This is a genomic window from Plantactinospora sp. WMMB782 (assembly GCF_049179135.1).
In the GTDB taxonomy this organism is placed as follows: domain Bacteria; phylum Actinomycetota; class Actinomycetes; order Mycobacteriales; family Micromonosporaceae; genus Plantactinospora.
Genome location: NZ_JBMHMC010000007.1, coordinates 2,845,927 through 3,768,672, shown reverse-complemented (window position 1 = coordinate 3,768,672; position 922,746 = coordinate 2,845,927). Strand labels below are relative to the sequence as shown.

At 72.1% G+C, this 922,746-nt stretch carries 811 protein-coding genes, 6 tRNA genes, 2 rRNA genes, 1 other RNA gene, 31 pseudogenes and 3 riboswitches (2 of these 854 cut by a window edge); of the genes and pseudogenes, 353 read left to right on the top strand and 498 right to left on the bottom strand.

Annotated elements, in window-relative coordinates:
- The 3 genes and pseudogenes from ACN28A_RS19330 to fdxA form a co-directional block, all read right to left on the bottom strand.
- Positions 1-1,573: pseudogene (locus ACN28A_RS19330) on the bottom strand (ThuA domain-containing protein) (it extends 2,353 nt beyond the left edge of the window).
- 219 nt (positions 1,574-1,792) lie between these two features.
- A complete protein-coding gene (dapC, locus tag ACN28A_RS19325; protein WP_421404506.1) occupies positions 1,793-2,869 on the bottom strand; it encodes a succinyldiaminopimelate transaminase in 1,077 nt (358 codons plus the stop codon).
- Positions 2,870-2,931: 62 nt separating this feature from the next.
- Complete coding sequence (gene fdxA, locus ACN28A_RS19320) at positions 2,932-3,255, bottom strand: ferredoxin (RefSeq protein ID WP_421396921.1); 324 nt, start codon at positions 3,253-3,255, stop codon at positions 2,932-2,934.
- Positions 3,256-3,334: 79 nt separating this feature from the next.
- Between fdxA and ACN28A_RS19315 the strand changes: the two genes are divergently transcribed.
- The gene (locus ACN28A_RS19315; protein ID WP_421396920.1) at positions 3,335-4,423 is read left to right on the top strand and encodes a GNAT family N-acetyltransferase; all 1,089 of its coding nucleotides are present in this window, start codon (positions 3,335-3,337) and stop codon (positions 4,421-4,423) included.
- Positions 4,424-4,441: 18 nt separating this feature from the next.
- Here the strand turns inward: ACN28A_RS19315 and ACN28A_RS19310 are convergent, their stop codons facing one another.
- The 3 genes from ACN28A_RS19310 to mshB all read right to left on the bottom strand — a co-directional run bounded on the left by ACN28A_RS19310 (position 4,442) and on the right by mshB (position 6,542).
- A complete protein-coding gene (locus ACN28A_RS19310; RefSeq protein ID WP_421396919.1) occupies positions 4,442-4,906 on the bottom strand; it encodes a hypothetical protein in 465 nt (154 codons plus the stop codon).
- A gap of 125 nt (positions 4,907-5,031) precedes the next feature.
- Entirely contained in the window at positions 5,032-5,511 is a 480-nt protein-coding gene (locus tag ACN28A_RS19305; RefSeq protein WP_421396918.1) for a hypothetical protein, read from the bottom strand.
- On the bottom strand, positions 5,508-6,542 hold the full coding sequence (gene mshB, locus ACN28A_RS19300) for an N-acetyl-1-D-myo-inositol-2-amino-2-deoxy-alpha-D-glucopyranoside deacetylase (protein ID WP_421404504.1): 1,035 nt from the start codon (positions 6,540-6,542) through the stop codon (positions 5,508-5,510). The genes ACN28A_RS19305 and mshB overlap by 4 nt, the downstream gene beginning before the upstream one ends.
- A gap of 165 nt (positions 6,543-6,707) precedes the next feature.
- Here mshB and ACN28A_RS19295 point away from each other — a divergent pair.
- A pseudogene (locus ACN28A_RS19295) lies at positions 6,708-6,941 on the top strand (peptidase S9); the annotation flags it as partial.
- 15 nt (positions 6,942-6,956) lie between these two features.
- Positions 6,957-9,053, top strand: a complete 2,097-nt coding sequence (locus tag ACN28A_RS19290) for a prolyl oligopeptidase family serine peptidase (protein ID WP_421404502.1) — start codon at positions 6,957-6,959, stop codon at positions 9,051-9,053.
- Positions 9,054-9,145: 92 nt separating this feature from the next.
- Here the strand turns inward: ACN28A_RS19290 and ACN28A_RS19285 are convergent, their stop codons facing one another.
- Entirely contained in the window at positions 9,146-9,574 is a 429-nt protein-coding gene (locus ACN28A_RS19285) for a VOC family protein (protein WP_421396917.1), read from the bottom strand.
- A 76-nt stretch (positions 9,575-9,650) separates the two neighbouring features.
- The gene (locus ACN28A_RS19280) at positions 9,651-10,472 is read right to left on the bottom strand and encodes an SAM-dependent methyltransferase (protein WP_421396916.1); all 822 of its coding nucleotides are present in this window, start codon (positions 10,470-10,472) and stop codon (positions 9,651-9,653) included.
- 268 nt (positions 10,473-10,740) lie between these two features.
- Positions 10,741-10,824, top strand: a riboswitch (S-adenosyl-L-homocysteine riboswitch).
- Positions 10,825-10,840: 16 nt separating this feature from the next.
- On the opposite strand from ACN28A_RS19280, the gene metH reads away from it, so the two are divergent.
- The 4 genes from metH (at position 10,841) to ACN28A_RS19260 (ending at position 16,610) form a co-directional block, all read left to right on the top strand.
- A complete protein-coding gene (metH, locus tag ACN28A_RS19275) occupies positions 10,841-14,488 on the top strand; it encodes a methionine synthase (RefSeq protein ID WP_421396915.1) in 3,648 nt (1,215 codons plus the stop codon).
- Positions 14,489-14,628: 140 nt separating this feature from the next.
- The gene (locus ACN28A_RS19270; protein ID WP_421396914.1) at positions 14,629-15,231 is read left to right on the top strand and encodes a hypothetical protein; all 603 of its coding nucleotides are present in this window, start codon (positions 14,629-14,631) and stop codon (positions 15,229-15,231) included.
- A 92-nt stretch (positions 15,232-15,323) separates the two neighbouring features.
- Positions 15,324-15,920 (top strand): TIGR03086 family metal-binding protein, encoded by a 597-nt coding sequence (locus ACN28A_RS19265; protein WP_421396913.1) that lies wholly within the window; start codon positions 15,324-15,326, stop codon positions 15,918-15,920.
- Positions 15,921-16,163: 243 nt separating this feature from the next.
- Entirely contained in the window at positions 16,164-16,610 is a 447-nt protein-coding gene (locus ACN28A_RS19260; protein WP_421404500.1) for a type II toxin-antitoxin system PemK/MazF family toxin, read from the top strand.
- Between the two features lie 299 nt (positions 16,611-16,909).
- On the opposite strand, the gene ACN28A_RS19255 is transcribed toward ACN28A_RS19260, so the two are convergent.
- The 6 genes from ACN28A_RS19255 to ACN28A_RS19230 all read right to left on the bottom strand — a co-directional run bounded on the left by ACN28A_RS19255 (position 16,910) and on the right by ACN28A_RS19230 (position 23,497).
- Positions 16,910-18,664: an ABC transporter substrate-binding protein gene (locus ACN28A_RS19255; protein WP_421396912.1), complete on the bottom strand. Its 1,755-nt coding sequence runs from the start codon at positions 18,662-18,664 to the stop codon at positions 16,910-16,912.
- Between the two features lie 41 nt (positions 18,665-18,705).
- A complete protein-coding gene (locus ACN28A_RS19250; RefSeq protein WP_421396911.1) occupies positions 18,706-19,704 on the bottom strand; it encodes an ABC transporter permease in 999 nt (332 codons plus the stop codon).
- A 16-nt stretch (positions 19,705-19,720) separates the two neighbouring features.
- Positions 19,721-20,740 carry an ABC transporter permease gene (locus tag ACN28A_RS19245; protein WP_421396910.1) on the bottom strand — a complete coding sequence of 340 codons (1,020 nt, stop codon included), beginning with the start codon at positions 20,738-20,740 and terminating at the stop codon, positions 19,721-19,723.
- Positions 20,737-21,786 carry an ABC transporter ATP-binding protein gene (locus tag ACN28A_RS19240; RefSeq protein ID WP_421396909.1) on the bottom strand — a complete coding sequence of 350 codons (1,050 nt, stop codon included), beginning with the start codon at positions 21,784-21,786 and terminating at the stop codon, positions 20,737-20,739. Before ACN28A_RS19240 ends, ACN28A_RS19245 begins: the two co-directional genes overlap by 4 nt.
- A complete protein-coding gene (locus tag ACN28A_RS19235; protein WP_421404498.1) occupies positions 21,783-22,805 on the bottom strand; it encodes an ABC transporter ATP-binding protein in 1,023 nt (340 codons plus the stop codon). The genes ACN28A_RS19240 and ACN28A_RS19235 overlap by 4 nt, the downstream gene beginning before the upstream one ends.
- Positions 22,806-23,176: 371 nt before the next feature.
- Positions 23,177-23,497 (bottom strand): hypothetical protein, encoded by a 321-nt coding sequence (locus ACN28A_RS19230; RefSeq protein WP_421396908.1) that lies wholly within the window; start codon positions 23,495-23,497, stop codon positions 23,177-23,179.
- Between the two features lie 334 nt (positions 23,498-23,831).
- Between ACN28A_RS19230 and ACN28A_RS19225 the strand changes: the two genes are divergently transcribed.
- From ACN28A_RS19225 to ACN28A_RS19215, 3 genes and pseudogenes are all read left to right on the top strand, one after another.
- Positions 23,832-25,160 carry a hypothetical protein gene (locus ACN28A_RS19225; protein ID WP_421396907.1) on the top strand — a complete coding sequence of 443 codons (1,329 nt, stop codon included), beginning with the start codon at positions 23,832-23,834 and terminating at the stop codon, positions 25,158-25,160.
- A gap of 44 nt (positions 25,161-25,204) precedes the next feature.
- Positions 25,205-25,735 carry an NUDIX hydrolase gene (locus ACN28A_RS19220; protein ID WP_421396906.1) on the top strand — a complete coding sequence of 177 codons (531 nt, stop codon included), beginning with the start codon at positions 25,205-25,207 and terminating at the stop codon, positions 25,733-25,735.
- A gap of 207 nt (positions 25,736-25,942) precedes the next feature.
- Positions 25,943-26,353 (top strand): annotated as a pseudogene (locus ACN28A_RS19215) (XRE family transcriptional regulator); the annotation flags it as partial.
- 208 nt (positions 26,354-26,561) lie between these two features.
- On the opposite strand, the gene ACN28A_RS19210 reads toward ACN28A_RS19215, so the two are convergent.
- Both ACN28A_RS19210 and ACN28A_RS19205 read right to left on the bottom strand, forming a co-directional pair.
- The gene (locus ACN28A_RS19210) at positions 26,562-27,158 is read right to left on the bottom strand and encodes a hypothetical protein (RefSeq protein ID WP_421396905.1); all 597 of its coding nucleotides are present in this window, start codon (positions 27,156-27,158) and stop codon (positions 26,562-26,564) included.
- A 61-nt stretch (positions 27,159-27,219) separates the two neighbouring features.
- On the bottom strand, positions 27,220-27,912 hold the full coding sequence (locus tag ACN28A_RS19205) for a hypothetical protein (protein ID WP_421396904.1): 693 nt from the start codon (positions 27,910-27,912) through the stop codon (positions 27,220-27,222).
- A gap of 217 nt (positions 27,913-28,129) precedes the next feature.
- Between ACN28A_RS19205 and ACN28A_RS19200 the strand changes: the two genes are divergently transcribed.
- The 8 genes and pseudogenes from ACN28A_RS19200 to ACN28A_RS19165 form a co-directional block, all read left to right on the top strand.
- Positions 28,130-28,489 (top strand): Uma2 family endonuclease, encoded by a 360-nt coding sequence (locus tag ACN28A_RS19200; protein WP_421396903.1) that lies wholly within the window; start codon positions 28,130-28,132, stop codon positions 28,487-28,489.
- Positions 28,490-28,584: 95 nt separating this feature from the next.
- Positions 28,585-30,021 carry a TldD/PmbA family protein gene (locus tag ACN28A_RS19195; protein ID WP_421396902.1) on the top strand — a complete coding sequence of 479 codons (1,437 nt, stop codon included), beginning with the start codon at positions 28,585-28,587 and terminating at the stop codon, positions 30,019-30,021.
- Positions 30,018-31,424, top strand: coding sequence for a TldD/PmbA family protein (locus tag ACN28A_RS19190; protein WP_421396901.1), 1,407 nt, complete (start codon positions 30,018-30,020; stop codon positions 31,422-31,424). The genes ACN28A_RS19195 and ACN28A_RS19190 overlap by 4 nt, the downstream gene beginning before the upstream one ends.
- Positions 31,425-31,488: 64 nt before the next feature.
- Complete coding sequence (locus tag ACN28A_RS19185; protein ID WP_421396900.1) at positions 31,489-32,298, top strand: hypothetical protein; 810 nt, start codon at positions 31,489-31,491, stop codon at positions 32,296-32,298.
- A 235-nt stretch (positions 32,299-32,533) separates the two neighbouring features.
- Positions 32,534-33,355 carry a hypothetical protein gene (locus ACN28A_RS19180; RefSeq protein ID WP_421396899.1) on the top strand — a complete coding sequence of 274 codons (822 nt, stop codon included), beginning with the start codon at positions 32,534-32,536 and terminating at the stop codon, positions 33,353-33,355.
- 12 nt (positions 33,356-33,367) lie between these two features.
- Entirely contained in the window at positions 33,368-35,293 is a 1,926-nt protein-coding gene (locus ACN28A_RS19175) for a fumarate reductase/succinate dehydrogenase flavoprotein subunit (RefSeq protein WP_421396898.1), read from the top strand.
- A pseudogene (locus ACN28A_RS19170) lies at positions 35,293-36,081 on the top strand (succinate dehydrogenase/fumarate reductase iron-sulfur subunit); the annotation flags it as partial. The gene ACN28A_RS19175 and the pseudogene ACN28A_RS19170, both read left to right, overlap by 1 nt.
- A gap of 54 nt (positions 36,082-36,135) precedes the next feature.
- Positions 36,136-36,390, top strand: a pseudogene (locus ACN28A_RS19165) (succinate dehydrogenase/fumarate reductase iron-sulfur subunit); the annotation flags it as partial.
- Positions 36,391-36,508: 118 nt separating this feature from the next.
- Here ACN28A_RS19165 and ACN28A_RS19160 read toward each other — a convergent pair.
- A complete protein-coding gene (locus ACN28A_RS19160) occupies positions 36,509-37,000 on the bottom strand; it encodes a (deoxy)nucleoside triphosphate pyrophosphohydrolase (protein WP_421404496.1) in 492 nt (163 codons plus the stop codon).
- Between the two features lie 167 nt (positions 37,001-37,167).
- Between ACN28A_RS19160 and ACN28A_RS19155 the strand changes: the two genes are divergently transcribed.
- A complete protein-coding gene (locus tag ACN28A_RS19155; RefSeq protein WP_421396897.1) occupies positions 37,168-37,479 on the top strand; it encodes a 4a-hydroxytetrahydrobiopterin dehydratase in 312 nt (103 codons plus the stop codon).
- A 63-nt stretch (positions 37,480-37,542) separates the two neighbouring features.
- On the top strand, positions 37,543-37,905 hold the full coding sequence (locus tag ACN28A_RS19150) for a PH domain-containing protein (protein ID WP_421396896.1): 363 nt from the start codon (positions 37,543-37,545) through the stop codon (positions 37,903-37,905).
- Here the strand turns inward: ACN28A_RS19150 and ACN28A_RS19145 are convergent.
- A complete protein-coding gene (locus ACN28A_RS19145) occupies positions 37,893-38,333 on the bottom strand; it encodes a HigA family addiction module antitoxin (protein ID WP_421396895.1) in 441 nt (146 codons plus the stop codon). The two genes, ACN28A_RS19150 and ACN28A_RS19145, sit on opposite strands and share 13 nt — an antisense overlap.
- 98 nt (positions 38,334-38,431) lie before the next feature.
- Here ACN28A_RS19145 and ACN28A_RS19140 point away from each other — a divergent pair, with 98 nt between their 5' ends.
- A complete protein-coding gene (locus ACN28A_RS19140) occupies positions 38,432-39,073 on the top strand; it encodes a lipoprotein (RefSeq protein WP_421396894.1) in 642 nt (213 codons plus the stop codon).
- 228 nt (positions 39,074-39,301) lie between these two features.
- The gene (locus ACN28A_RS19135; protein ID WP_421396893.1) at positions 39,302-39,883 is read left to right on the top strand and encodes a Uma2 family endonuclease; all 582 of its coding nucleotides are present in this window, start codon (positions 39,302-39,304) and stop codon (positions 39,881-39,883) included.
- Between the two features lie 163 nt (positions 39,884-40,046).
- Here the strand turns inward: ACN28A_RS19135 and ychF are convergent, their stop codons facing one another.
- Positions 40,047-41,135, bottom strand: a complete 1,089-nt coding sequence (gene ychF / locus ACN28A_RS19130; protein WP_421396892.1) for a redox-regulated ATPase YchF — start codon at positions 41,133-41,135, stop codon at positions 40,047-40,049.
- A 180-nt stretch (positions 41,136-41,315) separates the two neighbouring features.
- Between ychF and ACN28A_RS19125 the strand changes: the two are divergent.
- From ACN28A_RS19125 to ACN28A_RS19095, 7 genes and pseudogenes are all read left to right on the top strand, one after another.
- Positions 41,316-42,525, top strand: a pseudogene (locus ACN28A_RS19125) (bifunctional transcriptional activator/DNA repair enzyme AdaA); the annotation flags it as partial.
- 484 nt (positions 42,526-43,009) lie between these two features.
- Positions 43,010-43,513 (top strand): methylated-DNA--[protein]-cysteine S-methyltransferase, encoded by a 504-nt coding sequence (locus tag ACN28A_RS19120; protein ID WP_421404494.1) that lies wholly within the window; start codon positions 43,010-43,012, stop codon positions 43,511-43,513.
- A 154-nt stretch (positions 43,514-43,667) separates the two neighbouring features.
- Positions 43,668-45,479 carry an ABC transporter ATP-binding protein gene (locus tag ACN28A_RS19115; RefSeq protein WP_421404492.1) on the top strand — a complete coding sequence of 604 codons (1,812 nt, stop codon included), beginning with the start codon at positions 43,668-43,670 and terminating at the stop codon, positions 45,477-45,479.
- A pseudogene (locus ACN28A_RS19110) lies at positions 45,476-47,497 on the top strand (ABC transporter transmembrane domain-containing protein); the annotation flags it as partial. The gene ACN28A_RS19115 and the pseudogene ACN28A_RS19110, both read left to right, overlap by 4 nt.
- Positions 47,498-48,029: 532 nt before the next feature.
- Positions 48,030-49,718 carry a serine hydrolase domain-containing protein gene (locus ACN28A_RS19105; protein WP_421396891.1) on the top strand — a complete coding sequence of 563 codons (1,689 nt, stop codon included), beginning with the start codon at positions 48,030-48,032 and terminating at the stop codon, positions 49,716-49,718.
- Between the two features lie 29 nt (positions 49,719-49,747).
- Complete coding sequence (locus tag ACN28A_RS19100; protein WP_421396890.1) at positions 49,748-50,419, top strand: response regulator transcription factor; 672 nt, start codon at positions 49,748-49,750, stop codon at positions 50,417-50,419.
- A complete protein-coding gene (locus ACN28A_RS19095; RefSeq protein ID WP_421396889.1) occupies positions 50,416-51,474 on the top strand; it encodes an ATP-binding protein in 1,059 nt (352 codons plus the stop codon). Before ACN28A_RS19100 ends, ACN28A_RS19095 begins: the two co-directional genes overlap by 4 nt.
- A gap of 89 nt (positions 51,475-51,563) precedes the next feature.
- Here the strand turns inward: ACN28A_RS19095 and ACN28A_RS19090 are convergent, their stop codons facing one another.
- Positions 51,564-52,505, bottom strand: a complete 942-nt coding sequence (locus ACN28A_RS19090; protein WP_421396888.1) for an aminoglycoside phosphotransferase family protein — start codon at positions 52,503-52,505, stop codon at positions 51,564-51,566.
- Positions 52,506-52,574: 69 nt separating this feature from the next.
- On the opposite strand from ACN28A_RS19090, the gene valS reads away from it, so the two are divergent.
- On the top strand, positions 52,575-55,190 hold the full coding sequence (gene valS, locus ACN28A_RS19085; protein ID WP_421396887.1) for a valine--tRNA ligase: 2,616 nt from the start codon (positions 52,575-52,577) through the stop codon (positions 55,188-55,190).
- Positions 55,191-55,196: 6 nt separating this feature from the next.
- On the opposite strand, the gene ACN28A_RS19080 is transcribed toward valS, so the two are convergent.
- Positions 55,197-55,823 carry a TetR/AcrR family transcriptional regulator gene (locus ACN28A_RS19080; RefSeq protein ID WP_421396886.1) on the bottom strand — a complete coding sequence of 209 codons (627 nt, stop codon included), beginning with the start codon at positions 55,821-55,823 and terminating at the stop codon, positions 55,197-55,199.
- Between the two features lie 80 nt (positions 55,824-55,903).
- On the opposite strand from ACN28A_RS19080, the gene ACN28A_RS19075 reads away from it, so the two are divergent.
- Positions 55,904-56,662: a DUF4386 family protein gene (locus ACN28A_RS19075; protein ID WP_421396885.1), complete on the top strand. Its 759-nt coding sequence runs from the start codon at positions 55,904-55,906 to the stop codon at positions 56,660-56,662.
- A gap of 64 nt (positions 56,663-56,726) precedes the next feature.
- Here ACN28A_RS19075 and ACN28A_RS19070 read toward each other — a convergent pair whose 3' ends face one another.
- The 3 genes from ACN28A_RS19070 to ACN28A_RS19060 form a co-directional block, all read right to left on the bottom strand.
- Positions 56,727-57,155: a hypothetical protein gene (locus tag ACN28A_RS19070; RefSeq protein WP_421396884.1), complete on the bottom strand. Its 429-nt coding sequence runs from the start codon at positions 57,153-57,155 to the stop codon at positions 56,727-56,729.
- Entirely contained in the window at positions 57,152-57,706 is a 555-nt protein-coding gene (locus ACN28A_RS19065; RefSeq protein WP_421396883.1) for a hypothetical protein, read from the bottom strand. The genes ACN28A_RS19070 and ACN28A_RS19065 overlap by 4 nt, the downstream gene beginning before the upstream one ends.
- Before the next feature lie 214 nt (positions 57,707-57,920).
- Positions 57,921-59,822: a serine hydrolase gene (locus tag ACN28A_RS19060; RefSeq protein ID WP_421396882.1), complete on the bottom strand. Its 1,902-nt coding sequence runs from the start codon at positions 59,820-59,822 to the stop codon at positions 57,921-57,923.
- Positions 59,823-60,012: 190 nt separating this feature from the next.
- On the opposite strand from ACN28A_RS19060, the gene ACN28A_RS19055 reads away from it, so the two are divergent.
- The gene (locus ACN28A_RS19055) at positions 60,013-61,854 is read left to right on the top strand and encodes a glycoside hydrolase family 3 protein (RefSeq protein ID WP_421396881.1); all 1,842 of its coding nucleotides are present in this window, start codon (positions 60,013-60,015) and stop codon (positions 61,852-61,854) included.
- Positions 61,855-61,910: 56 nt separating this feature from the next.
- On the opposite strand, the gene ACN28A_RS19050 is transcribed toward ACN28A_RS19055, so the two are convergent.
- Positions 61,911-62,564 carry a hypothetical protein gene (locus tag ACN28A_RS19050; RefSeq protein ID WP_421396880.1) on the bottom strand — a complete coding sequence of 218 codons (654 nt, stop codon included), beginning with the start codon at positions 62,562-62,564 and terminating at the stop codon, positions 61,911-61,913.
- A 134-nt stretch (positions 62,565-62,698) separates the two neighbouring features.
- On the bottom strand, positions 62,699-63,460 hold the full coding sequence (locus ACN28A_RS19045) for a hypothetical protein (protein WP_421396879.1): 762 nt from the start codon (positions 63,458-63,460) through the stop codon (positions 62,699-62,701).
- 71 nt (positions 63,461-63,531) lie between these two features.
- Here ACN28A_RS19045 and ACN28A_RS19040 point away from each other — a divergent pair, with 71 nt between their 5' ends.
- The gene (locus ACN28A_RS19040; protein ID WP_421396878.1) at positions 63,532-64,716 is read left to right on the top strand and encodes a DNA recombination protein RmuC; all 1,185 of its coding nucleotides are present in this window, start codon (positions 63,532-63,534) and stop codon (positions 64,714-64,716) included.
- Positions 64,717-64,800: 84 nt separating this feature from the next.
- Here ACN28A_RS19040 and ACN28A_RS19035 read toward each other — a convergent pair whose 3' ends face one another.
- On the bottom strand, positions 64,801-65,232 hold the full coding sequence (locus tag ACN28A_RS19035) for a hypothetical protein (RefSeq protein WP_421396877.1): 432 nt from the start codon (positions 65,230-65,232) through the stop codon (positions 64,801-64,803).
- A gap of 69 nt (positions 65,233-65,301) precedes the next feature.
- A complete protein-coding gene (locus ACN28A_RS19030) occupies positions 65,302-66,333 on the bottom strand; it encodes a 4-hydroxy-3-methylbut-2-enyl diphosphate reductase (protein ID WP_421396876.1) in 1,032 nt (343 codons plus the stop codon).
- Between the two features lie 106 nt (positions 66,334-66,439).
- Between ACN28A_RS19030 and xseA the strand changes: the two genes are divergently transcribed.
- Entirely contained in the window at positions 66,440-67,660 is a 1,221-nt protein-coding gene (gene xseA, locus ACN28A_RS19025) for an exodeoxyribonuclease VII large subunit (RefSeq protein WP_421396875.1), read from the top strand.
- A gap of 60 nt (positions 67,661-67,720) precedes the next feature.
- The gene (locus ACN28A_RS19020; protein WP_421396874.1) at positions 67,721-67,957 is read left to right on the top strand and encodes an exodeoxyribonuclease VII small subunit; all 237 of its coding nucleotides are present in this window, start codon (positions 67,721-67,723) and stop codon (positions 67,955-67,957) included.
- Between the two features lie 155 nt (positions 67,958-68,112).
- On the opposite strand, the gene ACN28A_RS19015 is transcribed toward ACN28A_RS19020, so the two are convergent.
- The gene (locus ACN28A_RS19015) at positions 68,113-68,919 is read right to left on the bottom strand and encodes a hypothetical protein (protein WP_421396873.1); all 807 of its coding nucleotides are present in this window, start codon (positions 68,917-68,919) and stop codon (positions 68,113-68,115) included.
- Between the two features lie 116 nt (positions 68,920-69,035).
- Positions 69,036-69,791: a DUF4245 domain-containing protein gene (locus tag ACN28A_RS19010; protein ID WP_421396872.1), complete on the bottom strand. Its 756-nt coding sequence runs from the start codon at positions 69,789-69,791 to the stop codon at positions 69,036-69,038.
- A gap of 276 nt (positions 69,792-70,067) precedes the next feature.
- On the opposite strand from ACN28A_RS19010, the gene glpX reads away from it, so the two are divergent.
- A complete protein-coding gene (glpX, locus tag ACN28A_RS19005) occupies positions 70,068-71,099 on the top strand; it encodes a class II fructose-bisphosphatase (RefSeq protein ID WP_421396871.1) in 1,032 nt (343 codons plus the stop codon).
- Between the two features lie 11 nt (positions 71,100-71,110).
- Here glpX and ACN28A_RS19000 read toward each other — a convergent pair whose 3' ends face one another.
- From ACN28A_RS19000 to ACN28A_RS18975, 6 genes are all read right to left on the bottom strand, one after another.
- The gene (locus ACN28A_RS19000) at positions 71,111-72,079 is read right to left on the bottom strand and encodes an NAD(P)/FAD-dependent oxidoreductase (RefSeq protein ID WP_421396870.1); all 969 of its coding nucleotides are present in this window, start codon (positions 72,077-72,079) and stop codon (positions 71,111-71,113) included.
- A gap of 136 nt (positions 72,080-72,215) precedes the next feature.
- Positions 72,216-72,860, bottom strand: a complete 645-nt coding sequence (locus tag ACN28A_RS18995) for a rhomboid family intramembrane serine protease (protein WP_278066012.1) — start codon at positions 72,858-72,860, stop codon at positions 72,216-72,218.
- Positions 72,861-73,092: 232 nt separating this feature from the next.
- Positions 73,093-73,782 (bottom strand): transglycosylase SLT domain-containing protein, encoded by a 690-nt coding sequence (locus ACN28A_RS18990; RefSeq protein WP_421396869.1) that lies wholly within the window; start codon positions 73,780-73,782, stop codon positions 73,093-73,095.
- Between the two features lie 308 nt (positions 73,783-74,090).
- Positions 74,091-75,512, bottom strand: coding sequence for a PhoH family protein (locus tag ACN28A_RS18985; protein WP_421396868.1), 1,422 nt, complete (start codon positions 75,510-75,512; stop codon positions 74,091-74,093).
- Positions 75,513-75,930: 418 nt separating this feature from the next.
- Positions 75,931-76,281 carry a hypothetical protein gene (locus ACN28A_RS18980; protein ID WP_421396867.1) on the bottom strand — a complete coding sequence of 117 codons (351 nt, stop codon included), beginning with the start codon at positions 76,279-76,281 and terminating at the stop codon, positions 75,931-75,933.
- 243 nt (positions 76,282-76,524) lie between these two features.
- Positions 76,525-76,884, bottom strand: coding sequence for a hypothetical protein (locus ACN28A_RS18975; protein ID WP_101369646.1), 360 nt, complete (start codon positions 76,882-76,884; stop codon positions 76,525-76,527).
- 264 nt (positions 76,885-77,148) lie between these two features.
- On the opposite strand from ACN28A_RS18975, the gene ACN28A_RS18970 reads away from it, so the two are divergent.
- The 3 genes from ACN28A_RS18970 (at position 77,149) to otsB (ending at position 79,174) form a co-directional block, all read left to right on the top strand.
- Positions 77,149-77,589, top strand: a complete 441-nt coding sequence (locus tag ACN28A_RS18970; protein WP_421396866.1) for a helix-turn-helix domain-containing protein — start codon at positions 77,149-77,151, stop codon at positions 77,587-77,589.
- Positions 77,590-77,748: 159 nt separating this feature from the next.
- Positions 77,749-78,120 (top strand): hypothetical protein, encoded by a 372-nt coding sequence (locus ACN28A_RS18965; protein ID WP_421396865.1) that lies wholly within the window; start codon positions 77,749-77,751, stop codon positions 78,118-78,120.
- Positions 78,121-78,343: 223 nt separating this feature from the next.
- Positions 78,344-79,174, top strand: coding sequence for a trehalose-phosphatase (gene otsB, locus ACN28A_RS18960; protein WP_421396864.1), 831 nt, complete (start codon positions 78,344-78,346; stop codon positions 79,172-79,174).
- 109 nt (positions 79,175-79,283) lie between these two features.
- Here otsB and ACN28A_RS18955 read toward each other — a convergent pair whose 3' ends face one another.
- The 4 genes from ACN28A_RS18955 to ACN28A_RS18940 all read right to left on the bottom strand — a co-directional run bounded on the left by ACN28A_RS18955 (position 79,284) and on the right by ACN28A_RS18940 (position 84,092).
- A complete protein-coding gene (locus ACN28A_RS18955; protein WP_421396863.1) occupies positions 79,284-80,054 on the bottom strand; it encodes an isoprenyl transferase in 771 nt (256 codons plus the stop codon).
- 17 nt (positions 80,055-80,071) lie between these two features.
- Positions 80,072-81,220 (bottom strand): geranylgeranyl reductase family protein, encoded by a 1,149-nt coding sequence (locus tag ACN28A_RS18950; RefSeq protein ID WP_421396862.1) that lies wholly within the window; start codon positions 81,218-81,220, stop codon positions 80,072-80,074.
- 12 nt (positions 81,221-81,232) lie between these two features.
- Positions 81,233-82,126: a hypothetical protein gene (locus ACN28A_RS18945; RefSeq protein WP_421396861.1), complete on the bottom strand. Its 894-nt coding sequence runs from the start codon at positions 82,124-82,126 to the stop codon at positions 81,233-81,235.
- A 103-nt stretch (positions 82,127-82,229) separates the two neighbouring features.
- The gene (locus tag ACN28A_RS18940; protein ID WP_421396860.1) at positions 82,230-84,092 is read right to left on the bottom strand and encodes a phosphoenolpyruvate carboxykinase (GTP); all 1,863 of its coding nucleotides are present in this window, start codon (positions 84,090-84,092) and stop codon (positions 82,230-82,232) included.
- A gap of 396 nt (positions 84,093-84,488) precedes the next feature.
- Between ACN28A_RS18940 and ACN28A_RS18935 the strand changes: the two genes are divergently transcribed.
- The 3 genes from ACN28A_RS18935 (at position 84,489) to ACN28A_RS18925 (ending at position 86,501) form a co-directional block, all read left to right on the top strand.
- On the top strand, positions 84,489-85,079 hold the full coding sequence (locus ACN28A_RS18935) for a GtrA family protein (RefSeq protein ID WP_421396859.1): 591 nt from the start codon (positions 84,489-84,491) through the stop codon (positions 85,077-85,079).
- 61 nt (positions 85,080-85,140) lie between these two features.
- Positions 85,141-86,004 (top strand): GtrA family protein, encoded by an 864-nt coding sequence (locus ACN28A_RS18930; RefSeq protein WP_421396858.1) that lies wholly within the window; start codon positions 85,141-85,143, stop codon positions 86,002-86,004.
- Positions 86,001-86,501 carry a MaoC/PaaZ C-terminal domain-containing protein gene (locus ACN28A_RS18925; protein ID WP_421396857.1) on the top strand — a complete coding sequence of 167 codons (501 nt, stop codon included), beginning with the start codon at positions 86,001-86,003 and terminating at the stop codon, positions 86,499-86,501. The genes ACN28A_RS18930 and ACN28A_RS18925 overlap by 4 nt, the downstream gene beginning before the upstream one ends.
- A 94-nt stretch (positions 86,502-86,595) precedes the next feature.
- Here the strand turns inward: ACN28A_RS18925 and ACN28A_RS18920 are convergent, their stop codons facing one another.
- Both ACN28A_RS18920 and ACN28A_RS18915 read right to left on the bottom strand, forming a co-directional pair.
- Positions 86,596-87,198, bottom strand: coding sequence for a PH domain-containing protein (locus ACN28A_RS18920; protein ID WP_421396856.1), 603 nt, complete (start codon positions 87,196-87,198; stop codon positions 86,596-86,598).
- A gap of 245 nt (positions 87,199-87,443) precedes the next feature.
- On the bottom strand, positions 87,444-88,517 hold the full coding sequence (locus ACN28A_RS18915) for a biotin--[acetyl-CoA-carboxylase] ligase (protein WP_421396855.1): 1,074 nt from the start codon (positions 88,515-88,517) through the stop codon (positions 87,444-87,446).
- A 192-nt stretch (positions 88,518-88,709) separates the two neighbouring features.
- Between ACN28A_RS18915 and ACN28A_RS18910 the strand changes: the two genes are divergently transcribed.
- The gene (locus ACN28A_RS18910) at positions 88,710-90,302 is read left to right on the top strand and encodes an acyl-CoA carboxylase subunit beta (RefSeq protein ID WP_421396854.1); all 1,593 of its coding nucleotides are present in this window, start codon (positions 88,710-88,712) and stop codon (positions 90,300-90,302) included.
- A 114-nt stretch (positions 90,303-90,416) separates the two neighbouring features.
- On the opposite strand, the gene ACN28A_RS18905 is transcribed toward ACN28A_RS18910, so the two are convergent.
- The 3 genes from ACN28A_RS18905 to ACN28A_RS18895 form a co-directional block, all read right to left on the bottom strand.
- Positions 90,417-91,343 carry a hypothetical protein gene (locus tag ACN28A_RS18905; RefSeq protein ID WP_421396853.1) on the bottom strand — a complete coding sequence of 309 codons (927 nt, stop codon included), beginning with the start codon at positions 91,341-91,343 and terminating at the stop codon, positions 90,417-90,419.
- Complete coding sequence (locus ACN28A_RS18900; protein ID WP_421396852.1) at positions 91,336-91,845, bottom strand: SigE family RNA polymerase sigma factor; 510 nt, start codon at positions 91,843-91,845, stop codon at positions 91,336-91,338. Before ACN28A_RS18900 ends, ACN28A_RS18905 begins: the two co-directional genes overlap by 8 nt.
- A 102-nt stretch (positions 91,846-91,947) precedes the next feature.
- Positions 91,948-92,310, bottom strand: coding sequence for a MerR family transcriptional regulator (locus tag ACN28A_RS18895; protein WP_421396851.1), 363 nt, complete (start codon positions 92,308-92,310; stop codon positions 91,948-91,950).
- A 161-nt stretch (positions 92,311-92,471) separates the two neighbouring features.
- Between ACN28A_RS18895 and ACN28A_RS18890 the strand changes: the two genes are divergently transcribed.
- On the top strand, positions 92,472-93,263 hold the full coding sequence (locus tag ACN28A_RS18890; protein WP_421396850.1) for an alpha/beta fold hydrolase: 792 nt from the start codon (positions 92,472-92,474) through the stop codon (positions 93,261-93,263).
- 87 nt (positions 93,264-93,350) lie between these two features.
- Here the strand turns inward: ACN28A_RS18890 and ACN28A_RS18885 are convergent, their stop codons facing one another.
- The 5 genes and pseudogenes from ACN28A_RS18885 to ACN28A_RS18865 all read right to left on the bottom strand — a co-directional run.
- A complete protein-coding gene (locus ACN28A_RS18885) occupies positions 93,351-94,391 on the bottom strand; it encodes a ketopantoate reductase family protein (protein WP_421396849.1) in 1,041 nt (346 codons plus the stop codon).
- Between the two features lie 81 nt (positions 94,392-94,472).
- Complete coding sequence (locus ACN28A_RS18880) at positions 94,473-95,213, bottom strand: M50 family metallopeptidase (RefSeq protein ID WP_421396848.1); 741 nt, start codon at positions 95,211-95,213, stop codon at positions 94,473-94,475.
- 43 nt (positions 95,214-95,256) lie between these two features.
- A complete protein-coding gene (locus ACN28A_RS18875) occupies positions 95,257-95,415 on the bottom strand; it encodes a GntR family transcriptional regulator (RefSeq protein WP_421396847.1) in 159 nt (52 codons plus the stop codon).
- A gap of 156 nt (positions 95,416-95,571) precedes the next feature.
- Positions 95,572-95,832 carry a hypothetical protein gene (locus ACN28A_RS18870; RefSeq protein WP_421396846.1) on the bottom strand — a complete coding sequence of 87 codons (261 nt, stop codon included), beginning with the start codon at positions 95,830-95,832 and terminating at the stop codon, positions 95,572-95,574.
- A 1,487-nt stretch (positions 95,833-97,319) separates the two neighbouring features.
- Positions 97,320-98,312, bottom strand: a pseudogene (locus tag ACN28A_RS18865) (serine/threonine-protein kinase); the annotation flags it as partial.
- 92 nt (positions 98,313-98,404) lie between these two features.
- Here ACN28A_RS18865 and ACN28A_RS18860 point away from each other — a divergent pair.
- The 5 genes from ACN28A_RS18860 to ACN28A_RS18840 all read left to right on the top strand — a co-directional run bounded on the left by ACN28A_RS18860 (position 98,405) and on the right by ACN28A_RS18840 (position 103,361).
- Entirely contained in the window at positions 98,405-98,632 is a 228-nt protein-coding gene (locus ACN28A_RS18860) for an acyl-CoA carboxylase subunit epsilon (RefSeq protein WP_421396845.1), read from the top strand.
- A gap of 101 nt (positions 98,633-98,733) precedes the next feature.
- Positions 98,734-99,198, top strand: coding sequence for a hypothetical protein (locus ACN28A_RS18855; RefSeq protein WP_421396844.1), 465 nt, complete (start codon positions 98,734-98,736; stop codon positions 99,196-99,198).
- A gap of 1,377 nt (positions 99,199-100,575) precedes the next feature.
- Complete coding sequence (mycP, locus tag ACN28A_RS18850; RefSeq protein WP_421396843.1) at positions 100,576-101,727, top strand: type VII secretion-associated serine protease mycosin; 1,152 nt, start codon at positions 100,576-100,578, stop codon at positions 101,725-101,727.
- Positions 101,728-101,794: 67 nt separating this feature from the next.
- Positions 101,795-102,502: a Maf family protein gene (locus ACN28A_RS18845; protein ID WP_421396842.1), complete on the top strand. Its 708-nt coding sequence runs from the start codon at positions 101,795-101,797 to the stop codon at positions 102,500-102,502.
- Between the two features lie 205 nt (positions 102,503-102,707).
- Positions 102,708-103,361, top strand: a complete 654-nt coding sequence (locus ACN28A_RS18840; RefSeq protein WP_421396841.1) for an O-methyltransferase — start codon at positions 102,708-102,710, stop codon at positions 103,359-103,361.
- Positions 103,362-103,461: 100 nt separating this feature from the next.
- Here the strand turns inward: ACN28A_RS18840 and ACN28A_RS18835 are convergent, their stop codons facing one another.
- From ACN28A_RS18835 to ACN28A_RS18825, 3 genes are all read right to left on the bottom strand, one after another.
- Positions 103,462-104,217 (bottom strand): ABC transporter permease, encoded by a 756-nt coding sequence (locus ACN28A_RS18835; protein WP_421396840.1) that lies wholly within the window; start codon positions 104,215-104,217, stop codon positions 103,462-103,464.
- 35 nt (positions 104,218-104,252) lie between these two features.
- Positions 104,253-105,212 (bottom strand): ATP-binding cassette domain-containing protein, encoded by a 960-nt coding sequence (locus tag ACN28A_RS18830; protein ID WP_421396839.1) that lies wholly within the window; start codon positions 105,210-105,212, stop codon positions 104,253-104,255.
- Between the two features lie 124 nt (positions 105,213-105,336).
- A complete protein-coding gene (locus ACN28A_RS18825) occupies positions 105,337-106,116 on the bottom strand; it encodes a PadR family transcriptional regulator (RefSeq protein ID WP_421396838.1) in 780 nt (259 codons plus the stop codon).
- A gap of 238 nt (positions 106,117-106,354) precedes the next feature.
- Here ACN28A_RS18825 and ACN28A_RS18820 point away from each other — a divergent pair, with 238 nt between their 5' ends.
- Complete coding sequence (locus ACN28A_RS18820; protein ID WP_421396837.1) at positions 106,355-108,145, top strand: acetyl/propionyl/methylcrotonyl-CoA carboxylase subunit alpha; 1,791 nt, start codon at positions 106,355-106,357, stop codon at positions 108,143-108,145.
- A 117-nt stretch (positions 108,146-108,262) separates the two neighbouring features.
- The gene (locus ACN28A_RS18815) at positions 108,263-109,702 is read left to right on the top strand and encodes a GuaB1 family IMP dehydrogenase-related protein (RefSeq protein WP_421396836.1); all 1,440 of its coding nucleotides are present in this window, start codon (positions 108,263-108,265) and stop codon (positions 109,700-109,702) included.
- A 48-nt stretch (positions 109,703-109,750) separates the two neighbouring features.
- On the opposite strand, the gene ACN28A_RS18810 is transcribed toward ACN28A_RS18815, so the two are convergent.
- The 8 genes from ACN28A_RS18810 to ACN28A_RS18775 all read right to left on the bottom strand — a co-directional run bounded on the left by ACN28A_RS18810 (position 109,751) and on the right by ACN28A_RS18775 (position 118,734).
- Positions 109,751-110,350: a TetR/AcrR family transcriptional regulator gene (locus ACN28A_RS18810; protein WP_421396835.1), complete on the bottom strand. Its 600-nt coding sequence runs from the start codon at positions 110,348-110,350 to the stop codon at positions 109,751-109,753.
- A gap of 225 nt (positions 110,351-110,575) precedes the next feature.
- Complete coding sequence (thrS, locus tag ACN28A_RS18805; protein ID WP_421396834.1) at positions 110,576-111,787, bottom strand: threonine--tRNA ligase; 1,212 nt, start codon at positions 111,785-111,787, stop codon at positions 110,576-110,578.
- A gap of 281 nt (positions 111,788-112,068) precedes the next feature.
- Positions 112,069-112,932 (bottom strand): transglutaminase family protein, encoded by an 864-nt coding sequence (locus ACN28A_RS18800; protein ID WP_421396833.1) that lies wholly within the window; start codon positions 112,930-112,932, stop codon positions 112,069-112,071.
- A gap of 52 nt (positions 112,933-112,984) precedes the next feature.
- Entirely contained in the window at positions 112,985-113,938 is a 954-nt protein-coding gene (locus tag ACN28A_RS18795; protein WP_421396832.1) for an alpha-E domain-containing protein, read from the bottom strand.
- Positions 113,932-115,620, bottom strand: a complete 1,689-nt coding sequence (locus ACN28A_RS18790; RefSeq protein WP_421396831.1) for a circularly permuted type 2 ATP-grasp protein — start codon at positions 115,618-115,620, stop codon at positions 113,932-113,934. Before ACN28A_RS18790 ends, ACN28A_RS18795 begins: the two co-directional genes overlap by 7 nt.
- A gap of 55 nt (positions 115,621-115,675) precedes the next feature.
- Positions 115,676-116,716, bottom strand: coding sequence for a hypothetical protein (locus ACN28A_RS18785; protein WP_421396830.1), 1,041 nt, complete (start codon positions 116,714-116,716; stop codon positions 115,676-115,678).
- Entirely contained in the window at positions 116,713-117,057 is a 345-nt protein-coding gene (locus tag ACN28A_RS18780; RefSeq protein ID WP_421396829.1) for a PadR family transcriptional regulator, read from the bottom strand. Before ACN28A_RS18780 ends, ACN28A_RS18785 begins: the two co-directional genes overlap by 4 nt.
- 273 nt (positions 117,058-117,330) lie before the next feature.
- Complete coding sequence (locus tag ACN28A_RS18775; protein WP_421396828.1) at positions 117,331-118,734, bottom strand: NAD(P)H-quinone dehydrogenase; 1,404 nt, start codon at positions 118,732-118,734, stop codon at positions 117,331-117,333.
- A gap of 106 nt (positions 118,735-118,840) precedes the next feature.
- Here ACN28A_RS18775 and ACN28A_RS18770 point away from each other — a divergent pair, with 106 nt between their 5' ends.
- The gene (locus tag ACN28A_RS18770; protein ID WP_278058251.1) at positions 118,841-119,296 is read left to right on the top strand and encodes a gamma-glutamylcyclotransferase; all 456 of its coding nucleotides are present in this window, start codon (positions 118,841-118,843) and stop codon (positions 119,294-119,296) included.
- Positions 119,297-119,325: 29 nt separating this feature from the next.
- Here the strand turns inward: ACN28A_RS18770 and ACN28A_RS18765 are convergent, their stop codons facing one another.
- On the bottom strand, positions 119,326-121,362 hold the full coding sequence (locus ACN28A_RS18765) for a sensor histidine kinase (RefSeq protein ID WP_421396827.1): 2,037 nt from the start codon (positions 121,360-121,362) through the stop codon (positions 119,326-119,328).
- Between the two features lie 132 nt (positions 121,363-121,494).
- On the opposite strand from ACN28A_RS18765, the pseudogene ACN28A_RS18760 reads away from it, so the two are divergent.
- Positions 121,495-122,229 (top strand): annotated as a pseudogene (locus ACN28A_RS18760) (ABC transporter ATP-binding protein); the annotation flags it as partial.
- Between the two features lie 54 nt (positions 122,230-122,283).
- Positions 122,284-123,099: an ABC transporter permease gene (locus ACN28A_RS18755; RefSeq protein ID WP_421396826.1), complete on the top strand. Its 816-nt coding sequence runs from the start codon at positions 122,284-122,286 to the stop codon at positions 123,097-123,099.
- Between the two features lie 108 nt (positions 123,100-123,207).
- Here ACN28A_RS18755 and ACN28A_RS18750 read toward each other — a convergent pair whose 3' ends face one another.
- The 3 genes from ACN28A_RS18750 to ACN28A_RS18740 form a co-directional block, all read right to left on the bottom strand.
- Positions 123,208-123,966, bottom strand: a complete 759-nt coding sequence (locus ACN28A_RS18750; protein ID WP_421396825.1) for a helix-turn-helix domain-containing protein — start codon at positions 123,964-123,966, stop codon at positions 123,208-123,210.
- A gap of 217 nt (positions 123,967-124,183) precedes the next feature.
- On the bottom strand, positions 124,184-125,284 hold the full coding sequence (locus ACN28A_RS18745; RefSeq protein WP_421396824.1) for a hypothetical protein: 1,101 nt from the start codon (positions 125,282-125,284) through the stop codon (positions 124,184-124,186).
- Between the two features lie 16 nt (positions 125,285-125,300).
- On the bottom strand, positions 125,301-125,930 hold the full coding sequence (locus ACN28A_RS18740) for an MBL fold metallo-hydrolase (RefSeq protein WP_421396823.1): 630 nt from the start codon (positions 125,928-125,930) through the stop codon (positions 125,301-125,303).
- A gap of 113 nt (positions 125,931-126,043) precedes the next feature.
- Here ACN28A_RS18740 and ACN28A_RS18735 point away from each other — a divergent pair, with 113 nt between their 5' ends.
- The gene (locus ACN28A_RS18735; protein ID WP_421396822.1) at positions 126,044-127,102 is read left to right on the top strand and encodes a DUF4349 domain-containing protein; all 1,059 of its coding nucleotides are present in this window, start codon (positions 126,044-126,046) and stop codon (positions 127,100-127,102) included.
- Between the two features lie 205 nt (positions 127,103-127,307).
- Here ACN28A_RS18735 and ACN28A_RS18730 read toward each other — a convergent pair whose 3' ends face one another.
- On the bottom strand, positions 127,308-128,561 hold the full coding sequence (locus ACN28A_RS18730) for an amidohydrolase (protein ID WP_421396821.1): 1,254 nt from the start codon (positions 128,559-128,561) through the stop codon (positions 127,308-127,310).
- A 513-nt stretch (positions 128,562-129,074) separates the two neighbouring features.
- Positions 129,075-130,658: an acyl-CoA mutase large subunit family protein gene (locus tag ACN28A_RS18725; RefSeq protein WP_421396820.1), complete on the bottom strand. Its 1,584-nt coding sequence runs from the start codon at positions 130,656-130,658 to the stop codon at positions 129,075-129,077.
- A 260-nt stretch (positions 130,659-130,918) separates the two neighbouring features.
- On the opposite strand from ACN28A_RS18725, the gene ACN28A_RS18720 reads away from it, so the two are divergent.
- The gene (locus tag ACN28A_RS18720) at positions 130,919-132,847 is read left to right on the top strand and encodes a protein kinase domain-containing protein (protein ID WP_421396819.1); all 1,929 of its coding nucleotides are present in this window, start codon (positions 130,919-130,921) and stop codon (positions 132,845-132,847) included.
- A gap of 89 nt (positions 132,848-132,936) precedes the next feature.
- The gene (locus tag ACN28A_RS18715; RefSeq protein WP_421396818.1) at positions 132,937-134,649 is read left to right on the top strand and encodes a phospho-sugar mutase; all 1,713 of its coding nucleotides are present in this window, start codon (positions 132,937-132,939) and stop codon (positions 134,647-134,649) included.
- A 108-nt stretch (positions 134,650-134,757) separates the two neighbouring features.
- Here the strand turns inward: ACN28A_RS18715 and ACN28A_RS18710 are convergent, their stop codons facing one another.
- Both ACN28A_RS18710 and upp read right to left on the bottom strand, forming a co-directional pair.
- Positions 134,758-135,435 (bottom strand): GOLPH3/VPS74 family protein, encoded by a 678-nt coding sequence (locus ACN28A_RS18710; protein WP_421396817.1) that lies wholly within the window; start codon positions 135,433-135,435, stop codon positions 134,758-134,760.
- A gap of 175 nt (positions 135,436-135,610) precedes the next feature.
- Positions 135,611-136,243: a uracil phosphoribosyltransferase gene (gene upp / locus ACN28A_RS18705; RefSeq protein ID WP_421396816.1), complete on the bottom strand. Its 633-nt coding sequence runs from the start codon at positions 136,241-136,243 to the stop codon at positions 135,611-135,613.
- Between the two features lie 240 nt (positions 136,244-136,483).
- Here upp and deoC point away from each other — a divergent pair, with 240 nt between their 5' ends.
- The 5 genes from deoC to ACN28A_RS18680 all read left to right on the top strand — a co-directional run bounded on the left by deoC (position 136,484) and on the right by ACN28A_RS18680 (position 142,535).
- Positions 136,484-137,494 carry a deoxyribose-phosphate aldolase gene (gene deoC / locus ACN28A_RS18700; protein WP_421396815.1) on the top strand — a complete coding sequence of 337 codons (1,011 nt, stop codon included), beginning with the start codon at positions 136,484-136,486 and terminating at the stop codon, positions 137,492-137,494.
- A gap of 4 nt (positions 137,495-137,498) precedes the next feature.
- Complete coding sequence (locus tag ACN28A_RS18695; protein WP_421396814.1) at positions 137,499-138,929, top strand: aldehyde dehydrogenase family protein; 1,431 nt, start codon at positions 137,499-137,501, stop codon at positions 138,927-138,929.
- Positions 138,922-139,746 (top strand): aldehyde dehydrogenase family protein, encoded by an 825-nt coding sequence (locus ACN28A_RS18690; RefSeq protein ID WP_421396813.1) that lies wholly within the window; start codon positions 138,922-138,924, stop codon positions 139,744-139,746. Before ACN28A_RS18695 ends, ACN28A_RS18690 begins: the two co-directional genes overlap by 8 nt.
- A 77-nt stretch (positions 139,747-139,823) precedes the next feature.
- A complete protein-coding gene (locus tag ACN28A_RS18685; protein WP_421396812.1) occupies positions 139,824-140,621 on the top strand; it encodes an aminoglycoside N(3)-acetyltransferase in 798 nt (265 codons plus the stop codon).
- Between the two features lie 240 nt (positions 140,622-140,861).
- Positions 140,862-142,535: an HEXXH motif domain-containing protein gene (locus tag ACN28A_RS18680; RefSeq protein WP_421396811.1), complete on the top strand. Its 1,674-nt coding sequence runs from the start codon at positions 140,862-140,864 to the stop codon at positions 142,533-142,535.
- On the opposite strand, the gene fxsT is transcribed toward ACN28A_RS18680, so the two are convergent.
- The 5 genes from fxsT to ACN28A_RS18655 form a co-directional block, all read right to left on the bottom strand.
- Positions 142,532-146,464 carry an FxSxx-COOH system tetratricopeptide repeat protein gene (fxsT, locus tag ACN28A_RS18675; protein WP_421396810.1) on the bottom strand — a complete coding sequence of 1,311 codons (3,933 nt, stop codon included), beginning with the start codon at positions 146,462-146,464 and terminating at the stop codon, positions 142,532-142,534. The genes ACN28A_RS18680 and fxsT overlap by 4 nt on opposite strands.
- Positions 146,451-147,269, bottom strand: a complete 819-nt coding sequence (locus ACN28A_RS18670) for a TIR-like protein FxsC (RefSeq protein ID WP_421396809.1) — start codon at positions 147,267-147,269, stop codon at positions 146,451-146,453. The genes fxsT and ACN28A_RS18670 overlap by 14 nt, the downstream gene beginning before the upstream one ends.
- A gap of 223 nt (positions 147,270-147,492) precedes the next feature.
- Positions 147,493-148,680: an FxsC protein gene (gene fsxC / locus ACN28A_RS18665; RefSeq protein WP_421396808.1), complete on the bottom strand. Its 1,188-nt coding sequence runs from the start codon at positions 148,678-148,680 to the stop codon at positions 147,493-147,495.
- 464 nt (positions 148,681-149,144) lie between these two features.
- Positions 149,145-150,332 carry an FxsB family cyclophane-forming radical SAM/SPASM peptide maturase gene (locus ACN28A_RS18660; RefSeq protein WP_421396807.1) on the bottom strand — a complete coding sequence of 396 codons (1,188 nt, stop codon included), beginning with the start codon at positions 150,330-150,332 and terminating at the stop codon, positions 149,145-149,147.
- A gap of 16 nt (positions 150,333-150,348) precedes the next feature.
- Positions 150,349-150,528, bottom strand: coding sequence for a hypothetical protein (locus tag ACN28A_RS18655; protein ID WP_421396806.1), 180 nt, complete (start codon positions 150,526-150,528; stop codon positions 150,349-150,351).
- Positions 150,529-150,856: 328 nt separating this feature from the next.
- Here ACN28A_RS18655 and ACN28A_RS18650 point away from each other — a divergent pair, with 328 nt between their 5' ends.
- The 5 genes and pseudogenes from ACN28A_RS18650 (at position 150,857) to cydC (ending at position 156,272) form a co-directional block, all read left to right on the top strand.
- A complete protein-coding gene (locus ACN28A_RS18650) occupies positions 150,857-151,294 on the top strand; it encodes a BlaI/MecI/CopY family transcriptional regulator (protein ID WP_421396805.1) in 438 nt (145 codons plus the stop codon).
- Positions 151,295-151,298: 4 nt separating this feature from the next.
- Entirely contained in the window at positions 151,299-152,222 is a 924-nt protein-coding gene (locus tag ACN28A_RS18645; protein ID WP_421396804.1) for a M56 family metallopeptidase, read from the top strand.
- An 83-nt stretch (positions 152,223-152,305) separates the two neighbouring features.
- Complete coding sequence (locus ACN28A_RS18640; protein WP_421396803.1) at positions 152,306-152,437, top strand: hypothetical protein; 132 nt, start codon at positions 152,306-152,308, stop codon at positions 152,435-152,437.
- Positions 152,434-154,263 (top strand): annotated as a pseudogene (cydD, locus tag ACN28A_RS18635) (thiol reductant ABC exporter subunit CydD); the annotation flags it as partial. The gene ACN28A_RS18640 and the pseudogene cydD, both read left to right, overlap by 4 nt.
- Before the next feature lie 50 nt (positions 154,264-154,313).
- A complete protein-coding gene (cydC, locus tag ACN28A_RS18630) occupies positions 154,314-156,272 on the top strand; it encodes a thiol reductant ABC exporter subunit CydC (RefSeq protein ID WP_421404490.1) in 1,959 nt (652 codons plus the stop codon).
- Between the two features lie 28 nt (positions 156,273-156,300).
- On the opposite strand, the gene ACN28A_RS18625 is transcribed toward cydC, so the two are convergent.
- Complete coding sequence (locus tag ACN28A_RS18625) at positions 156,301-156,642, bottom strand: PadR family transcriptional regulator (protein WP_421396802.1); 342 nt, start codon at positions 156,640-156,642, stop codon at positions 156,301-156,303.
- Positions 156,643-156,796: 154 nt separating this feature from the next.
- On the opposite strand from ACN28A_RS18625, the gene ACN28A_RS18620 reads away from it, so the two are divergent.
- The 3 genes from ACN28A_RS18620 (at position 156,797) to ACN28A_RS18610 (ending at position 161,719) form a co-directional block, all read left to right on the top strand.
- A complete protein-coding gene (locus ACN28A_RS18620; protein WP_421396801.1) occupies positions 156,797-157,771 on the top strand; it encodes a DNA primase in 975 nt (324 codons plus the stop codon).
- 38 nt (positions 157,772-157,809) lie between these two features.
- A complete protein-coding gene (locus tag ACN28A_RS18615) occupies positions 157,810-160,146 on the top strand; it encodes a transposase (protein WP_421396800.1) in 2,337 nt (778 codons plus the stop codon).
- A gap of 358 nt (positions 160,147-160,504) precedes the next feature.
- Positions 160,505-161,719 (top strand): ABC transporter substrate-binding protein, encoded by a 1,215-nt coding sequence (locus ACN28A_RS18610; protein ID WP_421396799.1) that lies wholly within the window; start codon positions 160,505-160,507, stop codon positions 161,717-161,719.
- Positions 161,720-162,211: 492 nt separating this feature from the next.
- Here ACN28A_RS18610 and ACN28A_RS18605 read toward each other — a convergent pair whose 3' ends face one another.
- The 5 genes from ACN28A_RS18605 to ACN28A_RS18585 all read right to left on the bottom strand — a co-directional run bounded on the left by ACN28A_RS18605 (position 162,212) and on the right by ACN28A_RS18585 (position 168,913).
- Positions 162,212-162,799: a GTP-binding protein gene (locus tag ACN28A_RS18605; RefSeq protein WP_101369592.1), complete on the bottom strand. Its 588-nt coding sequence runs from the start codon at positions 162,797-162,799 to the stop codon at positions 162,212-162,214.
- A 1-nt stretch (position 162,800) separates the two neighbouring features.
- Positions 162,801-163,178, bottom strand: a complete 378-nt coding sequence (locus ACN28A_RS18600; protein ID WP_101371820.1) for a DUF742 domain-containing protein — start codon at positions 163,176-163,178, stop codon at positions 162,801-162,803.
- A 108-nt stretch (positions 163,179-163,286) separates the two neighbouring features.
- Entirely contained in the window at positions 163,287-163,691 is a 405-nt protein-coding gene (locus ACN28A_RS18595) for a roadblock/LC7 domain-containing protein (RefSeq protein WP_421396798.1), read from the bottom strand.
- Complete coding sequence (locus tag ACN28A_RS18590) at positions 163,688-167,251, bottom strand: nitrate- and nitrite sensing domain-containing protein (protein ID WP_421396797.1); 3,564 nt, start codon at positions 167,249-167,251, stop codon at positions 163,688-163,690. The genes ACN28A_RS18595 and ACN28A_RS18590 overlap by 4 nt, the downstream gene beginning before the upstream one ends.
- Positions 167,252-167,833: 582 nt before the next feature.
- Positions 167,834-168,913, bottom strand: a complete 1,080-nt coding sequence (locus ACN28A_RS18585) for an adenosine deaminase (protein ID WP_421396796.1) — start codon at positions 168,911-168,913, stop codon at positions 167,834-167,836.
- A gap of 152 nt (positions 168,914-169,065) precedes the next feature.
- On the opposite strand from ACN28A_RS18585, the gene ACN28A_RS18580 reads away from it, so the two are divergent.
- Positions 169,066-169,926, top strand: a complete 861-nt coding sequence (locus ACN28A_RS18580) for a putative RNA methyltransferase (RefSeq protein WP_421396795.1) — start codon at positions 169,066-169,068, stop codon at positions 169,924-169,926.
- Positions 169,927-169,988: 62 nt separating this feature from the next.
- Here the strand turns inward: ACN28A_RS18580 and ACN28A_RS18575 are convergent, their stop codons facing one another.
- From ACN28A_RS18575 to ACN28A_RS18535, 9 genes are all read right to left on the bottom strand, one after another.
- Complete coding sequence (locus ACN28A_RS18575) at positions 169,989-170,669, bottom strand: DUF4272 domain-containing protein (protein ID WP_278058175.1); 681 nt, start codon at positions 170,667-170,669, stop codon at positions 169,989-169,991.
- A gap of 315 nt (positions 170,670-170,984) precedes the next feature.
- Positions 170,985-172,265, bottom strand: coding sequence for a thymidine phosphorylase (locus ACN28A_RS18570; protein WP_421396794.1), 1,281 nt, complete (start codon positions 172,263-172,265; stop codon positions 170,985-170,987).
- A gap of 81 nt (positions 172,266-172,346) precedes the next feature.
- Complete coding sequence (locus tag ACN28A_RS18565) at positions 172,347-173,051, bottom strand: cytidine deaminase (RefSeq protein WP_421404488.1); 705 nt, start codon at positions 173,049-173,051, stop codon at positions 172,347-172,349.
- 30 nt (positions 173,052-173,081) lie between these two features.
- A complete protein-coding gene (locus ACN28A_RS18560; protein ID WP_421396793.1) occupies positions 173,082-174,359 on the bottom strand; it encodes an ABC transporter permease in 1,278 nt (425 codons plus the stop codon).
- A gap of 173 nt (positions 174,360-174,532) precedes the next feature.
- A complete protein-coding gene (locus tag ACN28A_RS18555; RefSeq protein WP_421396792.1) occupies positions 174,533-175,903 on the bottom strand; it encodes an ABC transporter permease in 1,371 nt (456 codons plus the stop codon).
- Complete coding sequence (locus tag ACN28A_RS18550) at positions 175,900-177,483, bottom strand: ABC transporter ATP-binding protein (RefSeq protein ID WP_421404486.1); 1,584 nt, start codon at positions 177,481-177,483, stop codon at positions 175,900-175,902. The genes ACN28A_RS18555 and ACN28A_RS18550 overlap by 4 nt, the downstream gene beginning before the upstream one ends.
- Positions 177,484-177,733: 250 nt before the next feature.
- The gene (locus ACN28A_RS18545) at positions 177,734-178,801 is read right to left on the bottom strand and encodes a BMP family lipoprotein (protein WP_421404484.1); all 1,068 of its coding nucleotides are present in this window, start codon (positions 178,799-178,801) and stop codon (positions 177,734-177,736) included.
- A 373-nt stretch (positions 178,802-179,174) separates the two neighbouring features.
- Positions 179,175-179,516, bottom strand: coding sequence for a hypothetical protein (locus ACN28A_RS18540; protein ID WP_421396791.1), 342 nt, complete (start codon positions 179,514-179,516; stop codon positions 179,175-179,177).
- 123 nt (positions 179,517-179,639) lie between these two features.
- Complete coding sequence (locus ACN28A_RS18535; RefSeq protein ID WP_421396790.1) at positions 179,640-180,698, bottom strand: hypothetical protein; 1,059 nt, start codon at positions 180,696-180,698, stop codon at positions 179,640-179,642.
- A 103-nt stretch (positions 180,699-180,801) separates the two neighbouring features.
- Here ACN28A_RS18535 and ACN28A_RS18530 point away from each other — a divergent pair, with 103 nt between their 5' ends.
- Together ACN28A_RS18530 and ACN28A_RS18525 are read left to right on the top strand one after the other, a co-directional pair.
- Entirely contained in the window at positions 180,802-181,407 is a 606-nt protein-coding gene (locus ACN28A_RS18530; protein ID WP_421396788.1) for a TetR/AcrR family transcriptional regulator, read from the top strand.
- A 176-nt stretch (positions 181,408-181,583) separates the two neighbouring features.
- Positions 181,584-182,336: a DUF305 domain-containing protein gene (locus ACN28A_RS18525; RefSeq protein ID WP_421396787.1), complete on the top strand. Its 753-nt coding sequence runs from the start codon at positions 181,584-181,586 to the stop codon at positions 182,334-182,336.
- 7 nt (positions 182,337-182,343) lie between these two features.
- Here ACN28A_RS18525 and ACN28A_RS18520 read toward each other — a convergent pair whose 3' ends face one another.
- From ACN28A_RS18520 to ACN28A_RS18505, 4 genes are all read right to left on the bottom strand, one after another.
- Positions 182,344-182,766 (bottom strand): hypothetical protein, encoded by a 423-nt coding sequence (locus ACN28A_RS18520; RefSeq protein ID WP_421396785.1) that lies wholly within the window; start codon positions 182,764-182,766, stop codon positions 182,344-182,346.
- Positions 182,763-183,608, bottom strand: a complete 846-nt coding sequence (locus ACN28A_RS18515) for a sugar ABC transporter permease (RefSeq protein ID WP_421396784.1) — start codon at positions 183,606-183,608, stop codon at positions 182,763-182,765. Before ACN28A_RS18515 ends, ACN28A_RS18520 begins: the two co-directional genes overlap by 4 nt.
- Before the next feature lie 2 nt (positions 183,609-183,610).
- Complete coding sequence (locus ACN28A_RS18510; protein ID WP_421396783.1) at positions 183,611-184,630, bottom strand: carbohydrate ABC transporter permease; 1,020 nt, start codon at positions 184,628-184,630, stop codon at positions 183,611-183,613.
- A 106-nt stretch (positions 184,631-184,736) separates the two neighbouring features.
- Complete coding sequence (locus tag ACN28A_RS18505) at positions 184,737-186,038, bottom strand: extracellular solute-binding protein (protein ID WP_421396782.1); 1,302 nt, start codon at positions 186,036-186,038, stop codon at positions 184,737-184,739.
- Positions 186,039-186,333: 295 nt separating this feature from the next.
- On the opposite strand from ACN28A_RS18505, the gene ACN28A_RS18500 reads away from it, so the two are divergent.
- Both ACN28A_RS18500 and ACN28A_RS18495 read left to right on the top strand, forming a co-directional pair.
- Entirely contained in the window at positions 186,334-187,407 is a 1,074-nt protein-coding gene (locus ACN28A_RS18500) for a LacI family DNA-binding transcriptional regulator (protein ID WP_421396780.1), read from the top strand.
- A gap of 114 nt (positions 187,408-187,521) precedes the next feature.
- A complete protein-coding gene (locus tag ACN28A_RS18495; RefSeq protein ID WP_421396779.1) occupies positions 187,522-189,198 on the top strand; it encodes a glycoside hydrolase family 13 protein in 1,677 nt (558 codons plus the stop codon).
- Between the two features lie 266 nt (positions 189,199-189,464).
- Here the strand turns inward: ACN28A_RS18495 and ACN28A_RS18490 are convergent, their stop codons facing one another.
- From ACN28A_RS18490 to trpS, 4 genes are all read right to left on the bottom strand, one after another.
- A complete protein-coding gene (locus ACN28A_RS18490; protein ID WP_421396777.1) occupies positions 189,465-189,902 on the bottom strand; it encodes a hypothetical protein in 438 nt (145 codons plus the stop codon).
- An 81-nt stretch (positions 189,903-189,983) separates the two neighbouring features.
- The gene (locus ACN28A_RS18485; RefSeq protein ID WP_421396776.1) at positions 189,984-191,048 is read right to left on the bottom strand and encodes a YihY/virulence factor BrkB family protein; all 1,065 of its coding nucleotides are present in this window, start codon (positions 191,046-191,048) and stop codon (positions 189,984-189,986) included.
- Between the two features lie 113 nt (positions 191,049-191,161).
- Positions 191,162-191,716 carry a 2'-5' RNA ligase family protein gene (locus ACN28A_RS18480; protein WP_421396774.1) on the bottom strand — a complete coding sequence of 185 codons (555 nt, stop codon included), beginning with the start codon at positions 191,714-191,716 and terminating at the stop codon, positions 191,162-191,164.
- 167 nt (positions 191,717-191,883) lie between these two features.
- On the bottom strand, positions 191,884-192,909 hold the full coding sequence (trpS, locus tag ACN28A_RS18475; RefSeq protein WP_421396772.1) for a tryptophan--tRNA ligase: 1,026 nt from the start codon (positions 192,907-192,909) through the stop codon (positions 191,884-191,886).
- 120 nt (positions 192,910-193,029) lie between these two features.
- Here trpS and ACN28A_RS18470 point away from each other — a divergent pair, with 120 nt between their 5' ends.
- Positions 193,030-193,725, top strand: a complete 696-nt coding sequence (locus tag ACN28A_RS18470) for an RNA polymerase sigma factor (RefSeq protein ID WP_421396771.1) — start codon at positions 193,030-193,032, stop codon at positions 193,723-193,725.
- 73 nt (positions 193,726-193,798) lie between these two features.
- Complete coding sequence (locus ACN28A_RS18465) at positions 193,799-195,037, top strand: WD40/YVTN/BNR-like repeat-containing protein (protein WP_421396769.1); 1,239 nt, start codon at positions 193,799-193,801, stop codon at positions 195,035-195,037.
- Here the strand turns inward: ACN28A_RS18465 and ACN28A_RS18460 are convergent.
- Positions 195,030-196,067: a hemolysin family protein gene (locus ACN28A_RS18460; protein WP_421396768.1), complete on the bottom strand. Its 1,038-nt coding sequence runs from the start codon at positions 196,065-196,067 to the stop codon at positions 195,030-195,032. The genes ACN28A_RS18465 and ACN28A_RS18460 overlap by 8 nt on opposite strands.
- Before the next feature lie 201 nt (positions 196,068-196,268).
- Here ACN28A_RS18460 and galE point away from each other — a divergent pair, with 201 nt between their 5' ends.
- The 3 genes from galE to ACN28A_RS18445 all read left to right on the top strand — a co-directional run bounded on the left by galE (position 196,269) and on the right by ACN28A_RS18445 (position 199,086).
- Positions 196,269-197,258 carry a UDP-glucose 4-epimerase GalE gene (gene galE / locus ACN28A_RS18455; RefSeq protein ID WP_421396766.1) on the top strand — a complete coding sequence of 330 codons (990 nt, stop codon included), beginning with the start codon at positions 196,269-196,271 and terminating at the stop codon, positions 197,256-197,258.
- Positions 197,255-198,475, top strand: a complete 1,221-nt coding sequence (gene galK / locus ACN28A_RS18450; protein WP_421396764.1) for a galactokinase — start codon at positions 197,255-197,257, stop codon at positions 198,473-198,475. Before galE ends, galK begins: the two co-directional genes overlap by 4 nt.
- Positions 198,476-198,786: 311 nt before the next feature.
- Positions 198,787-199,086 (top strand): DUF5808 domain-containing protein, encoded by a 300-nt coding sequence (locus tag ACN28A_RS18445; protein ID WP_421396762.1) that lies wholly within the window; start codon positions 198,787-198,789, stop codon positions 199,084-199,086.
- 39 nt (positions 199,087-199,125) lie between these two features.
- Here the strand turns inward: ACN28A_RS18445 and ACN28A_RS18440 are convergent, their stop codons facing one another.
- On the bottom strand, positions 199,126-199,338 hold the full coding sequence (locus ACN28A_RS18440; RefSeq protein WP_421396760.1) for a hypothetical protein: 213 nt from the start codon (positions 199,336-199,338) through the stop codon (positions 199,126-199,128).
- Between the two features lie 163 nt (positions 199,339-199,501).
- Between ACN28A_RS18440 and ACN28A_RS18435 the strand changes: the two genes are divergently transcribed.
- A complete protein-coding gene (locus tag ACN28A_RS18435) occupies positions 199,502-199,795 on the top strand; it encodes a hypothetical protein (RefSeq protein WP_421404482.1) in 294 nt (97 codons plus the stop codon).
- 42 nt (positions 199,796-199,837) lie between these two features.
- Here ACN28A_RS18435 and ACN28A_RS18430 read toward each other — a convergent pair whose 3' ends face one another.
- Positions 199,838-200,236: a hypothetical protein gene (locus tag ACN28A_RS18430; RefSeq protein WP_421396758.1), complete on the bottom strand. Its 399-nt coding sequence runs from the start codon at positions 200,234-200,236 to the stop codon at positions 199,838-199,840.
- 138 nt (positions 200,237-200,374) lie between these two features.
- Between ACN28A_RS18430 and ACN28A_RS18425 the strand changes: the two genes are divergently transcribed.
- Positions 200,375-200,659 (top strand): Scr1 family TA system antitoxin-like transcriptional regulator, encoded by a 285-nt coding sequence (locus tag ACN28A_RS18425; protein ID WP_421396756.1) that lies wholly within the window; start codon positions 200,375-200,377, stop codon positions 200,657-200,659.
- Between the two features lie 19 nt (positions 200,660-200,678).
- Positions 200,679-200,906 carry a DUF397 domain-containing protein gene (locus tag ACN28A_RS18420; protein ID WP_421396754.1) on the top strand — a complete coding sequence of 76 codons (228 nt, stop codon included), beginning with the start codon at positions 200,679-200,681 and terminating at the stop codon, positions 200,904-200,906.
- Between the two features lie 73 nt (positions 200,907-200,979).
- On the opposite strand, the gene ACN28A_RS18415 is transcribed toward ACN28A_RS18420, so the two are convergent.
- Genes ACN28A_RS18415 through ACN28A_RS18405 form a run of 3 tightly spaced genes read right to left on the bottom strand, consistent with a single transcriptional unit; the run spans position 200,980 to position 203,746 of the window.
- Entirely contained in the window at positions 200,980-201,576 is a 597-nt protein-coding gene (locus ACN28A_RS18415) for a hypothetical protein (RefSeq protein ID WP_421396752.1), read from the bottom strand.
- On the bottom strand, positions 201,573-203,402 hold the full coding sequence (locus ACN28A_RS18410) for a M91 family zinc metallopeptidase (RefSeq protein ID WP_421396750.1): 1,830 nt from the start codon (positions 203,400-203,402) through the stop codon (positions 201,573-201,575). The genes ACN28A_RS18415 and ACN28A_RS18410 overlap by 4 nt, the downstream gene beginning before the upstream one ends.
- Before the next feature lie 14 nt (positions 203,403-203,416).
- Positions 203,417-203,746 carry a hypothetical protein gene (locus ACN28A_RS18405; protein ID WP_421396748.1) on the bottom strand — a complete coding sequence of 110 codons (330 nt, stop codon included), beginning with the start codon at positions 203,744-203,746 and terminating at the stop codon, positions 203,417-203,419.
- A gap of 83 nt (positions 203,747-203,829) precedes the next feature.
- Here ACN28A_RS18405 and ACN28A_RS18400 point away from each other — a divergent pair, with 83 nt between their 5' ends.
- Both ACN28A_RS18400 and ACN28A_RS18395 read left to right on the top strand, forming a co-directional pair.
- Positions 203,830-204,372 carry a hypothetical protein gene (locus ACN28A_RS18400; protein ID WP_421396746.1) on the top strand — a complete coding sequence of 181 codons (543 nt, stop codon included), beginning with the start codon at positions 203,830-203,832 and terminating at the stop codon, positions 204,370-204,372.
- Positions 204,369-205,013, top strand: coding sequence for an AAA family ATPase (locus tag ACN28A_RS18395; protein ID WP_421396744.1), 645 nt, complete (start codon positions 204,369-204,371; stop codon positions 205,011-205,013). Before ACN28A_RS18400 ends, ACN28A_RS18395 begins: the two co-directional genes overlap by 4 nt.
- A 52-nt stretch (positions 205,014-205,065) precedes the next feature.
- Here the strand turns inward: ACN28A_RS18395 and ACN28A_RS18390 are convergent, their stop codons facing one another.
- Positions 205,066-205,350, bottom strand: a complete 285-nt coding sequence (locus tag ACN28A_RS18390) for a hypothetical protein (RefSeq protein WP_421396742.1) — start codon at positions 205,348-205,350, stop codon at positions 205,066-205,068.
- Between ACN28A_RS18390 and ACN28A_RS18385 the strand changes: the two genes are divergently transcribed.
- From ACN28A_RS18385 to ACN28A_RS18360, 6 genes are all read left to right on the top strand, one after another.
- Positions 205,318-206,274, top strand: a complete 957-nt coding sequence (locus ACN28A_RS18385; protein ID WP_421396741.1) for a hypothetical protein — start codon at positions 205,318-205,320, stop codon at positions 206,272-206,274. The two genes, ACN28A_RS18390 and ACN28A_RS18385, sit on opposite strands and share 33 nt — an antisense overlap.
- A 222-nt stretch (positions 206,275-206,496) precedes the next feature.
- Positions 206,497-207,372: a hypothetical protein gene (locus ACN28A_RS18380; protein ID WP_421396739.1), complete on the top strand. Its 876-nt coding sequence runs from the start codon at positions 206,497-206,499 to the stop codon at positions 207,370-207,372.
- 235 nt (positions 207,373-207,607) lie between these two features.
- Positions 207,608-208,105 (top strand): hypothetical protein, encoded by a 498-nt coding sequence (locus ACN28A_RS18375; RefSeq protein WP_421396737.1) that lies wholly within the window; start codon positions 207,608-207,610, stop codon positions 208,103-208,105.
- Positions 208,106-208,126: 21 nt separating this feature from the next.
- Positions 208,127-209,239 (top strand): hypothetical protein, encoded by a 1,113-nt coding sequence (locus ACN28A_RS18370; protein WP_421396735.1) that lies wholly within the window; start codon positions 208,127-208,129, stop codon positions 209,237-209,239.
- Positions 209,240-209,424: 185 nt separating this feature from the next.
- Positions 209,425-209,970 carry a hypothetical protein gene (locus tag ACN28A_RS18365; protein WP_421396733.1) on the top strand — a complete coding sequence of 182 codons (546 nt, stop codon included), beginning with the start codon at positions 209,425-209,427 and terminating at the stop codon, positions 209,968-209,970.
- A gap of 90 nt (positions 209,971-210,060) precedes the next feature.
- A complete protein-coding gene (locus ACN28A_RS18360; protein WP_421396731.1) occupies positions 210,061-210,450 on the top strand; it encodes a RidA family protein in 390 nt (129 codons plus the stop codon).
- A 27-nt stretch (positions 210,451-210,477) separates the two neighbouring features.
- On the opposite strand, the gene pglW is transcribed toward ACN28A_RS18360, so the two are convergent.
- Positions 210,478-214,908, bottom strand: coding sequence for a BREX system serine/threonine kinase PglW (gene pglW / locus ACN28A_RS18355; RefSeq protein ID WP_421396729.1), 4,431 nt, complete (start codon positions 214,906-214,908; stop codon positions 210,478-210,480).
- A gap of 285 nt (positions 214,909-215,193) precedes the next feature.
- Here pglW and ACN28A_RS18350 point away from each other — a divergent pair, with 285 nt between their 5' ends.
- Entirely contained in the window at positions 215,194-215,763 is a 570-nt protein-coding gene (locus ACN28A_RS18350; protein WP_421396727.1) for an RNA polymerase sigma factor, read from the top strand.
- Positions 215,764-215,780: 17 nt separating this feature from the next.
- A complete protein-coding gene (locus tag ACN28A_RS18345; RefSeq protein ID WP_421396725.1) occupies positions 215,781-216,740 on the top strand; it encodes a CU044_5270 family protein in 960 nt (319 codons plus the stop codon).
- Between the two features lie 282 nt (positions 216,741-217,022).
- Here ACN28A_RS18345 and ACN28A_RS18340 read toward each other — a convergent pair whose 3' ends face one another.
- The 9 genes from ACN28A_RS18340 to ACN28A_RS18300 all read right to left on the bottom strand — a co-directional run bounded on the left by ACN28A_RS18340 (position 217,023) and on the right by ACN28A_RS18300 (position 225,844).
- Positions 217,023-218,315: a sulfate adenylyltransferase subunit 1 gene (locus ACN28A_RS18340; protein ID WP_421396723.1), complete on the bottom strand. Its 1,293-nt coding sequence runs from the start codon at positions 218,313-218,315 to the stop codon at positions 217,023-217,025.
- 1 nt (position 218,316) lies between these two features.
- Positions 218,317-219,228, bottom strand: coding sequence for a sulfate adenylyltransferase subunit CysD (cysD, locus tag ACN28A_RS18335; RefSeq protein ID WP_421396721.1), 912 nt, complete (start codon positions 219,226-219,228; stop codon positions 218,317-218,319).
- Between the two features lie 101 nt (positions 219,229-219,329).
- Positions 219,330-220,193, bottom strand: a complete 864-nt coding sequence (locus ACN28A_RS18330) for an inositol monophosphatase family protein (protein WP_421396719.1) — start codon at positions 220,191-220,193, stop codon at positions 219,330-219,332.
- 127 nt (positions 220,194-220,320) lie between these two features.
- Positions 220,321-220,911, bottom strand: coding sequence for an aminoacyl-tRNA hydrolase (gene pth / locus ACN28A_RS18325; RefSeq protein ID WP_421396717.1), 591 nt, complete (start codon positions 220,909-220,911; stop codon positions 220,321-220,323).
- A 189-nt stretch (positions 220,912-221,100) separates the two neighbouring features.
- Positions 221,101-221,787, bottom strand: coding sequence for a 50S ribosomal protein L25/general stress protein Ctc (locus ACN28A_RS18320; RefSeq protein WP_421396715.1), 687 nt, complete (start codon positions 221,785-221,787; stop codon positions 221,101-221,103).
- A 441-nt stretch (positions 221,788-222,228) separates the two neighbouring features.
- Positions 222,229-223,209, bottom strand: coding sequence for a ribose-phosphate diphosphokinase (locus tag ACN28A_RS18315; protein WP_278065938.1), 981 nt, complete (start codon positions 223,207-223,209; stop codon positions 222,229-222,231).
- A gap of 52 nt (positions 223,210-223,261) precedes the next feature.
- Positions 223,262-224,818: a bifunctional UDP-N-acetylglucosamine diphosphorylase/glucosamine-1-phosphate N-acetyltransferase GlmU gene (glmU, locus tag ACN28A_RS18310; protein WP_421396713.1), complete on the bottom strand. Its 1,557-nt coding sequence runs from the start codon at positions 224,816-224,818 to the stop codon at positions 223,262-223,264.
- A 72-nt stretch (positions 224,819-224,890) separates the two neighbouring features.
- A tRNA-Gln gene (locus tag ACN28A_RS18305) sits at positions 224,891-224,962 on the bottom strand.
- Between the two features lie 12 nt (positions 224,963-224,974).
- Positions 224,975-225,844, bottom strand: coding sequence for a transposase (locus ACN28A_RS18300; RefSeq protein ID WP_421396711.1), 870 nt, complete (start codon positions 225,842-225,844; stop codon positions 224,975-224,977).
- A 148-nt stretch (positions 225,845-225,992) separates the two neighbouring features.
- Here ACN28A_RS18300 and ACN28A_RS18295 point away from each other — a divergent pair, with 148 nt between their 5' ends.
- Positions 225,993-226,964 (top strand): acyl-CoA desaturase, encoded by a 972-nt coding sequence (locus ACN28A_RS18295; RefSeq protein ID WP_421396709.1) that lies wholly within the window; start codon positions 225,993-225,995, stop codon positions 226,962-226,964.
- Positions 226,965-227,102: 138 nt separating this feature from the next.
- Positions 227,103-227,804, top strand: coding sequence for a TetR/AcrR family transcriptional regulator (locus tag ACN28A_RS18290; protein ID WP_421404480.1), 702 nt, complete (start codon positions 227,103-227,105; stop codon positions 227,802-227,804).
- Positions 227,805-227,839: 35 nt separating this feature from the next.
- Here the strand turns inward: ACN28A_RS18290 and ACN28A_RS18285 are convergent, their stop codons facing one another.
- The 7 genes from ACN28A_RS18285 to ACN28A_RS18255 all read right to left on the bottom strand — a co-directional run bounded on the left by ACN28A_RS18285 (position 227,840) and on the right by ACN28A_RS18255 (position 233,741).
- Positions 227,840-228,313, bottom strand: coding sequence for a DUF4383 domain-containing protein (locus ACN28A_RS18285; protein ID WP_421396707.1), 474 nt, complete (start codon positions 228,311-228,313; stop codon positions 227,840-227,842).
- A gap of 80 nt (positions 228,314-228,393) precedes the next feature.
- Positions 228,394-228,849, bottom strand: coding sequence for a DUF4383 domain-containing protein (locus tag ACN28A_RS18280; protein WP_421404479.1), 456 nt, complete (start codon positions 228,847-228,849; stop codon positions 228,394-228,396).
- Positions 228,850-229,012: 163 nt separating this feature from the next.
- On the bottom strand, positions 229,013-230,833 hold the full coding sequence (locus tag ACN28A_RS18275; protein ID WP_421396705.1) for an ABC-F family ATP-binding cassette domain-containing protein: 1,821 nt from the start codon (positions 230,831-230,833) through the stop codon (positions 229,013-229,015).
- Positions 230,834-230,857: 24 nt separating this feature from the next.
- The gene (locus ACN28A_RS18270; RefSeq protein WP_421396703.1) at positions 230,858-231,814 is read right to left on the bottom strand and encodes a 4-(cytidine 5'-diphospho)-2-C-methyl-D-erythritol kinase; all 957 of its coding nucleotides are present in this window, start codon (positions 231,812-231,814) and stop codon (positions 230,858-230,860) included.
- Positions 231,811-232,395, bottom strand: a complete 585-nt coding sequence (locus ACN28A_RS18265) for a Uma2 family endonuclease (protein ID WP_421396701.1) — start codon at positions 232,393-232,395, stop codon at positions 231,811-231,813. The genes ACN28A_RS18270 and ACN28A_RS18265 overlap by 4 nt, the downstream gene beginning before the upstream one ends.
- Before the next feature lie 32 nt (positions 232,396-232,427).
- Complete coding sequence (gene rsmA, locus ACN28A_RS18260) at positions 232,428-233,333, bottom strand: 16S rRNA (adenine(1518)-N(6)/adenine(1519)-N(6))-dimethyltransferase RsmA (RefSeq protein ID WP_421404477.1); 906 nt, start codon at positions 233,331-233,333, stop codon at positions 232,428-232,430.
- 90 nt (positions 233,334-233,423) lie between these two features.
- On the bottom strand, positions 233,424-233,741 hold the full coding sequence (locus ACN28A_RS18255; RefSeq protein ID WP_421396699.1) for a winged helix-turn-helix transcriptional regulator: 318 nt from the start codon (positions 233,739-233,741) through the stop codon (positions 233,424-233,426).
- Between the two features lie 97 nt (positions 233,742-233,838).
- On the opposite strand from ACN28A_RS18255, the gene ACN28A_RS18250 reads away from it, so the two are divergent.
- Positions 233,839-234,231 carry a YybH family protein gene (locus ACN28A_RS18250; RefSeq protein WP_421396697.1) on the top strand — a complete coding sequence of 131 codons (393 nt, stop codon included), beginning with the start codon at positions 233,839-233,841 and terminating at the stop codon, positions 234,229-234,231.
- A gap of 66 nt (positions 234,232-234,297) precedes the next feature.
- On the opposite strand, the gene ACN28A_RS18245 is transcribed toward ACN28A_RS18250, so the two are convergent.
- Both ACN28A_RS18245 and ACN28A_RS18240 read right to left on the bottom strand, forming a co-directional pair.
- Complete coding sequence (locus tag ACN28A_RS18245) at positions 234,298-235,533, bottom strand: oligopeptide/dipeptide ABC transporter ATP-binding protein (protein WP_421396695.1); 1,236 nt, start codon at positions 235,531-235,533, stop codon at positions 234,298-234,300.
- Entirely contained in the window at positions 235,520-236,638 is a 1,119-nt protein-coding gene (locus tag ACN28A_RS18240; RefSeq protein WP_421396693.1) for an ABC transporter ATP-binding protein, read from the bottom strand. Before ACN28A_RS18240 ends, ACN28A_RS18245 begins: the two co-directional genes overlap by 14 nt.
- A 133-nt stretch (positions 236,639-236,771) precedes the next feature.
- Between ACN28A_RS18240 and ACN28A_RS18235 the strand changes: the two genes are divergently transcribed.
- The 7 genes from ACN28A_RS18235 to ACN28A_RS18205 all read left to right on the top strand — a co-directional run bounded on the left by ACN28A_RS18235 (position 236,772) and on the right by ACN28A_RS18205 (position 244,800).
- Positions 236,772-237,977: a dipeptidase gene (locus ACN28A_RS18235; protein WP_421396691.1), complete on the top strand. Its 1,206-nt coding sequence runs from the start codon at positions 236,772-236,774 to the stop codon at positions 237,975-237,977.
- Positions 237,977-239,590 (top strand): ABC transporter substrate-binding protein, encoded by a 1,614-nt coding sequence (locus tag ACN28A_RS18230; protein WP_421396689.1) that lies wholly within the window; start codon positions 237,977-237,979, stop codon positions 239,588-239,590. Before ACN28A_RS18235 ends, ACN28A_RS18230 begins: the two co-directional genes overlap by 1 nt.
- An 82-nt stretch (positions 239,591-239,672) precedes the next feature.
- Positions 239,673-240,638: an ABC transporter permease gene (locus ACN28A_RS18225; protein ID WP_421396687.1), complete on the top strand. Its 966-nt coding sequence runs from the start codon at positions 239,673-239,675 to the stop codon at positions 240,636-240,638.
- Entirely contained in the window at positions 240,635-241,570 is a 936-nt protein-coding gene (locus tag ACN28A_RS18220) for an ABC transporter permease (protein ID WP_421396685.1), read from the top strand. Before ACN28A_RS18225 ends, ACN28A_RS18220 begins: the two co-directional genes overlap by 4 nt.
- A 7-nt stretch (positions 241,571-241,577) precedes the next feature.
- Complete coding sequence (locus ACN28A_RS18215; RefSeq protein ID WP_421396683.1) at positions 241,578-242,744, top strand: M24 family metallopeptidase; 1,167 nt, start codon at positions 241,578-241,580, stop codon at positions 242,742-242,744.
- Between the two features lie 2 nt (positions 242,745-242,746).
- Complete coding sequence (locus ACN28A_RS18210) at positions 242,747-243,628, top strand: alpha/beta fold hydrolase (RefSeq protein WP_421396681.1); 882 nt, start codon at positions 242,747-242,749, stop codon at positions 243,626-243,628.
- On the top strand, positions 243,625-244,800 hold the full coding sequence (locus ACN28A_RS18205) for an Lrp/AsnC family transcriptional regulator (protein WP_421396679.1): 1,176 nt from the start codon (positions 243,625-243,627) through the stop codon (positions 244,798-244,800). The genes ACN28A_RS18210 and ACN28A_RS18205 overlap by 4 nt, the downstream gene beginning before the upstream one ends.
- A gap of 241 nt (positions 244,801-245,041) precedes the next feature.
- On the opposite strand, the gene ACN28A_RS18200 is transcribed toward ACN28A_RS18205, so the two are convergent.
- Positions 245,042-245,947 carry a TatD family hydrolase gene (locus tag ACN28A_RS18200; RefSeq protein ID WP_421396677.1) on the bottom strand — a complete coding sequence of 302 codons (906 nt, stop codon included), beginning with the start codon at positions 245,945-245,947 and terminating at the stop codon, positions 245,042-245,044.
- 223 nt (positions 245,948-246,170) lie between these two features.
- On the opposite strand from ACN28A_RS18200, the gene ACN28A_RS18195 reads away from it, so the two are divergent.
- Positions 246,171-247,457: a hypothetical protein gene (locus tag ACN28A_RS18195; protein WP_421396675.1), complete on the top strand. Its 1,287-nt coding sequence runs from the start codon at positions 246,171-246,173 to the stop codon at positions 247,455-247,457.
- Between the two features lie 89 nt (positions 247,458-247,546).
- Here ACN28A_RS18195 and ACN28A_RS18190 read toward each other — a convergent pair whose 3' ends face one another.
- Positions 247,547-248,017 carry a hypothetical protein gene (locus ACN28A_RS18190; RefSeq protein ID WP_421396674.1) on the bottom strand — a complete coding sequence of 157 codons (471 nt, stop codon included), beginning with the start codon at positions 248,015-248,017 and terminating at the stop codon, positions 247,547-247,549.
- Between the two features lie 158 nt (positions 248,018-248,175).
- Here ACN28A_RS18190 and ACN28A_RS18185 point away from each other — a divergent pair, with 158 nt between their 5' ends.
- The 3 genes and pseudogenes from ACN28A_RS18185 to ACN28A_RS18175 all read left to right on the top strand — a co-directional run bounded on the left by ACN28A_RS18185 (position 248,176) and on the right by ACN28A_RS18175 (position 250,819).
- Complete coding sequence (locus ACN28A_RS18185) at positions 248,176-249,537, top strand: DUF6236 family protein (RefSeq protein ID WP_421396673.1); 1,362 nt, start codon at positions 248,176-248,178, stop codon at positions 249,535-249,537.
- A 205-nt stretch (positions 249,538-249,742) separates the two neighbouring features.
- Positions 249,743-250,616, top strand: a pseudogene (locus ACN28A_RS18180) (helix-turn-helix domain-containing protein).
- Complete coding sequence (locus ACN28A_RS18175; RefSeq protein WP_421396672.1) at positions 250,613-250,819, top strand: DUF397 domain-containing protein; 207 nt, start codon at positions 250,613-250,615, stop codon at positions 250,817-250,819. The pseudogene ACN28A_RS18180 and the gene ACN28A_RS18175 overlap by 4 nt, the downstream one beginning before the upstream one ends.
- A 350-nt stretch (positions 250,820-251,169) precedes the next feature.
- Here the strand turns inward: ACN28A_RS18175 and ACN28A_RS18170 are convergent, their stop codons facing one another.
- From ACN28A_RS18170 to metG, 3 genes are read right to left on the bottom strand one after another with little or no spacing between them, the layout of a single operon-like run.
- On the bottom strand, positions 251,170-252,213 hold the full coding sequence (locus tag ACN28A_RS18170; RefSeq protein ID WP_421396670.1) for an alpha/beta hydrolase family esterase: 1,044 nt from the start codon (positions 252,211-252,213) through the stop codon (positions 251,170-251,172).
- A gap of 22 nt (positions 252,214-252,235) precedes the next feature.
- On the bottom strand, positions 252,236-253,096 hold the full coding sequence (locus ACN28A_RS18165) for an SAM-dependent methyltransferase (RefSeq protein ID WP_421396669.1): 861 nt from the start codon (positions 253,094-253,096) through the stop codon (positions 252,236-252,238).
- Positions 253,097-253,123: 27 nt separating this feature from the next.
- Entirely contained in the window at positions 253,124-254,926 is a 1,803-nt protein-coding gene (gene metG, locus ACN28A_RS18160) for a methionine--tRNA ligase (RefSeq protein WP_421396668.1), read from the bottom strand.
- 204 nt (positions 254,927-255,130) lie between these two features.
- On the opposite strand from metG, the gene ACN28A_RS18155 reads away from it, so the two are divergent.
- On the top strand, positions 255,131-256,126 hold the full coding sequence (locus tag ACN28A_RS18155; protein ID WP_421396667.1) for a hypothetical protein: 996 nt from the start codon (positions 255,131-255,133) through the stop codon (positions 256,124-256,126).
- 131 nt (positions 256,127-256,257) lie between these two features.
- Here the strand turns inward: ACN28A_RS18155 and rsmI are convergent, their stop codons facing one another.
- Entirely contained in the window at positions 256,258-257,115 is an 858-nt protein-coding gene (rsmI, locus tag ACN28A_RS18150; RefSeq protein WP_421404475.1) for a 16S rRNA (cytidine(1402)-2'-O)-methyltransferase, read from the bottom strand.
- A gap of 150 nt (positions 257,116-257,265) precedes the next feature.
- Here rsmI and ACN28A_RS18145 point away from each other — a divergent pair, with 150 nt between their 5' ends.
- The 3 genes from ACN28A_RS18145 (at position 257,266) to ACN28A_RS18135 (ending at position 262,113) form a co-directional block, all read left to right on the top strand.
- Positions 257,266-259,020 (top strand): dolichyl-phosphate-mannose--protein mannosyltransferase, encoded by a 1,755-nt coding sequence (locus ACN28A_RS18145; RefSeq protein ID WP_421404473.1) that lies wholly within the window; start codon positions 257,266-257,268, stop codon positions 259,018-259,020.
- A gap of 643 nt (positions 259,021-259,663) precedes the next feature.
- Positions 259,664-261,190: a PQQ-binding-like beta-propeller repeat protein gene (locus ACN28A_RS18140; protein WP_421396666.1), complete on the top strand. Its 1,527-nt coding sequence runs from the start codon at positions 259,664-259,666 to the stop codon at positions 261,188-261,190.
- Positions 261,191-261,303: 113 nt separating this feature from the next.
- Complete coding sequence (locus ACN28A_RS18135) at positions 261,304-262,113, top strand: SGNH/GDSL hydrolase family protein (protein ID WP_421396664.1); 810 nt, start codon at positions 261,304-261,306, stop codon at positions 262,111-262,113.
- 34 nt (positions 262,114-262,147) lie between these two features.
- On the opposite strand, the gene ACN28A_RS18130 is transcribed toward ACN28A_RS18135, so the two are convergent.
- The 9 genes and pseudogenes from ACN28A_RS18130 to ACN28A_RS18090 form a co-directional block, all read right to left on the bottom strand.
- Positions 262,148-264,925 (bottom strand): FtsX-like permease family protein, encoded by a 2,778-nt coding sequence (locus tag ACN28A_RS18130; RefSeq protein ID WP_421396662.1) that lies wholly within the window; start codon positions 264,923-264,925, stop codon positions 262,148-262,150.
- A 32-nt stretch (positions 264,926-264,957) separates the two neighbouring features.
- The gene (locus ACN28A_RS18125; protein WP_421396661.1) at positions 264,958-268,146 is read right to left on the bottom strand and encodes an FtsX-like permease family protein; all 3,189 of its coding nucleotides are present in this window, start codon (positions 268,144-268,146) and stop codon (positions 264,958-264,960) included.
- Between the two features lie 149 nt (positions 268,147-268,295).
- Positions 268,296-268,967, bottom strand: a pseudogene (locus ACN28A_RS18120) (ABC transporter ATP-binding protein); the annotation flags it as partial.
- 125 nt (positions 268,968-269,092) lie between these two features.
- Positions 269,093-270,001, bottom strand: a pseudogene (locus tag ACN28A_RS18115) (ABC transporter ATP-binding protein); the annotation flags it as partial.
- 127 nt (positions 270,002-270,128) lie between these two features.
- Entirely contained in the window at positions 270,129-271,559 is a 1,431-nt protein-coding gene (locus ACN28A_RS18110) for a hypothetical protein (protein ID WP_421396660.1), read from the bottom strand.
- Position 271,560: 1 nt separating this feature from the next.
- A complete protein-coding gene (locus tag ACN28A_RS18105; protein ID WP_421396658.1) occupies positions 271,561-272,280 on the bottom strand; it encodes a SigE family RNA polymerase sigma factor in 720 nt (239 codons plus the stop codon).
- Positions 272,281-272,367: 87 nt separating this feature from the next.
- Complete coding sequence (locus ACN28A_RS18100; protein ID WP_421396657.1) at positions 272,368-272,601, bottom strand: hypothetical protein; 234 nt, start codon at positions 272,599-272,601, stop codon at positions 272,368-272,370.
- 155 nt (positions 272,602-272,756) lie between these two features.
- Entirely contained in the window at positions 272,757-273,413 is a 657-nt protein-coding gene (locus ACN28A_RS18095) for an HAD family hydrolase (protein WP_421396656.1), read from the bottom strand.
- Between the two features lie 32 nt (positions 273,414-273,445).
- The gene (locus ACN28A_RS18090; protein ID WP_421396654.1) at positions 273,446-274,252 is read right to left on the bottom strand and encodes an SAM-dependent methyltransferase; all 807 of its coding nucleotides are present in this window, start codon (positions 274,250-274,252) and stop codon (positions 273,446-273,448) included.
- 105 nt (positions 274,253-274,357) lie between these two features.
- Between ACN28A_RS18090 and ACN28A_RS18085 the strand changes: the two genes are divergently transcribed.
- From ACN28A_RS18085 to ACN28A_RS18075, 3 genes are all read left to right on the top strand, one after another.
- Positions 274,358-275,212: a helix-turn-helix domain-containing protein gene (locus ACN28A_RS18085; RefSeq protein ID WP_421396652.1), complete on the top strand. Its 855-nt coding sequence runs from the start codon at positions 274,358-274,360 to the stop codon at positions 275,210-275,212.
- 111 nt (positions 275,213-275,323) lie between these two features.
- The gene (locus ACN28A_RS18080) at positions 275,324-276,268 is read left to right on the top strand and encodes an NADP-dependent oxidoreductase (protein WP_421396651.1); all 945 of its coding nucleotides are present in this window, start codon (positions 275,324-275,326) and stop codon (positions 276,266-276,268) included.
- Between the two features lie 328 nt (positions 276,269-276,596).
- Complete coding sequence (locus ACN28A_RS18075) at positions 276,597-277,097, top strand: cupin domain-containing protein (RefSeq protein WP_421396649.1); 501 nt, start codon at positions 276,597-276,599, stop codon at positions 277,095-277,097.
- Positions 277,098-277,178: 81 nt separating this feature from the next.
- Here the strand turns inward: ACN28A_RS18075 and ACN28A_RS18070 are convergent.
- The 6 genes from ACN28A_RS18070 to ACN28A_RS18045 form a co-directional block, all read right to left on the bottom strand.
- A tRNA-Ala gene (locus tag ACN28A_RS18070) sits at positions 277,179-277,252 on the bottom strand.
- 93 nt (positions 277,253-277,345) lie between these two features.
- Positions 277,346-278,209 carry a hypothetical protein gene (locus tag ACN28A_RS18065; RefSeq protein ID WP_421396648.1) on the bottom strand — a complete coding sequence of 288 codons (864 nt, stop codon included), beginning with the start codon at positions 278,207-278,209 and terminating at the stop codon, positions 277,346-277,348.
- 213 nt (positions 278,210-278,422) lie between these two features.
- Positions 278,423-279,064, bottom strand: coding sequence for a GNAT family N-acetyltransferase (locus ACN28A_RS18060; RefSeq protein WP_421396647.1), 642 nt, complete (start codon positions 279,062-279,064; stop codon positions 278,423-278,425).
- Between the two features lie 58 nt (positions 279,065-279,122).
- Complete coding sequence (gene glp, locus ACN28A_RS18055; protein ID WP_421396646.1) at positions 279,123-280,412, bottom strand: gephyrin-like molybdotransferase Glp; 1,290 nt, start codon at positions 280,410-280,412, stop codon at positions 279,123-279,125.
- A 22-nt stretch (positions 280,413-280,434) separates the two neighbouring features.
- On the bottom strand, positions 280,435-281,391 hold the full coding sequence (locus ACN28A_RS18050; RefSeq protein WP_421396644.1) for a UTP--glucose-1-phosphate uridylyltransferase: 957 nt from the start codon (positions 281,389-281,391) through the stop codon (positions 280,435-280,437).
- A 9-nt stretch (positions 281,392-281,400) separates the two neighbouring features.
- Positions 281,401-284,643 (bottom strand): diguanylate cyclase, encoded by a 3,243-nt coding sequence (locus ACN28A_RS18045; RefSeq protein WP_421396642.1) that lies wholly within the window; start codon positions 284,641-284,643, stop codon positions 281,401-281,403.
- A gap of 101 nt (positions 284,644-284,744) precedes the next feature.
- Here ACN28A_RS18045 and ACN28A_RS18040 point away from each other — a divergent pair, with 101 nt between their 5' ends.
- The 3 genes from ACN28A_RS18040 to ACN28A_RS18030 all read left to right on the top strand — a co-directional run bounded on the left by ACN28A_RS18040 (position 284,745) and on the right by ACN28A_RS18030 (position 286,749).
- The gene (locus ACN28A_RS18040; protein WP_421396640.1) at positions 284,745-285,407 is read left to right on the top strand and encodes a 5-formyltetrahydrofolate cyclo-ligase; all 663 of its coding nucleotides are present in this window, start codon (positions 284,745-284,747) and stop codon (positions 285,405-285,407) included.
- Positions 285,408-285,529: 122 nt separating this feature from the next.
- Positions 285,530-285,922 carry an FmdB family zinc ribbon protein gene (locus tag ACN28A_RS18035; RefSeq protein WP_421396638.1) on the top strand — a complete coding sequence of 131 codons (393 nt, stop codon included), beginning with the start codon at positions 285,530-285,532 and terminating at the stop codon, positions 285,920-285,922.
- Positions 285,923-286,062: 140 nt separating this feature from the next.
- Positions 286,063-286,749, top strand: a complete 687-nt coding sequence (locus ACN28A_RS18030; RefSeq protein WP_421396637.1) for a hypothetical protein — start codon at positions 286,063-286,065, stop codon at positions 286,747-286,749.
- Between the two features lie 147 nt (positions 286,750-286,896).
- On the opposite strand, the gene ACN28A_RS18025 is transcribed toward ACN28A_RS18030, so the two are convergent.
- Complete coding sequence (locus tag ACN28A_RS18025) at positions 286,897-287,082, bottom strand: hypothetical protein (RefSeq protein ID WP_421396635.1); 186 nt, start codon at positions 287,080-287,082, stop codon at positions 286,897-286,899.
- A gap of 92 nt (positions 287,083-287,174) precedes the next feature.
- Between ACN28A_RS18025 and ACN28A_RS18020 the strand changes: the two genes are divergently transcribed.
- Positions 287,175-287,516 carry a hypothetical protein gene (locus tag ACN28A_RS18020; RefSeq protein ID WP_421396633.1) on the top strand — a complete coding sequence of 114 codons (342 nt, stop codon included), beginning with the start codon at positions 287,175-287,177 and terminating at the stop codon, positions 287,514-287,516.
- Positions 287,517-287,752: 236 nt separating this feature from the next.
- Here the strand turns inward: ACN28A_RS18020 and ACN28A_RS18015 are convergent, their stop codons facing one another.
- Positions 287,753-288,229: a DUF2231 domain-containing protein gene (locus ACN28A_RS18015; protein ID WP_421396632.1), complete on the bottom strand. Its 477-nt coding sequence runs from the start codon at positions 288,227-288,229 to the stop codon at positions 287,753-287,755.
- 251 nt (positions 288,230-288,480) lie between these two features.
- Between ACN28A_RS18015 and ACN28A_RS18010 the strand changes: the two genes are divergently transcribed.
- Entirely contained in the window at positions 288,481-288,906 is a 426-nt protein-coding gene (locus ACN28A_RS18010) for a Fur family transcriptional regulator (RefSeq protein WP_421396630.1), read from the top strand.
- A 74-nt stretch (positions 288,907-288,980) separates the two neighbouring features.
- Here ACN28A_RS18010 and ACN28A_RS18005 read toward each other — a convergent pair whose 3' ends face one another.
- From ACN28A_RS18005 to ACN28A_RS17955, 11 genes are all read right to left on the bottom strand, one after another.
- Complete coding sequence (locus ACN28A_RS18005) at positions 288,981-289,841, bottom strand: RecB family exonuclease (protein WP_421396628.1); 861 nt, start codon at positions 289,839-289,841, stop codon at positions 288,981-288,983.
- Between the two features lie 163 nt (positions 289,842-290,004).
- The gene (locus ACN28A_RS18000; RefSeq protein WP_421396626.1) at positions 290,005-290,619 is read right to left on the bottom strand and encodes a MarC family protein; all 615 of its coding nucleotides are present in this window, start codon (positions 290,617-290,619) and stop codon (positions 290,005-290,007) included.
- A gap of 40 nt (positions 290,620-290,659) precedes the next feature.
- Positions 290,660-291,559, bottom strand: a complete 900-nt coding sequence (locus ACN28A_RS17995; RefSeq protein WP_421396624.1) for a PHP domain-containing protein — start codon at positions 291,557-291,559, stop codon at positions 290,660-290,662.
- Between the two features lie 10 nt (positions 291,560-291,569).
- Positions 291,570-291,734 (bottom strand): hypothetical protein, encoded by a 165-nt coding sequence (locus ACN28A_RS17990; protein ID WP_421396622.1) that lies wholly within the window; start codon positions 291,732-291,734, stop codon positions 291,570-291,572.
- Positions 291,731-292,897 (bottom strand): hypothetical protein, encoded by a 1,167-nt coding sequence (locus ACN28A_RS17985; RefSeq protein WP_421396621.1) that lies wholly within the window; start codon positions 292,895-292,897, stop codon positions 291,731-291,733. Before ACN28A_RS17985 ends, ACN28A_RS17990 begins: the two co-directional genes overlap by 4 nt.
- A 5-nt stretch (positions 292,898-292,902) precedes the next feature.
- Complete coding sequence (locus ACN28A_RS17980) at positions 292,903-293,595, bottom strand: SigE family RNA polymerase sigma factor (RefSeq protein WP_421396619.1); 693 nt, start codon at positions 293,593-293,595, stop codon at positions 292,903-292,905.
- A gap of 146 nt (positions 293,596-293,741) precedes the next feature.
- The gene (locus tag ACN28A_RS17975) at positions 293,742-294,617 is read right to left on the bottom strand and encodes a PH domain-containing protein (protein WP_421396616.1); all 876 of its coding nucleotides are present in this window, start codon (positions 294,615-294,617) and stop codon (positions 293,742-293,744) included.
- Between the two features lie 6 nt (positions 294,618-294,623).
- Entirely contained in the window at positions 294,624-294,782 is a 159-nt protein-coding gene (locus ACN28A_RS17970) for a hypothetical protein (protein ID WP_165436875.1), read from the bottom strand.
- Between the two features lie 119 nt (positions 294,783-294,901).
- Positions 294,902-295,630 (bottom strand): DUF6758 family protein, encoded by a 729-nt coding sequence (locus tag ACN28A_RS17965; RefSeq protein ID WP_421396614.1) that lies wholly within the window; start codon positions 295,628-295,630, stop codon positions 294,902-294,904.
- A gap of 98 nt (positions 295,631-295,728) precedes the next feature.
- Positions 295,729-296,364, bottom strand: a complete 636-nt coding sequence (locus tag ACN28A_RS17960) for a TrmH family RNA methyltransferase (RefSeq protein ID WP_421396613.1) — start codon at positions 296,362-296,364, stop codon at positions 295,729-295,731.
- 56 nt (positions 296,365-296,420) lie between these two features.
- A complete protein-coding gene (locus ACN28A_RS17955; RefSeq protein ID WP_421396611.1) occupies positions 296,421-297,017 on the bottom strand; it encodes a hypothetical protein in 597 nt (198 codons plus the stop codon).
- A gap of 638 nt (positions 297,018-297,655) precedes the next feature.
- On the opposite strand from ACN28A_RS17955, the gene trxA reads away from it, so the two are divergent.
- From trxA to ACN28A_RS17940, 3 genes are all read left to right on the top strand, one after another.
- The gene (trxA, locus tag ACN28A_RS17950; protein ID WP_421396610.1) at positions 297,656-298,018 is read left to right on the top strand and encodes a thioredoxin; all 363 of its coding nucleotides are present in this window, start codon (positions 297,656-297,658) and stop codon (positions 298,016-298,018) included.
- Positions 298,019-298,157: 139 nt separating this feature from the next.
- A complete protein-coding gene (locus ACN28A_RS17945) occupies positions 298,158-298,595 on the top strand; it encodes a hypothetical protein (RefSeq protein WP_421396608.1) in 438 nt (145 codons plus the stop codon).
- Positions 298,580-299,587 carry an MFS transporter permease gene (locus ACN28A_RS17940; RefSeq protein WP_421396607.1) on the top strand — a complete coding sequence of 336 codons (1,008 nt, stop codon included), beginning with the start codon at positions 298,580-298,582 and terminating at the stop codon, positions 299,585-299,587. The genes ACN28A_RS17945 and ACN28A_RS17940 overlap by 16 nt, the downstream gene beginning before the upstream one ends.
- On the opposite strand, the gene ACN28A_RS17935 is transcribed toward ACN28A_RS17940, so the two are convergent.
- From ACN28A_RS17935 to ACN28A_RS17925, 3 genes are read right to left on the bottom strand one after another with little or no spacing between them, the layout of a single operon-like run.
- Positions 299,524-299,970, bottom strand: a complete 447-nt coding sequence (locus ACN28A_RS17935; protein WP_421396605.1) for a thiol-disulfide oxidoreductase DCC family protein — start codon at positions 299,968-299,970, stop codon at positions 299,524-299,526. The two genes, ACN28A_RS17940 and ACN28A_RS17935, sit on opposite strands and share 64 nt — an antisense overlap.
- 33 nt (positions 299,971-300,003) lie before the next feature.
- Positions 300,004-300,819, bottom strand: a complete 816-nt coding sequence (locus ACN28A_RS17930; protein WP_421396603.1) for a sugar phosphate isomerase/epimerase family protein — start codon at positions 300,817-300,819, stop codon at positions 300,004-300,006.
- Positions 300,816-301,997, bottom strand: coding sequence for a Gfo/Idh/MocA family protein (locus ACN28A_RS17925; protein WP_421396602.1), 1,182 nt, complete (start codon positions 301,995-301,997; stop codon positions 300,816-300,818). Before ACN28A_RS17925 ends, ACN28A_RS17930 begins: the two co-directional genes overlap by 4 nt.
- A 299-nt stretch (positions 301,998-302,296) precedes the next feature.
- Here ACN28A_RS17925 and ACN28A_RS17920 point away from each other — a divergent pair, with 299 nt between their 5' ends.
- From ACN28A_RS17920 to ACN28A_RS17905, 4 genes are all read left to right on the top strand, one after another.
- Positions 302,297-303,325, top strand: coding sequence for a LacI family DNA-binding transcriptional regulator (locus ACN28A_RS17920; protein WP_421396600.1), 1,029 nt, complete (start codon positions 302,297-302,299; stop codon positions 303,323-303,325).
- Positions 303,326-303,402: 77 nt separating this feature from the next.
- Positions 303,403-304,950, top strand: coding sequence for an Rv2578c family radical SAM protein (locus tag ACN28A_RS17915; RefSeq protein ID WP_421396598.1), 1,548 nt, complete (start codon positions 303,403-303,405; stop codon positions 304,948-304,950).
- A gap of 142 nt (positions 304,951-305,092) precedes the next feature.
- Positions 305,093-305,500 (top strand): CoA-binding protein, encoded by a 408-nt coding sequence (locus tag ACN28A_RS17910; protein ID WP_421396597.1) that lies wholly within the window; start codon positions 305,093-305,095, stop codon positions 305,498-305,500.
- A gap of 216 nt (positions 305,501-305,716) precedes the next feature.
- Positions 305,717-306,166, top strand: a complete 450-nt coding sequence (locus ACN28A_RS17905; protein WP_421396595.1) for a DUF4190 domain-containing protein — start codon at positions 305,717-305,719, stop codon at positions 306,164-306,166.
- A gap of 11 nt (positions 306,167-306,177) precedes the next feature.
- Here ACN28A_RS17905 and ACN28A_RS17900 read toward each other — a convergent pair whose 3' ends face one another.
- Positions 306,178-307,026 carry an SDR family NAD(P)-dependent oxidoreductase gene (locus tag ACN28A_RS17900; RefSeq protein WP_421404471.1) on the bottom strand — a complete coding sequence of 283 codons (849 nt, stop codon included), beginning with the start codon at positions 307,024-307,026 and terminating at the stop codon, positions 306,178-306,180.
- Positions 307,027-307,290: 264 nt separating this feature from the next.
- Between ACN28A_RS17900 and ACN28A_RS17895 the strand changes: the two genes are divergently transcribed.
- The gene (locus ACN28A_RS17895) at positions 307,291-307,860 is read left to right on the top strand and encodes a DUF4190 domain-containing protein (protein ID WP_421396593.1); all 570 of its coding nucleotides are present in this window, start codon (positions 307,291-307,293) and stop codon (positions 307,858-307,860) included.
- Between the two features lie 25 nt (positions 307,861-307,885).
- A complete protein-coding gene (locus ACN28A_RS17890) occupies positions 307,886-308,392 on the top strand; it encodes a DUF4190 domain-containing protein (RefSeq protein ID WP_421396591.1) in 507 nt (168 codons plus the stop codon).
- 148 nt (positions 308,393-308,540) lie between these two features.
- Here ACN28A_RS17890 and ACN28A_RS17885 read toward each other — a convergent pair.
- Positions 308,541-309,446: pseudogene (locus ACN28A_RS17885) on the bottom strand (DMT family transporter); the annotation flags it as partial.
- Between the two features lie 223 nt (positions 309,447-309,669).
- Here ACN28A_RS17885 and ACN28A_RS17880 point away from each other — a divergent pair.
- The 3 genes from ACN28A_RS17880 to ACN28A_RS17870 all read left to right on the top strand — a co-directional run bounded on the left by ACN28A_RS17880 (position 309,670) and on the right by ACN28A_RS17870 (position 312,514).
- Positions 309,670-310,437, top strand: coding sequence for an HAD family hydrolase (locus ACN28A_RS17880; protein WP_421404469.1), 768 nt, complete (start codon positions 309,670-309,672; stop codon positions 310,435-310,437).
- Positions 310,434-310,946, top strand: coding sequence for a hypothetical protein (locus ACN28A_RS17875; protein WP_421396590.1), 513 nt, complete (start codon positions 310,434-310,436; stop codon positions 310,944-310,946). The genes ACN28A_RS17880 and ACN28A_RS17875 overlap by 4 nt, the downstream gene beginning before the upstream one ends.
- 365 nt (positions 310,947-311,311) lie before the next feature.
- Positions 311,312-312,514: an Mrp/NBP35 family ATP-binding protein gene (locus ACN28A_RS17870; RefSeq protein WP_421396588.1), complete on the top strand. Its 1,203-nt coding sequence runs from the start codon at positions 311,312-311,314 to the stop codon at positions 312,512-312,514.
- 94 nt (positions 312,515-312,608) lie between these two features.
- On the opposite strand, the gene ACN28A_RS17865 is transcribed toward ACN28A_RS17870, so the two are convergent.
- Complete coding sequence (locus ACN28A_RS17865) at positions 312,609-313,052, bottom strand: preprotein translocase subunit TatB (protein ID WP_421396586.1); 444 nt, start codon at positions 313,050-313,052, stop codon at positions 312,609-312,611.
- A gap of 73 nt (positions 313,053-313,125) precedes the next feature.
- Positions 313,126-314,454: a S1C family serine protease gene (locus ACN28A_RS17860; RefSeq protein ID WP_421396584.1), complete on the bottom strand. Its 1,329-nt coding sequence runs from the start codon at positions 314,452-314,454 to the stop codon at positions 313,126-313,128.
- Between the two features lie 549 nt (positions 314,455-315,003).
- Between ACN28A_RS17860 and ACN28A_RS17855 the strand changes: the two genes are divergently transcribed.
- Positions 315,004-315,579: an O-methyltransferase gene (locus tag ACN28A_RS17855; RefSeq protein ID WP_421404467.1), complete on the top strand. Its 576-nt coding sequence runs from the start codon at positions 315,004-315,006 to the stop codon at positions 315,577-315,579.
- A gap of 129 nt (positions 315,580-315,708) precedes the next feature.
- Here ACN28A_RS17855 and ACN28A_RS17850 read toward each other — a convergent pair whose 3' ends face one another.
- From ACN28A_RS17850 to ACN28A_RS17840, 3 genes are all read right to left on the bottom strand, one after another.
- Entirely contained in the window at positions 315,709-317,325 is a 1,617-nt protein-coding gene (locus ACN28A_RS17850) for a leucyl aminopeptidase family protein (RefSeq protein WP_421396583.1), read from the bottom strand.
- A 148-nt stretch (positions 317,326-317,473) separates the two neighbouring features.
- Positions 317,474-317,641 (bottom strand): DUF3117 domain-containing protein, encoded by a 168-nt coding sequence (locus ACN28A_RS17845; RefSeq protein ID WP_007455245.1) that lies wholly within the window; start codon positions 317,639-317,641, stop codon positions 317,474-317,476.
- A gap of 11 nt (positions 317,642-317,652) precedes the next feature.
- Entirely contained in the window at positions 317,653-317,847 is a 195-nt protein-coding gene (locus ACN28A_RS17840; protein ID WP_278065808.1) for a hypothetical protein, read from the bottom strand.
- Here ACN28A_RS17840 and ACN28A_RS17835 point away from each other — a divergent pair.
- The 4 genes from ACN28A_RS17835 (at position 317,846) to ACN28A_RS17820 (ending at position 322,320) form a co-directional block, all read left to right on the top strand.
- Positions 317,846-318,721, top strand: coding sequence for a PaaX family transcriptional regulator C-terminal domain-containing protein (locus ACN28A_RS17835; RefSeq protein WP_421396581.1), 876 nt, complete (start codon positions 317,846-317,848; stop codon positions 318,719-318,721). The genes ACN28A_RS17840 and ACN28A_RS17835 overlap by 2 nt on opposite strands.
- Positions 318,722-318,768: 47 nt before the next feature.
- Positions 318,769-319,602: an enoyl-CoA hydratase-related protein gene (locus tag ACN28A_RS17830; protein WP_421404465.1), complete on the top strand. Its 834-nt coding sequence runs from the start codon at positions 318,769-318,771 to the stop codon at positions 319,600-319,602.
- A gap of 63 nt (positions 319,603-319,665) precedes the next feature.
- Positions 319,666-320,967 carry a DUF1800 domain-containing protein gene (locus tag ACN28A_RS17825; RefSeq protein WP_421396580.1) on the top strand — a complete coding sequence of 434 codons (1,302 nt, stop codon included), beginning with the start codon at positions 319,666-319,668 and terminating at the stop codon, positions 320,965-320,967.
- A gap of 102 nt (positions 320,968-321,069) precedes the next feature.
- On the top strand, positions 321,070-322,320 hold the full coding sequence (locus tag ACN28A_RS17820) for a DUF1501 domain-containing protein (RefSeq protein ID WP_421396578.1): 1,251 nt from the start codon (positions 321,070-321,072) through the stop codon (positions 322,318-322,320).
- Positions 322,321-322,358: 38 nt separating this feature from the next.
- Here ACN28A_RS17820 and ACN28A_RS17815 read toward each other — a convergent pair whose 3' ends face one another.
- The 4 genes and pseudogenes from ACN28A_RS17815 to ACN28A_RS17800 all read right to left on the bottom strand — a co-directional run.
- Positions 322,359-322,958 carry a hypothetical protein gene (locus ACN28A_RS17815; RefSeq protein ID WP_421396577.1) on the bottom strand — a complete coding sequence of 200 codons (600 nt, stop codon included), beginning with the start codon at positions 322,956-322,958 and terminating at the stop codon, positions 322,359-322,361.
- A 4-nt stretch (positions 322,959-322,962) separates the two neighbouring features.
- Positions 322,963-323,553 (bottom strand): DNA-3-methyladenine glycosylase I, encoded by a 591-nt coding sequence (locus ACN28A_RS17810; RefSeq protein WP_421396575.1) that lies wholly within the window; start codon positions 323,551-323,553, stop codon positions 322,963-322,965.
- Between the two features lie 131 nt (positions 323,554-323,684).
- A complete protein-coding gene (locus ACN28A_RS17805; RefSeq protein WP_421396574.1) occupies positions 323,685-324,203 on the bottom strand; it encodes an SRPBCC family protein in 519 nt (172 codons plus the stop codon).
- Positions 324,204-324,826: 623 nt separating this feature from the next.
- Positions 324,827-325,387 (bottom strand): annotated as a pseudogene (locus ACN28A_RS17800) (DivIVA domain-containing protein); the annotation flags it as partial.
- Between the two features lie 230 nt (positions 325,388-325,617).
- Here ACN28A_RS17800 and folP (ACN28A_RS17795) point away from each other — a divergent pair.
- Positions 325,618-326,487, top strand: a complete 870-nt coding sequence (gene folP / locus ACN28A_RS17795; RefSeq protein WP_421396572.1) for a dihydropteroate synthase — start codon at positions 325,618-325,620, stop codon at positions 326,485-326,487.
- Positions 326,488-326,569: 82 nt separating this feature from the next.
- Here the strand turns inward: folP (ACN28A_RS17795) and ndhC are convergent, their stop codons facing one another.
- Complete coding sequence (ndhC, locus tag ACN28A_RS17790; protein WP_421396570.1) at positions 326,570-326,950, bottom strand: NADH-quinone oxidoreductase subunit A; 381 nt, start codon at positions 326,948-326,950, stop codon at positions 326,570-326,572.
- Between the two features lie 343 nt (positions 326,951-327,293).
- Between ndhC and ACN28A_RS17785 the strand changes: the two genes are divergently transcribed.
- Positions 327,294-329,156: a 2-oxoacid:acceptor oxidoreductase subunit alpha gene (locus ACN28A_RS17785; protein WP_421396569.1), complete on the top strand. Its 1,863-nt coding sequence runs from the start codon at positions 327,294-327,296 to the stop codon at positions 329,154-329,156.
- Positions 329,149-330,183 (top strand): 2-oxoacid:ferredoxin oxidoreductase subunit beta, encoded by a 1,035-nt coding sequence (locus tag ACN28A_RS17780; protein ID WP_421396568.1) that lies wholly within the window; start codon positions 329,149-329,151, stop codon positions 330,181-330,183. Before ACN28A_RS17785 ends, ACN28A_RS17780 begins: the two co-directional genes overlap by 8 nt.
- A 61-nt stretch (positions 330,184-330,244) precedes the next feature.
- On the opposite strand, the gene ACN28A_RS17775 is transcribed toward ACN28A_RS17780, so the two are convergent.
- Complete coding sequence (locus ACN28A_RS17775; protein WP_421396567.1) at positions 330,245-331,276, bottom strand: potassium channel family protein; 1,032 nt, start codon at positions 331,274-331,276, stop codon at positions 330,245-330,247.
- A 253-nt stretch (positions 331,277-331,529) separates the two neighbouring features.
- On the opposite strand from ACN28A_RS17775, the gene ACN28A_RS17770 reads away from it, so the two are divergent.
- The 3 genes from ACN28A_RS17770 to ACN28A_RS17760 all read left to right on the top strand — a co-directional run bounded on the left by ACN28A_RS17770 (position 331,530) and on the right by ACN28A_RS17760 (position 334,494).
- Entirely contained in the window at positions 331,530-331,877 is a 348-nt protein-coding gene (locus tag ACN28A_RS17770) for a hypothetical protein (RefSeq protein WP_421396565.1), read from the top strand.
- Between the two features lie 151 nt (positions 331,878-332,028).
- Positions 332,029-333,720, top strand: a complete 1,692-nt coding sequence (locus tag ACN28A_RS17765; RefSeq protein ID WP_421396563.1) for a glycoside hydrolase family 10 protein — start codon at positions 332,029-332,031, stop codon at positions 333,718-333,720.
- A 222-nt stretch (positions 333,721-333,942) separates the two neighbouring features.
- Positions 333,943-334,494: a phospholipase gene (locus ACN28A_RS17760; protein WP_421396561.1), complete on the top strand. Its 552-nt coding sequence runs from the start codon at positions 333,943-333,945 to the stop codon at positions 334,492-334,494.
- Between the two features lie 81 nt (positions 334,495-334,575).
- Here ACN28A_RS17760 and ACN28A_RS17755 read toward each other — a convergent pair whose 3' ends face one another.
- Positions 334,576-334,971, bottom strand: coding sequence for a hypothetical protein (locus ACN28A_RS17755; RefSeq protein WP_421396560.1), 396 nt, complete (start codon positions 334,969-334,971; stop codon positions 334,576-334,578).
- 711 nt (positions 334,972-335,682) lie between these two features.
- On the opposite strand from ACN28A_RS17755, the gene ACN28A_RS17750 reads away from it, so the two are divergent.
- The 8 genes and pseudogenes from ACN28A_RS17750 to ACN28A_RS17715 all read left to right on the top strand — a co-directional run bounded on the left by ACN28A_RS17750 (position 335,683) and on the right by ACN28A_RS17715 (position 340,937).
- On the top strand, positions 335,683-336,480 hold the full coding sequence (locus tag ACN28A_RS17750) for a helix-turn-helix domain-containing protein (protein ID WP_421396559.1): 798 nt from the start codon (positions 335,683-335,685) through the stop codon (positions 336,478-336,480).
- Entirely contained in the window at positions 336,471-336,659 is a 189-nt protein-coding gene (locus ACN28A_RS17745; RefSeq protein ID WP_421396557.1) for a DUF397 domain-containing protein, read from the top strand. Before ACN28A_RS17750 ends, ACN28A_RS17745 begins: the two co-directional genes overlap by 10 nt.
- Positions 336,660-337,064: 405 nt before the next feature.
- Positions 337,065-337,979, top strand: coding sequence for a hypothetical protein (locus ACN28A_RS17740; protein WP_421396556.1), 915 nt, complete (start codon positions 337,065-337,067; stop codon positions 337,977-337,979).
- 320 nt (positions 337,980-338,299) lie between these two features.
- On the top strand, positions 338,300-338,773 hold the full coding sequence (locus ACN28A_RS17735; protein ID WP_421396554.1) for a hypothetical protein: 474 nt from the start codon (positions 338,300-338,302) through the stop codon (positions 338,771-338,773).
- Positions 338,774-338,797: 24 nt separating this feature from the next.
- Positions 338,798-338,962, top strand: a pseudogene (locus ACN28A_RS17730) (VOC family protein); the annotation flags it as partial.
- Between the two features lie 110 nt (positions 338,963-339,072).
- On the top strand, positions 339,073-339,621 hold the full coding sequence (locus tag ACN28A_RS17725) for a TetR/AcrR family transcriptional regulator (protein WP_421396553.1): 549 nt from the start codon (positions 339,073-339,075) through the stop codon (positions 339,619-339,621).
- Between the two features lie 76 nt (positions 339,622-339,697).
- Positions 339,698-340,444: a class I SAM-dependent methyltransferase gene (locus tag ACN28A_RS17720; RefSeq protein ID WP_421396551.1), complete on the top strand. Its 747-nt coding sequence runs from the start codon at positions 339,698-339,700 to the stop codon at positions 340,442-340,444.
- Positions 340,434-340,937, top strand: a complete 504-nt coding sequence (locus tag ACN28A_RS17715) for a polyketide cyclase (protein ID WP_421396549.1) — start codon at positions 340,434-340,436, stop codon at positions 340,935-340,937. The genes ACN28A_RS17720 and ACN28A_RS17715 overlap by 11 nt, the downstream gene beginning before the upstream one ends.
- A 46-nt stretch (positions 340,938-340,983) precedes the next feature.
- Here the strand turns inward: ACN28A_RS17715 and ACN28A_RS17710 are convergent, their stop codons facing one another.
- The 3 genes from ACN28A_RS17710 to ACN28A_RS17700 form a co-directional block, all read right to left on the bottom strand.
- On the bottom strand, positions 340,984-341,391 hold the full coding sequence (locus ACN28A_RS17710) for a nitroreductase family deazaflavin-dependent oxidoreductase (protein WP_421396548.1): 408 nt from the start codon (positions 341,389-341,391) through the stop codon (positions 340,984-340,986).
- 22 nt (positions 341,392-341,413) lie between these two features.
- Positions 341,414-344,248, bottom strand: a complete 2,835-nt coding sequence (locus ACN28A_RS17705; protein WP_421396546.1) for an ATP-binding protein — start codon at positions 344,246-344,248, stop codon at positions 341,414-341,416.
- 208 nt (positions 344,249-344,456) lie between these two features.
- Positions 344,457-344,678, bottom strand: coding sequence for an FmdB family zinc ribbon protein (locus tag ACN28A_RS17700; protein WP_278065782.1), 222 nt, complete (start codon positions 344,676-344,678; stop codon positions 344,457-344,459).
- A gap of 447 nt (positions 344,679-345,125) precedes the next feature.
- On the opposite strand from ACN28A_RS17700, the pseudogene ACN28A_RS17695 reads away from it, so the two are divergent.
- Together ACN28A_RS17695 and ACN28A_RS17690 are read left to right on the top strand one after the other, a co-directional pair.
- A pseudogene (locus ACN28A_RS17695) lies at positions 345,126-346,330 on the top strand (lytic transglycosylase domain-containing protein).
- Positions 346,331-346,402: 72 nt separating this feature from the next.
- Complete coding sequence (locus ACN28A_RS17690) at positions 346,403-347,425, top strand: GNAT family N-acetyltransferase (protein WP_421404463.1); 1,023 nt, start codon at positions 346,403-346,405, stop codon at positions 347,423-347,425.
- Positions 347,426-347,925: 500 nt separating this feature from the next.
- Here ACN28A_RS17690 and hemB read toward each other — a convergent pair whose 3' ends face one another.
- From hemB to ACN28A_RS17665, 5 genes and pseudogenes are all read right to left on the bottom strand, one after another.
- A complete protein-coding gene (gene hemB, locus ACN28A_RS17685) occupies positions 347,926-348,909 on the bottom strand; it encodes a porphobilinogen synthase (RefSeq protein WP_421396545.1) in 984 nt (327 codons plus the stop codon).
- Positions 348,910-349,148: 239 nt separating this feature from the next.
- Entirely contained in the window at positions 349,149-350,729 is a 1,581-nt protein-coding gene (locus ACN28A_RS17680) for a uroporphyrinogen-III synthase (RefSeq protein ID WP_421396543.1), read from the bottom strand.
- Positions 350,726-351,709, bottom strand: a complete 984-nt coding sequence (gene hemC, locus ACN28A_RS17675) for a hydroxymethylbilane synthase (RefSeq protein WP_421396542.1) — start codon at positions 351,707-351,709, stop codon at positions 350,726-350,728. Before hemC ends, ACN28A_RS17680 begins: the two co-directional genes overlap by 4 nt.
- Positions 351,710-351,855: 146 nt before the next feature.
- A pseudogene (locus ACN28A_RS17670) lies at positions 351,856-353,175 on the bottom strand (glutamyl-tRNA reductase); the annotation flags it as partial.
- Between the two features lie 214 nt (positions 353,176-353,389).
- A pseudogene (locus ACN28A_RS17665) lies at positions 353,390-354,089 on the bottom strand (redox-sensing transcriptional repressor Rex); the annotation flags it as partial.
- 534 nt (positions 354,090-354,623) lie between these two features.
- Here ACN28A_RS17665 and ACN28A_RS17660 point away from each other — a divergent pair.
- Positions 354,624-355,934, top strand: coding sequence for a sensor histidine kinase (locus ACN28A_RS17660; RefSeq protein ID WP_421396541.1), 1,311 nt, complete (start codon positions 354,624-354,626; stop codon positions 355,932-355,934).
- Between the two features lie 49 nt (positions 355,935-355,983).
- Positions 355,984-356,649 (top strand): response regulator, encoded by a 666-nt coding sequence (locus tag ACN28A_RS17655; RefSeq protein WP_421396540.1) that lies wholly within the window; start codon positions 355,984-355,986, stop codon positions 356,647-356,649.
- A 91-nt stretch (positions 356,650-356,740) separates the two neighbouring features.
- Here the strand turns inward: ACN28A_RS17655 and ACN28A_RS17650 are convergent, their stop codons facing one another.
- Genes ACN28A_RS17650 through ACN28A_RS17640 form a run of 3 tightly spaced genes read right to left on the bottom strand, consistent with a single transcriptional unit; the run spans position 356,741 to position 359,303 of the window.
- Positions 356,741-357,382 carry an HAD family hydrolase gene (locus ACN28A_RS17650; protein WP_421396538.1) on the bottom strand — a complete coding sequence of 214 codons (642 nt, stop codon included), beginning with the start codon at positions 357,380-357,382 and terminating at the stop codon, positions 356,741-356,743.
- A gap of 27 nt (positions 357,383-357,409) precedes the next feature.
- Positions 357,410-357,667: a glutaredoxin family protein gene (locus ACN28A_RS17645; protein WP_421396536.1), complete on the bottom strand. Its 258-nt coding sequence runs from the start codon at positions 357,665-357,667 to the stop codon at positions 357,410-357,412.
- The gene (locus ACN28A_RS17640) at positions 357,654-359,303 is read right to left on the bottom strand and encodes an AMP-binding protein (RefSeq protein ID WP_421396535.1); all 1,650 of its coding nucleotides are present in this window, start codon (positions 359,301-359,303) and stop codon (positions 357,654-357,656) included. The genes ACN28A_RS17645 and ACN28A_RS17640 overlap by 14 nt, the downstream gene beginning before the upstream one ends.
- A gap of 696 nt (positions 359,304-359,999) precedes the next feature.
- On the opposite strand from ACN28A_RS17640, the gene ACN28A_RS17635 reads away from it, so the two are divergent.
- From ACN28A_RS17635 to ACN28A_RS17625, 3 genes and pseudogenes are all read left to right on the top strand, one after another.
- A complete protein-coding gene (locus ACN28A_RS17635; protein WP_421404462.1) occupies positions 360,000-360,872 on the top strand; it encodes an ECF subfamily RNA polymerase sigma factor, BldN family in 873 nt (290 codons plus the stop codon).
- A gap of 256 nt (positions 360,873-361,128) precedes the next feature.
- Positions 361,129-362,019: pseudogene (locus tag ACN28A_RS17630) on the top strand (DUF5667 domain-containing protein); the annotation flags it as partial.
- Positions 362,020-362,360: 341 nt separating this feature from the next.
- Positions 362,361-363,263: an HAD family hydrolase gene (locus ACN28A_RS17625; protein WP_421396534.1), complete on the top strand. Its 903-nt coding sequence runs from the start codon at positions 362,361-362,363 to the stop codon at positions 363,261-363,263.
- Between the two features lie 66 nt (positions 363,264-363,329).
- Here ACN28A_RS17625 and ACN28A_RS17620 read toward each other — a convergent pair whose 3' ends face one another.
- The 9 genes and pseudogenes from ACN28A_RS17620 to ACN28A_RS17580 form a co-directional block, all read right to left on the bottom strand.
- Positions 363,330-364,295, bottom strand: a complete 966-nt coding sequence (locus tag ACN28A_RS17620) for a lysophospholipid acyltransferase family protein (RefSeq protein ID WP_421396533.1) — start codon at positions 364,293-364,295, stop codon at positions 363,330-363,332.
- A gap of 271 nt (positions 364,296-364,566) precedes the next feature.
- Positions 364,567-365,634: pseudogene (locus ACN28A_RS17615) on the bottom strand (NAD-dependent epimerase/dehydratase family protein); the annotation flags it as partial.
- A 119-nt stretch (positions 365,635-365,753) separates the two neighbouring features.
- Positions 365,754-365,855 (bottom strand): 30S ribosomal protein bS22, encoded by a 102-nt coding sequence (locus tag ACN28A_RS17610; RefSeq protein WP_007465623.1) that lies wholly within the window; start codon positions 365,853-365,855, stop codon positions 365,754-365,756.
- Between the two features lie 310 nt (positions 365,856-366,165).
- Positions 366,166-366,378 (bottom strand): helix-turn-helix domain-containing protein, encoded by a 213-nt coding sequence (locus ACN28A_RS17605; RefSeq protein ID WP_278065762.1) that lies wholly within the window; start codon positions 366,376-366,378, stop codon positions 366,166-366,168.
- A 181-nt stretch (positions 366,379-366,559) separates the two neighbouring features.
- The gene (locus ACN28A_RS17600) at positions 366,560-367,744 is read right to left on the bottom strand and encodes an ABC transporter permease (protein ID WP_421396532.1); all 1,185 of its coding nucleotides are present in this window, start codon (positions 367,742-367,744) and stop codon (positions 366,560-366,562) included.
- A 352-nt stretch (positions 367,745-368,096) separates the two neighbouring features.
- Positions 368,097-368,763, bottom strand: a pseudogene (locus ACN28A_RS17595) (ABC transporter ATP-binding protein); the annotation flags it as partial.
- Positions 368,764-368,783: 20 nt separating this feature from the next.
- Entirely contained in the window at positions 368,784-370,220 is a 1,437-nt protein-coding gene (locus ACN28A_RS17590; protein WP_421396531.1) for an efflux RND transporter periplasmic adaptor subunit, read from the bottom strand.
- A gap of 157 nt (positions 370,221-370,377) precedes the next feature.
- Complete coding sequence (locus ACN28A_RS17585; RefSeq protein WP_421396530.1) at positions 370,378-371,991, bottom strand: hypothetical protein; 1,614 nt, start codon at positions 371,989-371,991, stop codon at positions 370,378-370,380.
- Complete coding sequence (locus tag ACN28A_RS17580) at positions 371,988-372,740, bottom strand: permease prefix domain 1-containing protein (protein ID WP_421396529.1); 753 nt, start codon at positions 372,738-372,740, stop codon at positions 371,988-371,990. Before ACN28A_RS17580 ends, ACN28A_RS17585 begins: the two co-directional genes overlap by 4 nt.
- A gap of 568 nt (positions 372,741-373,308) precedes the next feature.
- Between ACN28A_RS17580 and ACN28A_RS17575 the strand changes: the two genes are divergently transcribed.
- Positions 373,309-375,483 carry a hypothetical protein gene (locus ACN28A_RS17575; RefSeq protein ID WP_421396528.1) on the top strand — a complete coding sequence of 725 codons (2,175 nt, stop codon included), beginning with the start codon at positions 373,309-373,311 and terminating at the stop codon, positions 375,481-375,483.
- A gap of 233 nt (positions 375,484-375,716) precedes the next feature.
- Here the strand turns inward: ACN28A_RS17575 and ACN28A_RS17570 are convergent, their stop codons facing one another.
- Together ACN28A_RS17570 and ACN28A_RS17565 are read right to left on the bottom strand one after the other, a co-directional pair.
- On the bottom strand, positions 375,717-376,487 hold the full coding sequence (locus ACN28A_RS17570) for a DUF1963 domain-containing protein (RefSeq protein WP_421396526.1): 771 nt from the start codon (positions 376,485-376,487) through the stop codon (positions 375,717-375,719).
- 205 nt (positions 376,488-376,692) lie between these two features.
- Positions 376,693-377,613 carry a proline dehydrogenase family protein gene (locus tag ACN28A_RS17565; protein WP_421396524.1) on the bottom strand — a complete coding sequence of 307 codons (921 nt, stop codon included), beginning with the start codon at positions 377,611-377,613 and terminating at the stop codon, positions 376,693-376,695.
- Positions 377,614-377,781: 168 nt separating this feature from the next.
- On the opposite strand from ACN28A_RS17565, the gene ACN28A_RS17560 reads away from it, so the two are divergent.
- From ACN28A_RS17560 to ACN28A_RS17550, 3 genes are read left to right on the top strand one after another with little or no spacing between them, the layout of a single operon-like run.
- Positions 377,782-378,024: a hypothetical protein gene (locus ACN28A_RS17560; protein WP_421396523.1), complete on the top strand. Its 243-nt coding sequence runs from the start codon at positions 377,782-377,784 to the stop codon at positions 378,022-378,024.
- Positions 378,025-378,026: 2 nt separating this feature from the next.
- Positions 378,027-379,208: a glutathionylspermidine synthase family protein gene (locus ACN28A_RS17555; RefSeq protein WP_421396522.1), complete on the top strand. Its 1,182-nt coding sequence runs from the start codon at positions 378,027-378,029 to the stop codon at positions 379,206-379,208.
- Between the two features lie 18 nt (positions 379,209-379,226).
- Complete coding sequence (locus ACN28A_RS17550) at positions 379,227-379,829, top strand: CGNR zinc finger domain-containing protein (protein WP_421396521.1); 603 nt, start codon at positions 379,227-379,229, stop codon at positions 379,827-379,829.
- Between the two features lie 111 nt (positions 379,830-379,940).
- Here ACN28A_RS17550 and ACN28A_RS17545 read toward each other — a convergent pair whose 3' ends face one another.
- The 5 genes from ACN28A_RS17545 to ACN28A_RS17525 form a co-directional block, all read right to left on the bottom strand.
- Positions 379,941-380,408 carry a VOC family protein gene (locus ACN28A_RS17545; protein WP_421396520.1) on the bottom strand — a complete coding sequence of 156 codons (468 nt, stop codon included), beginning with the start codon at positions 380,406-380,408 and terminating at the stop codon, positions 379,941-379,943.
- A 45-nt stretch (positions 380,409-380,453) separates the two neighbouring features.
- Positions 380,454-380,981: a GNAT family N-acetyltransferase gene (locus ACN28A_RS17540; RefSeq protein WP_421396519.1), complete on the bottom strand. Its 528-nt coding sequence runs from the start codon at positions 380,979-380,981 to the stop codon at positions 380,454-380,456.
- A gap of 173 nt (positions 380,982-381,154) precedes the next feature.
- A complete protein-coding gene (locus ACN28A_RS17535) occupies positions 381,155-383,014 on the bottom strand; it encodes a LamG-like jellyroll fold domain-containing protein (protein ID WP_421396517.1) in 1,860 nt (619 codons plus the stop codon).
- Positions 383,015-383,169: 155 nt separating this feature from the next.
- Positions 383,170-384,465, bottom strand: a complete 1,296-nt coding sequence (locus tag ACN28A_RS17530) for a serine hydrolase domain-containing protein (protein ID WP_421396515.1) — start codon at positions 384,463-384,465, stop codon at positions 383,170-383,172.
- Positions 384,466-384,668: 203 nt separating this feature from the next.
- Positions 384,669-385,238: a hypothetical protein gene (locus tag ACN28A_RS17525; protein WP_421396514.1), complete on the bottom strand. Its 570-nt coding sequence runs from the start codon at positions 385,236-385,238 to the stop codon at positions 384,669-384,671.
- 95 nt (positions 385,239-385,333) lie between these two features.
- On the opposite strand from ACN28A_RS17525, the gene ACN28A_RS17520 reads away from it, so the two are divergent.
- Positions 385,334-385,711: an antibiotic biosynthesis monooxygenase family protein gene (locus ACN28A_RS17520; RefSeq protein WP_421396513.1), complete on the top strand. Its 378-nt coding sequence runs from the start codon at positions 385,334-385,336 to the stop codon at positions 385,709-385,711.
- Here the strand turns inward: ACN28A_RS17520 and ACN28A_RS17515 are convergent.
- The 4 genes from ACN28A_RS17515 to ACN28A_RS17500 all read right to left on the bottom strand — a co-directional run bounded on the left by ACN28A_RS17515 (position 385,708) and on the right by ACN28A_RS17500 (position 389,408).
- Positions 385,708-385,983 (bottom strand): hypothetical protein, encoded by a 276-nt coding sequence (locus ACN28A_RS17515; protein WP_421396511.1) that lies wholly within the window; start codon positions 385,981-385,983, stop codon positions 385,708-385,710. The genes ACN28A_RS17520 and ACN28A_RS17515 overlap by 4 nt on opposite strands.
- A gap of 379 nt (positions 385,984-386,362) precedes the next feature.
- Positions 386,363-387,688 carry an AAA domain-containing protein gene (locus tag ACN28A_RS17510; RefSeq protein ID WP_421404460.1) on the bottom strand — a complete coding sequence of 442 codons (1,326 nt, stop codon included), beginning with the start codon at positions 387,686-387,688 and terminating at the stop codon, positions 386,363-386,365.
- Positions 387,689-387,738: 50 nt separating this feature from the next.
- Positions 387,739-389,262 carry a hypothetical protein gene (locus ACN28A_RS17505; protein WP_421396510.1) on the bottom strand — a complete coding sequence of 508 codons (1,524 nt, stop codon included), beginning with the start codon at positions 389,260-389,262 and terminating at the stop codon, positions 387,739-387,741.
- On the bottom strand, positions 389,259-389,408 hold the full coding sequence (locus ACN28A_RS17500; RefSeq protein WP_421396509.1) for a hypothetical protein: 150 nt from the start codon (positions 389,406-389,408) through the stop codon (positions 389,259-389,261). The genes ACN28A_RS17505 and ACN28A_RS17500 overlap by 4 nt, the downstream gene beginning before the upstream one ends.
- Before the next feature lie 203 nt (positions 389,409-389,611).
- Here ACN28A_RS17500 and ACN28A_RS17495 point away from each other — a divergent pair, with 203 nt between their 5' ends.
- Positions 389,612-392,308 carry a glycosyl hydrolase family 28 protein gene (locus ACN28A_RS17495; RefSeq protein ID WP_421396507.1) on the top strand — a complete coding sequence of 899 codons (2,697 nt, stop codon included), beginning with the start codon at positions 389,612-389,614 and terminating at the stop codon, positions 392,306-392,308.
- 151 nt (positions 392,309-392,459) lie between these two features.
- On the opposite strand, the gene ACN28A_RS17490 is transcribed toward ACN28A_RS17495, so the two are convergent.
- On the bottom strand, positions 392,460-393,374 hold the full coding sequence (locus ACN28A_RS17490) for a S1 family peptidase (protein ID WP_421396505.1): 915 nt from the start codon (positions 393,372-393,374) through the stop codon (positions 392,460-392,462).
- Positions 393,375-393,796: 422 nt separating this feature from the next.
- On the bottom strand, positions 393,797-394,966 hold the full coding sequence (locus ACN28A_RS17485; RefSeq protein WP_421396504.1) for a hypothetical protein: 1,170 nt from the start codon (positions 394,964-394,966) through the stop codon (positions 393,797-393,799).
- A 375-nt stretch (positions 394,967-395,341) separates the two neighbouring features.
- Between ACN28A_RS17485 and ACN28A_RS17480 the strand changes: the two genes are divergently transcribed.
- Entirely contained in the window at positions 395,342-395,518 is a 177-nt protein-coding gene (locus ACN28A_RS17480; protein ID WP_421396502.1) for a hypothetical protein, read from the top strand.
- 16 nt (positions 395,519-395,534) lie between these two features.
- Here the strand turns inward: ACN28A_RS17480 and ACN28A_RS17475 are convergent, their stop codons facing one another.
- The gene (locus ACN28A_RS17475; RefSeq protein WP_421396500.1) at positions 395,535-395,879 is read right to left on the bottom strand and encodes an MmcQ/YjbR family DNA-binding protein; all 345 of its coding nucleotides are present in this window, start codon (positions 395,877-395,879) and stop codon (positions 395,535-395,537) included.
- A 178-nt stretch (positions 395,880-396,057) separates the two neighbouring features.
- Here ACN28A_RS17475 and ACN28A_RS17470 point away from each other — a divergent pair, with 178 nt between their 5' ends.
- From ACN28A_RS17470 to ACN28A_RS17460, 3 genes are all read left to right on the top strand, one after another.
- Positions 396,058-397,050, top strand: coding sequence for a fibronectin type III domain-containing protein (locus tag ACN28A_RS17470; protein ID WP_421396498.1), 993 nt, complete (start codon positions 396,058-396,060; stop codon positions 397,048-397,050).
- Positions 397,051-397,142: 92 nt separating this feature from the next.
- Positions 397,143-397,673 carry a SigE family RNA polymerase sigma factor gene (locus ACN28A_RS17465; protein WP_421396497.1) on the top strand — a complete coding sequence of 177 codons (531 nt, stop codon included), beginning with the start codon at positions 397,143-397,145 and terminating at the stop codon, positions 397,671-397,673.
- Positions 397,670-398,887, top strand: coding sequence for a hypothetical protein (locus ACN28A_RS17460; RefSeq protein ID WP_421396496.1), 1,218 nt, complete (start codon positions 397,670-397,672; stop codon positions 398,885-398,887). Before ACN28A_RS17465 ends, ACN28A_RS17460 begins: the two co-directional genes overlap by 4 nt.
- 120 nt (positions 398,888-399,007) lie before the next feature.
- Here the strand turns inward: ACN28A_RS17460 and ACN28A_RS17455 are convergent, their stop codons facing one another.
- Both ACN28A_RS17455 and ACN28A_RS17450 read right to left on the bottom strand, forming a co-directional pair.
- Positions 399,008-399,811, bottom strand: coding sequence for a sugar phosphate isomerase/epimerase family protein (locus ACN28A_RS17455; protein ID WP_421396494.1), 804 nt, complete (start codon positions 399,809-399,811; stop codon positions 399,008-399,010).
- An 81-nt stretch (positions 399,812-399,892) separates the two neighbouring features.
- The gene (locus tag ACN28A_RS17450; protein ID WP_421396493.1) at positions 399,893-400,858 is read right to left on the bottom strand and encodes a Ppx/GppA phosphatase family protein; all 966 of its coding nucleotides are present in this window, start codon (positions 400,856-400,858) and stop codon (positions 399,893-399,895) included.
- 80 nt (positions 400,859-400,938) lie between these two features.
- Here ACN28A_RS17450 and ACN28A_RS17445 point away from each other — a divergent pair, with 80 nt between their 5' ends.
- Entirely contained in the window at positions 400,939-401,838 is a 900-nt protein-coding gene (locus ACN28A_RS17445; protein WP_421404458.1) for a hypothetical protein, read from the top strand.
- A 76-nt stretch (positions 401,839-401,914) separates the two neighbouring features.
- Here ACN28A_RS17445 and ACN28A_RS17440 read toward each other — a convergent pair whose 3' ends face one another.
- A complete protein-coding gene (locus tag ACN28A_RS17440; protein ID WP_278065728.1) occupies positions 401,915-402,598 on the bottom strand; it encodes a response regulator transcription factor in 684 nt (227 codons plus the stop codon).
- A 32-nt stretch (positions 402,599-402,630) separates the two neighbouring features.
- On the bottom strand, positions 402,631-403,914 hold the full coding sequence (locus ACN28A_RS17435) for a sensor histidine kinase (RefSeq protein WP_421396491.1): 1,284 nt from the start codon (positions 403,912-403,914) through the stop codon (positions 402,631-402,633).
- 218 nt (positions 403,915-404,132) lie between these two features.
- Here ACN28A_RS17435 and phoU point away from each other — a divergent pair, with 218 nt between their 5' ends.
- Entirely contained in the window at positions 404,133-404,777 is a 645-nt protein-coding gene (gene phoU, locus ACN28A_RS17430; RefSeq protein ID WP_278065726.1) for a phosphate signaling complex protein PhoU, read from the top strand.
- Positions 404,778-404,830: 53 nt separating this feature from the next.
- Here the strand turns inward: phoU and ACN28A_RS17425 are convergent, their stop codons facing one another.
- Positions 404,831-405,634, bottom strand: a complete 804-nt coding sequence (locus tag ACN28A_RS17425) for a phosphoglyceromutase (RefSeq protein ID WP_421396489.1) — start codon at positions 405,632-405,634, stop codon at positions 404,831-404,833.
- A 148-nt stretch (positions 405,635-405,782) separates the two neighbouring features.
- On the opposite strand from ACN28A_RS17425, the gene ACN28A_RS17420 reads away from it, so the two are divergent.
- The 3 genes from ACN28A_RS17420 to ACN28A_RS17410 all read left to right on the top strand — a co-directional run bounded on the left by ACN28A_RS17420 (position 405,783) and on the right by ACN28A_RS17410 (position 408,639).
- Positions 405,783-407,153: an MDR family MFS transporter gene (locus ACN28A_RS17420; protein WP_421396488.1), complete on the top strand. Its 1,371-nt coding sequence runs from the start codon at positions 405,783-405,785 to the stop codon at positions 407,151-407,153.
- Between the two features lie 75 nt (positions 407,154-407,228).
- Complete coding sequence (locus ACN28A_RS17415) at positions 407,229-407,801, top strand: ArsR/SmtB family transcription factor (RefSeq protein ID WP_421396487.1); 573 nt, start codon at positions 407,229-407,231, stop codon at positions 407,799-407,801.
- A gap of 25 nt (positions 407,802-407,826) precedes the next feature.
- The gene (locus tag ACN28A_RS17410) at positions 407,827-408,639 is read left to right on the top strand and encodes a M23 family metallopeptidase (protein ID WP_421396485.1); all 813 of its coding nucleotides are present in this window, start codon (positions 407,827-407,829) and stop codon (positions 408,637-408,639) included.
- A 458-nt stretch (positions 408,640-409,097) separates the two neighbouring features.
- Here the strand turns inward: ACN28A_RS17410 and ACN28A_RS17405 are convergent, their stop codons facing one another.
- From ACN28A_RS17405 to mshA, 3 genes are all read right to left on the bottom strand, one after another.
- On the bottom strand, positions 409,098-410,384 hold the full coding sequence (locus tag ACN28A_RS17405; RefSeq protein WP_421396484.1) for a hypothetical protein: 1,287 nt from the start codon (positions 410,382-410,384) through the stop codon (positions 409,098-409,100).
- Positions 410,385-410,564: 180 nt separating this feature from the next.
- Positions 410,565-411,089, bottom strand: a complete 525-nt coding sequence (locus ACN28A_RS17400; RefSeq protein ID WP_421396482.1) for a YbjN domain-containing protein — start codon at positions 411,087-411,089, stop codon at positions 410,565-410,567.
- Positions 411,090-411,216: 127 nt separating this feature from the next.
- Positions 411,217-412,590 carry a D-inositol-3-phosphate glycosyltransferase gene (gene mshA, locus ACN28A_RS17395; RefSeq protein WP_421396480.1) on the bottom strand — a complete coding sequence of 458 codons (1,374 nt, stop codon included), beginning with the start codon at positions 412,588-412,590 and terminating at the stop codon, positions 411,217-411,219.
- Positions 412,591-412,776: 186 nt separating this feature from the next.
- Here mshA and ACN28A_RS17390 point away from each other — a divergent pair, with 186 nt between their 5' ends.
- Positions 412,777-413,556, top strand: a complete 780-nt coding sequence (locus ACN28A_RS17390) for an SDR family oxidoreductase (protein ID WP_421396479.1) — start codon at positions 412,777-412,779, stop codon at positions 413,554-413,556.
- A gap of 7 nt (positions 413,557-413,563) precedes the next feature.
- Positions 413,564-414,409, top strand: coding sequence for a class I SAM-dependent methyltransferase (locus tag ACN28A_RS17385; RefSeq protein WP_421396477.1), 846 nt, complete (start codon positions 413,564-413,566; stop codon positions 414,407-414,409).
- A gap of 81 nt (positions 414,410-414,490) precedes the next feature.
- Here the strand turns inward: ACN28A_RS17385 and ACN28A_RS17380 are convergent, their stop codons facing one another.
- Complete coding sequence (locus ACN28A_RS17380) at positions 414,491-415,579, bottom strand: UDP-N-acetylmuramate dehydrogenase (protein WP_421396476.1); 1,089 nt, start codon at positions 415,577-415,579, stop codon at positions 414,491-414,493.
- Positions 415,580-415,643: 64 nt separating this feature from the next.
- Here ACN28A_RS17380 and ACN28A_RS17375 point away from each other — a divergent pair, with 64 nt between their 5' ends.
- Both ACN28A_RS17375 and ACN28A_RS17370 read left to right on the top strand, forming a co-directional pair.
- Positions 415,644-416,405: a maleylpyruvate isomerase family mycothiol-dependent enzyme gene (locus ACN28A_RS17375; protein ID WP_421396474.1), complete on the top strand. Its 762-nt coding sequence runs from the start codon at positions 415,644-415,646 to the stop codon at positions 416,403-416,405.
- A gap of 129 nt (positions 416,406-416,534) precedes the next feature.
- Positions 416,535-417,551 (top strand): LacI family DNA-binding transcriptional regulator, encoded by a 1,017-nt coding sequence (locus ACN28A_RS17370; RefSeq protein ID WP_421396473.1) that lies wholly within the window; start codon positions 416,535-416,537, stop codon positions 417,549-417,551.
- Positions 417,552-417,606: 55 nt separating this feature from the next.
- Here the strand turns inward: ACN28A_RS17370 and ACN28A_RS17365 are convergent, their stop codons facing one another.
- Positions 417,607-418,143, bottom strand: coding sequence for an O-acetyl-ADP-ribose deacetylase (locus ACN28A_RS17365; RefSeq protein WP_421396472.1), 537 nt, complete (start codon positions 418,141-418,143; stop codon positions 417,607-417,609).
- Positions 418,143-418,994 carry an EI24 domain-containing protein gene (locus tag ACN28A_RS17360; RefSeq protein ID WP_421396471.1) on the bottom strand — a complete coding sequence of 284 codons (852 nt, stop codon included), beginning with the start codon at positions 418,992-418,994 and terminating at the stop codon, positions 418,143-418,145. Before ACN28A_RS17360 ends, ACN28A_RS17365 begins: the two co-directional genes overlap by 1 nt.
- A 76-nt stretch (positions 418,995-419,070) precedes the next feature.
- Here ACN28A_RS17360 and ACN28A_RS17355 point away from each other — a divergent pair, with 76 nt between their 5' ends.
- The gene (locus ACN28A_RS17355) at positions 419,071-420,072 is read left to right on the top strand and encodes a helix-turn-helix transcriptional regulator (protein WP_421396469.1); all 1,002 of its coding nucleotides are present in this window, start codon (positions 419,071-419,073) and stop codon (positions 420,070-420,072) included.
- A gap of 15 nt (positions 420,073-420,087) precedes the next feature.
- On the opposite strand, the gene ACN28A_RS17350 is transcribed toward ACN28A_RS17355, so the two are convergent.
- Both ACN28A_RS17350 and ACN28A_RS17345 read right to left on the bottom strand, forming a co-directional pair.
- Positions 420,088-421,002, bottom strand: a complete 915-nt coding sequence (locus ACN28A_RS17350; protein ID WP_421396467.1) for an SDR family oxidoreductase — start codon at positions 421,000-421,002, stop codon at positions 420,088-420,090.
- Positions 420,999-421,337, bottom strand: coding sequence for a winged helix-turn-helix transcriptional regulator (locus ACN28A_RS17345; protein ID WP_421396466.1), 339 nt, complete (start codon positions 421,335-421,337; stop codon positions 420,999-421,001). Before ACN28A_RS17345 ends, ACN28A_RS17350 begins: the two co-directional genes overlap by 4 nt.
- Before the next feature lie 263 nt (positions 421,338-421,600).
- On the opposite strand from ACN28A_RS17345, the gene ACN28A_RS17340 reads away from it, so the two are divergent.
- On the top strand, positions 421,601-422,680 hold the full coding sequence (locus ACN28A_RS17340) for an NAD(P)H-dependent flavin oxidoreductase (RefSeq protein ID WP_421396464.1): 1,080 nt from the start codon (positions 421,601-421,603) through the stop codon (positions 422,678-422,680).
- Here the strand turns inward: ACN28A_RS17340 and ACN28A_RS17335 are convergent.
- From ACN28A_RS17335 to ACN28A_RS17295, 9 genes are all read right to left on the bottom strand, one after another.
- Positions 422,673-423,410: an alanyl-tRNA editing protein gene (locus ACN28A_RS17335; protein ID WP_421396462.1), complete on the bottom strand. Its 738-nt coding sequence runs from the start codon at positions 423,408-423,410 to the stop codon at positions 422,673-422,675. The two genes, ACN28A_RS17340 and ACN28A_RS17335, sit on opposite strands and share 8 nt — an antisense overlap.
- A gap of 355 nt (positions 423,411-423,765) precedes the next feature.
- The gene (locus ACN28A_RS17330) at positions 423,766-424,653 is read right to left on the bottom strand and encodes an alpha/beta fold hydrolase (protein ID WP_421396461.1); all 888 of its coding nucleotides are present in this window, start codon (positions 424,651-424,653) and stop codon (positions 423,766-423,768) included.
- Complete coding sequence (locus tag ACN28A_RS17325; RefSeq protein WP_278065705.1) at positions 424,650-424,964, bottom strand: DUF2516 family protein; 315 nt, start codon at positions 424,962-424,964, stop codon at positions 424,650-424,652. The genes ACN28A_RS17330 and ACN28A_RS17325 overlap by 4 nt, the downstream gene beginning before the upstream one ends.
- Before the next feature lie 134 nt (positions 424,965-425,098).
- Complete coding sequence (locus ACN28A_RS17320) at positions 425,099-425,764, bottom strand: hypothetical protein (RefSeq protein WP_421396459.1); 666 nt, start codon at positions 425,762-425,764, stop codon at positions 425,099-425,101.
- A complete protein-coding gene (locus ACN28A_RS17315) occupies positions 425,761-426,402 on the bottom strand; it encodes a helix-turn-helix domain-containing protein (RefSeq protein ID WP_421396458.1) in 642 nt (213 codons plus the stop codon). The genes ACN28A_RS17320 and ACN28A_RS17315 overlap by 4 nt, the downstream gene beginning before the upstream one ends.
- Positions 426,403-426,474: 72 nt before the next feature.
- A complete protein-coding gene (locus ACN28A_RS17310; protein ID WP_421396456.1) occupies positions 426,475-427,437 on the bottom strand; it encodes an asparaginase in 963 nt (320 codons plus the stop codon).
- Positions 427,438-427,483: 46 nt separating this feature from the next.
- Complete coding sequence (locus ACN28A_RS17305) at positions 427,484-428,320, bottom strand: 3-keto-5-aminohexanoate cleavage protein (RefSeq protein ID WP_421396455.1); 837 nt, start codon at positions 428,318-428,320, stop codon at positions 427,484-427,486.
- A gap of 53 nt (positions 428,321-428,373) precedes the next feature.
- Positions 428,374-429,486 carry a YgfZ/GcvT domain-containing protein gene (locus tag ACN28A_RS17300; protein WP_421396453.1) on the bottom strand — a complete coding sequence of 371 codons (1,113 nt, stop codon included), beginning with the start codon at positions 429,484-429,486 and terminating at the stop codon, positions 428,374-428,376.
- A gap of 22 nt (positions 429,487-429,508) precedes the next feature.
- A complete protein-coding gene (locus ACN28A_RS17295) occupies positions 429,509-429,937 on the bottom strand; it encodes a Fur family transcriptional regulator (RefSeq protein ID WP_421396451.1) in 429 nt (142 codons plus the stop codon).
- Between the two features lie 58 nt (positions 429,938-429,995).
- On the opposite strand from ACN28A_RS17295, the gene ACN28A_RS17290 reads away from it, so the two are divergent.
- Positions 429,996-430,856, top strand: a complete 861-nt coding sequence (locus ACN28A_RS17290; RefSeq protein WP_421396449.1) for an aminotransferase class IV — start codon at positions 429,996-429,998, stop codon at positions 430,854-430,856.
- 22 nt (positions 430,857-430,878) lie between these two features.
- Here the strand turns inward: ACN28A_RS17290 and ACN28A_RS17285 are convergent, their stop codons facing one another.
- Positions 430,879-431,475, bottom strand: coding sequence for a heme-binding beta-barrel domain-containing protein (locus tag ACN28A_RS17285; protein ID WP_421404456.1), 597 nt, complete (start codon positions 431,473-431,475; stop codon positions 430,879-430,881).
- A gap of 112 nt (positions 431,476-431,587) precedes the next feature.
- The gene (mtfM, locus tag ACN28A_RS17280; protein WP_421396448.1) at positions 431,588-431,692 is read right to left on the bottom strand and encodes a small membrane protein MtfM; all 105 of its coding nucleotides are present in this window, start codon (positions 431,690-431,692) and stop codon (positions 431,588-431,590) included.
- Positions 431,693-431,717: 25 nt separating this feature from the next.
- On the opposite strand from mtfM, the gene ACN28A_RS17275 reads away from it, so the two are divergent.
- On the top strand, positions 431,718-432,080 hold the full coding sequence (locus tag ACN28A_RS17275) for a DsrE family protein (protein ID WP_421396447.1): 363 nt from the start codon (positions 431,718-431,720) through the stop codon (positions 432,078-432,080).
- Positions 432,081-432,225: 145 nt separating this feature from the next.
- A complete protein-coding gene (locus ACN28A_RS17270) occupies positions 432,226-433,344 on the top strand; it encodes an Ig-like domain-containing protein (RefSeq protein WP_421396445.1) in 1,119 nt (372 codons plus the stop codon).
- A 30-nt stretch (positions 433,345-433,374) separates the two neighbouring features.
- Here the strand turns inward: ACN28A_RS17270 and ACN28A_RS17265 are convergent, their stop codons facing one another.
- Together ACN28A_RS17265 and ACN28A_RS17260 are read right to left on the bottom strand one after the other, a co-directional pair.
- Positions 433,375-434,250 (bottom strand): hypothetical protein, encoded by an 876-nt coding sequence (locus tag ACN28A_RS17265; RefSeq protein WP_421396444.1) that lies wholly within the window; start codon positions 434,248-434,250, stop codon positions 433,375-433,377.
- 23 nt (positions 434,251-434,273) lie between these two features.
- Complete coding sequence (locus ACN28A_RS17260; RefSeq protein ID WP_421396443.1) at positions 434,274-434,747, bottom strand: winged helix-turn-helix domain-containing protein; 474 nt, start codon at positions 434,745-434,747, stop codon at positions 434,274-434,276.
- A gap of 317 nt (positions 434,748-435,064) precedes the next feature.
- On the opposite strand from ACN28A_RS17260, the gene ACN28A_RS17255 reads away from it, so the two are divergent.
- Entirely contained in the window at positions 435,065-439,462 is a 4,398-nt protein-coding gene (locus tag ACN28A_RS17255; protein WP_421396442.1) for a S8 family serine peptidase, read from the top strand.
- 181 nt (positions 439,463-439,643) lie between these two features.
- Positions 439,644-440,414, top strand: coding sequence for a hypothetical protein (locus tag ACN28A_RS17250; RefSeq protein WP_421396441.1), 771 nt, complete (start codon positions 439,644-439,646; stop codon positions 440,412-440,414).
- Positions 440,415-440,424: 10 nt separating this feature from the next.
- Here the strand turns inward: ACN28A_RS17250 and ACN28A_RS17245 are convergent, their stop codons facing one another.
- Both ACN28A_RS17245 and ACN28A_RS17240 read right to left on the bottom strand, forming a co-directional pair.
- A complete protein-coding gene (locus tag ACN28A_RS17245) occupies positions 440,425-440,637 on the bottom strand; it encodes an ANTAR domain-containing protein (RefSeq protein ID WP_421396440.1) in 213 nt (70 codons plus the stop codon).
- Positions 440,638-440,656: 19 nt separating this feature from the next.
- On the bottom strand, positions 440,657-441,127 hold the full coding sequence (locus tag ACN28A_RS17240; RefSeq protein ID WP_421396439.1) for a hypothetical protein: 471 nt from the start codon (positions 441,125-441,127) through the stop codon (positions 440,657-440,659).
- A 398-nt stretch (positions 441,128-441,525) separates the two neighbouring features.
- Here ACN28A_RS17240 and ACN28A_RS17235 point away from each other — a divergent pair, with 398 nt between their 5' ends.
- Genes ACN28A_RS17235 through ACN28A_RS17220 form a run of 4 tightly spaced genes read left to right on the top strand, consistent with a single transcriptional unit; the run spans position 441,526 to position 445,259 of the window.
- On the top strand, positions 441,526-443,880 hold the full coding sequence (locus tag ACN28A_RS17235) for a nitrate- and nitrite sensing domain-containing protein (RefSeq protein WP_421396438.1): 2,355 nt from the start codon (positions 441,526-441,528) through the stop codon (positions 443,878-443,880).
- Positions 443,877-444,311: a roadblock/LC7 domain-containing protein gene (locus ACN28A_RS17230; protein ID WP_421396437.1), complete on the top strand. Its 435-nt coding sequence runs from the start codon at positions 443,877-443,879 to the stop codon at positions 444,309-444,311. Before ACN28A_RS17235 ends, ACN28A_RS17230 begins: the two co-directional genes overlap by 4 nt.
- A complete protein-coding gene (locus tag ACN28A_RS17225; RefSeq protein WP_421396436.1) occupies positions 444,304-444,660 on the top strand; it encodes a DUF742 domain-containing protein in 357 nt (118 codons plus the stop codon). Before ACN28A_RS17230 ends, ACN28A_RS17225 begins: the two co-directional genes overlap by 8 nt.
- Before the next feature lie 38 nt (positions 444,661-444,698).
- The gene (locus ACN28A_RS17220) at positions 444,699-445,259 is read left to right on the top strand and encodes a GTP-binding protein (RefSeq protein WP_421396435.1); all 561 of its coding nucleotides are present in this window, start codon (positions 444,699-444,701) and stop codon (positions 445,257-445,259) included.
- 66 nt (positions 445,260-445,325) lie between these two features.
- Here ACN28A_RS17220 and ACN28A_RS17215 read toward each other — a convergent pair whose 3' ends face one another.
- From ACN28A_RS17215 to ACN28A_RS17205, 3 genes are all read right to left on the bottom strand, one after another.
- A complete protein-coding gene (locus ACN28A_RS17215) occupies positions 445,326-446,660 on the bottom strand; it encodes an FAD-dependent oxidoreductase (protein WP_421396433.1) in 1,335 nt (444 codons plus the stop codon).
- A gap of 462 nt (positions 446,661-447,122) precedes the next feature.
- The gene (locus tag ACN28A_RS17210) at positions 447,123-447,611 is read right to left on the bottom strand and encodes a MarR family transcriptional regulator (protein WP_421396432.1); all 489 of its coding nucleotides are present in this window, start codon (positions 447,609-447,611) and stop codon (positions 447,123-447,125) included.
- Positions 447,612-447,619: 8 nt separating this feature from the next.
- Positions 447,620-448,867, bottom strand: coding sequence for an FAD-dependent oxidoreductase (locus ACN28A_RS17205; RefSeq protein ID WP_421396431.1), 1,248 nt, complete (start codon positions 448,865-448,867; stop codon positions 447,620-447,622).
- Positions 448,868-448,968: 101 nt separating this feature from the next.
- Here ACN28A_RS17205 and ACN28A_RS17200 point away from each other — a divergent pair, with 101 nt between their 5' ends.
- On the top strand, positions 448,969-449,802 hold the full coding sequence (locus tag ACN28A_RS17200; protein ID WP_421396430.1) for an alpha/beta hydrolase: 834 nt from the start codon (positions 448,969-448,971) through the stop codon (positions 449,800-449,802).
- Here the strand turns inward: ACN28A_RS17200 and ACN28A_RS17195 are convergent.
- The gene (locus tag ACN28A_RS17195; RefSeq protein ID WP_421396429.1) at positions 449,777-450,271 is read right to left on the bottom strand and encodes a nuclear transport factor 2 family protein; all 495 of its coding nucleotides are present in this window, start codon (positions 450,269-450,271) and stop codon (positions 449,777-449,779) included. The two genes, ACN28A_RS17200 and ACN28A_RS17195, sit on opposite strands and share 26 nt — an antisense overlap.
- A gap of 51 nt (positions 450,272-450,322) precedes the next feature.
- Positions 450,323-450,823, bottom strand: a complete 501-nt coding sequence (locus ACN28A_RS17190) for a hypothetical protein (RefSeq protein WP_421396427.1) — start codon at positions 450,821-450,823, stop codon at positions 450,323-450,325.
- A gap of 193 nt (positions 450,824-451,016) precedes the next feature.
- Here ACN28A_RS17190 and ACN28A_RS17185 point away from each other — a divergent pair, with 193 nt between their 5' ends.
- Positions 451,017-451,457 carry a hypothetical protein gene (locus tag ACN28A_RS17185; protein ID WP_421396426.1) on the top strand — a complete coding sequence of 147 codons (441 nt, stop codon included), beginning with the start codon at positions 451,017-451,019 and terminating at the stop codon, positions 451,455-451,457.
- Between the two features lie 131 nt (positions 451,458-451,588).
- Here the strand turns inward: ACN28A_RS17185 and ACN28A_RS17180 are convergent, their stop codons facing one another.
- The 4 genes from ACN28A_RS17180 to ACN28A_RS17165 form a co-directional block, all read right to left on the bottom strand.
- Entirely contained in the window at positions 451,589-451,891 is a 303-nt protein-coding gene (locus tag ACN28A_RS17180) for a hypothetical protein (RefSeq protein WP_421396424.1), read from the bottom strand.
- Positions 451,881-452,177 (bottom strand): hypothetical protein, encoded by a 297-nt coding sequence (locus ACN28A_RS17175; RefSeq protein ID WP_421396423.1) that lies wholly within the window; start codon positions 452,175-452,177, stop codon positions 451,881-451,883. The genes ACN28A_RS17180 and ACN28A_RS17175 overlap by 11 nt, the downstream gene beginning before the upstream one ends.
- A gap of 317 nt (positions 452,178-452,494) precedes the next feature.
- Entirely contained in the window at positions 452,495-453,592 is a 1,098-nt protein-coding gene (locus ACN28A_RS17170) for a helix-turn-helix domain-containing protein (RefSeq protein ID WP_421396422.1), read from the bottom strand.
- A gap of 193 nt (positions 453,593-453,785) precedes the next feature.
- On the bottom strand, positions 453,786-454,784 hold the full coding sequence (locus ACN28A_RS17165) for a helix-turn-helix domain-containing protein (protein WP_421396420.1): 999 nt from the start codon (positions 454,782-454,784) through the stop codon (positions 453,786-453,788).
- A 976-nt stretch (positions 454,785-455,760) separates the two neighbouring features.
- Between ACN28A_RS17165 and ACN28A_RS17160 the strand changes: the two genes are divergently transcribed.
- Together ACN28A_RS17160 and ACN28A_RS17155 are read left to right on the top strand one after the other, a co-directional pair.
- Positions 455,761-456,348: a hypothetical protein gene (locus ACN28A_RS17160; protein ID WP_421396419.1), complete on the top strand. Its 588-nt coding sequence runs from the start codon at positions 455,761-455,763 to the stop codon at positions 456,346-456,348.
- A 120-nt stretch (positions 456,349-456,468) separates the two neighbouring features.
- The gene (locus ACN28A_RS17155; RefSeq protein ID WP_421396418.1) at positions 456,469-457,056 is read left to right on the top strand and encodes a DNA/RNA helicase domain-containing protein; all 588 of its coding nucleotides are present in this window, start codon (positions 456,469-456,471) and stop codon (positions 457,054-457,056) included.
- Between the two features lie 22 nt (positions 457,057-457,078).
- On the opposite strand, the gene ACN28A_RS17150 is transcribed toward ACN28A_RS17155, so the two are convergent.
- The 3 genes from ACN28A_RS17150 to ACN28A_RS17140 form a co-directional block, all read right to left on the bottom strand.
- Positions 457,079-460,570 (bottom strand): DEAD/DEAH box helicase family protein, encoded by a 3,492-nt coding sequence (locus tag ACN28A_RS17150; RefSeq protein ID WP_421396416.1) that lies wholly within the window; start codon positions 460,568-460,570, stop codon positions 457,079-457,081.
- Between the two features lie 281 nt (positions 460,571-460,851).
- Positions 460,852-461,331: an SRPBCC family protein gene (locus ACN28A_RS17145; protein ID WP_421396414.1), complete on the bottom strand. Its 480-nt coding sequence runs from the start codon at positions 461,329-461,331 to the stop codon at positions 460,852-460,854.
- On the bottom strand, positions 461,328-461,720 hold the full coding sequence (locus ACN28A_RS17140) for a metalloregulator ArsR/SmtB family transcription factor (RefSeq protein ID WP_421396413.1): 393 nt from the start codon (positions 461,718-461,720) through the stop codon (positions 461,328-461,330). Before ACN28A_RS17140 ends, ACN28A_RS17145 begins: the two co-directional genes overlap by 4 nt.
- Before the next feature lie 131 nt (positions 461,721-461,851).
- Here ACN28A_RS17140 and ACN28A_RS17135 point away from each other — a divergent pair, with 131 nt between their 5' ends.
- Positions 461,852-462,505, top strand: coding sequence for a GIY-YIG nuclease family protein (locus tag ACN28A_RS17135; protein ID WP_421396412.1), 654 nt, complete (start codon positions 461,852-461,854; stop codon positions 462,503-462,505).
- Here the strand turns inward: ACN28A_RS17135 and ACN28A_RS17130 are convergent.
- From ACN28A_RS17130 to ACN28A_RS17055, 16 genes are all read right to left on the bottom strand, one after another.
- On the bottom strand, positions 462,502-462,948 hold the full coding sequence (locus ACN28A_RS17130) for a nucleoside deaminase (RefSeq protein WP_421396411.1): 447 nt from the start codon (positions 462,946-462,948) through the stop codon (positions 462,502-462,504). The two genes, ACN28A_RS17135 and ACN28A_RS17130, sit on opposite strands and share 4 nt — an antisense overlap.
- Positions 462,945-463,796: an LLM class flavin-dependent oxidoreductase gene (locus tag ACN28A_RS17125; RefSeq protein ID WP_421396410.1), complete on the bottom strand. Its 852-nt coding sequence runs from the start codon at positions 463,794-463,796 to the stop codon at positions 462,945-462,947. Before ACN28A_RS17125 ends, ACN28A_RS17130 begins: the two co-directional genes overlap by 4 nt.
- A gap of 144 nt (positions 463,797-463,940) precedes the next feature.
- A complete protein-coding gene (gene lepB / locus ACN28A_RS17120; protein ID WP_421396409.1) occupies positions 463,941-464,474 on the bottom strand; it encodes a signal peptidase I in 534 nt (177 codons plus the stop codon).
- 120 nt (positions 464,475-464,594) lie between these two features.
- The gene (locus tag ACN28A_RS17115; RefSeq protein ID WP_421396407.1) at positions 464,595-465,899 is read right to left on the bottom strand and encodes a serine hydrolase domain-containing protein; all 1,305 of its coding nucleotides are present in this window, start codon (positions 465,897-465,899) and stop codon (positions 464,595-464,597) included.
- Between the two features lie 253 nt (positions 465,900-466,152).
- Positions 466,153-466,794: a TetR/AcrR family transcriptional regulator gene (locus ACN28A_RS17110; RefSeq protein ID WP_421396406.1), complete on the bottom strand. Its 642-nt coding sequence runs from the start codon at positions 466,792-466,794 to the stop codon at positions 466,153-466,155.
- On the bottom strand, positions 466,689-468,110 hold the full coding sequence (locus ACN28A_RS17105) for an isoprenylcysteine carboxylmethyltransferase family protein (RefSeq protein ID WP_421404454.1): 1,422 nt from the start codon (positions 468,108-468,110) through the stop codon (positions 466,689-466,691). The genes ACN28A_RS17110 and ACN28A_RS17105 overlap by 106 nt, the downstream gene beginning before the upstream one ends.
- 34 nt (positions 468,111-468,144) lie before the next feature.
- Positions 468,145-469,050 carry a hypothetical protein gene (locus ACN28A_RS17100; RefSeq protein WP_421396405.1) on the bottom strand — a complete coding sequence of 302 codons (906 nt, stop codon included), beginning with the start codon at positions 469,048-469,050 and terminating at the stop codon, positions 468,145-468,147.
- A gap of 111 nt (positions 469,051-469,161) precedes the next feature.
- Positions 469,162-469,950, bottom strand: a complete 789-nt coding sequence (locus ACN28A_RS17095; RefSeq protein WP_421396404.1) for a MerR family transcriptional regulator — start codon at positions 469,948-469,950, stop codon at positions 469,162-469,164.
- Between the two features lie 36 nt (positions 469,951-469,986).
- Positions 469,987-470,748: an ABC transporter permease gene (locus ACN28A_RS17090; protein ID WP_421396403.1), complete on the bottom strand. Its 762-nt coding sequence runs from the start codon at positions 470,746-470,748 to the stop codon at positions 469,987-469,989.
- Between the two features lie 8 nt (positions 470,749-470,756).
- Positions 470,757-471,557 carry an ABC transporter ATP-binding protein gene (locus tag ACN28A_RS17085; protein ID WP_421396402.1) on the bottom strand — a complete coding sequence of 267 codons (801 nt, stop codon included), beginning with the start codon at positions 471,555-471,557 and terminating at the stop codon, positions 470,757-470,759.
- Between the two features lie 94 nt (positions 471,558-471,651).
- The gene (locus ACN28A_RS17080) at positions 471,652-472,863 is read right to left on the bottom strand and encodes a right-handed parallel beta-helix repeat-containing protein (RefSeq protein ID WP_421396401.1); all 1,212 of its coding nucleotides are present in this window, start codon (positions 472,861-472,863) and stop codon (positions 471,652-471,654) included.
- A gap of 264 nt (positions 472,864-473,127) precedes the next feature.
- Positions 473,128-473,448 carry a DUF1416 domain-containing protein gene (locus tag ACN28A_RS17075; RefSeq protein WP_421396400.1) on the bottom strand — a complete coding sequence of 107 codons (321 nt, stop codon included), beginning with the start codon at positions 473,446-473,448 and terminating at the stop codon, positions 473,128-473,130.
- Positions 473,449-473,453: 5 nt separating this feature from the next.
- Positions 473,454-474,302 carry a sulfurtransferase gene (locus ACN28A_RS17070; RefSeq protein ID WP_421396398.1) on the bottom strand — a complete coding sequence of 283 codons (849 nt, stop codon included), beginning with the start codon at positions 474,300-474,302 and terminating at the stop codon, positions 473,454-473,456.
- 171 nt (positions 474,303-474,473) lie between these two features.
- Positions 474,474-474,551: an Ms5788A family Cys-rich leader peptide gene (locus ACN28A_RS17065; protein WP_311202345.1), complete on the bottom strand. Its 78-nt coding sequence runs from the start codon at positions 474,549-474,551 to the stop codon at positions 474,474-474,476.
- A gap of 97 nt (positions 474,552-474,648) precedes the next feature.
- Positions 474,649-475,461: a DUF2993 domain-containing protein gene (locus tag ACN28A_RS17060; RefSeq protein WP_421396397.1), complete on the bottom strand. Its 813-nt coding sequence runs from the start codon at positions 475,459-475,461 to the stop codon at positions 474,649-474,651.
- 95 nt (positions 475,462-475,556) lie between these two features.
- Positions 475,557-476,699, bottom strand: coding sequence for a hypothetical protein (locus ACN28A_RS17055; RefSeq protein ID WP_421396395.1), 1,143 nt, complete (start codon positions 476,697-476,699; stop codon positions 475,557-475,559).
- A 270-nt stretch (positions 476,700-476,969) separates the two neighbouring features.
- On the opposite strand from ACN28A_RS17055, the gene ACN28A_RS17050 reads away from it, so the two are divergent.
- The 7 genes from ACN28A_RS17050 (at position 476,970) to pstB (ending at position 484,479) form a co-directional block, all read left to right on the top strand.
- Complete coding sequence (locus ACN28A_RS17050; RefSeq protein WP_278065663.1) at positions 476,970-477,683, top strand: winged helix-turn-helix transcriptional regulator; 714 nt, start codon at positions 476,970-476,972, stop codon at positions 477,681-477,683.
- Between the two features lie 251 nt (positions 477,684-477,934).
- The gene (locus ACN28A_RS17045) at positions 477,935-478,993 is read left to right on the top strand and encodes a polysaccharide deacetylase family protein (protein WP_421396393.1); all 1,059 of its coding nucleotides are present in this window, start codon (positions 477,935-477,937) and stop codon (positions 478,991-478,993) included.
- Positions 478,994-479,033: 40 nt separating this feature from the next.
- Entirely contained in the window at positions 479,034-479,993 is a 960-nt protein-coding gene (mshD, locus tag ACN28A_RS17040) for a mycothiol synthase (RefSeq protein ID WP_421396392.1), read from the top strand.
- Positions 479,994-480,279: 286 nt separating this feature from the next.
- The gene (gene pstS, locus ACN28A_RS17035; protein WP_421396390.1) at positions 480,280-481,383 is read left to right on the top strand and encodes a phosphate ABC transporter substrate-binding protein PstS; all 1,104 of its coding nucleotides are present in this window, start codon (positions 480,280-480,282) and stop codon (positions 481,381-481,383) included.
- A gap of 49 nt (positions 481,384-481,432) precedes the next feature.
- Positions 481,433-482,599, top strand: coding sequence for a phosphate ABC transporter permease subunit PstC (gene pstC / locus ACN28A_RS17030; RefSeq protein ID WP_421396388.1), 1,167 nt, complete (start codon positions 481,433-481,435; stop codon positions 482,597-482,599).
- On the top strand, positions 482,596-483,687 hold the full coding sequence (gene pstA / locus ACN28A_RS17025; RefSeq protein WP_421396386.1) for a phosphate ABC transporter permease PstA: 1,092 nt from the start codon (positions 482,596-482,598) through the stop codon (positions 483,685-483,687). Before pstC ends, pstA begins: the two co-directional genes overlap by 4 nt.
- A gap of 15 nt (positions 483,688-483,702) precedes the next feature.
- The gene (gene pstB, locus ACN28A_RS17020; RefSeq protein WP_421396385.1) at positions 483,703-484,479 is read left to right on the top strand and encodes a phosphate ABC transporter ATP-binding protein PstB; all 777 of its coding nucleotides are present in this window, start codon (positions 483,703-483,705) and stop codon (positions 484,477-484,479) included.
- 115 nt (positions 484,480-484,594) lie between these two features.
- Here the strand turns inward: pstB and ACN28A_RS17015 are convergent, their stop codons facing one another.
- On the bottom strand, positions 484,595-485,425 hold the full coding sequence (locus tag ACN28A_RS17015; RefSeq protein WP_421396383.1) for an NUDIX hydrolase: 831 nt from the start codon (positions 485,423-485,425) through the stop codon (positions 484,595-484,597).
- Between the two features lie 200 nt (positions 485,426-485,625).
- On the opposite strand from ACN28A_RS17015, the gene ACN28A_RS17010 reads away from it, so the two are divergent.
- Positions 485,626-486,621, top strand: a complete 996-nt coding sequence (locus tag ACN28A_RS17010) for a Gfo/Idh/MocA family protein (RefSeq protein WP_421396381.1) — start codon at positions 485,626-485,628, stop codon at positions 486,619-486,621.
- 61 nt (positions 486,622-486,682) lie between these two features.
- Here the strand turns inward: ACN28A_RS17010 and ACN28A_RS17005 are convergent, their stop codons facing one another.
- Both ACN28A_RS17005 and ACN28A_RS17000 read right to left on the bottom strand, forming a co-directional pair.
- Positions 486,683-487,684, bottom strand: coding sequence for an inorganic phosphate transporter (locus ACN28A_RS17005; RefSeq protein WP_421396379.1), 1,002 nt, complete (start codon positions 487,682-487,684; stop codon positions 486,683-486,685).
- A 6-nt stretch (positions 487,685-487,690) separates the two neighbouring features.
- The gene (locus ACN28A_RS17000; protein ID WP_421396377.1) at positions 487,691-488,317 is read right to left on the bottom strand and encodes a DUF47 domain-containing protein; all 627 of its coding nucleotides are present in this window, start codon (positions 488,315-488,317) and stop codon (positions 487,691-487,693) included.
- 378 nt (positions 488,318-488,695) lie between these two features.
- Between ACN28A_RS17000 and sigJ the strand changes: the two genes are divergently transcribed.
- The gene (gene sigJ / locus ACN28A_RS16995; RefSeq protein ID WP_421396375.1) at positions 488,696-489,667 is read left to right on the top strand and encodes an RNA polymerase sigma factor SigJ; all 972 of its coding nucleotides are present in this window, start codon (positions 488,696-488,698) and stop codon (positions 489,665-489,667) included.
- A 62-nt stretch (positions 489,668-489,729) separates the two neighbouring features.
- On the opposite strand, the gene ACN28A_RS16990 is transcribed toward sigJ, so the two are convergent.
- Positions 489,730-490,233 carry a DUF402 domain-containing protein gene (locus ACN28A_RS16990; protein WP_421396373.1) on the bottom strand — a complete coding sequence of 168 codons (504 nt, stop codon included), beginning with the start codon at positions 490,231-490,233 and terminating at the stop codon, positions 489,730-489,732.
- A 376-nt stretch (positions 490,234-490,609) separates the two neighbouring features.
- Here ACN28A_RS16990 and ACN28A_RS16985 point away from each other — a divergent pair, with 376 nt between their 5' ends.
- Entirely contained in the window at positions 490,610-492,676 is a 2,067-nt protein-coding gene (locus tag ACN28A_RS16985; protein WP_421404452.1) for an ATP-dependent DNA helicase, read from the top strand.
- Between the two features lie 71 nt (positions 492,677-492,747).
- On the opposite strand, the gene ACN28A_RS16980 is transcribed toward ACN28A_RS16985, so the two are convergent.
- Positions 492,748-494,061, bottom strand: a complete 1,314-nt coding sequence (locus ACN28A_RS16980) for an AI-2E family transporter (protein ID WP_421404450.1) — start codon at positions 494,059-494,061, stop codon at positions 492,748-492,750.
- Positions 494,062-494,135: 74 nt separating this feature from the next.
- Here ACN28A_RS16980 and ACN28A_RS16975 point away from each other — a divergent pair, with 74 nt between their 5' ends.
- Positions 494,136-494,474, top strand: coding sequence for a GroES family chaperonin (locus tag ACN28A_RS16975; protein ID WP_421396372.1), 339 nt, complete (start codon positions 494,136-494,138; stop codon positions 494,472-494,474).
- Between the two features lie 209 nt (positions 494,475-494,683).
- On the opposite strand, the gene ACN28A_RS16970 is transcribed toward ACN28A_RS16975, so the two are convergent.
- Positions 494,684-496,402, bottom strand: a complete 1,719-nt coding sequence (locus tag ACN28A_RS16970) for a PrsW family intramembrane metalloprotease (protein WP_421396370.1) — start codon at positions 496,400-496,402, stop codon at positions 494,684-494,686.
- 24 nt (positions 496,403-496,426) lie between these two features.
- Positions 496,427-496,548, top strand: a riboswitch (SAM riboswitch).
- A gap of 46 nt (positions 496,549-496,594) precedes the next feature.
- Here ACN28A_RS16970 and ACN28A_RS16965 point away from each other — a divergent pair.
- Positions 496,595-497,995 (top strand): aminotransferase class V-fold PLP-dependent enzyme, encoded by a 1,401-nt coding sequence (locus tag ACN28A_RS16965; protein ID WP_421396369.1) that lies wholly within the window; start codon positions 496,595-496,597, stop codon positions 497,993-497,995.
- Positions 497,996-498,060: 65 nt separating this feature from the next.
- Here the strand turns inward: ACN28A_RS16965 and ACN28A_RS16960 are convergent, their stop codons facing one another.
- The gene (locus ACN28A_RS16960; protein WP_421404448.1) at positions 498,061-499,317 is read right to left on the bottom strand and encodes an FUSC family protein; all 1,257 of its coding nucleotides are present in this window, start codon (positions 499,315-499,317) and stop codon (positions 498,061-498,063) included.
- A 284-nt stretch (positions 499,318-499,601) separates the two neighbouring features.
- On the opposite strand from ACN28A_RS16960, the gene ACN28A_RS16955 reads away from it, so the two are divergent.
- Positions 499,602-500,999 carry an FAD-binding oxidoreductase gene (locus ACN28A_RS16955; protein WP_421396367.1) on the top strand — a complete coding sequence of 466 codons (1,398 nt, stop codon included), beginning with the start codon at positions 499,602-499,604 and terminating at the stop codon, positions 500,997-500,999.
- A gap of 145 nt (positions 501,000-501,144) precedes the next feature.
- On the opposite strand, the gene ACN28A_RS16950 is transcribed toward ACN28A_RS16955, so the two are convergent.
- Positions 501,145-502,968 carry a glycerol-3-phosphate dehydrogenase/oxidase gene (locus ACN28A_RS16950; protein ID WP_421396365.1) on the bottom strand — a complete coding sequence of 608 codons (1,824 nt, stop codon included), beginning with the start codon at positions 502,966-502,968 and terminating at the stop codon, positions 501,145-501,147.
- 66 nt (positions 502,969-503,034) lie between these two features.
- On the opposite strand from ACN28A_RS16950, the gene ACN28A_RS16945 reads away from it, so the two are divergent.
- From ACN28A_RS16945 to ACN28A_RS16925, 5 genes are all read left to right on the top strand, one after another.
- A complete protein-coding gene (locus ACN28A_RS16945) occupies positions 503,035-505,770 on the top strand; it encodes a S8 family serine peptidase (protein ID WP_421396364.1) in 2,736 nt (911 codons plus the stop codon).
- Positions 505,771-505,858: 88 nt separating this feature from the next.
- On the top strand, positions 505,859-506,842 hold the full coding sequence (locus ACN28A_RS16940; protein ID WP_421396363.1) for a GNAT family N-acetyltransferase: 984 nt from the start codon (positions 505,859-505,861) through the stop codon (positions 506,840-506,842).
- 189 nt (positions 506,843-507,031) lie between these two features.
- Positions 507,032-508,504, top strand: coding sequence for an alpha/beta hydrolase (locus tag ACN28A_RS16935; protein ID WP_421396362.1), 1,473 nt, complete (start codon positions 507,032-507,034; stop codon positions 508,502-508,504).
- Positions 508,505-508,551: 47 nt separating this feature from the next.
- On the top strand, positions 508,552-509,295 hold the full coding sequence (locus ACN28A_RS16930) for a MerR family transcriptional regulator (protein ID WP_421396361.1): 744 nt from the start codon (positions 508,552-508,554) through the stop codon (positions 509,293-509,295).
- 41 nt (positions 509,296-509,336) lie between these two features.
- On the top strand, positions 509,337-509,846 hold the full coding sequence (locus tag ACN28A_RS16925; protein WP_421396360.1) for a DinB family protein: 510 nt from the start codon (positions 509,337-509,339) through the stop codon (positions 509,844-509,846).
- Between the two features lie 66 nt (positions 509,847-509,912).
- Here ACN28A_RS16925 and groL read toward each other — a convergent pair whose 3' ends face one another.
- The 3 genes from groL to ACN28A_RS16910 form a co-directional block, all read right to left on the bottom strand.
- Positions 509,913-511,535, bottom strand: a complete 1,623-nt coding sequence (gene groL / locus ACN28A_RS16920) for a chaperonin GroEL (RefSeq protein WP_107257537.1) — start codon at positions 511,533-511,535, stop codon at positions 509,913-509,915.
- Positions 511,536-511,860: 325 nt separating this feature from the next.
- Complete coding sequence (locus ACN28A_RS16915) at positions 511,861-512,829, bottom strand: hypothetical protein (protein ID WP_421396358.1); 969 nt, start codon at positions 512,827-512,829, stop codon at positions 511,861-511,863.
- A gap of 183 nt (positions 512,830-513,012) precedes the next feature.
- Complete coding sequence (locus ACN28A_RS16910; protein WP_203864050.1) at positions 513,013-513,216, bottom strand: cold-shock protein; 204 nt, start codon at positions 513,214-513,216, stop codon at positions 513,013-513,015.
- Positions 513,217-513,535: 319 nt separating this feature from the next.
- Here ACN28A_RS16910 and ACN28A_RS16905 point away from each other — a divergent pair, with 319 nt between their 5' ends.
- On the top strand, positions 513,536-514,168 hold the full coding sequence (locus tag ACN28A_RS16905; RefSeq protein WP_421396357.1) for a GNAT family N-acetyltransferase: 633 nt from the start codon (positions 513,536-513,538) through the stop codon (positions 514,166-514,168).
- A 31-nt stretch (positions 514,169-514,199) separates the two neighbouring features.
- Here ACN28A_RS16905 and paaN read toward each other — a convergent pair whose 3' ends face one another.
- The 7 genes from paaN to ACN28A_RS16870 all read right to left on the bottom strand — a co-directional run bounded on the left by paaN (position 514,200) and on the right by ACN28A_RS16870 (position 523,329).
- On the bottom strand, positions 514,200-515,873 hold the full coding sequence (gene paaN / locus ACN28A_RS16900; RefSeq protein WP_421396355.1) for a phenylacetic acid degradation protein PaaN: 1,674 nt from the start codon (positions 515,871-515,873) through the stop codon (positions 514,200-514,202).
- A 120-nt stretch (positions 515,874-515,993) separates the two neighbouring features.
- Positions 515,994-517,010: a GNAT family N-acetyltransferase gene (locus tag ACN28A_RS16895; protein WP_421396353.1), complete on the bottom strand. Its 1,017-nt coding sequence runs from the start codon at positions 517,008-517,010 to the stop codon at positions 515,994-515,996.
- Between the two features lie 427 nt (positions 517,011-517,437).
- Entirely contained in the window at positions 517,438-518,733 is a 1,296-nt protein-coding gene (gene thrC / locus ACN28A_RS16890; protein ID WP_421396351.1) for a threonine synthase, read from the bottom strand.
- 13 nt (positions 518,734-518,746) lie between these two features.
- Positions 518,747-518,863: riboswitch (SAM riboswitch) on the bottom strand.
- Between the two features lie 107 nt (positions 518,864-518,970).
- Positions 518,971-519,783, bottom strand: a complete 813-nt coding sequence (locus tag ACN28A_RS16885; protein ID WP_421396350.1) for an ABC transporter permease — start codon at positions 519,781-519,783, stop codon at positions 518,971-518,973.
- Positions 519,780-520,760, bottom strand: coding sequence for an ABC transporter ATP-binding protein (locus ACN28A_RS16880; RefSeq protein WP_421396349.1), 981 nt, complete (start codon positions 520,758-520,760; stop codon positions 519,780-519,782). Before ACN28A_RS16880 ends, ACN28A_RS16885 begins: the two co-directional genes overlap by 4 nt.
- Complete coding sequence (locus tag ACN28A_RS16875) at positions 520,757-521,755, bottom strand: hypothetical protein (protein WP_421396347.1); 999 nt, start codon at positions 521,753-521,755, stop codon at positions 520,757-520,759. Before ACN28A_RS16875 ends, ACN28A_RS16880 begins: the two co-directional genes overlap by 4 nt.
- Positions 521,752-523,329: a PqqD family peptide modification chaperone gene (locus ACN28A_RS16870; RefSeq protein ID WP_421396346.1), complete on the bottom strand. Its 1,578-nt coding sequence runs from the start codon at positions 523,327-523,329 to the stop codon at positions 521,752-521,754. The genes ACN28A_RS16875 and ACN28A_RS16870 overlap by 4 nt, the downstream gene beginning before the upstream one ends.
- Before the next feature lie 176 nt (positions 523,330-523,505).
- On the opposite strand from ACN28A_RS16870, the gene ACN28A_RS16865 reads away from it, so the two are divergent.
- Complete coding sequence (locus tag ACN28A_RS16865) at positions 523,506-524,192, top strand: response regulator (protein WP_421396344.1); 687 nt, start codon at positions 523,506-523,508, stop codon at positions 524,190-524,192.
- On the opposite strand, the gene ACN28A_RS16860 is transcribed toward ACN28A_RS16865, so the two are convergent.
- The 3 genes from ACN28A_RS16860 to ACN28A_RS16850 form a co-directional block, all read right to left on the bottom strand.
- Positions 524,135-525,406 (bottom strand): sensor histidine kinase, encoded by a 1,272-nt coding sequence (locus tag ACN28A_RS16860; protein ID WP_421396343.1) that lies wholly within the window; start codon positions 525,404-525,406, stop codon positions 524,135-524,137. The genes ACN28A_RS16865 and ACN28A_RS16860 overlap by 58 nt on opposite strands.
- Positions 525,407-525,626: 220 nt before the next feature.
- Positions 525,627-526,517, bottom strand: coding sequence for an ABC transporter permease subunit (locus ACN28A_RS16855; protein WP_421404446.1), 891 nt, complete (start codon positions 526,515-526,517; stop codon positions 525,627-525,629).
- A complete protein-coding gene (locus ACN28A_RS16850) occupies positions 526,514-529,534 on the bottom strand; it encodes an alpha/beta fold hydrolase (RefSeq protein ID WP_421396341.1) in 3,021 nt (1,006 codons plus the stop codon). Before ACN28A_RS16850 ends, ACN28A_RS16855 begins: the two co-directional genes overlap by 4 nt.
- Before the next feature lie 374 nt (positions 529,535-529,908).
- Between ACN28A_RS16850 and ACN28A_RS16845 the strand changes: the two genes are divergently transcribed.
- From ACN28A_RS16845 to ACN28A_RS16815, 7 genes are all read left to right on the top strand, one after another.
- Positions 529,909-531,216, top strand: coding sequence for a hypothetical protein (locus tag ACN28A_RS16845; RefSeq protein WP_421396340.1), 1,308 nt, complete (start codon positions 529,909-529,911; stop codon positions 531,214-531,216).
- The gene (locus ACN28A_RS16840; protein ID WP_421396339.1) at positions 531,206-534,406 is read left to right on the top strand and encodes a nitrate- and nitrite sensing domain-containing protein; all 3,201 of its coding nucleotides are present in this window, start codon (positions 531,206-531,208) and stop codon (positions 534,404-534,406) included. Before ACN28A_RS16845 ends, ACN28A_RS16840 begins: the two co-directional genes overlap by 11 nt.
- Positions 534,403-534,873, top strand: a complete 471-nt coding sequence (locus ACN28A_RS16835; protein ID WP_278065622.1) for a roadblock/LC7 domain-containing protein — start codon at positions 534,403-534,405, stop codon at positions 534,871-534,873. Before ACN28A_RS16840 ends, ACN28A_RS16835 begins: the two co-directional genes overlap by 4 nt.
- A 73-nt stretch (positions 534,874-534,946) precedes the next feature.
- Positions 534,947-535,495 (top strand): DUF742 domain-containing protein, encoded by a 549-nt coding sequence (locus ACN28A_RS16830; protein ID WP_421396338.1) that lies wholly within the window; start codon positions 534,947-534,949, stop codon positions 535,493-535,495.
- Positions 535,473-536,258, top strand: coding sequence for a GTP-binding protein (locus ACN28A_RS16825; RefSeq protein ID WP_421396337.1), 786 nt, complete (start codon positions 535,473-535,475; stop codon positions 536,256-536,258). The genes ACN28A_RS16830 and ACN28A_RS16825 overlap by 23 nt, the downstream gene beginning before the upstream one ends.
- 53 nt (positions 536,259-536,311) lie before the next feature.
- Positions 536,312-536,725, top strand: coding sequence for a hypothetical protein (locus tag ACN28A_RS16820; protein WP_421396336.1), 414 nt, complete (start codon positions 536,312-536,314; stop codon positions 536,723-536,725).
- A 113-nt stretch (positions 536,726-536,838) separates the two neighbouring features.
- Positions 536,839-539,112: an AAA family ATPase gene (locus ACN28A_RS16815; RefSeq protein WP_421396334.1), complete on the top strand. Its 2,274-nt coding sequence runs from the start codon at positions 536,839-536,841 to the stop codon at positions 539,110-539,112.
- Positions 539,113-539,128: 16 nt separating this feature from the next.
- On the opposite strand, the gene ACN28A_RS16810 is transcribed toward ACN28A_RS16815, so the two are convergent.
- Positions 539,129-539,536, bottom strand: coding sequence for a nuclear transport factor 2 family protein (locus ACN28A_RS16810; protein WP_421396332.1), 408 nt, complete (start codon positions 539,534-539,536; stop codon positions 539,129-539,131).
- 89 nt (positions 539,537-539,625) lie between these two features.
- Here ACN28A_RS16810 and ACN28A_RS16805 point away from each other — a divergent pair, with 89 nt between their 5' ends.
- Entirely contained in the window at positions 539,626-540,204 is a 579-nt protein-coding gene (locus ACN28A_RS16805; RefSeq protein WP_421396330.1) for a TetR/AcrR family transcriptional regulator, read from the top strand.
- Positions 540,205-540,295: 91 nt separating this feature from the next.
- On the opposite strand, the gene ACN28A_RS16800 is transcribed toward ACN28A_RS16805, so the two are convergent.
- From ACN28A_RS16800 to ACN28A_RS16780, 5 genes are all read right to left on the bottom strand, one after another.
- Positions 540,296-540,814: a hypothetical protein gene (locus ACN28A_RS16800; protein WP_421396329.1), complete on the bottom strand. Its 519-nt coding sequence runs from the start codon at positions 540,812-540,814 to the stop codon at positions 540,296-540,298.
- Complete coding sequence (locus tag ACN28A_RS16795; protein ID WP_421396328.1) at positions 540,811-541,794, bottom strand: hypothetical protein; 984 nt, start codon at positions 541,792-541,794, stop codon at positions 540,811-540,813. The genes ACN28A_RS16800 and ACN28A_RS16795 overlap by 4 nt, the downstream gene beginning before the upstream one ends.
- Positions 541,788-544,136, bottom strand: a complete 2,349-nt coding sequence (locus ACN28A_RS16790; protein ID WP_421396327.1) for a hypothetical protein — start codon at positions 544,134-544,136, stop codon at positions 541,788-541,790. The genes ACN28A_RS16795 and ACN28A_RS16790 overlap by 7 nt, the downstream gene beginning before the upstream one ends.
- The gene (locus tag ACN28A_RS16785) at positions 544,129-544,743 is read right to left on the bottom strand and encodes a toll/interleukin-1 receptor domain-containing protein (RefSeq protein WP_421396326.1); all 615 of its coding nucleotides are present in this window, start codon (positions 544,741-544,743) and stop codon (positions 544,129-544,131) included. Before ACN28A_RS16785 ends, ACN28A_RS16790 begins: the two co-directional genes overlap by 8 nt.
- A gap of 249 nt (positions 544,744-544,992) precedes the next feature.
- Positions 544,993-546,303: a helix-turn-helix domain-containing protein gene (locus ACN28A_RS16780; protein WP_421404444.1), complete on the bottom strand. Its 1,311-nt coding sequence runs from the start codon at positions 546,301-546,303 to the stop codon at positions 544,993-544,995.
- A gap of 185 nt (positions 546,304-546,488) precedes the next feature.
- Between ACN28A_RS16780 and ACN28A_RS16775 the strand changes: the two genes are divergently transcribed.
- Entirely contained in the window at positions 546,489-546,923 is a 435-nt protein-coding gene (locus tag ACN28A_RS16775) for a hypothetical protein (RefSeq protein ID WP_421396324.1), read from the top strand.
- Positions 546,924-546,957: 34 nt separating this feature from the next.
- On the opposite strand, the gene ACN28A_RS16770 is transcribed toward ACN28A_RS16775, so the two are convergent.
- The 3 genes from ACN28A_RS16770 to ACN28A_RS16760 form a co-directional block, all read right to left on the bottom strand.
- A complete protein-coding gene (locus tag ACN28A_RS16770; RefSeq protein ID WP_421396323.1) occupies positions 546,958-547,476 on the bottom strand; it encodes a GNAT family N-acetyltransferase in 519 nt (172 codons plus the stop codon).
- Between the two features lie 198 nt (positions 547,477-547,674).
- Positions 547,675-548,271, bottom strand: coding sequence for a DUF4291 domain-containing protein (locus ACN28A_RS16765; RefSeq protein ID WP_421396322.1), 597 nt, complete (start codon positions 548,269-548,271; stop codon positions 547,675-547,677).
- A gap of 97 nt (positions 548,272-548,368) precedes the next feature.
- Positions 548,369-549,208: a hypothetical protein gene (locus ACN28A_RS16760; RefSeq protein WP_421396320.1), complete on the bottom strand. Its 840-nt coding sequence runs from the start codon at positions 549,206-549,208 to the stop codon at positions 548,369-548,371.
- A 296-nt stretch (positions 549,209-549,504) separates the two neighbouring features.
- Here ACN28A_RS16760 and ACN28A_RS16755 point away from each other — a divergent pair, with 296 nt between their 5' ends.
- Positions 549,505-549,717 (top strand): hypothetical protein, encoded by a 213-nt coding sequence (locus ACN28A_RS16755; RefSeq protein WP_278065613.1) that lies wholly within the window; start codon positions 549,505-549,507, stop codon positions 549,715-549,717.
- 40 nt (positions 549,718-549,757) lie between these two features.
- Here ACN28A_RS16755 and ACN28A_RS16750 read toward each other — a convergent pair whose 3' ends face one another.
- From ACN28A_RS16750 to ACN28A_RS16735, 4 genes are all read right to left on the bottom strand, one after another.
- Entirely contained in the window at positions 549,758-550,183 is a 426-nt protein-coding gene (locus tag ACN28A_RS16750) for a DUF3263 domain-containing protein (RefSeq protein WP_421396319.1), read from the bottom strand.
- A gap of 337 nt (positions 550,184-550,520) precedes the next feature.
- Positions 550,521-551,537, bottom strand: coding sequence for an ABC transporter permease subunit (locus ACN28A_RS16745; protein ID WP_421396318.1), 1,017 nt, complete (start codon positions 551,535-551,537; stop codon positions 550,521-550,523).
- On the bottom strand, positions 551,534-552,547 hold the full coding sequence (locus ACN28A_RS16740; RefSeq protein ID WP_421396317.1) for an ATP-binding cassette domain-containing protein: 1,014 nt from the start codon (positions 552,545-552,547) through the stop codon (positions 551,534-551,536). The genes ACN28A_RS16745 and ACN28A_RS16740 overlap by 4 nt, the downstream gene beginning before the upstream one ends.
- 284 nt (positions 552,548-552,831) lie before the next feature.
- Positions 552,832-553,737 (bottom strand): hypothetical protein, encoded by a 906-nt coding sequence (locus ACN28A_RS16735; protein WP_421396315.1) that lies wholly within the window; start codon positions 553,735-553,737, stop codon positions 552,832-552,834.
- A gap of 178 nt (positions 553,738-553,915) precedes the next feature.
- On the opposite strand from ACN28A_RS16735, the gene ACN28A_RS16730 reads away from it, so the two are divergent.
- Together ACN28A_RS16730 and ACN28A_RS16725 are read left to right on the top strand one after the other, a co-directional pair.
- A complete protein-coding gene (locus ACN28A_RS16730; RefSeq protein WP_421396314.1) occupies positions 553,916-555,028 on the top strand; it encodes a sensor histidine kinase in 1,113 nt (370 codons plus the stop codon).
- Entirely contained in the window at positions 555,025-555,675 is a 651-nt protein-coding gene (locus ACN28A_RS16725) for a response regulator (RefSeq protein WP_421396313.1), read from the top strand. The genes ACN28A_RS16730 and ACN28A_RS16725 overlap by 4 nt, the downstream gene beginning before the upstream one ends.
- A 35-nt stretch (positions 555,676-555,710) precedes the next feature.
- Here ACN28A_RS16725 and ACN28A_RS16720 read toward each other — a convergent pair whose 3' ends face one another.
- Both ACN28A_RS16720 and ACN28A_RS16715 read right to left on the bottom strand, forming a co-directional pair.
- Positions 555,711-556,223, bottom strand: coding sequence for a hypothetical protein (locus ACN28A_RS16720; protein WP_421396311.1), 513 nt, complete (start codon positions 556,221-556,223; stop codon positions 555,711-555,713).
- Positions 556,224-556,529: 306 nt separating this feature from the next.
- Positions 556,530-557,315 (bottom strand): DeoR/GlpR family DNA-binding transcription regulator, encoded by a 786-nt coding sequence (locus ACN28A_RS16715; RefSeq protein ID WP_421396309.1) that lies wholly within the window; start codon positions 557,313-557,315, stop codon positions 556,530-556,532.
- Positions 557,316-557,563: 248 nt separating this feature from the next.
- Here ACN28A_RS16715 and ACN28A_RS16710 point away from each other — a divergent pair, with 248 nt between their 5' ends.
- The 3 genes from ACN28A_RS16710 (at position 557,564) to nagA (ending at position 560,795) form a co-directional block, all read left to right on the top strand.
- Positions 557,564-558,493 (top strand): SIS domain-containing protein, encoded by a 930-nt coding sequence (locus tag ACN28A_RS16710; protein ID WP_421396308.1) that lies wholly within the window; start codon positions 557,564-557,566, stop codon positions 558,491-558,493.
- Positions 558,490-559,536, top strand: a complete 1,047-nt coding sequence (locus ACN28A_RS16705) for an ROK family protein (RefSeq protein WP_421396306.1) — start codon at positions 558,490-558,492, stop codon at positions 559,534-559,536. The genes ACN28A_RS16710 and ACN28A_RS16705 overlap by 4 nt, the downstream gene beginning before the upstream one ends.
- A 122-nt stretch (positions 559,537-559,658) precedes the next feature.
- On the top strand, positions 559,659-560,795 hold the full coding sequence (gene nagA, locus ACN28A_RS16700) for an N-acetylglucosamine-6-phosphate deacetylase (RefSeq protein ID WP_421396304.1): 1,137 nt from the start codon (positions 559,659-559,661) through the stop codon (positions 560,793-560,795).
- 126 nt (positions 560,796-560,921) lie between these two features.
- Here the strand turns inward: nagA and ACN28A_RS16695 are convergent, their stop codons facing one another.
- Entirely contained in the window at positions 560,922-563,093 is a 2,172-nt protein-coding gene (locus ACN28A_RS16695; RefSeq protein ID WP_421396302.1) for a hypothetical protein, read from the bottom strand.
- Positions 563,090-564,934 (bottom strand): HSP90 family protein, encoded by a 1,845-nt coding sequence (locus tag ACN28A_RS16690; protein WP_421396300.1) that lies wholly within the window; start codon positions 564,932-564,934, stop codon positions 563,090-563,092. Before ACN28A_RS16690 ends, ACN28A_RS16695 begins: the two co-directional genes overlap by 4 nt.
- Positions 564,935-565,118: 184 nt before the next feature.
- Between ACN28A_RS16690 and ACN28A_RS16685 the strand changes: the two genes are divergently transcribed.
- Positions 565,119-565,829: a type II toxin-antitoxin system RelE/ParE family toxin gene (locus ACN28A_RS16685; protein WP_421396299.1), complete on the top strand. Its 711-nt coding sequence runs from the start codon at positions 565,119-565,121 to the stop codon at positions 565,827-565,829.
- Between the two features lie 4 nt (positions 565,830-565,833).
- On the opposite strand, the gene ACN28A_RS16680 is transcribed toward ACN28A_RS16685, so the two are convergent.
- The 4 genes from ACN28A_RS16680 to ACN28A_RS16665 form a co-directional block, all read right to left on the bottom strand.
- On the bottom strand, positions 565,834-566,688 hold the full coding sequence (locus ACN28A_RS16680; RefSeq protein WP_421396298.1) for a DUF4253 domain-containing protein: 855 nt from the start codon (positions 566,686-566,688) through the stop codon (positions 565,834-565,836).
- Positions 566,689-566,750: 62 nt separating this feature from the next.
- Positions 566,751-567,221 carry a hypothetical protein gene (locus tag ACN28A_RS16675; protein ID WP_421396296.1) on the bottom strand — a complete coding sequence of 157 codons (471 nt, stop codon included), beginning with the start codon at positions 567,219-567,221 and terminating at the stop codon, positions 566,751-566,753.
- Positions 567,218-567,484 (bottom strand): DivIVA domain-containing protein, encoded by a 267-nt coding sequence (locus ACN28A_RS16670; RefSeq protein WP_421396294.1) that lies wholly within the window; start codon positions 567,482-567,484, stop codon positions 567,218-567,220. The genes ACN28A_RS16675 and ACN28A_RS16670 overlap by 4 nt, the downstream gene beginning before the upstream one ends.
- A gap of 196 nt (positions 567,485-567,680) precedes the next feature.
- Positions 567,681-568,304 (bottom strand): hypothetical protein, encoded by a 624-nt coding sequence (locus tag ACN28A_RS16665; protein WP_421396292.1) that lies wholly within the window; start codon positions 568,302-568,304, stop codon positions 567,681-567,683.
- A 604-nt stretch (positions 568,305-568,908) separates the two neighbouring features.
- On the opposite strand from ACN28A_RS16665, the gene ACN28A_RS16660 reads away from it, so the two are divergent.
- On the top strand, positions 568,909-569,142 hold the full coding sequence (locus tag ACN28A_RS16660; RefSeq protein WP_421396291.1) for a GntR family transcriptional regulator: 234 nt from the start codon (positions 568,909-568,911) through the stop codon (positions 569,140-569,142).
- Between the two features lie 61 nt (positions 569,143-569,203).
- Here the strand turns inward: ACN28A_RS16660 and ACN28A_RS16655 are convergent, their stop codons facing one another.
- Genes ACN28A_RS16655 through ACN28A_RS16645 form a run of 3 tightly spaced genes read right to left on the bottom strand, consistent with a single transcriptional unit; the run spans position 569,204 to position 570,511 of the window.
- Positions 569,204-569,644, bottom strand: a complete 441-nt coding sequence (locus ACN28A_RS16655) for a hypothetical protein (protein WP_421396289.1) — start codon at positions 569,642-569,644, stop codon at positions 569,204-569,206.
- Complete coding sequence (locus tag ACN28A_RS16650) at positions 569,637-570,254, bottom strand: hypothetical protein (RefSeq protein WP_421396288.1); 618 nt, start codon at positions 570,252-570,254, stop codon at positions 569,637-569,639. The genes ACN28A_RS16655 and ACN28A_RS16650 overlap by 8 nt, the downstream gene beginning before the upstream one ends.
- A complete protein-coding gene (locus ACN28A_RS16645; protein WP_421396287.1) occupies positions 570,251-570,511 on the bottom strand; it encodes a hypothetical protein in 261 nt (86 codons plus the stop codon). Before ACN28A_RS16645 ends, ACN28A_RS16650 begins: the two co-directional genes overlap by 4 nt.
- Before the next feature lie 446 nt (positions 570,512-570,957).
- On the opposite strand from ACN28A_RS16645, the gene ACN28A_RS16640 reads away from it, so the two are divergent.
- Complete coding sequence (locus ACN28A_RS16640) at positions 570,958-571,926, top strand: DUF3105 domain-containing protein (protein ID WP_421396286.1); 969 nt, start codon at positions 570,958-570,960, stop codon at positions 571,924-571,926.
- Here the strand turns inward: ACN28A_RS16640 and ACN28A_RS16635 are convergent.
- The 5 genes from ACN28A_RS16635 to ACN28A_RS16615 form a co-directional block, all read right to left on the bottom strand.
- Positions 571,910-575,263: a protein kinase domain-containing protein gene (locus tag ACN28A_RS16635; RefSeq protein ID WP_421396284.1), complete on the bottom strand. Its 3,354-nt coding sequence runs from the start codon at positions 575,261-575,263 to the stop codon at positions 571,910-571,912. The two genes, ACN28A_RS16640 and ACN28A_RS16635, sit on opposite strands and share 17 nt — an antisense overlap.
- Entirely contained in the window at positions 575,264-575,914 is a 651-nt protein-coding gene (locus ACN28A_RS16630) for a DUF7019 family protein (protein WP_421396283.1), read from the bottom strand.
- A gap of 70 nt (positions 575,915-575,984) precedes the next feature.
- Entirely contained in the window at positions 575,985-576,242 is a 258-nt protein-coding gene (locus tag ACN28A_RS16625; RefSeq protein WP_421396282.1) for a hypothetical protein, read from the bottom strand.
- Between the two features lie 314 nt (positions 576,243-576,556).
- Positions 576,557-577,846, bottom strand: a complete 1,290-nt coding sequence (locus ACN28A_RS16620) for an APC family permease (protein ID WP_421396281.1) — start codon at positions 577,844-577,846, stop codon at positions 576,557-576,559.
- An 11-nt stretch (positions 577,847-577,857) separates the two neighbouring features.
- Positions 577,858-578,622 (bottom strand): phosphatase PAP2 family protein, encoded by a 765-nt coding sequence (locus ACN28A_RS16615; RefSeq protein ID WP_421396280.1) that lies wholly within the window; start codon positions 578,620-578,622, stop codon positions 577,858-577,860.
- A gap of 97 nt (positions 578,623-578,719) precedes the next feature.
- Here ACN28A_RS16615 and ACN28A_RS16610 point away from each other — a divergent pair, with 97 nt between their 5' ends.
- On the top strand, positions 578,720-579,922 hold the full coding sequence (locus ACN28A_RS16610) for a DUF4032 domain-containing protein (RefSeq protein ID WP_421396279.1): 1,203 nt from the start codon (positions 578,720-578,722) through the stop codon (positions 579,920-579,922).
- Between the two features lie 44 nt (positions 579,923-579,966).
- Here ACN28A_RS16610 and ACN28A_RS16605 read toward each other — a convergent pair whose 3' ends face one another.
- Positions 579,967-581,949, bottom strand: a complete 1,983-nt coding sequence (locus ACN28A_RS16605; protein ID WP_421396278.1) for a potassium channel family protein — start codon at positions 581,947-581,949, stop codon at positions 579,967-579,969.
- Positions 581,950-582,065: 116 nt separating this feature from the next.
- Between ACN28A_RS16605 and ACN28A_RS16600 the strand changes: the two genes are divergently transcribed.
- Positions 582,066-582,584 carry an MSMEG_6728 family protein gene (locus ACN28A_RS16600; RefSeq protein WP_421396277.1) on the top strand — a complete coding sequence of 173 codons (519 nt, stop codon included), beginning with the start codon at positions 582,066-582,068 and terminating at the stop codon, positions 582,582-582,584.
- On the top strand, positions 582,584-584,080 hold the full coding sequence (locus ACN28A_RS16595) for a hydroxysqualene dehydroxylase (RefSeq protein WP_421396275.1): 1,497 nt from the start codon (positions 582,584-582,586) through the stop codon (positions 584,078-584,080). The genes ACN28A_RS16600 and ACN28A_RS16595 overlap by 1 nt, the downstream gene beginning before the upstream one ends.
- A gap of 138 nt (positions 584,081-584,218) precedes the next feature.
- Here the strand turns inward: ACN28A_RS16595 and ACN28A_RS16590 are convergent, their stop codons facing one another.
- Complete coding sequence (locus ACN28A_RS16590; protein WP_421396274.1) at positions 584,219-584,461, bottom strand: hypothetical protein; 243 nt, start codon at positions 584,459-584,461, stop codon at positions 584,219-584,221.
- A gap of 78 nt (positions 584,462-584,539) precedes the next feature.
- Positions 584,540-585,730, bottom strand: a complete 1,191-nt coding sequence (lhgO, locus tag ACN28A_RS16585; RefSeq protein WP_421396273.1) for an L-2-hydroxyglutarate oxidase — start codon at positions 585,728-585,730, stop codon at positions 584,540-584,542.
- A gap of 278 nt (positions 585,731-586,008) precedes the next feature.
- Here lhgO and ACN28A_RS16580 point away from each other — a divergent pair, with 278 nt between their 5' ends.
- On the top strand, positions 586,009-586,317 hold the full coding sequence (locus ACN28A_RS16580) for a hypothetical protein (protein WP_278065575.1): 309 nt from the start codon (positions 586,009-586,011) through the stop codon (positions 586,315-586,317).
- Between the two features lie 50 nt (positions 586,318-586,367).
- Positions 586,368-586,997 (top strand): hypothetical protein, encoded by a 630-nt coding sequence (locus tag ACN28A_RS16575; RefSeq protein ID WP_421396271.1) that lies wholly within the window; start codon positions 586,368-586,370, stop codon positions 586,995-586,997.
- Between the two features lie 283 nt (positions 586,998-587,280).
- Here the strand turns inward: ACN28A_RS16575 and ACN28A_RS16570 are convergent, their stop codons facing one another.
- Complete coding sequence (locus ACN28A_RS16570) at positions 587,281-587,751, bottom strand: NUDIX domain-containing protein (protein WP_421396270.1); 471 nt, start codon at positions 587,749-587,751, stop codon at positions 587,281-587,283.
- Positions 587,748-588,467 carry an XRE family transcriptional regulator gene (locus ACN28A_RS16565; protein WP_421404442.1) on the bottom strand — a complete coding sequence of 240 codons (720 nt, stop codon included), beginning with the start codon at positions 588,465-588,467 and terminating at the stop codon, positions 587,748-587,750. The genes ACN28A_RS16570 and ACN28A_RS16565 overlap by 4 nt, the downstream gene beginning before the upstream one ends.
- 254 nt (positions 588,468-588,721) lie before the next feature.
- Between ACN28A_RS16565 and ACN28A_RS16560 the strand changes: the two genes are divergently transcribed.
- The 5 genes from ACN28A_RS16560 (at position 588,722) to ACN28A_RS16540 (ending at position 593,104) form a co-directional block, all read left to right on the top strand.
- Positions 588,722-588,859, top strand: coding sequence for a hypothetical protein (locus tag ACN28A_RS16560; RefSeq protein ID WP_421396268.1), 138 nt, complete (start codon positions 588,722-588,724; stop codon positions 588,857-588,859).
- 5 nt (positions 588,860-588,864) lie between these two features.
- Entirely contained in the window at positions 588,865-589,134 is a 270-nt protein-coding gene (locus ACN28A_RS16555) for a hypothetical protein (RefSeq protein ID WP_421396267.1), read from the top strand.
- 425 nt (positions 589,135-589,559) lie between these two features.
- Positions 589,560-590,723, top strand: a complete 1,164-nt coding sequence (locus ACN28A_RS16550; RefSeq protein WP_421396266.1) for a DUF262 domain-containing protein — start codon at positions 589,560-589,562, stop codon at positions 590,721-590,723.
- Entirely contained in the window at positions 590,714-592,174 is a 1,461-nt protein-coding gene (locus ACN28A_RS16545) for an ATP-dependent nuclease (RefSeq protein ID WP_421396264.1), read from the top strand. The genes ACN28A_RS16550 and ACN28A_RS16545 overlap by 10 nt, the downstream gene beginning before the upstream one ends.
- Positions 592,175-592,942: 768 nt before the next feature.
- A complete protein-coding gene (locus ACN28A_RS16540) occupies positions 592,943-593,104 on the top strand; it encodes a hypothetical protein (RefSeq protein ID WP_421396262.1) in 162 nt (53 codons plus the stop codon).
- 323 nt (positions 593,105-593,427) lie between these two features.
- Here the strand turns inward: ACN28A_RS16540 and ACN28A_RS16535 are convergent.
- A tRNA-Thr gene (locus ACN28A_RS16535) sits at positions 593,428-593,504 on the bottom strand.
- Positions 593,505-593,832: 328 nt separating this feature from the next.
- Here ACN28A_RS16535 and ACN28A_RS16530 point away from each other — a divergent pair.
- Positions 593,833-594,924: an ABC transporter ATP-binding protein gene (locus ACN28A_RS16530; RefSeq protein ID WP_421396261.1), complete on the top strand. Its 1,092-nt coding sequence runs from the start codon at positions 593,833-593,835 to the stop codon at positions 594,922-594,924.
- A 171-nt stretch (positions 594,925-595,095) separates the two neighbouring features.
- Here the strand turns inward: ACN28A_RS16530 and ACN28A_RS16525 are convergent, their stop codons facing one another.
- From ACN28A_RS16525 to ACN28A_RS16495, 7 genes are all read right to left on the bottom strand, one after another.
- A complete protein-coding gene (locus tag ACN28A_RS16525) occupies positions 595,096-596,676 on the bottom strand; it encodes a right-handed parallel beta-helix repeat-containing protein (RefSeq protein WP_421396259.1) in 1,581 nt (526 codons plus the stop codon).
- Between the two features lie 192 nt (positions 596,677-596,868).
- The gene (locus ACN28A_RS16520; protein WP_421396257.1) at positions 596,869-598,230 is read right to left on the bottom strand and encodes a pectate lyase family protein; all 1,362 of its coding nucleotides are present in this window, start codon (positions 598,228-598,230) and stop codon (positions 596,869-596,871) included.
- Between the two features lie 254 nt (positions 598,231-598,484).
- Positions 598,485-599,732, bottom strand: a complete 1,248-nt coding sequence (locus ACN28A_RS16515; protein ID WP_421396256.1) for a Gfo/Idh/MocA family protein — start codon at positions 599,730-599,732, stop codon at positions 598,485-598,487.
- Positions 599,729-601,228: a mannitol dehydrogenase family protein gene (locus tag ACN28A_RS16510; RefSeq protein ID WP_421396254.1), complete on the bottom strand. Its 1,500-nt coding sequence runs from the start codon at positions 601,226-601,228 to the stop codon at positions 599,729-599,731. Before ACN28A_RS16510 ends, ACN28A_RS16515 begins: the two co-directional genes overlap by 4 nt.
- Positions 601,216-602,529, bottom strand: a complete 1,314-nt coding sequence (locus tag ACN28A_RS16505) for an enolase C-terminal domain-like protein (RefSeq protein ID WP_421396253.1) — start codon at positions 602,527-602,529, stop codon at positions 601,216-601,218. The genes ACN28A_RS16510 and ACN28A_RS16505 overlap by 13 nt, the downstream gene beginning before the upstream one ends.
- Positions 602,526-603,962 carry a glucuronate isomerase gene (gene uxaC, locus ACN28A_RS16500; protein ID WP_421396251.1) on the bottom strand — a complete coding sequence of 479 codons (1,437 nt, stop codon included), beginning with the start codon at positions 603,960-603,962 and terminating at the stop codon, positions 602,526-602,528. Before uxaC ends, ACN28A_RS16505 begins: the two co-directional genes overlap by 4 nt.
- 90 nt (positions 603,963-604,052) lie before the next feature.
- Positions 604,053-605,378 (bottom strand): Gfo/Idh/MocA family protein, encoded by a 1,326-nt coding sequence (locus tag ACN28A_RS16495; RefSeq protein ID WP_421396249.1) that lies wholly within the window; start codon positions 605,376-605,378, stop codon positions 604,053-604,055.
- A gap of 258 nt (positions 605,379-605,636) precedes the next feature.
- On the opposite strand from ACN28A_RS16495, the gene ACN28A_RS16490 reads away from it, so the two are divergent.
- The 5 genes from ACN28A_RS16490 to ACN28A_RS16470 all read left to right on the top strand — a co-directional run bounded on the left by ACN28A_RS16490 (position 605,637) and on the right by ACN28A_RS16470 (position 610,757).
- Positions 605,637-606,800: a LacI family DNA-binding transcriptional regulator gene (locus tag ACN28A_RS16490; protein ID WP_421396247.1), complete on the top strand. Its 1,164-nt coding sequence runs from the start codon at positions 605,637-605,639 to the stop codon at positions 606,798-606,800.
- An 18-nt stretch (positions 606,801-606,818) separates the two neighbouring features.
- Positions 606,819-608,162: an ABC transporter substrate-binding protein gene (locus ACN28A_RS16485; RefSeq protein ID WP_421396245.1), complete on the top strand. Its 1,344-nt coding sequence runs from the start codon at positions 606,819-606,821 to the stop codon at positions 608,160-608,162.
- Positions 608,163-608,231: 69 nt separating this feature from the next.
- Positions 608,232-609,215 carry a carbohydrate ABC transporter permease gene (locus ACN28A_RS16480; RefSeq protein WP_421396244.1) on the top strand — a complete coding sequence of 328 codons (984 nt, stop codon included), beginning with the start codon at positions 608,232-608,234 and terminating at the stop codon, positions 609,213-609,215.
- Positions 609,215-610,084 (top strand): carbohydrate ABC transporter permease, encoded by an 870-nt coding sequence (locus ACN28A_RS16475; protein WP_421396242.1) that lies wholly within the window; start codon positions 609,215-609,217, stop codon positions 610,082-610,084. The genes ACN28A_RS16480 and ACN28A_RS16475 overlap by 1 nt, the downstream gene beginning before the upstream one ends.
- A gap of 25 nt (positions 610,085-610,109) precedes the next feature.
- Positions 610,110-610,757: a hypothetical protein gene (locus tag ACN28A_RS16470; protein WP_421396240.1), complete on the top strand. Its 648-nt coding sequence runs from the start codon at positions 610,110-610,112 to the stop codon at positions 610,755-610,757.
- Positions 610,758-610,976: 219 nt separating this feature from the next.
- Here the strand turns inward: ACN28A_RS16470 and ACN28A_RS16465 are convergent, their stop codons facing one another.
- The 9 genes from ACN28A_RS16465 to ACN28A_RS16425 all read right to left on the bottom strand — a co-directional run bounded on the left by ACN28A_RS16465 (position 610,977) and on the right by ACN28A_RS16425 (position 622,575).
- A complete protein-coding gene (locus ACN28A_RS16465; RefSeq protein WP_421396238.1) occupies positions 610,977-612,245 on the bottom strand; it encodes a cytochrome P450 in 1,269 nt (422 codons plus the stop codon).
- Entirely contained in the window at positions 612,242-612,940 is a 699-nt protein-coding gene (locus tag ACN28A_RS16460) for a GTP-binding protein (protein ID WP_421396236.1), read from the bottom strand. The genes ACN28A_RS16465 and ACN28A_RS16460 overlap by 4 nt, the downstream gene beginning before the upstream one ends.
- The gene (locus ACN28A_RS16455; protein WP_421396235.1) at positions 612,921-613,292 is read right to left on the bottom strand and encodes a DUF742 domain-containing protein; all 372 of its coding nucleotides are present in this window, start codon (positions 613,290-613,292) and stop codon (positions 612,921-612,923) included. The genes ACN28A_RS16460 and ACN28A_RS16455 overlap by 20 nt, the downstream gene beginning before the upstream one ends.
- A gap of 48 nt (positions 613,293-613,340) precedes the next feature.
- Positions 613,341-613,745, bottom strand: coding sequence for a roadblock/LC7 domain-containing protein (locus tag ACN28A_RS16450; protein WP_421396234.1), 405 nt, complete (start codon positions 613,743-613,745; stop codon positions 613,341-613,343).
- A complete protein-coding gene (locus ACN28A_RS16445) occupies positions 613,742-615,439 on the bottom strand; it encodes an ATP-binding protein (RefSeq protein ID WP_421396233.1) in 1,698 nt (565 codons plus the stop codon). The genes ACN28A_RS16450 and ACN28A_RS16445 overlap by 4 nt, the downstream gene beginning before the upstream one ends.
- A 158-nt stretch (positions 615,440-615,597) precedes the next feature.
- Positions 615,598-616,683 carry a pentapeptide repeat-containing protein gene (locus tag ACN28A_RS16440; RefSeq protein ID WP_421396232.1) on the bottom strand — a complete coding sequence of 362 codons (1,086 nt, stop codon included), beginning with the start codon at positions 616,681-616,683 and terminating at the stop codon, positions 615,598-615,600.
- Positions 616,684-616,804: 121 nt separating this feature from the next.
- Complete coding sequence (locus ACN28A_RS16435; RefSeq protein ID WP_421396231.1) at positions 616,805-619,546, bottom strand: Hsp70 family protein; 2,742 nt, start codon at positions 619,544-619,546, stop codon at positions 616,805-616,807.
- Positions 619,547-619,720: 174 nt separating this feature from the next.
- On the bottom strand, positions 619,721-621,163 hold the full coding sequence (locus tag ACN28A_RS16430; protein ID WP_421396229.1) for a hypothetical protein: 1,443 nt from the start codon (positions 621,161-621,163) through the stop codon (positions 619,721-619,723).
- Positions 621,164-621,273: 110 nt separating this feature from the next.
- A complete protein-coding gene (locus ACN28A_RS16425) occupies positions 621,274-622,575 on the bottom strand; it encodes a peptidoglycan DD-metalloendopeptidase family protein (protein WP_421396227.1) in 1,302 nt (433 codons plus the stop codon).
- An 862-nt stretch (positions 622,576-623,437) separates the two neighbouring features.
- Here ACN28A_RS16425 and ACN28A_RS16420 point away from each other — a divergent pair.
- Positions 623,438-626,347 (top strand): AfsR/SARP family transcriptional regulator, encoded by a 2,910-nt coding sequence (locus ACN28A_RS16420; protein ID WP_421396226.1) that lies wholly within the window; start codon positions 623,438-623,440, stop codon positions 626,345-626,347.
- 172 nt (positions 626,348-626,519) lie between these two features.
- Here ACN28A_RS16420 and ACN28A_RS16415 read toward each other — a convergent pair whose 3' ends face one another.
- The 3 genes from ACN28A_RS16415 to cysS form a co-directional block, all read right to left on the bottom strand.
- Entirely contained in the window at positions 626,520-627,119 is a 600-nt protein-coding gene (locus ACN28A_RS16415; RefSeq protein WP_421396224.1) for a GNAT family N-acetyltransferase, read from the bottom strand.
- A gap of 88 nt (positions 627,120-627,207) precedes the next feature.
- Positions 627,208-628,380 (bottom strand): 23S rRNA (guanosine(2251)-2'-O)-methyltransferase RlmB, encoded by a 1,173-nt coding sequence (gene rlmB, locus ACN28A_RS16410; RefSeq protein WP_421396222.1) that lies wholly within the window; start codon positions 628,378-628,380, stop codon positions 627,208-627,210.
- A complete protein-coding gene (gene cysS / locus ACN28A_RS16405) occupies positions 628,380-629,801 on the bottom strand; it encodes a cysteine--tRNA ligase (protein ID WP_421396220.1) in 1,422 nt (473 codons plus the stop codon). The genes rlmB and cysS overlap by 1 nt, the downstream gene beginning before the upstream one ends.
- Before the next feature lie 116 nt (positions 629,802-629,917).
- On the opposite strand from cysS, the gene ACN28A_RS16400 reads away from it, so the two are divergent.
- On the top strand, positions 629,918-630,601 hold the full coding sequence (locus ACN28A_RS16400; protein WP_421404440.1) for an IclR family transcriptional regulator: 684 nt from the start codon (positions 629,918-629,920) through the stop codon (positions 630,599-630,601).
- 110 nt (positions 630,602-630,711) lie between these two features.
- Here the strand turns inward: ACN28A_RS16400 and ACN28A_RS16395 are convergent, their stop codons facing one another.
- The 3 genes from ACN28A_RS16395 to ACN28A_RS16385 all read right to left on the bottom strand — a co-directional run bounded on the left by ACN28A_RS16395 (position 630,712) and on the right by ACN28A_RS16385 (position 635,909).
- Positions 630,712-631,404, bottom strand: coding sequence for an HAD family hydrolase (locus tag ACN28A_RS16395; protein WP_421396219.1), 693 nt, complete (start codon positions 631,402-631,404; stop codon positions 630,712-630,714).
- Between the two features lie 24 nt (positions 631,405-631,428).
- Positions 631,429-632,829, bottom strand: coding sequence for a class II fumarate hydratase (locus ACN28A_RS16390; RefSeq protein WP_421396218.1), 1,401 nt, complete (start codon positions 632,827-632,829; stop codon positions 631,429-631,431).
- An 83-nt stretch (positions 632,830-632,912) separates the two neighbouring features.
- Positions 632,913-635,909: a BTAD domain-containing putative transcriptional regulator gene (locus ACN28A_RS16385; protein ID WP_421396216.1), complete on the bottom strand. Its 2,997-nt coding sequence runs from the start codon at positions 635,907-635,909 to the stop codon at positions 632,913-632,915.
- 243 nt (positions 635,910-636,152) lie between these two features.
- On the opposite strand from ACN28A_RS16385, the gene ACN28A_RS16380 reads away from it, so the two are divergent.
- The 3 genes from ACN28A_RS16380 to ACN28A_RS16370 all read left to right on the top strand — a co-directional run bounded on the left by ACN28A_RS16380 (position 636,153) and on the right by ACN28A_RS16370 (position 637,994).
- Entirely contained in the window at positions 636,153-636,407 is a 255-nt protein-coding gene (locus tag ACN28A_RS16380; RefSeq protein ID WP_421396215.1) for a hypothetical protein, read from the top strand.
- Between the two features lie 290 nt (positions 636,408-636,697).
- Positions 636,698-637,441 carry an alpha/beta hydrolase gene (locus ACN28A_RS16375; protein ID WP_421396214.1) on the top strand — a complete coding sequence of 248 codons (744 nt, stop codon included), beginning with the start codon at positions 636,698-636,700 and terminating at the stop codon, positions 637,439-637,441.
- A gap of 118 nt (positions 637,442-637,559) precedes the next feature.
- Entirely contained in the window at positions 637,560-637,994 is a 435-nt protein-coding gene (locus ACN28A_RS16370; RefSeq protein ID WP_421396212.1) for a VOC family protein, read from the top strand.
- Between the two features lie 153 nt (positions 637,995-638,147).
- Here the strand turns inward: ACN28A_RS16370 and ACN28A_RS16365 are convergent, their stop codons facing one another.
- On the bottom strand, positions 638,148-639,158 hold the full coding sequence (locus ACN28A_RS16365) for an alpha/beta fold hydrolase (RefSeq protein WP_421396211.1): 1,011 nt from the start codon (positions 639,156-639,158) through the stop codon (positions 638,148-638,150).
- A 77-nt stretch (positions 639,159-639,235) separates the two neighbouring features.
- Between ACN28A_RS16365 and ACN28A_RS16360 the strand changes: the two genes are divergently transcribed.
- Positions 639,236-640,111: a helix-turn-helix domain-containing protein gene (locus ACN28A_RS16360; RefSeq protein WP_421396209.1), complete on the top strand. Its 876-nt coding sequence runs from the start codon at positions 639,236-639,238 to the stop codon at positions 640,109-640,111.
- Positions 640,112-640,282: 171 nt separating this feature from the next.
- Here the strand turns inward: ACN28A_RS16360 and ACN28A_RS16355 are convergent, their stop codons facing one another.
- The 7 genes from ACN28A_RS16355 to ACN28A_RS16325 all read right to left on the bottom strand — a co-directional run bounded on the left by ACN28A_RS16355 (position 640,283) and on the right by ACN28A_RS16325 (position 647,970).
- The gene (locus ACN28A_RS16355; RefSeq protein ID WP_421396208.1) at positions 640,283-641,248 is read right to left on the bottom strand and encodes a hypothetical protein; all 966 of its coding nucleotides are present in this window, start codon (positions 641,246-641,248) and stop codon (positions 640,283-640,285) included.
- Positions 641,249-641,418: 170 nt separating this feature from the next.
- Complete coding sequence (locus ACN28A_RS16350; protein ID WP_421396206.1) at positions 641,419-642,303, bottom strand: fructosamine kinase family protein; 885 nt, start codon at positions 642,301-642,303, stop codon at positions 641,419-641,421.
- A gap of 64 nt (positions 642,304-642,367) precedes the next feature.
- Entirely contained in the window at positions 642,368-644,047 is a 1,680-nt protein-coding gene (locus ACN28A_RS16345) for a fumarate hydratase (RefSeq protein WP_421396205.1), read from the bottom strand.
- Between the two features lie 207 nt (positions 644,048-644,254).
- Complete coding sequence (locus tag ACN28A_RS16340; protein WP_421396203.1) at positions 644,255-645,685, bottom strand: PQQ-binding-like beta-propeller repeat protein; 1,431 nt, start codon at positions 645,683-645,685, stop codon at positions 644,255-644,257.
- An 81-nt stretch (positions 645,686-645,766) separates the two neighbouring features.
- A complete protein-coding gene (locus ACN28A_RS16335) occupies positions 645,767-646,075 on the bottom strand; it encodes a hypothetical protein (RefSeq protein WP_421396201.1) in 309 nt (102 codons plus the stop codon).
- Positions 646,068-646,607, bottom strand: coding sequence for a Panacea domain-containing protein (locus ACN28A_RS16330; RefSeq protein WP_421396199.1), 540 nt, complete (start codon positions 646,605-646,607; stop codon positions 646,068-646,070). The genes ACN28A_RS16335 and ACN28A_RS16330 overlap by 8 nt, the downstream gene beginning before the upstream one ends.
- A gap of 142 nt (positions 646,608-646,749) precedes the next feature.
- The gene (locus ACN28A_RS16325) at positions 646,750-647,970 is read right to left on the bottom strand and encodes an MFS transporter (protein ID WP_421396197.1); all 1,221 of its coding nucleotides are present in this window, start codon (positions 647,968-647,970) and stop codon (positions 646,750-646,752) included.
- Between the two features lie 96 nt (positions 647,971-648,066).
- Between ACN28A_RS16325 and ACN28A_RS16320 the strand changes: the two are divergent.
- Positions 648,067-649,044: pseudogene (locus tag ACN28A_RS16320) on the top strand (DUF5937 family protein); the annotation flags it as partial.
- Between the two features lie 125 nt (positions 649,045-649,169).
- Here the strand turns inward: ACN28A_RS16320 and ACN28A_RS16315 are convergent.
- On the bottom strand, positions 649,170-649,706 hold the full coding sequence (locus tag ACN28A_RS16315) for an Lrp/AsnC family transcriptional regulator (RefSeq protein ID WP_421396195.1): 537 nt from the start codon (positions 649,704-649,706) through the stop codon (positions 649,170-649,172).
- A 136-nt stretch (positions 649,707-649,842) separates the two neighbouring features.
- On the opposite strand from ACN28A_RS16315, the gene hppD reads away from it, so the two are divergent.
- The 4 genes from hppD to hisC are packed head-to-tail and all read left to right on the top strand — an operon-like array spanning position 649,843 to position 654,101.
- The gene (gene hppD, locus ACN28A_RS16310; protein WP_421396194.1) at positions 649,843-651,063 is read left to right on the top strand and encodes a 4-hydroxyphenylpyruvate dioxygenase; all 1,221 of its coding nucleotides are present in this window, start codon (positions 649,843-649,845) and stop codon (positions 651,061-651,063) included.
- A gap of 32 nt (positions 651,064-651,095) precedes the next feature.
- The gene (locus ACN28A_RS16305; RefSeq protein WP_421396193.1) at positions 651,096-651,776 is read left to right on the top strand and encodes an RDD family protein; all 681 of its coding nucleotides are present in this window, start codon (positions 651,096-651,098) and stop codon (positions 651,774-651,776) included.
- A 28-nt stretch (positions 651,777-651,804) separates the two neighbouring features.
- Positions 651,805-652,956: an RDD family protein gene (locus tag ACN28A_RS16300; protein WP_421396191.1), complete on the top strand. Its 1,152-nt coding sequence runs from the start codon at positions 651,805-651,807 to the stop codon at positions 652,954-652,956.
- On the top strand, positions 652,953-654,101 hold the full coding sequence (gene hisC, locus ACN28A_RS16295; RefSeq protein ID WP_421396189.1) for a histidinol-phosphate transaminase: 1,149 nt from the start codon (positions 652,953-652,955) through the stop codon (positions 654,099-654,101). The genes ACN28A_RS16300 and hisC overlap by 4 nt, the downstream gene beginning before the upstream one ends.
- A gap of 47 nt (positions 654,102-654,148) precedes the next feature.
- Here the strand turns inward: hisC and ACN28A_RS16290 are convergent, their stop codons facing one another.
- The 5 genes from ACN28A_RS16290 to ACN28A_RS16270 all read right to left on the bottom strand — a co-directional run bounded on the left by ACN28A_RS16290 (position 654,149) and on the right by ACN28A_RS16270 (position 659,267).
- Positions 654,149-655,561, bottom strand: coding sequence for a PQQ-binding-like beta-propeller repeat protein (locus ACN28A_RS16290; protein WP_421396187.1), 1,413 nt, complete (start codon positions 655,559-655,561; stop codon positions 654,149-654,151).
- Positions 655,562-655,622: 61 nt separating this feature from the next.
- On the bottom strand, positions 655,623-656,261 hold the full coding sequence (locus ACN28A_RS16285) for an SRPBCC family protein (protein ID WP_421396186.1): 639 nt from the start codon (positions 656,259-656,261) through the stop codon (positions 655,623-655,625).
- A gap of 515 nt (positions 656,262-656,776) precedes the next feature.
- Positions 656,777-656,974, bottom strand: coding sequence for a DUF397 domain-containing protein (locus tag ACN28A_RS16280; RefSeq protein ID WP_421396184.1), 198 nt, complete (start codon positions 656,972-656,974; stop codon positions 656,777-656,779).
- A gap of 210 nt (positions 656,975-657,184) precedes the next feature.
- The gene (gene fahA / locus ACN28A_RS16275) at positions 657,185-658,393 is read right to left on the bottom strand and encodes a fumarylacetoacetase (RefSeq protein ID WP_421396182.1); all 1,209 of its coding nucleotides are present in this window, start codon (positions 658,391-658,393) and stop codon (positions 657,185-657,187) included.
- 16 nt (positions 658,394-658,409) lie between these two features.
- On the bottom strand, positions 658,410-659,267 hold the full coding sequence (locus ACN28A_RS16270; RefSeq protein ID WP_421396180.1) for a hypothetical protein: 858 nt from the start codon (positions 659,265-659,267) through the stop codon (positions 658,410-658,412).
- Between the two features lie 112 nt (positions 659,268-659,379).
- On the opposite strand from ACN28A_RS16270, the gene ACN28A_RS16265 reads away from it, so the two are divergent.
- Positions 659,380-660,555 (top strand): homogentisate 1,2-dioxygenase, encoded by a 1,176-nt coding sequence (locus tag ACN28A_RS16265; RefSeq protein WP_421396179.1) that lies wholly within the window; start codon positions 659,380-659,382, stop codon positions 660,553-660,555.
- Positions 660,556-660,590: 35 nt separating this feature from the next.
- On the opposite strand, the gene ACN28A_RS16260 is transcribed toward ACN28A_RS16265, so the two are convergent.
- The 7 genes from ACN28A_RS16260 to ACN28A_RS16230 form a co-directional block, all read right to left on the bottom strand.
- Positions 660,591-661,568 carry a hypothetical protein gene (locus ACN28A_RS16260; RefSeq protein WP_421396178.1) on the bottom strand — a complete coding sequence of 326 codons (978 nt, stop codon included), beginning with the start codon at positions 661,566-661,568 and terminating at the stop codon, positions 660,591-660,593.
- Positions 661,569-661,840: 272 nt separating this feature from the next.
- Complete coding sequence (locus tag ACN28A_RS16255) at positions 661,841-662,878, bottom strand: tetratricopeptide repeat protein (protein WP_421396176.1); 1,038 nt, start codon at positions 662,876-662,878, stop codon at positions 661,841-661,843.
- A gap of 229 nt (positions 662,879-663,107) precedes the next feature.
- Positions 663,108-663,296, bottom strand: coding sequence for a DUF397 domain-containing protein (locus tag ACN28A_RS16250; RefSeq protein ID WP_421396175.1), 189 nt, complete (start codon positions 663,294-663,296; stop codon positions 663,108-663,110).
- Positions 663,289-663,837, bottom strand: a complete 549-nt coding sequence (locus ACN28A_RS16245) for a DUF5753 domain-containing protein (protein WP_421396174.1) — start codon at positions 663,835-663,837, stop codon at positions 663,289-663,291. The genes ACN28A_RS16250 and ACN28A_RS16245 overlap by 8 nt, the downstream gene beginning before the upstream one ends.
- A 493-nt stretch (positions 663,838-664,330) precedes the next feature.
- Positions 664,331-664,807, bottom strand: coding sequence for a 2-C-methyl-D-erythritol 2,4-cyclodiphosphate synthase (gene ispF / locus ACN28A_RS16240; RefSeq protein WP_421396172.1), 477 nt, complete (start codon positions 664,805-664,807; stop codon positions 664,331-664,333).
- Between the two features lie 18 nt (positions 664,808-664,825).
- On the bottom strand, positions 664,826-665,536 hold the full coding sequence (gene ispD, locus ACN28A_RS16235) for a 2-C-methyl-D-erythritol 4-phosphate cytidylyltransferase (protein ID WP_421396170.1): 711 nt from the start codon (positions 665,534-665,536) through the stop codon (positions 664,826-664,828).
- Positions 665,537-665,602: 66 nt separating this feature from the next.
- On the bottom strand, positions 665,603-666,088 hold the full coding sequence (locus tag ACN28A_RS16230; RefSeq protein ID WP_007073334.1) for a CarD family transcriptional regulator: 486 nt from the start codon (positions 666,086-666,088) through the stop codon (positions 665,603-665,605).
- 331 nt (positions 666,089-666,419) lie between these two features.
- On the opposite strand from ACN28A_RS16230, the gene ACN28A_RS16225 reads away from it, so the two are divergent.
- The gene (locus ACN28A_RS16225; protein ID WP_421396169.1) at positions 666,420-667,310 is read left to right on the top strand and encodes a hypothetical protein; all 891 of its coding nucleotides are present in this window, start codon (positions 666,420-666,422) and stop codon (positions 667,308-667,310) included.
- A 17-nt stretch (positions 667,311-667,327) separates the two neighbouring features.
- Here the strand turns inward: ACN28A_RS16225 and ACN28A_RS16220 are convergent, their stop codons facing one another.
- The 4 genes and pseudogenes from ACN28A_RS16220 to ACN28A_RS16205 all read right to left on the bottom strand — a co-directional run.
- Complete coding sequence (locus ACN28A_RS16220) at positions 667,328-667,819, bottom strand: hypothetical protein (RefSeq protein WP_421396168.1); 492 nt, start codon at positions 667,817-667,819, stop codon at positions 667,328-667,330.
- 35 nt (positions 667,820-667,854) lie between these two features.
- Positions 667,855-668,985 carry a type III polyketide synthase gene (locus tag ACN28A_RS16215; protein ID WP_421396167.1) on the bottom strand — a complete coding sequence of 377 codons (1,131 nt, stop codon included), beginning with the start codon at positions 668,983-668,985 and terminating at the stop codon, positions 667,855-667,857.
- A 291-nt stretch (positions 668,986-669,276) separates the two neighbouring features.
- The gene (locus ACN28A_RS16210) at positions 669,277-670,446 is read right to left on the bottom strand and encodes an acyl-CoA dehydrogenase family protein (protein WP_421396166.1); all 1,170 of its coding nucleotides are present in this window, start codon (positions 670,444-670,446) and stop codon (positions 669,277-669,279) included.
- A 269-nt stretch (positions 670,447-670,715) separates the two neighbouring features.
- Positions 670,716-671,354, bottom strand: a pseudogene (locus ACN28A_RS16205) (methyltransferase domain-containing protein); the annotation flags it as partial.
- 289 nt (positions 671,355-671,643) lie between these two features.
- On the opposite strand from ACN28A_RS16205, the gene ACN28A_RS16200 reads away from it, so the two are divergent.
- The 4 genes from ACN28A_RS16200 (at position 671,644) to disA (ending at position 676,354) form a co-directional block, all read left to right on the top strand.
- The gene (locus tag ACN28A_RS16200) at positions 671,644-672,483 is read left to right on the top strand and encodes a UbiA family prenyltransferase (protein ID WP_421396164.1); all 840 of its coding nucleotides are present in this window, start codon (positions 671,644-671,646) and stop codon (positions 672,481-672,483) included.
- Between the two features lie 205 nt (positions 672,484-672,688).
- Positions 672,689-673,426 carry a hypothetical protein gene (locus ACN28A_RS16195; RefSeq protein WP_421396162.1) on the top strand — a complete coding sequence of 246 codons (738 nt, stop codon included), beginning with the start codon at positions 672,689-672,691 and terminating at the stop codon, positions 673,424-673,426.
- A 65-nt stretch (positions 673,427-673,491) separates the two neighbouring features.
- A complete protein-coding gene (gene radA / locus ACN28A_RS16190; protein ID WP_421396161.1) occupies positions 673,492-674,937 on the top strand; it encodes a DNA repair protein RadA in 1,446 nt (481 codons plus the stop codon).
- A gap of 235 nt (positions 674,938-675,172) precedes the next feature.
- Complete coding sequence (gene disA, locus ACN28A_RS16185; protein WP_421396160.1) at positions 675,173-676,354, top strand: DNA integrity scanning diadenylate cyclase DisA; 1,182 nt, start codon at positions 675,173-675,175, stop codon at positions 676,352-676,354.
- Positions 676,355-676,492: 138 nt separating this feature from the next.
- On the opposite strand, the gene ACN28A_RS16180 is transcribed toward disA, so the two are convergent.
- From ACN28A_RS16180 to ACN28A_RS16170, 3 genes are all read right to left on the bottom strand, one after another.
- Positions 676,493-677,245, bottom strand: coding sequence for a hypothetical protein (locus tag ACN28A_RS16180; protein WP_421396158.1), 753 nt, complete (start codon positions 677,243-677,245; stop codon positions 676,493-676,495).
- Positions 677,246-677,349: 104 nt separating this feature from the next.
- Positions 677,350-677,931 carry a peptide deformylase gene (locus ACN28A_RS16175; RefSeq protein WP_421396156.1) on the bottom strand — a complete coding sequence of 194 codons (582 nt, stop codon included), beginning with the start codon at positions 677,929-677,931 and terminating at the stop codon, positions 677,350-677,352.
- Entirely contained in the window at positions 677,928-678,440 is a 513-nt protein-coding gene (locus ACN28A_RS16170) for a glycine cleavage system protein R (RefSeq protein WP_421396155.1), read from the bottom strand. The genes ACN28A_RS16175 and ACN28A_RS16170 overlap by 4 nt, the downstream gene beginning before the upstream one ends.
- Positions 678,441-678,535: 95 nt before the next feature.
- On the opposite strand from ACN28A_RS16170, the gene ACN28A_RS16165 reads away from it, so the two are divergent.
- Entirely contained in the window at positions 678,536-679,429 is an 894-nt protein-coding gene (locus ACN28A_RS16165; protein WP_421396154.1) for an A/G-specific adenine glycosylase, read from the top strand.
- A 132-nt stretch (positions 679,430-679,561) separates the two neighbouring features.
- Here the strand turns inward: ACN28A_RS16165 and ACN28A_RS16160 are convergent, their stop codons facing one another.
- The 3 genes from ACN28A_RS16160 to lysS form a co-directional block, all read right to left on the bottom strand.
- Complete coding sequence (locus ACN28A_RS16160; RefSeq protein WP_421404438.1) at positions 679,562-682,093, bottom strand: ATP-dependent Clp protease ATP-binding subunit; 2,532 nt, start codon at positions 682,091-682,093, stop codon at positions 679,562-679,564.
- A 497-nt stretch (positions 682,094-682,590) separates the two neighbouring features.
- A complete protein-coding gene (locus ACN28A_RS16155; RefSeq protein ID WP_192766542.1) occupies positions 682,591-682,941 on the bottom strand; it encodes a histone-like nucleoid-structuring protein Lsr2 in 351 nt (116 codons plus the stop codon).
- Between the two features lie 111 nt (positions 682,942-683,052).
- On the bottom strand, positions 683,053-684,507 hold the full coding sequence (gene lysS / locus ACN28A_RS16150) for a lysine--tRNA ligase (protein ID WP_421404436.1): 1,455 nt from the start codon (positions 684,505-684,507) through the stop codon (positions 683,053-683,055).
- Between the two features lie 144 nt (positions 684,508-684,651).
- Between lysS and ACN28A_RS16145 the strand changes: the two genes are divergently transcribed.
- Positions 684,652-685,398 (top strand): class I SAM-dependent methyltransferase, encoded by a 747-nt coding sequence (locus ACN28A_RS16145; RefSeq protein ID WP_421396152.1) that lies wholly within the window; start codon positions 684,652-684,654, stop codon positions 685,396-685,398.
- A gap of 81 nt (positions 685,399-685,479) precedes the next feature.
- On the opposite strand, the gene ACN28A_RS16140 is transcribed toward ACN28A_RS16145, so the two are convergent.
- The 7 genes from ACN28A_RS16140 to ACN28A_RS16110 all read right to left on the bottom strand — a co-directional run bounded on the left by ACN28A_RS16140 (position 685,480) and on the right by ACN28A_RS16110 (position 692,644).
- Positions 685,480-686,238: a type III pantothenate kinase gene (locus tag ACN28A_RS16140; RefSeq protein WP_278065500.1), complete on the bottom strand. Its 759-nt coding sequence runs from the start codon at positions 686,236-686,238 to the stop codon at positions 685,480-685,482.
- Between the two features lie 40 nt (positions 686,239-686,278).
- Positions 686,279-687,169, bottom strand: coding sequence for a carboxylating nicotinate-nucleotide diphosphorylase (nadC, locus tag ACN28A_RS16135; protein ID WP_421396150.1), 891 nt, complete (start codon positions 687,167-687,169; stop codon positions 686,279-686,281).
- Positions 687,170-687,255: 86 nt separating this feature from the next.
- Entirely contained in the window at positions 687,256-688,956 is a 1,701-nt protein-coding gene (locus tag ACN28A_RS16130) for an L-aspartate oxidase (protein ID WP_421396148.1), read from the bottom strand.
- 248 nt (positions 688,957-689,204) lie between these two features.
- Positions 689,205-690,110: a septum formation family protein gene (locus tag ACN28A_RS16125; protein ID WP_421396146.1), complete on the bottom strand. Its 906-nt coding sequence runs from the start codon at positions 690,108-690,110 to the stop codon at positions 689,205-689,207.
- 173 nt (positions 690,111-690,283) lie between these two features.
- Positions 690,284-690,709, bottom strand: a complete 426-nt coding sequence (gene panD, locus ACN28A_RS16120; RefSeq protein ID WP_421396145.1) for an aspartate 1-decarboxylase — start codon at positions 690,707-690,709, stop codon at positions 690,284-690,286.
- 95 nt (positions 690,710-690,804) lie between these two features.
- Complete coding sequence (panC, locus tag ACN28A_RS16115; protein WP_421396143.1) at positions 690,805-691,665, bottom strand: pantoate--beta-alanine ligase; 861 nt, start codon at positions 691,663-691,665, stop codon at positions 690,805-690,807.
- 55 nt (positions 691,666-691,720) lie between these two features.
- Entirely contained in the window at positions 691,721-692,644 is a 924-nt protein-coding gene (locus ACN28A_RS16110) for a Rossmann-like and DUF2520 domain-containing protein (protein ID WP_421396142.1), read from the bottom strand.
- Between the two features lie 143 nt (positions 692,645-692,787).
- Here ACN28A_RS16110 and ACN28A_RS16105 point away from each other — a divergent pair, with 143 nt between their 5' ends.
- Complete coding sequence (locus ACN28A_RS16105) at positions 692,788-693,876, top strand: SAM-dependent methyltransferase (RefSeq protein ID WP_421396141.1); 1,089 nt, start codon at positions 692,788-692,790, stop codon at positions 693,874-693,876.
- On the opposite strand, the gene ACN28A_RS16100 is transcribed toward ACN28A_RS16105, so the two are convergent.
- On the bottom strand, positions 693,830-693,985 hold the full coding sequence (locus tag ACN28A_RS16100; RefSeq protein WP_421396140.1) for a hypothetical protein: 156 nt from the start codon (positions 693,983-693,985) through the stop codon (positions 693,830-693,832). The genes ACN28A_RS16105 and ACN28A_RS16100 overlap by 47 nt on opposite strands.
- A 119-nt stretch (positions 693,986-694,104) precedes the next feature.
- Here ACN28A_RS16100 and ACN28A_RS16095 point away from each other — a divergent pair, with 119 nt between their 5' ends.
- Positions 694,105-695,268 (top strand): NADH-quinone oxidoreductase subunit D, encoded by a 1,164-nt coding sequence (locus tag ACN28A_RS16095; protein ID WP_421396139.1) that lies wholly within the window; start codon positions 694,105-694,107, stop codon positions 695,266-695,268.
- 76 nt (positions 695,269-695,344) lie between these two features.
- Here ACN28A_RS16095 and ACN28A_RS16090 read toward each other — a convergent pair whose 3' ends face one another.
- From ACN28A_RS16090 to ACN28A_RS16075, 4 genes are all read right to left on the bottom strand, one after another.
- Positions 695,345-697,675 carry a hypothetical protein gene (locus ACN28A_RS16090; RefSeq protein ID WP_421396137.1) on the bottom strand — a complete coding sequence of 777 codons (2,331 nt, stop codon included), beginning with the start codon at positions 697,673-697,675 and terminating at the stop codon, positions 695,345-695,347.
- 145 nt (positions 697,676-697,820) lie between these two features.
- A complete protein-coding gene (locus ACN28A_RS16085; RefSeq protein ID WP_421396135.1) occupies positions 697,821-698,810 on the bottom strand; it encodes a glycine betaine ABC transporter substrate-binding protein in 990 nt (329 codons plus the stop codon).
- A 383-nt stretch (positions 698,811-699,193) separates the two neighbouring features.
- Entirely contained in the window at positions 699,194-699,928 is a 735-nt protein-coding gene (locus ACN28A_RS16080) for an ABC transporter permease (RefSeq protein ID WP_421396133.1), read from the bottom strand.
- Positions 699,929-699,971: 43 nt separating this feature from the next.
- On the bottom strand, positions 699,972-700,664 hold the full coding sequence (locus ACN28A_RS16075; RefSeq protein WP_421396131.1) for an ABC transporter permease: 693 nt from the start codon (positions 700,662-700,664) through the stop codon (positions 699,972-699,974).
- Positions 700,665-700,666: 2 nt separating this feature from the next.
- Here ACN28A_RS16075 and ACN28A_RS16070 point away from each other — a divergent pair, with 2 nt between their 5' ends.
- Complete coding sequence (locus tag ACN28A_RS16070) at positions 700,667-701,695, top strand: ABC transporter ATP-binding protein (RefSeq protein ID WP_421396130.1); 1,029 nt, start codon at positions 700,667-700,669, stop codon at positions 701,693-701,695.
- 256 nt (positions 701,696-701,951) lie between these two features.
- On the opposite strand, the gene ACN28A_RS16065 is transcribed toward ACN28A_RS16070, so the two are convergent.
- From ACN28A_RS16065 to folP (ACN28A_RS16035), 7 genes are all read right to left on the bottom strand, one after another.
- Positions 701,952-702,443 carry a hypothetical protein gene (locus ACN28A_RS16065; protein WP_278065485.1) on the bottom strand — a complete coding sequence of 164 codons (492 nt, stop codon included), beginning with the start codon at positions 702,441-702,443 and terminating at the stop codon, positions 701,952-701,954.
- A gap of 168 nt (positions 702,444-702,611) precedes the next feature.
- Positions 702,612-702,920: a hypothetical protein gene (locus tag ACN28A_RS16060; protein ID WP_421396128.1), complete on the bottom strand. Its 309-nt coding sequence runs from the start codon at positions 702,918-702,920 to the stop codon at positions 702,612-702,614.
- A gap of 82 nt (positions 702,921-703,002) precedes the next feature.
- Positions 703,003-704,340: an ABC transporter permease gene (locus ACN28A_RS16055; RefSeq protein ID WP_421396127.1), complete on the bottom strand. Its 1,338-nt coding sequence runs from the start codon at positions 704,338-704,340 to the stop codon at positions 703,003-703,005.
- Positions 704,341-704,524: 184 nt separating this feature from the next.
- On the bottom strand, positions 704,525-705,004 hold the full coding sequence (locus ACN28A_RS16050; RefSeq protein ID WP_421396125.1) for a DUF3180 domain-containing protein: 480 nt from the start codon (positions 705,002-705,004) through the stop codon (positions 704,525-704,527).
- 199 nt (positions 705,005-705,203) lie between these two features.
- Positions 705,204-705,728, bottom strand: a complete 525-nt coding sequence (gene folK / locus ACN28A_RS16045; RefSeq protein WP_421396124.1) for a 2-amino-4-hydroxy-6-hydroxymethyldihydropteridine diphosphokinase — start codon at positions 705,726-705,728, stop codon at positions 705,204-705,206.
- The gene (folB, locus tag ACN28A_RS16040) at positions 705,725-706,153 is read right to left on the bottom strand and encodes a dihydroneopterin aldolase (protein ID WP_421396123.1); all 429 of its coding nucleotides are present in this window, start codon (positions 706,151-706,153) and stop codon (positions 705,725-705,727) included. Before folB ends, folK begins: the two co-directional genes overlap by 4 nt.
- The gene (gene folP / locus ACN28A_RS16035) at positions 706,150-707,037 is read right to left on the bottom strand and encodes a dihydropteroate synthase (RefSeq protein WP_421396122.1); all 888 of its coding nucleotides are present in this window, start codon (positions 707,035-707,037) and stop codon (positions 706,150-706,152) included. The genes folB and folP (ACN28A_RS16035) overlap by 4 nt, the downstream gene beginning before the upstream one ends.
- 319 nt (positions 707,038-707,356) lie before the next feature.
- Between folP (ACN28A_RS16035) and ACN28A_RS16030 the strand changes: the two genes are divergently transcribed.
- The 6 genes from ACN28A_RS16030 to ACN28A_RS16005 all read left to right on the top strand — a co-directional run bounded on the left by ACN28A_RS16030 (position 707,357) and on the right by ACN28A_RS16005 (position 715,349).
- Entirely contained in the window at positions 707,357-707,668 is a 312-nt protein-coding gene (locus ACN28A_RS16030) for a hypothetical protein (RefSeq protein ID WP_421396120.1), read from the top strand.
- A gap of 15 nt (positions 707,669-707,683) precedes the next feature.
- Positions 707,684-708,046, top strand: coding sequence for a hypothetical protein (locus ACN28A_RS16025; RefSeq protein WP_278065479.1), 363 nt, complete (start codon positions 707,684-707,686; stop codon positions 708,044-708,046).
- 90 nt (positions 708,047-708,136) lie between these two features.
- On the top strand, positions 708,137-711,682 hold the full coding sequence (locus tag ACN28A_RS16020) for an ATP-binding protein (protein ID WP_421396118.1): 3,546 nt from the start codon (positions 708,137-708,139) through the stop codon (positions 711,680-711,682).
- Positions 711,683-711,684: 2 nt separating this feature from the next.
- Positions 711,685-713,637: an MFS transporter gene (locus ACN28A_RS16015; RefSeq protein ID WP_421396117.1), complete on the top strand. Its 1,953-nt coding sequence runs from the start codon at positions 711,685-711,687 to the stop codon at positions 713,635-713,637.
- A gap of 4 nt (positions 713,638-713,641) precedes the next feature.
- Positions 713,642-714,187 (top strand): hypothetical protein, encoded by a 546-nt coding sequence (locus ACN28A_RS16010; protein ID WP_421396116.1) that lies wholly within the window; start codon positions 713,642-713,644, stop codon positions 714,185-714,187.
- 25 nt (positions 714,188-714,212) lie between these two features.
- Positions 714,213-715,349, top strand: a complete 1,137-nt coding sequence (locus ACN28A_RS16005) for a M23 family metallopeptidase (RefSeq protein ID WP_421396115.1) — start codon at positions 714,213-714,215, stop codon at positions 715,347-715,349.
- A gap of 215 nt (positions 715,350-715,564) precedes the next feature.
- On the opposite strand, the gene ACN28A_RS16000 is transcribed toward ACN28A_RS16005, so the two are convergent.
- From ACN28A_RS16000 to ACN28A_RS15980, 5 genes are all read right to left on the bottom strand, one after another.
- Positions 715,565-716,221: a hypothetical protein gene (locus tag ACN28A_RS16000; protein ID WP_421396113.1), complete on the bottom strand. Its 657-nt coding sequence runs from the start codon at positions 716,219-716,221 to the stop codon at positions 715,565-715,567.
- Between the two features lie 5 nt (positions 716,222-716,226).
- Complete coding sequence (locus tag ACN28A_RS15995) at positions 716,227-716,892, bottom strand: Panacea domain-containing protein (RefSeq protein ID WP_421396111.1); 666 nt, start codon at positions 716,890-716,892, stop codon at positions 716,227-716,229.
- Positions 716,893-717,431: 539 nt separating this feature from the next.
- Positions 717,432-718,589 (bottom strand): IS110 family transposase, encoded by a 1,158-nt coding sequence (locus ACN28A_RS15990; RefSeq protein ID WP_421404434.1) that lies wholly within the window; start codon positions 718,587-718,589, stop codon positions 717,432-717,434.
- Between the two features lie 458 nt (positions 718,590-719,047).
- On the bottom strand, positions 719,048-719,314 hold the full coding sequence (locus tag ACN28A_RS15985) for a hypothetical protein (RefSeq protein WP_421396109.1): 267 nt from the start codon (positions 719,312-719,314) through the stop codon (positions 719,048-719,050).
- Positions 719,311-719,574 carry a DivIVA domain-containing protein gene (locus ACN28A_RS15980; protein ID WP_421396108.1) on the bottom strand — a complete coding sequence of 88 codons (264 nt, stop codon included), beginning with the start codon at positions 719,572-719,574 and terminating at the stop codon, positions 719,311-719,313. The genes ACN28A_RS15985 and ACN28A_RS15980 overlap by 4 nt, the downstream gene beginning before the upstream one ends.
- A 447-nt stretch (positions 719,575-720,021) precedes the next feature.
- Here ACN28A_RS15980 and ACN28A_RS15975 point away from each other — a divergent pair, with 447 nt between their 5' ends.
- From ACN28A_RS15975 to ACN28A_RS15965, 3 genes are all read left to right on the top strand, one after another.
- Positions 720,022-720,249, top strand: a complete 228-nt coding sequence (locus ACN28A_RS15975) for a winged helix-turn-helix domain-containing protein (protein WP_199187707.1) — start codon at positions 720,022-720,024, stop codon at positions 720,247-720,249.
- A gap of 145 nt (positions 720,250-720,394) precedes the next feature.
- A complete protein-coding gene (locus ACN28A_RS15970; protein WP_421396106.1) occupies positions 720,395-720,922 on the top strand; it encodes a Uma2 family endonuclease in 528 nt (175 codons plus the stop codon).
- Positions 720,923-721,035: 113 nt separating this feature from the next.
- A complete protein-coding gene (locus tag ACN28A_RS15965) occupies positions 721,036-721,665 on the top strand; it encodes a hypothetical protein (protein ID WP_421396105.1) in 630 nt (209 codons plus the stop codon).
- 33 nt (positions 721,666-721,698) lie between these two features.
- Here ACN28A_RS15965 and ACN28A_RS15960 read toward each other — a convergent pair whose 3' ends face one another.
- A complete protein-coding gene (locus ACN28A_RS15960; RefSeq protein WP_421396104.1) occupies positions 721,699-722,265 on the bottom strand; it encodes a hypothetical protein in 567 nt (188 codons plus the stop codon).
- Between the two features lie 183 nt (positions 722,266-722,448).
- On the opposite strand from ACN28A_RS15960, the gene ACN28A_RS15955 reads away from it, so the two are divergent.
- Both ACN28A_RS15955 and ACN28A_RS15950 read left to right on the top strand, forming a co-directional pair.
- Complete coding sequence (locus tag ACN28A_RS15955) at positions 722,449-725,226, top strand: FtsK/SpoIIIE domain-containing protein (protein WP_421396102.1); 2,778 nt, start codon at positions 722,449-722,451, stop codon at positions 725,224-725,226.
- Positions 725,223-725,663: a hypothetical protein gene (locus tag ACN28A_RS15950; RefSeq protein ID WP_421396101.1), complete on the top strand. Its 441-nt coding sequence runs from the start codon at positions 725,223-725,225 to the stop codon at positions 725,661-725,663. The genes ACN28A_RS15955 and ACN28A_RS15950 overlap by 4 nt, the downstream gene beginning before the upstream one ends.
- 158 nt (positions 725,664-725,821) lie before the next feature.
- On the opposite strand, the gene folE is transcribed toward ACN28A_RS15950, so the two are convergent.
- The 4 genes from folE to ACN28A_RS15930 form a co-directional block, all read right to left on the bottom strand.
- The gene (gene folE, locus ACN28A_RS15945) at positions 725,822-726,505 is read right to left on the bottom strand and encodes a GTP cyclohydrolase I FolE (RefSeq protein ID WP_421404432.1); all 684 of its coding nucleotides are present in this window, start codon (positions 726,503-726,505) and stop codon (positions 725,822-725,824) included.
- A 95-nt stretch (positions 726,506-726,600) separates the two neighbouring features.
- A complete protein-coding gene (gene ftsH, locus ACN28A_RS15940) occupies positions 726,601-728,631 on the bottom strand; it encodes an ATP-dependent zinc metalloprotease FtsH (RefSeq protein ID WP_421396100.1) in 2,031 nt (676 codons plus the stop codon).
- Between the two features lie 424 nt (positions 728,632-729,055).
- Positions 729,056-729,631, bottom strand: a complete 576-nt coding sequence (gene hpt, locus ACN28A_RS15935; RefSeq protein ID WP_421396098.1) for a hypoxanthine phosphoribosyltransferase — start codon at positions 729,629-729,631, stop codon at positions 729,056-729,058.
- 123 nt (positions 729,632-729,754) lie between these two features.
- Entirely contained in the window at positions 729,755-729,886 is a 132-nt protein-coding gene (locus tag ACN28A_RS15930; RefSeq protein WP_421396097.1) for a hypothetical protein, read from the bottom strand.
- Between the two features lie 182 nt (positions 729,887-730,068).
- Between ACN28A_RS15930 and ACN28A_RS15925 the strand changes: the two genes are divergently transcribed.
- Complete coding sequence (locus tag ACN28A_RS15925; RefSeq protein ID WP_421396095.1) at positions 730,069-731,055, top strand: GlxA family transcriptional regulator; 987 nt, start codon at positions 730,069-730,071, stop codon at positions 731,053-731,055.
- Positions 731,056-731,161: 106 nt separating this feature from the next.
- On the opposite strand, the gene ACN28A_RS15920 is transcribed toward ACN28A_RS15925, so the two are convergent.
- The 5 genes and pseudogenes from ACN28A_RS15920 to dacB all read right to left on the bottom strand — a co-directional run bounded on the left by ACN28A_RS15920 (position 731,162) and on the right by dacB (position 736,647).
- Entirely contained in the window at positions 731,162-732,808 is a 1,647-nt protein-coding gene (locus ACN28A_RS15920; RefSeq protein ID WP_421396094.1) for a gamma-glutamyltransferase family protein, read from the bottom strand.
- 9 nt (positions 732,809-732,817) lie between these two features.
- Positions 732,818-733,108 (bottom strand): annotated as a pseudogene (locus ACN28A_RS15915) (TilS substrate-binding domain-containing protein); the annotation flags it as partial.
- 153 nt (positions 733,109-733,261) lie between these two features.
- Positions 733,262-733,990: pseudogene (gene tilS, locus ACN28A_RS15910) on the bottom strand (tRNA lysidine(34) synthetase TilS); the annotation flags it as partial.
- Positions 733,991-733,997: 7 nt separating this feature from the next.
- Complete coding sequence (locus ACN28A_RS15905) at positions 733,998-735,068, bottom strand: zinc-dependent metalloprotease (protein ID WP_421396093.1); 1,071 nt, start codon at positions 735,066-735,068, stop codon at positions 733,998-734,000.
- 97 nt (positions 735,069-735,165) lie between these two features.
- On the bottom strand, positions 735,166-736,647 hold the full coding sequence (dacB, locus tag ACN28A_RS15900; protein ID WP_421404430.1) for a D-alanyl-D-alanine carboxypeptidase/D-alanyl-D-alanine endopeptidase: 1,482 nt from the start codon (positions 736,645-736,647) through the stop codon (positions 735,166-735,168).
- Positions 736,648-737,424: 777 nt separating this feature from the next.
- Between dacB and ACN28A_RS15895 the strand changes: the two genes are divergently transcribed.
- Positions 737,425-737,931 (top strand): inorganic diphosphatase, encoded by a 507-nt coding sequence (locus tag ACN28A_RS15895; protein ID WP_421396092.1) that lies wholly within the window; start codon positions 737,425-737,427, stop codon positions 737,929-737,931.
- Between the two features lie 139 nt (positions 737,932-738,070).
- On the opposite strand, the gene eccD is transcribed toward ACN28A_RS15895, so the two are convergent.
- On the bottom strand, positions 738,071-739,498 hold the full coding sequence (gene eccD / locus ACN28A_RS15890) for a type VII secretion integral membrane protein EccD (RefSeq protein ID WP_421396091.1): 1,428 nt from the start codon (positions 739,496-739,498) through the stop codon (positions 738,071-738,073).
- Positions 739,499-739,721: 223 nt separating this feature from the next.
- Here eccD and eccCa point away from each other — a divergent pair, with 223 nt between their 5' ends.
- Both eccCa and mycP (ACN28A_RS15880) read left to right on the top strand, forming a co-directional pair.
- The gene (eccCa, locus tag ACN28A_RS15885) at positions 739,722-743,702 is read left to right on the top strand and encodes a type VII secretion protein EccCa (protein ID WP_421396090.1); all 3,981 of its coding nucleotides are present in this window, start codon (positions 739,722-739,724) and stop codon (positions 743,700-743,702) included.
- 228 nt (positions 743,703-743,930) lie between these two features.
- The gene (mycP, locus tag ACN28A_RS15880) at positions 743,931-745,223 is read left to right on the top strand and encodes a type VII secretion-associated serine protease mycosin (RefSeq protein ID WP_421404428.1); all 1,293 of its coding nucleotides are present in this window, start codon (positions 743,931-743,933) and stop codon (positions 745,221-745,223) included.
- A gap of 99 nt (positions 745,224-745,322) precedes the next feature.
- Here mycP (ACN28A_RS15880) and ACN28A_RS15875 read toward each other — a convergent pair whose 3' ends face one another.
- From ACN28A_RS15875 to ACN28A_RS15845, 7 genes are all read right to left on the bottom strand, one after another.
- Complete coding sequence (locus ACN28A_RS15875; protein WP_421396089.1) at positions 745,323-746,501, bottom strand: MarP family serine protease; 1,179 nt, start codon at positions 746,499-746,501, stop codon at positions 745,323-745,325.
- Between the two features lie 134 nt (positions 746,502-746,635).
- Positions 746,636-747,394: an NUDIX hydrolase gene (locus tag ACN28A_RS15870; protein ID WP_421396088.1), complete on the bottom strand. Its 759-nt coding sequence runs from the start codon at positions 747,392-747,394 to the stop codon at positions 746,636-746,638.
- Positions 747,391-748,098: a redoxin domain-containing protein gene (locus tag ACN28A_RS15865; RefSeq protein ID WP_421404426.1), complete on the bottom strand. Its 708-nt coding sequence runs from the start codon at positions 748,096-748,098 to the stop codon at positions 747,391-747,393. Before ACN28A_RS15865 ends, ACN28A_RS15870 begins: the two co-directional genes overlap by 4 nt.
- Before the next feature lie 44 nt (positions 748,099-748,142).
- Positions 748,143-748,937 carry an endonuclease III gene (gene nth, locus ACN28A_RS15860; RefSeq protein WP_421404424.1) on the bottom strand — a complete coding sequence of 265 codons (795 nt, stop codon included), beginning with the start codon at positions 748,935-748,937 and terminating at the stop codon, positions 748,143-748,145.
- 357 nt (positions 748,938-749,294) lie between these two features.
- The gene (locus tag ACN28A_RS15855) at positions 749,295-750,494 is read right to left on the bottom strand and encodes a CapA family protein (protein WP_421404422.1); all 1,200 of its coding nucleotides are present in this window, start codon (positions 750,492-750,494) and stop codon (positions 749,295-749,297) included.
- Between the two features lie 61 nt (positions 750,495-750,555).
- Positions 750,556-751,665 (bottom strand): hypothetical protein, encoded by a 1,110-nt coding sequence (locus ACN28A_RS15850; RefSeq protein ID WP_421396087.1) that lies wholly within the window; start codon positions 751,663-751,665, stop codon positions 750,556-750,558.
- 168 nt (positions 751,666-751,833) lie between these two features.
- The gene (locus tag ACN28A_RS15845; RefSeq protein ID WP_421396086.1) at positions 751,834-752,766 is read right to left on the bottom strand and encodes an adenosylcobinamide amidohydrolase; all 933 of its coding nucleotides are present in this window, start codon (positions 752,764-752,766) and stop codon (positions 751,834-751,836) included.
- A gap of 439 nt (positions 752,767-753,205) precedes the next feature.
- Between ACN28A_RS15845 and ACN28A_RS15840 the strand changes: the two genes are divergently transcribed.
- The 7 genes and pseudogenes from ACN28A_RS15840 (at position 753,206) to ACN28A_RS15810 (ending at position 762,756) form a co-directional block, all read left to right on the top strand.
- Positions 753,206-753,883, top strand: a complete 678-nt coding sequence (locus tag ACN28A_RS15840) for a Crp/Fnr family transcriptional regulator (RefSeq protein ID WP_101369128.1) — start codon at positions 753,206-753,208, stop codon at positions 753,881-753,883.
- Between the two features lie 262 nt (positions 753,884-754,145).
- The gene (locus ACN28A_RS15835) at positions 754,146-754,760 is read left to right on the top strand and encodes a TetR/AcrR family transcriptional regulator (protein ID WP_421396085.1); all 615 of its coding nucleotides are present in this window, start codon (positions 754,146-754,148) and stop codon (positions 754,758-754,760) included.
- 138 nt (positions 754,761-754,898) lie between these two features.
- Positions 754,899-755,708 carry a TIGR03084 family metal-binding protein gene (locus ACN28A_RS15830; RefSeq protein WP_421396083.1) on the top strand — a complete coding sequence of 270 codons (810 nt, stop codon included), beginning with the start codon at positions 754,899-754,901 and terminating at the stop codon, positions 755,706-755,708.
- A gap of 77 nt (positions 755,709-755,785) precedes the next feature.
- Positions 755,786-757,483: pseudogene (locus tag ACN28A_RS15825) on the top strand (acyclic terpene utilization AtuA family protein); the annotation flags it as partial.
- Positions 757,484-757,676: 193 nt separating this feature from the next.
- Positions 757,677-759,215 (top strand): acyl-CoA carboxylase subunit beta, encoded by a 1,539-nt coding sequence (locus tag ACN28A_RS15820; protein ID WP_421404420.1) that lies wholly within the window; start codon positions 757,677-757,679, stop codon positions 759,213-759,215.
- Between the two features lie 75 nt (positions 759,216-759,290).
- Positions 759,291-761,438 (top strand): acetyl/propionyl/methylcrotonyl-CoA carboxylase subunit alpha, encoded by a 2,148-nt coding sequence (locus ACN28A_RS15815; RefSeq protein ID WP_421396082.1) that lies wholly within the window; start codon positions 759,291-759,293, stop codon positions 761,436-761,438.
- A gap of 109 nt (positions 761,439-761,547) precedes the next feature.
- Positions 761,548-762,756, top strand: a complete 1,209-nt coding sequence (locus ACN28A_RS15810) for an acyl-CoA dehydrogenase family protein (protein WP_421396081.1) — start codon at positions 761,548-761,550, stop codon at positions 762,754-762,756.
- Positions 762,757-762,799: 43 nt separating this feature from the next.
- Here ACN28A_RS15810 and ACN28A_RS15805 read toward each other — a convergent pair whose 3' ends face one another.
- From ACN28A_RS15805 to ACN28A_RS15765, 9 genes and pseudogenes are all read right to left on the bottom strand, one after another.
- Entirely contained in the window at positions 762,800-764,128 is a 1,329-nt protein-coding gene (locus ACN28A_RS15805; RefSeq protein WP_421396080.1) for a hypothetical protein, read from the bottom strand.
- Entirely contained in the window at positions 764,125-765,066 is a 942-nt protein-coding gene (locus tag ACN28A_RS15800; RefSeq protein WP_421396079.1) for a transporter substrate-binding domain-containing protein, read from the bottom strand. Before ACN28A_RS15800 ends, ACN28A_RS15805 begins: the two co-directional genes overlap by 4 nt.
- A gap of 167 nt (positions 765,067-765,233) precedes the next feature.
- Positions 765,234-767,048, bottom strand: coding sequence for a protein kinase domain-containing protein (locus ACN28A_RS15795; protein ID WP_421404418.1), 1,815 nt, complete (start codon positions 767,046-767,048; stop codon positions 765,234-765,236).
- A 70-nt stretch (positions 767,049-767,118) separates the two neighbouring features.
- The gene (locus ACN28A_RS15790) at positions 767,119-767,562 is read right to left on the bottom strand and encodes a hypothetical protein (protein ID WP_421396078.1); all 444 of its coding nucleotides are present in this window, start codon (positions 767,560-767,562) and stop codon (positions 767,119-767,121) included.
- A gap of 191 nt (positions 767,563-767,753) precedes the next feature.
- Positions 767,754-769,766: pseudogene (locus tag ACN28A_RS15785) on the bottom strand (adenylate/guanylate cyclase domain-containing protein); the annotation flags it as partial.
- A gap of 342 nt (positions 769,767-770,108) precedes the next feature.
- A pseudogene (locus tag ACN28A_RS15780) lies at positions 770,109-771,680 on the bottom strand (adenylate/guanylate cyclase domain-containing protein); the annotation flags it as partial.
- Positions 771,677-772,531, bottom strand: a complete 855-nt coding sequence (locus tag ACN28A_RS15775) for an MBL fold metallo-hydrolase (RefSeq protein WP_421396077.1) — start codon at positions 772,529-772,531, stop codon at positions 771,677-771,679. The gene ACN28A_RS15775 and the pseudogene ACN28A_RS15780, both read right to left, overlap by 4 nt.
- 146 nt (positions 772,532-772,677) lie before the next feature.
- Positions 772,678-773,139, bottom strand: coding sequence for a RidA family protein (locus ACN28A_RS15770; protein ID WP_421396075.1), 462 nt, complete (start codon positions 773,137-773,139; stop codon positions 772,678-772,680).
- A complete protein-coding gene (locus tag ACN28A_RS15765) occupies positions 773,136-773,291 on the bottom strand; it encodes a DUF4177 domain-containing protein (protein WP_130465462.1) in 156 nt (51 codons plus the stop codon). Before ACN28A_RS15765 ends, ACN28A_RS15770 begins: the two co-directional genes overlap by 4 nt.
- 1,024 nt (positions 773,292-774,315) lie before the next feature.
- Here ACN28A_RS15765 and ACN28A_RS15760 point away from each other — a divergent pair.
- The 3 genes from ACN28A_RS15760 (at position 774,316) to ACN28A_RS15750 (ending at position 777,165) form a co-directional block, all read left to right on the top strand.
- The gene (locus ACN28A_RS15760) at positions 774,316-774,696 is read left to right on the top strand and encodes a hypothetical protein (protein WP_421396073.1); all 381 of its coding nucleotides are present in this window, start codon (positions 774,316-774,318) and stop codon (positions 774,694-774,696) included.
- A gap of 191 nt (positions 774,697-774,887) precedes the next feature.
- Positions 774,888-775,871, top strand: a complete 984-nt coding sequence (locus ACN28A_RS15755) for an ArsA-related P-loop ATPase (protein WP_421404416.1) — start codon at positions 774,888-774,890, stop codon at positions 775,869-775,871.
- A 145-nt stretch (positions 775,872-776,016) separates the two neighbouring features.
- On the top strand, positions 776,017-777,165 hold the full coding sequence (locus ACN28A_RS15750; protein ID WP_421396072.1) for an ArsA family ATPase: 1,149 nt from the start codon (positions 776,017-776,019) through the stop codon (positions 777,163-777,165).
- A gap of 104 nt (positions 777,166-777,269) precedes the next feature.
- Here ACN28A_RS15750 and ACN28A_RS15745 read toward each other — a convergent pair whose 3' ends face one another.
- Positions 777,270-777,566, bottom strand: a complete 297-nt coding sequence (locus ACN28A_RS15745) for a WhiB family transcriptional regulator (protein WP_101369108.1) — start codon at positions 777,564-777,566, stop codon at positions 777,270-777,272.
- 408 nt (positions 777,567-777,974) lie between these two features.
- On the opposite strand from ACN28A_RS15745, the gene ACN28A_RS15740 reads away from it, so the two are divergent.
- Positions 777,975-780,386 carry a transglycosylase domain-containing protein gene (locus tag ACN28A_RS15740; RefSeq protein WP_421404414.1) on the top strand — a complete coding sequence of 804 codons (2,412 nt, stop codon included), beginning with the start codon at positions 777,975-777,977 and terminating at the stop codon, positions 780,384-780,386.
- Positions 780,387-780,485: 99 nt separating this feature from the next.
- Here ACN28A_RS15740 and ACN28A_RS15735 read toward each other — a convergent pair whose 3' ends face one another.
- Positions 780,486-780,944 carry a GatB/YqeY domain-containing protein gene (locus ACN28A_RS15735; protein WP_421396070.1) on the bottom strand — a complete coding sequence of 153 codons (459 nt, stop codon included), beginning with the start codon at positions 780,942-780,944 and terminating at the stop codon, positions 780,486-780,488.
- Between the two features lie 25 nt (positions 780,945-780,969).
- Between ACN28A_RS15735 and ACN28A_RS15730 the strand changes: the two genes are divergently transcribed.
- Together ACN28A_RS15730 and ACN28A_RS15725 are read left to right on the top strand one after the other, a co-directional pair.
- Positions 780,970-781,863 (top strand): metallophosphoesterase, encoded by an 894-nt coding sequence (locus tag ACN28A_RS15730; RefSeq protein WP_421396069.1) that lies wholly within the window; start codon positions 780,970-780,972, stop codon positions 781,861-781,863.
- 130 nt (positions 781,864-781,993) lie between these two features.
- Positions 781,994-782,070: transfer RNA gene (locus ACN28A_RS15725), tRNA-Pro, on the top strand.
- 129 nt (positions 782,071-782,199) lie between these two features.
- On the opposite strand, the gene ACN28A_RS15720 is transcribed toward ACN28A_RS15725, so the two are convergent.
- From ACN28A_RS15720 to ACN28A_RS15700, 5 genes are all read right to left on the bottom strand, one after another.
- On the bottom strand, positions 782,200-782,844 hold the full coding sequence (locus ACN28A_RS15720; protein ID WP_421396067.1) for an alpha/beta fold hydrolase: 645 nt from the start codon (positions 782,842-782,844) through the stop codon (positions 782,200-782,202).
- Positions 782,845-782,879: 35 nt separating this feature from the next.
- Positions 782,880-784,019, bottom strand: a complete 1,140-nt coding sequence (locus ACN28A_RS15715; protein ID WP_421396065.1) for an RNA polymerase sigma factor — start codon at positions 784,017-784,019, stop codon at positions 782,880-782,882.
- Positions 784,020-784,029: 10 nt separating this feature from the next.
- Positions 784,030-784,437 (bottom strand): YciI family protein, encoded by a 408-nt coding sequence (locus ACN28A_RS15710; RefSeq protein ID WP_421396063.1) that lies wholly within the window; start codon positions 784,435-784,437, stop codon positions 784,030-784,032.
- Between the two features lie 119 nt (positions 784,438-784,556).
- A complete protein-coding gene (locus ACN28A_RS15705) occupies positions 784,557-785,021 on the bottom strand; it encodes a GNAT family N-acetyltransferase (protein ID WP_421396061.1) in 465 nt (154 codons plus the stop codon).
- A 35-nt stretch (positions 785,022-785,056) separates the two neighbouring features.
- Positions 785,057-785,506, bottom strand: a complete 450-nt coding sequence (locus ACN28A_RS15700; RefSeq protein WP_278065431.1) for a hypothetical protein — start codon at positions 785,504-785,506, stop codon at positions 785,057-785,059.
- Positions 785,507-785,662: 156 nt separating this feature from the next.
- Between ACN28A_RS15700 and ACN28A_RS15695 the strand changes: the two genes are divergently transcribed.
- The 3 genes from ACN28A_RS15695 to ACN28A_RS15685 all read left to right on the top strand — a co-directional run bounded on the left by ACN28A_RS15695 (position 785,663) and on the right by ACN28A_RS15685 (position 789,002).
- Complete coding sequence (locus tag ACN28A_RS15695) at positions 785,663-786,631, top strand: GlxA family transcriptional regulator (RefSeq protein WP_421396059.1); 969 nt, start codon at positions 785,663-785,665, stop codon at positions 786,629-786,631.
- Positions 786,632-786,783: 152 nt separating this feature from the next.
- Positions 786,784-787,407 (top strand): DJ-1/PfpI family protein, encoded by a 624-nt coding sequence (locus ACN28A_RS15690; protein WP_421396057.1) that lies wholly within the window; start codon positions 786,784-786,786, stop codon positions 787,405-787,407.
- Positions 787,408-787,499: 92 nt separating this feature from the next.
- Positions 787,500-789,002, top strand: a complete 1,503-nt coding sequence (locus tag ACN28A_RS15685) for a diguanylate cyclase (protein WP_421396055.1) — start codon at positions 787,500-787,502, stop codon at positions 789,000-789,002.
- A 78-nt stretch (positions 789,003-789,080) separates the two neighbouring features.
- Here ACN28A_RS15685 and ACN28A_RS15680 read toward each other — a convergent pair whose 3' ends face one another.
- Both ACN28A_RS15680 and ACN28A_RS15675 read right to left on the bottom strand, forming a co-directional pair.
- Positions 789,081-790,148: an aspartate-semialdehyde dehydrogenase gene (locus ACN28A_RS15680; RefSeq protein ID WP_421396053.1), complete on the bottom strand. Its 1,068-nt coding sequence runs from the start codon at positions 790,146-790,148 to the stop codon at positions 789,081-789,083.
- Positions 790,149-790,153: 5 nt separating this feature from the next.
- Positions 790,154-791,419 carry an aspartate kinase gene (locus ACN28A_RS15675; RefSeq protein WP_421396052.1) on the bottom strand — a complete coding sequence of 422 codons (1,266 nt, stop codon included), beginning with the start codon at positions 791,417-791,419 and terminating at the stop codon, positions 790,154-790,156.
- Positions 791,420-791,644: 225 nt separating this feature from the next.
- Here ACN28A_RS15675 and ACN28A_RS15670 point away from each other — a divergent pair, with 225 nt between their 5' ends.
- The 3 genes from ACN28A_RS15670 to leuA all read left to right on the top strand — a co-directional run bounded on the left by ACN28A_RS15670 (position 791,645) and on the right by leuA (position 795,426).
- Positions 791,645-792,706, top strand: coding sequence for a hypothetical protein (locus tag ACN28A_RS15670; protein WP_421396050.1), 1,062 nt, complete (start codon positions 791,645-791,647; stop codon positions 792,704-792,706).
- A 70-nt stretch (positions 792,707-792,776) separates the two neighbouring features.
- Complete coding sequence (locus tag ACN28A_RS15665; RefSeq protein ID WP_421396048.1) at positions 792,777-793,322, top strand: nitroreductase family protein; 546 nt, start codon at positions 792,777-792,779, stop codon at positions 793,320-793,322.
- Positions 793,323-793,671: 349 nt separating this feature from the next.
- Positions 793,672-795,426 (top strand): 2-isopropylmalate synthase, encoded by a 1,755-nt coding sequence (gene leuA, locus ACN28A_RS15660; RefSeq protein ID WP_421396047.1) that lies wholly within the window; start codon positions 793,672-793,674, stop codon positions 795,424-795,426.
- 184 nt (positions 795,427-795,610) lie between these two features.
- Here the strand turns inward: leuA and ACN28A_RS15655 are convergent, their stop codons facing one another.
- Positions 795,611-797,098 (bottom strand): MFS transporter, encoded by a 1,488-nt coding sequence (locus ACN28A_RS15655; protein WP_421404412.1) that lies wholly within the window; start codon positions 797,096-797,098, stop codon positions 795,611-795,613.
- 148 nt (positions 797,099-797,246) lie between these two features.
- Between ACN28A_RS15655 and ACN28A_RS15650 the strand changes: the two genes are divergently transcribed.
- From ACN28A_RS15650 to ACN28A_RS15635, 4 genes are all read left to right on the top strand, one after another.
- Positions 797,247-797,873: an HNH endonuclease family protein gene (locus ACN28A_RS15650; protein WP_421404410.1), complete on the top strand. Its 627-nt coding sequence runs from the start codon at positions 797,247-797,249 to the stop codon at positions 797,871-797,873.
- Positions 797,768-798,136, top strand: coding sequence for a hypothetical protein (locus ACN28A_RS15645; RefSeq protein ID WP_421404408.1), 369 nt, complete (start codon positions 797,768-797,770; stop codon positions 798,134-798,136). The genes ACN28A_RS15650 and ACN28A_RS15645 overlap by 106 nt, the downstream gene beginning before the upstream one ends.
- A 90-nt stretch (positions 798,137-798,226) precedes the next feature.
- The gene (locus tag ACN28A_RS15640) at positions 798,227-798,781 is read left to right on the top strand and encodes a helix-turn-helix domain-containing protein (protein ID WP_421396045.1); all 555 of its coding nucleotides are present in this window, start codon (positions 798,227-798,229) and stop codon (positions 798,779-798,781) included.
- On the top strand, positions 798,778-799,650 hold the full coding sequence (locus ACN28A_RS15635) for an SRPBCC family protein (protein ID WP_421396043.1): 873 nt from the start codon (positions 798,778-798,780) through the stop codon (positions 799,648-799,650). The genes ACN28A_RS15640 and ACN28A_RS15635 overlap by 4 nt, the downstream gene beginning before the upstream one ends.
- Positions 799,651-799,758: 108 nt before the next feature.
- On the opposite strand, the gene ACN28A_RS15630 is transcribed toward ACN28A_RS15635, so the two are convergent.
- The 11 genes from ACN28A_RS15630 to ffs form a co-directional block, all read right to left on the bottom strand.
- The gene (locus ACN28A_RS15630) at positions 799,759-800,889 is read right to left on the bottom strand and encodes an ABC transporter ATP-binding protein (protein WP_421396041.1); all 1,131 of its coding nucleotides are present in this window, start codon (positions 800,887-800,889) and stop codon (positions 799,759-799,761) included.
- Positions 800,886-802,034 (bottom strand): ABC transporter ATP-binding protein, encoded by a 1,149-nt coding sequence (locus ACN28A_RS15625; RefSeq protein WP_421396039.1) that lies wholly within the window; start codon positions 802,032-802,034, stop codon positions 800,886-800,888. Before ACN28A_RS15625 ends, ACN28A_RS15630 begins: the two co-directional genes overlap by 4 nt.
- Before the next feature lie 6 nt (positions 802,035-802,040).
- Positions 802,041-803,018: an ABC transporter permease gene (locus ACN28A_RS15620; RefSeq protein WP_421396037.1), complete on the bottom strand. Its 978-nt coding sequence runs from the start codon at positions 803,016-803,018 to the stop codon at positions 802,041-802,043.
- A gap of 43 nt (positions 803,019-803,061) precedes the next feature.
- The gene (locus ACN28A_RS15615; protein ID WP_421396035.1) at positions 803,062-804,066 is read right to left on the bottom strand and encodes an ABC transporter permease; all 1,005 of its coding nucleotides are present in this window, start codon (positions 804,064-804,066) and stop codon (positions 803,062-803,064) included.
- Positions 804,067-804,180: 114 nt separating this feature from the next.
- A complete protein-coding gene (locus ACN28A_RS15610) occupies positions 804,181-805,848 on the bottom strand; it encodes an ABC transporter substrate-binding protein (RefSeq protein WP_421396033.1) in 1,668 nt (555 codons plus the stop codon).
- 279 nt (positions 805,849-806,127) lie between these two features.
- Positions 806,128-806,721 (bottom strand): recombination mediator RecR, encoded by a 594-nt coding sequence (recR, locus tag ACN28A_RS15605; protein ID WP_421396031.1) that lies wholly within the window; start codon positions 806,719-806,721, stop codon positions 806,128-806,130.
- Between the two features lie 11 nt (positions 806,722-806,732).
- A complete protein-coding gene (locus tag ACN28A_RS15600; protein WP_239312288.1) occupies positions 806,733-807,041 on the bottom strand; it encodes a YbaB/EbfC family nucleoid-associated protein in 309 nt (102 codons plus the stop codon).
- A 115-nt stretch (positions 807,042-807,156) separates the two neighbouring features.
- Complete coding sequence (locus ACN28A_RS15595) at positions 807,157-807,576, bottom strand: RDD family protein (protein WP_421396029.1); 420 nt, start codon at positions 807,574-807,576, stop codon at positions 807,157-807,159.
- A gap of 47 nt (positions 807,577-807,623) precedes the next feature.
- The gene (locus ACN28A_RS15590; protein ID WP_421396027.1) at positions 807,624-808,022 is read right to left on the bottom strand and encodes a DUF2752 domain-containing protein; all 399 of its coding nucleotides are present in this window, start codon (positions 808,020-808,022) and stop codon (positions 807,624-807,626) included.
- Positions 808,023-808,193: 171 nt separating this feature from the next.
- A complete protein-coding gene (locus tag ACN28A_RS15585; RefSeq protein ID WP_421396025.1) occupies positions 808,194-810,896 on the bottom strand; it encodes a DNA polymerase III subunit gamma and tau in 2,703 nt (900 codons plus the stop codon).
- A 229-nt stretch (positions 810,897-811,125) separates the two neighbouring features.
- Positions 811,126-811,215, bottom strand: an RNA gene (gene ffs / locus ACN28A_RS15580) — signal recognition particle sRNA small type.
- Between the two features lie 85 nt (positions 811,216-811,300).
- On the opposite strand from ffs, the gene ACN28A_RS15575 reads away from it, so the two are divergent.
- Positions 811,301-811,385 (top strand) — tRNA-Ser (locus ACN28A_RS15575).
- An 85-nt stretch (positions 811,386-811,470) separates the two neighbouring features.
- On the opposite strand, the gene ACN28A_RS15570 is transcribed toward ACN28A_RS15575, so the two are convergent.
- Positions 811,471-814,869: a DUF4062 domain-containing protein gene (locus ACN28A_RS15570; protein ID WP_421396023.1), complete on the bottom strand. Its 3,399-nt coding sequence runs from the start codon at positions 814,867-814,869 to the stop codon at positions 811,471-811,473.
- Positions 814,870-815,159: 290 nt separating this feature from the next.
- On the opposite strand from ACN28A_RS15570, the gene ACN28A_RS15565 reads away from it, so the two are divergent.
- Positions 815,160-816,350: a helix-turn-helix domain-containing protein gene (locus ACN28A_RS15565; protein WP_421396022.1), complete on the top strand. Its 1,191-nt coding sequence runs from the start codon at positions 815,160-815,162 to the stop codon at positions 816,348-816,350.
- Here the strand turns inward: ACN28A_RS15565 and cutA are convergent.
- The gene (gene cutA, locus ACN28A_RS15560; RefSeq protein ID WP_421396020.1) at positions 816,331-816,660 is read right to left on the bottom strand and encodes a divalent-cation tolerance protein CutA; all 330 of its coding nucleotides are present in this window, start codon (positions 816,658-816,660) and stop codon (positions 816,331-816,333) included. The two genes, ACN28A_RS15565 and cutA, sit on opposite strands and share 20 nt — an antisense overlap.
- Before the next feature lie 242 nt (positions 816,661-816,902).
- On the opposite strand from cutA, the gene ACN28A_RS15555 reads away from it, so the two are divergent.
- Both ACN28A_RS15555 and ACN28A_RS15550 read left to right on the top strand, forming a co-directional pair.
- A complete protein-coding gene (locus ACN28A_RS15555; protein WP_421396018.1) occupies positions 816,903-817,151 on the top strand; it encodes a hypothetical protein in 249 nt (82 codons plus the stop codon).
- Between the two features lie 94 nt (positions 817,152-817,245).
- Positions 817,246-817,560, top strand: a complete 315-nt coding sequence (locus ACN28A_RS15550) for a hypothetical protein (RefSeq protein ID WP_421396016.1) — start codon at positions 817,246-817,248, stop codon at positions 817,558-817,560.
- Between the two features lie 85 nt (positions 817,561-817,645).
- Here ACN28A_RS15550 and ACN28A_RS15545 read toward each other — a convergent pair whose 3' ends face one another.
- Positions 817,646-818,152, bottom strand: coding sequence for a hypothetical protein (locus tag ACN28A_RS15545; protein WP_421396015.1), 507 nt, complete (start codon positions 818,150-818,152; stop codon positions 817,646-817,648).
- Positions 818,149-818,415, bottom strand: a complete 267-nt coding sequence (locus ACN28A_RS15540; protein WP_421396013.1) for a hypothetical protein — start codon at positions 818,413-818,415, stop codon at positions 818,149-818,151. The genes ACN28A_RS15545 and ACN28A_RS15540 overlap by 4 nt, the downstream gene beginning before the upstream one ends.
- Positions 818,416-818,955: 540 nt before the next feature.
- Here ACN28A_RS15540 and ACN28A_RS15535 point away from each other — a divergent pair.
- Positions 818,956-820,650, top strand: a complete 1,695-nt coding sequence (locus ACN28A_RS15535; protein WP_421396011.1) for an FG-GAP repeat protein — start codon at positions 818,956-818,958, stop codon at positions 820,648-820,650.
- Positions 820,651-820,702: 52 nt separating this feature from the next.
- Here the strand turns inward: ACN28A_RS15535 and ACN28A_RS15530 are convergent, their stop codons facing one another.
- The 3 genes from ACN28A_RS15530 to ACN28A_RS15520 all read right to left on the bottom strand — a co-directional run bounded on the left by ACN28A_RS15530 (position 820,703) and on the right by ACN28A_RS15520 (position 824,865).
- The gene (locus tag ACN28A_RS15530) at positions 820,703-821,302 is read right to left on the bottom strand and encodes a dihydrofolate reductase family protein (protein WP_421396009.1); all 600 of its coding nucleotides are present in this window, start codon (positions 821,300-821,302) and stop codon (positions 820,703-820,705) included.
- Positions 821,303-821,479: 177 nt separating this feature from the next.
- Positions 821,480-822,349, bottom strand: coding sequence for a hypothetical protein (locus ACN28A_RS15525; protein ID WP_421396007.1), 870 nt, complete (start codon positions 822,347-822,349; stop codon positions 821,480-821,482).
- A 194-nt stretch (positions 822,350-822,543) separates the two neighbouring features.
- Positions 822,544-824,865: an HAD-IC family P-type ATPase gene (locus ACN28A_RS15520; RefSeq protein ID WP_421396005.1), complete on the bottom strand. Its 2,322-nt coding sequence runs from the start codon at positions 824,863-824,865 to the stop codon at positions 822,544-822,546.
- A 157-nt stretch (positions 824,866-825,022) separates the two neighbouring features.
- Between ACN28A_RS15520 and ACN28A_RS15515 the strand changes: the two genes are divergently transcribed.
- Positions 825,023-826,996, top strand: coding sequence for a histidine kinase (locus ACN28A_RS15515; RefSeq protein ID WP_421396003.1), 1,974 nt, complete (start codon positions 825,023-825,025; stop codon positions 826,994-826,996).
- 168 nt (positions 826,997-827,164) lie between these two features.
- Here the strand turns inward: ACN28A_RS15515 and ACN28A_RS15510 are convergent, their stop codons facing one another.
- Complete coding sequence (locus tag ACN28A_RS15510; RefSeq protein ID WP_421396002.1) at positions 827,165-827,890, bottom strand: hypothetical protein; 726 nt, start codon at positions 827,888-827,890, stop codon at positions 827,165-827,167.
- 145 nt (positions 827,891-828,035) lie between these two features.
- Between ACN28A_RS15510 and ACN28A_RS15505 the strand changes: the two genes are divergently transcribed.
- Together ACN28A_RS15505 and ACN28A_RS15500 are read left to right on the top strand one after the other, a co-directional pair.
- Positions 828,036-828,590 carry a hypothetical protein gene (locus tag ACN28A_RS15505; protein WP_421396000.1) on the top strand — a complete coding sequence of 185 codons (555 nt, stop codon included), beginning with the start codon at positions 828,036-828,038 and terminating at the stop codon, positions 828,588-828,590.
- 106 nt (positions 828,591-828,696) lie between these two features.
- A complete protein-coding gene (locus ACN28A_RS15500; RefSeq protein WP_421395998.1) occupies positions 828,697-829,341 on the top strand; it encodes a flavin reductase family protein in 645 nt (214 codons plus the stop codon).
- Positions 829,342-829,539: 198 nt separating this feature from the next.
- Here ACN28A_RS15500 and ACN28A_RS15495 read toward each other — a convergent pair whose 3' ends face one another.
- Together ACN28A_RS15495 and ACN28A_RS15490 are read right to left on the bottom strand one after the other, a co-directional pair.
- Positions 829,540-829,875 (bottom strand): hypothetical protein, encoded by a 336-nt coding sequence (locus ACN28A_RS15495; protein ID WP_421395996.1) that lies wholly within the window; start codon positions 829,873-829,875, stop codon positions 829,540-829,542.
- A gap of 142 nt (positions 829,876-830,017) precedes the next feature.
- Positions 830,018-830,689, bottom strand: a complete 672-nt coding sequence (locus ACN28A_RS15490) for a hypothetical protein (protein WP_421395994.1) — start codon at positions 830,687-830,689, stop codon at positions 830,018-830,020.
- Positions 830,690-830,949: 260 nt separating this feature from the next.
- On the opposite strand from ACN28A_RS15490, the gene ACN28A_RS15485 reads away from it, so the two are divergent.
- A complete protein-coding gene (locus tag ACN28A_RS15485; RefSeq protein WP_421395992.1) occupies positions 830,950-832,320 on the top strand; it encodes a glycoside hydrolase family 18 protein in 1,371 nt (456 codons plus the stop codon).
- 1,344 nt (positions 832,321-833,664) lie between these two features.
- Positions 833,665-835,095, top strand: a complete 1,431-nt coding sequence (locus ACN28A_RS15480; protein WP_421395990.1) for an ATP-binding protein — start codon at positions 833,665-833,667, stop codon at positions 835,093-835,095.
- An 839-nt stretch (positions 835,096-835,934) separates the two neighbouring features.
- Here ACN28A_RS15480 and ACN28A_RS15475 read toward each other — a convergent pair.
- A complete protein-coding gene (locus ACN28A_RS15475) occupies positions 835,935-836,096 on the bottom strand; it encodes a hypothetical protein (protein WP_421395988.1) in 162 nt (53 codons plus the stop codon).
- 860 nt (positions 836,097-836,956) lie between these two features.
- Here ACN28A_RS15475 and ACN28A_RS15470 point away from each other — a divergent pair.
- Together ACN28A_RS15470 and ACN28A_RS15465 are read left to right on the top strand one after the other, a co-directional pair.
- Positions 836,957-837,799 carry a toll/interleukin-1 receptor domain-containing protein gene (locus ACN28A_RS15470; protein WP_421395986.1) on the top strand — a complete coding sequence of 281 codons (843 nt, stop codon included), beginning with the start codon at positions 836,957-836,959 and terminating at the stop codon, positions 837,797-837,799.
- Positions 837,800-837,876: 77 nt separating this feature from the next.
- Positions 837,877-839,108: pseudogene (locus tag ACN28A_RS15465) on the top strand (IS701 family transposase).
- Positions 839,109-840,359: 1,251 nt separating this feature from the next.
- Here ACN28A_RS15465 and ACN28A_RS15460 read toward each other — a convergent pair.
- From ACN28A_RS15460 to ACN28A_RS15450, 3 genes are read right to left on the bottom strand one after another with little or no spacing between them, the layout of a single operon-like run.
- On the bottom strand, positions 840,360-841,310 hold the full coding sequence (locus ACN28A_RS15460) for a UTRA domain-containing protein (protein WP_421395984.1): 951 nt from the start codon (positions 841,308-841,310) through the stop codon (positions 840,360-840,362).
- Positions 841,307-842,230 carry a DMT family transporter gene (locus tag ACN28A_RS15455; protein ID WP_421395982.1) on the bottom strand — a complete coding sequence of 308 codons (924 nt, stop codon included), beginning with the start codon at positions 842,228-842,230 and terminating at the stop codon, positions 841,307-841,309. The genes ACN28A_RS15460 and ACN28A_RS15455 overlap by 4 nt, the downstream gene beginning before the upstream one ends.
- 13 nt (positions 842,231-842,243) lie before the next feature.
- Positions 842,244-843,026 (bottom strand): GntR family transcriptional regulator, encoded by a 783-nt coding sequence (locus tag ACN28A_RS15450; protein WP_421395980.1) that lies wholly within the window; start codon positions 843,024-843,026, stop codon positions 842,244-842,246.
- Between the two features lie 157 nt (positions 843,027-843,183).
- Between ACN28A_RS15450 and ACN28A_RS15445 the strand changes: the two genes are divergently transcribed.
- From ACN28A_RS15445 to ACN28A_RS15420, 6 genes are all read left to right on the top strand, one after another.
- Positions 843,184-843,435, top strand: coding sequence for a DUF6284 family protein (locus ACN28A_RS15445; RefSeq protein WP_421395978.1), 252 nt, complete (start codon positions 843,184-843,186; stop codon positions 843,433-843,435).
- Positions 843,435-844,247, top strand: coding sequence for an ABC transporter permease (locus ACN28A_RS15440; RefSeq protein WP_421395977.1), 813 nt, complete (start codon positions 843,435-843,437; stop codon positions 844,245-844,247). Before ACN28A_RS15445 ends, ACN28A_RS15440 begins: the two co-directional genes overlap by 1 nt.
- Before the next feature lie 98 nt (positions 844,248-844,345).
- Entirely contained in the window at positions 844,346-846,547 is a 2,202-nt protein-coding gene (locus ACN28A_RS15435) for a cell division protein FtsK (protein WP_421395975.1), read from the top strand.
- Positions 846,548-846,688: 141 nt separating this feature from the next.
- On the top strand, positions 846,689-846,925 hold the full coding sequence (locus ACN28A_RS15430; RefSeq protein ID WP_421395973.1) for a hypothetical protein: 237 nt from the start codon (positions 846,689-846,691) through the stop codon (positions 846,923-846,925).
- Complete coding sequence (locus tag ACN28A_RS15425) at positions 846,922-847,212, top strand: hypothetical protein (protein ID WP_421395971.1); 291 nt, start codon at positions 846,922-846,924, stop codon at positions 847,210-847,212. Before ACN28A_RS15430 ends, ACN28A_RS15425 begins: the two co-directional genes overlap by 4 nt.
- 36 nt (positions 847,213-847,248) lie before the next feature.
- On the top strand, positions 847,249-849,204 hold the full coding sequence (locus ACN28A_RS15420; RefSeq protein ID WP_421395969.1) for a DUF3987 domain-containing protein: 1,956 nt from the start codon (positions 847,249-847,251) through the stop codon (positions 849,202-849,204).
- A 104-nt stretch (positions 849,205-849,308) separates the two neighbouring features.
- Here ACN28A_RS15420 and ACN28A_RS15415 read toward each other — a convergent pair whose 3' ends face one another.
- The gene (locus ACN28A_RS15415; RefSeq protein ID WP_421395968.1) at positions 849,309-849,500 is read right to left on the bottom strand and encodes a hypothetical protein; all 192 of its coding nucleotides are present in this window, start codon (positions 849,498-849,500) and stop codon (positions 849,309-849,311) included.
- A 273-nt stretch (positions 849,501-849,773) separates the two neighbouring features.
- On the opposite strand from ACN28A_RS15415, the gene ACN28A_RS15410 reads away from it, so the two are divergent.
- Both ACN28A_RS15410 and ACN28A_RS15405 read left to right on the top strand, forming a co-directional pair.
- Positions 849,774-849,977, top strand: a complete 204-nt coding sequence (locus ACN28A_RS15410; protein WP_421395966.1) for a helix-turn-helix domain-containing protein — start codon at positions 849,774-849,776, stop codon at positions 849,975-849,977.
- Between the two features lie 11 nt (positions 849,978-849,988).
- Positions 849,989-851,242 carry a tyrosine-type recombinase/integrase gene (locus tag ACN28A_RS15405; protein ID WP_421395965.1) on the top strand — a complete coding sequence of 418 codons (1,254 nt, stop codon included), beginning with the start codon at positions 849,989-849,991 and terminating at the stop codon, positions 851,240-851,242.
- Between the two features lie 83 nt (positions 851,243-851,325).
- On the opposite strand, the gene ACN28A_RS15400 is transcribed toward ACN28A_RS15405, so the two are convergent.
- A tRNA-Ser gene (locus ACN28A_RS15400) sits at positions 851,326-851,415 on the bottom strand.
- 76 nt (positions 851,416-851,491) lie between these two features.
- On the opposite strand from ACN28A_RS15400, the gene deoD reads away from it, so the two are divergent.
- Positions 851,492-852,199, top strand: a complete 708-nt coding sequence (deoD, locus tag ACN28A_RS15395; RefSeq protein WP_421395964.1) for a purine-nucleoside phosphorylase — start codon at positions 851,492-851,494, stop codon at positions 852,197-852,199.
- A 66-nt stretch (positions 852,200-852,265) separates the two neighbouring features.
- Here the strand turns inward: deoD and ACN28A_RS15390 are convergent, their stop codons facing one another.
- From ACN28A_RS15390 to ACN28A_RS15375, 4 genes and pseudogenes are all read right to left on the bottom strand, one after another.
- Positions 852,266-853,489 carry an ABC transporter permease gene (locus ACN28A_RS15390; RefSeq protein ID WP_421395963.1) on the bottom strand — a complete coding sequence of 408 codons (1,224 nt, stop codon included), beginning with the start codon at positions 853,487-853,489 and terminating at the stop codon, positions 852,266-852,268.
- A 116-nt stretch (positions 853,490-853,605) separates the two neighbouring features.
- Positions 853,606-854,250, bottom strand: a pseudogene (locus ACN28A_RS15385) (ABC transporter ATP-binding protein); the annotation flags it as partial.
- A gap of 149 nt (positions 854,251-854,399) precedes the next feature.
- Entirely contained in the window at positions 854,400-855,680 is a 1,281-nt protein-coding gene (locus ACN28A_RS15380; RefSeq protein WP_421395962.1) for an efflux RND transporter periplasmic adaptor subunit, read from the bottom strand.
- Entirely contained in the window at positions 855,677-856,216 is a 540-nt protein-coding gene (locus ACN28A_RS15375) for a hypothetical protein (protein WP_421395961.1), read from the bottom strand. Before ACN28A_RS15375 ends, ACN28A_RS15380 begins: the two co-directional genes overlap by 4 nt.
- 131 nt (positions 856,217-856,347) lie before the next feature.
- Here ACN28A_RS15375 and ACN28A_RS15370 point away from each other — a divergent pair, with 131 nt between their 5' ends.
- Complete coding sequence (locus ACN28A_RS15370; RefSeq protein ID WP_421395959.1) at positions 856,348-857,004, top strand: response regulator transcription factor; 657 nt, start codon at positions 856,348-856,350, stop codon at positions 857,002-857,004.
- The gene (locus ACN28A_RS15365) at positions 857,001-858,254 is read left to right on the top strand and encodes a sensor histidine kinase (protein ID WP_421395957.1); all 1,254 of its coding nucleotides are present in this window, start codon (positions 857,001-857,003) and stop codon (positions 858,252-858,254) included. Before ACN28A_RS15370 ends, ACN28A_RS15365 begins: the two co-directional genes overlap by 4 nt.
- Positions 858,255-858,433: 179 nt before the next feature.
- Here ACN28A_RS15365 and ACN28A_RS15360 read toward each other — a convergent pair whose 3' ends face one another.
- The 4 genes from ACN28A_RS15360 to ACN28A_RS15345 all read right to left on the bottom strand — a co-directional run bounded on the left by ACN28A_RS15360 (position 858,434) and on the right by ACN28A_RS15345 (position 860,429).
- Positions 858,434-858,913 carry a nucleoside deaminase gene (locus ACN28A_RS15360; RefSeq protein WP_421404406.1) on the bottom strand — a complete coding sequence of 160 codons (480 nt, stop codon included), beginning with the start codon at positions 858,911-858,913 and terminating at the stop codon, positions 858,434-858,436.
- Positions 858,914-858,948: 35 nt separating this feature from the next.
- Complete coding sequence (locus tag ACN28A_RS15355) at positions 858,949-859,482, bottom strand: tRNA adenosine deaminase-associated protein (RefSeq protein WP_421395956.1); 534 nt, start codon at positions 859,480-859,482, stop codon at positions 858,949-858,951.
- Between the two features lie 221 nt (positions 859,483-859,703).
- Entirely contained in the window at positions 859,704-859,871 is a 168-nt protein-coding gene (locus ACN28A_RS15350; protein WP_165436896.1) for a hypothetical protein, read from the bottom strand.
- Between the two features lie 126 nt (positions 859,872-859,997).
- The gene (locus ACN28A_RS15345) at positions 859,998-860,429 is read right to left on the bottom strand and encodes a hypothetical protein (RefSeq protein WP_421395954.1); all 432 of its coding nucleotides are present in this window, start codon (positions 860,427-860,429) and stop codon (positions 859,998-860,000) included.
- Positions 860,430-860,435: 6 nt separating this feature from the next.
- On the opposite strand from ACN28A_RS15345, the gene ACN28A_RS15340 reads away from it, so the two are divergent.
- The 3 genes from ACN28A_RS15340 to ACN28A_RS15330 all read left to right on the top strand — a co-directional run bounded on the left by ACN28A_RS15340 (position 860,436) and on the right by ACN28A_RS15330 (position 862,700).
- The gene (locus ACN28A_RS15340) at positions 860,436-860,669 is read left to right on the top strand and encodes a hypothetical protein (protein ID WP_421395953.1); all 234 of its coding nucleotides are present in this window, start codon (positions 860,436-860,438) and stop codon (positions 860,667-860,669) included.
- Between the two features lie 125 nt (positions 860,670-860,794).
- Positions 860,795-861,589, top strand: a complete 795-nt coding sequence (locus ACN28A_RS15335; protein ID WP_421395951.1) for a M23 family metallopeptidase — start codon at positions 860,795-860,797, stop codon at positions 861,587-861,589.
- A gap of 91 nt (positions 861,590-861,680) precedes the next feature.
- Positions 861,681-862,700, top strand: coding sequence for a prephenate dehydrogenase/arogenate dehydrogenase family protein (locus tag ACN28A_RS15330; RefSeq protein WP_421395949.1), 1,020 nt, complete (start codon positions 861,681-861,683; stop codon positions 862,698-862,700).
- On the opposite strand, the gene mtnA is transcribed toward ACN28A_RS15330, so the two are convergent.
- Both mtnA and ACN28A_RS15320 read right to left on the bottom strand, forming a co-directional pair.
- On the bottom strand, positions 862,672-863,673 hold the full coding sequence (gene mtnA / locus ACN28A_RS15325) for an S-methyl-5-thioribose-1-phosphate isomerase (RefSeq protein WP_421395948.1): 1,002 nt from the start codon (positions 863,671-863,673) through the stop codon (positions 862,672-862,674). The two genes, ACN28A_RS15330 and mtnA, sit on opposite strands and share 29 nt — an antisense overlap.
- Before the next feature lie 153 nt (positions 863,674-863,826).
- The gene (locus ACN28A_RS15320; protein ID WP_421395946.1) at positions 863,827-865,674 is read right to left on the bottom strand and encodes a M48 family metalloprotease; all 1,848 of its coding nucleotides are present in this window, start codon (positions 865,672-865,674) and stop codon (positions 863,827-863,829) included.
- Positions 865,675-865,911: 237 nt separating this feature from the next.
- Between ACN28A_RS15320 and ACN28A_RS15315 the strand changes: the two genes are divergently transcribed.
- Entirely contained in the window at positions 865,912-866,985 is a 1,074-nt protein-coding gene (locus tag ACN28A_RS15315) for a PHP domain-containing protein (RefSeq protein ID WP_421395944.1), read from the top strand.
- Positions 866,986-867,005: 20 nt separating this feature from the next.
- On the opposite strand, the gene ACN28A_RS15310 is transcribed toward ACN28A_RS15315, so the two are convergent.
- A complete protein-coding gene (locus tag ACN28A_RS15310; protein WP_421395942.1) occupies positions 867,006-868,010 on the bottom strand; it encodes a DMT family transporter in 1,005 nt (334 codons plus the stop codon).
- 87 nt (positions 868,011-868,097) lie between these two features.
- Here ACN28A_RS15310 and ACN28A_RS15305 point away from each other — a divergent pair, with 87 nt between their 5' ends.
- From ACN28A_RS15305 to ACN28A_RS15290, 4 genes are all read left to right on the top strand, one after another.
- Positions 868,098-868,694 (top strand): Uma2 family endonuclease, encoded by a 597-nt coding sequence (locus tag ACN28A_RS15305; protein ID WP_421395940.1) that lies wholly within the window; start codon positions 868,098-868,100, stop codon positions 868,692-868,694.
- Between the two features lie 77 nt (positions 868,695-868,771).
- Complete coding sequence (locus tag ACN28A_RS15300) at positions 868,772-870,442, top strand: DUF885 domain-containing protein (protein ID WP_421395939.1); 1,671 nt, start codon at positions 868,772-868,774, stop codon at positions 870,440-870,442.
- A gap of 207 nt (positions 870,443-870,649) precedes the next feature.
- Complete coding sequence (locus ACN28A_RS15295; protein ID WP_421395937.1) at positions 870,650-871,705, top strand: hypothetical protein; 1,056 nt, start codon at positions 870,650-870,652, stop codon at positions 871,703-871,705.
- Positions 871,706-871,785: 80 nt separating this feature from the next.
- A complete protein-coding gene (locus ACN28A_RS15290; RefSeq protein WP_421395936.1) occupies positions 871,786-872,400 on the top strand; it encodes a dihydrofolate reductase family protein in 615 nt (204 codons plus the stop codon).
- A gap of 110 nt (positions 872,401-872,510) precedes the next feature.
- On the opposite strand, the gene ACN28A_RS15285 is transcribed toward ACN28A_RS15290, so the two are convergent.
- The 5 genes from ACN28A_RS15285 to ACN28A_RS15265 form a co-directional block, all read right to left on the bottom strand.
- The gene (locus ACN28A_RS15285) at positions 872,511-875,327 is read right to left on the bottom strand and encodes an ATP-binding protein (RefSeq protein WP_421395934.1); all 2,817 of its coding nucleotides are present in this window, start codon (positions 875,325-875,327) and stop codon (positions 872,511-872,513) included.
- Positions 875,328-875,506: 179 nt separating this feature from the next.
- Positions 875,507-876,568 (bottom strand): hypothetical protein, encoded by a 1,062-nt coding sequence (locus tag ACN28A_RS15280; protein WP_421395933.1) that lies wholly within the window; start codon positions 876,566-876,568, stop codon positions 875,507-875,509.
- 22 nt (positions 876,569-876,590) lie between these two features.
- Positions 876,591-877,133: a hypothetical protein gene (locus tag ACN28A_RS15275; protein ID WP_421395931.1), complete on the bottom strand. Its 543-nt coding sequence runs from the start codon at positions 877,131-877,133 to the stop codon at positions 876,591-876,593.
- Between the two features lie 59 nt (positions 877,134-877,192).
- Entirely contained in the window at positions 877,193-877,729 is a 537-nt protein-coding gene (locus tag ACN28A_RS15270) for a hypothetical protein (protein WP_421395929.1), read from the bottom strand.
- 162 nt (positions 877,730-877,891) lie between these two features.
- On the bottom strand, positions 877,892-878,173 hold the full coding sequence (locus ACN28A_RS15265) for a flavin reductase (protein ID WP_421395928.1): 282 nt from the start codon (positions 878,171-878,173) through the stop codon (positions 877,892-877,894).
- Between the two features lie 574 nt (positions 878,174-878,747).
- Here ACN28A_RS15265 and ACN28A_RS15260 point away from each other — a divergent pair.
- Together ACN28A_RS15260 and ACN28A_RS15255 are read left to right on the top strand one after the other, a co-directional pair.
- The gene (locus ACN28A_RS15260; RefSeq protein WP_421395927.1) at positions 878,748-879,566 is read left to right on the top strand and encodes a helix-turn-helix domain-containing protein; all 819 of its coding nucleotides are present in this window, start codon (positions 878,748-878,750) and stop codon (positions 879,564-879,566) included.
- Complete coding sequence (locus ACN28A_RS15255; RefSeq protein WP_421395925.1) at positions 879,526-879,717, top strand: DUF397 domain-containing protein; 192 nt, start codon at positions 879,526-879,528, stop codon at positions 879,715-879,717. The genes ACN28A_RS15260 and ACN28A_RS15255 overlap by 41 nt, the downstream gene beginning before the upstream one ends.
- 179 nt (positions 879,718-879,896) lie before the next feature.
- Here the strand turns inward: ACN28A_RS15255 and ACN28A_RS15250 are convergent, their stop codons facing one another.
- Positions 879,897-880,421 (bottom strand): hypothetical protein, encoded by a 525-nt coding sequence (locus tag ACN28A_RS15250; RefSeq protein ID WP_421395924.1) that lies wholly within the window; start codon positions 880,419-880,421, stop codon positions 879,897-879,899.
- A gap of 304 nt (positions 880,422-880,725) precedes the next feature.
- On the bottom strand, positions 880,726-881,850 hold the full coding sequence (locus ACN28A_RS15245) for an IS630 family transposase (protein WP_421393574.1): 1,125 nt from the start codon (positions 881,848-881,850) through the stop codon (positions 880,726-880,728).
- Positions 881,851-881,983: 133 nt separating this feature from the next.
- Between ACN28A_RS15245 and ACN28A_RS15240 the strand changes: the two genes are divergently transcribed.
- Positions 881,984-882,643: a GOLPH3/VPS74 family protein gene (locus ACN28A_RS15240; RefSeq protein WP_421395922.1), complete on the top strand. Its 660-nt coding sequence runs from the start codon at positions 881,984-881,986 to the stop codon at positions 882,641-882,643.
- Positions 882,644-882,747: 104 nt separating this feature from the next.
- Here the strand turns inward: ACN28A_RS15240 and ACN28A_RS15235 are convergent, their stop codons facing one another.
- Positions 882,748-883,467, bottom strand: a complete 720-nt coding sequence (locus ACN28A_RS15235; protein ID WP_421395920.1) for a VOC family protein — start codon at positions 883,465-883,467, stop codon at positions 882,748-882,750.
- A gap of 262 nt (positions 883,468-883,729) precedes the next feature.
- Positions 883,730-884,545, bottom strand: a complete 816-nt coding sequence (locus ACN28A_RS15230) for an SGNH/GDSL hydrolase family protein (protein ID WP_421395918.1) — start codon at positions 884,543-884,545, stop codon at positions 883,730-883,732.
- Positions 884,546-884,628: 83 nt separating this feature from the next.
- Between ACN28A_RS15230 and ACN28A_RS15225 the strand changes: the two genes are divergently transcribed.
- From ACN28A_RS15225 to ACN28A_RS15210, 4 genes are all read left to right on the top strand, one after another.
- Positions 884,629-885,204 (top strand): TetR/AcrR family transcriptional regulator, encoded by a 576-nt coding sequence (locus ACN28A_RS15225; protein ID WP_421395917.1) that lies wholly within the window; start codon positions 884,629-884,631, stop codon positions 885,202-885,204.
- 275 nt (positions 885,205-885,479) lie between these two features.
- Entirely contained in the window at positions 885,480-886,709 is a 1,230-nt protein-coding gene (locus tag ACN28A_RS15220; RefSeq protein WP_421395915.1) for a serine hydrolase domain-containing protein, read from the top strand.
- 250 nt (positions 886,710-886,959) lie between these two features.
- Positions 886,960-887,796: an SDR family oxidoreductase gene (locus ACN28A_RS15215; RefSeq protein WP_421395913.1), complete on the top strand. Its 837-nt coding sequence runs from the start codon at positions 886,960-886,962 to the stop codon at positions 887,794-887,796.
- Positions 887,797-887,864: 68 nt separating this feature from the next.
- Positions 887,865-888,257 carry a PPOX class F420-dependent oxidoreductase gene (locus ACN28A_RS15210; protein WP_421395912.1) on the top strand — a complete coding sequence of 131 codons (393 nt, stop codon included), beginning with the start codon at positions 887,865-887,867 and terminating at the stop codon, positions 888,255-888,257.
- An 83-nt stretch (positions 888,258-888,340) separates the two neighbouring features.
- Here ACN28A_RS15210 and ACN28A_RS15205 read toward each other — a convergent pair whose 3' ends face one another.
- Complete coding sequence (locus tag ACN28A_RS15205; protein ID WP_421395910.1) at positions 888,341-889,243, bottom strand: LysR family transcriptional regulator; 903 nt, start codon at positions 889,241-889,243, stop codon at positions 888,341-888,343.
- A 560-nt stretch (positions 889,244-889,803) separates the two neighbouring features.
- Between ACN28A_RS15205 and ACN28A_RS15200 the strand changes: the two genes are divergently transcribed.
- A complete protein-coding gene (locus tag ACN28A_RS15200; RefSeq protein WP_421395908.1) occupies positions 889,804-890,667 on the top strand; it encodes a CPBP family intramembrane glutamic endopeptidase in 864 nt (287 codons plus the stop codon).
- A gap of 148 nt (positions 890,668-890,815) precedes the next feature.
- Entirely contained in the window at positions 890,816-891,940 is a 1,125-nt protein-coding gene (locus tag ACN28A_RS15195) for an IS630 family transposase (protein WP_421393574.1), read from the top strand.
- 27 nt (positions 891,941-891,967) lie between these two features.
- On the opposite strand, the gene ACN28A_RS15190 is transcribed toward ACN28A_RS15195, so the two are convergent.
- Positions 891,968-892,708, bottom strand: a complete 741-nt coding sequence (locus ACN28A_RS15190) for an alpha/beta hydrolase (protein ID WP_421395906.1) — start codon at positions 892,706-892,708, stop codon at positions 891,968-891,970.
- Positions 892,709-893,017: 309 nt separating this feature from the next.
- Between ACN28A_RS15190 and ACN28A_RS15185 the strand changes: the two genes are divergently transcribed.
- Genes ACN28A_RS15185 through ACN28A_RS15175 form a run of 3 tightly spaced genes read left to right on the top strand, consistent with a single transcriptional unit; the run spans position 893,018 to position 896,093 of the window.
- Positions 893,018-893,566: a PadR family transcriptional regulator gene (locus ACN28A_RS15185; RefSeq protein WP_421395905.1), complete on the top strand. Its 549-nt coding sequence runs from the start codon at positions 893,018-893,020 to the stop codon at positions 893,564-893,566.
- On the top strand, positions 893,563-894,291 hold the full coding sequence (locus ACN28A_RS15180; protein WP_421395904.1) for an ABC transporter ATP-binding protein: 729 nt from the start codon (positions 893,563-893,565) through the stop codon (positions 894,289-894,291). The genes ACN28A_RS15185 and ACN28A_RS15180 overlap by 4 nt, the downstream gene beginning before the upstream one ends.
- A 2-nt stretch (positions 894,292-894,293) precedes the next feature.
- On the top strand, positions 894,294-896,093 hold the full coding sequence (locus ACN28A_RS15175) for an FtsX-like permease family protein (RefSeq protein ID WP_421395903.1): 1,800 nt from the start codon (positions 894,294-894,296) through the stop codon (positions 896,091-896,093).
- A 31-nt stretch (positions 896,094-896,124) separates the two neighbouring features.
- Here ACN28A_RS15175 and ACN28A_RS15170 read toward each other — a convergent pair whose 3' ends face one another.
- The 4 genes from ACN28A_RS15170 to ACN28A_RS15155 form a co-directional block, all read right to left on the bottom strand.
- Positions 896,125-897,360, bottom strand: a complete 1,236-nt coding sequence (locus ACN28A_RS15170; RefSeq protein WP_421395901.1) for an RNA polymerase sigma factor — start codon at positions 897,358-897,360, stop codon at positions 896,125-896,127.
- Positions 897,357-897,737 carry a YciI family protein gene (locus ACN28A_RS15165; protein ID WP_421395899.1) on the bottom strand — a complete coding sequence of 127 codons (381 nt, stop codon included), beginning with the start codon at positions 897,735-897,737 and terminating at the stop codon, positions 897,357-897,359. Before ACN28A_RS15165 ends, ACN28A_RS15170 begins: the two co-directional genes overlap by 4 nt.
- 298 nt (positions 897,738-898,035) lie before the next feature.
- Positions 898,036-899,631: an MFS transporter gene (locus ACN28A_RS15160; protein WP_421395897.1), complete on the bottom strand. Its 1,596-nt coding sequence runs from the start codon at positions 899,629-899,631 to the stop codon at positions 898,036-898,038.
- Between the two features lie 72 nt (positions 899,632-899,703).
- A complete protein-coding gene (locus tag ACN28A_RS15155) occupies positions 899,704-900,360 on the bottom strand; it encodes a class I SAM-dependent methyltransferase (RefSeq protein WP_421395895.1) in 657 nt (218 codons plus the stop codon).
- 281 nt (positions 900,361-900,641) lie between these two features.
- Here ACN28A_RS15155 and ACN28A_RS15150 point away from each other — a divergent pair, with 281 nt between their 5' ends.
- Entirely contained in the window at positions 900,642-901,223 is a 582-nt protein-coding gene (locus ACN28A_RS15150) for a helix-turn-helix domain-containing protein (protein ID WP_421395894.1), read from the top strand.
- Positions 901,224-901,355: 132 nt separating this feature from the next.
- Here the strand turns inward: ACN28A_RS15150 and ACN28A_RS15145 are convergent, their stop codons facing one another.
- The 6 genes from ACN28A_RS15145 to ACN28A_RS15120 form a co-directional block, all read right to left on the bottom strand.
- Entirely contained in the window at positions 901,356-901,778 is a 423-nt protein-coding gene (locus tag ACN28A_RS15145; RefSeq protein ID WP_421395893.1) for a DUF6069 family protein, read from the bottom strand.
- Complete coding sequence (locus ACN28A_RS15140) at positions 901,771-902,238, bottom strand: SRPBCC family protein (RefSeq protein WP_421395891.1); 468 nt, start codon at positions 902,236-902,238, stop codon at positions 901,771-901,773. The genes ACN28A_RS15145 and ACN28A_RS15140 overlap by 8 nt, the downstream gene beginning before the upstream one ends.
- Positions 902,238-902,579, bottom strand: a complete 342-nt coding sequence (locus ACN28A_RS15135) for an ArsR/SmtB family transcription factor (protein WP_421395890.1) — start codon at positions 902,577-902,579, stop codon at positions 902,238-902,240. Before ACN28A_RS15135 ends, ACN28A_RS15140 begins: the two co-directional genes overlap by 1 nt.
- A gap of 115 nt (positions 902,580-902,694) precedes the next feature.
- The gene (locus ACN28A_RS15130; protein WP_421404404.1) at positions 902,695-904,641 is read right to left on the bottom strand and encodes an ABC transporter ATP-binding protein; all 1,947 of its coding nucleotides are present in this window, start codon (positions 904,639-904,641) and stop codon (positions 902,695-902,697) included.
- Positions 904,642-904,793: 152 nt separating this feature from the next.
- Positions 904,794-906,527, bottom strand: coding sequence for an ABC transporter ATP-binding protein (locus ACN28A_RS15125; protein WP_421395889.1), 1,734 nt, complete (start codon positions 906,525-906,527; stop codon positions 904,794-904,796).
- 34 nt (positions 906,528-906,561) lie between these two features.
- Positions 906,562-907,212: a TetR/AcrR family transcriptional regulator gene (locus ACN28A_RS15120; protein WP_421395887.1), complete on the bottom strand. Its 651-nt coding sequence runs from the start codon at positions 907,210-907,212 to the stop codon at positions 906,562-906,564.
- 135 nt (positions 907,213-907,347) lie between these two features.
- Here ACN28A_RS15120 and murD point away from each other — a divergent pair, with 135 nt between their 5' ends.
- Complete coding sequence (gene murD, locus ACN28A_RS15115) at positions 907,348-908,784, top strand: UDP-N-acetylmuramoyl-L-alanine--D-glutamate ligase (RefSeq protein ID WP_421395886.1); 1,437 nt, start codon at positions 907,348-907,350, stop codon at positions 908,782-908,784.
- A 90-nt stretch (positions 908,785-908,874) separates the two neighbouring features.
- Here murD and ACN28A_RS15110 read toward each other — a convergent pair whose 3' ends face one another.
- The 3 genes from ACN28A_RS15110 to ACN28A_RS15100 all read right to left on the bottom strand — a co-directional run bounded on the left by ACN28A_RS15110 (position 908,875) and on the right by ACN28A_RS15100 (position 916,874).
- Positions 908,875-910,893 (bottom strand): cell wall-binding repeat-containing protein, encoded by a 2,019-nt coding sequence (locus ACN28A_RS15110; protein ID WP_421395885.1) that lies wholly within the window; start codon positions 910,891-910,893, stop codon positions 908,875-908,877.
- Positions 910,894-911,198: 305 nt separating this feature from the next.
- Positions 911,199-912,236 carry a hypothetical protein gene (locus ACN28A_RS15105; protein ID WP_421395883.1) on the bottom strand — a complete coding sequence of 346 codons (1,038 nt, stop codon included), beginning with the start codon at positions 912,234-912,236 and terminating at the stop codon, positions 911,199-911,201.
- 258 nt (positions 912,237-912,494) lie between these two features.
- Entirely contained in the window at positions 912,495-916,874 is a 4,380-nt protein-coding gene (locus tag ACN28A_RS15100) for an ExeM/NucH family extracellular endonuclease (RefSeq protein ID WP_421395881.1), read from the bottom strand.
- A gap of 292 nt (positions 916,875-917,166) precedes the next feature.
- Between ACN28A_RS15100 and ACN28A_RS15095 the strand changes: the two genes are divergently transcribed.
- Positions 917,167-919,047 (top strand): VanW family protein, encoded by a 1,881-nt coding sequence (locus ACN28A_RS15095; protein WP_421404402.1) that lies wholly within the window; start codon positions 917,167-917,169, stop codon positions 919,045-919,047.
- 141 nt (positions 919,048-919,188) lie between these two features.
- Positions 919,189-919,992 (top strand): S1 family peptidase, encoded by an 804-nt coding sequence (locus ACN28A_RS15090; RefSeq protein WP_421395879.1) that lies wholly within the window; start codon positions 919,189-919,191, stop codon positions 919,990-919,992.
- Between the two features lie 112 nt (positions 919,993-920,104).
- On the opposite strand, the gene rrf is transcribed toward ACN28A_RS15090, so the two are convergent.
- Positions 920,105-920,221: ribosomal RNA gene (gene rrf / locus ACN28A_RS15085) — 5S ribosomal RNA — on the bottom strand.
- A gap of 94 nt (positions 920,222-920,315) precedes the next feature.
- Positions 920,316-922,746: ribosomal RNA gene (locus ACN28A_RS15080) — 23S ribosomal RNA — on the bottom strand (it continues 682 nt past the right edge of the window).

The following is a 922,746-nucleotide window of genomic DNA, read 5'->3' as shown; positions in this document are numbered from 1 at the left end:
TCGGGTCGGCGGTGCCGGCGTCCGGCCCGTAGTCGCCGAGGTAGACCACGCCGGTGGCCCGGTCCACGCTCATCCGGAACGGGTTGCGGAAGCCCATCGCGTAGATCTCCGGCCGGGTGTTCGGGGTGCCCGGCGCGAACATGTTGCCGGCCGGCACGGTGTAGCCGCCGCCCGCGCCCGGCCTGATCCGCAGCACCTTGCCGCGCAGGTCGTTGCTGTTCGCCGAGGTCCGCTGGGCGTCGAACGCCGGGGTCCGGCCGGACCGCTCGTCGATCGGGCTGAACCCGGCCGAGTCGAACGGGTTGGTGTCGTCGCCGGTGGAGAGATAGAGGTTGCCGGCGGCGTCGAAGTCGATGTCCCCGCCGACGTGGCAGCACATGCCCCGGCTGGTCGGCACGTCCAGCACCAGCGTCTCGCTGGCCAGGTCCAGGGTGTTGTCGGCCCGGACGGTGAACCGGGAGAGCCGGTTGACCCCGTTCCACGGGGCGAAGTCGGCCGGCGTACCGGTGGCCGGGGCGCCGCCGCCGGGTGTGTTCAGCGGTGGCGCGTAGAAGACGTACACCCAGCGGTTGGTGCGGAAGTTCGGGTCGGCCTTGATGCCCTGCAACCCCTCCTCGTCGGAGGTGTAGACGGCGAGCCGGCCGGCGACCTTTGTGTTGCCGGCGGCGTCGGTGTGCCGGATCGTGCCGTCCCGGGCGGTGTGCAGTACGCCCCGGTCGGGCAGCACCGTCAGGCTCATCGGCTCGCCGACCTCGGCCACCCCCCTGGCCAGGGTCACCTGCTGGAAGCTGCTGTCGACCGTGCCGCCGCAGACCCCCGGTTCCACCCCGGCCGCACTGCGCAGGCCGCCGAGCAGGTGCGCCCGGAACAGCGGCTCGGCGAACGACTCGTCGGTGTGCCCGCCGCCGGTGTACCAGGAGCGCCCGCCGTCGTAGTTGTGGCACCAGGCGATCGGGTGGTCGTGCCCGTTGCCCCCGCCGGTGTACGTCGTCTCGTCGAGGGTGGCCAGCACGTGCACCCTGCCGCGCGGGTTGGTCCGGAAGTTGTACCACTCGTCGGTGCGGGTCCAGCGCAGCGGCAGCGCCTCGGTGGACGGGTGCACCCGGTCGGCGACCTTGACGGTGGCCGGCTGCGGCGCCGGGTGCGAGGCGAAGTACGCCCCGACCAGCCCTCCGTACCACGGCCAGTCGTACTCGGTGTCCGAGGCGGCGTGCACCCCGACGTACCCCCCGCCGGCCTGGATGTAGCGCTGGAAAGCGTTCTGCTGCGCGGTGTCGAGTACGTCCCCGGTGGTGGAGAGCCAGACCACCGCGTCGAACCGGGCCAGGTTGGCGTCGGTGAACGCCCCGGCGTCCTCGGTCGCCTCGACGGTGAAGTTGTTGGCGGCGCCGAGCTGCTGGATCGCGGCGACGCCGGGGCCGATCGAGCCGTGCCGGAAGCCGGCGGTCTTGGAGAAGACCAGCACGCCGAAGGCGGGTGCGGCGGCGGCGGCCGGTGGCGGCACTGCCACCGGGACGAGTGTCAGGAGGAGGCTCAGCGCAGCGCCGAGCCAGGATCGCGTTGTCCCACGCACGGACCGGTCCCTTCGTCGACCGGGCGGTCCGCCGTGTCACGCCCTGCGGCTCGCGTCGTCGGGCAACCGCCGAACGCGAGAAATGTACATACATCGTTGCCAGCGTGTTGCCGTGGCGTCAAGCCCGAACGGCAAAGTTCCGAGAGCGCTCTCCGGCGCCGCGCGCCGCGAAGATCCGCCGCAGCGGAGTCAGCACAGCAGGACCCCGGGGCCGAGAACTCAGCCGAGCAGTCGATCGGCGGCGGCGGTCACCCGCTCGTCGGTCGCGGTGAGCGCGACCCGGACGTGCCGGTCGCCGGTCGGGCCGTAGAAGGCGCCGGGCGCCACCAGGACGCCCCGGCGGGCGAACCAGTCCACCGTGGCCCAGCAGTCCTCGTCCCGGCTCGCCCAGAGATAGAGCCCCGCCGTGGAGTGGTCGATCTCGAAACCGGCCTTGACCAACGCGTCCCGCAGCACCTCGCGGCGGGCGGAATACCGGGCGCGCTGCTCGGTCACGTGCGCCTCGTCAGCGAGCGCGGCGACCATCGCCGCCTGCACCGGAGCCGGCACGATCATCCCGGCGTGCTTGCGAACCGCCAGCAGGGTCTCCACGACGCCCCGGTCACCGGCGACGAAGCCGGCCCGGTAGCCGGCCAGGTTCGAGCGCTTGGAGAGCGAGTGCACGGCCAGCAGGTTGGCACAGTCGTCGCCGCAGACCGCCGGGTCGAGGATCGAGGTCGGCGTCTCCTCCCAGCCCAGCGAGAGGTAGCACTCGTCACTGGCCAGCACGACGTCGCGTTCGCGGGCCCAGTCCACCATCTTGCGCAGGTGTTCCGGCGGCAGCACCCGGCCGGTCGGGTTGGACGGCGAGTTGACCCAGACCAGCCGTACCCGGGGATCGGGGCCGAGCGCGGTCAGGGCATCCGCCCGGACCACCTCCGCCCCGGCCAGCCGCGCCCCGACCTCGTACGTCGGGTAACAGACCTTCGGGATCACCACCACGTCCCCGGGACCGAGCCCGAGCAGGGTCGGCAGCCAGCCGACCAGCTCCTTGGAGCCGATGGTCGGCAGCACCCCGACGGCCTCCGGATCCGCCCCGCAGTTCCGGGCCACCCAGTCGGTGAGGGCGGCGCGCAGGGCCCGCGAGCCGGCGGTCAGCGGATAGCCGGGCGCGTCCGAGGCCTCCGCCAGGGCGGACCGGATCGACGCGGGCACCGGGTCGACCGGGGTACCGACGGAGAGGTCGACGATCCCGTCCGGGTGCCGACCGGCCAGCGCCTTGGCCGGCTCCAGCAGGTCCCAGGGGAAGTCGGGCAGGTTGCCGGTACGGCCCGGGGGCGACCCGCCGGGTGTCCGGCCGGCAACCGGTCCGGTGCCGCTCAGTGCTCACCCCGGGGCGGCTGCGCCGCGATGAACGGGGTGTCCTTCTCCACCTTGCCGATCTTGGATGCGCCGCCCGGCGAACCGAGATCCTCGAAGAACTCGTAGTTGGCGGTGGTGTAGTCCTTCCACTGCTCGGGCACGTCGTCCTCGTAGAAGATCGCTTCCACCGGGCAGACCGGCTCGCACGCCCCGCAGTCGACACACTCGTCGGGGTGGATGTAGAGCATCCGGTTGCCTTCGTAGATGCAGTCGACCGGGCACTCCTCGATGCACGCTTTGTCGAGCACATCCACGCACGGCTCGGCGATGATGTAGGTCACCGATCTTCTCCTCCGCAAGCCACGCCGCGATCGACCGCGACGGTAAGAGCCTAGTATGTCGCCGGGGAGGGGGTCGATCGTGCTCGGACGCCGCGATGTGGGACATCGAATCGTCGTCCGCCGGATTGTCGGAAATCAGAGCGGACGTACCCTGTTCAGCGACGCTCTCGGCGAGCTGGTCGACCTGACCGAGACCCATCTCACGATCGCCACCGCCAGCGGGCCGCTGCGGGTGCCGCTGGGCGAGGTGCACCGGGCCAAGCGGGTGCCGCCGGCCCGGCGCCCGAACGCGGCGGCGGTGGTCGAACTCGAACTCGCCTCGGACGAGGCCTGGCCCGCCCCGGTACGCGAACGGCTCGGCGACTGGCTGCTGCGTACCGCCGAGGGCTGGTCCGGGCGGGCGAACACCGCGCTGCCGGTGGGTGACCCGGACCGGCCCCTGGAGGAGGCGATCGACGCGGTCACCCGCTGGTACGCCGAACGCGGCCGGCCGGCGATGTTCAACGTCCCGCTGCCGCTGGCCGCGCCCGTCGGGGCGGCCCTGGACCGGCGCGGCTGGTCGACCCGCCCGCTGGTACTCGTGCAGACCGCTCCGCTGGCGGCGATCCTGGACGCCGTACCCGAGCGACCCGACCTGCCGAGCCCGGAGCTGGCCGGCACACCCACCCCGGAGTGGCTGGCCCTGGCCGCCCAGCGCAAGGCGAAACAGGGCCGGCAGTACGCCCGACCCGGCGCGCAGGCCGGCGGGCGGCCGGCGGATCCCGAGGATGCTCCCGCCGGCACGGGCGGCCCCGGCGAGGGTCCGGCCGGATTGCCGGCCGCCGCCCGGCACATCCTCACCGCCGTGCCACAGCTCCGCTTCGCGCACGCGTATGCGCCGCCGGTCGGTCGACCCGACGATCCGCCGGAGCTGGTCGCGACGGCCCGGGGCACGGTCACCGGGCGGGGCCGCTGGCTGGGGCTGAGCCTGATCGAGGTGGTCCCGTCGGCCCGCCGCCAGGGGCTGGCCCAGCACCTGGTCCGGGCGCTGGCGCAGTGGGCGGCCGAACTCGGCGCCACCCGGGCGTTCCTCCAGGTCGAGGAGCACAACGAGGCGGCCGTGGCGCTCTACCGGCGGCTCGGCTTCAGCACCCACCACACCTACCAGACCCGGGTCGCCCCGGACTGATCCCTCGAAAGCCCGAGGTCAGCGGCGGACGACGCGGCGGGGCTTGGACTGCTTGGCCTCGGCGTACCGCTTGAGCGAGCGCGAGCGGTAGTCCCGGCCGAACGCGGTGAGCAGCAGATATCCGACGAGTACGCCGCCGAGGGTGAAGCCGGCGTAGAGCCAGATCTGCGAGAAGAACGCCCCGGCACCGGAGGCGAACGGCTGGCTGCCACTGACGAACGGGCCGACGAAGACGGTCAGCAGCATCGCGACGAGTACGGCGAGCGCCATCTCCCCGCCCCAGTCCGGCAGCGGACGGCGCTGGCCCCGGAGGAACGCGAGGGTCGCCAGGACCAGCCCGATCGCGGCGAACATGCCCAGTGAGATCCGGTCCTGCACCTCGGCGTCGTCACCGAAGGCGAACCGGGCCACCAGGCGTGCCGCCACGTTGATCCCGAACAGCACGCCCGCGAGTACTCCGACCGACAGCCAACGCTCCCTCATCGCAATCGCACGTCCTCTGGCCTCGTGCCCCCACCCGTCCGGGGGCGTCCTGCCACAGAGTTCTACCACCCGTGCCCGAGCGGATCCATGGCGCGCACAGCGAGGAGCCGGGGAACGCGGGTGGATCAGGGCTGCAGCGGCGGGGGCGCCGGGGTGCGCGGGTTCATCAGCATCCGGAAGCCCATCACCGCGAAGGTCACCGAGCCGGCGAAGATCATCACCAGCCCGACCCAGTTGTCGGCGGCGATCAGCACGTCGCCCTCGGCGGTGCCGCCGGCCGCGAGCACCATCAGGGCGAACCAGACCACGGCGGGCAGTGCGAGCGCCCAGCGCCGGCCCACCGCCCGGGGCGCGAACCAGCCCAACGCCACGTTCGCCAGCACGGTGACCAGCACCGACACCCCGATCAGCATGCCGCCGACCCGCCACGTCGACAGGATCAGCTCCAGCACGGCGGTGACCGCGGCGGCTGCCACCGCGACCGCGCCACCGACCACCCGCAGCACCAGGTCGACCGCCCGGTACACCGCCGACGGCCCGGCGGGCGGCGGCGGATCGGGTCGCAACTCCTCGGGGGTCGACACGGGCGCGCTCGGCAGGCTCACCGCGCGCCCGCCTCCGCCGGCGTACCGGTCGGGGGCGGCGGTGCCACGGCCACCGGGTCGGGCCGGTCGCCGGCCTCGGCGCCCGCACCCGCGTCGGCACCCGGCGCCACGTCGGCGCTCGCGTCGGGCAGTCCGGCGAAGAGGTCGTCCTCCCAGTCGTACGGCCCGGCGCCCGGACCCCGGGTACCGACCGCCAGGGTGTAGTACTCGACGCCCATGAACTCGCCGCCGAAGTTGCTGGCGATCGAGTAGAGCCACGAGTCGTCCGGGATCTGCGTGCCGTGCGCCCGCATCGCCGCCTCCTTGGCGGCGTGCTGGTCGGTGCCGTCGATCCGGGCCGCGATCTGCTCGTCCGGGGTGCCGAACGGGAGGTCGTCGGCCTGCTCGGTGCCGGCGAACGGATTGTCACCGGCCTCGGCGAAGGCAGCCAGACCGGCCTCCAGCACGCTCCTCGGCATCGCCGTCCAGTAGATCTTGTCCGGCCCGAAGCCCTCGGCGGCGGCGAGTTCGGCCGCCCGCATCGCCACCCGGTGCGCCTGGATGTGGTCGGGATGCCCGTAGAAGCCGTTCGGGTCGTAGGTGACGAGCACCTGCGGTCGTACCTCCCGCATGATCTCGACCAGGTGGCCGGCGGCCTCGTCCAGGTCGGCCCGCCAGAACGCCCTCGGGTGGTCGTTGGTGGGCAGCCCCATCATCCCCGAGTCGCGGTATCGGCCGGCACCGCCGAGGAACCGGTGGTCGGACACCCCGAGCGCGGCGCAGGCCGCGGCCAGCTCGGTGATCCGGTACCCGCCGAGCTGGTCCGCCTCGGCGGCGGCCAACCCGCGCAGCGCGGGTACGTGGATCTCGCCCTCCTCGCCGAGGGTGCAGGTGACCAGGGTGACCCCGGCGCCGGCCGCCGCGTAGTACGCCATCGTGGCGCCGGTGCCGATCGCCTCGTCGTCGGGATGCGCGTGCACCAGCAGCAGCCGCCGGGCGGGCCGGGCCGGAGCGGAGCCGGCCGGCTCGGCCTGCTCAGTCGGGACGGCCACCGCAGGGTTCGTCACCCGGGCAACTCTACGCCGCCGGTCCGGTTCGCCCTACTGGAGGGAGTTGCTGCCGCCTTCGCAGGGTGGCCGCCCGACTACCGGCACCCGACCGGGCGGCGATGGTCCGGCTCGGCCACATCAACCACCGCCCGGCTCTACGATCACGGGGTGGACTACCCCGAGTTGGCCGCCCGCACCCGCCGTTTCAGCCGCGGCGCGCCCCGGGCCGTGACGGTGGCGAGCGACGGCTCCCGGGTGGTCTTCCTCCGTTCCGGCGGCCCCACCGACCCGGTCGACGCACTCTGGATGTTCGACGTCGCCGACGGCACCGAACGGCTGGTCGCCGACCCCGCCGACCTGCTCGCCGACCCCGGGGCCGACACCGACCCGGGCGGGCCGGGAGCCGACGACGCCACGCTGGCCGGAGCCGCCGCCGGGGCCCGGCCGAACGGTCGTACCGGTACCCGGTCGACCGGAACCGCCGGCACCCGGCCGAACGGAACCACCGGCACCCGGACCGGGCCCGCCGGGCCGGCCGTCGACCTCGCCCCGGCCGCCGGCACCGCCGAGCCGGCCACCGGCACGCCGCACTCGACCGAGCGGGCACTGCGGGAACGGCTCCGGTTGAGCGCCTCCGGCATCGCCTCCTACGCCACCGACCCGGCCGCCCGGGTGGCGGTCTTCGCCCTCGACGGCCGGCTGTTCCGGGCCGACCTGCTGCACGGGGACGTGGTCGAGGTCGCCGTCGCCGGCCCGGTGGTGGACCCCCGACCGGACCCGACCGGGCAGCGGCTGGCCTACGTCACCGACACCGCCGGCAGCGGCGGCCCGGTCGGGCAGTTGCGGGTGGTCGACCCGGACGGCACCGACACCCTGCTGGCCGGCGAGGACGCCGGCGTCACCTGGGGACTCGCCGAGTTCGTCGCGGCCGAGGAGTTCGACAGGTTCCGGGGGTACTGGTGGGCACCGGACGGGCGCTCGATCCTGGCCGCCCGGGTCGACGAATCCCGGCTGCCCCGCTGGCACCTGCACGATCCCGGTGACCCGGCCAGCCCGCCGCGCTCGGTGGCGTACCCGCGCTCCGGCGGGCCGAACGCCGAGGTGAGCCTCCACCTGCTCGACCTCGACGGCGGCTGGGTCGACGTGCACTGGGACCGGGAGACCTATCCCTACCTGGTCTCGGTGGAGTGGGTCGAGACCGGGCCGCTGATCACCGTACTGCGCCGGTTGCAGCAGCACGGGCTGGTGCTGGCGGTGGACCCGCGCACCGGCGAGACCCAGGTGCACGCCGAGCTCGCCGACCCGCGCTGGGTCGAACCCGTCGCCGGCACGCCGCGACACCTGCCCGACGGCCGGGTACTCGTCGGCGGCGAACTCGCACACGACGGGTACGACGCCCGCTGTCTCTTCGCCGACGGCACCCTGCTCACCCCGCCGTCGCTCTACGTGCGGCGGGTGGTCGGCTGGCTGCCGAACCACAACGGCAGCCCGGACCTGCTGGTCGAGGGGAGCGACGGCGAACCGAGCCAGCAGCACCTGTTCCGGGTGCGTACCGCGATCGGGGCGGGTGGGATCGACGCCCGGCGGCTGACCGGCGACCCGGGCTGGCACAGCGCGACGGTCGGCGGCGACGTACTCGTGGTGCAGTCCCGCTCGCTGGACAGCGCCGGCAGCAGCTGGACGGTCTGGCGGGGTGACCAGGAGGTGGGCACGCTGCGCTCGCTCGCCGCGACCCCGCCGTACGCCCCCCGACCCGCGCTGGAACGGGTCACCGACCGCCGGCTGCCGGCCGCGGTGGTCTACCCCGGCAACCACGTCGCCGGCCGGCGGCTGCCGGTGCTGCTCGACGTGTACGGCGGCCCCGGCCACCAGGAGGTGGTGGCCGCCCGCTCGGTCTGGCTGGAGCGACAGTGGTGGGCCGACGCCGGCTACGCGGTGGTGACCATCGACAACCGGGGTACCCCGGGGGTGGCACCGTCGTTCGAGAAGGTGGTGCACCGGCGGCTGGCCGACGTGATCCTGGCCGACCAGGCGGACGCGCTGACCGCGCTGGCCGGCAAGCACCCCGACCTCGACCTGGGCCGGGTGGCGATCCGGGGCTGGTCCTTCGGCGGCTGGCTGGCCGGGCTCGCCGTGCTGCGCCGGCCGGACCTGTTCCGGTGTGCCATCGCCGGCGCCCCGGTCACCGACTGGACGCTCTACGACACCGCCTACACCGAGCGCTACCTCGGGTTGCCGGCGGACAGCCCCGACGTGTACGCCCACCACTCGCTGCTGGAGCTCGCCGCCGAGCCGGTACGCGACCCGGACGAGCTCCGGCCGATCCTGCTGGTGCACGGGCTGGCCGACGACAACGTGGTGGCCGCGCACACCCTGCGGCTCTCCGCCGCGCTGCTGGCCACCGGCCGCCCGCACTCGGTGATCCCGCTCACCGGTGCCACCCACATGGCCGCCGGTGGCACCGCCGAGCGGCTGCTCGCGCTGGAACTCGACTTCCTCCGCCAGCATCTCTGACACTGATGGCACGAGGTGCCAGCGGGCTGACACGACGACAACCTGGGCGCGCCCGATCGCCGGTTTCGCCGGTCCCGGCCGCCGCCGGTCGATCAGCCGGTGTTGGACCAGTCCCGGGTGCAGAGTACGAGCCGGTAACCGTCCGGGTCCTCGAACGTCACACCCCAGCGGTCCCAGTACGGGCCCTGGGAGACCCGCTTGCCGCCGGCCGCTTCGAGGCGGGTGACCAGGGCGTCGTCGAGCGGCCCGGCCAGGTAGAGCACCAGCAGGTCCTCGGCGGTCGGTCCGGGGCGTACCGCGAGCCCCGGCCCGCTGACGATCTCCAGGTGCCAGCTCGCCTCCGGCCAGCCCAGCATCAGCAGGTCATGCTCAGCCGGGCCGGCAGCGGTGGCCCGGTAGAGCACCGCCAGGCCGAGCCCGGCGACGTAGAAGCGTTCGACGGCGGCAGGGGCGCGGCTGGGCCGGGCTATCCGCAGGTGGGTCCCGGCGTCGACCGGTCGGGGCTCGGGATCGATCGACACATGACCTCCTCGTCGGTTCAGGACGATCCTGGTGGTTGAACCGAGCTTGAGGTCAAGCGGGTGGGCGCCGAATCCGTCAGGGCTTCCGGGCCACCCCGCCCACGATTGTGTGGTAGGTGTCGGGATGCTGGTATTCCTCGTCGCCGTCCGGACGCCAGTCGGCCAGTGGGACCAGACCGGGCGGTTGCAGCTCCAGGTCGCCGAAGTAGGACGAAATCTCCTGGTGGGTACGCCACCGGCCGGTGCCGAGAGTCTCGTTGAAAACCTTCTCCACCCCGAGGGCCCGTCGGGAGACCTCGGGATTGGCCTCGCCCGGGTTGTGGAAGTGCGAGATCGCCAGGTAGCTGCCGGATGGCAGGGCGGCGGTGAGCCGGCGGGCGATCCCGCCCGGGTCGTCGTCGTCGTGCAGATGGTGCAGGACCGCCAGGAGCAGCAGCCCGACCGGCCGGTCGAAATCGATCATCCGCCTGACCTCGGGGTCTTCGAGGATCTTCTCCGGCTCCCGGAGATCGCCCTGGGCGACCGTCGTGGTCTGGGCGTCCGCGAGCAGGGCCCGCCCGTGCGCGAGCGCCATCGGATCGTTGTCGACGTAGACCACCCGGGCGGCCGGGTCCACCTTGTGGGCGATCTCGTGCACGTTGCCCTGGGTCGGCAGCCCGGAGCCGAGGTCGAGGAACTGCCGGATGCCGGCTTCCGCAGCCAGATACCGGACCGACCGGCGTAGGAAGGCCCGGCAGGCCCGGCCCACCTCCGCACCGTCCGGCGTGACTTTCAGCGCCATCTCGGCCGCCCGCCGGTCGACCGCGAAGTTGTCCTTGCCGCCCAGGTAGTAGTCGTAGACCCGGGCGATGCTGGGCCGGGTGATGTCGACGCCCGGCGGAGCCTTCTCGCTCGTCAAGACTGATCCCTCCGTACGCACAGAGCTGGTCACGGTTGCGCGGGAACGGCGGGGGCCGATCCCGGGCTGGAGGACCGGCGGCGGTGCCGGGCAGCGTCACCGGACGTGTGCGCACTGAGGGTAGATGAGACCGTCTCGTCCCGTCGATCCCATGCCGCGAGTCGTCGTCGATATCGCCGATCCGGACAACGTTCGGCGCCGACATGGCCCATCCCACAGTCCGCGACGATTTCCGCCCCATCGGGACCTTTCCGGTACTCTCGATCCTCGGGCCGAGAGGCGCTGCAACGGGCGAAGCCGCCCGCCACGCTCGGCCCGGGTTTTCGATCTTCCGCAAGGGCGCCTCCGTTTCGACGACGGAGGTGGTCATGGATACGGCTTCGACCGGTGCCCAGACGCGGGCGGCGCGCACCAGGGCCCTGCGGGAGCTGCTCGCCGAGCGGATCGTGGTGCTGGACGGTGCCTGGGGCACCATGCTCCAGGGCGCCGGCCTCACTCCCGCCGACTACCGGGGCGAGCTGCTCGCCGACCACCCGCAGGACGTGGCCGGCGACCCGGACCTGCTCAACCTGACCCGGCCGGACGTCATCCTCGACGTACACCGGCGCTACCTGGCGGCCGGCGCGGACATCACCTCGACGAACACCTTCACCGCGACGAGCATCGCGCAGGCCGACTACGGCCTCCAGGCGCTGGTCCCGGAGATGAACCTGCGCGGCGCCCAGCTCGCCCGGCAGGCCGCCGACGAGGCGGGCGGCAGGTTCGTCGCCGGCTCGGTCGGGCCGCTGAACGTGACCCTGTCGCTCTCCCCCCGGGTGGACGACCCGGCGTTCCGGACGGTCTCCTTCGACACGGTCCGCGAGTCGTACGCGGAGCAGATCCGGGCGCTCGCCGAGGGCGGTGTCGACATCCTGCTGATCGAGACGATCTTCGACACGCTCAACGCCAAGGCCGCGATCGCCGCCGCCCGGGAGGTCGCGCCCGAGCTGCCGCTGTGGATCTCGGTCACCATCGTCGACCTGAGCGGCCGGACCCTGTCCGGGCAGACCGTCGAGGCGTTCTGGAGCTCGGTCGCGCACGCCGAGCCGCTGGCGGTCGGGGTGAACTGCTCGCTCGGCGCCACCGAGATGCGCCCACACGTCGCCGAACTGGCCCGGCTCGCCGACACCTTCGTCGCCTGCCACCCGAACGCCGGGCTGCCGAACGCCTTCGGCGGCTACGACCAGCAGCCGGAGGAGACCGGCGGGCTGCTCCGCGAGTTCGCCGAAGCAGGCATGGTCAACATCGTCGGCGGCTGCTGCGGCACCGGCCCGGAGCACATCGCCCGGATCGCCGAGGCGGTCGCCGGCCGCCCGCCCCGGCCGGTGCCGGCGGTGCCCGGCGCCACCCGGTTCAGCGGACTGGAGCCGTTCGCCATCGGCGCCGACACCGGCTTCGTGATGATCGGCGAGCGGACCAACGTCACCGGCTCGGCCCGGTTCCGCCGGCTGATCGAGGCCGACGACTACCAGGCCGCCGTCGACGTGGCGCTGGAGCAGGTACGCGGCGGCGCCAACATCCTCGATGTGAACATGGACGCCGACCTGCTCGACAGCGAGCGGGCGATGACCACCTTCCTGAACCTCATCGCCACCGAGCCCGAGGTGGCCCGCATCCCGATCATGATCGACAGCTCGCGGTGGAGCGTGCTGGAGGCCGGGCTCAAGTGCGTACAGGGCAAGGGGATCGTCAACTCGATAAGCCTCAAGGAGGGCGAGGAGGCGTTCCTCGAGCAGGCGCGGCGGATCCGCGACTACGGCGCCGGCGTGGTGGTGATGGCCTTCGACGAGATCGGCCAGGCGGAGACCACCGAACGCAAGGTGTCCATCTGCGGCCGGGCGTACGACCTGCTCACCCAACGGGCCGGCTTCGCGCCCACCGACATCGTCTTCGACCCGAACGTACTGGCGGTGGCGACCGGGATCAGCGAGCACAACGGGTACGCCAAGGCGTTCATCGACGCGCTCCCGCTGATCAAGGAGCGCTGCCCCGGGGCCCGGACCAGCGGCGGCATCTCCAACCTGTCGTTCTCGTTCCGCGGCAACGACGTGGTACGCGAGGCCATGCACTCGGCGTTCCTGTTCCACGCCGTACGGGCCGGGCTGGACATGGGCATCGTCAACGCCGGTCAGCTCGCCGTCTACCAGGACATCCCCGCCGACCTGCTGGAGTTGGTCGAGGACGTGCTCTTCGACCGGCGGGACGACGCCACCGACCGGCTGGTCACGTTCGCCGGCACGGTGAGCGGCTCCGGCACCCGGCGCACCGTCGACCTCGGCTGGCGGGAGGGGCCGGTCGCCGAGCGCCTCTCCTACGCGCTCGTGCACGGCATCGTCGACTTCATCGAGGCCGACACCGAGGAGGCCCGCAAGCAGGCCGACCGCCCGCTCGACGTGATCGAGGGGCCGCTGATGGACGGCATGAAGGTGGTCGGCGACCTCTTCGGTTCCGGCCGGATGTTCCTGCCCCAGGTGGTGAAGAGCGCCCGGGTGATGAAGCGCTCGGTCGCCTACCTGGAGCCGTACATGGAGGCGGAGAAGGAGCAGGCCCGCGCCGAGGGGCGACTCGACGGCAACCGTGGCCAGGGCAAGGTGGTGCTGGCCACGGTCAAGGGCGACGTGCACGACATCGGCAAGAACATCGTCGGCGTGGTGCTCGGCTGCAACAACTACGAGGTCGTCGACCTCGGCGTGATGGTGCCGGCGGCGAAGATCCTGGACACCGCGATCGCCGAGGACGCCGACGCGATCGGGCTCTCCGGACTGATCACCCCGTCGCTGGACGAGATGGTGTCGGTCGCCACCGAGATGCGGCGGCGGGGGATGAACCTGCCGCTGCTGATCGGCGGGGCCACCACCTCCCGGCAGCACACGGCGGTACGGATCGCCCCGGCGTACGACGGCAGCACCGTGCACGTGCTCGACGCGTCCCGGGTGGTCGGGGTCGTCTCCGACCTGCTCAACCCGGAGCGGGCCGCCGAGCTGGACGTACGCAACCGCGCGGAGCAGCAGCGGCTGCGCGAGCAGCACGAGGGGCGGGACCGGGTCCCGCTGCTTCCCCTCGACCAGGCCCGGGGAAACCGGGAGGTGGTCGACTTCGCCGAGCTGCCGGTGCCGGCCTTCACCGGGGTACGCGTGGTCCGCCCCGAGCTGACCGAACTGCGCGAGATGATCGACTGGCAGTTCCTCTTCCTCGCCTGGGAACTGAAGGGAAAGTTCCCGGCCATCCTCGACCAGCCGGTGGCCCGGGAACTCTACGACGACGCGAACACCCTGCTCGACCAGATCGTCGCGGACGGTTCGCTGCACGCCGTCGGGTCGTACGCCTTCTGGCCGGCGCAGGCCGACGGCGACGACATCGTGCTGACCGGCGGGACCGGTACGCGCTTCCCGATGCTCCGCCAGCAGACCGCCAAGCCGGCCGGGCGGCCGAACCGCTGCCTGGCCGACTACGTCGCCCCGACCGGCGACCATCTCGGCGGCTTCGCGGTGACGATCCACGGCGCCGAGGAACTGGCCGCCTCCTTCGAGGCCAGGCACGACGACTACCGGGCGATCATGGTCAAGGCGCTGGCCGACCGGCTCGCCGAGGCGTTCGCCGAACACCTGCACCTGCGGGCGAGGCGCGACTGGTACGAGCCGGACGCCGACCCGGCGATCGAGGACCTGCACGCCGAGCGGTTCCGGGGCATCCGTCCCGCCCTCGGCTACCCGGCCAGCCCGGACCACAGCCTCAAGCGGGAGCTGTTCGAGCTGCTCGGTGCCGAGGCGCTCGGCATCGGCCTGACCGAGTCGTACGCGATGACCCCGGCCGCCAGCGTCAGCGGCCTGCTCTTCGCGCACCCGTCGTCGCGCTACTTCACCGTCGGCCGGCTCGGTCGCGACCAGGTCGAGGAGTACGCGACCCGGCGCGGGCTGCCGCTCGCCGAGGTCGAACGCTGGCTCCGGCCCAACCTCGGCTACGAGCCGGGGCAGTGACCGGCGTCGCCCGGCCGGTCATCGCGGCGCCCGGCCGGGCGACGTCAAGCGTTGGAGTGGTACTCTAGCCATTCATAACCGTCGATTCTCCGTTCGGCTCACTACCCTGGTCGGTAGGGGGCTGACGGGAGGAGACGCGCGTGGAGCTGCGAGGCCCGCTCTCCTGGCGGATCGGCGTCCGCAGGTTCGACCACCTGGTCGACTGCGCGTTGTGGATCCGGGCGAGCGAGCGGATAGAGGTGCCGGCGCACCGGCTGGTACCCGGCCCGCTGGACCTCGACGAGATTCCGGACCCGATCGACCCGCTCGGCTTCGTGCCCGGTGCGGAGTGGCTCGGCTGGTGGCTCTCCCTGGTGGACCCGGCGGGGCAGCGGTCGCGACCGCGCACCGACCTGGAACCCGCCGACGACACCCCGGACCCGCTCGGCCTGGCGCCGTGGCCGGCGCTGCGCCGGGTGGTCGCGCAACGCTGGCCGCAGGCGCGGGACTGGCACACCGCCCGGCAACGCGACTGGTTCGGCCGGGTCGGTCCCGGCAACACGGCCACGAACGAGGCGGTACGCCAGGTCGAGCGGTCGCTGGGCCGCACGGTACGCCCGTTCAGCATCGAGATCGTGCTGCTGCCGGTACGCGACGACGTGATCCGCCGGGTGGACCAGCACCGCTACCTGGTCCCGGAGCGGGTGCACGACAGTCCACGATGGTCGGTCTGGCTGCGTGGCCTGGTGCAGCGGATCGGCTGAGGAGGAGGATTGTCGGCGCCGCCGGGTAGCCTGCCGATCCGGACGCCCCGGCAAATGGCCGGTCGGGTCCGCGAGCCTGGAGGGAGTCGCAGATGCTCGACCTCGATCCTGCCGCGCAGGAGGTGATCCGGCTGGTCGGCGGGGTGACCGACGAGCAGTTGACGCACCCGACGCCGAGCACGGACGTCTCGGTGGCCGCCCTGCTCGACCACCTGCTCGGCCTGTCCCTCGCGTTCACCTGGGCCGCCCGGAAGTCCGGCGGGGACGGCCCCGGCAGTTCCGCGCCGCCGCCACCGGCCAGCGCCGACAACCTCGACCCGCAGTGGCGGACACTGCTGCCCCGGCGGCTGGGTGAGCTGGTCGAGGCGTGGCGGCAGCCGGAGGCCTGGACCGGGATGACGACGGCCGGTGGGGTGACGTTGCCGGCCGAGGTGATGGGCGTGGTCGCGCTCGACGAGCTGGTGCTGCACGGCTGGGACCTGGCCAGGGCGACCCGGCAGTCGTTCCACTGCGACCCGGCCAGCACCGAGGCGGTGCTGGCGTTCACCGCCGAGTCGGCCAAGCCCGAGCAGGCCGCCGGCCGGGAGGGACTGTTCGGCCCGGTGGTGCCGGTGCCGGCGGACGCACCGCCGCTGGACCGGGCGCTGGGCTTCGCCGGCCGCGACCCCGGCTGGACGGCACCGTCCTGAGCACGACTGGCCCGCCGGCCCGTCCTGAGCACGGCTGGACGGCACCGTCCTGAACACGACTGGCCCGCCGGCCCGTCCTGACCGCAACTGGACGGACCGTCCGGGGCACCACGGCAGCGCTGACGGCGCGACCGACCCCGCCTGACCTGGCTGCCCGTGGCCGCCGGGTGGGCGGCGGCCACCGGGGAGTAGGGTTCCGCCGTGGCGAATCTCTGGAAGGGCGTGACCGCGACCGTCAACCGGATTGCCCGGCGCACTCCCAAGGGCGGTGCCGGGGCCATTCCGGCCCAGCCCGCACGGCGCCGGCAGGTCTCCGCGTTGCAGCGCCGGGAGCTGTCCTATGCCCCCGAGCCGGACGGGCAGGCCGACCCTGGCGAGATCGTCTGGACCTGGGTGCCGTACGAGGACGATCCGCGCCAGGGCAAGGACCGGCCGGTACTCGTGGTCGGGCGCGTCAGCCGGACCCTGTTCGGGCTGATGCTCTCCAGCCAGAGCGACCGGAACGGCCAGCGGCACTGGCTGGCGCTCGGCCCCGGCGAGTGGGACCGGGACAACCGACCGAGCTGGATCCGGCTAGACCGGGTCCTCACCATGCGCGAGGACAGCATCCGCCGGGAGGGCGCGGTGCTCGACCGGGTTCGCTTCGACCGGGTCGGCCGGGCGCTGCGCACCGGGTACGGCTGGCGCTGACCGGCCGCGCCGGACTCACGACGGCGGTCCGGTAGCGGCCGGACCCATGACGGCGGTCCGGTAGCGCCGGACCCATGACGCTCCGATGGCGCCGAGCCCGGACCGGACGAGTTGTCCGGCGAGCGTGATACCACCCTGTCACCATGGTGACAGGGTGGTATCACGCTCACGGTGGTATCTACCCCCAGCCCGAGCGGCGCAGGCGGACGAACTACTCCGGCGGCCGAGCGGACGGAAACGCGCCGGGGTCCCCTCCGGTACGGATCGAACCGACCGGAGAGGACCCCGCACGGACCCGGCTACTGCTTGATGTGGCTGTTGTAGAAGACCGGGGTGCCGAACTGCTCCGAGACGATCAGCCCGCCGACCTTGGCACCGGTGACCAGGAAGGTGTTGTCCTGGTAGATCGGCACGACCGGTACGTACTTCTCCATGATCATTTGATCGATCTTGGCCCACTCCGGGCCCGCCTCGCCGGCCGGTAGGTTGCTCACCCGGTCGATCTCGGCGTTCACGTCGTCGGCGTTGAAGTACGACACGTTCGAGTTGCCCTGCGGCCCGAGCTTGCGGCCGTCCCAGAGCACCGGGATCGTCGAGACCGCGCTCGGCCAGTCCGCCGCCCAGTTCGACAGGTAGATGTCGTACGGGTTGCCCCGGGTCCGGGCGGTCGGGTTGTGGTCCTCGACGTACTGGACTGTCACGTCGAAGCCGGCCCGTTCCAGGCTCTGCTCCACGATCGGCGCGGTCTGCTGCCCGAAGGCGGTGGCCCGGGACATGAAGACAAGCTTCGGCTTCTGCCCGCCGAGCAGCTCCTTGGCCTTCTCCGGGTTGCCGGTCGGCCCGCCGTCGTACGGGTTCGGGTACTCGGTTCGGCCGATCGTGGTGTCGGCCAGCAGGGTGTGGGTCAGCTTGCCGGCCGCGTCGCCGCCCTGGGTGGCGAGGATGCCCTGCCTGTCGATGGCGTACGCGATGGCCTGGCGGACCTTGATGTCCTTGATCCGGTCGTTGTTGATGCTCAGGTACCAGACCGACGGGGCGGTCGTGCGCAGCACCCGCTCACCGAGCGAGGAGTCGCCGAGCACCTGGTTGACCAGGGCCTGCGGGACCTCGTCCCAGGCCACCGCGAACTGGTCGGCACCCTGGCCGGCCAGCGCCCGCTCGGTGGCGGCGGTGTCGTTGGGGCCGATCTCGACCTCGATGGCGTCCGGGTAGGCGTGCCGCAGCGGGTCCGTCTTCGGGTCCCAGTTCGGGTTGCGCTCCAGCACGAAGCGGGTGTCCTTGACGTACTCCTTGATTTTGTATGGTCCGGAGGCGACCACCCGGCGGTCGTACTCGGTCCGGGTGTCCTTGGCCCTCGGCACCGGCACCGAGGTCGGCAGCGAGAGCGCGTACGGCAGGTCGCAGTGCGGCTCGGCGAACTCGAAGGTCAGGGTGCGGTCGCCGCGCACGTTCAGCCCCGGCACCGCCTCGATCCCCGAGGTGTACGGCCCCTTGTAGTTCGCGTTGTACGTCGGGTTGTCCGCCAGCCACTCCTGGATGTACGTCGGCCCGCCGTCGATGCTCTCCTCGAAGGAGCGGGCGACCCCGTACGACACGTCAGCCGCGGTGATCGGCGTACCGTCCTCGAACTTCACCCCCTCCTTGAGGGTGTACTCCCAGGTCTTACAGTCTTTGTTCACGTCCTTGCCGGCGTCGGTGGCAAGATCGCCGACGAGTAGCACGTTGCCCTTGCCGTCCTCCTTGAAGACGGTGAGCGTCCGCAGGAACATCTGCTGGATCGACATGCCCTGGAACGTGTACGTCCGTTGTGGGTCCAGGTGCTCGAAGTCGCCTTCCTGGATCAGCTTCAGCGTGCCGCCGGGCTTGGCACCGGGCACCTCGGCCGCCGGCCCCTGGGAGTCCTTCGGGTCGGTCGCGATCGAACTGGTGAACTGCTTGCCGCCGCCGTCGTCGGAGTCACCGTTCTCCCCGGTGTTCTCCGAGCAGGCGGCCAGCGCACTGGCCGCGAGCATGAGCGCGGCGCTCGTCGCGGCCACCGCGAGCCTGGGTCGCATATGAATTCCTCCTGGTCTCGTTGACGATGGGGACAACGGGTTCATCCGAGCCGGACCCGGGGGTCGACCACCGCGTACAGCACGTCGACCAGGACGTTGGCGGCGACCACGAAGACGGCGGCGAGCAGTACCGTCGCCATCACGATCGGCATGTCCAGGTTGAGGGCCGCGTTCAGCGCCGTCCGGCCGAGCCCGGTGAACCCGAAGACCGTTTCGGTGATCACCGTGCCGCCGAGGTAGGCGCCGAGGTCCAGCCCGGCGATTGTGATGATCGGGGTGATCGCGGCGCGCAGCGCGTGCCGGCCGTACACCTTGATTCTGGACAGTCCCTTGGCCCGCGCGGTCCGGACGAAGTCCTCGGAGAGGGTCTCCAGCATCTGCGCCCGGGACAGCCGGGCGTAGGTCGCCGAGTTGAGGAAGCCGAGCGCGAACCACGGCAACAGCATCGCGCTCGCCCAGGCGACCGGGTTCTCGGTCAGCGGGGTGTAGCGGGGATAGCCCAGCAGCCCGGTCTCGTAGACCAGGCCGATCAGCAGCAGCGGCCCGAACAGCAGGATCGGCATCGAGGCCCCGACCAACGAGGTGCCGACCGCGAGCTTGTCGAAGGCGCTCCCCCGGCGCAGCGCCGAGACCATCCCGATCGAGACGCCGAGCAGCAACCAGACGACTGCCGCGCCGAAGACGATGCTCAGGGTCACCGGCAGGGTACGCCCGACGATCCCGGTCACCGGCTCGTCGTTGCGGAACGAGAAGCCGAGGCAGGGGGCGGGACAGTCCCGGGCCGTCTCACCGGCGCCGATCGTACGGCCGGCGAAGATGCCCCGCATGAACTCGGCGTACTGCACCGGGATCGGCTTGTCCAACCCCATCCGGCGCTCGATCATCTCGATCCGCTCCGGGCTGCACACGTTCTTGCTGTCCCCGCACATCAGCTCGGCCGGGTTGTTGGGCACCGCGAAGAACATCCCGAAGGTGACCACGCTGACCGCGAGCAGGGTGCTCAGCGCCAGCAGTACCTTCTTGACCACGAACCGCAGCACGGACGACGCCTCCCGACTACCTGCTCGACTTCGGGTCGAGCGCGTCGCGCAGCGAGTCGCCGAAGAGGTTGAACGCCAGCACCAGCAGGAACAGCGTGGTCCCGCCCACGATCGTGAAACTCGGTACGTCCCGGATGTAGCGGACGCTGTCGTTAATCAGCCGGCCCAGGTCGGGGGTCGGCTCCAGCACCCCGATGCCGAGGAAGGACAGCGCCGCCTCCGCCGTGATCAGCGCCGGAACGTTCAGCGAGAAGGTCACCAGGATCGGCGCCCAGAGGTTCGGCAACAGTTGCCGGAACAGGATGTGCCCGAGTCCCGCCCCGGAGGCGCGGGCCGCCTCGACGAACTCCCGCTCGCGCAGCGAGAGCACCTGTCCCCGGACCAGCCGGGCGGAGATCGTCCAGTTGAAGAGTACGAAGATCAAGACTAGGAGGGCCGGCCGGAACCAGGACGCCACCTCGTCACGCGGGCCGTAGAACTGGTGCACCGCCAGCGGCACGAAGGCGAAGCAGAAGATGTAGAACGGGAAGGCGAGGGCCAGGTCGATCACCCAGGTGATCACGGCGTCCACCCAGCCGCCGACGTACCCGGCGACGATGCCGATCACCACGCCGAGCGCGATGGTCAGCACGGCGGCGGTGAAGGCGATCATCAGCGAGGTACGCAGCCCGTAGACCACCTGGATGAAGATGTCCCGCCCGATCCCCGGCTGGATGCCGAACCAGTGCTCACCCGACACTCCGGCGTAGCCGAGCGGGAAGCCGTTGCGGTCCAGCCGTTCCGGGAAGCGCTCCTGCGGCCCCTTGCCGTAGAGCCGGGCCACCAGCGGGGCGGCCGCCGCCAGCAGGACGAAGAAGACGAGTACGGCACCGCTGACCAGGGCGACCCTGTCCCGGCGCAACCGGCGCCAGGCGAGCTGCCCCGGCGACCGCCCGACGAACCCGTCCGAACCGGGGCCAGGTACGGCCGGGTCGTCCGGATCCGGGACGTCCGCGATGACCGCCCCGGCCTGCGCCGTCACCTGCTGCTCGCTCATCGCAGGTCACCCTCCTCGGGGAAGTGGCAGGCGACCGCCCCGGTGCTGCCGCTGCCCCCCGTCTCGTCCGGGTATCCGGCGAGCGGTGGCTCCTCGGTCGCGCAGATCTCCTGCGCCTTCCAGCAGCGGGTCCGGAACCGGCAGCCGGAGGGCGGGTCAAGTGGCGTCGGCACGTCCCCGGCCAGCCGGATCCGCCCCGCCGGCCCCAGCTTCGTGACATCCGGCACGGCCGAGAGCAGCGCCCGGGTGTACGGATGGCGCGGCCGCTCGTAGATCTCCGACCGCTCCCCGATCTCCACGATCTTCCCCAGGTACATCACCGCGACCCGCTGGCAGAAATGCCGGACCACCGCCAGGTCGTGCGCGATGAAGACGAAGGCGAGCCCCAGCTCCCGTTGCAGGTCGCGGAGCAGGTTGACCACCTGCGCCTGGATCGACACGTCGAGCGCGGAGACCGGCTCGTCGGCGACGACCAGCTTCGGCCGCAGCGCCAGGGCGCGGGCGATCCCGATCCGCTGCCGCTGCCCGCCGGAGAACTCGTGCGGATAGCGGTTGTAGTGCTCCGGGTTCAACCCGACCAGTTCGAGCAGCTCCCGGACCCGCTGCTTCACCCCGCCTGGCGGGACGATCCCGTTCACCTGCAACGGCATCGCCACGATCCGGCCGACGGTGTGCCGGGGGTTCAGCGAGGCGTACGGGTCCTGGAAGATGATCTGGAGGTCCTGGCGGAGCGGGCGCAGCTCGCCCCGGGAGGCGTGCGTGATGTCCCGCCCCTCGAAGACGATCCGGCCGGCGGTCGGCTCCAGCAGGCGTACCAGCAGCCGGCCGGTGGTGGTCTTGCCGCAACCGGACTCGCCGACCAGGCCGAGGGTCTGGCCGGCCCGTACCTCGAAGTCCAGCCCGTCGACCGCGCGGACCAGCCCGTGCCGGCGCAGCCCGGAGCGTACCGGGAAGTGCTTGGTGAGCCCGTTCACCGCCAGCAGCGGCTCGCCCGCGCCGCCGCTGTCCGGCTGCCTGGCCTCCACCGCCCGCTGCCGCACTTTCATCTCGCCACCCCCACCTGGGCGATCTCCTCGGCGTAGTACTGCCGCCGGTCGGCCTCGGCCAGGTGGCAGGCGACCAGGTGGCCGGGCTCGGCCACCGGCAGTAGCTCCGGCACCTCGGTCGACGCCCGGCCCGCGGTGCGGTCGGCGTAGCGGCAGCGGGGGTGGAAGGCGCAGCCGGGCGGCAGGTTGATCAGGCTCGGCGGGTTGCCCCGGATCGGCACCAGGTCCGCGTCCGCGTCACCGCGCAACGACGGCACGCTGGAGAGCAACCCCCAGGTGTACGGGTGCTGCGGCCGGCGCAACACCTGCTCGACGCTGCCGTGCTCGACGGCCCGGCCGGCGTACATCACGAGTACGTCGTCGGCGACCTGGCTGACCACGCCGAGATCGTGGGTGATCAGCACGATCGCCGAGTTGAACTCCGACTGGAGGTCGGCGAGCAGGTCAAGGATCTGCGCCTGCACCGTCACGTCGAGTGCGGTGGTCGGCTCGTCGGCGACCAGCAGGTCCGGGTCGTTGACCAGCGCCATCGCGATCATCACGCGCTGGCGCATCCCGCCGGAGAACTCGTGCGGGTACTGCTCCGCCCGGCGGGCCGGCTGCGGGATGCCGACCCGGTCCAGCATCTCGACCGCGCGCTGCCGGGCCGCCCGCCGCCCCGCCCGGGGATGGTGCACCCGGTACGCCTCGGCGATCTGCCGCCCGACCGGATAGTACGGATGCAGGGACGAGAGCGGATCCTGGAAGACCATCGCCATGTCCCGGCCACGCAGTCTGCGACACTCGGCGTCGGGCAGCCCGACCACGTTCCGCCCACCGACCAGGATCTCGCCACTGACCTCCGTACGCCTCGGGTCGTGCAGGCCGAGCACGGCGAGGCTTGTCACGCTCTTACCGGAGCCGGACTCGCCGACGATGCCCAGGGTGCGCCCGCGCTCGACGGCGAAGGAGAGCCCGTCGACGGCGCGGACCACGCCGTCCTCGGTACGGAACCGCACCCGCAGATCCCGCACCCGCAGGTACGCCTCGTCGGTCCCGGCCCCGGTTCTGTCCGCTGCGGTCCCGGTCGTGTCCGTCGTGGTTCCGGGCGCAACGGTCTGCGGCTCGGGCGCGTCCGTCGAGGGCTCGGGCGATGCTGCCGATTCAGGTGCTTCCACCAGCGCCCCTCCTCTTCCTGCCCGGCCAGCCGTTCCGCCGCCCGCCCGGCCGGTCCGCGTCGACGCAGCCGACGCCGGGGAGCGTGAAGGTAACCTACAGCAGAGTTCAGAGGGTGAAAATAACCTACAGGTGCCGATCTTCCCGGCCCGCCGCGCTCCCCCGGCCGGCGGACCGGCGCATCGCCCTATTCAAATCGCTCCGGTCCGTCCCTGTCGACCCCGCGCCGGGCACTTCAGGTAGTAGCAGTCCCGTCCACCTGCCCCGCGACCCGGCGCAGCACGTCGAGCCGGACCATCAGTTCGATGCAGGGCGGGTGGGGCTCCACCGACTCCCACGAGCAGGTCGGATGGTCGTGCCCGGTGACCCACAACCAGAGATGACCGAGATCCTCCCGCGTCACCCCGGCATGGACCTTGGCCACCGTCATGTCGCAGTACGCGGTGCAGGGCAGGTCGTGGATGTGGTACCAGTCCCCGGACCGGAGCCGGAGCAGGGTTCCCGCCGGCAGTTCAGGGATCTCTGGCGCGGGGATGTGCGGAGGCTTCGTGCTCACCGCTTCCGCCCCGGCACCCGTACCCACCGGCGACCGTCCCACCGGAAGTCACGCACCCGCCGCTGCCGCAACCAGATCCAGCCACGCGTTCGTGTAAGCATCGTTCCTCCTGTCTCCCGGCCGGGGCCGAGCGGTCGAAATGAAGGCCGAAGGCCACCGCCGTGATCGGCAATTGCTGTGATCGACAATCAGCGATTGCTCACGATCAGCCAACTCGACCTGGGTAGGTCGCCGGAAGGGTTTGCGAAAGGACGATCCGTGCAGCGAGTTCACACCCCGTGTGCGCGATACTTGGTTACCCTGTGCTCGCTCCCTTGGCAGAGGCTGGTGAGGGATGGAGCCGAACACCCTGCTGGACGCGCTGCTTGACGAGGCCGGCATGTCTCATGCCGGACTCGCGGCCCGACTCAATCGCGCCGGCCACGGCGACGGAATGATCCTGCGATACGACCACACCTCCGTAGGCCGATGGTTGAGGGGACAACGGCCACGCGGTCGCGTACCCGAGTTCATCTGTGCGATCCTCAGTCAGAGTCTGTCGCGGCGAATCACCCTCGATGACATCGGCATGGGACGCCCCGACACCGTGCACGGCGCACCCCTCACAGACTTCATCGCCCGCGCGACCGCGCTCTGGCGTGCAGACCAGGAGCGCCGCGATTCCGCGGCCCTACCAGTCATCGCCGGGACACGCGCCATCGCGCCGGTCTGGGAATGGGAGAACCCACCAGAGGACCTCGATGTGTCCCGACCAGCAGGTCCTCGTGTCGACTCCAGTGACGTCACCATGCTCCGAACCGCCCGCACCCACTATGAATCGATGTACCGGCAGACCGGAGGTGTCGCCACCAGGCCACGGGTGGTGCGGTTCCTGATGGAGCACACCACACCACTGCTTCGCGGTTCCTACGGAGACAGGACCGGCCGCGACCTGTTCCGGGCCACCGGTGGGCTGGCTGCCATCGCTGGGATCTGCGGCTACGACTCGAATGCACAGGGCCTCGCACAGCGATACTTTCATCAAGCACTGCGCCTGGCCAAAGCTTCCGGTGACCGTCGGTTCGGCGGGTACGTCATCGCCTTGTTGGTCAACCAGGCGGTATTTCTCAGGAACTACCGACAGGCCATCGCGTTCGCCGAAGCGGGCCTGCGTACCGCTGGACCCCATATCTCTCCGGCACTCAGGACCGATCTGTACGTCATGCAGGCAAAGGCGTTCGCCGGTATGAAGGCAGTCTCGGACGCGCACCGCTGTATGACGCTCGCCGAGCAGACGGCGGCGCAGATTCGCCGTCAGGACGAGCCGCCGGAAACGGGATACATGCAGCCCGGCCTGATGGAAGCACAGCTTGCCGAGGCACTCACCAGCCTCGGGGAGCTAACCTCCGCCGGGGAGTATGCCGAGGAGGCGGTCCGCAGGCCCACCCATGCCCGCGGCCAGGTACACCGGATGGCCACGCTCACCACCGTGGAACTCAATCGCGGTGAGGTGGAACGCGCCGCGGCCTCTGCGGTCCAGATGGTCGATCTCGCGAGCGGTATGGAGTCCCAGCGGCTACGCGACAGGTTCGACCAGCTACGCCGACGACTGACTCAACAGGGCAGTGCCGTGACGGCGGACGCCGTCGCCCGGATCGACGAAGCACTGTCGGTCCCGCTGTAGCCTGGCCAGCGATCCAGAGGTCCGAGAAGGGCGGTCGGCAGCGGATGCGGTGGAAGAACCTCGGCGAGCACACCGTCTACGAGAACAAGTGGTTGACGGTCAACCTTGCCGACGTGGAGCTGCCCGACGGGAGGCATCTCGACCACTTCCTGCTCCGACAGCGTCCGGTCGCGCTCTGCGCGGCCGTCAACGATCAGAACGAGGTACTGCTGTTGTGGCGGCACCGGTTCATACCGGACACTTGGGGCTGGGAACTGCCCGCTGGCGTCGTCGATGCCAGCGAGACCCTCGAAGAGGCCGCCGCACGCGAGATGCTCGAAGAGACCGGGTGGCGCCCCGGACGCCTGACGCCGCTCATCACGGTCGAGCCGTCCAACGGGTTGTCGGACGCACAGCATCACGTATATCTGGCCGACGGCGCCGAATACGTCGGTGAACCTGAAGACTACTTCGAGTCCGAAAAACGGGAGTGGATCTCCCTCAGCCGAATCCCAGAGATGATCGCCGCTGGCGAGATCCGTTCAGCAAATGCCGTTGCCGCACTCCTGGTGCTCCACAATCGGCTGCTTCCCTAGCTATCCGGGGAACAACGGCCGACTTGCACCGCGCAGGCGGTCCCTACGAGGCTTGCTGGGTCTTCTGGAGAATGGCGCAACAGCGACGCCGAACACGGCACTTCGGCGATATCGGCATTACCGTGGCGGCATGGTGTCGCAGTACAGCGCCCTCCGAGCCGTCCGTCGGGTGAGCACATGAGCCAAGACGAGAGCCCGCAGCGCAACTACTCGGGTATCTGGCTGAGCCGGTACGAGTACTTCTCCAGCGGGCGGGACGAGGCGTTCGTCGGCCAGCACCACGTGGTCGTGTTGCAGCACGGCGACCGGCTGACGGTACGCAGCCTGCCGAACACCGCGGCGGGTTCGCTCGGCATCGACCTGAGCATCGACGGCAACGTCGTTACCGGCACCTGGACCGAGCAGACCGACCCAAGCGGCTACTACCGTGGCGGCCGGTACCACGGGGCGATCCAACTGCTTGTCGACCCGACCGGTCGACGGATGACCGGCAAGTGGGTCGGCTTCGGCAAGGACATGGACGTCAACACCGGCCCATGGGCGATGGTCTTCCAGGACGCCTCGACCGACAAGGCGACGATGGACCGGTACGACCGCACACCGGATCTCCTCGCATAAGGTCGTCTCATGATCTGCCGTTCGGCCGAACCGGACGGTGGCTCGCCGTAACGGGTGAGACAGGCAGTCGCCCACGAGGCGCTTCGCCGGGTGGCCGCGGCCGAACACCGATGGCGATCGGTCGCGACTCACCGTCCCGTCGTCCGCCGTAACAGCGATGGCCGCCGACCGGCGAAATTCCCTACACCTGCTCCACCCGGGGAAAGGTCTACTTCTGCTGGGTGAAGAACTGGGCGAACTCCTTAATCATGAAGTTGTGGAACCAGTCGGTTGCGGTGGAGTTCTTCCATGCCATGACCTCCGCCCTCTGGAGTCTCGAATCCCAGAGGTCGACGCTCTCCAACTCGTTACTGGTCGGGCACAGCGGATAGCTGTTCTTCAGATCCTCCCAGGTGTCCACGGTTCGGTCCTTCACCTTGGCTGCGGCCTGGTTGCCCTCCACCAGACACGGATCTATCGCCTGCTTGATGGCCTTCAGCTTGTCCAGGCTCTCCACCTGCAACGTGGCGAAGGCATGTGACTTGCCGCGTGTCGTGAGGAACATTTCGCTCTTGGCGTAGGCGAGATCGTAACCGGTTTCCTCGAGGAACTCGCGCACTCCGTCACCCGTAAGGTCCTTGCCCTGGTCGCTCACCTCGTGCTTGCCGCCGGGGAGAACGTACGCCCCCGCAGAATTCAGCTTCTTTCCTTTGGGTACCAGTGCTCCCTCGAAGAAGTAACCCAGCTCCCGTTTCTTGGTGACAAGGAACTGCAATCCATCCTTCACCTCGCCGCTGTGAAAGTAGACCAGAACGTAGACCTGCATCTCACACTCCTTGGGAACAGGGAATCGACTGCCTCGACACGGTGTCTTGCCGGACCGCCACCTACCGACCCCCCGCCAGAGCGGGCGATCCCAGACTCTCCGCGAACTTCATGTAGATCTGCTTGGTCGTCTCTATCTGCTCGATGAACGGCATACTCTTCGTGTCGAACACCGCCGCGAGCTGCCGCTCGTACATGTAGAGGAATGTGTTCAGGTGGACCTTGCTCAGGTCGATGGTGGATTTCACCGCCGAGAAGGCGCTGACCGACTCGATGTTGTTCACAATCCCCGCCACGTTCACCGTACGACGCCAGGACCGTAGGTCGATCCTGATGATCGACATGCCCTCGGTGAGCAGGTAGTAGTTGTGAAGGGTGTCCTCGGAAGCCTCGCCCGCGCCGAGGAAGGCACCGAGGGCCGTACTGATCAGCGAGGTGACACCGTCGATGATTTTGTCCGCGCTGCCGGACGCGAAACCCTTCAGGGATTGCGACACCGTCTGCGAGAGGTTCTCCGCCAGCCCGTCCTTGGCGTACGCGTGGTGCTGCTCGGCGATGGCAATGATGGACTCGATCGGCACCGTCCTGTTCTCGGCCGTCCCGGCGGTTCGCAGGTCCGCCAGAATCTGCTGTGTCATGCTGCGGCCCTTCTCCTCTGCCAACGAGGCGAGCGCATCCAGCAGCGCTTTCTCCCGTGCCGCCTTCTCGTCGTTACCGACGACCTGGCTGGCCGCAGTACGTATTGAACCCATCATCCTCCCCTTCGATATGGGCACCGTGGTCGACAACCAGCTCCGGTGAATCCGAGAACTTTTCGGCCCTGACGAAGATGATGCGGCCCGGACACCATTCATTTCGAAGAATGTCGACGTCCTGACATACCCGCAAATCCGACACGATCTATGCCTGGGCACTCACTCAGCCGGCCGGCGCAACGCGCTGCAGCCCGGCGCCGAGGCCGTCGGGCTGCACGTGCTGGCGGCGGTGAACGTCCGGCTGCGATCGGGCCGCATCCCGATCCCGGACCTGGTGGTCACCGGCGAGATCGACTTCGACGATCCGGTCGTCGACGGTACCGCGGTCCGGCTGGTCTGCGAGATCATCTCGCCCGGCAACGCGGCCACCGACAAGGTGCTGAAGATGCACTACTACGCCACCGCCCGGATCCCCTGGTATCTGCTCGTCGAGCAGGAGACCGGCACGCTGCGGCTGCACCGCCTGGACGGCTCCCACCACGTCGAGCACGCTGTGGCCAAACCGGGCGGCTCGCTGCGGCTGGCCGAGCCGGTCGTGGCGGAAATCCGACCGGCGGAGTTACTCCCCGGGCGCTGACACCCGCTCCTCGCATAGGGTCGTCCCATGATCCGCCGTCCGGCCGAACCGGACGGTGGTTCACCACAACGGGCGAGCACGACGAGGAGATGCCGATGGCCGAGTTCGACGTGGCGACGGCGGCGGTGCAGGCCGCCCTCGACGCGGGAGCCCGGTACGCCGACGCGCGGGTGATGCACCAGCGGTACGAGTCGATGTCCGCGCGCAACGGCGAGATCGAGTCGGTCACCCAGGTCGAGAGTTCCGGGATCGGGGTACGCGCACTCGTCGGCTCGGGCTGGGGCTTCTACGCCGTACCCGATCTGGCCGAGTCGGCGGCCCGGGCGGCGGGCGAGCGGGCCGCGCGGATCGCCGCCGCGAGCGGCCGGGTCCCCGGCCCCGGCAGCAACTTGCTGGCGGTGCCGGCCAGCACCGGGTCGTGGGCCTCGCCGTGCGCGGTCGACCCGCTGGCGGTGCCGCTGTCGGACAAGGGCGACCTGTTGGTACGCGCGACCGGCACGTCCCGGGAACACGGCGCCGACCTGGCCGAGGGGCTCTACCAGATCTGGGACACCCGTAAGTGGTTCGTCTCCAGCGAGGGGCACCGGATCGACCAGCACATCCGGGAGTCCGGTGCCGGGATCTCGGCGACGGTCATCGGCGACGGCGAGACCCAGCGGCGCTCCTACCCCAGCTACCGGGGGCAGTACGGCACCCAGGGCTGGGAGCTGGTCGACTCGCTCGACCTGGCCGCGCACGCCGCCCGGATCGCCGAGGAGGCCCGGGAACTCGTCACCGCGCCGCTCTGCCCGGCCGGCGAGACCACCCTGATCCTCGGCGGCGAGCAGATGGCGTTGCAGATCCACGAGTCGGTCGGGCACGCCATCGAACTCGACCGGATCCTCGGCTGGGAGGCGGCGTTCGCCGGTACCTCCTGGCTCGACCTGGACCAGCTCGGCGCGCTGCGGTACGGCTCCGACCTGATGAACGTCACGATCGACCCGACGATCCCCGGCGCGCTCGGCAGTTTCGGCTTCGACGACGAGGGGACCCCGGCGGCCAAGCGGGACGCGGTCCGGGAGGGACGCTGGGTCGGTACGCTCGCCGGCCGCGACTCGGCGGCGATCGCCGGCCTCGACTACGCCGGCAGCGTCCGGTCCGACGGCTGGGCCCGACTGCCGATGGTGCGGATGACGAACGTCGGGCTGGAACCGGGACCGCACACCCTGGACGAGATGATCGCGGCCACCGACGACGGTGTGCTGATGGACCTCAACCGCTCCTGGTCGATCGACGACAAGCGGCTGAACTTCCAGTTCGGCTGCGAGATCGGCTGGGAGGTCAAGAACGGCCGGCGGGGCCGGATGCTGCGCAACCCGACCTACACCGGGATCGGCCCGCAGTTCTGGCGGTCGATGGACATGCTCTCCTCGGAGACGGTCGCCTGGGGGACCCCGAACTGCGGCAAGGGGCAGCCGGGCCAGGTCGGGCACACCGGCCATCCCGCCGCGCCCGCCCGGTTCACGAACGTCCGGATCGGAGTACGCGGATGACATCCCCACTGGACCTCGCCGGCCGGGTCGTCGAACTGGTCCGCCAGGTGGCCGGGCCGACTGCCGAGGCGGAGGTCGGCGTCGAGCACGCCGAACTCGCGCTGACCCGGTTCGCCAACTCCTTCATCCACCAGAACCTGGCCGACGTCGCCACCACGGTGCGGCTGCGGCTGCACCTGGACGGGCGTACCGCCACCGCGGTGTCGACAGTGGTCGGTGACGAGGGCGTACGCGGACTGGTCGAACGTACCGTCGCGGCGGTCCGGCACTGTCCGCCCGACCCGGGCTGGCCGGGGCTGGTCCCGCCGGGTGCGGTGGACGGCACCGGCAACTGGGACGAGGCGACCGCGAACGCCGGGCCGGAGCAGCGGGCCGACCGGGTACGCGAGTTCGTCGACGCGGTCGGCGGGCTGGAGGCGGCCGGCTACTGCCGTACCGGGCGGCGGGAGGGGGCGTTCGCCAACACGGCCGGGCACTCGGCCACCGGGCGGCACACCGAGGCGATGATGGACGGGATCGCCCGGTGCGGCGGTGCGGACGGGGTGGCCCGGGTGGGCTCGGTCCGCCTCGCCGACCTGCACGGCGGCGTACTCGGGGCACGGGCGTCGGTGAAGGCGCGGGCCGGGGTCGCCCCGGTCGAACTTCCCCCGGGGCGCTACGAGGTGGTGCTGGAGCCGAGCGCCGTCGTCGACCTGTTGCAGAACTTCGCGATGTACGGCTTCAACGGCAAGGCGTACAACGAGCAGCGCTCGTTCGCGGTCCCCGGTGCGGAACAGTTCGACCGGTCGGTGACCCTGCTGGACGACCCGCTGGCCAGCCCGGCTCTGCCGTTCGACGCCGAGGGCACCGGCCGGACCCCGGTCGCGCTCGTCGAGCAGGGCGTCACCCGGACGGTCTCGCACGACCGGCGTACCGCCGCCGAGGCGGGCAGCAGCTCGACCGGGCACGCCGTGCCGGGCGGCGCCGCCATGGGCGCGATCCCGCTGCACCTCGGGCTCGTGCCGGCCCCGACGACCGAGGGCGCGGCCACCCCGGGCGAGGTCTCCGGGCCGGGCGAGGTCTCCGGACCGGTGGTGGACGCGGACACGGCCGCGCTTGTCGCGCAGGTCCGGCGCGGGCTGCTGGTCACCGACTTCTGGTACACCCGGGTCCTCGAACCGAAGAGCCTGGTCGTCACCGGGCTCACCCGCAACGGGGTGTGGCTGGTCGAGGACGGTGAGGTGACCGCCGCCGTGCAGAACTTCCGGTTCACCCAGTCCTACCCGCAGGCGCTCGCCCCGGGAGCGGTGCTCGGGATCGGCAGGTACGCATCGTTGCAGTCGCAGACCTTCAGCAGCGCGTGGTGGTCGGCACCGCCGCTCCGGCTCGCCTCCTGGAACTTCACCGGCGGCGCGTCCGGCTGACCGAGGGCCGGCACGGCGTCCCGCCGGGGATGCCCGGATCGCGTTCCGGTGCTTCACTGTGTGCGTGACGGACGAGCCGAGCACCCCCGCCGCCGACGAGCCGGGCAGCGCCGCCCGGACCGCCGACGTACCCCCGGACGCGCCGGCCGGCTCCGACCGGCCGGCCGGGCAGCAGAGCCGGCCCGACCCGGGAGGACGCCGGGGCCGGTCCGACCCGGCCGGGCAGCGCGCCGTGCCCGACCCCGCCGGGCAGCATGCCGCGACCGGCGCCGCCGGGCAACGTGCCGTGCCCGACCCGGCCGCCCGGCGGCGGCGCCGGCTGACCATCGCCGGGATCGCCGGCGCGGCCGTGCTGGTGCTGCTGGTCTGTGGCTGTCTCGGGGCGTTCGCCGCCGGGCTGGGCCGGCTCGCCCGGGAGTCCGACCGCGACCGGACGGCGCAGGCCCGCGCCGACTCCGCCTGCCGCGAACTGGAGAAGCGCCTCAACCGGCTGACCCCGCCGGGCGCCACCGGCAGCCCCGGTGAGCGGGCGGCGGCGATCCGGGACGAGAATGCCGCCGTACGACCGTTCCTGTCCGAAGTCGAGCGACTACGCGGCTGGTGGGGCGGCGACCGCGACGACGACCGGGACGACGGTGGTCCGGACGACGACTCCGGCGACCGCGGGCGGCCCGGACGCGGCGAGTCCTGGCAGCGCCTGGTCGATGCCCGGACCAGTTACGCGGACGCGCTCGACCGGCAGGTCACGCACGGCGATCCGGCGTTCTTCCTGGCCCCGCGCGACGCCGCCGGCCGACCGCTGGTGGACCGCCTGCAACGCGGGCCCCAGGAGTGCGCGGCGGCCGCCCGCAGACTTGCCGCACCGGATCTGTAGCCACGCCTGTCGAGTGAAGTTCTGCACAACCCCGTCCGGATCCGGCAGCAGGACTTTCGTAATCGGCGGGAAACCCGCGAGACTCCCTTGCGCATGTGCCTGTCAACGTGCGGCGTAACGTGTGCACCGACGCGGACGCAGGTAGCGCGGCTACGGGTCCTCCCCTGTCCCGCGCGCCCCGCCGGAACACCATCCGTGCCCGTCGAAGCGACCGGGCCCCGTCAGGGAGACATAGATGACTACGAGGACGGCCCCACCTCCGGCCGGACTGCCGGGAAGCGTGCGCCAGCGCGCGGCCATCGCGGCAAAAACCCTGCGTACCGACCGCTGGTGGTTCGCACCGCTGATCACCGTGATCGGGCTCGGCGCCTGGGTCACGTACGCGACGGTGCGGGTATTCATGCACGACTTCTACTGGGTGGCGGACTACCACTACCTGACGCCGTTCTATTCGCCGTGCGTGACGGAAGCCTGCATTCCCGAGGCGGCCCACTTCGGCCGGGTACTGCCCGGCTGGTGGTTCATCCCGGACGCGGCGCTGACCCTGCCGTTCCTGCTGCTGTTCCGGCTCACCTGCTACTACTACCGCAAGGCGTACTACCGGTCGTTCTGGCTCTCGCCGCCGGCCTGCGCGGTGCCGGACGGGCACAAGACCTACACCGGCGAGACCCGCTTCCCGCTGCTCGGGCAGAACCTGCACCGCTACACCTTCTACGCCGCCGTGGTCATCTCGCTGATCAACAGCTGGGACGCGATCCTCGCCTTCCACAGCCCCAAGGGCTTCGGCTTCGGTCTCGGCAACCTGATCCTGCTCGGCAACGTGGTGATGCTCTGGGCGTACACGCTCTCCTGCCACTCCTGCCGGCACATCGCCGGCGGCCGGTTGAAGCACTTCTCCCAGCACCCGGTCCGCTACCGGGCCTGGACGTTCGTCTCGAAGCTGAACGTCCGGCACATGCAGCTCGCCTGGATCACCCTGGGCACCCTGGCGCTCACCGACTTCTACGTCATGGCGCTCTCCGCCAACTGGTTCGACGACCTGCGGTTCATCAACTAAAGGGCCTCTGACATGACTACCCGAATCGAACGACACCACTACGACGTCGTCGTCATCGGCGCCGGCGGCGCCGGCCTGCGGGCGGCGATCGAGGCCCGGCTCGCCGGCAAGCGGACCGCGATCATCTCGAAGTCGCTGTTCGGCAAGGCGCACACCGTGATGGCCGAGGGCGGCGCCGCCGCCGCGATGGGGAACGTGAACAGCCGGGACAACTGGCAGGTGCACTTCCGGGACACCATGCGGGGCGGCAAGTTCCTGAACAACTTCCGGATGGCCGAGCTGCACGCCAAGGAGTCGCCGGCCCGGATCTGGGAGCTGGAGACGTACGGCGCGCTCTTCGACCGCACCAAGGACGGGAAGATCTCGCAGCGCAACTTCGGCGGTCACGAGTACCCGCGGCTGGCGCACGTCGGCGACCGGACCGGGCTGGAGCTGATCCGCACCCTGCAACAAAAGATCGTCTCGCTGCAGCAGGAGGACAAGAAGACGCACGGCGACTACGACGCCCGGATCAAGGTCTTCGCCGAGACCACCATCACCGAGCTGCTGCTCGACGGTGACCGGGTGGCCGGGGCGTTCGGCTACTACCGGGAGTCCGGCGAGTTCGTCCTCTTCGAGGCTCCGGCCGTGGTGCTGGCGACCGGCGGGGTCGGCCGGTCGTACAAGGTCACCTCGAACTCCTGGGAGTACACCGGGGACGGGCACGCGCTGGCGCTGCGGGCCGGCGCCACGCTCATCAACATGGAGTTCCTCCAGTTCCACCCGACCGGCATGGTCTGGCCGCCCTCGGTGAAGGGCATCCTGGTCACCGAGTCGGTCCGCGGCGACGGCGGGGTGCTGAAGAACTCCGACGGCAAGCGGTTCATGTTCGACTACGTCCCGGACGTCTTCCGCAAGCAGTACGCGGAGACCGAGGAGGAGGCGGACCGCTGGTACACCGACCCGGACAACAACCGGCGCCCGCCGGAGCTGCTGCCCCGGGACGAGGTGGCGCGGGCGATCAACGCCGAGGTCAAGGCGGGCCGGGGTACCCCGGCCGGCGGCGTCTACCTGGACATCGCCAGCCGGCTGCCGGCCGAGGAGATCCGCCGCCGGCTGCCCTCGATGTACCACCAGTTCAAGGAGCTGGCCGACGTCGACATCACCGCCGAGCCGATGGAGGTCGGCCCGACCTGCCACTACGTGATGGGTGGCGTCGAGGTCGACCCGGACAGCGGTGCGGCGGCCGGGCACGTGCAGGGGCTCTTCGCCGCCGGTGAGGTCTCCGGCGGCATGCACGGGTCGAACCGGCTCGGCGGCAACTCGCTGTCGGACCTGCTGGTCTTCGGCAAGCGGGCCGGCGAGCACGCGGCGACGTACGCCGGAGGGTTGTCCGGCCGGCCGAAGGTCGCGGCCGGCGACGTCGAGGCGGCGGTGGACCGGGCGCTGGCCCCGCTGGAGCGCGACGGCGGGGAGAACCCGTACACGTTGCAGCAGGACCTCCAGGCGGTGATGGGCGACCTGGTCGGCATCATCCGGCGCAAGGGCGAGCTGGAGGAGTCGCTGGTCAGGCTCGCCGACCTGCGCGACCGGGTGACCCGGGTGGCGGTGGCCGGCGGCCGCCGCTACAACCCCGGCTGGCACCTGGCGCTGGACCTGCGCAACATGCTCGTGGTCTCGGAGTGCACGGCCCGGGCGGCGCTGGAGCGCGAGGAGTCCCGGGGCGGTCACACCCGGGAGGACTTCCCGACGATGGCGCCGAAGTGGCGCGCGGTCAATCTGGTCTGCTCGCTCGACGGCGACAAGGTACGCCTGGAGCACAAGCCGCTGCCGAAGATCCGGGCCGAGCTGATCCAGCTCTTCGACCGGGGCGAGCTGGCCAAGTACCTGACCGACGAGGAACTGGCGGACTTCGACGCCCTCACCGCAGAGGCGCACGCTGAGGAGGCGGCCAAGTAATGGCGACAGAGAACGCGCCGGGCGGCACCGGCAAGGCCGGCGGCACCCGCCACTTCAAGGTGTGGCGTGGCGACGAGTCCGGCGGCGAGCTGACCGACTACCAGGTGCAGGTGAACGAGGGCGAGGTCGTCCTCGACGTCATCCACCGGTTGCAGGCGACCGAGGCGCCGGACCTGGCCTGCCGGTGGAACTGCAAGGCCGGCAAGTGCGGCTCCTGCTCGATGGAGATCAACGGCATGCCCCGGCTGGGCTGCATGACCCGGATGTCGACGTTCGAGGAGACCGAGACGGTCACCATCACCCCGCTGCGGACCTTCCCGATCGTCCGGGACCTGGTCACCGACGTCTCGTACAACTACGAGAAGGCCCGGGAGACCCCGGCGTTCGCGCCGCCGGCCGACCTTGCGCCGGGTGAGTACCGGATGCAGCAGGTGGACGTCGAGCGGTCGCAGGAGTTCCGCAAGTGCATCGAGTGCTTCCTGTGCCAGAACACCTGCCACGTGGTCCGCGACCACGAGGAGAACAAGGTCGCCTTCTCCGGGCCGCGCTACTTCATCCGCGCCGCCGAGCTGGACATGCACCCGCTGGACGCCAAGACGGACCGCAAGGAGTACGCCCAGGCGTCGCAGGGGCTCGGCTACTGCAACATCACCAAGTGCTGCACCGAGGTCTGTCCCGAGCACATCAAGATCACCGACAACGCGATCATCCCAATGAAGGAACGCGTCGTCGACCGGCGGTACGATCCCGTTGTGTGGCTCGGTAGCAAGATCTTCCGTCGTGGCAAGCAGAACGAGGCCGCGCAGGCCCAGACGCCGCGCGACCCGGACGAGCTCGGCACGGTGCACGCGCACGTCGGCGGGTCGCACGGGCCCGAGGCCGGCGCGGAGCGCGGTGTGCACTGGGGCCGGCAGGTCCCGCACCCGACCGCTCCGCCGGTCGACTCCCGGGGACGGCTGGCGATCAGCGAGTTCACCTTCGACAAGGCGGCCGCACCCTCGCCGTTCGGCGACGACGTGACCTTCCCGCTGCCGGCCGAGGGGCTGAACTACAGCCACCCGGACCAGCCGCCGGCCAAGGACCGAGCCGAGGACTGACCGGTTCCGTTCTGTTCCGTCGCGTCCTGTTCCGTTCCGCGCCGTGGGCCGGGACCGCCGTCCAGCGGTCCCGGCCCGCGTCCGGTTCGGGCAGCGATCTCGCAGTCCTGCCCGTCGTTCAGGTGGCGGCGGCCAGCACCGGGCGCAGGGCGGCCACTATCGGTACGTCCGCCGGCAGCCACGGCACGCTGTCCAGTTCCTCCGGGCGCAGCCAGCGGATCTCGGAGTGCTCCAGCGGCCGCGGTTGGTCCCCGTCGACGAGTACGGCCAGGTAGACCCGGAGCACCGAGCGACCGTGGCCGCCCATCCGGACGTCCCGGCCGATCCGCTCGCCGACCTCGATCCGTACGCCCAGTTCCTCGGCGCACTCCCGGACCAGCGCGGCAACCTCGGACTCGCCGGGCTCGACCTTCCCACCCGGGAACTCCCACCGGCCGGCCACCTCCGGAGGGTGAGATCGCGCACACCCGAGTACCCGCCCGGCGGCCACGATCGCCGCTCCGACGACGACCTTCGGCTCCCGCCGTCCGCGCCCGGAATGTCCCCCTGTCGACCCGTCCCGGTCGTTACCGCTCGCCCAATCGGTCCGCACGGGCGTCCAGCGTGCCAGATCAATCGGGAATTCGGGTAGCCGCGCCGGGCCCACCGGTCAACAGAAGACGGAAGGGTGGACGTGGACACACCAGCCGGCCAGAGACAGACTAGGGAGCACCGACCGAGACACGGGATGGCGACGATTTGGCCACAAGCCGGCAACGACGCCTGGGAGGTTTGGCGATGCGTGCTCTCTGGGGTGGCCGGATGGACCGCGACTACCTGAGCGACGCACTCACCCTACTGGGCGGCTGGACCCGCGAGGGACAGCAGATCAAGAGGACCCTTCTCCTCGACGACACCCAGCACGCGGCACTCACCGAGCGGATAAAGATCATCGCGGACGCGCTGCATCTCCGCCCGGAGATCCGCCGCCTGGACGGGCACACCCAGATCAGGATCGGCCCTCGCGACGACAGCGAGATCACCGACGGTGAGGTCACCCTGGCCGCCCGCATCGAGGACGTCTACCGCGCGGTGACCGCGCCGAACTGAGCACGGCCACTGCCGGGTGCTCGCCGACGCGCGGCGCTGGCGCGGTGCTCCTACCCTCGGATCATGGCCAACGTCAGCTATGACCGTCGGGAGCAGCTCAAGCAGATCGAGAGTGGCCTCCTCGACGGGGAACAGGTCATCGCCGTCTACGACGCCATCGGCACCGGCACCGGGTTCATCGGGTTGACCGACCGGCGCGTGATCATCCAGGACAAGTCGTTCGTCGGCAAGAAGTTCGCGATCACCAGCATCCCGTACTCGAAGATCACCAGTGTCAGCGTGGTCAGCAACAAGTCCTGGGGCGGCTCGTTCTTCTCCACCGGCGCGATCGCGATAAACGTCGGCACGCACACCTACGAGGTGGAGTTCCGGGGCGACCAGAAGAGCCACCACGTGCACAACGTGATCCTGCACTACATCTCCTGAGAGGTACTGGTCGACGGGGACGGGTCGATCAACCCCGGGGGCCCACTCGCCGATACGCCGGAGGACCCGTACCGGCTGGTCGGCGAGGCAACGGCCCCGATCGCCCAGACCATCGCGGCGGTCCTGGCCGCCCGTCCGGCGGGGCCTAGGCCGCGTAGCGGCTGGATCTTCTCCAGTACGTGGCCGAGCGCGTCGCGTTCGATCTCCAGGTCGAACCGGTTCTGCAAGTTGATCCAGAAGAGGTCGGACGTCCCGAAGTAGCGGGCCAGCCGCAGGGCGGTGTCAGCCGTGATGCGGCGCTTGCCGTGCACGATCTCGTTGATCCGCCGGGGCGGTACGCCGATGGCGACGGCGACCCTGTGCTGGGTGATGCCGAGCGGCTCGATGAACTCCTCCATCAGCACCTCGCCCGGGTGGACCGGGGGCACCTTGCTCGGCCGCAGTTGACTTTCGCTGGGTGCCCGGGTTTGCTGGCACAGCTTTGATCAACAAGTCGAGGAGTGACACCGTGCGGGGAAGAGTCGGAGTGGCTGCGCTGGCAGCGTTCACCAGCATGCTGGCCACCGGTTGCGGCGACGCCGACAAGCCGGCGGTCACCGACGGCTCGCCCTCGCCGAGCGGCACCCCCGTGGCGGCCGGCCCGCCCTGGTACGACGACGTCCCTCCGGCCGCCACCGGGAGCACGGTCGGCGCCGACGGTACGCCCTGCGGGGAACTGCGGGTCAGCTTCGAGATGCCGGCCAAGTGGCAGGCGAAGCCGGTCGAGGTGGATCCCGAGTTCGCCGAGCTGGCGGAGTTGGGCGGCGCCAACATGTGGTGCGAGGTCGACGCGAAGCCGGCCGGCAACACCGGGTTCCTCCGGGTCTGGATGGTCGACCGGGGTGCCGTGATCGGTGCCCGTAAGGGACTTGAGCAGTTCCTCGCCGAGTATGGAAAACTCACCGATGTGCAGTACCGGGAGACGAAGGCAGGACCGATCTCGGCGATCGAGGCGACGTTCCTGAAGGAGAGCGAGCTGACCGACGAGCCCACCCGGGGACGGGCGCTGGTGGTGGGCACCCGGATGGGCACCTTCCTGCTTACGCTGGGCGGCGCGGACACCCAAGAGTACGAGGAGATGCTGCCGGCATACCAGCTGGCGAAATCGACGTTCGCGATCAAACGCTGAGCGTCCGGCCGGGTCAAGCACCTGCCCGCGCAGCTCCCGCTCGACCGCCTCGGCGATGAACGCGGGGAGAACTCCCGCTTCCCTACCCGCGCCCGTATCGTCTCGGCAGTCCCCTCCGGCAGCGACAGGCTCACCCGCGTCGCCGGCCCTTCGCCGATGTTGTACACCGCCAGGGGCGGGCGAGCGCAGCGGGCCGGGGCCGCGACTACCGAATGCTACGGTGACGGCATGACTGCGGTGCCCGAGTGGATGCGGCCGCCCCGCCCCGAGGGGTGGTACGCGGACGATCTTGACAGGCTCACCGAAGCACCCCGCCATACCGAACTGATCGATGGAGCACTCGTCTTCATGATGTCTCCCCAGCGGGTCTGGCACGCACGCATGGTCACCGCGCTGGTGAACAGCCTGACCGACCAGGCACCGCCGGGCGTCGAGGTCGATCGGGAAATCACGATCCGGCTCGACCGATGGAATCGTCCCGAGCCCGACCTCTTGGCCGCGGCGGCACCCTACGATCCGTCCCGAACCTTCTACACGCCGGAGGAGACTCTCCTGGTCGTGGAGGTGGTGTCGCCGGAGTCAGCCCACCGCGACCGCACGGTCAAACTACGGAAGTACGCGGAAGCCGACATCCCGCACTACTGGCGCGTCGAAGACGAGGACGATCTGCCAGTCGTGCACTCCTACGAACTCGACGGCCCCACCCGGTCGTACGCGCCGACCGGAATCCATCGCCACGAGCTCCGCAGTTCCACGCCTTTCCCGATAGAACTCGAACTGGACCGGTTGGTGCCTCGCCGCAAGGGCTGAGCCTACGCCGCAATTCGGTGAGGTAACCGGAGACGTTGTCTGTGCTTCTTAATGCTCTCCAGCAGCTCTCCCGGCAGCGTGATCGTCACCTTCTCCGTCCTCGCCATACAGCGACCATGCCATGGTGTTACCACACGTCGGCGAAGCAGGCGATGAAGCGGAATCAGACGTTGAACCTGAACTCCACCACGTCGCCGTCCTGCATGACGTAGTCCTTGCCCTCGATCCGGACCCGACCGGCGGCCTTGGCGGCGGCCATCGAGCCGGCGGCGACCAGGTCGTCGTACGAGACGATCTCGGCCTTGATGAAGCCGCGCTGGAAGTCGGAGTGGATCACCCCGGCGGCCTCCGGCGCGGTCGCCCCGATCGGCACGGTCCAGGCACGGGCCTCCTTCGGCCCGGCGGTCAGGTAGGTCTGTAGGCCCAGGGTGCGGAAGCCGACCCGGATGAGCTGGTCGAGACCGGGCTCGGACTGCCCGATCGACTCCAGCAGTTCCCGCGCCTCGTCCGGGGGCAGGTCGGTCAGCTCCGACTCGACCTTGGCGTCCATGAAGATCGCCTCGGCCGGGGCGACGAGCGCCCGCAGCTCGTCGAGCAGGTCGGCGTTGTTCAGTTCCGCCTCGTCGACGTTGAAGACGTACAGGAAGGGCTTGGTGGTCAGCAGGTGCAGCTCGCGCAGCTCGGCGACCTCGATCCCGGCGGTGGCCGCCCCCGCGTACAGCGTGACCCCGGTGTCGAGCAACTCGGCCGCCTTCTTCGCGGCGGTGACGGCGGCGGCCCGGTCCTTGCGGACCCTCGCCTCCTTCTCCAGCCGGGGCAGGGCCTTCTCGATCGTCTGCAGGTCGGCCAGGATCAGCTCGGTGTTGATCGTCTCGATGTCGTCGCCGGGCGAGACCTTGCCGTCGACGTGCACCACGTTCGGGTCGGAGAAGACCCGGACGACCTGGCAGATCGCGGCGGCGTCCCGGATGTTGGCCAGGAACGCGTTGCCGCGGCCCTGCCCCTTCGACGCGCCCCGGACCAGGCCGGCGATGTCGACGAAGGAGACCGGCGCGGGGATGATCTTCTGCGAGCCGTGGATCTCGGCGAGCTTCGCCAGCCGCCCGTCCGGCAGCCCGACCACCCCGACGTTCGGCTCGATGGTGGCGAACGGGTAGTTCGCGGCGAGCACGTCGTTCTTGGTCAGCGCGTTGAACAGGGTGCTCTTGCCGACGTTGGGCAGGCCGACGATGCCGATGGTCAGTGAAGTCATGCGAACGCGACTGCCTCTCTCGTAGCCTCCCGCGACCTGGTGTACGCCACCGGCCCGGCCCGGGGTGAAGTCTACGGACGTGCCCCGGACCCCGACCCGACGGGCGACCCTGCCGGGTCACGCACGGTCAGGTCCGATTTCCGCGAGTCAACACGGCCGGAGCGCGGCACCATCGAAGGCATGGAACTGGACTTCGAACGGTGCTACCGGGCGGTCGACAGCCGGGACCAGCGGTTCGACGGCTGGTTCTACACCGGGGTCACCACCACCGGCATCTACTGCCGGCCGTCCTGTCCGGCGACGACCCCGAAGCGGCACAACGTCCGCTTCTTCCCGTCTGCCGCCGCCGCCCAGCGGGCCGGGCTGCGCGCCTGCCGGCGGTGCCGGCCCGACGCGGCCCCCGGCTCGCCGGAGTGGAACGTCCGGGCCGACGTCGTCGGCCGGGCGATGCGGATGATCGCCGACGGCGTGGTGGACCGGGACGGGGTGCCGGGGCTGGCCGGCCGGCTCGGCTACACCGAACGGCACCTCAACCGGATGCTCGTCGCCGAGGTCGGCGCCGGGCCGCTCGCCCTGGCCCGGGCCCAGCGGGCGCAGACCGCCCGGATCCTCATCGAGACGACCGGTCTCGGGCTCGCCGAGATCGCCTTCGCCGCCGGCTTCGGCAGCGTACGGCAGTTCAACGACACCATCCGCGAGGTGTACGCGGTCGCGCCGTCCCAACTGCGTGACGCCGCCCGCCACGCCGCCGCCACCGGCCCGCGACGCAGCGGCGCCGCCGTCGGCCCGCGAGGCAGTGGCGCCGTCACCGGCCCGCGACGCAGCGGCGCCGCCGTCGGCCCGCGAGGCAGTGGCACCCGGGCGGTCCGGGGCGGCGCCCCCGACCAGATGGTCCGGCACGCAGACCCCGGAGCCGCCGAGCCGAACGGCCGGCCGGGGACGATCCCGCTGCGACTCGCCTACCGGGCGCCACTGCACGCCGACGCGCTGCTGGACTTTCTCGCCCGGCGCGCGGTGCCCGGGATCGAGCAGGTGGCCGGCGGCACGTACCGCCGGGGTCTGCGGCTGCCGAACGGGCCGGCCGAGATCGGCCTGACCCCGCTGCCCGGGTACGTCGCCGCCACCCTCCGGCTCGCCGATGTCCGCGACCTGGCCCCGGCGGTGGCCCGCTGCCGCCGGCTCTTCGACCTGGACGCCGACCCGGAGGCGGTGGACGCGCTGCTCGGTGCCGATCCGGCCTTCGCCGAAGCGGTGGCGAAGGAGCCGGGCATCCGGGTACCCCGGGCAGTGGACGGCTTCGAGATGGCCGTCCGGGCGATCGTCGGCCAGCAGGTCTCGGTCGCCGGGGCCCGGAGCGTGCTGGCCCGGCTCGCCGCCGCCCCGAGCGATCCCACCGACCGCACTGATTCCGGTGAGCCCACCGAGCCCGGCGAAGCGGTTTCGGGCGGGTCCGGCGGGCTGCGGGCGTTCCCGAGCGCCGAGGAGGTGCTGGCGCTGCCGGACCCGGCGTTCGGCATGCCGGCCGCCCGCCGGGCGAGCATCCGGGCGCTGGCCGAGGCGGTCGCGGCCGGCGAGCTGGACCTGGACCCCGGCGCGGACCGGGCCGAGCTGGTCGAGCGGCTCACCGCCCTGCCCGGCATCGGCGCCTGGACCGCCGGCTACGTCGCGATGCGGGCGATCGGCGACCCCGACGTCTTCCTCCCCACCGACCTCGGGGTACGCCGGGGCGCCGCCGCGCTCGGCCTCCCCGACGACCCGAAGAACCTCGACGCGTACGCCGGCCGCTGGCGGCCCTGGCGCTCGTACGCGGTGATCAGACTATGGAGAGCGGGATGAACGAGATGCTCGACAGCATGCGCAGCAGCCGGATCGAGATGTACGGCAGCCGGATCGAGACGCCGGCCGGTGCACTGACCGTGCTGGCCGACCCGGACGGGGTGGTGCACGCCGCCGGCTTCGACACCGATCCCGGCACACTGCTGGGACTGGTGCACCCCCGACTGCGCCGAGAGCTGCGGGAGCGGCCGGAACTCGGGCCGGTCACCGCCGCCGTACGCTCCTATCTGGACGGCGACCTGACCGCGATCGACACCGTACCGGTGGCGCAGCACACCGGCGGGGAGTTCCTGGCCCACGCCTGGGAGACGTTGCGCCGGATCAAGCCAGGCGAGCCGGTCACCTACACCGAGTTCGCCGAACTCTCCGGCCGGCCCCGAGCCGTCCGGGCCGCCGCGATGGCCTGTGCCCGCAACGCCGCCGCGCTCTTCGTACCGTGTCACCGGGTGTTGCGCACCGACGGTGGACTCGGCGGCTTCCGCTGGGGCTTGCCGGTGAAGCGCTGGCTGCTCGCGCACGAGGGCAGTCCGGTCGAGCGGTGACAACACGGGTCGAGAAGGACAGCGGGTCGGGAGGTGACAACAACACGACTCATCCGGCGACCGCATTTGCCACTACCGTCAGGGGATGGCGCCGGATCGTGACGGCGAGCGCACGGTCCGGGGCCGGGCGCGCTCACGGCTACCCGCCCTGCCGATGCCCGGCAACCTGTGGCGGTTGCGGCGCTACCTCCGCCCGTACCGTTGGCAGCTGGTCTGGCTGCTGCTCGCGGCGTTCGCGGCGACCGGGGCGAGCATCGCCGTGCCGCTCGTGGTGCAGCGGGCGGTGGACGGCCCGATCGCCCACCACGACCCGGCCGGCCTGCTCCGGCTCGGCGGGCTGGCCCTGCTGCTCGGGCTCGCCGAAGCCGCACTGATCTTCATCCGGCGGTGGGCGCAGTCGTCTTCGGCGGTCGGGATGGAGGCCACCATCCGGGACGAGATCTATGCCCACCTGCAACGACTGCACATCGGCTTCCACGACCGCTGGCAGTCCGGCCAACTGCTGTCCCGGGCCACCAGTGACCTGTCGGTGCTCCGGCGCTTCCTCTCCTTCGGGCTGCTCTTCCTGGTCGTCAACATCACCACCTACCTCGCCGTGGTGACACTGCTGATCACCCTGCATCCGGGGCTCGGGCTGCTGGTCGCGGCCGGTGCCGTACCGCTGTTCCTCGCCAGCCGCCGCTTCACCCGGGCCTACCTGCGGGCGGCCCGACGGCTACAGGACGAGCAGGGCGATCTGGCCACGCTGATCGAGGAGTCCGCGCAGGGCATCCGCACCGTCAAGGCATTCGGACGGCGCCCGGAGATGGTGCGGAGGTTCGCGGCGGGCAGTCGTACCCTGCACGACACCGCTACCGGCAAGGGCCGGCTGCTGGCCCGTACCTCCGCACAGTTCGACCTGATCCCCAACCTGACCCTGGCGGCGGTGCTGGTCGCCGGTGCGGCGGCCGTCGCAGACGGCTCGCTCACCATCGGCGGCCTGGTCGCCTTCGTCAGCCTGCAACTGATGCTGGTCTGGCCGATCGAGTCGCTGGCCTGGATCATCGCCAACGCGCAGGAGGCGATGACCGCCGCGGACCGGATCTACGAGGTGCTGGACACCCCGCCGGCGATCGTCGACCGGCCGGGCGCGGTGGCGTTGACCTGGGCGGGGCCGGTGGCCAGCACCCGGGGCGGGGCGCTGCGCTTCGCCGGTGTGTGGTTCGGCTACCCGCAGGGTCCCCCGGTGCTGCGCGGCGTCGACCTGACGGTGCGGCCCGGCGAGACGCTGGCCGTCGTCGGCGCCACCGGCTGTGGCAAGACCACCCTGCTGTCGCTGGTACCGCGCCTGCACGACGTCACCGCCGGGCAGGTCACCCTGGACGGGCGCGACGTCCGAGACATCCGGCTCGACTCGCTGCGCCGCCGGGTCGGGATCGCGTTCGAGGAACCGACGCTCTTCTCGATGTCGGTCCGGGAGAACCTCACGCTCGGCCGGGCCGACGCCGGTGACGACGAGGTACGCGCCGCGCTCGCCGTCGCCCAGGCCGACTTCGTGTACGACCTGCCGTGGGGGCTGGACACCCGCATCGGCGAACAGGGACTCTCCCTCTCCGGCGGGCAGCGGCAACGCCTCGCCCTGGCCAGGGCGGTGCTCGGCCGGCCCGGGGTACTGGTCCTCGACGACCCGCTGTCGGCGCTTGACGTACACACCGAGGCGCTTGTCGAGCGGGCGCTGGCCCGGGTGCTCCGGGACACCACCGCGCTGCTCGTGGTGCACCGGCCGTCCACAGTCGCTCTCGCCGACCGGGTGGCGCTGCTCGCCGACGGTCGGATCGCAGCCGTCGGCACCCACGCCGAGCTGCTACGCGACGTGCCGGCGTACCGGTCGGTGCTCTCCGCCGAGGAGACCGGACCGGTCGAGACGACCACCGACCGCAGCGGGACGGTCGTCGACACCGGTGAGCTGGGACTCGTCCGGTCATGACGGCAACCGAGCCGATCAGCGGGACGACGGCCGCCGGGCGGGACGGCGGGACGGAGCCTGCCGGGCGGAACGGAGGGACGGAGCCTGCCGGGCGGAACGGCGGGACGGAGCCTGCCGGGCGGAACGGAGGGACGACGGCCGCCGGGCGGGACGGCGGGGCGGAGGCGGGTCCGGACGGCGGGTCCGAGCTGGGCCGGTGGCGGGGGATCGCCGCCGATCCGGAGGCGGACCGTACCGCCGCCGAGACCGGCACCACACAGGGCATCGCCCGGCTGCGCAGCCGCAGCCGGGTCCTGCTCGGCTCGCTGATCCGCCCGCACCGCCGGCTGATCGGGGTGGCGGTGGCCCTGCTGCTGTTGCAGAACGCCGCCGGGATGGCCGGACCGTACCTGGTGATGCTCGGCATCGACCACGCGATCGGGCCGCTGCGGGCCGGCGATCCGGGGCCGCTGGTCGCGGTGGCGGCCGCGTTCGGCCTCGCCGCCGTCGCCGAGTACGCCGGCAAGCGCGGTTTCCTCACCCTCTCCACCCGGATCGGCCAGGCCATCCTGCTCGACCTGCGGCGCCGGGTGTACGACCACTTCCTGCGGCTGTCGGTCAGCTTCCACGAGCGCTACACCTCGGGCCGGCTGGTGGCCCGGCTGACAAGTGACATGGACTCGATCGCCGAACTTGTCGACGGCGGCATCGACGACCTGGTGCTCGCCGTGCTCTCCATCGTCTCGGTGGCCGGGGTGCTGCTCTGGCTGGACCCGCCGCTGGCCGTGGTGACCCTGCTGGCCTTCCCGTTCCTGCTCTGGCTGTCCCGCTGGTTCGCCCGCGCGTCGGCGGCGGCCTACCGGCGCACCCGGGAGACGGTCGCACTGGTGATCGTGCACTTCGTCGAGTCCCTCGGCGGGATCCGGGCGGTGCAGGCGTTCCGCCGCGAGCCACGCAACCAGCAGATCTTCACGGCCGTGAACGACGACCACCGGCGGGCGAACCTGCGGGCCTTCCGGCTGATCGCCACGTACTCTCCGGCGATCAAGGTGATCGGCAACGTGACGATCGCGGTGGTGTTGGCGTACGGCGGGATGCGGGTGCTGGGCGGGCATGCCGAGATCGGCGTACTCGCCGCGTTCCTGCTCTACCTGCGCCGGTTCTTCGAGCCGATGCAGGAGTTGAGCCAGTTCTACAACGCGCTCCAGTCCGCCACGGCGGCGCTGGAGAAACTGGCCGGCGTACTCGACGAGCGGCCCGGTGTGCCGGAACCGACCACCCCCCGCCCGCTGCCCTCCGGGCCGGTCCGGGGTGCGGTGGAGCTGCGGGCGGTGACCTTCGGTTATCGCACCGCCACTCCGGTGCTGCCCGAGTTGACCCTCAGCATTCCGGCGGGTCAGACCGTGGCGCTGGTCGGCGCGACCGGGGCCGGGAAGTCGACGGTGGCGAAGCTGGTCGCCCGGTTCTACGACCCGACCCGGGGCACCGTCACGCTGGACGGCGTCGACCTGCGCGACGTCGCCGACGCCGAGCTGCGCCGGGCGGTCGTCATGGTCACCCAGGAGAACCATCTCTTCGCCGGCTCGGTGGCGGACAACATCCGGTTCGGTCGCCCGGGTGCGGACGACGCGGACGTGGTCGCGGCAGCGGCGGCGATCGGCGCGCACGACTTCATCGCCGCGCTGCCCGCCGGGTACGCCACCGACGTGCACCGCCGTGGCGGCCGGCTCTCCGCCGGGCAGCGCCAGCTCGTCGCGTTCGCCCGGGCGTTCCTCGCGGACCCGGCGGTGCTGATCCTCGACGAGGCCACCTCGTCGCTGGACATCCCGAGCGAGCGGCTGGTGCAACGGGCGCTGCGGACCATCCTGGCCGACCGGACCGCGATCGTCATCGCGCACCGGCTCTCCACCGTGGAGATAGCCGACCGGGTGCTGGTGCTCGACGGCGGCCGGGTGGTCGAGGACGGCCCGCCGGTGGCGCTGATCGGCCGGGGCGGCCGGTACGCCGACCTGCACCGGCAGTGGTGCGACTCGCTGCTCCGGGGCGGCGCCGGGCCGGCACACCCCGCCGCCCAGCGCAGGACGGCGCCGCCCGGCGTCGCAAGTCCCGAGGACACCCCCGCCCGATCCTGACCAGCCCCGACCCTGACCAGCCCGGACCCTGACCAGCCCGGACCCTGACCAGCCCGGACCCTCCGACCATCTCGATCCGCCCCGGCGCCCTCCGACCACCCTTGTTCCGAGCTGAGCCCGCACGGCGGGCCCGCTCCGGCGGGTGGTCGACGTGCAGACTGTCGAGCTGCCCCGCCTGTGCGCCCACCCACTTCCAACCGATCACCCAGACACCCGTGCCCCGTCTGTGCACCCAGCTCGACAGTCTCCGCAGCGGACACGGCCAGACCGGCGGAAGGCCAGACCGGCGGAAGGCCAGGCCGGCGGAAGGCCAGACCGGCGGAAGGCCAGACCGGCGGAAAGCCAGACCGGCGGAAAGCCAGGCCGGTCGGCGGGCGGCGGCGGGCACGGGTGGTCCCGTTTACCTCAGGTTCGCAGCGGTGTTCCTACCTTCGGGCCCATGACCAAGCATTTCAGGCTGTTCGCGGCGGCGCTGCTCGGAACGGCGCTGGCCGCCGCCTGCACCGAGGACAGCGATCCGCCGGAGGACGTGACGGCGACGCCGGCCGCGGCCAACTGCGACGCCGGGCTCGACGCCGCCTTCCGGGCCTGGGCACAGGCCGGGTTCAGCGGTTCGGTCGCGATCTCGACCGGCGGCCGCTTCGACTGCCTGGCCAGTTACGGACCGGCGGACGAGGCCACCGGCACCCCGAACACCGTCGACACCGTGTTCAGCATCGGATCGGTCACCAAGGCGTTCACCGCGGCCAGCGTGTTCCGGCTGGTGGACGAGGGGAAGCTGACGCTCGACACCCGGGTCGGCGACGTACTCCCGGAGCTGACCGGCCCGGCCGCCGGGGTGACCGTACGGCAACTGCTGCTGCACACCAGCGGGTTGACCGGCTCACACGGTACCGACCACGAGCCGCTGGACCGGGCCGGCGCGCTCACCGCGATCGGCAGGCTGGAACTGGCCTTCGCGCCCGGCACCGGCTACGTCTACTCGAACGCCGGTTACACGCTGCTGGCCCTCGTCGTCGAGCAGGTCTCCGGGCAGGGTTACCGGGACTACACGGTGCGGAACATCCTGCCGCTGCCCGACGGGCGGGTCGCCGGCGGCTTCTGGGACGGCCAGCCGGCGGCACCGGGACCGCGCGCCGTCGGCCGGCTCGACGGCGGCCGGACCGGCGAGTCGGGGAGCTTCGCCGGGCCGCACTGGGCGGTCGACGGCAACGGCGGGCTGGCGATGACCGTCCGCGACCTGGCGACCTGGACCCATTCCCTGTTCACCGGCCGGATCGTCTCGGCCAACTCCGTCCGGGCGATCAGCACTCCGGGACACGACCTCGGCAAGGGCAGGTCCGAGACACCCGGCTGGGTGGCGTACGACGCCTCCGTGCACGGCAGGCCCTTCCTGGCCACGGCGGGGGGCGGCGGCGACATCGGCCACAACGCGGTGGCCGTCTGGGTGCCCGAGGGTGAGCGGGTGATCGCGATGGCCGCCAACGGCCCGAAGGTGGACGCCGAGCAGTTGCTGGCGAAGATCGGCCCGGCGCTGCTCGCCGGCAGCCCGTTGCCGACGCCGAGCCCTCCGGCCGTCGGCAGGCCCGGAACGGCTACCGTCGGGAAGTACCGGCTGGACACGGGAGGTGGGTTCGAGGTGAGCGCCGCCGGCAACCAGCTCTCCGTCACGGCCAGCGGTGCCGACGCCGTCGCCGCGCTCTTCCCGCCACGGAACGTACCCGCCGACGAGCTGCGCCGGCACGAGCAGCGGGTGCGGACGCTGCTCGACGGGAAGACCCAGGAGGGCCGGAAGGAACGCGCGGCGCTGGAGGCGGCGTTCGGGCGCATCACCGGCATCACCCCGGGCGGCACCGTGGTGCGGGACGGCGAACTGCGCAGCTACGTCACCGTCACCACCGACAGCCGATCGGCGTTGGCCTGGTACGCGGTCAACGCCGAGGGCGGGGTCGAGGCCGCCGAGGTGGGCACCGAACCACCGCGCCTGACGCTCGTCTCCGCCGGTCCCGGCCGCTACCGCCCGGACGATCCGACCGGCAGCGGCCCGGCGGTGACCGTCGAGTTCCAGGCCGGTCGGCTGACCGTCGTCGGACCCGGCGGCCGGTACGTCGCCGAGCCGGCCCGCTGACCGATCCCGCGTACCGGAAGGTCGACGCCATGCGCATCCTGCTGGTCGAGGACGACCCCGACCTCGCCGAGGTGGTCGCCCTCGGCCTGCGCAACGAGTCGTACGCGGTCGACCTGGCCGCCAGCTACGCCGACGCCGAGGAACTGCTCCGGATCACCGGGTACGACGTCGCCTGCCTCGACCTGGGGCTGCCGGACGGGGACGGGCTGGACCTCGTCCGGCGGCTCGGCCGGGATCCGGAGCTGCGCCGGCCCCGGCGCTGCCTGGTGCTGACCGCCCGGGACGCCGTGACCGACCGGGTGGCCGGGCTGGACGCCGGTGCCGACGACTACCTCGTCAAACCGTTCCACTTCGCCGAACTGGTGGCCCGGCTGCGGGCGCTCGGCCGGCGCGGCGACGCGCGCGGCGCGACGCTGCGGGTCGGCGACCTGACCCTGGACCTGGCCGCGCACCGGGCCTGGCGGGGCGGCACCGAACTCGAACTGACCGCCCGGGAGTTCTCGCTGCTGCGCTACTTCATGCACCATCCGGGCCTGGTGCTCTCCGCCGAGGACCTGCTGGAGCACGTCTGGGACGCACACGCCAACCCGTTCACCGCGTCGGTCCGGGTGATCCTCAGCCGGCTGCGCCGCAAGCTCGGCGACCCGCCGCCGATCGTCACCATCACCGGGGCCGGCTACCAGTTGACGGACCGGTCGTGAGCCGCGGCTGGTCCTCGCTGCGGGTACGCCTCGCCGTGCTCGGATTCCTGGCCAGCTACGTACCGGCGCTGCTGCTGTTCGGCGTGGTCCTGGTGACCGACACCGAGACGGAGACCCGGCTCCGGCCGGACGGCGAGGTCGTGCGGCAGACCGTCACCGACCGGGCGGAGTGGGCGACCTGGACGGTACTGGCCCTCGCCCCGGTCGCCGCCGGGCTGGCCTGGTGGTGGGCGGGCCGGGCGGTCGGCCCGATCGCCCGGATGCGGCGGGTCGTCGAGGAGATCGAGGGGACGGACCTGAGCCGGCGTACCGGGCTCGACCGGGGTCCCGCCGAGGTGGTGGCACTCGCCGCCAGCTTCGACGCGATGCTCGACCGGCTGGAGCGGGCCGCCGACACCCAGCGGCGGCTCGTCGAGGAGACCAGCCACGAACTGCGCATCCCGCTGGCCGTACTTGTCACAAACGCCGAGGTGCTGCTCGACCATCCGGACCCGACGGTCAAGCTGTACCGCCGGGGACTGGAGCGCTCCCGGGACGCGGCGGTACGGCTCCGGACGACGATCGACGAGCTGCTCGTCGACGCCCGGGGCCGGGCCCGCACTCTCGACCGGCGACCGGCCGAGCTGGTCGGGATCGTCCGGCAGGTCGTCGAGGACGCGGCGGTGTTCGCCGTGACGAGACGGATCCGGCTCTCGGTCGACGGGCCGGCCGAGGCGAGTTGCGCCGTGGACGGGCCGACGGTGCGCCGTGCCGTCGCCAACCTGGTCGACAACGCCATCCGGTACGCCCCGGCCGGCTCGGCGGTCCGGGTCGACGTCGAGGTGACCGCCCGGCAGTTGGCCGTACTCGTCGTCGACAGTGGACCGGGGATCCCCGCCGACCAGCACGGGTACGTCTTCCAGCGGTTCTGGCGCGGTCGGCGGGACGTACCCGGCACCGGTCTCGGCCTGGCGATCGCCCGGCAGATCGCGCTGGCGCACGGCGGCGACCTCACCCTTCGCTCACCCGGCCCGGACGGCGCCGGCTGCGAGTTCCGGCTCACCCTGCACCGCTGACCTGCCGATCCGCCGACCCGCCGACCCGCTCGACCGCTGTTCCGGCTGATCCGCCGATCCACGCCGGGACCAGCCGGAACAGCGGTCGGTCAGGTCAGCCGGGGCAGCAGCAGGTGGGCGATGTCCAGGGCGCGGCTGGCCGGCGACGGAGCGCCCGGCGTCCAGTCCTCGGCGGTCCAGACGTCCGACAGCACCGCCATCACGAAGCCCCAGCCGACCACCCGGTCCTCCGGCATGGCCAGCAGGTCGGCGAGCTGTTCGACCCGGGCCGGCACCAGCGCGGTCAGGGCCGGGTCCCGGTCGTCCGGCTCGGGGTTGTAGAGCAGCGCGCCGACCTCGAACCCGGGGTCGCCGACCAGCCCGTGCGGGTCGATGGCCAGCCACGGCTCGCGTTCCGCCCGCAGGATGTTGTCGTGGTGCAGGTCGCCGTGCAGCACCGCCCGGCGGGGCGCCGAGGCGCAGAGTTCCCGCATCAGGCCACCGGCCCGGCCGACCAGGTCGGCCGGCAGCGGCCCGCCGTCGCCGTGCGCCGCCAGATAGCCGTCGAAACCGGCGGCGTACGTCGAGAGGTCCGGCAGCGGGCAGTCGGCCGGCGGCGGCACGGCGAGCCGGCGCAGCAGTTCCGCCGCCACCGAGGTGGCCTCGGTGTCCCGGGTCGGTACCAGGTCCCGCAGCCGCCCGCCGGGCTCGGCCCGTTCCAGCAGCAGAGCACCCCGGCCGAGGTCGGCGCGGAGCAGCCGTACGGCGCCCCGGCCGGCGAACGCGGCCAGCGCGGGTGCCTCGTTACGCAGCGAGTCCCCGCTCGGCACCCCCAGCTTCAACACCGCCGGCCGGCCGTCGGCACGGGTCACCGCCGTGACGTAGTGGTAGGACAGGTCGTACGGCTCGCCGAGGGTCAGCTCCCAGTCGGCGGCCACCCCGGCGAGGGTCCGGGGCAGCTCGGCGAGCCATCGGTCGCCGTCCGCCTGCCACGCCTGCCGCACGTTCCGGGCCAGCGCCTCCGGGACCACGACGTCAGCCTCTCCGATCATGGCCTCCACGGTAACCGTCGGTACGGAAATGCTGGTCGGCCGCCCGGACGTCTCCCGTACCATCGGCGGATGACGGATGCGGCGCGGCAGCAGCGCACCGGTGTCCCCGAGCGGCCGAGTCTGGACGGGCTGGCCGAGAAGTGGGGCCAGCGGTGGCAGGCGGAGGGGACGTACGCCTTCGACCGGACCAAGAGCCGGTCGGACGTGTACGCGATCGACACTCCCCCGCCGACCGTATCCGGCGAGCTGCACATGGGGCACGTCTTCTCGTACACCCACACCGACACGGTGGCCCGGTTCCAGCGGATGCGCGGACGGACGGTCTTCTACCCGATGGGCTGGGACGACAACGGGCTGCCCACCGAACGCCGGGTGCAGAACGTCTACGGGGTGAGCTGTGACCCGAGCCTGCCGTACGACCCGGAGTGGCAGCCGCCGCGGCGGCCGGTCGGCGAGGAGGCCCGGAAGAACCCGGTGGCGATCTCCCGGCGCAACTTCGTGGAGCTGTGTGCCACGCTCACCGCCGAGGACGAGCAGGTCTACGAGGAGTTGTGGCGGCGGCTCGGGCTCTCGGTGGACTGGTCGCTGACGTACACCACGATCGGTGCGACGGCCCGGGCCACCGCGCAGCGGGCGTTCCTGCGGAACCTGGCCCGGGGCGAGGCGTACTCGGCCGAGGCGCCCGCGCTCTGGGACGTCGGCTTCGGCACGGCCGTTGCCCAGGCGGAGCTGGAGGACCGGGACCGGCCGGGGGCGTACCACCGGATCCGGTTCGAGGTGACCGCCGCCGGGCCGGGCAGCGCGGGTGGTACCCCGGTCGGTCCCGGGCCCGGCCGCGACGCCCCTTACGTGTACGTCGAGACGACCCGTCCCGAGCTGCTGCCGGCCTGCGTGGCACTGGTCTGCCACCCCGACGACGAGCGGTACGCCGACCTGGTCGGCGGCACCGTCCGGGTCCCGCTGTTCGGCGCCGAGGTGACCATCTACGCGCATCCGCTGGCGGACCCGGCCAAGGGCAGCGGGCTGGTGATGACCTGCACCTTCGGCGACCTCGCGGACGTGACCTGGTGGCGGGAGCTGCGGTTGCCGGCCCGGGTGGTGATCGGCCGGGACGGCCGGCTGCTGCCGGAGCCACCGTCCGGGGTCGCCGCCGCCCCGTACGCCGAACTCGCCGGCCTGCGGGTCAACGCGGCCCGGCGGCGGATCGTGGAGTTGCTGGCCGGCTCCGGCGACCTGGTCGGCGAGCCGAGGCCGGTCACCCACCCGGTGAAGTTCTACGAGAAGGGCGACAGCCCGCTGGAGATCATCTCGACCCGGCAGTGGTATCTGCGCAACGGCGGCCGGGACGCCGGGCTGCGGGCGGAACTGCTCGACCGGGGACGGGAGCTGAACTGGGTGCCGGCGCACATGCGGCACCGCTACGAGCACTGGGTGGGCGGGCTGACCGGCGACTGGCTGATCAGCCGGCAACGCTACTTCGGGGTGCCGTTCCCGGTCTGGTACCGGCTCGACGACACTGGCGAGCCGGACTACGCCCAGCCTCTCACGCCGGCCGAGTCGGCGCTGCCCGTCGATCCGACCTCCGACAGCCCGGCCGGCTACACCGAGTCGCAGCGCGGCCAGCCGGGCGGTTTCGTCGCCGACCCGGACGTGATGGACACCTGGGCCACCTCGTCGCTGACCCCGCAGATCGTCGGCGGCTGGCTCGACGACCCCGACCTCTACGCCCGGGTCTTCCCGATGGATCTGCGGCCGCAGGGGCAGGAGATCATCCGTACCTGGCTGTTCGCGACGGTGGTCCGGGCGCACCTGGAGGCCGGGGTGCTGCCCTGGCGGGACGCGGTGCTCTCCGGCTGGATCCTCGACCCGGACCGCAAGAAGATGTCGAAGTCCAAGGGGAACGTGCAGACCCCGCTGGGACTGCTGGACGAGCACGGCCCGGACGCCGTCCGCTACTGGGCGGCGAACGGGCGGCCCGGCACCGACCTGGCGTTCGACCCGGGGCAGATCCGGATCGGCCGGCGGCTCGCCACCAAGCTGCTCAACGCCTCCCGGTTCGCGCTCGGCCTCGGCGCCGGCGACCCCCTGCGGGCGCCGGCCGGCGAGCCGCTGGACCGGTCCATGCTCGCCGGACTCTCCACTGTGGTCGCCACCGCCACCGCCGCCTTCGACAGGTACGACCACACCGAGGCGATGCAGGTCACCGAGGCGTTCTTCTGGCGCTTCTGCGACGACTACATCGAGTTGGTGAAGGAACGCGCCTACGGGAAGGGGCCGGGTGCCGAGTCGGCCCGGGCCGCCCTGGCCGCCGCCCTCGGCACGCTGCTGCGGCTGTTCGCCCCGTTCCTGCCGTACGTCACCGAGGAGGTCTGGTCGTGGTGGCGGTACGGCTCGGTGCACCGCTCGCCGTGGCCGACGACGTACGAGATCGCCCGGGTGGCGGCCGACGGTGATCCGGCGCTGCTGGAGTTGGCCGGGGCGGCGCTGACCCAGATCCGCCGGGCCAAGTCGGAGCGGAAGCTGTCGATGCGCACGGAGGTGCCGCTGGCCGAGGCGCTGGGTCCGGCGGCGATGCTGGAGCAGTTGGCCAGCATCGCCGGTGACCTGAAGGCGGCCGGCCGGATCGGCAAGCTCGACTTCCTGCCGGACCGCACCCCGGAACTCGTCATCGCCTGCGCCTTCTGACCCCGGTCAGGCCAGCAGTTCCCGGGTGAGGAGCCCGGTCCACCACCGCTCGACCCGGTCGGGCGACCAGCCGCGCCCGGCGGTCAGCTCGGTGTACGTGTCGATGCCGCAGATCACGCCGTAGACGTCCACGGCGGTGCGCGGGTCGATCCCGTCGGCGAACGTGCCGGCGGGCCACGAGGAGAAGAGTCCGAGCAGCGCCTCCTCGCCGCGCCGGGGTCCCTCGCGGTAGGCGGCGGCCAGCTCGGGTTCGGTCCGGCCGCCCTCGCGAAGCAGCAGGATCACGTCGCCGGCCCGCTCGTAGAGCCGGCGGTGGAAGGCGACCGAGACGGCGAGCTGCCCGGCCGGGTCGGCGGCCGCCGCTAGGTCCGCCACCAGCCGGTCGGCGTCGGCGGCGAGGTCGGCCGCGTCCATCAGCGCGACGGCGAGTCCTTTCTTGTTGCCGTACGCCGCGTAGACGGTGGGTGCCGAGACGCCGGCTTCCCGGGCCACGTCCCGGACGGTCGTCTCGCCCCATCCCCGGGCCAGGAAGAGCCGCCGGGCCGCCCGGGCGATCTCCCGGCGGGTCTCGTCGGCCTGGGCGGTACGCACAAGCGAGTCGTACCGCCGCCGCGCCGGGGTCGCAGCAGCCACCCTGCCACCCTCCTTGCCATCCTCTTTGTCGCTGCTTATATTCAATATAAGCTCCGTAAAGTCGATTGGGAGATCTCGTCATGCGCTTCGCCCGGCTGGCCGGCCTCTCCGGGATCGGCTTCGTCCTGCTGCTGCTCGGCGGAAACCTGCTACTGGTCTCCGCCGGCTTTCCGGACCCGTCTGCCGCAACGGCACCCGACGAGATCGCCTCGGCCGTCGCCGACGCCTCGGCCGCACTCCGCCGCACCTCCACCCTGCTGCCCGCCGCCTGGCTGCTGGCCACCATCTTCGCCGCCGGGGTCTTCACCGCGCTCCGGCGCCACGACCGGACAACCGGCGACGGATGGGCGGTCGTCGGCCTGGCCGGCATCCTCATGCAGTGCGTCGCGTTCGCCGCCGTCGGGGCGTCCCGGCTGGCCGTGGCCGCCGCCGCGACCCACGACCCCGGTGCCGTCGCCGGGCTCTGGGCCCTGCACAACGCGCTCTTCGGCTTCAACCAGGTCTTCCTGGCGACAGCCCTGCTCGGCCTCTCGGTAAGCGGTCGCCGGGCCGGCCTTGTCGCCCGCTGGCACGCCGCCGTCGGCGCAGCCGGCGCGGCCCTGCTGTTCCTCTCCGCCACCACCAGCCCGTACGGCGTCGACGGCGACAACCCGTTCGCGCTGGCCGGCCTGATCGGCTGGCTGCTCTGGCTGGTCTGGATCGTCGCATACAGCCTGCGCCTGATCAGGGACGTCGACCCCCCGACCGGCGACACCGACCCGAGTGCCACACCGGCAACCGCCTCAGGCACAACGACAACCACCTCAGGCGCACCGGCAACCACTCCAGGCGCACCCTGAACAGCCAGCGTGCCGACCACGAACCCGGGACCGCGTGCAGCGTGGGACGGAGACGTGCTGACCGTCAGGGCCCGGCGCGCCAGCCGGCGGCGCTCAGTCCGGCCCGGACCTGGTCGGCCACCTCCGTCGGGCGGCTGCGGACCAGCCATGCCGGAAACCGCAGGATCCGGTCCCCGGCGATCCAGATCTCGTTCTGCCGGCGCAGGTCGGCCGCCCAGTGCCGGACGTCCATGTGGTGCGCGCCGTCGATCTCGACGTGCAGCCGCCACCGCCGCCAGTACGCGTCCAGGTAGCGCACCCGTCCACCGGCGTCGACCCGCCGCTGCTGAAGATCCGGCGGCGGAATCCGGAACCGACGGCACAGTGCCACGAAGTCCAGCTCGGACAGCGCCTGGGCACCGCCGGCGATGTCGTCGAGGGTCCGCAGGATCAACGGCCGTCGTCGCAACTTCGGGAGCGTCAGCACCACGTCCCTGATCTCGCCGGCCGTCACACGGCGCTGCTGACAACCGGCGGCGAGGACCGTCCGCGCCTCGTCGTCGGATCGCGCCCAGCCTGCCGCGTCGGCCAGTGCCCGGCGACGCTGGTACGCATCGGCCTGGCGAGTTGCAGGTGGGAGTCCGGAAGGATCGTGCTGCGCCGCACCAGTACGGCCGGCATGTCCAGCGGCAGCTGACGCAGGGTCCCGGACACCTGCCGGGTGGCGGGGATGAGCACGTACAGCGGCTCCGGCCGGAGTCCGCGTACGCCCGCCTCGACGGCGGCGGTCGCACCGGCCAGTACGGCGTCGCGGCCCGCCGCGAGGACCGCCACCCACAACTGCTGGTCCCGGGTGAGCCGGCCGTTGCCGGTGAGCAGCACGTCGTGGCAGATGGCGCGCCACCGGCCGGACCGGACCAGGCCCCGAACGGTGGCCCGACCTAGCGAATCGGCGGCCTGCCGGCTCGTCAGCACGCCGGACTGTTCGAACGCCAACCAGTCGAGCTCGGCGTCCCCCGCACCGGGCACCCCGCCCCGCCCCCACCACCCCGCCTGCCCCGACACACCCGCCACCCCACCCCGACCCGCCACCCCTCGACTGGCCCCCCGACCCGCCGTCCGCCCAACCACCCACCAAGTCTCCCCACCCCCCACACCCACCCACAACACCCACCCACCCACTGTGGACAAAGGCAGCAGGTGCCCAAGATCCTTGTTGATTCGTGGCGCGTAGCTCACCACCGTTCAACAAGAATCTTGGGCACCCGCGTGCGCGCGGTCAGGTGGTGGAGGGGGTCCAGCCGGTTTGGGTGAAGCGGGGGGCGTCGGAGGTTTCGCCGGAGAAGAGCAGGCCGTTGCTGCCGACCACCAGCAGGTTGTCGAGGTAGACGCCCCGACCCCGGGAGCTGGCGTCGGTGGTGTAGCGCCAGCGCAGCTCGGTGGTGCCGGCCGGCACCTGCGCGAACGCCTGCCACCAGCGCCGGCCGCCGTAGCCGGTGACCGCGCCCTCGGCGGTCCACCGGCCCCCCGGCCCGACCAGGGTCACGTCGACCGGCGCCCAGGTCCCGCCACCGTCGGCCGAGGTCTCGAAGTGCAGGACGTCGTAGCGCGGCTCGGTGTCGTACCAGAGTTGGAAGCTGGCCACCGCCGTGCGGCCGGCGGCGCGGCGCAGCGGCGCGGTGAGGGTGACGCTGCCGCCGTCGCGGTCGTCCGCGCGCCAGGCGGTGCCACCCAGCGGCGGCCGGACCGGAATCGCGTACGCCAGGTCGCGGGCGAGCGCCCGCCGGGCCACGTTGTTGCTGCCCCAGTTCCGGTCCGGGTGCACCCGGTTGGTCAGCAGGATCAGGAAGGTCCGCGACAGCGGGTCGACCACGATCGACGTGCCGGTGAACCCGGTGTGCCCGAAGGTGACCGGGGAGGCCAGCCCGGACATGTACCAGTGCTTGTGCAGCTCGACGCCGAGTCCCCGGTCACTCTCCGGATAGCCGCTCTCCAGGCGTGCGTTGTGGTTGACGAGCATGTCCCGCACCGTCGACTCGCGCAGGATCCGGGCGCCCCGGTATTCGCCGCCGTTCAGCAGCATCTGGCAGAAGATCGCCAGGTCGGCGGCGGTGGAGAAGAGCCCGGCGTGCCCGGCCACCCCGCCGAGGGACCAGGCGTTCTCGTCGTGCACCTCGCCCCAGACCATGCCACGGTCCGCGTACGGCTGGTATTCGGTGGCGGCGATCCGGTGCCGCAGCGCCGCCGCCGGGTTGTAGCCGGTGTCGCGCATCCGCAACGGCCCGGTCACCTCGGCGGCGACGAGCTGCTCCAGCGGGCGGCCGGTCACCCGCTCCACGAGTACGCCGAGCGCGATCAGCCCGAGGTCGGAGTAGACGTACTGGTTGCCGGGGCCGGCACCGGCGGCGAACGGGGTGGCCAGGGCGGCGGCCTGCCGCTCCGCCGGGGTGGGGTAGCTGCTCCACAGTGGCGCGAACGCGGGCAGTCCGCCGGTGTGGGTGAGCAGCATCCGCACCGTCACCGCATCCTTGCCGCCGGCGGCGAACTCCGGCAGGTAGCGGACCACCGGCGCGTCCAACTCGACGGTGCCCCGCTCCACCTGACGCAGCGCCACCACCGTCGTGAAGAGTTTCGAGATCGAGGCGAGGTCGAAGATGGTGTCCGGGCGCATCGGGATCTGCTGCTCGGCCGGCAACTCGACGCCGACCCGCCCGGGTGCCGGCCCGACCTCGGCGTACTTCACCGCCGTGCCGACCGCCTCGTGCGCCACCACCACCCCGTCCCTGGCGGCCAGCATCACCGCCCCGGCGTAGGTCGGATAGCCGGGGTGGTCCGGAGTCGGCACCAGGTACGCCTCGGCGTCGGCGCGCAGCCGGTCGACGTACCCGGGCAGCAGGCCGACCTCCGACGGCCGGCCGGCCCGCAACGTGCGCCGCTCGAACCGGATGTCGGCCGGGTCGACACCCGGCGGCCCGCCCTGCCATCCCCCGCCCCGCCCGGCGACCACCGCCTGTCCCACCTTCGGCCCGGCCACCGCCTGCCCCACCTTCGGCCCGGCAGTCGCGGGGGATGGTACAGCCAGGGCCGTGACCAGGACGGCCATGCCGACTCCGGCGCCGATGGCGCCGAGGGCGCCGAGGGCGCCCGTGCCGATCCCGCGACGACTACCACTCCGACTCATCGCCACACCTCCGTGCCGGTAATCGACCGATCCGTCAGTCCCGATCCGTCAGCCCGAGCCGGTGGTCCATCCCGGACAGCCCCGACCAGCATGAAGCTTTCCTTCGCTGATGGCAATAACAAAGAAGCTTCTTGCCCGCAGCCGGGAAGCCGACTAATTTATAGGGTCGGATGAATCACCTGGAGGTGCCATGCGGACCCGGCTACTGGCATCAACCGTCGCGACGGCCCTGCTCGTCGCCGGAGCCGCCGCCCCACCCGCCCACGGCGCCGCACCCACGCCCAGCACGCCCTCCACGGTGGACCGGGTGGTCGCCCGGATGAGCCTGCCGGAGAAGGTCGGCCAGCTCTTCGCCACCTACGTCTACGGCGGCTCTGCCACCGCGCCGAACGCGTCCGACGCCGCCGCCAACCGCCAGGCGTACGGGGTGGAGACCGGGGCCGAGGTGGTGGCGAAGTACCACCTCGGCGGGGTCATCTACTTCACCTGGTCACACAACCTCGACTCGCCCCGGCAGATCGCCACGCTCTCCAACGAACTCCAGGCCAGCGCCGCCGCCAGCGGTCCCCGGATCCCGCTGCTGATCTCCACCGACCAGGAGCACGGCGTCGTGCAGCGGCTGCCGGCCCCGGCCACCCTCTTTCCCGGCAGCATGGCGCTCGGCGCCGGGCGCAGCCTGCCCGACGCGTACACCGCCGCCCGGATCACCGGGCGGGAGCTGCGGGCGGTCGGCATCGGGCAGGCATGGGCGCCGTCGGCCGACGTCAACGTCAACCCGGCCAACCCGGTGATCGGGGTACGCTCCTTCGGCTCCGACCCGCTGCTGGTGGCCGGGATGACCGCCGCCCAGGTGCTCGGCTTCCAGTCCGGCGCCGGGGTCAGCGTGGCCGCCAAGCACTTCCCCGGGCACGGCGACACCCGGGACGACAGCCACACCGCGCTACCGGTGATCCACCACAGCCGGGCCGAGTGGCAGCGGCTGGACGCACCACCGTTCCAGGCCGCCATCGCCGCCGGGGTGGACACCATCATGACGGCACACATCGTCGTACCGTCGCTTGACGACTCCGGCGACCCGGCCACGCTCTCCGCGCCGATCCTGACCGGGCTGCTCCGAGACAGGCTGGGCTTCCGGGGCGTGGTGGTCACCGACTCGCTCGCCATGGCCGGGGTACGCCAGAAGTACGGCGACGACCGCGTACCGGTGCTCGCCCTCAAGGCCGGCGCCGACCTGCTGCTGATGCCGCCGAACCTGGACCTGGCGGTCGACTCGGTACTCGCCGCCGTCGCCTCCGGCGAGCTGACCGAGTCCCGGATCGACCAGTCGGTACGCCGGATCCTCACCCTCAAGCAGCGTCGGGGCGTACTCGACGGGGTGCCGCCGGTCGACCCGGCCGCCGCCGAGCGGGTCGTCGGGCAGCCCGCCCACCAGACCGCGCTTGGGGAGGTCACCGACCGGACCGTGACCGCGCTGCGCAACGACGCCAAGCTCCTGCCGCTGTCCCGGAGTGCCGGCTCCGGGTCCGGTACCGCCGACCGGTCGATCCTGGTCACCGGCTGGAACTCCAGCGCCTTCGACAACGTCGGCACGCTGGCCGCCGGACTCGCCGCCCGGGGCAACCGGAGCACGGCGCTGCCGACCGGGCTGCCGAACGACGCGAAGATCGCCGAGGCGGTGGCGGCGGCCCAGGCCAACGACCTGACGGTCGTGCTCACTCAGAAGGCGTTCGACACCACTGTCACCGACCCGAACGCCCGGCAGCAGAAGCTGGTGCACGCGCTGGCCGCCACCGGCAGGCCGGTGGTGGTGGTCGCCGTCCGGGACGCGTACGACGTCGGGCACTTCGACGACGTGCCGACCCAGCTCGCCACGTTCGGCTACACGAAGGCGTCGATGGAGGCGCTGACCCGGGTACTCGTCGGCGAGGTCGCGCCGCGCGGCAGGCTCCCGGTCAGCGTCCCGGACCCGGCCGACCCGAGCACGGTCCGCTACCCGTACGGCCACGGCCTCACCTGGCGGCTCCCCCGCTGAGGGCGGTAGGCCCGCCTACCAGGAAGGGTATCGATCACGGCCGGCGGCGCAGCCGGTCACGGCCAGAGCGGCCAGTCGCGCAGGAAGCGCAGGCCCAGCAGGATGGCGATCACCGCCGGGCCGACGGCCAGGGTGACGGCCTGGGCCCGGTACGCGATCCGGTGCCGGAGCAGTTCCAGCCCGTTGGCCAGGATGACCACGCCGGCGACCGTCACGAACCCGCCCCACCAGCCGGTCCGGCCGAAGTCCAGCACGTCGTTGACAAGGAGCAGGAAGGTCAGCCCGAGCGCGGCGGCGTCCAGCGCCAGCAGCGCGACGGTGCGGTGGAAGGCCCGGGCCAGCGGATCGGGGGACCGCCAGAGGTAGGTGCCGGCGACGGCCAGCGCCGGAAGCGTGATCATGAAGGGCCAGCCGCGCCCCATCACCCCGAACATCAGCAGGGCACCGACCGCGAAGACCAGCCCGCCGACACAGGCCAGCAGGTAACCGACGAAGGCCCGGCCACCACCGCGGGCCAGTAGCGGTCCGCCGGACGAGGCGATCAGGGCGCCTGGGACGAGTACGAAACCGGCCCACCAGTGGAACCGGTCGATCGACTGTGCGGCCGCCGTCACCACCGCCACCGCCAGCCCGGCTACCGCCAGACTGGTCGACCAGCGTCCGGCGATCTCCGGCCGGCGCCCACCCGCGGTCTCCACCTCAACGCTCACAGTTGACGACTCTGCCGGCTGGACGGGCAGCGGGCCATCCCGGCAGCCCTACCATCCGCCGGACGGCTAACCCGACGATCGGGGTGACCACCGGGACGATCAGGGCAGAAGACCTGGAAATCCCCGTAGCCGTCCTAGAAATCTCCGCCGCCGAAGTCACCGCCCCCGAAGTCACCACCGCCGAAGTCACCGCCCCCGAAGTCGTCGCCGCCGGCGGCGCCCGCGTCGGCCTGGTCGGTCCCGTCGGCGAAGCCCTCCTGGTAGCCGGCGTCGTAGCCGTACCCCGGGTCGGCGAAGGCGGGTGAGAAGAGCGCGTCGGCGATCAGCATGCCGCCGAGTACCCCGGCACCGGCGGCCAGGCCGGTCTTCCACCACGGGGTCGAATACCAGCCGGCCGGCACCGGGCGACCCTGCATCCGGCCACCCGGGTAGTAGTAGGGCGTCGCCGAGCCCGGATTCGGCCCGGCCCGGAACGTCTCGCCCCGCACCTGCACCTCCCGGGGCACCGTGATCGCCCCGGTCCCCCGCGCGGCGGCCAGCGGCGGCAGCTCCGGCCCCGGGTCGATGCCGAGCGCCGTCCGGGCCGCCCGGACGTACGCCAGACCCTCCAGGGCGGTCTCCCGGGCCAGCTCGTACTGCCGGGCGCTGCGCGCCTGTTCGAGCTGGCTGCCGGCGGCGTTGTACCGCTCACCGGCGTCGGCGAGCGCCTGCCGCACCGCCGGCTCGTCGCCGTGCAGGTGCATCAACTGCCCGCCCAGCCGCTCGTACCAGCGGCTCGCCTCGGCCCGCGCGTCGGCCAGCTCCCGGGCCCGCCGGGCGGCCCGCTCCCGACGCCACCAGAGCACCCCGCCGCCGAGCAGCACCACCAGCAGGAGCAGCCAGATCACCTCGCCCATCACCCAACGGTACCCACCACCCCCGGCGAGTACTCCCGGCGCCGCGGCCGGCGCCTGGCATGCTCTGTCAGGTGGACCTCTCGACCGTCGCCGTGGTGATCGTCTGCCTCGTCGCGGGCGGGGCGGTCGGCTGGCTCGCCGCGACCGCGCGGTCGACCGCCGAGATCGCCCGGCTGGACGCGACCCTGCGCGCCACCCGGGACGGCGAGGGCCGGCTTGAGCAGTCGATGCGGGCGCTCTCCTACGAGGCGACCGCCCAGTCGCAGGAGGCGGTGGCCCGGGCGGTGGCCCCGCTGCACGAGACGCTGCGCCGCTACGAGCAGCGGGTCGCCGAGCTGGAGCGGGACCGGGTCGACGCGTACGCCGAGCTGCGCGAGCAGGTCCGGTCGATGACCTCGGTCTCCGGCGAGCTGCGTACCGAGACGAAGCAGCTCGTCGCCGCGCTGCGCGCCCCGCAGGTACGCGGCCGCTGGGGCGAGCACCAGCTGCGCCGGGTGGTGGAGGCGGCCGGGATGCTGGAGCACTGCGACTTCGCCGAGCAGGTGACGGCGGCGACCGAGCACCAGACGGTCCGGCCCGACCTGGTGGTCCGGCTGCACGGCGGCCGGTCGGTGGTGGTGGACGCCAAGGCGCCGTTCGAGGCGTACCTGACCGCCATGGAGGCCCGGGACGACCACGGGCGGGACCGCCAGCTCGACGCGCACGCCCGGCACCTGCGGGCCCACGTCGACGCACTGGCCGCCAAGTCCTACTGGACCGCCTTCGACCAGTCCCCCGAGTTCGTGGTCCTCTTCGTACCCGCCGACCCGTTCCTGGACGTGGCGCTGCAACGCGACCCGACGCTGCTGGAGCACGCGTTCGCCCGCAACGTCGTACTTGCCACCCCGGCGACCCTGGTGGCGCTGCTGCGCACCGTGGCGTACTCGTGGCGGCAGGAGGCGCTGGCCCGCAACGCGGTGGCGGTGCACGCCCTGGCCCGCGAGCTGTACGGCCGGCTCGGCACGCTCGGCGAGCACGTCTCCAAACTGGGCGGTGCGCTGGGTGGGGCGGTGACCGCGTACAACCGGGCGGTGGGTTCGCTGGAGGCCCGGGTGCTGGTCAGCGCGCGCAAGCTCGCCGAGTTGGGCGTCGCCGGTGACGACCTGCCGGTGCCGCCGCAGGTGGAGACCGCTCCGCGTCAGCCGCAGGCGCCCGAGCTTCTCGACCCTCCGCCGTCGGCACCGCCGCCAGGGCTCTCCCGGTCACCCCGACTCTGATCGCCCGGCCGCGTCGCCGCCGGGGCTCTCCCGGTCACCCCGACTCTGATCGCCCGGCCGCGTCGCCGCCCCGAGCGAGGCCGGTCAGCTCCGGGTGGCGGATCGCACCTGGAGCGGGGTGCCCTGCTGGCAGGTGGTCATCAGGCCGGCGCGGACCTCGCCGGTCACCGTCACCCGGGCACCGGGGACGAGCACGTCCCGGGGGCCGCCGACCAGCAGGTAACCCTCCAGCAGCAGGCAGTTCGGCTCGACGCCGGCCTGGACCGTGCCGCTGACCGTGGTCGTACCGCTCGGTCCCGCACCGTCGCCGGGTGACCTGGTCGGGGTGCCAGGTCCCGGCGTGGGATAGCCGGGCGTGCTCGGGACGCCACCGGGCGACCCGGACGGACCGGGCGAGGGGGACACGGTCACCGGGCTACCTCCCGATCCATTCGGCGGGGTCGGAGCGGAGTCGGCGCAGCCGGCGAGCGCCAGCCCGCCGGCCAGCACGGCACCGGGCAGCCAGCGCGTCGTCATGCCAGATCCGACGCGTGCGCCACGCCGTCCGTTCCGCACCGCAGCCCGTTCCGCACCGTCCGGCCCGGTTCAGCCGGTGGCGGCGCTCGCCGCGAGTTCGTCAGACTGCCCGGCCGCGGCCCTGGCCGCCGCCGCCTTCATGTCCCGGCGGAGTTCCTGCGGCAGCGAGAAGGTCAGCCGCTCGTCGGCGGTGGTCACCTCGGTCACGTCGGCGAAGCCGCGCGCGGCGAGGTGGTCGAGCACCTCCGTCACCAGGTCGTCCGGGACGCTCGCCCCGGAGGTCAGGCCGACGGTGCTGGCCCCGGCCAGCCAGTCGTCGGAGATCTCCGAGGCGTAGTCGACCAGGTAGCCGGCCCGGGCGCCCGCGTCCACCGCCACCTCGACCAGCCGGACCGAGTTCGACGAGTTGCGGGAGCCGACCACGATCACCACGTCGCACTCGGGGGCGATCTCCTTGACGACGTGCTGGCGGTTCTGCGTGGCGTAACAGATGTCGTCGCTGGGCGGCGACTGGAGCAGCGGCAGCCGGCGCTTGAGCCGGGCGACGGTCTCCATGGTCTCGTCCACCGACAGGGTCGTCTGGGAGAGCCAGACCACCTTCGACGGGTCCCGTACGGTCACCTTGTCGGCGTCCTCCGGCCCGTCCACCAGCTGGATGTGCGCGGGTGCCTCGCCCGAGGTGCCGATCACCTCTTCGTGCCCCTCGTGACCGATGAGCAGGATGTCGTAATCGTCCGCCGCGAACCGCCGTGCCTCGTGGTGCACCTTCGTCACCAGCGGGCAGGTGGCGTCGATCGCCTTCAGCGAGCGGCTCCGGGCCTGCTCGTGGACCTCCGGCGCCACGCCGTGCGCGGAGAAGACCACGATCGAGCCCTCCGGCACCTCCTCGTTCTCCTCCACGAAGACGGCGCCCTGCCGTTCCAGGGTGGAGACGACGTGCTTGTTGTGCACGATCTGCTTGCGGACGTAGATCGGCGCCCCGTACAGCTTCAGGGCCTCCTGCACGGTCTGCACGGCACGGTCGACGCCGGCACAGTAGCCGCGGGGCTTGGCCAGCAGGACTCGCTTACCGGTCTGGGGTGTCGCCTGAGCTCCGGTCACCCGCCCAGTCTACGTTCCGCCCGTGGTTCCGCCCGCTGGCCGCTGGCCCGCCGGAGTCCGCGAGGTGCTGCCCGGGGTCGTGCGCCGCCCGCCGTAGGCTGACCGGATGACCGAGGCCGGCATCCCGCGAAGTACTCCGGACGAGCCGTGGCCGGTCCGGGTGGTCAGCCAGAAGCTGAGCGCCTGGATCGGCAAGCTGGGCTGGGTCTGGGTGGACGGGCAGGTGGCGCAGCTCAGCCGGCGCCCCGGCGCGGCGACGGTCTTCCTCACCCTGCGGGACCCGTCGGCCGACCTCAGCCTCACCGTCACCACCAACCGGGACGTACTGGACGCCGGTGCACCGGAGTTGGCCGAGGGCGCCCGGGTACTCCTGCACGCCAGGCCCGAGTTCTACGCCGCCCGGGGCACGCTGAGCCTGCGGGCCGACGAGATCCGGCAGGTCGGGCTCGGCGAGCTGCTGGCCCGGCTGGAGAAGTTGAAGAAGCTGCTCGCCGCCGAGGGGCTCTTCGACAGGTCCCGCAAGCGCCGGCCGCCCTTCCTGCCCGGCCGGATCGGCCTGATCACCGGCCGGGCCTCGGCTGCCGAGCGGGACGTACTGACGAACGCCCGGCGCCGCTGGCCGGCCGTACGGTTCCGGACGGTGAACGTGGCGGTGCAGGGGCCGACCGCCGTACCGCAGATCGTCGACGCGCTCAAGGTGCTCGACGGCGACCCGGGCATCGACGTGATCGTGCTGGCCCGGGGTGGCGGCAGCGTCGAGGACCTGCTCCCCTTCTCCGACGAGGCGCTCTGCCGGGCGGTCTTCGGCTGCCGTACCCCGGTGGTCAGCGCGATCGGGCACGAGACCGACGCTCCGCTTGTCGACTACGTCGCCGACCTGCGCGCCTCGACGCCGACCGACGCCGCCAAGCGGATCGTGCCGGACCTGGGCGAGGAGACCCGGCTGATCCGGATGGCCCGGGACCGGCTCGACCGGGCGATGACCGGACTCGTCGACCGGGAGGCGCACCGGCTGGACGCCTGGCGGTCCCGCCCGGCCCTGGCCCGGCCGGAGGTGCTGCTCGACCAGCGGGCCGCCGACGCGACCGCGCTGCGGGACCGGGCCGTGCGTTGCGTGCGGCACCGGCTCGGCACCGCGACCGAGGACCTGCGGCACACCGTGGCGCGGCTGCGGGCCCTCTCCCCGGCCGCCACCCTGAACCGCGGGTACGCCATCGTGCAGCGCGCCGACGGCCAGGTCGTGCGCGCACCGGGCGACGTCGCCGCCGGTGATCCGCTGCGGGTACGCCTCGCCGAGGGGGAACTGGGCGCCGTCGTGGAGCCGTAGCCGACGTACCGGTGTGCGCGGTCACCGCCGCAGGGCGAAAGTATCCACGAAAGGAATGTGATGACTGACGGTGACGCCCGCGCGAGCGGGTCGGGTGACGGGCTCAGCTACGAGCAGGCTCGGGCCGAGCTGGCCACGGTGGTCGAGCGGCTGGAGGCCGGCGGCAGCTCGCTGGAGGAGTCGCTCGCGCTCTGGGAGCGGGGCGAGCGGCTGGCCGAGCTCTGTCAGGGCTTTCTCGACGGCGCCCGGGAGCGGATCGACGCCGTCCGGCAGGCCCGGGAGACCGACCGGAGCTGACCGGCCGGTTCCACCGGAAGCGGGCTCGTCGCCGAACGCCGGGCGGACCGCCTGCCGGCCCCCGGGGACGGGTCACCGGCGGACGCGCGTGCCGGGCGGACCGGGAACCCGCGTGCCGGGTGGGGCGGATGGTGCCGCCCACCCGGCATCGGTCGCTACTTGTCGAACAGCTTGTACAGCTCGGGCGACGCCTCCACGACCTCGGCCGCCGGCGGCGCCTTGGCCGGGCTCGCCGCGCCGTAGTCGGAATAGCCGACGGTCAGTTCCTGCCGCTGGCCGTTGCCGGCCGCGGGGAGCTGGATGGCCAGCGAGGTGAGCCGGCCCTCGGTGTCGAGCTCGGCCTCGAACGGCAGCTTGGTCGCCTCGGCGCCGAGCAGCGTGACCGTGTCCTCGTTGACCATGCCGGCGTCGGTCGCCCTGGTCAGGTCGATGGTCCCGGTGTACGCGCCCTCGCCGGTCTTCCGCACGTCGACGATCGCCCTGGTCAGCGCCTCACTGCCGGCCGGATCGACGTCGGTGAAGTTGAAGCCCAGCCCCTCGGTACTCTTGATCTTGGACTGGTCCAGGTGCTGGTACTTGCCGGTGTTCAACTTCTCCAGCCCCGGTACGCCCTCGGCACCGGTGACGGTCAGCTTCACCCAGCTGTCCGGCGAGATGTAGACGACCTCCATGTCCATCGAGAAGTCGCCACTGCCGGCCTTCATGGTCATCTGGGCACTCTGGCTCGGCTGGTGCACGAAACCCTGACCGTCGAGGTCCGCGCCCTTCATGCTGAACTTGAAGTTGCCCTTCGCGATCTCCCTGGTCGACGCGAGCAGCGCGTCCTTGGCATCCGCCGGAACCGTCGGTGCCGGGGAACCGGAGGTCTCCGGTTCGGTGCCCCCGCGCGCACAGCCCGTCAGAGCCGGCGCGAACAGGACCACGGCAGCGAGCGTGGCGGCGCCCCACCGTCGGATTGTCACGGTCGTTCCTCCCCAGATAGTCCCCGCTGTGCTGATTACCCCCTAATACCCACGATCGGGTGCGGGCACGCAGGGCGCCGGGAGGGGTCGACTACCGCAGGGCGACGACCATCCGGTTACCGCAGGGCGACGACCATCCGGTGCAGGTCACGCTCGGGCACCTGGCCGACGACGAGTACCGTCCGGCCCGGCTCCAGCAGGACCAGCGCCGACTCGCCGGGGCGGGCCGTGTAACGCTGCCAGCTGCGCCCGGCCACCTCTGCGGTGCCCTGCGGCCGTCCCTCGCCGGTCAACTCGGCCGGCAGCAGCCCGTCGGCCGGCAGGTTGCTCTGCACCAGCTGCACGCCGCCGCCGTCCGGGCTGAGGTACCCGATCCGCAGCGTCGCGCCGCCCTCCTCCCGCCGGAACTGGGCGGTGACCGTACGCCAGCCCTCGGGCAGGTCGGCCGGCTCGCTCACCGGAAAGGCGTTCGCGGACCGGGCCTGCTGGAACGCCGGGGCCGCGTCGACCACCACCGGCTGGTCCGCGCCGAGGACGATCCGGCCGAAGCCGATCAGGAGGGCGATCGGCACCAGCAGGACCAGCAGCGAGATGACGACGTCCCGGGTCGAGCGCTGCGACCTGATCGCCGCCGGCACCACCCGCTCGTCGACCGGCGCAGCTGCCCGCTCGTCGGCCGACCCGCCGTCGACCGGCACGGCTGCCCGCTCGTCGGCCGACCCGCCGTCGACCGGCACGGCTGCCCGCTCGTCGGCCGACCCGCCGTCGACCGGCGCAACTGCCCACTCGTCGGCCGGTCCGGGTTCGGCTGGCAATTGGTCGGCCCGAGCGCGGTCGGCGGGGAGGTGGTCGGCAGGCTGGGCGGAGTTCACCCCACTATCTTGACAGCTCCGCCGGCAACGGTTCCCCGGGCGGCGGCCCGCGGCGGACTCCGGCCGGCGGAACCGGTGCCGGATCCGGCGGACCACGGCACGGGTACCCGGCAGAATGGGTGGCCCGGGTCCGCCGCGGTCGACCGGTTGCCGTGATCCGGACCACCTGGCCCGGACCGGCGTTAAGTTGACAGGCGTGTCAGGATTCCTGACCAAGGCTGGCGGCGGCGCCGTGCCGTGCCGGGCCACCCCGCAGTGCCGCGAGGAGGAGCCGACATGACCAACACCCGTACCCGGGTGCCACAGAACCTCGACCGCAACCTGGCCCTCGACCTCGTCCGGGTCACCGAGGCGGCGGCGATGGCCGCCGGCCGGTGGGTCGGCCGGGGCGACAAGGAGGGTGGCGACGGTGCGGCCGTCGACGCCATGCGCAAGCTGATCAACTCGATCCCGATGCGCGGTGTCGTGGTGATCGGTGAGGGCGAGAAGGACAACGCCCCGATGTTGTACAACGGTGAGCAGGTCGGTGACGGCAGCGGGCCGGAGGTGGACGTAGCGGTCGACCCGATCGACGGCACCACGCTGATGAGCAAGGGCATGCCGAACGCGCTGGCCGTGCTCGCGGTGGCCGAGCGCGGTGCGATGTTCGACCCGAGCGCGGTCTTCTACATGGAGAAGCTCGCCGTCGGCCCGGTCTACGCCGACGTCATCGACATCAACGCCGGGGTGGCGGAGAACCTGCGCCGGATCGCCAAGGTCAAGGGTGCGGAGGTCTCCGACGTCACGGTCTGCGTGCTGGACCGGCCCCGGCACAAGGAGTTGGTGCAGCAGATCCGCCGGGCCGGTGCCGGCATCCAGTTCATCTCCGACGGCGACATCGCCGGGGCCATCGCGGCGGCCCGGGGTGAGTCCGGCGTCGACGTGCTGATGGGGATCGGCGGCACCCCGGAGGGGATCACCGCCGCCTGCGCACTCAAGTGCATGGGCGGGGCGATGCAGGCCAAGCTCTGGCCCCGGGACGACGAGGAGCGGGAGAAGGCGCTCGCCGCCGGTCACGACCTCGATCGGGTACTCGGCACCGACGACCTGGTGACCGGGGACAACGCCTTCTTCGTGGCGACCGGGATCACCTCCGGCGACCTGCTGCGCGGGGTCCGCTACCGGGCCGGTGGCGCGTACACCCAGTCGATCGTGATGCGTTCGAAGAGCGGCACCATCCGGGTGATCGACTCGTACCACCGGCTGGAGAAGCTGGCGCTCTACTCGGCGGTCGACTTCGACGGCCGGCCACTGGCCGAGCAGGAGTAGCCGGCGTCGGGTCAGCCGGCGTCGGAGGAGTGGCCGGGGAAGAGGTGGGCGGCCGGGTTGATCACCACTGCCGCGTTGTTCACCGCCGTCGCGGCCTCGCCGAAGCCGGTGGCGATCAACCGGACCTTGCCCGGATATTCGGTGATATCGCCGGCCGAGAAGACCCGGGGCAGGTTCGTCACCATCGTGCTGTCGACCAGGATGTGCCGCTTGTCCAGCGCCAGTCCCCACTCGGTGAGCGGCCCGAGGTCGGCGGTGAACCCGAGCGCGGCGACCACCGTGTCGACCGGGACCGTCTCCGTCCCGCCGCCCTTGACCACGAGGTCCGCCCCGGTCACCGCACCCTCGCCGTGCAGCTTCGTCACCTCGGCGTTGACCACGATGCGTACCGGCAGTCCGCGTACCCGGTCGACGGTGGCGGCGTGTGCCCGGAACTTCTCCCGGCGGTGCACCAGGGTGACCGACCGGGCCAGCGGGTGCAGGGCCAGCGCCCAGTCGAACGCCGAGTCACCGCCGCCGACGATGAGCACGTCCTGCCCGGCGAGATCGGCCAGGTGCGGTACGAAGAAGACGACGCCGCTGCCGACGAAGTTCTCGGCGGCGGGCAGCGGTCGGGGTGTGAAGCTGCCCAGCCCGGCGGTGACGATTATCGCGCCGCAGTGCAGGGCGTCCCCGTTGGCCAGGGTGAGCGCCGGCCTGCCGTCCAGGTACGACAGCTTCTCGGCGCGGACCCCGAGCAGGTATTCCGGGTCGAAGGACGCGGCCTGGGTGACCAGGTTGGCGACCAGGTCGCGGCCCTTGATCGACGGGAACCCGGCGACGTCGTAGATCACCTTTTCCGGGTACATCGCGGTGACCTGTCCGCCGGGCTCGGGCAGCACGTCGACGACCGCGACCGACAGTCCCCGGAATCCGGCGTAGTAGGCGGCGAAGAGCCCGGTGGGGCCGGCCCCGATGATCGCGACATCGACCTCACGCATGTGCCCACCGTCGCTCTCCGGTCACGGACTGATCAACAGCTGTGCTGATCCGACCGTAGGCGGACACCAGGCATCGAAGCAATAGCCGTCCCACCGGCGGGTGTACGCGGCGTCCGCGCAGGCCAGGGACGCGACGTCAGGGCAGGGTCATCGTCGACTCGGACCGGTACGGGTCGTCGTCGCGAGGGCGGCGCCGTCGGAAGACCACCGCCGCCACCAGCCCGCCGAGCAGGCCGAAGAGGTGCCCCTGCCAGGAGATCGGCTCGTCGGTGGGCAGCACCCCGAGCAGTTGCCAGCCGTAGAGCAGGCCGACCAGCAGCACGACGCCCATGTTCCACCAGCTGCGTTCGACGATGCCCCGCATGAAGAGCAGGCCGAGGTAGCCGAAGACCACCCCGCTCGCCCCGACCACGATGGACCGGGGCGACCCGGTGAACCACACACCGAGCCCACTGACGAACATGATCAGGAGCGTGGAGTACAGGAACCGCTTCGCCCCGGCGGCCAGCACGAAGGTGCCGAGCAGGATCAGCGGCACACTGTTGCTGTAGAGATGGTCGAAGCCGTGGTGCAGGAACGGCCCGAAGAAGATCCCGTCCAGCCCGGCGATGTTCCGGGGCATGATCCCGGCGGTGGTGTCGAAGCCGGCGTTCAGCCAGACGTCGAGCGCCTCGATCACGAAGAGCACCGGCACCACGGCGCACATCGCCACGAAGGCCCGGCCGAGCGCCGCGTAGAAGGCCTCGGTGCCGAACCGGTTGGGGTCGTTGCCCCGGGACATCGGGTCGAACGTCACCCTCAAGTTGCTATCAGCTTCCCGCGCCGACCGCCACCGGAGTCGGTCGACGGGGCGAAAACGCGTCCGGAAGCCGGAAAACGGGAAACCGGAGCAGGAAACCGGAGCAGGAAGTCGGAGCAGCAGGTCGGGAGCCGCAGCGGGAAGCCGGAAGCGGGGGCGCGGGCACTTCCGGCCCGGCCCCCGCCTCCGGGGTGGTCGACCTGTGACGTTCGGCTCAGTAGAAGCCCTCGGCCTGGAAGAAACTCCAGGCGCCGCAGGGCGTGTCGTACCGGCCCTTGATGTAGCCGAGACCCCACTTGATCTGGGTCGCCGGGCTGGTCCGCCAGTCGCTGCCGGCCGAGGCCATCTTGGTGCCCGGCAGGGCCTGCGGGATGCCGTACGCCCCGGTGTTCTTGTTCTCGGCCCGGTGGTTCCAGCCGCTCTCCTTCTTCCAGAGCTTGTCGAGACAGGGCATCTCGGAAAGCTCGAAGCCCTTGTCGAGCAGCAGGGCACAGCCGATCTTGCGGTTACCGCTGTATTCGTTGCACGAGGCGGGGATCGGCCCGTCGTACGGCTTGGTGGCCTGCTCCGCCTCCTCCTTCTCCTGCTTCTCGCGTTCGCGCTTACGGCTCGCGGCCTGCTCCGCCTTCCTGGCCCGCTCCGCCGCCGCCTTGGCGACCTCGGCCGCCTTCCGGGCGGCCTCCGCCTCGGCGGCCCGCTGCTCGGCGGTGGCCCGGATGTGCGCCGCGTGTCGCTCGCGGAGCAGGTCCCACTCGGCCTGCTGCGCGTCGAACGCCGACTCGGCCTCGATGCTGTGTTGCTGCGCTTCCCGGTCCTCGCCGAGGTAGTAGCCACCGCCGACGCCCCCCAGGAGCAGGGCAACGGCGACTCCCCGGACACCGAACCGGCTCCACAGCCGACTCACACCAGTGGTCCTCTCGTCGGGATCAGGGACGCGGCGCGGCGGAGCCGGAAAGGCCGCCGGTCACGCCGCGAGCGCCCCGGCCCGGCGGGCCGCGACCCCGACCCGCCGTGGCGTCGGTGCCTCCGCCGGCGGAGGCGGAGAACTGATCTCCTGCGATGCCTCCGGGGCGTGGGCGCTCGAAGGACACGATTGCGCAAGGTGGGGCAGTTGGGAAACCAGTGGCAGGAACTGTGAACTGGGTCACGCCTAATATAGGTATAAACCAGGACAGAACTCCGCCACTTGTCGCTGCCCGACCCGCTCCCCGGCTACAACGGGATGTCCTCCAGCAGGTCCGTGACCACCTCGGCGATCGGCGACCGCTCGGATCGGCTCAGCGTGACGTGCGCGAAGATCGGATGCCCCTTCAGCGCCTCGATCACCGCCGTCACGCCGTCGTGCCGGCCGACCCGCAGGTTGTCCCGCTGGGCGACGTCGTGGGTGAGCACCACCCGGGAGCCCTGGCCCACCCGGGACAGCACGGTGAGCAGCACCCCGCGTTCCAGCGACTGCGCCTCGTCGACGATGACGAAGGCGTCGTGCAGGCTCCGCCCCCGGATGTGGGTGAGCGGCAGCACCTCCAGCATTCCCCGGGACAGCACCTCGTCCATCACGTTCTCGTGCACCACCGCGCCGAGGGTGTCGAAGACCGCCTGGGCCCAGGGCGACATCTTCTCCGTCTCCGAGCCGGGCAGGTAGCCGAGTTCCTGGCCACCGACGGCGTACAGCGGGCGGAAGACGATCACCTTCTTGTGCCGGCGCCGCTCCATCACCGCCTCCAGGCCGGCGCAGAGCGCCAGCGCGGACTTGCCGGTGCCGGCCCGGCCGCCGAGCGAGACGATGCCGATCGACTCGTCCAGCAGCAGTTCGAGCGCGACCCGCTGCTCGGCGGAACGGCCGCGCAGCCCGAACGCCTCCCGGTCGCCCCGGACCAGGCGTACGGTCTTGTCCGGCAGTACCCGGCCCAGGCCGGAGCCGCGCGGCGAGTGGAGTACCAGACCGGTGTGCGTGGGCAGTCCGGCGGCGGCGTCCAGGTCCAGCGCCGCGCCGTCGTAGAGCTGGTTCACCTGCTCCTCGGCCAGCTCCAGCTCGGCCATGCCGGTCCAGGTCGGGTCGCTGGCCTGGCCGTGCCGGTACTCGTCGGCGGTCAGCCCCACCGATGCCGCCTTGACCCGCAGCGGCATGTCCTTGCTGACCAGCGTGACCGTCCGGCCCTCGGCGGCCAGGTTGAGCGCGACCGACAGGATCCGGGTGTCGTTGGACTCGGTGCGGAACCCCGGCGGCAGTACGCCGTCGTCGGAGTGGTTCAGCTCCACCCGCAGCGTGCCGCCCGCGTCGTTGGCCGGTACCGGCTGGTCCAGCCGGCCGTGCTTCACCCGCAGCTCGTCGAGCATCCGCAGCGACTGCCGGGCGAACCAGCCCAGTTCCGGATGGTGGCGCTTCCCCTCCAGCTCCGAGATCACCACGAGTGGCACCACCACCTCGTGCTCGGCGAACCGGTGGAAGGCACCGGGGTCGGAGAGCAGCACCGAGGTGTCCAGGACGTACGCCCGGCGTTCTGGTGCGGGCTCCGCACTGGCTGCCGGCTCGGACGTCCGGGTACGGCGTCCGGTCCTGGCCCGGCCCGCGGGCCGGGGGGCGGCGGCCGGGCTCTGGTCGTCGGCCCGAGGAGTGCTACGGCGATTCGTCACAGGCCTGCTCCGGCGGGTGTGCACCCGTTACACCCGCGTTCCGCCTCGTCCGGTGCCCGGATGGTCACGGGGTCGGATGCGGGCCCCGTGGCGCACGCGTTCGCAGAGTCCGGGCCGGCCGGCTGGCCCGGGACGACCCCGTGCCATGCCGTAGACGCTAACCGGGAGATGCCAGCTTGGGCTAGGTGTTCTGTCCCGTGAGGTTGGGGACGCGGCTGTGCTTCGCACGGGGCCGGACGGCCGACCGGACGGCACGGGCCCGGACGGCGACCGGCTCGCGCGGCGCCGGAGGACGGTGGACCGGCCGGGATGCATGCCCCCTGCGCGCATCCCGGCCGGTGGGATCACCGTCACCGGTCTGACGTGATCCCGACGGCGCGGGTCCGTACGGACCGGCACCGTGTTCGCGGGCGACCGCTCACCCCACCGCGCCGCCGGCCAGGTTCCGGCCGGCGAGCGCGTCGGTGGAGTGCCGTCCGCCGTTGGGCGCGGTCCCCGCGAAAGAGGCGCCCGTGTACGTCGTTCCCTGACCTACGACGGTGTGGGCGATGTGCGGTGTGCTGGGTGATGGCACCGCCAACACCGAGGCGATGGCCGCCTGCGCCTCCCTGCGCCGACGGTTCCAGGCACCCCGGTCCCCGTCGAAATATCCCTGCCGGTAACCGAACCGGTAGCCGAGCCGGTAGCTGAGCTGGCCGTGCAGCCGCCCGGCCGCATAGCTGGCCGAGGCGAGCAGCAGGACGAGGAAGACCACGAAGAACGGGCTCACCGGACCAGCTCCTCGCACCGCTGGCCGGCAGCGCGACGGCCCGGGCCCGGCTGACCGGCCGGAGACCGCCGCCCGCTCATGCCGGCACCCCGCTCCGCCTGCCGGCACCGCAGGGCCGGAACCGGGTCCGGAACCGGGGCCTCGGTCGGCCCGTTCGCCGGTAACTCTCGCTCACGCAAGTCTCCTCGCTCCGCTCGTCGATGTCCTGGAGCTCCGCACCGCACAGACCGTTCGCCGGCGCGGTCACTTCTCCTCCGGGTCGGAGGAGGTGGGGTCGAATGAGGTGGGGTCGGTGATGAGCAGGCGGTCGAGATCCTCGGTGCTCACCTCCTCGACCAGTTCGACGCTGATCCGGCAGCCGTCCAGCACGACCTCGGCGACCGAGGCCCGCCGGATCTCGCCGCCCGCGTCGTACACCCGGACGCTCAACTCCGGGCAGCCGAGATGGGTCCGCCAGGAGTTCCACTCCGCACGGTCGCCGACGTTCAGCGACAGGTAGCGACAGCCCCGGGCCAGGTAGAGCCGCCACGGCGCACTGAGGCCGGCGGCGACACCGTCGGCGATCAGACCGAATGCCTGGGCCCGGGTTGCTAGTTCGGTCACCGGACTCCTCCAGTCACGAGGATGTCATCCCCGCGAGCACGAACCGTCTCATGCACGCGACACACGGTAGGACGTACCGTACGCGTGACAGTATCAGCTTTTCGTCTGATTACCCCCACACCTACGTACACCTATTGTTGCCATGTGATACCCCTCAACACAAGCAAGACCGCCACGCGCCGCAAAAGTGAGCCGTTGTCACGCACGCAGTACACGTTGGTCGCAGTCCCCCCGGAGGACGACGGCTGGCCGTACCGTCACCGGGTGCCGGACCGCGCCCACGGACGGAAGATCGCGTTCGCTGCCTTCGTACGCAAAGCCCTCGACGACGCCCGCACCACCCGCGCCTGGACCGGCACGGAGGTCTCCCGACGCACCGGCGTCTCCCGGCAGACCATCAACCGCTGGGTGCGCGGCGAGTGGGCCAGCGACCCCGAGGCGGCCCGGGTGGTCGCGTTCTGCGAGGGGCTGGGCCTGGACCCGGGCGTGGCGTTCGGAGTGCTCGGTTGGGACCGCAGCACCCCGTCCCGGCCGGCACCGAGCGCCCCGCCGATGGACCCGGACGTCGAGGCGTTGCTGCGCCGGCTGGTCGACCCTAACGTCTCGGACGCGGAGAAGTTCCACATTCGAGAGACCATCCGTTATCTAGCCTATCGCCCAACCTTGCCAGTAGATGTCCGAAAAGGGCGTAGGCAAGCCGGGTAGTTACTCAGATGGCGCAACTTCGCGCATGAGTCCCATCCAATCAGGTCCAGGAATCAATCAGTCGCGCTAACGTCGCTCTTCGTACTGCTTGGGCTCGTCGTCGGCGGGGGGACGGGACAAGGCCGAATTCAGCCCTGCGGGACAGAAGGAGGGTCAGCCATGACCCTGAAATGGATGGCTGTCGTCGTCGCGGCGGTGTCCCTGACCCTGTGCGTGACCGCGAACATCGTGGTGGGGACGGTGCACGGCGGTGACCCGGTGCCGTTCCTGGTGAACGCACTCGCCATCACCGCCACCGGTACCGCCGTCGTCCTGGCCGTCGTCGCCGATCTGCACGAACGACTCGAGGCACGGATCACCACACTCACCGAGTTCCTGACCACCCGGCTGAACGAACTCGACCGCAACACCGGGGACCACAACACCGGCTTCGTCGAGGGCTACCTGCTCAGCCGCGGCCAGGACCCGGCGGTGGTGCCGATCGGACCACGACTGCACGGCCGCCGGGCGATGCTCGGCGGCGACGACTGAACCTTCGCCGAGAAGGTTCGGCAACAACCCTGAGGGGTTACGCGGCGACCTGGGGAGATCGCCGCCAGCACCGCCGGCCGGCCGCCGGGCCGCGCCGCCGTCCGGACCCGTACCGGAACCGCCGGCGGGTTGCCACGCCACCGGTCGAGGTTGCCGCCTCGACGGGTGAGACGTTTTCGCTTCGACGTCTGCGGCGGCAACCCGCCGGGGTACGCTGACGCCCGTGCCGCCGATCAACCCGGGGGGCGAGCGGCCCCCGACCCGTCGTCAGCTGACTGCCGAGCAGGCGTGGCGGGCGACCGCCGAGCGAGCCGGGCGCTGTGTCCTGTTCTTCGACTTCGACGGCACCCTCGCCCCGGTCCGGGACGATCCGACGGCCGTCGAGCCGGCCCCGAAGGCGCTGGCCGCGATCACCGCGCTCACCGAGGTGGTGCAGCGGGTCGCCATCGTCTCGGCCCGGCCGGTGGAGTTCCTGCGCGACCGGTTCGCCGGCGCCCCCGGCGTGGACCTCTACGGCCTCTACGGGCTGGAACACCTGCACGCCTCCGGCGAGACCGTCACCGAGGAGGCGGCGCTGCCGTTCGTGCCCACCATGGCCGAACTCGCCGACCAGGCCCGGGCCGAGCTGCCCGAGGGCACGCTCGTCGAATACAAGCGGCTCTCCGTCGCCCTGCACTACCGGACCGCGCCGCACCTGGCCGAGCAGGTCGAGAGGTGGGGCCGGGAGCAGGCCGACCGGCTCGGCCTGCGGGTGCAGGTCGGCCGGATGGTGCTGGAGCTCAAGCCGCCCGTCGACCGGGACAAGGGCATGGTGATCGACGAGGCGGTCCGGGACGCCGACTGCGCGTGGTATTTCGGCGACGACGTCTCGGACATCAAGGCCTTCGCCGCGCTGCGCGCCCGGGAGGCGGCCGATCCGGACTTCTTCGGCGTCTGCGTGGCGGTGGCCAACCCGGAGACCGGCGACGAGGTCTCCACCGCCGCCGACCTGAACATCGAGTCCCCGGAGGCGCTCGGCGACTTCCTCACCGAGGCCCTGCACCGGCTCACCTGACCGCCCTGCCCTGCCCGCCACCCCTCGCGGGCCCGCCGCAGCCCGGCCAGGCGCCGGCCGCAATCAGTTGGCCAGCCGCCGGGTCAGGCGCCGTACCGCAGCCGCCGGGTCAGGCGCCGTACCGGCGTTGCCGGTTGGCGTACGAGCGCAGCGCGCGCAGGAAGTCGACGCGCCGGAAGTCCGGCCAGTTCAACTCGCAGAAGTAGAACTCTGAGTGCGCCGACTGCCAGAGCAGGAAGCCGGAGAGCCGCTGCTCGCCACTGGTCCGGATCACCAGGTCCGGGTCGGGCTGCCCCCGGGTGTAGAGGTGTTCGGCGATGTGGTCCACGTCGAGCACCTCGGCGAGTTCCTCGATGGTGCCGCCGGCCGCCGCGTGCTCGTGCAGCAGCGAGCGGACCGCGTCGGCGATCTCCCGCCGTCCGCCGTACCCGACGGCGATGTTGACCTCGGCGCCGCCGACCCGGTCCCGGGTGCGCTCCTGCGCCGACTTGAGCGTGATGGCGGTCGGTGCCGGCAGCAGGTCGAGCGCGCCGACCATCCGCAGCCGCCACGGGTTGCCCTGCTCGGCCAGCTCGACCACCAGATTCTCGATGATCTGCACCAGCGGGTCCAGCTCGCTGGCCGGGCGGCGCAGGTTGTCGGTGGCCAGCAGATAGAGCGTGACGTGCTCGATCCCGGCCTGGTCGCACCAGCCGAGCACATCCTTGATCTTGGCTGCGCCGACCCGGTGCCCGTCGTTGGGGTCGACGTAGCCCATCTCCCTGGCCCAGCGCCGGTTGCCGTCGCACATCACCCCGACGTGCTTCGGCACGGGCTTGCCGGCGAGTTTCGCCGTCAGACGCCGCTCGTACACCGAGTAGATAAGGTCGCGCAGACTCATCCCCTGCAGCGTACCGATCAGCGGCCACGACGGAAGTGCCGCCCGGCCGAGCCGACCACCGCGCCGGCGACCCGGGTCAATGTCCGGGTGTCCAGCCGGCCGTCGCCCAGGCCCAGTTCGACGAGCGTCCGGAAGACCCGGGCGTCCCGGTCGGCGGCCCGGACCACCCCGTCCACCACCGGCGCCCGCCGGGCCAGCCAGGCCACCGCCGAGCTGTCCCGCAGGTGGCCGCCGAGCCGGGCGCGCAACGCGGCGGCGTACCGGTCGGCGGCGGCGTGCGGTGCGGTCGCGGCAGCCGCACCGGCCAGCGCGCCGGAGAGTACCGCGTAGAAGATCCCCTCGCCGGTGAACGGGTTGACCAGCGACAGCGCGTCTCCGGCCAGCACGATCCGGCCCCGCCCCGGCGCCGGCCGGCGGGTGGAGAGCGGCAGGTGGTGCCCCCGCACCTCGGTGACGGCCGCCGGGTCGACCTCGGGCAGCAGCGCCGCCAGCCGGTCCAGCAGCTCGGTCCGGCGCAGCGGACGGCCGGCCAGCACCTCGCCGTACCCGACGTTGGCCCGGCCGTCGCCGATCGGGAACGACCAGGCGTAGCCCGGCCAGTGCACGGCCGAGGTGACGATCCGCTGCTCGGCCGGGCCGGCGGCGTCCGGGGCGTACCCCCGGATGGCCAGTGCCAGGTGCCCGTCCGGGTTGACGCCGTGCCCGAGCGCCCGCCGGACCACCGAACCGGCGCCGTCGGCGCCGACCACGGCACGGGCGGCGAGGATGTCGTCCAGCACCACCAGGTCGCCGAAGCGCCGCACCCGCCGGACGGTGTGCCGGCGCAGCTCCGCGCCGGCCGAGCGGGCCGCCGCCACCAGCCGGGCGTCGAAGACCCGCCGCGGCACCGTGTACGCCGGTCGCGGCAGCCGCCGCGCCACCTGCTCCCCGCCGGGCGCCACCAGCCGCAGCGCCGGCACCGCCCGGTAGCCGGCCACCGCGTCCGGAACACCCAGCTCCGCGAGTACGTCGAGCGCGTGCGCGGCGATCCCGTCCCCGCACGGCTTGTCCCGGGGAAAGTCGGCCCGGTCCAGCAGCACCACCCGGGCTCCCGCCCGGCGGGCCGCCAGCGCCGCGCTGGCCCCGGCCGGCCCGGCGCCCACCACCACCACGTCGACGGTCTCCACCGCCGCCTCAGCTCACCCGGACCGGCCGGCGGCACCGACCGGAACGCCGTCCGGCACGCCGTCCCGGGCCGCCCGGCCGGCCCGGCGCAGCGCGTAGAGGGTCAGCGCGGCGGCCACCAGCAGCGGTACGCCGTCCCGGACCAGTCCGTCCACCCCGAGCAGCAGCCAACAGAACGCCAGGTCCACCGCGACCACCGCCACACTGACCAGCACCAGCAGGGTGCCCGCCCACGCCTTGCCGCGGAGCAGGAAGAAGGTGCAGAGCAGCACCGCGTAGCTGACTCCGATGCCGATGCCGAACCACAGCACCACGGTAGGCACCGCGAGCAGCTGGCCGTCGAGGATCGTGCCGATTGCCACCAGGCAGGGCACCAGGGTCAGCGGCCCGTACGTGAACGCCGCGACCCGGGCGGTGAGCAGCCAGCCGGCGACCGGGGGCCGGCGCGGGGCGACCTCCCGCCAGGAGATGCCCTGCCGGTCGATCACCAGCCGGTTCGGGTGCCGCACCAGAAAGTCCCGCAACGCCGTCGACCGGTAGAGCAACCCGACGACGGCGACGCAGAGTACGGCCAGTACGGCGAAGCCGAGCACCCCGGGCAGCGCCGGCACGCCCTCCCGGGGCACGATCAGCCGGCCGACCGCGAAGACAGTGGTGACCGCGAGGATCAGCCCGAACGGGCGGGCGCCGGCCCGGCCCCGCCGGACGTGCCGGATCAGGATCAGGAAGCCGAGGGTGCGCAGCAGCGCCCAGCCGCTGCGTACCGCCAGGCCGAAGCCGCGCTCGTCGGCGTACCACCAGTTGAGCGCGTCGACCACGACGGTGGCCGCCGCAGTGGCGGCGAGCAGCCAGGTCAGCACGCGGACAGCGGACGGCCGCCGGACCTCGGTCGCGGCGGCCGTAATCATGCCGTCGATGATGCCCAACGCCGGCCACCCGCACACCCAGTCTGAAAGGAAGGGCCCCCGCTCATCGTTTTCTGTTGTAGCGGGGGCCGCCCTTCCCTACACCTCAGCGTGGGTGGTCGGCGCCTACCCGGACGGCTTCGTCGTCGAGACGGGCCCGGAGGGCGTCCAGCTCGGCCCAGAGCACGCCGGGGAGCTTGTCGCCGAACTTCTCGAACCACTCGGTGATCATCGGCAGCTCGTCGCGCCACTCCTGTACGTCGACCCGGGTGGCGATCCGCAGGTCCTCCGGGCTCATGTCCAGGCCGTCGACGTCGAGGGCGTCCGGCGCCGGTACGAAGCCGACCGGGGTCTCGACCGCGTCGCCCCGACCCTCCAGGCGCTCGACGATCCACTTCAGCACCCGGGAGTTCTCCCCGAAGCCGGGCCAGATGAAGTCGCCGTCGGCGTTCTTGCGGAACCAGTTGACGTAGTAGATCTTCGGCAGCTTCGACTCGTCGCCGTCGGTGCCCTTGCCCATCTCGATCCAGTGCCGGAAGTAGTCCCCGCCGTGGTAGCCGATGAACGGCAGCATCGCCATCGGGTCCCGGCGCACCACGCCGACCTCGCCGGAGGCGGCGGCGGTGGTCTCCGAGGAGAGGGTCGCTCCCATGTAGACACCGTGCACCCAGTCCCGGGCCTCGGTGACCAGCGGGATGGTGTCCTTGCGCCGCCCGCCGAACAGGATCGCGTCGATCGGCACGCCGTTCGGGTCGCTGAACTCGTCGGCGACGATCGGGCACTGCAGCAGCGGGGTGCAGAACCGGCTGTTGGCGTGCGAGGAGAGTTCGCCGCTCTCCGGCGTCCAGTCCCGGCCCTTCCAGTCGATGAGGTGGGCCGGCGGCTCGCTCATCCCCTCCCACCAGATGTCGCCGTCGTCGGTCAGCCCGACGTTGGTGAAGATGGAGTTGCCGAGGTCGATGGTGCGCATCGCGTTGGCGTTGGTCTTCCAGCCGGTGCCGGGCGCGACGCCGAAGAGGCCGTACTCCGGGTTGACCGCGTAGAGCCGGCCGTCCGGACCGAACTTCATCCAGGCGATGTCGTCGCCGATGGTCTCGACCTTCCAGCCGGGGATCGTCGGCTCCAGCATCGCGAGGTTGGTCTTGCCGCAGGCGGACGGGAAGGCGCCGGCGATGTACTTCACCGTCCCCTCCGGCGAGGTCAGCTTCATGATCAGCATGTGCTCGGCGAGCCAACCCTCGTCCCGGGCCATCACGCTGGCGATCCGCAGCGAGTAGCACTTCTTGCCGAGCAGCGAGTTGCCGCCGTAGCCGGAGCCGTAGGACCAGATCTCCCGGGTCTCCGGGAAGTGCGAGATGTACTTGGTGTCGTTGCACGGCCACGGTACGTCCGGCTGACCCGGTTCCAGTGGCGCGCCGACCGAGTGCAGCGCGTGCACGAAGTCCGCGTCCTCGCCCATCCCGGACAGCACCGCCGAGCCCATCCGGGTCATGATGCGCATGGAGGCGACGACGTACGGACTGTCGGTTATCTCGACGCCGAACATCGGCTGTTCCGCCTCGAGCGGGCCCATGCAGAACGGAATGACGTACATGGTGCGACCGCGCATCGAACCCCGGTAGAGGTCGGTCATGACGCGCTTCATCTCGGCCGGGGCCATCCAGTTGTTGGTGGGCCCGGCATCGGCCTCGTCGACCGAGCAGATGAAGGTACGGTCCTCGGCCCGAGACACGTCGCCAGGATCGGTACGCCCCCAGAACGAGTTCGGCTTGCGGGCCGGATCGAGGCGTACGAGCGTGCCGGCGTCGACCAGCTCGTCGGTGAGACGCCGCCATTCCTCCTCCGAGCCGTCCGCCCAGACGACCTGGTCAGGGCTGGTCAGTTCGGCTACCTCTTTGACCCAGGCGAGTAGTTTCGGATGCCTTGTCGGAGCTTGATCGAGACCCCGGATAGTAGCCGGAGCGGCCATGACAGTTCTCCTTTGGTCGACGCTGACCGTTTACGGAGCGTGCGGTGCCGCAGACGCGGCGACCGCGTCGCCGAGTGAAAGCCTGGGATTTCCGTCAGCGTAAACCGAGCCGGCGTCCGGGGCAGCGAGACTGGTTGTGAAGAACTGCACAAGATGCGGGCGGGCTGCCGCAAGACGATTCTTTCCCCGCTCCCACGCGCAGTTTCACGCAAATCCTTCCACGCAACCGCATTGCGTCACTGTGTCCTCACAGCAGTCATTGACGCCAGGTGACCCGCATGTCACAACAGGCACTCCACCGCGCACCGAACCCTTCGGCCGAGACACCGGCGGGCCGGCCGGGCGGAGACGCGGCGTCCGCGCCGGATCGCTGGCCACGCGACCGCGAGTCGCCGGTTGCGGCCCGTGGGGTCGGGCGGCAACCGGTACGCTCGAGCCGTGTCCTCGACCGCCACCGGCGAACAGCCCTCAGCGCCGGGCACCCGTCGCGGCTTGATTCGCACCCTTCTGGACCGTTTCGGGCACCTGATCCATGAGCTGGGCAAGTTCGGCACGGTCGGCGCGGTGGCCTTCGTGGTCGACCTGGTGCTGTTCAACTTCGCCAACGCGAGCCTCGGCTGGGAGACCCTCACCGCGAAGACGTTCTCCACGGTCATCGCCGCCACCGTCGCGTTCGTCGGCAACCGGTTCTGGACCTGGCGCCACCGGGAACGCTCCGGGATGGCCCGGGAGTACTCGCTCTACTTCTTCTTCAACGCGGTCGGCCTCGGCATCGGGCTCGCTTGCCTGGCCATCAGCCACTACGGGCTCGGCAGCATCTGGCCGGGCGTGTTCAAGTCGCTGTTGGCCGACAACATCGCGGCCAACTTCGTCGGCGCCGCCATGGGCACGTTCTTCCGGTTCTGGTCGTACCGTCGGTTCGTCTTCGTCGGCCCCGCCGCCGCCGACGCGCCGGACGTGATCACCCAGAGTCACAAGAGGCAGTGACCGGCGACCCACCCCGTCCGGCCGGCGCACCCTGCGGCCGCATCTGCCCTAAGGTGGTCGAATGCGTTTCGTCCGTCTGTTGCCCGAGCGCTGGGAGAAGTTCCTGCGTGAGGTGCTGAAATTCGGTGCCGTCGGAGGTTTGAACTTCGTCGTCAACTACGCGGTGTTCAACGCGCTGGCGCTCACCGTGTTCTCCGACGGGCAGCTGAAGGCGAACGTCATCGCCACGGTCGTTGCCACCATCTCGTCCTATCTGATGAATCGGCACTGGACCTACCGGGACCGGCCGAAGTCGGCGATGCGCCGCGAATACACGCTCTTCTTCCTCTTCAACGGAGCCGGACTGGTCATCGAGTTGGGCGTACTGGCGCTGGCCAAGTACGGGTTCGGGATCAGTGGCCTGCTGGCGCTGAACGTCGCCAAGACGGTCGGTGTCGGGCTGGCCACCGTCTTCCGGTTCTGGTCCTACCGCACCTTCGTCTTCCGGAAGTCGCTGGGCACGGCGTTCGGGCCGGGCGGGTCGCCGGGCACGGCGCCGGGAATGCCGCCGGGCACGGCGCCCGCAGGGCCGTCCGGGAACGGTGCGGTGCGCAAGAAGAGCGGATCCGGGTCGGAGGCGGAACCGGACGGCGAGCTGCTGGCCGAACTCGACCCGGTCGCCGAACTCGCCGAGGCGGTCAGCGAACTGTCCGGAGGCGAAACCCCCGGCGACCGGGCCGCAACTCCGGACAGCCGGGCCGCGAGCCCGGACAGCCAGGGTAGGGGCGGCGAGGCCGGGAGCCGGGTCGCCGGTGCGGCCGGCGGCTCTGCCGCGCCGCTGGAGGTCCAGTTCGCCGAGACCCTCGACGCCGCCCTGGAGACCGAACTCGCCGCCGAACTGAACGCCGCTCCGGGGCGTTCGTCAGCCCGCGAAGCGGCGCGGTGAGCCGCTCGGGCACCGGCGCGCCCGCCGAACTGTTCTTCGAGGACCTGACGCCCGGCCGATCGTTCGACCTCGGTGTCACCGTCGTGGACGGGCGGGAGATGGTCGACTTCGCCAGGCGCTTCGACCCGCAGTGGTACCACGTGGACGAGGAACTCGCCCGGCGCAGCCATCACGGCGGGCTGATCGCCAGCGGCTTCTTCACGGTCAGCCTGTTCATGCGCGCCTATGTCGACCACGTGCTGGCGCGGGCGGCCGGGGACGCCTCGCCGGGGCTGGAGGAGCTGCGCTGGCTCGCCCCGGTGCGCGCAGGTGACCGGCTGGCGACCCGGCTGACCGTACTCGGCAGCAAGCCCTCGGTCGCCCGGCCCGGCTTCGGCACCGTCACACTGACCGCCAGCATGGACCGGCTGGACGTCCAGGGCCGGCCGGAACGCGAGGTGTTGCGTACCCGCTTCCGGGGTTGGTTCCTCATGCGGGAGCCGGCGGCACCGGGCTGATCCGCCCCGGGCCGGCGGGTCCTGGGTCCGGAAAGGGCCCCTGGCCGGCCGACCACGGGCGGGTGGCGGCAGGGGCCCTTCGGTGTGCTACTTCCTACTTCGTCCGCTCGCGCATTGGGCGCTGCTTCGTCTGCTCGCGCAGCGGCTTGCCCTCGGTCACGTCCGCCATGATCTCCCGCATCTCGTCGTCACCGAGCGAGTGCTTGTCGTGGTTGGCCTCGACGATCTCGTAGAGCATGGTCTGCACCCGCTCCACGCCCGGGATGTCCGCCAGCACCGACTGGCCCCGCTCGCCGGCCGACTCGATGGTCAACGTGCCGCAGCCGAGCAGGCGTTCGAGGAACTTCTGGTTCATCGAGTGGTCGTTGATCCGGCCGAGCGGGATGTCCCGACGGTCGCGGGAGAAGACGCCCTTCTGCAGGAGTACCCGCTCGTTCGTGAACAGGTAGTGCGTGGTGCGCCAGACCAGGTACGGCCAGACGCCCAGCCAGACCGCGAGTACCAGCGCGACCGCTGCGATCACGTAGCCGAGCACGGTGCCCGCGCCGCCCGCCGGCAGCAGCAGCACGAAGCCGGCGACCACGGCGGCGACGGCCAGTACCAGCACCACAACCGGGCGGATCAACGCCTTCCAGTGCGGGTGTAGGTGCGCTACGACATGCTCGTCCGATGTGAGCACGTCCTCCGGGAAAGCCACCCCATCCTCCTCGTCCAGATCCGTCTGTCCGCGGTGACCGTAACGGTTTCCCGCCACCCCGGCGGTATCCGGTATCGACTCTTCACCGAGTTTCCCGGGCGGCGGGACGACGCACGTTTCCCGGCGGCGGGACGACGGACGTTTCCCGGCGGCGGGACGACGGGCCGGCCAGACGACAGACCGGCCAGACGACAGACCGGCCCGGTGGCACCGGGCGGGGATCGGGGCGACGGTATCGAGACGGTTCAGCGCAGGTGCAGGACGTCGCCGGCCGCGATGCGGTGTTCGCCGTCGGCCGTGGCAGTGGTGAGCAGCAGTTGCCCGTCCGCGTCGATCGTGCGGGCGGTGCCGACCAGTTCGTCTCCGGCCGGCAGCAGCACCCGTACCTCACGGCCGAGGGTGGCGCAGTTGCGCACGTACGCCTCGTGCAGGCCGCAGGCGAGCGCGTCGCCAGCGGCGGTCCGCCAGCGGGCGTACCAGCGGTCGATTCCGCGCAACAGCGCCCGCAGCAGCGGGTCGCGGTCGGTGGCCGCCGCACCGGCCAGTTGCAGGGAGGTCGCGGGCAGCCCGGTCGGGTTGGCCGGCAGCTCGTCGGCGCGCAGGGTCACGTTCACACCCAGGCCGAGCACCACCGCCGGGGCGGCCTCGCCGGGCCCGGCCACCCCTTCGGCCAGGATCCCGGCGGTTTTCGCCTCGCCACCCGTCCTGCTTCGCCCCGCCCCGTCCGGTGAGGGGCCGGCGGGAAGTCCACCCCGCTCGTCGGCCGGGCCCGACCCGGGTCGTCCGGCGGGACCGGCACTGCCCAGGTCGGACCCGGGCCCTGCCGGAGCACGGGCGCTGCCCGGGTCGGACCCGGGTCCCGCAGGCGAACGGGCGCTGCCCGGGTCGGGCCAGACCAGCAGGTCGTTCGGCCACTTCAGGGCGGAGTCCAGCTCGGCCAGCAGATCGACCGCCTCCACCAGCGCCACGCCGGCCAGCAGCGGCAGCCAGCCGTACCGGGACGGTGGCACCGCCGGCCAGTTCCGGTCCGGCCGGGCCGTCCCGGGCCGGAGCAGCACGCTGACCGCGAGCCCGGCCCGGGCCGGCGACTCCCAGGTACGCCCACGCCGGCCCCGCCCGGCGGTCTGCCGCTCGGCGACCACGACCAGCCCCTCCGGTTCCCCGGCCCGGGCCGCCTCGGCGGCGTCGGCGTTCGTCGACCCGGTCTCGCCGTGCAGCACCAGCCGGGTCCAGAGACTCTCCGGCGTGATCAGGGCCCGCTGGAGCCGTCGCGCGTCGAGCGGCGGACGGTCCAGGTCGGTGTACGGCGATCCCGGCATCAGGCCAGCGTACGGGCCCGACCGCCAGAAGCCGGACCGACCGGCGGGACGGCTGGTGCGTTGCATGGGCGGGGGTACACCGCGTCGACGGAGCGGTGGTGCGGCACACGCCGCGATCGCGGGACGGTGGTGCGGCACACGCCGCGCCACCGGGTGGTGGCCCAGGGGCCGGCCGTCGTTACGATCGCGGACGTGACTGGGCAGCCGAGCAGCACCGACATCGACCCGCACAGCACCGCCGGCCGGCTGGCGGACCTGGACCGACGGGTGGACGAGGCGGTGCACGCCGGGTCGGCCCGGGCGGTGGAGAAGCAGCACGCCCGGGGCAAGAAGACCGCCCGGGAACGGATCGAGCTGCTGCTCGACCCGGGTTCCTTCGTCGAGCTGGACGAGTTGGCCCGGCACCGCTCGACCAACTTCGGGCTGGACCGCACCCGCCCGTACGGGGACGGCGTGGTGACCGGGTACGGCACCGTCGACGGCCGGCAGGTCTGCGTCTTCGCCCAGGACTTCACCGTCTTCGGCGGCTCCCTCGGCGAGGTCTTCGGCGAGAAGATCGTCAAGGTGATGGATCTGGCCATGAAGATCGGCTGCCCGGTGGTCGGCATCAACGACTCCGGCGGCGCCCGGATCCAGGAGGGCGTGGTCAGCCTCGGCCTCTACGGCGAGATCTTCTTCCGCAACGTCCGCGCCTCCGGGGTGATCCCGCAGATCTCCCTGGTGATGGGACCCTGCGCGGGCGGTGCGGTCTACTCCCCGGCGGTCACCGACTTCACCGTGATGGTGGACCAGACCTCGCACATGTTCATCACCGGGCCGGACGTGATCAAGACGGTCACCGGTGAGGACGTCGCGATGGAGGAACTGGGCGGGGCGCGTACCCACAACACCCGCAGCGGCAACGCGCACTATCTCGCCGCCGACGAGGACGACGCGATCGACTACGTCAGGGCGCTGCTGTCGTACCTGCCGAGCAACAACCTGGACGAGGCGCCGGTCTTCGACGCGCCGGCCGAACTGGCGGTCACCGACGCCGACCGGGAGCTGGACACCCTGATCCCGGACTCGGCGAACCAGCCGTACGACATCCGCCAGGTGATCGAGCACGTCCTCGACGACGGCGAGTTCCTGGAGGTCCAGCCGCTCTACGCGCAGAACATCGTGGTCGGCTTCGGCCGGGTCGAGGGGCGCCCGGTCGGGGTGGTGGCGAACCAGCCGATGCACTTCGCCGGCTGCCTGGACATCGCGGCCTCGGAGAAGGCGGCCCGGTTCGTCCGCACCTGCGACGCGTTCAACATCCCGGTGCTCACCTTCGTGGACGTACCCGGCTTCCTGCCCGGCACCGGCCAGGAGTGGGACGGCATCATCCGGCGCGGCGCCAAGCTGATCTACGCGTACGCCGAGGCGACCGTCCCGAAGGTCACCGTGATCACCCGGAAGGCGTACGGCGGGGCGTACGACGTGATGGGTTCCAAGCATCTCGGCGCGGACCTCAACTTCGCCTGGCCGACCGCGCAGATCGCGGTGATGGGGGCCCAGGGGGCGGTGAACATCCTCTACCGCAGCGAGCTGGCCGCCGCCGATGACCCGGCCGCCGTCCGGGCCGAGAAGATCCGGGAGTACGAGGACACCCTCGCCAATCCCTACGTGGCGGCCGAACGCGGCTACGTCGACTCGGTGATCCGGCCGGCGGAGACCAGGAGCCAACTCGTCCGGGCGCTGCGGATCCTGCGCACGAAGCGGGAGGCGCTGCCGGCCAAGAAACACGGCAACATCCCTCTCTGACCTCCGATGCCCAGCACGGGCCGCGCGAGATACCGGCCCCGCCGGCACGGGCCGCGCCAGGTACCGGCCTCGCCGGCGCGGGGCTCGCCAGGTACCGGCCTCGCCCGCGCGGGCTCAGCAGCGCGGGTTGGCGGCCGTGCAGAGCCGGGCGGCGGCGGCCCGGAGCAGCGCCCGGCCCCGCTCCGGATCCGCCGCCTCGTCGGCCCGGTCCACCCTGGCGACCAGGTCGGCGACCCGGACCACCCCGACCAGCCGATTGGCCGGACCGTCCACCACCGTCGAGTCGTCCTGCCGGCGGATCGTCGTCTGCCAGTCCAGCAGCACCGACTCGTCCCCGGCGAAGCCCTCGGCCAGCACCCGCCAGCGGTGCACCGCGGCCACCGCCAGCCGCTCGCCGTCGATCTCGATCGCGCCCGCCGAGACGTACTCGGCGCAGAGGTCGGGGACGGCCCGGGCGTCCGCGAAGACCTGCCGGGCCGCCTCGGGAACGAGCCGGAAAACCTCCTCGTGTACGACCGCGGCCCCGCTGAGCGGGTCACCGGGCACGGTCGGCGGCTGCTGCACGGTGTGCCGACGGGTCATCAGGGCCAGCCCGACGTAACGGGTGCGGGTGGCGTATCCGGAGCAGCTGAGCGGCACGGTCGGATCCATCACCTGCACCGCCTCGTCCGGCCGTACCTCCACCCGGTCGACCACCAGTCCCGGCCCGACCTCCTCCGGTTGCAGCAGCGCCGACAGCGGGATCTCGACCCGGTCCGGCGGCGACGGTGCCGGAGTCGGAGAGCCGGCCGGCTGCGGTGCCGCGACCGGCGACGGCAGCGGACCGTACCGCCCGACGGTCACGATCGAGCCGATCGCGACCACGGCGACCACGGCGACAGTCCCGACCACCGACCGGATCCGGTTGCGGCGCCGGCCCCGGGCCCGGATCTCCGCAGGCGCGAGCCAGCACACCGCGGCGGTCTCCCGGCCGACCTGCTCGGCCAGTCCCGCCCCGGTCGGGGAGCTCGTCGGAACCCCGCCGGGCAGCTGATCAGGCATCGGTGGCCCCCTCCAGATCTGTGACCGTCAACAGCCCGGCCAGCGCGGCCCGGCCCCGGGCGAGCCTTGCCTTCACGGTGCCGACGGGCGCACCGGTCTCCCGGGCCACCTCGGCGACCGGCATGCCGAGCAGGTAGTACAGGGCGATGGCGGTACGTTGCTCCTCCGGCAGCCGGCGCAGCGCGGCCACCACCTCCACCGTCTCGGTACCCGGTGCCGGGGTGTCGGCCAGCACCCCGTGTCGCAGGTAAGCCCGGGCCCGGCTGCGCAGGCTGCGCCAGCGACTGATCGCCACCCGCACCGCCACCACCCGCACCCAGGCTTCCGGATCGGTGTACCCGCGCACCGCCGACCAGCGCTGCCACGCCCGGATGTACGCCTCCTGCACCGCGTCCTGGGCCTCGGACAGGTCACCGGTCAACAGATAGACGTACCCGAGCAGCCGTTGCCGGCTCCCCCGGTAGAACTCGTCGAAGTCGTCAACCTCGTCGACGTCGGGCACCTGCACCTCCCCTGGCGGACATAGCAATCACGCCTGGGCACCGGGGTGCGGTTGCCGCCGTCCCCTGGAATCGTCGAATCCACTCCCCGGTCGGTCCGCCGATCAGTCGCCGCTGGACGGGCCCGCCGCGATCACGGTGTCGAGAATGCTCCGGGACGCCCGCAGCTCGTCGATCGCCACCGTCATCCGGTCGCGCTCCCGCCGGAGCTGGTCGACCAGGTCGGGGCAGACCGGGACGAGGTGCTGGTCGTCCCCGCGTACGCAGGGCAGGATCTGGGCGATCGTGGCGGTGTTGAGTCCGGCGGCGAGCAGCCGACGGATCCGCCGTACCGTCTCGACGTCCGCTTCGGCGTAGACCCGGTAGCCGCTCGGCAGACGGCGAGGTACGAGCAGTCCCTGCTGCTCGTAGTAGCGCAGTAGCCGTTCGCTCACCCCGGTCCGCCGGACCATCTCCCCGATGCGCATGGCAACCGCACCTCCGCTGTGAGCCCTACCTCGCCGCATTGACCCTGACATCAGTGTCAGAGTCTAACTTCGCTACCGAACGGGTCGCGGTTCCGACCCGTCGACGAGGGCCGGGAGGCCCTCGCCAGTCCGTACGCCTGCTACCGGAAGGAACTCGGGCCATGTCGGCACCACTTCGCTCCGCACCACCGCTCGCGCGCGTCGTGCGCGGTTCCGGACCCGGCCTGCTGCTCGCGCACGGTGCCGGTGGCAGCATCCAGGCCAACTTCGGGCCGGTCCTGGACGGCCTGGCCGAGGTCCACACGGTAGTCGGCCCCGACCTTCCCGGAGCGGGACACACCCCGCGCTCACCCGAGTCTCTCGACCTCGACCGGCTGGCGGACGACCTCGTCACCGCCGCCGTCGAGGAAGGACTCGACGCCTTCGCGGTCGCCGGCTTCTCGATGGGCACCGCGCTCGCCGTCCGCGCCACCACCCGGCACCCCGAACGCGTCACGGCGCTCACCCTCACCGCCGGCTTCGCCCGGCCGAATCCGCGGTTCCGGCTCGCCGTACGGCTCTGGCGCGAGCTGCTGGCCGCAGGTGAGATCGACCGGCTCGCCGGATATCTCTCGCTGCTCGCCGTCGGCGCACCCGCGCTCGACACGCTCGCCCAGAGCGACCTCGACGCCTCGCTGTCCGCCACGGCCGCCGCCACCTCACCCGGCACCCTCGACCACCTCGACCTGCTCGACCGGATCGACGTGCTCGACGAACTCGCCGGAATCACGGTACCGACGCTGGTGATCTCGACAACCCGCGACAGCCTGGTCACGCCCTACCTGCACCGGCAACTCGCCGACGCGATCCCCGGCGCACGGTACGCGGAGATCGCGACCGGCCACCTGCCGTTCGTCGAGCGGCCGGACGAGTGGCTGGCTCTCCAGCGTGGCTTCCTCGACAGCGTCCGTTAGCAGGCCCGGCAGACCCCAGTGGCCGCCGGGGCCGTCTTCCAGCCGGGACCGTACTTTCAGCCCGGACCACCTACCGGCCGAAGCCGCTCACGGCTGCGGTTGCCGGGCGGTCAGCTCCGCGACCGGGAACTCTCCGGCCGGGATGCGTTCGCGTACCGCCCGGCGCATCGCCCGCTGCACCGCCGCGTTGGCCGGAGTCGGCACCCCGTGCAGCCGGCCGAGCAGCACGATCTCGCCGTTGAGATAGTCCGTCTCCACCGAACCGGCGTTCCGGGCCAGGCTCTGCCAGGTCGAGCTGCCCTGCCGGGGCTGCCCGGCGACCGGCGCCGATTCCACCCGGTCGCCCCGCTCGGCGGCCTCCTCCGGCCGCGAGGTGTACCCGATCCCGGCCGCGTCCAGCACCGCCTCGCCCTCGGCGACCACCGCCGAGAGCAGTTCGGCCACCCGGCCGTTCCCGGACCCGCCCGCCCCACCGTCGCCGAGACCGAAGAGCGCCTGTACGCCGTTGCCGAGGTTGCGCAGCAGCTTGCCGTACTTCCAGCGCATCACGTCGTCGCGTACCGGGGCGAGCAGCCGGGCCGCCGTCAGGTCGGCGCTGACCTCGTGCGCGAGGTCGTCGGATCCGTGCGGAAAGGCGCCGAGGTGCAGCATTCCCGAGTACGGGTGCCCGCTGGCCACCACCCGGCCCGGTTCCAGATGGGTCGCCGGCATCCAGACACAGACCGGATAGACGCGCTCGAAGATCCGGGCGGCGGCGCGTTCGTTCGCCACCCCGTTCTGCGCGGTCAGCAGCGGCAGCCGCTCGGCTGCCGTACCGCCGCCCCGGACGGGCAGGTCCGCCCAGCCGCGCAGTGCCGCCTCGGTGTCCTGGGACTTCACCGTCAACACCAGCACGGTGTCCGGAGTCAGCAGCAGGTCGGCGATGCCGGAGTCGGCTGACGCGGGATCACCGACGGCGGGGAGCCGGCCGACGTACCCGCCGTCCGGGGTGTCCAGAGCCAGCCCGTGCGCCCGGATCGCGGCCAGGTGTGCACCGCGGGCCACCAGGGTCACGTGCAGGCCGGCCTCGCCCAGCCGTACGCCGATGGTCCCGCCGACCGCACCGGCACCGATGATCACGTAACGCATCCGTCCCCGCTTCCCTCGCCGCCCGTCGCCGTCGTCGTCGCCGTCGTCGCCTGGTCCCGGTTTCCCCGTCGGCCCCGTCGGTCAGAACGGCAGGTCGGCGGAGTTCAGTATCGGGCCGGTGAGCAGGGCGGCGCCGGCCAGCAGTGCGATCAGGTTGACCGCACCGAAGACCCCGACCCAGACCAGCCCGGGTACCCGGGTCAGCCAGGCGAGCTGGTCCGCGTCCGACTGCGGCAGTTGACCCCGCCGGCGTTGGGTCTGGAGTTCGCCGACCGGCCGTACGCCGCCGAGCAGCAGGAACCACACCCCGGTGTACGCGAACGCGGCCTGCACCTGCGGTGACGCCATCACGGAGACCCCGAGCACGACTCCGGTGGTGACCACGATCGAGATGATGCCGAAGACGTTGCGGATCATCACGAGCATGGCGAGCAGCAGGGCGACCGCGACCCAGAGCAGCAGGGTGATCCGGTTCCCGCCGAGTACCCAGGCACCGGCCAACCCGACCAGCGAGGGCGCCAGATAGCCGACCAGCAGGGTGAAAATCATCCCGGGGCCGGTCGGCCGGCCCGCCGAAAGGGTCAGGCCAGAGGTGTCCGAGTGCAGCCGGATGCCCTGGAGACGGCGTCCGGTGAGTACGGCCGCGAGCGCGTGCCCGCCCTCGTGCGCGATGGTGATGGCGTTGCGCCCGACCCGCCAGGGCACCCGGGTGAGCACCACGGCCAAGGCGACCAGCCCGGTGACCAGGACCAGCAGCGGGGGTGGGTCCGGCTGTGCCCCGAAGAGCCTGTCCCAGAGATCTGTCACGCCGTCCACTGACATCCGAGCGAGCCTAGCTCACGTCCCCGCAGCCCAGCGGGGGCCTTCACTCTTCGCTTTCGACGACGAAGACGCCCAGCCCGGGGTGGCCCTGCACGAGGCCCTTCGCCTTGAGCCAGTTCACCGCCCCACGCACGACGGTGATGGAGACGCCGTACTGCGCACGCAGCTCCGCCGTGCTCGGCAACTGGTCTCGGCACGACATCGCCGAGGTGGCCCGGCGGCTGAACCCCCGCTGGCCCGGCCCCTGAGACGAGTTAGCGGCAGCGGGACCTGTCATCACCTTCCGGTCGATAACTGATCCGGCTGCCGCTATCGTCGTCGCCTCGGGTTGGCGTCGTTGCCCCGAGTTGCGCCGAGGCTAGCGGAGCTGACCCACAGAACCAGCCCGCGCCCGAGCCGTCGCCGGTACGGCCACCCGGGCCGGCACCACAGCCCGGTTCAGTACGCCTCGCCGCAGCAGGAACCAGGCGCCGACCGTGGCAACGGCCACGGTGACGACACTGGCGAGCGCGATCAGCACGACCATTCCGGCACTAGCCACCAGCAGGGCGAGGTCGCCGATCGCGACCAGCATCCACAGGGCGATGCTGGGCTTCTTCGCATGATGTCGGGAACGCATCAGTCGTACCTCCTTCCGACGAGATCATCACTACCCCGACGGAGCTGAGGTCATGCCTGTCAACTCTTCGCGGGCCGGAATCCGTCCGCAATGATCTTGAACGTGGCGAGTTCCCGGTCCCAGTCGGCCGCCTCGGTGTCCCAACGGATCGCGTACGCCTTCTTGCTGCTCGTGACGAAGCCCCGGTTGCGGACGTGCATCCGTACCCCGTCCTCGTCGTGCAGCCACTCCCAGTCGGCGGCCTTCAGCCAGTAGTCGACGGCCTCGATCTTCACCAGGTCGTAGTTCCGGTAGTTGCCCCGGCGGGCCCGCTCCTGTTCCCGCCAGTCCGCGACGGGATCGGGCCGAGGATTGTTCGTCTGGTCGATCATCAGGAAGCGGCGGCTGTCCGGGTCGTTGAACTTCACCCGCGGCCCTTCCCGACTGACCGTCCACCCGTTCGGCACAGGTACGGAGAACCCGGTCGGGTCCCGATGGATCTTCCAGCCGGACGGCAGCTGCGGAGTGGACTGGCCAGTCGGCGTCGCCGGCGGCTGCGCCGGCTGGGCGGTGGTCGCCTCCGGCGTGGGCTCCGGCGGCGCGCTGGTGGCGTCCGCGGACGGCGTACCCGCAGGTTGGCTCGTCGGCGCGGAACCGGGAGCCGGCCCCTTCCGCTCCTCGTCCGACCCGCCCTCGCGGACCAGTGGCACGATCACGACGAGCGCGAGCAGAAGCAGCGCCACCAGCCCGCCGAGCAGCCACACCCGGCCGTTGCCGGCCGCCACGGCAGCCAGCGGACCGCGCCGGTCACCCTGGTCGTCGTCGTACCCGTCGACCCGTCCGGCCGGGACCGCCGCCCGGCCCGCCGGTTGCGCGGGCGCCGACTGATCCGCCGGGGCGGCGTCGGCCCTCGGCTGGACAGCCGTCGGCGCCGGATCCGCCCGCACCCCGTCCGCGTCGGTGTTGTCGACCTTTCCGGCCTCGTCCGCCTTGCCAGTTCCGCCAAGCGTTTCCGCCTGTTCGGCCTTGCCCGCACCGTCGACCTTGTCGGCCGCGTCGGCCTCGCCGGCCGTGTCGGCCCCGCCAGTCGCGCCGGCCCCGCCAGCGGCCTCAGTCTTGTCCGCCTGTTCGGCGTCGATGGCCTCGGCTGCCGCGTCTTCCGACTCGCCCGGCACGACGACGACCGTCGGCTCGGCGGGCGGCCGGACGCTGTCTGACTTGGCGGACTTCTCCGGTACCTCGGCTTCGGCCGTCGTCGCCTCGGGTTCCTTCGCCTCGTCCGCCGCCGGCTCACGCTCGGTCGACTGCGCATCCTCGGCCGGCTGTGCAGGCTCGGACGCCGACGTGGGCAGCTTGGTCGTCTCGCCGGCCGGCAGCTTGGTCGTCTCGCCGGCCGACAGCTTGGTGGTCTCACCAGCCGCGGCCCCACCAGCGACGGCCGCCCCGGTCGACGGCGCCGGCAGCTTGGTGGTCTCGGCCGGCGGCGGGCCGGCCGGCAACCTGGTCGTCTCGGCGGCCGGCGGCACCGCCGGGGCGGCGGGCGGCGGGGGCGACGCCGCGGCCGGGGCCGGTCTGGGCGCCGGCAACGGCACGATCCGGGTACGCGGTTCGCCAGGTCCACGCGGGCCATGCGGCCCTGGCCGGCGTACCCCGTCCAGCAGTGAGATTCCTGGGCTACGGCGCCGGCCTGCCGCGCGCCGGAGCAGCCGCTCCGCGACCTCGGCGTTGATCCTGTTCGTGGGGTCCTTCTGCAACAGGCCGGAGAGCACCGCCTTGAGCGGGCCGGCCCGGCGCGACGCCGGTGGCGGTTCGGTGGCCAGGGCCGCCAACGTCGCGATCGCGGACGGCCGGGCGAACGGCGACTGCCCCTCGACAGCGGCGTAGAGCGTCGCGCCGAGCGACCACAGGTCACCCTCCGGCCCGGCGGTGCCGTCCCGGGCCCGCTCCGGCGCGATGTACGCGGGCGACCCCAGCACCAGACCGGTGCGGGTCACGTTCGGGTCCCCTGGCACGGTTGCCAGCCCGAAGTCGGTCAGTACCACCCGACCCTCGTCGCCGAGCAGCACGTTGCCGGGCTTCACGTCCCGGTGCATCACGCCGGCCCGGTGCGCGGACTTCAACGCGCCGAGCACTCCGAGACCGATCTCGGCGGCCCGGGTCGGCGACACCGGCCCGTCACTGGCGAGTACGTCCTGCAACGACCGCGACGGAACGTACTCCATCACGATCCACGGATCACCGTCGGTGCGGAGTACGTCGAAGACCCGGACAACGTTCGCGTGGTTGAGCCGGGCGATCGCCCGCGCCTCCCGGAGCGAGCGTTCGCGCATCTCCCGGCGCTCGTCCTCGGTCAGCCCCGGCGGCGGTACGAGTTCCTTGATCGCGACGTCCCGGTGCAGCACCTCGTCGCGCGCCTTCCAGACCCGACCCATCCCGCCCTGGCCGAGCGGCTCGACAAGTCGGTACCGGTCAGCGATGAGTTGCGGAGGCGCACTAGACACCCGTGGACGGTACCCAACGGCAACAAGAGTCACACCCGCGGCACGCCTATCTGAGACGCTCACCAATCGGTCGAGGACGTACCCTCGATGCCATGGCTGACGAAGAACCGCTGTTCCGGGTGGTCCGAGGTACCCCCACTCCGGAAGAGTTGGCCGCCCTGGTCGGGGCGATCTTCCTCCGTCCGCGACCGACCACATCGGTCCGCCCCAGCGCAGTGTCGACCTGGGCGCGGCTGAGTCGCCCCGGTACCGTTTCCCCGTCCGGCATGCCGGCTCGGAACAGCCGTGACGCCTGGCGGATCTCCGGCCTTCCGCACTGACCCTGCTCCGGTCCGCCCGATGGGTGCCCGACGGGGCTGCCCGCACGGGCTCGTACCCACTAACCTGGTATGGGGCAGTACGTAGCACCTGGGGAGAAGACGTGATACCAGAGGAAGACCTTGGCCCTGCGTGGCTGCGCGACTACGGCGGTGCCATCGAAGCCGACATCCAGCGGATGGAAGAGTTCGCCCAGCAACTGCTGGCCGAGGTCCAGAAGAACTACGTCCCGCACATGGAAGAGGTCCAGGCAGACATCCTGCCCAACATGCCCGACCCGCACGCCGGCTTCGCCGAGTTGGTGTCCTTCTTCGATGCGCACCGAAACGTGCAACAGGACACCTCCAACCTGGTCTGGGACGTAGGCAACGGCACCGGAGGCTTGGCCGTTGCCGCCGAGAAGGTCAGTAAGAACTACGGCCAGGCCGACGCGTTCTCGCGCGCTCGGGTCAGCGACGTCGAGAACGCACTTGATGAGACCGGTGCAGCGGCACCGCCGCCGCCCGGGTCGCAGCCCGGGACCACGCCGCCGGGCAGCACGGAGAACACGGGGAGCCCCAATGCTTGATGACGGAGGCGGGCGGAGCGGCCAGATCTCCGGTACGACCAACTGGACCTCGCACAACGTCAACCAGATTTGGGAACTGCTGGCCAACCAGCAGACGGACACGCACTGGCAGCACGTCAGCGGCTGGCGCAAGACGTCTGAACTCAGCTCGCTCCATCTGGCTCGGATGAAGCTGTACCGGGACAACCTGATCGAGGCGTGGCCGCCGGAGAAGAGCGAGGCTTCGAGGGCATACGTCGCGCGTCTCGACTACCTCATCGAGACAGTGCAGGGCGTCTACGACACGGCCGCCGCCAACCAGCAGACTCTGAGCGGGGTGACCCAGGCAATCTGGGAGTCCCGCAGGAACCTTGAGGACCTCCACCGGCAGTACGTCGCGAAAGAGCAGGCCAAGCAGCAGTACGACGCGGCTCTTCAGGCGAACAACGGCCGCCCGCCTGCCGGGCAGCAGCCGACGACCCAGTCCGACCTCGAAGACCTGAACTGGCGCGCCCGCCACATCATGTACGGCCTGAGCAGCGAACTCGCCACCGCCCAGGTACAACTCCGCAAGCCGCCGGAATACAAAAGGCGCGAACGGGTTGGAGAGGAACCGCCGGACGGTAGCGGCGGGAGCAGCATCATGGGCGGTTCGGCGCCACCGGTTCTGCCGCCGGTCGTGCCCATGCCGGCGGGTGGCGGCGCCAGCTATACGCCCCCGCCAACTCCGACGCCAGCTACCCATACTGTCGTTCCGACTACGACTGCGCCTTCTGCCGGTCCGATCCTCGGTGGCACCGGGCCGATTGCACCCCCCGCCGTGCCGCCGACACCGCCGAGTGTTATCCCCCCGGCGCCACCACCCACCACTGGCCCGCCTACGCCTCCGCTCCCCCCGGGATTGCCCCCTGGGGTTAGGCCGCCCGGGAGCAAGCCACCTGGTTTACCGTCCGGCTATCCCGCGCCATCTTCGATGCCGCCAAGCACTGGACTGAACAAGTCAGGGTTTAACCCTAACGCGGGAACGGCTCCCCGAGCTATGCCACCAGGGGGAATGATCGGCGGTAAGCCAGGGGGAGGCCTGACGCAGCCGGCTTCAGGACCTGTAGGAACTCGCCGAATCAACCCCATCGGCGGCGTGATTGGTGGCGGGAACGGAGCGCCATCGCCGACCGGCGCCGGCCGAGGATCTACTTTTGGAACAAGTCGGCCGGCAGGCACTGGCCAGGCATACGGGTTGGGCTCGGCCGCGCGACCTAGCAATCAAGGCAAGGAAGGCGAAGCCCGGCACTGGGATCCGGACAATCCTTGGGAAACTGACGAGGGAGTCGCCCCGGTCATGATGCCAACTCGTGAGAATCGCCGCATCGACCCGGGTCCGACGATTGGCTCTAGCCGGTGACACGACGCGCTACACGAGCGGCCGCAGCACTTCTTTGTGCTGCGGCCGTGGCCGTTGCGCCCGCCTCACCCGCGCACGCCGATCAAGTCCGCAGAAATCAATGGCATCTGCAATACCTAAGAGCGACCGAGGCACACAAGATCACTCAGGGCAATGGCGTTACTGTCGCAGTTGTCGACACTGGCGTCGACCCTCACCCCGACCTACGCAACAATTTATTGTCTGGAACTGACACCTTTCCCGGGGGACGGGGCACCGGCCGCATTGACAATGATGGACACGGAACGGCTGTGGCGGGAATTATCGCCGCCCATGGCAGATCCAACAACGGCGGAATCCTAGGCATCGCACCTAAGGCCAAGATCCTGCCGATCCGCTATGTTGCACCATCAGGCGCAGACGACGACCCAGGCGATATCGCAAAAGGGATAAACTGGGCCGTCGCGAGAGGCGCGGAGGTAATAAACATTTCATCTACCGCAAGCTCTACCACGAGACTGCGCCAAGCAGTAGAGGCTGCGATTCGCGCGGATGTAGTTGTCGTCGCCGGAGCGGGCAACAGTTCCGGCGGATTTATAGTAGGGTTCCCCGCTGCCTATCAAGGTGTCGTTGCGGTCTCCGCAACGGACCGGAGAGGCAATCATTCAGACGTCTCGGTTACCGGCTCGAAGATCGTTATTGCCGCGCCGGGCGTAGATATCAGTAGCACCCGAGACAACGGAAAATATCAAAGTGGCGACGGAACCTCTTTCTCCACTGCCATCGTCGCTGGAGCGGCTGCGCTCGTACGAAGTAAGTATCCGGACCTCTCGGCGGAGGAGGTTGTACACCGGCTGACGGCTACCGCCGACGACAAGGGTGCGCCGGGCCGGGACGAGGAGTACGGGTACGGCGTACTCAACATCGTCAAGGCGCTGACGGCGGACGTACCTCCACTGGAAGGCGGTGCCAACCCCAGTGCGAGCGCCGCGCCTACTGCCCCCCAGACCGCACCCGCCGGTAACGCAGCCCCGAAACCGGAGGAGAAGTCGAACGTCGGCTCGATGATCCTGATCGGTGTCCTGGTCGCGCTCGTCGTACTCGGTCTGCTGGTCACGCTGCTGGTCGTGTTCCTGCTCCGGCGTCGCCAGCAGCCGTACCGCTCCTGAGGGATGCGACGCGTACACGCGGCCCGATCGTAGGTGACCTTCGACCGGCCGGGTAGCGTTGGCCGGCGTGCGTACGACACCTCGGCTGCGCCTGGTGCTCGCCTCGGCGAGCCCGGCCCGGCGCAAACTCCTACAGGCCGCCGGCATCGAACCGGACGTGCTCGTCAGCGGGGTCGACGAGTCTCAGGTGGACCCGTCCAGCCCGGAGGCGCTGAGCCTCACACTGGCCCAGTTGAAGGCGCGAACGGTCGCCGACCGGATCGCCCCGAGCACCAGCGTGAACGCCGGCAGCACCGGGAGCGAGCCAGCCGACCCGCGCACCCTCGTGCTCGGTTGTGACTCGGTGCTCGCCTTCGACGGGGAGATTCTCGGCAAGCCGGCCGACGCCAAGGAGGCGACCCGCCGCTGGCAGGCAATGCGCGGCAAGAGCGGCGTACTGCACACCGGGCACTGCCTGGTCGACCTGTCCGGTCGGCGGGAGGTGGCCCGGGTTGCCGCCACCGCCGTCCACTTCGCGGAGATCACCGACGACGAGATCGCCGCCTACGTCGCCACGGGCGAGCCGTTGCAGGTGGCGGGGGCGTTCACCATCGACGGTCTGGGCGGCCCGTTCGTCGACCGGGTCGAGGGCGATCCCGGTACCGTGATCGGGCTCTCCCTGCCGCTCTTCCGTAACCTGCTCGGCGAGCTCGATTTGCGGATCACCGACCTCTGGACGGGCCGGGCGGCGACCTCCGCCGGCGACGCCGGGGCGGCCATCGGGACGGCCCACTGAGGCAGTCCCGGCGACGTCCGGCGACGCATCCCGAGAGACCGACCAGCGTCCTACGACACACATCGATTGACCGGCTACCGCCGGCAGATCGACAATCAGCTACCGCAGCAAGAAGACAATCCAGCCTCCGCCGGCAGATCGACAAACCGCCGGCAGATCGACGAACCGGCTACCGTCCGGCGGCATCCTGGCATAGCGTCGAGCGGTGCCGACGAAGTCGATCCTGCTCACCGATGACCTGCACGCCTACCTCCTGGCGCACGGCTCTCCGCCGGACGCCCTGACCCGGGAGCTGATCGACGAGACGCTCTCCCTGCTGCCGGCCGAGGCCGGGATGCAGATCGCTCCGGAGCAGGCCGGGCTGCTCACCTTCCTGACCCGGCTGGTCGACGCCCGGCAGGCGGTCGAGATCGGCACCTTCACCGGGCTCTCGTCGTTGGCCATCGCCCGGGGGCTGCCCGCCGACGGCCGGCTGACCTGCTTCGACATCTCCGAGGAGTACACGGCCGTCGCCCGCCGCTACTGGTCCCGGGCCGGGGTCTCCGACCGGATCGAGCTGCGGATCGGGCCGGCTGCCGAGACCCTGCGGTCGCTGCCCCCGCAGCCGCACCTGGACCTCGCCTTCGTCGACGCCGACAAGCCGGGCTACCCGACCTACTGGGCCGAGCTGGTGCCGAGGATGCGTACCGGTGGGTTGCTCGTGGTGGACAACGTGCTTCGGGGCGGTCGGGTCCTCGCCCCGGAGAGTGTGGCCGACCGGGCGATCGCCGAGTTCAACGAGGCGGTGTTGACGGACGAGCGGGTCGACCTGGTGATGCTGCCGATCGCCGACGGGCTCACCCTGGCCCGCCGTCGCTGACCACCGCCACCACCATCAGCGCCGACGTCCGGCTACGGGCGATTCGGGTACGGGGTGCAGCGGCCGGACGCCGGCTCCACCCCGTACCCGGAAGTAGACGTCAGCGGACGCTGCGGGCGAACTCGCGCGCGGCCCAGCCCACCGCGAGCACCGTGATCACCGCCATCACCGACAGCCCCTGCCAGACGGCGTCGTTGCCGAGGTCACCGGCGAAGAGCGCCCGCGCCCCGTCGACCGCCCAGGAGAACGGGTTCCAGTCGGCGATCCCCTGCAGCCAGCCGGGCGCGAAGCTCAGCGGCAGCAGGATTCCGGAGAGTAGCAGTACCGGTTGGGCGATCGTGTTCATCAGCGGCGCCAGGGCGTCCTCGCTCTTGACCACCAGGGCGATCCCGTACGACAGGGCCGAGGTCATCAGGGCGATCAGGGCCAGCAGCAGGTACGCCAGCAGCAGGTCGCCGATGAAGACCGAGAGCCCGAAGCCGAGCGCCAGCACGGTGATGATGATCGCCTGGGCGATCAGCGACACCACGTCCCGCAGGGAGCGGCCGAGCAGCAGGGCGAGCCGGCTGACCGGGGTGACCCGGGATCGTTCGATCACTCCGGCCCGGAGTTCGGCGATCAGACCGAAGCCCTGGAACAGCCCGCCGAAGATGGCGAGCAGCACCAGCAGGCCGGGCACGAAGATCCGGTACGCCTCCGCGTTGCTCGACGCCTGCAACGCGGGCTTGAGCAGCGGGGCGAAGAGCAGCAGGTACATCACCGGCTGGAAGATGCCGACGAAGAGCCAGACGGGCTGGCGGACCAGCAGCAGGAACTGTCGCTGGAAGATCAACCATGTGTCGCGGGCGAGTTTCATTCGGAGGTCTCCTGTTCGGCGGGCGCGGCGAGCGGTCAGGACTCGCGCAGCGAGCGGCCGGTCTTGGTGAGGAAAACGTCGTCGAGGCTGGGCCGGTGCAGCTCGATCGAACTGAGCGCGATGCCGGCGGCGTCCAGCGCGCGGAGGATCTGCGGCATGTCCCGGGACCCGTCGTTGACATAGAGCCGCAGCACACCGTCGTCGGTGCTCTCCAGCCTGGTGACGTACGGCTCGGGCTCCAGGACCTTGCCGGCGGCTTCCTGGGCCGCGCCCTCGATGGTGACCAGCACCACGTCGCCGGAGATCTCCCGCTTCAGCTCGGCCGGCGTCCCCTCGGCGACTATCTCGCCGTGGTCCATGATGGCGATCCGGTCGCAGAGCGCGTCCGCCTCGTCCAGGTAGTGCGTGGTGATGAAGACGGTCATCCCCTCGGCGCGCAGTCGGCGGATCTCGTCCCACATGTGCGCCCGGCTCTGCGGGTCGAGGCCGGTCGTCGGCTCGTCCAAAAAGACGATCTTCGGCTGGTGGATGATGCCCAGCGCGATGTCGACCCGGCGCCGCTGGCCACCGGAGTAGGTCTTGCACTTGCGGTCGGCGTACTCGGTGAGCTGGAACGCCGCCAGGGCCCGTACGGCGCGCTGCTGCGCCTCGGCCTTGCCGAGGCCGTACATCCGGGCGTGCAGGACGAGTTCCTCCCGGGCCGTCGACTCGTCCCAGGTGCTGCCGCCCTGGGCCACGTAGCCGATCCGTCGGCGCACCTCACCCGGATTGCTCCGCAGGTCGACTCCGGCGATGTTGGCTTCGCCGCCGTCCGGCTCGATGAGTGTGGCGAGCATCCGCAGGGTGGTGGTCTTGCCCGCGCCGTTCGGGCCGAGGAAGCCGAAAATCTCCCCCTCGGCCACCACGAGGTCGACACCGCGAACCGCGTCGACCGACTTCTTCACTCTGCCCTGCCGGGAACGGAACGACTTCCGCAGTCCCTTTGTCTCGATCATTCCTGCTCCTGGTCAGCCGGACCGGCATCCCCACCGGCCCATCCCCCGGGGCACGCCAGAAGGCGCCCACCGCAACGCTTCCGGCAGGCTAACGCGATATAGCGCATCTAGTCAACGTTGATTATTACGCGTCACGCGGCGGCTCGGCGGCGTCCCTGAGGGTGGCGTCGTCCGGCGTACCGGCGCCGCCGGGGTTCGGCGTGCCAGCGTCACCGGGGCTCGGCGTGCCAGCGTCACCGGGGGCCGGCGTGCCAGCGTCACCGGGGTTCGGCGTAGTGCCGCCACCGAAGCCGGTCGCCTCGTTCGCCAGCTTCGCGAACTGCGCCCAGGCGGGCTGCTCGGCGTAGTCCTCCGGCAGGTACGGCACCCCGGCGTCGATCAGGTCGGCGATCCGCTCGCACCAGCCGATCTCCCCCTCGGACCGGGCGATCGAGAGCTGCCACATCCAGGAGACGTGCACCGGCTTGCCCTCCTTCATCCAGCCGGACTCCATCGCCGCCCGCAGACTGTCGTTCACCGCCCGCAGCAGCCTGGCCCGGTTGCGCAGCGCCGCCGAAGCCTCCTCGCGGGGCAGCGCGGGCAGGAAGGAGAAGGCCGCGAAGAACGGGTCGACCACCTCGCCGAGGTTCCACCAGACGCCTCTGAGCAGATTCTGGAACTCGTCCTCGCCGACCGGCGTGATCTCGTACGTGATCCGGGCCGGGCGGGCGCCCACCTGCTCGGTGGCCACCTCGCGCAGCAACCCCTCCTCGGTCAACTTGCGCAGCGCGTGGTAGATCGAACCGGGCTGGACGTTCGCCCACTTGTCCGCGCTCCAGCTCAGCAGCTCGCGACGTACGTCATAGCCGTGCACCGGTTGCATCCAGCGGACCAGGCCGAGAATCATCATTCGGGTAGCTGACACACCAGAAGCGTAATAACCAAAATTGACTATCGACCAACGCCGTCCCGTGGCCGACCGGCGAGAAGTTCCGGAGCCGGGCCGAGCCGGCCGAGGGTCCCCGCCCGTCGGGGCGCCGGTCGGGTTCGTTGACAATGTCCCTGGCAGCGTCCCTGGCGGTCACTCCAGTGCTGCCGACCCCCGCCACGGAAGCGGCGGCGGGTGGCGGGACGGGCGGGAAGATTCGAGGAGGAGCAGCGGGGTGCGCAAGGTACTGATCGCCAACCGGGGCGAGATCGCGGTCCGGGTCGTCCGCGCCTGCCAGGACGCCGGCCTGGCCAGCGTCGCCGTCTACGCCGACTCCGACCGGGACGCGCTGCACGCCAGTCTCGCCGACGAGGCGTACGCCCTCGGTGGCGAGACCGCGACCGAGACGTACCTGCGGATCGACAAGCTGCTCGACGTGGCCGCCCGGTCGGGGGCGGACGCCGTACACCCGGGTTACGGGTTTCTCTCCGAGAACGCGGACTTCGCGGCGGCGGTGATCGACGCCGGCCTGACCTGGATCGGGCCGACGCCGCAGGCGATCCGCGACCTCGGCGACAAGGTCACCGCCCGGCACATCGCGCAGCGGGCCGGTGCTCCGCTGGTGCCCGGCACCGCCGAACCGGTCGGCGGCCCGGACGAGGTGCTGGCCTTCGCGGCCGAGCACGGCCTGCCGGTGGCGATCAAGGCGGCGTTCGGCGGCGGCGGCCGGGGCCTCAAGGTGGCCCGGACGGCGGAGGAGATCCCGGCCCTCTTCGAGTCGGCCACCCGGGAGGCGCTGGCCGCGTTCGGCCGGGGCGAGTGCTTCGTCGAGCGCTACCTCGACCGGCCCCGGCACGTCGAGGCGCAGGTGCTGGCCGACCGGCACGGCAACGTCGTGGTGGTCGGCACCCGGGACTGCTCGCTGCAACGCCGGCACCAGAAGCTGGTCGAGGAGGCGCCGGCCCCGTTCCTTACCGACGAGCAGCGGGCACAGATCCACGCCAGCGCCAAGGCGATCTGCCGGGAGGCCGACTACCACGGCGCCGGCACGGTGGAATACCTGGTCGGCGCGGACGGCACCATCAGCTTCCTGGAGGTGAACACCCGGCTCCAGGTGGAGCATCCGGTGACCGAGGAGACCGCCGGGATCGACCTGGTCCGGGAGCAGTTCCGGATCGCCGCCGGCGAGAAGCTGCGGTTCGACGCGGATCCGGTGCCGCGCGGGCACTCGATCGAGTTCCGGATCAACGGCGAGGACCCCGGCCGGAACTTCCTGCCGGCCCCGGGCACCGTCACCGCGCTGCGGCTCCCCTCCGGCCCGGGCGTACGGGTGGACACCGGCATCACCGCCGGGGACGTGATCGGCGGCAACTTCGACTCGCTGCTCGCCAAGCTGATCGTGACCGGGGAGACCCGGACCGAGGCGCTGGAGCGGGCCCGCCGCGCCCTGGCCGAGATGGTGGTGGACGGGATGGCCACCGCACTGCCGTTCCACCGGCTCGTCGTGCGGGACCCGGCGTTCACCGCCGAACCGTTCACCGTGCACACCCGGTGGATCGAGACCGAGTTCGACAACACCGTGCCGGCCTTCACCGGCGCCGCTCCGGCGGACGAGCCGGTCGGTGCCCGGGAGACCGTCGTGGTCGAGGTGGCCGGCAAGCGGCTGGAGGTCAACCTTCCCGCCGGCTTCGGCCAGGGTACGTCGCCGGCTGCCGCCCCCGGCGGCTCGGCCGCCTCCGGCACCCCCGGAACCGCCACCCGGCGACCGGCCCGGCGTGCCGGTCGCACCGGGGCGGGGGGCGGGGCCGCCGGTGGCGACGCGCTGACCTCCCCGATGCAGGGGACCGTCGTCAAGATCGCGGTTGCCGAGGGCGACACCGTCGCCGAGGGTGACCTGGTCGTCGTCATGGAGGCGATGAAGATGGAGCAGCCGCTGCACGCGCACAAGGCGGGCGTGGTGACCGAGCTGGCCGCCGAGGTCGGCGGCGTACTTTCCGCCGGTGCCGTCATCTGCGTCATCCAGTGACCGCGACCACCGGCGCCGACCCCGGCACCACGGCGTCCCCGGCGCTGTCTGCGGCGCTGCTCACCTTCGACGGCGGACCGCCGGGCCGGGTCGATCGTCCTCGGGCATGATGGCCGGGTGCGGTTCATCACCGGCGGAAAGCCCACGCAGGACCTGACCTACAACGACGTCTTCCTGGCGCCGGTCCGGTCGGCCGTCGAGTCCCGGCTCGACGTCGACCTGGCCAGCGCCGACGGCACCGGCACCACGATCCCGATCGTGGTGGCCAACATGACGGCGGTGGCGGGCCGGCGGATGGCCGAGACGGTGGCCCGACGGGGCGGCCTCGCCGTACTGCCGCAGGACATCCCGATCGAGGTCGTCACCGAGGTGATCGGCTGGGTCAAGCAGCGGCACCTGGTGCACGACACCGCGATCACCCTCGGCCCGACCGACACCGTCGGGGACGCCATCCACCTGCTGCCGAAGCGGTCGCACGGCGCGGTGGTCGTGGTCGACCCGGAGGGTCGGCCGATCGGCGTGGTGACCGAGGCGGACACGGTCGGGGTGGACCGGTTCGCGCAGGTGCGGCACGTGATGTCGACGGAGCTGCACACCGTGCCCGCCGAGGCCGATCCCCGCACCGGGTTCGAGCGGCTCTCCCGGGGGCGCCGCCGGCTCGCCCCGGTGGTCGACGTCGAGGGCCGGCTGGTCGGGGTGCTGACCCGGAAGGGCGCGCTGCGGGCCACGCTGTACCGGCCGGCCTGCGACGGCAAGGGTCGGTTGCGGATCGCGGCGGCGATCGGGATCAACGGCGACGTCGCCGGCAGGGCCGCCGCCCTCTTCGAGGCCGGGGTGGACACCCTGGTGGTCGACACGGCGCACGGCCACCAGGAGCGGATGCTCCGGGCCCTGCGCGCGGTGCACCGCCTCGACCCGCCGGTGCCGGTGGCCGCCGGCAACGTGGTCACCGCCGAGGGGGTACGCGACCTGGTGGAGGCGGGGGCCGACATCGTCAAGGTCGGCGTGGGGCCGGGGGCGATGTGCACCACCCGGATGATGACCGGGGTGGGCCGGCCGCAGTTCTCGGCGGTACTCGACTGCGCGGCGGCCGCCCGCGAACTGGGCCGGCACGTCTGGGCCGACGGCGGCGTACGCCACCCGCGCGACGTCGCGCTGGCACTGGCCGCCGGGGCGTCGAACGTGATGATCGGCACCTGGTTCGCCGGCACCTACGAGTCGCCCGGGGACCTCTACACCGATGCCGACGGCCGGCGCTACAAGGAGAGCTTCGGCATGGCGTCGGCGCGGGCGGTCAGTGCGCGCACGGCCGAGGACAGCATCTACGAGCAGGCCCGCAAGGCGGTCTTCGAGGAGGGCATCTCCAGCGCGCGGATGTACCTCGATCCGGGGCGGCCGGGCGTGGAGGACCTGATCGACCAGATCGTCGCCGGGGTACGCAGCGCCTGCACGTACGCCGGGGCGGCCGATCTCGCCGGGTTCCACGCCAACGCGGTGGTCGGGGTGCAGAGTGCGGCCGGCTACACCGAGGGGATGCCGCTGCCGACGAACTGGTGAGGAGCGGGCTCCGGCGGCTCAGCCGGGCGACCGCGAAGAGGCGGCGGCTCAGCTCGGGACCGCGAAGAGGCGGCGGATCACCCGCCGGGCCGCGGCCTCCGGGTCGGTGCCGATCTGGTCGACCCGGAGTGCCCCGCCGAGCCAGAGGGTGGCGAAGCCGTGCACGATCGACCAGGCTGCCAGCTCCGACTCGGCCGCCTGCGGGCCGGCCGGTGACCCGGGCAGTCCGGCCACCCCGGCCCGCAGTGCCCCCCGGGCACGCTGCTGCGCGGCGACGAGCCCGCTGTCGTCGCGGTGGAAGAGTTCCGGCCGGAACATCACCTCGAAGTGAGCCCGGTGCCGGACCGCGAACATGACGTAGCCGACGCCGAGTTCGAGCAGGTCGCCGCCGGTTTCCTGGTGGATCCGGGTGAGCGCGTCGGCCAGCAGCCCGAAGCCCTCGGTGGCGAACGCGGTGAGCAGCCCGGCCTTGTCGCCGAAGTGGTGCGCCGGGGCCGCGTGCGAGACGCCGGCCCGGCGGGCCAGGTCGCGCAGGCTGAGCCCGGCCGGGCCGGACTCGCCGATCGCCGTCGCGGCGGCGGCCAGCAACGTCCGCCGCAGATCTCCATGGTGGTACGGCCGGCCCGGGGCGGCGCTCCCGTCGCTCATACCGGCCAGCATATCTTTCCAACGACAAGATATCTGAGTCGAGCGCGCCGGCGGCTATACCTGTTCGACGGTGATACCACCAAGGCATCATGATGCCTTGGTGGTATCACGCTCGACGCGGACGTCCCTGTCTGCGGCCACGCCCGACCCAGCGCGAGCCACGCCCCCGCGGACATTCCCGCCTGCGGCCCCGCCTGACACAGCGCGAGCCACGCCGGCGCGGCGTCAGGGCAGGAGTTCGGCCGACCGGCTGGCCACCACCCCGGCGACCAGGGCCAGCGCGTCCGGTGCGGCCATCGGGTCGAGCGCCCGGCCGTCCCGCAGCCGCAGCGCCACCCGCCCGTCCGCCACCTCCCGGGCGCCGAGCACCGCCGCGTACGGGACCCGGCGAAGGGCGGCGTCCCGGACCCGGGCACCGAGCGACCCCTCGGTGACCAGTTCCGCCCGCAGCCCGGCGAGTACGCAGTCCCGGCGGAACGCCTCGGCCGCCGCCACCTGCTCCGCACCGACCGGCAGCACCCGCAGCTGGACCGGGGCGTACCAGGCCGGAAAGGCACCGGCGTGCACCTCGATCAGGTACCCGAAGAGCCGCTCCAGGCTGCCGACCAGGCTGCGGTGCAGCATCACCGGCCGGGCCCGCTGCCCCCGGGCGTCGGCGTAGGTCAGGTCGAACCGCTCCGGCTTGTCGAAGTCGAGCTGGATGGTGGAGAGGGTCGACTCCCGGCCCGCCGCGTCCCGTACCTGGATGTCGATCTTCGGCCCGTAGAACGCCGCCTCCCCGGGCGCCTCGACGTACGGCAGGCCGGACAGCGCCGCGCGGAGCAGTTCCTCGGCACGCCGCCAGTCGCCGTCGTCGCCGACGTACTTCTCGCCCGGTCCGCGCAGCGACAGCCGGAAACCCGCCGGGCGTACCCCGAGCGCGGCGTGTGCCTCCCGGATCAGGTCCAGCACCTCGGCGACCTCGGCACCGACCTGCTCGGGTGCGCAGAAGTTGTGCGCGTCGTTCAGCGAGATCGCGCGTACCCTGCTCAGCCCGCCGAGCACCCCGGAACGCTCCGGCCGGTACATCCCGCCGAGTTCGGCGACGCGCAGCGGCAGCTCCCGGTAGGAGCGGCCCCGGGAGCGGTAGACCAGGGCGTGGTGCGGGCAGAGCGCCGGGCGGAGTACGAACTCGTCGTCGGCCGAGAGCCGCAGCACCGGGAACATGTCGTCGGCGAAGTAGCCGAGATGCCCGGAGACTTCGAAGAGTTCGCGCTTGCCCAGCGGCGGCGAGTACACGTGCTGGTAGCCGGCCCGGCGCTCCAGCTCCCGGACGTAGGACTCGACGGCGTGCCGGGCGGCGGCGCCGGCCGGCAGCCAGACCGGCAGGCCGGCGCCGGAGAGCGGGTCGGCGTGGAACAGCTCGAGCTCGCGGCCGAGCCTACGGTGGTCGTGCATGTCAGCTCCCAGATCTGGTACGCCCCGGTGGCTGCTCCGCCCCGGGCCCGGCGCCCCGATCTGGTGCGCACGACGAAGCCCCGGAGCGGATCGCCCCGGGGCCGTCGACGAGTTCGGTACGCGTCAGCGCGGCACGCCGGGGTGACCCGGCGTCGTCGTCTCCCGCATCGCGCTGCGCATGGCGGCCACGGTACTCCCGCCGCCCGCACCGCCGCAGCCCATTTCAGCGCAGCCCGTCTCAGCGCAGCCCATGTCAGCGCAGCCATGTCAGCGCAGCCATGTCAGCGCAGTCGGGTGATGGTCACCTCGACGCCCTGCCCGGTGTTGGCCGGCCCCGCGTAGACACCCTTCAGCGGCGGCACGTCACCGTACTCCCGGCCCCGGCCGACCACCACGTGCCGCTCGCCGACCGGTATCCCGTTGGTCGGGTCGAAGGCCGTCCACCGGCCCACCCACCACTCCACCCAGGCGTGGCTCTGCCCGACGACGCCGTCCCCGATCGCCGCGTCCGGAGCCGGGTGCAGGTAGCCGGAGACGTACCGGGCCGGGATGCCGACGGCGCGCAGCAGCCCGACCACCAGGTGACTGATGTCCTGGCAGACGCCCTTACGCTGCCGCCAGGCCTGTACGGCGTCGGTCTGCACCCCGGTGGCACCGGAGGCGTACGCGACCTCGTCCCTGACCTGCTCGCAGAGCGCCATCGCGGCGGCGTGCGGGGTCGGCTGGGCGGCCCGGACGGACTCGGCCAGCCCGGTCAGTTCCTCGTCCAGCGCGGTACGCGGGGTCGGCAGCAGCAGCTCGTACCAGCGGTCGGTGTTCTCCGGCCCGCGCAGGTCGGCCCAGCTCACCCCGTCGGTCGCCGCCAACTGGTCGCCGGGGCCGAGGGTCTCCACAGTGGAAATCGCGGTGACCTGCAACGAGTCGTGCGCGTCGTGCAGGTCGAAGGCGGTCACCACGGTCCCCCAGTAGTCCTCGTACCGGTAGGTCCGGGCCGACGGCCACACCTCCACCCGCGCCTCCAGCACCGCCTGGCGGGCCTCGTTGCGCGGCGACATCCGCGCCTCGTTGTACGACGAGGCGACCGGCCCGGCGTAGCTGAAGCCGGTCTGGTGCCGGATCCGCAACCGCCAACTGTCGACCGTCATCTCGTCCCCTTCCCACACCGCCACGACACCGTGGCAGCGCACCCGAGCATCGTCACGACACCGTCTCCGGAAGCCAGGCCACCGCCGAGGTCTGCCGGAAGTAGCGGCGGGAGACGGCGTCGTTCACCTGCGAGCAGGTGCGTTCCAGCCCGGCCAGTACCGCCGCCAGGTCGTCGATCAGCTCGTCGGCGGCCCGGAACTCCAGGCCGGTCCGGGCCCGGCCGATGATCCGCTGCGCCTCGGTGGAGACCCCGGTCCGGCCGGGCTGCCCCGGCCCGCCGGCCGGTTCCAACTCCCGCAGGCACCCCTCGGCCCGGGAGAGCGCGGCGAAGACCGAGCGGGGGAAGAGCCGGTCGAGCAGCAGGAACTCGGCGGCGTACCGGTCGTCGAGCGAGCCACGGTAGGTGCGCAGGAACGTCTCCCATGCGCCGCAGGAGCGCAGCAGGGTCAGCCAGGACGGGATGCTGCCGCCCGCGCGTACGTGCGTGGAGAGCAGCCGGGCGGTCATGTCGACCCGTTCGACGCTGCGGCCGAGTACCAGGAAGAGCCAGCCTTCGTCCCGGCTCATGGTGGCGTCGGTCAGCCCGGCCATCACCGCGCAGCGTTCCCGGACCCACCGGAAGAACGCGTGTACGCCCTGCTGTTCGGCCCGGCGCCGGACCGCCGGCAGGCCGTGCCAGGTGGAGTTGAGGCACTCCCACATGTCGGCCGAGATGGTCTCCCGGGCGCCCCGGGCGTTCTCCCGGGCGGCGGCCAGGGCACCGACCACCGAACTCGGGCTCTCCGCGTCCAGGCCGAGCACCCCGACCACCCGGGCGGCGGTGACCGGCTGGTCGAGCTTCCCGGCTCCCATGACGGTGAGCAGGGAGCGGCAGGCGGTCGCCTCGTCCACCCACGGGTCGGCGAGCATCCGGTGCAGGTGCACGTCGAGGATCCGGGCGGTGTCCTCGGCCCGCTCGACGTACCGGCCGATCCAGTAGAGCGACTCGGCGATCCGGCTCAGCACGGCGACCACCCCGGCGCGGCGGCGGCGCTGCCCGGCCGGCCCCGGCGCTGGCGAACCGCCGCCGACCCGCTGCCGTCGGTCCCGACCTCGCCGTCCCGGGCGGACTGCTGCTGTTGCTGTTGCTGCACGCTGACCAGGCCGGCTTCCGGGCCCGGGTCGGGGCTGCGCGGCGCCGGCACGGGCGGGCCGAGCATGCCCTCCGGATCGACCGGCTCGATGCCCACCAGCTCCACCGGGCTGAGCGTGTCGACCGGTTCGGCGAGTATCCAGGTGTCCTTGGAACCGCCGCCCTGGCTGGAGTTGACCACCAGCGCCCCCTCCGGCAGCGCCACCCGGGTCAGCCCGCCGGGCAGCACGGTGACCCGCTGGCCGTCGTTGACGGCGAACGGCCGCAGGTCGACGTGCCGGGCCCGCAGCCGGTTGTCGACAAGGGTCGGCACCATGGAGAGTGCCACCTCGCGCTGGGCGATCCAGCCACGCGGGTCTACGGCGATCCGGTGCCGCAGCTCGGCCAACTCCTCGTCGCTCGCCTGCGAGCCGATCACGATGCCGGCCCCGCCGGAGCCGTCGACCGGCTTGAGCACCAGCTCGTCGAGCCGGTCCAGGACGTGCTCGCGCACCTCCGGGTCCTCCAACCGGTACGTCTCCACATTGGACAGGACCGGCTCCTCGCCAAGGTAGTAGCGGATCAGGTCCGGGACGTACGAGTAGAGCAGCTTGTCGTCCGCCACCCCGTTGCCGACCGCGTTGGCGACGGTGACCCGGCCGGCGCGGGCCGCGTTGAGCAGCCCGGCCACCCCGAGCACCGAGTCGGCCCGGAAGTGCACCGGGTCGAGGAACTCGTCGTCGATGCGCCGGTAGATGACGTCTACCCGCTGTTCGCCCGCGGTGGTGCGCATGGCGACCTCGTTACCCACGCAGACGAGGTCCCGACCCTCGACCAGCTCGACGCCCATCTCGCGGGCCAGCAGGGCGTGCTCGAAGTAGGCGGAGTTGTGCACGCCGGGGGTCAACACCACCACCGTCGGGTCGGCGATCCCGACCGGCGCCGCCGCGCGCAGCGCCCGCAGCAACTGCCCCGGGTACGACTCGACCGGCTGGATCCGGGTCGCCGCGAAGACCTCGGGGAGCACGTGTGCCATCGCCCGCCGGTTCTCCATCACGTAGCTGACCCCGGACGGGACCCGGACGTTGTCCTCCAGCACCCGGAAGTCGCCGCGCTCGTCCCGGACCAGGTCGACCCCGGCGACGTGCACGCGTACCCCGTTGTGCGGGACGATCCCGGCCGCCTCCCGGTGGAAGTGGGCGCTGGTCACCACCACCCGGCGCGGCACCACCCCGTCGGCGAGCACCTGCCCGGCGCCGTAGATGTCGGCGAGGAACGCCTCCAGGGTCCGGACCCGCTGGGCGACGCCGGCCTCGACCGTCCGCCACTCGTCGGCGGCGATGATCCGGGGCACGATGTCCAGCGGGAACGGCCGTTCGACGCCCTTGAGCGCGAAGGTGATCCCCTGGTCGAGGAAGGCCCGGGCGAGTACGTCGGCCCGGACCCGGAGTTCGACGCTGGACAGCGGTTGCAGGGTGGCGTGCAGTGCCTCGTACGCGTCCCGGGGCATCCCTGGCGCGCCGAACATCTCGTCCCAGCCCGGGCCGAGGCGGTAGTCCTCGAACAAGTCCGCCATGGCCTGACGTTACGCCGATCTCGTTGCGCCCGCGTAACACGACCACAACACACAATCACCGTTGTCGATCGGCATCCCGGCCGAGGGCGACCAGCCGGAGCGTCTGCTCGCGTCTGCGTACCGCGACGAAGCCGAGGATGAGGGTCGCCAGCGGCACCAGGGCCAGCAGCACCCACTGGGCGGGTTGCAGGTAGACCGGATGTCCCATGTGCTGGTTGGAGTACTCCCAGCCGGACAGGCCGAGCCGGACGGTGAGCAGCACGGCGGCGAGCGGCGCGAGCAGCGCCATCATCCGGCGGCGGACCGGCGCCGGAACGCCCCAGACCGCGAAGGCGATCACCAGCACACCCGCCGGCCCCAGGAGCGAGATCGGCACCTGCACGGTCGGGTCGACCTCCCAGGGGTTGCTCAGATAGCTCTCTGTCCCGCCGACGGCCAGCAACAGCACGGTGCCGCCACCGATCACCAGCAGCCGGGTCCGGCCGAGTACCGTCACGGCCGCCCGGCGCGGCGCCGGCACGGTGAGCGCGACGGCGCAGAGCACGCCGAGCAGCGTCTGGGTCAGCATCCGCAACACCGTCACCGGTTCGTCGACGTAGCGGAACGGTAGCGCGACCACCTCCACAAGCACGGCCGGCCAGGCGAGCAGCGGGGGGAGCCGGCGCGGACCGGCGAGCACCGCGAGCACGGTCAGGGTCCAGAGCCCGGCCCGGGTCCACAGGGCCGGATCCGGATACCAGATGATTTCGGTCGACGCCGTCCGGCCGAACGCCCACGCTACCTGCCTGACCAGCGGAAGCGCGTGCAGGTAACAGAGCAGGACGGCGGTCAGCAGGCCGACGCTGGCCGCTGCCTCCGACCAGCTCCGGTCGACGGCGGCCCGGCCGGCGTGCCCGAGCCGGGTCCTGATCGCGGTGAGCGCGAGGTTGGCCGCGTCCGCCGGTGCCGGCCAGCGCTGGCCGGGGCGGGAGTCGGCGAGCAGCACCCCGAGCATCTCCTCCTCGTACGCCCGGCGGTGCTCCCACGGATAGCAGCCCAGCAGTCGCCGGTAGCGGCGTTCCAGGGCGGGGTGGTGCTGCGACTCGTCGCCGGTCATGCCGGGCCTCCCTCGGGGACGAAACCACTGTTACGCAGCCGGGTCGCGGCGGCTTCGGCGTTCCGCCGGAGCCGGACGACCTCCTCGGCGAGGCGTTGCGCGCCCAGACCGGTGATCCGGTAGTAGCGCCGCAGCCGGGACTGCACGACCTCCTCGCGGTCCACCTCGACCAACCCTTCGGCGCGGAGCCGGTCCAGCACCGCGTAGAGGGTGCCGGCCCGGAGCCGGACCTGACCGTCGGAGATCCGGCGTACGTCCTCCAGCACGCCGTAACCGTGCTGTGGCCGCTCGGTCAGCGCGGTGAGGACAAGAAACGTCGGCTCCCTGAGCGCCTCTGTCATGTCGGCAGCATATACCGATAACAAGAATATGATGGCCCCAGATGCCGGCTTGTCACGGCAAGGGTGTCGTACCACTGGGAGGGCCGCCGGCGCGGGACCCGCCGGCGGCCCGGTGGCGAGCCGCCTCGACCACCGGGAACGGGGGACCCGACGGGAGACGGCTCGCGCGCCGACAACGGTACGCCGACCGCCGCGCCCGCACCGCCCCGCGAAGCCATCGGTACCCGCCGCCCGGACCGGCCCCGGCCCGCCTCCGGATCGACTCCGGCCCGGCTACTCCAGCTCGTGCAGCATCAACTGCCGGGCCGCCTCGGTGATCGAGCCGGACAGCGACGGGTAGATGGTGAAGGTCATCGCCAGCTGGTCGACGGTGAGGTTGTTCTCCACCGCCATCGTGATCGGCAGGATCAGCTCGCTGGCCCGCGGTGCCACCACCACCCCGCCGACCACCTGCCCGCTGGCCGGCCGGCAGAACAGCTTCACGAAGCCGTCCCGCAGGTCAGCCATCTTCGCCCGGGCGTTCCCGGCCAGCGGCAGCATCACCTGGCGGGCCGGCACCCTGCCGGAGTCGACCTCGTTCTGCGACACCCCGACGGTGGCGAGTTCCGGGTCGGTGAAGACGTTCGCGGCGACGGTACGCAGCCGCAGCGGCGAGACCGAGTCGCCGAGCGCGTGCCACATCGCGATCCGCCCCTGCATCGCGGCGACGCTGGCCAGCGGCAACACTCCGGTGCAGTCACCGGCGGCGTAGATGCCGGGCACGTTCGTCCGGGAGACCCGGTCGGTGCTGACGAAGCCGCCGGGGCCGACCGTCACGCCGTACTCGGTCAGCCCCAGGTCGGCGGTGTTCGGCACCGAGCCGACCGCCATCAGCGCGTGCGAGCCGTGCACCAGCCGGCCGTCGGCGAGTTCCACCTCCACCCCGTCGCCGGTGCGGCGGACCGCGTTCGCCCGGCTGTTGTTGAGGATCTCCATCCCCCGGGACCGGAAGACCTGCTCGATCGCGGCGGCGGCGTCCGGGTCCTCGTGCGGCATCACCCGGTCGCGGCTGGAGACCAGGGTCACCCCGACCCCCATCGCCAGGTAGGCGCTGGCGAACTCCGCACCGGTCACGCCGGAGCCGATCACGATGAGCCGTTCCGGCAGCTCGGAAAGGTCGTACACCTGGCGCCAGTCCAGGATCCGCTCCCCGTCCGGGACCGCACTGGGCAGCACCCGTGGGGTGGCGCCGGTGGCGATCAGCACGGTCGAGGCGTCCATCGAGTACGTCGAGTCACCGTCCGACGGGGTGACGAGTACCCGGTGGGTGTGACCGAGCGTGTCCTCGCCGAGCCGGGCCCGGCCGGAGACGAAGGTCACGCCAGCCTTGATCAGTTTGGCCTGGATGTCCGCGGACTGGGCCAGGGCCAGCCGCTTGACCCGGCCGTACACGGTCGGGGCGTCGACGGTGATCGCGTCCAGCCCGTTCGAGTGCACCCCGAACTCCTCGGTGTCCCGGGATCCGGTCACCACGTCGGAACTGGCGATGAAGGTCTTCGACGGTACGCAGTCGTGCAGCACGCACGCCCCGCCCGCGCCGTCCGCCTCGACCACCGTCACGTCCGCGTCCAACTGGGCCGCCACCAGGGCCGCCTCGTAGCCGGCCGGTCCGCCGCCGATGATCACAATCCGGCTCACAGTGCTCGCCCTCCGTCGTTGCCTACAGTGACAATCTTGTCCAGAACCAGTCCGACACGCACTGTCGTATTCTCCCCCACCCCTCCACCGGGCTATCGTCATCGCCGTGCGTCATTACGCCGCGTACGGCTCAAACCTCGATCCCGCCCGGATGCGTGCCTACTGCCCGCACTCGCCGATGGTGGGCACCGGCTGGCTGGAAGGCTGGCGGCTCACCTTCGCCGGTGAGGGGGTGATCGGCTGGGAGGGTGCCGTCACCACAATCGTCGAGTCGCCCGGCGATCGGGTCTTCGTCGCACTCTACGACGTGCACTCCTTCGACGCCGCGCAACTCGACGAGGTCGAGGGGGTGGCCTCCGGCACGTACCGGAAGCTGCACGTCCGGGTGGTCACCCTGGACGGCGAGGTCACCGCCTGGGTGTACGTCTTCGCCGGCTACGAGGGCGGCCTGCCCACCGCGTGGTACCTGTCGGAGATCGCCAACGCGGCGGAGAAGGCCGGTGCCCCCGACGACTACGTCGCCGAACTACGCTCCCGGCCCACCGGCACCGCCTCGACCTGACCGCCGGGCCGCCGCCCGCCGACCTCGACTCAGCCCGACAGGGGGCAGGGGATCCGCACGGTCAGCAGCGTCGGGCCGCCGGCCGGGCTGTGCACGGTGAGCGTCCCGTCGAAGGCGCCCAGCCGACGCCGCACCCCGGCCAGCCCGCTGCCCCGGGCCGGGTCGGCGCCGCCCCGGCCGTCGTCGGCCACGGTGATCCGCAGCACTGTGCCGGTGTGCGTGATGTCGACCTCCACCCGGCTCGCCCCGCCGTGCCGGCTGGCGTTGGCCAGCGCCTCCAGCACGCTGAAGTACGCCGCCGACTCCACCGGCGGTTCGAGCCGACCGGGCAACTCCCCGGTGACCCGCACCGGGACCGGGCTGTCCAGCGCCACCGCCCGGATCGCGTCCGGCAGCCCCCGCTCGGCGAGTACCGGCGGATGGATGCCCCGGACCAGGTCCCGCAGCTCGGTCAGCGCGGTCGCCGAAGCCGCCCTGGCCTGCGCCACCAGCGCCTGCGCGGCGGCCGGGTCCTCCTCGATCAGCCGTTCCACCCCGGCCAGGCTGAGCCCGACCGCGATCAGCCGGGCCTGCGCCCCGTCGTGCAGGTCCCGTTCGATCCGGCGCAGCTCGGCCGCCTGGCTGTCGACGGCGTCGGCCCGGGTCTCGGTCAGTTGCCGGACCCGCAGCACCAGCTCGGCCGCGCGGGTCGGTGCGAGCAGTGTCCGGTCGGCGCGCATGCGCAGTCGGAGCAGGGCCGGGGCGAGCAGCACGCCGAGGCCGGCCAGCACCAGGCCGAGCAGCGCGCTGGTCCAGCCGGGGACGGCGGCGAGACCGGGCCAGAGCAGCGTCGCGCCGTACCAGACGTACCACGGGCTGACCCACCAGCCGGTGACGATGCCGAGCGGCACCGCCCAGGGTGCCCACCACAGTGGCTGCCCGACCAGCCCGAACAGGCCGACCGAGATCAGTGCGGCGGGGAGCAGGTTGAGCACCCCGAGCAGCGGGTTGCCGGCTGACCAGAGCTGGTCGCGCCAGAACGCCGGATCGGTGAAGACCCACTCGTAGCTCTGCACCCGGACCGCCGTCCCCCGGTCGGCGTAGAGGCTGCGGCCGACCCGGTAGCGGCCGTCCTCGTCCGGCCGGGGCGGCTCCGGGTACGGCCGGTACGGCTCCGGGATCGCCGTTCCGGCCCAGCGGTGCGCGTACCGCCGGTAGCGGCTGACCAGCGGCCTGGTCAGCCTCGACACCTGTGGCGTCAGCCCACCCCAGCTGACCAGCAGGGTCGCCAGGTTCAGCAGGAAGCCGCCGAACGCCGCGAAGCCGAGTCCGGCCAGCCCGGCGCCGTGCCAGGCGGCGTCCCACCGCCGGCTGGTCCAGCCGGCCAGCCCGGACCGGTGCCACCAGGACCGCTCGGGCGGCTGGAGCAGCAGCCGGGTCCACCGGGCGTGCAGCCGCAGCGTCAGCGGCGCGACCGCGAAGCCGAGCACGACCAGCAGCAGCCCGAGCCCGACCAGCGCCCAGCCGCCCGGCAGGGCCGGTGTCCACCCGCCCGGCAGGGTCAGGCTCGCCGGCGGCGTGCCGACGACCGGGACGGCACCGCCGGTCGGGCCGGTCAGGCCGAGCACGTCGAGCACGTCGAGCACGCCGAGCAGGCCGAGCAGGGCACCGGCGCCGGCCAGCACCGGTGGGAGCAGCGTGCCCAGGCCGCCGGCCACCGGCGTGAGGTGCAGCCAGAGCCACTCGCGCAGCAGCGCCGGGTCCGCACCGCGCCAGCTGAGTTCCGCCAGGTACGCCGGCAGCCGGGGCGAGCGGTACAGCTCGTTCTCGTAGACGTACCAGCCGTCGGCCCGGCGTCGCGGCGCCGGCGGTCCCGGACGGTGCTGGACCGGCACCGGGATCCCGCCCCAGCGTTCGGCGAGCCGGCGCCCCAGCTCGGTCAGCCGCTTGGCGCCCCGGGCCGCCGGCAGGTACGGCAGCACCAGGGTCGCCGCCACCACCAGCAGTACGGACATCAGCAGTCCCAGCAGCCCCAGCCCGGTGAGGGCGAGGTTGCGGACGAACGCGAGACCGTACCGGCGCGGCATGCCACAAGTGTGGCCGCCCGCACGCCCGCGGCGGAGTGCCGCCAGGTGCCCGGCCGGGGTGTAGCTACCTGCACCCCGGCCGGGCAGATGGACGCATTCCGACCGGCCGCCGTACTTCCTAGCGTTTCTCCCATGACAGCCATCGAGGTCAGCAACCTGCAGAAGCGGTACGGCGACCAGGTCGCGGTCCGCGACGTCTCCTTCGAGGTACGGGCCGGAGAGATCTTCGGGATCGTCGGCCCGAACGGCTCCGGCAAGACCACCACCGTCGAGTGCCTGACCGGGCTGCGCCGGGCCGACGGCGGGACGATCCGGGTCCTCGGCCTGGATCCGGTCCGGGACCGTGCCGAACTCCGCCGCCAGGTCGGCATCCAGCTCCAGGAGAGCCACCTGCCCGACCGGCTGCGGGTCTGGGAGGCGCTCGACCTGTACAGCTCGTTCTACGCCGAGCCGGCCGACTGGCGGGGGCTGATGGACGAGTTGGGGCTGACCACCAAGCGGAACACCGCCTTCGGCAAGCTCTCCGGCGGGCAGAAGCAGCGGCTCTCCGTCGCGCTGGCCCTGGTCGGCAACCCCCGGATCGCGGTACTCGACGAGTTGACCACCGGGCTGGACCCGCAGGCCCGCCGGGACACCTGGCAGCTGGTGCGGCAGGTCCGGGACCGGGGCGTCACGGTCGTCCTGGTCACCCACTTCATGGACGAGGCCGAACGGCTCTGCGACCGGCTGGCGGTGCTCCGGGCCGGCGAGGTGCTGGCCATCGACACCCCGGCCGAGCTGGTCGCCCGGGCCGACGTGCCCGGGGTCGCCCGGCCCACCCTGGAGGACGCCGTCCTCGCCCTGACCGCTCCGACCACCGCCAGCAGCAGCCCGAACTGAACCGGTGTACTTCCGCGCCAATCCGAAGGATCGAGGAACCCGATGAACGCCACCGCCCTGCCCGAGACCGTTCCGTCCGGCGCCGACAGCCGGGCGCAGCGGCGCCGTACCGCCGGCCGGAGCACCGCCAAGCTGGTCGTCACCGAGGCGAAGCTCTTCGTCCGGGACCCGCTCGGCTCCTTCTTCGCGGTGATCTTCCCGGCCGCCCTGGTGCTGATCCTGGGCAGCGCCATACCGGGCTTCGACGAGCCGAGCCCGGACCTCGGCGGCCGGCGGCCGATCGAGCTGTACCTGCCGATCACACTCGCCCTGGCGATCGGCACCGTCGCCCTGGTCAACCTGCTGGGTGCGCTCGCCGCCGACCGGGAGAAGGGCATCCTGCGCCGGCTCTCCACCACCCCCGCCCCACCGGTACGACTGCTGGTGGCGCAGGTGACGGTGAACGCGTCCGCGCTGCTGGTCGGCTGCGCCCTGGCGCTGCTCGGCGGCCGGCTGGTCTTCGGGATCGAGACCCGGCCGCACGTACCCGGGCTGCTGCTCGCCTTCGTGCTCGGCGCGGCCTCGATGTCGTCGCTGGCCCTGCTGCTGGCCGCCTTCACCCCGACCAGCCGGGCGGCGGCGGGCATCGGCAGCCTGGTCTACTACCCGATGCTCTTCGCCGCCGGGGTCTGGACCCCGGGCCCGGCGATGCCCGACGCGGTACGCCGGGTCGCCGACTTCACCCCGCTCGGCGCGGCCTCCCAGGCGCTCCAGGACGCCTGGGTCGGCGACTGGCCGCAGCCGCTGCACCTGGCGGTGCTGGTCGCCTGCATCGCCGGCTTCGGCGCGCTGGCCGCGAAGCTGTTCCGCTGGTCGTGATCCCGCCCGCCCCGCCGCGACACGCGCCGTGGTCCCGCCGAAGAACCGGCGGGGCCACGGCGGCCGTTCCCGGTCGGTCCGACTCGGGTGGTGACGTCCGCGCCCCGATCAGTCCAGCCTGGGCGGTGACATCCGCGCTCCGGTCAGCGCGGCGCCGAGCAGGCTGACCAGTTCCATCCGCTCGGCCGGGTCGAGCACCCCGAACGCCTGGGCCACGATCCGGTCGGCCACCGACTCGGCCCAGAGCCGCCGCCGGACCAGCGGCCCCACCGGCGGGTACGGCGGCGACCAGCCGTACGCCACCGCGCCGGACTCGCCCTCCGGGCCGGCAAGGATGATCTCCATCGCCGTCATCCCGGCCGCGCGTACCGCCATCAGGCTGGCGCCGGAGTAGTACTCGAAGAGCAGGTGCAGCAGCACAGCCGCCCGGGCGGCGGGCGCGGCGTCCGCCGGCACCGGCATGCCCCGCCAGGCGGCGAAGAGCGGCATCCCGGTGGCGTCGGCCGCCACCACGACCGGCTCGACCAGCTCGATCAGCCGGGCGAGCGGCGGGAAACCGGCGAGATAGTCGATTCCCCAGCGCAGGCACTCGGCCCGGCTCACCTCGGCCACCGCGCTCGGGTCGGCCACCCGGACGGCGGTCTCCCAGCCGTCGGCAACCGCCTCCGGGGAGAGGATGCCGATCGCGGCGGCCACGGTCTCGGTGCGTACGTCGCCGAGGACCGCGCCACGCCCGGTCACCAGGAACGCCCAACCGGAGATGCCCATCTGACGCGCCCGGCGCAACGTGCGGGGGCATTCGATGAAGGCGCTGCCCAGCTTCAACACGATCGGCCTGGCCGCGCCGGCGGCCTGCTCGGGGGTCAACGACACTGCCTTCCGGTCCGGCTTCCGCTCTCCGCCCGCATCACCCGGTTGAGTCTGCCTCGCGGACCGACATTTCGGCAGCCCCCGCGCGGCAGCCGCGCCGGCACGAATCGCCCGCCACACCGGGCCGGGCCCGTCAGGCACCCGTGGTCAGGGCTGTCCACCACACCTGGTCAGGGCTGTCCACCACACCCCGGTCAGCGGTCGGCACGCCCGGTCAGGGCAGGTCGTCGCCGTCCTCCGCCATCGACTCGACGGCCGCCTGCACCTCGCCGGCCCGGCGCCGGGCGGCGACCGCCGTCCGCTCGGCGGCCCTGCGGGCGAGCTTGCGCCGGCCGGACTCCTGCTCGGCGGCGGCCCGCCGTCGTTCCAGTCCGGCCAGCTCGGACTCGATCGCGGCCAGCTCCGCCCCGGCGTCCCGCTCGGCCGCCACCGCCGCCGCCAGCTCCGCCTCGGCCCGCTCCTGCCGGGTACGCGCCTCGGCCAGCGCACGGTCCAGGGTGCGCCGCCGGGCGGCCCGGGCGGACTCCTCGGCCCGCGCGGCCCGGGCGGCTGCCCGCTCGGCCGTCGAGGTGCCCTGCCCCGCACCGCCGCCGCCCGGCGCACCGGCTCCGGTACGCCCACCGCGCGCCGCCACCCGACCCGGCGCGCCGCCGCCGGTACGCCCACCGTCCGCCGCCACCCGACCCGCCGCACCGGCGCCGGACTCCGTCGTCGCCTCGGTCTCCCCGGCGTCGGCCAACTCCCCGGCGTCGGCCAGCTCGTCGGCGACGCCGTCGACAAGCTCCCCGCCCTCCGGGCCGCCGACGATCAGTCGCAGCTGCGGTCGGGGCACCTCGCCGAAGCCGGCGTAGCTGGTCGCCCGCACCAGCCGGCCGGACCGGGCCTGCTCGGCGACCTCGACGTCGGCCAGTGCCGCGTTGAGCGTCGCCTCCACCTCGGCCAGCGGCAGCTTCCCGGCGGCCAGCCGTGGGTCCGCCTCCCCGGCGAGCGCCCGGGCCTGGCCGACCAGTGCCGCCACCACGCCCCGCCGCCGGGCGGAGAGTTCCCGCAGCCGGTCGCCACGCAGCTCCCGCTGGGCACCGCGCAGCGCGGCGGAGAGTTCGACAAGCTCGGCCATCAGCTCCGGCCGGCGCAGCGCCAACAGGTTCACCAGCCAGGCCGCCACGGTCGGCTTGCGCAGCTTGCCGATCTCCCGGGCGGTGCCCGGGTCACCGGCGGCCCGGGCCGCCGCGACCGCCTCGGCGCGGGCGGCGACGAAGCCGTCCGGCGGCGCGGCGTAGAGCCGTTCGACGAGCTCACGGGGCAGACCTGGCATCTCGCGGGTCTCCGGTTCAGTCGACTGCGGTCCCGGGCACCAGGCGGGCGTAGTCACAGTTGGCCAGCGCGACCATGTTCTTGTCGTAGACGGTCAGCCCGGCGTCGCCGAGCAGCCCGTCGTGCAGGGCGTACGCCCGGCGCGGGCCGACCGCCCGGACGAAGTCGACCGAGTCGGCGAGCTTGAGCCAGGGCCCGGAGATCGGCACGAACAGGGTGTCCACCCGCACCCCCTCCGGTACGTCGAACGAGTCGCCCGGATGGTAGACCGACCCGTTCAGCAGGAAGCCGAGGTTCACCACCCGGGGGATCTCCGGATGGATCTCGGCATGCCACCCGCCGTACGCCCGCACGGCGAAGCCGGCCGCCTCGAACGAGTCGCCGGACTCGACGGTCCGGACCACTCCACCCAACGCGTCCAGCTTGGACGCGACCTCGGGATGGGTGTGGACGGTGACCGACGGCCGCCGGTCGAGCGCGTCGGCCAGGGCGTCCACGTCGAGATGGTCGGCGTGCTCGTGGGTGATCAGGACCGCGTCCACCCCGTCCAGCGCGGCCGGCTCGGTGAGGTTTCCGGGGTCGATGACCAGCACCGCTCCGTCGTCCTCCACCCGTACACACGCGTGGCCGTACTTGGTCAGTCGCATCGAGACTCCTCGGTCACCGAATCGTGATGTCCCCAGCGCAGTCTGCCGGAACCGGGGCGACTTCGCGGCGCGTCTGACCGCAACGCCGCCAGGGGGACGGACGAGGAGGAGACATGAGCGCACGACTCGGGGTAACGGGGCGGAGCCGACGCCGGTTGACCGGACTGCTCGGTACGGTGCTGCTGGCCGCCGGCCTGGCGCTGGCCGGCTGCGGCGCGGACGGCCGGGAGGCCACCGGCAGTTCGGCGGCGGACGCTCCGGCCGGGGAGGCGGACCGGGCCCAGCCCGGCGCGGCCGAGGTGCCGTTGCTGGGCGGGGGCGAGGAGCAGGCCAAGGAACCCGAGACCGACCTCGGCGTCGGCCAGCGGGCGATCGTCTACACCGGTTCCGTCACCGTACGGGTGACCGACGTCGAGGAGGCGTCGGCGCGGGCGGTCGGCATCGTCACCGGGGCCGGCGGTTTCCTCGGCGGCGACAACCGGAGCAGTGACGCCTCCCGGTCCGAGGCGACCCTGCAACTGCGGGTCCCGGCGGACCGGTTCGGCACCGTCGTGGACGAGATCGCCCGGCTCGGCGAGCAGTTGCGCCGGGAGGTGAAGACCGACGACGTCACCGAGGAGACGCTCGACCTGGACGCCCGGATCGCCACCCAGAAGGCGCGGGTGGAGAGCGGGCGGCGGCTGCTGGCCCAGGCGAAGACCCTGTCGGAGCTGGTCATGCTGGAGGGTGAGCTGGCCAAGCGGGAGGCGGACCTCGCCTCGCTGGAGGCGAAGAAGCGCCGGCTCGCCGACCTGACGGCGCTCTCCACGATCACCGCCGTACTGCTCGGGCCGAACGCGCGGGCGCCGGAGGACGACGAGCCGGGGACCGGGTTCCTGGCCGGGCTGGAGGGCGGCTGGAACGCGTTCGTCGAGTCGCTGCGGATCCTGCTGACCGTGCTCGGCGCACTGCTGCCCTGGGCCGTCGGGCTGGGCGTGCCGGCGTTGCTGGTGGTCTGGCTGGTCCGCCGGCTCCGTGGCCGGCGTCGCCCGCCGACCCCGCCCACTGCGCCGGGTCCGCCCACCCCGCCGGCTCCGCACCAGGGCGCTCCGGCGACCGCCGCCGCCGGGCGGGGGCCGGGCGGCGGGCCGGCGAGCACGGTTCCGGCCCAGGCGCCGGCCCCGCCCGACTGAGCCGACCGACCACGGGACGCCGGGTGCCGTCAGCACGGCACCCGGCGGCGCGACCATCCGCTACACCGCCGGTCGTGACCCCGTGGGTACCCGGCCACCGGACCCGACCCCGCCCACCTCCGCCCGCCGGTACGGCGGGTCAGCCGGCCAGCGGCACGGCGGATCAGCCGGCAGCGGCGCAGCGGATCAGCCGGCAGCGGCGGGGTCAGTCCGCCAGCGCCTTGAGCGCGGTCTGCACCAGCAGCCGTACGCCGACCCCGATGGCCCGCTCGTCGACGTCGAAGGTGGCGCGGTGCAGGTCGACGTTGGCCGCCGTCCGCCCGACGCCGAGCCGGGCCAACGCACCAGGCACGTGCTCCAGATACCAGGAGAAGTCCTCGCCACCCATGCTCTGCGGGGTCTCGGCGATCCCGGCCGGGCCCACCGCGGCGGCGGTGGCGGCGGTCAGCACCCGGATCGCCCCGGCGTCGTTGACCACCGGCGGTCGTCCGCGCAGGTACTCGACGTCCACGGTGGCGCCGGTCGGGGCGATCACGTCCCGGACCACCTGGGCGACGATCTTCGGCGCCTGGTCCCAGGTGTCCCGGTCGAGTACCCGGAGCGTGCCGGCCGCCATCGCCTCGTTCGGGATGACGTTGTACTGCGTACCGGCCGATGCCTGGCCGAAGACCAGCAGCAGTCCGCTGTTCGCCGGCACCCGGCGGTTCACCAGTGCCGGTACCTCGGTGACCAGCCGGCCGAGCGCGTCGACCAGGTCCACCGTCAGGTGCGGCCGGGCGGTGTGTCCGCCCGGCCCGGTCAGCCGCACGGTGATGTTGTCCGCCGCCGCGGTGATCGGGCCGACCCGCAGGCCGACCTGGCCGACCGGCAGGTTCGGGTCGCAGTGCAGGGCGAAGATCTGGGTGACGTCGGTGAGCCCACCGGCCTCGATCACCTCGAGCGAGCCGCAGGGCAGGATCTCCTCGGCCGGCTGGAAGATCAGCCGCACCCGCCCGTCCAGCTCCCCCCGCTTGGCGAGCTGGGCCAGCAGCAGAGCGGCCCCGAGTACGACAGTGGTGTGCACGTCGTGACCGCAGGCGTGGCAGACGCCGTCCACCGTGGACCGGTAGGGCACGTCCTTGGCGTCACTCAGCGGCAGTGCGTCGAGATCGGCCCGGAGCGCGACCACGGGGCCGGACGGCCGTCCGTCGATGTCGCAGATCACCCCGTTGCCCTTCGGCAGCAGTCGCGGCTCCAGGCCGGCCAGCGCCAGCTCGCGGGCGATCAGGGCGGCGGTGTCGAACTCCTGGCCGGAGAGTTCCGGATGGGCGTGCAGGAACCGGCGGGTCGCGATCAGATCGGGCAGCCGGACGCCGAGCATCCGGTCGAGCCCGGCGGGCAGGGGTTCGGCCCCGGGCGGCGTCTCGGATTCCGACGACGCCGGCCGGCTGCCGGTCGGCAGTTGCAACGCACTCGTCACGTCGAATTCTCGATCACTGTGGATGGGATGGGACTCGGACAGCCTAGACCGCCGACGGTGACGCTGCGCAACCTCGTTCTGGTAGTGATCAGACAGCACAGCGTCACGAAAGCCCTGGTAGAAGCGCTCGGCAGCATACGGAACGCGCCCTACGCTGCCGTCAGACCCCGCCATCTGTGCCACACCTCCTACAACGCGTGACGGTTTCACCGGTCACGATCTAGCTCCGCAGCAACGTCACCTGGCCGGTTTGTCGAGTTGTCCGACGGTCCTCGGGCAGGCAACGGTGAAGCACCACCGGGGGTGGCGGGGGTCCCCAGGGTGACAGTCGGCGTCAAACGGACCGCGCACAGGCTGTCCGTCATCGCACCGAAAGGGGCCGCTTACCTCCTGATACCCGAAAAACCCCACCGGCACTCCCGGCTGCCCGGACGACCAGCACGGCCGGCCGACACCGGCCGACCACCGGCGGGGCCGACTGTCGGCGGGCGCCCACCGGCGGGGCGGGCGTGGTCAGAAGCGGTCGGTCGGCCGGTAGGTGCCCCATACCTCGCGCAGCAGGCCGCAAACCTCGCCGACCGTGGCCCGGGCCCGCAGCGCGTCCTTCATCGGATAGAGCACGTTTCCGGTACCCGTGGCGACCGTGCGGAGGTCGGCGAGGGCCCGCTCGACGGCGGCGGCGTCCCGGTCGGCCCGCAGCCGGGCCAGCCGGTCGCGCTGGGCCGTCTCGATCGCCGGGTCGACCCGGAGCGGCTGGTACGGCTCCTCCTCGTCGACGGTGAACCGGTTGACCCCGACCACCACCCGGTCACCGGACTCGATCTCCTGGGCCACCCGGTACGCCGACGCCTCGATCTCGCGCTTCTGGAAACCCGCCTCGATCGCCTCCACCGCCGAGCCGTACTCGGCGACCCGGCCCATCAACTCGCGCACCCCGGCCTCAATCTCGTCGGTCATCGACTCCACCACGTACGAGCCGGCGAACGGGTCGACGGTGGCGGTCAGGTCGGTCTCGTACGCCAGCACCTGCTGGGTACGCAGCGCCAGCCGGGCCGCCTTCTCGGTGGGCAGCGCGATGGCCTCGTCGAAGCTGTTGGTGTGCAGCGACTGGGTGCCGCCGAGCACCGCGGCCAGCCCCTGCACGGCGACCCGGACCAGGTTCACCTCCGGCTGCTGGGCGGTGAGCTGCACCCCGGCGGTCTGGGTGTGGAAGCGCAGCATCAGCGACTTCGGGTTGGTGGCGCCGAACTCGTCGCGCATCAGGTTGGCCCAGATCCGCCGGGCGGCCCGGAACTTCGCCACCTCCTCCAGCAGGGTGGTCCGGGCCACGAAGAAGAACGACAGCCGGGGGGCGAAGTCGTCCACGGCGAGGCCGGCGGCGAGCGCCGCACGGACGTACTCGACGCCGTTGGCCAGGGTGAAGGCGATCTCCTGCACCGGGGTCGCCCCGGCCTCCGCCATGTGGTAGCCGGAAATCGAGATGGTGTTCCACCTCGGCACCTCCCTGCGGCAGTACGCGAAGGTGTCGGCGACCAGTCGCAGCGACGGCTTGGGCGGGAAGATGTACGTCCCCCGGGCGATGTACTCCTTCAGGATGTCGTTCTGGATGGTCCCGTTCAGCGCCGGTCCGGCCACCCCGGACTCCTCGGCCACGAGTTGGTAGAGCAGCAGCAGTACCGAGCCGGGGGCGTTGATGGTCATCGAGGTGGAGACCCGGTCCAGCGGGATGCCGGCGAAGAGGGTCCGCATGTCGTCGACGGAGTCGATCGCCACCCCGACCTTGCCGACCTCGCCGTGCGCGATCGGGTGGTCCGAGTCGTAGCCCATCTGGGTGGGCAGGTCGAAGGCGACCGAGAGGCCCATGGTGCCGGCGGCGAGGAGTTGGTGGTAGCGCGCGTTGGACTCGGTGGCGGTGCCGAAGCCGGCGTACTGGCGCATGGTCCACGGCCGCGAGGTGTACATCGTCGGGTAGACGCCCCGGGCGTACGGGAACTCGCCGGGCGCGCCGAGCCGGTCGTCCAGACCTTCCGGTACGTCGGCGGCGTCGTAGACCGCCCTGATCGGGAAACCCGACTCGCTCGACCGACCTTCACTCATGCCCGGCATGGTAGAACGATCCGCTGACCAGGCGTCGCAGGGCCGAACGGCCACCACCGGCCGGCTCGCGAACCGGCACCGGCCGGCTGGTGAGCGGATCGGCACGCCCCGTCCAGGTACCCGAACTTTCGGTGAGGAGACCGACACGTACGGTCGAGTTCTCGGCAACTCCGGCGGTTGTCTTTCCCTTCTGCGGTCGGAACCCGCAATATAGGGGGGTTCTGTCCTGTGCCCCCTCGATTCTCTTCGGTGGCTTTTCTGTGACTCAGATCCCGACGTGGAGTGGCGGACCGGCCAATCCCACCAACGGACGTGCGGCACCCGGCATCACCATCGGCGGCCGGTACTCGTTGCGGGCGGCGGTCGGCCACGGCGGCATGGGCACGGTGTGGCGCGCGGCCGACACCCTGCTGCGGCGCGACGTGGCCGTCAAGGAGGTCGTACTCCCGCCGGGGCTGGCCCCCAGCGACCGCGACGCGATGTACGAGCGCACGCTGCGCGAGGCGCGGGCGGCGGCGGCGCTCCAGCACCCGGCGGTGGTGCAGGTCTACGACGTGGTCACCGAGGGCGGACGGCCGTGGATCGTGATGGAGTTGCTCGACGCGCGCAGCCTCGCCGACATGGTGATCGAGGACGGCCCGCTCGCGCCGCGCGCCGTCGCCAAGATCGGCATCGCCCTGCTCGGCGCGCTCGAGGTGGCGCACGCGATCGGCGTGCTGCACCGCGACGTCAAGCCGGCAAACGTGCTGATCTGCTCCGACGGCCGGTGCGTGCTCACCGACTTCGGGGTGGCCCGGATGCCGACCGACGTCCAGCTCACCACCCCGGGCATGGTGCTCGGCTCGCCGCACTTCATCTCGCCGGAGCGGGCCATGGGCCAGGACTTCGGCCCGCCCAGCGACCTCTTCTCGCTCGGCGTGACCCTCTACACCGCGGTCGAGGGACGGCCGCCGTTCGACAAGGGTGACCCGATCGAGACCATGCACGCGGTGGTGGAGGACCCACCCGCGCCGCCGGTCCGGTCCGGGGCACTGACCCGGGTGCTGCTCGGCCTGCTGGAGAAGGACCCGGCCCGCCGGCTCGACGTGACCGCCTCGCGCACCATGCTCCGCGAGCTGCTGGCCGGCCCGCTGGCCAGCAACGCCGCAGGGCACATGGTCACCGACCCGTACGCGGTGGTGCCGAGCCAGCGCTCACCGTGGCAGCAGCCCGCCGGCGCACCCCAGTCACCGACGGCGGCCGGAGCCCAGCCGGGCCGGTCCACCCGGCCGGCGGCCAACGGCGAGATCGGCGGCTCGGCCATGCTCGCCCCGGGCGAGTCCCTGACCGAGCGGATCGCCCGGAGTTCCCGCGACGCCGCCAGCTCGAACCGGCCGCCGGCAGCCGGCGACAACCCGCTGGACACCCCGACCGGGGCGATGCCGGGCGCGGCCGGCCGGCGCGGCGGGCCACTCAACACGCCGACCGGTGCGATGCCCGGAACCGGCGGGCGGGGCACGGTGCACACCGCCCGGGGTGGCGGCGTGGGTCGCGGCCTGGACGGCGCCCGCCAGGCCGGCGACTCGGTGCTGCGTACCGTCAAGGGCTGGCCGCGCAGGATGCAGCTCGCCGTGGCCGGTGGGGTGGCCGCGGTGCTGCTGATCGGCATCGTCGCGCTCTCGATCGGCGGCGACGAGGACCCCGCCGGCACGCCGCCGCCGCAGGCCGGGCCGACCAGCCAGGCCCCGGTGCCGGCGTCCTTCGCCACCCAACCGCACGACGAACGCGGGGTCTCGCTCAACGTGCCCAAGGAGTGGAAGAAGGCGGTCCCGAAGAAAGCCGTCTACATCGACTACACCGATCCGGAGGACAGCGGCCGACGGGTGCGGGTGCTGGTGGAGGACTTCAAGGGTGACAGCTCACGCCGCTGGGCGGAGATCGCCGCGAACGGGCTGAAGTCGAGCAAGAGTTGCGCCAAGCCCTACCGGCAGGTGGGCCTTACGGACGAGGAACTGGTCGGCAAGCCCGCCGCGCAGCTGGAATACACCTGCGGCGACGGTGACGAGCAGCGGCACGGCATATGGCGCGGAGTCGTACAGGGCGGCAAGGTCTATTCCTTCTACCTGACCACTCCCGACGCCCGGTTCGAGGAGAGCAAGCCGATCTTCGACGAGATGGTCAAGTCGTTCCGGCTCGGCAGCGCCGGCTGACGTCCATCCTTGCCCGCCCCGGGGGCGTGGACCACGCCGGGGCGGGGCCGGACCGCGTCCGGGGGTGGCCGGCGTGCTATCACAGTCCGATGGTGGCGAAACCGAAGCGGTCCGGCGGCCTGTCCCCGGACGCCTCCCCCGACGAGCTGGCCCGGCTGCGGGCCCGCGCCCAGGCGTGGCTGGACGACGACCCCGACCCGGCGACCCGGGAGGAGCTGCGGGGCGTACTCGACCGGCTGCCGGCGAGCGCTGCCGAGCTGGCCGACCGGTTCGCCGGGCCGCTCACCTTCGGCACCGCCGGGCTGCGCGGGCCGCTGCGGGCCGGCCCGAACGGGATGAACCTGGCCGTGGTCACGGCCGCGGCGGCCGGGCTGGTCGGCTGGCTCGGCGCCCGCGCCGCGTCCGGCCCGCTGGTGATCGGGTACGACGCCCGGCACGGCTCGAAGGAGTTCGCCGAGCGGACCGCCCGGGTGGCCACCGGTGCGGGGCGGCCGGCCCTGCTGCTGCCCCGGCCGCTGCCCACCCCGGTGCTGGCGTACGCGGTCCGGGCGCTCGGCGCGGTCGCCGGGGTGATGGTCACCGCCAGCCACAACCCGCCACAGGACAACGGCTACAAGGTCTACCTGGGCGCCGCCACCGGCGGCCCCCGGGGCGCGGGCGCGCAGATCGTGCCCCCGGTCGACGCCGAGATCGAAGCGGCGATCCGCTCGGTCGGATCACTGGCGGCGGTACCGCTGGGCGCGCCCGGTGACGTGCTCGGCGACGACGTGGTGGCCGGGTACGTCCGGGTCACCGCCGGGGTGATCGCACCGGCCGGGCCGCGCGAGCTGACCGTGGCGTACACCCCGCTGCACGGTGTCGGTGCCGCCGTGCTCACCTCGGTCTTCGCCCGGGCCGGCTTCGCCGTGCCGGGGATCGTTGCCGAGCAGGCCGAGCCGGACCCGAACTTCCCCACCGTGTCGTTCCCGAACCCGGAGGAGCCGGGCGCCACCGACAAGCTGCTCGCGCTGGCCGGGGAGGTCGGCGCGGACCTCGCGCTGGCCAACGACCCGGACGCCGACCGGTGCGCGGTGGCGATCCCCGACCGGGTACGCGGCTGGCGGATGCTGCACGGCGACGAGCTGGGCGTACTCCTGGCCGACCATCTGATCCGGCGGGGCCGCACCGGGCTGTACGCCAGCACGATCGTCTCGTCGTCCCTGCTGCGGGCCCTGTGCGAGGCGCGCGGCGTGCCGTACGGTGAGACGCTGACCGGGTTCAAGTGGATCGTCCGGGCCGCCGCCGAGTCCGGGGACGCCGAGCTGGTCTACGGCTACGAGGAGGCGCTCGGCTACTGCGTCGCCCCCGACCAGGTGCGGGACAAGGACGGGATCAGCGCCGCGCTCACCGTCGCCGAGCTGGCGGCGGAGTTGAAGGCGCAGGGGCGGACCATCGCCGACCGGCTGGACGAGTTGGCCGGCGAGTTCGGGGTGCACCTGACCGACCAGCTCTCGGTCCGGGTCGACGACCTGCGCGAGATCGAGAACGCGATGACGTACATCCGGAGCAGGACTCCGGCTACGCTGCTCGACGAGCCGGTCACCTCGGTACGGGACCTGGCTCCGGCGGCGGACGTGCTGATCCTGCGTACCGACACCGCCCGGGTGGTGGTCCGGCCGTCCGGTACCGAGCCGAAGCTGAAGGCGTACCTGGAGGTGGTGGAGCCGGTGGTCGACGGCGACGTGCCGGCGGCCCGGGAGCGCGCCGCGGCCTCGGTGCGGGCGCTGCGCACCGAGACCGCCGCCGCCCTCGGCATCTGGTAGCCGCCGCCCTCGCTTACCTGGTGGGCGGCGGGCGCGGCTGCCCAGGGTGGCGTCCCTGGTGGGCGTCAGGCGCGGCTGTGCAGGCCGGCGTCCCTGGTGGGCGGGGCGTCAGGCGCGGCTACCCAGGGCGGCGTCGATGGCCCGGGAGAGCGCGGCGATCACCAGTGCCACCGAGGGGCGGATGGTCGACCCCTCCAGGCTCCCGTCGTCGGTGAACCCGGCACCCCGGGCGATCTCCGCCAGCCGGTTCCGGGCGTCCTCGGCGGCCGGCCCGGTCAGCCCGAGACTCGGCTGTACCCGGATCGCCGCCATCACCGCGGCCAGCGCGGCGGTCCGCTCGTCGGGTACGGCCTCGCCGGTGAGCGCGGCTGTCAGCCGGGTCCGGATCTCCGCCTCGACCGACGGGTCGAGCACCGGGTAGCGGTGCACGTGGATGTAGCCGAGTTCGGTCTCGTCCACGTCGCTGATCACGCCCCGGGTGCAGAGGTCGCCGAGGATCCGGTCGCGCAGCCCGTGTCGGAGCCGCTGCACCCAGGAGGCCGGTGTGTGCGGGGTGTCCGCGGCGATCCGGGCGAGCACGTCGTCGGCGATCGGGTCACCGGTCGGCGCGGGGTCGGTGGCCACGATCGAACCGTCGGAGAAGGCGACCCGGCCGGCGAGGGCGAGGTCGACCAGCACGGCGGCGGCCATGCCCAGGTCGAGTCCGATCCGGGAACCGGTCGCCTTGCCGGATTTGTCGTCGTAGCCGAGCAGCAGCAACTCCTCGGCCAACCCAACACCTGTCATGGCCCGGAACGGTAGCCGTTTCGCGCCAGCCGCGCATGCGTCCCGGCCGGACCGTTCGGAGCGGGTTCGGCGGAATCGGACCCCGCGCAGCCCGAGACAGCCCGGAACCAGGCCCGAGACAAGCCCGGAACCGGGCTGGAGACAGCCCGGGACAGCCCGGAGCCGGGGTCGGAGGTCAGAACCGGGGCATGCCGCCGAACTGCCGGTCGCCGGCGTCGCCGAGCCCGGGGACGATGAACATCCGGTCGTTGAGCCGCTCGTCGATCGCGGCGGTGACCAGTCGCAGCGGCAGCCCGGAGCGGTCCAGCCGCTCGATCCCGGCCGGGGCGGCGAGCACGCAGAGTACGGTGATGTCGGTGCAGCCCCGGTCGGCGAGCAGCCGGCAGCAGTGCTCCAGCGAGCCGCCGGTGGCCAGCATCGGATCGAGCACCAGCACCGGGCGGCCGGCCAGGTCGGTCGGCAGCGACTCCATGTAGGCGCGCGGCTCGTAGGTGTGCTCGTCCCGGGCCAGCCCGACGAAGCCCATCGACGACTCGGGCAGCAGGCCGAGCGCGGAGTCGGCCATTCCCAGTCCGGCCCGGAGCACGGGTACCAGCAGCGGCGGGTTGGCCAGCCGGATGCCCTGGGTCGGCGCCACCGGGGTGTCGATCGGGAACTGCTCGACCGGCAGCGAGCGCGCGGCCTCGTACACCAGCATGGTGGTGAGTTCGTGCAGCGCGGCGCGGAACGACGCCGAGTCGGTCCGGGCGTCGCGCATCACGGTCAGCCGCGTCTGGGCCACGGGATGGTCAACCACGAGTACGTCCACGGTCGCTCAACCTACCGGTAACCTCGGGGCGGATCTTCGCCTGGTCACCGGGTCTGCGGTACCCGCCTCGCCGGAACCCCGCCACCCGACCCGGAACCCCGCCACCCGACCCGGGACCCCGCCACCCCACGGCGGCCCGCCCGGTCGCGTCGACGGCGACGGCGACGACGACGACGACGACGGTCAATCGGCAACTATGGCCAAGATCACACGCGGGTACCGGTGCGTAGACTTGCCGGCATGACGGCGACAACGGCGTCGGCGCGGTCCGACCTGTCCGGGGCGGGACGTTCCGACCTGTCCGAGGTGGGACGTTCCGAGGCGACCCTACGGACCTTCCTGCACGGCCTGCCCGGGGTGGACCAGGTCGGCGCGGAGCAGCGGGCGGCGATGCTCGGCACCCGCTCGATCAAGACCACCTCGAAGGCCTGGGCGATCGACCTGGCGATCCGGATGGTCGACCTGACCACGCTGGAAGGTGCCGACACCCCGGGCAAGGTACGCGCGCTGGCCGCCAAGGCGCTGCGCCCGGACCCGGCCGATCCGTCCTGCCCGCCGGTCGGCGCCGTCTGCGTCTATCCGACGATGGTCCCGGTGGCCGCCGCCGCGCTCTGGGGTGCGTCCACCCGGCCGGCCGGCGAGGCCGGCCGGGTGCACCTGGCCAGCGTCGCCACGGCGTTCCCGTCCGGACAGGCACCGCTGGAGGTGCGGCTCGCGGACACCCGCTCGGCGGTGGCCGGCGGGGCGGACGAAATCGACATGGTGATCAACCGGGGTGCCTTCCTCTCCGGCCGCTACCAGGAGGTCCACGACGAGATCGTCGCGGTGAAGGCGGCCTGCGGGGACGCCCACCTCAAGGTCATCCTGGAGACCGGGGAGCTGGCCACCTACGACAACGTCCGGCGGGCCTCCTGGCTGGCGATGCTGGCCGGCGCCGACTTCATCAAGACCTCCACCGGCAAGGTGCCGGTCGCCGCGACCCTGCCGGTCACCCTGGTGATGCTGGAGGCGGTCCGGGACTTCCGGGAGGTCACCGGCCGGCAGGTCGGGGTCAAGCCGGCCGGCGGCATCAAGACCACCAAGGACGCGATCAAATACCTGGTACTGGTAAACGAGACCGCCGGGGCGGACTGGCTCGACCCGGACTGGTTCCGGTTCGGCGCCTCCAGCCTGCTCAACGACCTGCTGATGCAGCGCACCAAGCTGACCACCGGCGTCTACTCCGGCCCCGACTACTTCACCCTGGACTGAACCGATGTTCGAATACGCCCCGGCGCCCGAGTCGCGCGCGGTAGTGGACCTCAAGCCGTCGTACGGGCTGTTCATCGGCGGGAAGTTCGTCGAGCCCGGTGACGGCGGCACTCTGAAGTCGATAAATCCCGCCTCCGAGGAGGTGCTCGCCGAGGTCGCCGAGGCCGGTCCGGGTGACGTGGACCGGGCGGTGCGGGCGGCCCGCCGGGCGTACGACGAGGTCTGGGGGCCGATGCCGGGCCGGGACCGGGCCAAGTACCTGTTCCGGATCGCCCGGATAGTCCAGGAGCGCTCCCGCGAGCTGGCGGTGCTGGAGTCACTGGACAACGGCAAGCCGATCCGGGAGTCCCGGGACGTCGACCTGCCGCTTGTCGCCGCGCACTTCTTCTACTACGCCGGCTGGGCCGACAAGCTCGGGTACGCCGGCTTCGGCCCCGCCCCGCGCCCGCTCGGCGTCGCCGGCCAGGTCATCCCGTGGAACTTCCCGCTGCTGATGCTGGCCTGGAAGATCGCCCCGGCGCTGGCCGCCGGCAACACGGTGGTGCTCAAGCCGGCCGAGACCACTCCGCTGAGCGCGCTGCTCTTCGCCGAGATCTGCCAGCAGGCCGACCTGCCGCCCGGGGTGGTCAACATCGTCACCGGGGCCGGCGAGACCGGCCGGGCGCTCGTCGAGCACGACGGGATCGACAAGGTCGCCTTCACGGGTTCCACCGAGGTCGGCCGGCAGATCGCCCGGTCGGTGGCCGGCAGCCGCAAGAAGCTGACCCTGGAACTGGGCGGCAAGGCCGCCAACATCGTCTTCGACGACGCACCGGTCGACCAGGCCGTCGAGGGCATCGTCAACGGCATCTTCTTCAACCAGGGCCACGTCTGCTGCGCCGGCTCCCGGCTGCTGGTCCAGGAGTCGGTGTACGACGAGGTGCTCGCCGCGCTCAAGCGCCGGATGGCCCGGCTGCGGGTCGGCGACCCGCTGGACAAGAACACCGACATCGGCGCGATCAACTCGGCCGCCCAGCTGGACCGGATCCGGACCCTCGCCGACATCGGCGCGTCGGAGGGGGCCGAGCGGTGGTCCCCGCCGTGCGAGCTGCCGGACCAGGGCTTCTGGTTCGCCCCGACCATTTTCACCGGGGTCAGCCAGGCGCACCGGATCGCCCGGGAGGAGATCTTCGGGCCGGTACTCTCGGTGCTCACCTTCCGTACCCCGGCCGAGGCGGTGGAGAAGGCGAACAACACGCCGTACGGCCTGTCGGCGGGGATCTGGACCGACAAGGGCTCCCGGATCCTCTGGATGGCCGACCGGCTGCGCGCCGGGGTGGTCTGGGCCAACACGTTCAACAAGTTCGACCCCACCTCGCCGTTCGGCGGCTACAAGGAGTCGGGCTACGGCCGGGAGGGTGGCCGTCAGGGGCTGGAGGCGTACCTCGATGTCTGAGCGGGTGGCGGTACGCAAGACGTACAAGCTCTTCATCGGCGGGAAGTTCCCGCGCAGCGAGTCGGGGCGGTCGTATCCGGTGCAGAACTCCAACGTGGCACTCGCCTCCCGCAAGGACGTCCGGGATGCCGTACTGGCGGCGCGGGCGGCGGTCAAGGGCTGGTCGGGCGCGACCGCGTACAACCGGGGGCAGATCCTCTACCGGGTCGCCGAGATGCTGGAGGGGCGGCGGGACCAGTTCGTCGGCCTCGGCGTGCCGGCCGGCGAGGTGGACGAGGCGATCGACCGCTGGGTCTGGTACGCCGGCTGGGCCGACAAGCTGACCCAGGTCTACGGCAACGCCAACCCGGTCGCCGGACCGTACTTCAACCTCTCCGCGCCCGAGCCGACCGGCGTGGTCGGGGTGGTCGCCCCGGCCGAACCGGCCCTGCTCGGGCTGGTCAGCGTGGTGGCGCCGGCGATCGTCACCGGCAACACGGTGGTGGTGCTGGTCGCCGAGGCGAGCCCGCTGCCCGCGATCACCCTCTCCGAGGTGCTGGCCACCTCCGACCTGCCCGGCGGAGTGGTCAACCTGCTCACCGGTCGGCCGGCCGAGACCGCGCCCTGGCTGGCCGGGCACATGGACGTGAACGCGCTGGACCTGACCGGGGTCGCCGACCCGGACCTCGCCGCCGAGTTGGAGCGGGCCGCAGCCGGCAACCTCAAGCGGGTACTCCGGCCGTCCGCCGGGCCGGTCGACTGGGCCGCCGATCCCGGCATCGGCCGGATGACGGCGTTGCTGGAGACCAAGACGGTCTGGCATCCGAAGGGGATCTGACCGGCCTCGTCTTCCGGCACACCGCTGTCGAGTTCCGGGGCACACTGCCCGTCGGGTTTCTGGCACACTGCCGTCACATGGACGGCGCGGGGCCACAGACTCGGAGCAGTCTCGTCCGCGACCTTCGCGCACTCGGAGTACGGGCCGGAAGCAGCGTCCTGCTGCACGCCTCGCTCCGTTCGCTCGGCTGGGTCTGCGGGGGTGCTCCGACGGTGGTCCGGGCGCTGCTGGACGTACTCGGCGAGGGCGGCACGCTCGTCGTGCCGGCGTTCAGCCGGGACAACCGCGATCCGTCCCGCTGGTCGCACGTCCGGGTCCCCGAGTCCTGGTGGCCGACAATCCGGGCCGAGTTGCCGGCGTTCGACCCTGCCGTCACCCCGTGCCGGGAACTGGGGCTGATCGCCGAGACGGTCCGCACCTGGCCCGGTGCCGCGCGCAGCGGCCATCCGCAGACCTCGTTCGCCGCGGTCGGCGCTCGGGCGGCGGAGCTGACCGCCCGGCATCCGATCACCTCCGAGATCGGTCCGGAGTCACCGCTCGGCGCCGTCGAGTCGGTCGGCGGCGAGACGCTGCTGCTCGGCGTCGGGTACGACCGGTGCACCGCGTTCCATCTGGCGGAGTACCGGCTGCCGGGGCTGGGGCGTCGGACGAACCGCTGCGTGGTGACGACTTCGGAGGGCCGGCGGGAGTGGATCAGCTACCAGGCGGCGGTACTGGACGACCGCGATTTCGCCGAACTGGGCAAGGATTTCGAATTGACCTCGGCGAATGCCGTCCGGGTCGGTAATGTGGGTGCCGGGAAGGCGAGGTTGTTTTCCGTCAGCTCGGCGGTGAGCTATGCGATGAGCTGGCTGCCCCGCCATCGCCCGGCGTAGCCAACGCGCTCCTTCCCACTGACGGCGGCACGCCGAAGGTGGCAGATGGATGTACCCCCACGTTCCGTACGACCTGCGCCGACGTCGTCGCAGCATCAACGTCGGCGAACCACGCCGATCAAACGACACCGGTTCACGGCCGAACAGTTCGCTGCGCTGGGTCGGGGTGGTGGCGGCCTCGACGCGGTCGAGATTCTGGCCGCCAGCCAGCGGTCGAAACGTCGGGTGCAGTTGCTCGAGGTGACCCGGAGAGCCCTGCGGCTCGGCGGCTCGGCGGCAGCGTCGACGGACCGGGCCGTCACGTTGCTCAGTGCCGCCGAGGCCCGCCACCCGAAAGCCGTACGCGCGGTGTTGGCCCATCCGTACCTCGACAACTGGGCCAGTACCTGCCTGCGGCATTTCGGCAGCGGCAACGGCGCCGACGAGGAATCGCTCGACCCGCTCGACTACCTGACCGCGCTGGCCGCGTCCGCCGCAGCCCTGGCCGGCCTGCGGTTCGAGGTCGAGTTGCCGACGAATCGCGGTACCGTCGTGCTGCCTACCCTCGGTGCCGCCACCGGCCTCGGTCCGGGTCCGGTCCGGATCATCGGCGGACCGGTCCGGTTGGTTTTCGTCGGGTCGACCCGGCGGGTCACGGTCGCAATGCCCCTCCAACAGCCGTCCGAACATTGGGCACCCCGACGGCTCATGCGGATCGACAGTGCGGGCCATCGCTACCGGTTGGCGATCGAGGACTTGGACCCGTACCGGGACTGCTACCGGTGGCAGCCGGCAGGCCGGCTGAGCGATCCGGCCGCAGCACGGCTCGGCCGGCTGTTCCGGCTGGCCTGGAAGCTCGTCGTCCGGCAGTTCCCGGACCATGCCGACGCGATCCGGACCGCGTTGGTCTGTGTGGTGCCACTCGCCCCGGCCGCCGAGGGCACGACCCTGGGAGCCACCTCGTTCCACGCCTTCGGCTCGGTGGCGGTCTCCGCGACCTCGGAGCCGGAATCCCTCGCGCTGTCGTTGATCCACGAATTCCAGCACATGAAGCTGGTCGCTATCAACGATCTGGTCGACCTGCATCGGGCAGATCCGGACACCGGCTACTTAGCCCCGTGGCGGCCCGACCCGAGGCCGATCTCAGCGCTGTTCCAGGGCACCTACGCGCATCTGGGTGTCTGTGACTTCTGGCGGCGCCGCCGGCAGGCCCTGACCGAGCCGGCGGCCCTGCGCTCCGCGCACTTCGAGTTCGCGCTGTGGCGCCGGCTCACCCTGGTCGCCGCCGACAGTCTGCTCGAGACCGGCGCGTTGACCCGTCTCGGCACCGTCTTCGTCCGGCAGATGGCGGGCAAACTCGCTGACTGGGCAACCGAACCGGTACCGCCCGAGATCGACCGGTACGCCGCCGATGCGGCGCTGGCTTACGTCATCCGTTGGCGCCTGACGAACGGCTGGCCACCGGCCGATGACCTGAACTGGCTCGCCGACCATCCCCGCCCGGTCTGGCTGCCGGAACGGGTCGATCCGACCAACCTGTTCTCCACCGACAGCGCGTCGGCACCGGCTCATCCGATGGCGGCCGAACCGGGGCTGGCCACGCTGATCCGGGCCAGGGCCACCGGAGCCGAGCTGGGCACCGCCGTGCCGACGCCGAGCCTCGCCGACCTGGCGTACCTGGAAGGTCGAATCTCCGACGCGGTCCGCGGCTACGTCTCGGCGATCCGACAGGGCGACGTCTCGGGATGGGTCGGGCTCTCCCTTGCGGTCAGCCAAGAATTTGATCTAGGCCGACCGATGGTCGAGTACTTCGGTTTGGCTCGCTGGCTGTACGAGGCAGGCGACGGCCGGGCCGATCCGGCAGAGGTGCTGCGGTGGTTGGCCCTCAGGCTGGCGAGACGATACCAGATCGTCTGCGGGATCGAGCCGGTCTAGACCGGCTCGAGTTCGATGTCGATGGTGATGCGCTGGCCGGCACGGATCGCTGCGGTATTCGGGTGCTCGTCGCCGAGGACCTGGCTGGAAAGTTCGAGCGCCTTGCGGAGTTGCCGCTGACCGTCGTGAACCGCACCGGTGTCCCGGAGACTGATCGCCAGGTTGGCCGTGGCCGCGATCGTGGTCGGATGCTTCGAGTCCAACCGCCCCATCAGTTTGCCCTGACTGCGCTCGTCCAGCCGCCGGGCGTCCGCCGCATCGCCGGTGGCGGATCGCGCGCTGGCCAGGTTGAGCCGGCAGGCCAGGGTATAGGGATGGTCGTCGGCGAGGACATCGGTGAACCGCTCGGCGGCATCCGCCAAGATCGGTAGCGCGGCCGCGGCCTCACCCGCCCGGAGCAGTATGATACCGAGATCGTTTTCCGCGCCGAGGGTGTACGGGTTGTCCGCCCCGAATTCCTTCTGGAAGTAGGTCACCGCGTCGCGTGCCTGTGCCTGGGCCAGCGCATGGTCCCCCATCGTGGACCGGAGGCAGGCGGATTCCAGCAGACACCCCTTGGTATCCGGGTGCCGCTCGGTGAGCGTCTGGTGGGCTCGGCGCAGGGTGTCATCGAGCAGCCCGACGGCGTCGTGCGGGCGCCCCATCCGGCGAATCGTCACCGCGAGGCTCTTGGCCGCCCAGAGGGTCACCCAGTCATCGTCGCCAAGCAGATCCCTGGAGCCCTCCAACGCCCTCTCCAGCGTTTCGCGGGAGGCCGCATGGTCGCCCAGGGCCCGGAGGTCCCGCCCGTAGGCGATCGCCGAGTACAGCGTCCACTTGTTGCGTTCGCCGAGCACCTTGCGCCGGCGGCGCAGGGTGTCTGCGTCGATCCGAGCGGCCTCGGCGTAGTTTCCGGCCAGCCGCTCCGTCAACGCCACGTTGTTCGCGGCACTCAGCGTCCGGAAATAGTCGTCGCCATAGGTGGCACGCCACCGCTGCCAGCACGCGCGGGTCAGCTGCGCCGCCCTGTGGTAGTTCCCCGAATACTGGAGGTCGGCAGCGAGACCGCCCACCGCTTCGAGCGTGTAGAAGTGGTCGTCACCGAGCAACTCGGTCAGCCGGGGCACCACCTCTTCGCTGTGGGCCAGTGAGTCACGGATGCGGCCGGCGGTGCGTAGCGTGTTGGCGAGCAGCACCCGCAGCCGCAGGGCGAGGGCGTCCTCGGTCTCGAACATCGTCGACCACTGCTTGATCGCCCGTTCGGCCAGTTCCGCACTACCTGTGAGGTCGTCACGCAGCCAGAGGTAGCGCACCATGTCAAGGACCAACTGTCGTGTCGCGTCGTCTCGGGACTCCAGCGCGCCGGAGGGCTCGAGATGCGGGCGCAGTTCCTCGTAGGTCGACCAGTTCCGCTGGTCGTCCACGCCGCCCTGTCTCGCCGCCGACGTGGCCGCGAGAATCTCCTGCACCTGCACCCGGCTCTCCGCCCTCGCCTCGACGCTCATCGCGTCCCTGATAACCGTTTGTACCAGCCGGTGAACACGGATCGCGTTGTTTGCCGGATCGACTCGGGCGAGCGCGTAACGACCGATATCCTGGATCAGCGCGCCGTGCAGCAGCGGATCGCGCATCGCCCGGTCGACCTTGGCCAACTCCTCCACCATTCGGGGCGTCTGAAGCAGCCAGGTCGGAATCGGTTCCGGGGAGAAGAACGAGAGAAGCTCCAGCAATCGGGCGGCGGCAGGCCGGCTCTCCCGCAGCCGCTGCAACGAAAGATTCCAGGTGACCGCCGCCGAGGTCGGATAACCCTGTGGCGGCTTTTCGGCCAGCATCTCCGGCATCCGGGTGTCCAGCAGTTGCAGGTAGTTGCGCACCGGCATCGCCGTGGTGGCCAGCCAGGCTGCTGCCTGTTCCACCACCAGCGGAAGATCACCCAGCCGCTCGGCCACGGCGTCGGCCTCGCTCGGCGCCACTGTCTCGACCCGGCGGGAAATCAGCTCTACACTCTCGGTCCGCTCGAAGACCCCGATCTCCAGGTGCTCGGCGACATGCGTCCAGCCCTGGTTACGAGTGGTGACGATAACGTCGCCCGGTCCGTCGGGGAGGAATCCGCGGAGTTGCTCCGGCTCCTCCGGGTTGTCAAATATGATCAACCACCGGGGAAACTGGGTGCCCTGCCGCAGTGCCTGGAGGACGGCGTCGACCTGTTCGTCCACGGTCGGTCCAGACTGCAGTTTGAGCTGTCCGGCGAGCTTGGCCAGTTCAACCCGGACGATCTGCGGCTGGTCCGCCGAGATCCACCAGACGATTTCGTAATAGGCAGCGAACCGGTGAGCGTACTCGAGGGCGATCTGGGTTTTGCCCACCCCGCCCAGCCCGAGCAGAGCCAGGGGCTGTGCCGTCGGATGCTGGTGCAGTCGGTTCCGCAGGGTCTCCAAGATCGCGGCCCGACCGGTGAACGCCGGATTCCGGGCAGGCAGCCGCCAGACCGGCGGAAGCGCGGCCGGGAAGCGCGGCCAGATCTGTCCCTCGCCCACCGCACCCGCCGACGACGGCACGTCCACCAGATCGAGAGCCGCCAACAAGGCTTCCCGGGCCCGTGACGCCGACACCCCGTGCAGGTCGATGACGTCCCGCTCCTCGAGCGTCGACGGAGTGGGGGTGCTGTCGAACCGGATCGGGACGATGAATCGACCGGGGCCGTCATAGTCCTTTTCCTGCCCACGTCGCCACAGCCGTGCCGCGTCCCGGGAACGCGCGTACTCCTGAGAGAGCAGCACCAGCATCCGGTCGGCCCGCTCTACCTCCTCCACCGACAGGCGCTGCTCGACCAGTCGGCTGGGCTGGCTGACCCGGTTCAACTCGGCGGCGATCCACTCAGCCCAGATGCGGTCCCGTGGTGCGTAGCTGACCACCACATCGCCTGGTCCCGGTGGCGTCCGGCGTTCGAAGTCGGCCAGCCAGCGCAGCCGCCGCGCCTCGGGCATGAGGACCGGCAACTCGATCGGCGAACCGACCACGATGCCGGTCAGCCGCTCGTACGCGGCGAGCAGCGTGCCCTCCTGGCGAGGTCTGTCGCCGAACGCGGCGAGGATCTCCTCGTAGGCGTAGTAGACCTTGTAGGGGATCTCGACCGCGCCCCAGTACTTGTCGACGTTCTCCCGTTCCAGCGCCCGGACGAACGGCTCGAACTGCTGCCGGGCGTGCGTACGGCTCCGTTCCAGCTTGATCTGCTCGCCGTCCTCCACCCGGGTCGGGACCGGGAAGATCTGGATTGGTTGTCGCCCCCGCAGGTTGCGGATCGACCGGGCCACCTCGACCGCACCCTGGATGCTCTGCGTGCTCATGGTGAAACAGTTGACGAGCACGTCCGGCAGCATGACGGTGCAGATCCCGGCCGTGTCACTGAGCCCGGTCCGGCTGTCGATCAGGATGTAGTCGTAGTGTGCCCGCAGATCGTCGCGGAACGCCTTCAGGAAGACTGCGCCGCCGAGCCGATAGTAGAAGTCGTCCCAGTTGAAGGTGCTGACCCGGGCGGAGTACTCCGTCCCCTGCCGGCCCGCCGGCACCAGGTCGACCCCACCGTTCCCGGGGAAGGGGAACTCCAGCGAACTGGCGTAGCGCTGGACCCGGGCCAGGTCGGCCACCTCGGTGGAATCCAGCAACCCCGAACCGTCCTCAGCCGGCCGGGTAGCTGCCTTGGCGTACTCGCGGACGAGGTCGATCACGCCGAGCGAACCGCGTAGGTCCTTGTCCACCAGGAACGGGTGGAAGTAGCGATGCAGGCCGGGAGACTCCAGGTCCCAGTCGATGGTCAGCACTCGGTGGCCGTTGCTGGCGAGCAGCCATGCGACGTTGGCCAGCGCCATCGTCCGGCCGGTACCACCCTTGTAGGAATAGAAGGTGATGATCCGGCCGATAGGCTGCCGGCCGTCCTCACGGTCGATCATGACCATCACCCCACGAGGTGTCTGGCGCGGCACCGGTGTCCCCCACCGGCTCTGCCGGGCCGGGGTGTTCCAGGTCCTCCGCGATTTCGAGACTGAGAATCGGCCGGGGCTGCGGAATGTCCGATGTGTCAGCATCCCGAAGTGGCCACTTCCACGATGTCGGCCTCGGTGCCGGTTCCGGGCGCGGGACCTCCTGCGATCCGACCGGTTCGACGCGTGGGTGGAAGGCGCTGCCCACCCCCCGAAGGTCGGCCCTGGTGAGCGAGCCCGGATCAAGCTCGGGTAACCGAGGATCCTCCCGCACGGTCTCCGTGATCAGCTGCGCGAGTGCCAACACGAACCGCTCGTAGTCTCGGCCGCTCTCCCGCAGCAGCTCGCGCAGGCCCTCCCGCTCGTAAGCCGCGCCGAGCCGAGGGTCGTGATGCTGGAGATGACCGAGGAAGTCGGGTACCTGGGTCCGCACCCAGAAGATCGGAATCAACCGCGCCCTACGCGCCCCGGCGGCCTGCTCCCGTCGGCGGATCCGCTCGCTGAACACCGCCCATTCACGACCACAGAACTCGCTGCGGAAGTAGCGTGGAGAGAACAGAGCGATCATTGTCTGGGTACGGCAGAGCGCTTCGAGCAATTGCCGGGGCCAGTGGTCCCCGACGCGCAGCGCCCCGTCGTCGTGGAACCCGACCACGGTGCGATCGTCCTCGCCGACCAACACTCGAATCTCCGTGCTCAGGTTGGCAAAGAACCGCTGGACGCGGACCTTGTCGTCGCGTTCCCCATGGGCATAGCTCAAGAAGAAGTACAGCAACGGTCCTCCCCGGTCTCCGCGCCGTACGCACCGGGATTGCCGATCAACGACGAAATGGGAGATCAGCGTACGGCACGGAGCTGCCGTCATGCTCGTCGTTCGCGAGCCACGCTCATTATAGGAAGCCCTCGCATCGTACTTTCGTGCCGAGTAGTGCCACCGGCCCGGCCGTCGAGCGAGAGGCAAGTTCCGGGGAAGGGTGTGCGACGCCATCATCGACCCATTACGGACCCTGCAGGATGGGACGGTCCACGGGCTCGTCCTGAGCAGGTCGGCGGAACACCCGGCCGTGGCTGAAGATGCGATTCTGTGCCTCCTCCAGCGCCGCCACAAGGTCGACTTCGAACGACTCTGGGCTGTCGATCTCGATGCGGACCAGTTGGTCCTGCCGCGCCAGGTTGCGCGGAAGCGCCCGTGTCAGCCCGGCCCGGAGTTCCCCACCGTGCCGGACCGTTTCCGCGTCTGTCAGGCTGGCCGGCGCCAGTACCGCGACGCTCGGCTCGGCATGGCTGTCGAACTCGGCGAGCATGCGACGGTAGGAGGCGAGTTTCGTGATCCAGGCGTCGACCAGCACCACGACGATCTCGTTGTTGCGCCGAGCCCGGTCGAGGCGTTCGGCGAGATCGTCGAGCTCGGCGACATCCGAGCCGAAGAGTTGCTCGGCCGCGAGCGCACGGGCGTGGGCGACCAGCGGCTCCGCCAGCGCCGGCCGGTACGCGGCCCAGTCCCGGCCCCGCTCACCGTAGAAGCGAAGGTCCTCCCGCACCGTGTCCATCTCGGCCCGAGTGCCGGCGGCCACGATGAAGTGGACCCGTTGGCTGACAGCCTCGACCAGGTCTTTTCTGGGTGGCTTCTGCCCGATCGATCCGGACTCGGCATGGTCGGTCGAGTCCACTTCGGCGTAGCCGAAGGCGTTCGGCACCTTGGCCGGGTCGAAACTGGGGCTCATCGGTGGGATCTGGTATTCCTCGATCGTCTCCATGATCTGCCGGGCAACCGAGGCGAGCAACGCCTCGTAGCGCGGCCGGTGACTGCGCAACCGGATGAGCTGCCGGACCGCCTCGCCGCCACCGCTGTCCCCCCAGGGCACGGAGATCAATGCTGGAGGGCGGCGCCCGGTCTCCTTCTCGTATCGCCGGAGCCGCTCCGCGAAGATCGACCACTGCCGTCCGCACCGTTCGCTGAGGAAGTAACGCGGCGAGCAGAGTGCGACGAAAGTCTGACAGTCGGCCAGGGCATTACGGGCCGCCGTCGACCAGGGCGAGCGGCTGCCGCTCTCCACCGTCTCGACGAATCCGACGTCGCCGTCGACACCCGAGATCACCCGGACCTTGGCCGACAGGTCTTGAAAGAAGCGGATCGCGTAGCTGTCGTCGTCACCCACAGCACGGCTCAGGAAGAACTGCGTCAACAGCTCCTCCTCACGCAGGGGCGATTCATGCGTCCGGGCTTTCTAGATCATCTGCTACGGAGTAGCCCCTCGGACAAGGCGGTCCCATTCTCGTGGTAGGAACGGCCCGGCCGCAAGACGCCAGGCGGAGGTGTCGAAACAACCGGCGGGTAGCCGCAAGCCACCGTTCGACCGGAGAATACGTGGTCCAAGCCGCACACTGCCCTCCCGCTGCCTCCGGAGGCGTCACCAGGAAACCTCAACCTCCTTGCTACCCCATGGGCGCACGTCAAAGCGATCAGCTCGATCGTGAATACGAATCGCGCCAGGTCAAGGCAACTTTCACCCGACCTGCAGTGATCACAGCAATCTATCGCGTCACCGAATCACCAGGCAATCGTCCACGAGGCAGGAGTCACGTCCGGTACGGATGTCCGCCCTCGTTGGACATGCGCCTCCGCAGCCCCGACCGGCACAGCGGTTGACTATCCCGGCTCGCAGACCCGCAGCACGGAGAGTTCCGCGTTCAGCCGGACCCGGATATGCCGGATCAGCCGGGTGAGGTCCGGGCAGTACACCGAGGGGTTTTCGAACCCGTTCGCGGCACGGTAGCGGTGCGCGTAGAGGCCGCCGCCGCAGATCCGGACGAGCGGGCAGGACCGGCAGGTGGCGGCGAGGCCGGCCAGACCCGACTGCCGGGCCTGGACACCCGGTTGCGCGATCGCCTCGTCGAAGGTCGACGAGGCGACGTGCAGGCCGGTTGCCGCCATGCCCTCCTCGGTGGTCTTCAACGCGTCGCCCTGCTCGATCGCGCCGTCCGTCTCCACGGTGATCAGATCGCTGGGGCTCAACCCCACCACCTCGCTGCCGCTCCGCCCACCCAGCAGCAGGTCGACGAGCGACTCGAACAACCGGATGCCGGTGCGTTGCGGCCGGGTGGCGTACCACTCGTCGAAGATCCGGATGAGCCACTCGGCGTACGGGGCGTCGGTGGTGTCGGTTCGCCGGCCCGGCGGTGGGGTGGTCCAGTTTCCGTGCGGCAGCAGGAAGTCCATCCGGGGTGGGTGGAAGTCGAGCAGGCTCCGGTACACCTCGATCGGATCGTTCTCCAGGTTGACGGTGCAGAGGATTCCGCCGTACAGGTGCCGGTGGTGTTCCTGGTGCAGCCGGCGTAGCGCTCGTGCGACCAACCGGTGACTACCCTGACCGCCGGCGAAGACGCGATGCCTGTCGTTCGCCGCCGCCGGGCCGTCCAGGCTGATCCCTACCCGGATGCCGTGCTTTCCGAACAGTTCCAGGAACACCTCGTCGAGTAGTACCCCGTTGGTCTGGATCCGCAGGTCGACGGTGGTGCTGGCCGGGACGGCCGCCCGGATGGTACGGGCGGCGTGGTCGAGAAGGTCCGGGCCGGCCAGCAACGGCTCGCCGCCGTGGAAGATCACGGTGACCAGGTCGAGCCCGTGTCTCTGGGCGTGCTCCGCGATCCGCATCGCCGCCATCTCGACCACCGGCCGGGACATCACCTTGGGCTGGTTCCGCCAGGTCTGGTCGACGTGCTGATAGACGTAGCAGTAATCGCAGGCCAGGTTGCACCGACTATGAATCTTGAGCAGCACCTGCCGGACCGGCGTACCGACGACATTGTCGGAACCGACCGCACCGTTCCCGTTCACCTCGTCGGACAGCGCGTCAGATGTAGTTGTTGAACGCTGCCACGGTGTCCTGGGGGTGCCGCTGGGCCGCATCGATGACCCTCCGGATCGAGTTGGCCAGGACGCTCTCGTCCTCGTCCAGCAGCAGCACCTGGGCCAGCGGGATGTCGTCGAGATCGGCCAGGTGGCCCTCGACGTCGGGTCCGACTCTCTTCATGCCGCACTCGTCCTCCGCCGCGAAATGTTAGACAGAGATTACCGTGCGCGGCGATGCCAGCGGCTAGATCGTCGACCGGCGCCAACAGGTCCCGGCAGTCGGGGTCACATCGGCCTGCCGGATCATGTTCTCGCAGTTGAGTGGCACCACACGGGGGCGGTCCGCTCCGATAGGTTCGATCCGACTCGTCCACGACACATCGACCGTCGTCCGCGTCGCTTTTCCGACACCGCCGCCACGGCCGTCCGACGCAAGCCGCCGGCTGGACGATGTCGACGGGAACGACGGGGTCGGTAGCTGTACGACAGCAGGTAGTAGAATTGGCGTCGTGACGCGACTCGGTGATCTCGAACGTGCGGTGATGGACGTGCTCTGGGACCGGGGCGCCGGTGCCGGAGCGACCGTCCGCGAGGTCGCCGAGGCGCTGCGGGACCGTGAACTGGCCTACACCACGGTGATGACAGTGCTCGACCGGCTGGCCGGCAAGGGCATGGTCGAGCGCGAGCGGGAGGGACGGGCCTGGCGCTACCGGCCGGCCGCCAGCCGCGAGGCGCACATCGCCCGGCTGATGCTCGACGCCCTGGACCTGGCCGGCAGCCGGGACGCCGCGCTGGTCCGGTTCGCCCGCTCGGTCACCGGGACCGAGGCCGAGGTGCTGCGCGCGGCGCTGGCCGACGAGTCCGGGTCGAACCCGACCCGACTTCCGACACCGGCTGATCCCCTGGCGCCGACCGACCGGCCGCCCACCGCGAAGCGGCAGGGCTGAGCCGATGCTCTACGCCGCGCACTTCGCGCTCGCCGCGCTGGCCTGCTATCTCGCCGCCCAGGTCCTGACCCGGTCCGGCCGGCTGGGCGCCGGCTGGGCGTGGCACAGTCCCCGGATCGCGATCGTCTGCTGGCAGTTCGTCGGGCTCGCCCTCGGGCTCTCCGCGATCGGCCTGCCGATCTCGCTCGGGCTCGCTCCGTACGGCCAGGGCACCGGTTCCGCGCTGCGGTCGCTCGCCGGCGACCTCCTCGGCGGCGGCGACCTGCCGGCCGGCCTGGGCGTGCCGCACCTCGGTCTGGTCGGCGTAGGTGTCGGCGTGGCGGCGGTGCTGCTCGGCTCGACGGCCCGGAGCCTGCTCGGCGCGCTGCGCGCCCAGCGCCGGCACCGGGACCTGCTGACCCTGGTGGCCCGGGACGACCCGGCCGCGCCCGGCGCCCTGGTACTCGACCACCCGAGCGCGGCCGCCTACTGCCTTCCCGGGGTACGCCCGCAGGTGGTGGTCAGCGCCGGCACCCTGAGCCTGCTCGACCGGGCGCAGCTCGCGGCGGTCCTCAGCCACGAGCGGGCGCACGCCGACGAGCGGCACGACCTGGTGCTGCTCCCGTTCACCGCGCTCTGCCGGGCCCTCCCCGGCGTCCGCTGGGTACGCGTCGCACACGACACCGTCGCCCTGCTGGTGGAGATGCGGGCCGACGACAAGGCCCGGCGGCTGCACGCCGACGGCCCGCTCGCCGCCGCGCTGCTCCGGTTCGCCAGCGCCGGTTCCCGGGTCACCCCGGCCGGCGCGCTCGGGGTCGCGGACGGCGAACTCGACGCCCGGGTGCAGCGACTGCTGGACGCCCGCCGGCCGGGACGGCTGCCCGGGGTGGCCGCGCTGGCGCTGGCGACGACGCTGGTCGCGCTCCCGGTGTCGCTGTTCCTGCACTGAGCCGCCGGGCCATTACTACATCCCGTAGTAAACTGGCCCTGTCACGGAAGCTGCTGCCCCGGGAACGGAAGCTGCCCCGAGAGATGCGTGGGATATGGGTCTTCGACGGTCGCCGGCCACGCCGGTCGGACAGCGCGGCGCCACCGACACCGTCCCGGGCCACGAACGTGCTGCTGCTGGACGAACCGACCCCGACGCCGCCCGGACACCGGTGAGCCGCCGGCCGTTCGACCCCCGCCTGCTGCGCCGGGTGCCCGGCGCGCGGCGGCACCTCGCACTGCTCGCCGGGCTCGGCGTCGCCGCCGCCGGCCTGGTGATCGCCCAGGCCACCACGCTGGCCACGGTGCTGGCCGAGGCGGCGGGCGGGCGACTCGACCGGGCCGCCCTGGCCGGCTTCCTGGCCAGCGTGGCCGGCCGGGCGGCGCTGCTCTGGGCGCAGGGCACGGTGGCGGCCCGGGCCGCCGCCACGGTCAAGGCCACCCTCCGCACCGAACTGCTCGACGGCGTCGGCCGGCGCGGGCCGGGCTGGCTGTCCGGGCAGCGTACGGGTCAGCTCGCCACCCTGGCCGGACGCGGACTCGACGCGCTCGACGGGTACTTCACCGGTTACCTGCCGCAGCTCGTGCTCAGCGTCACGGTGCCGCTGGCCGTACTCGCCCGGCTGACCTTCGCCGACTGGAGCTCGGCACTTGTCATCGCGGTGACCCTGCCCCTGGTCCCGATCTTCGGGGCGCTCCTCGGCTGGCAGGCCCAGGCCGCCACCGAGCGGCAGTGGCGCCGGTTGGCACTGCTCGGCGGCCACTTCCTCGACATGGTGCGCGGCCTGCCCACCCTGCACCTGTTCGGCCGCGCCTCCGCCCAGGTCACAGTGGTACGCGAAATGGCGGACCGGCACCGCCGCGCGACGATGGGCACACTGCGGATCGCCTTCCTCTCCGCGCTGGTACTCGAACTGGTGGCCACCCTCTCGGTCGCGCTGGTCGCGGTGCCGATCGGCCTCCGGCTGCTCGGCGGAGGACTCGCCCTCCAGACGGCGCTGCTGGTGCTGTTGCTCGCCCCCGAGGCATTCCTGCCGCTGCGGGCCGCCGGCAGCCAGTTCCACGCCAGCCAGGAGGGACTGGCCGCGCTGGACGAGGCGCTCACCCTGCTCGACCCCGAGTCACCCACCGCCGCAACCACCACCGCGAGCGCCGCCGCCACAGCCACCGCAACCACCGCCGCGAGCGCCGCCACCGCGAGCGTCACCGCCGCCGCCGGCCGATCACCTGCCGCCGGCCGGCCATCCGCCGCCGGCCGGCCATCCGCCGCCGGCCGGTTGCCCACCACTGGTTATTCACCACCCGCCGCCGGCCAGTTGCCGCCCGCCGGCCAGCCGGGGCGGCCCGCTGAGATCAGGTTCGAGTCGGTCACGGTCGAGTACGAGCGCACCACCGCCCTGTCCGACGTCACCCTCACCATCCGGTCCGGCGAGCGGATCGCCGTCGTCGGGCCGAGCGGGGCCGGCAAGAGCACCCTGCTGCACCTGCTGCTCGGTTTCGTCGCCCCGAGCGGCGGACGGATCACTGTCGACGGTACGGACCTGGCGGCGCTGGACCTTCCGGACTGGCGTCGGCAGCTGGCCTGGGTACCGCAGCGGGCCCACCTGTTCGGCACCTCGCTGGCCGACAACATCCGGCTCGGCGCGCCCGAGGCACCCGAGGCGGCCGTCCGGGACGCGGTCCGGGACGCCGACCTGACCGAGGTCGTCACCGGGCTTCCGGACGGCCTGGACACCCGGCTCGGCGAACGCGGCCACGGGCTGTCCAGCGGGCAGCGGCAGCGGGTCGCGCTGGCCCGGGCCTTCCTCCGGGACGCCCCGATCGTGCTGCTCGACGAGCCCACCGCCCGGCTCGACGCCGGTTCGGAGGCGGCCGTACTCGCGGCCACCAGGCGACTGGTCGAGGGGCGTACGGCACTGCTTGTCGCACACCGCCCGACGCTGCTGGCCGGGGCGGACCGGGTACTCCGGGTCGAGGACGGCCGGGTCACCGAGGAGGCCCCGCCCGTGCACACCGACCCACCCGCACCTCCGCACCCCGCGCCGGCCGCCGGATCCGGCCCGGTGGGCGTCCCGGGGCCGGCAACGGTGTCCGAGGACGCGCCCCGGGAGGTGGTGGCGTGAGGCTGCAGCCCGAACGGACCGTCTGGCGGCTCGCCCGCCCGTACCTCGGGCGGTTGCTCGGCGCCGGCCTGCTCGCCGCCGGCACCGAACTCGCCGGGCTCGCCCTGCTGGCGAGCGCGACCTGGCTGCTGGTCAGCGCCGCCGGCCGGCCGCCGCTGGACACCCTCACCGTCGCGATCGTCGCGGTACGCGCCCTCGCGATCGGCCGGGGCGTGCTGCGCTACACCGAACGGCTGGCCGGGCACGACGCCGCGCTGCGGGTCGTCACCGAGGTCCGGGCCAGGGTCTTCGCCGCACTGGCGGCCCGGCGTACCGCCGGCACCCAGCGCTCGGCGGACCTGCTCAGCCGGGTGGTGTCGGACGTCGAGGCGGTGCAGGACCTGCTGCTCCGGGTACTGGTGCCCGGAGCGGCCGCCGCGCTCGTCGGCCTGCTCGCCGTGGCGGGTGCCACCGCCGTCGAGCCGCTCGCCGGGCTGGCCCTGGCCGGCGGACTGCTGCTGGCCGGGGTCGCACTGCCGGTGCTGGCGGCGCTGCTCACCCGGCGTACCGCCGCCCGGGTGGCACCGTTGCGCGGCGCGCTCGCCGGGGATGCGGTGGACCTGACCTCCGGCGCCGCCGACCTGGCCGCGTTCGGTGCGACCGGGGCGGCCCTGGACCGGGCGGACCGCCGGGCCCGCGAACTGGCCGGGCTGGAACGCCGGACGGCGGCGCTGGGCTGGGCGGTGGACGGGCTCGGGGTACTGCTGGCCGGCGCGACAAGCGCCGCCGTGCTGACCGTGGCGCTCCGGGCGGAGGTGTCCGGCGTACTCGTCGGGGTCCTCGCGGTCGGCACGCTCGCCGCCGTGGAGGCGGCCCTGGCACTTGTCGGCGCGGCGCGGCACTGGACCCGGCTGCGCACCGCCCTGACCCGGGTCGCCGACCTGCTCCGTAACGCCCCAGCCCCAGCTCCGGACCCGGCCTCAGCCTCAGCTCCAGCCCCAGCTCCGGACCGGGCCCCGGGCCCAGCCGACGCACCGCAACAACCCGCCGGGGCGCCACAACACCCGACCCACACACCGCAACAGCCGACCAACGCACCGCAACAACCAACTGACGCACCGCAACACCTCCGCTACCCGGCCCGGCGGTGGCACTGCCGGGTCGACGGGGTGGACCTGCGCTACCGCCGCCACGGCCCGCCCGCGCTCGACGGGGTGAGCCTCGACCTGCCGGCCGGTGCCCGGATCGCCGTCGTCGGGCCGAGCGGTGCCGGTAAGAGCAGCCTGCTCGGCGTACTGACCGGGATGGTGCGGCCGGATCGGGGGCGGGTGCTACTGGACGGCGTCGACCTCACCGAACTGCCCGTCGACCGGCTGCCCCGGATCGTCGGCGGGCTGCTCGCCGACGCACACGTCTTCCACGCCACCGTCCGGGAGAACCTGCTGCTCGGCCGGGCCGGTGCCACCGACGACGACCTGGCCGGCGCCGCCGCGGCGGCCGGCCTGCTGGACTGGGTACGCCGGCAGCCCGCCGGCTGGGACACGCTTGTCGGCGAGGACGGCGGTCAGCTCTCCGGCGGGCAACGCCAGCGGCTGCTGCTGGCCCGGGCCCTGCTCGCCGCCCCGGCCGGCATCCTGGTGCTGGACGAGCCGACCGAGGGTCTCGACCCCGCCGCCGCGGACGCGGTGCTCGACTCGGCGACCGCGCACGCCGGCCCGGACCGCACGGTGGTACTCGTCACGCACCGACTATCCGGTTTGGACCGGTACGACGAGATCGTCGTACTCCACGGTGGGCGCGTCACCGACCGGGGCGGCCACGCCGAACTCGCCGCCCGACCGGGTTGGTACCGCGACCAGTGGCTGCGCCAGACCGGCGCCCAACGCGACTACCTGGCGATCCGCTCCTGAGTCCCGCGAGGGTCAGGCAGCTCGCTGCTCAGGCTGGCGCGCCGGGCGTCTCCGGACCGCCGAGGAACCGGGCCACCGTCGAGCTGAACTCCTGCCAACTGCTCCGCTCGCCGACCAGGGCACGGTGCCCGGCACCGGTCAGCTCGTAGGTCCGGCGCTCCCGGCCGTTGACCGTGCTCCAGGCGCTGCTGACGTAGCCGGCCCGCTCCAGCCGGCGCAGCGCCGGATAGATGGTCCCGGTGGGCAGGTCGAGCACGCCGCCGCTGCGGGCCCGGAGCGCCTCGATGATGGCGTACCCGTGCAGCGCGCCCCGCTCCAGCACCGCGAGCAGCAGCGCATCGAGATGGCCGTGCAGCGCCTGGGCGTTCATAGGTAGCAAGACTACTAATATGTGCGGCAAACTCCAACGGGGTGCCGGCGTCCACGTTCGCCGCCGGCCTACTAGGGTGTGTGCGCAGAGTCACCGATCCGCCGGCAACCCTCGCCGGGTCGGGTGCCCATATCGAGCGCACACGGAGGTCAGCGTGGCCCGCCAGTCGTCCCACCGGCCCGAAACCGACGAGCCGGGCAACGAGTCCGCCGGAAGCGCCGGGGTCGCCGACCCCGGGCAGGCCGAGGCCGACTCCCCGGGAACCAGTGACGACACCGCCGGCACCGAGGACGCCGCGACGACGTCCGGCGCGCCGGACCGGTCGCTCTGGGAAGAGGTCCGGATCGACCCGGTCGAGATCGCCCTGCCGTCGGGCGCCGGTTTCACCCTGCGGGCCTACCGGCCGGCGAGCGAGCTGACCCCGACCGACATCGCCGACCGCGAGCAGGACGACCTCTTCGCCAGCCGGTCCCGGCGGGCCGAGGTCGACGAGGAGGACGAGGACGAGACGGTCGTGATCCTCGACGAGGAGGTCGCCGACCAGTTCGCCGAGGCCGACAAGGAGGATGCGGAGCGGAACGGCAAGGCCGACGCCGACGACTCCGACGCCGAACCGGCGGCTGCCGAGGCGGAGGAGGACGGCGAGGAGGTGCCGGCGTTCCTCACCCACCGGGGCAAGCTGCTGCTGTTCAAGAGTCCTGAGTCACTCGTCACATTCGTCAGGTCCGGCGCGCCGAACGACCTGGCCGAGCTGGACACCTGGGACACGCTCGCCGAGCGGATCACGCCGGCCGACGTCGCCCCGCTCGACGAGGACTCCTACGAGCTCGACCTGGTGGTGGAGAACCTGCGCGGCGGGCACGACGTCTGGGACTCGACGCTGCTGATCGAGGCCGGTGAGGTCGCTCGTGACCTGGCCTACGCGCTCCGGCTTCCCGCCGTACTGGATATGCTTTCCTCCGGCTCCAGCCTGGACGACCTCGACGAGGCGCTCCGGGCCACCGTTGCCGGCGGCCTCGGCGGATTCCGTGGTCGGCGGCGACTCAAGAAAATCGGGGCACAAACCGCAAGTCTCGGGTGGCGCACGATTATCGGCAAGATCTCTGCCGCCGTGGACTGGCGCGACTGACCCCTTACCAGGGAGCATCAGTCTTTGGCACACCACTTGTGTCTCGGGAGGAGGACGACGCCGTGGCGCTCGTGCGGGTGTACTGCGGTCTGGCCTCTGCGGATTCGACGGGCCGGCCGACCTCGGCCGGCGCGACGCTGACCTCCGCGGTGGTCGACGACGCAGGCAGACTGCTCCATGTCTGCGAGATCACCGACGACCCGGCTGGCTATGCCCAGCTCGGCGCGGTGCTCGTCGAGCGGAGCAGCGGGCCGAGCGGCGCGGCCGTCGCGGCGGACAGCGACGACCACATGGTCACCTCGCTGCTCAGCGCGGCCGGACGTCCCCTGGTCATCGCCGACGACGACTCCGTCGACGACTTCGCCGAACGGTTCGCCGACGACGAGTCGGCCGAGGAGCGGGACTCCGCCCCGGCCGAGCGGCGGGCCGTCGGACTCGCCCGGGCGTTGCAGGCCGGTGCGCTCTCCGCGGCCACCCTCCCGGCACCGCGCGAACTCGCCGGGTTCAAGCCGGTGCTCGCCGCGCACGCCGCGCTCGCCAACGGTCGGCACGCCGCCGCCGTGGCCCTGCGCGAGGTGCTGCGCGAGCTCTACCCGGCCGCGCTGCGGGCGTACCCGGATCCGGCCGAGCCGGTCTCGCTGGCCGTACTCGACGCGCTGCCGGAGCCGGGCATGCTCAGTGGCACCGCCGCTCGCGGCCGGGACACCTCGGTCGCCACCGACGCCATCGCCGCGCATCTCGCCGCGGACGGGGTCGCCGAGGCCGACGTGATCACCGAGGCGGTCACCGCGCTCCGGGTCGCCATCGCGGAGACACCTCGGCGGGGTGCCGCCAACAAGGCACTCACCTCCGCCGCGGCGGAGACCGTACGCCAGGCCGTCGCGGCGGTACGCGCCTGCGACGCCGGCTGTGACGCCCTGGTCGCCACCCTCACCGCCCGGGTCGGCACGCCGGAGCCGGGTCGTCGGGCTGCCGGCCGGCGCAGCGCTGGTGAGGCTGCCTCGCAGGTCGGCGCCGGGCTGCCCGGTCCGGCGCGGGAGCCGCTGCCCAGCTCGGGACGGCGCAACCGGCACCAGCCGGCGGCGAGCGGCCCGGCCACCCGCCCGCAGCCGATGGGACCGCCGCCGGTCGCGCCGGCACCGGTCGCACCGCCGCCGATGGCACCACCGCCGGTCACCCCCTCCGCCGCGCCACCGCTGTCACCGGCGGCCACGCTCTCCATGCCTGTCGTGCCGGTCTCCGGGCCGCCCCGCGAGCCCCGCACGGCCGCGCCCTCCTCCGCACCACCGGCCTACCATGCCGACACGATGGCGAACCGGCCGGTCTCCGCGCCGCCGCCTCCGCCGCCGGGCATGACCCCGATGCCGGCGCAGCGCGGGTCCATCCCGCCGGCCGAGGCCGGCGAGCCGTTCCGGGCCACCCTGACCACGGCCGCCATCAACAGCGCCCGCAACGAGCGGCGACCGACGCCGATCACCCCCCGGCCGAAGACCAACGGCGAGAGCGCGGCGCGTCCGGGCACGATCTCCGCCGCCGGTCTGACGGTCTCGGTGCCGGCGACCCGGCCCGAGCCACCGGCACCGCCCGGTTCCCGGGCGAACTGGCCGCTGGTGAACCCGGGCGACGAGCAGGACGACCGGGCCGGCGGGTCGGGCTACCGGGCCTACCCGGACGGGCCGTCCGAGCAGCGGGACGCCCCGGTCAGTGCGGCGCCCGCCGACGGGCGGGTCACCCCGCCGTGGCAGGCGGACGACCTGCCGCCGGAGCCGCCCACGCTGCGCCTGGTCGAGCCGCCGCCACTGGCGGACCGGACCCTGCCCAACGGGCTGCCCGCCGACAACCCGCCGCTGCGTCTGGTGGACCGGGACGAGCCGGCGGCACAGGCCGGTTCGGGGCTGCCCCGCCGGAGCGTCGCCGAGCCGAGTGCTCCGCCGGTCGCCGACGAGGGCGACGGCGACCTGCTGATCTTCGCGGCGGCCCGGTCCGCCTGGTTCACCGGCCACCCCGAAGAGGCCGAGGTGGAGTGGTCGTCGACCGCCGACAGTGGTTGGCGGGCCGCCGAACAGGCGGCCCGGCCCTCCGTCGGCGCCTCGACCACCGCCGGGCTGCCCAAGCGGGTGCCACAGGCCAACCTGGTGCCCGGCTCGCCGCTGCGGGACGAGCGACCGCTGCGGATCGTCCGCGACGCGGCCCGGATCGCCGAGCACACCACCGGGTACTTCCGGGGCTGGCGGCGCGGCCAGGAGATCGGCGGCTACGCAGTGGGTGGCCGGCCGGGCCGGGAGGCCGCCGGGGGCTGGGACTTCAGCCGGGACCCGGACGAGCGGGCCGACAACCGCGACTACGAGTACCGCTCCGCCGGCTACCGCTCCTGACCGACCCGGTCCACCGGCACACCGAGGACCCACACCAACGACCGTGCTCGCCCGACGGCCGGTGTGGGTCCTCCACGTCTGCGGCGACTGCCGCTGCGGCCGCTGGCGACGCCGGGTCCCGGGCCGGGCTGTGCGTATTCGCTCGGGCACCCTCCGCGGCACCGCGCCGACCGCTCGACAGCGCCGCCCGGCCTGTCCGGTCAGGAACGCTCGACTGACCGGCCAGTCAGGATCATACCTACGTCGACCTGGTGTTTCTCGCCACAGTGTGCAGAGTTGACGGTGCCCGGGAGGGGCAGCCAACATACCCCGGGACCGTGGGCGACACCTACGACCAGCGCATGGAGGGTGGGCAACGATGGCCGGACCGGCAGTCGAGGCGTGGACCCTGAGCCGGCGAGGCCTGCTGGCGGCGACCGCCACCAGCCTGCTCGCCGCCTGTGGAAAGAGCGACGAGGGGCCGGTCGGGCCGCCCGGGCCGGGTGCCCGGGAACTGGTCATCGGCGCCAGCCTCGAACTCACCGGCCCCGGCCGGGTGCTGGGCGTACTCCAGGAACGGGCACTGAAGATCACCGTCGACAAGTTCAACGAGCAGGGCGTGCCGGTCGGAAACCTGCGTCGCAACCTCCGGCTGGTGGTCCGGGACAATGCCAGCGAGCCCCGGCTCGCCGCCCAGCACGCGACGGAGCTGGCCACCCGGGAGAACGTGCACGCGCTGATCGGCGGCTGTTTCGCCGAGACGTCCCTGGCGATCATCCCGATCGCGCAGCAGCAGCAGGTGCCGTTCGTCTCCTTCGCCGCCGCCGACAACCTCACCGTGCCACTGGCGCAGCGGACGTACATCTTCAAACTCACCCCGGACGCCCGGGACGTGGCGCGGGCGCTGGCCCGGCTGATCAGCGCGCAGGGCTTCGAACGGGTCGGGCTGGTGGCGACACCTGGCCCGCACGGCGATTCGGGCGTACGGGCCCTCACAGCGGCCCTGAAGGCGGTGGACGTCGACCTCGTCAAGGTGGCCCGGCTGCCCCGCGCCGAGCATGCCGACTACGGCTCGACGGTGCGGAAGGTGACCAACCGCGATCCGGAGGCGGTGATCGTCTGGGGCACCGCGCCGTTCTCCGGCACCGCGGCCCGGGCGCTACGGCAGAGCGACTTCCGGGGCCGAATCTTCTTCGACGCCGGCGCGGTTGCCGAGGACACCCTCTCGGAGGAGAACGCACCCGCGGTCGAGGGCGCGTACGTCGTGCATCCCGGCTCGCTGAACAGCTCGTCGCTGACCAACACCACCCCGGCCGGGCTGGACCGCCGGGAATTCGCCTACCGCTACATCCACCTGCACGGCTCGTTCAGCGGCTTCGCGCCGTACGGGGCCGACGCGCTGCGACTGATCGTCAACGCGGCCCGGCTCGGCAAGAGCGTCGACCGGGGTCGGCTGCGCGCCTATCTGGGCAACCAGATCACCGAGGGGATCGCCGGGTCGTACTCGTTCGCGCCGATCCGGCACGGCGGAATGGAACCGGACTCGCTGGGTGTCTTCACCGTGGTCTCCGGCTCCTGGAGCCGGGTCTCCTGAGCCGGTCGGGGCCGGCCCCCGCCACGGGGCTACCAGGCGTCCGCCGCCATCCCGGTCCCACAGTGCACGCTGGGCCGTCCCTGCGCCACAGTGCACGCCGACCTGAACGCTTACACCAGGGTTGGGCGCTCGGCCCCGCCGACCTCCGGAACGGAGCTGACCTCCGGCATCCACGCCACAGCAGGCCTGCGGACAGCGGCCCTACGGACATTGGACCCTCGGAACAGCAGTGCGCCTCCGCACAGTGGACCCCTGGCGCCGAGGCCACTGTGTCCTACCGTCCCGGCACCACAGTGGACAGTGCCGGAGCGGCGCCGGCCGGAGCCGGACGGGCCGTCGAAGGGCGCGTTCCGCGCCGTCACCACCGGGACGCGGCAGGCCGCCGGAAGGCGGACAGCCGGCTTGCCGACGCGGGCCTGGCGGCCTCGTCGGGCAGGCCGGGCACCGGCCTACGGCCGGGCCACTCCGGACGGGGCGGCCGGCTCGCGCCGGTCAGGCCGGGGCGACGGCGCGCGAGCGCCGCATGGTGAGCACGTACTCGACAAGCGAGATCAGTACGTGCTTGGTCGACTCCCGGTTCCGGGCGTCACACGCGACGACCGGCACCTCGTTCGAGATCGCCAGCGCGTCCCGCACGTCCTGCGGGTCGTGGTACTGCATACCGTCGAAGCAGTTGATCGCCACGAGGTACGGCAGCCGCCGGTGCTCGAAGAAGTCGATGGCCGCGAAGCAGTCGGCCAGCCGACGGGTGTCCACCAGGACGACCGCGCCGATCGCTCCCCGCACCAGTTCGTCCCACATGAACCAGAACCGCGTCTGGCCCGGGGTGCCGAACAGGTAGAGGATAAGGTCCCGGTCGATCGAGATCCGACCGAAGTCCATGGCGACCGTGGTGGTCGTCTTGCCCGGCACCTGGCGGGTGTCGTCGACACCCACACCAGCCGACGTCATGATCGCCTCGGTGGTCAGCGGCGTGATTTCCGAGACCGAACCGACAAGTGTCGTCTTGCCGACGCCAAAGCCACCGGCGATCACGATCTTCGCCGATGTCACGCGCCCGGCCGTTGGACGGTGCGACATGTCAGAGCCTGCGAAGTCCACTCAGCACCCTCTCCAGCAGTTCAGTGCCCACCGCGTCGTTTGAGTCGTCCAGGATTGTCGGTTCGTGCACCGCCACCAGGCCGTCAGCGGCCATGTCGGCGATCAGGACCCGAGCCACTCCGAGCGGTAACTGCATCCGCGCCGCGATCTCCGCGAGCGACTGCAGCCGACCATCACACAGCGCGGCGATGTATTGATGCTCCCGGCCCTGGCCGCCATTGCCGTTGCCGGCGGACCGACCGCGCACCGTCGTCTCGACGAGCGCCTCCAGGGCGATGTCGAGCCTCGGCCGGGTACGACCACGGGTAACGGCATATGGCCTCACCAGCGCGCCAGTCGGCTCGTCGCGTTCGGCCATCATCACCGTCCACCCCCTTTCACGTCGTACCCGAGACTCAACGCCTGGAGTTCGTCATTGTTGCATTGTCGTCGCGCCGGCCGGCGAGCCACACCGGCCGGATACCACCTAGCTCAGCATCCCCGCGGCGGCCCGGGCCGGCGGCGTCAGAGCGTCACCGACCCGGTCGACGAGCAGTGCCATCTCGTAGCCCACCTGACCCACGTCACAGCTGCGGGCGGCGAGGACCGCGAAGGACGAGCCGTCCGAGATGGACATCAGGAACAGGAAACCATTGTCCATCTCGACCACCGTCTGCAGCACCGCCCCACCCTCGAAGCAGCGCGCCGCTCCCTGGGTGAGGCTGACCAGGCCGGACGCGATCGCGGCGAGCTGATCCGCCCGGTCCCGCGGGAGGTCCCGTGACGACGCCAGGAGCAGGCCGTCCGCGGAGACGGCGATCGCGTGGGCGACGCCGGGCACACGATCGGCGAAGTTGGCCAGCAGCCAACCGAGATCCTGCGTAGATGTCATCCTTCATGCTCCTTCTGGCCGCTCGCGGTCGCGGGGCCCACCTCGGCCTGCGGGGATTGCTGCCCTGCCGGAGTCGCCTCCGGGTTGGTCGACTGGTCGTCCGTCGGGTGCGTGCGGCCACGCTGCACCCCACGGTGGTACGCGGACAACAGCCCGCGCACCGCCTCCGGCGTACGACGCTGCACCGAGGTGGTCGGCTTCTCCACGGCTCCGGGCACCAACTGTGCCATCGGTACCCGCTTGGGCAGTCCGGTCTGGGTGGTCTGGTTCGGCGTCGTGGCGGCTGTCGTGGCCGCCATGGCCGCCCGCCAGCCGTCGTCGGCAGCAGTACGCCAACCGCTGCCCTCGCCCGGCCGACCGGTGCCGTTGGTTGCCGGCCCGGTTCCCGGCTGCTGGCCACCGGGGACCGGACTGTCGACAGGTGCCGCGTTGCCTGTGGTCGGTACGGACCTGATCCGGGCCGCGTCGGGAACGGCGGTGTCCACCGCGACGGCCTGGCCGGTCGCCTGGGGAGCCGTACCGGCTCCCTGCGGCTGCCCGCCGGTTTCCTCGGGCTTCCGGCGGGTGCGGAACCACGCCGACTCCAGTTCGCGGAAGATCGGCAGTTCCATGGTCTCGTCGGCGAACTTCGGCCGAGCCTCCACGTTGGCCGTGGCCTCCGCCGCCGAGGGCCGAGCCATCCGAGGCAGCTCGGCAGTCATGTCCAGGGCTGCGGCCAGCCGCTCCGGCACCGGCGGTGCGGCGGCCTCCCGGTCCGGCGTGTTCACCGGTGGCCAGGCCGGCGGGGCGTTGCCTGACTGGGCCGGCGACGGCGCGCCGGGCGGCTGTGCCGGAGCGGGCTGGGGCGCCGGCTGCCCGAACGGTGGTGCCGAGACCGGCGGCTGGTTGAACGGCGGCGCCGAGACGGACGGCTGCCCGAACGGTGGCGCCGAGACCGGCGGTTGCCCGGCCGGCGGTGCCGAGACCGGCGGTACCGGCGGCGGCGTGGCGGCCGGTGGCAGCGCGCTCAGCCCGTTCGGCTGGTTCGACTGCGGCTCCGGCGTGACCGGACGCTGCCGGGGGATGAACCCGGACATCGTCGTCTCGGCCGGCGACGGACCGGCGTCCTGTTCGGTGGCCCGCCGCTGCGGCAGCGGCTCGATGTCGTGCCCGTTCGGCGTCCGGGGCGTGAAGGGATCGTTCCCGTTCCGGGCCACCCCCCGGGCGCCGGTGAGGTCGGACCAGGCCGGCATCTCCCTTGGCTGGTTCGGGGCGCCGCCGGTGTGCCCACCGTTCATCGCCGGCTCGTACGGCCGGCCGAGCGGCGTGCCGTCGCGGTTGCGGTCGCCGCCGAAGCCGGGGCCGCGGTCACCGCCGCCGAAGCCCGGACCGCGGTCGCCACCGAAGCCGGGGCCACGGTCCCCGAAGCCCGGAGCGTGGTCGCCGCCGAAGCCCGGACCGCGGCCACCGCCGCCGAAGGCCGGTGCCGGCGTGGCCGCCGGACCGCTTTCCAGAGCGAGCGGGCCGCCGATCGCCGGCCGGGCGGCCGGTTCCGGCGCGACCGGACCGCCGGGCTGCTGGGTGCGGCCGGAGAGCGCCCGCGGGATCAGCATCGAGGCGGGCAACGTGACCTCGGCGACGGTCCCCCGGTCGGGGCCGGGCCGCAGCTCGACGCGTACGCCGTGCCGGGAGGCCAGCCGGGCGACCACGACCAGACCCATCATCCGGGAGACGGTCACGTCGACGGCTGGCGGCGTGGCGAGCCGCTCGTTGAGGTCCTGCAACTGCTCGGCGGTGATGCCGATGCCCCGGTCCTCGACGAAGAGGGTCCCGCGGTCACCCACCCGGCGGGCCTCCACCATCACCTGCGAGTCCGGCGGGGAGAAGGCCGTGGCGTTGTCGAAGAGCTCGGCGACCAGGTGCACCAGGTCGTTGACGGCGGCGGCCTGGACCTCGAGGTCCCGGTCGACCATGCCGAACTCGATCCGGGTGTAGTGCTCGACCTCGGACTGCGCGGCCCGGAGCACGTCGATGAGTGCCGCCGGTTCACGCTGCACACGGGTCGAGTCGGCGCCCGCGAGCACCAGCAGGTTCTCGTCGTTGCGGCGCATCCGGGTGGCCAGGTGGTCGAGCTGGAAGAGCTCGCCCAGCCGGTCCGGGTCCTCCTCGCCCCGCTCCAGCCGGTCCAGGTGACCGATGAGCCGGTCGACCAGGATCTGCGAACGGCGGGCGAGGTTGACGAACATCGTCGCGACCGAGGCGCGCAGTGCGGCCTGCTCGGCGGCGGTCCGGACGGCCTCCAAGTGGACGGCGTTGAACGCCTCGGTCACCTGCCCGAACTCGTCCTTGCTGCGTACCGGTAGTGGCTCGGCGATCTGGTTGGCCACCTGCACCGGTGACATCTGGGCGGTCATCTGCGGGTCACGCAGTCGGGAGACGGCGTGCGGCAGGCCGTACTGGGCGATGGAGAGCGCACCGTGCCGCAGCTCGCGCAGCGAACGGGCCATCGACCGGGCGACCAGGTACGCGAAGAGCACCGCCAGCAGCAGCATGCTGAGCAGCAGACCGGTCTCCAGGAAGACCGTCCGCTGCACGTCGTCGCGGAGGGCGCTCGCCTCGGTCAGCACGTCGGCGTCGAGCCGACCCTCGACGGTACGGATCAGCTGGGCGTTGCCGAGCATCGCCGAGTCCCAGTCGTCGGCGTCGAACGGCGCGTCGGCCATGCTCTCGTTCGTCCGGCCCCGGATCCAGCCGCCGTAGCTGTCGACCTCGCGCACGTCGGCGCCGGTGACCGTCTCGTCGTAGAACGCCGCCTCGGGACCGGTGGCGATCGCCTTGAAGGTCTGCAACGCCTGCTGCTGACCGGTTTCGGTGGCGATGTAGTCGGTCTGCAGGGCGGCGGTCAGCTGACCGTCGATCAGGGCGCGGTGCACCACGACCCGCCGCATCGAGAGGAACTCCTTGCCGCGCGCGTTGGCGGCGGCGGCCCGCATCCGGTCGCTCAGCGAGGAGTCGCCGGCGAGCTGCGAGGCCAGGTCCCGGATGTTCAGCAGATCGTTGATCAGACCCTCGTACGACTGCGCCGCGTCGGTCAGCTTCAACTTGGAGTTGATGACCTGGCTGCGGATGCCCGGCAGGTCGGCCAGGCCCTGGTCGATCTGGGCCAGCAGCGTGTCGAAGTTGCCCGGCAGCTCGTCGAGCTGTGCCCGGCGTTCCGAGTAGGGACCCTTGGCCTTGTCGACCTCCGGGTGCACCTTGCCGTACGCGTCCCGGGCCGCCTTACGGGTCGCGTCGTTGCGCGAGCCGAGCAGAAGTACGGCGCCGGCCCGCTCGTTCTGCAGGTCGTGCACCAGTTCACCGGAGGTCTGGGCGAGCGTCGCCAGGGTGTGCGCCCGGTTCGCGTCGTCCAACGTCTCCATGTGGTCGACGATGCTGGTCGTGCCGACCACGACGACCGCGATGGTCGGCGCGATCATGATCAGACCCAGCTTCGACCAGATCGGCATGTCGCGCAGCCGGCCGGCGACCGGCCAGCGGAGACGCGACAGGATCGGGCTTGCTGTCTTCGGCCGCTTGCTCACGTCACCGCCTTCCCATCCAGCACCCGACCAAAGGCCCAGGGCACCGCTGATCGACCGACCCGGGCGGGTCGGACCTCCGAGATTCCATCACGCCACAACTCAAGAAGAAAGCCCAGGTTGTCACCGACTGGAAGCGCATCGGGATGTCCCGGCGATTTGACAGCAGTCTGTCTTTCTGGCGTCACCCAGGGTAGTCACGCATCCTGTCCATGCTCTACTGTCACCGACCGTCCGGAGCCGGAAGGTCGCTGCTCGGCCCGTACCCGGGACCCGCACCGCAACGTATCGAACGTTACCGGCACGGGGAAACCCTACGCCCTCGCGTACGGTGGCTGCGCCCGGCTCCGGTGTCACCCGCGAGCCTGCATCTCCGCAGCGGGAAGAACCATTGCCCGACCGGTCCGGTACGGCAAGGCCGAAGTGCCGGATTACGCGGTCCGTGCGGACCACCGAATAGCCGCCAGGCCAGTCGAACTGACCGGCCCGGCAGATTTCCCGACCAAAAGAGATAGCGGACCGGAAATCGTCCGAGACGTCCCCACTTCGCGGCCGACCGGCAGCCGGCCGTACCGGGTCCGGCCGTCAGGGCAGCAGCTTGGCGTACGCCGGCTTGATGACCTCGTTGATGATGGCCAGCCGCTCGTCGAACGGGATGAAGGCGCTCTTCATCGCGTTGATGGTGAACCACTGCAACTCGGCGTAACCGTAGCCGAACGCCTCGACCAGCAGCGCCATCTCCCGGGACATCGAGGTGCCGCTCATCAGCCGGTTGTCGGTGTTGACCGTGACCCGGAAGCGCAGGTCCCGCAGCAGCCCGATCGGGTGCTCGGCGATCGACGGCGCGGCACCGGTCTGCACGTTCGAGGAGGGGCAGAGTTCCAGCGGGATCCGCTTGTCCCGCACGTACGCCGCCAGCCGGCCGAGCACCGGCCGGTGGTCGCCCGGGGTGATGTCGTCGACGATGCGTACCCCGTGCCCGAGCCGGTCGGCACCGCACCACTGGATCGCCTGCCAGATCGAGGGCAGCCCGAACGCCTCGCCGGCGTGGATGGTGAAGTGGAAGTTCTCCCGTTGCAGGTATTCGAAGGCGTCCAGGTGCCGGGTGGGCGGGAAGCCCGCCTCCGCACCGGCGATGTCGAACCCGACCACGCCGGTGTCCCGGTGCCGGACCGCCAGCTCGGCGATCTCCTGCGACCGGGCGGCGTGCCGCATCGCGGTCAGCAGCGTCCCGATCCGGATCGGGTGCCCGGTCGCCGCCGCCTCGGCGGCACCCTCGGCGAAGCCGGCCAGCACCGCCTCCACCACGTCGTCGAGGCCGAGCCCCCGCTCCAGGTGCTGCTCCGGGGCGAACCGGACCTCGGCGTAGACCACGCCGTCGGCGGCCAGGTCCAGGGCGCACTCGGCGGCCACCCGGCGCAGCCCCTCGACGGTCTGCATCACCGCCACGGTGTGTGCGAAGGTCTCCAGGTAGCGCTCCAGCGACCCCGAGTCGGCCGCCGCGACGAACCACCGGCCCAACTCCTCGGGGTCGGTGGTGGGTAGCCGGTGCCCGACCGCACCGGCCAGCTCGACCACCGTGGCCGGGCGCAGCCCGCCGTCCAGATGGTCGTGCAGCAGCGCCTTGGGGACCCGCAGGATGTCGTCGTAGCCGATCGCCGCCATGCACCGACCCTAGTGGCCCGGCCGCCCCGCCCGGCGGCCGCACCACGGCACGCGTGACCGGCCACTACCCGGGCACCCGTGACCGGGCACCATCCGGGCACCCATGACCGGGCACCATCCGGGCACCCCTGGCCGGGCACTATCGTGACGGGGTGCCACCCGAGGTCCTGCGTCGGCTGCGCTGCCCGGTCTGCGGTCGGCCGCTGGCCGCCGTACCGCCGGCCGCCGTGGTCGCGCTGCGCTGCCCGGTCGGGCACAGCTTCGATCTGGCCCGCCAGGGGTACGTCAACCTGACCGCCGGTCGGGTCACGCACTCCGGGGACAGCCCGGCGATGGTGGCCGCCCGGGAGGAGTTCCTCGGCGCCGGTCACTACGACCTGATCTCGAACGCACTCGCCGACGCCGCCCGGGAGATCGCCGGGCCGGCCGCGCGGGCGTACCCGGAACTGGTGGTGGACGCCGGAGCCGGCACCGGCCGGCACCTCGCCGCGGTGCTCGACGCCCTGCCCGCCGCCGTCGGGCTGGCTCTGGACGTCTCCAAGCCGGCGCTACGGCGGGCCGCCCGCGCCCATCCCCGGGCCGGCGCCGCGCTCTGCGACACCTGGCACGGGCTGCCCCTCGCCGACGGCTCCGCCGGGCTGCTCTGCAACGTCTTCGCCCCGCGCAACGGGCCGGAGTTCCGCCGGGTACTCCGGTCGGACGGCGCCCTGCTGGTGGTCACGCCGGCCGCCGAACATCTCGGCGAGCTGGTCGACCGGCTCGGCCTGCTCCGGGTCGACCCGGCCAAGGAGGCCCGGCTCGCCGGCAGCCTGGCCGACCACTTCACCCCGGCGGGTACGGCGACGCACCGGGCCACCCTCCGGCTCGACCGGACCGAGCTGCGCACCCTGGTCGGGATGGGCCCGAGCGCCTGGCACGCCGACCCGGCCCGGCTCGACCGTCGGATCGACGACCTCCCCGACCCGACCACCGTGACCGTCGCGGTCCAGCTGACCGTGCACCGCCCCCGCTGACCACCGGACAAGCCGGCCACCGGGGCGCCGCCAACGGCCACCGGGCGGGCGCCGGGCCGCCGTCAGGTGGAGAGGTCGACCTCCTCCCAGCCGGCGGGCGGGTCGTGGAACGGTCCCCGGAACACCACCGCCCACTCCAGCGCCCACCGCCGCTGGCCGATCGCGTTGCTGTCGATCATCCCCGGCAGTCGCAGCCCCTCCTGCTCCGCCTCCAGGTAGCCCCAGTCGAGGCAGTAGTAGAAGTCGAGTACGGCGGCCACCTCGGCCGCGTCCCGGGGCGCCGCGAGGATGCGGGACCGCCACTGGGCGAAGGTCTCCCCCGCCGCCAGGTTCGGCAGCCGTTCCATCAGCCGCTCGTCGCTGGGCTCGGTCGGGTCGAGATGCCGGCTCAGCCCGAGTACCCAGGCAAGCGCGAAGACCGCGTCGTGGTGCAGTACGAACGAGCGGTGGTCGCCCCGGCTGCCCATCACGAACTGCCACTCCGGTGGCGTGACCGCCTCCACCAGGTGCGAACCGAGCAGCCAGCTCATCCCCGCCTCCGGCGACAGCCCGAAGCAGCGGGCCAGCACCAGGTGCAGTACGGCCGTCCGGGCCTCGATCTCGGCCGTGGGGCGCAGCTCGACGGCGTCACCCGGCTCCCACACCAGCGGAAACTGCGCCGGCGGCAGGGGCAGTCCCAGCCGCTGCAACTCGGCGACATTTTCGGCCCGGACCGACTGCGGGTCGGGAGCGGATACGGTCACAGCGTTGTTTCCCGTCACGTCGGAGTCGCATCGGGCCCGCACGGCGCCCACGGCACCAGGCACGCGTGGACCCCTCGTCGAGCCGACCCAGTACCCCGTGCTACCCCTCGGCGACGCAGGATAGCGGGTCGGCCGCGCCGACACCATCGCCACCCGGCGTGGCAACCGAGCCGACACCATCCCGCCCGGCCGGGCAACCGAGCCGACACCATCCCGCCCGGTCTGGCAACCGAGCCGCCCGGTCCAGGCCCGAGCCGGTCCAGGCCCCGAGCCGGGCCGTGCCCGGACCGGCCCGGGTCCATGGCCGCCGGGCGGCTAACCGATCCGGTCGACCACCAGCGCCGGCAGCTTCGGCAGGTCGGCCGAGACCGACACCGCATCCGCCGCGACGGCGCGGGCCGCCGGAATCCGGGCCGGGTCGTCGGCCCGCAGCTCGTAGAGCGGGTCACCGGCCCGGACCGGATCGCCCGGCTTCCGGTGCAGCAGCACTCCGGCACCGGCGCTGACCGGGTCCTCCTTGCGGGCCCGTCCCGCGCCGAGCCGCCACGCCGCGATCCCGATCCGGTACGCGTCCACGGCGGCGACGTACCCGTCCCGGTCGGCCCGGACGACCTCCACCTCCGGGGCGACCGGCAACGCGGCGTCCGGATCCCCGCCCTGGGCCCGGATCATCGCCCGCCACACGTCCATCGCCCGGCCGTCCCGCAGCGCCCGTTCCGGATCGGCGTCCGGCAGCCCGGCCGCGTCCAGCATCTCCCGGGCCAGCGCGACGGTCAGCTCCACCACGTCGGCCGGCCCGCCGCCGGCCAGTACCTCCACCGACTCGGCCACCTCGACCGCGTTTCCCACGGCCAGCCCGAGCGGCGTCGACATGTCGGTGAGCAGGGCTACCGTCCGCACTCCGTGCGCGCCGCCCAGCTCGACCATTGTCCGGGCCAGCTCCCGGGCGTCCGCCTCCGACTTCATGAACGCACCCGAGCCGACCTTCACGTCCAGCACCAGCGCACCGGTACCCTCGGCGATCTTCTTGCTCATGATCGAGCTGGCGATCAGCGGGATCGCCTCCACCGTGCCGGTCACGTCGCGCAGCGCGTAGAGCTTGCGGTCGGCCGGCGCCAGCCGCTCACCCGCCGCACAGATCACCGCGCCGACCTCACCGAGCTGGGCGATGAACTCGTCGTTGCCGAGCGCGGCCCGCCAGCCCGGAATCGACTCCAGCTTGTCCAGGGTCCCCCCGGTGTGCCCGAGCCCCCGCCCGGAGAGCTGCGGTACGGCGGCACCGCACGCCGCCACCAGCGGAGTCAACGGCAGCGTGATCTTGTCGCCGACCCCGCCCGTGGAGTGCTTGTCCACGGTCGGCCGGCGTACCCCGGACAGGTCCAGCCGGTCCCCGCTGGCGATCATCGCGGCCGTCCAGCGGGCGACCTCGCCCGGCGTCATGCCCCGGAGCAGGATCGCCATCGCCAGCGCCGACATCTGCTCGTCGGCCACCCGCCCCCGGGTGTACGCGTCGACCACCCAGTCGATCTGCTCGTCGGACAGCGTCCCGCCGTCCCGCTTCACCCGGATCACGTCGACCGCGGCGAACCCACCCACAACTTTCCTTCTTCCCACTTGCTCCGCACCGGCCGCAGCGGCCGACTGCTCCGCACCGACCGCAGCGGCCGACCCGAACGATCAGGAACCCCAGCGACGGGGGATCTCGACCGGCGGCTCCCCCTCACCGGCCCAGAACATCGCGCCGTCCGCGTCGACCACCACCACCCGGGGGGTACGCGCCTGCCCCCAGCTCACCGCCTCGGCCGGGTCCTCCCAGGTCGGCGCCTCCTCGAGTACTCCGGTCTGCGCGCCCTCGGCGTCCCCGGCGGCCCGCTCCCAGTACCCGGTCCAGACCTGCCGCCCGCCGCTGACGTCCGGATGCACGAAGACCGTGCCCCGCCCGCGCCACGCGGCCAGTTCCTCCGGCACCGCCGGCACCTTCGTCGACGCCGCGATCGCCTCCAGGTCCTCCACCCCGAACGCGTGCGGCAACAGCTCCGCCATCCGCAGCGGCACCGGATCCGCCTCGATGAGGCAGTCCGGCCCGCCGTTCTCCCAGAGCAACTGTCGGCACCGCCCGCACGGCATCAACGGCTCACCGGTCGCCCCGACACACGACAGCGCGACGAGCCGGCCGCCACCGGAGGCGTGCAGCGCGGACACCACCCCGCACTCGGCGCAGAGCGTCACCCCGTAGCCCGCGTTCTCGACGTTGCAGCCGACCACCACCCGGCCGTCGTCGACGAGTGCCGCCGCCCCGACCGGAAAGTTCGAGTACGGCGCGTACGCGTGCCGCATCACGTCGGTCGCGGCCGCCCGCAGTTCAACCCAGTCAATCTCCACCGTCACGCTCCCATCCTGCCCCGCCGCTGGTCAGCCCTTGATGTAGGGCTTGCCGTCGGCGGCCGGGGCCCGCACCTTGCCGACCAGCCCGGCCACCGCCAGCAGGGTGGCCAGGTACGGCAGCATCGCCAGGAACTCGCTCGGGATGCTGCTGTCGATCGCACTGAGGTAGGTGCCGAGCTGGTCGGCGAAGCCGAAGAAGAGCGCGGCCAGCAGGGCACCCGTCGGGCTCCACCGTCCGAAGATCAGTGCCGCCAGCGCGATGAAGCCCTTGCCACCGATCATGTTCTTGCTGAAGGTGTAGAGCGCCAGCGTGTAGGAGGCACCGCCGATCCCGGCCACCATGCCGGCCAGCAGCACGTTCCGGTAGCGCAGCGCCAGCACCTTCACCCCGAGGGTGTCGGCGGCGGTCGGGTGCTCGCCCACCGAGCGGGTCCGCAGCCCCCATCGGGTACGGAACAGCGCGACGTGCACCACGAGCACCAGGATCAGCGCCAGGTAGAGGAAGATGTTGCCCCGGAACAGCGCCGGCCCGAGCAGCGGGATGTCCGACAGCACCGGGATCGGCCACGCCTCGAACCTCGGCGGCTGGTTGTACTTCGCCGCCTCCGGCTGCATCAGCCGCTCGTAGAGGAAGCCGGTCAGGCCGACCGCGAGCAGGTTGAGCACGATCCCCATCACCACCTGGTCGACCAGGTAGCGGATGGTGAAGATCGCCAGCAGCAGCGAGATCAGCGCGCCGCCGAGCGCGGCGGCGATCAGTCCGACCCAGGCGCTCGCCGCGATGGTGCCGACCAGCGCACCGGCGAAGGCCCCCATCAACAGTTGGCCCTCGATCGCCACGTTCACCACGCCGGACCGCTCGCAGAGCACCCCGGCCAGCGCGCCGAAGATCAGCGGCAGGGCCAGGATGAAGGTACCCCGGACGATGTTGACGAGCGGCATGAAGTTCTGCCCGGCCGGTGCCGCCGACACCTGCCAGCAGAGGAAGGAGAGCACCACCCCGACCACCGCCACACCGAGCAGCGGTACGAACCAGCGCTTCGGCAGCCCGGCCAGCAGCGCCGCCCCGGCCGCCGCCGCCACCAGCCCGAGCAGGATCGCTCCGAAGGTGCCGTCGATGGTCAGCGCCGCCCCGCCGGCATCCTCGCTGAGGGTGAACCGGGCGTCCTCACCGGTGGCGAGCGAGCCGAAGAGCACCGCCGCGACAATTCCGAGCAGCACGGCACCGGCGCCGACCCTGCGGTCCCGGGTCCAGAAGCCCGTACGCACCGCGACGGCGACGTCCTCGACAGCCATCGTCGACATCAGTGCCGCCTTCCGTTCGCGACTGCGGGGCTCGCAAGCTCACTCCTCGCGCTCACCTGCGCCACCTTCCGTTCGCGACTGCGGGGCTCGCAAGCTCACTCCTCGCGCTCACCTGCGCCACCTTCCGTTCGCGACTGCGGGGCTCGCAAGCTCACTCCTCGCGCTCACGCTGACTACCAGCCCTTCGCCATGCTCGTGGAGGACAACCGGGCGGCCCGGGCGGCCCGGAGCCCGAAGATCGCCTTCACCAGGGCCGGCGCGGCGATGAAGATGACGATCAGCGCCTGCAACACGGTGACCAGCTCCAGCGAGATGCTGGCGTACGACTGCATCCGGTTGCCGCCGGCCTGGAGCGCCCCGAAGAGCAGGGCGGCGAGCGCGACGCCCCACGGCTTCACCCGGCCGAGCAGTGCCACCAGGATGCCGTCGAAGCCGATCTGGGCCACCACCAGCGGGGTGAGCGCGGTGGCGGTGGTCCCGAGCACCATGTTGGCGCCGCCGAGCCCGGAGAGCGCCCCGGCGATCACCATCACCAGCACGTACGTCCGGCCGACGCTGATCCCGGCGGTCCGCGCCGCGTCCGGGTTGGCGCCGACCGCCCGGAGTTCGAAGCCGAAGGTGGAGCGGTTGAGCAGCCAGCCGACCGCCCAGGTGGCGGCGACCGCCAGCACGATGCCGAGGTGCACCCGCAGATCGCCGCCGAGCAGCCGGGGCAGTTGCGCCGAGCCGTCCACCGGCCGGCTGATCGCGTCGGTCCGGTCCGGATCGTGCACCCCGTTCTGCACGATGATCCAGGCCAGGAAGGAGAACGAGACGTAGTTGAGCATGATCGTGGTGATCACCTCGTGCGCGCCGGTACGCGCCTTCAGGAACCCGGGGACGAAGCCCCAGATCGCCCCGCCCAGCGCTCCGGCGAGTACCGCCACGATCAGGTGGATCACCGGCGGCAGCGGGAGCAGGAAGCCGGCCAGCGCGGCCAGGATCACCCCGAGGGTCGCCTGGCCCTGTGCGCCGATGTTGAACAGGCCGCCCCGGAAGGCGAGCGAGACCGCCAGCCCGGTGAAGACCAGCGGGGCGGTGTAGGTGAGCGTCTCCGAGATCGGCGCGAAGACCGGCTGCCAGCCGCCGCTGCCGTTCGCCCAGGCCTGCACCGCCGCCGGGTCGACGACCGCACCCTTGAACAGGTTCGCGTACGCGTCGCTGACAACTGTCCAGCTGGCGTTGAGCGCGTCGGAGGGCTGGGCGGTGAAGTAGCCCCAGGTGGCCAGCACGTCCGGGTCGGAGACGATGATCAGTACGGCGCCGATCAGCGTGGCCAGCACGATCGCCAGTACGGTGACCGTGACGGTGTTCGCCGCCCAGAGGTTGTGCACGAACGACCCGAGCAGTTGCCGCCCACCGCCGTCCCGGTCGGTCAGCGCACCCCCGGGCTTCCCCGGGTCGCCACCCGCCCCGGCGCCGGGCGCCGGCCGGGCCGGGGTCGGCTGCTCCGGCTGCCGCTGCTGCTCCGGCTGCGGGGACCCTGGCTCGTTCGCGTCGGTCATCGACTTTCCTCGCTACCAGCGCCGTCGGAAGAGGGGTTCACCGGCCGCTCGGGATTCGCGTCGGTCCCGGCGTCGGGACTCGCATCCGTCCCGGCGTCGGCGTCGGGATTCGCGCCCGTCCCGGCGTCGGCTGCGGCGTCGGTGATGCCGGCCATCAGCAGGCCGATCTCCTCGCGCGGGGTGTCCGGCCCGACCACGCCGATGATCCGGCCGCGGTACATCACCGCGATCCGGTCGGCCAGCCCGATCACCTCGTCCAGCTCGCTGGAGATCAGGAGTACGGCGGTGCCGATGTCCCGCTCGTGGATGATCCGGCGGTGGATGAACTCGATCGAGCCGACGTCCACCCCCCGGGTCGGCTGGGCGGCGACGAAGAGCTTGAGCGGCCGGGACATCTCCCGAGCGATGATCACCTTCTGCTGGTTGCCGCCGGAGAGGGTGCCGACGGCCGCCTCCGCCGACGAGGTGCGTACGTCGAACTCGGGAATCCGCTCCCGGGCCGAGGCGGTGATCGCCTCCGGCCGCAGTGCCAGGCCGGAGCCGAAGGGCGGCCGGTCGTACATGTCCAGCACCAGGTTCTCGGCGACGGTGAACTCCTTGACCAGGCCGTCGACGCTGCGGTCCTCGGGGACGTAGCCGACCCCGGCCCGCAGTACCCGCTTTGTCGACCAGCCGTTGACGGGCTGACCGGCCAGCGTGACGGTGCCGTCGAGCACCGGACGCAGCCCCATCAGCGCCTCGATCAGCTCGGTCTGGCCGTTGCCCTGCACACCGGCGATGCCGAGCACCTCGCCGGCCCGTACCGTCAGGTCGACGCCGTCCACCGCGCGGACCGACCGCTCGTCGTCGACGACCAGCCCCGCGACCTCCAGCACCGGCTCGCCCGGCGCGGCGGGCGCCTTCCGCACGGTCAGGTTGACGGTCCGCCCGACCATCAGCGCGGCCAGCTCGTCCTCACTGGCGTCCGGGCTGGCGGTGCCGACGGTCCGGCCGCGCCGGATCACGGTGATCCGGTCGGCGATCGCCTTGACCTCTTTGAGCTTGTGGGTGATGAAGACGATCGACTTGCCGGACTCCTTGAGCGACCGCATGATCCCGAGCAGTTCCTCGGTCTCCTGCGGGGTCAGCACGGCGGTCGGCTCGTCCAGGATCAGCAGGTCGACGTCCCGGGTCAGCGCCTTGAGGATCTCGACCCGCTGCTGCACGCCCACCGGCAGGTCCTCGACCACCGCGTCCGGGTCGACCCGCAGGTTGTAGCGGCTCGACACCTCGGTCACCTGGCGGCGGGCCCGGCGCCGGTCCAGGAAGCCGACGATGCCGCCCCGGACCTGTTCGGCACCGAGCATCACGTTCTCGGCCACGGTGAAGACCGGGACCAGCATGAAGTGCTGGTGCACCATGCCGATGCCGGCCGCGATCGCGTCGCCGGGTCCCTTGGCCTTCAGCGGGCTGCCGTCGACCAGGACCTCGCCCTCGTCGGGCTGGAGCAGGCCGTACAGCACGTTCATCAGGGTGGACTTGCCCGCGCCGTTCTCGCCGAGCAGCGCGTGGATCTCTCCTGGCTCCACCGTCAGGTCGATGTGGTCGTTGGCGACCAGTTCACCGAACCGCTTGGTGATGCCGCGCAGTTCGAGTCTCAGCGCAACCTCCTGGAGTGCGGGCGATGGTGCAGCCTAGCTGCTGCTTTCACCTGTCGCTGCCGGACCGGCGCGAAAACCGGCCGCCCCGACCGGTGCGGAGGAGGGCCTCCAGCACGGTCGGAGCGACCGGATCGTCGGCGTCAGCCGTACCCGGTCGACCGCCCGAAGGTCTCGGGCGGCGACCCGGTGGTCACTTCGGCTGGCTGGCCGAGGTGACCTTGATGGCGCCGGAGCTGATGTCGGCCTTGAGCTTGTCGATCTCGGCCTTCAGCTCCGCCGGCACCTTGCTGTCGAACTCGTGGTACGGCGCCAGCGAGACGCCGTTGTTGGCCAGCGTGCCGAGGTAGCCGGGGTCGTGGGCCAGCTTGTCGCCCTTGGCCGCGGTCACCACGGCGTCCTTCACCGCGTCGGAGATGTTCTTGACGACGGTGGTCAGCAGGGCCGGGCAGTTCGGGGTGCTCTGGCAGCCGTCGACGTCGACCCAGATCACCGAGTACTTGCCACCGGAGGCCTGCGCCGCCGCCGTGGTGCCCAGACCGGCTCCGCCGGCCACCGGCATGATGATGTCCGCGCCCTGGGCGACCAGGGTGTCGGAGACCTTCTTACCCTCGTCCTGCTTGACGAAGTCGTTGGTGAACGAGCCGTTCTGGGTCTGCTTGTTCCAGCCCAGCACCTGCACGTTCTTGCCCTTGACCTGGTTGTACTGGGCGACACCGTCGACGAAGCCGTCCATGAAGATGGTCACCGGACCGATCTTCATGCCGCCGTAGGTGCCGACCTTGTCGGTCTTGGTCATCCCGGCCGCCAGGTAACCGGCGAGGTAGCCGGCCTGTGCGGTGTCGAACTGCATCGGGTAGACGTTGCTCTCCGGCAGCTTCGCGTCGACGATCCCGAACTGCTGGTCCGGGTTCGCCTTGGCGATCTTCGAGGTCGCCTCGCCCATCAGGCCACCGACCGCGAGGATGAAGTCGCAGTCCTGGTTGACGTACTGCGTCAGGTTCGGCTCGTAGTCGGCCTCGGCCTTGGACGCCACGTACTTGATGTCGATCTTGCTGTCGGCCGCCTTGGCCGCTTCCAGGCCCGCCCACGCGGAGGTGTTGAACGACTTGTCGTCGATGCCTCCGACGTCCGTCACCATGCACGCGGTGTACTTGTCGGCGGCGTTGCCGCCCGCCTCGTTATCGCTCGGGGCCTCACCACACGCGGCGGCCGCACCCAGCGCGAGCCCGCCCACCGCGAATACCGAGACGACCCGCATCCCACGCACAGCGCGCAAGACGGTCTCCTTCCCATTGCACACCGCCCACCGCGGTGGCAGCCCTAAGCCGGCCTGCGCGTTGCCGCCGGCTGTCCCACGTTACGGACGGGAGCGTACGCCCGCGCCTGTCCACCGGCCGACAATCGTGCCTGACTGTTGAACGCCCGTTACCCTTACGTAACTTCGGGGTGCGCGACATCACTCCCGGGCCTGCCCGATGCGTGACCTCCGACCCTGGGAAGTCCCGTTTCGCCTGTTCCGCGTCGTGGCAGTGCCGTGGCAGTGCTGATCCCGGGGCAAGCGGCCAGGACGATGCCGCCCGGATGCCGCTGCACTTGGGCCTAAGAGCCTGGGCGTGGACTCGGGCCGCGGGTCAGCGCCAGAAGACCGCGACGGCGGCGTTGACCAGGGTGAGCCCGACGATCGCGAGGAAGTGACCTCGGTTGACCTCGGCCCGCTTCCGGGAGAAGAACACCATCACGAAGATCATCAAGCCGATCACCAGCTTGGTGGCGAGCTTCGCCGGGGCCGGCTCGTCGCCGTCGCGCAGCGGGGCGGAGAGCCCGATCCCGGTGAGCACCTGGATGACGGCACCCCAGAGCATCAGCGGGTTGATCCGGATCCGTCCGGTGGCGTACTGCGCGGCGGCGCCGCCGAGCAGCAGGGCGAACCCGATGAGGTGGGCGTAGAGGAGTATCAGCCGGAGAGGTTCCACGCCCGACATCCTCCCCCATCGCGTACCCGCACGTCGTCCCCGGTCCGCCCGTCCGGACCGGGGACTCGGGTGCAGGAGCACGCTCTTTCCGGGAACGAGTCCCCTCAGATCATCGGAACGGGACTATTTCCCCGAAAGAGCACGCTCATCCTCGTCCGTGAGCGGGGCGAGCGGGGCGAGGGCGGGCGGGGTGCCGGGGTGGGCGGCGGGACGGGGGCGGGCGACGGCGACCAGGAGCAGCCCGGCGGCGGCGTACCCGGCGAGGACCAGCAGTGGCATGCCACCGCCGGCACCGTCGAAGAACGCGGTGGACCGGAGCAGGGTGCCGCCGGCGCCCATCGGTAGCCACTGGCCGAACTGGCCCCAGGGCTGGGGCAGCAGCTCGGGTGCTGCCGCGACCGCCGAGAGCGGGTTGCCGACCAGGAAGACGAGTACCGCGCCGAGCCCGACGCCGGGCCGGCCGAGCAGCGCGCCGAGCCCGTTGACGGTGGCCGCGATCGCCAGCCCGACCAGCCCGAGGACGGCGCCGACGGCCAGCGGGTCGCCGGGGAGCAGGCCGAGCCAGCCCTGCAGCACCAGCGGTCCGGCGACGCCGACCAGCAGCCCGAAGCAGAGCAGTCCGGCCAGCCTGGCGAGCCGGCTTCCGACCAGCAGGTAGAGCAGCGCCCCGACCACCAGGGCGGTCAGCGCGATCGGGAAGAACCCGCCCGCGAGACCGGCGCCCCGGGGATCGTCCGGGTCGGCCGGCACCACGTCGACCACCGGGACGGGGCGGCCGGCGGAGAGTTCCCCGGCAGCCTGGCCGAGCAGGGCCGCCACGGTCGGGCTGGCCGCGCTCGCGGTGTGCAGGGTCGGGCCGTCCGGGCCGAGCACGAAGGCGGCGTACGCCTCGCGGTCGCGCAGCGCCCGGTCCGCCGCCGCACCGTCGGGCAGCCGGGTCACCTCGAAGGCGCCCGGGGCGGTGCTGTCCAGCCGGGCGACGAGCTGCTCGGCGGCCGGCGCCGGCCCGGCGACCACCACCGGCAGGTCACGCGGCGCCAGGTTGGCGGCCGGAGCGGCGAAGAGGGGTACGAGCAGCGCCTGCAACAGCACCACCGCCACCACCAGCAGTACGGCGACCGGCAGGGGCCGACGCGACGGCACGGGCTGGAACGGCCCGGCAGGGGCCGACGGACGAGTCATCTCCGGGACTCCTTCTAAAACGAATGCTCGTTCTCTTAAAACCCAGCCTCCTCCCCGCCGTCGATCGAGTCAAGAAACGAGCGCTCGTTTTACAATGTGCGTTGTGCCACGCGTATCCGACGAACACCTGGCGGCCCGGCGACAGCAGATCCTCGACGCCGCCCGGCGCTGCTTCCTGCGCAACGGCTTCCACGCCACCTCGATGCAGGACGTGATCAGCGAGGCCGGCCTCTCGGTGGGCGCCGTCTACCGCTACTTCGGCAGCAAGCAGGAGCTGATCACCTCGATCGCCGAGTCGGTGCTGGCGGGCGCGGAGGAACTCTTCACCGACCTGGCCGCGACCGAGCCGCCGCTGCCCCTGGTCGAGGCGCTGGACCGGGCGCTCCGGTTCGTCGACGCCCAGTGCGGGCCGGACGGGGTCTTTCCGCTCGCCATCCAGGTCTGGTCCGAGTCGCTCCGCGATCCCGCGCTGGCCGAGTTCGTCGCCCGGATCTACACCAACTTCCGGGTCCGGTTCGCCACCCTGGTCCGTCGGGCGCAACAGGCCGGCGAGCTGCCCGCCGACGCCGACCCCGACGCGACCGGAGCCGCCCTGTTCAGCCTGGTTCCGGGCTTCGCCCTGCAACGGATCCTCGCCGACGGCCCGGATCCGAAGACCTATCTGGAGGGCGTACGCGCCCTGCTCGCCGGCCAGGGCGTGCGACAGTAGACAGCTGTAGGCCCGCCGATCGACAGGGCGTCGAGGTCCGGGCGTACTGGATCTTCCACGGTCCCGGTGGTCCGGCTACCATCGCCCCAGCTGCGGGGTTGACGACCCGGCCCCGGCGCGGAGCCCCGGCCACGCCGTGACCGGCCGGCAGGGCGGACGGGAGTCAGGCTGTGGTGTTGGCCAGGAGCGCGGCCGGTGGCGGTCGCCGACCGGCGATCGTGTTTCTCGTGCTCGTGGAGGCGGCGGCGGTGCTGCTCGCCCTCGGCGTCGCCGGGATCGCCGGCACCGGGGACGGCCGCCCGGCACCCCGGACCGCGGCCCCGGCCGGTCCGACCCCGACACCCACGCCCTCGGTGCTGCCCACCTCGGCGATCGGCACCGCCCCGGTGATCCAGCCCGGCCGGCCGGGCGAGTCGGCCCAGGTGCTCCGGCCCGACCAGCTCACTCCACCACCCGGAGCTCGGCACAACGCGGCCGACATCCGCTTCGTCAGCATGATGGTGCCGCACCACGAGCAGGCCCTGCAGATGGCCGCCCTGGTGCCGGAGCGGGCCGGCAGCACCGGCGTGATCGCGGTCGCCGACCGGATCAGGTCCGCCCAGCAGCCCGAGGTCGAGGTGCTGCGCGGCTGGCTGCGCGACCGTGGCCTCGACTCGCTGCTCGGCGGGACCGGGCACGAACATCCCGGCATGCACGGCATGCAGAGCCCGGAGGCGATCGCCACGCTCACCGCGACCACCGGGACCGACTTCGACCGGATGTTCGTCGAGATGATGAGCGCGCACCACCAGGGCGCCATCGCGATGGCCCAGGAGGTACTCGCGAACGGCCTCGACCAGCAGGTCCGGGAGCTGGCCCGGAACATCGCCTTCGAGCAGTCCGTCGAGGTGAACCGGATGCGCGAGGTACTCGACCCGGGATCGAAGTGAGCTGCCGTCAGCCCAGCCGCCACACCTGGAAGGTCGGTCCGTCCCCGGGCAGGGTCAGCCTGCCGTCCGGGTCCGGGCGGAGCGCGGGCGCCCCGCCGTACAGGTTCGCCGCCTCCGCCCCGGCGTAGCCGGCCAGCCGGACCGGCTCGCCGGACGCGCGCCGGGCCAGCACCAGCACCGACTCCGTCGGCGACTCGCGCAGGAAGACCAGGCTGTCGGCGTACGCCACCAGCCTGAAGTCGGTGTTGTCGGGTACGTCGTGGCCGAAGTCGCCGAGCGCGTTGACCCGGCGCTGCCGCCCGTCCGCCCCGACCGCCAGGCACCGGTAGTTGGTCGCCGGGTTGCGTACCTCGACGTCGGCCCGCCACCAGACCTCGCCGCCGGCGCGCCGAGCCGTCATGGTGCGGTCGGGACCGGTGGGCTCGGTCATCCCTTGGTCCCGCCGCCGGTCAGCCCGGAGACCAGGTGCCGTTGTGCGTAGAGGAAGACCAGCCCGGCCGGGATGGTGACCAGCACCGCCGCCGAGGTGAGGTACTCCCACTGCGGGTTGAACTGCGGCACGAACTGCCGGAGCCCGTACGCCAGGGTGAAGTTGCGGTCCTCCTGGATGAAGGCGGAGGCGTACGCGACCTCGCCCCAGGCGGTGAGGAAGGCGTAGAAGCCGGTGACCGCGAGTGCCGGCCGGGCCAGCGGCAGCACGATCCGCCAGAACGTGCCGAACGGGCCGCAGCCGTCGAGTGCGGCCGCCTCGTCCAGCGCGGTCGGGATGGAGTCGAAGTAGCCCTTGAGCATCCAGGCGCAGAACGGCACCGCGATCGTCAGGTTGGCGATGATCAGCGAGCTGGGGGTGTTGATCAGCCCGAGCCGGGCCATGATCATGTAGATCGGCACGATCAGGATGGCGACCGGGAACATCTGGGTGACCAGGAAGACCGTCATCAGCGGTCGCCGGCCGGGGAAGTTGAACCGGGAGACCGCGTACCCGGTGGTGGCGGCGAAGAAGATCCCGAAGAGCATGGTGAAGGCGGCGACGAGTACCGAGTTGCCGAACCAGCGCAGGAACCGGGTCTCGGTCAGCACGTACACGTAGTTGGCCAGCGTCGGGTCCTTGACCAGGGTCAGCTCGCTGCTCTGCACGGCGTACCCGGGTTTGAAGGAGGAGAGCAGCACCCAGACGATCGGGCCGACCGCGATCAGCGCGGCGACGATCAGCGTGGCGTGCAGCCCCACCGACCGCAGCGGGCTCCGGCCGGTACGCACGGATCGGTTCATCGTCACCACACCTCACCCTGTTTGCGCATCGCCCGCCGGTAGAAGACCGAGAAGACGAGCAGGATCGACAGGATCAGCACCCCGTACGTCGAGGCGAGCGAGTAGTTCCGGATCCCCTCGAAGGCGGCCAGGTAGGCGCCGGTGACCAGGATGTCGGTCTGGCCGGCCGGCTGCCCCTCGGTGACCAGGAAGATGATCGGGAACATGTTGAAGGTCCAGATGGTGCCGAGCAGCAGCACCGTCATGCTGACCGGACGCAGGCCGGGCAGGGTGATGTGGACGAACCGCTGCCACGGGCTGGCGCCGTCGATCTCGGCCGCCTCGTAGAGTTCGCCGGGGATGGTCTGCATCCCGCCGAGCAGCGCCACCATCATGAACGGCACCCCGAGCCAGATGTTCGTGACGATCGCGGTGAACAGCGAGGTCCACCGGTTGGCGAACCAGTCGACCGGGTCGATCCCGACGGCGGTCAGCAGCGAGTTGGCCAGCCCGAACCGCTCGTTGAAGATGAACTTCCAGGCGAAGGCGCTGACGAAGGCCGGCACCGCCCAGGGCAGCACCAGCAGCACCCGGTAGAGCCCGCGCAGCCGCATCGGCCGGTTCAGCATGGTGGCCAGGCCCAGCCCGAGCCCGAAGTGGAAGACCACGCAGACCGAGGTCCAGATCAGCGTCACCCCGGTCCACTGCCAGAACTCGCCGACCTCGCCGGAGAGCACCCGGACGTAGTTGTCCAGCCCGACGAACTGCCACCGGTTCGGGTTCTCCGCGCAGACCTCGCCGCCGGTGAGCGACTTCCGGCAGATCTCGGCGAGCTGGTTCGCCTCGGTCAGGTCGGTCAGCGAGAGCCAGATGCCACGGCCCAACGGATAGAAGACCAGTACCGCCAGTACCAGCACGACGGGCAGCACCATCGCCCAGGCGTACCAGTGCCTGTCCCAGCTCCGGCGCAGCCGGGACGGCGTGCCGGGCCGGCGTCCGGGCGGCGCGGGCGCCGGCGCCGGGCCGGCGGTGAGGATGCTCATCAGCAGCGCTCCAGAAGGGGAGCCCGGCGGGGCCGCCGGCCAGCGCCGGCCGGTCCCGCCGGGTACCGGACGGGTACGCCGGCCGGAGCCGGCGCCGCAGGTCGGGTCACCTTTCGTACGACGGCACGACCTCGGCCTTGTACTTCCGGGCGACCTCGTCCAGGGCCGTCTTCGGGTCCTTGTCCTGCACCAGCACCTGGGTGGCGAGCTGGTCGAGCGGGCCGAACAGTTGGCCGCCCTCGGGGATCCACGGCCGTTCCATCGCCGACTCGACCACCGGCCGGAACGCCGTGACCACCGGGTTGTTCTGCACCGCGTCGAGTTCGTACGCCGACTTGCGGGTCGGCAGCAGCCCGAGCCGCTCGGCGAGAAAGCCCTGCGACTCCGTCGAGTTCATGAACCTGATGAACGCGACCGCCGCCTCGACCTTCTCCTGCGGCATGCCGGACCAGACCACGTAGCTGTGCCCGCCCATCGGGGCAGAGGACCTGATCGAGCCGGCCGGGACCGGGGCGATGCCGAGGTTCTCCAGGCCGCCGAAGGTCGGCGCGCTCCTGATGTTGTTGACCTCCCACGGGCCGTTCAGGATCATCGCGACCTTCTTCTCCTTGAAGAGGGTCATCATCGTCCCGTAGGCGTCGTTGGCCGCCGGCTTCGGCGCCGCACCGCTGGCGATCAGGTCCTTGGCGATGTTCAGCGCGACGATGTTCCGCGACGAGTCGACCATGATCTTCTTGGCCCTGGCGTCGACCAGGTCGCCGCCCTCGCCGTACATGAAGGGCAGCAGGAAGTAGCCGGCCGGGTTGAGGTAGATGCCGTCGGCTCCGGTCTTCCGCTCGACCGCCAGCGCCGCGGTCTTCAGGTCGGCCCAGGTCTTCGGCGCGGCGGTGATGCCGGCCTCCTCGAACAGCTCCTTGTTGTAGAGCAGCGCGAGCGAGTCGGTCACCTGCGGCACGCTGTATGTCTTGGCCTCGTACTTGCCCGCGTACTGCAGCGTCTCGAGGTAGTCGGCCTGGTCGCTGGTGAGGTCGGAGTCGTCCAGCACGTAGAGGTGGCCGAGCGAGGCGAACTCCGGCACCCAGGCCACCTCGGCCCGGAGGATGTCCGGGGCGCCGGTCTTGGCCTGGGCGGCGGTCTTGAACTTGTTCTGGGCCTCGCCGAAGGGCACCGACTGGTAGTTGATCTTCACGTTCGGGTACACCTGGTTGAACTTCGCGATGAGCTGCTGGAACGCCGGTCCCTCGTTCTTCGGGTCCGAGGTGTCCCACCAGGTGAGTTCCGCCTTCAGGGCTGCGGGATCGGTCGTCCGCCCCGACTCGCCCGCGCTGTCGTCGTCGCCGCAGGCGGCGAGCGTCAGGGCAAGGGTCGTGCAGGCGAGCACGGCCATCCCTCTGGCTGTCCGACGCATGGAGCACTCCTAGTCTGCCGGCCGGTGTCGGCGGGACAGTAGCAAGGAGTTGCCGATTCCGAAACCCCTTGCAAACACCCTTGCAACAACTGTCGCCCATCCGTTCCCCGGACGAGATGGTACGTCCTTTTTGGAGGTGCTCCTCCTCTGGACCCGTCGATCCGGATCGCCCGGGTTTCGGAGCCGTGCCGGCTCCTGTCTCCGGGTCGAGCGCGGTGTCGGTCCACGTCGGGGAGGTTCTGCAAGTCCTTGCCGTGGGCTACGCAAGAAAGAGCCGGTGGGCTACAGTTCCGCCATGCGTGCACGACTGGCCGACATCGCCCGGCAGGCCGAGGTGAGTGAGGCCACGGTGTCGCGGGTGCTCAACGACCGCCCCGGGGTGGCACCGGAGACCCGGCAGGCCGTACTCACCGCCCTCGACGTGCTCGGCTATGAACGGCCGGCCCGGCTGCGCAAGCGCAGCGCCGGACTGGTCGGGCTGGTGGTGCCGGAGCTGGAGAACCCGATCTTCCCGGCCTTCGCCCAGGTCGTCGAGTCGGGGCTGGCACAGGCCGGCTACACCTCGGTGCTCTGCACCCAGACGCCGGGCGGGGTCACCGAGGACGAGTACGTCGAGATGCTGCTCGACCGGCAGGTCTCCGGGATCGTCTTCGTCTCCGGCCTGCACGCCGACACCGCCGCCGACCCGGGCCGCTACCGTACGCTGATCGCCCGGCCGATGCCGATCGTGCTGGTCAACGGCTACCAGCCCAACCTGCCGGCGCCCTTCGTCTCCTGCGACGACCGGGAGGCCGGCGAACTGGCCGTGGCCCACCTGGTCGCGCTCGGGCACCGCCGGATCGGCCTGATCACCGGGCCGGGCCGGTTCGTGCCGGTGCAGCGCAAGGTGGCCGGCTTCAAGGCGGCCATGAAGCGACTGGTCGGGCCGACCGACGCCGAGCTGGACGAGCTGGCCGAGCTGTCGCTGTTCGGTGTGGAGGGTGGCGAGGTGGCCGCCGCCCGGCTGCTCGACCGGGGCGTGACCGGGCTGGTCTGCGGCTCCGACCTGATGGCGCTCGGCGCGATCCGGGCCGCCCGGCAGCGCGGCCTGTCGGTGCCGACCGACCTCTCCGTGGTCGGCTACGACGACTCGCCGCTGATGGCGTTCACCGACCCGCCGCTGACCACGATGCGGCAGCCGGTCACCGCGATGGCGGTGGCGGCGGTACGCGCCCTGGTCGACGAGATCCACGGGCACGCCGCGCCGCACTCGGAGTACATCTTCCGGCCGGAACTGGTGGTGCGCGGCTCGACCGCGGTCGCGCCGGGCCTGCTCGGCGAGCCGGCGCGGCAGCCCCGCCCGCCGGCCGACCTCCCGCTGCCGGTCTGACCCCGATTACCGGTCGCGCAATCGCGTTGGCACCTTTCTTGCGCAAGCTCTGCTTGACTCTTGCAGATCCGGCCCGGCATCCTGCTCCGGCCCGCCCGACGAACGGACTCCCAGATGAGCGTCTCCCCCGCATCCGGCCGACCCGAGGACTGGTGGAAGGCCGCGGTGGTCTACCAGGTGTACGTCCGCAGCTTCGCCGACGGCGACGGCGACGGCACCGGCGACCTGGCCGGGGTACGGGACCGGCTGCCCTACCTGCGCGACCTCGGGGTGGACGCGCTCTGGCTGACTCCGTTCTACCGCTCGCCGATGGTGGACGGCGGCTACGACGTCGCCGACTACCGGGACGTCGACCCGAGCTTCGGAACGCTCGCCGACTTCGACGCCATGATCGGTGACGCGCACGCGCTCGGGCTGCGGATCATCGTCGACATCGTGCCGAACCACACCTCGGACACCCACCCGTGGTTCGTCGCTGCCCTGGCCAGCCCGCCCGGTTCGGCCGAACGGGACCGCTACCTGTTCCGGGACGGCCGGGGTGCGGACGGCGAACTCCCGCCGAACGACTGGGAGTCGATCTTCGGCGGCCCGGCCTGGACCCGGCTTCCGGACGGCCAGTGGTACCTGCACCTCTTCGACCCCGCCCAGCCCGACCTGAACTGGCGACACCCCGAGGTACGCGCCGAGTTCGAGGACGTACTCCGGTTCTGGCTGGACCGTGGCGTGGACGGATTCCGGATCGACGTGGCACACGGGATGATCAAGGCGGACGGGCTGCCGGACGTCGGGGACGGCGTGCCGGCCGGCCAGCGCCAGGTCGAACTGCTCGGCCGGGCCCGGCTGCCCTACTTCGACCAGGACGAGGTGCACGACATCTACCGGGCCTGGCGGCCGATCCTGGACAGCTATCCGGGTGGCCGGATGGCGGTCGCCGAGGCGTGGGCCGAGACCCCGCAGCGGCTGGCCCGCTACGTCGGACCGGACGAGCTGCACCAGGCGTTCAACTTCGACTTCCTCGACGCGAGCTGGTCGGCCGACTCGTTCCGCAAGGTGGTCGACACCGCGCTTGCCGAGTCGGCGATCGTCGGCGCCCCGACCACCTGGGTACTGTCCAACCACGACAAGCAACGGCACGTCACCCGGTACGGCGACGGCGCGCTCGGGCTGCGCCGGGCCCGCGCGGCCGCCCTGCTGATGCTGGCGCTGCCCGGCAGCGTCTACCTCTACCAGGGCGAGGAACTCGGCCTGCCGGAGGTGCTCGACCTGCCCGACGAGCTGCGCCAGGACCCGGCCTTCCGGCGCACCGGCGAGAGCCGGGACGGCTGCCGGGTGCCACTGCCGTGGAGCGGCGACGTCCCGCCGTACGGCTTCGGTCCGGCCGGCGGCGCCCCGGCCTGGCTGCCGGCCCCGCCCACCTGGCGGGCCCTCTCGGTCGCCGCCCAGACCGGCGACCCGGACTCGACCCTGGAGCTGTACCGGACGGCACTGCGGCTGCGCCGCGCGCACGCCCCGGCCGGCGCGGCGACCGACCCCGGCCAGGTCACCTGGCTGGAGAGCGAGCCAGGAGTACTCGCCTTCAGCCGCCCGGCCGCAGCCGCCCCGCCCGGGGAAGGCCCGGTCGACGGTGCCCGGGCGGAGCTGGTCTGTGTGGTCAACTTCGGCAGCGCGCCGGTGGATGCCGGCTACTACGGGACGCCGATCCTGCGCAGTCAGCCGTCCACGGCAACCGGCGACCAGGCGGAACTGCCGACCGACACGGCGGGGTGGTTCATCCGCCCGGTAACCGGGTAACCCCACCAGCGACCCGGTCGTCCGCCGCGCTCCGCGCCGACGGGCGGCTGGGCCGCAGACCCCTTTGTGGTGGAGGGGATGGTGGTGCCGGTGCCCCGGGAGTGCACTCCCGGGGCACCGGCGTACCTCCCTACCCCGCCGCTCCCCTTCGCGCCCCACATCCCACCGGGCCCGCAAGATCGCGCTCTTTACCGGAAAGAGTGGCCACAGCCGGGCACGAGCGGACTCTTTCCGGGAACCAGCGCGGCCACCCGCACCGGGTCAGGTCAGGGGGTGGGGGTGGTGAGGAGGGCGGCGATCCGGGCGATGCCGGCGCGCACCTCGGTGGGGTCCGGCGGGTGGCGGGGTTCGTCAGTGCTCTCGCCGATCACCTCCTCCTCGCCGAGGTCCTCGAAGTCGCCGTAGATGCTGGTGTCGTCCAGGTCCGCCGCCTCGTCCTCGGCCTCGACCGCGAGCTGAGCGGCGGCGATCTCGGCCCGGATCTCCTCGGCGGATACCCGGGGCAACAGCGGCTCGACCACCGCCATCAACTCCTCGTCGGCCACCACCGACTCGGCCAGGGCCAGCGCGTGGGGCCGCTCGTACGGGCCGCAGACCACCGGCTCCCACTCCTCGGAGTCGTCGAGCGGACCGAAGGTGATGATCCAGGGCAGGGTGCGGATCGGCGAGTCGTCCGGCAGTTCCAACGTCACTAGTGCGCCCACGCGACTCATCATCGCGGTGATCGACGTACCGTTAGTGGTTTTTGCCCGAATCGTAGTGCTGGTCTCTTTCGGCTGAGCCGATCACGCTCGGCCGCCACCCGGGTCCCGGCGGCCGCGATCCCCCCGCACGTCCGGGCCGGGCCCTTCGGATTTCGGCCCGGACTTCGGCTCGGGCTCGGATTTCGGCTCGGGCTCGGGCTCGGATTTCGGCTCGGGCTCGGGCTCCGGCTCGGGCCCCGGCTCGGTCGAGGGGGGCTCCGGGCGGGCCGGGTCGGGCACCCGGGGCGCTCTGGTCAGGTCCAGGACCCGCCCCTGGTGGCTGGTCGCCGCGAGCGCCGCGCCGAAGAGCAGCAACTGGTTGAGCAGGTAAAGATAGATCAACAGGCCGACCGCGCCGGCCACCACCGTGTACGCCGGATTCCGCTCCCATCGCACCACGTAGAACCGGCCGAGCGAGTTCAGCAGCGTCACGCCCAGCGCGACCAGCAACACCGCCGGCAGCCAGCGCCGGAAACTCATCCGCAGCCGGGGTACGGCGAGCAGCAGCGCCGAGGCCAGCAACATGTTGACCAGGAAGCCCAGAATCCAGCTACTGATCGTGAGCACGATCGAACGGGCGCCGAGCAGCCAACTCAGCAACGACTCCAGCGCGTCCACGGCACCTATCGACAGCCCGAGCAGCACGAAGATCGTCAGCAGTACGGCCAGGTCGACGAGCTGGCGCAGCACGAAATAGCCGGGGTGCTGGGCCAGCCCGTGGATCAGCCGCTGCGAGGAGCGGATCGACTCGACCCAGCCGATCCCGGTCACCGCCAGCAGGATCAGCCCGATGATCCCGGGGCGGTTGCTGCTCTGCCGGATCTGCTCCGGGTCGACGAACGGCAGGTTCCGCTGGAGGAAGCCGACGATCACCTCGCCGCTCTCGGCGCTGTCGCCGAGCAGCGCGGCCAGCACGGCGTACGCCACCAGGCCGAGGGCGAAGACCGCGAAGAAGCCGTAGTAGGCGATCGCCGCCGCCAGCCGGCCACCGAGCACGTCGGTGTAGCGGCCCACGGCCCGGGCAAGGTGGTCGAACCACGCCGACTGTCGGCGGTACGCCGTCAGTCGCACGTCGATGCGCAGCAGCACCCGCTCGAACGCGTTCACGCCGTCATCCTTGCCCATAGCCATCCGGTCCGGGGCCCGACATCGACCCGCCACACCGCAACCGGCACGTCGCACCAGAGCACCGGCAACCTCCCGCTGTGGGCGAGGCTGGTTCAGCCGCCGAGCGGGTAGTCGCGGCGGGGCTGCCAGCGGGCGTCCCCGTTGTGCGAGAAGAGGGTGAACTTCTCCACCGTGAAGCGGGCGGAGAAGTCGGCCAGGTCCTCGTACACCTTGTCCAGCGCCTCCGGTGCGACGTCCTGGGCGACCGTGACGTGCGGGTGGTACGGGAAGCGGCTCTCCCGACGCAGCTCGGGCGCCCGCCCGATCGCGGCGGCCAGCAGCTCGCACTCGCTGATTCCGGCCGCCACCACGACGAAGACGACCTCGGTGATCGGCCGGAAGGTGCCGGTACTCCGCAGGTGCACCGGGTACGGCCGGTGTGTGGCGGCCACCTCGGCCAGGTGCCGCTCCACCGCCGGCAGGCTGGCCAGGGGGATCTCGGTCGGCCCCAGCAGGGTCAGGTGCGCCGGCACGTACGCGGCCTGCGGGTCACCGGCCTCCGCCCGGCGGCGGGTGAGAAACTCGCACCAGGGCTCCGGAACGTCCACGGCGATCCCGACCCGGGTCGTCGGGACCGCGGGATTGTGCGACCCGTCCGTGACAATCACCCTCCGCTCCACTTCACCACTGGCCGGCAGCGCGCCGGCCGGCGAACACCGCACCGGTTTCTCGCCGGTCCGGTGCGCCCGCCCGATACCTCGTACCGGTCCGGTACGCCGTACCGCCGTACCGGTCAGGTCCGCCGTACCGTTGCGGGACTCAGCCGTTGCGGGACTCAGCCGTTGCGGACGCCCGGCAGGAAACCCACCCGCTCGTACGCCTCGCGCAGCGTGGTCGAGGCGACCGCGCGGGCCTTCTCGGCGCCGATCGCGAGCAGCTTGTCGAGCTGCGCCGGATCGTCGAGGTAGCCCTGGGTACGCTGCTGGATCGGCCGGACGAACTCCGCCACCACCTCGGCCAGGTCCTTCTTGAGGTCCCCGTAGCCCTTGCCCGCGTACGCCTCGACCAGGTCGTCGACGCCGCGACCGGTCAGCGCGGCGTAGATGACCAGCAGGTTGGAGACCCCGGGCTTCTGCTCCGGATCGAAGAGGACGTCCCGGCCGGTGTCGGTGACCGCCGACCTGATCTTCTTGGCGGACTTCGCCGGGTCGTCCAGCAGCATGATGATCCCGGCCGGCGACGAGGACGACTTCGACATCTTGGCCGTCGGGTCCTGAAGGTCGGTGATCTTCGCGGTGTCCCGGACGATGTACGGTGCTGGCACGGTGAACGTCCTGCCGAACCGGGTGTTGAAGCGCTGTGCCAGGTCGCGGGTCAGCTCCAGGTGCTGCCGCTGGTCCTCGCCGACCGGCACCGCGTCGGCCTGGTAGAGCAGGATGTCCGCGGCCTGCAGGATCGGATAGGTGAAGAGCCCGACGCTGGACCGGTCGGCGCCCTGCTTCACCGACTTGTCCTTGAACTGGGTCATCCGGCTCGCCTCGCCGAACCCGGTGATGCAGCTCAGTACCCAGGCGAGCTGGGCGTGCTCCGGCACCTGGGACTGGACGAAGAGCGTCGTCCGCTCCGGGTCCAGGCCGACCGCGAAGAGCTGCGCCGCCGCGACCCGGGTGGAGTGCCGCAACGCGACCGGGTCGTGCCCGGCGGTGATCGCGTGCAGGTCGACCACGCTGTAGAAGGTGTCGTGGGTCTCCTGCATCGCCACCCAGTTCCGCACCGCACCGAGGTAGTTGCCCACGTGGAACGAGTCGGCGGTCGGCTGGATCCCGGAGAGCACCCGGGGCCGGGTGGCAGCGTCGGACATGCCGGCAATTCTGACAGCATCCGTGGGAGCGTGTCCCGACGCCCCCGTGCCATTCCGCGCCCGCTGTGCCGACCCGGTCGGGGCGGGTCCGGCGGAAAATCGCGGGAACCGGCCTGACCGGTGCCGACTCGTACCCTGAAACCGGAGTCGGTCGGCGGCTCCGCCGCACCGGCGTGCGGCGTACCGCCCGGCCGGGAGGGACAGCGCTTGGTGGGGCAGCGGGGCGGACGCGCATCCGGCGGTGGGCGGGACGCGGTGGACGAGGCGATGGGCGAGCTGTACCACGCCTGCTACCGGCGACTCGTCGCGCAGGTGTACGCGTTCACCACCGACCTGACCGAGGCGCAGGACGTGGTGCAGGAGGCGTTCGCGAGGGCGATCGCCCGGCCGCAGGGGCTGGCCGGCATCGACAACCCGGAGGCGTGGCTGCGAACGGTCGCGGTCAACGTGGTACGCCGGCGCTGGCGGCGACGCCAACTGCTGGACACCATCATGCTGCGGGACCGTCCGGTGAGTCGACTGGTCGAGGCCGCTCCCGGCCCCGAGCGGACCGACCTGCGTCAGGCCCTGGCCGGCCTGCCGGTCAGCTATCGGGAGGTGATCGTGCTGCACTACTTCGCCGACCTACCGGTCGAGGAGATCGCCACCGTGCTGGGGGTACCCACCGGCACGGTGAAGTCCCGGCTGTCCCGGGGGCGTACGGCGCTCGCCGCGCGACTGGGCGACTACCAGGGCACCGGCGAGCCGGCCCCGACAGCCGGTCCGGGCGACCGGACCTTCCCGGCGGCGGCGCGACCTGAGGTGAAAAATGCCTGACCGAGACACACCTGACCGAGACACACCTGACCGGGATATGGCTGGCCGGGGGCGGTCGGCATCGGAGCTCGACGTGCGGCTGGCCCGCAGTCGGACGGTGCTGCTGGACAGCATCGAGCAGCCGCCACTGGCCCGGATCCGGGACCGTGCGGCGACCCGGCGCCGCCGCCGGCAAACGGTTCGGGTGGCCGGGGGGGCCGCCCTGCTCAGCCTGGCGGCGGCGGCCACCATGGTGCTCCAGCCGTGGACGCCGGACGGCACTGCTCCGGTGCCGCCGCCGGTGGCCGAGGCGCCGCCCGGTGGGCCGGTCTACAGCGGCGCAGGCATCACCGTCAACGGGCTCGACACGTCGCCCGTCGCGCACGTGCCGGGGACCATCGCCGACGTCGAGTTCGTCGACCCCGACCACGGCTACCTGCTGGCCCGCTGCGGACCCGCCGAGCCCTGCCCGGCGAACCTGGCCCGTACCTCGGACGGCGGTGCGAGCTGGGAGTACAGCGAACTGCCCGCCGGCAGCACCGGGCGGCAGGACCTGGAACTTGCCGCGTTCCCCGGCGGCCGGCTGCTGGTCAGCCACGCCGACGGGGCGTACGCCTCGGCGGACGAGGGGCGGAGCTGGCGGGAGGTCGGCAACGGGACCGGGACGGGCCGGGTCACGGCGGTCCGGGGCGACCTGCTCCGGGCCGGGCCGGGCGGCGGGCGGTGCGACCTCGACGTGCAGGTGTGGCAGCCGGAGACGCCCCGGGCGGGCAGTCCGGCGACCCGGCCCCAGCTCGACGTCTGCTGGGTGGCGCCGGCGGCCGGGGCCGACGGGGCCTGGTGGGTCGGCGGCTTCCGGAACGGTCACGCCGCCGTGGCGATGACCCGGGACCGGGGCACAAGCTGGCGCACCGTGGACCTGCCCGGCAGCACCCCGCCGGGCGGTACGGTCGAGGTGGCCAGCCTGGGCAGCCAGGCGTACGCGGCGGTGCGCGGTGCCGACCGGAAGCTGCTGGCCCTGCACCACTCCGCCGACGGCGGCCGGACGTTCACCCGGAGCCTGTCGGAGTCCGACGGCTCGGGGCTGCCGGCCGGACTCTCCGGTGCCCTGGTGCCACTGCTGGACGGCCGGCTGCTGGTGACCGGCACCGACCGCCAGTTGTACCTGAGCGTCGACGACGGGGTGACCTTCCAGCGGGCCGGCGGGAACCTGCCGCCGCTCGCCCGGCTGGAGCGGACCGTCGCCGGCTATGTCGGCTACGACCTGTTCGGTTCGGGCTGGGCGGCGTACTCGGCCGACGGTGCGACCTGGCGCAAACTCCAGATCATCTGAGCGACCCCTGCTGCTGTTGCGGCAGCCGGGCCGTCGAGACGCCGAGCCGGGCCACCCGGCGGCCCTCGACCGCCAGCACCCGCAGCAGCCAGCCCTCCGTACCGGAGCCGCCGTCCGGGGCGTCCCCGGTGTGGGACCCGCCCGTCGACCGGCCGGTACCCCCGTTTCCGGAGCCGCCGGTCTGCCCGCCGACCGGCACCGGCACCTCGTCACCGCAGACCGGCAGCCGGCCGAGCGAGGCCATCACGAACCCGCCGACCGTCTCGTACGGGCCGGGGGGCAGGGCGAAGCCGACCCGTTCGGCGAAGTCGGCGAGGTTGAGCCGGCCGTCCACCTCGGTGGGGCCACCGGTCGGCACCGGGTCGGGGGCGTTGTCGTACTCGTCGTGGATCTCGCCGACCAGTTCCTCGATCAGGTCTTCGAGGGTGACGATCCCGGCCGTGCCGCCGTACTCGTCGATCACGACCGCGAGGTGGTGCCGCTCCCGGCGCATCTCGGTCAGCGCCGCCAGCACCCGCTTGCTGCCCGGGATCTTCTTCACCTCCCGGGTCAGGTCCCCGATCGTGGTGCAGTCGTCCTCGTCCGGCCGGAGCAGTACGTCGCGCAGGTGCACGAAGCCGACCACGTCGTCGGAGGTGCCGTCGACCACCGGGTACCGGGTGTGTGTCTCGACCCGGACGAGCTGGGCCGCCTCGGCCAGGGGCAGTCCGGCGGCCAGGAAGACCACCTCGGTACGGGGCATCATCACCTCCCGGACCAGGCTGGCGCCGGCCACGAGTACCTCGTCGATGATCCGCCGTTCGACCGGGTCGAGCCGGGTGTTGGCGGCGACCAGATCCCGCAGTTCCGCCTCGCTGATCTGTTCCCGGCCGGCTGTCGGGCTCGCCCCGAGCAGGGCGGTGACCAGTCGGGTCGAGCCGTCCGCCGCCCGTACGATGATCCGGGCCAGGGCCCGCGCGAGTGGACCCGGTTGCCGCCGTGGGCGCCCCGGCGATCGTCGCCGGGGCCCGGTACTGCCGCCGTCCCGCATGCCAAGGATGGTAGACACCTGAGGTGCCCGGTGTGGGCATCTCGGGACCCGCGTCATCCTCCGGCCCATGTTCGACTCTGTGCAGAATTGGCAGAACGTGGTGGAATGCTGGGGGCCTCGGGAGCCCGTCCCGCGATCGCACCGAACCCGCCCGAGCGACCGGCACCGAACCCCGTCGAAACAAGCAGAAAGGGCACAGGCGTGAAACTGCTCGTCACCGGAGGTGCCGGTTACGTCGGCAGCGTCGTGACCCGGCTGCTGCTCGACGCCGGGCACGAGGTGGTGGTCCTGGACGACCTGCGCACCGGGCACGCCGAGGCGCTGGCCCCGGAGGCCACCTTCGTCCGGGCCGACGTCGCCGAGGCCGCCCGGGTACTCACCCCCGGCTCCGGCTTCGACGGCGTCCTGCACTTCGCCGCGCTCATCGCGGCCGGTGAGTCGATGGTCAAGCCGGAGCTCTACTGGCAGGTCAACACGGTCGGCTCGCTGGCGCTGCTGGACGCCGCCCGGTTGGCCGGGGTGCCGAGGTTCGTCTTCTCCTCCACCGCCGCCGTCTACGGCAACCCGACCGAGACGCCGATCAGGGAGACCAGCACCCCGCTGCCGACCAGCACGTACGGCGCCACCAAGCTCGCCGTCGACCTCGCGCTGACGTCGATGGCCACCGCGCACGGGCTGGCGGCGGTGTCGCTGCGCTACTTCAACGTCGCCGGCGCCTACCGGCGGGACGGGGTGGCGCTCGGCGAGCGGCACGAGCCGGAGACACACCTGATCCCGATCGCCCTCCAGGTCGCCGCCGGACGCCGGGACAAGCTGCAACTCTTCGGCGACGACTACCCGACCGAGGACGGCACCTGCGTCCGGGACTACATCCACGTCGAGGACCTCGCCCGGGCCCACCTGCTCGCCCTGGCGGCCGCCCAGCCCGGCACGCACCGGGTCTTCAACCTCGGCAACGGCTGCGGCTTCTCCAACCGGCAGGTGGTGGCGGCGGTCCGCGAGGTGACCGGGCATCCGGTGCCGGTCGAGACGGCGCCGCGCCGCGCCGGTGACCCGGCCGCGCTCGTCGCCTCCGCCGAGCGGGCCCGGACCGACCTCGGCTGGATCCCGGCGAAGCCGGCCCTGCCGGAGATCGTCGCCGACGCCTGGGCGTTCTACCAGGAGCAGATCCTCGGCGGGGCCGCGTCGTGACCGGCAGCAGCCCCGACGCCAGGCACCGGCCGGCCGCCAGGGACCATCCGGACCAGCCCGTCGGGCCGGTCGACGAACGCGCCACCGCCGCCTTCACCAGCGAGTACGCCGACCGCCCCGCCGGCGTCTGGGCGGCACCCGGCCGGGTGAACCTGATCGGCGAACACACCGACTACAACGACGGCTTCGTGTTGCCGTTCGCGTTGCCGCAGCGCACCGTGGTCGCCGCCGCGCCGGAGCGGGGGCGGCGTTGGACAGTGTGGTCCGAACAGGCCGGTGAGCGGATCTCGTTCGGCCGGGCCGACGCCGCCGAGCCGGGTCGGGTCAGCGGCTGGGCGGCGTACGTCGCCGGAGTCGTCTGGGCGCTGCGCGAGGCGGGGCACGACGTACCGGTGGCCCGGCTGGCGATCGCCTCCGACGTACCGCTCGGGGCCGGGCTCTCCTCCTCGGCCGCGCTGGAGTCGGCTGTCCTCACCGCGCTGGCCGACCTCGGCGAGCTGGAGCTGCCACTCGCCGACCGGCCGGCGCTGGCGCAGCGGGCCGAGAACCACTACGCCGGGATGCCCTGCGGCATCATGGACCAGTCGGCGTCGCTGCGCTGCCAGCCGGGCCACGCACTCTTCCTGGACTGCCGGAGCCTCGCCGTCGAGCAGGTGCCGTTCGACCTCGACGCCGCCGGGCTGGCCGTCCTGGTGATCGACTCGAACGCGCCGCACCGGCACGTCGGCGGCGAGTACGCCGCCCGCCGCGCCGCCTGCGAGTCCGCCGCCGCCGCGCTCGGCGTTCCGGCACTGCGGGACGTCACCGTCGACCGGCTCGACGCCGCGCTGGCCCGGCTCGACGACGAGACGGTACGCCGCCGGGTCCGGCACGTGGTGACCGAGAACCAGCGGGTACTGGAGACCGTCGAACTGCTCCGCACCGGCCGGCTCGCCGAGATCGGGCCGCTGCTGACCGCCTCGCACGCCTCGATGCGGGACGATTTCGAGATCACCGTCCCGGAGGTGGACACCGCGGTCGAGTCGGCGCTGGCCGCCGGGGCGTACGGGGCCCGGATGACCGGGGGCGGCTTCGGCGGCTGCGTGCTCGCCCTTGTCGACGAGGCAGCCGCCGGGTCGGTCGCGTCGACGGTGACCGAGGCGTACGCCCGGCGGGGCTTCCGCGCTCCGTCCACCTTCACCGCGACGCCCGGCGCAGGAGCCCAGCGGCTGCGCTGACTGCGCCCCGAACAGCTCGGCGAGCAGCTCGACGGACGGCTAGGGCACGGTCACGACGCCGGGAGGCGACCTGTCTGCGCAGAGACTGTCGAGCTGCCCCGCCTGTGCCTCCGGCGCCCCCGCCACCGCCCCTGGAGCACGGTGGAGACCGTCACCTGGACACCAGAGGCGTTATGCGGCATCGATAACGCCTCTGGTGTCCAGGTCACCGATTCTGTTGGCACCACCCGCCACGGGCGGACGGCCCGAGGGCGCTGAGTGTGCGCCTTCGCCGGTCGGCATGGGCGCCCTGGCGGTCGTAGCCTTGGGCCATGGGCCATACAACCAAACTGATCGCCGCGGCAGCGGGCGCACTGGTGGGCGCCGCGGTCGCCAAGGAGCTGGAGAAGCCGCCGGAGCAACGCACCTGGCACGGCGACGTCGTCGGCGTACCCTACGACTTCCGCCCGCCCACGGCGGAGAAGCTGCGGCGGTCGATGTGGAACCCCGACGACTCACGACTGCTGGTGCCGCACGCCTTCGGCATGGGCTGGAGCGTCAACTTCGCCGCCGTCGCCGCCCTGGCCGCGCAGGCGCGTCCGGAGGTCGACACGGCCGACGACCGTCGCTGACAGCGATCTGACAGCGATCTCGTCACATCGCCGTTGCCGTCACCTGGCGAAGGCGAGGCCCTGCTCCGCGAGCGCGGCGTCCAGGATGCGGATCGCCCTCGGCCCGACTCCGTGCAGGGCCAGCAGGGCCCGACGGTCGTGGGCGGCCACCTGCGCGAGCGTCGTGATGCCGGCTTCGAGCAGCGCACTGTTGGCCGGTCGACCGAGCGGCGGCAGGTCACCGATCCGGGCGGGCACGTCGCGGGTACTCATGCGGTCACGGTAGTCCGGCCGGGTGACCGCAGGCCCGCCAGGCCGCGGCACAGGTAGGGGCGCCCCGCGGGAGGCAGGTCCGGGCGCAGCCGGAGGTAGAGGGCTGCTCCGCACCGGCCGGCTCGCCGGGCTCGGGCCGCTGCTGACCGCCTCGCACGCCTCGATGCGGGGCGATTTCGGAATCACCGTTCCGGAGGTGGACACCGTGGTCGAGTCGGTGCTGGCCGCCGGGGCGTACGGGGCCGGGATGACCGGGGGCGGCTTCGGCGGCTGCGTACTCGCCCTGGTCGACGCGGCAACCGCCGAGACGGTGGCGTCGACGGTGGCCGGGGCCTACGCCGAGCGCCGGCTTCCGGGCCCCGACCCCCTGCACCGTGACTCCGAGGGCGGGAGTGCAGCGGCTCGGCTGACGACCGGAGCAGTCGAGCCGGTCACCCGCTGCCGGACAGGCGAGTGAAGGTCTGCCGGATGTCAGGCCGGCGCGTCGGGCCCGATGCTGTCAGGCCAGCATCGGATCCGACGCCTGGACGAGCACCGCTGGCCCGTACCGCTCGATCGCCGGCCGGGCGCGGGTGAGGTCGGCCGACCGGACCCCGACGATCACCCGGTCCGCGGTCAGGCCGATCGAATTGATCCGTAAGCCGCGGTCCAGCCACTCCTGATGGTCCGCCCGCACCCGGCCCTGCAGGGCGACAAGCTGCCGGCGGGAGGAGTCGGAGTCGACGAAACGGCTGAGATGAGGGAACTCTGCCCGGACCCGGCGGTCGAACCCGGAGTGTGGCCGTCGATAGACCAGCAGGGTCTGCTGCTCGACGGCCACTCCCGTGAAGTGCTCGGGGAAGTGCTCGCGACAGAAGTGTTCCACGGTCGCGGGAGACTGCCGGTCATTCCTCGACATCGCTTCTCCCCCATTCCTCGACATCGCTCCTCCCGCGTCGCGGGCTTGTCCGTTCCCAAGAATTGTGTGACGGCTAGCGACGGGTCAACAACTGCAGCCCCAGGTCCTCGAATGGGAGGTTGAGGCTGACCGTGATGCTTGATCGAGGCGTGTGCCAACCCGTCGATCGTGTTGCAGATACTGCCGTTCGACGCCGGAGCCCGCGCCGCCATGGGCGGTGCGTTCACCATCCTGGACTACGACGACCCGGTGCTTGACCCGACGGTCGTCTACATCGGCAATGACACGAGCACCCTGCTCATGGAGAAGGAGTCGCAGGTCGCCCGCTATAGACTCACGTTCGACCACCTGCGCGCGAAGGCACTCGACCCCGATCAGTCGGGCGAGTTCTTGGCTCGGGTGGCAGACAGCTACCCCGGGTGACCCGTACGAGGAGACGACGATGACCGCCCCCGACCTGAGTCAGGCCGCCTGGCGCAAGAGCAGCCGCAGCGGCGCCAACGACTCGAACTGCGTCGAGGTCGCCGGACTAGCAGGGGCGGTCGGGGTACGGGATTCGAAGGATCCGACGGGGCCAGTACTTCGGTTCAGCCCGCACGCCTGGACCAGCTTCACCAGCGGTCTACAGCGAGACCCCGGATTCACAAGCGCGTTGAACGGCAGGGCCTGAGCCGAGAGATGCCATCGGCATCGCCACCTCCGCGTTGGCCGCAACCGGTGCACGTCCGCCGGGCGGTCGCCGATCACAGCGTGGCGGGCGGCGAACAGAAGAGATGCTGTGGCCCGTTCAGCGGATATTTCCCGCGACCGTCGTTGGCCGGCTTCGGCGCGGGAGCCTCGCTCTGCAGCACGACGCCGAGACAGAAGACGACTTCCCGCACCGGGTCCGGGAGCTTGACCTTGCCGACGTAGGGGCGGTTGCCCTCCAGCGGCAGGTAGATCGTGAGTTCTTCGGTGAACTCCTCGCCGGGTGCGACAACCGTGCCTTCGATGGTGACGATCCCGTCGGCGTTCACTCCGGGCGGGATGTCGAAGGTGCGCTTGGCCAGCTCGACCGTGCCATCCTTCCGCACGCTCACATAGACATCGTTGGCATGCGACGCGACGCCGTCCTCCACCCCGACGTAGGCGACGATCGGTTCCGTCCCCTGGTTGCGCAGTGTGTAGCGGATGGCCAGCGCGGTTTCCGATCGAGGGGTGACTTCGGCGTCGAATCTCGCCGTTGGCTTGGTGCCGGTCGGGACCCACTCCGGCTCGAAATCGTCGTACGGGTCCGCGCAGCCAGCCAGCATGACGACGGTGAGCGCAGCGCAGCCGAGGAGGGACAACTTCTTGATCATGAATAGGACGTCCTCTTTGGCAGGCCCAGTTCGTCGCGCAGAGCATTTTCGGTGTAGCGGTAGGGGTGGTCGGGGTCGACCTGGTCGGGCGTGCTCGGGTCATCGTCCTCGTCGATCGGCAGGCCGACCGCCTGCCGTTCGCTGTTCTTGACCCCGACATCGTCCGGCCCCTGATGGGTGCCGGAGGCGGAGGTGTCGTTTCCAAAGTCGTAGACGTGCGCAAGTTCGTGGAAGAGACCCACAACCGGCGGGCGCTCGTTCGACGGCGCCGTCGACAGCCGCTCCGGGCTGTAGCTGACCTTGTAGTCCTCGCCCAGAACCCAGTTCGTGCTGTACGAGGCTTTGTTGGCGTCGGCGACGATGACAAGCGGGTTGCCCTGGTACGCGATGTCCCCGAGCACCGGCCAGTCGGCGGCGACGGCGGCCGAGTCGTTGCGGATGTCGTCCATCTCGGCGAGCATCTGCTGCCCGACCGGGGAGGCGCGCATCATGTCGAGGTCGGCACGGACCCGCTCCTGAAACTCGGCCGGCCCGTCGATCTTGATGTAGTGTGCCGCGTCGCTCACCTCGATCCGGATGTCCTGCCGTACCCCGGCCACCTGGTCCTCGTCCTGCCGGTAGGCGGTGTCGGCCCCACCGCCACCCGAGACCGTGTCGCGGCCATGCCCGGCGTAGACCACGTCGTCGCCCGAGCCGCCGTCGAGCCGGTCGTTGTCCCGGCCGCCGGAGACGATGTCCCGGCCGGCCCCGCCGTGCACGGTGTCGTCGCCAGTCGCGCCTTCGAGGTAGTCCCCACCCTCGCCGCCGGCGATGTTGTCGTTCCCGGACAGTCCGTAGACGACGTCGTCGCCCCGCCCGCCGGCCAGCAGGTCGTCGCCGCCCTGGCCGTCGGCGTAGTCCCGGCCGGAGCCGGCCGAGGCATAGTCGTTCCCGGCGCCGCCGGAGATGGTGTCGTCGCCGTGCAGGCCGACGATCCGTTCGTCGCCGTCCCCGCCGCGCAGTTTGTCGCTGCCGTCGCCGCCGAGCAGGGTGAGGCTCAGGTTGGTGCCCGCGGGCACCTCGACCGTGTCGTTGCCCTCCCCGGCGCGAATCGTCACCGGCGTGCCCTCGGGGTAGCGATACGCGACACCGTTGACCTCGACGACCACCTGCCCGGTCGCCGGGTCGCGGGTCACCCTGACGTTGTCGTTGCCCGGACCGGTGTTGACCACGGCCCGGCCGTCGACCATCAGCACCGAGACACCGGTCACCTCCGCCGGCAGCGTGAACGGCTCGGCCGTGCCGGAGGAGACGCTGTCCCACTGCGTCGAGATGGCGTCCCACTCCGCGGCGGAGAAGCCGCTCAGCTTTCCCTTCAGGGCGTCCTCAAGCTCCTTGCGCAGGTTGCCGGCCCGGTTGGTCGCCTCGCTGACCTGGGTCGCCTGCTCGGGCTGGTTCCACCGGAAGACGATCTGACCACCCGAACGCCAGCTCGGCACGGCGCCCATGATCTGCTCGCGCTCGCCATCCAGCGCGTTCTGATACCACCGCAGCAGTTCGGCCACGCCCTCCAGCGCCGAGGCGAGCCGGTCGGCCTGGCCGCCCATCGTGTCGAGGCTGCCGAACACCTTCGACTGGTGCTGGCCGAACGAGTCGCGAGCCGCTCCCGACCACTGCGAGCCCAGCAGGTTCCGGCTGTCCGCCTCGATGTCGTCGCCGACTGCGACGGTCGCCTTGCCGAAGCGCCGCCACGCGGATGCCGCACTCTCGATCCGGCCCGGGTTGGCCTGGAAGTCCCAGAACGCGGCGTCGACCCGGATCTCCCGATCCTCCGGCGGGATACCCATCGGCGCGTCCTCTCCTAGATCGGGATGTTCGGATGGTCGCGGCGATGCCGCTCGGCCGCCCGCCCGTCGGCCTGCCGATAGGCGAAGGCGACCTGGAGCAGACTCTCGTTGTCGACCTCCAGCACACCGATGACCCGCTCGACGGCCGTACCGGCAGCGGCAGTCACCGTGTTGTAGGCGTCGGTGAGCTGCCCGGCCGGGCTGACCTGCCCGAAGTCGGCCGGCGAGAGCACGGCGTCGGCGCGCACCGCACGCAACGCGGACGCGAGTTCGGTGGAATTATCCAGATAGGACTGCGCGACCCTGGCGATCTCCACCGCGCCGGCACGAACCTCGTCCCCCATGCCCGTCCACGCTACCGCCGGGCGGCCAGGCCCTCCATCATGGCGGTACGCAACCATCCGATCACCCGACTATGGTCTGGCCCATGTCTCTGGTCCGGATGACCCTCGGCAACTACCGGTGCTTCGCCCAACGGCAGGACATCGAGCTGCGGCCCATCACAGTGGTCCTCGGCCGCAACAACTCCTGCAAGAGCGCCCTGGTACGCGCCCCGGTGCTGCTCGACTCCGGCATCCACACCAACGCGCCGACCCCACTCGACCTCGACGCCCTCGGCGAAGGGCTGGTCGGCCTTTTCGTCGACCTGATCCACGGCCGCCGCCCGCACGGCAACATCAACCTCGACCTGACCGTCGAGCACCCTCTGGAGTCGACCCGGCTTCAGGGAACCGTGCAGAACGTCGCCGGAGATCGATACGACTCGCAGGTCGTGTCTGCGCTGGAGCTGTCCCAGAACGGGGCCCGGCTGGCCCGGCCGGAGTGGGAGTTGAACGACCCGGCTGAGCAGCCCCGAAACTCGGTCGAAATAGCCGACGAGACTGGGACGGCGCCACAATCCCGTTTCACGGATTGCTGCCGGCAGAATCCACCCTGTTATTCGGACGAAACACGGCGCCAGGAGGCATGAAAATCGGTCTGTACCAGGCCGTCGATGCCTTTCGGCAGAACTTTCCCATCGTCCGCTACTTCGGGCCGTTCCGGGAGCAGCCGCAGCGGCGCTACCTGCTCCCCGCCCGGATGTCGAAGGAGCTTGGCAGCACCGGACTGCACGCCGCCGGCATCCTCGCCAGCGACACCGCCGGCCGGCAGGGCGAGCTGATCCGGCAGGTCAACGCCGGTCTCGCCGAACTCCTACCCGGCTGGAAACTGGACCTGGTCAGCCGGGGTGAGGTCTGGTCCGTCGTACTCCGCTCGGCGGCCGGCACCGACTTCGCGGTAAACCTGGCCGACGGGGGCACCGGGGTCGCCCAGGCCCTGCCGATCTTCGTGCAGCGGGCACTCGACGTGGTCAGTCCGCCGGATCGACCCGTACTCGAAATCATCGAGCAGCCGGAGCTGCACCTGCATCCGGCCGCGCACGCCGACCTCGCCGACCTCTACCTCGCGGCGGTCGAGGCCACCCCGGTCCGGTTCTCGATCGAGACGCACAGCGAGACGTTCCTGCTCCGGCTCCGGCGACGCATCGCCGAGGGAAAGGTGGACCCCGCCACCGTGGCCGTCTTGTCGTGGAACCGTCCGACGGTGCCGCCCAGGCCCGACGGATTCTGATCGGCGCCGACCGCAACCTCGACTACTGGCCGACCGGCATCTTCTCCGAGGACTACGCGGAAACCCGGGCGCTGGCCCGGCCCAGTGGGCGAAGCGGGACGCCGCTGCGAGTTGAGCTGGCTCCGGAGGTCTTCGCCGACACCGACGACCACACCGGGCCCTGGTCGACGAGGCCGAGCAGGTCGCCCAGCGGATCAAGGCGTACAAGATTCCGGTTGTCCGGCTCTTCGGCGGCGACCTGGAGCACGCGGTCGAGGCGTTCTCCCGGGTCAACAGCAGCGGCCGGCAGATCAGCCCGGACCAGATGGTCTCCGCGCTTACCTACCAGGCCGAGCACGCCGATACCCTGACCGACCGGATCTCCGGAATCCGGGAGAGCATCGCCGACAGCGGGTTCGGGGACGTCGCCGCGGAACCGGTCTTCCAGACCATCGTCGCGATCACCGGCGAGGACGACGTGCAGGGCGCCCGCTGGACCGCCCTCGCCGACCGGGTCGGCAACACCCTCGACGGGATCGTCGGGCAGGCCGAGGTCGCCCTGCACCGGGCGGTGCGGTTCCTCCGGTACGAGGCCGGGGTGCCGGTGGCCTGGCTGGTGCCGTACCCGCAGCAGCTCACGCTGCTCGCGCTCTTCTTCCACCACCGCCCCGACCCGGACGGCGCGCAGGGCCGGGCCCTGGTCCGCTGGTTCTGGAACATCTCGTGGTCGACGGCCTTCGTCGGCGGCAACGCCTTCCAACTCCGCCGAGCCCTGCACCACATACGCGCCTACGCCACCGGCCGCGCCCCGCTCCGCCTGCCCGGCCAGCAGCCCCAACCGCTACCGGAACGTTTCGACACCGAGGACGGCCGGGTACGCGCCTTCCTGCTCTGGGAGCTGAACCACTTCGGCCAGCGCTACGGGCTCGACGGCGAACCGATCGACCTGGTCGACCTGCTGGCCCGCTCCGGACCGGCCGCCTACCGCCGGATCGTCACCGGGACACGGGACGCCGCCAGCATCGCCAACCGCATCGTCCTGCCCACCCCACCCGGCACCCCCGTACGCGACGCCCTGCTCAACCTTCCGTTGAAACTGCTCCGGCCGTTGACGGTCAGCCACGGCATCCCGCCAGCCGCGCTGGCCCAGCTGCTCGCCGATCACCGCGAAGACTTCATCCGGGAGCGCACCGCCGCCCTGGACAGCCTGGAACAGCAGTTCATCCAGCAGATTGGCGGCGAGGCAAACACCTGGAACACCTCCCAGGAGGACGGATCCTGATCGAGGGGTTGGATGGTAGGAGCATCGACGCTATCCACAGGTTCCCGACTCTAGGGTGACGAGGCAATCGCTCTTCGTGCTATAACCTCCGTGGCAAATTCGCCTCGATCGGGGGAGCCGGACCTTGGAGACCGAGCCGAGCTGGCGGTCTGCGTATCGTGGCGACGACGTCCGCGGCCGAGGTCTCGGCTCGGGCAACCTTCTGAGGATGCGGGGATACCAGTGAGGCGCCGCACGATCTTCCTCGCCAGCACGTCTGTATTGGTGCTGCTGGTGACTGCGGCGGGCGTGTGGTGGGCGCAGCAGCCGAACGACGAGCCAAAGGCTGCGGCCTGCCGGTACCCGAAAGTGCCCGAGACGTTGTCCCTGGCGGTTCCCAATCGTTACGACCGGACGACGATCGCGGCACCGTCAGGCGGTGCCGTCACAGTGATCGAGACCGGCTTCACACAGACCGAGAACGACAGCGTGGTCAGCATCGGTGCCGTTCTGAAGAATACGAGTTCCCGCGTTGCCTACCGGACGCGGGTGATCTTCCGAGCCCATGCCGCGAACGGTGACTATGCGCTCGACGATCCGGCGCTGTTCCACTACCACCTCGAGATTCCGATCATTCGGCCCGGTGAGCGTGTGGTAGTCGGCACCTATGCGTCGCTCAACTCAACGAACTTCCGCCGGACAGGCGTCTGGCTCAAAGTTGCCCGGGCTGACCTCGACCTGCTCCGGACCCAATGGATTCCGGAGACCGACACGGGGACGTTCCCGACGATCAGCGCACAACTCGACCCCACCCAGCCGCCGCTGGCGGAGGATGGTCTAGTCACCGTGCGCCTGGCAGCAAACTCCAACGCCTGCCGTGCCCTTGGCGGCCGGGGCATAACCATGGTGTTCCGCAATGCAGCCGGAGCGGTGGTCGGCGGGGCGTTCGACAGTACCCGAGAAGCTGATTTCTGCGCGGCAGGCGACTTCAGCCCACGGGCGCTGGTTTTCGGCAGCAGGCTGCCCGACACGGACCTGGCCCGTACCGAGGTCAACGTCTACTGTGATGTGACTCCGAGCAGTGGCTTACCTCCAGGCCCATCTCAGCCTGCGAACTGACAAGATCACCGGATAGTTGGGCAACCCCGCTTGCAGACGGAGGATAGCCAGGATTGCTGAACCCAGCCGGACCATGATGGCGGACCGCCTTGCCGTGGCGACGATGCCAGCTCGGGTAGGACGCTTAGTCGACTCGAGGTTATCCACAGGTTTCCGACTGTAGCGTGACGAGATAGTCGCCCTTCGTGCTATAACCTCCGAAGCAAATTCACCTGCAACCGGGGGTATTCGGATCATGGAGACAACCGAGCCTGGGTGGCGGCCGGAGTATCGAGGCGCTGACGCCAGCGTCGGCGATGTGGGCTCGGGCAGGGAACTCGGTGCCCACCTCTACTACCTCTACCGGGCCGGCCGCAACGAGTTGCCCCAGATCGCCAAGACCTACGCCGACGTGGCCGTGATGGTCCACCGGACGGCCGGGGCGATGGAAGGGCAGTTCCATCTGCCCGGCCGAGGCATCGGTCCGGCCCAGCAGCGTCTGCTGGAGTTGCGCGCCGAGGTGCAGGGCGTGCTGCGGTTGACCTCGCTGCGGATGTCGGAGGTCGGCGCCGCGCTGGTCACGATTGCCGACCGTTACGCGGCCACGGACGAGGCGGCTGCCAATGAGTTCAGCCGGCTCCTGGGCAACAACGCCTCGGATTACCAGCGTCCCGCCCTCGCCCCGCCCGATCCCCCGGCCCCTGGGGATCCACCCCTGGCAGATCCCCGCATTCCCCGCAACGTCGTTGACTGACCTGGCCAGACGGGAGACGCCATGGTCGACAACTCGATCCCCTTCGACTATCGCCAGATGCACCAGTACCTCAACGAAATCGGCACCTACCTGGCCGAGTTGCACTACATCGACCAGGTGTTCGCGTACATGCAAGACATCGAGTCCAGTTCGTTCGACATCTTCGCCGAGATAGCCGCTCTCGGGAGCGCCCCCGGTTCCTGGATCAAGGTGGACTTCACCGGAACTGTCTCGTTCAGCCGTATGTGGCGCGTGCCGCCGCCGTTCCCACCACGCCTGATCTGGCAGGATTCGATAGAGGAGGTGATCCAGAAGCAGATCGACGAGCTCAAGACGAAAGCCGCAGGGTGGGCTTCGGACAACATGGACTCGATCAAAACGATGGTCAAGCCTTTGGCGCATCCCACCGGATCCGTCTATCTCAACGACATCGTCCAACCGGTGCGGGACGCACTGGCCCGGTTGGAAGACTTCGTGCCCCACGACTTCGGCAAGCTGCGGCACACCCTGGGCAACTGGTCCGGTGAGGCGGCCGATGATTTTGCCGGCAACTTCTACGACCCGTTCGAGCACACCTTGGCAAGCCATCATCGGATGCTCGCTTCGCTCGTCGCCGGCCTGGAGGCCGCGCACGCGACTGTCGACCTCACCCAGCAGAGCTTGATGAACGTGCTGCACGCTACCCGCGATGCGCTCCTGGAGCAACTACACCGACGCCCCCATCAGGCAGCAGCGCAGCAGCAGGAACAGTCCACCAAGCACGCCATGATCATCGTGAGCGCGTTCGTACCCATGGCAAAGGGCCGGGATCTCTGGGCCAACAGCCTCGACATGGCCAGCGCCGGCACCTCCGCAGTGGCGAGCGGCGCAGCGCCAAACCCCATGGATGAGCATGTCATGACCGGAGGCACGGCCGAAGAACTACTCCACGCCCTGACCGATGCCATCACCCTGATCGATGGTAACTCGGAGAGGCAGTACTACGCCCTCAACGACGACGTGCAGACCGTCCTCGCCCGGATCGACATGATTCGGGATGCCCCGGAGGGCAAGGACGGACGTTTGGTGCCCCCGCAGCCCCGGCTGCTCAACGGCACCAACAGCAGTGGTTTCTATCTACCGCAGGCCCGATGAACGGAGTTGTCGGCATGCACGTGCGCCGTCGGACCCGCTATCCCATCGCTCGACCCTGGGCAGCACTGGCCGCCGTGAGCGCCCTCGTCATGAGCGGATGCGCTTCCGGCCCGGAGCCGACCAAGACTCAAGAACCAGGCGTGACGTATGGGCAGCCAACCGCTGACACATGCGAGGGTATGAAGATGGCGGAGGTCGCGGCAGGTTCCGGTCTGAAACTCAGATCCTCAGACGATCCGACAGTAAAGTTCGACACTCGTGGTAGCTACGTCTACCTGAGCTGCGGCGTCAGTACCTATGACGAGAGTGATCGCTTCCGCACCGGGATCGGCAAATTCGAGCCGAGGGGCACAGTCAGTCTGAGGACGCACCCGACCCACGAAGATGCCGAACGCGGCCACGAGTCAAAGGTGTTCTCGCTGAGAACTCATGAACGGGCCGGCCAGTTCGGTGCGTCATCCCAGCAGATCAGTGGCTGGTGGGACGAAGGGGTCTACGTCCAGTTGATGCTCCCGATGGATCCAAAAGAGTACCCGAGCATTGAGAATCTCGACGCTGCTGCGATAGAGGTTATCTACGAACTCCGGCATGGGAATCTTCTCATCAGTACGGACCTGCATGCTCGGGCACCTACGCTACAGGTCGAGCAGGCCATCGCCTTTCTTCGAGAGTTCGTGGAGGCCATCACCGAGGAGGCCGTGGCCCATCTCTCCCGTACCGGCCCGAACTGATCCGGCCCTGCTGCCGTAGGCGGCCGAAGTGACGGACCAGCAGGGCACTACAGCGGATCTCGTCGACGAAGCCAACGACCGAGGACAGCGATGAGAATCTTTAGAAACCCCTCACCGGGCCGGGCCCATCCACCCATTGCTGGTTTCCACCACCAAGTGGAGATCGGTCCGAAGCACCGGTGGGTGGTGCTTTCCGGCCAGCTCGGCATCCTACCTGGCGGACATGTGCCGGACGACTCGATCGAACAACTGACGACCGCGCTCGAAAACGTCCGTTGGAACTTGTTCGCCGCCGACATGCAGATCAACGACGTAATGAAGTTGACCGTCTACCTTGTCGGCGACATCGATATGGATCGGCTGCGAGCTGTGCTCTCCGGCTGGCTCGGCAAGCATGAACCTACCCTGACCATCCTGTTCGTCGCCGGACTCGTCGGTTCCAGCTTTCGGGTACAAGTGGACGCCCTGGCCGCCCACTGAGTCATTCAGGTCGTCCCCATCCGCCCGTCACTGCGGCGGCCGGCCGTGTCGGTGTTCGTTCGCCACCCAGGCGTCCGGCAGCGTCACCCACTCGTCCTGAGCCACCGGCACCACCGTGGCATCGAGCCGCGGAAGCTGCCCCGGATCCTCCATCGGGCAGAGTAGCCACACCGCCCCCGCCCCACCCCGGGCCAGGTCCGCCAACTCCTCCAGCAGCTCCATCGCGCCATACCGGGCCAGCGGCGCGGCGTCGAAGAGCAGCAGCGGCAGCCGCCTGTCCGGCAGGGCCAGCAGCTCCGGCCGGAGTTGCTGCCAGGTCCGGGTGGCGAACTCGGCGAGCTTCAACGCGTCCCGCGAGTTCGGGTCGGCCGCGTCGGCGGCGAGCACCGTCTTCCAGGTCGGCTTCGGCCGGGCCTCGACCAGGGTACGCAGCTGCGCCAGGAACCGTCCCGCCACATTGCACGGACGCGCGTTCAACCGGTGGACCAGCTCGTGCTGAGCGGCCGGATACCGGTCGGTGCGCACCGTCAGCGCCCGGAACCCGCCCTCCTCACCGGTGCGGCCGAGCTGGTCCTCGGCCCGGAACGCGGCGGCCAACTCCGGCGAGGCCGCGTTCCACATCGTCATCCTGCTGTCGGTCGACCGGCGCTGCTGGGACGACATCCTGGTCGACGAACCGGTCCCCGGCCGCGCGTGGTAGGCACCGTTCCGGTAGATCAGCGGAAAGCCCGCCTCGGCGAGCAGGTGCCCCAGCCGGGGATGACCGGGCAGCGGCGGCATCTCCGGAAACCGTGCGGCGACCCGCTGCTGGATGTCCTTCTCGCGCAGTTCGGCACGCCGCTGGGTGGTCGACGGCGGCACCAGACCGGCCTGGGTCAGCCGCAGTGCCCGCACCGGATCGAGATCACGCGGATAGATCTCCAGCCGGGGCGAGGCCGCCGCCCGCGCCGAAGCCACCGCCGCCAACTGCACCATCCGCCGGTCGTCGAGCCGGAATCCCTGGTCGCCCACGGTGACGGCGGCCAGCTCGCGCAGTACCGTCGCCGGGCTCGGCAGCACCTCCAGCTCGGCGAGCCGGTCCGCCGCCTTGCCGAGCGCGTCGGCGAGGTCGAGCAGCGCCGGAGCGGACGGAGTGTCGGGTGACTCGTCGGCCGCCACCTCCAGGGCGATAAGCAGCCGGTCGCGGTTCCGGCGCTCCGGCGACGGATCACCGTGCCGCCGTACGGCGAATCGCGGCTCGTCCGCGAGCGGATCGATCTCGACGGCCGCCCGGACCACGGCAAGGGCCACCGCCCGGCGTACCGGTTCGAAGTCTTCCCCCGAGCCGCGTCGTACCAGCAGCGCGGTGGCCAGCTCGGTAGCCTCCATCACCCGACCGCTCTCGGCGAGCAGGGTGATCAGCTCGGCGCGGACACTGGCCAGCACCGGGTCGGCGTGCCAGCGCTTGCGTTCGGCCATCAGGTACTGCGCCACCCGGCCCGCGCTGACCTCGATCCGCTTCGCCACCTGCGACTGCAGCGGCCAGGGTGGCAGGTCCGGCAGTGCACCCGCCTCGTCGGGCAGGCCGAGCAGCAGGCGTACCGCCTCCACCTGCTTCTGGTTCGGATGCTGCGGCACCAGAAAGGCGGCGACCGCGTCCAGCCCGATCCGGGCGAGGTCCGTCGGCGACCTGCCGTCGGCGCCCGGCCGCTCGTCCGCGCGTACCGTCTCCGCGGCGATCTCGGCGCGCGCCTCCACACGATTGCGTGACGGCGCCGGACCCGACTCCTGCTCGCCGAGGCGGACCCGCCACTCCCGCAACCGCTGCTGCAACTCGCCCCGGGTCTTGGCGCCGAGGCCCGGCAGGGTGAAGAGCTGCTTCGAGCCCAGCCCGAGCAGGTCACCGACGGTGGTCGCGTCGAGCCGGTGCGCCGCCGACACCGCCCGGGGGGTCAGCCCGGAAGCTTCGAGTACGGTCGCCCGGGTCGCCCTGGCCGCCGCCTCGTCCCGGTCCGCGACCGTCGTCTCGACCTCGACATCCGGATGCTCCGAGCCGGCCGGGTGCTCGGAGCCGACCGGGGCGGTGTGGTCGGACTGCCGGAACACCTGCTGCCAGGCGTCCCGCATCTCCTTCAGCGACGCGTGCCGCTGCCCGGCGTCCCGGTGCAGCGCCCGCTGGAAGAACCCGACGAGCGCGCCCCGGATCGCCGGGTCGAACGCCTCGACCGCCAGCACCGGCGGCCCCTCGGTGTGCAGCGGGTTGGTGAGGTCGTCGCCCCAGACCGGGATCTCACCGGAGGCCATCTCGTGCAGGGTGACCGCGACCGCGTAGCGCTCGGCCTGCTCGTCGTAGACGGGCCGGGTGGTGGTGCCGAGGAACGGGTCGAGATAGCGGGGGGTGCCCGCCTCGATCTCGTCGACCGGCAGCGCGGCCAGCGAGAAGTCGAAGAGGACGAGCTGACGGGTACGGTTCGGTCGGATCCTGATCGCGATGTTGTCCGGCTTGATGTCCCGGTGGAAAACTCCCTCGCCCTGGAGGTGGTCGACCGCCCCGAACAGATAGTCGGAGTACGTCTCCAGCTCGTCGACGGTCAGCCGGCCGTCCTCGCGGAGCTTGCGGGCCAGCGTCTTCTCCCCGGCGTGCTCCAGGACGATCATCCAGCGCGGCGGCACCTCGATCGGCTCCTCCCGGGCCAGCCGGATCACCCTAGAGTCCTTGTGCAGCCCGCGCAGCACCTGGGCCTCGTGGCTCAACCGGGCCGCCTTCTCGTCGGAGAGCGCGACCTTCAGCACCTCCAGCGCACCGGTCCGGGTGTTCTCCGCCAGGAAGGCCCGGGAGGTCGAACCGGTGCCGAGCTTCTTCCTGATCTGCCAGTCGAGCACCGTGTCGCCGAGTTTCGCCTCCAGGACGTCGATGTGCTCCTCGGCAACCGCCGGTGGTGCGGTGAACTCCTCCTCGACCAGTTGCAACATCTCCAGCAACTCGGCCACGGAGGCGAGCCGGCGGGCCGGCACCGGCGCGGTGGCCGCCTGCACCAGCTCGTCCATGAACTCGGAGACGGAGTCGACAGTCGACGACGGGCGGAGGCCGTCCTCCTTCGCCAGCCTGGCCAGCAGCTCGGCCCGGCTGGCGGCCGGCGGTTGACCGGAGAGCAGCAGATAGGCGAGGGTGCCCAGCCCGAAGACGTCCAGGGCCACCGGGTCCGGTGCCGGCGCGCTCGACTCCGGCGCCAGGTACGCCTCGGCGGAGCGCTCCAGGTGCGGGCCGAGCCGCGACGACGGGGAGATGCGCAGCGCGTCCGCGCTGCCGCCGACCGAGTCGGGCCCGCGGGTGGCCGCCTGCCAGTCACTGATCTGGAGCTGTGGCCGCAGCCAGGCTGCCTCCTCCGGCTCACCCCGCTGCCGCTGGCCCGGCGTGACCAGCACGCCCCGGGCCGAGAGGCTGCGGTGGTAGAGCCGGCGGCCGTGGGCGTACCCGATCGCCTCCACCAGCTGCCGGACCATCCCGATCCGGGTGCCGACGTCGAGGCGTTCGCCGTACTGAGCCATGAAGTGGTCGAGCCGGACCGCCCGGGGGTCGTGCCGGAAGATCAGTGCCGGGCCGCCCTCGTGCGGCTCCATCGTGTCGACCTGCACGATCCCCGGATGGCTGATCCCGTGCAGGGCGATCATCTCCCGGCGGGCGGCCCGCTCGATGCTGGCCCGTTCCGCCTTGGCGGAGTTGCGCTCCAGGAGGTAGATCCGGATCCGGCGCTGCTCGTGCGCGAACTGGGCGTGCTCGGCCAGATGGTCCTGCCAGGTCGGTCCGACGTCGAACGGCTTGGCCTGCAGCTGCCACGAGCCGACCTGCTCGTAGCGGCGGCTCCGCGCGATGCCCACCTCCCTGAGCAACCTGGGCAGCGCCCTCGACACCTCCGGGGTCACCTGCCGGCGCTCGTCCCGGGGCAGCGCACCGAGCAGGTCTGACCAGATGCCCGGCAGTGGTCCGGCTGGCTGTCCCGGGTGCGGCTCCGGGCCGTACACCCAGTGCAGTTGGTGCTCGTCGAGCTGGACCTGGAGATCCGGCGCGGAGAGGAACACCGCCCCCTGGATGAACGGGACCCGCACCTTCAGCTTCTGCTTCGCCGCCTGCCGGTCCAGCAGCGAGCGGAGTCGTTTGGCCTTCAGGTCGGCCAGGTGCAGCGGGTTGTCGAAGGTACGGACGGACCCCTGGTTGTCCCGCTGGTTGTCGGCGATCCAGTTCGGGCCGCTGTTCGTCAGCCGGCCGTGCAGGCTCTTGATCTCGACCAGGTAGAGGCCGGCCCGAGCTGCCACCAACAGGTCGATCTCGTAGACGTGCCCGGTGTCGGCGGTGAAGGTGAAGTTCGACCAGGCACGGTACGGCTCGGCGTCCGGCAACAGCCGGCGGACGTGCTCCAACGCGGCCCGTTCGTGGTCGAACTGCGACGGGGTGATCGTCGTCCACCGGGCGTCCTGCATCGGTGCACGCCTCCTGTTCCGTCCACACTCTGGCACGTCGACGCCGCTGCGCCCGCCCCGGACGGTTCAGCGGCAGGCACCCCAGCGTAGTGACCTCGCGACAACCCGCGCGCTCGGGTTATCGGCGGATGGCACTCGGTAGCCGGCTCGTTCGGTGACCCGTTCGACCCGGTCGAGGGGGTACGACCGTCAGCCGCTGACTGCGGTTATTCCGCCGGAAGGAGTAACACTTGGTGACCGCCGTACGAAGAAGGAGTGTGAACGGCGACAAGAGAGGACGGCCCTGTGCATGATCCCAGGCCGACAGAAGAAGACATCTCCGACATCGGCACCAATCCAGCAGCTTTCGAGGCATTCTACCGTCGGCACATCGATGCGGTGGGCCGGTTCGTGGCGCGTCGGGTCGACGACCCACACCTCGCCGCCGACCTGACCGCCGACGTCTTCCTGGCGGTGATCGAGTCGGCGGACGGCTACCGGCCGGAGCGGGGTAGCCAGCTCGGCTGGCTGTTCGGGGTGGCCCGCAACGTCATCGCCGACGACCGCCGTCGGGCGGCCCAACGGCTTCGGGTGAACGGCCGGCTGGCCGGACGGCGGGAGTTGACCGTCGACGACATCGCCCGCATCGAGGAGCGGATCGACGCCGAGTCGGCGGCCCGGCACACCTATCGGGCGCTGCGCGAACTGCCCGAGGAGACCCGGGCCCTGATCGAACTCGTCGCCGTCGACGGCCTCACCGTGGCGGATGCGGCCATCGCGCTCGGGGTGTCCCCGGTCGCCGCCCGGGTTCGCCTGCATCGTGCCCGTCGCACCGTCCGTGCCCTGCTCGCCCGCCCGGCCACCAGCCTTGCTTGATGAAAAGAGATGACGGTATGACCAGGATCGAAGAGTCCTCGCACGGCTTCGAGGATCAGCTGCTCGCGGACCTGAAGACACATGTCGTTCGGCGTTCCGAGGCGAGTCCGGCGGCCCGTCCGCTCGGCGCCCGTGCCCGGTTCCGGCACGGTTGGCGGCTTGCCGGCGCATTCGGGCTGGCGGCTGTCCTGACCGCCGGCGTGCTGGCGGTCCAGACGATGGAGACGGGCGACCAGCCGCCGCCCACGGCAAGCGCGTCGGAGATCTTCCGACTGGCGGCCTCTGCCGCGCGGCAGCAGCCCGAACTCACCGCCCGCCCCGACCAGTACGTCTTCACGGAAGTCCTGGCGACGTCGCAGGAGACGCCGGGCAGCGGACCGTACGTGACCGGGCGGGTGCAGCTGTGGAAGTCGGCCGGAGGAGTGGCACACACCCAGCGGCGGTACCAGTCGGAGACCGGGCCGGACGGGTGGAGTGAACTGGAGGTGCTCCGCCTGGACGACCCCGCGGACCCCGACAGGAAGCTCGACGCGTTCCCGCCGCCGGCGTACCACGGCGACCTGCCCACCGACCCGGACGAACTGCTCCGACACCTCCGGGAGCACCCGGTCGAGCTGCATCTGCCGGAAGGCGCCGACGAGGAGACGTCCTCCGAACACATGCCGTACGTCACCGCACGGTCGATGCTCGACGGCTATGTGCCGCCCCGAGCACTGGCGGCGCTCTTCGAACTGCTGGCCGAGGAACCCGGAGCGGTTGTCGTCTCGGACGACGTGGTGGACGCGGCCGGCCGGCACGGGGTGGCGATTCGGATGCCCGGTGTGATCGGCGCCCACTACGACCTCGTCTTCGACCGGGACACCCACGCCTACCTCGGTACTCGGTTGTCGCACCTGCGTGACGGCAAGGAGTCGCTGCACTCCGCGTCGGCACTGCTCCGGGTCGCGATCGTCGACCGGCCGGGCCAACTGCCCTGACCGACCCCGACAACGACCTCGCCGGGCCCTTCCCGACCCACCGGGAAGGGCCCGGCGGCGTCAACGGCGTCGCCAGATCAGCGAGAGAGCCCGAACACTCCGGCCACCGCCGCCAGCATGCCACCGAGGGTGGTGGGAGAGCCATCGGGCGGAAAACGCGGGCACCCAGCCGGCGGCGAGCACCGGCACCGCCGTGAGTGGATGAAGGACAGTTGACCGTCCCACTAGGACGATGGACGATCGCGTTGTTTGCCAGCCGTGTCGGGGTGCCGCCGACCGGAGTCAGCCGGTCTCGACGATCATCCCCGCGCCGACCGTACGGTTCGTCGACTCGTCGATCACGATGAAGCCGCCGGTGGTCCGGTTCCGCCGGTACTCGTCGGCGAGCAGCGGCACCGTCGTGCGCAGCCGTACCCGGCCGATCTCGTTGAGTTTCAGCTCGGCGGCGGACTCGTCCCGGTGCAGCGAGTTGACGTCGAGCCGGTACTGCAGCCCGCGCACCACCGCCCGGGCGGACCGGGTGGTGTGCTTGATGGCGTACTTGCCGCCGACCCGCAGCGGCTTCGTCTCGTCCATCCAGCAGAGCATCGCCTCGATGTCCTGGGCGACGGCCGGGGCGTTGTGCGGCCGGCAGATCAGGTCGCCCCGGGAGATGTCGATCTCGTCGGTGAGGCGTACCGTCACCGACATCGGCGGGAACGCCTGCTCGACCGGGCCGTCGGCGGTCTCGATCGCGGCGATCCGGCTGGTGAACCCGGACGGCAGCACCATCACCTCGTCGCCCGGCTTCAGCACCCCGGAGGCGACCTGCCCGGCATAGCCCCGGTAGTCGGTCACCGTCGTCGACTGTGGACGGATCACGTACTGCACCGGGAACCGCACGTCGACCAGGTTGCGGTCGCTGGCGATGTGCACGTGTTCCAGGTGGTGCAGCAGGGACGGGCCCTCGTACCAGGGCGAGTTGTCCGAGCGGCTGACGATGTTGTCGCCGTGCAGGGCCGAGATCGGCACGACGGTCAGGTCCGGCACGTCGAGCTTGGCCGCGAACGCGGTGAACTCGTCCGCGATCCGCTCGAAGACCTCCTGGGACCAGTCGACCAGGTCCATCTTGTTGACGCAGAGCACCAGGTGCGGCACCCGGAGCAGCGAGCAGAGGAAGGCGTGCCGGCGGGACTGCTCGACAAGCCCCTTCCGGGCGTCGACCAGGATCAGCGCCAGGTCGGCGGTGGACGCCCCGGTCACCATGTTCCGGGTGTACTGGATGTGCCCGGGGGTGTCGGCGATGATGAACTTCCGCCGGGGGGTGGCGAAGTACCGGTACGCCACGTCGATGGTGATGCCCTGCTCCCGCTCGGCCCGCAGCCCGTCGGTGAGCAACGCCAGGTTGGTGTACTCGTCGCCCCGGGCCGCGCTGACCGCCTCGACCGCTTCGAGCTGGTCGGTGAAGAGCGACTTGGTGTCGTAGAGCAGCCGGCCGATAAGCGTCGACTTGCCGTCGTCGACGCTGCCGGCGGTGGCGAACCGGAGCAGGTCCATCGCGCGGGCCTCGGCCGGTGGGACCACGGTCGCGGTCATCTCAGAAGTACCCTTCCCGCTTGCGGTCTTCCATCGCCGCCTCGCTGACCCGGTCGTCGCCCCGGGTGGCACCGCGTTCGGTGATCCGGGTCGCCGCCACCTCGTCGATCACCAGCTCGACGGTGTCCGCCGCCGAGCGGACCGCCGCCGTGCACGACGCGTCGCCGACGGTGCGGTAGCGCACCTGCTCGACGAAGGGCGTCTCGCCGGCCCGGGGCCGGATGAACTCGTTCACCGCGTAGAGCATGCCGTCCCGCTCGACGACCTCGCGCTGGTGCGCGAAGTAGATCGACGGCAGCGCGAGCCGCTCGCTGGCGATGTAGTGCCAGATGTCCAGCTCGGTCCAGTTCGACAGCGGGAAGACCCGGATCGACTCGCCGGGGTGGTGCCGGCCGTTGTAGAGCGACCAGAGTTCGGGGCGCTGGTTCTTCGGGTCCCACTGGCCGAAGTCGTCGCGGAAGCTGAACACCCGCTCCTTGGCCCGGGCCTTCTCCTCGTCCCGTCGGGCGCCGCCGAAGAGCGCGTCGAAACGGTACTTCTCCACGGCGTCGAGCAGCACCGGCGTCTGGATCCGGTTGCGCATCCCGTCGGCCGGCTCCTGCACCAGTCCGGACTCCAGCGCCTCGGGCACGCTGGCGACCACCAGTTGCAGCCCCAGCTCGGCCACCCGGCGGTCGCGGTATTCGAGCACCTCGGGAAAGTTGTGCCCGGTGTCGACGTGCATCACCGGGAACGGGATCCGGGCCGGCGCGAACGCCTTCTCGGCCAGCCGGAGCATGACGATCGAGTCCTTGCCGCCGGAGAAGAGCAGCACCGGCCGCTCCAGCTCGGCGACCACCTCGCGGATGACGAAGACGCTCTCGGATTCCAGCGCGTCGAGATGCGAGACCCGGTAGGCAGCGGGTGAGGTCATGCCGTCACCCCGCCCGTTCCGACGCATGCCGACCCACGCCCGTGCTGCTCGCCCATGGGAATTCCAGATCCTCCCGGTCGGTTAAGTCGCCATCGCCCGGCCTAGGCTACCCGGAGGTGCCGCTGCAACGCTGCGAGCAACCGGGGAGCGAGATCCTTGCGGCACACCACGAGATCCGGCAACCGGGGATCGGGCTGGTTGTATTTCAGCGCGGATCCGTCGATACGGGAAGCAAAAAGCCCGGTGGCCGTCGCCACAGCGACCGGTGCCGCCGAGTCCCACTCGTACTGGCCACCCGCGTGCACGTACCCGTCGACCTCGCCGCTGATCACGGCGGCGATCTTCGCGCCGGCCGAGCCCATCGGCACCAGCTCGGCGCCGATCTCGGCGGCCAGGTCGGTGAGGAAGACCGGCGGCCGGCTCCGGCTCGCCGCCAGCCTGACCCGCCGGCCGGTGCCCTCCGGCTCGGTCGACCCGGTCTGCCCGGTCGCGGTCGGCAGCGTCATCGGCGGGTACGCCGGCGGCTGGTCGGTGGCGACCACCCGGTGCTGGGCGGGCAGCCCGACCGCACCGGCGACCAGCCCGTGCGCGGTAGCGGCCCGGCGGGACCAGAGCGCCACGTGCACCGCCCAGTCCGCCCGGCCCTCCTCGGAGAACTCCCGGGTGCCGTCCAGCGGGTCGATGATCCAGACCCGGTCGGCGCCGAGTCGGGGCGCCACCTCCGGCTCGGCCCCGGCGGCCCAGGCCAGCCGGGCCCCCTCGTCCTCCTCGGAGAGCACCGCGTCGGCCGGCCGCCACCGGGCCAGCTCGGTGCGGAGCAGCTCGTGCGAGACCTTGTCGCCGGCCGCCTTCAACGCCCCGGGGTCGGCGAAACCGAGCTCGTCCCGCAGCTCCAGCAGTGCCTGGCCGGCCCGACCCGCCAGCCAGCGGGCGAACTCACCGTCGATCACGGGTGGCGCGGTCATCGGCACACCTCCGGAAAGCCGTCGTGGCCGGCCGCCTGACACGGGATCATTGTTAGCCTCCTCACCCCGCGGCACAGACTACCGGTCCCGCCGCTCAGCACCGGCGACCGGCGCCCGGAGGTGAACGTCAGCCGCCGTGGTAGGCGTTCTGCGCCCACTCCAGGCCCCGGCTCACGATCGCCTCCGCCGCGTCGGCTGCCCGGTCCACCAGGAACTCCAGCTCCTTGCGCTCCACGGTGGAAAACTCCGAGAGTACGAAGTCGGCCGGGTCCTGCCGCCCCGGCGGCCGCCCGATCCCGAACCGCACCCGCAGGTAGTCCTTGGTGCCCAGCGACTTCGACATCGAGCGCAGCCCGTTGTGCCCGCCCTCGCCGCCGCCCTGCTTCAACCGGATCTGCCCGTACGGGATGTCCAACTCGTCGTGCACGGCGACGACCTGGTCCACCGGCACCTTGTAGAACTGGGCCAACGCCGTCACCGGCCCGCCGGAGAGGTTCATGTAGGTGAGCGGCTTCGCCAGCACCAGCTTCGGCCCGCCGAACCCGAGCCGTCCCTCGGCCACCTCGGCGACCGCCCGGCGGTGCCGGCCGAACCTGGCGCCGATCCGCTCGGCGAGCAAATCGGCCACCATGAAGCCGACGTTGTGCCGGTGCCGCGCGTACTCCTTGCCGGGGTTGCCGAGACCGACAAGCAACCACGGTCCGAGCTCCTCCGCCACGCCGCTCTCCCCCAGTTCTCACTCTCCCGGCCCCTTCGGCGACGCGGATGCGGGCGGCCGGTGGGCGGTCCTCGTCGTGCCGTTCTCGTCGTGCGGTACTCGTCGTGCGGTACTCGTCGTGCGGTACTCGTCGGGTAAGGCGAACAGGCGCCCCCGAACGTGCGGGGGCGCCTGTCAGACGGTCGTGGCTCAGGCCTGGGCGGCGGCCTGCTCGGGCGCACCCTCGTTGTCGCCCTCGGCCTCGGCCTCGGCACCGGGGCCCTCGGCGCCGGCCTCCTCCTCGGCCTCCTCGGTCGGCTCCTCGCCGGCCTCGGCCGCCATCTGCTCGGCGGTCGGCGCCTGGGTCACGAGCGCGAGGATCTGCTCCGGGTCGGCGGCCAGCTCCACACCCTGCGGCAGCCGAACGTCCGCCGCGGTCACCTGCGAGCCGACCTCGAGACCCTCGATCGAGACCTCGAAGCCCTCCGGCAGCCGGGTCGCGTCGGCGGTCACCGACAGGGTGTCCCGCTCGTGCACGATGAGGGTGTCCCGGGCCGGCTCGCCGGTCAGCTGCACCGGCACCTCGACGGTGACCTTCTCGCCCCGCCGGACCAGCAGCAGGTCGATGTGCTCGAAAGTGTCCTTGATCGGGTCACGCTGGATGGCCTTCGGCAGCGCGAGCGCCTGGGTGCCGTCACTGATCTCGATCGCGAACAACTGGTTGGCGCCACCGTGCCGGATGGCGGCGGCGAACTCGCGCGCGGGCAGCGCGATGTGCTTGGGCTTTTCGCCGTGGCCGTACAGCACGGCGGGCACCTTACCGGCCCGGCGGGTACGACGGGCACCACCCTTGCCGAACTCGGTACGGGGCTCGGCGCTGATCTTTACCTCGGACACGGGAAGACTCCTGATACTGTCACTGCGGCGCTACGTCGGCTGGCGGTTGGCGGTGCTAGGGCGAGGGGCTCGCTGGGGGCTTGCGCGTGTGGCCACTGCCCGGAGCACCGCGTCGATGACGGTGCCTCCGTGCGGCGCTTGCTTTCAGCGGCCCGCAGAGCACCCTCGCCGTGGCAACCGCACCAGTCTACCCGAGCCCGGATGCGGGTCTCCGGCGGTACCCGCCCAGTCAGCCCGGTAGCTTCGCGATCCGCCAATTCCCCCTACCGAGCCGCTCACCCGCACCGGCGCCGTGGCACCAGCGGGCGGGTCAGCCGCCTGCACCGGGCGCGGCACCGCCGGTGGTCCGGCCGCAGGCACCCGGCACGCCAGCCCCGGCGCTCAGCTCAGTCCGGCAGCGCCGGCGACGCCTGGTACTGCGCCTGGTCGCCCTCCCTGCGCTCAGCTCAGGCCGCCGAAGAGGGTGGTCACCGAGCCGTCGTCGAAGACCTCACGGATCGCCCGGGCCAGCAGTGGGGCGATGGAGAGCACGGTGAGCTTGTCGAGCTGCTTCTCCGGCGGCAACGGCAGGGTGTTGGTCACCACCACCTCGCTGATCCGGCTGTTCTTCAGCCGCTCGGTCGCCGGGTCGGAGAGCAGTGCGTGGGTGGAGGCCACCAGCACGTCGGCGGCCTTCGCCTCGTGCAGGATCTCGGCCGCCTTGCAGATGGTGCCACCGGTGTCGATCATGTCGTCGACGATCAGGCAGACCCGACCCTCGACGTCCCCGACCACCCGGTTCGCCACCACCTGGTTCGGCTTGGAGGGGTCCCGGGTCTTGTGGATGAAGGCCAGCGGGCAGCCGCCCAGCCGGTCGGTCCAGCGCTCGGCCACGCGTACCCGGCCGGAGTCGGGGGCGACCACCGTCATCGGGCGGCCGGCGTACTTGCGCTGGACGTACTCGGCCAGGATGTCCATCGCGAACAGGTGGTCCACCGGCCCGTCGAAGAAGCCCTGGATCTGCGCGGTGTGCAGGTCGACGGTGAGAATCCGGTTGGCGCCGGCCGTCTTGAGCAGGTCCGCCACCAGCCGGGCCGAGATCGGCTCCCGGCCACGGTGCTTCTTGTCCTGCCGGGAGTAGGGATAGAAGGGGAGCACGACGGTGATCCGCTTGGCCGAACCGCGCTTGAGCGCGTCGACCATGATCAGAGTCTCCATCACCCACTTGTTCACGCCGTGCGTGACGGACTGCACCACGAAGGCGTCCGAACCACGCACCGACTCCTTGAAGCGGACGAAGATCTCGCCGTTGGCGAACTCGTACGCGTCGGCAGGTGTCGGCGCCACCCCGAGCACCTCACCGATCTCCGTTGCCAGCTCCGGGAAACCCCGCCCGGAGAAGAGCATCAGACTCTTGCGATTTTCGGCGACGATGCTGCCCATCGGCTCGTCTGCTCCCGTTTGTCGGTGGGTCACCCGGTGTTGGGCGGAGAGACTATTCGGTTGCAGTATCTCCCGGGGCCGGGCGAGCTTCATCCGCTCCGGAGCCCTCGTGCGTTGGCTCACCTTCGCTTGCGCCGGGCGGCAGCTGTCCGGCACGCTCCGCCGCCGCCGCCGACCTGGTGCCGGCCCGGCGGCGCAGCACCCAGCCGTCGACGTTGCGCTGCTGTGCCCGGGTCACCGCGAGCGCGCCGGGCGGTACGTCGGAGGTCACCGCACTGCCGGCCGCCACGTACGCCCCGGCGCCCACCTCGACCGGCGCGACCAGGCTGGTGTCACAGCCGACGAAGGCCGCCTCGCCGACCACGGTGTGGTGCTTGTTCACCCCGTCGTAGTTCACGAAGAGCGTCCCGGCGCCGATGTTGGCCCGGGGCCCGATCGTCGCGTCGCCGACGTAACTCAGGTGGGGCACCTTGGCCCCCTCGCCGATCTCGGACTTCTTCACCTCGACGAAGGTGCCCACCTTCGCCTTCTCCCGCAGCGTCGCCTCCGGCCGCAGGTACGCGTACGGCCCGACGCTGGCTCCCGGGCCGACCGCCGCTCCGGTCGCGTGCGCCCGGACCACCGTGGCCCCGGCTCCGACGGTGGTGTCGACGAGCGTGGTGTCCGGGCCGACGGCGGCCTCCGGACCGACGGTGGTCGCCCCGCAGAGCTGGGTGTTCTGGTCGACGACCGCGTCCCGGCCGAGCGTGACGGTGACGTCGATCCAGGTCGTCGCCGGGTCGAGCAGGGTCACCCCGCTGCGCATCCAGCCCTCGTTGACCCGGTCGCGCAGCAGCCGGCGCAGCGCCGCCAGCTCGACCCGGTCGTTGCAGCCGAGCGTCTCGGTGGCGTCCGCCGCCACGTGCACCGCCACCGACTCGCCGGTCGCGGCGAACTGGCCGAAGACGTCGGTGAGGTACTCCTCGCCCTGGTCGTTGTCGGTGCAGAGCTTGCCCAGCGCGTCGCGCAGCAGGGCGCCGTCGAAGGCGTAGATCCCGGCGTTGATCTCCCGGATCGCCCGCTGCGCCGGGCTGGCGTCCCGCTCCTCGACGATCCGTTCCAGCCCGCCGTCCGCCCCCCGGACGATCCGGCCCAGGCCGGTCGGGTCGGCCACCTCGGCGGCGAGTACGGTCGCCGCCGCTCCGGCCGCCTCGTGCGCGGCGACCAGTTCGGTGACGGTCTCCGGGCGCAGCAGCGGCACGTCCCCGTTGAGCACCACCACGGTGCCGCTGGTCTCGGGTGCGCTCTCCAGGGCGATCCGGACCGCGTGCCCGGTGCCGTTCTGCTCGGCCTGGAGCACCGGCTCGGCGTACGGGGCGACGTCGCGCAGGTGTGCGGTGACCCGCTCGGCGCCGTGCCCGACCACCACGAGCGTGCGGTCCGGCGACACCGGGGCGGCCGCGGCCAGCACGTGGCCGAGCAGGGTGCGGCCGAGGATCGGATGGAGCACCTTGGGTAGCGCCGACTTCATCCGCTTGCCCTCACCGGCGGCGAGGACGACGACGGTGCGGAGGCGGGGCTGGGACACGAGAATGCTCCCGTCGGTACGACTGGCAGTTTGCGGCCTCATGCTAGCCGCACTCCGGAGGACGGTTCGCGCGTTCTCGACCGGACAAACAGCGCAGGACAGCTGACGTGCGAGCTCGGCCGTCAGGACTCGAACCTGAAACACAAGAACCAAAATCTTGGGTGTTGCCAATTACACCACGGCCGAAGGTGTGCGGCCTTAGCCTAGCGTCTCGCCCACGGTCGACCCCACCCCCTCGGCGCCGGCACCGTCGAGCGCGGCGATCACGCCCTCGATTCGCCAGTAGAGCTGACGGCTGCGCGGGACGTCGACTATCAGGCACCCCCGGTAGTCGTCGCCGGTGTTGCGGCGGATCGTCTTCGGTTGGTGGCGTTTGAGGGTGGGACGCCGGAACCGGTCGGCCGGCAACCCGAGTGTCGCCTGCCACCACCGGGTCGCGGCGTCGACGTCCGCCGATTCGTGGATACTCAGGCGATAGCTCGGAACGCTCCGGTCGATCCCGCAGCTCTCCAGGAAGCGCAGGAAGATGCCGAGCAACCGGACGTCGCTGTTGATGACGACGACCCGGTCGTCACGGCGCCACGGTTTTGACTTCGTCCCCTCGCACCAATAGATCGCGGCGCCGACGATCAGCAGGTCACGGGCGCTCAGCGGACCCGCCTCACGGGCCGCGCGGTCGTGCTCGTGCGCCTCGGCGGCGTCCCGGGTCGTCCGGTGCCGTGCCCAACGTGCCTCCGACATCCGCTGCGCGTGCGTCCGCCGTAGCGCCTCCGCCTCCGGGTCGCGGTCGAGCGGAAGGTGCCGGACCCAGCGGTACGCCGTCGACTTCGCCACCCCCAGCTCGGCGGCGATCTCCGGCACCGACCGCCCGCCCTCCCGCAACGCCACGGCCCTGGCCCGCAACTCGTCCTTGGCGTTCGGCCGTTTCGTCCACTCCGGCGGGGGAACATCTGCCAGCAGCGCCGACAACCGGTCCCCGCCGATGCCCAGCCGTCGCCGGATCTCCCGCGCGGACAGCAGCTCGACGGTGCGCAGCCGCCGCGCCTCGGCGGCCAACGGATCGACCATGACCAGCAGGCCAGAACGGGCGTACGACAGGATCCGTCGATGGCTGCCAGCGGATTTTCAGGTTCGCGTCCATGGCAGACTACGAGAGCGTAGGTTACGGTGACGTAGGCGTAAGTTAGCGCTCTTCCCCTACGCTCAGCGAGGTGCCATGTCCGCCATCCTGCTCGAACCGCCGGCCGCCGGGGCCAAGAAGGGTCCCAAGCCACTCACCGACGGCGTCCAGTCCAAGGGCATTCTCTTCGCCCTCTGGTCCTTCGTCACCGTTCCCTTCCTCGCCCTGCTCGCAGCCGTGCCGGTGGCCTGGGGCGGCTGGCTGAGCTGGACCGACATCGCGATCGCCGGCGTCTGGTACGTGGTCGCCGGGCTGGGCATCACGGTGGGCTTCCACAGGTACTTCACGCACGGGTCGTTCAAGGCCAAGCGCTGGCTGCGGGTCGCGCTCGCCGTGGCCGGTTCGTTCGCCGTACAGGGCAACATCACCCAGTGGGTCGCCGACCACCGCCGGCACCACGCGTTCTCCGACGTCGAGGGCGACCCGCACTCGCCGTGGCGGTTCGGCGCCAGCGTCTGGGGGCTCACCAAGGGGCTGTTCCACGCGCACGTCGGCTGGCTGTTCAAGCGCGAGCTCTCCAACCGCGAGCGGTTCGCCCCCGACCTGGTCGCCGACAAGGACATCAGCCGGGTCGACCGGCTCTTCCCGCTGCTGGTGACCCTCTCACTGCTCACCCCGGCACTGCTCGGCGGCCTGATCACCTGGTCCTGGCAGGGCGCGCTCACCGCCTTCTTCTGGGCGGGTCTGGTCCGGATCTCCCTGCTGCACCACATCACCTGGTCGATCAACTCGGTCTGCCACGTCTACGGCGAGCGCCCGTTCGAGGTGCGCCAGGGCGACCGGGCGACGAACTTCTGGCCGCTGGCGATCCTCTCCTTCGGGGAGAGCTGGCACAACCTGCACCACGCCGACCCGACCTGCGCCCGGCACGGCGTACTCCGCGGTCAGGTGGACATCTCCGCCCGGACGATCTGGCTGTTCGAGAAGGTCGGCGCCGCCTACGACGTGCGGTGGCCGAAGCCCGACCGGATCGCCGCCAAACTGCTCAAATCAGCACCCTCGCGGTGATCCGTGACGCGCCCGGGCACCCGGCCACGAGCGTATGCCTGGCAGGATGGCCAGGTGACCGAGCGCAACGAGGGCGCCACCAGGAACGACACGGGCCGGCCCGGCATCGCGGGACGGCAGCGGCAGCGGGATGACGAGGTGACGGACGGTCCGGGTGACAGCCGCGGGGTCGGGCGCCGGCAGGTTCCGGCCCCGACACCACCGCCGCCGCCCGCCAAGTCCGGTTCCCGGGTACGCATGTCCGCGGCACAGCGCCGGGAGCAGCTCATCGCGATCGGCCGGCAGGCCTTCGCCGAGCGCGGCTTCGACGCCACCTCGATCGAGGAGGTCGCCGCCCGGGCCAAGGTCTCCAAACCGGTGGTCTACGAGCACTTCGGCGGCAAGGAGGGCCTCTACGCGGTCGTCGTCGACCGGGAGGTTCGCGCCCTGCTCTATCGGGTCACCACCGCGCTGACCGCCGGGCACCCCAGGGAGTTGCTGGAGCAGGCGGCGCTGGCCCTGCTCGACTACATCGAGGAGGAGACCGACGGCTTCCGGGTGCTCGTCCGGGAGTCGCCGCTGCTCTCCGCGACCGGCAACTTCAGCAGCGTGATGAACGACGTGGCGCACCAGGTGGAGCACATCCTGGGCGCCGAGTTCAAGAGCCGGGGGTACGACCCGAAGCTCGCCGAGCTCTACTCGCAGTCCCTGGTCGGCATGGTGGCGCTCAGTGGCCGCTGGTGGCTGGAGGTACGCAAGCCGCGCAAGGAGACCGTGGCGGCGCACCTGGTGAACCTGGCCTGGAACGGCCTGTCCCACCTGGAGGCGAAGCCGGCCCTGCTCACCCGACGTACCCGCTGAACCGGACGCCGCCCGCCGCTTGCCGCCCGCCGGCGTCAGCGGGCGGGGCGGGCGCCGGAGTTGTCCCGCACCTCGGGTTCCGGCTCGGCGTGCTCGGGCGGGCCGACCTTGTCGTAGAGGCCGGTGGCGAGCAGCACCAGGCCGAAGAGCATCGACACGATGACTGTGGACATCGAGAAGTTGAGGAAGTTCGCCTCGGTCTGCAACACGGTCAGCATCGCGAGGCCGACGACCAGGAAGACCACCCCGATGACCAGGTTCAGCAGGTGCCCGAGGTTTCCCCGGTGTGCCGCGCCGAAGAGGACCACCAGGCCGAAGACCACCGAGGCCAGCGCGAACGCCAGGTTGGTGCGCAGCCCGAGCACCCAGTGGCTGCCCCGGCCGAAGAGGTCCTCCCCGGCGGTCTCGACGATCCCGAAGACGCCGAAGACCACGATGTAGAGGCCGATCAGCCCGGCGAGTACCCGGTAGACCGGCCGGGCCGGATGGTTGACCGGAATGTGTGCCACGGCCCCTCCTCGTCGCACCGGGTGACTTTCCTACCGGATTGTCACCCGGGCCGACGGGGCTCGCCCGGCGAACGCCCCGATCAGAGCACCAGACGGGCGTCCTGCCAGGCCTTGGCCTCCTCCTCGGAGCCGACCTTGCCGTACATGCCGCACATCAGCAGGACGAGGCCGAGGACCATCGTCACGATGCTGGTGGCCATGCTGAAGTTGAGGTAGTTGGCGTCGGTACGCAGCACGCAGAGTTCGGCCAGGCCGAGCGCCATCAGGCCGTACCCGAGGAACGTGTCGACAGCCGTGTCGACGTTGCGGCCGAACAGGGTGGCGAGCAGGATCACCAGGCCGAGTGCCGTGGCGAGCGCCGAGTAGCCGAGGTTGGTCCCCTGCCCCAGCACGAGGGTGTCGTCCTGGGCGAAGAACTCGCCGCCACCGATCTGGACGAAGCCGAGCACGCCGAAGGCCACCAGGTAGAGGCCGATCAGCCCGCCGATCGCCCGGAAGACCGGCCGCGCGGGGTGGTTGACGGGGTTGTGCATGATCAGCAGTCTCCATCGCCGTTGCCAGGAAGGGTCGGGTACAGATTCTTCCGCATGGCATCCGGGTGGCGCCGGACACCCCCGCCGGGCAGGCCCGGGTCGCCGCCGGGCGCGGGTACCGGGCAGGCCCGGGTGCCCGCCGCCGCTGGTGGGGCGCCGGCGGCGGTCAACCCTCGGGTACCTGCTCGGCCAGGGTGAGCCAGGCCTCCTCGACCTGTTCCCGCTCGGCCCGTACCGCCCGGAGCTGGCCGTCCAGTTCACTGATCCGGCCGTAGTCGGTGGCGTGCTCGGCCATCTGGTCGTGCAGCGTCGCCTCGCGCTGCTCCAGCTTGCCGATCTGCCGCTCGAGCCGGCTCAGCTCCTTGCGGGCCGCCCGCAACTCCCCGCCGGAGAGCCCCGTACCGTCCCGCCCGGCCGGCGCCACCGCACCGTTGTCCCGCCCGGCCGGGGCGGTCGGGGCGGCCGGGGTACCGGTCGTGCCGGCCCGGGCCAGGTACTCGTCGACGCCGCCGGGCAGGTGCACCAGCCGGCCGTCGCCGAACATCCCGTACACCACATCGGTGACCCGTTCGACCAGGTAGCGGTCGTGACTGGCCACGATCAGGGTGCCCGGCCAGGAGTCGAGCAGGTCCTCCAGCGCGGCCAGGGTGTCGGTGTCCAGGTCGTTCGTCGGCTCGTCCAGCAGCAGCACGTTCGGCTCGGTGGCGAGCAGCCGCAGCAGCTGCAGCCGGCGCCGCTCACCGCCGGAGAGGTCGGCGACCGGGGTCCAGAGCCGGCGGTCGTCGAAGCCGAAGATCTCGGCGAGCTGGGACGCGTTCACCTCCCGGTCGCCGAGTACGACCCGCCGGGCCACCTCCTCGACCGCCTCCAGCACCCGCAGCTGCCCCGGCAGCTCGGCGAGTTCCTGGGAGAGGAAGGCCGGCCGGACGGTCGATCCGGTCCGCAGCTGCCCGCCGTCCGGACCGCGTACCCCGGCCAGCAGCCGGAGCAGCGTGGTCTTGCCGGCACCGTTCGCGCCGACGACCGCGATCCGGTCCCCCGGCCCGACCTGCCAGGTCAGGTCCCGCAGGATCGGCTTCTCCCCGGCGTTCAGGGTGACGTCGGTGAGGTCGTACACCTGCTTGCCGAGCCGGGCGGTGGCCAGCCGTTGCAGCGACACGGTGTCCCGCGGCGGCGGTACGTCCGCGATCAGCGCGTTCGCCGCGTCGATCCGGAAGCGCGGCTTGGCGGTCCGGGCCGGCGGGCCGCGCCGCAGCCAGGCGATCTCCTTGCGCAGCAGGTTCTGCCGGCGTGCCTCGGTGGCCGCGGCCACCCGTTCCCGTTCGGCCCTGGCCAGCGTCCAGGCGGCGAAGCCGCCCTCGTAGGCACGTACCGTCCGGTCGGCGACCTCCCAGGTGGCGGTGCAGACCTCGTCCAGGAACCACCGGTCGTGGGTGACCACCACCAGCGCGCCACGCTTGCCGACCAGGTGCCGGGCCAACCAGTCCACCCCGGCCACGTCCAGGTGGTTGGTCGGCTCGTCCAGGATCAGCAGGTCGGCGGTGCGGACCAGCAGGGCGGCCAGGGCGACCCGCCGCCGCTCGCCGCCGGACATCGGCCCGACCGGCTGGTCCAGCCCGAGGTACGGCATGCCGAGCCCGTCCAGGATCGCCCGGACGCCCGCGTCACCGGCCCACTCGTGCTCGGCGCCGAACCCCTCGTCGAGCCAGGCGGTGCCGAGCACCACGTCCCGGACCCGGGCCTCGGGATCGAGTACGAGATTCTGCGGCAACCAGGCCACCCGCAGGTCCCGGCGGTGCGTCACCCGGCCGCTGTCCGGCTCCTCGGTCCTGGTCAGCAGCCGCAGCAGGGTGGACTTGCCGGTGCCGTTAAGCCCGACGACGCCGATCCGGTCCGAGTCCTCCAGGCCGAGGGAGACGTCGGTGAGCAACTGCCCCGCCGCGCCGTACCCCTTGGAGACCCGGTCCAGATTGACGATGTTGGCCATGTGCTCAGACGGTAGTCGCCCCGGTCAGCCGACCCGCGCGCCGGGGACCGGCCCGTACGCCGTGCGGACCGCCCGGCACAGCCCGGAGGCGGTCAGTTCGGCGGCGACCTGGTCGGCGTGCCCCCCGTCGGTGGCCAGGAAGACACAGGTCGGTCCGGAGCCGGAGACGATCCCGGCGAGTGCCCCGGCCGCCTCGCCGGCCTTCAGCGTCTCGGCCAGCGCCGGGCGCAGCGAGAGCGAGGCGGCCTGGAGGTCGTTGCCGAGTGCCCGGCCGAGCCGGGCCGGGTCCCGGCCGCGCAGGGCGGCGAGCAGCGCGTCCGCGTTGCGCAACGGTGCCGGGGCGGCGTGTTCGGCGCGCAGCCGGTCGAGTTCGGCGTAGGCGGCCGGGGTGGAGAGGCCGCTGTCGGCGATCGCCACCACCCAGTGCCAGGTGACCGGGCGGGCCAGGATCGGGCTGACCGTCTCGCCGTGGCCGGTGCCGAGCGCGGTGCCGCCGTACACCAGGAACGGGACGTCGGAGCCGAGCCCGGCGGCGATCCCGGCGAGGTCGTCGCGGCTCAGGTCGGTGCCCCAGAGCGCGTCGCAGGCGACGAGCGCGGCGGCGGCGTCGGCGCTGCCGCCGGCCAGGCCACCGGCGAGCGGGATCTGCTTGCGCAGGTGCAGCCGGGCGTGTGCCGGCACCCCGGCGTGCGCGGCCAGCGCCCGGGCCGCCCGGATCACCAGGTTGGACTCGTCCAGGGCCAGCTCGCCGGCACCCTCACCCTCCATGGTGAGGGTGAGGGTGTCACCGCGCCGGGCGGTCAACTCGTCGTGGATCGAGATCGCCTGGTAGACGGTGTTCAGCTCGTGGTAGCCGTCCGGGCGCAGCGGCCCGACCCCGAGATGAAGATTGATCTTCGCTGGTACCCGTACCCGCACCGGGCCGGCCATCCGCCGGCGCGGACGCTCGTCGTCCTCGTCCGGCCGCCACGCCTCGGTCATGCAGCGATGTCCCGGACCCGTAGCCGGGCCTCGAACGGCTTGGCCAGCGCCAGTTCGTCGGCCGACTCGGCCACCAGCTCGTACCGGTCGCCGACCAGGTCGTACGCGTGCACGTGCACCGGGTCCTGCTCGACCCGCCAGTAGTGCGGGATGCCCGCCGCGGCGTAGTCGGCCGGCTTCTCCAGGCGGTCCCGACGCCGCGTCCCCGGTGAGACCACCTCGACCGCGACGACGACCTGGTCGGCGTCGAAGTAGTGGCTTTCCCGGACCACCGGCCGGCGAAGCAGGAGGACGTCCGGTTCCAGCGTGTCACGGTGGCTCATCAGCACCCCGACCGCCGTCACCGGCTCGTATTCCAGCGGCGCATGCTGCCGGAACCACATCCAGAGCAGGTTGGCGACCGTCTGGTGCCCGAAGGTGGGGGACGGAACCACGATGATCACTCCATCGCGCAGTTCGACGCGGGGAGCGTCGCCGGGGAGGGCCAGGATGTCCTCGACGGTGTGGTTCGCCAGTCCCTGCCGGACCGGGTCGGGTGACCAGGGCCGCCGGAACGCGGGATCGACGGGTTCGGCCGTCACGCCGACCACCTCCTACCGGACACGCCGTCAGCCTACTCGGCGGCCGGGGTGGTCACTGGGGCCGACGCGGCGATCGCGGCGAACTCCGCGACGGCGAGCGCCTCGCCCCGGGCGCCGGGATCGACCCCGGCCGCGACCAGCACCGCCGCCGCCCGGTCCGGGCCGCCGGCCCAGCCGGCCAGCGCGGCCCGCAGGGTCTTGCGGCGCTGCGCGAACGCCGCGTCGACCACCGCGAAGACCTGTCGCCGGGGTACGTCGGGCCGGGGCGGTTCACGTCGGGTGAAGGCGACCAGCCCGGAGTCGACGTTCGGCACCGGCCAGAAGACGTTCGGCGGCACCCGGCCGGCGGGGCGGGCGTCGGCGTACCAGGCGAGTTTCACCGACGGCACGCCGTAGGTGCGCGACCCCGGGCCGGCGACCAGCCGGTCGGCCACCTCCTTCTGCACCATCACCAGGCCGTGCCGCAGGCCGGGCAGCTCGGCGAGCAGGTGCAGCACCACTGGCACGGCGACGTTGTACGGCAGGTTCGCCACCAGCGCGGTCGGCGCCGGATCGAGGTCGGCGGCGGTGGTCCGCAGCGCGTCGGCAGAGTGCACGGTCAGCCGGGCCGCGCCGTCCGGGCCGGCGTGCCGGGCCACCGTCTCCGGCAGTGCCCCGGCCAGCACCGGGTCGAGTTCGACCGCGTGCACGTGCCCGGCCGCCGAGAGCAGCCCCAGGGTGAGCGAGCCGAGCCCCGGCCCGACCTCCAGCGCCACGTCGTCCGGGGTCAGCCCGGCGGCGGCGACGATCCGGCGCACCGTGTTCGGGTCGTGTACGAAGTTCTGGCCCAGCTTCTTGGTCGGCGTCACCCCGAGCCGGGCGGCGAGTTCCCGGATCTGCGTCGGTCCGAGCAGGTCTGCGGCCACGCTGCAACAGCCTACGGCGCCCCCGCCCACCATCCCGGCCACCCCGCCCGCCGCCACCCCGCCCGCCGCCGCCGCACCCACCGCCGCGCCCGCCGCCGCGGTGCCAGCTGTGCTGGTGGCACCTCAGGACGGTTCGGAGTCCTGCCAGCGGGCGAGGAACTCGTCGAGCAGCGGCAGCAGCGCGGCGCCCCGGTCGGTGAGGTCGTAGTCGACCCGGGGCGGGGTGCTGGGCGTGACGGTACGCCGTACGACGCCGTCGGCGGTGAGCTGTTGGAGCTGGCGGGCGAGCATCCGCTCACTCACCCCGTCGATCCGGCGGTGCAGTTCGGCGTACCCGACCGGGCCGGAGCGGAGTTGCCAGAGGATCGCCGGTTTCCACCGCCCGCTGACGGCGCGCAGCGGTGCGTCGAGGCGACAGCTCCGGTCGGGCAGTGCAGGCATTGTCCGCTCCTTACAAAAAAGACCGTTCTTGTCCTGAGTGCCGGTGGGCCAGCAGGGTTGGTGCCATCGACGGCTTCAATGATGGAGGATCGACGAGATGCCCCCAGCCCACTCGCCCGAGCAGGTCAACGAGCGGTTCGCCGAGGCGTTCAACGCCCGGGACCTGCCCGCCCTGCTGGCGCTCTACGAAGCCGACGCGCTGATCGTGCCGAAGCCCGGTGCGCAGCCGGTCGCCGGGCTCGACGCGATCGGCAGCAACCTGGGCGGGTTGCTGGAGCTCGGCGGGACGATCGACTTCGAGCGGGTCTTCTGCCTCACCGCCGGTGACCTCACGTTGCTGAGCATCGCGTACCGGATCACCGGGGCCAGCGGGTTGGACGGGATGCCCACCGACCTGGCGGGCACGACCTGCGAGCTGGTGCGCCGCCAGCCGGACGGCACCTGGAAGTACGTGATCGACCACCCGTTCGCCGGCCCGGCCCGCGACTGAGGCGCCCCGCCCGGGACCCGCGCCGGTGGCCGACGGGTGGATCCGGACCCGCCGCCCCCGGCGGCGCTACCGGGTACCGGCGAAGTGGCAGGCGGCGACGCGCTCGCCGACCGGGCCGGTCGTCTCAGCACCGGAGCCAGCGGTGTCGCCGGCCGGGCCGGTCGTGTCACCACCGGGGCCGGGAGTGTCGCCGGCCGGGACTAGCAGCGTCGGGGTGCGCTCGGCGCAGACGTCCTGGGCGATCGGGCAGCGGGTGTGGAAGCGGCAGCCGGACGGCGGGTCGACCGGGCTGGGCGGGTCGCCGGCCAGCACGATCCGCTCGCGACCCCGTTCGCGCGGGTGGCGTACCGGCACCGAGCCGAGCAGGGCCCGGGTGTACGGGTGGGCCGGGTCCTGGTAGACGGTGCCGGCCGGGCCGAGTTCGGCGAGCCGGCCGAGGTACATCACCGCGACCCGGTGCGAGACGTGCCGGACCACCCCGAGGTCGTGCGCGATGAAGACCAGGGCGATGCCGAGCCGCTGCTGCAGCTCGGCGAGCAGGTTGACCACCTGGGCCTGCACCGAGACGTCGAGGGCGGAGACCGGCTCGTCGCAGACCACCACCCGGGGCTCGGTGGCCAGCGCCCGGGCGATGCCGATCCGCTGCCGCTGCCCGCCGGAGAACTCGTGCGGGAACCGGCGCATCATGTCCGGGGCCAGCCCGACCATCTCCAGCAGTTCGGCAACCCGGTCCCGGCGGGCCGCCGCACCCCGGGCGAGTTTGTGCACGTCGAGCGGTTCGGCGACGACGTCCAGGATCGGCATCCTCGGGTTGAGCGAGGTGACCGGGTCCTGGAAGACCATCTGCACGGCCCGGCGCAGTTCGCGGCGGCGGCTGCCCCGGGCGGTGCCGACGTCGAGTCCGGCGTAGCGGACCCGGCCGGCGTCCGGGCGTTCCAGCCCGACCAGCAGCCGGGCCAGGGTGGACTTGCCGCAGCCGGACTCGCCGACGACTCCGAGAGTCTCGCCGGCCGCCACGCTCAGGTCCACCCCGTCCACGGCGTGTACCCGGGCGCCGCCGCCGAGTCCGCGTCCGGCCCGGTAGCTCTTGCGGACCCCGGTGGCGACCAGCAGCGGCTCGCGGTCGCCGGCCGGCGGGCCAGCGGTCGGCGTGCCGGCGGTCAGCGGGCCGGCGGTCAGCGGGCCGGCGGTGTCCGGGCCGGCGGAGGCGGAGAGGACGGTCGGCATCCCGGTGCCGGGGGTGGACCCGGCCGGGCCGGAGGAGGCTTGGCCGGGCCCGGCCGGGTGGTCAGACGGGGGCATCGACGGCCTCCTCGGCGTGGTGGCAGGCGGCGGTCCTGCCGGGTACGGCGAGCGGCCGCCGCCGTGGGCGGGTCACCGCGCACTCGTCGGTGGCCCGGTCGCAGCGCGGGTGGAAGGCGCAGCCGCTCGGCAGTGCCAGCAGATTCGGCGGGCTGCCCGGGATCGGCCGCAGCCGGTCGCCGGGCTGGGCCAGGTCGGGTACGGAGCGCAGCAGCGCCGCCGTGTACGGGTGGGCCGGCCCGTCGAGTACCTCGGCCACGGTGCCGGTCTCGACGATCCGTCCGGCGTACATCACGGCGACCCGGTCAGCGATCTCGGCGGCCACCCCGAGGTCGTGGGTGATCAGCAGGACGCCCATCCCGAGTTCGGTGCGCAGCCGGTCGACGAGTTGCAGGATCTGCGCCTGCACCGTCACGTCCAGCGCGGTGGTCGGCTCGTCGGCGATCAGCAGTCGGGGGCCGAGCGCGACCGCCATGGCGATCAGGATCCGTTGCCGCATCCCGCCGGAGAACTGGTGCGGATAGTCGCGTACCCGGCGGTCCGGGGCGGGGATGCCGACCAGCCGGAGCAGTTCGGCGGCCTCGGCCCGGGCGGCCCGGCGGGAGAGTCCGCGGTGGATCCGGAACACCTCGCCGAGCTGGTCGCCGATCGAGAGCACCGGGTTGAGCGCGGAGAGCGCGTCCTGGAAGACCAGCGCCATTGTCGCGCCGCGCAGTTTCCGGACCTGCTCGGGGTCGGCGCCGGTCAGGTCGTGGCCGGCGACCACCGTCTGCGCGGAGCGCACCGTCACCCCGCCGGTGTCGAGCAGTCCCATCACGGCGCGGGCGGTGACCGACTTGCCGGAGCCGGACTCGCCGAGCAGCACCAGCACCTCGCCGGCGGCGATGTCGAGGTCGACTCCGCGGACCGCCGGGACTGTGCCGCGCCGGCCGGTGAAGGTGACGTCGAGGTCCCGGACCCGCAGTGCGGCCGGCAGGTCGGCGTCGGGTGACCGCTCTGCGCCTGTTACCCCGCTGGTCACTACACCTCCCGAATTTCCGTGTTGTTTCCCGCCGTAACGATTTCTGTCACCCAGCCCGTGATCTGCGCCGGAGTTGGGCAACATGTTGACACGCTGCGCCTGATCCTGGCAATCTCTGCTCCCACATCGCCGACATTCCACACCCACATCAGGTCACGACGCCGAAATTCACCGCGCGCCCGCCGACCGTGGGACCCGACCCGAAGGAGGGAACGGCGTGCTCGACCCGGCCCCGCGCTACACCGGTTACACGTCCTACAGCTACCTGGAGGCAGGCACCGACTACCGGGAGTTCAAACTTGCCCCGGAGATCGGCCGGGTGCCGGCGTACCAGGGCCGCTCGCTGACCGACGCGCAGCGAGACCGGGTCCGCCGGCTGCTCGCCGACAACGTGGTGATCTCGCTGCACGACCACCCGTCGGTCTTTCCGGAGGAGATCGGCCAGACAGTCGACTACAACCGGACCGCGCGGCACCACACCGGGTACGCCGGCCTGGCCCGCTCCGGCATGACCGCCGTCTTCGACAACATGATGGACGGCACCTGCTGCGTGACCAGCCAGATGGGCTGGAAGTGGACCGACGTCGTCGCCGACCTCGGAATGCGGCTGTCGGACCTGGCCCACCAGGACTACCTGATCCGGGTGGAGCGGCTCGCCGACATCCACCACGCCCACGAGACCGGCCGGATGGGGCTGGTGCTCGCCACCGAGGCGGCCACGATGGTCGAGAACGAGCTGGACCGGATCGACATGCTCTACGGCTTCGGGGTCCGGCAGATGGGCATCGCCTACAGCGAGGCGAACACCCTGGGCAGCGGGCTCAAGGAGCGCAACGACGGCGGTCTGACCTACTTCGGCGAGAAGGCCGTACGCCGGATGAACAAGCTCGGCATCGCCATCGACGTGTCGCACTCCGGCGACCGTACCTCGCTCGACGTGATCACGGCGTCCACCAAACCGATCTTCATCACGCACGCCGGATCGCGTACCGTCTGGCCGACCAACCGGATGAAGCCGGACGAGGTGATCCGGGCCTGCGCGGAGCGGGGTGGGGTGCTCGGTCTGGAGGCCGCGCCGCACACCACGCTCTCGCCGGCCCACCCCGAGCACAGCATCGAGTCGGTGATGGACCACTTTGTGCACTGCGTCGACCTGGTCGGCATCGACCACGTCGCCTTCGGGCCGGACACGCTCTTCGGCGACCACGTCGGCCTGCACGACACCTTCGCCGCGCACCTGAGCATCGCCGAGGCGCACGGCCACGTCGAGCACCCCCGGGTGCCCTATGTGGACGGGCTGGAGAACCCGGCCGAGTGCTACTGGAACATCGTCTCCTGGCTGGTCGACCACGACTACTCGGACGACGAGATCGGCAGGGTCCTGGGGGGCAACATCATGCGCGTCCTTGAGGAGGTCTGGTGATGCGTACATTCCGGCGCGCCCTCGCCGTGGCGGCGGGCACGCTCTCGATAGGGCTGGCGGCTGCGGCCTGCTCGCCCAGCAACCCGGACAGCCAGGGCGGCGGCGGCAACGGCGGCTCGGCGGACCGGATCACGATCGGCACCACCGCCGACGTGCTCAACTACAACCCGCTGGTCGGCAACAGCCGCACCGACACCTGGGTGACCAACCTGATGTACCCCCGGATGATGAGCATGGGGATGGACGGGGTGCGCTCGCCGTACCTGGCCAGCAAGTGGGAGTACCTCGACGGCGGGCGGAAGGCGAAGTTCACCCTCCGGGACGACTTCACCTGGAGCGACGGGGAGAAGGTGACCGCCGAGGACGTGGCGTTCACCATCGACGCCGTCGCCAAGGAGAAGATCGGCGTGGTGGCCGGGCTGATCTCGTCGTACCAGAAGTCCACGGTGATCTCGCCGACGGAGATCGAGTTCCAGCTCTCCCAGCCGGACGGGACGTTCCTGGAGAACGTCGGCTTCTGGATGCCGGTCGTGCCGGAGCACGTGTTCGGCAAGGTCGGCAGCGTGCAGAAGTTCGCGAACGACAAAGACTGGGTCTCGGCCGGGCCGTACAAGCTGACCACGGTGGAGCGGGGCCAGCGGTACGTGCTGGAGCGGATGGAGAACTTCCCGCTGGTCGAGGGCGGCCCGAAGACGAAGGAAGTGGTGTTCCGGGTCTTCCCGGACGTCAACACCGAGGCACTGGCGCTGCGCAACGGCGACGTCGACCTGATCGCCAACGCGCTGCCGCCGCCGCTGGCCAAGACCCTCGAAGGCGACAGCAAGCTGAAGCTGGTCACGGTGCCGTCGCTGGGCTGGGCGCACATGCAGTACAACACCGCCCGCAAGCCGCTGGACAGGCTGGAGGTACGCCAGGCGCTGGCCGCCGCCGTCGACTACGAGGCGATCCGGCGGGTGGCGTTGCAGGGCAAGGCGGTCTCGTCGAACTCCTCGGTGCTGACCCCGACCCTGAAGCAGTGGCAGGACCCGACCGCCAAGGAGTACGCGCACGACCCGGCGAAGGCGAAGTCGCTGCTCACCGGGGCGGGCTTCAAAGACGGCAACGGTGACGGGCTCTTCGACGGGCTCAGCCTCCGGATGATCTACGACCAGGCCGACCCGAACATCTCCAAGTGGGCGCAGCTGGTCCGGGACTCCAACAAGGAGGCCGGGATCGAGATCAAGCTGGAGGGCCTGGAGCGGAACACGTACGTGGAGAAGTACACCGCCCGGGACTACGACATCTACGCCGGCTCCTGGGCGATCATGGAGAACCCGCCGGCCAACCTGGCGCTGGCGTTCAAGTGCAAGGGCTTCATCAACTACGCCAACGCCTGCGACCCGGAGCTGGACGCCCTGATCGACCAGGCCCGCTCGCAGCTGGACCAGGCCGGCCAGAAGGGCCCGATCCAGCAGGCCGCGAAGATCATCACCGACAAGGTGTACGACAACGTGCTCTACGTCGAGGAGTTCACAATCGCGCACTCGGCGCAGTGGTCCAACTTCCTGGTCCAGCCGAGCGAGCTGCTCTCCATCGTCAACCCCGTCTCGATCGCCCAAGCGACAAAGAGCTAACCAAGTGCAAGGAAGGGCCCCCGCTACAACGGAAAGCGATAACCGGGGGCCCCTTCCTTACACCTCAGCTTGAGGAGGAGACGTGTCTGCTGGGGCGCGGTTCGTCAGCCGCCGCCTGCTGCGCGGCGTACTGACCATGTGGTTCGCGGTGACCGTGACGTTCTTCCTGTTGCGGCTGCTGCCCGGCGACCCGGCCCTGGCGGTGGCGGACCCGGGGATGACCGAGGAGCTGCGGGCCGAACTGCTCCGCGACTACGGTCTGGACCGGCCGCTGGCGGTGCAGTACTGGGAGTACCTGACCCAACTGCTGCACGGCAACCTCGGGGTGTCGTTCCGGCAGAACCAGCCGGTGCTGGACATCCTGCTGGAACGGCTGCCCTGGACCCTGCTGCTGGCCGGCTCCGCGCTGCTGGTGACGGTGGCGCTGGGCATTCCGCTCGGGGTGCTCGCCGCCACCCGGGCCCGGGGCACCCTGGACCGGCTGATCCAGGTCGGCGGCATCACCGGCCAGTCGCTGTTCATCCCGAGCATCGGGGTCTTCCTGCTCTACGTCTTCGGGGTGGTCTTCGGCATCCTGCCGATCGGCGGGGCGATGGACGACGACGTCTACGGGCTGGCCGCGTACGGCAGCATCGCGCTGCACCTGGTGCTGCCCTGCCTGTCGCTGGTGCTGGTGCAGCTCGGCTCGTACGTGCTGACGCTGCGCAGCACCCTGATCGACGCGCTCGGCGAGGACTACTGCACGCTGGCCCGGGCCAAGGGGCTGCCGAACCGGAAGGTGGTCTGGCGGCACGCGCTGCGCAACGCGCTGCTGCCGACCACCACGCTTGTCGGGCTGCAACTCGGCTTCCTGGTCGGCGGGGCGGTGCTCACCGAGTCGATCTACGCGTACCCGGGGGTCGGCCGGGCGATCTTCGAGGCGGTCGGGCAGCTCGACTTCCCGGTGTTGCAGGGAGCGTTCCTGATGCTCGCCTTCGCGGTGATCGCCGCCAACCTCCTCACCGACCTGGCCTACGGGCTGCTCGACCCGAGGGTGCGTACGTCATGACCGCCGAACTCGTGATGCCGCCGCCGGGCGACACCCCACCGCCGGCCGCCGCCGGCACGCCGGCTCCCGGCACTCCGGCACCCGGCGGGCTGCCGCCGTCGGAGTCGGTTGCCCGGCAGACCTGGCAGTCCTTCCGGCGCAACCCGCTCGGCCTGGTCAGCGCCGGCATCCTGCTGCTGCTCGGTCTGGTCGCGCTGGCCGCGCCGCTGATCGCCGACTATCCCAGCGGGTACGGCGAGCAGGTGCTGGCCGGCCCCGGCGCCGGACACTGGTTCGGCACCGACGACCTGGGCCGGGACGTCTTCGCCCAGGTGGTCTGGGGCACCCGGGTCAGCATCGTGGTGGGCCTGGCCGCCAGCCTGCTGGCGATCGTCATCGGGGTGCTGGTCGGGGTGCTGGCCGCCTACTTCCGCCCGGCCGACCTGGTCCTCGGGGTGATCGTCGACGTCTCGCTCTCGCTGCCGGTACTGCCGCTGATGATCCTGGTCGCCGCACTGGCCGGGCCGAGCGTGCCGACCCTGGTGGTGGTGATCGCGGTCTTCAGCTGGCCGGAGGTGGCCCGGGTGGTCCGCTCGCAGGGGCTGGCCGTGGTGCCGATGCCGTACGTCTCGGCGGCGCACGTGATCGGCGGCTCGCACCTGTGGGTGATCCGCAAGCACGTGCTGCCCGGCGTCGCGCCGGTGGTCGCGGTCTCGGTGGTGCTCACCACCTCCCGGGCGGTGCTCTCGGAGGCCGGGCTCTCCTTCCTCGGCCTCGGCGACCCGAACAGCTGGTCGTGGGGGACGATCCTGCACCAGGCGCAGCGTTCCGGATCCCTCGCCACCGCCTGGTGGACCACGCTCTTCCCGTCGCTGGCCATCCTGCTGCTGGTGGTGGCGACCACCCTGCTCGCCGTGGCGTACAACGACGCCCGCAATCCGAGGACGAGGTGACGAGCCGGTGCGACTGGCCGCTTCCTTCTATGCCACCCTGCACGAGCGGGTCCGGGCCGGACTGGACCGGGCGGGGCTGGACGCGCTGCTGCTGGACGACCCGCTCGACGTGGCGTACCTGACGGGTTTCGCGCACTTCCCCAACGAGCGCCCGGTCGCCGCCTACCTGGCCCGGGACGGCGCCGTGCTGCTGCTGGTCCCGGACCTGGAGCGGGAGTACGCCGCCGACCAGCGGGCCGCCGCCACCCTGGTGGTCTATCCGGAGTTCCCTGGCGAGCGGAGCCCGTGGGTGGTGCTCCGGGACGCGGTGCCGGTGCCGCCGGTCCGGGCCGGCTACGCGCCGTCCACTGCGGTCGCCCGGGTCGGCGCGCTCGGCGCCGCCTTTCCGGGGACCACCTGGACGCCGACCGACCTGGTCGGGTCGCTGCGGCTGCGCAAGACGCCGGAGGAGGTCGCCCTGCACACCGAGGCGGCCCGGATCGCCGACGCGATGCTGGCCGAGGGGGTCCGGCTGGTCGCCGAGGCGGCGGCCGGCGGCGGCGAGCTGCCCACCGAGACCGAGTTGGCCGGCCACGTCACCCGCTACGGCGCCGCCAAGATGTACGCCGAGCACGACGACGTCGTGGTGGTGCCGATGCTCACCGGCGGCCTCGTCTACGGCGGCCCGAACTCGGCGCAGCCGCACCGGCTGCCCGGCGGGGACCGGCTGCGGCACGGCGAGCCGTTCATGCTCTCGCTCGGCTGTGCCGTCGGCGGCCGGTTCGTGGAGAGCGAGCGGACCTTCCTGCTCGGCGGGGCGACGGCGGAGCAGCGCCGCTACTACGAGGTGGTGCGGGAGGCGCAGCAGGTCGGCACCGAGGCGCTGCGGCCGGGGGTGCGGTGTGTGGACGCGAACCGGGCCTGCCTGGAGGTGGTCCGCCGGGCCGGGCTGGGCGAGTACCTGCGGCACCGGCAGGGGCACGGGATCGGGCTCGGCTTCCACGAGCCGCCCTGGGTGGCCGAAGGCGACGACACGGTGCTGGCGCCCGGCATGGTGCTCTCCAGCGAACCCGGGGTGTACGTCCCCGGCCACGCCGGCTACCGCATCTCGGACACCGTACTGGTCACCGACGACGGGCCGCAGCGGCTCACCAGCTATCCCCGGGACCTCGACGAGATCGTGATCGGAGCATGAAGATGAGCGGCGGACCGACGAGCGGCGGACCGACGATGGTGGAGATCAACGGCAACCGGCTGAACGTGCTGGTGCTGGGGGACGACGCGCCGGGCCGGCCGGTGATGGTCGTGCACCACGGCGCGCCGGGGCTGGGCTCGATGGCCGAGCCGAGGGTGTCGTTCGCGCCCTTCGCCGACGAGTACCGGGTGGTGGTCTTCGACGCCCGGGGTTCCGGGGCGAGCGAGGGGAACGGGCCGTTCACCCACGAGCAGTGGGCGGCCGACGTGGACGGGCTGCGACAGTGGGCCGGCGCCGAGCGGATCGTGATGGCCGGCGGCTCGTACGGCGGCTTCGTCGCGATGGAGTACGCGATCCGCTATCCGGAGCGGGTGGCCGCGCTGGTGCTCCGGGACACCGCCGCCGACAACGCCAACCAGGAACTGGCGCTGCGCAACGCGCTCGCCTCGGCCCGGGTGACGATCGACCGGGCGAAACTGGACCGGATCATGTCGGGAACGGTCCGGGACGACGCCGACCTGCGGGACTGCTGGGCGGAGATCCTGCCGCTCTACGACCACGACCTGGACTGGGAGAGGGTGCGGGAGCGGGTCGAGAAGACGCCGTACCGGTATGCCACGCACAACTTCGCATTCGCCGTTAACCAGCCTAATTACGACATCAAGTCATTGCTCCCCGGGATCTCCTGCCCGACCCTGGTCACCGTGGGTCGACACGACTGGATCACGCCGGTGGCATGCAGCGAAACCATCGCCGGGCTGATCCCGGACGCGAAACTTGTGGTCTTCGAGCACTCCGGACACTCCCCGCAGCTGGAGGAGGCGGAACGGTTCCAGCAGGTCGTCCGGGAGTTCCTGGCCGGCGTACCGGCGTACCCGGCATGATCCCGGGCGACAACTTCGACCTCGATCCGACCGACCGGCGCATCGTCGCCGCGCTCCAGGTCAACGGCCGGGCGAGCTGGACCGAGATCGCCCAGCTCACCGGCACGTCGGTCACCACGGTTGCCCGGCGGGCGCAGCAGCTCTTCGCCGACGGGCTGGTGAAGGTCGCCGCCGCCCCGCAGCCCGGCGGCGGCCCGGCCGACCTGCTGATCGTGCGGATCCGCTGCGCGGCCGGAAGCCAGCTCGCCGCCGCGCAGGCGCTGGCCGCGATGCCCGAGATCCGCTTCGTCGCCCTGGTCACCGGGGTCTACGACCTGGTCGCCGAGGTACTCGTGCCGAAGGGCACCAGCCTGCACAGTGTGCTGCTCAACGGGTTGCAGAAGATCCCCGGGATCCAGGGCAGCGTCGCCGACCTGGAACTGCACACCTACAAGTCGACCCACGAGTGGTCCCGGCACCTGCTCGGCACCGGGCCCCAACTCGTCGCCCCGCCGCCGGTGCACGACTGCCCACCGGCGCACCTCGACGAGTTGGACGAGCGGATCATCGCGGCACTCCGCGAGGACGGCCGGAACAGCTTCCAGGCGGTGGCCGGCGGGCTCGGGGTCAGCGAGAGCACCGTCCGGCGGCGTTTCGAGTCGCTCTACAACACCGGCTGCGTACAGGTGATCACGCTGGTCCCGGCGGCGGCGCTCGGCTTCGAGGCGGAGATCCTGTTCTGGCTCTCGGTGGCACCGTCCCGACTCGACGGGGTGGCCCGGGAGCTGGCCGCGCTGCGCGGCGTCCGGTACGTCGCCGCGACGCTCGGCCAGGAGTCGCTGATGTGCGAGGTGATCCTGCCGACCCACGCCGACGTCTTCGAGTTCACCACCAAGACCCTCGGCGGGATCGACGGCATCCAGGCGTGGACCGCCGGGGTGCAACTGCTGACGGTCAAGCGCGGCTTCGTGATCACGCCCTGGGCGGCCCGCCGGCTCGCCGCCGAGGGCCGCCTTGGCGGAGCAGGCACGGACGGCGCTGGCGGAGCGGGCGGAGGGGACGGAGCGGGCGGAGGGGACGGAGCGGGCGTGGGCGGAGGGGGCGGCGAGCTGGTGCCGGCGCAGCCGGGCGGCACGCCCCCCTCGGCCGGCAACGGCCGTCCCACTCGCGCCGGCCGGCGCACACCGGCCTGACCGGCGGCTGCCTCGGTCGACGGGAGGTGCCGCCGCGCAGACTGTCGAGCTGGGTGCACAGCCGGGGCACCGGGGCCTGTCGACGGCTACGCAGGGGTCGCCGGCTGCGCGGGCTGCGACTGCGCGGACTGCGACTGCGCGGGTCGACGGCTACGTGGGCTGCGGCTGAGCGGGCTGCGGCTAGGTGGGCCGCAGCTAGGTGGGCCGCGGCTGAGCGGCTACGGCTACGCGAGCGGCGGGGTCACCAGGGGCCGAAGACCCGGTCGCCGGTGGCCGAGATCGCCGCGCAGAGTTCGTCGAGGTCGGTGCCGGTCGTCTCGGCCAACGACCGGACGGTCAGCGGGATCAGGTACGCCGAGTTCGGCCGACCCCGGTGCGGCATCGGCGTCAGGTAGGGGGCGTCGGTCTCCACCAGGATCTGCTCCATCGGGGTGATCCTGGCCGCCTCGCGCAGCGCGGTCGCGTTGCCGAAGGTGACCGTGCCGGCGAAACTGAGCAGGTAGCCGCGCCGGACGCACTCGGCGGCGAACTCGGCGTCGCCGGAGAAGCAGTGCAGCACCACCGTCTCCGGAGCACCCTCGGAGTCCAGGATCCGCAGCACGTCGGCGTGCGCGTCCCGGTCGTGGATCACCAGCGGCTTGGCGTACCGCTTGGCGATCGCGATGTGTGCCCGGAAACTCGCCTCCTGGGCCGCCCGGCCCTCGGCGCCGGTACGGAAGAAGTCCATCCCGGTCTCGCCGATGCCGCGTACCCGCTCCTCGGCGGCCAGTGACTCGATCTGCCGCAGCGCCTCGTCCAGGTCGGCGAGCCGGGGCGCCTCGTTCGGGTGCAGCGCAACCGTGGCGACCACCGCCGGCTGTCGCGCCGCCACCTCGGCACCCCACCGGGACGAGACCACGTCCACACCGACCTGCACCAACCGGTCCACCCCGACCTCGGCGGCCAGCTCGACCGCCGCCGCCACCGGATCATCCGACCGGCCGTGCCACGGCGGCGTACCCGCCTCGGGAAGGGTGATGTCCAGGTGGGTGTGGCTGTCGAGCACCGGCACCGGCAGGGGCTCGGGCACCGGTGGATACTCCCCCGCCCGGCGGGCGGCCCGCTGGCGGCGGCTCTCGGTCGGCTGCTGACTCATCGCCGCCAGCATCACACACCGGTCGGGGGCCCGTGCGCGGGCGTACCAGGTGGGGTCATCCGGCGGGGCGGCGGCTGCCGGACCGGCGCCGTGGGTCGATCGGCGGGCGGCGGGTGCCGGAGCGGCGCCGGGTGACCAGCCGAACCGGCAGATCCGGGCGGGTCCGGTCCTGGCGACCCCGGCCGGTTACCCGACGTTCACTCAGCCGGTGCCGACCGGTCTTAGCGTCGGCGCGGTGAGCGTGTCCCCGCCGGCCAGTGCGGTGCCCGAGACGCCGACCGGACTCCGGGTCCGGTACGGCGGCGCCGTGCACCCGGCCGGGGAACTGGCCCGGGGTGCCGCGTACGAGCTGTTCAGCGCGGAGGCGTCGGCCGGGTTCGACCGGGACCGCCGCCCCGACGCCCGCTACCCCTACCACCGGTACGTCCACGCCAGCGAGGTCGGCCGGCTGCCCGATCCGCACCGGGGCGTCGGTACCGGGCCCGCTGCCGAGCGGGCGAACGGGCTCGGTGTGCCGGACAGCCCGCTGACCGCACCGCTGAACCGGGTCCTGGGCTGGACGGACATCCACGGCCTGAGTCAGAGCCCGGCCGCCGCCGAGGACCCGGTGCTGGTCTCGGTACGCGAGTCGGCGACCGTGCGGCGGGGCAGCCAGATGGTCAAGGCGCTCTCCGCCCAGCAGTTCGCCGGGTTCCTGTTGCGCGGCTGGCTGCCGTACGGCTTCTGCTACCGCGAGTACGACGTGGCGCACCTGCGCACCCCGGCCGACCAGATGCTGCTGCGTACCGACTCGGAGGCGGGGCGGGCGGTGCCGGAGGTGGCGTACCTGCTGCGCTGGCGGGCCACCGACCCGGTCGACTACGTCGCAACGCTGGCCGGCACCCACCGGGGCCTGATGACGATGCCGCCACACGACCGGGTCGGCCCGCCGGTACTCGGCACCGGGTTCACCCCCAGCGGGCGGCACCTGATCCCGGAGTTCGTCACCCGGGACTTCGCCGACCTGCCGTTGCCGGCGAACGCCGCCCTGCTGGCACACACCCCGGACGGGGACGAGGTGGTGCTCTACACGTACCAGCCGGAGCAGCGCGGCTGGCTGCGGATGGCCGGGCCGCGCTGGCGGCACCTGCTGGCGGCGGTGCCCGGGGTCTCACCCGACCAGGAGTACGTCTCGACAAGCGACGCGATCCGCTCCACCCTGCTGGTCGGCGGCTACCGGGGACAGGAGCACGAGGCGGTCGCCGACCCGCCCGGCGAGTTCCGGGTGCTGGCGATGACCCGGGCCGCCCGTTACCCGGTGCAGACGCTCACCCGCCGGGCCCGTTACGTCGACTGGCGGGACACCCGCTGCCTGGTACTCCGCGAGGAGGGCGGCTGGCTGCGGCTACGGCTGTGCCGGCCCGATCCGGACAACGTGGCGGCGCTCGGTGCGCAGTGCTACGAACGCGGGGTCTACGAGTCCTGGGCACCGGCGGCCGAGGTCACCGACGACCAGCTCGTCGACATCCCGTACGAACTCTGAGCGGCCCGGAACGTCACCCGGCCGGCCGAGGGCGGGAGGTCAAGTGACGTGGCCGTGCCGGGCACACCGTCGGTTCGGGGCTCGGCTGTTCAGCCGCCCGCCCGCACGAAGGTGAGGTCGTAGTCCTTCCGCCAGGTCCTGCCGGCGTCCTCGGATGCCTCCCAGCGGCCGAGGATCCGGTCGGCCTCGACATCGGCGACGAAGCGCTGGTGCATGTCCGGGTCCTCGCGGACCATCGTCCAGCGCCCGCCGTCGAAGGTCGTGACGTACTCCCGGCAGACCCCACGGTCGTCCTGGTAGAGCGCGACGAATCGGTCGTTCGCGTCGCTGCGCCCGAGGACGACACTCATCTCGGAGTGCGGGTGCCGTTCACCGCCGAACGCCAACCGCACGACGAGTAGCGACTCGCCGAGCCACTCGATCGTGCCGGTGCCCGGCACCGTCGTGCCCGGCGGTTCGAGGAACCAGGCGTCGGACAGCGTCGTCGTCCACTCGCCGACCAGCCCGCCGAGCTTCGCCATCTCGGTGTTGCGCATCGCCACCTCCAACCGGTGCGACATTACCTCTCCGGAAGCCCACGCCCGGTCGCCTCCGGGCGGCCTGTCCGGGTCGCGTCCGATCCGAGTCGTTGTCCGGGCGGTCGGTCCGGTGGTTGTTCCCGACGGTGGTGGCGGGTGCCGGCTTCCGGGCGTCGCGCGGAACGGGCATTGTGTTGTCCGTGAGCGACGTCGCCCTCTACTACCCGTACGTCAACCTGCCGGAAGACGCCTGGGTGAAGGCAGCCGCCCTGCACTGGCCGCGGCTCGGCCGGATCCGCCCGAGCGGCTACCACGGCCTGCGCGACTCCGACACCGTCAAGCGGCTGCGCGACGAGCTCGACTTCGTCCTCGACGTACGGCCCGGGTGGGGGCAGCGATCCTGGGTGGACGAAGAGGTGCTCGACCGGGTCGACAGCTATCCCGGCGGGCGGATCCGGCGGGTCGACACCGAGGACCAGATCGACGCGCTGTTCTACGACTTCCTCGACCGGCACCTGGCGGAGCTGATTCCCCGGTACGGCGCCGAGGCGCTGGGCGTCGAGTCCCTGCACACCTGGGACGTCTACGACGAACTCCTGCCGATCGACCCCCGAATGGAGAAGATCCATCCGGGCAAGATGTCGTACGGCCTGGCGCACCGGCTGGCCGACGACGGGTTGCTGGTCTCGCGCCGCTACCAGTGGCGCCGGGCCGAGGACGGCCAGGTGCTCTCCGTCGGCGACCTGGCGATGCACCGCCGCCTGGCCGGCGTCTACTTCGCGATCCTGGCCGATGTCGTCGCCCGGGAGAACGGGATGACGCCGCTGACCGACCAGCCACTCGCCACCGCCGGCACCTCGGGCTGGACGGTCGAGGCGATGGCCCGAATCCTGCTCGGCGACCCCGACCGCGACGCAGCCGGTAACGCGGACGGCGACGCAGCCGGTGAGGCTGTCGACGGCTTGGCCGACGACGACGCGGTGCGGGATTCGGCCGACTACGGCCATGCGGTCGCGGTGCTGGCTCTGGAGACGGTGCTGCCGCGCGACCTGGCCGAGGTGCCGGTCGAACGGATCATCGAGGCCCGTCGCCACCTGCTGCCGCAACTGCTGCGCTACCGCGAGTTCCTCGACGAACTCGCCCCGGAATTCGTGGCGATCAGTCAGGTGCGGGACCCGGAGGTAAGAGCGGCCAAGCTCGGCAACCACGTGCGCAGCCGGATCACGCACCCGCTGGACGAGATGGAGCGGACGCTCGGTCGGCTCGGCCTGCAACCGGTCCGCGCGGTACTCACGCTCCAGACGCTCGCCCCGCCGGCCGCGCTCGGGGTACTCGGCAACGCCCTGCACCTGCCGCCGGTCGTGACCAGCGCCGGTGTCGTCGCCGGTTGCCTGGTCGGCGCGGTCGGCGGTGCGCTCGACCAACGCCGGCAGGTACTCGCCGGACACCCGGCCGGCTATCTGCTGGAACTGCGACAGGAACTGGCACCCTCCGACACCGTCGCGCGGATCAGGTCCGCCCTCCGGCGCGCGACTCCCGACCGGCGGCACCACAGCCGATAACGACCGCAATTCGCGATTCGCCGCTGTCCAACGCGAATAGGCACCGCTAATATCCGTGTCGATGACCGGCGCCGAATTCCAGCTCGGCTGCCGACTCCGGCGGCTCGTCAACGCCGCACCAGGGCCGGCACTTCTTCCGCTCGCGCCACGGCAGCATTTCATTCTGCAATTGCACCGCATTCAGGATCGGCGAAAGGAACCCGCTATGGACCGGGACCGGACGACCGTGCCCCGGCGGCAGCTCGGTCGCTATCTGCGCCAGCTCCGCGACGAGGGCGGCATTACGATCAAGACCGCCGGGGCGGCGGCGGAGTGTTCGACGGTGAAGATCTGGCGGATCGAGAGTGGACTGAGCCGGGTGCGTTACCCCCGATGTCAGGGCCCTCTGCGACGCCTACCAGGCGTCGCCGGAGCTGACCGAGACGCTTGTCAGCCTCGCCCGGCAGACCGCCGACGGCTGGTGGCAGGCGTACGGCGACGCCGTCCCGGACTGGTTCGAGCTGTACGTCAGCATGGAGGAACACGCCGACCACATCCGGCACTACGACGGCGAGCTGGTGCCGGGACTGTTGCAGACCCGCCGCTACATGGAGGAGGTGATGCGGATCGGCCGGCCGGACTGGAGCGACGAGGACCGCGAGCGGCGGGTCGAGCTGCGGCTCAAGCGGCAACGGTTGCTGACCCGGCGACGCCCGGCCGCGCCACGGCTCGACGTCGTGCTCAGCGAGGCCGTGCTGCGCCGCCCGCTGGCCGACCATGCCGCGATGGTCGAGCAGCTCCGGCACCTCGCCGCGCTGAACGAGCACCCCAACATCCGGTTGCGGGTGCTGCCGCTGGCCGTCGGGCCGCACCGCGCCTCGGCCGGAGGCGCCTTCGTGCTGCTCACGTTCCCGCAGCCGAGGCCGGATCGGGCCGAGCCGCCGATGGTCTACCAGGAGGGGCCGACCGGGGCGCTCTATCTCGACCGGCCGCAGGACATCGACGCGTACGACGCCATCTGGAAGGACCTCGCCCGGCTCGCCCTCTGGGAGGCAGAATCGAACGACGTGATCGGATCGTTCGCAGGGGAGAGACGATGATCGACCGAGCCGAGCTGACCGGCGCCGCCTGGCGCAAGAGCAGCCGCAGCGGGGCGGAGGGTAACTGCGTCGAGGTCGCCGACAACCTGCCCGACCTGGTCGCCGTACGCGACAGCAAGGACCCGCACGGCCCGGTCCTCACCTTTCCGCCCTCCCCCTGGCGCCGTTTCGTCCACTCCGTACGCGCCAACCCCCGCCGATAACCGCCGACCGGCAGCCGCCCCCGCCGGTAGCCGTCGCGGGTGGTCGGTGGCCGTCCTGTGGATCGGTGACCTGGACAACAGAGGCGTTACCGATGCCGGGTAGCGCCTCTGTTGTCCAGGTGAAGGTCGTAGCTCGGACGGCGGAGCAGGCGGCGCGCCGGGAGCAACAGGCGGGCTGGCCCGCCGGGGGGCTGGCGCGCCGGGGGGCTGGCGCGCCGGGGGGCTGGCCCGCCGGGGGGCTGGCGCACAGGCGGGCTGGCGCGCCGGGAGCACAGGCGGGGCAGCTCGACAGTCTCGCGTGGAGCAGCACCGCCGCTGGCCGGGAGTGCCGTTGTGAGGTCCGTGGCGGGCTACCGGGCTGGTGGTGGCGGCTTCGGGTGGGCGGCGAAGAAGCTCCAGAGCGTCTCGGTGGCGGACAGCGCCGACGAGGGCGGGTCGAGGTCGAGCAGGCCAGGGCCCCGGGACGGCCGGTGCGCCGCGCCCGGCCACTGGTGACCGGCCCCGTCGACGGTGACCAGCCGCACGGCCCGGCCACCCGGGCAGGTGCTCTCGCTCGTCGTCACCGGACCGGAGCTGCCGACCGTCGGCTCGGCACATCCGCCGGTCCGCCGCCACTGCGCGACCAGCTCGGGCACGGCCGGACCGTCCATCTTGACCGGCCGGTCCCCGGTGCCGCCGTTGTCGCGCTTGCCGGGGCCGCCGCCGTACGGCACCGTCCGGTCGGCACTGCCGTGGATGTGGATCAGCGAGATCGGCGCCGGGGACGGACAGTCGCCCAGCCTGGTGGCGGCGACCGGGCCGATGGCGGCGAAGGTGGTGCTCTCGCAGCCCAGCCGGTAGGCCAGCATCCCGCCGTTGGAGATGCCGGTGACGTAGACCCGGTTCGGGTCGACCGGCCGTTCGGCAGCCACGGACCGGACCACCTCCTCGACGAACGCCACGTCGTCGACCCCGGCCCGGACGGCGGGGCCGCAGCAGCCGTCGCTGACCGCCCAGGTCCGCCTGGTCCCGTCCGGATAGGCGACGAGGAACCCCTCCCGGGCCGCGGCGGCGTTCCAGCCGTACGCCTCTTCGGCCTGGGCGGCGGTGCCGAGTGCGCCGTGCAGCATCACGACCAGCGGTACCGCCGTGGAGCGTGCCAGCCCGGCCGGCTGGTGAAGCCGGAAACTGCGCTCGGCACCGCCGACGGTGACCCGACGCTCGACCGTGCCGCCGGGACCGGCTGGACCGCCCGGACCGGCCTGGCTGCTGGCGGAGGCGGTCGGTGCGGGTTCGGGCGCGTCGTCGGAGCTGCCGTCACAGCCGGTCGCCAGCAGCAGGACGGCGACGATTCCGCTGGCCGTCAGGCGCGGCAAGCGGGCCGAGCCCGCGATCTTCGGAGTCAACCGTGCCATCGGTGCATTCTCGGGCGGATGGTCAGAGCTTGCGGAACACCACACCGCACTCCATCGACCGCTGGTTCTCCGGGGGCGACTCCAGGTACGGCCGCAGCGGCTCGTCGACGTGGGCCAGCGTGGGCTGCTCGGGGTCGGGACGCCATTCGACGACCTGGACCAGACCCGGCTCGATCGTCTCCGCCGGCTCCAGCCCGCGCAGCAACTCGGTGACGTCCTCGACCGTGCGGTTGCGCCAGGACAGCCCGAGCCGCCTGGTCATCTCGTTGCCCTCCTCGACCGTCGCCCGGTCGATCCCGCAGACCTGGGAGAACCCGAGGTAGCTGCCGGGGGCCAGCGCCGCCCAGACCGTCTCCAACATGCTGCGCAGCTTCTCGTCGTCGACGATCGAGTGGCCGATCGAGAGGAACAGCGCTGCCGCCGGCTCGGAGAAGTCGATCAGCTTCCGCGTCTCGGGGTCGCCGAGGATCCGCTCCGGTTCGGTCATGTCGGCCGCGATCACGGTGGTGGTCCGGTCGTCGGCGAGCAGTGCCCGGCCGTGGGACAGCACGATCGGGTCGTTGTCGACGTAGACCACCCGGGCGTCCGGCTGGAACCGCTGGGCCACCTGGTGCACGTTCGCCTGGGTCGGCAGCCCGCTGCCCATGTCCAGGAACTGCCGGATGCCGGCGTCCCGGGCCAGGAAGCGGACCAGCCGGTAGAGGAAGAGCCGGTTGTTCCGGGCCTCGTGCACCCCCTCCGGAAACTGCTTGTGCACGGCCAGCACCGCTGCCCGGTCGACCGGGAAGTTGTCCTTGCCGCCGAGGCAGTAGTCGTACATCCGGGCCGGGGTGGGCACGTCATGCCGAATCTGGGGCTTGCTTCCGTCACTGGGCGCGGTCACGACCCGCATCGTACCGGGCGGCCCGGATCAGTCGCCGAGCCGGGCAAGCTCCTCGTCCACGATGGACGGGTCGAGCTTGCGGAACACCGGCTTCGGCGCGGCCAGTGCGCGCCCCGCCTCGACCGGTGCCGACCCCCACTTCGCCCCGACCGTGTAGTCCCCGGTCAACACCGGGTACGACGGTCCGCCGTCCAGGTCCTCGACCTCCACGATCGACGGCATCGGCGCGTGCACCCCGGTGCCGCCGAGCAGCTCGTGCACCCGCTGTGCCGAGTGCGGCAGGAAGGGCGTGAGCAGCGTGTTGGCGTCACTGACCACCTGGAGGGCGACGTGCAGGACGGTGCCCATCCGGGGCTTGTCGGCCTCGCCCTTGAGCTTCCACGGCGCCTGCTCGGACAGGTATCTGTTCGCCTCGGCAACCACCCGCATCGCCTCGCCGATCGCCTGCTTCTGGCGGTGCTTGGCGATCAGGTCGCCGACCGTGTCGAAACCGGCGCGGGCGGTGGCCAGCAGCGCCTCGTCGGCCTCGGTCAGCCCGGCCGGGTCGACCGGCGGGATCGCACCGAAGTTCTTCGCCGCCATCGAGATCGAGCGGTTGACCAGGTTGCCCCAGCCGGCGACCAGTTCGTCGTTGTTGCGGCGCAGGAACTCGGCCCAGGTGAAGTCGGTGTCCTGGCTCTCCGGGCCGGCGACGGCGATGAAGTAGCGCAGCGCGTCGGCGTCGTACCGGGCCAGGAAGTCGCGTACGTAGATCACGACCTGCCGGGACGAGGAGAACTTCTTCCCCTCCATGGTCAGGAACTCGCTGGAGACCACCTCGGTCGGCAGGTTGAGCCGGCCCAGGCCGCCGGGCTCGCCACCCCGGTCGCCCTCGCCGTCGTAGCCGAGCAGCAGCGCCGGCCAGATCACCGAGTGGAAGACGATGTTGTCCTTGCCCATGAAGTAGTAGCCCCGGGCGTCCCCGCCCGGACCGTCCGCCGACCACCAGCGCCGCCACGCCTCCGGGTCGCCGGAGCGGCGCGCCCACTCGATCGACGCCGACAGGTAACCGATCACCGCGTCGAACCAGACGTAGATCCGCTTGTCGCTGCGGTCGCGCCAGCCGTCCAGCGGGATCGGTACGCCCCATTCCAGGTCCCGGGTGATCGCCCGGGGCTGGAGGTCGTCCAGCAGGTTCCGGGAGAAGCGGAGCACGTTGGGTCGCCAGCCCTCCCGGCTGTCCAGCCACTTCGCCAGCGCCTGCGCGAAGGCGGGCAGGTCGAGGAAGAAGTGCTCGGTCTCGACGAACTGCGGCGTCTCGCCGTTGATCTTCGATCGCGGGTTGACCAGGTCGATCGGGTCGAGCTGGTTGCCGCAGTTGTCGCACTGGTCGCCCCGGGCGTGCGGGTAGCCGCAGATCGGGCAGGTGCCCTCGATGTAGCGGTCCGGCAGGGTGCGCCCGGTCGACGGCGAGATCGCCCCCATGGTCACCTTGGGCACGATGTACCCGTTGCGGTGCAGCGCCTCGAACAGCTCCTGCACCACGGCGTAGTGGTTGCGGGTGGTGGTCCGGGTGAAGAGGTCGTAGGAGAGGCCCAGCCCGTGCAGGTCCTCCACGATCACCCGGTTGTACCGGTCGGCCAGCTCGCGCGGGGTCACCCCCTCCTTGTCCGCCTGCACCTGGATCGGTGTGCCGTGCTCGTCCGTCCCGCTGATCATGAGTACGTCGTGCCCGGCCATTCGCATGTACCGGCTGAACACGTCGGAGGGGACCCCGAAGCCGGAGACGTGGCCGATGTGGCGCGGGCCGTTGGCGTACGGCCAGGCAACCGCCGCGAGAACGTGACTCATGAAAACAAGCGTAGTGACCACCCGGACCAGCCCGGCGGCCGGCCGGCGACACGGCGCTGACAGGGCGTCGGCAGGGCGTCGGCAGGGCGTCGGCCGAAAGATCCCTCAACCTGCCAATATTCAGACTGATATCCGACTTTTTTCCCCTTCGACACGCGGTCTGAGCTGCCCGACCGGGCCGGGCCAGCGTTGTCCAATGGACGGGTGACGGGCCACGAGGGTGGGCAGCAAGCAGCGGAAACGTGCCCTTCCGACGTCGAGCCGTGCCCTTCCGGGGCCGATCAGCCGCCCCGTCCCGAAGCCGTCCCGGAACCGGCCCCGGCTTACGAGCCCGCGCCCGTCGGGCCGTTCCGCGGCGCCACCCCCGCCCTCGGCTCCGCCTGGCTCGGCGCCCCGGGTGCCCCGGCCGGGCCAACCGGCATCGAGCCGACCACCGGTGCGCCGCTGGCGATCCTGCCCCAGCGGGCGCCTCGGGCCACCGCTCCGTCCTGGAACCGGCCCACCGGGCAACTCCCCACCGCCCCGCCGGGCGCCGACCCGGAGTCGGCCGGGGAGGAGGACGACGACGACGACTTCTGGCTGCCGATCGAGGAGGTGCACTGGGACGGCACCCCCGTGCAGCCGACCCCCCGGACCTGGTACGGCCGCCGGAAGGAGCCGGCGGCGACCCGGGCCCGGCAGCGCGGACCCCGGCCGCCGAAGCCGCAGCGGAACCCGGCGCTCGGCCTCGCGGGCGTGATCCTCTGTTCCCTGGTCGCCGCCTTCTTCGCCTGGGTCAGCGCCGAACCGTTCTGGCTCGCCGCCGGACGTGGCGAGCTGGGTACGGCGACGGTGGAGAGCTGCGTCGGCCGGGGCCTGGCACAGCACTGCCGGGGCGACTTCAGCGCCGACAGCGGCCGGCTGCGGGTGCACGACGTCCGGCTGGTCGGGGTCGACGGGGCGCACCGGGAGTTCGGCAGCCGGCTGACGGCCCGGACGACCGGGGTGGAGAGCGGGAAGGCGTACGTCGGGACGGGCACCGGCCTGCTGCACCTGCGCTGGGTGCTCGGCTTCGGGATGGTGCTGCTCTGCTGCGCGGGAGCCGGTTGGGCCACCGGGGCGCGTCGACTGCCCGAGCGGCGCAGCCGGCACGCCGCCACCCTGGCGAGCGTCGCCGGTCCGCTGCTGCTCACCGCCGGCTTCCTGGCCGCCGTCTACTGAACTTCCGCCGCCTACAGGACCTCAGTCGCCTACTGAACCTCAGTCGCCTACAGAACCTCCGCCGCCTACAGAACTTCAGTCGCCTACTGAACCTGGTCGGCGGCCGGGGGGCGCACGGCCCGCCTATGAACTCAGTCGGCGGCCGGGGCGTGCACGGCGGCGTAGACGTCCCGGCGGCGCAGCCCGTACCCGGTGGCGACGGCGGTGATCGCGTCGCGTCGGGACGTACCCCCGGCTTCCAGGTCGGCGACCGCGGCCCGCAGGTCGGCGACGGCCGGGACCGGGGCGGCGACCGCCGGGGCGCCCGCGACCACCAGGGTGATCTCGCCGCGCGGCTCGCCGTCGGCGGCCCAGGTCGCCAGCTCGCCCAGCGGCCGGCGCAGCACCTCCTCGTAGGTCTTGGTCAGTTCCCGGCAGAGCGCGGCCGGCCGTTCCGGGCCGAACGCGGCGGCCAGGTCGGCGAGCGACCCGGCGATCCTGTGCGGGGCCTCGAAGAAGACCAGGGTGCGCTCCTCGGCGGCCAGCGCCCGCAGCCGGGCCCGACGCGGGCCGCCGGTGCGGGGCAGGAAACCCTCGAAGCAGAACCGGTCGGTGGCCAGGCCGGAGAGGGCGAGCGCGGTGGTGACGGCGCTGGGGCCGGGCGCCACCGAGACCGGCACGCCCGCCTCGACGGCGGCCCGGACCAGCCGGTAGCCGGGGTCGGAGACGCTCGGCATCCCGGCGTCGGTCACCAGCGCCACGAGCGCGCCGTCGCGGGCGGCGTCGACGAGTTCCGGGGTACGGCGTTCCTCGTTGCCCTCGAAGTACGACACGATCCGGCCGGTGATGGTGACGCCCAGGTCCCGGGCCAGCCTGGTGAGCCGGCGGGTGTCCTCGGCGGCGACGACGTCCGCCTCGCCGAGGGCGTCCCGCAGCCGTGCCGAGGCGTCGCCGGGGTTGCCGAGCGGCGCACCAAGCAGGATCAACCGGCCGTTACCGGACGATTTCATCACCAAATATCACCTTCATCGATAGCTGTCATCGCACATAGCGAGCGTCGTGCCCCGTTTCACACCTTGGCAGCCTACGATCACGGGGTGACTCTGGCGTCGACAGCGCAGACCGATGGCCCGGGCGCCGCAGGGCCGCCGGCAGCCCCGGTGGTCGAGGTGAGCTCGGCCACCCCGGGCGGGACAACCAGCAGCGAGCGCCCCGACCGCTTCGGCGGGGGCGTGCCGGCGATCGTCAGACGCCGGCTGGCCCCGTTCGACGCCCGGCTCGAACCCTGGTCCTGGCTGGCCACCGCCGTGGTGGTGCTGATCGCCGGCATTCTCCGCTTCGTCGGGCTGAGCAGCCCCAAGGGCAAGATCTTCGACGAGATCTACTACGCCACCGACGCGCACAACCTGCTGCTGCGCGGCATCGAGTGGGACGAGAAGAACAACACCGCCGCGTACGTGGTCCACCCGCCGCTCGGCAAGTGGATGATCGCGATCGGCGAGCAGATCTGGGGCTACAACGAGCTGGGCTGGCGCTTCTCGGCGGCGGCGGTCGGCACCCTCTCGGTACTGCTGCTGGTCCGGATCGCCCGCCGGATGTTCCACTCGACGGTGCTCGGCTGCACCGCCGGGCTGCTGATGGCGCTGGACGGCTTCCACCTGGTGCTCTCCCGCACCGCACTGCTCGACATCTTCCTGATGTTCTTCGTGCTTGCCGCGTTCGGCGCCCTGGTGGTGGACCGGGACGTCCGGCGGAAGCGCTGGCTGCGGGCGATCGAGGGCGGGCTCGACCCGAGCCAGCCGGGGCGACGCAACCGGCCGCCGTTCCGGTGGTCCGACGGGGTGCCGTGGTGGCGCCTGCTCGCCGCCGTGCTGCTCGGCTGCGCGTTCGGGGTGAAGTGGAGCGCGCTGTACTTCATACCGGTCTTCGCGCTGCTCGTCGTCCTCTGGGAGGTCGGCACCCGCCGCTCCGTCGGAGTACGCCGGCCGTGGCGGGACACCATCGTCGACGAGGGGCTCTGGCTGGTCGGCGCCGGGGTGCTGATCGCCCTGGTCTACCTCGCCACCTGGTCCGGCTGGTTCGCCAGCGACAACGGCTACTTCCGGAACTGGCGGGCCGACACCGGCCAGTCCAGTCCACCGGTCCTCGGCAGCCTGCTCAACCTGTGGCACTACCACGAAGAGGCGCTCAGGTTCCATTCCGGCCTCAGCGACAAGCACGTCTACCAGTCCTGGCCGTGGCAGTGGCTGCTGCTCGGCCGGCCGGTCGCGTTCCACTGGTCCGACCAGGGCACCTGCGGAGCCCCGAGCTGCGCCTCGGAGATCCTGCTGCTGGGTACCCCGATCCTCTGGTGGTCGTTCCTGCCGGCGCTGGCCGCCGTCGCCTGGCTGGGCCTGGCCCGGCGGGACTGGCGGCCGCTGGCCATCCTGCTGCCGGTCGCCGCCGGCCTGCTGCCGTGGTTCTGGTTCGCCCTGGACGGCCGGACGATGTTCTTCTTCTACGTCGCGCCGGTGGTGCCGTTCATGATCCTGGCGGTGACCTACGTGCTGGGCGTGATCACCGGTCCGCCCCGGGCACCGGTGACCGCCCCGGCCGCCGCCGTCGATCCCGGCACCCTGTCCGACGCCCGACCACCGGACGCGGCCGGGGCGGCGGACGCCTCCGGTGCCGGGGCGGACGCCTCCGGTGGCGAGGCAGCGGGCACGGCCGGCGCCGGGGCGGCCGGTGGATCGTCGGGTGGCGGCGAACCCGACGGCCGGACCAGCGACCGTCGCATGATCGGCGCGATCATCGCCGGCACCTACGTGCTGCTGGTGGCGATCTGCTTCGCGTACTTCTATCCGATCTTCGTCGGGCAGCTCCTGCCGTACGCCGAGTGGTCCACCCGGATGTGGCTCGGCAACCGCTGGATCTGATTGCCCCGGAGCCGGCGACCAGGGTCCACGGGAGGCCGCTCCCGGCCGGCGGGGCCGCCGTCCGGAGCCGCTTGCCGGCCGTGAGGTGCGGCGGACGGCTCCACGGTGGACGACCGGGGCGAGGTGGGGTGGGCGTCGGATGGTTCTCCGCCCTGCGTCGGCTGCTGCCGGACACGCGGTGGCGGCACGGGTGATCTCGCGGGAAGGGCTGACCCGGAGGCGACCCGGGCCATAGACAAAGATGCGCGGACAAAGGTGCGCGCCCCGATCGCCTGCCACGGGGGAAGCGGGCGATTGGGGCGCGCACCAAGGAGCTTAACCACCCTGGATCAGCGGCACAACGGGTGATGTTAAGTCAGATTTCCGACCGACGCACCGCCGAGCACAACGGGCGTATGGTGCAGGCCGCCTAGAACGGCACCAGCTACCCCTCCACGCCCCCGCGACAACCCCGCTGACGTGGGCCGACGGGGCTTCCGCGACCCGTGCGGAAGGTGCCGTCGGCCGGCCGCGCGCCGGGATCCTCCGTTCACCGGATCGCGGCTCCGCCGATCGAGGACCGGAGCCCGCCGGAACGAACCGACATCGGTCAGACCGAATGGCGCCCCTGTCGCTGTCTGTGCTCGGTAGGCACACTGTTGCGGTGACCGGACGACCGCGTTCAGGATCCGCCCCGGCCGCGACCAGGATCGTCGCGCTCGGACTGGTGGCCGTGCTCGGCCTCACCTCCTGCGAGTCGGGCGGCGCCACGCCCGGGAGCACCCCGAGCTGGTCGGGCAGTGCCAGCCCCACCCCGGAGGGCAGCGGCAGCGCCGCACCTGTCGCCTTCACCGGCTGGTCGGATCCGGCCCGCGTCGGCAAGCCGTACGGCGACAAGGTGTCCGGCCTGCTCACCTTCCGGGGCAACCCCACCCGGACGTACTACGGCACCGGCCCGATGCCCCGGACCACCCCGACCCGGCAGTGGCGGTTTCCGGGCAGCGGCGGACTGTGCGGGAAGTCCACCGACGAGAAGGGCACCCGCACCTGGTGCGGTACGGGCTGGACCGGCCAACCCGCCGTCTTCGAGCGGAACGGGCGGACCTGGGTGGTCTTCGGGGCGTACGACCACCGGATTCACTTCCTGGACGCCGAGAGTGGCGAGCGGATCCTGCCCGACTTCCCGACCGGGGACATCATCAAGGGCTCGGTCACCGTCGACCCGGACGGGTATCCGCTGGTCTACTCCGGTTCGCGGGACAACTACTACCGGGTGATCGCGATCGACCGGGGCCGCCCGACCGAACTGTGGAAGCTCTCCGCCCGGGCGGTCTCGCCGACGTTGTGGAACGACGACTTCGACGGCGCCGGCCTGGTCCTCGACGACCACCTCTTCCTCGGCGGCGAGAACAGCCAGTTCCACATCGTCAAGCTCAACCGCAGGTACGGCAGCGACGGCAGGGTGACGGTGAAGCCGAAGCTGGTGTTCAACGCGCCCGGCTGGGACGCGCGACTGCTCCGCGACGTGGACGACCGGATGGTCTCGATCGAGAACTCGGTGGCCGTCTCCGGCAACACCGTCTACTTCGCCAACTCCGGCGGACTGGTGCAGGGCTGGGACATCAGCGGCTTGAAGCAGGGGCACAAGCCGAAGCGGGTGTTCCGGTACTGGACCGGTGACGACACCGACGCCTCGATCGCGGTCGACGAGACCGGCGCGCTCTACGTCGGCTCCGAGTACGAGCGCGGCACGGCGAGGTCGAAGCAGGTCGGACAGATGATGAAGCTCGACCCGAAGCGTGCGGGCGACCCGAGCGTGTGGCACGTGGACGACCACGCCCGTCGGCCGGCCGGCGTCTGGGGCAGCCCGGCGCTGCACCGGGACATCGCGATCTTCGACACCCAGGGCGGCGAGGTGCTCGGCGTGGACCGGGCGACCGGGGACGTACGGTGGCGCTTCGAGCTGCCCGGCCCGACCTGGCAGTCGCCGGTGGTGGTCGACGACGTACTCGTGATCGGGGACTGTGCCGGCGTGCTGCACGGGTACGACGTCGCCGACACCACTGCGGCGCCGAAGCCGTTGTGGAAGGTGAAGCTGGGCGGCTGTATCGAGTCGACCCCGGCGGTGTGGCGGGGCCGGATCTACCTCGGCACCCGGGCCGGTGCGTTCCACGCCATCGCGGCCCGCTGACGCGCGCCGTAACCGGGGGTGAACGGCAGGAGAGAAACCTGCACGGCTACTTCCGTGGGGCGCAGGAAGCTGCCAACCTGACATCTACATTCGCCTATGTCAGGAGGCCAACCTTGTCGCTGCCTCGTCCCCTGGTTCCCCTGCTGGCCGCCCTCACCGTCCCCCTCGTCACCGCCCTCGCCGTCGGCCTGGCCGCCCCGCCCGCCTCGGCCGCGGCGACCACCTACACCGCGCTCGGCGACTCGTACGCCTCCGGCACCGGCACCCGGGAGTACTACTCGGACAGCGGCTCCTGCCAGCGCTCCCGGCACTCCTACCCGGTGCTCGACGCCGCCCGGCTCGGCGCCACGCTCAGCTTCCCCGCCTGCGCCGGAGCCACCACCTCAAGCGTGCTCAACGGGCAGCTCGGCAGCCTGAATCCGGCCACCAACTACGTCACGGTCCAGGCCGGCGGCAACGACATCGGCTGGTCGTCGGTGATCGTGCAGTGCGCGCTGCCCTGGCCCACCACCTGCTGGTCCCAGATCGACGGCGCGGAGAACGCCATCCGGAACACCCTGCCCGGCCGGCTCGACCAGCTCTACTCCCGGATCCGCGGCCTGGCCCCGAACGCCCGGGTCGCGGTGGTCGGCTACCCCCGGCTGTTCAACGGCGAGGAGTGCAACATCATCGCCCGGATCTCCCCCGGTGAGCAGGCCGAACTCAACGCCGCCGCGGACCTGCTCGCCAGCACCGTCGCCGCGCGGGCCGCCGCGCACGGATTCGCCTTCGTCGACGCCCGGGGACCCTTCACCGGGCACGCGGTCTGCGACGACGTCGAGTGGCTGAACGGCACGTCCAACCCGATCGGCGAGTCCTACCACCCGAACCGGGCCGGACACGTCGGGTACGCCGGCATCGTGGAGAACGCCCTGCGGCGCTGAGCTATCCGTTCCTACGACGCCCTGCGACGCTGAGTTACCCCCCGCCGGCCCGCAGGACCTCACCGAGGCGCCAGCGACGCCGCAACGCGAATTCGATGCGCAGCACCGAGACGGCCGCCACCAGCAGCGCGGCGCAGAGCAGCCCGAACTGCCACCACGGCAGCGCCAGGGCCGGGTCGGCGGCCTGCCCGGTCAGCCGCCGCAGCGCGAGCGGGCCGGGCAGCTGACTCGCCAGCAGTACCCCGAACAGCGGCCCGGCCACCGCGGCGACGGCGACCGGCGGCAGCAGCTCCCCCGCGGCGACCCAGCGGGCGTCCACCGGCCGCAACCCGAGCGTGCGCAGCCGGGTCAGCGTCTGCCACCGCTCCGGCGCGCTCGCGGCCGCGCCGAGCGCGAGCCCGAGCAGCCCCATCGCCAGCAGCATGCCGGCCGAGACCCAGCCCAGCCGCAGCAGTCCCAGCGAGAGCGGTGCGTTCCGGCGCTGCGCCAGCACCTCCGCGCGGACGGCGGTGTCGCCCGCGGCGGCGTTGTCGTCGACCGCCCGGGCCGCGCCGGGCCCGGCCGCCCACACCGTGTTCGGCACGACCGGAAGCCCGGCGGCGGCAACGGCGGCGGCGTCGACGATTACCAGGTCGTCGACGTCGCCGACGGTCGGCGCGGTGCCGACCGCCGCGAGCGGTACCGCCGGGCCGTCCCGGTGGCGCAGTTCCAACCGCATGCCGGGCCGCAGTCCGCCGTCGGCGGAACGCACCAGCGCCGGCACCGGACCGGAACCGGGCGCGGCGAGCCGGTCGAGTTCGGGCCCGTCCGGCAGCGGCGTCGTGGCCAGCAGCCGCCGGAACGCGGCGGCGTCGACGATGATCAGACGCGGCGCGACAACCGCCGATTCGGCGGTGATCCGGTCCCCGTCGGTCACCTCCGCGACCACCACCTGCCGGACCCCGGGGGCGGCGGCGATCCGCTGGGCGACCCCTGCGGTGGCGTCGGCGTCCGCCGAGACGACGTCGAGTCGGGCGTCGGCGCCGACCGTACGCCACGCACCGGCCGTCAGCCCCTGGACGACCGTGGCCTGGAGGGTGACCGTGAACGCCGCCAGCGCGACGGCGGTCACCAGGAGCAGCAGCGGAAGCACCCGGGCCGAGGTCGCGGCCGCCCGCGCGGTGCCGAACACCACGAGCGGGCGGCGGGACCGCAGGGAGCGCCGCAGCGCGAGCCGGGTGCCGACCGGCAGCAGCCGGAGCAGAAGGAGCGCACCGGCGAGCGCACCGAGTGCCGGCGCGCTCGCCGGCAGCACCAGGCCGTCGTCCTGACCGGCGTCCGGACCGATCGGCGCGCCGGCCGGCACCGCCGGAAGGATTCCGCGCTGGTGCAGGGCGACGAACGCGGCCACCGCGGCGGCCACCAGCCCGGCCTCCAGGGTGGCCCGGCGGAGTTCGCCGGTGCGGCGGACCCAGCGGCGGGCCGCCCGGTTGGCGAGGACGCGCCGTCCCCGGGTGGCCCGGGCGGCGGCGAGCGTGCCGAGCACCGGACCGGCGACGACGGCGGCGAGGACCACCGGAGCCGCCCAGCCCAACGAGACACCCGGGGCCACCGCAGCGGCCAGCCCGAGCCCGACCGCGGCGGCCCCCAGCGCCAGTACGGCGGACTCGACGAGCAGTTCCGTGCCGAGATCAGGCAGGGCGACCCCGCGCTGCCTGGCGGCGGCCAGCGCCGGGGCGCGGCGCCGGACCAGCAGGTCGACGGCGAGCAGCAGCACCAGTACCGCGACGGTCAGCACCCCGATCAGCAGCACCGACGCCTGCGCGGTGGCGGCGGCGATCCGGGTCCGGACATCACGTAGCACGTTGTCGAGCCGGGTCTCCCAACGCAGCGTGCCGCCATAGGCGGCGTACGAACCGGAGGTGCTCTTCAGGGCGACAACGGTCGCGGCGACCCGCGCGGCGGACTCCTGGCCGAGCGCACCGGGGTCCGGACCGAACCAGACGACCCGGTCCAGCTCGTCGTCCTCGAAGGCGAGCCGGGCGTCCGGCAGCGAGTCGGCGGAGAGCAGCCCGGCGAGCCGGGTGCTGCCCACCCCGTCCACCCCGGGCACGGGCCGCAACAGCCACGGCGCGAGCCGCCAGGCCGGATCGTCCGGGTCCGTCGCCTCGAAGATGCCGCTGACCTCGACGTGTTTTTGGTTCCGCTGCTGGTCTTCGAGGGGGATGCGGTCGCCGGGGCGGACGCCGAGCGCTTCGGCGTCCGCCTTCGACAGGCCGACCTGCACCGGCCAGGGCGGCCCGCCGTAGGGGACCTCGATCCGGTTCTTCCACTCCGGAACGACCGCCTGCGGCGCCTCGCCGGCGATCCAGGTGACAGCCGGCCCGCCGCCGGTCGAGGCGGCACCGCCGCCGAGATAGCTGAGCTGGAAGGTGCGTTGCACGCTTCCGTCGGTGATCTTCAAGGTTTCGCTGGTGACGGTGGTGACGGGGGGCCGCAGCATCGCCGCCAGCTCCGGCCCGAGTTCGTCCTCGGCCATCCCGCCCAGGTCGTCGACGGTCTCGGCCAGGTACGGGTCCCGGACCCGCCCGCCGTTCGGCCCGGCGTCCGGCTCCCAACCCGCGTACACCCGGACCGCGGCGTCGTCGCCGGCCTGGCGTACCGCGTCCTGTACGGCACTGTCGGCGGTGGCCCGGATCAGCGGCGGCACGGCGCCGGCGAACACTACGACGGAGGCGACGACGACCGCGATCAGCAGCAGCGGCCCGGCGTCGAACCGGGGCCGGGCGCGCACCGTCGGCCAGTGCGGTGCGGGCAGCCACCGCCGGATCACGAGCCCACCCGGCGCGGGTAGCCAGCGCCGGCTCACGAGCCGACCCGGAGGTAGCCGGCCCCGGCGCGGCGGGTCCGGACGGTGACCACCAGCGCCACCGCGAGCAGGCAACCGGTCAGCAGCAGAGCGAACAGGGCCGCCTCGGCCGCCCACGGCCACTGCGGCGCGACCGGCGGGACAGGTGCGGCACCGGCGTCGGAGCGGATCAGCGGCGGCGCGACGGCGACGGTGGCGAGCGCGCCGACGACCGTACCCGCGATCAGCAGCGGCAGCAGCAGGCCGGCGTACTGGCCGAACAGCACCGCGCGGACCTCCCGCCGGGTCAGCCCCAACGCCCGCAGCCGGGCCACCTGGCCGGCCCGGGCCCGGAGGTCGACGAGGACGTGCAGGACGACACCGGCGAGCAGCAGCAGGGCGGCGGCGGGCACGAGCAGCCGGAGCGCGGCCGGCAGTCCGGCGCGCAGCGGTCCGGCGCTGAGCCGGTCGGTCTCGGCGGCCCGGCTGCGGACCGTGCCGACGTGCAGGGCGGCGGCGCGTTCGGCTGCGTCCGCCCGGGCCGGCTGGCCGACCCACCAGCCGTCCACCGGATATTCCGGGTTGCCGGCGACCAGCAGGGCACGGGCGAGCAGGTCGATGTCGGCCAGGATGGCAACCGCACCGGGCGCGGCCGGCACCTCGGGCACCACCTCGGTGACGACGACGGCGACGGGGGTGGTGCCGACCGCGACGCTCAGCACGGCGCCGCGGTGCACCCCGAGTTCGTCGACGAGGCGGGCCGAGACGGCCACGGGCACCGGCCCGGGTGCCGGAAAGGGGGTCACCACGAGGTCGCGCGCGGCGTCCTGCGGGCCGCTGAGCTGGACGGTCGTCGTCATCCTCAGCTCGGTACCCGAGGCGGTGCCGGCGAGCTCGACCGCCGAGTGGGTGAGCATCCCGGGCGCGGGAGGGGCCGAGGTGGTGCTCCACGGCGCCGCACCGGTGGCGGCCCGCGCACCGGGCGCCGCCAGCGTCACGGCGACCTGGCTGTTGCCGGGACCGGGTGGCCCGGCGGACGGGTCGGGCGCGATCGGCAGCGAGAGTCCGACCAGCTCCAGCCCATCGGCCGACACGCACTCGGGTAACCGGTGCACCGCACCGTCGAGCGGGACGGCTCCCCCGGTGCAGGTCGTCCGCAGACCCGTACCGTCCTGCAACAGCAGTCGGGGGGTCACCACGAGCGGGGTGGCACCGGTCGCCGTGCCGCTCAGGGTCAGTGCGGACCCGGCCGGTACGGCGACGCCGACGGCGCGGCTCGGTGGCGCCAGCGCGGCCCCCACCTCCGCCCAGTCACGGTTGCCGTCCAGCCGCCCCCGGAGCAGTGCCCCGGCCCGGGCGGTGTCCGTCGCGACCAGCCGGGGCGCGTCGCCGGCGCTGCCCAGCCACTGGCCGACGGCGACCCCACGGGTGGTGGCCGGGCTGACCGCTCCTCCGGTCGCGGCGCTGACGTGCGCGCCCTGCCCGGCGACCGGCGGGGCCGTCAACGCGATCGCCAGGTCGGTGCCGACCGCCAGGTCTGCCTGGTCGCGCTGCGACCGCTCCCAGGTGGCGTCGAAGCCGACCCCGAACGTGCCGGCCGCGCAGGCGAGGCCGACCAGCAGTCCCGCGGCGACCGCCTGTGGCCGGCGGGCCGCCTCGAACACGGCCAGCGGAAGCGCCAGCCCCTGGGCCCGCCGGGCCACCCGCTCGACACCGCGCAGCGCGGGCGGCACCAGGCGCAGCGCCAGTACCGCGCCGGCGGCCAGCAGCAGCGCCGGTGCGACCACCCGGACGGCGTCGATCCGGGTGTCGGCGCCGGTGGTCTGGGCGTGCAGCTGCCACAGGCCGACGGTACCGAACGCCACCAGCAGCACGTCGGCGCCGGACCGGGCGAGCAGCCCCGCCGGCTGTTGCCGGCCGCCGGCCGGAGCGACCGGCCGTGCGGCGCGGACCACCAGCACCGCCGCGAGCACCAGTACGCCGCCGACCACCACGAGCACCTGCGGGGCGGTCACCGCAGCCGGGCCCGCGAGGCCGGCACCGGCAAGTGGTGGCAGCCGGGTCAGGGCGGCATGCAGCAGGGACGAGGCGGGGACGGCGATCGCGACGGCCAGCAGCGCCAACCCGGCACCCTCGGCAGCCGCCGTGCCGGCGAGCCGACCACCCCCGAAACCCAACGTCGACAGCAGGTTTGTCTCGTCGGCGCGTACCCCGGCGGTGAGCTGACCGGCGAGGGCCAGGGCGGCGGCGGTCAGCACCCCGCCGAGCAGGGCGATGGCGAGCACCGCGCCGGCGGTGACCCGCTGCTGCGCACGCGCGGCCGACATCGTCTGGGGCAGCCGCGACGCGACGTTCTCGATCCGCACCCGGTCGCCGAGGATTCCCGCCAACCGCCGGTCGGCACCGCGGGCCGCGGCGGCGACGGTTTCCAGGTCGTGGCCGGTCGCGTCGGAGAGGTCCGGCTGGGCGGTGATCTCCATCCGGGTCACCGTGTGCGCACCGGAGAGCAGGTCGGGCAGCGCGACGACGACCGGCCCGTAGGCGTGCACCGGTTGCAGGAAGCGCCCGTCGCCGAAGGCGGGATCGTAACCGGCCCCGCCGAGCGGGTCGCGTTCCCAACCGGTGCCGGGCAGCGGGCGCACCACGCCGACGACGACCACCTCGACCGGCGGCGCGGGCTCCCGGTCCAGCTCCGCGCCGAGCCGGATCCGGCTGCCGAGGGTGAGGCCGAGCCGCCGGGCCATGGATTCGAGCAGGACGGCCTCCACCGGGACGGCTCCGCCGGCGGCCCGTGGCCAGCGCCCGTCGACCAGCTCGGTCCGGGCCGGCAGGTCGTCCATCGCCGACAGGTACGTCTCGGACAGGATGCCGCTCTGGTCGACCAGGCTCTCCGGCAGCAGCCGGAACTCGGACGACGCCCGGGTCGCGGTCGTCGCGGAGAACGGGGCGAGGGTCGAGGTCAGCAGTTCGCGGGTGTCGGTGGCCACCGAGCCGGTGTCGGCTCGCCGCACATCGACGGTGTAGGCGGTGACGCCGACCTCTGCCGGGGCGGCCCGGCCGGCGGCAACCTCGAACGCCCGGTCGGCGGTCCGGGTGACCAGCAGCGCGCAGGTGCCGAGCAGCGTCGCGCCGAGCGTGACCACCGCCAGCAGCGCCGCGAGCATCGGCCACTGCGCACGGGCACGAAGCCCGAGCAGCCTCAGCACCCGTTGCTCCGGCCCGCCGTACCTCCGGAGCCTGCCGCGCCCGGCTCGTCGTCGGTCTCAGGCCCGCCAGGCTCGGCGCCCGGTCCACGCCCGCCAGGCTCGGCGCCCGGTCCACGCCCGCCGGACTCGGCGCCGGGCGGGGTGTCGTCGAGCCGGCCGTCCCGGATCTGGATCACCCGGTCCGCCAGCGCCATCATCACCGGGTCGTGGGTGGAGACCAGTGCCGTGACACCCTCGGACTCCACCACCCCGCGCAGCAGCGACATCACCGACAGGCCCGTCTCGGCGTCCAACTGCCCGGTAGGCTCGTCGGCGATCAGCAGCCGGGGCGAGGCGGCCAGCGCCCGGGCGATCGCCACCCGCTGCTGCTGGCCGCCGGAGAGTTCGCCGGGACGCTGCTCGGCGTGGTCGGCCAGGCCCACCAGCTCCAGCAACAGCTCGACCCGACGCTCCCGCTCCCGGGCCGGGGTACGGGCCAGGCGCAGCGGGGCGCCGACGTTTTCCGCCGCCGACAGCACCGGGATCAGCCCGAACGTCTGGAACACGTAGCTGACCGTTCCGCGTCGCAGTCGGGACAGCCCGTCCTCGTCGAGGGCGGTCACCTCGGTGCCGTCGACGACGACCGTGCCGGAGTCCGGCCGGTCCAGCCCGCCGACGATGTTGAGCAGGGTGGTCTTGCCGGAGCCGGAACGACCGACCAGGGCGACCATCTTGCCGGGCTCGACGTCGAAGGACACGTCCCGCAACGCGTGCACCGCCGTCGGCCCGGCACCGAAACTCCGGCGGACGCCGCGTACGGCGAGCAGCGCGGCGGCGGTCATGACCGCTCGTCGGGGCCGGGCGGCTCGGCGACGCGGTCGCCGCGATCGGGCGGCTCCGCGACGCGGTCGCCCGAATCGGGCCGGTCCGCGACACGGTCGCCCGAATCGGGCCGGTCCGCAGCGCGGTCGCCCGAATCGGGCCGGATCTCGACGTGGTCCGCCTCCAGGGCGAGCCGGACCCGCCTGGTCAGCGCCAGCGCCTCGCGGTACTCGCGGGGCACCTGGACCCGACCGGCCCGGTCCATCACGGCGTACTCCTCGGCGACCATCCGCACGTCGCCGTCGGCGCCGGTTGCCGAACGGCGCAGCACCTCGCTGCTGGTACGCCCGTCGCGGATCGCCACCGTCCGCTCGACCCTGCCGCTGACCTCGGGATCGTGGGTCACCACGACGACGGTGACACCGAGTTGCCGGTTGACGTCCCGTAGCGCGTCGAAGACCTCGGCCGAGGTGGCGCTGTCCAACTCACCTGTCGGCTCGTCGGCCAGCAGCACCCGGGGCTGGTTGGCGAGGGCGACCGCGACGGCGACCCGCATCTGCTGCCCACCGGACATCTGCCCCGGACGCCGGTCGGCGCAGTCGGCGACCCCGAGGGCGTCCAGCAGGTCGGCGGCCCGGGACCGGCGGGTACGGGCCGGCGTGCGGGCCGCGGTCATCGGCAGGTCGACCATCTGCCGCGCGGTCAGGTACGGCACCAGGTTGCTCGTGCTCTGCTGCCGGACGAAGCCGACGGTGTGCCGCCGGTAGCGGACCCGGTCCGCCCGGGACATCGCCAGCAGGTCCCACCGGTCGACCCGGGCCCGCCCGGCGGTGGGTGCGTCGATTCCGGCGAGGATGGAGAGCAGTGTCGACTTGCCCGACCCGGACGCCCCGACGACGGCGATCATCTCGCCGCCCTGCACGACGAGGTCCAGCCCCTGCAACGCCTGCACCTCGATCGACCCGGTCTGGTAGATCCGGACCAGGCTCTCGCAGACGATGAGCGCGTCCCGGCCGAACTCCGGCGCCCGCCCGGCGGGCTTGGGCAGCGTCAGCGATGTGATGGTGAAACCTCTCGTCGGCCGTGTCGGGCAGACTTTAGCCAGGGTCGATCTAGACCGTCAACGGCCGCCGCCCTGCTCCCGGCCCGGACGGAGCAGGGCGGCGACCGTACTCGTGGGACTATTCGCAGGTCCAGCGGACGGCGGCGGTGACGGCGTCGGCCGGGGCGACCGAAACGAGCCCGCCGACCACCCGGCCGTCGTCGCTGAGGCTCACCGCCGACGGTCCCTCCGTTCCGGGTACGGCCCCGGCCGGCAACGGGAGTGCGAGCGGTCGCTTCCCGGCCAGTACCGCCGGGGTTTCGACACCGGCGGCGTTCCGGACGAACCCGGCCACCCAGCCGTGCCGGTTCACCGCCGCCACCCAGGCCAGCCCGGTCAGTGGGGCCGCCTTTCCGGTACGCAGGTCCCACCGGGTCGGTACGACCTTCTGCTCCCCACCGGGCGGCGCGACCGACCAGCCGAGCACCCAGCCACCCCGGATCGACAGGTTGCCGCTGGTGGCCGCATGCCGGGGCGGGGGTGGCAGGTCGCTCGTCGTGCCGTCCGGCGCCCATACCGTGGTCCTGGCTGGCCGGTCGGTCCCGGGTCGACCGATGCCGCCGACCACCGTCCCGTCGTCGTCGATCCCGGTGGCGTACGGCGTTCCCGTGCCGTCCCCGGCGAGCCGAGTCGGGTTCCGCTCCGCGCCCGGCCGCCAGACCACCGGGTCGCTGCCCGGCACGTCGGGCTGGCCTTCGGAGCGCCCACCGCCCGGCGACGCCGACGGCCCGCCCGGCGTACCGGCCCCGCCCTCCGGGTTCTCCGGCGGGCCACCCTTGGCACCGGCCGGTTCTCCCTGGTAGGCGAAGGTGCGTACCCCGCCGAGAACGTCGCCCCGCTCGTTGAGATCCATCACCTCACCGAGATGGCTGCCGTCCGACCCGGTCAGGTGGAGGTACCGGCCGTCCCGGTAGACCCAGGAGACCTCTACGGCCTTCCCGTCCCGCACCGCGACGCCGTCGCCGGCGACCACTCCCTGCGAGTTGACGAGCAACCGGCCCGGGTCGGCGGTCGGCGGTTCGAGCACTGTCGGCACGCCCCGGTCCCAGCGCAGCACCCAGGTACGCGCCGTGCGGCCGTTCCGGGCCACCCCGACGAGATAGCGTCCGCTCGGGTCACCGTCGAGCACCTGGCTCTCGGTGGCACCGGACGGCAGTGCGAGCCGGTGCGGCGTACACCTGGTCGGGGCCGGTGGTGGCTTCGGGGCGGTGCCGGGCCGGTCGGCCGAGGTCGGGGAGCCCGGTGCCGGACCGGGCTGGGCGACCGAGCCGGGGTCCGGGCCGGGAACGGCCGGCTCGCCGTCGCGTACCGCCGCGAAGGTGACCGGGACCGCGACCAGGACCATGGCGGTACTCGCGGCCAGGCCGCCTCCGGCCAGCAGCCGGCGACGCCGGACCCGGCGCCGGCCGGCGCGGAGCAGGCCCTCGATCTCCACGGTGGAGGGGCGACGCGGCTCCCCGTCCAGCGGGCGCAGCAGGTCACGGGCCCCGGCGTCGTCGAACTCGTCCATCTCAGCTCCTGTCCGTCGGACGGGGGAAAGGGTCGGCGCCGGCCCGGGCGACACCGGTGGAGGTCGCCGGCCGGGGTGGGCTCTCCGAGCGCGGCCGGCTCCGCGCGGTCGGTGCGGACGGTCCGGCCCGGACGGTCGGCCCCGAAGGCTCGCCAGCAGCTCCGGCCGCTGCCGGGGCGGGTGACGGGGCCGCTGACGGGGCGGGTGACGGCGCCGTCGGGGTGGTCGAGCCGGGCTGCTCGGCGAGCAGCCGCCGGAGCGTGGCCAGCCCGTGGAAACTCTGACTCTTCACCGTTCCCGGAGCGCAGCCCAGCGTCTCGGCCACCTCGGTCACCGACATGTCGCAGAGGAAGCGCAGCACCAGTACGGCCCGCTGTTTGCGCGGCAGCCGGTCGAGCGCGGCCCGCAGCACCGTCCGCTCCTCGACGTCCGGGCCGTACCGTGGCAGCGGTTCGGGTGGCGAGTCGGTGAGGCGCACCCGCTTCGACCACGGTCGCCGTTTCTCGCCCTGGAAGAACCGCACCAGGGTGGCCCGGACGTAGCCGTCGAGGTGGCCGACGTTCCGCACCCGGGGCCAGTGCACGTAGAGCGTGGTGAAGGTCTGCTGGACGAGGTCGTCCGCCCGGTGCGCGTCGCCGCAGAGCAGGTACGCCAGCCGTCGCAACCTCGGCATCGCGGTGGTGACGAACTCGATGTACTCGTGCTCCCAGTGCGGCTGCATCCGGTCGGCCTCCCGAAGACGGTTCCGGCACTGGGATGCTCGCCGAGGCACGGTTGGTTGTATCCGGGCGAGGATTCCGGCCGGACGTTACTCGGTCATGCCGACCGGGTCGGAGCGGACGAATACCATCGTCGGGCAGCCGTCGATCTCCCGCCCGGGACGCAGCTCGTAGAGGTGGTCGACACCGGGCGGGCCGGACGGCCCGTCCGGGCCACTGCTCAGGATCCAGCGTCGGGGCGGCCCGCCGCCGGGCGCGGCCGGCAGGTCCCGGGCGGTACCGTCGGCCGGCCCACCCGCGAAGCGTACGGTGACCCACTCCACGCCCTCATGGTATGAGCGCGACCGCCCGAGATGCCCGGAAAACTACACTGGGCGCCTGAAACGGCCCGTTCCTCGCTGGTTCCGCCCCGGCCTACCGGCGGTCCGTGGTCTGCAGATCCCACACCGGCGAGACTCCTGGTCGGCGGCACCCGAAGCTAACCGGCTGTCCCGTTGTGCCGCGCGACCAGGCCGGGGAGTTCGTCCAGCGAGTCGATCCGGAACAGGCACTGCTCGGCCACGGCCGGCATGTCGAGGATGTGCCCCCACGGTCCGCGCCGGATCAGGCAGGTCCGCATGCCGGCGTCGCCGGCCGGGCGTACGTCGTTGTCGGGCCGGTCGCCGACGTACAGGATCGCGGACGCGTCGCCGCCGCCTTCGCGTACGACCCGTTCGAAAAAGGCTGCTGCCGGTTTCTGCACGCCCCAGGCGTGTGACGTGCCGATCGCGTCCACGGGAAGGCCGAGGGCCCGGAGGGTCCCTTCGGCGTGGGCCGGCTGGTTGCCGGCCAGGCCCACGAACAGGCCCTGGTCCTTCAGGGCGGCCAGGCACGCTCGCGCGTCGGGGTAGAGGTCCTCCTCGCCGAACGACTCCGGCTCGCCGGCGGCCGCCCGGCGCTCGAGTTCGGCCGGGAGGTCGAAGCCGGGCCGGAACACCTCGAACGTCTCGCGATAGTCCAGCCCTCGGGCGATCACCGCGCCGAAGACCGCCGAGAACGTGTGGCGTGGCACGCCGAGCCAGTCCGCCCAGGTCTCGAACTCGCGGGACTCGTCGAGAATCGTCCCGCCGACATCGAAGAAGACCGCCTTGATCACTCGCGTTCCTCCGGCACCGTCAGCGGCTCGACTCAGCCGATGCGGCCGACGCCGCCGAAGAGGTAGACCTCCGGCTCGTCGGACTCCGGGTCGGCGCGCCAGCGCGAGCAGGTGACGACGCCGGGCTCCAGCAGCTCCAGCCCGTCGAAGAAGCGTTCGAGTTCCGTCTTGGTCCTGGCGCGGATCGGCGTGCCGCCGCGCTCGGTGGTTTCCCGCATCACGCGCAGCATCGGCTCACCGTGGATTTCCGCGGTGGAGTGCGTGAGCACCAGGTAGCTGCCGGCGGGCATCGCCTGCACCAGCTGCGCGACCGAGCCGTACGCCGCTTCGTCGTCCATGACGTGGTTGACGACGCCGAGCAGCATGAGCCCGATCGGCTGGGCGAAGTCGAGCGTCTCCCGCGCCGAGGCGAGGATGGTGTCCGGCTGCCGCAGATCGGCTTCGACGTAGTCGCAGATGCCTTCGGGTGTGCTGTTCAGGAGTGCCCGCGCATGCACCATGACGAGCGGGTCGTTGTCGACGTAGACCACCCGGCAGCGCGGATCGAGGGACTGCGCGACCTCGTGGGTGTTGTCCGCCGAGGGGAGCCCGGTGCCGACGTCGAGGAACTGGCGGATGCCGGCATCCTCGACGAGGAACCTGATCACGCGCTTGAGGAACGCGCGCTCGGACTTGGCCCCGATGGGAATGTCCGGGATGTGTGCGATCACCTCGTCGCCGACCGCCCGGTCGACCGCGAAGTGGTCCTTGCCGCCCAGCCAGTAGTTCCAGATCCGCGCCGAGTGCGGAACCGTCGTGTCCAGTTTGGAGTCTGAGGGGAACAGCCGGTCCTCGGTCATGTGGGCATTCTTCCGCACCACCCGCGGCAGGCTCTACGGGGTCGGTGGCGGACGCCGCGAGCGGACCGTCGCGGCGCACTCGGTCTGTCCGGGCACACTTGGCCCGTGGAACGTCACGAGTTCGGCGTCGCGGTGCGCCAGTTGCGGGAAAACACGCCGCCTGCGGTTGTCGGGCTACCGGTCGGTCGTCGGCGGGTGCAGGGGTTGCGGCGAGAGGAGCTCGGCGAGCTCGCGGGAATGTCCGCGGACTACGTACGCCGGTTGGAGCAGGGGCGCAGCCATCCGTCGGCCGGGGTGGTGAACGCCATCGCCCGTGCGCTGCGGATCGGGCGGGCGGAGTACGAGCGGCTCTGCGCGCTGGCCGGATATGCCGCCGCGGCCGGGCAGGTGCCGAACCAGGTCGGTCCGGGTGCGATGCGACTGCTGGAGCGGTTCACGGACACGCCGATGTTCGTCTCCGACGCGGCGATGAATCTGGTCGCCGTGAACAGTGCGTTCCTGGCCCTTGGACACTGGGATCTCACCGGGGACCCGTGGGAGTGGAACATCGCCTGGCGTAGCTTCTGCGATCCGTTCAGTCGTTTCCAGCAGTCCGCGGCCGACGCGACCGATCATCAGGCGGTCCTCGTCGCCCGCCTCAGGAGCGCCCTGTTGCGCTACCCGGCCGACGCGTCGCTCGCCGCGCTGGTGGACGAGATGCGGAGCCGTAGCCGCCTCTTCGACACCCTGTGGCGCACGCCGCGACCGGTGTCGGCCTTCGAGAGCAGTGCCACCTTCATCCATCCGGACGGCGGCGCCGTCACGCTCGTGGGCAGCCTGCTCGCCATCCCGGGCGACGATCTGGCGGCGCTGATGCTCACCGCGGCACCGCGTTCGGCCGATGCGGCGCGTCTCGCCGAGATCGTCGGCGACGCCGGGGAGCCGGCCATCATCAAGGTGGGCCAGCCCGGCCCAGGCTGACCACGCCGGATCCTGCCAGATTGGGTGACGTCTCCGGCAGGGGATCACCGCCGGGTCGAACCTGCTCAGGTTCGAGGCACGTCGACGGCGCTCACGGAAGAAGGTTCGGCAATGAAGGCAGTGCGTTTTCACGAGTTCGGCGGTCCCGAGGTCCTGCGTTACGAGGATGTCGAGCAGCCCACCCCCGGGGCCGGGCAGGTCCGGATCCGCGTCGCCGCGACCTCGTTCAACGGCGTCGACGGCAATATCCGCGCCGGCTACATGCAGGGCCCGATCCCGGTCGAGCTACCCCACACTCCCGGCATCGACGTCGCCGGCACGGTCGACGCCCTCGGTGACGGCGTGGACGACGTCGCGGTCGGCGACCGGGTCGTCGGCCTCCTGCCGATGACGGGGGCCGGTGCGGCCGCGGAGTACGTGCTAGCGCCGGCGGGAAGCTTGACGGGGGCTCCGAGGAACATTCCGCTGGCCGACTCGGCGGCGTTTCCGCTGGTGGGTCTGACCGCATGGCAGGCGCTGTTCGACCACGGCAACCTGACCGCCGGTCAACGGGTGCTGGTCAACGGCGCCGGCGGAGCGGTCGGCGGATACGCCGTGCAGCTGGCGAAGGAGGCCGGGGCCCGGGTGATCGCCACGGCCAGCCCACGCAGCGCCGACCGTGTCGAAGCCGCGGGCGCCGACAGGGTGATCGACCACACGACCACCGACGTGGCCGCAGCGGTGACCGAGCCGGTCGATCTCGTCCTCAACCTCGCGCCCGTCACCCCGGAACAGCTCGCCGCGCTGGTCACGCTGGTCCGGGACGGCGGCACCCTCGTCAACACCACCGTCTGGATGCCCGCCCCCTCCGACCAGGAGCGCAGCGTGCGCGGCATCGACCTGTTCGTCCGCAGCGACGCCGACCAACTCGCCGACCTGGCCGCTCGGATCAGCACCGGCGAGTTGAGCGTCGACGTCGCTGCGCGGGTGGCCCTGGCCGACCTGCCCGCACTGCACGCCCAGGCCGGCGCGGGCGAGCTGCCGGGCAAGACGGTCGTCCTCGCGCCGACGGCCTGACCCCCGGAAAGGCGAACGCGCGGGAGAAACGGCCATATCCTGGTCCGGGAACCCCGAGATCGCCGAGGCGCTGGCCCTGGCGACCTCGAAGATGGCCGAGGCCACACCACCGGAGGTGGCCGACATCGAGGGCCGCCACGTCTGCTGGAGCCGACTGCCGGCGCCGCGAACAACGCCCAGCCCACTCCGGCCGATGTCACGATCACCGACCGCGCTGCCGGCCGTGCACGCCAACGCGGGCCGTGGGCAGGCTGCCCGATGGCAAGGTGGTTCTGACCGTCGGCTACGCCTGATGACCAGATCACCGAACACAAGGAGACGAACCATCGTGATTCCCGACGACGATCCGTCCCGCTCATTGACCGTGGCGAATCCCGACGACCCCGGCACGACGTACATCTCGCTGGTGGGCAACACCTACGGCATGCTGGTCACCGGCGAGCAGACCAACGGCCGGTACTGCCTGATCGACATGCGCGTCCCGGACGGCGGCGGGCCACCACCGCACCGGCACGACTTCGAGGAGATGTTCACGATCCTCGAGGGAGAGATCGAGTTCACCTTCCGGGGCGAGAAGCACGTCGTACGGGCCGGGTCCACCATCAACATCCCGGCCAACGCGCCGCACAACTTCCGCAACACCTCGGGCGCACCGGCCCGCATGCTGTGCATGTGCACGCCGGCCGGGCAGGACGAGTACTTCATGCGCGTCGGCGACGTCGTGGCGGGCATGGACGCGCCGCCGCCGCAACTGTCGCCGGACGAGCTCGCGGAACGCCGGCGCCGCGCTGTCGAGCTGGCTCCGACCTACCGCAGCGAATTTCTGTGACCACCGCGACCAGCGACACACTCGGATAGACAAACTTGAGGCCCTGACCAGCATTTTCCCTGGTCAGGGCCTCAAGTGTTGTGGAGCTGAGGGGATTTGAACCCCTGACCCCCTCGATGCGAACGAGGTGCGCTACCGGTCTGCGCCACAGCCCCAGAACCGACCCACCTGTCCGGCGGGCCGGCGACAAGGCTAACAGGTCCGCCACCCGGAGCGCGAACCAACCCCGCCAGGCCGGCAGCGGTCGGTCACCGCCCGCCGGCCTCGTAGGGCCGCCCCCGCAGGCCCCCGGCCCGCCGGTAGGAGACCGAACCCGCCGCCCGGCCACCGCCTCCGCTGGCCGCCGGCGGCAGGTCGGCCGTCCGGTTCATCCCCAGCGCCGCCCGGCGTACCGCTTCGCGCTGGGCCGCCAGCCGGCGCTGCGCCTCCCGGCGGGCCTGCGCCCGGCGGGCCTGGGCACGCCGCACCTCCGCCTGCCGGGCGGCCAGCCACGCCGCCTCCCGGGCCTGGGCGCGCCGCCGCCGACGGTCGGCGACCGCCCGGCTCCGCAGGTGTACGAGGTACGCGCCCAGCAGCGTCCCGGTGGCCGCGAACCCGATCCAGAAGCCGGGGCTGACCAGGACCACCCCGACCAGCTCGACGAGGTTGAGCAGCAGCAGGGCGGCGAAGACCCGGCGCCGCCGGTAGACGGCCGGGGTGTGCCGGGCGGGCGGTGGCCGGCGCCGGGCCGGTACCGGGCTCCGGGGCACCGAACGCAGCCGCCGGCTCCGCCGGCCGTTCCCGGGCGGACCGGAGACGGGCGAACCGGAACCGGGCGGGCTGGAGACGGGCACACCGGGGCCTCCGGCCGGCGAGACGGGCTCGGCGGCCAGTGCCTCGGCGGACGGCACCCCGGAGCGCAACGTGACGATCCGGGTGCGGGGCGGGTTGACCGGCTGCTGTCCGGGGACACTCCTGCGCCGCCGACGGCGCTGGAGCACCCGCGCCGTCGACTGCGCCCGCTCCGCCGCCAGTCGCTCCGTGGCGTCGTACCGGCGGACCAGTGCCGGCGCCAGGGCGAGCAGACCGGCTGCGGCGAGGACGGCGAGGAGCACCGAGGCCGGCACCCTCATCCCTCCCGTCACCCACCTCGGGGCAACCGACCGGACGAGCATCTCCCGCGCCGTCTGGAGGCGTCCACGGCTGGCGCGGAGCGGCTCCCGGTGCGGGTCCGTCCGACGTTGCCGCACGTCCCGATTACTTCAGGTTATGGGGAGCACACCAGGAAAATCGTACGCCGCGCCGGTCGACCAGCCACTTAGAAGATCAACAGGCCGCCGGGCGGCTCAGGAGGCGGCGGCGCGCACCCGGTGCCAGCGGGCCAGCAGGCCGCCCTCCCGGGCCACCTCCTCGCTGGTCATGGCATATCCGATGTGGTCACGCCAGGCGCCGTCGATGTGCATGTAGCGGGGGTGGTACGCCTCCTCGCGGAAGCCGAGTTTCTCCACCACCCGCCGGGACGGGCCGTTCTCCGGCCGGATGTTGACCTCGACGCGGTGCAGTCCGCCCGGTCCGAACGCGTGGTCGACGGCGAGCGCCATAGCGGTCGGGATCACGCCGCGCCCGGCCACCCGACCGTCCACCCAGTAGCCGACGTACCCGGAGCAGAACGCCCGGCGCACGATGTTGCCCAGGTTGAGGTGCCCGACCAGCCGCTCCCGGCCCTGTTCGAGCAGGCAGACCGCGAACGGCATGCTCTCGCCGCGACGCGCCTGCCTGCGCTGGTCACGATGGACCCAGCGGAACGCGGCCGGCGAGTTCAACTCGTCCCACCGGCCCGGCGGCGACGACTCCCAGGGTGCCAGCCAGGCCTGGTTGGCGCGCCGCACCTCCGACCAGGTCGCCGCGTCCGACCGCCGGTACGGGCGCAGCAGCACCGCCCCGTCCTGGAGTACGGCCGGCCAGCCCGGAGTCGAGGCGAAGTTCACGCCCGCTGTCCCGCGCTCACCGTCGCCGGTCCAGCAGCACGTCCGCGCTGTCCCGCGCTCACCGTCGCCGGTCCAGCAGTAGCACGTCCACGGTGGAGCCGGCCGCCGCGCTTGTCACCCGCTCGCCGAGCACCATCAGACCGTTCGCCTCGGCCAGCCCGGAGAGTGTGTACGGCCCACCGCGTAGCGGCTGCACCGTGTAGCCACCGCCGCGCCGCTCGGCGACGTGCGCCGGCCGGAACTCGCGCAGCCCGGACGGGGACGAGACCGTCTCCAGCAGATGTGCCCGGACGCTCGGCCGGAACACCGGCTCGGCACCGGCGAGAAGCTGGATCGCCGGCCGGGCGAGCACCTCGAAGCCGATAAGTGCCGCGCCGGGTTCACCGGGAAGACAGACCACCGGTACCTCCTCGGCTCCGACCGTACCGAATCCGAGGGCGCTTCCGGGATAGAGGGCGACCTCTGAAAATGTCACCGGGCTGGCCCGGCCACCGTCCCGGCGGGACAGTACCCGGCGGATCATGTCACCCGGGCCGGCACCGGTGCCACCCGTCGTGATGATCAGGTCGGCCCGCAGCGTCTGGTCCTCCAGCAGCCCGCGCAGCCCCTCCGGGTCGTCGTCGCAGATCCCGACCCGGTACGCCAACGCGCCCACCTCGGCCGCCGCCGCCGTCAACGCGTGCGAGTTGATGTCCACCACCTGCCCCGGCTGGCTGACCCGGCCGACGTCGACGAGTTCGTCGCCGGTCGCCACGACCACCACCCGGGGACTCGGCCGGACCACCACGTGCCCGATGCCGGTGGCCGCGAAGACCGCGACCAGCGCCGGTGAGATGTAGGAACCGGACCGGGCCAGCAGGGTACCGGCGGGCAGCTCCTCGCCGGCCCGGCGCAGCCCGTAGCCGCGCTTCGGGACCCGGAAGATCTCCACCGCCGCCATGCCCTGGTCGGTCCAGTCGACCGGCACCACCACGTCGGCGGCGATCGGCAGCGGCGAGCCGGCCGCCACCGAGAAACAGGCACCCGGGGTCAGCCGGACCGGCCGCCAGCTCGCCGCGCCGAGGTCGCCGACGACGTTGAGGCGTACCGGGCGGGGGTCGCCGTAGCCGGCGCGCCCCCCGCCCGAGATGTCCTCCCAGCGGGCCGCGTATCCGTCCACGGCCGCCTGGTCGAACGCCGGATAGGCGTGCGGCGCCACGACGTCCTCGGCGAGCACGTTGCCGTACGCCTGGGTGAGGTCGAGGTCGAGCGGGGGAAGCGCCCGCAACCTGCGCAGCACGCTGCCCAGGTAGTCGGCGAGCGGCGTCAGCTCGTTGGCGGCCGCCTCGGCGTCGGCCGTCGCTGTCACCCCGTCACCTCACCGGGGGCCGTCATGTGCGTCGGCCGGCGTCGGAGGCGACGAACTCGCCGAGCCACTGCCGGAACTCCGCACCCAGATCCTCGCGCTCGCAGGCCAGTTGCACCACCGTCTGCAGGTAGCCCAGCGGCATGCCGGTGTCGTAGCGGGTGCCACGGTAGACGATCGCGTGCACCGGCATGCCCTCCTTCAGCAGCAGACCCATCGCGTCGGTGAGCTGGATCTCCCCGCCACTGCCCTTACCGGTACGCCCGATCGCCTCGAAGATCGCGCTGGGCAGCACGTACCGGCCGAGCACCGCCAGGTTGCTCGGCGCGTCCTCCGGCTTCGGCTTCTCCACCAGCCCGGTCACCTCGACCACCTCGCCGAGGTCGGTCAGGCTCGGGTCGGCCGGAGCGACCGAGGCGATGCCGTACCGCTTGGTCTCCTCCGGCGGCACCTCGAAGAAGGCGAGCACGATGCCGCCGGTCCGGGCCTGGAGGTCCAGCATGGCCGGCAGCAGCGGCTCGGAGAGGTTCACGAACTCGTCGCCGAGCAGTACGGCGAACGGCTGGTCACCGACGTGCGTCTCGGCGTACCCGACGGCGTGGCCCAGGCCGAGCTGCTCCGGCTGCCGGCAGGTGTAGATCTGCGCCAACTCGCCCGGCCGGCGGACCGCCTCCAGCAGCTTCGGATCGCCCTTGTCCTCCAGCCGCGCCTCCAGGTCGGGCCGGCGGTCGAAGTGGTCGACCATCGCCGTCTTGCCCCGACCGGTGATCAGCAGCACGTCGTCGATACCGGCCTGGGCCGCCTCCTCGACGATGTACTGCAACACCGGACGGTCGACAACCGGCAGTAGTTCCTTCGGCACCACCTTGGTGGCGGGCAGGAACCGGGTCGCCAGGCCGGCGGCGGGGATTACCGCCTTCACCGCCCGCCGTCCGGCCGTCGACGTCGAGGAGTTGGCTGGGGTAGCTGCGTTCTCCGGCATGTCGCGAGACTATCGGCCACGACCCTGGCGCGGCGGTTGTGGCCCGGATAACGCGCCGTCCGGGCCGCTGTCCGCGATGACCGGTCCCTCCGCACCCGGCCACCCCGACCGGTCGCGGGTCGGCCGGCCGCCGGCCCAGGGCAGCCCGTCGTCCGGCGGCGCCGCGCCGGTCCGCACCGGAATCTCCACCACCGTCGGGCGGCCGCCGGTGGCCAGCTGGTACGTGTCCCGCCCCGCCGCCTTCGCCGCGTAGAGTGCCTCGTCGGCCGCCGCCAGTAACTGCGGCCCGCTGACGGCGTGGTCCGGATAGACGGCCACCCCGATCGACACGGTGACCGAGACCAGGGCCCGGACCGGGGCGGCCGCGCCGGACCGGGTACGGATCGCCATCGGTGTCTCCCGGACGGCGGCACCCAGCCGCTCCGCCACCGTCGCCGCGCCCCGGGCGTCCGTCTCCGGCAGCAGCACCACGAACTCCTCCCCGCCCTGCCGGAAGGCGAGGTCCACCTCCCGCATCGCGCCCCGGATGCGCTGGGCGAACTCGGCCAGCACCGCGTCCCCGGCCGCGTGCCCGTACGTGTCGTTGACCTCCTTGAACCGGTCGAGGTCGAGGGCGAGCACCCCGAGCATCCGGCCGAACCGGCTGGCGCGTTCGATCTCCCGCCGGATCGAGTCCCTGAGGTAGCGGTAGTTCCAGAGCCCGGTGAGCGGATCGGTGAGCGACAGCCGCTGCGCCTCCTCGTGCATCCGGACGTTCTCCATCGCCACGGCCGCGTGCTCGGCGAAGGTGCCCAGGGTGGCCAGGTCGACGTCGTCGAACTCGTCCGCCCCGAGCCGGTCGTAGAGCGCCAGTACGCCGACCGCGCCGCGCCGGCCGGCGAGCACCGGTCCCGCCCCGGACAGCGCCGCCCCGGTACGCCCGACGCCCGTACCGCCGGACGAACCCGTACCGCCGGACGAACCCGTACCGCCCGACGTGCCCGTACCGCCCGACGAACCCGTACCGCCCGACGTGCCCGTACCCGTGCCCACGGACGTGCCCGGCCAGCCGGTGTCGGCCGCCCGGCGCAGTGGCGGCGTACCCGTCCCCAGCTCCGACCCGGCGTACGACGCCGAACCAACCGATCCCGGATACGGCAACGCACCGGCCGCTCCCGGATACGGCGACGCACCGGCCGGCACGGAGGACGGCAGCGGTACGGCCACATACGTCCGGCAGCGCGGCTCGCGGCCGTAGAGGTGCGGTCCGTCCCGGTCCAGCCGACCCCGGCGCGGTTCGCCGGTGGCCACCACCGTGCCGAGCAGGCCCTTGCCGAGTGGTACCCGCAGCGCTGCGGCAGGCCGGACAGCACCGTCGTCCGCCGGAGCGCCCGGGTCACCGCCCTCTGCGACGAGGTCGATCCGCGACTCGACCGGGCGCCGGTCCCGGGTGGAGCCGGCGCTCGGCGCGGTGCCCGCCGGCCGACCGGTGTCGGCGCTTCCCAGGTCGCCGTCTCCGGCCGCTCCCGGATCGCCAGCTCCCGGACCACCGGTCCCGGCAGCCTCCGGATCGCCGGTCCCCGCAGCTCCCGGATCGCCGGTCTCGGCAGCTGGTGGAGAGCCTGTCCCGGCGGCGCCCCGGCCGTCGGTGGTGTCGCCGTTCCTGGTGACGCCACCCGGAGCTCCCGCCGATATCGGCCGTCCCGGCCGGGCACCGGCCCGGTCGAGGCCCTCGGCACACTGGCTGACCAGCACCCCGGTCCTCGGATCCAGCAGCAGCACCACCCCGGCCCGGGCGCCGGTGGCGGCCATCGCGGCCCGGAGCAACAGCTGGAGAATCCGGTGCAGGTCGTGTGAGCTGGCCAGGGTGTCGCCGAGCACGCCGAGTTGCTCCCGCAACTGGTGCCGGCTGAGCACCAGCGCCCGGAAGTAGGACTCGGCCTCCCGGGTCATCCGGTTGAAGCTGTCGGCGAGCCGGCCCACCTCGTCCGGGGACCGGACCGGGACCCGGGTCGCCAGGTCACCCTCGGCCACCCGGTCGGCGGCCCTGGCCAGCTCGGCCAACGGCCGGGTGGTGGACCGGGCGAGCCGGCCGGCGGCCAGCACCGCGAACACCCCGGCAAGCAGGACGACGACAGCGAGCGGGCCGTACCGGGTCACCGGCGGGTCGCGGGGGACCGACAGCACCAGCGGCAACGGTTGCCCGTGCGCCGGACCGACCCGGCGGACGTACCGGCCGCCGTTCGCCTGTACGACCCTGTCCCCGGAGATTCGTCGCGCCGCCGCGAGTACGGCCGCCCTCGATCCGGTCGACTCGGTAGTCGGCGACTCGCCGCCCTGGGGTCCGGCATCCGGAGCACCGCCGCCGACCGGACCCGACCCGGCCGACGAACCGGCACCCGACGAGACCGTAGCCGTAGCCGTACCCGGCGGGACCGTACCGGTGTCCGGGAAGAGGACACCGGGCGGACCGCTGCCGGCGGATCCGGGGACGGCGGCCGTGGGGCTCGGGACCGGGGCGGGGTCCGGCGGGCTGGTGGAGGTCTCGGCCGGCCCGGGTACCTCGCGCAGCAGGGTCACCGCGGTTCCGCTGGCGGCGGCGAGCCGGCGGACGAACGCCGCGTCCAGAGCCTGCGCGCACCAGACCTCGCCGACCACCGCCCCGGAACGGTCCCGCAGTTCGACCCGGGCAGCCAGGGCACGCGGCGCCGGCCCGGCACCGACCGGACCAGCGTCGGCCGGACCAGCGTCGGCCGGACCTTTGCCGGCCGGACCAGCGTCGGCCGAGCCAGCGTCGGCCGAGCCAGCGCCCGTCGAGCCAGCGCCCGTCGAGCCAGCGCCCGTCGAGCCAGCGCCCGTCGAGCCAGCGCCCGTCACGGGGGTCCCGGCCGGGTCAGGGCCGGCCGGGTCAGGGCCGACCGGGCCGGTGCCGACCGGGGCGGGGCAGAGTGTCCAGGGCTGGGGCGGTGCCGCCGGGGTGACGAAGTCGACCGCGCCGGCCGGTCCGGTGGTCAGCACCGCGTCCGCCAGCGCCCGGTTCACGACCTCGGCGGCCGCGCCGGTCCGGCTGGCCCGGTCGGCGAGTACGGCCAGCGCACCGGCCGTGGCGTGCAACTGTTGACAGAGCGCACCGATCGACGTACGCACGGCGTCGGCGGCGAGGTTGAGTCGGCGCTCCGCCTGGTGGCGGCTCGCCGTGGCGACCGTACCGGCGACGGAGAGCGCGCCGAGCAGCACCGGCCCGAGCACGACGACGAGGAAAGCTGTGGTCAACCGTCCGCGCAGCGTCACTCATCCCCCCGGAAGCTCGGCATCCGATGCTGCGATGCTGACCCGACCGCATTGGTTAACCGACCTACCCCCAGGAGTGTTACGTGCCGGATTTTTCGGATGAAGGGGTTGGCCGGGGCAAGAGCGCACTCCGGATCACCATGCTGGCCCGCCGCCGGGCGCTGCCGGCCCCGGCCCGGCTGGCCGCCGCCGAGCGCCTCCGGGCCGAGCTACGCACCCTCGTCCAGCGGGTACGACCTCAGGTGGTCACCGGTTACGTGCCGGTCGGCACCGAGCCGGGTGGAGTCGAACTGCCGGAGACGCTGGCCGCCGCGGTGGGCCGGGGTGGGCAGCTGCTGCTGCCGGTACTCCGCCCGGATCTCGATCTCGACTGGGCCCCGTACGCCGGGCCGGGTTGCCTGGTCGCGGCCGGTCGAGGGCTGCGGGAGCCCGGCACCGGACGGCTGGGTCCCGAGGCGATCGGCGTTGCCGAGCTGGTCGTCGTACCGGCGGTGGCGGTGGACCGGCGCGGGGTCCGGCTCGGCCGCGGCGGCGGCTCGTACGACCGCGCCCTGGCCCGGGTGGCTCCCGGCGCCCTCACGCTCGCGCTGTTGCACGACGGTGAACTGATCGACTCGATCCCGGCGACGGATCACGACCGCCCGGTACGTGCCGTGCTCACCCCCACCGGCGGCCTCCAGTACGTCGGCTCCGACCGAGGCACCGATCAGGGCGCGGATCGGGGCGCCGATCGAGACTCGGATTGAGGCTCGGGGTGTGGCCGGGCGTCGGGCCGGACACTTCGGCTGGACGAAAACACCTCCGATGCCGCACCATTGGCACTCGGATATGTCGAGTGCCAACAGGCTTGCAAGATCCGGAGGGGAACGTGCCCACCTACCAGTACGCCTGCACCGAGTGCGGCCACCAGCTCGAGGCGGTGCAGTCCTTCACCGACGAGCCGTTGACCGAGTGCCCGGCGTGCGAGGGTCGCCTGCGCAAGCTCTTCAACTCCGTCGGCATCGTGTTCAAGGGCTCCGGCTTCTACCGGACCGACTCCCGCAAGGGCTCGGAGGGCGGCGCCGCGGCGGCCAAGGCCGACTCGCCGAAGAGCGACTCCGCGAAGACCGGCTCGGGCGGCGACTCCGGCTCGACCAACGGCAGCGCCTCCGGCTCGTCCGGCTCCTCCGGCAGCGGCTCGACAAACGGCACGTCGAGCAGCTCCGGCAGCAAGCCGAAGGCGACCTCCGCCTCGTCATCCTCCTCGACCAGCACGACCTGACCGTCGAGTTATCCACAGCCCCGGAAGTTGTCCACAGGGCGTGGATCGTCCGCCACCACCTCGGCGCGAGCTGACCTAACCTGCTGCTACCGGACGGCGCCGACCCGTCGCGTCGCCGGGCCGAGGGAGGTTCGTTCGCCGTGGCACCCGAGCGTAGGTCCACCCGTCGCGATGCCACGCTGAGCCCGGCCCGCTGGTCACGTCCCGGCATCGGCTCGGTGATCCGCTGGCTGCTCGTCGGCACCCTGTCGGCGCTCGCGTTCGGGCTTCTCCTGCTGCGCGGTCCGGGGTCGTCCTGCCCCGCCCCGCAGTCCGGTGCCGCCGCGGACCGGGCGGCCGTCACTCCGGACGGGGCAGCCGATGACCGGCCCGGTGCGACCGGGGACGCAGCCGGGCCGGCAGGGCCCGGCGGACCGCCCGGAGGCACCACCTCGGCGAGCCCGCCCGGCGCGGGTCAGTCCGCGGGAGGCGGGCCGGCGGGACGCCCCGGCGCGGCACCGGGCGGCTCGGGGCTACCGGCCGGCTCGGCAGTTCCGGTACCGGCGGGGACGGTCGGGGTGCCCATCCGGCTCGCCGAACCGGCAGCGTTGACCGTGGCCCGGCCGGGAGCCCGGGTGGATCTTCTCGCCGCACCCGGTGGGGAATCGGCGGGTCGGCTGCCCAAGCCCACCGTCCTGGCGACCCGGGTGCTCGTGCTCGACGTGTTGGGGCCGGGCCAGACCGACGGCGCGGCCAGTGCCATCTACCTGGCACTCCGTCCCGAACAGGCCCACCGCGCGGTCGGGATGCCGGAGTCCACCCGCTTCGCCATCATCGTCCGCTCGTAACCGCCCGCGCCCGGTCCCCGCTCAGCCCGCCGACCCGGCATGGCGGATCCGGCGCCCAGTTCGGCGGCCAGTCCCAGTTCGGGCGAGGGCTACCCACTCGTGCTGCGGCGGTCACTCCTGCTGCGGCGGTCATCTCTGCTGCGGAGGTCAGTCCCAGTGCGGCGGGCGGTCGGCGAGCAGCCGCTCGTCGTTGGTGTCCGGGCGCTCGCCCCAGCCCTGGTCGGTGTCGTCAACGGACTGCTCCGGCAGCACCCGCCGGTCGCCGGTCGACTTCACCGGCCGGCCGCTGTTCCGGCCCGCACCCGGGCTGCGCTGCTCCTCGGTCCCCGACACCGGGCAAGCGTACCGGCCCGGCGCAGGACAGCGTCTGTCGGTGACCGCCGGAGAGGGGTCGCGGCCGGCTCGGGTTGGTAGCGTCGGACAGCGTGACGCAGCAGAGCGGGAACTCCGCCGATGACGCCTTCTGGCGTCGGCCCACCGGACCACCCGCCGACGCCCCGGAGTCCGGGACAGGGTCCACAACGCCACCTCCGGCACGACCGGAGATCCACTACCCCGGCCCACCGCCGAGCACCACTCCGCCACCGGGTTGGCGTCCGCCGTTGCATGTCCAGCCGGCGCCACCCCGGCCGCTGCCCGCTCAGGACCACGTCGCGCTGGACGCCGAGGAGGGCAGTGCCCGGACGCTCACCTACGGCATCGGCATGCTCGGCGGCGCGGTGGTGCTGATACTTCTGTGCCTGCTCTGCTCCCGAGCGCTCTTCTGAGCCGTCCCGGGCGGCGATGTGGGGGCACGGTCGGCCTCCGAGAATCCGGCGAGCGCGGCGGCGACGATCCGGCAGCCGTCAAGCATCGGGTCGCCGCCGGACGGGCGGGACGACAGGCGCCGGGCGGGACTACAGGCGCCGGGCGGGCGGGACGACAGGCGGCGGGCGGGACTACAGGCGCCGGGCGGGCGGGACGACAGGCGGCGGGCGGGACTACAGGCGCCGGGCGGGCGGGACTACAGGACTCCCTGCCAGACCGCCTGGGCGCCGGTGTCGCCGGTGAGGTAGACGTACCAGACATTGACCGCGGCGAGCACCACGACGACGACGGCGAGCAGCGGTCCGAGCCAGCGCGGCAGGGCGCGGGCACGGGGTCGGGTCAGGGCCACCAGCACGAGCGTGACCACGCCGAGGGCGAGGCTCCACCACAGGCTCAGTTCGCCGTAGCCCTGGTGCTCCACCACCTTCTCCAGAATCTCCGGGCCGTAGCCCTTGGCGATCAACACCTGCTGGAACTCCTCGCCGGACTGCACCGCGAGGAAGGCCGCGACCGGGGCCGCCACGGCCAGTAGCGCCGCCGCCCAGTCGAGCCGGCTGCGGAACCGGGTGAGTACGGCGTACCCGGTGGAGACCAGCGCGAGCAGCGGCACGAAGACGACGGCCGCGTGCACCAGCAACGCGTGGGCGGGGAGACCCATGACTTCCCTGAACACCGACGCCTCCTTGTTGCCGCGCTCCCGACGGGAGCACCTGGCGGTAGGTAGATTCGATCACGTGGCCCGCGACCTATACCGGTACACGGGGATCGAGCCGACCCGGTTCATTCCGGTTCCCGCTCCGGCGCGGCAGCTGCCGGTGACCGGCGGGCACGAGGGCGGCTCCGGACTCGGGTGAGCTGTGGCCGGCGCCACGCTCGGCCCGCATCCGCCTTGTTGGTGTCCCATCGACGTGCTGTGATAGTGAGATGACTGGCGAGGAACTGCTCCGGTCGAGGGGCCTTCGGGTCACCCGGCCGCGCCTCGCCGTCCTCGAGGTGCTGGCCGGCGGCGGGCACCTGGAGGTCGAGGAGATCACCCAGCGGGTCCGGAGACGTCTCGACTCGGTCTCCACCCAGGCGATCTACGACGTGCTCGGTGCGCTGTCCCGGGCCGGGCTATCCCGCCGGATCGAGCCGGCCGGATCGCCCGCCCGCTACGAGGCGCGGGTCGGCGACAACCACCACCACGTCGTCTGCCGCGGCTGCGGCGAGATCGCCGACGTGGACTGCGCGGTCGGCTCGGCGCCCTGCCTCGACCCGGTCGCCGCGTACGGTTTCGAGGTCGACGAGGCCGAGGTCACCTACTGGGGTCTCTGCCCGAACTGCCAACTGCGCCGAGCCGCCGACCGCTGAACCGGCAGAACCCCCCGGGCACCGTCCCGGCACGCACCGCCCTGGCACTATCTCGGACCGCCCCCGGCACAGCCTCAGGCGACCGGTGGTCCGCCGTTGTCCGGGGTGGCCGGGGCGAGTGCCCGTTCCACCGCCGACCAGGGCTCCCGCTCCGGGGCGTCCGCGCCGGCCGGGCAGGTGCGCCGGTAGTCGCACCAGCCGCACCGCGGGCCGGGCAGGACCGGAAACGCCTCGTCCGGGTCGGTCCCGTCGGCGACCGCCCGCTCGGCGGCGATGATGTCCCGTGCCGTGTCCTCGGCCCGGGAAAGTTGCCGGGCGAGCGACTCCGCCGTGTGATCGTGCCCGGCGACCGTCCGGGTCGGCAGGTGGTGCAGCTCCACCCGCCGGCAGGGCTTCCGGAACACCCGCTCGGCGGCGTACGCGTAGAGCGCGAGTGCCTGCGAGCCCCGGGCGTCGTCGGAGTCCAGTCCGGTACGCCCGGTCTTGTAGTCGACGATCACCAGCTCGGGACCGTCCGGCCCGGTGCGCGAGTCGATCCGGTCGGTGCGACCGTTGAACGCGAGCACGGCCGTCTTGACCGCCACCACCCGCTCCACCCCCACCGGTTCGTCACCGGGGTCGAGCGACTCCACATACGACTCCAGCCATTCCAGCGCCCGCCGGAACACCGCCCGCTCCTGCTCCTCGTCGCGGTAGCCCTCCCGGACCCAGGTGCCCTTCAGCAGGGTCGGCAGCGCTTCCGGGCGGCGGCGGTCGGGGGTCAGCGCGTACCAGTTGCGCAGTGCGGTGTGCACGCTCGCGCCGAGCGAGTTGTGCGCCCAGGGCGGCCCCTTGGGCGGCGCCGGCCGGTCGACATAGGAGTAGCGGTACCGGCGCGGACAGTCCACGTATGCGCCCAGTTTGCTCGGCGTGCAGACGAAGAGACGCTCGGGCATCCCCTCGAATCCCAACTGCTCCGGCTCCGCACCGCCACGCGGTCGGGGAGCATGCGGTCGAGGGGTCCGGTTGCCGCCGGACGATGGCCTTCGCACGCCCCGATCCTGCCATGCCGGTCCGACACCTCCGCCGGTCCGACACCTCCGCCGGCACGGACCGGGGTCAGGAGCCGGAGAGGTGGCTGGTGACGAAGGCGCTGACGGAGTCGGCGACCAACTGCACCGCGATGGCCGCGAGCAGCAGTCCGGCGATCCGGGTCAGCACCTCGATCCCGGCCGGCCGGAGCACCCGGACGACGAGCCCGGAGAAGCGCAGGATCAACCAGACCGCGACCATCACCGCGACGATGCCGACCGCGATGGCCAGATAGTCCGCCGTCCCCTCGGCCCGCTGCACGAAGAGCATGGTGGCGACGATCGCACCGGGACCGGCCAGCAGGGGCGTACCGAGGGGCACCAGCGCGATGTTCGAGGTGTTCTGCTGGCCGGGGTCGTCCGCCTTGCCGGTGAGCAGTTCCAGCGCGACGAGCAACAGCAGCAGGCCACCCGCACCCTGCAACGCCGGCAGTTCGATGTGCAGGTAGTCCAGCAGGGTCTGCCCGGCGACGGCGAAGACGACGATCACCCCGAGGCCGAGCGCCACCGCCTGCCCGGCGGCGCGTACCCGCTCCCGGGCCGGCATCTGGCCGGTCAGGGCGAGGAAGATCGGCACCATGCCCGGCGGGTCGGTGATCACGAACAGGGTCACCAGTACCTCGCCGAGCAGCTTCAGGTTCACGTGATCACGTTAGCCGTACGCCGGGTGGCGTCCGCCGAGGTCAGGCCGGGTCCGTGAGGACTCCCACCCCACTGCTGGCCGCGACGATCCGCCTGTACGCCTCGACCCCGGTGGTGTACGCGCCGAGCCGGACGGTCTTGTGCGCGCCGTGAAAGTCGGACGAGCCGGTCACCAGCAGTCCCAGCTCGCCGGCGAGGGCCCGGACGTGCTCCCGTTCGGCCGGGAAGTGGTCCTCGTGGTCCGCCTCCAGCCCGGCCAGCCCGGCGGCGGCCAGCTCGACTATCAACGAGTCGGGCACGATCCGTCCCCGCCGGCTCGCCCGGGGATGGGCCATCACCGGCACCCCGCCGGCCTGCCGGACCAGCCGGACCGCCCGGAACACGTCGATGTCGTCCTTGGGCAGCCGGTAGCGCTCGCCGAGCCAGCGCGGCGTGAACGCCTCGGCGGTGGTCGCCACCAGACCGGCCCGGATCAGCGCCTGGGCGATGTGTGGCCGGCCGACCGTCCCGCCCGCGGCGGCGGCCCGGATCTCGGCCCAGTCGACGTCGACGCCGTCGGCCCGGAGCAGCTCGACAATGCGCTCGCCGCGTACCTCCCGGGCGGCGCGTACCCGGGTCAGCTCCGCGGCCAGCTCCGGCGCGGCGGGGTCGAAGAGGTAGCCGAGCAGGTGCAGCGGGATCGACGGCTCGGTGCCGTACCAGCGGCAGGAGAGTTCGGCACCCCGGACCAGGGTGAGTCCCGGCGGCCGGGCGGCGGCGGCCCGCTCCCAGCCCCCGGTGGTGTCGTGGTCGGTGATGGCCAGTACGTCGAGCCCGGCCTCCCGGGCCGACCGGACCAGTTGCTCCGGCGAGTAGGTACCGTCGCTGGCGGTCGAGTGGGCGTGCAGGTCGATCCGGACTCCGCCACCGTGCTCGGCCGACCCGCTCTGTCGGGACGTCACCGGCCCGAGGTTACCGCCGCCCGCCCGGCGGCAGCCGTCCAGCGCACCAGTCCCGCAGCCGGCCGGCGCACCAGTCCCGCAGCCGGCCGGCGCACCAGTCCCGCAGCCGTCCGGCGCACCAGTCCCGCAGCCGGCCGGCGCACCGATCCGGCAGCCGTCCGGCGGCGGCGGTCACCGCCCGTCGGGTGCCGCGGTCAGCCTCGGGACGAGTTGCCAGTCCTCCGTGACGCCGTCGGGCAGCGGCACGGTCTCCCTGGTGCCGTCGGTGCGGCAGCGTACGACCTGCTCGCCGTCACCTGTGGCCACCGTCCGGTCGTCGATCCAGACCGGCGGCACGGCACCGGCGGCCGGGCAGGAGAGCACGGCGTTCCGGCCGTCGAGTACGCCGTCGACGTCGACGAGCACGACCTCGGCGCCGCGCCGTGCGGCGAGCCAGCGGCCGTCCGGGGTGAGCCCGCCGCCGGAGTTCTCGGCCCGCAGTCCCAGCCCGCAGCCGCCGCTGCGCACCGGCCGCGGCTTTCCGCCACTGGTGGCGAGGCTCGCCAGGCAGAGCCGGCTGCCGCGTTCCTGCCGGACCAGCCCGGCCAGGCCGTCACCGTGTGTCCCGTAGACGGCCAGCACGTCCGGGTTGGGGGTCGGCCGCCGGTCCGGGGCGGCCAGGTCGAGGTAGCCGTAGCCACGGTTGGAGTCGGAGAGCACCACCCGCTCGCCGGCGAAGGCCACCGGCCAACTGCCGGCGGGCACCTCGACGTGGTCCGTCAGGGCGAGTCCGGTCGGGCCGACCCGGGCGACGTACAGGGTCGTGTCGAGCTGGAAGGCGAGACGGTTGCCGTCGGTGCTCAGCGTCCACCTGTCGTCCTCGCCGCTGAGCGCCACCGTTGTGCCGTCGGGCCGGAGGAACCTGACCTGCCTGGCCCCGGCGTACACCCAGCCGCCCGGCACCCGGTAGATCCGGGTCACCTCGCCGACGCCGTCCAGCCGGAGCCGCCGGCCGTCGCTGGTCCAGAGCTGGTCGCCGCTGCGGAGGTCGAGTCCGATCCCGGTGTCCCGGCCGGGGGTCGGCGGCTGCGCCGGGCCGACCGTGACCTCGGCCAGCGAGTCCACGTCGAAGCCGGCGGCCGGGCCGGCGGAGGGCCGTCCGGGCAGCCAGCCGGCGCCGAGCGTGGCGGCTCCGGCGGTGACCAGGACCAGCGCGGCGGCCACCGCCACCAGCGAGCTGACGGCGCGGCGCCGACGGGTCACCCGGCCGCGCATGATCACCCGGCCGGCCGGGTCGTCGGCCACCGGTGGCGTGTCGACCCGGGCGGCGAACATGTCGCGCAGCTCGTCTTCCAGCATCGCCGTCACGCTTCCGCTCCGACCGCCGGGACGGCCTGGGCCGGCATCGCCAGCGCGGCCGGCCGGCGGGCCCCGGCCGGGCGCGGCCGGGGCAGTTCCGGCGGGCCGACCGGGAGCTGGTTGTCGGGCGCGGTCGGCCGGTGGTCGGCCTCCCGCACGGGTACGCGGGGAAGCGCCTCCTCGCCCTGCGGCATCCGGTTGTCGGCCTCGGCACCGAGCCGGCGCCGCAGCGTGGCGAGGGCCCGGGAGGTCTGGCTCTTCACCGTGCCAGGTGAGATGTCGAGCAGCGCGGCGGTCTGCGCCTCGGAGAGATCCTCGTAGAACCGGAGTACCAGCACGGCGCGCTGCCGGACCGGCAGGGTGCGGACGTGCCGCCACAGCCTGTCGCGTTCGAGCTGTTCCTCGATCTGGTCCGGGGCGGGGCGCTCCGGCAGCACCTCGGTGGGGCGCTCACCGTGCCAGCGGCGCCGCCACCAGCTCGTCGCCGTGTTGATCAGGACCCGCCGGGCATACGGCTCGACCGCCTCGATCTCGCCGAGCCGCTTCCAGGCGAGGTAGGTCTTGGTCAACGCCGTCTGCAACAGGTCCTCGGCGGTGGCCCAGTCCCCGGCGAGCAGATAGGCCGTACGCAGCAGGGCTGCCGAGCGGGCCGCGACGAACTCGCGGAACTCCTCGTCGACCGAGTGCTTCGGCGCCACTCCCGCCTCCCCCCGCCGCCGCCGCTGCCAATTCGACAGGCTGCCACACCCGCACCCTCGGGTCTACGGCCCAAAGGCGCGATTGACCTCGATGTTCGGACAGGTGCCCGTGGCTTTTGCGGCGTTTCGTGCGGGGCGTCGGTTCGTCAGGCGCCGTCGTCGGCCTTGGCCTCCTCGGCCTCCTTGCCCAACCGGGCCTCCACCGCCTGCGGCTCGTACATCTCCTCGACGACGCGCAGGTAGAGCTCGTTGGGGTTGGGCAGGTACTTGACCTCGCGGAGGGCCTGCTCCTGGCCGGCCGACTCCAGCACGAAGGTGCCGTAGTTGAGCGCCCGGCCGAGCGGCGACTGCTCGTATTTCATGTCGGTGACCCGCAGCAGCGGCATCATCGCCACCTGCCGGGTGATGATGCCGTTGACCACCATCACCCGCTTGTTGGTCAGGATGAACCGGTCGAAATACCAGTCCGCCACCTTCCAGGCGACCCAGCCCATGATGCCGAGCCAGATCAGCACGGCGACCGTCGTCAGCGCACCGACCTCCTGGCCGGCGAGGAAGCCGGAGAGGTAGCCGAGCACGAAGGTGGCGAGCAGGCCGACCAGCAGCGGGGTGGCGAGGGAGATCTTGTGCCGCTTCCACTCGCCCCGGTAGCGCTCGGTCGGGAAGAGATAGCGGGCCACCAGCGAGGTCGGCTCGTCCTCCAGCGGCAGCACCCGGCGCGGGCCGAGCGGCATCCCGGAGGCGTCGACCCGGAGCCCGGCCAGCTCCTCCTCGGAGATCTCCGGGCCCTGGTCCGGATCCCGGACCCAACCGCGGGTGCCGGCCCGGCGCTCGCCGTAGCCGATGTCGTCCGAATAGGCGGGACCGTCGGAGTAGGCGGGGCCGTCCGAATAGGAGGGGCCGGTGCCGAAGTGGGGGCCCTCGTCGGGCTGGACCCGGGGGATCGGCTCGGTGTCCCGCTCGCGCCGTCGACGTTCGTCGTCGCCCTCGGGCTCGGGGGGTCCACCCGACGGATTACCCATCGACGGTTAAGCCACGAGGTCGGTGAAGAAGTCGCCGAAGCCCTGGGCGACGTCCAGGAGGCTGCCGCCCAGCGACTTGAAGACGTCGGCGGCCGAGGACGGCTGGTAGGCGATGAAGAAAACCAGGAAGGCGATACCGCCCCAGGTGAGGACCTTTTTAACCATGGCGGGCCATCCCTCCGTGCGGCACCGGGTTGCTAACCGCGGCAAAACCCAGAGTAGCAGTCTGCTGTCCTGCGGGAAACAATCCGCAATCGCGCTCCGACCCAGCCTGACCGGCCATATCAGACCCTCCCGTGCAGGTAGGGGGACGGAGCACCGAACACGAGCTCGGGGGGTGTCCACTCGGTCAGGTCGTGGAGTTCCACGTCGTCCGCGAGGAGGTAACCCGCACTCGCCGGCCAGGCTATCGCATAGAGCCAGATCCCCCGAGCTTCGCCGACGTAGGCACTCCGGTCTGTCGGAGATTTGACTGACCACAGTGGAGTGGGATGGCCGGCGACCCGGACCTTGGCGTGCGCGATCCGCTCCGCGGACCCCGGGCCGGGATCGGTGAGCGCCTCGGTGAGCTGCGGCCCCGGGTCGACCCCGGTGGTGCCGGCCAGCCGGGTGCCCAGGCCGACGCCGGGCTCCTCGGCGACCAGCACCAGGTCGGCGGGGCCGCCGCCGAGCGGGTCCGGCCCGGTGCAGGCCACGGCGGTCGCGCGTACGCCACCACGGTCGTCGCCGGCCCAGCCGACCCCGGTCATCGTCCAGCCCTGGGGCAGCGGCCAGAAGCACCAGAGCGGGATCGGGAAGTCCGGTCCGGTGCCGGCGGCCCCGGTCCCCCGGTCGGCGGGGTCGCGCTGCCCGACGATCCGCTCGATCGTGCTGGCCAGGATCTCCGGCCCGATGTGTTCCGCGACGTGCAGCGGCGGAACCGGCCCGCAGCCGGGACACCGCCAGGCGGTGTGCATCAGGTCCGGCGCCCGGACCGGACCGGCGCAGCGCGGACAGCTCAGCACGAGACCCACGACGTCTACAGTCCCCGTACCAGTACCCCCGAGTCAAGGCGAACCGGCCTTTTCAGGTCGTTTCACGCACGTCCTGGCCGTCGGCGGGACGGTACGGGTCAGCTCTCCTCCGGCGGTCGACCGCCGTAGCCGCGGATCCAGGCGTGCATGGCGATGCCGCTGGCCACCCCGGCGTTTATCGAGCGGGTCGAGCCGTACTGGGCGATGGAGAGGACCGCCGAGCAGGCCAGCCGGGCCGGCTCGGAGAGGCCGGGGCCCTCCTGCCCGAACAGCAGTACGCAGCGGCGTGGCAGTACGGCGCTCTCCAGCGGACGCGACCCGGGCAGGTTGTCGATGCCGATCAACGGCAGGTCGGCGGCGTCGCACCAGGCCAGGAACGCCTCGATCGTCCCGTGGTGCCGGACGTGCTGGTACCGGTCGGTCACCATGGCACCCCGCCGGTTCCACCGCCGCCGCCCCACCACGTGCACCTCGGCGGCGAGAAAGGCGTTCGCGTTGCGGACCACGGTGCCGATGTTGAAGTCGTGCTGCCAGTTCTCGATCGCCACGTGGAAGTCGTGCCGGCGCAGGTCCAGGTCCGCGACGATCGCCTCCCGCCGCCAGTACCGGTACCGGTCGACGACGTTGCGCCGGTCGCCGAGGCGCAGCAGTTCGGGGTCGTAGCGGGGATCGGTCGGCGGCTCGCCCGGCCACGGCCCGACCCCGACCTCGATCTCGACCTCGGCACCGTCCACGGTTGCCGAGGGTATCCCCCGTGGACCGGCACGTCCGGGCAGGATCGGAGGGCGGTTCAGCCGGCCGGGCGCAGTCCCAGCGCCTCGCCGAGCTGGTCGAGCACCCGGCGCTGCTCCGGATCCACCGGGTCGCCGAACGGGCGGGGCCGGCCGTCGGAACCGGCCGCCCGGCAGACCCGGGCCGCGACGGACTGCACCCACTGCCGGTAGGCGGCCGAGTCCGCCGGGTCGGCGTGCCTGGCCAACGTCTCGACCGCCGCCCGGCAGGACCGGAGCAGTTCGGCGAGTCCGTCCTCGTGCGTGCCGTCGGGGTGCCGGCCCGCCTCGTGCCCGCCGTCGGCGAGTCCGCCGTCGGCCGTTCCGGCGCGGACCGGTCCCGAGCGCCCGTCGTCGGATTCGGCGTAGATGGCGGCGACCACCGCGCGGACCAGTTCGCTGTCGAACGACCGGCCGGCGGCGATGCCGTCCAGGCCGGCCAGCCCCTCGGTGACCGTCCGGACCGGATTGTCCGGCCGGGCCGACGAGGCCGCGACGATCACCCGACCCGGCAGCCGGACGAGCAGTCGCCAGTCCTCGGGCGGGTAGCCGGTGATGGTGGCCCGCCAGGCACCATGCGTGGCACCTGGCGAGTCCGGAGATCCGGTCTGACTCATGGCGCCTCCCGGATCAGCATAAGCCGGTGATAGGAGGAAGGCCCGGTTCCGCCCGAAAAGCGATAGTCCCGGCGCGTCTTACGGCACCGGGCCCGTCTCTTCGGCGCGGGACGCGGCGACGGCGCACCGCACCGGCCGGACACCGGGGTCGCCAGGACCGAATTGAAAAGTGGCCAGGGGTGGAAACCGACCCCGGACGCAATGAGCGGCGGGGCCCTCCCCGGCACCCGCCGCCCACGCTCTGATGGGAAGGATTCTGCCCGATCCGACCCGGCCGACAGAAGACTTCGCCACGAGATCGGAGTCACAGTTACCTTTTTGTAATGTTACTGAACGTGAGTGCTCGTACGCACCCGGGCATCCGTTATGTCACCTGTTTCCGCTTGCCAACCGGCAAGTTTCCGGATCACACCCCTACTGGCCAGCGAAAGCTCTGGAAACGCTCCCATGACCGACAGTCACTGAACTGTGTCGCCAATGTTTCACTTCCAGGGCGGCCGAACCACCGACCCACATCGATGTCGGGGCGGACGTGAGCCGGCACACGATGACCGTTTCAACCCGCCGTGCCGGGGAATTCTCAGCAGGCCGGGTGGGTTTCAGCAGTCGTAAGGCCAATTGGGTGATCGGAGTGATCAATGGCGACCGTTGAGCTGACCACAACCAACTTCGACGAGGTGACCGAGCAGCCGGGCATCGTGCTGGTGGACTTCTGGGCGGACTGGTGTGGCCCGTGCAAGCGGTTCGCGCCGGTCTACGAGCGGTCCTCGGAGAAGCACGGGGACATCGTGTTCGGCAAGGTCGACACCGAGGCGCAGCAGGAGATCGCCGCGAAGTTCGACATCCGCTCCATCCCCACGATCATGGCGATCCGGGACGGGGTGATCGTCTTCGCCCAGCCGGGCGCTCTGCCCGAGTCCGCCCTGGAGTCGCTGATCGAGCAGGTGCAGGCGCTGGACATGGACGACGTACGCAAGCAGCTCGCCGAGCACAGTCACTGAGTTCCGGACCAGAGGATCCACCAGGTCCGCGAAGCTCCGCGCCGCGGCCGGACACCCCGCACGGGTGTCCGGCCGCTGCCGTCCGGGCGGTCGAGGAGTACCGGCGGATCTTGCGCGTACCGCGTAAGGTCTCGAACCGATGGACGCGTTGCCGAGGCGGGGCCGGAGGATCCGGGTGGGCCTCACCCTGCTGGCCGGTGCCGTACTGCTCGCCGGCACCCTCTGGGGGCAGGACGACCACTTCCCGTTCGGCCCGTTCCGGATGTACGCCGGCTCCAACCCGCCGGACGACCCCGCCCCGGACACCCGGGTCGAGGGGGTCGACGCCACCGGCACGGTCGTCGGGCTCGGCGAGGACGCCACCGGCATCCGCCGGGCCGAGATCGAGGGCCAGCAGGGCCGGTACACCGAAGACCCGAGCCTGCTGCGCCAGGTCGCCGACGCGTACGCCGAACGGCACCCGGACGCACCACCGATCGTCGAGGTACGCATCGTGATCCGCTGGTACGGCATCACGGACGGCCGGCCGACCGGCAACTCGGTCGACGAGACGGTGGTCCGGTGGCAGGCGTCGTGAGCGCGGCCCGACGGATCGGCGCCGCCGTGTCGGGCTGGCTGACCGAGCCGGTGCCCCGCAGCCGGGTGGCCGCCTTCCGTACCCTGGTCTACCTCTTCGTCGCCGCGGACCTGCTGGTCTTCACCCCCTGGGTGCGCGACAAGGCCAACATCTCCGGCGAGCTGTACCAGCCGCTCTTCGTCGGCCGCCTGCTCCCGCTACCCACCCCCACCCCGCTGCTGGTCACCGTCCTGTTCTGGGCGCTGCTGCTGCTCTCGCTCGCCGCCGCGACCGGGCGGGCACCCCGGCTGCTCGGCTGGGCCGTCTTCGCGCTCTACTTCGAGTGGATGGTCGTGGCGATGAGCTACGGGAAGGTGGACCACGACCGGTTCGGCTTCCTGGTGGCGCTGGCGGTGCTGCCCACGGTGGGCCGGGCCCGGCACGGCGACCACACCCGCTCCGAGGCGGCCGGCTGGGCGCTGCGGGTCACCCAGATCGCCGTGGTCTGCACCTACTTCCTGGCCGCCTGGGCCAAGCTCCGGTTCGGCGGGCCGGAGTGGATGACCGGTTCGGTGCTGGCCCGCGCGATCATCCGGCGCGGCACCGAGCTGGCCGACCTGATCGCCCAGGTGCCGTACCTGCTGATCGCGGCGCAGGTCGGCATCATCGCGTTCGAGCTGCTCAGTCCGCTGGTCTTCGTGGTACCGCCGCGCTGGCGGCAGGCCGTGGTGGCGTTCTTCTACTCGTTCCACCTGGTCACCATCGCCACCATCACGATCTCGTTCGCCCCGCACCTGGTGGCGATGACCAGCTTCCTGCCGCTGGAGCGGCTACGCCCGCTGGCCCGGCTCCGCCGGCTGACCCGGCGATCCGGCGGCAACGGCAACGGCAACGGCGCCGAGTCCGGCAACGGCGTCAGCAGCGACAGGAGCCTCGACGGCGGCGGTGCTCAGGGGGCTGCCGGGCCGGTTCCGACGGAACCGCCCGGCGCGCGGTCGCCGGCCGTGCCGTAGAGCCGGTCCCGGGTCGCCTGGGGCAGCGAGCAGGCGGCCGTACCGCCCGGCAGCCGGTGCCGGTTGCGGGCCACCCAGCGGTATGCCGGCCAGGCCAGGGCGCGTACCGGGGGAAGCCGCAGGACGGCGCCGAGCAGCCGCCAGCCGGGGCGGCTCGCGCCGAGCAGCCGGGCGATCGCGTCCGGGCCGGCGGCGCGTACGCCGTCGGTGCCGATCCACCAGACCGCCTCCTCGCACTGCGCGACGGTCAGCCCGAGCGCGTCGAGGTCGGCGAACTGCCAGGGCAGCACCTTCGCCCCGGTGGGGACGCGCCGGTCGACGAACCCGGCGCAGGTGGTGCAGAAGGCACAGTCGCCGTCGTACACGAAGGTGGGCTGGTCCATGTTACAAGTCTCCCCCGTGGCCGGCGGCGTCGACTAATCCACGTGGCCGAGATAACCGGCGAGGGTGCGGTCCAGGATCTCCCGGCCCGGCCGGGCCCAGAGGTCGGCGTTGAAGACCTCGACCTCGACCGGTCCCCGGTAGCCGGCGGCGTCCACCGCCTCCCGGAACCGGCGCAGCTGCACGCAGCCGTCCCCGGGCAGCGCCCGGCCAAGCAGCACCCCCTCGGGCAGCGGGGTGGCCCAGTCGGCGACCTGGAAACAGGCGATCCGCTCCTCCCGGCCGGCCCGGTCGAGCTGCGCCCAGACCTGGTCGTCCCACCAGAGGTGGTAGGTGTCCACCACCACGCCGACCGTCTCGACCGGATGCGGCGCGGCCAGGTCCAGCGCCTGGCCGAGGGTGGCGACGACGCAGCGGTCGGAGCAGTACATGGGGTGCAGCGGTTCGATCGCCAGCCGTACCCCGGCGGCCCGGGCGTGCGGCACCAGCTCGCCGATCGCCTCCCCGACGTGCGCGCGGGCCGCGTCCACGTCCCGGCTGCCGTCCGGCAGTCCGCCGGAGACCAGCACCAGTACCGGCGCCCCGAGGGTGGCGGCCTCGTCGATCGCCCGGCGGTTCTCGTCGTACCAGTCGGGGGTCTGGAAGAAACCGCCCCGGCACAGTGAGGTGACCGCGAGCCCGGAGTCGCGGACCAGGGTGGCGGTCCTGTCCAGGCCGTGTGCGAGGGTCTCCTCCCGCCAGAGCCCGACCTGGGTCACGCCGGTCGCCAGGCAGCCGGCGACCAGGTCGGGAATCGGCCAGTACTTCGCGGTGGCCTGGTTGAACGAGAAGCGGGCCGGGACGGTGCTCACCGGGCGCCCGGCTGGTCGTCGAGGGCCGGGATCTCGATCCGCCGGCCGTCCCGGGCCGAGGCGAGCCCGAGTTCGGCGAGCTGTACGCCCCGGGCACCCGCCCACAGGTCCCAGCTGTACGGCTCGTCGACGACGACGTGCCGCAGGAACAGCTCCCACTGCGCCTTGAAGCCGTTGTCGAACTCCTCGTTGTCCGGCACGACCTGCCACTGTGACCGGAAGTCCTCGGTCACCGGCAGGTCCGGGTTCCACACCGGCTTGGGCGTGGCCGCCCGGTGCTGGATCCGGCAGTTGCGCAGCCCGGCCACCGCGCTGCCCTCGGTGCCGTCGACCTGGAACTCGACAAGCTCGTCCCGGTAGACCCGGACCGACCAGGAGGAGTTGATCTGGGCCACGATCCGGCCCGGCTGGCCCGGCCGCTCGATCTCGAAGATGCCGTACGCGGCGTCGTCGGCGGTGGCGTCGTAGCGCTCGCCGGCCTCGTCCCAGCGCTGCGGGATGTGCGTGGTGACGTGCGCGGTCACCGCCGTCACCCGGCCGAAGAGCTGCTCCAGCACGTAGTGCCAGTGCGGGAACATGTCGACGGTGATGCCGCCGCCGTCGGCCGCCCGGTAGTTCCAGGACGGGCGCTGGGCGGCCTGCCAGTCACCCTCGAAGACCCAGTAGCCGAACTCGCCGCGGACCGAGAGGATGCGGCCGAAGAAGCCGCCCTTGACCAGCCGGTCGAGCTTGCGCAGGCCGGGCAGGAAGAGCTTGTCCTGCACCACGCCGTGCTTGATGCCGGCGGCGTCGGCGAGCCGGGCCAGCTCGACCGCGCCGGCCAGGTCCTCGGCGGTCGGCTTCTCGGTGTAGATGTGCTTGCCGGCCTCGATCGCCAGCTTCAGTGCCTTCTCCCGCTGCGCGGTCACCTGCGCGTCGAAGTAGATCCGCACGTCCGGGCGGGCCAGCACGGCGGGCAGGTCGGTGCTCCACTCGGTCAGCCCGTGCCGCTCGGCGATCTCCCGGAGTTTCGCCTCGCTGCGGCCGACCAGGATCGGTTCGGGCCAGAGGCGGCGGCCGTCCGGCAGCGCCAGGCCGCCCTGTTCCCGGATGGCCAGCAGGGAGCGGACCAGGTGCTGCCGGTAGCCCATCCGGCCGGTCACGCCGTTGAGCACGATGCCGATCGTGGTGCGGCCCATGTACGTCGCCTCCTCAGGCTGGCTGATCCGCGGGTGCCACTCGTCGAGCGCGCGGGGTACGTGATCGTGGTGGGGTCGTCCTGGCGCGCGATGGTCGCGGTAGAGCACGCCGTACGTCGGTAAGCGCTTTCCCGCCAACGCTACCGACTCGATTCCGATTCGGGCAAGAGCCTCCCGCCGCCATGGTGATCATGGAACGGCGGGGGCGGCCAGCGCGCGACGGCCGTGAATGGGCCGGGCCGACCCGCGATATCCTCAGCTGCGACCGGCCACCGGGCGGTCGGGGAAGGACGCGGTCGATGGCCACTCTGGCGGATGTCGCGCGGCGGGCCGGCGTGTCACCCGCCACCGCTTCGCGGATCATCAACGGCAGCCCCAAGCCGGTCACCGACGCCCTCCGCGAGCGGGTGCTGGCGGCGGTCGAGGAGTTGCAGTACGTCCCGAACGCGCACGCCCAGCAGCTGGCCCGCAACCACCGCAGCGCGGTCGGGGTGATCGTGCACGACGTCTCCGACCCGTACTTCTCCGAGATCACCCGGGGGCTGCAACGGGTGGCCACCGAGCACGGCCGGCTGGTCATCATCTGCAACACCTACCGCGACCCGGACAAGGAGCTTGAGTACGTCGAGCTGCTCCGGGCCAACCAGGCCGCCGCGATCATCCTGGCCGGCTCCGGCTACCACGACGAGCAGTTCACCAACACCCTGGACGCGAAGCTGCGGGTCTACCAGTCCACCGGCGGGCACGTGGCGGTGATCGGCCGGCACGAGCACAGCGGACACGCGGTCATCCCGGCCAACGAGGCCGGCGGCCACCTGATCGGCGCCGAACTCTACGGCCTCGGCCACACCCGGATCGGGGTCGTCGCCGGGCCACGGCACCTGACCACCACCACCGACCGGCTCGCCGGGCTGCGTCGGGCCGCCCGGGAGCACGGCCAGCAGCTCGGCACCGATCAGATCGTCTACGCCGACTTCGACCGCTCCGGTGGGGTCGCCGCCACCGCGACGCTGCTGGAGAGCTGCCCCGGGGTCACCGCCGTCGTCGCGCTGAACGACTCGATGGCGATCGGCGCCCTCGCCCTGCTGCGGTCCCGGGGCATCGAGGTGCCCGGCCGGATCAGCGTGGTCGGCTTCGACGACATGCCGATCGCCCGGGACGTGACGCCGGCCCTCACCACCATCCGGCTGCCGCTTGCCGAAATGGGAGCCCGGGCGATGACCCTGGCGCTGCAACCGCCCGAGCCGCTGAACACCCCGCAGGTCGAGCACGTCGCCGCCGAGCTGGTCCGCCGGGAGAGCAGCGGCCCGCCGGCCGACGCCGGATAACCCCTTCCGGGTACGCCGACCGGCCGGTCGCGGTCCGCCGCGTGGCGAGTTGCGTGGTCTCTCGTACGTATGTTCGAATGTTTGGTATGCGCTGGGAAAACCTGACGTCGGCTCCCCCCGACCACGGGACCCCTCCGGGGGCGGCGCCAGCGGCTCCACCCCTGCCGCTGGCGCTGCCCGGCGCGACCGTGCGCACCTTCGACACCCCCGGATTCGCCGGGATGACGTTCTACGAGGTGCGGGCCAAGTCGATCATCAACCGGGTGCCCGGGGAGTCCCGGGTGCCGTTCCAGTGGACGATCAACCCCTACCGGGGGTGCAGCCACGCCTGCGCCTACTGCCTGGCCGGCGACACCGCGATCCTGCTTGCCGACGGACGCACCCGGCCACTGTCCGAGCTACGGATCGGCGACCAGATCTACGGCACCGTCGCGCAGGGCAACCACCGGCGCTACGTCCGGACGGAGGTGCTGGCGCACTGGTCGACGGTGAAGCCGGCCTACCGGATAGTGCTGGCCGACGGCACCGAGCTGACCGCCAGCGGCGACCACCGGTTCCTCACGCCGCGCGGCTGGAAGCACGTCGTCGCCGCACCGCCCGGCGAGCCGCCCCGGCCCTACCTGGCGATCACCGACAGCCTGGTCGGCACCGGCCGGGCCACCCCCGGCCCCGCCGACCTCCCGGCCGGCGGGCTCGACGGGACGATCCTCGGCGGCCGGGCCGTGCTGCGGATCCGCCGGATCGAGCCGGCCGAGCGGGAGCTCCAGCTCTACGACATCACCACCGGCACCGGCGACTTCGTCGCCAACGGCGTCGTCAGCCACAACTGCTTCGCCCGGGGCACGCACAGCTACCTCGACCTCGACCCCGGCCGCGACTTCGACAGCAAGGTGGTGGTCAAGGTCAACGCGGGCGAGCTGGTCCGCCGCGAGCTGGCCGCACCGAGGTGGTCGGGCGAGCACATCGCGATGGGCACCAACGTCGACTGCTACCAGCGGGCCGAGGGTCGCTACCGGCTGATGCCGCCGATCCTGACGGCACTGCGCGACTTCGCCAACCCGTTCTCCATCCTCACCAAGGGCACCCTGATCCTGCGCGACCTGCCGCTGCTCCAACAGGCGGCCACGGTCACCTCGGTCGGCATCTCGATGTCGATCGGCTTCGTCGACGAGCGGATGTGGCGCTCGGTCGAGTCGGGCACGCCCAGCCCGCACCGCCGGCTCGACGCCGTACGCCGGCTTACCGAGGCCGGCTTCGCGGTCGGCGTACTGATGGCCCCGATCCTGCCCGGCCTGACCGACGACGACGACTCGATCGAGGAGACGGTGGCCGCGATCGCGGCGGCCGGCGCGGCGAGCGTCACCCCGTTGCCGCTGCACCTGCGTCCCGGTGCCCGCGAGTGGTACGCGAGCTGGCTCGCCCGGGAGTTCCCGCACCTGGTGCCCCGCTACCGGAGCCTCTTCGGCCGGGGCTCCTACCTGCCGCAGGCATACCAGCGCGAGCTGACCGCCCGGGTCCGGCTGGCGGCCCGCCGCCACGGCCTGCACCGCCCCGAGCCGGGCGAGGCCCGCCAGGTGCCGGTGGCGACGCCGACGCCCGCGGTCGAACAGCTCACCCTGCTCTGACCGGATGCGGCCCGGCCGGGCCGGCGGCACTGACCGGGTGCGGCCGGCCGGGTCGGCGGTGCTGACCGGGTGCGGTTCGACCGGGCCGGCGGTGCTGACCGGGTGCGGCCGGCCGGGTCGGCGGCCGAGCTACAGTCGCGGGGTGCGTAGCGCTCAGCAGATCCTGGCCGAGGCCGGCGTGATCGCCGTCGTCGGCGCCTCCCGAAACCCCGCCAAGGCGGCGCACAGTGTGCCGGCACAGATGCAGCGGTACGGCTGGCGGATCATTCCGGTCAACCCGGAGGCGGACGAACTCTTCGGGGAGCGGGTCTACCGCTCGCTCGCCGAGATCCCGCACCCGGTGGACCTGGTCGACGTGTTCCGGCCGGCCGAGCAGGCGGTGCAGGTGGTCCGCGAGGCGGTCGCGATCGGCGCCCCGGCGGTCTGGCTGCAGCTCGGCATCGTCTCGGCCGAGGCCCGGCGGATCGCCGAGGAGGCCGGCATCGATTACGTCGAGGACCGCTGCCTGGTGGTGGAACGCGCCGCCGGCGGCCTGTCCCGGCAAGCCTGACCAGCCCCGACAGCAGCCGGCCGACTCTGCTCCGCCGCTCGTCGCCCGGCGGTCCGCCGCTCCTCGCCCGCCGGATGCACCGTTCCGCCGCCCGGCGGGTACGCCTCTTCCCGCCCGGCGGGTCCGCCTGTCCGCCATCTGGCGGGTGCATCATCGCCGACCTCGGCCCGCGAACCGGAGCCGGCCGGTAGCGTCCCGGTTGAGGAGGGCAACGCCATGAGCAACCCCTGGCCGGGTGAGCCGCAGGATCCGCAGGGATCCCCGGGGCAGCCCCCGTCCGCTCCCGGCGACCGTCCCGGCCAGCCCGGCTACCAAGGCCAGTACGGGCAGCCCGGCCAGTACGGGCAGCCCGGCCAGTACGGCCAACCTGGCCAGTACGGACAGCCGGGCGAGTACGGACAGCCGGGCCGGCCTGGCGGGTCGTCCGGGTACAACCTGCTGGCGATCCTCTCCCTGGTCCTCGCCTTCGTCTTCGCGCCGGCCGGCATCGTGCTCGGGCACCTGGCCCGGCGGCAGATCAGCCGCACCGGCGAACAGGGCGGCCAGCTGGCCACCTGGGGGCTGATCCTCAGCTACGTCTTCACCGCGCTCTACGTGATCGCCTGCTGCGGCTGGCTCGCCCTGCTCGGCTGGGCCGGCTCGGAGGGCGACGGCGGCGCCAACTGAGACGTCCGGCGTTACCGGTACTCCGCCTCCCGCACGCTGTTGCCGCCGTCCACCACGAGCATCTGCCCGGTGATGTACGAGGCGGCCGGCGAGCAGAGGAAGGCGATCGCGGCGGCGACCTCGTCCGGGGTGCCGGGGCGGCCGACCGGGGTGCCGAGCCCCTGCTTCAGCTCCGCCATCGTGGACGCCGCCGTGTAGATGGTGCCGGGCGCCACCGCGTTGACGGTCACCCCGTCGGCGATCATCTCCATCGCGAGTGCCCTGGTCAGCCCGACCACACCCGCCTTCGCGGCCGCGTACGCCGCCTCGGTGGGCAGGGCGTTCACCGGGCCGGCGGTGGCGGCGAGGTTGACGATCCGCCCCCAGCCCCGCTCGGCCATCCCGCCGATGAAGGCCCGGCTGCACAGGAAGGCGGTGCTCAGGTTGCGTTCGATCTCGCGGTGCCACTCGTCGTAGCTGAGCTGGGCCACCGGCCGGAGCACCTCGGGGCTCGCCCGGCTCGCCAGTCCGGCGTTGTTGACCAGCACCTCCACGTCGCCGAGCTGCTCGACGATGGCGTCGGCCAGCGCGCCGACCTCGGCCTCGTCGGTCAGGTCGGCGACGAACCCCGTCACGCCCAGTTCACTGGCCCGGTCGTGGATCCGCCGGGTGGTCGAGACGATCGCCACCCGGGCACCGAGCGCGGTGAGCCGGCGGGCGGTCGCGTACCCGATCCCGTCCGCGCTGCCGGCACCGGTGACCAGCGCCACCCGGCCGTCCAGCCGCATCGTCACCGGCTCGGTGTCGACCTCCGGCGCTTCCGACCGGTCATTGCTCTGCGTAACGGTGCCCTGCGAGCCGGTACGGGGCCGGCGAGCCAGCGCGGGGCGCGTGGCGTCCCGACGAGGCCGATTTCCGGATCTGTCCCCGGCACGCGCGTCGAATACCATGCCGCGATCCTGCCCGGTCGAGTCGCTACGGGCAACGCCGCACCGCCGTGGCACGGCCAGGCCACCGCGGGAGGCACCGGGGGAGGCAGCGCCGGGGCACCGCCGGGCGGACGTGACCTTGATACGGGGGCGCCGATCTGGCGGGCGCCGACTACCCTGACGACGCATCCGTCCGGACGAACTGAGAGACCTCGAATGACCGACCCCCAGCAGAGCGGCTACTCCGGCGATCCGTCCTGGCAGGCGCAGCCACCGGCGCAGCCCACCGGCCCGCAGGACCAGGGCTACCAGCCCATGTACCAGGACCCGACGGTGCAGGCCACCACCTCCGCCCAGCCGTACCAGCCCGGATACCCTGCGGCCGACCCCGGGTACCCGAACCAGGCGTACCCCACGGCCACCGATCCGATCAGCGGCCAGCCGGTGATGGCTCCCGGCTATCCGCCGCCCGGATACCCGGTCGCCGCCCCGGGGCCGTCGACGAACGGCCTGTCGATCGCCGCGATGGTGGTCGCCATCGTGGGCGCGCTCGGGCTCTGCGGCTACGGGCTCGGCGGCTACCTCGGTGCCGTCGGCGCGATCATGGGGCACGTCGCCAGCAAGCAGATCCGCGAGCGCGGCGAGGGCGGCGAGGGCTTCGCCAAGGCCGGCATCATCGTCGGCTGGATCTCCACCGCCATCGCGGTACTCGCCACCATCGCCATCGTCATCTTCTTCGTCTGGCTGGCCAACCAGCCGTCGTCTTCGTACGACAGCGGCTACTGAGCATCGGACCCGGTGAGGAGACGCCGTGACTTCAGGCAGTACCGGCAACCCGTCCGAACACACCGCCGCCCCGTCCGAGCAGACGGGCGCGCCGGCCGCACACACCAACGACCCGACCGCACACGCCAACGACCCGGCCGCACACGCCAACGACCCGACCGTGCTCACCGGCGCTCCGGGTGCCGTCGGGCAGCCCGGTTGGGCGCCGGGACAGCCTGGGTGGGCGCCGGGCCACCCCGGCTATCCGTACGTGGTGCGCCGGCCCACGAACGGGATGGCGATCGCCGCCCTGGTCACCGGGATCGTCGCCCTGTTCAGCTGCCAGCTCGTCGGCGGGGTCGCGATCTATCTGGCGAAGAAGGCTCGCACCGAGATCCAGACGACCGGCGAGGAGGGCAGCGGCTTCGCCACCGCCGGCCTGGTGCTCGGCTGGGTCTCCCTCGGACTGGTCGCCCTGGGACTGCTCTTCTTCCTCGCCTACCTGGGTTTCATGGGCGTGCTCTTCGCCACCACCGCGAGCACCTCGGGCTGAGCCACGACCGGCCGGGACCCCGCCCCGCCGGCCCGGTGCCCGTCTCCGGCGGGCTGCCCGCCTCCGCTGGGGCGGGCAGCGGCGTTCTGGCTGCCCCGGGGCGGCGGGTGGCGGTCGGGGCGCTCCCTGCCCCGGGGCGGCGGGCGGCGGTCCGGGCCTCGCCGTGCAGCACGACGGCGACCCCGGCGAGCAGCAGGAGCAGTCCCGGCAGGGCGGCCGTCCGGGGCAGCTGACCCAGCCAGGCCCAGGCCAGCAGTGCGGCACCGGGCGCCTCGAGCAGGAAGAGCACGCTGATCGTGGTCGCCGAGATCCGGCGCAGCGCGTAGTTGAACATGGTGTGCCCGAGCAGTTGGGCCCCGACCACCAGCCCGAGTACGGCGAGCCAGGTGCCGGGATCGTAGCCGCCGAGGCGTACGCCGCCGGCCAGGCAGACCACCAGCAGCGCCGCCGCGCAGACCCCGTAGCAGACGGTGGTGTAGCCGACCGTGCTGATGGTGCTCCGGACCCGTTCACCCAGGGCGGTGTAGACCGCCGCCGCCATGCCACCGGCGGTCGCGAGCAGGTCACCGACGACGGCCCGACCGGAGACCCCGAAGTCCGCGCCGACCGCCCAGATCGCGCCGGCCACCGCCAACCCGATGCCGAGCCAGGCGAGCGGGGAGAGCCGCCGGCCCTGGCCGAGCGCGATCAACCCCTGCCAGACCGGCTGGGTGACCACCAGGGCCGTGGCGGCGGCCACCGACGTCAACTGGACACTCGGCATCCAGGTGGCGAAGTGCACCGCCAGGGCGAGACCGGCGAGTACGCAGTAGCCGGCGGTCCGGCGCCCGGCACCGGTGGTCAGCGCCCGCAGCTCGGCTCGGCGGCGGTACAGCGCCACCGGCCCCAGTACCCCGAGCGCGAGGAAGTTGCGCCAGAAGGCGATGGCCAGCGCGGGGGCGGCGGCGAACGCGATGAGTGGTGCCGACGACGAGACCGCCGCGATGGCGACCGCGACCGCGCCGATGCTCAGCGGATCGATCGGGGCACGCGGCGGTGCTACGGCGGAAGGCACGGAAAAATCCTCACATGTCACGGCGGGCCACCATCTGATCGACAAGTCGTTACGATCGTCCGATCGCGCCCCGCTCCATCCGGTTCCGGAGGCCTGCTCCCCCATGCCCGCACACCGGTTCCCCTCCCCGACAGACCACCGCTCCGCCCCCGACGTCCCACCCCGACCGGCCAACCCGGCGGACCGGGACGACGACGGGCGGGGCCGGGACGACGGGCGACGCGTGCCCGCGTACCGGGCGGTGCTCTTCGATTTTTTCGGCACCCTCACCTGCGCCAACCGGCGGGGCCGGCAACACGCGGTGGTCGCCGCGCTGCTCGGCTGCGCGGTGGAGGCGCTGGTCGAGGTGCTCGACCGGTCGTTCTACCTGCGCGCCAGCGGGGCGCTCGGCGACGCCACCGAGACCATGCGCTGGGTCTCCGCCCAGGCCGGCGTCCGACCCTCCGCCGCCGACCTGCGCGCCGCCGTCGAGGCCCGGGTGCGCGCGGTACGCGCCGACACCCGGCTCCGGCGGGAGGCGGTGACGGTGCTGCGCGCCGTACGCCGCCGTGGTGCCCGGACCGCCCTGGTCAGCGACTGTACCCACGAGCTGCCCGCGTTCCTGCCGCACCTGCCGGTCGCGCCGCTGCTCGACACGTGGGTCCTCTCGGTGCAGGTCGGCCGCTGCAAACCCGATCCGGCGATCTATCTCGCCGCCTGTCACCGGCTGGGCGTCGCCCCGGGAGACTGCCTCTACGTCGGTGACGGGGGCAGCCGGGAGCTCACCGGTGCCGCCCGGACCGGGATGACCGCCGTCCGGCTGGCCGCCGCCGACCTCGACGGCCACCTCGTCTTCGACCGGGACCGTGGCTGGACCGGTCCGGCGCTCACCTCGCTGACCGAGGTACCCGGGCTGCTCGACCTGCCCGTGCCCGTACCCGTCCCCGACCGGCCCGGTTCGGAGCCGGCGGGTTCCGTGCCGGTCCCGGGTGGGGCAGGATGCGGGGTGTGACGCAGGAGCAGGAGGCCACCGTCCCGCCGCTGGTGGCGGAGGCGGTGAAGAAGGCGGCGGTGGCCTGGGTGGCGGTCGGCGACCGGGCGCCGGTCGCGCTCTGGTGCGTCCCCCTCGACGGCGTCCTCCACGTGGTGAGCGGTCCGGGCGAGCAGTCCGCGCCGGGACTGGCCGAGGCGGCGACCGCGATCGTGACCCTGCGCGGCGACCACGGCGGACGGATCGTCACCTGGCCGGCCGAGGTGACCCGGATCGCACCGGACGGCGAGCAGTGGGCGAGCGTGGCCCTCCAGGTGGCGGCCAAGCGGCTCAACGCCTCCGGCAGTCCGGCGGAGCTGGTGCAGCGGTGGTCCGCCGACTGCGTGCTCAGCCGGCTCGCCCCGGCCGGACCGGCGCTGGCCGCCGGGCAGACCCTGCCGGACGACTCGCTCGCCGCCCCGCCCCGGGCGGCCGCCCCGGTCCGGCAGACCCGCCGGCCGTTCCGGCTGCACCGCGTCCGGCGCCGCTGACCCGCAGCCCGCTGGGACGCCGGACCACCGGACCGCCCGCCCGTTGCGGGGAATCGACCACCGGATCGCCGGACGCCCGCCGACTGGGGGTCTCAACCGCAGCCGCCGTGCCGCCGGGGCCGCGACCGGCGTGGACCGCGACACGAAAATGCCGCGCGCCTCAAGGGGCTAGGCGCGCGGCGTACTTCAACGATCGTCGCACCCCGACGGGTACGGCGTCTACCGCCAAATCGCCAATTTCCCCACTCGTGACGCAACGACCGACTTGGGCCTCCCCCGTCCTGCCCGGTCGACCTGCGGCTTCGCTCCCGTCTGTCCCGGTGCGGCCGGTCGGCCGGGCCGGCCGGCGACGTAGCATTGCGAACATGTCTGCTCCAGCCGTACCCGGCCAGGAGGCTGCCGCCTCCGGCACCGACTCCGCCGCCCGGCCCACCAGCCCGATCGAGGAGGCGGTGCACGCCGCGCTCGCCACCGTCGACGACCCGGAGATCCGCCGGCCGATCACCGAACTCGGCATGGTGCGCTCCGCCGTGGTCGCCGCCGACGGCACGGTACGGGTGGAACTGCTGCTCACGGTCGCCGGCTGCCCGCTGCGGGACAAGCTGCGTACCGACATCACCGCCGCCGTCGGCGCGGTGCCCGGGGTGACCGGGGTGAGCATCGACTTCGGCGTGATGAGCCCGGAGCAGCGGCAGCAACTCCAGGCCCGGCTGCGCGGCGGCGGGCAGAGCCAGGAGCCGGTGATCCCGTTCGCCCAGCCCGGCTCGCGTACCCGGGTCTATGCGGTGGCCAGCGGAAAGGGCGGGGTCGGCAAGTCGAGTGTCACGGTCAACCTGGCCGCCTCGCTCGCCGCCAAGGGCCTCTCGGTGGGTGTCGTGGACGCCGACATCTACGGCCACTCGGTGCCCCGGATGCTCGGCGTCGAGAGCCGGCCGACCCGGGTCGAAGACATGATCATGCCGCCCCAGGCGCACGGGGTGAAGGTGATCTCGATCGGCATGTTCACCGACGGCAACGCGGCGGTGGTCTGGCGGGGCCCGATGCTGCACCGCGCGTTGCAGCAGTTCCTCGCCGACGTCTACTGGGGCGACCTCGACGTACTCCTGCTGGACCTGCCGCCGGGCACCGGCGACGTGGCGATCTCGCTCGCCCAACTGCTGCCGAACGCGGAGATCCTGGTGGTCACCACGCCGCAGACGGCGGCGGCCGAGGTGGCCGAGCGGGCCGGCGGGATCGCCCTGCAGACCCACCAGCGGCTGGTCGGTGTGGTGGAGAACATGTCGTGGCTGGACCTGCCGGACGGCTCCCGGATGGAGGTCTTCGGCTCCGGCGGCGGCGCGACGGTCGCCGAGTCGCTGACCAGGGTCATCGGCGCACAGGTGCCGCTGCTGGGCCAGATCCCGCTGGACACCCGGGTACGCGAGGCCGGCGACGCCGGTGACCCGGTCGTCCTCGCCGAGCCGGAGGCGCCGGCCGCCAAGGCGCTGAGCGCGGTGGCGGACCGGCTCGCGGTCCGCCGGGAGTCGCTGCTCGGCAAGCCCCTCGGGCTGCGCCCCGCCGGCCGCTGACCGGTCGTCGACCAGCCGCGCTGACCGGTCGTCGACCGGCCGCTGACACCTGGCCCGCCCGGCGCGAATTCCGGGATCAGGTGGCGTCGACGTGTCAGGTGGCGTCGATGTCGTAGCCGCGGCGCTGGGCGGGGGCAACCTCGCTGCCGGTGCCCGGGGTCGAGGCGGTGCCGCCGCCCGTCGTGCCCGCCGGGCGACGGATGTCCGCCGCGGACGCGACGTCGTCGACCTCCCGGCGTACGTCGGTCAGGTCGGAGCGGAGCTTCTCGAACGTCCCCTCCAGCGGCTTCCGGATCGCCTGCTCGTCCTCCTCGCTCAGCAGGTGCTTGCGGATGAACGCCTTCGGGTGCAGGTCCTCGAGCTGGATGTCGGTGCCGAGCTCCCGGCTCAGGTCACCGGTGGCGTTGCGGGCCATGTTGCGCAGGTTGCGCAGCATCCGGAGACCGTCACTGATCACGTTCGGCAGCCGGTCGCCGAAGATCAGCAGCGCGACCAGCAGCAGCGCACCGATCTCCCACCAGTTCAGGTTCTCGAACACGGCTGCCTCCTCATCCCCCGCCCCCGGCAAGAGTACGCACGTCGTGGCGGGCGGGGGGAGGGGGAGCGGGAGGCTACTTCACGTCCGCGGCCAGGGTCACCGAGGCGGCCTGCCGATCCGATCCGCGCCGGTACTCGACGTTCACCACCGAGCCTGGCGCGTACTTGCGGACCAGCGCGATCAGGTCGCTCGGGTCCTCCAGCGGCCTGCCGTCGATTTTGAGCACCACGTCACCGGCGCGCAGCCCGGCCTCGGCGGCCGGCCCGGACGACTCGACGGCGGAGAGCCGTACCCCGCCCGACCCGCCGGAGCGGGTGCCGCCGACCGTCGCGCCGATCACCGTCCGCCGGGCCCGGCCGGTGTCGATGATCTCCTGGGCCAGTCGCTTCGCCTGGTTGATCGGGATGGCGAAGGCGAGCCCGACATTGCCGGCGGTCTCCTCGTCGGCGGCCGGCGTCTGGATCACCGAGTTCACCCCGATCACCCGCCCGCCGCCGTCGACGAGCGGCCCACCGGAGTTGCCCCGGTTCACGGCGGCGTCGGTCTGGATGGCGGCGTAGTAGCGCACCTGTCCACCCGCCTCGCCCTGCCGGAACGTCCGGTCCAGCGCGCTGACGATGCCGGCGGTGACCGTGTTGGCCAGCGACAGCGGCGTACCGAAGGCGAGCACCGGGTCGCCGACCGCCACCGCCTCGGAGTCGCCGAACTCCACCGGCTTCAGGCCGGTCCGGGAGACCTTGATCACGGCGATGTCCGCCTCGGGGTCCTTCCCGACCACCTCGGCCGGTGCGCTGGACCCGTCGTTGAAGACCACGGTGGCGGTGTCGGCGCCGACCCCGACGACGTGGTCGTTCGTGATCACGTAACCGTCCTGGCTGACCACGAAGCCGGAGCCGAGGCCGATCCCGCCGTTGCCGCTGACCCGTACGGTGACGACGCTGGGCAGCAGCCGCTCGGCCACCCCGGCCAGCGTGTCGGGTGGGCGGCGGGCCGTGGCGGGCGGCTCCGCCGCGGTCGAGCCGAGCGTGGTCGTACCGGTGGCACCGCCGTGCACCGCGAAGGCGTACCCGAGCGCCCCGCCGAGCGCGCCGGCCAGCAGGGCGGTGACCAGCGAGATCAGGAAGAACGGGGCAAGTCCGCGCCGGCCGGCGGCCGCCGGGTCGGTGACCGGCTCGGGCTCGCCGCCCACTCCCGGAACCGGGGCCGCCCGCACCACCACGGCCGCCGGGGTGGCCGGGTTGCGCCACGGGTCGTGCAGCGCGTCGGACCACCACGGGGACGGTCCCGCGTCGGTGGCCGACCCGGGCGCCGTCGGCGTGCCGACCGCCGGGGTTGCCTGCGCGGGGGGATTCCCCGGCGTCGCCGTCCCGGCGGGCTGGCGCCAGTTCCAGCCGTCCGTCACGTTCGCTGCCTCCCAGTCCGTCCCTGAAGCCGGGCGCCGCGCGGGCCGGGGCGACCGGTTCCGGCCGCGGCGTCCGGGTTCCGCATCCAGGATCGCACGGATGGCCGAATAGCGGTCATCGCTTGATCCGAGGGTTGCTCCGGAGGTTGGTCCGGGGGTTGGTCCGGGGCGACGGCGCCGTGCCAGGTGCGCACCTGCCGATCACGTACCGCCACCCTTAGGCTCATACCCGCACCCCGCCCCGGTCCACCGCCGCACCCCGCCCGCCCGCTGTTCCGCCCGCTCGCCGTCTCGCCCGCCCGCTCGCTGTTCCGCCCGCCCGCCCGCTGTTCCGCCCGCCCGCCGTTCCACCGTCGCCCCGCGAAGCCGCCGTCCGCAAGCTCCGCCGAGGAAATCCCGCAAACCCGCCCGAGACCTACGACCGCCCGAGTTCCAGCCCGGTCGAGTCCCCTTGCCGCCCGGAGGTGCCCCATCGCCACGGTCGCCCGGTCCGTCAGCGCGACGACCGCCCAAGCACTCCAGTTCGCCGAAGCGTACGTCGCCGAGGACCTGGTCCTGCGTACCGCCCGCAGCCTCGCCACCGAGGTCGGTCTCGACGCCGTCACGCCGGGTACCGGTGCCACGCTGCGGCTGCTGGCCGCCGCCGGCAGCGCCCGGGCGGTCGTCGAGATCGGCACCGGTACCGGGGTCAGCGGACTCTGGCTGCTGCGCGGCATGCGCCCCGACGGCATTCTGACCACGATCGACGTGGAGACCGAACACCAGCGGATCGCCCGGCGGATCTTCCAGGAGGCGGGCTTCGCCTCCGGGCGTACCCGGATCATCACCGGCCGGGCGCTGGACGTGCTGCCCCGGCTCGCCGACGGGGTATACGACCTGATCTTCGTCGACTCGGACGTCGCGGAGTACAGCGCCTGCGTCGAGGCGGCGCTGCGGCTGCTCCGCCCCGGCGGGATGGTCGCGCTGCACGGCATGCTGGCCGCCGGCCGGATCGGCGACCCGGCCGCCCGGGACGTGGAGACGGTGACGGTCCGGGACGTCGTCAAGGCCGTCCGCGAGTCCGAGGAGTGGACTCCGGCGCTGCTGCCCACCGGCGAGGGCCTGCTGGTCGCGGTCAAGCGCTGACAGCACCGGCCGTGCCGAGGCGATCCCGCTGCCGGACGGGTCCGTCCGGCAGCGACGGCGAACCGTCCCGGCCACTCCCGATCTTCCGGCCCCCCGGCTCGTCAGGACTCCCCGAGCGCGACAGGCGGACTATCGCGGCTCGGCGAGCCAGCGCAGCAGGGTGCGTACCCCCCAGCCGGTCGCGCCCTTGACCAGTTCGCCGTCGTTGCCGTCGGCCCAGGACGGCGCCGACATGTCCACGTGCACCCAGCGGTCACGCAGCTCCCCGGCGAACTCGCGGAGGTAGAGCGCGGCGGTGACCGAGCCGGCACCCTGGTCCGGGGCGCTGTACAGGTCGGCGATGTCGCTGCCGAGGTAGTCGGCGTAGTCGGTCACCAGCGGCATCCGCCAGGCCCGCTCGCCGGCCGCCTCGGCGGCTGCCAGCATCTCCTCGGCCAGCTCGTCGGCGTCGCTGTAGAGGGCGGCGGTCCGCTTGCCGAGCGCGACCGCGTTGGCCCCGGTCAGCGTGGCGAGGTCGACAAGCAGGTCCGGTGCGAGCCGCCGTACGGCGTAGCCGAGGGCGTCGGCGAGTACCAGCCGGCCCTCGGCGTCGGTGTTGGTGCTCTCGCTGGTCAAACCGTTGTAGTGCCGCACCACGTCACCCGGCCGGTACGCCGAGCCGCTGACCATGTTCTCGGCGAGCGGGGCGAGCGCGGTGACCCGGACCGGCAGCCCGAGCGCGGCGGCGCCGAGGACGGCGGCGACCACGGCCGCGGCCCCACCCATGTCCTTGCGCATCAGCTTCATGCCCTCGCGGACCTTGATCGAGATGCCGCCGGTGTCGAAGGTGATCCCCTTGCCGACGAGTACCACGTGCCGCTGCGCGCCCTCGGGTCGCCAGCTCAGCTCGACCAGCCGGGGTCCCTGCGCCGATCCCCCGCCGACGGCGAGGATCCCGCCGAACCCCTCGGCGGCGAGCCGGTCCGGCTCGCGTACCTCGACGGCCAGCCCGGTCCGCCCGGCGGCCGCTTCGACCACCCGGTCGGCGAACCAGGCCGGGCTCTTCACCGAGGAGGGCATGTTGGTCAGGTCCCGGGCGAACCGGGTCGCCTCGGCGACCACCCGGGCGGTCTCCAGGGCCGCCCGGTAGGGCTCCGGGTCGGCGACCGCGAGCAACACCTCGGGCAGCGCGGGTGGGTCGGCGGCGGCCGGATCGGCGCCGGGCATCCGGAACCGGTACGACGCCAGCCAGATCCCCTCGGCGAGCCCGCGCACCACCGCCGGATCGGCATCGACCGGGATCGCTATCGTGATCGAACTCTCACGGGTGGCCGCCCGGGCCACCGCCGCCCCGGCGGACCGCCAGCCCGCCTCGTCGCCGGCGCCCACCCCGGCCAGCAGCAGCCGGCTCGGCTCGCCCGCCGGCCGGATCGACAGGTGCAGCGCGCCCGCCCGTCCGGGCTGGTCGAGGTACGGCAGCAGCGCGCCCGCCTCGGCGGCCAGCCCGTCGGGCAGCGCGAGCGAGACCGGCACCAGCCGACCGACCGACCCGGCACCCTCGGCGGCCCGCTCCGGTGCGGCCGCCCCGGACGTCACACCGGAGGACCGCTCCGGCGCCGCCACCCCGGACGCGGTGTCGGCGGACCGCTCCGGCTCTGCCGCCCCGGACGCACCCTCGGCGGAGTGCTCCGGCGCCGCCACGGGCGCGACCGGCAGGGCCAGGGTGTCGAGCCCGGCGGGGTCGACTACCAGACGGATCGACAGCACGCCGACGTTACCTCCGAACGATCTTGGTTGGACGGGAGCAACCTACCCCGCCCCGGCAGCACGACCCCGGGCCACCGGCAGTGCCGGTGGCCCGGGGTGAGAAACCCCGCCGGACGGGACGTACCGTCCGGCGGCGTCGGCGTTTCACTTAGCCGGCGGCGGCCTTCAGCGCGTCACCGAGCGCGTTGGCCTCGTCGGGAGTCATCTCGACGACGAGCCGGCCACCACCCTCCAGCGGAACCCGCATGACGATGCCCCGGCCCTCCTTGGTGACTTCCAGCGGACCGTCGCCCGTCCGCGGCTTCATCGCCGCCATGTTGTCTCCCCTCAGACCTTCATCAGGGTCGGTGGGTTGCCCCACATCCATTTGGTCAGCATCACCGCTTGGTCAGCATCACCGCCCAAGGCCGCGGTGCCGACCAACGATTTTCCCTGATGAACACCGCCGGACCCAAACCGAACCAGCGTTGATGTAACAGCATCTAGCTTATCTTGAGAAGGGGTGTCACAATGTGCGGTCATGCAGGCACGGTCGGCTCTCTTCGACCTGTACGGCGACTACCTCCGCTCCCGGGGTGGGCGCGCACCGGTGTCCGCGCTGGTCAGACTATTATCCCCGCTCGGCATCGCCGCACCCGCGGTCCGCACGGCAGTCTCCCGGATGGTCCGGCAGGGCTGGCTGCACCCGCTCCGACTGGCCGCCGGACCCGGCTATCTGCTCACCCCGAGAGCGGCCCGGCGGCTGGACGAGGCGGCTGCCCGGATCTACCGCACCGGCAAGATCGGGTGGGACGGTCGATTCGACCTGATCGTGCTTGAAACCGGCACGAACCGGCGGGACCGGCAACGCCTCGCCGCCAACCTCAGCTATCTGGGCTACGGCATGCTCGACGAGGCGACCTGGGTGGCCACCCGTCCCGGCGAGGACGTGGACGCCCTGCTGACCGAGGCCGGGGTGCGCTACGAGCGGTTCACCGCCGCGCACACCGCCGGTACTCCGGGCGCGATGGGAGTGGTCCGGCGGGCCTGGGACCTCGACGAGATCGCCAACGCGTACCAGGAGTTCGTCGCCGCGCAGCGGCCGCTGCTCGCCTCGGTGACCGTACGCAGTTGTGACGAGGACGCGTACGCCGCCCGGTTCCGGCTCGTGCACGCATGGCGTAACTTCCTCTTCCGGGACCCGCAGCTACCTCCCGCGCTGCTGCCGGAGCGGTGGCCGGGGACCAGCGCGGCGGCCTTCTTCGACAGGCATGCCGCGCGGCTGCGCCCGGCCGCCGACCGCTTCGTCGAGCACTGCCTCGACGGTTCCACCAGGATCGCCGGTTCCGCCCGCACCGCCGGCCCCGCCCGCACCGCGGGTTCCGCACCGACCGCCCGACAGAAGGGTCAACCGTGAGCCGTTCCCAACCTGAACCGCGTGGCGCCGAGACTCCGCGTCCGGCCCTGCGGCAGTCCGCCGGACCCCAGGGGGAGGCTGAGCGGAGTCCGGCGACCGAGCCGTTGCTGGTCGACCGCTCCGACGCCGTGGTCACGCTGACCCTGAACCGGCCGGCCGCGATGAACTCGCTGGACGTGGCGCTGAAGGAGGCGCTGCGGGACACCCTGGCCGAGCTGGAACACGACCGCTCCTGCCGTGCGGTGGTGCTCGCGGGCGCGGGCGCGGCCTTCTGCGCCGGCCAGGACCTGCGGGAACACGCCGCCACGCTGACCGCGGGCAGCGCCGACCCGCTCGGCACGGTCCGGGTGCACTACAACCCGATCGCCGCCCGGCTGGCCAGCCTGCCCAAGCCGGTGATCGCGGCGGTACGCGGCATGGCGGCCGGCGCCGGGGCCTCGCTCGCCTTCCTCGCCGACTTCCGGATCGGCGGTCCCGGCACGAGTTTCCTGCTCGCCTTCGCCAAGGTCGGGCTGGCCGCCGACACCGGCGCGTCCTGGTCGCTGCCCCGGCTCGTCGGGCACGCCAGGGCGGTGGAGCTACTGATGCTCGCCGAACCGGTACCCGCCGACGAGGCGTACCGGCTCGGGCTGCTGAACCGGCTGGTCGACGACGAGCGGGTGTTGGACACCGCGCAGGAGCTGGCCGCCCGACTGGCCGCCGGACCGACGGTGGCGTACGGGGCGATCAAGCGACAGCTCTCGGTCGGCGACGCAGGCACCCTCTCCGAGGCGCTCGCCGCCGAAGCACAGGCACAGGCGATCTGCGGCGCCACCAACGACCACCGGGCCGCCACCGCCGCCTTCGTGGCGAAGCGACGGCCGACCTTCGACGGCCGCTGACGCAGATCTGGTCCGATCCCCGGGCTTACCGGACCCGTACATTGCCGGCCTAGGGTCGGCGGCATGGTCGATCGGGACGACGTCGTACATCTACTGCGCCGCGCCACCTTCGGGCCGACCGCCGCCGAGGTGGAGGCGGCTGGACGCGCCGGGGCGGCGGCCACGCTTGACCGGCTGCTCAGCCCGGTCGGGTCGGACCCCGGCGCGGCGGCCACCCCGGTGCCGGACCTCGGCACCGACCCCTACGCCGGGATCACCAAGGAGTCCAGCCGGGAGCAGCGGCAGCAGGCCCGCAAGGAGCAGGCCGAGCAGGTGCGTGGGCTGGTCGAGTGGTGGCTGGACCGGATGGTCGCCGCCGAGCACCAGCTCACCGAGAAGCTGGTCTTCTTCTGGCACGGGCACTGGGCGACAAGCGTCCGCAAGGTGCGCTCCGCCCAGCTCATGCTCGGACAACTGGAGACCTTCCGGCGGTACGGCCGGGGGCCGTTCGAGGCCCTGGTCCTGGCGATGGTCCGGGATCCGGCGCTGATCCTCTGGCTGGACGGCCAGAAGAACACGCGCACCGCCCCGAACGAGAACCTGGCCCGGGAGCTGATGGAGCTGTTCACCCTCGGCATCGGCAAGTACACCGAGGCGGACGTGAAGGCGGGGGCGCGGGCGCTGACCGGATGGCAGGTGGACCGGCGTACCGGCGCGGCGCGGTTCGTCCGGCGGCGGCACGACCCGGCCGAGAAGACGATCCTGGGCCGGACGGCGGCGTTCGACGCCGAGGAGTACGCCCGGCTGCTGGCCGGCCGGCCCGAGGCGGGCGCCTTCGTCGCGGCCCGGCTCTGGGCCCGGTTCGCCGGCACCGACGTGCCGCCGCCGACGGTGGACGCCTCCGCCGGCAGCACCGCCGAGCTGCTCCGGGCGCTGTTGGGCCGGCCGGAGTTCGGGCAGACCCGGGGTGGGCTGGTGAAGCAGCCGGTGGAGTGGGCGGTCGGTGCGATGCGCCAGCTCGGCATCCGGCCCGGCCGGCTCGCCGAGCAGCAGCGCCGGGAGTTGGCCAACCGGCTGGCCGGGATGGACCAGGTGCCGCTGCGACCGCCGAGCGTCGGCGGCTGGCCGGCCGGACCGGCCTGGTTGACCACCTCGTCGCTGCAGTCCCGGATGCGGCTGGCCGCGCTGCTGGCCGGGGCGGCGGCCCCGGAGGTGACCCGGCGGCTCGCCGGCACCGCCCGCGCCGAGCGGCCGGAGGCGCTGGCCCGGCTGCTGGTGGTGGACCGCTGGACGCCCCGGACCCTGGCCGCCCTGACCCCGCAGGCCGACGACCCACGCCGACTGCTGGTCGCCGGGCTGGTCAGCCCCGAGTACACCGTCAGCTGACCAGCGGCCAGCGGCCGACGGCCGACGGCCGACGGCGGTTGGTCGACGGCCGACAGCGGTTGGTCGATGCTCGATAACCGAGGACACGGAGGAGACGAGCGGATGGACATCCTCACCCGACGCAGGTTCCTGGTCGCCAGTGGCGTCGCCGGAGCGGGCGCGCTGGCGGCCGGAGCCACGGCGTACGGCCTGTCCGACCTGTTCGACACGGCCGGTGACCGGGACCCGCAGGCCCGTACCCTGGTCCTGGTCACCCTGTACGGCGGCAACGACGGCCTGAACACGGTCGTCCCGTACGCCGATCCGGCCTACCAGGACGCCCGCCCCGAGCTGGCGTACTCGGCCGACGAGGTGAAGCGGCTGGATGACCAGGTCGGCCTGAACCCGGCACTGGCTGGGCTGCACCGGCTCTACGGCGAAGGCCGGCTCGCCGTCGTACGCGGTGTCGGGTATCCGACACCCGACCGCAGCCACTTCCGCTCGATGGACATCTGGCAGACCGCCCGTCCGGACCGGCCGGAGCACACCGGCTGGCTGGGCCGCTGGCTGGACGGGGCCGGTGGGGATCCCCGGCTCGCGGTCTCCTTCGAGCCGACCCTGCCGCCGCTGCTCGCCGGTGCCCGCAGCGCGGGTGCCGCCGTACCGGTCACCGAGCGGAAGGCCCGGCGCCCGGTGGGTGACCCGACGCTGGCCAAGCTCGCGGTGGCCGAGCCCGGCGAACCGGCCGGCCAGGCCCGGGCCGCCGCCTGCTTCGCCGACCTGCGCGCCGTCGACGCGATGATCACCGAGGTACGCGACGCGGCAGCGGCCGAGGAGGCGGACGACGGCGGCAACGACGACCAGCCGGCCGCTACCGCCACCGGCGGGGCACGCAGTTCGCTCGCCACCCAGCTCGACCTGGTGGCGCAGTGCGTCGAGGCCGGGGTGTCGAGCCGGGTCTTCTCGGTCTCACTGGGCGGCTTCGACACGCACGCCGACGAGAAGCAGCTCCAGGCGGTGCTGCTCGGCCAGGTCGACAAGGCGCTGACCGGCTTCGTCGACCGGATGGCCGGCACCGAGGCCGGTCGCAAAGTGGTGGTGGCGGTCTACTCGGAGTTCGGCCGGCGGGTGCGGGCGAACGGCTCGGACGGCACCGACCACGGCACCGCCTCGGACGTCTTCCTGCTCGGCGCCGGAGTACGCGGCGGTCTGCACGGCGAGCCGCCGAGCCTGACCGACCTGGACGACGGTGACCTGAAGTTCACCACCGACTTCCGGGACGTCTACGCCACGCTGCTGGAACGGGCCCTCGACACCGACCCGGAACAGGTGCTGGCCGGCTGGCGGGGTCGACTCTCCGGCGTGCTGGCCTGACCGGCGGACGCCCCCCAGCCGGGCCGAGGGGCGGCGGTTCAGTCCTCGTCTTCCTCGGGGTCCTGGTTGGCCTCGACGCCGAGCACGAACGCCTGCATCGCCAGCTCGTCGTCCGACGGCGCGACGAATGCCGGCAGCTCGCGCGGGCCCAGCTCCTGCACGTACGCCCAGAACAGCCGGACCGCCTCGGCCGGTGACCCGGCCTCGATCGGCAGGTCCAGGCTGACCAGGTAGTTCCGGCGCTCCGGTGCCGGGCCGACCCGCCCGGCCAGCTCCTGGTAGACCGCCGGGTCGACCGGGGTGACCGGGCCGGCGAGGGCGAGGGCGTCCGCCGGCACCGGCGCCTCGAAGACCTGCCGGGTGTACGTCACCGCGAGCGCACCCGGCTCGGCCGGCTCGGACTGCGGATCGTCCGGGTCCCGCTCCCGCACCCCGTCGGCGGCGACGACCCGGCCGAGGGCCACCACCAGGGGCGGCTGCTCGTCGCGGACCACCAGCACCGGGTCACCGGGGCCGGGCCGGGGTCCACCGTTGCCGCCGGTGAGTTCCAGGGTCTCGTGGTGGAAGAGCCGCTCGGCCTCGTAGCGCTCGCCGGGAATGACGACTGCCCACGTCCGGGCCGGACCCGCTGCACTCATGCCGCTATCCCATCACGGCGGCGGTGGCCGGCTGCACGTGGCAACCGTCGAGGTGGTCGTCGACCATGCCGGTGGCCTGCATCAGCGCGTACGCCGTGGTGGGGCCGACGAACCGGAAGCCGTGCCTGCGCAGCGCCTTGGCCATCGCCGTCGACTCGGGGGTGGTCGCCGGCACCTCGGCGAAGGATCGGGGCCGGCTCTCCCGGGCGGCCGGGGCGAACGACCAGAGCAGCGCGGCCAGCCCGTCCGGCAGGTCGAGGGCGGCCCGCGCGTTCGCGATGGCAGCGTCGATCTTGGCCCGGTTACGCACGATCCCGGCGTCGGCCATCAGCCGGGCGACGTCCGCGTCGTCGTAACCGGCGACGGTCTCCAGGTGGAACCCGTCGAAGGCGAGCCGGAACGCCGGCCGCTTCCGCAGGATGGTCAGCCAGGAGAGCCCGGACTGGAACGCCTCCAGGGTCAGCCGCTCGTAGAGCGCGTCGTCGCCGTGCAGCGGCCGGCCCCACTCCTCGTCGTGGTAGACGGCATAGTCGGGGGTGCTCGCCCCCCAGCGGCAGCGGGCCAGCCCGTCGACACCGGTCACCAGATCAGTCACGGCAACAACGGTAGGCCAACCGCCCGACAACCTGCCGGTGACCGGGACCACCGCCCGCTCGGGCGGCGGACGGGGCCCAGGCCGACGTGCCCAGGCCCGGGCCGACGTGCCCGGGCCCAGGCCGGCAGTGCTCAGGGCAGTTGGCCGCGCTCGACCAGTCGGGCGAACCGTTTCAGCGCCTGGGTGAGGCTGAACTTGGAGCCGGGCCAGAGCAGCGGCCAGGCCACCCGGCCGGCCGGGCCGCCGGGCAGGTGGAACCACTCGTGCCAGACCACCTGGGTCCGGTCCTCGGCCATCTGGGTGCAGCGGAGCACCCCGGGACCGCGCAGCAGGCTTCCGCAGTGCACCACGCGTACCTCGTACGGCGCGTCGACCCGAACCACCCGCATCTCGTCGCGGAGCACGGCCGGCCCGACCGCGGTGACCGCCTCGACCAGGCTGCCCTCCCCGCCGTCGCCCTCGACCAGGCGGACCCGGGTGAACGGGATCCACTCCCCCTGGCGTTCCCAGGCGGTCAGCGCGGCGAAGACCCGGGGTGCGGGTGCCGCGACGATCACCGTCGCGGTGACCTCCCCGGCGCCCGGCTGGGCCGCCGCCCGCAGTCCCTCGGTGCCCTCCGGATCCGCACCGCCGGGGTCAGCGGCGCTCATGCCCGCTCCGGCTGCTCCGCCGGTCCGCTCGACCCGGCCGTTCCGCCCGACCGCGTCGGCCGCTGGCCCGGCGTGTTATGCGTGCTCGGCGCCCCGGCTGCCGTCCCGGCGGACTTCCCGGCCGGCTCGGCGGACTCCCCGGCCGCCGCCCCGGCAGACTTCCGAGCGGCTGACTCGGCGGATTTCCGGGCGGCTGACTCGGCGGATTTTCCGGCCGCCGGCTCGGCGGATTTTCCGGCCGCCGGCTCGGCGGATTTTCCGGCCGCCGGCTCGGCGGATTTCCCGGCCGCCGGCTCGGCGGACTTGACGGCGGCTGGACGGCCGTCGCCCGGCTCGTCTGGTGCGTCCGTCGGGGTCGACCCGCCCGGCCGGTCGTCGCCGGCTCCGCCTGCCGATCCATCCGGGCCGGTCCCGGCAACCGGCCGGACCGGTGCGGTCACCTCGCCCAGGCCGCCGTCCTCGGCCTCGATCACCGATCCGCGGGACCGGGCGGTGGCTTCGCCCCCGGCGTTGCTCCCGGGCCGTTCGGCGGATCCGGACCGGTCATCGGCGGATCCGGGCCGGTCAGTGAACTCGCGCTGGCCGGTGGGCGCGGTCTCGGAAGCGGTCGGCGGGAGCCCGATCGAAGCGGACTCGGCCGGGCCGGACTCGGCCGGGCCGGAGCCACCAGCGGAGCCGTTCGTACCACCGCCGCCGGCCCGGGCCGGCCTGCCGACCGACGGTACCGGCGACGAGTGGACGCCGATCCCGCCGCTCGCCGCCTCGGCGGCCAGGGTACGGGCCGAAAGGCCGTCGACCGGCCCGGCCGCGCTTACCCCGACCGGTGCGAGAGCCGCCTCGCGGGCCCGGCGCAGCACCTCGGCGTCGTCCAGCCGCCCCTCCCGGAGCGCGGTGACCTCCGCCTGGAGCACCCCGATCAGCTCGTCCTTGTAACCGATGTCGTAGGCGGTACGGCGCAGCGCCTGGTCGACCTGGGCCATCCGGTAGCCCCGCAGCGCCAGGTCGAACCGGACCTGCCCGACGTCGGTCTCCAGCAGCGGCCGGTTTCCGGGCAGCGGCACCGACCGACCGTCCGGCTCGGCGGTGCCCAGCCCCGAGTCGGAGCCGGTCACCAGCACCGTCACCCCGAAGACCACCGCGGCGACGGTCAGCGCCACGACCAAGAGGAGCAGAACCTGACCCATCCGCCGATGGTGGCACGGCGAGCCGGGCCGGGCGACCCCGCCACCCCGGTCATTCTTCGACAGACGTGAAACCCTGCCCGTCGGGCACCCGCCGTCGGGCCTCCTGGACCGCGCTTCGCAGGGCCCGCCGTCCCGCCCGGTGCGGGTGACCGGCGCCGGCTCCCGCACGGGTACGCCGGTCCGGCGCCGACTAGCGTGATCAGCGCGGCGAGCTGGGCGAGGAGGAGTGGATGGCGGACGCGCTTCGACTGGGGCGGCGTACGTTCGCGCCCGGCGACCTCGCCGTGATGGCGATCGTGAACCGTACCCCTGACTCGTTCTTCGACCGGGGCGCGACCTTCGCCGCCGAGAACGCGCTGCGGGCGGTCGAGCGGGCGGTGACCGAGGGTGCGGAGATCGTCGACATCGGTGGGGTGAAGGCGGGCCCCGGGGTCGAGGTGGACGTGGCCGAGGAGGTCCGCCGTACCGTCGGCACCATCGCCGCCGTCCGGGCCGCCTTCCCGGAGGTGGTGATCTCGATCGACACCTGGCGGGCCGAGGTCGCGGTCGAGGCGGTGGCGGCCGGGGCGGACCTGCTCAACGACACCTGGTCCGGTGCCGACCCGCAGCTCGCCGAGGTGGCCGCCGCGACCGGGGTGGGACTGGTCTGCTCGCACGCCGGCGGGCTGGCGCCGCGGACCCGGCCGCACCGGGCCGCCTTCGCCGACCTGGTGGGCGACGTGCGGGACACGGTGGTCGGGTTGGCCGACCGGGCGGTCCGGCTCGGGGTGCGCCGGGACGGCATCCTGATCGACCCGGCGCACGACTTCGGCAAGAACACCCGGCACTCGCTGGAGATAACCCGGCGGCTGACCGAGCTGACCGGGACCGGTTGGCCCGTGCTGGTGGCCGTCTCCAACAAGGACTTCGTCGGGGAGACCCTGGACCTGCCGGTGCAGGAGCGGCTGGAGGGCACCCTGGCGGCCACCGCGGTCTGCGCCTGGCAGGGTGCCCGGGTGTTCCGGGCCCACCAGGTACGCCCGACCCGGCGGCTGCTGGACATGGTCGCGTCGATCCGCGGCGACCGCCCCCCGGCACTGTCCCGGCGCGGGCTGGCCTGAACCGCCCGCCACCGGATCGGGCTGGCCTGAACCGCCCGCCACCGGATCGGGCGCGGTCCGCTGCTGCTTCCGGCGCGGTTCGCTACTGGGTCCAGCGGAGGATGTTCTTCCGCCAGGCGTAGAGGATGCCCAGCGCGAGCACGGCGACGAAGATCGCCATCTCGACCACCGTGACCAGGCCGAATCCGGGCCGGTCGAAGACCACCGCCCAGGGGAATAGGAAGACCGCCTCGACGGCGAAGAGGACGTAGAGGTAGGCGTAGACGTAGTAGCGGATCTGCATCTGCGCCCAGTCGCTGCCGACCGGGTCGAGCCCGCACTCGTAACTGGCCCGCTTGCCGGGCGGGTCGGCGGGGCGGGCCGGCCAGAGCACCCGATTGGCGCCGAACGCCCCGACGAAGACCAGTACGCTGGCGAGCAGCAGCAACCCCAGCGTCGCGTACGACCCCAGGTATCCGGTCATGTGTCGCAGCCTACCGTCCGGTGTCGGCTCAGCACCGGCGTGTGATCCGCCGTCCGGACTCTGGTGATCTGGGATGTCCGGACTCTGGTGATCTGGATAACGACACCGCTGCCGGGCTCAGGCGAAAGCGGCGCAATGCCACCATTCCGGCGTCCCATGTGACGGACCTTGGGGAAGGATCACCTAACCACCGACGTAGGCTCTGCGGTGAAGGACTGGAGCGGGCCGGCCCACACCACCGCCAACCCGCCACCGGCGCTCAAGGAGGACACGTGACCGAGCACGGCGAGGTCACCCCTGAGCTCAGCCCGTCGCACCGGGCCGAGCGAAGCGAGGTGCAGCAGTGAGCAAGCAGGTCCAGCAACTGGATCGGGTGGTCATCCGGTTCGCCGGCGACTCCGGCGACGGTATGCAGCTCACCGGCGACCGGTTCACCTCGGAAACCGCCCAACTGGGCAACGACATCTCGACGCTGCCGAACTTCCCCGCGGAGATCCGCGCCCCCGCCGGCACCCTGCCCGGAGTGTCGAGCTTCCAGGTGCACTTCGCGGACTACGACATCCTCACCCCGGGCGACGCGCCGAACGTACTCGTCGCGATGAACCCGGCGGCGCTCAAGGCCAACCTCGCCGACCTGCCGCGCGGCGCCGACATCATCGTCAACACCGACGAGTTCACCCGGCGCAACCTGGCCAAGGTGGGCTACCAGGTGAGCCCGCTCGACGACGGTTCGCTGGACGGCTACGTGCTGCACCCGGTCGCGCTCACCTCGATGACCGTCGGGGCGCTGGCCGAGCACGACGTCTCGAAGAAGGACGCCGAGCGGGCGAAGAACATGTTCGCGCTCGGCCTGCTCTCCTGGATGTACTCCCGGCCGTACGAGTCGACGATCCGGTTCCTGGAGCGCAAGTTCGCGGCCCGGCCCGAGCTGGTCGCGGCGAACACCGCCGCCTTCCGGGCCGGTTGGAACTTCGGCGAGACGACCGAGGACTTCGCGGTCCGCTACGAGGTCAAGCCGGCGAAGATGAACCCGGGGACCTACCGCAACATCACCGGCAACGCGGCGCTGTCGCTGGGGCTGGTCGCCGCCGGTGTCCGCTCCGGGCTGCCGGTCTTCCTCGGGGCGTACCCGATCACCCCGGCCTCGGACATCCTGCACGAGCTGAGCAAGCACAAGCGGTTCGGCGTGACCACGATGCAGGCCGAGGACGAGATCGCGGCGATCGGGGCGGCACTCGGCGCGTCGTACGGCGGTGCGCTCGGCGTCACCACCACCTCCGGTCCGGGCGTGGCGCTGAAGGGCGAGACGATCTCGCTGGCGGTGGCCCTGGAGCTGCCGCTGGTAATCGTCGACGTGCAGCGGGCCGGCCCGTCCACCGGGATGCCGACCAAGACCGAGCAGGCCGACCTGAACATGGCGCTGTACGGCCGGCACGGCGAGGCGCCGGTAGCCGTCGTCGCGCCCCGCTCGCCGTCGGACTGCTTCTTCGCCGCCCTGGAGGCGGCCCGGATCGCGCTGACCCACCGCACCCCGGTGATCCTGCTCTCGGACAACTACGTGGCGAACGGCTCCGAGCCGTGGCTGCTGCCGGACGTCGAGTCGCTGCCGGACCTGCGGGTCGACTTCGCCACCGAACCGAACGGCGAGGACGGCAAGACGTTCCTGCCCTACCTGCGCGACCCGGCGACACTGGCCCGGCCGTGGGCGATCCCCGGCACGCCGGGGCTGGAGCACCGGATCGGCGGTCTGGAGAAGGCCGACAAGACCGGTGACATCTCGTACGACCCGGCGAACCACGACTTCATGGTGCGGACCAGGGCGGCCCGGATCGAGGCGATCGAGGTGCCGGACGTCGAGGTGGAGACCGGGTCACCCAACGGCGTGGACTCGGACGCCCGGGTGCTGGTGCTCGGCTGGGGCTCGACGTACGGGCCGATCGGCGCGGCCTGCCGTGGGCTGCGCCAGCGCGGGCTGCCGGTGGCCCAGGCGCACCTGCGGCACCTGGCGCCGCTGCCGGGCAACCTCGGCGAGGTGCTGGGCCGCTACGACAAGGTGGTGATCCCGGAGATGAACCTGGGCCAGCTCGCCCACGTGATCCGGGCCCGTTACCTGGTCGACGCGATCGGATACAACCAGGTCCGGGGGCTGCCGTTCACCGCCACCGAACTGGAGACCATGCTGGAAGAGGTCGTCAAGAATGCCTGAGCCCGTCGCCCTGAAGCTCACCACCAAGGACTTCAAGTCCGACCAGGAGGTGCGCTGGTGCCCCGGCTGCGGTGACTACGCGATCCTCGCCGCGGTCCAGTCGTTCATGCCGGAGCTGCGGATCCCCCGGGAGCGGACCGTCTTCGTCTCCGGGATCGGCTGCTCGTCGCGCTTCCCGTACTACATGAACACGTACGGGATGCACTCGATCCACGGCCGCGCCCCGGCGATCGCCACCGGGCTGTCGGTGTCCCGGCCGGACCTGTCGGTCTGGGTGGTCACCGGTGACGGCGACGCGCTGTCGATCGGCGGCAACCATCTGATCCACGCGCTGCGCCGGAACGTCAACCTGAAGATCCTGCTCTTCAACAACCGGATCTACGGGCTGACCAAGGGGCAGTATTCACCGACCTCCGAGGTCGGCAAGATCACCAAGTCGACTCCGGTCGGCTCGGCGGACGCGCCGTTCAACCCGCTCTCGCTGGCGCTCGGTGCCGAGGCGACCTTCGTGGCCCGGACCATCGACTCGGACCGCAAGCACCTCCAGTCGGTGCTGCGGGCCGCCGCCGAGCACGAGGGTTCGGCGTTCGTGGAGATCTACCAGAACTGCAACATCTTCAACGACGGCGCCTTCGAGGAGTTGAAGGAGCCGGCCACCCGGGACGACTACCTGATCCGGCTGGAGCACGGCCAGCCGATCACCTTCGGCTCGCAGGGGCAGTTCTGCGTGGTCCACCCGCCGGGCGGGTTCGGCCTGGAGGTACGCGAGACCGCCTCGGTGCCGGCCGACGAGATCGTGGTGCACGACGCCACGGTGAGCGAACCGGCGTACGCCTTCGCGCTCTCCCGGCTGCCCGGCTTCGCGCTGCGCAACACCCCGATCGGGATCTTCCGCAACGTCGACCGGCCCAGCTACGACGGCGTGGTCCAGGGGCAGCTCGACGCGGCCCGGGCGAAGAGCACCGGTACGCCGGAGGAGCAGCTCGCCGGCCTGCTGAACAGCGGCGACACCTGGACGATCCTCTAGCCTGCGCACGTCCCGGTGCCTACGGGACCGTCGCCGTCCAGGACTGCTGACCGCAGCCGGCTCAGCGGGTCTGGTCGGCGGCGGGGCCGTTGCCGCTGCTGGTCCGGTCGTCGCGGACGTAGACGAGCATGTCGCCGGTCTCGATGGCGGTGGCGGCCTGGTCGGCGAGCGAGACCACCTTGCCGCGCCGGACCAGTGCGATGACGAGCGCCTCCAGCCGGCGCGGCGAGACTCCGACCTCGTCCCGGGTGGCCGAACGCATCGCCAACGCCATGCCCTGGCCGGGGGTGAGCAGGTCCTCGACGACGTCGATCAGCGGCGGCGCCGAGGTGGATACGCCGAGCAGCCGGCCGGCGGTCGCCGACGAGACGATGACGTGGTGCGCCCCGCTCTGCCGCAGCAGCGGGGCGTTCTCCGCCTCCCGGGCGGCGGCGATGATCCGGACCTGGCCGGCGGTGAGTTGCCGTACGGTCAGCGTGACAAGTACGGAGACCTCGTCGCTGTCGGTCGCGATGATCACCGACTTGGCGTGCCGGACGTGGGCCTCGTTGAGCGTCGACGACCGGGTGGCGTTTCCCTCGACCACCACGAGTCCGGCCGAGGTGGCCTGGCGGACCGCTGCCGGATTTCGCTCCACGACGAGGATCCGCTGCTTGTCGAAGCCGGTTTCGAGCAGTGCGGAGATCGCGCTCCGGCCCTTGGTGCCGTAGCCGCAGATGATGACGTGGTTCTTCACTTGTCTCCTCCACCGCGTCAAGCGGAGGTTGGTGCGGTACTGCTCGGTCAGGACTTCCAGGGTGGTGCCGACCAGGATGATCAGGAAGAGCACCCGGGCCGGGGTGACCACGAGGACGTTGATCAGTCGGGCGCCCTGCGTCACCGGCGTGATGTCGCCGTAGCCGGTGGTCGAGAGCGAGACCACCGTGTAATAGAAGGCGTCGAGAAGGGTGATGCCGTCCTCGTTGTTGTCGCGGTAGCCGTCGCGCCCGAGATAGACCACCGCGACGATCAACAGTACGAGGCCGATCGCGGCGGCCAGCCGCTGGCTCAGCGCCCGCAGCGGCCCCCTGCGGATGGCCGGAAAGTGGATCACCGACCAGCCCGCCTCATCGCCGCCCCCGCCCGCACGCCCACAACATAGCCGGGATCATCCCACCGGGCTGGCCGGCCGAGTGGATCGGGGCCGAGTGGCTGGTTGTGCTCGGACGTCCGGCCATGCATCGAGCTGAAATTTTGGTTAGATACGTTGCGCTGGGTACCGCCGAATTAGCACGCTGTGACGTCAGATGCGGTCATTCGCCCACGCGACCCCCGCGCTCCACAGATCCGCCGTGCCTGGAGGTGCCGTGACCACGCCGCCCGCAGCCCCCGACCTGCCCGCGGTCCCCGCCCTGCCCGCGGTCCCCGCCCTGCCCGCGGTCTCCGACCGACCCACGGCCTCCGACCTGCCCACGGTCCCCGACCTGGCGCCCGGAACGGTGCTCCAGCTCCGCCAGGAGGACTGGCGGTACGGCGGTCATCCGCTGCGGCTCCGGGTCGAGCAGGTTCGGCACGACATCTCACACTATTACCGGGACGAGTGGGTCTGGATCGTCGGCGAGCGCCTCGACGGGACCGGCCTGACGCAGGGCCGGATGGAGGCACTGGTCCGGGTGGCGGCGCTGGTCGGCGTCGTCGGGCCGGTGACGCACTGAGCCTCTGCGTCCCAACCGCGCAGGGGGTTGCGCCAGACCCGATGGTGTGAAAATTTCCTTCCAGCGATACGAGCGTGTCGACAGTATTCGCCGACAGCTCGTCGCCGGGCCTACTTCCACCCCCGGAGAGCCTGACGAAGGGACGCACCGCATGAGGCCACATCGGATAATCGCCGCCGGGTTGGCGGTGGCACTGCTCGGTTCCCTCGCCGCCGCCACACCCGGACACGCCGCCCCCACCGCCCCCGGAACCAGCACGGCCACCGGTGCCGCCACCACCGCCGACAGCGTCGGCACCGCCACCACCGACTGCCCGACCGATCCCGCCACCCCGAAACGGCAGTTCCGGGCGATGTGGATCGCCAGCGTCGTCAACATCGACTGGCCGACCAGGGCGTCGTACACCGCGCCGGACCGGATCGCCGCACAGCAGGCCGAGTACACCGGCTGGCTCGACCTGGCCCAGCGGCTCAACCACAACGCCGTGGTCGTGCAGGTCCGGCCGACCGCCGACGCGTTCTGGCCGTCGCCGCACGAGCCGTGGTCGGAGTACCTGACCGGGGTGCGGGGGCAGGACCCTGGCTGGGACCCGCTGGCGTACCTGGTCACCGAGGCACACCGGCGGAACCTGGAGTTCCACGCCTGGTTCAACCCGTACCGGATCTCGATGCCGGACGGCGCGGGCGCCGACATCGGCAAGCTGGCCCCCGGACATCCGGTCCGGGAAAACCCGGACTGGGCGGTCGCCTACCCGCTCAACGCCGCCGGCTCCCGGCTCTACTACAACCCCGGCATCCCCGAGGTACGCCAGTTCGTCCAGACCGCCATGCTGGACGCCGTCCAGCGGTACGACATCGACGGCGTGCACTTCGACGACTACTTCTACCCCTACCCGGCGGCCGGGCAGGACTTCGCCGACCAGGCGACCTTCACCGAGTACGGCGCCGGCTTCGCCAGCAAGGCGGACTGGCGGCGGCACAACATCGACCTGCTGGTCGAGGAGATGGGGCAACGGATCAAGGCGGTCAAGCCGTGGGTGAAGTTCGGGGTCAGCCCGTTCGGCATCTGGCGCAACGCCTCGGCCGACCCGCTCGGCTCGGAGACCAACGGCACCCAGTCCTACGACGCCAACTTCGCCGACACCCGCAAGTGGGTGAAGGAGGAGTGGATCGACTACATCGTGCCGCAGGTCTACTGGAACATCGGCTTCGCGGTCGCCGACTACGCCAAGCTGGTGCCGTGGTGGTCGGAGGTGGTCGCCGGCACCCGGGTGCAGCTCTACATCGGGCAGGCCGACTACAAGATCGGTGACCCGGCGCAGCCGGCGCCCTGGCAGGACCCGGCCGAGATGTCGAGGCACCTGACCTTCAACCGGGACCATCCGCAGGTCACCGGCAACATCCACTTCAGCGCCGTGCAGGTCCGGGCCAACAAGCTCGGCGCCACCGACCTCTACGCGGCCGAGCACTACTCCCGGCCGGCGCTGATCCCGACCATGCCGCACCTGCCGGCCAAGCCGTTGATGTTCCCGGTGCTCACCGGCGCCAGCCGGAAGTCGGGCGGGGTCGAACTGCGCTGGCGGCAGCCGGTGGACGGGCTCGGGCCGTTCGGCCGGACCACCTCGTACGCGGTCTACCGGTTCGACGGGATCGACATGCCCGGCTCCTGCGGCTTCGCCGACGCCGGCAACCTGGTCGGCACCGTCCGGGCCAGCGGGGCAGGGGTGCAGTCCTGGCTGGACGACACCGCCGAGCCGGGCCGGCGGTACAGCTACTACGTCACCGCCCTCGACCGGCTCGGCAACGAGAGCCAGCCCAGCCCGCCCTGGTTCGTACTCCGCTGAGCCGGACCGGCCGGCACCGACAGGCGAATGCTCCGGGGCACGCACGCCACCTCGGAGCATTCGCCTGTTATGGCGTCTGTCTACGAAAATAAAGGTCGGATAGAGATCGGCAGGCGACGATTCGCCGAGACTGTCACCAGGGGCGTTCACCTACCGGTGACAGCTCCGTCCCGCCCAGGGCCTCCCCACGAGGGAAGCCGCTCCTATCCGGAGGTAGGTACCTTGTCCCGTCGCCTGCTCACCGTCCTGACCGCCGGCACGTCCGCGCTGCTGGCCCTGCTCGCCTTCGCCGCGCCCGCGGCCGCCGCCGTCACCCCCGAGCAGAAGCTCTCCGTGCTGTCGAGCTGGACCCAGACCAGCGCCAGCAGCTACAACTCCTGGAACTCGGCCCGCACCAACCAGGCCGCCTGGGCCGAGTACGCCTTCAACTGGAGCACCGACTACTGCTCGTCCAGCCCGGACAACCCGCTCGGGTTCAACTTCGAGCTCTCCTGCTACCGGCACGACTTCGGGTACCGCAACTACAAGGCGGTCGGCCAGTTCGACCCGAACAAGGCCCGGCTGGACAGCGCCTTCTACGAGGACCTGCGACGGGTCTGCGCGACGTACAACGCGTTCGTCCGTCCGGCCTGCTACAGCCTGGCCTGGACCTACTACCAGGCCGTACGCGTGTTCGGTTCGGTGATCGTCGCGCAGGCCGACCTGGACAAGGCGGCAAAGCTGAAGGCCGACGGCGAGCGCCGGGCGGCAGCGGCGGGAGTCTCCCTCCGCTGATCCCCGCCTCGCGGTCCTGATCCAGCCGGGACCGGTGCCGATTGCCGTCGGCACCGGTCCCGCGCTGGTTCCGAGAAATGTCTATGTCGAGCTGGTTTCGGCATCGCCGAGCCGGTTGCGGGCGATGTCGAGGCGCGGCTTCGCCCAGCCGAGAAAACGGGCGTACATCCTGGCCGGGTCCGGCCCCGGATCGGGGCTGAGCCGTCGGTGATCCTCCAGCGCCGCCTGGAGCATGGTGGCGAGATAGACCGACAGGCCGATCGGATCCACGACGTACTCGACGACCAGCAGGCTGCGGGCAGTCAGGCACGGCCAGTCCGCCGCACAGGCCCGGCAGAGCCAGAGCGGCCGGCGCGGCAGGTGGGGCGGTCGTGCCGGCGGACCGGCTGCCCGGAGGTGTTCCCGATGGAGACTGTCGAGCTGCCCCGCTGGTGCACCCGCCCCGACCGGCCAGGGTTCCGGCGGAACCGCGATCATCGCGCGCTCGGCAGCCGCGTGCGCTCCTCGGCGAGGGGACGCCGCTGACCGAACCGGCCAGCACTGCCCGCCCGGACCGATCGGTCCTGGACGAGTTGGCCGAGTCGCCCCGTACGGTGCTCGGGGGCGCGCTCCCAGTCCTGGCGCTGGTTCGTGGCGCGGAGGTGGAGCCGCCGGCCAGCCTGCGGCCGGCGGACTTGGGCGGCCGGAACCGGCGCGACCGCCGGAACCGGCGCGACCGCCGGAACCGGCGCGAGCGGCGGAACCGGCGCGAGCGGCGGAACCGGCGCGAGCGGCGGAACGGGCGGAATGGGCAGGAGCGGCATCGACGGCACCGACACCAGCCGGTCCGGGCACCGCCAGCGCAGCCCGCACCGGCAGTAGCGCCAGAGCCGGCGCCAGTCCCGACGGTGGCGGCTGGCCGTCGCACGTCCCGCCAGCCGCAGCAGTCTCAGCAACCGAAGCATCCCGCAACCTCCTCCGCTCGCCTCTGGAAGCGGGGGCCGCCGGGAAGGGGAAGGACCCGGGCGGCCCCCGCCGCGGTTCCGCCCGTCCCAGTACGACCCCGAGCGGTTCCGCTGGTGACAGTCTGCTGTGGATGCGACTACGGTCGATAGTTTCAGGGCACGTTCGCGCAGCTCAGCGCCGTGGGGTGCGTAGTCGTGAGTAGCGCGAGTAGTCGAGGCGACGAAACTGAGTGGAGGGTGCGTGGTGGGTAGCGCGATCGACCTGTTGGTCGAGGAGTTGATCGAGGCACGGCTGTCCCGGGGCGCGACGCAGGAGGAATGGGGGCGGGCGATCAAGTTCTCGCCGACCCACGTCAGCTCGGTGGAGACCAGACACCGGCCACCGACCGCCGACTACGTCGTCGCGATCGACAGGGCGTTCGGCACCGGCGGCACGTACAGCCGGTTGCTGGTCAAGCTGGCCGGGCTCGACGCCGCACCGATCTGGTTGCAGGACTGGATCGAGATCGAGCGGAAGGCGGTGCTGCTCCGCTGGTTCGAGCCGGCCTACGTCCCCGGGCTGTTGCAGACCGAGGCGTACGCGCGGGCGACGCTGGCCGGCGGCCGGTTCAGCGCCGAGCAGATCGACCAGCACGTCGCGTCCCGGCTGGCCCGGCAGTCGATCCTGACCCGGGAGAAGCCACCCCTGTTCATCGCGGTGATCGACGAGGCGGTGTTGCGCCGGCAGGTGCCGGAGCGGCCGGAGGTGATGCAGGAGCAGGTCGAGCGGATCATCGAGCTGGCCGAGCTGGAGCACGTCCAGGTGCAGGTGGTGCCGGCGTCGACCGGAATCTATCTGGGTCTGGCCGGCCAGTTCATCCTGGCCGACCTCCCGGACAACCGCCGGGTCGGTTACGCCGACAACCAGCTCAAAGCGCAGCTCGTCGACAACCCCGACGACATTGCTAGTCTGAGCAGGATGTGGGAGGTCGTGCGGAACGACGCCCTTCCGCTCCGGCCGTCGCTCGATCTGATCAAGGAAGTGGCGAAATCATGGAGCTAACCGGCGCCCGGTGGCGCAAGTCGACCCGCTCCGGCGGCAACGGCGGCGCTTGCGTCGAGGTGGCGGACAACCTGCCCGGCGTGGTCGGCGTACGGGACAGCAAGGACCCGACCGGCCCCGCCCTGACCTTCGGCGCCACCGCCTGGCGCGCCTTCGTCAACCTGGCCAAACACCGCTGACGCATTCCGTAATTCCGTACCGATGCTCCCGTCGCCACCGGCACGGGAGCATCGCCGTCTTCCGTCCCGACCCGCAGCCGGGCCAGCCGGGGCCACGATGTCTCGATCGTTGCGTCATCCCCGTTGACCGGGGTTTTCCCTATGTCACAATCATTGAGACATAGGGACGGCCACAGGGTTACCGGTACAATTCTCGTTTCGGGACCATAATGGACGATGTCGCAGTGATCGCACAGTTCGACTACATTGATGTTCGGCTGGACTATTCGTTGCGACAGTGTGTCATCCCGGAATAAGAGATGTCGGATAAACGATTGCCGCTCGGCGACGGACACCTTGATACTACTCCGGCTGCATATCCAGCAGTGTAAATGTTCTTAACCGAGCATTTTTGGGAGGCTCTGCATGCCCCACAGTCCCGAACGTTCCAGCCGGCGCGCGGCATCGACACTGCTGCGCCTACTCGCGGTCACGCTGCTCACCGTGCCCGCGAGCGCGATCGTCATGTCGACTCCGGCCCAGGCCGCCACCGAGACCAACTTCTTCAGCGGCACCATATCGGCCGGTGCCTCGGCGAGCTGGGTCTGGAACAATGCCAACCCGCACAGCGCCGTGTACAAGGTTGGTTTGTCCCCGATCGGAGCCAGCACCTCGGCCGCGTGCGCGTTCGAGGTCACCAACGAGTGGTACGAGCGGCTGAACACGGGCGAGCGCAAGTTCCACTTCACCATCAAGAACGTCGGCTCGATCGCCTGCGGGACCAACGTCATCCTCTCGTCGCTCGACGGAAGCACCATCGGCTCCACCGGCGGCATGGACCCCTCCGAGATCAAGACCTTTTCCACTCAGCTCACCCAGATCGGACAGGTCTTTGACATGGGGTTGATCGGCCTGCTCCCCAGCGGGGCCACAAGTTCCAACACCTGCCGGTTCAAGGTGCTGCGTACCTGGTATCAGCGGGTCCCCCAGGGCGACGTGGCGCAGCCTGTCTACCTGCGCGCCGAGGTGCAGAACATCGGGAACATCGCCTGCTCAGCCGACGTCCTGAAGGGCGTCACCCCGACCGAGAGCCGACTGACCCAGCGGACTCTGAACGCTGGTTCGTCGATAACCACCACCTGGACCAACGCCGTACCAACGACCGCCACGCACGTCATCAACGTCGAGCCGGTGGAGCTCGGCTGCACCATGCAGATCACTCGCCACTACTACCGGCAGGTCATCAACTCCAACGGCTCGGCAGAGCGACAACTGACACTGACGTTGAAGAACATCGGCTCGGCCCAGTGCTCTGCCAGGCCGTTGCTTTCCCGGATCTGACTATTGCCGCATCCGGCCGGGCTGGTCCCGGCCGGATGTCGGTGCGCTGACGGTCACGAGTCCCGGCGGAATGCGGGTGCTCTCGATCGGCCGGAATTCTGTCAGGATCGGCACATGGCGAACGTCTGGTCCGCTGTTGACGACCGATTGCCTCGACCCCGAGCCGTACCGGCTACGGACGATCTCGTCGGCCACGGTCATCCTGCCAGCGCCCTCGGCACGGCAGAAGAGTGCTCCGGACAGTGACATGGCTAACCAGGTTCGTCAGGCCGGGTCAATCGGCCGGGCTAATCATGATCCCTGGTCGGTACCATCCGGGCATGAGTGTCGAGGTGTCTCCCTGCCGGCCGCTCCGCCGTCTCGCCGAACTACCGACCGTCCTCTGGTTGGGCACGCACGTGCTGGTCTACCTTGGTGTTGGTGTGGCGGTTTTTGCCGGCTATGCCTTCTGGGATGCGCAGCCCCGCAGCTCCTTCGCCGAAAACCTGATATCGATAATCATCGGGATCTTGTGGCTCGGTCCGGTGTGGGCGTTCGTAAGCGTCGCTGCCACCTTCTGCTTGGGAGTGCTGCGTCTGCTGACCGACGCCCGCTGGTACTGGTTCAGACTGGCCGCGGTCATGCTCTTCGCTGTGCCGTTTCCGCTGTTCGTGCTCGCCGTTTCCGGTCCGGAGGCGGCTCTGCCCGTAGCAGGTGCCCAGTTGGCGACGGCATTGCTCATTGTGCAGCCTCGGAGGAAGCCGGGCAGATGGGCGGACCGGGATCCCGCCATGGCGGACCATCTCGGGGGGTAGCGGACCGGGCCCGGCGGATGACGTGACCCGGAGCAGTCCTACGGCTCGTGCCTGGTGATCACCCCGGGCGTCGAGGGGCTGCACCGGGCCTTCGCCGCCGGCATGCGCGCCGCGTACGGCAGGGTACTGGTCTCCGGAACGCCGCGGATGACCCGGCCCAGGGCGCGGAAGAACGCCGACGGGGTGGGCGACGAACCGTCGACATCTACCACGGCAGGTGGTGCACGTGACCGGCGACGCAGGTCACGCTTGACGTCCCGCTCTTGTTTGTAAGTGGTTACTAATGTAAAGCTGTCGCCATGGAGGCACAGCGCAGTACGGCACCCCGCCGCAGGTCCGACGCGGTCGACATCGGCCTGCGGGTCTTCGCCGACCACGGGCTCACCACCGCGGCCGTGCAGAAGGTGGCCGACCAGATGGGCGTCTCCCAGCCGTACGTCTTCCGGCTCTTCGGCAGTAAGCGCGACTTCTTCCTGGCCTGCCTGGCCGAGCTGGAGGCCCGGATCCGCCAGGTGATCGGGCAGACGGCCGCGCAGCGGCCGGACACCCCACTGCCGGCGATGCGTGCCGGCTTCCGGGCCCTCATCGCCGACGGCGTGATCACCGGCTTCTGGTTGCAGGCCTGCGCGGTGGCCCGCTCCGACGAGGTGGTCGCGGTGCGCTGCCGCGCGGTCCTTCGCGGCGTCCTCGACGAGGCCGACCGGCACTCCGCCGCCGGAGCGGAGGAACTGCGGGACACGATGGCGCGTGGCGCACTCGTGGTGATGCTCCAGGCGCTCGGCGTCGACCTGACCGAGGGCAGCCAGGCAGCCGTCGACTCCCTGCGGACTGGCCCGGATCAGTCGTGAACCCCGCCCTCGCCGCACACCGCTCCACCGCTGACCCCACCCACCGACCTCACCCCTTGAGCGAAAGGAGCCCGGCATGGACGTCTTCGGGCCGGTAGCCGACCTGTACGAGACCACCCGGCCGGGATATCCGCCGGAGATCGCCGACGAGATCGTCGCCTACCACGGCGGCACACCTGCCTCCGTGGTCGAGATCGGCGCCGGCACGGGCAAGGCCACCGAGGTGCTCGCCCGGATCGACGCGCCCCTGACCTGCGTCGAGCCCGACGCAAAGATGGCCACCCTGCTGGCCAGCCGATTCCCCGAGGCGGAGATCCAGCGCAGCACCTTCGAAGAGTGGTCACCGCCCGCCGGTGGCGCCGGGGTACTCGCCTGCGCCATGGCCTGGCACTGGCTCGACCCGGCCACCCGCAACAGCCGGGCCCGACAGGCACTCGCGCCCGGCGGCACCCTGGCGGTCTTCGGGCACCGCTACGACTACGCCGACGCCGACCAGCGGGACGCGGTCCAGGCGGTACTGCACGCCATCGACCCGACCGTGGCGGAACGGCCGGCGGACTGGTTCCACCGCGACATCGTCGAGCAGGGGCAGTTCGACGACGTGCACGCGGTGGTCCTCCGGCGCCATCTGAGGTTGGACAAGGAGCGGTACCTCGGCCTGATACGCACCTTCGGGCCGTACCTGTCCCGGCCGCCGGAGCAGCAGCGGCGCGGGTTGACCGCCCTCGGCCGGCTCGTCGACGACTTCGGCGGAAGTGTCGTGCTCGACCTGCGTACCACGCTGGTGCTGGGCCGGGCGGGGAGGCGGGACGGTGCTCGGTGACCGGTGGGGCGTGACCGAGGACGAGACGCTGCGCCGGTATCCGTGCGACGACTTCGTCACCCGCCCCACCCTGCAAGCCTGGCGGGGCGTAAGTGTCGACGCGCCCGCCACGGCGGTGTGGCCGTGGGTCGCCCAGGTGCGGCTGGCGCCGTACGCCTACGACTGGATCGACAACCTCGGCCGGCGCTCGCCCCGGCAGTTGGTCGGCCTGCCCGAGCCGCGGATCGGCGAGGCGTTCACCGCCGTCGGCGGGCGGCGGCAGGGCCGGATCGTCTCGGTCGAGCCGGGGCGGCAGCTCACCGGCACGATCATGAACGCCTTCCTCTCCTACGTCCTGGTGCCGGAGGAGCAGGGCGGCAGCCGCCTGCTGCTCAAGGTCGTCATGCGGGCGCACCGCCTGGTCGCCCTCGGGCTCTGCGTCGGAGACCTGGTGATGGCCCGACGGCAACTGCTGAACTTCAAACACCTGGCCGAGGAGGCTACGACGACCTGAGCACCGGACGCAGCGGCGACGCACCGGCCTGGGCGGTGCCGCCGGCCTACGGCGCGGGTTCGAGTACGACGACCGGGATCTGGCGGCTGGTCTTCCGCTCGTACTCGGCGAAGCGTGGATACGCGGCCTTCTGCGCGCTCCAGATCCGTTCCCGCTCGTCCCCGACGGCGACCCTGGCGACCAACTCGACCTTCTCCGTACCGATCTCCGCCTGGACACGCGGACGACCGAGCAGGTTGTGGTACCAGTCGGGATTGGTCGGCGCACCGGCCTTGGACGCGAACACGGCGTAGCCGCCGTCCACCTTCTGATACATCATCGGGTTCACCCGGGGCTTGCCGCTCCTGGCGCCGACGGTGTGCAACAGCAGCAGCGGCTCGCCGGCGAAATGGCCGCCCACCTGCCCACCGTTGGCCCGAAACTCATCGATGACCTTGTCGTTCCAGCCACTCATGCGGCCCCTTCCTGTTCACGGATCAGTCGAGTACGTCCCGGGGGGTGTCGACGGACTGCCGGGGCCGGGGGCGCGGCGCCGGAGCCTCGACCGGGGAGAACCGGATCGAATTGGCGGACAGGTCGGGGTGTTCCACCTCCAGCGCCACCGCCGCCGCCTCCTCCAGGGTCAACTCCGCACCGGCCGCGTACGCCGTGTCGAAGGCCGCGTCACCCATCACGTTGCGCAGCGCGGTCTGCTCCTGGAGCCAGTACGTCCCGAAGGTGCCCGGCGTGCACCGCATCGCCGAGCGGGTCAACTGGGCCGCGCCGAAGAGCCGGGCCGCGGATCTCGGGTCGCCGCCCCCGGCGCAGCGCACCGCGATCGCGTTCACCGTGTCGCAGGCCCGGGCCAGATAGCCGTAGCTCATCCGGGAGCGCAGCGCGACGACCAGGTGGTCGTGCGCGGCGACCAGGTCACCCCGGGCCAGCGCCACCATGCCGAGCAGCATGTCCACGGAGCGCTTGCCGCGCTCGGTCGGCCGGCTCGCCTCCACCGGCCGGGCCGCACCGAGCAACTCGGCCGCCTCGTCCAGGGCACCCCGGCGCCAGAGCAGCTCCGCCAGACTGTAGACGGCGAGCAAGGCGTCCCCGCTCACCCCCTCCGCCTCGGCCTCGGCGATCACCTCCCGGCACACCCGCTCCGCCTCGGCGAACTGTCCCATGTCGATCAGCGGCGCGGCGCGGCCGGCGAGTACCCGGATCAGCAGGCCCGCGTCGCCGGCCTGCCGGGCCGCCGACTCGGCCCGCTGCGAGAAACGCAGCTCCTCGGCGAACTCACCGTCCGCGCCGGCATGCTGCGAGTGCATGTGGTACGCCGCCGCCAGCTCCGCCTCGGGGATCTGCTCGCCGGTCTCGGCGATCCGGCCGTAGAGCCGGAACAGCCACAGCCGCCCCTCCCGGGCCAGCCCGCGCTCCCGCCACCACTCGTCGAGACCACTCGCCAGTTGCAGCCCCTGCCGGGCACTGCCGCCGGTGACCGTCCAGCGCAGCGCGGCCCGCAGCTCGTCGGCGAGCGGGTCGAGCCCGTAGAGGGAGAGGGTGACCGGCCGCTCGTCCGGCCCCAGGTAGGCCCGCTGCAACGCGTGCAGCGACCAGGCCACGTGCCGGTCCCGGGCGGTCTGCTCCTCCCCCGCGTCGACCAGCCGGCGGGCCGCGTACGCCCGGATCGGGTCGAGCATCCGGTAGGTGCTGCCGGAGACGTTCGGCTCCGCCTGGATCATCGACTTGTCGACGAGCACGGAGAGCGGGTCGAGCGGGTCGTCGTTGAGCAGCCACTCGACGGTGGCCAGGTCCACCGGGCCGGAGAAGACCGCCAGCCAGCGCAGCAGCCGGGCGGCCCGGGGACCGAGCGTCCGGTACGACCAGGTGACCGTGGCCTGCATGGTGACGTGCCGCTGGGTGGCCGAGCGCTGTACCGCGCGGGCGCCGACCGGTGGCGCCATCCCCCGGGCCGCCGCCGCCAGGTCCACGGTGTCCTGCTGGTTGGCGACCCAGCCCTGGGCCGGCACCGGGGCCGGTTCCACGTCGTCCCGCCCCGCGTCCAGCGCGCCGAGGACGTCGTCCAGGCGTTCGGCGAGCTGGCTGGCGGAGAGCACCCGCAGCCGGGCGGCGGCCAGCTCGATCGCCAGCGGCAGCCCGTCCAGCCGGGTCACCACCCGTTGCAGGTCGGCCGACTCGGCCGGGCCGGACCGGCGACCGCCCCGGGCCGCTGCGGTCCGGTCGAGCAGCAGGGTCACCGCCTCGCTCGGCCCGCCGCCGGGGGCCGGGTCGACGGAGAGCGGCGGGATCCGCCAGATCACCTCGCCGGGCAGGCCGAGCGACTCCCGGCTGGTGGCGAGGACGCGTACGCCGCTGCCGCCGGCGAGCAGTCGCGAGATCACCTCGGCGCAGGCGGCCGGCTGGGCGTCGCAGGTGTCGAGGACCACGAGCATCCGGCGGGAGGCGGCGAACTCGACGAGCGTCTCCAGCATCGGCCGGCCCGGCTCCGGCCGCAGCCCGAGGACCGCGGCGATCGCGAAGGCGACCAGCCCGGGGTCGGTCACGGTGGCGATGTCGACGAACCAGACCCCGTCCGGGTACGACTCGACCACGCCGCCGGCCAACTCGACCGCCAGCCGGGTCTTGCCGGCCCCGCCCGCACCGACCACCGTCACCAGCCGGTGCGTGTCGATGAGCTGGTCCAGCTCCTCCCGCTCGGCCTGCCGACCGACGAACGAGGTGACCTGGGTCGGCAGGTTGTGCGGGATCGCGTCGGCCGTCCGGGGCCGGGGGAACTGCCGCTCCAGCCCCGGCGCGACGAGCTGGAAGAGCCTTTCCCGGTCGTCGAAGCCGCGCAGCCGGTGCAGCCCGAGGTCGAGCAGGGAGGCGCCCGGCGGCAGCGGTGCGGCGTGCCTGGCGGTCGCGCCGGAGCAGAGCACCTGGCCGCCGTGCGCGGCGGCCGCGATCCGGGCGGCCCGGTGCACCTCGGCGCTCGCGTACTCGCCGTCGCGCGGCTCCGCGTGCCCGGTGTGCAGCCCCATCCTGACCTTGGGGGTGGCCTCCGGCGTCGGCCACTCGTGGTTGTTGAGCGCCCGCTGGGCGGCGAGTGACGCGTCCAGTGCGGACGAGGCGTCGCCGAACGCGACGAAGAACGAGTCGCCCTCGGTGAAGAGTTCCGTCCCGTCACTCGCGGCCAGCGTCGCCCGCAGCAGCCGCCGGTGCTCGCTCAACACCGGCCGGTAGCCCGAACCGAGCATCTGGGCCAGCCGGGTGGACCCCTCGATGTCGGTGAACATGAATGTCACCAACCCGCTCGGCAGGTGGATCCGTGCTGACATGCCTGGAACCTCCCGCCCCCTGGAAGTCGCGTTCATGCTTCCGCATATTTACGGGCTGGCCCATCGTAGGAACGGACGGCGCGACACCGTACCAAGGTGCTAACCGGGGACTGTGCCACGAAACCGACATCACGGTCGTGAACCGTCCTCACCGAACCGTCGCTGTCCGGGCGGGAGGGGGCCGGGTCCGGACAGCCGGGCTACGGTCTCAGCAGCCGCAACTCCCGCCGCAGCAGCCGCCACCGCTCGGCGCGACCGGCGGCGGGGCGGAACCGCCCGCGCCACGACCGGTGAACGCCACCGTGGACAGTAGCTTGACCGTGTCGTCGTGCCCCTGCGGGCAGGACGCCGGAGCCGAGGCTTCGGCCATCGGCCGGTCGATCTCGAAGGTGTCGCCGCAGGCGCGGCAGCGGAACTCGTACCGGGGCATACCAACAGCGTACGACCAGACCTGACGTTCGACGGTCGATGGGTAATACTCGACGGGTGGCGGAGCGCGAGGAGACTTCTACGACTCGACCACTGCGGCCTGCGGCGCCGGTCTTCGACGGGCCGCTGGCCAGCTCGGGTGCCGCTCCCGATCCCGACTCCGGTTCACCATCGGCCGCCGTGCCCCGCCCGCGCCGCGAGCCCGACGCGCCCGCCGACCCCGCTCCCGAGCCGGTCGAGACGCGGGCCGAGGCTGATCCGGTCGACACCCGCGCCGAGCCCGAGCCGGCCGAGACACGGGCCGGGCCCGAGAAGGTCGACACCCGCGCCGAGCAGCCGACGACCGGCACCCCGGAGCCGTCGGCCGACACGACGAAGCCGGGCCCGGCCGACGCCGAGCCCGCTGCTGCCAGCACGTCCGACCTGCCCCCGGCCGACGCCACGCCGGATGCCCCGGGCACGGCAGAACCGACCCCGGCCGAGGCCGGCCTAGAGGCGGCCGGCCAGGAGACGACCGGCACCACGGAACCGAAGACGGCGGACACCGAGCCGGAGGCAGCCGGCACCACAGAACCGAAGACGGCAGGCACGGGGCCGGAGGCAGCCGGCGCGGCACGACCGGACGCCGCGACCACGGCGACCGGGGCCGCCGTGGAGAAGCCGGCGGAGAAGCCGGCGGGCAAACCGGACGAGACGATCATCGACCTCGACACACCGGCGACCGCGCCGGCCCGACGGAACCGGCGGATCCGGGTCCGGTTCGCGCACGCGGTCACCCGCTGGCCGTCGCCCCGGGCGGTACGCGCCTGGTCGAAGCGGCCGAGCGGCCGGCTGACCCTGCCGGCGCTGCTGCTCTTCGCCCTGGTCGCGGCGACCGGCGCGGCGGGCGCCTTTCTGCTCCCGGCCACCGCGCGCCAGGCCGGGTCGGCGCAGCCGGGTGCCGAGACGACTCCACCACCGGCTTCGCCCAGCCTGGAGGGGTTCCCGGTCCCGCCGGGCGGGCTGCCCTCGGGGCTGCCGAGCCCGCCGTCGTCCGGAGCGCCGAGCGTGCCGGCGCCGCCGTGGAACGCGACCGGCGGCCGCCCGTCGGACGTACTCGCCGGCTGGGCGGCGCAGGTCGGGCCCCGGGTCGGGATCGCACCCACCGCCCTCCAGGCGTACGGCTACGCCGAGCTGCGGGTCGGGCAGACCACGCCCAGCTGCCAGCTCCGCTGGACCACGCTGGCCGCGATCGGGCACGTCGAGTCGGCGCACGGGCGGGCGAACGGGGCGGTCCTCGGCCCGAACGGCGTCGCCGCACCCGAGATCATCGGCCTGCCGCTGGACGGCAACGGCGGCCGGATGCGGATCATGGACACCGAGGACGGCCGGCTCGACCGGGACGCCACCTACGACCGCGCGGTCGGGCCGATGCAGTTCATCCCGACCACCTGGGCGGAGATCGGGGCCGACGCCGACGGTGACGGCGTGGAGAACCCGCACAGCATCGACGACGCGGCTCTGGCGGCCGGTAACTATCTGTGCAAGGGGGGCCGCAACCTGTCGGTCGCCGCCGACTGGTGGAGCGCCATCCTTTCCTACAATGACGTGCGGCCATATGCGCAATCGGTGTTCGAGACCGCCAACAGGTACGGCACGGACAGTAGGACTTAGCGTAATGTGCTCGACACATTGGAGAACTGGGCACTTTCGCCAGGCTGCGGTTGACGGCAAGCTAGACGCGTGATGGTGCGCGAGTGGGATCCCAGGACCGCCCCGGCCGCGGAGATCGAGTCCTTCCTGGACGCGATCAACGCGGTTTTCGCGGCCGACCTGCCGGAGGACCCTCTGTGGGAGAACGGCATGCTCCGGGAGTACCTCTGCGAGGTGATGCCCGGCGAACGCCGCATCTCCTGGATCGTCCAGGACGAGCCCTCGGCCGACGGGCAGCCGGGGCGCATCCTCGGGCACACCCACGTACTCCTGCTCGGTGACATCGGGGTGCTGGAGGTGATGGTGCACCCGGCGGCCCGGCGTCGCGGGGTCGGCCGGAAGTTGATCGCCACGGCGGCCCGCCGCACCTATCAGGAGGGCTTCCGGTCGATGGGCGTCGAGGTCATCGGCGACACGCCCGCGGTCGGCTTCTACGAGGCGCTCGGCTTCGCCCGGGAGTACGAGGAGGACCGCAGCGTACTGCGACTCGGCACGGTGGACTGGACCGCGCTCGGCGAGATGGCCCAGGGGATCGGCCCCGGATACCGGCTGGAGTTCTGCCCCGGCGGCCCGCCGGATGAGCTGATCGAGCCGTACGCGATGGCGAAGGCCGAGACCCGCGACGTCGACGACGGCGACCTGGACCTGCGGCCGAGTTCGCACGACCCGCAGCGTCTGCGGGACAGCCTCAACTGTCTGCACCGGCGTGGCATGAAGCCCTACATCGTGCTCGCGGTCGAGGAGAAGACCGGTGTGGTGGCCGGGCTGACCGAGGTCGTCGTGCCGGCCCACCACCCGACCCGGGCCGACCAGTGGGACACCATCGTCGGCCGGGAGCACCAGGGCTTCGGCATCGACCGGGCGATGAAGGCGCGGATGCTCTTCGAGCTGCGTTCGGCCGAACCCAAGGTCTCCGAGGTGCAGACCTGGAACGCCCGGACCAACGACGCGATGCGGGCGGTCAACGCCGACCTCGGCTTCCAGGCCGACCGGGAGTGGTACGAGTACGGCGTCGACGTGGCCGAGCTGGCGCACCGGCTGGACGGCGTCAACTAGTGCCCTGTCCTCGAAGGTTGTTCGGTTGACCCGGTACTTCCAGGCGTTCCTGGTCGGCGATCTCCTGACGTCGGATCGGGTCGGGTAGCGGGTGGGGCGGGGATAGTCCCCGGGGAGACTGTCGAGCTGCCCCGCTTGTGCGCCCACCCTCCCGGACTGCCCGAACCCCGGTCCCACCCGCCGGTCGCCCCGGACCCGGCACGCCGTCGGCAACCCCGGCTTCCGTGCCCCATCTGTGCACCCAGCTCGACAGTCTCCGCGCCGACTATCCCCGCTCCGCCGCCGAGTCGTCGCTCACGGGGTCGGCCGGGCTGTCCGCCCAGCAACACCGGTACCACGTTCCACGGACTCGAACGGTGATACCGAGACGATGCACCTGCGGCTCGACCGCGCCTGCGCCGCCACCGTCCGGTTGTCCTCCGACGAGCCGCTGGAGCTGGGCACGCCACCGGCCGGCGACGGCATCCCGATCACCATGGCCAGCGCCGGTCAGTCGCCGGTCAGGGGCGCTCGCGGAGCAGCCGGGCCGCCTCGACGGCCCAGTAGGTGAGGATGATCTGGGCACCGGCCCGGCGGATCGAGGTAAGCGTCTCCAGCATCGCCCGCTCCCGGTCGACCCAGCCGTTGGCGGCGGCCGCCTCGACCATCGAGTACTCCCCGGAGATCTGGTACGCGGCGACCGGCACGTCCACCTCGGCCCGGACCGCGGCCAGCACGTCGAGGTACGGCAGGGCGGGCTTCACCATCACCATGTCGGCGCCCTCGGCGACGTCGAGGCGTACCTCCCGGAGGGACTCCCGCAGGTTGGCCGGGTCCTGCTGGTAGGTGCGGCGGTCCCCCTGCAACGACGACTCCACCGCCTCCCGGAACGGGCCGTAGAACGCCGAGGCGTACTTCACCGCGTACGCCAGGATGCCGGTGTCGGTGTGGCCGGCGGCGTCCAGCGCCCTGCGGACCACCCCGACCTGGCCGTCCATCATCCCGGACGTCCCCACCAGGTGCGCCCCGGCCTCGGCCTGCGCCACCCCCAGCTCCGCGTACGCGGCCAGGGTGGCGTCGTTGTCGACGGTCCCGTCCGGGGCGAGCAGTCCGCAGTGCCCGTGCGAGGTGAACTCGTCCAGGCAGAGGTCGCTCATCACCACGGTGGCGTCGCCGACCTCGGCGACCACGTCCCGGATCGCCACGTTGAGGATGCCGTCCGGGTCGGTGCCGCCGGAGCCGGTCTCGTCCTTGTGCAGCGGCACCCCGAAGAGCATGATCCCGCCGACGCCGGCGTGCACGGCCTCGGCCGCCGCCTTGCGCAGCGACTCCCGGGAGTGCTGGAGCACGCCCGGCATCGAGGCGATCGGCCGGGGCTCGGCCAGCCCCTCCTTGACGAACATCGGCAGCACCAGGTCCGCCGGGGCGAGCCGGGTCTCCTCGACCAGCCGGCGGACCGCCGGGGACCGGCGCAGCCGGCGCGGACGGATCTCGGGGTACGACATCGTCACTCCTTCCGGCCGACCGGCCGGCACGCGACCCGGGTGTCCCCCCGGGTCGTCCGGGTCCGTGTCGGCCAGGTGCCGCCGACGGACCCTGCCGCGACGGCCCCGTGCCGCCGACGGCTCCAGCACCGATGGTGCCTCAGAATCGAGCGTGCCTCACAGTGGTTCACGTTTCGCGAATCCGACAGCGGTTCGTCTCGTGGACCCGACAGCGGTTCGTCTCACGGATCCCGCAGCCGTTACCGGAACCGCAGCGCGGTCGGGCCCTGCACCTTCGAGCCCCGGCGCTGCTTCGCCGGCATCGCGGCCAGCTTCTCCCGCAGCTCCACCGCGTACGACGCCAGCGCCTCGACCAGGTCCGGCACCGAGGCGTGCGCCGGCTGGGCGTCCACCCGCAGGCCGAACTCGCCTGCGGTCTCCGCCGTCTTCGGGCCGATCACCGCGACCACCGTCCGGGCGTGCGGCTTGCCGGCGATGCCGACCAGGTTGCGCACGGTCGAGGAGGAGGTGAAGAGCACCGCGTCGAAGCCACCGGACTTGATCGCGTCCCGGATCTCGGCCGGCGGCGGGGCCGCCCGCACCGTCCGGTAGGCGGTCACGTCGTCGACCTCCCAGCCGCGCTCGGTCAGCCCGGCGGCCAGGGTCTCGGTGGCGATGTCGGCGCGGGGCAGCAGCACCCGGCCGACCGGGTCGAGGATCTCGTCGTGCGGGGAGAACTCGGCGAGCAGCCCCTCCGAGGACTGCTCACCGGACGGGATCAGCTCCGGCTGGATGCCGAAGGCGCGGACCGCCTCGGCGGTGGCCTCGCCGATACAGGCGATCTTGACGCCGCCGAAGTGCCGGGCGTCCAGGCCGTGCTCGGCGAACTTCTCCCAGACCGCGCGTACGGCGTTCACCGAGGTGAAGATCACCCAGGCGTACCTGCCGTCGACCAGGCCCTTGACGGCCCGCTCCATCTGGGCCGGGGTGCGCGGCGGCTCGACCGCGATCGTCGGCACCTCGCACGGGATCGCCCCGTACTCCCGCAGCCGGGCGCTCATCACCCCGGCCTGCTCCTTGGTGCGCGGCACCAGCACCTTCCAGCCGTACAGCGGGCGGTTCTCCCACCAGCTCAGCTTGTCCCGGTGCGGGACGCCGACGCCCAGGGTGAGCACCACCCGGCCGGTGAAGCCGAGCGCGGCGGCGACGAAGCTGTCCACCGTCGAGGTGGTGGTGTACTGCGTCTCGCCGGTGCCGTCGCCGGTCACCGCGACCGCCGTCGTGCCGTCCACCCCGGCGGCCAGCAGCCCGTCCCGGATCGCGGCCAGGTCACCGGCGTCCACCGCCAGGGCGAGCGAGCCACGGGCGACCGCCGCCGCCAGCGCCTCGAAGTCCATCGCGGTGACGTCGTCCACGTCGGCGGCGGTGCGTACCCCGGACAGCGGCACCCCGGCGTAGGTGGCCACCCCCTCGGCCTGGCCGACCCCCGGCACCACCTCGAAGTGCACGGCGGTACGCGCCACCGCCTGCACCTCCTTGACCACCGCGTCGTGCCCGAACGGGTCACCGGCGACCAGGTGTACGGCGGAGAGCCCGGACCGGGCCGCCGAGAGCAGCACCTTTGCCACGTCACCCGGCGCCCCCTCGGCCGGGGTGAACTGCGCGTCCTGCTTGGCCTCGGCCCTGACCACGGTCAGCAGGGCCTCGGGAACGCTGCGGTCGTACACCACCTGGTCGGCGTCGACGAGTGCGTCGTGCGCCCGGCGGGTCAGCAGGCCGGGGTCGCCGGGTCCGGCCCCGACGAACGCGATGCGGCCTGCGGGCTTACGGGTGCCGATCATTCTGTAGCTCCAAGATGCTGGGTCCTCGCGCCGGATTCCTTCGGCGCCCCGAGGATCGAGTCGGCGCCGAGGTCCAGGAGTTCGGCAGCGAGTGCCTTGCCGATCTCCGTCGCCTCGGCGGGCGTACCGGTGCGGGACAGCCGGATGTCACGGGTGCCGTCCGGGCTGATCACCGCACCGCGCAGGTAGATCTCCTCACCGTCGTCGCCCTCGGCGACTTCGGCGTACCCGGCGACCGGCGCGCTGCACCCGGCCTCCAGGGTGGCCAGAAACGCCCGTTCCGCAGTGACCGCGGCCCGGGTCGGTGCATGGTCGAGTACGCCGAGCAGCTCGACCAGTTCGGCGTCGTCGACCCGGCACTCCAGGGCCAGCGCGCCCTGGGCGGGTGCCGGCAGCATCAGCATCGGGTCGAGGGTCTCGCTGATCTCGTCGGCCCGGCCCAGCCGGAGCAGCCCGGCCCGGGCCAGCACCACCGCGTCGAGATCGGCCTCCGGGCCGTGCACCCGGCCCACCCGGGTGTCCACGTTGCCGCGGATCGGCACCACCGTGAGCTGGAGCCCGAGCGCGTGCAGCTGGGCGATCCGGCGCAGCGCACCGGTGCCGACGGTGGCGCCGGGTGGCAGTTCGGCCAGGGTACGGCCGTGGCTGGCGACAAGCGCGTCGCGCGGGTCCTCCCGGGGCGGGGTGGCCGCGATGTGCAGCCCGGCCGGCACGGCCGTCGGCAGGTCCTTGTAGCAGTGCACCGCGAAGTCGATCTCCCCGGCGACCAGCGCGTCGCGCAGCGCCGAGACGAAGACCCCGACACCCAGCCGGTGCACCGGGGCGCTGGACCGGTCGCCGGCCGTGACGATCTCGACCAGTTCGACCGGGCGGCCGGTGGTCGCCGTCACCGCCTCGGCGATCGTCCGGGACTGGGCGAGCGCGAGCGCGCTGCCCCGGGTGCCGAGCCGCAGCACGCTCGTGCCGCTCCGCTCGCTCATCGTTCTCCTCCGGACTGCTGTCGGGGCACCGGGGCGCGCAGGGCCGCCCCGGCGCCGAGGTCGGCCTGGCCACCGATCGCCGGCAGGTCGCCGAGGCCGGGCAACCCGGCCAGCCCGGTCAGGCGGTTCCCGGCCGGTACTCCGGCCAGCTCGGCGGCGGCGAGCTCCGGCACGGTGTCCGCCTGCGAGGTGACCGGCACCTCCAGGTCGAAGAGTTCCCGGAGCAGGGCGGCGTACTGGTCGCCGCCGGGCTCGGCGGCGAGTTGCCGGACCCGCACCGTCGGCGAGTGCAGCAGCCGCTGCACCACCCGGTGCACCGCGTGGCTCACCTCGGCACGCTGGTCGTCGGTGAGGTCCGGCCGGCGCTGGGCCAGCCGGCGCAGCTCGGCGGTGACCACCTCGTCGGCCCGGGCCCGCAGGGCGGCCACGGTCGGCGCGACGTCGGCGCCGCGCAGCCAGGTGAGGAAGGACTCGACCTCGGAGCTGACGATCTGGGTCACCGCGGCGGTGTCGGTGGCGGCCGGGCCGATCGGCTGGGCCGCGGCCAGCCCGTCGATGTCGACCACGACCACCCCGGGCAGCTCGGCGACGGCCGGCTCGATGTCCCGGGGTACGGCGAGGTCGAGCAGGACCAGCGGGTCGGGCCGGTCGGCGGCGCGCTCCCGCAACGCCCGGGAGACCGTCGCGCGGGTGAGGACCGGCTCGATCGACGCGGTGGCGGCGACTACGATGTCCACTGTGGAGAGGGCGGTGGCGAGTTCGGCGATCGGCACCGCCGTGGCGCCGTACGCCTCGGCGAGCCGGAGTGCCCGGTCGTGACCCCGGTTGCTGATCCCCACCGGGCCGGCGCCCAGCCGGGAGAGCGTGGCCACGGCCAGCGCGCCCATCGAGCCGGCCCCGACCACCAGCACCGGGCGGCCCGCGACGTCGCCGCCGAAGTGCCGGGCGGCCAGGTCGAGCGCGGCACTTACCACGTTCTGCCCGGCCCGGTCGATGTCGGTCTCGGCGTGCGCCCGCTTGCCCACCCGGAGGGCCTGCTGCATCAGCTCGTGCAGCAGCCGGCCGGGCGCCTCGGCCTCGCTCGCCGCGTGGTAGGCGTCACGCAGCTGGCCGAGGATCTGCGCCTCGCCGACCACCATCGAGTCCAGCCCGGCGGCGACCCGGAAGGCGTGCTCCACCGCCGCGCCGTCGTAGTGCACGTAGAGGTGGTTGGCCAGCTCGGCCGGTACGGCTCCGGCGTGCCCGGCCAGCACCGCGCAGATGTCGCCGAGCCCGCCGTGGAAGCCGGTGACGGCGGCGTAGACCTCGACCCGGTTGCAGGTCGAGACGACCACCGCCTCGCCGACGTAGGGCTGGGCGAGCAGCCGGGCCAGGATCTCCGGCAGCTCGGTGCCGGCGACGGCGAGCCGCTCCAGGATGGCGACCGGCGCGGTGCGGTGCGAGGCACCGACGACGAGCAGGTTCATGAGCCGACCGCCTCCGCACTCGTCGGCCGGAGTTTCCCGGTGGGTGTCGCCTCGGTGGTGCCGGTGGCGGCGAGGCCGCCGGGCAGCGCGGTCAGCCCGTTCGGGGCGCCGCCGTGCGGGGTGCCCAGGCCGCCGGTGCTGCCGTGCGGGGTGCCGAGTCCGCCGGGCGGCCCGGCGAGGCCGGGCCCGGCGGAGTTGGTGCGCCCCGGCCCGGTGGTCGCGGGCAGGCCGGTCAGGGCCGCCTTGCGGTGCTCGTGGAAGGAGAGGATCTGCAACTCGATGGCGAGGTCGACCTTGCGCACGTCGACCCCGTCCGGGACGGCCAGCACGCAGGGCGCGAAGTTGAGGATGCTCGTCACCCCGGCCGCGACCAGCTGGTCGGCGACGCTCTGCGCGGCGGTGGCCGGGGTGGCGATCACGCCGATCGCGATGCTCTCCTCGGCGGCCACCCGGGGCAGCTCGTCGATGTGCCGGACGACCAGCCCGCCGATCTCCTCGCCGAGCCGGGCCGGGTCGGCGTCGAAGAGCGCGGCGATCCGGAACCCGCGACCGGTGAAGCCGGCGTACCCGGCGAGGGCGTGACCGAGATTACCCACTCCGACAAGCGCGACCGAGCGGCACTGGGTTAGCCCGAGCACGAACTCGATCTGGTCGATCAAGAGGGCCACGTCGTAGCCCACCCCCCGGGTGCCGTACGACCCGAGTTGGGAGAGGTCCTTGCGGAGCTTGGCCGAGTTGACCCCGGCCGCTGCCGCGAGCTCCTCGCTGGAGACCGTGTCGTTGCCGGTTTCGGCGAGATTGTGCAGGGCACGGAGGTATTCGGGGAGCCGGGCGACCGTCGCCTCGGGGAGGTCCGGAAGCGCCGGCACGGCACCGGCGCGGCCGGGCGTGCCTATCGGGCGGTGCTGACTCATGCGACTCCGTGCCGTGCGATCTTCGACCGGCCGGACCGGCAGGTCTTTTCGGTGCACCCGCTGCCGACCGCTACGACCGGCTGTGCTAGCAGGGCTCGTCGGACTAACAGAGTAGGCGCTTGTGAAGACACGCACAAATCGCGATCTTGATAGACCGCGATAACGCCCCACCTGCGCCTCCACATGCAAGATCAGTTTCCCGGCCAGCCGGAGCCGGCACGGCGATTATTACCTAAGTCCGACTTATCTCACCAACTCGCCGTAGCCATGCCGGCCGATCGACCCGCCCATTTGTCAAGATCGACAATCCCGAAGCGCCGTCGATTTCCCGAGTCCACCATTACATTCGGCGCCAAGCCCGCCGGCCGGTCGTCAGGTGAGCGGTCGCCTCCGCCAGGATCGGCGTGCGCGGGTCGGCCAGCACCGCCTGGCACGGCCGTGCGCGGATTTCCTCGTCGGGTGGGGACAGCCCTACCGTGAAGAGACCAGCCGATGGGATGGGGACCGACCGCGCCGATGCCTAGCGTCGAGAACATGACCACGACCACCGCCTACGGCGTGACCGCCGGCGCCGAACCGGGCGCCGGCCGGGGCATGCTGCGCCAGCTCGCCATCGACTCCGGCTACGTCGTCCTCAGCCTCCCCCTCGCCGTGGCGAGCTTCGTCGTACTGGTCGTCGGAGTCGCGCTCAGCGCCGGACTGGCGGTGACGGTGACCGGGGTGCCGATCCTGGCCGGCACCCTCTACGCCGCGCGTGGCTTCGCCGACATCGAACGGCTGCGGATGCCGGCGGTGCTCCGGCAGCCCCGGATACGTCCCCGCTACCGCACCGCCGAGCCCGGAGCCGGCGCCTGGCGGCGGATCTTCGTACCGATCGCCGACGCCCAGTCCTGGCTCGACCTCGCGCACGGCTGGATCCGGCTGGTGGCGGCGGTCGGCACCTTCGTCACCACCGTCGTCTGGTGGGCCTGCGCGATCGGCGGCAGCTTCTACTGGGCGTACGACTGGGCGATCCCACAGGCCCCCGGCGACCAGGGCCTGCACGAGCTGCTCGGGCTGGGCGACAGCGCCGCCGCCCGGATCGGGCTGAACACCGCACTCGGAGTCTTCTTCCTGATCACCCTGCCGCTGGTGGTCCGGGGCTGTGCCCTGCTGCAGGCCTCGCTCGGCCGCGCGCTGCTCACCGGAGTGGCGGAGATGCGCAACCGGATCACCGTGCTGGAGGAGCAGAAGCGGGCCGCCGTCTCCGCCGAGGCCACCGCGCTGCGCCGGCTCGAACGGGACATCCACGACGGGCCGCAGCAGCGGCTGGTCCGGCTGGCCATGGACCTGAGCCGGGCCCAGCAGCAGCTCGACTCGGACCCGGAGGCCGCCCGGCAGACCCTCGGCGAGGCGCTGGCCCAGACCCGGGACACCCTGGCCGAACTGCGCGCGCTGTCCCGGGGCATCGCCCCGCCGATCCTGGTCGACCGCGGCCTGCCCAGCGCCCTGGCCGCGCTCGCCGGGCGCGGGCTGATCCCGGTCGAACTCGCCGTCGATCCCCGGCTCGGCACCCGGGAGGGCCGGCCGGACCCGGCGGTCGAGTCGACGGCGTACTTCGTGGTCGCCGAGGCGCTCACCAACGTCGCCAAGCACAGCCGGGCCACCGAGTGCTGGTTGACGGTGACCCGGGAGGAGCGGGCACTGCGGATCGTGGTGATCGACGACGGCGAGGGCGGGGCGCACCTGTCCAAGGGACACGGCCTGGCCGGCCTCGCCGACCGGGTACGCGCCAACGACGGCACCCTGAGCGTGCTCAGCCCGCCCGGCGGACCGACCGAGATCCGCGCCGAACTGCCGTGCTGAGCCGCCCCGGCACCTGCCGGAAGGGCCGGCAGTGGTAGACAACGACGTCATGCGGGTAGTTATCGCCGACGACGCCGTCCTGCTCCGCGAGGGGCTGGTCCGGTTGCTGACCGAGCACGGGCACGAGGTGGTGGCCGCGGTCGGCGACGGCACGGCACTTGTCGACGCCATCGTCGCGCACCGGCCGGACATCTCGATCGTGGACGTCCGGATGCCGCCCTCGCACACCGACGAGGGGCTGCGGGCGGCGGTGGAGGCCCGGCAGCGGGTGCCGCGTACCCCGATCCTGGTCCTCTCCCAGTACGTCGAGGTGTCCTACGCCGACGACCTGCTCGCCACCGTCAAGCCCAGCGGAGGCGCCGGGGGCGGTGGCATCGGCTACCTGCTCAAGGACCGGGTGGCGGCGATCGACGAGTTCCTCGACGCGCTGCGCCGGGTCGCCTCCGGCGGCACCGTGCTCGACCCGGAGGTGGTCGGCCAGCTGCTCGTCCGGCGCCGCCGGGACGACCCGCTGCGGGAGCTGACCCCCCGGGAACGGGAGGTGCTCGGGTTGATGGCCGAGGGTCGCTCGAACACCGCCATCGCCCGGACGCTCGTGGTCAGCGACGGTGCGGTGGAGAAGCACGTCCGGAACATCTTCACCAAGCTGCGACTGCCGCCGGACGAGGAGCAGCACCGCCGGGTCCTGGCGGTCCTCGCCTACCTGCGCGGCTGATCCGCCGTCCGGACGCCGGAAGTCCGAGCCGCCCGGATGCCGAAAGCCCGAACTGACGCCCGGGCGTTGGAAGTCGAACCGGCGGCCGGGATCAGTCCAGTTTGGCGGCGAGGGTGACGGCCTCGGTCAGCGAGTCGGCGACCGGCCAGCCGGCGGCGCGCAGCCGGGCCGCGTCGGTGAACCCGCCGGTGTAGAGGACACACCTGGCACCCACCGAGTCGGCCGCCTCGGCGTCGTCGATGGAGTCGCCGATCAGCACCGTCGAGCTGCCGTCGATGCCGGCCTCGGCCAGGTGCCGGGCCAGGTGGGCGGCCTTGCGGTCGCCGCCGACGGTGCCGCGCAGCCCGTCGACCCGGCCGAAGACGGCGGTCAGCCCGTACCGGTCGACCGCCGGCACCAGCTCGTCGTGGAACCACATCGACAGCAGCGACTGGGTACCCGTCCAGGACCGGATCGCGGCCTCGGCGTCGGCGGCCAGCGCGCAACTCGCCAGCCCGACCCGGTACGCCTCGTGGAAGAGCTGGTCCAGCCGGGTGAACTCGTCGACGTCCACGGCCCGGCCCAGCACCTCGGAGTAGTAGTCCGCGATCGGCCGGCGGAACTGCGTACGGTGCTCCTCGGCGGTCACCTCCGGCCCGCCGGCACCGGCCAGCGCCACGTTTGTGGCGGCGACGACCAGGGTCAGATCGTCCAGCAGGGTGCCGTTCCAGTCCCAGACGAGATGCGCACGCATCCGAGCACGATACGCGGTACCCGGGACTCAGGTCCGGGGCGCGGTCAGGTCGCGGAGCAGCCGCTCCTCCTCGACCCGCCAGTAGCCGTGCTCGCGGCCGTCGAGCAGCACCACCGGCAGCCGGTCGCCGTACTCCCGTTCCAACTCCAGGTCGCCGGTGACGTCGAGTTCGGTCCACCGGTCGCCGGTCACCGCCACCACCCGCTCGACCGCCTCCCGGGCGACCTCGCAGAGGTGGCAGCCGGGTCGGGTGACCAGGGTCAGCCGGGCCTCAGTCGTCGTCACTCGACCCCCTTGAGCGGATCACCGATCTGCGTACCCGGCCGATCGCGGAGAGCGGCAGGGAACCGACGAACTCTATCCTGCTCGGGCACTTGAACCGGGCCAGGTTGCGGGCGCAGTGCGCGGCCAGCTCGTCGGCCGAGACCGTACCCTGCGGGGACCGCACGACGTAGGCGGTGACCGCCTCGCCGGCCATCGGGTGCGGGACTCCGACGACTACCGACTCGACCACCTCCGGATGCCCGCCGAGCACCCGTTCGACCTCCTGCGGATAGACGTTGAAGCCGTTGACCAGGATCAGCTCGTCGAGCCGGTCGACCAGGAAGAGGTCACCGTCCGCGTCGGCGTACGCCACGTCGCCGGTGCGCCACCAGCCGTCCGGGTCGGGCCCGCCGTGCCCGTCCGGCCAGTACCCGGAGAAGAGGTTGCCGCCCCGGACCACGATCTCGCCAGGGTCGGTGCCGGGCGAGGAGAACTCCAGCTCCGGCTCGTCGGCGTCGTCCACGCCGCCGGCCGGGTCGACGACCGAGCCGTCCCGCCACAGCTCCTCGCCGTCGGCGGCGACGAGTCGCAGTTCGACCCCGGGGATCGGCCGGCCGATCGAGTTCGGCTTCGCCGCCGGGCAGCCCAGCGTGGTGGTGAGCACCGGAGCCGTCTCGGTGAGGCCGTAGCCGACCTGGATCTGCCGGCCGGTCGCCTCGGCGAACCGGGTCGCGCCGCCGACGGCCAGCGGGGCGGCGCCGCAGATCGCCACCCGTACCGAGGCCATCGCGGTGCGCGGCGCCGGGCCGGCGGGCACCCCGGCCGCCGTCGGCGACTCCGGCAGCGTCGTCCAGCCGAGGAACATCGACGGTACGCCGACCAGCACGCTCACCCGGTGCCGGGCGACCTGTTCCAGTACGCCGGCCGGATCGAACCGCTCGACGAGCACCCCGCACGCCCCGTGGTACGCCACCGCACCCAACCCGGCGTTCAGCCCGTACGCGTGGAAGAGCGGCAGCGCCAGCAGCACCCGGTCGTCCGGCCCGACCACCGGCGGGGTGATCCGGCCGATCTGCTCGTGGTTGGCGAGCAGCGCCCGGTGCGACAGCATCGCCCCCTTCGGTTCGCCGGTGGTGCCGGAGGTGTGGAGCAGCACCGCCACCGCCTCCGGGTGCACGGGTCCGGCGGATTCGCCGGCCGACCGTCCGGACAGGCTGGACAGTGTGGTGTGCAGTTCGGTCAGTGCCGGCAGCTCGGCCCGGATCCCCTCGACGGCGGCCCGGACCTGCTCGGTGCAGATCAGGACGCTCGCCGCCGAGTCGGCCAGGATGTGCCGCAGTTCCGGGGCGGTCAGCGCCGGGTTCACCGGCACCGCGACCAGCCCGGCCCGCTGGGTGCCGAAGAACGCCACCGCGAAGTCGGGCGAGTTGTGCAGGGCGATCGCGACCCGGGCCGGATGGTCGTCGGCCGGCCCGGCGAGGGTGCCCAGCGCGGCCGCGGCCCGGTCCACCGCACCGTCCAGTTCGGCCCAGCTCAGCGTCACGCCGTCCGCCGAGATCAGCGCCGGCTGGTCTGGGCGGGCGGTGGCGGCCAGGCGTACCCGGTCGGCCAGGGTCACCGCGGCCGGCTCGGCGGGGTTGTCCGGTCCATCCTGCACGGTCGCCGAGTGTGGCACAGCGGCCGCTCCGACCGCGCGCTCCGTCGTGGAACTTCCCTCGACGTGGAACTTCCCTCGACTTCCGGGGCCGCTCAGGGTACGGTCCAGCAGACCGTAACGGGTTTCGGATATCAGCCTTTCCAACCCCGACCGATCCGCTTCTAACACGCTCGCGGCGGCGCGCCCAAGGCCCGTCGCGCACTGGCGTGTCCGCACGTTTTCCCTGTTCAGAGCCCTCCATAGCGCATTGTCAGCCATCTGACAGCGCACAAGCTGTGCGCCTCGTTCGGGTGTCTTGGCGGAAATACTTTGGCTCTGTGTAACGGACTTGCCGCACATGGGTGACGTTGGCCCTATCATCACTCGGGTCGGCTCACCCCTTTTGCCGTGAGTCGACACCCCTCAGCCCGAGGAGGCCGCCGTGCCTGTGAGAGCACTGCACCAGCAGCTGTGGGGCGTGTGCCGTAGTACGGCGCACCCCGGAACCGCCGTGCCGGATCGCGCCGCCCCCGGCGCGGGTACGGTCACGGCTCCCATCGCGGCCGGGTCCCGGCGACCGGTCCCGCGGCCTCGGCCGGCCGGGGAGGCCCAGTGAGCACATACGGATACGCCGACGGAGCGAGCGGCGGCACGGCTCGGAACACCCGCCTCGCCCTCACCGAGGGCCTGGACCGGCTCCGCGTCTCCGTGGACGACATGCTGAGCCTGGCGGTACGTGGCGACGGGGGCTCGAAGCGGATCCGGAACCGTCCACATCCGAACGAGACGCCGCCCCGGCACAACACCCCGGGCGGCAACGCCCGACCGGTCGGCGGCCGGGTGGCCAGTCCGGCCCGCCCGGCGATGCCGGCCCAACCGGGTGCCACGACGCCGCCCGCCCGGACGGACCTGCCGGAGAGCGAGACCGCACTGCTGCCGGTGGTGCCGGCCACCGAGAAGCCGGCGGGCTCCGGCAGCGGCGGCGCACCCCCGACCGGCTATCCGTCCCGGCCCGACGAGTCGGACCCGGCCCGGGAGGTCTGGGCACTTGTCGAACGGGCCCAGGCCGGCGAACCCGAGGCGTTCGGCCTGATCTACGACCGGTACGTCGACACGGTCTTCCGGTTCGTCTACTTCCGGGTCGGCAACCGGCAACTCGCCGAGGACCTCACCTCGGACACCTTCCTGCGGGCCCTGAAGCGGATCGGCAGCTTCACCTGGCAGGGCCGCGACCTGGGTGCCTGGCTGGTGACCATCGCCCGGAACCTGGTCGCGGACCACTTCAAGTCCGGCCGGTACCGCCTCGAAGTTACTACGGGTGACGTCCTGGATGCGGACCGCGAGGACCGGGGGCCGGAGGGCAGCCCGGAGGCGGCGGTGGTGGAGCACATCACCAACGTCGCGTTGCTCACCGCCGTCAAGCAACTCAACCCCGAGCAGCAGGAATGCATCGTTCTGCGCTTCCTACAGGGTTTCTCGGTCGCCGAGACCGCCCAGGCGATGGGTAAGAACGAAGGCGCCATCAAGGCTCTGCAGTACCGCGCGGTCCGCGCGCTGGCCAGGTTGCTGCCGGACGGATTCCAGCCGTGAGGCGCCGCCGCCGGTCCCCGGAACGGATCGTGACGCCGCTCACTCTTCGTAGTATTTCCCGCCACCCGCCCGTAACCGGTCGACCCCACCGACCGTTTGTCCGGGTGCGACCGGTGGTTGGCCCGACGGCCCGCCGACCGGTCGGTCGGACAGCGGATCCGGTCCCGGGCACCGTGACCTGGTCCTGAGGTCAGCCACCGTCGTACCCGCCAGGGCGAGACGACGCCGACCGCAGCATCGCGACCAGCGAAGGGAGGTGTCGGCGGTGAGTTGGAAGACCTTCTACCGCCAACGCGCCGAGCGCTTCGCGCAGCTGCTCGACGAGGCCGGCGGAGGCCGTCGCCACCACGTCCGGTCCCGCGTCGACGACGACCTGGCACAGCCGTTGACCGTCGGACGACGACTCCGGGAGATGCCGTCCGCCGTCGAGGTCGATCCGGACTTCCGGGCCGGCCTGCGGGCCATGCTTGTCGCCACCGCCGAGCGGGAAGGGATCGGTGCGACCGCCACCGACGAGGTGATCGTCGACGGCGGTGGTCAATCCGCCGCCCGCCGACCCGCTCACCCCGCGTTCCGGGGGCCGCACACCCGGGCCCGGGCCAGGGGCGCCGTCGTCATCGGCGTCGCGGTCGGTGCGATCGCCGTCTCCGGGATGGCCGCCGCCAGCGAGAACGCGGTACCCGGCGACGCGCTCTACGGGATGAAGCGGCACACCGAACGCGCCCAGCTCGCCCTGGCCAGCTCCGACCTGAGCCGAGGACAGCTCTTCCTCGACTTCGCCCGTACCCGGCTCGCCGAGGCCGCCGCGGTCGGTGGCCAGAATCTCGGCTTCTCCGCCGTCCTCGACGACATGGACGCCGACACCCGACAGGGCATCAAGCTGCTGACCAGCGCGGCGGTGCAGCGCCGGGACCAGGCGGCGCTCGACGCCGTGGACAGCTTCCTGCGCGAGCAGCGGCCCGGCATCGCCCGGCTCTTCGAGGGCACCACCCGGGCCACCCGCAGCCGGGCGAACGACTCGCTGACCCTCCTCGACGACGTACGGCAGCGGTCGGCGAACCTCCGGGCCGCGCTGGCCTGCGGCACCGGCGCGACCGGCCGGGCCGACTCGATCGGACCGCTGCCCCGGGCCTGCCCGGGCAACCGTGGTCCGGCCGGCACCGCGCCGGACTCACCGTCGCAGGCGGCCGAGTCGGACGACGAGCGGGGTACCCCGGAGGAGGCGCCGCGCGCCCCGGAACGTACCTCGGCGCCGAAGGCACCCGCCCCGACGTCGAGCCCGGAACAGCCACCGGCGATGCGCGACCGGACCACGAGCGAACCCGTGCACCGGGTCGGCGGCTGAACACCGCTCCCCAGCCTCTTCCCCAGCCGACGGCGACGCCGCTGGCGCACCGGCCCGTACGGGCGGCGGCGCGGCCGGAGACCGGGTACGCCTCGACCGATCCGGCTACCCTCGCTGTGTACGCCCAGCGAGGAGGTTCCCGCGTGGTCCGCGCCCGCAAGGTCACCGTCGGCCCCGACGAGACGCTGACGGTCAGCACCGACGAGCACGGCCACACCGCCGGCTGGGCCGACGCGGGACCGGACGCCCCACCGGCTCCCCCGGCCCGGACCGACCCCGCGGCCGCGGCCTTCTTCGACGTGGACAACACGGTGATGCAGGGCGCCTCCATCTACTGGTTCGCCCGGGGTCTGGCCGCCCGCAACTACCTCACCACCGGCGACCTGGCCCGGTTCGCCTGGCAGCAGCTCCGGTTCCGGGTGCTCGCGGTCGAACACGCCGGCAGCATGTCCCGGGTCAAGGAGGCGGCGCTGGCCTTCGTCGCCGGCTGGCGGATCGAGGACGTCGAACGGCTCACCGAGGAGATCTTCGACGAGCTGATGGCGCCCCGGATCTGGGCCGGCACCCGGGCGCTGGCCCAGCAGCACCTCGACGCCGGCCAGCGGGTGTGGCTGGTCACCGCCGCACCGGTGGAGATCGGCCGGATCATCGCCGCCCGGCTCGGCCTGACCGGTGCGATCGGCACCGTCGCCGAGATCGAGGACGGGGCGTACACCGGCCGGCTGGTCGGTGACCTGATGCACGGGCCGGCCAAGGCGGACGCGGTGATCCAGCTCGCCACGGTGGAGGGGCTGGACCTCGCCCGCTGCGCCGCCTACAGCGACTCCGCCAACGACCTGCCGATGCTCTCCGCCGTCGGGCGGGCGGTGGCGGTGAACCCGGACGGCACGCTGCTGCGGCACGCCCGGGAACACGGCTGGTCGGTGCACGACTTCCGGACCGGACGGAAGGCGGCCCGGATCGCCGTACCCTCGACCGTGGCCGCCGGGCTGCTGGCCGGCGCGGTGACCGCCGGGCTGGCGCTGCGGCGCCGGCTGACCCGCTGACCTCCCCCCGACCGGCCCGCCGCCTCCGCGCACCCCGGCCCACTGACGCCCGCGTCGGGGTGCGGTTCAGGGGCCGAACGGGTCGGGGCGCTTCTCCAGCAACTGGTGCAGGGTCTGCTGGATCGTCTCGCGCACCTGGTCGGCGAGGTTGAAGACGACGAGCGGATCGTCGGCTGAGTCGACCAGGTGCGCGGTGGGGATCGGCGGGCAGAACTCGATCAGCCACTTGCTGGGCAGCGGCACCGCACCGAGCGGGCCGAGCCACGGGAAGGTCGGCGTCACCGGGAAGTACGGCAACTTGAGCAACCGGGCCAGCGGCTTCAGGTCGGCCAGCATCGGGTACGTCTCCTCGGCGCCGACGATCGCCACCGGGACGATCGGCGTACCGGTGCGCAGCGCGGCGGAGACGAAACCGCCCCGGCCGAACCGCTGCAACTTGTAGCGGTCCGCGTAGAGCTTGCCGACGCCCTTGAAGCCCTCGGGGAAGACGCCGACCAGTTCCCCCCGGCCGAGCAGCCGCTCGGCGTCGGAGTTGCAGGCCACCGTGCCGCCGGTCTTGCGGACCAGCTCGGAGACGACAGGCATCCGGAAGACCAGGTCGGCACCGAGCAGTCGCAGGTAGCGCTGCCTGGGGTGCCGGTCGTGCAGCACGGCCGCCAGCACCAGTGCGTCCATCGCGACCGTGCCGGAGTGGTTGCCGACCACCAGCCCGGCGCCGTCGACCGGCAGGTGGTGCACGCCGAAGACCTCGGTGCGGAACCAGTCGCGGTAGAGCCGGCGCAGTACCGGGTGGAAGACCTGGTCGGTCAGCTCGGGGTCGAAACCGAACTCGTCGACCTCGTACTGCCCGGAGAGGCGTCGGCGCAGGAAGGCGAGTCCGGCGGCGACCCGCCGGTCCCAGACGTCCCCGGGCCGGTCGGCCACGGCCGGATCGGGCGGTCCGGCCGGCGGCCCGCCCGAGGATCGGGGCGGTCCCGGCCGGTGTCCGTTGCGCCGTGCCGGCTGGTCCAGCTCGCCGCCGTCACCGGTCATCCCGGCCACCCCGCTTCACCGGCCCGGCACCGTCGACCAGCCCGGCACCGTCGACCAGCCCGGCACCGTCGGCCAGCCCGGCACCGTCGGCCAGCCCGGCACCGTCGGCCAGCCCGGCACCGTCGGCCAGCCCGGCACCGTCGGCCAGCCCGGTGTCCCCGGCCGGGTCGCTGCCGTCGACCAGCCCGGTGCCCTCCGCCCGGCCGGCTCGGGCCGGTGGGACGGCGGGCTCTGTCGCAGCGGCACTCTCGACCGCGCCGAGTTGGGCGATCCGGTCCCGGACGGTCGCGCGGGTCTGCCGGATGCCGTCCATGATCACCTGTTCGGCCCGGCGGAGCTGCTCCGGCCCGAGCACCGTGCCGTCCCGGCGGCTGGCGATGAACTCGTCGAAGGCGGCGGCGGTGGATCGCGGAGTGAAGCCGTACTCGGTGGTCAGGCGGGTGGTGTCGACCACCCGGCCGTGCACGAACAGGTCGACCTGGTCGAGGCCGTACCATCCGAAGCCCAGCACCCGGGCCAGCCCGGCCGCACCGGAGAGCCCCTGCTCCACCACCGGCAGGGCGACCCGGCCGGCCCGGCGGATCGCCTGGGAGAGCGCCAGCACCCCCGGCCCGGCGACGTTGAAGGTCCCCGGGTGCTCCTCCACCACCGACCGGTGCAGCACCTCCAGCACGTCGTCGAAGTGCACGAACTGGAGCCGGGGATCCCGGCCGAGCACGGTCGGCACCACCGGCTGGGCGAAGTACCGGGTCAGCGTGGTGTCCGCCATCGAGCCGATGAACGGTGCGAAGCGCAGCACGGTGGCGGTGACGTCGGGGCGACGGCGCCGGAAGCCGCGGACGTACCCCTCGATGTCGAGGATGTCCCGGGCGAAGCCGCCACGCGGCACGGCCCTCGGCTCGGTGTCCTCGGTGAAGACCGCCGGGTCCCGGAACGACGCCCCGTAGGCGGCCGTCGACGAGCGGACGACCAGCTTGCGCAGCCGGGGCGCCCGCTGGGCCGCGGCCAGCAGCTGCATCGTCCCGATGACGTTCTGCTCCTTCATCGCCACCCGCCCGCCCTGCTGCGGGTCGGCGGCCGTGGCCAGCGCCAGGTGCACGACGGCGTCGGCGCCCAACTCGTCGACGATGGTGCTCACCGCACCCGCGTCGGCCCGGACCCGCTCGACGCCGTCGAGCAGACCGGCGATCTCGGCGGCCGGTTCGTGCACGTCGAGGCCGACGACCCGGGCGATCCGCCCGTCGGCGACGAGCCGCGACGCGACGTGCGCGCCGAGGAAACGGCTGACCCCGGTCACCACGACGACCCCCGGCGCACCGGGGGTGCTACCGGGGGTCACCTCGTGCTCCGCACGGGACGACCCGGGCCGGGCCCGGACCGCCGCGACGTCGTCACGTGGGCCTCCGAAGGTCGACAGCTGACCGGCTCACCGCCGGCCGGGCAGACGCCCGGCCGGGGTCACTTGCCGAGACGGCGGCGCTGGACGCGGGTCTTGCGCAGCAGCTTGCGGTGCTTCTTCTTGGCCATGCGCTTGCGGCGCTTCTTGACCACCGAGCCCATACGACAGCCCTTCCGATGCGACGTGCTGGTCGGGCCGGCGCCACCCGGAGGTGTCGTCGGCTACCGAGCTGGACAACGGACCGGGCCGGCACGACGGGCTCGCACCCGTGTCGGCACGTGGCCACGGTCGCGGTCCAGACTAGCCCGCGGCCGTCGGCCGGGCGAAAGCGCCCCCACGGAGAACCGCCCGGAGCACTCCGGGACCGCCTACCGCCCGGAGCACTCCGGGAGTGCCTACCGCCCGACGACGCGACCGGCCCCGGCTCCTCCGACATCGCGGCTCACCCGTCAGCGGCTCGCGGCTGCGCCGTCAGGCCGTCTCCTGGAAGGCACCGCGCAGGTAGTCGTGCACGGCGTGCTCCGGCACCCGGAACGACCGGCCGACCCGCACCGCGGTCAGCTCGCCGGAGTGCACCAGCCGGTAGACCGTCATCTTCGAGACCCGCATCAGCGTCGCCACCTCGGCGACGGTCAGGAACCTGACCTCCGGCATTCGGCTGTCCGGTTGTGGTGATCCCGTCATGGCTCACCAACCCATCCCAATCCCCGGCGCGTGCCCGGCGGGATGCTTCCGCGCCGCAGCTACGCGCGTGTTACCAGTACGGTAACGGGACGGCTGTGACCGGCGCGATGCCTTCGGACAATTGATCACCCCTGACCCGCCGGTCGACGCCTGGGAACCTCCCGGAACCGCCCGGCACGGGTCATTCGGCGCGGAGCGCGACGACCGGGTCCAGTCGACCGGCACGCTGGGCCGGCACCACCCCGAACATGATCCCGACCGCCGCCGAGACCCCGAAGGAGAGCGCCAGCGACCACCAGGTGACCACCGCCGGCACCGGGGAGAGGGCGGCCACCAGCAGCGCCGCGCCGACCCCCAGCCCCATCCCGAGCACCCCGCCGAGCGCGGTGAGGAGTACCGCCTCCAGCAGGAACTGGACCCCGATGTCCCGGGGGCGGGCGCCGACCGCCTTGCGCAGGCCGATCTCCCGGGTCCGCTCGCGCACCGAGACCAGCATGATGTTGGAGACCCCGACGCCGCCGACCAGCAGCGAGATCCCGGCGATCGCGGCGAGCACCCCGGTCAGCACCCCGAGGATGTCCCCGAGTACGCCGAGGATCTGCTCCTGGGTAACCGCGCTGAACTCGGTGTCCGGGTGCCGTCGGGTCAGCTCGGCCACCACCCGCTGGCCGAGGTCGTCGATCTCCTCCCGGTCCGGCGCCTTGATCGCGATCCCGTCGATCCGCTGGGTGCCGTAGAGCCGGTGCGCGGCGGTGACCGGGATGTGCACCTCGTCGTCCCGGTCCACCCCGAGGCTCTGGCCCAGCGGGGCGAAGACCCCGACCACCCGGAACCGCACCCCGGCGATCGCGACCTGCTGCCCGACCGGCTCCCGGTCGCCGAAGAGGGTGCGGGCCACCGTGGCGCCGAGCACCGCCACCCGGCGACTGGTGTCCACGTCCGACGAGGTCAGGTAGCCGCCCCGGTCGAGGTCCCGGACGAAGACCTCGGGAGTGGTCTCCAGTACGCCCTGGACGGTGGTGAACGCGGAGCGGTTGCCGGCGCGTACCGTCTCGCCGGAGGTGACCGTGACCGCCACCCGGCGCGGATCGCCGACCACCCGGTTGACCGCCTCGACGTCGGCCAGGGAGAGTCGGGAGACCGCCGGTGCCGCGCCGAAGTCCAGCCGGCCGGGCACCACCACCAGCAGATTCGACCCGAGTCCCTCGACCTGCTGCTCCACCTCGCGCTTGGCGCCGGTGCCGATGGCGACGAGCACCACCACGGCGGCCACCCCGATCACCACCCCGAGCATGGTGAGCATGCTGCGCAGCCGGTTCGCCGCCAGGGCGTCCAGCGCGACCCGCCACGCCTCGGCGACCCTCACGGGCCGTTCCCCGCGGCACCGACACCACGCCCGGACGGCGCGTCGGCCTGCTGTTCCCCGGCGGGACCCGGATCGGCATCGGGGCCGGGACCGGGATGTCCGCGGCGTCCGGTGGCTCCGGTGGCGCCACCGGAGCCACCGGACGGGTGCCCCGAGTCGCTTCCGGACGCTCGTCGGGGCTCCGCGCTGGGAGCGGGATCCACTATCTCAGGCCCCCGACGCGCCGCCGGGGCCGGCTCGGCAGCTGTCCCAGCCGGCTCGGCAGCTGTCCCGGGCCCCCGCCGCGTCGCCGGGGCCGGCTCGGCAGCCGTGCCAGGCTCCCGCCGCGCCGCCCGGGTCGGCCCGGCAGCCGGCGCGACCACCTGGCCGTCGCGCATGGTGATCTGGCGGTGTGCGCGTTCGGCCACCTCCCGGTCGTGGGTGACGAGCACCAGCGCCACCCCGTCGGCGGCGTTCAGCTCCTCCAGCAGAGCCAGCACGGACTCGCCGGTGGCGCTGTCCAGGTTGCCGGTCGGCTCGTCGGCGAGCAGCAGCACCGGGTCGGTGACCAGGGCCCGGGCGATCGCCACCCGCTGCTGCTCACCGCCGGAGAGCTGGTTGGGCCGGTGGTCCAACCGGTGCCCGAGGCCGACCCGGCCCAGCATCGCGGCCGCCAGCTCCCGCCGCCGCCGGCCGCCGACTCCCCGGTAGACGAGCGGCAGCGCCACGTTGTCGAGCGCGGAGGTCCGGGGCAGCAGGTGGAACGACTGGAAGACGAAGCCGATGGTCTCGTTGCGCAGTGTGGCGAGTTCCCCGGCGTCCAGCGTGGCGACGTCCCGGCCACCGATCACCAGCCGGCCGGCGGAGGGTCGGTCCAGGCCGCCGAGCAGGTGCATGAGCGTCGACTTGCCCGACCCGGACGGCCCGACGACCGCCAGGTAGTCACCGGCGGCGATGGTCAGCGAGACGCCGCGCAGCGCGGCCACCGACACCCCGCCCAGGTCGTACGTCCGGACCAGGTCGACCGCCTCGACCGCCACCCCGGACCGCCGGGCGGCGGTCACCGTACCCGCTCTCCGGGGCGCACCTGGTCACCGCCGCTGACCACCACCTGCTGGCCCGGCTCCACCCCGCTGACGATCTGCACCAGATCCTGCCCCTGCACGCCGACCGTCACCGGCACCTGCTCGGCGATCCCGTCCCGGACCACCCAGACCGCGTCCCGGCCGTCCGCCGAGCGCAGCGCCGCCGCCGGTACGGTCACCGCGCCGGCCGCCTCGCGGACCCGCAGCCGGACCACCGCGCTCATCCCGGGGCGTGGTGCCGGGGCGGCCCGCCCGTCGGCGAAGCGCCCGGGGCCGAGCGAGAGACGCACCCGGTACGACACACCGCCCCGGGCCGAGGTGGTCGGCAGTACGTCGACCGAGCGGACCCGGGCCGGGTACTCCGCCCCGGTGGCGGCGTCCAGCTCGACGCTCGCCGGCACTCCCTGGTCGACAAGCAGCACGTCGGTCTCGTCCACCTCGGCGACCAGTCCGAGGTCGGTCAGGTCCACAACGGTCAGGATCGGGGTGCCCGCGCTGACCCGGCCACCGACCGGCACCGCCCCGTCGACGCCGGCCAGCGGCGCGGTCGGGTTGCCCGTGCCGAGCATCCCGGCCGGATCGACCCCGGCCGGCGCACCGAGTCCGCCGGTCGCGCCGAGCAGTCCGGCCAGCGCGTCGGCGCTACCGGCACCGGCCGCCGGGGACGCGGGGCCGCCGAGCTGCACCACCCCGCCGATCGGTGCCCGCAGCACCAGCGCGTCCACGGTCGCCTTCGCCAGGTCGTACGCCTGCTCGGCCTGGAGGCGCTGGGCGGCGGAGAGGGCGCGTACCGCCGAGTTCATCCCGGCGACGCCACGGTTCACGGCGCGTACCGCCGCACCGGCGCTCTCGGCCGCCGCCGCGTACTGCCGCTCCGCGACCTTGACCTGGGCGAGCAACGCGGTCCGGGCGGCCGGGTCGGTGAGCCTGCCGGCGGCGTCCCGGGCGGCCCGGAACGCCTGCGCCGCCGCCCGGTCGGTGCTGCGGCGCAGCCGGGACAGGTCGGTGCCGCCGCCGACGCCCCGCCCGGCGGCGCGGGCCGCGTCGAGCGCGCGGCGGGCCTTGGCCAGCCGGTCCCGGGCGGACGGCGACTCGACGACCGCGAGCACCCGGCCCGCCCTGACCCGGGCACCGGGCCCGACCCGCAGCTCGGCCAGGACGCCGTCGGCGGGCGCGCTGAGCGTGGCCGCCGCCCGGGCGGTCACGCTGGCCGGCGCGTCGACGAGTTCGGCGACGTCGGCCCGTTCCACGCTGGCCAGCCCGACCTGCTGGTCGGACTCGCAGGAGGCCGCGGAGAGACCGAACAGGACGGTGGCGGCGAGGAGGGTGGCGGACACTACGGGTCGACGGGGCCGGACGGGTCGACGGGGCCGCGGCGCTGCGGACAGGCGCGGCGGAGAGGCGCGACGCACGCCGCAATGGTACGAGGTGCCGCCGTCACCACCTGGCAGGACGCGCGGGCCGGCGAGCCGGCCGGGACCGCGGGCTGCCGGCACGGCCTGTCCCGGATCTGCGGAAGTGGCAGCCGGCCGACCGTCCGTGCCCCGGTCCGCCGGCGGTCCGCACCGGTCAGCGGGCGGTCTTCTTCACGAACGCCACGCACTCGTCGTGCAGCTTGGCCCAGTCCCGGCCGAACACCTCCCGGGAGGCGTCCACCTCGGAGCGGCCGTCGTGCACCACCGCCTTGAAGAAGGCGAGTACCTCCTGCTCGCCGAACCGGTCCACCAGGTGCCGGACGGCGAGATAGCCGACCCCGTAGCTGCCGGCGACGTGCCAGTCCTCGGAGCGGGCGCTCGGCGACACGTCCGCCAACTCGCCGTTCCAGCCCGACTTCACCAGCCGGTCGACGTCGTCCAGGCTGTCGTACCGGCTCGCCGGCCGGCCACCGGCGGCGGCGTGCTCGGCGAGCCCCTCCACCAGCCACCAGGCGTCGTCGCCGATCCGGTCGGCTCCGGCCAGCGAGGAGGCGTGGGTCAGCTCGTGCCGCATCAGGTCGGCGTACTGGCCCGGCACCACGGCCTTGGAGTTGAGCACCAGGTCGTACTGGTCACCGCCGACCGGTACGGCGTACCCGGCGGTCCACTCCGCGCGGTTGCCGCCGTACCAGCGGCTCCACTCGTTCGGGCCGGCGTAGAAGATCAGGTAGCGCTCGGGCGGGGAGCCGTCCACGGCGTACCGGTCGGCGACCTTGGCCGCCCGCTCCCCCTCGCGGAGCAGGTCGGGCAGCCGGTCCCGGAACGCCCGGGGCGCGGCGACCAGGGTACGTTCGCCGATCGACGCGACCAGTTCGTCGCTCTCCCAGGGTCGGGGGCGGCCCGGCCCGCCGGCCTGGTCGGTGTCGATGGCGAACAGCCGCGGCGGCCCGGCGGCCTCCTTCCACCGGGTGACCATGGTGATCTCGTTCGGCTCGCAGTCCGGGCCGACGAAGCAGTGCGCGACGGTCAGGTTGGCCCGCCACTCGCCGGCGGTGTTGAGTTCGCTCACCCGGCCCAGCAGCTTCGGCTCCCACCTGCTGACCCGCATCGCCCGCAGGGTCCGGAAGTCGCGCCGGAGCTGGCGGGCGATCGCCGTGTTCGGCTGGGCGAGCCCGACGTAGCCCTGCTCGTCGCCGCCGAGCAGCGCCTTCGCCTGACCGTCGAGCAGGCTTCGGACCTGTTCGGTGAGCCACTCTCCGGTGACCGAGGGCGGGTCGCCTGCCTTCGGGCTGGCCACCGCCCCGGCACCGGCGACCGGGCCGGTCGGGCCGCCGGCCCGGTCCAGCAGTACCGCCCCGATCGCCACCGGCGCCGCGCAGAGCAGCAGCGCCACGACGGTCCCGAGTCCCACCCAGAGCGGCCACCGACGGCGACGCGGCGGCGGAAGCACCCCGCCCGACACCTGATAGCCGCCCGACACCTGATGACCGCCGGGCACCGGATAGCCGCCGGGCACCGGATAGCCGCCGACCGGATGACCGGGGTACGTCGGACCCGCCGGATAACCAGTGGCCTGGTGACCGCCGAACGTCTCGTCGGCGGCCGGCGGAGGGCCGCTCCACTGCTGGTCGACTGCTGGCGGAGGGCCGCTCCACGTCTCGTCGGCGGCCGGCGGAAGGCCTTTCCACGGCTGGTCGACGGCCGGCGGACGCCCGCTCGGCGGCTGGTCGTCGGCCGGTGGGCGGTGGCGGTACTCCCCGTCGGTCACCGCCGGAGAGTACGACCAATCGTCCAGCCGTGTGAACCTGCCCCTGCCGGGCCACTTCCCGAGCCGGCGGCCCGGGGTGGCGACGGGGATTCCGGACGTTCGGCGGCGGCCAGCCAGCACTGCCGGGCCGAGCCGAGCAGCAGGGCCGAGGAGGCCACCGAGCCCACCGCGCCGGCCAGCGCCGGCACGCCCCCGCCCTCCGGCGGCAGTACGGCCAGCAGCCCGCCGCAGACCATCGTCACACCGACCACCACCGAGGCGAGTACGGCGGTCAACCGGATCGCCGCCGGAGGGATCTCGACGTGTCGGGGTCCCCAGCGCAGCAGTACGACCGCGACGAGGGCGGCACCGAGGGCGAGCCCGGCGAAGGTGTCCGTCACCCGGGCCAGCCACAGGTACGCCGCCCCCGGCTCGGCACCGTCCCAGAAGCGTTGCCAGCCGCCGAGTCGACCCAGCAACTCGGAGGCGCCGTACTGCCCGCCGAGCACGCCGACGAGCAGCAGGGCGGTACGCCGTCCCTGGGCCACCGCCAGTACGTCCTGCAGGCCCGCCGCGATCCGCTCGGCGGCACCGAACTCCCGGACGGCCAGCCGTTGCGCCTGCGGGGCGGTCAGCCCGGCGTGCCGGTAGCCCTCGGCGGCGTCGGCGAGCGCGTCCCGGATCTCGGCCAGCATGTCGGTCCGTAGCCGGGCGGACCCCCGCAGCCGGTCACCGACCGCCGAGACGTACGTGTCGATCGGCGCGGTCACCGGTCCAGTTTCCTCGTCCCGGCCGCACGTCGGCCATCCGGAGTAACCCTGACCCGGATATCGCCTTCCTGGGCGCTCACGGCGACAACGCGCTTCTCGACACTCCTGCCCCTCACTGTGCCCGATGTACGAATCGTCCCTGAACTGCACCACTCCGCCCTGCCGAGAGGTACGTCCAGGAAATGCGGGCTCTGCAGTTTTCTGCCCGAAAACAGATTGACGCGGTCTGGCCCGCATCTATCCGATTAGCGCTTTTCCGGCGTGGCCCTGCCTGGATTCCACTGATTCGTGGGTTTTCTTCACGAAGGCCCGCCATGCGCAGAACACCACCGTACGGTGACGTTAAGTGGCTGCAAACCTATTTGTGGCCCTCCGCGCCCCAGATGGTGCGGCCGTGTCTTGTATCCGAAAGGCAGGGAGCTTGATGTCCGAATTCCAAGGGAGCCACGTCGATCCTGGTCAGTCCACGACGCGGCCAAAAAGGCGGCGGTCCCGGTGGTTCTTAACCGGGGGCATCGTCGCTGGCAGCCTGGTAGCCGGCGCGGCTGGCCTGACCGGGGTGGCCACGATGGCCGGGGACCAGGGCCTGTCAGGCGTGGACCTCCGGCAGTTGTCCGTGGTCCGCGCCGACAACGACAAGGACGATCACGGCAAGGACCACGGGTCCAGGGACTCGAAGGACGAGTCCGGGGGCCAGCAGGGCTCGCACGCCGGTGGCGGGGACTCGGCGGGCGGCAACTGGCAGGACTACTGCAAGCCCGGTGGCGGTTGGCAGGGCCACGGCGACGAGAAGGCCGAGGAGTCCAAGGACTCGAAGGAGTCGAAGGAGTCGAAGGACCCGAAGGCGGGACCGGCGGCGACCAAGGACCCGAAGGCCGGACCCACGGCAACCAAGGACCCGAAGACCGGACCGGCCACCGGATCCAAGGACGCCAAGGACAAGCACGAGGACGCCAAGCCGGCACCGACGACGACCCGCGACCCTAAGGCCGGACCCACGGCAACCAAGGACCCCAAGGCCGGACCGGCCACCGGATCCAAGGACGCCAAGGACAAGCACGAGGACGCCAAGCCGGCACCGACGACGACCCGCGACCCTAAGGCCGGACCCACGGCAACCAAGGACCCCAAGGCCGGACCGGCCACCGAGTCCAAGGACGCCAAGGACAAGCACGAGGAGTCCAAGGGCTCCGGCTGGCAGGGCGGGTCGCAGAACGGGTCGCAGGGCGGCTCGCAGAGCGGCTCCGGCTGGCAGGGCGGCTCGCAGAACGGGTCGCAGGGCGGCTCGCAGAGCGGCTCCGGCTGGCAGGGTTCCGGCGAGAACGGTTCGTCCGGGGAGGCCCCCGGCTCCGACAGCTCTCGCTGGCACGGCGGGTCCCAGGGCGGCAGCCAGAACGGCTCCGGCTCGGAGGGCTCGGGCTGGAACGGCGGGTCCCAGGGCGGCCAGGAGGGCCGCGAGGGCTGCGAGTCGGACAAGCGCGAGGACTCGGACAAGCACGAGGACAAGGTGACCTCGGTCCCGTGCGACCCCGACGCGTTGGTCGCCGCACTGGTGCACGCCAACGCCCAGGGCGGTGGCAGCCTGAAGCTCGCGCCGAAGTGCACCTACACGCTCACCGGCTCCGGTGACAGCGGGGAGAAGCACAACGGCAAGGGCGGGAAGGCCACCGACGGCATGCCTGCCGACGCCGCCTCGACCAACGGCAGCGCCGGCGCGTCGGCCAAGACCGGCAAGAACGGCAAGAAGCACGACCGGTCCGGTCTGCCGGTGATCAAGGCGCCGATCAAGATCAAGGGTGAGGGTGCGACGATCACCCGGGACACGTACGCCCACGACTTCCGCTTCTTCACCGTCCGGGACGGTGGCGAGCTGGAGCTGAGCGAGGTCTTCCTGGAGAACGGCCGGGCGGACGAGGGCGGCGCGATCTCGATCGACCACGGCGGCACCGCCACGGTCAAGCGGGTCACGATCTCGGACAGCACCGCTCTCGCCAAGAGTGGCGGCGGCGGCGCGATCTTCAACGACGGCCACCTGGCGATCGTCGAGAGCAAGTTCGAGGACAACAACTCCGCCGGTAACGGCGGCGGCGTCCTCAACGGTGGTGTGCTCACCGTCGAGAAGTCCGAGTTCTTCACCAACAGTGCCGCCAAGGCCGGCGGTGGGCTCGCCAACTACCAGGGGGCGGCCGACATCACCAAGAGCGCCTTCGAGCACAACAACGCGGCGGAGGGCGGCGGCATCGCCAGTGTCTCGGCCCGGACCAAGGTCTCGGACGGCGAGGTCAACGGCAACACCGCGAAGGTCGGCGGCGGGCTCTTCAACAAGGACGCCACCCTGACCGTCCGGGGTCTGCACATCAGCAAGAACCTCGGCACCGGGGACGGCGGCGGCATCGCCACCGTCAAGGGTCTGCTCACGGTGGACGAAAGCAAGATCACCAAGAACACCACCCGGGGCGACGGCGGAGGCATCTTCGCGCAGAAGTCCGAGGTGATCGTGCGGCACACCCAGATCACCGAGAACAGCGCCGTAGGCGCCCACTCGGTCGGCGGCGGCATCGCGGTCGAGGGTGGTTCGCTGGTGCTGAAGAAGAGCAAGCTGGTGGAGAATGACGCCACCAAGAAGGGCGGCGGGCTCTTCGCCGAGCACGGCAAGGTCAAGGTGGACGACGACACCGTGATCAGCAAGAACCGGCCGGACAACTGCGCCGGCACCGAAGAGATCGACAACTGCTTCGCCTGATCCCGGTAACGGGCGCAGGTGACCGGTGGCAGGGTGACCGGCAACGGACACCAGGGCCGGTGACGGAGCGGACGCATCCGGTCCGTCGGGGGCAACGATCGGCAGATCGTTCCCCTCGGCGGGCCGGATGCGCGTCCACGGGTACCCGGCGACCGAAGGGCGCGTCAAACCGGGCGGTCCGGGCCGCCCGACGGCTCGGCCGGCGGCTCGGACCGGCGGATCAGGCCGGCGGATCAGGCGACGTCGAGGACCCGGCGTACCCGGGAGAATCGGCCCGCCGCCAGGTCCCGGTCCGCCAGCCAGAACGAGACGCCGACGAGCTCGCCCCAGGCGGTCCCCTGCTCGGCCTCCAGGGACAGCAGCGGCCGGTGACCCGGCAGCGCCGCCACCGGGCTGTCCGACCAGCCCAGCAGCCGGTGCCGGACCGTCGGCAGCCGGTCACGGATCTCGGTGACCAGCCCCATCACCCGGGGCGGGTCGGTCGAGAAGAGCGACGCCAGTTCCGGATCCTCGTAGTCCGGCGCGGCCAGCACCGGGGCGCCGACCAGCGGCAGCGCCGGGATCACCACCGCGTCCGGCGGCGCCGCCCGGTCCGGCTGCCCGACGGGTACGTGCAGCACGGCGCAACCGTCGTCGCCCGGGTCCGCCCCGAAGTCGGCGTGGACCCACTCGTCGGCGAAGAAGTGCAGCACCCCGTCCCGGGGCAGTGTCCACTCCGGACCGAGCAGCGGCGCCAGCGCGGCACAGTCGAGCCGGGCCAGCAGCGTCATCGGCCGACCCTGGTGGTGCGGCCACGGCACCCCCTCCGGCAGCCCGGGGAGCCCGCCGTACCAGCCGGCGACCGGGCCGGCGGACGCGCCGTTGCGGGAGCGGGCCGGCACGGCGAGGCCGATCGACGGGCGGACCAGGGCGAGGAGCTGTTCGACCAGGTCGGGAGCGCCCTGCGCCCGGGGCGAGTCGGCGAGAGCGGTACGCAGCGCCGCCATCGCGCGGGAGAAGTCCATGGCGTCCGAGGATGCCAGGCAAACCGGCCGGATCCCAGCCGGACGAATCATCGACCGACACCTGCCCGGGTGAGCCACCGCCGGCCTCCGCCGCCGAGTTCCGCTGTCGGATTCCGCCGTCGGATTCCGCCGTCGGATTCCGCCGCCGGGTTCCGCCGTCGGATTCCGCCGCCGGCCGGGAGCGGCCTGCCGGATGCCGTCCCGGCTACTTCCGGGTCGCCACGGCGCGGGCGAAGAACGCCAGGTTGGCCGGGCGTTCGGCGAGCCGGCGCATCAGGTAGCCGTACCAGTCGGTGCCGTACGGCAGGTAGACGCGTACGGTCTGGCCGGCCTCGGTGAGTCGGGCCTGCTCGTCCGGGCGTACCCCGTAGAGCAGCTGGAACTCGAACTCCCGCGGGGTGCGGTCGAACCACCGGGACCGGTCCTCGGCGATGGCGATCAGCCGGGGGTCGTGGGTGGCGATCATCGGGTACCCGGGGCCGGAGAGCAGGATGTTCAGGCACCGGACGTACGACTTGTCCACCTCCCGGGCCGACTGGAACGCCACCGACTCCGGCTCGGCGTAGGCGCCCTTGCACAGCCGCACCCGCGACCCCGGAGTCGCCAACTCCCGGCAGTCCGCCTCGGTACGCCGCAGGTAGGCCTGGAGCACCGCGCCGGTACCCGGAAAGTCCTTGCGCAGCTCGGCCAGGATGTCGAGCGTCGAGTCGGTGGTGGTGTGGTCCTCCATGTCCAGGGTGACCGTGGTGCCGGCCGCCGCGGCGGCGGCGCAGATCGCGTGCGCGTGCTCCCGGGCCAGCCGCTCGTCGAACTTCTGGCCCAGCGCGGAGAGCTTGACGCTGACCTCGGCCGGCGGGGTGAGCCCGGCCTCGGCGAGCCCGCCGAGCAGGGTCAGGTACTCGTCCCGGACGGCGGTGGCCTGGTCGGGGTTGACGGTGTCCTCGCCGAGGTGGTCGAGGGAGACCGCGAGGCCGTCGGCGACGAGCTGGCGGGTGGCGCGCAGCGCGTCGTCGGTGCTGGTGCCGGCGACGAACCGGCGTACGACGTCCCGGGTCAGCGGGGCCGTCTCGACGAGCCGCTCGATCCGGGATGACCGGGAGGCGGCGAGGATTACCGATCGGAGCATGAGCCGAGCGTAACGCCCACCGGTTCCCCGTACCCGACGACCGGAGCCCTCGGATGTGGGAAGGGCTCCCGCAGCACTTCGCTACGGCTGTGGGTGTCGGCGGTGGCGCGGATCGGTTACAACGATCTCGTGGAAAAAGTTTCGCGCCGCCGTCTCCGGTCCGCGAGCGTGCAGCTGGGCGCGCTCACCGCCCTCGCCGTCACCCTCTCCGGGTGCAACCAGGTCGCCGACGACGACGACTGCGACTCCCGGCCGAGCACCCCACGCCCCCGCTCGCTCGCCCTGGCCGCGTACGCCCCGGCCGTCGCGTCCGCCCCGGCCGAGTCCGGCGGCAGGCCGGCCGGCGGCGCCACCGGGGTACTCCCCGAGCGGGGCGGCTTCGGCACCCACCTCGCCTCCTGCGGCGGCTGACGGTGCGCCGGGAGACGAGCATCCCGCGCCCGGACTGGTCGGCGACGGTACGCGCCCAGGGCCTGGTCTACGCCGACACCGAGCTGCCGGACGGCGGCCTCATGTCGTACTGGGACGAGAGCGCCTGTTACGCCTTCGACCTCGACGAGGTACTCCGACTGGAGGAGGCGACCGAGGAGCTGCACCGGATGTCGGTGGCCGCCGCCGAGCACGTGGTGGCGCGGAACAGGTTCGCCGAGTTCGGCATCCCGGCCTGGGCCGCCGACGCGGTAACCCGGTCGCTGCGGGAGCAGCCGCCGACCCTCTACGGCCGGTTCGATCTCTGGTACGACGGCTCGTGGCCGCCGAAGCTGCTGGAGTACAACGCGGACACCCCGACCGCGCTGGTGGAGGCGTCGGTGATCCAGTGGTACTGGCTGGAGGACACCCACCCCGAGCTGGACCAGTGGAACAGCGTGCACGAGCGGCTGGTCGCGGCCTGGCAGCGGATCGGCGCCGGCCTGCACGACCCGATGGTGCACGTCGCCTGGTCGGACGAGGAGGAGACCGGCGAGGAGCAGATGACCGCCGGCTACATTGCCGAGACGGCCCGGCAGGCGGGGTTGAAGTCCGAACTGCTGCCGATGCTCCAGATCGGCTGGGACGGCCGCCGGTTCGTCGGCCCGCCCGGTCCGGACGGGGTGAGTCCGCCGATCCTCACCTGCTTCAAGCTCTATCCCTGGGAGTGGATGCTCGCCGAGCCGTACGGCCGCCCGGCGCTGGACCCGGGCACCCCGACCACCTGGATCGAGCCGGCCTGGAAGCTGCTGCTGTCCAACAAGGCGCTGCTGGCCGTGCTCTGGGAGCTCTATCCCGGCCACCCGTACCTGCTGCCGGCGTACCTCGATTCGCCCCGGGGAATGCCGGAGTACGTCGCGAAGCCGCTGCTGGGCCGGGAGGGCGGTTCGGTGCGGATCGTCACCGCCGCCGGAGAGATCGCCAATCCGGGCATGTACGGCGGAGAGGGATGGTGTTACCAACAATTCCGGGCGTTACCGTCGTTTTCGGATAATCATCTGGTGTTGGGCAGTTGGGTGGTGGCCGGCGAGGCGGCCGGCGCCGGACTGCGGGAGAGCCGGAGCCTGATCACCGACGGCTACGCGCGGTTCCTTCCTCACTACGTGGACGCACCACGGGAGCCGTAAGTCGTCTACGGTTGTCGGGTGAACTTCGACGCGTACGCCCGGACCGGGGTCGATCTCGTCAACGCACGACTCGACGACCTCGACGACCTGCGGGCCGTTTTCACCGACGAGCACGGCTGGATGCGCCACGAGGTGACCGATCGGGACGTCGCCGCCTTCCGGCGCGCGCAGAAGCGCCTGCGGGACGTCTTCGAATTCGGTTCCTCGGGACGGGACGCCGATGCGGTCACCGAGCTGAATTCGCTTCTGGAGATATATCCCGTCCAGCCACGCATCTCCGGGCACGACGCCAAGGACTGGCACATGCACGTCACCAGTCGGGGTGCCTCGGTGAGTGCCGAGTTCCTGGCCGGTGCCGTATGGGGCCTATCGGTCTGGCTGTGCGAGTACGGCAGTTCCCGGTTCGGTGTCTGCGCCGACGACCGGTGCGGCAACGTCTATCTGGACACCTCGTCCAACTGTTGCCGCCGGTTCTGCTCGGAACGCTGCGCCACCCGGTCGCACGTCGCGGCACACCGGGCCCGTAAGCGGGCCGCCGTGGAGGCGCAGGCGCCGGCCGCGGTGCAGGCGCCGGCCGTGGCGGCACCTGTCGAGGAGAAGACCCCGGCAACGGTCGGCTGACCATCGCGCGGTGGCGCCCCGCCGACCGGCAGGGGTGCCACCGCCCGTCCGGCGCGGTCGCCGCTCCGGAGGGTCGGTAGCGCCGCCCGGTGCTGCCCTATCCCGACCCGGTCACCGGCCGCTCCCCGCCGGTGGCGCCGCCGGTGCCGCACCATCCGCAACGCCCGAACTGTCCGAACTGTTCGGACCGGGCGGCTGGTCCGGCCAGCTCCGTGCCTCGGCGCGGAACACCTCGGGATCACTCTGCACCGGAATCACGCAGAGCAGGTGCCCGCCGGGCGCGCGGAGCACGTGGCACTCCTGCCAGATCGCCACCTCGGTCGCGCCGAGCGCGACCAGCCGGGCGACCTCGGCGGCGACGTCGTCGGTCTCGACGTCGAGGTGGTAGCGGGCGTCGGCGTCGACCGACTGGATCGCCGTCACCAGGCCGGGGATCGCGCCGCTCAGCGACCTGAACTCCGGCTCGTTCGGCTGCGGCCGGGCCGGTGTGCCGAACACCCCCGACCAGAAGGCCGAGCCGGCGCCGACCTCGGCTTCCGGGATGTCGATGATGACCGCGTAGGTCCGGGACCGGTGCACCAGCAGGACGTTACGCGCGATCCGGGCGCACCGCAGCGCGCGGCGTCAGCCAGCCCGGTCGCCGGTCAGGTCGAGTCGCCAGTCGTTGGAGCGCATCAGCCGCCCCTTCGGGAACTCGAAGTCGGTCTCGCCGAGCAGCTCGAACCCGGCCTTGCGGCAGACCGCGTTCGAGGCGGCGTTCCCGACCGAGGGATAGGCGTGGGCGTACCGGTGCCTCCGCCGGGCGCGGGCCACCTCCACCACCGCCAGCAGCGCGGCCGTGGCCAGCCCCCTCCCCTGGTACGCCGGCAGGATGTTCCAGCCCATCTCGTACACCGTCTCGCCGTGCCAGACCCGCTCCCAGTAGCCGACGCTGCCGACCGGTGTCCCGTCCGGCGGCGAGACCACCCGGAACATGCGTCCCGGGCCGGTACCGCCGGACCGGACGTAGCGCTCGTGCCGGGCGAGGAGTTGCTGCTCGGTCTCCGGGCCGCCCAGGTGCCGCTTCATCTCCGGGGTGTTGATCCGGCGGAGCAGGTCGAGGTCGTCCTCGCTCCACGGCTCGATCCGGACCCGACTCGTCTCTTCGGCCACGCCGTCCGACTCTATCGGTCGTCCACCCCGGGAGCGCGCGGTCGCCGACAGGGGTCCGGGGCAGTGGTGGGGCCGGGCGCTGGTGGGGGCCGGGCGCTGGTGGGGGCCGGGCGCTGGTGGGGGCCGGGCGCTGGCGGGGGCCGGGCGCTGGCGGGGGCCGGGCGCTGGTGGGGTCAGACCAGCAGGAAGCGGTCGGGTGGCAATGGCCGGTCCGCGATCCGGATGTCCCCGATCCACCCGTAGAAGCCCTGCCGCACCACCCGGTCCCGGTGGTAGGCCCCGACCAGCCACGGCGCGCCGGAGGTGGCCAGCCCGGACGCCGGGGTGGTGGGGTTGCGCAGCGACCGGGCGCCGTCGACGTAGAGAGTGCTGAGCCGACCGTCGTTCACCACTGCGACGTGCACCCACTCGCCGGGCCGCAGCTCGTGGCTCCAGTTGGCGACGATGCCGTCGAGTCCGACCGGGAACACCGCCCATCGCAGCGCCATCCCGGCGGAGAGGCCGAGCAGCGCGGCCGGCTCCGCCGGGTCGGCCCCGGTCTTGCCGGCGTCCCGGCCGGTGCCGGCGCGGCTCAGCACGCACATCCCGGCCGAGTCGGTATCCCGGACGTCGGCCGGCAACTTCAGGTACGCCTCGACCGTGTAGCCGTGCGGAAAGGTCGCGGCGTTCAGCGGGGCGCCGTCGACGGTACGCAGGTAGCCGCCCCGGGGTGGTCGGCTGCCGCCGGCGAAGAACAGGCTGGCGTGCGCCGGCTGGTCGGCGTGGTGGTCGGCCGACCAGCGCAGCGCCGCCGGCCCGCTGCCGGGCAGGCTGACCCGGGTCAGCGGGTTGCCCCGGCCGGAGAGGTCGTCGATCCGGTGGCCCTCCGGCACCGCCTCGCCGTCCGGCCGCTGGTCGAAGCGCCAGTACGCCACGATCCCGTCCTCGACGACGGTGGCCGGTCCACGCGGCGGGCGGCGGGTGACCGGGGAGAAGCCGGCGAACCGCGCGGCGAAGTCGACGGCCAGGCTGAACCGGTTGGCCGGGTCGGTCAGCTCGACCTCCCGCCGGGCCGGCGCGGTCCGCCGCCCCGGCGGCTGCCCGAGGATCCACGGCGAGAGCGTCTCGACGTCGACGGTGTTCCGGGCCAGGTCGAACGAGTAGAGCCGGAGCATCCCGCTGCCGCCGTAGTACCGGTCCTGGTAGTTGGCGACGTGCACGTGCGTGTCCCGACCGGCGGAGTTGCGCAGCACCAGCCGTCCCGGCGGCCAGTAGTGCCCGTTCAGGGTGAGGAAGATCTGGTCGCTGTCCCGGAGCAGCCGGTCCCAGAGCCGCTGGCCGTGCTCGGCCAGCCAGGTGGCGCCGGTGTGGTCGGCGTCGGCCAGGTCGTGCGTGGTCAGGATCGCCGGACTGCCCGGATACGCCGCCAGCACCGACCGGGCCCAGTCGAGGGTGCCGTCCGACGGCCGCCAGTCCAGCGCCAGCAGCAGCCAGTCCCGCCCGGCGGCGGGAACGACGTGGTAAGTGTTGTAGCCGTCCGGCGTCGCACCGCCGTACGTCGGCAGGTGGCGGAACCGGTGCGGCCCGAAGACCTCCAGATAGCCGCTCGGCCCGCGTACGTCGTCGGTGCGGGACGGGTCGACGTCGTGGTTCCCACCCAGCACGCTGTACGGCACCCGGTGCCGGTCGAGGATCCCGAAGACCTCGCCCGCCCGGGCCAGCTCGGCGGGGGCGGCGTTCTGCACGATGTCACCGAGGTGAGCGGTGAAGACGATGTTCCGCTCCGCCCGGTGCGCCACGATCCAGCGCAGCGTCGCCGCCAGCGGCTCCGGGTCGCTCCGGTCGCCGTCGAAGAGATACTGGGTGTCCGGGATGACGGCGATGGTGAACCGGGGCGAGCCGGGGTCGGTGCCGGGCCCGTCGTCGTCGCCGAGCCGCTGCCAGGCGAGGGTGGCGGGCGGCAGCAGCGCTCCGGCGGTGGCCCCGCTGACCAACCCGGCTCCGACCAGTCCGGCGCCCTGGAGGAAGTCGCGCCGGCTCGGCTGCTGTGCCATGGACGTCTCCTCGGGTCCGGGACGGTCCGCCGACAGTACGTGCCGGCCGCACGCACCGGGTCGTCGGCGCCGGACGTACGGCCGCACGACTCGGCGGACCGTCGAGACCCTCAGGACGTCGTCGTGACCCTCGGACCGTCATGACCCTCGGGTCGTCAACCCCGTACGCAGGCCGCGGCCGCCAACCGTTGGAACTCGTCGGACCCGCCGTCGAAGAGGAAGTCGACGGTCTGGGTCAGCGCGATCGCGATCAGGTCCCGGTTCGGGTCGTTGAACCAGGCGGTGCCGTAGCCGCCCTCCCAGCCGTAGCGGCCCGGCTCGGAGATCTCGTCCGGCACGACGCTGACCCCCATGCCGTAGCCCCAGCCGCGTCCCACCAGCGGGTACTGCCCGGCCGAGGCGAGCTGCTGCGGCGTCAGGTGGTTGGTCGTCAGCAGTCGGACCGACTCCGCCGACAGCAGGCGCCGGCCGTGCCCGACGCCCCCGTCGAGCAGCATCCGGCTGAACGCCAGGTAGTCGTCCACCGTCGACACCAGCCCGGCGGCGCCGGAGGGGAACGCGGGCGGCCGGGTCCACTCCTGTGGCGGCGAGACCGGCTGTAGCCGCAACTGTCCGGTCTCCGGATCCGCCGCGTAGAGGCCGGGCATCCGGCGCGCGTCGGCGGCCGGCAGGGAGAATCCCGTGTGCCGCATGCCCAGCGGCCGGAACAGCCGATCGCGCAGGAACTCCGGCAACGGTCGCCCCGCGGCCCGCGCGACGAGCACGCCGAGCACGAGCGACCCGGTGTTGTACTGCCAGCGTTCGCCGGGCTGGTGCATCAGCGGCAGGGCGCCGAAGCGCCGGATCCACTCGTCCGGCGGGTGCGGCGTGCGTGGATCCGGCTCCGCCATCACCAGTTGCAGTTCCTTCGCGGCCTCGATCACCGGGTACGGCGGCTGGAAAGTCGGTTCGAAGATCAGCCCGTGGCCCAGCCGGAAGGTCAGGAGGTCTTCGACGGTGATCGGGCGCGACGCCGGAACGGTCTGGTCGAGCGGCCCGTCGACGCGGCTGAGCACGCGCCGACCGGCCAGCTCGGGAAGCAGCCGGTCGACCGGCTCGTGCAGCGCGAGCCGGCCCTCCTCCACCAGCGTCATCGCCGCCGCCGCGACGACCGGCTTGGTCATCGAGGCGATCCGGAACGGCGTACCGCGTCGCATCGGCTCGGCACCGTCCAGCGCCAGGGAGCCGAGCGTTTCGACGTGCACCCTGCCACGCTGGGCGACGAGGTAGACGAGCCCGACGAGTCTGCCCTGCGCGACGCGAGCCGCCATGGCGTCGTGCAGGCGGGAGAGGCCCGACCGCCACGACTGATGTCTCTCCCCGGTGCCGCCGGCCGACGCCGGGGCGGCCGAGGCGCCGGCCAGCACTCCACCGGCCACCGCCGACACACCCACCGCGGCCGTATCTCTCAACAACTTCCGCCTGGCTACCACAGAACTCCCTACATCTGGCGCTTCATCTGATGTCGCGCTCGAACGGCGAACCGACCTGCCGTCGCCAGTGGAGCAGGTTGCCGTTTCATCACGGCTTCACCAGCCTGCCGAGCTGGACCTGGCCTGCCGAGCTGGATCGGCAGTTGACCCGAACGGAAGGGTTCCGGCATGGGCTCCGTCGGTCAGGCGCAACCCGATCGCCTCGGATACTCGTCCGGTGGATGGTGGTGGACCGACGGGATCAGGCGGCCGTCGCGGGCCGACGGCTTCCGGCCGAGGTGCGGGTCGACCATCGCCAGGTGCCCGTCGCGGGGTACCCCGCCACCGCGCCAGAGCAGCGGTGACCGGACCCCGTGCTCGAACAGGGCGGCGTAGCCGAGCACCGTGCTGGCCAGCACGATCAGGGTCGTCTCCGCACCGGCGAGCAGCAGCGGCCACACCGGGTTGTCGGCCCCGACCACCGCGTCGATGCCGACGCCGTAGAGCAGGACGGCGACACCCAGCAGGACGACGCCCAGCCCGTAGGCGTAGCAGCGACGCCACCGGGTCAACGCGACGGAGAAGACGGTGAACGGAACGAGCTGTCCGCAGTGCCCACAGGGAACGGACCGCTCCGCCTTGCCGTGCGCCGGGCGGATGGCGGTCCGGGCGGTCTCGCAGTACTGGATGCTGGACACACCCTGCGCGGACGGGCGGTCGAGGACGTGTCCGGCTTCGAGCCGGACACGGTCCATGACGCGCCAGAACGCCACCGAGGTCCTCCCGCAGCCCAGACATCCATGTACGACTATCCTGGCACATTTCGTCATCGATGCACTCGGACGGTCGGCACGGTTGCCCGGGCACCGTGTTGGATGACACCGGCACCGACGAGTCAGGAAGGAACGGGGTGGCGACGATGATCGCGCGGATGTGGCAGGGATGGGCTCCGGTGGCGACGGCGGACGCCTACGAGCGTCACTACCGGTCCGAGGTCGCCGAACACCTCCAGCAGGTCGCCGGTTTCTCCGGCGCCCGTCTGCTGCGCCGACAGGACGGCGACGAGGTCCTGTTCACCTCGCTCACCTTCTTCGCCAGCATGGACGACGTACGGGCGTTCGCCGGGGAGGATCCGGAGCGGGCGGTCGTCGCGGAGCCGGCCCGGCGGGTGCTGACCCGCTGGGACGAGCGGGTCAGCCACCACGAGGTCTCGGCCGATTTCGACGGGCACGTCGGTCGCCGTTAGCGGGCGGCGCAGGGCCCGGGGTGGTCGACCAACCGCTCGCAGCGCCGGCTGCCGGGTCCGGCGCGGGGCTCGCCGATCGGGGCGGCACACCAGATTCGGGTACGGGTCGACTGCTCGTCCTCCGCCGAGATTGTCGCCTCCCCGAGGTCGAGTACGGGCGCGTGTGCCAGCGAGGCGCGCAGCGCGACGTAGCAGGTCGACGGCCGCCTGCCGCTCGGTGAGGGTGGTCGGCAGGGTGGATCACCCAGTCCGCCGCGCTCACCAGTAACCACCGTTGGGGGGCTGCTGGTCCTGCTCGTGCTGTCGACGGGGCGCCGCCCGGTGACAGGCCGGGATGGTGACGGCGATTCCGGGGCAGCTGGGTCGACGAACTTACAGCCGATGTGCCGGGACTGCCACTGCCGTAGCCCCTCGCGGGCCCGTTCGGCCTTGGCCCGGACGGTCGCGGTCTCGCGGTCATCGCGACGCCGACGGCCGCGAGCTGGATCGACCGGAAGGCCTTGGCGCAACAGGCTGGCAACCCGGTCCGCTCCGAGCGTCGGAAGCCTGACGAGCCGGACCCGCTGCCGAAGGCAGACGCGGTACTGGTCGCGCCCGCCACCTTCAACACGTATGCAGCGGCTCGGAATATCGCAACCTGAGTGCCGCTCCTCATGCATGGTGGGGTCGAGCGACTGCCCGGTGGCTCGCGATATGCGCCAACACCGACTGGTTGGCCTCCCAACCGTCCGGGAACTTGACCGGTACGTTCAGGTGCACCGGCTCGGTCGACGGATGGGCGTCCAGCAGCTCGGCGATCCCCGCCCGCGCCACCACCACACACGCGTGCCGGTGCCGCGACACCAGCACACACAACCGTCCCGCCTCTAGGTGGAACGCGGTCGCGTCCCGCCGTCCCGACAGCGGATGCAGCACGATCACCACGTCGTACTCGCGCCCCTGCAACCGGTTCGCCGTGTCCACGGTGATCCCCGCGCCGGCCGCCCCGAGTCGCGCCCGGATCGCCGCCACCTGGTCCCGGTGCGCCGCCCCCACCGCGATCCGGTCAGCGGTCACGGGAGCACCCTCAGGCGAACGCTCCGACACCGCCACCGCACCCCGCTCCAACACCCGCAGCGCCAACCGGGCACAGGCGTCCGCCGCCTCCCCGTCCGTCCGCAGCGTGTGCCGCGCCGGCAGCTCGTACAGCGCCCACCCCGTGGACGCCGCCAGCTCCAACGCCTCGTCCACCGGCCCGGCACCGAACCCGGCGGCCGTGAAGGAGAGTGCCCGCTGGTCAGCCGTCGTACCGGCCGAGAAGCCGGTGAACGGATAGAACGCCTCGGCCACCACCGGGGCCGCCGAGGCCGGCAGCCGCCACGACACCGGCAACCGGTGCACCGGCAGGTCCGGGTTGTGTCGCAGCAGCGCCGCCACCGCCGACTGCATCGGATCCCAGGTCAGCCCGGTCCAGCGTTCCGTCTCCACCGTCGAGAACGGATCGAGCTGCCCCGGATCACCCACGAACAGCGCCCGGTCGAACCGGCCGGCCACCCGCAGCAGGGCGTCGGAACGCATCTGGTACGCCTCGTCCACGATCGCCCACGGCCAGCGCCCCTCGGAGACCAGGGCCCACTTGGCGGCCGTACCGATGATCACGGACGAGCCGCCCAGGTCCGCGACCTTTGCCGCGACCCGGACCGTCGAATAGTTCCTGATCCGGTCCGTCGCCGTGTACTCGTTGGCCGACAGCCGCCCGATCGGCAGTTCCGGCTTCGCCCGCGCCAGCCGGTCGATCAGGTCGTCGACCTGCTCGTTGGTCTGGGCGATCACGATCAGCGGCTCGCCCGCCTCGGCCAGTTCGCCCGCCGCCCGCACCACAAGGGTCGACTTCCCGGCTCCCGGCGGCGAGTCGACGACCACCCCCCGGTGGTCCCCGCCGCGCAGGTCGGCCAGCACCTCCCCGACCACCCGCCGGGCCGCCTCACCCGGCGGCAGCGCCAACCGCCCGGCCGCACCACCGCGGACGAACAAGCCGGGAGGCGAAATCACGACCACTCCTCCCGGGCGTCGTCGACGCTCGGCGCGACCGGCTCCTCGTACGCCTTCGGCGGCCCGCCGTGTGTCCACGGTGTCTCGTCCCGGCTCGGGAACTCTCCCGGCGGCATGAACGAGTCCGACAGCGTCGTGTAACAGAGTTGGTCCCCCAGCTCCGGCACGCTCCCCGGCGCCGGGGTCAGCGACCGGCCCAACCCACCCGACAGCTCCAGCACCACGTCGGTCCGCCCGGACGACGGATCAGGCGTGACGAAGACGACCCGCGCCTTCTGCCCCGGCCGGCTCGGCGAGTGCAGCACCGCCCCCACCGGCACCAGCACCACATCCGCCGTCGTCACCTGGATCCGGGGCCGCAGCACCCGCCGCTTCCCGCTGTCGTCGATCCGGTTCGGGGCCGCCAACGTCACCTCACCCAGGAAAGCCTCCCCGGTCAGCCGGTGGTCGGCCATCACCAGCGGGTCGTCGTAGGCGCGCTGCACGGCGTACGACTGCGACGCCCGTTCCAGCCTGTGTAGCCGGTGCGCCGCGTTGACCGCCCCGTCCCGGCGCGGCTGCGGATGCCCGCCACCGTCGACATGGAGCGCGAAGTTGCCGAACACGTCCCGGTCCTCGGCCCAGCGACCGGCGACCCGCGCCCCGGCCGGCAGTTCCCGGAGCAGCGCCACGCCCCGCCACATCAGCTCCCAGGTCGGCCGCAGCTGCGACCGCACGGCTTCTTCGAGTACGCCCAGCGCCCGCGACCGCCGCGTCTCGTCGCCACTGGCCGCCGCCTCCTCGTAGCCGGTCATCGCGGGCGCCAGGATCTCGTTGTCGAAGGTCGGGTCGGTCACCGGCCCGGCCGGCGGCCAGCGCAACGGGTCCTCGGCCAGCACCGCCGCGTCGGCACCGCCGTGCCCGTCGACCGGGTCGATCCAGGCCAGCAGCGCCGCCAGGTGCGCGTCCTCCAGCGCGGACTGCCCGGTCGCCCAGTGCAGTCCGAGCGCCTCGGTCATCGCCAGCAGCATTCCCGAGCCGGGATGTTCGGCCCGGTCCGCCAGGAACGTCAACCACTGCCCGAGCAGCGGCACCGACGGGTGCACCGGATAGTCCCCGTCGGTACGCCGGAACCGGGTCGACCGCCCGAACAGCCGGACGAAGCCGATCCCGGCCGGATTGGGCACCAGCACCTGCGGCGCGTCGACGTACCGGTAGCGGATCTCCCTGCCCCGGTTGGCCGGAACCGCCTCGGTGACGCCCCGGAAGCTGTCCAGATAGGGCAGCAGCACCTCGGCCAGCTCGGCGGCGAAGCCGAACCGCTGGTCCCGGTTGCGCGGCTGCGGCACCACCAGCAGCGTCGGCGCGGCCGGATCGTCGCCGACCAGCGCGGCCAGCGGCGCGTTGGCCTCGCCGGCCATGCTCAGCGGGATGAAGACCAGCGGCCGGTCGCTTACGTGCAGGTGGCGCACGGTGGTGATCCGCTGGGCGCGCCCGGCCGCCACCGCCTCGGCCCGGGCCAGCGCGGTCAGGGTACTCACACCGACCCGGCCGCCACCGGCAGCAGCTTCTCGGCCCGGAGCCGGTCGGCGCGGCCCGGGTCCCGCACCGGCACCCGCGCCGGGCGCCGGATCCCGTCCCGGCGGGCGCCGATCCCGCGTTCCAGCACTTCCACGGACCGGGCCACGAGCCGGAGAGTACAAGTTCCAGTGTTCTCCAGCAATCACCCGGATCTCGTGGCGTCCGCGGACGGACACCGGGAGGACCGCCCGACGGTCGCGCGGCGGCTACCGGTGAAGCGTTCCCGCCCGCTTCGCCAACCGACGACCGCGAGCCGACCCGGGGTGACAGGACGGCGCCGCCGGCGTTACTTCGCTACAGTTCCGGGCCGTGCGCAGATCGACGGCCGCCCTGGTTCTGGTGACACTGCTGGCCGGTCACCCGCTGTACCCGGTCGGACCGACCACCACCGCCGCCCTGGCGGCCCCGCTGCCACGCGTCGCCGGGGCGGTGCCGCAGGTCGCCGCTGAAGTGCCGTTCGCCGCCGCCGGGGTGCCACCCGCTGCCGGGGCCGGTGCGACGGGTGCGACGGGTGCGGTGAGCGAACACTTCAACGACGCCGCCACCGGCAGCGTTCCGGCCGGCTGGGGCGCCGACACCTCCGGTGGCACCGTCGGCGTCGCGGCACTGCCCGACCAGACCGACCGGAGCCTGCGAATCGCCAAATCCGGTACGGCGTCAAGCGTGGCCGCCGGGCGCGACTCCGCACACCCGCTCGCCGGCACCGTGGAGACGGCGGCCCGAGTCCGGGTCGACCGGGCCACCGGCTGGTTCAACGTGCTCTACGTCGCCGGCTCCGCCGGCACCCCGGCGGCCAGCATCGCCATCCGGGACGGCCGGTTCCACGTCGCCGGGACCGGCACCGTCCTCGCCCCGGCGTCGGCCCAGCGCTGGTACGTCGTCCGGGTGGTGCTGCGTACCGGGCCGCAGCGGTTCGACCTCTACGTCGACGGGGCGCGACTGCTCGCCGACGCGCCGTTCCGGCAACCCACCGCCGACGTCGGTCGGCTCACCTTCGGCATCGGCGCCGGCTATCCCGGAATCCTGCACGTCGACAACGTCTCGCTGCGCCGGGTGCCCGACCCGACCGTGTCCTACCGGGCGTTCGACCTGTTCGACGAGACGCCCGTCGGCGCACCGCCTCCGCCCGGTTACACGCTGACCAGCACCGGCGGCAGCGCGGCCGTCGCCGCCGTGCCGAGTGTCGAGGACCGCAGCCTGCGACTGGCCAAGACCGGCACCTCGGGCGAGGCCGGCGCGGTGCGGAGCTTTCCCGCCCAGGGCGGCACGGTCAACGTGCTGGCGAACCTGCGCACCGAGGAGACCGCCGGGGTCAAGGTCGCGCTCTACGCGCAGAGCGCGGACGGGCGTACGGCGGCGGCGCTCCAGTTCAGCGACGGGCACCTGCAACTCGTCACCGGCAGCGCCAACCACGTGCTCGTGTCGGGCGTCCGCCCCGGCGAGTGGTACACCGTCCGGCTGGTGCTGGACGTCCCCGCCCGGCAGTTCACCGTGTACGTCGACGGCCGACGCCACCCGACCGGCGGCAGCACCGCCGCACCCACCCGGTACCCGTTCCGCGATCCGGGCGCCGTCGACATCGGCCGGCTGTGGTTCGCCGTCGGCGCCGGCCAGCGCGGCACCCTGCTCGTCGACCGGGTACTTGTGCACCAGAACCCGCTGCCCGTCCCGGCCGGCACCGTCGTGGACGTACGCGACCACGGGGCGGTAGCCGACGGAATCACGAACGACGGTCCGGCGATCCAGCGTGCCGTCGACGCTGCCCCGGCCGGTGGCACCGTACTGCTGGCCGGCGGGGTCTTCCGGTCCGGCACCGTGCGCCTGAAGTCGGACCTGACGTTCTTCGTCGCCCCGGACGCGAAGCTGCTGGGCAGCCGGGACGAGGCCGGCTATCCGCCGCTGCGGGGCGGTACCGACAATCCGCCGTTCGTCGGCGGGCTGGTGCAGCGGGCCCTGCTCTTCGCGCACCGCGCCGACAACCTGGCGATCACCGGCGGCGGGGTGATCGACGGCGACGGCCGGAACCCGGCGTGGACCGGGTTGTCGCCGGAACGGACCGGGCCGGCCGCCGTCTATCTGGCCCGGGGCGCCGACGTCACGGTCCGCGACATCCACCTCAGGGACTCCGGCGCCTGGGGGCTGGTGCCGACCGAGATCGACGGGTTGACCATCGCGGACGTCGACATCGACAGCAGCATCGTCGGCGGTCGCGACGGCATCGACATCGTCGACAGCCACGACGTCCTCGTCGAGCGGGTCGCGGTCTTCGCCGACGACGACGCGATCTGCTTCAAGACCCACCCGACGGACAGCGCCCAGGTGGAGCCGGACTCACCCAGCCACGGGGTGCGGGGCGCCGTGGTGCGGCTCTCCACCGTCGGCGCCTCCACCCGGGCCAACGGGGTCAAGCTGGGCACCGCCAGTCACGGCATGTTCCAGGGCATCGTGGTCGAGGACGTGCTGGTCAAGAACGTCACAATCGGCGCGCTGGTGATCACCGCCGTCGACGGCGGCGCGGTCCACGACGTCACGTTCCGGCGGATCACCGTCGACCGGACCCGCCGGGCGGTCTTCGTCCTGCTCGGCCGCCGGGTCTGGGTCGACGGCGCCGGGGTGCCGCATCCGGCGCTCGACCCGAGGTGGGTAAGCGGGCTGCGCTTCGAGGACATCGTCGCCACCGGGATCGCCGATGGCCGTCCCGCGAACCACCTCGGCAACGCCGCGCTGCTCTCCGGCACCCAGGAGGCCGGCGGCACGGCCGGAATCTACGACGTACTGCTCGACGACATCCGGTTCGACCTGCTCTCCGGCGGCTCCGCCGCTCCGGTCGAACCCGACGAGTACGACGGCCGTTATCCGGAGGCGTGGCACTGGACCGCCCCACCCGGCTACGGCTGGTACCTACGACACATCGACGGCGTCACCGTACGGAACGTGACCGCCAGCGTGCCCGACCCGAACGGACGGCCGGTCTCCGTTCTCCGGAACGTACGCGACCTCCGGTAGCGGCCCGCGTGCGGTGTGGGCAGGAAACCACCCCGCCGACGCGGGCCGCACCGCCGAAGCGCGGGGTGTCGCGGACCCTTGTCGTTCCGACGGGTCCGCGACACCCTCTCACTCCCGCCGGGTAGCTCCGGCGGCTACCGGAGCTACCCGGTCAGACCGCCGACCCGCCCCCCGCGAGCCATCGGTGGCCGTCAGCGGCGGAGCCGGCGGTCGGGTCCGCGGCCCGTCCCGTACCCGGCGGCACCGTTCCGGTGCGGATCACCTCGTCGATCCAGGACCTGTAGTAGAGCGACGAGGTGTAGACCAGCGGACCGACCCCGCACTGCTTGTTGGTCTCGCGGCTCGCCGTGCCGACGAGCACCCACTCTCCGGCCTGGCGCGTCAGCGCCGGACCGCCGCTGTCGCCGAAGCAGGCGCCCGAACCGGCCGGGCTGTCCACACAGATCTCCCCCTCCGACTGTGCCGGAGCGGCACCCGCGCAGGCAGCGGAGCCGGGCAGGAGCCGCGTGTCGAGTTCCTGGAGGATCACCGGCGCCGGGCCCTCACCGGTCGGCTTGGTCGACCCCCAGCCGAGCAGCCGGGCCGGACCGTCGACCCGGATGAGCCGCGGAATGGCGTAGGCGTCCAACCGGACAGGGCTGCCCAGTCGCAGCAGCGCGATGTCGGCCACCCGGTTGTCACCGCTGCCCCAGTCCCAGTCGGCGTGCACGAAGATGCTGTCGAGATCGCGGACGACGCCGCCGCTGGTACGGTCGTGCGAGCCGATCCGCACATGGAAGAGGTTGGGGTCGGGGGCGGTGCCGTCGAGGTTCGCGACGCAGTGTGCGTTCGTCAGCAGGTACTCGGCGTGGATCAGGACCGCCCCGCAGGCGTGCCAGTTCGGGTCGCCGTCCCTGTGCCGCTGGAGCGAGGCCATCCCGGGGTACGGTTCGGTCGCGTCACGGCCACCCACGATCAACGGCGTGACGTCCGGGGACTCGCCCGGCACGGCCGCCACGGGTGCCGCCGGGGCGAGAACGCCCAGCAGCATCGCGCCGGCCAACAGCAGTCGGTTCGTCTTCCTCACGTGCATCCTCTCCTGGTCTCCCCCGGCGCCTCGTGCGCCGGAGGCGTTCGCCACAACCGACACCGGGGTGCGGTCGGGTTGCGACGGTGCTTCCAGGGGGACGACCGCGACCTGGTGCAGGAAGCGGCAACGGGCGTGCGACACCGACGAGCCGGCCGACCTCAGGCGTCTGCCGGCACGCTCGGACACACCACCGCGATTTCCCCCGTGGAAACGCAGGTGACCTCGACACTCGGTTCGACGACGAATCCGGCCCGCACGACCGTGATCAGTGGGATCACACGAATCGGCCGCGCCGGTCGGCCGAATGACCGATCACCATGGCGACGAAAGGATACCCCGATTTCGATCAATGGCGGGGGCCGTCATCGACGGAGTTGGACCCAGCTCTCGGTGGCCGTGGCGCCCGGCGCCGCCACCGGTCACCCGCCGGCCGCCCCGCCCGGCGCCAGCAGTTCGGCGCGGAGCCGGGCGGCGTTCCGGAGCAGTGCCGCCGCCTCCGCCTGGTCCTCGGCCGCCGCCAACCTGCCGCTGGCCAGCCCGAGCGCGGTCTCGACCCGCTCGATTCCGCCCAGCTCCTCCCGGGCCGAGGTGCCGAGCGCGGCGGTGCAGCCGCGCGCCTCGGCCCGGCAGAAGTAGGCCAGTTCGCAGACCGACAGGCAGTCCGGGACGTACCGGGCGTCGACGGTGTGCAGGGCGTCGACAAGTGACTCCGGGGAGCGGGTCGGCACACCGTCGCCGTCCGGCGCCAGGTCGAAGCTGAGGTCCGGCGGCAGCGCGGCGAGCATCGCCTCCACCCTGGTCATCCGGCGCAGCTGCCGCCGCAGCACGGCCAGCTGCCGGCGTACGTCGACGAGTACCGCCGTCGGGGAGTTGGAGAAGTCGCGCGGGCAGACCAGTACGACGTCGTGCGACACGATCTCCGGGTCGTGCCCGGCCTCGGCCAGCATCACCCGCATCGCCTGCACGTAGACGGCCGACTGGATCGCCGCCGCCGACACCTTGGCCGGATCGGCCTGCCCGTCCACCACCGCGAACGACTTGATCTCGACGACGTGGAACCGCCCCTCGTGCCGGAAGGCGATCAGGTCCGGTTCGAGATAGACCCGCTGGCCCGCCACGTCGAGCGCGAGCAGCGGATGGTCGAAGAGCGTGCCGGCACCGTCGGCACCGGCGGCGGCCCGCAGCAGCAGGGCGCGGGACCGGGCGTACCGGACCTCGGGCGTCTCCTTCTCCCGACCGGTCACCGTCTCCAGGTCGTCGTAGGCCACCTCGGGGATCGGCAGCCCGAGCCGCTCCCGGAGCAGTTTCACCAGCTCGGCGGCGCCGCTCGCCTTCACCTGCGCCTCGAACGCGTTGCCCCGGGCGATGGCGAAGCCGGACTGCCCGAACCGGGCCGGGAAGTCGACGTACGCCGCCAGCCGCTGCTTGTCCACCCCGGCGGTGTCCAGCACCGCCCGCCGGGCGCAGCCCGGGTTGCGGGTCAGCGCGGCGATGGCACGCGCGTTCTGCCGCTTCGGCTTCGCCGTGCCCCGGATCGCGGCCAACCGCTCGGCGGTGCTCCGGTCGGTACCCATGGTGATGATCGTCATGCCGTCTTCTCCTGGACCGTCGGGTTGCCTCGGGACAGGGAACCTTTCGACAGGCCCAGGTTCCTTACTCAGGTATGGGGTCGTTTCGAAGGGCGCGACCTGTCGCGGCATCATCCGCTCCACGAGCCATGCCACGAGCCGGAGGCTACAAGCTCCAGTGTCGCCCAGCAATGATTCTGTGTTCCGTCGGCGGCCCTGCGGGCGTTTGCCGCGCGACCCGCCGCCAAAGCCCGCAGGACGCTGACGTCGCCCGCCGAGATTTGACCGGCAACGGGCAACCGCCTCCCCGGCTCGCTGCGATAGCGCATAGCCGGATGGAAGTGCCCCGGCCGGTCGGCGCCAGATGCGCGTCTGAACACCTGTGATGGAATGGCTGTGACGCTTCAACTCGACCAGGGCCCGTCCTGCGAGTGCAGCCACGTCGACAGGTCGCACCCGTACGGCGTGCACACCGACGAGGGCTGCACCGAGTGGGACTCGTACGGACTGCCGTGTGACTGCCCCGGTTTCACCCCCCTCGAGGGCGACCCCCGTCAGTCGTGGCACCCGTGACCTCCACCGCGTCGGGTCAGTGCGCTCGAAGGCGCTGCCGGGCCAGGAACTTCGGCACCACCATCCGCCACGCCTCGGTGACCAGCTCGGTCATCTGGTCGTGGTCGAGCCGGTCCAGGCGGCAGCAGGCCCAGTGGAACCGCAGGTCGGACCTGTCGGGCAGGAAGAACAGCTCCGGGTCGCTGGCGACCAGGGCGGCACGCTCCTCCCTGGGATAGCCGAAGCGCATCGTCGTCTCGTCCCGGGAGAACGCGACGTAGACGATCGCGCCGACCCGGAACTTCACCCGGTCGCGGATCAGGTGCTCGCTGCTGCGCGGCAGTGTCCGGGCCAGCGCCCGCACGTCGGCTACGGTGACCATCCGCCGATGGTATTGAGCCGCTCCGACATTCCGCCCGACGGAAACCGGCGGAGCGGACGACGTCACCGAGCCGCAGAAGCGGGCAACCGAGGCGCGAGATGAGTCACAAATCCACCCGCGAGCAGGTGCGATGATTTAAGTCTGTCTATTAGTTGCACGGGCGCTCCGGGAGGCAGTGATGATCCGTCCCATCGGTCTGTGGGCCGTACTCGGCACGCTGGCCACCGTCACCGCCGCCGGACCGCCGGCTTCCGCGCCGCCGGTCGACACCGTCCCGCCCAGCACGCCCGGCGCACCTGTCGCCACCGAGGTCACCGAGACCTCGGCGCTGCTCACCTGGCGCCCCTCCACCGACAACGTCACCGTCACCGGCTACGAGGTCTGGTACCTGCGTGACGGCGGCAACGGCTTCCACAACAACACGACCGTGCCGTCGTACCGGTTCACCGGGTTGACGCCGGGCACCACGTACACCTGGACGGTGCGGGCCTCGGACGGCCGCAACCAGAGCCGGTTCTCGGCGCCGGTCAGCTTCCGGACCGACCCGGCACCTGTCGACTCCGAGCCGCCGAGCGTCCCCGGCGCACCGGTGCCGTCGAACGTCACCGCCACCTCCGCGACGCTGAGCTGGGCGGCGGCCACCGACAACGCCTCCGCACCGACCTATTTGCTCTACGGCGCGGCCGAGCAGACCGGCAATCCCACGGTGCTCGGCGGCGGTCCGAGCACCTCGACCACGGTCAACCGGCTGATCCCGGACCTGCACTACCGGTTCCACCTGATCGCCCGGGACGTCTCCGGCAACGTCTCCGCGCCGTCGCCGACCACCCGGGCCCGGACCGCCGCCGACCCGACCGCGGCCTGCCGGTTCGGGTACCGCCCGGCGGCCCCCGGGCGCCCGGCCGCCGTGCTGGTCAGCAACACCGGGCCCACGCCGCTCTCCGGCGCTTCGATCCGGTTCACCCTCTCCGCCGACCAGCAGATCAGGTACCTCCCGTACGCCTTCGCGCAGCACGGCCGCGACGTCGTGCTCTGGTGGTCCGGTTGGAGCGACGAGTTCGGCGTCGGCGAGACTCTGACCCTGGAACCCCAGCTCGACTCCGGCACCCTGGCCGGACCGCCCGCCGGAGTGACCCTGAACGGGGCGGCCTGCGGCGTCACCGCCACCTGATCGGCATCCTCCCGGACTTTCCCGGGCACCCGTGCAACCGATCCACGGTGTCGCGCCGATAGCGGGTGTACACCGCGCAGAGGGGAGACCGGGTGTCGACGGTGGAGGAACAGGAGTACGTCGAGTACGTCTCGACGTCGCTCGAGCGATTACGGCGTACCGCGTACCTGTTGACGAACGACCTCAGCCGGGCCGACGACGTCGTCTCGTCCACCCTGCTCTCGGTCTACCTGCACTGGTCACGGATCCACACCGTCGAGAACCTCGACGGCTACGTGCACCGCATCCTGGTCCGGCGCTACGTCGACGAGAGCCGCCGGTGGTGGTCCCGGGTGCTGCTCGCCCGGCCGCTACCGGAACCGGTGGCGAAACCGGTCGCCAGCACCGAGGACGCCCAGGCGATCCGGGCCGCGCTGGCCACCCTGGGCCGGAGCCAGCGGGCGGTACTGGTGCTGCGGTTCTTCTGCGACATGTCGGTGGCGGAGACCGCCGCCGCACTCAACTGCTCGACCGGCAACGTCAAGAGTCAGACCGCCCGGGGTCTCGCCACCATGCGCACGCTGCTGCGCGAGCAGTGGTCGGTGCAGGACGGGGCGGAGTTGGCGGAAGTGAGGAAGAGATGAACGATTTCGGCGTACACCTGCGGGACCGGATCGGCGCCGAGACGCTTCCGCCGAGTCGGATCAGCGCGACCGGGCTGGTCGCCGAGGGCCGGCGCGTCCGGCGCCGCCGCCGGCGCCTGTCGGTCGGGGCCGGCGCCGCGGTGCTGGCGGTGCTGGCCGGCGTCGCGTTCTCGCTTCCCGGCGTCGATCCTGGCCCGCGGCCCGGCCCCGGCATCGCCGCCGGCACCCCCAGCGAGCGTACGCCGCTGACCCGGGCCGAGGTCGAGGCCGCGATGATCTGCGCGGGGGTACGCCTCGCCCTGCCGCCGGAGGCGATCAGGGGTGCGGTCGACACGGGCTCGCCGGACGGCCGTTATCTGGCCGGCAGCTACAGCACGGCGGAGAGCCAGGTGATCGCGGTCCGCTGGGACGGTGACCGGGTCGAGCGCATCCCGGTCGACGGCTGGGCCTCGGCCAACGGGGTGGACGACCGTGGCGTGGTGGTCGGCTCGGCCTTCCGCGGCGGGGAGCAGCGGATCGCCTGGGCGTACGTCGACGGCAAGGTCGTCGAGTTGCCGGTGCCGGCCGGCCACACCGGCGCCGAGGCGCGCGGGATCAACGCCCGGGGTGAGGTCGCCGGCGTGGTGTACCAGGGTTCGGTGACCAGGGCGGCGATCTGGCGCGGCACCACCGCCACCGCCCGGGTGGACGTGCTGACGGGGTTGCCGGGCGGCAGGACGTTCGCGACCGGCATCTCCGACTCGGGCGTCACCGCCGGGGTGAGCGGTGCCGGAGGCGACGCGTACCGATGGGACGCCTCCGGCCGGGGCAGCCTCCTGCCCCGACCCGCCGGGCTGGGCCGGGCCGGCGCGCACGGCGTACGCGGCGAGTTGGCGTACGGGGTGGCGCATCCGGCGGGCGCGGCTGCCGGGACGGGGACACCGGACGGGGCACCCGGCAGGGATGAGCCGGGCGTCGCGGTGGTGTGGGACCTGCGTACCGGCGCGGTCACCGAGGTCGGCAGCGGCGTCGTCGGCGCGGTCAACGGCCGGGACCACCTGGTGCTGAATCGGCGGGACGGCAGCGGGGTGCGGCTGCGCTACCCCGACGGCAGGTTGCGGCACGTCACCGCCGACAACGCCGGGAACCCGTCCGGGGCCACGATCAGCGAGGACGGTACCCGGATCGGCGGCCGGAGCGACGACTGGCCGATCCGCTGGACCTGCCCGAGCTGACCACCTGCCCCGATCCCGGTCCGGGCGGCCGCGGGCGAGCTCGACCAGCGCCATCGCGACCGGCGGGGCTCGTCGAGTTTCCAGCCGACCGGCAACCGGACCCCCGTAGGGTCTGGCGGCTCAGCGGGCGTCGACCGGGGTCGGCGCGGACAGGTGCTGCCGGGCGAACTCCAGGGCCGCCCGCAGGTCGCTCTCCCGGTCGGCCCGGCTGCGGGCCCGCCGGGTGGAGACCTCCACCGCGACCGAGCCGGAGAAGCCCCGGCCGGCGAGCGAGGTCAACAGCTCGGCACAGGGCTGGGTGCCCCGGCCGGGCACCAGGTGCTCGTCGCGGCCCTCCCCGGTGCCGTCCCCGAGGTGTACGTGCGCCAGCGCGGCCCCCATCATGTCCGCCATCTCCAGCGCGTCGCTGTGCGAGGCGGCGCAGTGCGACAGGTCCAGGGTGTAGGCGGGGTAACCGGTCTCGGTCGGGTTCCAGCCCGGCATGTACGGCACGAACTCCCGGCCGGCCATCCGGACCGGGTACATGTTCTCCACCGCGAACCGGATCCCCGGGAACTCGTCGCCGAGCCTGCCGAGACCGTCGACGAACGAGCGGGCGTACTCCCGCTGCCAGGTGAACGGCGGGTGCACCACCACGGTCGGCGCCCCCAGCGTCTCGGCCAGCTCCGCCGAGCGGCGCAGCCGCTCCCACGGGTCGGGGCTCCAGACCCGCTGGGTGACCAGCAGGCAGGGCGAGTGCACCGAGAGCACCGGTACGCCGTAGTGCGTGGCCAGCCCGCGCAGCGCCCCGGCGTCCTGGCTCACCGCGTCGGTCCAGACCATCACCTCGACGCCGTCGTAACCGAGCGCTGACGCCAGTTGGAAGGCGGCCGCGGTCGGCTCGGGAAAGACCGAGGAACTGGACAGCAGTACGCGGGTGGTCACGGCTTCAGGGTAGCCCTACCCGGCGCGCCGCACCCGGTGACGGACCTGGCGCAGAACCCCCACGGAGGGCGAAAACGCAGGTCAGACCGGCTCTCTCGGCCCCTGCGCCGGCTCCAGCAGGTCGAGCCGGCGCAGGATCACCCCCTCCCGCAGCGCCCACGGGCAGATCTCCAGGTCCGCCACCCCGAGCCGGCGCATCGTCGCCTCGGCCACGATCGCCCCGGCCAGCAGTTGGTGTGCCCGGCGCGCGCCGACGCCCTCCAGTTCGGCGAGCTTGCCCGGCGGGATGTGCCGGATGAAGCCGATCACCTGCCGCAGCCCGGTCCTGGAGAGCCGGCGGCGCGCCCAGAGCCCGGCCGACGAGGGCGCCGCCCCGGCCAGCCGGGCCAGGGTCCGGAACGTCTTGCTGGTGGCGGCGACCCGGTCCCAGCCGACCTCGACGGTGTCGTCGACGACGGTGTCCAGCATCTCCTCGACGTACGCCGAAAGCTTCGCCACCGCCGCCGAGGAGGGGGTGTGGGTGCTCTCCGGCCCCACGTCCAGCCAGTCCCGGGTGAGCCGGCCGGCGCCGAGCGGCAACGACTGGGCGAACTCCGGTTCCTCGTCGATCCCGGCGGCCAGCTCCAGCGAGCCGCCGCCGATGTCCAGCACCAGCAGCCGCCCCGCCGACCAGCCGAACCACCGGCGTACGGCGAGGAAGGTCATCCGGGCCTCGTCGGCGCCGGAGAGCACCTGGAGGCGTACCCCGGTCTCGGTCCGGACCCGGGTCAGCACCTCGGCCGCGTTCGTGGCGTCCCGGACCGCGGAGGTCGCGAAGGCCAGCACGTCGTCGGCGGTCAGCCGGGCCGCCGACATCTTCGCCTCGTTCACCGCCGCCACCAGCGCGTCCGCGCCGGCCACGGTCAACTCGCCGTCCCGGCCGATCTGCTCGGCGAGCCGGATCACCGCCTTCTCCGAGTGCGCCGGCCAGGGGTGTGCGCCGTGGTGGGCGTCCACGACCAGAAGGTGCACCGTGTTGGAACCGACATCAAGCACGCCGAGTCGCATGGCAAAGACACTAGACGCAGGTCGTGGGCGGAAAGCGGGCGTAGGCTGAGCGGGTGGCAGCAGCACGCGACCAGCTCCGGATCCTGGTGGACGACCCCGCCGACCCTCGCAGCCGGGAGGTACCGCTCGACTTCCCCCGGGAGTTCATCGAGTTCGCCGACCCGGCCGACCCCGAACACCTGGTCCGGGCCGACCTGACCTGGCTGCTCTCCCGCTGGACCTGCGTCTTCGGCCAGACCTGCCACGGCATCATCGCCGGCCGGGCCGCCGACGGCTGCTGCTCGCACGGCGCGTTCTTCACCGACGCCGACGACGAGAAGCGGGTCCGCTCGGCGGTCAAGCGGCTCACCCCGCAGACCTGGCAGCACTACCGGCGCGGCTTCAAGAACTACACCGAGCTGGACTCGGTGGACGGCGAGACCCCGGCCCGGCGTACGGCGACCCGGGGCGAGGAGGCGCCGTGCGTCTTCCTCAACGACGCCGACTTCCCCGGCGGGGGCGGCTGCGCGCTGCACGCCCAGGCGCTGCGCGACGGCGTACATCCGCTGGAATACAAGCCGGATGTCTGCTGGCAGCTGCCGGTGCGCCGGGACCAGGACTGGGTGAAGCGGCCGGACGGGACGAAGGTGCTGGTCAGCACGCTTGGCGAGTTCGACCGGCGGGGCTGGGGCGCGGGCGGGCACGACCTCGACTGGTGGTGCACCTCGTCGCCGGAGGCGCACGTCGGCACCGAGCCGATGTACCTGTCGTACTCCCCGGAGTTGACCGCGCTGGTCGGCAAGGCGGCGTACGCGAAGCTCGCCGAACTCTGCGCGGAGCGGGAGCGGCGCGGCCTGGTGGCGACGCACCCGGCGACCGCCGGGGCCGACCCGGTGCTGGACCGTCCGCAGGAGGCGGGCCGGGAGCCGGCCAGCCCGAAGGCCGCCGCCGCCGGCCGCCGCCCGGCACCGCAGCGCAGACCGCGCAACACCCGGAGCTGAGCCGAGCCGCCGGAGCCAGCGACCCGGGCCGGCGGGGACAGCGACCCGGGCCGTCGGAGACCGCGACCGACCCGGCCTACGGCTCGAACTTGTAGCCCAGGCCCCGGACGGTGACGATGAAGCGCGGCGCGGAGGGCTCCGGCTCGACCTTCGAACGCAGCCGCTTGACGTGTACGTCGAGGGTCTTGGTGTCGCCGACGTAGTCCGCGCCCCAGACCCGGTCGATCAACTGTCCCCGGGTGAGCACCCGCCCGGCGTTGCGGAGCAGCAGCTCCAGCAGCTCGAACTCCTTGAGCGGAAGCTGCACCGGGGAGCCGTCGACGGTCACCACGTGCCGCTCGATGTCCATCCGGACCGGGCCGGCGGCGAGCGTCGGGGTGCCCGGTTCGATCGTCTCGTTGCCGCGCCGGCGCAGTACCGCCCGGACCCGGGCGACCAGCTCGCGCGGCGAGTACGGCTTGGTGACGTAGTCGTCGGCGCCGATCTCCAGCCCGACCACCTTGTCGATCTCGCTGTCCCGGGCGGTGACCATGATGATCGGCACCTGGGAGCGCTGGCGGAGTTGCCGGCACACCTCGGTACCGGACATCTCGGGCAGCATCAGGTCGAGCAGCACGATGTCCGCGCCGGTACGGTCGAACTCGGTGAGCGCCGCCGGGCCGGTCGCGGCGGCCGACACCTCGAATCCTTCCTTGCGCAGCAGGTAGGAGAGGGCGTCGGAGAACGACTCCTCATCCTCGACCACGAGTACGCGGGCCACGGACTTTCCTTTCTGTGTCGGTACGCCCGGAACTATCCGAACGAACCGGTTTCGATCTCAACTGACGGTGCTGGCGGCAGGAAGGCGTCCGGTGGACGTGCGGGCAGCCGGAGGGTGAACGTCGAGCCACCCCCCAGGGTGCTGGACACCTCGACCCGACCGCCATGGTTGGTGGCGATGTGTTTGACGATCGCCAGCCCGAGGCCCGTGCCGCCGGTCTGCCGGGAGCGCGCCTGGTCGGCCCGGTAGAAGCGCTCGAAGATCCGGCCGACGTCGTCCGGGGCGATCCCGATGCCCTGGTCGGTGACGGCGATCTCGATGTGGTCCCCGGTGCTGCGCAGCGCCACCGTGACCTTCGTCCGCTCCGCCGAGTACGCGATCGCGTTCTCCACCAGGTTGCTGACCGCGGTGGCGATCTGGCTGTCGCTGCCGTAGACGGTCAGGTCCCGCTCCCCCTCCACCACCACGGTGATCTCCCGGGCGGTGGCGGCGGTGCGGGTCCGGTCCACCACCTCGGCGGTGACCCAGTCCAGCGCGACCGGTTCCGGCGCGGGCAGCGGCTCGGCGCCCTGCAACCGGGTCAGTTCGAGCAGCTCGTTGACGAGCTTGCCGAGCCGGGTCGACTCGTGCTGGATCCGCTCGGCGAACCGGCGGGCCGCCGCCATGTCCTCGGACGGGTCGAGTGTGCCGTTCCCGGTGGTCTGGTCGGTGGCGTCCAGCAGCGCCTCGGCGAGCAGCTGCAACGCGCCGATCGGGGTCTTCAGCTCGTGGCTGACGTTCGCCACGAAGTCCCGGCGTACCCGGGCGACCCGGTGTGACTCGGTCACGTCGGCCGCCTCGACGGCGACGTATCCGGCGCCCAGCCCCATCGCCCGCAGGTGCACGCCGAGCGGGTCGGACATCCCGCCCTCGCGGCCCCGGGGCAGGTCCAGCTCGACCTCGCGGCGCACCCCGGTGCGCCGCACCTGGCCGGCCAGGGTACGGATGATCGGGTGCGCGGCCACCGTGCCGGGAGTACTGCCGACCCGGAGCAGCCCCATCGCCCGCGCGGCCGGGTTCACCAGGACCGGTACGTCGTGCCCGTCGAGGACGACCACGCCGACCCGGAGTGAGTCCAGGCTCTTGCGGCCGAGTCCCGGCAACCCGCCGGCCTGCTCGTCAGTGCCTATCGCCGGCCTCCTGTTGCCGCGTGTCCCGCCTCGCCCGGTCGCGGTGCCGCCGACCGGGAGCCATCCGGCGATCCGGTGGCGGAGCGGACCGAGGGACAGGCCGAGGCCGAGCCCGACGAGCACGCCCGCGACCACCCCCCATTCCACGCGGCGATCGTAGGGTCATCGTTAACCTGTCGACCAGGCAAAATTGGGCGAATCACGCGGGCATCCGAGAATGTTCACCCGTCGGCCGAGTGCCGTTCACCGATGTTCACCTCCGGGCCGCCGGATCCCCCTACCGTGGTCGGGACCGACAGCTCCAGCACCGACCGTGGCGAACCTGCCACGGTCGGCGAAACCGCCACCTCCCACAGGACGTGATCATGCGCGAGGAATTCCGGATCGACCTGAACATCGTCAGCCAGTTGCTCGTCGACATGGCCGAGGCGATCCGGGTCGCCATGCGGCAGGCCACCCGGGCGCTGCTCACCGCCGACCGGACGGCCGCCGAGGGCGTGATCGAGCGGGACGCGGACATCGACTCGCTCTACCGGCAGGTCGAGGAGCGGGTCTGCGACCTGCTGGCCCGGCAGGCACCGGTCGCCTCGGACCTGCGCGCCCTGGTCACCGCCCTGCACGTCGCCGCCGACCTGGAGCGGATGGGTGACCTCGCCGACCACGTCGCCAAGACGGCCGTACGCCGGCACCCGTCCCCGGCGGTACCCGCCGAGCTGCGTCCGGTCTTCACCGAGATGTCCGGGGTGGCGGACCGGATCGCCGACAAGATCGCGAACGTGCTCTCCAAGCCCGACGCCGACCTCGCCGCCGAGTTGGACTCCGACGACGACGCCATGGACGAGTTGCACCGGCAGCTCTTCGCGGTGCTGCTCGCCGACGACTGGCCGTACGGGGTGGAGACCGCGATCGACGCCACCCTGCTCGGCCGCTTCTACGAGCGGTACGCCGACCACGCGGTCAACGCCGGCCGCCGGGTCGTCTACCTGGTCACCGGCGAGACCCAGGTGTAAGGAAGGGCCCCTTCTTATCGCTTTTCGTATAAGAAGGGGCCCTTCCTTACACCTCAGCGGCCCTGGTTGGCGACAGCGGCGGCGGCCTCCTTGGCGGCCTCGGGGTCGAGGTAGGCGCCGCCGGACACCAGCGGGCGCATCGACCGGTCGAGGTCGTAGCGCAGCGGGATGCCGGTCGGGATGTTGAGCTTGGCGATCGCCTCGTCGGAGATGCCGTCCAGGTGCTTGACAAGTGCCCGCAGCGAGTTGCCGTGCGCGGCGACCAGCACCGTCCGGCCGGCCAGGATGTCCGGCACGATCGAGTCGAACCAGTACGGCAGCATCCGGTCGACGACGTCCTTCAGGCACTCCGTCTTCGGCATCAGCTCGGGCGGGAGCAGCGCGTAGCGCGGGTCGCCGGCCTGGGACCACTCGTCGTCGTCGGCGATCGGCGGCGGCGGGGTGTCGTACGACCGGCGCCAGAGCATGAACTGCTCCTCGCCGTACTGGGCCAGGGTCTGCTTCTTGTCCTTGCCCTGGAGCGCGCCGTAGTGCCGCTCGTTGAGCCGCCACGAGCGGCGTACCGCGATCCAGTGCCGGTCGGCGGCGTTCAGCGCCAGCTCGGCGGTGCGGATCGCCCGGCGGAGCACGCTCGTGTGCAGCACGTCGGGCAGCAGGTCGTGCTGGCGCAGCAGTTCGCCGCCGCGCCGGGCCTCGGCCTCCCCCTTGGCCGTGAGGTCCACGTCGACCCAGCCGGTGAAGAGGTTCTTGGCGTTCCAGTCGCTCTCGCCGTGCCGGAGCAGCACCAACGTGCCCACCGTGGCTCCCTCGCCCGCCACCGCGGCTTCCTCCGGCCGATCACTCGTGCGCACAGTCATGCGACTCATCCTGCCGGACCCGGCCAGCGGGCACGCGGCGACCCAGGGTGACGACCGACACGTGGAAAACGGGATGACCAGGCCGGACCCGCCGGACTAGCTTCGTAAGGCGTTCGGGGATTTGTGGTGATTACAAACGGGGGTACGGATGCGGACGGTCCGGAACTGGTTCCAGGACACCACAGGCGGACTGCCCCGAACCTTCTGGTACCTCTGGGCCGGCACCCTGATCAACCGTCTCGGCTCCTTCGTCATCGTCTTCCTGGCCATCTACCTCACCATCGAGCGGGGCTTCTCCGAGTTCCAGGCCGGGCTGGTGCTCGGGCTCTGGGGCGCCGGCGGTGCGGTCGGCACCCTCGCCGGTGGCATCCTCGCCGACCGCTGGGGCCGGCGCCCGACACTGCTCACCGCACACCTCGGCGCGGCGGCGATGATGCTCGCCCTCGGACTGGCCCGGGACCTCTGGCTGGTCGCGCTCGGCGCGCTGCTGCTCGGGATGTTCGCCGAGGCGGCCCGGCCGGCCTTCGGCGCGATGATGGTCGACGTCGTACCGGAACGGGACCGGTTGCGCGCCTTCACGCTGAACTACTGGGCGATCAACCTCGGCTTCGCCTGCGCCGCGATCCTGGCCGGGCTGGCCGCCGAGGCGAGCTACCTGCTGCTCTTCGTGGTCGACGCGGCGACGACGGTCACCACGGCGATGGTCATCTTCCTCAAGGTGGCCGAGACCCGCCAGGTCCGCGTCGACCGGGCCGGGCTGCCGGCACCGCACCGGGGCGGGCTGGGCAGCGCGCTACGCGACCGGGTCTTCGTCGGTTTCGTACTGCTGAACATCCTGGTGGCGCTGGTCTTCATGCAGCACATCTCGATGCTGCCGGTCGCGATGGGCCAGGACGGGCTGTCGCCGTCGACGTACGGGTCGGTGATCGCGGTCAACGGGGTGTTGATCGTGGCCGGGCAGCTCTTCGTACCGCGACTGATCCGGGGACGGAACCGGTCCCGGGTGCTCGCCCTGGCCGCCCTGGTCACCGGGGTCGGCTTCGGGCTGACCGCGTTCGCCGACGCGGCCTGGTTCTACGTGCTCACCGTGCTGATCTGGACCCTCGGCGAGATGCTCAACTCGCCGTCCAACTCGACCCTGATCGCCGAACTGTCCCCGGCGGCGCTGCGCGGGCGCTACCAGGGGCTCTTCTCGCTCTCCTGGTCGGTGGCGGCGTTCGTCGCCCCGGTCGCCGGCGGCTTCGTCCGGGAGCGGTTCGGAAACTCTGCCCTCTGGCTGGGCTGTGCGGCCCTCGGCGGTGTGGTGGCGGTCGCCCACCTGCTCTCCGGTCCGGCCCGGGAACGGCGGGCCGGCGCCCTGCGCGGCGCCGAGCTGGAAGCGGCGGCCCGGGAGCCCGGAATGCCGACCCGGGCCGCCGAGCCGACCGGCGTACGAACCGGCGAGCCGATCGCAGAGCCGACCGCCGCGCCGGCCGATGGGCGTCGAACGCGGCGTCGGTCGCCGAGTGCTCGGGTCTGACCTGTGAAGTCGCAGCTCAGCGACTCAGCGGACTTCCAGTGGCAGGTTGTTACGTAATTACGTAAACTCGAAGTTATGACACTGGAGGAGCGGGTCGCCGACCTGGAACGGCGGCTGGCGGCACTGGAGCGGCGCTGGGCGGACGAGTCGGCGGCCCGGCCCGAGGCACCGCCGGCCGAGGGCGACTTCTGGGCCCTGGACGGCCTGAAGGCGCGGCTCGCCGGGCTCGGCGCCGAGCGGGGCGGCGTGCTCTACACCGGCTCCGTCCGGCTGCCGACGAACGAGCGCTACGACTGGCAGTACGGGCTGCCGACCGAGGCACTGCTCGGCCGTGCGGAAGGCGAGAACGGCGAAGGCCGCGAGACCGGCGCGAACGGCGAGGACGCCGACTGGAGCGACGCCTCGGAACCACTGGCCGCGCTCGGCCATCCGGTCCGGCTGCGACTGCTCCGGGAGATCCTCGGCGGCCGGCGTACCGTCGCCGAACTCACCGCCCTGGACGGTCTGGGCACGACCGGCCAGACCTACCACCACCTGCGCCAACTCGCCGCCGCCGGCTGGCTGCACAGCACCGCCCGGGGACGCTACGAGGTGCCCGCCGGCCGTGTCGTGCCGCTGCTGGTGGCGGTGGCGATCGCCCGCGCCTGACCGGCGCGGCGGAGAGGAGATTCCCATGCACCCGCACAAGGCACTGATGGTCCTGCACCGCTGCTGCTGGCTCGCGTTCCTGGTGATCCTGGTGGCCGGCTTCTTCGTCGACCTCTCGTCACTCTGGGGCTGGCTCGCGATCGGCCTCGCCATCGCGCTGCGGGTGGTGCTCGGCCGGCTGCTCGCCCGGGGACCGCAGCCGGACACCGACTCGCCGGTCGAGGTCGCCCCGCCGGTCGTCGGCCGCTGGTCGGCCCTGAACAGCCCCGCGAGCAAGGTACCCAGCCACGGGGTGCGCGCCTACGGCCAGGCGTACGCGATCGACCTGGTCGCCGAGCCGTCGGACCGGCCGCGCCCGGGCTTCGGATGGTGGCCACTGGTCCGGCGCAACCGGGACTTCCCCGGCTTCGGCGCGCCACTGCTGGCGGTCGCCGACGGCACGGTGCTGCGCGCCGTGGACCGCAACCGGGACCACCTCAGCCGCAACTCCTACCCGGCCCTGCTCTACCTGGTCTTCGAAGGGCTGTTCCGGGAGATCGCCGGCCCCGGCCAGATTCTCGGCAACCACCTGATCCTGGACCTCGGCGACGGCCGGTACGCGGCGTACGCGCACCTGCGCCGGGGTTCGCTGCTCGTCCGCCCCGGAGACCGGGTCCGGACCGGACAGCCGGTGGCGGAGTGCGGGAATTCCGGCAACTCGACCGAACCACATGTCCACTTCCAGTTGATGGACAATACGGATCTGGACGTGGCGCGGGGAATTCCGTTCAGCTGGCGGGAAATCGGCCTGCCGGCCAACGGAGACGTGTTCACGGTCGACCCGGCGGCGGCGCGCTAGCGACAAGAAATTCCACCGCCTGCCGAGCGGACCGGTGGCCGGTGTGCCCGCGCGCCGGTGGCCCGAACCCGCCGGAACCGGCCCGAGAACGATCGACCGGCCCGAGAAGGATGGACCGGCCCGAGAAGGATGGACCGGCGGCGGCGGGCGACGTTCACCCCCGTAAACGTCGCCCGCACACACCGCCGGTTACAGGTGGCGGCGCCGTCCCCCAACGGCCTCGCCTGGCCACCCGTCCCCCAGCGCCGCACCCGGTGTGCAGATCTGCGTGATCTGCCGTTCCCCCGAACGCATCCGAGCGTGGCGCGTGCAATAACGTTAGTTGTCGCCGGATGACCGAGACAAGCGGGTAACTCTGTCTCGCCCATCACACCCGCCGACGGTCGATTTCCGGCGCTCCGTGGAGTGCAACCGTGCGGGCGGCCAGGAAAATTCCCTGTCCATCCGCGCCGCGGAACTCAGCCGTCCTCGCGCATCGGCGATTCCGTACGGAAGAAGTTGCTCTGCCGACCGTCGGAAAGCTGCTCCTGGTAAATGAAATTCAGTTGGCGTACGTCGAACGTGTGGAACCAGTCGTCCCAGCTCACCGGCTTCAGCCGTCCGCCTTCCCGCCAACCGGGGAAGTCAAACGTCAGTACGCCGAGCCGACCTTCGCGTTCGGTGCCCTCGATCGTCGCCGGTTGGGCGTTTCGGGCCTCCGCCCACCGCCGGATCACGTCGTGGTCCTGGGTCACCAGGCTCCGCCCCGGACGCTCCGGAGAGTCCTGGGGTGAGGCGATCGGTTGGGCGTACTTCAGCGACCGGGACTGACCACCACCGTTCGACGACGTCGACCGCGAGGGCGACGGCGAGGTCGCGGTCGACGGCTTGGCCTGGGCTGCTGGCGTGACCGTCTTCCGGGCCCCGGTCGCCTTCCGGGCGCCGGTCGTCTTCCGGGCGCCGGTCGTCTTCCGGGCGCCGGTCGCCTTGCCGGCCGGCGCGGTCTTCCGGGCCCCGGTCGCCCCGCGGGCGGCGGTGCCGCTCTTCGCGGCGGTCGTACCCTTCCGGGCGCCGGTGGCCTTGCCCGGACCGGTGGCCTTACCGGGACCGGTGGCCTTGCCGGCCGGTGCCTTCTGGGCGCCGGTCGTGGCTCGCGCGGAGGTCGCGGAGGTCACCGCCTTGCCGGCCGGCGCCTTCCGAGCCGCGGCCACCGTCTTGCGGGCAGGTGCCTTCTTGGCCGCGGTCTTCCGGGCAGGTGCCCTCTTCGCGGCGGCGCGCTTGGCAGGTGCCTTCTTCGCCGTCGACTTGCGGGCCGGCGCCTTCTTCGCCGTCGACTTGCGGGCCGGCGCCTTCTTCGCGGCGGTCCTGCTGGCCGGCGCCTTCTTCGCGGTCGCCCGCGCCGTGGTGGTCTTGCGGGCCGGCGCCTTCTTCGCCGCGACCGTACGCGACGGTGTCTTCTTCGCGGTGGCGCGCTTGGCCGGTGCCTTCTTCGCACCCGCCCGCTTGCTCGGCGCCGCCGTGCTGGCCTTCCGGCCGGTCGTGCCGCCCCGGCTCTCCGCTTTCAGCGTCCGGACCAGGCTCTTCACCAGGTCCATCTTGCGGAGTGCGGAAATGCCTGAAATGCCGCGTTTCTTGAGCTGTCCCCGGATGTCGTCGACCTTCATCATGCTGATCTTGCGCTCGTCGACGTCACCCGAACCGCCGCCGGAGCGGCGCCTCGTCGCGGTCGAGGTCGCGCCGCGACCGGAACTGTTCCGCTGAGCCATGAGATCCTCACGCTCCCTCTGACGGTGAACCTTCGCCAACCTCCCCTCGCGGTCGTGGTCCACTGCGGGTGGAAGTCGGGACGGCTGCCCCGTACTCCCAGGTTGTGAAAGGTTCGCATCTGACCTCGGCAGGCGGCGCGGCCATAGCCACATCCTGGTGCCGCCGCCGGGGCATACCCGTCAGGGGCGGTCCAAACCCGAGTTTTCCGTCGCCGACCGCTCGAAGAGGTGCGCGAACGCGCGCAGGTTCGCCAACGACTCGCCCCGGCTGACCCGCCACTCCCACTCCCGGCGGATCGCCGTACCGAAGCCGATCTCCAGCATGGTGTCGAACGACTCGTCCGCGTAGGTGAGTACCGAGCCGAAGAGCCGGTCCAGCTCGTCCTCGGTCACCCCGGCCAGCCCCACCCGGCCGGTCAGGTAGACGTCGCCGACCGCGTCGACGGAGAACGCCACCCCGTACATCCGGGCGTTGCGCTGCAACAGCCAGGTGAAGAGCTCCTCGCGGCGCTCGTCCGGCTGGCGCATCACGAACGCCTCGATCCGCAGCGAGTGCTCCCCGACGATCAGGTTGCAGACCGTCTTGAGCTTGTGCGTGCCGGGCAGCGTGACCGCGTACGAGTACTCGCCCGTCGGCTCGCAGGTCAGCTCCCGGTCGGCACAGACCGCCTCGATCAGCCGACCCAGCTCCGCCCGAGACCTCATCGCGCCGCCCACCTCTCCGACCCGCGCACCCCGCCGACCCGACCCGTCCACTTCTCCGACCGCCCGCCGCTCCGACCTGCCCGCTGCTCCGACCCGCCCAGGTCCTCCGACCCGCCCAGGTTCTCGTTCAGCAGGTCGCCAGCGGCAGGGTCGCCGTGCCGTCCGCCAGCTCGGAGGCGAGCCGGTCGCGGTACTCCGCCACCGCCTCACGGTAGACCCCGAGCAGCCCGCCGGCAGTACGTGCCCAGGAGAAGGCGCGGGCGTGCTCGACCGCGCCCCGGGACAGCTCGGCCCGCCGGCCGGGTGCCGTCAGCAGGCCGCCGAGCACCCGGGCCCAGTCGCGCGGGTGGTGCCCGTCGACGAGTACACCGCTGCTGCCGTCCCGGACGGCGGTGACCAGACCGCCGACCGCGGCGGCGACGACCGGAGTACCGCAGGCCTGGGCCTCCAGGGCGACCAGCCCGAACGACTCGTTGTGCGAGGGCACCGCCACCAGGTCGGCGGCCCGGTAGAGCGCCGGCAGGTCGTCACCGGTCTGCGGTGGCAGGAAGCGCACCGCGTGCCCCACACCGAGGCTGGCGGCCAGCTCGATGAGCGAGGTCGGCCGGTCCAGCCCGCTGCCGCTCGGCCCGCCCGCGATCACCACGGTGACCTTCCCGGCGAGCCGGGGCTGCCGGCTCCACAGCTCGGCGAGCGCGTGCACCAGCACGTCCGGCGCCTTCAGCGGCTGGATCCGGCCGACGAAGGCGACGACCAGGCCCCGCTCGGGCAACCCCAACCGGCGCCGCGCGGCGAGCCGGGTCGACTCCGACCGGCCGGCCGGCGGCGGGGTGAACCGGTCCAGGTCGACGCCGGGCCGGACCACCTCGACCCGTTCCGGGTCGGCGTCGTACCGGGCGATCAGGTCCCGGGCCTCGACCGTGGTGTTCGCGACCAGCCGGTCGGCCTCGGCCACCACCTGCTCCTCGCCGATCACCCGCGCCTTCGGCTCGGGCCGGTCGCCCTCGGCGAGCCGGGCGTTCTTCACCTTGGCCAGGGTGTGCGCGGTGTGCACCAGCGGCACCCCCCAGCGCTCCTTGGCCAGCCAGCCGACCTGACCGGAGAGCCAGTAGTGCGAGTGGATGAGGTCGTAGAAGCCGGGCGGACGGGCGGCCTCGGCCCGGAGCACACCGGCGGTGAAGGCGCAGAGCTGGCCGGGCAGTTCCTCCTTGGCCAGCCCCTCGAACGGGCCGGACGTCACGTGCCGGACCGTGACCCCCGGGGCCATCTCGACCACCGGCGGCAGGTCACTGGAGGTGGCCCGGGTGAATATCTCGACCTCGACGCCCGCCTCGGCCAGCCGCCGGGAGACCTCGACGACGTAGACGTTCATCCCCCCGGCGTCACCGGTGCCGGGTTGGTGCAGCGGTGAGGTGTGCACGGAGAGTGTGGCGATCCGTCGCGGAGTCGGCCACGGCTGGACACCTCGTTGCCGGGCCACCCCGGTGTGCAGTTCCGCCACGTCCGCTCCTTCTCTCAACGTGTTACGCCGTCCCGCACAACCGGGTCACATCACAGGACAACCACCTTGGTGCGTGTCATCTTCCCCATCGGGCGGTCCGCAATCGCCGGGACGCCACAGGGAGGTGACCGACCTCATCCCGGCCCACCTCCACGGTCCCGGCACGGCTTGGGCCAGAATGTCCCGATGACCCCTGTCGCTATCGTCACCGGGGCGTCCAGCGGGATCGGTGCCGCCACGGCCCGCCGGCTGGCCGCCGAGGGCTTCTCCGTGCTCGCCGCCGCCCGCCGGGCCGACCGGCTGGACGCCCTGGTCGAGCAGATCCGCCGGGCCGGCGGTACGGCCACCGCCCAGACCTGCGACGTCACCTCGGACGAGTCGGTCGCGGAGCTGGCCACCGCGGCCGGCCGGCTCGGCGGGCCGGTCACCCTGCTGGTGAACAACGCCGGTGGCGCACGTGGGCTGGACCCGGTCGAGTCCGGCTCGGTCGCCGACTGGCAGTGGATGTACGACGTCAACGTGCTCGGCACGCTGCGGGTCACCCAGGCGCTGCTGCCCGCGCTGGAGTCCTCCGGCGCCGGCACGGTGGTGGTGCTCAGCTCCACCGCCGGCCTGATCGTCTACGAGGGTGGCGGCGGCTACGCGGCGGCGAAGCACGCCCAGACGGCGCTGGCCGAGACGCTGCGGCTGGAACTCTGTGGACGGCCGGTCCGGGTGGTCGAGATCGACCCGGGGATGGTGAAGACCGAGGAGTTCGGGCTGGTCCGCTTCGACGGTGACGCCGGGCGGGCGGCGGCGGTCTACGCCGGGGTGGCCGAGCCGCTTGTCGCCGAGGACGTGGCCGACTGCATCGCCTGGTGCGCCACCCGACCGCAGCACGTCAACGTGGACCGGCTGGTGGTCCGGCCGCTGGCCCAGGCGGCCCAGCACAAGGTGCACCGGGTCGGGACCGACCCCGGGCGGTGATCCGGGAATGCCACCGCGGCCTCCGACGCGGGACGGGGCGGGGCGTCCGGTCGGGGCGGTGACCCGGGGGACCACCAATCCCAACCGGCTGCGCCGGGTGGACAACTGGATCGCGGCCACCTGCGCCGACCTGCTCCGGGACGCCGCCGACCCGCTGGTGGTGGACCTCGGCTACGGGGCCAGCCCGGTCACCGTGGTCGAACTGCGGGCCCGGCTGGCCGCCGCCGTCCGGCCGGACGTCCGGGTGGTCGGCCTGGAGATCGATCCGGTACGGGTGGCCGCCGCCGAACCCGCCGCCGACCCGCCGGGGCTGACCTTCGAACGGGGCGGCTTCGAGTTGGCCGGGCTCCGCCCGGTGCTGGTCCGGGCCTTCAACGTGCTGCGGCAGTACGCCGAGCCGGAGGTGGTCCCGGCCTGGCGGCGGATCGTCGGGGCGCTGCAGCCGGGCGGCGTACTCGTCGAGGGGACCTGCGACGAGCTGGGTCGGCTGGCCGGCTGGCTGCTCGTCGACGCCACCGGCCCGCGCTCGCTGACCCTGGCCGCCCGACTCTCCACACTCGACAGCCCAGCCACCCTGGCCGAGCGGCTGCCGAAGGCGCTGATCCACCACAACGTGCCGGGTACCGGGGTACACGCGCTGGTCCTGGCGCTGGAGCAGGGGTGGCGGGAGGAGGCCCCGTACGCCACGTTCGGTCCCCGGCAGCGCTGGCGGCGTACGGTCGAGGCGGTCCGGGCGGCCGGCTGGCCGGTGCTGGACCGGCCGGCCCGGTGGCGGCTCGGCGAGGTGACCGTGGCCTGGTCGGCGGTGGCCCCGCCGGACCCCGCCGCCCCGGAGGCGGCTCGCCAACCCTGACCAGGGAACACAGCCGACCCGGGCGCAGCGGGCACACCGGCCCGGGGCGCAGCGGGCTCAGCCGGCACACCGGCCCGGGGCTCAGAGGGCGCAGTTGACCAGTACCGGCTCCGGGTGCAGGGTGGCGCCGAACCGGTCGTGCACCCCGTCCCGGATCTCCCGGGCGAGCGCCAGCAGCGCCCCGGTCGAGCCGCCGTCCCGGTTGGTCAGCGCCAGGGTGTGCTTCGACGAGATGGCCACCCCGCCCGGACCCTGGTAGCCCTTCGGGAAGCCGGCCTTGTCGATCAGCCAGGCGGCGCTGACCTTGACCGTGCCGCCCGCGCCGGGCCAGGACGGCGGTTCGCCGAGCCCGTCGGCCCGCTCCCGCAACGCCCGGTACGCCCCGGCGTCCAGCACCGGGTTGGTGAAGAACGAACCGACCGAGCGGGTGTCCGGATCCGCCGGGTCCAGCACCATGCCCTTGCCGGCGCGCAGTGCGCGTACCGCCGCCCGGGCGTCGGCCAGCGGCACCCGGTCACCGACCTGCACGCCGAGCGCCCGGGCCAGCTCGGCGTAGCGCACCGGGGCGGAGCGCGTCGAGCGGAGCAGCCGGAAGTCGACGGTGAGCACCGTCCAGCGGTCGTTGTACTTGAAGACGCTCGACCGGTAGCCGAAGGCGCACTCGGCCGCGCTCATCCGGGTCACCTTCCCGGTCAGCCGGTCGTACGCCTCGACCCCGGTGACGGTCTCCGCCACCTCCTGCCCGTACGCCCCGACGTTCTGGATCGGGGTGGCGCCGGCCGACCCGGGGATGCCGGAGAGGCACTCGACCCCCGACCAGCCGGCCTCGACGGTCGCCGCCACCAGGTCGTCCCAGGGCTCGCCCGCCGCCACCCGGATGGTGACCGCCGTCTCGTCCTCGCCGACCACCTCGAAGCCCCGGGACCGGACCAGCAGCACCGTGCCGGGGAAGCCCTCGTCCGCCACCACCACGTTGCTGCCGCCGGCCAGCACCAGCACCGGCTCGTCCCGCGACTCCGCCTCGCGGAGGTTTCCCGGAATGTCATCCGTTCGGGTCGCGGTGACCAGTCGCCGGGGCGCACCGCCGAGCCGCAGGGTGGTAAACCCGGCCAATCGTGCGGGATCGGCTGCGTCGGCGTCGGTTATCGGGCGGGCGTTAACGTCTGGCACACCATTCACCCTAGGCTGAGAGGTGGCCCGGCCGGTGGCGGCCCGGTCGCACGGGAGGATCGTCATGACCAGACTGCACGGCACCAAGGACTTCTGGCTCGGGGCACTCCGCGCCGAGGGGCCCACATTCGGCGCCGCGGTCGCCGAGGCGCCGCTCGACATCCGGGTGCCGTCCTGTCCCGAGTGGACCATGATCGATCTGGTGCACCATCTCGGCTCGGTCTACGCCCGGGTCCGCGGGATCGTCAGCCGGGGCAACACCGAACGGGCCGACCCGCTCACCGTGCCGGCGGGGCTGCCCACCGGACCGGCCGCGGTCGAGTGGTGGCGGCAGGAGTTCGACCAGCTGATGACGGTGCTGGACCGGGTCGACCCGGAAGCACCGGCGTGGAACTACGCGCCCCAGCCGAAGAAGGCCGGGTTCTGGCACCGCCGGATGGCCCAGGAGACCGCGGTGCACCGCTGGGACGCGCAGATGGCGGTCGCGGCCGGCGAGCCGATCGAGGCCAAGCTCGCGGCGGACGGGGTCGGCGAGGTGCTGGACACCCAGCTGCCGGCCGGCCGGCGCGCCTCCGACCAGCCGTTCCACGGGGTGGTCCACCTGATCGCGACCGACGCCGGCCAGGAGTGGTATCTCCGGCTGCGCGGCGCCGGGGTCGCCCTGCTGGACACGGACACGATCCTGGACAGCGACGACCACCACGCCCGGGCGCAGATCTCGGGTACGGCCAGCGACCTGCTGCTGGCCCTCTGGGGCCGGCTCGGCTTCGACGCCCTCGACAGCGCCGGTGACGCCCGGCTGCTGGAGGGGCTGCGCGTCGGCTGAGGCGGAGCCGGCGCCACGAAACCCGTCCGGGCGGTGTGCGGGGCGCCCGGCCCGGTCCCCGCCGACGGGGTTGTTGACCTTCGGGCGCGCGTGGAACCATTTCCCCGGCGGCTGAGCTGAGGAGCGGAGATGGCGGTGACCCGCGCGCGGCCCACGCTGGAGGCGGTGGCTCAACGGGCCGGGGTGTCCCGGGCCACCGTGTCCCGGGTGGTGAACGGCTCGACCACGGTCGCCGAGCCGATCCAACAGGCGGTCCGGCGGGCCGTCCGCGAGCTGGGTTACGTGCCCAACCTCGCGGCGCGCAGCCTGGTCACCCAGCAGACCGACTCGGTGGCGTTGATCCTGCCGGAGGCATCCACCCGGGTCTTCTCCGACGACCAGGTCTTTCCCGGGATCATCCTCGGGGTCAGCCGGGAGCTGGAGGCCGCCGGCAAGCAGCTCGTGCTGACCCTGGCCGAGTCGGCGGCCAGCCACGAGCGGGTCGGCCGCTACGCGATGGGCGGGCACGTGGACGGGGTACTCTTCGCCTCGCTGCACGGTGCCGACCCGCTGCCCGGGGCGCTGGCCGAGGCCGGCCTGCCGGTGGTGTGCAGTGGCCGCCCGCTGGCCGACTCCCCGGTCCCGGTGCCGTACGTCGACGTCGACCACGTCGCCGGGGTACGCGGGGCGGTCCGGCACCTGCTCCGCTCGGGGCGGCGACGGATCGGCACCATCGCCGGCCCGCAGGACATGGTGGCCGGGATCGACCGGCTCGCCGGCTACCGGGCCGAGGTCCGGGACGCCGGACGCCGGCCGGTCGAGGCGTTCGGGGACTTCACCCGGGAGTCGGGTGCGGTCGCGATGCGGCAGCTGCTGGCGCTGGAGCCGGACCTGGACGCGATCTTCGTCGCCTCCGACCTGATGGCGCACGGCGCCCTGCGTACGCTGCGCGAGGCGGGTCGCCGGGTGCCGACGGACGTGGCGGTGATCGGCTTCGACGACATCGAGCTGGCCGGCTACACCGACCCGCCGCTGAGCACCGTACGGCAGCCGATCCAGGATCTCGGCCGGACGATGACCCGGCAACTGCTCCGGCTGGCCGCCGGGGAGCGGATCGAGCCGACCGTGCTGCTGCCGACCGAACTCGTGCTGCGCGCCTCCACCTGACCGGGCCTGGGCGGCCACCTGACCGGGCGTGGCGTCCGCTGTCCCGCCGTCGCGGTCAGCTCGGCGGCGGTGGCTGGTCGAACTCTCGGCGTACCCGGTGGGCGGTTTCGGCGGTGGTGGCGTCGAAGAGCACCAGCCGGACGGTGCGCACGCTGGTCGGGCGGGCGGCGGTGATCGCGGTGAACGCCTGCCGGAGCGCGTCCTCGACCGGCCACCGGTAGATGCCGGACGAGATCAGCGGAAACGCCACCGAGGTCGCGCCCAGGTTGTCGGCGACGGCCAGGCTGTTGGTGTAGCACCTGCGCAGCAGTGCCGACCGGTCCTCCTCGGTGGAGTAGACCGGGCCGACGGTGTGCACCACCCAGCGGGCCGGCAGGTTGCCGGCGGTGGTCGACACCGCCGCCCCGGTCGGCAGGCCGCGCCCGTAGTGCGAGGCCCGCAGGGCTCGGCACTCGGCGAGGATGGCCGGGCCGCCCCGCCGGTGGATGGCGCCGTCCACCCCGCCCCCGCCGAGCAGCGACGAGTTGGCGGCGTTCACGACGGCGTCCACCCGCTGCTCGGTGATGTCGCCCTGGACCAGTTCGATTTCCATCAGGCCGTCCCGGGAGAGGCTGTTCCGATGCTGGTGGCGGGGGTGGAGGAGCGCCGGTCGGTCGGCTGGTCAAGCGTCCGCCGGGCCAGCAGGGTGGCGCCGGCCACCGCGGCCGGGGTGAGCAGCACCGCGCCGAGCGGGATCAGGAAGCAGAGGAAGACCGCGACCCCGAAGCCCAGGGTCAGCGGTCGGCGGGCCCGCAGCGCCCGCTGCCGCTGCGCGAGCCGGAGGCCACGCCGCTGGAACGGCACCCCGACCAGGCCCATCGCCAGGAACCAGCCGCCGACCATCGCGGCGATCACGGGTACGACGAACTGTCCGACGAGCGGCACGAACCCGGCGACGAAGAGCGGAATCCCGAACAGCACCGAGCGGCCCAGCAGGCGCGCCGCGTCGGCGAGGCTGCGTCGCAGCGAGCGCCAGAAGGAGAGCTCCACCTCGTCCGGCACCCCGCCGTAGCGCTCCTCCACCCGTTCGGAGATCTTCTCGTAGAACGGGTCGCCGATCACCAACGTGATCGCGGTGAAGGTGAGTACCCCGAGCAGGCCGCCCAGGCCGAGCAGCGCGAAGCCGGCGACCAGCCGGAGGAGTTGGCGCGGCCCGTCGGACCAGTCGTCGGCGAACGGGGTGATCAGCGCGGCCAGCTCGTCGGCGAAGTAGACGAGCGTGCCGAGACCGGCCAGGTAGAGCGCCCCGGAGATCATCGCGGGCACGATGCCGAGCAGTACCAGCAGCGGGCTGCGGCCGTAGACGGCGAGCCCCCGGAACAGCAGCCCGACACCGGAGCCGAATTCGGAGAGGAACGAGCCGATCCGGCGGCTGCCCGGCTTCGCGGGGATGGCGGTCTGCACGACCGGCAAGCCTATCGGTCCGGCGCACCGTCGGCACGACGACGATCGATCGGGGCGGCCGGGCAGGATGGTGAGCATGCGAGCCGCCCGGTTGATCTCCCTGGTCCTGCTGTTGCAGAACCGCGAGTCGATGACCGGCGCCGAGCTCGCCCGCGAGTTGGAGGTCTCGGAACGCACGATCTACCGGGACGTGCTCGCGCTGGGCGCCGCCGGCATCCCGGTCTACGCCGACCGGGGCCGGGCCGGCGGTTACCGGCTGCTCGGCGGCTATCGGACCCGGTTGACCGGGCTGAGCCGGAGCGAGGCCGACGCGCTGTTCCTCGCCGGGCTGCCGGGCCCGGTCGGCGAGATGGGGCTGGCCGACGTGGTGGCCACCGCCCGGCTGAAGGTACTCGCCGCGCTGCCCAGCGGGTTGCGGGACGCGTCGACCCGGGTGGAGCGACGGTTCCACCTCGACGTGCCGGGATGGTTCCGGAGCACGGACCCGCCCGCCGGGCTCGGCGAGCTGGCCGAGGCGGTGTGGCAGGACCGGACCGTCGAGTTCCGCTACCGCCGGGGTGACCGGGAGTCGATCCGCAGCGTCGAGCCGTACGGGCTGGTGTGCAAGGGCGGCGGCTGGTATCTGGTGGCCCGGGTCGGCGCCGGGCACCGCACCTACCGGGTGGACCGGATGACCGGGGTGACCGTGGGCGGGCGGACGTTCAGCCGGGACGACTCGTTCGACCTGGCCGGCTACTGGGCCCGCCAGGCGGAACGGTTCGTCCGGGAGATCCTGCGCGACGAGGTGACGATCCGGCTCAGCCCCGCCGGCCGGTACGCGCTGCGTTTCGTCGCCGAGCCGCCCGCCGTACGGGAGGCGGAGGCGAACGTCGGGGAGCCCGACGGGCAGGGATGGGTGGTCACCCGGCTGCCCGTCGAGTCCCCCGACGTCGCGTACGGCCAACTGCTCAGCCTCGGCCCGGAGGTCGAGGTGCTCCAGCCGCCGGAGCTGCGTACCCGGCTCGCCTCGGCGGCCCGGCGGCTGACCCGGCTCTACGCCGACGACCAGCCCGGACCGGTCACCGACGACCAGGCGTGACCAGCCGCCGGCCGGTCAGCGGTAGCCGGTGGCGTCGGCGGGCCTGCCGGTCGCCTCCACCTCCACCATGTACCGCCAGGCGTCCGGCTGGCTGCCGTCGACGTCCGTGAAGCCGTACACCCTGGCGAGCTGGCCGCTGGAGAGCGACTGCCCGGACCAGCGGGCCCGGTCCGGGTCGGCGGCGAGTGCGGCGACCGCGCGGCCGACGAAGACCGGGGTCTCCGAGATGACGAAGTGCGGCTGCTTCTCGATCGCGTCCCGCCAGTTCTCCTCGGTGACGCCGAACTCGTCGAGCATGAACTCCGAGCGCAGCCAGCCCGGGGTGAGCGCCACGGCCGTGCCGCCGTGTTCCTTCAGCTCGTGCGCCCAGAGGTAGGCGAGCCGGTTCACCGCGGTCTTCGCCAGGTCGAAGAAGGCCGACAGCCGGTAGTTCTCGTCGTTGTACTCCTTGGTGCCGTCGCCGACCTCCACCACCAGGCCGCCCGGGTTGCGGATCAGCAGCGGCAGCGCGAAGTGGCTGGTGATCATGTGCGTGTGTACGGCGAGTCGCAGCGTTCGGAAGCCGTCGTCCAGGTCCTGCTCCCAGATCGGCTTGTACCAGCCGATCAGCCGGTCCGCCCCCCAGACGTCGTTGACGAGTACGTCCAGGCGGCCCTGTTCCCGGTCGATCCGCTCCACCAGGGCGCGTACCTGGTCGGGAACGAGGTGGTCGACCTGGACGGCTATCCCGACGCCGCCGGCCTCGGTGACCAGTTCGGCGGTCTCCTCGATGGTCTCCGGCCGGTCGACCTCGGAGCGTTTCTCCCGGGTACTCCGCCCGGTGGCGTAGACGGTGGCACCGGCGGCTCCGAGCTGCACGGCGATCTGCCGGCCGGCGCCCCGGGTCGCCCCGGCGACGAGCGCGACCTTTCCAGTCAGTTCTGCGGTCATGACCTCGACCCTGGCACCGAATCCTGACAGCCCGCGTCAGGATTCGCGGATGCGGTCCGGCTCACGGAGAGTTCCGCCGCCCAGCGCTCGGACCAGCGGACCAGCGGACGCAGCGCCTCGTACGCCGCACGCCCCAGTTCGGTCAGGGCGTACGCGCTGTCCGGACCCTGGTGCACCAGTTCCGCGTCGAGCAGCTCGGCGAGCCGCTGGCGGAGCACGCTGGAGGACATCGAGTCGCAGCGCTGGCGCAGCGCCCGGAAGCCGAGCGGCCCGCCGTGCAGCTCCCAGACGACCCGCAGGCTCCACCGCCGCCCGAACAGGTCCAGCGCGGCCATCAGGGGTCGGCCGGTGGCCGAGCCCCGAACCGCTCGGCCCGGTCTCGGTGCGCCTCCGCTCGTCCCGGTCATCGGTGTTCCACCCTTCCGCCGGCACCGGTGTGGCGGCCGGACCCGGCACCGGTGTGCGGCCGGACCCGGCACCGGCCCTCGGCGCACGTGCTGGTGCTTCGGTTTCCGACACACTATCGTGGCCAGTGGATGTTTCGGATTCCGAATCACAGCCAGACGACCGGGGGATGGCGGGGGATGGCATGCACGGGTTGACCACGGAGCTGTGCCGGCGGCTGGGCATCACCGCACCGGTTGTCCAGGCGCCGATCGGCTCGGCGGCCACCCCGGAACTCGCGGCCGCGGTCTGCGCCGCCGGTGGCCTCGGCACGCTGGCCCTGACCTGGGTCGGCCCGGAAGAGCTGCGGGACCGGGTCCGGCGACTGCGCCGGCTGACCGACCAACCGTTCGGGGTCAACCTGGTGCTGGACTTCCCGGTCGCGGCCAACCTCGCGGCCTGCCTGGCCGAGGGCGTACCGGTGGTCTCCACGTTCTGGGGCGACCCGGCAGAGGTACACGGGCCGATCGAGGCCGCCGGGGCGGTGCACCTGCACACCGTCGGCTCGGTCACCGAGGCCCGGCAGGCGGCCGAGGCCGGCGTCGACGTACTCGTGGCACAGGGTTGGGAGGCCGGCGGGCACGTACGCGGCCAGGTGAGCACGATGGCGCTGGTCCCGGCGGTGGTGGACGCGGTCCACCCGCTGCCGGTGATCGCGGCCGGCGGGATCGCGGACGGCCGTGGCCTGGCGGCGGTACTCGCCCTCGGCGCCCAGGCCGGCTGGCTCGGCACCCGTTTCGTGGCCGCCACCGAGGCCGGCAGCCATGAGGAGTACCGGCGCGCGGTGGTGGCCGCCGATCCCGGCGACGCCGTACACACGGGTTGCTTCGACGGCGGCTGGCCGGACGCGCCACACCGGGTGCTGCGCAACGCCACTCTGGACCGCTGGCTGGCCGCCGGCTCACCGGCCGCCCCGCACCGGCCCGGCGAGGGCGACGTGCTGGCCACCGACGCCGGGGGCCGGCAGCACCTCCGGTACGCCGACATGGTCCCGGTGACCGGGATGACCGGGCGGCTGGACGAACTCGCCCGGTACGCGGGCCAGTCCGCCGGCACGGTCCGCGACGTGGCTCCGGCCGCCGCCATCGTCGAGTCGCTGGTCCGGCAGGCGGCAGCGATACTGAACCGGCCCGGCGCCAACCCGCCCGGCACCGACTCGCCCGGCACCGACTCGCCCGGCACCAACCCGCCCGGCACCGACCCGCCCGGCACCAACCCGGCCGGGATCAGCTGACCAGCCGGACCCGGACCCGCCGGTTGGCCCGGCCCTTGCTCTCCACCTTGACCACCTGGACCTTGCCGATCTGGGCGGTCGAGGCGACGTGCGTGCCGCCGTCGGCCTGCACGTCCAGCCCGACGATGTCGACGATCCGGATCTCCTGCTCGTCGGCGGGAATCAGGTTGGACTGGGTGCGGATGATGTCCGGCAGCGCCAGCGCCTCGTCCCGGGGCAGCACCTTGACCGCCACCGCCCGGTCGGCGGTGACCTCGGTGTTGACCAGGTCCTCCAGCCGGGCCTTGAAGTCGGTCGGCACCTCCGGCAGGTTGAAGTCCATCCGTGCCTCGCCCGGCTCCATGTTGCCGCCGGTGACCAGGGCGCCGAAGTCCCGGAACACCACCCCGCAGAGCACGTGCAGTCCGGAGTGGGTACGCATCAGCAGGCTGCGCCGGACATCCTCCACCGCGCCGGTCACGGCCGTACCGACCGGCGGCAGCGGATCATTCTCGGCCGGGATCAGATAGAGGTCGTCGCCCTTGCGGGTGCCGACGATCCGGGTCTGCACGCCCTGCCAGAGCAGCACGCCGTGGTCCGGCGGCTGGCCGCCGCCACCCGGATAGAAGGCCGACCGGTCCAGCACGATCCCCTGCTCCGGGTCGGCGGAGAGCACCGTGCACTCCCACTCCCGCAGGGTCGGGTCGACAAGGTCGAGCCGGTGCGTCCGGCCGTGCTGCGAAACGCCCATAGCCCGCCACGTTACTCCGGCCGAGGCCCGTCCCGGGTACCGAGCGGCCGGCCCGGGTTCGGCCCGGCCGGGGCGGTCGGAGACAGCGGAAGGCCAGCCGGCACCCGTCCCGGGTACCGACGCCCGGGGCGACGGTTGCGGGCCGTCGGGCGGACGCACAGCCGGGGCAGCTCGACAGTCTGCGGACGAGATGGTGCGGCGCCGATCCGGAGAGATGGCACCGCAGTTCGGACAGCGCCTGCCGGCCGGTGTCACCGATCAACCGGAGCGGGGCGCCGCCGGACCGAGGAGATCGCGGGCCGCCCGACGGCCCGCCCGACCGGCCGTCCAGCACCGCCCGAGCGGGGCGGCCGGTTCAGTCGTTGAGGAAGCCGGAGATGCGTTCGCGCAGGTCGGCGCGGTGTGTCCAGAGCAGGCCGGGTCGGTCGTAGACGTGCAGCGTCGCCCCCGGCAGCGTCTCGGCGAGCTGCTCGGCGACCGCGACCGGATGCAGGTCGTCGCCGGCAGAGCCGATCACCAGGGTACGGGCGGTGACCGCCGCCAGCGCCGAGCGCTGCCGGACGGCGACCTGACCGGCCAGATTCGCCAGCCCGGCGGCGAGACCGTCCCGGGTCAGCTGGTCCACCCGCTGCCGCAGGTAGGCCCAGCCGGCCGGGGTGTTCCGCACCGCCGGTGGCACCTCGAAGGCGACCGCCTCGGCCACCTCGGCGGCGTCGCCACCGCGTACCGCGGCGAGCAGCTCGGTGAGCCGCCGCCGGGCCACCTCCGGACGGGGTTCGTCGAGTACGGCCGGCAGCACGAAGACCGCCCGCTCGAAACGCTCGGGGCTCTCCCAGAGCAGCCGGCAGAGCGCACCGGCGCCGAGGCTGATCCCGAGTGCCCGGCTGGCGCCACCGAGATCGGCGACGGCCCGAAGGTCGCGGGCCAGGTCGGCGTAGCTCCACGCGCCCTCGGGCGCCTCCGAGCGGCCGTGCCCACGGAACTGGAAGAAGATCTTGCGCCCGTTCACCGCGCTGCCCAGCGGCCGGGTGGTGGAGATCCCGGTGCCGAGCCCGTGCGCGAAGACCGTCACCGGTTCACCGTCGCCGGTGACCAGCCGCTCCAGCCGTACGCCGTGGGGCGTGGCGATCAGCTCGGTCTCCGGGTCGGGCAGTGCCGGCCGGCCGCTGCGCGGCGCGGTCGGCCCCGGGCCGTACGTCCGTGGCCCGCCGTCGGGCGGCGGTGGCCAGCGGAAATCTCTCACCAGAAGCCTTTGCCGTCGGTCAGGTCACGAAGTCCGACCCGGACGTCGAGCAGATAGATCAACGCCGCCGCGATGCCGATCAGCGCGAACAGGTTGAGCGGCCGGTAGAGCAGCAGGGTGAGCACCAGGCAGACGGCCAGGATGGCGACCCAGGCTCCCTTGGGGAGGGTGCCGATCGCCGGGAAGGCGTCGGACCGTTGGGTGACGCAGTGCACGAGCGCGACGCCCTGGATCACGAGGGCGAAGACGATCAGCACCAGGTTGATGATGAAGACGACGTCGTCGAAGAAGAGCGGCGCGGCTGTGCCCATGGCGGAAAGCTTATGCCGGTGACCCCGGGTGCGTGCCACTTGGCGCACCCGGGCGGGGCCACCGGCGACTCCCGAGGCAGCCCGGCGGTCGTTTCCGGTGGCCGCCGGCTGCCTCGTCCTCGTCGTGCCGGGAGCTACTTCTCGGTCGCCGGGCGGGTGCGCTTGGCGGCCGGACGGGTCGACTTCGCCGCCGGCCGGCGCTTCACCGCCGGGGTGCTCGGGGCCGTACCGGTGGCCTCGGCCGTACCGGTGGCCTCGGCCGTACCGGTGGCCTCGGCTGCCGCGGCCGGCTCCTTGACCTGCTCGACGACCTCGGCCGGGGTGGTGCTCAGCGCCGGCTGCCCGGCGGCGGTCACCGCCGGAGCCTCGGTGGCGGCCATGTCCGCGTTCACGGTGTCGGCGGCCTGCACGACACCGGAGCCGACCACCCGCTCACCCCGGGCGACGAGTTCACCGTAGACGGCGACGGCCCGCTCCTGGGCCGCCTGGGCGCCGGCCACCACAACCGCGGCGTTGCGGATGGTCGCCTCCCGCAGCCGGTCGAGGTCCAGCTCCCCCTTCGCGGCGCGGTGCCGCAGGTTCGCCGCGCCGGTGTTGGCGCTGCGCAGCGTCAGCACGGCCTTCTCGCGCAGCTCGGCGGTGGTCGTCACGGCCTTCTCGCGCAGCTCGGAGCGGGTCGACTCCGCGCCGAGCCCGGTGACCACGGCGGGCAGCCTGCGCAGCTGCTGGAAGGCGAGTTCGCCGGCACCGGCCACCGCGTAGAGCGGGGCGGGGATCCGGGCGGTTCGGGGCTGGGTCATGACTTTTCCTCCTCGTCAGCGGCCGGGGTGTCCGTCGGGGTCGACGGCGCGGCCTTCCTGACCGCCTTGCGGGCGGTCTTCCGTGCGGCGGCCGGCGGCGTGGAACGCTCGCCGGGCCGGTTTCCGGTCGGTGGTGCGGCGGCGCCCGCCTCGGTCACCGCCACCGATTCGAGTACGGCCTCCGCCGGATTCCCGCTGCCGGCCGGGCCGGCGGCTCCACTGGCGGCGGTCGCCGGAGTGGCGGCGGTTGCCGGGGCGTCGGCGGGATCCGGGTCGGCCGGCACGTCGGCGTGCCGCAGGTTCTCCCGGCGGAACGTCTCGTAGATCTGGCTCAGCGACTGTTTCTGCGACATCGTCAGGTCCGGGTCGGCCGCGATGGCGGCGAGGACGCCCTGCCCCTCGCGGTCGTCGAGCAGCCCGGCCCGCAGGTACATGGCCGGGGTGGAGACCCGCAGGGCGCTGGCCAGCTGCTGGAGTACCTCCGCGCTGGGTTTGCGCAGCCCGCGTTCGATCTGGCTCAGGTAGGGGTTGCTCACCCCGGCCTGCTCGGCCAGTTGCCGCAACGAGATCTTCGCGCCGCGGCGCAGGTCACGGATGAAGCCGCCGATGTCCCGCGGAAGGTCCTTCGGATTGGCCATGTCTCGACGGTAACCAGCGCTGCTTGCTCCTGCAAGCAGAACGCTTGCCAAAGTTAGCAATAGTTACCGGCGTCACCAGCGGGCGCGTACCGCCCCGACGATCTCGCCGCCGCCGTGCAGCGGGGACTCGGCCAGCTCGTCGAGGACCGGAGCCTCCACCGACAGCCGGCGCAGCGCCGAGACCAGCACCGGCATCAGGGCTCGCGACGCCCCGTCGTCGATCTTGACGGCCACCGCGCCGGCCCCGGGCACCGCCACCGCGACCACGCCCTCCGCGCCGCTCTTGGCGAGCAGCCCGGGAATCCCGGCCATCAGCCGGGTGTCGTACGCCTCCGGGCCGGTGCCGGCGACCATCTCCGGGTACCCGCGCATCGCGTCCGCAACCGTCCGGGCCGCCGAACCCGGCTCGGCCGAGACCAGCCGCAGGTACGCCCGGGCGAGCCCGACAAGCGAGACCGCGAGCAGCGGTGCACCGCAGCCGTCGACCCCGACCGCCGCCGGTGGCTCACCGGTGAACTCCTCGACCGTCGCGGTGATCCGCTGCTGGAGCGGATGCTCCGGACGCCAGTACCCGGCCACCGGCCAGCCGGCGACCTGGCAGCTGAGCAGCATCCCGACGTGCTTGCCGGAGCAGTTCATGTGCAGCCGGGAGGGCCCACCGCCGGCCCGCAGCAGGGCCTCCCGGGCCGTCCCGGAGATCGGCAGGTCCGGCGGGCAACGCAGCGCGGAGGGGTCCAGCCCGGTACGCCGCAACAGCGCACCGACCCGCTCGACGTGCCGGTCCTCGCCGTGGTGACTGGCACAGGCGACGGCCAGGTCGGCACCGGTCAGCGGCAGTCCCGCCCGGAGCATCGCGACCGCCTGGAGCGGCTTGTTCGACGACCTCGGGAAGACCGGGCCGAGTACGTCACCTGCCTCGGCGCGTACCGCACCGGTCGGGTCCAGCAGCACCACGGAACCCCGGTGCGCGGACTCCACGAAGCCGGACCGGACCGCCTCCACCAGCGGTACGCCGCCGTCGTAGCTCTCGCCCATGGTCGCGGACGGTACCCATCGGGCCGACGTGACGGCCCGGCACCCCTCACCGCTGTGCCGCGAGTCCCAACAGCTCACGCGCCTGCGCCGGGCGGAGCGGCGGGCGCTGGGCGAGCTGGGCCAGCCCGACCGCGCGGGCCACCAGTTGCATGTTCGACTCCACCGGACGCCCCTTGGCGTAGGTGATGGTGTCCTCCATGCCGACCCGCAGGTGCCCGCCGGCCGAGACCGAGGCGAGCATCACCGGGATGGTGCTCCGGCCGATGCCGGTGGCCGAGAACGTCGTCCCGGCCGGCAGGTCCCGCAACGCCTGGCAGCAGGCGACGAGCGCCTCGGTGCTGCCCGGCATGCCACCGGGCACCCCCATCACGAAGTCGACGTGCACGTGCCCGCCGGCCGGCAGGCCGTACCGGTCGAGCAGCCGGCGCAGCGCGGCCAGGTGACCGAGGTCGAAGATCTCGTACTCCGGCACGACGCCCCGGTCCTGCATCCGGGTGTGCAGGTCGACGACGAACTTCCAACGGTTGAGGAAGACGTCGTCGCCGAAGTTGACGGTGCCCATGGTGCAGGAGGCCATCTCCGGGCCGGCGTCGAGCACCGCCAGCCGGTCGGACTCCGGGTCGGTCACCGCGCCACCGGTGGAGAGCTGCACGATCAGGTCGGTGCCCTCCCGCAGCGCGGCCACGGTCTCCCGCAGCCGACCCGGGTCGAGGGTGGGCTCGGCCCGGTCGTCCCGGACGTGCACGTGGATCACCGCCGCACCGAGCGCCTCGCACTCCTTGGCGGTGAGCACCAGTTCGTCGAGGGTGACCGGCAGGGCCGGGACCTCCGCCTTCGCCGACTCGGCCCCGGTCGGCGCCACCGTGATCAACGTGCCCGTCATGCCGGGATCCTAGCCGAGGCGCCCGTCGACAAACGCCGCCAGCAGGGCCGGGACTACTCCGGGTCGATCGCCGCGGCCGTGCCCTCGACCAGCAGTTCCGCGCTGTCGGGTACCGACCGCTTCAGCACGGCCAGCGCGACCGGACCCAGTTCGAAGTGCCGGACCGCGGTACCGACGAAGCCGACCGTACGCCCGCCGGCGGTGACCGGGGCGCCGGCCGTCGGCAGCTGGTCGCTGGTCACCCCGTCCAGGTGCAGCAGCACCAGCCGGCGCGGCGGACGACCGAGGTTGTGCACCCGGGCCACCGTCTCCTGCCCCCGGTAGCAGCCCTTGTCGAGGTGTACGGCCGAGGCCACCAACCCGACCTCGGACGGGATCGTCCGGTGGTCGGTCTCGAAGCCGACCCGGGGCAGCCGGTGCGCCACCCGCACCGCCTCGTACGCCCACAGCCCGGCGACCGGTGTGCCGGCGACGACGAGCGCGTCGACCACCTCCGGCACGCTGGCCCGGGGCACCAGCACGTCGACCCCGAGCCGGACCCGACGCGCCCAGCCGCCGCCCGGAAGCGTGCGGACGTCGTACACGACGCTCGGTCGGGGTGGCACGGAGCCGGCGGCGAACTTCGGGCCCGGCACCCCGAGCAGGTCCGGTTCGGCCAGCCCGCTGACCCCGAGCGCGGCGACCGCCTCGCCGGCGCCCGGCCCGACCAGGGAGAGCAGCGCCCAGTCGGCGGTGGCGTCCCGGGGGTCGACCCGGGTGAAGAAACGCATCTTCTCCAGATAGCCGAGGAGTCCCGTGGTGTCGCCGGGCTCGGTGTCCAGCCAGGTCGTCTCGCCGTCCTCGGCGACCATGGCGTGCTGCTCGACGTGCCCGTGCGGGGAGAGCACCAGCAGCTCGCTGCCCTGGCCGGCGCGCAGCGAGGCGAGGTGCTGGCTGGTCAGGGTGTGCAGCCAGCCGGTCCGCTCGGCCCCGGGTACCGCGATGACGCCCCGGTGCGACCGGTCGACAAGCCCCACGTCGGTGGCGAGCAGCCGCTGCTCGCGGATCGGATCGCCGTAGTGCGCGGCCACCGGGCCTACGCCGGCCGCCGCGTGCGCCGGCTCCGGCTGGTCCCGGGTCTCCTCGTCGATCGCCTCGGCAGCCACCGCACCCGCGATGTCGATCATTACCGACGCTCCTCGCGCTCCATTACCGCCGCTCCTCGCAGTCGCTCCGGCCGCAGACGCCGAAGAGCGCCACGTGCCCGATGTCGACCTGGAAGCCCCGTTCCGCCGCGAGTTTCTCGGTCAGCGGCCCGAAGACCTCCGGATCGACCTCGTCCACCGCCCCGCAGATCCGGCAGACCAGGTGCACGTGGGCGTCCTCGCCCGCGGCGTGATAGGTCGGCGACCCGTGGGACAGGTGCGTATGGGTAACAAGTCCGAGGCGTTCGAGTAGTTCCAGGGTCCGGTAGATCGTGGTGATGTTCACTCCGGCGGCGACCTCGCGGACCGCCGAGTGCACCTGCTCCGGGGTGGCGTGCCCGAGCTCCAGCACGGCATCGAGGACCAACTGTCGCTGCGCCGTCAACCGCAGTCCACGGGAACGCAGCATCTCCGCAAGTGACGATTCCGACACCGACAAAGCATAGTGCGCGTCGGCCGGGGGCGACCGGTCGGCGGCTACCCTCGGCGCCATGTCGAACGAACGGCGGGTCGTCGCCGTACTCGGCCGGGGGTTGGTGCCGGCCGACGAGCCGGTGATCCGGGTGGACGACCGGGGAATGCTGCGCGGCGACGGGATCTTCGAGAGCATGCACGTCCGGGCCGGCCGGCCCTGGCTGCTCGACGCGCACCTGGACCGGCTGGCCCGGGCGGCGACGACACTGCGACTGCCGCTGCCTCCGGTGGCGGAACTGCGCGACCTGCTCGACAGCGCCTGCGCCGAATGGCCGGCCGACGCCGAGGGCCGGCTGCGGCTGATCTGCACCCGGGGGCCGGAGGACGACACCGGGCCGACCGTCTACGCCATCCTCTCCGCGGTGCCGGAGGCGTCCCGCCGGGCCCGCCGGGACGGCATCCGGGTGGCGACCCTGCCGCTCGGGGTCGCCGCCGACGCCCGCACCGGGCGGCCGTGGCTGCTCGGCGGTCTGAAGACCACGTCGTACGCGCTGAGCGAGGCCGCCCGGCGCTGGGCCGCCGCGAACGGCGTCGACGACGTGCTCTGGACCTCGACCGACGGGTACGCCCTGGAGGGGCCGAGCGCCAACCTGGTCTGGCTGTCCGGCGAGCGGCTCTGCACCGTGCCGGCGGAGCAGACCGGGATCCTGCCCGGGGTGACCGCCGACTGGCTGCTCCGGCAGGCCGACGAGCTGGCCTGGAAGGTCGAGCACCGGCTGGTCACCCCTGCCGACCTGCACACCGCCGACGGGGTCTGGTTCACCTCCTCGGTACGCGGCCTCGCCGAGGTCCGCGAACTCGACGGTGTCCCGTTGCCCGCCTCGCCGCACACCGCCGTCCTGGCCGACCTGCTCGGCTTCCCCGTCCCGGGGCACTGACCGGCGCGTCGAGCGGCGCGGGTCAGCCGCCGACCCGGACCAGCCGGGCGGAGAGGTGCGGGGAGAGCGGGTGCCCGACCGCCGCCATCTCCTGCGCGTAGAGCAGCGCCCCCTCGACGATGCCGTACAGCCGGTGCCCGCCGGTGACCTCCTTGGCGGTCGCGGTACGCACCACCGCGTCGGTGGCGATCTCCACCCGGGTGCCGGTGACCTTGCCGAGGTGCAGCTCCATGATCCCGGTCGGGGTGGTCAGCAGCACCTCCAGCTCGTCGGTGCCCCTGCCGTCGGCGTCCAGCACCGCCCGCCACCAGCCGACCTCACGCCCGGCGGGGCGGACCGGGCGGCTCTGCTCGTCCAGGATCCAGGCCCGCGACTCGTAGTAGAGGAACGGCCGCCCGTCGTGGGTGATCCGGATCTCCTGGGCGTAGTCGAAGTCCTCGATGCTGGGGAACCCACCCCGCCCCCGCCCCCGCCACAGCCCCACGTACGGCAGCAGGCCGAGCAGCGCCGGGTGCAGGTCCGGCCCCTTACGCAGGTCGTACGTCTCCTCGTACGGGTACGGCTCGACCGGCGGCGCGTTCAGCCAGGGCGGCGGCCCGATCGGGTTGTCGCTCACGATTTCCCTTCCATCGGTGACTGCGGGGCTCGCAAACCCGGCTCACTCCTCGCACTCACCAACGATCCTTACGTTCGTGACTGCGGGGCTCGCAAACCCGGCTCACTCCTCGCACTCACCAACGACCTCTTGAAATTCGCACGGCCAGGTAGACCACGTAGCCGGCGAGCGCGCCGAAACCCGCGACCAGCAGGCTGACGAACCCGATCTCGGTAACCATGACGGGTAGATCCTATGCTGACGGCATGGCACGCACCCTGGTCGTCAAGGCCACCGCCGGATCGGATTCGCCGGAACGCTGCGCGCAGGCGTTCACCGTGGCCGCCACGGCGGCCGCTTCCGGGGTCGAGGTGTCGCTGTGGTTGACCGGCGAGTCGAGCTGGTTCGCCCTGCCTGGCCGGGCCGAGGAGTTCGAGCTGCCGCACTCCGCACCCCTGGCCGAGCTGCTGCACGTGATCCTGGCCGGCGGCCGGGTCACGGTCTGCACCCAGTGCGCGGCGCGTCGGGAGATCGGCGAGGCCGACGTACTTCCCGGGGTGCGCATCGCCGGGGCGGCGGTCTTCGTCGAGGAGGCGGTTGCCGACGGCGCCCAGGCGCTCGTCTACTAGCCTCCCGCCACCCACGCCCGGTCCGCAGAACCCGGCGTCAGCGCTCCACTACTAGTCGCACAGGTAAAATCACTGACAGTAACATCACGCCCGATCGGACTCCATCTAGCGTGAGAAATCAATATTTCTCACCCCGGGAGTGGACATGTGGCGCAGAAACCTGCTGTTGACCGCGTCGGTCGTGCTGGCAGTCGTGCTGGGCGGACCTGCGCCGGCCCGGGCCGGCGGAGCTGACGAACCGATCCTGGGTGACTTCAACGCCGACGGCTTCGAGGACGTGGCGGTGCTCGGCTCGGTCTCGCCGAACCTCTGCTCGACGATCACCCAGTACGGCTCGGCGACCGGCGTCTACCTGCCGCCCATCGTCAACGTCTACCTCAGCCCGAACGGCAGCAGCAGCCCGAACTGCCCTGACCTGGGCACCGCGGTCGACGTGGACGACGACCCGGCCGACGAGCTGTGGATCGGCTGGTCCCAGGGGCCACCGGGGCACCTGACCTTCAACCGGCTGGTCCTCCAGCCCCCGACCTTCCTCCCGTCCGCCTACTACACCTCGACGATCAACCGTCCGGTGCTTCTCGACACGGGCGCGTTCAGCCGCGACGGCCGGGAAAGTCCATACGCCACCGGACCCGGCGGCCTGCTCAGCTACATCATCGACGGTAGTCAGGTCACGCCCGGCCCGGTGGCCTACTGCTCCGTCGACACCCCGACGGCCCAGCTCGCCGACTGGAACGCCGACGGCATCGAGAGCGTTCTGCTCGCCTACACCCGGGACTGCGCCGACGACAGCAACGGTGTCGTGGAGATCCGTCAGGACGGCACCGTCCGCCGCCTGGAGAACGACCCGACCGGCCGCACCACCTGGACCGCACGGGTGATCGACGCCGACGGCGACCGCTATCCCGACGCGAGCACGACCAACCAGGCCACCGGGGAGGTCAGCCATTTCGTCAACACCGGCGCGGCGGGCGGCTTCCTGCTCACCAGAGCACCGGACGCGAACACCGACCGGATCTCACTGGCCAGCGACAAGGCCCTCGCGATCGACGTACTCGGCAACGACTTCACCAGCCGCGACGCCGAAGTCCTGATCACCAACGCGCCCCGTTACGGCACCGTCCAGGTGCTCAGCGACCGGCGGATCCTCTACCGCCCGGCGTCCGGTCACGGCCAGACCGACCGGTTCACCTACCAACTCGTCGAACGGGGCAGGCGAAGTTCCGCGACCGTCTACCTCACCTTCCCCCGCCGATCGGGATGAGGATCATCCAGCGCAGGCGGTCGAGTCCGGTCACTGTCCGCAGCCGGAGCTGACCGCGACCCGCGTCCGGTCGGCGCCGCTCTCCACCACCACGCTCGTCGGGCCGCTGCGGTAGGCGTACAGCTCGGTGCCGTCGGCGACCACGACGGCGCCGGCCGGGCGGGACAGCGCGGCGCTCGGCGGTCCGGCCGGCGTGCCCCGGCCGGTGGCCTGCGCGGTCCAGGTGGTGCCCTGTCCGGGGCAGGGCGCGGCGACCAGCCCGACCATTGTCGGCTCGGTCGCGCCGAGCGCGGCGAGCAGCTGGAGCGGGTCCGGCCCGCCCGGCAGCAGCAGCGGCCCGGCCCGGATCCCCGGCTCGTCGGAGACCGGGCGGCAGCCGGTGGAGACGGTCAGCTCGACCACCCCGGGACCGGCCTGCCCGCCGTCGATCGCCACGAACTCGCCCGCGTCGGCGCGCAGCGCGTGCACGCTTCCGTCGGCGCTGTGCCGGACCACGGCCCGGTACGCCACCGGCAGCCGGTCGGCGATCCGGTCCAGCAGGGCGGGTACGTCCGCGTCCGGGGCGTACAGCACGACCGAGGCGTCCAGCGAGGCGCCGTCCCGCACGACCGTCAGTTCACAGCCGTCGGTGACCCGTCGTTCGGCGATCTGGGCGACGACGTCCGGGCCGGCGGCCGCGACGAGTTCGCCGAGCGCCCGGTCGACCACCGGCCCGGCCTGCTCGACGGTGCGTTGCTCCTTGACGGTCGGCTCGTCCCGGTAGACGGAGACGGCGGTGAGCGCCAGCAACAGCACCACCCAGCCGACCAGGCCGACGAGCAGCCAGCGCCGCCACCGGGACGGGGGCGGAGGGTCCGGCTGGCCGGGCCAGGTCGGTGCCGGGGCGTCGATGCTCACGCCCGCCATGGTGGCACGGCGGTCGTCGGGGGTCAGTGTCCAGGGGCGAGCCGGTAGCCGACGCCGCGGACGGTCTGCACCTGCGGCCCGCCCTCGACGGCCCGCAGCTTGCGGCGCAGCCGTTTCACGGCGGAGTGCAGGATGGCGGTGTCGCCGAGGTAGGCACCGCCCCAGACCGATCCGAACAGCCGCTCGTACGTCCACACTCCCAGCGGTGCGCTGGCCAGTCGGGCCAGCAGTTCACGTTCCAGCCGGGTCAGCGCCAGCGGCTCGCCGCGCCAGGTGACCAGGTGGCCACCCGGGTCGACGGAGAGGTCACCGAGGCTCACCGGCCCCGGCTCGACAGGTGTCCCGTTGCCGACGGCCGGGAACAACATCGCTCGCAACTCGGACAGGTCCGAACAGATGACGACAGTGCCGAAGTCGTCGAGTCGTCGGACCACCCGCTCCCGCACCGCGACATCCGTGGACACGCACACGACGAGCGGGACTTCTCCGTTTGCCACCTCGCTCCACTCCTCCCCCGTCGACTGCGGGCCCTAGCCAAACGGGTTTGACCGGGCGAGTCAACAGCGACGCTAACCGATGTAAGGCAATCGGCTTCCTGCTGACCGACATACGCCTAGTTACTGCCTAGATACTGGCCGACATCGGGCATTGATCACTACCCCGGATCAGCCAGAGCATTACTCCAAGCCGATGTGGGGGGCGCTGTCCGTGAGCAAACGTCGGACCCACGCGTGCCGGCAGCGCCGGACGACCCGGAGCTGGCAGGAAAAGGCTCCCGAGACGGCTCGGGACGCCGACCAGTGGGGGAGGAACCATGCCGCATCGATCCGGACGGAGCCGGGCTGACCGGCCGAGACGTTGGCGTCTGTTGGCGGCGGCGGCCGCCGTGCTGCTCGGGGTCACCGCACAACCCGCGGTCGCCACCGCGGCCGGGCCCGAGGCGGAGGTGAGCCGGGAACTGCTCGCCGAACTCGCCGCCGAGGGCAGCACGACGTTCACCGTCTACCTGCGGGAACGGGCCGAGCTGAGCGGGGCGGCACGGGTCGCCGACGCCGACGACCGGGCCAACGCGGTCTACCGGACGCTCACCGCCACCGCCGAGCGCAGCCAGCGTGACCTCCGCGCCGACCTGGACAAGCGGGGTGCGGAGTACCGGTCGTACTGGATCGCCAACGTGCTGCGGGTGACCGGCGACCGCGCCCTGCTCGACGACATCGCCGCCCGGGAGGACGTGCAACGCATCGATCCCGCTCGTAACTACGAACTGATCAGACCCGCACCGTTCCGGGCCACCACCGACGCGGGCACGAACACGGCCGAGTGGAACGTCACGAACATCGAGGCGCCCCGCGTCTGGTCCGAGTTCGACACCCGGGGCGAGGACGTGGTCGTCGCCAACATCGACAGCGGTGTGCAGTTCGACCACCCGGCGCTGCGCGGCTCCTACCGGGGCAACACCGGCAGCGGTTTCGACCACGACTACAACTGGTTCGACCCGGCCGAGGTCTGCGCCAGCGCGGCGCCGTGCGACAACAACGGCCACGGCTCGCACACCATGGGCACGATGGTCGGCGACGACGGTGCCGGCAACCAGGTCGGCGTGGCACCTGGCGCGAAGTGGATCGCCGCGAAGGGCTGCGAGACGAACAACTGCTCCGACGGCTCACTGCTCGCCGCCGGCCAGTGGGTGCTCGCCCCGACCGACCTGAATGGGCAGAATCCCCGGCCCGACCTGCGCCCGGACGTCGTCAACAACTCGTGGGGCGGCGGCCGCAACGACGAGTGGTACAAGCAGACAGTGACCGCCTGGCGGGCGGCCGGCATCTTCCCGAGCTTCTCCGCCGGCAACGACGGGCCGGGCTGCAACACCACCGAGAACCCGGGCGACTACCCGCTGACCTACGCGGCCGGGTCGTACGACGTCAACAACAACATCTCCAGCTTCTCCGGCCGGGGCGTGTCCAGCATCGACGGTTCGGTGAAGCCGAACATCGCCGCACCGGGCAGCAACGTCCGGTCCAGCCTGCCCGGCAACGGCTACGGCACCGGCAACGGCACCTCGATGGCCGCCCCGCACGTCTCGGCCACCGTCGCGCTGATCTGGTCGGCGGCACCCGGCCTGAAGGGCAACATCCCGGCCACCGAACGGCTGCTCGACGACACCGCCACCGACGTGGACGCGCTCACCTGCGGCGGCACGGTCGACGACAACAACACCTTCGGCGAGGGCCGGCTCAACGCGTACCAGGCGGTGCTGGCGGCGCCGCGCGGCGACTCGGGACGGGTCACCGGCACCGTCACCAGTGCCGCCACCGGGGAGCCGGTCGCCGGTGCGCAGGTGCGGGCCGGCGAGATCGGCACCGTCACCGACCCCGACGGCAGGTACGCCCTGGTGCTGCCGGTCGGCACCCACGAGCTGACCGCCGCCGGGTACGGTCTCGTCCCCGGCACCGCCACCGTGACGGTGGCCCAGGGCGACGTACTCACCCAGAACTTCGCCCTGGCATCCGCCCCGATGGTCACCGTCAACGGCCACGTCACCGACGGTTCCGGACACGGCTGGCCGCTGTACGCGAAGATCACGGTCTCCGGCCGCCCCGGTGGCCCGGTCTTCACCAACCCGGCGACCGGCGCGTACTCGTTCACCGTCCCCGGCGGCGCCACCTACCGGCTCGACACCACGGTCGTCTACCCCGGTTACCGGCCGGTCAGCACCGAGGTGGCGGTCGGCACCGCCGCGAGGACCGTGAACGTCAGCCCCACGGTGCTGCCGGCCTGCACCGCCGCCGGCTACACCGCCGGGATCAGCGACCCGCTGCTGACGGAGAGCTTCGACGGCACCTCGGCCCCGGCCGGCTGGTCGGTGGTGAACCGCACCGACTCCGGCGGTTGGGCGTTCGACGACCCGGCCGGCCGGACCAACCTGACCGGCGGCACCGGCAACTTCGCCATCGTCGACAGTGACGCGCTGGGCAGCGGCAACACCCAGGACACCGACCTGGTGACGCCGCCGCTGGACCTCTCCGGGACCGGCGCGCCGCTGCTGCGCTTCAACAGCGACTGGCGGGCGGTCGGGATCAGCGACACCGCCGACGTCGACGTCTCCACCGACGGCGGCGGCAACTGGACCAACGTCTGGCACCAGACGGTCAGCCGGCGCGGCCCACGGGTCGAGGAGGTACCGCTGGACGCGGCGGCCGGCGCCTCGGACGTCCGGGTGCGGTTCCGGTTCAATGGCACCTTCGCCTGGTGGTGGCAGGTGGACAACGTCGCTCTGGTCAACCGGACCTGCACCCCGAAGCCGGGCGGCCTGGTCGTCGGCTTCACCACCGACGCCAACACCGGCGACCCGTTGAACGGGGTGACGGTGGTCAGCGACAACCAGCCGGCCGACAAGGGCGTCTCGGCGGCGACCCCGGACGACCCGAACATCCCGGACGGGTTCTACTGGCTCTACTCCAGCCTGACCGGCGCGCAGCCGTTCACCGCCGGCCTGGCGCCGTACCGGTCGGCCGGCAGGCAGGTGACGGTGGTGGCGGACGACGCCAGGCGGGCCGACTTCGCGCTGAAGGCGGCCCGGCTGACGGTCACCCCGACGAACCTGGAACTGCACCAGCCGTACGGCAGCACCCGGAACGTCACCGTGAAGGTCACCAACACCGGCAACGCGCCCGCCACGGTCCGGTCGCTGGAACGGGGGGCCCGGTTCAGCGAGCTCTCGGCAAAGGGCGCGGAGCTGGTGGAGTACAAGATGAAGGGGCTGAGCAAGGGTCGGACCGGGACCGCCTACGGGCCCGGCACCGGCACCGCCGCCGCGGCGCCGCAGGTCGACGACGCGTGGACCCGGGTGGCGAACCTGCCGGCGGCGATCTTCGACAACTCGGCGGTGACCCTGGACGGCAAGGTCTACTCGATCGGTGGCGGTGCCGACACCGGCAACGAGCGCAAGAGCTGGGTCTACGACCCGGCGACGAACGTCTGGACGGCGCTGCCGGACATGCCCACCGCACGGTCGAAGCCGGCGGTCGCCGCGTTGAACGACCGGATCTACGTGCTCGGCGGCTGGGGCGCCGGTGACGCCCCGGTGGACACGGTCGACGTCTTCGATCCGGCGACCCGCACCTGGACCACCCTGGCCGGGGTGACCAATCCGGCGCCCCGGGCGGCGGCGGCGTTCGCGACCAGCGGCGGCAAGCTCTACGTCGTCGGTGGCTGCGGCGACAACGAGTGCTCGGTGGACACCGCCGACGTCACGGTCTTCGACCCGATCACCGGCACCTTCGGCAGTGCCGCCGACTATCCGCAGGGCTCCTCCTGGATGGCCTGCGGCGGCGTCGGCGGGAAGGTCTACTGTGCCGGCGGGGTCGGCGCGGTGGAGTTCAGGAACGGGTTCGTCTACGACCCGGCCACCGACGCCTGGGCCCCGCTGCCGGACATGCCGCTGGACCTGTGGGGTGCGCAGTACGCGGCGGCCGGCGGCATGCTGGTGCTGGCCGGTGGCGCCACGGCGGCGTCGACCACCCTCACCAACCGGACGATCGGCTACGACCCGGTGGCCGGCGCCTGGGTGAACCTGCCGAACGCGCAGTTCGCCCGCTACCGGGGGGCCGGCGTCTGCGGGGCGTACAAGGTGGGTGGCTCGCCGAGTTCGTTCGTCGGGTCGGCGGAGACCGAGCGGCTCGGCGGGCTGGAAGCCTGCCTGGAGGCGGGCGAGGCGTCCTGGCTGAGCACCACGCCGGACAGCTTCACCCTGGCCCCCGGTGCGTCCCGGACGGTCACCGTCACCCTGACCGCCACCGCGGCGGCCGGGGTCGCCCAGCCCGGCACCTACAGCGCCGAGCTGGGCCTGGTCACCGACAGCCCCTATCCGGTACCGGTGGTCGCGGTGGAGATGAACGTCTCCCCGCCCGGCAGCTGGGGCAAGATCCAGGGTACGGTCCTCGGCCGGACCTGCGGCGGTGCCGAGGTGGCCCTGCTGGCGACGGTCCGGGTCAACCCGGTCGCCGACCCGTCCGCCGGCCACACCCTGACCACCAGGGACAAGGGGTTGTACTCCTGGTGGCTGCCGAAGGGCCGGTACGACGTGATCGTCGCCAGGGACGGCTGGGTGCCACAGGTGAAACGGCAGCAGATCCAGGCCAGCCTGGTCAGCACGCTCGACTTCACCCTGGAACCGGTGAACCCGTGTCCGGCCCGGCTGGGCGGGATCTGACCGGCGGGTCGCGCCGGGTGCCGACCCGGTGACCGGCGAGCGGCGGCGCCCGCCGTCCCCGAGTGGGGGCGGCGGGCGCCGCCGTTGCCGTCCGGCGCCCGCCCGGTGGCGGCGGGTCCGGGCGGTACGTCGGGCCGGGGACGTTGACACTGCCGCCGTACCCGTTGGTAACCTGCCGGGCGTGATCGACGAGGCCGGATCGCCGCCCCCGCAGCACGTGCTCTGTGTGCTCGGCGCGGGGTTGGACCTCGACCTGGTGGCCCGGCTGGCGGCCGAGATCGGCGGCCCGGACTGCACCCTGGACGCCGAGTACTCCCGACCCGAGCCCGACCCGCGGATGGCCGCCTCGTTCCGGTCCTCGCTGACCTCCCCGAGCTTCACCGACGCCGACCGGCGGGCGGTGCGGAAACACGACACGGTGGCTTACCTGCTCTCGCCGCCGGCCACCCGGCAGACCGCGATCGAGGTGTCCCGGCGGATGCTGGCGCTGACCGCCGCGCTGCTGCGGGCCGGCGCGACGGCGGTACGCAACGAGAGCAGCGGCCTGGCGCACGGCCGGGACCGCTGGCTCGACCTGGCCGACCGGGCTGCCGCCGCGACCGACGAGCCGACCCTGGCGGTGCTGTTGCACCGGGCCTGGGTGAAGCGGCCCATCACCGACGGTGTCGCGGTCTACAGCTGCGGGATGCACCTGCTCGGCGCCCCGGACGTCGAGCTGCGCGCCGGGCCGCCGACCGGCCCGGCCGAGGTCGACGCGCAGGTAGGCCTGCTCGACGCCCTGGCCCACTATCTGCTGACCGAGCCCGGCGGCCGGCGGATCCGCGACGGTGAGACGTTTGCGCTCGCCCCCGACGCCCCGCACTGGGTGCTCGGCAGCCGCGACTGCGCCCGTTACGACCCCGACGACCTCTACCGCAATCCGTACGGCTACTGGTGCCTGACCCCCGGCTAGGACTCCCGGGTCACTCGCCCGCCGACTGCCCGGGGGCCGGTGCACCACCGCGCTGCGGGCCGAGTTCACCGGTCTCGGCAAGGATTCGCGCGACCTCCGCCACCTTGACGTTCGTGTGCTGGCTGGTCCGCGCCAGCAGCACGAACGCCTGGTCGGCGGTGAGCCGGTAGCGCTCCATCAGGATGCCCTTGGCCTGACCGATCAGGTCCCGGGTGCCGATCACTCCCGGGCGCTCCGGGTGCTCATCCGGGCGGGTTCGACGGCCGGTCGCCGTCGCCGTCGCCGCCCTTCTCGAAGAAGAGCGACACGTCCTCGAAACGCGAGCCGAGATAGAAGCAGAGTCCGAGAACCACCGCCGCCACGGCGAGGGTGCCCGGACCACCGGTCGAGATGTCCGGGCCGAAGAGACCGACGAACCATGGCAGCACGGCGAGCATCAGCAGGTTGACCAGGACACCGGTGGACAGCCAGCGGAGCTTGGTCCAGGTCCCGGTGCGCCCTGACATCCAGCCGGAGTAGCCGGTGACGGTGCCGATCCAGTCCAGTCCGGCGTTGACCAGATAGGCGGCGAGCAGCGGGACGACCCAGCCCCAGCCGCCGCCACCGGCGAAGTCCATGCCGGGCAGGGCCGGGCCGAGCACGGCCAGGGCGGCTGTGGGCAGGACCGCGACCGGGCTGATCGTCAGGCTCACCCGCCAGTTCGTGCCTGCCATCTGGGTACTCCCGTCCGACCGATCGGACCAGTGGATGCCGCATCCCGGCAGTGCCTGCCGTACGTCGGTTGTCGCAGGCTGGTCCACCCTGGTCAGGACCTCGGCGGCAGTACGGCGAGGAGCGCCGGCCCGGCCACGCCCAGCGCGGCGACGTGCATTGTAGACGGTAGCGGAAATCGATAGGGTTGCGCCGCATCGGCGATGCTCGTAACGTTCGCCCCTGCCCGTCCTATAGCGGATGATTGGATGACACGTTGGCGCATTCACAGGCCGACCACGGCACTGGGCAGTCCGACTCGAAACTGCCCGCTCCACCGCCGTCGGCGCGGCGTGCCAGCCGGCGCACCTCCATCAGACGCAACGTTCTGCGCCTCGTACTGGCCCCCACCGTCGTCGTCGTGGTCCTTTGGCTCGTGGCCTCCGGCTACCTCGTGTTCCAGGGCTTCTACGTCCGGGCCGTCGCCGACTCGGTGCGGAGTGTATCGATCCCGGCGGTGTCCGCGCTAACCTCGATCATGCAGGAGCGGCGGCTCTCTGTCTCCTACCTGGCCCAGCGTGCGGCCGACCAGCGGCGTCTCGTCGACCAGCGTCAGCTGACCGACGGACGCCTCGCCGCGCTACGCGCCGTGGCATCCGACGCACTCGGCAACGCACCAGACTCCATCGTCACCCGCTGGCAGCGGCTCACCGAGTATCTGGACCAGTTGCCGGGCGTGCGCAGCGGAATCGACTCGCGCTCCGTCGACAGCAACGGCGCATTCCGGTTCTACAACGAGTTGCTCGACGCGGCGACCGACCTCTTCGACACGCAGGCCCGGGTCGTTCCCGACGTGACGGCGACCCAGGGCGGCATCACGGCCACCGACGCGTTCCGAGCCAGCGACCAGATGTCCCGCTCCGCGTCGATGATGGACGGCGCGTTCGGCGGGCGGACGTTGAGCCAGCAGGACTATCTGGCGTGGCTGGACATGGTCGGCTCGTACCACGCCGGTCTCGACCGGGTCGCCGCGCATCTGCGCGCGGGCCCGGCGGAGCGGCTGGAGAGCCTCAGGTCCAGCGCCTCGTGGCGCACTCTCGTCGACGACGAGCAGGCGATCATCACCGGCGGAGCGTGGCAGGACGGGGTGCCCCGTGGCCTCTCCGCGACGAGGGCCCGCTGGGCGACGCAGACCCAGCAGGTGTCGGACCAGTTGCTCGAACTGACCGTGGTCCAGGCCGACGAGGTCTCCGCCGAGGCCCTGCGGGCGGGCAACAACCAACTGCTGGCGGCGGTTCTCGCGAGTGCGCTCGCGGCGGCGGTGGCGGGCGGCGCGATCTGGTGGGCGTGGCGCCGCTCGAAGGCGATCCCGGTCCGGCTCGCCAGGCTGGGCATGGACGCCGCCGCCATGGTCGACGAACGGCTGCCGGCCGTCATGGAGCGGCTGCGCCACCACGAGAAGGTGGACTCCCGCGCGGAGCTGTCGATCGGCGAGGGCCGCGACTACGGCAACGACGAGATCGGCGATCTGGCCCGGGTCATCAACCGTTCCATGGCCGCTGCCGCCGCCGCCGCGGTGGACGAGGCAAAGACCCGGCAGGCCGGTCTGCTGATGCTCAGGGGCATTGCCCGTCGACCGCAGCTGCCACTGCAGAGCAGCCTGCAGAGCCTCGAGAAGGCGCAGAACGGCGCCGACGAGAAGCAACTCAAACTGCTGTTCGACGCCACGCACCAGATCACCCAGGGACGGCGCTTCTTCGAGAACCTGATCATTCTGGCGGGTGACCAGGTCGGCCGGCGCTTCTCCAAGCCGGTGTCGGTGAGCCGAGCGTTGCTGGCAGCCATCGCGGAATCCAAGCACTACCAGCGGATCACCCTGCGTGGGGCGCCCGACCTCGCGATCGCCGGCCACGCGGTGACCGAGACCATCCACCTCCTGGCCGAACTACTCGACAACGCGCTGACGTTCAGCCCACCGACGACGACGGTCTGGGTGACCTGCAGCGAGGTCAAACACGGCATCGCCGTGGAGATCGAGGACGGCGGCGTGGGAATGAGCGCCGAGAACCTGGAGCGCGCCAACGCCCTGCTCGCGACCGCACCCACGCCCGACGTGACCGACCTGCGCGACGGAAAGCAGATCGGGCTGAACGTGGTCGCGGAGCTGGCCAAACGCAGCGGCATCCGGGTGACGCTGCGCCCCTCCGCGTACGGAGGGACGCTGGCGATCGTGCTCATACCCGAGCGCGTCATCGCCCGCGACGCCGCCGCGGCCGCAGCTGCGGACGCCGCCGCCGAACGGCCCGGCACGCGGGCGACGCCGCCGCCGGACTCCGCACGACGACGCGAGCCGGCACCCGCGCCAACCCGGACCGCCACGGCGGTGGCGTCGCGACCCCGGCCAGAACCCGCCGGCCGGGACCCTCAGGCGCGGCGATCCGCTCTCGTCAACGGATCCGGAGACCCGACACCTCCGAACCACAGATCCGTGGCGCCGCACCAGCAGCAGCCCCCGGCGGCGCACGGCAGCGCCGGCTCACCCAGCCGGCCGCCGCTTCCCACCAGGGAGCCGCAGACGCACATCGCGCCCGAGCTGCGTGCCACGCCGGACACCGGCGGCCCATCGGGTACGTCGGGTGCCGGCCGGTCACCTGAGGAGGCTCGGGACCGGTTCACGCGCTACCAGCGAGGGTGGGCCGCCGGCAAGACACCACCGGCCGGGCCGACGCCGGCAGAAGACGACGAGTCCGCCGACAACGGAGGCAGGGAAGCATGATCGAGTCCACCGAACGCCCCGATCTGGCCTGGATGTTGCAGAACCTGCTCCGGGTTCCCGGTGTCGTGCACGCCCTGGTCCTCTCGGCCGACGGGTTGCCCATGCAGCCGTCGCTGTCGCTGGCACAGGATCAGGCCGACCTCCTCGCCGCCGGCGCCTCGTCGCTGCACAGCGTCGCCGCGGGCATCGGCCGGCAGTTCACCAGCGGGCCGGTACGGCAGGCCGTCATCGAGTACGACGAGCACACGCTCTTCGTCGCGGACGCCGGACCCAACGCCCGGCTCGCCGTCGTCTGTGAACAGATTGTCGATATGGGGACGGTGGCCTTCGAGATGAGCAGGCTGGTGGCAAGCATGGGCGAGAATCTCGGCACCGACATGCGGACCGCGCCGTCGAGAGCGGTCGGCGGCACAGGCACCGGCCATGACTGAGCCGCCGGGAGTGAGCGAGCCGGACGACGCGCTCGTCCCGCTCTACGTCCTTGTCGGTGGGCGGACCAGCCCGCGTAACAGCAATCTGGATCTCGCGACACAGGTGATCGCCGTGAAGACCGACACCTCGCGGCTGGAACCGGAGTACCAGGAAATTGTTCTTCGTTGCCAGACCTGGAAATCCATCGCCGAAATCAGTGCCTACCTACACCGGCCGCTGAACATCACAAAACTGATGGTGGATGTACTGCTGGAGCAAGGAGCCCTCAGAATCGGCACACCAGCGCAACGCCGCATCACCGACTACCGGCTACTGGAAACGGTACTCGCCGGTCTGCAGGCACTCTGAGTACATCAAGAGGGGCTACTGAACGTGGACTGTCACTCGTGAGCGTGAATCGTCGCTCGGTAAAGCTGGTCGTCGCCGGCGGATTCGGCGCCGGCAAGACAACCTTCGTCGGCGGGGTCAGCGAGATCCCGCCGTTGACGACGGAGGAGGTGCTGACCCAGGCGGGCGCCGCCGTCGACGACGTCACCGGCGTGGACCAGAAGAACCACACGACCGTCGCTCTCGACTTCGGGCGCATCACCATCACACCCGACGTCGTCCTCTACCTGTTCGGCACGCCCGGGCAGGACCGGTTCTGGTTCATGTGGGACGAGCTCACGCAAGGGGCGATCGGCGCGATCGTGCTGGTGGACACCAGACGGCTCGGCACCAGCTTCGCCGCGATCGACTACTTCGAGCGCCGGGAGACCCCCTTCGTCGTCGCCGTCAACCGGTTCTACGGCGAATGCCTCTACACCGAAGCGGAGATCCGCGCGGCGTTGAAACTCAACGACGCGGTCCCGCTGGTGTGGTGCGACGCGCGCGACCGCGCCACCACCAAGCAGGCTCTCATCCACCTCGTCCGGCACGCCATGTCGGCCCTGACCGCCAGCACGTAAGGAGTCTTGTGGCCCGTCCCGCCCGTCAGGTCGGCGGTCCGGCTGTGCGTCGCCGTTGCCGGTGGGTCACCGCACGGCCGGCGAGCGTCCGGCCCGGCGGGAACCACTGATCACCCGGACGACGTTCTTCGGAGAGAGCATCACCGTGGCCGGCGCCTTCATCTGGGCGACCCGGAGGAACGTCGTCGCCAACCCGGCGTGCACCGTCGCCGCACGTCGGTACCGGTCCAGATATCCGTTCAGGATCCGGTCGGCGACGGTCCGGCGGCCCGGGATGTCGGGGAACCTCATGTCGCCGCCGACCGAGAGCGTCCATGCCTCGTCGACGACCGACTTCGCGGCCTTGTAGAAGCGCGCCGGCAACGCCGCCGTCCCCGCCCTTGTCAGATCGCGCAGGATCAATGCCTCCATCGCCGCCACGCTCATGCCCTGGCCGTACGTCGGGTTGAAGGAGCACAGCGCGTCACCGACGACGACGAACCCGTCGAGGTGCCTGGAGCACCGCTCGAAGCGATGCCGCACGCTGGCCCGGTACGGCATCGGCACCGGGTCGTCGAGTGGCTCGGCCTCGCGGAGCAGCCGGGCCAGGTCAGGAACCGGCAGCGCGTCCGCGAACGCCAGCCACGCCCGCTCGTCGACCGGTGGGGCGTTACCCGCCAGACCGAACAGGGCGACCATCCACCGGTCGCCCTCCACGCGCATCGCGGCACCACCGCGAGGGTTGCCTGGCATGGGCACGATCAGCATGCCTTGCCGGCCTTCGAGCTGGCCCGGCACCGAGCGATAGGTTCGGGTCACGTACGTGACATCGACCTCGACCCGATCGCTGTCCGGCGCCGGGAAGCCACATCCACGCAGCCAGGCCGAGGCTTGCGAGTTGCGGCCCGTCGCATCCACGACGAGATCGGCCGCCAGGTCCGGGTCGGCACCGTCGGAGGTTCGCACCCCGACCGCCGATGCACCGTCCGCTCCGGTGAGCAGCCCGGTGACCTGGACGCCGGACCGAACCGTGATCCCGGCGAGTTCGCGGACTCGTCGGCGGACGTGGTCCTCCACCGTGGGTCGGCTCACCCCCAGCACCGTCAGGCCGGAGGGCGCCGCCGCGATGGCCTTTCCGTCGAGCACATAGGTGGTGTCCTGCTGGGGATCGAGCCGGAGAGCTCCGGCGGCGATCAGGTCGTCCTCGATCCCGGGGAAGAGTTCGTCCAGGATCTCGGCACCCCGGGTCAGCAGCACGTGCAGTTGTCGCCCCTGCGGTACGCCCCGCCGGGGCGTCGGGTCAGCCGGCAGGCGATCACGCTCAAGGATAGTCACCTGTCCATACGTTTCATGCAGCGCTCGTGCGGCCAGCAGCCCGGCCATGCTTGCGCCGATGACGACGGCATGCTTCCTGGAGTCCATGACCGAAAATCATGGCAGACGATAGGTCAGCTTGAAAGATCGAAGCGGCGGAATTGACCACCGCGATGATAGAGCTCGGCAGGTCGGGCCGCCATCGCGCCCGTACAGACCCGCTTACGTCAGCCGGTGGCCGATTGCCGTCGCGACTTACCACATGCCCGGTGGCTTGGCCGAGCCGACGGTGATTGCAGATAGTGACCAAAGCCCGGATGATTCCTACTCCGGACTACGACGCCGGTCCCGCGTATCCGGGGACGCCTGACTGTCCCACATTTCCGAGCACACCGACACCTGTCGATAATGCGACCTCGAATCCGCGAACGAGTGGGTCGTCAGCCGTCGCCGGCGGCGACCACGGCTTGCGTCCACCCGGACCGCTACCGGCCCCGCGGGCCCCGGCGCCACCGCCCGCCGCCTCCCTGCGGTTCGCATGCTGCGTAGTTCGGTTCGGGCGACGGCCACTCAGGCAGGCCGCTGCGCGGTGTCGCCGCCGCGGAGCCGGTCCAGTTCGGCGAGGTACATCGCCCGCATTCGGTCGTAGTGCCGGACCAGCAGCATGACCTCCTGGACGCTGTAGCCGTCGACGAGCCGTTCCGCCCGCTCGGCGAACCGCTCGTACGGCCGCTCCAACTCGGCGACCCGCTCCGGCCGCAGGGTGACGATCACCCGCCGCCGGTCGGACGGATCGCGTTCGGCCGTCACGTAGCCCGCCTGCTGGAGCCGGCGGAGCATGCTGGTCACGGCCCCGGTGGTCAGGTTCGTCCGTTCGGCGACCTGCCCCGCGGTGGCGGATCCGGCGTCCGCCAGGTAGTCCAGGCACTCCAGGTCGCTCACGGTGAGGCCGAGCCGCTCCGCGATGGCGTACCGGAACACCATGGACAACCGCGACATCTCCCGCCCGGCGCGCATGAGGTCGGCGATCGCGGACGCCCGGGCCGGCTCGTGGGACATGACCGCAATCATGCCTCCGGCACGGTGACCCGGTGCAGCCGAGGTAACACGCGGGTCAGTATCCAGTGCGGTGCGGCCGCTCCCCCGGTGAGCCGGCGCATCAGCCCGGCGGCGGTGTCGACGGCGCGGAAGGCGTACGGCACCATCTCGTCCTGGTAGCCGGCGATCGCCTCCTCGGCCGAGGTGCCGCTCGCCCGCGCCCTGACGAGCCGGTGGCCGAGCAGGGCGGCGTCCCGGAGTGCGGTGTTGCCGCCGTGCGCGCCGAACGGCGGCATGACGTGCACGGCGTCGCCCATCATCGTCGCCCGGGGCACCGCCCACCGGCGCGGGCGGCGGCCGGTGGCGAAGAGGTTGAGTACCGTGGCGTCCAGCTCGGCCGTGTCGACCAGCCGCCGGACCAGTGGATGGAATTCCGTGCTCATCCTGGCCGCCAGCTCCCGCAGCGCCAGCAGGTTCCCCCGGACGCCGACGGGCACCTCCTCCTGCCGGAGCAGCAGTCCCCACATCACGTAGTCGTCGCCGGTGGGCGCATAGCTGCCCGGGGCCAGCCGCGCGAACGCCTCCCGCGGGCTCTCGCCGAACCGCATGGAGGTGAAGAAGAAGGCGCGGCCCGGCCGGTCGGCGATGGCCAGCACCCCGCTGGTACGCAGCGTGTCCGGGATGACGCTCTCGCCGCCCGGCCGCAGGGGCGACCGGCCGTAGATGCCGGCCATCGGGGTGTTCGTCGGCTCCGCGTCCGGCATGAGCTGCGCGCGCAGTGCCGAGCCGACGCCGTCCGCGCCCACGACGACGGACGCCGCGACGGCCCCGCCGTCGGAGAACCGCAGCCGCAGCCCGGCCGGGCCGCCACTGTCCACCCCGACGGCGAGTTTGCCGTAGTGGATGCGCCCGTCCAGCCCGGACATCAGGATCGACCGCAGGGTCAGCCGGTCGACCTGGCGGGTCGCCTGCGACTCGCTCTTGAAGTTGATGGTGAACGCGTCCCGCAGTCGGCTGTCGGTGAAGCGCAACTGCCCGCCGGGCTCGTCGCCGGTGGTCAGGGCCAGGCGGTACAGCGGGCGGGGCAGGCTCTCGCGCAGCGCCCTGAGCCCGTACCGGTCGAGGATGATCCGGTAGCCCTGCTGCCGGACGAAGGGGCCGGGGTCGCGCTCGTAGACGTGCACGTCGATGCCGGCACGCATCAGGTACTGGGCCAGGCAGAGGCCGGAGAGGCCGGCGCCGGCGATCGCCACCGAGAAGCCAGTCGATATTCCCATGCGGTTATCTTAATGACAAAGATGATTTCGGCAAGGCCGCCAGCGGGTTCCGGTCGCTCCCTTGTCTAGTGTGCCCGGCGATGATCGCGGACCATGGACGGATGAGTGGTCGTGGCGAACGGACGACCTCCACGGCCGCCTGTCGTGAGTCTTCGACGGCCTACGAGGCGGCCGACGGCAGTGAACTGCCCCTGCTGCTCTTCGAGCCGGCCGAGGGCACCCGGTGCACGGCCGGGATCATCCTGTTCCACGGCGGTGCCCTGCGCACGGGTTCGGCCGACGGGCTGGCCCCGCACTGCCGGCAACTGGCGTCGCGCGGGATCTTCGCCGTGTCCGCCGGATACCGGCTGCTCGGTCAGGGTGCCGTGCGCATCGACGACTGCGTCGCCGACGTCCGGCGGGCGGTCGGGCACTTCGGGAGGCTGGCCGCGTCACGTGGGCTCGCGGCGTCCTGTCTGGCCTCGGGCGGCAGCTCGGCCGGTGCCCATCTCGCTCTGGTCGCCGCGATGATCTCCTCCGGTGGCCCCGCGACGATTCCCGAGCCTGGCGTCACCGCCGTCGTGGCTCTCAACCCGGCCGGTCTGGATCTGCTCGCCCTCCCGCCGGAACTCCGGCGCTCCGTCGAACAGGCGGCCGGCCTCGCCGTGGGAGGGGCGGGCGACTACTCGCTCATCGAGTTCGTGCGGCCGGGCAACCCGCCGGTGCTGATCCAACACGGCACCGACGACGGGGTGGAGCCGATCGACCACGTGCGGCGGTTCCGGGACGCGATGGTGCGGGCCGGTAACGACTGCACACTGCTCGAGTACGAGCATGCCGGGCACGGGTTCCACTACCCCGGCGAAGGCAGGCACTTCGACGAAGTCATCGACGCCACGGCCCGGTTCCTCGTCGATCGGCGCACAGCTGCTACCGGGGCGCCACCCTCGGCATGATCTTCTGTTCCCCGGTGGCGGCCATCGAGTGCATCGCGCCGCTGGCGAGCGGGATCATCCGGGCCAGGCCGGGCTGCCCGTTGCGTCGGGCCAGCTCGGGCCCGAGGCGGGTCATCAGCAGGGTGAGCGCCGGCAGGGGCCGGACGTAGAGGGTGATCTCGCCGATCAGGCCGTCGGCGTCCAGGCGCAGCCGCTGGGCCTCGTAGAGCCGCGTCGTGCCGAGCCGCGCCTCGTAGAAGAGCGCCACGGTACGGCCCTCGGCGATCTGGTCGGTGTAGGTGAGGTCGTCGATCGCGGCCAGGGCCACCTCGAGCAGGGTGCGTACCTGCCGGTGACCCCGGAAGGTGAACCGCTCGGTGATCGGCGAGACGAGCGTGACGTCAGGGCTGAGGGCGGCGACCGCACCGGCGGCGTCCCGGGCCTCGCCGGCGGCCCGCCATGCGGCGACAGCATCGTACGACTGATCCACGGTCGCTCCCATGTTCGTTGTGGTTGTCGGGTGGCGGCGGACGAGGTCGACTCACCGGGACGGAGACCCTGAGCTTTCCTGGCAGCCGTCCCGGGATCGGCGAGCGTAGGAAACGGTAGTCGCAACCAGCAACACCGCACCGGTGAAGAAGTAGGTGTTGATCCCGATGCCCGCCCAGAACTCGCTCACCGAGATGGCCTGGGTCTCCACGAAGCCGCCGCGACGGATACCCGTGACCATCAACAGGTTTTCGGCCATGCCCGGGACTCCCCTGAGCACCAGCAGCACGCTGCCGATCCACAGTGGTGTCAGAAGCACCGACCGAGGGAGATTCCGAGTCCGTGGGCGGACTGTAGCCACGACAACGGCTGCCCCGACGGCCGACATGGCGATGAGCACGACGTTGAAGACGACGTAGGCCGTCCTGCCCCAGGGGCCGTCACCGGTCGGATCGTCACCGGGAAAGACCACCAGGACGGCGTGGGACAGCACGAAGAAGATCAACCACGCCGAGGCGCCGTGCGCCCAGCGCGAACTCCGGAGAACGGACATACCAGTACCATCGCGAGGTCCGCACGACAACGCCTCCCGCCGTAGCCGGGTTCGGCTCCCCCAGCAGAGGGAGGCAGGCGGTCCCGATATCCGTAGGCTCGTCAGCGGCGATCGGCTGTGGGAAAGGAAGCGGACACTCACGGTCGGCGGGAGCTGGCTACCCTCGTGAGCGACCGAGCGGGGGAGGGTCGGCATGGCCGCGCTGATCGAGCACACCGAGCTGTACGTCAGTGTCGACTATCGACTGTTTGCCATGATCGACGACAGCAACGACCAGCGCAACGTGCCACCCCCGCCACACGAACTCGGTCACTGGCTCAGCTTTACGCCGGGCTACGTGCTGGTCGAGAACATCGACGACGCCGTGGTGCTGGGCAGCGACGTCCGGCTGGAGACCTGGGACGGGCCCGCCGACTTCGATCCGACCGGCTGGGACCGCAGCGACATCCTCGAGGTGGCGTTCGAGTCGGGCATCCTCGGGTTCTCCAGCGGCACGGCCGGCGGCATCGCCGACGCCTACCGCCTTCCACCGGGCCGCCGATGGAGCGTACGGCTGGCCTGGCGCACCGAGACGCCACCCGCCCCGGACGAGCTGCCGACCGCGTCGGTCCTCATCCAGTTCAGCCCGGCCTGAGTGAGCGCCGATCGACGTGTCCGGAACGAGCACGAGCCGCTCGGCGGAAACGTCGGTCGGCGCGATCGACAGTCTGGTAGGGACATACAGCGCCGCGTACAACCGATAGGTCGGTCCGATGGCCGGCTGCCCTACCTCGACTTCGAGACATCGGCGCCCTCGCTCGTCGACATGGCGGGCCGGCGCCGTGGCGGTGCCGCTGGGCCACGTGGGACCAGCCGCCGCAGCCCGGCGAGCTGGACGAACACCTCGCGCTTGTCGACCGCCTCACCCCGCCGGTTGAGCACATAACCCGAAAGCCAGACCCAACCGTGGTACGTCGGCCTCGGGTCCACCGACAGGACCCTGAGCACCAGCGCCCGGCTGCCGGCGAACTGCACCGACGCCCGGCCGTCGATCCGCAACAGGTCCCCGGGGCGGGGACTACCCGGCATGCCTCGCCAGCACGTCCACCCGGGCCATCAGCTCGATACACGGGCTGTGCGGCGGCACCGACTCCCAGTGGCAGCACAGCGGGTCGTGGCCGCGTATCCAGACCCAGAGGTGGCCGCCGTCAGAGCGGGTGATGCCCTTGTCGATCCGGACGATCCTGATGTCGACGTACCCGTCGACGTCAGCGCCCCGGTGATGGTGTGACCACTCGCCGGGCTCCAGCCGTACCCGGGTGTCGACCGGCAGGTCCGGGATCGACGGCGGCGGGATGTGCGGCGGCCGGGTCACCAGCGTGGTCCCGCCACCCGCAGCCAGCGCCGGCCGTCCCAGCGGTAATCCCGAACCCGACGGCTACGCCGAAACAAGCGTCGTACGGCCCTCAACACGTAAGCACCTCCAAGAGCGCCACGACGCCCCGGAGCACAGGTCACGGAGCGCCGCTCAGTGAGCGGATCATCGAGGCCGGTCCGGGACGTCGGGGGACGGCATCCCGGACCGACCAGGAACGCCAGCCAGGCCCACGGAGCCACATGACCCGGACGGCGCTCCTGCAATCAGGGTGCGGGCGCCTGCCTGGCCAGCTCTAGGGTGTCCGCGTCCGCGCGTCAGCCTGCGGACAAGCTGCGGACAGCGGCTCCCACCCTGGCGGAGCGCGTCGCGGCGGCCAACTCCGCCGCTTCGACCATCGCCTCCGTCGCCCCCTCGTGCTCTCCGACCTCTCGCAGCGACACCGCGAAGTGCACCAGGTACGGGCCAGCCCACTCCGGCCAACCGCCATACGGCCGGTCGCCCAGGCCGGCCGCGAGGTGCTCGACGGCATCCGCGTATCGGCCCAGCAGCCGGTACGCGAGGCCGCGTTGCATCATCAGGTATCGGTCGCTGTGGAAGTAGATCCAATCGGGGCGGGTCGGGTCATCGGCGGCGCCCAGCTCGACGGCCAGGTCCAGTAGTCGCTCCACAGCATTTCCGTCGCCTGCCAGCGCGTGCCCACGCGCCTCCTGCTGGGCGGCGAGCGCCTGCACACCTGGACTCGTCGCGTGATGACGAGCCGCGCAGGAGAGGCCGACGACCGGTCCGGGCCGACGGGCCATCCACGCCAAGTGCCCACGCATCGACATCGCGGTGCCGACCATGTCCCGGCGGTCGACTTCGGTAGCCCACTCCAGCGCCCGGTCGTAATGCCGACCGGCGTCACCTCGGCGGCCGGTTGCGGCGAGCAGCCAACCGACGAACTGAGCCCACTGCGACGCAAGGTCGACCAGCCGAGGTCTTAGCCGACCACCCGCGTCGCTCACCAACGACGTCACAAGATCGAGCTGGGTTCGGACCGGATTGAGTACGGCGGCGGCGCCGATGGAATCCTCCAGGCGGCGCTGCGCGGCGAGTAGGTTGGTCAGCGCGTCCAGGGTGGCGGCGTCGAGCCTGCGGGGATGCACCATCACGTAGTCGAGCCGGTCGCTGTCCGCTGGCGGTGAGCCGGCGGGCCAGACCATCGCGGTGAGCCGACCACCCGCATCGAGCGCCTGGTCGAGTGTTGCAGCGGTTTCGACGGTGGGCCGGCGACGTCCGGTTTCCAAGTCGTGGATCTGGCTGCGGGAGGTCAGCGCCGGGCCGGCCAGCTCGCGAATGCTGAGGCCGGCTTCCTGGCGGAGGCGGCGCAGTTCGGCACCGAATCGCGGGTCCACGGCGACGGGTCGCGGCATCGGGACCTCCCAGGTAGGGCCGGGTGGTGGCGGCCCAGGCCCTACCCCGGACCGCCACTTCGGACGGTACACCGGGCAGTTGCTGGGTGCGACTACCCTCGCTTGAGAAACCCCCGATAAGCACAGTGAAATCCAGTCTTCACGAGTTCGTCGTCGTCCTTTCGACAGAGCTTTGGTGATCCGGAGAGCCCATTCAGCCGGCTACGGAAAGCGCCTCCCGGTACTCCAGGGTCCACTCGGCATCCCGCTGATCGTCCGGTAACCCGTCCAGCCCAGCGCGCAGGTTGTCCGCCGCCGAGACGCCGTCGCCGAGAGCCAGATACGCCAGCCCGAGGCCCATCCGGGAGAACGTCGGCGTCAGCCAGTACGCGAGGGCCGGCGCCGTCTCCGATTCGGCCGCCGTCGTCAGGTCGCTGGCCTCGCCGAGCAGTTGCAGCGCGGCAGAGCGGTTACCGAGCAGCGCGTATCCGTGTGCGGCCTGCACCGCGTCCCCGACGCGCTGAAGGGCGTAAGCCCCCGGGGTGTGGTACGCCGAGAGGAAGTGCCGGACGATTCCGCGCGGGTTGCCGCGCTGGCGCTCGACGTAGCCACGGAAGTTCTCGACCTGCGCCGCGAGCGGTCCGCTGTCGACCGCGTCGGCCTCGTCCGCAGCCTCGATCAGTACCCGTGTTGCCTCCGCGTCACGGCGCCCCTCGGCGTACAGCCAGCCGATGAACTGGGTCCACTCGGCGACGACCTCGTACAACTCCGCCGTGTGCGGGCCACGGGCCTGCGCGGCGAGGCTCTGCACGATACGCCACTGCGGCACCGACCACGGCAGCATCACCGGGGCGGGCAACGCGTCGTCAAGACGGCGTTGCGCGGCCAACGTGTCCGAGAGCGTCCGCACGGTGGCGGCGTCCAAACGTGACGGGCGTGCGGCCACGTACGCGAGCCGTTGGTCGTCGTCCGGAGTGGTCACGGCCGGTGCTTCGACCACGAGCGCGGCGAGCGTCCCTCCCGCTTGAAGCGCATCGTCCAACCGTCGGGCGGCTTCGAAAGTTGGCTTGGCCCTGGCCGTCTCAAGGTCGTGCAACTGGCTCTTGCTGTAGTAGACGCGGCGGGCGAGGTCTCGCAGAGACAGGTCGCGAGCGGCACGTAGTTCGCGCAGGCGCGCCGGGAATCGCGGGTCAACGATCGGCGTGTGCGGCATGGCGTACTCCCAGGTAACGGCTGGGGTGACGGTGGTCCGGGCCGTATCTCCGGGACCAACACTCCGGACGGTACAGCGGCAAGTTGCAGAGTGCTACCACCGGCGGCCGGGTCACTAGTGGGTCCCGACCCCCGCAGCCAGCGTCGGCTATCCCAGCGGTAGTCCCAAACCCGACGACGCCGGAACAAGCGTCGTACGGTCCTCAGCACGTCGTAACGCTGCGTCAGATAACGGACTCTCACGGGTCATCAGATCGGTTAAGGTCGATCGCTGCGTGGACAGTGTCCGCTCGAAGCAGAACGGTCAACCGTGCTGTCGACGGGGGTGTGGGATGAACGAGCGGACCGTGCTGGCCGTGCTGCTGACGGTGGCGGTCGTAATGGCTGGTTGTGATCAGTACCGAGAATCCGTCCCATCGGCCGGTAGCTCGGGAAGCCCGTCATCGGGCACGGCGACGGCGTCTGCCTCGGTGCAACCGCTCCGCTCCACCATAGAACGTCGGACCGCGGTAGTCCGGAACTCGTCAGGACTGCGACCGTATTCGCTTGTCTTCCACGACGCCATCCACGGCTACGTCGTACTCTCCGACTGCCCCTACCGGCACGCCTCGGACGGACAGCGGCTCCCCGAGCGGCGCTGTCGCGGCGCGCTGGCAGCGACCGCTGACGGCGGTCGGACCTGGAGCTTACGAAACCTGCCGAGCATCGAGACCGGCGACTGGATGCTGAGTTTGCTCGGCTCCCGGGAACTGCTGCTCTACGCCGGCCAGCGCTATCACCGTTCGACGGACGGCGGCGCGACTTTTGCAGTTGAGCCGGTGGGATTCGGAAGTCGGCACCGCGCCAGGACGTCAGGGGTGGGTGCGGTCGGTCAGGAGGTCCCTGCGAGCGCCCGCGTCGTATGCGCCCGGCACCTGGCCGAGAACGACTGTGCCAGCTACGCGGTATCGAGCCTGGATCTGAAGACCGGAGCAGAGATGCGCCAGAGCATGCCGCTCGACCTGAATGGCTTCAGCGTGCGTCGGCCGCAGGCGGTCGCCCTGGCCGGGCAATTGGTCCTGATCGGCTGGGATCAGTCTGCCGGGGCCGAACCGCAGTCATCGACGCTGCGCTCGGCGGTCAGCGCGGATGGGGGACGGACCTGGACCTGGCTGGCGCCTCTCGACGCCGGTGACCGGGCGACGCTGCACGGCAGCCCGGACGGAGCCGACGCGTGGTTGGTTCCGGTTCCCCGACCGGCGGCGTTCCCCCGGTTGTGGCGGCAGGTCGGCGACCGCTGGGCGGAGATCCCGGCCACCGGCCATCCGACCGCGCCCGGTCGGTATTATGCTGCGGCGGCTGGGGGCGCCCGGCTCGCCGTCGCCGGTCCGGGTGGCTTCGGGTACGTCTCCGCCGACGGCGGCTGGCACACCGACCCAAGGTTGCCGGGCGGACTTAACCGGGTGGACCTGCTCAGCGACGGCGCCCTCACGCTGACCGACTGGGCCCACCCGCACCGGTTCTACCTCGGAACTGGCTCGGCGGACCAGCGCAACTGGACGGAAATCGTCGTCGAGGTCGGGTGACCGTGGACGCCGCTGTGAACCGCTCCGGCCCTCGGCGGTCCTGAAGCAACGCCCATTGCGCGGGCCCGCTACGGCGCCGTGCTGTCCGCTACTGCGGTGACGGCGCTTTCCGTAGCTGGTATGACTGCCCGCATCTCGGCGGGCTTCTGCTGGGAATGGACCAGGCGACCCCAACAAGGTCGGCTGGTGCCGGATGTGCGAATCGGCAGCTGGCATCGCCCGTGGAACGCCCATGACGATCACCTGCCTCGGAATGTGCCCGCAGGATCCTATTGGGCCACTGACCCGCGCGGATTCGAGCAGATTGGATGCATCTACACCGCGCAAGGCTTTGAGTACGAGTGGTCCGGAGTGATCCTCGGCGAGGATCTGGTGGTGCGGGACGGGCGATTCATCAGCCAGCCGAGCCGCTCCAAGGACGTCGCCATCATTGGCACGTCAGACCGACCTCGCATCGCTCGTAACGCTGACAGGTTGATCCGGAACGCATACAAGGTGCTGCTCACCCGGGGGCTGCGCGGGTGCCTGATCTACTCAGTGGACGAGGAGACGCAGGACTTTCTGCGCAGCCTTGTCCCCTCTGCCTTGGACACAATGCCGCAGGAGGCACCGGGCGTCTACTCGGCTACCAGCAGAAGACGCGGGCATCAGAGCCGAACCGCGGAGAGTCGAACGCTTCAACCGAGTGAGCCCGCCGAATTGGACTAGATCAAGCGCTTCGGAATTTCGCTCACGCCGACAACTCCTGGTTCAGTTCGGTGATCAGAGGTGCGGCCCTGGTGCCGAAGGCGTTCACGTACCCGTCCACCCCGCCCCGCTCGGTGAACGGAGTTCCGTCCAGGTCCTCCGGCGTGAGTTCCACGCTCACCGCTATCACGTCCTTGATCCTCTCCAGCCACCACTCCTGGTCGGCTGTGAACGTAGCGCCGCCCTGCTGCTGCCGGTGCAGCCACCCTCGGAAACGTTCCTCGACGAGCGACCGGTACGGCTTCAGCTCCTCGTCGATGCCCAGCTCGTACCTGACCAGCGAGATCAAATCAGTGACCCCCCGGTTCCCCGGCTCCGCCGCCGTACGCCCCAGCAGCACGTACGCCTGCCAGAGCGAGTCCGGGGTCCATGCCTGCGGCGGCCGGGCGATCCTGGCCGCCAACTCCTTGAGCTGGTCGAACCCGACCCGCCCCTTCCCCTCGTAGAAGACCTGCAACGCGGTGATCTCGTCCCGGTGCGTGTCCAGATAGTCGTGCCAGCTCCGCACGGTCACCTGGGCCCGCTCCTCCAGCGGCACCCCGCGCGCCTCCAGCAGCGTGTCGAGGTTGCCCTCGTCGATGACGATGTCGTGCGCCCGCCGGATCTCCATGATCCGGTCCCGCAGCTCCGGCTTGGCGGCCAGCGGTCGCAGCGCGGTCGCCATCAGCCCGCGCACCGCCTCCGGGCCGGCCTCCCGGGCGGCGTTCAACTGTTCCGGCGCGACCGCGTCGACCAGGCCGCGCACGATGTCGTTCATCGGCTGACCGGCCAGCTCGTCAAGCTCGCGCTTCTCCTCCTCGGTGAGCTGCTGGCCCAGCCGGGAGAGCCGGGACGCGAGGGTGGCCACCTCGTCCGGGGTGGCGCTGAGCCGGCCCGCCTTGCCGAGCAACTGGCTCAGCGACACCTGCCGGTCGGTGTGCCGTTCCAGGGGTACCGCCTCGTCCAGGTCGGCCTCGGTCACCCCGACCGCGTCGACGAGAACGAACCGGTCCTTCACCTCGGCGTCCTCGGTCACCGCCTGGAACTCGGCCGGGTCGATGGTCCGGGCGCCCCGCCCCTTCATCTGCTCGAAGTAGGTGGCGCTGCGCACCGGGCGGAGGAAGAAGACGCACTCCAGCGGGCGTACGTCGGTGCCGGTGGCGATCATGTCGACGGTGACGGCGATCCGCAGCTCGGGGCTGTTCCGGAACGCCTGGATCAGGTCGTCTGGGTTGTTCCCCTCCCGCCGCGAGGCATAGGTGATCTTCTGCGCGAAGTCGTTGCCCCGGGCGAAGACCTCGCGGACCATTTTGACGATCTCCTCGGCGTGGTTGTCGTCCCGCGCGAAGATCAGCGTCTTCGGCACCTTCGACCGCCCGGGGAAGATCTCGACGAACAGCCGGTCCCGGAAGGTTTCCAGCACCAGCCGGAGCTGTCCCCGGGAGATGACCGACCGCCCGACCTGACCACCCTCGTACGCGAAGTCGTCCTCCAGCTCCTGGTAGCGCTCGGACCGGGTCCGCCGGTCCCGCAGCGGCACCACCGTGCCGGCCTCGATCCGCTCCCCGGACCCGGTGATCTGCGTCTTGATCCGGTACACGTCGAAGTCGACGTTGACGCCGTCGGCGACCGCCTGCTCGTAGGTGTATTCCGAGACGAGGTTCTGCTGGAAGAAGCCCATGGTCTGCTTCACCGGGGTCGCGGTAAGGCCGACCGTGAACGCGTCGAAGTATTCGAGCACCGCCCGCCACTTGCCGTAGATCGAGCGGTGGCACTCGTCCACCACGATCAGGTCGAACGTCTCCGGCGGGATATCCGGGTTGTAGCCGACCTCGGCCGGCTCGTCCAACTCGTAGTCGTCGTACGCCTGGTCGTCGGTGTCGACGTCCGGCAGGTCGCTGCCGCGCAGCGCCCCGTAGAGGCGCTGGATGGTGGAGATGACGACCTTCGACGAGCCGAGCATGCCCGCCCCGGCGAGCCGGTCGACGTTGTACAGCTCGGTGAACTTCCGCCCGTCCCCGGGGGTCTGGTAGGCGGCGTACTCCCGGAGGGTCTGCTTGCCGAGGTTGTTGCGGTCAACCAGGAACAGGATCCGGTTGGCCCGGGCGTGCCGGAACAGCCGGTAGCTGCCGGTCACGGCGGTGAACGTCTTGCCGGCGCCGGTCGCCATCTGGATCAGCGACCGGGACCGGTCCTGCGACAGCGACCGCTCCAGCCCCCGGATCGCGTCGACCTGCGCCGGCCGCAACCCGGCGCCGTCGAGCGCCGGCATCGCGCGCAACCTGGCCCGCAGCGTCGGCGCCGCCGGGTCGTCGTCCGCCTCCCGCATCCACCGCGCCAACGTCGCGGGCCGGTGGAAGGCGAAAACCTCCCGGGTACGCGGAGACGGGTCCAATCCGTTCACGAACGCCGTCTCGGTGCCGGTGGCCAGGTAGCCGAACGGCAGCGGCTCGTCCCGCCGCCACGCCCGGATCCGCTGCTCGGCGGTCAACCCGCCCCGGTAGCGGTCCAACTGTGCCTCGGCGTTTCGGGGCGCGGTCCCCTCCCGCTTCGCCTCGACGACCCCGACGAGCTTCTGGTCGACGTACAGCAGATAGTCGGCCCGGCCGGCGGCGAGGGTGACCTCGCGGACGGCGATCCCCTGCCCGGCGAAGAGGTTGAGCTGGTTCTCGTGCTGGACGACCCAGCCGGCCGCCGCGAGCTGCCGGTCGATCTCCTGCCGGGTCTGCCACTCGTTGAGCGGCTCCCGGGACGCGCGCCGGGCCCGGGAGATGAACTCCTCCCGCTTGGCCGCCGAGACCCGGACCGGCTTGCGGTTGTCGAACTCCCGCTGCGCGTGCTCGGCCTGCGCTTCCAGGGTGGCGACCAGGTCGACGGTGGTCTCCCGGCGCGCGTCCGCCTCGCGTACCGCCCGGTCCGCCGCCGCGACCGCCTCCGCCCTGGCGGCGGCGAGCGACTTCCTGCCGGCCAGCAGCAGCTTGGTCTGCGCCAACTCCTCCTGATAGCGCCGGAGCTCGGCGTGCAACCCGTCCACCACCGACTGCGGGACCTGCCGCGGCGGCGGGCTCGGCGGCACGAAACCGATCGGGGTACGGTCCCCGGTCAGTGCCCGGTGGAACCACACGCCGAGTTCGAAACTGGTCCGCAACAGGTCCAGCGCGCTGCGCACCTCGCCCAGGTGGTCGTGCACCGCCCTGTTTCCGACGTCGCGCAGCCGGTTGAAGGCGGCGAAGATGTGCGGCACCAGCGCACCGCTGGCGTTGAGCGCCTGCACCTGGTGGAAGAAGCTCCCACCCGCCGGATTCGCCCCGGTACGGCGTACCAGGTCCCGGGCCAGCACGTCGCCGAAGGTGCGGGTCTTGAACATGGCCGCCTGGGCGTCCACATAGACAAGTGATTCGGCACTGGCGCCATACCAGAGCAGCAGTGGGTGCGCTTGCAGGAAACCGAAGTTGGCGGACTGCTCCGCCAGTTTGCGTGTGTACCGAGGATCCATGAGTCCCACTCGCTCCGTAGCCGTCGGCGAACAGGTCAGGATAGTGCGCGGCGAGTGGTGACGAAGACCCACGAACGACCGACAAAATAAGCGGCCCAGGGCCGCCCACTCGTTACGGAGCCGATGAATATCGGCTGCTCAGGCAAATATTGATCAGAATGTCAGACGCACCGGCGATCCGGTCGGTGGGGACCGGTCGGCAGTGTCGAGAAGCCGACACCGGACGGCCACCACCGACCGCGGGCGGCCGGATATCCCACCTTCGGCAATGGGCGGATCGCCTATCGCTGCGCCTCGAAGTAATCTTTCATCGCCGGGTAGTAGTCGTCGAAGTTCGGCGCCGGTCGACCCTCGTGCGACGCCACCAGCGCGTCCAGGTAGTACTCCCAGCCCGGTCCGACGTCGCCGACGCTCCCGGTGTCGGTCAGGTGCTGCGTGAACCGCAGCTCGGTCACTCCCGCGTCCTCGGCCAGCGTCATGTCCAGGTTCCAGGTTCCGTACTCGTCCACGGCGGAAACCGCCAGCCGGCGCGGTGGCTCGCACGCGTCGATGGTCAGCTCCATCCAGGGCTCACCGTCCTCGTGCACCATCTGGACCTTGACGGTGCGTCCCGGTGCCGCGTCGCCCTGCCAGGGGCCGAACCAGCGTGCCGTCCGCGCCGGGTCGGTGAGACTGGCCCAGACGTCGGCGACGGGAGCCCGGAAGGTGCGGGTCAGGACGAGGTCGTCGCCGAACAGTCGGCCGGTCGGTGTCGGGCTCATGCGGTCTCCTTCTGAGCTGGGTGTTGCCGCTCGGTGGTTGGGTGGGTTTCGTGCCGCTCGGCCGCCGTGTGCCGCTCGCGGCGGGTGCGGTAGACCTCGGTCTCCAGCGCGTCGAGGCGGTGCTGCCAGCCGGACGGGCGCATCAGCCGACCCAGCCACCCGGTCAGCTCGTCGAGTGGCGCGGTGACCAGCGTGTAGACACGCCGACGTCCGTCTGCCGTGTCGCGCACCAGCCCGGCCTCGCGCAGCACCCGCAGGTGACGGCTGACCGCCGGCCTGCTGATCACGAACCGGTCGGCGACCTGCCCGGCCGAGAGCGGCTCCTCGCGCAGCATCAGCAGGATCTCCCGCCGCACCGGATCGGCGACCGCGTTCACCACCTCGTCCACGACAGAAGCGTAACCTGTAGGTTACGCTTCTGTCGATGGTGGTGGCCGGTCGGTACCACCGTCGGCACGGTCCCCGGCCGTAAACCCCCAGCCCGTCCGGTGCGCACCTCTCGACGCCTAACATCGCACCGATGAACACCTCCGAGATGCGACCCAACGATCGCCGCACCAACGATCCCCGCACCGACGACGTCCGGACTGACGAGGCCCGGGTCACGGAGGCCCTGCGCCTGCTGTCCGGCGCGCCACTCGAACTCGACGTCGCCGTCAGGCGACTCAGCCGCGGCAGCGGCGTCTACGCCTGGTGGGCCGCTCCTTCGACCCTTCCCGACCTCCCCGGCCCGCCGAACGGGACCATCCCCTCGCTACGGCTGCTCTACCTCGGCCGGGCGACCAGCCTGCGGGGCCGGATCCTGCGCAACCACCTCCGGCGCTCAGGAAGCTCGACGCTGCGCCGGACCCTGGCCGGACTCCTCGTGGCCGAGGGCTACCGGACGACCTGGACCGACCGCGTCGTCCTGGTCCCCGAGGACGAGGCACGACTGACCGCGTGGATGCACACGCACCTGCGCCTCACCTGGGCCGAGGACGCGGAGCCCGGGATCGTCGAAGCCGAACTCGTCCGGCGCCTGCACCCACCGCTCAACGTGCACGGCGTCGACCCCGAACACGTCCAGGCGACCGTGGTCGCCGCGAAGAATGCCTACGACACCAGCAGCCGCCCGGCCCGGCAGGAGCGGGAAGCCCCGCCCGCGAGCCCGCGGCAGGACATCTGTGAGCCCTAGTAATAGTTGTCGATCGGCTGGCGGGCCTCGTCGAACAGCGCCGGCCCCTCGTACCGGACCGGCGCAAGCGGCGGGGTGGCCGGCTTCACCTGCTCGAACTGTTCGGCGGACAGGGCGTACACCACCCGACCGAGACCGGACCGGGCGATCGCTGTCGCACACATCGGGCAGGGCTCGCAACTGGTGAACATGGTGGTGGCGGCTGCCACCTCGGGGGTGAGTTCCCGAGCGGACCAGCGGGCCAGCTTCAGCTCCGGATGGGCGGTGATGTCCGAGTCGGAGACCACCGTGTTGTGGTCCTCGATCAGGACGGTGCCGTCCGCACCGACAAGCAGCGAGCCGAACGGCCGTTCGCCGGAGGCTCCGGCCCGGTTCGCGAGTTCCACCGCACGGCGGAGGAACTTCTCGTCGTCGGAAGTCAACTTCTCGTCGTCGGAAGTCATCGGTCCTCCTGGGATTTCTGGTACGCGGCCAGGGCCGCGAGGGTCTGCCAGGCACGTTCGGGCCGACGGATCTCGGCCAGGTCGCCGTTGAACGGGTCCAGCAGCACCGTATCGGCGCCGAGCAGGCGGATCTGCTCGATGTCGGCGACGATCTGGTCGAGGGTGCCGACCCCGGCGAGCCGTTCCGGGTCGGTGACCGCTTCCCGGGTCTCCCGCACCGCGATGCGCGGCATCAACGCGGGCACCGGGCGGCCCAGTTCGTCGGCGGTGGTCTTCAGCCGCCCGACCGCCCCGGTCAACCATCCGGGTGTGAACCGCAGCGGATGCCAGGCGTCACCGAGCAGTACGGCCCGACGGATGCCCGCGTCGCTGTTGCCGCCGACCCAGATCGGGATCGCCGCCGTGTCGTAGTCGTCGTTGTCCCGCCAGGCGTCCCGCATCGCCTGGAGGTACTCGTCGGTGAGCGCCCCCCGCCGCCGGAACGGTACGCCGAGCGCCTCGAACTCCTGCCGGGCCCAGCCGACACCGACGCCGAGGACGAGCCGGCCGGCGCTGAGCCGGTTGAGGTTCGCCGCCATCCGGGCGGTGAGCAGCGGATGCCGGTACGGAACGATCAGCACCGTGGTGCCCAGCCGGACCCGGTGGGTCACCCCGGCCAGCCAGGACAGCGTGGTGAACGGCTCGTAGAACGGCGCCGGATACTGCTCGGCCACGTCCGGGGTCACGGCGATGTGGTCGGAGACCATCAGCAGGTCGAAGCCGAGACCCTCGATCGTCTGCGCCCACCGCCGCAGCATGTCCGGGTCGGTCCCTGGGGCGAAGTTCGGTACGTTCACGCCGAGTCGCACGGTCCCAGGCTAGTCAGCCCGACCGCAGCTTGCGAACGACATGATCCCTGCCTTTCCTCGTTCCTGCCGTGGACCCGCCGGCAGATCCTGGATCAGGGTCGGCCACCCGGTAGGTCCCGGCCAGGTGTCGGGTGCGCGCTGGTCTCAGTCGGCCATCACGGCGAGGACCGATGACACCGGCACCGGCCCGGCACACCGGGAGTCGTTCGACCGGGCGCGGCTGTCGCCCATGACGAAGACGGAGTCGGCCGGCACGGTGACCGCGACGAACCGGCGCGGGCCGCAGTGGTTCGGGTCCGGCGGCTCGTCGAGCGACGCGTCCTCGGTCACGTACGGCTCGGCCAGTGCCTTGCCGTCGACGGTCACCCTGCCCGAGGTGTCGCAGCAGGCGATGGTTTCGCCGCCGACCGCGACGACGCGTTTGAGCAGCGGCGCCTTGCGGTCGCCCCAGAGACCGCCGGGGGATCGGAGCAGGACGACATCGCCGCGGCGCGGCTCGTAGGTGCCGGCGACCGTCCGTACGGTGACAACCTGGCCGGCCTCGACCGTCGGCTCCATACTGACGCCGCCCTGGGTGAACTGTACGGTGGCTCCCGTCCCGGTCTCGTCACCGTCACCGTCACCGTCGCCGCAGCCCGCGACAAGCATCACGAGAAGAAGCACCAGCAGTCTGCGCATCCGACGGATGTTGCCAGAAGCGGCGGTGCCGCGCGGCCCTCGACCGACACTCGGACGTGAACGTCCCGACGCCTCCCGGCGAGGAGCACCGGGAGGCGTCGGGACGATGCGAGAGCGGAGTTACTTCGTGCCGGCCAGGGCAGGCGCCTCGCTGTGCAGGTCCGCCAGCACGGACTCCGGGACCGGCTTGTCGAGCGTCGCGCAGACGGACGCGTCGGTCGCGGCCATCGCCACCCTGTAGTAGTGGTCCCACCGGGCGTTCGGCTCGGCGTCGATGGGCTCGGCGTTGGCGACGCTGACCACGGTACGCCGGCCGTCGGCGGTGGCCAGCGCGATGCTGTGGTGCCCGAGGGTGTCACCGCCGTGGCCCCACACCGTGCCGCAGGCCGAGTCGAGCCTGACCAGGCCGAGCCCGTAGCCGCCCTTCATGCCGAAGCCCTCCGGCAGCGCGACGGTGGTCTTCATCTGCTCGAGCTGCGCCTTCGAGAAGAGCTTGCCCTGGAGTACGGCGGAGAAGAACCGGGAGAGGTCGTCGGTGTTCGAGATGATGGCCCCGGCGGCACCGCCCCAGCCACCGATCGGCCAGCTGGCCGTGTCGACGTAGACCGGCTCCGGGCCGGCGAGCTTCACCCCGTAGCCGTGGGCGTAGCCCGGCCCGGTGTGCACGGCGCGGGGGTTGGCGTAGTAGGTGTGCCTGAGGCCGAGGGGTTCGGCGATGCGCTGCCGCACCAGTACCGGCAGGCTCTTGCCGGTCAGCTTCTCCAGGATCATCCCGAGCAGGGTGTAGTTGGTGTTGGAGTAGGACCAGTCCTTGCCCGGCGGGAAGTTCGGCTCGTGTTCGAACGCCACGGCGAGCAGTTCCCGGTCGGTCCACACCCGCTGCGGATCGCTCACCACGCCGGCCATGAACTCCTCGTCGGCGGTGTAGCTGAACAGCCCGCTGGTGTGGTTGAGCAGCATCCGGACAGTGATGTTCCGGCCGTTCGGGACGACGCCCGGCAGATACCGCGAGACCGGCGCGTCCAGCTTGAGTTGCCCCCGGTCCACCAGTTGCAGGGCGAGGACCGCCGTGAAGGTCTTCGTGTTGCTGCCCGCCTCGAACTGGTCGCGCGGGGCCATCGGCCGCTCGGTGGCGATGTCCGCGAGCCCGGCGGCCGTCCGGCTCACCCGGTGGTCCTTGCCGATCCGCGAGGCGAACCCGGGCGGACCGGCCGCCATCATGCTGCGGGCGACGTCCTCCATCACGGCGTTCCGGGCGGGATTGCCGGGCCTGGCCGGGCTGGACACCTCAGGGCGCTCGTCGGCCAGCACGGCAGCGGCGGTGCCGACACCGGTCGCGGTCAGCGCGGCGGCGGCCGTCACCAGGATCGCGGCCATCCGGATCGGACGTGACTTCCTGGTGGGCGTTTGTTCTGTCGTCGTCATGCATCGATCCTGTCGACTTCCGTCGGCAAGGTCATTGCAGCTCACTGACCAATCCGCGATCGGACTGCACTACCGGTGAGGTAGTGCCAGCCCTACCTAGCCGCCCACCCGGCGGGTGCACGGACGGGGCAGCTCGACAGTCTCCGTTCCGCGACATGCCGCCGCAGCCGAGCGGCGCCCGGACCGGTCAGAGCGGCCGCGCACGGCGCCCGGACCGGGACAGCGCCGCCGCAGCCGGCGCGCCCGGCCCGGGTCAGGACTCCCGGGTACGCCGGGCCGCGCGCTCGACCGTGGCCTTCAGCGCCCGCCGGGGTACCGGACCCAGCTCGTCCACGACGTCGACGAGCAGGGCGAGCTGTTCGAGCGCGGCGAACGCCTGGTCCGCACCCGCCTCGTCCACGCCCTCGTAGAGTTCGAGCCCGACGAACGCCCCGGAGACCGCCCGAGCCAGCCCGCCGACATCGGCGACGTCGGCGAACGGCGACCCGGTGAGCAGCCGGCGGAGCACGGTCTCGATCTCGGCGACCCAGAGCCGCAGGGCGGCGGCGACCGACTCGGCAAGCCGCCGGTCGGTCTGGGCGCCGGCCAGCAGTTGCGCGAGCACCGAGACGTGCCCGAGTTCCTTCTCCCGCTCGTGCAGCGTACGGCCGACGTCGAGGAGTTCGCGCAGCGTGCGTACCTCGGCGAAGCGGGCGGAGTAGGCCCGGACCCGGGCGGCGGTGTTGACCGTGCAGGCCGCCGCCAGCAGTTCGTCCACGCTGCCGAAGTGGTAGAAGACGAGCGCCTGGTTCACCCCGGCGGCGCTGGCGATGGTCCGGGCGGAAACCCCGGCGATGCCGTGTGCGCTGATGGCGGCGAGGGCACCGTCGAGAAGTCGCTGCTTGGTGTCGGACATCCCTCTCCTCGCGGACGCGCCTGCCCGGCCGGCCGGGGCGCTGCTGCCGGCGGTGCCGCTCCCGGCGGCCGGGCCGGATGCGGTGGTGCGATCATCGCATCGGTCACCAGTTGGGCCAGCCAGGCCACTCCCGGCAACCGCAGCGACCAGCCCAGACAGGCCCAGCCCAGGCTGACGTGCTCCAGTGCGCGGGCGACGGCGGCGACCCCCTGTTCCTGGTGGCCGTCGCCGCCCGCGTACCGGGCCCGGCGCAGTCCGGCCGGGTGCTCCGCGGCCGGGCGGAGGCGGAGCCCGCGCGGCTCGCGCCGGTCCAGGAAACCGCCCACGGCGGCGCACGGTCCGCAGTCGTCGTCCAGCCAGAGCAGCGCCGCCGGCCCGTCCGACGGGTACGGTCGCCGGCGCGGCAACCAGTCGCGGACCTGGGACCGGTACCGGCGCCAGTCCGGCCCGTACCGGTCTTCGAGGTCCCGTCGCTCGTGCGGGCCGGCCACGCTGATCCCGAACGCCACGGTGGCCAGCGCGGCGGCGGCGAGCCAGCCGCTGCCGGCGGCCGACGCCAGCAGCAGGAGCAGGCCGACGGTACTGAGCTGCATCGGGTTGCCGACGTAGGCGTACGGCCCGGTGGTGACCAGCCGGCGCGGCGGGTCCCACGGGTACGGCGTCCCGCCACCCCGGACCGCGAACTCCCGCACCGCCGCCAGTGCCGGTACGGCCACCAGCAGGCCGAGTTGGGCCAGCACGAACAGCCAGGACTCCGGCAGTCGGCCGATCCGCGCCCACGAGCCGTCGCCGACCTCGAAGACCACGGTGGGCAGCAGCCACAGCACCAGCGCGGTGAAGACGACGAGTTGCAGCAGTACCCGGGCGGTCAGCCGGCGCCGGTCGGCGCTCCACCTGCCGAGCAACTGGGCGGGCAGTGCCACCAGGAGCAGGCCGACGAACTCACCGGCCAACCAGGACGGCCCGAGCTGGACCAGCGGGTGCAGTTGCGGCATCGTCACCGCGTCGAGCCAGCCGAGCAGGCCGAGCGCCACCGGCAGCGGCACCGTCCGGCGCAGCAGCACCGGCAGCGGTCCCCACAGCAGCGCCCAGCCGAGCCACAGGTCGACAGGCATGCCCCGGAACGCGCCGTCGACCGGGGCGAACGCGTACCACCGGGTGCGCCGGGCCAGTTCGGTCAGGCCGGCGATCCCGACCGCCGCGGTGACGAAGGCGAGCAGCGCGGCGAACCTGGCATCGCGGCCACGCTCCAACCGGCCCGCGCCGAGGGTCAGCGCCACGGGGACCAGCAGGCACAGGTAGCGGGCCGCCGTCATGCCCACCCGGTCACCGCCGTCGCCGGTGGTGGCGTCATCGCAGGCCGAGCATGTCGAGCAGGTGGCCGGTCCCCTCGTGCAGCAGTGCGTCCTGGAGCGGCCCGAAATACCAGGAGGGGTCCAGACCCCGCTGGTAGCCGACGGTCAGCCGGATCTCGCTGTGCCCGGCGTCGACGGCCCGCCAGCGCAGCTCGGCCCGCTGCCAGGTCAACCACCGACCGGTGATCGAGGTGTCCTCGACGAACCGGAAGCCGATCCGGTCCGGCGCCACCGAGTCGACCTCGGCGACAAGTTGACCGCCGGGCCCGTGCGACGTGCCGTGGTAGCCGAACGTCCACCGGTCGCCGACCTCCAGCCCGGTCCCGTGGACGTGCCGCGGCACGGGCACGCCGAGCATCCGCAGTGGAACGGACCGGACCCCGGTGGGTCGGGGGCCGGCGGCCAACCGGCCGGCGAGTTCACCGGCCGGAACCGCTACCACCCGTACCGTCTCGACCGACTGGTCCGGCGCGAGCCGGAACCCGTCCGCGGCGCCCTCGAAGCCGCCGAGAAGCAGCAGCGGGAGCAGCACCGCGCCGTAGGCCCGGGTCGACGACGCCGAGCGGACGCAGCGGATCAGTGCGGTGCTGCCGTGCACCACCGCGTACACCAGTGGGGCGGCGAGCACGACGCAGATGGCACCCTCGTGCAGGGCCACCGAGGCGAGCAGCAGCACGATCGTGGTGACCAGGAAGACCCGGCCGTGGGTGGTCCGCGCCGGCGTCAGCGCCAGTGCCGTGGCGAGCAGCATCGGCAGCCCGACGAAGAGCAGGGCGCTGTCGGCCCGCCCGGCCCGTACGGTGCAGACGAAGGCGACCACGCCGACCCCGGCGATCAGGCCGGCGAGGATCCAGTTCGCCCGGCTCCGCCGACCTGCTCGTGCCTCGTCCCGCCCGTCCATCCGCTCACCCCGTAGCACGCCGTTTGAGCAATCGCTCAAAACTCAGGCTAGCCGAGTTTGAGCGATCGCTCAACCACTCGTCCGGCGTCCCTCGCGGTCGCTCGCGGCGGGTCAGCCGGGCGGCTCGGCCAGCCGCTCCAGCCGGGTCCAGCCGGCCCAGCCGCGCTCGCGCATCAGCTCCAGCAACCGGCGCGCCCGAGGGTCGGTCTCGACGGCGAGTCCGTGCATCAGCTCGAACGGCAGAGCGTCGCCCATCGCCTCGCCGATATCGGCCTCGCCGGCCGCGTACGCCTGCTCCAACAGGCCGGCCATCAGGTCGGCGAGTTCCACCAACCGCGACTCGCCACCTGCGTCGGACGGATCGCTCTCGACGAGCTGTGAGATGAGCCGGTAGAGCTGGACCTGGCGGGGGTCGTCGAGCTGCGCGAACTTCTCCGGCATGAGCTCGCGGATGCGATCGGGCCAGCGAGCCTCCAGCAGGATCCACCCGTCCCGCTCACCCTGCACGACCGGCTCCGCCACCCCCATCTCCCGCAGCCGATCGAGATAGGCGGTCACCTCCGGCGGAAGCATCAGACTGTCCCCGGCGGTGAGCTGCGCGATCTGCTTCCGGCTGGTCTCCAGCCGGTCGATCTCGCCGCGCAGTTGGCTGTCGATCCCCTCGACAGCCTCGGCGAAGCTCGATTCGTCGGCTTCGAGCAGCTGACCGATCCGGGCCAGCGGTACGCCGGCGTTGGCGAGGGTGCGGATCTTGATGAGAGCCACCACCGCCGTCGCGCCGTACCGCCGGTAACCCGAATCGTCCCGGGCCGGCTCGGGCAGCAGGCCGATCTGGTGGTAGTGCCGCACCGCCCGCACCGTGACACCGGCGTACGCCGCCAGTTGACCGATCGTCAGCATGCCCTGATCCTGCCCCACCTCGCCGCCGACGCCGGCTCAGGAGATCCTGCGCCGGTAGGAGATGTTGGCGAACAGGTAGGCGACGACGAGGATGCCGACGCACCAGGCGAGGGCGGTCCAGATGTCGTTGCCGACCGGCTGCTCGGTGAACAGGGCCCGGATCGTGTTGACGATGGAGGTCACCGGCTGGTGTTCGGCGAAGGCGCGTACCGGGCCGGGCATGGTCCCGGTGGGCACGAAGGCCGAGCTGACGAACGGCAGGAAGATCAGCGGGTACGAGAACGCGCTGGCGCCCTCCACGGACTGTGCGGTGAGGCCGGGGATCACGGCGAGCCAGGTCAGCGCCAGGGTGAACAGGATCAGGATGCCGGCCACCGCGAGCCAGGCCGGCACCCCGGCGCCCGAGCGGAAGCCCATCAGCAGGGCGACACCGACCACGAGCACCAGGGAGATCACGTTGGCCAGCAGCGAGGTGAGGACGTGCGCCCAGAGCACGCCCGACCGCGCGATCGGCATCGACTGGAACCGCTCGAAGATCCCACCCTTGATGTCCGAGAAGAGGCGGAACGCGGTGTAGGAGATGCCCGACGCGATGGTGATCAGCAGGATGCCGGGGAGCATGTAGTCCACGTACGAGACCGGCCCGGTGTCGATCGCGCCGCCGAAGACGTAGACGAACATCAGCATGATGGCGATCGGCGTGATCGCGGTCGTGACGATGGTGTCGAGGCTGCGCGTGACGTGCCGCATCGTCCGTCCGGTGAGCACGGCGGTGTCGGCGAGGAAATGCGTGGTCATGGTCGTCCCTACCTCTCGTCCCGGCCCGCGCCGGCGCCGCCGACGACCGCGAAGAAGATCTCTTCCAGGGACGGCTGCCGCTCGACGTACTCGGCCTTGGCCGGCGGCAGCAGCTGCCTGAGTTCGGCAAGGGTGCCGTCGACGATGATCCGGCCCTGGTGCAGGATCGCGATCCGGTCGGCGAGCTGTTCGGCCTCCTCCAGGTACTGCGTGGTGAGCAGCACCGTCGTGCCGCCCTCGGCGAGCTGCCGGACGGCCTGCCACACCTCGATCCGGGCCTCCGGGTCCAGCCCGGTCGTCGGCTCGTCGAGGAAGACGACCGGCGGGCTCCCGATCAGGCTCATCGCGATGTCCAGGCGGCGGCGCATGCCACCGGAGTAGGTCGCCGCCCGCCGGCCCCCCGCCTCGGTCAGCGAGAAGCGCCGCAGCAGGTCGTCCGCGATCGCACCCGGGTCCTTGAGGTGCCGCAGCCTGGCGACCAGGACGAGGTTCTCCCGCCCGGTGAGGATCTCGTCGACCGCCGCGAACTGCCCGGTGAGACTGATCGCCCCGCGTACCTCGGCGGCCTGGGTCGCGACGTCGAAGCCCTCGACCCGGGCCGTTCCCGCGTCGGCCCGCAGCAGCGTGGCCAGGATCCGCACCAGCGTGGTCTTGCCCGCCCCGTTGGAGCCGAGCAGGGCGACAATGCTGCCCCTGGCCACTTCGAGGTCCACGCCGCGCAGTACGCGCAACTCCTTGTATGACTTCTCCAGGCCGCGTACCTGGATCGCTGGCCCCCGGGCCCGCTCGGTGGTCGACGCAACGCTCATGGCGACAAGCGTGGAGGGTTGACGTAGCGTCAGGGTCAAGCCCGCGTTGGTGTGCCCCGGCTCACTTCCCCGGAGCCGACCGCCCGGCTCTTCGCTACTCCAGGTTGCCGCCGATCAGGTTGTCGGCGCCGACAAGCAGTTTCCCGCCCCGGAGGTGGTCGGCGGCGAGCATCACGTTGTCGCTGATCAGCCAGCGGTCGCTGGTGCCGCTGGTGATGACCGGCCTGCCCTGCCGCTTGGGCGTGCCGAGGTCGTAGAACTGGTTCCCGACCACCTGGCAGTACGCCGAGTCGTGCCCGCGCACCCCCGCGTCGCCGTTCTCGTGGACGTCCAGCCCCATCACCCGGGTACGCGGACAGGCGTCGAAACTGGCCCCGTTGGTCGCGTTGCGCCACAGCCGCCCGCCGACGACCTGGGTACCGGTGACCTGCCAGGCGTTGATCCCGCTGCCCGTCCCGCCGGTGCCGTTCGACTCCAGGTAGACGTTCTGGAAGACCGTGCTGTCGGCGCCGCGCCGCAACTCGACCCCGTTGCCCCGGCAGCCCCAGACGTGCAGGTTCTCGAAGAGACAGGCGCCGGTGGAGATGCGCATCCCCACCTGGCACTCCCCGATCCAGGTGTTCAGGAACTCGTTGTCGTAGCCGTACGGGCCGATCACGATGCCGGTGCCCAGGCAGTCGTCGATGTTGATGTCGGTGAGCTTGTTGGCGTGCGCGGAACTGTTCTCGGCGGTGCCGACGAACTCGATCGCGTGCGATCCCGAGCTGGTCAGGTGCAGTTGGCTGAACATCGACCGGGGCCGGCGGATGGTCAGCAGTACCCCGGAACTCAGCCTTCCGTCGAACTTCAGGTGCGAGATCCGGTTCCAGCCGCCGGTGCCGACCAGCCGGCCGGTGTAGCCGGCCGCCGGGCGGACCACCGACGCACCGAGGTTCGCGCCGGTGAGCGAGACGTTGGCCGGCAGGGTCACCTCGGCACCGAGGCCGAGCACGCCGGGTGGCAGGTACAGCTCCCCGCCGGAGGGCAGCAGCGCGAAGGCGGCCGTCAGCTTCGCCGCCTCGTCCCCGCCGTCCAGCAGGCAGCCGACCCGGGGATCACGCAGGCTCAGCGGCCCCTCGACCACCATGGCGGCGGCGCGGGCCGGAACGGGCATCGTCGTCGCCAGCGCCGCTCCGGCGCCACCGGCGAAGAGCGCCCGTCGGCCGAATCCCGCCCGCTCCGTCCGGTCCGGCCGGCCGGGCCGCTTCGGGCCGGACGCCGGCTCCGACGGCTGGCCCGACGCCTGAGCTGGCTCGACGGTACCCATGGTGCCTCCCCGTGAATCTGCCACCACGACAACCGTCCGCCGTGGACGGTGCACGGATCCTAGGGAGGCGACCGCTCCTTCCGCCACCTCTGCCGACGGCGCGGCGGGACGACGGTGGGACAGGATGCCGGCCGGGCAGGGCGGGCAGGGCGGGCAGGGCGGGCAGGGCGGGCAGGGCGGGCAGGGCGGGCAGAAAACCGGGCCCGGCCGGCATCGCCGGGGCGACGCGGGCCGAGCCCGGTGGACTGTCCTGGTCGGGGAAGGTCAGGCGACCGTGACGGTCACCTCGTTGATGCCCCGGCCGGCGGTGACCGAGAGGTCGCCGTTGCCGTGCCGGGAGAGCGCCCGCAGCGTCCAGGTGCCGGGCGCCGCGAAGAACCGGAACTGCCCGGCCGGCGAGGTCACCACCTCGGCGGTGAACTCGCCGGTGGAGTCGAGCAGCCGGACGTACGCCCCGGGAACCGGGTCGCCGTTCTCGGCGCTGACGACCCCGGTGATCACGGTTTCCTTCTCCAGGTCCAGGCTCGCCGGCAGCGGAGCCGCCTGGTCGGGTGCCGCGCAGCCGGCGGCGATCGGAGCGGTCATGGTGCTCACGCCTCCCCCGGCTCGTCGCCGAGCGCCACCGGCACGCCGACGAGCGAGCCGTACTCGGTCCAGGATCCGTCGTAGTTCTTCACGTTCTGGTGCCCGAGCAGCTCCTTGAGCACGAACCAGGTGTGCGAGGAGCGCTCGCCGATCCGGCAGTACGCGATGGTGTCCCGGCCGCCGTCCAGCCCCGCCTCGCCGTAGATCCTGCGCAGCTCGTCGTCGGACTTGAAGGTGCCGTCCTCGTTCGCCGCCTTCGACCACGGCACGCTGATCGCGGTCGGGATGTGCCCGGCCCGCTGCGCCTGCTCCTGCGGCAGGTGGGCCGGGGCGAGCAACCGTCCGGCGTACTCGTCGGGGGAGCGCACGTCGACCAGGTTCTTGCTGCCGATCGCGGCGACCGCCTCGTCGCGGAAGGCCCGGATCGACAGGTCCGGCTCCTGCGCGACGTACTGGGTGGCGGGGCGGGAGACGGTCTCGGTGACCAGCGGACGGGCGTCCAGCTCCCACTTCTTGCGGCCGCCGTCGAGCAGCTTCACGTCGCGGTGGCCGTAGAGCTTGAAGTACCAGTACGCGTAGGCGGCGAACCAGTTGTTGTTGCCGCCGTAGAGCACGACGACGTCGTCGTTGGAGATGCCGCGCTCGGAGAGCAGCGCCTCGAACTGGGCCTTGTTGACGAAGTCCCGGCGGACCGGGTCCTGGAGGTCGGTCTTCCAGTCGAGCTTGATCGCACCGGCGATGTGCCCGCCGTCGTAGGCGGTGGTGTCCTCGTCGACCTCGACGAAGACCACGCCGGGAGCGTCGAGGTTCTTCTCGGCCCAGTCGGCCGAGACGAGTGCGGTGTCGCGACTCATCAGATCACTCCTTGGTGAGGATACGTGTGTGAGCCTGCGCGTGGATATCGACCGATGTGGTTGTCGCATGTCACGCGCGGGACCCAGAAGGATGGGATCACGGGTACGTGCGACGGCGCCGCTGCCGGGCGTGGGGAAAGGCGTCAGAGGGTACGCAGGACAGCCCCGCCGTCAGATGACGGGGCGACACAGGCAGGTGGCCACGCGGCACAGGTCGACCGCGCGCCGTTTGGTGAGGAGCGTCCCCATGAACGGGGAGCTTACCAGTGCGACGAGGGCGTTACACATGACCAACCACGATCCGGGATCGCCCGGCAACGCCGACCTGGCAGGCGACCCAGCCCGTTCAGCTGACCTCGCTCAGCGCCACGTCGCTGGCGCTGGCGGTGACGGACAGCCCGTTCGGCAGTGGCCGTACCTCGTGCAGTTGCAGCGCGAACGGCAGCGGCGGCAGTGGCACCCGGACCGTGAGCTGCCGGGCGAAGTTGTTGACGAAGGTCTGGATCACCGGGTTGTCCGGCAGGTCGGCGGAGCTGAGCCGGTCGAAGGCGATCACGATGTCGTCGCCGTCGACCGTCACGTTCGCGGTGCCCTGGACGGTCAACTCCTGGTTGATGATCGGCACCTGCACCGGGGCGGTGACGCCGAGCTTGCCCTCCTGCTCCCGCAACTGCACCCCGGGCCGGTCGATCAGCGCCACCACACTGTCGTACGTCACCGTGCCGGTGCCCTGGACCGTCTTCGCGGTGACCTCTCCCTGGCCGGAGCGGAGCGTGTCCAGCGACGCGGTCACGTCCCGGGCGTCCACCGTCAGCTCCGGCACCTTCACCGTCGCCTCCGTGCCCTCCACCGGCCCCTGTACGTCCCGGAGCAGCACCTTCACCGAGTCGTACCGGCCGTCCAGCACCTGGGTCAGGAACGGGAAGCCGCCGACGGTCACCTCCGGCGCCGTGGACTGGATGTTCTTCCGGGAGATCTCCTTGTCGACCTGCTCGGCGACCATCCGCTCGGCGACCCCGGCGGCGACCCGGTCGGCCACCACCAGCAGCCCGGCGAGCACCAGGAGCAGGATGACCAGGACGACGAGCGCACGCCGTCCCCTGCGGCGGCGGGGCTTCTCGCCGTACGCCTCGTCCTGCACCGGATAGCTGTCCGCCACGCCGCCTCCCTGCTCCGGTCCCGTCGACGCCCCTATCTACCCGATCGGGCACATCTCCAACCGCCGGGGCGGGCCGAGGCTAACAGAGTCGTTTCCTACAGGAAGAAGACGCTCATCGCGTACGCCGCCGGGGCCGCCAGGGCGAAGCCGCCGAGCGGTCCCTGCATGTGCCGGGCCACCCACATCGTCGGCGGTTCGCCGGCCATCTGCCGGCCCGCCTCGGCGTAGCCGACCCCGAGGTCGGCCAGCACGGCCGCGGCGGCGGCGACCAGTCCGATCATCGCCCCGCTGGCCGGGGTGAACGCCACCAGGTAGCTGCCGAGGATGCCGGCGGCGAGGGTGCCGAGCATCGCCCCGATCACCACACCGGCGGCGCCGCGCGGCACCTGCGGGGCCAGCCGGGGCCACGGCAGCAGCGCGTCGGTCAGCCGGGCGACGGTGAGCGCCACCGCCGCCGCCGTCAGGCAGACGAAGATCGCCTGGGTACCCTTCGGGATCCGGCTGAGCACGATCAGGGTGCCGAACGCGACCACCCCGACCACGATGAAGAGGGTGGCGCCGAGCGAGTCGGTCACCCGGGCCCGGTCCGCCGACCGGACGAGTTGCCCGAGTACCCCGACGAGGAAGCCGCCGGCGGCCACGTACCCGAGTGGGGCGAGCGCGGCGATCTGCGGCAGTACGGCGGCGGCGTCGGCGGCGCCCGCCACCAGCACCGCGACCCCGCCGACCAGCAGCAGCGCCGGCGGTCGCATCGCCATGGTCCAGGCCAGCACGAAGAGCAACTGCACCCCGAAGACGACCACCACGAACGGCAGCCGGGCCCCCGGGCCGGCGGTCTGGGCGCCGAAGATCAGGCCGGTGCCGAGCAGTCCGGCGAAGCCGCCGATCGCCACCGAGAGCAGCCGGCGTACCGGTACCGGCGGCGCCTCCTCGTCGTCGTCGGGTTCCGCCGGGTCCGCCTCGCCGTCCGGCCGCACCCCGCCACCGCTGCGACGGCCGGCACCGGGGCGGGAGCCGTCCGGGTCCCGCGGACCGTCGCCACCGCGCGGACCGTCGGGCCTCCGCGGGCCGTCGGGCATCCGCGGGCCGTCGGCCGGGCGGGGGCCGTCGAAGGGGCTGCGGGGGTCCGGGCCGGCGGGGCGACCGCGCGGGTCGGGGGCGCGGTGCGGGCCGGTCGGACCCGGGCGGTTCTCCGGCCAGGAGTCGCGGCCGGTCTCCGGTGGCGTCGAGGGGTACACGCCCCGATCGTGCCAGATCGGCCGCCCGACGCGCCGGGCCCGGCCGCCCCGGTACGGCAACACGATCCGGAAACCTGCCGGTAATGACCGATCACACAACCGATGAACCGAACGTGTGAGAACACCCGACGGAAGTTCCGATAAGGTTGAGCCTTACCTGCCCGTCAGTGACGCCGGGACGACCCCAGTCTCCAGCGGTCCCGGAGTCCCCGCCCGAGCGCCGCTGGCCACCGCGCGGCGCTTGACGCGCCGCCGGGACGGAGGTGATGTGTGGAGATCCTGCTGCTGGTGACCGCGCGTGCAGGCGAACCGTCCGTTGTGCTGCCGGCACTCGACCTGCTCCCCCACTCGGTGCGTACCGCCCCCCGCGATGTCCGCACCCTCGTCTCCGGGCCCAGCCCGGACGCCGTACTCGTCGACGCCCGCTCGGAGCTGAGCGAGGCGCGGGCCACCTGCCGGATGTTGCACGCCACCGGGCTCGGAGTGCCGCTGGTCGCGGTGGTGACCGAGGCCGGTCTGATCGCGCTCAACGCCGACTGGGGCGTCGACGACGTGATCCTGGCCAGCGCCGGGCCGGCCGAGGTGGAGGCCCGGCTGCGACTCGCGGTGGGCCGGCTGAGCAACGCCACCGCCGCGGCCGGCGGGCTGATCCGGGCCGGCGAGCTGAGCATCGACCCCGACACCTACGCCGCCAAGCTCAAGGGCCGCCCGCTCGACCTGACCTACAAGGAGTTCGAGCTGCTCAAGTTCCTCGCCCAGCACCCGGGCCGGGTCTTCACCCGGGACCAGTTGCTCCGCGAGGTCTGGGGCTACGACTACTTCGGCGGCACCCGCACCGTCGACGTGCACGTACGCCGGCTGCGGGCCAAGCTCGGCTCGGAGTACGAGTCGATGATCGGCACCGTCCGGCAGGTCGGCTACAAGTTCGTCACCCCGCCGTCCCGGCCGCTGCCCGAGTCGGAGAACGTGCCGCTGCCCGTCTGAGCCGACCCCGCTCGACCACGAAGGCCATCCGGCGGTACGCCGGGTGGCCTTCCGGCGTACCGCGTCCTTCCAGAGGCGGTGGCCCGGGGGCGACCGTCCGGCAAATGACAGAAAACATGAGAATCCAGGCAATGCGTACGTAGCCTTGACCGGGAACGTCCGGAGGAGGCAGAGGTGGCACCAGCGGTTCCCACGGTGGTTTTCGGCCCGGTACGAACGGATGCCCCCGCCCTCCGCACGGCGGGGCGCTGATGCCCACCCTCTCCCGGACCCACATGCTCACGGTCGCCACCCTGGTCACCGCCGCCGTGCTCGGCGGCGCGTACGCGCTCGGGCACACCCTCGGCCGCCCCGGCGGGCCGTTCGCCCGGCCGGAGACCCGGGCCCAGCACCACCCCCAGCCGGACGGCGCACCTGGCGACCGCCCCGCCGACCGGGCCGGGAGCGACTCCGCCGACGGGCGGGCCGACCCCGGACGGCGCGACGGGCCGACCGGACGGCCGGGCGCTCCGCAGTCGCCGACGCCGTCCGCCGGCGCACCGGCCCGGGGCAGCGGCCAGCCCGGTACCGCCGAGCCGGACGGCACCCGGGCGTACCAGCCGGGGCAGCTCCCCGCCGAGCCGGGCGGCCCGTACGGCGCCCGGGTCAGCACCGGAGGTCCCCAGGTGGCGCTGACCTTCGACGACGGCCCCGACCCCCGGTACACCCCGCAGGCCCTGGCCGCGCTGCGCGAATACCACGTCAAGGCGACCTTCTGCCTGGTCGGCGAGAACGCCCAGGCCCATCCCGACCTGGTCCGGGCGATCGTGGCGGACGGGCACACCCTGTGCAACCACACCTGGCGGCACGACACCGACCTCGGCAAGCGCCCCGCCACCAGCATCCGGGCCGACCTGGAGCGCACCAGCCAGGCGATCCGGGCCGCCGTGCCCGAGGCCCGGATCGGGTACTTCCGGCAGCCGGGCGGCGCCTGGACCGCCCGGGTCGTCGAGGTGGCCCGGCAGTTGGGGATGACCTCGGTGCACTGGGCGGTCGACCCGCAGGACTGGACCCGGCCGAGCGCGGCGACCATCGCGACCCGGGTGAGCACCGGCATCGCGCCCGGGTCGATCGTGCTGCTGCACGACGGCGGCGGCAACCGGCAGAGCACGATGGTCGCGCTCTACTGGCTGCTGCCCGAACTCGCCCGGCAGTACGCGCTCGCCGCGCTGCCGACCGGCCCGCCGGAGCCGGGCAGCCCGTCGGCGAGCACCCCCGGCGTGGCCGGCGGGCAACCGACGCCGGGCGGCCGGCCGGCGGCCGGCGGCTGACCCGACCGGTGGGCGCCTCGGCACGGGTTACGGTGGGCAGGTGATCAACGGTCAGGGAACCGACCCACGGGTGGCCGGGCTCGACGAACTCGACCCGGCGGACGTGCCGGCGGTACTCGCGCTGGCCGGTGCGGCGGGCGTCGCCGACGGCGCCGACCCGCTCTCCGAGCACGTGACGCTGCGACTGCGGCACGCCGGTACCGGCCCCGCCAGCCACCTCGTCGTGCGGGACCCGTCCGGGCCGCTTGTCGGTTACGGGTTCCTGGAGGGGCCGGACGGGGCGGGCGAGGTCTCCGCCGAACTCGTCGTACATCCGGGGTGGCGCCGCCAGGGGGTCGGCCGGGCGCTGGTCTCGGCGGCGCTGTCCGGCGTACCCGAAGGCGGCGCGCTGCTGGTCTGGGCGCACAGCGACCACCCGTCCGCCGCCGCGCTCGCCCTCGACCTGGGGCTGCACCGGTCCCGGGTGCTGTGGCAACTGCGGCGGTCGCTGCGGGACCCGCTGCCCGAGGCCGGCCTGCCGGCCGGGGTCGCCATCCGGGCGTTCCGGCCCGGGGTCGACGACGAGGCGTGGTTGGACGTCAACCGGCGGGCCTTCGCCAGCCATCCCGAGCAGGGCGGCTGGGACTCGGCCGAGCTGCGGTTGCGGCTCGGCGAGCCGTGGTTCGACCCGGCCGGTTTCCTGCTCGCCGTCGAGGAGTCGTCGGGACGGCTGCTCGGCTTCCACTGGACGAAGGTGCACGACGGTACGGAGGCGACCACCCCGATCGGCGAGGTGTACGTGCTCGGTGTCGACCCGGACAGCCACGGGCTGGGGCTGGGCCGTGCGCTCACCCTTGCCGGCCTGCACCACCTGCGCGACCGGGGACTGTCCCGGGTGATGCTCTACGTCGACGAGTCGAACGACGGGGCGATGGCGCTCTACGCCCGGCTCGGCTTCGCCAACTGGCTGCGGCACGTGCGCTACCGCTGGTCCGGTACCGGGGCGGCGGCCCCGGCCTGAGCCGGGCGGACTGCCGTCGCGCGCGCCGCCCTGCACAGCGGCGCACCGCACCTGTCGCGAATCGCACTATCGGCCCTACTCGTCACACCGGTCCCACGGTTCACGGAACGGACATCTTGCCCTCAGGATCCGGCCACCCAGCCGGCTCTCCCTGTTCACCCTGCGTTCACTCATGACCGGCGAACCGGCTACCTGGCGCTCCTAACTTCCCTACTAGCCGGCCACCAGCCGGCTCCCGGGGTCGCACCCCGGGCTTGCTAAGCACAAGGTGAAGGGAACCTTTCAGGTGAAGCTCCAGCGGCACGGCACCATTGCCTGTCTCGCTCTGGTCACGGCATTGGCAGTCAGCGCGTGCGGCTCGGACAATAACGAGCCCACCGAGCCATCGGCCTCCGGCTCCGCCGCGGCGGCCGACTGCGCCACGGGGACCATCAACGCCCAGGGCTCCTCGGCGCAGAAGAACGCGGTCGACGAGTGGCGCAAGGCGTACCAGCAGATGTGCACCGGCTCGACGATCAACTACGAGCCGAGCGGTTCCGGCGCGGGCATCCAGGCCTTCATCGCCGGCACCGCGGACTTCGCCGGCTCGGACTCGGCGCTCAAGGAGGACGAGCAGCCGAAGGCCGACGCCAAGTGCCCCGACGGCAAGGCCATCCACCTGCCGATGGTGATCGGTCCGGTCGCGATCGTCTACAACGTGAACGGCCTGGACAACCTCCAGCTCAAGCCGGCCACCCTGGCGAAGATCTTCGCCGGCAAGGTCACCAAGTGGGACGACGCCGCGATCAAGGCCGACAACCCGGGCGCGACCCTGCCGTCGACCACGATCCAGACCGTGCACCGCTCGGACGAGTCGGGCACCACCGACAACTTCACCGACTTCCTGGCCAAGACCGCCGAGGCCGACTGGACCTTCGGCAAGGGCAAGGCCTGGAAGGCGCCGGGCGGCACCGGTGCGGCCAAGTCGGACGGTGTGGCCAGCGCGGTGAAGCAGGCCGACGGCAGCATCAGCTACGTCGAGATGTCGTACGCCGAGAACGGCGGCCTGAAGATGGCCAAGATCGGCAACGGGGCCGGCGAATTCGCCGAGCTGACCCCGGAGTCGGCCGGTAAGACCATCGCCGGTGCCGAGGTGACCGGCGAGGGCGAAGACCTCAAGATGAAGATCGACTTCAACACCAAGGAGGCCGGGGCGTACCCGATCGTCCTGGTGACCTACGAGATCGTCTGCTCCAAGGGCCTCGCCGCCGACAAGCTGGCGCTGGTCAAGGGCTTCCTGGGCTACGCCGCCAGCACCGAGGGGCAGGCCGACCTGACCGAGCTGGGCTACGCCCCGCTGCCGGAGTCGGTCCGCACCAAGGTCGAGGCGTCGGTCAAGGCTCTCGCCTGATCTCCACATAGATCACCCTCACAACTTCGTCAACGGAGCGAGCGAGCAGATGGGCGACACCCCAGACCGCTCGGCCAACGCCGGCACCGGCGGATCCCGAGTGACCATCGGTCACACCGGGTCCGCCGGTGCCGCGCTGTCGGTCGACGTACCCGTGACATCCGCGGACGGCGCTCCGGACGGAGCCGGCCGGCGCGACGACGGCAGCAACGGTGGCGCCGGTTCGGGCCGCGGCACCGGCCCGGGTGGCGGCGGCCCGGCCCTCGGCGGCGGCGGTGCGCTGCCCCGACGGCGGGCCTTCGGCGCCGAGCGCCTCTTCGAGATCTTCACCCTGGCCGCCGGCACGATGGTGCTGGTCATCATCGTGGCGATCGCGATCTTCCTGGTCGCCAAGGCGGTACCGGCGCTGAACGCCAACACCGCCAACTTCTTCACCTTCGAGGGCTGGTTCCCCAACGAGGCGGAGCCGAGGTTCGGCATCGGCGCGCTGGCCTTCGGCACCGTACTCACCTCCGTGCTGGCGCTGCTGCTGGCCGTGCCGGTGGCGCTGGGCATCGCGCTCTACCTGTCGCACTACGCGCCCCGGCGGGTCGGCACCGCGCTCGGCTTCCTGGTCGACCTGCTGGCCGCCGTGCCGAGCGTGGTCTTCGGGCTCTGGGGCCGGGACTACTTCTACGGCCCGGTGCAGGACTTCTCGGTCTGGCTGAACAGGTACTTCGGCTGGATCCCGATCTTTGGCGGGGACGGGCCGTTCGGCCGGTCGATCCTGCTCGGCTCGCTGGTGCTGGCCATCATGGTGCTGCCGATCATCACCTCGCTCTCCCGTGAGGTGTTCCGGCAGACCCCGACCGCGAACGAGGAGGCCGCGCTCGCGCTCGGCGCCACCAAGTGGGAGATGATCCGCACGGCGGTGCTGCCGTACGGCCGGCCCGGCGTCATCGGCGCCACCATGCTCGGCCTGGGCCGGGCGCTCGGCGAGACCATCGCGCTGGCGATGACCCTCGGCATCGTCTCCAACATCTCGTTCAACATCATCTCCAACGGCGGGAACACCATCGCGGCCAACATCGCCAACGCCTTCGGCGAGGCCAACGACGTCGGCCGGGGCGCGCTGATCGCCTCCGGCCTGGTGCTCTTCTCGATCACCCTGATCGTCAACATCACCGCGCGGGCGATCATCTACCGGCGCCGGGAGTTCACGGAGTCTGCCGCATGACGACGACACTTACCCCGGCACCCCCGTCGGCCGCGCCGGGGCAGAGCCCGCGACTGCGTACCCGGAAACTGCCGCTGGTGGCGAGCCTCGGCATCGCGGTGGCCGCCGTGCTGCTGGCCGCCGTCCTGGTGCACGGCGCCGGGATCGGCGGCAACGCCCTGGTCGCCGCCCTGGCGGTGGTCTTCTACCTGGTCGGCCTCTTCGTCGCCAGCAACGCGGTGGAGGGGCGGCGGCAGGCGCGCAACCGCACCTGGAGCGCGCTCATCCACTCCGCCTTCGTACTCGCCCTGCTGCCACTCGCCTCGGTCACCTGGACACTCGTCAGCAAGGGCCTGGAACGGCTGGACGGCGACTTCTTCGGCACCTCGATGAACAACATCGGGGCCCGGGACCCGAACGGCGGCGCCTACCACGCCATCGTCGGCACGCTGGAGCAGGTGGGCATCGCCACCCTGATCACCGTGCCGCTCGGCATCGCCTGCGCGATCTACATCGTCGAGTACGGCCGGGGCCGGTTCGCCTTCACCATCCGGTTCTTCGTGGACGTGATGACCGGCATCCCGTCGATCGTCGCCGGCCTCTTCGTACTCGCCTTCTGGATCCTGATCGTCTCGCCGTACTTCAACGACGGGCGGCCGGGCTACTCCGGCTTCGCCGCCTCGCTGGCGCTGAGCGTGCTGATGCTGCCGACGATCGTCCGGTCCACAGAGGAGATGCTCCGGCTGGTGCCAGCGCCGCTGCGGGAGGGCTCGTACGCGCTCGGCATCCCGAAGTGGAAGACGATCCTGCGGATCGTGCTCCCCACCGCGCTGCCCGGGATCGTCACCGGCGTGATGCTGGCCGTCGCGCGGGCCGCCGGGGAGACCGCACCGGTGCTGCTGGTGGCCGGCGGCGGTGCGGCGATCAACTTCAACCCGTTCGAGAACAACCAGTCCTCGCTGGCGCTCTTCGTCTACCAGCAGGCCGGGGACGCCTCCCGGTACGCACCGGCCCGCGCCTGGGCCGCCGCCCTCACCCTCGTCGCCCTCGTGCTGATCCTGACGATCGCGGCGAAACTGCTGGCCCGCCGCAACCGGTTCGGCCGCTGACCCGAAGGAATGATCATGGCCAAGCGAATCGACGCGACGAGCGTCACCGCGTACTACGGCTCGTTCAAGGCGATCGAGGAGATCAACCTCACCGTCGAACCGAAGACCGTCACCGCGCTCATCGGACCCTCGGGCTGCGGCAAGTCGACCTTCCTGCGCACCATCAACCGGATGCACGAGGTGCTGCCGGGCGCCCGGGTCGACGGCAGGCTGACCATCGACGACCAGAACATCTACGAGCGGGACGTGGACGTGACGGCGGTCCGCCGGATGATCGGGATGGTCTTCCAGCGGCCGAACCCGTTCCCGACCATGTCGATCTTCGACAACGTGGTCGCCGGGCTGCGGCTCAACGGGGTACGCCGCAAGTCGGTCCTGGCGGAGGCGGCGGAGCGGGCACTGCGCTCGGCGAACCTCTGGGACGAGGTCAAGGACCGGCTCGGCAAGCCCGGCGCGGGCCTGTCCGGCGGGCAGCAGCAGCGGCTCTGCATCGCCCGGACCATCGCGGTCGAGCCGCAGGTGGTGCTGATGGACGAGCCCTGCTCGGCCCTGGACCCGATCTCCACCCTGGCGATCGAGGACCTGATGTTCAAGCTGAAGGACCGCTACACGATCATCATCGTCACGCACAACATGCAGCAGGCGGCCCGGGTCTCGGACCGGACGGCCTTCTTCTCGATCGAGCGGACCGGCGACCCCGGCCGGCTCATCGAGTACGACGACACCCAGAAGATCTTCAGCAACCCGAGCGTCAAGAAGACCGAGGACTACATCACCGGCCGCTTCGGCTGACCCGCCCAGCCCGTGCTGCCCCGCTGCTCCCTAATGAGTCATGATCCCGGAACGTCCGGCTCGCTCCCGCCGGCCGGACGCTCCGGGATCATCTCCAGCGTGCCGGCAGGACGGCTCAGGGCAGGACGAAGGTGGGGGTGCCGTCCTCGGTCTCGGCGATGCGGGGGACGATGGGGGCGGCCGGGTCACGGCCGGCGGCGGCGGCCGGCAGGGCGGCCAGGTCCGGACAGCCGTCGAGTTCGGTGAGCGTGACCAGGGTCGGCGGCAGCATCGCCAGCTCCCCCGCCGCCGATCGGGCCAGCGCCTCCGCCGGGCGGATCCAGACGGTCCGGTCGGCCTCCCCGGAGACGTCCCGGGGCCGCTGCCCGGCCGGCAGCAACGCCACGAAGAAGTACGTGTCGAAGCGGCGCGGCTCGAACTCCGGGGTGATCCACCGGCTCCACGGCAGCAGCAGGTCGGCCCGGAGGGTCAACCGGCAGTCCCGGAGCAGGTCGGCGAAGCCGGTACGCCGGTTCACCAGCGCCTGCCGGGCCCGCTCCCACTCGTCGCCGCTGACGTCACCGACGACCGTTCCCGGATCCGGGCCGGCCAGCAGCACCCCCGCCTCCTCGAAGACCTCGCGGGCCGCCGCGCAGACCACCGCCTGGGCCGCCCCGGCGGACAGCCCGAGCCGGTCGCCCCAGCCGGCGGCGTCCGGCCCGGTCCAGTCGAGCCGGATCTCCGAGTCGCCCGGGTCCACGCTGCCGCCGGGGAAGGCGTACATGCCGCCGAAGGTCATGCCGGCGGCTCGACGGATCATGTAGACCTCGAAGCCCGCCTCGCCGGCCGGGTCGGGCCGGAGCAGCAGGACGGTCGCCGCCGGCCGGGGCGGCACCGGCACCCCGCCCTCGGCGTAGAACCGGCGGGCGTGTGCGGCGATCGACTCCGGAACGGCAAAGCTGCGCATCCCGCGAGCGTAGTTTCCCGCCCCGCCCTCACCTCCCACCCCCACCACGCCCGCCGCCCACCCGCCGGACCAGCCGCTGCGGGCGATCCTGCTCCTGGGGCCGCTTTGCCTCGGGAGGGGGTCGCTGGGGATGCTTCAGGTCCGTTCCCGTGCCGTTGACTGGCGGACGTCACCGCCGGCCCCGTAGGTGAAGAGGTTCCATGGCGCAGCAATCCGGCCCCGACCGCAAGACGCGTTGGGGCATCCTGGCCACCGGCTACATCGCCGCCACCTTCGTCGAGGACCTCCGGCTGCTGCCGGACGCGGAGGTCGTCGCCGTCGGCTCCCGCACGCTGGAGACCGCCCGCGCCTTCGCCGACCGGCACCAGATCCCCCGGGCGTACGGGTCGTGGCAGGAGTTCGCCGCCGACGACGACCTCGACGTGGTGTACGTCGCCACCCCGCACGCGGCGCACTTCGACGCCACCACCGCCTGCCTGGACGCCGGCCGGGCGGTACTCGTCGAGAAGCCGATCACCCTGGACCGGCCCGCCGCACAGCGCCTCGTCGACGCCGCCACCGCCAGGGGGCGCTTCCTGATGGAGGCGATGTGGATGCGGTGCAATCCGGCCGTACTCCGGATCCTGGAGCTGATCGCCGACGGCGCGATCGGCGAGGTGACCGGCGTGCAGGCGGACTTCGGGGTCGGCGGGCCGTTCCCGCCGGAGCACCGGATGCGGGCCCGCGCGCTCGGCGGCGGTGCGCTGCTGGACCTCGGGGTCTATCCGATCAGCCTGGCGCACCTGCTGCTCGGCGTGCCGGACCAGGTCCGCTCCTGGGCGAAGATCAGCCCGGAGGGGGTGGACGAGAACACCGGGATCATCCTCGGCTACGACTCCGGCGCGGTGGCCACGCTGAGCTGCGGCATGATCGGCGCGACCCGGGTGGCGGCGACGGTCACCGGGCGGACCGGCCGGATCGAGCTGGCCCCGCCGTTCTACCGGCCGGGCCAGGTCACCCTGCTGCGCGACGGCGCCGACCCGGAACTGCTGCCGGTCGAGCTGACCGGCTCGGGCTACCAGCACGAGGCGGCCGAGGTGCAGCGCTGTCTCGCCGCCGGTCTGCTGGAGAGCCCGCTGGTGCCGCACGCCGCGACCCTCGAGGTGATGGGCCTGCTCGACGACATCCGCGAGCAGATCGGCGTCACGTATCCGTGAGCGGACGGGCCCCCGCTGCCGTTTTCCGTTGCAGCGGGGGGCCCGTCCTCACACCTTCTGCCTAGAAGAGCGGGTTGACGAGCAGGTACATCAGGGCGCCGATCGAGCCGGCGGCCGGGAAGGTGAGCACCCAGGCGCCGACGATGTTGCCGGCGACGCCCCAGCGGACGGCGGAGAGCCGCTTGGTCGCGCCGACGCCCATGATCGCCGAGGTGATGGTGTGCGTGGTGGAGATCGGCGCGCCCAGCACCAGGGCGTTGAAGTAGAGCACGCCGCTGGCCACGGTCTCGGCGGCGAAGCCCTCCGGCGGCCGCAGGTCGATGATCTTCCGCCCGAGGGTACGGATGATCCGCCAGCCGCCCGCGTAGGTGCCCAGGGCGAGCACCGTCGCCGAGGTCCAGAACGCCCACTCCGGGATGTGCTCGGCACTGTCCTGGTAGCCGCCGACGAAGAGGGCGAGCACCACGATGCCGATCGTCTTCGCGGCGTCCTGCATGCCGTGCCCGATCGACATCGCCGCCGCCGAGGCGGTCTGCGCCCACCGGAAGCCCCGGTTCAGCTTGCCCGGCTGCCCGTTCCGGAAGATCCACTGCACGGCGACCATCACCAGGTAGCCGAGGAGGAAGCCGACAAGCGGGGAGAGGATCATCGGCAGTACGACGTCCTCGCCGATGCCCTTCCAGAGCACCGTGCCGGAGGCGGCCAGCGTCGAGCCGACCAGCCCGCCGATCAACGCGTGCGAGGAGGAGGACGGCAGGCCGAAGTACCAGGTGATCAGGTTCCAGGTGATCGCCCCGATCACTCCGGCGAAGACGATGCCCAGGCTGGAGACGCCGGTCGGCAGGTCGACCAGACCTGAGCCGACCGTCTTGGCCACGTCCGCGCCGAAGTGCGCCCCGATGAAGTTGCCGATCGCCGCCATGGCGAGCGCGACCCGGGGAGTCAGCGCCCGGGTGGAGATGCTGGTGGCGATCGCGTTCGCGGCGTCGTGGAACCCGTTCGTGTAGTCGAAGAGCAGCGCGACGGCGATCACCGCCAGTACGGCGATGAGTTCAGGAGACACGGCGGGTCAGCTTTCCTTCACCGCGATGGTCTCGACCGTGTTGGCCACGTGCTCGAAGGCGTCACAGGCCGCCTCCAGCTCGTCGGCGACCTCCTTCATCTTCAGCACCGTCAACGCGTCGTACTCGCCGGAGAAGAGCCGGACCAGCAGCATCCGGTACGCCTGGTCGCCGTCGTTCTCCAGCCGGTTGCACTCGATCCAGTAGTCCTCCAGGTCCTTCATCGCCCGCAGCCGGGGCATCGCCTCGGCGGTGAGCTTGGCCTGCTGGTCGAGGACGTTCACCAGTTCGTGCATCTCCCGGGGCAGCGACGGCAGCTTGGTCAGCCCGTAGAGGTAGAGCAGGTTGCCGACCGCCTCCAGGTGGTCCATCACGTCGTCGAGCAGCGAGCCGAGCCGGTAGATGTCCTCCCGGTCGAACGGCGTGACGAAGGTAGAGTTGATCTTCTTGTACAGCTCGTGGGTGATCTGGTCGCTGTCGTGCTCGACCTCGGTGAGCCGTTCGCTCACCGACTGGACGTCGACTCCGGGCAGGGCCAGCTCGTTCAGCAGCTCGGTACCCCGTACCAGGTTCTGAGCGGCTCTGCTGAACAACTCGTAGAAGGCGCCCGCGGAGGGGCGGAGGGAAAACTTCACGGCTCGGGTACCTCGTTGCGGTCGGGCGGACGGGTGGCGGCGGACGGGTGGCTGCGGGCCGCAGGAGGCTGCCCCTGGGGAATGCTAGGAAACCTCGGATCGGGATTCTCGCCCGCCCACCCCTGGTCGAAGGCGGTTCACCTGTCATTCACCCAACGTTCACCTAATTCCCCGACACGAGGGCACGAACCCCGACGAACCCGCCCAGCCGGCAGGGTGTGAGATTCGCCGCCCCGACAACCGCCCGAGCACGCCGTCGACCCCCAGTTCCACCGTTACCTCCCGGTCCGGGGATGAATTCGGCGGCACCGGCCTGCGGCCGGCCCCCCGACCGGAGCTAACCTCGCGACAGGGGACGTACGGCGGCAGGAGGCGGCGGTGCGGGATCTGGCCAGCGAGTTCGAGGCCGAACGGGAGCATCTGACCACTGTCGCGTACCGGATGCTCGGCAGCCGGGCGGAGGCCGAGGACGCCGTACAGGAGACCTGGCTGCGGTACGCCGCCGCGCTGGCCACCCCGCAGGCCCGCGCCGAGGTACGCGACCTGCGCGCCTGGCTCACCACCGCCACCGCCCGGATCTGCCTCGACGTGCTCCGCTCCGCCCGGGTACGCCGGGAGGCGTACCCCGGCGAGTGGCTGCCGGAGCCGATCGTGAGCCGGTTGCCCGGCCCGTCGGCCGGCGGGACGGACGGGTTCGCCCCCGACCCGGCCGAGCGGGCCGCACACACCGAACAGGTGGGCATCGCCCTGCTGACCGTGCTGGAACGGCTCAGCCCGGAGCAGCGGGTCGCGTTCGTTCTGCACGACGTCTTCGCCGTACCCTTCGCCGAGATCGCCACCGTGCTGGCCACCACCCCGGCCGCCGCCCGGCAGCTCGCCTCCCGGGCCAGGCGCGCGGTCAGCGCCGACGGCCCCCGCCAGCCCGCCGACCCGGCCGAACACCAGCGGCTGATCGACGCCTTCCTCCGGGCCGTCGAGTGCGGCGAACCCGAGCGGCTGCTCGAGATACTCGCCCCGGAGGTGGTCTTCGTCGGCGACGGCGGCGGCCTCTTCCCGACCACCCGGCAGCCGGTGGTCGGCGCGGACAAGGTCGCCCGGTTCGCGATCGGGGTGATGCGCCGGGCCGCCTGGGAGACCGAGAACATGCGGCTGCGACCGGTACTCGTGAACGGCACACCCGGCCTCCAGATCGAGGCGGACTACCGGCCCGGCCAGCCGCTGCACGGTGTGATGTGGTTCGCCGTCGACGAGGGCCGGATCACCGCCGTCTACCACCAGCTCAACCCGGAGAAGCTGACCCGGGTGCCCCGGATCGCCCAGGACGAGCACCGCTGGCAGCCCCAGGCATAGCGCATCCGGGACGCACCCGCGCCACGCCGGGTCAAGGTCGGACACCAACCCGGCAGCCCCGATCAGAGCACCAGGGCGAGCCACTTCCGGTACGCCGTCGCGAACGGCTCGGTGCCGTCGCCGAGTGCGCCGAGCAGCCACTCCGCCGCCGTCCTGGCCTGCGCCACCGTCTCGTCGGGATAGCCGAACCGGACCCGGTGCTCGGCGAACTCGTCCTCGTCGCGCAGTTCCACCAGCCCGGTGCCGCGCCGACGCACCACGTCGAGGTCGAGGTCGATCAGGTGGACGGTGTCCCCCTCCCAGCGGGCCGGGCTGGCAATGTCGCAGTAGACCTCGCTGGTCCGGGGCGGCGGGTTGAACATCGCGCTCCACCAGGCGTCGTGCGGCACCAGCAGCACGAACGGGATCTGCTCCACCGAGGGCCGGCCGTGGTAGACCGACTCCGTCCCGGCGGTCACGCCGAGCCACACCCCGAGGTCGTCCTCGGCGAGTCTGCGGGCGGGGTAGTCCCGGTGTGCTGCGCCGTCGTACTTCCGGTAGACGACTCGGACCACATCGCTCGACATGCCCGCACCCTAACCGATGTAACCCAATACGTGCCGTGCGCGAAGCGTCCGGTAGGCGTCGGAACCACGACGCCGCCAAGGTGCCGGCGGGCAGGCCGGCAGACCTGATCCGCGGGACCGGTCCGGCCCGTCGGGACCCGCCGGGCCGAGGGAGCGTTGCGGCGTCAGGCTCGACGGGTACGGTCGCACAGTGACCGTGCCCGCCACCGACTCCAGCGCCCCCACCCTGATCGGTTCCGAGGCTGAGGACACCGGTGGGCCGCCCGCGCCCCGGTCCCGCCGACGGCGTCGGGGCGACCGCCCCAGCGGGACGGAACTGCTCGCCGCGGCGGTCGGCGCCGTGCCCGGCGGAACGGCGCGGCCGGGCCAGCAGCAGATGGCCACCGCGATCGAGGAGAGCATCCGCTCCGGCGAGCACCTGCTGGTGCAGGCCGGTACCGGCACCGGCAAGTCCCTCGCCTACCTCGCCCCGGCGCTGACCGTCGACGGCCCGGTGGTGGTCTCCACGGCCACCCTCGCGCTCCAGTCGCAGCTCGTCGACCACGACCTGCCCCGGCTCGCCGACGCGGTCACCCCGGTACTCGGCCAGCGGCCGACCTTCGCGGTGCTGAAGGGCCGGCACCACTACCTCTGCCTGGCCCGGCTGGAGAACTCCACAGAGGACGAGCCGGAGGACGCGCTCTTCGACGCACCCGGCCGTGGTGGTGGTGGCGGCGGTGGCGGTGGCGTCAAGTGGCTCGGTGAGGCGGGGCGGCTCGGCAAGCAGATCGAGCGGATCCGGGACTGGGCGATGGAGACCGAGACCGGTGACCGGGACGAACTCGACCCGGGCGTCGACGACCAGGCGTGGCGGCTGGTCTCGATGCCGGCCCGGGAGTGTGTCGGCGCGGGCCGCTGCCCGTACGGCGCCGAGTGTTTCGCCGAGGCGTCCCGGGCCAGGGCCCGGGAGGCGGACGTGGTGGTCACCAACCACAGCCTGCTCGCCGTCGACATGCTCGCCGGCCGGCACATCGTGCCGCCGCACAAGCTGCTGGTGATCGACGAGGCGCACGAGTTGGCCGACCGGGTCTCCTCGGCGGCCCAGGCGGAGCTGATCCCGGAGCTGATCGACCGGGCCGCCCGGCGCAGCCGGCCACTGCTCACCCCGGAGCTGGCCGAGTCGCTTGTCGCGGCCGGCGACGCGCTCGCGGTCGGGCTCGCCGAGGCGCCGGGCGGGCGGATCACCGGCGGGTTGCCCGGGCCGCTGCGCGAGGCGTGCACGCTGCTGGACGCGGCGACCCGGGGTGCGCTGGAGAAGATCGGCGACGTCAAGGCCGACGATCCCGATCCGGTACGCAAGCAGCAGGCCAAGGCGGTGCTCGACGACCTGTCGAAGACCGCACAGCGGCTGCTGGAGGAGGCCGAGCACGACGTGGCCTGGGTGGAGAAGCCGGACGGCGGTGGCGCCGGGCGGCGGGCCCTGGTCGTCGCCCCGCTCTCCGTGGCCGGCACCCTCTCCACCCACCTGTACGAGGATCGCACCGTGGTCGCCACCTCGGCCACGCTCGCCCTCGGCGGCAGGTTCGACACCGTGGCCCGGGCTCTCGGGCTGGCCGCCCCGACCGAGCCGGCGGCCGACCCGACCCGGCCACATCCCCGGGCGGCGGCCCTGCGCCCCGGACGGCCGGAACCGGACCGCCCAGGCACGACGGCGGGCCCCACGCAGGCGGGCGGGACGCAGGCGGGCGGGACGCAGGCGGGCGGGACGCAGGCGGGCAGCGCGGCGGCGGACGCCGGGTGGCGGTCGCTCGACGTCGGCTCGCCGTTCGACTATCCGCGCCAGGGAATCCTCTACGTCGCCGCGCACCTGCCCCGGCCGGCTGCCTCGGGGCTGCCGGCGGCGGCCGGTGAGGAACTGCTCGGTCTGGTCGGCGCGCTCGGTGGCCGTACCCTCGGGCTCTTCTCGTCCCGCCGGGCGGCGTTGCAGGCCGCCGAGCTGCTCCGGGCGCGTACCGACCTGCCGATCCTGTTGCAGGGTGAGGAGGCGTTGCCACTGCTGGTCCGGCGGTTCCGCGAGGAGCGGGCGAGCTGCCTGTTCGGGGTGATGTCGCTGTGGCAGGGCGTGGACGTGCCCGGCGACGCCTGCCAGCTCGTGGTGATCGACCGGCTGCCGTTCCCCCGCCCCGACGAGCCGCTGGCGGCGGCCCGGGCGGCGGCGGTGGACGCCTCCGGCGGTTCCGGGTTCGCCTCGGTGAGCGTGCCGATCGCCGCCGTACGCCTGGCCCAGGGGGTCGGCCGGCTGATCCGGTCCAGCGGGGACAAGGGCGTGGTGGCGGTACTCGACTCCCGGCTGGAGACCGCCCGGGGGTACGGCGCCTTCCTGCGCAGGACACTGCCGCCGTTCTGGTACACCACCCGGCCGGACGTCGCCCGGGGCGCCCTGGAGCGCCTCGGCAAATCCTGACAGGCCCCCGCCCCCACCCGGTGGCGCGACGCCGCCCCCGGCCGCCGCGCCACACTGGCTCCGTTGGCCGGTTACGGGGCCTTGGCGGCGACCACGACGGCGTCCGGCGGCACCTCGGGCGTCCGGCGGTGCGCCAGGCGGCGGACCGCGGTGTTGAGCACCGCGATCAGCGGCACCGAGACCAGGGCGCCGACGATGCCGGCCAGCACCACACCGGCGGCGATACCGACGATCACCGCCAGCGGGTGGATCGCCACCGCCCGGCCCATGATCAGCGGTTGCAGGATGTGTCCCTCGACCTGCTGCACCCCGATCACCACGGCGAGGATGACGAGCGCCCGTACCCAACCGCTGTCGACGAGGGCGACCAGCACCGCCACCGCGCCGGAGAGGGTGGCACCGACGATCGGGATGAAGGCACCGAGGAAGACCAGTGCGGCCAGTGGGAACGCGAACGGGATGTCGAAGACCACCAGGAAGATGCCGATTCCGACCGCGTCGATGAAGGCGACCAGTACGGTCGCCCGGACGTACGCGACGAGCGTCGACCAGGAGGCCCGGCCCGCGTCGTCGACCCGCCAGCGGGCGGCCACCGGAAGCAGCCGGACGAGGAAGCGCCAGATCCTCCCGCCGTCCCGCAGGAAGAAGAACGTCGCGAAGAGCACCAGCAGCGCGCCGGTGAGCAGCTCGGCGACGGTGGCGGCGGTGGAGACCGCCCCGCTGGTCAACGCCTGGGTGTTCTCGTCGATCCACTGCTCGCCCTGCTCGATGTACGAGTTGAGCTGGTTGTCCGACAGGTGCAGCGGGCCGGTCTTGAGCCACTCCTGGATCTGCCGGATGCCGTCGGTGGCGTTGCGGCTCAGGTCGGGTACGCCCTTGACGAACTCGTTCACCACCAGGGTGAGCGTGCCGACCACGGCCGCCAGGCCGGCGACCAGCACCACCGCGGTGGCCAGGGACCGGGGCAACCGCGCCCGGAGCAGCAGGCCGACGAGCGGGGCAAGCAGGGCGGAGAGCAGCAGCGCGATGGCCAGCGGAATGATCACGATCCGGATCGTGCCGACCACCTTGAGCAGTGCCCAGCCGACCAGCCCGATCACGATCAGCCGCCACGACCAGGCGGCGGCGATCCGCAGCGCGTGCGGGACGTCCGCGTCGTCCCGGCTCGACGTCGACGGGTGCACTTCCTCCGTGACCGGCTCGGGCACCACAGGTGCCGACTCGGGCGTGGCCACCGGTGGCTGGTTCGCCGCCGGGACCTGGCCGCCGGACGGGTCCGACGACGACCCGGACGCGCGACGGAGCCTTGCTCGTAGCTGCTCGAAACGGCGCAAGCGGACCTCCCACGGCGGATTGGCCTCCCTACCGTAGCCGCACCGGCACAACTCGGCTCGGAACGCCCGAGCGGGGGTGGCGGCCGACAACCTGCCTGGTGGCGGCACGCGGTACCGTTCCGGGCGTGACCGCCGAGGAAGACCACGACAACGGCCTGCCGATCCGCCTGCTGCACGACCGGGTGCTGGTCCGGGCGGACGGCGGCGAGGGCGAGCGGCGTTCGACCGCCGGCATCGTCATCCCGGCGACCGCCTCGATGGGCCGCCGGCTGGCCTGGGCGACCGCGGTGGGGGTCGGTCCGAACGTCCGCTCCATCGTCTCCGGTGACCGGGTGCTCTTCGACCCTGACGACCGGTCCGAGGTCGAGCTGCACGGCCGGGAGTACGTGCTGCTCCGCGAGCGTGACGTGCACGCCGTCGCCGCCCGGCGGGTGGAGACCGACTCCACCGGCCTCTACCTCTAGAGGTTCGCCGCCGACACCGCCGAAGGTTCCGGCCGACAACCGGCCCGCCCTCACCGGCCGACAACCGGCCCGCCCTCGCCGGTCGACGACCGACCCGCGTCTCGCCGGTCGACGGCCATCCCGCGTCTCGCCGGTCGACGGCCATCCCGCGTCTCGCCGGTCGACGACCGACCCGCCCCGCCGCCCGACCGGCCGCCGGGCGGGCCCGTTCAGCGCTGGTACGACCCCGGCCAACCGCCGCCGGCTGCCGGCGGCCCGGCATACGGGCCGGGTGTTCCCGGGTACGCGGCAGGGCCGCCGCCATGCGCGCCCGGCCCGCCGGGATACGGAGCAGGCGCTCCGCCGTACGGGCCCGGGTACGGTCCGGGTGTCCCGCCGTACGGGCCCGGGTTGCCCGGGTACGAGCCGTAGCCGGGGCCGGGTGGATAGCCGGCGGGAACCACCGGTGCGGGCGGGGGTGGTGGCGTCACCAGTACCACCGGGATCGGCACCACCGGCTCGGCCGGCGCCGGCAGGGTACGCCGCGAGCCGTCCGGGAACGACAGGTGGTAGCGGGAACCGTCCCAGATCCCGGCCGGTGCCTGCGGATCGCGGCCGACGAACACCGTGCGGGCGGTCCGCATCGCGTCCAGCAGCCGGCGTTCCTCGTCCTGCCGCCGGGCGAGCTGCTCCGGCCGGCTGTGCAGCCCGCGCACCAGGCCGTCGCGGAGCAGGGCGAGCCGGCTCGCCGAGACCTGGAACGCCCGCATCGCCTTGAGGCCCTCGTCACCGGCGACCCGGCGGGCCCAGCGTCGGGCCGCGTGCCGCCGGCCGAGGGTGCCGAGCGCGGCCAGCTCGGGCGGGGTGAGCCAGCCCGCCGAGACGTATTCGGGGAGCCGGCGCTGGGTCAGCCGCCCCTCCCAGCTGCGGACCCACACGGCCAGACCGACCACGCCCAGGAAGATCGGCACCATCAGCCCGAGGTAGCTGTAGAGCAGGATCAGCGGTTCGCCGGAGAGCTGGGTGAGCACGGCGGCCAGGTTCCAGGCGCCGTGCAGCATCATCGCCAGCAGCAGGCCGGCCAGCGGGGCGAGGATCCGGATCGGACGGCTGGCCGACCGGGCGGCGATGCCGAGCCCGATGCCGGTCATCGAGGTGAAGAGCGGGTGGGCGAAGCCGCTGATCAGGACCCGCAGGATGAAGATCCCGAAGAGGTTCTGCGCACCGGTCGCCGGGCCGTACCGGTCGACGCCCTCGGCGTAGCCGTGCAGGCCGAAGTAGAGGATGTTCTCGACCATGGCGAAGCCGACCGCCGACAGGCCGCAGTAGACGATGCCGTCGGTGATCCCGGACCACTTGCGGCGCTGGTAGAGCAGCAGCAGGAACGGCCCGAGCGCCTTGGTCAGCTCCTCGATGAAGGGCGCGACAAGCACCCCGACCAGCGGCAGGGGCAGCTCCAGGGTGTCACCGGCGAAGGTGTTGGTGCGCAGCGCGGCGAATGTCGACACCGCCGCGCCCCAGCCGAGGCAGAAGGCGAGATACCTGACCGGTTCCGGGTCGTACCGGTCGAGCCAGAGGAAGCAGGCGACCAGCACCGGCACGGGTAGCGCCGCCGCGGCCAGTCCGATCAGCGGCGGGGTCACCCCGGCCGGCGACACCAGTTCCCAGGCCATCAACACCGCGCAGACGACGATCAGGGTGACCGCCCCGATGGCCGTCAGCCGGCGGGCCAGGCCGGGTCGCTCGGACGCCGCCACCTCCGGCCCGCCGCCTGGTGGCGGCGGAAGCTGCGGCGGGGCGGCGGGCGGCCAGGGCGCGGTCGGCGACGGCGAGGTCGGCGACGGCGACGGCGACTGCGACTGCGACTGCGACTGCGGCGCAGCCGGACCGGGCGGGGTGTCGGCCATGTGATCAGCGTAGTTCCTCGCAACCGCCTGGCCCGACCACATCCGGCCCGGTTATGCTTCCGGGCAGGTCACGAGTGCCAGCGTCCAAGCCCCGGCTTGCTGGCCGGCAACCCTCGTCGAGGTTCGCGGTGGGGTGCCCCGGGTGATGACCGGGCTCGGTGCGGTTCCGCACCGGGCAAGCGCGGACCCCGTCTCCCGTCCTCCCGGGGTCCCTGACCACCGGAGGTGGCCCCGATGATCACCGTTTCCGCGCCCGAGGTTCCCGTCTCGGCGCCCGTAGTTCCCGCTCCGGCACCCGTAGTTCCCGCTCCGGCGCTCGCCGGAGCGGGCAGCACCGCCGGGCCGAACGGCACCGCCGGGCGGACCGACCACACCTCGACATCCACCGACCACACCGCCGCGGCGGTCGACCGGGCCGCGACGGCCGGGCCACTCGCCGTGCTCGGGGTGCCCGGACAGGTCAACCTCGACTACGCCGCCACCGCGCCCTGCGCGCGGGCCGCCGCCGACGCGGTGGCCGAGCTACTGCCCTGGTACGGCAGCGTGCACCGGGGGGCCGGAGCGCTCTCCCGGCGCAGCACCCTGGCGTACGAGCGGGCCCGGCAGTGCGTCGGCGACTTCCTCGGGGTACGCCCCGACGACTCCGTGGTCTTCACCCGCAACACCACCGACGCGCTCAACCTGCTGGCCCGAGCCCTGCCGCCAGGTTGCCGGGTGGTGACCGACGCCGGCGAGCACCACGCCAACCTGTTGCCCTGGCCGGCGGGCACGGTCCGGCTGCCGGTGCCCGGATCGGCCGGCGAGGCGGTGCGGGCGCTCGACGCGGCGCTGCGGGAGCTGCGCCGGGGCAGTGGGGGCGGCGCACCGATCCTGGTCGCGGTGACCGGGGCGAGCAATGTCACCGGCGAGTGCTGGCCGGTCGCCGAGCTGGCCCGGGTCGCCCACCGGCACGACGCCCGGATCGCGCTGGACGCCGCCCAACTCGCCCCGCACGCCGTACTGGACATCGCCGCCCTGGCCGTCGACTACGTCGCCGTTTCCGGACACAAGCTGTACGCGCCCTTCGGGGTCGGCGTACTGGCCGGCCGGGCGGACTGGCTGGACGCCGCCCCGCCGTACCTGGCCGGTGGCGGTGCGACCCTCGCCGTCGGGGCGGCCACCCACGACGTGCGCTGGACGGACGGGCCGGCCCGGCACGAGGGCGGTACGCCCAACCTGCTCGGCGCGGTGGCGCTGGCCGCGGTCTGCACCGCGCTGCGCGAGGCGGACCGGGCGGCGCTGCACGCGCAGGAGCAGGCCCTGCTCGCCCGGCTGCGGTCCGGGCTCGCCGCCCTGCCGGACGTGCTCGAACTGCGTACCTTCGACGCGACCGCGCCCCGGCTCGGCATCGTGTCGTTCGTGGTCGCCGGCCGGGACTCGGCGGCGGTCGCGACCGAACTCGCCCGGCGCTGGCAGGTCGGGCTGCGCGACGGGCTCTTCTGCGCGCATCCGCTGGCCCGCCGGCTGCTCGCCGAGGCGGCTGCCCGCAGTGGCCGGCGGGATCTGCCGCCGACGGCGCTGCGGGCGAGCATCGGGCTGGGCAGTACGCCCGCGCACGTCGACCGCCTGCTGACCGCCCTGGCGGCGCTGGGCTGAGCCGTCCCCCGCCGGCCGGTGCGGCGGCTCCCAGTCCCGCTGGCCGGTGCGGCAGCCTCGGACGGCTACCGTACCGGTCCCGCCGCTGCGGGCGGTCCGTCCGGCGTACGGTCGCCGGGTTGTCGGACGGCCTCCCGGGCGGCCTCGCCGGAGTGCCCGCCGGCCGCCCGCCGGACGAGCTGGTTCGCCTCCGCCCGTTCGACCCCGGTGGCCCGGAGCAGGTCGCTGCCGGTGGTACGCACCTGTGCGACCACCACGCTGCCGGAGAACCCGACCCCCTCGGCGTACGCCCGACCGGCCTGGCCGATCGCCTGCAACGCCTGTTCCCGGGCCGCCTCCGGGCGTACCCCGAGTCCGAGGTCGCGGCGCAGCAGCCGGACCGCCTCGGCGAGCAGCGCGACCGCCTCCGACATCGCCTCCGGGACCGGTTCGGCGTCCTCCAGCGCGGTGACCGCCCGCCGGACCAGGGTGCCGCTGTTGTGCACGGCGTGGTCGATGTACTCGGAACTCTCGACGTACTGGGTGAGCGCTCCCCGGCGGCTCCAGCGCACCGGGGACAGGATCGTCGTCTCCCGGCCGCCCTCCAGCGCCTCCTCGAAACCCTGGAGGTGCCGCTCCACCTCGCGGAGCCGGTCCAGCGCCCGCTGCGCCCGGACCGGGTCGCGGGCCCGCAGCGCCGCCGCGGTCTCGGCGAGTTCCTCGGTGAGCCGGGACAGCGCGGGCTTGGCCGCCCGGTCCACCACCCGTAACGGGTTCAACGGCAGCACCAGCGCGATCACCACCAGCCCGGCGAAGCCGCCGATCAGCGCGTCGACGACCCGGGGCGCCTCGATGTTCATCTCCTGCGGCATGTCGACGGTCACGATCAGCACGGCGGTCGCCGCCGCCTGGGTGACCACGGCCGGGCCGCCGCCCAGGAAGATGGTGACCACGATCGCCAGGAAGACGATCACGCCGAGCTGCCACGGCCCGGTACCGGCGGCGAAGACCAGGGCGTCGCCGAGACCGATGCCGACCGCCACCCCGATGATCAGCTCGATGGTCCGGCGGAACCGCTGGCCGACCGAGGAGGCGAGGGTGCCGATCGCGGAGATCGGGGCGAAGACCGGCGACGGGTTGCCGAGGAACTCGTGCGAGCCGACCCAGGCCAATGCCGCCGCGACCCCGGCCTGGAGGGCCAGCACCACGTTGAACTTCACGGCGTGCCAGCGGTCCCGCACGGTCGCCCGGGACCGTTGCCGGAACTCCTTCGCCAGCTCGCTGATCCGCTCCCGGTCGAGGTCGACGGGCCTTCTGACCCTGGTGTCCCGGACCGCGCGCATGGCGGGGACTACCCACTGACGCACCGGGCGAACGCGTCAGCCACGGACGCACCGGACGCAGTCGTTCCGCCACGGACGCACCGGACGCAGTCGTTCCGCCACGGACGCACCGGACGCAGTCGTTCCGCCGAGGAGGTACCCGGCGAAGTCGTCCCGGCACCGACGCACCGGCGGAACACGTCCGGACGCCGCCGGTTGGTCCGGGCCCCGCTGTCCGGACCGTCCCCGGTCGACCCGGAAACGACCCTGGTCGGTGTACTCGTCGGGCGGCTAGCCTGCCAGCCATGCCGGATCTTCTCGACGACCTGCGGGCGGCGCTCGGCGAGTCCGCCGTACTGACCGACCCCGACCTGCTCCGCGGCCACCAGCGGGACGAGGCCGACCTCTGCGCGGCCGGGATGCCGGCCGTGCTGGTCCGGCCCCGGACCACCACGGAGGTGGTCGCCGTGCTCCGGGCCGCGGCCCGGCACGGCGTACCGGTGGTGCCGCAGGGTGCCCGGACCGGCCTGGCCGGGGCCGCGAACGCGGTCGACGGCGCGGTGCTGCTCTCCACCGTGTCGATGGACGAGATCCGCGAGGTCGACCCGGTGAACCGGATCGCGGTGGTCCAGCCCGGGGTGGTGAACGCCACGCTGGCCGCCGCCGTCGCCAGGCACGGCCTGCGCTATCCGCCCGACCCGGGCTCCTGGGAGTCGTCCACCATCGGCGGGAACGTGGCGACGAACGCCGGCGGGATGTGCTGCGTCAAGTACGGCGTCACCACCGAGTACGTGATCGGCCTGGAGGTGGTGCTCGCCGACGGCGAGGTGCTGCGCACCGGACGGCGTACCGCCAAGGGGGTGGCCGGTTACGACCTGACCCGGCTCTTCGTCGGTTCGGAGGGGACGCTCGGGGTGATCACCGAGGTGACCGTCTCGCTGCGTCCGGCCGCCGAGGAGTCGCTGACCCTGGTCGCCGTCTTCCCGTCCACCACCGCCGCCGGCCGGGCGGTCGCCGAGATCTCCGCGCGTGGGCTCAGCCCGAGCCTGCTGGAGCTGCTGGACCGCACGCACCTGGGTGCGATCGAGGCGTACCGGCCGATGGGGCTGCGCACCGACGCCGAGGCGCTGCTGCTGGCCGCCGCCGACACCGGCACCCGGGCCGCCGACGACCTCGCCGTACTGGCCGAGGTCTGCACGGCCAGCGGCGCCGACGAGGTCTTCGCGGCCACCGACGCGGCGGAGGCGGCGGCCCTGCTGACGGCCCGCCGGCTGGCGCATCCGGCGATGGAGCGCTTCGCCGCCGCCAGCTGTCCGGGCGGCAACGGCGGGCTGGTCGTCGACGACGTGGCGGTGCCCCGGCACGCGCTGGCGGCGCTGCTCGACGGGGTGGCCCGGATCTCCGCCGAGCACGACGTGCCGATCGGCGTGGTCGGGCACGCCGGGGACGGCAACATGCACCCGAACATCGTGGTCGACCGGGCCGACCCGGCGAGCCTGGAGCGGGGCCGGCGGGCCTTCGACGCGATCATGGAACTCGGCCTCTCGCTCGGCGGCACCTGCACCGGCGAGCACGGCGTCGGCCTGCTGAAGCGGGACTGGCTGGCCCGGGAGATCGGGCCGGTGGGGCTGCGGGTGCACCGGGCGATCAAGGACGCGCTCGACCCGACCGGCCTGCTCAACCCTGGCAAGGTGCTCGGCTAGGGGCGGTCACGGCCGCACCGCCCGGCCAGTTCCGCAACCGACCACCCCGGCCAGTTCCGCAACCGACCACCCCGGCGTGCCGTCCGCGATCATCGGGCGGGTCAGCCGCGATCATCGGGCGGGTCAGCCGCGATCATCGGGCGGGTCAGCCGGGTAGTTCGACCTCGTCGAGGCCGGCGCCCCGGTCGGCGGCGAAGCCCCGGACGTCCGGGGCGCCCAGCCGGGCCGCGTCCGCCGTGGCGTCGTCCGGCATCCGCTGCGACTGCCGCTCCGCCCGCACCCGGGCCAGGTAGTGCTCGACCTCGCGGGCCCGGACCGGGGCGTCCCAACCGAGCACCCGGCCCATGATCTCGGCCGCCTGCCCGGCCGACTCGGCGCCCCGGTGGGCCGTCTCGAAGGAGATCCGGGTCCGCCGGGTCAGCACGTCGTCGAGGTGCAGCGCCCCCTCGGCGCGGGCCGCGTACGCCACCTCGGCGGCCAGGTATTCCGGTGCCCCGGCCAGCGGGGAGCCGAGCAGCGGGTCGGCGTCGACCATGGCCAGCAGTTCGGTGCCGAGGTTGCCGTACCGCTCCAGCAGATGCTCGACCACCCCGACGGGTACGCCGTGCCGGCGGGCCAGGTCGGCCCGGTCCCGCCAGAGCGCGGCGTACCCGTCGGCGCCGAGCAGCGGCAGGTCGGCGGTGCGGGACGGGCGTACCCCACCGAGCCGGCGGGCGGCCCGGTCCACCACGTCGGCGGCCATCACCCGGTACGTCGTGTACTTGCCGCCGGCCACCAGCAGCAGCCCGAGCATCGGCTCGTATACCGCGTGCTCCCGGGACAGTTTCGAGGTGGAGTCCGCCTCGCCGGTCAGCAGCGGGCGCAGCCCGGCGTAGACGCCCTCGATGTCGGCGGTGGTCAGCGGCCGGTCCAGCACGGTGTTGACCTGGTCGAGCAGGTAGTCGATGTCCCGGGCCGACGCCGCCGGGTGGGCCCGGTCGAGCCGCCAGTCGGTGTCGGTGGTGCCGATGATCCAGTGCCCGCCCCAGGGGATCACGAAGAGCACCGAGGTCGGCGTGCGCAGGATCAGCCCGGCCTCGCCGGTGATCGCCGAGCGGGGCACCACCAGGTGCACCCCCTTGGAGGCCCGCACCCGCAGGCCGCGCCGCACCCCGACGTCGCCGAGGAGTTCGGACATGTCGTCGCTCCACACGCCGGTGGCGGCGATGACGGTCCGGGCGCGTACCTCGAACTCGGCGTCCGGGGAGCCGGGCGGGGCCTCCATGTCGCGGACCCGCACCCCGGTCACCTCGCGGGCCTGCCGGAGCAGGCCGACGACGCGGGCGCTGGTCACCGTCGCCGCGCCGAGGCTGGCCGCGGTACGGGCCAGGGTGACCACCAGGCGGGCGTCGTCGACCTGCCCGTCGTAGTAGCGGATCGCCCCGGCGATGGCGTCGGCGCGCAGGCTGGGGAAGGTCCGCCGGGCCCCCTCCCGGGTCAGGTGCCGGTGCAGCGGCATCCCCCGGCCGCCGCCGAGGATCCCGGCGAAGGTGTCGTAGGCGGCGACCCCGGTCCCGTAGTAGGAGCGTCGCCAGGCCCGGGCGGCGAGCCCGGCCGGGCCACGGCCGGCGGGCAGCGGCACCAGGATCGGCACCGGGCGGACCAGGTGCGGGGCGAGCCGGGTGGCGAGCAGGCCGCGTTCGGTGAGCGCCTCGTGGACCAGGTGGAACTCCAACTGCTCCAGGTAGCGCAGCCCGCCGTGGATCAGCTTGCTGGACCGGCTGGAGGTGCCGGCGGCGAAGTCCCGGGCCTCGACCAGGGCCACCTTCAGCCCTCGGGAGGCGGCGTCGAGCGCGGCGCCCGCGCCGGTCACCCCACCACCGACGACGAGTACGTCGAACCGCTCGCTGCGCAGCCGGCGCAGGTCGGCGGCGCGGCGGGACGGGGAGAGCCGGCTGGCCGTGTTCCGGGAGAGGCTGGGGTCACGCACCCGTCCACGGTAGCCGCCGCAGCACCGTGGTCGGGCCCGCCAGGGCGGCGGGCGTACTGTTCGGTCATGCAGGATGGTCCGCCGCCACCCGCCGACGAGCCGTCCCCGCCGCCCCCGCCGGCCGGCACCGCACAGCCGTGGCAGGCCGGCAGCCCACAGCCGTGGCAGGCCGGCAGCCCACAGCCGCAGCAGGCCGGCAGCCCACAGCCGCAGCAGGCCGGCAGCCCACAGCCGCAGCAGGCCGGCAGCCCACAGCCGCAGCAGGCCGGCAGCCCACAGCCGCAGCAGGCCGGCAGCCCACAGCCGCAGCAGGCCGGCAGCCCACAGCCGCGGCCGGTGCGGCCGGCCGGAGCCGGGGTGTGGCCGGTGGTCGCCGCCGTGCTGGTCGGGGTCGGGACGGTCGGGGTGACCGTCGGCAGCCAGGCCGTCGCCTGGCTGGTCGAACAGGTCCTGCTCGTCTCCGGCCTGGACGGGCAGGTCTGGCTCTGGCCGACCACCGGCGTCGTCAACGCGCTGCTCGTCGGGATACCGGCCGGTCTGCTGGCGGCGCTGCCCCGGTCACCGGCCGTCCGGGCCGCCGGTCGGGCCTGGCTGCTCGGCGCGCTCGCACTCGGCGCCCTGGGACTGCTCCGGGTGGTACCGCCGCGCCTGCCCGAGGTCTACCTCGCCGGGCTCGCCGTGGCAGCCGGACTGGGCGCCCAGCTGATCCGGCGGTTCGGCCGCCGGCCGGAGCAGGTCCGGGCCGAGCCGGCGGCGGTCGGGCTGGCCGTGGCGGGTGGCCTGGTACTCCTGCTGCCCTGGGTCTGGCTCGGCGCGCTGGGCGGGGTGCTGGAGACGGTCTGCGGTCTGCTCGCCTCGGCCGCCGTCGGCCGGTTGGCCGCCACCATCCTGGATGGACGGTTCTGGGCCGGCTTCGAGCGAGTGGTCCCGGGTGGCCTCCCGGCGCCGGAGCGGTCCGCCCGCGGAGCCGGCCCGGTCGCGGTCGGCGGGGCCCGGCTGGTCCTGGTCGGCGGGCTGGTCGCCGGGGTGGCGCTGGCGCTGGTAGCGGGCGGGATCGGCCAGTCCGGCGCACAGTTGGCCGCGCTGCTCGTCCTTCCGCCGGCCGGCTTCGCCCTCGCCGCGCTCCGGGTCACCTCCCGACCCCGCCCGACGACCCCGGACGACGGCGTGCCGGAGAGCGGGTTCCGGCCGGTCGGTTCCGCGCCGGTCGGCTGGCTGGTCGGCGTCGCCGCCGCCGGGCCGCTGCTGCTGGTCGACCCGGAGGAGATCACGCTGCTGCTCGCCGCTGCCCGGGACGTGCCGTTCTGGGCCGCCGGCGCCGCCGCCGGCTCGCTCGCCGTCGCGCTGCTGCTCGGCATCGGGTACGGCGTCGGCCTCGGCCGGCGCTCCGCACCCGTCCCGCGCCGCCCGGTCGCCGCGGCCGTGGCCGGCGTCCTGCTGCTGGCCACCGGCGCGGTGTACGCCGGCCTCGGCTCCCCCGGCTGGCACGGCGAACGCCTCTTCGTGGTGCTCCGCGAGCAGGCGGACCTGACCGGCGTACCCGCACAGACCGGACCGGCCGGTCGGCAGGCCCGGGGCCGGGAGGTGTACCGCCGGCTGGTCGAGACCGCCGAGCGCTCCCAGGCGGGCCTGCGCCGGGACCTCGACCGGCTGCACCTGGACCACACCCCGTACTACCTGGTCAACGCGATCGAGGTGGACGGCGGCACGGCGGTACGGGCCTGGCTGTCCCGGCGCGACGACGTCGACCGGGTACTCGTCAGCCAGCGGTTGCGCCCACTGCCCGCCGCCGGCTCACCGCGGCGGGGCGACGAGGCGGCGCCGGCCGTACCCGTCTGGAACCTCGGGCTGGTCGGCGCGGACCGGGTCTGGTCGCAGCTCGGCGTCGACGGCTCGGGGGTCGTGGTCGGCGGCTCGGACTCCGGCGTGGACGGCCGGCATCCGGCGCTGGCCGGCGGTTTCCGGGGCGGCGACGATTCCTGGTACGACCCGTGGAACGACGCCCCCGCCCCGACCGACCTCGGCGGCCACGGTACGCACACCCTGGCCACCGCCGTCGGCGACGAGCGGGTCGGGGTGGCACCCGGCGCGCAGTGGGTCGGCTGTGTGAACCTGGACCGGAACCTGGGCAACCCGGCGCGTTACCTGGACTGCCTCCAGTTCATGCTGGCGCCGTTCCCGCCCGGTGCCGACCCGTTCACCGCCGGCCGACCGGACCGGGCACCGCAGGTGCTGAGCAACTCGTGGGGTTGTCCGGCGATCGAGGGTTGCGCCGTGGACACCCTTCGGCCGGCCACCTCGGCGCTCGCCTCGGCGGGAATCTTCTTCGTCGCCGCCGCCGGCAACACCGGCTCGTTCTGCGGCTCGGTCGACGACCCGCCCGCCCCGTACCCGGACGTGCTCACCGTCGGCGCGGTGGACCGGCAGCGTCGGGTCACCTCCTTCTCCAGTCGTGGCCCGACGCCCGACGGGCGCAGCAAGCCGGATCTGGTCGCACCCGGCGAGGACGTCCTCTCGGCGTTGCCCGGCGGCGGGTACGGCTCGCTCAGCGGCACGTCGATGGCGGCCCCGCACCTGGCCGGGGTGGTCGCGCTGATGTGGTCGGCGAATCCGGCGCTGATCGGCGACCTGGCGACGACCCGGCGGATCCTGCTGGAGACCGCCGGCCCGGCCGAGCCGACCTACCTGTCCCGGAGCAGCGCCGACACGTGCGGCTCGGAGCGCAACATCACCGGCGAGGGCCTGGTCGACGCGTACGCGGCGGTGCAGGCCGCGCAGGAACTCGGCCGGACCGGCGGCTGACCGGCACCTCGGCAGGCCGGCACCTCGGCAGGCCGGCACCTCGGCAGGCCGGCACCTCGGCAGACGGGCTCGGCTATGGTCGGCGACCATGAGCGCCGAGCCCACCCTCACCGAGCCGACCCTCACCGAGCTGACCGACGACCAGTTGCCCGCCGTGGTGCGGCTCTGCCGGTCGGCGCTGGACCTGCCCGACGACTCGGCCGAGGCGGCGCAGATCGTGGCCCGGCTCCGGGACGACTCGCCGCTGCCGGGCGCCGCCGGGCCCCGCCGTACCGTCGGGGTGGCGGCGTGGCAGGACGGTGTGCTCGCCGGGGTCGCGCTCGGTTCGATGGCGGACCGGGGCGGGGACCCGGCCGTCGGCCACCTCGACCTGGTCGCGGTCCACCCCGAGCTGCGACGCCGGGGCATCGGCCGGGCCCTGGTGAGCTGGCTGGAGCAGGCGCTCGGCGGGCTCGGCGCGACCCAGGTACGCGTCGCCGGCAACCCGCCGCACTACGTCTGGCCCGGCATCGACGTCCGGTACACCCCGGCGATCTGCACCGTCCTGGCGCTCGGCTACACGTCGGAGGAGACCGCCTGGAACATGACCGCCGACCTTTCCACCGAGTCCTCCCCGGCGCTGCGCCCGACCGGGGCCGCCGAGCGGCGGCTGGCGGGGCGGGGCGTCACGGTACGTCGGGCCGAGCCGGCCGACCTGCCGATGCTCACCGACTTCGCCCGGTCGACCTTCGGCGGCACCTGGGACCTCGAACTGCTGCACTCGGTCGGTCGGCGGGACGCCGGCTGCCACCTCGCCGTCCGTACCCCGACCGGCGGCGGTACGCCGGAGCTGCTCGGCTTCGCCGCGTACGGATCGTCGCGGCCGAGCTGGTTCGGCCCGATGGGTACCGCGCCCGGGGCGCAGGGCCTGGGCATCGGCGGCGTACTGCTGCGCCGGTGCCTGCGGGACCAGCGGGCGGCCGGACACCTGCGGGCCGAGATCGGCTGGGTCGGCCCGGTGCCCTTCTACGCGAACAACGCCGGGGCCCGGATCGAGCGGGTGTTCTTCCTCTACCGCAAGCAACTCCGCTGACATCGCAACAGTTCCGCTGACATCGCAGACAACTCCACTGACATCGCGAGCAGCTCCGCTGCCCCGTCCGCATCCCTGTGACCCCGGATACGAATCTGGTCCCGCGCGGCCTCTCGGTGGACTGTGCCCCGGGGGCACGGGTTGGGATGGGGCGAGCCCGTCGACGACGGGCCGACAGGAGGCGGGAAGATGTTTCGAAGGCGTGGCATCGCCATGGTGGGGATGCTCGGCATGGTCGGTGCCCTGGTCGCGGTCATTCCGGCGACGGCCGGGGAGTCGACGACGCGGCTGGAGTGGGCCGCGTGTCCCGCAGGAGTCGTGGTGCCGCCGGCGGTACAGGTACGGTGCGCGCGGGTGCCGGTTCCACTGGACTACCGCGACCCCGACGGCACCCAGATCGAGATCATGGTGTCGCGGATCGCGAGCACGAAACCGGAGAAGCGGCGCGGCGTGCTGATGTTCAACCCGGGCGGTCCGGGCGGTACCGGGCTGGACCAACCGGGGTTCCTGGCCGGCAAGGGGCTGCCGAGCAGTGTCATGGACGCCTATGACCTGATCGGCATGGACACCCGGGGCGTCGGGCATTCGGCGCCGGTGAGCTGCGGCTTCACCACCACCGACGCCTACTGGGGCAACATCCCGCCGTACGCGCCCGACGACGCCGCGGTGACCAGGCAGGCCAGGATCGCCGAGGAGGTCGCGGCCCGGTGCGCCGCCAACGACACGCAGGGGCGGCTGCGGCACCTGACGACCGCCAACATGGCGCGCGACCTGGACCGGATCCGGATTGCGCTCGGCGAGGAGAAAACAAGCTTCTACGGGGCGTCCTACGGCTCGGCGTTGGGTGCGGCGTATGCGTCGATGTTCCCGGAGAGCATCGACCGCATCGTGCTGGACAGCAATATCGGCGACACCCACCTCGACCGTGCCGGTCTGCGCCGGTACGCCCTCGGCATGGAGCAGACCTTCCCCGACTTCGCCAGGTGGGCGGCGGAACGGCACGACTCCTACGGCCTGGGCCGCACGCCACGGGAGGTACGCGGGACCTACCTCGCCATCGCCGAGCGGCTCGACCGGACACCCGCACCCGACGGGCTCACCGGAGCCATGTTCCGGGCCGTCACCTTCGCCTCCCTCTACGGCGAGATCCAGTACGGCAACCTCGCGCGCACCTGGCAGTCGTACCTCGATCCCGGCGCGGCACCGCCGGCGCCACCGGAGGCGCCGAGCCCGGCCGACAACGCTTTCACGGTGTTCCTCGCCGTCACCTGTAACGACGTCGAGTGGCCCGAGGACGTCGCGACCTACCGGCGCGCCGTCGCCTCCGACCGCGAGCGGTATCCGCTGTACGGGGCCGCCAGCGCCAACATCCTCCCGTGCGCGTACTGGAGGTACGAGCCGTCCGAGCCGCCCGTCACGATCTCCGACCAGGGGCCGGCCAAGGTGCTGCTCCTGCAGAACCGGCACGATCCGGTCACGCCGCTCGCCGGTGGCAAGCTGCTGCGCGAGAAGTTCGGGCAGCGGTCGCGGCTGGTGACCACCGACGGGAGCGGGCACGGCGTCTACGTGCTCGGCGGCAACGCCTGCGCGCTGAACATCACCACCTCCTACCTGGTCGAGGGCACGATGCCGACCAGGGACACGACCTGTCGGGGCGACTGACCGACACAGCTCGGGCGTGCCCTCCGGGCATGGTGTCGAATGTCGGTATGCGGACGAGGCGGGGCTGGAGCACGCGTGAGCTGGCCGAGATCGCCGGAACCACCCTGAAGGCCGTGCGGCACTACCACCGGATCGGGCTGCTGGACGAGCCGGAGCGGACGGCCAACGGGTACAAGCAGTACGGGATCGGGCATCTCGTCCGGCTGCTGCGGATCCGCCGTCTCGTGGAGCTCGGGGTGCCGCTGGCCGACATCGCCGTGGCGCAGGAGTCGGACGAGGGTGCGGAGCAGGTGTTCCGCACCCTCGACGCCGGGTTGGCGGCCAGCATCGAGCGCCAGCAGCGGATCCGCGAGGAACTGGCCGGTATCCTGCGGCACCCCGACCGTGCCGAGTTGCCGCCGGGGTTCGGCGAGGTCGCGGGCGGCCTCTCCGAGGACGAACGGGCGTTCCTGCTCGTCTGCTCGCGGGTCTTCGAACCGTGGGTGCTGGACATCCTCCGGGAGCTGCACAGCGCGCCCCGTACGGCGGTCGCGACCGAGTTCGAGGCCCTGGCCGAGGACGCGAGCGACGAGACCCGGCAGAGCCTGGCCGAGCGGTATGCCCCCGAGGTGCACCGCGAGCAGCAGAAGTATCCCCATCTTCGGAAACTCAGCGACGACGGGGCGGCGGGTCGTGGGCCACGCAACTGGGACGTCTTCCTCAGGGGGATCGTCGAGCTCTACAACCCGGCGCAGATCGACGTCCTGCAACGCGTCGAAGCCATCAACGCCCGGAACGGGCGGTCCGGGTAGCGCCACGGGATCGGCGGCCGGCCCTGGCGGACAATGCGTGGATGACGATTCCGTTTCCCGCACCGACCGTTCCGGCATCGGGGCGGACCGAGGTCTTCCTGCGCTACCTCGAATACTTCCGGGAGACGGTGCTGTCGAAGGTCTCCGCGCTGCCCGACGACGAGCTGCGCCGTAGCCGGCTTCCGTCGGGTTGGACCCCGCTCGAGCTGCTCAAGCATCTGCGTCATGTCGAGTTGCGCTGGATCGAGTGGGGATTCCAGGGGCGCGAGGTCGCAGACCCGTGGGGAGACCGGCGCGAGGACCGGTGGTACGTCGCGCCCGAGGAGACCCTCGACGGCCTGGTCGACGCGCTCCGGGCCCAGGGGGCGCACACCACGACAGTGGTCACGGAGAACCAGCTCGACACGGTGGGTGCGCCCGGCCCGAGATGGGACGGTGCGCAACCCGCCTCGCTGGAACGCGTGCTGTTCCACCTTCTCCAGGAGTACGCCCGGCATCTCGGACATCTCGACGTCGTGACGGAGCTGGCCGGCGGTCCGACCGGAGAGTAGTGCGGTGCAGACGATGAAGGGGCGGACCGCTGACGCGGCCCGCCCCTTCGACGTGGAGTTCCGGACTCAGAAGTCCATGTCCCCGCCGCCCGGCGCAGCCGGGGCAGCCGGGGTCTTCTCCGGCTTGTCCGCCACCACAGCCTCGGTGGTCAGGAAGAGGGCCGCGATCGACGACGCGTTCTGCAGCGCCGAACGGGTCACCTTGGCCGGGTCGATGATGCCGGCCTGGAGCAGGTCGACGTACTCACCGTTGGCCGCGTTGAGGCCGTGCCCGGCGTCCAGGTTGCGGACCTTCTCCACCACGACACCGCCCTCGAGGCCGGCGTTGACGGCGATCTGCCGCAGCGGGGCGTCCAGCGCGATCTTGACGATCTGCGCACCGGTCGCCTCGTCGCCGGCCAGGTCCAGCTTGTCGAAGGCGGTCTTGCCGGCCTGGACCAGCGCGACACCACCACCGGGGACGATGCCCTCCTCGACGGCGGCCTTCGCGTTGCGCACCGCGTCCTCGATGCGGTGCTTGCGCTCCTTCAGCTCGACCTCGGTGGCCGCGCCGACCTTGATCACCGCAACACCGCCGGCCAGCTTGGCCAGGCGCTCCTGCAGCTTCTCCCGGTCGTAGTCGGAGTCGCTCTTCTCGATCTCGGCGCGGATCTGGTTGACCCGGCCGTTGATCTGGTCGGCGTCGCCGGCACCGTCGACGATGGTGGTCTCGTCCTTGGTCACCACGACCTTGCGGGCCCGGCCCAGCATGTCGAGGCCGACGGCGTCCAGCTTGAGGCCGACCTCCTCGCTGATCGGCTGCCCGCCGGTCAGGATGGCGATGTCGCCGAGCATGGCCTTGCGGCGGTCACCGAAGCCCGGCGCCTTGACGGCGACGGACTTGAAGGTGCCCCGGACCTTGTTGACCACCAGGGTCGCCAGGGCCTCGCCCTCGACGTCCTCGGCGATGATGGCCAGCGGCTTGCCCGACTGCATGACCTTCTCGAGGATCGGCAGCAGGTCCTTGACCGTCGAGATCTTGCTGTTGACGATCAGGATGTACGGGTCGTCGAGCACGGCCTCCATCCGGTCGGGGTCGGTCATGAAGTACCCCGAGATGTAGCCCTTGTCGAAGCGCATGCCCTCGGTCAGCTCAAGCTCGAGCCCGAAGGTGTTGCTCTCCTCGACGGTGATGACGCCTTCCTTGCCGACCTTGTCCATCGCCTCGGCGATGATCTCGCCGACGCTGGTGTCACCAGCGGAGATGGAGGCGGTGGAGGCGATCTGCTCCTTGGTCTCGACGTCCTTGGCGAGCTTGCTCAGCTCCTCCGAGACGTTCGCGACGGCGGCCTCGATGCCCCGCTTCAGGGCCATCGGGTTGGCGCCCGCCGCGACGTTGCGCAGGCCCTCCCGGACCAGCGCCTGGGCGAGGACGGTCGCCGTCGTCGTGCCGTCACCGGCCACGTCGTCGGTCTTCTTGGCGACCTCCTTGACCAGCTCCGCACCGATCTTCTCGTACGGGTCCTCGAGCTCGATCTCCTTGGCGATGCTCACACCATCGTTGGTGATGGTGGGGGCGCCCCACTTCTTCTCGAGCACGACGTTGCGGCCCTTCGGGCCCAGCGTCACCTTAACGGCGTCGGCGAGGGTGTTCATGCCCCGCTCAAGGCCGCGGCGCGCCTCCTCGTCGAACGCGATCATCTTGGCCATACGGCGTTGTCCTCCTGGACACTCACGGCCGCCGGAGCCTTTGTCGGCCCCGAACCTGCCGCCTGATTACGCACCTTCGGACGTCACTACGGCACTGGCGGACGGGGCCGGCGGCACCCGTTGGTGCCCCTCGACTCCGTCGCGCTGTGCGACAGTGACGTCCGCCGGCCGGGCCGGACAGCCCGCGACGACCGGCCATGTGCCGCAGACCCGCTGTGCGGGCCCACGACCGTGGCCCTACCGCCCCGACCTGGCACTCACGCTATGCGAGTGCCAACACCTGTTTAGCACTCTCCCATGCCGAGTGCAAGCCGCTCACCGACCCTCAGGAGAGTTCGGCGGCAAGTCGGGCGCTGTTCACCGGGGCCTCGTGACCCCGCTGCTCGGTGTAGGTGATCAGGATCCCGATCAGCAATGCCAGCTGGAGCGGTGCGCCGAGCACGGCACTGACGAGCGTGCTGAGCACGGCGACGGCGGAGAAGGCGGGCGGGGCGGACAGCTCTCCCGGGGTCGCGGCGGCGGGGGCGAGTGTCATGACGCTCTCCAGTACCGCCAGCACCAGGCCGCCGCCGATCACCACGGCGGCCACCACCGCGACCCGGCCGAGCACCATGCCGAACCGGGCGTGCACCATCTTGAAGGTCCGCCCGATCGGATCGCGCCGCTCGAAGAGGTAGATCGGGCCGACGAGGCTCGTCGCGAAGGCGAGATAGACACCGGGCAGGAAGCACGCGCAGATGCCGGCGAGGACCAGCAGGCTCGCCAGCAGGCCCCAGCCGAAGAGACCCGGTGCCCGGCGCAGCCCGTACCGCAGGGCGGGCCCGAGCGCCGCCTCCTGCCCGGTCGCCTGCCGCGTGATCACCCAGGTCCCCGCCGCCCAGCCCAGGCACTGCACCAAACCGGCGACGAGACTGACGGCGATCAGGATCCCGAGGAACGGCAGCAGGTCGCCGAGGAACCCCTCGAACTCTCCAGGCAGGGGTTCGCCACTCGGCGAGACGGCCGGCGGTCGCGGTTGCAGGGGCAACATGGCCAGGCCGATGGCCGCGGTCGGCAGCACCTGGGTGAGCAGGACGATCGACAGCAGCGGGCGCCAACCCCGCCGCGCCGCCGACCAGCACCGTTCCCACCAGACACCGAGCCCGGCGCCGGGCGGCGGAACGAGGGGATCACCCGGATCCGGAAAGCCAGCCCAGCCCGGAGAGTCTGGCCCGCCCGGAAAGGCGGGCTGACCCGGATAGCCGGGCCCACCCGTGAAGTGTCCTGAATTGCCGGTAGGGGGCGGCTCGGCCACGGGCTCTCCTCTGGGCAGAGACGAAGGAAATCAACGCGGCGTCGATCCTGCCGCCCGAGCATCCGTACGCCTGACCCGGAAAAGAGCTTCCGCGAACCCGGAGCTTCCCACGGCCGCCGACGGGAACCGGTCAGACCGACCCGGAAAACCGATCCCGTGGCGAGCCAGGAGAGGCACCGATGGTCAGGCGATGAGCCGGACCTGCTCCGCCTGCGGGCCCTTCTGGCCCTGGGCGATCTCGAACTCGACGCGCTGACCGTCGTCGAGCGCCTTGTAACCGTCCATCTGGATCGCGGAGAAGTGGACGAAGACGTCCTGCCCGCCATCGACCGCGATGAAGCCGTAGCCCTTTTCGCTGTTGAACCACTTCACGGTGCCCTGCGCCACGGTGCACTTCCTTACTTCGGTCGCGTCGAAGCTGCCCGAGCTCCGGCGACGCCCTATACCTGCCGGGGCCGCCGAGTCGTTTTCCCCGAATTCGATCATGAATTGAACGGATCCGACGAATCGAGCGGCCGAACCCGCACCGTACACCAAGGTCGGGTCGCAGCGCACTAGTCCAAAACGGTCACCAGGCCGAGAATCGGACGGTCAATTTTCCGGCTCTCACCCATTGGCGACCGTCGCTGCCCAGCTCAACCGGCCCGGACCGGACGGACAGCTGCTCCGTCACCCGCCGAAACCGGACCCCGTACGGCGTGCGACCATGACGGACGTGCCGGCCTCCATCCCGCAGACCACCGCCGCACCGGCGCCGGGACACCTCACCGGCCCGCCGGAACCGACCGGTCCGACCCGGCCCGGCGGTACGACCGAATCCGGTCTCCGGTCGGCAGCCGGGCCGCCACCGGTCCGTCGGGTACGCCCCGGCGACGCCGCCCGGGTCCGGGCGATCCGGCTGGAGATGCTCGCCGACTCACCGCTGGCCTTCCTGGAGACGCTCGCCGACGCGGCGGCCCGGCCGCACGCCGAGTTCGCCGCCCGGATCGCCGGGATGTCGGTCGGGCAGCGGACGGCGGCGTTCGTCGCCGAGGCCGGCGGCCGGGTCGTCGGGCACGCGGGCGGGCAGGCGGCGCCCGGCCAGCCGGGAGTCACAGTGGTCTTCGCCGTCTACCTCACCCCGGCCTGGCGGGGCACCGGCCTGCTGGCCGGCCTGGTCGGGGCGGTGGCCGACTGGTCCCGGGCGGCCGGGCGGCCGGAGCTGCTGCTGGAGGTGGTGGTCGGCAACGACCGGGCGGTACGCGCCTACCAGCGGCTGGGCTTCGTCGACACCGGGGTACGGGTGGCCCATCCGACCGTGCCCGCACTCCGCGAACTACAGATGCGCCGGACCGCCTGACCCCGCCCGCCCGGTGTCGCCGGGCATCCGGTCAGCTGTGCCGGCGGGCCTGCACCACCCGGAACCGGTTGGCGACGTACGCGCCGTCGGTCAGGGCCGCGTTGGCCGCCGGGTTTGCGCCGCTGCCGTGGAAGTCCGAGAAGGCCGCCGACTGGTTCACGAAGACCCCGCCGGTGAGGTTGCAGGACAGGTGCACCCCGGTCTCGATCGCCGCCGTCTCCGCCTCGTCCAGCACCTCGGGGTCGGTCGAGTAGACCGAGGCGGTCAGCGCACCCCGCTCGCCGACGGTCTGCCGGAGGACGGCCAGGCTGTGCGGGGTGGAGTCGGTGGCGATCACGAACGAGACCGGCCCGAACCACTCCCGCCCGTACGTGCCGACCTGGTCGGCGTCGAGCCTGGCGATCAGCGGCGTACGCACCACCGCGCCCGGGTAGTTCGGGTGCTCGACGGTCCGGGACGGCAGCACCGGCTCGCCGAGCCCGGCCGCCTCGTCGAGCCGGGCGAGTACCCCGTCGTTGACGATCGCGCCGGTCAGCTCGACGGCGCGGGCCGGGTCGCCGGTGAGCTTGCCGACCGCACCGGCGATGCCGGCGGCCACCTCGTCGACGCTCCTGTGCCCCTGGTCGGTGGCGATGCCGTCGCGCGGCACCAGGATGTTCTGCGGAGTGGTGCACATCTGTCCGCTGTAGAGGGTGAGCGAGAAGCCGATGTTGCGGCACATCCCGGCGAAGTCGTCGGTGGAGTCGACCACGATCGTGTTGACCCCGGCCTTCTCGGTGTGGACGGCGGCCTGCCGGGCGTTCGCCTCCAGCCAGTCGCCGTACTCGGTGGAGCCGGTGAAGTCGACGATCCGCACCTCGGGGCGGAGCGCCAGGGTGGAGGCGAGCTTCTCGCCGGGCGCCTCGGCGGCGAGCAGCACCAGGTTCGGGTCGAAGCCGGCCTCGGCCAGCACCTCGCGGGCGTACCGGACGGTGACGGCGAGCGGCAGCACGGCCCGGGGGTGCGGCTTGACCAGCACCGGGTTGCCGGTGACGAGCGAGGCGAAGATGCCGGGGTAGCTGTTCCAGGTCGGGAAGGTGTTGCAGCCGATCGCCAGCGCCACCCCGCGCGGCACGACGTGGAAACTCTTGGTCATCCGCAGCGGGTCGCCCCTGCCGGCCGGCTTCTCCCAGGCCGCCGTCGCCGGATGCCGGGCCATTTCCCGGTACGCGTAGGCGAGCGCCTCCAGCGCCCGGTCCAGCGCGTGCGCGCCGCCGGCCTGGAAGGCCATCACGAACGCCTGCCCGCTTGTCGCGTGCACCGCGTTGGCCAGCTCGAAGATGTTTGCGTGCAGCCGGGCGAGGATCTCCAGGCAGACCCCGACCCGGGTCTGCGGGCCGGCGTCCCGCCAGGCCGGCAGCGCGGTCGAGGCGGCGGCCAGCAGCACCTCCGGGTCGGCGTGCGGGTAGCTCACCGCCAGGTCGATGCCGAACGGGCTCGTCTCGGTGGCCACCCAGTCGCCGGTGCCGGGCTGGTCGAGCGGGAACTTTCCGCCCAGGTACGCCCGGAAGGCCGCCTCGCCCTGCGCGGCGGCCGTCTCGCCGTAGACCCGGGGGCTTGGTGACTCGGGGTAGGCGGACCAGTAGGACCGTTCGGTGATCGCGGTCAGCGCCCGTTCCAGGGTGTCGGTGTGCCGGGCGTACAGCGGGTGCGGGGTCTCCGTCATCCCGCCATCATGCCGCACCCGCCCGGCCCGGCCCAGCCTGCGCAGTCGGGGCGGAGGTGGGCCGCCACGCTGCCGCCCGGCGCTGCCGGCGCTGGTCAGCGCCTCGCCGGACCGGGTGCGTCAGAGCGTCGCCTGCCAGGTGGTGAGCCCGGCGACGGCGCGGAAGCCGACCGCCTCGTTGATCGAGATCATGTACTCGTTCACCGCCGCGTTGTAGGTGTCGACGAACCGCAGCGCCGGCTCGTACTCCCGGATGTGCCGCAGGTTGTCGACCTTGATCAGGGTGCCGAGGCGGTGGCCCCGGTGTGCCGGCTCGACCAGGGTGATCTGCTGGAAGGCGTGCCAGTCGCACTCGACGTTCATGCCGATCCCGGTCCAGGCCACCAGTTGGCCGGTGGCGTCGTGCCGGGCACCGCTGTTGTACCAGCGCTGGCCGCGCTCGTGGTGCGCCTGCTCCATCTCCCGCAGCCGGCCGACCTCCGGCCGGGCCGCCTCCCAGGTCAGGTCGCCGATCGGCGCGTCGCTGACCAGGCGGCTGTCCAGGTAGGCGACGTCCTCGGCGTACTCGTCGGGGGTGGCGCCCCGCCAGCGCACGATCGAGTAGCCCTCGGCGCGGGCCAGGCTCGCCGCGAACAGCCGGTCGAGTTCCGGCTCGTCGAGCGCGGTCAGGTCGAGCCGGCGACGGATGTCGGCCAGCGCCGGCTTGGCGCCCATCGCCGCGGCGAAGGCGTCGCCCGGCATCGTCGGAGCGGACTCCGGGCTCATGTTGGCCACCTCGCCGACGATCCGTTTACGACCCTCCTGCCGGGCCAGCCGCGTCGCGTACTCGTAGAGGGCCCGGCCGACGCCCCGGCGGCGGTGTTCCGGATGGACGGCGAGGGTCAGGCCGGCGTTCTCCAGGTTCTCCCGCTGCGGCAGCGAGACCGCGAGGTAGCCCACCGCCACCCCGTCGAGGTAGCCGAGCGCGTGCCGGTCGTCGTCACCCGGCCACGGGCGCCGGACTCCGGCGTGGAAGCGTTGCCGGGGCAGCGCCGGCATGTCCGGCTGCGCCGCCGCGCGGACGGCCGCCTCGATCTCGTACGCCCGCTCGACGGCGGCGGCGTCGGCGATGTCCAGTGGGGTCACCACGATGTCCATGTGGTCGAGCGTGCCGGTTACACGAACCGGGCGCGACCGAATATCCCCGAGCCGTCACCGGGGCGTGGAACACCCGTTGAGCAGAACGGCCGGGCGAGGAGTCTCGGCCCGGCCGTTGCGGAAGTTTGGTCGAGAGGACGCCCGCACAACGCCTCCGGCGCTGGGTCGTAAGAGCTTTGAAAGTCTACGGCGGTCGTCCTCCCGCACGGAGCATCTTGCGTGGTGCAGATGCAGGCGTCAAGTCCCCTTCCGCGTGTTTTCGTCACGGGTGGCAAAACTCCAGCTACGCACCGCATCCGTACCACCGGATCGGGCGTGCCCCGGGCAGAGCCGAACGTTTCACCTGCAAGTTGCACGTGCATCTGCCCGGGCAGGTGCGCGTCCGCGCGGAAAAATCTTGGGAGTTTTTTCAGCCGAGCAGGCCGGTTCAGCCGAGCAGGCCGGCGTCCCGGGCCGCCCGCAGCGACGGCTTCACCCGGTACGTCGGACCGACCTGTGCCGCCACCGCGTCGAGGGTCTTCAGCCCCTCGCCGGTGTTGTAGACGACCGTCTCGGCGTCCGGGTCCAGCCGGCCGCTCGCCACCAGCTTGCCCAGCACGGCCACGGTCACCCCGCCGGCGGTCTCGGCGAAGATCCCGGTGGTCCGGGCCAACTGCCGGATCGCGGCGCGGATCTCGTCGTCGTCGGCGTAGTCCATCCAGCCACCGGTGCGGCGGACCGCCTCCAGGGCGTAGAGCCCGGCGGCCGGGTCGCCGATGTTCAGCGACTTGGCGATCCCGGTCGGCCGGACCGGGGTGATCACGTCGGTGTCGCCGTGCAGCGCCACGGCGATCGGGTTGCAGCCGGCGGACTGGGCGCCGAAGACCTTCCAGCCGTTGGCCGGGGCCTCGACCAGGCCGATCTCGACCAGCTCGCTGAACGCCTTGTCGATCTTGGTGAGCAGCTCGCCGCTGGCCATCGGGATGACCACCTGCTCGGGAATCCGCCAACCCAACTGCTCGGCGACCTCGTAGCCGAGCGTCTTCGAGCCCTCGGCGTAGTACGGCCGGACGTTCACGTTGACGAAGGCCGTGTCCTCGAACTCGTCGGTCTCGACCAGCTCACCGCAGAGCCGGTTGACGTCGTCGTACGAGCCGTCGATCGCGACCACGTCGCCGCCGTAGACGGCGGTGGTGATCACCTTGCCCTGCTCCAGGTCACCGGGGATGAAGACGATCGACGGGACCCCGGCCCGGGCCGCGTGCGCGGCGACCGAGTTCGCCAGGTTGCCGGTGGAGGCGCAGCCGAACCGGCTGAAGCCGAGCCCGCGGGCGGCGGTCAGCGCCACCGAGACGACCCGGTCCTTGAACGAGTGGGTCGGGTTGGCGCTGTCGTCCTTGACCCAGAGCGGCGCCCGGATGCCCAGCTCGGCGGCGAGACCGGCGGCCGGGACCAGCGGGGTCAGCCCCGGGTCCAGGGTCACCCGGGCGGCCGGGTCCTGCCCGGTCGGCAGCAGGGCGGCGTACCGCCAGAGGTTGTCCGGACCGGCCTCGATGTCGGCCCGGGTCACCCCGGCCAGCGTCGCCGGGTCGTAGCCGACCTCCAGCGGGCCGAAACACTCGTAACAGGCGTGCTGGGCGATCAGCGGATATTCGGTGCCGCAGCCGCGACAGACGAGTGCCCGAGCCGGATTGGGGGCCACCGGGCTGGTCTGGCCGGGGGTCGCGTCGATGATCGACGTCATGGCGATTGCCGTCCTCTCATCTTTCCCTGGCGCCGCACCGCGCGGCGGGGACGGATTTGGCACCTGCTCCGCCGTGGAGTGGTTGCCGGGGCGTCATCGGGCCGTATCCCTCAGCCCCTCTGGATGAGGTATGAAGTTGTGCCGCCAGTCTACGGGTACCGGGACCGGCTGTCCCGGGTCTCTTCCCGGTGTGAGGAACATCCCGCGCCGCGACGGGGGTGCCGGCCGGATCCCGCCTCAGAGCGCCCGGAACTCCCGGACCAGGCGCCGGCCCGCTCCCGCCGCCGCGACCACCGCGACCGCGCCGAGCAGCACGAGGTGCGGCCAGGCACCGGCGAAGCCGTCCAGCAGCGCCGCCCGCAGCGCGGCTACGCCGTGGCTGACCGGGTTCACGTCGGCCAGGACCCGCTGCACCGGGCCGAGGTGCTCGACCGGATAGAACGCCGGACTGCCGAAGAGCAGCACCGGGACCAGCACGTTCACCAGTACGCCGTACCGGCGCCGCTCCCGCACCACGGTGCCGAGCAGCAGGCCGAGCGCGTTGAAGGCCAGCGCGGCGAGCAGCAGCCCGCAGAGCAGCGCCGCCCAGCGCTCCGCCGGCCACCGGCTGCCGAACAGGGCCGCCGAGACCGCCAGCGCGGCCACCGCCTGCCCGAACACCAGGGCGGAGCCGGCGAGCAGCTTGCCGGCGACGTACTGCCAGCGGGTCAGCGGGTACGACAGGAGTTCCAGCGCCATCCCGGCGGCCCGTTCCCGGCAGAGTGCCGTACCGGTGGCGGTGGCGGCACCGAGCAGCGCCGCGAACACCAGCCCCGGGACCACGAAGTCCGGATAGTCGAGGATCCGGCCCCGGTAGGTCACCGTGCCGACCAGATCGGCGAGCGAGGTCGCGAGGAGTGCGACGTAGACGGCGGCCGGTACCGCCGCCAGCAGCAGGCCGGCGCGGTCCCGGGTGAGCAGCAGCCACTCCCGCCGCAGCGTCGCGGTGAAGCCGGAACCGTGCCAGGGCGGCGCGGCGGTGTCGTCGTCGGCCAGGCCGGACAGACTCATCGGCTGGTCACCTCCGCACCACGTCCAGCGCCTCCACCGGGACCACGGGCGCCCGGACCACGGGTCAGCGAGACCGACGCCTCCTCCAGGGCGGCCGTCACCAACTCCACGCTGTCGACCCGGATCTCCTGGTCGGCCAGTTCGGCCAGCAGCCGGGCCAGCTGCCGCCGCAGGTCCGGCCCGGTCAGCACGATCTCGTCGCCGCCGCGGGCCGCGGCCAGCCCCCGGCGCAGCGCACCGGCGGCGATCGCCGGCCAGCCGTCCACCGACCCGCTGCGCAGTACCGCCCGCACCTCGCCGCGCTCCTCGCGCAGTTGCGCCGGAGCACCGTCCCGGACCAGCCGGCCGTGCCGGAGCACCAGCACCCGTTCGGTGTTGCGCTCGACCTCGTCGAGGTGGTGGCTGGTCAGCACGATCGCCGGTTCGTGCTGGCGGCGCAGCTCGTCGAGGCAGGCCCAGACCCGCCGCCGGCCCTCGGCGTCCAGCCCGGCCGACGGGTCGTCGAGCAGCAGGACCCTCGGCACCCGGAGCAGGGCCCGGACCAGCTGGAGGCGGCGCCGCTGCCCGGCCGCCAGGGTGTGCACCGGCCGGTCCTCGCTGCCGGCCAGTTCGAAGGCGCCGAGCAGTTCCTCGGCCCGGGGGCGGGCACGACGCCAGGGCAGGCCCCGGAAGGCGGCGGCGATCCGCAGGTTGTCCCGGACGGTCAGGGACAGGTCGAACGGTACTGACTGGTGCACCGCCGCCACGTCCCGCCGGGTCGCCGCGTCGGGCTGGCGGCCGTACACCAGGATCCGGCCGGAGCTGGCCCGGGATGCGCCGCCGACCAGTTTGAGCAGGGTGGTCTTGCCGGCTCCGGCCGGGCCGAGCAGCCCGACCGCCTGGCCGGGCGGAACGCTGAAGGTCAGCCCGTCGAGCGCCGGGGCGGCGCCGCCGGGATACCGCTTGACCAGGTCGACCGCGGCGATCGCCGGGATCATGGCGCACCGTCGGGCGCGGGCTGCGGACATGCCGGCAACGGGGGTACGCCGAGCGCGGCGAGGATGCTCCGGATCGCGGCCACCGGACCGGTCTCCCGCAGCGGCGGGCCGGGCCGCAGGTGGTGGTCGACGTCGTCCGGGGCGATCACCGGCAGACCGTCGTCGGCACCGGTCACCGGCAGCTCGTCGTCGCCGCCGACCAGCGGCAGCCCGCCGTCGTCACCGAGCAACGGCGAGGCACGGTCGGCGCCGGTCACCGGCAGGGCGGCTCCGGCGCCGGTCGACGGCCGGACGGTCGACCGCTCGGCGGTGCCGGGCCGGCCCGGTGCGCCGAACCGGCAGCCGAGCACGATGTCGAGCCGGTGCGCCAGCCGCACCGCACGGTCCCGCCCCGGCAGGCCGGTACGCAGGTCGTCGACCGGGCGTACCGCTGCCGGCGAGATGCCGACGGTCACCCCGCCCAGCGCGTCGAGCGCGTCCAGCGCCCGGCGTACCCGGTCCGGCAGGGCGGAGCCGGCGGCGAGGTGGCGTACCCGGACCAGGGCCGCCGGTCGGTGTCGACCAGGCGCCGGAAGCTGGTGGTCGGCCTCCGGTACGGCCCTGGCCGCCGCGCCGACCAGCCAGACCGTGATCCCGTCCGGCAGCGGGAGCGGCGGCCCGCCGACCGCCGGTGCGCGCCGAGGCCGGGCGGTGACCTGCGGCACCCGGCCGAGCAGTGCCGCCCGGGGCACCGGCGGGTCGTACAACGGCATGTCGTCGCCGGCCGTCAGCAGGTGCTCGGGCAGCCGGCTGATTACCCGGTGCACCACGATCCGCTCCCCGTCCTGGTAGGCCACCACCTCACCGGGGCAGACCTGCTCGAACTCGACCGGCTCGACCAGCACGGTGCCGTCGGGACTCACCGGCAGCTTGCCGACGCCGGTGACGGGCACCCGGGCCAGCCCCCCGGCGGCGAGCGTCGCGCGGACCCGGTCGGCGAAACGGTTCCCGCTCATCCGTGGCTCTCCTCTCCGGCGCCGCTCTCCCCGGCCGCTGCCGCCGGTCCGGCCGGCCGGAGCAGGTCCCGGGCCCGCAGCAGGCCGACGAACTCGCGGACGTCCCGGGCCACCAACTCGCGCTCCCGCCCGTCGACCCCGCCGAACGCGTCGGTCAGCTCACGGACGACGGTCGGCAGGTCGGTGCCGGCGACGAGCCGGCGCCAGATCCGGGCGGCGCTGGCGTTGAACGTCTGGAACTGGCCGTCGTCCGGGTTGTAGAGCCGGACCTCCGCGTCGTCGTCGACCCAGACGATTCCGGTGTTGATCCCGAGCGTCACGTGGCACCTCCCGAGGTTGTCGGCGGTGGAAGTGGTCGGCGGGCGTTGCCGGGCCGGCTCCGGACGTGCCCGGTTCCTGTGCTCGCCGACGTCGTCGTGGGTGGGCACGTCGTCGGGTTCACCGCCGTCGGGCATTCCGTCGGCGACGGCGGGCGGGGCGAACATCTCGCGCAGGGACCGGCTCCGCAGGTTGCCGACCCGGTGCGCCGGGCCGGCGGCCGACTCGCGCGGGTAGACGTCACCACGCGGGTCGACGTGCAGGTCGATCCCGCCGGGCTCGCGGTCGACCCGGACCGGGTACGGCCGGACCGGGCCCTGGGTGAGGATCTTCCGGGCCACCGGCCTGGTCCAACCGGACCGCCGTACCCCGGGCGGCGGCTCGCCGCCGGGGTGGTGGTCCCAGCCGAGGGGCGGACCGGTCGGGCTGCCCCCGCCGACGGCGGTGCGGCTCATCATCCGGACCCTGCTGAACTCGATGCCGTCCAGGAGTGCCATCAGGTCGTCCAACGCGGCGATGTTCTCCGGCGACACCACGTGGTCGATCGCCGGCTTGACCCCGGCCGCGTTCAACAGGGTCAGCCCGCGCACGGTCCGGGCCAGCGCGTCCTCGCCGGCCACCGGTCCGGGCACCTGGTGGCGGTCGCCGTCCAGGCTGACGGTGACCCCGGCGAAGGTGTCGGCGATCCGCCGGGCGGTGCCGGCGTCCCGGATCCGGCTGCCGGAGGTGACCAGGTCGACCCGGAGTCCCCGGTCGCGGGCGCGGTCGGCCAGCTCGAACAGGTCGGGCCGGAGCATCGGCTCGCCACCGGTCAGGATCAGCAGTTCCGCACCGAGCTCGGCGATCTGGTCCACCAGGTCGAGGGCCTCGGCCGGCTCCAGCTCGTCGGGGAGCGGGTGGGCGCAGGCGGCGGCACCGCCGTCGTGGCCGGACGGTCCACAGCCGCCGGTGACGGCGTACCGGACCGTCCGGAGTACCGGTTCGGCCGCCCGGACCCGGGGCACCTGGTCCGGCAGGTAGACAAGCCAGTTCAGGACCAGGGCGGCGAGGACCCGTTCGGTCCGCCGGTCCGGCCCGGTGCTCGGGTACGGCGGCGCGGCGCCGTCGGCGAGTGCGCGCAGCAGCCGGAGTTCGTCCTCGCTGAGCACGGTCCAGGCGGCGAGCCGCCGGTTCTCCACCAGATAACGGTCCCGGCACCGGAAGTAGCCGAGGTCGTCCGGGACGACCAGGGAACCCCACATCTTCGACAGTCGCATTCCGGTTCCCCCGTCCCCACTCGGGAAAAGGATCACCGACAGTCATCGCCCGGTACCAGAAAGCAAAAGTGTCGTCTTGACATCGGGTCGTACGGGATCTAATGTCCGGTTCCCCTGCCGCCCTCCGTTCCGGGCTGCGAGGTCACCTCCCAGTGGAAGGCGAGGTGCTGTCTGTCGTGTCCGCGATCTCGGTCTCCGTGGTCGACGACGACCGGATGCTGCTGGACGGCATGGCCGCCTGGCTCGGCTCGGTTCCCGACCTCCGGCTGCACTGCACGGCCGCCACCGTCGACCAGCTCCTCGACACCGAACCGGGCCCGGCCGACGTCGTCGTACTCGACCTGCTGCTCGCCGACGGGTCGGCGCCGGTGGAGAACGTACGCCGGCTGGTCGGCACCGGCCGGCCGGTGCTGGTGGTCAGCGTGGTGCCGCACGTGGTGCACGGCGTGGACGTGATCCGGGCCGGCGCCTCCGGCTACCTCACCAAGGACCACGACCTGCCGAGCCTGGCCGAGGCGATCCGGACGGTGGCCCGGGGCGAGTTGGCGCACTCTCCCGAGCTGGCCTTCGCCTGGTCCTGTGACGAGCGGCCGGACCGGCCCCGGCTGGCTCCCCGGGAACGGGCCGTACTCGTCGCCTACGCCTCCGGGATGACGTTGACGGCGGTGGCCCGCAAGGTCGGCATCCAACCGACGACGGCCCGGCAGTACCTGGACCGGGTCAAGGCGAAGTACTGCGACGCGGGCCGGCCGACGTACACGAAACTCGACCTCGCCGACCGGGTCCGCGAGGACGGCCTGCACCGCTACTCGTCCGGATCCGGCGACGACGCCGGCCAGAGCAGTTCCACGCTGGTGCCGTGACCGGGTTCGGAGAAGAGCCGCAGCTCGCCGCCGACCTCGGTCATCCGTTCGCCGATCGAGCGGCGTAACCCGAAGCCTGCGCCGACGTCCCCGGTGTCGAACCCGGCTCCCCGGTCCACCACCCGCACCCCGAGCACGCCGTCGTACCAGTCGACGGTGACCCACGCCTCGCCGGTACCGGCGTGCCGGGCCACGTTGTTCAGCGCCTCCCGCGCCGCGTCGCAGACCGCCCGCACCACGTGCCGGGGTGGCGGGGTCGGCACGGTGCCCGAGCGCAGGTGCACCCGCAGACCCAACCCGGTCGCGTCGGCCACCACTTCGGCCAGGCTGGTGCCCAGGGTGATCTCCGCCTCGGCCCGGTCCTCGGTGACCAGGCCGCGGATGTAGTCCGCCTCCCGGCCGCAGCGCCGCCGGACCTCCTCGCCGCGGTGGTCCAGCCCGCCCCGGGCGATCGCGGTGAGCGTGGCCAGCGCGGTGTCGTGCAGTCTGCGGTAGTGGTGCAGGCGTTCGGCGTACCGGGCCGCACCGGCCGCCGTCGCCGTCTCGGCGGCCAGCCGGCGCTGGGTCGCCTCGTCGACCGCGTTGGCCTGGGCGCAGAGGAAGCGGCGGGTGAAGTGCAGCACCAGCGCGAACCACAGGCTGGAGTTGACGTGGTTGACGAAGCCCGACTCCCAGGGCGGCAGGCCGCCGATCTGCACCGAGGCGGCGGCCACGGCGGTCGCCACCAGCAGCCCGAGCCCGACGAGCAACGCCCGCAGGCTCAGCACCGCACCGACGAGCGCCGCCGAGCCGAGGGCGAACTTGCCGGCCCAGTTCGCCGCCGACAGCTCGTAGCCGGAACGGATGTTGGCGTTGACCACGACCAGCAGCGCGCAGGTGATCGTCACGTCCTGCACCACGTTCCCGTAGCTGAACCAGCCCCGCCGCCAGACCATCGCGCCGAGCAGCACGTTCCAGCCGACGACGCCGAGCAGCAGCGAGGTGTTCAGGGCGGGGCTGTGGTAGCGGTCGTCACCGCTGGTCATCCCGAGCACGGCCGGCGCGATGTAGCTGGCCCGCTGGCAGAACAGCACCACCGCGACGAACCGCAGCGTGCGCTCCCGGCCGGGCATCGCGACCATCAGCCGGGCGTCGACCCAGCCCACCCGCGCCTCGGCGAGGAACCGGCTGATCCGCCGGGGCGGTCGCCCGACCCGGGTGGCAAGATCCAGCACCGGGCACCCCCTGTCGCAGCGTCACCGGCGGCTGCCGGAAACCCTGGGTGAGGATATCGCTACCAGAGAGCGCCCGAGACCCTGTCGGGTGGCTGGTGGCTGGTGGCCGGCCGGGTATACCCGGCGAGCGTGATACCCAGTGTCATCACGACGACCTGGTGGTCTCACGGCCGGCGGGGCAGTGCCCGGGACCGCCCCGCCCGCGACCCCGGCGGCGCGGCTACGACACCACGTCCTTGCGGGTGAAGCGCCAGAAGGCGAGCGCCCAGAAGGCGGTGGCGTAGCAGATCGCCGAGATCGTCCCCTTGACGATGTCGTCGGTCTGCACCGGTGTGGAGAGCAGGGCGAGCCAGGCACTGCTGTAGTGCGTCGGCAGGAAGTCGCGGAGCACCCCGAGCGCGGTGATCTGGTCCAGGATGCTGGAGAGGATCCAGAGCAGCACAGCGCCGCCGACCGCGCCGAGCGCGGCGTCCGTGGTCACCGAGAGCAGGAACGCCAGGCCGGCCACGACCAGGAGTACGACCGCGAGGTAGCCGAGGATGCCGAGCAGCCGGAGCAGCCCCTCACCGGCCGGGATCTGCGCCGCCACCGTGCTGGACAACGGCGCCCAGCCGTACCGGAGGGTGCCGGCGAGCAGGGCGGTGCCGGCCAGCAGCAGCAGGGCCAGCAGCGAGTACCCGAGCGCGACCACCAGCTTGACGGCCAGCAGTCGGGCCCGGGGCACCGGTACGGCCAGCAGGTAGCGCAGGCTGCCCCAGCTCGCCTCGCTGGCCACCGTGTCGCCGCAGAACAGCGCCACCACCACGACCAGCAGGAACGACGACGAGACGAGCAGCGCGAAGAGGGCGAAGTTGAGCCCGCCGGTGGTGGCCAGCTCGATCAGGCTGCCGAACTCGCCCCCGCCGTTGTCGTCGTCGCCGGAGCCCTCGAACTCGAACGCGACCAGGATGACGAGCGGCAGCAGCACCATGAAGCCGAGCGCGAGCTGGGTACGCCGCCGGGACGCCTGGCGACGCCACTCGGCGGCGATCGAGAGGGTGGCCCGGGGCCGGTACCCGGCGGCACCGCCGGCCGCGTCCGGTGCCCTGGTCTCCGTCGTGGTGGCCATCAGCGGTCCCCGCTTCCCCGAGAGTTCTCGCCGACCAGGGCGAGGAAGGCGTCCTCCAGGCGGCGGCGCGGCACCACCCGGTCCACCCCGACACCGGCCCGGACCAGTTCGGCCACCACCTCGCTCCGGGCGGTGCCGTTGGTGTCGACCACCAGCGCGCCGTTGGACTCCGGCAGCACCCGCACCCCGTCGAGCCGCTCCAACACCACCCGGGCGGCGTCGACGTCGGAGACGTCGAACTGGGTACTCGGCGACTCGCCGACGATCTCCTCCACCCGGCCGGACGCCACGATCTGCCCCTTGTGGACGACGACCGCGTGCGTGCAGGTCTGCTCCACCTCGGCCAGCAGGTGGCTGGAGACCAGCACCGCCCGCCCGTCGGTGGCGTACCTGCGCAGCACCCGGCGCATCTCGGCGATCTGCGGCGGGTCGAGCCCGTCGGTCGGCTCGTCCAGCACCAGCAGCTCCGGCAGCCCGAGCATGGCCTGGGCGATCGCCAGCCGCTGCCGCATGCCGTGGCTGTACTTGCGGGTCCTCCGGTGGATCGAGTCACCGAGCCCGGCGATCTCCAGCGCCTCCTCGAAGTGCGCGTCCGCCTCCGGCCGCCCGGTCGCCCGCCAGTACGCCCGCAGGTTCTCCAATCCGCTCAGGTGCGGCAGGAAGCCCGGACCCTCGACGAGTGCGCCGATCCGGGACAGCACCGGCGAGCCGGGGACCAGCCGGTGCCCGAAGACGTGGATCTCGCCGGTGGTCGGCTGGGTCAGCCCCATCAGCACCCGCAGCGTGGTGGTCTTGCCTGCGCCGTTCGGCCCGAGCAGGCCGACCACCTGGCCCCGGTGCACCTCGAAGTCGATCCGGGAGACCGCGACGAAGCCGTCGGCGTACTCCTTGCGCAGGTCGCGGACGACGAGCGGGATGTCGGCGTACTCGGGATGCACCGAGGTGTCGTGCCGGCGGTGCCGGCGGCGCAGCACGGCGACCACCACGACGAGCCCGAGCACGATCGCCGCGACCAGGCCGGCGAGCGCCCACCGCCAGATCACCGCCGGGGTGGCGATCGGCTCGCCGGGCACGGTCGGCAGCCGCACCTCGGCGCCGGTCAGGGCGGCACCGGCCGGCGCCCCGGGTGCGGCACCGGCCTGCTGACCGGCCAGCGCCACGGTGTAGGTGACCGGCTCGACCGGGGTCGCGTACCCCTGGTCGGAGGTGGCCACCACGATCCGCAGCCGGTGCCCGGCCTCGATCCGGCGCACGATAGCCGGCAGGGTGACCGTGACCGGGGTGGCGGCGGCGACGTCGGTGGGCAGCCCGGTCAGCCGGACCGGGGCGACCAGGCCGTTGGATAGCGCGGCCGGGCCGTTCGGGTCGACGTCGTAGAGCTTGACGAAGAGCACCGCCTCGCCGGTCGGCGACGCGGCCCGGATGGTCACCGTCGGCGAACCGACCACGTCGACGGCCCGGGGCAGCGGCGCCGACTCGAACCGGGCGTGCTGGCCCGGCAGGTCCCCGGCGATCCCGTCGAGCAGTGCCGAGAAGCCGCCGCCGCCCGGCAGCGCGGAGATCGCCGCCGGGTTGCCGGCCGGCGGGTTCGCGATCCGCTGTGCCGGGCCGGCGACCGCTACCGACTCGCCGGTGGTGCCGCCGACGCCCGGGTAGTCGGCGACGGAGAAGCCGGAGGCGACCAGCCCCCGGTCGAGTGCGTCGAAGCCGGCAATCCGCGACCAGGTGAAACTCGTCGACGGCGGCTCGCCGGAGCCCTTGACGTAGTGCCCCAGCCACTGGGCCATCAGGAACCGCAGCCGGTCCCGGTCGGTCTGCGGGCCCTCGCCGCCGTCGTGTCCGCCGGTGAACCAGGCGACCCGGACCGGGGTGCCGCCGGCCGCGATCCCCCGGGCGTTGGCGTCCGCCTCGGCGAGCGGGAAGAGGGTGTCGGCGGCGCCCTGGACCAGCAGGGTGGGCGCCTTGATCCGGTCCAGCACCCCGGCCGGGCTGGACCGGCGGAGCAGTTCCACCGCCGCCGGATCGGCCCGGCCGGTGGTGGCGATCCGCAGGTACGCGGCGCAGACGTCGGCGGCGAAGCGCCCGCAGGCCGGGTCGGCCGGGGTACCGCCGGGTGCGGCACCCGGCGTCGTGCCGGGTGCCGGCTCCCGACCGCCGGCCGGTCCGCCCTGCTGGCCCGGCCCACCGGAGTCCTCACCCGGACCACCGGAGTCCTCGCCCGGTCCACCGGAGTCCTCGCCCGGTCCACCGGAGTCGCCGGAGTCATCCGAGTCGCCGGCGCCCGGGGCGCCGCCGCCGGGCACGGCCAGGCCGCCGAGACCGGCGCTGCCGAGGCCGCCACTGCCGCCGCTGCCGAAGAAGATCCCGGCCCAGCCCTTCTTGAAGACCCCGTCGACCGGCTCCCGGCCGGTCGCCTCGGGCAGGAAGGAACGGGCCAGGTCGTTCCAGGTGATCATCGGCACGATGGCGTCCACCCGCTGGTCCTGGGCGGCGAGCAGCAGGGCCAGGCCGCCGCCGTACGAGCCGCCGACGACGCCCACCCGGGGGTCGCCGGCCGCGTCCTTGCGGATCTCCGGCCGGGCGGCGAGCCAGTCCAGCAGTCGGGCGGCGTCCCGTACCTCGTAGTCGGGGTGGTCCAGGTGGATCTGCCCACCGCTGCGCCCGAACCCTCGGGCGGTGTACGTCAACACCGCGTAGCCCAGCTCGGCCAGGTCCTCGGCGTCGGACTCCACGGACAGTTTCGTACCGCCGAAGCCGTGCGCCAGCAGCACCGCCGGGACCGGGCGGCCCTCGGTGGCCCCGTCCGGCAGGTAGAACCGGGTGTCCAGGTCGACCGGCTGGTCGCCGCCGGGGCCGGAACGGACGGTGAGCATCGCGTCGGTGGTGGCGTAGGACTGGCGCTCCGGCCACACCGCCCAGCCGACCAGCGCGGCGAGTACCACCAGCACGGTCGCTCCGGCCAGCATCCGGCGCCGGGTCGGCCGGGCACGGCGCAGCCGCGCCAGCAGTCGGGAAGGCATGGGTCACACCGTACGGCGCGACAGCTGAGCGTTCGCTGAGATCCGCCGTACGTCTGTCCGGCTGGTCCGTTCGGTGCCGGGAAGTCGTCGTCCGCAGCGCACCACCGGGTATCCGGCGCGGCAACTTCGGACTGTGTGAATTCCGATTTTTCGCCGTACTAGCCACCAATCGATACATGCGCCTAGGCAACTATGCACCAGGAGTCACAATTTTGCTCACCGCGTGTTACCTGTACCCAAGTGACGCATAACTGACTGCTCGACCCGGATCGAGCGGGTCCGACGTCTACTAGTTTTCCGGTCCGGTGGACGGGACCGGGCGGCTCCGCACGCCCGCCACGCCCCTCGCCCCCTCGCGCCGATGGAGATGGACGATGACACTTCCCCCGCAACGGTCCCGGCGCGTCTCGAACCGGACCGGTACGGCGCTGCGTGTGCTGCTGGCGGTCGCCCTGCTGGTGCCGGTGGGCGTGCTCTTCGGCGCGGCCTGGGGCACCAGCGACGACCGGCTCACGGCGACCGAGCGGGAGCGGCACGGGGTGGAGTACCTGCGTTCCCTCGGGCAGGTGACACTGGCCCTTGTCGACGCGCAGTCCGGTGCCGTGGCGGGCCGGTCGGCGGCGGCCGCCGCACTGCGTACCGCCGTCGAGCAGACCAGCGCGATCGACGTCCGGTACGGCGCCGAACTGCGTACCAGTGAACGCTGGGCCGGGCTGCACGCCAAGATCGAGGCGCTGCCCGACCGCCCGCCGGCCGACCCGCAGGACGCCTGGACGGTCTACACCGAGACGACCGACCTGCTGCTGGCGCTCTACGCCAAGGTGCGGGAGAGTTCCGGGCTGCTGCGGGACCCGGACGCGGACTCCTACCACCTCCAGGACGCGGTGGCCGAGGAACTGCCCGAGGCCCTGGTCGCGGCCGGCCGCCTCGCCGACCGCTCGACACTGGCGATCGGCCGCCCGGCCAGCGACCGGGTGCGGATCGCCAGCGAACTGGCCCTGGCCCGGGCCGAGGTGCTCGGCCCGGCGGCGGACCTGGTCGAGAACCTGCGCTCGGCGGTCGACGACACCGCGAGCCGTACCCTCGGCGGCAACCTGCTCAGCCGGCTCGACGGCTACCAACGGGCGGTGGAGGATCTGGCCGGGCTGACCCGGAACACCGCCGCACCCAACCCGATCCAGGTCGGCGCGGCCCGGGCCGCCGCCCAACTCGCCGGCTCCGGCCTCGCCGGGATCATCCTGACCGAACTCGACGTCCTGCTCCGGGACCGGGCCGACGCGCTGGCCGGCGAGCGGCAGATCGCGGTCGGCGCCCTGGTCCTGGCCGTGCTGCTGGTGCTCGCCCTCGCCGCCCTGCCCCTGCTGGCCGCCCGCTCCGCCGCGCGGAACCGGCGTACCCCGGCCGGTGTCGGCCTGACCACCGACGGGCTGCGCCCGGCCGCCGGCGCCGAAGGACCGCCGCCGACCGGCCCGCCGCCGGTCGAGCCGCCGCTGCCGGTCGGCGCGCCCCTGGCCGGTCCGCCGGCCGGCGGGATGCCGCCGCTGCCCGAACGCCGGCCGCTGCGGTCCGACGGCGACCCGGGTCGGCGGTCGCCGCTGTCGGACTGGCAGGATCCGGTACCCGCCGGCCAGCCGGCGGCGGTGGACAGCCAGGCGCCGTGGGGACGTCCCGATGCTCGGTAGGCTCCGGATCCGGGGCCGGCTGGCCCTGCTCGTCATCCTGCCGCTGCTCAGCACCCTCGGCCTCGCCGTCCCGGTGCTCGCCGACCGGATCGACTCGGCCCGCCGGGCGGCCGACACCGCCGACACGGTGCGCCGGGCCGGCCAGGTCGGCACCCTGGTACAGGACCTCCAACGGGAGCGGCTGCTCTCCGTCGGCTACCTGCTGAACATGGTCGACCGTTCCCAGCTGGTCCAGCAGACCGCGCAGGTCGGCGACCGGATCGCCGACCTGCGGGCCGACCTCGGCGACCAGTTGACCCCGGAGATCGAGAAGGCGATCGCCGGTGTCCGGCGGCTCTCCGACGTACGGGCCGGCGTGCTGGCCCGCCGGGCCAGGGCGGACCAGGTGATCAACGCCTTCGGGCAGGTCGACGAGGCGCTGATCGAGTCGCTGGAGCTGACCCGGGCCGCCGAGGCGAGCACTCCCGAGGGCCGGCAGATGATCGCCCTCGACGCCGTGCTCCGCACCGACGACGGGATCAGCGCCGCCGCCTGCCTGATCATGATCGTCGCCGCGACCAAGAACCCGGCCGTCGGGATGGCGTACGTCGGCACCATGGCCCGGCTCGAATCGCACCTGGCCCGGTTCCGCAGCTTCGCCACCCCGGCGCAGAACGAGGTCTACCAGCTCATCGAGCGGGCCACGGCGGCCCGGACCGGACCCGAGTTCTCCAGCTCCGGCGCGACCGACCCGACCGGGGCGATCGCCGCCCTGGACCTGGCGGACCTCTTCCCGGCCGCCAACTCGCTGATCACGCTCGGCCAGTTCATCGAGAAGAAGATCGTCACCGACGTGATCGCCGAGGTGACCGACCAGCGGCAGCGGGCCATCGCCGGGGCGTACCTGGTCAGTCTGCTGGTGCTCCTGATCATCGCGCTGATGATGCTGCTCAGCCTGGCGGTGGCGCGTACCGTCGCCCGGCCGCTGACCCGGTTGACCGTCTCGGCCGAACGGATGGCCAGGGCCGCCGAGGAGGAGCTGACCCGGATCGTCGACGACGAGTCGGAGTCGTACCAGCCGATCCGGCTGGACCCGGTCGACGTGGACGGCCGCGACGAGGTCGGCGACCTGGCCCGCGCCTTCGAGCGGGTGCAGGGCACCGCCGCCCGGCTGGTGGAGCGGCAGGCCGCCAGCCGGCGGAACGTGGCGCAGATGTTCGGGCACGTCGGGCGGCGTACCCAGAACCTGGTCGGCCGGCAGATCGCCCTGATCGACCGGCTCGAACACCAGGAGACGGACCCGGGCCGGCTCCAGCACCTCTACCGGCTCGACCACGTCTCCAGCCGGCTGCGCCGCAACGCCAGCAGCCTGGTGGTGCTCTCCGGCGGGGCCGGCGGGGACGGACACGTCGCCCCGCTGCCCCTCGGTGACGTGGTCCGGCTGGCGCTCGGTGAGATCGAGGACTTCACCCGGGTCGACGTGCAGGTCCGGCTCGACGTCGCGGTGGCGCCCGGGGTGATCGGCGACCTGGTGCTGACCCTGGCCGAGCTGATGGAGAACGCCACCGCCTTCTCACCGCCGCACACCCGGGTCACCGTGCTCGCCGAGGTCGTCCCGGGCGGGGTACGCCTGAACCTGGTCGACCACGGCATCGGGATGTCCCCGGAGCGGCTGGCCGAGGAGAACGCCCGGCTGACCCGGCGGGAGCGGCTCGACCTGGTCCCGACCGAGGTGCTCGGGTTGTTCGTGGTGGGCCGGCTGGCCCGCCGGCACGGCTGGCGGGTCACCCTCTCGGCGACCACGCCGGGCGGCGGGGTCACCGTCGGGGTGGAGATCGACGACCGGCTGCTGGTCAACCGGCGCCCGGACGCCGAGCTGCCGAGCCCCCGGGCGAGCGCGTCGGCGCCCCTGCCGGTCCGTCCGGTCCGGCCGTCGGACGCCGGCACCCCGCTCGGCCGGGCCACGGTCCCGACCACCGAACCGGCTCCGGCCAGGCCGGTCGAACCGGCGTCCGCCAGGCCCACCGGACCGGCCCCGACCCGGTCCGCCGAGCCGATCCCGACCCGGTCCGCCGAGCCGATCCCGACCAGGTCCGCCGAGGAACCGGTCCCGGCGAGGTTCGCCGAACCGGTCCCGACCAGGTTCACCGAGGAGTCGGCCCCGGCCCGGTTCACCGAACCGGGTCCGCCCAGGTTCGCCGAACCGGGTCCGCCCAGGTTCGCCGAACCGGTCCGGACCGGGCCGGCCCAGGCGGTGCCGGTTGCCGCGGCGCCGGTTGCCGCGGAGCCGGTGCCGGTCGAGCCGACGCCGGTGTTCCGGCTGCCCGAACTGATGCCGGTGGCGGTGCCCGCCGGACCGGTCTTCGACGAGGAACTGATCCGCCGGGCCACCCGGTCGTTGACGTCCGGCCAGCCGTGGAACGCCTTCCTGACCCGCCCGGGGGCCACCGCCACCGACGTGGAGCCGGCGGGAACAGCGGCCGGCAGTACCCCGGTCGGCCGGCCCAACGGGGATGTGGGCGGCGGCCCGGCGAGTTCCGGTACGCCTGCGACGCCGTCCACCGACAGCGGCCCGGGACCCGCCACGTCCGGCCCCGGCACCGGGCTGCGCCAGCGGGTCCCGGGCGCCCAACTGCCCGACACCACCAGCCGGAGCCGCCCCGAACCGACCCCGGCCGACCCGTCGGTCGTCCGGGCGCTGATCGAGGAGTTCGAAGCCGGGGTACGCCGGGCGCAGCGCGAGCAGCAGGCCCGACCCGACCGGCCGGACGCCCCGCCCGACGGTTCGCCGGCCCGGCCCGGGCCGGCCGGCACAGGCCCCGCCCAGCCGCGCCACGGTGGCTCGGGACCGGCGCCCACCGGCTCGGATCCTTCCGACCCACCGCCCGGCGGCACCCCGGCCGAGCGGCACGGCCAACACCCTGAGGGCGGTACCCTCGGGCCGGCGGGTTCCACCTCCCGACCCAACGGCAGCGGTATGTCCCCCGCCGCGACCGGTGCCCCACCGCGCCTCAACCGGCGGGTCCCCGGGGCAAACCTGAGCGTCCCGCCGCCGACCACCCCGCTCGGCCAGGCACCGGCCGCCGCCACCGCCGGCCCGGACGACCCGGACAAGGTACGCGAGCTGATGACGCAGTTCGAGTCCGGCGTCGCGCGCGCGCTGAGCGAAGTCCGAACTGAACACCGCCACGAAGAGGGAACCCCACGATGAGCACTCCCTTCATCCGTACCGAACAGGACCAGCAGGCAGCGGGCACCGGCGAGCTGAGCCAGGAGGCGCGCACCTTCAACTGGTTGCTTGACTCGTTCACGTCGGGCACGGCCGGCGTGAAGGAGGCGATCGCGGTCTCCTCCGACGGCCTGCTGATGGCCATGTCGTCGATCAAGGACCGGTCGAACGCGGAGCGGCTGGCGGCGGTCGTATCCGGGATGACCAGCCTGGCCAGCGGCGCCGCGAACTGGTACACGCTGGGCGCGCTCAACCGGGTGGTGGTGGACATGACCGACGGCTACCTGCTGGTCAGCGCGATCAGCAGCGGCTCGGTGCTCGGGGTGGTCGCCGACCGGTCGGCGAACCTCGGCACCGTCGCCTACGAGATGACCCTGTTCGCCGGTCGGGCCGGAGGCGCACTCACCCCTCGGCTGATCGTCGAACTTAAGAACTCCGTCCAGTCGTGACCGCGGGTGCTGCGGTGGGCGGCCCGCTGCGCCGTGCACCGCACGACGTCCCCGAACGGACCGGGGGACCGGCATGACCGAACGCGGCGAGGGCCTCGACCCGCCCGGCCACCGGCTCGGCGACCCGGAGCGGAGCGACCTGCCGGAACCGGAGCTGGAACCGGACCCCGACGTGCTGCCGACGGTCCGGATCCGGCCGTACCTGAAGGCCGTACTTCCGGAGGAGTCCGAGCCGGCCGGTGACACCGGCGAGTTGCCGACGGTGCAACCGGTGCCGACCGGTCTGCGCCCGTTCGTGCTGACCTCCGGCCGGGTCACCGGAGCGGACCCGGCGATCGGGTTGGAGACCCAGGTGACCGCCCGGATCGACGGCACGTCCTGGACCAGCCCGCCGGTCAACCGGCTCTCCTCGGAACTGCGGGACATCGTCGCGCTCTGCGCCGAGCCGATGTCCGTGGCGGAGATCTCCGCACGGCTGCGGATGCACCTCGGCGTCACCAAGATCCTGGTCGGTGACCTGCGAGCCGCCGGCCACCTCGACGTGCACGTGTGCGCCGTCGAGGATGCCCACGACCCCGACCTCATCATGCGAGTGATCGATGGACTTCGTGCGATCTCCTGACTGGCCGGCGTCGCCGCCGGTCGGCCCTCTGGCGAACAGCGCACCCGGTCGGTACGGCAGCCCGGCCGGACACGGCGTGGGGACCGGTCGGGGGCTGCCCGCCGGGTACGCCCCGCCGGCCCGGCAGACACCCGGCCGGCATGCCCGGGAGACCGGGGCCGACCCGGCCGGCGCGACCCGGCCCGAGCAGCGGCGCGGCACCGCGCCGCCGATCCCGGTGAAGATCCTGATCGCCGGTGGCTTCGGGGTCGGCAAGACCACCACGGTCGGCGCCATCTCGGAGATCGCGCCGCTGACCACCGAGGCGGAGATGACCACCGCCGGAATCGGGGTCGACGATCCGGGGATCCGCTCGGAGAAGACCACCACGACGGTGGCGATGGACTTCGGCTGCGTCACGATCGACCGCAGCCTGAAGCTCTATCTCTTCGGCACCCCGGGACAGTCGCGGTTCGGTTTCATGTGGGACGACCTGGCCCGGGGCGCCCTCGGCGCGCTGGTGGTGGTCGACTCCTCCCGGCTCGACGACTGTTATCCCGCCATCGACTACTTCGAGCGGGCCCGTCTACCCTTCGTCGTCGCGGTCAACGCGTTCGACGGCCACATCGCGCACGACCTGACGGCGATACGTTGGGCGTTGGCGATCGGGGAACACGTCCCGTTGGTCCAGTTCGACGCACGAGATCGACTTTCGGTACGCGACGCCTTACTGATCGTGCTGGATCGGGCTCTGGATCGAGCGATCCGGGAGCGGGAGACTTAGCCCGCGACGGTCCGGCCGCGACGGGTCGGCGGTTGGCCGGGGAAGGTGACACGATGAGGGGCGAACTGGACGACGCACTGGCACGGATGGAGCGCCGGGAGGCGCTGCAACGACGGCGGGCCCAGGAGGCGGCGGCCCGGGCCGGGTCACCTGTCGACGAGGTGACCGAGGCGGTCCAGCGGGTCGTCGCGCAGTATCCGAACGTGGCGGTCACGATGTGGGTCGCCGACGGGCCGAACATCTCGGCGATGCACGTGGCCTGGTCGGACGGGGCGGTCACGGTACGCCCCGCCGCCGAGCCGGCACTGCCGACCGCCGGGCAGCCGCCGCACTCCTGGCCGTTGTCGGTGAAGACGGTGCCGAGCTGGGCCGCCCCGGAGGATCCGCCCAGCCCGGACGCCGCCGCCCGGCTCGCCGACCTGATCCGCCGGGACCCGTCCCTGCTCGGCCCCGAAGACCAGCCCTGAGGCACCAGCAGGACCAGCCCTGAGGCACCGGCAGGACCAGCCCTGACGCACCGGCGACAACTCGAAGGGTCGTCGCGTCCCGGCGGCTGCTCGCCGGTCGGTACTCTCGGCCGGTGACGGGTCGGGATCTCACGCTCACCGCCAGCCTGCGGCCGGCCGCGCTGGATGCCCGCCGGGGCATCGTCCGGCTGCATCCGGAGGTACTCACCGCGCTGGGCCTGCACCCGGGCGCTCCGGTACGGCTCACCGGGCGGCGTACCACCGCCGGGATCGTGGCCCGGGCGGAGCCGTCGGCGAGCCGCGCCCTGCTCTACGCCGACGACCTGGTGCTGGGCAACCTCGGGGTACGCGACGGCAGCCAGGTCACCGTCGCGCCGGCTCCGGTGGTGGCCGCCCGCCGGGTGGTGCTGACCGGCCCGCCGGAGATCGTCGCCGTGGTCTCGCCCGAGATGCTCCGGCTGGCGCTGCTCGGCAAGATGGTGACCGCCGGTGACGACGTCTCCCTGCTCCCCCAGGACGTACTTCCGGACGCGGCGGTGCGGACCCTGGTCGAGGCGGCCCGGCGCAGCCTGGCCAACACCGTCGGCTACGCCTGGACCAGCACCCTGCTGACGGTCACCTCGGCGGAGTCGGCGGCCGGCGCGGCAGGGACGTCCGGGACGTCCGGTGCCGGTGGTGGGGTCGACTCGGTGCTGGTGACCATGGACAGCGTGGTCGGCTGGCAGGACGGGCACGCCACGCACGGCAGCACCAGCGCCGAGGTGCGGGCAATGACCGGCGGGACCCGTCCGGGGACGCCGGGCGGCCCGGTGCCGGAGCCGGCGTCGGCGCCGGACCTGGACGAGCTGCCCGGACTGCGCGCCCAGGCCGAGGAGCTGACCGAGCTGCTGGACCTCGGCTTCCACCACCGCGAGGTGCTGGGCCGGCTCGGCACCACCGTCTCGCTCGGCGTACTGCTGACCGGCCCGGCCGGGTCCGGCAAGTCGGCGCTGGTCCAGGCGGTCTCCCGGTCGGTGGGTGCGCGGTTCGCCGCGATCTGGGCCCCGGAGGTGGCCGCGCTGACCAACGAGGCCGCCGCCCGCCGGCTGCGCGAGGCCGCTGCCTCGGTCCGGGACGCGCCGCCGGCGGTGCTGCTGGTCTCCGACGTCGAGGCACTGGCCCCGCGCGACTCGCCCGGACCGGTGGGTACGGTCTTCCGCCAACTGCTCGCCGAGACGGTACGCGCCGGAGCCGCAGTGGTCTGCACGACCGGCCGCCCCGAGTCGGTGGACCCGGCACTGCGCTCCCCCGACCTGCTCTCGCTGGAGATCGCGATCCCGCTGCCGGACACCGCGCTGCGGCGCGAGCAGTTGACGGTGCTGACCCGGGGGATGCCGCTGCACGAGGACGTCCGGCTGGACGAGGTGGCCGCCCGTACGCCCGGATTCGTCGCCGCCGACCTGGCCGCGCTCACCCGGGAGGCCGGGGTACGCGCGGCGCTGCGGCAGAAGGAGGCGACCGCCCCGACGGTGGCGATGGCGGACTTCTCGGCGGCCCTGGAGGTGGTCCGGCCGACCTCGATGGCCGAGTCCTCGGTGTTGGAGCTGGCGGACATCACCCTGGACGACGTCGGCGACATGGCGGAGGTCAAGGAGGTGCTGACCGAGTCGGTGCTCTGGCCGCTGAACTATCCGGACACCTTCGCCCGGCTCGGCGTGCGGCCGCCGCGTGGCGTACTCCTCTACGGCCCGCCGGGCTGCGGCAAGACCTTCCTGGTCAGCGCGCTGGCCGGTACGGGGCGGGCGAACGTGCTGTCGGTGAAGGGTGCCGAGCTGCTCTCCAAGTGGGTGGGCGAGAGCGAGCGGGCGGTCCGGGAGCTGTTCCGGCGGGCCCGGGAGGCGGCACCCACGCTTGTCTTCCTGGACGAGGTCGACGCGCTCGCCCCGCTGCGCGGCCAGGCCACCGACGGCGGCACCACCGACCGGGTGGTCGCGGCGCTGCTCACCGAGCTGGACGGGGTGGAGCAGCTGCGCAACGTGGTGGTGGTCGGCGCGACGAACCGGCCGGACCTGGTGGATCCGGCGCTGCTGCGGCCGGGCCGGCTGGAACGGCTGGTCTACGTGCCGCCGCCGGACGGCGCCGCCCGGGCCGAGATCCTGAGGGCGGCGGCCCGGTCGGTGCCGCTGGCCGAGGAGGTGGAGCTGGCGGCCCTCGCCGAGGAGCTGGACGGGTTCTCGGCCGCGGACTGCGCGGCGCTGGTCCGGGAGGCGGCGCTGGCGGCGATGCGGGAGTCGCTGGAGGCGAGCACCGTGCATGCCGGGCACGTGGCGGCGGCCCGGGAGCGGGTCCGGCCGTCCCTGGACCCGGCCCAGGTCGCCTGGCTGGCCGCCTACGCCGCGCAGCGGTGACCGGGTGCGGGCCGGATCAGTCCGGCTCGGCCGCCAGGGCCAGCGCGGCCGGGTTCTGGTACTCCCGCCAGTGTGCGATCCGGCCGTCCCGGACCCGGAGTACCGCGATGAACGGGGCGGAGCCGGAACGGCCGGTGGTGGTGACGGTCGCGGTCAGCTCGTACTCGACGACTATCACCTCGGGGTCGGTGGTCTCGTGGATCACCACGTTGCGGCAGTCGTCGAACCGGACAGGCAGGCCGGCCCGGCCGGCGGCGGCGAACTCGAGGAACTCCCGCCGGCCCTCGATCCGGTTGGGCCGGCCGGGTGCGGCGAACGGCATCTCCACCACCACGTCCTCGGCGAGCTGGTCGGGTTCGAAGACGGCCGTGTTGGCCAGGAAGTGCTCCCGGATCCGGGCGAAGACCTCGGTGGGCGTGCTCATCGCAGCGCCTCCTCCCAAATATGATGAGTGGCTACTCAACTTAGGATGATAATGAGTCACGACTCACTTTGCACTGCGGCCGGGACCGGATGACGACCGCCGATCCCGGCCGGCCACTGCGGGCCGACGCGCAGCGCAACCGGATCCGGATCCTGGCCGCCGCCGAGGAGGTCTTCGCCGAGCACGGCGTCGGGGCGTCGACCGAGGAGGTGGCGGCCCGGGCCGGCGTCGCCATCGGTACCGTCTTCCGGCACTTCCCGACAAAGAACGACCTGCTCGCCGCGATCATGAAAGGCGTACTGGCCGGACTGGTCGAGCAGGCCGCGACGCTGGGCGCGGAGGACCGGGACGGCACGGCGCTGTTCACCTTCTTCGCCCGGACCGTCGAGCAGGCCGCCACCAAGAAGGCCGTGGTCGACCTGCTCGCCCGGACCGGCGTCGACATCCCGCTGCCCGAGGTACTCGACGTGCTGGGCGAGGCGGTGCACGACCTGCTGCACCGGGCCAGGGCGGCCGGCACCGTCGACCGGCGGGTGGGCCTGCCCGAGGTGATGGCACTGCTGGCGAGTACCTGCCAGGGCGCGCTGCACGGTGGCTGGGACGCGGAGTTGCGGGACCGGACCCTGGCGATCATCTTCGCCGGGCTGCGCCCGGGTGCGGCGGACTGAGCCGGGGGCTGCCGCCCACCCGCGCACCGGGTACGTCGCGCGGTGCCGCGCCCGGCGGCCGTCCAGACCAGCGACCGGCCGCCGGGCACGATCAGGAGTCGAAGGCCCGGGTCCACTCCACGACCGGGCGTACGCAGCCGTTCGGCACCTGCTCGCCGGGACAGTAGCCGTGGTTCCAGGTCCAGAGCCAGAAGGCACCGAGAACGATCACGAAGAACGCGTGCGTCCGGGACGCGCGCGCAAAGGCCGGTGCGACATGCTGGGATACCCGGGTCAGCCCGATCGACAGCTCCGCCACCAGATCGCCGTAGCCGTAGGCCAGTCCCGGCACGGCGTTGCCGGTGCGCCGGTAGAGGTACGAGACCAGCAGGTCCGGCAGCAGCAGGACCGCGCCGATCGCGACGGCCAGTACGCCCAGCCCCCGACCGACGAGCCGCCCCAGCCAGGGCAGCACCCGGCGTACCAGCAGTAGCAGGCCACCGATCACCACCACGGCGAGCAGGGGAAACCAGACCACCCCGCGTATCTCGGCAGGAATCACCGGGAAATCGCGGATCCATCCCGCCAGCGCGTCGAGGATGCCCATCGGGAAGCCTCGGGCTCCGTTCACGGCTGCTCCCCGGCATCGCCGTCGGGCGGTGGCGCGGCCTGACCGTCCCGGACCGGTGCGCTGGGCAGTTCACCGGTGGCCTGGTTCGGCACCAACCGGGCGCCGCCCTGCGTGATCATCCCTTTGAAGCGCTCGACCACCGCCTGCACGGCGCTGTCCATCTCGCCGAGCCGGATCTGGTCACCGTCCATGATCACCTTGAGCGCCTCCACCGCCAGCTTCTGGTCCTGTTCGTACAGCGAGATCATGAAGTTGGCGGCCTCGGTCGCCTTCGTCGGATCCTGTGCCACGATGCTGCCGGCCAGCGCCGCGCCGCCACCGGAGAGCAGCCGCTCGTGGAACGCCGCCCGTTCCTGGTGCCGGGCCAGGTCGGCGTCCTGGTTCAGCTTGTCCAGGGTGATCCGGTCCGTCTCGGTACGCATCGCCAACTGCTGCCGCAGCGTCTGGATCTCCAGATTCCGGGCGATCTCCCCCTGCTCGGCGTTGATGGTCAACTCGGAGCGGAGGTCGCTGATGCGCACCCCGTTGGCGAGGTCGATCGGAGTCTCTGCCAGCGTCGACCGGATCGCCCGTTCCGCCGCCTCCGGCTGCATCGCCGTGAACCTGCGCGTGACGGCGCGCAGCGGTTCCATCAGGTATCGCCGGCAGTCGGCGATGGGATCGGAGACCTGCTCCCGGACCACGCTCACCGGGTCGGCGACGGAGAACGAGAACCGCACCGCCGCGTCGAAGAAGAGCGTGTCACCCGCGCACGGCAGGGTGCAGGTGAAATACGCCGGCTGCGGCGACGTGTAGATCACGTAGACCGCTCGGGGCCCACGCCACCAGACGTCTCCGGTGGTGTACGGGTGCCTCGGCGCCACCAACTGTCCACTGGACATCTGGAAGACGAGCTGGGTACCCGGCTCGGCGATCGGCCGCCGCTGGAACGGCAGACGGCGGAGTTCTTTTCGTTCGAGGACGGGGCCACGGATCACCACACACCAACCTTTCGACTGAGTACGTTCAGCAATCTGGCCGCCAGGTCCGGCGCCAGCGGCTTGGGATCGCGCCACCGGTTGGCGTGCGCGGTCAGCAGTCGCTGCTGCCGCTCCGTGGTAGCGGCCTCCATCAGTAGGCTGACCAGGGCCGGACGCTGCACCGGGGCCTCCTCGGCCGCCTGTGCCCACCCGCGCAGCACGTTGTGGACGGCGGTGTCCACACCGGGGGCGACCAGCGCCCGCCCCCAGAGCCGGGCGACGATCTGCCGGGCCTCGGACCGGCGTCGTGCCGGGGCGGCATCGTCCGGAACGGCCGCCGGAGGGCCGGCCCCGTCGGCCAGCCAGAGCAGGGTCGGCCAGGTCACGTCGCCGTCCGGAGTCCGCTGGGTGATCCAGAGCGTCGCGGCTACCTCGAGGAACCCCACCACGCCCGCGTAGAGGCGGCCCGAACGACCCTCCACCGACCAGGCATCCAACATGCGCAGCAGCTCGGTCTGCCGGTCGAGCGTCGCCTCGGCCATCAGCTCGGCGACGCTGTCCCCGATCGCGAGCTGAAGGGGCGGCTCGGCGCCGTCGGCCAGCTCGGCGAGCTGCTCGTCGGGGCCGCCGTCGAGCACGGCCCCGACGCTGGCGCCCAGCGCCCGGGCGGCCGACAGCCGGAGCGCGAGACTGTCCCGCTCCGCCCAGTCCAGCACGAGCCGGATGACCCGGCTGGCCGTCGCCGGGTCCCGGGCGGGCAGCGCGAGGGCGGCTACCGCCCACTCCCGCTCGTTACCCCGGCCGCTGCCGGCCCACGGCGTCACGATCTCCCGACGGATGGTGTCGAAGGCGAACTGGCTCAGGTATCCGATCGCGGTCGCCGCCCGGATCCCGACCGCGCCCTCCACGTCGCCGGCGACACGGCGCAGCCAATCCAGCAACAGAGCCCGGTCGTAGTAGTGCTCGTGCCACAGATGGTGGAGCAGCCGAGCGGGGTAGTTGGGGTCGACGAAGGAGACGACCTCGAGCTCCGCCCAGCCGTAGCGGGTGCGGTGTACCTCGTTGCCGATCCGGGCACGAGCAGCCTGAAGCCGGCTGCGCCGGGTCTGCCGCGACCGGGGCGGCGCCTGGCCGTTCCCGGCCTCGTCTTCCCGCCACGCCTGCTCCAGCAGGGTGGCGGCCCGGGAGACCGCGTCGAACGACATCCTGTCCAGTACGGCGATCGCGACGACAAGTGCCCGCTCGTCGAAGGTGGCGAGTTCGTCGTACCAGTCCTCGACGTCCCGACGGGAACGGTCCTCGAACCGTGCCATGGCGTCCGCCACCGTGCCCGTGCCCGAGGCGACCTCGGCGAGGTCCTTGGCCAGTTCCACGAGTTGTGGCGCGTCGAACGACTCCGGCGCGATGTCGGCCAGCCGGGCACCGACGTTCCCGTCCGCCAACAGCCGGTCCGCCTCGGCGTCCGCGCCGAGCAGCTCCGTCAGGTGGCTGGTGACCAGTTCCAACGCTGCGGGCGGTGCGGTGATCTTCCGGGCCAGCCGGTCGACGGCGTGGTCTGCGGCCCGCGTCGAATCATCGACGATCACCACGAGCCTGCCCCGGCGCCGGTTCAGTCGCTCCTCGAGCATCGGCAGCTCGCGGGCGTGCAGAGTGGACAGCTGATGGGTGCTCAGCCGTTCGACGACGAAGCCGCACCTCTCGGGCAGGTCCTCGATCGGCAGGGCGGCGAGCGCGTCGGCGAACCGCAGTTCGTGCACCGTGTCCATCTCGGCGAGCAGGCGGACGGCGGTCGTCGTACTGCCCCAGCGCCTGCGCGCTCTGATCAGCAGTACCGGGCTGTCCTCCAGGGCCTCGGCGAGGTCGGTGAACCCGTGCGGCGAGACGTACACCCGGGCGGTACCGGCGACGAACCCGGCAGTGAAGGTGTTCAGCACGGCCCTGGACCGGTCCGCGCCGCTCCGGCTGTCCCCACCGGTGATCGGGCCGCTGAAGGTGTGCCCGTCGCCGACGACGATGACGCCTGAGGACCGGCTCCCGAAGGAGCTGAGCGCCGCCGCCAACGTATTGCGGATCTCCTGCTGCTGCCAGGTGCGCTCCTCGTCGCCGGCCGCCTCGCCCGGCGTCCTGGCGGCGGACCTGGCACCGCCGAGACTCGCGGCGAACCCCTCGGAGGTGTCGCCGGAGGACTTGGCGGCGTCCCCGGGGGACTTCGGCTCCGCGCCGGATCCCCCCGGCTTACCGGCTGCGCCGTCGCCGGTCGGGCCGCTCGACCGGTTTTCCTGGGCTGGCGCCCCGGACGCCTTGCCGGAGACGCCCGGGGCAGTCTGTGGAGGTTCCGCAGGTCGTTCGAACCGCTCAGCCATGGCTGTCCCCTCCCGTGATCGGTCCGTTGAAGACCTGACCGTCCCCGGTGATGTGTACGGCGCTGTGCCGGCCGTTTGCCGGAGAACCCGGGCCCGTTGCGGGGTCCGCCGCGGACGCGGTGCGGGATTCGGGGCTCTGCCCGGATCGCGGCACGATCCGGGCCAGTTCGTCGACCAGCCGCTGGAGGTCGACCAGCAGGTCGCGGGTGCGCAACGGCAGGAACTGGCGCCGGGCCAGCCGCCTTATGTCGTGCGGCAGTTCCTCCTCGGTCGGCATCCGGCCCCCGTCGAGCAGCAAGGGGATGACCCGGATGTCCCGCTTGAGCGCCCGGCGGATCTCCCGGCGCACGTAGTCCTTCGGATGGTCGATGCGGCGGTTCCCGGAGTCGTCCTCGAGAGTGAGCCATCGAGGACCGATGAGCGCGAGCAACACCGTACTGCGCTTCAGTTGGTACCAGATCTCGGGCGGAAAATCGAGACCCGGTCCGAGTGACCGGGAATCCCGGAAAACGCGGTCGTCGCCAAACTCCCTGCGGAGCCTCTCGTCGATCACCGGTGCGGCGAACGTCTCGTCACCGGTTCGATAGTTGATGAAGATCCCGGTCATCGGGTCGCCTTTCGGCAGAAGCGGTCGGGAAGGTCGCGCCTATTGCCGATGTAGTCCACGCGATTGCGCGTCGTCATGCACAACCAGCGGACCGACGCCGTCCGCCGCATTTCAGACTGACAGCGCCGCCGGGCGGTAGCAATCCGTTGTCCTCACCCTTGCGGGTGGACAACAGCAAACGAGCGGAAGTCGACGCGGCCGGGACGGCCCGGCCGCAAACCGCTCGACAGTGGCCGCTCCTCCGCGGTATTACGAGCGATAGTCCGAAGGTGGCTGTTCGTCGGTGTGAAGGACGTCCATAAGGAGCGGCATGGCCTGCACGACCACACCTTCCGTACGCCAGCGCCGCAACGTTCGGCTGAGGTTCCGCAGGTCGTGCCGGACTGTCGCGGAGTCGACAGTCGAGGCATCCTGAAGCACCGGCCGGAGCACCTCGCAGGCCCGTTCGAGTTCTCCGGCGTGGGCGAGCGCGAGCGCGAGGCGGGCGCCGCACCGGGAGCGGGTGCGGTGCATGGTGAGCGGGAGCCGGTCAAGTTCGGCGCCGAGGATCGCAGCGGATTCGGTCGGTCTTCCCAGGTCGAGCAGACACCAGCCGGTCGTGAAGGCGACGGGGTCGCGCATGGTGAGGCTGCCCAGCGCGGGTTCGGCAGTCGTCTCGCCAGCCGCCCGCGCCGTCAGCGTCGCCGCCCGGTCGAGTGCCTGCCGACAGGCCCGCTCGTCACCGGCGAGGGCGTACCCCTGGGCGGCGCGCTGGGCGGCGAAGGCGGCGACCCGGCTGCTGGATGCCCGCTGTTCCGCCTGCTCGGCGAGGGCCACCACCGACCGGGAGTCATCCCGGTAGAGTGCCAGTTCCGCCCCGCGAACCAGGGCGTAGACGGGCAGCTCGCGGTCTCCGCCGGTCGTGGCGAGTTCCACGGCGCGCTGGGTCCACCACCGCGCCGCACCCTCGTCACCCTTCTCCTGGGCCATCCAGCCGGTGTACTCCGCGAACCGGGCCGCCAGGCGGAACGCGGAGACCCGGGTCTCGCCCTGCGCCTCGGCGGCGAGGGCGCGGATGCTGTTGGTGGCACCAACCAGCATATGGATCATGGTCGCCGGGTCGACCCCCTGGCCGAGCAGGCGCATCTGGTCGAGCCAGCTCCGGAATGTCGGCAGGGCGAAATCCGCCACCTGCGGTCGCCCCCGTGCCGGAATAATCGCCCAACTCATCATCGAAGCTGCGGCGGTCAACACCGTACGCCGGTCGAAAGCCGTGAATTCACCACTGCCGTCCGCGTTCATCCGCATCACCCAGACCTCGCTCGGAGTCGCTGTTTCCGGCGGCGGATCGTACGACGGTACGTCGACCAGACGGGCGAGGGCGCCATCGGCATTCAGTTCCTGATCGCATCGACGGGCCAGGTCCACACTGGGCCGTTTGATTCCCGACTCGATCTTGCTCAGATGGCTCTTGCTGTAGTTGATCCGTCCGGCCAACTCCGTAAGGCTGATTCCCTCTCCGGTTCGCCGCCGGCGGAGTTCTCCAGCGAACGTTATCGGACCAGCCACCTGGTCCACCATGGCCACCACCGCGTTTCCGTCGTCCGGGCCGGAAGGATGTGGACAACACTATCCGCCCACCGCAAACGTCGCCGACCGCGGACGCGACGTCCTTTCACAAACGCTGCTGTGGATCTCCGCTACTGTGATGGCACCCCCGATCGGTGCGGCAGGTAGGGCGCGCCGGCAACCCTCAGGAGGCGTACTTGGCGGACGAGGACGAACTCCGGCTGCGCCACCTCGCCGACGTGCAGGCGACGGTCGCCCGGATGTCCCAGCACTCGTTCGTCATCCGGGGCTGGTCGGTCACGCTGGTGTCCATCGTGTTCACCGTGCTCGGCACCCAGGGCCAGAACCTGCGCCTGTTGGCGGTGGTGGCCCTAGCGCCCGCCGTGATCTTCTGGGGGTTGGACGCCTACTACCTCCGCCAGGAGCGCCTCTTCCGGCGGCTGCACGCGGCGGTCGCCCGCCGGCTGCTCGACGGTGCGGAGGCCCCCGACGTACGGCCACTGGAGATGGGTGTGGCGCAGTACCACGACGAGGTGCCGGGATACTGGCGTACCCTCGTCACCCTGCACGTACTGGCGATTCCGGCGACCCTGATCGTGTTGACCCTGGGTTACACGCTGCTGCTCGACTGACTGTCGCCGAATCCGTCCCGAGGTGGCATACGGCTCACCAGATGCCGACCGCGTCCTCTCCGACGCCGAGCCGGATCTCGGCCCGGATCGTCACACCCTGCTCACCCAGCACCGCGCCGCACCGCCGCAACAGGTTCAGCGCCGGCAGGTTGTCCGGCGTGGTCTCGGCGATCACCCGCCGGGCACCCGCCTCGACCGCCTCGGCGAGCAGCAGCCGCAGGGCGATCAGGCCGATCCCCTGCCCCCGGGTGGACTTGCCGAGCCACATTCCGGTCTCCAGGGTGCCCGGCTCGGCGTGCCGGGCCAGCCGGGCCATCCCCACCACGTCGCCGTCCTGGACGATCGCGTACATCAGGTTGCCGGTCGGGCCGGACAGGCCGCCGAAGTTCGCCCGGTGGAACTCGCGGAACGCGTCGCGGCGCGCCTGTGACCAGCCGGCCGGCGCCTCGACCGGTGGCATCACCTCGTCCGGCTCGGTCTCGGCGACCGCCACCGACAGCAGCGGTTCGAGATTCTGCTCGTCTACCGGCGTCAGCCGTACCTCACGGGTCATGATCTCGATGCTTCTCGCCGCGCCGCCGCCGCGTCCACCGGTTTGCCGGCACCCGCTCCGTTCGGCCCATCCGACCCGACCGGGTGACCCCCTCGGTGACTGGCTGGTCGTGCCCTCCACAGCGCCGGCCGGCCGACCCGCCACAATCCGAACATCGAGGGTGGAAAGGGGAGATGGCGGACGGGAGTGCCTACCGACTCAGGATGTGCCGATCACCGCCGCCACCTGATCCGGCAGCGGGTACGGGCGTTCGGGGGGAAGCAGTGCACCGGCCGCGTCCCGCGCACCCGCGCGCAGGTGTGCCCGGATCGCGTGTGCGGTCGCCGTGACGTCCTGGATTCCGACAATCCACTCCTCGACGTACCGGACGACCGCCGGGCCGGTCAGCCCGACCTGGAGGGACCGGTGCGGCAGTGCTGCCAGCTCCAGCGAACGCTCCGGGTCCCACTGCACGCGTACCGGGCTGGTCTTCAACCGCGCGGCCCAGTCCGCACGGCTCGGATGGCGGTCCGGGTCGTAGTGGCTCAGGCAGGCCCGGCCGAGTGCCCACTCGAAGCCGTCCCGGCTGATCTCGACCGCGAGTACCCGCTCCTGGCCGGGTTTCTCGGCGAAGCCGCAGCGGTACATCATCCAGCGGAAGGACGGCTTGATCCAGGTCATCCGCTCCCGCTTGAACGGGGGCACGAACCGTCCGGCGGCCAACGCCGGCTCGGCGATCGACGGCGGATACGCCTGGTAGACCGTGATCGTCTCGTCGGTGAAGCCGGCCCGGACCTGTCGCTGCGGAATCGACACGACGCCGATCGTCGCCGCACCCGCCACCCCACCGCCACCCGGTTTCAGCCAACGCCCAGTTTCAGCCGGCACCCGCGCCGCCGACCCGGGCCGGTACTCAGTCGTCGTCGAACTCGCAGAGTACGGCGGTCGCGTCGTCGTGCCGCTTGAAGCCGGCCCGCCGCTGGCCGTCGCCGGCCTCGACCAGCCGGACCCGGCGGATCAGCTCACCCGGCCCGGCGTCGCTGAGCAGGTCGAGCAGGCCGCGCCAGTCGAAGAGGCCGAACTGCTCGACCGCGACCGAGGCACCGTCGGTGAGCAGCGCCGCCCGGCGCAGCCGCTCCGGCCCGCGCAGCGACAGGCTGCCGGTGACCGCGTGGTACGCCGCGTCCGGGTTGGCCGCGGCCACCCAGTAGCCGTGGGTACGGTTCATCCGCTCCCGCTGCAACGCCACCGCCCGGCGGAACCGGGTGGCCGGGTCCACGTCGCCACCGACCAGGGCCACGGCACCCGCCTGTTGCCGCAGCTCGGCCATTGCCGCGCCCAGCCGCTCGTCGGAGACCACCTGGATCCGCCCGCCCCGGTCGAGCACCAGCGGGCTGTCGCAGAGCACCAGGTATTCGACGTGGTCGCCACCGTGCCGCAGCAGGCACACCGTGGCCGACGGGGTGCCGGGATGGTCGAGGTCGCAGCTGCCGCCGTGGTCGGCGCGTACCGCCAGGATGGCCGCGGCGAGGTTGCCGGTCAGCGCGGCGGCGGGCCGGTCGGCGGCGGCCAGGCAGAGCCGCGCCGCGAGCCGCCGGACGTACCAGGCCGGTCCGTGTACGCAGCCGGTGTCGAAGCCGTCCGGCACGGTCGCCCCGTCGAGTACGCCGACCAGTTCCCCGTACCGGAAGACGTGGTCCTCGTTCGCCGGCCTGCCCGGCACCGGCGCCGAGGCCGACCGGACCCGCATCATCGGCGCGGCTCCGGCCGCTTCCGGCCTGACGGTGTCATCGGCGGCTCCCGGCGCTCCGGCGACTGGTCTCCCCCTCCTGTCTACCGTGCGGCGGGGCCCGGCCCGGCCGAAATCGACGCCCTGCGCGGCCCGGATCGCGCCCGGGCGGCGCCGACCAGGAGCGTCCCGGCGCACACCGGGACGCCCGACAGGTCACCGCGCGCTCGGGGTTACCCATCCTGGGAACCTGCCGACCAGCGGCGATTACTGACGGTAGCGTCGAGGGTCGGGGACGTGACCGCGAAGGGGGAGCGCAGATGTTGGAGCACCTGCACCGGATGGGCCTGCGGGCCGAGCACATGTACATGGCCGGCATGGCGAGCATCGGACTGTCGTTCGTGAGCTGGGTGATGTCGAAGCAGATGGAGAACGCCGGGATCGACCGGGCCGACCGCTGGGGCATCTTCATCGGCGAGTGGGCGCCGACCTTCATCGCGCTCGGCAACGGGCTGCGCACCTACGAGAAGTAGCCGGCCCTGCCCGTGCGTGCCGTGCACCGCCGTCGCCCTGCTACCGGCGGCGGTTGCGGCTGCGGGCGGCGCGCAGCCGGCGGAGCCGGGCGACCAGCACCGGTTCGACCGCCAGCGCGGCCGGATTGTCCAGCAGTCCGTTGAGGAGCTGGTAGTAGCGGGTCGCCGAGAGGTCGAAGGCGTCCCGGATCGCCTGTTCCTTGGCGCCGGCATGCTTCCACCAGCGCCGTTCGAAGGCCAGGATCTCGCGCTCCCGCTCAGAGAGCGCCGGGTCGGCCGGCGGTGCCGGTGCGGGGATCTCGGGTACGTCCGCCGCCTCGGGCCCGGGTGCAGACCGTGGCTGCGGAACGTCCGCCGCCTTCGTGCCGGGTGCCGGCCGTGGCTGCGGAACGTGCGGCGCCCCGGCGGTCCCGGGCTCGGTGCCGCCCTCGGCGGGGTCGCCCGCCGGAGCGGAGGCGTTCCTCATGGCGCTCCTCGCGGAGGTGGACAGGGACTCGACCTGGGCTCATCAGCCTACCGACGCCAGGTCGGGACCGCACCGGCCGCCACCGGCGACAACCGTCACCCGGGCGACAACCGTCACCCCGGCGGCCCCGCAGCCCCGCGCCCCGCGCCCCGCGCCCCTGCGACGCCGCGACCCGGCGACGACCGTCACCCGGCGACCCGCCGACCCGGCGAGCCGGCGAGCCGCCGACCCGGCGACCCGGCGAGCCGCCGACCCGCGCCCGGCGACCCGGCCGCCGGGGACGGCGCCCCCCGGCCGCCGCCCCCGACTTCCGACCCCCGATCCCCGTGCTGCGGCGTCAGGTGATGTCCCGCCGCCGCATCGACCAGATCGCCCCGCCGAGCACCACCACCAGGCCGACGGCGAGCAGCACCGAGGAGTCCTGCCAGGTGATGTCCTTGGTCAGCGCCTGGCAGTCCCCGGTGTACGACGCCTGGCAGGCGTCCCAGTTCTGCAACGTGACCTTCTTGTCCATCCAGGCCAGCAGGTATGTCGGCAACAGCCAGCTCTCGATGAACTTGACCTGGGCCATCGCCATCACGATGCCGAGCCCGAACTGCCCGACCACCATCACCCCGAGCACCCCGCCGAGGGCCAGCGCGGTATGCCGGCCGAGCGAGGCCAGACCGAAGCCGAGCGTCCCGGCCACCAGCACCAGGACGAGCCCGCGCAGGCCGGTCAGGCCGAAGGACTGCCAGGTTCCGGAGGTCATGCCCGCGGTGCTGCCCCGGAGGCTGCCGGTCGCCCAGAACGCCGCAGTCCACGCCGCGGCGGTCAGCACCGTCACGCCGAACAGCGCGGAGAGCAGCGCGGCCAGTTTGGTGAGGAGTACCCTGATCCGCTGCGGTCGCCAGAGCAGCAGGTTCATCATCCCGCCGGTACTCCACTCGGCGCCCACGAACGACGCACCGCCGACGAACGCCACCAGGGCGAGTACGGCGGTCAGCGTGGTGACGGTGGCGGCGAACTCCTCGCGGAACTCGAAGGTGGCCGGCATGTGCCACTCGGCCCGGAACGCGTCCCGGGGCGGCGGCTGGATGACGCTACAGTCGTCCGGGAAGCCCTGCGGCGAGGTGCCGCCGGCCGCCTTCGCCCGCTCGCAGTCCTGCCGGTGCCGCTCGGTCATCGTGACGTTCTGCTGGTACTCCCGCTCCGCGGCACGGTTCGCCGCGGCGATCTGCTCCGGCCCGACCCTGTGGTTGGTGAAGAACATCCCGACCGCGACGGCGACCAGCACGAGCAGCCCGGCCAGGGTCAGGTAGCGGATGAACCGCCGCTTGCCGAGCCGGCGCAGTTCCGTGGTGTAGAGGTTCACACCCCCCACCCCCCGTTCGTCCTGGAGTCGTTCGCCGGGCCGCCGTCCACCACCACGGACTGGTCCACCTGGCGGTGCTGGCCCGGCACCGGCGCGGTGGCGGTCAGCTCCAGGAAGACGCTCTCCAGGTCGACGGTGACCGGGGCCAGCTCGCTGACGTAGAGGTCGGCGGCGGCGAGGGTACGGGTGACGGTGGCCGGCTTGTCCACCTCGTACACCAGCAGGTGGTCGTCGTGCGGGGTGACCCGGGCGCCGGAGCGGGCGAGCAGGTCTGCGGCGACCGGCAGGTCGGTGACCGCCTCCAGCCGCACCCGCAGCCCGCCGCCGGAGTGCTCGGCCAGCACCTCGTCGACCGGACCGGCGGCGACCCGGCGACCGAGCGAGATGATGGTGACCGAGTCGCAGATGAGCTGCACCTCGCCGAGGATGTGGCTGGAGACCACCACGGTCATACCGGAGGCGGCGAGATCCCGCATCAGGGTGCGCATCTCCCGGATGCCGCCCGGGTCGAGACCGTTGGCCGGCTCGTCCAGGATCAGCAGCTTCGGGTTCTTCAGCAGCGCGGAGGCGACGGCCAGCCGCTGCTTCATGCCCAGCGAGTAGGTCTTGACCCGGTCCCTGGCCCGCTCCCGCAGCCCGACCAGCTCCAGCACCTCCATCACCCGGGTCTGCGGCACGCCACCGGCGCCGGCCAACAGCGAGAGGGTGTCCCGGGCGGAGAAGTGCGGGAAGAACTGCGGGGACTCGACGATGGCGCCCACCTGGCCGGCGACCGTGGGCAGGGCCGCCGGCACCTCCTGGCCGAGGATCGCCATCCGGCCTCCGTTGGGCCGGATCAGCCCGAGCAGCGTACGCAGGGTGGTGGTCTTGCCCGAGCCGTTCGGGCCGAGGAAGCCGTGCACCTGGCCCGCCTCGACGCGCATGTCGAAGCCGTCCAACGCCTGCCGGGTGCCCCGGCGTCTACTCCGGTAGGTCTTGCGCAGACCTTCGATCTCCAGTACGGCAGCCATCTCGGCCTCTCTGGTCGTGTCCGCCATCGCTCATGTCCGGATAACGACCGACACCGTACCATCGCTTTGCGCACTACCGCGCGATGCACGCTACTTCGCCAGCGACAACCGCCCGACGCCGCACCGTCCCGCGCCGCGCACGCCGTCCCGCGCCGCGCCGTCCCGCGCCGCGCCGGCTGTTTCCGGCGTCGCCCGGATCGCTGACCTGGACAACAGAGGCGTTATCCGTGCCGCGTAACGCCTCTGTTGTCCAGGTGAGCGACGGGGACGGCGAGGCACGGTGGTCACCTCGTCCGCTCGGCCCGAGACCCCATCGCGGGCTGGCGGGCCGTCCGCTCCCGGGCGTCGGCCGAGCGCCCCCACCTGGTCCGCGGCCACGGCTTCGTCACGGACAGGATGGTGGCGGCCCAGAGTGCGACGGTGAACGCGGCCAGGCAGGCCGTCAGGGCGACACCGGTGGCACCCGGTTCGGCGGCCGGGTCGACAGTACGCAGCGCCAGCTCGTCGGCGAGCGCACTCTCCACGGTTCCGGCGACCACCGGAATGCTCACCGAGATGGCGAACTTGACCAGCACCCACCAGTGCCGGACCAGTCCCCACTTCGTACCGAGCGAGAGCACCAGGCCGGTGATGATGGCGAGGAACATCGACGGGATCGCCGCCGCCAGGTCGACGACGTGCAGCACCTCGTACGCCCCGTGCCGCAGCGCGGGCGAACCGGCGGCGCTGCCGATGATCGCCAGTACGGTCATGGTCAGCGCCACCCCGAGCCAGCCGACGCTGAACCCGACGTGCAGGACCAGCCAGATCCTCCGGGTCCGGGGCGACATCCGCGGAAACCTCGGTCGGCTCAGCCCCAGGATCGTCAACGACAGCGGGATGCCGAGCAGCGCGACCGGGGCCGGGATGCCGAAGACGAACTGCACCGGCGCCAGCACCAGGTGCAGCCCGATGGTGATCCGGCGACCGCGCTCCGGTCCGCGCAGCGCGGCGAGCACCGACAGCAGCGCCGCCACCGGATAGCCGAGCAGGGCCGCCGCCCGGAGTACCGGAACGTCGGAGCCGCCCAGCAGCGCCCCGACGGTCAGGCCGGCGAAGCCGACGAAGACCCAGTGCAGCGCGGTGACGGAGGCGGGCCGGCGCCGGTCGGTGGCCGGGCCGGCGGGTTCGGGTCGGAGATCGACAGCCATGCACCGACGCTAGGTTCGGCCGGGCCGGGCCCGCATCGGCCGAGATGGGTCCGGCCAGCCCCCGACGGTCGCCCGGCACCGCCGCCGGCCACTACTTTCGGCTGAGTCCAACGGCCGAGGCGACACCCGGCCGACCTGCCTAGACTTCTCCGACATGGGTCCCCGCCACCGTCTCGCCGTGGACCTGCCACTCGCCGGTGTCTGCGTGCTGGCCGGCGTCTGGGACGGGTTGCAGTCCGGGCTGTTCGACGGCTCCCCGCTCGCCGGCCAGCGTGCTCCGCTGGCCGTCAACGCGACCCTCGGGGTGCTCACCGGGCTCGCCCTGCTCCTCCGGCGTGACCGGCCACTGCTGTTCTGGGGCTCCGCCCTGCTCTGTTGGGTCGTCGTCGGGGCGTACCCCGGGACGATCCTGGCGCAGTACTCCGTCGGTGCCCACCTGCGCTCGACCCGGTTGCGGGTGGCGCTCACCGCCGTGATGGTGACCGCGGTGGCCTGGCCGATCTGGCGGTCCAAGGGCGGTGACGCGGGCGCACCGCTGAGCGTCGCGCTCTGCGTCCTGCCGGTGCTGGTCGGGCTCTACCTGTCGTCCCGGCGGGAGGTGCTGGCGAACCTGGAGGAACGCGCCCGGCGCAACGAGCGCGAGGAGCGGCTCCGGATCGACCAGGCGCGGGCCGAGGAGCGGGCCCAGATCGCCCGGGACATGCACGACGTGGTCACCCACCGGGTGGCGCTGATGGTGCTGCACGCCACCGCGTTGGAGTCGGCGCGGGGGCGGGACGCGGTCACCATCGCCGGCCGGATCCAGGGCATCGGCCGGGAGGCGCTGGCCGAGCTGCGTACCCTGGTCGGGGTGCTGCGGGACGGCGCCGACGCACCGCTGCGGCCACAGCCCGGCCTCGACGACCTGGCCGAGCTGGTGGCCGCGTCCAGGGCCCTCGGGCACACCGTCGAACTCTTCGTCGAGCCCGGACTCTCCGTCCCGGCGCTGGTGCAGCACGCCGCCTACCGGGTGGTGCAGGAGGCGCTGACGAACGTGCACAAGCACGCGTACGACGCCCGCGCCAGTGTGGCGGTCGGCTCGGACCGCGACGGGCTGTGGCTGGTGGTCCGGGACGACGGCGGTACCAGTGCGCCGGCCGTGGCGCCGGGTGGCGGACACGGGCTGCTCGGCATCGCCGAACGTGTCCGGCTGGTCGGCGGCACCCTGCGCACCCGTCGACCGGGCGGCGGCGGTTTCGAGGTGTCCGCCCGGCTGCCGGTGACCGGCCCGGACCTGGAGGTGGGCCGGTGATCCGGCTGCTTGTGGTGGACGACGAGTGGATGGTCCGGGGAATGCTCCGGACGATCATGGACGCGTACGACGACATCGAGGTGGTCGGCGAGGCCGGCGACGGGGCCGAGGCGGTGCGCCGGGCCCGCGAACTGCGCCCCGACGTGGTGCTGATGGATATCCGGATGCCCCGGGCCGACGGGCTCGACGCGACCGCCGCGCTGGCCCGGTCCGCGGAACCGCCGAAGGTGGTCGTGCTGACCACCTTCGACCTCGACGAGTACGTGGCGACGGCGCTGCGGCACGGCGCGGTCGGCTTCCTGCTCAAGGACGCCACCGCCGACCAGATGGCCGCCGCGGTGCGCAGCGCCGCCGCCGGTGACGCCATGCTCTCGCCACAGGTCACCCGAAGGCTGCTGCACCGGTTCGCCGAGCCGGCCGACCCGCACCGGCACGACGCGCTCCGCCGGCTCGAAGTGCTCACCGGCAAGGAGCGGGAGGTGCTTGTCGCGCTCGGCGAAGGGCTCACCAACAGCGACATCGGCCGGCGGCTCCATCTCAGCGAGGCCACCGTGAAGAGCCACGTCAGCCGGCTGCTCGCCAAGCTCCAGCTCGGCAACCGGGTGCAGGCGGCGATCCTGGCGTACCGCGCCGGCCTGCTCCGCTGAGCTGGGCCGTGGTCGGCGGCGCGGTCGCCGTGGGGTCAGAAGGTACTGACGTCGAAGCGGGTCGCTCGGGCGCTCACCGGCCCCCGGCCGGTCTCGTTGCCGTCGATGTCGAGCCCCCGGTAGGTGCCCTGGCTGGTCAGCGTGTCGCCGTGCACCTCGGCGTGGTGCAGTGCCCGGACCTCGCCGTTGTAGCGCAGCGGCAGCCCCTTCAGGTCGTCCGGCAGCACCTGCCAGAGGGTGAACGTCACGGTACGTCGCCCGGTGGGCCGCCAGCGCCCGGTGGCGATGTGGATCCCCTGGGCGAAGGAGAGGAAGAAGCCGCCCGGCAGGAAGGTGAGGAGTGCCACCTCCTCCTCGTGCGGCAGCGTGACCACACCCCGCCAGGTACCCACCACGGGGCTTTCCGGCCGGCGGTCCGGCGGAGACGCCTCGGCGGCCCGGTCCGCGCCCATCGACACCCCGCCCGCGCCCACCGCCGCGCTGACCGCCACCGCTCCGGCACCGGCGGCACGCCGCAGGAACCGCCTCCGGTCGTCGTCTCCGGCCATCACCGAACACCTCACCGTCACTGGTTGGGACTCGACGGAGCCGACCGTACGGCGATGCCCGGTACGTCCGCATCGCCCGTTGGTAGCCGCCGGTCGCCTCCCGGCCGGTCCTTCGACCGAATCGTTCGGCCGACCAGCTCGCCCCGAGCCCTCGGGCGGCATGCTCGCCGGAGCGACAGAGCGCCCGAGCGACAGAGCACCCGAGCGACAGAGCACCCGAGCGACAGAGCACCCGAGCGACGGAGCGACGGTCGGACCGGGCGCGATCCGGGCTGCCGGTGGGGCGGTCAGGCGCAGACGACGCGGTCAGGCGCAGACGACGTTGACACCCGCGTCGCGGAACGCCTGCACGGTGGCCGGGTCCGCACCCGAGTCGGTGACCAGGGTCTCCACCCGCTCGATCGGGCAGATCCGGGCGAAGGCGTGCCCGCCCAGCTTGGACGAGTCGGCGATGATCACGACTCGCTTGGCCCGCGCCACCATCAGGTTGTTCATCGACGCCTCGCCCTCGTGGTGCGCCGCCGCACCGAGCTGTACGTCGATGGCATCCACCCCGAGCAGCGCCACGTCCAGGGTGACCTCGCGCAGCAACGCGCCGCCGAGCGGGCCGACCAGTTCGAAGGACTGCGGCCGGACCACCCCGCCGGCCACCACGATCTTCATCCGGGACCGGACCAGCAGCTCGTTAGCGATGTTCAGCGCGTTCGTCACCACGGTCAACTGGGCGCCGTCGGCGCTGCTGTTCAGGTCGGGCCGGACGGCCAGCCCCCGGGCCACCTCGGTGGTGGTGGTGCCGCCGTTGAGCCCGACCACCATGCCCGGGGCGACCAGGGCCGCGGCGGCGGCGCCGATCCGCTGCTTCTCGGCCGAGTGCTTGGCGGTCTTGTAACGCAGCGGCAGGTCGTACGAGACGCCGTTGGCGACGGCTCCGCCCCGGGTACGCGTGATCATCTGCTGCTGGGCGAGCTGGTCGAAGTCACGCCGGATGGTCGCCTGCGAGACGTCCAGCCGGGCGGCCGCGTCCTCCACGCTGACCCGACCGGAGTCGGTGAGCAGTTCGAGCAGTGCGTTCCATCGCGCGTAGCGGTCCACCCCGGGCCTCCCGCCTCCAGCTCCGTTGCGGATCCAGCTCCGTTGCGGAGATTCCGTGCACAATAGTGCGCGAAACACCCGGCCGCAAAACTTTGTGCTGCGCAAAGCTGCGCACGGTTGCCACCACCGTCGTGTTTCGCGCAGAATAACGCGCGAAAGATCGTCTAACCGAGCCGTATTGCGCAGGCCGGTCCGCCGTCACATGGCGCCGTCCGCCGGTGCGGCTTCCCGCCCCGCGAGGAGCTGCGATGGGCCACGTCGACGCGGAGATCAGCAGTCAACCCGAGTGCTGGCGACAGGCCGCCGCGCTGGCCGCCGACTCCACCGCCGCGCTACCCCGGCCCGGCGAGCGGATCGCCGTCGTCGGCTGCGGCACCTCCTGGTTCATGGCGATGGCGTACGCGGTGCTGCGCGAGCGCGCCGGGCACGGCGAGACCGACGCCTTCCAGGCCTCCGAGTTCCCGCTCGACCGCCGCTACGACCGGGTGCTGGCGATCACCCGCTCCGGCACCACCACCGAGGTGCTGGACGTGCTCGCCGCGCTGCGCGGTCGCCGGCCGAGCACCGTACTGGTCGGCGACCCCGCCTCGCCAGCCGTCGACCTCGCCGAACAGGCCGTGCCGATGCCCTTCGCCGACGAGCGCTCGGTGGTGCAGACCCGGTTCGCCACCAGCGCCCTGGCCCTGCTCCGGGCCCACCTCGGCACCGGGATCTCCGCACTGGCCGCCGACGCCGAGGTGGCGGTACGCGCCCCGCTGCCGTTCGACCCCGCCCGGGTCGAGCAGATCACCTTCCTCGGCCGGGGCTGGACGGTCGGGATCGCCCACGAGGCGGCGCTGAAGTGCCGCGAGGCGGCGACCGCCTGGGCCGAGGCGTACCCGGCGATGGACTACCGGCACGGCCCGATCTCGATCGCCGGCCCGGGACGGGTGGTCTGGGCGTTCGGCGAGATCCCGGACGGGCTGGCCGAGGACATCGCCGCCACCGGGGCCGCTTTCGTGCACAGCCGGACCCACGGCGTGCACGCGGTGATCGGCGGCTGGGCGGCCGGGCGTACCCCGCTGGACCCGATGGCCGACCTGATCCTGGCGCAGCGCTTCGCGGTCGCCCTGGCCAAGGGACGCGGCCTCGACCCGGACGCGCCCCGGCACCTCAGCCGTTCCGTGGTACTGGCGTGACAGGTGCCGCCGGGCCGAGCCAGCCGACCGCCGAAGGCGCCCCGAGCGCCGGCAGCGGCCGGAGCAGCAGCGGCCGGAGCAGCAGCGGCCGGAGCAGCAGCGGCCGGGGCGGGCAGGTCGTCGTCGCCCTCGACGTCGGCGGTACCGGGATGAAGTGCGCCCTCGTCCGCCCCGACGGGCGGGTCACGCACACCGAACGACACCCCACCGGGGCCGAGCGCGGCCCGACGGCGGTGGTCGGCAGCATCCTCGACGTGGCCGAGGGACTCGCCGGCAAGGCGCGGGCCGACGGGCTGACCCCGGTCGCGGCCGGGCTCGCCGTGCCGGGAGTTGTCGACGAGACCACCGGCCTGGCGGTCTGGTCGGCCAACCTGGGCTTCCGGGACGTACCCCTGCGGGAGCTGGTCGGAGCGCGGCTCGGGCTGCCGGCGGCGCTCGGCCACGACGTGCGGGCCGGTGGGCTCGCCGAGGCGCGGCTCGGTGCCGGGCGCGGCACCCGGCACGTGCTCTTCCTCGCCATCGGCACCGGCATCGCCGCCGCGCACGTGGTCGACGGCGCGGCCTTCCCGGGCGCGCACGGCGCCGCCGGCGAATTGGGCCACGTCGTCGTACGCCCCGACGGGCCGCGCTGCGGCTGCGGACGGCTCGGCTGCCTGGAGGCGGTCGCCTCGGCCGCCGCCGTCGGCCGGCGTTACACGGCACTGGCCGGTGTCCCGGTCACCGCCGCCGAGGTGGTCACCCGGGCGGCCGGCGGTGAGGAGGCCGCCGCGCGGGTGTGGCGGGAGACGATCGACGCCCTGGCCGACGGGCTGGCCATCGCGCAGGCGCTCTACGACACCGAGGCCGTCGTACTCGGCGGCGGGCTGGCCGAGGCCGGCGCGGAGCTGCTCGACCCGCTCGGGGTGGCGCTGCGGCAGCGGCTGACCTTCCAGACCGAGCCCCGGCTGCTGCGCGCGGCCCTCGGCGACGAGGCCGGCTCGCTCGGCGCCGCCCTGCTCGCCCTGGACACCCTGGACACCCTGGACACTCCCGACGGCTCGTGAGGGGCGACGGCGGGATCGCCGGGTAGCCGCGGCGGGTAATGCGACACGACCGGGCCCGACGACGTCGTCGGTCGGTTCGGTCTGATATGTCATGGCGACGACGAGCGCACCGAGGAGACGACATGACCGCCCGGATCAGTGGCAAAGTGGTAACCCCGACCGGCGTGATCCGCCAGGGGTGTGTGGAACTGGACGGCGACCGGATCTCGGCGGTCGCCGAGTACCCGTCGATCCGGGACGGGCACTGGATCGTGCCCGGCTTCGTCGACATACACAGCCACGGCGGCGGCGGGCACACCTTCACCACCGGAGACGCCGACGAGGCGCGGGCCGCCGCCACCTTCCACCTGGGACACGGCACCACCAGCATGCTGGCCAGCCTGGTCAGCTCACCCCCCGAGCTGATGCGGGACGCCACCGAGGCGTACGCCCCGCTGGTCAAGGAGGGCGTGCTGGTTGGCGTGCACTACGAGGGGCCGTACCTGTCCGGGGTGCGCTGCGGGGCACAGAACCCGAAGTTCCTCCGCGATCCGTCGCTGGACGAGCTGACCGAACTGCTCGCCCTCGGCGACGGTACGGTCCGGATGGTCACCCTCGCCCCCGAACTGCCCGGTGCGCTGGCCGCGATCGAACTGCTCGTCTCCCGGCGGGTCGTCGCCGCGATCGGGCACACCGACGCCAGCTACGAACAGGTCGGCGCCGGGGTGATCGCCGGGGCGACGGTGGCGACCCACCTCTTCAACGGCATGCCCAGCCCGCACCACCGGGAGCCGGGGCCGGTCTTCGCGCTGCTCGGCTCCCCCAACGTGGTCTGCGAACTGGTCGCCGACGGCGTACACCTGCACGAGGGCACCCTGGCGTTCGCCGCCGGGGTCGCCGGGCCGGACCGGGCCGCCCTGATCACCGACGCGATGGCGGCGGCCGGGATGCCGGACGGCGAGTACGAGCTGGGCGGTCAGCCGGTCGTGGTGGCCGACGGTACGGTCCGGCTGGCCACCTCGGACTCCTCGCCGACCTCTTCCCCCGGCGCGATCGCCGGGAGCGTGCTGACCATGGACGTGGCGCTGCGCGCGGCGGTGTCGGCCGGCATCCCGATTGTGGACGCCTGCCGGATGGCGTCGACCACCCCGGCCCGGGCGATCGGGCTCGGCGAACGGCGGATCGGTGCCCTGCTGCCCGGCTGGCGCGCCGACCTGGTGGTGCTGGACGACGACCTGAACGTCGTCCAGGTGATGCGCGGCGGCGAGTGGATGGACTGACGTCCACCCCGGCGTCTCGGTCAGGGAGCGGACGTCTCGGTCAGGGAGCGGACGTCTCGGTCCCGTCCGCGCCCGGGCAGGTGCGAGGATCGGCAGCGCACCTGCCCTTCCCGGGGTTCGTGACCGTCACTCGTCGTCGTAGTCCAGGTCCTCCTCGTCGAGGTTGTGCTCGGTCATCACCTTGGCGGCCTCGTCCTGCCTGTCCTGAGCCCGAAGTGCCTTGACCAGCAGGATCGGCCCGGTCCACGCGTCGGGCTCGGCGCCGATCGCCGCCCTCGCGTCGGCCTCCGCCTCGGCCGGCCGCCCGACGTGCAACAGCAGCCGGGCCCGGCTGCTGCGGATCGCCGCCGCCTGCTCCTGATCCGGTACGTCGCCGAGCAGCGCTACCGCCTGATCCAGCCGCGCCATCGCCTCGTCGAGCCGGTCAGCACCGGCCAGCACCTTTGCCGCCGCCTGCTGGAGAGCGACAAGATCTTCCGGCGACGTATCGGGGGCCGCCGGGAGCAGCCCGTCGGTCTGCCCCGCCGCGAGCAGCCCGTCGACCCGGGCCAGCACGGTCAGGCCGCGTTCGTTGGGTGGTTGGCTCGACAGCCGGAGAAGTGCCTTGCGCAGCGTACGGAACTCTGCCGCGACCGGATCTCCGTCCCCGGCCTGCTCTCCGTCCCCGGCCTCCTTCCCGTTCCCGGGGTCCGGCAGTCCGCCGACTCCGCTCGCCGCCGTCGAGGTTGAAGACGCCCGCCTGGCCGCCCGGAGCCGGTGCCGGTCGGCCGCCTCGATCAACCAGCCGATCGCCTCGGAAGCCGGGGCCCGGTCAGCCGCCCCCTCCAGCAGCACCTCGACCGGCGGCACCTCCGCCGGCAGCCGCTCGGCGGCCACCAGCGCGGCGATCTGCTCGGCCGCCTCGGCACGGTGCTGGTAGATCCGGCCAGAATAGAGCTGCCAGAGCACGTATCGACAGCTCAGCACCAGATCCGTCAGCCCGGCCCCGGACAGCGACCGCAGCGCCTCCTCGGCCGCCTCCACCGCGTCCTGCCAGTCGCCGCCCCCCTCGTGCAGCGTCCGGGCGACCTCGAACCGGGTCCGGGCCGCTCCGGGCTCGTCACCGGCGGCGAGTTCTCCGGCGAGCCGCTCCAGCAGCCGGTCGAGCGTCTTCCGCAGCGGACTGCCCTGGTCGGCCGCTGCCCGGCCGGCGAGCACCGTCAGCGGTAGCCGGTCGACGACCGGCTCCGCCACCATCCGCGCCTCGACCCGGCCGCTCTGGTGCGTGTTGCCGTTCCTCGCGTCGAACCGGGCGGCCAGTTCCCGCGCGTGCGCGACGAGCTCGTCGTGCAGCCGGGCCACGCTCGTCTCCTCGCGCCGGCCGCCGTCGAAGCGGCGCCGCACGACCAGGTCGCCGTGTCCGGCCGCCCGCAGCCGACCGAGCACCTGTGCCGCCGCCGAGGCGAACTCCATCGCCGCGTACGGCGACGACGGCCGCTCCAGCCACCCCAGATGCCGCTCGACGATCTCCAGCCCGTGGGTCTCGTTGCCGGTGAGGCCGCAGAAGTGCAGGTAGCGGCCGATGTTGTCGAGATGGTGCCGGTCGTTGCGGACCAGCGCGTAGCCGCGCCGGAACGCGTCGACCGCGTCGTCGAGCCGGCCGGTGTGCAGCATCGCCGGCAGCAGCTCGGCGAGCATCCACTGTGGCTGCTCGGTGCACCCGCCCCGCTTGTACGGCTCGCCGACCGTGATCGCCTCCTCGTACCGGCCGAGCGAGACCAGGTGGCGAACCTGACCGGAGGGTACGCAGGCATGGCAGTCGGAGAGGCCGTCCCGGGGCGCGGTGAGCAGCCGGTCGTACCACTCCTGGGCGGTGCCGAAGTCGCCGACGTGGTGCGCCACCAGCCACCGGTGCTGATAGACGGCGTGCAGGCTGTGCCCGCCCAGCAGGTAGCGGCGCTCCATGTCGTCGAGTACCGCCGCGGTGCGCTCCAGCGGGATCTCCGGAAACTGTGGCAGGGACCAGACGACCCACTTGAAGTTCCAGAGCAGTGAGTGGGCGTCGTGCGAGTGGGCCACCTCCGGCTGCTTGTCGAAGGTGGCCAGGCACCAGGAGAAGGCGAGGAAGAGCCGGGTCGGGTCGCCGCCGTGGTGGAAGCCGCTCATGGAGTTCATCCGGGCCCGGAAGGCGAACTCGACGTTTCCTGCGGCGTCGGCGTGCCGGAAGACCGTGTCCAGCGCGGCGAACCGGGCCGGACCGTCCGGCAGGCTCCACGCCTGGGCGAGCATCTCCTCCAGGTCGTGCTCCGAGGCGGTCACCGGTCCTCCTCCGACGGCTCCGACTTCGGCTCTGCCCCCGACTTCGACGCCTCGGTGCCGGCGGCCATCGCCCTGCCGAGCAGTCCGAGGAAGGACTGGTTGAGCGCGGCGGTGTCGACCGGGCGCAGCGGCTGATGACCGAGGAGCAGCGCCTGGACGTACAGACCTTCGACAGCCAGTACCGTCAACTGCTCGTCACCGACGCCGATCGCCTGCCGGACCAGCGGGTTGCGGTGGTTGAGGACGAGCCGGGGCCGGTCGTCGTGCCCGGCGGTGAGCGACCCGAGGATCGCCGTCCACGTCTCGTCGGCCTCCTGCTGCCGCTGCCGCAGGTCCATCTGCAGGGCGGTGTCCCCGTCGAGCAGATAGAGCGCCGGCAGGCTGATCGGGTCGAAGGCGTTCACCTGCACCTCGACGCCGAACCGGTCCAGGGTGCGCTGCGCGGTGGCCAGGAACGGGCGTACGGTCAGCGCGGTCGCCGGGTCGAGTGGCTCCAGCTCGGCGGCCAGGTCGGTCGAGTTGAGCGCCTCGACCTGGATCGCCGGGTCGAGGTCGGGCAGCCGGGCCACCAGCTCGGCCTCGTAGACGTAGCCGGCGTTCACCACCGGGATCGACTGGGCGGCGGCGACCGAGGCGATCTGCCGGAACTCGTCCACCGAGGGGGTGTAGCGCACGGCACCGAACCGGTCCCGGAACTCGGCAAGGGTCAGGCGGCCCTGGTTGGTGTCGAACGGCCACCACTGGTCGACCAGGCGCAGCATCTCGTCGTCGTGCACCGCCAGCGCCTTGACCCCGAGATGGTGGATCCGGAGGAACTCGGCGAGCTGCTGCGACCCGCTCCGGCCGAGCTGGGTCAGCCAGCCGCGCAACCGGTCGCCCAGGGCCTCGCGCACCTGCTCCAGCAACGAGTCCTCGTAGAGCGCCTCCCGGCTGGCGGTCGGCCGCAGCTCGCTGGTGTCGACAACGCAGCGGACGAAGAACGCCCACTCCGGCAGCAGCCCCTCGATGCTCTCCGACAGCAGCATCCGCTTGAGATAGACCCGGTGCGCGACCCGGGTCGCCGGGTTCGCCGGGGCCGGCAGCACGAACGCGACACCCCGCAGGCCCGCCTCCGGCACCGCCAGGTCGACGGTGGCGAACGGCGTGAACCCGAAAACCTCCTGGGCGTACGTCGCCAGCCGGCTCCGCCGGGCGAGCCCGCTCTCCGCCGGATCGGTCTCCCAGGGTGCCGGCCCGGCGGTGACCGGCAGGTCGTCGACGCGTACCGGGATCGGCAGCAGCGAGCCGTAGAGCGCGGCGAGCCGGTGCACGGTCTCGGCTTCCAGCCAGTGCTCCATGTCCCGCCGGGGCGCCAGGGTGACGGTGGTGCCCGGCTCGGGGCGCTGCCGGTCGGCGGGCGCCAGCTCGACCTCGTAGCGCCCGTCGGCGTAACCGGTCCACTCCACGGTCGGGGCGTCGCCCTGCCGGGTCCAGACCCGGATCTCGTCGGCGACCAGGAAGCAGGAGAGCAGGCCGATGCCGAACTGGCCGAGGAACTCCTGCCGGGCGAAGCCGAAGTCGTCCCGCTTGGAGCTGCGGCCGATGGTGGCGAGCAGCTCGTGCACCTGCTCCTCGGTCAGCCCGATCCCGGAGTCGTGGATCCGCAGCGTTCCGTCGCCGGTCGAGGTGGGCGACTCGATCCGGACCTCGCCCCGGGCATCCGGCTCACCGATCCGCCGGGCGGCGATCGCGTCCACCGCGTTCTGCATCAGCTCCCGGACGTAGACCTGTGGACTGGCATAGAGATGATGGCTGAGCAGATCGACAATGCCCCGCAGGTCGACATGGAACGTGTATCCCACCCGAGCACTCCTCCCCCGTTCGCGCGCCAAGGCGAGTGCACAGTACCGTCCCGCTCCGACCGACGACACCCGGTTGTCGGGACAGGCATCCGGGGCCACCGCGCGACCCCACTGGCATGGCGTGCCGAGACAGTTGTCGTCCCACCTGAGCGCGAGCGGGTATAGATCGGGCTATAGTTTGCTGGTGCCACCCGAGCCGACCCGCCGTTGGACGATCAAGGTGACAACCGACGTCCGCGAGTGGCTCCGTACCCTGCGTCAGTCGGACGCGGACGCGTACCGGTCTGTCAACGTCGCCATCGACATGCTTGCCGAAGTCGGGCCCGGGCTCGGTCGTCCACTTGTCGACACGCTGCGGGACTCGAACATCAGCAACCTGAAGGAGTTGCGGCCGAGGTCGGGCCGCGACGTCGCAATCCGGGTCATCTTCGTCTTCGACCCCTGGTCCCAGGCGGTGCTGCTGGTTGGTGGCAACAAGGCCGGCAACTGGTCGCGATGGTACGAAGCGATGATCCCGATAGCGGAAAATCGCGTACGAGAACTGGTTGGCTTCCGAGAGAAAACGGAGGGAGGAGGAATCGTGAGCGAGTTCCACGATTGGGAGGAAGTCCGCGCGGAGCTGCACGATGGTGACGACGACGCGCTCGCCGTGGAACATGCCCGCACCGAGGCGTGGAGCAACGCTTTCCACCTGGCTGAGGAACGCAAGCGGCTGGGCCTCACCCAACGTCAGGTTGCCGAACTGATGGGCGTGACGCCCGGTCGTGTCAGCCAGATCGAGAACGGCGACCTGGACGTCAACGAGGTTGCCACGCTGAGCCGTTACGCTCGTGCGCTCGGTGCACGGATGCGGATCATCTTCGACTACGGCAACGACCTACGCCAGATCGCATGAGGTGTCAGTCCCACCAGAAGCTCCAGATCGGGGCGTTCATCAGCCGCTCGGCGTAGGCGGTGAGCGTGTGCGCGCGCCCTGCTTGCCAGACGTTGTCCGGGCAGAACGCGAAGTGCTCCGCCGCCACCCGGGTGGCCTCCGCACGATCTGACGGTAGGGCGGCCACGCTCAGATACAGCTCGGCGAATCCGACCCCGATCAGCCGAGCACCGAACCGGTCCTCCCAGGATCGCAACACAGCCGACAGCTCTGCGGTGTCGTTGACGTAGTTGACCGCGCCCTGCCATCCCGCCACGGTCAGCGCGTCGCTGCCGCGGTCAGCCGCGACCAGACCGAGGCGCAGTCCAGGCTTGTCCCGCAGCATCTCCGCCGCGCTGTGGTCCGCGTGTTCGTCCGGATCTACCCGGCACCGCATCGCACCGGCAAGGCCCGGCCACTCCTGCCCGTACGGCGCCGTGACGGCGATCCGCTCGGCTGCGGACAGTTGATCATCCTCGTCGTCCGTGCTCGTGTGAGACGCCCACCAGGCGGCGAGCAGTTCTCCAGGATCATGCTCGGCCGGAGAAGACATGGCCTCGGGCCACAACTCGCCGTCGTCCCAGGGCCGGCGGGCATCCCGCTGATAGCTGTCCAGCAGCAGCGGCCACAGTCCGCACTCCGAATGCCCGGACCGTAGTGACGGCCAAAGCCCGGGCGCTGCCGGGCCGTCACTGAGCCACAACGCGGGATGCTCGTCGGCGCCCTCATCCCCGGCTACGGCTCGTCCCGGCGGAAGAGGCACAGGCAGAGTCCGGCAGCCCGGATCAAAGTCGCGAAACAACCTCCGTAGCTCAACAGGAGGCTCCGCCGACTGCGACACCCGACGAACTTAGCGCAAGGCACTCCAGCGTTCTGGGTGAAGGTTGCGCGGGTTCGGCACTGCTAATCCGCTGCCCACCGGGTCGCGAGCACGTCGACCTCGGCCAGGAAACCGGCCAACTCGTCGTCGGAGAGTGGCCGGAGAAGTTTCCAGAGCAGCAGCATCTCGGCCTCGATCACGGCGTCGGGGTCGAGGCCGTCCAGGTCGTCGGGGTTGCTGATCGTGGCGGCTCCGATGAGCCGTTCGGCGGTTCTCGGGTCGACGTCGAAGCTTGTGTCGGCCATTTCGGCTCGGGCGTCGGCGACGTACCAGATGATTTCCACCCGGTCCGGGAACGCACGCGGACGCAGCCGGACGGCGAGGAAGAACGCGGCGCCGACCACCAGCCCCAGATCCGCCCAGCCGGTCTCGTCCAGTTGCGCGCACCGCTCGCGGTATGCCTCCGCGTCGCCCCTGACCAGTTCCCGGATCAGTTCGAGATAGCCGGTCCACCGGCTGGCCAGGGCGGGCGCGTCGAGGTCGGCGCCGCTCACCAGTGTCCCCGGTTCGGCGTGGGTCGGTGCGGGTCGACGGACCAGCAGCGGGCGTGCCGGGTCTGCCACAGCCGCAGCGCCTGCCGGAAGCGTTCCGCCTCGGTGCGGGCCATATTCTCGGCCTGCCGCAGGTGCTCCAGTTCGTCGGCGAGGCGGCGGAGGTAGGCGTACACCTCTTCGGGGTCGAGGCCGCGCCACCGCGAACCGAAGGTGGCGGCACGGACCTGGGGTGGCTCGATGTGCCGCCGGGCTCGATAGATCATCGCGGCCTCCGGCCCGCTGTCGTCGCGCTGGGCTGTCGCTGCATGTCGGTCCTCCGGGAGGGGTGGCGGCGGGCGGCGCCGAGGCGGACGGGGTCGGTCGCCGGCTGTCCGGACAGCCGGCGACCGGAGCCCGGCATCCGCCCCGGGCCCTTTCCCGCTTCCGGCCGCCATGCCCCCACGGCGCCCGGAAGAGGCTCTAGGTGGTCGCGCCGGTGAGCCGATCCGTGTACGAGGCGAGCGCGCCGGCCGCCTCGGTCAGGCTGGCCGTCATCAGGCCGAGCTGGTCGGCGGCCTGCGACCACTGCTCGGTCACGGTGTCGGTGGAACAGTCCGGGTCGCCCGCGTCCCGGAGCCGCTGCCCGGCCCCGCGCAGCCGGTCGGGCAGCCCGGCGATCCGCTCGGCCGCCTCGGCGAACTGGGTCTGCGAGATGTTGAGGGTGCCGGCGACCTGCCCGATGCTCGTCACGTCATCCCGGCCGAAGCGCTCGTGCACCCGGCGGATGCCGCTGCCGACCAACTGCTCCGCGTGGTGGGCCAGGTCGAGCGCGTCCTCGGTGCAGCGGCGGGCCTGCCGCAGCTCCGGATGGGCCGAGCCGGCACCGGTCCGTTCGAGCAGCGCGGCAGCCGCAGCGACCGTCAGGCAGGCGTCCCGCAGCTCGCCCGCCACCTGCTCCGCCGCCCACGCCGCACTCGCCTCCGGCGTGTCCACCGGCACGTCCTGGGCGGGGACTTTGACTGGTGTTTCGGCTGGTGTGTCCTCGGTGGGGGCCGCCTCCGGGGGCGGTGTGGCGGAGGTCGACTCCAAGTCAGCGCTGAACATCGAAACCTTCCTTTCGGCCAGTTGAAGCGCCTACGGTCACGGTCATCCGACTGATGGGCGCACACGAGATCCGGATGCGGCTGGGTGGGATCAGCCGTCAGCGGGTCTACGCCAGCACGTCCACCGGACGTTTCCGGCATCGATCGCCGAACTGCAACAGGGCAAGGTGTGGCGCGCATCCGACGTCGAGGAGTGGACCGCGAAACATCGCCCGGAGCTGGCCGGCGAAGGCGGCGACGAGCACTGACGCAAGCGCCACCCACCGCCGATGAGTCAGGAGTAGCCGTACGTCAGGGCTCCGGCCCCGTCATGCGTGTCTCCCTTCCGATCTCAGTGTCGTGCAGGGGTGTCGGGGTGACCGGAACCACCGGCCCAGGTTCGGGTCACTGCCCGATGGCCGCCTGCCACCCCGACACGTTCCGGGCAAGGCCACCCGGGGAGCGGAACACCAGGCCGCCGAGCGAGGAGTGCCGCACGCTGAGTCACGCTACAGCGACACATCAACGAAGTCAATGAAGGCAATGAGGTCAATGAGGCTGTGGGCCTTGTTGTGCATGGCCTGCGTGTCGTGGTCAACTAGGGGTGCCGAGCGAGGAGTACCACCATGACCATCAGGACACCCGACTATCTGCGGATCGTGAACGGCATCACCGAACAGATCCGCAGCGGTGAGTTGGCACCCGGCGACAAGCTGCCGACCTACGGCCAGCTCGCCGAGCACTACAAGGTCGGCCTGTCGACTGCCCAGGCGGCGTTGCGCGTACTCCGCGAACGCGGCTTCATAGAGAGCCACCCGGGCAAGGGCACCTACGTGGCAGAAAATCCGCCACAAGCGTAGATCGGGCCGCTACTCGATCCCGCCCAGGCTCAAGGGTGCCGACGAACGAGCACCGTTGCAGCTACTCCTCTTCAGCCCACTGCGCTGAGAGCGAGTCGACCTCGGCCAGGAACCTCGACAGCTCATCTGCCGACAGCGGCCTGAGCAGCTTCCAGAGCAGCAACATCTCGGACTCGATGATGAGGTTGGGATCGACGCCGTCCAGCTCGTCGGTATCACCTGTTGTCGTCGCCGCGAGGAGCTTCTCGGCCACCGCAGGATCAAGGTCAAAGCTGGTGTCTGCCATCTCGGCACGGGTGTCCGCGACGTACCGGATGATGGCTGCGTTGTCCTGGAAGGTCACCCGACGCTGGCGGGCAGCGAGGAAGAAGGCGGCACCCACGACGATTCCAAGTTCGTCCCAGCCCTTCTCGTCCAGTTCCGCGCAGCGTTCGCGGTATGCCTCCGCATCGCCGTTGACCAGCTCTCGTATGAGTTCGAGGTAGGCCGTCCGATCAGTCACGCTTTGGTTCCTTCCTCTTCCTTCGCAAGCTTGCAGACTTCAGGGCGACTGCCACCACCGCAGCAGCCGTTACAACGAGGGCTTCAGCCGCATCGCCCGGCGTCCCTGCCGTCGTCGGATTCCTCGGCGTCGGCGGCAACTGTTGGGTGGTCGACGCGGTGCCCGACGGCTTCGACTCCGCCAGGAAGTCAACCAGCTTCTTGCCCGCCTCCCCAGCCGACTCCGCCTTCTGCGCGACCCTCCTGCTGAACCCACGGAGGCCGCGTTCAACCCTCTCAGCCTCACTGACAAGCCGCTCGCCCGAGGGACCCGCATCGGTGGCCTGATCCTTCGAGATGGCCGAGCCGGGAGCGATCACGTTGGCATAGGCGGCTAGGTGACCGGCGGCCTCTGCCAGGAGACGGGCCGCCTTTCCGGACTTGGCTGCCGCCTCACTGCTGGCTGTCACTGCCGTCCGGATCAGCCGATGATCGCTGCCCTGTCCCACCTCGGCGAAAAGGTCGCGGGCCTGTCCCGTCTCAGTCTGTCCGCGTCCAGCAGTGACAACCGCGCGGTCCAGGCGCTCGACCACTGCCTTCAGTTGAGCGACGACCTCGCCGACGCTGGTCATCCAAGCGTCTCCCGGTACTCGTCGGCGGCTTCGACACTGATGTCGATGCGCCGGACGACCAGATCCAACTCATCGGTAGCCGACTTCAGACACGCCAACGCTCTCGTAGCCTCGGGGTGCTCGCTGTCGTACAGAGTGGTTTGAGCGAGCCGAGCGGCGTCCCCGGTATCGGTTGCGATGCCCTCGATGATCGTTCTAGCTACACCGGCCGACTCGACGCCCTGCTGAAGCCGTGCTTTCGCCTCTCCGACACTCACAGCGCCTCGATCACAGTCGCCCGACCTCGGTCGATCCAAGTTAGCGGAAAGGTGGGCACGCGAGCCCTATCGGACGACCAGCCCTTCCGAGAGCCCGCGCCGCCGACGCATGTTTCCTCCTCAGTCAGGTCCACCATGTCTCCGCCGAGATTGATCTCCCACGACCCGCGCTCCGGGCCGGCCGGCAGCACATACCTGTGCTGTGGTGCAAGGCTGAGAACCACTGGAACGACGACAAGGGCATTGAGGTCCTTCCCGACGTCACGGTTGCCGCCGACCCTACCGAAACAGCCACGCCGCGTCAGCCCGCAGGCGACGGATGGTGACCGGGCAGTTTCCCGCACCACAAGGGCGGTCGGTGCCGACGCTCACCCCCGACGAACTCCTTGCGGGCGCACAGCCCGATAGGATCGGCCTTCCCGCACCCCCCTCGGAGGCGAGGCACGATGAGCAATCCCGAGCAGCCCTCAGCCGAGCAGCCGCCGGCTTCCCCGCCGGGCCCGCTGCCTCCGACGTACGCCCCGCCGACCGCTCCGCTGCCGGCGCCCGGCCAGGCTCCGGCGGCACCGGGCTATCCACCGGCCGGACCACCACCGGGCTACGGCACCCCGCCGGTACCGCAACAGGGTTACGGCCAGCCCCAACCCGGATACGGCCAGCCAGCCCAACCCGGATACGGCCAGCCCCAGCCCGGGTACGGCGAGCCCCAGCCCGGATACGCCCAGCCGCCCGGCCAACCGGCTGTGCCGCCGCACGGCCAGCCGCACGTGCCGCCGCCCGGTTACGGGCAGCAGCCGGGGTACCCGTACCAGCCGGGTCAGCCGGTGCCGCCCGCCCCGAAGTCGGGACCACGCACCGGACTGATCATCGGGATCGTGGCCGGCGGGGTGGCGCTGCTGCTGCTCCTGGTCTGCGGCGTGGCCGGGTTCTTCTGGTACCAGCAGCGGGACAGCGGCGGGGACCTCTCCGCCGTGATCAACTATCGGGAGACGAATCCGGGGGCGCTCTCGACGGACCACGTGCAGGAGCCGGTCAGTTATCCGATGACCCCGCCGGCCGGCGGACCGCACTTCCAGCGCTGGCAGAACTGCAACGGCGATGTCTACACCGCACCCGTCGTGGACGGCAACGCCGTGCACAGCCTGGAGCACGGCGCGGTGTGGATCACCTTCCGGCCGGGCCTGCCGCCGTCCGAGGTGGGCAAGCTGAGCACCCGGGTACGCGGGTTGTCGCACATGATGATGAGCCCGTACCCGGGACAGTCGGCGCCGATCTCGCTCCAGGCCTGGGGCTACCAGCTCACCGTCGACGACGCCGATGACGACGCGATCGGCGCGTTCATCTCGGCCTACCGGGTGACCGCCGCGATCGAGCCGGGGGCGCCGTGCGGCGGCGGGATCACCACCACCCGCTAGCCTGGGCGCGGACCTGGTAGTCCCAGTCCAGTTCCCAGCACTGGATGTGGAAGTGCCCGAGGACTGCCAGGAAGGCACTGCCGTCGGCGGACATCTCGACCGCGTTGACGTCCTGGTCGCACTCGACCTCGGTGACGAGTTCACCGGTCCGCAGGTGCCACAGGCGGATCAGGCGCTGGGACGCGGTCAGCAACAGGTCGCCGTCGGCGGTCAGTGCCAGGGACACCACGCCGTCGTCGGCCACCTTCGCCACGGTCGCGGGCGCCCCCGCCACGGACAACACGACATTCCCGCCGTTGCCGAACTGGTGCCGCGCGGCGACCACCACCCGGCCGTCGGCGCTGACCACGACGGGTCCCCCGCCAGTCGTCTCGAACCCGCCGTCGGGGCGGCTGCGCCGCATGCGGACGAGTTCCCCGGCGGGCAGGAGCGCCTGGCGCACAGTGGTCAGGTCGCGGGCGTCGAGGACCCACACCCGCCCGTCGTCCCTGACCCGGACAGCGGTGTCCCCGGACAGCACCACCCGCTCGTCCGGCTGCGCCGACCACCCGCACACCCGCTGCCCGGTCAACCGGTTGCGCAGGACGCTGATGCCAGCCCGGCGCACGAACTCGAAGTTGGGGTTCTCCACGACGAGCGCCGGGGTCCCGCTGACGTCGCGCACGACCACGCCGACCCGGCGAGCCGTCCTGAGATCCCACAGCACCTCGGCGTGCTCGGAGTCCGTCACGAGCACATGCCGGTCGTCGGCGCAAGCGGTCGCGCGCTCGAACCGCAGCTCGTGCTGGTCCGGGCTGTCCACCTCCGCACCGGTACGCAGGTCGAGAACGCGCACACCCCGGCCGTGGTGATCCGCGAAGGCATAGCGCAGATTCCGGGTGACCGCCCACCCACCGCGCAGGGCGTCGTCGAAGCGGCGGGTGGGCCAGACGCCCGCGAAGGCGGTCCGCTCGCTGACCGCGCCCAGCCGCCGCCAGAGCACGCGAAGTCGGGGGTGCCTGCGGTAGGCGGGCATCCGGCGCACGATGTCCAGCTGCTGCCAGGCGTCGACGAGGCGGCCGGTCTCGAGGAGGTCGCCGGCCAGATCGAGATTCTCCTCGGCGACCAGCGCGTCCCCGGCGATCCGGTCGGTGGGCTGTGGGCGGGCGTAACTCCACGGGGCGGCCGGCCCCGGCTCGGGGATGTGGACGACACTCGTGGTGCGGGTCGGGGAGCCGGTGCCGAGTTCGACGAGCACGACCTGGCCGTTGGCGCTCAGGGCGACGTGCATCGGGTTGCGGGATTCGACCGCCGTGGTGAACGCGCACCGGCGCTGGTCGAGGCGCCACGCCTGGACAGTGCGGCCGAAGGCGTTCACCGCGGTTCGGCCGTCCTCGCCGACCGCCAGCCAGCTGAACCCGTCGTTCCAGAACACGGCGTCGCCGAGGTCCGTGACCTCAAAGGTCGTGAGGTCCAGCAGACGCATCTTCTTGCCCTGGGTGGCGGACAGGGCGAACCGGGCGGCGGAGCTGATCGCGCAGTGCTGCCGCAGGTCGCCGACCGCCCACAACAGTTCACGGGTGCGGAGGTCCAGCACCCGCAGCTCCCACACGTAATCGTCGAAGACGACCACCCGCGTGTTGTCGGCACTGATCGCGATCGCGCCGCCGCGCCCCCCGCCGTACTGCACGTACTGCGCGCCGTACTCGGCGAAGGCGTCGCAGATGACGTCCGTGGTGTCGCCCAGCAGCCGCAACGACCCGTCGACCCCGACGGCCGCGACCACCGTCCCGTCGGGACTCACCGCTACGGACCGCACCGCGATCGGCGGAAGATCGTGGACCCGGGTGCACCGGCCGCTCCCGGTGTCCCAGACCCGGACCTGCCCGACCTCGTCCGCTGACACGAGCACCTGGCCGTCGGCGCTCAGCGAGACCGACCGGACCGGGCCTTCGTGGCCGCGTAGCTGGTGCACCACCCGCCCGCTCTCCAGCGACCACAGGCGCAGTTCCCGGTCCCGGAACGTCACCGCGGCCAGCCGCCCGTCGGCGCTGAGGGCGAACGGGTACCGCTGGTCGAGCCAGGTCGGGCTGGGTCCCTGGGAGACGCGGCGGTCCGGCAGGGCGTCCGCCACCGCGCGGGCGGCGGCGACGTCCGGGCTGTCCGGCAGGTCGCGCAGCAACCGGGTGGCGGAATCCTTGTCCCCGCGCTCGATGTGGACCAGGGCGAGCAGGTGGTCGGCGACGGGGTCGCCCGGCTGCCCCAGACGCACCGCGTCCAACTCGGCGATCAGCTGGCGGTCCGTCCGCTGCCCCGACCGCCAGCCGCGCAGACCCCGGTTGTAGGTGGCGTGCGCGTGCCGCGGGTCGACCCGCAGGGCCTGCTCCCAAAGCTGGTCGGCCTGGTCGGCACGCCCGAGGTCCAGCAGGGAGAGCGCCCGGTTGGACAGGCCGTCGGCCAGCAGCGGAGCCTCGTCGGGACGCTGGCGCGGGTACGGCTCGAACACCGTGTCGCGGTAGATCTCCAGCAGCTCGTCGGCGATGGCGCCGAATCCCGTCGGGCGGGACGCGGGGTCCTCGGCGAGGCAGCGCCGCAGGAGGTTGCCGACGCCCGGCGGCGGTGCGGGGACGGCCGGGTTCTCGGCGCCGACCTCGAGGAACTGCGCGAGGACGCCTGCCGCCGCGTGCCCGAACACCGTCGGCGGCCTGCCCGCGAACATCTCGAACACGCTCACCGCCCACGACCACACGTCGGTCGCGGGGCCGAGGCGCTCGCCGCGGGCCTGCTCCGGCGAGCAGTACTCCAGAGTCATGCCGTTGGCCGTGACCAGCGACTCCTCCTCCCTGTCGCCGGCCACCCGGACGTGGGCGAGCCCGAAATCGGTGACCTTCGCCGCGCCGTTCCGGTCGAGCATGATGTTGGCGGGCTTGACGTCCTGGTGCACCAGGCCCTGATCGTGCGCGTGCCCGAGGCCCCAGGCGGACTGAATCGCCAGGTCGAGGACGCGGCGGAGCACCGAGTGGCCGTCGTCGCGGTAGAGGGCGCCGTCCCGGACGGCCTCGGCCAGGCTGCCGCCGTCGACCCACTCGGCGAACACCCGGGGCGTGTCGTCGATGCGGCGGACGTAGGCGCAGCTCACCACGTGTGGGTGGGCGCCGAGATTGACCCATGCCTCCGCCTCGGCCTCGAACCGCTCCGCGTCGGCCGGGGAGGCCACCAGTTCCTGGCGCGGGGTCTTGACGGCCAGTTCCATTCCCCACTGGCGGTGCCACACCCGGTACACCAGGCCCATGCCGCCGGTGCGCACGACATCACGGACCTCGTACACCCCGAGCACCACGTCGCCCGGGGACCACATCTAGTCCACCAGCGCCACGTACAGCGGGGTGCCGAGCAACACGTACCGGCCGTCGGTCGTGGGGCTGGGCCCGTGCAGCAGGCGCTTGGCGACGAACTCCAGGTTCTGCTGCGGCCCCGGCATGACCTCGTTGGCCCGGTGTACCGCCGCCAGGGCATCGCGCTCCCGCGCGTCGTCCTCCTGCCTGATCGCCTCCGCCAGCACGCCGACCTGCGGGTCGGTACGCAGCCCGGCCAGCAGCGACGGGGTCAGCGATCGGGGGATCGTGGGCTCGGCCGCGGCGGCGGCGCCCAGCACATGGCTGCTCGACCCGCCGAGACCGACCACGGTGCGCTCGGTGGTGCCACCGAAGTACACCAGGGTCGGCTCGGTGGGGAAGGGACCCCAGCGCAACGGCAGCAGGCCCCAGAAGAACTGTCCAGGCTCGTCCACGGTCCCGAGATCGCCGTGATCCTCCAGATAGCGCACCACCCGGTCCAGCTGCGCCGTGCGCTCGCCGCCGACGGGTGCCTCCGAGGCCCGCTTTCCCGACAGTACGGTCAGGTTCAGGCTCAGTTCGGTGGTGTGCTTGCGGGTAAACGCCGGGTCCATCTGCGCGAGCAGCATGTCGACCTTGCTGTCACTCACGTACAGGTAATAGCGGAACGACATGAGTGCTCCCCATACACAAGACGGCGCGGCGACTCTATCAGTGTGCAGAGCCGGTCCAGGCACGCCAGACCTACGACGGGGGACGCCGACCGCCACGCCCGACTGCCGCCCGGCGTCGCCACCACGCGCGTGCGGCCAGCGCGAGCAGCACCGCCGAGACGACGCCCGGACCACAGTGGACCAGGAGTACCCCGGCCAGGCTCGGTCCGCCCCAGTCCTGCCGGTAGGTGGCGGGGTCGGACATGTCGATCACGAACGGCTCGGCGACGGCACGGACGACCAGGTAGAGCCCGAACAGGATTCCGACGGCGCCAAGGGCCTTCTTCATGCCGCAGAGGTTAGGAGAAGAGGCCCGGCATCCGCGTCACCCGCCGGTAGCACCGCCGGCCTCGTACCAGAAGGGTACGGGTCGGCGCGGACGCCGCCGGCGACCTCTCATCGGGCGGTGATACCACGGTGTCGTCATGATGACACCGTGGTATCACGCTCGTCGGACATGTCAGCCGCCAGCCAGCCGGGCAGCCGCCAGCCCGACGGGCAGCCGGACAGTCGGGCAGCCAGCCGGGCAGCCGGTCAGCCAGCCGGGCAGCCGGACAGCCGGTCAGCCAGCCGGTGAGCCGGGCAACCGGGCAACCGACCCAGTCACGGGCCGGTCGTCGGCGGGTTCCGGGACGGCCGGGCGAACCGGCGGACGGCGTAGCCGAGCGCGCCGACGGCGAGCACGGCGAACCCGGTCAGCACACTGCCGACCGGCAGGGTGACCGCGAGCAGCAGGCAGCCGACCAGCCCGACGGCGGCCACCGCCCGGACCGGCAGCCGGCGGCCCGGGTCCCGGCCCAGGGTCAGCGCGGCGGCGTTGGTGATCGCGTAATAGACCAGCACGGTGCAGCTGGAGAAGCCGATCGCGCCCCGGATGTCGCCGAGCGCCACCACCAGCACCACCACCCCGGCAACGGCGAGCTCGGCGCGGTGCGGCACCCGGTACTCCGGATGCACGGCGGCCAGCCCACCCGGCAGGTCACGGCGGCGGGCCATCGCCAGCGTGGTCCGGCCGACCCCGGCGACCAGCGCCAGCAGCACCCCGAGCACCGCCACCGCCGCACCGGCCCGGACCAGCCAGCCCAACCCGGGCAGTCCGGAGGCGTCCACCAGCTCGGCGAGCGGCGCGGCGGAGTCCGCCAGCCGGGCCGGACCGAGCACCGAGAGCGCGACCACGGCCAGCCCCAGATAGATCACCAACACCAGCCCGAGCGCGACCGGCACCGCCCGGGGGATGGTGTGCGCCGGGTCGCGTACCTCCTCGCCGAGGGTGGCGATCCGGGCGTATCCGGCGAAGGCGAAGAAGAGCAGCCCGGCGGCGGTGAGCACACCGGCACCGGCCGGCCCGCCGACGGCGTCACCGAGGCGTACCGGCCGGAACTCGCCGCCGAAGAGGCCCACCAGGGCCACCAGGGCGAGTACCGCCAGGGTGACCGTGACCAGCCAGCGGGTGACCCGGGCCGTCTTCCGCACGCCGCGCAGGTTCACCCCGGTCACCGCCAGCACGGCGGCCACCGCGACCGGGCGGGCGTACCCGGGCCACAGGTAGGCCCCGATGGTCAGCGCCATCGCGGCACAGCTCGCGGTCTTGCCGACCACGAAGCCCCAGCCGGCGAGGAAGCCGGCGAGCGGGTTGAGGCGTTCCCGGCCGTACACGTAGGTGCCGCCGGACTCCGGGTAGCGGGCGGCGAGCCGGGCCGAACTGGTGGCGTTGCAGTAGGCGACCAGGCCGGCGACGGCCAGCGCGCCGAGCAGGCCGAACCCGCTGCCGGCGGCGGCCGCCGCCGGGGCGAAGACCACGAACACCCCGGCCCCGAGCATCGAACCCAGGCCGATGACCACCGCATCGGGTACGCCCAGCCGGCGCTCCAACTCCGGCGCGGTCCTCTCCATGACGCCGCAGCCTAGAGGTCGTCGGTGAACACTCCGCGACGGTGCAACCCACCGGGCAGGGCGGGCAGCGGCAGGTCGTCCCAGGGCACCCGGTCGAGCAGCCGGCCGAGGAAGAGCCCGAGCAACAGCCCGGCGACCGAGTCGGTGATCCAGTGCCAGCCGAGGTAGGTGGTGGTGCAGAAGACGATCACCGGCGGGGCCAGCCGGATCGCGGCGTACAGCGCGGGCGGGGCGTCGGGGCGGTCCAGGGTACGCAGCAGCGCGGCGAGCAGGATCGCGATCGCCGCGTACCAGACGACGGCGTTCGCCACGTGCCCGGACGGGTACGACAGGTCGAACTCGTCGGGCGGCAGGGTGGCGAAGATCCGCACGGACTGCTCGGGTGGCAGATCCGAACTCGGCGCAGCCCGATCAGTCCACAGCTTCACCGGACCGATGGTGAACGAAGTGAGCACGAACGCGCCGGCTCCGACCAGCAGGGGCCGGACCGACCGGGTGCGCAGCGCGACCAGCGCCCCCAGCCCGAAGGTGACCGGCATCAACACCCAGCCGCCCTGGCCGAGAAAGTTCAACACCACCGCTGTCCAGCGCGCCGGCTCGGGACGATGGTCGTTGACCCACTCCCGAACCGCCAGGTCGAGTCCGAGCAACTGCCCGGCGGCGAGCGCGGCGGTCAACGCGACCACCGCCGCGACGAGTACGCCGTCGAGCCACCAGCCGGCCGGGCGGACCGGACGCAGCCGCAACGGTCGGCGTACCGTGGTGGTTTCCCGCATTCGCACCACGCTACCGGGCCGGCCGCCCGGAGCCGGCGGTGTGTGCCCGCCCACGTGCAGCGGCGCGGCGCGCTCCGGAACGGCATGCTTGGTACCCGTGCGGATCACCTCGGCCCTCGTCGACCCGGCGTTGCTCGACCTTCCCTGGTCGACCCCGCTGGAGCAGTGGCCCGCCGACCAGTTGGTGGCGCTGCCCCAGGGAATCTCCCGGCACATCGTCCGGTTCGTCCGGCTCGCCGGCACCGTCTACGCGGTCAAGGAGACCGGTGAACGGGTGGCCGAGCGGGAGTACGACCTGCTCCGCTCGCTGGAACGGATCGACTTCCCGTCGGTGGAGGCGGTGGCGATCGTCGCCGACCGGCAGGACGAGCGCGGCGAACCCCTCGACCCGGTGTTGATCACCCGGCACCTCCAGTTCTCCCTCCCCTACCGGGCGCTCTTCTCGCACACGCTGCGCCCCGAGACGCTGAGCCGGCTGCTCGACGCGCTCGCCGCGCTGATTGTCCGGATGCACCTGACCGGCTTCTTCTGGGGCGACTGCTCGCTGTCCAACACCCTGTTCCGGCGGGACGCCGGTGCCTTCGCCGCCTACCTGGTCGACGCCGAGACCGGCGCGCTGCACTCCCGGCTCTCCAACGGGCAGCGGGACGAGGACCTGGAGATCGCCCGGGTCAACATCTTCGGCGAGGCGCTGGACCTGGAGGCCGCCGGCCTGCTGCACCCCTCGATCGACCCGGAGGTGGTCTGCGAGGAGGTGGTCCTCCGCTACCAGCGGCTCTGGCACGAGATCACCTACGAGCAGCAGGTCGAGCGGGAGGCCCGGCACGACATCGAGGGCCGGATCCGCCGGCTCAACGAACTCGGCTTCGACGTCGCCGAGGTGGCGATGTCGGTGGTGGACGGCGGGCGCTACCTGGTCCGGCCCAAGGTGGTCGACGCCGGCTACCACACCCGCCGGCTGCTCCGGCTGACCGGGCTGGACGCCGAGGAGAACCAGGCCCGGCGGCTCCTCAACGACCTGGACACCTACCGGGCGGAGAGCGACCTCACCGACGAGCAGCAGGCCGCGCACCGCTGGCTGACCGAGGTCTTCGAGCCGGTGGTCCGGGCGGTGCCGGCGCACCTGCGCAACAAACTCGAGTCGGCGGAACTCTTCGCGCAGGTCATCGAGCACCGCTGGCGGCTGTCCGAGCGGGCCGGCCGGGACGTCGGGCTGGCCCCGGCCGTGCAGTCGTTCCTCGCCGACGAACTGGTGCACCGCCCGGACGAGCAGGCCGTACTCGGCGTCGACGTCGGCTGATCCGCTACCTGCCCACTGCCTACTGCGGATCGGGGCCGCACTTCCTACTGCGGTTCCGTGCCGCGGGACGGCGACGGGTTCGGCTGGATTCGCCGGTTCGTCCGGCCCGGCTGGCTCCGGGTGGCCGCCCGGCCCGGCTGACCCGACTGCCGGGGTACCGTCCGCCGGCTCGGCCGGCTCGGATCCGACGACCAGCCCGCCGGATCGGCCGGTCGACCCGCCGGCACCCCACCCGACTCCGGAGCCGGCGGCGGTGGCGTACTCGCCTCCCGGAGCAGCCGGTTCAGGCCGGCCCGCCGGACGACGACGGTGAGCACGTCCCCGGCGCGGAGCTGCTGCTCCGGGGCCGGCGACCACTCGGAGCGCCGCTGGCCGGCACCGGTGATCGCGACCACCCGGACCCACTCCGGCTGGCCGACCACCCCGAGGCGCTGCCCAACCAGGGCCGAGCCGGGCGCGATCGGCACCTCGGCGACCAGCAGCGCGTGCCGGGCGACCGGGATCGTCGCGATCACCGCCCGGTTCAGCAGGGCCGCCGAGAACGAGGGCGCGGCCAGGTAGGAGACGCTGCGGGAGACGCCGATCCGGAAGGTCTTCTGGATCCGCTGCGCGAAGTCGCCGTCGAAGAGCCGCAGCACCACCCGCAGCTCGGGGCGGAGCGTCCGGGCGTTCAGGGCCGCCTGGAGGTTCGTCACGTCGTCGGTGGAGACCACCACCAGGGCCTGGGCGGTGCCGACCGAGGCGGCGTCCAGGGTCTCCTCCCGGGCGGCGTCGCCGATGATCAGCGGGATGTTCAGCCGGCGGGCGACCGCCGCGCCCCGGGCCTCCGGGTCCTGGTCGATCGCGACCACCTCGACGCCGAGGTCGTTGAGCTGCCACATCACCCGGGTACCGACGTTGCCCAGGCCCACCACCACGACGTGTCCGCTGCGTTCGCCGGGCAGCAGGCCGGCGTCCAGCGCCAGCCGGGCCTTGACGATCCCGTCCACCACCGCGGCGGTGATCAGCGGGATCAGCGCCAGCCCCGCCAGGTTCAGCACCACCTGGAGTACCTGCGCCGCCGCGCTCTTGTCGAGGTCCGGGTCGGCGCCGACGATAGTCGTCACCAGGGTCAGGTAGATCGCGTTGCCGAGGCTCGTGTGCTCGGCGAACGAGAGCATGGCGCCGAGGACCACCATCACCGCCAGTACCGCGATGGTGGCCATTCCGATCTTGCGGGTGGCGAACGAGCGTACCGCCCGGAGCAGGGCCGCGATCCGGTGCCGCCGCCAGTGCTGGGTACGCCGTTCACCCCGCTGCCGGCGCAGCAGCCGCCGCCGGGTGGCCTGCTCGGTGCCGACCTGGCCGTCCGCCTCGGCCAGCACCAGGTCGGCGTCGGCCGGGTCGGCCGGCAGCACCACCGGATGGTGCGGGTCGCGGGTGTCGGCCAGCCCGCAGACCACCTGCTCCGGCCGGACCTCGCTCCGGTCGGCGACGAAGAGGGTACGACCGCCGTGCCGGAAGTACGTCGGCGCCACCTCGCCGAGCGCCGCCGCGACGAACGCCGGGGCGGCCATCGAGGCGTCGGAGAGTACGGCGCTGTTCGGGAAGAGCTGCCGGATCCCGTTGCCGAGGCTCATGTTGAACATCCGCAGCACCACCCGCAGGTCCGGTTCGACCTCCTGGGCGCAGAGCGCCGCGTGGATGTTGCCGACGTCGTCCTGGTGCAGCAGCGCCAGTCCGGCCGCCCCGACCAGCCCGGCGGTCTTGAAGGTCTCCTCGTCGAGCCGGTCCGACTGGACCACCCGGATGCCCCGGACCGCGCGGATGTCCGGCCCGTCCGGGCGGCGCCGGTGCGGCACGACCACTGTCACCCGTACGGCACTGCCCTGCGGATCGTTGCCGAGCAGTTCGCTGACGAGGTGGACGGCGAGGGCGTCCTGGCCGCAGACGACGTAGTGCGGGCGGTGGTCACCGTTGGTCCGCAGGCCGTCCCGGAGCCGGGTCTCGAACGCGCGCCGGGCCCGGGTACGCCAGAGATCCGCCATGCCCGCCGATGGTAGTCACTGTGATCAGTGCACGGGAGCCACCCGAAATCGGACGAGACCGTACAATTAACGACGTGGTGAAGTGTCGCGAACCCGGTCCCGGGTAGTTCAGCCCGATGCAGACCTTCCTGCCGTATCCGGACTTCGGGGAGACCGCTCGGAGTCTCGACCAGTTGCGGCTGGGCAAGCAGCGGGTCGAGACGATCCAGGTGCTGCGCGGCCTGGTCCGCCCCGGCTACGGCTGGCGGCACCATCCGGCGGTGAAGATGTGGGCCGGCTACGAGGAGGCACTGGTCCGGTACGGCCTCGACATCTGCGCCGAGTGGGTCTCGACCGGCCGGGCCGACACCTGCGCCGCCACCCTGGTCGCCGACCTCGCCGCCGCCTGCGGCCTGACCGGGGTACGCCGGCAGCCCGAGCTTTCCGCCGCCGGTGAGCTGCCGCCCTGGATCGGCCGGGAGGACCTGCACCTGAGTCACCGCTCCTCGCTGCTGCGCAAGGATCCGGTGCACTATGGACCGATCTTCGGCGACGTGCCGGAGGTGCCGTACGTCTGGCCCACCTCGGACCGCCCACCGAGCTGCCGCCCGCCGTCCCCACAGTCCCCGCCGTCCCCGCCCTCCGTGGAGTCCTGATGCGGCGGCCAGTAAAGCCGGCCGGCCCGGGGCAGGTCCGGCAGCCCACCGAGGCGCTTGTCGTCGGTGGCGGGGTCGCGGGCATCTCGGCGGCGGTCGTGCTCGCCGAACGGGGTGTCCGGGTCACGGTGCTGGAGGCGCGTCCCCGGCTCGGCGGCCGGCTCGACACCCGGCCGGAGACGCTGGCCGACGGCACGGTCACGCCGGTCGACCACGGTTTCCACGCCTTCTTCCGGCAGTACTACAACCTGCGCTCGATCCTGCGCCGGATCGACCCGGCGCTGGCGCTGCTCCGGCCGGTACCCGGCTATCCGGTGCTGCACGCCGACTGGCCGGCGGAGGACTTCGGCCGGCTGCCGGCGAAACCGCCGTGGAACCTGCTCGCCCTGCTGGCCCGCAGCCCCAGCCTGCGCCTGGCCGACCTGCGCCGGATGGACGGCCGGGCCGCCCTGCCCCTGCTCGCCTACCACCCCCGGCACACGTTCGCCGACCTCGACGACACCAGCGCCGCGGAGCTGCTCGACGCGCTCCGGCTGCCGGACCGGGCCCGGGCGATGCTCTTCGAGGTCTTCTCGCACTCGTTCTTCAACCACGAGGCCGACCTCTCGGCGGCGGAACTGCTGGCCAACTTCCACTTCTACTTCCTCGGCAACCCGGAAGGGCTCGGCTTCGACGCCCCGGACCGGGACTACGAGTCGGCGATCTGGACGCCGCTCGCCGCGCATCTGCGCCGGCACGGCGCCCGGATCCTGCTCGGGCAGCCGGTGACGTCGGTGCTGCCCGACGGCGACGGCTGGCGGCTGGAGACCGCCAGCGGAGGGTCGCACCGGGCCCGGGACGTGGTGCTGGCGCTGGACCCGCCGGCCCTGGCCGCGCTGCTGGCCGGCTCGCCGGAGCTGGCCGCGCGGGCACCGGTACTCGCCGGGCGGGTGGCCCGGTCCGGCACCGGGCCGCCGTACTCGGTCGCCCGGTACTGGCTGGCCGGCGACGTCGCCCCGGACCGGGCGGTGTTCAGCGGGGTGTCCCGGCAGGCCACCCTCGACTCGGTCACCCTCTACCACCGGCTGGAGGCGGAGTCCCGCCGCTGGGCCGCCCGCACCGGCGGATCGGTACTGGAACTGCACGCGTACGCCTGCCCGGCGGACGTGCCCGCGCCGGAGCTGGCCCGGCGGATGCTGGCCGAGCTGGCCGGGCTCTGGCCCGAGGTGGCCGACCTGCCGGTCCGCGACAGGCGCTGCCGGGTCGAGCGGCAGGCCCCGGCGTTCCGGCCGGGCCGCTCGGCCGACCGGCCCGGTGTGCTCACCGACGCGGACCGGCTCTACCTGGCCGGTGACGGGATCGGGACCGAGCTGCCCAGCGCACTGCTGGAACGGGCCGCCCTGACCGGCATCCTCGCCGCCAACCACATCCTCCGGCGGGCCGGCGCCGGCACCGAACCGGTCCGCACCATCCGCCGGTACGGCCTGCTGGCCGGCCGGCGCCCAACCGGCCGCTGACCAGCCAGCCGCCCGCCAGCCGGCCGCCCGCCAGCCGGCCGCCCACCAGCCGGCCGCCCACCAGCCGGCCGCCCACCAGCCGGCCGCCCACCAGCCGGCCGCTGGCCCGGCGCCGCCGGCGCCGTGCCGCCTGGGGTTTCAGCGCTCGCCGCCGCCGACGGCGGCCCAGCCGACGGCGGCCAGGCAGATCAACAGGACGATGCCACCACGGCTGGTAGCGATCCGGGTCATCGTCCACGCGGTCGCGCGGAGCCCGGGCAGGCTGGCCCGGGTCTTGCGGTAGTCCGTCCAGGCCCGCCGGGCCACCGCGTACGCGACCCCCGCGAACAGGCCGAACGCGACACCGACCAGCAGCACGGCGACGGGTACGGGGCGCTCCACCAGGCCAGTGTCATCGTTCGCGGTCGATGATCACCATCACTCGATCCGGTGACGGAACGTGATGACGGCGGAGGATGGTCAGCGGTCGACCGGGAGCCGGTCGACGATGTGCCGGGCGATCTCGAACGAGCTGGTCGCGGCCGGGGACGGTGCGTTGAGGACGTGCACCTGCCGGTCCGCCTCGACGATCAGGAAGTCGTCGAGCAACGTGCCGTCCGGGCGTACCGCCTGGGCGCGTACGCCGGCGCCGGCCGGGACGATGTCGGACCCGGTCAGCTCCGGCACCAGCCGGGCCAGGCTGGCGGCGAAGCGCCTGCGGGACAGTGACCGGGCCATCTCGGTCAGCCCGTACCGGTAGTGCCGGCGGGCCAGCGCCCGCAGGCCGGAGTAGCCGACCTGTTCCCAGACGTCGCGCGGATCGAACCGCCGCCACGAGTACCCCTCCCGGGCGGTGGCCAGCACCGCGTTCGGACCGGCGTGCACGGTCCGGTCGACCGTGCGGGTCAGGTGTACGCCGAGGAACGGGAACTGCGGGTCGGGCACCGGATAGATCAGTCCACGGACCAGGTGCCGCCGCTGCGGGACCAGCTCGTGGTACTCGCCCCGGAACGGCACTATCCGGGCCGGCGGATCGATGCCGGCCAGCCGGGCGAGCCGGTCGGCGTGCAACCCGGCGCAGTTCACGAGTACGTCGCCGGTGACCTCGCCCGCGTCGGTCCGCACCACCAGCTCGCCGGGTCGGGCCCGGATCCCGGTGACCCGGGTGCGCAGCCGCAACTCGGCGCCGCTGTCGGCGAGGAGTTCGGCGAGCCGCCGGCAGACCGCGCCGAAGTCGACGATCCCGGTCGAGGCGACCCGCAGCGCGGCGACGGCGGCGACGTGCGGCTCGTACTCGGCCGCCTCGATCGGGTCGACAAGGGTCACCGGCAGGCCGTTGTCGACCGCCCGCTCGTGCAGGGCGTGCAGCCGGGGCAGTTCGGCCGGTTCGGTGGCGACGATCAGCTTGCCGCAGACCTCGTACGGCAGTCCCTGCTCCGCGCAGAACCGCACCATCGAGGCGCTGCCGGCCCGGCACAGGCTCGCCTTCAGGCTGCCCGGCCGGTAGTAGACCCCGGCGTGGATCACCCCGGAGTTGTGGCCGGTCTGGTGTGCGGCCCAGCCGGACTCCTTCTCCAGCACGGCCACGGTGTCCCGGGGCCGCTCGGTACGCAGCCGGTGCGCCACCGCGAGCCCGAGGATCCCGCCGCCCACGATCACGTACCTGGTCATCCGCGCTCCCCGGCCGGTGGCATCGGGCCGATGGTATGCGTCGGTTCACCACCGGCGTCCGCCGTGACCACACCCTCCGGCGCGGGTCCGGACAGGACACTGTCGGGTTGCCGACTGATCTACCCCCGATCCGGCGACTCGCTACAAATATCAGTACTAGTCTGGATCGCCCCAATTCAGAGAACTATTCGCAACGGGAGGTCCGATGCTGACCTGTGTGCGGCAGCGGCCGGCGGAATCGTGGTCGACCCGGAACGGGCAGTACGGCGAGCTGGCGTGTGGATGAACTGGCACGACTCCTCCCGTCCGGCGGGCTCGGTGCCGTCGGCGTCGGAGGCCTGCTCGTCATGATCGTGTCGTACCTGCTGAACGCCAACCGGGCCGACCGCAAGGAGTACCAGGAGGCGATCGACCGGGCGGAGCGACGCGCGGACGACGCCGCCCGCCGGACCGACGCCGCCGAGCATCGGGCGGAGGAGCTGCAACAGGCCGTCGACGAAGCCCGCCGAGCGCGCCGGGCCGCCGAGGACGCCCTCGCGATCGTCGAACGCGAGCTGAACCGCTACCGCCCGGACCGCCCGGCGTAGCCCGACCAAGGTGCCGGCCCGACACCCCGGCGCGGCGAGGAGACGACGCGATGTCCGAGGAGACGGAAACCTTCCGCCGCCGGATGGACCGGCGCATCCGGCGGCGACTCGTCATCGTGGTGGTGGCGACCGCGCTGATCGCGGCAGCCGCCGGCTGGGGCTGGGCCCGGCTCGACCGGCAAGCCACGGTGGAACAGCGCCGTGCGGCGACCGCCGTCTCCGGCGCCGAACAGCTCTGCCAGCAGGTACGCCAACTCGGCGGGGAATGCGTGGTCGACCCCGCCGAACTGCGCGGCGCCCCCGGGCCGGCCGGGCCGGCCGGGCCACCGGGACCACCGGGGTTGCCCGGCCGGGACGGCGACCCCGGCGACCCCGGCCCGCCCGGCCCGCCCGGTGCGCCGGGTGCGCCGGGTGCGCCGGGACCGCCGGGACCGCCCGGCCCGGACGGCGGGCCCGGTGCCGCCGGCCCGGAGGGGCCGACCGGTCCAGAGGGGCCGACCGGCCCGGAAGGGCCGGCTGGTCCGGAGGGCCCGGCCGGGCCGTCCGGTGAGCCCGGTCCGCCGGGCCCGAACTGCCCGGTCGGTACGAGCCTGCTGACCGTCACCGTGGTCACCCCGGACGGACCACGGGAGATCACCGCCTGCGTCGTCACACCGACGCCGCAGAGCCGTACCCGGTAGGGCCCGCCCGGCTCGTCGCCCGAGCCCTGTTCCGACAGCGGGAGGATCAGGTAAGAGGGGGCCTTCTACTGAGCCACCTGTTCCCGATGGTCATTTGGATGTACTCGAATCCCACGCGGCGGATCTCCGCTGCACTATCGAACAGGTGATGAACGATGCGGATCGCAATCGTCGTCGGGCGCCAGCTCCGGCATCGGGCAGAGTGCGGCGGTGCAACTCGCCAGCCGGGGCACGGGCGTCGTAGTGACCTACCGCGGCAAACCGGCGGGCGACGGGGTGCCCGTCAGCCGATGTGCGGCCCTCCACCGTCCAACCAGTGTCCGATCCGCAGCCGCACCGACTCGTGCATGCGAAGGTCGACGACGGCGGCCGGATCGAACCAGGCGACCTCGGTGGACTCGGCACTGACCGCCAGATTGCCGCCAACCGGGCGGGCGGTGAACGCAACCACGAATTCCTGCCGCACCTCGCCATCGGCGTACGCGATGACGTGCCGAGGGTCGGTGTAGATCCCGAGGATGCCGGTCAGCTCGACGTCGAGCCCAGTCTCCTCCCGGACCTCCCGCACCACGGCGGCGCCGAGCGTCTCACCGAGTTCCATCGTGCCGCCCGGCAGTGACCAGTTCCCGGAGTCCGCCCGCCGTTGCAGCAGCAACCGCCCCTGTTCATCGACAACCACGGCCGCACCACCGGGAACCAACGAGGTAGCTGCCGGGGCCGACGGGTCGTCGAAGTAGTCCACCCTTCGGCTCACCGGCTGACCTCGCGCATCTGTACCGTTTCCCAGACCTGTAGGAACTGCTCGGCAAAGGTCTCGAAGATACCGAAGGCGGACAGCCGACGCAGGTGCAGGGCGGGATGCTGATAGCCGCGGTACCGGAACAGGTGCGGAGTGGCGATGGCCTGGTTGTCGAACCGAAACCAGGAGTTGTAGAGATGGACTGTGTGGGTGCCGACCTGCACGCCGTCGACATCGGCGATGCGGCCGAGCATCGTGAACGCGTTCCGGATCCTGCCCGACAGGGTCCCGCCGAGTTGCTCCAGCTCGTCACGCTCCTGGACGTGGTCACAGTCCGGGTCGGCGAGCGCGATCCGGACTCGGCAGTCGGCCGCGCACTTCTCGGCGATCAGGTCATGAACCCGCGGCGTCATCTCGAACACGAACGGCGCGGCGTACCCGAGGATGTCGATCTGGTCCCGGGCCCCGGTCAGCAGTCCGACCCACAGGTCAGTGGGCACGTCGGCACGGTGTGCGTACGCCGACACCACCTCGCCGGTTGACGCGAACCCGGGCGCCTGGTCCGGCCGGGACGTCGGCCAGAGCGCGGCCTCCTCCTCGCCGAGCGCTTCGGCCACGGCGAGCCGGTTACGCCGATGCGGTACCCGGCCGCCGATCCACCGATCGATGGTCTTGCTATCTACCCCGAGTCGCTGGCCAAGCGCGGCAGAGTCGAATTCGGCCCTCAGCATGGCAGCCCGCAGCCTGTCGTTTACCGTCACGACGGTACGGTATCGGGACGATTTCGAAGAGTCAAAACGTCTCCCAAACCGTCCTACGCGCCGTTCAACCGTCCCTTCGCTCTCCGTAGCGTCCGCATCACGGGCGCCGGTCGGTTGAACAGGCCAAACGCCCCGCCGGTCCGGGCATGGCCCCGTCTCCGCCCGGACCGGTACCAGATATCCGCCCAGTGAGCGGCGCTCCGTGACCTGTACTCCGGAGCGCCGTGGCGTACCCGGAGGAGGCAATCGTGATCATGTGGCGTACCCGCGGCTGGATCTGGAACCGGATCAACCAGGTCAAGGATTACCGCTGGGATCCCATCCGGCAGCGGTGGGTGCGAGTGGCAGGGCCGGACCGGTGACGTCGATGTTCGACGGCTGGTCGACCACGCTGGAGGATCTAACCGCCCGTCGATTTCTGCACATGCACCGCAATGGCGCCCGGTGCTGGCAGTGCGACACCGACGGCCGCTGCCGCTTCCTCACCTGGGCAGTCGACTACTTCGCCCAGGCCGGCAACCCGATCCCCGGGCAGGCCACGGAGATCCTGGCCCGCGCGTGCCACCCCGACCAAGTGTCGGCCACCGAACTCCGCCAGGTGGCGCAGGATCTGCGGGGACGGGTCGGCAATGACTGACACGACGGTGTGCATGCCGAGCCGTCGCTCGGTTTGCCTCTCGATCGGGCTCACCGACGTTCGTGCAGGTGGGAGGGTTTGGAGCCACGGTCGGACTCGAACCCACGACCGCTCGCTTACAAGCTCGGTATGCTGCTGCCGCGCGCGTTCAGCGATGGCTGCGCGCTCGAGGCTTCGTCCGCGCCAGCGCTTCCTAGTCTGCCGTCGGCCGGCGGTGTTGCTGTCAGCATTGCTGTCGCAGTCCTTCGCCGATGATCCGGGCCGATCGCCGCTATGGTTTGAGGGTCGAAGGCTCAGCTGTGGGACATGAGCTGGCTCCCGGCGAGCGACTGGCCAGCTACGTCTAGACATCAGGCTTGCCCTGATTAAGGATGTCCGCAGGGCTTCCTTTGGCTCGCTTGCTTAGGACGGATGGACTGCGGACCTTGAGATTCCAGACGAGTGATCCCGACATCGCAACGATCTTTCGCCGCATCGAGCGAAAGACAATCGACTTGCAGCCTGACTTCCAGCGCGGCGAGGTCTGGAGCACCACTAAGAAGCAGAGACTAATCGATACTATTCTTCGCCGTTGGCATGTGCCGCCCATACATCTGGTCGCAAAGGGCGAGGGCAAGTTCGATGTCCTAGACGGGCAACAGCGCCTCACCGCAATCCGAGACTTCATGCAGGGACTATTTACGGTAGACGGCTTTATCGAACCCGTCGTCCCGGACTTTGCAGAACTAGACGGGTTACGGTTCGCGCAGCTCCCTACAGGTGTCCAAGATGAGCTTGAGTCCTTTGCGATACGAGTCTTCGAGCTTCACGACTACACACCGGAAGAGCCTCACGAACTCTTCTTCCGATTGAACCAACCGATGACCCTCACCGAGGCAGAAAAGCGGAACGCCTTCGTGGGAGCCGCCAGGAACCAAGTGAAAGACTTGGTGGAGTGGGCTGGAACGAAAGGCATGACGGCCCAGCGCCTGGGATTTTCGAACGCGCGAATGGCGTACGATGACCTGCTCGCCCGATTCCTACTCACGCTAGAACAGGGCCGCCTCACCGAAAAAGTGACAGCACTGAGAATCACGACCCGGTATAGAGAGAAGGACCCCTTCTCTACGCCGATTGTGAGCCTCGCAACTCAAGCGCTCGACTACTTCCTTAACCTCGATCTTCTAAACCACACCGAGCGCCGACTGAAATGGAACAAGGCTACCGTTCACACCTGGCTTTGCCTCGCAGCAAAGCTGATCAAGGAAGATCTCCTTTTCGAGCTAGGCCCAGCGCCGTCTCAGACCATCGATCAGGTAGAAAGCTGGCGGGGTGCGCGGTTGCATGGCCGGAGCGTCTATAACGTTCCACTAGCCGTCTTCCATGACCGCGCGACAGCCCGAGTGGCTGATGTGTCGTCCGTAGTGCTACGCGATCTCACCGCTTGGATGGTGCTCTATCGCGCTGAGCCTGGCCTCAGTGGCAGACGGCCTTTTCTTGCGCCGCTCGAGGACGCTTGGCGCATTATTAACCGAACAGGTGATGACGCCGACCGAGAGCTAGCGTCATTTAGCGTGGCAGCACGCTGGGGTGACTCGGGATGGTTCTGAGATTCATAGAACGACGGCATCAAATTGCAAAGCTCACAAAACGGGAGTATACTACTTTCCTCACCGTCGGCACTTTCATCACCACAGCCGGCCTAACCCAGACTCTCTCATTTTCGCCGGGCATCAGCGTGGTGTCCGGCGGAAACGGCGCAGGTAAGTCGACCCTCCTCGGTGCCGCCTGGAGGTGCCTTACCGGACTAGAACCCCAAGAAGGGTCAACGGTTCCGGGTGTACCTGCGTGGCTAGGTGAACTGCGGATTTCGGGAACACACGCTGGCGTTCCCTTCGAGGCTGAATTTTACGTTGATTCAGGGAGCAAGAACTCGACGTTCCCATCGTCCGTCTTCTACATCGACCCTGCAGCGGAGACCGAAGAGGTGCTGAGGCACTTCAGGTCCGACCCGCAGTCTTCCGATCTGCTCGAGGGGGTTGACCCAGCCTCTTTTGACAGCAATCAACTCCAATCACTCGCATATATTCTTCGCAGAGAATATTCCGAGTTTCTCGTCTACGAGGTTACAGCATTCAGCGCAGACGACACTCCGTTTCCGTACTTTGAAGTCACGTCGATGGGTAAGCGATACACATTGCAGCAAATGGGACGCGGGGAACTTGTCGCGGCTTACCTTTTATGGAGGCTGCAAGAACTTCCGTCCGGAGCCGTAGTATTGCTCGAGGAACCGGAAAGCCATCTCGCAGCTTTTTCCCAAGACAAGCTGGTGGATACGATCGTCTCGATCGTGGTCGAACGCGACCTCTGTGTAGTCGTCTCTAGTCACTCCCCCGGCTTCTTCCAGAAGCTTCCCGCCGAGCACGTTGTCCTAGTGTCATCGTTGCCTTCCCCATCCATCTACTGTGGATTATCAACCTCAGAACTAGCTAATCACCTTGGCGTCCAACCCCGCACCGCTGCGGTAGTCCTAGTTGAGGACCAAGTTGCAGCTGAGTTCTTCCATGCGATCCTGTCGGCGTTAGATCGCGACGCTCTTCGGCATCTCGATGTGAGAGCCGTCGCGAGTGGTCAGTCAGGTGTAAAGCGGATTGTCAGCGAGGTCTCTAGTAGTGTCTCTGATCAGGTTCGCATTCTTGGGGTTCTTGACGGCGATCAACGCCCTCGGAGCGCGCAAACATCTGCAGGAAAGATCGGTTATCTCGTAGGTGACTCCGCACCCGAGGTCCTACTGCGAGAGACCATCAACCGTTGGCGTTTAGGCGAGTACGCTGATTGGAGTTCTCCGCTGCCAGGTGGGAACGGGGGTCTGCGGTTGTGTCTTGAGCGCCTTGATGGGCGAGACCTGCACGACTGGATGTTCGAGCTGGCGGAGGAGTTCGGAGGACTTCGCCCAACCGTTCGTGCGATAACAGAACTAGTTCTTCGAGATCCATCGCTGAAGACTCAGTGTGAAGACATGGTTACTTGGTTGCGGTCTCAAGGAAGACTTCCTAGCTGAGGAGCTCGTCAACGGGATCGAATTGGATGTTCTGCTTGTCCGAAGATAAAATGGTATGGGTGTACCGTCAGCGTCGAAGAACTCCTCGCTTAGTGCGACGAAGATTGCAGCGGCGAGATTACGAGGCTGTGACGCCGGCCCCACTGGGACTTTCATCTTTTACCCTCCAGCACAAATAGCTACAGAGGACCAATCTTGCCTCAGAGGGTGCTTGAGAAGTGATCTCGGTTGTCGTTGGCGTGGTCGGCAGGTAGGTCTATGTCGATCGGTTGGCTTGGCAGATCGTTGCGAGGTGATGGTTTCGGACTGCGATGAGCTCGATCATGTATCGGTCGAGTAGCAGGGCTTCCGTGAGCCGGCCGAGTAGGCCGTACGTTGCGGCGAAGTCGGAGGGCCGTCGCATAGCGACGCGAAGCGCCCTGAGGTCGAAGGGGCGGCCCCGCATCCCCACCACAACCGGCGGTGACCCGCCCTACGGCGTAGCGGCGCGACGGCCACCGCGCCCCGGCCGGCTGCCGGCCCAGAACCGTCAACCACTCTCTGCGCTATCGCCTGCGGCGGCCCCGGGGCTTCCCGCTCTCCGTGCCAGCCGACGGGCGTTGGCGTGGCCGGCGCGGAGCGACAGCGGAGCGACGGACGCGCGCCGAGGCGGCGGCGGGTGCGGCCTGTTGCGGGCCGCCTTGAAGACGTACAGAAATTTCAACCCCTCTCGCCGGCTGCCGGCAGCCGGTGTCGTGCCCCCGGGTAGAGGACGAGGGCGCGCTACAGGTGCAGCAGACGGCTCAGCGAATCGTCGGGCATCTCCACATCCTGGATGCGACGGCCGAGAAATCCGAAGCGGTGCTCCCACTACCCAAGGTGATCTGGCGCGCCCCGCTGGAACACCAGGAGCGCCAGCAAGCCGAGCCGGTCGCCCTGGCCGAGGTCTGAGAGGAACCCGGCTTCGCCTTCCCCTTTCAGCGGGTTACCCCGATCGAGCCGAGCATCCTGAGCCACGCATTCGCCCGGCTCCGGGAGACCGCCGGGCTGCCCGGCGTCGGCCTCCACGCTGGAGTTGGGCGTCCCGCCGCACATCGTGCAGGCCATCGCCCGGCATGCCGACGTGAAGATCACTCTCAAGGTCTACGCTCACGCCAACCTTGACGCCATGCGGCAGGCGCTCGACATGCGGCTGTCATGGCCGACCCTGCTGTCAGCGCTGCTGTCAGCGCGGCCGACCGGACGGGCTCCCGTCGTGGACTGCCCCGTGGAGTTGGAGCCCCCGGCCGGGCTCGAACCGGCGACATCTCGCTTACAAGGCGAGTGCTCTGGCCAACTGAGCTACAGGGGCGCGATGTTCGTGGTCAGCATAGCCACAGATGCCCTCTTAGCACGTGCGGCGCGGATTCCGATAGCCGACACCGGGCAGTGCCGGCAGGGCTTGCGGGGTGGACCATGCCCAGATGCCCGAAATGTTCGTCAGATGCGTCCCAGGAATGCCGCCCCACCTTGGCACATGAGAAAAACCCGTTTACCGTGGCGTGACGCGGATGACAACCGGGGGCCGGCCACGGCTGCACCCGGGCGCCATCCACGCCACCGGTGCGGGCTTCCGCGCCGGTCGTTCTTTCACTCGGATCGTCCGGCACGTTCCTGCCGGTGGAAGGAAGCGCTACACCATGGCTACGGTCACCTACTCGAAGGCCACCCGGATCTACCCGGGTACCGAGCGCCCAGCGGTCGACCACCTCGACCTGGAGATCGGCGACGGCGAGTTCCTCGTCCTGGTCGGCCCCTCCGGCTGCGGTAAGTCCACCAGCCTCCGGATGCTCGCCGGGCTGGAGGACGTCGACGACGGCTCGATCTACATCGACACCCGCGACGTCACCCACCTGCCGCCGAAGGCCCGCGACATCGCGATGGTCTTCCAGAACTACGCGCTCTACCCGCACATGACGGTCTACGAGAACATGGCGTTCGCGCTCAAGCTCCGCAAGACCTCGAAGTCGGAGATCGACCGGCGGGTCAAGGAAGCCGCCGCGCTGCTCCAGCTGGAGGAGTACCTCAGCCGCAAGCCGAAGGCGCTCTCCGGTGGTCAGCGCCAGCGGGTCGCGATGGGCCGGGCGATCGTCCGCGAGCCCCAGGTCTTCCTGATGGACGAGCCGCTGTCCAACCTGGACGCCAAGCTCCGGGTACAGACCCGTACCCAGATCGCGACGTTGCAGGCCAAGCTCGGCGTCACCACCGTCTACGTCACGCACGACCAGGTCGAGGCGATGACCATGGGCCACCGGGTGGCGGTCATGCTGGACGGCGTGCTCCAGCAGGTCGACACCCCGCGTGAGCTCTACGACAGCCCGGCCAACGTCTTCGTCGCCGGCTTCATGGGCTCCCCGGCCATGAACATCAAGACCGTGCCGCTCACCGAGAGCGGTGCCCTCTTCGCCGAGATGACCGTGCCGCTGACCCGCGAGCAGGTGGCGGCGGCCCAGGCCGAGGGCGGCAACGGCAAGGTCACCGTCGGCTTCCGTCCGGAGGACTGCGACCTGGTCTCGCAGACCGAGGGCGGCCTGCCGCTGGTCGTCGAGCTGGTCGAGGACCTGGGCTCGGACGCGAACGTGTACGGCCACGCCGCGATCGACGGCGCCTCGGAGCGGTTCGTGGTGCGGACCGACCGCCGGCACATGCCGAACATGGGCGACACCGTCTACGTGAAGCCGCGTACCGGCCGGAACCACGCCTTCAACGCCGTCACCGGCAACCGGATCTGATCCGGCAGCAGCACAAACCGCGTCGGGGCGGTCGCTTCTCGTCGGAAGCGACCGCCCCGAGCGTTTCCACCGGACCTCCCGCCCGGCGTCGCGGTGTCGGCCGAGGTCGGCGGGCCCCGATTCAGGTCCCGGCGGGGGCGGGCCGATCAGGTCACGGCGGAGCGGCCCGGGTCAGAGGCCGATCCGGCCGGTACCGGCACCGCTGGTCACGATCGACTTCACGCTGCTGGCGCCGTCGAGCTGGTACGGGTACGGAATCCCGGCCACACTCCCGCCACCGCTCTGCGGCGATCCGGAGCCGACGAAGTGGTTGTTCCGCTGCACGATCGCCCCGGGGTCGGAGTCGGCGTACCCGACCAGGGTCGGCTCGTCGACGTTCTCGAAGTAGTTTCCCTCGACCAGCACCCCGGCGCCCATCGTCGAGGCGACGCCGTACTCGTTGTCGTAGTAGTAGTTGTTGTAGACGTGCACCGGGTTGCCGAACCGGACCCGGGGATGCCGGGTCCCGGAGCCGTCGAACCAGTTGTGGTGGTACGTCACCCGCAGGTGCCCGACGTCCTGGCTGGCGTTGTCGTCGCTGTGCCCGAGCAGCATCGACTTGTCGTGGCCGTAGACCCGGTTCCAGGAGACGGTGACGAAGTCCGAGCCGCGCTTGATGTCGACCGCGCCGTCGTACCCGTCGGTGAAGCTGTTGTGGTCCACCCAGACGTTCGTGGCCCCGGTCTCGACGTTTATCGCGTCGTCGTCCCAGCCCCGGAAGTTGAGGTTGCGGATGATGACGTTGCGGTCGCCGTTGATCGTGAAGCCGCAGCCGGAGATGGTGGCGCCGGAGCCGACCCCGACGATCGTCTTGTTGGAGCGGACCCGGAGCATCCCGGAGCAGGAGATGGTGCCGGAGACCCGGATCACCGCCGCACTGCTGGAGCCGACCGCGCTGGTCAGCGCCGACGCGCTGGTCACCGTCGTGGCCGCGGCGTTGCCGCCGCCGGAGGTGCCGCCGTTCTGGGTGGCCCAGCCGACCAGCCCGGTCTGCGGCGGCAGCGTCGGACCCGTCGTCGGCGGTGTCGTCGGCTGGCCGGTCGGCGGCCGGGTGGTGGCCGTCGGCGGGTTGGTGGGCGGCTGCGAGCCGACCGTGTCCACGCTGACGTCGTCGTAGACGGCGCTGGCGTAGACGGTCACCAGGGCGATCCGGCCGGCGCTCTGCGCCGAGTTGCTGCCCGAGCCGACCTGGCTGCCGTTGACGAAGCCCTGGATCGAGCTGCCGTCGACCACCAGCCGCAGGGTGTACCAGCTGCCGGTGGTGACGGAGAGCGACGCCGAGCCGAGTACCGTGATCGAGCTGCCGTTGACCGCCTGCAACTCGGCCCGGTTCGCGTTGACCAGCGCCAGCCGGTACATCCGGGTGGCGCTGTTCACCCGCGCGGCGATCGCGACCAGGCGGTTCGAGCCGTTGAAGGACAACGGTTTGACCCGGGCCTGGACCTGGTAGTTCGTCCAGCCGGTGTCCCCGGCGAAGCCTCGGGCCAGTTCGCTGCCGGCGTTGCCCTGCCGGTAGCCGGGCGAGCCGTCGGTGACCACCGTCCAGTCGCCGCCGGACTTCGACCATCCGTCGGCGTTGCCGTCGTCGAAGTTGTCCGAGTACAGGGTGGCCGCCTGGGCCGGGCCGGGGATGATCCCGACGGTCAGCGCGACGGCCAGCAGGCCGGCACCGGCCGCGACCAGCAGGCCGCGACGCGTTCTTCTGTTCAGCACATCTTCCTCCGATGTCCGCCGCGCACGCTCGGTCGCGCGGCACGTGATGGTGGAGTGACGGCCACCGCGCCCCGGTGTCCGTCGTCTTCGCCGGGTCGGCCGTCGGCGTCAGACCGGGAGCCCGTCGGCGTCAGACCGGCAGCCCGTCGGCGTCAGACCGGCTGCCCGTTTGACGCCGGCAGCCCGCCAGCGTCAGACCGGCAGCCGGTCGGCCCCGGCGAGGGTCCGCACCACCAGCGGTACCAGCGGGGCGGGCAGTACCGGCCCGGAGCGCAGCGTCGGCGTCCAGCCGACGTCGCCGCCGAGGTCGGGCTCGTGCTCGGCGTTGTACGCCGCCAGCAGGCTCACCGGCCGGGCCGGCCCGCGCCACTCGCGTACCCGGTTGCCCCGTTCCGTGATTGCCGTGCCGCCCCAGTCGTAAAGCAGGTCGGCGGCGGTGATGCCGGCGCCGAGGGTGAAGTGGTTGTGCTCGGCGTACACCGCAGACTGGACGCCGACGCCGATCGCGTACCCGAATTCCGCACCGGCGAGCTGGTAGGCGTTGTTGTAGATGTCGACCCGGCCGAACCGCACCCGGGGCAGCCGCTGCATCGTCCCGTCGAAGAGGTTGTGGTGCAGCGTGACGTCGAGCCGGCCGACGTCCGGGCCGACGGTGTTCGAGGAGCCGATCAGCATCACCTTGTCCCGGGCCACGAACCGGTTGTACGAGGCGGTCACCCGGCTGGCGGTGTGCGTGATGTCGAGCGACCCGTCGTGCACCATGTACGGCCGTCCGAAGTAGACCGGCAGTCCGCTGTCCGGGTTGTCGCCGTCGGTGAAGGTGTTGTGGTCGACCCAGACGTTCTCGCTGCGGCGTACCGACATCAGGTCGAACTGCGAGTTCCAGTTGCCGGCGTCGCCGTCCGTCGGCGACCAGGCCGGGAAGCAGTCCCGGGCGTCGGAGAGGGTCAGGTTGCGCACTATGACGTTGTCCGCGGTGTCCACCATCAGGGTCAGCCCGGAGAGGGTGGCGCCGCGCAGCCCGACGATCGTGGTGTTCGGCCCGACGTTGATCTGGGTCTGCCGGGTCTGGTTCGCCACCGACCTGACCCTGGCCTGCTCCAGCGGCCCGGCCGGGGCCACCCGTCCCCAGCTCGCCGGGTCGTACGCGGCCAGGTAGGCGTCCAGCGAGTACTCCGGGTCGGCCAGGTCGGCGCAGTCGAGCAGTCGTCCGTCGGCGGCCTCGAAGCCGTCGACCAGCCCGCGGACGAAGATGATTTTCGGAGTGGCGTTCTCCCGGTTGGTGGCGTTGTCGCCGCCGAGGGCGTGCACCAGCTCGGCCCGGGTGCGGACCACGTGCACCTGGTCCGGGGTGGCCGACGCGCCGCCGGTGGTGCCGGGGCCGGCGGCGGCCCAGCCGTCACCGGCCGGCAACGCCTGCCGACCCAGCAGCCGGGCCGGCAGGGACAACCCGTCCCGCCCGTGCGCGCCGGCCGGTTGTGCCGCCGCCACCAGGGCGCCGGATGCCACGAGAAGACTGCCGACCACGGCGGCGGTCAACCTGCTCGATCGCATGCCACTCTCCGCGTCTGTCTACTGTCCACCGGATCTCGTAACGACGACGAAATCTTTCCGTAATTGAACGGTAGGTAGCAGCAGTTAAAAGTGTCAATGCAATCTGTTTGCAGATATGTTGCACGAAAGAAAGGCAACATTTATTGTCCCGGCGACCATTCGCCGAGAAGAGGGATATTGGGTCCGATTTCTATCGGACGGTTGTCCCCCCGATTTGCAGCCTCCGGCCCGTTCTCACGCAGGAACTCCGGTGCTCACCCGTCGCCCGCCTCCCGTTCCACCGCCTCCTGTTCCACCGCCGCCCGGTGCGGCTTCACCGCCCACGGCACGCCCAGCTCGGACAGCAGCGCACCCTCGGCCGCCGCCCGGCGCAGCGCCGCGTTGACCCCCCGGATGGTCAGCACCCGGTCCGCTCCCCCGCCGGTCGCCAGCACCCGCTCGCCACCGACCAGTTCCGGTTCCGGCGCAGCCGAGATCGCCTGCACCAGCGCGGTGAACGCCGCCGTCCGGGGAAGCGGCGCGACCAGCGGCACCGTGCCCGGGTCGGCCCGGTGCGCCAGCAGGTTCTCCAGCAGGTTCACCCGACCCGGCACCGCACGCGGCCCCTGGTCACCGGGGAGCGTCAGGTGGTCGGTGGTATAATCCAGCACCGCCCGGCCGGCGCTGCCGTGCACGACCACCTCGCCGGCGACGAACTCCTCGCCGGCCAGCGTCACCGCCGCCAGCACCGGCAGGCCGCAGCCGAGGGTCGCCCGTAGCGCGGCGGTGTCGTCCACCTCGATCGGTCGGGTCCGGTAACGCTCCAGCTCGACCTGGGCCGGCCAGTCCGGCGCGACACCGTGCACCGCCGCCAGCGGTGCGACCGCACCGGCGGCCACCGCCGCACCGGCCACCGCCAGGCACTGCATCACCGCGTGCGCCAGCGGATTCACGAGTACGCCGTCCAGGACCGGTCGGCCGTCCAGGCTGCGCCGGCCCGCCCACGGTGCCCGCGCGTAGTAGCCGTCGGTGCGTTGCCAGGAGGCGACAGTGCAGATCCCGGTGACCCGGCCCAGCCGGCCGTCGGCGACCGCCGAGGTCAGCTCGCGCAGCGCCGCCGACCCGAGTGCCTGAAAGCCGACCTGCGCCACCCGACCCGCCCCGGCCAGCGCGGCGGCCAGGGTGCGGTGCTCGGCCAGCGAGAGCACCGGCGGCTTCTCCAGCAGCAGGTCCGCCCCGGCCGCGACCGCGTCCAGCGCGATCGGCAGGTGGGTGTGCGGCGGGGTGCAGACCACCACCACGTCCGGCCGGGTCGCCGCCAGCATCTCCCGGTGGTCGGTGAAGACCCCCGCACCCGGCGGGACCGGCGCGCCCGGTGCCGACTCCACCGGGCGTACGTCGACCAGGGCGACCAGCTCCAGCCGCCCGGTGTCGTGCAGCGGGGTGATCGTGCGGCGGTGCCACATCCCGTGCCCGCTCGCCCCGACCAGGGCCACCCTGGGCGGCGTACCCGCTCCGGTCATGCGGCACCGGCCAGCGTCTGCTCCACCCCGTGCCGGTCCAGCGCGGTCAGCCACCCGACCACCAGCTCGCGTACCTCGTCGTCGCTGGCGAGTTCGGCCGGGAAGACCTCGGTCAGCCCGAAGAGCGCCTGCGCCACCCCGGCCGGCGAGTCCCGGCCGGCGGCCAGGGCCGCCCGGATCCGGTCGGCGAGCGGGTCGTCCAGCGGCAGCGGCGTACCGTCGTCGGCCCGGCCCTGGACGAACCGCATCCAGGCCGCCACCACCAGGGCGGCCCACCGGGGCCGGGCCCCGGCCGCGCGCAGGTCCGCGATGGTGTGCAGCACCCGCTGCGGCAGCTTCTGCGAGCCGTCCATGGCGATCTGGATGGTCCGGTGCCGGAGCACCGGATTGGCGAAGCGCTCCAGCACCTGCTCGCCGTAGTCGACCACCGAGACGCCCTCCGGCGGGGCGAAGCTCGCCGCCACGTCCTCGGCGATCAGCCGGCGCAGCACCCCGGCCAGGTGCGGAATCTCCAGCGCCTCGGCGATGGTCTCCCGGCCGGCCAGCGCACCCAGATAGGCGGTCGCCGAGTGCACGCCGTTGAGTGCCCGCAGCTTCAGCCGCTCCCACGGGCCGGCGTCGTCGGTGAGCACCACCCCGGCCCGCTCCCAGGCCGGTCGCCCGCCCGGGAACCGGTCCTCGATCACCCACTGCCGGTACGGCTCGGCCGCCAGCGCCGCCAGGTCGCTCACCCCCAGCGCCGCCTGCGCGTCGGCCAGGGTCTGCGGGGTACTCGCCGGCACGATCCGGTCCACCATGGTCCCCGGGAAGCTGACGTTGTCCCGCAGCCACCCGGCGATCCGCTCGTCCCCGCCGTCGCCGACCAGATCGAGCGCCTGGCCGACCAGGCTGTGCAGCCGCTCCCCGTTGGACGGCAGGTTGTCGCAGCTCATCAGCGCGATCGGGCCGGCGTCGGCGGCGAGGCGGGCGAGCAGGCCCCGGACCAGCAGGCCGGGCACCGTCCGCGGCGGCCGGTCGCTGCCCAGGTCGGCCAGCACCGCCTCGTCCGGGCGGAGCAGGCCGGTCGCCGGATCGAGCTGGTACGCCTTCTCGGTCACCGTCAGGGTGACCACCCGGATCGCCGGGTCGGCCAGCAGCGCGACGATCGCCGCCGGGTCGCTTGCGGCGTGCCGGACCCCGGCGAGCGCACCGACCACCCGGGTCTGGTTGCCCGCCCCGGAGCTGCTGGTCACGCTGAACAGGCAGTCCTGGGCGGCGAGTTTGCCCACCACGTCGGTGCTGCGCGGCGCCACCCCGACGATGCCCCAGTCACCGCCGGCCGCCGCCACCGCCTCCTCGGTGTAGACGGCCTGGTGCGCCCGGTGGAACGCGCCGAGCCCGAGGTGCACGATCCCGGCCGGCACGGCGCCGGGCCGGACCAGCGGGCGGCTTCCCGCCGGCAGCCGGCGCAGCGTGCCGAGGCCGAGCCGGGACGCGTTGACCGTCACGCCGCCCATACCGGGCCGTCCGGGAAGGAGTACTCGGCGATCGAGGCCGGCTTCATCGTCGCGCTGTAACCGGGCTGCTCGGGCAGCAGGTAGCGGCCGTGCCGGGTACGTACCGGGTCGACGAAGTGCTCGTGCAGGTGGTCGACGTACTCGACCATCCGGCCGTCCAGCGAGGTGCCGACCCGCAGGTAGTCGAAGATCGCCAGGTGCTGGACGTACTCGCAGAGGCCGACGCCACCGGCGTGCGGGCAGACCGGCACGCCGAACTTCGCCGCCATCAGCAGCACCGAGAGCACCTCGTTGACCCCGCCGATCCGGCAGGCGTCGATCTGGCAGACCCCGATCGCCCCGGCCTGCATCAACTGCTTGAAGATGACCCGGTTCGCGGCCACCTCGCCGGTGGCCACCCGGCAGCGCCCGCCGGAGAGTCCGGTCACCGCCTCGGCGATCCGGGCATGCCCGAGTACGTCGTCGGCGTGCGTCGGCTCCTCGATCCAGTACGGGTCGAAGTCGACCAGCCGGGCCATGTTCCCGATCGCCTCGTCGACGTCCCAGACCTGGTTGGCGTCCATCATCAGCAGCGCGTCCGGGCCGATCTCCTCGCGGATGATCCGCGCCCGGCGTACGTCGTCGTCGACCGGGCCGCCGACCTTCATCTTCATCGCCCGCCACCCCTGGTCGTACGCCTGGCGGGTGAGCGTCCGGACCTTCTCGTCCGGGTAGCCGAGCCACCCCACCGAGGTGGTGTACGACGGGAAGCCGTCCCGGTCCAGCTCGGCGAGCCGGTCGGCGAGCCCGACCTGCCCCTTGTCGAGGATCGCGGCGGCCTCGGCCGGGTTGACCGCGTCGAGAATGTGGTGGAAGTCGACGTTGCGGACCAGTTCCTCGGTCGGCATCTCGGCGAGCAGCCGCCACAGCGGCTTGCCCGCCAGCTTGGCCCGCAGGTCCCAGACCGCGTTGACGAGCGCGCCGGTCGCCATGTGGATGACGCCCTTCTCCGGCCCCAGCCAGCGCAGTTGCACGTCGGCGGTGAGCGACCGCCAGAAGGCGACCGGCTCGGCCGCGATCTCCGCCATGGTGCGGCCGACGACGTGGTGGGCCAGGGCACGGATCGCGGCGCAGGTCAGCTCGTTGCCCCGGCCGTTGGTGAAGGTGAACCCGGCCCCGGAGGTCCCGTCGGGCGCGTCGGTGCGCAACTCGACGTAGCTGGCCGAGTAGTCACCCCGGTTGATCGCGTCCGAGCCGTCCCCGGCCGCCGCCGTCGGAAACCGCACGTCGTGCACGTCGACGCCGGTGATGGTCACACTCACTTGTCTTGGCTCCCGAGCTTGAAGACCTTCTTGGGCAGGTGGTAGGCGAGGTCGACGATCGTCTCGGCGGCCTCGTCCAGCGGCAGCCGGTCCTCGGCGACCAGCCGGGCCAGGAAGCCGGCGTCGATCCGCCGGGCGACGTCGTGGCGTACCGGGATCGAGCAGAACGCCCGGGTGTCGTCGACGAAACCGGCGGTGTTGTAGAAGCCGGCGGTCTCGGTGACCGCCTCCCGGAACCGGCGCAGCACCTCGGGCGAGTCCAGGAACCACCAGGGCGCGCCGAGGTAGAGCGCCGGGTAGCCGCCGGCCAGCGGAGCCAGTTCCCGGGTGAAGGTGTACTCGTCGAGCGTGTAGACGACGACCCGCAGCCGGGGATCGTTGCCGTACGCGTCCAGCAGCGGCGTCAGCGCGTGCACGTACTCGGTGGCCTGCGGGATGTCGCCGCCGACGTCGCGGCCGTGCCTGGCGTAGAGCCAGCGGTTGTGGTTGCGCACCGAGCCCGGGTGCAGCTGCATCACCAGGCCGTCCTCGACGGACATCCGGGCGAACTCGACGAGCATGTGTGCCCGGAACGCCTCGGCGTCCTCCGGCGTCGCCTCGCCGCGCAGCCCGCGTTCGTAGAGGGCGGCGGCCTCGGCCTCGTCCAGCCGCAGGGTCAGCGCCGTCGGGTGGCCGTGGTCGGTGGAGGTGGCCCCGGCGGCGATGAACGCCTGCCGCCGGCTGCGCAGCGCGGCGAGATAGCCGGGGTACCGGCCGGTGTCCTCGCCGGCGATCTCGCCGAGGCGTGCGACGTTGTCGGCCCAGCCGTCGAACTCCATGTCCACCACGTTGTCCGGCCGGAAGGTGGTGACCACCCGCCCGCCCGGCCCGCCCCAGCCGTCGGCGGCGAGCTTGGCGTGCCGGCCCAGCTCGTCGAGCGGCGACTCGGTGGTGGCCAGCACCTCGATGTTGAACCGCTCGAAGAGCGCCCGGGGCCGGAACTCCGGCTGGGTGAGCTGCGCCGCGATCGAGTCGTAGATCTCGTCGGCGGTGTCCGGGGAGAGCCGGGTGGTGACCCCGAAGACGTTCCGGAAGGTCTCCTCCAGCCAGAGCCGGCTCGGGGTGCCCCGGAACAGGTGCCAGTGCGCCGCGAACCGCCGCCAGATGGTCCGCCCGTCACTCTCCACCGGCCCGCCGTCCACCGCCGGTACGCCCAGCTCGGCCGGGTTGACACCCTGACTCAGCAGCATCCGGGTCAGGTAGTGGTCCGGGACGATGATCAGCCGTGCCGGGTCCGGGAACGCGACGTCGTCGGCGAGGATCGCCGGGTCCACGTGCCCGTGCGGCGAGATCAGCGGCCGGTCCCGGACCAGCGCGTACAGCTCACGGGCGATCGCCCGCTGGCTGGGTTCGGACGGGAAGAGCAGGTCGGGCCGGTCGGACTGGGCAGACACCAGCGAACTCCTTGGCTGGTCGGTGGTGTAAGGAAGGGCCCTTCCTATCGTCTCCTGTCGTGGAAGGCCCCCCTCCCTGCACCCGGGTCATCAGATGGTGAGCAGCTCGGCGACGCCTACCGGTTGCCCGGTTTCGAAGGAGCGGTTCGCGGCCAGGCCGGTGAGCAGGGCGAGCGCGCCGTCCCGGGCGGTGGCGGCCCGGTTCATCGGGTCGGTGTGGCCGCCGAAGAGGACGGCGGTCATCCGGGCGTCCGCGCCGCCGTGTCCGGTACGGGTGTAGCCGGTCACCGGGATCTCCCGGGGCTGCTCCCAGAACGGCCGCAGGGTGAGCCTCGCCCAGCCCTCCTCCACGGCGGCCTGCACCCCGTGCAGCGCGGCGCCCTTCAGCTCGCCGGCCGCCTGCGGGCTGACGAAGTCGCTCTCCACCACCTCCAGTTCGAGCCGTCCCCGGCTGCCGTTGAACATCACCCGGTAGCCCTCCCAGGGGGCGTACGCGGTCAGGTGGTAGCTCATGCTGGCCCCGTTGTCGTACTGCGCCAGCACCGCCATGTCGTCCTCGATGGTGACCCCGGGGGCGAAGACGTTCTGGTCGCGGTGGTAGCCGTCCTCGGCCTCCGCCTCCAGATAGAGCGCCCGCAGCCGGGGGTGGTCGGCGAGGTGCAGCGCGAACGGGTCGTCGGCGGCGTCCGGGGAGCCGTGCGCCCGGTCGTACGGGCGGGCGTAGCCGTGCCGCCGACCGGCCTCGTCGCCGTAGAAGAAGAGCCGGCCGGCGGCGTAGACCCGCACCGGGTTGGCGTCCAGCCACCAGTTGACCAGGTCGAAGTGGTGACTGGCCTTGTGCACCATCAGCCCACCGGAGTTGGCCTTGTCGCGGTGCCAGCGCCGGAAGTAGTCGGCACCGTGGCGTACGTCGAGCAGCCACTCGAAGTGGACCGAGCCGATCTCGCCGACGGCGCCCTCGGCGAGTACCTCCCGGACCTTCTCGTGCAACGGGTTGTAGCGGTAGTTGAAGGCGACCGAGACCTTCCGGCCGGTTTCCGCGACGGCCTTCAGGATCCGCTCGCACCGGGGCACGTCGGTGGTCATCGGCTTCTCGGTGATCACGTCGCAGCCGGCCCGCAGCGCGGCGACGATGTACTCGTCATGGGTGCGGTCCACGCTCGTCACCAGCACCACGTCGACCCGTTCCTTCTCCAACATGGCGGAGAACTCGCCGGCCAGGTAGGTCGGCACCGGCGCGAAGTCGAGTTCGGCGAGCCAGCGGTTGTGCGCGTCCATCCGGGCCTGGTTGACGTCGGCGAAGGCGACGAGTTCGGCCGTGTCCGGGTGGTCGAGCACCAGGGCGCGGACGAACATCTCCGCCCGCGCACCCGCGCCGACCAGTGCGAAACGCTGCCTTCCCGGGGTTACCGACATCCCAGCTCGCCTCCATGGCTGAAAGGTTCATGGCTGCAAAGGTTTGCAGGAGAAGTAACCACGCAAGCCGGGCACCCGTCAACGACTTGATGCGAAGCTACGACCTTTATCCGCATTTGCAACTTTGGAAGTGCTCCCATCGCTGCGCACCGCGACAGAGCCGTAACGAGGCACCGTTGACACAGGAGCAACCGTTTGCATTAATTGGCCAACCCAACCAAGTGACGGCAGACACAGGCAGCCACGGAGAGGACTCGCGTGCCAGCCACCATTCGAGACGTCGCGCGAGCCTGCGGGGTGCACATCTCCACCGTCTCGCGGACGTTCTCGGCCCCGCACCTGGTCAACCCCGAGACCCGGAACCGGGTGCTGGCCTGCGCCGAAAACCTCGGCTACCGCCCCAACCGGGCCGCCCGGGCCCTGATCACCGGCCGCACCCACAACATCGGCCTGATCATCGCCGACATCGCCAACCCGTTCTTCCCGCCGCTGATCAAGGCGGCGGAGAGCCAGGCCCGGCAGCGGGACTACCACATCTTCATCGCCGACACCAACGAGGACCCGGCGGTCGAGGAGGACCTGGTGCACGCCCTGGCCAAGCAGGTCGACGGCGTGCTGCTGTGCAGTCCCCGGATGAGCAACAGCCTGATCGAGCAGCTCAGCCGCGAGGTGCCGCTGGTCGTCATCAACCGTCAGGTGACCGGCCTGCCGGCGGTGGTGATGGACGTCGGCCAGGGCGCCCGGCTCGCCGTGGAACACCTGACCGGGCTCGGACACCGCGACCTCGCCCTGCTCGGCGGGCCGCGCGGCTCGTGGACCAACCGGGAGATCCGCCGGTCGGCCACCGCCGCCGCCCGGGCCGCCGACGCCGCGCTGACCGTGCTCGGACCCAACCCGCCCACCGAGGGCGGCGGCCTCGCCATGGCCGAACAGGTACGCCGGACCGGTGCCACCGCCGTGCTCGCCTACAACGACCTGATGGCGATCGGCCTGATGGAAGGGCTGGACTCGCTCGGGCTACGGGTGCCCCAGGACATCAGCGTGGTCGGCATCGACGACATCGCGCTGAGCCGGCTCACCCGGCCCAAACTGACGACGGTGGCCACGCCAGCCGCGGCCGCCGGCCGGACGGCCGTCGACATGCTCCTGCAACACGACGGTTCCTCCGCCGCACGCGCCGGGCGCGGCGGCGGACGGACCGGCACCCTCGACGACCGTCGCACCACCGCACAGGTAAGCCTGCAGACCGAGTTGGTCATCCGCGACTCGACGGGCGTGGGTCCGGCGGCACTGTCCGCCCGGCCCGCAGCGGCGGCGACCGCCGACCGCCCGGACGCGGCAGCTCCCGCTCGCCCGGGTCCGCACGGCCATCCGGCCCCGGGCGGCACCGCCGCGGCCACCCCCGAAAGTGTCGCCTCCTAACGCCGAGGAGTGAACACGATGCACCCCGCCACATCCCCGACGGCCAGCGCGTCCGCGCGCGGCCACCGCTTCCTTGCCCGTCGAGACGTACTCCGCCGCCTCACGGCCGCGGTGGTCACCCTGCCCCTCGTCCTCGGTGCCGCCGCCTGCGGCGACGACGACGAGGAGCCGGGCGGTCCGGTCAGCATCGAGTTCTTCTGGTGGGGCGGCGAGGCCAGGGCCGAGATGACCCAGAAGGCTCTCGACCTCTACAAGCAGAAGAACCCGAACGTCACGATCAACGCCGTCTGGCAGGCGTTCGACGGCTACTACGACAAGCTCGCGACGATCTCCGCCGGTGGCAACGCCCCCGACATCTTCCAGATCGACGACAACGGCCTGGCCGAGTACGCCGGCCGCAACGTCACCCTCGACCTGACGCCGTACGTCGAGGACAACAAGATCGACCTGACCAAGCACGCCGAGGGGCTGACCAGGTACGGCCAGATCGACGGCAAGCAGGTAGCGGTCGCCACCGGCGAGAACACCCCCGCCATGATCTACGACAGGACAAAGCTCAAGGAGCTCGGCCTGCCCGAGCCGCAGGAGGGCTGGAGCTACGACCAGCTCTTCGACTGGGCCGCCCAGGTGACCGCCAAGGGCGGTGGCAAGTACTGGGGCACGATGGACACCAGCTCCGACTACAAGGCGCTCTGGCTCTGGCTGCGGGCCCAGGGCAAGGAGTTCTACGACGGCAACAAGCTCGCGTTCACCGAGGCCGACCTGGCCAACTGGTTCAAGCTCTGGCAGGGTGCCCGGGCCAAGAACGCCACCCCGCCGGCCGACATCGTGCACGAGGCCGTCAACGGCAGCGTCGCCACCCAGCTGGTGGTGACCGGCAAGGCCGCCACCTCGTTCATGTGGTCCAACCAGCTCGGCGAGCTGCAGAAGGCCACCAAGAACGAACTGGGCATGGTCGCGTACCCCGGCGACCCGAAGGGTCAGTGGGCGCGGGCCTCGCTCTACTGGGCGGGCTCCCGCAGCACCGAGCACCCGGAGGTGGTGGCCGACGTCATCAACTTCCTGGTCAACGACCCGGAGGTGGCCAAGATCTTCGGCGTCGACCGCGGTCTCCCGTCCAACATGGACACGCGGGCGGCCATCGAGTCGTCGATGACCGACCCGGCGATGAAGACGACGGTGGCCTTCGAGAACGCCCTTGCGCCCAAGTTCGGCCCGGCCCCGACGCCGCCGCCGAAGGGCCACAGCGGGCTGCGCAACAAGCTGCGTGACATCGCGGAGAGCGTGACCTACGGCCGCGCCACGCCCGAGGACGCCGCGAAGCAGTTCTTCACCGAGGCCCAGGCGGCGCTCGCCGGCTGACACCCCGGCCCGGGGTGGGACCGCGATCCGGTTCCCATCCCGGGCCGCCCTCGAGAGGAGAACCAACCCGTGGCTGTATCCACGGCGGCCAAGCCACGTCCCGGCGACGCGGCGCCGGCCGGAACCCCGACCAGGTCGACGCGGGCCCGGCGGCGGCGGCACCGCGCCGAGGGCGTCGCCGGCTACGTCTTCCTTTCCCCGTGGCTGATCGGCCTGATGGCGATCACCGCCTTCCCGATGCTGTTCTCGCTCTACCTGAGCTTCACCAACTACGACGTGCTCTCCAGTTGGGAGCTCGTCGAGTGGGTCGGGCTGGACAACTACCGGCGGATGTTCGGCGAGGACCCGGCGTTCTGGCACGCGGTGACGGTCACCCTGACGTACGCCCTGGTCGCCGTGCCGCTCAAGCTCGCCGCCGCACTCGGCGTCGCCCTGCTGCTCAACCGCGAGCGGCGTGGCGTGGGCCTGTTCCGCAGCCTGTTCTACCTGCCGTCGCTGCTGGGCGGCAGCGTGGCGCTGGCCCTGGTCTGGCGGGCCATGTTCGGCGGCGACGGCGCGTTCAACAGCTTCCTGGGGCTCTTCGGCATCCAGGGCGAGGCCTGGGTGAACGACCCGACCTGGGCCCTGGAGACCCTGATGGTCCTGGCGATCTGGCAGTTCGGCGCCCCGATGGTGATCTTCCTCGCCGGGCTGAAGCAGGTACCGACCGAACTCTACGAGGCCGCCTCGGTCGACGGCGCCGGCCGGGTACGCCAGTTCTGGCACGTCACCCTGCCGATGCTCTCCCCGGTCATCTTCTTCAACCTGGTACTGGAAACGATCAACGGATTCCAGGGCTTCACCTCGGCATACGTGATCAGCAACGGTACGGGCGGGCCGGTCTACTCCACGCTGCTCTACACCCTGCACATCTACGACCAGGGCTTCGGGGAGTTCCGGATGGGCTACGCCGCCGCGCTCTCCTGGGTCTTCCTGCTGGCGATCGCGGTCATCACCGTGCTCTTCTTCAGCACCGGCCGGTTCTGGGTGCACTACTCCGACGGAGACGACTGATGGCAGTCCAGGCAGTTCGGGCCACCCCCGCACCCCGGCGCCGCTGGCGCGGCACCCTCCGGGTCGTACTGCTCGTCGGGGTGCTCGCCTTCGTCCTCTACCCACTGCTGTGGATGGTCGGCTCGTCGCTGAAGTCGCCGACCGAGGTCGTCAGCAACCTCTCGGTCATCCCCCAGGACGTCACCTGGGCAAACTACCCGGACGGCTGGGGCTACGTCAGGAACCTCAGCTTCGGTCGGTTCTTCTTCAACAGTACGGTGATCGCCCTGGCCACCGTGGTCGCCAACGCCGTCTCCTGCCTGGTCGCCGCGTACGCCTTCGCGCGGCTGCGGTTCCGGCTGCGGCGGGCGTGGTTCGCCGTCATGATCGGGACCCTGCTGCTCCCCAGCCACGTGCTGATCGTCCCGCAGTACGTGATGTTCAACTACTTCGGCTGGATCGACACCCCGCTGCCGCTCATCGTGCCGAAGCTGCTCGCCACCGAGGCGTTCTTCGTCTTCCTGATGGTGCAGTTCATGCGCGGCATCCCGCGCGAACTGGACGACGCAGCCAAGATCGACGGCTGTTCGCCGTACGGGGTGTTCCGGCACGTGATCCTGCCGCTGAGCCGGCCGGCCCTGGTCACCACGGCGATCTTCTCGTTCATCTGGACCTGGAACGACTTCTTCACCCAGCTCGTCTACCTGCCGAGCCCGACCAGCTACACGGTGCCGATCGGGTTGCGCCTGTTCATCGACTCCAGCGGCCAGACGTCGCTCGGGCCGATGTTCGCGATGTCGGTGCTCTCGCTGCTGCCGGTCTTCGTCTTCTTCCTGGCCTTCCAGCGCATGCTGGTGCAGGGCATCAACACCAGCGGACTCAAGGGCTGAGGTGTCGGCGGTGCAGACTGGGAGGATGACCGAGTCACCCGCGCCGGACTGGCCCGAGCAGCCCGCCCCGGCGGCCCGGCCGGACTGGCGGGACACCCTGCGTGACGCCGCCGACCTGGCGCTGCTCGGCATCCTCACCACGGTCGCGGCGCTGCCGGTCGTCACCGCCGGTGCCGCGGTCGGCGCCGCCAGCGCCGCACTGCACCACTGGGTCGAGACCGGTTCCTGGCCCGGAGCACGCACGGCGCTGCGCGGCTTCGGCCGTACGGTGCTGCCCGGAGCCGGTGCCACGGCGGTGGCCGGGGTCGTCGCCGCCGTACTGGCACTGAACCTGCTGGCGTTGGGCCGGGGCGTCGTGCCGGGTGGGCCGGTGCTGGTCGCGGTCACCGTGGCGCTCGCCGTGGCGGCCGGCGGCTTCGCCGGGTTGACCGTGGTGCAGCTCGGCCGCCAGGCCGGGCAGGGCTGGCGCCGCGCCGTGCGCGGTGCGGCCCGGACCACGGCGGCCCGGCCGGCTACCCTGCTCGCCGCCGCCGGCACTGTCGCGCTCGCCGTGCTGCTCTGCGCGCTGGTGCTACCGGTACTCACCCCGCTGCTCGTCGGCTACACCATCTTCGGGCTGCACGCGGCGACCCGCCGGGTAGCCGGGGCCGCCCTGCCGACCGGCCCGGAGTAGCGGTTCCGGCCCGAGCCAGCGGAGCCGGCCCCGATCAGCGGAGCCGACCCGAGCCAGCGGAGTCGACCCGAGCCAGCGGAGCCGGCCCCGATCAGCGGAGCCGACCCGAGCCAGCGGAGTCGACCCGAGCCAGCGGAGTCGACCCGAGCCAGCGGAGCCGGCCCCGATCAGCGGAGCCGACCAGGCGGCCGGGGCAGCCCGGCGGCGGAGGCAACCCGCTCAGCCGACGCCAAGCTGCGGGACGGACCGGAAGCGCACCGGGATCGACTGCGGGGTACGCCCCCACGGCGAGGGGACCGCCTGCAACTCCTCGGCCGGGACGGCCAGCCGTACCCCGGGCAGCAGGTGCAGCGCCGTCTCCACGGCGGTACGTACGATCAGCCGGGCCGGGATCTGCGCCGGGCAGGCGTGCGGGCCGGCACCCCAGGACAGGTGCGCCCGGTTGCCGACCTCCCGCCACGGCTCACCTGTCGGGTGGATCCGCGGGTCGGCGTTCGCGGCGGTCATCCCGAGGATCATCGCGTCGCCGCGCCGGACCGGCTGCCCGGCCAGCTCGGTGTCCCGCAGCGCGTACCGGGCCGGGGCGTTCGTCATCGGCGGGTCCCGCCACAGCACCTCCTCGACGGCGTCGTCCACGCCGAGCCGGCCGCCCCGGAGCCGGCCGGCGAACCGCTCGTCGGTGAGCATCAACCGCAGCGTCTGGGCGATGCAGCTCATGGTGTTCTCGTTCGCCGCGACAAGCATCAACACCATGGTGTCGTAGACCTCGGCGTCGCCGCGCAGGTTCGGGTGCTCGACCAGATAGCTCGTCAGGTCACCCGACGGCACCCTGCGGCGGGCCGCCACCACGTCGGCGAGGATCCGCATCACCTTCTCCCGGGCGGCGATCGCGTCCGCGCCCCAGGCGAACATCGCGGCCAGCCCGGCCTGTAGCTCGCGGCTCTGCACCGCGTCCAGGCCGAACCGGTCCGCGATGGCCAGCACCGGGACGATCGCCGCGTAGTCGGCGACCAGGTCCGCCTCGCCCCGGCCGGCGAACGAACCGATCACGTCGGTGCAGAGCGCCGCCACCGCCCGGCGCATCGCCCGCTGGTCGATCTCGGCCATCCCACCGGCGATCGGGGCGCGCAGCCGGCGATGCCGCTCCCCGTTGACGAAGAAGGCGTTGTCGTACGGCGACATCATCGGGCGCAGCAGCGAGTCCGCCGGCAGGCTGCCGTCGTGGTGCGCCGCCCAGTCGTTCGGGTCGCAGGAGTAGACCTGCTCCTGCCGGGTGACCGTGAGAATCTCCTGGTAGCCCATCACCAGCCAGGCGTGCACCCCCGGCTCCAGCTCGACCGGTGCGACCGGGCCGTGCTCGGCCCGCAGCCGGGCGAAGACGTGCTGCGGATCGGGGCAGGCGGTGGTGGCGGCCAGCGGCACCAGGCCGGTCAACTCGGCCAGCGGCTTGCGGAGGCTGGTGCCCTCGATCGTGGAATAGGTTGTCACGAGACCAGTTCCTCGGAGACGGGGATGTCCTGCGGGGCGGTGACAGGGTCATGCGACGTGATGACGGGATCCTGCGGGGCGGTGGCGGAGCCCTGCGGTGCGGCGGCGGGCGAGACGTCGAGGGCGTGCTGGACGAGTGCGGCCAGCGCGGCCAGCGCGGAGCCGCGGTCCCGGGCGTCGCAGTCCAGGACCGGCGTCTCCGGCAGCAGGTCCAGGGCGGTACGCAGCTCGTCCGCCGAGTGCGGCACCGTGTCCGGGAAGTGGTTGACCGCCACCACGAACGGCAACTCGGTGCCGATCTCCAACTGGTCGAAGACCTCGAAGCTCGCCTCCAGCCGACCGGGCCGGGTGTCGACGAGCACGAGCACCCCGGCGGCACCCTCGGCGAGCCCCTCCCACAGGTCCCAGAACCGCCGCTGTCCCGGAGTGCCGAACAGGTAGAGCGCCAGGCTCTCGTTCAGGGTGATCCGGCCGAAGTCCATCGCCACGGTGGTGGTCTGCTTGTCCTGCACGCCGTGCAGGTCGTCGACTCCCTCGCTGACCTGGGTGACGATCTCCTCGGTACGCAGCGGCCGGATCTCGCTGACCGAGCCGATCAGGGTGGTCTTGCCGACCCCGAAACTGCCGACCACGAGAATCTTCACCGACTTGGTGACGGTCCCGGGCAGGTAGCCGTCAGAGCGCGCGGAGACCATTGAGCACCTCTTGCAGTAGTTCCCGGGGAAGCTGCGCGGCCTGGGGACTTCCGGCCCGCGCGGTCAGGTGACCCGAATCGACCAGGTCGCTGGCGAGTACCCGTACGACGCTCACCGGCAGCTCCAGCCGGGCGGCGACCTCGACAAGCGAGAGCAGTCCCCGGCACATCGCCAGCAGGGCGCGTTCCTGGCGCCCGGCCGAGACCGGCAGGGGCGGCGGCGGGTCGGTCGCGATCAGCAGCGTGTCGACGCTCACCGTGTTGCGCGACGGGCGGGCCCGCCCCTTCGTGAGCACGTACGGCCGCAGTGCGGAGTCGCGGTAGTCGCGGCTCCGGTCGTCAGGAGGGGTCATCGACGCTCCCCGGTCCGGTCTGTCATCTGCCGACCCCGCCCCCTGAGGTCATGCCTCGGCGCCGTGCCGGGCCGTCGTGGCGAGGTTGCGTTCGCCGATCCTGTTGACCTGGGCCTGCATCTGGTGCGCGATGAGCGCCGGATCGACGGCCGGTTCGGTCACCACCGCCAGGTGCGAGCCGTCGCCGGCCCGCCGGACGAAGAGGAATCCGCCGTCGAACTCGACAAGCAGGGAACGGAGTGAACGCCCGCCGGAGCCGAACTCGCGGCCGACGCTCCGGCCGAGGGACTGCAGTCCCGAGCAGGCCGCCGCGAGCCGGTCGGCGACGTCCTGGTCGGTGTGCTCGGACCGGACCATCGCCAGGCCGTCGGCGGAGAGCACCACGGCGTGCCGGACGTACGGCACCGAAACCACCTCGGCCAGCATCCAGCTCTGGTCTTGCTGCGCGCTCATCGTTCGTCATCCTTCGTGGTCGTCGGCGGCGAGCTGGAACCTTCCGGATCCCGTCCGGCGCCGGCCCGACCGCCGGAGATGAAGGCACCCATCCAGGAGCCGGCCTGCTCCGGCGTCGGCTGCACGGACGCCGTCGAAGAGTCGGCGGAAGCCGCCGGCCCGGTCGACACTCGCCCGGCGGACAACGCCCGCTCGGCGGACGCCGCCGGCCCGTCGGACGGCGTGGCGGCAGCCACGGCTTCGCCTCGGCGGGACCGACGGCGGGGCAGGATCGTGTCGGACGCCGGGTCGACCGGTTCCGCCTGCACCGCCCCCGTCTCCGCCACCACCGGCTCCGATCCGATGACCGGCTCCGATCCGGCCACCGGCGCCGGCTGCGGCGGCCACTCCCGGTGCGCCTGCGGCTGCGGCGCGGCGGCCGGCGGATGCGTCGGCACGGTGGCCGGCGGACGCATCACCACCGCCTCCGGCGGGTCCACCGTCTCGACGACCTTCGACGGGATCAGCACCACCGCCCGCAGCCCACCGTACGGGGACTCGCTCAGATCCGCCCGGAAGCCGTGCCGCCGTACGTAGTGGCCGACGACGGCGAGCCCGGTCTGCGGGATCTCGCCCAGCTCGCCGAGCCCGACCGGACGACGCCCGGAAACCGTCTCCCGGGCCTGCTCCAGCCGGTGGTCGTCCATCCCGACGCCACCGTCGTCGATCTCGATGACCGCGCCGCGCTGCACCCGCCGCACCGTCACCGGGACGATGGTCGCCGGTGGCGACGACTGGGTGGCGTTGGCCAGCAACTCCGCCACCAGGTGGATGACCGGCTCCACCACCTCGGCGGCGACGGCCACGTCCTGGTCGCCGGAGACCTCGACCCGCTGGTACGCCAGGATCCGGGCCGAAGCGGCCCGCACCACGTCCACCATGGCCAGCGGCTCCTGCCACTGCTGCCCCGGCCACTCTCCACAGAGTACGGCCAGGCTCTGCGCGTGCCGGGCCTGCTGCGCGGCGGCGTGGTCGACCCGCATGCTCGACTCGACCACGTCCGGGTCGTGCTGGTGCCGGTCCGCCATCAGCGAGACCTGCTCCTGGATGGAGTGCGCCGCCGTCTGCACCCGCCGGGACAGCGCCACCACCGCGAGCCGCAGCGACTCCTCGCGCTCGTCCGACCGCTTCAGCGCACTTGTCGCCTCGGCGAGAATGCCGTCGACCAGCCCGGACGTCCGGTCGGCGAGCATCCGGTCGGGCGGGGTGGCCGGCACCGGCGCCCCGGCCAGTACGGCCGGAAGCCGGACCCGGAGCAGGTGTTCGAGGGCGTCGTCCACCGCAGCCGAGCGGACCTCGGCCCGATGCCGCCACTGTGCCTCGCGCTCGATCAACTGCTGCTGGTGCTCGGCCAACTGCTGCTGGTATCCGGTCAACTGCTGCCGGTAGCCGTGCACCTGCCGCTCGAACTCCCGCTCGCGCTCGGCGGAAGCGACCCGGGCGGCCTGCTGGTGGCGCCGGAGCACAGCCAGCAGCACGAGTGTCGCACCGGCCGCGCCGGCCGCCGCCGCCGTGACCGCCCGGCCGAGCGGGTCGACGCCGAGCAGCGCGGCGGCCACGGCCGCCGTGCCGGCCAGGGCGGTGAGGAGGAAGGTGGCCGACCATATCGGTCGGTCCCCGGGCGAGGGACGACCTGACGATTCAAGCGGTGTCATGTTCACCTTCGAGCGGAAGATCCGGGCAGGACGGAGCCCCAAACCGCAGTTCAGGCACATTGATGGATCAGGATCGTACCCGATCGGGCCGGGATCACCGTCCCCCTGAGTGGACAGATGTATCCCGATCGGCGGCGGGTCACCCGGGACGGGCGTGCTCAGTCGGCGCAGGTCCGGGCCGGCGAGCCGGGCCTGGGCATCGCGGCCGGCAGCCGGGTCCGGTCGCTGAGTACGGCACAGCTGATCTGCTCCGGGGTCACCTCGGTGCCGACCAGGGTGGCGCCGTGCAGCAGGGCGCCGTTGAGGTTCGCCCCGGTCAGCCGGGCGTCGGTAAGGTCGATGTCGACCAGGTTGGCGCCGACCAGCCTGGTCCGGACCAGCTCCGCGCCGGGCGCGGTGACGTAGCCGAGGTACGCTCCGCCGAGGTCGGCGCCGGTCAGGTCGGCGGCGGCCAGGTTCGTGGCGTCGAGCCGGGCGTCCCGCAGTTCCGCGCCGACCAGCGTGGCACCGGTCAGCCCGGCACCGTCCAGCTCGGCACCGACGAGTACGGCACCGGCCAGCGTGACCCGGTCCAGCATCGCCAGGTTGATCCGGGCCCCGGTCAGGTCCGCCCCGCCCAGCCGGGCCTCCCGCAGGCTGGCCCGGTCGAGTACGGCACCGCGCAGGAATGCCCCGGTCAGGTCGGCGCGGTCGAGTTCGGCACCGGTCAGGTCGGCGTGGTCGAGCCGGACGCCGGTCAGCACCGCGCCGGCCAGCCTCGCCTGCGCCAGGGACGCCCCGGTCAGCACCGCACCGGTCAGGTCCAGCGGGTCACCGGGGCGGTCCCGTCCCGCGTCCCGCCGCCCGAGCGCGGTCAACGCCGCCTGCACGTCCACCCCGGGACGCCGCTGCCCCGCCCCGGCCGGCCGCCGGGTGGCAACGCCATCGCCCGCCGCCGCGTCGGCCTGCGACTGCCGGCGTACGAAGGTGGCGAGCACCGAGGTCACGGTCGGCTGCTCGGCCGGCGCGTCCCGGAGCACCCCCGCCAGCAGGTGCACGCCGCCGGCCCGGACCACCTCGGACGGGTCGGCCAGCAGTTCGACGCCGGCACGCAGGCGCGGGGTGACCCGGTCGGCAGCCGGCTCGCCGGCCCGACCGGCCGTGCGCAGCGCCGCACCGGCCAGCAGGATCGCCACGGCGCCGAGCACCAGTGCCGCCACTCCGAGGAGCAGCGACGGCCGCTGCCGGAGGCGCCCGACATCCATGACCGTAGTCTGCCCGCCGGACACCGGCCGGAGCTACCCGGCGCGGAGTCGGGTACCCGCCAACCGGTGCAGCGTGGGAGGCGCGGACCCGGCTACCGGCGCAAGCGGGCGACGACCCCGGCTACCCGGCGGTGAAGCGGGCGACGACGAACTCGGAGCGGCCACCGCAGACGACGACCGAGGTGTTCCAGGAACAGGAGGCCGGCACCACCTGCTTGAGCTGCCCCAGCTCGGTCGGTTCGCCGGATTCGGCGACCACCCCGGCGACGCTGACGTCCTGGTTGTACGGAGCCGGCTCCTTGGCGAAGACCAGCAGGTTGCCGCCGTCGACCCGGGCGGCGATCCCGTCCCGGCTCGACTTCTCGACACCGTCGGTGGCGAAGAGCTTCGACACCGGTTCGGTCGCGCCGAGCCGGACCAGGGCGCGTTCCCCGACCGGCAGCAGTTCCTGTGCCTGCGGCACCTTCTTCCGCCAGGCGGCCCGCTGGCTGTCGTCCCGGTCGGTCCGGACCGCCACCAGTTCGGTGGTCGCGGCGTCCGATCCGGCGGTCTCCAGCAGGCAGACCTGCCGCTCGCCGCAGGGTTGCAGGGCGGTCGGCCGCCGGCTCTTGTCCGCCGCCCCATAGATGCCGGTCGGTGCGGCGAGGGTGGTCAGGTCGTACCGGGCCAGCCCGTAGCCGTCGGTTTTCGGCGCCACGAAGAGCTGCCCCTCGTACGCCAGCACCACGTCGTCAATCTCGGCGGCGTCGGGCCGGCTCTTCAGCACCCTGCCGTCCGTCACGTCGACGACCCGGATCGAGTCGTCCGCGCCGATCTGCACCAGTCGCGGCTCGTTCCCACGGTTCGGCAGCGCCGCGTCCCCGCTCAACCCGGCCGGCCCACCCACCTCCCGGACGGTCCGCACCGGATAGACGGCGGAGTCGCTGTCGTACTCGCCCTTCGGGCTGGGCCGGGTCCACTCCCGGCCGGTACGGGCGTTGATCCCGACAAGCGTGTCGGCGGTCCCGTCGAGCACCACGACCCACTCGTCGAAGAAGTAGAACTCGTCGGCGCCGCGCACCTGCCGGCTCCACAGCTTCGCACCGTTCGCCGGGTCGTAGGCGATCAGGTCGCCCGAGTCGGTGCTGCCGATCACGTCCGCCTTGACCAGCAGCACGTCCGGCAGCGCCTTGATCCATTTCCACCGGTCGGCGCCGGCTTCCGTGGTGATCCACCGCTCGACCTTCGCCGACCCGGTGTCCAGCACCGCGATGTCCAGCCGCCGGTCGGTCCGCTGGTAGGCGCCGTACGCCCGGTTGCCGGCGGTGGCGGTGAAGAACACGGACGGGTCCTTCTCCCGGGTGGCGATCCGGTCGACCTCCCGGAACGGCGCGAAGTCGAGGCCGGGATAGGGGTCGCGGTTCAGGTAGAGCAGCGTCGCGACCACCACCCCGACCAGCCCGAGCAGCACACCGGCGCCGACCAGCAAGGCGCGGCGGCGTACCAGACCGGCCAGCCCTTCCTGGACGGCGCCGCCGGCCGGGACGGGCGGGGCGGAGACCGCGACGGCCTCCCGCTGGTGCCCCTGGAGCTGTCCGGGCACCCCGACGCCGACGGCGGCGGCCGGATCCGGTGCCGGGCCGCCGAGCGTTGCCGGACCGCCCACTCGTGCCGGGACGCCAGGCGGTGCCGGGACGCCAGGCGGTGCCGGGACGCCGCCGCCAGCGAGGACCGGGACCGGCAGTTCGGCGAGAGCGCCCTCCGCGACCGGCAGTTCCGGCTGTTCGAGTACGGTCGGCGCGATGCCGAGTTCGGCGTGCAGCATCCGGGCCACCAGCGGGACCCGGGAGGCGCCCCCGACCAGGAACAGCCCGACGAACTGGTCGATGCCCAGCCGCGAGTTGGCGATCACCGACGCGGCCTCGTGCACCCCTCGGCGCAGCAGCGGGGTGACCACGCTCTCCAGCTCGTCCCGGGTCAGGTGCAGCGCCTGCTCGACGCCGGGCACCGGCACCGGGGCGGTCACGGCCCGGGACAGCATTTCCTTGGCCCCGCGTACGTCGTCCCAGAACTGCCGGCGAGCGCGCCACTGGCTCGCCGTCGCAGGCTGGCGCAGCTGCTCCCAGACCTGCGGATGCGCGGCCTGGATCAGGCCGCCCAGGTGCTCGACGAGCGCGGCGTCCAGGTCCAGCCCGCCGAGGTCGGCGACGCCGCCCGAGCCGACCACCACGAAGCGCGGCCGACCGGTCTCGTCGGTGCCCTCGTTGCGGACCACCGCCACGTCCAGGGTGCCGCCGCCGAAGTCGAAGACGGCCAGCGCGGACCGGACCGGCACCGGCCGGCGCAGCACGTCGGCGAAGTAGCGGGCGGCGGCGACCGGTTCCGGCACCAGCAGCGTCCCGCCGGCGGAGCGGGCCGCCGGATCCGTCTGCCCTGCCACATCCGTCCGCACCGGTGGCCAGCCGGCCCGGGCGACGGCGGCGGCCAGGGCCTCCCGGCGCCGGGCGCCCCAACTGGCCGGATAGCTGAGTACGGCTGGCGGCAGGAACCCGACCGCCTCCACCGCCACGCCGGCCACCGCGCCGAGTACCGCGGCCAGCAGGTCCACCGTGGGAATCTCGCGGTCACCGAGGAGTACGGCCGGCTCGTCGATCCGTCGCTTCGGGTTCGGCTCGTAGCGCGCCGGGTCGGCCTGGGCCAGCCGTTGGGCGTCCCGCCCGACGTGTGGTCGCCCGGTGCCGTCGAGGAAGACGCCGGACGGCAGGATCGGCTGCCCGTCGAAGAGCAGTGGTCTGGTCCGGCCGTCGGGCCAGCGCAACACCGCCACGGTGTGCGAGGTCCCGAGGTCGACACCGAGCCCGTAGCCTCCGTCCTGACCTGCCATGAACCGACTCCTCCGCTGGGCGAGGGGTTGCCCGGCCCTGCATGTTACGGGCAGCGGAGTTGCCGCCGAGTGGATGAGCACCTCCCGACCGGGGCCGACGAAGTCCGTACCGGACCGGAGTCAGTCGTTGCCGGGTCGGGACCCGGGCGGGAGGTGCGCACCGACGTCGTTCAGTCAGCCGAGGATGCCGCCGATCAGCTTCCAGTCGCTCCACCGGCTGTCCCACGTCTTCTGGTACACGTAACCGTTCGGACTACGAGCGAAAACGTCGTACTGACCATCGTGGTACGTCACCGCCGGAGTGCCCGCGACAGTCCCACCAAGAGCCTCCCAACCCAACCAACCACCAGAACTCCGCCACGTGTTCTGATGAAGATTGCCACTGGGACTGATCCCGAAGAGGTGGTACTCGCCGTTCGCGTACACCGCACCGAGCCCACCCGCGACAGTACCGCCGATCAGCTTCCAGTCACTCCACCGGCCATCCCACGTCTTCTGGTACACGTAACCATTCGGACTACGAGCGAAAACGTCGTACTGACCATCGTGGTACGTCACCGCCGGAGTGCCCGCGACAGTCCCACCAAGAGCCTCCCAACCCAACCAACCACCAGAACTCCGCCACGTGTTCTGATGAAGATTGCCACTGGGACTGATCCCGAACACGTGATACTCGCCATTCGCGTACACCGCCGCCAGTCCACCCTCGACAACACCACCGAGAGACTTCCAGTCACTCCACCGACCGTTCCACGTCTTCTGATACACGTAACCGTTCGGACTGCGCGCGAAAACGTCGTACTGACCATCGTGGTACGTCACCGCCGGCGTATCGGCAACCGTCCCGCCAAGAGCCTCCCAACCCAGCCAACCAGCAGAACTCCGCCACGTGTTCTGATGAAGATTGCCACTGGGACTCACACCGAACAGGTGATACTCGCCATTCGCGATCACCACCCCAGGACCACCGGGATCGATCCCGGGTTGCTCGGAGCCGGACCAGAGCGCGCTGACGATACGCTGCGCGTCGGCCGCTTCCGGCTGATAGTAGCTCGGGTACGCCGACACCTGTACGGCCTGGCACACCTCGCCGATCGGCGCGGTCGCCCACGAATTGTTCGGGTACACCCGGAGCATCTTGTCCAGGAATGCGTTGGTCGCCCAGCCGGGGTTCAGCCGTTGGGCCCTGGTGCCCCAGGAGGCGCGCTGCTGGAACAGGCCGAGACTGTCGTGGTCGACCTCCTCGCTGATGTTCTGGATGGTGCTCTCCACGATTGTGGTCGTGATGGCGATGACCGCGGCGCGCGACGCCAGGCCACGATCCCGGACAGCCTTGACGACCATCCGGGCACAGGAGACGCGGTACGCGGTCATCGCGCCGGCCATCCTGCCCGTCAGTTGTCGGTTCAACTCGGTCGCGACCGCACTGTCAGCCGCGGTGGTGCCATTGGGGTCGCACGCCACCGTCGCCCACTGGACGCCGAAGTCAGCGGAGAGCGGAACGGCCGGACCCGGTGCGCCGACCGCCGGTGCGCCGATCGCCGGTGCGCCGAGGGTGCCTGACAGCGCGACGGAGATCAGTACGGCGAGGCTGGCGCGCAGCAGTGTTCGTCTCATCGATTGCTCCTGTTCTCGGACATGCCGGGTGACCGGGCCGCCTGTCCGGGGGCTTGGGCAGGCGGCCCGGTGAGGGGTCGTCGGAATCGGTTTGGCTCGTCAGACCGGCATCAGCCGAGAATGCCGCCGATCAGCTTCCAGTCGCTCCACCGGCTGTCCCACGTCTTCTGATACACGTAACCGTTCGGACTACGCGCGAAGACGTCGTACTGACCATCGTGGTACGTCACCGCCGGAGTGCCCGCGACAGTCCCGCCAAGAGCCTCCCAACCCAACCAACCAGCAGAACTCCGCCACGTGTTCTGATGAAGATTGCCACTGGGACTGATCCCGAACAGGTGGTACTCGCCGTTCGCGTACACCGCACCGAGCCCACCCGCGACAGTACCGCCGATCAGCTTCCAGTCACTCCACCGACCATCCCACGTCTTCTGGTACACGTAACCGTTCGGACTACGCGCGAAAACGTCGTACTGACCATCGTGGTACGTCACCGCCGGAGTGCCGACAACCGTCCCACCGAGAGCCTCCCAACCCAACCAACCACCAGAACTCCGCCACGTGTTCTGATGGAGATTGCCACTGGGACTGATCCCGAACAGGTGGTACTCACCATTCGCGTAGACGGCCGCCAGGCCACCCTCGATATTGCCGCCGATCAGCTTCCAGTCACTCCACCGGCCGTCCCACGTCTTCTGGTACACGTAACCGTTCGGACTACGCGCGAAAACGTCGTACTGACCATCGTGGTACGTCACCGCCGGCGTGTCGGCGACAGTCCCGCCAAGAGCCTCCCAACCCAACCATCCAGCAGAACTCCGCCACGTGTTCTGATGAAGATTGCCACTGGGACTCACACCGAACAGGTGATACTCACCATTCGCGATCACCACCCCAGGACCACCAGGATCGCCCTCGGCCGCGTTCTCGCAGTTCCGGCTGGTCCGGTAGACGCTGTACTCGGAGTTGTCGTGCGTGATGCCGGACGGCGCGCCGTTGAACCAGGACTCCACCTTGGCGCCGTCCCGCCGCTGCTCGTAGTGCAGGTGCGGAGCACTGGAGTTGCCGGTGCTGCCGACCCGTCCGAGTTGCTGCCCACGGGCGACCTGCTGACCGGTGCGGACCTGCGGTGTCTCCAGCATGTGCAGGTAGAGCGTCTCCCAGCCGTTGCCGTGATTGATCTTGACGTAGTTGCCGCCACCGGAGTCCCATCCCGCGAACGAGACGGTGCCGGCGTACGACGCGAGGATCGGTCTACCGTTTGTGGTCCCGGTTGTCGCCCACATGTCGATGTCGTAGTCGTCGTGACCGACGTAGGTGGAGAGTCGCCACGTCTCCCCACATGCGACGGGGAGCTGGAACAGGGGCCGGGGACCGGCCGCCCGCGCATTGTCGACGTCGACACCGATCACAGCCGCGGACGACAGCATCGTCAGCGCGCCGAGCGCGGCGGCCAGGAGTCTGGGGCTCCGCCTGCTGATTGGCATACGGATTTTTCTCCAATACATTCGAGGGGTCTTTTTTCCGAGAGGTCTCCGTGAAGCACGGATTTCAGTTGCCACCTGCGGGGCCAATTGCCACCCCGGGCGTTTCGTGAATGCTCAGGTTGGGCTTCACCTGATGGGCGATGACGGGCTCGGTCGCCGAGGACCCGACCGTGGTCGCCCCGACCTGCACAGCGCCGCCGAGAGACAGGGCGACAGCAGCGATGACGGCAGGCCGCAAAATCTGCGGACGTACCAGCCTTGGACCGTAATGACTCACTAAATCCTCAATCTGATCTTCGCCTGAACGGATGCCGGACGCTTCTCGTCACGGGGGATACCGCCCGCAATCTGCTGCCGGTCGTTTGCGGAACGCGCGTGCCGGACTTCGCGAGTTCCGCACAGGCACCGAGAACCCCCTCTCCATCGATGACGTCAGAGGCTAGGGAGTGACCGCATATTTTTGCGCATAGAGATGGAGATGCTTCTCTGTCCCATGAGGCATTTCCGCAGGCTGGCGGAAGTCCGGGGTAGCAGCCGGCGAGGTGGCCACCCGCGTCCGAGAGGATCCGGAAAGCACGGTCAGGCGTCGTTTAGTGACCGTCTCATCACCATCGGTGATCGGCCGTCATTCGCCACCGCTGCCCGGGAAGAGATCGCAGCCACCGCCGGACCAGGACGCCACGGCTCCGCAACGTCCGGTGCGGCTCCGCCCTCCTCGACTTGAGGATTGCAGGAGCAGGGCAGCGGGGCTAAATTCGCCATGTCGTCTGGGAATCGGGGGCCCAAGATGCGGCTGGAAGTTCGTGTCATCGGACCGCTCACCGTGCGGCGAGCGGGTGTCGCCCTTTCGGCGGGCCCGCCCAAACAACGGGCGCTGCTCGCGCTGTTGCTGCTCTATCGCAGGCAGACCCTCTCACGGGATCAAATCGTCGACGAGCTGTGGGGCAGCGGTCCTCCGCCGTCGGCGATCGCCAATCTGCGCAGCTATCTCACGAACGTCCGGCGGCTGCTGGCTCCGGAGGGGAGAATCACCTGTCGGGCCGGGCGGTACCAGCTCCTACTGGACCGGGCGCATTTCGACGTCGACATCGACCTCGACCGGCTGACGGAGCTGGCCGACCGGCGTCGCTCGGTCCAGGAGGTCGAGACCCTCGGGACGGAATCCACAGCCGCGCTCGTGCTGTGCCGGGACGAACCGCTCGAGGACGTACCGGCCGGTCGGCTGCTCGGCGCCGCGCGAGACCGGCTGCTCGGCCAACAGCTGGCCGTGGTCGAGAACTTGTTCGCCGCCAGGCTCGCCGCCGGCGAGGGTCCGGCGCTGGCAGGTCCGCTCCGGGAGCATCTCGCGACCCACCCGCTGCACGAAGCGGCCTGGGCCCAGCTCGCGGAGGCCCTCCACCAGGGCGGCGACACATCCCAGGCCCTGGCGGCGCTCGCCGACGCGCGCCGGGCACTCCGGGAAGGTCTGGGCGTCGAGCCCGGCCCTCGACTGCGGCAACTACAACAGGACGTACTGCACCGCCGCCCCGCTGCCCCGGCCCGCGGTGCCAGCCGTCGGGCGCCCGTACCCCGGCAGCTCCCACCCGACGAGCCTGCCTTCACCGGCCGCCGGCACGAACTCGACTTGCTCCGCGACATCGCCAGCCGGCCACCGGCGACCGTGGCGCTGCACGGCGCTCCCGGAGTGGGAAAGTCGACACTGGCTCTTCGCATCGCCCACCAGCTCGCCGCCCGCTTTCCCGACGGCCAGCTGTACATCGACCTGCAGGGCGCGACGCCTGACACCCGCCCGCTGTCGCCGCTGGACGCGCTGGGCCGGCTGCTGCGGGCGTTCGGGATCGGCGACGACATCCCGGCCGCCGTCGACGAGGCCGCGGCGCTGTTCCGGTCGATCACGGCGGACCGCCAGGTGCTTGTCATCCTCGACAACGCCCTGGACAGTGCGCAGATCCGGGCACTGCTGCCGGCCGGTAGCGGCTGCACCACCCTGGTCACCTGCCGGCGCCCTCTACTGCTGCCGGGGATGACGGCGCAACTGCCACTGGACCGACTCCCCGACGACGAAGCCGTGCAGCTGCTCCGGGCCTACGCCGGCACGCGTCGCGGCGACCTGGGCCAGGACGAGGCGGAAGGCATCAGCGAACTCTGCGAACGACTCCCGCTCGCGCTCTGCCTCGCTGGGACGCGATTGGCGCACCGGCCGGACCTGACCACGTCGACCCTGGCCGCCCGACTGGCCGACGAGCGGTACCGGCTCGACGAGCTGCGCCACGGCGACGTGGCCATCCGCTCCAGCCTCGCGGTCGGCTATTTCGCCCTGGCCGAGTCGGAGTCCGAGTCCGAACAACTGGCGGCGCGGGCCTTCCGGGCGATCGGTAAACTGCACCTGACGGACTTCGATCCGATGCTTGTCGCGGTCATCCTCGAGGTGCCCACCGAGCGGGCGACGCACGTCGTGGACTGCCTGGTGGGGACGCACCTGGCGATCCCACGGGGCAACGGTCGCTACCGGATGCACGACATGGTCCGGCTCTACGCCACCGAGCTGCCCTTCGACGAGCCGGAGCACGTGCTCCACCGCGTCCTACGACACCTGCTCAGTACGGCCCGCCTCGCCGGTAACCTGTTGCGGCCGCAGCGCGACCGCCTCGCCGAGACACCCTTCCTGGGCTCCACCGGTGCCGAGGCAACGTCGCTGGCCGGTCCCGAGGATGCGGTCAGATGGATCGAGTCCGAACGGGCCAACCTGCTCTCCCTGGCCGCGCAGGCTGCGGACCATGCCCGCGAGGTGGGCCGGTTCGCAAATCTGATCCACCTGGCCCTCAACGGCTACCTTACGAAACGCCACTACCACGACGTGGAGCGGCGGCTGTGCGAGTTGAGCCTCGAGGTGGCGCAGCGTGACGGTGACGAGACGGGCGAGATGCGTTCGCTGACGAGCCTGGCCCGGATAGACGCCTACGACGGACGGTTCGACGAGGCCAAACACCGATACGAACGCGCCTTCGCCATCAACCAACGGCTCGGCGACCACGGCGGTGAGGCGATCCTCCGGCTCAACGTCGGGCTCACGCACCACTTCGCCCGGGAGCCGGATCTGGCGATCGAGCAGTTCAACGCCGCGTTGACGCTGGCCGACCACCTTCCCAATGGCGACGCCTTCCGCGGTGTCGTGCTGTTGAACCTCGGTGAGGTGTACACCTGCCTCGGCGACTGGAAGACCGCTTCGGTGGCACTTCGGGAGAGCGACAACTACCGGCTCGCCGTCGGTGATCCCGCCGGCCGGGCGTTGACGCTGGTGTCGCTCGGCCTGACGCTCACCGTTCTCGACCAGCTCGACGACGCGGACCAGCACTTCGACGCGGGCCTCGAACTCTGCGAGCGCACCGGCAACACGACCGACGAGGTACACGCCCGGATCGGCCGGGCCGCCCTGCGGCTCCTACAGGACCGGGCCGCCGAGGCGACGGCCGAGGCGCGGCGCGCCAGCGAAACCGGGGCGCGATCCGGTTATTCCGCCGGTGAGGCGGCCGCGCTACGGCTGCTCGGTCACATCGAACGCAGGACCGGAAACGTGGCCGCAGCCCGGGATTACGAGGAGGCCAGCGCCGCCTGCTATGCGCGGCGTGGAACGGTACGTGACGGGATCGTGGAGGCGTACCTGGACACCATGATCATGAGATGGCCGGATAGCTGAGCACGGCCGGCGGCAGGAACCGACCGCCTCCACCGCCGCGCCGAGTACGGCGGCCAGCAGGTCCACTATGGACATCTCCGGTCACCGAGGAGTACGTGGCCCGGGCCAGCCATGACCTGACCCGCCATGAACCGAGTCCTCCACCGAGCGACGGGTTGCCCGGCCCTGCATGTTACGGGGCAGGCACACCGCCGCCGGTGCACGGACGGCGGCGGCGAGGGTTACCGCGCGGGGTGGCCATGCGCAGGTGCAGGTGCCCGTCCCGGGGGAAGGGCGGCCGGGCCGGAAGCGTCCGGGCGTACCGGTAGCCGGTCTTGTCGGCGACCCGGCAGGACGCAGGATTGTCAACCTGGTGCAGCAACGCCAGCCGGTCCACGCCCAAACTGTCGAACGCCCAGCCGCTGAGCACGTCGAGCGCCCGGGAAGCGACCCCACGGCCCCGGGCGTACGCCGCCGTCCAGTAGCCGACCTCGCGCGACCCGACAACCTTGCCGGACGTCTTCACCACCACGTTGCCCAGCAACCGGTCCGGGCCGTCCGGCTGCTCCGACAGGACCGCGAAGCTGAGCCGACTGCCGTCCGCCCAGCCGTCCCGCTGCACCGCCAGCCAACGCAGCGCGTCCTCCGGACTCTCCACCGGAAGCCTCGTCCACCGTCGCAACGTCGGATCACGGTACGCCTCGACCAGCGGCTCGGCGTCCGCGCTGTTCCAGGGCCGCAGCAGCAGGGCCGGGACTGATGGTGTCCGCTCCGCCCGCAGTACGACGGCCACTCAGCTGCCCTCCACCACCAGGGTCCACCTGGTCGCTCGCAATGCTGGGCGCGGAAAGGCGCCGGTCAGCCGGTCAGGTGGCGCCGGGTCAGGCCGCCAGGCGGCGCCGGGAGACCTCGGCGAGCGCCACCGCCGCCGCCACGCTGGCGTTGAGCGACTCGACCTCGGAGACCATCGGAATGCTGACCCGCAGGTCACAGGTGGTGCCGACCAGCCGGGACAGGCCGCGTCCCTCCGAGCCGACCACCACCACCAGCGGGCCGACCGCCACCTCCAGGTCGTACAGGTCGGTCTCGCCGTCGGCGTCCAGCCCGACAACGACGAACCCTTCCTGCTGAGCCAGCTTGATCGCCCGGGTCAGGTTCGTCACCTGGCTGACCGGTACCCGGGCCGCCGCGCCGGCACTGGTCCGCCAGGCGGTCGCGGTGATGCCTGCGGCCCGCCGCTCGGGTACGAAGACACCCTGCGCGCCGAAGGCCGCCGCCGAACGGATCACCGCACCGAGGTTGCGCGGGTCGGTGACCCCGTCGAGCGCGACAAGCAGCGGCGACGGCTGTTCGAGCGCCATCGCCAGCAGGTCCTCGAACGGCTCGTAGGCGAAGGGCGGCACCTGCACGCCGATGCCCTGGTGCAGCACCCCGCCGGTCATCCGGTCCAGCTCGGCCCGGCTGACCTCCATGATCGCGATGCCCCGGTCGGCGGCGGTCCGGACCGCCTCGTTCACCCGGTCGTCGATGTCGATGCCCTGCGCCACGTAGAGCGCGGTCGCCGGCACCTGCGCACGGAGCGCCTCCACCACCGGGTTGCGCCCGACCAGCAGCTCGGCCGCCTCCCGCCCGGGAGCCGAACGGCGGCCCGGCGCGACCCGGGGACCCCCCGGGCGCGGCGCCGGCTTGCCACCGGTACGCCCGGCGCCCCGACCGGCGCTCGCCGCACCTCGACCGGCGCTCACCGACGACCTGCGGCCACCCTTCTTCGTGCCGGCACCGCCGGCACCCCAGGTGGTGTCCTTGGTCCCCGGTACGCCGACCTTCGGCGCCCGGCCCTCCTCGGCGGCGGCCCGGCGCTCCTTGGCCTGTTTCCACGCGGTCCGCTGCGGCACCTGCTCGGTGCCGGAGTACGCCTTGTGCCAGGGGCGCTCGTCGGCCGGCAGGGTCTTGCCCCGGCCCTTGAGCGCGTCCCGGTTCTTGCCTCCGGAGCCCGTGGTGGCGCCCTTCCTGGCGGTGACCCGACGACCCTTCCGGGCCGAGTTTCCGGGCATCAGTCCTGTTCTCCGATCGTCCAACGCGGCCCGTGCGGGGTGTCCTCGACCACCACGCCCGCGTGCTTGAGCTGGTCGCGCACCGAGTCGGCGGCGGCCCAGTCCCTTCGGCCCCGGGCCTGTGCCCGCTGCTCCAGGGCCAGCGCCACCAGCGAGTCGACCACCGACCGCAGCTCCCCATCCTGCCCGTTCGTGCTCCAGGCGGTGTCGAGGGGGTCGAGGCCGAGCACGTCGAGCATCGCCCGCACCGCGGCCAGCGCCGCCCCGGTCCCGGCGTCGTCCCCGCCGGCGAGCGCGATCTGGCCGTCCCGGACCGAGTCGTGCAGCACCGCGACCGCGGCCGAGGTGTTGAGGTCGTCGTCCAGGGCGGCACCGAACTCGGCCGGCAGTTCGCCGAGTGTGCCCGCACCGACCCGTTCCGCAGCCCGGCGGACGAAGCCCTCGACCCGGCGGTACGCCACCGCCGACTCGCGCAACGACTCGTCCGAGTAGTCGATCCGGGACCGGTAGTGCGGGGCGACCAGGTAGTAGCGCAGCTCGACCGGGCGGACCCCGATCGAGGAGACGTGGTCCAGGTCGACGACGTTCCCCAGCGACTTGCTCATCTTGGCCTCGCCGAGGTTGAGCAGCCCGTGGTGCACCCAGTACCGGACGAAGGGCAGCCCGGCGGCCCGGGACTGGGCCTGCTCGTTCTCGTGGTGCGGGAAGGTCAGGTCGAGCCCGCCACCGTGGATGTCGAACTCGGCGCCGAGATAGCGCCAGCACATCGCCGAGCACTCGATGTGCCAGCCGGGGCGGCCCGCCCCCCACGGCGACGGCCAGGCGGCGTCGGCCGGCTCGCCCGGCTTGACACCCTTCCAGAGCGCGAAGTCGTTGGCGTCCCGCTTGCCCCGTTCGGCCGCCTCGTCGGCGATCTGCGTCTGCGTCGCCTCCGGCCGCTGACCGGACAGGTCGCCGTAGTCGGGGTAGGACCGGACGTCGAACCAGACGTCACCGGAGTCGTCGTCGGCGACGTACGCGTGCCCGGCTTCGAGCAGCTTGGTGATCAGCTCGTGCATCTCCGGGACGTGCCCGGTCGCCCTCGGCTCGTAGGTCGGCGGCAGCACGTTGAGGCTGCGGTACGCCGCACCGAGCAGCACCTCGTTGACGTAGGCGATCGACCAGAACGGGCGACCCTGCTCGACCGCCTTGACCAGGATCTTGTCGTCCACGTCGGTGATGTTGCGGATGAAGGTCACCTCGAAGCCGCTGCGCAGCAGCCAGCGCCGCAGCACGTCGTAGTTGACCCCGCCCCGCAGGTGGCCGATGTGCGGCGGAGACTGGACGGTGAGGCCACACAGGTAGATCCCCGCCCTGCCGGCGTGCAGGGGGACGAAGTCCCGCACCGATCGGGTGGCGGTGTCGTAGAGGCGTAGCGTCACCGTACAAGGGTACCGGCCGATGTCTGCCGGGGCTCACCGCGCGACCGCCGCCGGGACGCCTCGGGCCGTGGCCGTCTGCCACGTCGACCGGGACCGGCCGTACGCTGCGTGGTGTGGTGAGGGTGGCGGGCGGTGCGGCGGCCGGCCGGGCGGCGGAGCCCGCCGGCCGGGCCGGCGAGACGGCGCAGACCCTGGACCGGGGACTTCGGCTGCTGCACCTGGTCGCGGAGGCGCCCGGCGGGCTGACCGTGACCGAGGCGGCCGCCCGGTTGGGCGTCGGCCGGGCGGTGGTCTACCGGCTGCTCGGCGCGCTCACCGAACACGGGCTGGTCCGCCGGGACGAGGCCAACCGGCTGCGACTCGGTGCGGGCCTGCTGCACCTGGCCCGCCGGGCGCAACCGCTGATCGCCGACGGTGCACTGCCGGCGCTGCGCCGGCTGGCCGAGCAGACCGGGGCGACCGCGCACCTGACCGTGGTCGACGGCGCCGAGGGGGTTGCGCTGGCGGTGGTCGAGCCGAGCTGGACGGCGTTCCACGTCGCGTACCGGACCGGCTCCCGGCATCCGCTCGGCCGGGGCGCGGCCGGGCGGGCGATCCTGGCCGGGCGGCAGGGCCGGGCCGACCCGGTCGCGAGCAGCGGCGAACTTCAGTCCGGCGCCTACGGGGTGGCCGCACCCGTGCTCGGCGTGCCCGGCCTGGAGGCCAGCGTCGGCGTGGTCGCCCTGGCCCCGCTCGACCTGGCCAGGACCGGCGCCCAGGTCCGCACCGCCGCCACCGAGATCGCCGCCGCCCTCGCCTGACCCGGACCCGCTCTCCCGAGCGGGAAGATCACGCTACTTCCGGGAAAGAGTGGCCTCGTCCGCGCCGGAGGCCACTCTTTCCCGGATCGAGCACGAGCTCGCACCGCGCCCTACGGCGCCCGGCGCCAGGTGTGCAGCACGGCGGGTAGGTCCGCCAGGGAGTGGATCTCGGCGTCGGGGCGCAGGTTGGGCGGGCGGGGCAGGCCGGCGCGGTTCAGCCAGACCGCACGCAGGCCGGCCGCCTGGGCCGCCGCGACGTCCTTGGCCGGGGAGTCGCCGACGTGCACCACCGACGCGGGTGGCGTCCCGGCCGCCGCCAGCACCGCCGCGTAGAACGCCGGGGAGGGCTTCTTCGGTACGCCGTCCAGGTGCGCATAGACCTCGAAGGCGAACCCGGCACCGGCCAGCCCGCACCGGTCCACCCGGCTGTTGCCGTTCGTGGCGAACCCGAGGGTGTACGCCCGGCTCAGCCGGCCGAGCACCGGCAGGGTGTCCGGGAAGGGCCGGGTCAGCGCGAAGCGCCGGGCGAAGAACAGCTCGGCGATCGGGTCCAGCTCGGCGGTCAGCCCGACCCGGGCAAGCGACCGGCTCAGCGCCGCCCGGCGTATCTCGGTGACCGGTGCGGCGGCGTGCTCGGCGAAGACGGCGTCCCAGTCCCCCTCGATCTCGGCCAGCGTGACGTCCTGCGCGGCCGGGGCGAGCCGCCGCATCTCGGCCAGTACGGCGACCAACCCGGCGGTGACCGCCGGCCGCAGGTCGACAAGGGTCTCGTCGGCATCGAAGACCACCGTGCGGATGTCCACCCGTAAAGGGTAGGTGCGAGGGTGTCAGGGGTGGGTCATCCGGAGTACGTCGAGGGCCTGGTCGAGCTGCTCGGCGGTGAGCCGGCCCGCCTCGACGTGGCCCCGGGCGAGCACCACCTCGCGGATCGACAGCTCCTTGGCCAGCGCCTCCTTGGCGATCGAGGCCGCCTCGTCGTAGCCGAGGTAGCGGTTGAGCGGGGTGACGACCGACGGCGACCCCTCGGCGTACGCCAGGGCCACGTCGACGTTCGCGACCAGCCCGACCACGCAGCGGTCGGCGAAGAGCCGGCTGGCGTTGGCGAGCAGCCGGATCGACTCCAGTACGTTGCGGGCCAGCACCGGCAGCATCACGTTCAGTTCGAAGTCGCCCTGCGAGCCGGCGAAGCCGACGGTGGCGTCGTTGCCGATCACCTGGGCGCAGACCTGTCGGACCGCCTCGCAGACCACCGGGTTCACCTTGCCCGGCATGATCGACGAGCCGGGTTGCAGGTCCGGGATCTGGAGTTCGCGGAGCCCGGCCCGGGGGCCGGAACCCATCCAGCGGATATCGTTCGCGATCTTGTAGAGGCCGACCGCGACGGTGCGGAGCTGACCGGAGACCTCGACCAGGCCGTCCCGGGCGCCCTGCGCCTCGAAGTGGTTGCGCGCCTCGGCCAGCGGCAGCCCGGTCATCTCGCGCAGCTTCTCGATCACCTTCGGGGCGAAGCCGGCCGGGGTGTTGATCCCGGTGCCGACGGCGGTGCCGCCGAGCGGCAGTTCGGCGAGCCGGGGCAGGCAGCTCTCCAACCGCTCGATGCCGTACTGGAGCTGGGTGGCGTACCCGGAGAACTCCTGGCCCATCGTCACCGGGGTGGCGTCCATCAGGTGGGTACGCCCCGCCTTCACCACCTCGGCGAACTCGTCCACCTTGGACTCGAGCGCGAACTCCAGGTGCCGCAGCGCCGGCAGCAGGTCGTGCACGACCGCGTGGGTGGCGGCCAGGTGGATCGAGGACGGGAAGACGTCGTTGCTGGACTGGGCGGCGTTCACGTCGTCGTTCGGGTGCACCTCGCGGCCCAGCTCCCGGGCGGCCAGGGTGGCGATCACCTCGTTGGCGTTCATGTTCGAGGAGGTGCCGGAGCCGGTCTGGAAGACGTCGATCGGGAACTGGTCGTCGTAGCCGCCGTCGGCGACGTGCGCCGCCGCCGTGGCGATCGCCCGGGCCACCTGCTCGTCGATCACCCCCAGTTCGGCGTTCACCATCGCCGCGGCACCCTTGATCTGGGCCAGCGCCCGGATGTGCGCCGGTTCGAGCCCGCGTCCGGAGATCGGGAAGTTCTGCACCGCCCGCTGCGTCTGGGCCCGCCACAGCGCGTCGACGGGCACCTCCACCTCGCCCATCGTGTCGCGTTCGATCCGGTAGCCGGCCGCCTCTGGTGTGGTCACGTCCTCCATCCTGCCCCGCACCCGGCCGCCCCGCAGATGATCGCCATCACCCCGGCCGGCGCGGGGGGGCGGGTGCCGGGGACTCAGCCCAGGTCCTGTAGGGCCCGCCGGACCTCGTGCTGGTCCGGGGAGTTGACCGAGATCAGCAGGGCCAGCGCGCGGGTCCAGTACGAGCGGGCGGCGGCCGGGTCGGTGTCCCGCAGGCAGCGGGCCAGCCCGTCCAGCGCGCGGGCCTGCTCGTACGGCATCTGGATCTTCGTGGCGCCGAGCAGGGCCTGCCGGTGCAGCTCCAGCGCGGCGGCGGTGTCGCCGAGTTCGAGCATCGCCCGCCCGAGGAGGTTGCCGGCCGCGCACTCGCCGGCCCGGTCACCGGCATCCCGCATCGCGGCCAGCGCCTCCCGGTGCCGCTGCGCCGCCGCCTCGGGCCGGCCGCGCTGCCGCTCGATGCTGCCGAGCTCGTTGAGCAGGTCCGCGACGGCGAACTGGTTGCCCCGGGCCTGCTGGATGCGCAGCGCCACGGACATGTAGCGCAGTGCCCGGTCGCGTTGGCCCAGCCGCCCGTAGACCCCGCCGATGGTGCCGAGAGTGTCCGCCACCAGGGCGATCTTGCCGATCTGGCGGGCCATGAAGAGCCGGTTCCGCAGCACCCGCAGCGCGTCCGGGTAGCGGCCGACGAAGAGGTAGACGCTGCCCAGGTTGGTGAGCGCGTTCGGCATCGCGTGCCAGCCCGGGGTCTGCCGGGCCAGCGCCAGCCCGAGTTCGAGGTAGTGCACAGCCTCACCGGTCCGGCCGAGCATCATCAGCGGCAGGCCGAGGTTCACCGTCGCCACCGACCGGCCGGCGGTGTCGCCGAGCCGCTCCCAGATGGCGATCACCACCCGCAGCGACTCCACCGAACGCTGGTACTCGCCGAGCCGGAAGTACGCCGAGGTGAGGTAGTTGTGCATGATCGCGATTCCGGCGTCGTCGCCGAGCGCCTCGGCCGCCCGCAGCCCGTCGGTGTGCGTCTGGATCAGCTCGTCCAGGTGGCCGCCGAGGAAGAGCTGCCGCCAGTTCGCCCGGGCGAGCTGCCAGGCGTACCGGTGCTGGCCCTGCTGGACCGCGAGGTGGACCAGCGCGACCAGGTTGCGCCGCTCCGCCTCCAACCAGTCCCGACCCTCCCGGGCGGCGGCGACGACCAGGTCGGGGCGGGCCGGCTGCCCGGGTACGGCCATCCGCAGGTTTCCGGTCGGTTCGAGGACCTGGCTCACCGAGGCGGCGGTGTGCAGGTAGTAGTCGAGCAGCCCCTGCAACGCCTGCCGCCGCTCCGGCTCGCCGCCGACCACGGTGACCAGTTCGTTCGCGTACTCCCGGATCAGGTCGTGCAGCCGGAACCGCTCGGCGTCCAGCTCGTCGACCAGGTGCGCGTCGACAAGTTCGTCGAGGTGTTCCCGGACCACCCCGAGCGGCAGCTCGGTCAGCGCGGCAGCGGCGAAGTGGTCGAACTGCACCCCGGGATGTATCCCGAGCAGCCGGAACGTCCGCTGCACCGGTTGCGGCAACTGGGCGTACGACAGCGCGAAGGCGTCGGCCAGGGTGCGGTGCTCGACGGCGAACTCGGCGAGTACCGGCCGGTCGGCGTCGCCGAGTCGCTGGGCGAGGTCGGCGACCCGCCAGCGCGCCCGGTGGGCCAGCCGGGCACCGGCGAGCCGGATCGCCAGCGGCAGGTAGCCGCAGCGCCGGACCACCTCCTCGGCCGCCGCCGGCTCGGTCCGGACCCGGTCCGGCCCGACGATCCGGGCCAGCAGGTCGACCGCCTCGGCCGGTTCCAGCACGGTCAGCGACTGCGCGCGTACCCCGTCCAGGCCGACCAGCCGGCGCCGGCTGGTGACCACGGTCAGGCAGCCGGGCGCGGCCGGCAGCAGCGGGCTGACCTGGGCGGTACTCGCCGCGTTGTCGAGCACCAGCAGCACCCGCCGGCTGGCCAACTCGGTGCGCCACAGGGCCAGCCGGTCGTCCAGGTCGGCCGGGATCCGCTCCCCCGGTACGCCGAGCTGGCGCAGCAGCGTGCCGACCGCCGCACCTGTCGGCAGCGGGCTGTTCAGGCTGTGTCCGTGCAGGTCGACGAAGAGGTGCGCGTCCGGGTACGCGGCACCGAGCGCCGTCGCCAGGTGTACGGCCAGCGCCGTCTTGCCGCTGCCCGGCATGCCGTCGATGACGTAGACGGCCGAGTAGTTCGGCCCGGCCTCGTCGATCTCCTTGCGCAGCCGGGCGATGGTCTCGTGCCGGCCGGTGAAGTCCTCGATCGCCCGGGGCAGCGCCCGGACCGGCGACCGGGGCGAGGGCTCCTCGTCGGCCGGCCCGACCTCACCGGCGAGTACCCGTCGATGGATCTCCCGCAGCGCCGGCCCCGGCTCGATGCCCAGCTCGCCGGAGAGGATCTCCCGGCCGGTCCGGAACACCGCGAGTGCCTCGGCCCGGCGGCCGATGTCCGCGAGCGCGAGCATCAGTTGGCCGCGGAGCCGCTCGCGCAGCGGATGCCGCTCCACCAGGTCGGTCAGCTCGGCGATCAGGTCGCCACCGCGCCCGCCGAGCCGCAGCTCGATCTCGAAGCCGTCCTCCATCGCCAGCATCCGCTGCTCGTCCAGCGAGGCGGCACCCCGACGGACCGCCGTACCGGTGATCCCGGCCAGCGCCGGGCCGCGCCAGAGCGCCAGGGCGGCCCGGTAACCTTCGCGGGCCTCCGGCCAGTTCTGCTCGGCGGCGGCGGTGCGCGCCCCGGCGACCAGCCGCTCGAAGACGTGCGCGTCCAGGTCGTCCGGCCCGAGCGCGATCCGGTAGCCGGCCGGCCCGGTCACGATCGTCTCGCCGGGCACCCCGGCGGCGGCGAGCAGCCGGCGCAGCCGGGAGACGCAGGTCTGCAACTGCCCCCGCGCGGTGACCGGCGGATCGGCGTCCCACACCGCGTCGACGAGTTCGTCGACGGGCACCACCTGAGGGGCATGCAGAAGTAGCACCGCCAGGACGACTCTGTCCCGACCGGCGGTCACCGTCGTCTCGCCACCGCTCACCTGGAGCGGCCCAAGGATCCCGAACCGCATGCCAGCTCCTGACCGAGGTCGCATCCGGCAGCAGAGTAACCCGTCAATCACGCGCAGCAGAATCGAGTTGAGAGCGGGCTGGCAGTGGAACGAGAGTGCCACCCCGCAAACTGTGCGGTGGGACGCACGACAACAGGTGAGACACATCGACGGGGGCGGTGCGTCCGCCGGCCCGTGGGGGCGACGGACGCACCGTGTCGGAGCAGCGGTTTCGCCGCCATCCACACCTGAGGAGACGCCAGCATGGACGCCTCTGCAAGACCCGAGCGGTCCCGGCCGGTGCCGGCCGCCGGGGACGTGTTGCAGTTCGATGAATCCGACTACTGCTACGGAACCGGCCCGCTCGTGCTCCGGGTCACCGGGGTCGGCGTGGACCTTGGCCGGTATCCGGGGCTCGAGTGGCTGTCGCTGCGCGGCGTGGAGCTGCGTGGGGACGGCAGTGCCGGACCCGAACGGCAGGTGCTGGTTCGCACCAGCGCCTTGTCCCGCATCGGCTGATCAGCCCACCAGCGCGCCGCATCGACAGCGCACCGGCGCAGCAGCGCGCGGGCTGAACAGCGCACCAGCGTCGTCCGCCGGTCAACGTCGCCCGGCGGCCAACGCCGACAATGACGGCGTACTTGATCATGATGGTCTGCGGTGACCCGGGTCATATTGCGGCGCCCGGATCGATGGCTAGCCTTCCTGAAGCGTCGCGTGCCGGTGGCGGACGGATCGTCAGGCATGGAGGCGTGGGAGCGAGAGGTGGCACTGCCATCTTGGCAACGCAGGCAACAATTTCGGAACGCATGACGGTTTACCCGGCCGACGATCGTTTCACCGGTCCCCGGCCGGCCGTACTGGTCCTCCCCGGCGGCCGTTTCCGGGAACTTCCACCGCACGAGGGTGAAGGCTACGCCCGCTGGCTCTCCAGTATCGGGCTACACGCTTTCGTACTCGAATATCGGCTGCTACCCCACCGGTTTCCCGCACCGTTGCAGGACGCCCGGGCCGGGCTGGACCACATCAGGAACGGAGCCCACGGACTCGACGTCGGCAGCGTCGGCGTCATCGGTTCCAGCGCTGGCGGGCAACTGGCGGGCCTGCTGATGACCGGTACGGTCCTGTCGATAGAGAACGACGTCGCCGACCCACCGCGTCCAGACTTCGCGATCCTGGCGTACGCCCTGGCCGACCTGGATCTGCTGCCTCCACAGGTGGTCGAGGGACTGCTGGGCGACCTCTCCTTCCTCAAGGACGAACTGTCGCCCGCCAAGCACGTGGACTCGACGGTGTGCCCGACGTTCGTCTGGGCGGCCGCCCAGGATCCGCCGGGCCTTCCCAACGCGCTGGAATGGGCACGCGTTCTCGCCCGGGCCGAGGTGCCGGTCGAACTCCACATCTACCCGCGCGGTGGACACGGAATAGGTCTCGCCGACGGGATCGAGTACGGCGGCCAGAGCCATGTCTTCATCGCTCACAACGCTCACACGGCGACCTGGACCGACGCGTGCGAGGTGTGGCTGCGGGACGAGGGCTTCCTGGAACCCTGACCGGCGGCCGGGAGGGTGCGGGGTCCGGCCGACGGCGGTTGTCCCGGTCACGGCCGCGGGCGTTTTCGCTGGACGGGCCCGTGCAGACGACGCAGGACCCCACCCCTATCGTGGACCCATGGCATCGGTAAGGCAGGTTCAGGTCACCTTCGACTGCGCGGAACCCGAGCGCGTCGCCCGCTTCTGGTGCGAGGTGCTCGGGTACGTCGTACCGCCACCACCGCAGGGGCACGCCAGTTGGGGCGACTACGAACGCACGCTGCCGGCCGAGCAGCAGGGTGCCTGGCTCGCCTGCGTCGATCCATCGGGTGTCGGCCCGCGGCTGTACTTCCAGCGCGTCCCCGAGGGCAAGGTCGTCAAGAACCGGGTGCATCTCGACGTACGGGTCGGCGTCGGGCTGGTGGGCGAGGAACGCCTGGCCGTCCTCGAAGCCGAGTGCGCCCGACTGGTCGCGCTCGGCGCGGTACGCGAGCGGCTACTCGCCGCCGACGGCGACAACGAGTCGTGCATCGTGATGCGGGACGTCGAGGGCAACGAGTTCTGCCTCGACTGAGTGACCCGCACGAACCCGCGAGCCGCCCCCAACAGCCTGCGACGGATGATGATCTCGGACATCACGGGGTAGATCGTCGCTGGGGCGTGCGAGTTCAGTTGGCGGGTCGCCAGGGTGCACGGAGCCGCATAAGAACTTGCGATGTCGGGTGCTTCACCGTCCGCCTGTCACGGCCTTGGTGAAGCTGAGGAGAAGCCCGGTCGTACGCGAAGGATCCTCGACCATTGGTGAGTGGCCGACACCGGACATGACCTCGACTTTCGCGCCCGTGACGGCGTGGTACGACGCCGCTGACGAGGAGCGCCACCTCTGGTCGAGCTCGCCGAAGATGACCAGCAGTGGTTTGCCGAGGCTCGTGAGCCGATCCGGAAGTGGTCGCTCGCTCAGATAGTCGTCGGACGCCCGCGAGGTTGCCGTGAGCGCGTGGTAGGTCAGGCTTCGCGTGTCGTCGACGAGCTGCTGCGGGACGTCGAAGCCTGGCGCGAACGCGCTGCTCAAGCCTCGGCGCAGAATCCCGTCGGTCCGAAGCCGCCACAGCAGTTGACCCAGCACGGGGACGAAGATGAGCTGACCCACCGGTCCGTCCGAGATGAAGGCGTCCAGCCGAGGTCCGGTGTTGACGAGCACGAGTGCGCCGACCAGATCGCTGCGATGCTCGGCGAGCGCGGTGGCGACGTAGCCGCCGGTGGAGTGGCCGATCACTGTGGCGTGTGCGATGCCGAGCTGTTCCAGTGCCTGCCCGACGAGGCGTCCTTGCTGTGGGACGGTATAACCGCCGCCAGCCGGTTTGGCGGACCGGCCATGTCCGAGCAGGTCGATTCGGATGACCCGGTAGGACCTGGCCAGCGTCGGGACCATGGGACTCCACCACTCGGTCGAGGCACCGAGCCCGTGGATCAGCACGAGTGCCGGAGCGTCACGGGGTCCGTCCTGGCGGACGTGGATGTCGCCGCCGTCGAGACGCAGGGTCGGGTCTCCGGTGGCGGGGGCGGTCTCCCAGTTCACCATTGCGGTGTTCGCCAGGAGCAGTCCGACGACCGTGAGCAGGGTTGTCGAGGCGATGACGCGGCGTCGGCGGCGCGCGCGACCCTCGCGCGGCTGCTTGTCGGACGAACGCGGGTCAGCCTCGTCGAGCGGAATGCCGGGGCCTGGCGACGACGTCATGAACCCACTGTCGTCGCCTTGCGGCGCCGCTGGATTGAACAAATGTTCCGGACGATCGACCCGGGTAGCATCCGGTAATGCGTTCCACCGTTCCCGGACGTGGCGACGCCACCCTCTGGAAGGTGACCCGCCCCGCCCGGCCGAGCCGGATGGCCGGGGTCAGCATGGCCGGATTTCGTGATCGCGGCGTTACCGCGGCCGGTCAGCGGGTGATCCCACATCCGGCGGTGACGCTTGCCCTGGAGTTCGGCTCCGGTCCGCTCATCGTGGACGATGCCGCAGGGCGACAACAACGGGGAAGTCTCGTCGCCGGGCTCGGCTTCGGATCGGACGCGCTCTGGGTGCGCGGCGAGAATTTCGAGGCCGTGCAGGTACGCCTGTCCCCGATCATTAGTCACGCCATCCTGGGTATGCCGCCGGGCGACCTGAACGCTGCCGTGGTGACCCTGGACGACGTGTGGGGGCGACAGGCGTCGCAGGTGCGTGAGCAGCTGCGCGACGCCCCGTCGTGGCATGCACGGTTCACGGTGGTCGACGCGTTGCTCGCCGACAGGTGGCAGGCTGGGTCGCGTTCCGCAAGATCATCCGTCGATCCGGAGGTGTCCTGGGCCTGGAAGCGGATCCTCGTCAGTCGTGGCCGAGCCCGGGTCGATCGGCTGGCGGCCGAGGTCGGCTGGAGTCGCAGGCGTTTGTGGCGCCGGTTCCACTCGCAGATCGGCGCGGCGCCCAAACGCGCCGCGAAGCTGATCCGCTTCGACCACGCCATCCACCGCCTGGTCGCGGGTGAACATCCAGCCCGGGTCGCCGCCGATTGCGGCTATTCCGACCAGTCCCACCTGCATCGCGACGTAGTGGCGTTCACCGGATCGACCCCGGCGACGGCAGTCGGTCAACCATGGCTGGCAGTTGACGACCTCGCCTGGCCCGATCGCCCGCCGCCGGCTGCACCGTGACGACGTCGCGCGTCCCGGCCGCACGGAGGCGCTCCAGCAACAACGGCGCCCCGCTCGAACATGGCATCCACGACTGCCCGGACGCATGGCCGCCGTCGCGCGACGGCTCGGCTCGGGGTGCCCGGTTCGCCTGCGTCGATCTGCCTCGATTCAGTGACCCCACCCGAAGGATCAGCTCCGCTCATCGACCAGCTGCGGGCACGGGGGCCGGGTGAGTGCGAAGTACGACGCGGCGGCCACCAACAACCCCACGCCCCACAACGTGTACCCGCCCATCTCCAGCAGCAGGCGCAGCGGCGGGCCGGCCAGGTCACCGCGGATCCAGGCGGTCGTCCCGGCGATGCCGAAGTAGGCGGTCAGGCTCGACCCGATGAACAGGCCGGTGCCGAGTACCAGCCACCGGGGCACCGCCCGACCGCGCAACGGCCCCGTCCAGGCCGGCCAGAGCCGGCCCCAGCGGTGTGCCAGTGCCAGCGGCAGCAGTGTGCCGGCCAGGCCCATCAGCACCATGAACACCACCATCGCGCTCCACGAGAGACCGTTGGCCCGGCTCGCCTCGGACGGCCATCGCCCGGCGATCGTGTCCACGAGCCACACGCTCAGCCGGGCCGCGAACCCGGCGACAGCGAGGTAGGCGCCGGCGAAGGCCCAGCCGGGTGCCTGCGCCGCCCGGCTCTCCGGTGACCTGCCGTGCACCCGCCCGCACCACTGACAGAACTGCGCGGCCGACCTCCACTCGCCGGCGGCGACGACGAGGCAGAGGAGGCCGCCGGCGGCGCCGCTGCCGGTCGCCAGCAGACTGGCGACGCTGCCAGCCCGGGGACCCTCGAACAGCAGCGACACCACGAGCACCGGGAACAGGAACGAGTACACGCACAGGGCGGCGCCCGCGACGGCGTTGAGCACCGCCACCGCGTACCGGCCGGTGCCGTTCACCTGCTGACGGGCGGTGACTGCGGCGCAGAGGCATCCTGCCGCCGCGACAACGCCGAGTACCACCGGAAGCCACCCGCCGGAAAAGTAGGATTCGCGACCGTCGAGGAACCGCGGCCCACCGCCGACCGCCCACCACGCGTGGACCAGGGCGTACGCGATCTGCCACACCGCCGCGACGACCCGGAACCGTCCATGGGACATCACGACCCGGCACACCGGGGTCGCGGTTCCGCGTCATGCCGGGTACGCACCCGGCGTAGCGGTGTGCCACCGTCGAGCCGTCCAGATCTGTTCACGTCGCTCACGGTAGGAACGCGGGACTCCGGCCACCTCCCACCGAGGAGGGAACGCCCTCCCCTCCAGGGGTCAGTTCAGGCCCGGGTCCGGAAGGGAGCGAGGGTGGCCCGGATCTGGTCGGCCGCGCCCCAGTCGTCGTCGAACTGGGCGAGTACGGCGAGATGCTGTCGCAGCTGGATGATGGGCATGCGGGACCGCCAGTCGTCGTCCAGGGCGGTCAACTCCGCGTAGACCTCGAAGAACCGGTGCGCCTCGGGCGGCGGCGCGGTGGTCCAGAGGTGCGCGAGGTCGACCTCGGCCCACATGTAGGACACCGCCGGGTCGATGACTGCCGGTTGCCCGTCCGGGGTGGCCAGCACGTTCTGTGCCCACAGGTCGCCGTGCGTCAGGCAGGCCGGCCGGTCCGGCAGCAGCTCGGGCAGCCGGTGACAGAGCCGTTCCAGCGCCGCCCGGTCGGCGGAGTCGAGTGCCGCGTCGACGCGGGGCTGCCCGAGCCACCGGAGCAGCCGGTGCCGCGCGAAGAACGCGAAGCCGTCGTCGTCCCAGGTGTTGACCTGCCGGCGGCGGCCGAGCCAGTTGTCGCGGTGCCAGCCGAAGCGCGGCTGGGTGGTGCTGGTGTGCAGCCGGGCGAGCGCCTGCGCGAACCGCTCCCAGAACGTCCCGCTGGCCGGCCTCGGCCGCAGCACCGACAGCACCAGCAGTTCCCGGTCCGCCAGGATCACCTCGGGGGTCGCCATGCCGCCGAGGTCGCGCAGCGCGGCCAGCCCCTCGGCCTCGGCGACGAAGACGTCGTCGGCCGGGGCCTCGGCGAACGCCTTGACGAACACCGGTGGCGCGTCCCGGCGGGTGGCTGTGCCCGCGAGCGCCGCGAGTCCACCCGCCGCCGGCTCGACCGTGACGACATCGCGCATCCCGGCGGCACGGAGACGCTCCAGCAGCAACGGCGCCGAGCTTGTCACGGGCGGCCCTCCCTGCCCGGGTGCCGACGGCGCCGTCCGGCTGTGGACGGCGCGCCGTGCGAGGTCAGGAGCGGGCGCCGATCTGGAGCAGGTTCCTCGGGCGGGTCACCTCGGCGAAGAAGTCGTTGCCCTTGTCGTCCACCACGATGAAGGCCGGGAAGTCCACCACCTCGATCTTCCAGATCGCCTCCATGCCGAGTTCCGGGTATTCCAGCACCTCGACGTGCTTGATGCAGTCCTGCGCCAGCCGGGCCGCCGGGCCGCCGATGGAGCCGAGATAGAAGCCGCCGTACTGCTGGCAGGAGTTGGTCACCTGGTCGGACCGGTTGCCCTTGGCCAGCATCACGTACGAGCCACCGGCGGCCTGGAACTTCTGCACGTACGCGTCCATCCGGCCGGCGGTGGTCGGGCCGAACGAGCCGGAGGCGTACCCCTCGGGGGTCTTCGCCGGTCCGGCGTAGTAGACGGCGTGGTCGCGCAGGTACCCGGGCATCGGCTCGCCCGCGTCCAGCCGCTCGGCGATCTTGGCGTGCGCGATGTCCCGGGCGACCACCAGCGGGCCGGTCAGGGAGAGCCGGGTCTTCACCGGGTACTTCGACAGTTCGGCCCGGATGGAGTCCATCGGCCGGTTGAGGTCCACCCGGACCACCTCGGCACCCTCGTCGAGCTGAGCGTCGGTGACGTCCGGCAGGAACCGGGCCGGGTCGGTCTCCAGCCGTTCCAGCCAGACGCCGGACGGGGTGATCTTGCCCATCGCCTGCCGGTCGGCGGAGCAGGAGACGGCGATCGCGACCGGGCAGGAGGCGCCGTGCCGGGGCAGCCGGACCACGCGTACGTCGTGGCAGAAGTAGCGCCCGCCGAACTGCGCGCCGATGCCGAACTGCCGGGTCAGCTCCAGCACCTCGGCCTCCAGCTCCAGGTCCCGGAAGCCGTGCGCCAGCATCGAGCCGGCGGTGGGCAGGTTGTCGAGGTATTTCGCGGAGGCGAGCTTGGCGGTCTTCAGGGCGTACTCGGCTGAGGTGCCGCCGATGACCACGGCCAGGTGGTACGGCGGGCAGGCCGAGGTGCCGATCAGCCGCAGTTTCTCCTCCAGGAACTGCATCATCCGCTTCGGATTGAGCAGCGCCTTCGTCTCCTGGTAGAGGTAGGACTTGTTCGCCGAGCCGCCCCCCTTGGCCATGAAGAGAAACTTGTACGCGTCCGGGTGCCCGTCCGGGTCCTCGGCGTAGACCTCCACCTGGGCCGGCAGGTTGCTGCCGGTGTTCCGCTCCTCCCAGGTGGTCAACGGAGCGAGCTGGGAGTACCGCAGGTTCAGCCGGGTGTACGCCTGGTAGACGCCCCGGGAGACCGCCTCGTCGTCGGCCCCGTCGGTGAGTACGTGCCGGCCCCGCTTGCCGAGCACGATCGCCGTACCGGTGTCCTGGCACATCGGCAGCACCCCACCGGCGGCGATGTTCGCGTTGCGCAGCAGGTCCAGCGCGACGAACCGGTCGTTCGGCGACGCCGCCGGATCGTCGATGATGGCGCGCAGCTGGGCGAGGTGCGCCGGCCGCAGGTAGTGCGCGATGTCGTGCATCGCCTCGGCGGTCAGCGCGGTCAGCGCGCCGGGCTCCACGGTCAGGAAGCGACGGCCGCCCGGCCCGTGCACGACGTCGACGCCCTCGTCGGTGACCAGGCGGTATTCGGTCTGGTCGGCGCCCACGGGCAACAGGGGAGAGTACGAGAACGGCGCGCCACTGCTCATAGCCGGCAAGCCTAGGCCAGCCCGCCGGGCCCGGCCCACCCGCCGGTCCACCCTGCGATGCCGCTCTCACCCGGCCCGCCCGGCCGCACCGGCCCAGCTCGGCGACGACGCCGGTCGACGCCGCCACAGCCGGCGAGGGCGCCGGTCAACGCCGGCACAGCCGGCGAGGGCGCCGGTCGACGCCGCCACAGCCGGGGAGGGCGCCGGTCAGCCGTCCTTGCCGTTCTCCGGTGGACACTCCGGCTGCTTCGGGCCGCCGCACTCGGTGCCGGACCCCGGTTCCTGGCCGCCCGGCCCGGCGGTCGGCGCCGGGACACCGGTGGAGACCCCGACGAACTGGAGGTACCCGATGTCCCGCCCGTCGCCGATCACCATCCCGGCCGGGCCGACGGCGAGCACCTCGGCCGACGAGCGGACGTTCACCAGTTCCCGGCCGCTGCGCGGGTCGAGCGCGATGATCCGGTCCGGTCGGCGGTCGACGAGTACGGCGGCGTTGCGGGCCAGCGCCGCGCCGCCCTCCGGGTTGACCGGCCGGGTCCACCGGGCCCGGTCGATGGCAAGTTCGCTGCCGATCACCGAGCGCTGGTCGGCGGAGCGGGACAGCGCGTACCTGTCGTCGACGGCGAGCAGCTTCTCGCCTTTCGGGCCGGTCCAGAGCACCCGCCCGTCGTACGCGTCCACCACCGTCTCCCGGGCGTCCGGCCCGACGCCGACGAAGACGTTCTCCCCGCCCTGCGGATCCTCCCGCTGCGCGCACCCGGCACCGTCGGCGGTACGCAGGTTGAGCCCGTCCCGGCGCCACACCTCCTGCCCGGTCGCCGGGTCCCGGGCCACCACCGTGAAGTAGCAGGTGCCGTCGGCGGCGCGCGCCTCGATCCGCAGCATCCGGCCGCCGACCACCACGATCCGGTCCTGCTGGCCCGGCTCCACGTCCTGCATCACCCGGCCGGTGGCGGTGTCCACGATGTGCACCCGGCCGTCGACGGAGAGCCCGATCAGCGGCGGCATCTCCACCGGCCCGCCGGCGTGCTCGTGCACCTGCCGGGTGGTCAACCGCCGGGTGCCGAGCGTGTCGGGGTTGCCCGCCAGCGGCCCGGTCTCCACCCCGGGCAGGAAGGTCGTCCAGATCGGATTGCTGCCCCTGGGGTCCCAGGCGTTCAGGGTGCAGTCCCGGGGCTCCCGGCAGCGCACGTCGACCACCGCGTTGCGGTACGTCCAGACGCCGACCGCCGTGCCGTCCTTGCGGCGTACCGCTCCGGTCTCCGGGTCGAGCAGCTCGTAGCCCTTGCTCAGCAGCTTGCCGACGGCGACCACCGGGTCCCGGTCGCCGCCCGCGACGGCGGCCCAGTCGGCCTTGCGCTCCCACAGCCGCAGGCCGGTGGTGAGGCTGCGGGACTCGACCCGGGTGCGGTAGCGGATCACCACCGTGTTGCCGGCGATGGTGACGCTCTGCGGGGTACCGCCGATCCGCTGCTGCCAGACGACGTCCGGCTCGGAGATCGGCTCGTCCCGGTTGACCCAGTCCCAGACTCCGGGGAAGGGATTCCAGACGTTCGTCGCGGCGAGCACGATCACCGCGACCAGCGCGATGGCCAGGGCGGACATCACGCCCGCGCCCCGGGCGCTCCCCTTCGCCATCCGGCTACCGTAAACGAGAGCGTCCGGCAAGTCCTGCTAGGCGTTATGTCCGTGTCGCGAATTCGGCCACCCGGCCGTGCCTCACACCGGATAGCCGAGGGTCGCGAAATTGTCGCAGACAACACCGTGCTCGGTCTCCTTGATCCAGAAGGAGCAGAGCACCATGGTGAAGGCACCCGGCCGGCCGACCGCCGTCCCCCGGATCCGCACCGACCACAGGTCCGGGAACCCGGGCTCCCGCCTGGCGCCCTCGTAGGGATCCTCCATCCGGGTCAGGATCCACTCCGCGACGACGATCCGAAGCTCCGTCGAGGGGTTGTCGCGGTCGGCCCAGGCGTCGAAGCGAGCCTCGAAGTCGACCAACTGCCACAACCCGCGCCCGTCAGGCACTCCGGTCCAGTTGCGCGCGCATCTGGGCGATCCGGGCGCGCAGCCGCTGCGGATCGTCGGGGCGCGGCTCCGGGTTGCGACGCGCCTCGGCACCCTTGAGGATCGCGCGCACCTCGGCAGCGTCCACCGGGAACTCGTCGTCGTCGTCCACCGCGCCGGCGGTGCTGAAGTACTCCCGGATCCACTCCAGTTCGATCCTGGCCGACTCACTGGGCATCCGGGCGGTGTTGGCGTACTGCCACGGCGTCTCGGAGTGGGTGAGGTGTTCCAGGTCGGTGCCGGTGAGCCTGCCGTACCGGCTGACGACGTAGCCGACGGTGTTGAGTTCCGCGTCGCCGAGTTCCCGCTGGGAGCCGGAAGTGTCCCCGCTGCGCTCGGCCCGCCAGAGGGCGCCGACCACGGGCCCCATGTCCCAGGCCGAGATCGTCTCGTGGAACAGGGGCACGCCGAACGCGGCGAGATGGTGCCCCTGGCAGTAGTAGAGAAGCTTGTGCAGCTTCTTTGTCGACAGGCCGGGCAGCCGGTGCCGCAACGCCGCGGCTACGTCCTAGGCTGACACGGTCATTGCGCCAGCCTACTTTCCCGATCTCCGCCACGGGGGGCGCCACGCATCACCGGTTCATCGTACATGCGTACGAGACCAGCAGGTGCCTGTGACAGGATGGCGGTCCGGGTCAGGGCCGGTCGGCGGGCTCCGGGCGGAGCCAGCGCCACAGCAGCAGGGTGGCGGCCATCGAGGCGATCCCGGCGAGCGCCATCACCCGGCCGGGCGCGAGCCACTCGGCGAGCAGCCCAGCCAGCCCCGCGGTCAGCCCCTGTGCGGTCATCAGCCCGGTGGCCAGCAGCCCGAACGCCTGCCCCCGGCGCTGCTCCGGCACCGCCGCGAGGAACCGCCGGGCCAGCCCCAACTGGAAGGCGAAGCCGAAGGTGGCCAGCCCGATCAGCGCGGCGGCGGCCAGCAGTCCCGGGCCGGCCAGGAAGAACGGCATCGGCGCGCCGAGCAGCAGCGCCAGCCACGGGGCCAGCCGCTCCCGCCGGGCCGGCCCGACCCAGCGCCCCAGCACCAGGTCGCCGACCAGCATCCCGGAGGCGGAGGCCGCGAAGAGCACTCCGGCGCTCGCCCCCGGGCCGAGCCCGTCGGCGTACGGCACGATCACGCCCTCGGCGCCGACCAGCAGTGCTCCGGGCAGCCACTGCACCAGCAGCAGTCCGCGTACCCGCCGGTCGCGCAGGAGCAGCCCGTTGACCCGCCAGGTCTGCCGGACCACCCCGGCGGCGACCGCCGTGCGGCGCGGTCGCTCCACCACCCCGTACCGGACCAGCAGGGCGGAGAGCGCGCAGGTGACGGCGGTCAGCCAGAGCGCGCCGTACGGGCCGACCAGGCCGAGCAGCAGGCCGCCGAGGGCGAACCCGAGCACCTGGGTGGCGCCCGCCGCGACGGTGAAGAGCGAGCGCCCGAGCACGTAGCCGTCCCCGGTCAGCAGCTCCGGCAGCAGCGCGTTGCGGGCGGCGGTGCTCACCGGGGCCAGCAGCCCGACCGCGAAGACCAGCCCGAGCATCCCGGCCGGCGGCAGCACCCCGATCGCGAGGACCGCGACGGCGGCCAGTCGCAGCAGGTCGTAGCCGACCATCAGGGCGCGGGGCCGCCACCGGTCGGCGAGGGCGAGCAGCAGTACGCCGCCGATCGCGTGCGGCAGGAAGCCGACCACGTACGCCAGCGCGGCGAGCAGGGGTGAGCCGGTCCGCTCGTAGAGGAGTACGGCCAGGGCGAGCATCTTCACCGTCTCGCCGACCATGAAGACGCCGAAGCTGGCGAAGACCGCCCGGAACTCGGACACCGCCAGCACGCTGCGGAAGGTCGCCGGCCGCTCGGTCGGACTCGTCGTCGCGCTCATCCGGCCAGCGTGCGGGAACGTGGTGCACGGCACTATTGTTTCGGGCAGGAGCGAAAGGTGCCGGTGACCGGCGGAAGCAGGAGTCGGGCGGTGACCATCCGGATCGAGGTGACCCCGGCGGACGTGGCGGCCAGCCGGTTCGCCGTCTCGCCGCTCGGCGAGGCGATGTCGGCGCTGCGACTCTGCGCCGGTCAGCACCGGTCGGCCGCGCTGGACCCCTGGCTGGTCCGGGCCCGGGACCGCTACCTGCGGCTGCGGCGGGACCGGCCGGCCGTCGGGGCGCTGCTCTCGCTGCTTCGCCGGGACGGCTACAACGCGGACTTCATCCAGCCGCCGCCGGCCGCGGTCGGGCTGAGCTTCGCCGACGAGCTGGCCGCGGTCCGGGCGACCCCGCTCGACCAGGCCCGCGACGAGCTGGCCCGCAACCTGGCCGGGCACCGCACCCCACCGGCGTACGCCCGGCGGGTCTTCGAGGCACCGGACGTCGTCGACCAGATCGCCGACGCGATCGAGGCGGCCTGGACGGTACTCGTCGCCCCGGACTGGCCACGGCTGCGGGCGCTGCTGGAACGGGACCTGCTGCGCCGGGCCGGGCAGCTCGCCACCTACGGCTGGGCGGCGGCCCTGCACGACCTCGATCCCCGACTGCGCTGGACGTCGGACGGTGCGGACGGGGTGATCGAGGTCGACTGCGCCGACCGGGGCACCCGGCGGCCGGCCGGCCGGGGACTGCTCTTCGTGCCCACCGCCTTCGGTCCGCTGATCAGTTACACCGAGCCGCCCTGGCCGTACGCGATCGTCTATCCCGCCCGGGGCATCGCGGACCTGCTCGGCCCGCCCCCGCCGGGCCGCTCCCCGGACGCGGTGGACCGGCTGGTCGGCGCCTCCCGGGCCGCGGTCTTGCGGGCGCTTGCCGTCCCCGCCACTACCAGCCAGCTCGTCGCCCAGCTCGGCAGCGGGCTGGGCAGCGTCGGCGGGCACCTGGCGGTACTCCGGGACGCCGGGCTGGTCCGCCGGACCCGGCTCGGCCGGACGGTCCGCTACGAACGCACCGCGCTCGGCGACGCGCTCGCCGCCGACGCGTCGCCGACCCCACCGGCTCAGCCGGCTCAGCCGGCTCAGCCGGCCCCGCCGGTCCCGTCGGCTCAGCCGGTCCCGTCGGCTCAGCCGGTCCCGTCGGCTCAGCCGGTCCCGTCGGCTCAGCCGGCCCGGCCAGCCGCGCCGGTCCCGTCGGCCGGGTCGTCGCCGGAGCCGTCCACGGCCGAGCGGAGCAGCGGCAACACCCGGTAGGGGATCTTCTCCGCCAGCGCGATGATGCTCGACGCCCGGGCGATCTGCTCGTGCGAGACGATCTGGTCGAGCACCCGTTGCAGGTCGGCGTTGGACCGGGCGACGATCCGGCAGAGCACGTCGCCGGAGCCGGTGATGGTGTGCGCCTCCAGCACCTCCGGGATGCCGCGCAGGTGGGTGCTCACCGGGTCGTGGCCGGGACGCTGGTGGATCTCCAGGGTGACGAAGGAGGTCACCGCGAAGCCGAGCGCGGCCGGGTCGAGCTGCGGCCCGAGCCCGGCGATCACGCCCCGGGCGAGCAGCTTGTCCAGCCGGGCCTGCACGGTGCCCCGGGCCACCCGGAGCCGCCGGGAGCACTCCAGGACCCCGATCCGTGGTTCGGCGGCGAGCAGGTCGATCAGGCGGACATCGAGCTGGTCGAGCTGAACATCTTGCACAGTACTCACGACCGACAACCATACTAAATGCACAACCTGCCCAGCATTTTGCGGGTCGGTTGCCCAGTCGACGCCCGAGGCGGGATGCTCCCGGAAAGACCGGCCGGGCCGTCGGCCGGTCGCGGCACCCCAGGGAGGCAGGACGATGACCAGCGCACTCCACCAGCCGTCCACCGTCGGCTCGGCTCTGGACCTCGACGTCGACGTCGACCGGCTCGTCGGGGCCGTCGCGCACGACGACGCCCGCGACCCCTTCCCGGTGCAGGGCATCGACCACATCCGGTTCATGGTCGGCAACGCGAAGCAGACCGCGCACTACTACTCGACCGCCTTCGGGATGACCCGGGTGGCCTACCGGGGGCCGGAGCAGGGCTACCGGGAGCACGCCGAGTACGTACTCACCAGCGGCTCGGCCCGGTTCGTCTTCACCGGCGCGGTCCGCCCCGACGCCCCGGACGCCGACCACGTGGCCCGGCACGGCGACGGCGTACTCGACATCGCGCTGGCGGTGCCGGACGTGGACGCGGCGTACGCGCACGCGATCGCCCAGGGCGCCACCGGCCTGACCGAGCCGTACGACGTCACCGACTCGCACGGCACGATCCGGATGGCCACCATCGCCGCGTACGGCGACACCCGGCACTCACTCGTCGACCGGTCCCGCTACCAGGGCCCGTTCCTGCCCGGCTTCGTCGCGCAGGGCCCGATCGTCGACCGGCAGCCGATGATCGACGCTGGTGTGCAGCCGAAGCGGTTCTTCCAGGCCGTCGACCACGTGGTCGGCAACGTCGAACTCGGCCGGATGGACGAGTGGGTGGAGTTCTACCGCCGGGTGATGGGCTTCACCAACATGGCCGAGTTCATCGGCGACGACATCGCCACCGACTATTCCGCGCTGATGTCGAAGGTGGTGGCGAACGGCACCCGCAAGGTCAAGTTCCCGCTGAACGAGCCGGCGGTGGCCAGCCGCAAGTCGCAGATCGACGAGTACCTGGAGTTCTACGGCGGCCCGGGTGCGCAGCACATCGCGCTGGCCACCAACGACATCCTGGCCAGCGTCGACGCGATGCGGGCGGCCGGCGTCGAGTTCCTGGACACCCCGGACTCCTACTACGACGACCCGGAGCTGCGGGCCCGGATCGGCAAGGTGCGCGCCCCGATCGAGGAGCTGAAGGCCCGGAAGATCCTGGTCGACCGGGACGAGGACGGCTATCTGTTGCAGATCTTCACCAAGCCGGTGCAGGACCGCCCGACGGTCTTCTTCGAGCTGATCGAGCGGCACGGCTCGCTCGGTTTCGGCAAGGGCAACTTCAAGGCGCTCTTCGAGGCCATCGAGCGGGAACAAGAGGCGCGCGGAAACCTGTAACACTGTCCTGCGTGAGCCAGCAGCCTCCCTCCATGCCCACGCCACCCGGCCACGGCCCGCCGCCGCCGCCGGGATACGGCCCGCCGCCCGGTTACGGACCGCCGCCGGGATACGGACCGCCCGGGTACGTCCCGGCGCAGTACGCGCCGGGCCGGCCCGGCGGTCCGGCGCCCGGATACCCGGTGGCGCCGCCGCCGGTCAGCCCGTCCGGCCAGCCGCTCGCCTCGTTCGTCGACCGGCTGCTGGCGTACCTGATCGACGGGGCGATCCTCGGCGGCACGATCATGCTGATCGCCATCCCGGCGTTCTTCGTCTTCTTCGCCACGGTGGGCGCGGACTTCTTCACCGTTCCCAACCCGGAGGTCGGCACGGTCGAGGTGAACCCGTTCGAGTTCCTGGTGCCGCTGCTGCTGCTGGAGGCCGGCCTGCTCGTGGTCGCGCTCGCCCTGCAGTACGTCTACGTCGTGGAGCTGCCGAAGCGGACCGGGCAGACCGTCGGCAAGCGGGTGCTGAAGATCAAGATCATTCCGCTGGATCCGGCCGCCACCATCGGGCGGGGTCAGCTCGCCCGGCGCTACCTGGTCCAGGCGGCCGGCAGCCTGGTTCCCGGGCTGACCTACCTCGACGGACTCTGGCAACTCTGGGACAAGCCGTACCAGCAGTGCCTCCACGACAAGTTCGCCCGGACCGTGGTGGTTAAGGTTCCAGCGTGAACGTCAGGACTTCACCAAGGTCGGCCCGGTGACGGTACAGCCGGGCTGGTACGCCGACCCCGCCGAGCCGACCACCCAGCGGTACTGGGACGGCGAGGGCTGGGTCGGCGCGGCCCTGCCCGTCGACGCCACCCCGCCGCCCGGCCCGCCGCCCGAGGAACCCGAGGAACCCGAGCCGCCCGCCGCACCCGCCAGCAGCGGTGCCGGGGCACCCGGTTCCCCCGCACCGGGTTCCCCCGCCGCGCCCGGCACACCGGCGACGCCACCGCCCGGGGCGCCCGGCGGACCGGCCGCACCCTGGGGCGGACCGCCGTGGGGCGGGCCACCGGTCAGCGCACCGCCACCGGGCGGTACGCCACCGGTCAGCGGGGCGCCGCCGGGCGGACCGCCAGCGTCCGGGCCACCCGCCTCCGGACCACCCGCACCCGGGCCACCGGTCCCGCCCGGCTGGCCCGGCGGGCCGGTGCCACCCGGCTGGCCCGGCGCCGGGCCGGCGGGGCAGCCGTACCCGCCGGGGATGCCGTACGGGCAGCCGCCGCCAGGCTGGCCGCAGCCGTACTGGGCCGCGCCGCCGCCCCGGCCGCACGGGATGGAACTGGCGCCGCTCGGTGCCCGGGTGCTCGCCCGGCTGATCGACATCAGCCTGGTGCTGCTGCTCAACGTGGTGGTGAACGGCTGGTTCGTCTGGCGTTTCGTCGACGAGGTCGGGCCGGTCGTCCGGGAGATCTTCCGGCGTGCTTTTGCCGGCGAGTCCACCACCGAGAACCTCCCGCAGGCCAGCGCCCAGGCCGACGGCCTACAGGTGGTGATCCTGCTGATCGCCGTCGCGCTCTGGTTCGCCTACGAGGTGCCGTCGGTCGCCAACACCGGGCAGACCTTCGGCAAGCGGGTGATGCGGATCAAGGTCGTACCGCTGGCCGAGACCGAGCAGTTGGGCTTCGGCCGCTCGTTCCGCCGGTGGAACCTGCTCGGCCTGCCGGTCTTCCTCTGGAGCTGCTGCGGCATCGGCTTCCTGATCCAGCTCGTCGACTGCGCGCTCGCCTTCTTCGACCGGCCGCTGCGGCAGTCCCTGCACGACAAGCGGGGGCAGACCGTGGTGGTCCGGCTGCCCGCCCCGGCCGCCTCCCCGGCCGAGTCCACCGACATCCCGAACGACCGCTCCGGAGGCCCGACGTCATGACCGGTCCGACAAGTCCCGCCCCCGGCGCCGAGCGGCGGCCCGGGACGCCCCGGCTGACCCGCGCCGACCTCGACGCGCTGCCGAACTACGTGCCCGGACGCAGCCCGGCGGACCTGGCCCGGGAGCTGGGCCTGCCGGAGGCGATCAAGCTGGCCAGCAACGAGGTGCCGTACGGGCCGCTGCCCGGGGTGGTGGAGGCGGTCGCCGAGGCGGTCGCCGGGGTGCACCGCTACCCGGACATGGGCGTACTGGCACTGCGGGCGGCGCTCGCCCAGCGGCACGGCGTGGACCCGGACCGGATCGCCACCGGCTGCGGGTCGGTGGCGCTGGCCGAGCACCTGGTCCGGGCGACCTGCCTGCCGGGGGACGAGGTCGTCTATTCGTGGCGCTCCTTCGAGGCGTACCCGATCATCGCGGCGACCAGCGGCGCGACGAGCGTGCGGGTGCGCAACGACGCCGGCCACGGGCACGACCTCGCGGCGATGGCGGCGGCGGTGACCGACCGGACCCGGCTGATCCTGGTCTGCAACCCGAACAACCCGACCGGGACCAGCCTGCGCCGCGCCGAGCTGGACCGGTTCCTCGCGGCGGTGCCGGACGACGTGCTTGTGGTGCTCGACGAGGCGTACCGGGAGTTCGTCACCGACCCCGAGGTGCCGGACGGGCTGGCGGTCTACGGCGACCGGCCGAACGTCGTGGTGCTGCGCACCTTCTCGAAGGCGTGGGGGCTGGCCGGGCTGCGGATCGGTTTCCTGGTCGGGTCGCCGGAGGTGGCGGCGGCGGTCCGCAAGGTGGTCACCCCGTTCTCCACCAGCCTGGCCGCCCAGGCGGGGGCGCTGGCCGCGCTCGACCAGGCCGACGAGGTGCGGCGGCGCTGCGCGCTTGTGGTCGCCGAGCGGGAGCGGGTCACCGAGGCGCTGCGCAAGCGGCTGCCGGCCGGCGCGAACGTTCCGGAGAGCCAGTCGAACTTCGTCTGGTTGCCGCTCGGCGAGCAGTCGGTGCCGTTCGGGCAGGCGTGCGAGGCGCGCGGAATCATCGTCCGCCCCTTCGCCGGCGAGGGCGTACGCGTCACCATCGGCACCCCGGCGGAGAACGACGCCTTCCTGGCCGTGGCGGAGTCCGCCGCGGGCCTGCTACCCCGCTGACGCCGGAGCCCCCGCCGGGTGCGCCGGGTGCAGGGTGCTCGACGTGCTCAGGTGCCGGCCAGGATGACCGGCTGGGCGGCCAGGTAGTAGCGGTCGTCCCCGGCGGCCGGGTTCACCGGCTCGGCGAGCCGCTCCACGGCGACGAACCCGCCGGCCGCGTACGCGAACCCGGGCGCCCAGGTGGTCGAGTCCCGCCCGTAGGTGAACGGAAACCGCGACCGTTCCGCCCCGGTCGCCGCGTCCAGGGTGACCAGGTCCCCTCCGGCGGTACGCAGGTGCACCCGACCCGGCTGGGCGGCGACCAGCCGGACCGGCCCGCCCGCCGGCCCGCCCGCCGGCCCGTCCTGTTCGGGTTCGGCCGGGGCCTCCGGGCCCGCCGTGTCCGACCAGCGCCACAGGTCGGCGCCGGTCCGTGCCGAGCGGGCCACCAGCCCGGTCCCGCCCACCGTCACCGCGACCTGGTCGACGAGTACCGCCTCGGGTGCGTCCAGCGCCGGTGCCGGTACCGGGCGGGTGCCGTCGAGCAGCCAGCCCCGGGTCACGCCTCCGGCGACCGTCCGCAGCGCCCGGCAGCCGGATCGACCGGTCAGGCAGCCGACCGGGCTCAGCTGGACCGGCTGGCCCGAGCCCGCCGGCCGCCACCGACCGGCCAGGGCGCCGCTGGACACGTCGTGGAACACGACCTCGTCCGACCCGGCACAGCTGTCGGGTACGGCGAAGAACCCGTCGGCGGTGGTGAGTCCGTCACCCACCCCGGCGGCGGCCTCCGCGGCGGCCGCCCCGTCGGCCGAGCCTTCACCGGAGCCGTCGTCACCGTCACCGTCACCGTCACCGTCGCCGCCGGAGCAGTCGGGACCGGGGGCGAGCCGCCACAGTTCCCGGCCGGTGTCGAGGTCGAGCCCGCGCCGGTCGGCGGCCCCGCCGACGACCAGCACGGGTCGGCCGGTCGCGGTGCGGGCGGTGTGCAGGCCGGTCGGGGCGTAGACGGTGCCGGCCCCGGTACGCCGGCCGAGATAGCCGTGTCCGGGCTCCGGCCCGGTGGCCCGCCAGCGCACGGTGCCGGTACGGGCGTCGAGCGCCACCAGCCTGCCGTCCGACCAGCGGGTCAGCACGGTGGCGCCGTCGGCCACCACCCCCGCCAGTTGCGCGGGCCAGCGCCGGTACGACCAGTACGGCGTGCGTCGGGTCGGCGCGTCGACCGGCAGGTCGGCCCGGATCGTCCGGGTGCTGGCGTAGACCCGGAGCCGGTCGTCGACGATCAGCGGTGCGGCGTTCAGGGTGCCGACGACGCCGGGTTGGACGGCCGGCGGTGCCGGATAGCCGGCCCGCGCCGGGGTGATCACCTCGGCCGGCGCCAGCACCCGGTAGACGATCACCGCGGAGCCGACGACCAGCAGCAGCGTCACCGCGACGGCCATCGCCGTCCGCGGCCAGTTCCGCGCGCCGTTCGGCGTTGCCATGCCCGGACACCTCCGCCGGAACCCTATCGCCCCGCCGGCCGCCCGGGTCCGGGCAGGTAGCTCAGGCGGCGGCCGCCCGGTCGCCCTGACCTGGGCCGCCGGCCGTCGCGGTCGCGGCCAGGTCGGCCAGGTCCCGGCGCAGCGCGCCCTCACCGGCCCGCGCGGCGAGCCCGCCCAGCACCACCGCCAGCAACCGGCCGTACCGGCCGGTCGGCACACCCTCGTGGGTGACGGTCACGACGGTCCGCCCCCGGCCGGGCCCGTGCGCCGGCACCGGAGCGAAGGTGTACGTCGTCAGGTAGTCCACGCCGTCGCCGGACGAACTGACCACGAGTCGCCGGGGCGCTGACGCCTCCCGCACGGCGAACTGCTCGACCACCACGCTGCCGTCCGGCCCGGTGCGGCTCTCCCGCCAGACGGTCCCGACCCCGAGCCCGGCCCGCCGTCCCTGACCGTGCTCACCCGCTCCCTGACCGCGCTCACCCGGCCGTTGGACGTGCTCGCCCGGCTGTTGAAAGTGCTCGCCCGGCTGTTGAAAGTGCTCGCCCGGCCGTTGGAGGTGCTCGCCCGGGCCTTCGGCAAGGACCTCGACCTGCTCGACCTGGCAGAGCCAACCGGGCCGACCGGGCAGGTCGGTGAAGACCCGCCACAGCTCGTCAGCGGGTGCCTCGATCAATCGGCTGAACGCCACCGTCGACATCGGCTCCTCCCCCGACCACCACGGTACGACGTGCCTCGGACACGGCACAGCCCGGAGCGGCACAGAGTGATCAGAATGTGACAGCGCGACAGGCGGTAGGGCAGAAGAGCCGACGGCGTACGGTGGTTGGCGGGCCGGACAATGTCTGCGCGCGAGACTGTCGAGCTGCCCCGTCCGTGCGCCCAGCCACAACCTCGGCCAGGCGGGGCCGCCCAATTGAGCGTGGCCCCCCGACTGAACGTGGCCTTCCGACCGCACGTGGCCGCCCGACAAGGCGTGGCCGCCCGACAAGGCGTGGCCGTAGCGGACGCGGCCGCCTGGTGTCCCGTTCGTGCACCCAGCTCGACAGCGTGCGAATCAGCTGTCCCCGCCCCGGCGCCCATCCCGTTCCACGCCGTCGGCCCGGAGCGCCGAGCCGGAAAGCCAAGGGCCGGAAAAGCCAAGGGCCGGAAGACGCGGGCGGGGGTCCCCGTGACCGCGCGGTTCCGGCAGTGCTCGGAACCGCGCGGTTTCGATCATGCTCCGAACGCACCCGTCCTGGTCGCGGTCACGAACGCCGCCCAACTGGCGGGCTCGAACTCGAGCACCGGAGCCGGGTCCTTCGAGTCACGTACGCCGACCACCCCGGGCTGGTTGTCGGCGACCTCGATGCAGAGCCCCTGGTCGTTGGACCGGCTGCTCTTCCGCCACAGAGCAACTTCCGCGTTGAACATTTTGTACCCCTTCAAGGTGAACCACACTTGATGACGGGTTTGTGCCCGTCCGGGTAAGTCCAACGCACGATGACCGATCCTGTTACGCGAAAAGTATCCTGTCGGCCAGCTCGGTCCAGGTGTCGCACACGCCGTCCGGCCGCGCGGAGCCGGCGCGTACCGGGCGGCTACGGCCGGCCGGCGGCGTCAGGCGCTCCGGGCAAGGCGGCGTCAGGCGCTCCGGGCCGGCGCGATGGTGCCGACGACCTCGCCGAGGGCGACCGTCGTGCCGTCCGGTCCCGGTGCGGTGGCGCCGATGACGACCGTGTCGCCGTCGTCCAGGAAGGTCCGGGTCGAGCCGTCGGAGAGCTTCACGGGCTCGGCCCCGCCCCAGGTCAGCTCCAGGAACGACCCGACCTCCGCACGCCGCGGCCCGGAGACCGTCCCGGAGGCGTAGAGATCACCGGTACGCAGCGCGGCGCCGTTCACCGTCAGGTGCGCGAGCTGCTGGGCCGGGGTCCAGTACATCCCGGCGAACGGCGGCTCGCTGACCCGGGTGCCGTTCCAGTCCACCGTCAGCCGCAGGTCCAGCCCCAGGTGCGGTACGTCCCGCAGGTAGTCCAGCACCGCCGGGTCGTGCTGCGCCGGTGCCGGCACCCAGGCGTCGGCCAGTGCCTCCAGCGGCACCACCCAGGGCGAGACCGAGGTGCAGAACGACTTGCCGAGGAACGGCCCGAGCGGCTGGTACTCCCACGCCTGGATGTCCCGGGCCGACCAGTCGTTGACGAGTACCACCCCGAAGACGTGCGCGGCGAAGTCGTCCACCCCGACCCGCTCGCCGAGCGGCGACGGTACGCCGACCACGAAGCCCACCTCGGCCTCGATGTCCAGCCGGGTCGACGGCCCGTACACCGGCCCGTCCGGGGTGCTGCGCTGGCCGCTCGGGCGGACCACCGGGGTACCGGAGACCACCACCGTGCCGGTCCGGCCGTGGTAGCCGACCGGCAGGTGCCGCCAGTTCGGCAGCAGCGCCGCCCCGCCGGGCCGGAAGATCTGCCCCACGTTCGTCGCGTGGTGTTCCGAGGAGTAGAAGTCGACGTAGTCGGCGACCTCGAACGGCATGACCAGCTCGACCCGGTCGAGCGGCACGAGCAGCGGGGTCACCGCCGCCCGGTGCTCCTCTCCGGTCAGCAGTTGCACGATCCGGGTGCGCACCGTCGTCCACTGTGCCCGGCCGAGCGCCAGGAACGCGTTCAGGGTGGGCTGTCGCAGCGCCCCTCCGGCGAGTACCAGTCCGGCCGCCTCGGCGCCGTGAAGGTCGAGGACGAAGTTCCCGATCCGTACGCCGATCCGGGGCGGCTGCCCCGCCGACCGGAAGACCCCGTACGGCAGGTTGTGCACCCCGTACGCCGATCCTGCCGCCTCCGCCAGCCAGGTCACGCGTCTCCTCCAACCGTCACGGCTCGAAGCCTCCGTTCACCAGCCCCAGTCGGACCAGGTCGATCAGGGGCTCCATCACGCTGCACGAGCCGAAGCCGATCCAGAGTGGACGCCGCTCGTCACGCCGGGCGCGGGCCGCCTCGACCAGCGGCAGCGGGTCGGTCGCGGCAAGTGTCTCGGCCACCTCGGCAACCTCGGCGCCGGCGCAGGCGGCGGCGGTGCCGGCCAGGATGTTCACGAAGCCGTGGTGGGTGAAGCCGGTCTCCGGATCGATGTGCCGGATCGCGTGGTGCAGCCCGGCGGTGAGCTTGAACGGGAGTTCCCGGTCCCGGCAGGCGCCGATCACGGCGGCCAGCTCGACCGGGGTGGGGAAGAGTTCGGCGGCGAGCCCACCGGTGCGGAACTTGGCGCAGATCCGCTTGCCGGCGGCCCGTTCGTCGGCCAGTCGGTCGAGGGCGCCGAGCAGGCCCCAGGTGAGCGGGATCTCGGCGTACACGTCGGCGTCGTCGAGGTGGGCCGGGAGGCCGGCGAGCGCGGCGAGTCCGGGCAGCGGGTCCTCGCCCCGCTTGGCCACCGCCGCCTCGACCTGCCGGATCCGGATCCGCGGGTCGGTGCGGTCGCGCAGCGGGTACAGCTCCGGCACGGGTACGTCGCCGATCACGCCGACGTCGATCCGCTCGTCGGCGGCGAGCAGCGCCGGCAGGTCGGGCAGGGCCGACGCGGGCAGCAGCAGCGGGCCGACCAGCGGGGCGTACCAGGCGCCCCGGTGCCGGCGGTGTGCCGCGACCGCCTCGGGCAGGCTGGCACTGCCGGGCGGGAAGACGGCGGCGTCGTCGACCAGCCCGGCGAAGAGCCGGGGCAGCTGCGTTGACACGAACAGAGAACTTACGGGACGCTACGACTAGCGGACAACACTGTCCGATTATCGGACACTCTCGGCCGGTGACTGGGACAAAGCCGGTGACTGGGACAAAAGGGAGGCGATCATGCCGTACTACCGCAGCGTCGGCGAGGTTCCCCGGAAGCGGCACACCCAGTTCCGGCAGCCCGACGGCAGTCTCTACGCCGAGGAGCTGATGGGGCAGGAGGGCTTCTCCTCCGACTCGTCACTGCTCTACCACCGCTACCTGCCGACCGCGATCGTCGCGGCCGAGGAGTTCACCCCGCCGGCCTGGCAGCGGGTGCCGAACCTGCCGCTCAAGCCCCGCCACCTGCGTACCCACAAGCTCGACGGCGGCGCCGGCACCGACGCGATCCTCGGCCGGACGCACCTGCTGGCCAACGACGACGTCCGGATCTCCTACGTCGTCGCCGACCAGCCCTCTCCGCTCTACCGCAACGCCGTCGGCGACGAGTGCCTCTACGTCGAGTCCGGTGCCGCCCGGATCGAGTCCAGCTTCGGGGTGCTCGGGGTGACCGCCGGCGACTACGTGGTCATCCCCACCTCGGTGGTGCACCGGATCGTGCCGGTCGCCCCGGTGCCGCTGCGGATGCTCGCCATCGAGGCGACCGGGCACATCGGCCCACCCAAGCGCTACCTCTCGGTGCGCGGCCAGTTCCTCGAACACTCCCCCTACTGCGAACGGGACGTACGCGGCCCGGAGGCGCCGCTGCTGGTCGAGGAGACCGACGTCGAGGTGTACGTCCAGCACCGGCGCGGCTGGACCCGGCACGTCTACGCCAACCACCCGTTCGACGTGGTCGGCTGGGACGGCCACCTCTACCCGTGGGCGTTCTCGATCCACGACTTCGAACCGATCACCGGCCGGATCCACCAGCCCCCACCGGTGCACCAGACCTTCCAGGGTCCGAACTTCGTGATCTGCTCCTTCGTGCCCCGCAAGGTCGACTACCACCCGCTGGCCGTCCCGGTGCCGTACAACCACCACAACGTCGACTCCGACGAGATGCTCTTCTACACCGGCGGCAACTACGAGGCGCGGCGCGGCTCCGGGATCGAACAGGGGTCGATCTCGCTGCACCCGGCCGGCTTCACCCACGGCCCGCAGCCCGGCGCCCCGGAGCGGGCGATCGGAGCGGAGAGCTTCGACGAGCTGGCCGTGATGGTGGACACCTTCCGGCCACTCGACCTCTGCGGCCCGGCACTGTCCTGCGAGGACACCGGCTACGCCTGGACCTGGGCGCGCCGTACCACCGGCTGACCGGGTACACCGGCTGACCGTACCCCGACGGCCCGTCACCGGGCCGCTTCGAGCAGGGGCCGCAGCCTCCGCTCGAAGGCCGCCTCGTCGATGCCCCTGGCCAGCTTCCGGTTGTAGTTCATCCGGAACGGACAGTTGTCCTCGCCACGCTGTCTTCCGGGAACGGTGAACTCGCTGACCTTCCGGCCGCTGCGGGCCTCCCGCACCGTGACGTGGTAGACGCTCTCGAACAGGTCGAAGGTGAACGGACTGCCGCCAGCCAACAGAAGGTCTTCACTCGCATAGTTGCAGGTGACGTCCTGGCGCGAGTCCCGGGTCGCCGTGACGTGCACGCAGACGAGGAGCTGGACCTGGTCGAGGTTCCGCTGGGAGGTACCCGGCGCATATCGAGGTTCCCAGTCCCTGGGCAGCTGGACCTCGGCATACTCCATGGCCTTCTCGTCGGCGTACCTGACCAGCATCATCAGGTGTGGGCCCCGGCCGGTGAAGGGGCGGGAGGTGAGGTTGTAGACGTAGAGCTTCGGCGAGCGACACGGGTCGGGGGTGTCGACACTGCGGGTCTGCGTCGGCCCGGACGGTGCCGGAAGGGGCGGGAGCCGCCCGGCGGGCGGGCCGCCGGGCCGATCCGGCGGCCAGGTGCACGGCCCGGTCATCCGGACGGTGAACTGGTCGCTGCCCCGAGCCATCTCCATGAGCAACTCGGTGCCGTCCTCGTGGACGGCGGTGATCTCCTTGACGTCGGCGGGCGTGCCGACCCGCCACCGCCACTCGTATTCGGCAAATTTGTCGCGGAGAATCCAGGTCGCCACGTCGTCGAGGTACTTCTCGGCCTTGTCCCCAGCCGACACCGTCAGCTCGGCTCGCGGCCGGAGACCCCAGGTCGGCCCGCCCTCGGGCAGCTCCGCACACCCCACACTCCGGGAGTGGCTCGGCGGGGTGGCCCGCGCCGCCGGTTCCAGGGCTCCGTCCACCGCCCGGGACAGGTGTTCGGTGAGCCGCTGCTCGAACTCCACGGTGCTCACCTCGGGCGCCGGCGGCTCCGGTCCGCTCTCGCTGCTGGTGCAACCCGTGAGCAGCAACGCTCCGCACGCCGCCACACCGATCCGGCGACACCACGGCTGCGACCGCTGCCGAACTGTCCACTGCCGAGCCATCGCATCTCCGATCGTCCGGTCGGCGCGGGGCGAGCCGCGAAGAAACAGGATGATCTGTCCCGGACTCTACCTGTTCGATCCCGTCGTCCGGAACGGCCGATGCCGTCAGTCCCGTTCAGCGGCCGATGCCGTCAGTCGCGGTCGGGTGACCAGCCGAAGAGCACCGCCAGCTCGGTCGCGGCGGTCGTGGCGATCGCCAGCACCAGCGGCCACGGGCTGCCCAGGATCGCGTAGAGCATGATCAGGCACGGCCCGGCGATCACGGCGTAGACAGCCAGCGCCAGCAGCCGGTCGGCGCGGATCAGCTCCGGCAGCCGTCCCCGCCCCAGGTTCGGCACCCGCCGGAGGAACCGCCAGACCAGGAAACCGCCGGTCACCGCCGCCAGCCCGGCCCAGAGCCGGGACGACACCGGGTTCGCCGCCGCCAGGCAGGCCACCAGGATCGACACCACGATCGTGTAGCCGGCGCCGTACATCAGCAGTTGACGCAGCCCGCCGCTGATCGCCCGGGCGCCGTCGCCGCTCGTCGGTTCCAGCACCGCCGCGTCGGCGAGGTGTTCCAGTGCTTCGGAGTAGCGCCGCTGCTCCAGCCGGATCACTCCGATGTTGTGCTGGGCCGCCGCCAGCTCCGGGTCCAGCCGCAGCGCCTCCCGGTACGCCCGCTCGGCCAGCTCGAACTTCTGCATCCTGGCCGCCACCAGGCCGAGTACCAGGTGCGCCTGCGGCTCCTCCGGCGCCAGCTCGACCCCGCGCCAGGCCGCGTTGAGGGCCTGCTGCCCGTTGCGCGACTCGCCCAGGATCGCCGCCGCGCTGCGCTGGGCGTACGCGTCGTCCGGGCCGAGCGCAAGGATCCGGTCGGCGGCCGCCGCCGCCTCCTTGAACCGGCGCAGGTCGGCCAGGGCGTGTCCCCGGATCACCAGCGGGTGGATCGACTCCGGAGCGACGGCCATCGCCGAGTCGGCGGCGGTGAGCGCCTCCTCCGGCTTGTCACCGGCAAGTTTGACCATCGCGAGCATGACCAGCGCAGGCACGTTCGACGGGTCGAGCGCGATCGCGAACCCGACTTCGGCGGCGGCTTCGTCGTACCGGCCGAGTTCGGCGAGCAGTTCGGCGCGCTGGACGTACCCTTCGGCGGAGGCGGAGTGGTCGGAGTCGGCGTCGCTGGACACGGGTCCGAGCGTATCGGGCGCTGTCTCGCCGGATCGTCGCGCCCGACCCGCCGAACACCCACTCCCCGGGCAGGTGGCGGGCGGCAACCGGCCAGTTATCCGGCGACCCGCCGAATGCCCACTCCCCATGCCGGCGGATGCGCGGTACCGTAGACGGGACCAAGCCTGGCGCTCCCCCCGTGGTGTCAGGCTTGGTCCCTAACTTTCCTCGGCGCGCTCGCTGACTTCCTCAGCGGGCGGCGCGAAGGTCCCGGACGAAGCCGCGCCAGGTCGCCGGGGCGGATGCCAGCACCGGCCCGGACCGGTCCTTGCCGTCCCGCACCAGGACCCGGCCCGGAAGGTTGTCCGCCACCTCGACGCAGTCACCCTGGTTGGCACTGCTGCGGCTGCTCGTGTGCCAGTTCGGTTGCTCAGCCATGCTCCTCGACCGCCTTCCCGATCAGGTCCCTCGACTGGTCGACCGGAAGTGCGAGCCCGGTCACGACGTCCCAGGCCAACTCCAACTTGGTCAGATCCTCCGGGTCGGTCGCGACCTCGCCGCGCAACTGGCTGTCCAGGTAGCCGACCCGGCCGCCGCCGGCGAGCGTCGCCAGCACGAACGGGCCGGAGAGTCCGATGTGCAGCCCGGCGGCGAGCGGCACCACCCGGACCTGCACCCGGCTGTGCGCGGTGGCGCCGAGCAGGTGTTCGAGCTGCTCCCTCAGCACGTCCGGCGGGCCGCAGCGCAGCGCGAACTCACCGAGGATCGCGGTGAGCATCGGCGGGTCCGGCCGGTCCACCGTGGCCGCCCGCCGGGCCCGGCGGTCCTGGACGGTCCACTCGACCGCCTCGTCGGGCAGCCGGGCGCCGCGCAGCACCGCCCGCGTGTAAGCCTCGGTCTGGAGCAGCCCGGGGATCAGGTTCGGTTGAAATGTCCGCAGCAGCACGGCGCGCTTCTCGTTCTCCCGCCAGGGCCGCATCCAGAGCGCCTGCGCGTCCTCCCGGGCCGCATCCGCCGCTCGCCGGACCTCGTCGCCGGTGCCGAAGAACCCGTCGAGCTAACCAGCCCCGCCCGATGCCGGGCAGGGGTATGCGGTCAGATCTTGACGATTTATTGCAGTTGTGACGACTACAAATAATCAAGATCCGCTTGCATGACAAGCAAGCGGCAGGGCGGTCGAACTAGTTCGGGGACGTCAGGGTCATACCCTTCTCGACCACTACGCTGTTGCCAGCGGAGCGTACGAAGCGGAGCCGACCCGCCGCTGCCGCGCAGCTCGGCGAGCTTGGCGTCGAGGTCCCTGTCGGACCGCGGTGTCATCGGCGCACTTCCCGACTCGCAGGCCGCCGCTGTCACGGGCAGCAGCAAGGCGGCCAGCATCGTCCTTCTGCGCATTCCGAAAGCTACAACAGGCGTCGGCCTGCCGTGACCCGTCAGTGCCGTGACCCTGTCAAGTGCCGAAACCGTCTGGCTCAGGGCCGCCTGTGTACCAGTGCGACCGCGATCCCGGCCAGCCCCTCGCCCCGGCCGGTCAGCCCGAGTCCATCGGTGGTGGTGCCGGAGACGGTGACCGGGGCGCCGACCGCCGCCGTCAGTGCCTGCTGGGCCTCGTCGCGGCGGGGACCGATCTTCGGGCGTACCCCGATGACCTGGATCGAGACGTTGCCGATCTCGAAGCCGGCGGCCCGGACCCGGCGGGCGGTCTCGGCCAGCAGGATGACCCCGGCGGCGCCGGCCCATTCCGGCTCGGCCACCCCGAAGTTGCTGCCCAGGTCGCCGAGGCCGGCGGCGGAGAGCAGTGCGTCGCAGGCGGCGTGCGCGGCGACGTCGCCGTCGGAGTGCCCGGCCAGCCCGTCCACGCCGGGCCAGTGCAGCCCGGCGACCCAGCAGGCCCGGCCGGGTTCGAAACCGTGCACGTCGGTACCGACACCGACCAGCGGAAGGATCACGTGCGAAAGCGTAGGCGATCAGTGGTGCCCGGCGAGCGGCACGGCGCCGAGCAGGTATTCGGCCAGGGCCAGGTCGAACGGGCGGGTGATCTTCAGCGCGTACTCCGAGCCGGGGACGCAGGTGACGGGTACCCCCTGCTTCTCGACCAGGCCCGCGTCGTCGGTGAGCGGGTCGACGGCGGCGGCGTGCGCGGCGGCCAGCACCGACCGCCGGAAGCCCTGCGGGGTCTGCACGGCCCGCAGCGCAGACCGGTCCACGGTGCCGAGCACCAGGCCGGCGGCCGAGACCTCCTTGACCGTGTCGACCACCGGCAGCACCGGGACCACCGCCTCCGCGCCGCCGCGGACCGCCTCGGCGACCGACTCGACCAGGGCGGCCGGGGTGAGCGCGCGGGCCGCGTCGTGCACCAGGACGATCTCCGGGCCGGCCGGCACCGCGGCCAGCGCGGCGGCCACCGACTCCTGCCGGCTGGCGCCGCCGGTCACCACGGTCAGCTCGGCGACCGGGGCGAGCAGCTCGCGGACCGCGTCGGCGTCGCCCGGCGGCGCGGCCACCACGACGGTGTGCACCGAGGGCGCGGCGGCGATCCGCCGCACGGCGTGCACCAGCAGTGGTTCGCCGCCGATCCGACGGAGCGCCTTGGGGCCGCCCGGCCCGAGCCGGACGCCGGCACCCGCCGCAGGAACGAGGACCGCGACGTCACCGCGCGGATTGAGCTGCGCGGTCACGTCGCGGTCCTCGGTCTTCTTTCGGGGTACGTCGCAGGCACTGACGAAACGTGCCGGCGTGTGGGGCTATGCCTCGGTGAGCACCTTGTCGAGCAGGGTTTCCGCTTCGTCCTTGGTGCTCTTTTCGGCGAGTGCGACCTCACCGACGAGGATGTCGCGGGCCTTGGCGAGCATTCGCTTCTCACCCGCCGACAGGCCCCGCTCCCGCTCGCGGCGCCAGAGGTCGCGGACAACCTCCGCCACCTTGAGGGGGTTACCGGAGGCCAGCTTCTCCAGATTTGCCTTGTAACGCCGCGACCAGTTGGTCGGCTCCTCGGTGTGCGGGGCACGGAGGACATCGAAGACCTTGCCCAGGCCCTCTTCGCCGACCACTTCGCGCACACCCACGATCTCGGCATTCTCCGCGGGCACCCGGACCGTCAGATCACCCTGAGCGACCCTGAGGACGAGGTACTGCTTCGGCTCGCCCTTGATGACCCGAGTCTCGATTGCCTCGATGAGTGCGGCCCCGTGGTGGGGGTAAACAACGGTCTCGCCGACACTGAAAACCATAGGTTCGAAACCCCTTTCGCTGTGTCTAGGGTAACACGCTCAGGCACCGATGTCCCACCGCAGTCCTGACCGTTAGCGCAGCTCAGAGGCCCTGTGAGAGGTCTTTCTTCAGCTTGACAAGGCAGTGATCCGTGGATTTCGGCACGCTGCGTGACAAACGGATCACCGGCCGACAAGGCGGATCGGAAAAATCGGATGTAGGGCGTTGCGGCTCTCCCAGCATACTTCTTCGACGCACGGCACCGCCGCCCACTAGCGGTACGACCCCTGGTGGGGGAGGCTGGAGCGGAGCCCGATTCACGCCTGCGGTGGGCCGGCCAGGGGGTGCGCCATGAGCACGTCGGCGGACGGTGACGGCCGACCGGACAACGGCCCGTTCGACGGCGTGCCCGACCTGCCCGCCGAATGGGGGCGGATCGTCATCCCCGACGACCCCGCCGAGCTGGCCGCCGAATCCGCGCAGGTCCGCCGCGAGCTGCGGCTGCGGGCCCGCCGGGACGGCTGGCGCCGGCGCCTGGGCCTGCGCACCGACACCAACGGCCCCGCCCCGCTCCGACTCTGCCTGATGATCATGGCGGTCGCCGTGCTGACCACCCTGGCCAGCCTCTTCGCCATCACCTGGCCCAACCCGCAGCGACCGGTCGGCACCGGCCGCAGCACCCCGGGCACCCCCGGCGGCAGCACCGGCAGCTCCGGCACCCCGGGCAACACAGGCGACGCCGGCACCCCTGGCTTCGCCGGTAACGGCGACACCGGCTCCGGCAGCCCTGGTAGCTCGGGCGGCCCGACCAGCCTGGGCGGCCCGACCGCGCCGGCCGGGCTGTCCCTGCCCGCGCTCGACCTGATGGGCGAGGACGGCCGGCTCGTGCCGCTACGCGGGCTGCTCCCCGCCGTGATCATCCTGATCGACGGCTGTGCCTGCGAGCAGCACCTCGACGCCGCCGTCCGGGCCGTACCACCCGGCGTGGGCGTGCTGGCGGTCAGCACCCGCCGTACCGTGCCGGGCGTGCGTACCGTGCCGGCGCCCGGCGGCGGGATGCCGCGCTTCCTCACCGACCCCACCGCCGAGCTGCGGACCGCACTGCGGCTGCCCGCCCCGAACGGCAGGCCCTCCGCCGTACTCGCCGACAGGTCCGGGCAGGTCCGCCGGGCCGTACCCGAACTCGGCTCGGCGGGCGACTACCAGGCCGACCTGCCCCGCCTGGTCACCACCACCCGCTGACCCGGCCAGCCGCACAGTCAGGGCAGGGCCACCATCTGGAGGGCGACCTCCACGTGCCGGTGGTTGAGCCGTCGGGCCCCGATCGAGAGTTCGTCCCCGGCCGCGACGAGCTGCACGCTGCCGAACGGCCCAGGGCAGCTCACCGAGTCCGACCAGCTCCGGGTCACCCCGCGCAACAAACGGATGTGCAGCTCACCGGGGCTCAGACAGACGTACTGGAGCAGGTAGCGGCCACCCGGACGGGTGTCGATCGACCAGATGACGAAGCGGCGCTGGTTCAGCGTCGCCGTCTCCCGCCAGATCGTGTCCGGAAAGCGCGGCAGGCTCTGCCCGGCCACGCTCGCACTCCGCTCGCCGGCCAGGTCCGCCGCGCCGGCCCCGGGCGCCCGTTCCGGCACGTCGACCCCGGTCTGCCCCGGCCGGGCCGGCTCCGGCGCCGACCGGACCGACCACCAACCACCGATCCCGACCAGCAGCACCGCCGCCATCGTCAACACCAACCTGCGCACCGGTCGCCTCCTCCCGCCGGTCCGGCGGAGATCTCCTAGGAGTCATCCCGGCCGGCCTGGTGGGCCAGCCGCGTGCGGTCCGCCCGTGCCGCCCCGGGCTGCCGGTCCAGCAGTGCGGCGTAGAGGGTCAACCCGGGTCCGAACGCGAGCATCACCACGGTACGGGGTGCCGGGGCGGACCGCCTGAGTCGTTCCAGGATGAGCAGAGAAGTGGGCGACGAACAGTTGCCGTACTCGTCGAGTACCGCCCGGGAGGCCGCCATCGCCGCGGGCGGCAGGCCCAGTTCCGCCTCCACCACGTTGAGGATGCGCGGCCCGCCGGGGTGCACCGCCCAGCCGTCCACGTCGCCGATCCGCCGGCCGTGCCGGGCCAGCAGGTCGGTGACCAGGTCACGCACGTGTGCCGCCAGCACCTGTGGCACCTTCGGGGACAGTCCCATCCGGAAGCCGGTGTCGGTCAGCTCCCAGGTCATGTGGTCGGCCGTGGAGGTGTCGGTGACGGCGGTGACCTCGCGGACGGCGTACCCGGAACGGTCGCCCGGGGCGACCACCACGGCGACGGCGGCGTCCGAGAAGAGCGCGTGCGAGATGATCTGCTGGGTGTCCATCCGGGCCGTCGACGGCTGGATGTGCAGGCTGGTCAGCTCGGCGCAGAGCAGCAGCGCCGGGCGGCCCCGGGCGGTGACGAAGTCGTTCGCGGCGGCCAGCCCCGGCAGCGCCGCGTAGCAGCCCATGTGCCCGACGAACATCCGCTGGGTGTCGGCGGCCATCCCCAGGTCCCGGGCCAGCAGGATGTCCAGCCCCGGCGTGGCGTACCCGGTGCAGGAGCAGACCACGAAGAGGCCGATCTCGCTGGCCGACAGGCCGGCGTCGGTGAGCGCCCGACCGACCGCCTCCTTGCCCAGCGGCAGCGCCTCGATCTGGTAGCGGCGCATCCGGCGCTCGGTCGGCCAGTCCGAGACGTCCTCCAGCAGCGGGTTCACCGCCGCCTGCCGGTGCCGAACCCCGGAGTTGGCGAAGATCCGCTCGGCGAGCGCCCGGGTGGTCCCGGAGAAGTGCCCGGCGAAGAAGCCCGCCCACAACTCCTGCTGGCTCGCCGTCGGCGGCAGTGCCATGCCCATCCCGACGATCACCCCGGAGCCGTCCTGCCCGCTACCGCTGCCCATGCCGTCCTCCGATCGCGACACCGCACACCCCTGCGCGCCCCACCGCCCACCGAGCCCAACCCCCGAGCGTGACCTCGGGACTCGCGCCGGGAGGGACACGTCCGATCGCGGTACGGCCCGGCCCGGCCGGTGGCGGTCGGGCAGCCGGCTCGCGTACCACCCTGGTACCCAGTGAACCTCCTTCAATCCGGATCGGACGGCAGCCACGTTCCGCACTCGCCCTCCGGACCGGACGGCAGCCACGTTCCGCGCTCCGGCCCGGCAGGCCGACGGATCCGGTCACCGGACGCCTCACCACCGGGGGGTCGCGGCGTCCCGGTCCGGGTCGCCGCCGAGCGCCGCGATGCCGAGCCAGTCCGCGCAGACGTCGGAGGTGGCCGGGTGCAGCGAGCCGCATCGGGCGTCCCGGTAGAGGCGTTCCAGCGGATGCCCGCGCCGGGTCACCGAGGTGCCGGCCGCCTCCACCATCGAGGCCGCCACCTCGGCGGCGGTCGTCCCGGCCAGCAGCTTCGCCCGCCACACCCAACGGTTCGTCTCGACGTCACCCGGCGCCTCGTCGACCCGGCGGGCCGCCTCGCCGACCGCGAGCTGGGCGGCGGCGGTGGCCGCGTCCGCCCGGCCGACCCGGGCGCGTACCGCCGGCAGGCCGTCCAGCCCACGTGCGGTCAAATGCTCCACGGCGGCGTCGATCGCCGCCCTGGCCACCCCGACGTAGACGGCCGCGTAACTGGCCACCAGCCAGTGCGGCATCAGCTGGGCGACCACCAGGGCCAGCCCCTCCACCCCGCCGAGGAGCCGGTCGGCCGGCACCGTCACGTCCAGGTGCAGGTCGTGCGAGGCGGTGGCCCGCATCCCGAGCGAATCCCAGGTCGGCTCGACGTGCAGCCCGTCCGGACCGGCCGGGACCAGGAACTGCGACACCACCGACTGGTCGGCGACGCTGCGGGCGGCCACCAGGTAGGCGTCGGCGTGTCCGGCACCGGAGCAGAAGGTCTTGGCCCCCTTGATGTGGTAGCCGCCGTCGACCGGCTCGTACGTCGTGGTCAGCTTCGACAACCGCGAGCCGGCCCCGCGTTCGGACATCGCCACCGCGTACCAGGCGCCGGCCGCCGCCTCGGCGAGCAGCCGGTCCCGGGCCGCCAGCGCCTCGTCGGGTACGCCGAGCGCCTCGGCCAGCTCCTCGGTCAGCGCGCCGAGCGCGCCGGTGACCGAGGCGTGCATGTTGAACACCAGTGCGGTCGCGCCGTTGCCCCGGGCCAGCTCGGTGGCGACGGCGGCGTACCCGGCGAAGCTGGCACCCAGTCCGCCGAGCTTCGGCGGGACCATCAGGCCGAACAGTCCGGCCGAACGCAGGTCGGCGAAGTCGTGCACCGGAAAGCTGCCGTCCCGGTCGTGTTCGGCCGCCCGGGCGGCGAAGCGTGGCGCCACCCGGCGCGCCGCTGCGAGCGCCTCCGCCGTCATCCGTCTCCCTTCCGCACCGGCCCGGCGGCCGGCGCTGCCGACCGTGGTTATCCCTGTCTGGTGCCCCACCCCTGGTAGAGCACCGCCGCCGACCAGGTCGGCACGATCCGTGGCGCGTCCACGCCAGCCCGGCCGACCGCACCCGCCCCGGCCTGCCCGTTCCCGATCGCACCCGGCCCGACCAGCTCGTCCCCCGCAGCCTGCCCATTTCCGACCGCACCCGGCCCGACCAGCTCGTCCCCCGCAGCCTGCCCATTTCCGGTCGCACCCGGCCCGACCTGGCGGACGGCGCGGCGGAGCAGCCAGCGGGCGGTGCCCCAGACCGCCGGCCGGATGCCCCGGACCCGCAGCGCGATGCCGTGCCGGGCACACTCCCGGACCAGTTCCCCGGCGTCGACGAAGAGCCGGGGATCGTGGATCCCCCGGGGCACCCCGGGGAAGAGTTCGGCGACCCGGACCGCGAGCAGCCGGCTCAGCACGGTGTCGTTGAGGGTGTCCAGCACCAGCGTGCCGCCGGGGCGGAGCAGCCGGGCCGCCTCGGCAACCACCCGCCGCCAGTCCGGCACGTGCTCCAGCACCTCACCGGCGGCCACCACGTCCGCGCAGCCGTCGGTCAGCGGCACCGCGGCGACGTCCCCGTTCACCGGGACGACCCCGTGCGCGCCGGCCTGGTCCAGCGCGGAGCGGACCAGGTCCACCCCGACGTGCCGGTAACCCCGCCCGGCCACCCGGGGGGCGAGCAGCCCGGCGCCGCAGCCGAGGTCGACCAGGGTCGCACCGGGACGGGCGGCCGGCGGCACCAGCGCGGCCCGCGCCTCGGCCAGCCAGTGCAGCATCGCGAAGGCGCCGTCCGGCTGCCACCACTGGTCGGCGAGGTCGTCGTACTGCCGGGGGTCGTTGCGGGGCAGCCTGCGTGCCGGAGTGCCGTGCGGCGCGGCCCCGGACGCCGTGACTCCGGACGCCGTGACCTCGCGCGGCGTGGCGCCGGACGCCGTGGCCCCGGACGCCGTGACCTCGCGCGGCGTGGCGCCGGACGCCGTGGCCCCGGGCGCCGTGGCTCCGGACGCCGTGGCCTCGCGCGGCGTGGCTCCGGACGCCGTGGCCCCGGGCGCCGTGGCGCCGCTCGTCGCCCTGGTCCGCGCCGTCCGCATGTGACCGAGCCTGGCACGACGCAGCGGTAACAACCAGACTTCCCATATGTCGCATGTGGTGTTAGGGCTGGTCCGGGCAAGCCATCCCGAGCCGGCGGTCGCGGTGACCACCGTCTCGGCCCTGCTCGCCTGGGGTGTGGGCCATCCGCCCGGCGGTATCGCCGCGATCAGCCTCACCGTGCTGCTCAGCCAGCTCGCCGTCGGCTGGGTCAACGACCGGCTCGACGCCGACCGGGACGCCGCGGTCGGGCGCCGGGACAAGCCGGTGGCCAGCGGAATGGTCGGTCGGCGGCTGGTCGGCACCGCCGGAGCGGTCGCCGCCGTACTCACCCCGCTGCCCGCGCTCACCCTCGAACCGGCCTCCGCCGCGGCGGCCACCCTCGCCCTGGTCTCCGCGCTGCTCTACAACTGGCCGCTCAAGTCCACCCCGTTCTCGGTGCTGCCGTACGCGGTGTCGTTCGGGACGTTGCCGGCGGTCGTCGTACTCGGGCTGCCCGGCGCACCGGCCCCACCGGCCTGGCTGGTCGCGGCCGGCGCGCTGCTCGGCGCCGGGGCGCACTTCGCGAACGTGCTGCCGGACCTGGCCGACGACGAGCGGACCGGGGTGCGCGGCCTGCCGCACCGGCTCGGCCCCGTCGGCTCCCGGCTGGCCGCCGCCGGGCTGCTGCTGGCGGCCACCGCCACCCTGGTGGTCGGGCCGCCGGGCCCGCCGTCCCGGACCGGCCTGGCGGCGGTCGCGGTCGCCGCCGTGGTCCCGCTGGTCGGCTGGTACGCGGGCCGGGCCGCCGCCGCCCGGGGCGACCGCCCGGTGGCCGTCTTCCGGGCCGTCATGCTCGTCGCGCTCATCGATGTCGTACTGCTTGTCTCCAGCGGCCGGGTGGTCTGACCCGTGCCCGCCGCCGGCCGGAACCGCCGAAGCCCGGCCGGCCGGCACCGGCGGTAGCCCGGCCGGCCGGGTTACCGGGTCGGCGTACGGGAGCCGATCACCGCCCACTACCCTGGAGCCCGTCGGGCCCGGGTACGGCCACCGTGCCCGTTACGCCGGCCCGCCGAATCGACCCGGCGACCGGATTCGCACGAAGGAGGACCAGGTGACGCGCTCGATCAGGGGGGCTCGGGGAGCCGCTGCGGTGCTGGCCGGTACGGCAGCCGCCGCCACCCTGCTGCTGTCCGGGTGCGGCGCGGGCCAGATCGCCGAGACCGCCGCGAGGGTGCCCACCAACCTCGGTGTCAACGCCCAGTCGGCCGACGACAACTACCTGGTCCGCAACGCGTTCATCGAGTACCCCGGCACCATGGGCTACCCGGCCGGTGCCGACGCGCCGCTGAACGTCACTCTCTTCAACGACTCCGGCCAGCCGGTGACCGTGCGCATCAGCAGCACCCGTGCCGGTGGGGTGGCGTTCGCCGGGCCGTCGGCCGCGCCGAGCCCTGGCGGTGCCCCGGCGAGCCCGTCTCCGGAGGCGACTCCGGCAAGCCCGTCCGCGGAGGCGACCACCGGAAGCCCGTCCCCGGGTGGGAGCCCGTCTCCGGGTGGGAGCCCGTCGGCGACCCCGTCGGAGGCAGCCCCGTCGCCGACCGCGGCGGCGGCTCCGGCCGGGCCCGTGGAGATCCAGATCCCGGCTCGCGAGTTCGTGGTCCTCAACCGGGTCGCCGGCCGCTGGCTGCAACTGTCCGGGCTGGCCGAGGCGCTGCCGCCGGGACACAGCATCGAGGTGACCTTCGACTTCGGCGGTACGCAGGTGCCGGTGCAGGTGCCTGTCACGGTGCCGCTGGAGCCGGCCCCCACGGGTACGCCGGTCGTCGGCGGCGAAGGGGACCACGAGTAGCACGGCGCCGACGCGGACGGCCGGGTCTCGCCGGTTCCGTCGTACGGATTGGTTAGCGTGCTGGGGTGACGACCAGCCGAGCCACGTCCCGCCCCGCCGCCGGGCGCGGTCGCGCCGCGAGCCGCGAGCCCCGACCCGCCTACGAGTGCGACGCCTGCGGCCACCAGCCGCCCAAGTGGGTCGGCCGGTGCCCGGAGTGCGGCGAGTGGGGCGCGGTCGTCGAGTCGACGCTCACCGGTCCCACCGTCTCCGGCCGGGTGGTCAGTTCCCGGGCGCCCGCCGAACCGGCCCGGCCGATCGCCACGATCAGCGCCGCCCCGGCCCGGGCCCGCCCCACCGGCGTGCCGGAGCTGGACCGGGTGCTCGGCGGCGGCCTGGTTCCCGGCGCGGTGGTGCTGCTCGCCGGTGAGCCCGGGGTCGGCAAGTCCACCCTGCTGCTCGACGTGGCCCAGCAGTGGGCCGCCGGAGCCGGCAGCCCGTCCCTGGTGGTCAGCGGCGAGGAGTCGGTGAGCCAGGTCCGGCTGCGGGCCGAGCGGATGGGCACCCTGCACGACCAGCTCTACCTGGCGGCCGAGAACGACCTCTCGGCCGTGCTCGGCCACCTCGACGCGGTCAAGCCGGGGCTGCTGGTGCTGGATTCGGTGCAGACCGTCTCCACCCCGGGCACCGAGGGGGTGCCGGGTGGGGTCACCCAGGTCCGGGCGGTCACCGCCGCCCTGGTCGCGGTCGCCAAGGAGCGGGGCGTCGCGACCGTACTCGTCGGGCACGTCACCAAGGACGGCCAGGTCGCCGGCCCCCGGGTGCTGGAGCACCTGGTCGACGTGGTGCTGCACTTCGAGGGCGACAAGCACTCCTCGCTGCGGATGGTGCGCGGCGTGAAGAACCGGTTCGGCACCGCCGACGAGGTCGGCTGCTTCGAGATGCACGAGGGTGGCATCAGCAGCCTGGCCGACCCGTCGGGGCTCTTCCTGACCCGCTCCGCCGACCCGGTCCCGGGCACCTGCGTGACGGTGGCGATGGAGGGTCGGCGGGCGCTCGTCACCGAGGTCCAGGCGCTGATCGGGGCCACCGTGGCCGGTTCGCCCCGGCGGACGGTCTCCGGGCTGGACAGCGCCCGGCTGGCGATGGTGCTGGCGGTGCTGCAACGCCGGACCGAGCGGCTGACCCTGCACGACCGGGAGGTCTTCGCGGCCACCGTCGGCGGGATCCGGGTGGTCGAGCCGGCCGCCGACCTCGCGGTCGCCCTGGCGGTCGCCTCCGGCGGGCTCAACCTGGCCATCGCGCCGAACCTGGTGGCGATCGGCGAGGTGGGGCTGACCGGCGAGGTGCGCCGGGTCGCCGCCGTGCCCCGGCGACTGGCCGAGGCGGCCCGGCTCGGCTTCCGGTACGCCCTGGTCCCGACCGGCTGCGGGCCGGGCGCCAGCGGCGTCACTCCGGAGAACATGCGGGTGATGGAAGTCACCGACGTACGATCGGCGCTGCAGTCCGTGGCGCGGGTGTCGGCTGAGTAACCATACGGTCACACCACGCTGTGACTGGTTCCGGCGTGGCATGCTTACGGCCGTTGCCACCTGCGCGCGGGCGGAACCACTACGCCCGACACATCGCCAATCAGCTACAAACTGGACACTTCGTAGCCGGGTCCCGGACGGTACCGACGGCACGCCGACGGGAGGAAGCAGGCACAGTGGCACGTCACAGTAACCGCGACAGCACCCAACGCAGGGCGGTCCGTAGAATGTCCGAGTGCCGATCGACCGCGACGCGAACCGAACCGCCAGTGCGGCTGCTGCTGTCCGCACCGGTGCCGGCACCTCGGCCCGCCCGGTCGGCGTCGGCATGACCATGAACGGGACGGGTCCGACCGGTGATCCGTTGCGGGCCAACCTGGCGCTGATGGCGCCCGGCACCGCACTGCGGGACGGGCTGGAACGCATCCTCCGTGGCCGTACGGGCGCCCTGATCGTGCTCGGCTACGACCGTGTCGTCGAGACGCTCTGCACCGGCGGCTTCCCGCTCGACGTCGAGTTCTCCGCCACCCGGGTCCGCGAACTGTGCAAGATGGACGGCGCGGTGGTGCTCTCCAGCGACGGCACCCGGATCGTCCGGGCCGCCGTGCACCTGATGCCCGACCCGTCGATCCCGACCGAGGAGTCCGGCACCCGGCACCGCACCGCCGAGCGGGTCGCCCGGCAGACCGGCTTCCCGGTCATCTCGGTCAGTCAGTCGATGCGGATAATCAGCCTCTACGTCAACGGCCAGCGACACGTGCTCGACGACTCGGCCGCGATCCTGTCCCGGGCCAACCAGGCACTGGCCACCCTGGAACGCTACAAGCTCCGGCTCGACGAGGTCTCCGGCACCCTCTCCGCGCTGGAAATCGAGGACCTGGTGACGGTCCGCGACGCCGTCGCGGTGGTGCAGCGGCTGGAGATGGTCCGCCGGATCGCCGACGAGATCGCCGGCTACGTGGTGGAGCTGGGTACCGACGGCCGACTGCTCGCCCTCCAGCTCGACGAGCTGATGGCCGGGGTGGACGCCGACCGGACCCTGGTGATCCGGGACTACCTGCCGACCGGCCGAAAGGCCCGGACCCTGGACGAGGCACTCGTCGAGCTTGACCTGCTCACCGCCACCGAGCTGATCGACCTGGTCGCGGTCGCCAAGGCGATCGGCTATCCGGGCGCCTCCGACGCGCTGGACGCGGCGGTCAGCCCGCGCGGCTTCCGGCTGCTCGCCAAGGTGCCCCGGCTGCCCGGTCTGGTGGTCGACCGGCTCGTCGGCCATTTCGGCAGCCTGCAACGGCTGCTCGGCGCCACCGTGGAGGACCTGCAGGCCGTCGACGGGGTCGGCGACGCCCGCGCCCGGGGCGTACGCGAAGGGCTGTCCCGGCTGGCCGAGGCGTCCATCCTGGAACGCTACGTCTGAACCGACCCCCGCGCCGCCCCACTGCTCGGCATCGACGGCACCAGCGCCCGACTCCCGGCCGACCGGCCGGCTGCGCAGTCCGGCCGTCGGTAAAGCGCCCGCCCGCGCCACCGGCCGGCTGCGTAGTCCCGCCGTCGGTCAGCCGGTGATGGTGATCCGCACCGGCTCGCTGTGCTTGTCGCCGAGCCGGCCGAACAGCTGGTAGTTGCCGGCCGCCGGATAGGGCCCGGCGGCGAGCTGGTTGGCGCACTTGGAGCTCTCGCGCCCGTTCCAGGAGATCGTGTACTCGTTCTCGTGGCTGGGCGGGAACGACCGTACGTCGTTGGACCGGACCAGGCTGCACGCGTCCGACGACCAGACCTTGCGGGCCCCGGACTTGATGTAGAGCTCCTGGAGGTCGGCGCCGACGTCCCGGTTGCAGGTCCGGCCCGACACGTTCTTGATCCTGAGCCGCAACTCGATCGGTTGGCCCCGCTGCGCCGAGGCCCGCGAGGGCACCGGGATCACCGACATCTCCTGGTCGGTGCACTCGTTGTCGACCGGCGGCGGTGCCGGCGGCACCTGCCCGCCGCCCACCGGCTCGACCGTGTCCCCGCCACCGTCGTCCGGCGGCGCGCCGGACGGCTCACCGTCGCCCGGCTCGGCACCGCCACCCGGGCCACCGGGGTCGGGACCGCCGGACTGGGCCGGGCCGGAGGCCGACGGGTCGATGTGCGGGGTGAGCGTCGGCGACGCCCCGGGGTCGGCGCCCTTGCCCTTACCGTCGTCCGGCCCGCCGGTGTTCAGGCAGGAGTAGAGGACCACGACGAGGAACAGCAGCACGGCACCGAGCACGACGGCTCGACGCCGCCAATACACGGCGGGCGGAAGGGGGCCAACCGTCAGACGCATAATGATTTCACCGTATCGGCACGGGTGGCGCGGATACCCGCGACGCGCCGGAGCCCCGGGGGATCACCCTGCTGCCGGCGCCGGCCCGCCGGGGCAGCCACCGGTCACAGGTAGACCTTGCGCTGGTAGACCGCGTGCGCCCCGGCCACCCGGTCCAGGAAGAGTCGGCCCGCGCAGTGGTCGATCTCATGCTGTAGTGCCCGCGCCTCGAAGCCGTCGGTGACCAGCCGGACAACCGTCCCGGTGCCGGGCAGCATCCCGCGCACCACCACCCGGCTGGCCCGCTTCACGTCGCCGGTCAGGTCGGGGACCGACATGCAGCCCTCCCGGCCCGGCCGCCAGCGGCTCGCCTCGACGACCTCGGCGTTGCAGAGCACGAAGGTGCCGTGCGAGGTGACGGTCTTGGGATGTCCGGTCACGTCCACCGCGAAGACGCTGGCTCCGACCCCGACCTGCGGGGCGGCCAGGCCGACGCAGCCGGGCGAGACCCGCATGGTGGCCACCAGGTCGGCGGCGAGCCGGACCACCTCGTCGTCGTACGGGTCGACGGTCGCGCCGACCCGGCTCAGCACCCCGGCCGGCGCGGTCAGCACCTCGCGTACCCGGCCCGGGTCGCCGAGCAGCTCGGGGGTCCAGTCACCCAGGCCGCACACCTCGGCCGTCGGGGAATCGTGCCCGGCGGTCACAGCAGGTCCGAGTCGGCTCGCCGGAGGGTGGCCTCCACGTCCAGCCCGGCGGCCACCTCGGCCAGCCGGGCGGCAACCGTCTCGGCGGCCTCCGGTAGCAGCTCCACCTCGGCCAGCAGCACGTAGAGCGGCCCGGTCAGCCGGGTGGTCAGGTCGGTGACGTTCCCGCCGGCCTCGGCCAGCACCCGGGTCAGCGCGGCGACGATGCCGAGCCGGTCGGCGCCGTGCACCGCCATCAGGTACGGCTCGCCGAACGGGGTACTCGTCGCCTCGGGGCCGACCTGGCGGACCGTCGCCACCAGCGGGCCGTCCGCGACGACCGGGGCGAGTGCCGCCTCCGCCTCGGCACCGGTCGGGCCGACGCAGATCAGCGTCATCGCGAAGTGCCCGCGCAACCGGGTCATCGTCGAGTCGGTCAGATTCGCCCCGAGCTGGGCGAGTGCCTCGGTCACGTCGGCCACGATGCCGGGCCGGTCCGGGCCGATGACGGTGATCGCGAGCTCGTTCATCCGGGCAGTCTGCCCGATGCGACACCCCTGACGGGGCCCGACCCGGCGCCCGGCCCACGCTCCGGGACGGCCGGCATGACAGGATCGACGGCGCCATGCCGACGACAACCACGCTCGCCGCCGACGCCATCCGGTGGTACGACGAGAACGCCCGGGACCTGCCGTGGCGGGAGCCCGGCATCGGGGCGTGGCCGATCCTGGTCAGCGAGGTCATGTTGCAGCAGACCCCGGTGGTGCGGGTACTCCCCGCCTGGCGGGCCTGGCTGGCCCGCTGGCCCCGCCCCGCCGACCTGGCCGCCGACACCCCGGCCGAGGCGATCCGGATGTGGGGGCGGCTCGGCTATCCCCGCCGGGCGCTGCGGCTGCACGAGTGTGCGGTGGCCCTGCTGGAACGGCACGGCGGCGAGGTGCCGACCGGGTTGGACGAGTTGCTGGCCCTGCCCGGCATCGGCAGCTATACGGCCCGGGCGGTGGCGACTTTCGCGTACGGGCAGCGCCACCCCGTTGTCGATACGAACGTTCGCCGGCTGGTGGCTCGGGCCGTCGCCGGGAAGCCGGACGCCGGACCGGCGACCCGGCCGGCCGACCTGGTCGCCACCGAGGCGCTGCTGCCTGCGCTGCCGGAACGGGCGGCCCGGGCCAGTGCCGCGTTCATGGAGTTGGGGGCGCTGGTCTGCACCGCCCGGTCGCCCCGGTGCGTCGACTGTCCACTCGCCGCCCGGTGCGCCTGGCGGGCGTCGGGGCGTACCGCGCCGGCCGGGCCGTCCCGCCGTCCACAGCGGTACGCCGGCACCGACCGGCAGGTCCGGGGCAGGCTGCTGGCCGTGCTCCGGGAGGCTACCGGCCCGGTACCCCGGTCCCGGCTGGACCTGGTCTGGGCCGACGACCTGCAACGCTCCCGCGCCCTGGCCGGGCTGATCGAGGACGGCCTGGTGGAGATGCTCGACGACACCTGCGTACTGGCCGGCGAGGGCCGCGCCGACGGGTAGTCCCGGCGCGTTCCGCAGCCGGGAGATCTTTCCCGCCAGCCGTGCGGCGGGCGTTACCGGGACCGGAAACGGGTTCGGCCCGGTGGCGACTGCCACCGGGCCGATCCGTTACCTACCTGAGCTGCCGCTCGCCTACTCGTCCGCGCCGGCCGCGGCGGTGTTGCCGAGGTCGGCCGGCACCGCGTCGGGCACCGGGACCGGCTTGTCCGCGCCGCGGAAGACCAGCTTGGACTTGTCGACGTTGTCCGGGTCGCCCTCGCAGTCCACGACGACGATCTGGCCCGGGGTCAACTCGTTGAACAGGATCCGCTCCGACAGGTTGTCCTCGATGTCGCGCTGGATCGTCCGCCGCAGCGGCCGGGCGCCCAGCACCGGGTCGAAGCCCTTCTTCGCCAGGTATTTCTTGGCGTTGTCGGTCAGCTCGAGGCCCATGTCCTTGTTGCGGAGCTGGGTCTCGATCCGCTGGATCATGATGTCCACGATCGAGAGGATCTCGGTCTGGTTGAGCTGGTGGAACACGATCGTGTCGTCGATCCGGTTGAGGAACTCCGGCCGGAAGTGCTGCTTCAGCTCGTCGTTGACCTTCTGCTTCATCCGCTCGTAGTTCGAGTCGGAGTCCTCGGACGCCTGGAAGCCCATCGAGACCGCCTTGGCCACGTCCCTGGTGCCCAGGTTGGTGGTCAGGATGATGACCGTGTTCTTGAAGTCCACGATCCGGCCCTGGCCGTCGGTCAACCGCCCGTCCTCCAGGATCTGGAGCAGGGTGTTGAAGACGTCCGGGTGGGCCTTCTCGATCTCGTCGAAGAGGACCACCGAGAACGGCCGGCGGCGCACCTTCTCGGTGAGCTGGCCACCCTCGTCGTAGCCGACGTAGCCGGGGGGCGCCCCGACCAGCCGGGAGACCGTGTAGCGGTCGTGGAACTCGGACATGTCGAGCTGGATCAGCGCGTCCTCGCTGCCGAAGAGGAACTCGGCGAGCGCCTTGGAGAGCTCGGTCTTACCGACACCGGACGGGCCGGCGAAGATGAACGAGCCGGACGGCCGCTTCGGGTCCTTCAGGCCGGCCCGGGTACGCCGGATGGCCTTCGAGACCGCACGGACCGCGTCCTCCTGGCCGACGACCCGCTTGTGCAGCTCGTCCTCCATGCGGAGCAGCCGGGAGGTCTCCTCCTCGGTGAGCTTGTAGACCGGGATGCCGGTCCAGTTCGCCAGCACCTCGGCGATCTGCTCGTCGTCGACCTCGCTGACCACGTCGAGGTCGCCGGCCTTCCACTCCTTCTCCCGCTGCGCCTTCTGGCCGAGGAGCTGCTTCTCCTTGTCGCGCAGCTGGGCGGCCCGCTCGAAGTCCTGCGCGTCGATCGCGGACTCCTTGTCGCGGCGCACCTGGGCGATCCGCTCGTCGAAGTCGCGCAGGTCCGGCGGCGCGGTCATCCGGCGGATCCGCATCCGGGCGCCGGCCTCGTCGATCAGGTCGATCGCCTTGTCCGGCAGGAAGCGGTCGGAGATGTAGCGGTCGGCGAGCGTCGCCGCCGCGACCAGCGCGGCGTCGGTGATGCTCACCCGGTGGTGCGCCTCGTAGCGGTCCCGCAGGCCCTTGAGGATCTCGATGGTGTGCGCCAGCGACGGCTCGCCCACCTGGATCGGCTGGAACCGCCGCTCCAGGGCGGCGTCCTTCTCCAGGTGCTTGCGGTATTCGTCGAGGGTCGTCGCGCCGATGGTCTGCAGCTCGCCACGGGCCAGCATCGGCTTGAGGATGCTCGCCGCGTCGATCGCGCCCTCGGCGGCACCCGCACCCACCAGGGTGTGGATCTCGTCGATGAACAGGATGATGTCGCCGCGGGTGCGGATCTCCTTGAGCACCTTCTTGAGGCGCTCCTCGAAGTCACCGCGGTAGCGCGAGCCGGCGACCAGGGCACCCAGGTCAAGCGTGTAGAGCTGCTTGTCCTTGAGCGTCTCCGGCACCTCGCCCTTGATGATCCGCTGCGACAGCCCCTCGACGACCGCGGTCTTGCCGACCCCGGGCTCGCCGATCAGGACGGGGTTGTTCTTGGTACGGCGGGAGAGCACCTGCATCACCCGCTCGATCTCCTTCTCCCGGCCGATGACCGGGTCGAGCTTGCCCTCCCGGGCGGCCTGGGTGAGGTTGCGGCCGAACTGGTCCAGCACGAGGCTGGTCGACGGCGCGGCCTCGCCCGGCGCGGTGCCGGCGGCTGCCGGCTCCTTGCCCTGGTAGCCGGAGAGGAGCTGGATGACCTGCTGGCGGACCCGGTTGAGGTCGGCGCCGAGCTTCACCAGGACCTGGGCGGCGACGCCCTCGCCCTCGCGGATCAGCCCGAGCAGGATGTGCTCCGTACCGATGTAGTTGTGGCCGAGCTGCAACGCCTCGCGCAGCGACAGCTCCAGCACCTTCTTGGCCCGCGGCGTGAACGGGATGTGCCCGCTCGGCGCCTGCTGGCCCTGGCCGATGATCTCTTCCACCTGCTGGCGGACGCCCTCCAGGGAGATGCCGAGGCTCTCCAGGGCCTTCGCCGCCACGCCCTCACCCTCGTGGATGAGGCCGAGCAGGATGTGCTCCGTACCGATGTAGTTGTGGTTGAGCATCCGGGCCTCTTCTTGGGCCAGGACGACAACCCGCCGCGCTCGGTCGGTGAACCGCTCGAACATGCCCTCGTGCTCCTCACGTGCCGTGCGCACTCGATCTTGATGGTCCAAGCATCGTGGCGGGGCCACCACCCGGACGTCCGGGGCGGACGTCCGTGCTCCCTTACTCTATCGCCGCCAGCCGACTCTCCCGAGGTCGTGTGTTCCGCAGAAGAGGTCGGTACGCGACGTTTTTCCCAACCGCCCACGCTCAGCGATGCTTCCCGGACCCTCCGCTGTACGCGCAGAGCGAAATTTGCATCTCGTGCGGCCGGCGCGACCCCGCGCCGTCCACAGGCTGTGGACAACTTCGTCCACCGGCTGTGGACAACGTCCGCGGCGCCAGGATGTTCCCGCGCCGGCAGCCTCGTCGAAACCGGATCTCGGCAAACCGGGCATCCGGGAGATACCAACCTATACCGGCCAGAACCTCAGGATCATCGGGACGGGACAGAAACGCGCGGGGTGGTTGGACAGCTGTCCAACCACCCCGCGGGAAGGTCGAGGAAGAGCCGACGGACTCAGCGGCCCGCCTTGGCGTGGTACTCGTCCACGATCTCCTGCGGGATACGCCCGCGGTCGGAGATGTCCTTGCCTTCCTTCTTGGCCCAGGCCCGGATCGCCTTGTTCTGCTCGCGGTCGGCGGTGGCGCCACCCCGCCCCCGTGCGGCACGACCACCGACGACCACACCGCCCCGGCCCACCTTCGAGCCGGCCGCGACGTACGGGGCGAATAGGTCCCGCAATTTGCCGGCGTTCTTGTCCGACAGGTCGATCTCGTACTGCACGCCGTCGAGCGAGAACTTGACGGTCTCGTCCGCGTCTCCGCCGTCCAGGTCATCGACCAGCTTGTGAATGATCTGCTTGGCCACGTGTCGCTATCCTTTCGAGCAGGTTCGCCGCAAACAAGAGCACAATAGCTCGTTAGATGCTTGCTCCGTCAATAGGATGGCGAAACTACGCGACAGCGGCGTCGGCGGCAACTACTCCGGGCGGACCATCGGGAAGAGGATGGTTTCCCGAATTCCGAGGCCGGTCAGGGCCATCAGCAGCCGGTCGATTCCCATTCCCATGCCCCCGAGCGGCGGCATTCCGTACTCCATGGCCCGCAGGAAGTCCTCGTCGAGCCGCATCGCCTCGTCGTCCCCGGAGGCACCACGCCGGGCCTGGGCCACCAGCCGCTCCCGCTGCACCACCGGGTCGACCAGCTCGGTGTAGCCGGTGGCCAGCTCGAAACCGAGCACGTAGAGGTCCCATTTCGAGGTGAGTCCCGGCTCGTCCGGGTGCGCCCGGACCAGCGGGCTGGTCTCTTCCGGGTAGTCCCGGACGAAGGTGGGCTGCCGCAGCGTCGGCACGACCAGTTCCTCGAAAAGCTCCTCGGCGAGCTTGCCCGGCCCCCACTTCGGGTCGACGGCCAGGCCGACCTTTTCCGCATACCCGAGCAGGTCGGCCATGCCGGTGCGGGCGGTCACCTCCTCGCCCAGCGCCTCGGAAAGGGTGCCGAAGAGGGTCACCGAACGCCACTGCCCACCGAGGTCGAACTCGGTGCCGTCGGCGTGCGTCACCACATGCGAGCCGGTCGCGGCGAGCGCGGCGGCCTGCACCAGGTCACGGGTGAGCGTCGCCATAGTGTCATAGTTCCCGTACGCTTCGTACGCCTCGAGCATGGCGAACTCGGGCGAGTGCGAAGAGTCGACCCCCTCATTACGGAAGTTGCGGTTGATCTCGAAGACCCGGTCGATGCCGCCGACCGCCGCCCGCTTGAGAAAAAGCTCGGGGGCGATTCGCAGATACAGATCCGTGTCTAGCGCATTGCTGTGCGTCACGAATGGCCTGGCCGTCGCCCCGCCCGGCAGCGGTTGGAGCATGGGGGTTTCGACTTCGATGAAACTCCGGGCGTGCAACGAATCGCGCAGACTACGCAGCGTCGCCGCCCTGGTGCGTACCATCTCGCGGGCCCGGGGGCGGACGATCAGATCCACATAACGCTGCCGGACCCGGGCCTCCTCGCTAAGCGGCTTGTGCGCCACCGGCAGTGGCCGGAGCGCCTTCGCGGTCAGCTCCCAGGAATCGGCGAGCACCGAAAGCTCCCCGCGCCGACTGGTGATCACCTCACCGGTCACCCCGACGTGGTCGCCGAGGTCGACCAGCCGCTTCCACGCGTCCAGCCGCTCCGGGCCGACCCGGTCCAGCGAGAGCATCGCCTGGAGTTCGGTGCCGTCGCCGTCCCGCAGGGTGGCGAAACAGAGCTTGCCGGTATTCCGTACGAAGATCACCCGGCCGGTGACGGCGGCGTCGTCCCCGCTCGCGGTGTCGGTCGGCAGCTCCGCGTAACGGCTCCGGATCTCGGCCAACGTCGCGGTACGCGGATACCCCCTCCGGTACGGCTCGATGCCCTCGGCGAGCATGCGGTCCCGCTTCTCCCGGCGGACCCGCATCTGCTCGGGAAGGTCGTCAACCGGGTCGGCGGGGTTCGGGATCTGCTGGCTCACGGCATGCTTCCTCGGGAATTGTGGTCGGCGGAGTTCGGCCCCGAGCGTACTCAAGTGCGCGGGCGGCGGAGCATTGGATAACCTCCTGGCATGGTCGACCAGGTGCACGCCCTGTCCTTCGGCGCTGCGGCGGAACGCTACGACCGGTACCGGCCGGACTATCCGGAGCCGGCGGTCGGCTGGGCGGTCGGCCGTCCCGCCCCGGCCGACGTGGTCGACCTGGGCGCCGGCACCGGCATCCTGACCCGGGTGTTGCTGCGGCTCGGCCACCGGGTGACCCCTGTCGAGCCGGACCCGGGGATGCGGGCCAGGCTCGACGCCGCGACCCCGGGGACGGTGGCCCTGGCCGGTTCGGCCGAGCGGATGCCGCTGCCGGACGGCTCGGTCGACGCGGTCGTCACCGGGCAGGCGTACCACTGGTTCGACCATCCGGTCGCGCACGCCGAGGGTGCCCGGGTGCTCCGCCCCGGCGGGACCTACGCGGCGGTGTTCAACCAGCGGGACGAGTCGGTGCCCTGGGTGGCGGCGCTGACCGCGATCACCGTCGAGGTGCTCGGCGGGCGCGGCGCCTCCGACGACGGGTCCGGGATCGACGGCTTCGGCCCGGAGTTCGGGCCGGTCGAGCGGAACGAGTTCCGGCACAGCCTGACGCTCACCCCGGAGACGCTGGTCGGGATGATCAGCACCCGCTCGTACTACCTCGTCGCCGCTCCGGAGCGGCAGCGGGAGGTGGCGGCACGGATCCGGCAGCTGACCGCCGGCCATCCGGACCTGGCCGGGCGGGAGAGCTTCGAGTTGCCGTACCGGACCCGGGTCTTCCGGGCCAGCCGGCCCTGAACCGGCCGCTGCCCACCATGCGCTCGACCGACCGCCAGCCACGAATGCGCCGGACCGGGCGGCGCCGGACGGCGGCCGGGGTCAGCGGTTGCGGTCGTAGACCATGCGCAGCCCGATCAGCGTGATCATCGGCTCGTGGTGGGTGATCGTCCGGCACTCCCCGATCACCAGCGGCGCCAACCCGCCGGTGGCGATCACCGCCCGCACCTCGCCCAGCTCGCCGACCATCCGCTCGACGATCCGGTCCACCTGGCCGGCGAAGCCGAAGTACATCCCGGCCTGGAGGCACTCCACGGTGTTCTTGCCGATCACCGAGCGGGGCACGGCCGGCTCGACCTTGCGCAGCTGCGCCGCGCGGGCGGCGAGCGCGTCGAAGGAGATCTCGATGCCGGGCGCGAACGCCCCGCCGAGGAACTCGCCCCGGCCGCTTATCACGTCGAAGTTGGTGGTGGTGCCGAAGTCGACCACGATCGACGGCCCGCCGTAGAGGGTGTACGCCGCCAGGGTGTTCACCACCCGGTCGGCGCCGACCTCCTTCGGGTTGTCGATCGCCAACTGCACCCCGGTCTTCACCCCCGGCTCGACGACCACGTTCGGCAGCTCGCCGTAGTAGCGGGCCAGCATCGTCCGTAGCGAGCGCAGCGCCGCCGGCACCGTGGAGCAGGCGGCCACCCCGGTGATCTCGACGGCGTCCCCGGCCAGCAGGCCACGGAACTTGAGGCCCAGCTCGTCGGCGGTGGACCGGGCGTCGGTCTTGATCCGCCAGGAGTGCACCAGCTTCTCGCCCTCGAAGGTCGCCAGCACGGTGTTGGTGTTACCGATGTCGATACAGAGCAGCATGTCGTCAGTCCCGGGCCCCGAGTCGTGGCGCGTCCCGCCGCTACGCGGCGCGCGAGCGGAGGTCCAGTGCGATGTCCAAGATAGGCGAGGAGTGGGTCAGCGCCCCAACCGAGAGGTAGTCCACGCCGGTCGCGGCGTACTCGGCGGCGGTTTCCAGGGTCAGCCCACCGGTCGCCTCCAGCTCGGCCCGGTCGCCGACCGCCGCGACCACCTCGGCCAGCAGCGCCGGGGACATGTTGTCGCAGAGCAGGAAGTCGGCGCCCGCCTCCACCGCCTCCAGCGCCTCGGCCACCGTGGTCACCTCGACCTGGACCGGCACCTCCGGGAACGCCTGCCGGACCCGGCGGTACGCCGGCCCGATGCCGCCGGCCGCCAGCTTGTGGTTGTCCTTGATCATCGCCACGTCGTACAGGCCGAGCCGCTTGTTCGCGCCGCCGCCGGCCCGTACCGCGTACTTCTCCAGCGGGCGCAGCCCCGGGGTGGTCTTCCGGGTGTCCAGTACCGTCGCCTTGCCGCCGCCCAGCGCCGCCACCCAGGCCCGGGTGTGGGTGGCCACCCCGGAGAGCCGGCAGAGCAGGTTGAGGGCGGTCCGCTCGGCGGTGAGCAGTCCCCGGGTCGGCCCGGTCACCGTGGCCAGCACCTCCCCCTCGGCCACCTCGGCACCGTCAGCGGCCACCGGCAGCACCCGCACGTCCGGGCCGCCGGCCAGCTCGAAGACGGCCGCCGCCACGGCCAGCCCGGCCAGCACCCCGTCGGCCCGGGCCACCACGTCGGCGCTGTCGACCTGCTCGGCCGGGATGGTGGCCACACTCGTCACGTCCAGCCGCTCCGGCCCGAGGTCCTCGTCGAGTGCCGCCCGGACGATCCGTTCCACCTCCGCCGGGTCGAGCCCGGCGGCCCGCAGCGCCCCGATGGTCGAATCCGTAAGCACGGTGCCTCCCGTTTCCGTCACGGTGCTCTCCGATCCCGTCACGCCGCTTCCGGGTTCCGGTTCCGGCACTGCGCCGCCCAGCCCTGTCACAGTGCCTCCCAGTCCTGTCGCAGGTTGCCCGCCGGACCGATCGACCCGACCAGGTGCCCGAGCCAATCGTCCCGCGATTCCGAGAAGTCTTCACGCCAATGACAGCCCCTGGTCTCCTGCCGGGCGTACGCCGCGCCGACCAGCGCCGCCGCCACCGTCAGCAAATTGGTCGCCTCCCAGCTCGCGGTGCGCGGCGCACCCCGGGTGGCGCCGAGGGCAACCAGCTCGGCGGCGGTCGCCCGCAGCGAGTCGGCGGAGCGGAGCACCCCGGCACCCCGGGTCATCGCCCGGGCCAGCCCCTCCCGCACCGTCGGGTCGACCGCCGCGCCCTCGCCGCCGCGCCACGCCCCGGCAGGGGCCGGCTCGGCCTGGGCCGGCAGGTCCCGGGTGATGTCCTGGGCGATCCGGCGGGCGAAGACCAGCCCTTCCAGCAGCGAGTTGCTGGCCAGCCGGTTCGCGCCGTGCACGCCGGTGCAGGCGACCTCGCCGCAGGCGTACAGGCCGGGGATGGAGGTGCGGCCGTGCAGGTCGGTGCGTACCCCGCCGGAGGCGTAGTGCGCGGCCGGGGCGACCGGGATCGGCTGCTCGGCCGGATCGATGCCGGCGGCCAGGCAGGAGGCGACGATGGTGGGAAAGCGCCGGCCCAGGAACTCGGCGCCGAGGTGCCGGGCGTCCAGGAAGACGTGGTCGGCGCCGGTGGCCAGGAGTACCCGGTGGATGCCCTTGGCCACCACGTCCCGGGGTGCCAGCTCGGCCAGCTCGTGCTGCCCGACCATGAACCGCTTGCCGTCCGCGTCCACCAGGTGCGCGCCCTCGCCGCGCAACGCCTCGGTGACCAGCGGCCGCTGTGCGGCCCGCTCCGGCACGACACCGTCGACCGCCGGGGCGGCCGGAGCCAGCAGCGCGGTCGGATGGAACTGGACGAACTCGAGGTCGGTGACGGCGGCGCCGGCCCGCATCGCCAGCGCGACGCCGTCACCGGTGGAGACCGTCGGGTTGGTGGTGGCGGCGAAGACCTGGCCCATCCCGCCGGTCGCCAGCACCACCGCGCGGGCCAGGATCGCACCGACCCCGTCCTCGCTGCCCTCGCCGAGTACGTGCAGGGTGATCCCGCAGGCCCGGCCGGGACCGGCCCAGCCGCCGTCCGGGGCCCGGAGCAGGTCGAGGACGAGGGCGTGCTCGACCAGCCGGATCCAGGGGTCGCGGCCGACGGCGGCGTGCAGTGCCCGCTGCACCTCGGCCCCGGTCGCGTCGCCACCGGCGTGCACGATCCGGTCCGCCCGGTGCCCGCCCTCCCGGCCCAGCATCAGCGATCCGTCCGGGTTGCGGTCGAACTCGGCGCCGGTCCGGATCAGCTCGCGCAGCCGGGTCGGCCCCTCCTCCACCAGCACCCGGACCGCCGCCGGGTCGCAGAGCCCGACCCCGGCCAGTTCGGTGTCCGAGGCGTGCGCCGCCGGGGTGTCCAGCGGATCGAGTACGGCAGCGATCCCGCCCTGTGCCCACCGGGTCGAGCCGTCGTCGATGTTGACCTTGGTCACCACGGTCACGTGCAGTCCCGCCTCCCGCAGGTGCAGTGCGGCGGTGAGCCCGGCGATGCCCGACCCGATCACGATCACGTCGGTCGTCTCCACCCAGCCCGGTGCCGGCGCGGCCAGCAGCCGGGGTACCACCGGCAGGTCGACGGTCGGAAACTGCATCTTCCAAGTCAACCGTGTACCGGCCGGATCGGTGGGCCCGGGGCCGGGATAAGTGGCCTACGACGCTCCGGCGATCCGGACACCGCGGTCGTCCGCTCCACCCCGGCACGACGACCGGGCGACCCGGCACCGGAATCGACCGAGGTCAGCAGGTGTCTCGCGCCGGAATCGACCGAGGCCAGCCGGGCGGCTCGGTGTCGGCATCGGCCGAGGCCAGCCGGGTGGACCGACGCCGGGATCGACCGGGGTCAGCCGGTCCGGACGGGCAGGCCGGTGGAGCCGGCACCCTTGAGCGAGCGGGTGAACGCGCCGTCGGAGACCCACAGATAGCAGCGGACCCCCCGGTTGCCGGCCGTCCAGTCGTTCCGGCCGCCCGGCAGCGTCACCACACCGGTACGGAACCGGACCGTACTCTGCGACACCCCGACGAACCGGGCGGCCACCGTGTAGCAGCCGTCGTAGAAGGGCTGCCAGTCGCGGTCCACCGTCGGGTACTTCAGGGTCGCCGGAGCCCGCCACACCCCGGCGAACTCGGTGTTGTGCCGGGCCGAACACTCCACCCCGGACATCCGGTCGATGGTCCTGTTCCGGTCCAGGGTGGCGGCGTAGCAGCCCAGCCGCAGCGGCCCGGCCTCGCCCAGCGCGCCCTTCAGGCTCGCCGTCCGGGTGACCGGCTCGCCGTTCTCCTCGACATTGGACAGTTCCGTCACGTCGCAGCGGAACCACCGCGCGCCGGCCGTCCAGCCCCTCGTCGACGGCACCGCCACCCCCAGCCACAGCCGGCCGGTACGCCAGTCCGCGCCGAGGAAGCCGCGCGCCCGGCTGTCGCACTCGGCGTACGCGGTGCCGAACTCGGCCGAGCCCGGGGCCGGCGGCTTCTCCGCCCCGGCCGCCGCCCCGGCGAAGGTGCCGACGTGCACCGTCTCCAGCCGATGACTGCCGGCACACTCCACGGGCGCGTACGACGACAGGTAGACCGTCTCGGAGAAGTCCGCCGAATGGCAGGTCCCGGCGGCCGGGATGAAGACCGTCGGCTCGCCGACCAGGGTCCAGTCGTCGGTGAGGTCGCCGTCGGTGCCGCCCGGCGGGGCGCAGCCGGTGGCGCCGAGCAGCACTGCCCCGGCCAGCGCCAGGGCGCTCGTCCATCGGCGCATCGCGTCCTCCCCAGGGCGACCAACGGTCCGGATGCCTGCACCCTACGTTAACCGCCAGGGCGGCCCGGAAGGAGAGATCATCTTCCCGGCGGGTCGGTGTCGGTCACCACGACAGCCGGGTCACGCGCGTTCCACGCCGCCAGGTCGGGGCGGTCCCGGCGGAACACCCGAGGTCAGCCGGTGGCCACCAGATCGCCCCGGACCGGGTCGCCGGCCATTCCCGGTACGGCTCCGGCCGGGTCGGCGTCGAGCGAGAGAATCCGGTTCTCCGCGTCGACGTGCACGATCCTCGGCTGGTACGCCCGCGCCTCGGCGTCGTCCATCTGGCCGTACGAGATCAGGATGACCAGGTCACCGGGATGCACCAGGTGTGCGGCGGCACCGTTGATGCCGATCACGCCACTGCCGCGCTTCCCGGGGATCACGTACGTCTCCAGCCGGGCGCCGTTGGTGATGTCCACGATCGCCACCTGCTCGCCGGGGAGCAGGTCGGCGGCGTCCAGCAGGTCGGAGTCGACGGTCACCGAGCCGACGTAGTGCAGGTCCGCCTGGGTCACCGTGGCCCGGTGGATCTTCGACTTGAGCATGGTGCGGAACATCGGTACGTCCTCCGTATTGCGGGGTGGTCCTCGGACGGGCGGGTGGTCCTCGAGCGGGCGGTTCTCCGGCGGGCGGTTCTCCGGCGGGCGACGCCTCAGCCGCCCGGTGCGGTGGCCGGAGCCAGTTCGACAGGCATGTTGTCGATCAGCCGGGTCGAACCGACCCAGGCGGCCACCAGCATCCGGGCCGGGCCGGTCACCGGGGCGGGGCCGAGGTCCGGGGCGGTCAGCACCAGGTAGTCCAGCTTGGCGCCGGTCGTACCCTCGCCGAAGGCCCGGTAGGCGGCGGCGAGTGCGGCGTCGGCACCCCGGCCCGCCCCGGCGGCGTCCGCGCCCGCCCGCAGCGCCGCCGACAGCCGCAGCGCGGCGGTCCGCTCCTGGGCCGAGAGGTAGCGGTTGCGGCTGGACAGCGCCAGCCCGTCCGGCTCGCGGACGGTCGGCACCCCGACGATCTCCACGTCCAACTCCAGGTCCCGCACCATCCGGCGGACCAGGGTGAGCTGCTGGTAGTCCTTCTCGCCGAAGATCGCGACGTCCGGCCGGAGCAGGTTGAGCAGCTTCGCCACCACGGTCAGTACGCCGGTGAAGAAGCCGGGGCGGCTGGCGCCCTCCAACTCCTCGCCGAGGCTGCCCGGGTCGACCCGGACCATCGGCTCGCCGTCCGGGTACAGCTCCTCGCGGGACGGGGCGAAGACGTACCGCACCCCGGCCGCCCGGCAGATCGCCAGATCGGCCTCGAAGGTCCGGGGGTACCTGTCGAAGTCCTCGTTCGGGCCGAACTGGAGCGGGTTGACGAAGATCGTCGCCAGCACCGTCCCGGCCCGTTCCCGGGCCGCCCGGAGCAGCGCCTCGTGCCCGGAGTGCAGGGCGCCCATGGTCATCACCACCGCCAGGTCGCCGGGTAGGGATGCCAGGGTCGCCGCCAGCTCCGCGCGGGTACGCAGCACCTCGGTCATCGCCACTCCTCTGCGCCGCCGGTCCACGGGCGTACCGCCGGCTGGCTCCGGCCGGTCATGCGGCGGCGACCTTCCGGTCCCGGTCGGCGAGGACGCCGAGCAGGAAGTCGGCGTCGGCCGGGCGCAGCCGACCGGCCGCGATCGCCCGGTCGGCGGTGCGGCGGGCCAGTGCGAGGTAGCTGGGCACCGACTCGGGGGCGGTGACGGCGAGCCGGTCCAGGTGCCGGGCGATCGTACCGGCGTCGCCCCGGGAGACCGGGCCGGTCAGCGCCGCGTCGCCGAGCCGCAGCGAGTTGTCCAGGGCGGCCCGGAGCAGCGGCCCGAGCACCTTCGCCGGCTCGGCCACCCCGGCGGCCCGGAGCAGGTCCGCCGCCTCGTTGACGAGCGTGACCAGATGGTTCGCGCCGTGCGCGAGCGCCGCGTGGTAGAGCGGACGGTCCGGTCCGGCCACCCACTCGGGTACTCCGCCGAGGTCGGCGACCAGCCGGACCGCGAACGGCCGCAGCGGCTCCGGGACGGTCACCCCGTACGAGATGCCGGGCAGCCGGTGCAGGTCCTCGGCGGTACCGGTGAAGGTCATCGCCGGGTGCAGCGCCAGCGGGTACGCCCCGACCGCCTCGGCCGGGGCGAGTACCTCCAGCCCGTGCGCGCCGGAGGTGTGCGCCACCACCTGCCCCGGCCGGAGTACGCCGGTCCGGGCCAGCCCGGTGACCACCTCGGCCAGCGCGTCGTCGGGTACGGCGACCAGCAGCAGATCTGTCGCGGCCCGCGCCACCTCGTCGGCGGGGCGTACGGCGGTCCCCGGCAGCAGCCGGTCGATCCGGTCCCGGGCGGCGGTCGAGACCCCGGCGGCGGCGACCACCCGGTGCCCGGCCCGGCCCAGCGCGGCGGCGAGCACGGCACCGACCCGGCCTGCGCCGATCACCCCGACGGTGAGCCGGTGGGGGACCATGAGATGCGGGCGCGCGGAAGCGGTCATAACAGTGATCCAGTCCTCGATAAGTGGTACCGGTCGATCGCAAGTATGCGCCGTCCGGCCAGCTCAGGACCAAGAGGTTGTGAAAACCTTCACCGCCCGCACCGGGTCGCCGGAAGGGGATCGGCGCCACATACCCTGGGCCGGTGCCGATCGGATGGCGGGCCGCGATGGCCACCGCGCTCTACGGTGACCGGGGGTTCTTCGTCACCGGCGCCGGCCCGGCCGCACACTTCCGGACCAGTGCGCACGCCGTACCGGTGCTCGGCGCCGCGCTGCTGCGGCTGCTGGACCGGGTCGACGCCGCGCTGGGCCGGCCGGACCCGCTGCACGTGGTCGACGTCGGCGCCGGCCGGGGCGAGCTGCTCGGCACGCTGGCCGGGCTCGCCCCGCCGGAACTCGCCGCCCGGCTCCGGTTGACCGCCGTCGAGCTGGCGCCGCGCCCGGACGACCTGCCGGACCGGGTCGACTGGCGTGCGGAGCTGCCGGAGCGGACCGTCGGGCTGCTGCTCGCGACCGAGTGGCTGGACAACGTACCGCTGGACGTGGCCGAACCCGGTCCGGGCGGGTGGCGACGGGTACTCGTCGACCCGGCCACCGGAACCGAGTCGCCGGGCGGCCCGCTCGACCCGGCCGAGTCGGCCTGGTTGGACCGGTGGTGGCCGATCCCGACCGACCCGGGCCCGCCGGACCGGGCCGAGATCGGACTGACCCGGGACCTCGCCTGGGCGGACCGGGCCGAGATCGGGCTGACCCGGGACCTCGCCTGGGCCGAGGCGGTCGGCAGCCTGCACCGGGGGCTCGCCCTCGCCGTCGACTACGGGCACCTGCGCCGGGCCCGTCCGCGGCACGGCACGCTCACCGGGTTCCGGGCCGGCCGGCAGGTGGATCCGGTACCCGACGGCAGCCGCGACCTGACCGCGCACGTCGCCGTCGACTCGGTGGCGGCGGCCGGTGCGGCGGTGGCCGGCCGGCCGTACACCCTGGTCGGGCAGCACACCGCGCTGCGTGCGCTCGGGGTCGACGGGCGGCGACCGGCCCTGGCGCTGGCCGCTGCCGACCCGGCCGGCTATCTGCGGGCGCTCGCCGGTGCGTCCACGGCGGCCGAACTGACCGATCCGGCCGGGCTCGGCGGGCACTGGTGGCTGCTCCAACCGGTCGGCGTCGAGCCGGACCCGGCCGGATGGCTCAGTGCAGGACCCGTTGCACCGGCACCCGGGCGAGGCGGGCGATGACTTCGTAGTCCCGGTCGTCGTGCAGCACGGTCAGCCGGTTACGGACCGCCGTCACCGACACGACCAGGTCCACCACCGATGCGCCGTTGTGCTGGCTAAGGGCAGACACATCCTGCAAGAAATGCATCAGAGTGCTGTCGAACGAGCGCCGCGCGGTAGCGCCGCGATCTGCCGGAAGACGTGCTCCGAAGGGTCGGCCGGCTGTCCAGCCGGGCCGGTCGTGGCACGATGACGGGCATGACTGCCGACACCGGAGCGCTGCGGGAGCTGACCGTCGGCACCGGGGCGGGCCTCGACACCGCCGACATGGTGCTCAACATCGGGCCGCAGCATCCGTCGACGCACGGCGTACTCCGGCTCAAGCTCGTGCTCGACGGGGAGCGGGTGCTCTCCTGCGAGCCGATCATCGGCTACATGCACCGGGGCGCGGAGAAACTCTTCGAGGTACGCGACTACCGGCAGATCATCGTGCTGGCCAACCGGCACGACTGGCTCTCGGCGTTCTCCAACGAACTCGGCGTGGTGCTGGCGGTCGAGCGGCTGATGGGGATGGAGGTGCCGGAGCGGGCCGTCTGGCTGCGTACCGCCCTGGCCGAGCTGAACCGGGTGCTCAACCACCTGATGTTCCTCGGCTCCTATCCGCTGGAGATCGGCGCCATCACCCCGATGTTCTACGCCTTCCGGGAACGGGAGACCCTGCAGGCCGTCATGGAGGAGGTCTCCGGCGGCCGGATCCACTACATGTTCAACCGGGTCGGCGGGCTCAAGGAGGAGGTGCCGGCCGGCTGGACCCGGCGGGCCCGGGCGGCGATCGGCGAGGTACGCCGCCGCCTGCCGGACCTGGACAACCTGATCCGGCGCAACGACATCTTCCTGGCCCGTACCGTCGGGGTCGGGGTGCTCTCCGCCGCCGACGCGGCCGCGTACGGCGCCTCCGGCCCGGTCGGCCGGGCCTCCGGGCTCGACCTCGACCTGCGCCGCGACGAGCCGTACCTGGCGTACGGGTCGCTGGAGGTGCCGGTGGTCACCCGCAGCGCCGGGGACTGCCACTCCCGCTTCGAGGTCCTGCTCGACCAGGTGTACGTCTCACTCGACCTCGCGGAACGCTGCCTGGACCAGGTCGACCGGATCACCGGTCCGGTGAACGTGCGGCTGCCCAAGGTGGTGAAGGCGCCCGAGGGGCACACCTACGCCTGGACCGAGAACCCGCTCGGGATCAACGGGTACTACCTGGTGTCCCGGGGTGACAAGACGCCGTGGCGGATGAAGCTGCGCACCGCCTCGTACGCCAACGTGCAGGCGCTGGCGACGTTGCTGCCCGGCTGTCTGGTGCCGGACCTGATCGCGATCCTGGGCTCGATGTTCTTCGTCGTCGGCGACATCGACAAGTAGCGAGCCGCCGCCGGGCCCGACACCCTGGCGGCTGGGTGAGTGTGTGCGGTGGCGCGTGTGCGGCGCGGGGAGGTCGTCAGCGCCAGTCGCGGTCGGCTGCGTAGCCGTACTCCGACCGTCGGGTGCCGCCGGCCCGGGGTGACTCGTCCAGCGGCGGGTAGCCGTACTCCTCGTCGTCCCGGTGCCGCCGCCCTCGGCGGGCCGGCTCCGGTTCGCGCTCGTGGCCCGGCGGTCCCCAGGCGGCGCCCGGGTCCACACCTCCGGCGGGCAGGGCCGGAGCAGCACCGGGGCGCTGCCACCCCTGACCGTCACTGCCGAGGTCGGCACCGCCGCCATGCCGGTCCCCGCCACCGCCGCCATGCCGGTCCCCGTCGTCGCCAGCGCCGCCGGACCAGCCCGCCGAACCGTGCCGTCCGTTGGTGAACCGGTCGTCGTCGCGCGACTCCGACCACTCACGCCCGGCCCGCCGGTCCTGCTCCGGCCTCGGCTCCTCGCGACGCATCTCCGCCCAGCGGCCCTCGACGCGCATCTCCGTACCCGACTCGTCGGAGCGCACCGACGCCTGACGCTCGCCCATCCGGACCTCCCGGCCACGGTCGTCGGTGCGCACCGAGGCCCAGCTGTCACCGGCCCGCAACTCGGCCCAGTACGAGTCGTCGGCCGGGTCACCGGTCTCCAGGTCCGGATCCGGCTCGGCCGAGCGACCGCGCCAGACACCCTCGCCGAACCGCCGCCCGTCCCGCCCCTGCTCGGTGGGCTCACCCGGCTGGCGTCCCTGTGCCGAGCGCCGGTCGTCCGGCGGCTCGTCATGACCGCCTGGCTGGCTGCCGCCACCTCCGTAACCGCCGCCACCGTAGGTGCCGCCGCTGCGGGTCTCGCCCCGGTGGGTGCCGCCACCGTAGGTGTCGCCGCCGTAACCGCCGCCGCCTCGACGCTCGTCCCCGCCCCGGTCGGCAGACCCGTCCCGTTCACCACCACCACCGCCGCCGTGACCGCCGTAGCTCCCGCCGCCGTAGGTCCCGCCACCGTGGTTCCCGGCGCCGTACGTGCCGCCACCGTAGGTCCCGGCGCCGTACGTATCGCCACCGTGGTTCCCGGCGCCGTACGTGCCGCCACCGTGGTTCCCGCCGCCGTACGTGCCGCCACCGTAGGTCCCGGCGCCGTACGTGCCGGCGTCGTGGCTGCCGGTCGGCGCTCCGCCGTAACCGCCGGTGCCGTAACCGCCCGGCTGGGTTGCGCCGGTGCCGTAACTGCCGCCGCCGTACGTGCCCGCACCGGCGCCGTAGCCGAAGTGGTCGTCGTCCTCGTGCGCGCCGACGATGGTCTGTCGGGTGGTCACCTGCACCGTCTCGGTGTGCCGGACCACCCCCCGGCCCAACGGCGGCCCGGACATCGGGCCGGGCATCGGGCCGGGGCTGCCCCGCCGGGGTCCCGGCGGGGCCCAGGACTGGCCGTGCCGCCCGGACTCGCCCGTCGGGGTGTCGTCCCGGGCGTACCGGCCCCGGTCCGATCCGCCCCGGTCGCCACCACCGTGCTGGCCGCCGGTCCGATAGCCGGCCGAGTGTTGGCCGCCGCCCTGCTGGCCGCCGACCGACCGGCCGTGGAACTCGCCGGTGTCGTCCGGCTCCTCCAGATGCGCCGGAGCCGGGCCGCCGACCGCCCGACGGGGTCCGTCCGGGCGGGAGCCGGACACCGATCCGCCGGGGGCCCAGCTCGGTGGGGCCGACTCTTCCGGTGCGCGGCCGGCGCGCACCGGACCGCCGGGCCCGCGACCGCTCTGGCCCGGCCTCGCCGACGCCCGGCCGGCGGGCGTACCTGCCGGGACGGCCGCACCGGTGACCACCGCCGCACCACCCGCCGACCCGCTCACCACACCCGGCACACTCGCGGTCCCCGGCACCCTCGCGGTCCCCGGCACACTCGCGGTCCCCGGCACACTCGCGGTCCCCGGTGCGGTGGCGGCGCCCGGCACGCTGGCCGCACCCGGCACCCTGGCGGCATCCGGTGCGACCGGCCCCGCCGTACCGGCCCGGACCGCCTCGATCTCGCCGCGCAACGCCTCGACGTTGCCCTGTACGACCTCCAGCTTCTCGCCGAACGCCTTGTGCGTGGCCCGGGCGGCGGTGGCGATGTCGTTGCGCAGTTCGCCCCGCAGGTCGTCGAGTTCCTCGCTGAGGGTTTCCTCCAGGTCGAGCCGGACACCCTCCGAGTCGCCGCGCAACGTGATCGAAAGTCCGATCAGGACGACCGCGAGCACGGCCAGCACCGCCGCGATCCGCAGTGGGGCGTTACCCTGCCCGACCAGGAGTAACAGGGCGGCCAGCGGGGCCAGCCCCACCCCGACCCAGAAGAGGACGGTCAGCAGCGGCCTACGGCGGGTTTCCTCGGGCGCCTCGCGGGCTGACATGGCAGTCGAGCCTACCCACAGTTGCCGTGGACCGAAATGGTGACGCCGGTAAAGGAAGACGGGAAGGAAGACGTGACGAAGGGGCCGGCCGACCCCACCCACGGTGGTTCCGGCCGACCCCTTCGTCAGTCGCGCTGGCGGGCGGTCAGCTCGCGGCGAGCGCGCCGTCGGAGGAGAAGACCAGTCCGACGCTTATCGTGCCGGTGGTCAGTGCCGACTTGGTCTGCGGGCCACCGGCGTCGAGCGAGTCGAACCGGCCCGCGTTGAAGTTGTAGACCTGGACCAGCCCGGCCTGGCACTTCGGCCGCTGCGGGCACTCCGGCGGGCCGCCGAGTACGGTCGCCGAGCCGGAGCACTTCGCTGCCAGCTCGCTGAGCGTGCGTACGCCGTACTTGTCGGCGAACTCCCTGGTGACCGCGAACGCGTTCTGGTCCTGTGCGGCCGACGGCTTGCCGAAGGTGATCCCCACCTTCTCACCGGCCGCCCTGAGCCCGTTGACCGTCTGGTCGAGGTCGGGCGAGGAGATCGGCGGCGGGGTGGCGCCGGAGTTGGCGTTCACCTTGTTGTTGAGGAAGTCCGCCATCGTGGCGGCGTACTCCGGGACGACCTGGATGTCGCCCTTCTCCAGCGCCGGCTCGTACAGCTCGCGGTTGCCGATCTGCTGCACCTTGACCTGGTAGCCGGCGGCGGTGAGGGCGATCCGGTACAGCTCGCCCAGGGTCTGGTTCTCGCTGAAGTTGGCGGCCCCGACGGTGATGTTGCCGCTGCCGCCGCTCTGGATGCCCGCCGTGAGGTTGTTGGCCGCGGCGAACTCCTCGGCCGCCACCTTCGGGGTCTTGCGGTCCACGTCGACCGCCTTGTTCAGGTTGATCAGCTTGGTCGTGTCGAGGCTGTCCGAGACCTTGTCCAGGGCCGCGACCAGCTGCGGCTGGGCGACCTTGCTGTTGATCGCCGGAATGATGTTGTCGGTGTTCTGGAGCTTCTTGTCGTCTTCGAGCACCACCAGGCTCGACCCCGCCACCGGCGCGCAGCCGGCGCCCTGGGCCCCGGTGGCCGGAGCCTGGGTGCCGGACGAGCCGGCCCCGCCGCAGCCGGCGAGAAAACCGGCCGCGACGATGGCGCCGGTCGCGCCCACTGCCAGACGTGTACGCGTACGCATGAAAACGCCCGCCTCCTGTGTCCCGGCGCGACCCCCCGTGGGCCGGCCGCGTGTCCGACGGGCGACATCTCAGGACGGCCGCCCGCGACCTTCCACGAAACATCCTCCCGTCTGCTACGACAATTCGTGGCCGGCTTCGTTCCCGGATCGTCACGCAAAGAGGCACACAGAGCGCACGGTCAACCACTCAGGGTGAAACTCGCGCTGGGGCGTGCCGAGCCGAGCGGGCCGTCGCCCGCCGCGACCGTGACCAGCCCCACACCTGCCCGCCAGCTCCACACCCTGACCGCCACCTCCACACCCTGCCAGCCAGCCCCACACCCGCCGGCCAGACACCTGCCGGCCGGTTCGCCGAAGGACTAGGAGCCGGTGATCGCCGCCGCTGCCCGCTGGTCGGCCCGCCGGGTGATCCGGCGCCGGGCGCGGCGCAGCGGCCGGGGCGTGACCACCCGTTCGACAAACCCGAAGACCAGCTCGACAAGCAGCGCGAGTACCGCGACCAGCAGGCCGCCGGCCAGGATCTGCCCGCCGCCGACCGAGATGCCCAGCCCGAACCCGGCGCTGATGATCTGGCCCAGCCCGCCGCCGTTGACGAACGAGGCGAGCGCGGCGGTCGCCACCACCTGCACGGCGGCGGTCCGGAACCCGGCCGCCAGGTACGGCACCGCGAGCGGCAGCTCCACCCGGCGCAGCAGCTGCCCACCGGAGAGCCCCATCCCCCGCGCGGCGTCCCGCACCTCCGGATCCACCTGCCGGATCCCGGTGTACGCGTTCGCCAGCAGCGGCGGCACCGCGAAGACCGCCAGCGCGATGATCACCGGCGGCTTCCCGAAGCCGAGCGCGGTCAGCGGCAGGATGGTCAGCAGCGCGATGGTCGGGATGGCGAGCGTGACGTTGGAGACCAGCACCACCGCCCCGCCGCCCCGGCCGGTGTGCCCTAGCCAGAGCCCGAGCGGCCACGCGACCAGGCAGCCGAGCGCCACGGCGGCGGCCGAGATGCCGAGGTGTTCCACCAGCCGGTCGAAGACCCCGCCGGGATTGGTCCAGTTCAACGGGTCGTTGAGCCAGACCACCGCCTGCTCGATCGGGTTCATCCGGCCAGCCTCCCCGGGATCGTCCGCCGCTGCCGCATCAGCCTCATCCGGCCGCCGCCCGGCGCCGCGCCCACGGGGTGAGCAGCCGGGCCAGGCCGGCCAGGGCCAGATCCAGGACCAGGGCCAGGAGTACGCAGAGCAGCGTCCCGGTCATGATCTCCGCCTTGAAGAAGTTGTTCCGGAACCCGCCGAGGATGAGCTGCCCGAGCCCGCCGTGCCCGACGAGTACGCCGACGGTGACCAGGGCCACCGTGGAGACGGTGGCCAGGCGCAGGCCGGTGAAGATGCCCGGCAACGCCAGCGGCAGGTCGATCCGGAGCAGCCGGGCGAACCGGCCGTACCCCATGCCCTGTGCCGCGTCCCGGACCTCCTCCGGCACCTGGTTGAACCCCGCGAGCGCGTTGCGGACGATCAGCAGCAGCGCGTAGAGGACCAGGCCGAGCAGTACCGTCGCGGTCCCCGTGCCCAGGTACGGTGCGACGAAGGCGAAGAGCGCCAGCGAGGGGATCGTGTAGAGCACGCCGGAGAGTGCGAGAATCGGCCCGGTGAGCGGCCGGAACCAGTACGCCAGCACGGCCAGTGGGATCGCGACGAGCGCGGCGATCAGCACGGCCTGCGCGGTGAGCGCGGCGTGTTCGCGCAGGGCGGCGACGATCGTCTCGGAGTTGCCCTGCACATAATCCCAGGAGAACCACGGATTACCCGGGTCAGCCCGGTCCATCACCCGGAAGGACATACGTGGACGTTACCCCGGAGGCCGGCTCCGCCGGGTCCGCCGGCACCACGGGTGCCGCCGCGATAACCCTCGACCAGGTACGCAAGCAGTATCCCGACGGCACGGTGGCGGTCGACGAGCTGAGTCTGGAGGTCAAGGCCGGCGAGCTGGTGGTGCTGATCGGGCCGTCCGGCTGCGGCAAGTCCACCGTGCTGCGCATGATCAACAGGCTGATCGAGCCGACCTCCGGGCGGATCCTGCTCGGCGACGAGGACGTCACCCGGACCGACCCGGTCCGGCTGCGGCGGCGGATCGGCTACGTGATCCAGAATGTGGGGCTCTTCCCGCACCAGACCATCGCCACGAACGTCGGCACCGTGCCGAGGCTGCTCGGCTGGCCGAAGGCCCGGACGACGCAGCGCGCCGCCGAGCTGCTGGAACTGGTCGGACTCGACCCGGGCACCTTCGGCCCGCGCTATCCGCACGAACTCTCCGGCGGCCAGCGGCAGCGGGTCGGGGTCGCCCGGGCGCTGGCCGCCGACCCGGTGGTGCTGCTGATGGACGAGCCGTTCTCGGCGGTCGACCCGATCGCCCGGGCCCGGCTCCAGGAGGAGTTCCTGCGGCTACAGGCCGAGGTACGCAAGACGATCGTGCTTGTCACGCACGACCTGGACGAGGCGGTCCGGCTCGGCGACCGGATCGTGGTGCTCTCCCAGGGCGGCCGGCTGGAGCAGTACGCCAATCCGGCGACCCTGCTCGGCGAGCCGGCCTCGGCGTTCGTCCGGGAGTTCGTCGGGACCGACCGGGCGATCCGGCGGCTGGCGGTCACCCCGGTGACCCGGGACCTGCTGCGCCCGCTGCCGGCCGACCCGGGCACGGTCGCGGGGCTGCCGACCGTGCCGCTCGGGTCGTCGCTCTACGACGCGCTGGCGGTACTGCTGCGGACGAACTCGGACGACGCCCGGGTGACCGGCGACGACGGCAAGCCGGTCGGCACGCTGCGCCGGCACGAGATCCTCAGCATCGACTACCCGGCCGATCCGGTCGGATAGCCACGCAGGTCAATCAGCCACGCGCGGCTCCGTCAGTCACGCAGCTCAATCAGCCACGCGCAGCTCCGTCAGTCACGCAGCTCGGTCCGGCACTCACAGCTCGGTCCGGCACCCGCGGCATGGTCCGGCGGCGGACGCGACGACGCCCGGAGTGGGCCGATCGCGGGAGGGAAGGGCGATCGGTCACTCCGGGCGCCGTCGAGCGGGCTTGTCACCCGCGGGTGCCGAGGTCGTGCCCGGGGGGAGGGCGTCGACCTCAGCGCCGGCCCCGCCAGCCGCCGAGGGTGGCCAGGCCGATGATCCAGCCGACGAAGAAGCCGTACCCGGCACCGCTGCCGGCGGCCTGGAAGGCGCCCAGCAGCGACGGGTTGCTGCCGATCAGCGTGGCGAGCAGCGCCGCGAACGCACCGGCGAAGACGTACGCCGACCAGCCGGCGAAGAGCTGGCTGAGGGTGCCCCGGGCGCGGGCCAGTTGCGAGCCCGGCAGCAGGTAGAGGAAGACCCAGGTGAGTACCACCACGAGGATCGCCTTGAGGTCGGCGGCGATGACGTTCTGGATCGTGTCGTCCGAGTCGAACCGCCAGGCCGGCCAGGCGAGCAGCCGGAGGAACCAGCCACCCGCGGTGTCCGGATCGGTTTCGTCCCGGGCCCAGTCGGCATACCAGGGGCTGCCGAAGACCAGGACCAGTACGAGTGCGGCGAGCGTACCCGCACCCGTGGCCGTCTTGTATCTGTTGGTGAGAGCCATACACAGCTAATTCCCAGCCGAATCCGATCGCGAAACCCGATGCCGGATTCTTGGAATGCGCTTGGCTTCAACCGATTCGCACCGTTGACGGGATGACAGTCGTGGATTGCCGGAATTGCCGGACCGACCCTCGGTGCCTCCGAAGCCTCGGTGCCGCCGAGCTATCCCTCAGTGCCGCTGGAGATAGTCGATGAAGGCGGCCCGGAGCAGCGGCGCGGTCTCCTCGTAGCCGTGGCCGGTGAACTCCCGCCAGAGCGCGACCGCCTCGTCGACGGTCGGGCCGGCCGAGTTCGGCGACCCGTCCAGCGCCGCCGCCTCGTCCGCGTTCGGCAGGTGCCGGATCACGGACCAGAAGAAGCCGATGTCCCGCCGTTCCCGGGCCAGCGCGAAGGCCCGTTCCCGCAACTCCTCGGTGGACAGCGCGTCCAGCTCGGCAAAGCTCGGCGTGGTACGCGACTCGGAACCGGATTCCGTCATGCGCCGAGCCTATCCGCCCGAACCACCGCAAGCCGCACCGCCCGCGCCGAGCAGCCGCTCGGCGCCGCGGTCGTCGGCCGGATCACCGGTCGGCGCCGTCCCAGCGGTCGCCACCCCAACGGTCGGTCGGCTGGCCGGGCGGCGAGGAGTTCCACGGCTCCGGCCGCTGCGCCGGGGCGGTCTCCCAGCTCGGCGCCGCCGCCGGTTCCTCCTCCACCACCCAGTCCCGCTCGGCGTACGCCCTCGGCCGGCCGTTCGCCTCGACCAGGCGGGTCACCAGCAGGCCGGCGGCCACCAGTACGGCGGCCAGGGCGGTCGGCGCGATGTCCAGGTCGCGCTCGTCGGCGTACGCGACGAACACGGTGAGTGCGACGGTCGCGAGCAGCCCGCCGGCGATCCCGCCCCGCCGGCCGAAGGCGCTGGCGCCGCCGAGCAGCGCGGCACCCATGGCCAGACCGGTCCACTCGATGCCGGTGGTCGGTGCCACCGGGCCGGTCCCGCCGGCCGCCAGCAGCATCCCGGCACCGACCGCGAAGACCGTCGAGAGCACCAGGCCGAGCGTGACCAGGACTCCGGCGGCCCCACCCCGGCGCAGCGCCGGGTCAGCGACCGGCCGGAACCGCCCGACGGCCCGGCGTACTGTCTTGACGGTGCCGAGCAGCCCGGCCAGTACGGCCACGGCGGCGAAGCCGGCGAAGAGATAGAGCGCGTGCCGGGTCGGGTCGTACTCGCCCTGCACCTCGACCGGTGCACTCCGCTGCTCGATGAAGACGATCACCCCGAGCCCGGCGGCGAGGCTGGCCGCCCAGCTCGGCACCTGGAAGCCGACCACGAGTACGGCGATCACCAGGCCGACCGCCACCCCGGCGACGAGCGCCGGCAGCATCGCCGTGACCACACCCCGGTCGGAGTTCTCGGCGAAGTGCAGCGCGGTGGCGACCGCGACCGGGCCCAGCGCGAGATTCGGCGCGGCGGTCCGCAGGGTCAGCCCGGCGGCGAGGGTGAGCAGCCCGATCGCGGTGCCGAAGACCAGCAGGCTCTCCCGCTGGTCGCCACGGAGCAGCTCGGGGAAGTCCCGGTTGGTCAGGAAGAGCAGCACCCCGACCACGACCAGCAGCACCACTTCCCAGAGCAGGTGCACGGCGATCCGGTCCCGGCCGGGCTCGCCGTGTGCCGGGTCGTCGAAGACGTTCTCCAGCGAGGTCGCCGAGACGTTGCGCCGCCGGGTCGGTTCGGCCGGCTCCGGGCTGCTCGCGCCGGCCGGCTCGCCGCCCATGAACCGGCCGGTGACGCCACTTGAGGAGGTCCGGCCGGCGTCGTAACCCGAGTCGTCGTCGTACCGGGGATCGTAGCGGTCGCTGGTGCCGACCGGATCCGTACCGGAGTCCCGTCGCCGATAGATCGAGTCGTCGTACGCCATCTCGCGCGCCTCCTGTTTCGTCCCGCCGAGCAGGCCCCGACCCGGGGCGCCATCCGGGACCGGAGCGGTCGGACGTGGGCGGTGATCCATCGGGGTGGACGGATCTGGCCCGGTCGGAGGCACCGTACCCGCGTGCACGCCCGGCCGTCACCCCCGGTACGCGCCGGTTCGGGCGGCGGCCTGCTCAGCGCTGGTCGCGCCGGTCCGGATCGTCACTCTCCGAATCGCGGTCATCACGATCCGGCACCCGGCAGGAGCGCTCCAGCCAGAGCGCCGCGCCCATCAGGGCGAGCGACGCGCCGAGTCCCGCCGTGGCCGCCGGTACGTCGTTAGCCGCCGCCCGGGTCCGCTCGATGAGCAGCCAGACGTCCAGTCCGGCGTAGAAGCCGGCGAAGATCGCCCCGACCAGTGCGGACGCCTTGGCCAGTACGACGAACCGGGCCACCGCCAGCGGGTCCACCGGGTCCCGGCCGGGCCGGCGCTCGATCCGGGCCTTGGTGTTCGCCGCCGCGTAGCCCTCCAGGGCGGCGAGCCCGAGCAGGGTGACGATCGGCAGCCAGGGCAGTGGCGGGATGTGGCTGTAGAAGCTGCTCACCAGCAACCAGGCCAGGGCCGCCGAGGCGAGTCCGGCGACCACCAGGGTGGCCGGTCTGGTCGGACCCATCCGGCCACGCTCGGGGGCCGGGCCGCGCGTCGGGGGTCTGCGCTCGGTCACAACTCTTCCTCACTCCGCTCGTCGTCACTGCCTCGACGCCCGCCGCCGGGTCAGCGGCAGCTCCGGGCCGGGCACCGCCCGGCGGTGCGGCACGGCGTCCGGTCCGCGCCGGGCCGACGGGGATGCCGCCGCAGGCCGCAGGCCGCCGTCAATCCGACTCTATCCGCAGATCCGGACGAGGGCGCAGGTCCAGCACGTCGGTGGCGACCGGCTCGCGCGCCATCAGGTCGGTCAGCCAGCCGTGGCCGGGCAGCCGCCCGTACGGTTCGACGTCGATCCACGGCCGGAGCACGAACGCCCGCAGGTGGGCCCGGGGATGCGGCAGGGTCAGTTCCGGGTCGTCGGCGACCACCGGCTCACCGTCGGCCGACCAGACCGCGACCACGTCCACGTCCAGGCTGCGCGGCCCGAACCGGCGCTCCGGGTCGCGGACCCGGCCGGCCGCCGCCTCGGCGGCCCGGGCCCGGTCGAGCCAGTCCCGTGGGCCGGCGGCGTCGTCCCGCACCAGCAACACGGCGTTCAGGTACGCCGGCTGGTCCGGGTCACCCCACGGCGGCGTCTCGTAGACCCCGGAGGCGACCAGGAGTACGTCGCGCAGCCCGGTCACCGCCGTGCGCAGGTGTCCGAGCCGGTCGCCGAGGTTGCTGCCGAGGGAGAGCACCGCCCGGGTCATCCGGTGCCGCCTTTCCGGGCGTCGCGCCGCCGGGTGACGGTCACCGCCACGTCGGCGAAGTCGTGCGGGATCGGCGCCTGCGGCTTGTGCACGGTGACGGTGCCGACGAGTACCCGTGGATCGGCCAGGCAGGCGGCGGCGAGCCGCTCGGCCAGCGTCTCGATCAGGTTCACCGGCTCGCCGGTGACTATCGCGACCAGCCGCCCGGCGAGTTCGCCGTAGTGCACGGTGTCGGCCACGTCGTCGGAGCGGCCGGCGACGGAGAGGTCGAGTTCCAGCACCACGTCGACGACGAAGTCCTGCCCCTGCTGCCGCTCGAAGTCGTAGACGCCGTGCCGGCCGCGCGCCCGCAGCCCGGTCAGCACGATCCGGTCGGTGGCCGGTCCGGCGCTGTCCCCGGCTCCGCCGCCCACCGCCCCGGTCATCCGGTGTCCTTCCCGGTCACCAGCCGGGGTCGGCCGCTGGCGGCCCAGACGGCGAGCGCGTCCACCGTCGGCCGCACGTCGTGCACCCGTACCCCCCAGGCGCCGGCCGCGACCGCGAGCACGCTGGTCGCGATCGTGGCGGCGGCCCGCTCCCCGGCCGGCCGGGGCGTACCGTCCGGGCCGGCCAGCAGGCTGCCCAGGTACGACTTGCGGCTGGCGCCGACCAGCAGCGGATAGCCGAGCGAGAGCAGTTCGGGTAGCCGGGCGGTGAGCTGCCAGTTGTCGGCCGGCCGCTTGGCGAAGCCGAGTCCGGGGTCGAGCACGATGCGGTCGGCGGCGACCCCGACGGCGAGGGCGGCGGCGATCCGCTGCGCCAACTCGGCCCGCACGTCGGCGACCACGTCGGTGTAGTGGGCGAGTTCCTGCATCCGCTTGGCGTGCGCCCGCCAGTGCATCAGGATCCACGGGCAGCCCGCCTCGGCGACCACCCTGGCCATGTCCGGGTCGGCGAGCCCGCCGGAGACGTCGTTGACCACCGTCGCCCCGGCGGCCAGCGCGGCGGCGGCCACGCCGGCCCGGTAGGTGTCCACGCTCATCGGCACGCCCCGGGCGGCGAGTTCGCGGATCACCGGCAGCACCCGGGCGGCCTCGGTCTCCGCGTCGACCCGGTCCGCGCCGGGCCTGGTGGACTCGCCACCGACGTCGACCAGCCGGGCGCCCTCGGCGTGCATCCGCACCCCGTGCCGGACCGCGGCGTCGAGGTCGGCGTACCGGCCGCCGTCGGAGAAGGAGTCGGGGGTGACGTTCAGGACCCCGACCACCACCGGCTCCGCCGAGCGCAGCAGCTCCGGGGCGCCGCCACCCTCCCGCACCGACTCGGTCACGACCCGACGCTACCGGCCGGCGGGCCGCCCGGTGCCGCCGGGCTGTCGGCCGCCCGGCGGGTACGTGAAAAGTGCCCGGTAGGGAAGGATCCGCTGCACTCGACGCGGCTTGTTCCAAACAGGCACGCGCCGTACGCTCGCATCAGCCAGATACCAGAACTTAAGAGATGGGCCGAATTAGGACAAAGATGCCCACAAACCATCACCCTTCGCGGTGATTGCGAGACGCAGGGTCGATCAACACCCCACGACCGACCTGGTTTACCGGGCTTGACAGCAGTGCGGAGGCGGGGCGTCGCCGCACCCGGGGAGGATTCCGATGTTCGCCATGGAGCTGGTGGAGACGGCATGGCCGGCTGCCACGCACGCGCTCCACACCCTCGCGTCCGTCTCGGCGGCCGAGCCCGAGGGCAAGATAGACACCGATGGGATCGTCGGCTTCTTCGCCACGAACATCGCACCGATCCTGCTCGCCGTGCTCGGCGTGATCTTCATCGGCCGGGCCAGCAAGGGCGAGGTCTCCAAGGTGCTGACCAGCTCGGCGATCGCCCTGCTCGGCCTGGCCTTCATCGCCGGGGCGGCGACGCTGTTCTTCGTCGGCGAGAACCTGATCAACCTGATCTTCGAATAGACCGCGGAGCACGAGATGCGGCTGCGCACCGACGACGACATCTATCGGGCCCGCCTGGTCTACCTGGGGCCGCCCGGCTACACACTGCCCATCCACCTGCCTTACACGCAGTACGGGCTGTTCATGTTGCTGGTGCCGCTGTTCATGTTCATTCATTGGCTCTTCACGTTCACCGTCGAGCTGATCCCCGCCTGGGAGATCGCGCTCGCGATCGTCACCACCTCCTTCGTCTTCCGGTACGTCGACCCCGACCGGCCCGCCCGGATGGTCATCCGGACGGCACTGACCGACTGGCGGCGCACCCGCGAACCGGCGACAGAGCAGCGCGACCCACGACTGGTCGCGACCCGTATCCGGATCCGGGAGCAGTTGACATGACCGACCGCAGCGAGGTGACGGCGTGACCGAGCGAGGCAGATTCCTCCGTCGCTCCATTCTGGAGCCCGTCGGGCTGGACGAGGCGGCGGCATGACCCGCCCCTCCCGGCCGGGCTCCGCACACCCGGCAGGCCGCCCGGCCGACAGCGCCGGTAACGGTACGCAGTCCTCCGGCTACCACCCGTCCGAGTCCACTGAGGAGAGCGAGTACGACGCCGCGCTGCTCAGCAACACCGGACACGGCGCGGTCGCGGTCTTCCAGGCACCGCAGCCACCGGCCCGGAACCGTCCGCCCCGCCCCAGCACGCCCACCGCACCCACCGCACCGCCGGCCCCGGTCGAGCACCAGGACATCGACTCCCCCTTCCTCGACCTCTTCGGCGCCGGCCCGGTCCAGCCCGCCACACCCGGCCCGACCCAGCCGGCCAGCCCCGCACCACGGTCCACCGGGCGGCCACCCTCGCCGCATCCGCGCGGGCGCTGGGGCGAGGACCCGGACGCCGCCGTCGGCCTGCCGGCCTGGGAGCCGGACCAGCTCCCGGCGGGCGGCACCGGCCAACCCGAGGCCGCATCCGGCCAGCCGGCCGCCCGGTACGCTCCGCCGGCACCGCCGACCGCCCCGCCGACTCCGCCGACTCCGGTGGCTCCGGTGGCTCCGGTGGCTCCGGTCAGCCCAGCCGGCCGGCCGGGGCAGGGCGGCACCATCGACGCCCGCACCACCACCGACCCACGCCGGACCGACCCCGGCCACCCCGAGCCCGCGCCGGTCGGCGGCACCGGCTGGCCGGGCACGGCGACGACACCCGGAGCCGGGCCGACGCCCCTGCCGGACGCCCCGGCCGGCGCCGATCCCGCCGAGGCGCACACCGGACGGCCGGGCCCGGCCCCGCAGCAGCGCGGCGGCGAGCACTCCGGTGCGCTGCCGATCGTCCGCGACCCCGCCGAGCCCCCCGCCCGGCGTACCGGCCGGCGGTCCGAGCGGGAGCCCGGACCGGTGGCACCGAAGCAGCGCGGCGGCACGCCGAAACCGACCCGCCCGCAGCCGCTGACCAAGCCCCAGCGGGTACGCGCGCCCAAGCTCCGCTTCGGCGACCGCGATCCCGCGGTCGAGCTGGCCATCACCGAGATCGCCGGTCACCTCACCTTCACCCCGAACACCGTCACCGCCTGGTACTGGCTGCCGGAGGTGCGCTGGGCGTTCCGCCCGGACGCCGAGCGGGAGGCGCTGCTGGCGGCCATCTCCGAGCAGTACGCCGGGCTGGCCGGCTTCCGGCTGCACCTGCGCCGGACCACCCGGCCGTTCCCGGCCGACGAGTGGGCCCGGACGATCGACACGCACACCCCGCACCCGCTGGCCCCGGTGGCCGGCGCGCCGAGCTGGTCGGACCACCTGGTCGCCGCCCAGCGGCACCTGCTCTCGGTCAACCACGCCGAGGGGCAGACCTATCTCGGTGTCACCTTCGCCCGCCGCTCGCTCGGCAACTCGTTCGCCGAGCGGATCCTCCGCAGCTTCGGCCGGGGCACCGCCGACGGGGAGCGCCGCAAGCTGGGCCGGACCGTCGAGCAGTTCGACGAGGTGCTGGGCGCGTTCGGGATGCGCGGCCGGCAGGTCAGCTCGGACGAGCTGGAGTGGTTGATGTTCCGCTCGGTGGCGCTCTGCATGGCCCCGCCCGGCCAGCTCTCGCCGGTCACCAACGGCCGGTGGGAACGCGGCGACCTGCTCGCGCTGACCGAGCAGGTGGAGCGCTACCGCACCCCGTACGGGTCGACGGTGAAGCTTGTCAACCGGATGACCGGCGAGGAGCGGCACGTCGCCGTGCTCGCGGTGGGCCGGATGGAGCCGCTGGAGATCCCGGAGCGGCACGAGCCGTGGCTGCACTTCCACGAGCGGCTGCCCTGGCCGATGGAACTCTCCACCCGGGTCGACATCCTGGGTCCCGGCGACTCGTTCCGCAACCTCGAACACCGGCTGCGGATGATCCGCTCCCAGCAGCTCGACTACGCCGAGCACGGCATCGACGCGCCGCCGGAGCTGGAACGGCTGGCCAAGCGGGCGCTGGTGATCGGCGACGAGATGACCACCGGGCTGCCGGTGGAGTCGGCCCGGGCGCACGGCTGGCACCGGATCGCGGTCGGCGGGCGGACCAGGGAGGAGTGCCTGGAGCGGGCCCGGCGGCTGATCCAGCTCTACTCGCGGGAGCTGCGGGTCTCGCTGCAACATCCGAAGAACCAGGACTGGCTGGCCCGGGAGTTCATTCCCGGCGAGCCGATCGCGAACACCGGCTACCTGCGCCGGATGCCGGTGAACCTGCTCGCCGCCGCACTGCCGCAGGCCGCCTCCACGGTCGGCGACCGGCGCGGCGACCTGATCGGGCGTACCGCCGGCACCTGCCGCCGGCCGGTCTTCCTCGACCTGCACTTCCCGATGGAGGTACGCGAGCGGTCCGGCCTGGCCGTCTTCGTCGCCGAGCCGGGCGGTGGCAAGTCGACCCTGCTCGGCGCGCTCGGTTATCTGGCCGCCCGGCGCGGGGTGCAGGTGACCCTGCTCGACCCGTCCGGCCCGCTGGCCCGGCTCTGCGCGATGCCGGAGCTGCGACCGTACTCACGCGTGCTGAACCTGACCGGTTCCGAGCACGGCACCCTGGCGCCGTACGCGCTGATCCCGACCCCGCTGCGCAGCGAGTTCCCGGCCGGCAGCGCGGGTGACCGGGAGTTCCAGATCGCGGTCTCGAACGCCCGCGCCGAGCGACGGATGCTGGTGCAGGACATCTGCATGATGCTGGTGCCGCCGCAGGTGGCCCGGGAGGCGTCCACCGCGACGCTGTTCCGGCACGCGGTCCGGCAGGTGCCGGCCGAGGAGACCTCCACCCTGGACGACGTGGTGGCCTGCCTGGCCGGGCTGGAGGACGAGGGCCGGGAGTTGGCCAACCTGCTGCTGGACACCGCCGAGATGCCGCTGGCGCTGCTCTTCTTCGGCCGTCCGCCGGAGGGGCTGCTCGGCGCCGACGCCACGCTCACCGTGATCACCATGGCCGGGCTGCGGCTGCCGGACCTGAAGATCGAGCGGGAGTACTGGTCGGCCGAGGAGGCGCTGGCACTGCCGATGCTGCACACCGCGCACCGGTTGGCGGTCCGCCGCTGCTACGGCGGGGCGATGTCGTCGCGGAAGCTCGTCGGTCTGGACGAGGCGCACTTCATGGAGGGCTGGCGCTCCGGCCGGTCGTTCCTGGTCCGGCTGGCCCGGGACTCCCGGAAGTGGAACCTCGCCGCGCTCGTCTCCTCGCAGAACCCCAAGGACATCCTCGGGCTCGACGTGCAGAACCTGGTCTCCACCGTCTTCGTCGGCCGGATCGCCGAGGACGTCGACATCGCCTCCGAGGCGCTGCGGCTGCTCCGGGTGCCGGTCAACGACGGCTACGAGGCCACCCTCGCCTCGCTGTCCGCAGTGGACGCCGGCTCGGCGGACCGGCTCGGCTTCCGGGAGTTCGTGATGCGCGACGTCGACGGCCGGGTGCAGAAGGTACGCGTCGACGTCTCGTACGTCCCCGGCCTGCTCGACCACCTGGACACCACACCGGTCACGGCGAAGGCCGCCGTTGCCAACCTGCCCTCCCCCGTCGCGGACCTGGAGGCTTGACCATGAGGCTGGGAGCCCGCGTCGCCGCCCTGCTGCTCACGATCGGCGTGCTGGCGACCGCCACCCTGGTCTGGCCGGTGCTCGGCGCCGCCACGCCCGCCTCGGCCGCACCGGTGCCGACCCGGGCCAAGGTCGCGCTCTGCACCACCGCCGAGTGGGAGGCGAACTTCCGGGACTGCGTCGAGCGGCTCGAAAACGTCGGCCAGAACATCCGGGACTGTGTGAAGGCGCCCACTCCGAGCGCACCCGACCAGGGGTTCGGCGGCTACTTCTCCCCCACCCGCCCGGAGGCGAGCAACAAGCCGGGCGTGAAGGGGATGTACACCGAGTACGGCACCGCCGGCTACAGCTACGAGACCTACGACGACTCCGGCGGCTGCGCCTCGGACGTGATCGATCCCGGCAGCAAGGTCTTCAACAAGATCGCGGACGGCGAGATCCGGATCGCCGCCGGGATCATCGGCGCCTCGAACGCACTGCGCGAGCGGGCCTGGGAGCCGAGCAGCATGTGGGACTGGGCCGACCCGCTTGTCGAGCAGGCCACCAAGGCCGTCTACGAGCGGGTGTTCAGCGTCTTCGGCATCATCACCCTCTGCGTCGTCGGCCTCTACCTGCTCTGGCGTTCCCGGCAGTCGGACATGAGCAACGCGATGACCACCGCCGGCTGGGCGGTGCTGGTGATGGTCGCGGTGACCGCGATCGCCGCCTGGCCGGTACGTTCCGCGAACGTCGCCGACGACACCCTGGTCACCACCCTGAACGTGGTGCACGACGCGGTCGGCCCCCGGGACCGGAGCCTCCCGGCCGACCGGTGCGGCTCGCTCGACGCGGCCGGCTGCAAGGACAACCGCCCGCCGGCCCTGCGGGCCGCCGACACCGCTACCGAGTCGATGCTCTACCGGAACTGGCTGCGCGGCGCGCTCGGCTCCTCGGACAGCGAGACGGCCCGCAAGTACGGCCGGGCGCTCTACGACGCCAAGGCGTTCACCTGGGAGGAGGCGGCCCGGATCGCCGCCAACCCGGCCACCCGGCCGAGCGCCGTGGAGGCCAAGCAGGAACAGTGGATGAAGGTCGCCGCGGAGGTCCAGAAGGAGGACCCGGAGGCGTACGAGTACCTGCGCGGCGCCCGGGACTCCGACCGGATCGGGGCCGGGCTGATCGCCATCCTGGCCGCGATCCTCTTCGCGATGTTCGACCTGACCGCGTCCCTGCTGGTGCTGCTCGGCTTCCTGCTGTTCCGGTGGGCGGTGATCGCCGCACCGGTGCTCGGCACCGTCGGGCTGCTCCGCCCGGCCAGTGCCGGGCTGCGCCGGCTGGGCAACGCCGTGGTCGCCGCCGTGTTCAACATCGCCATCTTCGGCACCGGCGCGGCGATCTACCTCTTCGCCGTCGACCTGGTGATGAGCACGTCGACGATCCCCGGCTGGCTCCAGGTGGTGCTGGTCTGGCTCTGCGGGGTGGTGGGCTGGCTGCTGCTGCGGCCGTACCGCCGGATCACCCAGCTCGGCGGCGGCCGGGACAGCAGTCAGGTGATCGCCTCGCCCGGCTCGTGGCACCGCCGCTTCTTCCGGGACATGCGGGCCGCCTCCCGGCTCGACGACGACCCGGACCACCGCGCCGACATCCGGATCAAGAACCGCAGCGTCGTGATCCAGCAGACGAACGTACGCCCGGAGGCCCGGCACGAGGACCCGGTGCAGAGCGGGGCCGACAGGCGCCCGGAAAGCGGCGCCGACCGGCGTACCGACCCGGCCGACTCCCCGGCGGCGGACGCCCCGGCCGGCGGCTCCGGCTCCCGGCCGTCCGGTCGGCCGTCCCGGCGCCGGCCGGCGGAGTGGACCGAGCCCGACGTACCGGTGGAGAACCCCTCCTACGTGATCTACCGGCCCGACTCCGCCCCCGCGCCCGCCCCGGCACCCGCACCGTCGCCCCGGATCCGTTCCGAGGCCAGGTGATCCGATGCGGCGGGCGATCGAGTTCCTCTTCACCCGGCTCCTCCGGTCCCGGCTCGGGATCGCGGTCGTCATCGCCGTGCTGGTGGTCGGGATCGTCGGCGCCGCCCGGTTGGTCGCCGGACCCGGCGACGACAGTCCCGGACTGATCGGCGGCACCCCCGGCCCGATCGAGGTCACCGACCCGGAGGCCGGCGACGACGGGCTGACGGTGACCACCGAGCCGTCGCCCCGGACCAGTCCCGGCGCGCCCGAGCCGGCGCAGGTGGCCCGGACCTTCGCCACCGCCTGGCTCGACCACCGGGACACCACGGCCGAGGAGTGGCACACCGGGCTGCGCCCGCTCGCCACCGAGAACCTGACCGAGCAGTTGACCGGCGTCGACCCGGCCACCGTGCCGGCCGACCGGATCACCGGCGAGCTGGTCGTCGTGCCCCAGAACGACAGCCTGGTCGAGGTGGTCGTACCGGTGGACTCCGGCGAGCTGCGGCTCGGCCTGGTGGCGTCGTCGGGGCGTTGGCGGGTGGACACGGTGGACTGGCAACGGCGCTGAGCGGGCGCGGGGAGGTGGGGACGGGATGACCGACGGCGGTCCGGTCCGACGGCCGGTACGCCGGGTGGCGCTGGCGATGGCGCTGACCGGGGTACTCGCGCTGCTCTGCTGTGTCGGTGGCACCGGCGCGTTCGTGGTGACCATGTTCGCCGCCGAGGAGGAGAACATGGCGGCGGCCACCTTCGGCTGCGGCGACACCGACCCGATCAGGATCGACGGCGATCTGCCGCTTGTCGGGCCGTACAAGACGAGTCAGATGCGGAACGCGGCGACAATCATCAAGGTGGGCCGGGAGCTGGGACTGCCACCCCGGGCCTGGGTGATCGCGGTCGCCACCGCGATGCAGGAGTCCGCGCTGAACAACCACGGTCACCTCGGCACCCGCAACGACCACGACTCGCTCGGGCTCTTCCAGCAGCGCCCCAGCACCGGCTGGGGCACCCCGGAACAGATCCGCAACCCGGAGTACGCGGCCCGGAAGTTCTACGAGAAGCTGAAGACCATCAAGAACTGGCAGCAGCGCTCGCTAACCCGGGCCGCCCAGGCGGTGCAGATCAGCGCCTTCCCGGACGCGTACGCCAAGCACGAGCCGCTGGCCACCGAGATCGTGAACGCGCTTACCGGCGGGGCCGCCCGGGCCGCCGGCACCGACCTCGGGCTCGGCTGTGCCGACGGGGCGGAGATCGCCGCCTCCGGCTGGACCGCGCCGATCCCCGGTGGCGTCGGCTCCGGGTTCCGGACCGCCAGCCGGCCCTCGCACCAGGGGGTCGACATCGGGGCGGCGAAGTACACCACGCAGATCCGGGCGGCGGCGGCCGGCAGGGTGCTGGTGTCCCGCTGCGACCCGGACCGGCGGGGCCGGCTGAGCTGCGACGTGGACGGCTTCCCCGGCAAGGGCGGCTGCGGCTGGTTCGTCGACATCCTGCACGCGGGCAGTGTGATCACCCGGTACTGCCACATGGTGCAGCGACCGCTGGTGTCGAAGAACGACATGGTGGAGGCCGGGCAGGTGATCGGGCGGGTCGGGTCGAGCGGCAACTCCTCGGGGCCGCACCTGCACTTCGAGGTGCACCTGCGCGGTGACCGGAGCAGGCACGGCGCGACCGACCCGGTGCCGTTCATGCGGGACCGGGGCGCACCGCTCACCGGAAATGAGCGGTGATGCATCAGATGCAACATGCGACGACTGCAAGCGTCCTGGATTGCGGTGACGCATGGGGGCCGGCCGAGGCGTCAGATGTTGGCGGCGGCCGTGCTGGACGCGATGGCAAGCGGGCCGGAAGAACCACTAACCAGCTTTGAACGCCACAGCCGCAGCGCCTCGGCGAGGAGGAGTTCCGGCTTCCGCTCATGCCGATGAGAGTGCAGGTACTCTTGTCAATTCCGCTGCCGGGACATGCGACTTGCTGAATGCCGCATGCGTGCTGCTCTTGTGAGCGCGATGAACTTAGCCGGTGGCAGCACGTAGCTGTGTCGACTCAAGCCTCCAGACGTATATGCCTCAAGGAATCCGCGATCGCGAGTCACGCAGTAGACACGAGCCAAAGGATCCTCGGCGGCGAGTTGTCGACAAACGCCAAAAACCATGCCGTCCTCGTGATCAAGCGGAGGGTTACCGTCGGGGAAGAGGTCTCCCGCGCTACCGCCTCCCGACTTCTCAACGAGTCCGTAGATCAACTCATCAACCAACTTTTGAGCATCCTCAGCGCTCCAGCCCATGCCGTGGTAGCCGGTCCTCGGATCCGGCGTCACGGGCTGGCTAGCCTTTCCCCTAACAATGATGTCGATGTGGCTCGACGTCCAGACTTCAAGCGCTTCGTCACCGGCAAAACGCCCAGACGTACACGCGGCCAAGGCCCTCAGCGAATCCTGCGCCCCATCTTCCGGGTGTGGAATCGCGATTCTCGCCAGTCGTGCGGCGGCAGCGTCGAAGTCGCTCCACGTGAATGGTTCTCCGATAATGCGAGCAGCGTCGAGGTACACGTTGCAGTCGAAGACCACCAGGTGTCGTTGAATTTCCTCGCCGCTACTCACGGAGATCAGGCGCCGGCATGAGCCCGGCGGCGCTCCCTTCGGATCCCGTCAGCACTGTACTGGTGCCCAGAATCCAGATTCGAGCTTCCCCACGGGTTGTCTCCAGGATCTGAAAACTCTTCTCCGAGCGATCCGAGTATCTCATCAACGTCGACGGGACCTGTAGCCGCCGGAGAGCCAAGGTAGATGCCGACCGCAGCAAGGTCGGATGCCGTCCTGCCGCCTAGCCTGCGGTGGGCTCGGTAGAACTGCGCCATGGCCTGATGGCTGACTTCCGTCGAGCATTGAGCTTCTGGAGGAAGGTCGCCTCGCGCCTCCCGCCACGGGGCTTCCGCGTGCGTCAATGCGCTCAACTCATCCCCAGACATCGATCCATACGTCGCGAGGACGATATTGATCAAATCCGATGCTTGGTCGTCAAGCGCAATGCCGTCGACCTGCTGGTCGATCGCCCTGCGCGTTTCTCGACTTTTGCGGGCATGCCACACCTGGGGAACGACCGGGCCATCCTTCCACGCCTTTATGCGCTCCTCGAACAGTGGTTCGTTCGTGATGGCCAGGTGCCAAGCCTGCACGTAGTAGAGCAGCTTCTGGAGGCTCATGGCATCCAGCCATGGCCCCGATCGCGCGATGATCACTGAAGCCACGTCGTCTGCCCTCAGCACCCTCATCACCCCGCTCCTCGGCTCGCCTCCGTGTCGCCAGCAAATCAGCGCCGACAGGTTGCGTCAAGCATTGCACACTGCTATAACCTGCCGGGAGCGCGGACGGCTACCCGGCGGCAGCATCCTAGGCAGTTAGAACGCTTGTTCGATTATACCTGACAGCGATTGCCTGCGCTACCGCTGCCAGCCGCCACGCCGCATGCTTGGAAGCGGTGCAGCACGGATCGGACCTGGTCGCTACGTTGCCACGGCGCTTGCGGGCGTGGTGGCCGGTTCAGGGGATAGGTGGTCCGGCGCGCCGGGCCGCCGGCACACGCACGACGCTTAGCGCGAACGCCAGGATGTCCCGTCCGGTGAATGATGCGCGATGCAGCAGACCCAGATGTTGTACGTGCAGCATGACGTCCCTCCCGAGGAGGCTCCTTTCTTGCAGGTACCGCAAGAAAGGGCGCCGTGCCGGCGGGCCGACCCCGCCACCCTCACGTAGCCACGATCCAGCGGCGCCGGCCGCAAGATGGGGTGCACGCTCATGGCACCCCTTTATGTCAAGGCGCCGCTGACGCCAAGGGTTTAGGGTGGTTGGTGGCGGGTCCGGGAAGTGGCTTGTCCGAAGGGCCGATGTCCGGGGTCAGGTCGGTCACGCTGGATTGCAGAGTCGTCCCCGAGTGCCCTCCCGGGCCTGCCGCCTGCCGTCGTTCCCGGTCTTCGATCATGCGGGCGAAGACCACGTTGGAGAGCCGTCGCTTGAGCGCACGCATGGCTTCCATGGAGGTCTTCCCGGCGGCCTTCTTCGCGTCGAAGTAGGCGCGGCCTTCGGTGCGGTTGCGGAGCTGGACCACGGCCATGATGTGCAGCGTGCGGTTGATCCGCCGGTTGCCGGCGCGGGAGAGCCGGTGACGCTTCTGGTCGCCGGAGGAGGCGTCCAGGGGTGCGGTGCCGTTCCAGGAGGCGAACCGGTTGCGGTCGGCGAACCGGCTGATGTCTCCGACATCTGCCAGTAGGCGGGCCGCGCATGAGGGGCCGATGCCGTGCAGCTCCATCAGGGTGGAGCCGCGGGCGGCCACCAGCTCCTTGAGGTCCTTCTCCGCGACCTTGATCTTCTTGTCGATCCCCTCGAGTTCACTGATCAGTTCAACGGCGAGGCGGCGTCTGGTCTTGCCGACGATGTCGCGGGGTTTGACCGTCGCGATCAACGCGCGGGCCTGTGACGCGGTCAGGAACTTCTTCGCGCCGCCGGGTAACAGTTCCAGCATCAACCGGTGCAGCCGGTTGATGGTCTGGGTGCGGGCACGACCCAACTCGTCACGCCGGTCGGCGAGCATGCCCATCACCTGCAGGTCCGCGTCGACCTGAACCCGAACCAGATTCGGGCTGCGTAGCGCCACCATCGCCACCAAGTGCGCATCCACCGGGTCGGTCTTGCGGCCGTTGCCGGTGGCGAACACCCGCACCTGCGCCGACAGTTTCGCGGGCACGTCGAGCACCGTCTCGCCGTCGTGAACCAGGCGGTGGGCGATGTGCTTGCCGATGCCGTTGCAGCCCTCCACCGCCCAGACCCGATTCGCATACCTGCGACCGGCCGCGAGCATGTCGGCGTAGCCGGCCCTGTCGGTGCCGTACCTGCCTGTAGCCAGCACCCGGCCGCGTTCGTCGACGACCTCGATGGTGGCCGAACGCTTGTGCGGGTCCATCCCGATGATCACGTTCAACGGCGCCTCCCTTCGCTCAACTGGGCGGAGTTGTCAGCAAGGAGGGCACCGCTACTTCGAGCAGAACAAACCCCTTTCCAGCCTCTCCTCGCGCGGTGCCCGGCGAGACCGCAGGCCATGAGAGAGCCACACCAATGACACCAGTGGGCAGCCGCAATGTGGGAGCGTCTCGCCGGGCACCTGGACCGAGTCTGGCCGGACACCGATCCTGGACCAAGTCTCTAAGTAGCCGCGATCCGGTGCGAGCGCGACTGAGGGCGGCGATAACGGATCGTAGTCGGCGAGACAATCCGCCGTACGACATGGAGACTTGCTCGACAGAGGTCGTTGACCCTTCTGGTACTCGACCTCTTTACGCTCCCGGCGTACCTACCTGTGCACTCGGGCCTATACGCCGATAACAGCCGCCCAGGCGAAGCCGGACGGCACAGCCGGCGCCGAGCACCACGTCGTCATATCGACCGTCGCCGTACTCGTGGGGCGCACGGAACCTCGTGGTCGATCCGCAGTCCGCAGCGGCGGCCGTTGGGCAGCCGCCGGGTGCAGAAGACCCGATGGCGTACGTCCTGGTTCCGTTCTTCCGAGACGGTGGTCTCCGGCACGTCCACGCAGAGGAAGGTCAGCGCCCGAGCGGCGGTCCGGGCCAGGACGCGGGCCCGGGGCAGGTCGGTCGTGACGATCGTCAGGTGGATGACGTACCGGTGCAGTTCGATGCTCACCGCCGCGCCGTCGCGCCCAGGGTCGGCGCCTGGGCGGCCTGCCAGCGCCGCAGTGCGTCCTTGATCCGGGCCGCCTCCTCCTGGCTGCTGGAGAGTTGGGCATAGACGCGGCCGAGATCATCGGCGACCCGGTCGAGAAAGACCGCGACCTCCTCCGGGTCCAGACCACGCCAGGTCGTCCGGAACCGCCGGCCCCGCACCTGCCAGGGCCGCATCGGCTGGTACGGCCGAGAGCGGCGCTCGCCGAGCACCGAGGACAACCGGTCCGCTCCCCTCGATCTCGTCAGGATGCGCCGAAGGAGTTGTCGCACGTCCGTCCATCCTTTCGCTCGGTGTTGGTCCTGTTCCCGTCCTCGTTCCTGCGCTGGTGGTGGGGGTGGTCCGGCCGTCTCGGGTCCGCCCGGACCACCCCCGCCCCAGCCACCGCAGCCCAGAGCGGCGGTACGGCAGCAGGGGCAGCCGCGCTGTCGCATGAGGTGCTCGTCTGCCACCCGATGCCAAAGAGGTGTTGCGGCGCTCGCATCGCCCTGCGGAGGTGCCAACCGACCACAAAGGCCCTGCAACCGCCAGCTGCGAAGTTACGCCGCCAGTGTCACCTACGTCAAGTGCGTCATTCGCGGATGCAGCGTCACTTCGCGTACCTGCATTGCCTACGTCGCGAACCGTGATCAATACTGGATGGGCCAACCGACCGCAGGGGACGAACCGTGCCTATCCCGCCGACCATGAACGAGCTGATCGACGATCTTGTAAAGCGCATCAAGAAAGGTGACCTGCCACCCGGCACTCAGATTCCCTCGACCAGCGAACTGGCCGACCACTACGACGTATCGAAGTCGACCATCTCGCGAGCAGTGGCCCGGCTCCGCCAGCGCGGAATCCTGATCGGCCGCCCAGGTCGCGGCGTCTTCGTCGCCGAGAAGCCAGGACGATGATGGTGGCGAACTCGGGCCGGCGCTTGCCGCCTTCGCGCGGCACGGCGTCATCGACGAATCGCACTTCATCGGCCCTGACCAGGCCCCACAAGCTTAGGCGGGCAGTAGCCTGACCGGCATGAGCGCAGAGGCCGTCGGTCGGCACATGCCCACGGTGATCACGCTTGACGACCTCAGCGCGATGATGGCCGCGGACGACCACCACCGGTATGAAATCAGCCCTGAGGGAGTGCTGTCGGTCAGGCCGCCGGCCGGATACACGCACGCGATCATCGCCACCCGGCTCATGGGCTGGCTGCTCACCGCCGGCATCCCGGCGGACCGCGTCGCCCAGGCCGTCGGCCTGCGCATCCCCGGCGTGGTCGGTGGTGTCGGCGGTCGCATCCCCGATCTGGTCGTCTGGAGTAAGGCGCAAGCCGAATCCGTATGGCTGCCGGTCGCGGACGTGCTGCTCGCGGTCGAGATCATCTCGCCCGGATCGGCTGCCATGGACACCGCCGCCAAACCGGCCGAGTATGCCGGCGCGGGCATCCCGCAGTACTGGACCGTCGACCAGGACCCAGGTCAGACCGTCACCATGTACCGGCTCGATGGCAACCACTACCAGGCGGCGGCCAGGATGCCGCTCGCCTGGGTGCTCAACACCGCGCCGGGAGAGCACGGCCTGGACTGATCCGGTCGGCCACCCGTCACGCACTGTGTTGCCGTCGAAGTGGGAGCCTGGAGAATAGCGGTGTCAGGCGCCGAGCGCGTTCCATCCAGGAGCACAGGTAGGTCGAGCAATCCGTGAGCCACGATCCCTTTCCCGATCCGTTCGCCGGACAGCCCGACTGGGCCCCGACGCCGCCCCGACCGGTCGTGATCGCCGCCGCGGCCGGCCGGACGGACCTGCGGGGCCGCCGGGTGCTGGTCGGGCTTCCCGGGCTCGGCTGGCGGGGCGACCTGCGCGCGGACGAGCGGGTGGTGCAGGGCAGCCGCACCTACGTACCAGTGCTTGCCGAGCACGAGTGGTACCGGGCCGAGGCCGAGCAGATCGAGGTCTTCGCCCCGCTGGTGCCGGCGGAACGGGTCTGGGTGGAGACTCTCGGCGAGCCCTCGGTCTGGAGCGCCACCACCCCGCCGATCCCCCGGCCCGCCCGACCGGACGTGATCTCCCGGCTGGTGTCGCTGGACGCGCCGACGCACCGGGCTCCGGTGCCGGTGGTCGAGGCGGACGCCGTCGCCGGCCGCCGGGTGGTGCAGGTCTCCGACTCCGTCGAGCGGCGCGACCTGCGGGCCGTCACCGAGGTCTACACCAGCGACGACGGGGACATCTGCGTACGCGTCACCGCCGAACTCGACTGGTACCGCTGGGCGTGGAGCGGCCGTCCGCCGACCACACTGGAGGTGCCGGTGCACCTGCTCTGGATCGAGTGACCGGCCTGCTCCGGATCGTCTGAGCCGATGTGTTCAGCTCACTCGATCGGCCTCGCAGACCCGCCAGCCGTCGTCCTGCACGACGCCGAAGCGCCACCGCTGGTGCTCGGTCTGGGAGAGGTTGTCCACCAGGTACGAGATGACCAGCTGGACCGAGACGTCGGCCCGCTCGCCCTGGACCCGCGCGTCCAGCGGTCCCCACTTGACGACGAAGGTGATCTGGAACTGCTTCTCCCGGGCCGCCAGGTCGGCGCGGAGCTGCCGCAGCGGGGCGAGCCCGGCGGCGTCGGCGCACTCGAACTCCCCGGCAAGTACGTCGTTCTCGTCGACCAGGAAGGCCCGCAGGTAGTTGTCCACAAGCACGTCCGGGGCGCTCCGGTCGGGTGCGGTGAACCTGTCGTAGGCGACGTACGCGATGGCGGCGCCGGCCAGGCAGACCAGCGCCAGTGCGCCGCCGACCACCGCCAGCACCAGGCCCAGCCGCCGTCGACGCGGTGCCGGTGCGGGTGCGACCGGCGGAGTCTCGGCGTGCTCGGGCGGGGTCCGCTGGGTGGGTACCCGGGACACCTGGGAATCGGTCGGAGGGTGCACTGATTCCACCCCTTGAGGCTAGCCGCTGGCGTCTGCGTACCCAATGGGCGCGAATTCCAGATTGGTAACCAAAAGGGAGCAACCGGTTACCACCCGCTGTGCCGGTATCTGTGCCACGACCGTCCACGCAGGTCCGCGAAGATACCGCCGGGCTGGGATACCGTCTCAGACCAGGACGAGGGAGTTGGTGCGGTGGACACCTGGAGGGGACCGTCGGGGCACGCCGCCACGCTGCGCTGGCGGGCCGCCGCCGGCACGGCGGCCGTACTGCACCGCCGGGCCGCCGCCACCACGGCCGCCGCGGCCACCGCGCTGGAGGCGATCGGGCCCGTCCCCGCGGACCAGCGGGAGCAGCACGAACTCGCCGAACGGCTGCGCGCCGCGGCCAGCCAGCTCGTCCCGGGCTGGCTGGGCGCACCGCTGGACGCCCAGTCCGAGGACGCCCCGCTCGGCGGCCCCGCCCAGCCGGCCTTCGTGCGGATCGGCACCGCGCAACCGCTCGACGACGCCCGGTTCCCGGTGGTGGTGCCACTGCTCGGCACCGGCCACCTCACCGTCGACGCGGACAGCCGGGACCCCCGGGTGGCCGGGATGCTGCGCTGCGTACTCCTGCGGCTGCTCGCCGCCGCCCCGGCCGGCTCACTGCTGGTGCGGGCCGTCGACGCCACCGACGCAGGCCAGCTCTTCGCGCCGTTCGCGCCGCTCGCCGACGCCGGCCTGTTGCCGCCGCCGGTCACCGACCGCACCGGCCTGCGGGCCCTGCTGGCCGAGGCCGAGCAGTGGGTACGCCCCAGCCGGCCGAGCACCGCCCGCCACCACCGGCACGACCGGACCCTGCTGCTGGTGGTCGGCTCGCTGCCGGAGCTGACCGAGGCTGCCGACCTGGCCCGGATCGGCGCACTGGCCCGGGAGGGTCCCGAGGCCGGGCTGCACCTGGTCGTCGCCGGCTGGCCACCGCCACCGCTTACCGCCGAGACCAGCCAGGCACCCCTGGCCCGCTCCACCATGATCGCGATGCGCAACCCGTACGCCCTGGTCGGCGATCCGCCCGGTGCCTCGTTCAGTGCCCCGGTGCCGCACCTGCCGGGCAGCGGACTGAACGCACCGGTCTTCCTCGACGACTGCCCGCCGGTGCCGCTGCTGGACCGGGTCTGCCGGGAGCTCGCCGCGCGGTTCCACGCCGACTACCGGCGTACCCTGGACGACCTGCTTCCGGAGCCGGCGGACGGGTTCTGGACCGAGTCGGCGGCCGACGGGCTGAGCACTCCGGTCGGGCACGACGGTGACCGGACCGTGCAGCTCGGTTTCGACGAACGCACCCCGCACTGGCTGGTCGGCGGCCGGGGCGGCGCCGGCAAGAGCACCTTCCTGGTCAACGTCCTCTACGGGCTCTGCACCCGCTACCGACCCGACGAGCTGGCGCTCTATCTGGTCGACTTCGCCGACGGGACGGCGTTCACCGAGTTCGTGCCGGTGGACGGGGCGGCCGGCGCCGCGCCGGGCGGGCCGTGGTTGCCGCACGTCCGGGCGGTCGGGATGCAGGCTGACCGGGAGTACGGCCTCGCGCTGCTCCGGGAACTCGACGCCGAACTGGACCGCCGGGACGGGGCCGGCACGGTCTCGCCCCGGATCGTCTGTGTGCTCGACGAGTATCCGCTGCTGGCCGGGGAGGACGCGGTCGGTACCGAGGCGCTGGCCCGGCTGGAGTCGGTGGCCCGGCGGGGGCGCTCCGCCGGCGTACACCTGATCCTGAGCGGGCGTCCGGCGCCGGCCCTGGCCCCGCTGCGCGCCCGCCGTGACTCGTTCCTCGGGCAGTTCCCGGTCCGGGTTGCCCTGCCTGGCGGCGCCGACGTGCTGGAGCCGGCGAACGACTCGGCCGCCGGCCTGCCGTCGGGTACGGCGGTGGTGAACACCGCAGGCGGGCTGGGCGGGCCACGCGGTGCGACCCGGGGGCACGAGCGGACGCTCCGGTTTCCCGATCCGCACACCGACCCGGGTGCGCTCAGCGGCCTGCGGCACCGGCTCTGGGCGGACCGGCCCGCCGGTACCCCCGCACCGGCCGTCTTCACCGGCTACCTGCTTCCGCCTCCACCGCCGCCCCCGGCACCAGCCCCCGATCCACCTGCGGCCGACAGCCCGATACCGGCCGCCGGCCCGGCCCCGGGCGATGTCCCGGCAGCAGCCGGTCTCCCGGCGACACCCGGCCTCCTGCCCGGAGCCGGCGCCGGCCCGGGGTCGGCGGTGCGCGTGCCGGTCGGGCTGCTGGTCGACGTGTCACCGCGCCCGGCGGAGCTGCCGCTCGACCGGGCGCCGGGCCGGCACCTGGCGATCCTCGGGCCGGACCCGGCCGGGGCCGCGATCCTGACCGGCGCGGCACGCGGACTTGCGGCCGCCCATCCCGCCGGCAGCGTCGAATTCGTGATCGCCGCCTCGGACCCCGGAAACAAGGCGGCCGAGGCGCTCGCCGCCGAGCTGTCCCGGCGGCATCCGGTGCGGCGCTCGGACGCCGCCGGGCTGGCCGGCGTGCCGGACCTGGTCGGCGGCCCCGGCTACCTGGTGGCGTTCGGCATGGACGAACTGGTGGCGGACGCCGAACTGCCGGCGGGACTGTTCCGGGCGCTGCTGCGCGACGGGCCGGAACGTGGCGTACACCTGCTCGGCTGGTGGCGGGCGCTGGACCGGTTCGCCGAGCTGATCGCCAAGCCCTCCGGGCCGGCCGAGGAACGCGGACGGGCGGAAGAGTCGGTGCCCACCGAGCCGGTGCCCACCGACCAGCCGGTGCCCACTGACGAGCCGGTGCTCGACGGGTTGCTCTTCCTCGACGTACCCGAGCCGGAGGTGGTGCGGCTGCTGGGCCGGCCGGTACGGTGGCGTCCCCGCCCCGGGCGGGCACTGCTCTACGACCGCCGCACCGACCTGGCCGCCCTGGTCGTCCCGTACGCCACGACGGACCGGGAGGGTGCGGCATGAGCGGCGACGCCTGGCAGGACTACCTGGCGGCCGCGCAACGGCTGGACGCGGTACGCCGGTCCGCGGCAACCGCCGCCGCCGACCAGGAGCGGGGCGTACAGAGCGCCCAGGAGGAACTGGCCGGGATGCGGGCCCGGCTGGTGCCCCAGCAGTCCCGGCTGCGCGCGTTGGGTGTGGTCGAGGCCGACCTGGTGCCGTCCCAGCCGGAGGTGGCGGCGGCCGGGGTGGCGATGGTCGGCGGCCCGCAGGCGGTGCTGGCGGCGCTCCGGGACGCCCGGGCGACAGCGGACGCGGCGGACGCCGCCACCCGGCTGCCCGGTGCCGGGCCGCTGCCCTGGACCCGGGTACTGCTCTACGTCGTGCTCGCGGCGGCGGTGCTCGGCCTGCTGGCGGTGCTCTGCCTCGGCGGCGTCTATCTGATCTCCTCGCGAGGCTAGCGGCGGAGTGTTCTCCCCACGAGGCTGGCGGCGGCGCCAGCGGCGATATACCCGATCAGCGTGATACCACTGGGTCATCATGATGCCTCTGTGGTATCACCGCGAAGCCAACTATCCCGCCGACCGGGGATCACGTCGACCCGCCGCCGGCAGACCGGTCAGACGAGGCGGCTGGCGCCCAGGATCAGCGCCATCGCCTCGGCGCGGGACTTGGCGTCCCGTTGCAGCGCACCGCGTACCGCCGAGGTGACGGTCTTGGCGCCGGACTTCTGGATGCCGCGCATCGCCATGCACATGTGCTCGCACTCCAGCACCACGAGCACGCCGCGCGGCTCCAGCTTCGTCATCAACAGGTCGGCGATCTGCGAGGTCAGCCGCTCCTGCACCTGCGGCCGGCGGGCGTAGACCTCGACCAGCCGGGCCAGCTTGGAGAGACCGGTGATCCGGCCGTTCTCGCCAGGGATGTAGCTGATGTGTGCCGAGCCCCGGAACGGCAGCAGGTGGTGCTCGCAGAGGCTCATCACGTCGATGTCCCGGACCAGCACGAGTTCCTGGTGGTTGGCCTCGAAGGTGGTGCTGAGCACCTGGGCCGGATCGACGCGCAGTCCGGCGAAGAGTTCGGCGTACGCCCGGGCCACCCGGGCCGGGGTCCGCACCAGGCCGTCCCGGTCCGGGTCCTCGCCGACGGCGATCAGGATCTCCCGGACCGCCTTCTCGATCCGGGCCAGGTCGACCGCATCCTCTACCGGCCCGCCGCCGAGCTTCCCGTTGACCAGCCGGGCCGCCAGGTAGTCCAGCTCCTCGTCCCCGTCCGGCTCGGTGGCCGACCCCGACCCCGACAGACCGGCCGCCCCCGACAGGCCGGCTGATCCGGTCGGGTCGCCGGACGCGGACAGGCCGCCGACGTTTCCGTCGGCGGCCTGTTGGTTCGCTGCGCTCAGTGTGGGCCGTCCGAGTTCGGCGCGGTGTTGTTGGCGGCGTTGCCGCCGCCGATGGTCGCCTGCACACCGTCGGCCTCGGCCTGCGCCTTGAGCTTCTCCTTCTCCCCCGGAGTGAGCACCGGCGGCTCTGTCGACGGCTGCCGCTTGCCGAACCCGTTGTACGGAGCCATCGGCGGCCGCTTGACCACCCGGGCGCAGATCCGCGCCATGTCGGCGGTGGAGAGGGTCTCCTTCTCGATCAGCTCCAGTACGAGGTTGTCCAGGACGTCCCGGTATTCCACCAGGATCTCCCAGGCCTCGTCGTGGGCCAGCTCGATAAGCGACCGGATCTCCGAGTCGATCTCGGCGGCGACCGCGTCGGAGTAGTCCCGCTCGTGCCCCATGTTCCGGCCCAGGAACGGCTCGTCACCACTGGTGCCGTACTTGATGGCGCCGAGCTTGCTGCTCATGCCGTACTGGGTGATCATCGCTCGGGCCAGCGCGCTGGCCTTGACGATGTCGTCCGCCGCACCGGTGGTGGGCTCGTGGAAGACGAGTTCCTCGGCGGCCCGGCCACCCAGCGCGTACGCCAGGGTGTCGATCATCTCGGCCCGGGTCTGGGTGTACTTGTCCTCGGTGGGCAGCACCAGGGTGTGCCCGAGGGAGCGGCTCCGGGAGAGGATCGTGACCTTGTGCACCGGGGCGGAGTGCGGCAGCGCCCAGGCGACCAGGGCGTGCCCGCCCTCGTGGTAGGCCGTGATCTTCTTTTCCTTGTCGCTCATCACCCGGGTCCGGCGCTGCGGGCCGGCGACCACCCGGTCGATCGACTCTTCGAGCGACTCGTTGGAGATCGCCCGCTTGTCGCTGCGGGCGGTCAGCAGCGCCGACTCGTTGATCACGTTGGCCAGGTCGGCGCCGGTGAAGCCCGGGGTACGCCGGGCCACCGCGTCGAGGTCGACGTCGGGCGAGAACGGCTTGCCCTTGGCGTGCACCCGCAGGATCGCCTTGCGGCCCTCCATGTCCGGGGTGTCGACCGCGATCTGCCGGTCGAACCGGCCCGGCCGTAGCAGCGCGGGGTCGAGGATGTCCGGCCGGTTGGTGGCGGCGATCAGGATCACGCCGCCCTTGGTGTCGAAGCCGTCCATCTCGACGAGGAGCTGGTTGAGCGTCTGCTCCCGCTCGTCGTGGCCGCCGCCCATACCGGCGCCACGGTGCCGGCCGACCGCGTCGATCTCGTCGACGAAGACGATCGCCGGGGCGTTCGCCTTGGCCTGCTCGAAGAGGTCGCGGACCCGGCTGGCGCCGACACCGACGAACATCTCCACGAAGTCGGAGCCGGAGATGGAGTAGAACGGCACCCCTGCCTCGCCGGCCACGGCCCGGGCGAGCAGGGTCTTACCGGTACCGGGCGGGCCGAAGAGGAGCACGCCCTTGGGGATCTTGGCGCCGAGGGCCTGGTATTTCGCCGGGTTCTGCAGGAAATCCTTGATCTCGTGCAGTTCCTCGACGGCCTCCTCCGAGCCCGCGACGTCCGCGAAGGTGGTCTTCGGGGTGTCCTTGGTGATCATCTTGGCCTTGGACTTGCCGAAGTTGAGCACCCGGGAGCCGCCGCCCTGCATCTGCGACATGAAGAGCAGCAGCAGGATCACGAGGATGACGATCGGCAACAGGTTGACCAGCAGCGAGACGAACAGGTTGTCGCCGGAGACCTCGGTGTCGATCGGACCGGTGATCCGGCCGGCCGCCTTGGCACCGGCCACCGAGTTCCAGACCTCGTCGCCCACCTCGTAGGGGAACTGGGCCTGGATCTTGTCCGTGTCGGTGTCACCGAACTTGGCCGAGTTCTTCAGGTCGAGCTGGAGCGTCTGCTCCTTGTCCTGGAAGATGGCCTTCTCGATGTCACCCTTGTTGAGCTGGTCGAGGACCACGTTGGTCTCGACCTTGTGATAGCTCGGGCCGCCACTGAAGAATGAGCTGAGCGCTATCGCACCGATGATCACCAGGATGATCCAGACCACCGGGCGGCGGAAGAAACGCGTACGTTCCATGCTGTTGTCGAGCGCCGTAACGCCCGGACCCTCCTGATCGACGTCCTGATCGTCTGGTTGCCTTCTGCCGCCGCCGGAGCGGCGGGCCGAGACCGTCCCCGGAGAGCCGGCCTCGACGCCGGGCGCTTGGTACCGCGCCGCGGTCATTCGACGGTACACCGTGAACGCGAGGAGCGGCCCTGCGAGCCCTGGGGTAACAGGTCCGCTTCCGTCCGGGTGCCGGGTGGCGGCGGTCGGGTGCCGGAGCCACCCGACCCCGTGCGGCCCATTTTTCGGGTCAAACCGGGCAGGAGGCCCGGCGCGGGATGCTTCCGCGCCACCACCGCATACCGTAACCGCGTTTCCTGGGAGCGCGCTGTACGTACACTCGATATTTCGCCGCTGACATTCAGGATGGTCAGGGCGTACCGGACAGAACCCCGGATCAGGACCGGGCGTAGACCTCCGGCTTGAGCACGCCTACGTAGGGCAGCTCGCGGTAGCGCTCACCGAAGTCGAGTCCGTAGCCGACCACGAACTCGCTCGGGATGTCGAAGCCGACGTATTTCACCGGGACCGAGACCTTGATCGCGTCCGGCTTCCGGAACAGCGCCACCACCTCGACGCTGGCCGCCGACCGGGACTCCAGATAGCGCAGCAGCCAGGAGAGGGTCAGCCCGGAGTCGACGATGTCCTCCACCACCACGACGTGCCGGCCGGCGATGTCCCGGTCCAGGTCCTTGCGGATCCGCACGGTGCCGGAGGAGGTGGTGCCCTGCCCGTACGACGAGAGGGCCATGAACTCGAGTTCGGCCGGGGGCCCGTACCGGCCGAGCGCGCGGGCGAAGTCGGCCATGAACATCACCGCGCCCTTGAGTACGCAGACCAGCAGGATTCCGTCGGTGTTGCCGGCGTAGTCGGCCGCCACCTGTTTGGCCAGTTCCGCGATCTTCTCCCGGATCTGCTCCTCCGAAATGATCACGTGGTCGATGTCGGCGTCGTACCAGGAGCCCTGAGCCATGCGCCTAGCCTGCCGTACGCCCGTTCACGCCCGTCGCCGGGGCGGCACCTTCGCGAGGCGCCCACCCCGGCTGGCCAGGCGCGGGCTGTGCGGCACGGTTCGTCAGCCACGGGGCGATGATCGTCAGCCACGGGGCGACGACCGCCAGCCACCCTCGCTGGGCCGCCAGTCGGCCGAGTCGCGGCTGTCGGCGGGAAGCCCCAGCATCGAGGCGAGGAGCAGGACGAGGAAGAAGAGCGGGACGAGGAGTTCCATGGCGGCGTGACCTCTCAGTTTGGCGGTCAAGCTCGCGATCACGAGCCTGACCAGGTCTTTTCGGTTCGCCGCCGGTGCGCACCGGCTTGTGATACCTAGTCTGCGCCGCCCGGTGCTAAGCGGACAGTGGCAGCTTTGCCATGCAGCATCGATTTCCTGCCAGTCTCGGCTAACATCGATACATGCTCCGCAACGTGGCTGTGATCGCCCTGGACCCGGTGGCCCCCTTCGAGCTGGGAGTCCTCTGCGAGGTCTTCGGAACCGACCGGGTCGTCGACGGCTTCCCCGGTTACCGGTTCGACGTCTGCACCCACGACGGCAGGCCCGTCGGGACCCGCTCCGGCTTCGGGCTCACCCCGAGCGCCGACCTGACCCCGGTCGAGGACGCCGACCTGGTCGCCATTCCCGCCGTGCACCGCATCGGCGCCCCGATCCCGGAGAACGTACTGGCGGCGCTGCGCCGGGCCGCCGACCGCGGGGCGTACGTGCTGAGCGTCTGCTCCGGCGCGTTCGTGCTGGCCGCCGCCGGGCTGCTGGACGGACGCGAGTGCACCACCCACTGGAAGTACGCCGATCGGCTGGCCGAGATGTACCCGCTGGCCAAGGTGCGGTGCAACTCGCTCTACGTGCAGGACGGCAACCTGCTCACCGGCGCCGGCACGGCGGCCGGGATCGACGCCTGCCTGCACCTGGTCCGCCAGGAGCACGGCTCGGCGCTCGCCACCAAGCTCGCCCGCCGGATGGTGGTGCCGCCGCACCGCGACGGCGGGCAGGCGCAGTTCATCGAGGCGCCGATCGCGCCCACCCCGGCCGCGCCCACCCTGAAGCCGGTACTCGGTTGGCTGATGGAGCACCTCGACCGGCCGGTGAGCGTCGAGGACCTGGCCGGGCGGGCGCACATGGCGCCCCGGACCTTCGCCCGCCGGTTCCGGGCCGAGACCGGCACCACCCCGCACGACTGGATCACCAACCAGCGGGTGCTGCTGGCCCGCCGGCTGCTGGAGGAGACCGACCTGAGCATCGAGGCGGTCGCCAACCGGTCCGGCTTCGGCGACGCCGCGACCCTGCGGCACCACTTCGGCCGCCGGATCGGCGCCACCCCGCACGCCTACCGGTCGACCTTCCGGGACCGCCTCCCGACCCCCGGGCAGGAGTCGGTGACCGTCTGAGAGGCAGAGCCGGTGACCGTGTGAGGGGCAGAGCCGGTGACCGTGTGAGGGGCAGAGTCGGTGACCGTGTCAGGGGGAGAGCCGGTGACCGTCTGCGGGCCACCGCTCAGTAGCCGACCGCGCAGCCGTCCGCCCGGGGCTCCGAGCCGGCCACGTAGCCGCCGTCGGGCAGCCGCCAGATCGCCTGGCCGTACCCGAAGGCGGAGGCGTCCGGCTCGACGGTGACCTCGTGCCCCCGGGCGCGCAACCCGCCGACCACGTCGGGTCCCACCCCGCCGGATCCCAGACCCGGCTCGACCAGCAGTGAGCGACCGGCGTGCCAGTACCAGCGCGGCCGGTCCAGCGCCGCCTGCGGGTCGAGTCCGTCGTCCACGGTCGCCGAGACCACCTGCACGTGCCCCTGCGGCTGCATGTGCCCGCCCATCACCCCGAACGGCCCCACCGGCTCGCCGTCCCGGGTGAGGAACCCCGGGATGATGGTGTGGAACGGGCGCTTGCCCGGCGCCACCACGTTCGGGTGGGCCGGGTCGAGGCTGAACCCGGCACCCCGGTTCTGCAACCCGAAACCGAGCCCGGCCGGCACCACGTACGAGCCGAAGCCGAGGTAGTTGGACTGGATCAGGCTCACCATCATCCCGCCCTGGTCGGCCGCGCAGAGATAGACCGTGCCGCCCCGGGCCGGGTCACCGGGCGGCGGGGTGCCGGCGGCAGCGGTGACCAATTCCCGCCGGGCGGCGGCGTACTCCGGGGTCAGCAGGTCGGCGGTGGGGACGGAGACCCGGTCCGGGTCGGCGACGTACGCGTGCGCGTCGGCGAAGCCGAGTTTGACCGCCTCGACCTGCCAGTGCAGCCGCTCGACCGGATCGAGCCCGCTCGGTTCCACCCCGTCCAGGATGTTCAGCGCCAGCAGTGCCGCCACCCCCTGCCCGTTCGGCGGCAACTCCCACACCTCGTGTCCCCGGTAACCGGCCCGGACCGGTTGCACCCAGGTCGAGGCGTGCCCGGCCAGGTCGTCGCCGTCGAGCAGCCCACCGGTGCGGGCGGCGCACCCGGCCAGGGTCTCGGCGATCCGGCCGGTGTAGAAGTCCGCCGCCCCGGTCGCGGCGATCCGGCGCAGTGTGCCGGCGGCGTCCGGGTTGCGCCAGCGCTGTCCGACCCGGGGCGCCCGTCCACCGTCGACGGTGAAGACCCGGCCCCACTCGGCGTACTCGGCGCCGGTCAGCCCGGCGTGCAGCTCGACCGAACGGGCCCAGCTCGCCGCGACCCGGGGCGAGACCGGGAAGCCGTGCTCGGCGTAGCCGACCGCGTCGGTGAAGAGTTCGGCGAAGGGCAGCCGGCCGAACCGCTCGTGCAGGTCCCGCCAACCGGCCGGCGCCCCGGGCACGGTGACCGGCAGCCAGCCCCGGGCCGGCATCGCCGGCCCGACCGCCTGCGCACCACCGTGCCCCGGGGTCGGCTCGGCGCCCCGCCCGCCGGTCGCGGCCAGCACCAGTTCCCGGGTCAGCCGCGCCGGTGACCGGCCGGACGCGTTCAGCCCGTGCAGCCGCTCGCCGTCCCAGACGATGGCGAAGAGGTCGCCGCCGATGTCGTTGGAGCCGGGCTGGACCACGGTGAGCGTGATCGCGGTGGCCAGTGCGGCGTCGACGGCGTTGCCGCCCCGGCGGAGTACCGCCAGCCCGGCGGCGGCGGCGAGCGGCTGGCTGGTGGCGACGGCACCGTGCGGGGCGAAGAGCGGCTGTCGGGGGGCGGACATCCCCCATGTCTACTCCGCGAGCAGCGTCCCGCCACGCCGGGTCGCCCGGATGCCGCCGGGCAGATGCACCGCGCCCTGACCGCGCCACGCGGTGACCAGCGCGTTCAGCGCGGCGATGTGCCGGTACGACAGCGCGGCCGGCGCCGCTCCCAGCTCCCGGCACCACAGGTGCAGCACCCGGGTACGCACCGCCGGCGGCATCCCGGCCAGCACCGGCACGGCCAACCGGACCGTCACCCGCGACTCGCCGGCCGCCCCGAACCGCGACCCACCGGCCGCCCCGGACCGCGCCCCGTCCACCAGCCCGGACCGCGCCCCGTCCACCAGCCCGGACCGCGACTCGTCCTCCACCCCGGACCGCGACTCGTCCTCCAGCCCGAACCGCGACTCGTCCTCCAGCCCGAACCGCGACTCACCGGTCGGCCCGATCCGCGCCTCGGCGTAACCGGTGCGGGCCAGGTCGTCGAGCGCGGCGCCGTCCTCGGCGGCGAGCCGGGCGGTACGGGCCAGGTTGTCCAGCACCCCGGTGCCGAGCGCCCGGACCAGCACCGGCAGCACGTCGGCCCGGACCCGGGCGCGGGCGTACCGGTCGTCGGTGTTGTGCGGGTCCTCCCACGGGGTCAGCCCGAGCAGCGCGCACGCCCTGCGGGTCTGCGCCCGGGTGATCTCCAGCAGCGGACGGGCCAGCGCCACCCCGGCGTACTCCCGGACGGCCGGCATCCCGGCCAGCCCGCGCGGGCCGGCGCCCCGGGCCAGCGCCAGCAGCACCGTCTCGGCCTGGTCGTCCCGGGTGTGCCCGAGCAGCACGGTGCTGGCGTCGTGCCGGCGGGCGGCCTCGACCAGCGCCTGGTACCGCGCCTGGCGGGCCGCCGCCTCCGGCCCGCCCGCCCGGCCGCCGACCTGGACGGTCGCCACCTCGACCGGCCCGAACCCCTGCCCGCCGGCCCACCGGGCGACGTCCGCGGCCCGCCGGTCCGAGCCCGCCTGGAGGCCGTGGTCGACGGTGACCAGCCCGGCCGGCACGCCGAGCCGGGCGGCCACGAAGGCGGTGCCGGCGGCCAGTGCCAGCGAGTCGGCGCCGCCCGAGCAGGCGACCAGGACCGGCCGGTTCCGGGGTACGCCGGACAGCGCCCGCCGGACGGCGACCCGGATCGCCGCGACCGGCGGCGGCAGGGCGGCCACGGACGGGTCAGCCGGTGGCGGCGACCGGGCCGACCGGGCCGTGCACCCGGGCCACCCAGGCGTCCGGGTCGGAGAGTTCCTCCAGCCGGGGCAGGGTGAGCGGCGAGCTGAAGATCTTGTTGAAGCCGTCCATGCCGACCCGGTCCACCACGCCGTGCACGAACTTGCGGCCCTCGGCGTACTGGCGCATCTTGACGTCCACCCCGAGCAGCTTCCGGATCGCCTTCTCCAGCGGGTTGCCGGACTCGCGGCGCCGGTTGAACTTGGCCCGGATCGACTCGACGCTCGGGATGACCTCCGGCCCGACACCGTCCATCACGAACTCCGCGTGCCCCTCCAGCAGGGTCATCAGCGCGGTCAGCCGGTCGAGTACGGCCCGTTGGCCGGGCGTCTGCACGATGTCCAGCACGCTGGCCCGGCTCTCCGGGTTGCGGACCGACTCGGAGAGGGTGCCGACGCCGCGGCGGAGCCGGTCGAGGAAGTTGTCCCCGCCGGCCTGGGAGGCGTCCACGAACGCCTGCACCTCGCCGAGGAAGTGCCCGCGCATCCACGGCACGGCGGTGAACTGGGTCCGGTGGGTCACCTCGTGCAGGCACACCCAGAGCCGGAAGTCCCGCGGGTCGGCCTGGAGCTTCCGCTCCACCTCGACGATGTTCGGGGCGACCAGCAGCAGTTGGCCGGGGTCGGCGGAGAAGACCTCGTACTGGCCGAGGACCCGGCCGGAGAGGTAGGCCAGTACGGTGCCGGCCTGCACCCCGGTCAGCCGGGAGCCGATGCTGTCGGTGATCGCCCCCGGCGGCCGCTCCCCGGAGAGCCGGTTGATCAGCGGGGTGATCACCTCGCGCAGCCCGGCGATGTTCGTCGCCGCCCAGTCCTTCCGGTCCACCACCCGCACCGGCGGATGGGCCACCTGCGGGCGCAGCCCGGTGTACGCGAGCACGTGACCGGCCGCCTCGTCGGTCAGTCGACGCAGCTCGGACACGACCTCGGTCGCCTCGTCGTACGAGACCCGTGGTCCCGACTTACCCAACGCCCCTGCGGTGGCGGCGGCCAGATCCCAGTCCACGAACTGCGCCATACCACCACCGTACCCGCCCCCTCACACCCCAACCCGGATGAAAGGAAGGGCCCCCACTTGTCGGATTCTGTAGAAGCGGGGGCCCCTTCCTGACGGGTCAGCGGCAGCCGCACCGGGCCAGGGTGGTGGCGATCCGGTCCAGTTCCGGTTGCGCCTGCTCCTGTCCCACCGGCACCTTGTTGGCGAGTACGGCGAAGGCCAGCAGCCGGCCGTCGGCGGTGGTCACCACCCCGGAGATGGCGTGCACCCCGCTCAGCGTGCCGGTCTTGGCGCGCACCACACCCGCACCGGCCGTGGTCGCCTTCTCCCCGGAGCGGTCGAACCGGTCGCGCAGCGTGCCCGACCAGGCCGCCACCGGCAGCCCGGGGAAGAGGCCGGCGAGTTCCGGCCGGTCTGGCTTGGCGGCCATCGTCAACACGTCGGTGAGCAGGCTCGGGGTCACCCGGTTCGCCCGGGACAGCCCGCTGCCGTCGGCGAGCGCGCTCTCCGCCGCCGGCAGCCCGAGCTCGCCGACCACCTGGTCGACCGCCTCGGCGGCGCCGACGAACGAGGCCGGCTTGTCCCGGCTCAGCGCGACCTGCCGGGCCAGCGCCTCGGCCACCACGTTGTCGCTCTCCCGGAGCATGTACTCGACCAGCCGGATCATCGGCGGCGACTCGACCCGGCCGAGTAGGGCACCCGGGCTCGGCGTGCCGGGGCTGGCGCTGGCCGCCGCGGCCGGTGCGGTGGCGGCCGCCGCCGGTGCCTTGCCGATCACCACCGCCGAGTTCGGCAGCCCGAGCAGTTTGGCGAAGGCCCGCCCGGCCGCCTCGTCCGGCTTGGCGTACCGCTCCTGGCCCCGCCCCTTGTCCTGCGGGTCCTTCCGGGCGCCGTCGGTCATCAGCGCCGTGATCACCGCGCCGAACCCGCCGGTCGGGATGTCCGGGTCCCAGGCCGGCTCGACGACCGGGCCGGGGAAGAGGCTGCCGTCGACGACCACCTTCGTCGGCGCGGTGCCGCCCAGCGCCTTCTTGACCTGGGCGGCGAGCCGGTCCAGCCGGCCGGCGCCCGGGTACCAGCCGGTGGCGTTCACCGCCAGCGTCGGGTCACCGGCGCCGATGATCACCACCTCGCCCGGGTTCGCCCCGGCCACCACCCGGGTGCTGATCCGGTACGCCGGGCCGCGCGCCTCGAGTACGGCCGCCGCGGTGACGAGTTTGGTGGTCGAGGCCGGCACGGTCGGGGTGTCCTGACCGTTTGCGTAGAGCTGTTCCCCGGTGACCGCGTCGACGACCGAGATGTTCACCTCGTCGCCGAGGGCGCTGGAGCCGAGTAGCGGAGTCAGTGCCGCCCGCACCCCGGCCGGGGTGGGTGCCGGGGCGCTCGCACCGGCGGCGGCGAGTACGGGTGGCGGCGGCGGTTCGCTCGGGTCGGCGGCGCCGGGGGTGGCCGGGGCGTCCCCGCCGAGCCAGCCGTCGACCGGGCCGGGGCGGAGCACCGCCAGGCCGGCGACCGCGAGCGCGAGCACCAGGACCGTGCCGAGCACCCCGAGCAGTCGTCCCCGGCCGCGCCGGGCCGTCGGCGGTGCGTCGCCGGGCAGCGCCCCGCCGCCGGGGGCGCCGGCCGGGGCACTGGTGGCGGCACCGGTTGCCGGTGGCGGGACGGCCGATGCCGGGGCAGCCGGCGGGAGCGGGCGGTTGCCGGCGGAAGTCGGCGTACCCGGTCCGCCCGGACCGCCGGAGGGGCCGGGCCAGGCCGGCGGCGCGGGCCGGTCCGACCAGCCGGGTTGGCCCTGCGGCCCGGCCGGCGCTCCCGGCCCGCCCTGCCCGGACCGACCGGCGGCACCGGACGGCGGACCGGACGGCGGGACAGCGGGGTTCTGCCCCGACCAGCCGGCGACGCCGGACGGCGGGATCGGCAGGTTCTGTCCGGACCAGGCGGCAGCGCCGGACGGCGGGGCGGCCCGGCCGGACGGTGACGGCGGGCGGTGTGCAGCGCTCGGCGGCGAGAGGTGCGGAGCGCTCGGCGGCGAGAGGTGCGGAGCGCTCGGCGGCGGGATCGGTACGCTGGTCGGCAGTGGCACGACGGCCCGGCCGCGGGCCGGCGTGGACCCGGCCGGCGGCTGTGGCCCGCTGGCCCCGGGCACCACCACCCGACCCTGGGCCGGGTGCTCCGGCGGGTCCTCTCCGGTCAGGCCCGAGTGTGAATCTTCACTCCCCACCGGCCCCTCCTCCCCGTCGAATTCTGCCTAGGCGACACTACTTTGGTCCGAACACCGCTCGGAGGCCGGCGGCAAGGTGAATCGCGAGATCACCCGCGCAGGTGCCGACCGTTGTGGTTCCGTTGGCCAGCGCCGGCAAACGAGGGAGCGTGCGAGATGGATTTCGACGTCACGGTTGAGATCCCCAAGGGTCACCGCAACAAGTACGAGGTGGACCACGCGACCGGCCGGATCCGGCTGGACCGCACCCTTTTCACGTCGACGCAGTACCCGGCGGACTACGGCTTCATCGAAGGCACCCTCGGTGAGGACGGCGATCCTCTCGACGCTCTGGTACTCGTACCCGAACCCACGTTTCCAGGTTGCCTGATCCGGTGCCGGACGATCGGCATGTTCCGGATGACGGACGAGAAGGGTGGCGACGACAAGGTCCTCTGCGTGCCGTACGAGGATCCGCGCCAGGAGCACCTGCGGGACATCCACCACCTCGGTGAGTTCGACCGGCTGGAGATCCAGCACTTCTTCGAGGTGTACAAGGACCTCGAACCAGGCAAATCGGTCGAGGGCGCCACCTGGGTCGGTCGCACCGAGGCGGAGGCGGAGATCCGGACCTCCTACCGCCGTCACAAGGAAGCGGTCGAACGGGGCGAGTCGCCGCACTGACCCCGTTCCCGACGAGACTCCACGTGCGCCCGGCCGGAGCCGGGCGCACGTTCGGTTGCCGGGCCGGGCAGGACCGGCCAGGAGCGGACGGCCGGACCGGTCGGGCAGGCAGGCAGAGCAGGCAGAGCAGGCTGCCGGATCAGCCGAGCAGACCGCGGGCCTGTGCGTACAGGCCGAGCACCGCGCAGGCCACCGGCACCACCGCGATCACCATCAGGGTGTCGACGATGTCGGCGGTACGGCCCAGGTAGGGGCCGGGCTCCCGCTTCGAGTACGTCGCGCCGGCCCCGACCACCACCAGGGCGAGCACCAGCCCACCGGCGGTGAGCAGCAGCAGGCCGGTCTCCTGCATCCGGAACAGCAGGGCGATCCCGAGCACCACCGCGCAGCCGATCCCGGCGGCCATCAGCGGCACCCGCTGCCGGACGGTGACGAAGAGCCGGGAGCGCAGCAGCAGCGCCGCCGCCGACACCGCCACCATCAGCCGGCCGGAGAAACTGCCCGAGACCACCAGCACCAGCGCCGCCACGAGGGCGAGTACGGCGTGCCCGACGAGCATCCCGGTGAGCATCTCCTCGGTCCGGGCGACCGCCGCGAAGACCCGCCCCCGGTCCGGCCGCTCCCGCACGCCGCTCGCCACCGGACTGGCCGCCGTGAAGCCCTCGGCCGCCTCGGCGCCGGTCGGCAGCGTGATCGGCGGCATCGGCAGCTTGCCGAACCGGATCGCCAGCAACGGCAACATCCCGATCGCGCAGACCAGCAGGGCCATCAGGATCGCCGCCGACCCGGGCGCCGAGACCGCGAAGCCGATCAGCGCGGTCACCGCCCCGAGCAGCCCTACCGAGACACCGGCGGCGAAGACCCGCAGCCCGGCGGCGACCCCGACCATGCCGAGCACCGCGACCAGCAGCAGCGCGACCGAGCCGGCCAGCGCCTCCGGGGCACCGAGCCAGCCGACCGGGCCGACCACCCCGACCGGGTCACCGGAGGCGACCAGCAGGGCACCGCCGAAGAAGGCGAACGGCAACGCGTACCCGCCGAGGGCGGCACCGGCGGTGGCGTCCCCGTACGCCCGGGAGGCCACCACCGCGCCGAGCGACAGCAGTACGGCCGCGCCGATCGCGACGAAGCTGCCCAGTTCCCAGGCCGGGCCACCGGCGACCACCGCGAGCAGGCAGACCGCGAGCAGGCCGCCGGCCGCGCTCAGGGTGCCGATCCGGGTGTTCCGCCCGGACCAGGCGCTACCCCGGCGGCGCGCCCCGTCGGCGATCGCCTCGACCACGTCGTCGTACTCCAGCTCGGGCCACTGCGCCCGGGCCGGCACCAGGTGCAGCACGTCGCCGTCGCGCACGCCCTGTGGCAGCAGGGCCTTGCCGGCCGCCAGCGGCTCCCCGTCGGTGCGGCGCAGCAGCCACCCGCCGTGCTTCTCGCCGTCGTCGGCCAACCCCTCGCCGGCGTGCCGGAGGACTTCGGGCAGGAGTTCGGCCAGCGGCAGGTGTTCGGGCAGCGCGACGTCCACCCGTCGTTGCGGCGCGCTGATCGTGACGCGGGCGAGCCCGGTACTCATCGACAGTCCTCCATCGAGGGGGCAACCCATGGCTGCGCGGACGACCGCACTTTACCTAGGATGGGACACACTCGTCCGACCGAGCGCGAGAACATTTGCGACGCGGGGGCGTCGGATGGCCCACCGAGACCGACTGCGCGGCGTCGGTGCGGCCTTAGGGGAGGTCTGGAATGGACACGGGAAGCCAGGGCCGGGGCGGCCCGGGGCAGCCGGGAGGCGACCGATGAGCACCGTCGTCATCAAGCGCCCGCCGCGCCGGCCGGCGCCGGACATCCCGACCGGCGAACTCGCCGTCGAGGCGCCGCCGGAGATCCCGCAGGCGGCCGGCGGCAAGTGGCAGCAGATGATGATGGTGCTGCCGATGCTCGGCGGTTCGGTGGCGATGGCGATGATGTTCGGCCGCGGCGGCGGGGCGTACTCCTACGTCATCGGCGCGATGTTCGGCGTCTCCTCGCTGGCCATGGTGGCCTCCTCCTGGGGCAGCGCCTCCGGATCGCCGAAGAAGTCCGAGATGATGCAGGCCCGCCGGGAATACCTGCGACACCTGGCCACCCTGCGGCGCCGGGTCCGGGAGACCGCCTCGAAGCAGCGGGCCGGCCTCTTCTACCGGCACCCCGACCCGGCCCAGCTCTGGTCCACAGTGGGCAGTTACCGGGTCTGGGAGCGGCGCCCCAGCGACGGTGACTTCGGCGTGGTCCGGGTCGCGGTCGGCCCGCAGACCCTGGCCACCCCGCTGGTGCCGCCGGTGACCCGCCCGCTGGAGGACCTGGAGCCGATGACCGCCGGTGCGCTGCGCCGGTTCCTCGACGCGTACTCGGTGGTGCCGGACCTGCCGGTGGCGCTCTCCATCCGCGGCTTCGCCCGGGTCTTCGTGCGCAGCGCACCCAACCAGCGCGACCTGTCCCGCGAACCGGCCGGCGGCGACCCGCAGGCGCTGGCCCGGGCGGTGCTCACCCAGCTCTCCGTCTTCCACGCCCCCGAGGAGCTGCTGATCGCGATCTGCGCCGGACCGGAGCGCCGGGCCCGGTGGGAGTGGGCCAAGTGGCTGCCGCACGCCCACCACCCGACCGCCGTCGACGCGCTCGGCCCGGTACGCCTGGTCGCCAGCTCGGCCGTCGAGCTGGAGAAGATGATCGACGACGTGGTCGGCAACCGCTCCCGGTTCAGCCTCTCCGGCCCGGCGACCGACGGCCCGCACGTGGTGATCGTGCTCGACGGCGGCGACCTGAACGGCGCGAGTTACCTGGCCGGGGACAGCGGCATCGACGCGGTGACGATCATCGACCTGGACAGCCCGCCGCCCCGGCTGCTGGACCGGGCCATGCTGGTGCTGGAGACCGACGGCGGCCGGCTGAACACCTACTCGATGGAGGGCGAGGCCGAGGTCGGCACCCCGGACCGGCTCAGCGTGGAGGAGGCCGAGGCGGTCGCCCGCCGGCTCGCCCCGCTGCGGCTGGCCGCCGCCCAGAAGGGCTCCACGGACGTCCCGCTGGTCAAGGAGATGACCCTGGGCGAGCTGCTCGGGGTCGGCGACCCGGAGAACTTCAGCATCGTGCAGGGCTGGGCGCCCCGGCCCAACCGGGACAAGCTGCGGGTGCCGATCGGCGTCGGCGCGGACGGCGGCGTGGTCGACCTCGACCTCAAGGAGTCCGCACAGGACGGTATGGGACCGCACGGCCTGCTGATCGGGGCCACCGGCTCCGGCAAGTCGGAACTGCTGCGTACCCTCGTGCTGGGGTTGGCGGCGACGCACTCCTCCGAGGCGCTCAACTTCGTCCTGGTCGACTTCAAGGGCGGCGCGACCTTCGCCTCGCTGGACCGGCTGCCGCACACCGCCGCCGTGATCACCAACCTCGCCGACGAGCTGCCGCTTGTCGACCGGATGGTGGACGCCATCAACGGCGAGATGATCCGCCGGCAGGAGCTGCTCCGCAAGGCCGGCAACTACGCCAACCTGAAGGACTACGACAAGGCCCGCTCCGGCGGTGCCGCGCTGGCGCCGCTGCCGTCGCTGCTGATCATCTGTGACGAGTTCTCCGAGCTGCTCAGCGCCAAGCCGGACTTCATCGACCTCTTCGTGCAGATCGGCCGGCTGGGCCGGTCGCTCGGGGTGCACCTGCTGCTCGCCTCGCAGCGCCTGGAGGAGGGACGGCTGCGCGGGCTGGACGGCCACCTGTCCTACCGGATCGGTCTGCGGACCTTCTCCGCCCTGGAGTCCCGGGCGGTGCTGGGGGTGCCGGACGCCTACGAGCTGCCCCGGGCGCCGGGACACGGCTACCTGAAGTTCGGCACCGAGCCACTGGTCCGGTTCAAGGCGGCGTACGTCTCCGGCCCGTACCAGAAGGCGACCGTGGGCGGCCCGGGCGCGCAGGGGTACACGGGTCCCCGGCTGCTGTCGTACTCGACGCACCACGTGCCGGTGCCCAAACCGGTGGTACCGGCCGCCCCGAAGCCGGCCCCGGAGGACCCGACGGCGCAGAGCCTGCTCGACGTGATGGTCACCCGGCTGGTCGGCCAGGGCCCGCCGGCCCACCAGGTGTGGCTGCCACCGCTGTCCCAGGCACCGGCGCTGGACGAGATCCTCGGCCCGGTGGTCACCGACCCGGCCCGCGGGCTCACCTTCGGCAACCCCGAGCTGCACGGCGCGCTCCAGGTGCCGGTGGCGATGATCGACAAGCCGTTCGAGCAGCGTCGTGACCTGCTCTGGCTCAGCCTGGAGGGCGGCGCCGGGCACGTGGCGGTGGCCGGTGGTCCGCAGTCCGGCAAGTCGAGCCTGCTGCGTACCCTGATCTGCGGGCTGGCGCTCACCCACACCCCGCCCGAGGTGCAGGTCTACTGCCTCGACTTCGGTGGCGGTTCGCTCGCCTCGCTGCGCGACCTGCCGCACGTCGGCGGGGTTGCCGGGCGGTCGGACGCGGCGGCGGTGCGGCGTACCGTCGGCGAGATCAGCACCCTGCTCAACGAGCGCGAGCAACGCTTCGCCGAGCTGGGCGTGGAGTCGATGCCGGCGTACCGGAAGCGGCGTGCCTCGGCCGGCGGCGTCGGCGTCGGCGCGGACCCGTTCGGGGACGTGTTCCTGGTCGTCGACGGCTGGCCCACCCTGCGCGGCGAGTACGACGACCTCGAACCCCTGGTCACCGACATCGCCACCCGCGGCCTCTCGTACGGCGTGCACGTGGTCGCGGCGGCACCGCGCTGGATGGACTTCCGGCCGGCGATCCGGGACCTCTTCGGCTCCCGGCTGGAGTTGCGGCTCGGCGATCCCACCGACTCGATCGTCTCCCGCAAGGCGGCGGCGAACGTGCCGGAGAAGACCCCGGGGCGCGGTATCACCGCCGAGAGCCTGCACTTCCTGACCGTGCTGCCGGAGCTGTCCAGCCTCGGCGGCGGACAGACGCAGGCGCTGGTGAAGGCGGTCGCCGGCAACTGGAGCGGCGCACCGGCCCCCCGGGTCCGGCTGCTCCCGCCGGTGCTGCCCTACGCCGACCTGGACCTCGCCAACATCTCCGGGCTGCGGCTGCCGATCGGCATCTCCGAGGCCGACCTCCAGCAGGTGTCGGTCGACTTCGCCTCCGAGCCGCACTTCCTGCTCTTCGGCGACGCCGAGTGCGGCAAGTCGTCCTTCCTGCGGGCACTGGCCACCTCGATCACCAACCGCTACACCCCGGAGCAGGCCCGGATCATCCTGGTCGACTTCCGGCGCAGCCTGCTCGGCGTGATCCAGTCCGACCACCTGATCGGCTACGGCACCGCCGCACAGGCGACGAGCGAGCTGATCGAGTCGGTCGCCGGCTACATGCAGCGCCGGTTGCCGGGGCCGGACGTCACCCCGCAGCAGTTGCGGGAGCGCTCCTGGTGGACCGGGCCGGAGCTGTTCGTACTCGTCGACGACTACGACCTGGTCGCCACCGGCCCGAACAACCCGCTGCTGCCGCTGGTCGAATACCTGCCCCAGGCCCGGGACGTCGGCCTGCACGTGGTGCTGACCCGACGCTCCGGCGGCGCCTCCCGGTCGCTCTACGAGCCGATCATCCAGCGCCTGCGGGAACTCTCCTCCCCCGGCCTGGTGATGTCCGGCAGCAAGGACGAGGGCGCCCTGATCGGTTCGGTGCGTCCCGGTCCGATGCCGCCCGGCCGGGGCCGGCTGGTGACCCGGAAGGAAGGCGTCCGGCTGGTGCAGCTCGCCTACCTCCCGTCGACCTGAGCCGGCAGCGGACCCGCGGGCCCGAGGTGTAAGGAAGGGCCCCTTCTTATACAGAAAACGATAAGAAGTGGGCCCTTCCTTACACCTCCACCTTCGGGCCACGGTCTCGGGGCGGTGGACAGTGGATCTCAGATCGGTTGCAAAGTTTCGCCGCGCGACGGGGGTGAAACGGGGTAACCTCCGTGCATCGTGTGTCCCCCGGGGTGAAATGACCATGCTGTGACCAGGCTGCCGCTTCCAACCGAACGTGCGCTCGCCCGGGTCGCCGGAGCTGCGCTGCTCGCCACGGCCGGGATCGCCGGATCGCTCTCAGGTCCGCCCCCGGCACCGGCGACCGCCGCCGTGCCGGCGCCGCCGGTCAGGCTGCCCGTGTTGGCCGACCCGGTCCGGGACGAGCAGTGGCAGTTGGACGAGTTCAACGCCAGGGCGATCTGGAAGGTCTCCACCGGCAAGGGCATCACGGTGGCGGTGGTCGACTCCGGGGTCGACGCCAGCCATCCCGACCTGGCCGGCCAGGTGCTGCCCGGCATCGACCTGGTCGACGGGAGCGGCAACGGCCAGACCGACCCGGTGGGGCACGGCACCACCGTCGCCGCGCTGATCGCCGGGCGCAACGACGACACCCGGGGCGTCGCCGGACTCGCCCCCAGGGCCAAGATCCTGCCGGTCCGGGTGCTCGACGAGGAGAACCGCTACGACGACGCGCTGATCGTGGCCAGAGGCGTCCGCTGGGCGGTCGACAACGGCGCCCAGGTGGTGAACCTGTCGCTGGGCGGCACCGGGGAGAGCCCCGCGCTCGCCGCCGCCCTCGACTACGCCTTCGCCCGGGACGTGGTCGTCGTCGCCTGCACCGGCAACCTCGGGTCGTCCGCCGGCAAGCGGGTCTGGTATCCGGCCCGCGAGCCGGGCGTGGTCGCCGTGGCGGGCCTGGAACGGGAGAGCGACGCGCTCTGGTCCGGCTCGATAACCGGCCCGGAGACCGTGCTCTCCGCCCCGGCCACCGGCCTCACCGGCGCCCGGCCGGGCGGTGTCTGGCGGGTCCAGGGCACCAGCTTCGCCGCCCCGCTGGTGGCCGCGGCGGCCGCCCTGGTCCGGTCGCACTGGCCGAAGATGTCCGCCGGTGACGTGGTCAACCGACTGATCAACACAGCCCGGGACGTCGGGCCGTCCGGCCGGGACGACCGGTTCGGGTTCGGCGTCGTCGACCCGGTCGCCGCGCTGAACGGCGAGGTCTCCAGCGTGCGGAGCAATCCGCTTGACGACGGCGAGGCACCTCCCGGGGTCGCCGGCTTCGGCTCCGCGCCCGGCCGGGAGGCGGCGCCCCCGCCGGCCAGCACCGGGCCGGAGACCATCGGTACGGCGGCGTCCGGCCGCTCGGCCGACTGGACCGCCCAGGCCGCCGGTGACCAGATCAGCCATCCGCCGCCGGAGGTGTGGAGCGGCGGCGGCCTCCTCTTCCTCGTGTTCGTCGCCGGGTCCGTCCTCGTGCTCCGGCGCCGGCTCCGTCGCGACCGTCCCTGACCGCCCCGGCGCCCGAGCGGCGCACGGCCGAACAGCCAGCGCCCGAGCGGCGCACGGCCGAACGTTGGACGGCCGACCAGCGAACGCCCGAGCGGCCGGTCAGGTGCAGGCGCCGGTGCTGGTGACCCGGGTACGTTCCAGACCGCTGCTGGCGGTGGAGCGGGCCTCGTCGGCCGTCACCGCGAAACCGGTGTTCGGGTCGTCGGCCGCCGCCGCGAAGATGACTCCGAGCACCTGGCCGTCCGGAGCCACCAGCGGGCCGCCGGAGTTGCCGCTGCGGACCAGCCCCCGGATCGTGTAGATCTCCCGGTTGACCCGACCCGACTCGTAGATGTCCGGGCCGGCGATCTCCCCGACGTCGCGGATCCGGGCCGGCTGGGCGTTGTACGGCCCGTCCAGCGGGAATCCGAGCACGATGGCGTCGTCCTCGATCGCCGCCTCGCCGCTGGCGAACCGCATCACCGGCGCGGACAGCTCCGGCACGTAGAGCACCGCCAGGTCGCGGTCCGGGTCGTAGACGACCACCCGGGCGCTGTGCCGGTCGCCGGCCACCTCGACCTGGACGGTACGGGTGCCGGCCACCACGTGCGCGTTCGTCATCACCCGGTTGTCGGCGTAGACGAAACCGGAACCCTCGATCCGGCGCGAACAGCTGGGTGCGTTGCCGAGCACCTTGACGACCGAGCGCCGCCCGTTCACCACCACCTGCGACCCGGCCAGTGCCGGGTCGGGCGAGGCCACCTCGCGGGACCGGGTCGGGGTCAGCCCGCCGAAGACGTCCGGGAACCCGTTGGTGTCGACGGTGTCCCGCAGCGCCCGGGACAGCGCCTGCGCCTCCGGCGGCAACACCCGGTCCACCACCGTCAGCAGGGCGCTGTTGCGGACGGCGCTGGCCAGCCAGGGCAGCGAGGAGGAGGCCAGCGGGACGGCCACCAGCCAGGCCACCAGGAGTACGGCGAAGAGCGAGATCAGCGCCCCACCGACGTCGTCGGCCGCCCGGCCGGCCTGGCTGGTGATGGCGTGCCGCAGGCGGGAACCGAGCCAGCCGGCGAGGGCCTGCCCGAGCAGTGCCAGGCCGAAGATCGAGGCCAGCGCAACCACGACCCGGGTGGTGTTGCTGCTGAACTGCTCGGCGAGCAGCGGCCCGACCTGGAGGCCGATCAGGGCACCGCCGAAGAAGCCGGTGAAGGAGAGCAGACCGATGACGAATCCCTGCCGGTAGCCGCTGATCGCGAACAGCAACATGAGCAGGATCAGGACGACATCCACCACCGACACCCGTCAAGGGTACGGGGGAAGCCTGAGAACGGTCCGGGCCACCGGCGCTTACCGCCGAATCGGGCGCACCGCGGTGCCGGGGCGGCGTTCAGCCGGCCGGGGCTTCGCCCGCCGGTCGACCCCGCCGGCGGCGTTCAGCCGGCCGGTGCCGGTCCGGCCAGCCCGTCGACCCCGGCCGGCAGCCCGTCGGCCCCGGCCGGCAGCCCGTCGACCCCGGCCGGCAGCTCGGTGCCGGGGGCGGGGCTCGGGGGCGGGCTGGTCGGCGGCAGGTCGAGGATCCGGTCCTGTGCCCAGGGCCGGGCCCAACCCGCCATCTCCAACAGGGTGGCGAGCACTCCGGCGGTGAAGCCCCAGACCAGCATCCCCCGGGACTGGAAGGCCGGACCGATCCAGCCGCTCGGATGGCGTACCCGGACCCGGTTGGCCGGGTCGACGAGCTCGGCGACCGGCACCCGGGCCACGTGTGCCACCTCGGCCGGCTCCCTCGGGTGCACCGGATGCGGCCGGTGCCACCAGGCGAGTACCGGGGTGACCACGAAATCGCTGACCGGGATCCAGAGCCGGGGCAGTTGGGCCAGTACGGTCACGCTGGTCGGGTCGAGCCCGACCTCCTCGTACGCCTCCCGCAGGGCGGTCGCCGCCGCGTCCTCGTCGTCCGGGTCGCACGCCCCGCCGGGAAAGGCCGGCTGCCCGGCGTGGGTACGCAGGGTCGCGGCCCGTTGCAGGATCAGCACGTCCAGCCCGTGCTCCGGCTGTTCGCCGAGGAGCACGAGCACGGCACTGGCCCGTCCACCGTTGGCCGGGGTGCGTACCCGGGTGAAGTCCTCGGCGCGGGCCGACCGGACCCGGGTGAGCAGCGGCTCGCACCACCGGGGAATTTCCCGCTCGGTCACGACGGCACCGCCACCCCCAGATGGCGCCGGACCAGCGCGGCCAGCTCGGTGTCGTCGAGCGCACCCGTCTCGTCCCGGTGCCGGATCCGCCCCTCGGCGTCGACGAAGAGCGTGACCGGCAGTACGGGCCGGCCGCCCAGCCCGGTCAGCAGCGACTTGTCCCGGTCGTAGAGGCTGGGGAACCTCAGCCCGAAGTCCTCGCCGATCGAGCGGGCGGCGGGCCGCGCGTCCCCGGTGTTCACTCCGACCACCCGGAGCCGGTCGCCGGTCCGCTCGGCGAGCCGCTGGAAGGCGGGCAGCTCCTTGCGGCAGGGCGCGCACCAGGAGGCCCAGAGGTTGAGCACAGCCGGTCCGCGCAGCTCGCCGACGGCTACCTCGGCGGTCCCGACGAAGCAGGGCAGGCTCAGCGCCGGCAACACCCGGCCCACCCCGCCGGCCGATCCGGCTTCCGCGGCGGGCGTCGACGCGGAGGTCGCCCGGGTCGAGCCGGTCGGCGTGCCCGCCTGGGCGACGGCGGCGGACCTGCCCGCCTGGGCGACGGCGGCGGACGTGCCCGCCTGGGCGGTGGGTGCGGCGATCGGGGTGGTCAGGTTGGCACAGTCGGCGAAGGCGGTCGTCGTCGTACCGTCGTCGGCGGCCGGCGGTGCCCCGGAGCCCGGATCCGGTCCCGTACAGGCGCTGGCGAACAGCAGCAGCGCCAGCATCGACCCGCCGAGCCGCAACCGGTCGACGCCACGACGATGCTGGTTCACGGGGTGTCGCCGACGGCGGCGGTCGCCGGCACCAGGTCGGGATCGACTCCGGCCTGCACCGCCAGGTCCCGCGCCCGGGGACCCTTCAGCAGCTTGGCGGCGGCGGCCGGGTCGGTCGGGCCGAGGCCGTAGGAGGGACAGAGCCGGGCCAGCGTGCAGGCGCCGCAGGCCGGCTTGCGGGCGTGGCAGACCCGCCGGCCGTGGAAGATCACCCGGTGCGAGAGCATCGTCCAGTCGCGCCGCTCGAAGAGGTCGCCGACGGCGTACTCGATTTTGACCGGGTCGGTCTCGGTGGTCAGCTCCCACCGGTGCACCAGCCGGTCGAAGTGGGTGTCGACGGTTATCCCGGGCACCCCGAACGCGTTGCCGAGGATCACGTTCGCGGTCTTGCGGCCGATCCCGGGCAGGCTCACCAGGTCGGCCATCCGGCGGGGCACCTGGCCGTCGTACCGCTCGACCAGCTGGCTGCCGAGGTTCATCAGCGAGTTGGTCTTGTTCCGGAAGAAGCCGGTCGGCCGGATCATCTCCTCCAACTCGGCCCGGTCCGCCCCGGCGTAGTCGGCCGCGGTCGGATAGCGGGCGAAGAGCTTGGGAGTCACCTCGTTGACCCGCTGGTCGGTGCACTGAGCCGAGAGGATGGTCGCCACGGCCAGCTGCAACGGACCCTGGTGGTTGAGCTCGCAGTGGGCGTCGGGGTGGGTCTCGGTCAGCGCCCGGCCGATCCGCCGGGCCCGCCGCTTGCGGCCGAGATCGGATTCGACGGTACGCCGGGTCGACCGTGCTGTCCGGATCGCCCGGGTCGCCTCACCGGGCGCGGCCTCGACCCCGGTCCGCGCCGACTCGTCTCTGGCACTCACGCCGGCCAGCCTACGTCGCGACGACGACATCGACGCCGGGGAGCCGGACCCGGCCGAAGCATGGGAACTCCTTCCGCCCCGCCGCCCACCCGGCGGGGCTCAGCCGCCCGGGCTCGCGGCGGCCGGCCCCGCTCATTCCTCGGCCGCCGGATCAGCCCGGCCAGCTCGCGGTCGCCGGATCAACCGGCCCGACTCGCGGCCGGGGCATCAGCCGGCTCAGCTCGCGGTCGCCGGCCCAGCTCCCGGTGCCCGGATCAGTCGCGGTGCCCGGCTCAGCTCCCGGTGCCCGGATCAGTTCGCGGCGGCCGGTGGGGTGATCTTGCCGTCGGTGGCCACCCGGGCGCCGGTCTTCGGGAAGTCGGACTTACAGAGGTCCCGGACCAGGCCGGCGGCCCGCCGCTGCGGGTCCATCGTCGGCAGGCCCGAACCGTTCATGTACGTCGAGACGAGCTGCCCGCCCGCCCACTCCCCCTCGGCGGTCAGCGAGACCTTCAACACGGCTCCCCAGCCGAGCCGGCCGTTGTTGCTCAGCGTCCCACCGCCGCCGGCGAAGTTGCCGAGGCTGTACGCGATCAGCCGCCCCTTGTAGAACTCCAGCGCCCGCATCACGTGCGGCCCGTGCCCGACCACCAGATCCGCACCCGCGTCGATCATCGAGTGGGAGAACTTGATCGGGTCGCCCCGGTTCTCGCCGAGGAACATCTCGGTACCCGGCCGGACCCGGGTCTTCTCCGAGCCCTCGCCGCCCATGTGCACCTGCACGACGACCAGGTCCGCCATGCCGGCGGCCTTCTGGATCACCTTCTTCGCCGAACTGATGTTGACCAGACTGTTGGACCAGGCGTACGACGAGAAGCCGGCCACCGCCACCTTGACGCCCTCGACGTCGACCACGGTGATCTGGTTGGGCGCGCCGGTGTGCTGGAGGTCGTACTTCTCCAGGGCCTCCTGGGTGTTCTCGTAGCCGGCCTTACCGTAGTCGTACCCGTGGTTGTTGGCCTGGTTGAGCAGCTCGAAGCCCGCCTCCTTCAGATGCCCGGCGTACGACGGCGGTGCCCGGAACTGGTGGCAGCGGGTCGAGTTGGCGCCACACTTCGAGGTGCCGGTGTCGTCGGTCAACGGCTCCTCGAGGTTGCCCATCACCAGGTCGGCGGCGAGCGCCTTCTTGACCGAGTTGAAGAACCCCTTGCCACCGTTGGGTGGCAGTCGCCCCGGGGCGTTGCCCATCACGATGTCACCGGTGGCGGACATCGAGATGACCTTGGGCGTCGGCTCGCCGGTCGGCGACGGGTCGGTCGAGGCGGAGCCGGCGGCGCTCGGCCCGACCTGCGGACCGGCGGTGTCGTCGCCGCCGAGCAGGTCGAAGGCGGCCACGGCGGCCACACCCGTTCCGAGCAGCACGGCGAGGACCGCGGTCACGACTAGGGCGGTCCGGCCGGCGCCGCGGGGCGCCCGGCGGGACTTGGCTGGAGTCGGCTGGGTGTCGTACATCGCCCGGGAACAGTACCGGGATCGGTCCACCGGGGCGACCGTCGACCGGTCAGTGTCGCCGTCACTTAAGGGTGATCGTGCCGCTGTTGCGGGTGTCGCGCCGCTCGAAACCCTCCTTCCGGCCGTCGTTGGCGGTGACGGTGGCCCGGGTGCGGTAGGTGACCGAGAACCTCCGGGTCTCAGCCGGCACCTGGAACGCCGCCGACCAGGTGACCGGGACGGTCAGCGTCGAGCCCGCCGCGCCGAAGGCGGGCACCGTCACGGAGGTACCGGCCGGAACCCGGAGCGCCTGTCCGGCGGCGGTACGGATCGTCAGGCTGCGGGACAGGTCGATCTTGAACTTGACCCGGGTGGGATTGGCGTGCAGGTTCGCGGTCACCCGCGCCCAGAGCATGCCGGACCGGGCCGCACCGAGTTTCTCGTCGTTCCCGCGCAGCTCGACCTTGACATCGACGTCGACCAACGCATCCCAGCCCAGCCCGGGGTCGCGCCGGGGCACGGCGACGTAGTCGGTCAACCGGACGGTGCCCGAGGCGACCAGCCGGTCCGACGGGGTGGCCGGCTGGTCCGCCGCCGACGGCGCCGGCGCCACCGGCCGCGGCGACGGTCCGACGAGCTTGCCGGTACGGATGCTTATCGACTGGATGTTCCCACCCTCGTTCACCGCGAGGGTGGCGTCCGCCCCCGCCGGCACCGACACGACGACGACACTGCCCGGCAGCAGCGCGGTGCCGTCGAGTTCCCGGGCCACGCCGTCGACCAGCACCATCACCTTCGGAAAGCGGTTGGAGAGCGGCCGCTTACGCTGCTCGGGCTCGGTCAGGTGCAGCAGCAGGAACTCCCGGCCCTCACCGGCCAGCCAGGGCGGCACCTGTCCGGGGCCACGCAGCGCCAACTCCCGGACCGCCTCCTCGGTCAGCTCCGTCGCCACGCCGTACCGGCTCAGCGCCACCTCGTAGTCCGCGCCGACGAGTACCGCGTCCTCGGGCAGCGCCCGCGACTCCAGCTCCAGGTCGCCGAACGGGTCGTCGAGCCGGGAGGTGCCCTCGACGACGAAGGTGTCCGGGACCGGAGGCACCTCCGGTTCGTCGCCACCAGCACAGCCGACGAGTCCGGCGGCCAGTCCACCGCTCAGCGTGGCGGCCAACAGGATGTTGCCGAGTCGTCCCATCGAATTGCTCCCCCGTCCAGACGAACCGCCTCGTCGGCGATCGACGGAGGTCATGATGGCCCACCCACGCCACGCTCGCGACCCCTCACCGGCCACCGTCGCGACCCGCCGCCGCACCCGACAGGCGCGACCCGATGCGGACGGGAGATCGGGGGATTCGGGGCCGGGTCAGCGGTGTGACCAGGGAACGACCGGTGAGCCACCGCCATCGCGTACCGCCCGGCAGGCGGCGCGGGCCAGTGGGGCCCCCCAACGGGATCGCGGACCCCCGTACGGCGCGGCCGGGCCGTCCGGCGGGCAGAGCACGGTGACCGCGTCGGTGGCGGTGCCGGTGGCCGGCAGGCCCAGTTCCCGCAGTGCCTGCGCCTTGGCCTCGGTGATCGTGGCGACGGCGTTGACCAGGGCGGCGTCGCCGAGGCGCTCCGGCAGCAACGCGACGACATTCACCGTGCCGACATGATTCACCGTGCGGACATGCGTAGCCGACCCGGATGCGGGCCCGGGCACGGCTGCGGGTGTCCAGGCGGATGCGGCCGGCACGGATGCGGAGGCCGGCCCGGCTGCGGAGGCCGGCACGGATGCGGAGGCCGGCACGGATGCGGAGGCCGGCACGGATGCGGAGGCCGGCCCGGCTGCAGGGGTCGGCAGGGGTGCGGAGGCCGGCACGGATGCGGAGGCCGGCCCGGCTGCAGGGGTCGGCAGGGGTGCGGAGGCCGGCAGGGGTGCAGGGGTCGGGGCGGGTGCAGGGAACGGGGCGGGGTCGGTTGCAGCCCAGATCGGGGCGCCGAGGCCGACGGTGGCCCAGACCCGGACACCGTCGTCGTCGGCGGTCACCACCTCGGCCACGTCGACGCCGGTGAGCAGCCCGACGCCGGGTCCGCGCAGGCCGAACCGCTCGGCCAGTTCACCGAGGTGGACGTCCGGGTCGTCCCGGCGGTACGACATCGGCACGGTCGCGTTCACCACCCAGTGCCGTACGCCGATCCCGCCGCCGAGCGGCCCGGAGCTGATCGCCAGCGCTGGCCGGTCGAGCTGCCAGACCAGCAGCGGCACCCGCAGCCCGTCCTCGACCCGGTAGGTCAACAGCGGCTCGTTCTGCACCGCCCGACTCTACGACCAGCCCCCGCACCCCCACCCGCCCCCGCACCCCCGGCCGTCTCCCGCCCACTCACCCACCCACCGCACACCGACCTGGACAACAGAGGCGTTACCGCCTCCCCGTAACGCCTCTGTTGTCCAGGTGAATGGCGAGGGTCCGGGGGAAGGAGTTGCCACGTGGGGGCACGGGGCGATCGTGCGGGGAGTGGCGCCGTTGACGGGGTGTGCGTGGGTGGGGGTGGGGTGGACTCGCCCGGGTGGACACGTGGTGCGCGAAACCGGGCGTACCCCTGGGTTGTCTGGGCTTACCCGGCCCGGCACCGGATCAAGATTCCAGGGGTGCTCCTCCGATTAGTCTTCACATGCGCCTAGACTTGGCGGCGCGCGCCGGATCACCGGCCGGAACCCGGCCGCGGACGGCTCGCGTGGGCGGAGGTGCGCGATGGACGAGGTGTTGGCTCGGAGCGGGATCTTCCAGGGTGTTGACCCCGAGGCTGCCGAGGCACTCGCGAAGGACATGGAGACCCTCGAGGTCCGTAAGGGCGAAATCGTCTTCAACGAGGGCGAACCAGGCGACAGCCTCTATATCGTCCTGAGCGGCAAGATCAAGGTGGGCCGCCGGGCCGCCGATGGCCGGCAGAACCTGATCGCCGTGATGGGCCCCTCCGACATGGTCGGCGAACTCTCGCTCTTCGATCCCGGCCCGCGTACGGCGACCGCCACCGCCGTGATCGACACCCGGCTAGCTCGGCTGCGCAAGCAGGCGTTGCGCCCCTGGCTGAACAACCGGCCGGAGATAGCGGAACAACTGCTCCGGGTGCTCGCCCGCAGGCTGCGCCGGACGAACGACAACCTGGCCGACCTGATCTTCACCGACGTGCCCGGCCGGGTGGCGAAGAACCTGCTCCAGATGGCGGGCCGGTTCGGCACCCGGGACGGCGGCGTACTCCGGGTCACCCACGACCTGACCCAGGAGGAGATCGCCCAGCTCGTCGGCGCCTCCCGGGAGACCGTCAACAAGGCGCTGGCCGATTTCGCGTCGCGCGGCTGGCTGCGTCTGGACGGCAAGAGCATCATCATCCTCGACCCGGAGCGCCTGGCCCGCCGCGCCCGCGTCTGACTGACCGACCACGGTCCGACGACCACGGTCCGACGACCACGTTGCGACCGCCCGCGTCTGAACCCAACCGCGTCTGACCGACCATGCACGCCCGGCCCCGCATCCCCATCACCCGGTGGACGATGCGGGGTCGAACCGTATCCGCCGCCGCTGACCAGGCGGCCAGGCACGGGTGTGGGGTGGCCGACGTTCGGCGATGACAGACCGGAGACGGAAAACAAGCAGTCTTGACTGTTTGTTTTGTGGCGGGCAGGCTGTCCAGATGTCCACCGCACCGACCCGTACCCCGCAGCGGGAGCGCAGCCGGGCGACCCAGGCCCGGGTGCTGGAAGCCACTGTGGAGTGTCTGGTCGAGCGGGGCTGGTCCGGCACCACAACCACTGTTGTGGCGGCCCGGGCCGGTGTCTCCCGAGGCGCCCAACTGCACCACTATCCGACCAAGAGCACTCTGGTGATGGCCGCCGTCGAGCACCTGGCCGAGCGCCGGGCGGCCGAGATCCGCGCCGAGGCTGCCGGTCTGCCGGCCGGACCCGAACGGCTCGACCGGGTCGTAGACATGCTGGCCACCGCCTTCACCGGCCCGCTCTTCGTCGCCGCCCTGGAGCTGTGGGTCGCCGGGCGGACCGATCCGGAGCTGCGCGACGCGCTGGTGCCGATGGAGGCCCGGGTCGGCCGGGAGATGCACCGGCTCACCGTCGACCTGCTCGGCGCCGACGAACGGCATTCCGGGGTACGCGAGGCGATCCAGGCGACTCTCGACCTGCTCCGTGGGCTCGGGGTGGCCAACCTGCTCTCCGACGACTCGACCCGGCGCACCGCCCTGCTCGGCGTCTGGAAAGGGCAACTCGCCTCGATCATCGCGACGACGCCGTCCTGACCGTCAACCACGACACCGGACCCGGAACCGGGCACGACACCTCGTTGGGAACCGGGCACTACACCGCACCGAAACCCGTGATCCGGCACCGCACCGCATCAAACTGACTTGGCACCGACAACGGCAAGGAGCCTGCGCATGGTCGATCTCGACAGCCTGCTGACGGACCTGGCCGCCGAGTCTGCGGCGCTGGAGACGCTGGTGGCGGAGCTGCCCGAGCCGGACTGGTCCCGCCCCACCCCCGCACCCGGCTGGACCGTCGCGCACCAGATCGCCCACCTCGCCTGGACCGACCACGTCGCCACCCTCGCCGCCAGCGACGTCGACGCGTTCGCCGAGTCGATCCGGCACGCGGCGGAGGATCCGGACGGCTTCATCGACCGGGGCGCGGCCGAGTTCCTGGCCCCCGTGCCCGAGTTGACGCGGCGGTGGCGGGCCGGCCGGTCGGCCCTGGACCAGGCACTGCGCCGGGTACCGGCCGGCGGCAGGATGCCCTGGTACGGCACCCGGATGTCGGCCAGCTCGATGGCGACCGCACGGATCATGGAGACCTGGGCGCACGGCGAGGACGTCGCCGACGCGCTCGGCGTCACCCGTACCCCGACCGCCCGGCTCCGGCACGTCGCCTACCTCGGTACCCGTACCGTCGGACACGCCTTCGCCACCCACGGCCGCCCGGTCCCCGACGTGCAGCTGCGGTTCGAGTTGACCGGCCCGGACGGCGAGCCCTGGCAGTTCGGGCCGGCCGAGGCGGCGGACCGGGTCACCGGGCCGGCGCTGGACTTCTGCCTGCTGGTCACCAGGCGGCGGCACCCCGCCGACCTGGCGCTGGTCGCGGTCGGGCCGGTCGCCACCGAGTGGCTCGGCATCGCCCAGGTCTTCGCCGGCCCGCCCGGCCCCGCCCGGCCGCCGGCTGGGGCGGACGCCCCGGGCCGGCCGGTGCGGTGATCGGAGCCAGCCCGGACGTGCTGCGGGTCGGCAACGCCTCCGGGTTCTACGGGGACCGGTTCGACGCCTGGCGGGAGATGCTCGACGGCGGCGAACTCGACGTGCTGACCGGTGACTACCTGGCCGAGCTGACCATGCTGATCCTCGGCCGGGACCGGCGGCGCGACCCGGAACTCGGCTACGCCCGGACCTTCCTCCGGCAGCTCGAACCGTGTCTCGGCGCCGCGCTGGACCGCCGCGTCCGGATCGTGACGAACGCCGGCGGGCTGAACCCGGCCGGGCTGGCCGCCGCGCTCCGCTCCCTCGCCGACCGGCTCGGACTGCCGGTCCGGATCGGGTACGTCGACGGCGACGCACTGGACCGCCCCGGCGCGCTGACCGCGAACGCGTACCTGGGGGCGTTCGGCGTCGCCGCCTGCCTGGGCGCCGGGGCGGACGTGGTGGTCACCGGTCGGGTCACCGACGCCTCGCTGGTGGTCGGCCCGGGAATCGCCCATTTCGGCTGGACCCGCGCCGACCTCGAACCGCTGGCCGGGGCGACCGTCGCCGGTCACCTCCTCGAATGCGGTGCACAGGTCAGCGGCGGGAACTTCAGCTTCTTCGCCGAACTGCCGGACGGCGGGCGCCGCCCCGGTTTCCCGGTCGCCGAACTGCACGCGGACGGCTCGGCGGTACTCACCAAACATCCCGGCACCGGCGGCGCGGTCACCCGGGAGACCGTCACCGCCCAACTGCTGTACGAGATCGCCGGCCCCGACTACCTCGGCCCGGACGTGGTGACCCGGCTCGACACGGTCACCCTGGCCGACGCCGGCCCGGACCGGGTACGCGTCAGCGGGGCGCGCGGCACGCCCCCGCCGCCCACCCTCAAGGTCGGGGTCACCCGGCTGGGCGGCTTCCGCAACTCGATGACCTTCGTCCTCTGCGGACTCGACATCGAGGCGAAGGCGACGCTGGTCAAATCACAGCTCACCGACGCGATCGGCGCCGACGGGCTGGAGTTCACGCTGGCCCGTACCGACCACCCGGACGCGGCCGACACCGAGACGGCGAGCGCGCTGCTGCATGTACACCTGAGCGACGGTGACCCGAAGCGGGCCGGGCGGGCGTTCTCGGCCGCCGCCGTGGAACTGGCCCTGGCCTCCTACCCCGGTTGCACCCTCACCACCCCACCCGGCGACGCCAGCCCGTACGGGCTCTTCGCCGTCGAGGAGGTGGCCCAGGAAGGGGTACGCCAGGTCGCGGTCCTGCCCTCCGGCGAGCGCGTCGAGATCGCACCCCCGACGCTCACCGCGAGCTACCCCGACCGGCCGGCCGAGGACGGGGCGGCCATCGGAGACCGAGCGGCGGGCGAGAGCGGGACGACAACCGAGGACGGGACGACAACCGAGGACGGGACGACAACCGAGAGCGGGACGACAACCGAGAGCGGGACGACAACCGAGAGCGGCGGGACGATCCGGCGGGTGCCGCTCGGGGCGCTGGTCGGCGCCCGGTCGGGCGACAAGGGTGGCGACGCGAACCTCGGGGTGTGGGCCCGGTCGACCGGCGGCTACCGGTGGCTACGCGGTTGGCTGACCGTGGACCGGCTCCGCACCCTGTTGCCGGAGACCGCCACCCTGCCGGTACGCCGCTACGAACTGCCGAACCTGCGGGCGGTCAACTTCGTCCTGCCCGGGCTGCTCGGGGCGGCCGGAGCGGCCGGCTCGACCCGGTTCGACCCCCAGGCCAAGGCGCTCGGCGAGCTGCTCCGCGCCCGACTCGTCGAACTGCCGACCGACCTGCTCGACGAACCGTCGACCGAGCGGCCCGGCCAGACACCGACCGACCGGCCCGGTCCACCGACCGAGTGGTATCGGCAGCGGAAGGCGGGACGATGACGCGGCACGAACGGAGGAGCTGGTCGTGAGCGTGTTGCGGACGGCCGTCGACCCGGCGGCCACGGCGTACCGGGAGAACCGGGCGGCGATGCTGGACCGGCTGGCGGAGCTGGCGGGCGCGCTGGACGCCGCCCGCGCCGGTGGCGGGGAGAAGTACGTGACCCGGCACCACGCCCGGGGCAAACTGCTGGCCCGGGAACGGATCGAACTGCTCCTCGACCGGGACGCCCCGTTCCTGGAACTCTCCCCGGTCGCCGCCTGGGGCACCGACTTCCCGACCGGGGCCAGCGTGGTCACCGGGATCGGGGTGGTCGAGGGCGTCGAGTGCGTGATCGTCGCCAACGACCCGACGGTACGCGGCGGCGCGATCAACCCGTACACGTTGCAGAAGACCAGGCGGGCCGGCGAGATCGCGCACGCGAACCGCCTGCCGATGGTGAACCTGGTCGAGTCCGGCGGGGCCGACCTGCCCAGCCAGGCGGAGATCTTCATCCCCGGCGGGCAGGTGTTCCGGGACCTGACCCGGCTCTCGGCGGCCCGCATCCCCACCGTCTCGGTGGTCTTCGGCACCGCGACGGCCGGCGGGGCGTACGTGCCGGGGATGTCCGACCTCACCGTCATGGTGCGGGACCGGGCCAAGGTCTTCCTGGCCGGGCCGCCGCTGGTCAAGATGGCCACCGGCGAGGACGCCGACGACGAGTCGTTGGGCGGCGCCACCATGCACGCCGGGACCTCCGGGCTGGCCGACTTCGTCGCCGCCGACGAGCGGGACGGGCTGCGGCTGGCCCGGCAGTGCGTACGCCGGCTCGCCTGGCGCAAGCACGGCCCGCCGCCCCGCACCGCCGTGCCCGCGCCGCCGAAGTACGACCCGGAGGAGTTGCTCGGCATTCCCAGCGGCGACCTGCGGGTGCCGTTCGACCCGCGCGAGGTGCTGGCCCGGATCCTGGACGGCTCCGAGTTCGACGAGTTCAAGCCGGCGTACGGGCGCAACCTGGCGACCGGCTGGGGCGAGCTGCACGGCTATCCGGTCGGCGTACTCGCCAACGTGCAGGGGGTGCTCTTCTCCGCCGAGGCGCAGAAGGCGGCCCAGTTCATCCAGCTCGCCAACGCCGCCGACATCCCGCTGCTGTTCCTGCAGAACACCACCGGCTACATGGTCGGCACCGAGTACGAGCAGGGCGGCATCATCAAGCACGGGGCACTGATGATCAACGCGGTGTCGAACTCGACGGTTCCGCACCTGACGGTCAACCTCGGCGCCTCGTACGGGGCGGGCAACTACGGCATGTGCGGGCGGGCGTACGAGCCGCGCTTCCTGTTCACCTGGCCGAACGCCAGGTCGGCGGTGATGGGGCCGAGTCAGCTCGCCGGGGTGCTCTCGATCGTGGCCCGGCAGGCGGCCCAGGCGAGAGGCCGGCCCTACGACGAGGACTCGGACGCCGCAATGCGGGCCATGGTGGAGCAGCGGATCGAGGTCGAGTCGGCCGCGCTGTACCTCTCCGGGCGGCTCTACGACGACGGCGTGATCGACCCACGGGACACCCGTACCGTCCTCGGGCTCTGCCTCTCCGCCGTCCACAACGGACCGGTACGCGGCGCCGACACCTTCGGCGTCTTCCGGCTCTGAGGTGTTGGGAAGGGCCCCCGTTACAACAGAAAACGATAAGCAGGTGCCCTTCCTTACACCCAAAAGGGAGCAACGATGATCCGCAGACTGCTGGTGGCAAACCGGGGCGAGATCGCCCGGCGGGTCTTCGCCACCTGCCGGTCGCTCGGCATCGAGACGGTCGCCGTGCACTCCGACCCGGACGCCGAAGCGCCGTACGTCGGCGAGGCCGATCTCGCGGTCCGGCTGCCGGGTGCGGCGTCTGTCGACACGTACCTCCGGGTGGAGCTGCTGGTCGAGGCGGCCCTGCGGTCCGGGGCGGACGCGGTGCACCCGGGCTACGGCTTCCTCGCCGAGGACGCGGGTTTCGCCGCCGCTGTCGGGGACGCCGGGCTGACCTGGGTGGGCCCACCGGCGAAGGCGATCGCGGCGATGGGCGACAAGACCGAGGCGAAGACGCTGCTGGCCGACGCCGGGGTGCCGATGCTGCCGACGTACGCCGACCCGGAGCGGATCACCGCGTTCCCGGTACTGGTCAAGGCGGCGGCCGGCGGCGGCGGGCGCGGCATGCGGGTCGTCCGCGATCCGGCCGACCTGGCGTCCGCGATCTCCTCGGCCCGCCGGGAGGCCGCCGCCGCGTTCGGCGACGGCACGGTCTTCGTCGAGCCGTACGTCGAGCGGGCCCGGCACGTCGAGGTGCAGGTCGTCGCCGACGGGCACGGCACGGTGCTCTCGCTCGGCGAACGCGAGTGCTCGATCCAGCGCCGGCACCAGAAGATCGTCGAGGAGGCCCCCTCGGTCGCGGTCACCCCGCGGCTGCGGGCCGGGCTGGAAAGCGCGGCGGTGGCCGCCGCCCGCGCCGTCGGTTATCTCGGGGTGGGCACCGTCGAGTTCCTGCTCACCCCGGCCGGCGAGTTCCACTTCCTGGAGATGAACACCCGGCTCCAGGTCGAGCACGCGGTCACCGAGTGCGTCACCGGTCTCGACCTGGTCCGGCTGCAACTGCTGGTCGCCGAGGGGGGTGCGCTGCCGACCACCGCCCCGCAGGTCAGCGGGCACGCGATCGAGGTGCGCCTCTGCGCCGAGGATCCGGCCGCCGACTGGCTGCCGGCGACCGGCACGCTGCACCGGTTCGCCGTACCGGGGGTGGACGTCGAGTTCGGCGTCGACCGGCGGCGCGACTCCGGGCTGCGGCTCGACTCCGGGGTACGGGACGGCTCGGTGGTCGGGGTGCACTACGACTCGATGGTCGCCAAGCTGGTCGCCTGGGCACCGACCCGGGACGAGGCGGTTCGGGCGCTGGCCGGAGCGCTGCGCCGGACCCGGCTGCACGGCGTCGCGACCAACCGGGACCTGCTGGTCCGGGTGCTCGGTTCGGCGGAGTTCCGGGCGGGCGAGATCGACACGGCTTTCCTGGGCCGGCATCCGGAGGTCTTCGCCCCGTTGCTGCCGCCGGACCGGGTCGGGCTGGCCGGGCTGGCCGCCGCGCTGGCCGGGGCCGCCGCGCGCCGGGCCGCCGCCCCGGTGCTCGGCACCCTGCCGTCCGGCTGGCGCAACGTCCCCACCACCGGGCAGACCATCGGGTACGCCGCACCGGCCGGCCCGATCGAGGTCGACTACCGGCTGGACCGCTCCGGCGCACTGGTCGCCTGGTCAGCCCGGCCGGTCGACGCCACACCTTCCGCATCGGACGACGCCGCGCGGTCGGGCTCCCGCGACACCGCGCAGCCGGGACCGGGCGACACCGCGCAGCCGGGACCGGGCGACACCGCACAGCCGGGACCGGGCGACACCGCACAGCCGGGACCGGACGACCGGCCCGAGGTGGTGCTGCTCGGCTGCGAACCGTCCGGCACCGTGCTGCAGGTCGACGGCGTACGTCAGGTGTACGACGTACACCAGGTCGGAGCGGTCTGCTTCGTCGACGGTCCCGACGGCTCGGTGACGCTCACCGAACTCCCCCGGTACGCCGAACCGGTTCCGGAACTGGCCGAGGGTTCGCTGCTGGCCCCGTTGCCCGGCACGGTCAGCCGGACCCTGGTGGCGGTCGGGCAGCGGGTCGCCGCCGGTGAACCGCTGCTCGTGCTGGAGGCGATGAAGCTCGAACACCCGGTCACCGCCCCCGGTTCCGGGATGGTGACCGAACTGCCGGTCACCGCCGGCTCGCAGGTGGAGACCGGCGCCGTACTCGCCGTGGTAACCCCGGAACAGCAACTCCCAGCCCCGACCACGGAACCGCCGTAGCCGCGGCGGCGGAGCCGGGACAGCCGGCCCCGCCGATGCCGGTGACCGCGCCCGCCCGGTGGTGCGACCCGGCCAGACACCCAGGTCCCCTCGTCGGAAGGCATCCCGCATGGACTTCGACCCCACCCCCGAGCAGCGGCAGCTCCGGGAGGCCGTCCGGGCTCTCGGGCAGCGCTACGGCCACGACTACTTCGTCGCCAGGGCGAAAGCCGGCGAGCACACCACGGAACTGTGGGACGAGGCGGGCCGGCTGGGATATCTCGGGGTGAACATCCCCGTCGAGTACGGCGGCGGTGGCGGCGGCATCACCGAACTCGCCATCGTCTGCGAGGAACTGGCGGCGACCGGCTGCCCGCTGCTGCTCCTGGTGGTCTCGCCGGCCATCGCCGGCACGGTGATCGGCCGGCACGGCACACAGGCGCAGCGGGACGCCTTCCTGCCGGGGCTCGCCGACGGATCGTCGAAGATCGCCTTCGCCATCACCGAGCCGGAGGCCGGCTCGAACTTCCACCGGCTCGGCACGGTGGCCCGACGGGAGGGCAGCGACTGGTTACTCTCCGGCCGCAAGTGCTTCATCTCCGGCGTGGACGAGGCCGATCACGTCCTGGTCGTCGCCCGGGTACCCGACGAGAATCAGGCGACCCCGACACAACCCGCCGAGGAGCGGCTGCGCCCGGCGCTCTTCCTCGTCCCGACGGACGCGGCCGGACTGACCCGGTCCAAGCTGGAGATGGAGATCGTCTCCCCGGAAAACCAGTGGCTGCTCTACCTCGACGACGTCCGGCTGCCCGCCGACGCCCTGGTCGGCGGGACGGCCGAGCCGGCCGACCGGGGCGGGCTGGACGCCGGACTGCCGGCCCTCTTCGCCGGGCTCAACCCGGAGCGGATCACTGTCGCCGCGATGAGCACCGGCACCGGCCGGTACGCCATCGAGCGCGCCTCCGGCTACACCGCCACCCGGCGCGTCTGGGGTCGGCCGGTCGGCGCCCACCAGGGCGTCGCGCACCCGCTCGCGCACGCGGCCGTCCAGGTGGAACTCGCCCGGCTGATGACCGCCAAGGCCGCCACCCTCTACGACGCCGGCCGGGACGTCGAGGCCGGCGTCGCCGCGAACCTGGCCAAGTACGCCTCGGCCGAGGCGGCGGCGCTGGCCGTGGACACCGCCATCCAGGTGCACGGCGGCAACGGCATGACCACCGACTACGGGGTGGCCACCCTGCTCGGCGCGGTACGGGCCGGCCGGATCGCACCGGTCAGCCGGGAGATGATCCTCAACTTCGTCGCCCAGCGCGTGCTGCGGCAGCCGAAGAGCTACTGAGCCACCCGAAGCCCCGGACCGCCGGGGTGTGCCGGCGACCAGCTCAGCGGACCGGGCCGGTACGGCACTCCGCGTCGATCCGGTTCACCGGGCGTACCCGCCGACCCATCCCTTCCAGCAGCGAGTCCTCCACGTGGAAGCCGTGGATCCGCAGCCGGTACCGGGGCAGTTCCTCCTCGGTCGGGCAGAGCACCTGCGCCTCGACCTGACCGGTGGGCACGTACCGGACCCCGCCGCGCTCCTGGAGGATCACCATGTTGACGTCGTCCACGGTGATCACGTGTCCCCGCAGCCGCTCGACGCCGCCGGTCTCCGACCCCGGCCCGCCCGACCCGCCGTCCCAACCCGGCGGCCCCGACCCGCCGTCCCAACCCGGCGGCCGCGTCCCGGCATCGGAACCCGTCCCGGTACCGGTCCCAGAATCCGTCCCGGTGTCGGTGCCGTCGTCGGCGGGCCGGATCGTGGTCACGGTCAGCGGCAGCACCGGGGTGGTGATCACCGGCAGCGCCGCCCAGCAGAGCATCCCGAGCACCGCCAGCTGGACGGTCATGGCGAGCGGTCGGGCCACCACCACCGGTACGGGGCCGGTGACGAGCATCGCCAGCAGCGGCGGGGCCGCGACGACGAGTACCGCGAACGGCTCCCGCTGGGCCCAGGCGTCACCCAGGGTCGGCAGCACCAGTACGGCGTAGCCGGCCAGCAGCGCGGCGAGGATCAGCAGCCGGGGAATCCGCCGCTCGTCGAGCCGGTCCGGACTGAGCTGGAAGGCGGCCGCGAACGCCGGCAGCAACAGCGGCAGGTAGAGGATCGGCCAGGTGGCGAGCGCGACGGCGAAGCTGGCGATCACCACCCACGGCGGGGCGGTCGCCCGCCAGCGGGCGAAGATCGGCGGACGCCGGCCGATCCGGTGCGACGGGTTACGCTCGGCGCTGACCAGCAGCACGGCGCCGATCGCGAAGACCGCGACCAGCCCGGCCGAGACCAGCCGGGCCGCGGTGGTGACAAGCGCGGCGGCCAGGTTCACCGGGTTCACGTTGGCGACCAGCAGCAGGGTGGTCTGCAACTCGCCGCCGGCCTCGACGCCGAGCCGGAGCACCGAGAAGATCGCCGGCACCCCGACGACAAGCGTCCAGAACGACTGGCTGGCCCGGGATCGCCGCTCCGTCGCATCCGTGGCGGACGGCCAACCGAGTGCCGGCCCCTCCCGCCGGCCGTCGCCGTCACCGTCTGCCGCAGCCGCCGTCAGCACCGGGACGCCGGACTTCGGATCCCCTGCCGACGGCAGCTCGGCCAGCGCGACCGGCTCGACGTCGGTCCGGGCCCGCGGGCCGCCGGGCCGGGAAGCGGTCGGCTCCGGCCCGGCGGGGATCACACCGGTGCCTTCTCGTCGAAGTCCACCAGGTCCGGGACGTTCAACGGCGGCGGCTGCTGACGGTCCGGCCCGAGCCACGGCCCGAGGTTGCGGTGGTACGCCGACAGCCACGGACTCGTCCGGCCGGCCCGCCCCTCCAGGTAGCTCTTCTGTAGGAAGAAGGCGACCAGGTCACGCAGGGCCGGATCGCTGATCGGCACCCCGACGCCGAGCTGCTCGCTGGTGCCGAACGGCATGTCGACGATCTCGAACCGGGTCGGGTAGCTGGAGCGGAAGCCGGCGAGGATCGTCTCGTCGGAGCTGACCGCGTCGTACTTGTTGTCGATCATCCCCTGCACGCAGTCCCGGACGTTCTTCACCACGAGTGTCTTGACCTCGTGCTTCTCCAGTTCCGCCTCGGTGGTCGACCCGCCGCCGACGCAGACCCGGAAACCGGGGGTGCGCAGGTCCTCGATGGTGCGGACCTGGTTCTTCAGCGCGACGGGGATCATCACCTCCTGGGTGGTGACGAAGTACGGCCCGGCGAAACTCACCAGCTTCTGCCGCTCCTCGGTGATGGAGAAGCTGGAGACGACGATGTCGACCTGCCCGCTCTGTAGCGCCGGGATCCGGTCCTCGGTGGCAAGGTGGACGAACTCGATCCGCTCGTCCCCGGCATAGCCGAGCGAGGCGGCGAGGTACCGGGCGATGTCGATGTCGAACCCGCGGTACGTGCCGTCCTCTTCGCGTACGCCCATCAGCGGCTCGAAGGTGGCGACCCCGATCCGCAGCTTGCTCTGGCCGTAGATGTGCGACTGTTTGAGCTTCTCCTGCACCGACGGCGGCTCGGGGCCGCGCTGGCTGTCGCAGCCCGCCCCCGCGGCGAGCAGCAGGGTGAGCACGACCGCCAGGGTCGTGCCGAGCAGCCGTACCCGGCCACTGGGCGATCTCTCGGTCATCGGCGGATCCCGGTTCGGAAGGGGATGCTGACGCCGAGCGTAACCGGCAACGTCCACTTCGGTGGTCGGCACGGCGCGGCGATCGGCGAACACCCGGCGGCAGCACGGCGCGGCGGTCGGCGACGCGCGAGGTCAGCGCTGCGGTGCGGTCGGCGACGCGGCGGCGGTCAGTTGGCGGTCAGGGTGGGGCCGGTGAGCCGGTCGACGCCCTTGCCGGCCAGGCAGCGGAAGGTTCCACCGGCCTGCCCGGCCGTCGGCGGCAACACCTCGAACTTCCATCCGGCGACGTCGATGAGCGTGGTGGTGCGCCGGAAGACGGTCGCGTTGCAGACCTGGCGGACCCGGTCGTCGTCCTTCACCGCCGCGTGGTCGGCCGCGTCCAGCCCGTACGGCAGGTCACCCTCGGCATAGGACTCCCAGGTGTGCCGCCCCGAGCAGGACGTTTCGCTGGCCTCCGCCGCGCTGCCCCGCAGCCGGACCGGCCCGAAGCACTCCAGCTCGATCGGGCAGCGGGCGACCTCCGGCAGCGGCAGCTGGCAGCCCGGCAGGGCACCGATCCCGACCGTCGGCCGACCGGCGGTCGGGCCGGCGGTGCTGGGCAGCGCCCGCCCGCTCGGCGAAGGGCCCGGCCCGCCCCGGGTGGCGACGTACCAGGAGCCGCCGGCCATCGTGGCGACCAGAGCCAGTGCGCCCAGCCCACCGAAGATCCAGTAGCGCCGTTTGCGGCGGCTCGGCCGGGAGACGGTCGGCTCGCCGTCAACCTCGGGCGGGCCGGAGCCGGGCCGGGGTGGCGGCGGCGTGTAGGACCTCGAAAGATAGACGCTGGGCGGGGCACCACCCGAGGTCGGCGCGCCGGAAACCGGACTCCCGGAGACCGGACTGCCGGAGACCGGACTCCCGGAGACCGGGACGCCGGAAACGGGACTGCCGGAAACGGGACTGCCGGAAATTGGGACGCCGGAGACGGGCGTGCGGGGCGAGGGCGTGGAGGTGGACCCGGCCACCGCTCCCACTCCGGCACCCGACGAGACCCCACCACCGGAGACGCCGGTGCGGGACTGGTCGTGCAGCGCACCGGGCGGCCAGGAGCCGCCGGAGACCGGAATCCCGGAAACCGGCATCCCGGAGACCGGGATCCCCGACACCGGCACGGCGGCGACGACGCCCGGCGTCGGCGTGTTCACCACGGTCGGCGGATCCAGCGGTACGGCCGCGAGCAGGTCCCGCAGCTGTTCCGCGCTGGGCCGGTCGGCGGGATCGTTGGCCATCCCGTAGCGCAGCAGGTCGAGCAACCGGCTCGGTACGCCCGGCAGCTCGGGGATCGGCTCGGTGAAGAGTTCCAGCAGGGCGAGCAGGCCGGGGTTGCGGTCGGCCTGCCAGCGCGGCGGCTTGCCGCTCATCACCGCGTAGAGGGTGGCGCAGAGGGCGTACACGTCGACGGCGGGCGAGGGTGGGCTGTGCCGGAACATCTCCGGCGGCGCGTACGCCGGGGTCAGCACCTCCAGCGTGATCGCCGAGTCCCGCGCCTCGGCGAGTACGGCCAGCCCGAAGTCGGCAAGCGCCGGCTCGTTGAACCGGGAGTAGAGGATGTTGGCCGGCTTGACGTCCCGGTGCAGCACCCCGAGCTGGTGTGCGTCGGCGAGCGCGTCGGCGATCTTCACCCCGACGTCCCGGGCCTCCACCGGGTCCAGCGGCGAGGTACGCATCCGCTCGGCGTACGACCCGTCGCAGAGTTCCATGATCAGATAGGGGTGCTGGTCCTCGGTGACCCCGGCGTCGAAGAGGTCGACAACGTGCGGGTGCGAGGACATCCGGCCGGCGGCGCGGGCCTCGCGGAGGAACCGGCGCTGGTCCCGGTCGCTGTCCAGCGTGCGGTTCTCGACCTTCACCGCCACCTCACGCCCCACGGACTGCTGGGTGGCCCGGTAGACGGTGGCGTAACCACCCCGGGCAAACACCTGCAAATCCGTCAGACCTGGCACGACGGGCATCGGCAGCGCGCCTGGCGGGGTCTCCGTCACAGATTCGAAAATACCGGGAACATGAGTCGGTTCAGTCCCCCGCACCCTCGGCTGTTACCGGCTGGATGCCAATACGCCGGCTGTCGTACCAGAGACCGGCGGCGGTGGCAAGCGCACCGATACCCTCCCAGAGGGCCACTCCGAAGAACCGTCCCGGCGCCGCCCCGGTCGACACCAGCACCGTGAAGACGGTGAAGGTCAGCAGCCGGAACGGGACGGTGAACACGAAGAACGACCGCCACTGTGTGGCCGCCGCGAGCAGGTAGTAGACGCCCATGTTCAACGAGGCCATCGACGAGGCGGCCACGAAGGTGCGGGTGTGGTCACCGGCGGCCCGCCCGGCCGGATCGGGCACCTCGAAACCGAGCATGCCGAGCAGCCACTCAGGACGGATCAGGCCGACGGCGCCGAGCAGCGCGGCAAGCCCTCCGAAGACGGCGACGGTCCAGCCTGCGGCCGAACGAGGCAGCTTCACCCGCGGTCCTCCACGCCCGGCGCCGGTCCCGATGGACGGCCACGGATCTAGGCTAGCGGCTGTCCCGGCCGGGCGGTATCCCGGAGATCGACGGTGTCGAAGTGGACGGCCGGACCCGGCAACTCATCGGCGTCCCGCCGCTGCCGGACCACCACCGGCCGGTCCGGGGCAGACTCCGCCGACGGCCGGAGCAGCCGGTCCCGCAACTCCTCCGCCGCGGCCCGTTCACTCGCCTGCTGCGTCGAGTACGCCAGCCGGACCGCCTCCTCGGCAGCCTCCGCCGCCGCCACCGGCTGCCCCGCCCCAGCCAGCGTCTCGGCGAGTACCCGCACCGCGATCACCCGACTGCGGATGTCCTCGCCCGGAGACTCGGCCGCCTGCCGGGCCCAGTCCAGCGCGTCGGCGGTACGCCCGTCGGCGAGCAGCGCGGAAGCGTACCGGGCCAGGGCCTGACGGCGGCTCACCAGCACCGAGGGCACCGCACCGGCGGTGGCGATCGGTTCGAGCAGCCGTACCGCCGTCGCCGCGTCACCGTCGGCCAACCGGCTCGCCGCGAGCAGCATCCGGGGACCGAGCTGGGTCGGCGCCAGCGGATTGTGCGGCTCCACCGCCGCCAGCACCGCCTCGGCGTCCCGTTCCGCCGCCGCGACGTCGCCCCGGTCCAGCGCCACGAATCCGCGCAGCGTGCCGGCGAGCCCGGTCAGCAGCGGGTGCGAGGTGCGCCGACCGTAGCCGAGCGCGTCGGTCAGCAGGTCGGTGGCGTGCTCCGGCTCGCCCACCCCGCGCGCCACCGCGCCGCGTACCACCAGGGCGAAGCCCCGGCCCCAGTCGTCGGAGGCGGCGGCGAAGTCCCGGTAGGCCCGCCGCGCCTCGCGGTCGGCGTCGGCGAGTTCACCGAGTTCGGCGGCGGCGAACGCCTCAACCGCGCGCAGCGTACCCACCGCCCACGCCTCGCTGACCCGCTCGCCGAACGGCAGGAAGACCCTCGCCAGCCGGCGTGCCTCGCCGAGCCGGCCGGCGAGCAGCCGGGCGAACGCGGTGGTGCCGCGCAACCAGGCCCGGCCCACCGGATCGTCGATCTCGGCGAAGAGCCGGGCCGCCCGGCCGAGCACCGCGTCGGTGCCGGCGAAGTCGCCCCGGGTGGTGGTCACCCAGGCCAGGTTCTGTAGCGACCAGGCCTGCCCCCGGGGGTCGTCGGCATCCAGGTTGACCTGGTAGGCCCCGGCGAACCGGCTGCTGGCCTGGCTCAGCCGCCCGCTGACGAAGTCCGCCATGCCGAGCCGCCGCATCGCCGAGGCGCGCGGGCCCGGCAGGTCGTGCCGGGTCGCCACCTGCAACGCCTCCTGCCAGGAGTGCACCGCCCGTGCCTGGTCGCCCTGGGCCAGGTACGCCTGGCCGACGACGAGCAGCGCCCCGGCCCGTACCGCCACGTCGTCACCGGCGTTCGCCCCGATCTTCTCGGCGAAGGCGAGCGCCTCGGCGATCCGCCCCACCTGGAGCAGGGCGCGGGCGTGCACCAGCCGGTCGCCACCGGGTACCGACTCACCGGCGAGCCGGGCGGCGCGTTCGGCGTACTCGACGGCCTGGGCCGGCTCCCCGGCGGCGAGTGCCCGGCGGGCGGAGCGGCCCAGCGCGGCCATGCCGAGTGGCGCCACGTTCCGGGCGGTGGCGTCGGGTCGCAGGCTGATCACGTCGGCGAGGGCGCTGGCCCGCTCGGCGTGCTCGGCGACGAAGGCGTCGCGTTCGGCGATCGGCAGGCCGCTCGCCCCGGGCGGGACCACCTCGGCCGGTCCGGTTCCCGGGTTCGGCGGGGCGGCCCACTCGGCGAGCGCGGCGTGCCGGTCGGCGAGGTCGGCCTTGCCGATGCCGGCGTAGACGGCCTCCCGCATCAGCGGGGTGGCGAAGATGTAGCCGTCCCGGTTGCGGTGCAGCATCCGGCGCTGGAGCAGTTCCTCGACGGCCCGCTCCAGTTCGACCGCGACGACGGCGGTGGGCCGCCCCTCGCGGCCGGCCCGCCGCTCGCGCAGCGCCTCCAGGGCGCCCGCCGGCACCGTGTCGCCGACCACCGCCGCGTCCCGCAACGCCGCCCGGGCGTCCGCCGGCAGCGCGTCGATCCGGGCCGCCAGCACGGCGGCGAGGTCCCGGGAGAGCAGCCGGCTGCCGAGCGAACCGGGCGCCAGCCGCCAGATGCCGGCCGATCCCACACCGGCACCGGCGACCGGGCCGGCCCCTCCGGCCACTGCCGAACCGACGACGCCGCTGGCGGTCGGACCGACGGCCGCGCCCGAACCGACACCCGACCCCGCAGCGGCACCCGAACCGAAACCGGCGCCCGAACCGAAACCGGCGCCCGAACCGACGGGCCCGGTGCCGGAACCGACGGCGGCGGCCCCCGAACCGACGGGCCCGGTGTCGGCGGGTACGGCGGAGCCGGCGGGTACGGCGGAGCCGGCGGCCGGGCCGACGGAGCCGGAGACGGCGGGAGCAGTGGAAACGGCGTTCGGGACGGTGGTGCCGGGTCGGGCCGCGGGCCGGCCGCGCACGGTGGTCAGCGCGCCCCGTTCCATCAGCAGGGTGACCAGCTCGGCGAGGTAGAACGGGTTGCCCTGGGCGGTGGCGAGCAGCCGGTCCACGTCGGCCTGGGGCAACCGCCCCCCACCGAGGTACGCGGTCAGCAGCCGGGCGGCGTCCGCACCGCGCAACGGCGGCAGCGCGTGCACCTCGGCGTCGGACACCCGGGTCAGCGCACCGGCGGTCCGGACCAGCTCGGGGCGACCGAACAGCAGCACCAGTACCGGACCGGTCAGCCGGGACAGGGTCACGCCGAGCGCGTCGATGGTCTCCGGGGTGGCGTCGTGCAGGTCGTCGACGATGACCGCGAGCGGAGTCTCGGCGGCGAGCGCGCTCAGCAGCTCGGCGACGGCGGCCGGGATCGCGTCCGCGTCCGGACCCGGTTCGCCGGCCGACCACTCGGCGGGACCCGCCGGCACAGTGCCGTGCGCGGGCGGCAGCTCGGCATAGCCCAGCAGGGCGAGCAGCAGGTCGACGGCGACCGGCGGCGGATCCGGCCGGTACCGGGAGAGCCGCTGGCCGAGCCGGCGCAGCCGCTCCTCGACCACCGGCCGGGTGACGGCGGTGGCCGGGCTGTCCGGCAGGCCGACGGCGGCCCGGACCAGGTCGGCGAGCGGGGCCAGCCGGCGGCGCTCCCCGAACGCGGCGCACTTCACCGAGAGCACCCGGGCACCGGTGTGTGTCGCGTAGCGGCCGGCGCCGACGTCGTAGCCGGCGGCCAGCCGCTCGACCTCGGCGGCGAACCGGGACTTGCCGATCCCCGCCTCGGCGGTCATCAGCAGCACCCGGGGCTGCCCCTGGTCGATCACCTCGGCGAGTCGACCGGCGACCCGGCCGATCTCGGTCTCCCGCCCGACGAACGGTGCCTCGTCACCGAGCCCGGACCGGGTGCCGGGTGCGTCCAGCAGGCCCAGCAGCTCGTACGCCTCGACCGGCTCCCGCTTGCCCTTCAGCCGCAGCGGTCGGAGCTGCCGCCAGGAAGCGACCCGCCGGGTCGCCGCCGCCGTACGCGCACCCGCGTAGACGGCGCCGATCGCGGCGGCGTCGGCCAGCCGGGCGGCGGTGTTCACGGTGTCGCCGATGACGGTGTACTCGATCGAGGCCTGGATCCCGGCGACCACGTCACCGGTGTTCAGCCCGACCCGCAGGCCGAGCGGGGCGCCGCCGCCCTGCTCGTCGTCGAGGACCCGGCGCACCGCGCGCTGCATCGACAGCGCCGCCCGGACGGCCCGCTCGGCGTCGTCCTCGTGCGCGACGGGGGCGCCGAAGACGGCCATGATCCCGTCACCGGTCAGCTTGTCGACGTGCCCGCCGAAGGTCTTGACCGCACCGGCGAGCGCGGCGAGGACCCGGTCGGTGACCGTACTGACCCGCTCGGGGTCGAGGTCCTCCGACCAGGAGGTAAAATCAGACAAATCGCCGAAGAGCACCGTTACGACGCGGCGCTCCGCTTGCGGCAGGGTCGCGGCAGCCGGCAGCGCGACTCCACAGTTGTGGCAGAACCGCGCACCGGGTACGGCGACAGTTCCACACACCGGGCAGGTCACGGATTTTCCAACCCACCGGCCCCCGGGCCGGATTCCCGGTCTTGCGCGACCGGGCCGGATTTCCGGCTCTCCTGGCCGGAATCGCCCTCCCCGCCCGAGTGACCGAGATAGGCGAGTTGGGCCCGAACCGACCACTCGGCCGCCGGCCAGAGCGACCGGTCCACGTCCGCGTAGACCGCCGCCACCACCTCGGCGGCGGTCCGCGCCCCCCGGCCGAGCACCGTGCGGACCTGGTCGAGCCGGGCGTGCCGGTGGGCCAGGTAGAACCGGGCCGCGGCGGCGCAGTCGGCCAGCGGCGGCCCGTGGCCGGGCAGCGCCGGTACGCCGGAGAACTCGGTAAGCTTCGCCAGGCTGGCCAGGTAGTCCCCGAGATCACCGTCGGGGTGCGCGACGACAGTGGTGCCCCGGCCCAGGATGGTGTCGCCGGTGAGGACGGCCCGCTCGCCGGCACCGTCGACCACGAAGCAGAGCGAGTCGGCGGTGTGGCCCGGGGTGGGCAGCAGCCCGATCCGCAGACCGGCCAGCTCGACGCTCGACCACGCGCAGCGGAAGATCAGGTGCTCGGCGCCGGTCAGCTCCAGAAACCGGTCCAGCCCCTCGGTGTGGTCGGGGTGGCCGTGCGTGACCAGCACCCCGGCGACCCGACCCCGCCCGGCCACGGCTGCCAGGTGACCCTCGTCCAGCGGGCCCGGGTCGACCACGACCACCTCGCCCGCGCCCGGCGCCCCCAGCACCCAGGTGTTGGTGCCGTCCAGGGTCATCGGTCCCGGGTTGGGTGCCCGGACCAGCGCCGCCCAGCTCGGTAGCTGGTCGGCAAGCGCCGCCGCCGGCGCGGTCACGTGCCCGGTCATGGCAGAGATGGTACGACCCGCGGGCGAACGGCCCGTGACCTGCCGTGTTCCGGCTCGGGTCCGACGGCCGGCGGCTCAGCCGGGGGTTGACTCGGGCCACCTCGGCCGGCACAGGCCACCTCGACGACGACCTCGACCTCGACCGGTCAGGCCACCTCGACGACGACCTCGATCTCGACCGGCGCGCCCAGCGGCAGTTCGGCGACCCCGACCGCACTCCGGGCGTGCCGGCCGGCCTCGCCGAACACGGTGCCGAACAGCTCCGAGGCGCCGTTGAGCACGCCGGGCTGCCCGGTGAACCCGTCGGCGGAGGCCACGAAGCCGGTCACTTTGACGATCTTGACGACGCTCTCCAGGCCCACCAGCGCGTCGATCGCGGCGAGGGCGTTCAGCGCACACTGCTCCGCCAGGTCCTTCGCCTGCTCGGCCGAGACCCCCGCACCGACCCGGCCGGTGGCCAGCAGCTTGCCGTCCCGCAGTGGCAACTGGCCGGAGACGTACACCTGGCGGCCGGACTGCACCGCCGGCACGTACGCGGCCAGCGGCGGCGCCACCTCCGGGAGCAGCAGGCCCAGCTCGGCGAGCTTGGCGTGTGGCCCAGCCGTCACGACTTGGCCCGCTTGAGGTACGCGACGAGCTGCTCCGGGTTCGGACCGGGTATAACCGCCACAAGCTCCCAGCCGTCCTCGCCCCAGTTGTCGAGAATCTGCTTGGTGGCGTGCGTGAGCAGCGGCACCGTGGCGTACTCCCACTTCTGCATCGCTAGAGGTCTCCTCGTCTCGGACTTGTTCGGCGACAGCCTACGGGCTGCGGCCCCGGTGGCACGCGTACGCCTCCCGATCGGTGCCGGCGGAACGGGCACTGTCCCACGGCGCGCAGGCGTGGCTGCTCCGGTCGGGCGGGCCGGGATACCCTGCCGGGGCGGGTCGCCACAGCTCTGCCGCCACACCCACGGACCACGCCAGCCCGCCCGACCCGCCCGGCCGGCGCCTTGACCACCGCATCGGGGGCCGTGCGGGGATTGGGGAGACATGAGGCAACCGTCCGACGGCGACGAACCCACCCACCCGCCGGCCGAGCCCTCGCCGCCGGCCGAGTCGACTGTTCCGATCTCGGCGGAGATGGCGGAACGACCAGCTGATGCCTCGGCATCAGCAGACGGGCCGACCGGGGACGAGTCCGACGAGGAACCGGTCGAGCCGGCCCTGTCTTCCCCGGAGCTGCCCACCCAGCGGGTAGCCCCGCCCACCCCACCGGGTTCAACAGCCCCGGTAGACGACACGGCAACCCCGGTAGACACGGCAACTCCGGTAGACACGGTGGTCCCGGCGAAGGCCACGGCCCCGGCGGACAAGACTCGGTCGGCGGACGCGACCGCACTGTTGGCTCCCGCTGAGGCGACTGCCCGCCTGGGTCCGACGGAGGCGACCGAGGCGACCGCCCCGATGGACCCTGCGACGACGGCGGACACCCGATCGGCGCCGCCGATGCCGGCCGCCCTACCGCCCTCCACCCCGCCCACCTCCGCCCCGCCGGTGTCGGCGCCACCCGGACACGCCCCGCCGGTGTCGGCGCCACCCGGGCAGAGGGCGCCGGGGCTGCCGATTCCGGGACAGCCCGGTCCGGCTGGCTATCACGCCGGCCAGCCCGGACCAGGACCCATCGGGCCCGGATATCCGGTACCTACCGGTCATCCGCCGCCCGGACCCGCCGCCGGTTGGAAGAAGCGGCGCGGTCTGGTCGTCGCGTCGGTCGCACTCGCCGTCACGCTGCTCCTCTGCGTGGTGGGCGCGGTCTCCGCCGTACTGGTGATCCGGGGTGCGGAGCAGGGTGAGGGGGCTGGCGACCCGGTCGTCGCGGTGGACGAGTTCCTGACCGCCGTGTACGGCGAACGGGACGCCGACCGGGCGAGCAGCCTGGTCTGCTCGGCCGCCCGGGACACCGACGCGATCGCCGCGAAGATCCAGGAGGTGGCGGACTTCGCCGGACGGTACGACACCGCACGGTTCCGGTGGACCACGCCCAGGGTCGACGAGCAGACCGCCGACCGGGCCGTCCTGTCGACCAGACTGACCATGACGACCGGCGACGAGCGGTCGGTGGAACAGCAGCTGACCTTCGTGGTGGTACGAGAGACCGGCTGGTGGGTCTGCGACGTCGCCTGATCCGCCGCCGCCCGGCCCACCCCGGCCCGCCCCGGCCCGCCCGGTCCCCGGCCCACCCGGTCTCCCCGGCCGGCCCCGGCCCCGGCCCCCTGGATCCTGTCGGGACCGGGTCGGGGGCTGGTCCGGTCGGCCGCCGCCGCTGCTCCCGGGGCCGGCCGTGCTCCGGTGCTGGATAGGCTCGGAGGGTGCGAGTGGGCGAGGAGTCGGGTGATCGGGCGGACGCCGACCGGGCGAGTGCCCGGTGGCCGGCCCGGCTGCACGTGATCACCGGTAAGGGCGGGACCGGCAAGACCACGGTCGCCGCCGGGCTGGCGCTGGCGCTGGCCAGCGGTGGTCGCCGTACCCTGCTCGTCGAGGTGGAGAGCCGGCAGGGCATCGCCCAGCTCTTCGGCACCGACCCGCTGCCGTACGAGGAACGGTCGATCGCCACCGCCCCTGGCGGCGGGGAGGTGCGCGCGCTGGCCGTCGACTCCGAGGAGGCGCTCCTGGAGTACCTCGACATGTTCTACAAGCTCGGGGCGGCCGGCCGGGCACTGCGCAAGCTCGGCGCCATCGACTTCGCCACCACCATCGCACCGGGGCTGCGGGACGTACTGCTCACCGGCAAGGTCAAGGAGGCCACCACCCGGACGGCGGACCGGCGCCGGGTGTACGACGCGGTGGTGCTGGACGCCCCGCCGACCGGTCGGATCGGCCGGTTCCTGAACGTCACGGCCGAGACCGCCCGGCTGGCCAAAGTCGGCCCGATCAAGACCCAGAGCGAGGGGGTGGCGGCGCTGCTGCGCTCCCCGATGACCTCGGTACACGTGGTCACGCTGCTGGAGGAGATGCCGGTACAGGAGACCATCGACGCGATCACCGACCTGAACGGCCTGCGGATCCCGGTCGGCCGGGTGATCCTGAACGCGACCCGGCCGCCGCTGCTGGCCGGCAGGGTCACCCAGGCGGAACTGCGCCGGGGACTGACCGCCGCCGGGTTGCCGACCGACCGGGCGACCGTCGCCGGCCTGCACGCCGAGGCCCGGGACCAGCTCGTCCGGCGGGAGCTGGAGGAGTCGCTCCGGGCGGACCTGGTCGAACTCGGGTTGCCGCTGGTGGAGCTGCCGCTGCTGGCCGAAGGGGTGGACCGCACCGGCCTGGACCTGATCGCGGACACGCTGCTGACCGCCGGCTGATCCCGGCCTCCCGTCCCGACCCGTCCCGACCCGGCCCTCCGGCGCCCGGACCCGCCGCCGCTCGCCCGGTCGGCGGACAGCCGATTGACTCACACCTGAGTGGCACCACGCCGTCGGCGGCGCGCCGTCCCGATACGCTCGGTTGGTGCGTCCCGATCACCCAGCGCCGGAGCTGGACATCGACCAGATCCTCGCCGACCCCGGCGTCCGGATCGTGGTCTGCTGCGGCTCGGGTGGGGTGGGCAAGACCACCACGGCGGCCGCCCTCGCGCTCCGGGCGGCCGAGCGGCACGGCCGGCGTACGGTGGTGCTGACCATCGACCCGGCCCGGCGGCTGGCCCAGTCGCTCGGGCTGAACGAGCTGGACAACACTCCCCGGCAGGTGAAGGGGATCGACGTCGAGACCAGCGGCGGCGAGCTGCACGCCATGATGCTGGACATGAAGCGGACCTTCGACGACGTGGTGCTCGCGCACACCGATCCGGCGAAGGCGGCGGAGATCTTCGCGAACCCGTTCTACCAGGCGATGAGTTCGACCTTCGCCGGTACCCAGGAATACATGGCGATGGAGAAGCTGGGCCAGTTGCACGCCCGGGACGAGTGGGACCTGATCGTGGTCGACACCCCGCCGTCCCGGTCGGCCCTGGACTTCCTGGACGCGCCGGCCCGACTCTCCCGGTTCCTGGACGGCCGGATGCTCCGGCTGCTGCTGGCACCGGCCCGCAGTGGTGGACGGAGCATGTTCAGCCTGGTCACGGCCTCGTTCGGGATGTTCTCCCGGGTGGTGCAGAAGGTGCTCGGCGCCCAGTTGCTCACTGACCTGTCCGGCTTCGTGGCGGCGCTCGACTCGATGTTCGGGGGCTTCCGGCAGCGCGCCGAGCAGACGTACCGGGTGCTCCAGGCACGGGAGACGGCGTTCGTGCTGGTCGCGGTGCCGGAGCCGGACGCGGTCCGGGAGGCGGCGTACTTCGCCGGCAGGCTCAGCCAGGAGCGGATGCCGCTGGCCGGTCTGGTGCTCAACCGGGTGCACCGGCCGGCGGTGGAGCGGCCGACCGCGGCCGAGAGCCTGGCCGCGGCCGAGCGGCTGGTGGAGCTGGGCGGCCACGAGGCGACCGTCGAGACGCTGCTGGCGCACGCCGCGCTGGTGCAGCAGGCGGCGCGGGAGCGGCGGGTCGCCCGGGTCTTCACGGACGCCTTCCCGGCGGTGCCGACGGTGGCGGTGACGGCTCAGCCCGCCGACGTGCACGACGTCGACGGGCTGCGCACGATAGGTGCCGCGATCAGCCGGCGTTGACCGGCCGGCAGTCGGCGCCGGCCCCGGCCGCCCAGGCGGTGGCCCGGGAGCTGGCCGTCGACCGCACCGATGTCGGCCAGCCACGGGCCGACATCGACCGGCTGTCAGCCGGCGTTGACCAGGACCTTGTCCTTGTTCTTCAAGGCCGCTTCGAACATCTTGCGCCAGCTCGCCACCTGCGGGTGACGACGCAGCAGCGCCCGACGTTCCCGTTCGGTCATGCCACCCCACACGCCGAACTCGATGCGGTTGTCGAGCGCGTCGGCCAGGCACTCGTACCGCACCGGGCAGCTGCGGCAGATCCGCTTCGCCACGTTCTGTTCGGCACCCTGCACGAACAGCGCGTCAGGATCACCGTTCTGACACGCCGCCAACGTGGGCCAATCTGTGATCATGCCCATCTGTTCCTGTCCCCCCTTGCAGTCCCGCTACCGACCAGAGCCGGTCAGCCGGCGATAACCCCCCGGCCATCCGTGCCGCCCTCCCCCGGGCACCACGGACGACATGCGTTTCTCTCGCTCGACCATCATGCTCTGTAGTCAACTGATTACGCAACGTTGTCAGCCAAATCCGTCAACCCGGACATTTATTGACGCATCATCCGGCAATCCGGCCCTGACTACCCGGCCGCGATCTGCGAAAACGCTGCGGAGACTTCCCGGAGGGAGGAGACTCGGCAGCAAGGAGCCCGCAACCGCGCACCAGGGGTCGTGCGTTTAACACAACGAGGCCAGCGCCCGCAGGAAATGGGGAAAGTACGCAGGGCGCGCCCGCTGTGTCGACTCACGTACCCTGTCGAGGTGACCTGGATGCGGAAGCGTGACCACAATGTCTTCACGAACGCCGCGTCGCTGCTGATCTGTGGGCTGCTGGCCGGCGTGGTGGTTGCCGCGGCCGCGTTCCCCGCGGTGGCGATGTCCGGGCTGGCCGCCAAGGCCGGCGCGGAGACGTTCGACAAGCTGCCCACCGAGCTGACCGTCAAGAAGGCGCCGCAGATCAGTTACCTCTACGCCTCCGACGGCAAGACGCCGCTCGCCACCATGTACGACGAGAACCGCCGCGACGTGCCGCTCAAGGACGTCGCGCCGGTGGTCGCGAAGGCACTGGTCGCAGCCGAGGACAAGCGCTTCTACGAGCACAACGGCGTCGACGTCAGCGGCGTCGCCCGGGCGTTCGTGGCGAACAACCAGGCCGGGGTCACCACCCAGGGTGCCTCCACCCTCACCATGCAGTACGTCCGGCTCACCATCGCCTACTCGGCCACCCACCCGCAGGACGTGGTGGCGGCCACTGAGGACACCAGCGCCCGGAAGGTGCGCGAGATGCGGTACGCCCTGCAACTCGACGCCGACCTGAGCAAGGACGAGATCCTGGAGGGCTACCTCAACATCGCCCCGTTCGGCAACGGCGCGTACGGCATCTTCGCCGCCAGCCAGGTGTACTTCGGCAAGCATCCGAAGAACCTCAAGCTCGAAGAGGCCGCGATGCTGGCCGGAATGGTGAAGGCCCCCTCGGAGAACGACCCGACCACCAAGAGCGGCTACCCGGCGGCCGTCGAGCGGCGCAACTGGGTGCTCGACCAGATGGTGGAGACCAAGGCGATCACCCGCGAGGAGGCCGAGAAGACCAAGGCGATCAAGCTGGTGGTCAAGGACAAGCGCACCCCGAACGGCTGCGTCGACGTCGGCAAGAACGACTGGGGCTTCTTCTGCGACTTCTTCTACCGCTGGTGGATGCAGCAGGAGACCTTCGGCCGTACCCAGTACGACCGGGAGCGGCGGCTCAAGAGCGGCGGCTACACCGTGGTCACCACGCTGGACGCCAAGATCCAGAAGGCGGCCAAGGACGCCGTCGAGCGCAACGTCAAGACGGGCAAGAAGGAAGCCATGATGGTGGCGGCGGTCGAGCCCGGTACCGGGCGGGTCCGCGCGCTGGCGGTGAACCGGAACTACAAGCTCGACGACCCGAACAAGCCGCAGAACAAGATCAGCACGAACCCGGCGAAAAAGAAGAAGAAGATCCGGGGTACGTACCCGAACACCACGAACCCGCTGCTCACCGGCGGCGGCGACATCACCGGCTACCAGGCCGGCTCGACCTTCAAGATCTTCACCATCGTGGCGGCCCTGGAGAACGGCTACCCGCTGGAGTGGAGCATGAACGCCAAGCAGGTCGCCCAGACGAAGTACATCGTCGAACGGGGCTCGAAGGCCGCCTGCCCGGGCACCAACAAGTACTGCCCACAGAACGCCAGCAAGAGCATGGCCGGCGTGCACAACATGTGGAGTGCGTTCGGCTCGTCGGTGAACACCTTCTTCGTGCCGCTGCAGGAGCGGGTCGGCGCGGCCAAGGTGGTCGACGCGGCGAAGCGGATGGGGATCACCTTCCGGGCCAGCAACGACGCGAACTTCGCCGCCACCAAGCAGGCCGCGGACGGCTGGGGTGCGTTCACCCTCGGCGTCTCCCAGACGACCCCGCTGGAGCTGGCCAACGCGTACGCCACGCTGGCCGCCGACGGCAAGTACTGCGAGCCGATCCCGGTGCAGCTGATCCGGGACCAGGAGGGCAACAAGCTCGACATCGCCAACCCGCGCTGCTCGCAGAACATCAAGACCGAGGTGGCCCGGGCCGCCGTGGACGCGGCCCGCTGCCCGGTCGGCGACCGCTCCGCCACCTCCCGCTGCAAGGGCGCCACCGCCCGCAACGTGAAGGGCGCCGTCGGCAAGCCGGTCGCCGGCAAGAGCGGCACCACGGACAGCGAGAAGAGCGCCTCCCTGGTGGTGATGACCAAGCAGCTCTCGGTCGCCGGCATCCTCGCCGACCCGGACTGGGCCGAGACCACCCAGAACATGGGGCACAACGAGCCGGGTGGCGTCAACCACGCCGTCTACCAGACGCTCCGCGACGCGATGAAGGGCAAACCGTCGATCCAGTTCACCCCGCCCGGCGGGAAGACCGTCGAAGGTGACCAGCGGAACATCCCGAACGTCAAGTGCCAGCCGGTCCAGACCGCGCTCTCCCGGGTCCGGGGCGCCGGGTTCGACGCCGAGGTGGGCAGCCAGGTCAACTCGACCTGCCCGGCCGGCACGGCCGCCGGCACCAGCCCCGAGGGCCGGACGATCAAGGGTGGAGCCGTGAGCATCGAGGTCAGCAACGGCAAGGCACCGGCCGGCGGCACGGCGGGCGGCCCCGGCGGCCCCCGGCCACCCGGCCGCCGCTGACCGGGTACGACGAGAACGGGCGGGCACCCCAGCCGGGTGCCCGCCCGTCGTACGTCAACCGTCGCCCGTCGACTATCGCGGGTGCGGGTGCGCCGACCGTCAGCCGGCGCCGAGCTGCCGGCGTACCTCGGCAGCCACCCGACCGCCCTCGGCCCGGCCCGCCACCGCGGTCTGGGCCGCCTTCATCGCCGGGCCCATCTGGCCGCGCTCGGTGAAGCCACCGGCGGCCAGCGCCCCCGCCACAAGCTCGGCCAGCTCCTCGTCGGCGAGCTGCTTCGGCAGGTACCGGTCCAGCACCTCGCCCTCGGCCCGCTCCCGCTCGGCCTGCTCGGCCCGCCCGGCGTCCCCGAAGGCGGTCGCCGCCTCGCGGCGCTTCTTCGCCTCCTTGGTCAGCACCGCCAGCACCTCGGAATCGGACAGCTCCCGCTTCTGCCTGCCGGCGACCTCGGCGGTGCCGATCGCCGCCAGCGCCATCCGCAGCGTCGAGGTGGTCAGCTCGTCCCGAGCCTTGAGCGCGGAACGCATGTCCGTGGTCAGGAGGTCCTTCAGGGTGCCCATGGAGGGTCAAACTACCCTGAGCGGCATGCGAAAGCGCACAGTATTCCGGCTGGCCGCCGGCACCGTCGTCGCGGGCGGCGCCGTCCTGGCGTACGCCTCGCTGGTCGAGCGCAACCTGTTCACCCTGCGCCGGTACGACGTACCCGTACTCGCCACCGACGCCGAACCGCTGCGCATCCTGCACCTGTCGGACCTGCACATGATGCCGGACCAGCGCCGCAAGCAGTCCTGGGTCGCCTCGCTGGCCGCCACCGACCCGGATCTGGTGGTGGTGACCGGGGACAACCTGGCGCACCCCGACGCGGTCCCCGGGGCGCTCCGGGCGCTGCAACCGATGCTCGACTACCCGGGTGCGTTCGTCTTCGGCTCCAACGACTACCGGGGACCGGTCTGGAAGAACCCGTTCAGCTACCTGCTGCCCGAGCGGGAGTACGTGCAGGGCGTCGAGCTGCCCGCCGAGGACCTCCGGGAGGTACTCGTCGGCGCCGGCTGGGCGGACCTGAACAACGCCCGTACGTCGATCAAGGCCGGCGGGCGGCAGGTCGAGCTGGTCGGCGTCGACGACCCGCACGTCGAACGGGACGACTACCCCTCGGTGGCCGGACCGGTGCCGGCGGGAGCCGACCTCGCCATCGGGGTGACCCACTCCCCGCAGCCCCGGGTGCTGGACGAGATGGCCGCCGACGGCTTCACGCTGCTGCTCGCCGGCCACACCCACGGCGGCCAGGTCCGGGTCCCGCTGGTCGGTGCGCTGACCACCAACTGCGATCTGCCCCGCTCGATGGCCCGGGGCCTGCACCGCTGGCCCGGTACGGACGCCTGGCTGCACGTCTCCGCCGGCCTCGGCACCCACCCCACCGCCCCGGTACGGTTCGCCTGCCGGCCGGAGGCGTCACTGCTGACCCTGATCCCGCGCTGACCCTGATCCCACGCTGAGCCTGATTCCACGCTCGGCTGCCCGGTCGGCCGCGGGCGTGGCCCGGGGCGCACCGGGGCGGATACCGAATTTGCCCGGCGGGACGGGTGGGCTACTATTGCTCGGCACGCCTCGGGGTGTGGCGCAGCTTGGTAGCGCGCTTCGTTCGGGACGAAGAGGTCGTCGGTTCGAATCCGGCCACCCCGACCAGAGTAAGTGCAGCTCAGGCCCGGTATCACGGCAAGTGATACCGGGCCTGACCCGTGTCTCGAACCGCTCTGGGAGAACGCTGGGACAGGAAGAAGCCGGCCCGAACCGCAAGGCGGACAGCCAGCGCCCTCAGTTCAGCAGGTACGCCGTCAGCCGGTCGGCGAGTTGCTCCGGATGACTGAGCGCAACGCAGTGCCCGCCGTCGATCTCGTCCGGGACGATGCCGAGCCGCTCGACAGCCACCCGACGCTGGAAGTCGGCCAGGAAGAACCGATCCTCGCGGGCGACGAGCACCTTCGTCGGCACCGCCGGCCAGGCATCCAGCGGCCACGGCTCGTCCCACTCCCCACTGACCTGCTGCCGGACATGCGCCGGAGCCTCCGCGACGATCTCGGCCGGCACGCCGTTGTAGAACTGCTGCTCCTCGCTGAGCCCTTCCACGCCGCGGTAACCCGTGTTGTCCCACCAGTCCCCCGGCTTCTCACCGGGCTTCGGCACCATCGGGGTGAGCAGGACGATCAGCCGCGCCGGCAGCTTGGCGGCGACCAGTGGGGCTGTGAACGCACCGTACGACTGGCCGACGATCACGAGGTCGCTCCGGTCGCCGACCGCGTCGACGACCGTCGAACAGAACTCGGCGAACCCCGCCGAGCTGTCCTCGATCGGCAGCTCCGGCACCACCACATCGTGGCCACGCCGGGCCAGCTCGGGGACCAGAAGGTGCCAGTCCCAGGCACTGCCCCCGCCGCCGTGGATCAGAACGAAAGTCGCCATGCGCCGAAGCCTCACACACGGGTGCGACAGGACCGTCAGCGGCGCGAGTTGAGCCGGGCGGCCTGCCGGGTCAGGTGGTCGCGCTCGGCGAGGTTGAGCGCCTTCCGGGCGGCCTCGGCGTACAGCCGGGCTGCCGTCGCCAGGTCGCCGTCGCGCTCGTGCAGGTACGCCGCCACCGCCGCGTAGCGGGGTAGTGCGTCGTCCAGCGCCGCGAGTTCGGCCAGCCCGGCCCGGGGACCGTCCGCCTCGCCGACCGCCACCGCGCGGTTGAGCCGGACCACCGGGCTGTCGGTGAGCCGGGCGAGTTCGTCGTACCACTCGACGATCTGCACCCAGTCGGTCTCCTCGGCGACGGGCGCGTCGGCGTGCAGTGCCGCGATGGCCGCCTGGGCCTGGAACTCGCCCAGCCGGTCACGGGCCAGGGCCGCCTGGAGGATCGTGACACCCTCGGCGATCGCCCCGGTGTCCCAGCGGCTGCGGTCCTGCTCGGCGAGCGGCACGAGGGTGCCGTCCGGGGCGGTCCGGCTGGCCCGGCGGGCGTGGTGCAGCAGCATCAGGGCGAGCAGTCCGGCCACCTCGGGGTGGTCGATCACGGCCGCGAGCTGTCGGGTGAGCCGGATGGCCTCGGCGGCGAGGTCGACGTCACCGGAGTAGCCCTCGTTGAAGACCAGATAGAGCACGCGCAGCACGGTGGCGACGTCGCCGGGCTGGTCGAACCGTACGCCCGAGACGGTGCGCTTGGCCCGGCTGATCCGCTGCGCCATGGTCGCCTCGGGCACCAGGTACGCCTGGGCGATCTGTCGGGTGGTCAGCCCGCCGACGGCGCGCAGCGTGAGTGCCACCGCCGACGACGGCGTCAGCGACGGGTGGGCACACAGGAAGTAGAGCTGGAGCGTGTCGTCCGCGCCGGGCGCCGGCCCGGGCGCCGGTTCCTCGTCCACCAGGTCCTCGCGGCGGCGGCGGGCGGCGTCCGCCCGGGTCGCGTCGAGGAACCGGCGCCAGGCGACGGTGATGAGCCAGCCCTTCGGGTCCTGCGGCGGGTCCGCCGGCCAGACCCGGACCGCATCGACAAGCGCGTCCTGCACGGCATCCTCGGCCGCCGCGAAGTCGGCTCCACGGCGGACGAGGATGCCGAGCACGCCCGGCGTGAGACTCCGGAGCAGTGCGTCGTCCATCGTCGGCAGGTCACTCCGTGATGGTCGGCGGCTCGGTCAGGAAGGGGCGCAGCTCGAGCCACTCGTGGATCGGCTTCCCGCCCGCCCCGGGAGCGGCCGACAGCTCCCCGGCCAACTCGACGGCACGCTGGTAGCTGTCGACGTCGATGATCATCCAGCCGGCGATGAGATCCTTGGTCTCGGCGAACGGGCCGTCGGTGACCGGCGGGCGCCCCTCGCCGTCGTACCGGACGAACGTCCCCTCGGGGGCGAGCGCCTGGCCGTCGACGAACTCCCCGGTCTCCTCCAGCCGGGTCGCGAAGTCGCGCATGTACTGCACGTGCGCCGAGATCTCCTCCGGGGTCCACTGGTCCATCGGCACGTCGTTCACCGCGGCCGGAGCGCCCCGGTAGTGCTTGAGCAGCAGGTACTTGGCCATCGTGTCTCTCCTCGGTGCTGGTGCGACCCATTCTGGTCACGTCCAGCGCGGGGACGGAGCCGGCCATCCGTTCTCGACATCACCGGCCAACATTTTTTCCGGACCCGCACCAGACGGGTTCAGCCGGGCAGCACCAGGTGGCTCATCGTGGCGTCGCCGCCCTCCCGGATCGGTGCGGTCCGGCCGTCGGGGCGGAAGCCGTACCGCTCGTAGAGGCGGCGGGCACCCGGATTGTCGTCGGCGACCCACAGCTCGACCGGCAGGTCGCGCTCCCGGGCCCAGCCGACCACGTGGTCGAGGACCTGCCGGCCGATGCCCGCACCGCGCCGGTCCGGCTCGGTCCACATCGCCACCACCATCAGCCGGCCCGGCTCGGGCAGCCAGCCGGCCCCGATCCCGACCAGCTCGTCCCCGGCGTACGCGAGCACGGACGGCCCGCTCGCACCGTCCAGCCGGGCCCGCCACTCCGGCTCGGTGAACGCCACCTCGCGCTGGTGGGTCGAGCCGAACGCGTCCGGGTCCAGCCGGAGGGCACGCAGCCGGATCTTCCGCCACGACTGCCAGTCGTCGGGGCCGACCGTCACGGTCCGCACGGCACCCGTCGGGTCGACCCGGGATGTCATGGGGCGGGGACCGGGTCGTTGTTGAGTTGGGCGGTCACGATCGCCACCAGCCTGTTCCGCGCCTCCAGCAGCTGCCGGGACAGTTCGTCCAGGGCGCGCGGATCGACGAGCTGGCGGATGTGGGTCCGGTCGTCGAGCAGTTCCCAGCGCTGCGCCGACTCGTCGGGAGCCTCGCTGACCCACATCGCGGAGACGACCGCGTGCCGCTTGGCGAGCAGCTTCGCCGCAATCTCGACCACCGGCAGGTACGCCTGCCGGTACTCCGGGGTGGCGAACTCGACGGAGCCACGGGCGGCGCGTACCGGTTCGCCCGGTCTGGCCAGTACCTCGAAGGCGTTGCCGCCTGCCTGGTCGGCACCGATCCAGGCCAGGATGAGTTCCAGGTCGCCGGCCGCGATCGTGATCCGGCCGATCGCCGCCATCACCTCGTCGGGCAGCCTCGCCATGTCGGGCTTCTCCGTCCGCCGACCCCGTCGTCATGATCAGAAAGACTGTGGCCGATCTTAACCAAGGCCGGGTCCCGGACCACCCCGCACCGGCTGGCGTAATCTGCAATACCTGCGTCGTTGACGCCAGAACTCCGCCACGAGCAGCATGAACACATGCGACGGCGAATGTTGGCAGTTGTCTTCGAGGGCTTCCAGAACCTCGACCTCGCCGGCCCGGCCGACGTCTTCGCGCTGGCGAGCCTGATCGTCGGCGCGAGCCGCGGCTACCGGCTGGAGGTCGCGGCGGTACGCCCCGGTCCGGTGACGGCCGGCAACGGGGTCGCGACGGTGGCGACGCTGGCACTCGACCAGGTGACCGGTCCGATCGACACGCTGCTGGTGGTCGGCGGGCTCGCCGTACCGGCACACCTGGGCGACCCGGTGCTGGTGGGCGGGATCGCCCGGCTGGCCGGCGTCGCCGAGCGGGTCAGTTCGGTCTGCAACGGCGCCCTCCTGCTCGGCGAGGCCGGTCTGCTCGACGGCCGCCGCGCCACGACGCACTGGTTGAGCGCCGTGGAGCTGGGCGAGCGCTATCCGGCGGTGGAGGTGGACGCGGACCGGATCTACGTCCGTGACGGTAACGTCTGGACCTCGGCCGGGGTCACCGCCGGCATCGACCTCGCGCTGGCGCTGGTCGCCGCCGACCACGGCCACGAGATCGCCCGGCACGTGGCCCGGGGCCTGGTGGTCTATCTGCACCGGCCGGGCGGGCAGAGCCAGTTCAGCACCGCGATGCGCACTCCGGTGCCGCGCAGCGAGCCGCTGCGGGAGCTCCAGAGCTTCATCGACGGCAATCCCACCGAGGACCTGAGCGTGCCGGCGCTGGCCCGGCGGGCGGGGATGAGCGAACGCCACTTCTCCCGGCTCTTCACCGAGCAGACCGGTGTCTCCCCCGGCCGGTACGTCGAGCGCAGCCGGGCCGACGCCGCCCGCCGGCTGCTGGAACACACCGAGCACCCGCTCGACCGGGTGGCCCGGGAGTCCGGACTCGGTGCCGCCGAGACCCTCTACCGCGTCTTCCGCCGGCACTGGCGGGTCGCCCCCGGCGACTACCGCCGCCGATTCCGCTCCAGACAGCCCTGAGCCTGCCCGCGCAGGACCCGCCAGACGGCCCGGCCCACCCAGGCCACGAGAAGCCCACCGCGCATCCGGCCCGCACATCCGGTACCGGAACCGACCTCGCACGCCCGCACACAGGGCGCACGGCCGCACATCCCGAACCAGGAGGAACGACAATGCACGTCGCCATCCCGCTCTACCCCCGCTTCACCGCCCTCGACGTCGTCGGGCCCTACACGGTGCTGGCCTTCGCGCCCGGCGTCACGGTGACCCTGGCCGCCGCCGAGCCCGGCCCGGTGCTCGACGACCGGGGCACGATGGCGATCTCCGCCACCGCCGGCTACGCCGAGCTGCCCCGCCCGGACGTGGTCGTGGTACCCGGCGGTGCCGGCACCCGCGCCGCGCTCGCCGACACCGCCCTGGTGAACTGGATCGCCCAGGCACACCGCCACACCCGGTGGACCACCTCGGTCTGCGCCGGCTCGTTCCTGCTCGGCGCGGCCGGGCTGCTGGCCGGACGGCGGGCGACAAGCCACTGGGGCTGGCTCGACCAGCTCCGGGCCTTCGGGGCCGACCCGGTCCGGGAGCGGGTGGTCCGGGACGACCGGATCATCACGGCGGCCGGCGTCTCGGCCGGCATAGACATGGCGCTGGCCCTGCTGGCCGAGGCGACCGACGTGCCGACCGCGCAGGCGGTCCAGCTGGCCATCGAGTACGACCCGGAGCCGCCGTTCGACGCCGGCTCGCCGGTCGAGGCGCCGCCGACCCGCCGGGAAGCCGCCCTCGCGATGATCGACTGAGTCGAACCACCCGGACGGAGATCAGCTGACGGAGCGTACCGGGGAGGCGCGGATCACTCGGACCCAGCGGATTCTCAGCACCCTGAGTAATCTTGGTCGGGCCCTCGGAACCCCTCCTCCCCGGATCGGAAACGGTGTCACCCGACCACTCCCGCGTAGTCCGCGACGTGACCTCCCGGCTGCCCACGGCGACCAGCGCCGTCGAGGCGGGCCAGGTCACGGTCGCCGCGCTGGGCCGGCACACGCCGGGACGGGTCGCGGTGCTGCTCTGGGTCCGCGACCGGCTCCGTTGCGTCGCCGCGACCGGGTCGTGGCAGGTCTTCGCCTCGGTACCGGCCGGCACCGGAACGGTCGGCCGGGTGTACGCCTCCGGAAAGACCGAAACGGTCCCGGATGTGACGAAGGAACCCGACTACGTACCGTTGCGACCGGACGTGCGGGCCGAGATCTGTGCCCCGATCCTGGACCGGTCCGGGCAGCCGATCGGAGTACTCGACCTGGAGTGGCCGACCGCCGACGTCGACCTGGACGCCTGGCTGCGTACCGTCGAACGGGTCGCCGCGCTGCTCGGCACCAGGATCGGGCAGCTCGGCGGCCCGCCGGCGGAGAGCCGCAGCGAGAAGCTGCTCCGGCACGCCTCGGCGTTGACCTCGGCCGGCACCGAGGCCGAGCTGATGACCGCCGCCGTCTCCGCCGCCCGGGACGTCTCCGGGCTCACCTCCGCGGTCTTCGTACTGGACGGGCCGGCCGGGCCCCGGGTGGCCACCCCGAGCCTGGTACCCGACGAGCTCGAATCCCGGGTGCACGCCGCACTGGCCGGCGCCGGGCGGCCGGTCCTGGAACGGCTCCGGGCCCACGCGCACGCCTACGGCGCCTCCTACACTCTCGGCGAGGGGCGGCACCCGACCACCGCCGACCAGGACGTGCTGATCGCCGCCGGGGTACGCACGCTGATCTCGGTACCGCTCGGCCCGACCGAGTACTGCGGGGTGCTGCTGGTCGGCGACACCCGGACGATGCGCCCCGACCCGACCACTGTCAACCTGATCGAACTGCTCGCCGCCCAGTCGTGGATCTGCCTCGAACGGCTGCGCGGGCTGGCCCGGCTGCGCGAGCGGGCCAGTTCCGACCCGCTCACCGGGTTGCGCCACCAGGGGTCGTTCGGGGAGCGGATCGCCGAGTCGACCCCGGGGCACACCGCCCTGCTCGCCGTCGACGTCGACGACTTCAAGACCGTCAACGACACCTACGGCCACCAGGCCGGCGACCGGGTGCTCGTCGACCTCGCCCGGGCGTTGCAGAGCGCGCTGCGGCACGGCGACGAGCTGTACCGGGTCGGCGGCGACGAGTTCGTGGCCGTGGTCGAGGTGCTCCGCCCGGAGGAGGCGGTCGGGATCGCGCAGCGGCTGGTGGAGGCGGCTCGGCAGACCGGCCGGACGGTGAGCATCGGCGTGGCCGTCCAGCAGCCCAACGAGCCCCCCGACCTGACGCTGCGCCGCGCCGACGAGGCCCTCTACAACGTCAAGCGCGAGGGCCGGGACGGCGTACGCCTGGCCCCGCTCCCCGTCGAAGATCGCGCTCTTTACGGGAAATAGTGGCCTGGAGCGCGGGCCGAGGGGACTCTTTCCCCGAAGTAGCACGATCATCCCCCGGCGCGTGACGCGGCGGGCGGGTCAGCGGGGGCGGGCGAGGAACTCGGCGGCGAGCAGCTCGGCGATCTGGGCGGTGTTCAGGGCGGCGCCCTTGCGCAGGTTGTCGCCGGTGACGAAGAGGTCGAGTGCGCGCGGGTCGTCGACCGAGCGGCGGATCCGGCCCACCCAGGACGGGTCGGTGCCGACCGCGTCGATCGGCATCGGGAACTCACCGGCGGCCGGGTCGTCGACCAGGATCACCCCGGGAGCGTTCCGCAGCGCCTCCCGGGCACCCTCCGCGTCCACCTCGGTGCCGAAGACCGCGTGTACGGCCACCGAGTGCCCGGTCACCACCGGCACCCGTACGCAGGTGGCGGAGACCTTCAGGTCCGGCAGGCCGAGGATCTTGCGTGACTCGTTGCGCAGTTTGAGTTCCTCGGACGACCAGCCGCCGTCCCGCAGCGAGCCGGCCCACGGGACCACGTTGAGGGCCATCGGGGCGGGGAACGGGCCGAGGTCGTCGCCGATCGCCTGCCGCACGTTGCCCGGCCGGGAGCCGAGCACCCGGTCACCGGCGATCTTGGAGAGCTGGTCGTGCAGGATGTCCACCCCGACCTGGCCGGTCCCGGAGACCGCCTGGTAGGAGGCGAGCACCAGCTCGCGCAGGCCGTACTCGCGGTGCAGCGGCGCGACGGCGACGATCATCGTCAGCGTGGTGCAGTTCGCGTTCGCGATGATCCCCTTGGGGCGGTTGCGCACCTGCTCCGGGTTGATCTCCGGCACCACCAGCGGCACGTCCCGGTCGCTCCGGAAGGCCGCGGAGTTGTCCACCGCCACCGCACCCCGGGAGACCGCGACCGGGGCCCACTGCGCGGAGACCTCGTCCGGTACGTCGAACATCGCCACGTCCACGCCGTCGAACGCCTCGGCGCTCAGCGCCTGGACGGTCAGCTCCTCGCCCCGGCACATCCGCGTCTGCCCGGCCGAGCGCGGCGAGGCGAGCAGCCGGATCTCGCCCCAGACGTTCTTCCGGGAGGAGAGCAGGTCGCACATGACCGTGCCGACCGCGCCGGTAGCCCCGACCACCGCGAGTGTGGGGAGCGTCCCCATCGTGGCTACCTCCCGGTCCCGGCGTAGACCACCGCTTCCTCGCTGCCGCCGAGGTCGAATGCCTCGTGCACCGCCCGGACCGCGGCGTCGAGGTCGGTGTCCCGGCAGACGACCGAGACCCGGATCTCGGAGGTGGAGATCATCTCGATGTTCACCCCGGCCTCGCCGAGCGCGGCGAAGAAGCTGGCCGCGACACCCGGGTGCGAGCGCATGCCGGCGCCGATCAGCGACACCTTGCCGACGTGGTCGTCGTAGAGCAGGCCCTTGAACTTGACCTGCTCCTGGACCTTGCTCAGCGCCGCCATCGCGGTCGGGCCGTCGGTCTTGGGCAGGGTGAAGGAGATGTCGGTCCGGCCGGTGCCCTCGGTCGAGACGTTCTGCACGATCATGTCGAGGTTGATCTCGGCCGCGGCGACGGTCTCGAAGATCCGGGCCGCCGCGCCGGGCTCGTCCGGCACCCCGACCGCCGTGATCTTCGCCTCGCTCCGGTCGTGGGCGACCCCGGTGATAAGTGCTTGCTCCACGGGTAGGTCCTCCGTCGATCCGGTCACCATCGTGCCGGTGTTGGTCGAGTATGACGAACGTACGCGGATCGGCAACCCGGCCCTTCGGGCGTACTCCACGCTCCGTAGGTGCAGCACCTTGGCGCCGCAGGCGGCCAGTTCGAGCATCTCCTCGTAGGTGATGGTCCTGATGTGCCGGGCGTTCGGCACGATCCGCGGGTCGGCGGTGAAGACGCCGTCGACGTCCGTGTAGATCTCGCAGACGTCGGCGTCCAGTGCCGCCGCCAGCGCGACGGCGGTGGTGTCCGAGCCGCCCCGGCCCAGCGTGGTGATGTCCTTGGTGTCCTGGGAGACGCCCTGGAAGCCGGCGACGATCACCACGGCGCCCTCGTTCAGCGCCGACCGGAGCCGGCCGGGCGTGACGTCGATGATCCGGGCCCTGCCGTGCACCGAGGTGGTCAGCACGCCCGCCTGCGACCCGGTGTACGAGCGCGCCTCGTAGCCGAGGTTGTGGATCGCCATCGCCAGCAGGGCCATCGAGATGCGCTCACCGGCGGTGAGCAGCATGTCCAGCTCCCGACCGGGCGGCAACGGGCTCACCTGGTTGGCGAGGTCGAGCAGTTCGTCGGTGGTGTCGCCCATCGCGCTGACCACGACCACCACGTCGTCGCCGGCTTTGCGGGCCGCGACGATCCGCTCGGCCACCCGCTTGATCCGTTCGGCGTCGGCGACCGAGGATCCGCCGTACTTCTGCACGACCAGCGCCACGAGGGTGCTCTCCTTCCTCCGGGCCGGGCGGGGCGCACGACCCTGAGCGTGCCGACGCCGCCGGGTCGAGGCCGGCGGCGCCGTGTGAGACCAACTCAGACTACCGGCCGTGGTCGTCGGCCCGACCAGGCGTTCCCACCATCCGACCTGTGGCAGGCCGTCGGCGACACGCGAGGGTAGCTGCACCGACCGCCCGTCGCGGGATGTCGGGGCAAGAATGGCGAGGTGTATCCCGGCGTAGCCCCCCTGCCCGACGCCGACCGGTTCCGGACCGCCGTCCTCCCGACCCGGCCCGCCGCCGACGCCGGCCCGCGCCCGGTCTCCGGACCGCCCGCGGTCCCCGCACCGCCCGCGGTTCGCGGCGCCGTCCCCGTACGTCCGCTGCTCGGTGTGCTGTTGCTGGCCGGGGTGGCGCTGTCGGCCGGCTGCGGCACGGACACCCCGGCACCGGCCGCCACCCCCACCGCCCCGGCGGCGAGCCAGCCGGCCGACGCCCGGGACCAGCTCGCCGCGCTCGCCGCCGCCGCGCAGGACCGCCAGCTCACGGCCGTCTACACGCTCACCGCACCCGGCCGGCCGGACCGGTCGATCGCGGTGGTACGCGCGGCGGACCGCTCCTGGCGGGTCGACGTCCCGGGAGGCGCGCTCGGCGGCACCGCCGACATCTCACTGGCCCGCAACGGCGCGGGCGTCTTCCAGTGCTCCCTCCCCTCGGCCGGCAACCCGGAGTCGGGCTGTGTGCGGGTGGCCGACCCCGGCCAGCCGCTCGACCCCGGGATCGATCCCCCGCTGCGACACCCGTTCACCGACTGGCCGGAGGTGCTCACCGACCGGCAGGCGCCGCTCTCGGTCTCCGCCGCCGCCCTGCCCGGCGCCCAGGGCAGCTGTTTCGCCGTCGAGTCGACCTCGGCCTCGGTCAGTCCGCCGTTGGACCCCGGCATCTACTGCTACGCCGCGGACGGCACCCTCACGGCGGCCCGGCTTCCGGCCGGCACCCTGACCCTGTCCGGTACGCCGACCGCCGCCCCGGCCACCGTCGCGCTGCCCGGCCCGCTGGTCCAGCGCGAACCGCTGCGGATCGCCGGCCCCCCACCGGAGCAGCCCGGCGGTTCCACGGACGACGGCAGCGGCACCAACGACAACGGGGGCGACACCGACACCGGCGGCGCCAACGACAACGGGGGCGACGGCACCAGCGACAACGGAGGCGCCAGCGACAACGGGGGCGGCGGCGGGGGTGCGGCGGGGCTTCGGGCCAGCGGCGCAGCTGACCTGCATTCACGTTGAGGGTGCGCTCGGTCACGTCCGGTGACCCCCGGTGCCGGGACAGACTGGCCGATACGGCACACTCGACCCCATGGCCCAGCTCTCCCCGATACTGGCGACCCGGTGGAGTCCGCACGCCTTCGACCCGGTCGCCGACCTCACCGACACCGAGGTCGCGTCCCTGCTGGAGGCGGCCCGCTGGGCTCCCTCCGCCGACAACACCCAGCCCTGGCGCTTCCTGGTGGGCCGCCGGGACGACGAGGCGTTCAAACGGATCCTGACCAACCTCTCGGCCGGCAACCAGCGATGGGCCGGGCGGGCCTCGGCGCTGCTGCTCGGCGCGCACGCCACCACCGGCCCGGCCGGCGGGCCGCTGCCGCACGCCGCGTACGACCTCGGTCAGGCGGTGGCGCACCTCACGGTGCAGGCCACCGCACTGCGACTCTACGTACGGCAGATCTCCGCGTTCGACGCCGCCGGGCTCCGGGCCGACCTCGACCTCTCCGCCGGGGTACGCCCGCACGTGGTGGTCGCGGTGGGCCGGCTCGGCGACCCGTACTCGCTTCCGGAGGACCTGCGGGCCCGGGAGATCGGCCTGCGCCAGCGCCGCCCACTCGCCGAACTGCTGCTGCGCTGAGCCGCGGCCGTCAGAGCCAGCGGCGACGAGCGGCAACGGCGGTCGTGACCTGGGCGGTTCCCAGATTGCGGACTACGCTTACCCGATCGCCTTCGAGCGCTTAAGGTGACTTTGTCATGTGGCGGTCCCTGCTTCTTCGCCGCCGCGACGAGGCTTCCCAGGCCGGCACCTCGTCGCGGAGTTGAAGCGCGCCGTCCTGCGATCCCGGCCGGACCCCGTTGCGGCCAGCCTCCTCGAACAGTCCGACCCCGGCATCCGGTTCGCACCGGCGCCCGGCTCCGGCACGAGGATCCGACACCCAGATCCGACACTCGGCGCTCACGCCACATGACCACGGGAGCTTTCCGCCATGGCACAACCTGCCGGCACCACCACCGACGGTGATCCGATAGCCCGGCAGCGGCCCAGCCGCATGCCGTACCAGCGTTACCAGCCCTACCACCAGCAGTTCGCGATCGACCTGCCGGACCGGCAGTGGCCGACCCGGCGCGTCGAGGCGGCGCCCCGCTGGTGCGCCGTCGACCTGCGCGACGGCAACCAGGCCCTGATCGACCCGATGTCGCCGGAGCGCAAGCGGCGGATGTTCCAGCTGCTGGTGCAGATGGGCTACAAGGAGATCGAGGTCGGCTTCCCGTCGGCCAGCCAGACCGACTTCGACTTCGTCCGGCAGCTGATCGAGCAGGACCTGATCCCCGACGACGTCACCATCCAGGTGCTGACCCAGTGCCGGGAGCACCTGATCGACCGCACCTTCGAGGCGATCCGGGGTGCGAAGCGGGCGATCGTGCACTTCTACAACTCGACCTCGACGTTGCAGCGCCGGGTGGTCTTCGGCCTGGACCGGGCCGGGATCACCGACATCGCCACCTCGGGCGCCCGGCTCTGCCGGAAGTACCACGAGATCCACACGCCGGACACCGACGTCTTCTACGAGTACTCGCCGGAGTCGTACACCGGGACGGAACTCGACTACGCCCTGGAGGTCTGCGCCGCGGTGATCGAGGTCATCGACCCGACCCCGGACCGGCCGCTGATCATCAACCTGCCGGCGACAGTCGAGATGGCCACCCCGAACGTCTACGCCGACTCGATCGAGTGGATGCACCGCAACCTGCCCCGCCGGGAGAGCGTGGTCCTCTCGCTGCACCCGCACAACGACCGGGGCACCGGGGTCGCCGCCGCCGAGCTGGGCCTGCTGGCCGGGGCCGACCGGATCGAGGGCTGCCTCTTCGGCAACGGCGAGCGCACCGGCAACGTCGACCTGGTCACGCTGGGGCTGAACCTCTTCTCCCAGGGCGTCGACCCGCAGATCGACTTCTCCAACATCGACGAGATCAAGCGCGCCGTCGAGTACTGCAACCAGTTGCCGGTGCACGAGCGGCACCCGTACGCCGGTGACCTGGTCTACACCGCCTTCTCCGGCTCGCACCAGGACGCGATCAACAAGGGCTTCGACGCGCTGGCGGCGGACGCACGGGCGGCCGGGGTGCCGATCGACAAGTTCGACTGGGCGGTGCCCTACCTGCCGATCGACCCGAAGGACCTGGGCCGCACCTACGAGGCGGTGATCCGGGTCAACTCGCAGTCCGGCAAGGGCGGCGTGGCGTACATCATGAAGACCGAGCACCACCTGGACCTGCCCCGCCGGTTGCAGATCGAGTTCTCCGGGGTGGTGCAGCAGGTCACCGACGACGACGGCGGCGAGGTGGAGCCGGGCCGGATGTGGCAGCTCTTCGCCGAGGAGTACCTCACCGACCGGCAGCGGGAGCCGATCGTCCAGGTCGAGAGCTACACGATCGGCACCGTCGACGGCAAGGTCGAGATCGAGGTGGACGCCCGGTTCGGCGCCGGCCGCCGGTCGCTCTCGGCGACCGGTAACGGCCCGATCGACGCGTACGTCAACGCGTTGCAGGCGCTCGACGTCCGGGTACGGGTGCTCGACTACCACGAGCACGCGATGTCCGCGGGCGGCGACGCCCAGGCCGCCGCGTACGTGGAGTGCGAGGTCGACGGCCGGACGGTCTGGGGCGTCGGGCTGGACGCCAACATCGTCACCGCCTCGGTCCAGGCGGTCACCAGCGCCGTCAACCGCGCCCTGCGCTGAGCCGCCGCCTGCACTGAGCCGCCCACACCCCTGTCGAACCGCCGGATCGTGCGGGTCGGCCCCCACTCCTGTCGAACCGCCGGATCGTGCGGATCGGACCGGTCACCCCGGCCGGTCCGTGCGATCCGCGCACGCCGCCGCCGACGTGCCCGCCCTACCCGTGGCGGCACGCCTGCCGGCACCGCTAAGACCGGTGCTCTCCCGTCGCCGCCCGGTCCGCATCCTGGTCCGGTTCGTGCTGGTGGGTCGGGGGCGGCGGCAGGGTGGGGCAGGGCCGGGACTTCTTCGGCTCCCGCTCCGGCCGGTGTACGAGTACGGCGGCGAGCAGCGCGCCGAGCACCATCAGCCCGGCGGAGTAGAGCACCGCCTGCCGGTACGCCGGGGTGAGCTGGCCGGAGCGGGCGTACCCGCCGCCGGAGAGGCCGACCGCCAGCGGCAGTGCGGAGACCGCGAGCAGGCCGCCGACCCGGGACGCCGCGTTGTTGAAGCCGCTGGCGGCGCCGGCCAGCCGGTCCGGGGCGGCGGCCAGCACGGAGGCGGTCAACGGGGCCACCACCAGGGTCATGCCGAGCCCGAAGAGGACGATCCCGGGCAGGACGTGCAGCCAGTACGAGTCGCCCCGGCTCACCCAGTGCAGCAGGACCAGCCCGGTGGCGGCGACCAGCGGGCCGACGGTCAGCTGTGGGCGGGGCCCGATCCGGGAGGCGAGCGCGCCGGAGCGGGCCGAGCCGAGCAGCAGCAGGATCGTGAGCGGCAGGCTGGCCAGGCCGGTCTCCAGCGCGGAGTAGCCGACGACGTTCTGCAGGTAGACGGCGAAGAAGAAGGTGAACCCGGTGAGCGCGGCGTAGACAAGCACGGTGTAGACGTTTAGCACCCCGAACAGCCGGCTGGCGAAGAGCGTCGGCGGCAGCATCGCCCGTTCGCCCCGGTGCCGTTCGAGCAGTACGAACGCGACGGCGGCGGCCACCCCCAGCACGGCGGCGCCGATCACCTGGGCCGAGCCGGGGCCGAACTGCTGGGCCTCGATCAGCGCGAACGTGACGCCGGCCAGGCCGAGCGCGCCGAGCAGCGAGCCGGCCACGTCGAACCGGGCGGCGGCCCCGCCGTCGGACCGGCTCTCCGGGGTCCAGCGCAGCGCGGCCAGGATCACGACCACCGCCAGCGGCACGTTGAGGAAGAAGATCGCCCGCCAGGAGAGTGCGTCGATCAGCCAGCCGCCGACGAACGGGCCGAGCGCGGTGGAGACACCGGCCAGCCCCGACCAGGCACCGATCACCCGGCCGCGCTCGTCCGGATGGAAGCTGGACTGGAGCAGGGCGAGCGAGCCGGGGGTCAGCAGCGCACCGCCGAGCCCCTGGAGGAAGCGGGCGGCGATCAGCCACTCGATGTTCAGGGCGGCGCCGCAGAGGATCGAGGCGGCGGTGAACGCCAGCACTCCGGCCAGGAACACCTTTCGCCGGCCGGCCCGGTCGCCGAGCGCCCCGCCGAGCAGGACGAAGGCGGCCAGGGTCAGCAGATAGCCGTTGAGCGTCCACTGTAGGCCAGCGGTGTTCGCGGAAAGTTCGGTGCCGATGTGCGGCAGGGCCACGTTGACCACGGTCGCGTCGAGGAAGACCATGCCGGAGGCGACGACGGCGGCGAGCAGGGTACCCCGGCCGGCCGTGCTGGACATCCGCAACGGTGCTGACGATTCGCTCACGGTGTCAATCTGCCCTGCCTGTGTCGTAAGATGCCGCGAAACGCCGGAACCCGCACCGGTCGCCCCTGCACCGGTCCACACCTCGCAGGCTGGAAGCGTGCCGTTCATCCGTACCAGATCAATAGCCCGGTCGGGAAGCGCGGCCGTGCTCCTCGGCCTGCTCGCCCTCGGCGGCGTCGCCTGTGCCCCGGTGGAGAGCCCGCCGGCCCCGGAGTCGTCCGGGCCGGCCGACACCCAGGCCCAGCTCGGCCAGCTCACGGTGGCGAGCGCCGGCTCGATGCGCGGCTACAGCCGGGAGCGTTTCCCGCACTGGCGCAAGGCCGGCAAGAACTGTGACGTCCGGGACACCGTGCTGCAACGGGACGGCACCGGGATCAAGCTCTCCGGCTGCAACGTGGTCGGGGGCCGCTGGTCGAGCCGGTACGACAACCGGGCGCTGAGCGACCCCTCCGACGTGGACATCGACCACATGGTGCCGCTGGCCAACGCCTGGCGCTCGGGTGCCGACGAGTGGGACGACGATCGGCGCAGCGACTTCGCCAACGACCTGGACCGGCCGCAGCTGGTGGCGGTTTCGGCCTCCTCGAACCGGGCAAAGGGCGACCAGGACCCGTCCCAGTGGAAGCCGCCGAACCGGGACGACTGGTGCCAGTACGCGGAGGACTGGATCGCGGTCAAGCACTTCTGGCGACTGTCGGTGACCTCCGCCGAGAAGGCGGCGCTCGACGACATGCTGGGGAGCTGCTGATGGCCGAGACCGGAAGCGCCGCGCAGACCACCGACATCACCGCCGGCCCGGGTGGGGTGATGACCGACGACGTCGGGGTGATCACCGGTGACCTGACGCTCCGCACCGAACTGGACGGCAGGGACGCCGTGTTGCGGGTGCAGTACAAGGACGCCGCCGAGTGGTACGCGGTGACCGGCGGGCGGGCGGCGCTGGCCGACCCGGCCGACCTGGTCGCCGTGCACACCGTCGCGGTGGGCCTGCTGAACCGCCCCGAGGGCTGACCTTGGCGGGTAAGCCGACCGGGTACGCCCGGTCGGCTTCCGCGCGGGCGATTGACAAAAACTAGTTTTACGTACAGGATGGTTTTTGCCATGAGAGACGTGATGTACCTGGAGCAGATCGAGCAGGCCGAGACCCTGCTCAAGCCGCAGCGCATCGAGGTGCTGCGGCAACTCGCCGAGCCGCACACCTGCACCGAGGTGGCGACCCAGCTCGGCCAGACCCCGCAGCGGGTCTACTACCACGTCAAGCGCCTGGTCGAGGCGGGCCTCGTCGACCAGGTCTCCGATCGCAGGGTCCGCGGCATCACCGAGGGCATCTACCAGGCGAGCGCCCGCTCCTACTGGCTCTCGCCCCGGCTGGTCGGCCGGCTCGGGCTGCGCAAGGCGCAGGACGAGATGAGCCTCGGCTACCTGCTCAACCTGATGGAGGAGGTCCAGGCCGACATCGCCACCCTCGACCGGACCGCGCCGGAACTGCCGTCGATCGGCGTCTCCGGCGAGATCCGGGTGCCGGCCGACCAGCGCCAACAGTTCCTCACCGACCTACAGAACGCGCTACAGGAACTCTTCACCCGCTACGGCGGAGCCGAGGGCGACGCCTTCAAACTCGCCGTCGCCTGCTACCCACACGGAGGCACGAAATGACCGCACCACTGACCCTGCGCGCCCGCGCCGCCGCGCCGGTCAAGAACGTCTGGCACGCCCTCACCGACGCCGCCGAACTGCGGGTCTGGCTGGCCGACCACGCCGAGGTCGAGCTGCCGGACCGGTACGAGTTCTGGGGACGGCAGGTGCCCGAGGGCGACGCCCCGCACCAGCGGCTGCGCGAGGTCGGCGAGCACAGCCTCCGGTTCGACTGGCTGCTGGACGGCGAGCAGACCAGCACCGAGATCACCCTGACCGAGGAGAGCGCCGACTCCACGGTCGTCACGCTCACCCAGTCGCACTGGACCTTCCAGGACGTGGTCACCGGCGCCAGCATCCGGGGCGTGCTCCAGACGTACTGGTCGCTGGCGATCGCCAACCTGGTCGACCACGTCGAGGGCCGGCCGCTCACCCCGAAAATCGACTTCACCTCGACCACCATGCGCACGGAGGTCGTCGTCGACGCCACTCCGGAGGCGCTCTACGAGTCACTCACCGACTCGGCCAAGGTCAGCGAGTGGTTCGGCTACCCGGTCGGGATCGAGCCCGAGGTCGGCGGCCGATTCGCGATGGGCGGTTTCGAGAACAACCCCAACCCGGCCAAGGTGCTGGACCTGACCCCCGGTCGGGCGATGACCGTCGACTGGGGACAGGCCGGCGTGGTGACCTGGGAGCTTTCGGGCAGCGGCGGGAAGACGAAGCTCTCCTTCGTGCAGAGCGGCTTCGACCGGCCGCCGTACGCGGCCTGGGGCGGCTGGCTCAGCGGGCTCGCCGAGCTGCGCCGCTACCACGAGCTGCCGGACTGGCGCCCGATCTGGCTCTACGACCCGACCGAGGTCGTACCGCCCGAGGCGCACGCCGAGAGCTGAGCGGCGTCCGCGTACCCCGGCGCGGGTTCGTCCCGGCCGGGGTCGTGGCCGCAGCGGGCCGGGGTGCTCTCCCCGGGCCGGGTCCTCTCCCCGGGCCGGGTGTCGTGCTCAGACGAACGAGCCCGGCTCGCTCGGCGCGGAGACGACGCCTGGCGCCTCGCCCTCGTCCTCCGGCCGGACGACCTTCCCGGTAACCCGGTGCGGCCGGATCTCGCCGCTGGCGATCTGCTCGGCCCAGTGGCAGGCCACCCGGCTCTCGCCGATCTGCCGCAGCACCGGCCGCTCGTCGGCACAGCGGGTCGGCTGGGCCCACGGGCAGCGGGTGTGGAAGCGGCAGCCGGCCGGCGGGTTCGCCGGCGAGGGCAGGTCGCCGGCGAGCAGGATCCGCTCCCGCCGGTCCTCCACCTCCGGGTCCGGCACCGGCACCGCCGACATCAACGCCCGGGTGTACGGGTGCAGCGGCTCCCGGTAGAGCCGGTCGCTCGGCGCCTCCTCGACAAGCGCACCGAGGTACATCACCCCGACCACGTCGGAGATGTGCCGCACCACCGCCAGGTCGTGCGCGATCACCAGATAGGTGAGGCCCAGCTCGTCCTGGAGTTCGTCGAGCAGGTTCACCACCTGGGCCTGGATCGACACGTCCAGGGCGGAGACCGGCTCGTCGGCGACGATCAGCTCGGGGCCGAGCACCAGCGCGCGGGCGATGCCGATCCGCTGCCGCTGCCCGCCGGAGAACTCGTGCGGATAGCGGGACAGCGCCCACTTCGGCAGCCCGACCGCGTCCAGGGTCCGGGTGATGATGTCCCGCCGGGCGTTCCGGTCGGCACCGATCCCGTGCGCCTGCAAGCCCTCGACCAGGATCGACTCGACGTTCTGCCGGGGGTCCAGGCTCGACATCGGGTCCTGGAAGATCATCTGCATCCGGCGGCGCATCGCGCGGAGCCGGTTCGCCGGCAGCCCGGTCAGCTCGACACCGTCGAAGTTCACCTGCCCGCCGGTCGGCCGGGTCAACTGGAGCAGTGCCCGGCCCAGCGTCGACTTGCCGCAGCCGGACTCGCCGACCAGCCCGTACGTCCTGCCGCGCGGGATGGCCAGGTCGACCCCGTCCACCGCCTTCACGTGCCCGACGACCCGGTCGAAGACCACGCCCCTGGTGATCGGGAAGTGCACCTTCAGGTCCCGGACCTCGACCAGGTTCGCGGACTGCCCGGTCGGACCGGACTCCTGTACGTCGGTCATGCCGACTCCTCCTCGCGCGGGGCGGGCGGAGTGCCCCACTCCTCCGCCGTTGCCGGCTGCTCCTGTCCCGGTGCCGGCCGGGTCCCGGCCGCCGTCGCCTGGGCCGGGACGGTTCCCTCCGCCGCCGGCTCCGGCGCGGTCGGCGAGGCGGGCGGGGGCGGAGCCGAGCCGGCCGGCGGCACCGGGTTGACGCACCGGTACGTCCGGTCGGTGTGGGTGAGCGCGAGCTGCGGCGGCTGGCCGAGGCACGCCTCCACCTGCCGGTCGCAGCGCGGCGCGAAGGCGCAGCCGTCCGCCCAGGGCAGCACGTCCCGGACCGAGCCGGGGATCGGCGAGAGCCGGTCGCCCCGGCCGGCGTCCAGCCGGGGGATCGAGCCGAGCAACCCCACCGTGTACGGGTGCCTCGGCTCGGCGAATAGCGGCTTGCGGCGGGCGGTCTCCACCACCCGTCCGGCGTACAGCACGTTCACCGTGTCGCACATCCCGGCGACCACACCCAGGTCGTGGGTGATCATCACGAGTGCGGTGCCGGAGTCGCGTACCAGGTCCTTGAGCAGTTCCAGGATCTGCGCCTGGATGGTCACGTCCAGCGCCGTGGTCGGCTCGTCGGCGATCAGCAGCCGGGGCTGGCAGGCGACCGCGATCGCGATCAGCGCCCGTTGCCGCATCCCGCCGGAGAGCTGGTGCGGATATTCCCTCAGCCGCCGGTTCGGGTCCGGGATGCCGACCCGGTCCAGCAGTTCGGCGGCCTCCTTGCGGGCCGCGTCGCCGCTCAGTCCCCGGTGCCGGGCGAGTACCTCGGTCACCTGGCGGCCGACCGGGATCACCGGGTTCAGCGAGGAGAGCGGGTCCTGGAAGATCATCGCGATGTCCCGGCCCCGGATGTCCCGCATCGTCCGCCGGTCCACCCGGAGCAGGTCGGTGCCGTCGAAGTCGGCCCGGCCCTGCACCGAGATGCCGGGCTGCCGGGGCAGCAGTCCCATCAGGGCCAGCGAGGTCACGCTCTTGCCGCAGCCGGACTCGCCGACCAGGCCGACCACCTCGCCGGCGTCCACCGAGAACGACACCCCGTCGACCGCCCGGACCGTACGCTTGCCGCGCTGGCGGAACGTGACGGAGAGGTCCTCCACCTCAAGCAGTGCCATGACAGATCACTTCCGCAGCTTCGGGTCGAGGGCCTCGCGCATCGCCTCACCGAGCAGGGTGAAGCCCAGCGCGGTGATGATGATCGCCACCGCCGGATAGATCGCCAGCGCCGGCCGGATGCCCAGGTACGGCTGCGCGTCGGCGAGCATCACGCCCCACTCGGGGATCGCCGTGTCCGGGTTGCCGAGACCGAGGAAGGAGAGCGCCGCCGCCTCGATGATCGCGGTGGCCAGGGTCAGGGTGGCCTGCACGATGACCGGGGCCAGCGAGTTCGGCAGCACGTGGCCGATCGCGATCCTGGAGCGGCGTACCCCGAGCGACGTCGCGGCGAGCACGTAGTCGCTGTTCGCCTGGGCGATCATCGCGCCGCGCAGCAGCCGGGCGAAGACCGGCACCGAGACCACGCCGACCGCGATCATCACGGTGGTGAGGCTGGCCCCGAGCAGCGCCGCGATGCTCACCGCGAGCAGCAGGCTGGGCAGCGCCAGCATCATGTCGACGATCCGCATCAGGGTGGTGTCGACCCAGCGCCCCCAGCGCCCGCCGAGCCCGGCGGCGGCACCGGCGACCCCGCCGATCAGGGCACCGACGGCCAGGCCGATGAGCGTGGAGACCACGCCGACCAGCAGGGTCTGCCGGGCGCCGACGATCAGCCGGCTGAACTCGTCCCGCCCCTGGTGGTCGAAGCCGAGCCAGTGGTCGCCGGTCGGGCCGGGGATGATGCCCTGGCCCGACTTGACCAGACCCTCCCGGATTCCGATCGTGTCGGTCGGCCCGTACGGCACCAGGAACGGCCCGATGATGGCGACGAGCAGGAAGATGCCGAGTACGACGGTGCCGACGATGGCCGCCGGGTTGCGCCGGAGCCGGCGGAACGCCTCCTTCCAGAGGCTGACGCCGCGCTCCTCGTCCCGGGCGGCGGAGAGTTCGCCGAGCCGGTCGAGCTTCTCGGCCTTCTTCCGGGCCCGTTCCGTGATCGTCATCGGGCCCACCGTCCGTTCGTAACTGCGGGGCTCGTGAGCACGCTCATCGGACCCTCACCCTCGGGTCGATCAGGCTGTACGAGAGGTCGACAAGCAGGTTCACCAGTACGAAGACCACGGCGATGATCATGATGAAGCCCATCAGCACCGGATAGTCCCGATGGCTGATCGAGTCGGCGATGAACGCCCCGATCCCGCTGAACGCGAAGACCGTCTCGGTGAGCACCGCACCGGAGAGCAGGCCGCCGGTGAGCAGGCCGATCGAGGTGGCCACCGGCAGCATGGCGTTGCGCAGCACGTGCCGCTGGCGTACCACCCGCTCGGTGAGGCCCTTCGCCTCGGCGGTCCGGACGAAGTCCTCGCCGAGCACCTCCAGCACGCTCGCCCGGGTGATCCGGACGATGATCGCCAACGGGATGCTGGCCAGGGCGAGGCCGGGGAGCACGAGGTGCCAGAGCGCGTCGGCGGCGGCGTCCCACTCGCGGGTCATCAACCCGTCCAGGACGAAGAAGTTGGTTATCCGGGTCGCGTCGATCGTCGGGTCCTGCCGGCCGCTGGCCGGGAAGAGGTTCAGATTCTCGGCGAAGATCGCCTTCAGCACGTACGCCAGGAAGAAGACCGGGATGCAGACCCCGATCAGCGATCCGGCGACCGAGACGTGGTCGAGCAGCCGGCCGCGGCGGCGGGCGGCGAGGTAGCCGAGCGGGATGCCGACGGCGATCGCGATGACCATCGCGGTGACGGCCAGTTCGACGGTACCCGGGAAGCGTTGCAGGAACTCGGTGGTCACCTCGCGCCGGGTGGAGATCGAGGTGCCCAGGTCGAGCCGGAACATGCGTTGCATGAACCGGCCGTACTGCACCAGGATCGGCTCGTCCAGCCCGAGGTTCTCCCGGATCGCGGCGCGCATCTCCGGGGTGCCGCGCTCGCCGAGGATCGCGGTCTCCGGGCCGCCGGGCAGCCGGTGCAACCAGATGAAGAGCAGGATGGAGAGCCCGAACAGCGCGGGTATCAGCTGCAACAGGCGTCTGACGATGAACCGGAACACGGGCGGCCTCTGGCAGGGGTACGGAGGGCGGCGCGGGCGGGCGCTCGGCTGGCCGCCGGCCGGGGTCTACCGGCCGGGGACCAGGGCGCGCCCGCCCGCGTTCCCTTGGTTATGTCAGGACTTGAACTCGGCGGTGGCGAACCGCTCGTCGGTGAGCGGGCTGGCCTTGACGCCTGTCACGTCCTTGCCGAACACGATCGCCGGCGGCGAGTGCGAGACCGGCACACCCGGCAGGAACTCCATGATCTCGGCGTTGAGCTGCTTGTAGAGCTCGTACCGGGCGTTGGCGTCCGCCGTGGTGTCGGCCTTCTCGAACAGCCCGAACAGCTCCGGGTTGTTGAAGCCCCACTCCGGCTTCTGCCGGTCGAACATGGTGCCGATGAAGTTGTAGCCGTCGCCGTAGTCACCGGTCCAGCCGAGGAAGTGCAGGTCGTGCGCACTGCCGGAGGTGGTGGCGTTGAGGTAGTCCGGACTCCACTTCAGTGGGATCGGGGTGACCTGGATGCCGACCGCCTTGAGGTCCGCCGAGAGCAGCTCGAAGAGGTCCTTCGGGTTCGGCATGTACGGCCGGGTGACCTCGGTCGGGTAGTGGAAGCGCAGCGTCAGGTTGCTGGCACCCGCCTCGGCGAGCAGCTGCTTGGCCTTCTCCGGGTTGTAGTCGTAGGTGGTGACCTGCGGGTTCCAGCCCTCGACGGTGTCCGGCATGAACTGGGTGGCGACCTTGGCGCCCGGGGGCAGCTTCGAGTCGACGAGCGCCTGCCGGTTCAGCGCGTGCGCGATCGCCTGCCGGACCTTCGGGTCGGCGAGCTTCGGGTTGCCGCCCTTCTGGTTGATCGCCAGGTAGAGGATGTTGAACGCCGGGCGGGTGAGCATGTTGAAGCCCTCGCCCTTCAACGGCTCGACGTCCGCCGGGCCGACCAGGTCGTAGCCCTGGATGTCGCCGGAGCGCAGCGCCTGCTTCCGGGCGTTCTCGTCCGAGATCGTCTTGAAGATCAGGGTCTTCAGCTTGGCCTTCTGGGCGCCGGCGTACTCGTCGTACCGCTCCAGGGTCAGCGTCTTGTTGGCGACGTCCCAGGACTTGAACTTGAACGGCCCGGTGCCGGTCGGGTGCTCCATCGCGTACGACGGGTACTGGATGTTGTCCGCGCTACCGCCGATGGTGCTGGCCTGGTACTGCTCCAGTGCCTTCGGGCTGTGGATGGAGAACGAGGGCAGCATCAGCGCGGCCGGAACCTTGCTGGAGACGCGGTTGAAGGCGAGGTCGACGGTGGTCGCGTCCTTCGCCGTGCAGGACTTGAAGAGGCTCTCCGGCAGGTCGTCCCGCTCGTTGGCGGCGAAGCCACCCATCACGTCCTGCCAGTACGGCGTGACGTCGGGGCTCTGCATCAGGCCCTTGGCGTTGAACCAGCGGTTGAAGTTGACGCAGACCGCCTCGGCGTTGAAGTCCGTACCGTCGTGGAACTTCACCCCCGAGCGGAGCTTGAAGGTCCAGACCGTGCCGGTGGCGTCCGGGGTCCAGCTCTCGGCCAGGCCGGGCGTGATCTTGGTGCCGCCCTCCTCGGGGCGGACAAGCGTCTCGAAGACCTGACGGGCGACCCGCAGCGACTCACCGTCGCTGGCCAGGCTGGGGTCGAGCACCTTCGGGTCACCGGCCACGCCGAAGACCAGTGTGTCCTTCTGGCTTGCGCCCGAATCGCCGCGGTCGCTCTCGGCACAGCCGGCTACCGCGAGGGCCGCGACCGCTGCGGCCGCGATGGCGACCTTCGGCCTTGGTGCACGCATGGTGCTTCACCTCGTCCTGTGGATACGACAAACGCGGTGACGGGGGGCCACCGATGGCGAGACACTAGCCCCCGCGCGGACCGACCGGAAACGGCCGGGGAACGGGTTGGTACCGGATCGTGTCCTTACCGTCATGGCACCAGCGACAGAGCGTCGCGGTCGGCCGACAATATGATCGTTTGTCCGGATCTGACTATGCGAATTTGTTACATCGCGCATCAGGTCGAGCACTACCGATGTCAGACGGCTCGACGCGGGTTCAGACGGCTCGACGCGGGTTCAGACGGCGCGGCGGCCCTCGAAGGCGCGGCCCAGGGTGATCTCGTCGGCGTACTCCAGGTCGCCGCCGACCGGCAGGCCACTGGCGAGCCGGGTCACCGCGATGCCCATCGGCTTGACCATCAGGGCCAGGTAGGTGGCGGTGGCCTCACCCTCGGTGTTCGGGTCGGTGGCCAGGATCAGTTCGCGGACCGCGCCGGTGCCGAGCCGGGCCAGCAGTTCCCGGATCCGCAGGTTGTCCGGGCCGACGCCCTCCAGCGGATTGATCGCGCCGCCGAGCACGTGGTAGCGGCCGCGGAACTCGCCGGTCCGCTCGATCGCGACAACGTCCTTCGGCTCCTCGACCACGCAGAGCACCTCTTCGCTCCGACGCGGGTCGCGGCATACCCGGCACTGCTCGGACTCGGCGACGTTGTAGCAGACGGTGCAGAACCGCACCAGTTCCTTGACCCGGCGCAGCGCGGTGGCCAGCCGGGTGACGTCGGCCGGGTCGGCCGAGAGCACGTGGAACGCGATCCGCTGGGCGCTCTTCGGACCGACTCCGGGAAGCCGGCCCAACTCGTCGATCAGATCCTGGATGGCACCCTCGTACATCGCGGGGTGGCTCAGAAACCGGGCAGGCCGAGGCCGCCCATGCCGCCGGTGACCGGACCCATCTTCTCCTCGGTCAGCTTGCGCACCTCGTCGTGGGCGTTGTGCACGGCGGCCAGCACGAGGTCTTCCAGGGTCTCGACGTCCTCCGGGTCGACGGCCTTCGGGTCGATCTTGATGGCCTTGACCTCGCCGGCACCGGAGATGGTCACGGTGACCAGGCCACCACCGGCGGTGCCGGTCAGCTCCGCCTCGGCCAGCTCGGCCTGTGCGGCGGCGAGCTGCTGCTGCATCTTCTGCGCCTGCTTCATCATCTGCTGCAGGTTGGGCTGTCCACCCGGGCGCACGGCGACTCCTCGGTTGCGGAAACTGGTCGCGTCCAGCCTAGTCCGGCCGGTCGCGGGCGGCTCGACGCCCCGCGACCGGCCGGCGGGTCGGTCAGCGTACGACCAGGGTCTTCACGATCTTGTCGCCCAGGGTCTGCTTCTTGGCGTCCCAGAGCGGCCAGAGGTAACCGATGTAGCAGATGATGCCGTCGACGAAGTGCGCCAGCTCCCGCAGGAAGGCCATGCCGACGCCGATCGGCTGGCCGCTGGCCTCGCCGACCAGCTGGATGCCGAGCGCCTTCTTGCCCCAGCTCTGCCCGGTCTTGCCAGCCAGGTACCACCGGTTGTAACCGTTGAGCGCGAGCGCGAGCAGGACGAAGACCCAGTAGAGCGGACCGGGGCCGGTCGCCTGACCGGTGTCCGGGTCCACGCCCGGCCCGCCGAAGACGGCGGCGAGAATGGCGAACGGCACGATGACCAGGCCGTCGAGGATGGAGGCGCCCACCCGGGCGCCCCAACTTGCGTAGTTCAAGGGGATACTCCTTGCGATGAATGGGGTGAAGAATCGGGAGCCCGACGTCAGCCGACGCCGAGCCGGTGCAGCTGGAACAGCCAGCTCGCGCCCGCGAGCAGGGCCGCCGCCCACTCCGTACGCCGCCGGGCCCGGTCCGACCAGCGGACCGGAGGTGGCAGCGCGCCGAACGTCCGCAGCGCGAGCAGCGGAAGCACGACGACCGTGAGCACCGCGAGACCGAGGATGACCGGGTTGGCCGCCGCCGCGCCGGCCAGGTCACCCCGGACCAGGGCAACCGCCGCCGTGGTCAGGCCGCAGCCCGGACACGGCACCCCGGTCAGCACGCGCGACGGGCACGGCAGGCCCAGGCCGGTCACGTCGGTCAGGTACGGCCACGCCGCCGCCGCGACCGCCACCCCCAGACCGAACACCCCGAGCCGCTCGGGTACCGAGAACTCGCGCACACCACACTCACAGGAATCTCACAGAAAACGGGATCGGACGGCTGATCTTAGAGAATCGACGATCTTTCCGTCGTCCCGTTTACGGGCCGGTGTCGAGAGCGGACAGTGGAGTCCCGGGTAGCCGTTCGAGGCGCACGACAGCCCGTCTGATCAGCCGGTCAGGCCGGCACCCTACTTCAGCTCGACCTCGCCGATCCGTTCCGCGCCGAGGGTCTGCTGTAACAGTTGCACCGCCTGCTGCTCGCTGGTCTGCCGGGCGGTCCGCTCGTCGACCACCTCGTCGAGCGGCTCGTCGCCCGGGTCGAAGCCCTCGTAGCCGATCCCGGTCGAGGCGCGCTGGCCGTCGTAGCCGCTGCCGGTCGGGGCGCGCTGGCCGTCGTAGTCGGGGTCGTAGGGTGGCTCGCCGGCCCAGTCCGCGTCGGCCGTCCGCTCCGCCGCCGGGGCGGGTTTCGGCCCCCGGCCGGCCGCCGCCGCACGGGCCGCCGCCAGCCCGGCACCGACCACGGCGCCGCCCGCTCCGCCGCGGGTACGCGCACCGCCCGCCACGCCGGTTCCGCCGCCGCCCTGTCCACCGGCTACGCCCCGACCGGCAGCCGTACCCGCACCACCGCCGGCCGGTCCGCCCCCGCGAGCTGCCCGGCCATCGGTGCCGTGCTGTGCGACACCGCCGTTGATCCCGCTGCCGGTGGCGCCCGTGCCGTTGCGGTTACCGGTTACGCCCGCGACCGGGTCGCCGCCGATCGGCGCTGCCGACGTGGCGGGGGCGGGGGCGGCCCCGCCGGGTGGGGTCGGCTCCGGCCAGTCGTCGTCGACCGCTCCGCTCGACGCGGACCCGCCGGGTCGGGCCGGTTCCGGCCAGTCGTCGTCATCGGCGCTGGACGGCGAGCCGCCACCAGCGCTGTCCGGGCCGCCGCCACCAGTCCGGCCCGCACCGGCGCCACCGCCGGCCGAGCCGGACGCCCCGGCCGATCGTTCCCGGCGGCCGGTCGGTTCCCGGCCAGCACCGGACGGGGCCGAGCCGTTGCCCCCGCCCCGGGGCGAGGTGCCGCCGGCCGGGCCGGTGCTGGCTGGGCTGCTGTTGGCTGGACCGCTGTTCGTCGGACCACTGTTGGCGGGGCCGCTGTTGGCGGGGTTGGTCGGCTGCCGGGGCGGGGCTGCCGATGCGGGTGCGCGCTGCTCGCCGGCCACCTCGCAGCGGATCTGCCAGCGCCCGCCCAGCTCCTCGTAGAGAGCGTCGGTGAGCACGCCGGAGGCGTTGGCGAGCATCTGGGCGAGTACCGGGGACTTGACGGTGAGCACCAGGGTGTCGCCGTCGAGGTCGCGTACCACCGCATCGCGCATCAGGGCGGCGATCCGCTTGTTGCTGCGGTTGACCATGCCGACGATCTCGCCCCAGACCCGACGTACGGCGGCGGCGTCGAGTTCGCCGGTCGGCTCGGCACCGCTCGGCGCCGGATCCGGGGTGGCCGGGTCGGGCATCACCGCCTCCGGCGGCACCGGACGTCGGGTCGGTGGCTGCACGGCGGCCGGTGGCTCCACAACCGGTGCGGCGGGCGCGGGAGCGGGTGCGGCGCTTTCGCGTACCCCCTGAGGGGGAGCGACCGGCGCGGCGCTGGCGGGGGCCGGCGGTGCGGACGTGGTCGCGGCGGGCGGGCCTGGGTCGACGGCGGCGGGCGGGCGGATCGGCGCGGCGGCCGGGGTCGCGTCGCCGGAGAGGGTGAGCCGGCGCTCCATGCGTTCGAGGCGTTGCAGCAGGCTGCCGGTGGAGTCCTCGGCACCGGGCAGCAGCATCCGGGCGCAGATCAGTTCGAGCAGCAGCCGGGGTGCGGTGGTGCCGCGCATCTCGACCAGGCCGTTGTGCACGATGTCGGCACAGCGGGACAGCGTGGCCGGGCCGAGCCGTTCGGCCTGGGCGGCCATCCGCTCCATCTGGTCGACCGGGCCGTCGATCAGGCCCTTGGCGACCGCGTCCGGCACCTGGCGCAGCACGATCAGGTCACGGAGCCGTTCGAGCAGGTCGGAGGCGAACCGGCGGGGGTCGTGCCCGGCCTCGGCGACCCGGTCGATTGTGGCGTACGCGGCGGCGCCGTCCCCGGCGGCCAGCGCGTCGCACATCTCGTCGATCAGCGCGACGTCGGTCACCCCGAGCAGCGCCACCGCGCGGGCGTAGCTGACCCCCTCCGGGCCGGCCCCGGCGATGAGCTGGTCGAGCACCGAGAGCGAGTCCCGGGCGCTGCCGCCACCGGCCCGGACGACGAGCGGGAAGACGGACGGTTCGATCTTGACACCCTCGGCCGAGGCGAGCTGCTCCAGGTAGGGGCGGAGCACGCCAGGGGGGATCAGCCGGAACGGGTAGTGGTGGGTCCGCGACTTGATCGTGCCGAGGACCTTCTCCGGCTCGGTGGTGGCGAAGATGAACTTGACGTACTCCGGCGGCTCCTCGACCAGCTTGAGCAGGGCGTTGAAGCCCTGGGTCGAGACCATGTGCGCCTCGTCGATCACATAGATCTTGAAGCGGCTGCTGGCCGGCGCGAAGAAGGCGCGTTCGCGCAGCTCGCGGGCGTCGTCGACGCCGCCGTGGCTGGCCGCGTCGATCTCGATCACGTCGATCGAGCCGGCGCCGTCGGCGGCCAGGCTCTTGCAGGAGTCGCAGACGCCGCAGGGTTCCGGGGTCGGCCCCTGCTCGCAGTTGAGCGAGCGGGCCAGGATCCGGGCGCTGGACGTCTTGCCGCAGCCACGGGGGCCGGAGAAGAGGTACGCGTGGTTGAGCCGGCCGCTGCGCAGCGCCTGGGAGAGCGGCTCGGTGACGTGGTCCTGGCCGATCACCTCGGCGAACGTGCGGGGCCGGTACTTGCGGTAGAGCGCCAGTGCCACTCGTCCCGCCTCCTCTCGACCGGGCCATTCTCCACCCGTCGCCACGCTGCCGAGTGCCAAGGTTGTCACGCGCGCCCGACGTTTTCCACGTCGATCATGCGGGTGCGGTTGGTGGCCGCCCGGTCCGGGGTGATCATGGCCGCCAGGCCGGGGTGATCATGGGGGGTGGGCGGCGTACCGACCGGTACGCAGGCCGACTCGGCGGCGACAGCCCTGGTCAGGGGGAAGACAAGGCCCCCCGTGCACCCGACAGAGCTCGCTTATCCTTGCTGCCTTCCGGCCCTGGGGAGGTTCACGAGGTGACGCCACACGGGGGGTGCCGCCAAGTGTACCCGGCCGGCTGGCGGGATCTCCGGGGGACCGCCGGGGTGGGCAGCCGGCGCGGAGCCTGTATCCTGTCGGACGGAGGATTCGCCTAGAGGCCTAGGGCGCACGCTTGGAAAGCGTGTTGGGTTAACACCCTCACGAGTTCGAATCTCGTATCCTCCGCTCGCTTGACCAGCAGAAACGCCCGGCAGAGCCCTACGGGAACCGCCGGGCGTTCACTGTCCGGTCTCAATTGCGGTCTAGGTAGCTATGCGACGGGCGGTTCGGCGAAGAGCCGGAGCAGGACAGCCGCGACCTCGCTGAAGACTTTCTCCTTCTCGTAGTCACTGCGCCCCAAGAGCGGCATCGAGGGGGAGTTGAACGCCTGGAATCGGGCAAGCTCCGGGATGCTCGTGAAGATGCTCGGCGAGACGATGACCGGCAGGATCCGGCAGCCGTCGTCGTAGGCCGCAGAAAGCAGAGCCGGCAGTTCGACCTCCTCGATGAACGAGGATGCGAGGAAGTCAGGGCTGACCAACAGTACTGCCGCCCGGGCCCGCTGTAGCGCGGCGTCGATCTCTTCCCGCCAACTGTCCCCCGGCACGATCCGAGTGTCCGTCCAGACGTTCACCAGCCCTCGCCTCATCAAGGGCTTGAGATGACGGTCCAATCGGTCGAGCCAGTCACGGTCCTGATGGCTGTAACTGACGAATACCTGATCACGCTTGGCGTTGACTCGCTTTCCGACAGCGCGGGCCAGCATCTCGGGATCCTGGCGGCGTAGGTAGAAGAGCAGTTGTGGATCCTCGATGACGAGCCGCCGAGCCCGCCGGTCGAGGAAGAGGTGGTCGGCCAGTTCGGCCTGCGGACCACCGAATCCCTGGGGAGAGGCTTCGAGCAGGTGCGACGTTATCGCCCGCGAGAGGTGGGGTCGCTGCTCCGCAGCCTGGTCCAGTGACAGGATCCCATCCGGCGTCTCGGCAAGCATGAGAAGGAGCTCGATGCAGGACTGCTGGCTCTGGCCGTCCAGAGCTGCGAACGACTGCACGACCTTGCGGTATTTCAGTGCCAGGGAGTCCTCTACCTGCCGCAGCGCGTCGTCCAGCCCATCGTCGATGGCCAGCGTCCGAGGTGACGTGCATGCGACGCCACCGTGCGCCGCGAGATGCCAGCAGAGCATCTGGGCGGTGTGCAAACTTCCACTGGCGAGTCGGACGATGTCGTGCCCATGGGTGAACTTGATGTTGAGAGCCTGTTCGCCCTTCGAAATCATCTCGTCGATCAGCGCATCGGTCGCCATCGGAACCCGGAAGATCTTGATCCGAGTGGCCAGGTCGAAGGCCAACTCGACGAGGCTCTGCCCGGTGCCGGGGATGCCAGATATGACCAACCGTCGGTCGGGGGACTCCTCGTCCGCGAGAAGCCTCAGGTAATCGACGAGCTTGACCCGAAGTTCCTCAGGCAACCGCTGGAAGTCGTCGACGGCAACAACGCCACGACGGTGCTCGGTGGGTAACACCGCTATCTTTGGCAGATCCTCGGGACGCCGGGCGCTCAGTACGGGTATCAGAAGGCCCCTTTCGTGCTCAAGTCGCACAGCTTGTTGCAGGAAGGTGGACTTCCCGATCCCGGACGGTCCCTCTAGGACGATCCCAAGTCCCGGCTGCCGTAGCGCCATCCGGAAGCGGGTGAAGTCCGGCGGCTCCACGAAGGTGAGGGTCGGGGTGCCGTTCAGCTTGAAGACGTCGCTCAACTCTGCCGAGAGCATCTCCGGCCCGACGGCATCGGCAATCATCTCCAGCACGTCCTGCCAATGCGGCTCGCTGCGCTTCAACGCCGACAATCGCCGGAGTTGCAAGGGCGACAACTCGCCACGGCGGAACCGGGTGACGATGGCGTCCGCCGCGAAGAACTCGAGGAAGAGGCGGTGCGCGAACCGGTAGGTCCCTTCCTCGACCTCCGTCAGGATGCCGCTACGAACGCTAAATGATTCGATGAGAGATTGACTGATGCCACGAACCGCGACCAGATCCATTTGGTATCTATCGACAAAGTATTCCTCGAACACCCGCCGCAACTCGTCCGCTTTGATGTCATTACCACGCAGGCCGTTGTCGACCTCCTGCATACGATAGGCGACCCGACGGAGAAGCTCCCGCTTGTCCTCGATCTCGATGAAGCCGGTACTCTCCGGCGTGCGAAGATGGCGGGTGACGTCCCAAAACTCGATCAACAGATCGGTTGCGTGCCGGTAGATACGCAGGCGCGTTCGGGGCAGGACCTGGTGCTTTCCCACAATCGTCAGGATCGTCAGGAGCATCGGGTTGCCCGCCATCTCCCGCAACGACGGTGAATGCTCAATCGCGTCGAGCAGACGCGCCTCCCGAGCCGGCGCCTCTTCCTCGACCGCCTTCGTCGTCGAGGTCAGCCGATACCAGGACGAGAGGAACGCCGCGATCTGCTTGGCGTCCAAGGGCTGGAGCATTAGGTCACTGAACCCGGCAGCCACGAAAACCCGCTTGGCGTAGCCGTAGGGCCGGCTGCTGACGACCACCCGGACGTTCGGAAACTCGGTTGCGAATCCCGCGATCTGGCTGGACACCTCCTCACGTTGACGCGGATCGAGAACCTCGTCGAGCCCATCGAACAGGACAAGCGTCCTGCCCGTCCTGAGATGACGGACCAGCATGCGCCGCTCGATGCCCAGCCCGTTCGTACGGGCCAGGTAGTCCAGATAGGCGACGAACCCCTCGTAGCGTCCGTCGGCCGCGAGAGCAGCGTACGACCGGAGCTGGACCAGCAGTGGAACGTGATCGGCCAACGTAGTCAGGCGATGATCGTGATCCTCCTGGCTAAGGGTGAGTGCCAGGTATCGGATGATGGTCGACTTCCCGGAGCCCGGGGCACCGAGCAGGACAATCCTGCGCTTCTCCGGGTCAGCGAGGGCGTCGAACAGGGGCTGCGGCGGAGACGCCCAGGGGTCGACCGGCTCGGCCGAACGATCCGAGGTGTTCAAACTCCCGGACGACACCGGCAGCACCGACTGCTCGACGAACACCGACGCCAACTGGAGTTGGAAGTGCTCCTCCGAGTGCGCTGGCGTCAGGACGTCCAGGTCGAGCACGCCGTAGTGCTGTCGCAGGCGACCGAAATACCGCCGTAGCACATCCTGACCCAGGGTAGAGGACGGGTACTGCGAAAAGTTCGCCTCGCTCAGCACGTTGGCCACCGCCGCGGTCACCATTGCCGCGAGCTGGGAAGGATCGCCGAAGAGGCTGCACATGTGGCGGTCGGCCAACTCCGCGCGGAGCGCCTCGATGCGGACCGCGTCGTTGCCCCGATCGACGTAATTGCGCGGCCATGGCGCTTCCTCGTCGACCAGGAAGATCAGGCAGCGCTTTCCGTGTGCGAGCGCCTCGCGATACTCCAGCTCGGTGATGGAGCGGTCGAAGCCCGGCGGGATGAACCCGTACCGCCAGGCGAATATGCCTATGTAGACATCGCAGTCCGCCACGTCGGCCAGGCACCGTTCCAGCGGACGGCGATCCTCGGCGACGTACGACTCCATTGCCATGTCCTCCACGCGCAGCCGGCGCAACGCGAGCTGGACGGCCGCGCGATGTTCCTGCAGATCTCTGAAGGTTGCCGATACGTAGACCTTGGTCACCACAGCTCCAAGACAGCGACGGAGCCTCAGCATACGCACGGCCAGCGAAGCGTGCGTCAGCCCAAAGTGCTGGTCATCGCAGGCGGTCCACCAGGTCCGGTAGGCCGCGTGAATCTCGAAGCTCGGCGTTTCCAAGATCATATTTTTACCGCGTCGCGGAGTATTTTCGACTCGTTGATCGCGGCTCCAGCCGGGTTCCAAGGCAGCTCTCAGCCCGGTATCGTCCGAGAAGTCGCCCCGAACCCAGAATGCCCGGGACACCGGCCCGATCCAGTACGGGGAAGCCGCCGATGCACGACTCTGCTACGCCAAGATTCGGAGATCAGATGCGCCGGCTCCGGGCCGAGCGCGGGTTGTCGCTGCGTGAACTCGCGCGGGTGGCGTTCTACGGCAAGAGCTACCTGCACGAGTTGGAGACCGGAGCCAAGGAGCCGACACAGCAGGCGGCTCTGCGCATCGACGGAGCCCTCGGCGCCGATGGTGCCCTGGCGGCCCTCGCGCAGACGGGCGTACGTCGGCGTGCGGTGATCGCACATGCCGGAATCGCCGTCGTCCTCCCCGAGGCGATTCTCGATTACGGCCGTAGAGTCTCCGCTGATGTGCCGCAGCAGATTGCCGACCGCACCGCCCGGCTGCGACGGATCGACGACTACCTCGGCGGGGCCGACACGTACCAGATGTACACCGCCGAGTTGAACTCGACGCTGCGGCTGATCCAAGACGGAAGTTACCCCGACGGTACCGGCCGGGCACTGCTGTCGGTCTGCGCCGAGCAGGCGCAGATGGCCGGTTGGGCCGCGTTCGATGCCGGACGGTACGACGAAGCTGAGCGGCTCTACGGCACCAGCCTCACCGCCGCCCGTGACGCCGGAGACGCGCCGCTCGCCGGCAATGCCATGGCCTTTGTCGCGTATCAGGATCTAGCCCTGGGTAGACCCGCGACAGCGACGATCGTGGAAGCCTGCGAGACTGCCGATCCGACTGCGACGCCAAGCGTCCGCGCGCTGTTGCACATGCGTCGCGCCTGGATTCACGCCGTGCACGGGCAACCCGAGGACGCCGAGCGACATCTCGACATCGGCGTGACCTGCCTGACGGATCAGGACGACCGGCCGGAGCCGGACTGGGTGTACTGGGTCGACCAGCAGGAAGCCGAGATCATGACCGGACGATGCTGGACGGTCCTGCGTCGGCCGCTGCGGGCGATCCCCGTCCTCGAATCGGTGCTCCGCCGCTACGACGACACCCACGCCCGCGACAAGGCGTTGTACCTGTCCTGGCTCGCCGATGCCTATCTGGACGTCAACGAGATCGAACAGTGCTGCGTGACCGCCGAGAAGGCCGTAAGGCTGTCCTCCGGCGTCGCGTCGGTCCGCCCCAAGCAGCGGATCGAGGCACTGCTCACGCGGCTCGCCCCTCATGCGGGACTGTCGTGTGTCGCCGAGCTACGGGATCTGACAACTACTCGATCTGCGCGGTGACGGACTCGCGGAGCCAGCGCAGACAGGCAGCGGAGCCAGCCACAATCTGAGTAGCCGTCACCTGCGGATTGTCCCAGGGATGCCGCTGCAACAGGACAGCCTCAAGAGCTGGGTATCGCTCGCCGGTCGTGTAGAGCAACAATCGCCACTCCTCGCCGGTTCCCTGCTCCCCCAGGTGCCAGAAGACGCTTGTTACCGGGCCGATGATCTGAGCACTGCCGGCCAGCCGCGCAGCGACGACATGCTCCGCGAGGTCTACCGCTGCCTCGCGCGTCTCGGTTGCGGTGGCTACCTCGAGATAATCCGTCACGCGGGTAGAGCGTAGCCGTCCCGCCGTCTGCGGACAGCGAGCAAACGGCGGCGGACGGTCGGAGGACGCCGCGACTCTGTCACCCGGGAGCCGCAGTCGAAAGGCTACGAGCCGGGGCGCGCGACCGGCCTTACGGCATCCGAGTCGCAACCCGAGCGCCCTGTCGGCCCGGGGTACCGACTTCCCTACCAAGCCCCGGGCCGGCTCCTCGGATAACGCAGGAGCGACAGAGAGTGCACCCGTTGAGATGGTGGAAGTGGTGGAAGGATCGCCGTATTGCCGACGTGGAGCGGGCGGCGTGGGAGTGGGACGCGGCCGAGGCGGAAGCGGCGCGCCAGCGGGTACTCGAAATGGCCCGCCGGGAGCGCGACGACCCGGACCGCGAAGACGGGTCCGGCTCCACTCAGCAGGTCCGCGCCTGGCACGACCCGACCTCCCTCCTCGGTCCGCCCCACTCAGCTACGAACAGCAGCGGGAGTACCCCGTGCTGAGCTGGTTGCGCCGATGGTGGGCCGGGCGCTGGCCGGGGTACGTGCGGGACTACCGGTGGGACGGCCACCGCTGGCGCCGGTACCGCGAATGGCGATGACCGAACTGCGACCGAGAGCCGGCAGGGCCGCACAGGACCGGATCCCCGAGTTGCCGGCCGGCACCCTGCTCCGGCTCGCGCCCGGGGAGTGGTCGCACTGCGCGACGGCGCGACTCGGGACGTACCTGGAGATGACCGTGACCCGGGTCCACCGCAACGCCGTCCGCGCGGACGAGGCCGGGCTCTGGGTCTGGGTGGCCGGGCACGAGCATCCGACCTGCACCTGGGCGTACGTCGATCCGCATCCACCCTGCCTGCACCTCCTGGTGCGGGTCGACATGCTCTCCATCGCAACCGACCGGTCCAGGTGACCACTCGCCGTTAGGCAGAACGGCGAAAGTTGCCGGCGCACCCCCGGCACCACACAGGGACCGACCGGGAAGGCGAGGCGAGGGCTCAGAGTGGTTCGTCCGACCGGTAGCAGGGCGTCGAAACCATCAGCGCGAACATGGTCGGAGGTTCGGTGCTGGTAACCCTGATGCGCATCCCGTCGACCGGATTGCGTACGGCCACCGTTCCGGTCCGGCCGTCCGGGAACACCCGGTCCTCCTCGACGGAATACCCGTGCTGTTGCCAGTGGTCGCGTAGCCGGGCGAGGGTGCCGACCTGTTCCGCCTCCGGCACCGGAATCTGGCCGTGGCCGACCATCGGGTAGACGGTCCCGGAGATCTCACCGAACCTGCCGTCGCAGGGGTTCGGAATGGGGTCGAGCCCCTGGGCCGGGGCGTGGACGGCGCCGAAGACCTGCCGGCCGTACTCTTCGACGAGCTCTCTGGCGTCGGCCTGGTTGACCTCTCGCGAATCGTCTCCGTCCCGGTCGGAACCGCACCCCGCCAGCAGCACGGCAACGAGGCCGACAGTCAGCACCACTGCACGGCTGACCGCGTCGACCATGTTCGTCACCGCCATCCGTGCGGCGGCAGGCCGTGGTCCAGCCCGACGATGTCGTACCGGCCGACGACGATGCCGGCCTGGTTCTGCAGGCTGGTTCTGCCCTCCTGCCAGTAGGCGCTGTGGCCGCTCGTGTCGACGTGGAATCGGTTGGCGCCGAACTCCTGCTCGTGCGGGCTGGCCCCGTGTGTGTCGTCGTAGGCGTCGACCAGGTGCGGTCCGAGAAGCGGGATGGCGCTGCTGTACTTCCCGTGGGTCTCGACCGGCTCGGACACTCCGTCGTCGCTGGCGGAGCCGGGCTTCCGCAGGCTCGCCTCGGCGCGCGCGTCGCTGGCCTGGTAGGCGACCGCAGCCGGGCGGCCAGCCGGTCCGCCGAGGAGGCCAGCCGGTCGAGAAAGGCCACCCAGGACGTCACCGCGGCCCGAGCGGCGTCCGCCGACGACCAGCCTGCCGCCTGGCCCGCCGCCGGACCCAGTCCAGGCTCCCTGGGGAACTTGATAGATCAAATGGTTGGGACCTCGGCCGTCCCGAAGCGACGGCGGCGGAGGTCACCCCGAAAGCCGTCGAGTGCCCGGGACACCGGCCCGAGCCGCTGACGGGAGGCTGTCGATGTACGACTCTGCCACGCCACGACGGCGCGGCTCGGGACGTACCTGGAGTTGACCGTGACCCTGGTTCACCCGCAACCCCACCCCGAAGGCAGGACCGTCGAAAGGTTGCCGGCACAGTGGGACGGTCGTCCACCGAACGGCCGAGCCGGGCGGAACTCCGCGCTGGCATCATGTGCGCACCGCCAAACTCACGGGGAGATCATCGTGCGCCCTCGCCTGCGCTGGTGCGCCGTGCCCGCCTGTGCCGCCGTGCTCGTCGCCATCCTGCCGACGACCGCCGCCACCGCCGAGCCGGCCAAGCCACGGCCCAGCACCGCCGTCAACCGGGACGCCAGCACCACCGTCAGCCGGGACGGCGCCACCACTGTCAACCGGGACGGGGCCTCCATCGCCGTGCGGCGCGTGGGCACCACCGGCACCGCCACCCCGAAGATCGCCGCTACCGCCACGACCTCCCGGTTCGACATCGACCGGGACGGCAAAGACGAGATCGTCACCGGCGGCTTCCTCTACACGGGCGGCTACGGCATCGTCGTGGACTACTCCGGCCTGCCGTACCGGGACAACATCGTCGCGCCGATCGGCTCCCCGACCCGGCCGAACTTCGGCGACGAGATGACCTCCGGGGACTTCAACGCCGACGGCTACGCAGATCTGGCTGTCGGCAACCCGGGTGAGTTCACCCCGGCCGGCGCCGCCTTCGGCGGTGCGGTCTGGATCTTCTACGGTGGCCCCACCGGCCTCGACACCGGGCGCCCGCAGCACCTCAACCAGGACACCCCGGGTGTGCCGGGTGAGATGGGCGAGTACGACATGTTCGGCACCGGGCTGGCCGCCGGTGACCTCAACGGTGACGGCCGGGACGATCTCGCCGTCGGCGCGAACGGCGAGACGGTCAACGGGGCGGTCAACGCCGGCTCCGTCACCGTCCTCTACGGCAGCTCGACCGGGATCACCAGCACCGGCGCCCAGCTCCTCACCCAGCACACCCCGGGTGTGCCGAGTGACGTCCATTCGGGCGACACCTTCGGCACCGCGGTCGCGATCGGCGACCTGACCGGTGACGGGTACGACGACCTCGCGGTCAGCGCGCCTTCGGAGGACGAGGGCGTCGCTCCGTACCAGGGCGGTCTCGTCACCCTGCTGCGCGGCGGCGCCGGCGGGGTCAGCACCAGCGGCGTGACGTCCGTCTCCGGTACCGCCGTCGGCGTCGGCGCGCTCGGCGACGAGCTGGCGATCGCCGACGTCGACGGGGACGGGGACGGCGACCTGGTCGCCGCCGCGCCCCGGAGCTGGGTCGGTTACCTCGTCTACGTGCCGGGAATGCCGGCCGGCCTTGGCACGTCCGGCGCCAGGACGATCAGCATGGAGACCCCGGGGGTACCCGGCGACCCGCACACGTACGTCGAGGGTGACTCGCCGCACTCGTACTTCGGCACCGGACTGTCTACAGGGGACGTCACCGGCGACGGGCGGGCCGACGTGCTCACCGGGGCGATCACCTACGACCTCGGCACCGTGCAGGACGCCGGGGCCGTGCTGCTGGTCCCCGGCACCGCGCAGGGACTGACCGGGCAGGGCTCGGTGATGGTGACCCAGGACGTCTACCACGCGAAGCCGGTCGGAGAGCCGAGCACATCCTTCGGGCCGCCGCGGCCGTTCGACTACTTCGGCGAGGCGACGGCGATCCTCAACCTCGACGGGACCGGCCCGCTCGACATGCTCGCCGCGACCAGCATGGACGCCGACAGCGGGCTGGTGGTGGAGCTGGAACTGTCGTACAGCGGGAAGCGCAAGCCGCCGTACGACCGGACGCTTGTCGGGTTGCACGCGGTCGACTGGTGGACCGGGGCGGAGGTCGACGCGTACAGCCTGGGCCACACACTCCTGCACCGCTGAGCTGGCCGCCGGTGACCGGGCGAGGCAGCCCGGTCACCGGCGGCGCTCCGGGTCACTTCCTGACGCGGTACCGCAGATGGGTGACGCCCGCGCCCTCCACCACCCTGGTCGGGCCTTCGAACTGCGCGGGTACGGCGCCCAGGTCGGCGAAGAGTGGCGTGCCGCTGCCGAGCAGCACCGGTACGAGTTCGATGCCGATCTCGTCGAGCAGACCGGCTTCGAGTGCCTGCCGGGCCATCTGGCCGCCGTTGACGACGACCGTCCTGTCGCCGGCGATCTCCTGCGCCTTCGCGACGGCGGCCTCGATGCCCTCGGTGACGAACACGAAGTTCTCGTCCGCCGCCGGTCGATTTTCCGGCGGGTTGTGCGTGAGCACCACCACCGTGACGTTCATCGGATGCCGGCCGCCCCACGCGTTCGTCATGTCGTAGAGGTGCCGGCCGACGACCAGGGCACCGGTGTTGCCCCACTCGTCCTTGACGAGTTCCGCGCTCGCGGCGGACAGCCGCAGCGGCGGCACGTCGGGACTGGCGGTCGGAATCTCGACCTCACCGTTGCCGTACCACTGGAACAGCAGGTCGAAGCCACTCTCCTCGGGGCCGGCGATGTAGCCGTCGATCGACATCGTGCCGCCGGTGATTACCTTGCCCATGACGCTGTTCCCTTCGTACGACTTACGACTTCGACTTCCCTGTGAACACAACGTCGCCCAGCCGCGATTTTCGACATCGGCCCCGAAACTTCTTCCTCCGCCTCCGCGTCCGGCTGGACGACGACAGTCCCCGTACGCCCTGCCCGGGCGTACGGGGACTGTCGAGGTCGGGGACGGTCAGGCGCAGATCGCGTACGCCTTGACGGCCCAGGAGTTGCCGTAGCCGCCCTCCTCCTCGGCACCGGTCACGGTGACGGTGGTGGACGAGTTCGCCCACATCGCGGTCATCCGCACCTCACCCTGACCGTTGTCGATCTCACCGCCGACGCCGTGCACCCGCTTCCCCTCCGGGCAGCGCGCCACCGCCGTCTTCGGGGTGGTCGAGTCCAACACCCCGAAGCCGGTGATCCGGACGAGTCCGGCCGGCGGGGTCGCGCAGATCGCCTTGCCGACCATCGTCCACTTGCCGAGGTAGTCAGGCCCGCCGTCCTCCATCCCGGCCACCGTGATGCCGGTCAGGTCGGCGTTCGGCCGCAGGTCGTCGATGACGACCCGACCCAGGCCGCCGGACATCTCCGCACCCAGCCCGAGGACCTTCTTGCCCGGCGGGCACGCGACGTCCATCGTCTTGCCCAGGTTGGAGTCGTGGTCGGAGAACTGGGTGCGGGTCTCCAGACCGGCCGGCTCGGGGGCGCAGAGCGCGCTGGTGGTGATCGACCAGTCGTTGCCGTACCCGTTGCCGTCCTCGCGCCCGGTCACCGACCACGCCCCGCCGCCGACCAGCGGCAGCATGGTGTCCATCGTCACCTGGCCGTTGCCGTTCACGATCCGGCCGCCGCCGCCGAGCACGGTCGTGCCGACCGGGCAGTTCGCGTTCGTCGTCTTCCACTCGCTGTTGCTCTGGCCGCCCGTCACCTTCAACACCAGGCCGGGTACCGCACTGGCCGGCGTGACCAGCAGCTGGCTCACCAGCAGCGCGGCGGACGCCAGGCCCGCCGTGGTGGCGATCCGCCGGACCCGCCCAGCGCCATTCTGTCGTACGTACATCGGGCAGCCTCTCCTCGCTTCTCGTTACCTGCCCGGGTCACCCGTACTGTCATTTCGCCGACAGTTCCCGAATTCGCTTTCTTTCGGGGGAGACCCGTTCCCGGCCCGGGTTTTTCCCGGCCGACAACGACGTTACGAGAAAGGAGTCCACTCCCGACTCACCAATTCGTGCCGCCTCGGCGGGTAGTCGAGACTCACCTGCGTACGCCGCGACGTGACACGAGCCGGACCAGTTCCAGCAGCGTTCCGGCGGCGACCGCGAGGCCCACCGCGACGACCGGCGCCGTCGTGCCGACCAGGCTCAACTGGAAGAAGTCCTGGAGGAACGGCACCACCAGGATGACCGCGAACGCGCACCCGAGGGCCAGCACCAGCAGGATCCGCCACCAGGTGTACGGCCGGGCGATGATCGCCACCGCCCAGAGCCCGACCAGGAACAGGGTCAGCGTCGCCGCCGAGGTCTCCGCGGCCAGGTCGCCGTGGTAGACACTCCGGGCGAACAGGTACGACGTGATCGTCGCCGCCATCGCCACCACCCCGGACGGTACGGCGAACCGCAGCACCCGGCTGACGAACCCGGACCGGGCCCGTTCCGTGTTCGGGGCCAGCGCCAGGAAGAACGCCGGGATGCCGATGGTCAGCGACGAGATGATGGTCAGGTGCCGGGGCAGGAACGGGTACGGCACCTGGCTCAGCACCACCGTCACGGCAAGCAGCACCGAGTAGACGGTCTTGGTCAGGAACAGGTTCGCGACCCGTTCGATGTTGCCGATCACCCGCCGCCCCTGCGCGACCACCGCCGGCAGCGCGCCGAAGTTGTCGTCCAGCAGCACGATCTGGGCCACCGCCCGGCTGGCCGGACTGCCCGAGCCCATCGCCACCCCGATGTCCGCGTCCTTGAGCGCGAGTACGTCGTTGACCCCGTCCCCGGTCATCGCCACCGTGTGCCCGGCGGCCTGGAGCACCGCCACCAGGTCCCGCTTCTGCTGCGGCCCGACCCGGCCGAACACGGTGTGCCGCTGCACCACCTCGGCGAGTTCCGCCGGATCGGTCGGCAGTTCCCGGGCGTCGACCGGGTGTTCGGCGCCGGGCAGCCCGAGGCTGCGGGCGACCGCACCCACCGAGCGGGCGTTGTCGCCGGAGAGGACCTTCACCGCCACCCCCTGCTCGGCGAAGTAACGCAGCGTGTCCGGCGCCTCCGGCCGTAGCCGCTGGGCGAGCACCACAAGCGCCGCCGGCTTCACCCGGTCGGCTGCCGACTCCTCGGCGCGGGCCAGCAGCAGCACCCGCAGGCCCCGCTCGCCGTGCGCGTCCGCTTCGGCGAGCGCCGGATGGCCGGCCGGCAGCAGTACGTCGGGAGCGCCGAGCCGCCACTGCCCGCTGGTCCCGTCCGGGTCGGTGAGGGTGGCCCCGCCCCACTTCCGGGCGGACGAGAACGGCACCCGCTCCGCGATCCGCCACCCGCGCGGCGCCGGGTACGCCTCGACGACCGCCCGCAGGCTGGCGTTCGGCCGCTCGTCGGCGGCACCGAGCAGGCCGAGCAGCTCCGGCACCGGGGCGGTCGGGTCGAGTTGGCGTACCTCGGCCACCGTCATCGCCGCGTCGGTGAGGGTGCCGGTCTTGTCCAGGCAGACCACGCTGACCCGGGCCAGTCCCTCGATCGCCGGCAGTTCCTGCACCAGGCAGCGCCGCCGGCCGAGCCGGATCACCCCGACCGCGAAGGCCACCGAGGTGAGCAGGACCAGTCCTTCCGGCACCATCGGCACCAGTCCGGCGACCATCCGACGGACCGCCTCCGGCAGGTCGTCGGAGTTGACCAGGTACTGGCTGACGATCAGGGCCAGTCCGGTCGGCACGATCAGCCAGGTGACGAACCGCAGGATGGTGTTCAGCCCGCCGCGCAGCTCCGAGTCGACCAGGGTGAACCGGCTGGCCTCCTCGGCGAGCCGGGCCGCGTACGCCGCCCGGCCGACCTTGGTGGCCCGCATCGCCCCGGTACCGGCGGCGACGAAGCTGCCGGAGAGCAGCGGATCGCCGGCCTGCTTGACCACCGGGTCGGCCTCGCCGGTCAGCAACGACTCGTCGACCTCCAACTGCTCCGCCTCGACCACCACCCCGTCGACGGCGATCTGGTCGCCGGGACCCAACTCGACCAGGTCGTCCAGCACCAGGTCGGCGGCGGTCACCTCGACGGCGTGACCGTCCCGGCGTACCACCGGGCGGGCGGCGCCGACGATCGCGAGCCGGTCCAGGGTGCGCTTGGCCCGCAGTTCCTGGACCACCCCGATCAGGGTGTTGGCGATGATCACGCCGCCGAAGAGCGCGTCCTGGATCGGGCCGACCGCGAGGATCACCCCGAACAGCACACCCATGATCGCGTTGATCCGGGTGAACAGGTTCGCCTTGACGATCTCCCCGACGCTCCTGGCCGACCGGACCGGAACGTCGTTTACCTGCCCCGCCGCGATCCGTTCGGCGACCTGGGCGGTACTCAGCCCGGACTCGATTGTCAGCATGGTCGAAAAGCTACGAAGCCGGGCCGCCGCCCGGCTGCGCCCGATGGTCAACCGCCGACCCTGACCTTTCTCAGGGTAGGCGTACCCCGCGATTTCCGGGTCGCCTCGGCGGCGCCCCGGATCGTGCCGAGCGGGCTGCCTGGGTACCGTCGCAACGGTGCGACCCGCGACCCAGGCAGTCCGGCTCGGGGGCGGGCGGCGACCGCGCTACCGGGCCCTCGCCGCCGACCTGCTGCTCTGGGCGGTGCTGGCCGGGCTGGTGACGTCGGGCTGGGCCGGGCACCGGTCGTACCCGCCGGTGCTGCTGCTCGGCGGCCTGGCAGCCCTGGGCGGTGCGCTGGCGGTGGGACGGCGCCTGCCGCTGGTCCCGCTCTTCGTCGTGGTGGCGCTCTGCGCGCTGGACGGGAACTACTGCTTCGCCCTGCCGCCGGTCAGCTATCTGCTCGGCCGCCGGATGGCCGGCACCTGGCCGGCGGCGGCAAGCTACTCCGGGCTCGCGGTGCTGGGTACCCCGCTGGTGTGGAGCCGGTCCGGTTTCGTGCCCTGGGCGACGATGGCCGGCGCGCTTGTCTACGCCGGGCTCTTCCCGTGGCTTGTCGGCCGCTACCGGCGGCAGCAACGTGCACTCGTCGCCGCCGGTTGGGAGCGGGCGGAGCAGCTCGAACGCGAACAGCGGATGCTGGCCCGGGAGGTACGGCTGCGCGAGCGGGCCCGGATCGCCGAGGACATGCACGACTCGCTCGGCCACGAGTTGAGCCTGCTCGCGCTCCGGGCCGGCGCCCTGGAACTCCTGCCCGACCTCGACGAACGGACCCGGGCGGCGGCCGGGCAGCTCCGGGCCGGCGCGGCTACCGCCACCGGCCAGTTGCGGGACATCATCGACGTGCTCCGGGACGACCCGGCCGAAGACGCCCACCGGCACCCCGACCAGGCCGCCCGGCACCCCGACCAGGCCGCCCGGCACCCCGACCAGGCCGCCCGGCTCCCCGGCCGGGCCACCCGGCACCCCGACCAGGCCGCCCGGCTCCCCGGCCGGGCCACCCGGCACCCCGGCCGGGCCGCCGAGGGTCCCGCCGAGGCCACCCGGGGGCCTGGCCGGTCCGGTCTGGGCTCCGGGGGAACCGCTGGGAGCCCAGGGGAGGTGACCGGGAGCCCAGGGGATATCGCTGGGGGCGTCGGGAACATCGCTGGGGGCGTCGGGGAGGTCGCCGAGCTCGTCCGTCGGGCGCGGGCTGCGGGAATGTCGGTGGAGCTGCACGAAGGGCGGGCGGCGGAACCTCTGCCGCCGATGGTGGCCAGGGCCGTCTTCCGGGTGGTGCAGGAGTCGCTCACCAACGCCAACAAGCACGCGGCCGGCGCGGCGGTCACGGTGCGGCTCGACGCCGACGCCGACGCCGGCGACAGCGGGGCGGTGCTGGTCGAGGTCAGGAACACCGCCCCGCCGCCGGGTGCACCACCCGCCGCGCCGGGTCCGGCCCGGGGCGGGCGCGGCCTGGTCGGACTCCGTGAGCGGGTACGCCTGACCGGCGGCACCATGCGCGCCGGTGCCCGGGACGGCGGCTTCGAGGTCGTCGCCCGACTGCCCGTCCGGGCCGGCCGCCCGGTCCCGCCGAAACCGCTGCCCGCCGGCTCGATCCCGGCCGAACCGTCTTCCTCCGGCGGGGCCCTGGCCAAGCCGCTGTCCACCGACACGGCCCCCGGGGAACCGCTGTCCACCGACACGGTTCCCGGGGAACCCACCGACACGGTCCCGGCGGCCGACCTGCGGCGCCGGGTGCAGCGGGAGGCCCGCCGGGGCCTGGTCGCGGCCACGACGGTGCTGGCGACGCTCGCCGTTACGCTCGGCGGTGCCGCCCTCGGCTACTACCTCTACGCGACCAGCAACTCCGTGCTCAACCCGCACCGGTACGCGGAACTGCGGGTCGGGCAGGACTGGGCCACCGTGCTCCCCCTGCTGCCCCGACGGGAGATGCTGGAGCCGCCGGAACCCGACCCGCTGCCGTCGCCCGCCGGTGCCGACTGCCGGTACTACCGCTCACACGGCGACGTGCTCCAGCCCCGGCTGGACGTCTACCGGATCTGCGCCGCGCACGGCCGACTGGTGTCGAAGGAACTGCTCCCCGGCACCTGACCCGACTCCCGCCCCCGACAGCATTGTCGGGCCGGGAGTCGGCTGTCGGTTCTCGGCTGTCGGTTCTCGGCTGGCGGCTGTCGGCTGGCGGTTGTCGGCTGGCGACTGGCGACTGGCGACTGGCGACTGGCGGCTGGCGGCTGGCGGCTGGCGGCTGGCGGGCGAGAATCAGCGGTGCTGGACCCAGACGTTGGGTTCGGCGTAGCTGCCCTGGTCGGCGGCCAGTTCGACGCGAAGCGTCGCCAGGCCGTCCGGGATGACGAAATCACCCGACTCTGGAAACTCCAGCCCGGTCCAACGTTGCCACTCCGCCACCGTGCCCGTGATCACCTGTGACCGGGGCGCCGTCGTCAGGATCCGCCCACCCGCTCGGACGTGGGTACGAAGCCACGGATCGAACGGCGTGCCGTCAGGCCGACGCCAGTGGACGTACCGGTCGATCGGGGTGAGCGGATAGCGGGCCTTGCGGGTCGGCCGCACCGGACAGATGACCCGGTGCCGGACCGGAGCCAGGCCAGCAAGTGCCTGCAACAGCTCGCCGGCCAGCCCTCTACCCTGCCGGTCGGGTCGGACCTGCGCGGCGAGGATCGCCAGCGTGTCCGGCTGGCCACCGGTGTCGTACGCGTCGAGTGCCCGCGCCAGCGAGTCGGTGTAGCCGGTCGGCAGGTCGTCGAGGGCGCCGGACCAGCGCATCGGCACCGCCCAGCCGGCGGCCACGATCTCGACGCCGTCGAGGAGCACGAGCTCCAGCCCGGCGAAGAGCTCGCGAATTCGGCCGAGGTGCCGGGCGGATTCCTGGTCGTGGAAGACGTACTCCGGCCAGCCGTCGCGGAGCCAGGCCAGTTGTCCAGCGGGTCGAGGTCGAGCGTGCATCGGCTCGGCGAGGATCACCACTCCCGGATTGTGGCGATCTGATCCGTGCGGCGCCGCCGGTTTTACTCGTACACACGTGCTATCCACAGGGTGTGGATTGCCCGTCGAACCCCCCGGCGAAGGGGACAAATGCGCGGCAAACTACCCTATGTACCCGGAGGGTGACATGGAGGCACGGAAAGTCGTACGGGTCGTGGCGGTGCTCGTGGCGGGCGCGGTGGCGCTCTGCCATGCGTACCGGACGTTCTCCGACGAGCCGACGACGACACCCGGTTACGGGCCGGGGGTCCTCCACCTCCGGGGCGTCGACGACATCGAGTTCGGCGACACCGAGCAGGAGTTGCGCCGGCGCGGGGAACTCGACGCGACGTTCCCCGGCGAGGACGTCTCCGCCTCCGACTGCGGCCCGAGCCTGACCGAGTCGGCCACGGTCAGCCCGGTCTTCGCCGGCGACCGGCTGGTGCTGCTCTGGGCCAGCCCGCCGGTGCGTACCCCGGAAGGTGTCACCGCCGGCACCCCGGTCGACCAGGTCGAGGCCGCCTACCCGGCCGCCACCCGGCTGACCGCGCCCCCGGGCAGCTACCGCTACGACGGACTGCTGGCGATGCAGGGGGACCGGGCCTACCTGTTCCTGCACGACGGCCGGACGGTCCGCAAGACCGTCGCCGGCTACACCGACTACGCGAAGCGCCTCTTCGACGAGGGCTTCGGCACCTGCTGAGTCCGCAGGCCACCGGCACCGGACCCGATTACCCCGGGCGGAGGGCCGGAACGCCAGGTCCGATCTCCGCCAGCGACCCTGCCGCTCTGCCGGACAGAGTTGCCGCATGCACATCGTTCCCGGGCTCAAGGTGCTGTACTTCGGCACGCCAGTGGTGTTGATCAGTTCCCGCAACGAGGACGGCAGCGCCAACCTCGCCCCGATGTCGTCGGCCTGGTGGCTGGGACAGTCCGGGATGCTCGGACTGGGCAACAGCGGCCATACGACGGCGAACCTGCGGCGGGAGCGGGAGTGCGTACTCAACCTGCCCTCGTCGGACATGGTCGGTGCGGTGGACCGGATCGCGCTCACCACCGGGAAACGGATCGTGCCGGAGCACAAGCTCGCCCAGGGCTACCGGTACGAGCCGGACAAGTTCGCTCTGGCCGGTTTCACCGAGCAGCCGTCCGAGCTGGTCCGGGCGCCCCGGGTCGCACAGTGCCCGATCCAGCTGGAGTGCCGGGTCGTCGCGATACTGCCGATGGCCGAACCGGTGCCCGACTGCACCGCCTTCCAGGTCGAGGTACTCCGCACCCACGTCGACGAGTCCCTGGTCATCCCCGGCACGCGCTACGTCGACCCGATCGGCTGGGATCCGCTGATCATGAAGTTCTGCGAGTTCTTCGGCGGCGGCCACCACCTGCACCCGTCACGGCTCGCCGACGGCTGGCAGATGCCGCACCGGCCGCTTCCTTCGCTCTCGACCGAGTGACGGCGGATCAGCCGGAGCGGCGTTTGCCGCGGATCCTGGTCGCCGCCACCGCGGCTACGGCCGCAGCGGCCGCACCGACTGCCCCTCCCAGGACCAGCGCCCGCAGTGGTACGTGCAAGGTGGGCCGGTCGTCCTCGTCCAGCGGTTGGTAGCGACGCTGGGCAGGGCCGGCCTCGACGGCTGCGGCGTACTGCTCGGCTACGAGTCGGAGGAACTGTGCGCGGCGACCGTACAGGTCCCGTCTCGCCGCGCCGAACCTCTGCCGGTACTGCCGTGGCACCTCGCTTCGGAACATTTCCGCCGAGTACCCACGCCATAGGTCTGGCCCATGTTGCTCATCCTCGTCCAGTCGCTGTCGAGATCGTCGACGGCCAGCAGACCGAGCGGCGACAGCACGACGGCGACGAGCAGGAGGACCAGTGCCGTCACCGTGACGACAAAACGGGTCAGCGTGCCGACCGCGTCGCGAAGCTTCACACGTACCAGATCGTGGTGCTGCGGGAATAGGGAGGCGGGCAATCGCTCTCGTTCCATGCATCAATGTGAGCATCGGGCGCCAACCCACGCATGCTCCGCAAGGGTCGGGGGCCGCGGACCGCCCGCGTTTTCGCTGTGCCCCCGGACGGGTGGCCCGGACCGGTCGGCGGGACGGTGCGGGCCACCCTGCGCGGCGACGTCAGCCGATCCGTTCGACCACCGGGCGCCGGATCACGAACTTGCCCGGCTCCCGGACCTGCTCGAACGCCGCGTCGTTGAGCAGTACGCAGCTGCCGGACGGGCTGGTCACCCTGACCGTGACGCTCTTGCCGTTGTCCAGGTTGGTGACCTTCAGCGTGGTGCCGATCGGGAAGGTCCCACTGGACGCGGCCGGTCCGGCGTCCTCGTTGAACAGGGTGACCGTGCCGCCCTTGCAGACCACCTCACCGTTCGGGTCGCTGCCGTTCGAGCCGCCGCCGGGGTTGGCCGGTGGCTGGGCGGGCGCCCTGGGTGGCTGGGCCGGCGGCTTCGCCGGAGCCGTGGTCGGCTCGGTGACCGGTGAGGCGGCGGGCGGGACGGGTGCGTCGGCGCGTACCTCGGCGGTGCAGCCGGCGGTGGCCCGGCGCTGCTGGATCAGGTCGACCACGGCCTGCCGGTTGGCGATCCGGGCATCGGCGAGGGCATCCGGGTTGGCCTGCTGACCGGCGATGAAGTTCAGGTTGTTGCGCAGCGCGGTGTCCAGGCCGGCGCAGCTCTCGCCCGCGTTGCCGAGTCCGGTCCCGACGGCCAGGGCACCGCCGAGCAGGGCTGCCGCCGACACGCCCAGGAACACTTTCCGGGCCCGACCGGTCGTCCTGCGTCGCCTGTACATACACCGCTCCCTCGCCTCGGGCGCCGCCGTACGCAGCGCCCCGCCCGCTGCCGGATGCAGCCACCGCTGGATACGGCGACAGGTACGAAGTGGATCAGTTCGGATTCCTAAATGTTCTTTAACTACGCACCGCCACACCTTCGGTGCGATCCGTACGGCACACTTGACCGCCGGACATCGACCGCCCTACTTTGCAGGCAGACACCGGAAAGTTTCCTAACTGTTCTGCCGACGCTCCATCCCCCGCTCCAGGAGTGCACATGCGCGGATCCGTTCTCCGTCGAATCAACACCCTCACCGCGGCCACCGCCGTCACCGCCCTGCTCGCCGGCATCGCCGTACCCCCGGCTTCGGCCGCGCCCGGCGCGGCGTCCCGGCCCGACGGCGGCCGGGGTGGCGACTATGTCAAGGTCGGATACTTCACCCAGTGGGGCATCTACGGCCGGGCCTTCACGATCAAGAAGTTGCACGACTCCGGCGCCGCCGGCCGGTTGACCCACCTCAACTACGCCTTCGGCAACGTCAGCCCGGACGGCCGGTGCTACGTCGACGGCGGGCCGGGCGAGGGCGACGCCTGGGCCGACTACCAGCGGCCGGTGCCCGCCGAGGAGAGCGTCGACGGCGTCGCCGACAGCTGGGGCGAGCCGCTGAACGGCAACTTCGGGCAGCTGCAGAAGCTCAAGGCACTGCATCCCGACCTGAAGGTACTGATCTCGCTCGGCGGCTGGAGCTGGTCGACGCACTTCTCCGACGCGGCACTCACCCCCGAGTCCCGGCGGAAGTTCGTCTCCTCCTGCATCGACCTCTACCTCAAGGGCAACCTGCCCAACCCGGACGGCAGCGCCGGCGGACCCGGCTCGCTCGCCGGAGTCTTCGACGGCATCGACCTGGACTGGGAGTGGCCGGGCTCCGCCGGTGACGTCGACACCGTCTACCGGCCCGAGGACAAGCAGAACTTCACCGCGCTGGTCGCCGAGTTCCGCCGCCAGCTCGACGCGCTCGGCAGGCCGGCCCGGCGGCACTACGCGTTGACCGCCTTCGTACCGGCCAACCCGGCCGCGATCGACGCCGGCTTCGAGGTCCGCAAGGTCTTCCGGAACCTGGACTTCGCCACCGTGCAGGGCTACGACTTCCACGGCACCTGGGAGCCGGTCGCCAACCAGCAGTCCGCACTGCGGGTACCGGCCGGAGCCACCGAGCCGGACTTCGCCGTCGACCGCACCATCGACGCCTGGCTCGACCGGGGCGCCGAGCGCCGCAAGCTGGTGCTGGGCATCCCGTACTACGGGCGCGGCTGGACCGGGGTGACCGGCGGGCGCAACGGACTGTTCGGCACCGCCACCGGCGGCGCCGCGCCGGCCACCTTCGAGGCCGGCTACGAGGACTACAAGGTGTTGAAGACCAAGGTGGGCAGGGACGGCTACCGGCTACACCGCGACCTGCGCGCCGGCACGGCATGGCTCTACGACGGTACGACGTTCTGGACGTACGACGACCCGGCGGTGCTGCTCCAGAAGACGCTGTACATCCGGGCGGAGCGGCTCGGCGGCGCGATGATCTGGTCGCTGGACGGCGACGACGACCAGGCCACCCTGACCCGGACCATCGACCTCGGCCTCTGGACGCCGTAACCAGGACAACACGACGCCTACGAGAGGTCAACCTGACGGCAGAAGCCCGGTGGGTCCCTATGAACCCACCGGGCGTTCCGTCCGTTCAGTGGCGGTGGCGGCGGGATTTGAACCCGCGGAGGGCGTGAACCCTCACACGCTTTCGAGGTCTGCGATCATGCGTCCGGACCGGTCCAACCGTGGCCGTGACCAGGATCCAGGGTGTCTGTCGTACCGGCACGGACAGCCGCGTACGGCAGCGAATGAGACCACAACTGAGACCATCAATCGGTCCCTGCTGGTCGGCTCTTCCAGCAGAACCAGCAGCTTGGGAAGTGTCGAAGATGTGATCCCGACCAGCCGGCGCCCTGGTCGCAACGGTCTTCAACGGCCCCGGGTGGCCCCGGTTGTCCTGCCTCAATGGCACGCTAATGGCACGGCCGCTCGCCGGCTCAGCTCGCTGAGTCATGAGGTGGTCGGGTTGGCCCAACTGTCCCTGTGCTGGACCGGCGGATCAAGAGTGCTCCCTCTCGACGAAGCTCATCCGCCTCAGCGCGCGCTGGACGCCTGGCGGTATCATGAACTCGAAGGGCTGCCTTGTACTCGATTCCCAAACCCCTTGGGGCGGCTGGTGCCTACCGGTCGCGAGAAGTTCACCAAGATCATGAAGGCCACGCTGCCCGCCGTTTCACTCGTGCTGCTGATGGTCTCTGCTCTTGTGGGAGGAGTTGACGCGATGACCTGCAAACTCCTGATCAACATCGCCTCGGCTCTCGTGACCGGGAGTCGGGTAGAGGGCAGCCCTTCCTCTACCTGCCGGACAAGTCCGAGGGTGCTGGGTAATGGATGCATCCATATCAGCGCCGCCCGAATAATCCTCGACGCTGGACGCACGCGGACGTTGCTCGCTACAGATCCCCTGCTCACGCGAGCGAGTCACCCCAATCGCGCAGCACCGGGACGCACGTCTCGTGACCCCGCCCGCCGAGCCTGCTGAATCACGCCTGCCCGTCCCTGGTGGTGGCCGCTGTCCCGCAATGAAGGGCGTTCAGCCAACTGGGGCGCTCCTGTTCGTACCCACGCAAGTAGGCGCAAATCGCCGTGCACCTCAGCCGCCTCGTCGGGCCCGTGATCTATGGTCAGGACACAGGGCTCGGAGGTAGGTTTCCTGCACTTAAAGCGACAGGTCACCCCGCCGCACCCATCCTGAGCAGGCTAAATAGAAGATCATGAGGGCTACATGCAACGCTACTTGAAACGCAGCGATAGCTACCGCGCGGCGCCCACTGCTTGCAGACGCCTAGCTGCAGCCGGGCAGCCTCGGTGATCGGGATCCCTGGTACATGCAAGGGTTTACAGTAGGTCATGCCTTCTAACGAGGTCGACGGCGCTCTCAGCAGCGCCCCCGCGGAGGTTGGGCCGCGCCTGCTCGCGGCGCCCGAGGATCAGTGGTTCGACCGGAAGGCCGCAGAGATCCAGCCCAAGAAGCTGGCAGAGAGCCTGATCGGCCTGGCCAACGCCGAGGGGGGCACAATAGTCGTGGGCTTGAGTAATGGTGAAGTTCAGGGAATGAGCAGGGTTCGGGGCAAAGTGAACGATTTTCGCCAGACACCATTCGACTTCACCACGCCCCCAGTAAGAGCAGACTTTACCGAGGTAGCGTGCATCAACAGGGAAGGCCAACCAGACACCATTCTTGCCATTCGGGTAGAGCCAGGCGAGCGGGTGCACGAGCGATCTGACGGCGATTGCTTCCTTCGGGTCGGGGACGAGACGCGACGCCTTAGCTATACCCAGAGACGAGAGCTTGGGTTCGATAAAGGGCAGAGCCAGTTTGACGGATTTCCCGCAGAAGGCGTTTCATTCAAGGACATTGACGCTAAGCTTGTAACGGCTTACCGCAATAACATTGGCGTAACCTCTAGGGCGACACGCGACATCTTCAATGCGCGCTCACTCCTGACCCTAAAGGGAGAAATTACGAATGCCGGGTTTCTCCTTTTCGGTAAGAATCCGCAGACGATTTTCCCGCAGGCCTACATCAGAGTCATCAGATTTTTGGATATCCAAAGAGGGACCGGCTCTCGCCTCGGGGTCGAGGAGGGAACAGATATTCGGATTGAGGGGTCCATCCCTTGGGCCGTTCAGAAGGCCAGCAAAGAGATTGAGCGCTTGGTGCCACAGCGTCGGGCTTTGGCTCACAGCGGGCGCTTCGAGGGTACTCCCATCGTCCCCCGTGATGCCTGGCTAGAGGGCCTAGTAAATGCGGTAATACATCGCTCGTACAGCCTGTCGGGTGATCACATCCGAGTAGAGATCTACCCGAATCGGATCGAGATTGAAAGTCCGGGACGATTTCCTGGCCTCGCCAATCCGAGCAAGCCACTTGAAATAAGTCGGTTTGCGCGCAACCCTCGCATCGCCCGTGTGTGCGCCGATCTTCGTATCGGTCAAGAACTAGGCGAGGGCATTAAGCGGATCTTTGAAGAAATGCGAAGAGTGGGCCTCACAGACCCGGTCTATCAGCAGACGCAAGGAAGCGTTCGACTAACTCTTGCGGCAGTTCCCAGGATAGACCCTAGAGTTGAGCAACGCTTGCCTGAGGGTAGTCAGCGCGTGCTGGATTCCCTTCGCGCTACTCAAGGGCCAATGAGCACTGGGGACATAGCTACGTTTCTCCAAATGAGTAGGCCTTGGACCTCGGCAAGGTTGAAGGCTCTAGAAGAGGAGAGCCTGGTCCGCTGGATCGGTAAGAGCACTAAAGATCCCCGGGCTGTGTGGACCCTCAACGAATAGTTGACACGACTTGCATCTCATGTCATCCCGTCTGCCGCCGACCCACACACCGTGGAGCGGGCCAGGGCCAGGGTGACAAGGTGGAGCGCCCCACTGGACGTACGACCTTGTCACCCTGGCCCTAACCTGCTCGGCTTGCCTGGGTCGGTGGCTGGTGGGATGGCATCCCACCAGCCACCCACACAGCGACTCCATCCTGGAGTCGCTGCGCCCCCGCCGGAGGCAGCTCTAACCCCAACCCGCCCCCACCCCTCCGCCCTTTTCCCACCTCCACCCCTTCCCCAGTTCGGACCCGTGAGCGGCCTGACGAATTCCGTTCGGCAACTTGACCCAGCCGACCGTCGACCGGTCCGCGGTCAGACGTCACCAGGGCTGGAAGAGCCGGAAGGTAGAGCTGTGGCGTGGTCCCGGGTCATCTCCGGGACTCGTCACCGGGTCCTTCACGGCCCCAGGGGTGACGCGCGGGGCGGGGCGTGGTTTGCGGGCCGGCTGACTTTCCGCCCCGGCGCCGTAGGCGGCCGGGGCGGCGGCTCCGTAGGAGCCGGTTGCCGCGCCCCGGCCCGCGCCGCGCGAAGCGCCTTGATCGCTTCGCGAGACGCTTTCGGCAACGACTCACCGTCGCCGTGGTCTAACACCAAGGGGATTTGAACCCCATACACCCAACGCGGCGAGAGAACATCGTCAACAGGGCCGATCGAGCCCATGGCCAGGGGTGGGAATCCTCAGCTTTTGTCGGCGCTCGCCACCCCTGGCCATTCTCAGTTGGGCCAGAGCTGGGCCCATCGATCTTCCTGCTGGCCAGCCAGCCGGCCGTGGTCACGGCACCGCACACCGGGCAGTCAGTGTCCGGAAAGGAGTTCCCCCACAAGGGTCGCAGCCGCTGCGAGCAATGCCGCGAGAGCTAGCAACAATCCTCGGATCGACTCGATCAACTTGCCAACATTTCTTCGCTGCTGCCGCACATTCTCTTTGCTGCTTTCACCTTGTCTTGGTACCTTCATGATGTCTCCTTGCTGCGCCGTGAGGGCCGGTCGGGTGCGTTGGGGCGGCTCCCGTTGCAGCGGGTGCCGTCCCTCTTACGTCGTCACGTCCGGCTATAACGGTAGGTGATCGCCCCCCTGCGGGTGCAATAGCGTTCCGGGATGAATGCGGCATTCATCAGTAGCCTATTTTCCTGCATGCCGAAAACGGCCGGGGTCACCAGCGGTATTGCCACAGCCAAGCAGGTCCACTTGCCCGGACGACTGTCTCCATCCCGCCTGGCGCCGACGGACGCCGCGTCGTGGAGCGGGTTCTGGCCAGAGTGCCAAGGCGGAGCCCCCTGCCCAATCGAACGACCTTGGCACCACTGACCCTCGGTCTACTCGGCCCTGACTGCGCCGTCGATGGGCGAGACGGGCTATCCACCACCTGAAAGCAGGGCGGGACGCGGTTTAGGAATTCTGGATCATGTCGGTCCGTCGATCCCGTTAGCTGCCTCTGCCCCTGGTTACGGCAAGGCGCCATGGTCGTGGTTGACCGTCGTTGTCCCTTGGCGACCACCCGCTCGGGCACGGGACAGGCGGGGACTTGAATCCCATAGACCCACCGTAAGCGAGAACATCATCAATCGGACCGATCGAGCCCGTGACCAGGGCGGGGTTGTCGACGTCTGCTGACGCTCGCCATCCTCGGTCGCTCTCAGTTGTACCGGATGTGTAATATATGATCTTGCTTGGTTCACGAACGCCTTCCTGCCGCGTGACTCAGAAAACGCGCCTCTCGTTCCGGCCGAACCACCAACTCGTCAAGCCACCGGTCCGGACCCACAAGCCACCGACGCCGCCGCTACCCTCGTCGGAGGGATCACCGGAGGAGTGACTTGAAGATCTTTATCTCGTGGAGCGGGGAACCAAGCCGGCAGATTGCTCGGGCGTTACGAGACTGGCTCAGTGTCGTGGTTCAGCACATCGAGCCGTGGATGTCAGACGAAGAGATTCAAAGCGGCACAAGATGGAACGATTCGATTGCCCATTCGCTCGACGCGACCAACTTTGGCATCGTCTGTGTGACGCGGTCGAATCAGGCTGCCCCGTGGCTGATGTTCGAGGCGGGCGCTCTCGCCAAGCGACTAGAACAAGCACGCGTCATCCCGCTGTGCATCGATCTGGAGCCATCCGACATCACATCGCCATTGCAAGCTTTTCAGGCTCGGAAACTCAATCAAGACGGTATGCGGCGGCTGGTACATGAACTGAGCGAACTCGCCGAACACCCGAGGCCGAAAGAGAGCATCGACACTCTGTTCGACGCCATGTGGCCGAGGCTTGAGCTGACGGTATCAGATGCAGCGAGGAGCAAGTCCTCCCCTAACAAACCGCAACGCAGCTCGGAGGACATGCTGGCGGAGTTAGTAACACGAGTACGGAACATCGAACAGAGGGACTCCCTGTTGCGCGCAGAGGCCGCCGCTGCAGAGCGTGCCGAGCAAGCTTTGCGCGCACTTGAGCACGCGAAGATGGATATGCAGGTAGCAACGGAGCGAGCTCACAGAGCACTCGAAGGCCAGGCCGAGGCTCAGGAGCGGTCCAAGTGGCTAGAGGCGCAATTAACGCGCGCCGAATTCGAAATCAACCTCCTTAGTACTCCAACGTCACTTGGCTTGGGCGTTGGGCGTGGCGTGGGCATGAAGACGGCCACCGCGTTGATCATCGATGGTTTGTGAGGACAACCGAAGATCGTGCGGTGGCCGCGTGCCAGAGCGTAGACCCCAGCCGGTGGCGGGTCATCCTGGACGAGGCGGTGACGCGTGTCGCTGGCCGGTTCGTGCGGGCGGAGCCGCGCCGGACTGCGGGGCAGTTCGTGGAAGGGCTGCTGTCGAACGCAGAACGCAAGACCTGCTGGTCCCTGGCGGAGCGGGCGGGTCACGCTGATCCGCAGGCGATGCAGCGGCTGCTGCGTACGGCGGTGTGGAACGCCGACGCCGTCCGCGATGACGTGCGTTCCTGGCTGGTGGACCGTCTCGGTCATCCGGAGGGGGTGCTGGCCACTGACGAGACCGGGTTCCTGAAGAAGGGCGTGTGCTCGGTCGGGGTGCAGCGGCAGTACACCGGCACCGCCGGGCGTGTCGAGAACAGCCAGGTCGGGGTATTCCTGGCCTACGTCACCCCACACGGGCGGGCGCTGATCGACCGCAGGCTCTACCTACCCGAGACGACTGGTGCGACCAACCCGACCGCCGTGCTGCCGCCGGCGTCCCCGACCAGGTCGGGTTCGCGACGAAGCCGGCCCTGGCTCGGCAGATGATCGCCGCCGCGATCGAGGCTGGTGTCCCCTTCGGGTGGGTGACCGGCGACGAGGTCTACGGCGCCGACCCTGGCCTGCGCGCCGACCTCGAAGACCGTGGCGTCGGCTACGTCCTGGCCGTCGGCTGCGACCGACGCGTCGCCGTCAACGACGGCCGCACCCTCATCCGCGTCGACGACTTCACCAAGCGGATCCCCACCCGCGAGTGGCAGCAGCACAGCTGCGGACCCGGGGCGAAAGGCCCCCGCGACTACCTGTGGGCGTGGATCACCACCGCCACCGCGCCCGCTGAATATCGGTGGCTGCTCATCCGCCGCAACCGCACCACCGACGAGCTGGCCTTCTACCTGTGCTGGGCACCCCGCCCAGTCCCGCTGCACACCCTCGTCCGCGTGGCCGGCTCCCGCTGGAGCATCGAAGAACTGTTCCAAACCGGCAAAGGCCAGGTCGGCCTCGACCACTACCAGGTCCGCGGCTGGACTGGCTGGCACCGATTCATCACCCTGGCCATGCTCGCCCTGGCCGTCCTGACCATCCTCGCCGCTCAACAACCAGCCTCCGACCCGAAGATCATCGCGCTGACCGTCGCCGAGATCCGCCGGCTCCTCAACGCCTTCGTCCTCAACGTGGCGCTACCACCAGCGCACACCCTGCACTGGTCGACCTGGCGACGAACATCCCAAGCCCGAGCCCGGCGATCCCACTACCAGCACAGAAAGGCCAAGTGACGTTGGAGTATTAGGAGGGGAATCGACGCGACCGTGGAGAAGGAAGCGGACGGTAGCAGCACGAAGGAGCCGCGTCCGCAACGCAAACAGACGCGTGACGATCAGTAGCCATCCCGTCTGCCGTCGACCCACACTCCGTGGAGCGGACCAGGGCCAGGGCGCCAAGGTGGAGCGCCCTACCGGACGTACGACCTTGGCGCCCTGGCCCTGGTCCGCTCGGCTCCGCCTGGGTCGTCGGTAGGCGGGGTGGTTCTCCCCCATCCCGGAGCTTGAGCGCTCCTGCCGGAGGCTCCTGATCTCTTGATGAGTCCGGCCGACGGCCGGCCCTTCTGCCTCTTCTGCCCCGCGCTGCTGATCCTGGCGGCCCGGGGCTTCGTCATGTTCAGCGCCGCCGGCGGGCTTCACCGTCGACGCCGGGAGCGAAGCGGCAAGGCGTCGGCGGCGGGCCGGAGGCCCGGCCCCTGGTCGGCGGCGCGTGCGGCCGGCGAAGCGGGCCGCCTTGATCAAGTACTGAGAATAATCACGCCTGCTTTTCAATACCCTCCGACGCGTTCATTCGTTTACAGCGCGAGGGCCAGCCAACGAACCTAACGCATAATGCACATACGTCGGGTCCTGGGTTAGGGTTGAGCTTGTTTAGGTCTTTGATTGCCTCGAACAGTGCGCCGACCAGGTGGATGACTAGACCGGTAGGTTCATCCCGAAACTCGTCAATGAGTGATATTCGTGCTTGCCCACATGGCCAGGGTGCGCCGCATGATCTACAGAGCCAGATTGGTCGGATGGGCATGTGGGACTTATAGGGCGGGCGGCGGTGGTTGGGCGGAAGCTTTAGAGGGGTCGACATACCAACGTCATTGGCGTGGGCTTGTTGACATGGACACGTGCATCGCCAGTCCCGGAGTGCTACTGCCGGGTTTCGGATGCGATCCGTTTCGATGCAATCGTGTCCATGTTCGCCGGCAGCCAACGCTGTGGCGCATCGAACGCATAGATTCACTGGAAGCAGCGTACTAATCGCGGCTGAATCTGTCATCGGGTGCACGCCTCTCCTCCGGAAGGGGCGGCAGATCCGGCCACGGAGCCCTAGTCACGCAGCCGGACCGCCTTTCCCGCTGGCCCCGACATCGATGCGGGACCATCGGCTCAAGGGACGCTAGGAACCGCGCCGTGTCCCTAAGCTTTCCGATCGCGAGAGGCAATGGCCAGTGACGTAGTGTTCGCCAACGTGTATGCGGACGGGCGCTGTTGTCAGTCGCCCAGCGGAATTTCGTACTGGACCGTCATGAGGTCGGAGCGCATGATGAAGCGAGTCACCTCGAAAGGCCTGCCGTTGTCGTCAGTGGCGGTGTGCAGTACGAGGATCACGGGTACGTTGGGTGGAACCTTGAGAGCAAGTGCTTCCTGGCGGGTGGGAAAGCGGGTAGTTACCTGTTCCCTAATCCGCGCCATACGGTACCCGAGATCCTCGAATCTTTCGAAGAGTCCACCCGGACCTAAGTTCGTCTTCTCGAAGAGTGCTGACGAGTTCGCGATTTCCATCGGGATGTATGTTTGGCCGAGTTGGACGGGTTCTTCATCCGCATAGTATCGGTTCTCGCGGCAGACGATTTGTTCGCCTGGCGCCAGGGCGAGTAGTCCGGCTATTTCGCTCGGTGCCGATTGTCGTGATATCGCGTAGCATTCTGCACGTGGCGCGCGGCCCTGCGCTGTCGCTTCCATGCGGAAAGGTGATGCTCCCGTTGTTCGTCGTCGACTTCTCGAGTATCGCTCGGTGCAGAGGCGCATGAGGGGTGGCCGGTTGCGGACGAAGATGTCATAGAGCAGGCTTGCTGCCTGCGCCCATTGGGATGCGCTGCAGTGCGGGGGTCGGCTGGCCGACACTCGCTGTGCTAATGCCGCTGTTTGAACGTCCGCGCGATGTGAAACGGAATCTGGGTTGGGCGCCGTTGGTGTTGGAGTATTCGCCGCATGGACTACTTGTGACTCAATGCTGGCCAGCTGTGCGAGTCGGCCATTTGCGCAGAGACCTCTGTCGAGCGCTTCGGCGACATGGGGCGTTGGTTGTTTGATGCCGGTTTCGATGTCCCACAAATATGTGTGTGAGTAATGGACTATCTTCGCCAGTCGGCGGAAGGACAGGCCGTGTTCCTGTCGAAGTTGTCGCATGAGGCGAGCGAACCCCAAGTCGACGAGAGTCATGGCGCACCTTCTCGGATTGTCACCGAGTCGCGTTTCCGGGTTATGGAAGTTGGTGTGTGGCGCTGTGTCAGTGCGACGCCACCAAGTACGAGGAGCATTCCGAGCACCATCGGTACGGTGACGGGCTCGGCTACGGCCAGGGCGCCGAGGACGACGGCGACCACTGGCAGGAGGTAGGTCGTGGTGGAGGCGAGAGTTGGGCCCTCGTCGCTGATCAGCCGGTAGTTGAGCACATAGGCCACGCCGGTGCCCAGCGTGCCGAGGATCAAGAGGCTGATGACGGCGTCAAGGCGCCAGTGCGGCGCCGTGAGCCCGCCCAGCGGCAGCGCCAGGACCATGAGCATGGTTCCGGCCGCGAGCTGTGCGGCGGAAAGCATGATCGGGGCGATGCCTCGGTTGGTGAGGAATCGGCCCATGTAGACGTAGGAGATGCCGTAGCTGGCGGAGGCGGCGAGTATTGCCAGCCCTCCCCAACTGGCTATCTCACTGGCCGATTCCCACGGCGTGAAGATGAGCACGGTTCCGACGAAGCCAAGCGCTAAACCCATGCCTCGCGACCAGGTGGCTACGCGGTCGGTTCCAGCGACGAAGGCGAACAACGCAGTCCATAGGGGTGTTGTGGCGTTGATAACCCCCGCCACGCCTGAATCGACGGTCCGCTCACCAACTCCGAAAAGGGTGTACGGAATCGCGTTGGCGACCAATGCGGCGACGAACAGGTGCCCCCATATCTTGCGGTCCGCCGGGAACCGTAGCCCTCGGTGAAGCGCTATGGGGACGAGGACGAGCGAGCCGAGAGCGAGACGAACAAGAACGATCTGGACCGGGGAGAAGCCGCGTAGCGCCAACTTGATCCAAAGAAATCCGGACCCCCATAGTAGTGCGAGCATCAACAGCCGAACGAGACTGCCGCGACTCATCAGGCACCTTTCGTCAGTCCTCGACGGGCATTTCGTAGTCCAGTCCGTTCAGGTCACCGCGCATGACAAAGCGAGTGACCTCGAACGCCCTGTGTTGTTCGTCAAAGCTGGTGTGTAGTACCTCGATCACCGGTACACCGGGCGGCATGGCGAGTCCGGTGGATTCGTCGTGGTACGGCATCCTGGCCGAGATCTCTTCCCGGATGCGTGTGATTCGGTAGCCGAGGTCTTCGAACCGCGCGTAGATGCTGCCCTTGCCCAGGGTCCGCTCTGACGCGAGCGGCGAGTCACCGGCGACATCGATGGGGATGTAGGTCACGCCTACCTGTACCGGCTCGTCGTCGGCGAAGTACCAGTTTTCTCGCCGGATGACTGTGGCGGTGTTCGCGTCGAGGCCGAGCCGGTCGGCAACGTCTGCGGGTGGCGTGTCCCGGGTGACGGACCGACACTCGGTCTTCGGCGTCCGGCCCTGCTTGGTGACCTCGATGCGGAACGGCGACAGGCCCGTTTCGCTCCGGAGTCGTCGTGAGTAGCGGTTGGCGCCGAGTCGCATCAGGGGTGTTCGGGGTCGGACGAAGACGCCCCGGCCGTGCTGCGCCACGACCAGGCCCTCCCCTTGCAGGATGCTTATCGCTTCCCTGGCGGTGTTGCGGGCCGTCCCGTACTGGGCGGCAAGCTCTCGCTCTGACGGCAGCTTGGCGCCGGACGCCAGCGCACCCGTCTGGATGCTGGTGCGCAGGTCATCGGCGATGCGTCGGCTCGGTGGGCGCTTGTCTGTCCCGGACTGCTCGTCCATGGTCTGCCTGCCTGGGTCGGTGGTCCCTGCCGCCACCACACTACCGCAACTGGCTCAAGCCACCTCTTGACAGATGTCCGCCGCGCCTCCCAGACTGGCTCAAGCCAGTCAGCTGGCTTAAGCCAGTTGCTTCCGCTCCTAAAGGCAGGGAGTTCGCGTGCACACCCATCTGTCCGTCAATGACGAACCCACACCCCAAGACCTGGCCCTGATCGAGCGTGAATGGCCGTTGATCGAGGCCGAGTTGGCGCTGTTGGACGCGGAGATCACCGCGCTCAACGCCGACGGTGGCCCGTCGCCGCTGGACCGGCGCCGGATCCGCCGGGCCGAGCAGCGGGTCATGCGGGAAGCCGCCGCCCTGGGCGAGCTGCTGACCGAGGCGCCGCGCGTATGGAAGGCGGTGGCCTGATGACCACGCCGACCATGAGCGCCTACCCCCGTGCCGTCGAAGACCTGATCCCCGCCGCCCGCGCCCTGGCCGACAAGCTCGGCCGGGTCCCGTCCCGGAACCTGCTGATGCGGGAACTGCGAGTGGGTTCACCGAAGGCCACCGCGCTACGGGAAGCCCTCACCACCGCCGACTTCACCCCCACCGCCCCGCCCGCTGCGGCCCCGGTCGGCACCCCGCCGGTTCCGGCGCTGGACTTGGTTCCGGCCGAGCCGACGACCGAGCCCGAGCTGTCACCGACGCCCGCCGAGCCGGTTAACGAGCCGGACGTGTCTGCGCCGGTCGCGGTGGCCGGACACCCGGGTTCCACGATCACCACCGACCCGGTTTCGGCTGTGCGGAAGCCGATGCGGTCGTGGGTGTTGCTGCTGTTGGCCGCTCCCGCGTTCGTCGCCATCTGGTCGGGGTGGGTCGGACTCGGTGAACTCACCGGGTTCGGGGTGGTTCACCCGCTGCCGGGGATCTGGGACAGCTTCTCCCTGAACACCGCGATCACGCTGCCGGTCGGTGTCGAAGCCTATGCCGCGTACGCGCTGCGGGCGTGGCTGTCCGGCGACGGCGTACCCCGGCGGGCACGTCGGTTCGCGGCCTGGTCGGCGATCGGGTCGCTGCTGCTCGGCGCGGCCGGTCAGGTGGCGTATCACCTGATGGAGTCCGCCGGGGTGACCTCGGCCCCGTGGTGGATCACCACTCTCGTTGCCTGCCTGCCGGTCGCGGTGCTCGGCATGGGCGCCGCCCTGGCCCACCTGCTGCACACCCGCGACGAGTCCTGACTTCGCCCGGCGGCGCGGCCTCTGGCCTCGCAAACCTTCGCCGCGCCGCCGGCCCTGCCATCTGAGATCACCAAACCCCTGATGGAGGAACACCAATCATGACCTTCCCCAACGATGATCGGTTCGACTGGACGGCTGCTGAAGCGGACCTGTCCGCCGATGCCGAGGTCGTCGACCTGGCCGCCCGTCGCCGCAAGCCCGCCGACAGCGTGAGGTCGTTCACCGTCGACCTGGACGACGAAGCCGACGACCAGGAGACCGACACCCCGCCACCGGTCGACCCGCCACACGTACCGGCACCGTCGGCGTTCGCGTCGGTGCTGGCGGGCAAGACCGCGACCCGCCGACCGATCGTCCCCGCGTGGCTGCGGTCCCGGGTCGAGCTGGTCACGGCTGGTCGGTGGGTGTTCTCGCACTACACCCACGTCAGCCTCTACCACCTCACCCGGTCACCGAAGTACACGCTCCGGTTGGTGTGGCGGGCACCGTTCGGCGTGGCCCGCGTCCTGGGCGCGACCGTCCGGTGGGTGTCCGACGCCGAAGGCATCCCGGTCCGGCTGGCCGCCGTCCGCCGCGAGGACGCCGAGCTGTACCTGAAGCTGTCCCGGCAGCGGGATGCGCGGGTGCGGTGGCGCGGCATCGTGGTCACGGCCGTGCTGCTGCTCGGCGTACCGACGGTCGCGGTGTTGATGGCCCTGGCCGGTTCGTGGCAACGCTGGGCCATCCTCGCCGGAGCGGTGGCCCTGCTCGGCCTGGCGGGTACCCCGAAGGACAAGCCGCTGCTGGACGTGGCCGCCGTGACCCCGCGCGCCCGGAAGCTGTCGGCCGATGTCGTGACCCGGGCGTTCCTGGCCGCCGGCCTGTGCAAGGTCGATGACCCGATCACGTTCCCGATGCCGATCATGCGTGACGGTCCCGGATGGCGGGCCGTGGTCGACCTGCCGTACACCACCACGGCCGACAAGGCGATCAAGAAGCGGACCGAGCTGGCCGCCGGCCTCGACCTGGACGAGGTACAGGTGTGGCCGGAGCGGGTACGCGGCACCTCCGGCTCCGCCCGCCGACTGTCCCTGTGGGTGGCGGATGAGGACCCGTACGCGAAGCCGTCCGGGCTCTGGCCGCTGATCGACCGGGGGAGCGTGGACATCTTCGCCCCGTTCCCGTTCGGCCAGGACCAGCGGGGACGGCCGATTCCGCTGCTGCTCATGTTCACCAGCCTGCTCGTTGGTGCGATCCCGCGCATGGGCAAGACGTTCGCGGCCCGTCTGCCGGTGCTGGCCGCTGCCCTGGATCCGATCGTGGAACTGCACGTCTACGACGGCAAGGGTGGCCAGGACTGGCGGGCATTCGAGCGGATCGCCCACCGTGCCGGCTACGGCGTCCGGGACGAGACCGTGGAAGCCCTCGTAGAGGATCTACGCGCCCTGGTCGTGGACATGAACCGGCGCTACGACACCATCTCCACCCTGCCGCCGGACCTGTGCCCAGAGTCGAAGGTGACCCGCGAGATTGCCGAGAAGCGGTCACTCAAGCTGTGGCCGATCCTCGTCGCCATCGACGAATTCCAGCGCTACTCCGGCCACCCCGTACACGGCGACGAGATCGTGTCGCTGCTGACCGAGCTGTGCAAGGTCGGCCCGTCGGTCGGCATCATGATCCTGCTCGCGACGCAGAAGCCGGACGGCAAGGCCGTCCCGACCGACCTGCGCGACAACATCGGTACCCGGTTCGCGCTCAAGACCATGACCTGGCAGTCCTCCGAGGCGGTGTTGGGTGCCGGTTCCTACCCAGCCGGCTACGACTCCTCCCGCTTCCAGCGCGCCCACAAGGGCGTCGGCATTCTCCTCGGCGCCGACGACTCCGGCGCCGTGGAAGAAGCCGTGACCGTACGGACCAACTTCGCGAAGACCGCGCACGTCGAAACCGTCGTAGCCCGCGCCCTGGCGCTGCGGCAGAAGGCGGGCACCCTGACCGGGCACGCCATCGGCCAGGCCCCGGAGCAGGTCACCACCGCCGGTGACACCCTGCTCGACGACATCCTCACCGTCGTACCGGCCACCGAGCCGAAAGTGTGGTCAGAGACCGTCGTCGCCCGGCTCGCCGAGCTGCGCCCCGAGGTCTACGGCGGATGGGAACCCGCCCAACTCGCGGCGGCACTCAAGCCTCACCGCATTCCCGTCGGCCGACAGGTCTGGGGCACCGACCTGACCACCGGCAAGGGCGCCAACCGCAAGGGCATCCACCGCGACGACATCACCAACGCTGTAACCAAACGTAATCGGCGGCGCAAGGCCGGATAGTCCCGCGCGGGCCGCTAGGTCTAGCCCCCGGCACAGCTAGACCTAGCGGCACCGCTAGCCCTCGATCCAAACCCCTGCCAGGACGCTAACGATCTAGCGCCCTCAGCCCCACACGCCCGAAAACCGGCCCTGGAGGCACCCGTGGACCCGTCCGCGATCATCGCTAGCCTGCTCTGCCTCATCCTCAGCCTCATAACGCTCGGTTACCTCGGAGTCTGCGCCGTCTCGCCGTTCGGCCCGTGCCGACGCTGCTCCGGCAACGGCCGAGGACGCACCTACCGGCATTGCAACCGCTGCGACGGCACCGGCCGCCGCATCCGAATCGGCCGGCACCTGTGGAACGAGATCCGCCGCGAACACCGCAACGGCACCCAATGAACCAGCACCTGCCACACACCGACTGGTGCACCCGTGACCACCGCTGCAACCTCGGCGAACACCGCTCGGCACCCATCCTGGTCGACCTCCCCGGACACGGCCGCGCCGTCCTCACCCGCGTCCGCACCGACACCGGCCGCGAACACGCCGAGATCCGCGTACGCGTCGCCCTCGGCGCCTCCGAACCCGCCGCCCGCCGGCAACTCGCCAGCCTGCTGGCCGACCTCCGCCAGGTCGTCACCCGCGCCGCCGTTGCCGGCCGACCAAGACCACGCCGCTCCACCTGACCGACCGGCCGCCCCATGGAAGGGAGAACTCTCCTCGTGACCCAAGCACCCGCGCACGACCTGAGCGCCGAACAGGCGGTCATCGGCGCCGCGCTCCTCGCCCCGAACGTGGTCGCCGATCTGGCCGGTACCCTCGCACCGGCCGACTTCTACCGACCCGTACACGGCCGGTTGTGGGAAGCGCTGTGCGCCATGCACGCCACCAGCCAGCCAGGCGACCCGATCGCCCTGGCCGCCCGCCTCGCCGAGTCCGGCGACCTCGGCAAGGTCGGCGGAGCGCCCTACCTGCACACGCTGATCCAGTCCGTCCCGACTGCCGCAAACGCCAGCCACTACGCCCGGATCGTTGTCGACCACGCCCGCCGCCGCCAGGTCGCTGATCTCGGCGCCTACATCGCCGAACGGGCCGGCACCGACACCGACGTTGCCGAAATCGTCGCCACCGGCCGCGCCATCCTCGACCAGGCCGCCGCAGGCTCGCAGTGGCCGCCACTCATCCCGCTCGGCGACCGGCGGCACCTCCCCGACTTCCCCGGCTACGTCCTGCCCGAGTGGGTCGCCGACATGGTGTACGGGGTCGCGGAGTTCACTCAAACCCCGGTCGACCTGGCCGGCTGCATCGCCCTGGCCGCCCTCTCCACCGCCGCCGGAGGCCGCGCCGAGGTAGAGGTACGCGGCTCATGGCGCGAACCAATGAACCTGTTCACGGTCGTCGTACTGCCTCCGGGGTCGCGAAAGTCGGCCGTGTTCGCCGCGATGACCGGGCCGCTCCTGGCCGCCGAGAAGGCGTTGGTGGAGCGAACCAAGCCCGCAATTGTGGAAGCCGAGCTGGCCGCCCGCGTCGCCGGTAAGACCGCAGAGAAGGCCGCGAACGCCGCAGCCAACGCCGATCAGTCCGGACGTGACACGCTGTTGGCGGAAGCGACCGCCGCCGCGATGAACGCCGACGCCGTGACCATCCCGGTACTGCCGCAACTCGTCGCCGATGACGTCACCAGCGAAGAAGCCGCCTCGCTGCTGGCCGAGCAGGGCGGACGCCTGGCCGTCCTCTCGCCGGAAGGCGGCATCTTCGCCACCATCGCCGGCCGCTACTCCGGAACCCCCAACCTCGAAGTGTTCCTGAAAGGCCACGCCGGAGACATGCTCCGGGTCAACCGGCGCTCACGCGCGCCGGAACACGTCGAGCACCCGGCACTCACACTCGGCCTGGCCGTACAGCCCGACGTGTTGCGCGATATCGCGGACATGCCGGGGTTTCGCGGCAAGGGTCTTCTGGCGCGAATCCTGTTCAGCCTGCCGGAAAACACCGTCGGTCGGCGCAAGATCGGCGCCGACCCGGTGCCGGAGCAGGTAGCCAGCACCTACACGGCCAACCTCGGCGCCCTGGTGATGACGCTCGCCGAGTGGACCGATCCGGCCGTACTGCCGCTCACCCCCGAGGCCAACGAGCGGGTGTTGGACATCGAACGCCAGGTAGAGCCGCGCCTTGCTCCCGGTGGTGCCTGGGGGCATGTCGTGGACTGGGGCAGCAAATACACCGGGGCCGTCGTCCGGCTGGCCGGACTCATCCACCTCGCCGAGCACCTACGCGACGGATGGGGAAAGCCGATCCAGGCCGAAACCGTCGAACGGGCCGCCCTGCTCGGCGACTACTTCGCCGCGCACGCGCTGGCCGCCTTCAACGACATGGGCGCCGACAAGAGCACCCGGTACGCCCGGCTCGTCCTGGCCTGGATCGAACGCACCGCCGCCACCACGTTCACGAAACGAGAGCTGTACCGGGGTGTGCGGAGCCAGATTCCGAGCGCCGCCGACCTCGACCCGGTGCTGTCGCTGCTGGAAATCCACGGCTACCTCCGGCAACTAAACCCGCCGGCCCGTACCGGCGCCGGCCGCCCTGCCTCGCCTTCCTTCCTGGTGCATCCCGAGGTCCACGGCAGCACCGGCGCCGTCCACGGGATGCCCGGCTCGGCCAGCCGGAGGCCAGCGTGAACCCGTGGCCAGAATGGCCAGAATGGCCAATATCCGGGGTCGACCAGGATTCTGGCCATTGTGGCCATTGTGTCCAGCCACCTAACCGGCCGGCGGAGAGGCAGCTAACCAGCCAGGCCGGGACCGGTTTTGGCCGTCGCCGGAGTGAAGCCGGGTTCACACAGGCTCTCGATCACCACGCCGCCGCTGCCGGAAACCAAGGTGTCGGAGTCCCACGCCAGCTCAACGTCATCGAGTCCTCGGTTACGAACCAACCAGTCGTAGTTCTGCAAGGCGATCCGCGTCTCTTCGGTCATGGCCGCGAGCGTATCGGCGCCGGCACCTACGTGCCACGGACCGAGTGGCTTCAGCCGTCCCGCCCAGCAACCCGTAGCCAGAGCGGCCTTACTCACCATCCCGGCCGACTTCGGAACGGCACTCTACTGCGATCTGAGCGGGCCGGCAGAAGCCCACCCCACGACCCGCACTCACCGACCCCTCGAAAGACCAGCCTGAGCCGAACGGCGCTCCACACGGCGATGAAGGCAGGCAACACGCGCTCCACCGCAAGACCGACTGGGGAGGAATCCGTGAGCACCGCCGACAACCGCGTCGTACTCACCATCGAAGAAGCCGCGCAGCGACTCGGCATTGGCCGAACCACCATGTACGCCCTCGTGATGAACGGCGAGATCCGCTCCGTCACCATCGGCCGACTTCGCCGCGTGCCCGTCCGCTGCCTGGACGAATACGTAACCACCCTGCTCGACCAGCCCATGACCCCGGCCGCCTGAGGGAGGCGTACATGCGACGGAAGCCCAACGGAGCATCCAGCATCTACCAGGGTGCCGATGGCTCGTGGCACGGACGGGTCACGGTCGGCACCAAGGACGACGGCACCCCGGACCGGCGACACGTACGCGGCAAGACCGAAGCGGCCGTGACCAAGAAGGTTCGCCAACTGGAACGGGACCGGGACAGCGGCACGGTTCGCAAGGCTGGGCAGCGCTGGACGGTGAAGACCTGGCTCACGCATTGGGTCGAGAACATCGCCGCTCCATCCGTACGGGAGAACACCATTGCCGGTTACCGCGTGGCCGTGAATCGGCATCTGATCCCCGGTCTCGGCGCCCATCGGATTGACCGGCTGGAGCCGGAACACCTGGAACGGTTCTACGCGCGGATGCAGGCAAACGGGAGCGCACCGGCTACCGCGCACCAGGCCCATCGAACCCTCCGAACGGCGCTCAACGAAGCAGTGCGCCGTGGTCACCTCACCCGCAATCCCGCCTCGCTGGCCAAGCCGCCACGCCTCTCCGACGACGAGATTGAGCCCTATTCGGTCGCTGAGGTACAGCGGCTCATGACAGCGGCAGCGTCACGACGGAACAGCGCCCGATGGGCAATCGCGCTTGCCCTCGGCCTCCGCCAGGGCGAAGCCCTCGGGTTGAAGTGGGCAGATGTCGACCTGGACGCCGGAACCCTCGTCGTACGCCGTGGTCGGCAACGCCCGAAGTGGCGGCACGGTTGCGCCGAACCGTGCGGCCGGAAGTACGGCGGACACTGCCCCGATCGGCAACCGACCCGCGCCGCTACCGCCGACACCAAGTCACGCGCCGGGCGCCGCAGCATCGGGCTGCCCGACGAGCTGGTGGCCCTGCTCCGGAAGCACCGCGACGAGCAGGACCAGGAGCGCCAGAACGCCGGACAGCTCTGGCACGACGGCGGTTGGTTGTTCGCCACGCCGACCGGTGAGCCGGTGAACCCACGGACCGACTATGACGAGTGGAAGCGGCTGCTCAAGCTGGCCGGACTCCGGGACGGCCGGCTGCACGATGCCCGGCACACGGCCGCCACGGTGCTGCTGATCCTCGGCGTGGCGGAGCGGGCCGTAATGGGCATCATGGGCTGGTCCAACTCCGCCATGGCCGTCCGCTACCAGCACTTGACGACACAGGTCCGCCGGGACATCGCGAAGCGGGTCGGCGGGTTGCTCTGGGATGCTCCGCCCGACGATGACGACCAGGGCGCCGCCGGGGTACGCGTATCGGCCGCCTGAGCGGCAACTGAGACCAAAACTGAGACCACAAGCCGAACGCCCGGCGGGTCGTTCCCGACCTGCCGGGCGTTTTGCCTGTTCAGTGGCGGTGGCGGCGGGATTTGAACCCGCGGAGGGCGTAAACCCTCACACGCTTTCGAGGCGTGCTCCTTAGGCCACTCGGACACACCACCGCCGAGAAGGGTACCCGACGCCGCCGGTCGACGTCGCGGCGGTATCCGCCGGACGGACCTGGCAGGATGACCTCACATGAGTACGCACATTGGCGCCAAGCCTGGCGAGATCGCCGAGCGGGTCCTGATGCCGGGCGACCCGCTGCGGGCCAAGTGGATCGCGGAGACCTACCTCGAGGACGCCAAGTGCTACTCGACGGTGCGCGGCATGCTCGGCTTCACCGGCCGCTGGTCCGGCATCGAGGTCTCGGTCCAGGGCTCCGGCATGGGGATGCCGTCCGCCTCCATCTACGCCCACGAGCTGATCAACGATTACGGCGTGAAGTCGCTGATCCGGGTCGGCTCGTGCGGCGCCCTCAGCGAGGACCTCCAGCTCCGGGACGTGATCGCGGCCAGCGGCTCGTCAACCGACTCGAACATGAACCGGATGCGCTTCGACGGGCTGATCGACTATGCCCCGGTCGCCGACTTCGGGCTGCTGCGTACCTCGGTCGAGGTGGCGCAGCGGCGCGGCATCGCGATGCGGGTCGGGCCGATCCTGGCCGCCGATGCCTTCTACACCGATCGTCCCGACCTCTACGACACGCTCGCCGACTACGGCGTGCTGGCGGTGGAGATGGAGTCGGCTGCGCTCTACACGATCGCGGCCCGGTTCAGGGCGAAGGCGTTGACGCTGCTGACCGTCAGCGACCACATCAAGCGGGGCGAGCAGACCACCGCCCACGAGCGCGAGCAGACCTTCGGCCAGATGGTCGAGATCGCCCTCGACACCGTCGTCGCCTGACCGACAACGTGCTGAGGGGCTGCTTCCTACGCAGAAAGCGATAGGAAGCAGCCCCTCAATACACCGTCACGGCGTGGCGAGTGCCTCGGTCGGGGCCAGTCGGGCGGCCCGGATCGCCGGGTAGAGCCCGGCGAAGGCGCCGATCAGCAGGGTCGCGCCGATCCCGCCGGCCATCGCCCAGCCCGGTACCACCGTCGGCCAGTCCCGGGACAGGGCGTAGCCGGCGGTCACCCCGATACCGATCAACACTCCGCCCACCCCGCCCAGTGCGGAGAGCAGCAGCGACTCGGCGAGGAACTGGGTGCGTACCTGGCCCCGGGTCGCGCCGAGCGAACGACGCAACCCGATCTCGGCCCGTCGTTCGAGTACCGAGATCACCATCGTGTTCGCCACTCCGACCCCGCCGACCAGCAGCGCGACCGCGCCGAGCCCGAGCAGCAGGCCGGTGAACGCCTCGTCGGTGGCCTGCTGTGCCTCCAGCGCGTCGGAGGGCCGGGACACCTTGACCTCGTTCGGCGCCTCCGGGTTCGCGGTGGCGCCCAGCACGGCCTGCACCGCCTCGACCGACTGCTCGGCCGAGCGGGTGTAGACGGTGGTCGGGTGCCCGTCGAAGCCGAGGTACGACGCCGCCGCCTCCCAGCCGAGCAGTGCGGAGAGGTCCAGTTCCGTCGCCAGCGGCACCGGGGCCAGGATCCCGACCACGGTGAACCACCGGCTGCCGAGATAGACCTGTACGTCCGGTCCGGCGCTACCGATGCCCAGCCGCTCGGCGGCAGTGGCTCCCAGCACGACGGCCGGGTAACGCGCTGTCGCCTCGTTCAGCCAGGTACCGCTGACCACCGTCGCCCCGACCGTGTCGAGCAGGTCCAGCCGGGCCGCCCTGGCGGCGATCCCGCCGCTCTCCACCTCCGGAATCCGGTCCGACCGGTAGACCCGGGCATCGGAGAGCATCCCGGTGGCGGAGACCTGCTGGACCGGCCCGATCCGGCCGATCATCGCGACCGACTCCTCCGGCAACTGCGCATCGTCGCCGAACATGGTGTTGCCGGGTCCGACGGTGAGCAGGTTGGTGCCGAGCGAGTCGAGCATCCGGTCCAGCTCCGCCCGGGAGGAGGACGAGATGCCGACCACCGCGACCATCGCGGCGATGCCGATCGCGATGCCCAGCGCGGAGAGGAACGCCCGCAGCGGCCGGGTACGCAGCCCGACGCCGCCGACCCGGAGGATGTCGCGGGGGCGCATCCTCGCCGGTACCAGCCGGGGCCGCGCCCCGCCGCCCGTCCCGGCCATCAGCCCGCCCCGTTCGACGAGATCGAGGAAATCGGCGCGATCGATGGGGTCGGCGCGATCGGGGCGATCGGCGGGAAGCCACCGCGGGTCGGCCGACCGCCCCCCGCGCTGTCCGACAGGACGAGGCCGTCGCGCATCTGCACCTGCCGGGGCAGGCTCGCGGCGATCTCCCGGTCGTGGGTGATGACGATCACCGTGGTGCCGGCCGCGTTCAGCTCCCGCAGCAACGCCAGCACCCCCGCCCCGGACGTGGAGTCGAGGTTGCCGGTCGGCTCGTCGGCCAGCAGCAGCGCCGGGTTGCCGACCACGGCGCGGGCGATCGCCACCCGCTGTCGTTCGCCGCCGGAGAGTTCGTGCGGCCGGTGGTCGAGCCGGTGCCCCAGCCCGACCCGGACCAGCGCGATCTCCGCGCGCCGCCGCCGCTCCCCGAGGGGTACGCCGGCGTAGAGCAGCCCGTCCGCCACGTTGTCCAGCACCGGTACGCCCGGAGCGAGGTGGAACTGCTGGAAGACGAAGCCGATCCGGGACGACCGTAACGCGGAGAGTTGCCGGTCCGACAGCTTCGCCACGTCGAACCCGTCGATGTGCACGGTGCCTGTCGACGGCCGGTCGAGGGTGCCGATCAGGTGCAGCATGGTCGACTTGCCGGACCCGGACGGCCCGACGATCGCCACCAGTTCGCCCGGCCGGACGGCGAGGGTGACCCCGCCGAGCGCGGTCACCCCGCCCGGATAGACCTTGGTGACCCGGTCCAGCACCACGACCCCGTCGGTGCCGGCCGGCGCATCGGCGAGCGCGGTCGCCCCGCCGGCCGTCCCGTCCCGGCCCACCGCCGTCCCATCCCGGCCCACCGCCGTCCCATCCCGGCCCACCGCCGTCCCGTGCCGGCTCACCGCCGTCCCGTCCCGGCTCACTTCGGCATCCCCACGGTCGCCCCCTCGACCAGCCCGTCGCCGGTCACCTCCACCCGACCGGAGGCGAAGAGCCCGGTCTGCACCGCCACGATCCGGGTCGCGTCCCCCTCGACAATTTCCACGCCGTAGCCGCCCTCGGCGAGGGCGAGCAGGGCGGCGACCGGGACGGTGAGGACGTCCTTCCGCTCGGCGGCGGTGAAGGCCACGTCGACCGAGGCGCTGTCGAAGCCGGCCAGCGCCTTCGGGTCGTCGGCGGTGACCATCACCTCGATCATGGTTTCCGACTCGTCCTGGCCGTTGGCGCCGCTGCTGGTCTCGATCACCGTCTCGGTGGCCGCGATGGTGCCGGGCACCGCCTTGCCGTCCGGCAACGTGACCGTGACCTTGGCGCCCCGCTTGGCCAGCCGCTGGTCGTCCACGTCCAGCGAGACGGTGACCACCCGGGACGTACCGCTGTAACTGATCACACCGGCCCCGGGCTGCACCGCGTCGCCGACCTCGACCTCGGTGCTGTCCACCCGTACCTCGCCGGTGGCGTAGACGACCTGGCCCAACTCCACCCGGCCGGTCTCGTCCAGCCCGAGGTCGTCCTGCCAGTCCCGCACCGCCTCGGCGGTGGCCGAGGTGTACTCGTCGTCGACGGTGAACCCGTCGTAGCCGAGCGCACTCAGGTTCTTCTCGAACTGTTCGACGTCGTCACCGCTGTCCCCGGACCGGAGCGTCCGGTACGCCGGCAGGCCGCCGTAGAGGAGTACGACCTTCTGGTTGTCGGCGGAGTAGAGCGGCTTGCCCCGGGTGACCCGGGAGCCGGCGGCGGCCAGCGAGGTGACGGTACCCGCCTTCCGGGCGGTGACCGTGCGCGTCTCGCCGTACCCCAGTTCACCGTCGGCGGTTTCCGAGTCGATGAGTGTCTGCCGGGTTACCTGGGCGTTCGCCGGTGGCAGGTGGCTGGCGGTGGCCGTACCCGGGTCGTCACCGCCGAATCCGACGGCGGCCGCCGCCCCGGCGGCGACCGCGAGCGCGGTGGCGGTGACCCCCGCCACCACCCGGCCCCGCCCGCGTCGGCGGCGCCGGCCCGGCCCGCCGCCGGCCGCCGGGACCGCCCCCGTGCCGTCGCCCGGCCCGGCGCCCGCCGGGGCCGGCTCCGTCAGGTCGCCGGTCGCAACCGACGCCGCACCGTCCCCGGCCGGCGCCGGCCCGCCAGAGGCCGGCCCGGCCCCCGACCCCGGGCCGTCCGGGGCCGGGCCGGTACCGGTCAGCGAGGTGCCTGCCGTCATTGGCCACCCCTGATCCGGACCGGGAAGTCACCCCGGCACTTCTCCATGGCGGCCTCGACCTTCGGGTCGTCCGGCTTGATCCCACTGCCCTGGCCGAGTTGCATGGTGCCGTCCGGCTGCGGGTCCGGGAAGTTCGGCACCCCGTTCTCCCGCATGCACTTCGCCATCTTGCGCACCTGCTCGACCTGCTCCGGGGTCAACTCCAACTGACCCCCGTTCGGCAGCAGATGGCGGCACTTCTCCATCGCCGCCTCCGCCTTGGCGGGATCGTCACCGGCCTTGCGCTGCATCCGGATCCCACCCTTGCCCGGCTCGGGATCCGGCATCTCCACCCCGTTCTCCCGCATGCACTTGGCGAACTCGAGGCGGCGGTCGTCGTTACTCATCGCGGCGGCGCTGGCACTGGCCGTAGGACCGGCACCTCCGCCGCCCTGGGCGCTGGCCACCCCCGGCCCCTCGTCGGCCTTGGCGCAGCCGGCGAGCGCCAGGCCGAGGACGGGGAGGGCCAACCAGAGGCCCGACATTCGTCGGCGCATGGCACAACTCCTTCCGTGGGCCGGCGCGGTTCGCCGGCCGATACGGACAAAGTCAAGTCGTCGGCCCGTATCCGGGGCGTAACCGTCGACGTTTACGGCGCCGTTATCCGCGACCGAGTCACCATGGAACGGTGCGGGTACTGGTGGTCGAGGACGAGAAGCTGTTGGCGGACGCCGTCGCCGAGTGGCTGCGCCGGGAAACGTTCGCGGTCGACGTCGTGTACGACGGCGACGCGGCCCTGGAACGGCTCGGCGTCAACGACTACGACGTGGTGGTGCTCGACCGGGACCTGCCGGTGGTGCACGGTGACGACGTGTGCCGGGCGATCGTCGAGGGCGGCGGCGCGACCCGGGTGCTGATGCTCACCGCCGCAGCCGCCGTACGCGACCGGGTGGCCGGGCTCGCCCTGGGTGCCGACGACTACCTGATCAAGCCGTTCGCGCTCGTCGAACTCTCCGCCCGGGTACACGCGCTGGTCCGGCGGGCCCGGCCCGCCGCACCGCCGAAGCTGACCCGGGCCGGTCTGGTGGTCGACCCGGCGCGGCACGAGGTCTACCGCGACGGCCGGTACGTCGCGCTCTCCCGCAAGGAGTTCGCGGTGCTCGCCGAGCTGATGCGGGCCGGTGGTGCGGTGGTCTCCGCCGAGGAACTGCTGGAGCGGGCCTGGGACGAGCACATCGACCCGTTCACCAACGTGGTCCGGGTGACAGTGATGAAGTTGCGCCGCAAGCTCGGCGATCCGCAGATCGTCGAGACCGTGCCGGGAGTGGGGTATCAGATCAGGTGAAACGACTCACGATCCGCGCCCGCCTGACCCTGGTCTACGGCGGCCTCTTCCTGCTCGCCGGGGTGGTGCTGCTGGCGGTCACCTATGTCCTGGTCTCCCAACAGATGCCCGCGACCTTCGGGGTCACGCTGAACCGTCCGCCCGCGCCGAAACTCGACCGGATCATCGACCCGGGTGACGCCGAACAGCTCCGGGTCTTCGCCCGGCAGGTGCAGGACGAGGCCCGGCAGAACGCCCTGGAGAGTCTGCTGACCCAGGGCGGCATCGCACTCGCCATCGTCTCGGCGACCGCCTTCGCCTTCGGCTGGCTGATCGCCGGCCGGGCGCTGCAACCGCTGCACCAGATCACCGGTACCGCCCGGCGGATCGCCGGAGCCGGCATCGCCGGTCGCGGGCTGCACGAGCGGATCGTGCTGGACGGCCCGCGGGACGAGGTCAGGGAACTCGCCGACACCTTCAACCTGATGCTGGAACGGCTGGACCAGTCCTTCGACGGGCAGCGGCGGTTCGTCGCCAACGCCTCGCACGAGCTGCGTACGCCGCTGGCGCTGAACCGGTCACTGCTGGAACTCGCGATCACCCGGCCCGGGGCGCCGGCCGAGTTGCGGCAGCTCGGCGAGACGCTGCTGGCGGTCAACGAACGGCACGAGCGGCTCATCGACGGGCTGCTCACCCTCGCCGACTCGGAGCAGCAGGTGGTGGACCGTAGCTCGATCGACCTGGCCGAGGTGGTCGGGCACGTCGCCGAGCAACTCGGCACGGAGCTGCCGGTGTACCGGCAGTTGGCTCCGGCGCGTACCACCGGGGATCCGGTGCTGCTGGAACGCTTGACCCAGAACCTGCTGGAGAACGCGCTGCGGCACAACGTCCCGGCCGGCGGCCAGGTCTGGGTCAGCACCGGCACCGTCGACGGCTGGGCGAGCCTGGTGGTGGCGAACACCGGCCCGGTGGTGCCGGGGTACGAGGTCGAGACGATGTTCCAGCCGTTCCGCCGGCTGCGCCAGGAGCGGGTCGGCGGCGGCCGGGGCTTCGGGCTCGGGCTGTCGATCGTCCGGGCGGTCGCCGGCGCGCACGGCGGTTCGGTCCGAGCCGAGCCCCGGCACGGCGGTGGCCTGGTCGTCACGGTACTGCTGCCGGCCGAGACGTCGGTACGGGCCGAAGCGGAGCACGCCCCGCCAGCCCAGCCCGGACACCCCGGGCCGACTCGCCCGGAGCAGGTCCCGCCGGCGGTGGCAGCACCGGTGAGGTGATTCTCCACAGCTCCGGCGAGAGTTATCCACAGGGATGTGCACAACTCTCGCCGGAGCTGTGGAAAACTCTCGGACGCTTCGAGCGTCGGCTGGTCGGTCGGTCGGTCGGTCGGTCGGTTCGAGTGTCGGCGATTCGAGTGTCGACGATTCGAGCGGCGGCGATTCGAGCGGCGGGCGGATCAGCGGAAGAAGGACCGCAGGGCGGCGGCACACTCGGCGCCGAGGACACCCCCGTACACCTCCGGACGGTGGTTGAGCCGCCGGTCGCGTACGACGTCCCAGAGCGAGCCCACCGCACCGGTCTTCGGCTCCCAGGCGCCGAAGACGAGGGTGGAGATCCGGGCCAGCACCAGCGCACCGGCGCACATCGTGCACGGTTCCAGGGTCACCACCAGGGTGCAACCGGTCAGTCGCCAGGCGCCGACCGTCCGGGCGGCCCGGCGCAGGGCCAGGATCTCGGCGTGCGCGGTCGGGTCGCCGGTCAACTCCCGCTCGTTGCGGGCGCTCGACAACTCCGTACCGTCGGGACCGTAGACGACCGCACCGACCGGGACGTCGTCGGCCGGCAGCTCGGCGGACGGCGTCCGGGAGACCTCGAGGGCCCGCCGCATCCACGCCTCGTGCCGGTGCCGGCGCCCGGCGAGCGGCTGGCCCGGCAGGTCCGGCTCGCCCGGGGTTCGGCCCGCTGGTCCGGTCACGCCTCGCGGAGTTCCTCGACCTCGTTGGCGCAGCCGATGATCTGGCACACCTCGGCGGTCACGTCTGCCGGCAGCATCCCCTCGTGCGCGCAGAGCGCCAGCAGGCGATGGGCCGAGATGCCGAGATCGGCGAGAAGGTCGGCATCACCTACCGGATCGGCGTCCGGGTCGACGGTCGGCTCGTTCTCGTCGTCGTCGGCCGCCCCGGCCGCCCGCTCCACCGGCTCGACGACGTCGTCGATGTCCAGGGCCGGAGCCTTGATGTCACCGACGAGCAGGGCCCCGAGCCGCGACTCCTCGGCGAACGCCGAGTCCGAACCGAAGACCCGCAGGTCGTCGCCCTCGTCGAGACGCATGACGGCCAGGTAGGCGTCGTCGGACTCGACGAACAGCAGGGAGATCTCGGCGTCCGGGTCGACGTCGCGGAGCAGCTCGGCGACCTCGTCGATGTCACCCGCACCGTTAAGATCAACTTCTGTCGCGGCCCAGCCGGACGGGCGGCGCACCACCGCCGCGGCGAAGTACGACACGGTCCCCCCAAGTTACCCAGCGGCCCCCGGCCGCACGTCACGCCGACCTCCGGTGCACAGCCGGCTCTCTGTCACGCGTGACGGTATCCGGTCGTATCCAGCCGAGCCCACGCAACGCCCCGAAGGAGGGGCGGGGGAAAATCGAGGTGGGCCAGGGCTGCCGAATCAGTTCGCCGGGCCGACCGGCTGGGCGGACCCACTGGCGACGGGTAGCGGTGAACTCAGTTCGCCAGGCGGCGACGGGTGGCGATCAGTTCGCGCAGGCGGTCGACGCGGGCACGGCGGGGATGCTCCCGCTCCCGCACCGACTTCGCCCCGGCGAGCTCGGCGAGGAGCTGCAACCGGCGACGGCTGCGTTCAGGGTCGAGCCGATGCTCTGTCCAGGCCATACCGCCGAGAGTGCCGAGTCCGGCCCGGTTCGTCAAGGCCGGTAGCGTTCCGCAACAGGCCCTTAACTCCACGGAGCCGTCGTGAACGATCCTCGACCGGGCCGCACCGGGACACGGCACCGTTTTTCACCACAACGGCCAGTCGCCACTCGTGTACCAGCGGGTCAGCAGAGCCGCTGTGGCAATCGTCCAGCCCACGGCGGTGGTCAGGGCGACGCCCAGGCCGGCACCCCGGTTGCCCCGCACCGTCAGCAGCAGTGCGGTCAGCCAGGCCGTCCCGCCGGCCAGCAGGGTCCACAACACGTACCCGCGCAGGTCGTGCCCGAGCAGGCCGAAGGCGAGCAGCCAGGCGGCGGCGGAGGCGGCACCCGCGGTGACGGCCCCGGGACGTACCGGATGCGGCTCCCGGTAGGTCGGGTGGGTGTGCGCGGGCGGCGGGCTGGCCGGGAAGAGCCCGGACGGGCTGTGCCCGAAGGGTCGCGGCTGCCACGTCGGCGGCCGGGGCTCGACACCCGGCGACGGCGGGGCGCGGAACGGCATCCCGGGTGGGACCAGCATGCCGGGTTGCAGCACACCCGGCTGGGGCGGCTGGCCGGGCTGGGGCGGCTGGCCGGGCTGGGGCGGCTGGCCGGGCTGGGGCGGCTGGCCGGGCGCATTCGGCTGGCCGGGCTGCGGCGATCCGGGGGGCGCCAGGCCGGGCCCGGGTTGCGGTCCCGGCTGTTCCGCCACGATCCCGCTCCCTCCCACCCGGGCACATCGGTCCGGGTACCCACCACGGGCGCCGCCCGACCCCGGTGATCCAGCCGGCCGGATGGTCCACCCGCCCCGCAGCCTACCCGCCGACTCCGCCGACCCAACGGTTCGCGAGCTTCCGCAGGCGCTCCGGGCCGGCGGGCTCGGGGCGGGTCTGCCACTATGACCGAATGCCATGGGGAGGATCAGCGGAACCGGGCCGGATCGGCCGGCGACGGGCGTACCCGGTCGCCGTCCTGCTGGTGACGGTGACCGCGCTTGCAGCCGGTTGCGCCGACACCCGACAGCCGAGCGGCGCGCCGGCCTTCGAGCCGATGGACACCTCGGCCACGTCGAGCCCGTCCGCCGAGGGCGGTACGCCGACCGCCGTGCCGACGCCGACGCCGACCGTCAGCGCGAAGCCGAGCAGGTCGCCGTCGAAGAAGCCCGGCACCCCACCGCCGGCGACCGGCGGCAGGTACGTCTTCCCGGTGCAGACGGGGAACGTCGCCTACCATCCGACCCACTCGGCGTACCCGGCCACCGACATCTTCGCCAACTGCGGCTCGCCGGTGGTCGCCGTGACGAGCGGCCGGGTCCTCGAGGTGAGCCGGGTCGACCGGTACAGCAAGTCCGGGCCGCAGGGGCCGGACAACGGCGGCAAGTCGGTCTCGCTGCTCGGCGACGACGGCGTCCGCTACTACGGCTCCCACCTGACAAACGTGACCGGTGGCATCGAGGCGGGCGTCCGGGTGCGCGCCGGGCAGCAGGTCGGCACGGTGGGCAAGACGGGCAACGCCAACAACGTCTGCCATCTGCACTTCGGCATCTCGCCGCCGTGCCAGAAGACCGCCGACTGGTGGATCCGGCGCGGCGTGGTCTGGCCGGCGTCGTTCCTGGACGCCTGGCGGAAGAAGCGGAACACGTCACCGGCCGCCAAGGTGCGGGACTGGCGGGCCGACAACGGCTGTCCGAAGGCGCCGTAGTCGCGGCGCACCGCCAGGACGGCGACCGGGTACGCCCGTCGCCGGCCGAGCCTGTTCGGCCGGCTGGATCCGGTGTGCGAGAGTTCCGGACGTGGACGTCGCGGTGATCGGGCTCGGACTCATCGGCGGCTCGGTGCTGCGGGCACTGGCCTCGACGGGTCACGCGGTGCTCGGCTACGACGCCGACCCGGCGACCAGGGCCACCGCCCGGACCGCCGCCGCACAGGCGCCGGCGGCACACCGCTGGCAGGTCGCCCGGACGGTACGCGACGCGGTGGCCGGCGCCGAACTGGTGGTGGTCGCCGTACCGCTGCCGGCGGTGGCCGGGGTGCTCGACGAGATCGCCGGATCCGGCTACACCGGACTGGTCACCGACGTCACCTCGGTCAAGGAGCCGGTGCGCCGCCTGGTGGAGCGGCACCTGGTCGGCCGGCACCCGCACGGCGGTACCGACCGGCGGGCCGGTTTCGTCGGCGGGCACCCGATGGCGGGCCGGGAGACCTCCGGCTTCGGTGCCGCCGATCCGGCCCTGTTCACCGGCTGTGCCTGGGTGCTCTGCCTCGAACCGGGCACGACCTCGACGGACGACTGGTTGACCCTGGCCGCGGTGCTGACCGGCCTCGGCGCCCGGGTGGTGCCGGCGGTGGCCGCCGAGCACGACCGGGCGGTGGCCGCCGTCAGTCACGTACCCCATCTGCTGGCCAGCGCGGTCGCGGCGGTCGCCGCCGCCGATCCGCTGGCCGGCACCCTGGCCGCCGGCTCGTTCCGGGACGGCACCCGGGTCGCGGCGACCCGCCCGGACCTGGTGGCGGCGATGTGCGGCGGCAACGCGGCGGCGGTCGGGCCGGCGCTGGACGCGGTACTGCGGGAACTGGACGGTGCCCGCGCGGCGCTCGGCGCGGCGGACCCGATCGGCGCGCTGCGCGACTGGCTGGCGCCCGGCTCGGCGGCCCGGCGGGCCTGGCCGCCCCGGGCGGGCGGCTCGGTCGAGTTGCCGGCCCGGCCCGACGCGCTGCTCGGGCTCGGTCGGGCCGGTGGCTGGGTGACCCGGGTCGCCGGGGACCGGCGTACGGTCACCGCCGTCAGACCCGCTCCCCCCGATCCAGCCTGATCACCCGCCGCTCGGTGACGATCGCCGTGACCAGCTCGTACGGGGTCACGTCGAAGGCCGGGTTCACCGCGTCCACGGTCCCGCCCTCGCCGGCCGGCCGGCCGTCGTGTCGCGCCGCCGCGTGGCCGTACGACAGCACCTCGTCGGCGCCCCGGTCCTCGATCTCGACCTGCGCACCGTCGGCGGTCTCCGGGTCGACTGTCGACTCCGGCGCGACGACCACGAACGGGATGCCGGCCCGGCGGGCGCCGAGCGCGTGCGCGTACGTGCCGATCTTGTTGATCACGTCGCCGTTGGCGCAGATCCGGTCGGCGCCGAGTACCACCCCGTCGACCTCGCCCCGGGCCATCAGGAACGGACCCGCCCCGTCCACCGCCACCCGGTACGGCACGCCGGCCCGGCCCAGTTCCCAGGCGGTCAGCCGGGCACCCTGCAACAGCGGCCGGGTCTCGCTGGCCAGTACGCCGCCGAGGGCGTCCCGGCGGTGCAGTTCGAGTACCGCGCCGAGGGCGGTGCCGCCGACCACCGCCGCCAGCGCGCCGGTGTTGCAGTGGGTGAGCAGTCGGGGGCGTGCCCCGCAGAGTTCGGCCAGCAGGTCGGCGCCGAGGTTGGCCATCGCGGCCGAGGCGGCGATCTCCTCGTCCCGGACCGCCAGCGCCTCGGCGAGTACCGCGTCGGCGCCCTCCGGCAGCCGGGCGGCGGCCCGGCGTACGCCCCGGGCCAGGTTCACCGCCGTCGGCCGCGCGTGCTCCAGCCGGCGTACCGCGGCCGTGGCGTCGCCCGCCCGGTACGCGGCGAGCGCGACCCCGAGCGCACCGGCCACGCCGAGCGCCGGAGCCCCGCGTACGGCGAGCCGCCGGATCGCCGCGACCAGTTCGTCGACGGTGTCCAGCCGGAGCACGGTGAGCCGGCCCGGCAGGGCGGTCTGGTCGATCAGTTCGACGGCACCGTCAACCCAGTCGATCGTGCGCATGGCCGCCAGGGTACGGCCGCGTCCCGTTGCCGGCGAGCCCCTGACCACGCCCGGAACGCCCGAGCCGGCGACCGCCGCCCGGAACGCCCGAGCCGGCGACCGCCGCCCGGAACGCCCGAGCCGGCGACCGCCGCCCGGGACGGCCGGGCCGGGTCAGCTCTCGCCGAACGACCGCAGCGCCTCCAGCAGGGTGTCGCGGCTCTTCTTCTCCAGCAGTTCGCTGCTCCACGCCTCCTGCAAGGCCAGCCGGCGGCCGTCGTGCAGCACGAGTTCGGCCTTCAACGGCACCTGTTTGCGGATGGTGACACCGGCGACCTCCTCGAACGGCAGGAACTGGTGCCGGCCGGCCAGTTCGGCGACCGGGGTGGAGCTGACCAGTTCACGCAGCCGCTTCGTACCCTTGTCGGCCTTGCCGGGGTTGCCGATCAGCACCAGCCCGCGGTCGAGCATCAGCACGTCGTGCTCGACGCCGTCGACCTTGATGTTGGCGAGCCCGGCGAGCAGCCGGGCGCCGTTGGCGGTGGCCCGGCGCTGCACCACCCGGCCGTGCGTGGGGTCGATGCCGAGTGCGGTGAGCCGGGCGACCGCCTCGGGCAGGGTCTGCGCCGAGACGGCCAGTTCGGCGATCGCGGCGAACGAGATCGGCCCACCGTCCCGTCCGACCAGCCTGGCCGGCTCGGACCACGAGTGCTGCCACCAGGCCGCCTGCGCGGTGACCGCCGCGCTCTGCAACAGCGTCTCCATCGGCTCGGCGAACCTGCGGGCCGCCTCGGGGCGGTCGGCGTCCGGGAAGAACTGCTCGGCGAACTCGCCCAACCGCCCCGCCTGGACCACGTCGAACAGCACCGGCAGGCCCGGCTCGGGCGCCCCGGTGAACCGGCCGAGGGCCCGGAAGACGGCGTCGGTCTGCCGCTGGACGCCGGCCGCGACCATCGCGTGGGTGAACTGCGGCCAGGGCAGCACCTGCCGGTCGCCGACGTCGACGACCCGGTCCTGGAGCCGCCGGCCGAGCGCGGCGATCTGCGGAAGGAGCGCGTAGCCGGGCCGGTTGTCGGCGGGTCGGGGTACGTCGGGGGCGGTGGCGATCACCGAGATCCGCTCCGGGATCGGCGGGTGGGTGTCCCAGCGTGATCCGGTGCCGTCCGGCTCGTTGCCGCGCAGTTCAGCCAGTTCCGCCTGCCTGGCGCCGAGCAGGGCGTGGAAGCCGCCGAAGAGGTCGTCGGGGACGAACCCGGCCTCCCATCCGGGGTGCACGTACCGCTGGAAGTAGAAGCCCCAGGCCGCGTCGAGGACCGGCAACTCGCGCAGTGCGGAGGCGGCGGCGGCCCGCCCGGCGACCTGCACGGAGGCGCGGTCGGCCTCCAGTTCCTGCCGCCGCGAGGCGGCGTTGTCGACAAGCAGGTAGAGCCGGGCGTAGCCCTTGAACACCCAGCCGACCGGGTTGCCCGGACCGATCCGGTTGATGGTGCCGCCGAGGGCGAGCCGGCCCCGGTACGCCACCGCGCCGAGCCGGGTGTGCCGCCCCGAGTAGTGCCCCAGCTCGTGTGCGAGTACCGAGCGGACCTGGTCGACGCTCATCGCCTGGAGCAGGGGCAGTCCGATGTAGAGGATGCGCCGGCCGCTGATCAGGCCGAGCAGTTTGGCGTCCTCGGTGACCGCCGCGTTGACCTCGGGCAGCAGCCGGATCTCGTCCGGCACCCTTGTGCCGACCACGCCGGCCAGCTCGTGCACCGTACGCCACAGCTCCGGGGCCTGGTCCGGGCCGACCGGTAGCCCTTCCGGCGGCTCCGGCCTGGCCCGGACGGCCTTCCAGAGCGCGACCGAGACGGCGCCGACCGTGGCCACGAAGAGTGGAAAGACGATCTTCAGTGCGAGTACGCCGTTGAGTACCGACGTGAGCCAGATGCCCAGGGCCACCGCGCCGCCGAACTGGGCCAGCGCGACGACGTAGAACCCGGCGAGCATCAACACCGACGCCAGCGCCCGGAAAGTGGCGACCACCTTCTGTCCTCCCCCGTTGAGATGCGTCCCGCCCGGACGTGTGCTACGCGGGCGGCGGCGGACGGACACTACGACGAGCGCCGAAGCCCGGCAACCCCGTTCCGCCGCCCCGCCGAGAGGCAGCACCGCCCCGCTGAGAGGCAGCACCGCCCTGACGAGAGGCAGCACCGCCCCGCCGAGAGGCAGAACCGCCCTGCCGGGTAAGAAACAGTGGGTTCACTGGCTAACCTGATCGGCATGACCGGACGGGACCCCCTCGCCGATTTGCGCCGAATCGCCTTCCTGCTGGAGCGGGCGAACGAGGCCACCTTCCGGGTCAGGGCGTTCCGGTCGGCCGCCAAGGTCCTGGCCGAGCTGCCCGCCGAGGAGCTGGCGAGCCGGGCCGCGGCGGGCACCCTCACCGAACTTCCCGGGGTCGGCGACGTGACCGCCCGGACCGTCGCCGAGTCGCTGCGCGGCGAGGAGCCGGTCTATCTGCGCCGGCTGCTCGCCACCGAGGGGCTCGACCTGGGCGAGGAGGCCGCCGCGTTGCGGGCGGCACTGCGCGGCGACTGTCACAGCCACTCCGACTGGTCGGACGGCGGCTCGCCGATCGAGGAGATGGCGCTCGCCGCCGTCGAGCTGGGGCACGAATATCTGGTACTCACCGACCACTCGCCGCGGCTGACCGTGGCCCGGGGGCTGACCGCCGCCCGGTTGCGCCGGCAGCTCGACTACGTCGCGGCGGTGAACGACGCGCTGCCGGAGGGCTTCCGGATCCTCACCGGGATCGAGGTGGACATCCTCGACGACGGCTCGCTGGACCAGGACGAGGAGCTGCTGGCCCGGCTGGACGTGGTGGTCGGCTCGGTGCACAGCAACCTGCGGGACCCGAAGGCCCGGATGACCCGGCGGATGCTGGCCGCGGTCGCCAACCCGCACCTGGACATCCTCGGCCACTGCACCGGGCGGATGGTCTCGTCCCGGCCACCCGGGGTGACCGGTCCCGGCGACCGTGGGCACCGGGCGCGTACCCGGCCGCCGAGCGAGTTCGACGCCGAGGCGGTCTTCGCCGCGTGTGCCGAGTACGACAAGGCTGTCGAGATCAACTCTCGGCCGGAGCGGCAGGACCCGCCGAAGCGGCTGCTCCGGCTGGCCGTGGAGGCGGGCTGCCGGTTCGCCGTCGACACCGACGCGCACGCCCCGGGCCAGCTCGACTGGCAGCGGTTCGGCTGCGAGCGGGCCGTGCTGTGCGGCGTACCGGCGGAGCGGGTGGTGAACACCTGGTCGGCCGGTGAGCTGCTGGACTGGACCGCCTCACACCCGGGCTGAGCCGGCCAACTCGGGCGGGATCACACCCGGGCTGAGCCGGCCAACTCGGGCGGCATCCCGGCCGGTACGGCGGGACGCCGCCGCCGGCCGAACAGCCCCTGCGAGACCGCCACCCCGGCCAGTACGATCGCCGCGCCGACCGGCTGGTACCAGGCCAGGTGCTCGCCGAGCGCGAGTACTCCGATCAGCACCGCGAAGACCGGGATGACGTAGGTGACCATCGACGCCGTACTCGCGCCGGCCAGCCGGATGTTGCGCATGTTGATCACGAATGCGAGGCCGGTGCCGAGCGCGCCCAGGGCCAGCACGCTGGCGATCACGTCGACGGAGAGCCGGGTCGGCACCGGCGGGGCGCCGGCGATCAGCGGGGCGGCGATGCCGAGCTGTGCCGTCGCCATCACCAGCTGTGCGGCGGAGATCGCCAGCCCGGACTCGGCCCGGCCGGCGACGAACCGCTTCTGGTAAGGGATCGACACCCCGTAGCAGGCCGCTGCCCCGAGGCACATCAGCTGGCCGGTGAACTCGGCGCCGCCGAGTCCCTGCCACACCCCCAGCACCACCAGCACGCCGGCGAAGCCGAGGCCGAGCCCGATGCCCCGGCGGGCGGTCATCCGTTCGGTGCGGAACACCAGCACCGCCAGCGGCAGTACCAGCAGTGGGGTGGTCGCGTTCCAGATGCCGGCGAGCATCGAGGAGACCCGCTGCTCGCCGTAGCCGAAGAGGGTGAACGGCAGGGCCACCCCGACGGCGGCCAGGACTGCGGTGTGCAGCCAGAGCACCGGATCGCGGGGCAGCCGGTCGCGGAGCACCGCGAGCACCACCAGCAGGGTGATCGCGCCGGTGCCGACCCGGCCGAGGGTGACGTGGACCGGGTGCAGCTCCCGGATGCCGACCTTGATGAACAGGAAGCTCGATCCCCAGATGGCGGCGAGCGCGATGAAGCCCGGCAGCCAGGAGCGGAGAGCAGCCTTGTCAGGGGTGGTAGCCGTTGTCACCCCTGACACTCTGGTCCAGGGGTGCGACATTGTCCCGCGATTTCCCGCACCTCGTGTCCAGCGCCACAGATCCCGGACAATGGGTTGGTACCGTCGACCGCGTCGAGGAGGTGACCCATGGCCATGCCGGCACAGTTCGATCCGCTGGTGGACTTCGACGGCATGTGGACAACCCAGCTCGCCGACCGCTATCTTCCGCTGCCGGAACTGCCTACCGCACGTTACGAGTGCATCAACGGAAGGTTAGTGATGACCCCGGCAGAAGTCGGTGCCAACAGCTACGGAGAAATGTCGCTCGCCCACCTGCTTCGACCCGCCGCGCGGGCGGCCGGATTCTACGTCTACGGCCCGGTGAACCTCACCTTCGAGTTGCGGCAGTGGATCCAACCGGACGTCACGATCCTGCACGCGCTGCCGCAGACCGACGAGGAGGACAAGTGGGTGCCGGTGCGGCTCTGCACCATGGCGGTCGAGTTCGTCTCGCAGGGCAGCCGGAAGCAGGACTTCGTCGACAAGCCGAAACGGTGTGCCGAGGGCGGCGTCCCGTACTTCATGCGGGTGGAGATCGTCCGCCGGCTCCGGCACGCCGCCGTCGAGCTGTTCAGCCTGACCGACGGCGAATACCGGCGCACCGCCGAGGCGGTCTGCGGGCAGCGGCTCCGGGCCGGCGAGCCCTTCGAGATCGACTTCGACCCGCGCGAGCTGCTGCCCTGACCGCCTGTCGTCCGGCGGCACCGCCGCGCCGGTAACGCGGGTGAGCGAAGCCGCCGACATCCCGTAGGGTCGTCGGCGTGGGACGAATCAACGAGTTGGCCGACCGCTACGTCGACGACTGGGCCCGGCTCAATCCCGTCGGCGCGACCTACGTCGGCATCGGGGGGTACGACGACCAGCTCGGCGACCTCTCGCCGGACGGCTTCGCCGGCCAGGCCGAACTGACCCGGCGGACGCTCACCGCACTCGAGGCCACCGAGCCGGACTCCGAGGCGGAACGGACCGCCAAGGAGGCGATGCAGGAGCGGCTGGGCCTGGAACTCGCCCGGTACGAGGCGGGCGAGACGACAAGTGAGCTGAACGTCATCGCCAGCGGGCTGCACGATCTGCGGCAGGTCTTCGACCTGATGCCGGCCGAGGGTGCCGAGGCGGTCGGCAACATCGCCGCCCGGCTGGGCAAGTTCGCCGGGGCGCTGGAGTCCTACAAGACGACGCTGCGTACCGCCGCCCAGGCCGGGCACGTCAGCTCCCGGGTGCAGATCGTCGAGGTCGCCAAGCAGTGCGACATCTGGACCGACCCGGACGGCGACAACTTCTTCCACTCCCTGGTCGAGCGGCTGGAGGCCGAGCCCGCGCTCGCCGCCGACCTGCGCCGGGGTGCCGCCGCGGCCACCGCCGCCACCGCCGCCTTCGGGCACTTCCTGCGCGACGAACTCGCCCCGCTGGGCCGGGAGAAGCAGGCCGCCGGGCGGGACCGCTACGAACTCGCCTCGCAGTACTTCCTCGGCGCCCGGGTCGACCTCGCGGAGACGTACGCGTGGGGGTTCGAGGAGCTCGCCCGGCTGGAGGCCGAGATGCGCACGGTGGCGGCGGAGATCGCCGGTCCGGGCGCCGACATCGACGCGGCGGCGGCCGCGCTGGACGCCGACCCGGCCCGCCGGATCCAGGGCAAGGAGGCGTTCCGGGACTGGATGCAGGCGCTGGCCGACAAGGCGATCGCCGAGCTGCACGGCACGCACTTCGACATCCCGGAGCAGGTACGCCGGATCGAGTGCTGCCTCGCGCCGACGAGCGACGGCGCCATCTACTACACCGGCCCGAGCGAGGACTTCTCCCGGCCGGGTCGGATGTGGTGGGCGGTGCCGCAGGGCATCACCGAGTTCTCCACCTGGCGCGAGGTGACCACCGTCTTCCACGAGGGCGTGCCGGGGCACCACCTCCAGGTGGCACAGACCCAGGTCCGGGCCGACCTGCTCAACCGCTGGCAACGGCTGCTCTGCTGGACCTCGGGGCACGGCGAGGGTTGGGCGCTCTACTCCGAGCGGCTGATGGACGAGCTGGGCTACCTCGCCGACCCCGGCGACAAGCTCGGCATGCTTGACGGGCAGGCGTTCCGGGCCGCCCGGGTGATCGTGGACATCGGCATGCACCTGGAGCTGGAGATCCCCCGGGACAACCCGTTCGGCTTCCACCCGGGGCAGCGGTGGACTCCCGAGCTGGGCTGGGAGTTCATGCGGGCGCACTGCCGGGTGCCGGACGAGAACCTGCGCTTCGAACTGAACCGCTATCTGGGCTGGCCGGGTCAGGCGCCGTCGTACAAGGTCGGCGAGCGGATCTGGATGCAGGCCCGGGAGGAGGCGAAGGCCCGCAAGGGTGCCGCCTTCGACCTCAAGGAGTTCCACCGGGCCGCGCTCGACCTCGGCTCGCTCGGCCTGGACCCGCTGCGCTCCGCGCTCGCCCGGATCTAGGCTCCTGCTCCGGGGCGGTCGCCCCGTCGACCCGGACAACGGTCCCCACCTGTGCCGACACAGGTGGGGACCGTTTGCCGTTCCGTCCGTGCCCGGCCTTGGTGCTCCGGGTCCGTACTCGTTTCCGTGCTCAGCACGGATGTCGGTACCGGCTCCGGCGGCGAGGCTGGTTGCCGTACCCGAACGAGCTTCCGAGGGGGTGGACCGATGGGTGCCGGAACGTTGGCCGAGGCGTACCACCGCTTCCACAGCACCGGACCGGAGTGGGGCGAACACCAACTGAGCAACCACGGCCCGATGGCGGTGGAGGTGCTGGTCCGGCGCGGACGGGGGACCGAGGTGCACCGCTGGGTCGACCGGTACGCCCGTCGGCTGGACGACCTGCCGTCGGCGGGTGACCGGATCGGCGACGACAACTGGGCCGAGGCGCTGGGCGACGGGCGGCGGGTCGCGGACTGGGCATCGTACTTCGCCGAACTCGTCGCCGAGCGGCCGTGGCGGGAGGTACTGGGTACCTGGTGGCCACGGTTGCTGCCCGGTATCGCCGCCGGTACGACGCACGGGGTGATCCGGGTCGGGCACGTCGTACGGACCCTGCTGGCCGGTCCGGAGAGCGGTGTGGCGGTCACCGAACTCACGCACGGGCTGGCGTTCTGGGCCGCCCGGTCCACCGCCCTGCCGCCCGCGGACGAGCCGGTCGGCCGGCTCGAACCCGGTGGCGCCCTGGACCTGGTGCCACGCATTCCGGAGCAGCAGGGCGGGGTGGCGGCCCGGCTCGACCAGGTGGCCCGGCTCGACGGCTGGCCCCGGTCGGTCGGCGCGCTGCGTCCGGCCACCGATCCCGAGGATGCCCGCGCCCGGCTGACCGACCTGGTCACGGCGGCGACCCTGCGGTACCTCCGGCACGGGCACGGCCATCCGGTGCTCCTGGTGCACACGGCGACCGCGCCCAACGCCGTGCTACAGGCGCTGCCCGCCCTGCCGACGCGGCTGTGGGCGCCGAGCCTGTCGGCGGTCTGGGCGGCCACCGCGGCGGTCTTCGCCGGGTACGCCCCCACCGAGCCGGCACCCGACTCGGCACTGCCGACCGCCCCGGCCTGGCCCGACGCGCTGGCCGAGGTACTCGACCGGGCGGTCGCGCACGGTGACGAGCACGTCATCAAGTTCGCCGACACGGCAGCGGACGTCCACGCCCGGACCGGACATCCGGACGCGCTGGCGGCGGCCCTGCACGCCGCCGATCTGATCAAGATGCCCGACTAGCGACGCACCGTCGCACGACTTCCCGACAACACACCAAAGAGTTTCCACAGCACGCCAGAGGATTCGGAAGGACCAGGAACATGTCCGAGGCAACCAGCACCACCACCCGACCCGACACGAACCGGAAGGTCATCGCGTCGACCTTCGTCTCCCTGGACGGGGTCATCGGCAACCCGCACCTGTGGTCGTTGCCCTACATGGGTTCCGACGGCCAGCGGTACGCCCTCGACCAACTCTTCGCCAGCGACGCGCTGCTGCTCGGCCGCGCCACCTACGACGGGTTCGCCCAGGCCTGGCCGAACATGCCGTCGGACGGGACCGGCTTCGCCGACCGGATGAACACGATGGCCAAGTACGTGGTCTCCACGACGCTGGAGAAGGCGGAGTGGCAGAACTCGACGATCATCAGCGGAAACGTCGCCGAGGAGGTCGCCGCCCTGAAGCGACAGCCGGGCCAGGACATCCTGGTCTACGGCTTCGGCCAGCTCGCGCACACCCTGCTGGAGCACGGCCTCCTGGACGAGGTGCGGTTCTGGCTGACTCCGGTCCTGGTCGGCAGTGGACGCGGTGAGCAGGACGGCGACCTGCTCTTCCGGGAGACCGCCAGCATGCCGCTGGAGTTCGCCGGGCAGCGGGTGCTCGACTCCGGCGTGGTCATCCTCAGCTACCGGCCGACCGGCTCCGAGCAGGGCTGAGCCTCCGCCGGTGGTGCCGGCCCTCGCTCCGCTCCGGCGTGGCGAGGGCCGGCACCGGTATTCATGCCCGGGCTCGGGGACGTGCTCACGCCCCGGGCTCGGGGACGTGCTCACGCCCCGGGCTCGGGGATGCCGAGGGCGGCGAGTTCGGCGTGTCCCTCGGCGGTGCGTTCCGGGTCGAGCAGCAGGGTGCAGGCCCGTTCGAACCGGGCGGAGATCTTCTCGAAGCCGACGAGCGCGGCAGCCAGTGCGGCGGGATCGCCGGTGCGGCGCCACCGGGCCCGGGACAGGCAGGCCGTGGCCCAGTCGTGCTCGGCCGCGCTGTCGACCGCCGCCGCCAGCCGTTCGTCCACGTCCGGCAGGTCGGCGAGTACCGCCAGTTCGGCTCCGGCGGCGCGGGCGTACAGCTCGAACCGGCCGCCGGGGAACTCGGCGGAGGCCCGCTCGACCAGGCCGGCCGCGTCGGCGAGATCGTTTCGGTGCACGGCCACCCTGGCGTCCGCGAAGACGATCGACGCGGGAGCCGGCCCACCCACCCCGCCCGGATCGACTACTCCGGCCGCAGCCGGCCCGAGTGCCCCTGCCCCATCCGGGCTGAGGACTTCGCTGACCCTGTGCCGCCAGAGCAGGAAGCGGCCCTTGTCGCCGCGGAGTCCGTGGCCGAGCGCGGTGAAGGCGATCGGCGCGGCCAACCATCCGACCGGCGGGCGGCCGGCGCGCTGCCAACCGGCCCAGACCCGCTCGGCGAGTGCCAACGCCTCGTCGATCTCGCCGGCGAGCACGAGTACCGGAATCCTTCCGCTGGTCGAGAAGTAGGAGTGCCGGCCCAGCAACTCGTCGCCCGCGACCCGTTCCACCACGAGCCGCGCGCCGGGCAGGTCACCCACGCGGTACGCGTTGGTGGCGGCGACGTTGAAGGTGTCCTCGATCTCCGGGGCGCTCCTCGGGTCGTTGCGGTCCATCAGGGCGAGCAGGTCGAACCGTTCGATCACGATCCGCTGCGCCTCGCGGAGCCGCCCGGCCAGCGCCGCCACGGCGCCCACCGCGTCCAGGCCGGCGCTGATCAGCACCGGGTCTCCGGTGACCCGGGCCGCCGCGAGGGCGGCCTCGGCCAGCGACGGGTCCGGACCGTCCCGCTGCCCGGCGGTCTGCCACGCCCCGGCGAGCCGCAGCGCGGCGGCGACGACCGGCTGCTCCCGGTCACCGGCGGTCTCCGCCGCGTCGAGCAGCCCGCGCATCCGCTGTTCCGAGATCTGTCCGGGGATCCGGCCACAGCCCCGGTTGGCCAACTCCACCAGCCGGGCCAGGGTGACCGCCTCGCCGTTGCGGTCGCCTCCGGCGCGCGCCCGCTCGGCCGAGGCCAGCAGCAGCTCGGCGGCCTCGATGCCGGAGGCGGTGCCGACGTGCGCGCAGTCCGATGCGCTGCGTAGGTCGCGGGCTGCCTCGACGTCACTCGGGGCACGTTCGGCCGCCTGCCGGTAGTAGTCGAGCGAGTCGGTCAGGAACCGCCTGGCGTACGCCAGGTGGCCGAGCGAGCGCGCCAACCGGTGCGCCAGCGGATCGGCTACCGGCGGGGTCTCCGCGAGGGCCGCCCGCAGGTCGTCGACGACGGCGTCGAAGTCGTCCCGCCAGTCGCCGGCGACCTGCACCGGCCGGCTGGGACCGTCGAGCCGTTCCTCCAGTTCGGCGGCGGCGTCGGCGGCCCAGCCGCGCCGCCGCTCGGCGGTCTCGGCGCGTTCCCCGTGCCGGTCCAACTGCTCGCGGGCGTAGGCGCGGACCACCGCCAGCAGTCGCCACCGTCGTGCGGCGCGTTCGTGCACCACCAGGCTCTTGTCGACCAGCCGGCCGAGCAGGTCGATCACGTCGGCCTGCCCGCCCGTCCCGGTGACCGCGACCGCCGCGGCCAGGTCGAACCGTCCGGCGAATACGGCGAGCCTGCGGAACAACGCCTGCTCGGCCGGGTCCAGCAGGTCGTAACTCCAGCCGATCACGGTACGCAGCGAGCGGTGCCGCTCGTCCGCGCTGCGGCTGCCGGCGAGCAGCCGGAGCTGGTCGTCCAGGGCCGTCAGCAGCCCGGCCGCGCCCAGTGACACGCCGCGGGCCGCCGCGAGTTCGATGGCCAGCGGCACGCCGTCGAGCCGGGCGCAGAGTTCGGCGACGGCCGGCGGGTCGTCGAGGAATCCCGGGTCGGCGGCCAGGGCCCGGTCCCGGAAGAGTTTCGGCGCGTCGGCCGGCGGCAGCGGCGGCACCGGGAGGACCCGCTCACCGGTGAGGCTGAGCCGTTCGCGGCTGGTGGCCAGTACCGTCGTGCCGGGGCAGGCGGTGAGGACGCGTTCGACGAAGCCGGCCGCCCCGTCCAGCAGGTGTTCGCAGTTGTCCAGGACGAGCAGCCACCGCCCCTCGCCGAGCCGGTCCAGTACCGCCTCCACCAGCGGCTGCTGCGAGGTCTGCGCGACGCCGAGAGCGGTCGCGACCGCCTGGGCGACGAACCCGTCCCGGACCGGGACCAGGTCGACGAAGGCCACGCCGGCCGGGAATTCCGGCTGGCTGGCCAGCGCACTCTGCACCGCGAGTCGGGTCTTGCCCACCCCGCCGGTTCCGGTCAGCGTCACCAGCCGGGCGTCGGCGAGCGCGCTGCGCACCGCGCCGGCCTCCGGTTCCCGGCCGACGAAGCTGGTGCGGGGGACGGGCGGCCCGGTCGTCCGCCCGGCCTGCGCCGCCAGCGGCTGCCGTTCGGACGCGAGCACCGCGAGTGCCCGCCGGTCGGCCGCGCCGGTCTTGCGGAGCAGCGCCGAGACGTGGCTTTCGACGGTACGCACCGAGATGACCAACTCGGCGGCGATCTCGGCGTTCGACAGCCGGGCACCGAGCAGCCTGAGTACCTCGGCCTCGCGGCTGGAGACCTTCTCCGTCGGCAACCCGGTCACCGGCCAATCCTGCCACCCGGCCCGCTGCCCGACGGCCGCCCGGTGCTCCCCGGCGGCGTTCCGCACCCGCCCGGATCGGAATTCATCGGTACCGGCACAGCCGCGCCCTGGCTGAGCTGCGTTCGTCACGATGGCCTGGGCCACGGCGGCCCTGGCGGAGGGTTGGTGTCGACCTGGGGCTAGTTGATCGGCACGGGTTGCCGGGTGCGGCGACGGTAGGTGTAGAGGATGAAGAGCAGCAGGATCAGCACCGACCCGGCCGCCCCGGTGGTGAGCACCAGATCGGAGCGGTCCGCTCTGGTGGCGGCTGGCCGGGCGGTGCCGAAGTTGATCTCGCCGGTGACGGTGCGTTTGGTCCAGCCGCTGGCCAGCGCGAGTCGGGCCTGCCAGGGGCCGTCGGGCAGTCTGCGGTCCAACGCGATCCGGATCGTCGTCCGGCCGTCGAGCGGAAGCGTTCTCGCCTCGGCCCGGACCGGTCCCACCGACAGCCCGCCGGGTCCGTCGCTGAGCCACAGCTCACCGGTCAGGTCCAGGGCGCGCCGGCCGGTGTTCTGCACCTCGGCGGTCACGACCGGGATGCCGTCGCGGTCGCGGCTGCCGGTGGGCGACGCGATCTGGAAGCCGGAGGGCGGTTCGCCGCCCGGTCCCACCGACAGGTAGACGCGGATGCCGGCGCGGGCGACCTGCTTCACCATGTGCCCGTCGCCACCGGCGGTTTCGGCCCACACGACCGCATAGCGCTCACCGGCTTCGGCCGCCTCCGGGACCCGGATCGTGACCCAGACCGTGGTCTCGTCGTCCGGGCCGAGCTCGGCCTGGGTCTGGTCGACCCGGATCCAGCTGACCAGTTCGTTCTCGGTCCGGCCGGGACCGTAGCCGAAGCCCTTGCCGGAGACTTCCGCCGCGGCGGGGTAGATCTCGACGTCGCGCTCCACTTGCGACGCGTTCGCCACCACGATGCGCCGCCGGATGGTGGTGCCGGGGTTCACGTGGTCCACGATGTACTTGTGTGCGCGGGTGTCGTCACGCCGGTTCAGCGGGGCGTCGAGCAGGCGTACGCCGACGGCCGCGGGCACCCCCTCCGGGGGTCGGCTGCCCGACGGGTGCGGCCGGGGGCCGTCCCGCCGGGGGTCCCGGTCCGGGGCCGGCGCAGCCGCCTCCACCCGGTCCGGTTCCCGGAGTGCGGCGTGTGCGGAGCCGGGCACGGCTGCCGCCCCGGCGGTGACCGCGAGTGCTACCACCGGGGCGAGAGCCCGGCGAATGTCATGCCACCGAATGGGTGATCACCCCCGTGTAGGTGCCGCCGACCGCGTCGTTGGGGATGGTGATGCGGATCGTCGGGTTCCAGGTCGCGGAGTTGTTTCCGCTGCCGGAGGTCTTGCTGAACGCCGTACGCGGCAGGTTGAGGGCCACCGCGTCGGCGGAGGTCGGCTGGCCCGGCACGAAGGTTCCGGTGCCGGTGGTGGATACCGCCGGGCCGGACCAGTACTCCACCAGGTTCGGCAGGATGGTCTCTTCGGGGCTGCCCTCGCCGGTGGTGAACGCGGTGCTGCTGACCGTGGCGGTCCAGGTCGCGCTCAGTGCCGAGCGGCTGTCCGTGACCGTGACGTTGCCGAGCTGGCCGATCACCGTGGAGCCGGCGAACACGGCGCCGAGGTTCACCGACGGCGGCACCGTGATGTCCAGGTTGGCGGTCGAGACGGTGAACGTCACGATGGTGTCCCCGGACGGCGCGGCTGCGGCGGGCGCGGCCAGGGCCAGCACGGCGGCCGCGGCGGCGGACAGGGTAAGAAGTGGTTTCCTCATGCGTGCGAACGTAACGACCCGAGGACCCCGCGGAGGCAGATAAGCGGACATATAACTCTTTAGGCTACAGAGTGGGTAATAGTTCCGGTGTACGTGCCCGCGACGATGCCGGACGGGATCGCGATCCGGATCGTTGGCCTCCAGGACACCGTGTTGTTGCCGTTCCCGGCGGTCTTGCGGAACGCCTGCCGGGTCACGTTGAGCTGCACCGCCTGGGCCGCGGTCAGCTGCCCCGGGACCAGCGTGCCGCCGCCGGTGCTGCGGACCGCCGGCCCGGACCAGTACGAGACCTGCCCGTTGGCGATGGTTCGTTGCGGCCCGCCGGCCCCGGTGACGAACACGCTCGCACTCACCGTGGCGACCCAGGTGTTCGGGTTCACCTGACCCCGCCGGTCGCGCACCTCGACCGTGCCCAACTGCCCGGTCAGCACGCCACCGACGAAGCCGGTGCCGAGGTTGACCGAGGCCGGCACCGTGATGTCGACCCCGACGGTCAGGGCCAGTTGAACCGTCCGGGGTGGAGGCACCCCTTCGATGGGCGCCACGACACCGACCAGGGTCAGGGCGACGCCGAACGGAGCGAACAACGACTTCACGGCAGCAACTATATGCTAAAACCGGACATTTGACATGATAAGTGGGCTAAGGTTCGGCGCGTCAAAGACGAATGTGAGTACCAGCTCCTTTTCCGTCGCGCGTTCCGACTGGTCCAGACCTGACCAGGGAGGGGTCGGGCCTGGCTCGGCCGATGGGGCCGGTCAGTGACGCCGGGGCACCCAGTGCAGGATCTGGCCGGCGATCAGTGCGGGGTGCGTGTCGGGCAGTTCCTCCAGGGCACGGGCCAGGTGTCCGGCGAGGTACACCAGCAGGCCGATCCGGTCGCCCCGGAAGCCGACAAGCAGGGCGAGCCGCGCCGGAGCGCAGGGCCAGGGGTTCCCGCAGTCGCGGCAGCGGTACGACGGATGTTCCGGAAGGTGGCTGCCGGTCCTGCGTCGCCGCCGGTCGGCGAAGCGGTGCCACCGCCGCGACGGACCGATCACCGCCTCACGCCCGCTGCGGCAGCCGAGCCGGCTGCTGCCGCCGGTCCGGCCTGACGTTGCCGGCCCGACTGTTGGCCCGACTGTTGGCCCGGCTGTTGGCCTGGCTGTTGGCCTGGCTGTCCAGCCCGGCTCGTCGGTTGGTCGGCCGGCGGGATGGTGTCGGTGTCGTCGTCGGCGTCGGAACCAGCGGCGGCTCCCAGGGTCTCGGCGGTGCCGCCGTCAGCGGGTGGGCGTCCGGACAGCGCCAACGGAGTCCGCAACGGCAGTACCGCCACAGCCGCCGCCAATCCCGCCGGTGAATTCCCCGTACTCGTCGAGAACGCATCTGGTACCTCCTGGAAAGTGAACGGGCGGAAGACCGGAACTGCGCGCGACTCCTGCCCTGTATCCCCTTGACGGAACTCGATCAGACTCGTGTCAACCGGAGACATCTCAATTCCGGCCGTCCCGACCTGCCGCATCGTTTCTTCGCTTGAATCCACCCTGGACTGTGACCGGACGATGACGGAAGATAATCGGCGGGCAGTAACAACGGATATTCCGAAACACAGCCGGTTACTGAAAGGCACTGAACATGGGTAATCTTCCGACAAGGCTCAAGGGACTACGGGCCGAACGAGGCGTCACCCAGGACCAGGTGGCCGATGCGGTGCAGGTCAGCAAGTCGCTGATCGCGGCGTTCGAGACGAGCCGCCTCTCGCCGAAGCAGGACACGGCGGCAGCTTTGGACGCGTTCTTCGAGTCCGGGGACGAGATCCAGAAACTGTCCACCGAGGCCAGGAAGAACCGGCGGCCGACCCCGAGCTGGTTCCGTCCCTGGCGGGACCTGGAGGAGACGGCCGTGATCCTCCGCTATTTCCAGGCGACCCTGATTCCGGGCCTGTTGCAGACCGAGGCGTACGCGCGGGCGGTCTTCGCCAGCACCGGAATGCTCTCCGACGAGGAGGTGGCGGCCCGGGTCGCCAGCCGGATGGAACGCCAGGCCGCCATCCTCGACCGGGCGGACCGGCCCACCTTCGCCTTCATAGTCGACGCCGCCGCCCTCCGGTGCGGCCCGGCCGAGATCGCCAAGGAGCAGCTCCAGCACCTGGCCGACACCAGCGCCCGGCCGAACATCTTCGTCCACGTCGTCCCCGACACCGCCGGCCTGCACGCCGGCCGCAGCGGGTCGTTCAGCCTGGCGACCCAGGAGGAGGGTGACACTGCTGCTCTCCTGGACGACTTCTATGAAGACCGGGTGATAGTGGAACCGTCTCGCGTGACTGGACTCGAACGGACGTGGCAGGCTATAGCTGCGGTCGCCCTCCCGTGCGAGCAGTCGAGGGACCTGATCCTGAGGTTGGTGAACGACTATGACGACCCAGTGTCCGAACTGGCGGAGGTCCAGCCGTAGCGGTCAGAACGGCGGAAACTGTGTGGAGGTCGCCGACAACCTCCCTGGCCGGGTCCTCGTGCGGGACAGCAAGGACCCGCACGGACCGGTGCTGACCTTTACCCCTGACACCTGGCATGCCTTCGTCACCCTCGCCAGCGAACACAACTGACCCTGGCCCGTCCCGGCGGCCTGCCCTCCCAGTGGCAACCGGGCTCCGCCGAACCGGTCCAGCCCGCCTCGATCTTCCGATCGGCTGACGCAGCGGCAACCCGGTGGCGGGACCGGTGGGGACGCCCACAGGCGTGGGGCCGGCGCCGGATCTGGCGCCGACCCCAACGCGTACCATGATCAGCAGGTGATGGGGGCCGCCGGTCCGGCGAAGGTGCGGTCGATCGTCGTCGGCGAGCCGGTCTTGAAGTTCACGACCACCCGCATCAGGGCGTAGAGGTTGCCGGTGGCGCAGCCGCGCTGGATCTGGAAGCCGCCGCCGAAGCGCCCCAGGTCGAACTGGTCGATGGTGTTGCCCAGCGGTGTGGTCTCGTTGCCACGGAAGATCCCGATGATGCCGCGGATGCTGATCACCTCCTGGTCACAATGGACCGAGTAGTCCACGGCCACCGATGCCGCCCCGGCCCTGACCGGGGGACTGATGCTGACCGTGCAGGTCGTGGCCGCCACCGCGAGCCCGCCACGAGCGGTGCCGTCCGACTGCGACAGCAGGTGCACCGCCGTGCCGCTCCCGGACGGCGCCAGGCCCTTGGCCGTCAGACCCTCGGCCGCCAGCCCGGCCACGGTCAGGCTGCCGGTCCCCGGCGCAGATTCCGACGACGTCGGCGAGATCGCGGACGCGGGACCGGCCGTGAATGCCGTCACGGCGACCACCGCAGTGACTGCCACGACGAACTGCCGGAGGAGCTTTCTGGGACGACTGGTGTGCATAGCGTGTACCTCCATGGCTTTGATGCCCCTTCGTCCCTGGGTCGGTCACGGTCACGATGGCCGACGACGAACGGGCGACGATATGGCGACGCTAAGCAGGCCAACTGGAGGACAATTGGACGCGCGCTGAATCCGGCTTCCCGTCGGAAACCCTCCTCGACTCGGCGTACCGCGATCTCCGAACCTGGCGACCACGACGAGCGGCGCCTAGTGCTGTGACCGGAAACGTTGGCCGGTTTCAGGCCGCCGCCTTGGCGGGGGTCTGACCCCAGCGGCGTTGTCGTTCGGAGCGGATCCGGGCTCGTTCGCGGCGTTGGGCGGCGAGGACGTCGGGGTGGCGGGCGTTGGCGTTGCGCCAGCGCAGGTAGTTGTGCAGGGCTTGGGTCGCGACGGGATGGTTGGGGTGGTTCGACCCGGCCACGACGAACATCCGCAGCGGTCCGAAGTGCGCCTCGATCGGGTTCGCCCACGACGAGTACGTCGGGGTGAAGCACAACTCGACCCGGTTGCGGGCCGCCCACTGCCGGATCTTGACGCCGCGATGTGCGGAGAGGTTGTCCAGGATGACGTAGACCGGCGCGCCGTCAGGGCGGGCGGCCCGGATGCTCTTGAGCGCTGCCAGGGTGTTCGCTGCGGACTTCCGCCGGCGCACGACACCCCAGAGGGTGTCGTCGCCGACGCTGTAGCAGGCGTGGAACTGCCGGACCCCGTGCAGCTTGTGGTAGTTGCCGGGGAGCCGGTCCGGATGCCCGGCCTGGGTCCAGGACGCGCCAGCGTGTGGCCGGATCGTCAACGGCCCGAACTCGTCGAAGGCGAAGACCCGGTCCGGGAACGCCGTGGTCACCGCCTCGATCCGGGCGAGTTTCGCCTCAGCGTTCGGGTCGTTGGTCTCCTTCCACGTCTTCGTCCGCTGGAAGGTGATGTCGTGGCGGTGCAGGAACTCCCGCAGCCGTTCCCGGCCCACGAGCACCCGGCGCTGGCCGTGGTTGTGAGCCAGGTAGTCCGCGAGTTTGCGCAGGCTCCACCGGGTGAACGGCTGGCCGAGCCCTTGCGGTCTGGTCTTGGCCGTCGCGACGATGAACGCTTCGTCGTCCTCACTGATTCGGCGGGGACGGCCACCCGCCCACCGAGGGTCCAGGCAGGCCAGGCCCATTTCGTTGAACCGGTGGATCACCTCACGGACCGCGTCCTCGTCCCCCTGGACCAAGCGGGCGATTGCCGGGACGGTGTTCCCGCTGGCCGAAGCCATGATCACCATCGCCCGACGCAACCGGATCGCAGACCCGGTCCCACGCCGCACGATCTGCTGTAGTCGCCGGCCCTCATCATCACTGAGCCGACGAGCCCGGACAGGTTCTGCCATCCCGACAGCCTGAACCCTCCACCAGCCACCACCACGACCATCGACCGGCGTGTCACCCAACCCGGCCAACGTTTCCGGTCACAGCACTAGCTCAAGTGCGCGGGTTGTTGGCTCCCCTGGCTACGGTTCGGACATGGCCGACGTGTCCCTTGCCGAGTTGATCGCGTTGCTCGCCTACGACAACGACGGCGTGCCCAGAGGCACCGACAGGCACCTCGACTACGGCCTGGCCGGCGCGCTGCTCACGGATCTGGCCCTGGCAGGACGCATCGACGTTGTCGGCAAGTACGTCGTCGTCACGGACCCGGCGCCCACCGGTGTCCGGCTGACGGACTCCGCGCTCCACCAGCTCCGGCACGACCGCCGGCGACGCGGGCCCAGAGACTGGATCATCCGGCTCACCAGGGACGTACGGTCGACCGTGCTGAGCCAACTCGTCGACGCAGGCACACTCCGGCGCGAGACCGACAAGGTGTTGAAGGTGGTTCCCCGTACCCGATATCCCACCCGGGACGGCTCGGAACCACCGGCCAAGACCGACGCCCGCCAGCAGATACGCTCGGCCGCGACGCGATCGGACCGGGTCGACGCCCGGACGGCCGCGCTGTGTGGCCTGGTCAGCGCACTGAGCTGGGAACGGCACGTCCTGCCGGATCTACGACCCATGCAGGTGCGCGACCGCTTCGCCGAGTTCCGGCGATCGGTGTGGGCGGCGAACGCGATCCAGAGGATCATCGACGACGCCCGGACGGCCTCGGCAGCAGCGGCAGCCGCTGCCGGCGCGGGAGGTTGAAGCGGGTATCCCAGCCACCGTCCGTGCCGGCCGCCACCAACCGAAACCGTCACGCCCGGTGGACGGCTCCGGTGCCGGCCCGCGCCCGGCGATCGTATGGCGGGTCAGCGCAGTGCTGCGGCGAGTTCGGCGGCGTTGTCGAAGGCGGATGCCGCTCTTTCGGATTCGTCTCCGGTGAGCGTGACGGACCCGGCGCGGGCCAGCATCTCGGCAGCGGTCTTCGGATCGTGCAGCACCATCGCGAGTTCGGCGCGGTAGACCAGGACCTCTACCTGCTCGACCGGGTCGTCGTCGGCTTGCGGGCGGGCCAACGCGCTGTCGAGGATCCGAACGGCCTGTCCGGCGTTTCCCCTGGAATCGGCCTGCACGACGGCATTCGCCAGGGCCTTGCCCAGCCGCCCGGCAGGCGTGCTGGCCGGCACGGGCGCGGTGGCGGCGTTCCGGAAGACGCGGATCCAGTTGCCGCCCGGGTCGATGACGCTGAACCCGCCCACCCCGTCGGCGTTCTTCCGCGCCCTGGGCCGGGTCATCCGCGGCGTTCCGGAGACCAGTACCCTGCCGTACGCGGCGCGCATGCCGGCGGCGAATGCCCGGTGCAGCCCCTCGATGTCCGGGGTGATTACCAGGCACGAGCCGTAGGACTGCTCCGGGTCGAATCCGGCGATCTCGAAGAACTGTAGTTGCAGGTCTTCCCGCTGCACCCCGACACACGGGTTCGGCTTGCGCTGCTTGTACGTGGTGCGGAAACCGAGAACTCCGTAGAAGGTTTCGATGTCGTCAATGGATGCGCACGGCAGCAGGGGAACGGTCACCTCGTTGGTCATGCCTCCTTCCTAGGCGTCACAGGGTGTCCGTCGCACATGGAAATAACCGATCGTCGTCTTCGGCCATCCGATCGCCTGATGACCGGGAACGCAACGCCGCCGGGCCGAGTCGTCGACGATGCCTTCCTGCCTGCCATACGGCTCGCCAGGATCAGGCACCCGATCCCGCATTCCGCGCACGCCGCCACAGCTCGACCTGTCCCCCTCGGTGGCCGGTCTCCGGTGCCGGTCGGCGGCCGGAACTGCCGGAGGGCGTGCGAGCTCAGTTGCCGGTGGTCAGCCATCGAGCGGCGAGTTCGGTGATGATCGCGCCGCCCCGGTCGTTGAGGTGGATGTGGTCGACGTGCAGTTCGCGCCCGCCGTTGTCGGAGACCTCGTCCCAGCTTCGGCCGAACAGGTAGTGCTGGGCCGCTGCGCCGAAGGCCAGCAGGAAGCTGAAGTCGTATGGTGCGGGGTCGCCGCCGCGCTGCCTCAGGAGGTCGGCGAGTTGCTCGTGTACGGGCAGGTAGTCGGCCTGGGCACGGGCCGCGGTCTCTCTGATCACGGTGTTGTACGCGGTGAGTTTCCGGTTGAGGGCGGCGTCCAGGTCCTCGCCCAGCGGCGGCAGGGACAGCAGTGCGATCCGGGCGGTGGTGCGGGACTTGACCCGGTCGACGATCGCGTCGAGGTTTTCCCGGTACTGATCCAGCGGTACGCCATCGCGCACGTCGTTGCCGCCGATCAGGATCATGACCGCGGTGGGGCGGCACGCGACGATGTCCGCGTCGACCCGCCCGCGCAGGTCGGCGCTGGTGTCGCCGTTGACGCCGGCGTTGACGAACTCGTACTCGCGGTGTTCGGGCCGTTCGCGAAGTGCACCCACCCAGTCCGCGCCGAGCCTGCCCTGGGTCGAGCTGGAGCCGGCCGCGACGACGGTGGGACGGGCGTCCGGCTTGCGACCGTCGGCGCAGGCTTCGGCTGGTGGATTGGCGGGCGGCCGGCCGAAGGCGAGGTACACGACGGTGCCTGCGGCGCCGAGTACGCCGACGAGCAGCAGGCACGCGGCGATGACGATGCCGCTGCGGACGGTGAGGCGCATGTGTGCCCCCAGGGGTTAGTGACTACTAACCCCCATACTGGGCTAGTGATCACTAACCTGTCAACCAGGAAGACCGGCACGACATGAGCACCCGGGAACGGATCCTCGACGCGGCCGAGCAGATCCTCCGGACACGCGGAGTCGCACTTGCCACCACCAAGGAGATCGCACAGGCGTCGAAGGTCTCGGAACCCACGCTCTACAAGTACTTCGACGACAAGGAGCGACTGCTGCTCGCCGTCCTCAGGGAGAGACTTCCCGGCCTGTCCCGGGTCTCGGTCCGGCCAGGCATCGGCAACGTCGAGGACAACCTCGCCGAACTCGCGCACGCGGTCCTGGAGTTCTACCAGCAGTCGATTCCGATGCTGAGCGCACTCCTCGCCGACCCGAAGCGCATGGCGGCACACCGGGTGGCGATGGACCGCCACGGCGGCGGCCCCGACAAGGCGGTCGCCGTCTTCGCCAACTACCTCCGGGCCGAACAGGCCCTCGAACGCATCGACCCCGCCGCGGACCCGGACGCAACCGCGTCCCTGCTGATCGGCGCGTGCTTCCACGAGGCGTTCCTGCGCTACTACGCCCAGGGACCGGCCGCAGCCGCCGCCCCGCGCGCCACCGCCGAGGCGTTGGCCCGGGCCGCCGTCCACCCACTGGTGTAATCCCGCCGCCGCAGGGGCCCACCATCACCGCCGGTGGTGAATTCCGTACCGGACCTGATAACCGTCGGATTATGGGTCGTTGCGGTATCCGTCGTTGATCGCCGCCACCACCTCCAGGAATTCTGGGGACCTCGAACGGCCAGCCGTGCCGGATGCCGGGACGGCCTCCTTTTTGCGGCAGAGAAAGTCCCCGACCCGACCCTGAGCCGCGGCTGCCACGAGCGCCGCGTCGAGACGGGTCTCGCAAGATCGAATACTGAGGTAGGAGATTCGTGATGGATAACCGCGACGGCGGCTTCACCAGGTCAGGGCTGGGCAGGATGCGCGACGTGCTGGCCCGGCACGTCGAGTCGAAGAGGATTCCCGGTCTGGTGGCTCTGGTGGCCCGGGGCGCGCAGACGCACGTCGAAGAGATCGGGACGATGCGCCATGAGGGCGGCGGGCCGATGCGCCGGAACACGATCTTCCGGATGGCGTCCACCTCCAAGCCGGTCGCCATGGCGGCGGCGATGGTCCTGGTGGACGAGTGCCGGCTGCGTCTGGACGACACGGTCGAGCAGTGGCTGCCGGAACTGGCCGACCGGCGGGTGCTGACGCGGGTGGACGGCCCGCTGGCCGACACCGTGCCGGCGCGGAGGCCGATCACCGTACGGGATCTGCTGACCTCCACGTTCGGGCTCGGGATGGATCTGACGGCGCTGGGTACGCCGATCATCGGCGCGCTTTTCGAGCAGGGGATATATCCACAGAACATGACGGATTATTCCGAGCCGGACGAGTGGATGCGCCGCCTTGGCACGCTTCCGCTGATGTACCAGCCGGGAGAGCGCTGGCAGTACCACATCAGCCACGACGTCCTCGGCGTGCTCGTCGCCAGGGTCACCGGCCGGTCGTTCGAGACGTTCCTGCGTGAACGCGTCCTCGACCCGCTGGGAATGAAGGACACCGGATTCCACGTGCCCTCCGACAAGATCGACCGGCTGCCACCCAGCTATGCGCCCGATCCGCAGACCGGCGATTTCATCGTGTGGGACGAGGCGGCAGGTGGGCAGTACAGCCAGCCTCCGGCGTTCCAGTCCGGCGGCAGCGGGCTGGTCTCCACCGTCGACGACTATCACACGTACTTCCGGATGCTGCTCAACGGCGGAACGCACAACGGTGAGCGCATCCTGTCCCGGCCCGCCGTGCAGCTGATGACCACCAACCGGCTGACGCCCGAGCAGCAGGCCGTCCGTACCGCCATGGCCCGCGACAGCGTCCACGTCTCGCACGGCCAGGGGCAACACGGCGGCTGGGGCTTCGGGATGGCGGTGCGAACCTATCGCGGCGACTACGCCCCCGTCGGCCAGTTCGGCTGGGACGGCGGAACCGGCACCTCGGCCTACGCCGACCCGGACAAGCAGCTGGTCGGCATCCTGCTCACCCAGGTGGGAATGTCCGTCCCAGATCCGGCGCATGCCATCCACGACTTCTGGACCACGCTCTACCAGGCAATCGACGACTGACGCCGGACCAGCGCCGCGCCCGCGGATCGTCGTGCGGCTGCTCCGCACGGCTGTCGGGGCGATCGTGAGTCCCCTGGCGGAGCCACCGTCGACATCCCGCGGTGAAAGCTGTTTGTCACGGATAGTCAGGAAGCAGAAGGTATGACCACCAACATTCATCCGTTGCTTGAGTTCAGAGGAGCACACGCCTGTGTCCGCCATCCCTACCGATCAGGACGAACCCACACCGCGAACCGCTGCGGCGTCTCGGGTGTGGTTCATCACCGGGGCCAGCCGTGGCCTTGGCCGCGCCTTCACCGAGGCCGCGCTCGCCGCCGGTGACCGGGTGGTCGGCGTGGCGCGTGATGTGTCGCCGCTGGACGACCTCACCGCCCGACACCCGAGCCAACTGCTCGCAGTGCGTCTCGACGTCACGGACCGTTCGGCGGTCTTCGACGTGGTCGATCGGGCGGTCGCGCACTTCGGCCGACTCGACATCGTGGTGAACAACGCCGGGGCGCTGTTCACCGGGATGGTGGAGGAGTTCACCGAGACGGAGGCCCGGGCCCAACTGGAGCTGAATTTCTTCGGCGCGCTCTGGGTCAGCCAGGCCGTCCTGCCCCGGCTACGGGCCCAGGGCAGCGGACACCTCGTGCAGATCTCCAGCATCGGCGCCCTCGGCGGCTTCCCCAGCACGGGGCTCTACAGCGCGAGCAAGTTCGCCTTGGAGGGCATGAGCGAGGCGTTGGCCGCCGAAGCCGCCGGGTTCGGCGTCAAGGTCACCATCGTCCAGCCGGGAGGCTACTGGACGGACCTGTACACCAGCAGCACGGCGACCAGCCCGGATCCGGCGTACGACTCGCTGCGCGAGGAGTTGGCCAAGCAGTGGGCAGAAGGATCGATCGACAGCGATCCCCGGCTGGCGGCCGAGGCGCTGATGAAGCTTGTCGACAGCGAGGACCCGCCGCTGCGGCTGCTGTTGGGCAGCATGGTGTACGACGTCGCTTTCGACATCTCCCGGCGACGCATGGATACCTGGGCGAGCTGGGAACAGGTCAGCCGCGCCGCGGAGAAGGCCATCCCGGCTCCTGGCACCGAGGCGGGCTGACGGTCGGTCCTACCAACCGGCTGTCGTCCTCGTACCACCGGCCACCTGCACCAACCATCGGAGTGTCAATGAGCATGTTCACCGCCAACGAACTCACCTATTTGGCCACGCAACGCATTGGGCGCCTGGCCACCGTCTCACCCGGTGGACAGGTGCAGAACAACCCGACGAATTTCTTCGTCGCTCCCAGCGCCGACATGATCATCATCGGCGGGGGTGCGCTGGGCTCGACGAAGAAGTTCCGGAACGTTCAGCGGGGCAGCACCGTCGCGTTCGTCGTGGACGACCTGGTGGCGGTCGATCCGTGGACGCCCCGAGGCATCGAGATTCGGGGCACGGCGGTGGCACTGACGGACCACGAGCCGCCTCTGCCGCACCTCTCCCGCGAGATCATCCAGATCTCACCTGACAAGATCGTTTCTTGGGGACTGGACGGGCCGCGAGCGAGCCGTACGGTGTGAGACCCCGACAAGAAAGATCGTTCGACGACGCCGGCCGTTGACCCCGACCGGGTGTCCGGGCGGACCCTGGTCCTCCGATGTAACTACCTGGGTCTGCCGAAGGCGCGTGGACCGAGTTGCGCGGCCGTCTCGACGAAGCTCCGCACCCGTGGCGAGGCCCCGTCCTCACGCCACACCAGGACCCACTCGGTGACGGGCGCGTCGTGGATCGGAATGAACACCACGCCCGGATGTGAGTAGTACCGCAACACATGCTCGTTCAGCGGGGTCAGGCACTTCCCTGCGGCTACCTGGGTCAGCACCTCGTGGAACGTCGTGACGCGGGGGCCCCGCAGGATCGGCTGGCCGCCGGCTGTCCTCGTGGGCACCATTGCCTCGGCCCAGTAGTCCGGCAGGTTCGGGCCGAGATCGACGAGCACCCGCCCGGCAAGGTCCTCCATCGACACGGACGCCCGGTTGGCGAGTTCGTGCCCGGTCCACACGGCCAGCACCCGCCCCTCGGTCAACAGCACCGGCCCCTCGACCAGGTCCGGCTCCCGCACCGGCCGCCACAGCAGGGCCAGGTCCAGCTCCCCCGCCCGCAAGGCCGTGAACGGATCACTGAAGTGGATCTCGCGTAGTGCGACGTTGCAGTCGTGACAACGGCTGCGGAACAGATCAATGAAGTCGCGGATCTCGTGACCGACCGCCCCCATCACGCCCATCCGGACGGTTCCGCTGACACCACGCGCCGACTCCAGCGCTTTCGCGAGACCGGTCTGGATCGTGTCGTAGCCAGCCCGCAGGTCGTCGCGCAACTGCTCGCCGACCGGGGTCAGCGCCACCGCCCGGCTCGTGCGCTCGAACAACGCGGCCCCGATGCGGCGCTCCTGCGCCTTGATCGCCTGACTGACCCGCGCCTGCGAGACATGCAGCCGCTGCGCGGTACGCCCGAAGTGCAACTCCTCGGCGAGCGTCAGGAAGATCTCTATGTCGCGCAGCTCCACCCGAACCCCAACCGCCATAACAACCGGATTATCGATCGTAACGCCAGAGGTTATCGGTCAGTTCTTCACGGGGTGCCGCCCAGGGTCTTTTCACGTGTGCGGTCGGTGACTTCTCGAGCTGGGATTCTGTGCGGGATCTGCCTCTGTGGCGGCGGCCGGGGCGCCCTCCACACCCAGCTTCGGAAGCGCGACCAGTGACAGTACGTCACGTGTCTGCCCGCCGGATGTCATGGCGAATCGGTGACGTGGTGGCACTGCCCGGACGGCTCGCCGAGCGCTGCAATGGACGGGCATGTCCACCACCCCGGTCGTCACACCGAACGACGCTGCCATCCGACGGCTCGATGTGCTCCCGCCAACGGAGCGTTGTCCGCCGGTGAGCCCAGCCACCGGTTCGAGCCCCGAAAGGACCTCTCCCGATGGACGCCCCAAGATCCGATGGGCCCCGAGACACGGCGGGTCACCCGAGCGCTCCTGCCGTGGCCAGTTCGGGTCCCCGGACGCAGGCGGGTTCCCGACCAGCCGTCGACAGTTCCCGACCGTTCGGCGCCCACCTGCGGATGAGCTGGTGGAAGCCGCTCGTGGTCATCGTCGTGCCGCCACTGGCGATGTTGCTCCTCCAGGTGCTGCTCTACCTGCTCGTCGGCGTCGTCGAGAACAGCGACGACCCGATGGCCGCCACCTTCACGCCGTTGAAGTTCCTGGCCGTCAACCTGAGTGTGGGCACGGCGGGCGTACTGGCGATCCTGCTCCTGGTATGGATCGCCAAGGTGCCGTGGCGCAGCCTGATCAGCTCACCACGAGCCTTCGACGCGCGCCGCCTGAGCTACTACCTGATCGGAGCGGCGCTGCTGGTCGGCGCCGGGATCGGTGTCGTGGCACTGGTCGCGCCCGACTCCCCGGGCTGGACCGCCTTCGGTGTCACCGGCACGACGGTCGCCATGCTGGTGGTCGTCCTGCTGAGCACCCCGATCCAGGCCGTCGGCGAGGAGCTGATGTTCCGCGGCGCCGTGCTGCCCGCCGCCGCGTCCTGGGTGCGGGCGGTTCGCCCGGCCCTGGTCGTCGGGCTCGTGGTCTCCAGCCTGGGCTTCGCCGTGGTCCACGGGTCGGCCGACCCCTGGCTGTTCGGCTACTACACCCTGATCGGGATCAGCACCGGCCTGATGGCGATCATCAGCCGGGGTATCGAGGCGCCGGTCGCCTTCCACGTCGCCAACAACGTCCTGTTCACGACCGTCAACACGGTGATGGCGGACGGCGAGGGCTTCGCGATCGACCGGTCCACCGACACCGGCGACGCGTCCCTGCTCATCCTCGGCGCCGTCAACGTCGCCATGGTGGTGCTGGTCTGGCTGCGCGAGCGGCGGGCTCGGGCCACGGCTGACGATCCTGACGGTACGGTTCGGCCGTGCCCCGACCGCTGATCTTCCTCGACGTCGACGGCGTGCTCATCCCGTTACGGCAGCGGCCCGCCGGCGCTTGCTAGTGCTGTGACCGGAAACGTTGGCCGGGTTGGGTGACACGCCGGTCGATGGTCGTGGTGGTGGCTGGTGGAGGGTTCAGGCTGTCGGGATGGCAGAACCTGTCCGGGCTCGTCGGCTCAGTGATGATGAGGGCCGGCGACTACAGCAGATCGTGCGGCGTGGGACCGGGTCTGCGATCCGGTTGCGTCGGGCGATGGTGATCATGGCTTCGGCCAGCGGGAACACCGTCCCGGCAATCGCCCGCTTGGTCCAGGGGGACGAGGACGCGGTCCGTGAGGTGATCCACCGGTTCAACGAAATGGGCCTGGCCTGCCTGGACCCTCGGTGGGCGGGTGGCCGTCCCCGCCGAATCAGTGAGGACGACGAAGCGTTCATCGTCGCGACGGCCAAGACCAGACCGCAAGGGCTCGGCCAGCCGTTCACCCGGTGGAGCCTGCGCAAACTCGCGGACTACCTGGCTCACAACCACGGCCAGCGCCGGGTGCTCGTGGGCCGGGAACGGCTGCGGGAGTTCCTGCACCGCCACGACATCACCTTCCAGCGGACGAAGACGTGGAAGGAGACCAACGACCCGAACGCTGAGGCGAAACTCGCCCGGATCGAGGCGGTGACCACGGCGTTCCCGGACCGGGTCTTCGCCTTCGACGAGTTCGGGCCGTTGACGATCCGGCCACACGCTGGCGCGTCCTGGACCCAGGCCGGGCATCCGGACCGGCTCCCCGGCAACTACCACAAGCTGCACGGGGTCCGGCAGTTCCACGCCTGCTACAGCGTCGGCGACGACACCCTCTGGGGTGTCGTGCGCCGGCGGAAGTCCGCAGCGAACACCCTGGCAGCGCTCAAGAGCATCCGGGCCGCCCGCCCTGACGGCGCGCCGGTCTACGTCATCCTGGACAACCTCTCCGCACATCGCGGCGTCAAGATCCGGCAGTGGGCGGCCCGCAACCGGGTCGAGTTGTGCTTCACCCCGACGTACTCGTCGTGGGCGAACCCGATCGAGGCGCACTTCGGACCGCTGCGGATGTTCGTCGTGGCCGGGTCGAACCACCCCAACCATCCCGTCGCGACCCAAGCCCTGCACAACTACCTGCGCTGGCGCAACGCCAACGCCCGCCACCCCGACGTCCTCGCCGCCCAACGCCGCGAACGAGCCCGGATCCGCTCCGAACGACAACGCCGCTGGGGTCAGACCCCCGCCAAGGCGGCGGCCTGAAACCGGCCAACGTTTCCGGTCACAGCACTAGCGGAGATGCCGGGCGAAGAACCCGGCCGCGTCCTCCCCGGCGAACTGCGGGACACCGGTGTGTCCGCCCATGTTGGCGTGCAGCGTCTTCTCCCTGGAGCCGAAGGCGTCGAACAGGTCCAGGGCCGCCTGCCGGTCGTTTCCCTCGTCATCCCACTGCAGCAGGACATGCAGCGGAATGGTGACCTGGCGGGCCTCCTCGAACATGGCGCGCGGCACGAGACTCCCGGCGAAGAGGCCGGCGGCCACGATGCGCGGCTCGACCACCGCGAGCCGGATGCCGACGGAGATCACGCCCCCCGAGTACCCGACCGGGCCGCCTAACTCGGGCAGCGACAGCAGGGCGTCCAGGGCGGCCCGCGATTCCGGGACCGCCCGGTCGACGAGCGGGAGGACGAGGGCGTCGACGATCTCGTCGCTGACCGGCTCGCCGGCCTCCAGCGCCCGGCGCAGGTCGGCGCGGGCCTGCTCGACGGCGGCCCAACGGGGCCGGTCCCCGCTGCCGGGAAGCTCGATGGTGGCCGCGGCGAAGCCCTCCGCCGCGGCGCGCCGGGCCCGCGCCACCAGGCGGGGGTACATCCTGGGCAGTCCGAGCGGGGGGTGGCCGAGCAGGATCAGCGGGACCGGTGTGGAGGCGCATGCGGATCCGGGCGTCCACAGGATGCCGGGGATCTCGCCGAGGGTGAATTCGCGTTCGAGGACGCCGTCGTCGAGGCGCTGCTCGGTGGTGAATCGCATTGGTCGTGCCCTTCGGGAGTGCTCGTGAACGGCGCTCCCGGACGACCTATCGTCCGACCGTGACCCCGCAGGGGAGCACCCATGTCGAAACGTTCACGGGTACCACCTCCTCGGTCTCTCGCACGGCCTTCCGAAAGCTAGCAGCGGCCGCCGTGATCCACCAGAGGTTTTCCCTGCGGCGGCTCCGGGGCCGTGACAGCGGCGGATCGCCGAGGTAGGCGCTGGCAGCATGTGTCCGTACGCCCCGTCAGCGGAGTTGACAGGCCCATAGCTACCGGCTATCTATTTAGCGGTCCGCGACGAAGGGGTGTGCCTGGGGTGCAGGACGTGGTGCTGGCCATGCTGGCGAAGGAGCCGGCGTACGGGTACGAGTTGCGCGGCCGGATGCGTGCCGCGCTCGGCCCGCTGGGCGAGTCGATGAACGCCGGGCAGATCTACGTGGCGCTGGCCCGGCTGGGCAGGGCCGGACTGGTGACGTCGGAGCGGGCCGACGGCCTGCCGGACCGGCCCGACCGGCGGGTCTACGCGTTGACTCCGGCCGGACAGCAGCGGGTCGCGGGCTGGCTGGCCGAGGTGAGCTGGCCGAGGCCGGACCTCACGGAGTTCCACCTGAAACTGGTGGCCGCCGCCGCCGGCCGGCTGGCTGACCCGGTGGCACTCGTCGACGCGCAGCGGCGCGAGGTGCTGCGCCGGCTGCGCGACACCCAGCGGGCGGCGCTCGACCGGTCGGTGGACCCGGTCGCCGGACTGCTGCTGGAGGGCGTCGTACTGCGGCTGCGCGCCGACCTGGAGTGGCTGGAGGCCTGCGAACGCATGTGGACCGAACGTGGTCGGACTGGCCGGAAGGCGGAGGCATGACCGGATCGATGGCGTTGCGGGCGCGCGGGCTGACCAAACGGTACGGCTCGCACAACACACTGGTACGCGCCGTCGACGAGGTCGACCTGGACGTGCCCGTCGGACAGACGTTGGCGGTCATGGGACCGAGCGGCTGCGGCAAGTCCACCCTGCTGCACCTGCTCGGCGGGCTGCAGAGACCCACCGACGGGCAGGTGTGGCTGGCCCAGCACCGGGTCGACACGATGAGCGAACGGGCCCTCGCCCGGCTGCGGCGCGACGGCGTCGGGTTCGTCTTCCAGTCGTTCCACCTGATGGACGAACTCACCGCGGTGGAGAACGTCGAACTGGCCGCGCTGCTGGCCGGCCGGTCCCCGGGGCGGGCCCGCAAGCGGGCGATGTACCTGCTGGACCGGGTCGGGCTCGCCGACCGCGCCGCGCACCTGCCCTCGGCGCTGTCCGGCGGGCAGCGCCAGCGGGTCGCGATCGCCCGCGCGCTGAGCAACGAGCCGCTTGTCGTACTCGCCGACGAACCCACCGGCAACCTGGACAGCACCGCCACCCTGGAGGTACTGCGGCTGTTCGAGGAGCTGCACGCCGCCGGACAGACTCTCGTGGTGGTCACCCACGACGCCCGCATCGCCGCGGTCGCCGACCGGGTGATCTCGATGCGCGACGGGTCGTTCGCCGACGACAACCACTACACCGGCACCACCGCAGGCACCGTCTACGACGGGCGGCGCTGAAGATGTCCGGCCGCCTCCTGCTCGTCTGCCGGCTGCTGGTGCGGGACCTTCGCCGCCGCCGCACCGAGGCCGTCCTGCTCCTGGTCGCCATCACCGCCGCCACCGCCACGCTGACCCTCGGCCTCACCCTCAACGAAGTCGCCGACCGGCCGTACCAGCAGACCCGGGCCGCCACCGCCGGCCCGGACGTGATCGTGACACCCCGGGCGACCGGCCAGGCCGCGCTGGACGAACTCGCACCGCTGACCAGCGCGGCCGGCGTCACCGGTCACAGCGGTCCCTTTCCGGTCGCCTACCTGACGATGACGGTCGGCGGCACGTCGGCGCAGACCGTCGTCGAGGGCCGGGACGACGCGCCGGTGTCGATCGACCGGCCCGCCGTGACCGACGGCACCTGGGTACGCCCCGGCGGCGTCGTCGTCGAGCGTGCCTTCGCCGACGCCCTCGGCATCCGCGTCGGCGACACGGTCAGCGTCCGTGGCACGGTAAGCGCGGACGACACGGTAAGCGCCGACGGCCATCCGCTGCGCGTGGTCGGCACCGCCGTCACCGCCGCCAGGGCCACCTATCCGTACGCCGGGTGGCACCATCCGGGCAGCGTCCTGGTCGAGCGGGGCGGGCTGGTCTGGGTCGACCGCGGTGACCTGGCCAGGCTTGCCGGCGGCCGGCCGCTGTCGTACACCCTCAACCTGAAACTCGCCGACCCGGCGGCCAGCACCAGGTACGCCGTCGGCGACGAACTCACCATCTGGCAGGCGATCGACGACCTGAACGGCCGGTTGTACGGCGACGCCCAGTTGACGCTGCTCGTCGGCAGCTGGCTGCTCAGCGGCCTTGCGCTGGCCGGCGTCGCCGGCATCGTCGCGGGCCGGATCATCGGCCAGCGCCGCCGGGTGGGGCTGCTGAAGGCCGTCGGCGCCGGACCTGCCATGATCGCCGCCGTCCACCTCGCCGAGTACCTCGTGATCGGGCTTGTCGCCGCCGCCACCGGGCTGGCGGCGGGCTGGTTCGCCGCGCCCGTGCTGATCCGCCCGAGTGTCGGACTCATCGGCTCCGTCAACGCCCAGCCACCCGCGCTGCGCACGGTGGTCGCCAGTACGGCCCTCGCCCTCACGATCGCCGTGGCGGCGACGCTGCTGCCTGTGGTGCGCGCCGCCGCCACCAGCACCGTGCACGCGCTGGCCGACGCCGCGACGCCGCCGCGCCGCCGGTGGTGGCGCATCCGGCTGTCCCGGCATCTGCCCGCCGCCCTGCTGATCGGGGTACGTGTCAACGCCCGCCGGCCGCGCCGGGCCCGGCTGGTCACCGTGAACACCCTGATCACCACGACCGCGCTCGTCGCCGTACTCGTGATCAACAGCCGGGTGGAGAAGTTCGACCTCGGCTACACGGAACTCGCCAACCCCCGCACCGAGCGGATGGACCAGGCCCTGCTGGTAGTGGTCGTCGTGCTGTGCGTCCTCGCGCTCGTCAACGCCGTCGTGAGCACCTGGACCGCGGTGCTGGACGCCCGGCAGCCGCTGGCCGTCGCCCGCACGCTCGGCGCCACGCCGGCACAGGCCGCCCTGGGCCTGGCGGTGGCGCAACTGCTTCCCGCCGTACCCGGTGTCGTCGCGGGGATCCCGGCCGGCATCGGACTGCTCGATCTCGTCAGCCGCGCCGAGGTCCAGCGACCGCCCGGGTCCTGGCTGGCCGCCACGGCGCTCGGCGTGCTGCTCGCCGTCGCCGCGCTCACCGCCGTCCCCGCGATGCTCGCCACCCGGCGCCCGGTCGTGGAGACCCTCCGGTCCGCGCCATCCTGACCGCCGGGCACCGTCGTGCCGAGACCTCGGGTCAGCTGGCGAGCTGGTCGCGGCGGCGGGTGAGGTAGGCCCGCTCGGCGGGGTTGCCGGCGAGGTCGATCGCCCGGTCGTACGCGGCCCGCGACTCGCCGCCGCGACCGAGTCGGCGCAGCAGGTCGGCGCGGGCGGCGTGGAAGGCGTGGTAGCCGTCGAGGAGTTCGGCGAGCCGGTCGATCTCGGCGAGCCCGACCCCGGGTCCGTCGACCTCGGCGACCGCGACCGCCCGGTTGAGCCGCACGATCGGCGAGGGGTCGAGCAGCACCAGCCGGCCGTAGAGGCTGGCGATCGTGGCCCAGTCGGTGTCCCGGGCCGACGGGGCGTCGGTGTGGACCAGGTTGATCGCCGCCTGCACCTGGTAGCGCCCGGCCGGGTCGCCGCCGGCCGCCACCGCCGCGATCCGCTCCCGGACCAGCGCCCTGCCCTCGGCGATCAGGGCGCGGTCCCAGGCGCCACGGTCCTGCTCGTCGAGGGTCACCAGCTCACCGGTGCGGGACACCCGCGCCGGCCGCCGGGCGTCGGTGAGGAGCATCAGGGCGAGCAGGCCGGCCACCTCGCCGTCGTCCGGCAGGAGGGTGCGGAGCAGGCGGCCGAGCCGGATCGCCTCGTCGGTGAGGTCGACGCGGACCGGCTCGTCCCCCTCGCTGGCGAGATAGCCCTCGTTGAAGACGAGGTAGACGACCGCGAGTACGCCGGCGAGCCGCTCGCGGATGTCGTCGGGCGACGGCACCCGGTACGGGATGTGCGTCGCCTTGATCTTCGCTTTGGCGCGGGTGATCCGGCGGGCCATCGTGGTCTCCTGGACCAGGAAGGCCCGGGCGATCTCGGCGACGGTGAGGCCGCCGAGCAGGCGCAGGGTGAGCGCCACCCGGGCTTCCGTCGCGAGTGCCGGATGGCAGCAGGTGAAGACCAGCCTCAGCCGGTCGTCCTCGACCGGGCCGGTCGGCTCCGCAGGGGTGTCGTCGTGGACCATCCGGGCCGCCCGGTGCTTGGCGTCACGCTGCGACTCGCGACGGAGCTGGTCGATCGCCTTGCGGGTCGCGGTGGTGACGAGCCAACCACCGGGACTGGCCGGTACGCCGTCGCGCGGCCACCGCTCCGTGGCCGTGAGGAACGCCTCGGCCGTCGCCTCCTCGGCGATGTCGAGGTCGCCGAACCGGCGCGCGAGGGCGGCGACCACCCGTGCCCACTCCTCGTGGTGGGCACGGGTGATCGCCTGCTCGACGGTCACCTCTGCGCGGAGCCGTCAGGCCGAGCCTCACCGCGGCCCGGGAACCGGTGCACCTCCTGCGGCCAGTCGAGCGCGGTCGCGAGCCGGCCGGCCCAGTAGCGTGCCGTTTCGTCGTCGGGCACGTCCACCACGGCGAAGCCGCCGAGGTGCTCCTTGGTCTCGACGTACGGGCCGTCGGTGAAGACGGGCTTGCCGTCGACCGACTCGACACTGCAGATCGCGGTGGAGCGGTCGAGCGCGCCGTTGCTGAAGATCAGGACGTTCTCGGCCCGCATCTCCGCGACCACGGCCCGGCCGGCCACGCCCTTCTCGCGCAGTTGCTCCGCCGTGTGCTCGGGCACCCACTCGTCGTTGAAGGCAATCAGGTACTCCGCCATTGTCGTCTCCTCTCAGGTCCGCACGAGGGCCTTCCCCGGCTCCTCGGATAGCAACCGCCCGGCGGGCCGCCGCACACTGGTTCCACGAACGGCCACTCCCTGATACGACACCACCTGGCAACTCTTCCTCGAGGCAGCCCCGACTCTTCTTCGAGGCAGCCCCCGACCGCTCGTCCGAGACAGACCCGGTGACGCATGTCTTCGTCGCCGGTGCCGAGATCGCCGGCACCGCGCACGGTGATCCGCTCCGCCGGCGTCACCGCCTCGCCGCCCTGCCGCCGCAGAGCACCGGTCCGAGCTAGCCGGTGACTACGGTCGAGGTTTCCGATCCGTCTGCGGTGATGTTGTCGGCTGCCGTGCCACGGCGGGGTCCTCGGACGAGGATGTAGACGAAGAGGACGGCCATGACCGCGGCTCCGGCCCACATGGCCTGCTGCCAGCCGTCGACGAACGACTCTTTCGCAGCCCGCAGCAGTCCTTCGGTCAGTGGCCCCGCGTCACCGGCGACCGCGACGGCGTTCGCGACGCCCTCCCGGGCGGTGTCGGCCACCTCGGCAGGCACGCCGTCGAGCCGGGAACCGATCGCGTTCTGGTAGCCGGCGGAGAGGAGCGCACCGAGCAGGGCGACACCGATGGCGGTGCCGAACTCGCGGGTCACGTCGTTGAGTGCGGAGGCGACACCCTGGCTTTCGCGCGGCAGCGAGCCGGTGATCGCCTCGGTGGAGGGCGTCATGGACAGGCCCATGCCCAGACCCATGGCGAGCATGCCGGGCAGCACGGAGAGGTAGCCGCCGTCGACGGAGACGAGGATCGCCATCATGGCGAGTCCGGTGCCGCCGACGAGGATGCCTGCGGCCATGGTCGCGCGGCCGCCGATCCGGATACCGGCCTTCGGGGCGAGACCGGAGGCGAGCATCATCACCAGTGCCATCGGCATCATAGCCAGGGTTGCCTGGAGCGCGGACCAGCCGAGCACGGCTTGCAGGAACGGGAAGAGCACCACGAAGATGCCCGCCTGTACGCCGAAGACCGCCAGCAGCACGAGCGATCCGCCGGCCAGGCCACGCTCGCGGAACAGCCGGATGTCGAGCAGCGGCGCCGGGTGACGCAGTTCCCAGACGGTGAAGCCGCTCGTGGCGGCGAGGCCGCTGGCGAGCCCGAGCAGCGTGGCGGGCTCGGTCCATCCGATCAGCGGACCCTCGTGCAGCACGAAGATCAGGGAGAGTACGGCGACGACCGAGGTCATCGAGCCGACGGTGTCGAAGCGGTGCCCGGTGTGCCGGTGGGAGTTCGGGACGGAGCGGAGGACCATGACGACCGATCCCAGGACGAGCGCGACGGGTAGGACGAAGAGCCATCGCCAGGTCGCGACGTCGACCAGCAGCGCGGAGAGATACATGCCGAGGATGCCGCCGCCACCGGCGACCGCGGTCCAGACCCCGATGCCCTTGGCGCGCTCCTTGTCGGGAAAGGTCGAGGTGATCACGGCAAGCGTGACCGGCATGATCATCGCCGCGCCGACACCGGACAGCAGCCGGGAGGCGAGCATCATCTGCGAGGAGGTCGCCAGGGCGGCGGCCAGGTTCGCCGCGCCGAAGATGACCAGACCGATCAGCAGCATCGGCTTGCGGCCGCGCCGGTCCCCGAGGGCGCCAAGCGGCAGCAGCAGTGCGGCCAGCGTCATGGTGTAGACGTTGATGATCCACAGAACCTCGCTCTGCGAGGCGTCGAACTCGACGGCGAGTTCCGGCTGGGCGACGTTCAGGCCGGTGACCGAGGCGATCACGGCCATCAGTGCCACGCAGACCGCGACCAGGATCGTCCGGCGCTGCCGCGGGTCGTCGACCGTGGCCTGGCCGGCCGCACTCGGGGTCGGGGTCGGGTTGGTGGTCATGGGATTCCTTCGGGTAGGCAGGGAGCAGTACGCCGGGAGCTGTCGGCTCCCGGCGTCGTCGGGTGGTTGGGGTCAATGCCGGCGGCGGGCTCTGACGACGACGTCGTGCACGGCTACCGTCTGGCCGCCGGGACCGGTAATGGATCGATGCGACTGCTGCGCGGTCACGATCTCCCACCCGGCCGGGTCGAGGCGGCCGGTGATGTCGGCGGCTGTCACGGACGCCGAGGCGGGCGGTTCGGTCCCACCGTGGCCGTGGCCGTGGCCGTGGCCGGCCGTGGAGTTCTGGTCGTGGTGGTGCAGGTGGCCGACAATGAGCAGGGTGCCGCCGGGGGCGACCCAGGACGCGATGCGGTCGTAGAAGTCCAACTGCGGCATCGCGGGATGCGCGTAGTGCGTGGTGACCAGGTCGTACCGGCTGGGCGGCTGCCAGGTGGACAGGTCCGCCTCGACCCATCTCACCTTGCCGTTCACACCGGCGGCGGTGGCGCGTCCGGCTGCGTGCGAGAGCGCCGCGGCGGTGATGTCGACGGCTGTGACCTGCCAGCCGCGGGTAGCGAGCCAGATCGCCTCGGCTCCGGCACCGCAGCCCGCTTCCAGGGCTGTTCCGGGCGGCAGGTCGCCGACCTCACGCACCAGATGTGGGTTCGCCTGGCTGGCAGCCATTGCTTGGGCCCGGTCCCCCCGCCAGATCTGGTCCCAGTACTGCCTGTCGAACGCGTGCGTCATCGAGCTTCTCCCCCGGTGACGACGGAGTCGCGGCGTACTGCCACGGCCCGGCCCGGGTCGTCCTGCACGATCACCGTGCGACGTGCCCGGGTCTGCGTCACGGCGGCGCTGAGGCCGACCGCGCCGCCTCGCATGATCACCAACTCGCGAATCTCAGTCGTCTGGTCTGGCACTGCCGACCTCCCGTCGATAGCGCGGCTGCCCTTCGGCACCGGCTCCTCGAGGATGCGGAGTAGTCCGACGATGTGGCAAAGAGTTTTGCCGAATGGCAAAATGGCTGCATGGACGACCCGACCAGACACACCCTCGCGGCCGTTGGACCACGCCTCAAACAGCTCCGTCAACGGCGCGACATCACCCTGAGTGACCTCGCCGATCGAACCGGCATCTCGATCAGCACGCTGTCCCGACTCGAAGCCGGCCTCCGGCTTCCCACCCTCGAACAGCTGCTACCCCTGGCCCGCGCGTACGGTGTCACCCTCGACGAACTCGTCGACGCACCGCAGACCGGCGACCCACGCATCAACATGCGGCCGATACCCACCACCGATGGCAGGATCATCGTTCCCCTGACCCGCCGCCCCGGCGGCATCCAGGCATACAAGTTCGTCCTCCCCACCGGACGCGACGACGACGAGCCCCGGCTGCGCACCCACGAAGGTTACGACTGGGCCTTCGTCCTCAGCGGCCAACTCCGCCTCGTCCTCGGGCAGCACGACCTCATCCTCGGGCCCGGCGAGGCCGCCGAGTTCGACACCCGAACCCCGCACTGGTTCGGAGCCACCAGCGCGGGGCCCGTCGAGTTCCTCAGCCTCGTCGGCAAGCAGGGCGAACGTGCACATGTCCGCACAACCGGCTCATAGCACTACGGCGTTGGGCAAACTTGGGTTTACCATCTGGTCGAACACGGCATCCGCCCGTAGCCGGAGATCTCCGTGCTGAACTCCCGGCTGCGAGGTCGGGCGGCAGTCCGGCTCCGTGCTGGCGACACCCGATCAAGCCGCGCTCCGGCTCGGCCCGTCCCGCCGTCGTGGGTCGAGGGCGGGTACCGCGACGACGATGATCGGGACGAGCGTCAGGTGGCAGAGGGCCAGGATCGTCTTGCTGGTGGCGTCCAGGTCTGCGGGCAGGGTCATCACGGCGATGGTGACGACCGCCAGCGCCGCACCGACGACCGTCGCGACCCGGCTGATCCAACCGGCGAGTGGGGCCAGCAGGGCGACGGCGGCGAGGCCGAGCAGCAGCGGTACCGCGCTGAAGCCGGCGACGGTCAGCGCGTCGACCTCGGCCGGTCCCTGCGGGGTGGTGAACCGGAACGTTCCGCCGGCCGCCCGGCCGACGGCGTAGAGCACGAGGTTGACCAGCACCGCCGTGACGACGGCGAGCCCGACGATGCCGGGCCGGGGAAGCCTACGCATCCGAGCCGGCCCGGCCGTGCTCCCGGACCAGGTACGCCTCGATCCGGGCGAAGGCACCCTGCCACACCTCGCCGACGAAGAAGTCCCGGATCTCGGGGGCCGGGAAGCCGCTCTGCACGACGGTCATCAGGGTGCCGCCGTCCTGCTCCTCGAAGGTGACCTCGACCCGGGTCGTCATGGTGAGTCCGTCCGGGCTGCTGCCGGTGGACTCGGTGACGAGCCGGTGCGGGCGGTCGATCTCGACGAAGGTCTGCGTCTCCCGGAACAGCATGTCGGGGCCGGGTCCCCAGACGGCGGTCTGCCGGCCGCCGACCCGGAGGTCGACCTCGATCTCCACGATCCCGGGCTGCTCGTCCAGGATGGCGTACCAGATCTTCTGCTGCTCGGCGTCGGTGTACGCGTCGAAGACCTCCTCCGGCGTGGCCGGGAGGTGTCGGGTCGTGCGCAGGTCGAGTGTCATCAGTCCTGTTCCTTCGTGCCTCGTCGCAGGGTCAGGTAGGCGTCCAGGCCGTCCAGGCGGCGCGCCCAGAGGCGTTGGTAGAAGGTGATCCAAGCCATCGCCTCGTCCAGCGGGGCGTCCCCGAGGCGGCACTGCCGGGACCGGCCGACCTTCTCCGTGACCACCAGGCCGGCGTCCTCGAGCAACTGGACGTGCTTCTTCATGCCGGTCAGGCTCATCCCGACCGGTTGGGCCAGCTCGCCGATGGTGGCCGGCCCGTCGCCGAGCCGGACCAGGATCTGTCGGCGTGTAGCGTCGGCCAGGCAGCCGAAGACCCGATCGAGTACCTCTTGCTGAACCATGCGGTTCACCGTACAACACTAAACCTCACGGTTCAACATTGTTGAAGGACAGAGCCGGCGGGCGCGTCGGCAGCGCGCCCGCCGGCTCGGTGTCGCCGAACCCGCCGATTCCGGCTCAGGCTCGCTGCCGGGGTGCCCCGGCGGGCACCCCGGCCGGCCCGGCCGGCACCGCCGGCTCGACGTCGGCCACCGGCTGGGTGAACTGGGCCTGGTAGAGCCGGTGGTACGCACCCTGCGCGGCGAGCAGCTCGTCGTGGCTGCCCTGCTCCACTATCCGGCCCTGCTCCATCACCAGGATCAGGTCGGCGTCCCGGATTGTCGACAACCGGTGCGCGATCACGAAACTCGTCCGGTCGGCCCGCAACGCCGCCATCGCCCGTTGCAGCAACACCTCCGTCCGGGTGTCCACCGAACTCGTCGCCTCGTCCAGGATCAGCAGCGACGGGTTGGCCAGGAAGGCCCGGGCGATGGTGATGAGCTGCTTCTCGCCGGCACTGACGTTGCTGCCCTCCTCGTCGATCACCGTGTCGTAGCCGTCCGGCAGGCTGCGTACGAACCGGTCGACGAAGGTCGCCCGCGCCGCCGCCAGGATCTGCTCCTCGCCCGCCTCCGGATCGCCGTACGCGATGTTGTCCCGGATCGTGCCGCCGAACAGCCAGGTGTCCTGCAACACCATGCCGATCTCGCCGCGCAGGGTGTCCCGGCGCAGCTCGGTCAGGTCGACCCCGTCCAGGGTGATCCGCCCGGCGTCCAGCTCGTAGAAGCGCATGACCAGGTTGACCAGGGTGGTCTTGCCGGCCCCGGTCGGCCCGACGATCGCCACCGTGTGCCCCGGCTCGGCGACCAGCGACAGGTCGTCGATCAGCGGCTTGTCCGGCTCGTACCGGAACGAGACGTGCGCGAACTCGACCCGTCCGCGTCGGTCGGTCAGCCGGGCCGGCGCGACCGGGTCCGGGCTCTGCTCGTCGGCGTCGAGTACGTCGAAGACCCGCTCCGCCGAGGCGACCCCGGACTGGAGCAGGTTCGCCATCGAGGCGATCTGGGTCAGCGGCTGGGTGAACTGCCGGGAGTACTGGATGAACGCCTGCACGTCGCCGAGCGTCATCGCCCCGGAGGCGACCCGCAGCCCGCCGATCACCGCGATCAGCACGTAGCTCAGGTTTCCGATGAACATCATCGACGGCATGATGATCCCCGAGACGAACTGTGCGGCGAAGCTCGCCCTGAACAGTTCCTCGTTCTTCGCGCCGAAGGCCGCCTCGACCTCGCGCTGCCGGCCGAAGACCTTCACCAGTTCGTGTCCGGTGAACGCCTCCTCGATCTGGCCGTTCAGCACGCCGGTGTGCGTCCACTGTGCGATGAACTGCTTCTGCGACCGCTTCGCGATCTGCTTGGTGACCAGCACCGACACCGGTACCGCGACGAGTGCGACCACGGCCAGCAGCGGCGAGATCCAGAACATCACCCCGAGTACGCCGATCACGGTGAGCAGCGAGGTGAGCAGCTGGCTGAGCGTCTGTTGCAGGCTCTGCGCGATGTTGTCGATGTCGTTGGTGACCCGGCTGAGCAGCTCACCCCGGGGTTGACCGTCGAAGTACGGCAGCGGCAGCCGGTTGAGCTTCGCCGCCACGTCCGACCGCAACCGCCGGATGGTGGCCTGCACCGCGTTGTTCAGGATGTAACCCTGTAGCCAGCCGAGCAGACTGGCGGCGAGGAAGAGCAGCACCGCCAGCAGCAGGACCTGGCCGAGCCGGGCGAAGTCGATGCCGACGCCGGGGACGACCTCCATCTTCAGCAGCAGTTCGGCGTAGCCGTCGTTGCCGGCCGCGCGGGCACCCTCGGCGGCCTGTTCGGCGGTGGTACCGGCCGGCAACTGCCGGCCGATCAGCCCGGCGAAGATCACGTCGGTGGCGTACCCGAGGATCTTCGGCCCGGCCACCGACAGCCCGACGCTTGCGAGCGCCAGCAGCACCACCGCGACCAGCGGAAGCCGGTGCGGCCGGAGCAGGCCGAGCAGCCGCCGGGCCGACGGGCCGAAGTTCATCGACTTCTCGGCCGGCATGCCGGCGTTGGCCCATCCCGGGCCGCCCCGGGGGGCACCGCCGGGCAGCCGGGCCGGGGTGGCCCGGGCCGTCTGCCGGCCGTTCCCGCCCGGCGTGCCCTGCCGGCCGTTCCCGCCCGGCGTGCTCTGCTGACCGTTCTCGCTCGCCGTGCTCACGCGGTCACCCCTACGGTCAGCTGGGACTCCACGATCTCGGCGTAGGTCGGGCAGTTCGCCAGCAGCTCCTCGTGCCGGCCGGCGCCGACCACCGCACCGTCCTCCAGCACGATGATCTGGTCGGCGTCCAGGATCGTGGAGACCCGCTGCGCCACGATCACCACCGCGGCCCCGGCGGTGACCGGTTTCAGCGCCGCCCGCAGCCGGGCGTCGGTGCCGAGGTCGAGCGCCGAGAACGAGTCGTCGAAGAGATAGATCTCCGGACGGCGGACCAGGGCGCGGGCGATGGCCAGCCGCTGCCGCTGCCCGCCGGAGAGGTTCGTCCCGCCCTGGGCCACCGGTGCGTCCAGCCCGTCCGGCAGCTCGGCGACGAAGTCGCGGGCCTGCGCGACCTCGAGGCTGGCCCAGAGTTCCTCGTCGGTCGCGTCGGGGCGGCCGTAGCGGAGGTTGCTGGCGATGGTGCCGGAGAAGAGGTACGGCCGCTGCGGCACCAGGCCGATCCGCTCCCAGAGCAGGTCCGGATCCAGCTCCCGGACGTCCACCCCGTCGACGAGTACCGCCCCGGCGGTGACGTCGAAGAGTCGGGGTACCAGCCCGAGCAGGGTCGTCTTGCCCGCACCAGTACTGCCGATGATCGCCGTCGTCCGGCCGGCCCCGGCCCGGAACGAGACGTCCCGGAGCACCGGCGCCGCCGCACCCGGGTACTGGAAACCGACGTCCCGCAGCTCCAGCGTGCCCGCGCCGTGCACCTCGCGGACCGGCTCCCGGGGCGGGACCACCGACGACCCGGTGCCCAGCACCTCCATGATCCGCTCGGCGCAGACCGCCGCCCGGGGAACCATCATCAGCATGAAGGTCGCCATCATCACCGACATCAGGATGAACATCAGATAGGTCAGGAAGGCGGTGAGCGCCCCGATCTGGATCTGCCCCGCCTCGATCCGGTGCGCGCCGAACCAGAGCACCGCCACGCTGGAGAGGTTGAGCACCAACATCACGATCGGGAAGATCAGCGCGGCGAGCCGGCCGACCCGCAGCGCGGTGTTGGTCAGGTCCTCGTTCGCCACCTCGAAGCGGCGGGTCTCGTACGGCTCCCGGACGAACGCCCGGACCACCCGGATGCCGGTGATCTGCTCCCGGAGTACCCGGTTGACGGTGTCGATCCGGGTCTGCATCAGCCGGAACTGCGGCACCATCCGGCTGATCACCAGCCCGATCGCCAGCACCAGCACCGGTACGCAGACGAGCATCAGCCAGGAGAGCCCGACGTCCTCGCGCAGGGCCATGACCACGCCGCCGAGCAGGGTGATCGGCGCCGCGACGAGCATCGTGCAGGTCACCACGACGAGCATCTGCACCTGCTGCACGTCGTTCGTGGTGCGGGTGATCAGCGAGGGTGCCCCGAACTGGCCGACCTCCCGGCCCGAGAAGCCCATCACCCGGTGGAAGATCGCCCCGCGTACGTCCCGGCCGAAGCCCATCGCGGTGCGGGCGCCGTAGTAGACGGCCGCGATCGAGCAGGCGATCTGGGCCAGCGTGACCAGCAGCATCCAGCCGCCGGTGCCGACGATGTAGTCGGTGTCGCCCCGGGCGATGCCCTTGTCGATGATGTCGGCGTTGAGGCTGGGCAGGTAGAGCGAGGCCATGGTGCCGACGAGTTGCAGCAGCACCACGGCGGCGAGTGGCCGGCCGTACGGCCGCAGATAGTCGATCAGTAGTCGATTCAGCATCGACGATCCCCCGAATAGGTGACGCGGTGGCCGGTCACGACCGGTCCGGTTGGTGGTCTTCGGCGCCCTGTCCCGATCCGGTGCGCTCGCGGACCCCGTCGAGGAGCACGTCGGCGATCGTCTCGGGACTGAGCGGTTCGTTGTCGGTGATCCTCGGGTGCGAGCCGGCGAAGGTCAGCAGTCGCAGCAGTCGGGCCACCTCGGGCAGCGGACAGCGGAAGCGGTCGGCGTCCGGCTCCAGCACCCGGACGATCGCCTGGTAGATCTCCTCGTTCGGCGGCCGGTGCCCCGACGCGCCACCCGGCCGTTTGGTCGAGTCCTCCGGCGGCCCGTGCATGCCGACCGAGTGCAGCAGGTTGAAGATGCTGGTGAGCCGGCGTTGCAGGATCGCGGCCAACTCGACCAGCCGCTCCCGCAGCGGGGTCGACAGGTCGATCGCGGCGAGTTCCGCGAGCAGTGGGGCGGGGTCGAGCGCGGTCTCGACGGCGACCCGGACCAGCCCGTCCTTGTGCGGGAAGACCCGGAAGATGGTGCCTTCGGCGACCCCGGCCGCCTCGGCGATCTGCCGGGTGGTGACCTTGACCCCGTGTTCGGTGATCAGGGCCAGGGTCGCGTTGACGAGTGCGGCCCGCCGCTCGTCCGGCGGCAGCGGACGGGCCCGGCCGGAGGGGGTCTGCGGGTTCACGGCGGCAACACTACTGAGTGAGTAACTCACTCACAAGCGAATTTCCGGAAGCGGTCGCGCAAGCCGGGTGACGTCCCGGCCCGCGGCACCGGAGCCGGGACTAGAGTTTGGGCGCGTACCGGAGGGAGTCGTCAGGTGCAACTGGCAGATCTGCGCGGCCGGCGGGTCGCGGTCTGGGGCACCGGCCGGGAGGGCGTCGCGGCGATAAACGCCATCGCCCCGGTCGGGCCGGCCGAACTGGTCGCGGTGATGGATCGCGAGACGTACGCCGCGAAGCCCTGGACGGGCCGGCTCGCCGAGCTGGCCCCACTGCACACCGGCCCCGCCGCCCTGGCGGTGCTGCTCGACGCTGACGTGGTCGTCCGCTCCCCGGTGATCGGCGAAACCCACCCCTGGGTGGTACGCCTGCGCGAGCGCGGCATCCCGATCACCAGCGGCACGGCGCTGTGGATGGCCGAGCACGCCGGGAGCACGATCGGGGTCACCGGCAGCAAGGGCAAGAGCACCACCACCAACCTGATCAGCCACCTGCTCACCGCCGTCGACCGGCCCAACGTGATGGGTGGCAACATCGGGGTACCGGTGCTCGACCTGCCGCCCGCGCCCCGCTACGTGCTGGAACTCTCCATGTACCAGTGCGCCGACCTGACCGACTCGCCCGAGGTGGCCGTACTCACCTCGCTCGCCCCCGAACACCTGGACTGGGCCGGCGGGGAGGCCGAGTACTACCGGCACAAGCTGAACCTCGTCGACCACGGCCCCCGGTGGGTGGCGTTCAACGCCCACGACGACCGGCTGCGCGCCGAACTCGCCGCCCGGCCCGGACTGCCGCTGCTCCCCGCCGGCACCGCCGCCGACCCCGGAGCCACCGGTTCGGCTGGCCAGGCCGGAGCCCGGCGAGCCGAGCCTGTCTTCCAGGTGACCACCGAGCCGGTCTTCCAGGTGACCGCCGAGCCCGACGGCACCCGCTGGATACGCCTCGGCGACCAGCGACTCTTCCCACGCGACGCGCTGCCGCTGGTGGGACGGCACAACGAGGGGAACCTCTGCGTGGCGCTCACCGCGCTGCGGGCGGTCGGCGTCGACTGTGTCGCCGAACGGGACCGGCTCGCCGCCGCGCTCGGCACCCTGCCGGTCCTTGAGCACCGGCTCACCCCGATCGAGGACCCGTCCGGGATCACCTTCGTTGACGACTCGCTCTCCACGATCCCGCAGTCGGCGATCCACGCCATCGAGGCGTACGCCAACCGTCCGCTGACCGTGATCGTCGGCGGCGAGGACCGGGGAGTGGACTACGGCCCGCTGCGGGACTTCCTCGCCGAGCAGGGGATCGTGGCCACCCTGATCGGCATCCCCGACAGCGGACCCCGGATCCTGGACGTGGTCAAGGACCTGGGCACCATCACCACGCTGGCCGCCGAGGACCTGCCCGAGGCGGTCCGGCTCGGCCGGGAGCGTACGCCCCCCGGCGGGGTGGTGCTGCTCTCCCCGGCCGCACCAAGCTACGGCCGGTTCGACAACTACGCGCACCGCTCCCGGGTCTTCCGACAGGCGATCGAGCAGACCCGCTGACACCGCCGCGGCCCTTCCTTACACTCCGCCGGCGACGGGAAGGGGCCGGTCTGCCGACCGGCCCCTTCCGTTCTTCGAGCGTCGTGCTGGTTACCGCTGCGCGAGCCGGTCCTTGAGGCCCTCGACGGCCGTCTCCAGCTGCTCCGGGGTACGCACCCGGCTGGGGTCGGCCGCCGCCGCGCGGGCGGCGGAGGAGGTTCCCCGGTCGAGGTTGACGATCCCGATGTTCGTCGGGTTCTGCACCACGGTGTAGCTACCCGGGCCGCTGATCCAGCTGCCGATCGGCCCCTGCTGCCCCGCCGAGACGACCGCGGCGGACCCGAAGATCAGCGCGGTGTCCAGCGATCCGCTGTGCTCGTCCAGGAACAGTTCGGGCTCGAAGGAGAGCTCGGGGCTGTTGCCCGCGGTGAGCAGCAGCGGACCGTTGATGGTCGCCATCAGCGCGCCGCCGGCAAGCGCGTCCGGCCAGTTGACCCCGGTGGCGAGACCGGCGTAGTCGGTGCCGCCGAAGAACGACCACGCGACGAAGAGCGAGGTCTCGTAGCGGCTGGTTCCGTAGATCGGGATCGGGTTGTACGGCTCCGTCGCCGCCGCGGCCTGCAGGCCGATGCCGACGATCGCCGACGTCGACCGCACCCGGTCCAGGTATGCCTTGGTCCCGGCCGACAGCGTGTAGTCGGTGGTGAGGACGACCACCGCGGACTGCCCGGTGCCCGGCACGTTGAACGAGCCGGCCGCCGCGCCGGCCGCGAGCGCGTCCGGGAAGTCCATCCCGGTCGCGGCGAGCACGTAGGTCGGGTTCGGGTTGATCTCGTTGGCGATCGCGACCGAGGTGCCGAAGCGGTCCTGGCCGGCCAGGCGTCGGGTCTGGTAACCCAGCGCCTCGATCTGGTCCTCCACCACAGTGGAGATCGCGCCGGGGCTGCCGAGCAGGTAGACGGTCTTGCCGGGCGGCAGGATCCGCTTGATCTCGGTCTCGGTTTCCAGGTTGAGCCCGGTCGGCGGGGTCATCAGCAGCGGACCCTGCTTCGCGGCGGCCAGCGGCGCGCCGCCGAGCGCATCGGCGAACAGATCCGACCGGGAGAGCACGACGGCGTCGGCGAACTGCCTGGCGTCACTCTGGTCACCGGCGGTCGCCCAGTGCGCCCGGGAAACGGCGGTCGCCGTGGTGTAGCGGTCCGTTCCGGCGAGCCGGGCCACGGTGTCGGTCCGGCGCGGCTGGTACGACGGCACCCCGGAGAGCCCGGACACCGGGGTCGGGTTCGCCGCCCCGCTGCCGTTCGCCGGTGCGGTCGCCACTCCGGAGCCGTTGGTGAAGGCGATGGTGCTGCCATCCGGCGACCAGGTCGGGTGGTCGTGGGCCACCGCGTTCGAGGTGATCGCGATGACGTTGTCGCCGGTGATGTCGGCGGCGTAGATCTGGCCGCCACGGACGAACGCCACCCGCTTGCCGTTCGGCGACACGGACGGGTTGCTCGCGTCGTCCAGGATCTCCTGGAAGCCGCTGCCGTCGAAGACACCGACCTCGGACGGGCCGGACGGCGCGTCGGCGCTGCCGCCCTGCACCTGGTAGACGAAGAGCGCACCCGGGCCGGAGTCCGGGTTGAGGTAGTGCCGGCCGTCGCCCGGGGTGATCTGGCCCGGCGAGAAGCCGCCCGAGGCGACCTGCGCCTCGATCCGCCACGGCGAGCCCGCTTCCTTGGCCGACCAGAGCACGCCGATGCCCTCGCTCCGGTAGACCGGGCTGCGGTAATCGATGTGGTCGGGCGCGCCCTCCCACTTGGGCGAGACCCACCACCAGTTCCCGCCGTCGTTGTGCCGCAGGGTGGCGATGTCGCCGCCCTCGGTGGCGAAGATCGCCCGGCTGCCGTCCGGCGACCAGGCCGCGCCGTTCACCGTGGTGATGCCCAGTTCCGAGTCCTGGTTGCCGAGTCGCAGCGTCGAGCCGTTGTTGAACCTGATGGTGTCGGTGCCGTTGCTGGCGCTCAGCACACTGCCGGAGCCGGGGTGGCTCGCCTGGGCCGCCGGCGCACCGACAAGAGCGGTGGTGGCGCTGAGCGCGACGGCCGAGGCAAGCGCCAGCGGCCGGGAAATAGAACGTGGAGGCAAGGGGACTCCTCGCAACAGAAACGCGTCGCACTGCCCAGATAGGGACGGTTGCCCCCCCGTGGGGCGACGCCTCGACAACTTTAAGGGTTTCTTTATTCGGTGCGCTGCCCCGTTTCGCTTCCGTGTCCGAAGTTGGTCCGTTAGGCCAGTCACACTTCGACGATCCGACGGTTCGTAGCCCGATCCGGCGGTTCGCGGTCCCCGAAAGCCGTGGTGTAGCACGGTCCGGGCGAGTAATCCGATTTGCCGTCCACTCCGGACGGTGTATTGGGACGCTCGATCCGGTGCACGTATCCGGATAGTGATTATCCGAGTACCCGCAACAGATTGCGTATCGATCGGATCGCGGAGCGTATCTCCTGAAGGTAGCGGTCCGGACCCGACGACTCGACCGCGCCGTACCCGGGTACCGAGTCCGGGTCCACCCCCACCGTGTCCACTTCGCACCCGTAGCCGAGCGCGAGCGTACGCAGCGCGTCGAAGTGCTGGAACGGAACGTAGAGCTGCGAGGTCAGCACCAGGACCCGGTCCCCGGCCGCCGGCCGCAACTCTCCGGCCCAGAAGTGGTACGTGTCGGAGGTGTGCGCCCGCCGGGTCTCCGGCTCCGTCGACGGCGCCGCGAGTACCCGCACCACCGGGCGGGCCACCGACCGGCTCGCCGGCAGGGCACCGGTCCGCACCGGCTCCGGCCGGTAGACGGCGACCGACCAGGAGTGGTGGTCGATCCCGCCCGCCGAGCGCCGCCGCCGCACGCTGGTCGGGCAACCGAAGGCGATCCGGATGCCCAGGTCCATCGCGTCCACCTCGTAACCGCCGTCCAGCCGCGTCCCGGGCCGGTCGGTGGGGAGCCGGAGTCGGTCCAGTTCGACCGGACGCAGCGGCCGGAAACTGCCCAGCGCGGCGACCTCACCGACCTCGACGACCCCGGTGTCGAGCAGCCGGGCGGCGTAGGCGGTCCGTTGCAGGCAGGACCGGGCCAACCCGCCCAGCACCAGCAGGTGGTCGTAGCGCCGGCCGGGCACGGGTCGCGGGCCGGCCAGGCCGAGCGCTGAGGCAGCCGACCGGACCAGCTCGGCGACGGCGGGATCGAGTACGGTCTCGCCGACCTCGTCCCGCTCGACCGCACCGTGCCGGCTGCGGAAGTCCCAGTGCCGGGCCGAGAAGTCGTCCAGCCAGCCGAGCAGCCCGTCCGGGGGAAGCCGGTCGGGCAACTCGGCGCCGAACGCGGCGACCAGGTCCCGCAGCGGCCGGGACCGGGCCCAGCCGGTCAGGCCGGCCACCAGGTCGGCCCGGGAGGTCGCACCGGCACCGGTCGGCAACGGTACGGGCTGGTAGCCGCTCACCCTCGTCCCTCCCGCCTCCGGGCCACGCTTCCGCTGCCCGGGGCACCACGTCCCGACACACGGACCACTCCGACGGACCGCCGCGACAAACGGCTCCGACACACGACTCCGACACACGACTCCGACACACGACTCCGACACACGACTGCGGGTCCGGAACCGGTGACCCGGAACCGGACCCGCAGTCGCGACGGAGCTAGTCGAGCGTCGGCCGGTCACCCCGACCGTCGTCGCCCGGCCCCTGACACACCACGTCGTTCACAGCCTGGCACACTGCCCGACCTTCGGGCCCCGGACCGTGTTGATCCGGCCGTCGTTGCCCGGTGCCGGCGAGTTGGCCAGGCAGCTCAGCGGCCCGCTCACGGTGTTGCCGGCGACCAGCACCGGCTGGCTGCCGGAGTTGCCGAGCAGCGAGACCGGACCGGACGCGGTGACACCGTCGAGGCGTACTCCGCCGGTGCCGAGTGCGATCGAGACCGCGCCGCCGACCCGGCCCTGCTCGACGAGTACGGCACCACGGGCGGCGACCACGGTGACCGGGCCGGAGACCCGGGTACCGGTCAGGGTCAGCGTCTCCGGCGCGGTGGCGGTGACCGGGCCGGAGATGCTGCCACCGGTCGCCATCAGCGACCCGCCCGGCAGCACGGTCACCGGGCCGGAGACGGTCGCGTCGTCCAGGCAGGTGAGCCCGGCGAAGACGAAGACCGGCCGGTCGTGCCGACCGCTGATCGTCGTGTCGCACTCCGGTCCCGGCTGACCGACCGCGGAACGCGGCGCCGGGTCGGCGGTGACCGGTGAGTTCGCCGCGATGTAGTCGGTGAGCATCGTCAGGTCGTTGTCCCCGGTGGTGACCCGGTCGGTCCCCTCGGCCAGGGTGGTGAAGTTGTCCCCGCCGGCCGCGAGGAACGAGTTTACAGTCAACCGGTAGCTGCCGGTCGGGCTGATCGGGGTGCCGTTCAGGGACATCGAGGTGATCCGGGAGCCCTGCGGGGCCGCCGGGTCGTAGGTGTAGGAGAAGCCCTTGGAGACGCCGAGCCAGAGCACCGGCCGGGAGGCGCCCGCCGGCTGCCACTGCTGCTCCAGCACCTGCTTGAGCTGTGCCCCGGTGTACGTCTTCGTCACCACGTCGTTGGCGAACGGCTGCACCGAGAACGCCTCGGCGTAGGTGACGACGCCGTCCGGGGCGTACACCAGGTCGGCCCGGAGGCCGCCCGGGTTCATGAACGCGATCTGCGCCCCGCCCCGGCCCGGGGCGCTGGTCCCGGCGAGCTGCACGTCGGCGACGAAGTTGCCGAGCACCGACTCCTTGCCCCGGTCCTCGTTGCCGGCCTCGTTGTACGCCCGCCGGATGTCCGCGGTGATCGAGCCGAGCGGCCGCTGACCCAGCTCCTGGGCGCGGGCCTTGGCCGCCGCCACGATCTCGGCGACCGCCGGGTGCTGCGGCGCACCCACCACGTCGACGAGCGCCGCGTCGGCCGCCGTCACCGTGCCGGTGGCCGGGTCGAAGGTCAGCTCGATCCTGCCCAGCCGCTTGCCGTAGTCCTCGGCCTGCACCACCGGGCGCAGCCGGTCGGTGCCGGGCACCGGCACCTCGAAGGCGTACGGCTGGTGGGTGTGCCCGCTGAAGATGGCGTCGATCGTCGCGTCGGCCCGGGTGAACTTCCCGAAGACCGGGTCGTTCGCCAACTCCTCGGCCGAGTCGATGTTCTCGGTCGCCGCTCCCTCGTGGGCGAGCAGCACCACCACGTCGGCCTCGCCGTTGGCCGGGTCGCCGTCGGAGAGCTGTGCGGCCACCGCGTTCGCCTCGGCGACCGGCTCCCGGAAGGTGATCCCGGCGATGCCGTCCGGGCTGACCAGCGAGGCGGTCTGCTCGGTCACCACCCCGACGAAGCCGACCCGGACGCCGCCGACGGTGCTCACCGAGTACGCCGGCAGTGCCCGCTGGTCGCCCCGGTAGACGTTCGCGCCGAGCAGCGGGAAGTCGGCCCGGTCGGTGACCCGGCCGGTCAGGTCGGCGATGCCCTTGTCGAACTCGTGGTTGCCGACCGCCGAGGCGGCCAACCCCATCGCGTTGAGCGCGTCGATCGTCGGGTTGTCGTCGTCGATCGCCGAGACGAACGTGGAGGCGCCGATGTTGTCGCCGGCGGAGACGAAGGCGGTGTTCGGGTTTTCCGTCCGGAGCTGGTCGACCAGGCCGGCGACCTGGGCGGCCCCGCCGACCGGCCGGCCGTCCGGCGCGTTGCCGGGCGACTCCAGCCGGCCGTGGAAGTCGTTGACGCTGAGCAGTTGCAGCTCGACCGGGCCGGTCGCACCGGTCTCCAGACCCACGATGATCGGGTTGTGGTCGCTGGCCCGGTACGGGTCCTCGGCGAAGAACGCCGGGTGCCCGTCGTACTGGAAGGCGTACGACTCGTGCGAGTTGATCTGCCAGACGTCGATCCCGGTGACCCGTTCCGCAAGCGACGCCGAGGCGACCGCGTGGTCCAGCGAGCCGGACTCGCCGCCGAAGACGTAACTGGCCTCGCCGGCCTCGTTCAGGTCGACGTAGCCGGCGTCGTGCAGGACCCGCATCGGGTCCTCCTGGGTGTACGCGTTGAAGTCGCCGAGCAGCAGCACCTGGTCGCTGCCGCTGTCGGTCTCGAGCCGCTCGACGAAGGCGGCCAGCGCGCGGGCCTGCCGGACCCGGTCGCCGTTGAACGCGCCCTGCCCGTCGCCGCTGTCGGCGTTGTCACCGGTCGCGGAGTCGCTGCTGCTCTTCGACTTGAAGTGGTTGGCCACCACGGTGAAGGTGGTCGCGCCGGCCGTGAAGGTCTGCGCGATCGGTTCCCGGGCGTTGAACCAGACGGTCTCGTCGTTCACCGACCGGGCGGCGCCCCTGGGCTGCGCCTTCGCCGGCTTGAAGATGATCGCGGTGGTGATGAAGTCCTGCTGGGCCGCCGGCGGCAACTCCGCCGGGGTGCGGACGTAGTCCCAGGTGCCGGCACCGGCGGCCGTGTTCAGCGCGCCGACGAGTCGCTTCAGCGCCCGCTGCGGGTCGGCGGCGTCGAAGCGTACCGAGTTCTCGATCTCCTGGAGCGCGACCACGTCGGCGCCGAGCGCGTTGATCGCCGAGACGATCTTCGCCTCCTGCCTGGCCAGCGCTGCCTCGTCCGGGGCACCCCGGGCGTCGCCGCCGAAGTGCACGAAGTAGTTGAGCACGTTGAAGGCGCCGACCTTGAGGTCGCCGCCCACGTCCGCCGGTGCCGGGGTGCGCGGGTTCGTCACCTTGAAGCTGGTCCGGGCGGCCGGCGGGGTGTCCGCGTCGACCGGGGTGGTCGGCTGGAGCCGCCACTCGTCGAACCCGTAGGAGAGCACGACCGGCCCGAACGCCTCGACACTGTCGCCGACCCGCAGCGGGCTGCCCGGCGCCAGGTACGGCGGCAGCAGGCCGGCGCTGGCCAGGTTGGTGGTCCGGCCGTCGTCGACGAGCAGCCGGGCCAGTTTGTTCGCCGCCGCCGCGTCGCGGGCGGCGTCGGTGCCGGGCCGGGCGATGTCGGTCGGGATCACCGCGGCACGGTCACCGGCGGCGAGCACCACCTCGCCGTACCGGTTGGTGTTGTAGACCTCGGAGACGGTGTAGTTGCCGACCGGGGCGACCAGCATCGACTCGACCGACTCCCGGGCCGGCGCGGCCAGTGGCAGCGTGAGCGCGGCCGGTGACGGCAGTGCGACGCCCTGCTCGCAGACCTGCACGTCGGTCCTGGCCCCGATGCTGACCTGGGTGAGCCCGTTGAACTCGCCCGCGGTGCCGCTGATCCGGATCCGGTCGCCGATCGCGACGCTCGGGTGGTTGGCGGCGTTGCCGGTCAGGTAACCGAAGATGCCGTCCGAGGCGGTGCCGGGGGCCGGCGTCCGCCCGCCGCTGCCGGCGGTCTGCAGGTAGATCCCGTTGTACCCGCCGGTGCGGTGGTCGCCGGTGACGACACCCTCGACGGTGACCCGGGTGCCGGAAAGCGGTGTCGCGTCGCCGGTGCCCTGCACCTGGGCGATGGTGTGGCTGACCGGGGTGTCACAGCCGACCGGGTCCGGGTCGGGATCCGGGTCGTCGCCGCCGTTGCGGGTGCCGAAGCTGTTCGGCGCCGGTGCCCGCCAGGTGCCGTCGATCCGCTGCACCGACTGGCCGATCGGGGTGCTGCCGGCCTCTGCCACGCCGATGTCGGTGGCGGCCTGCCCGTCGGCCGGTCCGCCGACCCCGGTCATCCCGCCCTCGTAGCTGAGGAACTCGGTGACGGTGCCGTCCGGGGCGACGAGTGCGATCCCGTCCGGGGAGCCGTTCTGGATCCCGTCGGTCGGGTACGTCGCGACGACCACCCCGGCCGCCGGCACCGTCCCGCTCAACGTGCGGGTGTGGTACGGCGCACCGTTGTTGCCGTTGTACAGGACGAGCTGCCAGCCGGTCAGGTCGGTACCGGCCGGGGCCTCGACCTCGATCGCCTCGCCGGTGTCCGTGCCGGCGTTGTCGTAGTGGATCTCACTGAGCAGGGGCGTCGCCGCGGGCTCGGCGGCGAGGGCCACCGTTCCGCTTGTCACGCCGAGCGCACTGCTGGTGAGCAGCACACCCAGCGCCCGGAGCGAGCGTCCGCGTCTGTTCCGGCGCATCAGGTTGCCTCCGATAGGGGGTAGACGGTCGGAGCATATGCGGGCTCGGTGGCGTACCGAGAGCTGCCAGGTGTACGGAACACCATGGATGTTCGGTCGTACCCGGTCGAAGATCGGACTATTCGCATTTTTGGCTCCGGCGCGGACCCGTCGCCCGCCGCCGCGGAGTTTTTGGCTACCGTAGTCGGTCAAGGTCCTCCCGGGCGGCTCTGGTGCCCGCCCGCCGCATCGCACTGAGGTGTCCGTGAGTCAGTACGGCGAGAAGAGAGTCCCCGCCGACGAGCAGCCGACCGTGCAGCTGGCCGCCGTCCGGGAACCCGCCGAGGATCGCCCGACCATCCAGATCACCGCGGTCAGCCTGCCGGCCGGCGGGCCGGGCCAGGCGGCTGGCCCGGCCGGTGGTGCCGGGAGTACCCCGGGAAGCGTCACCGCGACGTCGGCCGGCTGGGAGACGCCGGTCCCGGGCTCGGCCCCGCCCGGCGGGCAGCCGACGGGCAAGCGCCGGCTGCGTCGGATCCTGCTGGCCGCCGGTACGGCCGCCGCCGTGCTGGTCGCCACGGGAGGCGCCACGGCCGGCTACGCATACGCCGGTGAGGTGCCCCGGGGCACCAGCGTGCTCGGCGTCGACCTGGGCGGCAAGAGCCGGGCCGAGGCGGTCCAGGCGCTCCGCGCGGACCTGGAGTCGAAGGCCGCCACCTTCACCAGCCCGGTGCAGGTGCGCGTCGGCGACCAGACCGGCGAGGTGTCACCGGACGCGGTCGGGCTGGCGGTGGACGTCGAGGCGACCGTCGCGGCGGCGGCCGGGCACCGGCCCGGCCCGCTGAGCCTGCTCTTCGGCTCCCGCGACACCGAGCCGGTGGTCACGGTCGACGCCGAGAAGCTCGACACCGAGCTGCGGAAGATCGTCGGCAGGGCCGGGCCGCAGATGACGATGCCGGCGATCACCTTCACCGGTACGACCCCGAAGGCGGTCTATCCGAAGCCGAGCCGAGGGCTGCGGCCCGAGGAGTCGGCCAGGGCGCTGCGGGAGGGCTGGCTGGGCGGGCAACCGGTGCAGGTGCCGCTGGTCGAGACGCACCCGGTGACCACCACCGAGGAGGTCGACCGGCTGGTCAGCGAGCTGGCCAGGCCGGCGGTCGCCGCCCCGGTGACGGTGAGCACCGAGCGGGGCAGCTTCACCATCGCACCGGCCGCGATCGCCAGGAGCCTGGTGCTGACCGCGGACAAGACCGGGAAGATCGTCCCCCGGGTGGACGAGAAGAAGCTGCGGGCCGCGCTCCCCAGCCAGCTCGACAAGGTCGAGGTGGCACCGAAGGACGCCAGCATGTCGATCCAGGGCAACAAGCCGAAGATCGTGGCCGGTTCCGGCGGCTCCCAGGTGGACACCGCCGCGCTGGCCCGCGACCTGCTGACGGTACTCCCGAAGAGCGACGGCCGTACGGTCGAGGCGAAGCTCAGGCCGGTCGAGCCGAAGCTCAGCACCGAGGACCTGAGCAAGATGGGGATCAAGGAGCGGGTCTCCACCTTCACCACCAAGTTCACCGGCGGGCTCGGCTCGCCGCGCAGCCAGAACATCGTGACGATCGCCCGGGACGTGGACGGCACGGTGGTGAAGCCCGGCCAGACCTTCTCGCTGAACGGGCACACCGGTGAGCGCGGCTACGCCCAGGGCTACCGCGACGCCCCGGTGATCCTGGACGGCAAGCTGGTGCCGGGGGTCGGCGGCGGCACCTCGCAGTTCACCACGACGCTGTTCAACGCCACGTACTACGCCGGCCTGGAGGACGTCGAGCACAAACCGCACTCGTACTGGTTCAGCCGCTATCCTCCGGTCATCGAGTCGACGATCTTCTGGCCCGACCTCGACTTCAAGTTCAAGAACGACACCCCGCACGGGGTCCTGATCGACACCTCGCACACCGGCAGCTCGGTCACGGTGTCGATCTGGAGCACAAAGGTCTACGACAAGGTGACGACGGAGTGGAGCCCGCGCCGGAACATCACCAAACCGAAGGTGATCAAGCTTCAGCCCGGCCCCTCCTGCATCCCCACGAACGGGATCGACGGCTTCACCCAGGACGCGTTCCGGCTGTTCCACAAGGGCGGAAAGGTCGTCAAGCGGGAGAAGTTCACCTGGAAGTATCTGGCGGAACCCCGGTACAGCTGCGGCTGACCGGCTCCTCGTCCCGGTGGTATGACACAACCGGGATGACATCGGCACATTGCGATACAGCGATGGGGGTCCATACGCTGCCGGCATCGTGATCTGAGGCCCGCCCACGAGGCGGGCCGTCGATGTTCGGAGAGGACCCCCATGGCTCGTTGGCGCACCCTCACCCGCCTGGCCGCCGTCGCGTTCGTCGCGGCAACGGCCGGCGGCGTCACCCTGGCCGCACCGGCCAGCGCCGCACCGGAGAACACCGACGTCACACCCTTCGTCGTCGGCGGCACCCGCGCCGCGCAGGGCGAGTTCCCGTTCATGGTCCGGCTCTCGATGGGCTGCGGCGGTTCCCTCTACAGTCCGCGACTGGTGCTCACCGCCGCGCACTGCGTCGGGCGCACCGGAAGCAACAGCAGCATCACCGCCACGCTCGGCGTGGTCGACCTCCAGTCGTCGAGCCGGATCCAGGTCCGCTCCAACTACGTGTACCGGGCACCCGGCTACAACGGCAACGGAGACGACTGGGCGCTGATCCGGCTGGCCAGCCCGGTCAACGGGCTCGGCACCCTGCCGATCGCCACCTCCACCACCTACGACAGCGGTACGTTCACCGTCGCCGGCTGGGGTGCCACCCGGGAGGGCGGAGGGCAGCAGCGGTACCTGATGAAGGCCGATGTGCCGTTCGTCAGCGACTCGGTCTGCAACGGTGCCTCCGCCTACCGCGGTGCCGTCATCGCGGCCGAGGAGATCTGTGCCGGCTACCTCTCCGGTGGTGTCGACACCTGCCAGGGCGATTCGGGTGGCCCGATGTTCCGGCAGGGCGGCAGCGGCCTGGTCCAGGTCGGCATCGTCAGCTGGGGTAACGGATGTGCGCGGCCGAACTATCCTGGCGTCTACACCCAGGTCAGCTACTTCTCCTCGGCGATCGCCTCGGCGGCGGCCAGCCTGGGCGGGTGACCGGACGGGGTGTGGTCGGAACCGTGGGACCGACCAGCCCTCGCGCAGGCGCCGAGAACTGAAAACAGGAGTGGCGCCGCCCGTAACCGGGTGGCGCCACTCCTGTAAAGATGTCCGGCGGTGTCTTACTCTCCCACACCCTCCCGAGTGCAGTACCATCAGCGCTGGAAGGCTTAGCTTCCGGGTTCGGAATGTAACCGGGCGTTTCCCTTCCGCCATAACCGCCGTAACCCTATCAACAACACAAACAACAACCCCACCCACACGCAGGGCAAACCGTCGTTCGTTTGCTGTGAATCACACAGTGGACGCGTAGCAGCTTTGTAGTCAAGTCCTCGGCCTATTAGTACCGGTCAACTCAACCAGTTACCTGGCTTACATCTCCGGCCTATCAACCCAGTCGTCTCACTGGGAGCCTTACCCCCAAACGGGGTGGGATACCTCATCTTGAAGCAGGCTTCCCGCTTAGATGCTTTCAGCGGTTATCCCTCCCGAACGTAGCCAACCAGCCGTGCCCCTGGCGGGACAACTGGCACACCAGAGGTTCGTCCGTCCCGGTCCTCTCGTACTAGGGACAGCCCTTCTCAAGTATCCTACGCGCACGGCGGATAGGGACCGAACTGTCTCACGACGTTCTAAACCCAGCTCGCGTACCGCTTTAATGGGCGAACAGCCCAACCCTTGGGACCTGCTACAGCCCCAGGATGCGACGAGCCGACATCGAGGTGCCAAACCATCCCGTCGATATGGACTCTTGGGGAAGATCAGCCTGTTATCCCCGGGGTACCTTTTATCCGTTGAGCGACACCGCTTCCACACGCAAGTGCCGGATCACTAGTCCCGACTTTCGTCCCTGCTCGACCCGTCAGTCTCACAGTCAAGCTCCCTTATACACTTACACTCAACACCTGATTGCCAACCAGGCTGAGGGAACCTTTGGGCGCCTCCGTTACATTTTAGGAGGCAACCGCCCCAGTTAAACTACCCACCAGACACTGTCCCTGAACCCGATAAGGGCCCGAAGTTAGATACCCAAACCAACCAGAGTGGTATTTCAAGATTGCCTCCACCTACACTGGCGTGCAAGCTTCACCGGCTCCCACCTATCCTACACAAGCTAATTCAGATACCAATGTCAAGCTATAGTAAAGGTCCCGGGGTCTTTCCGTCCTGCCGCGCGTAACGAGCATCTTTACTCGTACTGCAATTTCGCCGGGCCTGTGGTTGAGACAGTGGGGAAGTCGTTACGCCATTCGTGCAGGTCGGAACTTACCCGACAAGGAATTTCGCTACCTTAGGATGGTTATAGTTACCACCGCCGTTTACTGGCGCTTAAGTTCTCAGCTTCGCCCCAAAAGGAACTAACCGGTCCCCTTAACGTTCCAGCACCGGGCAGGCGTCAGTCCATATACATCGAATTACTTCTTCGCATGGACCTGTGTTTTTAGTAAACAGTCGCTTCCCCCTGCTCTCTGCGGCCATACAACGCTCCACCAGCAAGTGGCTTCACGTCTCCGGCCCCCCTTCTCCCTAAGTTACGGGGGCAATTTGCCGAGTTCCTTAACCACAGTTCACCCGATCGCCTCGGTATTCTCTACCTGACCACCTGTGTCGGTTTAGGGTACGGGCCGCTCGGAACTCGCTAGAGGCTTTTCTCGGCAGCATAGGATCACTGACTTCACCTGAATCGGCTCGGCATCACGTCTCAGCCACATGGTGTGCGGATTTACCTACACACCGGCCTACACGCTTACCCCGGCACAACCACCGGCCGGGCTCAGCTACCTTCCTGCGTCACCCCATCGCTTGACTACTACCCGCCAGGTTCCCACGCTCCCCTGTCTTGGTCCGAAGACCGCCACAGGCTCGGATGGTTAGCACAACGAGGTTCATCACGGGCGCTCCTACACGGGTACGGGAATATCAACCCGTTATCCATCGACTACGCCTCTCGGCCTCGCCTTAGGCCCCGACTCACCCAGGGCGGATTAACCTGGCCCTGGAACCCTTGGTCATCCGGCGGAAGGGTTTCTCACCCTTCTTTCGCTACTCATGCCTGCATTCTCACTCGTGCCGCGTCCACAACTAGGTCACCCCGCTGCTTCACCCCCGGCACGACGCTCCCCTACCCACCCACACACCTGGATGACATCCGAAGACATCACCGAGTTAATATGTGAATGCCACAGCTTCGGCGGTGTACTTGAGCCCCGCTACATTGTCGGCGCGGAACCACTTGACCAGTGAGCTATTACGCACTCTTTAAAGGATGGCTGCTTCTAAGCCAACCTCCTGGTTGTCTATGCGACCCCACATCCTTTTCCACTTAGCACACGCTTAGGGGCCTTAGCTGGCGATCTGGGCTGTTTCCCTCTCGACTACGAAGCTTATCCCCCGCAGTCTCACTGCCGCGCTCTCACTTACCGGCATTCGGAGTTTGGCTGATTTCAGTAACCTTGTAGGGCCCCTAGACCATCCAGTGCTCTACCTCCGGCAAGAAACACACGACGCTGCACCTAAATGCATTTCGGGGAGAACCAGCTATCACGGAGTTTGATTGGCCTTTCACCCCTAACCACAGGTCATCCCCCAACTTTTCAACGTTGGTGGGTTCGGCCCTCCACGCGGTCTTACCCACGCTTCAGCCTGCCCATGGCTAGATCACCCCGCTTCGGGTCTAGAACACGCGACTACACGCCCTATTAAGACTCGCTTTCGCTACGGCTACCCCACACGGGTTAACCTCGCCACATG

Coding starts and splice junctions, on each gene's coding strand:
- ACN28A_RS19195 (WP_421396902.1), top strand. CDS start 28,585: ATGGCCGAGTTCGACGTGGCGACGGCGGCGGTGCAGGCCGCCCTCGAC.
- ACN28A_RS18190 (WP_421396674.1), bottom strand. CDS start 248,017: ATGTCGCACCGGTTGGAGGTGGCGATGCGCAACACCGAGATGGCGAAG.
- ACN28A_RS15665 (WP_421396048.1), top strand. CDS start 792,777: ATGGCCCAGCTCTCCCCGATACTGGCGACCCGGTGGAGTCCGCACGCC.
- ACN28A_RS19310 (WP_421396919.1), bottom strand. CDS start 4,906: ATGAGGGAGCGTTGGCTGTCGGTCGGAGTACTCGCGGGCGTGCTGTTC.
- ACN28A_RS18800 (WP_421396833.1), bottom strand. CDS start 112,932: ATGACGGTCGACAGTTGGCGGTTGCGGATCCGGCACCAGACCGGCTTC.
- ACN28A_RS17150 (WP_421396416.1), bottom strand. CDS start 460,570: ATGGATCCTCGGTACACACGCAAACTGGCGGAGCAGTCCGCCAACTTC.
- ACN28A_RS17135 (WP_421396412.1), top strand. CDS start 461,852: ATGAACACCTCCGAGATGCGACCCAACGATCGCCGCACCAACGATCCC.
- ACN28A_RS15490 (WP_421395994.1), bottom strand. CDS start 830,689: ATGTACAGGCGACGCAGGACGACCGGTCGGGCCCGGAAAGTGTTCCTG.
- ACN28A_RS18250 (WP_421396697.1), top strand. CDS start 233,839: ATGCCCCCAGCCCACTCGCCCGAGCAGGTCAACGAGCGGTTCGCCGAG.
- ACN28A_RS16805 (WP_421396330.1), top strand. CDS start 539,626: ATGACGACCGCCGATCCCGGCCGGCCACTGCGGGCCGACGCGCAGCGC.
- ACN28A_RS17185 (WP_421396426.1), top strand. CDS start 451,017: ATGGCCGCGCTGATCGAGCACACCGAGCTGTACGTCAGTGTCGACTAT.
- ACN28A_RS15160 (WP_421395897.1), bottom strand. CDS start 899,631: ATGACCACCAACCCGACCCCGACCCCGAGTGCGGCCGGCCAGGCCACG.
- ACN28A_RS17420 (WP_421396488.1), top strand. CDS start 405,783: ATGCGGACGGTCCGGAACTGGTTCCAGGACACCACAGGCGGACTGCCC.
- ACN28A_RS16810 (WP_421396332.1), bottom strand. CDS start 539,536: ATGAGCACGCCCACCGAGGTCTTCGCCCGGATCCGGGAGCACTTCCTG.
- ACN28A_RS15195 (WP_421393574.1), top strand. CDS start 890,816: ATGGCAGAACCTGTCCGGGCTCGTCGGCTCAGTGATGATGAGGGCCGG.
- ACN28A_RS18640 (WP_421396803.1), top strand. CDS start 152,306: ATGCGTGGGATATGGGTCTTCGACGGTCGCCGGCCACGCCGGTCGGAC.
- ACN28A_RS15680 (WP_421396053.1), bottom strand. CDS start 790,148: ATGGGGACGCTCCCCACACTCGCGGTGGTCGGGGCTACCGGCGCGGTC.
- ACN28A_RS17870 (WP_421396588.1), top strand. CDS start 311,312: ATGTCTGCTCCAGCCGTACCCGGCCAGGAGGCTGCCGCCTCCGGCACC.
- ACN28A_RS15520 (WP_421396005.1), bottom strand. CDS start 824,865: ATGCTGACAATCGAGTCCGGGCTGAGTACCGCCCAGGTCGCCGAACGG.
- ACN28A_RS17105 (WP_421404454.1), bottom strand. CDS start 468,110: ATGACGGCGGCCCGCTACCTGTGCCTGCTGGTCCCCGTGGCGCTGACC.
- ACN28A_RS17835 (WP_421396581.1), top strand. CDS start 317,846: ATGCAGGCACGGTCGGCTCTCTTCGACCTGTACGGCGACTACCTCCGC.
- ACN28A_RS15715 (WP_421396065.1), bottom strand. CDS start 784,019: ATGGACGACGCACTGCTCCGGAGTCTCACGCCGGGCGTGCTCGGCATC.
- ACN28A_RS16780 (WP_421404444.1), bottom strand. CDS start 546,303: ATGGTGGACCAGGTGGCTGGTCCGATAACGTTCGCTGGAGAACTCCGC.
- ACN28A_RS18690 (WP_421396813.1), top strand. CDS start 138,922: ATGTCTGAGCGGGTGGCGGTACGCAAGACGTACAAGCTCTTCATCGGC.
- ACN28A_RS15260 (WP_421395927.1), top strand. CDS start 878,748: ATGGGTAATCTTCCGACAAGGCTCAAGGGACTACGGGCCGAACGAGGC.
- ACN28A_RS19255 (WP_421396912.1), bottom strand. CDS start 18,664: ATGCGACCCAGGCTCGCGGTGGCCGCGACGAGCGCCGCGCTCATGCTC.
- ACN28A_RS19225 (WP_421396907.1), top strand. CDS start 23,832: ATGGAGCCGAACACCCTGCTGGACGCGCTGCTTGACGAGGCCGGCATG.
- ACN28A_RS18175 (WP_421396672.1), top strand. CDS start 250,613: ATGATCGACCGAGCCGAGCTGACCGGCGCCGCCTGGCGCAAGAGCAGC.
- ACN28A_RS17400 (WP_421396482.1), bottom strand. CDS start 411,089: ATGAGGTCTCGGGCGGAGCTGGGTCGGCTGATCGAGGCGGTCTGTGCC.
- ACN28A_RS16870 (WP_421396346.1), bottom strand. CDS start 523,329: ATGCGACTGTCGAAGATGTGGGGTTCCCTGGTCGTCCCGGACGACCTC.
- ACN28A_RS16080 (WP_421396133.1), bottom strand. CDS start 699,928: ATGAACCCGATCGAGCAGGCGGTGGTCTGGCTCAACGACCCGTTGAAC.
- hisC (WP_421396189.1), top strand. CDS start 652,953: ATGACCGGTCCGACAAGTCCCGCCCCCGGCGCCGAGCGGCGGCCCGGG.
- ACN28A_RS16990 (WP_421396373.1), bottom strand. CDS start 490,233: ATGTCGAGCGATGTGGTCCGAGTCGTCTACCGGAAGTACGACGGCGCA.
- ACN28A_RS17415 (WP_421396487.1), top strand. CDS start 407,229: ATGACACTGGAGGAGCGGGTCGCCGACCTGGAACGGCGGCTGGCGGCA.
- ACN28A_RS16600 (WP_421396277.1), top strand. CDS start 582,066: ATGCAGACCTTCCTGCCGTATCCGGACTTCGGGGAGACCGCTCGGAGT.
- ACN28A_RS16215 (WP_421396167.1), bottom strand. CDS start 668,985: ATGGGCAGCGGTAGCGGGCAGGACGGCTCCGGGGTGATCGTCGGGATG.
- ACN28A_RS18835 (WP_421396840.1), bottom strand. CDS start 104,217: ATGAAACTCGCCCGCGACACATGGTTGATCTTCCAGCGACAGTTCCTG.
- ACN28A_RS16305 (WP_421396193.1), top strand. CDS start 651,096: ATGCCCACGCCACCCGGCCACGGCCCGCCGCCGCCGCCGGGATACGGC.
- ACN28A_RS16965 (WP_421396369.1), top strand. CDS start 496,595: ATGATCACCGTTTCCGCGCCCGAGGTTCCCGTCTCGGCGCCCGTAGTT.
- ACN28A_RS18725 (WP_421396820.1), bottom strand. CDS start 130,658: ATGAGTGAAGGTCGGTCGAGCGAGTCGGGTTTCCCGATCAGGGCGGTC.
- pstC (WP_421396388.1), top strand. CDS start 481,433: ATGGGCGACACCCCAGACCGCTCGGCCAACGCCGGCACCGGCGGATCC.
- ACN28A_RS17325 (WP_278065705.1), bottom strand. CDS start 424,964: ATGGGCACAGCCGCGCCGCTCTTCTTCGACGACGTCGTCTTCATCATC.
- ACN28A_RS18270 (WP_421396703.1), bottom strand. CDS start 231,814: ATGACCGAGGCGTGGCGGCCGGACGAGGACGACGAGCGTCCGCGCCGG.
- ACN28A_RS15610 (WP_421396033.1), bottom strand. CDS start 805,848: ATGCGTGCACCAAGGCCGAAGGTCGCCATCGCGGCCGCAGCGGTCGCG.
- ACN28A_RS17985 (WP_421396621.1), bottom strand. CDS start 292,897: ATGCTGGAAGACGAGCTGCGCGACATGTTCGCCGCCCGGGTCGACACG.
- ACN28A_RS17710 (WP_421396548.1), bottom strand. CDS start 341,391: ATGAGTGGCTGGAACGACAAGGTCATCGATGAGTTTCGGGCCAACGGT.
- ACN28A_RS16520 (WP_421396257.1), bottom strand. CDS start 598,230: ATGCGATCGAGCAGGTTGACCGCCGCCGTGGTCGGCAGTCTTCTCGTG.
- ACN28A_RS16485 (WP_421396245.1), top strand. CDS start 606,819: ATGCACCCCGCCACATCCCCGACGGCCAGCGCGTCCGCGCGCGGCCAC.
- ACN28A_RS18385 (WP_421396741.1), top strand. CDS start 205,318: ATGGTCTCCGCGCTTACCTACCAGGCCGAGCACGCCGATACCCTGACC.
- ACN28A_RS16495 (WP_421396249.1), bottom strand. CDS start 605,378: ATGTCGGTAACCCCGGGAAGGCAGCGTTTCGCACTGGTCGGCGCGGGT.
- ACN28A_RS17225 (WP_421396436.1), top strand. CDS start 444,304: ATGACTGAGCCGCCGGGAGTGAGCGAGCCGGACGACGCGCTCGTCCCG.
- ACN28A_RS18625 (WP_421396802.1), bottom strand. CDS start 156,642: ATGAACGCCCAGGCGCTGCACGGCCATCTCGATGCGCTGCTGCTCGCG.
- ACN28A_RS16445 (WP_421396233.1), bottom strand. CDS start 615,439: ATGACACCGCTTGAATCGTCAGGTCGTCCCTCGCCCGGGGACCGACCG.
- ACN28A_RS16970 (WP_421396370.1), bottom strand. CDS start 496,402: ATGTGGTCGGGCCAGGCGGTTGCGAGGAACTACGCTGATCACATGGCC.
- ACN28A_RS17170 (WP_421396422.1), bottom strand. CDS start 453,592: ATGCCGCGACCCGTCGCCGTGGACCCGCGATTCGGTGCCGAACTGCGC.
- ACN28A_RS15150 (WP_421395894.1), top strand. CDS start 900,642: ATGGACGACCCGACCAGACACACCCTCGCGGCCGTTGGACCACGCCTC.
- pstA (WP_421396386.1), top strand. CDS start 482,596: ATGACGACGACACTTACCCCGGCACCCCCGTCGGCCGCGCCGGGGCAG.
- lepB (WP_421396409.1), bottom strand. CDS start 464,474: ATGCGCAGACTGCTGGTGCTTCTTCTCGTGATGCTTGTCGCGGGCTGC.
- ACN28A_RS19180 (WP_421396899.1), top strand. CDS start 32,534: ATGACTACGAGGACGGCCCCACCTCCGGCCGGACTGCCGGGAAGCGTG.
- ACN28A_RS16180 (WP_421396158.1), bottom strand. CDS start 677,245: ATGCGTCTGACGGTTGGCCCCCTTCCGCCCGCCGTGTATTGGCGGCGT.
- ACN28A_RS16250 (WP_421396175.1), bottom strand. CDS start 663,296: ATGGCTGAGCAACCGAACTGGCACACGAGCAGCCGCAGCAGTGCCAAC.
- ACN28A_RS19265 (WP_421396913.1), top strand. CDS start 15,324: ATGCTCGACCTCGATCCTGCCGCGCAGGAGGTGATCCGGCTGGTCGGC.
- ACN28A_RS17700 (WP_278065782.1), bottom strand. CDS start 344,678: ATGCCCCGGTACGAGTTCCGCTGCCGCGCCTGCGGCGACACCTTCGAG.
- ACN28A_RS15375 (WP_421395961.1), bottom strand. CDS start 856,216: ATGCGCCGACGAATGTCGGGCCTCTGGTTGGCCCTCCCCGTCCTCGGC.
- ACN28A_RS18220 (WP_421396685.1), top strand. CDS start 240,635: ATGACCGCCGAACTCGTGATGCCGCCGCCGGGCGACACCCCACCGCCG.
- ACN28A_RS19245 (WP_421396910.1), bottom strand. CDS start 20,740: ATGAGCGAGCAGCAGGTGACGGCGCAGGCCGGGGCGGTCATCGCGGAC.
- ACN28A_RS18295 (WP_421396709.1), top strand. CDS start 225,993: ATGTCCGCCATCCTGCTCGAACCGCCGGCCGCCGGGGCCAAGAAGGGT.
- ACN28A_RS18710 (WP_421396817.1), bottom strand. CDS start 135,435: ATGACAGGTGTTGGGTTGGCCGAGGAGTTGCTGCTGCTCGGCTACGAC.
- ACN28A_RS16125 (WP_421396146.1), bottom strand. CDS start 690,110: ATGCGCCGATGGACGAGCGCCCTGGCGCTGGCCGGGGCAGTGCTGCTC.
- ACN28A_RS15800 (WP_421396079.1), bottom strand. CDS start 765,066: ATGACCGAGAGATCGCCCAGTGGCCGGGTACGGCTGCTCGGCACGACC.
- ACN28A_RS16340 (WP_421396203.1), bottom strand. CDS start 645,685: ATGGCGAAGGGGAGCGCCCGGGGCGCGGGCGTGATGTCCGCCCTGGCC.
- ACN28A_RS17130 (WP_421396411.1), bottom strand. CDS start 462,948: ATGACTTCCGACGACGAGAAGTTGACTTCCGACGACGAGAAGTTCCTC.
- ACN28A_RS15435 (WP_421395975.1), top strand. CDS start 844,346: ATGACCTTCCCCAACGATGATCGGTTCGACTGGACGGCTGCTGAAGCG.
- ACN28A_RS18890 (WP_421396850.1), top strand. CDS start 92,472: ATGTCGGCACCACTTCGCTCCGCACCACCGCTCGCGCGCGTCGTGCGC.
- ACN28A_RS16140 (WP_278065500.1), bottom strand. CDS start 686,238: ATGCTGCTCTGTATCGACATCGGTAACACCAACACCGTGCTGGCGACC.
- ACN28A_RS16375 (WP_421396214.1), top strand. CDS start 636,698: ATGACGGTTTACCCGGCCGACGATCGTTTCACCGGTCCCCGGCCGGCC.
- ACN28A_RS18605 (WP_101369592.1), bottom strand. CDS start 162,799: ATGTCGCACCGTCCAACGGCCGGGCGCGTGACATCGGCGAAGATCGTG.
- ACN28A_RS16770 (WP_421396323.1), bottom strand. CDS start 547,476: ATGACCCGTGAGGTACGGCTGACGCCGGTAGACGAGCAGAATCTCGAA.
- ACN28A_RS18090 (WP_421396654.1), bottom strand. CDS start 274,252: ATGACCGAGGACCGGCTGTTCCCCTCAGACTCCAAACTGGACACGACG.
- ACN28A_RS17755 (WP_421396560.1), bottom strand. CDS start 334,971: ATGATCGCGGTTCCGCCGGAACCCTGGCCGGTCGGGGCGGGTGCACCA.
- ACN28A_RS15840 (WP_101369128.1), top strand. CDS start 753,206: ATGGACGAGGTGTTGGCTCGGAGCGGGATCTTCCAGGGTGTTGACCCC.
- ACN28A_RS16790 (WP_421396327.1), bottom strand. CDS start 544,136: ATGGCTGAGCGGTTCGAACGACCTGCGGAACCTCCACAGACTGCCCCG.
- ACN28A_RS15630 (WP_421396041.1), bottom strand. CDS start 800,889: ATGACCGACGTACAGGAGTCCGGTCCGACCGGGCAGTCCGCGAACCTG.
- ACN28A_RS15350 (WP_165436896.1), bottom strand. CDS start 859,871: ATGGCCTGGACAGAGCATCGGCTCGACCCTGAACGCAGCCGTCGCCGG.
- ACN28A_RS18655 (WP_421396806.1), bottom strand. CDS start 150,528: ATGAAGAGAGTCGGACCCGACGTCGAGGGCCACCTGGCCGATCTCGAC.
- ACN28A_RS18515 (WP_421396784.1), bottom strand. CDS start 183,608: ATGAACCGATCCGTGCGTACCGGCCGGAGCCCGCTGCGGTCGGTGGGG.
- ACN28A_RS16720 (WP_421396311.1), bottom strand. CDS start 556,223: ATGGCCGGAGACGACGACCGGAGGCGGTTCCTGCGGCGTGCCGCCGGT.
- ACN28A_RS15175 (WP_421395903.1), top strand. CDS start 894,294: ATGTCCGGCCGCCTCCTGCTCGTCTGCCGGCTGCTGGTGCGGGACCTT.
- ACN28A_RS17045 (WP_421396393.1), top strand. CDS start 477,935: ATGCCCACCCTCTCCCGGACCCACATGCTCACGGTCGCCACCCTGGTC.
- hppD (WP_421396194.1), top strand. CDS start 649,843: ATGACCAGCGCACTCCACCAGCCGTCCACCGTCGGCTCGGCTCTGGAC.
- ACN28A_RS16020 (WP_421396118.1), top strand. CDS start 708,137: ATGACCCGCCCCTCCCGGCCGGGCTCCGCACACCCGGCAGGCCGCCCG.
- ACN28A_RS16435 (WP_421396231.1), bottom strand. CDS start 619,546: ATGGCAGGTCAGGACGGAGGCTACGGGCTCGGTGTCGACCTCGGGACC.
- ACN28A_RS19150 (WP_421396896.1), top strand. CDS start 37,543: ATGGCCAACGTCAGCTATGACCGTCGGGAGCAGCTCAAGCAGATCGAG.
- ACN28A_RS15425 (WP_421395971.1), top strand. CDS start 846,922: ATGAACCAGCACCTGCCACACACCGACTGGTGCACCCGTGACCACCGC.
- ACN28A_RS18065 (WP_421396648.1), bottom strand. CDS start 278,209: ATGAGGGTGCCGGCCTCGGTGCTCCTCGCCGTCCTCGCCGCAGCCGGT.
- ACN28A_RS16905 (WP_421396357.1), top strand. CDS start 513,536: ATGACGGACGTGCCGGCCTCCATCCCGCAGACCACCGCCGCACCGGCG.
- ACN28A_RS18205 (WP_421396679.1), top strand. CDS start 243,625: ATGATCCCGGGCGACAACTTCGACCTCGATCCGACCGACCGGCGCATC.
- ACN28A_RS15820 (WP_421404420.1), top strand. CDS start 757,677: ATGCTGGACCGGCTGGCGGAGCTGGCGGGCGCGCTGGACGCCGCCCGC.
- ACN28A_RS17680 (WP_421396543.1), bottom strand. CDS start 350,729: ATGATCGGCACCCGTAAGCCCGCAGGCCGCATCGCGTTCGTCGGGGCC.
- ACN28A_RS18520 (WP_421396785.1), bottom strand. CDS start 182,766: ATGACCGAGCCCACCGGTCCCGACCGCACCATGACGGCTCGGCGCGCC.
- ACN28A_RS17535 (WP_421396517.1), bottom strand. CDS start 383,014: ATGGCACAGCAGCCGAGCCGGCGCGACTTCCTCCAGGGCGCCGGACTG.
- ACN28A_RS17080 (WP_421396401.1), bottom strand. CDS start 472,863: ATGGGTACCGTCGAGCCAGCTCAGGCGTCGGGCCAGCCGTCGGAGCCG.
- ACN28A_RS17205 (WP_421396431.1), bottom strand. CDS start 448,867: ATGGGAATATCGACTGGCTTCTCGGTGGCGATCGCCGGCGCCGGCCTC.
- ACN28A_RS16785 (WP_421396326.1), bottom strand. CDS start 544,743: ATGACCGGGATCTTCATCAACTATCGAACCGGTGACGAGACGTTCGCC.
- ACN28A_RS16640 (WP_421396286.1), top strand. CDS start 570,958: ATGAGCAATCCCGAGCAGCCCTCAGCCGAGCAGCCGCCGGCTTCCCCG.
- ACN28A_RS18585 (WP_421396796.1), bottom strand. CDS start 168,913: ATGGCGGCGATCGGCTACGACGACATCCTGCGGGTCCCCAAGGCGCTG.
- ACN28A_RS15475 (WP_421395988.1), bottom strand. CDS start 836,096: ATGAAGGTACCAAGACAAGGTGAAAGCAGCAAAGAGAATGTGCGGCAG.
- ACN28A_RS18505 (WP_421396782.1), bottom strand. CDS start 186,038: ATGCGTCGGACAGCCAGAGGGATGGCCGTGCTCGCCTGCACGACCCTT.
- ychF (WP_421396892.1), bottom strand. CDS start 41,135: ATGACTTCACTGACCATCGGCATCGTCGGCCTGCCCAACGTCGGCAAG.
- ACN28A_RS17255 (WP_421396442.1), top strand. CDS start 435,065: ATGCCGCATCGATCCGGACGGAGCCGGGCTGACCGGCCGAGACGTTGG.
- hemC (WP_421396542.1), bottom strand. CDS start 351,709: ATGAGCGAGCGGAGCGGCACGAGCGTGCTGCGGCTCGGCACCCGGGGC.
- ACN28A_RS15690 (WP_421396057.1), top strand. CDS start 786,784: ATGCACGTCGCCATCCCGCTCTACCCCCGCTTCACCGCCCTCGACGTC.
- ACN28A_RS17745 (WP_421396557.1), top strand. CDS start 336,471: ATGGAGCTAACCGGCGCCCGGTGGCGCAAGTCGACCCGCTCCGGCGGC.
- ACN28A_RS15405 (WP_421395965.1), top strand. CDS start 849,989: ATGCGACGGAAGCCCAACGGAGCATCCAGCATCTACCAGGGTGCCGAT.
- ACN28A_RS15865 (WP_421404426.1), bottom strand. CDS start 748,098: ATGCTGGCGCTGCTGCTGTTCGCCAGCGCCTGTACGGGACCGGATCCG.
- ACN28A_RS17085 (WP_421396402.1), bottom strand. CDS start 471,557: ATGAGCGTTGCGTCGACCACCGAGCGGGCCCGGGGGCCAGCGATCCAG.
- ACN28A_RS18405 (WP_421396748.1), bottom strand. CDS start 203,746: ATGGGGGACGAGGTTCGTGCCGGCGCGGTGGAGATCGCCAGGGTCGCG.
- ACN28A_RS18885 (WP_421396849.1), bottom strand. CDS start 94,391: ATGCGTTACGTGATCATCGGTGCCGGTGCGGTCGGCGGGACCATCGGC.
- ACN28A_RS16750 (WP_421396319.1), bottom strand. CDS start 550,183: ATGAGGAACGCCTCCGCTCCGGCGGGCGACCCCGCCGAGGGCGGCACC.
- ACN28A_RS18945 (WP_421396861.1), bottom strand. CDS start 82,126: ATGATTACGGCCGCCGCGACCGAGGTCCGGCGGCCGTCCGCTGTCCGC.
- lysS (WP_421404436.1), bottom strand. CDS start 684,507: ATGCGGGTCCGCCGGGAGAAGCGGGACCGCATGCTCGCCGAGGGCATC.
- ACN28A_RS16030 (WP_421396120.1), top strand. CDS start 707,357: ATGTTCGCCATGGAGCTGGTGGAGACGGCATGGCCGGCTGCCACGCAC.
- ACN28A_RS17660 (WP_421396541.1), top strand. CDS start 354,624: ATGACCACGACCACCGCCTACGGCGTGACCGCCGGCGCCGAACCGGGC.
- ACN28A_RS19155 (WP_421396897.1), top strand. CDS start 37,168: ATGCGTGCTCTCTGGGGTGGCCGGATGGACCGCGACTACCTGAGCGAC.
- ACN28A_RS19120 (WP_421404494.1), top strand. CDS start 43,010: ATGTACGGCAGCCGGATCGAGACGCCGGCCGGTGCACTGACCGTGCTG.
- ACN28A_RS17925 (WP_421396602.1), bottom strand. CDS start 301,997: ATGGGCCGCACCACGATCGGCATCGTGCTCAACGGCGTGACCGGCCGG.
- ACN28A_RS15995 (WP_421396111.1), bottom strand. CDS start 716,892: ATGAGGGTGCTGAGGGCAGACGACGTGGCTTCAGTGATCATCGCGCGA.
- ACN28A_RS15720 (WP_421396067.1), bottom strand. CDS start 782,844: ATGGCGACTTTCGTTCTGATCCACGGCGGCGGGGGCAGTGCCTGGGAC.
- ACN28A_RS18010 (WP_421396630.1), top strand. CDS start 288,481: ATGACTGGCGAGGAACTGCTCCGGTCGAGGGGCCTTCGGGTCACCCGG.
- paaN (WP_421396355.1), bottom strand. CDS start 515,873: ATGACGGAGACCCCGCACCCGCTGTACGCCCGGCACACCGACACCCTG.
- ACN28A_RS17475 (WP_421396500.1), bottom strand. CDS start 395,879: ATGGTCACCGTAGCCGACGTGCGGGCGCTGGCCCGGACACTGCCGCGC.
- ACN28A_RS17070 (WP_421396398.1), bottom strand. CDS start 474,302: ATGAGTCGCGACACCGCACTCGTCTCGGCCGACTGGGCCGAGAAGAAC.
- ACN28A_RS15460 (WP_421395984.1), bottom strand. CDS start 841,310: ATGACTCTCGTCGACTTGGGGTTCGCTCGCCTCATGCGACAACTTCGA.
- ACN28A_RS17840 (WP_278065808.1), bottom strand. CDS start 317,847: ATGACCGCACATTGTGACACCCCTTCTCAAGATAAGCTAGATGCTGTT.
- ACN28A_RS19045 (WP_421396879.1), bottom strand. CDS start 63,460: ATGGGCGAGGTGATCTGGCTGCTCCTGCTGGTGGTGCTGCTCGGCGGC.
- ACN28A_RS15695 (WP_421396059.1), top strand. CDS start 785,663: ATGCGACGGCGAATGTTGGCAGTTGTCTTCGAGGGCTTCCAGAACCTC.
- ACN28A_RS18545 (WP_421404484.1), bottom strand. CDS start 178,801: ATGCGGGTCGTCTCGGTATTCGCGGTGGGCGGGCTCGCGCTGGGTGCG.
- ACN28A_RS17305 (WP_421396455.1), bottom strand. CDS start 428,320: ATGACGGGCACGTTGATCACGGTGGCGCCGACCGGGGCCGAGTCGGCG.
- ACN28A_RS15930 (WP_421396097.1), bottom strand. CDS start 729,886: ATGGAACTCCTCGTCCCGCTCTTCTTCCTCGTCCTGCTCCTCGCCTCG.
- pstB (WP_421396385.1), top strand. CDS start 483,703: ATGGCCAAGCGAATCGACGCGACGAGCGTCACCGCGTACTACGGCTCG.
- ACN28A_RS17740 (WP_421396556.1), top strand. CDS start 337,065: ATGCCCCACAGTCCCGAACGTTCCAGCCGGCGCGCGGCATCGACACTG.
- ACN28A_RS15090 (WP_421395879.1), top strand. CDS start 919,189: ATGGCTCGTTGGCGCACCCTCACCCGCCTGGCCGCCGTCGCGTTCGTC.
- ACN28A_RS17230 (WP_421396437.1), top strand. CDS start 443,877: ATGATCGAGTCCACCGAACGCCCCGATCTGGCCTGGATGTTGCAGAAC.
- ACN28A_RS18600 (WP_101371820.1), bottom strand. CDS start 163,178: ATGGCCGAACGCGACGAGCCGACTGGCGCGCTGGTGAGGCCATATGCC.
- ACN28A_RS15380 (WP_421395962.1), bottom strand. CDS start 855,680: ATGACGGCAGGCACCTCGCTGACCGGTACCGGCCCGGCCCCGGACGGC.
- ACN28A_RS18765 (WP_421396827.1), bottom strand. CDS start 121,362: ATGCCGCGCCGGTACGGTCTCGCGTTCGTCCGCAACCTCGCCCTCACC.
- ACN28A_RS15925 (WP_421396095.1), top strand. CDS start 730,069: ATGCTCCGCAACGTGGCTGTGATCGCCCTGGACCCGGTGGCCCCCTTC.
- ACN28A_RS16875 (WP_421396347.1), bottom strand. CDS start 521,755: ATGAGCGGGAACCGTTTCGCCGACCGGGTCCGCGCGACGCTCGCCGCC.
- ACN28A_RS15745 (WP_101369108.1), bottom strand. CDS start 777,566: ATGGGCATGATCACAGATTGGCCCACGTTGGCGGCGTGTCAGAACGGT.
- ACN28A_RS16095 (WP_421396139.1), top strand. CDS start 694,105: ATGACGGGCATGACTGCCGACACCGGAGCGCTGCGGGAGCTGACCGTC.
- ACN28A_RS17320 (WP_421396459.1), bottom strand. CDS start 425,764: ATGACCCAGCCCCGAACCGCCCGGATCCCCGCCCCGCTCTACGCGGTG.
- ACN28A_RS15970 (WP_421396106.1), top strand. CDS start 720,395: ATGCCCACGGTGATCACGCTTGACGACCTCAGCGCGATGATGGCCGCG.
- ACN28A_RS15635 (WP_421396043.1), top strand. CDS start 798,778: ATGACCGCACCACTGACCCTGCGCGCCCGCGCCGCCGCGCCGGTCAAG.
- ACN28A_RS17215 (WP_421396433.1), bottom strand. CDS start 446,660: ATGGACTCCAGGAAGCATGCCGTCGTCATCGGCGCAAGCATGGCCGGG.
- mtnA (WP_421395948.1), bottom strand. CDS start 863,673: ATGCGCACGATCGACTGGGTTGACGGTGCCGTCGAACTGATCGACCAG.
- ACN28A_RS19190 (WP_421396901.1), top strand. CDS start 30,018: ATGACATCCCCACTGGACCTCGCCGGCCGGGTCGTCGAACTGGTCCGC.
- ACN28A_RS18210 (WP_421396681.1), top strand. CDS start 242,747: ATGAGCGGCGGACCGACGAGCGGCGGACCGACGATGGTGGAGATCAAC.
- ACN28A_RS15775 (WP_421396077.1), bottom strand. CDS start 772,531: ATGACCGGGCACGTGACCGCGCCGGCGGCGGCGCTTGCCGACCAGCTA.
- thrS (WP_421396834.1), bottom strand. CDS start 111,787: ATGCACGACCACCGTAGGCTCGGCCGCGAGCTCGAGCTGTTCCACGCC.
- ACN28A_RS16735 (WP_421396315.1), bottom strand. CDS start 553,737: ATGGCTGTCGATCTCCGACCCGAACCCGCCGGCCCGGCCACCGACCGG.
- ACN28A_RS16440 (WP_421396232.1), bottom strand. CDS start 616,683: ATGGATGTCGGGCGCCTCCGGCAGCGGCCGTCGCTGCTCCTCGGAGTG.
- ACN28A_RS16210 (WP_421396166.1), bottom strand. CDS start 670,446: ATGACGGCGGAGGCGCTCGCAGCGGCGCGCCGGGTGGCGCCACGCTTC.
- ACN28A_RS16245 (WP_421396174.1), bottom strand. CDS start 663,837: ATGCGGCCCTGGCGGGAGAACGAGAAGCGCGCCGTGCTGCTGCGGACA.
- ACN28A_RS17180 (WP_421396424.1), bottom strand. CDS start 451,891: ATGCCGGGTAGTCCCCGCCCCGGGGACCTGTTGCGGATCGACGGCCGG.
- ACN28A_RS16145 (WP_421396152.1), top strand. CDS start 684,652: ATGGTCGACCAGGTGCACGCCCTGTCCTTCGGCGCTGCGGCGGAACGC.
- ACN28A_RS16665 (WP_421396292.1), bottom strand. CDS start 568,304: ATGTTCAGCGCTGACTTGGAGTCGACCTCCGCCACACCGCCCCCGGAG.
- ACN28A_RS16380 (WP_421396215.1), top strand. CDS start 636,153: ATGGACGCCTCTGCAAGACCCGAGCGGTCCCGGCCGGTGCCGGCCGCC.
- ACN28A_RS16670 (WP_421396294.1), bottom strand. CDS start 567,484: ATGATCTATCGAGCCCGGCGGCACATCGAGCCACCCCAGGTCCGTGCC.
- ACN28A_RS17620 (WP_421396533.1), bottom strand. CDS start 364,295: ATGACCGGTGACGGCGGCGAGCTGGACCAGCCGGCACGGCGCAACGGA.
- ACN28A_RS16025 (WP_278065479.1), top strand. CDS start 707,684: ATGCGGCTGCGCACCGACGACGACATCTATCGGGCCCGCCTGGTCTAC.
- ACN28A_RS16710 (WP_421396308.1), top strand. CDS start 557,564: ATGGGCCACGTCGACGCGGAGATCAGCAGTCAACCCGAGTGCTGGCGA.
- ACN28A_RS17485 (WP_421396504.1), bottom strand. CDS start 394,966: ATGACGATCATCACCATGGGTACCGACCGGAGCACCGCCGAGCGGTTG.
- ACN28A_RS18410 (WP_421396750.1), bottom strand. CDS start 203,402: ATGGGTATCCCGCCGGAGGATCGGGAGATCCGGGTCGACGCCGCGTTC.
- ACN28A_RS17570 (WP_421396526.1), bottom strand. CDS start 376,487: ATGGACTTCTCCCGCGCGATGGCGGCGCTGCGTACCGCTCTCGCCGAC.
- ACN28A_RS17240 (WP_421396439.1), bottom strand. CDS start 441,127: ATGGCAGGCACGAACTGGCGGGTGAGCCTGACGATCAGCCCGGTCGCG.
- ACN28A_RS17090 (WP_421396403.1), bottom strand. CDS start 470,748: ATGACCACGCATTTCCTCGCCGACACCGCCGTGCTCACCGGACGGACG.
- ACN28A_RS18940 (WP_421396860.1), bottom strand. CDS start 84,092: ATGGCCGCTCCGGCTACTATCCGGGGTCTCGATCAAGCTCCGACAAGG.
- hpt (WP_421396098.1), bottom strand. CDS start 729,631: ATGGCTCAGGGCTCCTGGTACGACGCCGACATCGACCACGTGATCATT.
- ACN28A_RS19020 (WP_421396874.1), top strand. CDS start 67,721: ATGACTGACGGTGACGCCCGCGCGAGCGGGTCGGGTGACGGGCTCAGC.
- ACN28A_RS15210 (WP_421395912.1), top strand. CDS start 887,865: ATGAGCATGTTCACCGCCAACGAACTCACCTATTTGGCCACGCAACGC.
- deoC (WP_421396815.1), top strand. CDS start 136,484: ATGACGGCGACAACGGCGTCGGCGCGGTCCGACCTGTCCGGGGCGGGA.
- ACN28A_RS16170 (WP_421396155.1), bottom strand. CDS start 678,440: ATGAACGAGCTCGCGATCACCGTCATCGGCCCGGACCGGCCCGGCATC.
- ACN28A_RS17355 (WP_421396469.1), top strand. CDS start 419,071: ATGCGAGCCGCCCGGTTGATCTCCCTGGTCCTGCTGTTGCAGAACCGC.
- ACN28A_RS18430 (WP_421396758.1), bottom strand. CDS start 200,236: ATGTCGAGGAATGACCGGCAGTCTCCCGCGACCGTGGAACACTTCTGT.
- ACN28A_RS16420 (WP_421396226.1), top strand. CDS start 623,438: ATGCGGCTGGAAGTTCGTGTCATCGGACCGCTCACCGTGCGGCGAGCG.
- ACN28A_RS18110 (WP_421396660.1), bottom strand. CDS start 271,559: ATGGACGAGTTCGACGACGCCGGGGCCCGTGACCTGCTGCGCCCGCTG.
- ACN28A_RS16825 (WP_421396337.1), top strand. CDS start 535,473: ATGGACTTCGTGCGATCTCCTGACTGGCCGGCGTCGCCGCCGGTCGGC.
- ACN28A_RS18785 (WP_421396830.1), bottom strand. CDS start 116,716: ATGACCGGCGACGAGTCGCAGCACCACCCCGCCCTGGAACGCCGCTAC.
- ACN28A_RS17270 (WP_421396445.1), top strand. CDS start 432,226: ATGTGGCGCAGAAACCTGCTGTTGACCGCGTCGGTCGTGCTGGCAGTC.
- ACN28A_RS16630 (WP_421396283.1), bottom strand. CDS start 575,914: ATGTCGTTCCGCTATTACCTGTACGTGAGTGACAGCAAGGTCGACATG.
- eccCa (WP_421396090.1), top strand. CDS start 739,722: ATGAGCACCGTCGTCATCAAGCGCCCGCCGCGCCGGCCGGCGCCGGAC.
- ACN28A_RS16515 (WP_421396256.1), bottom strand. CDS start 599,732: ATGACCGGAGCGGGTACGCCGCCCAGGGTGGCCCTGGTCGGGGCGAGC.
- ACN28A_RS16130 (WP_421396148.1), bottom strand. CDS start 688,956: ATGCAGTTTCCGACCGTCGACCTGCCGGTGGTACCCCGGCTGCTGGCC.
- ACN28A_RS16365 (WP_421396211.1), bottom strand. CDS start 639,158: ATGACGTCGTCGCCAGGCCCCGGCATTCCGCTCGACGAGGCTGACCCG.
- ACN28A_RS17905 (WP_421396595.1), top strand. CDS start 305,717: ATGAGCAACCCCTGGCCGGGTGAGCCGCAGGATCCGCAGGGATCCCCG.
- ACN28A_RS17335 (WP_421396462.1), bottom strand. CDS start 423,410: ATGGGCGTTTCGCAGCACGGCCGGACGCACCGGCTCGACCTTGTCGAC.
- ACN28A_RS16845 (WP_421396340.1), top strand. CDS start 529,909: ATGACACTTCCCCCGCAACGGTCCCGGCGCGTCTCGAACCGGACCGGT.
- ACN28A_RS15640 (WP_421396045.1), top strand. CDS start 798,227: ATGAGAGACGTGATGTACCTGGAGCAGATCGAGCAGGCCGAGACCCTG.
- ACN28A_RS16555 (WP_421396267.1), top strand. CDS start 588,865: ATGTTCGACGGCTGGTCGACCACGCTGGAGGATCTAACCGCCCGTCGA.
- ACN28A_RS16430 (WP_421396229.1), bottom strand. CDS start 621,163: ATGAGACGAACACTGCTGCGCGCCAGCCTCGCCGTACTGATCTCCGTC.
- metG (WP_421396668.1), bottom strand. CDS start 254,926: ATGAGTCACGTTCTCGCGGCGGTTGCCTGGCCGTACGCCAACGGCCCG.
- ACN28A_RS17635 (WP_421404462.1), top strand. CDS start 360,000: ATGCTGAGCCTGGCGGTACGTGGCGACGGGGGCTCGAAGCGGATCCGG.
- ACN28A_RS18510 (WP_421396783.1), bottom strand. CDS start 184,630: ATGAGCATCCTCACCGCCGGCCCGGCGCCGGCGCCCGCGCCGCCCGGA.
- ACN28A_RS16635 (WP_421396284.1), bottom strand. CDS start 575,263: ATGTGGTCCCCGGGCGACGTGGTGCTCGGGGTGTACGAGGTCCGTGAT.
- ACN28A_RS18995 (WP_278066012.1), bottom strand. CDS start 72,860: ATGTCCCGGGGCAACGACCCCAACCGGTTCGGCACCGAGGCCTTCTAC.
- ACN28A_RS15155 (WP_421395895.1), bottom strand. CDS start 900,360: ATGACGCACGCGTTCGACAGGCAGTACTGGGACCAGATCTGGCGGGGG.
- ACN28A_RS18395 (WP_421396744.1), top strand. CDS start 204,369: ATGAAAATCGGTCTGTACCAGGCCGTCGATGCCTTTCGGCAGAACTTT.
- ACN28A_RS15495 (WP_421395996.1), bottom strand. CDS start 829,875: ATGGAACGAGAGCGATTGCCCGCCTCCCTATTCCCGCAGCACCACGAT.
- ACN28A_RS18400 (WP_421396746.1), top strand. CDS start 203,830: ATGTCTCTGGTCCGGATGACCCTCGGCAACTACCGGTGCTTCGCCCAA.
- ACN28A_RS15765 (WP_130465462.1), bottom strand. CDS start 773,291: ATGCAGAAGTGGGAGTACGCCACGGTGCCGCTGCTCACGCACGCCACC.
- ACN28A_RS17075 (WP_421396400.1), bottom strand. CDS start 473,448: ATGACCGCTCCGATCGCCGCCGGCTGCGCGGCACCCGACCAGGCGGCT.
- ACN28A_RS18790 (WP_421396831.1), bottom strand. CDS start 115,620: ATGGCGGACTTGTTCGAGGACTACCGCCTCGGCCCGGGCTGGGACGAG.
- ACN28A_RS15830 (WP_421396083.1), top strand. CDS start 754,899: ATGGTCGATCTCGACAGCCTGCTGACGGACCTGGCCGCCGAGTCTGCG.
- ACN28A_RS16940 (WP_421396363.1), top strand. CDS start 505,859: ATGAGCGCCGAGCCCACCCTCACCGAGCCGACCCTCACCGAGCTGACC.
- ACN28A_RS15335 (WP_421395951.1), top strand. CDS start 860,795: ATGCCATGGGGAGGATCAGCGGAACCGGGCCGGATCGGCCGGCGACGG.
- ACN28A_RS19055 (WP_421396881.1), top strand. CDS start 60,013: ATGCGGACCCGGCTACTGGCATCAACCGTCGCGACGGCCCTGCTCGTC.
- ACN28A_RS16345 (WP_421396205.1), bottom strand. CDS start 644,047: ATGAGCAGTGGCGCGCCGTTCTCGTACTCTCCCCTGTTGCCCGTGGGC.
- ACN28A_RS16060 (WP_421396128.1), bottom strand. CDS start 702,920: ATGACGGAATCCGGTTCCGAGTCGCGTACCACGCCGAGCTTTGCCGAG.
- ACN28A_RS16930 (WP_421396361.1), top strand. CDS start 508,552: ATGCGGACGAGGCGGGGCTGGAGCACGCGTGAGCTGGCCGAGATCGCC.
- ACN28A_RS16075 (WP_421396131.1), bottom strand. CDS start 700,664: ATGTCCTTCCGGGTGATGGACCGGGCTGACCCGGGTAATCCGTGGTTC.
- ACN28A_RS19135 (WP_421396893.1), top strand. CDS start 39,302: ATGACTGCGGTGCCCGAGTGGATGCGGCCGCCCCGCCCCGAGGGGTGG.
- ACN28A_RS18360 (WP_421396731.1), top strand. CDS start 210,061: ATGAGAATCTTTAGAAACCCCTCACCGGGCCGGGCCCATCCACCCATT.
- ACN28A_RS17200 (WP_421396430.1), top strand. CDS start 448,969: ATGAGTGGTCGTGGCGAACGGACGACCTCCACGGCCGCCTGTCGTGAG.
- ACN28A_RS18050 (WP_421396644.1), bottom strand. CDS start 281,391: ATGCCGGAGAACGCAGCTACCCCAGCCAACTCCTCGACGTCGACGGCC.
- ACN28A_RS15290 (WP_421395936.1), top strand. CDS start 871,786: ATGTCCGAGGCAACCAGCACCACCACCCGACCCGACACGAACCGGAAG.
- ACN28A_RS15905 (WP_421396093.1), bottom strand. CDS start 735,068: ATGGCGCAGTTCGTGGACTGGGATCTGGCCGCCGCCACCGCAGGGGCG.
- ACN28A_RS15735 (WP_421396070.1), bottom strand. CDS start 780,944: ATGGGCACCCTGAAGGACCTCCTGACCACGGACATGCGTTCCGCGCTC.
- ACN28A_RS15500 (WP_421395998.1), top strand. CDS start 828,697: ATGCACATCGTTCCCGGGCTCAAGGTGCTGTACTTCGGCACGCCAGTG.
- ACN28A_RS15440 (WP_421395977.1), top strand. CDS start 843,435: ATGACCACGCCGACCATGAGCGCCTACCCCCGTGCCGTCGAAGACCTG.
- ACN28A_RS16820 (WP_421396336.1), top strand. CDS start 536,312: ATGAGGGGCGAACTGGACGACGCACTGGCACGGATGGAGCGCCGGGAG.
- ACN28A_RS18830 (WP_421396839.1), bottom strand. CDS start 105,212: ATGATCGAGACAAAGGGACTGCGGAAGTCGTTCCGTTCCCGGCAGGGC.
- ACN28A_RS18005 (WP_421396628.1), bottom strand. CDS start 289,841: ATGCCCGAGCGTCTCTTCGTCTGCACGCCGAGCAAACTGGGCGCATAC.
- ACN28A_RS17565 (WP_421396524.1), bottom strand. CDS start 377,613: ATGCTCCGATCGGTAATCCTCGCCGCCTCCCGGTCATCCCGGATCGAG.
- ACN28A_RS19000 (WP_421396870.1), bottom strand. CDS start 72,079: ATGCGTGAGGTCGATGTCGCGATCATCGGGGCCGGCCCCACCGGGCTC.
- ACN28A_RS18735 (WP_421396822.1), top strand. CDS start 126,044: ATGAGCGCACGACTCGGGGTAACGGGGCGGAGCCGACGCCGGTTGACC.
- trxA (WP_421396610.1), top strand. CDS start 297,656: ATGGCGACCGTTGAGCTGACCACAACCAACTTCGACGAGGTGACCGAG.
- ACN28A_RS17390 (WP_421396479.1), top strand. CDS start 412,777: ATGACCCCTGTCGCTATCGTCACCGGGGCGTCCAGCGGGATCGGTGCC.
- ACN28A_RS16360 (WP_421396209.1), top strand. CDS start 639,236: ATGCGTTCCACCGTTCCCGGACGTGGCGACGCCACCCTCTGGAAGGTG.
- ACN28A_RS16885 (WP_421396350.1), bottom strand. CDS start 519,783: ATGAGTCTGTCCGGCCTGGCCGACGACGACACCGCCGCGCCGCCCTGG.
- ACN28A_RS15740 (WP_421404414.1), top strand. CDS start 777,975: ATGCGGAAGCGTGACCACAATGTCTTCACGAACGCCGCGTCGCTGCTG.
- ACN28A_RS15450 (WP_421395980.1), bottom strand. CDS start 843,026: ATGGACGAGCAGTCCGGGACAGACAAGCGCCCACCGAGCCGACGCATC.
- recR (WP_421396031.1), bottom strand. CDS start 806,721: ATGTACGAGGGTGCCATCCAGGATCTGATCGACGAGTTGGGCCGGCTT.
- ACN28A_RS18440 (WP_421396760.1), bottom strand. CDS start 199,338: ATGAGTACCCGCGACGTGCCCGCCCGGATCGGTGACCTGCCGCCGCTC.
- ACN28A_RS18755 (WP_421396826.1), top strand. CDS start 122,284: ATGAACGCCACCGCCCTGCCCGAGACCGTTCCGTCCGGCGCCGACAGC.
- ACN28A_RS16510 (WP_421396254.1), bottom strand. CDS start 601,228: ATGGGCGGCGTGACGGTCAACGCGTCCCGGCTCGGCCTCGGCACGCTG.
- fxsT (WP_421396810.1), bottom strand. CDS start 146,464: ATGATCGACCGTGAGGACGGCCGGCAGCCTATCGGCCGGATCATCACC.
- deoD (WP_421395964.1), top strand. CDS start 851,492: ATGAGTACGCACATTGGCGCCAAGCCTGGCGAGATCGCCGAGCGGGTC.
- eccD (WP_421396091.1), bottom strand. CDS start 739,498: ATGAGTACCGGGCTCGCCCGCGTCACGATCAGCGCGCCGCAACGACGG.
- ACN28A_RS16615 (WP_421396280.1), bottom strand. CDS start 578,622: ATGCGGGAAACCACCACGGTACGCCGACCGTTGCGGCTGCGTCCGGTC.
- ACN28A_RS16660 (WP_421396291.1), top strand. CDS start 568,909: ATGACCATCAGGACACCCGACTATCTGCGGATCGTGAACGGCATCACC.
- ACN28A_RS15295 (WP_421395937.1), top strand. CDS start 870,650: ATGGGTGCCGGAACGTTGGCCGAGGCGTACCACCGCTTCCACAGCACC.
- cysD (WP_421396721.1), bottom strand. CDS start 219,228: ATGACCTCACCCGCTGCCTACCGGGTCTCGCATCTCGACGCGCTGGAA.
- ACN28A_RS17345 (WP_421396466.1), bottom strand. CDS start 421,337: ATGGCCGCGCTGGACCTGTTCGGGCGGCGGTGGAGCCTGCGGGTCGTC.
- ACN28A_RS19100 (WP_421396890.1), top strand. CDS start 49,748: ATGCGCATCCTGCTGGTCGAGGACGACCCCGACCTCGCCGAGGTGGTC.
- ACN28A_RS15810 (WP_421396081.1), top strand. CDS start 761,548: ATGGACTTCGACCCCACCCCCGAGCAGCGGCAGCTCCGGGAGGCCGTC.
- ACN28A_RS17945 (WP_421396608.1), top strand. CDS start 298,158: ATGGACGCGTTGCCGAGGCGGGGCCGGAGGATCCGGGTGGGCCTCACC.
- ACN28A_RS17165 (WP_421396420.1), bottom strand. CDS start 454,784: ATGCCGCACACGCCGATCGTTGACCCGCGATTCCCGGCGCGCCTGCGC.
- ACN28A_RS17425 (WP_421396489.1), bottom strand. CDS start 405,634: ATGACTGTGCGCACGAGTGATCGGCCGGAGGAAGCCGCGGTGGCGGGC.
- ACN28A_RS18245 (WP_421396695.1), bottom strand. CDS start 235,533: ATGCCCCCGTCTGACCACCCGGCCGGGCCCGGCCAAGCCTCCTCCGGC.
- ACN28A_RS16370 (WP_421396212.1), top strand. CDS start 637,560: ATGGCATCGGTAAGGCAGGTTCAGGTCACCTTCGACTGCGCGGAACCC.
- ACN28A_RS15700 (WP_278065431.1), bottom strand. CDS start 785,506: ATGGCGAGGCTGCCCGACGAGGTGATGGCGGCGATCGGCCGGATCACG.
- ACN28A_RS16575 (WP_421396271.1), top strand. CDS start 586,368: ATGTCCGAGGAGACGGAAACCTTCCGCCGCCGGATGGACCGGCGCATC.
- ACN28A_RS16265 (WP_421396179.1), top strand. CDS start 659,380: ATGCCGTACTACCGCAGCGTCGGCGAGGTTCCCCGGAAGCGGCACACC.
- ACN28A_RS15310 (WP_421395942.1), bottom strand. CDS start 868,010: ATGTCGCACCCCTGGACCAGAGTGTCAGGGGTGACAACGGCTACCACC.
- ACN28A_RS17975 (WP_421396616.1), bottom strand. CDS start 294,617: ATGGGTAATCCGTCGGGTGGACCCCCCGAGCCCGAGGGCGACGACGAA.
- ACN28A_RS17410 (WP_421396485.1), top strand. CDS start 407,827: ATGCACCCGCACAAGGCACTGATGGTCCTGCACCGCTGCTGCTGGCTC.
- ACN28A_RS17210 (WP_421396432.1), bottom strand. CDS start 447,611: ATGTCCCACGAGCCGGCCCGGGCGTCCGCGATCGCCGACCTCATGCGC.
- ACN28A_RS15485 (WP_421395992.1), top strand. CDS start 830,950: ATGCGCGGATCCGTTCTCCGTCGAATCAACACCCTCACCGCGGCCACC.
- ACN28A_RS16955 (WP_421396367.1), top strand. CDS start 499,602: ATGCCGGATCTTCTCGACGACCTGCGGGCGGCGCTCGGCGAGTCCGCC.
- glpX (WP_421396871.1), top strand. CDS start 70,068: ATGACCAACACCCGTACCCGGGTGCCACAGAACCTCGACCGCAACCTG.
- ACN28A_RS15230 (WP_421395918.1), bottom strand. CDS start 884,545: ATGCGCCTCACCGTCCGCAGCGGCATCGTCATCGCCGCGTGCCTGCTG.
- ACN28A_RS18370 (WP_421396735.1), top strand. CDS start 208,127: ATGGTCGACAACTCGATCCCCTTCGACTATCGCCAGATGCACCAGTAC.
- folP (WP_421396572.1), top strand. CDS start 325,618: ATGGCGGACGCGCTTCGACTGGGGCGGCGTACGTTCGCGCCCGGCGAC.
- ACN28A_RS15190 (WP_421395906.1), bottom strand. CDS start 892,708: ATGCGATTCACCACCGAGCAGCGCCTCGACGACGGCGTCCTCGAACGC.
- ACN28A_RS18715 (WP_421396818.1), top strand. CDS start 132,937: ATGGTGGCGAAACCGAAGCGGTCCGGCGGCCTGTCCCCGGACGCCTCC.
- ACN28A_RS18745 (WP_421396824.1), bottom strand. CDS start 125,284: ATGCCAGGTCTGCCCCGTGAGCTCGTCGAACGGCTCTACGCCGCGCCG.
- ACN28A_RS19220 (WP_421396906.1), top strand. CDS start 25,205: ATGCGGTGGAAGAACCTCGGCGAGCACACCGTCTACGAGAACAAGTGG.
- ACN28A_RS18340 (WP_421396723.1), bottom strand. CDS start 218,315: ATGACCGCGACCGTGGTCCCACCGGCCGAGGCCCGCGCGATGGACCTG.
- ACN28A_RS19115 (WP_421404492.1), top strand. CDS start 43,668: ATGCCCGGCAACCTGTGGCGGTTGCGGCGCTACCTCCGCCCGTACCGT.
- ACN28A_RS17935 (WP_421396605.1), bottom strand. CDS start 299,970: ATGGACCAGCCCACCTTCGTGTACGACGGCGACTGTGCCTTCTGCACC.
- ACN28A_RS18860 (WP_421396845.1), top strand. CDS start 98,405: ATGGCTGACGAAGAACCGCTGTTCCGGGTGGTCCGAGGTACCCCCACT.
- ACN28A_RS16230 (WP_007073334.1), bottom strand. CDS start 666,088: ATGGTTTTCAGTGTCGGCGAGACCGTTGTTTACCCCCACCACGGGGCC.
- hemB (WP_421396545.1), bottom strand. CDS start 348,909: ATGTCGTACCCCGAGATCCGTCCGCGCCGGCTGCGCCGGTCCCCGGCG.
- ACN28A_RS17110 (WP_421396406.1), bottom strand. CDS start 466,794: ATGTCCGACACCAAGCAGCGACTTCTCGACGGTGCCCTCGCCGCCATC.
- ACN28A_RS16945 (WP_421396364.1), top strand. CDS start 503,035: ATGCAGGATGGTCCGCCGCCACCCGCCGACGAGCCGTCCCCGCCGCCC.
- ACN28A_RS16935 (WP_421396362.1), top strand. CDS start 507,032: ATGTTTCGAAGGCGTGGCATCGCCATGGTGGGGATGCTCGGCATGGTC.
- ACN28A_RS18880 (WP_421396848.1), bottom strand. CDS start 95,213: ATGTCAGTGGACGGCGTGACAGATCTCTGGGACAGGCTCTTCGGGGCA.
- ACN28A_RS18375 (WP_421396737.1), top strand. CDS start 207,608: ATGGAGACAACCGAGCCTGGGTGGCGGCCGGAGTATCGAGGCGCTGAC.
- ACN28A_RS18495 (WP_421396779.1), top strand. CDS start 187,522: ATGAGCGTCTCCCCCGCATCCGGCCGACCCGAGGACTGGTGGAAGGCC.
- ACN28A_RS17190 (WP_421396427.1), bottom strand. CDS start 450,823: ATGTCCGTTCTCCGGAGTTCGCGCTGGGCGCACGGCGCCTCGGCGTGG.
- ACN28A_RS17015 (WP_421396383.1), bottom strand. CDS start 485,425: ATGCGCAGCTTTGCCGTTCCGGAGTCGATCGCCGCACACGCCCGCCGG.
- ACN28A_RS18170 (WP_421396670.1), bottom strand. CDS start 252,213: ATGGCACGGTTGACTCCGAAGATCGCGGGCTCGGCCCGCTTGCCGCGC.
- leuA (WP_421396047.1), top strand. CDS start 793,672: ATGGCACAACCTGCCGGCACCACCACCGACGGTGATCCGATAGCCCGG.
- ACN28A_RS16385 (WP_421396216.1), bottom strand. CDS start 635,909: ATGCGGTTCGGGATCCTTGGGCCGCTCCAGGTGAGCGGTGGCGAGACG.
- ACN28A_RS15550 (WP_421396016.1), top strand. CDS start 817,246: ATGACCGAACTGCGACCGAGAGCCGGCAGGGCCGCACAGGACCGGATC.
- ACN28A_RS17265 (WP_421396444.1), bottom strand. CDS start 434,250: ATGGCGGGCGTGAGCATCGACGCCCCGGCACCGACCTGGCCCGGCCAG.
- ACN28A_RS17315 (WP_421396458.1), bottom strand. CDS start 426,402: ATGGCCAATCCGAAGGACCTTCCGCGGGACATCGGCGGCTTCATCCGT.
- ACN28A_RS16280 (WP_421396184.1), bottom strand. CDS start 656,974: ATGTTCAACGCGGAAGTTGCTCTGTGGCGGAAGAGCAGCCGGTCCAAC.
- ACN28A_RS17920 (WP_421396600.1), top strand. CDS start 302,297: ATGGCCACTCTGGCGGATGTCGCGCGGCGGGCCGGCGTGTCACCCGCC.
- ACN28A_RS19240 (WP_421396909.1), bottom strand. CDS start 21,786: ATGAAAGTGCGGCAGCGGGCGGTGGAGGCCAGGCAGCCGGACAGCGGC.
- ACN28A_RS17725 (WP_421396553.1), top strand. CDS start 339,073: ATGGAGGCACAGCGCAGTACGGCACCCCGCCGCAGGTCCGACGCGGTC.
- ACN28A_RS17310 (WP_421396456.1), bottom strand. CDS start 427,437: ATGGGCGAGAGCTACGACGGCGGCGTACCGCTGGTGGAGGCGGTCCGG.
- ACN28A_RS18875 (WP_421396847.1), bottom strand. CDS start 95,415: ATGTCGTGCCGAGACCAGTTGCCGAGCACGGCGGAGCTGCGTGCGCAG.
- ACN28A_RS16065 (WP_278065485.1), bottom strand. CDS start 702,443: ATGGCTCTCACCAACAGATACAAGACGGCCACGGGTGCGGGTACGCTC.
- ACN28A_RS15245 (WP_421393574.1), bottom strand. CDS start 881,850: ATGGCAGAACCTGTCCGGGCTCGTCGGCTCAGTGATGATGAGGGCCGG.
- ACN28A_RS15895 (WP_421396092.1), top strand. CDS start 737,425: ATGGATTTCGACGTCACGGTTGAGATCCCCAAGGGTCACCGCAACAAG.
- ACN28A_RS17815 (WP_421396577.1), bottom strand. CDS start 322,958: ATGAGTGCAGCGGGTCCGGCCCGGACGTGGGCAGTCGTCATTCCCGGC.
- ACN28A_RS18330 (WP_421396719.1), bottom strand. CDS start 220,193: ATGACCGCGCCACCCGTGATCGACGGTGAGTTCGCCCGCTGGCTGGCG.
- ACN28A_RS15180 (WP_421395904.1), top strand. CDS start 893,563: ATGACCGGATCGATGGCGTTGCGGGCGCGCGGGCTGACCAAACGGTAC.
- ndhC (WP_421396570.1), bottom strand. CDS start 326,950: ATGACCGGATACCTGGGGTCGTACGCGACGCTGGGGTTGCTGCTGCTC.
- ACN28A_RS15480 (WP_421395990.1), top strand. CDS start 833,665: ATGCCTTCTAACGAGGTCGACGGCGCTCTCAGCAGCGCCCCCGCGGAG.
- ACN28A_RS17605 (WP_278065762.1), bottom strand. CDS start 366,378: ATGACGGGATCACCACAACCGGACAGCCGAATGCCGGAGGTCAGGTTC.
- ACN28A_RS17470 (WP_421396498.1), top strand. CDS start 396,058: ATGATCCGTCCCATCGGTCTGTGGGCCGTACTCGGCACGCTGGCCACC.
- ACN28A_RS18230 (WP_421396689.1), top strand. CDS start 237,977: ATGCGTACATTCCGGCGCGCCCTCGCCGTGGCGGCGGGCACGCTCTCG.
- ACN28A_RS15135 (WP_421395890.1), bottom strand. CDS start 902,579: ATGGTTCAGCAAGAGGTACTCGATCGGGTCTTCGGCTGCCTGGCCGAC.
- ACN28A_RS17350 (WP_421396467.1), bottom strand. CDS start 421,002: ATGACCGCAGAACTGACTGGAAAGGTCGCGCTCGTCGCCGGGGCGACC.
- ACN28A_RS15730 (WP_421396069.1), top strand. CDS start 780,970: ATGCGAAAGCGCACAGTATTCCGGCTGGCCGCCGGCACCGTCGTCGCG.
- ACN28A_RS16455 (WP_421396235.1), bottom strand. CDS start 613,292: ATGACCCCTCCTGACGACCGGAGCCGCGACTACCGCGACTCCGCACTG.
- ACN28A_RS16595 (WP_421396275.1), top strand. CDS start 582,584: ATGCGGCGGCCAGTAAAGCCGGCCGGCCCGGGGCAGGTCCGGCAGCCC.
- ACN28A_RS18915 (WP_421396855.1), bottom strand. CDS start 88,517: ATGCCGGGATCGCCGTACACCGACCTGGACCGTCCGCCGCTCGACGCG.
- ACN28A_RS16740 (WP_421396317.1), bottom strand. CDS start 552,547: ATGGCTGCCGTACTGGAGATCGAAGGTCTGCGCAAGACCTACCGGAGT.
- metH (WP_421396915.1), top strand. CDS start 10,841: ATGGATACGGCTTCGACCGGTGCCCAGACGCGGGCGGCGCGCACCAGG.
- ACN28A_RS16755 (WP_278065613.1), top strand. CDS start 549,505: ATGTTGGAGCACCTGCACCGGATGGGCCTGCGGGCCGAGCACATGTAC.
- ACN28A_RS15345 (WP_421395954.1), bottom strand. CDS start 860,429: ATGCTGGTCCCACCCGGGATGCCGTTCCGCGCCCCGCCGTCGCCGGGT.
- ACN28A_RS18345 (WP_421396725.1), top strand. CDS start 215,781: ATGACCAGGATCGAAGAGTCCTCGCACGGCTTCGAGGATCAGCTGCTC.
- ACN28A_RS19105 (WP_421396891.1), top strand. CDS start 48,030: ATGACCAAGCATTTCAGGCTGTTCGCGGCGGCGCTGCTCGGAACGGCG.
- ACN28A_RS17145 (WP_421396414.1), bottom strand. CDS start 461,331: ATGAGCCCGACACCGACCGGCCGACTGTTCGGCGACGACCTCGTCCTG.
- ACN28A_RS18740 (WP_421396823.1), bottom strand. CDS start 125,930: ATGCGACTGACCAAGTACGGCCACGCGTGTGTACGGGTGGAGGACGAC.
- ACN28A_RS18810 (WP_421396835.1), bottom strand. CDS start 110,350: ATGAGCGACGGGAGCGCCGCCCCGGGCCGGCCGTACCACCATGGAGAT.
- ACN28A_RS16200 (WP_421396164.1), top strand. CDS start 671,644: ATGTCGCATGTGGTGTTAGGGCTGGTCCGGGCAAGCCATCCCGAGCCG.
- mtfM (WP_421396448.1), bottom strand. CDS start 431,692: ATGGTTACCGAGATCGGGTTCGTCAGCCTGCTGGTCGCGGGTTTCGGC.
- ACN28A_RS15130 (WP_421404404.1), bottom strand. CDS start 904,641: ATGCCGGCCGAGAAGTCGATGAACTTCGGCCCGTCGGCCCGGCGGCTG.
- ACN28A_RS18460 (WP_421396768.1), bottom strand. CDS start 196,067: ATGCGGGACGGCGGCAGTACCGGGCCCCGGCGACGATCGCCGGGGCGC.
- ACN28A_RS17820 (WP_421396578.1), top strand. CDS start 321,070: ATGGACATCCTCACCCGACGCAGGTTCCTGGTCGCCAGTGGCGTCGCC.
- ACN28A_RS18695 (WP_421396814.1), top strand. CDS start 137,499: ATGTTCGAATACGCCCCGGCGCCCGAGTCGCGCGCGGTAGTGGACCTC.
- ACN28A_RS18555 (WP_421396792.1), bottom strand. CDS start 175,903: ATGACCGACGCGAACGAGCCAGGGTCCCCGCAGCCGGAGCAGCAGCGG.
- ACN28A_RS17370 (WP_421396473.1), top strand. CDS start 416,535: ATGGCGGTGACCCGCGCGCGGCCCACGCTGGAGGCGGTGGCTCAACGG.
- ACN28A_RS16355 (WP_421396208.1), bottom strand. CDS start 641,248: ATGTCCCATGGACGGTTCCGGGTCGTCGCGGCGGTGTGGCAGATCGCG.
- ACN28A_RS18595 (WP_421396798.1), bottom strand. CDS start 163,691: ATGACATCTACGCAGGATCTCGGTTGGCTGCTGGCCAACTTCGCCGAT.
- ACN28A_RS17805 (WP_421396574.1), bottom strand. CDS start 324,203: ATGAGCGCCGCTGACCCCGGCGGTGCGGATCCGGAGGGCACCGAGGGA.
- ACN28A_RS16620 (WP_421396281.1), bottom strand. CDS start 577,846: ATGGAGAGGACCGCGCCGGAGTTGGAGCGCCGGCTGGGCGTACCCGAT.
- ACN28A_RS15100 (WP_421395881.1), bottom strand. CDS start 916,874: ATGCGCCGGAACAGACGCGGACGCTCGCTCCGGGCGCTGGGTGTGCTG.
- ACN28A_RS15815 (WP_421396082.1), top strand. CDS start 759,291: ATGATCCGCAGACTGCTGGTGGCAAACCGGGGCGAGATCGCCCGGCGG.
- panC (WP_421396143.1), bottom strand. CDS start 691,665: ATGACCGAGGTGCTGCGTACCCGCGCGGAGCTGGCGGCGACCCTGGCA.
- rlmB (WP_421396222.1), bottom strand. CDS start 628,380: ATGCCCGGAAACTCGGCCCGGAAGGGTCGTCGGGTCACCGCCAGGAAG.
- ACN28A_RS17160 (WP_421396419.1), top strand. CDS start 455,761: ATGCGCCAGAGCATGCCGCTCGACCTGAATGGCTTCAGCGTGCGTCGG.
- ACN28A_RS17460 (WP_421396496.1), top strand. CDS start 397,670: ATGAACGATTTCGGCGTACACCTGCGGGACCGGATCGGCGCCGAGACG.
- ACN28A_RS19060 (WP_421396882.1), bottom strand. CDS start 59,822: ATGAGTCGGAGTGGTAGTCGTCGCGGGATCGGCACGGGCGCCCTCGGC.
- ACN28A_RS18905 (WP_421396853.1), bottom strand. CDS start 91,343: ATGCCTGATCAGCTGCCCGGCGGGGTTCCGACGAGCTCCCCGACCGGG.
- ACN28A_RS16055 (WP_421396127.1), bottom strand. CDS start 704,340: ATGGCGTACGACGACTCGATCTATCGGCGACGGGACTCCGGTACGGAT.
- ACN28A_RS17915 (WP_421396598.1), top strand. CDS start 303,403: ATGTTTGGTATGCGCTGGGAAAACCTGACGTCGGCTCCCCCCGACCAC.
- thrC (WP_421396351.1), bottom strand. CDS start 518,733: ATGACGTCGATCATCGACGCGACCCCCGGCCAGACCAGCCCGGTGGCC.
- ACN28A_RS15200 (WP_421395908.1), top strand. CDS start 889,804: ATGAGCTGGTGGAAGCCGCTCGTGGTCATCGTCGTGCCGCCACTGGCG.
- ACN28A_RS17290 (WP_421396449.1), top strand. CDS start 429,996: ATGTCGAACGAACGGCGGGTCGTCGCCGTACTCGGCCGGGGGTTGGTG.
- ACN28A_RS16545 (WP_421396264.1), top strand. CDS start 590,714: ATGGTTCTGAGATTCATAGAACGACGGCATCAAATTGCAAAGCTCACA.
- glmU (WP_421396713.1), bottom strand. CDS start 224,818: ATGAGGCCGCAAACTGCCAGTCGTACCGACGGGAGCATTCTCGTGTCC.
- ACN28A_RS15390 (WP_421395963.1), bottom strand. CDS start 853,489: ATGGCCGGGACGGGCGGCGGGGCGCGGCCCCGGCTGGTACCGGCGAGG.
- ACN28A_RS18535 (WP_421396790.1), bottom strand. CDS start 180,698: ATGACTCGTCCGTCGGCCCCTGCCGGGCCGTTCCAGCCCGTGCCGTCG.
- ACN28A_RS19210 (WP_421396905.1), bottom strand. CDS start 27,158: ATGCAGGTCTACGTTCTGGTCTACTTTCACAGCGGCGAGGTGAAGGAT.
- ACN28A_RS16285 (WP_421396186.1), bottom strand. CDS start 656,261: ATGTCGACGGTGGCGTTCAGCCGATTGATCGAGGCACCCGCTGACGAG.
- ACN28A_RS17365 (WP_421396472.1), bottom strand. CDS start 418,143: ATGGAAATCGAACTGGTCCAGGGCGACATCACCGAGCAGCGGGTGGAC.
- ACN28A_RS18255 (WP_421396699.1), bottom strand. CDS start 233,741: ATGCCTGCACTGCCCGACCGGAGCTGTCGCCTCGACGCACCGCTGCGC.
- ACN28A_RS18930 (WP_421396858.1), top strand. CDS start 85,141: ATGCGTTTCGTCCGTCTGTTGCCCGAGCGCTGGGAGAAGTTCCTGCGT.
- ACN28A_RS17575 (WP_421396528.1), top strand. CDS start 373,309: ATGGCCGGGGACCAGGGCCTGTCAGGCGTGGACCTCCGGCAGTTGTCC.
- ACN28A_RS16880 (WP_421396349.1), bottom strand. CDS start 520,760: ATGATCCCGGCGATCGCCGCGGTCGACCTGGTCAAGCGGTATCCCGGC.
- ACN28A_RS16530 (WP_421396261.1), top strand. CDS start 593,833: ATGGCTACGGTCACCTACTCGAAGGCCACCCGGATCTACCCGGGTACC.
- ACN28A_RS16325 (WP_421396197.1), bottom strand. CDS start 647,970: ATGAGCGCGACGACGAGTCCGACCGAGCGGCCGGCGACCTTCCGCAGC.
- ACN28A_RS15710 (WP_421396063.1), bottom strand. CDS start 784,437: ATGGCCAAGTACCTGCTGCTCAAGCACTACCGGGGCGCTCCGGCCGCG.
- ACN28A_RS16110 (WP_421396142.1), bottom strand. CDS start 692,644: ATGACCGCTTCCGCGCGCCCGCATCTCATGGTCCCCCACCGGCTCACC.
- ACN28A_RS18870 (WP_421396846.1), bottom strand. CDS start 95,832: ATGCGTTCCCGACATCATGCGAAGAAGCCCAGCATCGCCCTGTGGATG.
- ACN28A_RS19035 (WP_421396877.1), bottom strand. CDS start 65,232: ATGACGACGCGCTGGCTGCCCGGTGCCGTGCTGGCCGGCGGGCTGGCG.
- ACN28A_RS17705 (WP_421396546.1), bottom strand. CDS start 344,248: ATGTCAGCACGGATCCACCTGCCGAGCGGGTTGGTGACATTCATGTTC.
- ACN28A_RS16005 (WP_421396115.1), top strand. CDS start 714,213: ATGACCGACGGCGGTCCGGTCCGACGGCCGGTACGCCGGGTGGCGCTG.
- ACN28A_RS16565 (WP_421404442.1), bottom strand. CDS start 588,467: ATGCTGAGGGCCGAATTCGACTCTGCCGCGCTTGGCCAGCGACTCGGG.
- ACN28A_RS15255 (WP_421395925.1), top strand. CDS start 879,526: ATGACGACCCAGTGTCCGAACTGGCGGAGGTCCAGCCGTAGCGGTCAG.
- ACN28A_RS15620 (WP_421396037.1), bottom strand. CDS start 803,018: ATGACGATCACGGAACGGGCCCGGAAGAAGGCCGAGAAGCTCGACCGG.
- ACN28A_RS16450 (WP_421396234.1), bottom strand. CDS start 613,745: ATGAGCGCGCAGCAAGACCAGAGCTGGATGCTGGCCGAGGTGGTTTCG.
- ACN28A_RS17155 (WP_421396418.1), top strand. CDS start 456,469: ATGACTGCCCGCATCTCGGCGGGCTTCTGCTGGGAATGGACCAGGCGA.
- ACN28A_RS19090 (WP_421396888.1), bottom strand. CDS start 52,505: ATGATCGGAGAGGCTGACGTCGTGGTCCCGGAGGCGCTGGCCCGGAAC.
- ACN28A_RS16290 (WP_421396187.1), bottom strand. CDS start 655,561: ATGGCAACGCCGAACGGCGCGCGGAACTGGCCGCGGACGGCGATGGCC.
- ACN28A_RS16840 (WP_421396339.1), top strand. CDS start 531,206: ATGCTCGGTAGGCTCCGGATCCGGGGCCGGCTGGCCCTGCTCGTCATC.
- ACN28A_RS18780 (WP_421396829.1), bottom strand. CDS start 117,057: ATGACAGAGGCGCTCAGGGAGCCGACGTTTCTTGTCCTCACCGCGCTG.
- ACN28A_RS17735 (WP_421396554.1), top strand. CDS start 338,300: ATGAGTGTCGAGGTGTCTCCCTGCCGGCCGCTCCGCCGTCTCGCCGAA.
- ACN28A_RS18200 (WP_421396677.1), bottom strand. CDS start 245,947: ATGCTGGCGGCGATGAGTCAGCAGCCGACCGAGAGCCGCCGCCAGCGG.
- ACN28A_RS15565 (WP_421396022.1), top strand. CDS start 815,160: ATGCACGACTCTGCTACGCCAAGATTCGGAGATCAGATGCGCCGGCTC.
- ACN28A_RS16850 (WP_421396341.1), bottom strand. CDS start 529,534: ATGCCTTCCCGACTGCTGGCGCGGCTGCGCCGTGCCCGGCCGACCCGG.
- ACN28A_RS19175 (WP_421396898.1), top strand. CDS start 33,368: ATGACTACCCGAATCGAACGACACCACTACGACGTCGTCGTCATCGGC.
- ACN28A_RS17765 (WP_421396563.1), top strand. CDS start 332,029: ATGAGGCCACATCGGATAATCGCCGCCGGGTTGGCGGTGGCACTGCTC.
- ACN28A_RS18240 (WP_421396693.1), bottom strand. CDS start 236,638: ATGTTGCCCAACTCCGGCGCAGATCACGGGCTGGGTGACAGAAATCGT.
- ACN28A_RS17955 (WP_421396611.1), bottom strand. CDS start 297,017: ATGAGTCAGACCGGATCTCCGGACTCGCCAGGTGCCACGCATGGTGCC.
- ACN28A_RS17095 (WP_421396404.1), bottom strand. CDS start 469,950: ATGCTGACGATCGGTCAACTGGCGGCGTACGCCGGTGTCACGGTGCGG.
- ACN28A_RS15525 (WP_421396007.1), bottom strand. CDS start 822,349: ATGTACGTACGACAGAATGGCGCTGGGCGGGTCCGGCGGATCGCCACC.
- xseA (WP_421396875.1), top strand. CDS start 66,440: ATGACCGAGGCCGGCATCCCGCGAAGTACTCCGGACGAGCCGTGGCCG.
- panD (WP_421396145.1), bottom strand. CDS start 690,709: ATGTTCCGCACCATGCTCAAGTCGAAGATCCACCGGGCCACGGTGACC.
- ACN28A_RS16760 (WP_421396320.1), bottom strand. CDS start 549,208: ATGATGCGGGTCCGGTCGGCCTCGGCGCCGGTGCCGGGCAGGCCGGCG.
- ACN28A_RS17720 (WP_421396551.1), top strand. CDS start 339,698: ATGGACGTCTTCGGGCCGGTAGCCGACCTGTACGAGACCACCCGGCCG.
- ACN28A_RS17300 (WP_421396453.1), bottom strand. CDS start 429,486: ATGATCGACATCGCGGGTGCGGTGGCTGCCGAGGCGATCGACGAGGAG.
- ACN28A_RS17385 (WP_421396477.1), top strand. CDS start 413,564: ATGCCACCGCGGCCTCCGACGCGGGACGGGGCGGGGCGTCCGGTCGGG.
- ACN28A_RS16895 (WP_421396353.1), bottom strand. CDS start 517,010: ATGGACATCGTGGTGACCCCACTGGACATCGCCGACGCCGCCGCCGTC.
- ACN28A_RS18105 (WP_421396658.1), bottom strand. CDS start 272,280: ATGCAGCCGCACTGGGAGCACGAGTACATCGAGTTCGTCACCACCGCG.
- ACN28A_RS17375 (WP_421396474.1), top strand. CDS start 415,644: ATGACCAGACTGCACGGCACCAAGGACTTCTGGCTCGGGGCACTCCGC.
- ACN28A_RS15305 (WP_421395940.1), top strand. CDS start 868,098: ATGGCCATGCCGGCACAGTTCGATCCGCTGGTGGACTTCGACGGCATG.
- valS (WP_421396887.1), top strand. CDS start 52,575: ATGACGGATGCGGCGCGGCAGCAGCGCACCGGTGTCCCCGAGCGGCCG.
- ACN28A_RS17655 (WP_421396540.1), top strand. CDS start 355,984: ATGCGGGTAGTTATCGCCGACGACGCCGTCCTGCTCCGCGAGGGGCTG.
- ACN28A_RS15855 (WP_421404422.1), bottom strand. CDS start 750,494: ATGTACGACACCCAGCCGACTCCAGCCAAGTCCCGCCGGGCGCCCCGC.
- ACN28A_RS15655 (WP_421404412.1), bottom strand. CDS start 797,098: ATGTCCAGCACGGCCGGCCGGGGTACCCTGCTCGCCGCCGTCGTCGCC.
- ACN28A_RS15950 (WP_421396101.1), top strand. CDS start 725,223: ATGAGCGGCGACGCCTGGCAGGACTACCTGGCGGCCGCGCAACGGCTG.
- ACN28A_RS15240 (WP_421395922.1), top strand. CDS start 881,984: ATGGCCGACGTGTCCCTTGCCGAGTTGATCGCGTTGCTCGCCTACGAC.
- ACN28A_RS17450 (WP_421396493.1), bottom strand. CDS start 400,858: ATGCGACTCGGCGTGCTTGATGTCGGTTCCAACACGGTGCACCTTCTG.
- ACN28A_RS15415 (WP_421395968.1), bottom strand. CDS start 849,500: ATGACCGAAGAGACGCGGATCGCCTTGCAGAACTACGACTGGTTGGTT.
- ACN28A_RS16090 (WP_421396137.1), bottom strand. CDS start 697,675: ATGTCAGCCCGCGAGGCGCCCGAGGAAACCCGCCGTAGGCCGCTGCTG.
- ACN28A_RS16605 (WP_421396278.1), bottom strand. CDS start 581,949: ATGGCGGATCTCTGGCGTACCCGGGCCCGGCGCGCGTTCGAGACCCGG.
- ACN28A_RS18500 (WP_421396780.1), top strand. CDS start 186,334: ATGCGTGCACGACTGGCCGACATCGCCCGGCAGGCCGAGGTGAGTGAG.
- ACN28A_RS17780 (WP_421396568.1), top strand. CDS start 329,149: ATGCCTGAGCCCGTCGCCCTGAAGCTCACCACCAAGGACTTCAAGTCC.
- ftsH (WP_421396100.1), bottom strand. CDS start 728,631: ATGGAACGTACGCGTTTCTTCCGCCGCCCGGTGGTCTGGATCATCCTG.
- phoU (WP_278065726.1), top strand. CDS start 404,133: ATGCGCGAGGAATTCCGGATCGACCTGAACATCGTCAGCCAGTTGCTC.
- ACN28A_RS18315 (WP_278065938.1), bottom strand. CDS start 223,209: ATGGGCAGCATCGTCGCCGAAAATCGCAAGAGTCTGATGCTCTTCTCC.
- ACN28A_RS18965 (WP_421396865.1), top strand. CDS start 77,749: ATGACCCTGAAATGGATGGCTGTCGTCGTCGCGGCGGTGTCCCTGACC.
- ACN28A_RS15920 (WP_421396094.1), bottom strand. CDS start 732,808: ATGTCCGCCCCCCGACAGCCGCTCTTCGCCCCGCACGGTGCCGTCGCC.
- ACN28A_RS15225 (WP_421395917.1), top strand. CDS start 884,629: ATGAGCACCCGGGAACGGATCCTCGACGCGGCCGAGCAGATCCTCCGG.
- ACN28A_RS18420 (WP_421396754.1), top strand. CDS start 200,679: ATGACCGCCCCCGACCTGAGTCAGGCCGCCTGGCGCAAGAGCAGCCGC.
- ACN28A_RS16460 (WP_421396236.1), bottom strand. CDS start 612,940: ATGGTCTCCGCGCGCTCTGACGGCTACCTGCCCGGGACCGTCACCAAG.
- ACN28A_RS18445 (WP_421396762.1), top strand. CDS start 198,787: ATGGGCCATACAACCAAACTGATCGCCGCGGCAGCGGGCGCACTGGTG.
- ACN28A_RS18300 (WP_421396711.1), bottom strand. CDS start 225,844: ATGGTCGATCCGTTGGCCGCCGAGGCGCGGCGGCTGCGCACCGTCGAG.
- rsmI (WP_421404475.1), bottom strand. CDS start 257,115: ATGAAATCGTCCGGTAACGGCCGGTTGATCCTGCTTGGTGCGCCGCTC.
- ACN28A_RS16010 (WP_421396116.1), top strand. CDS start 713,642: ATGCGGCGGGCGATCGAGTTCCTCTTCACCCGGCTCCTCCGGTCCCGG.
- ACN28A_RS17065 (WP_311202345.1), bottom strand. CDS start 474,551: ATGGGGACGCTCCTCACCAAACGGCGCGCGGTCGACCTGTGCCGCGTG.
- ACN28A_RS19205 (WP_421396904.1), bottom strand. CDS start 27,912: ATGATGGGTTCAATACGTACTGCGGCCAGCCAGGTCGTCGGTAACGAC.
- ACN28A_RS16470 (WP_421396240.1), top strand. CDS start 610,110: ATGACCGAGTCACCCGCGCCGGACTGGCCCGAGCAGCCCGCCCCGGCG.
- ACN28A_RS16015 (WP_421396117.1), top strand. CDS start 711,685: ATGAGGCTGGGAGCCCGCGTCGCCGCCCTGCTGCTCACGATCGGCGTG.
- ACN28A_RS17405 (WP_421396484.1), bottom strand. CDS start 410,384: ATGGCTCAGCGGAACAGTTCCGGTCGCGGCGCGACCTCGACCGCGACG.
- groL (WP_107257537.1), bottom strand. CDS start 511,535: ATGGCCAAGATGATCGCGTTCGACGAGGAGGCGCGCCGCGGCCTTGAG.
- folB (WP_421396123.1), bottom strand. CDS start 706,153: ATGACCGGGGCGGTGGGCGGCGGAGCCGGGGACAGCGCCGGACCGGCC.
- ACN28A_RS18685 (WP_421396812.1), top strand. CDS start 139,824: ATGGACGGCGCGGGGCCACAGACTCGGAGCAGTCTCGTCCGCGACCTT.
- ACN28A_RS16835 (WP_278065622.1), top strand. CDS start 534,403: ATGAGCACTCCCTTCATCCGTACCGAACAGGACCAGCAGGCAGCGGGC.
- ACN28A_RS18955 (WP_421396863.1), bottom strand. CDS start 80,054: ATGAGTCTGCGCGACCTTATCTACTCGGTGTACGAGCGGCGTCTGACG.
- ACN28A_RS15165 (WP_421395899.1), bottom strand. CDS start 897,737: ATGGCGGAGTACCTGATTGCCTTCAACGACGAGTGGGTGCCCGAGCAC.
- ACN28A_RS16475 (WP_421396242.1), top strand. CDS start 609,215: ATGGCAGTCCAGGCAGTTCGGGCCACCCCCGCACCCCGGCGCCGCTGG.
- ACN28A_RS17690 (WP_421404463.1), top strand. CDS start 346,403: ATGGTGCGCGAGTGGGATCCCAGGACCGCCCCGGCCGCGGAGATCGAG.
- ACN28A_RS16650 (WP_421396288.1), bottom strand. CDS start 570,254: ATGACCAGCGTCGGCGAGGTCGTCGCTCAACTGAAGGCAGTGGTCGAG.
- ACN28A_RS18895 (WP_421396851.1), bottom strand. CDS start 92,310: ATGCGCATCGGGGAGATGGTCCGGCGGACCGGGGTGAGCGAACGGCTA.
- ACN28A_RS17650 (WP_421396538.1), bottom strand. CDS start 357,382: ATGCGTGCGCATCTCGTCTGGGACTGGAACGGCACCCTGCTGGACGAT.
- ACN28A_RS18610 (WP_421396799.1), top strand. CDS start 160,505: ATGGCCGGACCGGCAGTCGAGGCGTGGACCCTGAGCCGGCGAGGCCTG.
- ACN28A_RS15530 (WP_421396009.1), bottom strand. CDS start 821,302: ATGGGCAAGGTAATCACCGGCGGCACGATGTCGATCGACGGCTACATC.
- ACN28A_RS17275 (WP_421396447.1), top strand. CDS start 431,718: ATGGCACGCACCCTGGTCGTCAAGGCCACCGCCGGATCGGATTCGCCG.
- ACN28A_RS15275 (WP_421395931.1), bottom strand. CDS start 877,133: ATGAGGAAACCACTTCTTACCCTGTCCGCCGCCGCGGCCGCCGTGCTG.
- ACN28A_RS16985 (WP_421404452.1), top strand. CDS start 490,610: ATGGCCACCGCGATCGAGGAGAGCATCCGCTCCGGCGAGCACCTGCTG.
- ACN28A_RS18275 (WP_421396705.1), bottom strand. CDS start 230,833: ATGGCCAACATCGTCAATCTGGACCGGGTCTCCAAGGGGTACGGCGCG.
- lhgO (WP_421396273.1), bottom strand. CDS start 585,730: ATGACCAGGTACGTGATCGTGGGCGGCGGGATCCTCGGGCTCGCGGTG.
- ACN28A_RS16160 (WP_421404438.1), bottom strand. CDS start 682,093: ATGTTCGAGCGGTTCACCGACCGAGCGCGGCGGGTTGTCGTCCTGGCC.
- ACN28A_RS16165 (WP_421396154.1), top strand. CDS start 678,536: ATGCCGACGACAACCACGCTCGCCGCCGACGCCATCCGGTGGTACGAC.
- ACN28A_RS17610 (WP_007465623.1), bottom strand. CDS start 365,855: ATGGGCTCGGTGGTCAAGAAGCGCCGCAAGCGCATGGCCAAGAAGAAG.
- ACN28A_RS15220 (WP_421395915.1), top strand. CDS start 885,480: ATGGATAACCGCGACGGCGGCTTCACCAGGTCAGGGCTGGGCAGGATG.
- trpS (WP_421396772.1), bottom strand. CDS start 192,909: ATGTCCGACGCTGCCACCCGGCCCCGGGTGCTCTCCGGGATCCAGCCG.
- ACN28A_RS15455 (WP_421395982.1), bottom strand. CDS start 842,230: ATGAGTCGCGGCAGTCTCGTTCGGCTGTTGATGCTCGCACTACTATGG.
- pglW (WP_421396729.1), bottom strand. CDS start 214,908: ATGCAGGACGCCCGGTGGACGACGATCACCCCGTCGCAGTTCGACCAC.
- ACN28A_RS15315 (WP_421395944.1), top strand. CDS start 865,912: ATGACCGGACGGGACCCCCTCGCCGATTTGCGCCGAATCGCCTTCCTG.
- folK (WP_421396124.1), bottom strand. CDS start 705,728: ATGACCCGGGCGGTGCTCTCCCTCGGCAGCAACCTCGGCGACCGGCTC.
- ACN28A_RS18560 (WP_421396793.1), bottom strand. CDS start 174,359: ATGTCGACGATGGCTGTCGAGGACGTCGCCGTCGCGGTGCGTACGGGC.
- ACN28A_RS15235 (WP_421395920.1), bottom strand. CDS start 883,467: ATGACCAACGAGGTGACCGTTCCCCTGCTGCCGTGCGCATCCATTGAC.
- ACN28A_RS17845 (WP_007455245.1), bottom strand. CDS start 317,641: ATGGCGGCGATGAAGCCGCGGACGGGCGACGGTCCGCTGGAAGTCACC.
- ACN28A_RS18080 (WP_421396651.1), top strand. CDS start 275,324: ATGAAGGCAGTGCGTTTTCACGAGTTCGGCGGTCCCGAGGTCCTGCGT.
- rsmA (WP_421404477.1), bottom strand. CDS start 233,333: ATGGTGGGCGGGGGCGCCGTAGGCTGTTGCAGCGTGGCCGCAGACCTG.
- ACN28A_RS17970 (WP_165436875.1), bottom strand. CDS start 294,782: ATGGTTAAAAAGGTCCTCACCTGGGGCGGTATCGCCTTCCTGGTTTTC.
- ACN28A_RS16960 (WP_421404448.1), bottom strand. CDS start 499,317: ATGCGCGCGGTCCGGGACACCAGGGTCAGAAGGCCCGTCGACCTCGAC.
- ACN28A_RS18645 (WP_421396804.1), top strand. CDS start 151,299: ATGCTCTACGCCGCGCACTTCGCGCTCGCCGCGCTGGCCTGCTATCTC.
- ACN28A_RS17100 (WP_421396405.1), bottom strand. CDS start 469,050: ATGGACGGGCGGGACGAGGCACGAGCAGGTCGGCGGAGCCGGGCGAAC.
- ACN28A_RS17825 (WP_421396580.1), top strand. CDS start 319,666: ATGGTCGATCGGGACGACGTCGTACATCTACTGCGCCGCGCCACCTTC.
- ACN28A_RS16830 (WP_421396338.1), top strand. CDS start 534,947: ATGACCGAACGCGGCGAGGGCCTCGACCCGCCCGGCCACCGGCTCGGC.
- ACN28A_RS16225 (WP_421396169.1), top strand. CDS start 666,420: ATGAGCACGTCGGCGGACGGTGACGGCCGACCGGACAACGGCCCGTTC.
- ACN28A_RS17010 (WP_421396381.1), top strand. CDS start 485,626: ATGGCGCAGCAATCCGGCCCCGACCGCAAGACGCGTTGGGGCATCCTG.
- ACN28A_RS18435 (WP_421404482.1), top strand. CDS start 199,502: ATGCGGGGCGATTTCGGAATCACCGTTCCGGAGGTGGACACCGTGGTC.
- ACN28A_RS16625 (WP_421396282.1), bottom strand. CDS start 576,242: ATGAAGAAGGCCCTTGGCGCCGTCGGAATCCTGTTCGGGCTCTACCTG.
- ACN28A_RS15625 (WP_421396039.1), bottom strand. CDS start 802,034: ATGGCACTGCTTGAGGTGGAGGACCTCTCCGTCACGTTCCGCCAGCGC.
- ACN28A_RS16925 (WP_421396360.1), top strand. CDS start 509,337: ATGACGATTCCGTTTCCCGCACCGACCGTTCCGGCATCGGGGCGGACC.
- ACN28A_RS15835 (WP_421396085.1), top strand. CDS start 754,146: ATGTCCACCGCACCGACCCGTACCCCGCAGCGGGAGCGCAGCCGGGCG.
- ACN28A_RS17115 (WP_421396407.1), bottom strand. CDS start 465,899: ATGACGACGACAGAACAAACGCCCACCAGGAAGTCACGTCCGATCCGG.
- ACN28A_RS17895 (WP_421396593.1), top strand. CDS start 307,291: ATGACCGACCCCCAGCAGAGCGGCTACTCCGGCGATCCGTCCTGGCAG.
- ACN28A_RS16050 (WP_421396125.1), bottom strand. CDS start 705,004: ATGGGTCCGACCAGACCGGCCACCCTGGTGGTCGCCGGACTCGCCTCG.
- nagA (WP_421396304.1), top strand. CDS start 559,659: ATGACCGCCCGGATCAGTGGCAAAGTGGTAACCCCGACCGGCGTGATC.
- ACN28A_RS15140 (WP_421395891.1), bottom strand. CDS start 902,238: ATGACACTCGACCTGCGCACGACCCGACACCTCCCGGCCACGCCGGAG.
- ACN28A_RS15505 (WP_421396000.1), top strand. CDS start 828,036: ATGGAGGCACGGAAAGTCGTACGGGTCGTGGCGGTGCTCGTGGCGGGC.
- ACN28A_RS15850 (WP_421396087.1), bottom strand. CDS start 751,665: ATGGGACGACTCGGCAACATCCTGTTGGCCGCCACGCTGAGCGGTGGA.
- ACN28A_RS19075 (WP_421396885.1), top strand. CDS start 55,904: ATGCGCTTCGCCCGGCTGGCCGGCCTCTCCGGGATCGGCTTCGTCCTG.
- ACN28A_RS18365 (WP_421396733.1), top strand. CDS start 209,425: ATGGCGGAGGTCGCGGCAGGTTCCGGTCTGAAACTCAGATCCTCAGAC.
- ACN28A_RS15145 (WP_421395893.1), bottom strand. CDS start 901,778: ATGCGTAGGCTTCCCCGGCCCGGCATCGTCGGGCTCGCCGTCGTCACG.
- ACN28A_RS18415 (WP_421396752.1), bottom strand. CDS start 201,576: ATGATCAAGAAGTTGTCCCTCCTCGGCTGCGCTGCGCTCACCGTCGTC.
- ACN28A_RS15125 (WP_421395889.1), bottom strand. CDS start 906,527: ATGCTGAATCGACTACTGATCGACTATCTGCGGCCGTACGGCCGGCCA.